General features: G+C 60.9%; 838 protein-coding genes, 9 tRNA genes, 2 rRNA genes, 1 other RNA gene, 15 pseudogenes and 1 riboswitch (2 of these 866 cut by a window edge). Of the genes and pseudogenes, 410 read left to right on the top strand and 455 right to left on the bottom strand.

Annotated features, from left to right (window positions below; genetic code table 11):
• Positions 1 to 1,585, top strand: the 3' portion of a protein-coding gene (acnA, locus tag K5K89_RS08620; RefSeq protein ID WP_071488998.1) for an aconitate hydratase AcnA. 1,157 nt of this gene lie to the left of the window's left edge; the window shows 1,585 of its 2,742 coding nt (coding positions 1,158-2,742); its start codon lies off the left edge, out of view; its stop codon occupies positions 1,583 to 1,585.
• An 84-nt stretch (positions 1,586 to 1,669) separates the two neighbouring features.
• Here acnA and K5K89_RS08615 read toward each other — a convergent pair whose 3' ends face one another.
• On the bottom strand, positions 1,670 to 2,608 hold the full coding sequence (locus K5K89_RS08615; RefSeq protein ID WP_071488997.1) for an aspartyl/asparaginyl beta-hydroxylase domain-containing protein: 939 nt from the start codon (positions 2,606 to 2,608) through the stop codon (positions 1,670 to 1,672).
• A 109-nt stretch (positions 2,609 to 2,717) separates the two neighbouring features.
• A complete protein-coding gene (gene cysK / locus K5K89_RS08610) occupies positions 2,718 to 3,692 on the bottom strand; it encodes a cysteine synthase A (protein ID WP_222541208.1) in 975 nt (324 codons plus the stop codon).
• A gap of 126 nt (positions 3,693 to 3,818) precedes the next feature.
• Between cysK and K5K89_RS08605 the strand changes: the two genes are divergently transcribed.
• The 3 genes from K5K89_RS08605 (at position 3,819) to K5K89_RS08595 (ending at position 7,018) form a co-directional block, all read left to right on the top strand.
• Positions 3,819 to 4,895 carry a DUF748 domain-containing protein gene (locus tag K5K89_RS08605; RefSeq protein WP_071488995.1) on the top strand — a complete coding sequence of 359 codons (1,077 nt, stop codon included), beginning with the start codon at positions 3,819 to 3,821 and terminating at the stop codon, positions 4,893 to 4,895.
• Between the two features lie 99 nt (positions 4,896 to 4,994).
• Positions 4,995 to 5,840: an AAA family ATPase gene (locus K5K89_RS08600; RefSeq protein ID WP_003189627.1), complete on the top strand. Its 846-nt coding sequence runs from the start codon at positions 4,995 to 4,997 to the stop codon at positions 5,838 to 5,840.
• A complete protein-coding gene (locus tag K5K89_RS08595; RefSeq protein WP_071488994.1) occupies positions 5,840 to 7,018 on the top strand; it encodes a vWA domain-containing protein in 1,179 nt (392 codons plus the stop codon). Before K5K89_RS08600 ends, K5K89_RS08595 begins: the two co-directional genes overlap by 1 nt.
• Positions 7,019 to 7,094: 76 nt before the next feature.
• Here K5K89_RS08595 and K5K89_RS08590 read toward each other — a convergent pair whose 3' ends face one another.
• From K5K89_RS08590 to K5K89_RS08580, 3 genes are read right to left on the bottom strand one after another with little or no spacing between them, the layout of a single operon-like run.
• Positions 7,095 to 8,009, bottom strand: a complete 915-nt coding sequence (locus tag K5K89_RS08590) for a biotin-dependent carboxyltransferase family protein (protein WP_222541207.1) — start codon at positions 8,007 to 8,009, stop codon at positions 7,095 to 7,097.
• A complete protein-coding gene (locus tag K5K89_RS08585) occupies positions 8,006 to 8,710 on the bottom strand; it encodes a 5-oxoprolinase subunit B family protein (protein ID WP_222541206.1) in 705 nt (234 codons plus the stop codon). Before K5K89_RS08585 ends, K5K89_RS08590 begins: the two co-directional genes overlap by 4 nt.
• Positions 8,707 to 9,447 (bottom strand): 5-oxoprolinase subunit PxpA, encoded by a 741-nt coding sequence (locus K5K89_RS08580; RefSeq protein WP_222541205.1) that lies wholly within the window; start codon positions 9,445 to 9,447, stop codon positions 8,707 to 8,709. Before K5K89_RS08580 ends, K5K89_RS08585 begins: the two co-directional genes overlap by 4 nt.
• A 176-nt stretch (positions 9,448 to 9,623) precedes the next feature.
• Between K5K89_RS08580 and K5K89_RS08575 the strand changes: the two genes are divergently transcribed.
• The gene (locus K5K89_RS08575; protein WP_071488990.1) at positions 9,624 to 10,547 is read left to right on the top strand and encodes a LysR family transcriptional regulator; all 924 of its coding nucleotides are present in this window, start codon (positions 9,624 to 9,626) and stop codon (positions 10,545 to 10,547) included.
• Positions 10,548 to 10,599: 52 nt separating this feature from the next.
• Here K5K89_RS08575 and K5K89_RS08570 read toward each other — a convergent pair whose 3' ends face one another.
• The 3 genes from K5K89_RS08570 to K5K89_RS08560 are packed head-to-tail and all read right to left on the bottom strand — an operon-like array spanning position 10,600 to position 12,497.
• Positions 10,600 to 11,142: a DUF2937 family protein gene (locus K5K89_RS08570; protein ID WP_071488989.1), complete on the bottom strand. Its 543-nt coding sequence runs from the start codon at positions 11,140 to 11,142 to the stop codon at positions 10,600 to 10,602.
• Positions 11,143 to 11,153: 11 nt separating this feature from the next.
• Entirely contained in the window at positions 11,154 to 11,930 is a 777-nt protein-coding gene (locus K5K89_RS08565) for a class II glutamine amidotransferase (protein WP_071488988.1), read from the bottom strand.
• Positions 11,931 to 11,960: 30 nt separating this feature from the next.
• A complete protein-coding gene (locus tag K5K89_RS08560; protein ID WP_058425328.1) occupies positions 11,961 to 12,497 on the bottom strand; it encodes a hypothetical protein in 537 nt (178 codons plus the stop codon).
• A 25-nt stretch (positions 12,498 to 12,522) separates the two neighbouring features.
• Between K5K89_RS08560 and K5K89_RS08555 the strand changes: the two genes are divergently transcribed.
• Entirely contained in the window at positions 12,523 to 14,565 is a 2,043-nt protein-coding gene (locus K5K89_RS08555) for a S9 family peptidase (protein WP_071488987.1), read from the top strand.
• Positions 14,566 to 14,633: 68 nt separating this feature from the next.
• The gene (locus K5K89_RS08550; protein ID WP_071488986.1) at positions 14,634 to 15,107 is read left to right on the top strand and encodes a cyclic nucleotide-binding domain-containing protein; all 474 of its coding nucleotides are present in this window, start codon (positions 14,634 to 14,636) and stop codon (positions 15,105 to 15,107) included.
• Here the strand turns inward: K5K89_RS08550 and K5K89_RS08545 are convergent.
• Complete coding sequence (locus tag K5K89_RS08545; protein ID WP_071488985.1) at positions 15,104 to 15,382, bottom strand: hypothetical protein; 279 nt, start codon at positions 15,380 to 15,382, stop codon at positions 15,104 to 15,106. The genes K5K89_RS08550 and K5K89_RS08545 overlap by 4 nt on opposite strands.
• 78 nt (positions 15,383 to 15,460) lie before the next feature.
• Between K5K89_RS08545 and K5K89_RS08540 the strand changes: the two genes are divergently transcribed.
• Positions 15,461 to 16,141 (top strand): spermidine synthase, encoded by a 681-nt coding sequence (locus K5K89_RS08540; RefSeq protein ID WP_071488984.1) that lies wholly within the window; start codon positions 15,461 to 15,463, stop codon positions 16,139 to 16,141.
• 4 nt (positions 16,142 to 16,145) lie between these two features.
• Here the strand turns inward: K5K89_RS08540 and K5K89_RS08535 are convergent, their stop codons facing one another.
• Positions 16,146 to 17,066: a ParB/Srx family N-terminal domain-containing protein gene (locus tag K5K89_RS08535; protein ID WP_222541204.1), complete on the bottom strand. Its 921-nt coding sequence runs from the start codon at positions 17,064 to 17,066 to the stop codon at positions 16,146 to 16,148.
• Positions 17,067 to 17,164: 98 nt separating this feature from the next.
• On the opposite strand from K5K89_RS08535, the gene K5K89_RS08530 reads away from it, so the two are divergent.
• From K5K89_RS08530 to K5K89_RS08510, 5 genes and pseudogenes are all read left to right on the top strand, one after another.
• Entirely contained in the window at positions 17,165 to 17,539 is a 375-nt protein-coding gene (locus K5K89_RS08530) for a YajD family HNH nuclease (RefSeq protein ID WP_025858458.1), read from the top strand.
• A gap of 170 nt (positions 17,540 to 17,709) precedes the next feature.
• Positions 17,710 to 18,177, top strand: a complete 468-nt coding sequence (locus tag K5K89_RS08525) for an RNA methyltransferase (protein ID WP_003189607.1) — start codon at positions 17,710 to 17,712, stop codon at positions 18,175 to 18,177.
• Between the two features lie 68 nt (positions 18,178 to 18,245).
• Positions 18,246 to 18,386: pseudogene (locus K5K89_RS08520) on the top strand (DUF2892 domain-containing protein); the annotation flags it as partial.
• A gap of 83 nt (positions 18,387 to 18,469) precedes the next feature.
• Positions 18,470 to 19,801, top strand: coding sequence for an IS4 family transposase (locus K5K89_RS08515; protein ID WP_371914400.1), 1,332 nt, complete (start codon positions 18,470 to 18,472; stop codon positions 19,799 to 19,801).
• Positions 19,802 to 19,809: 8 nt separating this feature from the next.
• Positions 19,810 to 20,031 (top strand): annotated as a pseudogene (locus K5K89_RS08510) (DUF2892 domain-containing protein); the annotation flags it as partial.
• On the opposite strand, the gene K5K89_RS08505 reads toward K5K89_RS08510, so the two are convergent.
• Together K5K89_RS08505 and K5K89_RS08500 are read right to left on the bottom strand one after the other, a co-directional pair.
• On the bottom strand, positions 20,028 to 21,248 hold the full coding sequence (locus K5K89_RS08505; protein WP_222541203.1) for a hypothetical protein: 1,221 nt from the start codon (positions 21,246 to 21,248) through the stop codon (positions 20,028 to 20,030). The pseudogene K5K89_RS08510 and the gene K5K89_RS08505 sit on opposite strands and share 4 nt — an antisense overlap.
• A 13-nt stretch (positions 21,249 to 21,261) precedes the next feature.
• Positions 21,262 to 21,711 (bottom strand): YcgN family cysteine cluster protein, encoded by a 450-nt coding sequence (locus tag K5K89_RS08500; RefSeq protein WP_003172524.1) that lies wholly within the window; start codon positions 21,709 to 21,711, stop codon positions 21,262 to 21,264.
• Between the two features lie 154 nt (positions 21,712 to 21,865).
• On the opposite strand from K5K89_RS08500, the gene K5K89_RS08495 reads away from it, so the two are divergent.
• Positions 21,866 to 22,450, top strand: a complete 585-nt coding sequence (locus K5K89_RS08495; RefSeq protein ID WP_071488980.1) for a nitroreductase family protein — start codon at positions 21,866 to 21,868, stop codon at positions 22,448 to 22,450.
• A 40-nt stretch (positions 22,451 to 22,490) separates the two neighbouring features.
• Here K5K89_RS08495 and K5K89_RS08490 read toward each other — a convergent pair whose 3' ends face one another.
• The 6 genes from K5K89_RS08490 to K5K89_RS08465 all read right to left on the bottom strand — a co-directional run bounded on the left by K5K89_RS08490 (position 22,491) and on the right by K5K89_RS08465 (position 30,309).
• A complete protein-coding gene (locus K5K89_RS08490; RefSeq protein ID WP_222541202.1) occupies positions 22,491 to 25,568 on the bottom strand; it encodes a hypothetical protein in 3,078 nt (1,025 codons plus the stop codon).
• Positions 25,569 to 25,650: 82 nt separating this feature from the next.
• Positions 25,651 to 26,583, bottom strand: a complete 933-nt coding sequence (locus tag K5K89_RS08485) for a D-2-hydroxyacid dehydrogenase (RefSeq protein WP_222541201.1) — start codon at positions 26,581 to 26,583, stop codon at positions 25,651 to 25,653.
• Between the two features lie 108 nt (positions 26,584 to 26,691).
• On the bottom strand, positions 26,692 to 26,985 hold the full coding sequence (locus K5K89_RS08480) for a YcgL domain-containing protein (protein WP_071488977.1): 294 nt from the start codon (positions 26,983 to 26,985) through the stop codon (positions 26,692 to 26,694).
• Positions 26,982 to 28,115: a ribonuclease D gene (gene rnd / locus K5K89_RS08475; protein ID WP_071488976.1), complete on the bottom strand. Its 1,134-nt coding sequence runs from the start codon at positions 28,113 to 28,115 to the stop codon at positions 26,982 to 26,984. The genes K5K89_RS08480 and rnd overlap by 4 nt, the downstream gene beginning before the upstream one ends.
• A gap of 122 nt (positions 28,116 to 28,237) precedes the next feature.
• The gene (locus tag K5K89_RS08470; RefSeq protein WP_071488975.1) at positions 28,238 to 28,837 is read right to left on the bottom strand and encodes a class I SAM-dependent methyltransferase; all 600 of its coding nucleotides are present in this window, start codon (positions 28,835 to 28,837) and stop codon (positions 28,238 to 28,240) included.
• Between the two features lie 101 nt (positions 28,838 to 28,938).
• Positions 28,939 to 30,309 (bottom strand): glutamine synthetase family protein, encoded by a 1,371-nt coding sequence (locus K5K89_RS08465; RefSeq protein WP_071488974.1) that lies wholly within the window; start codon positions 30,307 to 30,309, stop codon positions 28,939 to 28,941.
• Between the two features lie 345 nt (positions 30,310 to 30,654).
• Here K5K89_RS08465 and K5K89_RS08460 point away from each other — a divergent pair, with 345 nt between their 5' ends.
• Complete coding sequence (locus tag K5K89_RS08460; protein ID WP_071488973.1) at positions 30,655 to 31,425, top strand: transporter substrate-binding domain-containing protein; 771 nt, start codon at positions 30,655 to 30,657, stop codon at positions 31,423 to 31,425.
• On the opposite strand, the gene cynR is transcribed toward K5K89_RS08460, so the two are convergent.
• Entirely contained in the window at positions 31,400 to 32,266 is an 867-nt protein-coding gene (gene cynR, locus K5K89_RS08455) for a transcriptional regulator CynR (RefSeq protein WP_222541200.1), read from the bottom strand. The two genes, K5K89_RS08460 and cynR, sit on opposite strands and share 26 nt — an antisense overlap.
• Before the next feature lie 111 nt (positions 32,267 to 32,377).
• Between cynR and K5K89_RS08450 the strand changes: the two genes are divergently transcribed.
• The 3 genes from K5K89_RS08450 to K5K89_RS08440 are packed head-to-tail and all read left to right on the top strand — an operon-like array spanning position 32,378 to position 34,399.
• Complete coding sequence (locus K5K89_RS08450) at positions 32,378 to 33,007, top strand: carbonic anhydrase (RefSeq protein ID WP_071488971.1); 630 nt, start codon at positions 32,378 to 32,380, stop codon at positions 33,005 to 33,007.
• 27 nt (positions 33,008 to 33,034) lie between these two features.
• A complete protein-coding gene (cynS, locus tag K5K89_RS08445) occupies positions 33,035 to 33,505 on the top strand; it encodes a cyanase (RefSeq protein ID WP_071488970.1) in 471 nt (156 codons plus the stop codon).
• A gap of 54 nt (positions 33,506 to 33,559) precedes the next feature.
• Complete coding sequence (locus tag K5K89_RS08440; RefSeq protein WP_071488969.1) at positions 33,560 to 34,399, top strand: cache domain-containing protein; 840 nt, start codon at positions 33,560 to 33,562, stop codon at positions 34,397 to 34,399.
• Positions 34,400 to 34,414: 15 nt separating this feature from the next.
• On the opposite strand, the gene K5K89_RS08435 is transcribed toward K5K89_RS08440, so the two are convergent.
• Positions 34,415 to 35,932, bottom strand: coding sequence for an MDR family MFS transporter (locus tag K5K89_RS08435; protein WP_222541199.1), 1,518 nt, complete (start codon positions 35,930 to 35,932; stop codon positions 34,415 to 34,417).
• A 66-nt stretch (positions 35,933 to 35,998) separates the two neighbouring features.
• Positions 35,999 to 37,183, bottom strand: coding sequence for a 4-hydroxybenzoate 3-monooxygenase (gene pobA, locus K5K89_RS08430; RefSeq protein WP_222541686.1), 1,185 nt, complete (start codon positions 37,181 to 37,183; stop codon positions 35,999 to 36,001).
• Between the two features lie 189 nt (positions 37,184 to 37,372).
• On the opposite strand from pobA, the gene K5K89_RS08425 reads away from it, so the two are divergent.
• Positions 37,373 to 38,251: a helix-turn-helix domain-containing protein gene (locus K5K89_RS08425; RefSeq protein ID WP_071488966.1), complete on the top strand. Its 879-nt coding sequence runs from the start codon at positions 37,373 to 37,375 to the stop codon at positions 38,249 to 38,251.
• On the opposite strand, the gene K5K89_RS08420 is transcribed toward K5K89_RS08425, so the two are convergent.
• Both K5K89_RS08420 and K5K89_RS08415 read right to left on the bottom strand, forming a co-directional pair.
• Positions 38,244 to 38,420 (bottom strand): hypothetical protein, encoded by a 177-nt coding sequence (locus K5K89_RS08420; RefSeq protein WP_222541198.1) that lies wholly within the window; start codon positions 38,418 to 38,420, stop codon positions 38,244 to 38,246. The genes K5K89_RS08425 and K5K89_RS08420 overlap by 8 nt on opposite strands.
• A 98-nt stretch (positions 38,421 to 38,518) precedes the next feature.
• Positions 38,519 to 39,424 (bottom strand): LysR family transcriptional regulator, encoded by a 906-nt coding sequence (locus K5K89_RS08415; protein WP_093126098.1) that lies wholly within the window; start codon positions 39,422 to 39,424, stop codon positions 38,519 to 38,521.
• Between the two features lie 104 nt (positions 39,425 to 39,528).
• Between K5K89_RS08415 and K5K89_RS08410 the strand changes: the two genes are divergently transcribed.
• Together K5K89_RS08410 and K5K89_RS08405 are read left to right on the top strand one after the other, a co-directional pair.
• A complete protein-coding gene (locus tag K5K89_RS08410; RefSeq protein WP_071488964.1) occupies positions 39,529 to 40,395 on the top strand; it encodes an MBL fold metallo-hydrolase in 867 nt (288 codons plus the stop codon).
• Positions 40,396 to 40,429: 34 nt separating this feature from the next.
• Positions 40,430 to 41,044 carry an NAD(P)-dependent oxidoreductase gene (locus K5K89_RS08405; protein WP_071488963.1) on the top strand — a complete coding sequence of 205 codons (615 nt, stop codon included), beginning with the start codon at positions 40,430 to 40,432 and terminating at the stop codon, positions 41,042 to 41,044.
• Positions 41,045 to 41,054: 10 nt separating this feature from the next.
• On the opposite strand, the gene K5K89_RS08400 is transcribed toward K5K89_RS08405, so the two are convergent.
• Positions 41,055 to 41,927 (bottom strand): LysR substrate-binding domain-containing protein, encoded by an 873-nt coding sequence (locus tag K5K89_RS08400; protein ID WP_222541197.1) that lies wholly within the window; start codon positions 41,925 to 41,927, stop codon positions 41,055 to 41,057.
• A gap of 111 nt (positions 41,928 to 42,038) precedes the next feature.
• On the opposite strand from K5K89_RS08400, the gene K5K89_RS08395 reads away from it, so the two are divergent.
• The 4 genes from K5K89_RS08395 (at position 42,039) to K5K89_RS08380 (ending at position 47,492) form a co-directional block, all read left to right on the top strand.
• Positions 42,039 to 43,664, top strand: coding sequence for a 5-guanidino-2-oxopentanoate decarboxylase (locus K5K89_RS08395; RefSeq protein ID WP_222541196.1), 1,626 nt, complete (start codon positions 42,039 to 42,041; stop codon positions 43,662 to 43,664).
• Positions 43,661 to 45,103 (top strand): aldehyde dehydrogenase family protein, encoded by a 1,443-nt coding sequence (locus K5K89_RS08390; protein ID WP_222541195.1) that lies wholly within the window; start codon positions 43,661 to 43,663, stop codon positions 45,101 to 45,103. Before K5K89_RS08395 ends, K5K89_RS08390 begins: the two co-directional genes overlap by 4 nt.
• A 128-nt stretch (positions 45,104 to 45,231) precedes the next feature.
• Positions 45,232 to 46,419, top strand: a complete 1,188-nt coding sequence (locus tag K5K89_RS08385) for a cyanate transporter (protein ID WP_222541194.1) — start codon at positions 45,232 to 45,234, stop codon at positions 46,417 to 46,419.
• 137 nt (positions 46,420 to 46,556) lie between these two features.
• The gene (locus K5K89_RS08380; protein ID WP_071488958.1) at positions 46,557 to 47,492 is read left to right on the top strand and encodes a LysR family transcriptional regulator; all 936 of its coding nucleotides are present in this window, start codon (positions 46,557 to 46,559) and stop codon (positions 47,490 to 47,492) included.
• 3 nt (positions 47,493 to 47,495) lie between these two features.
• Here the strand turns inward: K5K89_RS08380 and K5K89_RS08375 are convergent, their stop codons facing one another.
• The 9 genes from K5K89_RS08375 to K5K89_RS08335 all read right to left on the bottom strand — a co-directional run bounded on the left by K5K89_RS08375 (position 47,496) and on the right by K5K89_RS08335 (position 55,406).
• Complete coding sequence (locus tag K5K89_RS08375) at positions 47,496 to 47,858, bottom strand: 5-carboxymethyl-2-hydroxymuconate Delta-isomerase (protein ID WP_222541193.1); 363 nt, start codon at positions 47,856 to 47,858, stop codon at positions 47,496 to 47,498.
• Between the two features lie 55 nt (positions 47,859 to 47,913).
• On the bottom strand, positions 47,914 to 48,837 hold the full coding sequence (locus K5K89_RS08370; RefSeq protein WP_071488956.1) for a LysR substrate-binding domain-containing protein: 924 nt from the start codon (positions 48,835 to 48,837) through the stop codon (positions 47,914 to 47,916).
• Positions 48,838 to 48,894: 57 nt separating this feature from the next.
• On the bottom strand, positions 48,895 to 50,211 hold the full coding sequence (locus tag K5K89_RS08365; protein ID WP_222541192.1) for an MFS transporter: 1,317 nt from the start codon (positions 50,209 to 50,211) through the stop codon (positions 48,895 to 48,897).
• Between the two features lie 55 nt (positions 50,212 to 50,266).
• Complete coding sequence (locus K5K89_RS08360) at positions 50,267 to 51,589, bottom strand: MFS transporter (protein ID WP_222541191.1); 1,323 nt, start codon at positions 51,587 to 51,589, stop codon at positions 50,267 to 50,269.
• A 73-nt stretch (positions 51,590 to 51,662) separates the two neighbouring features.
• Positions 51,663 to 52,541, bottom strand: coding sequence for an SMP-30/gluconolactonase/LRE family protein (locus K5K89_RS08355; protein WP_222541190.1), 879 nt, complete (start codon positions 52,539 to 52,541; stop codon positions 51,663 to 51,665).
• A 65-nt stretch (positions 52,542 to 52,606) separates the two neighbouring features.
• Positions 52,607 to 53,539, bottom strand: coding sequence for a 3-keto-5-aminohexanoate cleavage protein (locus K5K89_RS08350; protein WP_071488953.1), 933 nt, complete (start codon positions 53,537 to 53,539; stop codon positions 52,607 to 52,609).
• Between the two features lie 67 nt (positions 53,540 to 53,606).
• Positions 53,607 to 54,395 carry an SDR family oxidoreductase gene (locus K5K89_RS08345; protein WP_222541189.1) on the bottom strand — a complete coding sequence of 263 codons (789 nt, stop codon included), beginning with the start codon at positions 54,393 to 54,395 and terminating at the stop codon, positions 53,607 to 53,609.
• Positions 54,392 to 55,114, bottom strand: a complete 723-nt coding sequence (locus K5K89_RS08340) for a GntR family transcriptional regulator (RefSeq protein WP_222541188.1) — start codon at positions 55,112 to 55,114, stop codon at positions 54,392 to 54,394. The genes K5K89_RS08345 and K5K89_RS08340 overlap by 4 nt, the downstream gene beginning before the upstream one ends.
• Before the next feature lie 148 nt (positions 55,115 to 55,262).
• Positions 55,263 to 55,406 carry a hypothetical protein gene (locus K5K89_RS08335; protein ID WP_165447906.1) on the bottom strand — a complete coding sequence of 48 codons (144 nt, stop codon included), beginning with the start codon at positions 55,404 to 55,406 and terminating at the stop codon, positions 55,263 to 55,265.
• Between the two features lie 197 nt (positions 55,407 to 55,603).
• Between K5K89_RS08335 and K5K89_RS08330 the strand changes: the two genes are divergently transcribed.
• The gene (locus K5K89_RS08330; protein WP_071488951.1) at positions 55,604 to 56,911 is read left to right on the top strand and encodes an MFS transporter; all 1,308 of its coding nucleotides are present in this window, start codon (positions 55,604 to 55,606) and stop codon (positions 56,909 to 56,911) included.
• Positions 56,908 to 57,666, top strand: a complete 759-nt coding sequence (locus K5K89_RS08325; RefSeq protein ID WP_092247250.1) for a substrate-binding domain-containing protein — start codon at positions 56,908 to 56,910, stop codon at positions 57,664 to 57,666. The genes K5K89_RS08330 and K5K89_RS08325 overlap by 4 nt, the downstream gene beginning before the upstream one ends.
• On the opposite strand, the gene K5K89_RS08320 is transcribed toward K5K89_RS08325, so the two are convergent.
• A complete protein-coding gene (locus K5K89_RS08320) occupies positions 57,658 to 58,560 on the bottom strand; it encodes a LysR family transcriptional regulator (RefSeq protein WP_071489105.1) in 903 nt (300 codons plus the stop codon). The two genes, K5K89_RS08325 and K5K89_RS08320, sit on opposite strands and share 9 nt — an antisense overlap.
• A gap of 246 nt (positions 58,561 to 58,806) precedes the next feature.
• Between K5K89_RS08320 and K5K89_RS08315 the strand changes: the two genes are divergently transcribed.
• From K5K89_RS08315 to K5K89_RS08275, 9 genes are all read left to right on the top strand, one after another.
• Positions 58,807 to 59,658, top strand: coding sequence for an STAS domain-containing protein (locus tag K5K89_RS08315; protein ID WP_071488949.1), 852 nt, complete (start codon positions 58,807 to 58,809; stop codon positions 59,656 to 59,658).
• 2 nt (positions 59,659 to 59,660) lie between these two features.
• Positions 59,661 to 60,023 carry an STAS domain-containing protein gene (locus K5K89_RS08310; RefSeq protein WP_017254285.1) on the top strand — a complete coding sequence of 121 codons (363 nt, stop codon included), beginning with the start codon at positions 59,661 to 59,663 and terminating at the stop codon, positions 60,021 to 60,023.
• Positions 60,020 to 60,424, top strand: a complete 405-nt coding sequence (locus tag K5K89_RS08305; protein WP_071488948.1) for an ATP-binding protein — start codon at positions 60,020 to 60,022, stop codon at positions 60,422 to 60,424. Before K5K89_RS08310 ends, K5K89_RS08305 begins: the two co-directional genes overlap by 4 nt.
• On the top strand, positions 60,415 to 61,422 hold the full coding sequence (locus tag K5K89_RS08300) for an ATP-binding protein (RefSeq protein WP_083351550.1): 1,008 nt from the start codon (positions 60,415 to 60,417) through the stop codon (positions 61,420 to 61,422). Before K5K89_RS08305 ends, K5K89_RS08300 begins: the two co-directional genes overlap by 10 nt.
• A complete protein-coding gene (locus tag K5K89_RS08295) occupies positions 61,415 to 62,278 on the top strand; it encodes a sensor histidine kinase (RefSeq protein ID WP_071488947.1) in 864 nt (287 codons plus the stop codon). Before K5K89_RS08300 ends, K5K89_RS08295 begins: the two co-directional genes overlap by 8 nt.
• Positions 62,268 to 64,187, top strand: coding sequence for a response regulator (locus tag K5K89_RS08290; protein ID WP_222541187.1), 1,920 nt, complete (start codon positions 62,268 to 62,270; stop codon positions 64,185 to 64,187). Before K5K89_RS08295 ends, K5K89_RS08290 begins: the two co-directional genes overlap by 11 nt.
• Positions 64,188 to 64,477: 290 nt before the next feature.
• On the top strand, positions 64,478 to 64,690 hold the full coding sequence (locus tag K5K89_RS08285; RefSeq protein ID WP_222541186.1) for a cold-shock protein: 213 nt from the start codon (positions 64,478 to 64,480) through the stop codon (positions 64,688 to 64,690).
• Positions 64,691 to 64,758: 68 nt separating this feature from the next.
• The gene (locus tag K5K89_RS08280; protein WP_222541185.1) at positions 64,759 to 64,971 is read left to right on the top strand and encodes a cold-shock protein; all 213 of its coding nucleotides are present in this window, start codon (positions 64,759 to 64,761) and stop codon (positions 64,969 to 64,971) included.
• 255 nt (positions 64,972 to 65,226) lie between these two features.
• Positions 65,227 to 66,453 (top strand): MFS transporter, encoded by a 1,227-nt coding sequence (locus tag K5K89_RS08275; RefSeq protein ID WP_071488945.1) that lies wholly within the window; start codon positions 65,227 to 65,229, stop codon positions 66,451 to 66,453.
• Between the two features lie 424 nt (positions 66,454 to 66,877).
• On the opposite strand, the gene K5K89_RS08270 is transcribed toward K5K89_RS08275, so the two are convergent.
• The 5 genes from K5K89_RS08270 to dapA all read right to left on the bottom strand — a co-directional run bounded on the left by K5K89_RS08270 (position 66,878) and on the right by dapA (position 70,566).
• Positions 66,878 to 66,967: transfer RNA gene (locus K5K89_RS08270), tRNA-Ser, on the bottom strand.
• 83 nt (positions 66,968 to 67,050) lie between these two features.
• Positions 67,051 to 67,764 carry a phosphoribosylaminoimidazolesuccinocarboxamide synthase gene (gene purC / locus K5K89_RS08265; protein ID WP_010212191.1) on the bottom strand — a complete coding sequence of 238 codons (714 nt, stop codon included), beginning with the start codon at positions 67,762 to 67,764 and terminating at the stop codon, positions 67,051 to 67,053.
• 27 nt (positions 67,765 to 67,791) lie between these two features.
• The gene (locus K5K89_RS08260; protein ID WP_012722776.1) at positions 67,792 to 68,550 is read right to left on the bottom strand and encodes an MBL fold metallo-hydrolase; all 759 of its coding nucleotides are present in this window, start codon (positions 68,548 to 68,550) and stop codon (positions 67,792 to 67,794) included.
• 4 nt (positions 68,551 to 68,554) lie between these two features.
• Complete coding sequence (bamC, locus tag K5K89_RS08255; RefSeq protein ID WP_058425138.1) at positions 68,555 to 69,670, bottom strand: outer membrane protein assembly factor BamC; 1,116 nt, start codon at positions 69,668 to 69,670, stop codon at positions 68,555 to 68,557.
• A 17-nt stretch (positions 69,671 to 69,687) separates the two neighbouring features.
• Entirely contained in the window at positions 69,688 to 70,566 is an 879-nt protein-coding gene (dapA, locus tag K5K89_RS08250) for a 4-hydroxy-tetrahydrodipicolinate synthase (protein WP_016975174.1), read from the bottom strand.
• Between the two features lie 273 nt (positions 70,567 to 70,839).
• Here dapA and K5K89_RS08245 point away from each other — a divergent pair, with 273 nt between their 5' ends.
• Positions 70,840 to 71,400 (top strand): glycine cleavage system protein R, encoded by a 561-nt coding sequence (locus K5K89_RS08245; RefSeq protein ID WP_003172487.1) that lies wholly within the window; start codon positions 70,840 to 70,842, stop codon positions 71,398 to 71,400.
• Between the two features lie 10 nt (positions 71,401 to 71,410).
• Entirely contained in the window at positions 71,411 to 71,884 is a 474-nt protein-coding gene (locus K5K89_RS08240) for a peroxiredoxin (RefSeq protein ID WP_071488941.1), read from the top strand.
• Positions 71,885 to 71,924: 40 nt separating this feature from the next.
• Here K5K89_RS08240 and K5K89_RS08235 read toward each other — a convergent pair whose 3' ends face one another.
• Entirely contained in the window at positions 71,925 to 72,995 is a 1,071-nt protein-coding gene (locus K5K89_RS08235) for an AI-2E family transporter (protein ID WP_071488940.1), read from the bottom strand.
• Positions 72,996 to 73,025: 30 nt separating this feature from the next.
• Positions 73,026 to 73,265 (bottom strand): sulfurtransferase TusA family protein, encoded by a 240-nt coding sequence (locus tag K5K89_RS08230; protein WP_092247220.1) that lies wholly within the window; start codon positions 73,263 to 73,265, stop codon positions 73,026 to 73,028.
• Between the two features lie 94 nt (positions 73,266 to 73,359).
• On the opposite strand from K5K89_RS08230, the gene K5K89_RS08225 reads away from it, so the two are divergent.
• Positions 73,360 to 74,793: a M48 family metalloprotease gene (locus K5K89_RS08225; RefSeq protein WP_071488938.1), complete on the top strand. Its 1,434-nt coding sequence runs from the start codon at positions 73,360 to 73,362 to the stop codon at positions 74,791 to 74,793.
• 65 nt (positions 74,794 to 74,858) lie between these two features.
• Here K5K89_RS08225 and K5K89_RS08220 read toward each other — a convergent pair whose 3' ends face one another.
• Positions 74,859 to 76,295, bottom strand: a complete 1,437-nt coding sequence (locus K5K89_RS08220; protein WP_071488937.1) for a DegQ family serine endoprotease — start codon at positions 76,293 to 76,295, stop codon at positions 74,859 to 74,861.
• A 25-nt stretch (positions 76,296 to 76,320) separates the two neighbouring features.
• Between K5K89_RS08220 and K5K89_RS08215 the strand changes: the two genes are divergently transcribed.
• Positions 76,321 to 76,500, top strand: a complete 180-nt coding sequence (locus K5K89_RS08215; protein WP_130898099.1) for a hypothetical protein — start codon at positions 76,321 to 76,323, stop codon at positions 76,498 to 76,500.
• A 29-nt stretch (positions 76,501 to 76,529) separates the two neighbouring features.
• Here K5K89_RS08215 and K5K89_RS08210 read toward each other — a convergent pair whose 3' ends face one another.
• From K5K89_RS08210 to rpoE, 3 genes are read right to left on the bottom strand one after another with little or no spacing between them, the layout of a single operon-like run.
• Entirely contained in the window at positions 76,530 to 77,492 is a 963-nt protein-coding gene (locus K5K89_RS08210) for a MucB/RseB C-terminal domain-containing protein (protein WP_071488936.1), read from the bottom strand.
• A 15-nt stretch (positions 77,493 to 77,507) separates the two neighbouring features.
• A complete protein-coding gene (locus K5K89_RS08205) occupies positions 77,508 to 78,095 on the bottom strand; it encodes a sigma-E factor negative regulatory protein (protein WP_222541184.1) in 588 nt (195 codons plus the stop codon).
• A gap of 32 nt (positions 78,096 to 78,127) precedes the next feature.
• The gene (rpoE, locus tag K5K89_RS08200) at positions 78,128 to 78,709 is read right to left on the bottom strand and encodes an RNA polymerase sigma factor RpoE (protein WP_003172477.1); all 582 of its coding nucleotides are present in this window, start codon (positions 78,707 to 78,709) and stop codon (positions 78,128 to 78,130) included.
• 463 nt (positions 78,710 to 79,172) lie between these two features.
• Here rpoE and nadB point away from each other — a divergent pair, with 463 nt between their 5' ends.
• Positions 79,173 to 80,789 (top strand): L-aspartate oxidase, encoded by a 1,617-nt coding sequence (gene nadB / locus K5K89_RS08195; protein WP_222541183.1) that lies wholly within the window; start codon positions 79,173 to 79,175, stop codon positions 80,787 to 80,789.
• On the opposite strand, the gene K5K89_RS08190 is transcribed toward nadB, so the two are convergent.
• Positions 80,758 to 81,204: a protein YgfX gene (locus tag K5K89_RS08190; protein WP_071488933.1), complete on the bottom strand. Its 447-nt coding sequence runs from the start codon at positions 81,202 to 81,204 to the stop codon at positions 80,758 to 80,760. The genes nadB and K5K89_RS08190 overlap by 32 nt on opposite strands.
• A complete protein-coding gene (locus tag K5K89_RS08185) occupies positions 81,188 to 81,442 on the bottom strand; it encodes a succinate dehydrogenase assembly factor 2 (RefSeq protein ID WP_071488932.1) in 255 nt (84 codons plus the stop codon). The genes K5K89_RS08190 and K5K89_RS08185 overlap by 17 nt, the downstream gene beginning before the upstream one ends.
• Before the next feature lie 141 nt (positions 81,443 to 81,583).
• Between K5K89_RS08185 and K5K89_RS08180 the strand changes: the two genes are divergently transcribed.
• Positions 81,584 to 82,525 carry a YgfZ/GcvT domain-containing protein gene (locus tag K5K89_RS08180; protein WP_092247204.1) on the top strand — a complete coding sequence of 314 codons (942 nt, stop codon included), beginning with the start codon at positions 81,584 to 81,586 and terminating at the stop codon, positions 82,523 to 82,525.
• 37 nt (positions 82,526 to 82,562) lie between these two features.
• Positions 82,563 to 83,384, top strand: a complete 822-nt coding sequence (locus tag K5K89_RS08175; RefSeq protein ID WP_071488930.1) for an HDOD domain-containing protein — start codon at positions 82,563 to 82,565, stop codon at positions 83,382 to 83,384.
• Here K5K89_RS08175 and K5K89_RS08170 read toward each other — a convergent pair whose 3' ends face one another.
• Both K5K89_RS08170 and K5K89_RS08165 read right to left on the bottom strand, forming a co-directional pair.
• On the bottom strand, positions 83,385 to 84,770 hold the full coding sequence (locus K5K89_RS08170; protein ID WP_071488929.1) for a sensor histidine kinase: 1,386 nt from the start codon (positions 84,768 to 84,770) through the stop codon (positions 83,385 to 83,387).
• A complete protein-coding gene (locus K5K89_RS08165) occupies positions 84,763 to 85,434 on the bottom strand; it encodes a response regulator (protein WP_010212220.1) in 672 nt (223 codons plus the stop codon). Before K5K89_RS08165 ends, K5K89_RS08170 begins: the two co-directional genes overlap by 8 nt.
• A gap of 235 nt (positions 85,435 to 85,669) precedes the next feature.
• Here K5K89_RS08165 and K5K89_RS08160 point away from each other — a divergent pair, with 235 nt between their 5' ends.
• The 6 genes from K5K89_RS08160 to K5K89_RS08135 all read left to right on the top strand — a co-directional run bounded on the left by K5K89_RS08160 (position 85,670) and on the right by K5K89_RS08135 (position 94,344).
• Positions 85,670 to 86,962, top strand: coding sequence for an OprD family porin (locus K5K89_RS08160; protein WP_071488928.1), 1,293 nt, complete (start codon positions 85,670 to 85,672; stop codon positions 86,960 to 86,962).
• A gap of 39 nt (positions 86,963 to 87,001) precedes the next feature.
• Positions 87,002 to 87,991, top strand: coding sequence for a Bug family tripartite tricarboxylate transporter substrate binding protein (locus K5K89_RS08155; protein WP_162276416.1), 990 nt, complete (start codon positions 87,002 to 87,004; stop codon positions 87,989 to 87,991).
• A gap of 59 nt (positions 87,992 to 88,050) precedes the next feature.
• Positions 88,051 to 88,509: a tripartite tricarboxylate transporter TctB family protein gene (locus tag K5K89_RS08150; RefSeq protein WP_071488927.1), complete on the top strand. Its 459-nt coding sequence runs from the start codon at positions 88,051 to 88,053 to the stop codon at positions 88,507 to 88,509.
• Between the two features lies 1 nt (position 88,510).
• Complete coding sequence (locus K5K89_RS08145) at positions 88,511 to 90,025, top strand: tripartite tricarboxylate transporter permease (protein ID WP_058425153.1); 1,515 nt, start codon at positions 88,511 to 88,513, stop codon at positions 90,023 to 90,025.
• Positions 90,018 to 91,046, top strand: a complete 1,029-nt coding sequence (locus tag K5K89_RS08140) for an AbrB family transcriptional regulator (RefSeq protein WP_222541182.1) — start codon at positions 90,018 to 90,020, stop codon at positions 91,044 to 91,046. Before K5K89_RS08145 ends, K5K89_RS08140 begins: the two co-directional genes overlap by 8 nt.
• A gap of 169 nt (positions 91,047 to 91,215) precedes the next feature.
• On the top strand, positions 91,216 to 94,344 hold the full coding sequence (locus K5K89_RS08135) for a hypothetical protein (RefSeq protein WP_222541181.1): 3,129 nt from the start codon (positions 91,216 to 91,218) through the stop codon (positions 94,342 to 94,344).
• A gap of 147 nt (positions 94,345 to 94,491) precedes the next feature.
• Here K5K89_RS08135 and K5K89_RS08130 read toward each other — a convergent pair.
• Positions 94,492 to 94,902, bottom strand: a pseudogene (locus K5K89_RS08130) (autotransporter outer membrane beta-barrel domain-containing protein); the annotation flags it as partial.
• 1 nt (position 94,903) lies between these two features.
• Here K5K89_RS08130 and K5K89_RS08125 point away from each other — a divergent pair.
• Positions 94,904 to 95,044, top strand: a pseudogene (locus K5K89_RS08125) (AbrB family transcriptional regulator); the annotation flags it as partial.
• Between the two features lie 156 nt (positions 95,045 to 95,200).
• A complete protein-coding gene (locus tag K5K89_RS08120) occupies positions 95,201 to 98,707 on the top strand; it encodes a YncE family protein (protein ID WP_222541179.1) in 3,507 nt (1,168 codons plus the stop codon).
• A 67-nt stretch (positions 98,708 to 98,774) separates the two neighbouring features.
• Here the strand turns inward: K5K89_RS08120 and K5K89_RS08115 are convergent.
• A pseudogene (locus tag K5K89_RS08115) lies at positions 98,775 to 99,185 on the bottom strand (autotransporter outer membrane beta-barrel domain-containing protein); the annotation flags it as partial.
• 1 nt (position 99,186) lies between these two features.
• Here K5K89_RS08115 and K5K89_RS08110 point away from each other — a divergent pair.
• Positions 99,187 to 99,327, top strand: a pseudogene (locus tag K5K89_RS08110) (AbrB family transcriptional regulator); the annotation flags it as partial.
• A 163-nt stretch (positions 99,328 to 99,490) separates the two neighbouring features.
• The gene (locus K5K89_RS08105) at positions 99,491 to 102,808 is read left to right on the top strand and encodes a hypothetical protein (protein WP_222541177.1); all 3,318 of its coding nucleotides are present in this window, start codon (positions 99,491 to 99,493) and stop codon (positions 102,806 to 102,808) included.
• Between the two features lie 143 nt (positions 102,809 to 102,951).
• Here K5K89_RS08105 and K5K89_RS08100 read toward each other — a convergent pair whose 3' ends face one another.
• From K5K89_RS08100 to ung, 4 genes are all read right to left on the bottom strand, one after another.
• Positions 102,952 to 105,240 carry an autotransporter outer membrane beta-barrel domain-containing protein gene (locus K5K89_RS08100; RefSeq protein ID WP_222541176.1) on the bottom strand — a complete coding sequence of 763 codons (2,289 nt, stop codon included), beginning with the start codon at positions 105,238 to 105,240 and terminating at the stop codon, positions 102,952 to 102,954.
• Between the two features lie 203 nt (positions 105,241 to 105,443).
• On the bottom strand, positions 105,444 to 107,405 hold the full coding sequence (locus K5K89_RS08095; RefSeq protein WP_222541175.1) for a hypothetical protein: 1,962 nt from the start codon (positions 107,403 to 107,405) through the stop codon (positions 105,444 to 105,446).
• A gap of 210 nt (positions 107,406 to 107,615) precedes the next feature.
• Positions 107,616 to 109,568 (bottom strand): hypothetical protein, encoded by a 1,953-nt coding sequence (locus K5K89_RS08090; protein WP_261401093.1) that lies wholly within the window; start codon positions 109,566 to 109,568, stop codon positions 107,616 to 107,618.
• Between the two features lie 318 nt (positions 109,569 to 109,886).
• Positions 109,887 to 110,579 carry a uracil-DNA glycosylase gene (gene ung / locus K5K89_RS08085; protein WP_222541174.1) on the bottom strand — a complete coding sequence of 231 codons (693 nt, stop codon included), beginning with the start codon at positions 110,577 to 110,579 and terminating at the stop codon, positions 109,887 to 109,889.
• Between the two features lie 136 nt (positions 110,580 to 110,715).
• Between ung and K5K89_RS08080 the strand changes: the two genes are divergently transcribed.
• Entirely contained in the window at positions 110,716 to 111,828 is a 1,113-nt protein-coding gene (locus tag K5K89_RS08080) for an enoyl-CoA hydratase/isomerase family protein (RefSeq protein WP_222541173.1), read from the top strand.
• A gap of 53 nt (positions 111,829 to 111,881) precedes the next feature.
• Here the strand turns inward: K5K89_RS08080 and K5K89_RS08075 are convergent, their stop codons facing one another.
• A complete protein-coding gene (locus K5K89_RS08075) occupies positions 111,882 to 112,247 on the bottom strand; it encodes a hypothetical protein (protein WP_222541172.1) in 366 nt (121 codons plus the stop codon).
• A gap of 262 nt (positions 112,248 to 112,509) precedes the next feature.
• Here K5K89_RS08075 and K5K89_RS08070 point away from each other — a divergent pair, with 262 nt between their 5' ends.
• From K5K89_RS08070 to K5K89_RS28610, 6 genes and pseudogenes are all read left to right on the top strand, one after another.
• On the top strand, positions 112,510 to 114,132 hold the full coding sequence (locus K5K89_RS08070; RefSeq protein WP_071488922.1) for a methyl-accepting chemotaxis protein: 1,623 nt from the start codon (positions 112,510 to 112,512) through the stop codon (positions 114,130 to 114,132).
• A 74-nt stretch (positions 114,133 to 114,206) separates the two neighbouring features.
• Complete coding sequence (locus K5K89_RS08065) at positions 114,207 to 114,419, top strand: cysteine-rich CWC family protein (RefSeq protein ID WP_071488921.1); 213 nt, start codon at positions 114,207 to 114,209, stop codon at positions 114,417 to 114,419.
• Positions 114,419 to 115,111 (top strand): pseudouridine synthase, encoded by a 693-nt coding sequence (locus K5K89_RS08060; RefSeq protein WP_222541171.1) that lies wholly within the window; start codon positions 114,419 to 114,421, stop codon positions 115,109 to 115,111. The genes K5K89_RS08065 and K5K89_RS08060 overlap by 1 nt, the downstream gene beginning before the upstream one ends.
• 305 nt (positions 115,112 to 115,416) lie before the next feature.
• A complete protein-coding gene (locus K5K89_RS08055; RefSeq protein WP_071488919.1) occupies positions 115,417 to 116,301 on the top strand; it encodes an alpha/beta fold hydrolase in 885 nt (294 codons plus the stop codon).
• Positions 116,302 to 116,516: 215 nt separating this feature from the next.
• Positions 116,517 to 116,590: transfer RNA gene (locus K5K89_RS08050), tRNA-Gly, on the top strand.
• Positions 116,591 to 116,939: 349 nt separating this feature from the next.
• Positions 116,940 to 117,062, top strand: a pseudogene (locus tag K5K89_RS28610) (transcriptional regulator); the annotation flags it as partial.
• On the opposite strand, the gene K5K89_RS08045 reads toward K5K89_RS28610, so the two are convergent.
• Both K5K89_RS08045 and K5K89_RS08040 read right to left on the bottom strand, forming a co-directional pair.
• Positions 117,051 to 118,220 carry an MFS transporter gene (locus K5K89_RS08045; protein WP_222541170.1) on the bottom strand — a complete coding sequence of 390 codons (1,170 nt, stop codon included), beginning with the start codon at positions 118,218 to 118,220 and terminating at the stop codon, positions 117,051 to 117,053. The pseudogene K5K89_RS28610 and the gene K5K89_RS08045 overlap by 12 nt on opposite strands.
• On the bottom strand, positions 118,217 to 119,380 hold the full coding sequence (locus K5K89_RS08040; protein ID WP_222541169.1) for an MFS transporter: 1,164 nt from the start codon (positions 119,378 to 119,380) through the stop codon (positions 118,217 to 118,219). The genes K5K89_RS08045 and K5K89_RS08040 overlap by 4 nt, the downstream gene beginning before the upstream one ends.
• A gap of 95 nt (positions 119,381 to 119,475) precedes the next feature.
• Here K5K89_RS08040 and K5K89_RS08035 point away from each other — a divergent pair, with 95 nt between their 5' ends.
• From K5K89_RS08035 to K5K89_RS08015, 5 genes are all read left to right on the top strand, one after another.
• Complete coding sequence (locus K5K89_RS08035; protein WP_222541168.1) at positions 119,476 to 120,369, top strand: LysR family transcriptional regulator; 894 nt, start codon at positions 119,476 to 119,478, stop codon at positions 120,367 to 120,369.
• A 168-nt stretch (positions 120,370 to 120,537) separates the two neighbouring features.
• Positions 120,538 to 120,720, top strand: coding sequence for a type II toxin-antitoxin system HicA family toxin (locus tag K5K89_RS08030; protein WP_222541167.1), 183 nt, complete (start codon positions 120,538 to 120,540; stop codon positions 120,718 to 120,720).
• A 22-nt stretch (positions 120,721 to 120,742) separates the two neighbouring features.
• The gene (locus tag K5K89_RS08025) at positions 120,743 to 121,153 is read left to right on the top strand and encodes a type II toxin-antitoxin system HicB family antitoxin (RefSeq protein WP_071488915.1); all 411 of its coding nucleotides are present in this window, start codon (positions 120,743 to 120,745) and stop codon (positions 121,151 to 121,153) included.
• A 90-nt stretch (positions 121,154 to 121,243) separates the two neighbouring features.
• Positions 121,244 to 121,744: a methylated-DNA--[protein]-cysteine S-methyltransferase gene (locus K5K89_RS08020; RefSeq protein ID WP_092241352.1), complete on the top strand. Its 501-nt coding sequence runs from the start codon at positions 121,244 to 121,246 to the stop codon at positions 121,742 to 121,744.
• A gap of 81 nt (positions 121,745 to 121,825) precedes the next feature.
• Positions 121,826 to 122,251, top strand: a complete 426-nt coding sequence (locus tag K5K89_RS08015; protein WP_092241350.1) for a low affinity iron permease family protein — start codon at positions 121,826 to 121,828, stop codon at positions 122,249 to 122,251.
• 55 nt (positions 122,252 to 122,306) lie between these two features.
• Here K5K89_RS08015 and K5K89_RS08010 read toward each other — a convergent pair whose 3' ends face one another.
• The 6 genes from K5K89_RS08010 to K5K89_RS07985 form a co-directional block, all read right to left on the bottom strand.
• Positions 122,307 to 122,834, bottom strand: a complete 528-nt coding sequence (locus K5K89_RS08010) for a DUF4142 domain-containing protein (RefSeq protein WP_071488912.1) — start codon at positions 122,832 to 122,834, stop codon at positions 122,307 to 122,309.
• Positions 122,835 to 122,998: 164 nt separating this feature from the next.
• Positions 122,999 to 124,330 carry an MFS transporter gene (locus K5K89_RS08005; protein ID WP_222541166.1) on the bottom strand — a complete coding sequence of 444 codons (1,332 nt, stop codon included), beginning with the start codon at positions 124,328 to 124,330 and terminating at the stop codon, positions 122,999 to 123,001.
• 59 nt (positions 124,331 to 124,389) lie between these two features.
• Complete coding sequence (locus K5K89_RS08000; RefSeq protein ID WP_222541165.1) at positions 124,390 to 125,331, bottom strand: hydroxymethylglutaryl-CoA lyase; 942 nt, start codon at positions 125,329 to 125,331, stop codon at positions 124,390 to 124,392.
• Positions 125,328 to 126,521 carry a CaiB/BaiF CoA transferase family protein gene (locus K5K89_RS07995; RefSeq protein ID WP_222541164.1) on the bottom strand — a complete coding sequence of 398 codons (1,194 nt, stop codon included), beginning with the start codon at positions 126,519 to 126,521 and terminating at the stop codon, positions 125,328 to 125,330. Before K5K89_RS07995 ends, K5K89_RS08000 begins: the two co-directional genes overlap by 4 nt.
• A gap of 89 nt (positions 126,522 to 126,610) precedes the next feature.
• The gene (locus tag K5K89_RS07990) at positions 126,611 to 127,519 is read right to left on the bottom strand and encodes a LysR family transcriptional regulator (RefSeq protein ID WP_222541163.1); all 909 of its coding nucleotides are present in this window, start codon (positions 127,517 to 127,519) and stop codon (positions 126,611 to 126,613) included.
• A complete protein-coding gene (locus K5K89_RS07985; RefSeq protein ID WP_222541162.1) occupies positions 127,519 to 128,193 on the bottom strand; it encodes an NAD(P)H-binding protein in 675 nt (224 codons plus the stop codon). The genes K5K89_RS07990 and K5K89_RS07985 overlap by 1 nt, the downstream gene beginning before the upstream one ends.
• 337 nt (positions 128,194 to 128,530) lie before the next feature.
• Here K5K89_RS07985 and K5K89_RS07980 point away from each other — a divergent pair.
• Positions 128,531 to 129,758: pseudogene (locus tag K5K89_RS07980) on the top strand (aminotransferase class I/II-fold pyridoxal phosphate-dependent enzyme).
• A 99-nt stretch (positions 129,759 to 129,857) separates the two neighbouring features.
• Entirely contained in the window at positions 129,858 to 131,015 is a 1,158-nt protein-coding gene (locus K5K89_RS07975; RefSeq protein WP_222541160.1) for an MFS transporter, read from the top strand.
• On the opposite strand, the gene yiaY is transcribed toward K5K89_RS07975, so the two are convergent.
• Positions 131,012 to 132,160 carry an L-threonine dehydrogenase gene (yiaY, locus tag K5K89_RS07970; RefSeq protein WP_222541159.1) on the bottom strand — a complete coding sequence of 383 codons (1,149 nt, stop codon included), beginning with the start codon at positions 132,158 to 132,160 and terminating at the stop codon, positions 131,012 to 131,014. The two genes, K5K89_RS07975 and yiaY, sit on opposite strands and share 4 nt — an antisense overlap.
• A 123-nt stretch (positions 132,161 to 132,283) precedes the next feature.
• Between yiaY and K5K89_RS07965 the strand changes: the two genes are divergently transcribed.
• The gene (locus K5K89_RS07965; protein ID WP_222541158.1) at positions 132,284 to 133,300 is read left to right on the top strand and encodes a DUF4917 family protein; all 1,017 of its coding nucleotides are present in this window, start codon (positions 132,284 to 132,286) and stop codon (positions 133,298 to 133,300) included.
• On the opposite strand, the gene K5K89_RS07960 is transcribed toward K5K89_RS07965, so the two are convergent.
• Positions 133,301 to 133,828, bottom strand: coding sequence for a helix-turn-helix domain-containing protein (locus K5K89_RS07960; RefSeq protein ID WP_222541157.1), 528 nt, complete (start codon positions 133,826 to 133,828; stop codon positions 133,301 to 133,303).
• A gap of 159 nt (positions 133,829 to 133,987) precedes the next feature.
• Between K5K89_RS07960 and K5K89_RS07955 the strand changes: the two genes are divergently transcribed.
• Positions 133,988 to 134,770 carry an aldolase gene (locus K5K89_RS07955; RefSeq protein WP_222541156.1) on the top strand — a complete coding sequence of 261 codons (783 nt, stop codon included), beginning with the start codon at positions 133,988 to 133,990 and terminating at the stop codon, positions 134,768 to 134,770.
• A gap of 28 nt (positions 134,771 to 134,798) precedes the next feature.
• Positions 134,799 to 135,677 carry a dihydrodipicolinate synthase family protein gene (locus tag K5K89_RS07950; protein WP_071488900.1) on the top strand — a complete coding sequence of 293 codons (879 nt, stop codon included), beginning with the start codon at positions 134,799 to 134,801 and terminating at the stop codon, positions 135,675 to 135,677.
• A 51-nt stretch (positions 135,678 to 135,728) separates the two neighbouring features.
• On the opposite strand, the gene K5K89_RS07945 is transcribed toward K5K89_RS07950, so the two are convergent.
• Positions 135,729 to 136,061: a YegP family protein gene (locus K5K89_RS07945; RefSeq protein WP_071488899.1), complete on the bottom strand. Its 333-nt coding sequence runs from the start codon at positions 136,059 to 136,061 to the stop codon at positions 135,729 to 135,731.
• Positions 136,062 to 136,235: 174 nt separating this feature from the next.
• Between K5K89_RS07945 and K5K89_RS07940 the strand changes: the two genes are divergently transcribed.
• From K5K89_RS07940 to K5K89_RS07925, 4 genes are all read left to right on the top strand, one after another.
• Positions 136,236 to 136,775 carry an RNA polymerase sigma factor gene (locus tag K5K89_RS07940; protein WP_071488898.1) on the top strand — a complete coding sequence of 180 codons (540 nt, stop codon included), beginning with the start codon at positions 136,236 to 136,238 and terminating at the stop codon, positions 136,773 to 136,775.
• A complete protein-coding gene (locus tag K5K89_RS07935; protein ID WP_102593064.1) occupies positions 136,772 to 137,740 on the top strand; it encodes a FecR family protein in 969 nt (322 codons plus the stop codon). The genes K5K89_RS07940 and K5K89_RS07935 overlap by 4 nt, the downstream gene beginning before the upstream one ends.
• Before the next feature lie 128 nt (positions 137,741 to 137,868).
• The gene (locus K5K89_RS07930) at positions 137,869 to 140,421 is read left to right on the top strand and encodes a TonB-dependent receptor (RefSeq protein ID WP_071488896.1); all 2,553 of its coding nucleotides are present in this window, start codon (positions 137,869 to 137,871) and stop codon (positions 140,419 to 140,421) included.
• A 100-nt stretch (positions 140,422 to 140,521) separates the two neighbouring features.
• Positions 140,522 to 141,424 (top strand): DMT family transporter, encoded by a 903-nt coding sequence (locus K5K89_RS07925; protein ID WP_222541155.1) that lies wholly within the window; start codon positions 140,522 to 140,524, stop codon positions 141,422 to 141,424.
• On the opposite strand, the gene K5K89_RS07920 is transcribed toward K5K89_RS07925, so the two are convergent.
• The 4 genes from K5K89_RS07920 to K5K89_RS07905 form a co-directional block, all read right to left on the bottom strand.
• Positions 141,412 to 142,614 carry a class I SAM-dependent methyltransferase gene (locus K5K89_RS07920; RefSeq protein ID WP_222541154.1) on the bottom strand — a complete coding sequence of 401 codons (1,203 nt, stop codon included), beginning with the start codon at positions 142,612 to 142,614 and terminating at the stop codon, positions 141,412 to 141,414. The genes K5K89_RS07925 and K5K89_RS07920 overlap by 13 nt on opposite strands.
• 132 nt (positions 142,615 to 142,746) lie before the next feature.
• Positions 142,747 to 143,364, bottom strand: a complete 618-nt coding sequence (locus K5K89_RS07915) for a TPM domain-containing protein (protein ID WP_222541153.1) — start codon at positions 143,362 to 143,364, stop codon at positions 142,747 to 142,749.
• Positions 143,365 to 143,392: 28 nt separating this feature from the next.
• The gene (locus K5K89_RS07910; RefSeq protein ID WP_092241318.1) at positions 143,393 to 144,121 is read right to left on the bottom strand and encodes a TPM domain-containing protein; all 729 of its coding nucleotides are present in this window, start codon (positions 144,119 to 144,121) and stop codon (positions 143,393 to 143,395) included.
• 18 nt (positions 144,122 to 144,139) lie between these two features.
• The gene (locus K5K89_RS07905; RefSeq protein WP_058425190.1) at positions 144,140 to 144,751 is read right to left on the bottom strand and encodes a LemA family protein; all 612 of its coding nucleotides are present in this window, start codon (positions 144,749 to 144,751) and stop codon (positions 144,140 to 144,142) included.
• Positions 144,752 to 144,977: 226 nt separating this feature from the next.
• On the opposite strand from K5K89_RS07905, the gene bglX (K5K89_RS07900) reads away from it, so the two are divergent.
• A complete protein-coding gene (gene bglX / locus K5K89_RS07900; protein ID WP_071488891.1) occupies positions 144,978 to 147,269 on the top strand; it encodes a beta-glucosidase BglX in 2,292 nt (763 codons plus the stop codon).
• Between the two features lie 113 nt (positions 147,270 to 147,382).
• Here bglX (K5K89_RS07900) and K5K89_RS07895 read toward each other — a convergent pair whose 3' ends face one another.
• From K5K89_RS07895 to K5K89_RS07855, 9 genes are all read right to left on the bottom strand, one after another.
• Positions 147,383 to 148,540 carry a phospholipase D-like domain-containing protein gene (locus K5K89_RS07895; RefSeq protein ID WP_071488890.1) on the bottom strand — a complete coding sequence of 386 codons (1,158 nt, stop codon included), beginning with the start codon at positions 148,538 to 148,540 and terminating at the stop codon, positions 147,383 to 147,385.
• A 1-nt stretch (position 148,541) separates the two neighbouring features.
• Positions 148,542 to 149,132 (bottom strand): YceI family protein, encoded by a 591-nt coding sequence (locus K5K89_RS07890; protein WP_071488889.1) that lies wholly within the window; start codon positions 149,130 to 149,132, stop codon positions 148,542 to 148,544.
• 52 nt (positions 149,133 to 149,184) lie between these two features.
• The gene (locus K5K89_RS07885) at positions 149,185 to 149,943 is read right to left on the bottom strand and encodes an IclR family transcriptional regulator (RefSeq protein WP_033902706.1); all 759 of its coding nucleotides are present in this window, start codon (positions 149,941 to 149,943) and stop codon (positions 149,185 to 149,187) included.
• A gap of 64 nt (positions 149,944 to 150,007) precedes the next feature.
• Positions 150,008 to 151,450, bottom strand: a complete 1,443-nt coding sequence (locus K5K89_RS07880) for an amidase (RefSeq protein WP_222541152.1) — start codon at positions 151,448 to 151,450, stop codon at positions 150,008 to 150,010.
• Positions 151,447 to 152,757: a citrate-proton symporter gene (locus tag K5K89_RS07875; RefSeq protein ID WP_222541151.1), complete on the bottom strand. Its 1,311-nt coding sequence runs from the start codon at positions 152,755 to 152,757 to the stop codon at positions 151,447 to 151,449. The genes K5K89_RS07880 and K5K89_RS07875 overlap by 4 nt, the downstream gene beginning before the upstream one ends.
• 59 nt (positions 152,758 to 152,816) lie before the next feature.
• Positions 152,817 to 153,992, bottom strand: coding sequence for a M20 aminoacylase family protein (locus K5K89_RS07870; protein ID WP_071488886.1), 1,176 nt, complete (start codon positions 153,990 to 153,992; stop codon positions 152,817 to 152,819).
• A 108-nt stretch (positions 153,993 to 154,100) separates the two neighbouring features.
• Positions 154,101 to 154,421 (bottom strand): amidase, encoded by a 321-nt coding sequence (locus tag K5K89_RS07865; RefSeq protein WP_222541150.1) that lies wholly within the window; start codon positions 154,419 to 154,421, stop codon positions 154,101 to 154,103.
• Positions 154,418 to 155,491: a serine hydrolase domain-containing protein gene (locus K5K89_RS07860; protein ID WP_222541149.1), complete on the bottom strand. Its 1,074-nt coding sequence runs from the start codon at positions 155,489 to 155,491 to the stop codon at positions 154,418 to 154,420. Before K5K89_RS07860 ends, K5K89_RS07865 begins: the two co-directional genes overlap by 4 nt.
• Before the next feature lie 21 nt (positions 155,492 to 155,512).
• Entirely contained in the window at positions 155,513 to 156,328 is an 816-nt protein-coding gene (locus K5K89_RS07855) for a hypothetical protein (protein ID WP_130898098.1), read from the bottom strand.
• Between the two features lie 251 nt (positions 156,329 to 156,579).
• On the opposite strand from K5K89_RS07855, the gene olsB reads away from it, so the two are divergent.
• Both olsB and K5K89_RS07845 read left to right on the top strand, forming a co-directional pair.
• Positions 156,580 to 157,335, top strand: a complete 756-nt coding sequence (gene olsB, locus K5K89_RS07850) for an L-ornithine N(alpha)-acyltransferase (RefSeq protein WP_003172415.1) — start codon at positions 156,580 to 156,582, stop codon at positions 157,333 to 157,335.
• Positions 157,335 to 158,126 carry a lysophospholipid acyltransferase family protein gene (locus K5K89_RS07845; RefSeq protein ID WP_071488882.1) on the top strand — a complete coding sequence of 264 codons (792 nt, stop codon included), beginning with the start codon at positions 157,335 to 157,337 and terminating at the stop codon, positions 158,124 to 158,126. Before olsB ends, K5K89_RS07845 begins: the two co-directional genes overlap by 1 nt.
• 118 nt (positions 158,127 to 158,244) lie before the next feature.
• On the opposite strand, the gene K5K89_RS07840 is transcribed toward K5K89_RS07845, so the two are convergent.
• A complete protein-coding gene (locus tag K5K89_RS07840) occupies positions 158,245 to 158,823 on the bottom strand; it encodes an ACP phosphodiesterase (RefSeq protein WP_071488881.1) in 579 nt (192 codons plus the stop codon).
• Between the two features lie 154 nt (positions 158,824 to 158,977).
• On the opposite strand from K5K89_RS07840, the gene K5K89_RS07835 reads away from it, so the two are divergent.
• The 3 genes from K5K89_RS07835 to K5K89_RS07825 are packed head-to-tail and all read left to right on the top strand — an operon-like array spanning position 158,978 to position 161,571.
• On the top strand, positions 158,978 to 159,304 hold the full coding sequence (locus K5K89_RS07835; protein ID WP_016975101.1) for an ArsR/SmtB family transcription factor: 327 nt from the start codon (positions 158,978 to 158,980) through the stop codon (positions 159,302 to 159,304).
• 13 nt (positions 159,305 to 159,317) lie between these two features.
• On the top strand, positions 159,318 to 160,484 hold the full coding sequence (locus K5K89_RS07830) for an MFS transporter (protein WP_222541148.1): 1,167 nt from the start codon (positions 159,318 to 159,320) through the stop codon (positions 160,482 to 160,484).
• Positions 160,485 to 160,515: 31 nt separating this feature from the next.
• The gene (locus K5K89_RS07825; RefSeq protein ID WP_071488879.1) at positions 160,516 to 161,571 is read left to right on the top strand and encodes an alkene reductase; all 1,056 of its coding nucleotides are present in this window, start codon (positions 160,516 to 160,518) and stop codon (positions 161,569 to 161,571) included.
• Between the two features lie 315 nt (positions 161,572 to 161,886).
• Here K5K89_RS07825 and K5K89_RS07820 read toward each other — a convergent pair whose 3' ends face one another.
• Positions 161,887 to 162,519, bottom strand: coding sequence for a TetR family transcriptional regulator (locus tag K5K89_RS07820; RefSeq protein WP_071488878.1), 633 nt, complete (start codon positions 162,517 to 162,519; stop codon positions 161,887 to 161,889).
• A gap of 265 nt (positions 162,520 to 162,784) precedes the next feature.
• Between K5K89_RS07820 and K5K89_RS07815 the strand changes: the two genes are divergently transcribed.
• The 6 genes from K5K89_RS07815 (at position 162,785) to K5K89_RS07790 (ending at position 172,541) form a co-directional block, all read left to right on the top strand.
• Positions 162,785 to 163,933 carry an efflux RND transporter periplasmic adaptor subunit gene (locus K5K89_RS07815; RefSeq protein WP_058425202.1) on the top strand — a complete coding sequence of 383 codons (1,149 nt, stop codon included), beginning with the start codon at positions 162,785 to 162,787 and terminating at the stop codon, positions 163,931 to 163,933.
• A 3-nt stretch (positions 163,934 to 163,936) separates the two neighbouring features.
• Positions 163,937 to 167,098: an efflux RND transporter permease subunit gene (locus K5K89_RS07810; RefSeq protein WP_071488877.1), complete on the top strand. Its 3,162-nt coding sequence runs from the start codon at positions 163,937 to 163,939 to the stop codon at positions 167,096 to 167,098.
• Positions 167,095 to 168,552 carry an AdeC/AdeK/OprM family multidrug efflux complex outer membrane factor gene (adeC, locus tag K5K89_RS07805; protein WP_071488876.1) on the top strand — a complete coding sequence of 486 codons (1,458 nt, stop codon included), beginning with the start codon at positions 167,095 to 167,097 and terminating at the stop codon, positions 168,550 to 168,552. Before K5K89_RS07810 ends, adeC begins: the two co-directional genes overlap by 4 nt.
• Positions 168,553 to 168,725: 173 nt before the next feature.
• Positions 168,726 to 169,976 (top strand): OprD family porin, encoded by a 1,251-nt coding sequence (locus K5K89_RS07800; RefSeq protein ID WP_222541147.1) that lies wholly within the window; start codon positions 168,726 to 168,728, stop codon positions 169,974 to 169,976.
• 92 nt (positions 169,977 to 170,068) lie between these two features.
• Entirely contained in the window at positions 170,069 to 171,523 is a 1,455-nt protein-coding gene (locus K5K89_RS07795; RefSeq protein WP_222541146.1) for a M91 family zinc metallopeptidase, read from the top strand.
• Positions 171,524 to 171,641: 118 nt separating this feature from the next.
• On the top strand, positions 171,642 to 172,541 hold the full coding sequence (locus K5K89_RS07790) for a polysaccharide deacetylase family protein (RefSeq protein ID WP_222541145.1): 900 nt from the start codon (positions 171,642 to 171,644) through the stop codon (positions 172,539 to 172,541).
• A 3-nt stretch (positions 172,542 to 172,544) separates the two neighbouring features.
• Here K5K89_RS07790 and pcaC read toward each other — a convergent pair whose 3' ends face one another.
• From pcaC to pcaR, 11 genes are all read right to left on the bottom strand, one after another.
• Positions 172,545 to 172,937 carry a 4-carboxymuconolactone decarboxylase gene (pcaC, locus tag K5K89_RS07785; protein WP_028619276.1) on the bottom strand — a complete coding sequence of 131 codons (393 nt, stop codon included), beginning with the start codon at positions 172,935 to 172,937 and terminating at the stop codon, positions 172,545 to 172,547.
• Between the two features lie 10 nt (positions 172,938 to 172,947).
• Positions 172,948 to 173,739, bottom strand: a complete 792-nt coding sequence (gene pcaD / locus K5K89_RS07780) for a 3-oxoadipate enol-lactonase (RefSeq protein ID WP_222541144.1) — start codon at positions 173,737 to 173,739, stop codon at positions 172,948 to 172,950.
• Positions 173,740 to 173,749: 10 nt separating this feature from the next.
• The gene (locus K5K89_RS07775; protein ID WP_222541143.1) at positions 173,750 to 175,105 is read right to left on the bottom strand and encodes a 3-carboxy-cis,cis-muconate cycloisomerase; all 1,356 of its coding nucleotides are present in this window, start codon (positions 175,103 to 175,105) and stop codon (positions 173,750 to 173,752) included.
• A 10-nt stretch (positions 175,106 to 175,115) separates the two neighbouring features.
• Positions 175,116 to 176,411, bottom strand: a complete 1,296-nt coding sequence (locus K5K89_RS07770) for an MFS family transporter (protein WP_071488871.1) — start codon at positions 176,409 to 176,411, stop codon at positions 175,116 to 175,118.
• A gap of 188 nt (positions 176,412 to 176,599) precedes the next feature.
• The gene (pcaG, locus tag K5K89_RS07765) at positions 176,600 to 177,166 is read right to left on the bottom strand and encodes a protocatechuate 3,4-dioxygenase subunit alpha (RefSeq protein ID WP_222541142.1); all 567 of its coding nucleotides are present in this window, start codon (positions 177,164 to 177,166) and stop codon (positions 176,600 to 176,602) included.
• A 1-nt stretch (position 177,167) separates the two neighbouring features.
• Positions 177,168 to 177,872: a protocatechuate 3,4-dioxygenase subunit beta gene (gene pcaH, locus K5K89_RS07760; protein ID WP_092241276.1), complete on the bottom strand. Its 705-nt coding sequence runs from the start codon at positions 177,870 to 177,872 to the stop codon at positions 177,168 to 177,170.
• A 17-nt stretch (positions 177,873 to 177,889) separates the two neighbouring features.
• Positions 177,890 to 179,092, bottom strand: coding sequence for a 3-oxoadipyl-CoA thiolase (pcaF, locus tag K5K89_RS07755; protein WP_170856036.1), 1,203 nt, complete (start codon positions 179,090 to 179,092; stop codon positions 177,890 to 177,892).
• Positions 179,089 to 179,868, bottom strand: coding sequence for a CoA-transferase subunit beta (locus tag K5K89_RS07750; RefSeq protein WP_092241272.1), 780 nt, complete (start codon positions 179,866 to 179,868; stop codon positions 179,089 to 179,091). Before K5K89_RS07750 ends, pcaF begins: the two co-directional genes overlap by 4 nt.
• Entirely contained in the window at positions 179,868 to 180,725 is an 858-nt protein-coding gene (locus K5K89_RS07745; RefSeq protein ID WP_092241270.1) for a CoA transferase subunit A, read from the bottom strand. Before K5K89_RS07745 ends, K5K89_RS07750 begins: the two co-directional genes overlap by 1 nt.
• Before the next feature lie 193 nt (positions 180,726 to 180,918).
• Positions 180,919 to 182,259: an MFS transporter gene (locus K5K89_RS07740; protein ID WP_102591661.1), complete on the bottom strand. Its 1,341-nt coding sequence runs from the start codon at positions 182,257 to 182,259 to the stop codon at positions 180,919 to 180,921.
• Positions 182,260 to 182,403: 144 nt separating this feature from the next.
• The gene (gene pcaR, locus K5K89_RS07735; protein WP_222541141.1) at positions 182,404 to 183,246 is read right to left on the bottom strand and encodes a pca regulon transcriptional regulator PcaR; all 843 of its coding nucleotides are present in this window, start codon (positions 183,244 to 183,246) and stop codon (positions 182,404 to 182,406) included.
• Between the two features lie 559 nt (positions 183,247 to 183,805).
• On the opposite strand from pcaR, the gene K5K89_RS07730 reads away from it, so the two are divergent.
• Together K5K89_RS07730 and K5K89_RS07725 are read left to right on the top strand one after the other, a co-directional pair.
• A complete protein-coding gene (locus tag K5K89_RS07730) occupies positions 183,806 to 184,006 on the top strand; it encodes a hypothetical protein (RefSeq protein ID WP_003189295.1) in 201 nt (66 codons plus the stop codon).
• Between the two features lie 314 nt (positions 184,007 to 184,320).
• On the top strand, positions 184,321 to 185,796 hold the full coding sequence (locus K5K89_RS07725) for an inorganic phosphate transporter (protein ID WP_092241266.1): 1,476 nt from the start codon (positions 184,321 to 184,323) through the stop codon (positions 185,794 to 185,796).
• Positions 185,797 to 185,936: 140 nt separating this feature from the next.
• Here the strand turns inward: K5K89_RS07725 and ccoM are convergent, their stop codons facing one another.
• Both ccoM and K5K89_RS07720 read right to left on the bottom strand, forming a co-directional pair.
• Positions 185,937 to 186,053, bottom strand: coding sequence for a cytochrome c oxidase subunit CcoM (gene ccoM, locus K5K89_RS28785; RefSeq protein WP_010212341.1), 117 nt, complete (start codon positions 186,051 to 186,053; stop codon positions 185,937 to 185,939).
• Positions 186,054 to 186,196: 143 nt separating this feature from the next.
• Complete coding sequence (locus K5K89_RS07720; RefSeq protein WP_222541140.1) at positions 186,197 to 186,358, bottom strand: hypothetical protein; 162 nt, start codon at positions 186,356 to 186,358, stop codon at positions 186,197 to 186,199.
• Positions 186,359 to 186,488: 130 nt separating this feature from the next.
• Here K5K89_RS07720 and K5K89_RS07715 point away from each other — a divergent pair, with 130 nt between their 5' ends.
• The 3 genes from K5K89_RS07715 to K5K89_RS07705 all read left to right on the top strand — a co-directional run bounded on the left by K5K89_RS07715 (position 186,489) and on the right by K5K89_RS07705 (position 189,094).
• A complete protein-coding gene (locus K5K89_RS07715; RefSeq protein WP_222541139.1) occupies positions 186,489 to 187,355 on the top strand; it encodes a LysR substrate-binding domain-containing protein in 867 nt (288 codons plus the stop codon).
• Between the two features lie 90 nt (positions 187,356 to 187,445).
• Positions 187,446 to 187,916: a RidA family protein gene (locus tag K5K89_RS07710; RefSeq protein WP_222541138.1), complete on the top strand. Its 471-nt coding sequence runs from the start codon at positions 187,446 to 187,448 to the stop codon at positions 187,914 to 187,916.
• Positions 187,913 to 189,094, top strand: coding sequence for an aminotransferase class V-fold PLP-dependent enzyme (locus K5K89_RS07705; protein WP_071488860.1), 1,182 nt, complete (start codon positions 187,913 to 187,915; stop codon positions 189,092 to 189,094). Before K5K89_RS07710 ends, K5K89_RS07705 begins: the two co-directional genes overlap by 4 nt.
• On the opposite strand, the gene K5K89_RS07700 is transcribed toward K5K89_RS07705, so the two are convergent.
• Positions 189,091 to 189,432 (bottom strand): aspartate-semialdehyde dehydrogenase, encoded by a 342-nt coding sequence (locus tag K5K89_RS07700; protein ID WP_092241258.1) that lies wholly within the window; start codon positions 189,430 to 189,432, stop codon positions 189,091 to 189,093. The two genes, K5K89_RS07705 and K5K89_RS07700, sit on opposite strands and share 4 nt — an antisense overlap.
• Before the next feature lie 219 nt (positions 189,433 to 189,651).
• Between K5K89_RS07700 and rapA the strand changes: the two genes are divergently transcribed.
• Positions 189,652 to 192,498, top strand: coding sequence for an RNA polymerase-associated protein RapA (rapA, locus tag K5K89_RS07695; RefSeq protein ID WP_071488858.1), 2,847 nt, complete (start codon positions 189,652 to 189,654; stop codon positions 192,496 to 192,498).
• 168 nt (positions 192,499 to 192,666) lie between these two features.
• Here the strand turns inward: rapA and K5K89_RS07690 are convergent, their stop codons facing one another.
• Complete coding sequence (locus K5K89_RS07690; RefSeq protein WP_222541137.1) at positions 192,667 to 194,013, bottom strand: spinster family MFS transporter; 1,347 nt, start codon at positions 194,011 to 194,013, stop codon at positions 192,667 to 192,669.
• A 251-nt stretch (positions 194,014 to 194,264) separates the two neighbouring features.
• Here K5K89_RS07690 and K5K89_RS07685 point away from each other — a divergent pair, with 251 nt between their 5' ends.
• The 3 genes from K5K89_RS07685 to K5K89_RS07675 all read left to right on the top strand — a co-directional run bounded on the left by K5K89_RS07685 (position 194,265) and on the right by K5K89_RS07675 (position 199,416).
• On the top strand, positions 194,265 to 194,630 hold the full coding sequence (locus K5K89_RS07685; protein WP_071488855.1) for a YkgJ family cysteine cluster protein: 366 nt from the start codon (positions 194,265 to 194,267) through the stop codon (positions 194,628 to 194,630).
• Positions 194,631 to 194,769: 139 nt separating this feature from the next.
• A complete protein-coding gene (locus tag K5K89_RS07680) occupies positions 194,770 to 197,034 on the top strand; it encodes a putative bifunctional diguanylate cyclase/phosphodiesterase (RefSeq protein ID WP_222541136.1) in 2,265 nt (754 codons plus the stop codon).
• Between the two features lie 204 nt (positions 197,035 to 197,238).
• Positions 197,239 to 199,416, top strand: a complete 2,178-nt coding sequence (locus tag K5K89_RS07675) for a hypothetical protein (protein ID WP_071488853.1) — start codon at positions 197,239 to 197,241, stop codon at positions 199,414 to 199,416.
• A gap of 288 nt (positions 199,417 to 199,704) precedes the next feature.
• Here K5K89_RS07675 and K5K89_RS07670 read toward each other — a convergent pair whose 3' ends face one another.
• On the bottom strand, positions 199,705 to 200,010 hold the full coding sequence (locus tag K5K89_RS07670; RefSeq protein WP_092241248.1) for a DUF2288 domain-containing protein: 306 nt from the start codon (positions 200,008 to 200,010) through the stop codon (positions 199,705 to 199,707).
• A 341-nt stretch (positions 200,011 to 200,351) separates the two neighbouring features.
• Here K5K89_RS07670 and K5K89_RS07665 point away from each other — a divergent pair, with 341 nt between their 5' ends.
• The 9 genes from K5K89_RS07665 (at position 200,352) to K5K89_RS07625 (ending at position 207,965) form a co-directional block, all read left to right on the top strand.
• Complete coding sequence (locus tag K5K89_RS07665; protein ID WP_222541135.1) at positions 200,352 to 201,479, top strand: branched-chain amino acid ABC transporter substrate-binding protein; 1,128 nt, start codon at positions 200,352 to 200,354, stop codon at positions 201,477 to 201,479.
• A gap of 229 nt (positions 201,480 to 201,708) precedes the next feature.
• The gene (gene livH, locus K5K89_RS07660) at positions 201,709 to 202,632 is read left to right on the top strand and encodes a high-affinity branched-chain amino acid ABC transporter permease LivH (RefSeq protein WP_071488852.1); all 924 of its coding nucleotides are present in this window, start codon (positions 201,709 to 201,711) and stop codon (positions 202,630 to 202,632) included.
• Positions 202,629 to 203,882, top strand: a complete 1,254-nt coding sequence (locus K5K89_RS07655; protein WP_058425230.1) for a high-affinity branched-chain amino acid ABC transporter permease LivM — start codon at positions 202,629 to 202,631, stop codon at positions 203,880 to 203,882. The genes livH and K5K89_RS07655 overlap by 4 nt, the downstream gene beginning before the upstream one ends.
• Positions 203,879 to 204,646 carry a high-affinity branched-chain amino acid ABC transporter ATP-binding protein LivG gene (gene livG / locus K5K89_RS07650; protein WP_016975067.1) on the top strand — a complete coding sequence of 256 codons (768 nt, stop codon included), beginning with the start codon at positions 203,879 to 203,881 and terminating at the stop codon, positions 204,644 to 204,646. The genes K5K89_RS07655 and livG overlap by 4 nt, the downstream gene beginning before the upstream one ends.
• Position 204,647: 1 nt before the next feature.
• Positions 204,648 to 205,349: an ABC transporter ATP-binding protein gene (locus K5K89_RS07645; protein WP_017844798.1), complete on the top strand. Its 702-nt coding sequence runs from the start codon at positions 204,648 to 204,650 to the stop codon at positions 205,347 to 205,349.
• A gap of 162 nt (positions 205,350 to 205,511) precedes the next feature.
• Positions 205,512 to 205,808, top strand: coding sequence for a DUF2282 domain-containing protein (locus K5K89_RS07640; RefSeq protein WP_222541134.1), 297 nt, complete (start codon positions 205,512 to 205,514; stop codon positions 205,806 to 205,808).
• Between the two features lie 23 nt (positions 205,809 to 205,831).
• The gene (locus K5K89_RS07635) at positions 205,832 to 206,710 is read left to right on the top strand and encodes a DUF692 domain-containing protein (protein ID WP_222541133.1); all 879 of its coding nucleotides are present in this window, start codon (positions 205,832 to 205,834) and stop codon (positions 206,708 to 206,710) included.
• Positions 206,707 to 207,483 carry a DUF2063 domain-containing protein gene (locus tag K5K89_RS07630; protein WP_222541132.1) on the top strand — a complete coding sequence of 259 codons (777 nt, stop codon included), beginning with the start codon at positions 206,707 to 206,709 and terminating at the stop codon, positions 207,481 to 207,483. Before K5K89_RS07635 ends, K5K89_RS07630 begins: the two co-directional genes overlap by 4 nt.
• Positions 207,480 to 207,965, top strand: a complete 486-nt coding sequence (locus K5K89_RS07625; protein WP_071488848.1) for a DoxX family protein — start codon at positions 207,480 to 207,482, stop codon at positions 207,963 to 207,965. The genes K5K89_RS07630 and K5K89_RS07625 overlap by 4 nt, the downstream gene beginning before the upstream one ends.
• Here the strand turns inward: K5K89_RS07625 and K5K89_RS07620 are convergent.
• Positions 207,962 to 208,870, bottom strand: a complete 909-nt coding sequence (locus K5K89_RS07620; protein WP_222541131.1) for a LysR family transcriptional regulator — start codon at positions 208,868 to 208,870, stop codon at positions 207,962 to 207,964. The two genes, K5K89_RS07625 and K5K89_RS07620, sit on opposite strands and share 4 nt — an antisense overlap.
• A gap of 103 nt (positions 208,871 to 208,973) precedes the next feature.
• Between K5K89_RS07620 and K5K89_RS07615 the strand changes: the two genes are divergently transcribed.
• Complete coding sequence (locus tag K5K89_RS07615) at positions 208,974 to 209,573, top strand: short chain dehydrogenase (protein ID WP_071488846.1); 600 nt, start codon at positions 208,974 to 208,976, stop codon at positions 209,571 to 209,573.
• On the opposite strand, the gene K5K89_RS07610 is transcribed toward K5K89_RS07615, so the two are convergent.
• A complete protein-coding gene (locus tag K5K89_RS07610; protein ID WP_222541130.1) occupies positions 209,558 to 209,938 on the bottom strand; it encodes a hypothetical protein in 381 nt (126 codons plus the stop codon). The two genes, K5K89_RS07615 and K5K89_RS07610, sit on opposite strands and share 16 nt — an antisense overlap.
• 181 nt (positions 209,939 to 210,119) lie before the next feature.
• Here K5K89_RS07610 and K5K89_RS07605 point away from each other — a divergent pair, with 181 nt between their 5' ends.
• Positions 210,120 to 210,791 (top strand): COG3650 family protein, encoded by a 672-nt coding sequence (locus tag K5K89_RS07605; RefSeq protein WP_071488845.1) that lies wholly within the window; start codon positions 210,120 to 210,122, stop codon positions 210,789 to 210,791.
• Between the two features lie 106 nt (positions 210,792 to 210,897).
• The gene (locus tag K5K89_RS07600) at positions 210,898 to 212,511 is read left to right on the top strand and encodes an NAD(P)/FAD-dependent oxidoreductase (protein WP_222541129.1); all 1,614 of its coding nucleotides are present in this window, start codon (positions 210,898 to 210,900) and stop codon (positions 212,509 to 212,511) included.
• A 66-nt stretch (positions 212,512 to 212,577) separates the two neighbouring features.
• Here K5K89_RS07600 and K5K89_RS07595 read toward each other — a convergent pair whose 3' ends face one another.
• Positions 212,578 to 213,672 (bottom strand): PLP-dependent cysteine synthase family protein, encoded by a 1,095-nt coding sequence (locus tag K5K89_RS07595; protein ID WP_071488843.1) that lies wholly within the window; start codon positions 213,670 to 213,672, stop codon positions 212,578 to 212,580.
• 216 nt (positions 213,673 to 213,888) lie between these two features.
• On the opposite strand from K5K89_RS07595, the gene nhaA reads away from it, so the two are divergent.
• The gene (nhaA, locus tag K5K89_RS07590; protein ID WP_222541128.1) at positions 213,889 to 215,076 is read left to right on the top strand and encodes a Na+/H+ antiporter NhaA; all 1,188 of its coding nucleotides are present in this window, start codon (positions 213,889 to 213,891) and stop codon (positions 215,074 to 215,076) included.
• 72 nt (positions 215,077 to 215,148) lie between these two features.
• On the opposite strand, the gene K5K89_RS07585 is transcribed toward nhaA, so the two are convergent.
• A complete protein-coding gene (locus tag K5K89_RS07585) occupies positions 215,149 to 215,613 on the bottom strand; it encodes a glycine zipper 2TM domain-containing protein (RefSeq protein WP_003189251.1) in 465 nt (154 codons plus the stop codon).
• Positions 215,614 to 215,770: 157 nt separating this feature from the next.
• Here K5K89_RS07585 and K5K89_RS07580 point away from each other — a divergent pair, with 157 nt between their 5' ends.
• Positions 215,771 to 216,031, top strand: coding sequence for a hypothetical protein (locus K5K89_RS07580; protein WP_071488841.1), 261 nt, complete (start codon positions 215,771 to 215,773; stop codon positions 216,029 to 216,031).
• Positions 216,032 to 216,067: 36 nt separating this feature from the next.
• On the opposite strand, the gene pdxH is transcribed toward K5K89_RS07580, so the two are convergent.
• From pdxH to dinG, 5 genes are all read right to left on the bottom strand, one after another.
• Positions 216,068 to 216,715, bottom strand: a complete 648-nt coding sequence (gene pdxH, locus K5K89_RS07575) for a pyridoxamine 5'-phosphate oxidase (RefSeq protein WP_222541127.1) — start codon at positions 216,713 to 216,715, stop codon at positions 216,068 to 216,070.
• A gap of 27 nt (positions 216,716 to 216,742) precedes the next feature.
• Positions 216,743 to 217,915 carry an OmpA family protein gene (locus K5K89_RS07570; protein ID WP_222541126.1) on the bottom strand — a complete coding sequence of 391 codons (1,173 nt, stop codon included), beginning with the start codon at positions 217,913 to 217,915 and terminating at the stop codon, positions 216,743 to 216,745.
• Positions 217,916 to 218,057: 142 nt separating this feature from the next.
• Entirely contained in the window at positions 218,058 to 219,203 is a 1,146-nt protein-coding gene (locus K5K89_RS07565) for a serine hydrolase domain-containing protein (RefSeq protein ID WP_093527740.1), read from the bottom strand.
• A gap of 82 nt (positions 219,204 to 219,285) precedes the next feature.
• Positions 219,286 to 221,583 (bottom strand): beta-galactosidase, encoded by a 2,298-nt coding sequence (locus K5K89_RS07560; RefSeq protein ID WP_222541125.1) that lies wholly within the window; start codon positions 221,581 to 221,583, stop codon positions 219,286 to 219,288.
• An 89-nt stretch (positions 221,584 to 221,672) separates the two neighbouring features.
• Positions 221,673 to 223,817 carry an ATP-dependent DNA helicase DinG gene (gene dinG, locus K5K89_RS07555; protein WP_071488837.1) on the bottom strand — a complete coding sequence of 715 codons (2,145 nt, stop codon included), beginning with the start codon at positions 223,815 to 223,817 and terminating at the stop codon, positions 221,673 to 221,675.
• Positions 223,818 to 223,916: 99 nt separating this feature from the next.
• Here dinG and K5K89_RS07550 point away from each other — a divergent pair, with 99 nt between their 5' ends.
• Positions 223,917 to 224,381, top strand: coding sequence for a CopD family protein (locus K5K89_RS07550; RefSeq protein ID WP_071488836.1), 465 nt, complete (start codon positions 223,917 to 223,919; stop codon positions 224,379 to 224,381).
• Between the two features lie 101 nt (positions 224,382 to 224,482).
• Here K5K89_RS07550 and K5K89_RS07545 read toward each other — a convergent pair whose 3' ends face one another.
• Positions 224,483 to 225,241 (bottom strand): collagen-like triple helix repeat-containing protein, encoded by a 759-nt coding sequence (locus K5K89_RS07545; protein WP_071489101.1) that lies wholly within the window; start codon positions 225,239 to 225,241, stop codon positions 224,483 to 224,485.
• A 160-nt stretch (positions 225,242 to 225,401) separates the two neighbouring features.
• Positions 225,402 to 226,097 (bottom strand): OmpA family protein, encoded by a 696-nt coding sequence (locus K5K89_RS07540; RefSeq protein WP_071488835.1) that lies wholly within the window; start codon positions 226,095 to 226,097, stop codon positions 225,402 to 225,404.
• A 190-nt stretch (positions 226,098 to 226,287) separates the two neighbouring features.
• On the opposite strand from K5K89_RS07540, the gene K5K89_RS07535 reads away from it, so the two are divergent.
• From K5K89_RS07535 to K5K89_RS07520, 4 genes are read left to right on the top strand one after another with little or no spacing between them, the layout of a single operon-like run.
• Positions 226,288 to 226,785: a DUF6231 family protein gene (locus K5K89_RS07535; RefSeq protein ID WP_071488834.1), complete on the top strand. Its 498-nt coding sequence runs from the start codon at positions 226,288 to 226,290 to the stop codon at positions 226,783 to 226,785.
• Between the two features lie 4 nt (positions 226,786 to 226,789).
• Positions 226,790 to 227,260 carry a YchJ family protein gene (locus tag K5K89_RS07530; protein WP_222541124.1) on the top strand — a complete coding sequence of 157 codons (471 nt, stop codon included), beginning with the start codon at positions 226,790 to 226,792 and terminating at the stop codon, positions 227,258 to 227,260.
• Between the two features lie 19 nt (positions 227,261 to 227,279).
• Positions 227,280 to 227,762, top strand: coding sequence for an LEA type 2 family protein (locus K5K89_RS07525; RefSeq protein WP_222541123.1), 483 nt, complete (start codon positions 227,280 to 227,282; stop codon positions 227,760 to 227,762).
• The gene (locus K5K89_RS07520) at positions 227,759 to 227,959 is read left to right on the top strand and encodes an SEC-C metal-binding domain-containing protein (protein ID WP_003189235.1); all 201 of its coding nucleotides are present in this window, start codon (positions 227,759 to 227,761) and stop codon (positions 227,957 to 227,959) included. The genes K5K89_RS07525 and K5K89_RS07520 overlap by 4 nt, the downstream gene beginning before the upstream one ends.
• 127 nt (positions 227,960 to 228,086) lie before the next feature.
• Here K5K89_RS07520 and K5K89_RS07515 read toward each other — a convergent pair whose 3' ends face one another.
• On the bottom strand, positions 228,087 to 229,472 hold the full coding sequence (locus K5K89_RS07515) for an ATP-binding protein (RefSeq protein ID WP_222541122.1): 1,386 nt from the start codon (positions 229,470 to 229,472) through the stop codon (positions 228,087 to 228,089).
• Positions 229,469 to 230,179, bottom strand: coding sequence for a response regulator (locus K5K89_RS07510; protein WP_222541121.1), 711 nt, complete (start codon positions 230,177 to 230,179; stop codon positions 229,469 to 229,471). Before K5K89_RS07510 ends, K5K89_RS07515 begins: the two co-directional genes overlap by 4 nt.
• Before the next feature lie 197 nt (positions 230,180 to 230,376).
• Here K5K89_RS07510 and K5K89_RS07505 point away from each other — a divergent pair, with 197 nt between their 5' ends.
• The 15 genes and pseudogenes from K5K89_RS07505 to pdeM all read left to right on the top strand — a co-directional run bounded on the left by K5K89_RS07505 (position 230,377) and on the right by pdeM (position 249,595).
• A complete protein-coding gene (locus tag K5K89_RS07505; protein WP_222541120.1) occupies positions 230,377 to 232,770 on the top strand; it encodes a TonB-dependent receptor in 2,394 nt (797 codons plus the stop codon).
• A gap of 130 nt (positions 232,771 to 232,900) precedes the next feature.
• Positions 232,901 to 234,013: an ABC transporter substrate-binding protein gene (locus K5K89_RS07500; RefSeq protein ID WP_071488830.1), complete on the top strand. Its 1,113-nt coding sequence runs from the start codon at positions 232,901 to 232,903 to the stop codon at positions 234,011 to 234,013.
• The gene (locus tag K5K89_RS07495) at positions 234,010 to 235,068 is read left to right on the top strand and encodes a FecCD family ABC transporter permease (RefSeq protein WP_222541119.1); all 1,059 of its coding nucleotides are present in this window, start codon (positions 234,010 to 234,012) and stop codon (positions 235,066 to 235,068) included. Before K5K89_RS07500 ends, K5K89_RS07495 begins: the two co-directional genes overlap by 4 nt.
• Positions 235,065 to 235,850: an ABC transporter ATP-binding protein gene (locus K5K89_RS07490; RefSeq protein WP_222541118.1), complete on the top strand. Its 786-nt coding sequence runs from the start codon at positions 235,065 to 235,067 to the stop codon at positions 235,848 to 235,850. Before K5K89_RS07495 ends, K5K89_RS07490 begins: the two co-directional genes overlap by 4 nt.
• A gap of 105 nt (positions 235,851 to 235,955) precedes the next feature.
• A pseudogene (locus tag K5K89_RS07485) lies at positions 235,956 to 236,600 on the top strand (glutathione binding-like protein).
• 102 nt (positions 236,601 to 236,702) lie between these two features.
• The gene (locus tag K5K89_RS07480) at positions 236,703 to 239,144 is read left to right on the top strand and encodes a penicillin acylase family protein (protein ID WP_222541117.1); all 2,442 of its coding nucleotides are present in this window, start codon (positions 236,703 to 236,705) and stop codon (positions 239,142 to 239,144) included.
• 199 nt (positions 239,145 to 239,343) lie between these two features.
• Entirely contained in the window at positions 239,344 to 240,348 is a 1,005-nt protein-coding gene (locus K5K89_RS07475; protein WP_093512199.1) for a ligase-associated DNA damage response exonuclease, read from the top strand.
• Positions 240,345 to 241,979, top strand: coding sequence for an ATP-dependent DNA ligase (locus K5K89_RS07470; RefSeq protein WP_222541116.1), 1,635 nt, complete (start codon positions 240,345 to 240,347; stop codon positions 241,977 to 241,979). Before K5K89_RS07475 ends, K5K89_RS07470 begins: the two co-directional genes overlap by 4 nt.
• 250 nt (positions 241,980 to 242,229) lie before the next feature.
• Entirely contained in the window at positions 242,230 to 243,009 is a 780-nt protein-coding gene (locus K5K89_RS07465) for a transporter substrate-binding domain-containing protein (RefSeq protein ID WP_222541115.1), read from the top strand.
• Positions 243,010 to 243,066: 57 nt separating this feature from the next.
• Positions 243,067 to 243,795 (top strand): ABC transporter permease, encoded by a 729-nt coding sequence (locus tag K5K89_RS07460; RefSeq protein ID WP_071488823.1) that lies wholly within the window; start codon positions 243,067 to 243,069, stop codon positions 243,793 to 243,795.
• Positions 243,792 to 244,502, top strand: a complete 711-nt coding sequence (locus K5K89_RS07455; RefSeq protein WP_071488822.1) for an ABC transporter permease — start codon at positions 243,792 to 243,794, stop codon at positions 244,500 to 244,502. The genes K5K89_RS07460 and K5K89_RS07455 overlap by 4 nt, the downstream gene beginning before the upstream one ends.
• A gap of 9 nt (positions 244,503 to 244,511) precedes the next feature.
• Positions 244,512 to 245,630 (top strand): succinylglutamate desuccinylase/aspartoacylase family protein, encoded by a 1,119-nt coding sequence (locus K5K89_RS07450; protein ID WP_222541114.1) that lies wholly within the window; start codon positions 244,512 to 244,514, stop codon positions 245,628 to 245,630.
• A gap of 13 nt (positions 245,631 to 245,643) precedes the next feature.
• Positions 245,644 to 246,408, top strand: a complete 765-nt coding sequence (locus tag K5K89_RS07445; RefSeq protein WP_016973168.1) for an ABC transporter ATP-binding protein — start codon at positions 245,644 to 245,646, stop codon at positions 246,406 to 246,408.
• A 56-nt stretch (positions 246,409 to 246,464) separates the two neighbouring features.
• Entirely contained in the window at positions 246,465 to 248,945 is a 2,481-nt protein-coding gene (locus K5K89_RS07440; RefSeq protein WP_222541113.1) for a ligase-associated DNA damage response DEXH box helicase, read from the top strand.
• The gene (gene pdeM, locus K5K89_RS07435; RefSeq protein WP_222541112.1) at positions 248,945 to 249,595 is read left to right on the top strand and encodes a ligase-associated DNA damage response endonuclease PdeM; all 651 of its coding nucleotides are present in this window, start codon (positions 248,945 to 248,947) and stop codon (positions 249,593 to 249,595) included. Before K5K89_RS07440 ends, pdeM begins: the two co-directional genes overlap by 1 nt.
• Positions 249,596 to 249,598: 3 nt before the next feature.
• Here the strand turns inward: pdeM and K5K89_RS07430 are convergent, their stop codons facing one another.
• Complete coding sequence (locus tag K5K89_RS07430; RefSeq protein ID WP_222541111.1) at positions 249,599 to 249,796, bottom strand: hypothetical protein; 198 nt, start codon at positions 249,794 to 249,796, stop codon at positions 249,599 to 249,601.
• A gap of 108 nt (positions 249,797 to 249,904) precedes the next feature.
• Positions 249,905 to 250,471 (bottom strand): dCTP deaminase, encoded by a 567-nt coding sequence (gene dcd, locus K5K89_RS07425; protein ID WP_071488817.1) that lies wholly within the window; start codon positions 250,469 to 250,471, stop codon positions 249,905 to 249,907.
• Positions 250,472 to 250,860: 389 nt separating this feature from the next.
• On the opposite strand from dcd, the gene K5K89_RS07420 reads away from it, so the two are divergent.
• Entirely contained in the window at positions 250,861 to 251,070 is a 210-nt protein-coding gene (locus K5K89_RS07420) for a cold-shock protein (protein WP_002554837.1), read from the top strand.
• A gap of 152 nt (positions 251,071 to 251,222) precedes the next feature.
• On the opposite strand, the gene K5K89_RS07415 is transcribed toward K5K89_RS07420, so the two are convergent.
• From K5K89_RS07415 to K5K89_RS07375, 10 genes are all read right to left on the bottom strand, one after another.
• Positions 251,223 to 252,047 (bottom strand): IS3 family transposase, encoded by an 825-nt coding sequence (locus K5K89_RS07415; protein ID WP_409996326.1) that lies wholly within the window; start codon positions 252,045 to 252,047, stop codon positions 251,223 to 251,225.
• An 8-nt stretch (positions 252,048 to 252,055) separates the two neighbouring features.
• Complete coding sequence (locus K5K89_RS28895; protein WP_014717988.1) at positions 252,056 to 252,358, bottom strand: transposase; 303 nt, start codon at positions 252,356 to 252,358, stop codon at positions 252,056 to 252,058.
• A 171-nt stretch (positions 252,359 to 252,529) separates the two neighbouring features.
• Complete coding sequence (gene rpoS, locus K5K89_RS07410; RefSeq protein WP_025855149.1) at positions 252,530 to 253,534, bottom strand: RNA polymerase sigma factor RpoS; 1,005 nt, start codon at positions 253,532 to 253,534, stop codon at positions 252,530 to 252,532.
• A gap of 106 nt (positions 253,535 to 253,640) precedes the next feature.
• Complete coding sequence (locus K5K89_RS07405; RefSeq protein WP_071488816.1) at positions 253,641 to 254,477, bottom strand: peptidoglycan DD-metalloendopeptidase family protein; 837 nt, start codon at positions 254,475 to 254,477, stop codon at positions 253,641 to 253,643.
• 209 nt (positions 254,478 to 254,686) lie between these two features.
• Positions 254,687 to 255,322 carry a protein-L-isoaspartate(D-aspartate) O-methyltransferase gene (locus K5K89_RS07400; protein WP_170856035.1) on the bottom strand — a complete coding sequence of 212 codons (636 nt, stop codon included), beginning with the start codon at positions 255,320 to 255,322 and terminating at the stop codon, positions 254,687 to 254,689.
• 41 nt (positions 255,323 to 255,363) lie between these two features.
• A complete protein-coding gene (surE, locus tag K5K89_RS07395; RefSeq protein WP_071488814.1) occupies positions 255,364 to 256,113 on the bottom strand; it encodes a 5'/3'-nucleotidase SurE in 750 nt (249 codons plus the stop codon).
• Positions 256,101 to 257,159 carry a tRNA pseudouridine(13) synthase TruD gene (truD, locus tag K5K89_RS07390; protein ID WP_222541110.1) on the bottom strand — a complete coding sequence of 353 codons (1,059 nt, stop codon included), beginning with the start codon at positions 257,157 to 257,159 and terminating at the stop codon, positions 256,101 to 256,103. Before truD ends, surE begins: the two co-directional genes overlap by 13 nt.
• Complete coding sequence (gene ispF, locus K5K89_RS07385; RefSeq protein ID WP_012722614.1) at positions 257,156 to 257,629, bottom strand: 2-C-methyl-D-erythritol 2,4-cyclodiphosphate synthase; 474 nt, start codon at positions 257,627 to 257,629, stop codon at positions 257,156 to 257,158. The genes truD and ispF overlap by 4 nt, the downstream gene beginning before the upstream one ends.
• A gap of 53 nt (positions 257,630 to 257,682) precedes the next feature.
• Positions 257,683 to 258,528, bottom strand: coding sequence for an S-formylglutathione hydrolase (gene fghA, locus K5K89_RS07380; protein ID WP_071488812.1), 846 nt, complete (start codon positions 258,526 to 258,528; stop codon positions 257,683 to 257,685).
• A gap of 8 nt (positions 258,529 to 258,536) precedes the next feature.
• Complete coding sequence (locus tag K5K89_RS07375; RefSeq protein ID WP_071488811.1) at positions 258,537 to 259,649, bottom strand: S-(hydroxymethyl)glutathione dehydrogenase/class III alcohol dehydrogenase; 1,113 nt, start codon at positions 259,647 to 259,649, stop codon at positions 258,537 to 258,539.
• A gap of 110 nt (positions 259,650 to 259,759) precedes the next feature.
• Between K5K89_RS07375 and K5K89_RS07370 the strand changes: the two genes are divergently transcribed.
• Positions 259,760 to 260,656 carry a LysR substrate-binding domain-containing protein gene (locus tag K5K89_RS07370; protein ID WP_071488810.1) on the top strand — a complete coding sequence of 299 codons (897 nt, stop codon included), beginning with the start codon at positions 259,760 to 259,762 and terminating at the stop codon, positions 260,654 to 260,656.
• Positions 260,657 to 260,767: 111 nt separating this feature from the next.
• Here the strand turns inward: K5K89_RS07370 and ispD are convergent, their stop codons facing one another.
• The 23 genes from ispD to rpsB form a co-directional block, all read right to left on the bottom strand.
• A complete protein-coding gene (gene ispD, locus K5K89_RS07365; RefSeq protein ID WP_222541109.1) occupies positions 260,768 to 261,475 on the bottom strand; it encodes a 2-C-methyl-D-erythritol 4-phosphate cytidylyltransferase in 708 nt (235 codons plus the stop codon).
• Positions 261,472 to 261,750: a cell division protein FtsB gene (ftsB, locus tag K5K89_RS07360; RefSeq protein ID WP_003172294.1), complete on the bottom strand. Its 279-nt coding sequence runs from the start codon at positions 261,748 to 261,750 to the stop codon at positions 261,472 to 261,474. Before ftsB ends, ispD begins: the two co-directional genes overlap by 4 nt.
• 184 nt (positions 261,751 to 261,934) lie before the next feature.
• Positions 261,935 to 263,224: a phosphopyruvate hydratase gene (gene eno / locus K5K89_RS07355; protein ID WP_071488808.1), complete on the bottom strand. Its 1,290-nt coding sequence runs from the start codon at positions 263,222 to 263,224 to the stop codon at positions 261,935 to 261,937.
• Between the two features lie 157 nt (positions 263,225 to 263,381).
• On the bottom strand, positions 263,382 to 264,227 hold the full coding sequence (kdsA, locus tag K5K89_RS07350) for a 3-deoxy-8-phosphooctulonate synthase (protein WP_027604465.1): 846 nt from the start codon (positions 264,225 to 264,227) through the stop codon (positions 263,382 to 263,384).
• Positions 264,228 to 264,232: 5 nt separating this feature from the next.
• Positions 264,233 to 265,864 (bottom strand): CTP synthase, encoded by a 1,632-nt coding sequence (locus K5K89_RS07345; RefSeq protein ID WP_071488807.1) that lies wholly within the window; start codon positions 265,862 to 265,864, stop codon positions 264,233 to 264,235.
• A gap of 273 nt (positions 265,865 to 266,137) precedes the next feature.
• The gene (gene tilS / locus K5K89_RS07340; protein ID WP_222541108.1) at positions 266,138 to 267,457 is read right to left on the bottom strand and encodes a tRNA lysidine(34) synthetase TilS; all 1,320 of its coding nucleotides are present in this window, start codon (positions 267,455 to 267,457) and stop codon (positions 266,138 to 266,140) included.
• 161 nt (positions 267,458 to 267,618) lie between these two features.
• Positions 267,619 to 268,566, bottom strand: a complete 948-nt coding sequence (locus K5K89_RS07335; protein WP_058425278.1) for an acetyl-CoA carboxylase carboxyltransferase subunit alpha — start codon at positions 268,564 to 268,566, stop codon at positions 267,619 to 267,621.
• Positions 268,567 to 268,695: 129 nt separating this feature from the next.
• On the bottom strand, positions 268,696 to 272,217 hold the full coding sequence (dnaE, locus tag K5K89_RS07330) for a DNA polymerase III subunit alpha (protein WP_071488805.1): 3,522 nt from the start codon (positions 272,215 to 272,217) through the stop codon (positions 268,696 to 268,698).
• Positions 272,218 to 272,289: 72 nt separating this feature from the next.
• Positions 272,290 to 272,922: a ribonuclease HII gene (gene rnhB, locus K5K89_RS07325; RefSeq protein WP_071488804.1), complete on the bottom strand. Its 633-nt coding sequence runs from the start codon at positions 272,920 to 272,922 to the stop codon at positions 272,290 to 272,292.
• The gene (gene lpxB / locus K5K89_RS07320; RefSeq protein ID WP_071488803.1) at positions 272,919 to 274,058 is read right to left on the bottom strand and encodes a lipid-A-disaccharide synthase; all 1,140 of its coding nucleotides are present in this window, start codon (positions 274,056 to 274,058) and stop codon (positions 272,919 to 272,921) included. The genes rnhB and lpxB overlap by 4 nt, the downstream gene beginning before the upstream one ends.
• A 2-nt stretch (positions 274,059 to 274,060) precedes the next feature.
• The gene (gene lpxA / locus K5K89_RS07315; RefSeq protein ID WP_071488802.1) at positions 274,061 to 274,837 is read right to left on the bottom strand and encodes an acyl-ACP--UDP-N-acetylglucosamine O-acyltransferase; all 777 of its coding nucleotides are present in this window, start codon (positions 274,835 to 274,837) and stop codon (positions 274,061 to 274,063) included.
• Complete coding sequence (gene fabZ, locus K5K89_RS07310; protein ID WP_003172281.1) at positions 274,834 to 275,274, bottom strand: 3-hydroxyacyl-ACP dehydratase FabZ; 441 nt, start codon at positions 275,272 to 275,274, stop codon at positions 274,834 to 274,836. The genes lpxA and fabZ overlap by 4 nt, the downstream gene beginning before the upstream one ends.
• A 111-nt stretch (positions 275,275 to 275,385) precedes the next feature.
• On the bottom strand, positions 275,386 to 276,441 hold the full coding sequence (lpxD, locus tag K5K89_RS07305) for a UDP-3-O-(3-hydroxymyristoyl)glucosamine N-acyltransferase (RefSeq protein WP_071488801.1): 1,056 nt from the start codon (positions 276,439 to 276,441) through the stop codon (positions 275,386 to 275,388).
• A gap of 3 nt (positions 276,442 to 276,444) precedes the next feature.
• Complete coding sequence (locus K5K89_RS07300; RefSeq protein ID WP_003172279.1) at positions 276,445 to 276,948, bottom strand: OmpH family outer membrane protein; 504 nt, start codon at positions 276,946 to 276,948, stop codon at positions 276,445 to 276,447.
• Between the two features lie 45 nt (positions 276,949 to 276,993).
• Positions 276,994 to 279,381 (bottom strand): outer membrane protein assembly factor BamA, encoded by a 2,388-nt coding sequence (gene bamA, locus K5K89_RS07295; RefSeq protein WP_058425283.1) that lies wholly within the window; start codon positions 279,379 to 279,381, stop codon positions 276,994 to 276,996.
• Between the two features lie 74 nt (positions 279,382 to 279,455).
• Positions 279,456 to 280,808, bottom strand: coding sequence for a sigma E protease regulator RseP (gene rseP / locus K5K89_RS07290; RefSeq protein ID WP_092241168.1), 1,353 nt, complete (start codon positions 280,806 to 280,808; stop codon positions 279,456 to 279,458).
• A gap of 53 nt (positions 280,809 to 280,861) precedes the next feature.
• Positions 280,862 to 282,052, bottom strand: a complete 1,191-nt coding sequence (ispC, locus tag K5K89_RS07285; protein ID WP_222541107.1) for a 1-deoxy-D-xylulose-5-phosphate reductoisomerase — start codon at positions 282,050 to 282,052, stop codon at positions 280,862 to 280,864.
• Positions 282,049 to 282,855: a phosphatidate cytidylyltransferase gene (locus K5K89_RS07280; RefSeq protein ID WP_222541106.1), complete on the bottom strand. Its 807-nt coding sequence runs from the start codon at positions 282,853 to 282,855 to the stop codon at positions 282,049 to 282,051. The genes ispC and K5K89_RS07280 overlap by 4 nt, the downstream gene beginning before the upstream one ends.
• Positions 282,856 to 283,611 (bottom strand): polyprenyl diphosphate synthase, encoded by a 756-nt coding sequence (uppS, locus tag K5K89_RS07275; protein ID WP_016974405.1) that lies wholly within the window; start codon positions 283,609 to 283,611, stop codon positions 282,856 to 282,858.
• Positions 283,612 to 283,628: 17 nt separating this feature from the next.
• Positions 283,629 to 284,186: a ribosome recycling factor gene (gene frr / locus K5K89_RS07270; protein WP_012722596.1), complete on the bottom strand. Its 558-nt coding sequence runs from the start codon at positions 284,184 to 284,186 to the stop codon at positions 283,629 to 283,631.
• Positions 284,183 to 284,926: a UMP kinase gene (gene pyrH / locus K5K89_RS07265; protein WP_003189161.1), complete on the bottom strand. Its 744-nt coding sequence runs from the start codon at positions 284,924 to 284,926 to the stop codon at positions 284,183 to 284,185. The genes frr and pyrH overlap by 4 nt, the downstream gene beginning before the upstream one ends.
• Before the next feature lie 212 nt (positions 284,927 to 285,138).
• Entirely contained in the window at positions 285,139 to 286,002 is an 864-nt protein-coding gene (tsf, locus tag K5K89_RS07260; protein WP_058425287.1) for a translation elongation factor Ts, read from the bottom strand.
• Positions 286,003 to 286,193: 191 nt separating this feature from the next.
• Positions 286,194 to 286,931 (bottom strand): 30S ribosomal protein S2, encoded by a 738-nt coding sequence (rpsB, locus tag K5K89_RS07255; protein ID WP_003189158.1) that lies wholly within the window; start codon positions 286,929 to 286,931, stop codon positions 286,194 to 286,196.
• Between the two features lie 387 nt (positions 286,932 to 287,318).
• Here rpsB and map point away from each other — a divergent pair, with 387 nt between their 5' ends.
• The 3 genes from map (at position 287,319) to dapC (ending at position 292,244) form a co-directional block, all read left to right on the top strand.
• On the top strand, positions 287,319 to 288,113 hold the full coding sequence (gene map, locus K5K89_RS07250; RefSeq protein ID WP_058425288.1) for a type I methionyl aminopeptidase: 795 nt from the start codon (positions 287,319 to 287,321) through the stop codon (positions 288,111 to 288,113).
• Between the two features lie 65 nt (positions 288,114 to 288,178).
• Positions 288,179 to 290,881, top strand: coding sequence for a [protein-PII] uridylyltransferase (locus K5K89_RS07245; RefSeq protein WP_071488797.1), 2,703 nt, complete (start codon positions 288,179 to 288,181; stop codon positions 290,879 to 290,881).
• 163 nt (positions 290,882 to 291,044) lie between these two features.
• A complete protein-coding gene (gene dapC, locus K5K89_RS07240) occupies positions 291,045 to 292,244 on the top strand; it encodes a succinyldiaminopimelate transaminase (protein WP_222541105.1) in 1,200 nt (399 codons plus the stop codon).
• 12 nt (positions 292,245 to 292,256) lie between these two features.
• Here dapC and K5K89_RS07235 read toward each other — a convergent pair whose 3' ends face one another.
• Positions 292,257 to 293,900 carry a Na+/H+ antiporter gene (locus K5K89_RS07235; RefSeq protein WP_071488795.1) on the bottom strand — a complete coding sequence of 548 codons (1,644 nt, stop codon included), beginning with the start codon at positions 293,898 to 293,900 and terminating at the stop codon, positions 292,257 to 292,259.
• Positions 293,901 to 294,166: 266 nt separating this feature from the next.
• Between K5K89_RS07235 and K5K89_RS07230 the strand changes: the two genes are divergently transcribed.
• The 4 genes from K5K89_RS07230 (at position 294,167) to K5K89_RS07215 (ending at position 297,223) form a co-directional block, all read left to right on the top strand.
• Complete coding sequence (locus K5K89_RS07230) at positions 294,167 to 294,475, top strand: arsenate reductase (protein ID WP_231999482.1); 309 nt, start codon at positions 294,167 to 294,169, stop codon at positions 294,473 to 294,475.
• A gap of 33 nt (positions 294,476 to 294,508) precedes the next feature.
• Positions 294,509 to 295,543: a 2,3,4,5-tetrahydropyridine-2,6-dicarboxylate N-succinyltransferase gene (gene dapD / locus K5K89_RS07225; RefSeq protein WP_058425293.1), complete on the top strand. Its 1,035-nt coding sequence runs from the start codon at positions 294,509 to 294,511 to the stop codon at positions 295,541 to 295,543.
• Between the two features lie 64 nt (positions 295,544 to 295,607).
• The gene (locus tag K5K89_RS07220; protein ID WP_222541104.1) at positions 295,608 to 296,813 is read left to right on the top strand and encodes an aminotransferase class V-fold PLP-dependent enzyme; all 1,206 of its coding nucleotides are present in this window, start codon (positions 295,608 to 295,610) and stop codon (positions 296,811 to 296,813) included.
• Entirely contained in the window at positions 296,810 to 297,223 is a 414-nt protein-coding gene (locus tag K5K89_RS07215) for a SufE family protein (protein WP_222541103.1), read from the top strand. Before K5K89_RS07220 ends, K5K89_RS07215 begins: the two co-directional genes overlap by 4 nt.
• 116 nt (positions 297,224 to 297,339) lie before the next feature.
• Here K5K89_RS07215 and tcdA read toward each other — a convergent pair whose 3' ends face one another.
• Positions 297,340 to 298,155, bottom strand: a complete 816-nt coding sequence (gene tcdA, locus K5K89_RS07210; RefSeq protein WP_083351546.1) for a tRNA cyclic N6-threonylcarbamoyladenosine(37) synthase TcdA — start codon at positions 298,153 to 298,155, stop codon at positions 297,340 to 297,342.
• Positions 298,156 to 298,367: 212 nt separating this feature from the next.
• Here tcdA and K5K89_RS07205 point away from each other — a divergent pair, with 212 nt between their 5' ends.
• From K5K89_RS07205 to K5K89_RS07190, 4 genes are all read left to right on the top strand, one after another.
• A complete protein-coding gene (locus K5K89_RS07205; RefSeq protein ID WP_071488792.1) occupies positions 298,368 to 300,959 on the top strand; it encodes a glycosyltransferase in 2,592 nt (863 codons plus the stop codon).
• A 252-nt stretch (positions 300,960 to 301,211) separates the two neighbouring features.
• A complete protein-coding gene (gene dapE / locus K5K89_RS07200) occupies positions 301,212 to 302,363 on the top strand; it encodes a succinyl-diaminopimelate desuccinylase (RefSeq protein WP_071488791.1) in 1,152 nt (383 codons plus the stop codon).
• On the top strand, positions 302,363 to 303,172 hold the full coding sequence (locus K5K89_RS07195; RefSeq protein WP_071488790.1) for a putative RNA methyltransferase: 810 nt from the start codon (positions 302,363 to 302,365) through the stop codon (positions 303,170 to 303,172). The genes dapE and K5K89_RS07195 overlap by 1 nt, the downstream gene beginning before the upstream one ends.
• A gap of 54 nt (positions 303,173 to 303,226) precedes the next feature.
• Positions 303,227 to 303,604 carry a hypothetical protein gene (locus K5K89_RS07190; protein ID WP_058425300.1) on the top strand — a complete coding sequence of 126 codons (378 nt, stop codon included), beginning with the start codon at positions 303,227 to 303,229 and terminating at the stop codon, positions 303,602 to 303,604.
• Between the two features lie 178 nt (positions 303,605 to 303,782).
• Here K5K89_RS07190 and K5K89_RS07185 read toward each other — a convergent pair whose 3' ends face one another.
• Positions 303,783 to 303,992, bottom strand: a complete 210-nt coding sequence (locus K5K89_RS07185; RefSeq protein WP_003219353.1) for a cold-shock protein — start codon at positions 303,990 to 303,992, stop codon at positions 303,783 to 303,785.
• A 182-nt stretch (positions 303,993 to 304,174) separates the two neighbouring features.
• On the opposite strand from K5K89_RS07185, the gene plsB reads away from it, so the two are divergent.
• Genes plsB through K5K89_RS07170 form a run of 3 tightly spaced genes read left to right on the top strand, consistent with a single transcriptional unit; the run spans position 304,175 to position 307,844 of the window.
• Positions 304,175 to 306,679, top strand: a complete 2,505-nt coding sequence (gene plsB, locus K5K89_RS07180) for a glycerol-3-phosphate 1-O-acyltransferase PlsB (RefSeq protein ID WP_222541102.1) — start codon at positions 304,175 to 304,177, stop codon at positions 306,677 to 306,679.
• Positions 306,680 to 306,730: 51 nt separating this feature from the next.
• Positions 306,731 to 307,132, top strand: a complete 402-nt coding sequence (locus K5K89_RS07175; RefSeq protein WP_222541101.1) for a YbaY family lipoprotein — start codon at positions 306,731 to 306,733, stop codon at positions 307,130 to 307,132.
• Positions 307,133 to 307,154: 22 nt separating this feature from the next.
• A complete protein-coding gene (locus tag K5K89_RS07170; RefSeq protein WP_071488787.1) occupies positions 307,155 to 307,844 on the top strand; it encodes a DUF4197 domain-containing protein in 690 nt (229 codons plus the stop codon).
• 38 nt (positions 307,845 to 307,882) lie between these two features.
• Here the strand turns inward: K5K89_RS07170 and K5K89_RS07165 are convergent, their stop codons facing one another.
• From K5K89_RS07165 to K5K89_RS07155, 3 genes are read right to left on the bottom strand one after another with little or no spacing between them, the layout of a single operon-like run.
• A complete protein-coding gene (locus K5K89_RS07165; protein ID WP_222541100.1) occupies positions 307,883 to 308,476 on the bottom strand; it encodes a LysE family translocator in 594 nt (197 codons plus the stop codon).
• 2 nt (positions 308,477 to 308,478) lie between these two features.
• Positions 308,479 to 311,544: an efflux RND transporter permease subunit gene (locus tag K5K89_RS07160; RefSeq protein ID WP_092241147.1), complete on the bottom strand. Its 3,066-nt coding sequence runs from the start codon at positions 311,542 to 311,544 to the stop codon at positions 308,479 to 308,481.
• Positions 311,545 to 311,550: 6 nt separating this feature from the next.
• The gene (locus tag K5K89_RS07155) at positions 311,551 to 312,651 is read right to left on the bottom strand and encodes an efflux RND transporter periplasmic adaptor subunit (RefSeq protein ID WP_071488784.1); all 1,101 of its coding nucleotides are present in this window, start codon (positions 312,649 to 312,651) and stop codon (positions 311,551 to 311,553) included.
• Positions 312,652 to 312,744: 93 nt separating this feature from the next.
• Between K5K89_RS07155 and K5K89_RS07150 the strand changes: the two genes are divergently transcribed.
• Positions 312,745 to 313,398 (top strand): TetR/AcrR family transcriptional regulator, encoded by a 654-nt coding sequence (locus K5K89_RS07150; protein ID WP_222541099.1) that lies wholly within the window; start codon positions 312,745 to 312,747, stop codon positions 313,396 to 313,398.
• Positions 313,399 to 313,442: 44 nt separating this feature from the next.
• Here K5K89_RS07150 and K5K89_RS07145 read toward each other — a convergent pair whose 3' ends face one another.
• On the bottom strand, positions 313,443 to 314,225 hold the full coding sequence (locus K5K89_RS07145; RefSeq protein WP_093512231.1) for a class I SAM-dependent methyltransferase: 783 nt from the start codon (positions 314,223 to 314,225) through the stop codon (positions 313,443 to 313,445).
• 96 nt (positions 314,226 to 314,321) lie between these two features.
• Between K5K89_RS07145 and K5K89_RS07140 the strand changes: the two genes are divergently transcribed.
• Positions 314,322 to 314,942 carry an energy transducer TonB gene (locus K5K89_RS07140; protein ID WP_092241138.1) on the top strand — a complete coding sequence of 207 codons (621 nt, stop codon included), beginning with the start codon at positions 314,322 to 314,324 and terminating at the stop codon, positions 314,940 to 314,942.
• 3 nt (positions 314,943 to 314,945) lie between these two features.
• On the opposite strand, the gene K5K89_RS07135 is transcribed toward K5K89_RS07140, so the two are convergent.
• The 7 genes from K5K89_RS07135 to ppc all read right to left on the bottom strand — a co-directional run bounded on the left by K5K89_RS07135 (position 314,946) and on the right by ppc (position 322,188).
• The gene (locus K5K89_RS07135; RefSeq protein ID WP_222541098.1) at positions 314,946 to 315,644 is read right to left on the bottom strand and encodes an extensin family protein; all 699 of its coding nucleotides are present in this window, start codon (positions 315,642 to 315,644) and stop codon (positions 314,946 to 314,948) included.
• A 3-nt stretch (positions 315,645 to 315,647) separates the two neighbouring features.
• Entirely contained in the window at positions 315,648 to 316,475 is an 828-nt protein-coding gene (locus K5K89_RS07130; protein ID WP_222541097.1) for an oxaloacetate decarboxylase, read from the bottom strand.
• Between the two features lie 27 nt (positions 316,476 to 316,502).
• The gene (locus tag K5K89_RS07125) at positions 316,503 to 317,363 is read right to left on the bottom strand and encodes a DUF72 domain-containing protein (protein ID WP_071488778.1); all 861 of its coding nucleotides are present in this window, start codon (positions 317,361 to 317,363) and stop codon (positions 316,503 to 316,505) included.
• Positions 317,363 to 317,653, bottom strand: coding sequence for a hypothetical protein (locus tag K5K89_RS07120; RefSeq protein ID WP_071488777.1), 291 nt, complete (start codon positions 317,651 to 317,653; stop codon positions 317,363 to 317,365). Before K5K89_RS07120 ends, K5K89_RS07125 begins: the two co-directional genes overlap by 1 nt.
• Positions 317,654 to 317,861: 208 nt before the next feature.
• Positions 317,862 to 318,545, bottom strand: coding sequence for a tRNA (adenosine(37)-N6)-threonylcarbamoyltransferase complex dimerization subunit type 1 TsaB (gene tsaB, locus K5K89_RS07115; protein WP_071488776.1), 684 nt, complete (start codon positions 318,543 to 318,545; stop codon positions 317,862 to 317,864).
• An 89-nt stretch (positions 318,546 to 318,634) separates the two neighbouring features.
• Positions 318,635 to 319,282 carry an adenylate kinase gene (adk, locus tag K5K89_RS07110; RefSeq protein ID WP_222541096.1) on the bottom strand — a complete coding sequence of 216 codons (648 nt, stop codon included), beginning with the start codon at positions 319,280 to 319,282 and terminating at the stop codon, positions 318,635 to 318,637.
• 278 nt (positions 319,283 to 319,560) lie between these two features.
• The gene (ppc, locus tag K5K89_RS07105) at positions 319,561 to 322,188 is read right to left on the bottom strand and encodes a phosphoenolpyruvate carboxylase (protein ID WP_222541095.1); all 2,628 of its coding nucleotides are present in this window, start codon (positions 322,186 to 322,188) and stop codon (positions 319,561 to 319,563) included.
• A 184-nt stretch (positions 322,189 to 322,372) separates the two neighbouring features.
• On the opposite strand from ppc, the gene K5K89_RS07100 reads away from it, so the two are divergent.
• The 3 genes from K5K89_RS07100 (at position 322,373) to K5K89_RS07090 (ending at position 324,253) form a co-directional block, all read left to right on the top strand.
• The gene (locus K5K89_RS07100; RefSeq protein ID WP_058425320.1) at positions 322,373 to 322,717 is read left to right on the top strand and encodes a hypothetical protein; all 345 of its coding nucleotides are present in this window, start codon (positions 322,373 to 322,375) and stop codon (positions 322,715 to 322,717) included.
• 271 nt (positions 322,718 to 322,988) lie between these two features.
• A complete protein-coding gene (locus K5K89_RS07095; RefSeq protein WP_071488773.1) occupies positions 322,989 to 323,414 on the top strand; it encodes a DUF4398 domain-containing protein in 426 nt (141 codons plus the stop codon).
• Positions 323,415 to 323,467: 53 nt separating this feature from the next.
• Complete coding sequence (locus tag K5K89_RS07090) at positions 323,468 to 324,253, top strand: OmpA family protein (protein WP_071488772.1); 786 nt, start codon at positions 323,468 to 323,470, stop codon at positions 324,251 to 324,253.
• An 80-nt stretch (positions 324,254 to 324,333) separates the two neighbouring features.
• Here the strand turns inward: K5K89_RS07090 and K5K89_RS07085 are convergent, their stop codons facing one another.
• From K5K89_RS07085 to K5K89_RS07005, 17 genes and pseudogenes are all read right to left on the bottom strand, one after another.
• The gene (locus tag K5K89_RS07085; RefSeq protein WP_222541094.1) at positions 324,334 to 324,690 is read right to left on the bottom strand and encodes a hypothetical protein; all 357 of its coding nucleotides are present in this window, start codon (positions 324,688 to 324,690) and stop codon (positions 324,334 to 324,336) included.
• Positions 324,691 to 324,874: 184 nt separating this feature from the next.
• On the bottom strand, positions 324,875 to 325,141 hold the full coding sequence (locus K5K89_RS07080; protein WP_130898094.1) for a hypothetical protein: 267 nt from the start codon (positions 325,139 to 325,141) through the stop codon (positions 324,875 to 324,877).
• A 724-nt stretch (positions 325,142 to 325,865) separates the two neighbouring features.
• Positions 325,866 to 326,192 carry a hypothetical protein gene (locus K5K89_RS07075; RefSeq protein ID WP_064054946.1) on the bottom strand — a complete coding sequence of 109 codons (327 nt, stop codon included), beginning with the start codon at positions 326,190 to 326,192 and terminating at the stop codon, positions 325,866 to 325,868.
• The gene (locus K5K89_RS07070) at positions 326,189 to 327,094 is read right to left on the bottom strand and encodes an alpha/beta hydrolase (RefSeq protein ID WP_071488769.1); all 906 of its coding nucleotides are present in this window, start codon (positions 327,092 to 327,094) and stop codon (positions 326,189 to 326,191) included. The genes K5K89_RS07075 and K5K89_RS07070 overlap by 4 nt, the downstream gene beginning before the upstream one ends.
• Positions 327,095 to 327,121: 27 nt before the next feature.
• Positions 327,122 to 328,399: a flavohemoglobin expression-modulating QEGLA motif protein gene (locus K5K89_RS07065; protein WP_222541093.1), complete on the bottom strand. Its 1,278-nt coding sequence runs from the start codon at positions 328,397 to 328,399 to the stop codon at positions 327,122 to 327,124.
• Positions 328,400 to 328,420: 21 nt separating this feature from the next.
• Positions 328,421 to 328,969: a hypothetical protein gene (locus tag K5K89_RS07060; protein ID WP_071488767.1), complete on the bottom strand. Its 549-nt coding sequence runs from the start codon at positions 328,967 to 328,969 to the stop codon at positions 328,421 to 328,423.
• Between the two features lie 16 nt (positions 328,970 to 328,985).
• Positions 328,986 to 329,702, bottom strand: a complete 717-nt coding sequence (locus K5K89_RS07055) for a TetR/AcrR family transcriptional regulator (RefSeq protein ID WP_058425326.1) — start codon at positions 329,700 to 329,702, stop codon at positions 328,986 to 328,988.
• Between the two features lie 106 nt (positions 329,703 to 329,808).
• Entirely contained in the window at positions 329,809 to 331,311 is a 1,503-nt protein-coding gene (lysS, locus tag K5K89_RS07050) for a lysine--tRNA ligase (protein ID WP_058425327.1), read from the bottom strand.
• A gap of 81 nt (positions 331,312 to 331,392) precedes the next feature.
• A protein-coding gene (gene prfB, locus K5K89_RS07045) for a peptide chain release factor 2 (protein ID WP_102591687.1) occupies positions 331,393 to 332,488 on the bottom strand; the annotation gives its coding sequence in 2 pieces (ribosomal slippage) (positions 331,393 to 332,415 and positions 332,417 to 332,488; 1,095 coding nt in all).
• Positions 332,489 to 332,663: 175 nt separating this feature from the next.
• Complete coding sequence (locus K5K89_RS07040; RefSeq protein ID WP_012722554.1) at positions 332,664 to 333,665, bottom strand: diguanylate cyclase; 1,002 nt, start codon at positions 333,663 to 333,665, stop codon at positions 332,664 to 332,666.
• 51 nt (positions 333,666 to 333,716) lie between these two features.
• Complete coding sequence (locus K5K89_RS07035; RefSeq protein WP_071488766.1) at positions 333,717 to 334,727, bottom strand: chemotaxis response regulator protein-glutamate methylesterase; 1,011 nt, start codon at positions 334,725 to 334,727, stop codon at positions 333,717 to 333,719.
• Positions 334,724 to 336,988, bottom strand: a complete 2,265-nt coding sequence (locus K5K89_RS07030; protein WP_071488765.1) for a hybrid sensor histidine kinase/response regulator — start codon at positions 336,986 to 336,988, stop codon at positions 334,724 to 334,726. The genes K5K89_RS07035 and K5K89_RS07030 overlap by 4 nt, the downstream gene beginning before the upstream one ends.
• The gene (locus K5K89_RS07025; RefSeq protein ID WP_071488764.1) at positions 336,985 to 337,686 is read right to left on the bottom strand and encodes a chemotaxis protein CheW; all 702 of its coding nucleotides are present in this window, start codon (positions 337,684 to 337,686) and stop codon (positions 336,985 to 336,987) included. Before K5K89_RS07025 ends, K5K89_RS07030 begins: the two co-directional genes overlap by 4 nt.
• The gene (locus tag K5K89_RS07020; RefSeq protein ID WP_071488763.1) at positions 337,683 to 338,942 is read right to left on the bottom strand and encodes a CheR family methyltransferase; all 1,260 of its coding nucleotides are present in this window, start codon (positions 338,940 to 338,942) and stop codon (positions 337,683 to 337,685) included. Before K5K89_RS07020 ends, K5K89_RS07025 begins: the two co-directional genes overlap by 4 nt.
• Positions 338,939 to 339,451: a chemotaxis protein CheW gene (locus tag K5K89_RS07015; RefSeq protein WP_092241100.1), complete on the bottom strand. Its 513-nt coding sequence runs from the start codon at positions 339,449 to 339,451 to the stop codon at positions 338,939 to 338,941. Before K5K89_RS07015 ends, K5K89_RS07020 begins: the two co-directional genes overlap by 4 nt.
• A complete protein-coding gene (locus K5K89_RS07010; RefSeq protein ID WP_071488761.1) occupies positions 339,451 to 341,073 on the bottom strand; it encodes a methyl-accepting chemotaxis protein in 1,623 nt (540 codons plus the stop codon). Before K5K89_RS07010 ends, K5K89_RS07015 begins: the two co-directional genes overlap by 1 nt.
• Before the next feature lie 211 nt (positions 341,074 to 341,284).
• Positions 341,285 to 341,991: pseudogene (locus K5K89_RS07005) on the bottom strand (tellurite resistance TerB family protein).
• A gap of 168 nt (positions 341,992 to 342,159) precedes the next feature.
• On the opposite strand from K5K89_RS07005, the gene K5K89_RS07000 reads away from it, so the two are divergent.
• From K5K89_RS07000 to K5K89_RS06960, 9 genes are all read left to right on the top strand, one after another.
• Positions 342,160 to 343,071: a LysR family transcriptional regulator gene (locus tag K5K89_RS07000; RefSeq protein ID WP_071488759.1), complete on the top strand. Its 912-nt coding sequence runs from the start codon at positions 342,160 to 342,162 to the stop codon at positions 343,069 to 343,071.
• 133 nt (positions 343,072 to 343,204) lie between these two features.
• The gene (locus tag K5K89_RS06995; protein WP_222541092.1) at positions 343,205 to 344,662 is read left to right on the top strand and encodes a gamma-aminobutyraldehyde dehydrogenase; all 1,458 of its coding nucleotides are present in this window, start codon (positions 343,205 to 343,207) and stop codon (positions 344,660 to 344,662) included.
• A 72-nt stretch (positions 344,663 to 344,734) separates the two neighbouring features.
• Positions 344,735 to 345,886: a putative ABC transporter substrate-binding protein YdcS gene (gene ydcS / locus K5K89_RS06990; protein ID WP_071488757.1), complete on the top strand. Its 1,152-nt coding sequence runs from the start codon at positions 344,735 to 344,737 to the stop codon at positions 345,884 to 345,886.
• 189 nt (positions 345,887 to 346,075) lie between these two features.
• Positions 346,076 to 347,110, top strand: coding sequence for an ABC transporter ATP-binding protein (locus tag K5K89_RS06985; RefSeq protein ID WP_071488756.1), 1,035 nt, complete (start codon positions 346,076 to 346,078; stop codon positions 347,108 to 347,110).
• Position 347,111: 1 nt separating this feature from the next.
• Positions 347,112 to 348,041: an ABC transporter permease gene (locus tag K5K89_RS06980; protein WP_092241091.1), complete on the top strand. Its 930-nt coding sequence runs from the start codon at positions 347,112 to 347,114 to the stop codon at positions 348,039 to 348,041.
• Complete coding sequence (locus K5K89_RS06975) at positions 348,031 to 348,840, top strand: ABC transporter permease (protein ID WP_025856826.1); 810 nt, start codon at positions 348,031 to 348,033, stop codon at positions 348,838 to 348,840. The genes K5K89_RS06980 and K5K89_RS06975 overlap by 11 nt, the downstream gene beginning before the upstream one ends.
• 21 nt (positions 348,841 to 348,861) lie before the next feature.
• Positions 348,862 to 350,286, top strand: coding sequence for a gamma-aminobutyraldehyde dehydrogenase (locus tag K5K89_RS06970; protein ID WP_222541091.1), 1,425 nt, complete (start codon positions 348,862 to 348,864; stop codon positions 350,284 to 350,286).
• A gap of 63 nt (positions 350,287 to 350,349) precedes the next feature.
• Positions 350,350 to 352,212, top strand: a complete 1,863-nt coding sequence (locus K5K89_RS06965; RefSeq protein ID WP_092241087.1) for an NAD(P)-binding protein — start codon at positions 350,350 to 350,352, stop codon at positions 352,210 to 352,212.
• Between the two features lie 338 nt (positions 352,213 to 352,550).
• On the top strand, positions 352,551 to 354,176 hold the full coding sequence (locus tag K5K89_RS06960; RefSeq protein WP_222541090.1) for a glucan biosynthesis protein D: 1,626 nt from the start codon (positions 352,551 to 352,553) through the stop codon (positions 354,174 to 354,176).
• 44 nt (positions 354,177 to 354,220) lie between these two features.
• On the opposite strand, the gene K5K89_RS06955 is transcribed toward K5K89_RS06960, so the two are convergent.
• The 3 genes from K5K89_RS06955 to K5K89_RS06945 all read right to left on the bottom strand — a co-directional run bounded on the left by K5K89_RS06955 (position 354,221) and on the right by K5K89_RS06945 (position 357,812).
• Positions 354,221 to 354,406 (bottom strand): hypothetical protein, encoded by a 186-nt coding sequence (locus K5K89_RS06955; RefSeq protein WP_058423750.1) that lies wholly within the window; start codon positions 354,404 to 354,406, stop codon positions 354,221 to 354,223.
• 270 nt (positions 354,407 to 354,676) lie between these two features.
• Positions 354,677 to 355,783 (bottom strand): NADH:flavin oxidoreductase/NADH oxidase, encoded by a 1,107-nt coding sequence (locus tag K5K89_RS06950; protein WP_222541089.1) that lies wholly within the window; start codon positions 355,781 to 355,783, stop codon positions 354,677 to 354,679.
• A gap of 127 nt (positions 355,784 to 355,910) precedes the next feature.
• Positions 355,911 to 357,812 (bottom strand): potassium transporter Kup, encoded by a 1,902-nt coding sequence (locus K5K89_RS06945; protein WP_071488750.1) that lies wholly within the window; start codon positions 357,810 to 357,812, stop codon positions 355,911 to 355,913.
• Positions 357,813 to 358,101: 289 nt separating this feature from the next.
• Between K5K89_RS06945 and rimO the strand changes: the two genes are divergently transcribed.
• From rimO to tsaA, 5 genes and pseudogenes are all read left to right on the top strand, one after another.
• Positions 358,102 to 359,442 (top strand): 30S ribosomal protein S12 methylthiotransferase RimO, encoded by a 1,341-nt coding sequence (rimO, locus tag K5K89_RS06940; protein ID WP_003231334.1) that lies wholly within the window; start codon positions 358,102 to 358,104, stop codon positions 359,440 to 359,442.
• Between the two features lie 105 nt (positions 359,443 to 359,547).
• Positions 359,548 to 359,988: pseudogene (locus tag K5K89_RS06935) on the top strand (GNAT family N-acetyltransferase); the annotation flags it as partial.
• A 222-nt stretch (positions 359,989 to 360,210) separates the two neighbouring features.
• A complete protein-coding gene (locus K5K89_RS06930) occupies positions 360,211 to 360,921 on the top strand; it encodes an rRNA pseudouridine synthase (RefSeq protein WP_222541088.1) in 711 nt (236 codons plus the stop codon).
• A gap of 67 nt (positions 360,922 to 360,988) precedes the next feature.
• Complete coding sequence (locus K5K89_RS06925; RefSeq protein ID WP_016977930.1) at positions 360,989 to 361,450, top strand: DUF1456 family protein; 462 nt, start codon at positions 360,989 to 360,991, stop codon at positions 361,448 to 361,450.
• 3 nt (positions 361,451 to 361,453) lie between these two features.
• Entirely contained in the window at positions 361,454 to 362,149 is a 696-nt protein-coding gene (gene tsaA / locus K5K89_RS06920; protein WP_222541087.1) for a tRNA (N6-threonylcarbamoyladenosine(37)-N6)-methyltransferase TrmO, read from the top strand.
• Between the two features lie 146 nt (positions 362,150 to 362,295).
• Here tsaA and fpr read toward each other — a convergent pair whose 3' ends face one another.
• Complete coding sequence (gene fpr / locus K5K89_RS06915) at positions 362,296 to 363,075, bottom strand: ferredoxin-NADP reductase (RefSeq protein ID WP_003189055.1); 780 nt, start codon at positions 363,073 to 363,075, stop codon at positions 362,296 to 362,298.
• Between the two features lie 123 nt (positions 363,076 to 363,198).
• On the opposite strand from fpr, the gene K5K89_RS06910 reads away from it, so the two are divergent.
• Positions 363,199 to 364,125, top strand: coding sequence for a LysR family transcriptional regulator (locus tag K5K89_RS06910; RefSeq protein ID WP_222541086.1), 927 nt, complete (start codon positions 363,199 to 363,201; stop codon positions 364,123 to 364,125).
• A 3-nt stretch (positions 364,126 to 364,128) separates the two neighbouring features.
• Here the strand turns inward: K5K89_RS06910 and K5K89_RS06905 are convergent, their stop codons facing one another.
• The 3 genes from K5K89_RS06905 to K5K89_RS06895 all read right to left on the bottom strand — a co-directional run bounded on the left by K5K89_RS06905 (position 364,129) and on the right by K5K89_RS06895 (position 366,075).
• Complete coding sequence (locus K5K89_RS06905) at positions 364,129 to 364,491, bottom strand: diacylglycerol kinase (protein WP_058423756.1); 363 nt, start codon at positions 364,489 to 364,491, stop codon at positions 364,129 to 364,131.
• A 75-nt stretch (positions 364,492 to 364,566) separates the two neighbouring features.
• Complete coding sequence (gene erdR, locus K5K89_RS06900) at positions 364,567 to 365,217, bottom strand: response regulator transcription factor ErdR (RefSeq protein ID WP_071488746.1); 651 nt, start codon at positions 365,215 to 365,217, stop codon at positions 364,567 to 364,569.
• 138 nt (positions 365,218 to 365,355) lie between these two features.
• The gene (locus tag K5K89_RS06895) at positions 365,356 to 366,075 is read right to left on the bottom strand and encodes a tRNA-uridine aminocarboxypropyltransferase (RefSeq protein ID WP_222541085.1); all 720 of its coding nucleotides are present in this window, start codon (positions 366,073 to 366,075) and stop codon (positions 365,356 to 365,358) included.
• A 179-nt stretch (positions 366,076 to 366,254) separates the two neighbouring features.
• Between K5K89_RS06895 and K5K89_RS06890 the strand changes: the two genes are divergently transcribed.
• Complete coding sequence (locus K5K89_RS06890) at positions 366,255 to 366,695, top strand: PA3611 family quorum-sensing-regulated virulence factor (protein WP_071488744.1); 441 nt, start codon at positions 366,255 to 366,257, stop codon at positions 366,693 to 366,695.
• A 290-nt stretch (positions 366,696 to 366,985) separates the two neighbouring features.
• Complete coding sequence (locus K5K89_RS06885) at positions 366,986 to 368,098, top strand: TIGR00730 family Rossman fold protein (RefSeq protein ID WP_222541084.1); 1,113 nt, start codon at positions 366,986 to 366,988, stop codon at positions 368,096 to 368,098.
• A 202-nt stretch (positions 368,099 to 368,300) separates the two neighbouring features.
• On the opposite strand, the gene recX is transcribed toward K5K89_RS06885, so the two are convergent.
• From recX to K5K89_RS06830, 11 genes are all read right to left on the bottom strand, one after another.
• Positions 368,301 to 368,768: a recombination regulator RecX gene (recX, locus tag K5K89_RS06880; protein ID WP_093119393.1), complete on the bottom strand. Its 468-nt coding sequence runs from the start codon at positions 368,766 to 368,768 to the stop codon at positions 368,301 to 368,303.
• Between the two features lie 8 nt (positions 368,769 to 368,776).
• A complete protein-coding gene (gene recA / locus K5K89_RS06875; RefSeq protein ID WP_003189042.1) occupies positions 368,777 to 369,835 on the bottom strand; it encodes a recombinase RecA in 1,059 nt (352 codons plus the stop codon).
• A gap of 84 nt (positions 369,836 to 369,919) precedes the next feature.
• Positions 369,920 to 370,420, bottom strand: a complete 501-nt coding sequence (locus K5K89_RS06870) for a CinA family protein (protein ID WP_071488741.1) — start codon at positions 370,418 to 370,420, stop codon at positions 369,920 to 369,922.
• Positions 370,421 to 370,501: 81 nt separating this feature from the next.
• Complete coding sequence (locus K5K89_RS06865; protein ID WP_179030376.1) at positions 370,502 to 370,963, bottom strand: lysis system i-spanin subunit Rz; 462 nt, start codon at positions 370,961 to 370,963, stop codon at positions 370,502 to 370,504.
• Positions 370,951 to 371,508, bottom strand: coding sequence for a glycoside hydrolase family 19 protein (locus K5K89_RS06860; protein WP_222541684.1), 558 nt, complete (start codon positions 371,506 to 371,508; stop codon positions 370,951 to 370,953). The genes K5K89_RS06865 and K5K89_RS06860 overlap by 13 nt, the downstream gene beginning before the upstream one ends.
• 629 nt (positions 371,509 to 372,137) lie before the next feature.
• On the bottom strand, positions 372,138 to 373,100 hold the full coding sequence (locus K5K89_RS06855; protein WP_222541083.1) for a hypothetical protein: 963 nt from the start codon (positions 373,098 to 373,100) through the stop codon (positions 372,138 to 372,140).
• Positions 373,101 to 373,138: 38 nt separating this feature from the next.
• Positions 373,139 to 373,297, bottom strand: a complete 159-nt coding sequence (locus K5K89_RS06850) for a zinc finger domain-containing protein (protein ID WP_099494182.1) — start codon at positions 373,295 to 373,297, stop codon at positions 373,139 to 373,141.
• Positions 373,291 to 373,848 (bottom strand): hypothetical protein, encoded by a 558-nt coding sequence (locus K5K89_RS06845; RefSeq protein ID WP_222541082.1) that lies wholly within the window; start codon positions 373,846 to 373,848, stop codon positions 373,291 to 373,293. Before K5K89_RS06845 ends, K5K89_RS06850 begins: the two co-directional genes overlap by 7 nt.
• A 21-nt stretch (positions 373,849 to 373,869) precedes the next feature.
• Positions 373,870 to 374,214, bottom strand: a complete 345-nt coding sequence (locus K5K89_RS06840) for a phage holin family protein (protein ID WP_071488725.1) — start codon at positions 374,212 to 374,214, stop codon at positions 373,870 to 373,872.
• A 590-nt stretch (positions 374,215 to 374,804) separates the two neighbouring features.
• On the bottom strand, positions 374,805 to 376,136 hold the full coding sequence (locus tag K5K89_RS06835) for an IS4 family transposase (protein WP_371914400.1): 1,332 nt from the start codon (positions 376,134 to 376,136) through the stop codon (positions 374,805 to 374,807).
• Between the two features lie 116 nt (positions 376,137 to 376,252).
• Positions 376,253 to 376,987, bottom strand: a complete 735-nt coding sequence (locus K5K89_RS06830) for a helix-turn-helix transcriptional regulator (RefSeq protein WP_071488724.1) — start codon at positions 376,985 to 376,987, stop codon at positions 376,253 to 376,255.
• Positions 376,988 to 377,112: 125 nt separating this feature from the next.
• On the opposite strand from K5K89_RS06830, the gene K5K89_RS06825 reads away from it, so the two are divergent.
• The 3 genes from K5K89_RS06825 (at position 377,113) to fdxA (ending at position 381,295) form a co-directional block, all read left to right on the top strand.
• Complete coding sequence (locus K5K89_RS06825; RefSeq protein ID WP_222541081.1) at positions 377,113 to 378,042, top strand: GyrI-like domain-containing protein; 930 nt, start codon at positions 377,113 to 377,115, stop codon at positions 378,040 to 378,042.
• Positions 378,043 to 378,237: 195 nt separating this feature from the next.
• Positions 378,238 to 380,829, top strand: a complete 2,592-nt coding sequence (mutS, locus tag K5K89_RS06820) for a DNA mismatch repair protein MutS (protein WP_093512275.1) — start codon at positions 378,238 to 378,240, stop codon at positions 380,827 to 380,829.
• 142 nt (positions 380,830 to 380,971) lie between these two features.
• On the top strand, positions 380,972 to 381,295 hold the full coding sequence (gene fdxA, locus K5K89_RS06815; RefSeq protein WP_071488721.1) for a ferredoxin FdxA: 324 nt from the start codon (positions 380,972 to 380,974) through the stop codon (positions 381,293 to 381,295).
• 494 nt (positions 381,296 to 381,789) lie between these two features.
• On the opposite strand, the gene apbC is transcribed toward fdxA, so the two are convergent.
• Positions 381,790 to 382,884, bottom strand: coding sequence for an iron-sulfur cluster carrier protein ApbC (apbC, locus tag K5K89_RS06810; RefSeq protein WP_222541080.1), 1,095 nt, complete (start codon positions 382,882 to 382,884; stop codon positions 381,790 to 381,792).
• Between the two features lie 171 nt (positions 382,885 to 383,055).
• Between apbC and metG the strand changes: the two genes are divergently transcribed.
• From metG to K5K89_RS06790, 4 genes are all read left to right on the top strand, one after another.
• Positions 383,056 to 385,107: a methionine--tRNA ligase gene (gene metG / locus K5K89_RS06805; protein WP_222541079.1), complete on the top strand. Its 2,052-nt coding sequence runs from the start codon at positions 383,056 to 383,058 to the stop codon at positions 385,105 to 385,107.
• A gap of 121 nt (positions 385,108 to 385,228) precedes the next feature.
• Positions 385,229 to 386,185, top strand: a complete 957-nt coding sequence (gene rsxB, locus K5K89_RS06800) for an electron transport complex subunit RsxB (RefSeq protein ID WP_093527698.1) — start codon at positions 385,229 to 385,231, stop codon at positions 386,183 to 386,185.
• Positions 386,186 to 386,247: 62 nt separating this feature from the next.
• The gene (gene nth / locus K5K89_RS06795) at positions 386,248 to 386,886 is read left to right on the top strand and encodes an endonuclease III (protein ID WP_071488717.1); all 639 of its coding nucleotides are present in this window, start codon (positions 386,248 to 386,250) and stop codon (positions 386,884 to 386,886) included.
• Positions 386,887 to 386,993: 107 nt separating this feature from the next.
• A complete protein-coding gene (locus K5K89_RS06790) occupies positions 386,994 to 387,173 on the top strand; it encodes a PA3496 family putative envelope integrity protein (protein ID WP_071488716.1) in 180 nt (59 codons plus the stop codon).
• A gap of 84 nt (positions 387,174 to 387,257) precedes the next feature.
• Here the strand turns inward: K5K89_RS06790 and K5K89_RS06785 are convergent, their stop codons facing one another.
• The 3 genes from K5K89_RS06785 to K5K89_RS06775 form a co-directional block, all read right to left on the bottom strand.
• On the bottom strand, positions 387,258 to 387,890 hold the full coding sequence (locus tag K5K89_RS06785) for a response regulator transcription factor (RefSeq protein WP_058423776.1): 633 nt from the start codon (positions 387,888 to 387,890) through the stop codon (positions 387,258 to 387,260).
• 623 nt (positions 387,891 to 388,513) lie between these two features.
• Positions 388,514 to 389,731, bottom strand: a complete 1,218-nt coding sequence (locus K5K89_RS06780; protein ID WP_010212738.1) for an argininosuccinate synthase — start codon at positions 389,729 to 389,731, stop codon at positions 388,514 to 388,516.
• Positions 389,732 to 389,860: 129 nt separating this feature from the next.
• Complete coding sequence (locus K5K89_RS06775) at positions 389,861 to 390,769, bottom strand: flagellar protein MotY (RefSeq protein WP_071488715.1); 909 nt, start codon at positions 390,767 to 390,769, stop codon at positions 389,861 to 389,863.
• Between the two features lie 156 nt (positions 390,770 to 390,925).
• On the opposite strand from K5K89_RS06775, the gene pyrC reads away from it, so the two are divergent.
• Positions 390,926 to 391,972 (top strand): dihydroorotase, encoded by a 1,047-nt coding sequence (pyrC, locus tag K5K89_RS06770; RefSeq protein ID WP_222541078.1) that lies wholly within the window; start codon positions 390,926 to 390,928, stop codon positions 391,970 to 391,972.
• The gene (gene rnt, locus K5K89_RS06765; protein ID WP_010564138.1) at positions 391,969 to 392,640 is read left to right on the top strand and encodes a ribonuclease T; all 672 of its coding nucleotides are present in this window, start codon (positions 391,969 to 391,971) and stop codon (positions 392,638 to 392,640) included. The genes pyrC and rnt overlap by 4 nt, the downstream gene beginning before the upstream one ends.
• Before the next feature lie 64 nt (positions 392,641 to 392,704).
• Here the strand turns inward: rnt and K5K89_RS06760 are convergent, their stop codons facing one another.
• Positions 392,705 to 393,307 (bottom strand): peroxiredoxin, encoded by a 603-nt coding sequence (locus K5K89_RS06760; protein WP_003172097.1) that lies wholly within the window; start codon positions 393,305 to 393,307, stop codon positions 392,705 to 392,707.
• A 244-nt stretch (positions 393,308 to 393,551) separates the two neighbouring features.
• Here K5K89_RS06760 and K5K89_RS06755 point away from each other — a divergent pair, with 244 nt between their 5' ends.
• Both K5K89_RS06755 and bfr read left to right on the top strand, forming a co-directional pair.
• Positions 393,552 to 393,770: a bacterioferritin-associated ferredoxin gene (locus K5K89_RS06755; protein WP_083351544.1), complete on the top strand. Its 219-nt coding sequence runs from the start codon at positions 393,552 to 393,554 to the stop codon at positions 393,768 to 393,770.
• Between the two features lie 201 nt (positions 393,771 to 393,971).
• Complete coding sequence (gene bfr, locus K5K89_RS06750) at positions 393,972 to 394,442, top strand: bacterioferritin (protein WP_071488713.1); 471 nt, start codon at positions 393,972 to 393,974, stop codon at positions 394,440 to 394,442.
• Between the two features lie 69 nt (positions 394,443 to 394,511).
• Here the strand turns inward: bfr and grxD are convergent, their stop codons facing one another.
• Positions 394,512 to 394,850 carry a Grx4 family monothiol glutaredoxin gene (gene grxD, locus K5K89_RS06745; RefSeq protein ID WP_016970749.1) on the bottom strand — a complete coding sequence of 113 codons (339 nt, stop codon included), beginning with the start codon at positions 394,848 to 394,850 and terminating at the stop codon, positions 394,512 to 394,514.
• Positions 394,851 to 394,927: 77 nt separating this feature from the next.
• Complete coding sequence (locus K5K89_RS06740; protein WP_222541077.1) at positions 394,928 to 397,036, bottom strand: molybdopterin oxidoreductase family protein; 2,109 nt, start codon at positions 397,034 to 397,036, stop codon at positions 394,928 to 394,930.
• 435 nt (positions 397,037 to 397,471) lie between these two features.
• Between K5K89_RS06740 and argF the strand changes: the two genes are divergently transcribed.
• Entirely contained in the window at positions 397,472 to 398,392 is a 921-nt protein-coding gene (argF, locus tag K5K89_RS06735; protein ID WP_010212747.1) for an ornithine carbamoyltransferase, read from the top strand.
• Positions 398,389 to 399,495: an ABC transporter ATP-binding protein gene (locus K5K89_RS06730; protein ID WP_222541076.1), complete on the top strand. Its 1,107-nt coding sequence runs from the start codon at positions 398,389 to 398,391 to the stop codon at positions 399,493 to 399,495. The genes argF and K5K89_RS06730 overlap by 4 nt, the downstream gene beginning before the upstream one ends.
• A 7-nt stretch (positions 399,496 to 399,502) precedes the next feature.
• On the opposite strand, the gene ybaK is transcribed toward K5K89_RS06730, so the two are convergent.
• Complete coding sequence (gene ybaK / locus K5K89_RS06725; protein WP_071488710.1) at positions 399,503 to 399,973, bottom strand: Cys-tRNA(Pro) deacylase; 471 nt, start codon at positions 399,971 to 399,973, stop codon at positions 399,503 to 399,505.
• A 329-nt stretch (positions 399,974 to 400,302) separates the two neighbouring features.
• On the opposite strand from ybaK, the gene K5K89_RS06720 reads away from it, so the two are divergent.
• From K5K89_RS06720 to K5K89_RS06670, 11 genes are all read left to right on the top strand, one after another.
• Positions 400,303 to 401,160: an MIP/aquaporin family protein gene (locus K5K89_RS06720; protein ID WP_071488709.1), complete on the top strand. Its 858-nt coding sequence runs from the start codon at positions 400,303 to 400,305 to the stop codon at positions 401,158 to 401,160.
• A 78-nt stretch (positions 401,161 to 401,238) separates the two neighbouring features.
• Positions 401,239 to 402,744: a glycerol kinase GlpK gene (glpK, locus tag K5K89_RS06715; RefSeq protein ID WP_071488708.1), complete on the top strand. Its 1,506-nt coding sequence runs from the start codon at positions 401,239 to 401,241 to the stop codon at positions 402,742 to 402,744.
• An 83-nt stretch (positions 402,745 to 402,827) separates the two neighbouring features.
• The gene (locus K5K89_RS06710; RefSeq protein WP_034118315.1) at positions 402,828 to 403,583 is read left to right on the top strand and encodes a DeoR/GlpR family transcriptional regulator; all 756 of its coding nucleotides are present in this window, start codon (positions 402,828 to 402,830) and stop codon (positions 403,581 to 403,583) included.
• A gap of 269 nt (positions 403,584 to 403,852) precedes the next feature.
• Positions 403,853 to 405,391, top strand: coding sequence for a glycerol-3-phosphate dehydrogenase (gene glpD / locus K5K89_RS06705; protein ID WP_071488707.1), 1,539 nt, complete (start codon positions 403,853 to 403,855; stop codon positions 405,389 to 405,391).
• 324 nt (positions 405,392 to 405,715) lie between these two features.
• Positions 405,716 to 406,642, top strand: coding sequence for a glutamate/aspartate ABC transporter substrate-binding protein (locus K5K89_RS06700; RefSeq protein WP_058423787.1), 927 nt, complete (start codon positions 405,716 to 405,718; stop codon positions 406,640 to 406,642).
• A gap of 193 nt (positions 406,643 to 406,835) precedes the next feature.
• On the top strand, positions 406,836 to 407,582 hold the full coding sequence (locus tag K5K89_RS06695; RefSeq protein WP_071488705.1) for an amino acid ABC transporter permease: 747 nt from the start codon (positions 406,836 to 406,838) through the stop codon (positions 407,580 to 407,582).
• Complete coding sequence (locus tag K5K89_RS06690) at positions 407,582 to 408,253, top strand: amino acid ABC transporter permease (protein ID WP_071488704.1); 672 nt, start codon at positions 407,582 to 407,584, stop codon at positions 408,251 to 408,253. Before K5K89_RS06695 ends, K5K89_RS06690 begins: the two co-directional genes overlap by 1 nt.
• On the top strand, positions 408,250 to 408,984 hold the full coding sequence (locus K5K89_RS06685; RefSeq protein ID WP_071488703.1) for an amino acid ABC transporter ATP-binding protein: 735 nt from the start codon (positions 408,250 to 408,252) through the stop codon (positions 408,982 to 408,984). Before K5K89_RS06690 ends, K5K89_RS06685 begins: the two co-directional genes overlap by 4 nt.
• Before the next feature lie 151 nt (positions 408,985 to 409,135).
• On the top strand, positions 409,136 to 411,037 hold the full coding sequence (locus K5K89_RS06680; RefSeq protein ID WP_222541075.1) for a sensor histidine kinase: 1,902 nt from the start codon (positions 409,136 to 409,138) through the stop codon (positions 411,035 to 411,037).
• Positions 411,034 to 412,383: a sigma-54-dependent transcriptional regulator gene (locus K5K89_RS06675; RefSeq protein ID WP_071488701.1), complete on the top strand. Its 1,350-nt coding sequence runs from the start codon at positions 411,034 to 411,036 to the stop codon at positions 412,381 to 412,383. Before K5K89_RS06680 ends, K5K89_RS06675 begins: the two co-directional genes overlap by 4 nt.
• Positions 412,383 to 412,721 carry a GlpM family protein gene (locus tag K5K89_RS06670; protein WP_071488700.1) on the top strand — a complete coding sequence of 113 codons (339 nt, stop codon included), beginning with the start codon at positions 412,383 to 412,385 and terminating at the stop codon, positions 412,719 to 412,721. The genes K5K89_RS06675 and K5K89_RS06670 overlap by 1 nt, the downstream gene beginning before the upstream one ends.
• 122 nt (positions 412,722 to 412,843) lie before the next feature.
• On the opposite strand, the gene K5K89_RS06665 is transcribed toward K5K89_RS06670, so the two are convergent.
• The 6 genes from K5K89_RS06665 to K5K89_RS06640 are packed head-to-tail and all read right to left on the bottom strand — an operon-like array spanning position 412,844 to position 420,119.
• Entirely contained in the window at positions 412,844 to 414,241 is a 1,398-nt protein-coding gene (locus K5K89_RS06665) for a sigma-54-dependent transcriptional regulator (protein ID WP_071488699.1), read from the bottom strand.
• Entirely contained in the window at positions 414,231 to 416,000 is a 1,770-nt protein-coding gene (locus K5K89_RS06660; protein ID WP_071488698.1) for a sensor histidine kinase, read from the bottom strand. The genes K5K89_RS06665 and K5K89_RS06660 overlap by 11 nt, the downstream gene beginning before the upstream one ends.
• The gene (locus K5K89_RS06655; protein WP_071488697.1) at positions 416,000 to 417,124 is read right to left on the bottom strand and encodes a GNAT family N-acetyltransferase; all 1,125 of its coding nucleotides are present in this window, start codon (positions 417,122 to 417,124) and stop codon (positions 416,000 to 416,002) included. Before K5K89_RS06655 ends, K5K89_RS06660 begins: the two co-directional genes overlap by 1 nt.
• Before the next feature lie 13 nt (positions 417,125 to 417,137).
• Positions 417,138 to 418,037, bottom strand: coding sequence for an alpha/beta hydrolase (locus K5K89_RS06650; protein WP_071488696.1), 900 nt, complete (start codon positions 418,035 to 418,037; stop codon positions 417,138 to 417,140).
• Positions 418,034 to 419,428: an aspartate aminotransferase family protein gene (locus K5K89_RS06645; protein WP_071488695.1), complete on the bottom strand. Its 1,395-nt coding sequence runs from the start codon at positions 419,426 to 419,428 to the stop codon at positions 418,034 to 418,036. The genes K5K89_RS06650 and K5K89_RS06645 overlap by 4 nt, the downstream gene beginning before the upstream one ends.
• Positions 419,421 to 420,119 carry an MtnX-like HAD-IB family phosphatase gene (locus K5K89_RS06640; protein ID WP_071488694.1) on the bottom strand — a complete coding sequence of 233 codons (699 nt, stop codon included), beginning with the start codon at positions 420,117 to 420,119 and terminating at the stop codon, positions 419,421 to 419,423. Before K5K89_RS06640 ends, K5K89_RS06645 begins: the two co-directional genes overlap by 8 nt.
• Positions 420,120 to 420,345: 226 nt before the next feature.
• Here K5K89_RS06640 and K5K89_RS06635 point away from each other — a divergent pair, with 226 nt between their 5' ends.
• Together K5K89_RS06635 and K5K89_RS06630 are read left to right on the top strand one after the other, a co-directional pair.
• Positions 420,346 to 421,116, top strand: coding sequence for a MipA/OmpV family protein (locus K5K89_RS06635; RefSeq protein WP_071488693.1), 771 nt, complete (start codon positions 420,346 to 420,348; stop codon positions 421,114 to 421,116).
• A 55-nt stretch (positions 421,117 to 421,171) separates the two neighbouring features.
• Entirely contained in the window at positions 421,172 to 422,038 is an 867-nt protein-coding gene (locus K5K89_RS06630) for a fatty acid desaturase family protein (RefSeq protein ID WP_071488692.1), read from the top strand.
• Between the two features lie 4 nt (positions 422,039 to 422,042).
• Here K5K89_RS06630 and K5K89_RS06625 read toward each other — a convergent pair whose 3' ends face one another.
• The 5 genes from K5K89_RS06625 to K5K89_RS06605 form a co-directional block, all read right to left on the bottom strand.
• Positions 422,043 to 422,447 carry an EamA family transporter gene (locus tag K5K89_RS06625; RefSeq protein ID WP_071488691.1) on the bottom strand — a complete coding sequence of 135 codons (405 nt, stop codon included), beginning with the start codon at positions 422,445 to 422,447 and terminating at the stop codon, positions 422,043 to 422,045.
• Positions 422,444 to 422,824 carry a transporter gene (locus K5K89_RS06620; protein WP_016977488.1) on the bottom strand — a complete coding sequence of 127 codons (381 nt, stop codon included), beginning with the start codon at positions 422,822 to 422,824 and terminating at the stop codon, positions 422,444 to 422,446. The genes K5K89_RS06625 and K5K89_RS06620 overlap by 4 nt, the downstream gene beginning before the upstream one ends.
• Entirely contained in the window at positions 422,821 to 423,741 is a 921-nt protein-coding gene (locus K5K89_RS06615; protein ID WP_222541074.1) for an arginase family protein, read from the bottom strand. The genes K5K89_RS06620 and K5K89_RS06615 overlap by 4 nt, the downstream gene beginning before the upstream one ends.
• 185 nt (positions 423,742 to 423,926) lie before the next feature.
• On the bottom strand, positions 423,927 to 424,580 hold the full coding sequence (locus K5K89_RS06610) for a DsbA family oxidoreductase (protein WP_222541073.1): 654 nt from the start codon (positions 424,578 to 424,580) through the stop codon (positions 423,927 to 423,929).
• Positions 424,581 to 424,635: 55 nt separating this feature from the next.
• On the bottom strand, positions 424,636 to 425,655 hold the full coding sequence (locus tag K5K89_RS06605) for an alpha/beta fold hydrolase (protein WP_071488688.1): 1,020 nt from the start codon (positions 425,653 to 425,655) through the stop codon (positions 424,636 to 424,638).
• A 182-nt stretch (positions 425,656 to 425,837) separates the two neighbouring features.
• On the opposite strand from K5K89_RS06605, the gene metR reads away from it, so the two are divergent.
• Complete coding sequence (gene metR, locus K5K89_RS06600) at positions 425,838 to 426,755, top strand: transcriptional regulator MetR (RefSeq protein WP_071488687.1); 918 nt, start codon at positions 425,838 to 425,840, stop codon at positions 426,753 to 426,755.
• A gap of 10 nt (positions 426,756 to 426,765) precedes the next feature.
• On the opposite strand, the gene K5K89_RS06595 is transcribed toward metR, so the two are convergent.
• Positions 426,766 to 427,188 carry an NUDIX hydrolase gene (locus K5K89_RS06595; protein WP_071488686.1) on the bottom strand — a complete coding sequence of 141 codons (423 nt, stop codon included), beginning with the start codon at positions 427,186 to 427,188 and terminating at the stop codon, positions 426,766 to 426,768.
• A 174-nt stretch (positions 427,189 to 427,362) separates the two neighbouring features.
• On the opposite strand from K5K89_RS06595, the gene K5K89_RS06590 reads away from it, so the two are divergent.
• Complete coding sequence (locus K5K89_RS06590; RefSeq protein ID WP_222541072.1) at positions 427,363 to 431,526, top strand: DUF6543 domain-containing protein; 4,164 nt, start codon at positions 427,363 to 427,365, stop codon at positions 431,524 to 431,526.
• 26 nt (positions 431,527 to 431,552) lie between these two features.
• Here the strand turns inward: K5K89_RS06590 and K5K89_RS06585 are convergent, their stop codons facing one another.
• On the bottom strand, positions 431,553 to 432,854 hold the full coding sequence (locus K5K89_RS06585; protein WP_093512296.1) for an HD domain-containing phosphohydrolase: 1,302 nt from the start codon (positions 432,852 to 432,854) through the stop codon (positions 431,553 to 431,555).
• Between the two features lie 219 nt (positions 432,855 to 433,073).
• On the opposite strand from K5K89_RS06585, the gene K5K89_RS06580 reads away from it, so the two are divergent.
• Genes K5K89_RS06580 through K5K89_RS06565 form a run of 4 tightly spaced genes read left to right on the top strand, consistent with a single transcriptional unit; the run spans position 433,074 to position 439,123 of the window.
• Entirely contained in the window at positions 433,074 to 434,948 is a 1,875-nt protein-coding gene (locus K5K89_RS06580) for a putative bifunctional diguanylate cyclase/phosphodiesterase (protein ID WP_222541071.1), read from the top strand.
• A gap of 4 nt (positions 434,949 to 434,952) precedes the next feature.
• Positions 434,953 to 435,936: a cytochrome-c peroxidase gene (locus K5K89_RS06575; protein ID WP_409996309.1), complete on the top strand. Its 984-nt coding sequence runs from the start codon at positions 434,953 to 434,955 to the stop codon at positions 435,934 to 435,936.
• Complete coding sequence (locus tag K5K89_RS06570) at positions 435,933 to 437,747, top strand: DAHL domain-containing protein (RefSeq protein WP_071488681.1); 1,815 nt, start codon at positions 435,933 to 435,935, stop codon at positions 437,745 to 437,747. The genes K5K89_RS06575 and K5K89_RS06570 overlap by 4 nt, the downstream gene beginning before the upstream one ends.
• Positions 437,744 to 439,123, top strand: a complete 1,380-nt coding sequence (locus K5K89_RS06565) for an ATP-binding protein (protein WP_222541069.1) — start codon at positions 437,744 to 437,746, stop codon at positions 439,121 to 439,123. The genes K5K89_RS06570 and K5K89_RS06565 overlap by 4 nt, the downstream gene beginning before the upstream one ends.
• A 21-nt stretch (positions 439,124 to 439,144) precedes the next feature.
• Here the strand turns inward: K5K89_RS06565 and K5K89_RS06560 are convergent, their stop codons facing one another.
• The gene (locus K5K89_RS06560; protein WP_222541068.1) at positions 439,145 to 439,417 is read right to left on the bottom strand and encodes a type B 50S ribosomal protein L31; all 273 of its coding nucleotides are present in this window, start codon (positions 439,415 to 439,417) and stop codon (positions 439,145 to 439,147) included.
• A 167-nt stretch (positions 439,418 to 439,584) separates the two neighbouring features.
• Here K5K89_RS06560 and bglX (K5K89_RS06555) point away from each other — a divergent pair, with 167 nt between their 5' ends.
• The 5 genes from bglX (K5K89_RS06555) (at position 439,585) to K5K89_RS06535 (ending at position 451,743) form a co-directional block, all read left to right on the top strand.
• Positions 439,585 to 441,837 carry a beta-glucosidase BglX gene (bglX, locus tag K5K89_RS06555; protein ID WP_222541067.1) on the top strand — a complete coding sequence of 751 codons (2,253 nt, stop codon included), beginning with the start codon at positions 439,585 to 439,587 and terminating at the stop codon, positions 441,835 to 441,837.
• 82 nt (positions 441,838 to 441,919) lie between these two features.
• Positions 441,920 to 443,539: an FMN-binding glutamate synthase family protein gene (locus tag K5K89_RS06550; RefSeq protein ID WP_071488677.1), complete on the top strand. Its 1,620-nt coding sequence runs from the start codon at positions 441,920 to 441,922 to the stop codon at positions 443,537 to 443,539.
• A 67-nt stretch (positions 443,540 to 443,606) separates the two neighbouring features.
• Positions 443,607 to 443,903 carry a cupin domain-containing protein gene (locus K5K89_RS06545; protein ID WP_071488676.1) on the top strand — a complete coding sequence of 99 codons (297 nt, stop codon included), beginning with the start codon at positions 443,607 to 443,609 and terminating at the stop codon, positions 443,901 to 443,903.
• A gap of 132 nt (positions 443,904 to 444,035) precedes the next feature.
• Positions 444,036 to 445,163, top strand: a complete 1,128-nt coding sequence (locus tag K5K89_RS06540; RefSeq protein ID WP_071488675.1) for an OpgC family protein — start codon at positions 444,036 to 444,038, stop codon at positions 445,161 to 445,163.
• Between the two features lie 64 nt (positions 445,164 to 445,227).
• Positions 445,228 to 451,743 carry an NEL-type E3 ubiquitin ligase domain-containing protein gene (locus K5K89_RS06535; protein WP_222541066.1) on the top strand — a complete coding sequence of 2,172 codons (6,516 nt, stop codon included), beginning with the start codon at positions 445,228 to 445,230 and terminating at the stop codon, positions 451,741 to 451,743.
• Between the two features lie 3 nt (positions 451,744 to 451,746).
• Here the strand turns inward: K5K89_RS06535 and K5K89_RS06530 are convergent, their stop codons facing one another.
• The gene (locus tag K5K89_RS06530) at positions 451,747 to 453,165 is read right to left on the bottom strand and encodes an amino acid permease (protein ID WP_071488673.1); all 1,419 of its coding nucleotides are present in this window, start codon (positions 453,163 to 453,165) and stop codon (positions 451,747 to 451,749) included.
• A gap of 377 nt (positions 453,166 to 453,542) precedes the next feature.
• On the opposite strand from K5K89_RS06530, the gene K5K89_RS06525 reads away from it, so the two are divergent.
• Positions 453,543 to 456,629 carry a transglycosylase domain-containing protein gene (locus K5K89_RS06525; RefSeq protein ID WP_222541065.1) on the top strand — a complete coding sequence of 1,029 codons (3,087 nt, stop codon included), beginning with the start codon at positions 453,543 to 453,545 and terminating at the stop codon, positions 456,627 to 456,629.
• A gap of 149 nt (positions 456,630 to 456,778) precedes the next feature.
• On the top strand, positions 456,779 to 461,632 hold the full coding sequence (locus K5K89_RS06520) for a dermonecrotic toxin domain-containing protein (RefSeq protein ID WP_222541064.1): 4,854 nt from the start codon (positions 456,779 to 456,781) through the stop codon (positions 461,630 to 461,632).
• Between the two features lie 215 nt (positions 461,633 to 461,847).
• On the opposite strand, the gene K5K89_RS06515 is transcribed toward K5K89_RS06520, so the two are convergent.
• From K5K89_RS06515 to K5K89_RS06490, 6 genes are all read right to left on the bottom strand, one after another.
• Complete coding sequence (locus K5K89_RS06515) at positions 461,848 to 466,482, bottom strand: hypothetical protein (RefSeq protein WP_222541063.1); 4,635 nt, start codon at positions 466,480 to 466,482, stop codon at positions 461,848 to 461,850.
• 206 nt (positions 466,483 to 466,688) lie between these two features.
• Positions 466,689 to 467,516: a hypothetical protein gene (locus tag K5K89_RS06510; protein WP_257103284.1), complete on the bottom strand. Its 828-nt coding sequence runs from the start codon at positions 467,514 to 467,516 to the stop codon at positions 466,689 to 466,691.
• 398 nt (positions 467,517 to 467,914) lie between these two features.
• Positions 467,915 to 468,406 (bottom strand): CS1 type fimbrial major subunit, encoded by a 492-nt coding sequence (locus K5K89_RS06505; RefSeq protein ID WP_071489096.1) that lies wholly within the window; start codon positions 468,404 to 468,406, stop codon positions 467,915 to 467,917.
• The gene (locus K5K89_RS06500; protein WP_222541062.1) at positions 468,406 to 469,143 is read right to left on the bottom strand and encodes a molecular chaperone; all 738 of its coding nucleotides are present in this window, start codon (positions 469,141 to 469,143) and stop codon (positions 468,406 to 468,408) included. Before K5K89_RS06500 ends, K5K89_RS06505 begins: the two co-directional genes overlap by 1 nt.
• Positions 469,144 to 469,198: 55 nt before the next feature.
• The gene (locus tag K5K89_RS06495) at positions 469,199 to 471,721 is read right to left on the bottom strand and encodes a CS1-pili formation C-terminal domain-containing protein (RefSeq protein ID WP_222541061.1); all 2,523 of its coding nucleotides are present in this window, start codon (positions 471,719 to 471,721) and stop codon (positions 469,199 to 469,201) included.
• A 129-nt stretch (positions 471,722 to 471,850) separates the two neighbouring features.
• Positions 471,851 to 472,351 (bottom strand): CS1 type fimbrial major subunit, encoded by a 501-nt coding sequence (locus K5K89_RS06490; protein ID WP_071488666.1) that lies wholly within the window; start codon positions 472,349 to 472,351, stop codon positions 471,851 to 471,853.
• Between the two features lie 516 nt (positions 472,352 to 472,867).
• On the opposite strand from K5K89_RS06490, the gene K5K89_RS06485 reads away from it, so the two are divergent.
• Together K5K89_RS06485 and K5K89_RS06480 are read left to right on the top strand one after the other, a co-directional pair.
• A complete protein-coding gene (locus K5K89_RS06485; RefSeq protein ID WP_071488665.1) occupies positions 472,868 to 473,404 on the top strand; it encodes a PadR family transcriptional regulator in 537 nt (178 codons plus the stop codon).
• On the top strand, positions 473,401 to 474,168 hold the full coding sequence (locus tag K5K89_RS06480) for a siderophore-interacting protein (protein WP_071488664.1): 768 nt from the start codon (positions 473,401 to 473,403) through the stop codon (positions 474,166 to 474,168). Before K5K89_RS06485 ends, K5K89_RS06480 begins: the two co-directional genes overlap by 4 nt.
• A gap of 1 nt (position 474,169) precedes the next feature.
• Here K5K89_RS06480 and K5K89_RS06475 read toward each other — a convergent pair whose 3' ends face one another.
• Positions 474,170 to 474,793, bottom strand: a complete 624-nt coding sequence (locus tag K5K89_RS06475; protein WP_222541060.1) for a Pr6Pr family membrane protein — start codon at positions 474,791 to 474,793, stop codon at positions 474,170 to 474,172.
• Between the two features lie 4 nt (positions 474,794 to 474,797).
• Positions 474,798 to 475,031 (bottom strand): VF530 family DNA-binding protein, encoded by a 234-nt coding sequence (locus tag K5K89_RS06470; RefSeq protein ID WP_048720273.1) that lies wholly within the window; start codon positions 475,029 to 475,031, stop codon positions 474,798 to 474,800.
• A 137-nt stretch (positions 475,032 to 475,168) separates the two neighbouring features.
• Between K5K89_RS06470 and K5K89_RS06465 the strand changes: the two genes are divergently transcribed.
• Together K5K89_RS06465 and K5K89_RS06460 are read left to right on the top strand one after the other, a co-directional pair.
• Entirely contained in the window at positions 475,169 to 477,187 is a 2,019-nt protein-coding gene (locus K5K89_RS06465; RefSeq protein WP_071488662.1) for a TonB-dependent receptor, read from the top strand.
• A gap of 536 nt (positions 477,188 to 477,723) precedes the next feature.
• The gene (locus K5K89_RS06460; RefSeq protein ID WP_071488661.1) at positions 477,724 to 480,141 is read left to right on the top strand and encodes a glucose/quinate/shikimate family membrane-bound PQQ-dependent dehydrogenase; all 2,418 of its coding nucleotides are present in this window, start codon (positions 477,724 to 477,726) and stop codon (positions 480,139 to 480,141) included.
• Positions 480,142 to 480,202: 61 nt separating this feature from the next.
• On the opposite strand, the gene K5K89_RS06455 is transcribed toward K5K89_RS06460, so the two are convergent.
• From K5K89_RS06455 to K5K89_RS06395, 13 genes are all read right to left on the bottom strand, one after another.
• Positions 480,203 to 480,622, bottom strand: a complete 420-nt coding sequence (locus tag K5K89_RS06455) for a group I truncated hemoglobin (RefSeq protein ID WP_222541059.1) — start codon at positions 480,620 to 480,622, stop codon at positions 480,203 to 480,205.
• A complete protein-coding gene (locus tag K5K89_RS06450; protein ID WP_222541058.1) occupies positions 480,622 to 481,485 on the bottom strand; it encodes a DUF3034 family protein in 864 nt (287 codons plus the stop codon). Before K5K89_RS06450 ends, K5K89_RS06455 begins: the two co-directional genes overlap by 1 nt.
• 5 nt (positions 481,486 to 481,490) lie before the next feature.
• Entirely contained in the window at positions 481,491 to 483,839 is a 2,349-nt protein-coding gene (locus K5K89_RS06445; RefSeq protein WP_222541057.1) for a putative bifunctional diguanylate cyclase/phosphodiesterase, read from the bottom strand.
• Complete coding sequence (locus K5K89_RS06440) at positions 483,823 to 484,500, bottom strand: methylamine utilization protein (RefSeq protein ID WP_071488657.1); 678 nt, start codon at positions 484,498 to 484,500, stop codon at positions 483,823 to 483,825. The genes K5K89_RS06445 and K5K89_RS06440 overlap by 17 nt, the downstream gene beginning before the upstream one ends.
• A gap of 211 nt (positions 484,501 to 484,711) precedes the next feature.
• Positions 484,712 to 487,048: a putative bifunctional diguanylate cyclase/phosphodiesterase gene (locus K5K89_RS06435; protein WP_222541056.1), complete on the bottom strand. Its 2,337-nt coding sequence runs from the start codon at positions 487,046 to 487,048 to the stop codon at positions 484,712 to 484,714.
• Between the two features lie 353 nt (positions 487,049 to 487,401).
• Positions 487,402 to 488,577, bottom strand: a complete 1,176-nt coding sequence (locus K5K89_RS06430; RefSeq protein WP_092240976.1) for a PotD/PotF family extracellular solute-binding protein — start codon at positions 488,575 to 488,577, stop codon at positions 487,402 to 487,404.
• Positions 488,574 to 489,548: a CobW family GTP-binding protein gene (locus K5K89_RS06425; RefSeq protein WP_222541055.1), complete on the bottom strand. Its 975-nt coding sequence runs from the start codon at positions 489,546 to 489,548 to the stop codon at positions 488,574 to 488,576. The genes K5K89_RS06430 and K5K89_RS06425 overlap by 4 nt, the downstream gene beginning before the upstream one ends.
• Positions 489,545 to 489,844 (bottom strand): hypothetical protein, encoded by a 300-nt coding sequence (locus K5K89_RS06420; RefSeq protein WP_222541054.1) that lies wholly within the window; start codon positions 489,842 to 489,844, stop codon positions 489,545 to 489,547. The genes K5K89_RS06425 and K5K89_RS06420 overlap by 4 nt, the downstream gene beginning before the upstream one ends.
• A 13-nt stretch (positions 489,845 to 489,857) precedes the next feature.
• A complete protein-coding gene (locus tag K5K89_RS06415; RefSeq protein ID WP_222541053.1) occupies positions 489,858 to 490,607 on the bottom strand; it encodes an SDR family NAD(P)-dependent oxidoreductase in 750 nt (249 codons plus the stop codon).
• Between the two features lie 142 nt (positions 490,608 to 490,749).
• Positions 490,750 to 491,511 carry an SDR family NAD(P)-dependent oxidoreductase gene (locus tag K5K89_RS06410; RefSeq protein ID WP_222541052.1) on the bottom strand — a complete coding sequence of 254 codons (762 nt, stop codon included), beginning with the start codon at positions 491,509 to 491,511 and terminating at the stop codon, positions 490,750 to 490,752.
• A gap of 10 nt (positions 491,512 to 491,521) precedes the next feature.
• Positions 491,522 to 492,862 (bottom strand): MFS transporter, encoded by a 1,341-nt coding sequence (locus K5K89_RS06405; RefSeq protein WP_092240968.1) that lies wholly within the window; start codon positions 492,860 to 492,862, stop codon positions 491,522 to 491,524.
• Between the two features lie 30 nt (positions 492,863 to 492,892).
• The gene (locus K5K89_RS06400) at positions 492,893 to 493,771 is read right to left on the bottom strand and encodes a polysaccharide deacetylase family protein (protein WP_010212857.1); all 879 of its coding nucleotides are present in this window, start codon (positions 493,769 to 493,771) and stop codon (positions 492,893 to 492,895) included.
• An 11-nt stretch (positions 493,772 to 493,782) separates the two neighbouring features.
• Entirely contained in the window at positions 493,783 to 495,105 is a 1,323-nt protein-coding gene (locus K5K89_RS06395) for an amidase (protein ID WP_222541051.1), read from the bottom strand.
• A 334-nt stretch (positions 495,106 to 495,439) separates the two neighbouring features.
• Between K5K89_RS06395 and K5K89_RS06390 the strand changes: the two genes are divergently transcribed.
• From K5K89_RS06390 to cmoB, 6 genes are all read left to right on the top strand, one after another.
• Positions 495,440 to 496,429 carry a GntR family transcriptional regulator gene (locus K5K89_RS06390; RefSeq protein WP_222541050.1) on the top strand — a complete coding sequence of 330 codons (990 nt, stop codon included), beginning with the start codon at positions 495,440 to 495,442 and terminating at the stop codon, positions 496,427 to 496,429.
• 92 nt (positions 496,430 to 496,521) lie between these two features.
• The gene (gene lon, locus K5K89_RS06385; RefSeq protein ID WP_071488647.1) at positions 496,522 to 498,942 is read left to right on the top strand and encodes an endopeptidase La; all 2,421 of its coding nucleotides are present in this window, start codon (positions 496,522 to 496,524) and stop codon (positions 498,940 to 498,942) included.
• Between the two features lie 240 nt (positions 498,943 to 499,182).
• Positions 499,183 to 499,572: a protease inhibitor I42 family protein gene (locus K5K89_RS06380; RefSeq protein ID WP_071488646.1), complete on the top strand. Its 390-nt coding sequence runs from the start codon at positions 499,183 to 499,185 to the stop codon at positions 499,570 to 499,572.
• Position 499,573: 1 nt separating this feature from the next.
• Positions 499,574 to 500,230, top strand: coding sequence for a lysoplasmalogenase (locus K5K89_RS06375; RefSeq protein WP_071488645.1), 657 nt, complete (start codon positions 499,574 to 499,576; stop codon positions 500,228 to 500,230).
• Positions 500,231 to 500,267: 37 nt separating this feature from the next.
• The gene (gene cmoA / locus K5K89_RS06370) at positions 500,268 to 501,011 is read left to right on the top strand and encodes a carboxy-S-adenosyl-L-methionine synthase CmoA (protein ID WP_071494009.1); all 744 of its coding nucleotides are present in this window, start codon (positions 500,268 to 500,270) and stop codon (positions 501,009 to 501,011) included.
• Positions 501,008 to 501,964, top strand: coding sequence for a tRNA 5-methoxyuridine(34)/uridine 5-oxyacetic acid(34) synthase CmoB (gene cmoB, locus K5K89_RS06365; protein WP_092240953.1), 957 nt, complete (start codon positions 501,008 to 501,010; stop codon positions 501,962 to 501,964). Before cmoA ends, cmoB begins: the two co-directional genes overlap by 4 nt.
• 142 nt (positions 501,965 to 502,106) lie before the next feature.
• On the opposite strand, the gene tadA is transcribed toward cmoB, so the two are convergent.
• The 10 genes from tadA to lptF all read right to left on the bottom strand — a co-directional run bounded on the left by tadA (position 502,107) and on the right by lptF (position 512,502).
• Entirely contained in the window at positions 502,107 to 502,604 is a 498-nt protein-coding gene (gene tadA / locus K5K89_RS06360) for a tRNA adenosine(34) deaminase TadA (RefSeq protein WP_071488642.1), read from the bottom strand.
• Positions 502,604 to 503,986, bottom strand: coding sequence for a multicopper oxidase family protein (locus K5K89_RS06355; RefSeq protein ID WP_222541048.1), 1,383 nt, complete (start codon positions 503,984 to 503,986; stop codon positions 502,604 to 502,606). Before K5K89_RS06355 ends, tadA begins: the two co-directional genes overlap by 1 nt.
• A 131-nt stretch (positions 503,987 to 504,117) precedes the next feature.
• Positions 504,118 to 504,861: a pyridoxine 5'-phosphate synthase gene (gene pdxJ, locus K5K89_RS06350; RefSeq protein WP_071488640.1), complete on the bottom strand. Its 744-nt coding sequence runs from the start codon at positions 504,859 to 504,861 to the stop codon at positions 504,118 to 504,120.
• Between the two features lie 51 nt (positions 504,862 to 504,912).
• The gene (gene recO / locus K5K89_RS06345) at positions 504,913 to 505,602 is read right to left on the bottom strand and encodes a DNA repair protein RecO (RefSeq protein WP_058425777.1); all 690 of its coding nucleotides are present in this window, start codon (positions 505,600 to 505,602) and stop codon (positions 504,913 to 504,915) included.
• Positions 505,603 to 505,765: 163 nt separating this feature from the next.
• Positions 505,766 to 506,668 (bottom strand): GTPase Era, encoded by a 903-nt coding sequence (era, locus tag K5K89_RS06340; RefSeq protein ID WP_033902448.1) that lies wholly within the window; start codon positions 506,666 to 506,668, stop codon positions 505,766 to 505,768.
• The gene (gene rnc, locus K5K89_RS06335) at positions 506,661 to 507,350 is read right to left on the bottom strand and encodes a ribonuclease III (RefSeq protein ID WP_012722401.1); all 690 of its coding nucleotides are present in this window, start codon (positions 507,348 to 507,350) and stop codon (positions 506,661 to 506,663) included. Before rnc ends, era begins: the two co-directional genes overlap by 8 nt.
• A 150-nt stretch (positions 507,351 to 507,500) precedes the next feature.
• A complete protein-coding gene (gene lepB, locus K5K89_RS06330; protein WP_071488638.1) occupies positions 507,501 to 508,355 on the bottom strand; it encodes a signal peptidase I in 855 nt (284 codons plus the stop codon).
• Between the two features lie 5 nt (positions 508,356 to 508,360).
• Complete coding sequence (gene lepA / locus K5K89_RS06325; protein ID WP_003188853.1) at positions 508,361 to 510,160, bottom strand: translation elongation factor 4; 1,800 nt, start codon at positions 510,158 to 510,160, stop codon at positions 508,361 to 508,363.
• Positions 510,161 to 510,311: 151 nt separating this feature from the next.
• Entirely contained in the window at positions 510,312 to 511,391 is a 1,080-nt protein-coding gene (gene lptG, locus K5K89_RS06320; protein ID WP_071488637.1) for an LPS export ABC transporter permease LptG, read from the bottom strand.
• On the bottom strand, positions 511,384 to 512,502 hold the full coding sequence (gene lptF / locus K5K89_RS06315) for an LPS export ABC transporter permease LptF (RefSeq protein WP_071488636.1): 1,119 nt from the start codon (positions 512,500 to 512,502) through the stop codon (positions 511,384 to 511,386). Before lptF ends, lptG begins: the two co-directional genes overlap by 8 nt.
• Positions 512,503 to 512,786: 284 nt before the next feature.
• On the opposite strand from lptF, the gene K5K89_RS06310 reads away from it, so the two are divergent.
• From K5K89_RS06310 to rlmF, 5 genes are all read left to right on the top strand, one after another.
• A complete protein-coding gene (locus tag K5K89_RS06310; protein WP_071488635.1) occupies positions 512,787 to 514,277 on the top strand; it encodes a leucyl aminopeptidase in 1,491 nt (496 codons plus the stop codon).
• A 51-nt stretch (positions 514,278 to 514,328) separates the two neighbouring features.
• Positions 514,329 to 514,757, top strand: a complete 429-nt coding sequence (locus K5K89_RS06305) for a DNA polymerase III subunit chi (RefSeq protein WP_222541047.1) — start codon at positions 514,329 to 514,331, stop codon at positions 514,755 to 514,757.
• 4 nt (positions 514,758 to 514,761) lie between these two features.
• A complete protein-coding gene (locus tag K5K89_RS06300; protein WP_083351543.1) occupies positions 514,762 to 515,148 on the top strand; it encodes a DNA polymerase III subunit chi in 387 nt (128 codons plus the stop codon).
• Positions 515,149 to 515,287: 139 nt separating this feature from the next.
• A complete protein-coding gene (locus tag K5K89_RS06295) occupies positions 515,288 to 518,134 on the top strand; it encodes a valine--tRNA ligase (RefSeq protein ID WP_071488633.1) in 2,847 nt (948 codons plus the stop codon).
• 190 nt (positions 518,135 to 518,324) lie between these two features.
• On the top strand, positions 518,325 to 519,341 hold the full coding sequence (gene rlmF / locus K5K89_RS06290; RefSeq protein WP_222541046.1) for a 23S rRNA (adenine(1618)-N(6))-methyltransferase RlmF: 1,017 nt from the start codon (positions 518,325 to 518,327) through the stop codon (positions 519,339 to 519,341).
• Positions 519,342 to 519,407: 66 nt separating this feature from the next.
• Here rlmF and K5K89_RS06285 read toward each other — a convergent pair whose 3' ends face one another.
• A complete protein-coding gene (locus tag K5K89_RS06285; RefSeq protein WP_003188840.1) occupies positions 519,408 to 519,689 on the bottom strand; it encodes an HU family DNA-binding protein in 282 nt (93 codons plus the stop codon).
• A gap of 396 nt (positions 519,690 to 520,085) precedes the next feature.
• Between K5K89_RS06285 and yejK the strand changes: the two genes are divergently transcribed.
• Together yejK and K5K89_RS06275 are read left to right on the top strand one after the other, a co-directional pair.
• Positions 520,086 to 521,090: a nucleoid-associated protein YejK gene (gene yejK / locus K5K89_RS06280; protein ID WP_010212893.1), complete on the top strand. Its 1,005-nt coding sequence runs from the start codon at positions 520,086 to 520,088 to the stop codon at positions 521,088 to 521,090.
• Complete coding sequence (locus tag K5K89_RS06275; RefSeq protein WP_093119592.1) at positions 521,090 to 521,440, top strand: glutaredoxin family protein; 351 nt, start codon at positions 521,090 to 521,092, stop codon at positions 521,438 to 521,440. The genes yejK and K5K89_RS06275 overlap by 1 nt, the downstream gene beginning before the upstream one ends.
• Here K5K89_RS06275 and K5K89_RS06270 read toward each other — a convergent pair whose 3' ends face one another.
• The 5 genes from K5K89_RS06270 to K5K89_RS06250 are packed head-to-tail and all read right to left on the bottom strand — an operon-like array spanning position 521,441 to position 525,202.
• Positions 521,441 to 522,418, bottom strand: coding sequence for a FecR family protein (locus K5K89_RS06270; protein WP_222541045.1), 978 nt, complete (start codon positions 522,416 to 522,418; stop codon positions 521,441 to 521,443). It lies immediately after the preceding gene.
• Positions 522,415 to 522,993 carry an RNA polymerase sigma factor gene (locus tag K5K89_RS06265; RefSeq protein ID WP_071488629.1) on the bottom strand — a complete coding sequence of 193 codons (579 nt, stop codon included), beginning with the start codon at positions 522,991 to 522,993 and terminating at the stop codon, positions 522,415 to 522,417. The genes K5K89_RS06270 and K5K89_RS06265 overlap by 4 nt, the downstream gene beginning before the upstream one ends.
• 8 nt (positions 522,994 to 523,001) lie before the next feature.
• A complete protein-coding gene (locus tag K5K89_RS06260; protein WP_071488628.1) occupies positions 523,002 to 523,328 on the bottom strand; it encodes a DUF3325 domain-containing protein in 327 nt (108 codons plus the stop codon).
• On the bottom strand, positions 523,329 to 524,903 hold the full coding sequence (locus K5K89_RS06255) for a PepSY-associated TM helix domain-containing protein (protein ID WP_222541044.1): 1,575 nt from the start codon (positions 524,901 to 524,903) through the stop codon (positions 523,329 to 523,331). It lies immediately after the preceding gene.
• A complete protein-coding gene (locus K5K89_RS06250; RefSeq protein WP_071488626.1) occupies positions 524,900 to 525,202 on the bottom strand; it encodes a DUF3649 domain-containing protein in 303 nt (100 codons plus the stop codon). Before K5K89_RS06250 ends, K5K89_RS06255 begins: the two co-directional genes overlap by 4 nt.
• Positions 525,203 to 525,372: 170 nt before the next feature.
• Between K5K89_RS06250 and K5K89_RS06245 the strand changes: the two genes are divergently transcribed.
• From K5K89_RS06245 to fecA, 3 genes are all read left to right on the top strand, one after another.
• Positions 525,373 to 525,861: a sigma-70 family RNA polymerase sigma factor gene (locus tag K5K89_RS06245; protein WP_071488625.1), complete on the top strand. Its 489-nt coding sequence runs from the start codon at positions 525,373 to 525,375 to the stop codon at positions 525,859 to 525,861.
• Positions 525,858 to 526,799, top strand: a complete 942-nt coding sequence (locus K5K89_RS06240; protein WP_102591578.1) for a FecR domain-containing protein — start codon at positions 525,858 to 525,860, stop codon at positions 526,797 to 526,799. Before K5K89_RS06245 ends, K5K89_RS06240 begins: the two co-directional genes overlap by 4 nt.
• Positions 526,800 to 526,890: 91 nt before the next feature.
• Positions 526,891 to 529,227 (top strand): TonB-dependent Fe(3+) dicitrate receptor FecA, encoded by a 2,337-nt coding sequence (gene fecA / locus K5K89_RS06235; protein ID WP_222541043.1) that lies wholly within the window; start codon positions 526,891 to 526,893, stop codon positions 529,225 to 529,227.
• Here the strand turns inward: fecA and K5K89_RS06230 are convergent.
• Entirely contained in the window at positions 529,224 to 530,096 is an 873-nt protein-coding gene (locus K5K89_RS06230; RefSeq protein ID WP_071488622.1) for a LysR family transcriptional regulator, read from the bottom strand. The two genes, fecA and K5K89_RS06230, sit on opposite strands and share 4 nt — an antisense overlap.
• A gap of 105 nt (positions 530,097 to 530,201) precedes the next feature.
• On the opposite strand from K5K89_RS06230, the gene K5K89_RS06225 reads away from it, so the two are divergent.
• Positions 530,202 to 531,713, top strand: a complete 1,512-nt coding sequence (locus K5K89_RS06225; protein WP_222541042.1) for an MFS transporter — start codon at positions 530,202 to 530,204, stop codon at positions 531,711 to 531,713.
• A 54-nt stretch (positions 531,714 to 531,767) separates the two neighbouring features.
• Here the strand turns inward: K5K89_RS06225 and K5K89_RS06220 are convergent, their stop codons facing one another.
• Positions 531,768 to 532,178: an HPF/RaiA family ribosome-associated protein gene (locus tag K5K89_RS06220; RefSeq protein ID WP_071488620.1), complete on the bottom strand. Its 411-nt coding sequence runs from the start codon at positions 532,176 to 532,178 to the stop codon at positions 531,768 to 531,770.
• 212 nt (positions 532,179 to 532,390) lie between these two features.
• A complete protein-coding gene (locus K5K89_RS06215) occupies positions 532,391 to 533,338 on the bottom strand; it encodes a LysR substrate-binding domain-containing protein (RefSeq protein WP_222541041.1) in 948 nt (315 codons plus the stop codon).
• 137 nt (positions 533,339 to 533,475) lie between these two features.
• On the opposite strand from K5K89_RS06215, the gene K5K89_RS06210 reads away from it, so the two are divergent.
• On the top strand, positions 533,476 to 534,852 hold the full coding sequence (locus tag K5K89_RS06210; protein ID WP_071488618.1) for an L-serine ammonia-lyase: 1,377 nt from the start codon (positions 533,476 to 533,478) through the stop codon (positions 534,850 to 534,852).
• 334 nt (positions 534,853 to 535,186) lie between these two features.
• Entirely contained in the window at positions 535,187 to 535,501 is a 315-nt protein-coding gene (locus K5K89_RS06205; RefSeq protein ID WP_071488617.1) for a DUF3509 domain-containing protein, read from the top strand.
• Here K5K89_RS06205 and K5K89_RS06200 read toward each other — a convergent pair.
• Positions 535,498 to 535,986 (bottom strand): phosphate-starvation-inducible protein PsiE, encoded by a 489-nt coding sequence (locus K5K89_RS06200; RefSeq protein ID WP_058427808.1) that lies wholly within the window; start codon positions 535,984 to 535,986, stop codon positions 535,498 to 535,500. The two genes, K5K89_RS06205 and K5K89_RS06200, sit on opposite strands and share 4 nt — an antisense overlap.
• Before the next feature lie 248 nt (positions 535,987 to 536,234).
• On the opposite strand from K5K89_RS06200, the gene K5K89_RS06195 reads away from it, so the two are divergent.
• Positions 536,235 to 536,495 carry a YebG family protein gene (locus K5K89_RS06195; protein WP_003171979.1) on the top strand — a complete coding sequence of 87 codons (261 nt, stop codon included), beginning with the start codon at positions 536,235 to 536,237 and terminating at the stop codon, positions 536,493 to 536,495.
• A 54-nt stretch (positions 536,496 to 536,549) separates the two neighbouring features.
• On the opposite strand, the gene K5K89_RS06190 is transcribed toward K5K89_RS06195, so the two are convergent.
• Entirely contained in the window at positions 536,550 to 537,569 is a 1,020-nt protein-coding gene (locus tag K5K89_RS06190; RefSeq protein WP_222541040.1) for a Glu/Leu/Phe/Val dehydrogenase family protein, read from the bottom strand.
• 187 nt (positions 537,570 to 537,756) lie between these two features.
• On the opposite strand from K5K89_RS06190, the gene K5K89_RS06185 reads away from it, so the two are divergent.
• The gene (locus K5K89_RS06185; RefSeq protein WP_071488615.1) at positions 537,757 to 538,560 is read left to right on the top strand and encodes a SirB1 family protein; all 804 of its coding nucleotides are present in this window, start codon (positions 537,757 to 537,759) and stop codon (positions 538,558 to 538,560) included.
• A gap of 143 nt (positions 538,561 to 538,703) precedes the next feature.
• On the opposite strand, the gene K5K89_RS06180 is transcribed toward K5K89_RS06185, so the two are convergent.
• From K5K89_RS06180 to hmgA, 4 genes are all read right to left on the bottom strand, one after another.
• A complete protein-coding gene (locus tag K5K89_RS06180; protein ID WP_222541039.1) occupies positions 538,704 to 540,074 on the bottom strand; it encodes an MFS transporter in 1,371 nt (456 codons plus the stop codon).
• Positions 540,075 to 540,151: 77 nt separating this feature from the next.
• The gene (gene maiA / locus K5K89_RS06175) at positions 540,152 to 540,787 is read right to left on the bottom strand and encodes a maleylacetoacetate isomerase (protein WP_071488613.1); all 636 of its coding nucleotides are present in this window, start codon (positions 540,785 to 540,787) and stop codon (positions 540,152 to 540,154) included.
• Between the two features lie 12 nt (positions 540,788 to 540,799).
• Positions 540,800 to 542,086: a fumarylacetoacetase gene (gene fahA, locus K5K89_RS06170; protein WP_071488612.1), complete on the bottom strand. Its 1,287-nt coding sequence runs from the start codon at positions 542,084 to 542,086 to the stop codon at positions 540,800 to 540,802.
• A gap of 3 nt (positions 542,087 to 542,089) precedes the next feature.
• Entirely contained in the window at positions 542,090 to 543,373 is a 1,284-nt protein-coding gene (gene hmgA / locus K5K89_RS06165) for a homogentisate 1,2-dioxygenase (protein WP_222541038.1), read from the bottom strand.
• 120 nt (positions 543,374 to 543,493) lie between these two features.
• Between hmgA and K5K89_RS06160 the strand changes: the two genes are divergently transcribed.
• A complete protein-coding gene (locus K5K89_RS06160) occupies positions 543,494 to 544,273 on the top strand; it encodes an IclR family transcriptional regulator (protein WP_222541037.1) in 780 nt (259 codons plus the stop codon).
• A 1-nt stretch (position 544,274) separates the two neighbouring features.
• Here K5K89_RS06160 and dacB read toward each other — a convergent pair whose 3' ends face one another.
• The 6 genes from dacB to K5K89_RS06130 all read right to left on the bottom strand — a co-directional run bounded on the left by dacB (position 544,275) and on the right by K5K89_RS06130 (position 550,867).
• A complete protein-coding gene (gene dacB / locus K5K89_RS06155) occupies positions 544,275 to 545,732 on the bottom strand; it encodes a D-alanyl-D-alanine carboxypeptidase/D-alanyl-D-alanine-endopeptidase (protein WP_222541036.1) in 1,458 nt (485 codons plus the stop codon).
• A 234-nt stretch (positions 545,733 to 545,966) separates the two neighbouring features.
• Complete coding sequence (locus tag K5K89_RS06150) at positions 545,967 to 548,384, bottom strand: TonB-dependent siderophore receptor (protein ID WP_222541035.1); 2,418 nt, start codon at positions 548,382 to 548,384, stop codon at positions 545,967 to 545,969.
• A 109-nt stretch (positions 548,385 to 548,493) separates the two neighbouring features.
• Positions 548,494 to 549,429, bottom strand: a complete 936-nt coding sequence (locus K5K89_RS06145) for a glutathione S-transferase family protein (protein WP_222541034.1) — start codon at positions 549,427 to 549,429, stop codon at positions 548,494 to 548,496.
• A 75-nt stretch (positions 549,430 to 549,504) separates the two neighbouring features.
• On the bottom strand, positions 549,505 to 549,777 hold the full coding sequence (locus K5K89_RS06140) for a GIY-YIG nuclease family protein (protein WP_071488606.1): 273 nt from the start codon (positions 549,775 to 549,777) through the stop codon (positions 549,505 to 549,507).
• A 37-nt stretch (positions 549,778 to 549,814) separates the two neighbouring features.
• Positions 549,815 to 550,285 carry a nuclear transport factor 2 family protein gene (locus K5K89_RS06135; protein WP_222541033.1) on the bottom strand — a complete coding sequence of 157 codons (471 nt, stop codon included), beginning with the start codon at positions 550,283 to 550,285 and terminating at the stop codon, positions 549,815 to 549,817.
• Between the two features lie 96 nt (positions 550,286 to 550,381).
• The gene (locus K5K89_RS06130) at positions 550,382 to 550,867 is read right to left on the bottom strand and encodes a hypothetical protein (protein ID WP_261401110.1); all 486 of its coding nucleotides are present in this window, start codon (positions 550,865 to 550,867) and stop codon (positions 550,382 to 550,384) included.
• On the opposite strand from K5K89_RS06130, the gene K5K89_RS28605 reads away from it, so the two are divergent.
• The gene (locus K5K89_RS28605; protein ID WP_231999551.1) at positions 550,842 to 551,084 is read left to right on the top strand and encodes a hypothetical protein; all 243 of its coding nucleotides are present in this window, start codon (positions 550,842 to 550,844) and stop codon (positions 551,082 to 551,084) included. The genes K5K89_RS06130 and K5K89_RS28605 overlap by 26 nt on opposite strands.
• A gap of 156 nt (positions 551,085 to 551,240) precedes the next feature.
• Here the strand turns inward: K5K89_RS28605 and K5K89_RS06125 are convergent, their stop codons facing one another.
• Positions 551,241 to 551,873: a response regulator transcription factor gene (locus K5K89_RS06125; protein ID WP_071488604.1), complete on the bottom strand. Its 633-nt coding sequence runs from the start codon at positions 551,871 to 551,873 to the stop codon at positions 551,241 to 551,243.
• A gap of 196 nt (positions 551,874 to 552,069) precedes the next feature.
• Entirely contained in the window at positions 552,070 to 552,891 is an 822-nt protein-coding gene (locus tag K5K89_RS06120; protein WP_071488603.1) for a response regulator, read from the bottom strand.
• 448 nt (positions 552,892 to 553,339) lie between these two features.
• On the opposite strand from K5K89_RS06120, the gene K5K89_RS06115 reads away from it, so the two are divergent.
• The 9 genes from K5K89_RS06115 to K5K89_RS06075 all read left to right on the top strand — a co-directional run bounded on the left by K5K89_RS06115 (position 553,340) and on the right by K5K89_RS06075 (position 561,715).
• Positions 553,340 to 553,966, top strand: coding sequence for a DUF1120 domain-containing protein (locus K5K89_RS06115; protein ID WP_071488602.1), 627 nt, complete (start codon positions 553,340 to 553,342; stop codon positions 553,964 to 553,966).
• Positions 553,967 to 553,999: 33 nt separating this feature from the next.
• Positions 554,000 to 554,623, top strand: a complete 624-nt coding sequence (locus tag K5K89_RS06110) for a DUF1120 domain-containing protein (RefSeq protein ID WP_222541031.1) — start codon at positions 554,000 to 554,002, stop codon at positions 554,621 to 554,623.
• Positions 554,624 to 554,659: 36 nt separating this feature from the next.
• Complete coding sequence (locus K5K89_RS06105; RefSeq protein ID WP_071488600.1) at positions 554,660 to 555,283, top strand: DUF1120 domain-containing protein; 624 nt, start codon at positions 554,660 to 554,662, stop codon at positions 555,281 to 555,283.
• Positions 555,284 to 555,370: 87 nt separating this feature from the next.
• Positions 555,371 to 556,000: a DUF1120 domain-containing protein gene (locus K5K89_RS06100; protein ID WP_222541030.1), complete on the top strand. Its 630-nt coding sequence runs from the start codon at positions 555,371 to 555,373 to the stop codon at positions 555,998 to 556,000.
• 2 nt (positions 556,001 to 556,002) lie between these two features.
• On the top strand, positions 556,003 to 556,740 hold the full coding sequence (locus K5K89_RS06095; RefSeq protein WP_222541029.1) for a fimbria/pilus chaperone family protein: 738 nt from the start codon (positions 556,003 to 556,005) through the stop codon (positions 556,738 to 556,740).
• 81 nt (positions 556,741 to 556,821) lie between these two features.
• A complete protein-coding gene (locus K5K89_RS06090; RefSeq protein WP_071488597.1) occupies positions 556,822 to 559,284 on the top strand; it encodes a fimbria/pilus outer membrane usher protein in 2,463 nt (820 codons plus the stop codon).
• 11 nt (positions 559,285 to 559,295) lie between these two features.
• The gene (locus tag K5K89_RS06085; protein ID WP_222541028.1) at positions 559,296 to 560,423 is read left to right on the top strand and encodes a DUF1120 domain-containing protein; all 1,128 of its coding nucleotides are present in this window, start codon (positions 559,296 to 559,298) and stop codon (positions 560,421 to 560,423) included.
• Between the two features lie 10 nt (positions 560,424 to 560,433).
• Positions 560,434 to 561,054, top strand: a complete 621-nt coding sequence (locus tag K5K89_RS06080) for a DUF1120 domain-containing protein (RefSeq protein ID WP_071488595.1) — start codon at positions 560,434 to 560,436, stop codon at positions 561,052 to 561,054.
• 10 nt (positions 561,055 to 561,064) lie between these two features.
• A complete protein-coding gene (locus tag K5K89_RS06075) occupies positions 561,065 to 561,715 on the top strand; it encodes a DUF1120 domain-containing protein (protein ID WP_222541027.1) in 651 nt (216 codons plus the stop codon).
• Positions 561,716 to 561,769: 54 nt separating this feature from the next.
• Here K5K89_RS06075 and K5K89_RS06070 read toward each other — a convergent pair whose 3' ends face one another.
• Together K5K89_RS06070 and K5K89_RS06065 are read right to left on the bottom strand one after the other, a co-directional pair.
• Positions 561,770 to 563,035, bottom strand: coding sequence for a CynX/NimT family MFS transporter (locus tag K5K89_RS06070; RefSeq protein WP_071488593.1), 1,266 nt, complete (start codon positions 563,033 to 563,035; stop codon positions 561,770 to 561,772).
• Positions 563,025 to 563,684 (bottom strand): FadR/GntR family transcriptional regulator, encoded by a 660-nt coding sequence (locus tag K5K89_RS06065; protein ID WP_071488592.1) that lies wholly within the window; start codon positions 563,682 to 563,684, stop codon positions 563,025 to 563,027. The genes K5K89_RS06070 and K5K89_RS06065 overlap by 11 nt, the downstream gene beginning before the upstream one ends.
• 158 nt (positions 563,685 to 563,842) lie before the next feature.
• Between K5K89_RS06065 and K5K89_RS06060 the strand changes: the two genes are divergently transcribed.
• Both K5K89_RS06060 and K5K89_RS06055 read left to right on the top strand, forming a co-directional pair.
• Complete coding sequence (locus K5K89_RS06060) at positions 563,843 to 564,154, top strand: type II toxin-antitoxin system MqsR family toxin (protein WP_092240871.1); 312 nt, start codon at positions 563,843 to 563,845, stop codon at positions 564,152 to 564,154.
• The gene (locus tag K5K89_RS06055; protein ID WP_071488590.1) at positions 564,151 to 564,633 is read left to right on the top strand and encodes a type II toxin-antitoxin system MqsA family antitoxin; all 483 of its coding nucleotides are present in this window, start codon (positions 564,151 to 564,153) and stop codon (positions 564,631 to 564,633) included. The genes K5K89_RS06060 and K5K89_RS06055 overlap by 4 nt, the downstream gene beginning before the upstream one ends.
• 52 nt (positions 564,634 to 564,685) lie before the next feature.
• Here the strand turns inward: K5K89_RS06055 and K5K89_RS06050 are convergent, their stop codons facing one another.
• The 4 genes from K5K89_RS06050 to K5K89_RS06035 form a co-directional block, all read right to left on the bottom strand.
• Complete coding sequence (locus K5K89_RS06050) at positions 564,686 to 565,450, bottom strand: amino acid ABC transporter ATP-binding protein (RefSeq protein ID WP_003171943.1); 765 nt, start codon at positions 565,448 to 565,450, stop codon at positions 564,686 to 564,688.
• A gap of 11 nt (positions 565,451 to 565,461) precedes the next feature.
• Positions 565,462 to 566,559, bottom strand: coding sequence for an amino acid ABC transporter permease (locus tag K5K89_RS06045; protein WP_058422897.1), 1,098 nt, complete (start codon positions 566,557 to 566,559; stop codon positions 565,462 to 565,464).
• A gap of 10 nt (positions 566,560 to 566,569) precedes the next feature.
• Complete coding sequence (locus tag K5K89_RS06040; RefSeq protein ID WP_058422898.1) at positions 566,570 to 567,751, bottom strand: amino acid ABC transporter permease; 1,182 nt, start codon at positions 567,749 to 567,751, stop codon at positions 566,570 to 566,572.
• A 72-nt stretch (positions 567,752 to 567,823) separates the two neighbouring features.
• On the bottom strand, positions 567,824 to 568,855 hold the full coding sequence (locus tag K5K89_RS06035; protein WP_071488588.1) for an amino acid ABC transporter substrate-binding protein: 1,032 nt from the start codon (positions 568,853 to 568,855) through the stop codon (positions 567,824 to 567,826).
• A gap of 346 nt (positions 568,856 to 569,201) precedes the next feature.
• Here K5K89_RS06035 and K5K89_RS06030 point away from each other — a divergent pair, with 346 nt between their 5' ends.
• Positions 569,202 to 569,858 (top strand): alpha/beta hydrolase, encoded by a 657-nt coding sequence (locus K5K89_RS06030; protein WP_222541026.1) that lies wholly within the window; start codon positions 569,202 to 569,204, stop codon positions 569,856 to 569,858.
• A gap of 96 nt (positions 569,859 to 569,954) precedes the next feature.
• Positions 569,955 to 571,424, top strand: coding sequence for an ATP-dependent RNA helicase RhlB (gene rhlB / locus K5K89_RS06025; protein WP_165447910.1), 1,470 nt, complete (start codon positions 569,955 to 569,957; stop codon positions 571,422 to 571,424).
• 127 nt (positions 571,425 to 571,551) lie between these two features.
• Here the strand turns inward: rhlB and moaE are convergent, their stop codons facing one another.
• From moaE to moaC, 3 genes are read right to left on the bottom strand one after another with little or no spacing between them, the layout of a single operon-like run.
• Positions 571,552 to 572,004, bottom strand: coding sequence for a molybdopterin synthase catalytic subunit MoaE (gene moaE, locus K5K89_RS06020; RefSeq protein WP_071488585.1), 453 nt, complete (start codon positions 572,002 to 572,004; stop codon positions 571,552 to 571,554).
• Positions 572,005 to 572,006: 2 nt separating this feature from the next.
• Positions 572,007 to 572,249, bottom strand: a complete 243-nt coding sequence (gene moaD, locus K5K89_RS06015) for a molybdopterin converting factor subunit 1 (RefSeq protein WP_071488584.1) — start codon at positions 572,247 to 572,249, stop codon at positions 572,007 to 572,009.
• Entirely contained in the window at positions 572,246 to 572,719 is a 474-nt protein-coding gene (moaC, locus tag K5K89_RS06010) for a cyclic pyranopterin monophosphate synthase MoaC (RefSeq protein ID WP_071488583.1), read from the bottom strand. Before moaC ends, moaD begins: the two co-directional genes overlap by 4 nt.
• Before the next feature lie 190 nt (positions 572,720 to 572,909).
• Between moaC and K5K89_RS06005 the strand changes: the two genes are divergently transcribed.
• The 6 genes from K5K89_RS06005 (at position 572,910) to ribD (ending at position 578,786) form a co-directional block, all read left to right on the top strand.
• Positions 572,910 to 573,356, top strand: a complete 447-nt coding sequence (locus K5K89_RS06005; RefSeq protein ID WP_222541683.1) for a DMT family transporter — start codon at positions 572,910 to 572,912, stop codon at positions 573,354 to 573,356.
• Between the two features lie 92 nt (positions 573,357 to 573,448).
• Positions 573,449 to 574,195 carry a class I SAM-dependent methyltransferase gene (locus K5K89_RS06000; RefSeq protein WP_071488581.1) on the top strand — a complete coding sequence of 249 codons (747 nt, stop codon included), beginning with the start codon at positions 573,449 to 573,451 and terminating at the stop codon, positions 574,193 to 574,195.
• A 63-nt stretch (positions 574,196 to 574,258) separates the two neighbouring features.
• On the top strand, positions 574,259 to 575,266 hold the full coding sequence (locus K5K89_RS05995; protein ID WP_222541025.1) for a formylglycine-generating enzyme family protein: 1,008 nt from the start codon (positions 574,259 to 574,261) through the stop codon (positions 575,264 to 575,266).
• Positions 575,267 to 575,324: 58 nt separating this feature from the next.
• On the top strand, positions 575,325 to 575,939 hold the full coding sequence (gene ribA, locus K5K89_RS05990; RefSeq protein WP_071488579.1) for a GTP cyclohydrolase II: 615 nt from the start codon (positions 575,325 to 575,327) through the stop codon (positions 575,937 to 575,939).
• Between the two features lie 40 nt (positions 575,940 to 575,979).
• Positions 575,980 to 577,683, top strand: a complete 1,704-nt coding sequence (locus tag K5K89_RS05985; protein WP_222541024.1) for a WD40 repeat domain-containing protein — start codon at positions 575,980 to 575,982, stop codon at positions 577,681 to 577,683.
• Positions 577,680 to 578,786: a bifunctional diaminohydroxyphosphoribosylaminopyrimidine deaminase/5-amino-6-(5-phosphoribosylamino)uracil reductase RibD gene (ribD, locus tag K5K89_RS05980; protein WP_222541023.1), complete on the top strand. Its 1,107-nt coding sequence runs from the start codon at positions 577,680 to 577,682 to the stop codon at positions 578,784 to 578,786. Before K5K89_RS05985 ends, ribD begins: the two co-directional genes overlap by 4 nt.
• Here ribD and K5K89_RS05975 read toward each other — a convergent pair.
• Entirely contained in the window at positions 578,765 to 579,691 is a 927-nt protein-coding gene (locus K5K89_RS05975; RefSeq protein WP_071488576.1) for a LysR family transcriptional regulator, read from the bottom strand. The two genes, ribD and K5K89_RS05975, sit on opposite strands and share 22 nt — an antisense overlap.
• A gap of 47 nt (positions 579,692 to 579,738) precedes the next feature.
• Here K5K89_RS05975 and K5K89_RS05970 point away from each other — a divergent pair, with 47 nt between their 5' ends.
• The 3 genes from K5K89_RS05970 to K5K89_RS05960 are packed head-to-tail and all read left to right on the top strand — an operon-like array spanning position 579,739 to position 584,386.
• Entirely contained in the window at positions 579,739 to 580,152 is a 414-nt protein-coding gene (locus tag K5K89_RS05970; RefSeq protein ID WP_058422912.1) for a VOC family protein, read from the top strand.
• A gap of 23 nt (positions 580,153 to 580,175) precedes the next feature.
• Positions 580,176 to 581,327 carry an efflux RND transporter periplasmic adaptor subunit gene (locus K5K89_RS05965; RefSeq protein WP_071488575.1) on the top strand — a complete coding sequence of 384 codons (1,152 nt, stop codon included), beginning with the start codon at positions 580,176 to 580,178 and terminating at the stop codon, positions 581,325 to 581,327.
• Positions 581,324 to 584,386: a MexW/MexI family multidrug efflux RND transporter permease subunit gene (locus K5K89_RS05960; protein WP_222541022.1), complete on the top strand. Its 3,063-nt coding sequence runs from the start codon at positions 581,324 to 581,326 to the stop codon at positions 584,384 to 584,386. The genes K5K89_RS05965 and K5K89_RS05960 overlap by 4 nt, the downstream gene beginning before the upstream one ends.
• Before the next feature lie 51 nt (positions 584,387 to 584,437).
• Here the strand turns inward: K5K89_RS05960 and K5K89_RS05955 are convergent, their stop codons facing one another.
• Positions 584,438 to 585,832 carry a PhoH family protein gene (locus K5K89_RS05955; protein WP_071488573.1) on the bottom strand — a complete coding sequence of 465 codons (1,395 nt, stop codon included), beginning with the start codon at positions 585,830 to 585,832 and terminating at the stop codon, positions 584,438 to 584,440.
• 339 nt (positions 585,833 to 586,171) lie between these two features.
• A complete protein-coding gene (locus tag K5K89_RS05950) occupies positions 586,172 to 587,296 on the bottom strand; it encodes a polysaccharide deacetylase family protein (RefSeq protein ID WP_071488572.1) in 1,125 nt (374 codons plus the stop codon).
• Between the two features lie 119 nt (positions 587,297 to 587,415).
• On the opposite strand from K5K89_RS05950, the gene yaaA reads away from it, so the two are divergent.
• From yaaA to K5K89_RS05885, 13 genes are all read left to right on the top strand, one after another.
• A complete protein-coding gene (yaaA, locus tag K5K89_RS05945; protein ID WP_071488571.1) occupies positions 587,416 to 588,195 on the top strand; it encodes a peroxide stress protein YaaA in 780 nt (259 codons plus the stop codon).
• 888 nt (positions 588,196 to 589,083) lie between these two features.
• Positions 589,084 to 590,400, top strand: a complete 1,317-nt coding sequence (locus K5K89_RS05940; protein WP_222541021.1) for a nucleotide sugar dehydrogenase — start codon at positions 589,084 to 589,086, stop codon at positions 590,398 to 590,400.
• 83 nt (positions 590,401 to 590,483) lie between these two features.
• Positions 590,484 to 591,965, top strand: coding sequence for a mannuronan synthase (alg8, locus tag K5K89_RS05935; RefSeq protein WP_162276396.1), 1,482 nt, complete (start codon positions 590,484 to 590,486; stop codon positions 591,963 to 591,965).
• A gap of 38 nt (positions 591,966 to 592,003) precedes the next feature.
• Positions 592,004 to 593,170: an alginate biosynthesis protein Alg44 gene (locus K5K89_RS05930; RefSeq protein WP_222541020.1), complete on the top strand. Its 1,167-nt coding sequence runs from the start codon at positions 592,004 to 592,006 to the stop codon at positions 593,168 to 593,170.
• A gap of 2 nt (positions 593,171 to 593,172) precedes the next feature.
• Complete coding sequence (algK, locus tag K5K89_RS05925) at positions 593,173 to 594,567, top strand: alginate biosynthesis TPR repeat lipoprotein AlgK (protein ID WP_071488568.1); 1,395 nt, start codon at positions 593,173 to 593,175, stop codon at positions 594,565 to 594,567.
• On the top strand, positions 594,564 to 596,051 hold the full coding sequence (locus K5K89_RS05920; RefSeq protein ID WP_222541019.1) for an alginate export family protein: 1,488 nt from the start codon (positions 594,564 to 594,566) through the stop codon (positions 596,049 to 596,051). Before algK ends, K5K89_RS05920 begins: the two co-directional genes overlap by 4 nt.
• Positions 596,051 to 597,619 (top strand): mannuronan 5-epimerase AlgG, encoded by a 1,569-nt coding sequence (gene algG, locus K5K89_RS05915; protein ID WP_222541018.1) that lies wholly within the window; start codon positions 596,051 to 596,053, stop codon positions 597,617 to 597,619. Before K5K89_RS05920 ends, algG begins: the two co-directional genes overlap by 1 nt.
• A gap of 11 nt (positions 597,620 to 597,630) precedes the next feature.
• A complete protein-coding gene (locus K5K89_RS05910) occupies positions 597,631 to 599,079 on the top strand; it encodes an alginate O-acetyltransferase (RefSeq protein WP_071489094.1) in 1,449 nt (482 codons plus the stop codon).
• Between the two features lie 8 nt (positions 599,080 to 599,087).
• A complete protein-coding gene (locus tag K5K89_RS05905; RefSeq protein ID WP_092240845.1) occupies positions 599,088 to 600,197 on the top strand; it encodes a mannuronate-specific alginate lyase in 1,110 nt (369 codons plus the stop codon).
• A gap of 219 nt (positions 600,198 to 600,416) precedes the next feature.
• On the top strand, positions 600,417 to 601,949 hold the full coding sequence (locus K5K89_RS05900) for an MBOAT family O-acyltransferase (RefSeq protein ID WP_222541017.1): 1,533 nt from the start codon (positions 600,417 to 600,419) through the stop codon (positions 601,947 to 601,949).
• Between the two features lie 11 nt (positions 601,950 to 601,960).
• A complete protein-coding gene (locus K5K89_RS05895) occupies positions 601,961 to 603,130 on the top strand; it encodes an alginate O-acetyltransferase (RefSeq protein WP_222541016.1) in 1,170 nt (389 codons plus the stop codon).
• A 16-nt stretch (positions 603,131 to 603,146) separates the two neighbouring features.
• Positions 603,147 to 603,803: an alginate O-acetyltransferase AlgF gene (locus K5K89_RS05890; protein ID WP_058422926.1), complete on the top strand. Its 657-nt coding sequence runs from the start codon at positions 603,147 to 603,149 to the stop codon at positions 603,801 to 603,803.
• Between the two features lie 106 nt (positions 603,804 to 603,909).
• A complete protein-coding gene (locus tag K5K89_RS05885) occupies positions 603,910 to 605,361 on the top strand; it encodes a mannose-1-phosphate guanylyltransferase/mannose-6-phosphate isomerase (protein WP_071488563.1) in 1,452 nt (483 codons plus the stop codon).
• A 96-nt stretch (positions 605,362 to 605,457) separates the two neighbouring features.
• On the opposite strand, the gene K5K89_RS05880 is transcribed toward K5K89_RS05885, so the two are convergent.
• Together K5K89_RS05880 and K5K89_RS05875 are read right to left on the bottom strand one after the other, a co-directional pair.
• On the bottom strand, positions 605,458 to 605,946 hold the full coding sequence (locus K5K89_RS05880; protein WP_222541015.1) for a hypothetical protein: 489 nt from the start codon (positions 605,944 to 605,946) through the stop codon (positions 605,458 to 605,460).
• Between the two features lie 133 nt (positions 605,947 to 606,079).
• Positions 606,080 to 606,514, bottom strand: a complete 435-nt coding sequence (locus tag K5K89_RS05875; RefSeq protein ID WP_071488561.1) for a hypothetical protein — start codon at positions 606,512 to 606,514, stop codon at positions 606,080 to 606,082.
• 177 nt (positions 606,515 to 606,691) lie between these two features.
• On the opposite strand from K5K89_RS05875, the gene K5K89_RS05870 reads away from it, so the two are divergent.
• Positions 606,692 to 607,156 (top strand): multidrug transporter, encoded by a 465-nt coding sequence (locus K5K89_RS05870; protein WP_093512417.1) that lies wholly within the window; start codon positions 606,692 to 606,694, stop codon positions 607,154 to 607,156.
• A 14-nt stretch (positions 607,157 to 607,170) separates the two neighbouring features.
• Entirely contained in the window at positions 607,171 to 607,983 is an 813-nt protein-coding gene (locus K5K89_RS05865) for an SDR family oxidoreductase (protein ID WP_222541014.1), read from the top strand.
• Here the strand turns inward: K5K89_RS05865 and K5K89_RS05860 are convergent.
• A complete protein-coding gene (locus K5K89_RS05860) occupies positions 607,980 to 608,837 on the bottom strand; it encodes a LysR family transcriptional regulator (protein ID WP_222541013.1) in 858 nt (285 codons plus the stop codon). The two genes, K5K89_RS05865 and K5K89_RS05860, sit on opposite strands and share 4 nt — an antisense overlap.
• A 111-nt stretch (positions 608,838 to 608,948) precedes the next feature.
• On the opposite strand from K5K89_RS05860, the gene K5K89_RS05855 reads away from it, so the two are divergent.
• From K5K89_RS05855 to K5K89_RS05840, 4 genes are all read left to right on the top strand, one after another.
• Complete coding sequence (locus tag K5K89_RS05855) at positions 608,949 to 610,133, top strand: MFS transporter (protein WP_222541012.1); 1,185 nt, start codon at positions 608,949 to 608,951, stop codon at positions 610,131 to 610,133.
• Positions 610,130 to 610,531: a DUF4440 domain-containing protein gene (locus K5K89_RS05850; protein WP_071488553.1), complete on the top strand. Its 402-nt coding sequence runs from the start codon at positions 610,130 to 610,132 to the stop codon at positions 610,529 to 610,531. Before K5K89_RS05855 ends, K5K89_RS05850 begins: the two co-directional genes overlap by 4 nt.
• 106 nt (positions 610,532 to 610,637) lie before the next feature.
• Positions 610,638 to 611,564 (top strand): NAD synthetase, encoded by a 927-nt coding sequence (locus tag K5K89_RS05845; protein WP_222541011.1) that lies wholly within the window; start codon positions 610,638 to 610,640, stop codon positions 611,562 to 611,564.
• Positions 611,554 to 612,012 carry a hypothetical protein gene (locus K5K89_RS05840; RefSeq protein WP_222541010.1) on the top strand — a complete coding sequence of 153 codons (459 nt, stop codon included), beginning with the start codon at positions 611,554 to 611,556 and terminating at the stop codon, positions 612,010 to 612,012. Before K5K89_RS05845 ends, K5K89_RS05840 begins: the two co-directional genes overlap by 11 nt.
• Positions 612,013 to 612,018: 6 nt before the next feature.
• On the opposite strand, the gene K5K89_RS05835 is transcribed toward K5K89_RS05840, so the two are convergent.
• Genes K5K89_RS05835 through K5K89_RS05820 form a run of 4 tightly spaced genes read right to left on the bottom strand, consistent with a single transcriptional unit; the run spans position 612,019 to position 616,782 of the window.
• Positions 612,019 to 612,882 carry an HlyD family secretion protein gene (locus K5K89_RS05835; RefSeq protein ID WP_071488551.1) on the bottom strand — a complete coding sequence of 288 codons (864 nt, stop codon included), beginning with the start codon at positions 612,880 to 612,882 and terminating at the stop codon, positions 612,019 to 612,021.
• 10 nt (positions 612,883 to 612,892) lie between these two features.
• Positions 612,893 to 613,093 carry a DUF1656 domain-containing protein gene (locus K5K89_RS05830; protein ID WP_071488550.1) on the bottom strand — a complete coding sequence of 67 codons (201 nt, stop codon included), beginning with the start codon at positions 613,091 to 613,093 and terminating at the stop codon, positions 612,893 to 612,895.
• Positions 613,083 to 615,260, bottom strand: coding sequence for an FUSC family protein (locus K5K89_RS05825; RefSeq protein WP_222541009.1), 2,178 nt, complete (start codon positions 615,258 to 615,260; stop codon positions 613,083 to 613,085). Before K5K89_RS05825 ends, K5K89_RS05830 begins: the two co-directional genes overlap by 11 nt.
• A gap of 10 nt (positions 615,261 to 615,270) precedes the next feature.
• Positions 615,271 to 616,782 carry an efflux transporter outer membrane subunit gene (locus K5K89_RS05820; RefSeq protein WP_222541008.1) on the bottom strand — a complete coding sequence of 504 codons (1,512 nt, stop codon included), beginning with the start codon at positions 616,780 to 616,782 and terminating at the stop codon, positions 615,271 to 615,273.
• Positions 616,783 to 617,270: 488 nt separating this feature from the next.
• On the opposite strand from K5K89_RS05820, the gene K5K89_RS05815 reads away from it, so the two are divergent.
• From K5K89_RS05815 to K5K89_RS05790, 6 genes are all read left to right on the top strand, one after another.
• Positions 617,271 to 619,214: a hypothetical protein gene (locus K5K89_RS05815; RefSeq protein WP_222541007.1), complete on the top strand. Its 1,944-nt coding sequence runs from the start codon at positions 617,271 to 617,273 to the stop codon at positions 619,212 to 619,214.
• A gap of 97 nt (positions 619,215 to 619,311) precedes the next feature.
• The gene (locus K5K89_RS05810) at positions 619,312 to 620,280 is read left to right on the top strand and encodes a LysR family transcriptional regulator (RefSeq protein WP_058422937.1); all 969 of its coding nucleotides are present in this window, start codon (positions 619,312 to 619,314) and stop codon (positions 620,278 to 620,280) included.
• A gap of 215 nt (positions 620,281 to 620,495) precedes the next feature.
• Positions 620,496 to 621,470 (top strand): 2-hydroxyacid dehydrogenase, encoded by a 975-nt coding sequence (locus tag K5K89_RS05805; protein WP_071491201.1) that lies wholly within the window; start codon positions 620,496 to 620,498, stop codon positions 621,468 to 621,470.
• Between the two features lie 86 nt (positions 621,471 to 621,556).
• Positions 621,557 to 622,459 (top strand): chemotaxis protein CheV, encoded by a 903-nt coding sequence (locus K5K89_RS05800; protein ID WP_071491200.1) that lies wholly within the window; start codon positions 621,557 to 621,559, stop codon positions 622,457 to 622,459.
• Positions 622,456 to 622,938, top strand: coding sequence for a GNAT family N-acetyltransferase (locus K5K89_RS05795; protein WP_222541006.1), 483 nt, complete (start codon positions 622,456 to 622,458; stop codon positions 622,936 to 622,938). Before K5K89_RS05800 ends, K5K89_RS05795 begins: the two co-directional genes overlap by 4 nt.
• Before the next feature lie 108 nt (positions 622,939 to 623,046).
• Complete coding sequence (locus K5K89_RS05790; RefSeq protein WP_071491198.1) at positions 623,047 to 623,790, top strand: YkgJ family cysteine cluster protein; 744 nt, start codon at positions 623,047 to 623,049, stop codon at positions 623,788 to 623,790.
• On the opposite strand, the gene K5K89_RS05785 is transcribed toward K5K89_RS05790, so the two are convergent.
• The 3 genes from K5K89_RS05785 to K5K89_RS05775 all read right to left on the bottom strand — a co-directional run bounded on the left by K5K89_RS05785 (position 623,768) and on the right by K5K89_RS05775 (position 626,627).
• Positions 623,768 to 625,351 (bottom strand): PAS domain-containing methyl-accepting chemotaxis protein, encoded by a 1,584-nt coding sequence (locus tag K5K89_RS05785; RefSeq protein WP_071491197.1) that lies wholly within the window; start codon positions 625,349 to 625,351, stop codon positions 623,768 to 623,770. The genes K5K89_RS05790 and K5K89_RS05785 overlap by 23 nt on opposite strands.
• 106 nt (positions 625,352 to 625,457) lie before the next feature.
• Complete coding sequence (locus K5K89_RS05780) at positions 625,458 to 626,228, bottom strand: transporter substrate-binding domain-containing protein (RefSeq protein ID WP_222541005.1); 771 nt, start codon at positions 626,226 to 626,228, stop codon at positions 625,458 to 625,460.
• 165 nt (positions 626,229 to 626,393) lie between these two features.
• The gene (locus tag K5K89_RS05775; RefSeq protein WP_071491195.1) at positions 626,394 to 626,627 is read right to left on the bottom strand and encodes a hypothetical protein; all 234 of its coding nucleotides are present in this window, start codon (positions 626,625 to 626,627) and stop codon (positions 626,394 to 626,396) included.
• Between the two features lie 214 nt (positions 626,628 to 626,841).
• Between K5K89_RS05775 and K5K89_RS05770 the strand changes: the two genes are divergently transcribed.
• The 6 genes from K5K89_RS05770 (at position 626,842) to K5K89_RS05745 (ending at position 636,323) form a co-directional block, all read left to right on the top strand.
• Positions 626,842 to 628,008 (top strand): efflux RND transporter periplasmic adaptor subunit, encoded by a 1,167-nt coding sequence (locus K5K89_RS05770; protein WP_071491194.1) that lies wholly within the window; start codon positions 626,842 to 626,844, stop codon positions 628,006 to 628,008.
• Complete coding sequence (locus K5K89_RS05765) at positions 628,005 to 631,094, top strand: multidrug efflux RND transporter permease subunit (protein ID WP_071491193.1); 3,090 nt, start codon at positions 628,005 to 628,007, stop codon at positions 631,092 to 631,094. Before K5K89_RS05770 ends, K5K89_RS05765 begins: the two co-directional genes overlap by 4 nt.
• Before the next feature lie 25 nt (positions 631,095 to 631,119).
• Positions 631,120 to 631,797: a heavy metal response regulator transcription factor gene (locus K5K89_RS05760; RefSeq protein ID WP_222541004.1), complete on the top strand. Its 678-nt coding sequence runs from the start codon at positions 631,120 to 631,122 to the stop codon at positions 631,795 to 631,797.
• Positions 631,787 to 633,151: a heavy metal sensor histidine kinase gene (locus K5K89_RS05755; protein ID WP_222541003.1), complete on the top strand. Its 1,365-nt coding sequence runs from the start codon at positions 631,787 to 631,789 to the stop codon at positions 633,149 to 633,151. The genes K5K89_RS05760 and K5K89_RS05755 overlap by 11 nt, the downstream gene beginning before the upstream one ends.
• Before the next feature lie 269 nt (positions 633,152 to 633,420).
• On the top strand, positions 633,421 to 634,743 hold the full coding sequence (locus K5K89_RS05750; RefSeq protein WP_222541002.1) for an OprD family porin: 1,323 nt from the start codon (positions 633,421 to 633,423) through the stop codon (positions 634,741 to 634,743).
• An 86-nt stretch (positions 634,744 to 634,829) separates the two neighbouring features.
• Complete coding sequence (locus tag K5K89_RS05745) at positions 634,830 to 636,323, top strand: GGDEF domain-containing protein (RefSeq protein ID WP_071491189.1); 1,494 nt, start codon at positions 634,830 to 634,832, stop codon at positions 636,321 to 636,323.
• Positions 636,324 to 636,457: 134 nt separating this feature from the next.
• Here the strand turns inward: K5K89_RS05745 and lpxC are convergent, their stop codons facing one another.
• From lpxC to rsmI, 18 genes are all read right to left on the bottom strand, one after another.
• The gene (gene lpxC, locus K5K89_RS05740; RefSeq protein ID WP_003171886.1) at positions 636,458 to 637,369 is read right to left on the bottom strand and encodes a UDP-3-O-acyl-N-acetylglucosamine deacetylase; all 912 of its coding nucleotides are present in this window, start codon (positions 637,367 to 637,369) and stop codon (positions 636,458 to 636,460) included.
• 112 nt (positions 637,370 to 637,481) lie between these two features.
• Positions 637,482 to 638,687, bottom strand: a complete 1,206-nt coding sequence (gene ftsZ / locus K5K89_RS05735) for a cell division protein FtsZ (RefSeq protein ID WP_017526184.1) — start codon at positions 638,685 to 638,687, stop codon at positions 637,482 to 637,484.
• A 73-nt stretch (positions 638,688 to 638,760) separates the two neighbouring features.
• The gene (ftsA, locus tag K5K89_RS05730; protein ID WP_010213031.1) at positions 638,761 to 640,023 is read right to left on the bottom strand and encodes a cell division protein FtsA; all 1,263 of its coding nucleotides are present in this window, start codon (positions 640,021 to 640,023) and stop codon (positions 638,761 to 638,763) included.
• A 15-nt stretch (positions 640,024 to 640,038) separates the two neighbouring features.
• Positions 640,039 to 640,908 (bottom strand): cell division protein FtsQ/DivIB, encoded by an 870-nt coding sequence (locus tag K5K89_RS05725; protein WP_222541001.1) that lies wholly within the window; start codon positions 640,906 to 640,908, stop codon positions 640,039 to 640,041.
• 4 nt (positions 640,909 to 640,912) lie between these two features.
• Positions 640,913 to 641,869: a D-alanine--D-alanine ligase gene (locus K5K89_RS05720; RefSeq protein WP_071491187.1), complete on the bottom strand. Its 957-nt coding sequence runs from the start codon at positions 641,867 to 641,869 to the stop codon at positions 640,913 to 640,915.
• Complete coding sequence (murC, locus tag K5K89_RS05715) at positions 641,866 to 643,311, bottom strand: UDP-N-acetylmuramate--L-alanine ligase (protein WP_071491186.1); 1,446 nt, start codon at positions 643,309 to 643,311, stop codon at positions 641,866 to 641,868. The genes K5K89_RS05720 and murC overlap by 4 nt, the downstream gene beginning before the upstream one ends.
• Positions 643,304 to 644,374 carry an undecaprenyldiphospho-muramoylpentapeptide beta-N-acetylglucosaminyltransferase gene (murG, locus tag K5K89_RS05710; RefSeq protein ID WP_222541000.1) on the bottom strand — a complete coding sequence of 357 codons (1,071 nt, stop codon included), beginning with the start codon at positions 644,372 to 644,374 and terminating at the stop codon, positions 643,304 to 643,306. Before murG ends, murC begins: the two co-directional genes overlap by 8 nt.
• Entirely contained in the window at positions 644,364 to 645,581 is a 1,218-nt protein-coding gene (gene ftsW / locus K5K89_RS05705; protein ID WP_053254470.1) for a putative lipid II flippase FtsW, read from the bottom strand. Before ftsW ends, murG begins: the two co-directional genes overlap by 11 nt.
• On the bottom strand, positions 645,578 to 646,924 hold the full coding sequence (gene murD, locus K5K89_RS05700; RefSeq protein WP_071491184.1) for a UDP-N-acetylmuramoyl-L-alanine--D-glutamate ligase: 1,347 nt from the start codon (positions 646,922 to 646,924) through the stop codon (positions 645,578 to 645,580). Before murD ends, ftsW begins: the two co-directional genes overlap by 4 nt.
• A gap of 6 nt (positions 646,925 to 646,930) precedes the next feature.
• Positions 646,931 to 648,013, bottom strand: a complete 1,083-nt coding sequence (mraY, locus tag K5K89_RS05695) for a phospho-N-acetylmuramoyl-pentapeptide-transferase (protein WP_071491183.1) — start codon at positions 648,011 to 648,013, stop codon at positions 646,931 to 646,933.
• Positions 648,013 to 649,383, bottom strand: a complete 1,371-nt coding sequence (gene murF / locus K5K89_RS05690; RefSeq protein WP_222540999.1) for a UDP-N-acetylmuramoyl-tripeptide--D-alanyl-D-alanine ligase — start codon at positions 649,381 to 649,383, stop codon at positions 648,013 to 648,015. The genes mraY and murF overlap by 1 nt, the downstream gene beginning before the upstream one ends.
• Positions 649,376 to 650,839, bottom strand: a complete 1,464-nt coding sequence (locus K5K89_RS05685) for a UDP-N-acetylmuramoyl-L-alanyl-D-glutamate--2,6-diaminopimelate ligase (RefSeq protein WP_071491181.1) — start codon at positions 650,837 to 650,839, stop codon at positions 649,376 to 649,378. The genes murF and K5K89_RS05685 overlap by 8 nt, the downstream gene beginning before the upstream one ends.
• Entirely contained in the window at positions 650,839 to 652,581 is a 1,743-nt protein-coding gene (locus K5K89_RS05680) for a peptidoglycan D,D-transpeptidase FtsI family protein (protein WP_165447909.1), read from the bottom strand. Before K5K89_RS05680 ends, K5K89_RS05685 begins: the two co-directional genes overlap by 1 nt.
• Entirely contained in the window at positions 652,581 to 652,874 is a 294-nt protein-coding gene (ftsL, locus tag K5K89_RS05675; RefSeq protein ID WP_010213047.1) for a cell division protein FtsL, read from the bottom strand. The genes K5K89_RS05680 and ftsL overlap by 1 nt, the downstream gene beginning before the upstream one ends.
• A complete protein-coding gene (gene rsmH / locus K5K89_RS05670; protein ID WP_010213048.1) occupies positions 652,871 to 653,818 on the bottom strand; it encodes a 16S rRNA (cytosine(1402)-N(4))-methyltransferase RsmH in 948 nt (315 codons plus the stop codon). The genes ftsL and rsmH overlap by 4 nt, the downstream gene beginning before the upstream one ends.
• Entirely contained in the window at positions 653,815 to 654,270 is a 456-nt protein-coding gene (gene mraZ, locus K5K89_RS05665; RefSeq protein WP_004371993.1) for a division/cell wall cluster transcriptional repressor MraZ, read from the bottom strand. Before mraZ ends, rsmH begins: the two co-directional genes overlap by 4 nt.
• A 354-nt stretch (positions 654,271 to 654,624) precedes the next feature.
• An RNA gene (gene rnpB, locus K5K89_RS05660) (RNase P RNA component class A) lies at positions 654,625 to 654,978 on the bottom strand.
• 96 nt (positions 654,979 to 655,074) lie between these two features.
• Positions 655,075 to 655,980, bottom strand: a complete 906-nt coding sequence (rsmI, locus tag K5K89_RS05655; RefSeq protein ID WP_222540998.1) for a 16S rRNA (cytidine(1402)-2'-O)-methyltransferase — start codon at positions 655,978 to 655,980, stop codon at positions 655,075 to 655,077.
• A 175-nt stretch (positions 655,981 to 656,155) separates the two neighbouring features.
• Here rsmI and K5K89_RS05650 point away from each other — a divergent pair, with 175 nt between their 5' ends.
• The 4 genes from K5K89_RS05650 to K5K89_RS05635 all read left to right on the top strand — a co-directional run bounded on the left by K5K89_RS05650 (position 656,156) and on the right by K5K89_RS05635 (position 659,602).
• Positions 656,156 to 657,967 (top strand): penicillin-binding protein activator, encoded by a 1,812-nt coding sequence (locus K5K89_RS05650; RefSeq protein ID WP_071491180.1) that lies wholly within the window; start codon positions 656,156 to 656,158, stop codon positions 657,965 to 657,967.
• Positions 657,967 to 658,338, top strand: coding sequence for a YraN family protein (locus tag K5K89_RS05645; RefSeq protein ID WP_071491179.1), 372 nt, complete (start codon positions 657,967 to 657,969; stop codon positions 658,336 to 658,338). Before K5K89_RS05650 ends, K5K89_RS05645 begins: the two co-directional genes overlap by 1 nt.
• Before the next feature lie 92 nt (positions 658,339 to 658,430).
• Positions 658,431 to 659,024, top strand: coding sequence for a phosphoheptose isomerase (locus tag K5K89_RS05640; protein WP_007904374.1), 594 nt, complete (start codon positions 658,431 to 658,433; stop codon positions 659,022 to 659,024).
• On the top strand, positions 659,021 to 659,602 hold the full coding sequence (locus K5K89_RS05635; protein ID WP_012722284.1) for a BON domain-containing protein: 582 nt from the start codon (positions 659,021 to 659,023) through the stop codon (positions 659,600 to 659,602). The genes K5K89_RS05640 and K5K89_RS05635 overlap by 4 nt, the downstream gene beginning before the upstream one ends.
• A 61-nt stretch (positions 659,603 to 659,663) precedes the next feature.
• Here the strand turns inward: K5K89_RS05635 and K5K89_RS05630 are convergent, their stop codons facing one another.
• Both K5K89_RS05630 and K5K89_RS05625 read right to left on the bottom strand, forming a co-directional pair.
• Entirely contained in the window at positions 659,664 to 660,437 is a 774-nt protein-coding gene (locus K5K89_RS05630; protein WP_058422961.1) for an OmpA family protein, read from the bottom strand.
• Positions 660,438 to 660,628: 191 nt separating this feature from the next.
• Entirely contained in the window at positions 660,629 to 661,273 is a 645-nt protein-coding gene (locus tag K5K89_RS05625) for an MBL fold metallo-hydrolase (protein ID WP_093119787.1), read from the bottom strand.
• Positions 661,274 to 661,411: 138 nt separating this feature from the next.
• On the opposite strand from K5K89_RS05625, the gene K5K89_RS05620 reads away from it, so the two are divergent.
• Positions 661,412 to 661,879: a helix-turn-helix domain-containing protein gene (locus K5K89_RS05620; protein ID WP_071491177.1), complete on the top strand. Its 468-nt coding sequence runs from the start codon at positions 661,412 to 661,414 to the stop codon at positions 661,877 to 661,879.
• On the top strand, positions 661,879 to 663,150 hold the full coding sequence (locus K5K89_RS05615) for a type II toxin-antitoxin system HipA family toxin (RefSeq protein ID WP_222540997.1): 1,272 nt from the start codon (positions 661,879 to 661,881) through the stop codon (positions 663,148 to 663,150). Before K5K89_RS05620 ends, K5K89_RS05615 begins: the two co-directional genes overlap by 1 nt.
• Here the strand turns inward: K5K89_RS05615 and K5K89_RS05610 are convergent.
• The 5 genes from K5K89_RS05610 to K5K89_RS05590 form a co-directional block, all read right to left on the bottom strand.
• On the bottom strand, positions 663,147 to 665,876 hold the full coding sequence (locus tag K5K89_RS05610) for a LuxR C-terminal-related transcriptional regulator (RefSeq protein ID WP_071491175.1): 2,730 nt from the start codon (positions 665,874 to 665,876) through the stop codon (positions 663,147 to 663,149). The genes K5K89_RS05615 and K5K89_RS05610 overlap by 4 nt on opposite strands.
• A 241-nt stretch (positions 665,877 to 666,117) precedes the next feature.
• Positions 666,118 to 667,482: a DUF1329 domain-containing protein gene (locus K5K89_RS05605; protein WP_025855569.1), complete on the bottom strand. Its 1,365-nt coding sequence runs from the start codon at positions 667,480 to 667,482 to the stop codon at positions 666,118 to 666,120.
• 28 nt (positions 667,483 to 667,510) lie between these two features.
• Positions 667,511 to 669,370 (bottom strand): DUF1302 domain-containing protein, encoded by a 1,860-nt coding sequence (locus tag K5K89_RS05600; RefSeq protein WP_071491174.1) that lies wholly within the window; start codon positions 669,368 to 669,370, stop codon positions 667,511 to 667,513.
• A gap of 332 nt (positions 669,371 to 669,702) precedes the next feature.
• Entirely contained in the window at positions 669,703 to 671,385 is a 1,683-nt protein-coding gene (locus K5K89_RS05595) for a fatty acid--CoA ligase (RefSeq protein ID WP_071491173.1), read from the bottom strand.
• A gap of 131 nt (positions 671,386 to 671,516) precedes the next feature.
• Positions 671,517 to 672,149 carry a LysE family translocator gene (locus K5K89_RS05590; RefSeq protein ID WP_058422966.1) on the bottom strand — a complete coding sequence of 211 codons (633 nt, stop codon included), beginning with the start codon at positions 672,147 to 672,149 and terminating at the stop codon, positions 671,517 to 671,519.
• An 84-nt stretch (positions 672,150 to 672,233) separates the two neighbouring features.
• Here K5K89_RS05590 and K5K89_RS05585 point away from each other — a divergent pair, with 84 nt between their 5' ends.
• From K5K89_RS05585 to K5K89_RS05575, 3 genes are all read left to right on the top strand, one after another.
• Positions 672,234 to 673,199 carry a 2-hydroxyacid dehydrogenase gene (locus K5K89_RS05585; RefSeq protein ID WP_071491172.1) on the top strand — a complete coding sequence of 322 codons (966 nt, stop codon included), beginning with the start codon at positions 672,234 to 672,236 and terminating at the stop codon, positions 673,197 to 673,199.
• Positions 673,200 to 673,229: 30 nt separating this feature from the next.
• Complete coding sequence (locus K5K89_RS05580; protein ID WP_222540996.1) at positions 673,230 to 674,228, top strand: class I SAM-dependent methyltransferase; 999 nt, start codon at positions 673,230 to 673,232, stop codon at positions 674,226 to 674,228.
• A 51-nt stretch (positions 674,229 to 674,279) separates the two neighbouring features.
• Positions 674,280 to 674,399: riboswitch (yybP-ykoY riboswitch) on the top strand.
• Between the two features lie 89 nt (positions 674,400 to 674,488).
• Complete coding sequence (locus K5K89_RS05575) at positions 674,489 to 675,073, top strand: TMEM165/GDT1 family protein (protein ID WP_004372026.1); 585 nt, start codon at positions 674,489 to 674,491, stop codon at positions 675,071 to 675,073.
• 53 nt (positions 675,074 to 675,126) lie between these two features.
• On the opposite strand, the gene K5K89_RS05570 is transcribed toward K5K89_RS05575, so the two are convergent.
• A complete protein-coding gene (locus tag K5K89_RS05570) occupies positions 675,127 to 675,945 on the bottom strand; it encodes a M48 family metallopeptidase (RefSeq protein WP_071491170.1) in 819 nt (272 codons plus the stop codon).
• A 240-nt stretch (positions 675,946 to 676,185) separates the two neighbouring features.
• Between K5K89_RS05570 and K5K89_RS28890 the strand changes: the two are divergent.
• Positions 676,186 to 677,466, top strand: a pseudogene (locus K5K89_RS28890) (HAMP domain-containing protein); the annotation flags it as partial.
• Between the two features lie 15 nt (positions 677,467 to 677,481).
• Positions 677,482 to 678,324 (top strand): methyl-accepting chemotaxis protein, encoded by an 843-nt coding sequence (locus K5K89_RS28885; RefSeq protein ID WP_371262124.1) that lies wholly within the window; start codon positions 677,482 to 677,484, stop codon positions 678,322 to 678,324.
• Here K5K89_RS28885 and K5K89_RS05560 read toward each other — a convergent pair.
• Genes K5K89_RS05560 through K5K89_RS05550 form a run of 3 tightly spaced genes read right to left on the bottom strand, consistent with a single transcriptional unit; the run spans position 678,321 to position 679,432 of the window.
• Positions 678,321 to 678,941, bottom strand: coding sequence for an SOS response-associated peptidase (locus K5K89_RS05560; protein ID WP_071491168.1), 621 nt, complete (start codon positions 678,939 to 678,941; stop codon positions 678,321 to 678,323). The genes K5K89_RS28885 and K5K89_RS05560 overlap by 4 nt on opposite strands.
• Before the next feature lie 36 nt (positions 678,942 to 678,977).
• Positions 678,978 to 679,238: a putative signal transducing protein gene (locus tag K5K89_RS05555; protein WP_071491167.1), complete on the bottom strand. Its 261-nt coding sequence runs from the start codon at positions 679,236 to 679,238 to the stop codon at positions 678,978 to 678,980.
• A gap of 11 nt (positions 679,239 to 679,249) precedes the next feature.
• Positions 679,250 to 679,432 (bottom strand): CPXCG motif-containing cysteine-rich protein, encoded by a 183-nt coding sequence (locus K5K89_RS05550; protein ID WP_071491166.1) that lies wholly within the window; start codon positions 679,430 to 679,432, stop codon positions 679,250 to 679,252.
• 132 nt (positions 679,433 to 679,564) lie between these two features.
• Between K5K89_RS05550 and K5K89_RS05545 the strand changes: the two genes are divergently transcribed.
• Positions 679,565 to 680,728, top strand: coding sequence for a 1-acyl-sn-glycerol-3-phosphate acyltransferase (locus K5K89_RS05545; protein ID WP_170856024.1), 1,164 nt, complete (start codon positions 679,565 to 679,567; stop codon positions 680,726 to 680,728).
• A 121-nt stretch (positions 680,729 to 680,849) separates the two neighbouring features.
• Here K5K89_RS05545 and K5K89_RS05540 read toward each other — a convergent pair whose 3' ends face one another.
• The gene (locus tag K5K89_RS05540) at positions 680,850 to 681,107 is read right to left on the bottom strand and encodes a hypothetical protein (protein ID WP_222540994.1); all 258 of its coding nucleotides are present in this window, start codon (positions 681,105 to 681,107) and stop codon (positions 680,850 to 680,852) included.
• A gap of 183 nt (positions 681,108 to 681,290) precedes the next feature.
• On the opposite strand from K5K89_RS05540, the gene K5K89_RS05535 reads away from it, so the two are divergent.
• A complete protein-coding gene (locus tag K5K89_RS05535; RefSeq protein WP_071491163.1) occupies positions 681,291 to 681,500 on the top strand; it encodes a hypothetical protein in 210 nt (69 codons plus the stop codon).
• A gap of 57 nt (positions 681,501 to 681,557) precedes the next feature.
• Here the strand turns inward: K5K89_RS05535 and K5K89_RS05530 are convergent, their stop codons facing one another.
• Positions 681,558 to 682,145, bottom strand: a complete 588-nt coding sequence (locus K5K89_RS05530; RefSeq protein ID WP_071491162.1) for a YajG family lipoprotein — start codon at positions 682,143 to 682,145, stop codon at positions 681,558 to 681,560.
• A 194-nt stretch (positions 682,146 to 682,339) separates the two neighbouring features.
• Between K5K89_RS05530 and K5K89_RS05525 the strand changes: the two genes are divergently transcribed.
• Positions 682,340 to 682,573, top strand: a complete 234-nt coding sequence (locus K5K89_RS05525) for a hypothetical protein (protein WP_071491161.1) — start codon at positions 682,340 to 682,342, stop codon at positions 682,571 to 682,573.
• A gap of 719 nt (positions 682,574 to 683,292) precedes the next feature.
• Positions 683,293 to 684,801, top strand: coding sequence for a malate dehydrogenase (quinone) (mqo, locus tag K5K89_RS05520; protein WP_092240758.1), 1,509 nt, complete (start codon positions 683,293 to 683,295; stop codon positions 684,799 to 684,801).
• A gap of 69 nt (positions 684,802 to 684,870) precedes the next feature.
• On the opposite strand, the gene K5K89_RS05515 is transcribed toward mqo, so the two are convergent.
• From K5K89_RS05515 to K5K89_RS05500, 4 genes are all read right to left on the bottom strand, one after another.
• Positions 684,871 to 685,158 carry a PA4642 family protein gene (locus K5K89_RS05515; RefSeq protein WP_058422979.1) on the bottom strand — a complete coding sequence of 96 codons (288 nt, stop codon included), beginning with the start codon at positions 685,156 to 685,158 and terminating at the stop codon, positions 684,871 to 684,873.
• 75 nt (positions 685,159 to 685,233) lie between these two features.
• Entirely contained in the window at positions 685,234 to 685,719 is a 486-nt protein-coding gene (locus K5K89_RS05510) for a hypothetical protein (protein ID WP_071491159.1), read from the bottom strand.
• 35 nt (positions 685,720 to 685,754) lie between these two features.
• Positions 685,755 to 686,222, bottom strand: coding sequence for a WbuC family cupin fold metalloprotein (locus K5K89_RS05505; RefSeq protein WP_071491158.1), 468 nt, complete (start codon positions 686,220 to 686,222; stop codon positions 685,755 to 685,757).
• Positions 686,223 to 686,225: 3 nt separating this feature from the next.
• Positions 686,226 to 686,783, bottom strand: a complete 558-nt coding sequence (locus K5K89_RS05500; protein ID WP_058422982.1) for a hypoxanthine-guanine phosphoribosyltransferase — start codon at positions 686,781 to 686,783, stop codon at positions 686,226 to 686,228.
• Positions 686,784 to 686,947: 164 nt separating this feature from the next.
• Here K5K89_RS05500 and upp point away from each other — a divergent pair, with 164 nt between their 5' ends.
• Positions 686,948 to 687,586, top strand: a complete 639-nt coding sequence (upp, locus tag K5K89_RS05495) for a uracil phosphoribosyltransferase (RefSeq protein WP_024073483.1) — start codon at positions 686,948 to 686,950, stop codon at positions 687,584 to 687,586.
• A 2-nt stretch (positions 687,587 to 687,588) separates the two neighbouring features.
• Positions 687,589 to 688,863, top strand: coding sequence for a uracil-xanthine permease family protein (locus tag K5K89_RS05490; RefSeq protein ID WP_071491157.1), 1,275 nt, complete (start codon positions 687,589 to 687,591; stop codon positions 688,861 to 688,863).
• Positions 688,864 to 688,991: 128 nt separating this feature from the next.
• Here the strand turns inward: K5K89_RS05490 and hisC are convergent, their stop codons facing one another.
• The 10 genes from hisC to K5K89_RS05440 all read right to left on the bottom strand — a co-directional run bounded on the left by hisC (position 688,992) and on the right by K5K89_RS05440 (position 696,951).
• Positions 688,992 to 690,044 (bottom strand): histidinol-phosphate transaminase, encoded by a 1,053-nt coding sequence (gene hisC, locus K5K89_RS05485; protein WP_222540993.1) that lies wholly within the window; start codon positions 690,042 to 690,044, stop codon positions 688,992 to 688,994.
• A 3-nt stretch (positions 690,045 to 690,047) separates the two neighbouring features.
• Positions 690,048 to 691,370, bottom strand: coding sequence for a histidinol dehydrogenase (gene hisD, locus K5K89_RS05480; RefSeq protein ID WP_071491155.1), 1,323 nt, complete (start codon positions 691,368 to 691,370; stop codon positions 690,048 to 690,050).
• A 127-nt stretch (positions 691,371 to 691,497) separates the two neighbouring features.
• Positions 691,498 to 692,133, bottom strand: coding sequence for an ATP phosphoribosyltransferase (gene hisG / locus K5K89_RS05475; protein ID WP_003188599.1), 636 nt, complete (start codon positions 692,131 to 692,133; stop codon positions 691,498 to 691,500).
• Positions 692,134 to 692,273: 140 nt separating this feature from the next.
• Complete coding sequence (gene murA, locus K5K89_RS05470; RefSeq protein ID WP_010213103.1) at positions 692,274 to 693,539, bottom strand: UDP-N-acetylglucosamine 1-carboxyvinyltransferase; 1,266 nt, start codon at positions 693,537 to 693,539, stop codon at positions 692,274 to 692,276.
• Positions 693,540 to 693,562: 23 nt separating this feature from the next.
• Positions 693,563 to 693,802 (bottom strand): BolA family protein, encoded by a 240-nt coding sequence (locus K5K89_RS05465; protein WP_003188597.1) that lies wholly within the window; start codon positions 693,800 to 693,802, stop codon positions 693,563 to 693,565.
• A gap of 114 nt (positions 693,803 to 693,916) precedes the next feature.
• Complete coding sequence (locus K5K89_RS05460) at positions 693,917 to 694,222, bottom strand: lipid asymmetry maintenance protein MlaB (protein WP_071491154.1); 306 nt, start codon at positions 694,220 to 694,222, stop codon at positions 693,917 to 693,919.
• Positions 694,219 to 694,866: a phospholipid-binding protein MlaC gene (locus K5K89_RS05455; protein WP_071491153.1), complete on the bottom strand. Its 648-nt coding sequence runs from the start codon at positions 694,864 to 694,866 to the stop codon at positions 694,219 to 694,221. The genes K5K89_RS05460 and K5K89_RS05455 overlap by 4 nt, the downstream gene beginning before the upstream one ends.
• An 11-nt stretch (positions 694,867 to 694,877) precedes the next feature.
• Complete coding sequence (gene mlaD, locus K5K89_RS05450; RefSeq protein WP_017845975.1) at positions 694,878 to 695,345, bottom strand: outer membrane lipid asymmetry maintenance protein MlaD; 468 nt, start codon at positions 695,343 to 695,345, stop codon at positions 694,878 to 694,880.
• Positions 695,345 to 696,142, bottom strand: coding sequence for a lipid asymmetry maintenance ABC transporter permease subunit MlaE (gene mlaE / locus K5K89_RS05445; RefSeq protein WP_003188592.1), 798 nt, complete (start codon positions 696,140 to 696,142; stop codon positions 695,345 to 695,347). The genes mlaD and mlaE overlap by 1 nt, the downstream gene beginning before the upstream one ends.
• Positions 696,142 to 696,951, bottom strand: a complete 810-nt coding sequence (locus K5K89_RS05440) for an ATP-binding cassette domain-containing protein (RefSeq protein WP_003171811.1) — start codon at positions 696,949 to 696,951, stop codon at positions 696,142 to 696,144. The genes mlaE and K5K89_RS05440 overlap by 1 nt, the downstream gene beginning before the upstream one ends.
• A gap of 298 nt (positions 696,952 to 697,249) precedes the next feature.
• Here K5K89_RS05440 and K5K89_RS05435 point away from each other — a divergent pair, with 298 nt between their 5' ends.
• The 10 genes from K5K89_RS05435 to K5K89_RS05390 all read left to right on the top strand — a co-directional run bounded on the left by K5K89_RS05435 (position 697,250) and on the right by K5K89_RS05390 (position 704,258).
• Positions 697,250 to 698,224, top strand: coding sequence for a KpsF/GutQ family sugar-phosphate isomerase (locus K5K89_RS05435; protein ID WP_071491152.1), 975 nt, complete (start codon positions 697,250 to 697,252; stop codon positions 698,222 to 698,224).
• Positions 698,225 to 698,749, top strand: a complete 525-nt coding sequence (locus K5K89_RS05430) for a KdsC family phosphatase (protein WP_058414321.1) — start codon at positions 698,225 to 698,227, stop codon at positions 698,747 to 698,749. It begins immediately after the preceding gene.
• An 8-nt stretch (positions 698,750 to 698,757) separates the two neighbouring features.
• Entirely contained in the window at positions 698,758 to 699,330 is a 573-nt protein-coding gene (gene lptC / locus K5K89_RS05425; RefSeq protein ID WP_222540992.1) for an LPS export ABC transporter periplasmic protein LptC, read from the top strand.
• On the top strand, positions 699,317 to 699,850 hold the full coding sequence (gene lptA / locus K5K89_RS05420; RefSeq protein WP_032893554.1) for a lipopolysaccharide transport periplasmic protein LptA: 534 nt from the start codon (positions 699,317 to 699,319) through the stop codon (positions 699,848 to 699,850). Before lptC ends, lptA begins: the two co-directional genes overlap by 14 nt.
• The gene (lptB, locus tag K5K89_RS05415) at positions 699,850 to 700,575 is read left to right on the top strand and encodes an LPS export ABC transporter ATP-binding protein (RefSeq protein ID WP_016974288.1); all 726 of its coding nucleotides are present in this window, start codon (positions 699,850 to 699,852) and stop codon (positions 700,573 to 700,575) included. Before lptA ends, lptB begins: the two co-directional genes overlap by 1 nt.
• 184 nt (positions 700,576 to 700,759) lie before the next feature.
• Positions 700,760 to 702,253 (top strand): RNA polymerase factor sigma-54, encoded by a 1,494-nt coding sequence (locus K5K89_RS05410; protein ID WP_016974289.1) that lies wholly within the window; start codon positions 700,760 to 700,762, stop codon positions 702,251 to 702,253.
• A 75-nt stretch (positions 702,254 to 702,328) separates the two neighbouring features.
• Positions 702,329 to 702,634, top strand: coding sequence for a ribosome hibernation-promoting factor, HPF/YfiA family (gene hpf / locus K5K89_RS05405; RefSeq protein WP_003171804.1), 306 nt, complete (start codon positions 702,329 to 702,331; stop codon positions 702,632 to 702,634).
• Between the two features lie 10 nt (positions 702,635 to 702,644).
• Positions 702,645 to 703,109, top strand: coding sequence for a PTS IIA-like nitrogen regulatory protein PtsN (gene ptsN, locus K5K89_RS05400; RefSeq protein ID WP_061435337.1), 465 nt, complete (start codon positions 702,645 to 702,647; stop codon positions 703,107 to 703,109).
• 2 nt (positions 703,110 to 703,111) lie between these two features.
• Positions 703,112 to 703,969 (top strand): RNase adapter RapZ, encoded by an 858-nt coding sequence (gene rapZ, locus K5K89_RS05395; protein WP_058422992.1) that lies wholly within the window; start codon positions 703,112 to 703,114, stop codon positions 703,967 to 703,969.
• A gap of 16 nt (positions 703,970 to 703,985) precedes the next feature.
• Entirely contained in the window at positions 703,986 to 704,258 is a 273-nt protein-coding gene (locus K5K89_RS05390; protein ID WP_058422993.1) for an HPr family phosphocarrier protein, read from the top strand.
• Between the two features lie 44 nt (positions 704,259 to 704,302).
• Here K5K89_RS05390 and K5K89_RS05385 read toward each other — a convergent pair whose 3' ends face one another.
• From K5K89_RS05385 to pmbA, 6 genes are all read right to left on the bottom strand, one after another.
• Positions 704,303 to 705,196: a ZIP family metal transporter gene (locus K5K89_RS05385; protein WP_071491150.1), complete on the bottom strand. Its 894-nt coding sequence runs from the start codon at positions 705,194 to 705,196 to the stop codon at positions 704,303 to 704,305.
• A gap of 31 nt (positions 705,197 to 705,227) precedes the next feature.
• On the bottom strand, positions 705,228 to 705,839 hold the full coding sequence (locus K5K89_RS05380; protein WP_071491149.1) for a superoxide dismutase: 612 nt from the start codon (positions 705,837 to 705,839) through the stop codon (positions 705,228 to 705,230).
• Position 705,840: 1 nt separating this feature from the next.
• Positions 705,841 to 706,269, bottom strand: coding sequence for a hypothetical protein (locus tag K5K89_RS05375; protein ID WP_071491148.1), 429 nt, complete (start codon positions 706,267 to 706,269; stop codon positions 705,841 to 705,843).
• Between the two features lie 27 nt (positions 706,270 to 706,296).
• On the bottom strand, positions 706,297 to 707,673 hold the full coding sequence (locus K5K89_RS05370) for a class II fumarate hydratase (protein WP_071491147.1): 1,377 nt from the start codon (positions 707,671 to 707,673) through the stop codon (positions 706,297 to 706,299).
• On the bottom strand, positions 707,666 to 708,061 hold the full coding sequence (locus K5K89_RS05365) for a FagA protein (RefSeq protein ID WP_071491146.1): 396 nt from the start codon (positions 708,059 to 708,061) through the stop codon (positions 707,666 to 707,668). The genes K5K89_RS05370 and K5K89_RS05365 overlap by 8 nt, the downstream gene beginning before the upstream one ends.
• Positions 708,062 to 708,213: 152 nt before the next feature.
• Positions 708,214 to 709,560 carry a metalloprotease PmbA gene (gene pmbA / locus K5K89_RS05360; RefSeq protein ID WP_071491145.1) on the bottom strand — a complete coding sequence of 449 codons (1,347 nt, stop codon included), beginning with the start codon at positions 709,558 to 709,560 and terminating at the stop codon, positions 708,214 to 708,216.
• A 108-nt stretch (positions 709,561 to 709,668) separates the two neighbouring features.
• On the opposite strand from pmbA, the gene yjgA reads away from it, so the two are divergent.
• Positions 709,669 to 710,190: a ribosome biogenesis factor YjgA gene (yjgA, locus tag K5K89_RS05355; protein WP_058423000.1), complete on the top strand. Its 522-nt coding sequence runs from the start codon at positions 709,669 to 709,671 to the stop codon at positions 710,188 to 710,190.
• Between the two features lie 45 nt (positions 710,191 to 710,235).
• Here the strand turns inward: yjgA and tldD are convergent, their stop codons facing one another.
• The 8 genes from tldD to mreB form a co-directional block, all read right to left on the bottom strand.
• The gene (tldD, locus tag K5K89_RS05350) at positions 710,236 to 711,678 is read right to left on the bottom strand and encodes a metalloprotease TldD (protein ID WP_071491144.1); all 1,443 of its coding nucleotides are present in this window, start codon (positions 711,676 to 711,678) and stop codon (positions 710,236 to 710,238) included.
• Between the two features lie 16 nt (positions 711,679 to 711,694).
• Positions 711,695 to 712,543, bottom strand: a complete 849-nt coding sequence (locus K5K89_RS05345) for a carbon-nitrogen hydrolase family protein (protein WP_071491143.1) — start codon at positions 712,541 to 712,543, stop codon at positions 711,695 to 711,697.
• A 48-nt stretch (positions 712,544 to 712,591) separates the two neighbouring features.
• Positions 712,592 to 716,407 (bottom strand): YhdP family protein, encoded by a 3,816-nt coding sequence (locus K5K89_RS05340; protein WP_222540991.1) that lies wholly within the window; start codon positions 716,405 to 716,407, stop codon positions 712,592 to 712,594.
• A gap of 76 nt (positions 716,408 to 716,483) precedes the next feature.
• Positions 716,484 to 717,941, bottom strand: coding sequence for a ribonuclease G (gene rng / locus K5K89_RS05335; protein ID WP_071491141.1), 1,458 nt, complete (start codon positions 717,939 to 717,941; stop codon positions 716,484 to 716,486).
• Between the two features lie 70 nt (positions 717,942 to 718,011).
• Positions 718,012 to 718,608, bottom strand: a complete 597-nt coding sequence (locus K5K89_RS05330) for a Maf family protein (RefSeq protein ID WP_222540990.1) — start codon at positions 718,606 to 718,608, stop codon at positions 718,012 to 718,014.
• 51 nt (positions 718,609 to 718,659) lie between these two features.
• On the bottom strand, positions 718,660 to 719,148 hold the full coding sequence (mreD, locus tag K5K89_RS05325) for a rod shape-determining protein MreD (protein WP_071491139.1): 489 nt from the start codon (positions 719,146 to 719,148) through the stop codon (positions 718,660 to 718,662).
• A complete protein-coding gene (mreC, locus tag K5K89_RS05320) occupies positions 719,148 to 720,248 on the bottom strand; it encodes a rod shape-determining protein MreC (protein WP_083351538.1) in 1,101 nt (366 codons plus the stop codon). The genes mreD and mreC overlap by 1 nt, the downstream gene beginning before the upstream one ends.
• Before the next feature lie 140 nt (positions 720,249 to 720,388).
• The gene (mreB, locus tag K5K89_RS05315) at positions 720,389 to 721,426 is read right to left on the bottom strand and encodes a rod shape-determining protein MreB (RefSeq protein WP_002555108.1); all 1,038 of its coding nucleotides are present in this window, start codon (positions 721,424 to 721,426) and stop codon (positions 720,389 to 720,391) included.
• 210 nt (positions 721,427 to 721,636) lie between these two features.
• Here mreB and gatC point away from each other — a divergent pair, with 210 nt between their 5' ends.
• From gatC to K5K89_RS05285, 6 genes are all read left to right on the top strand, one after another.
• Positions 721,637 to 721,924 carry an Asp-tRNA(Asn)/Glu-tRNA(Gln) amidotransferase subunit GatC gene (gene gatC, locus K5K89_RS05310; protein WP_071491137.1) on the top strand — a complete coding sequence of 96 codons (288 nt, stop codon included), beginning with the start codon at positions 721,637 to 721,639 and terminating at the stop codon, positions 721,922 to 721,924.
• 16 nt (positions 721,925 to 721,940) lie between these two features.
• Complete coding sequence (gene gatA / locus K5K89_RS05305) at positions 721,941 to 723,392, top strand: Asp-tRNA(Asn)/Glu-tRNA(Gln) amidotransferase subunit GatA (RefSeq protein WP_222540989.1); 1,452 nt, start codon at positions 721,941 to 721,943, stop codon at positions 723,390 to 723,392.
• Between the two features lie 10 nt (positions 723,393 to 723,402).
• Complete coding sequence (gene gatB, locus K5K89_RS05300) at positions 723,403 to 724,848, top strand: Asp-tRNA(Asn)/Glu-tRNA(Gln) amidotransferase subunit GatB (RefSeq protein ID WP_071491135.1); 1,446 nt, start codon at positions 723,403 to 723,405, stop codon at positions 724,846 to 724,848.
• A gap of 158 nt (positions 724,849 to 725,006) precedes the next feature.
• Positions 725,007 to 725,378: a septal ring lytic transglycosylase RlpA family protein gene (locus K5K89_RS05295; RefSeq protein ID WP_071491134.1), complete on the top strand. Its 372-nt coding sequence runs from the start codon at positions 725,007 to 725,009 to the stop codon at positions 725,376 to 725,378.
• Between the two features lie 58 nt (positions 725,379 to 725,436).
• Positions 725,437 to 726,483, top strand: a complete 1,047-nt coding sequence (locus K5K89_RS05290) for a calcium/sodium antiporter (protein WP_222540988.1) — start codon at positions 725,437 to 725,439, stop codon at positions 726,481 to 726,483.
• Complete coding sequence (locus tag K5K89_RS05285) at positions 726,480 to 726,863, top strand: carboxymuconolactone decarboxylase family protein (RefSeq protein WP_071491132.1); 384 nt, start codon at positions 726,480 to 726,482, stop codon at positions 726,861 to 726,863. The genes K5K89_RS05290 and K5K89_RS05285 overlap by 4 nt, the downstream gene beginning before the upstream one ends.
• A gap of 107 nt (positions 726,864 to 726,970) precedes the next feature.
• On the opposite strand, the gene K5K89_RS05280 is transcribed toward K5K89_RS05285, so the two are convergent.
• From K5K89_RS05280 to kdgD, 5 genes are all read right to left on the bottom strand, one after another.
• Complete coding sequence (locus tag K5K89_RS05280) at positions 726,971 to 727,912, bottom strand: AEC family transporter (RefSeq protein ID WP_222540987.1); 942 nt, start codon at positions 727,910 to 727,912, stop codon at positions 726,971 to 726,973.
• A gap of 163 nt (positions 727,913 to 728,075) precedes the next feature.
• Positions 728,076 to 729,629, bottom strand: a complete 1,554-nt coding sequence (gene garD, locus K5K89_RS05275) for a galactarate dehydratase (protein ID WP_071491130.1) — start codon at positions 729,627 to 729,629, stop codon at positions 728,076 to 728,078.
• Between the two features lie 11 nt (positions 729,630 to 729,640).
• A complete protein-coding gene (locus K5K89_RS05270) occupies positions 729,641 to 731,005 on the bottom strand; it encodes an MFS transporter (RefSeq protein ID WP_071491129.1) in 1,365 nt (454 codons plus the stop codon).
• Between the two features lie 98 nt (positions 731,006 to 731,103).
• The gene (locus K5K89_RS05265) at positions 731,104 to 732,549 is read right to left on the bottom strand and encodes an aldehyde dehydrogenase family protein (RefSeq protein WP_012722211.1); all 1,446 of its coding nucleotides are present in this window, start codon (positions 732,547 to 732,549) and stop codon (positions 731,104 to 731,106) included.
• A gap of 54 nt (positions 732,550 to 732,603) precedes the next feature.
• Entirely contained in the window at positions 732,604 to 733,515 is a 912-nt protein-coding gene (gene kdgD / locus K5K89_RS05260) for a 5-dehydro-4-deoxyglucarate dehydratase (RefSeq protein WP_092240718.1), read from the bottom strand.
• Between the two features lie 234 nt (positions 733,516 to 733,749).
• Here kdgD and K5K89_RS05255 point away from each other — a divergent pair, with 234 nt between their 5' ends.
• Positions 733,750 to 734,907 carry a phospholipase gene (locus K5K89_RS05255; protein WP_222540986.1) on the top strand — a complete coding sequence of 386 codons (1,158 nt, stop codon included), beginning with the start codon at positions 733,750 to 733,752 and terminating at the stop codon, positions 734,905 to 734,907.
• A gap of 24 nt (positions 734,908 to 734,931) precedes the next feature.
• Here the strand turns inward: K5K89_RS05255 and K5K89_RS05250 are convergent, their stop codons facing one another.
• The 8 genes from K5K89_RS05250 to rplM form a co-directional block, all read right to left on the bottom strand.
• A complete protein-coding gene (locus K5K89_RS05250) occupies positions 734,932 to 735,681 on the bottom strand; it encodes a FadR/GntR family transcriptional regulator (protein ID WP_071491125.1) in 750 nt (249 codons plus the stop codon).
• Between the two features lie 158 nt (positions 735,682 to 735,839).
• On the bottom strand, positions 735,840 to 736,259 hold the full coding sequence (locus K5K89_RS05245) for a ClpXP protease specificity-enhancing factor (RefSeq protein WP_071491124.1): 420 nt from the start codon (positions 736,257 to 736,259) through the stop codon (positions 735,840 to 735,842).
• A gap of 17 nt (positions 736,260 to 736,276) precedes the next feature.
• Positions 736,277 to 736,894, bottom strand: a complete 618-nt coding sequence (locus tag K5K89_RS05240; protein ID WP_049710008.1) for a glutathione S-transferase N-terminal domain-containing protein — start codon at positions 736,892 to 736,894, stop codon at positions 736,277 to 736,279.
• A gap of 149 nt (positions 736,895 to 737,043) precedes the next feature.
• Positions 737,044 to 737,823 carry a cytochrome c1 gene (locus K5K89_RS05235; protein ID WP_071491123.1) on the bottom strand — a complete coding sequence of 260 codons (780 nt, stop codon included), beginning with the start codon at positions 737,821 to 737,823 and terminating at the stop codon, positions 737,044 to 737,046.
• Complete coding sequence (locus K5K89_RS05230; protein WP_003171746.1) at positions 737,823 to 739,034, bottom strand: cytochrome b; 1,212 nt, start codon at positions 739,032 to 739,034, stop codon at positions 737,823 to 737,825. Before K5K89_RS05230 ends, K5K89_RS05235 begins: the two co-directional genes overlap by 1 nt.
• Positions 739,034 to 739,627, bottom strand: a complete 594-nt coding sequence (gene petA / locus K5K89_RS05225; RefSeq protein ID WP_016976232.1) for a ubiquinol-cytochrome c reductase iron-sulfur subunit — start codon at positions 739,625 to 739,627, stop codon at positions 739,034 to 739,036. The genes K5K89_RS05230 and petA overlap by 1 nt, the downstream gene beginning before the upstream one ends.
• Positions 739,628 to 739,893: 266 nt before the next feature.
• Positions 739,894 to 740,286 carry a 30S ribosomal protein S9 gene (gene rpsI, locus K5K89_RS05220; RefSeq protein ID WP_002555064.1) on the bottom strand — a complete coding sequence of 131 codons (393 nt, stop codon included), beginning with the start codon at positions 740,284 to 740,286 and terminating at the stop codon, positions 739,894 to 739,896.
• A gap of 14 nt (positions 740,287 to 740,300) precedes the next feature.
• Positions 740,301 to 740,729, bottom strand: a complete 429-nt coding sequence (gene rplM / locus K5K89_RS05215) for a 50S ribosomal protein L13 (protein ID WP_003188508.1) — start codon at positions 740,727 to 740,729, stop codon at positions 740,301 to 740,303.
• Between the two features lie 248 nt (positions 740,730 to 740,977).
• On the opposite strand from rplM, the gene K5K89_RS05210 reads away from it, so the two are divergent.
• The gene (locus tag K5K89_RS05210; RefSeq protein WP_058423021.1) at positions 740,978 to 742,018 is read left to right on the top strand and encodes an NADP(H)-dependent aldo-keto reductase; all 1,041 of its coding nucleotides are present in this window, start codon (positions 740,978 to 740,980) and stop codon (positions 742,016 to 742,018) included.
• A gap of 113 nt (positions 742,019 to 742,131) precedes the next feature.
• Here the strand turns inward: K5K89_RS05210 and K5K89_RS05205 are convergent, their stop codons facing one another.
• Complete coding sequence (locus K5K89_RS05205; protein ID WP_222540985.1) at positions 742,132 to 743,268, bottom strand: acyl-CoA dehydrogenase family protein; 1,137 nt, start codon at positions 743,266 to 743,268, stop codon at positions 742,132 to 742,134.
• 220 nt (positions 743,269 to 743,488) lie between these two features.
• On the opposite strand from K5K89_RS05205, the gene K5K89_RS05200 reads away from it, so the two are divergent.
• Entirely contained in the window at positions 743,489 to 744,409 is a 921-nt protein-coding gene (locus K5K89_RS05200) for a GlxA family transcriptional regulator (protein WP_170856032.1), read from the top strand.
• Positions 744,410 to 744,477: 68 nt separating this feature from the next.
• On the opposite strand, the gene zapE is transcribed toward K5K89_RS05200, so the two are convergent.
• From zapE to K5K89_RS05185, 3 genes are all read right to left on the bottom strand, one after another.
• Positions 744,478 to 745,572, bottom strand: a complete 1,095-nt coding sequence (zapE, locus tag K5K89_RS05195; protein ID WP_071491119.1) for a cell division protein ZapE — start codon at positions 745,570 to 745,572, stop codon at positions 744,478 to 744,480.
• A 79-nt stretch (positions 745,573 to 745,651) separates the two neighbouring features.
• Positions 745,652 to 747,007, bottom strand: a complete 1,356-nt coding sequence (locus K5K89_RS05190) for a tryptophan--tRNA ligase (protein WP_222540984.1) — start codon at positions 747,005 to 747,007, stop codon at positions 745,652 to 745,654.
• A 24-nt stretch (positions 747,008 to 747,031) separates the two neighbouring features.
• Positions 747,032 to 747,661 (bottom strand): alpha/beta hydrolase, encoded by a 630-nt coding sequence (locus tag K5K89_RS05185; RefSeq protein WP_071491117.1) that lies wholly within the window; start codon positions 747,659 to 747,661, stop codon positions 747,032 to 747,034.
• A gap of 147 nt (positions 747,662 to 747,808) precedes the next feature.
• On the opposite strand from K5K89_RS05185, the gene K5K89_RS05180 reads away from it, so the two are divergent.
• Positions 747,809 to 748,246, top strand: coding sequence for a YhcB family protein (locus K5K89_RS05180; protein WP_003171734.1), 438 nt, complete (start codon positions 747,809 to 747,811; stop codon positions 748,244 to 748,246).
• Between the two features lie 478 nt (positions 748,247 to 748,724).
• Here K5K89_RS05180 and K5K89_RS05175 read toward each other — a convergent pair whose 3' ends face one another.
• Complete coding sequence (locus tag K5K89_RS05175; RefSeq protein ID WP_222540983.1) at positions 748,725 to 750,449, bottom strand: ABC transporter ATP-binding protein/permease; 1,725 nt, start codon at positions 750,447 to 750,449, stop codon at positions 748,725 to 748,727.
• A 184-nt stretch (positions 750,450 to 750,633) separates the two neighbouring features.
• On the opposite strand from K5K89_RS05175, the gene K5K89_RS05170 reads away from it, so the two are divergent.
• Positions 750,634 to 753,309 carry a dermonecrotic toxin domain-containing protein gene (locus tag K5K89_RS05170; RefSeq protein ID WP_222540982.1) on the top strand — a complete coding sequence of 892 codons (2,676 nt, stop codon included), beginning with the start codon at positions 750,634 to 750,636 and terminating at the stop codon, positions 753,307 to 753,309.
• 59 nt (positions 753,310 to 753,368) lie between these two features.
• On the opposite strand, the gene K5K89_RS05165 is transcribed toward K5K89_RS05170, so the two are convergent.
• Positions 753,369 to 753,929, bottom strand: coding sequence for a response regulator transcription factor (locus K5K89_RS05165; RefSeq protein WP_003171731.1), 561 nt, complete (start codon positions 753,927 to 753,929; stop codon positions 753,369 to 753,371).
• Entirely contained in the window at positions 753,922 to 755,184 is a 1,263-nt protein-coding gene (locus K5K89_RS05160) for an ATP-binding protein (protein ID WP_071491114.1), read from the bottom strand. Before K5K89_RS05160 ends, K5K89_RS05165 begins: the two co-directional genes overlap by 8 nt.
• 205 nt (positions 755,185 to 755,389) lie before the next feature.
• Here K5K89_RS05160 and K5K89_RS05155 point away from each other — a divergent pair, with 205 nt between their 5' ends.
• From K5K89_RS05155 to K5K89_RS05110, 10 genes are all read left to right on the top strand, one after another.
• A complete protein-coding gene (locus K5K89_RS05155) occupies positions 755,390 to 756,103 on the top strand; it encodes an SIMPL domain-containing protein (RefSeq protein WP_071491113.1) in 714 nt (237 codons plus the stop codon).
• Between the two features lie 90 nt (positions 756,104 to 756,193).
• The gene (locus K5K89_RS05150; protein ID WP_102591616.1) at positions 756,194 to 757,795 is read left to right on the top strand and encodes an ABC transporter substrate-binding protein; all 1,602 of its coding nucleotides are present in this window, start codon (positions 756,194 to 756,196) and stop codon (positions 757,793 to 757,795) included.
• A gap of 258 nt (positions 757,796 to 758,053) precedes the next feature.
• Entirely contained in the window at positions 758,054 to 759,682 is a 1,629-nt protein-coding gene (locus tag K5K89_RS05145) for an ABC transporter substrate-binding protein (protein ID WP_222540981.1), read from the top strand.
• 304 nt (positions 759,683 to 759,986) lie between these two features.
• Entirely contained in the window at positions 759,987 to 761,591 is a 1,605-nt protein-coding gene (locus K5K89_RS05140) for an ABC transporter substrate-binding protein (protein ID WP_222540980.1), read from the top strand.
• 171 nt (positions 761,592 to 761,762) lie between these two features.
• A complete protein-coding gene (locus K5K89_RS05135; protein ID WP_222540979.1) occupies positions 761,763 to 763,160 on the top strand; it encodes an OprD family outer membrane porin in 1,398 nt (465 codons plus the stop codon).
• An 80-nt stretch (positions 763,161 to 763,240) separates the two neighbouring features.
• Positions 763,241 to 764,836: an ABC transporter substrate-binding protein gene (locus K5K89_RS05130; protein WP_093119891.1), complete on the top strand. Its 1,596-nt coding sequence runs from the start codon at positions 763,241 to 763,243 to the stop codon at positions 764,834 to 764,836.
• 76 nt (positions 764,837 to 764,912) lie between these two features.
• A complete protein-coding gene (locus tag K5K89_RS05125; protein ID WP_025856266.1) occupies positions 764,913 to 765,923 on the top strand; it encodes an ABC transporter permease subunit in 1,011 nt (336 codons plus the stop codon).
• A 10-nt stretch (positions 765,924 to 765,933) separates the two neighbouring features.
• On the top strand, positions 765,934 to 766,845 hold the full coding sequence (locus K5K89_RS05120; RefSeq protein ID WP_010213191.1) for an ABC transporter permease subunit: 912 nt from the start codon (positions 765,934 to 765,936) through the stop codon (positions 766,843 to 766,845).
• A 10-nt stretch (positions 766,846 to 766,855) separates the two neighbouring features.
• On the top strand, positions 766,856 to 767,824 hold the full coding sequence (locus K5K89_RS05115) for an ABC transporter ATP-binding protein (protein ID WP_071491107.1): 969 nt from the start codon (positions 766,856 to 766,858) through the stop codon (positions 767,822 to 767,824).
• Positions 767,824 to 768,795, top strand: a complete 972-nt coding sequence (locus tag K5K89_RS05110) for a peptide ABC transporter ATP-binding protein (RefSeq protein WP_222540978.1) — start codon at positions 767,824 to 767,826, stop codon at positions 768,793 to 768,795. Before K5K89_RS05115 ends, K5K89_RS05110 begins: the two co-directional genes overlap by 1 nt.
• 114 nt (positions 768,796 to 768,909) lie before the next feature.
• Here K5K89_RS05110 and K5K89_RS05105 read toward each other — a convergent pair whose 3' ends face one another.
• The 3 genes from K5K89_RS05105 to K5K89_RS05095 all read right to left on the bottom strand — a co-directional run bounded on the left by K5K89_RS05105 (position 768,910) and on the right by K5K89_RS05095 (position 771,364).
• Positions 768,910 to 769,164, bottom strand: coding sequence for a hypothetical protein (locus K5K89_RS05105; protein ID WP_071491106.1), 255 nt, complete (start codon positions 769,162 to 769,164; stop codon positions 768,910 to 768,912).
• Between the two features lie 96 nt (positions 769,165 to 769,260).
• The gene (locus K5K89_RS05100; protein WP_071491105.1) at positions 769,261 to 769,506 is read right to left on the bottom strand and encodes a hypothetical protein; all 246 of its coding nucleotides are present in this window, start codon (positions 769,504 to 769,506) and stop codon (positions 769,261 to 769,263) included.
• A 274-nt stretch (positions 769,507 to 769,780) separates the two neighbouring features.
• Entirely contained in the window at positions 769,781 to 771,364 is a 1,584-nt protein-coding gene (locus tag K5K89_RS05095; RefSeq protein WP_071491104.1) for a peptide chain release factor 3, read from the bottom strand.
• Positions 771,365 to 771,659: 295 nt separating this feature from the next.
• On the opposite strand from K5K89_RS05095, the gene K5K89_RS05090 reads away from it, so the two are divergent.
• The 5 genes from K5K89_RS05090 to K5K89_RS05070 all read left to right on the top strand — a co-directional run bounded on the left by K5K89_RS05090 (position 771,660) and on the right by K5K89_RS05070 (position 776,713).
• On the top strand, positions 771,660 to 772,412 hold the full coding sequence (locus K5K89_RS05090) for an ABC transporter permease (RefSeq protein WP_371322033.1): 753 nt from the start codon (positions 771,660 to 771,662) through the stop codon (positions 772,410 to 772,412).
• Between the two features lie 9 nt (positions 772,413 to 772,421).
• Positions 772,422 to 773,318: a glycine betaine ABC transporter substrate-binding protein gene (locus K5K89_RS05085; protein WP_071491103.1), complete on the top strand. Its 897-nt coding sequence runs from the start codon at positions 772,422 to 772,424 to the stop codon at positions 773,316 to 773,318.
• Positions 773,319 to 773,329: 11 nt separating this feature from the next.
• On the top strand, positions 773,330 to 773,983 hold the full coding sequence (locus K5K89_RS05080) for an ABC transporter permease (protein WP_058423040.1): 654 nt from the start codon (positions 773,330 to 773,332) through the stop codon (positions 773,981 to 773,983).
• The gene (locus K5K89_RS05075; RefSeq protein ID WP_159932973.1) at positions 773,980 to 775,137 is read left to right on the top strand and encodes a betaine/proline/choline family ABC transporter ATP-binding protein; all 1,158 of its coding nucleotides are present in this window, start codon (positions 773,980 to 773,982) and stop codon (positions 775,135 to 775,137) included. Before K5K89_RS05080 ends, K5K89_RS05075 begins: the two co-directional genes overlap by 4 nt.
• Positions 775,138 to 775,549: 412 nt before the next feature.
• On the top strand, positions 775,550 to 776,713 hold the full coding sequence (locus K5K89_RS05070; RefSeq protein WP_071491101.1) for a type III PLP-dependent enzyme: 1,164 nt from the start codon (positions 775,550 to 775,552) through the stop codon (positions 776,711 to 776,713).
• 49 nt (positions 776,714 to 776,762) lie between these two features.
• On the opposite strand, the gene K5K89_RS05065 is transcribed toward K5K89_RS05070, so the two are convergent.
• Positions 776,763 to 777,512, bottom strand: a complete 750-nt coding sequence (locus tag K5K89_RS05065) for a tetratricopeptide repeat protein (protein WP_222540977.1) — start codon at positions 777,510 to 777,512, stop codon at positions 776,763 to 776,765.
• Position 777,513: 1 nt separating this feature from the next.
• Positions 777,514 to 778,194: a Fe2+-dependent dioxygenase gene (locus K5K89_RS05060; RefSeq protein ID WP_071491099.1), complete on the bottom strand. Its 681-nt coding sequence runs from the start codon at positions 778,192 to 778,194 to the stop codon at positions 777,514 to 777,516.
• A gap of 205 nt (positions 778,195 to 778,399) precedes the next feature.
• Between K5K89_RS05060 and K5K89_RS05055 the strand changes: the two genes are divergently transcribed.
• The gene (locus K5K89_RS05055) at positions 778,400 to 780,685 is read left to right on the top strand and encodes a TonB-dependent receptor (protein ID WP_071491098.1); all 2,286 of its coding nucleotides are present in this window, start codon (positions 778,400 to 778,402) and stop codon (positions 780,683 to 780,685) included.
• 136 nt (positions 780,686 to 780,821) lie between these two features.
• Positions 780,822 to 783,347: a sulfite reductase flavoprotein subunit alpha gene (locus tag K5K89_RS05050; protein WP_222540976.1), complete on the top strand. Its 2,526-nt coding sequence runs from the start codon at positions 780,822 to 780,824 to the stop codon at positions 783,345 to 783,347.
• 123 nt (positions 783,348 to 783,470) lie between these two features.
• Here K5K89_RS05050 and K5K89_RS05045 read toward each other — a convergent pair whose 3' ends face one another.
• The 4 genes from K5K89_RS05045 to ptsP all read right to left on the bottom strand — a co-directional run bounded on the left by K5K89_RS05045 (position 783,471) and on the right by ptsP (position 790,690).
• Positions 783,471 to 785,012, bottom strand: coding sequence for an alkaline phosphatase D family protein (locus K5K89_RS05045; protein ID WP_222540975.1), 1,542 nt, complete (start codon positions 785,010 to 785,012; stop codon positions 783,471 to 783,473).
• A 183-nt stretch (positions 785,013 to 785,195) separates the two neighbouring features.
• Positions 785,196 to 786,899 carry a PTS fructose-like transporter subunit IIB gene (locus K5K89_RS05040; protein WP_071491095.1) on the bottom strand — a complete coding sequence of 568 codons (1,704 nt, stop codon included), beginning with the start codon at positions 786,897 to 786,899 and terminating at the stop codon, positions 785,196 to 785,198.
• An 11-nt stretch (positions 786,900 to 786,910) separates the two neighbouring features.
• Entirely contained in the window at positions 786,911 to 787,831 is a 921-nt protein-coding gene (gene pfkB, locus K5K89_RS05035; protein WP_222540974.1) for a 1-phosphofructokinase, read from the bottom strand.
• Positions 787,832 to 790,690: a phosphoenolpyruvate--protein phosphotransferase gene (ptsP, locus tag K5K89_RS05030; RefSeq protein WP_222540973.1), complete on the bottom strand. Its 2,859-nt coding sequence runs from the start codon at positions 790,688 to 790,690 to the stop codon at positions 787,832 to 787,834.
• A gap of 294 nt (positions 790,691 to 790,984) precedes the next feature.
• On the opposite strand from ptsP, the gene cra reads away from it, so the two are divergent.
• On the top strand, positions 790,985 to 791,980 hold the full coding sequence (gene cra / locus K5K89_RS05025) for a catabolite repressor/activator (protein ID WP_071491092.1): 996 nt from the start codon (positions 790,985 to 790,987) through the stop codon (positions 791,978 to 791,980).
• A 2-nt stretch (positions 791,981 to 791,982) separates the two neighbouring features.
• Entirely contained in the window at positions 791,983 to 792,759 is a 777-nt protein-coding gene (locus K5K89_RS05020; protein ID WP_222540972.1) for a TatD family hydrolase, read from the top strand.
• Here K5K89_RS05020 and K5K89_RS05015 read toward each other — a convergent pair.
• The 5 genes from K5K89_RS05015 to K5K89_RS04995 all read right to left on the bottom strand — a co-directional run bounded on the left by K5K89_RS05015 (position 792,706) and on the right by K5K89_RS04995 (position 799,113).
• Positions 792,706 to 793,137 (bottom strand): hypothetical protein, encoded by a 432-nt coding sequence (locus K5K89_RS05015; RefSeq protein ID WP_071491090.1) that lies wholly within the window; start codon positions 793,135 to 793,137, stop codon positions 792,706 to 792,708. The two genes, K5K89_RS05020 and K5K89_RS05015, sit on opposite strands and share 54 nt — an antisense overlap.
• Positions 793,138 to 793,262: 125 nt before the next feature.
• Positions 793,263 to 793,967, bottom strand: coding sequence for a methyl-accepting chemotaxis protein (locus K5K89_RS28880; RefSeq protein WP_371322044.1), 705 nt, complete (start codon positions 793,965 to 793,967; stop codon positions 793,263 to 793,265).
• 1,537 nt (positions 793,968 to 795,504) lie between these two features.
• Entirely contained in the window at positions 795,505 to 796,341 is an 837-nt protein-coding gene (gene ampE / locus K5K89_RS05005; protein WP_222540970.1) for a regulatory signaling modulator protein AmpE, read from the bottom strand.
• Positions 796,338 to 796,901 (bottom strand): 1,6-anhydro-N-acetylmuramyl-L-alanine amidase AmpD, encoded by a 564-nt coding sequence (gene ampD / locus K5K89_RS05000; RefSeq protein ID WP_071491087.1) that lies wholly within the window; start codon positions 796,899 to 796,901, stop codon positions 796,338 to 796,340. The genes ampE and ampD overlap by 4 nt, the downstream gene beginning before the upstream one ends.
• Before the next feature lie 61 nt (positions 796,902 to 796,962).
• Positions 796,963 to 799,113 (bottom strand): DUF1631 domain-containing protein, encoded by a 2,151-nt coding sequence (locus tag K5K89_RS04995; RefSeq protein ID WP_222540969.1) that lies wholly within the window; start codon positions 799,111 to 799,113, stop codon positions 796,963 to 796,965.
• A gap of 190 nt (positions 799,114 to 799,303) precedes the next feature.
• On the opposite strand from K5K89_RS04995, the gene nadC reads away from it, so the two are divergent.
• Positions 799,304 to 800,152 (top strand): carboxylating nicotinate-nucleotide diphosphorylase, encoded by an 849-nt coding sequence (gene nadC, locus K5K89_RS04990; protein ID WP_071491085.1) that lies wholly within the window; start codon positions 799,304 to 799,306, stop codon positions 800,150 to 800,152.
• A 47-nt stretch (positions 800,153 to 800,199) separates the two neighbouring features.
• Here nadC and K5K89_RS04985 read toward each other — a convergent pair whose 3' ends face one another.
• The 4 genes from K5K89_RS04985 to K5K89_RS04970 form a co-directional block, all read right to left on the bottom strand.
• Complete coding sequence (locus K5K89_RS04985; RefSeq protein ID WP_033903347.1) at positions 800,200 to 800,505, bottom strand: DUF6388 family protein; 306 nt, start codon at positions 800,503 to 800,505, stop codon at positions 800,200 to 800,202.
• Positions 800,506 to 800,649: 144 nt separating this feature from the next.
• A tRNA-Thr gene (locus K5K89_RS04980) sits at positions 800,650 to 800,722 on the bottom strand.
• A 48-nt stretch (positions 800,723 to 800,770) separates the two neighbouring features.
• Positions 800,771 to 802,171, bottom strand: a complete 1,401-nt coding sequence (locus K5K89_RS04975; protein WP_222540968.1) for an O-antigen ligase family protein — start codon at positions 802,169 to 802,171, stop codon at positions 800,771 to 800,773.
• A 35-nt stretch (positions 802,172 to 802,206) separates the two neighbouring features.
• A complete protein-coding gene (locus K5K89_RS04970) occupies positions 802,207 to 802,629 on the bottom strand; it encodes a pilin (protein ID WP_092240655.1) in 423 nt (140 codons plus the stop codon).
• Positions 802,630 to 802,822: 193 nt separating this feature from the next.
• On the opposite strand from K5K89_RS04970, the gene K5K89_RS04965 reads away from it, so the two are divergent.
• The 4 genes from K5K89_RS04965 to yacG are packed head-to-tail and all read left to right on the top strand — an operon-like array spanning position 802,823 to position 805,711.
• Positions 802,823 to 804,031, top strand: coding sequence for a type II secretion system F family protein (locus tag K5K89_RS04965; RefSeq protein ID WP_222540967.1), 1,209 nt, complete (start codon positions 802,823 to 802,825; stop codon positions 804,029 to 804,031).
• A complete protein-coding gene (locus K5K89_RS04960) occupies positions 804,028 to 804,894 on the top strand; it encodes a prepilin peptidase (RefSeq protein ID WP_222540966.1) in 867 nt (288 codons plus the stop codon). The genes K5K89_RS04965 and K5K89_RS04960 overlap by 4 nt, the downstream gene beginning before the upstream one ends.
• A complete protein-coding gene (gene coaE, locus K5K89_RS04955) occupies positions 804,891 to 805,514 on the top strand; it encodes a dephospho-CoA kinase (RefSeq protein ID WP_222540965.1) in 624 nt (207 codons plus the stop codon). Before K5K89_RS04960 ends, coaE begins: the two co-directional genes overlap by 4 nt.
• Positions 805,511 to 805,711, top strand: a complete 201-nt coding sequence (gene yacG, locus K5K89_RS04950) for a DNA gyrase inhibitor YacG (protein ID WP_003188437.1) — start codon at positions 805,511 to 805,513, stop codon at positions 805,709 to 805,711. The genes coaE and yacG overlap by 4 nt, the downstream gene beginning before the upstream one ends.
• On the opposite strand, the gene K5K89_RS04945 is transcribed toward yacG, so the two are convergent.
• Positions 805,708 to 805,923 carry a hypothetical protein gene (locus tag K5K89_RS04945; protein WP_003171680.1) on the bottom strand — a complete coding sequence of 72 codons (216 nt, stop codon included), beginning with the start codon at positions 805,921 to 805,923 and terminating at the stop codon, positions 805,708 to 805,710. The genes yacG and K5K89_RS04945 overlap by 4 nt on opposite strands.
• A 66-nt stretch (positions 805,924 to 805,989) precedes the next feature.
• Positions 805,990 to 806,679: an energy-coupling factor ABC transporter permease gene (locus tag K5K89_RS04940; protein WP_222540964.1), complete on the bottom strand. Its 690-nt coding sequence runs from the start codon at positions 806,677 to 806,679 to the stop codon at positions 805,990 to 805,992.
• 101 nt (positions 806,680 to 806,780) lie between these two features.
• Between K5K89_RS04940 and K5K89_RS04935 the strand changes: the two genes are divergently transcribed.
• From K5K89_RS04935 to K5K89_RS04925, 3 genes are read left to right on the top strand one after another with little or no spacing between them, the layout of a single operon-like run.
• Positions 806,781 to 807,410 carry a DUF1780 domain-containing protein gene (locus tag K5K89_RS04935; RefSeq protein ID WP_010213242.1) on the top strand — a complete coding sequence of 210 codons (630 nt, stop codon included), beginning with the start codon at positions 806,781 to 806,783 and terminating at the stop codon, positions 807,408 to 807,410.
• Between the two features lie 56 nt (positions 807,411 to 807,466).
• Positions 807,467 to 807,640, top strand: coding sequence for a DUF3094 family protein (locus K5K89_RS04930; RefSeq protein WP_046034083.1), 174 nt, complete (start codon positions 807,467 to 807,469; stop codon positions 807,638 to 807,640).
• A gap of 60 nt (positions 807,641 to 807,700) precedes the next feature.
• Positions 807,701 to 808,999: an NAD(P)/FAD-dependent oxidoreductase gene (locus K5K89_RS04925; protein WP_071491077.1), complete on the top strand. Its 1,299-nt coding sequence runs from the start codon at positions 807,701 to 807,703 to the stop codon at positions 808,997 to 808,999.
• Positions 809,000 to 809,192: 193 nt separating this feature from the next.
• On the opposite strand, the gene K5K89_RS04920 is transcribed toward K5K89_RS04925, so the two are convergent.
• The 7 genes from K5K89_RS04920 to rluD all read right to left on the bottom strand — a co-directional run bounded on the left by K5K89_RS04920 (position 809,193) and on the right by rluD (position 814,303).
• Positions 809,193 to 809,269: transfer RNA gene (locus K5K89_RS04920), tRNA-Pro, on the bottom strand.
• A 94-nt stretch (positions 809,270 to 809,363) separates the two neighbouring features.
• A tRNA-Lys gene (locus K5K89_RS04915) sits at positions 809,364 to 809,439 on the bottom strand.
• 5 nt (positions 809,440 to 809,444) lie between these two features.
• Positions 809,445 to 809,521: transfer RNA gene (locus tag K5K89_RS04910), tRNA-Pro, on the bottom strand.
• A 10-nt stretch (positions 809,522 to 809,531) separates the two neighbouring features.
• A tRNA-Asn gene (locus K5K89_RS04905) sits at positions 809,532 to 809,607 on the bottom strand.
• A gap of 300 nt (positions 809,608 to 809,907) precedes the next feature.
• The gene (gene clpB, locus K5K89_RS04900; protein ID WP_058423066.1) at positions 809,908 to 812,472 is read right to left on the bottom strand and encodes an ATP-dependent chaperone ClpB; all 2,565 of its coding nucleotides are present in this window, start codon (positions 812,470 to 812,472) and stop codon (positions 809,908 to 809,910) included.
• Positions 812,473 to 812,618: 146 nt separating this feature from the next.
• Positions 812,619 to 813,344, bottom strand: coding sequence for a peptidoglycan editing factor PgeF (pgeF, locus tag K5K89_RS04895; RefSeq protein WP_222540963.1), 726 nt, complete (start codon positions 813,342 to 813,344; stop codon positions 812,619 to 812,621).
• Positions 813,341 to 814,303, bottom strand: a complete 963-nt coding sequence (rluD, locus tag K5K89_RS04890; RefSeq protein WP_058423068.1) for a 23S rRNA pseudouridine(1911/1915/1917) synthase RluD — start codon at positions 814,301 to 814,303, stop codon at positions 813,341 to 813,343. Before rluD ends, pgeF (K5K89_RS04895) begins: the two co-directional genes overlap by 4 nt.
• A 149-nt stretch (positions 814,304 to 814,452) precedes the next feature.
• On the opposite strand from rluD, the gene K5K89_RS04885 reads away from it, so the two are divergent.
• The gene (locus K5K89_RS04885; protein WP_058423069.1) at positions 814,453 to 815,478 is read left to right on the top strand and encodes an outer membrane protein assembly factor BamD; all 1,026 of its coding nucleotides are present in this window, start codon (positions 814,453 to 814,455) and stop codon (positions 815,476 to 815,478) included.
• 124 nt (positions 815,479 to 815,602) lie between these two features.
• A complete protein-coding gene (locus tag K5K89_RS04880; RefSeq protein ID WP_058423070.1) occupies positions 815,603 to 815,836 on the top strand; it encodes a PP0621 family protein in 234 nt (77 codons plus the stop codon).
• On the opposite strand, the gene thiO is transcribed toward K5K89_RS04880, so the two are convergent.
• The 5 genes from thiO to pilV form a co-directional block, all read right to left on the bottom strand.
• The gene (thiO, locus tag K5K89_RS04875; protein WP_222540962.1) at positions 815,823 to 816,932 is read right to left on the bottom strand and encodes a glycine oxidase ThiO; all 1,110 of its coding nucleotides are present in this window, start codon (positions 816,930 to 816,932) and stop codon (positions 815,823 to 815,825) included. The two genes, K5K89_RS04880 and thiO, sit on opposite strands and share 14 nt — an antisense overlap.
• A 62-nt stretch (positions 816,933 to 816,994) precedes the next feature.
• Positions 816,995 to 817,396, bottom strand: a complete 402-nt coding sequence (locus K5K89_RS04870; RefSeq protein WP_071491074.1) for a type IV pilin protein — start codon at positions 817,394 to 817,396, stop codon at positions 816,995 to 816,997.
• A gap of 11 nt (positions 817,397 to 817,407) precedes the next feature.
• Positions 817,408 to 817,938, bottom strand: a complete 531-nt coding sequence (locus tag K5K89_RS04865; RefSeq protein WP_071491073.1) for a PilX N-terminal domain-containing pilus assembly protein — start codon at positions 817,936 to 817,938, stop codon at positions 817,408 to 817,410.
• A gap of 7 nt (positions 817,939 to 817,945) precedes the next feature.
• On the bottom strand, positions 817,946 to 818,653 hold the full coding sequence (locus K5K89_RS04860; protein ID WP_222540961.1) for a PilW family protein: 708 nt from the start codon (positions 818,651 to 818,653) through the stop codon (positions 817,946 to 817,948).
• Entirely contained in the window at positions 818,650 to 819,135 is a 486-nt protein-coding gene (pilV, locus tag K5K89_RS04855; protein WP_222540960.1) for a type IV pilus modification protein PilV, read from the bottom strand. Before pilV ends, K5K89_RS04860 begins: the two co-directional genes overlap by 4 nt.
• A gap of 193 nt (positions 819,136 to 819,328) precedes the next feature.
• On the opposite strand from pilV, the pseudogene K5K89_RS04850 reads away from it, so the two are divergent.
• Positions 819,329 to 819,911, top strand: a pseudogene (locus K5K89_RS04850) (GspH/FimT family pseudopilin).
• Here K5K89_RS04850 and ispH read toward each other — a convergent pair.
• From ispH to murJ, 6 genes are all read right to left on the bottom strand, one after another.
• Complete coding sequence (gene ispH, locus K5K89_RS04845; protein ID WP_071491070.1) at positions 819,865 to 820,812, bottom strand: 4-hydroxy-3-methylbut-2-enyl diphosphate reductase; 948 nt, start codon at positions 820,810 to 820,812, stop codon at positions 819,865 to 819,867. The pseudogene K5K89_RS04850 and the gene ispH sit on opposite strands and share 47 nt — an antisense overlap.
• 139 nt (positions 820,813 to 820,951) lie before the next feature.
• Positions 820,952 to 821,389, bottom strand: a complete 438-nt coding sequence (fkpB, locus tag K5K89_RS04840) for an FKBP-type peptidyl-prolyl cis-trans isomerase (RefSeq protein ID WP_222541682.1) — start codon at positions 821,387 to 821,389, stop codon at positions 820,952 to 820,954.
• Positions 821,390 to 821,396: 7 nt separating this feature from the next.
• Complete coding sequence (gene lspA / locus K5K89_RS04835) at positions 821,397 to 821,906, bottom strand: signal peptidase II (RefSeq protein WP_222540959.1); 510 nt, start codon at positions 821,904 to 821,906, stop codon at positions 821,397 to 821,399.
• Positions 821,899 to 824,730, bottom strand: a complete 2,832-nt coding sequence (gene ileS / locus K5K89_RS04830; protein WP_222540958.1) for an isoleucine--tRNA ligase — start codon at positions 824,728 to 824,730, stop codon at positions 821,899 to 821,901. Before ileS ends, lspA begins: the two co-directional genes overlap by 8 nt.
• A gap of 14 nt (positions 824,731 to 824,744) precedes the next feature.
• On the bottom strand, positions 824,745 to 825,683 hold the full coding sequence (gene ribF / locus K5K89_RS04825) for a bifunctional riboflavin kinase/FAD synthetase (protein ID WP_222540957.1): 939 nt from the start codon (positions 825,681 to 825,683) through the stop codon (positions 824,745 to 824,747).
• A gap of 119 nt (positions 825,684 to 825,802) precedes the next feature.
• Positions 825,803 to 827,341: a murein biosynthesis integral membrane protein MurJ gene (gene murJ, locus K5K89_RS04820; protein ID WP_222540956.1), complete on the bottom strand. Its 1,539-nt coding sequence runs from the start codon at positions 827,339 to 827,341 to the stop codon at positions 825,803 to 825,805.
• A gap of 253 nt (positions 827,342 to 827,594) precedes the next feature.
• On the opposite strand from murJ, the gene rpsT reads away from it, so the two are divergent.
• Entirely contained in the window at positions 827,595 to 827,873 is a 279-nt protein-coding gene (gene rpsT / locus K5K89_RS04815) for a 30S ribosomal protein S20 (protein ID WP_016976313.1), read from the top strand.
• 176 nt (positions 827,874 to 828,049) lie between these two features.
• Here rpsT and K5K89_RS04810 read toward each other — a convergent pair whose 3' ends face one another.
• Positions 828,050 to 828,535 (bottom strand): peptidylprolyl isomerase, encoded by a 486-nt coding sequence (locus K5K89_RS04810; RefSeq protein ID WP_027606858.1) that lies wholly within the window; start codon positions 828,533 to 828,535, stop codon positions 828,050 to 828,052.
• On the opposite strand from K5K89_RS04810, the gene K5K89_RS04805 reads away from it, so the two are divergent.
• From K5K89_RS04805 to K5K89_RS04795, 3 genes are all read left to right on the top strand, one after another.
• On the top strand, positions 828,534 to 828,824 hold the full coding sequence (locus K5K89_RS04805; protein WP_071491065.1) for a DUF3565 domain-containing protein: 291 nt from the start codon (positions 828,534 to 828,536) through the stop codon (positions 828,822 to 828,824). The genes K5K89_RS04810 and K5K89_RS04805 overlap by 2 nt on opposite strands.
• Before the next feature lie 79 nt (positions 828,825 to 828,903).
• Entirely contained in the window at positions 828,904 to 831,003 is a 2,100-nt protein-coding gene (pta, locus tag K5K89_RS04800; protein ID WP_058423082.1) for a phosphate acetyltransferase, read from the top strand.
• Positions 831,004 to 831,903 carry an acyltransferase gene (locus K5K89_RS04795; protein WP_222540955.1) on the top strand — a complete coding sequence of 300 codons (900 nt, stop codon included), beginning with the start codon at positions 831,004 to 831,006 and terminating at the stop codon, positions 831,901 to 831,903. It begins immediately after the preceding gene.
• 175 nt (positions 831,904 to 832,078) lie between these two features.
• Here K5K89_RS04795 and cysN read toward each other — a convergent pair whose 3' ends face one another.
• From cysN to K5K89_RS04780, 3 genes are all read right to left on the bottom strand, one after another.
• Entirely contained in the window at positions 832,079 to 833,977 is a 1,899-nt protein-coding gene (gene cysN, locus K5K89_RS04790; RefSeq protein ID WP_222540954.1) for a sulfate adenylyltransferase subunit CysN, read from the bottom strand.
• 9 nt (positions 833,978 to 833,986) lie between these two features.
• Complete coding sequence (gene cysD / locus K5K89_RS04785) at positions 833,987 to 834,904, bottom strand: sulfate adenylyltransferase subunit CysD (protein WP_005784641.1); 918 nt, start codon at positions 834,902 to 834,904, stop codon at positions 833,987 to 833,989.
• A gap of 257 nt (positions 834,905 to 835,161) precedes the next feature.
• A complete protein-coding gene (locus K5K89_RS04780; protein ID WP_071491061.1) occupies positions 835,162 to 835,920 on the bottom strand; it encodes a Nif3-like dinuclear metal center hexameric protein in 759 nt (252 codons plus the stop codon).
• Positions 835,921 to 836,021: 101 nt separating this feature from the next.
• Here K5K89_RS04780 and algW point away from each other — a divergent pair, with 101 nt between their 5' ends.
• Positions 836,022 to 837,176 (top strand): Do family serine endopeptidase AlgW, encoded by a 1,155-nt coding sequence (gene algW / locus K5K89_RS04775; protein ID WP_071491060.1) that lies wholly within the window; start codon positions 836,022 to 836,024, stop codon positions 837,174 to 837,176.
• Positions 837,177 to 837,288: 112 nt separating this feature from the next.
• The gene (locus tag K5K89_RS04770) at positions 837,289 to 839,385 is read left to right on the top strand and encodes a TonB-dependent siderophore receptor (RefSeq protein ID WP_222540953.1); all 2,097 of its coding nucleotides are present in this window, start codon (positions 837,289 to 837,291) and stop codon (positions 839,383 to 839,385) included.
• A gap of 60 nt (positions 839,386 to 839,445) precedes the next feature.
• Here K5K89_RS04770 and hemH read toward each other — a convergent pair whose 3' ends face one another.
• A complete protein-coding gene (hemH, locus tag K5K89_RS04765) occupies positions 839,446 to 840,471 on the bottom strand; it encodes a ferrochelatase (protein ID WP_222540952.1) in 1,026 nt (341 codons plus the stop codon).
• 14 nt (positions 840,472 to 840,485) lie between these two features.
• Positions 840,486 to 841,385: a TIGR01777 family oxidoreductase gene (locus tag K5K89_RS04760; protein ID WP_222540951.1), complete on the bottom strand. Its 900-nt coding sequence runs from the start codon at positions 841,383 to 841,385 to the stop codon at positions 840,486 to 840,488.
• Between the two features lie 210 nt (positions 841,386 to 841,595).
• On the opposite strand from K5K89_RS04760, the gene K5K89_RS04755 reads away from it, so the two are divergent.
• The 12 genes from K5K89_RS04755 (at position 841,596) to K5K89_RS04700 (ending at position 851,579) form a co-directional block, all read left to right on the top strand.
• Positions 841,596 to 842,582, top strand: a complete 987-nt coding sequence (locus K5K89_RS04755) for an NAD(P)/FAD-dependent oxidoreductase (RefSeq protein ID WP_071491056.1) — start codon at positions 841,596 to 841,598, stop codon at positions 842,580 to 842,582.
• On the top strand, positions 842,579 to 842,794 hold the full coding sequence (locus K5K89_RS04750; RefSeq protein WP_071491055.1) for a TIGR02450 family Trp-rich protein: 216 nt from the start codon (positions 842,579 to 842,581) through the stop codon (positions 842,792 to 842,794). The genes K5K89_RS04755 and K5K89_RS04750 overlap by 4 nt, the downstream gene beginning before the upstream one ends.
• 112 nt (positions 842,795 to 842,906) lie before the next feature.
• Entirely contained in the window at positions 842,907 to 843,866 is a 960-nt protein-coding gene (locus K5K89_RS04745) for a YbgA family protein (protein ID WP_071491054.1), read from the top strand.
• 3 nt (positions 843,867 to 843,869) lie between these two features.
• A complete protein-coding gene (locus K5K89_RS04740; RefSeq protein ID WP_071491053.1) occupies positions 843,870 to 844,799 on the top strand; it encodes a MerR family transcriptional regulator in 930 nt (309 codons plus the stop codon).
• The gene (gene phrB, locus K5K89_RS04735) at positions 844,800 to 846,245 is read left to right on the top strand and encodes a deoxyribodipyrimidine photo-lyase (RefSeq protein ID WP_222540950.1); all 1,446 of its coding nucleotides are present in this window, start codon (positions 844,800 to 844,802) and stop codon (positions 846,243 to 846,245) included. It abuts the gene before it with no gap.
• Entirely contained in the window at positions 846,238 to 846,660 is a 423-nt protein-coding gene (locus K5K89_RS04730) for a nuclear transport factor 2 family protein (RefSeq protein WP_071491051.1), read from the top strand. Before phrB ends, K5K89_RS04730 begins: the two co-directional genes overlap by 8 nt.
• Positions 846,657 to 847,439 (top strand): SDR family NAD(P)-dependent oxidoreductase, encoded by a 783-nt coding sequence (locus K5K89_RS04725; protein ID WP_071491050.1) that lies wholly within the window; start codon positions 846,657 to 846,659, stop codon positions 847,437 to 847,439. Before K5K89_RS04730 ends, K5K89_RS04725 begins: the two co-directional genes overlap by 4 nt.
• Entirely contained in the window at positions 847,436 to 848,683 is a 1,248-nt protein-coding gene (locus K5K89_RS04720; RefSeq protein WP_222540949.1) for an NAD(P)/FAD-dependent oxidoreductase, read from the top strand. The genes K5K89_RS04725 and K5K89_RS04720 overlap by 4 nt, the downstream gene beginning before the upstream one ends.
• A complete protein-coding gene (locus tag K5K89_RS04715) occupies positions 848,680 to 849,489 on the top strand; it encodes a DUF1365 domain-containing protein (protein WP_071491048.1) in 810 nt (269 codons plus the stop codon). The genes K5K89_RS04720 and K5K89_RS04715 overlap by 4 nt, the downstream gene beginning before the upstream one ends.
• Positions 849,476 to 850,747, top strand: a complete 1,272-nt coding sequence (locus K5K89_RS04710) for an SAM-dependent methyltransferase (protein WP_222540948.1) — start codon at positions 849,476 to 849,478, stop codon at positions 850,745 to 850,747. Before K5K89_RS04715 ends, K5K89_RS04710 begins: the two co-directional genes overlap by 14 nt.
• Positions 850,740 to 851,219 carry a DUF2878 domain-containing protein gene (locus K5K89_RS04705; protein WP_222540947.1) on the top strand — a complete coding sequence of 160 codons (480 nt, stop codon included), beginning with the start codon at positions 850,740 to 850,742 and terminating at the stop codon, positions 851,217 to 851,219. The genes K5K89_RS04710 and K5K89_RS04705 overlap by 8 nt, the downstream gene beginning before the upstream one ends.
• Positions 851,220 to 851,273: 54 nt before the next feature.
• Complete coding sequence (locus K5K89_RS04700; RefSeq protein WP_071491045.1) at positions 851,274 to 851,579, top strand: YkgJ family cysteine cluster protein; 306 nt, start codon at positions 851,274 to 851,276, stop codon at positions 851,577 to 851,579.
• A gap of 58 nt (positions 851,580 to 851,637) precedes the next feature.
• Here K5K89_RS04700 and K5K89_RS04695 read toward each other — a convergent pair whose 3' ends face one another.
• The 6 genes from K5K89_RS04695 to hemA all read right to left on the bottom strand — a co-directional run bounded on the left by K5K89_RS04695 (position 851,638) and on the right by hemA (position 857,003).
• Complete coding sequence (locus K5K89_RS04695; RefSeq protein ID WP_071491044.1) at positions 851,638 to 852,156, bottom strand: acyloxyacyl hydrolase; 519 nt, start codon at positions 852,154 to 852,156, stop codon at positions 851,638 to 851,640.
• Positions 852,157 to 852,267: 111 nt separating this feature from the next.
• The gene (murI, locus tag K5K89_RS04690; protein WP_071491043.1) at positions 852,268 to 853,062 is read right to left on the bottom strand and encodes a glutamate racemase; all 795 of its coding nucleotides are present in this window, start codon (positions 853,060 to 853,062) and stop codon (positions 852,268 to 852,270) included.
• On the bottom strand, positions 853,055 to 853,810 hold the full coding sequence (gene moeB, locus K5K89_RS04685; protein WP_222540946.1) for a molybdopterin-synthase adenylyltransferase MoeB: 756 nt from the start codon (positions 853,808 to 853,810) through the stop codon (positions 853,055 to 853,057). Before moeB ends, murI begins: the two co-directional genes overlap by 8 nt.
• Positions 853,804 to 854,634 carry a peptide chain release factor N(5)-glutamine methyltransferase gene (gene prmC, locus K5K89_RS04680; protein ID WP_071491041.1) on the bottom strand — a complete coding sequence of 277 codons (831 nt, stop codon included), beginning with the start codon at positions 854,632 to 854,634 and terminating at the stop codon, positions 853,804 to 853,806. The genes moeB and prmC overlap by 7 nt, the downstream gene beginning before the upstream one ends.
• Entirely contained in the window at positions 854,635 to 855,717 is a 1,083-nt protein-coding gene (gene prfA / locus K5K89_RS04675) for a peptide chain release factor 1 (protein WP_071491040.1), read from the bottom strand.
• Positions 855,714 to 857,003 (bottom strand): glutamyl-tRNA reductase, encoded by a 1,290-nt coding sequence (hemA, locus tag K5K89_RS04670; protein WP_058423108.1) that lies wholly within the window; start codon positions 857,001 to 857,003, stop codon positions 855,714 to 855,716. The genes prfA and hemA overlap by 4 nt, the downstream gene beginning before the upstream one ends.
• A gap of 182 nt (positions 857,004 to 857,185) precedes the next feature.
• On the opposite strand from hemA, the gene K5K89_RS04665 reads away from it, so the two are divergent.
• From K5K89_RS04665 to hrpT, 17 genes are all read left to right on the top strand, one after another.
• Positions 857,186 to 858,910: a tetratricopeptide repeat protein gene (locus K5K89_RS04665; RefSeq protein ID WP_071491039.1), complete on the top strand. Its 1,725-nt coding sequence runs from the start codon at positions 857,186 to 857,188 to the stop codon at positions 858,908 to 858,910.
• A 4-nt stretch (positions 858,911 to 858,914) separates the two neighbouring features.
• Positions 858,915 to 859,532 carry a lipoprotein insertase outer membrane protein LolB gene (gene lolB, locus K5K89_RS04660; protein WP_222540945.1) on the top strand — a complete coding sequence of 206 codons (618 nt, stop codon included), beginning with the start codon at positions 858,915 to 858,917 and terminating at the stop codon, positions 859,530 to 859,532.
• A gap of 1 nt (position 859,533) precedes the next feature.
• On the top strand, positions 859,534 to 860,385 hold the full coding sequence (gene ispE / locus K5K89_RS04655) for a 4-(cytidine 5'-diphospho)-2-C-methyl-D-erythritol kinase (protein WP_222540944.1): 852 nt from the start codon (positions 859,534 to 859,536) through the stop codon (positions 860,383 to 860,385).
• A 36-nt stretch (positions 860,386 to 860,421) separates the two neighbouring features.
• Positions 860,422 to 860,496 (top strand) — tRNA-Gln (locus K5K89_RS04650).
• A 46-nt stretch (positions 860,497 to 860,542) separates the two neighbouring features.
• On the top strand, positions 860,543 to 861,484 hold the full coding sequence (locus K5K89_RS04645; protein WP_003208392.1) for a ribose-phosphate pyrophosphokinase: 942 nt from the start codon (positions 860,543 to 860,545) through the stop codon (positions 861,482 to 861,484).
• Between the two features lie 137 nt (positions 861,485 to 861,621).
• Entirely contained in the window at positions 861,622 to 862,218 is a 597-nt protein-coding gene (locus tag K5K89_RS04640; protein WP_071491036.1) for a 50S ribosomal protein L25/general stress protein Ctc, read from the top strand.
• Positions 862,219 to 862,385: 167 nt separating this feature from the next.
• Complete coding sequence (gene pth / locus K5K89_RS04635; RefSeq protein WP_071491035.1) at positions 862,386 to 862,970, top strand: aminoacyl-tRNA hydrolase; 585 nt, start codon at positions 862,386 to 862,388, stop codon at positions 862,968 to 862,970.
• A 21-nt stretch (positions 862,971 to 862,991) separates the two neighbouring features.
• Positions 862,992 to 864,092 (top strand): redox-regulated ATPase YchF, encoded by a 1,101-nt coding sequence (ychF, locus tag K5K89_RS04630; RefSeq protein WP_003171595.1) that lies wholly within the window; start codon positions 862,992 to 862,994, stop codon positions 864,090 to 864,092.
• A 278-nt stretch (positions 864,093 to 864,370) separates the two neighbouring features.
• Entirely contained in the window at positions 864,371 to 865,285 is a 915-nt protein-coding gene (locus tag K5K89_RS04625; RefSeq protein ID WP_071491034.1) for a sigma 54-interacting transcriptional regulator, read from the top strand.
• Between the two features lie 161 nt (positions 865,286 to 865,446).
• A complete protein-coding gene (locus K5K89_RS04620) occupies positions 865,447 to 865,635 on the top strand; it encodes a hypothetical protein (protein WP_222540943.1) in 189 nt (62 codons plus the stop codon).
• A 72-nt stretch (positions 865,636 to 865,707) separates the two neighbouring features.
• A complete protein-coding gene (locus K5K89_RS04615; RefSeq protein ID WP_071491032.1) occupies positions 865,708 to 866,070 on the top strand; it encodes a hypothetical protein in 363 nt (120 codons plus the stop codon).
• Between the two features lie 7 nt (positions 866,071 to 866,077).
• Positions 866,078 to 866,860 (top strand): type III secretion system inner membrane ring lipoprotein SctJ, encoded by a 783-nt coding sequence (gene sctJ / locus K5K89_RS04610; RefSeq protein WP_071491031.1) that lies wholly within the window; start codon positions 866,078 to 866,080, stop codon positions 866,858 to 866,860.
• Positions 866,853 to 867,425, top strand: a complete 573-nt coding sequence (locus tag K5K89_RS04605) for a hypothetical protein (RefSeq protein ID WP_071491030.1) — start codon at positions 866,853 to 866,855, stop codon at positions 867,423 to 867,425. Before sctJ ends, K5K89_RS04605 begins: the two co-directional genes overlap by 8 nt.
• Complete coding sequence (gene sctL, locus K5K89_RS04600) at positions 867,403 to 867,993, top strand: type III secretion system stator protein SctL (RefSeq protein ID WP_222540942.1); 591 nt, start codon at positions 867,403 to 867,405, stop codon at positions 867,991 to 867,993. Before K5K89_RS04605 ends, sctL begins: the two co-directional genes overlap by 23 nt.
• Before the next feature lie 102 nt (positions 867,994 to 868,095).
• On the top strand, positions 868,096 to 868,332 hold the full coding sequence (locus K5K89_RS04595; RefSeq protein WP_071491028.1) for a hypothetical protein: 237 nt from the start codon (positions 868,096 to 868,098) through the stop codon (positions 868,330 to 868,332).
• A gap of 147 nt (positions 868,333 to 868,479) precedes the next feature.
• Positions 868,480 to 870,615: a type III secretion system outer membrane ring subunit SctC gene (sctC, locus tag K5K89_RS04590; RefSeq protein ID WP_071491027.1), complete on the top strand. Its 2,136-nt coding sequence runs from the start codon at positions 868,480 to 868,482 to the stop codon at positions 870,613 to 870,615.
• Positions 870,612 to 870,815: an HrpT family type III secretion system protein gene (gene hrpT / locus K5K89_RS28600; RefSeq protein WP_083351535.1), complete on the top strand. Its 204-nt coding sequence runs from the start codon at positions 870,612 to 870,614 to the stop codon at positions 870,813 to 870,815. Before sctC ends, hrpT begins: the two co-directional genes overlap by 4 nt.
• 53 nt (positions 870,816 to 870,868) lie before the next feature.
• On the opposite strand, the gene sctU is transcribed toward hrpT, so the two are convergent.
• From sctU to sctW, 11 genes are read right to left on the bottom strand one after another with little or no spacing between them, the layout of a single operon-like run.
• A complete protein-coding gene (sctU, locus tag K5K89_RS04585) occupies positions 870,869 to 871,966 on the bottom strand; it encodes a type III secretion system export apparatus subunit SctU (protein ID WP_222540941.1) in 1,098 nt (365 codons plus the stop codon).
• Positions 871,963 to 872,751 carry a type III secretion system export apparatus subunit SctT gene (gene sctT / locus K5K89_RS04580; protein ID WP_071491025.1) on the bottom strand — a complete coding sequence of 263 codons (789 nt, stop codon included), beginning with the start codon at positions 872,749 to 872,751 and terminating at the stop codon, positions 871,963 to 871,965. Before sctT ends, sctU begins: the two co-directional genes overlap by 4 nt.
• A gap of 10 nt (positions 872,752 to 872,761) precedes the next feature.
• Positions 872,762 to 873,025, bottom strand: a complete 264-nt coding sequence (sctS, locus tag K5K89_RS04575; RefSeq protein ID WP_071491024.1) for a type III secretion system export apparatus subunit SctS — start codon at positions 873,023 to 873,025, stop codon at positions 872,762 to 872,764.
• A gap of 7 nt (positions 873,026 to 873,032) precedes the next feature.
• Entirely contained in the window at positions 873,033 to 873,686 is a 654-nt protein-coding gene (sctR, locus tag K5K89_RS04570) for a type III secretion system export apparatus subunit SctR (protein WP_222540940.1), read from the bottom strand.
• Positions 873,683 to 874,696 carry a FliM/FliN family flagellar motor switch protein gene (locus K5K89_RS04565; protein ID WP_071491022.1) on the bottom strand — a complete coding sequence of 338 codons (1,014 nt, stop codon included), beginning with the start codon at positions 874,694 to 874,696 and terminating at the stop codon, positions 873,683 to 873,685. Before K5K89_RS04565 ends, sctR begins: the two co-directional genes overlap by 4 nt.
• On the bottom strand, positions 874,693 to 875,130 hold the full coding sequence (locus K5K89_RS04560) for a type III secretion system HrpP C-terminal domain-containing protein (RefSeq protein ID WP_222540939.1): 438 nt from the start codon (positions 875,128 to 875,130) through the stop codon (positions 874,693 to 874,695). The genes K5K89_RS04565 and K5K89_RS04560 overlap by 4 nt, the downstream gene beginning before the upstream one ends.
• Complete coding sequence (locus K5K89_RS04555; protein WP_071491020.1) at positions 875,127 to 875,555, bottom strand: type III secretion protein; 429 nt, start codon at positions 875,553 to 875,555, stop codon at positions 875,127 to 875,129. The genes K5K89_RS04560 and K5K89_RS04555 overlap by 4 nt, the downstream gene beginning before the upstream one ends.
• The gene (locus K5K89_RS04550; RefSeq protein WP_305430977.1) at positions 875,542 to 876,900 is read right to left on the bottom strand and encodes a FliI/YscN family ATPase; all 1,359 of its coding nucleotides are present in this window, start codon (positions 876,898 to 876,900) and stop codon (positions 875,542 to 875,544) included. The genes K5K89_RS04555 and K5K89_RS04550 overlap by 14 nt, the downstream gene beginning before the upstream one ends.
• Positions 876,897 to 877,796 carry an FHA domain-containing protein gene (locus K5K89_RS04545; protein WP_222540938.1) on the bottom strand — a complete coding sequence of 300 codons (900 nt, stop codon included), beginning with the start codon at positions 877,794 to 877,796 and terminating at the stop codon, positions 876,897 to 876,899. The genes K5K89_RS04550 and K5K89_RS04545 overlap by 4 nt, the downstream gene beginning before the upstream one ends.
• Before the next feature lie 37 nt (positions 877,797 to 877,833).
• Positions 877,834 to 879,927, bottom strand: coding sequence for a type III secretion system export apparatus subunit SctV (gene sctV / locus K5K89_RS04540; protein ID WP_071491017.1), 2,094 nt, complete (start codon positions 879,925 to 879,927; stop codon positions 877,834 to 877,836).
• A complete protein-coding gene (sctW, locus tag K5K89_RS04535) occupies positions 879,924 to 880,973 on the bottom strand; it encodes a type III secretion system gatekeeper subunit SctW (RefSeq protein WP_222540937.1) in 1,050 nt (349 codons plus the stop codon). Before sctW ends, sctV begins: the two co-directional genes overlap by 4 nt.
• On the opposite strand from sctW, the gene K5K89_RS04530 reads away from it, so the two are divergent.
• The 6 genes from K5K89_RS04530 (at position 880,972) to pgeF (K5K89_RS04505) (ending at position 885,632) form a co-directional block, all read left to right on the top strand.
• Positions 880,972 to 881,139: a hypothetical protein gene (locus tag K5K89_RS04530; protein ID WP_222540936.1), complete on the top strand. Its 168-nt coding sequence runs from the start codon at positions 880,972 to 880,974 to the stop codon at positions 881,137 to 881,139. The genes sctW and K5K89_RS04530 overlap by 2 nt on opposite strands.
• Before the next feature lie 95 nt (positions 881,140 to 881,234).
• Positions 881,235 to 881,786, top strand: a complete 552-nt coding sequence (locus K5K89_RS04525; protein ID WP_071491015.1) for an RNA polymerase sigma factor — start codon at positions 881,235 to 881,237, stop codon at positions 881,784 to 881,786.
• Positions 881,787 to 881,979: 193 nt separating this feature from the next.
• A tRNA-Met gene (locus tag K5K89_RS04520) sits at positions 881,980 to 882,056 on the top strand.
• Positions 882,057 to 882,245: 189 nt separating this feature from the next.
• Positions 882,246 to 883,025, top strand: a complete 780-nt coding sequence (locus tag K5K89_RS04515; RefSeq protein WP_222540935.1) for a PhzF family phenazine biosynthesis protein — start codon at positions 882,246 to 882,248, stop codon at positions 883,023 to 883,025.
• A gap of 36 nt (positions 883,026 to 883,061) precedes the next feature.
• The gene (ggt, locus tag K5K89_RS04510) at positions 883,062 to 884,879 is read left to right on the top strand and encodes a gamma-glutamyltransferase (protein WP_071491006.1); all 1,818 of its coding nucleotides are present in this window, start codon (positions 883,062 to 883,064) and stop codon (positions 884,877 to 884,879) included.
• A 27-nt stretch (positions 884,880 to 884,906) separates the two neighbouring features.
• On the top strand, positions 884,907 to 885,632 hold the full coding sequence (gene pgeF / locus K5K89_RS04505) for a peptidoglycan editing factor PgeF (protein WP_222540934.1): 726 nt from the start codon (positions 884,907 to 884,909) through the stop codon (positions 885,630 to 885,632).
• Here pgeF (K5K89_RS04505) and ddlA read toward each other — a convergent pair.
• Both ddlA and K5K89_RS04495 read right to left on the bottom strand, forming a co-directional pair.
• Positions 885,622 to 886,716 carry a D-alanine--D-alanine ligase gene (gene ddlA, locus K5K89_RS04500; protein ID WP_222540933.1) on the bottom strand — a complete coding sequence of 365 codons (1,095 nt, stop codon included), beginning with the start codon at positions 886,714 to 886,716 and terminating at the stop codon, positions 885,622 to 885,624. The genes pgeF (K5K89_RS04505) and ddlA overlap by 11 nt on opposite strands.
• 44 nt (positions 886,717 to 886,760) lie before the next feature.
• Positions 886,761 to 887,399, bottom strand: coding sequence for a LysE family translocator (locus tag K5K89_RS04495; RefSeq protein ID WP_092240541.1), 639 nt, complete (start codon positions 887,397 to 887,399; stop codon positions 886,761 to 886,763).
• A gap of 140 nt (positions 887,400 to 887,539) precedes the next feature.
• Here K5K89_RS04495 and K5K89_RS04490 point away from each other — a divergent pair, with 140 nt between their 5' ends.
• Positions 887,540 to 888,349, top strand: a complete 810-nt coding sequence (locus K5K89_RS04490) for an AraC family transcriptional regulator (protein ID WP_071491002.1) — start codon at positions 887,540 to 887,542, stop codon at positions 888,347 to 888,349.
• A 6-nt stretch (positions 888,350 to 888,355) separates the two neighbouring features.
• Here the strand turns inward: K5K89_RS04490 and K5K89_RS04485 are convergent, their stop codons facing one another.
• From K5K89_RS04485 to K5K89_RS04475, 4 genes are all read right to left on the bottom strand, one after another.
• Complete coding sequence (locus tag K5K89_RS04485; RefSeq protein ID WP_222540932.1) at positions 888,356 to 888,931, bottom strand: flavin reductase family protein; 576 nt, start codon at positions 888,929 to 888,931, stop codon at positions 888,356 to 888,358.
• A gap of 53 nt (positions 888,932 to 888,984) precedes the next feature.
• Positions 888,985 to 889,416, bottom strand: a complete 432-nt coding sequence (locus tag K5K89_RS28875; RefSeq protein ID WP_371914363.1) for a methyl-accepting chemotaxis protein — start codon at positions 889,414 to 889,416, stop codon at positions 888,985 to 888,987.
• A gap of 17 nt (positions 889,417 to 889,433) precedes the next feature.
• A complete protein-coding gene (locus K5K89_RS04480; protein WP_261400937.1) occupies positions 889,434 to 890,300 on the bottom strand; it encodes a PAS domain-containing protein in 867 nt (288 codons plus the stop codon).
• Positions 890,301 to 890,406: 106 nt separating this feature from the next.
• The gene (locus K5K89_RS04475; RefSeq protein ID WP_222540931.1) at positions 890,407 to 890,739 is read right to left on the bottom strand and encodes a DUF2790 domain-containing protein; all 333 of its coding nucleotides are present in this window, start codon (positions 890,737 to 890,739) and stop codon (positions 890,407 to 890,409) included.
• A 225-nt stretch (positions 890,740 to 890,964) separates the two neighbouring features.
• Here K5K89_RS04475 and K5K89_RS04470 point away from each other — a divergent pair, with 225 nt between their 5' ends.
• The 3 genes from K5K89_RS04470 to K5K89_RS04460 all read left to right on the top strand — a co-directional run bounded on the left by K5K89_RS04470 (position 890,965) and on the right by K5K89_RS04460 (position 894,744).
• Complete coding sequence (locus K5K89_RS04470; protein ID WP_222540930.1) at positions 890,965 to 892,284, top strand: OprD family porin; 1,320 nt, start codon at positions 890,965 to 890,967, stop codon at positions 892,282 to 892,284.
• A gap of 343 nt (positions 892,285 to 892,627) precedes the next feature.
• Positions 892,628 to 893,302, top strand: a complete 675-nt coding sequence (locus tag K5K89_RS04465) for a heavy metal response regulator transcription factor (RefSeq protein WP_071490997.1) — start codon at positions 892,628 to 892,630, stop codon at positions 893,300 to 893,302.
• Positions 893,299 to 894,744 (top strand): heavy metal sensor histidine kinase, encoded by a 1,446-nt coding sequence (locus K5K89_RS04460; protein ID WP_222540929.1) that lies wholly within the window; start codon positions 893,299 to 893,301, stop codon positions 894,742 to 894,744. Before K5K89_RS04465 ends, K5K89_RS04460 begins: the two co-directional genes overlap by 4 nt.
• Here K5K89_RS04460 and K5K89_RS04455 read toward each other — a convergent pair.
• The 3 genes from K5K89_RS04455 to K5K89_RS04445 are packed head-to-tail and all read right to left on the bottom strand — an operon-like array spanning position 894,659 to position 900,160.
• Positions 894,659 to 897,796: a CusA/CzcA family heavy metal efflux RND transporter gene (locus K5K89_RS04455; RefSeq protein ID WP_222540928.1), complete on the bottom strand. Its 3,138-nt coding sequence runs from the start codon at positions 897,794 to 897,796 to the stop codon at positions 894,659 to 894,661. The genes K5K89_RS04460 and K5K89_RS04455 overlap by 86 nt on opposite strands.
• A gap of 18 nt (positions 897,797 to 897,814) precedes the next feature.
• Positions 897,815 to 898,921, bottom strand: coding sequence for an efflux RND transporter periplasmic adaptor subunit (locus tag K5K89_RS04450; RefSeq protein ID WP_222540927.1), 1,107 nt, complete (start codon positions 898,919 to 898,921; stop codon positions 897,815 to 897,817).
• An 18-nt stretch (positions 898,922 to 898,939) separates the two neighbouring features.
• Positions 898,940 to 900,160, bottom strand: coding sequence for a TolC family protein (locus K5K89_RS04445; protein ID WP_222540926.1), 1,221 nt, complete (start codon positions 900,158 to 900,160; stop codon positions 898,940 to 898,942).
• A 242-nt stretch (positions 900,161 to 900,402) separates the two neighbouring features.
• On the opposite strand from K5K89_RS04445, the gene K5K89_RS04440 reads away from it, so the two are divergent.
• Complete coding sequence (locus tag K5K89_RS04440) at positions 900,403 to 901,773, top strand: gluconate:H+ symporter (protein WP_102591649.1); 1,371 nt, start codon at positions 900,403 to 900,405, stop codon at positions 901,771 to 901,773.
• 84 nt (positions 901,774 to 901,857) lie between these two features.
• Here the strand turns inward: K5K89_RS04440 and K5K89_RS04435 are convergent, their stop codons facing one another.
• The 3 genes and pseudogenes from K5K89_RS04435 to K5K89_RS04425 form a co-directional block, all read right to left on the bottom strand.
• A complete protein-coding gene (locus K5K89_RS04435) occupies positions 901,858 to 902,073 on the bottom strand; it encodes a DUF4411 family protein (RefSeq protein ID WP_409996305.1) in 216 nt (71 codons plus the stop codon).
• Positions 902,070 to 903,207 (bottom strand): annotated as a pseudogene (locus K5K89_RS04430) (ImmA/IrrE family metallo-endopeptidase). Before K5K89_RS04430 ends, K5K89_RS04435 begins: the two are co-directional and overlap by 4 nt.
• 70 nt (positions 903,208 to 903,277) lie before the next feature.
• Positions 903,278 to 904,582, bottom strand: coding sequence for an MFS transporter (locus K5K89_RS04425; RefSeq protein ID WP_222540925.1), 1,305 nt, complete (start codon positions 904,580 to 904,582; stop codon positions 903,278 to 903,280).
• Positions 904,583 to 904,767: 185 nt separating this feature from the next.
• On the opposite strand from K5K89_RS04425, the gene K5K89_RS04420 reads away from it, so the two are divergent.
• A complete protein-coding gene (locus tag K5K89_RS04420) occupies positions 904,768 to 906,186 on the top strand; it encodes a short-chain fatty acid transporter (protein WP_092240514.1) in 1,419 nt (472 codons plus the stop codon).
• Between the two features lie 36 nt (positions 906,187 to 906,222).
• On the opposite strand, the pseudogene K5K89_RS04415 reads toward K5K89_RS04420, so the two are convergent.
• Positions 906,223 to 906,507, bottom strand: a pseudogene (locus K5K89_RS04415) (DUF86 domain-containing protein).
• A 151-nt stretch (positions 906,508 to 906,658) separates the two neighbouring features.
• Here K5K89_RS04415 and K5K89_RS04410 point away from each other — a divergent pair.
• The 4 genes from K5K89_RS04410 to K5K89_RS04395 all read left to right on the top strand — a co-directional run bounded on the left by K5K89_RS04410 (position 906,659) and on the right by K5K89_RS04395 (position 910,734).
• A complete protein-coding gene (locus K5K89_RS04410) occupies positions 906,659 to 906,979 on the top strand; it encodes a hypothetical protein (protein WP_071490989.1) in 321 nt (106 codons plus the stop codon).
• A gap of 93 nt (positions 906,980 to 907,072) precedes the next feature.
• Positions 907,073 to 908,773: an acid phosphatase gene (acpA, locus tag K5K89_RS04405; RefSeq protein ID WP_102591650.1), complete on the top strand. Its 1,701-nt coding sequence runs from the start codon at positions 907,073 to 907,075 to the stop codon at positions 908,771 to 908,773.
• A 122-nt stretch (positions 908,774 to 908,895) separates the two neighbouring features.
• Entirely contained in the window at positions 908,896 to 910,065 is a 1,170-nt protein-coding gene (locus K5K89_RS04400) for a hypothetical protein (protein ID WP_222540924.1), read from the top strand.
• 147 nt (positions 910,066 to 910,212) lie between these two features.
• A complete protein-coding gene (locus K5K89_RS04395) occupies positions 910,213 to 910,734 on the top strand; it encodes an SET domain-containing protein-lysine N-methyltransferase (RefSeq protein ID WP_071490986.1) in 522 nt (173 codons plus the stop codon).
• Here the strand turns inward: K5K89_RS04395 and can are convergent.
• Complete coding sequence (gene can, locus K5K89_RS04390) at positions 910,731 to 911,375, bottom strand: carbonate dehydratase (protein ID WP_010213394.1); 645 nt, start codon at positions 911,373 to 911,375, stop codon at positions 910,731 to 910,733. The genes K5K89_RS04395 and can overlap by 4 nt on opposite strands.
• Before the next feature lie 154 nt (positions 911,376 to 911,529).
• On the opposite strand from can, the gene K5K89_RS04385 reads away from it, so the two are divergent.
• On the top strand, positions 911,530 to 911,895 hold the full coding sequence (locus tag K5K89_RS04385; protein WP_071490985.1) for a serine kinase/phosphatase: 366 nt from the start codon (positions 911,530 to 911,532) through the stop codon (positions 911,893 to 911,895).
• Positions 911,896 to 912,011: 116 nt separating this feature from the next.
• Here K5K89_RS04385 and rimI read toward each other — a convergent pair whose 3' ends face one another.
• Together rimI and K5K89_RS04375 are read right to left on the bottom strand one after the other, a co-directional pair.
• The gene (gene rimI / locus K5K89_RS04380; RefSeq protein ID WP_003188286.1) at positions 912,012 to 912,464 is read right to left on the bottom strand and encodes a ribosomal protein S18-alanine N-acetyltransferase; all 453 of its coding nucleotides are present in this window, start codon (positions 912,462 to 912,464) and stop codon (positions 912,012 to 912,014) included.
• A complete protein-coding gene (locus K5K89_RS04375; RefSeq protein ID WP_222541680.1) occupies positions 912,457 to 913,203 on the bottom strand; it encodes an energy transducer TonB in 747 nt (248 codons plus the stop codon). The genes rimI and K5K89_RS04375 overlap by 8 nt, the downstream gene beginning before the upstream one ends.
• Before the next feature lie 187 nt (positions 913,204 to 913,390).
• Here K5K89_RS04375 and mksB point away from each other — a divergent pair, with 187 nt between their 5' ends.
• From mksB to mksF, 3 genes are read left to right on the top strand one after another with little or no spacing between them, the layout of a single operon-like run.
• The gene (gene mksB / locus K5K89_RS04370) at positions 913,391 to 914,668 is read left to right on the top strand and encodes an Mks condensin complex protein MksB (protein WP_071490983.1); all 1,278 of its coding nucleotides are present in this window, start codon (positions 913,391 to 913,393) and stop codon (positions 914,666 to 914,668) included.
• Positions 914,658 to 915,365, top strand: coding sequence for an Mks condensin complex protein MksE (gene mksE, locus K5K89_RS04365; protein ID WP_222540923.1), 708 nt, complete (start codon positions 914,658 to 914,660; stop codon positions 915,363 to 915,365). Before mksB ends, mksE begins: the two co-directional genes overlap by 11 nt.
• Positions 915,362 to 918,202, top strand: coding sequence for an Mks condensin complex protein MksF (mksF, locus tag K5K89_RS04360; RefSeq protein ID WP_222540922.1), 2,841 nt, complete (start codon positions 915,362 to 915,364; stop codon positions 918,200 to 918,202). Before mksE ends, mksF begins: the two co-directional genes overlap by 4 nt.
• 61 nt (positions 918,203 to 918,263) lie before the next feature.
• Here mksF and K5K89_RS04355 read toward each other — a convergent pair whose 3' ends face one another.
• The 5 genes from K5K89_RS04355 to K5K89_RS04335 form a co-directional block, all read right to left on the bottom strand.
• Positions 918,264 to 920,567: a PqiB family protein gene (locus K5K89_RS04355; protein ID WP_222540921.1), complete on the bottom strand. Its 2,304-nt coding sequence runs from the start codon at positions 920,565 to 920,567 to the stop codon at positions 918,264 to 918,266.
• Positions 920,560 to 921,183 carry a paraquat-inducible protein A gene (locus K5K89_RS04350; protein WP_071490979.1) on the bottom strand — a complete coding sequence of 208 codons (624 nt, stop codon included), beginning with the start codon at positions 921,181 to 921,183 and terminating at the stop codon, positions 920,560 to 920,562. Before K5K89_RS04350 ends, K5K89_RS04355 begins: the two co-directional genes overlap by 8 nt.
• A complete protein-coding gene (locus tag K5K89_RS04345) occupies positions 921,170 to 921,829 on the bottom strand; it encodes a paraquat-inducible protein A (RefSeq protein WP_071490978.1) in 660 nt (219 codons plus the stop codon). The genes K5K89_RS04350 and K5K89_RS04345 overlap by 14 nt, the downstream gene beginning before the upstream one ends.
• Positions 921,830 to 921,988: 159 nt before the next feature.
• Positions 921,989 to 922,104 (bottom strand): 5S ribosomal RNA (gene rrf / locus K5K89_RS04340).
• Between the two features lie 155 nt (positions 922,105 to 922,259).
• Positions 922,260 to 922,746: ribosomal RNA gene (locus K5K89_RS04335) — 23S ribosomal RNA — on the bottom strand; it runs 2,405 nt beyond the window's last position.

Genomic DNA, 922,746 nt, shown 5'->3' with positions numbered 1-922,746 from the left:
GCCGAATGTGGGCCAGGCCTTCAGCGATTTCCTCGACCTGCAATTCAAACCCACTACCAAGGAAGAAGGTCGCCTGGAAAGCGAAGGCGGCGGCGGCGTGGCCGTGGGCAATGCCGACCTGGTGGGCGAAGCCGACTACGAATACGACGGCCAGACCTATCGCCTGAAAAACGGCGCGGTGGTGATCGCCGCGATCACCTCCTGCACCAACACCTCCAACCCTAGCGTGATGATGGCCGCCGGGCTGGTGGCGAAAAAGGCCGTGGAAAAGGGCCTGACCCGCAAGCCCTGGGTGAAAACCTCGCTGGCCCCCGGCTCCAAGGTGGTCACCGACTACTACAAGGCCGCCGGCCTGACCCAGTACCTGGACACGCTCGGCTTCGACCTGGTCGGCTATGGCTGCACCACCTGCATCGGCAACTCCGGACCATTACCGGAGCCGATTGAAAAAGCCATCCAGAAGGCGGACCTCGCGGTGGCATCGGTGCTGTCCGGCAACCGCAACTTCGAGGGCCGTGTGCACCCACTGGTGAAAACCAACTGGTTGGCGTCACCACCACTGGTCGTCGCTTATGCCCTGGCCGGCACCGTGCGCATCGATATCAGCAGCGAACCGCTGGGTAACGACCAGCAAGGCAACCCGGTGTACCTCAAGGACATCTGGCCGAGCAGCAAAGAAATCGCCGACGCCGTGGCGCAGGTCAGCACCGGCATGTTCCACAAGGAATACGCCGAGGTGTTTGCCGGTGACGCGCAATGGCAAGCGATTGAAGTGCCACAGGCCGCCACTTACGTGTGGCAGAAGGACTCCACCTACATCCAGCACCCGCCGTTCTTCGATGATATTGCCGGCCCCCTGCCGGTGATCAAAGACGTCAAGGGCGCCAATGTGCTGGCCCTGTTGGGCGATTCGGTGACCACCGACCACATCTCCCCCGCCGGCAATATCAAGACCGACAGCCCCGCCGGCCGTTACCTGCGCGAACAAGGCGTGGAGCCTCGCGACTTCAACTCCTACGGCTCACGCCGTGGCAACCATGAAGTGATGATGCGCGGCACCTTTGCCAACATCCGTATCCGCAATGAAATGCTCGGCGGTGAGGAAGGCGGCAATACGCTGTACATCCCAACCGGCGAGAAAATGCCGATCTACGACGCCTCGATGAAATACCAGGCGTCGGGCACGCCGCTGGTGGTGATCGCCGGCCAGGAATACGGCACCGGCTCCAGCCGCGACTGGGCGGCCAAGGGCACCAACCTGCTGGGGGTCAAGGCGGTGATCGCCGAAAGTTTCGAGCGTATCCACCGCTCCAACCTGGTGGGCATGGGCGTGTTGCCATTGCAGTTCAAGCTGGACCAGAACCGCAAGTCGCTCAAGCTGACCGGCAAGGAGAAAATCGACATTCTCGGGCTGAGCGATGTGGAGATCGTGCCGCGCATGAACCTGACGCTGGTGATTACGCGGGAGGATGGCAGTACGGAGAAGGTTGAAGTGTTGTGCCGGATCGATACGTTGAATGAAGTGGAGTACTTCAAGTCGGGTGGCATCCTGCACTATGTGCTGCGCCAGTTGATCGCCAGCTAAAGATCAAATGTGATCAAATGTGGGAGGGGCAAGTCGAACCGTCGCACCGCCCCTCCCACATTTTGACCGCGTTAACGTTTCAAATCAGCCGAACAACCACTTCCACAGCAGCACCAGCACGACTACAGCCAACACCGGCCGCGCAATGCGGTAAGCCTTCGGATGCTTGCGCTTCCACTGCTTGACCACGCCGCTGAACTTGTCGCTGAAGGTCTTGCTCCAGGCATACGCCTGGTTGATCCCACCCACGCGCTCGTCATCCAGGTTCTGCGGCGCAGTCGCGCGGCCCAACTGCTTGCTGACCCAGCGATTGACCCGGGTCATCAGGCGGTTACTCAGCGGTCGCTCGATGTCGCAGAACAGGATCACGCGGGTCTGTTCGGTTTCGTTCTTGACCCAGTGCACGTAGGTTTCGTCGAACATCACGTCTTCACCGTCGCGCCAGGCATAGACCTGGCCGTCGACGAAGATGCGGCAGTCGTCGGAGTTCGGCGTGGAAAGGCCCAGGTGGTAACGCAGGGAACCGGCAAACGGGTCGCGGTGCGGGTTGAGGTGGCTGCCGCCCGGCAACAGCGCGAACATCGCGCCTTTCACATTGGGAATGCTGCTCACCAAGGCCACGGTTCTGGGGCACAGCGCCTCGGCCGATGGCAGCGGTTTGTCGTACCACTTGAGGTAGAAACGCTTCCAGCCCTTCTTGAAAAACGAGCCAAAACCGGCGTCGTTGTTCTTTTCGGCGGCGCGGATGTAGCCCTCGTCGAACAGGTGCATGGCCTCTTCGCGAATCACTTCCCAGTTGTCCTTGAGCACGTCCAGTTCCGGGAACTTGCTGCGATCCAGGTACGGCTTGGACGGCACGGCCGAGAACAGGTACATCAAGGCGTTATACGGGGCGAACAGCGCCGAATGGTTGACGAACTGGCGCAACATCGGCAAACGCGCCTTGCCGCGCAGGTGCACATACAGCGTGCTGCCGATAAACAACGCCAGCACCGACAGCTTGGCGGCCAAAGAAAAGGTCATGCAGCAACTCCTGGAAATAAGCGCCTGGCCAACAGCAGACGTAGCAGCCGGCCATGATAAACAGTTGGGCCAGTATGCAGAAGGCCTAAGGTATTGGCGCTGACATACATCAAGCCTGGTTTTCCTGATCGGTAAACAAATCGCTGAACAGCATGCTCGACAGGTAACGCTCACCGGAGTCCGGCAGGATCACCACGATGGTCTTGCCCTGCATTTCCGGCTTCTCGGCCAGGCGCACGGCCACGGCCATCGCCGCGCCGCAGGAGATACCGCACAGAATCCCCTCCTCCTGCATCAGGCGCAGGGCCATGGCCTTGGATTCGTCGTCGGTCACCAGCTCCACACGGTCAACCATCGACAGGTCAAGGTTCTTCGGCACAAACCCGGCGCCGATGCCCTGTATCTTGTGCGGGCTGGGCTTGATCTCTTCACCGGCCAGGGCCTGGGTGATCACCGGGGAGACCATCGGCTCGACCGCCACCGACAGGATCGGCTTGCCCGCGATGTTCTTGATATAGCGCGACACCCCGGTGATGGTGCCACCGGTGCCCACGCCCGCCACCAGCACGTCCACGGCGCCATCGGTGTCATTCCAGATTTCCGGACCGGTGGTTTTCTCGTGGATCGCCGGATTCGCCGGGTTTTCGAACTGAGCCGGCATAAAGTAGGTGCCCGGATCGCTGGCGACGATTTCGCCGGCCTTTTCGATTGCGCCCTTCATGCCCTTGGCCGGCTCGGTCAGCACCAATTCAGCGCCGAGGGCCTTGAGCACCTTGCGACGCTCGATGCTCATGGATGCCGGCATGGTCAGCAGCAACTTGTAGCCACGGGCAGCGGCGACAAATGCCAGGCCGATGCCGGTGTTGCCGGAGGTGGGTTCGACGATGGTCATGCCCGGCTTGAGTTTGCCGCTGCTTTCGGCGTCCCAGATCATGTTGGCGCCAATGCGGCACTTCACCGAGTAGCCCGGGTTACGTCCTTCGATCTTGGCCAGGATGGTCACGCCACGCGGTGCGATCCGGTTGATCTGCACCAGGGGCGTATTACCGATGGAGTGCGCGTTGTCTGCAAAGATGCGGCTCATGACGGGTCCTATTGGCGGTATTCAGGAAGGCAACAAGGGTATGCCTCGTGCTGCAAAGCGTCCAGTCGGAGGAACGTTGCGCCCATCGCAAGAGTCCATCCCCTATACGGACAGAGGATCCCTCCCATGAAACGTCGCTACAGCTGGCCACTATGGACCGTTGCCGGAGTACTGGTGGTACTGGTCGCCTTGAGCATTGCCCTGCCCTATCTGGTGCGCAATTACCTGAATGACAAGCTCGCTGACATGGGCGACTATCGCGGCCACGTCACCGACGTCGACCTGGCCCTGTGGCGTGGCGCCTACAAGATCAACGGTTTGGAGATCATCAAGGTCGACGGCAAGGTGCCAGTACCGTTCGTCAAGGCGCCGCTGATCGACCTGGCAGTGAGCTGGCACTCGTTGTGGTACGACCATGCGGTAGTGGCCAAGGTGCTGTTCATCAACCCTGAGGTGAACTTCGTCGACGGCGGCGCCAACAAGCAGGCCTCCCAGACCGGTAAAGGCACTGACTGGCGCGAGCAGTTGAGCAAGCTGGCGCCCATCACCCTCGATGAAGTGCGCATCGAAGAGGGCAAGATTGCCTTCCACAACTTCAGCTCCAAACCACCGGTCAATCTCAATGCAACGTCGGTCAACGCCAGCTTCTATAACCTGACCAACGTGGTCGACGTCAAGGGCAAGCGCGATGCCCGCTTCGACGGCAAGGCCCTGCTCCAGGGCCAGGCGCCGCTGGAAGCCAGCGCCACTTTCGACCCGCTGAGCAACTTTGAAAACTTCGAATTCCGCTTCCGCGCCAAGGACCTGCAGCTCAAGCGCATGAATGACTTCGCCTCGGCCTATGGCAAGTTCGACTTCAAGGCCGGCACCGGTGATGTGGTGATCGAAGCCCAGGCGGATAACGGCCAGTTGACCGGCTATATCAAGCCGCTGCTGCGCGATGTCGAAGTGTTCGACTGGCAGCAGGACGTGGAAAACAAAGACAAGAACATCTTCCGCTCGATCTGGGAAGCCGTGGTCGGCGCCAGCGAAACCGTGCTGAAAAACCAGCACAAAAACCAGTTTGCCACCCGTGTCGAACTCAGTGGCAGCGTGCACCAGCAGAATGTCAGCGCGTTCTCGGCGTTTTTGGCGATTTTGCGCAATGGGTTTATCCAGGCGTTCAATGCGCGGTATGAACAGCCCAAACCTTCGGCGGATTGAATGTGACCGGTCATTCAGAGACTGAATATTCCACCTGCGTTCACAGTCGCCGGGGCTGCGCGGTATAGTCCCGGCATTGATGAATGCGAGGAAGCACCGATGAAGTTCGAAGGCACCCAGGCCTATGTGGCTACCGATGACCTGAAACTGGCCGTCAACGCCGCCATCACCCTGGAACGGCCGCTGCTGGTCAAGGGCGAACCGGGCACCGGCAAGACCATGCTCGCCGAGCAACTGGCCGAGTCCTTCGGTGCCAGGCTGATTACCTGGCACATCAAGTCCACCACCAAGGCCCATCAGGGCCTGTACGAGTACGACGCGGTAAGCCGTCTGCGCGACTCGCAACTGGGCGTGGACAAGGTGCACGACGTGCGCAACTACCTGAAGAAGGGCAAGCTCTGGGAGGCCTTCGAATCCGAAGAGCGGGTGATCCTGCTGATCGACGAAATCGACAAGGCCGACATCGAGTTCCCCAACGACTTGCTGCAAGAACTCGACAAGATGGAGTTCTACGTCTACGAAATCGACGAGACCATCAAGGCCAAGAAACGCCCGATCATCATCATTACCTCCAACAACGAAAAAGAACTGCCGGACGCGTTCCTGCGCCGCTGCTTCTTCCACTACATCGCTTTCCCCGACCGCACCACCCTGCAGAAGATCGTGGATGTGCACTACCCGGACATCAAGAAAGACCTGGTCAGCGAAGCGCTCGACGTGTTCTTCGACGTGCGCAAAGTACCCGGCCTGAAGAAAAAGCCCTCCACCTCCGAACTGGTCGACTGGCTCAAGCTGCTGATGGCCGACAACATCGGCGAAGCGGTGCTGCGCGAGCGCGACCCGACCAAGGCCATCCCGCCGCTGGCCGGTGCGTTGGTGAAGAACGAGCAAGACGTGCAGTTGCTGGAACGTCTGGCGTTCATGAGCCGTCGCGGTAATCGCTGATGTTGCTCAACCTGTTCAACGAGATGCGCGCGGCCAAGGTGCCGGTGTCGGTGCGCGAGCTGCTTGACCTTATCAATGCGCTGAAGCAGCGCGTGACCTTTGCCGACATGGACGAGTTCTACTACCTGGCCCGGGCGATCCTGGTCAAGGATGAACGGCATTTCGACAAGTTCGACCGGGCCTTCGGTGCCTATTTCAACGGCCTGGAAAAGCTCGACGACCACCTGCAGGCGTTGATCCCCGAAGAGTGGCTGCGCAAGGAGTTCGAACGCTCGCTGACCGATGAGGAACGTGCGCAGATCCAGTCCCTCGGCGGCCTCGACAAGCTCATCGAGGAATTCAAGAAGCGCCTGGAAGAACAGAAAGAGCGCCATGCCGGCGGCAACAAGTGGATCGGCACCGGTGGCACCAGCCCGTTTGGTTCCGGCGGCTATAACCCCGAAGGCATTCGCGTCGGCGATGCCGGCAAGCGCCAGGGCAAGGCCGTCAAGGTGTGGGACCAGCGCGAGTACAAGAACCTCGATGACCAAGTGGAACTGGGCACGCGCAACATCAAGGTCGCCCTGCGCCGCCTGCGCAAATTTGCGCGCCAGGGCGCGGCGGAAGAGCTGGATATCGACGGCACCATCGACCACACCGCCCGCGACGCCGGCTTGCTGAATATCCAGATGCGCCCGGAGCGGCGCAACACCATCAAGCTGCTGTTGCTGTTCGATATCGGCGGTTCGATGGACGCCCATGTGAAGATCTGCGAAGAACTGTTCTCTGCGTGCAAGACCGAGTTCAAGCACCTGGAGTACTTCTACTTCCACAACTTCGTGTACGAATCAGTGTGGAAGAACAACCAGCGCCGCACCTCGGAACGCACCTCGACCCAGGACCTGCTGCACAAATACGGCGCGGATTACAAAGTGATCTTTATCGGCGATGCCTCGATGGCACCGTATGAGATCACCCAGGCCGGCGGCAGCGTCGAGCATTGGAACGAGGAGCCTGGGTATGTGTGGATGCAGCGCTTCATGGCCAAGTACAAGAAGCTGATCTGGATCAACCCGTATCCCAAGGACACTTGGGGGTATACGGCGTCAACGGGGATTGTGCGGGAGTTGGTGGAAGATCAGATGTATCCGCTGACCTTGCGCGGGCTTGAAGAAGGGATGCGCTTCCTCTCCAAATAAACGCCTCCCCTAATACTGTAGGAGATCCAATGTGGGAGGGGGCTTGCCCCCTCCCACATTTTGACCTCAGTGTTTTTCAGGTCGTGGTGAACCGCTTCAGAAAGTCGATGTGCTGCTGGTGGGCTGTCTGTTGTACCACCGGCGCCAACCGCACCGTCTCCCCCGGCAAGCATTGCGCCAGCCGCGCCAGCGACAACGGCGTCAATGCACCCAGGCGCGGATAGCCACCGATGGTCTGTCGATCATTGAGCAACACGATCGGCTGCCCATCCGGCGGAACCTGGATCGCGCCCAGCGGAATGCCTTCGGAAATCAGCGACGGTCCCTGGTATTGCAACGGCGCGCCCAGCAGGCGCATACCCATGCGGTCGGCGCGGCTGTCGAGGGCCCATGCGGTGTTGAAGGCGTCGAATAGGCTCTGGCCGCTGAATTGGCCAATCTGTGCGCCAACGATCACATCCAACGGTTTACCGGGTTGCAAATCCGGTGCACTCAGCACCTTCATTGCACCACCTGTACCGGAGTAGACCAAGCGCCCTCCTTCGGCCAACGCCTTGCCGAAACCGTCCACCCCGCCCAACTCTTCACGCACAACCGTGGCGCAACTGCCAAGCACAGCCGGCGCATCAAAGCCGCCCGGTGCCGCAAGATAGGCTCGCGCACCGCTGAACGGCTGGGTGAAGCGCAAACGCTGGCCCTTTTGCAGGATAAAACTGCGGCCCGGGCTGATGGCGCGTTCATCGATGTACGCGCCCAGGTCTGCACCGGCCAGGGCCAGCAGGCAATAATCCTCGGCCTGCACGGTGAAACCGCCCAGGGTGATTTCCACCACCGGCGCGTCCAGTGCATTGCCCAGCAGCCAGTTCGCCCAGGACATCGACACCCAGTCCAGCGCCCCGCCCTGGGTCACGCCCAGGTGGCGTACGCCAAAGCGACCAGCGTCCTGCAACAGGCACAACGGCGTGCTGGCCTCGATCAGTAAGCGACTCATGCCAGCGCCTCCAACGGCGTGTCATCGCCACCCAACTTGATGAATTCAGCACGCTCGACCGCTTCGAAGCGCACCGTGTCGCCGGGCTGCATCAGGCTGTAGCCGTCGCGCCCGCGGTCGAAGAGCCTGGCCGGCGTGCGGCCGATCAGGTTCCAGCCGCCCGGCGACACCACCGGGTAGGCGGCGGTTTGTCGTTCGGCGATGCCGACGCTACCGGCCGCCACGCGTTTGCGTGGGGTATTCAGACGCGGCGTGGCAAGAACTTCATCCACCAGCCCCATAAAGGCGAAGCCGGGCGCGAAACCGAGGGCAAACACCTGGTACTCGTGGGCACTGTGGCGGCGGATCACTTCGTCGATAGCCAAACCGCTGCGCTGGCTGAGCAAGGTCAATTCCGGGCCGACGCTCAAGTCGTACCACACCGGCAGCACATGGCACTGGCCGCCGCCCTGGGCTTGCGGTTGCAGGCCGGCAAGGGCCTGCTCGATCAGTGCCCGCGCCTGGGCCGGGTTCACGGCGCCGAGGTCGTAGTGCACCATCAAAGTGGTATAGGACGGCACCAGGTCCACCAACGCCGCGCCGAAGCCACTGCGCAGGCGCTGGGTAGCGGCGAGCATCCACGGCATGTTGGTTTCGGCGATAGCATCAAACAGGCGCACCATCAGGCAGTCGATGGCGACCACTTCAATCCGTGGCTTCATGCTGGCTTCAATGCCTCGCGGATACGCTGTACCGCCGCGACCGAGCTTGCATTGTCGCCGTGCACGCACAAGGTATTGGCTTGCAGGAGCAGCGGGCTGCCGTCGCTGGCAATCAGCGCCTCACCACGGGCAAGGGTCAGGGCTTGCTGCACGATGGTGTCGGAATCATGGTGCACGGCGCCCGGCAACTGCCGCGACACCAGGTGCCCTTTGTTGTCATAGGCGCGGTCGGCGAAGGCTTCGAACCACAGGGTGACACCGTATTCGGCGCCCAAGGCCTGGGCCGCGCTGTTGTCACGGGTGGCGAGCAGCATCAGCGGCAGTTCGCCGTACGCCGCCACGGCCTGGATCACTGCGCGCAATTGCACGGGGTTGGCCATCATGTCGTTGTACATCGCGCCATGGGGCTTGACGTAGCTGACCCGCCCGCCCTGGGCACGGCAGAGACCATCGAGCGCACCGATCTGGTAGTGCAACAGGTCCTGGATTTCCTGCGGGGTATAAGCCATGGAGCGACGGCCAAAGCCTTGCAGGTCCTGGTACGCCGGGTGTGCACCGATTTGCACGCCATGCTTGAGCGCCAGGCTGACGGTCTTGCGCATGATGCTCGGGTCACCGGCATGGAAACCGCAGGCCACGTTGGCGCAATCGATGAACGGCATGACCTCGGCGTCCAGACCCATGGTCCAGTTGCCAAAGCTTTCGCCGATGTCGCAATTGAGTAAAAGACGGCTCACGGACTGTCGCTCCTGTAGGCGTTGTTTTCTTGTAGTGTGGGATTTTTTACGCAGAACTCGCAACTTGTCCTGATACCCCAACGGCGCTTATGGTGGAATGGCTCGATTTTTGGCGCTGGCCCGGTGCGGCGTCCAACTAATAAAAACCGATCCATGCATAAGAAAAAGTTGATCCCATGAATTTGAAGTTCCTCGAAACCTTCGTCTGGGTGGCCAAGCTCAAGAGTTTTCGCCTGACCGCCGAGAAGCTGTTCACTACCCAGGCCTCGATCTCCAGCCGCATCGCGGTGCTGGAAAGCGAGTTGGGGGTGAAGTTGTTTCTGCGTGACTCACGGGGCGTGAGCCTGACCCCGGAAGGCTTGAAGGTGCTGGATTACGCCGAGCAGATGATGTTGACCATGCAGGGCCTGAAGCAGTCCCTGGAGACCACCAGCAGCAAGGTCGGGCGCATCCGCATCGGTGCGATGGACACGGTGATCCATACTTGGCTCAGCCCCTTGGTGGCGGAATTGATGGACCACTTCCCCCTCGTGGAAATCGAATTGGTCGCCGATACTGCACTGAACCTCAGCGATCAGTTGCAAAAAGGCTTCCTCGACCTGATTCTGCAAACCGACCTGCTGCGCCTGGAAACCGTGCGCAGCCTGGAACTGGCCAGCCACCCCATGGCCTGGATCGTCGCCAGCCAGTCGATCTACAACCGCGACTACGCTTCCCTCGCCGAACTGGCCCAGGAGCGCATCATCACCTACTCGAAAAACTCCCACCCGCACCAGGACGTGATCAGCCTGATGCAAGCCAACGGCGTGGCCGCGCCACGCATGAACTGTGTGAACTCGGTGTCGGCCATCACCCGCCTGCTGCGCGATGGCTTCGGCATCGGCGCACTGCCGCCGGTGCTGGTCAGCGAGGAACTGGCGCGTGGGGAGTTGGTGATGTTGCCGATGGCGCAGAAGCTGCCGAACTTGCAGGTGGTGGTGTCGTGGCGCGTGGGGGTGGAGTTGGTGGAAGAGATTGTGGGGCTGTGCCAGAAGGTGGTGGCACGGTATGCCGAAGAGGTTGGCGTAGAGCGGATGCTACTGAGCACACAACCTCACTGAAGACACAGGATTAAAACTGTGGGAGGGGGCAAGCCCCCCCCCACATTTTGTCTCAGAGGCCCTTGAGGTCGCGCTCTTCGATCGGCCGGCTCTGGCGCAGGCGCTTGCCGCCCAGCACCACCCAGTCGATCAGACGGAACAGGCATTCCAGGCCAAACGACAGCAGCATCGCCCCGCCCAGCCCCCAGCCCATGGCCTCGGGCGTCAGCAGGATCTGGTAGCTGTAGCCGTTCCAGGTTTCCAGGCGGATATCCGGGTCGGCCGCCACCGCCACCTGCAGGGCGCGGATGTACCACGGGCCTTGCATGGCCTGGAATTGCTTGTCCAACGCCACCTGGCGGTCAAGCATGGCGCCCAGGCTGTTGGCATCGCTCTGGAACACCGGGTCATCACTGGCGCGGTAATGCGCCACCAACGCTTTCAAATCGCCGTTGAAGAACTGGCGTGCGGTGTTTTCAAACCCGCTGAGGCCGGTCTGGGCCTCGATCAGGTGCGCTTCGACGCGCTTGGCATAGTCGTTGATAAACCCCGGGACTTGCACGCCGATCAGCAGACCAATCGCAAACAGCACCAACCGCAGATAACTGAGCAACATGGGCGATATCCTTACTCGGTAATGCCCTGGCTGACGCATTCACCGCGTCGCCACAGGCTCCATTGGCCCGGTTCATAGCGGGTCCAGTTTTCGTTGTCGGTCAAAGGTTCGGTGGCAATCACCGTCACCACATCGTTAGGTGTGGTTTCGGCCTGAAAGTCGACGATCACGTCGACATCTTTCAGGCGCGCCGGGCCGAACGGTGCACGCCGGGTGATCTGTGCCAATTTGGTCGAACAGTAGCAGAACAGCCAGTCGCCATCGCTGAGCAGGCAGTTGAACACGCCCTTGCTGCGGTATTCGGCACAGGCGGCGATGAGGTCCGGCAGCACTTTTTCGATGTCCACCGGCTCGGGGAAGGCTTCACGCACGCGGTTGAGCAGGTCGCAGAAGGCCGCTTCACTGTCGGTGTCGCCCACCGGGCGGTAGAACGTGGCGCGGGGATTGAAGTCCGCCAACTGGCCGTTATGGGCGAAGCACCAGTTGCGGCCCCACAGTTCGCGCACGAACGGGTGGGTATTGGCCAGGCTGACCTTGCCGACATTGGCCTGGCGGATATGGCCGATGACCACTTCGCTTTTGATGGGATAACGCTGCACCAGCAGCGCGACTTCCGACTCACTGCTGGCGGCCGGGTCCTGGAACAGACGCAGGCCACGGCCTTCGTAGAACGCGATGCCCCAACCGTCACGGTGGGGGCCGGTGCGCCCACCGCGCTGCATCAGCCCGGTAAAGCTGAACACGATGTCGGTGGGGACGTTGGCACTCATGCCCAATAATTCACACATGCCAGGGCTCTCGCTGCAGGGCGGACGACGTTAAAGGCGCGGTTCGACGCGCATACCGCTCACGGGTGCAGGACGGCGGAAGGGCACGTCGTCTTCATCTTGATCCGGCTCGGCGGCCAGGGCCGCATCGGCGGCGGCCTTGCGCTCGCGACGGGCCTTGGCGGCACGCTCGATGGGCCAGCGGATCAACACGAACACCAGGTACACGCCAAAGGCGATCATGGTGTACATGAACAGATCGGAGATGGCCCGCCAGGCGTTATTGCCGACCTTGAGCACCAGATCGAGGGCGGTGATGGCCACCGCCGGCGCGAACTGGGTCTTGACCGGGTCGACGATGGTCGGGCTCAACAGCAGCACCGCCATCAGCAATTGCAGCGGCTCGCGCAACCAGCGCCAGATCCAGCGGGTCATGCGCCACCACACCAACAGGCAGCCCAAAGCGGCGAAGGCGTAGAGGCCCCAAGCGGTCAGATAGTCGTTCTCGGTCATGGTGTCCATGGCAAGGTTGGCAAACAGGCGGCTATGATAACGGCTTTTGCGTGTCGCGGCTGCAATGCCTGCCACCGTCTGCCAGATAGAGATCAATCCTATGCCTGTATCGACTGCTCCGATTGCCCGCAAGGCCCAAGGCCCCGATCCGTACGCCTGGCTGCAAGAGCGTGACAGCGCCGAGGTGCTCGATTACCTCAAGGCCGAGAATGCCTGGCAGGAAGCGCAACTCGCCGACCAGAAGGCGCTGCGCGACAGCCTGTTCGAAGAGATCAAGGGCCGCATCCTCGAAACCGACCTGTCCCTGCCCTCGCCGTGGGGGCCGTACTTGTATTACACCCGCACCACCGCCGGTGACGAGTACGCCCGCCACTACCGCTGCCGCCGCCCGGCGGATGACAGCAACCAGGTGGATGACAGCAGCGAAGAGCTGTTGCTGGACCCGAACGTACTGGCCAATGGCGGTTTCTTCTCCCTCGGCGCGTTCAGCATCAGCCCCGACCACCAGCGCCTGGCCTACAGCCTCGATACCAGTGGCGAAGAGATCTACACCCTGTACGTGAAGGAACTGGCCACCGGCAAGGTCAGCGAGCTGGAGTTTGAAGACTGCGACGGCAGCATGACCTGGGCCAATGACAGCCTGACGCTGTTCTTCGGCGAACTGGACGACACGCACCGCCCGCACAAACTCTATCGCTATCGCCTGGATGGCACGGCGGCGCAGGAAGTGTTCCACGAGCCCGACGGGCGTTTCTTCCTGCATTGCTACCGCTCCAGCTCCGAACGCCAGTTGCTGCTGTCGCTGGGCAGCAAGACCACCAGCGAAGTCTGGGCGCTGGACGCCGACCAACCGCACCTGGCGTTCACCTGCCTGGCACCACGGGTCGAGGACCATGAGTACGATGTCGATCACGGTCAGCTGAATGGCGCGTGGACCTGGTTTATCCGCAGCAACCGGGATGGCATCAACTACGCGCTGTTCGTGGCCACCGACATTGGCGACGTGCCGACCGAAGGCGAATGGCAGAACCTGATCCCTCATCGTGATGACGTGATGCTCGACGGCGTCAGTCTCAACACCAGCGCCATGACCCTGAGCCTGCGCATCGGCGGCCTGCCGGTGATCGAGGTGCACCCGGAAGGTTTGCCGGTGTATCGCGTGGAATTGCCCGACGCAGCCTATAGCCTCTACGTACAGAACAGCCTGGAGTTTGTCAGCGACAAAATCCGCCTGCGCTACGAAGCCCTGAACCGCCCGGCCCAGGTCCGCCAGTTGGAACTGGCCAACGGTGCACAACAGGTGCTCAAGGAAACCCCGGTACTGGGCGTGTTCAACGCCGACGACTACGTGAGCCAGCGCCTGTGGGCCACCTCCGCGGACGGCACCCGGGTGCCGATCAGCCTGGTGGTCAAGCGCGACCAGCTCGGCAAGCCCACACCGCTGTACCTGTACGGCTACGGCGCCTACGGTTCGAGCCTCGACCCTTGGTTCTCCCACGCCCGCCTGAGCCTGCTGGACCGGGGCGTAGCGTTTGCCATCGCCCACGTGCGCGGTGGTGGCGAGCTGGGCGAGGCCTGGTATCGCAACGGCAAGCAGGAACACAAGCAAAACACCTTCAGCGACTTTATCGCCTGTGCCGAACACTTGATCGCCGAGGGCCTGACAACGTCCAGGCAACTGGTGATCAGCGGCGGCAGCGCCGGCGGCCTGTTGATCGGCGCCGTGCTCAACCAGCGCCCGGCGCTGTTCCAGGCGGCGATTGCCGAAGTGCCGTTCGTCGACGTGCTCAACACCATGCTCGACCCCGAGCTGCCGCTGACCATCACCGAGTACGACGAGTGGGGCAATCCGCAAGAGCCCGAAGTATATGAGCGCATCAAGGCCTACGCGCCTTACGAAAACGTCAGCGCCCAGGCCTACCCGCACCTGCTGGTGATCGCCGGCTACAACGACAGCCGCGTGCAATACTGGGAGGCCGCCAAATGGGTCGCCAAGTTGCGCGACACCAAGACCGACGACAACCTGCTGCTGCTCAAGACCGAACTGGGCGCCGGCCACGGTGGCATGAGCGGTCGTTACCAGGGATTACGTGACGTAGCGCTCGAATATGGATTTGTGTTCAAGGCGCTGGGGCTGGTTTAAGGAACTTAGCCGGGCGGTCCTGTCTGACCACAGGACCGCCTACTGATTGATGGATCAAGATTGCAGCCATGGCACTACCGACATTAATGAATACCGAAATCCGCGACATGCTCATGGATTGCGGCCTGTTCGACCCGCTGTTGCCGGAAGACTTTTACGTCGCTGCCGGCTACTTCAACATCAGCAGCATTGCCCGTGACGAAGCGATCTTCCTCGAAGGGGACGCCGGCACCTTCATGTGCATCATCCACAGTGGCCAGGTGGCGGTGCAGAAAACCAATCATGACGGCCAGCGCCTGACCATCGCTACCCTGCGCAGCGGCCGGGCCTTTGGTGAAATGGCGGTACTTGACGGCGAGCGGCGTTCCGCCAGTTGCGTGGCGGCCAGTGACTGCGTACTGCTGAACCTGGGCCGGGATTCCCTGGAAAAGATGCTCAACGAAGCGCCCAGGATCGCCGCCAAGATCATCCGCGCGATAGCCATCGCCTTGTCCAAGCGCCTGCGCATGGCCGACGGGCAGTTACTGTCCCAGCAGTTCTAACCGCCCGGCGACTTCGGCTTGCTGTCGTTCTGCAACAGGCCGGGCACCGTCTGGTCCTTCGGCGGCGTGGGCAGCACGATAGGCACCAGTGGTGGCGAACCGTTGGTCTTGGGCACGGCAGGCGGGGTGACTTGCGGGTACAACGTCGGCGTCGGGGTGCCCGGCGCGCCTGGCGTCGGGGCGGGCGCGACCGGTACGGTTTGCAACTCCTGAGCCTGCGTCGCACCACAGGCGAGCGCGCTCAACACAATGACCGTTAGAATGCTGCACTTCATCGATGGCTCCATGGCCTGACCGGAATGTCACAAGGCTACTCCCAACCGCGCAAGAATGCCCTTCCCAATGAGATTTCCATGAAACGTTTCGTTCTGCTCGACACCACCCCGATCCCCGACAACGGCGGTGCCTTGTGCCTCTTCGAATACGGTGAAGATTTTGTCATCAAGATCCAGGGCGGTGACGGCGGCCAATTGATGAACACGCGCATGCACGGTTCCGAAGATGCGCTGGCGGAAATTCCCTGCCGCAAAGTTGCCGGGCGTCCGGATTCGCGGGTGCTGATCGGTGGCCTGGGCATGGGGTTCACCCTGGCTTCGGCGCTCAAACACCTGGGCAAGACCGCCGAGGTGGTCGTGGCAGAACTGGTGCCGGGAGTCGTGGAATGGAACCGTGGGCCGCTGGGAGAAAAATCCGGCCGGCCGCTGCTGGACCCGCGCACGGTGATCCGCCTGGAGGATGTCGCCAAGGTGCTGCAGGCCGAACCCCAGGGTTTTGACGCGATCATGCTGGACGTGGACAACGGCCCCGAAGGCCTTACGCAAAAGGCCAACAGCTGGCTTTACTCCGCCGGTGGCCTGGCCGCCTGCGCCAAGGCCCTGCGCCCCAAGGGCGTGCTGGCCGTGTGGTCGGCCAGTGCCGACAAGCTGTTCAGCGACAAACTGCGCAAGGCCGGTTTCAAGGCCGAGGAAGTCCAGGTGTTTGCCCATGGCAACAAGGGCACGCGGCACACCATCTGGATTGCACAGAAGGTGTGATCGGCTAGCGCAGGGAATTGCGGTAATCGATCACGTAGGGCACTTTTTTGTCGAAGGTCTTTTCCAGTTCGTTACGGTCGAGCCTGGTCATGCCGCCCAGTTGATGGGCGGTAAAACCGCTGTCACCGACCTGTGAGCCGGGCGCCAGGTTGACCATGCGCTTGGCGACGGCTTCGATGGCGTCCTTGTAGCCGCCCTTCTTGTTCAGGTTGTACTTGCCCAAGTCAATTTGAGTGCGCAACCAATTGCCCCAGTAGAACTCCAGGAACTCCGGTGCGATCTCGCCAGCCTCAGGCTTGCCATACGCGGCCTTGCGGGTGAAATACACCAGGCTGCGGAACGTGTCGTCCTGCAGGTTCTTGAAACCCAGATGTGCCGGCAACTGCTCGGGCGGCAGGGTCTGGCCCTGGTTGTCCTTGAGCCAGACCTTGCGCGCCGCTTGCATGCACAGCCAGAAGCTCTTCATGTCCGGGCTGTTGCTGAAGTCATCCGTGACCTTGACCCACATGTTCAAGCGAGGGCCGCCACCAGGGACTTCCCACAAGGTGGTGAAGCTATGGTGACCATCGGTCAGGTACAACTGGCCGCCGGGGCCGACTACCACGGTTTTCATGTCGTCGGGATGGGTGCCGACCGGGTCCTGGCAGGTAAAACTCGACGGCTGCTGCAAGTCCGCGCCCTTGGGCACCTTGTCGGCTTCGCCCTGGCCGTTGGTCTCGCAGTATTCATCGAAGACCTTGGCGGGTTTGTCCGCAAACAGCCCCAGGCTGTAGTAAATCTGGTCGAAGCCCACCACGGCCTGGGTCGGGTGCAGTTGTTCGAGGGCCACCTCGATCACTTGTCCGGGTTTTGGCGTGGAGAACGCTTGGGCGTGGGCAACTGCCCCACACAACAACAGTGCAACAGTCCATGAATGCAGACGCATGAGTTTCAGATCCTTATGAGCAAAGTGAAGCGGTTATTTACGTCGCGAGCGGCTAGAATCAACCCTATCCGTGAGCCACCAAATAGCCAGGAGCCATGATGAGCTCGACCAACCCGCCCTCCCACACCGCCAAGCTGGACCGCATCCTTGCCGATGCCCAGCGCGATCGGGAAATGGGCTACCGCGACAAAGCGTTGAAGATGTACCCCCACGTGTGCGGCCGCTGCGCCCGTGAGTTCTCGGGCAAGCGCCTGAGCGAACTGACGGTACACCACCGCAACCACAATCATGATGACAATCCCCAGGACGGTTCCAACTGGGAATTGCTGTGCCTGTACTGCCACGACAACGAACACTCGCGCTACACCGACCAGCAGTACTTCGGCGAAGGCTCCACCAGCAGCCCGACGATTGCCAAGGCCACGCATAACCCGTTTGCGGCGTTGGCGGGGTTGATGAAGAAAGACGACTGATAGTCCATTGTTGTTAGCACCGGCCTCATCGGGGGCAAGCCCCCTCTCACATTCTGACCGGCGTACGCAGGCCTAGTGTGGGAGGGGGCGTGCCCCCGATGGCGATCGTCCAAGCAACACATCCCCCCAAGGCCGTATAATCGCCGTTTTTCTCCAAGGCACCCTTCCCCGTGGGCAATAAACGCTACAGCTGCATCGGTCTGTACAACCCCAAATCCCCCGAAAACGTCGGCTCGGTCATGCGCGCCGCCGGTTGCTACGGCGTGGCCTCGGTGTTCTACACCGGCGTGCGCTACGAGCGCGCCCGGGACTTCATCACCGACACCAAGAAGGTCCATCACGACATTCCGCTGATCGGCATCGATGACCTGAAAAAGATCCTGCCCCTGGGTTGCATCCCCGTCGCCGTGGAGCTGGTGGAAGGCGCCCGCCCGCTGCCTGAGTACACCCACCCCGACCGTGCGCTGTACATTTTCGGCCCCGAAGACGGCTCGCTGGATAAAGAGATCCGCGACTGGTGCGAAGACGTGGTCTACATCCCGACCACCGGTTGCATGAACCTCGCCGCCACGGTCAACGTGGTCCTTTACGACCGCCTGGCCAAGGGCAACAACACCCGTTCAGGCCCCAAGTACTGATATTTCGGGAACATCCGGCGTCTGCGGGCAGTCAGCTAATTATCAATAGCCCTTGTTGGAGACAGATCATGAGCGACAGCAAAACCTTGCGACCTATCATCGAACACACCCCCTTCGAGACTCAGCCAAGGCAGAACGTGCACGGTTGGGAGCGCATCGGCTCGGTGGCCGGTGGTGTGATGATGGTGGGCAAAGGCCTGCGCCGGGGCGTAATGCTGTTCACTTAAGCATTTGAGTCCCGGCCGGGCTTTATAGAGAATCCGATGTCAGACTCCTGGCATCGGATTTTTTTATGCCCATTCAGCAGCAGTTGCTCGACCTCGGCGATCTCTTCAACTTTTCTGACCTGAGCACCTTCACTCAGAACATCCCAATCGAGTGGGTAGCGAGTGCGCTGAACCTCTCGGTGCAAGCCACCATACGGCGGCGCCGCTTGCCGAGTGACCAAGTTCTTTGGCTGGTTCTGGGCATGGCTTTGTTTCGTGATGAGCCCGTCCACGAGGTCGCCAGGCGTTTGAATATCTGCGCGCAAGGCTTGGCTTCTGATCAGTTGCTGGCTCGAAGCGGAGTAACTGAAGCTCGCAAACGGCTAGGCGCTGACCCCGTCGAATCGCTGTTCCGTCAGACCGGTAAGCATTGGGGCAACGAGCGCTATGAGGCAGATGACTGGAACGGTCTACAAGTCTTCGCGGTGGACGGTGCATTGCTGCGAACCCCTGATTCACCCGAGCTCAGAGAGCATTTTGGCTCCGGCAATACCGGCACCGACCGTCAGACTCCGTTTCCGATGCTGCGGCTCGTTGCGCTGATGAATGTCCGCTCGCATGTCATCCTCGATGCGCAGCTCAGCCCTTTTCGGGGCAGTGAAATGCGGTTGGCCGAAACGTTTCTGGGGCAAATTCCAGACAATTCAATCACCTTGTTCGACAAAGGCTTCTGGGGCGCGGATCTACTGCTAAGCGTGGTTGGCGGCGGTGCGAACCGACACTGGCTGACACCTGCTCGCAAGAATTTGGTCATGGAGGAAGTGGAGCGCTACGGCGAGCATGATCGTCTTGTGCGGATGAAAGTTTCTCCTCAGGCACGCAAACGAAATCCTGAGCTGCCCTTGAGTTGGGAAGTGCGTGAAGTTAGCTATGAAAGCCATGGGAAAGTGAGGTCGCTGCTTACCTCTCTGCCTGTCGAGGGCTATGACACAGCAGCTGTAGCTGAGCTGTACCTGGAGCGGTGGGAAATTGAGCTGGGCTTCAGGGATATCAAAAGCTCGATGCAACAGAACGCGGTAACGCTGCGCAGTAAGAAGGTCGAGCTGATTTATCAGGAGGTCTGGGGGCTTTTGCTGGCTTACAACATTATTCGTCGGGAGGCCAGCCAGGCCGCTGTAGCATTCGGCCGCGCACCTTCAGATATACGGTTCAAGCCAGCCTGCCAGTACATAGCGGTACAGTTGATCGTGATGGCAGCAGCGAACCCGGTATCAGCAACAGGAAGGAGGCTAAGCGAGCTGAGGGGAGGAGTAGGAGGAATGTTTCTGGATCACCGCCCAAGGCCAGGAAGGCCAAGGACGGTGAAGATTTCCAAAACCCGGTACCCAGTGGACCGTAAGGCTGCTCCGCTTAAGTGAACAGCATTATGCGCCGGGGCGGGATTTTCGGCCTGATCCAGGTGGCGATTGGCGGCGTGGCGCTGGCCCGTGGTTTCACCGGGCACAGTTCGCTCAAAGACAAGCTGGAGCAGGGCCGCCAGGAAATGAACAGCGTGCGTACGAAGATCGAGCGCGCCGGCGCAGAGTTGAAGAACTTGAAGACCAAGGCCGAAGTGGCGGCCGAGAAGGCCACCAAAACCAGCGTCTAACGTAGCAGCTTACTGTCCAGCACCACCGACGACTCGCCGATGATGCTTTCAGCCAACTGCACAAACTCCGCCGTGGTGATGCGGCTGGCCCGCATCACCGCTTGCGTCAGGTCATCCAGCGACCGCTTGTTATGAGTCTTCACGCGGATCTCGCGATCCAGCTCCTGCAGCAGCACCACCGCCCGTGACACTGTCGCGCCGCTGACGTGCTCGCCACGCAGGCTGGTCACATCCTTGCCTTCCTTCGCCAAGCGCGCCTGTATCGCCTGGTAACGCTCATCGGTGATGCCGCCGGCGCGGCGCAGCAGCTCGATGGCGTAATACTCGCCCAAGCCCTCGCTGATCCAATCACTGGTGTCGTGATCGTTGAAACGCCCTACCGCCTGCACCACTTCACGAATCAGCGGGCTGCCGCCGTTTTCGCTGACCAGCGGCGTGCGGCTGTTGAGGTAGATCGAGTCATGCGCCGAAAACGCACCACGGCGCATCGGGTCGCTGGCGCCGACCACCAGCAGCTTGGCCGGGTGACGCGGGAACGCCGTTTCCACCTGCGGCCAGACGAAGGTCAGCAACGTCAGCACATCCATACGGCGCATGGCCTGGCCCTTGGGCGAAGCCACGGTGACGTCGGTTTCGCCCAGGCGTACGCGACGACTGCCAAGGTTGCCGGCAAGCATCCAGCCGGTGGGCCGGTCGAACAGGCGCGACACATTGTCGATGCGGAACTTGTTCTTGCCGATTCGGGGCCAGGCGGTTTCGACGCTTTTCCAGCCGGGCGGCAGTTCAAACACCAGGCGCGAGACCAACTCGACGCCGTCCTGCTGGTCGAGCCGCGCCGTCGGCACCAGGTCATCGCCGCGAAACAGCGCCCAGCTTGGTGTCATCCGCGCTTCATAGATACCCGGCTTGCGCGCGTGGGTGAGGCGCACGCGGTAGGTCAAGCTGGCCTTGTCGGCGCTGGGTTGCCACAGGCCACGGTGTTCCTTGACGCTCCACTGGCCGTCGGCCTTGAAGTCGCTGTAGTCGCCGTCGCGACCCAGGTCGAAGTTCAGGCTGCGCACCGCCGAGCCCTGGGACAGGCTCAGGCGTACCTCGGCCTGATCGCTCTGGGGCAGCAGTTTGACGTGATAATCCAGGTCGACTTTCTTCGCGCACCATCCAGGCTGACTCAGTACCAACAACACCAGGCTCGCCGCCAGCTTGGTTCGCACCCTCATACACACTCCCCTTTCAGCCCGCGCGGAAAATCAGGTAATCCTCCCAGTCGTCCTCGGGCACGCTGCCTTCGCTGAGCATGCGCCCGGACTGGGAAATGCGTTCATGGTGCACGGCATCACGGTCGCCGCACACCAAGTGGTGCCACAACGGCAAGTCCTTGCGCTCGCTGACCAGGCGGTAACCGCAGGTGGGTGGCAGCCATTTGAACTGGTCGGCCTGGCCCGGGGTGAGCTGGATGCAATCGGGCACCGATGCACGACGGTTGGGGTAGTCGGTGCACTGGCAGGTCTTGAGATCGAGCAGTTTGCAGGCGATACGCGTGTAATAGACGCTGTTGTCATCTTCATCTTCAAGCTTTTGCAGGCAGCACAGGCCACAGCCGTCGCACAACGACTCCCACTCCTCCTGGTCGAGGTGTTCGAGGGTTTTGCGTATCCAGAAAGGTTCGACTTTGGCGGCCATGGCTCTACATCAGTATCGGTAGGTGAAAAGGCCGCCAGTCTAGTGCCCACGGCTGCGGGATCCAAGCGCTTACGACTGGCGGTGTTACAACACTTGTCAGTCTAGTGGCTGCGCAGTAGCTTTGAGGGCCGAATTGACGATCAGGAACTGCTCCATGACACGTGTTGCCGACTATCCGATCCACACCCAGTTCACCGACCGCTGGTCGCCTCGCGCCTTCACCGGCGAGAGCATCTCCAAGGAAACCCTGCTGAGCTTCTTCGAAGCCGCACGCTGGGCCCCTTCCGCCTACAACTCGCAACCCTGGCGTTTTCTCTATGCGCGCCGCGACACGCCGGACTGGGAGCGCTTCCTGGGTTTGCTGAATGAATTCAACCGTGGCTGGGCGCAACATGCGTCGGCCCTGGTGATCATCGCCTCGAAAACCGACTTCACCGCCCCCGGCGCCACGGAGGAAACCCCGGCGCTGTGGCACACCTTCGACACCGGTTCCGCCTGGGGCCACCTGGCGCTGCAGGCCAGCCTCAGCGGTTGGCACACCCACGGCATGGCCGGCTTCGATCAGGAACTGACCCGCAAAGAGCTGAAGATCCCGGAGGGCTATGCGCTGCATGCCGCCGTGGCGGTTGGCAAGCTGGGGGACAAATCGACTTTGCCCGAGTACCTGCAAAGCCGTGAAGCGCCAAGCCCACGCAAGCCACTGAGCGAGTTGGTGTCCGAAGGTGACTTCAGCCTGTAGCGCCCGGTGAACACTGCCCCCGAGGGGGCAGTTGTGCGATCTACGCGATCAGCTGACGGAACTGCGCCCTGAGCTTGTCGGCGTCACGCAGGAAGTCATCCCGGTGTATCGCAAACGTCGACTCATCAAAGTGCAGGACATCCTTGGGCGGAAAGTCGAAATCCACCGGGTAGACTTTGTTTTCCTTCGCCGAATACATGAAGTTGGACAACTGCACATCGTTGGGAAACATCTCTTTCTTCTGCAGGTCCGCCAACATCTGATCGAGTGCCTGCTGTGCTTTTTTCGGCAAACTGCGCGGCGCAATGGCATCCAGCGCGACTCCGTCGATCTTTTTCATTTTTATATAGCCGCGGCCGTTTTCGAACAGCGTCATGGCAAACCCTTCGCCGTGATACTCATTCAGGCAAGCCGCTTGCCGCTCGAAGTAATCAGGCACTTTTACATGACCCGGCTTCCGGGTTTCCTTATAGACATGAATGCCGTCGAGACTTTCATAAAGACGGCTCTCGGAGCCCCCGCCCATCATCCGCCCCAGGTCTGATGCAACGCTGGGCGGGTTCCCACCCCTTGCCCCCAAGCGCATCCACTGGTCGCCCTGCACATGCTGCACCAGCAGCGGGGTCTGCCGATTGGCACTGTAGATGCGCGCCTGGACCACGCCTTCAGGCGTGCGGGTGACTTCACGCACTTCATAGACCGCCGCCTGGCCACTGCTGTCGATATGCCGGATATGCGCGGTGTGCCCATCCGCCGCCCTATACACGCCCTGGCTGTTGCGCGTGCGCCCGGCAAGGTTGGATTCAGACACCCTGTACTCGCGAAACAGCGTGTTGCTCAGCTCACGGCCAGGCGCAACTTCAACGGTGGCAATAGCACCGTCCACAGCGCGCGCTTTGGCGGCGAAGTCTTCCAGCGGGCTGCCATAGGCCTGCATCCGGTCCGCATCAAAGCTATACCACTTGCCGTCCTTGAGCACCGCGCCGCCTTCCACTGTCTGGCCGGCCACCTTGAATGTCCCGGTGGCGGCCACGCCATGCTGTTGGCTCGCGGCCTTCAGCACGTCATAGCTTGCGCTGCGCCCCGTAAGCTTATTGAGGCCCCGTAATCCCAGGCGGCCGCCCTTGTACAACAGCCAGCCGCTTCCCACCACCAGATCCCCAAGCCCCGCCGCCGGGTTAAAGGTTTCAATGGCTGTCAGGCCAACAAAACGCAGCGCTTTCGACAGTCCGCGAATGCTGGTCACCCCCTTGGAAAAGGCTTTGCCGGCCTGCGCGGCCTTGCCGGCCCCCAAGGTCAACAGACCGACCACATCCAGCGCCAGATCAAAGGCTCCCTCACCATAGTTACCCTTGATGAAGTTGACGATGGCCGACCTGAACGGGATCAGGTTCAAGAAGAACTCCCCGACAGCCTGGTTGGTGGCGCGGTTTTCATCGTAGGAGGTGACACCTCTGGCATACGCCAACACGTCTTCGTTTTTCAAGTCCAGGGACCTGGCGAACACTTCGCCGATGGCATCGAATCGGCTGCCACTGGTCCCTTGTGCCGGACTCAAGGTGTCAAAGAGCACGGTTTTACTGACGACGTTCGCGGTCCTGGACTCCATGTTCCTGGCGGTGTAAGGCTCCGTATAGCGCCCCCTCAAGTAATTCTGTTTTTGTATCGTGCCGCTGCGCGTATCAATCTCATAGACGTTGACCTCCCCACCCCGCGTTGTCTTGACATGCAGGGTATGCCCGCGCGTCTTGAGGGCCAGCGGGGTAAGGAAATCCATGGCCATGGTGTATTCGTTGGTATGGAAGAACTCGAGCTTGCCGTGCTTGAAGTTGTTCCTGTCTTCCTGCGGCAAGGTGGAAACGAGGTAACTGGCCAGGCCCTTGTGCCCGTCTTCATGGGCTTGGATAGCCAGGTCATACTGGCGCTTGAAATCCTCGGCCACCTTGAAGGTACCGCCTTCATACAGGTGGCAGAACCGTTTGACCGGGATGCGGGGATTCTTGGAGATCCAATGCTCTTCGTGGCCCAGCGGCGCACCCTCCATCACGATATCGAGCATGGAATGCATGCCCGGAAAGAGCCCAGGACGTCCCGGCCTCAGCCAGGCTTTCTGGATATCACGGATCTCGAACACACTCGGGTCCACACCGGGGAAGCATTCCTGGAGTCGGGCCAGGGCCATCGCCCGGCGACTGGGAATCTCGGTCTGCACGGCGGCGCTGGCTTTCATCAGCGTGCTCAATTGGCTGTTGTAGGCGATGCGCGCGCGTTCCAGGTCACTGTCGGTCAACGTCGATGAGCCATCGAGCACGCCACTGGCCACTGCCCAGTCGGTCAACGCCTTACGCTGCACATGCTGGCTATCCAAACGGTCAGAACCGGTCTGTCCGGCCTTCGCCAGGACTTCGGTATAACTCATAGTGGGCGTGGCCCCAGGCGAATCGGCTTCGACCCTGGCGACCGCCATCGCCAGTTGCACCCAGATGAGGCTGCCGTAAGTCACATTGGCGGGGATGCCCTTGACCAGAAACTCGGGAGCCCTCAAGGCAAGGAGCAAGCGCGCCGCAAATGTCGCGGTTTGAGGCGTTGCCCGTCCTTGTTCGACCAGATGGGCACCCACGCCTTCGATCACCACTGAAGCTGGCTGCCCCCGGTAGCCGCTTTGCCCCTGGATAAATCCGTGGATCGAGTTCAGCGGATCCAGCCCTAGCTGGAGAGCGGCGATCACGTAATCCTGGTTGCTCGCGTCTGTCGGCAAACCGCCGAGTTCACTCTGGATGACCTGCTTCAGTGCCTGAGCTTTGGGCGAAGCCAGCAGTTTTTGCAGGGCAAGTGCCAGGGTTTTCAAGTCGGTGTTGGTCACCGCGCTACCGCTGAGCAAATCCCCCAGCACGCCTATGCGACTGTCCGGCATCAGGTCGAGGATGGCTTGCCGCTGCGATTCAGTCAGCGGAACCGGCCAGGAGAGCGCTCCGCCGAAATTACCCAGTACGGGAGCAGGTGCCGGTGCGGCCGCAGCTGTTTCACTTGGACCGGTGACGGCCGGGAGGGGAGTATTCACATTGCCCGCTTGAACAAGCGGGGCAGAAACGCGGTGAGCAGCGTCGATAGCGGTCATGATGTTCAGCTGTCCGTGGCCAAGAAGTCACTCTTGGTGCTGGAACCTGGCAAAACGGTTCCAGCGGGACGGTGAAGCGTGATCAGTAACCGCGGTCGAAATCCACTTCCCCACGCAATGCGTTCTTGGCCTGGTACGCCCGCAGGTTTTGCACAAACAGTTCCACCATCAATTCCGGCGAGGTCGGCGCGGAACTGTGCCCGGTCAGCAACAGCCCCCAGGCGGTCCAGAACGGATGACGCTGCGGCAACGGCTCCTGGCGGCACACATCGATCACCGCACCGGCCAGGTGCCCTTCCTTCAAGGCTTCGACCAGGTCGGCATCCACCACCGCCACCCCGCGTCCGACGTTGATAAACAGCCCGGTCGGCTTGAATTGCTTGAACAGCGACGCGTCGTACAGGTCGTGGGTGCTCGGCGTGTTGGGCAGCAGGTTGATCACGTAGTCCACCTCGCCCACCAGACGACCCAACTGGTCGAGCCCGGCCACCTCGATAAACGGCGCCTGCTCACGTGCAGTACTGGCGATACCGTACAGTTTCACGCCAAACGGCACGAGAAACTCGGCAACACTCTGGCCGATATCGCCGGTGCCGACAATCAACGCCTTGCGCCCGGCCAGACTCTGGCCCATGCGGTTGTCCCATTTGCGCTCGACCTGGCTCACCAGGCGCGCCAGTACTTCGCGCTCGTGGCCGAGCATGTAGGTGAGCACGAATTCAGCCATGACCTGGCCAAAGATACCCACGGCACGGGTCAGTCGATAATCCCGCGGCAGGCCCTCGGCCAGCAGCGGGGTGATACCGGCCCAGGTCGATTGCAGCCATTGCGGGTGATGGCCCTGGCGCAGCAGCGTCGCCAGCAGGTCCGGCTGGCCCAGCCATACCGGGCAATCGGCGGCCAGGCGCGACAACTCGGCCGAGTCGCCGCTGGTCAGCACTTCAAGCTCCGGTGCCGCTTCGCCGAGCAATTGGGCGTAGAGCGGGTGATCCTGTTCAGCAATCAGAACACGCATGCATAAAACCTTTCAAAAACAGTACGGACGGCCGCCCGCATCCTTACGGCCACCGCCCACTTATACGATTCCATTGAAGCGAGTGTCCCGGATGGGGGCACCGGTCGATCACATCGGGTCGTTGCGGCGCAGCAGCTCTTCGGGCAAGTGTTCGATGTACTCGTCCTCGGCCGGTGGCATTTGCAGGTGGTAGCCCTGTTTGTCGAGGTTTTCCAGGACTTGCACGATGTCTTCCTGTTGCAGCTTGCGCTCGGGCGTCAGCACCAGGTCAAACGCGTGGGCCGGCTTGCCGAAAATCGTGATCAGCGCTTCAGGCACACGTTCAAGGGCATCGCTCTTGAGCACATAGAGGTACATACCGGTGCGTTTGGAGCTGCGGTAGATGGAGCAAATACGTTTCAAGGCTGTTCTCCGGCGGTGGCCAGGCTGTCGAGCAGCGCCTGGCCCATCAACTCGCGGCGCCAGCCACGCAGCGAGTCTGGCAATTGGTAAGGCCCATCGGGGTAGCCACTCTTGACCAGGGCTTCGAGGGTTTTCTTGCGCAGCATCAGTTCCGGCGCCATGTCCAGGCGTTCGGCCTCAGCCTGGCCAAGGGCGCGCAGTTGCTTGATCAGTGCGGCGGCATCCACCGGCAAAGGCTCGGCAACGGCGGGCGGCCATTGGTCCATGGGCACGCTGCCGGCACGCTTGATCAGGTCCAGCAGGAACTGGCCGTCCTGACGCACGGTACGCGGGTGCATGTCTTCGATCTTGCCCAGGGCGGCGAGGTTATCCGGCTGGGATTTGGCCAGGGGCCACAGCGAGTGTTCGCGAATGATGCGGTTGCGCGGCAAGTCACGCGCGCGGGCTTGCTGCTCGCGCCAGGCGCACAGTTCACGCAGCACGGCGAGCTGGGCGCGGGACAGTTTCCACGCCAGCTTGGCGTCGCGGTACACCTCGTACGGGTCGACTTCGCGGCGCAGGTTGGCGACCAGCTCGGCACCGTCTTCCAGGACCCAGGCGTACTTGTCGTCGGACAGTTGCGGACGCAGCCGCGTATAGACCTCGGCCAAGTGCACCGCGTCTTCGGCGGCGTAGCTGATCTGGGTCTCGGACAATGGCCGCTGCAGCCAGTCCGAACGGGTCTCGCCCTTGGGCAGCTCGATGTCCAGCACGGCTTGCACCAGGCGCGAGTAGCCCATGGAGAAACCGAGGTTCAGGTAAGCCGCCGCCAATTGGGTGTCGAACAACGGCGCGGGCAGGCTGCCGGTCAGGCGCAGCAACACTTCGAGGTCTTCGCTGCAGGCATGCAGCACCTTGATCACCGCCGGGTTCTCCAGCAGCGCAGCCAGGGGTTGCCAGTTGTCGATGGTCAGGGGATCGATCAGGTAAGCGCGCACGCCATCACCGATCTGGATCAGCCCGGCAATGGGGTAAAAGGTGTCGACCCGCATGAATTCGGTGTCGAGGGCGACGAATGGCAACTGCTGCCATTCGGCGCAATGCTGGCCGAGGCTATCGTTGTCGCAGATCCAGTGAATATCGATGGCCACACGGCTCTCCCTTGAAGAATGGCGCGCAGTATATATCGCGAAAGGGGCTAGCGAGCATCCGCAGTGCACAGCCGACCATGAAAACTCAGACAGGAGATGAAGAATAGTCCTACATGCGGGAGTTATCCTCTCTTACGAAGAACGTAGACCCGCCACAGGTTGGAGCCCGGCATGAACTCGTGATGGCTCAGGACCTTGAAACCGGCCTGGCGGAACTCGTCCTCAACGCTGGTACGAGAAGGCACAGAGACAATCACCGAGTCGCGGCTGACCCGATGAAACTCGCGCAGCAACGCCTGGCGCCCTTCACTGCCGGGCACATGGCGAAACAATTCCAGGCAGAAAATGCAGTCCACCGCATTCGCCGACAAACCGATGGAAAACGCCGACCCCTGGAATGTCTTGACCCGCTTGAGCAATGCCGCCGGATGGTGGGTAAGCGCGTGGTCGAGCATGTCCTGGGAGTTGTCCGACGCCAGGATAACCCGGTTGACGTGTTCGGCCAGCACCGGCCAGAAGCGCCCCGACCCGCAGGCCAGGTCGAGGATCAGGCCCGGCTCACCCGCAACTTTCAAGGCCTGACGCACCAACCACTCACTGCGCCAGGCCGCCAGGCGCTGCGTCAGCCCGGGCGGGCGCGTGTCGCCGCAGACCCTGGCGTGCTCACGGCCGCAGCGCTCGGCGTATTCAATCTCGATGGAGGAAGGCGTGTGTGGCGACATCGCGGGCTCATATGGGTGAAACGGCTGTGAACGACCTTGATTCGCAGCTTAACCAGCGCAACGTGAAAAAAAGGTCGAAACCGTGATTGCCACCCAATCGATCATGCCTGATGCAAATACCACCGCCAGTCTTGCTCCCCGACCTCGCCCATGAACTGGCGGTATTCGGCGCGTTTTACCGCCAGGTACACGCCAAGGAACTCACTGCCAAACGCTTCCCGTGCCCAACTGGAAGCCTCCAGTGCGCGCAGGGTGGTGAGCCAGTCGGTGGGCAGCAGCGCCTTGGCCTGGGCATAGCCGTTGCCTTCCACCGGGGCGCCGGGGTCACGTTGCTCACGGATGCCGCGATGGATCCCGGCCAGGATCGCGGCGGCAGCCAGGTAGGGATTGGCGTCGGCACCGCAGATACGGTGTTCGATATGCCGCGAATTGGCCGGCCCGCCCGGCACCCGCAGGCTGACGGTGCGGTTGTCCACCCCCCAGGTGGCGGCCAGCGGCGCGTAGCTGTTGGTCTGGAAACGCCGGTAGGAGTTGGCGTTGGGACAGAACATCAGCAATGAGTCGAGCAAGGTACTGAGCATGCCGCCCACTGCCTGGCGCAACAGCGGTGTGCCATCAGCGGCCTCGCTGGCGAACAGGTTATGGCCCTCGGCGTCCGCCAGGCTCACGTGCATGTGCATACCGGTGCCAGCCAGGTCGTCGAACGGCTTGGCCATGAAGCACGCGGTCATCCCGTGTCTATGCGCCACGCCCTTGACCAGGCGTTTGTAGCGCACCGCTTCGTCCATGGCTTGCAGGGCATCGGTGCGATGTTCCAGGGTGATCTCCACCTGGCCCGGCGCGTATTCGGAAATGGCGGTGCGCGCCGGAATACCTTGCAGCTTGCAGGCGCTGTAGAGGTCGGCCAGGAATGGCTCGATCTGCTCCAGTTCGCGCAGGCCATAGACCTGGGTCGAGCGCGGTCGCCCGCCGTCCACATCGCGTGCCGGTTGCGGATGGCCATTGGCGTCAGGCTTCTGGTCAAGCAGGTAGAACTCCAACTCGGCCGCCATCACCGGGTAGTAACCGTCGGCCTTGAGCCCGTCGATCACCTTGGCCAGCAGGTGCCGTGGGTCGGCCACGGTGGCAGGCAGGCCTTCGGTGGGGTGCATGCTGACTTGCACCGCCGCAGTGGGGATCAGCCGCCACGGCATGCGCTGCAGACTGCCGCTGATCGGGTAGGCGCGGCAGTCGATATCGCCCACCTCCCAGACCAGCCCGGAGTTTTCCACGTCGTCGCCGTTGATGGTCAGGCCGAGGATGGTGCTGGGCAAAGGCCGCCCGCTCTCGTACACCGCCAGCAGTTCGTCGCGGTGCAGCCACTTGCCGCGTGGCACGCCATTATTGTCGAGGATAAACAGCTCGAACATCTCGATGTCCGGGTGTTGTTCAAGGAAAGACTGGGCTTCCTGCAGGCAGGCAAAAACACTCATGGGCATTCTCATACGTAGGGGTCGGGCAGGCGCGCAGGTGCACGCCATCGAACGGGATGGATCAACGTAGGAATGCGGTATCTGGTGGGCGGGCGTGCCGGCAGTGGAACAGGGCCCAGAACGCGAGGGCGGACGGCAGTTTCGCGGAGTGAGTGTCGGAGGAGCCGTCCATGCGGGGATCACAGTGCAAGAGATAACTACCAGCGTCACACGCCGGCACAGGGCAATTAAATTCAGGGTTGACGGAGTTTGGTTGCAACTTGGCTAAACATTCAGCGTGCCTTGCCACCCTGCCCCACGCTGGAAATAATGGCCGCCCCGACCATGCCCCAAGGACTCGACCGCATGAAAGCTCTTTTCGCCCTGTGTGTACTCGGCCTGGCCACCAGCGCCGTGGCCGACACCGCGCCCTCGCGCCTTGACCAGGTGCTCGAGCGCGGCACACTCACCGTCTGCACCACCGGTGACTACAAGCCCTACACCTCGCTGCGCGCCGACGGCACCTATGAAGGCATCGACATTGCCATGGCCGAATCCCTGGCCAAGAGCCTCAACGCCAAGATCCACTGGGTGCCCACCACCTGGAAAAGCCTGATGCCGGACTTCCTCGCCCAGCGCTGCGACATCGCCGTGGGCGGCATTTCGGTGTCCCTGGAGCGCCAGAAAAAAGCCTTCTTCAGCCAGGCCCTCGGCGTCGACGGCAAGATCCCCCTGGTGCGCTGTGCCGACGTGCAGCGTTACCAGAGTGTCGAGCAGATCAACCAGCCGAATGTGCGCGTGATCGAACCGGCGGGCGGCACCAACGAAGTGTTTGCCCGTGCCCATCTGGGCCAGGCGCAAATCCGTTTGCACGACAACGTGACCATCTTTGACGAACTGCTGGCCGGCAAGGCCGACGTGATGATCACCGACGCCAGCGAAGCGCGCTACCAGCAAAAGCTCAAGCCCGGGCTGTGCGCGGTCAACCCGGAACGGCAGATGCAATACAGCGAGAAAGCCTTCCTGCTGCCCCGCGATGACGTGGCGTGGAAGAGCTACGTCGACCAGTGGCTGCACCTGAGCGTCGCCACCGGCGTGTACGACGGCATCGTCAACCAGTGGCTGGCGGCGCCTTGATCAACGCGACAAAGGCCCGGCACGCGGCGCTGCGATAGGCGCCCCGGCGACTGAGCAGTGCCACATTGCGTTGCGGTAACGCAGGTTCAACGGCGACCGCGCGCAACTCCGGCTGGGCCTGGGCAATCGCGCTGGGCAGGATGGTTGCCAGGTGGGTGTTGCGCACGATTTCGATGATCGCACTGATGGAGTTGGCCTCCATCGCAATCAACGGCTTTACCCCTTGCTCGCGGCAATAGCCATCGATGTAGCGCCGCGTCGCAAAGCCTGAGTTGAGCAATACCATCGGCTGCTCCAGCCACTGCCGGTCTTCCCCCCCTGGATGGCCGGCCCCCACCACCACGCTCAACGCTTCGGCAAACAGCCCTTCGCACTCGATGTCCGGCAGATGCTCGCCGGTAAAACCGATGCCGATATCCAGCAGGTCCTCGGTGAGCGCGGTTTCCATGCGATCCTGGGTCAATTCTTCGATGCTCAGGGTGATTCCCGGATACAGGGCGTTGAACCGCGTCAACAAAGGGCCGATCAGGTACGCGGTGAAGGTAGGCGTCATCGCCAGGCGCAGGCTGCCCCGGCTCAAGTCCTGCACGTCATGCATGGCCCGCGTGCCAGCCTGCAGGTCCTGCAAGGCCAGGCGCGCAAAGCGCACATAGGCGGCGCCGGCATCGGTGAGGCTGACACTGCGCCCGGAGCGGTCCAGCAACGGCGCGCCGAGGGTGTCTTCCAGCTGTTTGATCTGTTGCGACAAGGTCGGCTGCGACACGTGCAGCGCCTCGGCAGCGCGGGTGAAATTACGGTGCTCGGCAACGGCCAGCAGGTAACGGATATGGCGCAACAGCATCGGCGGCCCTCCAGCTATAGGCATGACTTATAGAAACCATAATAAGCCGGTCTTGGACGCTATAGCTGAAAACTTCCATCCTTGCCCCATCAGCGACGCAAGGAGAACCCCATGCAAGACCTCATCAACGGCTTTCGCAAGTTCCAGTCAGAAGCCTTTGGCCAACGCAGCGACCTGTTCAAACACCTGGCCACCACCCAGAACCCCGGCACGTTGTTCGTGTCCTGTTCCGACAGCCGGGTGGTCCCGGAACTGCTGACCCAGCAGGAACCCGGCGATCTGTTCGTGATCCGCAACGCCGGCAACATCGTGCCGTCCTACGGCCCGGAGCCGGGCGGTGTGTCGGCCACGGTCGAATACGCAGTGGCGGTGCTGGGGGTGCGCGACATCGTGATCTGCGGCCATTCCGACTGCGGCGCCATGACCGCGATCTCCACCTGCAAATGCCTGGACCACCTGCCGGCCGTGGCCAACTGGCTGCGCCACGCCGAGTCGGCCAGGCTGATCAACGCCGCCCGCGAGCATGCCTCGGACGCCGCCCGCCTGAGTTCATTGGTGCGCGAAAACGTGATCGCGCAACTGGCCAACCTCAAGACCCACCCTTCGGTCGCCCTGGCGCTCGGGCAAGGCCGGCTGAACCTGCATGGCTGGGTGTACGACATCGAGACCGGTGCCATCGACGCCCTGGACGAACGCAGCGGTGGCTTTGTGTCGCTGCTGGATCAGATTCACGCTGCCTGACCTATTCCAACCAAAGAGGACACCACCATGTTGCAATCCCACTTCGCCCAAACCCCACGCCTGGCCCTGGCCGATACCGTGATCGAGCTCAAGGCGCGCAAGAACCTGTCCTGGCAGGACCTCACCGACGGCACCGGGCTGAGCCTGGCATTTGTCACCGCCGCCCTGCTCGGCCAGCACCCGTTGCCCAAGGAGGCCGCTGATGTAGTGTGCGACAAACTCGGCCTGGACCAGGACGCCAGCCGCCTGCTGCAAAGCGTGCCCCTGCGCGGCAGCTTCCCCGGCGGTGTGCCGACGGACCCGACAATGTATCGCTTCTACGAAATGCTCCAGGTCTACGGCTCGACCCTCAAGGCGCTGGTCCACGAGCAATTCGGTGACGGCATCATCAGTGCGATCAATTTCAAGCTGGACATCAAGAAGGTCGAGGACCCGGACGGCGGCTCGCGCGCTGTGATCACCCTGGATGGCAAGTACCTGCCGACCAAACCCTTCTGAGTGGCCCGCGACCGTCTACGCTCTTGTCACACCAACAAGATCGAGGGACGGGTAATGAAGGCACTGCTTCGAACCACCTGGCTGCTGCTGTTGTGTTTCAGCCAGGTGCACGCCGCAACGGCTCAGGATGAGGACGCCCAGGCCGCCAAGGCGCTGCTGGAAAAAGCCTTGGCTTACTACCAGGGCAATGGCGACAAGGCGTTTGCCGCCTTCAGTCGCCAGGGCGAGTTTGTCGACCATGACCGCTATGTGTTCGTGGTCGACACCCGGGGCGTGCTGCTGGCCAGTGGCGGGCCCTCTTCCGCCTTGATCGGCCGCGACGTGTCCGAGGTGCTCGGGCCGGAGTTGCGCCAGTCATTCAAGGACGCGCTCAAGGTGCCGGAAGGCCAGGGCATCCAACAGGCCGATTACCGCTGGCAGAACTGGAACGACGGCAAGGTCGAGCACAAGCACGTGTTTTATCAACGCGTGGGCGAACGCATCCTGGCGGTGGGTTACTACCTGCCCCGGGCCACTCCGGAACAGGCCCGGGCCCTGCGCAACAAGGCGGTGAACGCACTGCTCAAGGATGAAGCCGGCACGCTCAAGGCCATCAATTCCTTGCAGGGCGGTTTCCTGCAGGATGACCTCTACGTGTTCGTGGTCGACCTCGATACCCAGCGCTATGTGGCCCATGGCACCAACCTGCGCCTGATCAACACCGACTTCAGCAAGATCAAGGACCCCGACGGCAAGCCGGTGGGCGAGCCGATCCTGAAGCTGATGACCGAGCAGGACCAGGGCGAATACAAGTACCGCTGGAAAAACCCGGTGACCGACAAGGTCGAGAACAAGCATGCGTATGTGCGCAAGGCCGGGCATTTCATGGTGGCGGTGGGTTACTACAGCCCGTGAATGGTGTCCTGCCGGTTATTTAGCGTTGTCTTCACGGCCGCGCAGTACCCGGTTGGGCATTGCGATTGCGGCCGCGAGCCCCAGCAGCGACACCGCTGCGCTCACCATCAACAAATGCCGGAAGGTCACCGCCAGTTCCCCGCGCAGGGCGTCCTGCGCCGGGCCGGGGGCGGCGTTGAGGCCGTCGAGCAGCACGTTGCCGGAACTGCCCTCGGCCACCAGCGCACCGCTGGCCAGGTGGGCGAAGCTGGAGTCCTGCAACAGCGCCAGCAACAGCGCCGACATGCACGCCACCCCTACCGCCCCGCCCAGGGAACGGAACAGGTTGGTGGTGCTGGTGGCGACGCCGATGTCGCGTTGTTCCACCGAGTTCTGCGTGCCCACCAACGAAGTGGGGAATTGCATGCCGGCCGCGATCCCGCACAGCAACATGAACATCGCCGTCAGCCCCACCGCCTGGGGCGCGCTCAAGGCCATGCCAAGAATCGCAAAGGGGCTCAGCAAGGCGCCACTGAGGATCATCGGTTTATAACGACCGGTCACCGAGGTCATGCGCCCGGCAAAATAGGCGCCCATCGGCAAGCCCATCGCCAGGGGCAGCAGGTGCAGGGCCGCGCTGTCAGCGCCTGAGCCGGTCACCGTCTGATAGCGCAGCGGCATCAGCACCGTCAGGGAAATCGCCTGGAAGCTGGTGAAGAAAATCGTGCACCAGCACAACACCGCGCTGCGGTTGGCGAACAGATGCATCGGCAACAACGGCTCACGGGCGCGCCGTTCATGCCAGACAAACACGGTTAACGCCACTAGCGCACACGCCAGCAAGCCGAGCACCTGATCGTCGCGCCAATGATGGCCCTGGCCGATTTCGGTAATGCCCAGCAACAACGCGGTCAGGCCGATGATCATCAGCAACGTGCCGAGGTAATCGATGATCGGCTTGCGCTGCGGCACCGGCAGCCCCACCAGCGTGCGATGGGCCACGTACCAGGCGCCGGCGCCCAATGGCAGGTTGATCAGGAATACCCAGCGCCACGACAGGTACTCGGTCATGTAGCCGCCGAGCACCGGCCCGGCGACGCTGGCCACCGCGTACATGCTGCTGAAATAGCCCTGGTAGCGCCCGCGTTCGCGGGGCGGGATGATGTCACCGATGATCGCCTGGCTCACCGAGATCATGCCGCCCGCGCCGATGCCCTGGAGGATCCGCGCCAGCACCAGTTGCTCCATGCTTTGCGCCATGCCGCAGAACAGCGAGGCCAGGGTAAACAGGCCCATGCCGATCAGCATCATTGGCCGCCGCCCGTACAGGTCGCCCAGCTTGCCGTAGATCGGCACCGCCACGGTCATCGCCACCATGTAGCCGGAGATGACCCAGGCCAGCAGGTTGACGTCATGGAATCGAGCGGAGATCGCGGGCATGGAGACGGCGACAATCGTCTGGTCCAAGGCCCCCAGGAAGATCGCCATCATCAGTGAGGCGAGGATGCTGCGCACGGCGGGCAGCGGCGGAACGGGCTGATTGAGGTGCGTCACGGCAAGACCTTCGAGCAGGGCCCGCGGGGAAAGGCGGCCCGCGGGAATGCTCGATACGATAGCAGGCTATTCGATAGCTTCGTAAGGAAGCCCGACGTAATTTTCGGCGATGGTCTTGCGCCCGGCCTCGGAGTGGATGAAGTAATCGAGTTCACTCTCGGCGATGCGCTGGCTGAAGCCATCCGCCTCGGGAAACTGATGCAGCATCGAGGTCATCCACCAGGAAAACCGCTCGGCCTTCCACACCCGCCGCAGGCAGATGGCCGAATAGCGCTCCAGCAAATCCACCCGTCCTTCACCGTAGACCTTGAGCAGAATCCGATAGAGGGTGCTCACGTCACTGGCCGCCAGGTTCAAGCCCTTGGCCCCGGTGGGCGGCACGATATGCGCGGCATCGCCGAGCAGGAACAGACGCCCGTACTGCATCGGCTCCACCACAAAGCTGCGCAGCGGCGCGATGCTCTTCTCGATCGACGGACCGCTCACCAGGTCGGCTGCGAGGTGGCTGGGCAGACGGGTTTTCAGTTCGTCCCAGAAGCGCGCATCGGACCATTCATCAAGCGGCTCTTCCACCGGCACTTGCAGGTAATAACGGCTGCGCGTCGGCGATCGCATGCTGCACAAGGCGAAGCCACGCGGATGTTTGGCGTACACCAGTTCAGGGTGAACCGGCGGCGTATCGGCGAGGATACCGAGCCAGCCGAAAGGGTAGACCCGTTCGAAGACGTTCAGTGATTCAGCCGGGATCGATTGGCGCGCAACACCGTGGTAACCATCGCAACCGGCGATATAGTCGCACTCCAGGCGAAAGGCTTCGCCCTGATGTTCGAAAGTCAGCCAGGGTCGATCACTTTTGAGGTCGTGCGGTTGCACGTCATGGGCTTCATACAGGGTGATGGCGCCCGCGGCAGCACGGGCGGCCATCAGGTCGCGGGTGACTTCGGTCTGGCCGTAGATCATGACCGTCTGGCCGCCGGTCAGCGCCTTGAGGTCGATGTGGGTCAGCTGGCCATTGAGCGCCAGCTCGAAGCCCTCATGCACCAGGCCTTCGTTGTCCATGCGCTGGCTGACGCCCGCCTGCCGCAGCAGGTCGACCATGCCTTGTTCCAGCACCCCGGCACGGATGCGGCCTTGTACGTAATCGGCGCTCTGGCGCTCCAGGATCAGAGTCTGGATACCGGCGTTGTGCAGCAGTTGGCCGAGCAACAGTCCGGAGGGACCGGCGCCAATAATGGCGACTTGGGTTTTCAGCGTTTTCATTATTTTTATGGCCCGCAAGTTCCACTCGAACGGATTGAGTGAAAGAGTTGTCATTGGTCTTGTTGCTGACATTTTTCACTTGAGTGGCCGGCATAAGAAGGTGAAAACTGAGCCAAAGCCTGCGCTTTTTGCCAATCGGGGCGATTACCGCACCACTCTCCTGAGTATCGGATTGAAACCATGACCAAAACCGCGATTCCGGTCTTCAAGCTTTACGGGGAACACCAGCAATGGCCGACGCCCGATTTGTTGCACTGCGAAACCATTTCCCGGCGCAGTCGGGAATACCAGTGGGAAATCCAGCCCCACCGGCACGCGGATCTGTGCCAGTTGCTGTATGTGCACAAAGGTCAGGCACAATTGGAAATCGAAGGGCAGCGCACCACGCTGAACGAAGCGACGCTGCAAGTCCTGCCGCCGCTGTGCGTGCACGGTTTTCGGTTTCCCGAGGATGTCGAAGGCTACGTGGTAACCCTCGCGGCGCCGCTGGTCAGCCACCTGCAGACACAACTGGGGGCGACGGTGGACGGTCTGCAGTCCCTGGGCAGTTACCCGGCGGGCAAGGACAGTGATTACCTGAACAGCCAGTTCGCCCGCTTGCAGGATGAATACGCCGACGCACAACCGGCCAGGGACATGATGATGCACGCGCTGGTCAGCGTGCTGCTGGTGTGGATCAGCCGCCAGGCCATCCAGAAGCGCCACCCACGGGCGCCGAGGGGGCGTGAATACTTCCGCCGCTTCACCCAACTGGTCGAGCAGCATTACCGCGAACACCCGAAGATCGAGGATCTGGCCCACAAGCTTGGCATCTCGGTGTCACACCTCAACGGCACATGCCGGGAACTGGGGGGTCAGCCTGCGCTGCAGATCATGCACGACCGCCAATTGCTGGAGGCCAAGCGCCTGCTGACCTACACCAGCATGACCATCAATGAAATGTCGGAAGTGCTGGGTTTTTCCGACCCGACCAACTTCTCGCGGCTGTTCCGCCGACGGGTCGGGTTCTCACCCAAGGCGTTTCGCGAGCAACTCAAGGCTCAACAGCCGATTACCTGAGCGCACTGAAACTGCCGGTATGCGGCACGCATTGGTCCTGATGGCAGCTGATCGCAAAAGTCGGCTGCATGCGGGTCAGTTCAACACGGTAGGCAGCGGTCCCGTAAAGCGCGCTGGCGATGGCGCACAGGGTGATAATCGTCAGGTACTTTCTGGTTTTGATGCTCATGGCACAGACCTCTGCGGATCTAAACGGTGCTGTTTAAAGCATAGGTCAACCAGGGCGAGTTGCCATTATCGGGCGACATTCAACAGGTTTATGTCGCCCTACAGACCGACGTCCCACGCAGGCTCCTCCGGGAACCTCAGCACCAGAAAATCCAACAGGCTGCGCAGCGCCGATGGCATGTGCTTGCGCGAGGCGTACACCGCGTAGATGTTCATCTGCCGGGGCTCGGCGTCGGGCAGCAGGCGCACCAGTTCGCCACGGCGGATGTAATCGCCGGCCTGGTAAGTAGGCAGCATCGACACGCCGGCCCCGGCCAGCGTCACGCGCAACAAGGTGCTGGCCTCGTTGGACGTGATGTTGCCGGTGATGGGCACCGAGACGTGCTCGCCCCGCTCTTCGAAATGCCACAGGCTCTTGCCGAAATAGGAATGGGTGAGGCAGTTGTGCCCGGCCAGGTCTTCGACTTTCTGCGGGGCTGGATGCTCCAGCAGGTACGCCGGCGAGGCGCACACCACCGAGCGACACAGGGTCAGGCGGCGCGCAATGAGATTGGGGTCCAGGTCGTTACTGGTGCGGATGGCCAGGTCGATGCGCTCATCCACCAGGTTCACCGTGCGGTCGAGCATTTGCAGATCGACGGTTACCAACGGGTAACGCTTGACGTACTCGGCGATGGCTGCGGCCAATTGCGCCTGGCCGAACGAGGTGCTGACGCTCAGGCGCAGCAGGCCACGGGGCGCGTCATCCGGCTCGCTGACGGCGGCTTGCATATCGCAGCACAGGTCCAGCAATTGTCGGCAGCGCGGCAGGGTTTCGCCGCCGGCCGCCGTAAGGCTGAGCTTGCGCGTGGTGCGGTGCAGCAGGCGTGCGCCGACCCAGTCTTCCAGCTCGGCCAGGTAGCGCGACACCACCGGGCGCGACAGGTCCAGATGATCGGCGGCGGCGGACTGACTGCCCAGGTCCACCACGGTGACAAACACGCGCATTGCTTGGAGACGGTCCATGATTTGCCCGATTTCAGAAACAAACTATGTCCCAGCATCGCATTTTTAGTCTGGTTTTGTGCAACTAAGCTCTGTGCATCCTTTACCGATGCTGGAGCTGCCCGATGTTCCCAACCCTCAAGCGCCTGACCCTGGCCACCGCCGCCCTGGCCTTCGCCGCCCACGCGGCCGCCGCCGAGCTGAAGCTGGACGTGTACAACCCTGGCGACGCCGCGATCTTCCCGGTCACCTCGGTGCTGGTCAGCGGCGCCAGGGATGCGATCCTGGTCGACGCCCAGTTCGGCAAAGGCCAGGCCGAACAACTGGTGCAGAAGATCCGCGCCAGCGGCAAACACCTGACCACCATCTACATCAGCCACGGCGACCCGGACTACTACTTCGGCCTCGACACCCTCACCACCGCCTTCCCCGACGCCAAGGTGCTGGCGCCGCAACCGGTGGTCGATCACATCAAGGCCACCGTCGCCGGCAAGCTTGAGTTCTGGGGCCCGAAAATGGCTGCGGACAAGCCAGCCAAAACTATCGTGCCGCAGGTCCTCGAAGGCCACAGCTTGAGCCTGGAAGGCCAGCAACTGGAGGTAATCGGCCTGGACGGCCCACAGCCGGATCGCAGTTTTGTGTGGATCCCTTCGATCAAGGCCGTGGTCGGTGGCGTGGTCGTCGCCGAAAACATTCATGTGTGGATGGCCGACACCCAGAGCGCGCAGTCCCACAAAGACTGGCTGGCCACCCTGCAACGCATTGAAGACCTGCAACCGCGCACCGTGATCCCGGGCCATTACCTGGGTACGCCGTCTGTTCAATCCGTGAAATTTACCGCCGACTACATCAAGGCCTTCGACGCCGAAACCGCCAAGGCCAAGGATTCCGCGGCCCTGATCGCGGCCATGAAACAGCGTTACCCGACCCTCGCCGACGAAAGCTCGCTGGAACTCAGCGCCAAAGTCGCCAAGGGCGAAATGAAGTGGTGAACCGTTTCAAACCTTAACCGTACTGGAGAACGTCATGAGCAAGATCGCAATCATTGGGGCCACCGGCCGTGCCGGTAGCCAACTGCTGGAAGAAGCCCTGCGTCGCGGGCATAGCGTTGTGGCCATTGCACGTAACACCGACACACTAGCGGCGCGCCCTGGCGTCACCGTCAAGCAGGTTGATGCCCTGGACGCAGAGGCCCTGCAACAGGCCATCAGCGGCAGTGACGTGGTGATCAGCGCCGCGCACTTCGCCACCCTACCGGCCAGCGCCGTGATCGGGCCGGTAAAGAAAGCCGGGGTGAAACGCCTGCTGGTGGTGGGCGGTGCCGGTTCGCTGTTGTTGCCGGGTGGCGGTCGGGTGATCGACAGCGCAGGTTTCCCGGCTGAGTACAAAGCCGAAGCCAGTGCAGGTGCCGCGTTTCTCGACACGCTGCGTCAGGAAAAGGAACTGGACTGGACGTTCCTGTCGCCTTCGGCGGAGTTCGTCGAGACCGAGCGCACCGGTCAATTCCGCGTGGGCCAGGACGATCTGCTGGTGAGCAGTGAAGGTCGCAGCTGGATCAGCTTTGCCGACTACGCCATCGCCTTGATCGACGAAGTCGAATCGCCGAAGCACTCGCGTCAGCGTTTCACCGTCGGCTACTGAAATGTGAGCGTCAGGAGATTCTGGCGTTGATGACCAGCCAGTTCATCAACGCCTCAAGCCCCGCCGAAGGCTCGCTGCCCGGTGGATACACCAGGTAATAGCCCATCCCCGTCGGCACCCGCAGCTCAAACGGCGTCGCCAACCGCCCGGCCTTCAAATCGTCGCCAATCAACGCGCGGTCGCCAATCGCTACACCGGAGCCTTGCGACGCCACCGTCATCGCCAAATCCAGCGTCTCAAAATGATGCCCCTGGCTCAGGTTACTCAGTCGCGTCTTCGCCGCTTTCAGCCACAACGCCCAGTCCCGTTCATCCCGCGTGGGGTGCAGCAGCACCTGTTGCTGCAAGTCTGCCGGGCTGTGCAGCACACCGAGCAGCGCGGGCGTGCAGACCGGGGTGAGTTGTTCATCGAACAGATGCCGCGCCTCGGCCGACTGCTCGGCGATGGGCGCATAGATCACCGCCGCATCGAATTGCTCGCGGCGAAAGTCCACGGTGTAGGCCACGGTGGTAGTGAGCGCTACCGGCACATCCGGACGCTCCTTCTGCCACTGCATCAAGCGCGGCAACAGCCAACGCATCACACAGGTGGAGGCCTTGAGCTGCAGGACCTGGCGGCGACTGCCGATCTGCTCCACCGCCTCGCCGATCAGACCAAACACCTGCTGCGCGCGCAACGACCATTCGCGGCCTTCCTCAGTCAGGCTCAAGCCCCGCGCCTGGCGTTGGAACAGCGCGTAGCCCAGGTGGCTTTCCAGCCCGGCAACCTGCCGACTCACGGCACCCTGGGTGATGTGCAGTTGCTCGGCGGCGCGGGTGAAGTTGCAGCATTGGGCCGTGATCCAGAAGGTGTGCAACGCGGGCAGCGGCGGGAGGCGTTTCATCGGGGCGCAGCCATGACGTGAGGACATGGCTAGTATGACTTTTTATCGATTGTTGCCGCTACCGGCCAGCCGGTCCAATAACGCCTTATCTCAACAACAAGAGCGACGTTTATGGCGACCTGCGGCGAAGTATTGGTCAACCTCCTGGAAGGCTATGGCGTGGACCAGGTGTTTGGCATCCCCGGCGTGCATACCGTGGAGTTGTATCGCGGCCTGGCCCGTTCCAGCATCCGTCACGTCACCCCGCGCCACGAACAGGGCGCCGGCTTCATGGCCGACGGTTATGCGCGCACCAGCGGCAAGCCCGGCGTGTGCTTCATCATCACCGGCCCCGGCATGACCAATATCACCACCGCCATGGGCCAGGCCTACGCTGACTCGATCCCGATGCTGGTGATCTCCAGCGTACAGTCGCGCAGCCAATTGGGCGGCGGGCGCGGCAAGCTGCATGAGCTGCCGAACCAGGGCGCGATGATCGCCGGCGTGGCGGCATTCTCCCATACGCTGATGTCGGCGGCCGAGTTGCCCGGCGTGTTGGCGCGTGCCTTTGCGTTGTTCCAGGCCGGACGACCACGCCCGGTGCATATCGAAATCCCGTTGGATGTACTGGTAGAAAACGCCGACGCACTGCTGGGCAGTCAACCAGTCAGCGTGGCGCGCGCCGGTGCCGCGCCATCGGCGATCAAGCAGATGAGCCAGTTGCTCGCAGCGGCCAGGCAGCCTTTGATCCTGGCCGGTGGCGGCGCCATCGATGCAGCCGCAGAACTCACGCAACTGGCCGAGGCTCTCGGCGCGCCGGTGGCCCTGACGATCAATGCCAAGGGCATGCTGCCTGCCAACCATCCGCTGTTGATCGGCTCGACCCAGACCCTGGTCGCCACCCGCGCCTTGGTCGCCGAAGCGGACGTGGTGTTGGCCATCGGCACCGAGCTGGCGGAAACCGACTACGACGTCACCTTCGCCGGCGGCTTCGGGATTCCCGGTGCGTTGCTGCGCATCGACATCGACCCGGACCAGACCGTGCGCAACTATCCGCCGCAGGTTGCCTTGGTGGCCGATGCACAAATTGCCGCCGAAGCGCTGCTGCTCGAGTTGAACAGCAAACCCTTGCCGCCCCGCAATCACGCGTGGGGCGCTGCGCGTGTTGCACGCTTGTGGGCCGAACTGAACCCCGGCTGGGACGCCGCCACCCGCGCACAAACCCGGTTCCTCGACACCGTCCTGGAGGAGTTGCCCAACGCCGTGCTGGTGGGCGACTCGACCCAACCGGTGTACAGCGGCAACCTGACCCTGAACCTCGACCACCCGCGCCGCTGGTTCAACTCGTCCACCGGCTACGGCACCCTGGGCTACGCCCTGCCCGCCGCTATCGGGGCGTGGCTGGGGCGTGGCGACGGGCAACCGGTGGTGTGCCTGATCGGTGACGGCGGCCTGCAATTCAGCCTGCCGGAACTGGCCAGCGCCGTGGAGGCGCGCACGCCGATCATCGTGCTGCTGTGGAATAACCAGGGCTATGAAGAGATCAAGAAATACATGGTCAACCGCGCCATCGAGCCGGTGGGTGTGGACATCTATACGCCGGACTTTATCGGCGTAGCCAAGGCGTTGGGCTGTGCCGCTGAAAGCATCCAGGGCATCGCGCATCTGCGGACGGCACTGCGCAGCGCCGCTGATCGCCAAGGGCCGACGCTGATCGAAATCCACCAGGGCCTGTGGATGAAAGAGGTGGCGATATGAGCGCGGTGTCGAACGGGATCTACATCGGCGGCGCGTGGCGAGCCGGCCGAGCCGTACTCGAGGTGATCAACCCGGCCACCGAGGCGGTATTGGCCCGGGTCAGCGTCGGCGATGCGACGGCGGTGACCCAGGCGGTCGACGCCGCCAGCGCGGCCTTCAGCGAGTGGTCGAACAGCACCGGCCGTGATCGCGCCGCCCTGCTGCGCAAGATCGCCCAGGGCGTGAGCGAGCAGCGCGAACAGCTGATGCACCTGCAATCGAGCAACAACGGCAAGCCACTGTTTGAAGCCGCAATTGATGTGGACGATGTGATCGCCACGTTCGAGTACTACGCCAGCGTGGCCGACGCCATGGACGCCGCTCAGGATCAGCCGGTGGCGTTGCCCGGCGATGACTTCAGCGCACGTCTGCGTCGTGAGCCCTGCGGCGTGGTGGGGCTGATCGTGCCGTGGAATTTCCCGATGGTGACCACCGCCTGGAAACTCGCCCCGGCCCTGGCGGCCGGTTGCTGCGTGGTGCTCAAGCCCTCGGAAGTCACGCCGTTGGCCGAGTTGCAGTTGGCGCGGATTATCGCCGAGGCAGGCTTGCCCGCTGGCGTGTTCAACCTGGTGTGCGGCACAGGCCTGGATGTCGGCGCGCCGTTGGCGGCGGACCGTCGAGTAGCGAAGATTTCCTTTACCGGCAGTAACGCCGTTGGCGTGCAGGTGATGCAGCGCGCGGCCGAAACCATCAAGGGCGTGAGCCTGGAACTGGGCGGCAAGTCTTCGCTGCTGGTAATGGCGGATGCCGACCTGGACCTGGCGGTGGAACTGGCCTGTGGTGGCGGTTTTTTCAACGCCGGGCAGATGTGTTCAGCCACCAGTCGCGTGTTGGTGGCTGACACGCTCGCCGATGAATTCCTGGTGCGTGTGCAGGCGCGGGCCGAAGCGATTCGCGTGGCGAACCCGTTTGCCGATGACGTGGAAATGGGTGCGCTGATCAACCGTACCCAGTATCAGCGAGTGCTGGGGCATATCCAGCGCGCAATCGCGGACGGCGCCCGTTTGCTGTGCGGCGGTGAACGCCCGGCGGACTTGCCCAAGGGCTTTTTCATTCGCCCCACGGTGTTCACCGACGTGCCGCTGGACAGTGCGTTGTGGAACGCAGAGATCTTCGGCCCGGTGCTCTGTGTCCGGCGTTTTACCTCTGAGGCAGAAGCCATCGCCCTGGCCAACGACAGCGACTTCGGCCTGGTGGCGAGTGTGGTCAGTGGCCATGCCGAAACCGCCGAGCGTGTGGCGAATGCCTTGCAGGCCGGGCTGGTGTGGATCAACGCGCCGCAAGTGATCTTCCCGCAGACCGCGTGGGGCGGTTACAAGCAGAGCAGCATCGGCCGCGAGCTGGGACCGTGGGGGTTGGCGGCTTTCCAGGAGATCAAGCATGTGATCCGGTCTATCTAATGTGGGAGGGGGCTTGCCACCTCTCACATTTTGACCAGCGCAATTTTTAGATAGACCTAGCGACTTTCTCATTTGCCCCCTGCTCCCACCCATGGCCTGATTCGCCCTTGATCACTCAAGGGCCTCCCATGGAAACCGTTCACGCAAAACCCACCACCGCCCTCTGGCTGATGACCAGCGTCGTGCTGGTCGCCCTCAACCTGCGTCCGTCGATGGCGGCGGTCGGCCCGTTGTTGTCATCGATTCGCGGCGATGTGTCGCTGAGTTTCAGCAGCGCCGCGTTGCTGACCATGTTGCCGGTGATGGCCATGGGCTTGGCGATGTTCTTCGGCATGGGCCTGGCCAAACGCTTTGGCGAGCACCGCAGCATCGTGGTGTCCCTGCTGGTGATCGGCGTGGCCACGCTGTCGCGGTTGTTCCTCGATTCGGCGCTGGAGTTGATCGTCAGCGCCATCGCGGCCGGCGTGGGGATCGCGATGATCCAGGCGTTGATGCCGGCGCTGATCAAGTCGCGGTTCAGTGACAATGTTGCGCTGTTCATGGGTGTGTACGTCACCGCGATAATGGGCGGCGCAGCACTGGCGGCGTCGTTCTCGCCGTTCGTGCAAGTGCAGACCGGCAGTTGGCGCATCGGCCTGGCGATCTGGGCGGTGTTGGCAGTGCTGGCGTTGGTGTTCTGGTACGCGCAACGCTCGGTACTGCCACCGTTGCCGCAAGCCGGCACAGCTCAACAGGCGTCGTTTTTCGGCAATGGCCGGGCCTGGTTGCTGGCGGTGTTTTTCGGCCTGGGTACCGCGTCCTACACCTGCGTACTGGCGTGGCTCGCGCCGTACTACGTGGAGCAAGGCTGGAGCGAGCAGAATGCCGGCCTGCTGCTGGGCTTCTTGACGGCCATGGAAGTGGTGTCCGGCCTGGTCACTCCCGCCATCGCTAACCGCCGCCAGGATAAACGCGGTGTGGTGGCGGTGCTGCTGGTGCTGATCATCCTCGGTTTCTGCGGCCTGATTCTCAGCCCGCACCACCTGAGCCTGTTGTGGCCGTGCCTGCTTGGCCTGGGCATTGGCGGCCTGTTCCCGATGAGCCTGATCCTGTCCCTCGACCATTTGGACAACCCGCGCCGCGCCGGTGGTCTCACCGCCTTTGTGCAGGGTATCGGCTACCTGATCGCCGGGCTGTCGCCGCTGATCGCCGGGATGATCCGCGATCAACTGGGCAGCTTCGAATGGGCCTGGTGGTCGCTGACAGCGGTGATCGGGGTGATGCTGCTGATCGTCACGCGCTTCAACCCCAGGCATTACGCACGACATATCCGCTGACGTCGTATTGCAAACAGTATTTGTCTCACGCCAAACATAGAAACGCCCTACAGAGCTTTCTAATGGCACGTTCGTTCCGTTAAGCTTTTGTGCTGTCTTGTACTGAGTTCGGTACAAAGGGTTTACGGACGAAACCGATGCTAAACAGTAACTTGCTCAGAAAGCTCGATATGCAGGACTTGATGGTGTTTATCGCCGTCTACGACCAGAGCAGTGTTACCGAGGTGTCCGAAACGCTGTTTGTCAGCCAGTCCACCGTGAGCTACAGCCTGAAGAAGCTGCGCACCAGCTTTGAAGACGAGTTGTTCATCAACACCCGGGCGGGCATGCGCCCAACGTACAAGGCCACCACCATGTACGGGCATGTGCAGAAGATCCTCGAAAGCATCAACCTGTGCCACGCCGGTGGCCAGGCCTTCGACCCGACCCAGAAGGCCGTGACCTTCAACGTGTGCGCGCCTGAATACTTCGAACAGTTGATCCTGCCACGCCTGTTGAAGCACTTCGACCGTGCCGACCTGCCGGTGATCGTCAACGTGCAAAAGCTGGAAACCGACATCCCCGCCGACGACCTGCGCGAAGGTCGCCTCGACCTGGTGATCTGTTTCGGCCCCAACTTCCACCGCGCCCACAAGGACTTGCGTACCCAGATGCTACTCGAAGACGACCTGGTGTGCGTGTTCGATAAGCGCTCGGCGCCACGGGAACCGGCGTTCAGCCTGCAGTCCTTCGTCGAACGGCGCCACGTGTTCCCTACGCCGTGGACCTCCGACACCAACATGATCGACGGCTGGCTGGCGCGCCAGGCCCACAAGCGCCAGGTGATCGCCCGCGCCAACAGCTACAGCGCAGCGTTGAAGATGATCACCGGCACCGACTTCATCGTCACCCTGCCGCGTCGCGTACAAAAGTTGCTGGCCCCCGCCACGACGTTCGGCCACTGCGAAGTGCCCAACGGGTTGCCGGGATTCACCCTGGAGATGCAGTGGAACGAAACCAGCGAACAGGACAGCGCCAATACCTGGTTTCGTGAGCAGGTGGTGAAGGTGTGCGCGGATCAGGGTTTGTTGTAAACCTCAGCCGATGGCGACTTTGCTGTAACAGTCGCGATCCATGTCGACCAGTTGGACGCTGAGTTGAACCTGGATACCCTCCGGCCAATCGCCCATGTCCTGCAGGGCTGCCAGCAGGCTGTCCGACAGCTGCTTCTTGACCTGGGGTGGGCGCCCGCTGAGCAGCGACAGCTTCACCGCGATAAACCCGCGTGCGTCGAGGGAGGTGCCCACCTGGAACGTCTCGACCTTGACCACACGACTTTTGATGTCGAACTCGGAACCGAACTGCCCGGACGCCATCAGCACGTTGTTGAGCCGCAACAGGGTCTTCTCGACAGCAAGGCCCGTCAGGTTGGCGGTGTATTCCAGGTGCAGGTGTGGCATGGATGGCTCCGAGTCTTTGGTAGGAAGATTCCTAGATATACCACGGATAAAAGCATCAGGCTTTGCTGGCCAGCCCTCTGTCGCTCATAAACGCTTCGAGCCGCGAACGTACCCAGCGTTCAGCCGGGTCGGTGTCCACGTGGCTGAGCCAGACCATCGACAAATCCAGGGTTGGCGTTTCGAACGGGAACGGCTCACAGAACAGGTGGCCCGACACTGCCATGGCCTCGGCGGTGTAGTCCGGCAGGCTGGCGATCAGGTCAGTGCCGGCGAGCAAGGCCGGCAGCGCGCTGTATTGCGGCACCGACAGCACCACATGGCGTTTGCGGCCGATCTCCGCCAGCCACTCATCGGCAAACCCCGACACGTTGGCGGTGTGGGACACCAGCACGTGGGGCCGTGAGCAATATTCATCGAGGGTCAGCGGCGTTTCAGACGCATCGGCGCGCAGGATACGCGGACGGATATGGCGCAGCAGCTTGCGCTTGGCATTCGCCGGCAGGCCACGGGTCTGGGTGATGCCGACGGTGATATCGCCGGAGGCCAGCAGGTCGGGAATGCGCCAGTAGTCCACATGCTGCACCACGAATACCACTTGCGGCGCTTCCTGGCGCAAGGCGCGCAGCAAGGGCGGCAACAGGCCGAACTCCACGTCATCGGAGAGGCCGATGCGAAAGGTCATGGTGCTGATCGACGGGTCGAAATCGTGGGTCAGGCTCAAGGCCGATGACAACGAATCCAGGGCCGGCGACAGGTGCTGGATGATCTCCTCGGCCCGCGCGGTGGGCTCCATGCGGTGGCCGACGCGGATGAACAGCGGGTCGTTGAACAAGGTACGCAAGCGGTTGAGGGCCGAGCTGATGGTCGGCTGGCCGAGAAACAGCTTCTCCGCCACCCGCGTCACGTTGCGCTCCAGCATCAACGCTTCGAACACCACCATCAGGTTGATGTCGGCTTTGCGTAGTTCATTGCGATTCATCGGCGCCTGCCCTTTTCCCAAGACAAGCCGCAGTTTAGAAAGCCCCGTAGCCGGCGTCTACGTGTAGGACGCTTCGCTGGCCTGCGCACCACGCTCAGGTTCGTGCCCCATGCGCAAGCGCAGGGCCGCCACGGCCGCCACCACCAGCACCAGCGCAATGACTTTCAAGCCGTTCATTGCATTGCCGGTGCTCATCTCGATCGCACCCATCGCCGACGGCCCGACAAAACCGCCCAACAGCCCGCAGGCGTTGACAAATCCCAGCCCGCCGGCCAGCGCAACGCCCTTGAGACGGGAAGCCGGGTACAGAAAAATGATCGACTGCACCACGAAGAACATCACCGCCGACAGGCAAAAACCGAGCAGGCTGAACACCGGCCCCGATATCGACGCGATGCCCAGGCCCAGCGCCATGGTCAGCAGCCCTGTGACCAGCAACCGCCGGCAGCGTCCGGGCGTCGTGGCGAAACGCGGAATCAGCAAGGCACCGAGTGCCGCCGCGATCCACGGTAATGAAGTCAGCAGGCCGACGTTCATGGTGCTCAGTTCGCCATACTTGCTGATGATGCTCGGCAGGAAAAAGATCACGGTGTAGAGGGTGATCTGGTGACAGAAGTACACGAAAATCGCCAGCAGGATTTGCGGGGTTAGCCAGTTTTTCAACGAGTGACCGCCCTCGCCCGCGCCCTCCTCGACTTCCCGGGCAATGCGCTGTTCGATACCGCGCGCTTCCTCGGCCGACAGCCACGGCGCCTTGCTCGGACGATCCGGCAGTTTGCGCCATACCACCCAGGCAAACGCCACGGCTGGCAAGCCTTCGAGCAGGAACATCCACTGCCAGCCGTGCCAGCCGAGCAGGCCGTCCATGCGCATCAGGGCCGCACCCACCGGGCCACCGATGATGTTGGCAAAGCACACGCCGAGCAGGAAATACCCGGTGGCCCGCGCCCGTTGCTCACGGTTGAACCAATAGGTGAGGTAGAGCATGACCCCAGGAAACAGCCCCGCTTCGGCAATGCCCAGCAACAGGCGCAGCACGTAGAACGAGGTCTCGCCCTGCACAAAGGCCATGGCCGCCGAGATCAGGCCCCAGGTCACCATGATCCGCGCGATCCAGAACCGCGCGCCGACCTTGTGCATGATCAGGTTGCTGGGGATTTCCGACAGCGCATACGTCAGGAAAAACAGCCCCGCGCCCAAGCCATAGGCGGCGGCGGAAATGCCCAGGTCGACGTCCAGGTGATGCTTGGCCAGGGCGATGTTAGTGCGGTCCAGGAAGCTCAGGATGTAGGCGATGATCAGCAAGGGCATCAGTTTGACGAACATCAGTTTGTTCAACGCCTGCGGGGTGCGGGCGGCGGTGGCGGTAGTCATCGGCAGTTCCTCTTGGCGCCCCGCCAGGCGGGCTGGGGGGCGCATCGGTGTTGTTCTAGGAGTCGAGTTGCAGGGCCAACGCCTGGGGGCGATGGGAAAACAGTTGCAGCAGCGCGCCGCCGAGGGCACAGCCGGCCATCACGAAGAAACACACGGTGTAGCCGTGCAGCGTGGTCCAGCCGCCGCCCATGGCGATCAGGCTGCCCATCAGCACCGGCGCCACGCCGCCGCCGATAAACATCGCGGTGGTGATGATGCCGTTGGCGGTGGACGTCGCCGACGGCTCGGCCGAGTCGCAGGCCACCGCGTAGTAGATCGGCCACACCGCGTTGGCCACCAGGCCGAACAACAGTTGCACGACGATGATCAGGGTCAGGGTGTTGGCGAAGTAGAACGCGCCGACACTCGCCGCCATCCACACCCCGCAGATGATCAGGGTGGTGCGTCGGCCGATGATATCCGACAGCGACGGCCACACCAGTTGCCCGAGAATGCCGGTGAGGGTGAACACCACGCTCATCCCCGCCGACTCGGCCAGTGACAGTCCGGCGATGTTGTAGAGGTAGGCCGGCAACACGATGTTGACGCCCATGTACACCACCTGGGTGAGCATCGTATTGCCCGCCGTGAGGGCGATATTGCGGTTGCGCAAGGTGGCGACGAAAGTGCGCCAGGCCTCGCCCTTCACCGAACTGGCCGGCGCGTTGTCCGGTGGCGTCATGCCCTTGGCGGCGATGTCGACGTACAACGCGGTGATGCGTTCGGCGGTGGAATAACGCGCCCAGAAAATCATCAGTGGCAACGCCACCACGAAGGCGAAGAAGAACACGTATCGCCAGTTGTCCTCGCCAAACATGGTGATGACGAAACTGGCGACGATACCGCTGAGCATCGCACCAATCGGATAGCCCGTATGGTGCGCACCCAGGGCGAAGCCGCGTCGCTCCACCGGCCACCATTCGGCGGTGTTGCTCACCCCCACCGGCTCACCCCAGCCGGCGCCGAGGTTGACCCCGACGCGCAGGGCAATGAAGGTGGCGAGGTTGCCGCTCAGGGCCTTGAAGCCGGACAGAAACGAGATCGCCGTGTAGCCCAGCACCAGCGGCACCTGGAAACGTGCACGTTTCCAGCCGCCGCCGTAGCGGTCGCTCCACATGGAGCCGGGTATATCCAGCAACGCCAGGGCCAGCATGACCACCGTGGCCACGGTGCCCCATTGGTCGGCGGATAAATCGAAGTGCTTGGAGATGGTCGGCCCCAGGCGCAACACGATCTCACGGTCGTAGGCGTTGAGAATCCAGATCATCCAACAGACCAGCAGCGACACCCAGGAATGCCGGTGAATGCTGCGCAGCGACGCTTTTTTGATAGTTGCCATGGGCCTCTCCAGGCGCGCGAGGGCGCGCACTGACACAAGGTTGCGAAGGAATATGCCTTGTCACACACACGCGCTAGCTGGCGAACCGTCGCTCGGCTATTCCTTGCACGCCCAACCCGGTAATGGCGAACAGCGCTCCGCGCTGCTGGCCGTCCGCCGGAAAACGCGGCAGCGGCGGCTTGGCCATGGAAGTCACAAACAGGGTGTCCAGGTTCGGCCCGCCAAAGGTCAGGCTGGTGACCTTTTTCACCGGCATCGGGATGATGCGGTCGACGTGGCCGTCGGGGGTGTAACGCACCAGTTTTCCGGCATAGACCAAGGCTTGCCACAGGCAGCCTTCGGCATCCACCGTGCAGCCGTCGGCAGCGCCGCCGCCCGAGGTGTCGACGCTGGCGAAGGTGCGGCGGTTGCTCACATTGCCGGTGGCCAGGTCATAGTCGTAGGCCCAGATCTCGCCGGACCAGGTGTCGCAGAAATAGAAAGTGTCACCGGACGGGCTCCAGCACGGGCCGTTGGACACGATGATGCCTTCGTCCAGGCTGTGCAGGCTCAGGTCGGCGTCCAGGCGGTAAAGCCTGGCGCTGGCGTTGTCCTCCAAGGTGTCCATGGAGCCGAAGATGAAGCGGCCCTGGCGGTCGACCTTGCCGTCGTTGAGGCGGTTATCCGGTAGGTGTGGTTCCGGGTCGATGACCAGGTTGAGCTCACCGCTGTTGAGGTCGAGGGTGTGTACGCCGTTTTGCAGGGCGACAATCGCCGACTCACCGTTATGGCGCAGGGCCATGGAGCCGATTTTCTGGCCGACCTCCCAGGCACGCAGTTCGCGGCCGTCGTCGGTGCAGCGCAGGATGCGGCCGTCGGCGCTATCGATCCAATACAAGCGTTGTTGTTCGACGTCCCACACCGGGCCTTCGCCCAGGGTGGTCTTGACGTCGACGAGCACTTCGATACGCATGGTGTGATCCCCTTATTGTTGTTGTGCGGGATGCAGGCCGCGCCGTGACGCGGCAGTTGGTCGGGTTAGAAATTGACCTGATCGCGCCCCTTGAGCCCGAGGATTTCTCGCGCTTCATCCGGCGTGGCGACGCGATGGCCGAGCGCCTCGATCACCGTACGGATACGTCGCACCTGGTCGGCGTTGGACGCGGCCAATTTGCCCGGGCCGTCCCACAGCGAATCCTCCAGACCGACACGCGCATTGCTGCCCATGGACAGGCCCATAGTCGCCAGCGGAATCTGCCCACGCCCGGCGCCGAGGATCGACCACACATAGTCGTCGCCAAACAAGCGGTCGGCAGTACGCCGCATGTGCGCCAGGTCTTCGGGGTGCCCGCCGATGCCACCACGCAAGCCGAACACTGACTGGATAAACAACGGCGGCTTGAGCAGGCCGCGTTCCAGGAAATGCGCGGCGGTGTACAGGTGGCCGATGTCGTAGCACTCGATCTCGAACCGCGTGCGGTTCTCGGCACAGGAATTGAGGATATGGGTGATGTCACGGAAGGTGTTGCGGAAGATCCGGTCGTCACTTTCTTCCAGGTACGGCCGCTCCCAGTCGTGCTTGAAGTCGGTGAAGCGGTTGAGCATTTCATACAGGCCGAAGTTCATCGAGCCCATGTTCAGCGAGGCCAGTTCCGGCTTGAACTGCATCACCGGTTGCAGGCGTTCTTCCACGCCCATGGTCGGCGCGCCGCCGGTGGTGATGTTGATTACCACGTCGCTGGCGGCCTTGATCTGCGGCAGGAATTCAGCGAACAACGCCGGGTCCTGGCTTGGGCGGCCATCGTTGGGATCGCGGGCATGCAGGTGGACAATCGCGGCGCCGGCTTCGGCGGCACCGATGGCGGCATCGGCGATTTCCTGCGCAGTGATCGGCAAATGCGGCGACATCGACGGCGTATGAATCGCACCGGTAACGGCGCAGGTGATGATGACAGGACGATTTTTGGGCATGACGACTCTCCGACTTTTATTCTTATGAAAAAAATCCTGGGTGCAGCGCGCTGTGTTCTTGCGTGGCTTACAGGTACTCGACGTTACCGTCGACGCTGATCGCCTGGCCGGTCACGTTGCGTGCGGCGGGCGAACAGAGGAACAACGCCATGGCGGCCACGTCTTCGGCGGTGACCATGCGTTTGAGGGAAATTTTGTTGAGGTATTCCTGGCGCATCTCGGCTTCGGGCACGCCGACCTGCTCGGCACGGGCACGGATCACGCCGTCCATGCGCGGGCCTTCGACAATGCCGGGCAGCAAGGCGTTGACGCGGATATCGCTCTCGCCCAGCTCCGAGGCCAGGGATTTCATCAGGCCGACAATCGCCCATTTGGTCGCCGCGTACGGCGTGCGCCACGCGTAGCCCAGGCGCCCCGCCACCGAGGCGATATGCAGCAGGTGGCCGTGGGACGACGCCTTGAGCATCGGCACCGCATGGTGGGCAAAGCGGTATTGCGCGGTGAGATTGATGTTGATGGTGGCCTGCCAATCGGCGTCGCTGATCGCATCGATGCCGCCGGTAGGCCCGGCGATCCCGGCGTTGTTGACCAGCACATCGAGACCGCCGAAGTGCTCGCGCTGCACCTTGAATACCGCCTCGATCTGCACGGCATCGCTGACGTCGGCGCGGGTGGCGACGGTGCCCGGGTACTTGTCGCGAAACGCGGCCAGGGCCGGCTCGCTGACGTCACACACATGCACCTGGGCACCGGCTTCCAGATACGCCGCCGCCAGCACTTCACCAATGCCGGCAGCCCCGCCGGAAATCAACACACGTAACCCAGGATAGGGCTGCAGCCGCTGTAAGACACTCATGCACGTTTACCTCCTGAAACAGACGACCGCGAACGGTCGTTCTTGACGAGCAGGCGCGCCAGGGAATCGGCGGCCTGCATGATGTCATCGGTCACCGCTGCGCGTGCACCGGCGCCATCGCGGGCCGCCAGGGCTTCGACAATGCGCGTGTGCGCCTCCATCGAACGTTGCAGGTGAGCTTTATCCGGGGCGACCAGCGCAAAGCACGGGCCCATGTGCAGCCAGAAGTTTTCCACGGCGGCCATGGTCAACTCGGCCTGGGCCACGGCGTAGATGCGCCGGTGAAACGCAAAGTTGGTCCACAGGTAGCGCGACACGTCGACTTCGTCGGCGGCGTGCTGCATTTGCTGGCAGAGGTCGGTGATTTCGTCGAGGTCGGCCTTTTGCAGGCGCAGCACGGCTTTTTCCGCCAGCAGCCCTTCGAGGGCGACCCGTGCATCACGAATTTCACGCAGGCGTTCGACCGTCATCAAGCGCACCCGCAGACGAGAGGTCTCGGTGACTTCAAAGGCGTTTTCGGCACTGAGGCGTTGCAGGGCTTCGCGCACCGGCATCGGGCTGGAACCGAGGGCTTCGGCAAGGCCGCGGATGGTGAGTTTCTGGCCAGGCTGGAAACGGCCACTCATCAGCGCTTCGCGGATCTGGCGGTAGACCTGGTCTTGCAAGGTATCGCGGGACACCTGGCGCAGGGTGGGCAGGAGGAGCGGACCATCTGTCATGAGGCAAAACCTGTGTTGTCGTTCTTATGGCCTCAATATGTGATCACAAATCAAATATGTCAAATAGTTTCCTAGTTTTGAGAGTTGCACATACAACTGGGGGAGTGGGCTTGCCCACTCCCACAGTTGCAGCGCATTTAACCTGATATCAGGGTTTTAGCGGACGCTCCTGATCCCGCTCTGAAAGCTCGGTGCCATCATCGGGATGTTTCCAGGTCTGCGGTTTTTCTTCCTCCCGCCGCTGGGGCTGCTCACGTTCCGGCTCGTCCCGCCGTTTCTGTTGATCCGTCATTGCCACCTCCCATCCGTAAGAATTGGTCACATCTTCAGGATAGACAGCGAACGCATTTCCGACTGCATTACCGATTGATAGCCAACGAACATCAATCTATCCAAAATTGTCACTTAACATTTCTAAATGTGTCAGCCACTATTCCAGGTCTTAAGCGAAACAAGCACATTCAAAAAGAACGCTGGAGACATAAAACCATGACTAGCCCTACCCGGCCCGACTCTACCCGTTCGAAAGTGGGGGCGGTATTTCGCGTTACTTCGGGCAACTTCCTCGAACAGTTCGACTTTTTTCTGTTCGGTTTCTACGCCACCTACATCGCTGCCGCCTTCTTCCCTGCCGCTAATGAGTTTGCGTCATTAATGATGACCTTCGCCGTATTCGGCGCAGGGTTTCTGATGCGTCCTTTGGGCGCGGTCATCCTGGGTGCCTATATCGATGACGTCGGTCGCCGCAAAGGGCTGATCGTGACCTTGTCGATCATGGCCAGCGGCACCCTGCTGATCGTGCTGGTGCCCGGTTATCACACCATTGGCTTGTGGGCACCGCTGCTGGTGCTGCTCGGTCGTTTACTGCAAGGCTTCTCGGCCGGTGCGGAACTGGGCGGTGTGTCGGTGTACCTGTCCGAAATGGCCACGCCAGGCCGCAAAGGCTTCTACACCAGCTGGCAATCCGGCAGCCAGCAGATCTCCATCGTGGTCGCCGCCGCACTGGGTTATGGCCTGAACGTGTGGATGGAGCCGGCCGTGGTGGCCGATTGGGGCTGGCGCATTCCGTTCGCCCTCGGCTGTGTGATCATCCCGTTCATTTTCATCCTGCGCCGCAACCTGCAGGAAACCGAAGAGTTCGCCAACCGCAAACATCGCCCGACCATGCGTGAAGTGATGGCGACCCTGGTGAAAAACTGGACCGTGGTCATCGGCGGCATGCTGATGGTGGCCATGACCACTACCGCGTTCTACCTGATCACCGTGTATGCGCCGACTTTCGGCAAGACCGTGCTGCAATTGAGCACGTCCGATGCGCTGCTGGTGACCTTGCTGGTAGCCGTTTCGAACTTTGTCTGGCTGCCGATCGGCGGCACCTTGAGCGATCGTTTCGGTCGCAAGCCTGTGCTGATCGCGATGACCGTACTGACCGTTCTTACGGCTTACCCAGCGCTGTCCTACGTGGTGAACGCGCCAAGCTTCGCCCATATGCTGGAAACCCTGCTGTGGTTCTCCTTCCTCTATGGCATGTACAACGGCGCGATGATCCCGGCCCTCACCGAAATCATGCCGGTGGAAGTGCGCGTGGCGGGCTTCTCCCTAGCCTATAGCCTGGCCACCGCGATCTTCGGCGGTTTCACCCCGGCGATCTCCACCTGGTTCATCCACATCACCGAAGACAAGGCCTCGCCGGCCTACTGGATGATGTTCGCCGCAGCATGCGCGCTGTGCTCGACCCTCGCGCTGTATCGTCGTGCCAACGCCCGTGGGCAAGTGATGCAGGGGGCCGCACAATGAAGGCTCTGCTCAAGACCCTGACGGCCCTGGCCCTGGGCGCACTGGCATTGTCGGCCCAGGCCGAGCAGTTGAAGGTAATGACATCGGGTGGCTTCACTGCCGCCTATAAACTGCTTGGCCCGCAATATGCCAAGCAAAGCGGCGATACCCTCGACACTATCCTCGGCCCGTCGATGGGCAAGGCGCCGGAAGCGATTCCCAACCGCCTGGCCCGAGGCGAACCCGCTGACGTGGTGATCATGGTCGGCTACGCCCTGGATGATTTGATCAAGCAGGGCAAGGTCGACCCGGCCTCCCGCGTGGAACTGGCAGACTCGCGCATCGGCCTGGTGGTAAAAGCCGGCGCCGTCAAACCGGCCATCGGCACCGATGCCGAATTGAAAGCCACCCTGAGCAAAGCCAAGTCGGTCGCCTATTCGGACAGCGCCAGCGGTGTATACGTCGAGAAAGAGTTGTTCAAGAAGCTCGGCATGCCCGCCAAAGGCACCATGATCGAACGCCAGCCGGTGGCCGAACAGGTGGCCAAGGGTGACTACGAAGTCGGCCTGCAACAGGTGGCGGAATTGTTGCCGGTGCCAGGTGTGACCTTCGTCGGCAAGATCCCGGAAGATGTGCAATCGGTGACGCGCTTTGCCGCCGGCATTCCGGTCAACGCGCAACACCCGGAGCAGGCCAAGGCGTTGTTGCAATTCCTGGCCTCACCCCAGGCGCAACCGGTGGTGCAATCCACCGGCCTGGACTCGGTGTCACGCTGAGCGAAACGGCATCTCCCGCAATAACCGCTCCAACTCCAGCGCCGCTGGCGGCAATGTCCGCCCGCGGCGTTTTATCAAGCCCACGTTGCGCATCACCTGCGGCTCCACCAGGGGCACGCTGACCAGGACCGTGTGCTCCAGGGCCGGCATCGCAATCGATGGCACCATCGCCACGCCCAATCCCGCCTCCACCAAGCCGATCATGGTAGTCACGTGGTGCGTCTCGCAGACACTCGGCTTTTTCACCCGTATGCCGCGCAAGGCCTGGTCAAGCAGGAGGCGGTTGCCGGAGGTCTTGTCCAGGGTGATGTAATCATGTTCGCAGGCCTCGGCCCAGCTCACGCTGTCGCGCTGGGCCAGCGGGTGATCGCGGCGACAGGCCAGCACGTAGCGCTCCTGCAACAACAGTTCGAATTCCACTTCCTCGGCCAGGCTGCCGCTGAAACTCAAGCCGAAATCCGCTTCGCCACTCTCCACCGCACTGCACACCTCGCCGGCACTGGTATCCAGCACCCGCAAGCGGATCTTCGGATACAGCTTGCGGAATTCGGAGATCACGTGGGGCATGAAGTAGTACGCGGTGGACGGCACGCAGGCGACAGTGACATTGCCCATGCGCGTGGACGCGACGTTGCTGATGCCCATCAGCGCCACGTCGAGGTCGTCAAGCATGCGTTCGACTTGTGGCAAAAACGTACGGCCAACCATGGTCAGGCTGACCCGCCGGGTGGTGCGTTCGAACAGCTTCACATCAAGGGCGGTTTCGAGCTTTTCGATGCGCCGGCTGAGGGCCGGTTGCGAGATGCGGATGGCCTCGGCGGCGCCACGGAAACTGCCCTTGTCTACCACGGCGCGGAAGGCCTGGAGGTCATTGAGGTCGAAGTTGATGATCACGGGAGGGCCAATGTGGTCGAAGTGGCGGGCATTATCGTACGCGAGTCGCAGCGTCGCCATATGTGGGTGACCGGCAGGCCGTTAAATGACCCGCGTCACTGGCCAAACAAAAGGCCCAAACTATAGTCCCCCAGGGCACTTTTTAAAGTGACGGTCCCCCTGAACGAATCCGCTTGAAACAATTCCAAACAGCTCAATTTAGTATAGATTGCGCGCACCGCATCAATGGCATTCAAGGAGGTTACCGTGGCAACTCTGCAAACGAACACAATCCAGGCCCTGCAAGCTAATCGCAGCACTCTCCTTGATCAATGGAAAGCCAGTCTCGAAGCCTCGGGGGCCACGCGCAATATCAAGCCTGACGACGTGCAAACACAGACCGCCGAGTTCCTGGCTCTGCTGACTGAAGCCCTGCAAAATGGCGGTTCGCAGCGCACCGATCATGAAAACTGGGCACAAACCCGCCAATTCCTGGAAAAGCTCTCCCACAGCCGCGCCCTCGCCGGCCAGGACTCCCAGCAGACTGCCAGCTTCATTTTTGCCCTCAAGGGCCCGCTGTTCACGCTGTTGCAGCGTGAATATGCCGACCAGCCGGCACAATTGGCCGAACAACTGCTGACAGTCTCCGAGCTGCTCGACGCCCTGGGCATGCACACCATCCGCACCTTCCAGAAATCCCGCGAGTCGGTGATCAAGCGCCAACAGGAAGAGTTGCTGGAGCTGTCCACGCCGGTGGTGAAGTTGTGGGAAGGCGTCCTGGCCCTGCCGATGATCGGCACCCTGGATTCGCAACGCACCCAGGTGGTGATGGAATCGCTGCTGCAACGCATCGTCGACACCGGCGCGGAAATCGCGATCATCGACATTACCGGCGTACCGACCGTCGACACCCTGGTCGCCCAGCACCTGCTCAAAACCGTCACGGCCATCCGCTTGATGGGTGCCGACTGCATCATCAGTGGCGTACGCCCGCAAATCGCGCAGACCATCGTGCACCTGGGTCTCGACCTGCAAGGCGTGGTCACCAAGGCCAACCTGGCCGATGCGCTGGCACTCTCCCTCAAACGCTTAGGCGTCACCGTCACCAAGGCCGTTTAAGCATGGAACGCATCCCTATTTTGCAGATGGGCGAGTTCCTGCTCGTGACCATCCAGGTGGACATGCACGACCAACTCGCGCTGACCCTGCAGGACGACCTGTCCGAACGCATCAGCCGTACCTCCGCCCGCGGTGTGCTGATCGATATCTCGGCGCTGGACATGGTCGACTCGTTCATCGGACGCATGATCGGCACGATCTCCGGCCTCTCGCGCATCATGGACGCGCAGACCGTCTTGGTAGGCATGCAGCCCGCCGTAGCCATTACGCTGGTGGAACTGGGCATGACCCTGCCTGGCGTGGCGACGGCGTTGAATGTCGAGCGCGGCATGAAACTGCTGCGCGACCGGGTAGAACACTCATGACCCAAGCCAGCAATGGCACCCACCCGGTGCTGATCGAACAGGACGTCGTGCTGGCTCGACAACTCGTACGCAAACTGGCCCAGGACTGCGGCATGCGCCTGATCGACCTGACCAAGCTGGTCACGGCGGTCAGCGAGTTGGCGCGCAACACAGTGGTCTATGGCAAGGGTGGCTACATGGACTGGGCGGTGGTCGAAAAAGACCACCGCCCCGGCCTGCGCCTGACCTTTCGCGATGAAGGCCCGGGCATTCCCGACCTGAAACTGGCAATGACCGACGGCTGGACCTCCGGCAGCGGCCTGGGCCTGGGGCTCACCGGGGCCAAGCGCCTGGTGGATGAATTTGAACTGGAGACCGCGCCAGGCCAGGGCACCCGCGTGACGATCACCCGATGGGCCTGAACATTCCCAGTGCCTTGACCCATGTGCTGCTGATTGAAGACACCAGCCAGGTCGGCCACGCCCGCCGCACGGCGCAGCAGCTCGCCGAGCAGTTGGGCTTCGACGACACCGATGCCGGGCGCGTAGCCCTGGTGGCCACCGAACTGGCCAGCAATGTCCTCAAGCATGCCGAACATGGCCAACTGCACCTGCGCACCACCGGTAATGGTGGCCTCGAACTGGTCGCCATCGACCGTGGCCAAGGCTTCGACCTGAACAGCTGCCTGGTGGACGGTTACTCTACCGGGGGCACCCAAGGCATTGGTCTGGGTGCGATTTCGCGCCTGGCCCAGGTATTCGATGCCTACGCCAATCCACGCGGAACGGCGATCCTGGCCAGGCTGTATCCACGCGGCTCAGTGGCAAAGGACATTCGCTACGGGGTCAGCCAGCACTCACTGCATGATGATCCGCATTGCGGCGATGCCTGGCACCTGGCAATCGAAGCCGGTGGTTTCAGTGTGATGGTGGCCGATGGACTGGGCCATGGCGAATATGCCGAGCAAGCCGCCCGGGCAGGTGAAGGGGTATTCGCCCAGAATGCCTTCCTGGATTCGACGGTGCTGATGAACGACCTGCACATTGCCATGAACGGCACCCGCGGTGGCGCCCTCGCCGTGGCCCAATACGATGCCGAGGCCGATAACCTGAGGTTTACCGGCGTGGGCAATATTGGCGCCAGCCTGATCGGGCCGGAAAAATCCCGTGGCCTGGCCTCCCATCCAGGGATCGTCGGCGTGCAGTTTCGCAAGGCACATGCCTTCGACTACGCTCAAGTGGGCGGCCAGTTGCTGATCCTCTACAGCGACGGCCTGCAGTCACGCTGGAACCTGTCGGACTACCCCGGGCTCGTCCACCGCCACCCTGCCCTGATCGCCGCCGTCCTGCACCGTGACTTCTGTCGCGGCCGGGATGACGTCACGGTCTTCGTGATTGCCCTGGAGGCCATTGATGGCTGACACCCCTGCCGCGCTCGCCGCTGAAATCCAACGCCTTCGCCTGGAGGCGGACGCCCTGCGTTCCGAGCTGGACGAAACCAACCAGGGCGTGCTGGCGCTGTATGCCGAACTGGACACCCAGGCCGACCAACTGCGCCAGGCGTCGGACCTCAAGAGCCGCTTCCTGTCCTACATGAGCCATGAGTTCCGCACGCCGCTGGGCTCGATCCTGAGCATCACCAGCCTGCTGGCCGATGAGCTGGATGGCCCGTTGAGCGAGGAACAGCACACCCAGGTCGGCTTCATTCGCAACTCGGCCCGCGAACTGCGCGAGATGGTCGATGACCTGTTGGACCTGGCGAAGATCGAGGCCGGACGTATCAGCATTTCCCCGGCCTGGTTCGATATGTTCGACCTGTTTTCGGCGTTGCGCGGCATGTTCCGGCCGATTGTCGATGCGTCCTCGGTGGACCTGATCTTCGAAGAGCCCTCCGGCTTGCCCAAGCTCTACACCGATGACAAGAAACTGGCGCAGATCCTGCGCAACTTTATCTCCAACGCGCTGAAGTTCACCGCGCAGGGCGAAGTGCGGGTGTCGGCGCGCATGGAGAATGAACACGAGATACGCTTTGCGGTGCAGGACACCGGCCTGGGTATACCGGGTGAATTGCACAGCAATCTGTTCGAAGACTTTTCCCAGATCGATTCGCCGTTGCAAAAGCGCCTGCGCGGCACCGGCCTGGGCCTGTCCTTGTGCAAGCGTTTCGCCGAACTGCTCGGTGGCCGGGTGGGCGTGGAAAGCACACCCGGTGTGGGCTCGCTGTTTTTTGTGGTCATTCCCTTTTCCATCGCCAGCGAGACCGTCGATGAAACGTGACATACAACTGCTGATCGTCGACGACAACGCTGCCACGCGCTATGCCCTGCGCCGACGCCTGGAGCGCCATCATTACCTGGTACTGGAAGCCGGCACGGGCCAGGAAGGGCTCGACCTGATCGCGAGGGGCAAGATCGACGCACTGATCCTGGACGTCAACCTGCCGGACATGAGCGGCTTCGACATCGTGCGTGGTTTGCGTGCCAACCCGGCCACGGCCTTGCTGCCGGTGGTGCACGTTTCGGCGGCGTCCATCGAGACCGGCGACATCATCACCGGCCTGGACGCAGGCGCCGATGCCTACCTGATCCACCCGGTAGACCCCGAGGTGCTCCTGGCGACCCTGCGCACCTTGCTGCGGGTACGCGACACCGAATACGCACTGCGCGAAAGCGAGGCGCGCTTCCGGGAAATCTTCTTCAATATCAGCGCACCGATTGCGGTGATGGACGCGCAGTTGAAGGTTCACGAGTGCAACCACGCCTTCGCCCAACTGATCCACGACAACCTCAACCCGGACGCCCTGCTCGAATGCTTCGCCAGCGATCAATACAGCGTCATCCAGGAGCTGTGCCTGCGCCTCGCGGCGGGTGAACGCTGGAAGGGCACGCTGCAGATGAAGGTCGATGGGCAACTGCGCGAAACCGAATGGCAGATTTCGCCCTATGACCGCGCCGAGCTGAGCCTGGTGTTTGTCGAGGACGTAACCGAACACCGCCATCGTGAACGCCACCAACAGGCCGAGCTGGCCAACGCCACCACCCAGTTGGCACGTACGGAAGCGCAACTGCTCCAGGCCCAGAAAATGGATGCCTTGGGCAAGCTCACCGGCGGTATCGCCCACGACTTCAACAACCTGCTGACGGGCATCATCACCAGCCTGGAACTGATCAAGAAGCGTATCGAAAGCCAGCGCACCGACAAGGTACTCGGTTATGCCGACGCGGCGCTCAGTTCAGCCCTGAGCGCCGCCGGCCTGACCAACCGTCTGCTCGCCTTCGCCCGCCAGCAGCCGCTGGACACCCGGCCGACCGATATCAACGCACATATCCGCTCGCTGGAAGAGTTGCTGGTGCGCACCATCGGCGAACACATTGCCCTGAAACTGGAGCTGACCACCAACCCCGCCGTGGCGATGGTGGACCCGATCCAACTGGAAAGTGCGGTACTGAACCTGGTGATCAACGCGCGGGATGCACTGCCCCAGGGCGGGATTATCTGGGTGACGACTTACCCGTCGTACTCCAACGGCAACCTCAAGCTGGAAGATGGCCCGTACGTTGCACTGTCGGTACGGGACAACGGTGTGGGCATCGAGCACAGCGTGATCGACAAGGTGTTCGACCCCTTCTTCACCACCAAACCCGTCGGCCAGGGCACCGGCCTGGGTCTGTCGACCATCTATGGCTTTGCCCGCCAGTCCGGCGGTGATGCGCAGATCCGCAGCGTGACCCGCCAGGGCACCGAGGTGACCCTCATGCTCCCCGCCGCCGACGGCCCCGCCACCTTTGCCACCAAAACCGTGGCGGTGCCGGGCAACAGCATGGGCGAACACATACTGATTGTTGAAGACATGCCCTCGGTCCGCAGTTTTGTCGCCGAGGTACTGACGGATGCCGGCTACCGCTGCAGCCTGGCGGCCGATGGTGAAGAAGCCATCGTCATCCTGAAAGCCAATGCGGGCATCGACCTGCTGCTGACGGATGTCGGCTTGCCGTACATGACTGGCCGGGAGCTGGCCGACCACGCGCGAGCCCTGAACCCCAACCTGCCGATCCTGTTCATGACCGGCTACGCCGAGAATGCGGCCAACCGCCAGAACTTCCTGGGCGAACGCATGCACCTGATCACCAAGCCCTTTCACATCGATGAGTTGCTGGAAAAGATCAGACAGGGCGTAGGGGAGTAGGGCTAGGCGCCGATAGACCGGGACACCTAACAGGACAGGAAGCCTATCTGCTGGCGGAAGGCGGCAGCGATCCGGTGCTGGAACGCACGCGTGCCCGGGCCTCAGAAATTTTCACCGTAAAACTGCGCAGTATCACTCAATTGATCGAGCCGCGAACCTGTCAGGAATGACAGTACCGCTGGTCTTGCAACGCGTTGACGGGTGGCCGCTTCGGGACTTTGCTTAGGCATACCGCTACCGGCAATGTGTCGGCGTACAGCGGGAGACGTGGGTTTGCGAGGATACGAAGAATGAGCGGAAGACAAAACGGTACGGTGAAGTGGTTCAACAGCGAAAAAGGGTATGGGTTCATTACTCCGGAGAGCGGGCCTGACCTTTTCGTTCATTTCAAAGCGATTCAGGGGGATGGATACAAAGAATTGAAAGAGGGGCAGAAAGTCACTTTCGTAGCCGTGCAAGGTCAGAAGGGCATGCAGGCGGATGAAGTGGCCGTGCAGGGCTGATGCCGTTCGGATCAACGTTTGAGGCCCTCACTGAAGTCGCTATGTTGCACTGAAAAAGGAGAACGGCCATGCCCTGTAAAGCTCCGCGGACTGCAATCACCACCAGCAGCGAGACAGCGACCTACGATGACCAGGATATCTTCTTCCACAGCACGTCCTTCGCCAGGGGAGGCCAGTTGCTACGCGAAGGGCAAACCGTGACCTACGAGTTGAGAAGAAGAAGCGACGGTGTGCTGGAGGCATTCAACATTCGCGTTGAGGAAGAACCCAGTACGCATTAGTGCAGCCTACGGCGTGCCATGAACCGCGTTCGCGGCACGCCTTTCACTCTTTCCTCCCCCGTACGGCCAACGCCCCACCTGCGCACGGACTGCTGCCTCGTCATGCAGTGCGCGCCAGAGCGTCGCATCGATAGCACTGATGATTACTATCGAAACGAGCGCCTGCCCGATTTTCAACACTGATTCCTATAATCGCCTCCAGATCCCCTCCCCCTCGCCTGACTGCAGGCGTCGTTCACCCTGGAACCCAACACCATGCCAAGTGCCAGCCAGGCCCCCAGCGGCCTCCCCGAACATAATCAACAGAGCGTCAAACAGCAGTGGCTGGCGATTCTCTCGGTCGCCGTCGGTGCCTTCGCCCTGGTCACCAGTGAGTTTCTCCCGGTGGGCGTGCTCAACGACGTCGCTGCCGACCTCGGCATCAGTGCCGGCCACGCCGGCCTGATGGTGACCCTGCCCGGCATCATGGCCGCCCTCGCCGCCCCATTGCTGTCGGTGATCATTGGCGCCATGGACCGCCGCTACCTGCTGATCGGCCTGACGCTGATCATGATCATCGCCAACATGGTCGTGGCGTTCGCCAGTGACTTCAGCCTGCTGCTGTTCGGCCGCGTCTTGCTGGGCATCAGTATCGGCGGTTTCTGGGCGACGGCCATCGCCCTCAGCGGCCGCCTGGCACCCAAGGGTGTGGACGTCGCCAAGGCGACCTCGATCATCATGATGGGCGTGACCCTGGCCACCGTACTGGGCGTGCCCGTCGGCACTTGGCTCAGTGGCCTGATGGGCTGGCGCATGACGTTCCTGGTCACCGCGCTGGTGGGTATCCCGGTGTTGTTGGCGCAGGTCCTCCTGCTGCCCCGGCTGGACCCGGAGAAAGCCATTCTCGTGCGCGACCTGCCCGCCTTGTTCATTAACCCACGGGCTCGGGTCGGGTTGATCGCGGTATTGCTGATCGGCCTGGCGCACTTTGCTGCGTACACCTACGTCGCGCCATTCTTCAAATACAGCTCCGGCTTCGACGGGCCGACCATCGGCTCACTGCTGCTGCTCTTTGGCGTGGCCGGGGTCTTCGGTAATATTTTTGCCGGTTTTGCTGCCAACCGCAGCGTGCGTCACACCTTGATGCTGGTTGCATTGATGATCGGCACCAGCACCGCGCTGTTCCCCTACTTCGCCACCGGCATGACCGGCGCCGCAATGCTGATCGGCCTGTGGGGCTTTGCCTTCGGCGCCTTCCCGGCCTGCGCCAGTATCTGGATGTTCGTGGTCGCGCCCAAGGATGTCGAACGCGGCATGCCGCTGTTCGTCGCCTTGTTTCAAGTGATCATTGCCCTGGGTTCGTTCTTTGGCGGGCGGATCGTCGACCAGATGGGCAGCTCGGTGTTGTTGAGCCTGGCCACGGCCTTGGTCGGCGTCGGTTTTATGACTGTGCTGGTGCTGGGGCGGAATGTAAGCAATAGCCTGGCGGCCCAACCCGCCTGAGCGAAGAGTGCCCACCCAAAAAGCCTGCTGAGCCTTAAGCCCAGCAGGCTTTTTTATTTTCAAAGTGTCGCAACGCCCGTCACAGCGATGGAAAAGCCTGGTAATGAGAATTCGCACAATGAATCTTGTGCCCCCAGGCCCCTGGGCTAGCCTGAAAAAGTCGCTGCCGTGGCGACAGACTGCCAAGGAGGTTATATGCCAGCTAGATATCGTGACGCGGTCACAGGGGAGTACGTGACAGAGGCTGAGGCAAAGAAGAGGCCTAGGGAGACGGTGAAGGAGACGGATAAAAAGCCGCCGTCAAAGCCCAAGGGTAAGAAGTAGGGTCAAGCTTGAAGGCTTGCTGGCCACAGAGAAGGAACGATTACATTCCAAAACGAAAAAACCCCGTAGCTTATTCGGCTACGGGGCTTTTTCTATGTAATGGCGGAGAGATAGGGATTCGAACCCTAGGTACCGGTGAAGGTACAACGGATTTCGAATCCGTCCCATTCGGCCACTCTGGCATCTCTCCAACGGCGCGCATCATAACAGCATGATTCGTGGATGCAAAGCGCCGAAGCGATTTTTTTCCGTGCTATCAGATGCTTGCGTCGATTAAAGCGGTACGCCGAGACGATTGGCGACTTCTTCGTAGGCTTCGATCACGTCACCGAGGCCCTGGCGGAAGCGGTCTTTGTCCATCTTCTTCTTGGTGTCCTTGTCCCACAGGCGGCAGCCGTCCGGGCTGAATTCGTCGCCCAGGACGATGGAGCCGTCGTGGAACACGCCGAACTCGAGCTTGAAGTCCACCAGCAGCAGGCCGGCGTCGTCGAACAGCTTGCTCAGCACGTCGTTGACCTTGAGGGACAGCTCCTTCATGCGCGCCAGTTGCTCAGCGGTACCCCAGCCGAATGCCACGACGTGGGATTCGTTGATGAACGGGTCGCCCTTGGCGTCGTCCTTCAGGAACAGTTCGAAGGTGTACGGGTTGAGCTTGAGGCCCTCTTCCACGCCGAGGCGCTTGACCAGGCTGCCGGCGGCGTAGTTACGCACGACGCATTCAACCGGGATCATGTCGAGCTTCTTGACCAGGCACTCGTTGTCGCCCAGCAGTTTGTCGAATTGGGTCGGGATGCCGGCCGCTTCGAGCTTCTGCATGATGAAGGCGTTGAACTTGTTGTTCACCATGCCTTTGCGATCAAGTTGTTCGATGCGTTTGCCGTCGAACGCCGAGGTGTCGTTGCGAAACAGCAGGATCAGGCGGTTGGCGTCGTCGGTCTTGTACACCGACTTGGCTTTGCCGCGGTAGAGTTCTTCACGTTTTTCCATGATGGGCTCCGCTTGCTAAATGGTGGGCTAGGCGATGTGTCGCCAGTCGAGCCCTGAATCTTGATCGGCCAGTTGCAGCCAGTCCGGGTCGCACCCGAGGGTGTCGACAAAACATTGCCGGGCCAGCTGCGGCAGGTTGTTCTTGCTGCTCAGGTGGGCCAGGACCAGGTGTTGCAAGTCTTGCCAGCCCAACTCATACACCAGGTACGCCGCCTGGTGGTTGTTCAAATGTCCCAGTTCGCCGCCCACCCGCTGCTTGAGGAAGTAGGGGTAATGACCACGGGCCAGCAGGTCTCGGCAATGGTTGGACTCGATCATCAAGGCATCGAGGTTCCGGTAGCCGTCCAGCACCTTGGCGCAGTAGGAGCCCAGGTCGGTCAGTACGCCGAAGCGCCGTTCACCGTCACTGAAGACATACTGCGTCGGCTCCTGGGCATCATGCGCCACGGCAATCACGTCGATGCTCAAGGCGCCGATTTGCAACTGCTCGCCACCGGCCAGGAAACCTGCGGGTTCGATGGGTTTGCGCATCCCGCGCAAGGTGCCGCGACTGAGGTACACCGGGAGATTGTAGCGCCGAGACAGCAAACCCACGCCATGCACGTGGTCGGCATGTTCGTGGGTTACCAGAATCGCGCTCAGCTGCGCGGGGTGAACCCCCAGGCGCAGCAGGCGCCGCTCGGTTTCTTTTAACGAGAAACCACAATCCACCAGCACATACGTGTCGTCATGTGCGACCAGCGTGCCGTTCCCTTGGCTACCGCTGCCGAGAACGGCAAAACGCATCGGATCAGCCCAGGTTGTCCTGAATCACGCCCAACACTTTGCGCGCTGTTTCAGCTGGCGCAACGGTATTGATGTTCTTCTCGACGGTGACCTGCACGCTGTCGCCCACCTTGCTCAAACGAACCTGGTAACGTTCGGCGCGGGTCTCGATCTCTTCCTTGGTCGGCTTGCTGCCGAACAGTTTGCCGAAGAAACCAGGCTCGTCGTCTTTACGCTCGGCCTTTTCCGCCACGTTGATGTAGTACAGGCCCAGGCTGCGGTTGATGTCTTCAACGCGCCAAGGGCCCTGCTCCAACGCGCGGCCAACACTGGCCCAGGCACGGTCGAGGTCTTCACCCAGGTTCAGCACCACGTTGCCGCTGCCGTCTTCGGTGAGGCTGACGCGGCTCGGGGTGTCGTAATCACGGGCGGCGAGCAGGGAAACCGAACCACCCTTCTCGGAGATACGGCTCATGCTGGCCAGCATCTCGTCGACCAGCGCCGAGTCGACGCCGGTGTTAACCGAGCGGTTGGTGAAGTCAACGTTGGCGGTGCTGCCGGCCGGGCGCTCGGCGCTGACCACGTAGACTTCACTGGTATTGCGCTGTACGCCTGGTTCGATGCGCACACGCACGCGGGCTTCGCTGTCAGCGGCTACGCCACCGGCCTGCAAGCGCTTGGCCATGGTGGCGGACAGCTCGCTGCCCTGCTGCCACGCGGTGGTGAACTCACCGGTCTGCGGGCGCTGCTCGTCCAGGCGGAAACCGTTGTCCTGGAAGAACTGCACGGCCACCGGCCAGACTTCGGCAGGTGGGCGTTGTGCCACGATCCAGCGCGAGTCGCCGCTCTTCTGCAGACTGTAGTCGCTGGCATCCGCCACCGCCGAGATCGGCTGTGGACGCGGCACCACGTACTCACCCTTGGTGGTGTCGTCGGCGACGTTGCGCGGGATCGGCAGCAACGGGTCAAGGCGCTTGGCGACGTTGACGCCCGGCGGCAATTCCATCGGTTTGGTGGGTTGTGCTTCCAGGTAATCGCTGCCGCGGTCACGGAAGTAGCCTTCCGGGCCCCAGATCCAACCGCAGCCACTGGTGCTGGAGATAATCAAGGCAAGTGCGGAAAGTCCGGCCAATCGCTTCATGCGTAGTGCTTCCTCAATTAAACCAGGACGCCGGACTGGCGCAGGGCCTGTCGCAGCGGTTCGTGACAGGCTTCGCTGAGACGGGTGAGCGGCAGACGGATACCGTCCGGCATCATGCCCATTTCAGTCAGTGCCCATTTCACGGGAATAGGGTTGGATTCGATAAACAGTGTCTTGTTGAGCGGCATCAGCTTCTCGTGGATCGCGCGGGCGGTCACGGCGTCGCCTGCAATGGCGGCGGCACACATTTCGCTCATGGCACGGGGGGCCACGTTGGCGGTCACGGAGATGTTGCCCTTGCCGCCCAGCAGGATCAGCTCGACAGCGGTGGCGTCGTCACCGGAATACACCAGAAAATCGCTGCTCACGCCGGCCAGGATGTCCTTGGCGCGCTGCAGGTCACCGGTGGCTTCCTTGATACCGATGATGTTCGGCACGGTGGACAGGCGGATCACGGTCTCGGCCTTCATGTCGCACGCGGTACGACCCGGTACGTTATAGAGGATCTGCGGGATGTCGACCGCTTCGGCAATGGCGCGGAAATGCTGGTACAGGCCTTCCTGGGTCGGCTTGTTGTAGTACGGGGTCACCAGCAGGCAGGCGTCGGCGCCGGCCTTCTTGGCGTTTTTGGTCAGCTCGATGGCTTCACGCGTCGAGTTGGCGCCCGTACCGGCGATCACGGCAATACGGCCGGCAACACGCTTGACCACGAATTCGATGACCTGGATATGTTCTTCCACGTCGAGGGTGGCCGATTCACCGGTGGTGCCGACCGCCACGATGGCATTGGTGCCTTCTTGCAGGTGGAAGTCCACCAGTTTGCCCAGGCTGTCCCAGTCGAGATGACCTTGTGCATCCATGGGTGTGACCAGTGCCACCATACTGCCCGCAATCATGCAACCGCTCCTGCCGGAAAAAGAGAGCCGTAATGGTACTGGCGCCAAGATGCTTGCACAAGCGAAGTACCGCCTGAGGATGCGTTCTGGCGCAACTAAACGACGGGCAATGCCATCATTGGGCGAAAGCATGCCCTGAAGCACGCTGAAATCGGACCGATCACGCAATGAAAACGCCACCTCCTATCCCTTGGCGACGGTTTTCGCTACCCTTCATCCTTTGATCGATACAGCCCACACGGTATCGACCGCTCATCGTTTTAGGAAGGCTGCATGTCCACCCCCACAGTTCGCGAACAATTCCTTGTTATCAGTGCCCTCGGCGCCAACCCCATGGAGCTGACCAACGTCCTGTGCCGCGCCAGCCATGAAAACCGCTGCGCCGTCGTGACCTCCCGCCTGACCCGCCACGGCGAGTGCAGCGCGCTGGTCCTGCAGATCTCCGGCACCTGGGATGCCCTGGCGCGCCTGGAGACCGGCCTGCCAGGCCTGGCCAAGAAGCATGACTTCACCGTCAATGTGGTGCGCAGCGCAGCCCTGGAGAATCGTCCCCAGGCCCTGCCGTATGTGGCTTACGTCAGCTCCGCCTACCGCTCGGACATCGTCAATGAGCTGTGCCAGTTCTTCATCGACCACAACGTTGAGCTGGAAAACCTGACCTGCGACACCTACCAGGCCCCGCAAACCGGCGGCACCATGCTGAACGCCACGTTTACCGTGACCCTGCCGGCCGGCGTGCAGATCAGTTGGTTGCGCGACCAGTTCCTGGATTTCGCCGATGCCTTGAACCTCGATGCCTTGATCGAGCCATGGCGCCCACAGAACCCAATGTAAGGAAGTTTTCATGGCGGTAGTCATCGACAAACCCGTAGCCGATTTCGAAGCCCAGGCCACCAGTGGCCAGACCTTCAGCCTCGCCGCCCTCAAGGGCAGGCAAGTGGTGATCTACTTCTACCCGAAGGACAGCACGCCGGGCTGCACCACCGAAGGCCAGGGCTTTCGTGATCAGTACGCAGCGTTCAAGGCGGCCAACACCGAGGTGTTTGGTGTGTCGCGTGACAGCGTGAAGTCCCACGAGAACTTCAAGGGCAAGCAGGAGTTTCCCTTCGAGCTGATCAGTGACAAGGATGAAGCGGTTTGCCAGCTGTTTGATGTGATCAAGTTGAAGAAGCTGTACGGCAAGGAATACCTCGGCGTGGATCGCAGCACCTTCCTGATCGACAAGGATGGCGTGCTGCGCCAGGAATGGCGTGGTGTGAAGGTGCCGGGGCATGTGGATGCCGTGCTGGCGGCGGCGCAGGCCTTGAACAAAGCCTGAGACGCAGCAGACTGTTGTATGAGCGGGCTTGTCCCGCTCACTACAGAAGCGGCGCCACGACAGGCTCCTGCCGCGGCCACGCGTCCAGCACCGCCTTGAACAGCGTTGCCAGCGGGATCGCAAAAAACACGCCCCAGAATCCCCATAACCCACCGAACAACAGCACCGCGCAGATGATCGCCACCGGGTGCAGGTTGACTGCCTCTGAGAACAACAGCGGCACCAGCACATTGCCATCCAGGGTCTGGATGATCCCGTAAACCGCCATCAGGTAGATGAACTGGTCGCTCCAGCCCCACTGGAACAAGGCGATCAAGGTCACTGGCACCGTCACCACCACGGCGCCAACGTAGGGCACCACCACCGAAACCCCCACCAGCAAGGCCAACAAGGCTGCGTAGTTCAGGTCCAGGGCGATGAAGGCGATGTAAGTCACGCCCCCGCAGATAATGATCTCGATGACCTTGCCGCGAATGTAGTTGGCGATCTGCCGGTTCATTTCCTCCGCCACCCGGGTGATCAGCGCGCGCTCGCGCGGCAGGTAGCCTCGCACCCAGCGACCGATCATGGCGCGGTCCTTGAGGAAGAAGAACACCAGGATCGGCACCAGCACCAGGTAGATCATGATGTTGACCAGCAGCGGCAGGCTGGACAGGGAAAAGGTCAGCGCCCATTGCCCGAACTTTCCGATCTCGCCGCGCGCCACTTCGATGGCTTGCAGCACCTGTTCGTCCGACACCAAATGCGGGTAGCGCTCCGGCAACAACAGCAACAGCGACTGCCACTTGGCGAGCATGCCGGGCAGTTCATTGAACAGGGTGATCAACTGATGCCATAGCAACGGCAATACCACCACGATAAACAGCACCAACAAGCTCATGAACAAGGCGAACACCAGCCCTACCGCCGCCCCACCTGGCAGGTGCAGGCGCTCCAGCGTAGTGACCAGGCCCTGCATCAGGTAAGCCAGCACCATCCCCGCCAATACCGGCGCCAGCATGCCGCCCAAGGTGAGTACGGCCGTAAAGGCCAGAAACAGCAGGACCGCCAGCACCACCGCCTCCTCATCGGAGAAGTAGCGCTGGATCCAGTCTCGTAACACTTTGAACATCAATCAACCTCGGGTGATAGGGCAAACGATTCAGGCCTTGCGCAACCAGTAACGGTACACACCGGCGGCGTCTTCTTCATGCAACAGCGTGTGGCCGGCCAGCTTGGCAAACGTACGGAAATCACGCTGGGAGCCGGCGTCCGTAGCGATCACCTTGAGCACTGCGCCACTGCTCAGACGGTTGAGTTCCAGCTTGGCCTTGAGCAAAGGCAGCGGGCAATTGAGGCCGCTGGCATCGAGTTCGGCATCAAAGGCTACAGCGTTGGTCATGGTTTACTCCGGGCAAGCGTTGAGAGTGCTTAGAATATCTGGTCCGAAGCTCAGTGTCCGGCTACAGTAAGCTCTTTGTCGAAAGGCTCTGTGCATGACTTTTTTGCGCCCCACCCTGCTGACGCTGGCTTGCCTGCTGGCCTCCCCAGGCTTCGCCGACGACCTGCCGTCACTTGGCGACGCCAGTTCTGCCATTGTCTCGCCGCAACAGGAATACCAACTGGGCCGCGCGTGGCTGGCCTACCTGCGGGGCCAGGTCTCGCAACTCAACGACCCGCAGCTCAAGGACTACGTCGAAACCAGCGTGTACAAGCTGGTGGAGACCAGCCAGGTCAATGACCGGCGGCTGGAATTCATCCTGATCAACAGCCCGCAACTGAACGCTTTTGCCGCACCGGGTGGCATCGTCGGGGTCAACGGCGGCCTGTTCCTCAACGCCCAGACCGAAGGGGAATATGCCTCGGTACTGGCTCACGAACTGGCGCATTTGTCCCAACGCCACTTCGCCCGTGGCGTTGAAGCGCAACAGCGCATGCAGATTCCGATGATGGCCGCCCTGCTCGGCGGCATCATTGCTGCTGCGGCGGGTGCAGGCGATGCAGGTATTGCCGCGATTGCCGGCACCCAGGCCGCGGCGATCCAGGAACAACGTCGGTTCTCTCGCCAGAACGAACAAGAGGCAGACCGTATCGGCATCCTCAACCTGGAAAAAGCCGGATATGACCCGCGCTCCATGCCGACCATGTTCGAACGCCTGATGCGCCAGTACCGCTTCGACGCCAAACCGCCGGAGTTCCTGTTGACGCACCCGGTCACCGAATCGCGAATCGCCGACACCCGCAACCGCGCCGAGCAATCCAAGCCTGGCGGCAAGGAAGACAGCCTGCGTTATCAGCTCATCCGCGCGCGGGTGCAATTGCAATACGAAGACACCCCTGGCCTCGCCGCCAAGCGCTTCCAGGCGCAGCTGGACGAAAACCCGAAGAACGATGTGGCGCGCTACGGCTTGGCTATCGCCCAGATCAAAGGCTCCCAATTCAAGCAGGCTCGGGAAAACCTCGCGCCGCTGCTGGCCAAGGCGCCCAACGACATCACCTACAACCTGGCGCAGATCCAGCTGGACATCGACAACAGCCGCCTGCCGGATGCCCAGCAACGCACGGATCGGATGCTCACCCAGTACCCAGGTAACTATCCGTTGAATCAGGTGCGCGTGGACCTGCTGCTCAAGCAGAACCGCACGGCGGATGCAGAAAAGGCACTGGACGGTTTGCTCAAGTCTCGCCCGGATGACCCGGACGTGTGGTACCAGGTCGCTGAGACACGCGGTTTGTCGGGCAACATCATCGGTTTGCATCAGGCCCGCGCCGAGTACTTTGCGCTGGTGGGTGATTTCCAGCAGGCCATCCAGCAATTGGATTTTGCCAAGCGTCGCGCCGGCAGCAACTTCCCGCTGTCGTCGCGCATCGATGCACGCCAGCGTGAGTTGATCGAACAGGAACGCCTGGTCAAAGGGATGATGAGCTAAACCGATCAGGCACAAAAAAGCCCCGCCCTCGTTAAACGAAGGCGGGGCTTTTTGTTATTACCAACTTACTCAGCCAGTTTGAAGGTAATGAAGCTGGCGCGGCCCTGACGCAACACACGCATCGACACCGAGCGGTTCTTCGGCAACGCCTTGGCGATGTCGGTGAACTGCTTGGTGGTCTCGATCGCCTGGTTGTTCAGGTGGGTGATGACGTCACCCGGCTGTAGGCCGATCAGAGACGCCGGGCCATCCTGCACTTCCTTGATCACAACACCGCTCTTGAGGTCAAAGCTCTTTTTCTGCTCAGCGGTCAGCTCGGCCACGGCGATGCCCAGGCGGTTGCTGCTGCGCTCGGCGCCCGGCTTGGTATTGCCCAGGGCATCCAGGGTGGCGCCTTCTTCAGGGATTGCGCCCACGGTCAGCTCAACAGTCTGGCGCTTGCCTTCGCGGATCACTTCCAGCTTGGCTTTGCTGCCCGCCTTGAGCGCACCTACGAGGTGCGGCAGGTCGGCCGACATGACGATTGGCTGGCCGTTCATGCTCAGGATCACATCGCCAACTTGCAGGCCGCCTTTGGCAGCCGGGCCGTCGTCCTGGATCTGTGCAACCAGTGCGCCGGCCGGCTTATCGAGGCCGAAGGACTCAGCCAGGTCTTTATTCACTTCCTGGATCACTACGCCCAACCAACCGCGGCTGACCTTGCCACCGCTTTTCAGTTGGTTGGAAACGTCCATGGCCACGTCGATCGGGATCGCGAACGACACCCCCATGAAGCCACCGGAACGGGTGTAGATCTGCGAGTTGATGCCGACCACTTCGCCCGCCAGGTTGAACAGCGGACCACCAGAGTTACCCGGGTTGATCGGCACGTCGGTCTGGATGAACGGTACGTAGTTTTCGTTCGGCAGGCTGCGGCCGATGGCGCTGACGATGCCTTGGGTCACGGTATGGTCAAAACCAAACGGCGAACCGATGGCGACCACCCACTGGCCGGCTTTCAGGTCTTGGGATTTGCCCAGCTTGAGCACAGGCAGGTCCTTGCCGTCGATCTTCAGCAAGGCCACGTCGGAACGTGGGTCGGTACCGACGAGCTTGGCTTTCAGCTCACTGCGATCGGCCAGGCGCACGAGAATCTCGTCAGCGTCGGCAATCACGTGGTTGTTGGTAAGGATGTAGCCGTCCGGCGAAATGATGAAACCCGAGCCCAGGGACTGGGCCTCGCGCTGACCACCGCCACCACGGGGTGCGCGCTGTTGCGGCATGCCGCGCTCGAAGAACTCGCGCAGCATCGGCGGCAGGCCTTCCAGGTCCGGCATCTGCTGGTTGGAGACTTTGCGATCCGGCAGTTTCTGCGTGGTACTGATGTTCACCACGGCAGGTGAGGCTTGCTCGACCAATTGGGTGAAGTCAGGCAGCTCGACTGCTTGCGCAGGCAGGGCCTGACCCAGCACCAACACCGTGGCGACTATGGATAGGTAAGACTTCAAACGTGGTATCGACATACAGCTCCCGTTACGACGAGCAGGGTTGAGCGACAGGGTTCAAGAAACGCCGGAAACCGCGACCGACATCTTTGTTCCGCGAACAAAACAAGGCCAGAGCCGACAAGCCCTGACCTATAAAAAACATGGGGGATTTTTGCAAGTGAAAATGCTGATCCAGACATTTCATGCTCTCGGCAGCCAACCTGGCATGGGAATACAGTGAAACGTCAGGATGAACATAGGATTAACGACTCACGGTTGGGCGGCTGGCTTTTTTTCACCGCGCACCGACAGGGCGATCCGCTCTGCGGTGCCGATGGGTATTTCACCCACCACCGTCACCATCATCTCACCGTCCACCGTATTCAGCCGACGCGATACCGCGACCGTAGGGCCCAGCTGAGTGCGGGTCTCCGTCACGCTTGCATCGCTGATCGGCTCCAGGAATACCGAGAACCGCGCCAGCCCGTCTTCATACATCAGGCTGTCGACGGTCGCCTTGGTCTGGGTATCTTTGCGTGCACTGGTGTTGGTCAATTGAAAACCCGGTGGCAACCATTCCATATGCCAAGTCTCGGTAGATTGCACCTCGGGCGCTTTGCTATTAGCGACGGCGATAGGTGTGCAGTCGTTGCTGGGTTGCAGTTCCCGGTCATCAGGCACGACGGAAGTATTCAATCGCGTGAACTGGAAGCGCTCCAGCAGTTGCCCTTGATCATTCAGCAACAGGGACTTGAGCGGCAGCGCGGTTTCCCGATCCAGGTGCAGTTCAAAGCCATAACGGTACTGGTCACGCGGCGTGATCGAGACGATGACCGCATTTCGACCGGCCACGCGGGACTTGCCAATGACGGCCAGTTCGTAGAATTGATTGAGTTTTTGCGGATCAAGCGCACGTGATGGTGCATCACGCGAATTGCCAAGGCCTGCGACAAGAGTGCCGCTGACGCATTGCGTCCGGCCATCCAACCGCACGACCTCCTGAGCAGAACCATCGAGCTGCAAGAGCCGCTCACGGACCTGACCGTCCTGGACACGATGCCAGATGTCATGGGTAGAAAAACTGCCGTTGCGTTCGTAGACGAACGTACCTTGAAAGCTTTGCTGTTGCTCTGCACGCCCAAGTCGAGTCAGCCAGTCTTGGGCTTCATCGGCGTGGGCGGGGAGTGCAAACCAACCACTGAGCAAAAGCGTAAGGAGCGGTATGGCTCGCATAGAGCTCCTTACGGATTAGCGGTTTTCCAGGCTTGCTGCACGAGCATAAGGCAGAGCGCTTTCAGTGCCCTTCAGAGCCGATTCCTGTGCGTGTTGGCGCAGGTAGCCTGGAAGACGCTGGTCTTGCCAACCGGATTGCCCTTGCAGTACACCGTTGGCCATCGGGCCGGTGGTGTCAGCGCTTTCCTTGTAGCCGGCCAATACGGCTGGGCCTTTGACCTGCGGACCCGCCATTACAGGCTGCTGGGCCTGCTGAGCCAGTTCGGCACCGGCGATCTCGTCCTGGTTGTACAGGCGAACACCCGCCAGCACGGCGACAGTCACCGAGGCAGCAACCGCCAGGCGACCCAGGCTACGCCATGGACCACGAGCAGCCTTTGCCGGAACGGCTTCATCAGCCAGTGCAGCAGAAACGGCCGCAGCAATATCCAGACGAGGGATTAGAAGATCCTTGTGCATCACCGCCCGAGCGACTTGGTAACGAGACCAGGTATCACGGGTTTCGGCGTCATCAAATGCGTTGAGCACTCGACGAAGTTCCAGTTCATCCGCTTCGTTATCCATCACTGCGGACAGCGATTCCTGCAGGGCATCACGACTCATGGCGGTTCCTCTCTTGGCTGTCGCCGCTGTCTCTAGTTCTCTTGCAACAACGGTTGCAAGGCTTTATCGATGGCTTCCCGGGCCCGGAAAATCCGTGACCTCACAGTCCCCACCGGACACTGCATGACGCTCGCAATGTCTTCGTAACTCAGACCATCGAATTCACGTAAAGTTAACGCCGTACGCAAATCTTCTGGCAGTTGCTGAATTGTGCGATGAACGGTGCCTTCGATCTCGTCGCGCAGCAATGCACGCTCCGGCGACTCGAGATCCTTGAGGCCGTGATCACCATCGTAAAATTCCGCATCTTCTGAACTTACATCGCTATCCGGTGGGCGGCGTCCGCGAGACACCAGATAGTTCTTCGCCGTGTTGATGGCGATTCGGTATAGCCACGTGTAAAACGCACTATCACCGCGAAAGTTACCAAGTGCACGGTACGCCTTGATAAAAGCTTCCTGTGCAACGTCCTGCGCTTCATGGGTGTCGTGCACAAACCGCACGATCAACCCGAGAATTTTGTGCTGGTATTTCAGCACTAGCAGATCAAAAGCTCGCTTGTCGCCGCGTTGAACGCGCTCGACCAGCTGCTGATCCTCTTCCTGGGTTAGCATGAACACTCCTCGTAGTACTTTAAGGAGGCTTGCATAACTAAACGATCAGGCTTGCAAACATAGACTCGGTCTTTTCGCAAAAGTTCTCCCCCTTCAAGCAAGTTTCCGGCACGCACTGATTTGGCACACACGAAAAACGCAGCACGGGCAACGCCGACTGCGCGAATAATCTTGTCGTCGGTTTTCTGACGCGTCCAATGCTCCCGACGGGCCAATAAACTCAACGTTTTCCCAGCTTTCGGGCAACCTGCTATTGAGTCGGGGGCCATGCAAAAAGTTCCCGCCTCAATAACCAGCTGATTTTACCCGAGCCGTGCACCGTAATCTCACATTGCCACGAATGCCCGGCTATTGTGCCGCTCCACCCCTCTATATACTAGTAGCCCGTGTGACCCTTTGATTCGCCGATCCAGGCGTCCTGTTTGCGCCACCTCTTCGGATCGCTTTTTGCGGAATCCTTCAAATGAGCCAACAGTTTCAACACGATGTCCTGGTGATCGGCAGCGGCGCGGCCGGCTTGAGCCTTGCGCTGACCCTTCCCAGCCACCTGCGCATTGCGGTTCTGAGCAAAGGCGACCTGGCCAACGGCTCTACGTTCTGGGCCCAGGGCGGTGTCGCCGCGGTGCTGGACGACACCGACACCGTGCAATCCCACGTCGAAGACACCCTCAACGCCGGCGGCGGCCTGTGCAATGAAGAAGCGGTGCGTTTCACCGTGGAGCACAGCCGTGAGGCCATCCAATGGCTGATAGACCAGGGCGTCCCCTTTACCCGCGATGAACACGCAGGCAGCGACGACGGTGGTTTCGAGTTCCACCTGACCCGCGAGGGCGGCCACAGTCACCGCCGCATCATCCATGCCGCCGATGCCACCGGCGCGGCTATTTTCAGGACGCTCCTAGACCAGGCCCGCCAACGCCCCAACATCGAATTGCTGGAGCAACGCGTCGCCGTCGACCTGATCACCGAAAAACGCCTGGGCCTGGAAGGCGAGCGCTGCCTCGGCGCCTACGTGCTCAATCGCGGCAGCGGCGAGGTCGACACCTACGGCGCACGCTTCACCATCCTCGCCTCCGGTGGCGCGGCCAAAGTCTACCTCTATACCAGCAACCCCGATGGCGCCTGCGGTGATGGCATCGCCATGGCCTGGCGCTCCGGCTGCAGGGTGGCCAACCTGGAATTCAACCAGTTCCACCCCACCTGCCTGTATCACCCACAGGCCAAGAGTTTCCTGATCACCGAAGCGCTGCGTGGCGAAGGTGCGCACCTGAAACTGCCCAATGGCGAGCGTTTCATGCAGCGTTTCGACCCCCGTGCCGAACTGGCCCCGCGCGATATCGTCGCCCGCGCCATCGACCATGAAATGAAGCGTCTGGGCATCGACTGCGTGTATCTCGACATCAGCCACAAGCCCGAAGCCTTCATCAAGACCCACTTCCCCACCGTCTACGAGCGCTGCCTGGCCTTCAATATCGACATCACCAAAGGCCCAATCCCCGTAGTACCGGCCGCGCACTACACTTGCGGCGGCGTGATGGTCGACCAGCACGGACGTACCGACGTACCCGGCCTTTATGCGATTGGCGAAACCAGCTTCACCGGCCTGCACGGTGCCAACCGCATGGCCAGCAACTCGCTGCTCGAGTGCTTCGTCTATGCGCGCTCTGCAGCGGCGGACATCCTTGAACAACTGCCGCGCATTCCGGTGCCCGCCGCCCTGCCCCGCTGGGACGCCAGCCAGGTGACCGACTCGGACGAAGATGTGATCATCGCGCACAACTGGGACGAGCTGCGCCGTTTCATGTGGGACTACGTGGGGATCGTGCGCACCAACAAGCGCCTGCAACGGGCGCAGCACCGGGTGCGGCTGCTGCTGGACGAGATCGATGAGTTCTACAGCAACTACAAAGTCAGCCGCGACCTGATCGAGCTGCGCAACCTGGCCCAGGTCGCCGAACTGATGATCCGCTCGGCCATGGAACGCAAGGAGAGCCGGGGCCTGCATTACACCCTCGACTACCCGCAGATGCTGCCCGAGGCCCGCGACACTATCCTGGTGCCAACCACCTACGGCGGCTGAACTTCAGGCGCACACGCAGGCGCCGATGCACATCGGCGGCCTGCGCGTCCCTGGGCACACAGGCTGAACGTACCCGCCATTCGCCCTGCACCCGATAACGCAGCACCACGATCAACGGCAACGCCAGGCTGTCAGGACGCAATTGCACGGCGTGCCAGCCCCGTGCGGCGCTCCACAGCTGCCAACCGTCTTCATCGCGTCGCAGGCCACGAATCGACGAACGGTGAGTCAGCAAGATAGAACGCGGCAAAACCCAGGCGGCGTGCGCCAGGCACACCAGCATGCCCAGGCTCGAAAAAGGAAGTTGCATAAACATCAAGGCGCCCAGCGCAAACAGCTGGGCAAGCAGATACGCCGCCAGCAACAGCCGTGAGGCCTGCCAGCGGCATTCAAAGCTATTACTTGGGCTGGACACGATCCAGGATCATCCGGACCATGCGCTGCAGCTCCGGGTCTTGCGACTCGGCGCGTTCCATGAACCAGCCGAACATGTCCTGGTCTTCGCACGTCAGCAGCCGCACATAGAGGTCGCGATCCACTTGATTGAGCGTCGCGTAGACCTCTTTGGTGAAAGGTACCAGCAACACATCCAACTCCAGCATGCCGCGACGGCTGTGCCAGTAGAGGCGATTGATTTCTACATCTTCGACCATGGAGCGCTCCTCAAATAGGCGGCAAGTATACAGACCCGACGGCACCGGAACAGTCGGCTTTGGTCGCCCCATACGGAAACTATCCATTTGCCGGGCGCCCCTCTATGATGCACCCATGACTTTTTTGACCTGCGATGACCCATGGCTGACTCTGCTTTCTTCTGCCCCCTGTCCCACGAAGGCGTTCTCGCCGTCCGCGGTTCCGACGCTGCCAAATTCCTTCAGGGCCAACTGACCTGCAACCTCAATTACCTGAGCGACACCCAGGCCAGCCTCGGCGCGCGCTGCACGCAAAAAGGGCGCATGCAGTCGAGCTTCCGCATCCTGCTGCAAGGTGACGGCGTGTTGCTGGCCATGGCCAGCGAGCTGCTGGAGCCGCAACTGGCTGACCTGAAAAAATACGCCGTGTTTTCCAAGTCCAAACTCACCGATGAAAGCGCCGCCTGGGTGCGCTTCGGTCTGATGAATGCCGACCCGGCCCTGACGGGGCTTGGCCTTGAGCTGCCTGCCGAGACCGACAGCGTCGTGCGCAACGATACATTGATCGCCATCCGCGTCTCCCCTGGCCGCGCTGAACTTTGGGTACCTGCCGAGCAAGGCGACGCCGTACGCAGTCAATTGGCTGCAACCCTTGAACAAACCGATCTGAATGAATGGCTGCTGGGCCAGATCCGCGCCGGCATCGGCCAGGTCATGCCCCAGACCCGCGAACTGTTCATTCCACAGATGCTCAACCTGCAGGCCGTGGGCGGCGTCAGCTTCAAGAAAGGCTGCTACACCGGCCAGGAAATCGTCGCGCGCATGCAGTACCTGGGCAAACTCAAACGTCGCCTGTACCGCCTGAGTCTCGATACGTCTGAAATGCCCGCGCCAGGCACTCCGCTGTTTTCTCCCAGCCATAACAGCTCGATCGGCGAAGTGGTGATCGCCGCAAAAGCTGACCAGACCGTTGAACTTCTGGCCGTATTGCAAGCCGAAGCTGCCGATAGTGAAGATGTGCACCTGGGCGCGCTGGAGGGTCCCCGCTTGCAACTGCTCGACCTGCCTTACACGCTCGACCGCGATCGAGAGATCCAGCGCTGATCGCCGTACCTTTGTTGCAACACCCTAGAGAGCATGAATGAACAAGCTGGCGGAAAAAGTCCAACAGGCTTTGGTGAGGGCCATCGATAACGATGACCTGGTTCTGCCGACATTGCCGGAAGTGGCCCTGAATATTCGTCAGGCCGCCGAAGACCCGGAGATCAGCATCAGCCACTTGAGCAAAGTAATCGGTCGCGACACCGCACTGTCGGCACGCCTGATCAAAGTGGTCAACAGCCCGTTGTTGCGCGCGACCCAGGAAGTCACCGACCTGCACACCGCCATCACCCGGCTGGGTACCAACTACAGCAGCAACCTGGCGATCGGCCTGGTCATGGAGCAGATCTTCCACGCGCGCTCCGACGTGGTCGAACAAAAGATGCGTGATGTGTGGCGCCGCAGCCTTGAGGTCGCGGGTGTGAGTTATGCCCTGTGTCGCAGCCATTCCCAACTCAAGCCGGACCAGGCGGCCCTTGGCGGCCTGGTGCACCAGATCGGTGTGCTGCCGATCCTGACGTACGCCGAAGACCACTATGAGCTGCTCGCCGACCCGGTCAGCCTCAACCACGTCATCGAGAGCATCCACCCGCTGCTGGGCGACAAACTGCTGGGCGTCTGGGACTTTCCGGAAATGCTGGCGAAACTGCCGGGCCAATACCTGGACCTGGAGCGCGATTCAGCCCGCCTCGACTACATCGACCTGGTACAGGTCGCCGTGCTGTATTGCCATCGCGGCACCGATCATCCATTGGCAAACGTTGCGGTCTCCACCTTGCCGGCGATCAAGAAACTACGGGTCGACCCTTATAGCGACGCCTTGCGCGCCGAGCTGGATGAAGCGCGCTCGATGTTCTATTGATCAACCCGCGATAAAACTCACGCGCACCTTCAAGCCGGCGTGCTCGCCATCGTGCAGGCTGATCTGCGCCAGGTGTGCCCGGCAGATTTCGCCGACGATCGCCAGCCCCAGGCCTGAGCCCATGCCCTGCTGGCTGCGCCGGTAAAAACGCTCGAACACCCGGTCCCGTTCATCCAGCGGGATGCCCGGCCCATCATCTTCCACTTCCAGCACCGCCGGCGCCGTCACCCGCAGGATCACATTGCCGCCCGGTGGCGTGTGGGCCAGGGCGTTGTCCACCAGGTTGCTCAACAACTCGTTCAACAGGGTAGGCTCGCCGCGCAGCCACACCGGCTCGTCGGCTTCCAGCGCCAATGCCACACCGCGTGCATGGGCCAGCGGTGCCATGGCCATGCCCAACTCACGGGCCAGTTGGCTGAGGTCGAGCAACTGCGCGCCGCCTTCGGCAATGGCACGCGCCCCATTTTCGATGCGCGCCAGGGACAACAGTTGATTGGCCAGGTGGGTCAGGCGGTCAGTGCCCTGGGCGGCGGCTTCGAGGGTGCTGCGCCAGGTGGCGGGGTCCTCGGCGCGCAAGCCCAGTTCCAGCCGGGCCTTGAGGGCTGCCAGTGGCGTGCGCAGTTCATGGGCCGCATCGGCAATGAACTGCGCCTGGCGTTCGAACTGGCCGCGCAGGCGTTCGGTGAAATGGTTGAGGGAACGCACCAATGGGCCGAACTCATGCTGCACTTCCACCAGGGGCAACGGCCGCAGGTCGTCAGGCTGACGCTCCTCCACTGCCGTACGCAGGCGCTCGAGCGGCCGCAACGCCGCACTCACGGCAAACCACACCAGCAACAGTGCGCCGACGGCGAGCATGCCCAGGCGCAGCAGGGTATCGGCCATGAGGCTGCGGGCCATGCTCACGCGCGCTTCATCGGTCTCGGCAACGCGGATTTCGGCCATGCCGTTCATGTTCGGTTCGGAAACGGCCTTGAGCAGGCTCACGACGCGTACCTGCTGGCCCTGGTAGATGGCGTCGTAGAAGCGCGCCAATGCCGGATAGTCATCGGTGCGTGGCGTACCCGGCGGCGGGCCGGGAAGGTTTTCGTAGCCGGAGATCAGCTTCTGGTCGATGTCGTTGACCTGGTAGTAAATGCGCCCGGCACTGTCATAGGCGAAGGTGTCCAGGGCCACGTAGGGCACGTTGGCGCTCAGGGTGCCATCCACCTGGGTCAGGCCGGCGGCGATGGTGCGCGCCGAGGCCAGCAGCGTGCGGTCGTAGGCGGTATCGGCGGCCTCGCGACCGTTCCAGTAGGCGCTCATGCCACTGGCCAGCATCAACAGCACCAGCAACAGCGCCAGGTTCCACAGCAAGCGCCAGCGCAGGCTGCTGGGCTTATGCATCGCGGGCTTCCAACAGGTAACCGAGGCCACGGAACGTCACGATGGCGATGGGCTGGCCATCGAGTTTCTTGCGCAGGCGATGCACATAGATTTCGATGGCATCGGGGCTGGCCTCCTCGTCCAGGCCGAACACCTGGGAAGCCAGTTGCTCCTTGCTCATCACCCGGCCCGGGCGGGCAATCAGCGCTTCGAGTACGGCTTGCTCGCGGGAAGTGAGTGTCATCAGTTCACCCCCTACGGTAAAGCGCCGGGTGTCGAGGTCGTACACCAGCACGCCGCAGGCCTGCTGACGCTCCCCGCCCAGCACGCTACGCCGCAGCAGCGCCTTGACCCGCGCTTCCAACTCCGTAAGTTCGAACGGTTTGGCGAGGTAGTCGTCCGCCCCAAGATTGAGGCCGTGCACGCGGTCTTTCACATCACTGCGTGCCGTCAGCATCAGTACCGGCAGATTTTTCCCACGGGCACGCAGACGTGCGAGCACCTCGAAACCATCCATGCGCGGCAGCCCCACATCGAGGATCGCCGCCGCGTACTCCTCGCTGCTCAGGGCCAGGTCCGCCGCCACGCCATCGTGCAGCACGTCAACGGTCAGACCCGTGCTCTTGAGCGCTTGCGCGACACTTTCGGCGAGTTGCAGGTGGTCTTCAACCAGCAGGACACGCATGGATTGCTACCTCATTCAGGGGTGGTCGGCGCCACGCTTTGGCGGGCAGTTTACAGGCGCCGACCGGCCTGTGAAGCCCGAAAACATTGAAAGCCGACTGAAAGGTTAGTGAAAGCTTCGCCCTTTAGCATCCAGTCACGGTGGTCTATGCCCGCCGAGCTGCCTTAACCGCAGCGCCCGAAAAACGCCTCGAAGCGTTTTCGCCAAAATAAGAACAATAACGGAGTACACAACGATGCTGTCGACACAGCCCCAGGCCCCCTCGCCTGTTCGTTTTTCTCGCCTGACCCAGACCGCCCTCGCCAGTGCTGCTACCCTTGCCGGCTTTTCGCCGCTTAGCCAGGCTGCCTTCTTCGAAGACAGTAGCGCGACCCTGGAAACCCGCAACATGTACTTCAACCGCGACTTCCGCGACGGCACCAGCGCCCAGCAATCCAAGCGCGACGAATGGGCCCAGGGCTTCATGCTCAACCTGCAATCGGGCTACACCGACGGCACCGTCGGCTTCGGCGTGGATGCGCTGGGCATGCTCGGGGTCAAGCTCGACTCCAGCCCCGACCGCACCGGCACCGGCCTGCTGCCTACCCATGATGATGGCCGCGCCGCCAATGAATACTCCAAGCTGGGCCTGACCGGCAAAGTGAAGATCTCGGCCACCGAGCTGAAGATCGGCTCACTGATACCCGAGCTGCCGATCCTCAAGCCCAATGACGGGCGCATCCTGCCGCAGACCTTCAACGGTGGCCTGATCACCTCCAAGGAATTCAAGAACCTGGTGTTCACCGGCGGGCGCCTGGACAAAGCCAAGGACCGCGACGACACCAACTACGAAGACATCGCCCTCAACAACAAGAACAGCCGCTTCGTCAGCGGCGCCACCGGCAAGCATTTCAATTTTGGCGGGGCCGACTACAAGTTCGCCGACAAGATCACCGGCAGCTACCACTTCGCCCAACTCGACGATGTGTACCGCCAGCACTTCCTCGGCCTGGTGGCTTCGCGCCCGATGGGTCCCGGTACGTTCGGCACCGACCTGCGTTTGGCCATCAGCGATGACACTGGCGCCGCTCGTGGCGGCAAGATCGACAATACCTCCCTCAACGGCCTGTTCAGCTATGCCCTCAACGGCCACAAGCTCAGCGCCGGTTACCAGCACATGTCCGGTGACAGCGCCTTCCCCTATGTGGATGGCAGCGACCCGTACCTGGTCAACTTCGTGCAGATCAACGACTTTGCCGGCGCCCAAGAGCGTTCCTGGCAGGCGCGCTACGACTACGACTTCGCCAAGCTGGGCATTCCCGGCCTGAGCTTCATGAGCCGTTACCTCTCAGGTGACAACATCAAGCTCAAGAACGGCGAGACCGGCAAGGAGTGGGAGCGCAACACCGAGATCAAGTATGTGGTGCAAGCCGGCACGTTCAAGGACGTGGCCGTGCGCCTGCGCAACGCCACATACCGCTCCAACTACTCGGCCCGTGATGCGGACGAAGTGCGTCTGCTGGTCAGCTACAGCGTTGCACTTTGGTAAGTAGTGCCTGGTAAGCCATTCATAACAACAACGACGGAGATAACCATGACCCTATCACTGCGTAAACTGGCCCTCGCCGCCGGCTGCATGCTGTTCGCCGGCCAACTGCTGGCCGCTGACGAACCCAAGCGCCCAGAGTGCATCGCCCCGGCCTCGCCGGGCGGCGGTTTTGACCTGACCTGCAAACTGGCGCAAAGCGCGCTGGTCAACGAGAAGCTGCTGAGCAAGCCGATGCGCGTGACCTACATGCCAGGCGGCGTCGGCGCGGTGGCCTACAACGCCGTGGTCGCCCAGCGTCCTGCGGACGGCGGCACGCTAGTGGCCTGGTCCAGCGGTTCGCTGTTGAACCTGGCCCAGGGCAAGTTCGGTCGCTTCGATGAAAGCGCCGTGCGTTGGCTGGCGGCGGTCGGCACCAGCTACGGGGCTATCGCGGTGAAAGCCGATTCGCCCTACAAGACCCTCGACGATCTGGTCAAAGCCTTGAAGAAAGATCCGGGCAGCGTGGTAATCGGTTCCGGTGGCACCGTCGGCAGCCAGGACTGGATGCAAACCGCGCTGATCGCCAAGGCCGCCGGGATCAACCCGCGCGAACTGCGTTATGTCGCCCTTGAAGGCGGCGGTGAAATTGCCACCGCCCTGCTCGGCGGCCATATCCAGGTGGGCAGTACCGACATTTCCGACTCCATGCCGCACATCCTGAGCGGCGATATGCGCCTGCTGGCGGTGTTCTCCGAACAGCGTCTGGACGAGCCGGAAATGAAGAACATTCCGACCGCCAAAGAGCAAGGCTACGACATCGTCTGGCCAGTGGTGCGTGGCTTCTACCTCGGGCCAAAAGTCAGCGATGCCGACTACGCATGGTGGAAAGACGCCTTCGACAAACTGCTGGCCTCCGAGGAGTTCGCCAAGCTGCGTGACCAGCGTGAGCTGTTCCCGTTCGCCATGACCGGCCCGGAACTGGACACTTACGTGAAGAAACAGGTGGCTGACTACAAAGTGCTGGCCAAAGAGTTCGGCCTGATCCAGTAATCGCCCCTCTTTTGTGTGGCCACGCCCTTTAGCCAAGCGGCGTGGCCCAGGAGTTCCACATGCTCTTACAACGCATTTTCGCCGCCGCGCTGCTGCTGGCCTGCGCCGGCCTCGCGCTGATGGCCTGGCCGTACCAGGCGTCGTTTTCCTACGAGCCGGTGGGGCCGCGCGCCTACCCGCTGCTGATGCTCGGGCTGATGAGCCTGGCACTGATCTACATGCTGTTTCGTCCACAGCCGACCAAACACACCGAAGAAGAACCCGCGCTGGACCGCGAAACCCTGATCAAGATCGGCGTGTGCGTCGCGCTGTTGATCGTGTTCGCCGGCACCTTCGAACCCCTGGGCTTCATCCTCAGCAGCATGCTGATTGGCATTCCCATGGCGCGCTTGTACGGTGGTCGTTGGTTGCCCAGCGTGGTGATCGTCACGTTGATGGCCATCGGCTTGTACCTGCTGTTCGACAAAGCCATGGATGTACCGCTGCCCCTCGGCCTGCTCGACGTTCTGGAGAACTGACATGGATACTTTCGGCTACCTGGGCCAGGGCTTCGGCGTTGCACTGTCCCCTTACAACCTGGTGACCGCGTTGTGCGGCACCTTGATCGGCACCGTAGTCGGCCTGCTGCCGGGCCTGGGCCCGATCAACGGCGTGGCGTTGTTGATCCCCATTGCCTTCGCCCTGGGCCTGCCGCCGGAATCGGCGCTGATCCTGCTGGCAGCCGTGTACCTGGGCTGCGAATACGGTGGGCGCATCAGCTCGATCCTGCTGAACATACCGGGCGAAGCGTCCACCGTAATGACCACTCTCGACGGCTACCCCATGGCCCGCAAAGGCCTCGCCGGTGTGGCGCTGTCGCTGTCGGCCTGGAGTTCGTTCATCGGCGCGTTTATCGCCACCTGCGGCATGGTGCTGTTTGCGCCGTTGCTGGCCAAATGGGCGATTGCCTTCGGCCCGGCGGAATATTTCGTACTGATGGTGTTCGCAATTGTCTGTCTCGGCGGCATGGCTGGCGACAAACCGCTGAAGACGTTTGTAGCAGCACTGATCGGCCTGTTCCTGTCGGCGGTCGGCATCGACGCCAACAGCGGTGTGTATCGCTTCACCGGCGACAACATCCACCTTACCGACGGCATCCAGTTCGTCGTGCTGGTGCTGGGTCTGTTCTCCATCAGCGAGATTCTGTTGCTGCTGGAAAAAACCCACCGTGGCCAGGAAGCAGTCAAAGCCACTGGCCGCATGATGTTCAACCTGAAGGAAGCGGGCGCGGTGTTCGTGGTGAATATCCGTTGCGGCCTGCTCGGTTTCATCATGGGCGTACTGCCCGGTGCCGGTGCCACGTTGGCGTCGGCCGTTGCCTACATGACCGAAAAACGCCTGGCCGGTGCCAGCGGTAAATTCGGCCAGGGCGACATGCGCGGCCTCGCCGCTCCGGAAACCGCCATCGGCGCGTCCGCCTGCGGCGCCCTGGTGCCGATGCTGACCCTCGGCGTCCCCGGTTCGGGCACCACCGCGGTGATGATCGGCGCACTGTCGCTGTACAACATCACCCCGGGCCCGCTGCTGTTCCAACAGCAACCGGACATCGTCTGGGGCCTGATCGCCTCGTTGTTCATCGCCAACATCATGCTGGTGATCCTCAATATCCCGATGATCCGCATCTTCACGCGCATCCTCGCCGTGCCGAACTGGGCGCTGGTACCGGTGATCGCAATCATCACCGCCATCGGGGTATACGCGGTGCACGCCACCACCTTCGACCTGTTCCTGATGGTGGGTATCGGCATCTTCGGCTACATCCTGCGCAAGCTCGACTTCCCGCTGTCACCGGTGCTGCTGGGCTTTATCCTTGGCGGCCTGATGGAGCAGAACCTGCGCCGTGCGCTGTCGATCTCCAACGGTGCGCTGGAGATCCTGTGGTCGAGCCCGATCACCTTTGGTGTGTGGGTACTGACCGCGCTGATGCTGGCTTTCCCGTTGCTGCGCATCTACCGCAAACGTGCCCTGCAGCGTCGTGCCGTGGCCGATGTCTGAGGTCACCTTCAGACATTGGTGGGGCACACCGCTGGTCGGCCTGGCCGGCGGTTTCCTGGCCAGCCTGGTCGGCTGGCCTTTGCCGTACATGGTCGGTTCGCTGCTGGCGATCATCCTGGTGCGCTGCCTCACGCCGTGGCAGCTGGCGGAGATTCCCGGCGGGCGCAAATGCGGCCAATGGGTGGTGGGCATCGGCATCGGCCTGCACTTCACCCCGGTGGTGATCGAACAGGTGACGAGCCACTTCGGCCTGATCTTCTTCGGTGCGCTGGTCACCAGTCTGTCGAGCGTGGTGGGCGTCTGGTTGATGCGCCGTAGCGGTGAAGACCGCGCCACGGCGTTCTTCTCGAGCATGCCCGGCGGTTCCGGTGAGATGGTCAACCTCGGCGCGCGTAATGGTGCGGTGCTCAGCCGTGTTGCGGCGGGGCAGAGTCTGCGGGTGCTGATGGTGGTGTTGTGTGTGCCGGCGATTTTCAAGTACTTGCTGGAAGGCGGTACACCGCAGTTTCATCCGGCGCCGGTGAGCTGGCCTTGGCTGCTGGCGCTGTTTCCGCTTGGTGCGTTGGTTGCCTGGGGCTGGCAGCGCTTGCGCCAGCCCAACCCTTGGTTGTTCGGGCCATTGCTGGTGAGTGCGACGGCCAGCGTGGTCTGGGACCTGCATATCGGCCTGCCCGATGGCGGCAGCCAGATTGGCCAGTGGTTGATCGGCAGTGGCCTGGGTTGCCACTTCAACCGACAGTTCTTTCGTCGGGCGCCGTCGTTCATGGGGCGTACCTTGATCGGCACGGCGTTGACCATGGCATTGGCGACGTTGGCGGCGGTGGGTCTGAGTGCACTGACCCAGCTGGACCTGCGTTCATTGACCCTGGGCATGATGCCCGGTGGCATTGCCGAGATGAGCCTTACCGCTGAGACCCTGCAACTGTCGGTGCCGTTGGTGACGGCGATGCAGGTGATGCGGTTGTTGTTTGTGTTGTTTTTGGCGGAACCGTTGTTCAGGCACTGGAACCGGCAACCGTAATCCACCTGTTTCAAGTGGCCCGTCCTGGGCCGCTTCCGCTGGTCGGCACTGTCATTTCTCACAGCTAGCCTCCAATCCCATCCGGCGTTACACCTCTTTGCAGCTACCGCCTTATCTGTACCAAGGCCGTAGAGATCGTATTTCTTACTATCGGCAAAGGTCTTCGATCATGAAAAACAGCAACGAGCACCCAGCTCCCAAGTCACTGCAGGCCAACGCACTCGCCCCCGACACCGCAGTACCCGTCACCTTGAATCCCCGCTTTATGGTCCCACGACAAGAAGGAAACCGACCCAGAACGCCCGATGACTTCAACTCGGTCCCTTTCGCCAATTTGCCGCTCTACATCCCAAACATCAACACGCCCCACGTCGGCTTCGATGGCGCAATCAATAAGGCAGCAGTAGAGGTCCACAAGGAGAAAGGCCTGCTGCTGCTGTTGCTGCCTTATCTGGACATGGATGAATTCGACTTGCTGAGATTGTTTTTCAAGGACCCTGACAACCCCGTCGCCACTTACACCGTTTCTCAAGACGACATCGACAACGACCGCCTACTCCCTATGTATGTACCACCCGGCCGACTCGTTGATGGACCTGCCAACCCGGTGTTCATAGAAGTCACCCGGGCTGGAGGCGGTACTGCAGAGACTCAGCGGCTGAACCTGATAATTGACACGGCACTTCCCGCCGGCATTAATCCAGTCGCCAGTACCTTGCAGAATGAAAACCTGCACAAGCCAATATTCCCCCAAGATCTCATTGATTTTGGCGTAGGCCAGGACGATATCGGTACGCCCATACCCGTCACGATCAAATACTACCCCGTCAACACTTCGCAGCCTGCCACCACCTACCGTAAGGTTCGTGACCGTATTCGCCTGAGCATCGGTGGCAAGATTGTTGAGCACAGGGTCACGGAAGGAGAAGCGGCCGGCACTGCTGATATCGTCATCATGGTCAATACGAGCGTATGGACAGCCATCGGCACCGGCTCCCATGTGTGTGAGTACGAGGTGGTCGATGAAGCGGGCAACCATTCCGATGGTTGGTCACCCGCGCAAATCCTTGACGTGCAACTGGACGACGGTTCCGAGCCGCTGCTGCCTATCGCTTTTATCCAGGAAGCGCCGGACAACATCCTGAACCATGACACTTTGATTGGCGATGCACATGCGTTCATTTTCATCAACGGTAACGGCTATCAGCCAGGCGACATCATCAGGGTCATTGTCAATGGCCGTACAGTCGATGGCGAACCTCTTATCACGACCTGCGACTCCCCTCCCCTGACCTCCACCACTGCGTTTTACATCACCGTTGCGGTGCCCAATGCAGATGTCAAAGCGTTGATCGGCGGACGCTTCCAACTGCGCTACAAACGAATCCGCAGCGGTGTGCCGGATCGCAACTCGCGCAGCAATATAATCGACGTGATCGGCACAGAGCTGCCTGTAGGCTTACAGCCGCCTTACTTTATCGAGGCTATCGACAAGGTTCTCAACCCTCAGGAGCTGTTTTTCAACGGCATATTCCCGGGTTACGCCGGCCAGAATTACTTCGACCTGGTGACGCTTATCCTCCTCGGCAACTATGCCAATGGAAACTCCTTTTACCGTGAATATGACAATATTGCCGGAGATGGAGACGTGCTTTTTTTCATCCCCAACGGCCCCAACGGCGATATCGCCAAACTCGAAGGTGGCACGCTGGAGATCTATTGCCTGGTCGAAAACGAACATGGGCTGCGTCCGTCCCAGAGTACGTTGTACAACGTCGGCCAACCTATGGCGTCCTTGCGTGAACCCCATGTACTGGAGGCTCCTGAGCCGGGCTATCAGTTTGATCCAGCGGTATCACTGGGCAATGCCAACGTACGCGTTCTGCCAGATACAGACATCAAGGACGGGGATACTGTCAAGCTCTATGCTCTGGGCAATGCATCGGGCGGCACGCCAATAGTACCGCCTTTCCCGATCACCAGCTTTTGGGAAGGACGCACACTGCCGTTCACGCTGCCCCGCGCAAACGTCATACGCAATACGGCGATGCGTATCTACTACACCCGTGAGCGGTTGAATGCGCAGACACGGTATTCGCATCAGGTTGATATGAAGATTGGCAGTGCGCCGGATTTGAGGGTTCCAAACATCTTGGAAAGCACCCTACTTACGCCCTCCACTGCCACGATGAATCCACTGAACGTATTGAACCCACCGGTGATGACGTTGCGGGTTACTTATACACCGATGCTCAATAATGATTGGATCAAACCGCGGTTTCTAGGCAAGGCTGGATTGGGTAGTCCAGAAATCGCCGGAAAACAGGGAAATGCCAGCCTAGGCTATGTTGACTTCCAGCTTCCCAATACCGCCGCCGCTGCCAACTTGGGCCTCCAGGTAAAGGTGGACTATCAGATAACGCAGAATACTAATATTTACTCGTCCGAAATACTTTACCTAACGGTTGAACCACTTCCCGAGTCGTCCACGAAGTTGGTAATAGTACCAGAGGCCGTCGAAAAAATGATCGACACGCTTCTCAATAACAGCGTAAATATTATCAACTATCCGTTCATGAAAAGTGGGCAAGCGGTGTGGGTCAAGTCGGATGGTAGTTCGGACCGCACACTACGTAACGGAACAGCCGTAAGTCCTGAAGAGTTCAATGCCAAGCAAATCAACACGCCTATCCCCAGTGAATACTTACTGTCACTTACGGACGGATCAGCACTCAAAATTGACGTTTGGGTTTCATTGGATGGCACAAACAATTTCGCGACCGCCTACAAGCTAGCATCCTCGCCAGAATACATCGTAATAAATAAAACATTAACAACATTTACGGAAAATTTTACCGGAAGGCCAATCACCGTTATTACCCCGGGAAGCAAATACACCATCCCAGGCGTTATGGAAATATTCCATAAAGGCGGAACTATAAACAGTCGAATTTCAGACACTGAGGGCAACATAGTCCCTGGGATGTCCGAAGGGATGGTTTACTGGACGTCTTCTTCCTATGACGGCGTGCCGGCCTTGAGTCTTCAGCAAATTACGCCCGCCGTAGCTGTCAGACGTGTAAAATTTGCATGTTGCTATCAATACGAACTGTGCCAGATTAGTTTTTTCACCATCACCGGAAAACTACTGCACACAATAGAATACCCGAAAGTAACCACGGGTGGGGAGCGTCATCATACTGTTGAATTTCAAACTCACTTTGCAGAAAAAATCCATCACATTGACATCAAAGCTTACGACAACGTTCTGCTAGATTTCTTCGTATTTGGAATCTAACGTTTTCAGGCATTAAAAACTGTAAAATCAAGCAAGACGTGCCCGACAACATCAACCTAAATAACGAAAATGCCCTGTCTCTCACGAGACTGGGCGTTTTCAGTTTGAAGCGACGGACACTAGCAGTTTTTACCACTGGCCAGACAATTAGAAATCATACCGCACCCCCACATTCCCCCCCCACGGCTGATCAACACTCTTGCCCATGCTGCGCTCTACATCGGCGTGAACCTTCCAGTTCTTCGACACGGCCATGGCCAGACCAGCTGCCATTTCAACCCGGGTACCCGACAGATCGTTGTTGAAGCTGTTGCCGTTCACCGACACCTTGTTGCTCTGGTTGAACTCATGGGCAACTGCAGTGCGCAAGTACGGCTGCAACACACTGCCACCGTCCAACTGAATATCACGCCCAACCGTTAGACCGGCCTTACCCACCACTGAAGCGGTACGCGCGCCCTTGGCTTGCAAACCGTTATCCAGCTCGTAGCTCTGGCGCTGGATGATCGCCGTGGCCAACTGGCCGTAAGGTTCCACGAAGAAGCCGTCGTCCAGCTTGGGTGGCATTGCCGAGATGAGTCTCACGACCGAGCCCCTGCAACTGTCGGTGCCGTTGGTGACGGCGATGCAGGTGATGCGGTTATTGTTTGTGCTGTTTCTGGCGGAGCCGTTGTTCAGGCACTGGAACCGGCAACCGTAATCCACCTGTTTCAAGTGGCCCGTCCTGGGCCGCTACCGCTGGTCGGCACTGTCATTTCTCACAGCTTGTCGCCGCACTGCCCTTGGCTTTGAATGAAATCCGAACTCCCCGCATGCGCGATGAGCCAGCGTTCTATTTCAATCAGGGATCACGATCATGACAACCGTTACCGGTACACCAATCACAACCAACTTCGGCACTCCCAAAACGCAGGATGAAGAGGTCTACGAATTCGACCTCAGCAAACCCGAGCATGTACCCCGTGTCGCGTTCGAAGATTTATCATTAAATATACCCGGCATCAGGCAGCCCTATATTGGGTACGATGGCGGGATCAATAAAGCAGCGAAAAATCTCAACCCTGAAAAAGGTCTCTTGTGTATTCTGAATCCATACTTGGATATGAAAGAAAATGATTTCGTCGAGCTGTTCTTCGGAAGCGCTATTGAGCCAGCTGCCTTTACAACTGTTTCTGATACCCAAGCTTCGGGGTTATCGATTTCCCTGTATGTGTCACTCGCATGGCTTGAATACGGTCCCGTTTTTCCCTGTTTTTTCAGGGTCACGCGCGCTGGCGGAGGCGACGCGGAGACGAAAAAATTCAGGTTCTTTGTTGACGATTTTGCACCTGCCGGGCCCAACCCAGACGATGCAACTCATCACGACTATATAACTGCACCGCAATTGGAGAAACACATCATCGAAAATGGCGTGCAGCCAGAAGATGCTCAGATGGGTGTCAAGATACAAATCCCCAAGTACCCAAACAGACCAGGTTTGAATCCGCTTTATAATTGGGCTGCACGAGATACAATCTGGCTGACACTCAACGGCCATGTGATTAAGCACGTAGTAACAGAAGGCGAAGCGGCAGGTACGGACCCAATCACCATCACCGTCTACAACGCCATATGGAACACAGTCGGCTACGGTGATGTAATCATTCAATTTTATGCGATAGACGAAGCTGGGAATAAAACAGTTGCCCCCTCTCCGCTGACAATTGTCGAGTCTTTTGTCGGCAACCCTCATCCTCTTTTAGCTGCACCTTTCATTGCTGAAGTTGACGATGAGGGGAAGTTAGATGTTCGCCTACTGGAGGGTAAAGATGCGACCATCGTTATTAATGTCCCTGGCAACGGCTACCTAAGATTTGATGAAATACAAGTATTTGCAGTAGGGTATACCGCCGCAGGAACCCTTGTCGAAAAGCAATATACCGGCACCGTCAACTCAGTCTTCGTTAACGTGCATATCCCCGTGCCTTTCGAAGATGTAGAAACGCTGGTCGGCGGCAGCCTGCGTATTCGCTTTGAACGGATACGCGCAGGCGTCACACCTAATCGTCGTTCGAGAGTCAATGTATATGAAGTGATTGGCAACTCGATCCCGGTCGAGCTTCCTCCCGCGATAATTCTTCAGGCACCAGACGGCGTTATACCGGTAGACGCTGCATCGATTACCGTCTGGATCAATCACTATCCAGGACAAGACCCGTTCGACGCGGTGATGTTGATTTTAATTGGAACCTACGCTAATGGAGCCGGTTACTATCGAGAAGTAGGGCCGCGACCCGCCGGAACAGGCAACATTATCTTCAACATCACAAACGGTCCCAACGGAGACATTGCCGGTCTTGAAGGAGGCACACTGGACGTTCATTACTCAGTCACGAATGAAGCCGGAACTCGTCCGTCTCAAGTTGCCAACTTTGATGTAGGCGAACTTGTCCCTTCATTGCCTATTGTTGATATTGACGAGGCCCCGCCACCAGATTTTGTATTTAATCCATCCGTGAGCCTTTTTGGTGCAACCGTCCTTGTCAATCGCAACACGGCTTTCACTCAAGGCAGTACCGTTACATTGCATTTTGAAGGTTCCGCACCGGGTGGTAGTACCACTAAACCTTTCCCCATTACCTCCACCTGGGTGGGGAGAAACCTATACTTCGATGTCGAACGTGCTTTCGTGGTAGCCAACCTCGACAAGTCAGTCAGGATTTATTACACATTGACCAAGGCAAATGAACGTACGCGTATTTCCCACGCCGTGGATATGCGAGTTGGGGCGCCGCTGAATCTTCCTGTGCCGGAAATATTGGAGGCCACTGTCGTAGTGCCTGGAAAAAGTGCCACGATGAATCCTGCTCATGTTTTAAATCCACCCATATTTACGTATCGCGTGCGTTATCCCATGCTCAACGGCGACCGGATTCAACCCTATTTTACAGGCAAGCCAGGTTTGGGAACGCCGACTATTACGCCGAAGCATGGAAACGCGGCAGCTGGTTTTGTTGACTTTCAAATAGGCAATGCAGCGGCCGCCGCTAACTTGGAAACACACGTCACCGTACAATACATGGTAACTCGGGGAGGTGCGACGAGAGCGTCAGACCCATTGGACCTGGAAATACAAGCACTCCCTAACTCCGCCGCGAATGTGGTGAGCATTCCCCAAGCTTCAGGAGGTCAAGTCGACGCCAATACTGCCAACACGGTACAAGTGCTCGAATACCCCTTTATGCAGCGAGGTCAGCCCGTTTGGATATCTTTTGAGCATGATGATGGAACACCGGATTATGTGGTGCGTGACGGCGACCCGGTAACGCTCACAGAGTACAACTCCAGAAAAATCGTCACCTCTATCCCCAACGACTACCTGAAATCACGCCCAAATGGGAGCCTCCTTCGCATTAAAACACAGGTCTCAATGGATGGACTCAATAGCCAAAACTCTACCGTGCGCTTGTATGCACCACCCTACAGTATTAAAAGACAGGCGGGGATTGTTGCTCACATTGATGTAGGTGCAACCCCTAGGAGATTGGTACTCAGCCCAGATGGAAGCAGGGTCTACGTGACCAACCATAATTCTCACACCATCTCGGTAATCTCAACAGCCTCCCACAAGGTAATTCACACCATCACTGGATTAAACAGGCCCTATGCAATCACTGTAAGTCCAGATGGCGGAAGATTGTACGTGAGCAACTTAGGTTCACAACGTGTAACAGTCATCAACACGACCAACTATGCCTTCATCAATCAGATACCGGGGTTTGCCGCACCCTATTCTATTCTATTGAACAAAGATGGCTCACGCCTATATGTTTCCTGTAATGCTTCACACGCTGTGTATACCCATGACGCGCTCGATGGCAGGCGCCTACATACGTTATCAGGGTATACCAACGCTGCCGGGCTGGCTTTCAACCCAAGCCAAACCCGACTTTATGCCGGCACCAGAAACACACTTTTTGTTATTGACCCACGGTCCAATGTCGCTGTAGCATCAATTTCAGGATTCAATTACCCTCGAGACATGGCTTATAGTCCGCACAACACCAGCACAAACCCTACGCTGTACGTGGCTAATAGCAGCGGCGCGAGTGTTCATATAATTAATGCGGGCTCCAATACCAGGCGCAGTATCCTTCCCGCTTTTTCCAATCCATTCGGCATCGTCATGCACCCTACCCAGCCACTCGCCTATGTTACCGACTACAATAATAATACGGTAAAAATAATAGATACCATTCAGGAAAGGGTGATCGATGCCATCTCGGGGTTCAATGGTCCCTACGGAGTGGCTATCAGCAATGACGGTTCCACCCTTTATGTGATCAATGGCGCGGGTGGCACAGTAACGGTTGTAAACCCCTGAGTTTTAATCACCCAGAAACAAAATGCCCCTTGCGTTTCAGCCCGGGGCATTTTTCATTTATGCGCTCTCAAAAGTCATACCGCACCCCCACATTCACCCCCCACGGCTGATCAACACTCTTGCCCATGCTGCGCTCTACATCGGCGTGAACCTTCCAGTTCTTCGACACGGCCATGGCCAGACCAGTTGCCATTTCAACCCGGGTACCCGACAAATCGTTGTTGAAGCTGTTGCCGTTCACCGACACCTTGTTGCTCTGGTTGAACTCATGGGCAACTGCAGTGCGCAAGTACGGCTGCAACACACTGCCACCGTCCAACTGAATATCACGCCCAACCGTTAGACCGGCCTTACCCACCACTGAAGCGGTACGCGCGCCCTTGGCTTGCAAACCGTTATCCAGCTCGTAGCTCTGGCGCTGGATGATCGCCGTGGCCAACTGGCCGTAAGGTTCCACGAAGAAGCCGTCGTCCAGCTTGGGTGGCATTGCCGAGATGAGTCTCACGGCCGAGACCCTGCAACTGTCGGTGCCGTTGGTGACGGCGATGCAGGTGATGCGGCTGTTGTTTGTGTTGTTTCTGGCGGAGCCGTTGTTTAAGCACTGGAATCGTAAGCCGTAACCCTTCTGTTTCACGTGGCCCGTCCTGGGCCACTACCGTTAGTCGGCACTGTCATTTCTCACAGCTGGTCGGCCAACACATATCAGATGTTGAATCGAGCCTGCGACTGTCGACACTCCATGTGTTTCTGGTCGCGTCGATTCTATCTAACAGGATGCCGATCATGACCCACGACCAAAACCCTGAAACCAGTAATGATGACGAATCCAGTGTTCCAGCCTTGACTGCAAGCTCTCGCAACGCAGCGAGAAACCAACTCGCCACAGCCCGTAGTCAAGTGGCGGGCGGGCTGCCACCTAACCTTTATCGACGCGAAGGCTTCACGTCTCCACCGCCCGCCGGGGCGATCTTGAATGACAAGGCTTTCATCAATACGCCCTTCAGCGTGCTGCCTTTATACCTCCCCACACTCTGGAACCCTGTCCCGGGCCACGACGGTGGGCTCAATGCTGCAGCCTTGATAGTCAACCAATTTGGTGTGATCTGCATCGTAAACGCATACCTGGACCAAAAAGAGCTCGATTTCATCAGCCTCACGGTCAACGGGACACAAGTCGCGTTCCACACCGTTACTGACGATGAAGCCACCAATGGCAAGCCGATTGTCCTGTTCATCAACAGCAGTCGCTTTATCGACCAGGCAAACAATACGATACAGGCCTTTGTAACGCCGGACGGTGGCAACACCGTGCCGTCCAAGCTCTTTAATATTTTCGTTGATCGCCAACTACCGGTCAGCCCATTTCCTACCTTCGGCAAGCCCTACAACGAAAACATGGCAGTGTTGAAGTTTACCGACCCGTTGATCGAAAATTTTGGTCTCGTTACTCAGGCTCAGATGCAGCTCGGTACCGAGGTAGAAATCGACAACTACCCGCTGGACAGGTCATTGCCGCAAGTTCACTGGCGCAAGGAACATGATGTCATCACGGTGAGTATCGGCGGAGTAACGGTCAGCCATACGGTCACTGCTTTTGAAGCAGCAGGCACTGCCCCCATCAGATTCACCATCTATTTCGGAACCTGGAAACTGGTGCCCGACGGCGTTCGTTTGGTTGAGTGGAATGTGCTGGACAAGGTCGGCAACCCCTCCCCCGGGGCTTCACCGCCTCGGCTGATACAAGTGGACTCCGGTGCTTCGACCGAGCCGCTGCTGAAAGCGTTATTTGCATCCGAATCCGATTACGACCCAGTACGCGATCTGGACTTTATCGACACGCGACATCTTGTAGTCGATACGCCGCTGGAACTGCTGATCCGCAACCAAGGCTACCTCCTCGGCGATACGGTGATCATTACGGTTAGAGGGCTTGCCGCAGATGGCACCACCTCCGAAAAGATCATCGAGTATCCAGTCACCGCGATCACACCGATCCGTGTGTACATTCCCTTGGCGCTGGATTTTCTCTTACTGCTATCGGGCGGCCTGATTCTGATCACCTACAAACGGGTTCGACCAGGCGTCGCTGATCGCCCGTCAGAAGGTGTGTTGTACGCTATCGATGGGGAACCCGTTGAGGACGGTCTCAAAGCTCCGATAGTGTTGGACCTCAACGAGGGTGCCTTACCAGCTGATACCAACCCGGTGAGAATTGTGGTTCAGCGTTACTTCGGCCAGTTACCGAATGACCGCGTTGACCTCATCGTGACGGGCCTGACGGCTGATGGAAGACAGGTGTACGCGACGTTTACAGACATGGCCGGCACTGGCGATCTGACGTTCCTCTTGGACAACCCCTTCTTCGCCGCACTGAACGGTGGCTACTTCGTTGCGTACTACGAGATCAATGGCGCTGCCCAGCGACCCGCATCGAAGTCGGTCACTGTACCGGTCGGTAATGCACAAGCGATACTGCCGCCGCCGTGGACATTGCAGGCAACACCTCCCGACCTCACGTTTGACCCCGCCATCAGCCTGGCAAACCTGAATGTTCGCATCAACCCCCACCCGGTGATTGTCGAAGGAGCCCAGGTACGGTTACTCGGTATAGGCAGTCAGCCAGGCGGCAGCTTTAAAAGCATCTGGTTCAACGTAGACATTAACTGGGAGGATTCAGTCCTGCCGTTTACCATCCCAAGACCGAACGTACTCGCCAACCTGAACAGTACAATGAGGTTGTTTTACGAAGTCATTCCCGCACCAGGCGCCGCTACTCTGTTTTCACAAGACCTGGTCATCAATGTCGGCATGGCGTTGAAGCTCCCTACGCCACCCAAGGTGCTGGAGGCGACGGTCATTTCGCCTACCGAAGCCGAACTGAACCCACTGCATGTACGGCCGCCGTCGCCCATCATCGTCACCATCCAGGTGCCTGCTACCGACTTGTTACCCACCGATGATGTAACTGTTCATATTGTGGGTATGCCTGGCCTGGGCGAACCCGTCATCCCGTCCAAACCTGGTGTGCCTGACGCAGGTGTGGATTACATTTCTTTCCCCATCCTGAGTGATTTCGTGGCCGCTTACCTGGGGAGTTTCTGCCAGGTGTTTTTCACGGTTATGCGCAATGGCAACCCTGTTTCGTCAGCCATCCTGACGCTCAGGGTCACGGCATTACCATCTAGTACGCTGGACATCGTTTCAGTACCTGAGGCGAATGGCACTTCAATTAACGTGAACACCGCCAACAACGTGAAAATCGACCCATGGCCATTCTTCAAGGCGGGACAACCGGTGTTCATTGAACTGGAACACACAGCCGGTGACCGGACGTTGCGTGACGGCCTGGTTGTCACCCCATCCGAGTTCACAGCGGGCCGTACTCTGGACCTGATCCCAGGCGATTACCTCAAGACAAAACCCAATGGCAGCTCCCTGATTGTTAGGGCCAAGGTTGTCTTGAATGGGACTGGCCTTGAGAGCGAAGCGATAGCATTGAATCCTAGGACCTACACGCTGAGTTCGGTCCCTGCATTGACCATTCCCGCTGATACGAGGGTAGTAGATCTCGCTGGGTGGCTATTGGTTCGTTTCAACCAGTATGGCAGCACAGAACGTGCCTATCTTCCATCAACTCGTACAGCCAGCGGTGGAAAACCGCCCTACAAGTACCGGAGCAGCGCTCCTTTAATCATTGGAGTGAATGAATCAACGGGAGTTGTCGACATACTCAACCCTGGGACGGTCACAATCACGGTGACGGACAGTTCAACGCCTGCGCAAACTGCCAGCTATCAGATTCGGGTAGCGGGCTCATATTCGAGGCTTACTTATATAGGAGGGGGAAGTTGGTACAATGCCAAAGTAGGTGAAGCTCAATATGGCAGGCTCCCCACACTCGCGGAGTTTGCATCCATCAGAAACAGATTTGGCAATAATTTTCCCTCTCCCCCATTCTATGGAGGCGAGGTGTGGAGCGGACAAGAAACAGAGTTTTCAGGCAACTTTTACATCGCAAATCCGCAGACGGGTCTTGGCATACCTCCGTACTATGCAAGTACGTGGGGTGACGGTTTGAGACTCTCGTACTACATCTCTTAGTAACGGTTGATATAAAACGCTCAAACAACGTCAATCGGCCGCTCAAGAACTACTGGTTCACATCAACACTGCGCAAAAAAGATGCCCCGTATCTCACGACACGGGGCATCTTTTTTTCAATGATAAGCTATTCGTCTGTCACCTTAGAAATCATACCGCACCCCCACATTCACCCCCCACGGCTGATCAACACTCTTGCCCATGCTGCGCTCTACATCGGCATGGACCTTCCAGTTCTTCGACACAGCCATTGCCAGTCCAGCGGCTATTTCAACCCGGGTACCCGACAGGTCGTTGTTGAAGCTGTTGCCGTTCACCGAGACCTTGTTGCTCTGGTTGAACTCATGGGCAACGGCAGTTCGCAAGTACGGCTGCAATACACTGCCTCCGTCCAGTTGGATGTCACGTCCGGCGGTCACACCGGCCTTGCCCACCACCGAAGCGGTACGCGCGCCCTTGGCTTGCAGGCCGTTATCCAGCTCGTAGCTCTGGCGCTGGATGATCGCCGTGGCCAATTGGCCGTAAGGTTCCACGAAGAAGCCGTCGTCCAGCTTGATGTGGCGGCCCACTTCGGCCGAGGCGGTTACCGCATTCTGCGTGTAGTTGCCCTTGGCTTTCTTACCGTCACTCATTGCCACGTTGGACTCGTTGTGCAAGCGGTTGAACTTGAGCACGCCATCGAAGTAGAAGCCGCTCTCAGCGTCCAGCCACGTGGCGTAACCACCGGCGTAGTAGCTGTTGACGGTGGCTTTGCTGCCACGGTTCAGGTCCAGGTCGGAGGTGCTGTGACCGGCCAGGAAGCCTGCCAGCCATTGGCCGTCGCCGCCGGACAACGGTACGTCGGCACCCAGGGTGAAGCCACGCTGGACCTGGTTGTACTGCACACCTTTATCGCGGTTGTTCACTTCAAACTTGTTGCCGTACGTTCGGCTCCACATGCCGCTCGACTTACCATCGCTGTGACGCAACTCACCCATGCGGGTACGCAGGTTGGTCATTTCACCGTAGAGCACACTCGGCGCTGCGTTGGCCAGGGCCAGTACGGAGTGGGTGCTCGGGCTGATGACCTTGCTGTCCGGGTCCAGCAGCCAGTCTTTGCCTTCGTTGTCGTTGACCAGGCTGTAGGAGTAGGTCCCCACGTCCACGCGGTCACCCAGCAGGCTGAACTTGGCACCGCCATCTGCGGTGTGTACCACGTGCAGGCGATCATCGCTCAAGGGGTCGGCACCGCTGCTGGCGATCAGCAGTTTGTGGTCACCCGACGACGTCCCGGTGACGTTAAGGAAGTCACCGGTCAAGGTGGAGAAATCCGCCGTCATGATGAAGGTGCCGTTGCCCGACAGGTTTTCCACGTCCAGTTGATAGAACACGCCCGGGTCGCCGAACTTGACGTTGCCGCCGCTCAGGGACAGGTCGCCCACTTGCTGGTTGTCGACCATCACCCAGGTCGCGTCGCTGTTGATCGCCAGCTTGTCGACGTTCTCCAGGCGACCAGTGAGGATCGAGCCGTTGCTCAGGCCAACGCTGGCGCTGCCGCCTTTGTTGATAACGTCGCCGTTCATGATGGCGTGGTCGAGGCTCAGGTCCAGGGCGCTGCCGGTGCCCACTTGGATGTTGCCGGTCAGGGCGCTGTTGTTGACGCGCATGTTGGCGTTGCCGCCCCCCGTCAGCTCGAGCATGTTGCCGTTGCCGCCGACCAGGGTGGAGCCATTGCGCACGTCGATTTCAGCAGTGAACGGTCGCTCTACGCTGATTGCCGGACCATTGAGCCCAACCACCCGCGAACCGTCCAGGGTCAATTGAGGCGTCGCAGGCACGGTCAGGCTTTCACCCGTCATTACCACGCCACTGGTAGCCCCTGTAATTTCACTGCCGGTTGCAATCGCCGCGCCCCCCTGCAACATCAGGCCCTGCCGGCTTCGCCCTGTCAACGTAGAGTTATTCAGTTCCAGCAGGCTATGGGAGGTGACGTTGGCTCCCCAGGTCGCACCGATGACTTCGCTGCCATTGACCTGTGCGTAGGAACCAGTCGTCGTGCCCGTCTGGCGAGCCACGTTCAAGCCGCCGCTGAAATGGCTGGTAATCTTTGTGCCGGTGATGACTGCGTTCGAGTTGGCCAGGGTAATCGCCGCCTGGGAGGCGTGTGCCGAGGTCACGGTGGCACCGGTCATGGTCAGATTGGAGCCGGTCGTAGCACGGATTTCCTTGACCGTCGCGCCGTCGTGGACAGTGAGCGTCGCACCGTTCTGGGCAATGTAATCGGTAGCGCCTGTACCGGGATAGACGTCATGTTTGCCGCTACCGACGTTACCGTCTACGACGACCGCGGAGAGTGCTTGCTCGCTCAGTAAGTAGAGCGGGGCAACCGCCATGAGTTTGATGATTGACGATAAACGCGACAAGCGAAAACGATGGGAAGCAATAGAAGTCATGCCATGTAGCCTCAGAAGTAAATACCAGTTCGAATCCGGATCCCGTATCGAATAGGTTTCCGTTTTCTTCGGCGCAGAGACTAAAGACCTGACTTCCCGAGTCCTGTAGGACTTTCCTTAAGGTCACACAGGTAGCGACTAAAGGTCATTACACAAAAAAGCCTCACCCTTTCAATCAGAAAGGATGAGGCTTCATCGTTGCTTCAAAGCGTACCGCTGCGACGTGACGCCCCCGGAACGCAACTACCCGGCACACCACCGCCAGTACCGACGAGGTCCCAGGCCGCCCTGACCTCATCGGAGATGCCCCTATCGCCTGTCGAGGAGCGATAAAGTTTCCAGCGCACGCCGACATAGCCTCGACCTGTAGTACCCGTGTGGTCTTCGAACCAGGCACTCAAATCCATTGGCACAACCAGGCCGAGATTGACATCCGAACTGTTGAGTGTGAACCACGCACTCTCTATGGGCGTACCGACAGGCACACCGATCGGTGCAGTAGGTGGGACATACGCATACCTGACCGCCTCAATCATCACTTCATCGTCGATCTGGAGCAATCCAGAATCCAGGACCTGGATGGGCACACCCAGCCAAGGACTTCTTGTGCAATTGATGTAGTAGCTGAAGTTCGTCTGGCCGGTAACAGGCTGGGCGTTACTAAAGATCGCATCGGCCAGGCCGCTTAGATTGAAGACTTCTACGATGACGTCTTGATGTGGCGAATGTTTGTAATTGACCGCATCACGGATGAGGCAGAAAAGGGGAATAGTACCGTTCCCCGTCACATCGATGTCATTCCAGTCCACGGTAACCGTCACGATAAACCCTGGGGCTTCGGCCCCTGTCACAGGATAGGTGGCGACAACATTGCCCGCATAGACAAAGTCAATGAAATCACCTGCCTCCAGGCCGGGTGGCAACAAGAAGGTTGCGGTGGCATCAAATCCACGGTCCTTTTCCGAAAGACGGTTGAGTGGCCTTGGCAGCGGCCCTCCGCCAATCAGATCAGGCTTGGCCAGGTTGGAATCTACCGGGCCTTCGCCCGGGTTGGTGACGCCCGGCTCACGCAGGTCGACGTCTACCTGCGTGTCTGGCCCTGGGTAAGTGCTACCGTCTTGGCGTTCAACAGTGAGTTGAATGTCCGCAGTGTAAAATTCCCCGCCCGCCGCAATGGCCGCAAACGGCGCGGGAATGTCCAGCGGGAAGATGCCCATGCCGAGGGCTTGCCGGTAGATCTCAACCGTTCCCCAGCGAACCACCAAGATATCGGAGGGCAGATGGCCGGTGAGGTTTTCCAGGCGCACCGTCGCACTGTTGCGGGCTTCCTCTTTATCGACCAGGGGCGCTTCCAACACCGACACAGTACCGAATACCGGTGGATCGTTGAGACTGACCCGCACATAAGCCGGAAGGGAGAGGACGGTGCTGTTACCAGCACGATCCTCCAGGCTGTACTGCACGGGGATTTCGCCTGACTTTGCCAGGATCATCGCGGTGGGAATGGTCCCCACAATGTCTCCTGTCAACGGAACGTTATTCTCCAGCGCGTGTTCGCTCGTCCCGACAAAAACTCTATAAATATCTCCCCCACGACGATCGGCAGGATCAAGAATAGTGAATTCAAGACCGTTTTTTCCCTCCAAGTCAGCAGGAGTCAGTTCCGAACCGTAATCTTCCAGTTTGATCAAACCAGGTTGGTTGTTGTAGTTAGGGTCCTGCGCATCCACATAGACCCGGAGGGTGTTGTAGTTAACGTCATTGGCGCCGAAATTGACTACATGCACCTGGATGTCCTTGATGCCATGAGTCTGCAACGCGGATTTAGGCCCTAGATCCACCATCACAGGGTCTGTCAGAGCGTCGGTGTGGTCATAGGTCCTGATCTCTATAGGCCTGCCGTTAACGAATACGGTGAGTGTTTCAAAGGCATTGAGAAAGCCACTCCGATCCCACAGCTGGATGGACAGCACCACGCCCTGCAGTTGCATGTCCCTGTTCACAATATTCCTATGTGAGTCCCCAGGAATAGCGGGTAACAACCCGTCGATCGAAGGGGCAGGCTCAAGTGTGGGATCAATGGCGGGGTCTTCCCAATCTTCCATGGGAAACTGCGGTTGCGCGGACGTTTTTTTATTGATGATGTTTTGGGGCTTGTTGGACATGGTGCACACTCCTGGTAGGAACAAGTTTTCACCCCGGTCACCCCGGGCCGTCTATCGGGAAGAACGAACTACGACCGACAACTACCTGGTCTTGCGAACCTGCTGATCTCGTGTCCATTAAATGTGAGTTTTCGATCACCCGTAACTGTAAAACTTGACAGGTGCCGAGCGTTTGAAGCGCGCACGGGTGTAACGCCAGTGCGCGCGGCTTCAATCATCCGAAAGGCAAGGCGGCCGGCCACCAGGACGGATCAACGTAATGGCCACCAACCTGTAAGGAGACCACCCCATCCCGCCTCCTGCGGGTTTCATCACCCGGTACCGCGCTTTGGCTGAACCATATCGAGGATTTGTTTGCCCGGTAGGTGGTTTCACCAACCCTGGGTGCAGGATGTAGGGGTCGAAGGGAACTCTGAACTCATAACCATACCGGGCCTCTGTGGAACTCAAGGTATGGGAAAATGTGTCAATCGTTTCGGGCATGACGCCACTCGGATGACCGTTGGGGTTAGCGTAACTGGCCCATTCGAGAACCACCTGGTCACCGCCTTCCAGCAAGCTAGTGTCCCCCGGAATGAAGACACCTACACCGTTCACCCAAGGCCTCAATGGGCAACTGATAAACCCTGCATCAGGCCCCGGTCCATAGTTGACGCCAACGTACTCCAGGTCCTGCAACCCGACGATGGGCACAGTGTTGACAATCACCGGGGTGTCCTCTGCACGTTGGCGGTTCACACCATTAAAGGTCCAATAGAAGAAAGCGAAGATGCCGCCGCTACCAACAATGGGTGCCAAATCAGCCCAGTCGACGAAAAACTCGATCTCCTGCCCGGCGACGTCGGTGAGCTGCACAGTGTAGGTGGCCAACGGTACCGGATGGGTACCTATCATCAGCTCCAAGGTTTCGTTGGCATTAGGCTCGTCGAACAGCAAGGTCACGACCCGAACAGGGAGGCCCACGTCATTGAGGGTCAGCAGGTTGTCGCCGTCTCGCCCCTTGACCGTGACTGTCTCCAGCAAGCGGTTGATCGGGTCCGGATTGTCTGGGCTGACTTGGCCGGCAACCGTCAAGTTGACAGGGACAAATCGAGGTTGCGAGTCCCTGGGCGTCGCAGATCCTCGCTCCCATGTGTAACCCGCCCGAATCGTCCCCGGTGTCACCTCAAAACCACCTGTGGCGAGGACCGAATACGGGATTGGCACGCGGATGGGCCAAGCCTGAATAGCCGCAATCTCAATTTCAGGCAGAGGAATAAAGTTCCAGAGAGGACGCAGAATGTCCCCCGGCGCAGAGCCGAATATTTCAAGAATATTCATGAACACACCACCGGGCTCGCGGGCATCGCTTAGTGTGATACGTCCGTCGTTCAACTGAGGCAGATCGACCGGGCGCAGCTCAATAGGTGTTACTGCCAAATTGATATACAACACACTGGTAAATGACGGACCCGATTCGCGACCTGCCCGGTCTCGCAGCCAGTAGTGTGCGTTGTACTCTCGATTGGACGCCAGACCACGCAGGACGTCCCCGGGGAAAATCACCTCAACGGGCGCTCCATCTTTGTGTGCTTGGGTGATGGTGGTTTTGGCAACAATATCCTGTTGCCGTGGATGCCTGCGCAAGGGCCGACGCAAAGGCAAAAGAGCCAGGTAGGCTTCAACAACATCGCCTAATCGCATGTCCAGCCAGGCAGGCGTAGTAGTGGAAACAACGGTGCCCACCACCTGGTCGTTATTGGCGGGGTCATTCAGGTAATCATCAGTGACGCCGTCTTGTTCAATTTCAGGTGGAAATCGCAGCCGTGGGCCACGCTGCCCCTGATTGGGCCCGACCTTGTCGCTGTCCAGCACGGTTACAAAAGACGGCTCGCCGGGGTTCCCACTGCTTTCCCTGAGCAACACTTCATAGTGCAAGTTATGCAAGCCAGCGGCATCCATCAGATGGGGCGGTACCACCGCGTCAACGAGAGGTAAGTCGGTGGCATCGTAAGGTGCCTCCACCCGCTTGGTGTCAAACGGTACGCCATCCCAGGACCAGACAACGGCAGTCATGTCGCCAGGGAACAGAGCGCCAGCCCCCCCCCACAGGGTGGGTACCTGGACTGGCAACCCCGTACTTTGAAAGGTCACCGGGATCTTGAAACCAACATCGTCAGCCAACAGGGGCAACGCATCCGGCGCCACCGGGGCATCTGCTTCAAGAACCCCAGGAGCCCTGGCTCGAGCGACCATTGGAGTCGTTACAGTGGGTCTAGTCATATCTAATCTCCTTGGTAATCAGCAGTAAGCCGCCGTCGACCAAGGGGTGGTATGCACTAGCCCCCACGGCCGAGAAGAGTAGTTAATACGTTTGAACTGACTACGAATACTGTCAGAACTAACAGGTATCCCTGCATTCTGAATGCGAGCAAGAAAAGTGAAGCCCGTGTAGAAACAACGAGTAGTGCCGTATAGGCGGCATTGCACCGCCCTTTTCAATCAGACCGGCGGTAACCGCCACTCGATCGGCGTCTCGCCATTCTGCTCAAGAAACTTGTTGGTCCGGCTGAAATGCCCGCAACCCAAAAACCCGCGATACGCCGACAACGGCGACGGGTGCACCGACGTCAGCACCAGGTGCTTGGTCGCGTCGATCAGCTTCTGCTTGCTCTGGGCATGGGCGCCCCACAGCAGAAACACCAGGTGCGGCTGATGTTCGCTGACCACTTCGATAATCCGATCGGTAAAGAACTGCCAGCCCTTGCCCGCATGGGCGTTGGCATTGGCGCGCTCGACGGTCATGGTGGTGTTGAGCATCAGCACGCCCTGGTCGGCCCAGCTTTGCAGGTAGCCGTGATTAGGGATGTCGATGTTAAGGTCGCGCTTGAGCTCTTTGTAGATATTGAGCAGCGACGGCGGCGTCGGGATGCCCGGTTGCACCGAGAAGCACAGGCCGTGGGCCTGGCCGGGGCCGTGGTACGGGTCCTGGCCGAGGATCACCACCTTGACCTTGTCCAGCGGCGTGGAGTTGAGCGCATTGAAAATCAGCGGGCCAGGCGGGTAGATCTCTTTGCCGGCGGCATGTTCCTGGCGCAGGAACTCGCGCAACTGGGCCATGTACGGCAGCTCGAACTGATCCCGCAGGGCGTGTTTCCAGCTGGGTTCGAGTTTGATACGGTCGTCGTCGGTCATGGTTGAATGGTCTTGTCAAAAAGAATGAGGCGAACCCTAGGAAAGCCGACCCCGCTTGTCAATTGATCTGACACACCAACGGCGCTTTCCTGCGAAGCGATCATACTCATCCTTCACCTTCTCGATTGAGGTCACGATGAACCTGCACTTCGAAGAGCTGACCGGCAGCGACGGTGCCCGCATCGGCATCGCCAGCCTCGACGCTGAAAAGTCCCTCAATGCCCTTTCCCTGCCGATGATCCTCGCCTTGAGCAGTCGCCTGGATACCTGGGCCAAAGACCCGAATATCGTCTGCGTGCTGTTGCGCGGCAACGGCCCCAAGGCCTTTTGCGCCGGTGGCGAAGTGCGCAGCCTGGCGCAGGCTTGTCGCGAAGAGCCCGGTGTGGTGCCGGCGCTGGCGGCGCAATTTTTTGCGGCGGAGTATCGCCTTGATTACCGCCTGCACACCTACCCGAAACCGGTGATTTGCTGGGGCCACGGCTATGTGCTGGGCGGCGGCATGGGTCTGCTGCAAAGTGCCGCGATCCGCATCGTCACCCCCAGCAGCCGGCTGGCCATGCCGGAGATCAGCATCGGCCTGTACCCGGACGTCGGCGCCAGTGGGTTCCTGTCGCGCCTGCCGGGCAAGCTCGGATTGTTCCTCGGACTCACCGGTGCGCATATCAACGGGCGTGACGCGTTGGACCTGGGCCTGGCCGACCGTTTCCTGCGTGACGACCAGCAGGACGAATTGCTTGATGGCCTGCTGCAACTGAACTGGCAGGAACAGACCCCGATGCAGCTCAACAGCCTGCTCAAGGCGCTGGCCCAGGAAGCCGCCAGCCAGCAACCCGAAGCGCAATGGCTGCCGCGCCGGGCACAGATCGACGAATGGCTGGATGTGGGCGACGTGCGGTGTGCCTGGCGCGCCTTGAGCCTGTTGAGTGAGCATGCTGATCCACTGTTCAGCCGTGCCGGCAAGACGTTGAGCGAAGGCTGCCCACTGACCGCCCATCTGGTGTGGGAACAGATCCAGCGCGCACGGCACCTGTCGCTGGCCCAGGTATTCCAGATGGAATACACCCTGAGCCTCAATTGCTGCCGTCATCCGGAATTCAGCGAAGGGGTGCGTGCGCGTTTGATCGATAAGGACCAGGCGCCCCATTGGCATTGGCCGGATATCAACGCCGTTCCTGCGGCGGTGGTGCAGGCCCACTTCGACAAGGCGTGGGAAGGTCGCCATCCGCTGGCCGACCTGTCCGATTACTGACGGCTGCGCCCAAAAAAAGCGGCGCTTCATGCGCCGCTTGCCGTACAGGCCCGTCAACGGTGACCGCCGCGACCACCTCCATGGTCGGAACCGCGACCGTGTCCACCACCATTCCCCCAATGACCTCCGCCCCAGCCCTGGTTTGGATACGGCCGGTAACCGGCACGCGGCCCGTAGTAACGCGGGGCCGGCTGGTAATAACGCGGGGCCGAGTAGTAGCGCGGTTGTGGCGCGTAGTAGCGCGGCGCGGGGTAGTAATCACGGCGGTACTGATACGCCGAACCACCCCCGTAGTAATACACCGGTGCCGGTGAGGTATAGACCTCGGATCGATAGTAGCTCTGGCCTCCATCGTAATAGGGCACGCAAGCGGAAAGGGTTAGACCGAGTAAAGCGCTGAGCAGCAGTCGTCGATACATGGCGGCCTCCTGGACCGCGGAAGAGCGCCTCCAGCGACGCTGGAGGGCGGCACTCAACTTTCATTGAATGACGAAATATCTGACATCAAAAACTGAATCTGGTGCGTTTTCGTAATAGGTTGAAACATCTACGTGCGCTTTATCGATTCAGTAAATTTATCTGGCTCGCAACTTTCTCAATTGCGATGATGTCACTATGACATCGCCAAGGGCCAGGGAGGCTCTAGCGTGCACCCTTCGCTACCCTGCCCGGACCTGACTCATGAAAATCTCAACCAAACTGCTGCTCTCATTCCTACTGTGCGCGCTGGTCACCCTGGGGGTGGGCCTGCTGGGCATCAAAGGCGTGGTTCGCCTCTCGTCAGCGCTGGAGCTGACGTTCTCCAACAACCTGGTCTCGGTCAGCAACACGGCCGCCACCCTCAATGGCATAGTGGCCCATAACCGTGGCTTGTATCGCTTGCTGGATGCCAGCAAGGGCGACGTCTCCCCACAGGATCGCGACCGTGTGCGCCAGGATATCGCCCAGGAACTCAAGCGCAGCCAGGCTGCGTACGCCACCTACCGCGCTACGCCGCTGGAAGACGACGAACGGGCAGCGGGAGACAAGCTTGACCTGCTCTGGCCCAGCTACATCAGCAACTCCGAACGCATCATGGCGATGCTCGACGGCGGCCAGGTCGATCAGGCCCGCACCCAACTCAACACCAGCAATAATGAACTCTTCCGCCAGGCACGCGAACTGATCCGCGTGATGATCGAGTCCAACAACCGCCAGATCAAGGAAGGCGCCATTGCTGCCGAGGAACTGCGCAACAGTGCATTGACCTGGATGATCAGCGGCATTGTGCTGGCCTTCATCATTGCGGTCATCATCGGTGTGTTGATCACCCGCCTGATCACCCGCCCCATCGCTCAAGCCGTGCAGAACGCGCAACGCATTGCCCAGGGCGACCTGACCCAGGCCATCGTCACCGAGCGTACCGACGAAGCCGGGCAACTGCTGATGGCCCTCTCGGATATGCAGGGCGGCCTGAAAAGCACCCTGGTGGAAATCGCCAACGCGTCCGACCAGCTTGCATCGGCGGCTGAAGAACTGAGTGCGGTCACCGATGAAAGCAGCCGTGGCCTGACCCGCCAGAACGATGAGATCCAACAGGCGGCCACCGCCGTCAACCAGATGACCGCCGCCGTGGACGAAGTGGCCAGCAACGCCGTCTCGACCTCTGAAGCCTCGCGCCAGGCCACCACCGAAGCCGAAGAGGGTCGCCAGCAAGTGGAACAGGCGGTGTCCGGCATGAGCTCGATGGTGGTTGAGATCAATGACTCCACGCAGTCGGTGGCAGACCTCGCCGGGCAGGTACGGGAGATCGGCAAGGTGATCGATGTGATCCGTGGCATCGCCGACCAGACCAACCTGCTGGCGCTCAATGCGGCCATTGAAGCGGCCCGTGCGGGTGAGCAAGGTCGCGGTTTTGCCGTGGTCGCCGATGAAGTGCGCGCCCTGGCCCATCGCACCCAGACGTCCACGGTCGATATCGAAAAGATGATTGGTGAAGTGCAGACCGGTGCCGACGACGCCGTCGCGGCGATGAACAAGAGCCTGACCTGGGCCAACAACACCCAGACCCTGGCGCAGAACGCCGGCGAAGCGCTGCAACGGATCACCACCAGCGTGGCGAAGATCAATGAACGCAACCTGGTGATCGCCTCGGCCTCGGAGGAACAGGCCCAGGTGGCCCGCGAAGTGGACCGCAACCTGCTGAACATCCAGGACCTGTCCACCCAGACGGCGGCCGGCGCCCATCAGACCAACGCCTCCAGCCAGGACCTGTCGCGCCTGGCCACCTCGTTCAACGTGCTGGTCAGCAAGTTCCAGCTCTGAGTGGCCTGGGCGGGGACGGCCCTGTATCGTACAGGGCCTGGCGGAATCATCCGCAACCTTGCCCGAACTAGCCCATGACCACACCCACCCTTTGCCCCGCCTGCGGTGCACGCAACGACTGCAGCCTGGCTGATCCCCGTACGGTCGACCAGGCCTGCTGGTGCTACAGCGTCACCATCGACCCGGCGGTGCTCCAGGCCCTGCCCGATGAACTGCGCAACCAGGCCTGCCTGTGCCCGCGTTGTGCCCAGGTCGATGAGCAACTGCGTAGGGTTGAGCCGACGTAATGCGGGTGGATCGTTTCCTCAGTAACCTGCCGCGCTTCAATCGCAAGCAAGTGCGCCTGCTGTTGGTTGAGCGGCGTGTGGCGGTGGATGGCGTGGCCGTCAGCGACCCCCATCACGAGGTGCGGGAATTCAGCCGAGTGAGCGTTGACGATGAGGTGCTGCAGGCAGGCAAACCGGCGCGTTACTTCATGCTGCACAAGCCTCGGGGGTGCGTGAGCGCCACCTCTGATCCGCAACATCCAACCGTTCTGGATTTACTCGATGAGCCGGACAAAGGCGACTTGCACATTGCCGGCCGTCTGGACTTCAACACCACCGGCCTGATGCTGATCACCAACGACGGCCAATGGTCGCGGCGCCTGACGCAACCGCAGACCAAGTTGCCCAAGGTGTACCTCGTCGAGACCGAACAGGCTATCGGCCCTGAATACGCAACGACATTTGCCGAAGGTATTTACTTCGCCTTCGAAGACTTGACCACCCACCCCGCCGAGTTGGAATTGCTCGGGCCGAGAACCGCACGCTTGAGCATCATCGAAGGGCGTTATCACCAGGTGAAGCGCATGTTCGGGCACTTTGATAACAAGGTCATCGGCCTGCACCGCGAGCGCATGGGGCCCCTGGTGCTGGATGCGACCCTTGCGCCTGGCCAGTATCGGGCGCTGACTGACGACGAAATCCGACAGGTCTGACGACCGTTCAGCCGGTGATAGCAAAAAACCGCCAGGTCACCTTGCGAGGTACCGACTCGACTGCTTGAATCAGGATCACCAGTTCAAATATGACTGGCGAGTCGCCTATAACCTCCAAGAAACACCTTGCCCCGCCCGCGCTTGATCTACGGGCCTTCCAGGCAAACAGCCCGTCACAACAACACCCGTCGGCCAGCCGTCATCGGATCGACATGGGCCCTCCTTTTCCAGGCGTATGCCTACCTGTCACAAAGCTCGTGCAGAGTGATCTGCGCGCCCTACCCGCTTGCCAGGAGTCTTACGACATGAGGCCAGAAATCGCTGTGTTGGATATACAGGGTCAGTATCGGGTTTACACGGAGTTCTATCGCGCGGACGTTGCTGCAAAGACCATCATCCTGGTCAACGGCTCCATGGCCACCACGGCATCCTTCGCCCAAACCGTGAAAAGCCTGTACCCGCAGTTCAATGTGGTTTTGTACGACCAGCCCTACGCCGGTCGCTCCAAAATCCATAACCGCCATGAGCAGATGCTGACGAAGGAAGTCGAAGGCCAGATCCTGCTGGAGCTCATCGACCACTTCGCCGCTGAACATGTGCTGTCGTTTTCCTGGGGCGGTGCCGCCACCTTGGTCGCCCTCGCCCACCGGCCACGTCGCGTGGAAAAAGCCGTGATCAGCTCGTTCTCCCCAGTGATCAACGCGCCCATGCGCGACTACCTGGAACGCGGCGTCGACTACCTCGGCAATCTCGACCGCGACCGCGTCGGCCACCTGGTCAACAGCACCATCGGCAAACACCTGCCGTCACTGTTCAAGCGCTTCAACTACAAGCACGTGAGCAGCCTGGCCGAACACGAGTATGGGCAGATGCACTTCCACATCAGCCATGTGCTCAACAGTGACCGCCTGTGCTACCTCAAGGCAGCCAGGCAGATCGACATCCCGGTGTTGTTTTTGAACGGTGAATGGGACGAATACACCAGCGCCCAGGATGCCAAGCTGTTTGGCCAGCATGTGGCAAAAAGCAGCTTCAGCACGATCCAGGCCACGGGGCATTTCCTGGACATGGAGCACAAGGCCGCCTGTCGGGACAGCCGGGATGCGGTGGTGGGCTTCTTGAAACCGGAGCGCCAGGTCAGCCGATTGCGTTATCAGACCGGCCCGGCACAACATGCCTTTGCACTCTGAAACACGCCCCCCTGCAAGAGCGGGCTTGCCCGCGAAGAACGTCAACGATAACGCTCGTCTCCTGAGAGAACGTGGCGCTCTTGAGTCTTTCGCGAGCAAGCTCGCTCCTACAATGGGTTCGCTTGTCGATATGTGTGACATCTGTAACCCACACATTTTTTTGAAGAAAAACTTCAAATCCCGACGAACTTCTGGTAAAAAGTCAGCCGCTCTGAGCGGGTATAGTTTAATGGTAGAACAGTAGCTTCCCAAGCTTCCGACGAGGGTTCGATTCCCTCTACCCGCTCCACTCGGATTCTCGTTCCGCGTCAGGTTGTCTCTGACGAGGGATGCAAAAAAACCGGTCCTTTGGTGGCCGGTTTTTTTATGCGTTGAATTTGATGGGAGGGTGGCAACTGCACGCAGGCGAGTGAACCGGGTAGCTTTCGGGATACCGGCACACTTTAGGATGTGTTGCGTGCAGTTGCCATCGAGCATCTAGCGGCTGACAAACCATAAATAGCCTCCCCATGGTGTACAACCCAACGCGTTCCGATGAGCGTGTAGGCAACTTCGCAAGATCAGACTTCAGCGGTCAACGCATAGATGCACATTGTGTTTTTCGGCTTTCCTCCCCCTTGGCATGGGCGGCCTGGTGTCTGTACAAGGCGTTTGCTCCCGGTGCAACACCTCGCTTTGAAACCGTGTTCAAGGCTCCCTGCTCCTTGGGCATCGACCTTTTCGCTCGAGCTGGACATACCACCAGACACTCAATCGCTTGAGTGAATCCCCCGCTGCACCACCCACGCCAACGGCAACGTCACCCCCAATATCCCGGCCAGCAGCATTACCGCCACCGTCACGCCCAGCGCATCCCCCACCCCGCCGAACACCACCGGCGCCAGTGCCCCGCCACCAATCGTGCCGGTGTAGAACACGGCGAACGCCTGTTCGCGTTTCTCTGCTGGTGCCAGATCGGGCACCGCACCGTACAACACCGAAGACGTGCCGTTGAGCACCAGCCCCAGCACCGGCAACATCACCATCAACCCGCTCAACGGCAGGTACACCGCCGCCACGATCAGCAGTGCCGTGCTGCCCTCCGTCAACCACACCGTCTTCATCATGCCGATGCGTGCGCCCAGGTAGCCGCAGAATAATTTGCCGAACGCGCCGCCGATAAACAGCAGGGTCAGGGCCAGGCCAATACCGGCGGTGCCGGCCCCCTTGGCCTGAAGCAGAAACGGCAGGAAGGTGAGAAAGCCCATGCGTACGGCGCTGTCGAGGGTGCCGGTGAGGATCAGTGCGCGCAGGCCGGTGACGGAGCCTGTTCCGGTGGAGGGTCTGGCTTTTTTGGTCGAGGACGCTTCGGATGTTTGCGCAGGAATAAGCCACCACAGCAACCCCGCCGCCGCCAACCCCAGCACCCCCAGCAACGTGGCACTGGCGCGCCAACTGATCAGCGTGAGCAACAGGCCGACCAGACCGGGGATCAGGGTTTTGCCGATGTCGCCGGAGAAGTTGTACTGGGACAACGCCAGCTTGATTCCGCCACCGTCTTCGTAGGCATCGCTGATCATCGAAGACGCCAGCGGATGTTGGCTACTGGCCCCCAGCCCACCCAACAGCAGCGCCAGCAAGAGCATCAGCAGCCCGGTGGCCTGGCCCACCAACAGGTAAGCCGTGCCGGCGAGCGCGGTTCCGCCGACCAGCATCGGCACTCGGCCCCAGCGTTTTGCGGCGCGGCTGGCCATGAGCTGGAACACCGCCATCATCCCGGAATAGGCACCGCGCAACAGCCCGACCTGGACGTAGGACAAGGCGAACTGTGTTTGCCAGATCGGCAGCAGCACGTAGATGACATCGGTCAGGCCATCATGCACGGCGTGGGCGCTGCAGCCGGCGATCAGCGTGCGACGGCGGGGTGGGATGGCATTCATGGCGTCGGGATCAGTTGAGGTTTGGCGGGCCTCCAGCCGGTCAGGGCGATCAGCAAGGTCAACACCTGGAAGGTGATAATCAGCGCCACACACCCGGCCCAGCCCCAGCGTTCCCAGATCAATGCCGGGACAATGGCGCCGCAACTGCCGCCCAGGTAGTAACACGTCAGGTACACCCCCACAGCGCCTGCTTTATTGTCACGGGCCGTCGCCGTGGTGAACGCGTTGGCCGCCGACTGCGCGAGGAATACGCCGGTAGAACTGAGAGCCAGGCCCACCACGATGCACCACAAGGAAGGCACCAGCGTCAGCGCCGAGCCGCTGATGCCCAGCAGCGCAGCCACACTCAGCAGTTCAGCGTGGGGCCGGGATTTGCTGAGGCGCCCGGCGATGGGGATCACGATCAGCGCCAGCAAAAACACCATATACAGCGTGCCCAATGCCGCAGGCCCCAGGCTGAAGGGCGGTAATCCAAGGTACAAACCTGCGTAGGTAAACGCTGCGACCTGTGAGAACAACACACAAAATCCTACGGCGTAGGCAGCCAGCAAAGGCTTGCTAAAAACCGCCGAGAACGAGGGTTGAACCTTCTCAGAGCGCACACGACTCATCGGCAACAGAAACTGGACAAACCCACCCACCATCAGGCTCAGCACCGCCAGCCATTCAAAGGCTTCGCGCCAGCCGACATATTCAGTCACGACGCCGGTGATGAAACGCCCGGCGAACCCACCCAGCACGGTCCCTGCCACATACAGGCTGGTGACTTCCGTCAGCGTACCGCCACGCCAGCGGTCGCCGATATACGCCACGCTGGTGGCGAATACCACCGGGATCAACATCCCCGCCACACACCGCCACACCAATACTTCGGCAAAGCTGTCGGCCCAGGCGGTCATCAGCGACGGCAGCGCCAACAGCAAAGCCGCTGCGCTGATCACCGTGCGTGGTTCGAAGCGCCCGGTCAGGCGGCTGACAAACGGCGCAGTGATCGCCACCGCCAGCGTCGTCACGGTGATGCTCCACCCCGCCGCCTTGGCGCTGATGTGAAACTGCGTAGCAAATGTCTGGAGAATGCTCTGTGTGGCATACAGGTTGAGGAACGCCGCGCAGCCACACAGGAACAGGGCAAGACGGGCACAATGCAGGCGCGGTTTCATGAAACCTCTCGTTTTATTTTGTGAGGTCTTTATAGAATGGCCGGCAGGTCTTGAACCAATACCGATTTCGGACCGATCGATACCCAAGGACCAGGATGCTCGACCTACGCAAGCTGCGTTACTTTCTGACCGTCGCCGAAGAATTGCACTTCGGCCGCGCAGCCATTCGCCTGCACCTGGCGCAACCGCCGCTGACGCGACAGATCTCGGCGCTGGAAACCGAGCTGGGCTTCAAGCTGTTCGACCGCACCAGCCGCACGGTCACCCTCACTGCGCAAGGCCGCTCATTCCTGCCCTATGCACGCGGCGTGCTGGAGCAGGTGGAGTTGGCACAGGTGATCGCTGGCAAACTCGCGGCAGGTACGGCCGGGCAACTGGCGTTAGGCTATGTCAGCTCGATCGCACTGTCGGACCTGTTCAGCCAGGCGATCCAGGCGTTTGCCCAACGCTTTCCCGATGTGCAATTGACCCTGGTGGAATGCGCCTCGGGCAGCCTGGGTGCGCAGGTGGCAGATGGGCGGCTGGATATCGGCCTGAGTCGCCTGTTGCCCCAAGGCGAAGCGGTGCAAGCGCTGTCCCTGGGTGAAGAACGCCTGGTGGCCGCTGTGTCCAGCGACAGCCCGCTGGCCAATCAACCCAACGTCAGCCTGGCGCAGCTCACTGCCTACCCGTTGATTCTGTTTCCAGCGGATTATGGCTCGGGGCTCAACCAGTCCATCGAACAGCTTTACCGGCACCACGGCCAGCCGTTACGCCCAGGCCCGACCGGGCGGCAGATCACCTCGATCATTGCGCTGGTGGCCGCCGGACAAGGCGTGGCGTTGGTGCCGGCGTGTACGCAGAGCCTGATGAATAAAGGCGTGACGTACAGGCCGTTGGTGGAAGCGGATGCGTGTGCACAGCTGTTGGTACTGACCCGGAAAGAATCAAAAAGTGTACTGGTTGATGCGTTTCTCGCAGTCATTGCACAGACACTAAAGGCCCGGTAACGCCGCTGCAAAATCTCGCAATACCTCCTTGCAGCGCCATTTCGCCGCGCTCATACACTCTCTTGACCACCTGCCAAAATGCCGGTCATCAACCACTGGTAGGTAGAGTGTTGATGATTTCCTTTCAGTGGTTATAGTCACCACCATCACACACCACAAGGAGGTGGTGTGGATAGCCGATATTTGATAGGTCGCATCGTTGCGGACGGTTGGTATCTGGTACGCATCAGAGGCAGCCATCACCACTTCAAGCACCCGACAAAACCGGGGCTGGTGACGATTCCCCATCCAAAGAAGGACCTGTTCGACAAGACCGCCAAGAGCATTTTGAAACAGGCTCTGCTGAGTTGACCGTCCGTGGAGGACAACAGACATGCTTTACCCGATTGCAATTTCAACCGGCGACGACGACCACGCCTGGGGCGTGGAAGTCCCGGATATTCCCGGCTGCTACTCCGCCGGCGATGACCTGGACGACGCCATGGCCATGGCCCGCGAAGCCATTGAAGGACACTTCGAGATCCTGGCGGAAGACGGTGCACCGATTCCCAGCGCGCAAAAGGTCACCTTGCACGCCGCCAACCCTCAATATGCAGGTTGCACCTGGGCGGTGGTGGACATTGATGTCACCAAGTACCTGGGCAAGGCGCAGAAGCTGAACATCACGCTGCCCGGTTATCTGCTGAACCGCATCGATGAATATGTGCTGCACCACCCGGAAGAAAAAAGCCGTTCCGGCTTTCTGGCTTCAGCGGCACTTAAAGTGTTACAGCAGGACCACTGAATAAACCGAATTCAATCGCAAGAAACGTAGTTTTCAGTTGGGCGGCGTGGTCTAGATTCAACGCTACCCCGCCTACCCAGGAGCCCGCTCATGTCCTACGAATACAAGCTCATGCCTTCGCCTGTCGGCGTACTCACCCTCGTGGCGCGTGCTGGCAAGCTCAGTGCCATCCTCTGGGCAGAAGAACGCGCCAACCGCGTGCGCCTGGGTGAACTGCACGAGGCCAATGACAGCCCGGTGTTGCTGGAGACCGAACGCCAGTTGCACGAGTACTTTGCCGGCAACCGCAACCAGTTCGAACTTGAGCTGGACTTTACCGGCACCGATTTTCAAAAGCAGGTCTGGCAGGCGCTGCTCACCATTCCTTTTGGCGAAACCCGCAGCTACAGCCAAATTGCCCAGCAGATCGGTAATCCTAAAGCCGTTCGCGCAGTGGGCGCGGCCAATGGACGTAACCCGATTTCGATCATTGCGCCGTGCCATCGGGTCATTGGTGCGTCGGGCGGCTTGACCGGGTTTGCCGGAGGGTTGAAAGCCAAGCAATATTTGCTCGCGCTTGAAGGTACTGGCCAGGTCGAATTGGCGTTTTAAGAAGCGTCGGTCAAATGTAAAAAGAAATTTCAAAGATTCCCTGCGGTCCATAACTTCATCACCCTTCCAAGGAAAACGGTCATGAAATTCTCCGCAGTCTCCCAATCCCTGTCCCGCTGGGCCGGCAGCCCGCGCACGTTCTACGCGGCAGTGGCGCTGATCCTGGCGTGGAGCTTGAGCGGGCCGTATTTCCACTACAACGACACCTGGCAACTGATCATCAATACCTCGACCACCATCATCACCTTCTTGATGGTGTTCCTGATCCAGAACACGCAGAACCGCGATAACGACATCTTGCATATCAAGATCGACGAGCTACTGCGTGTGTCCAAGGATGCACAGAATGCGGTACTTAGCCTGGATGGGCTGGATCGCAAGGAACTGGAAAAACTGCGCCAGGAATATCGCAGCATCGGCAACGCCGGCACGGTAAGCCTGAACAGCAGTTGTGGTCATGCCGCCGACGATGCGGCAGCGACCAAGACCGATTTGAACCAGGCATGAAAAAACGGCGGTTGGAGAAGATCCAGCCGCCGTTTTTTCAGTTCAGGAGACAGGCTCAACCGTCGCCTTGATGACCTTTGCCATAGGTCGACGCCAATTCACGGGCTTTTTGCAGACGCTCTTCCAGCTTGGGCAGCGTCTCATCGACCAGGGCTTTGATTTCCGGCACATCCGACGCCGCACCTTCCTGCTTGAACAGGGCGATGGCGTCTTCGTTTTCCTTCACTTGCTGCGCAGTGTAGGCCGCATCGAAGGAGTCGCCGTCCTTGAGTTCGGGCATCAGGGTTTCGGCTTTATCGACAATCTTTTCGCGCGGTGCCACGGGCAGGTCGAGCTTCTTGGCGATGGCCGCCAGGTGCTGGTTGGCCAGGGTGCGCTCGTTGATCACCTCGATGGTGTAGTCCTTGATTTCCTGGGACGAGGTCTTGGCGTGGGCCATGCGGCTGGTTTCGATATCGGCCATGCCTTTGGCCGAAGCCTGCTCGATGAATTCAGCAGGCGACTGGGCGAAAGCATTGCTGGCGCCGAGGCCCAGCAGCATCGCGAAACTGGCGGTGCGTAACCGGATAGCCATGCGGCTCATGATGGGTTCCTCCAGGGCAAAAATAGGGGCGGGGAATACACCCCGCCCTCATTTCGAATTTTGAGGGCGGTAAAGGTTTAGAAAAAACTTGTCAGTGCGACGAACGGTCATCACCGAATCAGGCGGGCTTGCCAGCGTTGCAGTGTTCGCCCTCAATGGGCCGATCAGCCTTTATCGAGGGTGCGCAACTTCTGCGGCAGCCCCCACAGCAACAGCGCCGCCGCCAACAGCGCGCACACACCGATCACGTAAAGCGCCGGGGTGGTGCTGCCGGTGAGGTCCTTGATCCGCCCCACCATCACCGGGCTGACAATGCCGCCGAACTGCCCGAGGGTATTGATCACCGCAATGCCTCCCGCCGCGCCTGCACCGGCGCCGGCCAGCAACTTGGGTGGCAGGGTCCAGAAGGTCGGGATCGAGGCGATGATACCCGCGCCCAACATGCCCAAGGCGATGATCAGGAAGGTGGTGTGGTCGGCAAAAATCCCGGCACTGAAAAAGCCTATCGCCCCCAGCACCACCAGGCCGCAGACAAACTTGCGCCGCTCGCCAGTGGCATCCGACAGCCGTCCGATTACCACCATGCTGATGGCGCCGCACACATAAGGAATCGCCGTGAGCAGGCCGATCATCACCGGGCTCTGGGTGCCGGCGCTGCGGATCAATTGCGGCGCCCAGAAGTTGAGGCCGTAGGACGCCACCTGGATCAGGAAGTAGATAAAACCGAGCATCAGGAACCCGGGGATGCGGATCGCCGACAGCAGCGAACCGCCGTGCTGGTTCGGCTCATGCTTGGCGATACGGCTTGCCAGCAACGTCTTCTCCGCCGCCGTCAGCCAGTGGGCGTCTTCGATGCGATCCTTGAGCAAGGTCAGCACCAGCAAACCCAGGCCAATGCAAGGCAAGCCGCCGAGCAGGAACAGCCAGTGCCAGCCGCGCATTTGCAACACGCCGTCGAGGTGTTCCAACACCAGGCCGGAGAACGGTGCGCCCACCAGGCCCGCAAACGCCGAGGCCAGGAACAACATCGAGGTGATGCGCCCACGGAAATGCTGCGGGAACCATAAGGTCAGGTAATACAGCACGCCTGGCGCAAAACCCGCCTCCATCGCGCCGATGATGAAGCGCAGGCCGTAGAACTGCCACTCGGCCGTGACAAACACCATGGCCGCCGTCGCCAGCCCCCACGACATCATGATCCGCGCAATCCAGCGCCGAGCGCCGACCTTGTACAGCATCATGTTGCTCGGCACCTCGAAGATCACATACCCCACCACGAACAACCCGGCGCCCAGGCCATAGGCGGTGTCGCTCAGGCTCAGGTCAGCCTGCAACTGGAACTTGGCGAAGCTGATGTTGATCCGGTCAAAAAACGCGAACAGGTAGCACACCATGATCAGCGGCATCAGGCGCCAGGCGACCTTGCTGACCAGGGCTTTTTCTGCATCGATTTCAGCGGCCGGGCGCGCGCCGGCCTCCAACGTATGAGTGCTCATGGTTTCTCTCCAGCGGGCTGCTCACAGGCGCCCGATTGTTTTTGTTGTCTGGTGCGGCGTTACAGCGTTGCGATATACGCCGGGGGGAGATGCAGGTCGCAATTGCATCCGGCCTTGGCTACCTGGCCGGGCAACTCGTGTCCAAGCAAAGCGGGAAGACGGCGGGACATATTCAGCAGATGCGGCAGGTCGATGCCAGTGTGAATCCCGACTTCATCACACAGGTTGACCAAATCTTCAGTGCAGATATTGCCCGACGCCCCCGGTGCAAACGGGCAGCCCCCCAAGCCACCCAGCGCCGCGTCAAAACGACGGGCGCCGGCCTCATAGGCGGCCAGCACGTTGCACAAGCCCAGGCCGCGCGTGTTGTGGAAATGCAGGGTCAGATTGCTGGCGGACACACGCTCCAGCACGCGTTTGACCAGGCGCGTCACTTGACGCGGATTGGCCATGCCGGTGGTGTCCGCCAAGCTGATGCCCTGGATGCCCAGTGCCTGATAAGCCTCGACAATCTGCAGAACACGGTCTTCATCGATCTTGCCCTCGAACGGGCAACCGAAGGTGGTGGCAATGCTGCCGTTAAGCCTCACCGGGTAGTCGCGGGCAAAACTGACGATGTCATCAAACGCCGCCAACGACGCCTCGCAGCGCATGCGCATATTGGCCAGGTTGTGGGTCTGGCTGGCGGACATCACCAGGTTCAGTTCATCGGCACGGGACTCGATGGCGCGCTGGGCGCCCTTGAGGTTGGGGATCAGCGCCACGTAGATCACACCCGGCTTACGGTCGATGCCCTGGAACACCTGTTCGCCATCACGCAACGCCGGGATGGCCTTGGGCGACACGAATGAACCGGCTTCGATCCGTGAGAAACCGGCGAGGGAAAGCTGATCGATCAAGGCGATCTTGTCCGCTGTTTCGACCCAGGTCGGCTCGATTTGCAGGCCATCGCGCGGGGAGACTTCCTGCACGATCAGCGGGTCGCAATAGTCTGAAATCATTGCACCACTCCCGAGGTTTTCAGGCGTTGGATATCGGCACCGGCCAGGCCCAGGCTGCCAAGAATTTCGTCGGTGTGCTGGCCCAGGGTCGGGCCCTGCCAGTTCACGCCGCCGGGGGTTTCCGACAGTTTGGGTACGATGCCCGGCATCTTCACCGATACACCGCCGGGCAGCTCGGCATTGAGCAACATCTCACGCGCCTGGTAATGCGGGTCGCTGACGATATCCGCCACGGAGTAGATGCGTCCGGCCGGCACTTCGGCGGCTTCCAGGGCGCTGAGCACCTGCTCGATGGGCAGGCTGCTGGTCCAGTGGGTAATCGCGGCGTCGAGCAAACCGCTCTTGGCGGCGCGGCCATCGTTGTGGGCGAACGCGGGCGCTTCGGCCAGGTCGGCGCGGCCGATAGTGTGCATCAGGCGCTTGTAGATCGGGTCGCTGTTGCCGGCGATCACCACGTAGGCCCCGTCGGCGGTCAGGTAGGTGTTGGACGGCGCAATGCCCGGCAAGGCGCCGCCGCTGCGTTCACGCACATGGCCGAGCATGTCGTATTCCGGCACCAGGCTTTCCATCAGGTTGAACACGCTTTCGGCCAGAGACACATCGACAATCTGCCCATCGCCCTGGCCGGTCTTGACCCGCAGCAGCGACATCAGTGCGCCGATCACGCCGTGCAGTGAAGCCAACGAATCCCCCAGGCTCACGCCGACCCGCGCCGGTGGCGAGTCCGGGTTGCCGGTGGTGTAGCGGATGCCGCCCATGGCCTCGCCGATGGCGCCGAAACCCGGACGGTCGCGGTAAGGGCCGGTCTGGCCATAGCCGGAGATACGCACCAGGGTCAGCTTGGGGTTGAGGGCGTGCAGCACGTCCCAGCCGAGGCCGAGCTTTTCCAGGCCGCCGGGGCGCAGGTTTTCGATGAGCACGTCGGCGTCGCCGAGCAATTGCTTGATCAGGTCCAGGCCTTCCGGTGACTTGAGGTCCAGCGCCAGGGACTTCTTGTTGCGCGATTGCAGGTACCACCACAGCGACGTGCCTTCGTGCAGCTTTCGCCATTTGCGAAGTGGGTCGCCCTGGCCCATGGCTTCGATCTTGATCACCTCGGCGCCAAACTCGGCCATCAGCCGGGCGGCGAACGGCGCGGCAATCAGGGTGCCGATCTCGATCACCTTGATACCGCTCAGGGGAGCCGTCATGGGGTGTACCTCTTATTCTTGGAATGTGCGGCCAAGACTAGAGGGCCGATGCAGGAGAAATCCAACCGTCAGTTGGCAAACAGCGTTCGCTAAACGCGAACGCTCAAATAATCGAACAACAATCGACTGACCGGTGACAGCTGGGTTTCATCGCGCACCACCAGGATCAGGCTGCGATCCGACCAATCGTCCGTCAGCGGTACGGCATGCAAACCCAGTGCGCGACCAAATAATTCAAAGGCTTTCTGCGGCAGGATGCCGATGCCCATATTGGCCTGCACCATCCGGCACATCGCATCAAACCCCGGCACGTGAATGCGCAGGCGCAGCAGCTTGCCCGCCTCGCGTGCAGCCGCGTGGGTGCGCATATTGATGGAGCTGGCGGCGTGCAGGCCGACATAGTCGCTGTCGAGGGTTTCGGCGAAGGCCAGGCTTTCGCGGCTCGCCAGTGGGTGATCCTTCGGCATCAGCACCACCAGTTTGTCGTGGCGATAGGTCACGCTGGGCAGGCCTTTGGTGTCGGTGTCACTGGAGCAGATCCCCAGGTCCGCGACGCCATCCAGTACGCCCTGCACCACACCTTTGCTGGGGCGTTCTTCCAGATCGGTTTTGACTTCGGGGTGCAGTTTGGAAAAGTCCCGCAGGTCTTCCGGCAGGAACTCAATGATCGCCGACAGATTGGCCAGCATCCGCACATAGCCGCGCACGCCATGGCTGTGTTCGCCCAGTTCCAGGCCCATCTTCTCGACGTTGAACAGCATCTGCCGCGCATGGTGCAGCAGGGTTTCACCGGCGGCCGTCAGGTCCATGCCCTTGGCCCGCCGCACGAACAAGCTCACGCCCAGCACCTGCTCCAGTTCCATCAAGCGCTTGCTGGCGGCGGACACGGCGATGGCTTCGCGGTTGGCGGCACGGGTCAGCGTGCCTTCCTCGAACACCGCGACGAACAACTGCAGCGTGATCAGGTCCAGCCGACGCACCAGACTCTTGTGCAGCATCAGCGACGCTCGCTGGCCAGCCGGTTGATCCCGGCCTGTTCCACCACCGGCTGCGGCGCGCCGTGGCTGGCCGCCTGCAACATGGCCCGGCCCACCGTCTCGGTACTCACCACCCAATCCGGTTTCAGCCGACGTACAAACGACAGCAACGGCCCAAGCACGGAATAAAACCGCTGATACAACGGCGTCTTCGAGCGCACGCCATGCAGCGGCTGGATCACCCCCGGCCGAAACACATACACCGCCTTGAACGGCAGGCGCAGCAAGGCGTTCTCGGTCTTGCCCTTGACCCGTGCCCACATCGACTTGCCCGCCTCGGAACTGTCGGTACCGGCGCCGGACACATAGATAAAGGTCATCTGCGGGTTGAGCCGCGCCAGGGTGCTGGCGGCGACCAGGGTGAGGTCGTAGGTGAGGTGGGTGTACCTGGCTTCATTCATGCCCGCCGATGAAACGCCGAGGCAGAAGAAACACGCATCAAAGCCTTGCAGCAGGTTTTCCAGGGGTTGGAAATCCAGCATGTCGCTGTGCAACACCTGGTGCAGCTTGCCGTGTTCCTGGGTCAGGGGCGTGCGACCGACGGCGACCACTTCCTGCACGTCGGCGGCCAGCAGGCACTCCCGCAGCACGCCCTGGCCGACCATGCCGGTGGCACCGAATAACAGAACTCTCATCCACTACTCCCTTCATCCCGCTGGTTTTGACTACCTGAGAGACAGGTCTTCAGAGGCTATCGTCACATTAGGCCCTTGCACTACCACCTTACTCAATATGGTGACAGGTGACTTCATCAAATCGTACGACGCCTCTGGGTATAGCTCGAAACACCACGATAAAAAACGCCTTGATCTCGTTACCCATTCAGTGCAGATGAATACACGCCATTGAAAATGGTAGGAAGTTACACACATCAAAATATCCGCCGACTGTCACCTCAAAAAGAAAGTCCTGACTTAACCTTCAAAAAAATTCCCATTAGTGTTATTTCTCTCCATCGCCAAGGACAGAAAAATGGAAAGTTCCAGGTCAACCAACAAATTCTCAAACTATAAAAAAATCATTCAAACCTCCAACCAAGACTGGGAATCGGCCAAAGAAGGACTAACCTGTGAACTTAATGCAATCATCAAAAGCAACAACTGCTTTGTCGACCAATACGGCCGTGAACTTCAACATTTCTGCACCACCTCCTACCTCGGACTTGATTACAACCAGCAAATACTGGATGGCGCTATCGAAGGGATACTCAAAGCCAAGACCCTGCGAGTAGCGAACTCAAAAAATAGATGCAAGCTGGACATGCTCGAACAATATGAAACAGCGCTTTCAACGCTTTTCGACTCAATCTGTCTGAGCACCTTATCTTGCAGCGCGGCCAGCGCTGGATTACTGCCCTTACTTGCCAGCGGAGCGTTTACCAAAAACGTCCCCCCTACGATGATATTCGACAGACATTCTCACTATTCAATGAACTATATGAAGGCCTCCTGCGCGGATGAAACAGAAGTAATAACAGCGCCGCATAATGACATAGACTTCATTGAAGAATCATGTAAGAAACACAAGAAAGTCGCCTACGTAGCCGATGGCATCTACAGCATGGGTGGAAAGGCGGATATTGACGGTTTGATCTACCTTAAATCCCGCTATGGTCTATTTTTATATCTGGACGACTCGCATGCTCTGTCGGCTTTTGGGGAGAAAGGAAAAGGCTTCATCCGCCCTAATTTTGAAACGCTAGACGATCAAACCTTAATCGTTGCATCGCTCGGCAAATCATTCGGCGCTAGTGGAGGACTGGTTATGTTTGGTACCGAAAAACAAAAAAGTCTCATGCATCGATACGGTGGACCCAGCAACTGGTTCCAGAGTCTAAATTCTGCCGCTATTGGCGCTGGCCTTGCCTCTGTAAAAATTCACCAAACGAAGGAACTGACTCTTCTTCAAGATAAACTCCTCGCCAACATCCAATTATTTGACAGACTTATTGAAACTGCGCAGTACGGCACGAGTACTGCAATCCGTCTCGTGGCCTGCGGCGAGGCGCAACAAGCGAACACAATCGCAGCACAACTCGCCGACAGTGGCTTCTTCACGTCAGCTGTATTTTTCCCTGTTGTTCCCAGAGGAAGGGCCGCAATTCGTATAACGCTTCGAGCAGATATGCCCCCATGAAACAATACGTTTATTTTGCTCAAGGCTCCTGAGTCTGATAGAAGAAAATAAACGTGCTCGCTGAATTACACACGTTTCAAAAATGAAGAGTTTCAAACGGCACGATTCATATAACCCGACTTCCGACGATTTGTTCAGAACTCACGCTGGCGGTTTCCTCGTCTTGAAAAATACCACCACCCTTGTCATAGCCTGCAGTGCCGCCTTCCTCGCCCAAGTCGGCATCAGCAGCTACCTGCCCGCCGTCCCCACGATTGCACATGCACTCCCCGCCGCCGAAGACCACGTCGCGCTGGCGCTGGCGATCTACTTGGTCGGCATGGCATTGCCGATGTTGCTGTGGGGCAGCCTGGGCGAACGCTTTGGGCGTAAGCCGGTGCTGTTGGCGGCGCTTTGCGTGTATGCGCTAGCGAGTGCGGCGATTCCCTCGGCGTTCAGCGTTGAAGTCTTCTTGGCGTTGCGGCTGGTTCAAGGGTTGGGGGCAGGCGGTGTTTCGGTGATGGCGCGGTTGTTGGTGCGTGACAGCTTCAGCGGTGCATTGCTGGCAAAAGCGTTGTCATGGCTGGGCATGACTTTCGTGATTGCTTTGGGCATCGGTCAATTCGTTGGGTCGTTGTTGCAGGTGGTCTTCGGCTGGGAGGCGATCTTCTACGGATTGGCGATTGGCGCAGTCGGTTTGATGCTGGTGTTGAACCGGGTGATATTCCCTGCACGGGTAAAGGTCGATACATCGGCATCTGCCTGGCGTATCTACGCCATGATCATGCAGCATCCGCCGTTTCTGCACGCGGCGTTGGTCGGTGGCCTGGGTTATGGGGTGATCATCGCCTTCAACACCTGTGCACCGTTGATTCTGCAAGGGCGTTTCGAGTGGAGCGCGGCGCAATATGGCTGGCTGGGTTGGCCAATCAGCGTGGCGTATCTGGCGGGGGCATTAACGGTCAATCGCTTCGTCGCTCGCACGGGGCGGCTGAAAATGATGGGTTGGGGCATGACCCTGGTTCTAACGGGAACGGCTGTGATGTTGCTGAGCAGTGTGTTTGCTGGCGGAATCGCTGTCTTGCTGTGGCTGCCTTACTGCGTGGCGGTGCTGGGGCAAGCGATGAGTTACCCGATCAGTTTGTCCCTGGCCAACGATGCCTCACCGGTGAGCGGCTCCTACGCCATGGCGTTGAGCGGCTTCATGCATCAGTTGATGGCCGCGTTGATCGGCGGCGTGGCGAGCCTGCTGGTGAGTCAACAGGCCTGGCCGTTGGCGGTTTTATGTGTGGTGTTGGCGGGCGCCGCATCGATATGCGTCGCCCGTTCTCGGATGGATTAAAACGCGCTGCGAAAGATCTCCTCGATCTGCCGCTGGTCCGCGCGGCGTGGGTTGGTGAAGCCGCATGCATCCTTCAACGCGTTGCTCGCCAGCAGTGGAATGTCCTGCAGTTTGGCGCCGAGTTCGCGCAACCCCGCCGGGATTTCGACGTCGTGGGCCAGGCTGCGAATCGCGGCGATGGCGGCCTGGGCGCCCTCTTCATCGGTGATGCCCTTGATGTCCGCACCCAACGCTCGGCCGACGTCGCTCAGGCGTTTGGCGCTGACGCTGGCGTTGAAGCTTTGTACGTGGGGCAACAACACCGCGTTGCACACGCCGTGGGGCAGGTCGTAGAAACCGCCCAGTTGGTGGGCCATGGCGTGTACGAAACCCAGGGATGCATTGTTGAACGCCATGCCGGCGAGGAACTGCGCGTAGGCCATGTTTTCCCGTGCGGCCTTGTCGGTGCCGTCGCGAACGGCCAGGCGCAGGTTGGCGCTGATCAGTTCGATGGCCTTGATCGCACAGGCGTCGGTGATCGGTGTGGCGGCGGTGGACACGTAGGCTTCGATGGCGTGGGTCAACGCGTCCATGCCGGTGGCGGCGGTGAGGCCCTTGGGCATGCCGACCATCAGCGCCGGGTCGTTGACCGACAGCAGCGGCGTGACGTTGCGGTCGACAATGGCCATTTTCACGTGGCGGCTTTCGTCGGTGATGATGCAGAAGCGGGTCATCTCGCTGGCGGTGCCGGCGGTGGTGTTGATGGCCACCAGCGGCAGTTGTGGTTTGCTCGATTGGTCGACGCCTTCGTAGTCGCTGATATGCCCGCCGTTGGTGGCGCACAGCGCAATACCCTTGGCGCAGTCGTGGGGCGAGCCGCCGCCCAGGGACACCACGAAATCGCAGGCGCTCTGCTGCAACAGCGCCAGGCCTTTCTCGACGTTGTCCACATTGGGGTTGGGCTTGGCGCCGTCGTAGATCACCGAATCGATGTCCTGCATCGCCAGTTTCTCGGCGATCATGCTGGCTACGCCGGCCTTGGCCAGACCGGCATCGGTGACGATCAACGCCTTGCGAAAACCATAGTTGCGGATGGCTATCATGGCTTCGTCGAGGCAGTCGGTGCCCATGATGTTGACGGCGGGGATGAAGAAGGTGCTGCTCATGGTCAATCCTCAGAGGCTTTATGCCTACAGAATCAACCGATCACGCGTTCTGCATCTTGATCAGGATCAACGCTCGCTCGTGATAAAGTCACCGTCCAGCCGATTTCGAGTAGACCCGCCCCGATGAAGGATTTCCAGGATATAGACGCCCACCTTGAAGACTGGAGCGCACTGCGCGCGAGCCTCGACTTCAGCGGGATTCTGATCGGCAACGGCGCCAGCCGCACGATTTGGGAAGACTTTGCCTACGACTCGCTGTTCGAAAACGCTCGCACCGTCGAAGAAAAACCCCTCGGTCAATCCGAACTCAGCGTGTTCGATGCCCTGCAAACCCGCAGCTTCGAGCAGGCCCTGGGCGCGTTGAAGACCACCAGCCGGGTCAACAAGGCCCTGGCCGTCAGTTCGGCGGCACCGCGCAACCGCTATTACGCGATCAAGGAAGCGTTGATCAATACCATCCACGCCGTGCATATCCCCTGGCGCCTGGTGCAACCGTCGACGCTGGCGACCCTCAACACGGAGTTGCAGCACTACGCGACGGTGTTCACCAGCAACTACGACTTGCTCAACTACTGGGCGACGCTGCACACGCCGGGCATCGACGATCTGTTCCGCAGCGCCGACGCCAGCTTCGACCTGCGCAACACCCGTACCGACGCCACGCGTATTTTGTACCTGCACGGCGGCCTGCACCTGGTGCGCAACCTCGACGGCACCGCGCGCAAACTGCCGACCACCGACAGCACCTTGCTCAGTAGTTTTGCGATCAACAACACCATCAAGACCCTGGACGATGTGCCGCTGTTCGTCAGCGAGGGCAAGGTGCAAGAGAAGCTCAAGACCATCCGCAGTTCGGATTACCTGTCGTTCTGTTATGAGCAACTGCTGAACCACCGGGGCGCGCTGTGCATCTTTGGCCACGAGCTGGGGGCGCAGGATCAGCACTTGGTGGATGCGATTCGCCAGGCCGATGTGACAACCCTGGCGATCTCGGTGTCGGGGCGCAGCGATGGGTTTATTCGTCAGCAGAAGCGGCGGTATTCGCAATTGTTCGATGGGGCTGGAGTGGCGCTGAAGTTCTTTGCGGCGCGTACCCATCCATTGGGTAATCCGGCGCTGTCAGTTCCTGTCGAACGCTGATCACTCTTCGCCGCTGTGCACCACCACCAATAGCTGCGCCTGCACCGGCCCCACCGAACGCAACCGATGGGGCTTCTGCGCATTGAAGTGCAATGCATCGCCCCGCTTCAGGATCACCCGTTCATTCATGAAGTCCACCTCTACCTGGCCTTCATGCACGAACAGAAACTCTTCGCCCAGATGCTCCTTGAAGGTCTTGTCGGTGAACTCCGCCGGCGGGTAGATGATGAACGGCAGCAGGCTGCGTTCACTGACCTGATGGGCCAGCACCGCATAACCGGGCGAGGTGTCGGGCCGCTCATGGCTGCGCACCAGGCTGTAGCTGTCCAGGCTGACGCTGTCTTCGCTGAACAGTTCCTCGACCTTCACGTTCAATGCCTTGGCCAGTTTCAGCGCGGCGGCAATCGATGGCGTGTTGAGCCCGCGCTCGACCTTGGACAGGTAACTCTTGGTCATCCCGGACTTTTCGGCCAGGGCCTCCAGGGTGACGCCAAGTTTTTTTCTCAATAATTTCAAACGGATAGACATGCGCTGCGGTTAATCCATGCAGTAAGCGATGAGCTGTGCTTGCCAATGACACAAAGTGTCATATAGCATATTTAGTGTCATTTGCCTTCACCCAACGACCTTGCGAGCAGCGGGAGACAGCAAATCCGACGTCCATTGAACCCTCCAAAGGACACCGACATGGCCAAGACATTAGCACTCCCGAAAGACCAACTGGTCAAGCAAGCGCTGACCCAGATGCAAAACACCCTGGCGGATAATACGTGGACCGACCGGCAAAAGCTGGCGCTCACGTGTCGCATCCTGTTCGAGAACGGCCACGACTCCGGCCTGGCCGGGCAGATCACCGCGCGCGGGCCGGAACAGGGCACCTATTACACCCAGCAACTGGGCCTGGGGTTTGACGAGATCACCGCCAGCAACCTGTTGCTGGTAAACGAGGATCTTGAGGTGCTGGAAGGCCACGGCATTCCCAACCCGGCCAACCGTTTTCACAGCTGGGTGTACCGTGGGCGGCCGGATGTGAATTGCATCATCCACACGCACCCCACGCACATCGCCGCGCTGTCGATGCTGGAAGTCCCGTTGCAGGTGTCCCATATGGACCTCTGCCCGCTGTACGAAGACTGCGCGTTCCTGGAGACCTGGCCGGGTGTGCCGGTGGGCAACGAAGAAGGCGAAATCATCACCACGGCTTTGGGTGACAAACGCGCGATCCTGCTCTCGCACCACGGCCAGTTGTCCACCGGGGCGAGCATCGAGGAAGCCTGTGTGATCGCGCAGTTGATCGAGCGCGCGGCCAAGTTGCAGTTGCTGGCGATGGCGGCCGGCACCATCAAGCCGATCCTGCCGACGCTGGGGCGCGAGGCCCATGCCTGGATTTCCCGGCCCAAGCGCCATGGCGCCGCGTTCAACTACTACGCCCGGCAGAACCTGCGCCAACACGCCGATTGCCTGAACTGACCAGCCCTTTTTCGACCGGAGACTTCCCATGTCCAGCCCAACCATCCACGGCATCATCGGCTACACCATCACCCCGTTCAGCGCCGACGGCCAACGCATCGACCTCGACGCCCTGGGCCGTTCCATCGACCGCCTGATCGCCAGCGGCGTACACGCCATCGCGCCGTTGGGCAGCACCGGCGAAGGCGCCTACTTGAGCGATGCCGAGTGGGATGAAGTCAGCGCCTACAGCCTGGCCAAGATTGCCCGGCGCGTACCGACCATCGTCAGCGTGTCCGACCTGACCACCGCCAAGGCCGTGCGCCGCGCGCGCTACGCCGAGGCCAATGGCGCCGATGCGGTGATGGTGCTGCCGGCGTCTTACTGGAAGCTCAGCGAAGCGGAAATCCTCGCCCACTACGCCGCGATCGGCGACAGCATCGGCGTGCCGATCATGCTCTACAACAACCCGGCCACCAGTGGCACGGACATGTCGGTGGACTTGATCCTGCGCATCATCAAGCAAGTGGCCAACGTGACCATGGTCAAGGAGAGCACCGGGGATATCCAGCGCATGCACCAGTTGCATCGCCACAGCGACGTGCCGTTCTACAACGGCTGCAACCCGCTGGCGCTGGAGGCCTTCGTGGCGGGCGCCAAGGGTTGGTGTACGGCGGCGCCGAACCTGATCCCACAGCTCAACCTGGACTTGTACGACGCGGTATTGAGCAATGATCTGAACCAGGCCCAGGCGCTGTTTTACCGCCAGTTGCCATTGCTGGAGTTCATCCTCAAGGGCGGGTTACCGGCGACAATCAAGGCCGGGCTGCGGTTGACCGGACTGGAAGCGGGTGATCCACGGTTGCCGGTGTTCCCATTGGGTGAAACAGCACGCAATCAATTGAAGGCGCTGCTGGACGTCGCCTGAAAAAACGCCCCGGTTCTTGCGAGCCGGGGCATTTTGGTTTTTGCGACACTTTCAAGTCTTGTCTTTGATCGTGGTCGTCGGGCCATTGGCCTTTACGCTTGCAATGCCATTGTCCCGTGCCGCTGTCGAGGAATACTGCTCGCTGGTACCAATCACTTGGTGATTGGCAGCCTTGAGGTTAAAAAACGGCTGGCCATTGCTGGCCACTTTTTTCTCATAGCGCTCGTCATGCGGGCTGTTGGTCTGCACGGAAGCAATACCGTTTTCGGCTGCGTTGCGGGTGACGTAAAGCTCGCTGGTCAAAATGGTTTCTGCGTTCGCCGCCTTCAACTCGAAACGGAACTGCCCGTTGCTGCTTTTGCTCAACTCATACCATCCAGCCATGACTCTCTCCTTATCAAGTGGGATTTTGTTCACCTGCTTGTAGGATTAAAGGTCATACCCGGCTGATTACCAGCCATGGACTCAGCGACTGTCATTTATCTGAATGACAAATGACAATAGTTCTCGATATCATTCACGACTTTTCCACGTCGTGCTTCGTCAAGAAGGATATCCATGTCTCGTCCCAAGCCCGACCCGTTGTCGGCCGATGCCTTTCGCGGGTTTTATACAGACATCCTGTATTTCCTGCGCAAACGCACCGACAACGCCAGCGACGCGGCGGACATGACCCAGGATGTCTTCACACAGTGGCTGGACTACCGCGACCGGGCCAAGGTCGAGCAGCCACGGGCGTTTCTGTTCCAGATGGCGCGCAACCTGCTGCGTGATCACTGGCGCAAACAGAAGGTACGGCACACCGTCCACTCTGATCAGGCCGAAATGGATGCGGAGCCTGTCACCGACGAGCAAAACGACCCCATGGCCGCCGCGCAACGCTTGCAACGCCTGGAACAGTTGAAAGAAGTCCTCGCCGAACTCTCGCCCCGCAGGCGAGAAGCCCTTATGCTGCACCGCTTCGAAGGCCTGAGCCAGGCGCAGATCGCCGAGCGCATGGGCATTTCGACCAGCATGGTGGAAAAGCACATCGCTTTTGCCCTGCTGCATTGCAAGCGACGCCTTCAACACGAACCCGGCACGGAGCAGCCAGAATGAACCGCCTGAGCGACACTGACGTGCAGGACATCGAAGACAGCGACGCCATCGATGCCCAAGCCGCCAGCTGGTTTGCGCGCAACCGCAATGGCGTGGGGCGTGCCGAGCGAAAAGCCTTTGCCGCCTGGCAGGCCGAGCCCGCCCATGCCCGCGCCTATGCCGAATTCGAGCAACTATGGGCAGACCTGGCCCAATTGCAGCAACTGAACAAACCCATGGCGCTGCCCAAGCGCAAACCGTCGGTGTGGCGCCCTGCCCTGGCCGTGGCCGCCGCGTTGCTGTGCGCGGTGTTGGCTACCCCTATCGGCGCCCCCCGCGAGCTGTATCACACCCAGGTCGCGGCCCATGCCAAAGGCATGCGCACCCTCAACCTGCCCGATGGCAGCACCTTGTATGTGAATGCCAACACCCGCGTACGCGTGGATTTCACCGCGCACCAGCGCATCCTGCACCTGGACAAGGGCCAGCTGTACATCGAAGTGGCCGCCGACAAGGAACGGCCGCTGTTCGTGCAAGCCGGCGAGGCCAATGTGCGCGTGGTCGGTACCGGCTTCGATGTGCGCCGCAGCCAGCAGCAACTGGTGGTCAGCGTCGCCCATGGCCAGGTCGCCTTCGAGCCGGACGCGAAAAGCCCCATCACTCTGCTGGGCGCCAGGCAACGTGCGATCTTCAGCTACGCCAAGGGCACATTGCAGCAGCAGACCCTCGCCCCCGAAGAGGTCGCCGACTGGCGCAGTGGTCATCTGGCGTTTCGCAACCGCGAGCTGGCCAGCCTGGTCGATGAGTTGAGCCTGTATCGCCCCCAGGCGCCACTGCAGGTCAGTAACACCGTGGCGCATCTGAAAGTCTCGGGCAATCTGGATGTGAATGATCCCGACGCCCTGCTCAACGCCCTGCCCGCCTTGCTGCCGGTGAAAACGGTGATGTCGACCGACGGCATCGTGAGGATCGAACCGAGCAAATAACCCCACTGAATTCTTATTTGAGAATATTTTGCATTCGCAGGTGTGGATTTTTTCAGCTGCACCGTCTTCCTCCGGTCTGAGTTCGATACGCACACCTTTTCGGCCAGTTGGCCATACCGGGGGATTTCATGTTTCGCGCGCCTTGCCACGCTTCGCACCTGTTTCTTCGACCGACCCTCATCGCCAGCTGCCTGGTATTGAGCCTCAGTGCCCAGGCCGAGGCATTCACGCTGCCAGCCCAGGCGCTGGCCACATCCCTGAGCCAGGTGGCGCAGCAGGCTCAGATCCAGTTGCTGTTCGACGAAGAGCTGCTCAAGAACGTGCAGGCGCCCGCGCTCAACGGCGACTTTACGCCGGAAGTGGCGATTCGCACCCTGCTGAAAAACGGCGAGTTCACCCTGATCAAGGTTGGCAGCACTTATGTCGTGCGACCCGATGAGGGCAAGACCACCAACAGCGGCGCAATCCAACTGGACGCCTTGAGCGTGATAGGCACTGGTACCGAGGTCGACTCCAGCACCGTCGGCCGCTCGACCCTGAGCCAGGAAGACATCGACCGCTACCAGTCCAACAACATCCCCAGCCTGCTGCAGACCCTGCCCGGCGTGAGCCAGGGCGGTTCGCTGAAGCCTGGCGGCCAGACCATCAACATCCGTGGTTTTGGCGATGCCGAAGACGTGCCGCTGACCGTCGATGGCGCCACCAAGAGCGGCTTTGAGCGCTATCAACAAGGCACCGTATTCATCGAGCCCGAGCTGATCAAAAGCATTGAGGTGGAGAAAGGTCCCAACTCGCCATTCACTGGCAACGGCGGTTTCGGCGGCACGGTCAACATGACCACCAAGGACGCCCCCGACCTGCTCAAGGACGGCCGCAACAGCGGTGCGATGCTCAAATACGGTTACTCCAGCAACGACCACGAGCAGGTCTACAGCAGCGCCGTGTATGGTCGCACCGACGACGGACGCTTTGATGCCCTGGCTTACCTGACCCAACGCGACGGCGACGACATGAAGGTGGCCGCCAAATTACCCAACGAGAACAACCAATACCCGATCAACCCCCAGCGCCTGCCGAACTCCGCCCAGAACGTCGACGGCAAGCTGTTCAAGGTCAACGCCCACTTCACCGAAGAGCACGCCGTTGGCTTGTCCTACTCGCGTTCACACAGCGACCGTTGGACACCGTTTTCTGCCGCCAGCTATCCCACGCCGCCCACCCAGGCCAATATTGACCGCTATGGCTACGAAGCGGCACTCAAGCGTTTTCTGGCCCACCGCGACACCGTCGACACCACCTGGTCCGGCAAATATGAATACACCCCGCTGGACAACCCGCTGGTGGACCTGACCGTCAAGTACTCCCAGTCCAACACCGACCAGACCGACGAACGCGACGCCACGGCGTTTTTCCAACTGGCCACCGGCGGGCGCAAGATGGACACCGCCTACACCGACAAGAACCTCGACATACGCAACGTCAGCCTGTTTGATACAGGTCCCTTGCAGCATGCCGTCACGGTCGGCGGCCAAATCCGCAAGCACATCCGCGAAACCGAGATGTGGATGCCGGGTACCACGTACAACACCCCACGCTATAACTATGGGCATTTCCAGCCAGGCTTCATGCCCCATGGCAAAGTCGATACCAACAGTTTCTTCGTACAGGATGCCGTCACGCTGGGCGACGTCACCATCACGCCATCGATGCGCTACGACCATGTCCGCAACCGTGGCGAAGCCAACGATGCGCCGTACTACAGCAATCCCGACCCGTCCGTCGGCCACGATTACAGCGACCGCACCTACACCGGCTGGTCGCCGCGCCTGGCGGTGTTCTGGACCGTCAACCCGAACCTGGGGCTATTCGCCAACTGGAGCAAGACCTGGCGTGCGCCGGTGATCGACGAGCAGTACGAAGTTCAAGGCCTGGGCAACCGCACCGCCACCAGCGTCGACCTCGACCCGGAACGCATCACCTCGATCAGCGTGGGCAGCGTCAGCAGCTTCGACAACCTGATCGCCCATGACGACAACCTGCAGCTGCGCACCACCTTCTTCCACAACAAAGTCGAAGACGAGATTTTCAAGGCCACGGGTGTCGGCTGCCAGAACCAGGCCATCAATGGCGGGACCATCTCCACCGCCTGCCCGCCGGGGGCCATGTCCAACTACCGCAACATCGGCGGGCTGACCATCAAGGGCTTCGAGCTCGAATCGTTCTACAACTCCACCTACCTGTTCGGCTCGGTATCGTTCGCTTATGCCAAGGGTGACCACCAAGGTGCGTACACCAACCCGTGGGGCCCGAACGTGGCCGCGCGCGATATTCCGCCGACCAAATGGGTGCTGGTGGTGGGCACCAATATTCCGGCGTGGGATGCCCAGGTCGGCTGGACGGGCCAGTTCGTCGGGGCAACCACACGTTTGCCCAGTGATAAATACTCCGGCGGCCCTGGCAGTAGCGTAGGTGATCTGTTCTACGACCAGTACGGCAACAAGCGCTACAACACCCAGGGCCTGTTCGCCAAATGGAAACCCCAACAGGCTTATCTGAAAGGCACCGAGGTGAACTTCACCGTGGACAACCTGTTCAACAACAACTTCCGCCCGGCACTGAGCGGCGACCGCGCCTACACCAAGGGCCGTGATGCCAAGGTCAGCATCACCCGCTTCTTCTGAAAAACTGTACGGATAAATCCGCACTCAGCTGTAGGCCCGCAACCGGCGGGGGATGTGGCTAGATGGGCTTCCCTTGAAGCCCTCTCGTTTTGGTTGCCCCATGAGTTCGCGCGAAAATACCGGCATGGCCCTCGGCCTGCTGGGCGTCATCATCTTCAGCCTGACCCTGCCCTTCACCCGCATCGTGGTGCAGGAAATCCACCCGTTGCTCAACGGCCTGGGCCGAGCGTTGTTTGCGGCGATCCCGGCGGCGGCGCTGTTGCTGTGGCGCCGCGAACGCTGGCCGACCTGGCGCCAGGTGCGCGGGTTGTGCCTGGTGATCGCGGGGGTGATCCTCGGTTTCCCGGTGCTGTCAGCCTGGGCCATGCAGACCTTGCCGGCGTCCCACGGCGCATTGGTCAACGGCCTGCAACCGCTGTGCGTGGCGCTGTATGCGGCGTGGCTGTCCCATGAGCGGCCATCGAAAGCTTTCTGGGCCTGCGCAGCGCTGGGCAGTGGATTGGTGTTGAGTTACGCGCTGATTACCGGCGCCGGTAGCATCCAGGCCGGTGATTTGCTGATGCTCGGTGCGATTGCGGTGGGCGGCCTGGGGTATGCCGAAGGCGGTCGATTGGCCAAGGAAATGGGCGGCTGGCAGGTGATCTGCTGGGCGCTGGTGCTGTCGACGCCGGTGCTGATCGGCCCGGTGTGGTACCTGGCGGCGCAGCATCAAGGCGCGATTTCGATGCGCACGTGGTGGGCGTTTGGCTATGTGTCGCTGTTCTCGCAGTTCCTGGGGTTCTTTGCCTGGTACGCCGGGTTGGCCATGGGCGGGATTGCGCGGGTCAGCCAGATCCAGCTGTTGCAGATCTTCTTCACCATCGCGTTTTCGGCGCTGTTTTTTGGTGAACACATCGAGCCGATAACCTGGCTGTTTGCGTGTGGGGTGATCGTGACGGTGATGCTGGGGCGCAAGACGGCGGTGCGACCTGCGCCCGTAGCATTGGCCGATCAGGCCAGGTAACCCTCCGCGCGCAGCAGGGTTTCCAGGCAGTGTTCGGTGATGTGGTAGAACGCCTTGAGTTGCTGGATCTTCTCCAGTAACTGCGCGTTGTCCAGTGGCTCTGAGCGTTTTACGGCCAGGATCATCTTGTTCTTGTTGGTGTGCTCCAACGAGATGAACTCGAACACCTTGGTCTCATAACCGCAGGCTTCGAGGAACAACGCCCGCAAACTGTCGGTGACCATTTCGGCCTGCTGGCCCAGGTGCAGGCCGTATTGCAGCATCGGCTTGAGCAGCACCGGGCTCTGGATCTGCAGGCGGATCTGTTTGTGGCAGCACGGCGAGCACATGATGATCGACGCGCCGGAACGGATGCCGGTGTGGATCGCGTAGTCGGTGGCAATGTCGCAGGCATGCAGGGCGATCATCACCTCCAGTTCGCTGGGGGCCACGCTGCGCACGTCGCCACACTTGAACACCAGCCCAGGGTGCTCCAGGCGGGCGGCGGCGATGTTGCACAAGGTCACCATGTCTTCGCGCAATTCAACGCCGGTCACTTCGCCCTCGGCCTTGAGGGTGTTGCGCAGGTAGTCGTGGATGGCGAACGTCAGGTAGCCCTTGCCCGAGCCGAAGTCGGCAACGCGCACCGGCTGGTCCAGCTTCAGCGGTGACGAGGTCAGCGCATGGCTGAACACTTCGATGAACTTGTTGATCTGCTTCCATTTGCGCGACATCGACGGGATCAGCGCCTGCCTGGCGTCAGTCACCCCCAGGTCGGCGAGGAACGGCCGGCTCAGGTCAAGGAAGCGGTTTTTCTCGCGGTTATGCTCAGCCGATGGCGCTTCGCGCAGTTGCTGCGGCTTGCTTCTGAACAGCGAGCTTTTGTTCTTCTTGCTGTATTCCAGCTGGGCTTCGTCGGTCAGCGACAGCAGGTGCGCGTTCTTGAACGGGGCCGGCAGCAACTCGGCAATCGCTGCCACACCCTCGGCCACCGGGAAGTTCTTGGTGATATCGCGGGTCTTGTAGCGGTAGACGAAGGACAGGCACGGCTGCTCCTTGACCGTTACCGGCTTGATGATCAGCCGTTGCAACTCGGCTTCATCGCCGACGTACTTGGCCAGCACCAGCTTGATAAAGGCATTCTGCGCGAGGCTTGCGCTCAGCAGTTCGATGAACTGGGCATGATGATCCGGTTGAGCAGTGACAGACATGAACAAAAACGCCTCGGGCAGGGAATGCCGGGCATTTTAGGGGGGATAGCGATTCAGGGCACGGGGTTATTTGATCAGTGGTCATTGGATGGAACACCACCCCTCCCACATTTTTTTGCCCAACACTGAGTTTTATTCGAGTACGACCAGACGATTGGGCAGTTCATTGCGGGTTTGCGTCACCGGCACATGCACCTTCAACAACTCGCCACAGGCCTCGATGCACGCCACAAACCCCGCCAGCGTCTGCCCTTGCTTCACCTGCTGGGTAAATGCCTTGACGATCCCATCCCAGTTGCTGTCATCCAGGCGACTGGAAATGCCGTCATCCACCAGGATCTCCACGTACCGCTCGGCCTCACTGACAAAAATCAGCACACCGGTGCTGCCCAGGGTGCGATGCAGGTTCTGCTCGAGGAACTGGCGTCGCGCCAGGTTGGAGGCGCGCCAGTGGCGCACCGAACGCGGGATCAACCGTGTCGTCACCTTGGGCAGGCGGAACACCAGGCACAGCACGATGAAGGTCGCCCATTGCGCCAGCAGCAAGGTGTACATGCTCAGGTAGCCCGACAGGTAATGCACCACTCCCGGCACCACCAACGCGATCAGGCTGGCCCACAGCAGCGGGATGTAGGCGTAGTCATCGGCGCGGGCGGCCAGCACGGTCACCAGCTCCGCGTCGGTGGTCTTTTCCACGCGGGCGATCGCCTCAGCGACTTGGCGCTGCTCGTGTTCAGTCAGTAATGCCATGGTTGTGCTTGCTCTCTCATTATTATCATCACCAGCCGCCTGAAGCCCCGCCACCGCCAAAGCCGCCACCGCCGCCGCGGAAACCACCGCCGCCGCCCCCGCCACCACCGCCGCGTCCGCTGCTGCTGAGAATCGCCAGCAGGATCGCGCCCACCGGCAGGCCCAGGCGATTGCACAGCCACAACACGCCGATCAGCAGGATAAACAGACCGATGGAAAACCCGGGATTATCCTTGGCAAAGTTGGCGTCCGCCACATGGGCCGGCACGGCCAGCGGTTCGCCGCTCACCACCTGCACCATCGCCGCCACACCGTCGCTGATGCCCTGGCTGAAGTTACCGGCCTTGAACTTGGGTGCAATCACCTGGTTGATGATCACCCACGACTGCGCATCGGTGAGCACACCTTCCAGGCCGTAGCCGACTTCGATGCGCAATTTGCGCTCATCGCGGGCGACGATCAACAGCGCGCCGTTGTCCTTGCCTTTTTGGCCGATGCCCCACTGGCGGCCCAGTTGATAACCGAAGTCCTCAATCGGCACGCCCTGCAGGTCGGGCACGGTGACCACCACGATCTGGTCGCCGGACGTCTGCTCCAGCGCCTGCAATTGCTGGGTCAGTTGCGCACGCGTGGCCGGGTCGATCATCTGGGCGTTGTCCACCACCCGCCCGGTCAGCGCCGGGAAAGTCAGCGCCGCCTGGGCCACGCCCACGCAGGCCAGAAGCCACAGCGCCAGGCCTATCCGTAATAAACGCATCGACACCTCAGCGCAGCCTTATTTGAACTTCACTTGCGGCGCTTTATCGGCATCGGCACTGGTGGCTTCAAACGTGGCGCGGACCGGCAAGTCGCTGTACATCACGCTGTGCCACAGGCGGCCAGGGAAGGTGCGGATCTCGGTGTTGTAGGCCTGCACCGCCTGGATGAAATCGCGACGGGCCACGGCGATACGGTTTTCGGTGCCTTCAAGCTGGGATTGCAAGGCCAGGAAGTTCTGGTTGGCCTTAAGGTCCGGGTAGCGCTCGGACACCACCATCAAACGACTGAGCGCGCCGCTCAAGCCGTCCTGGGCTTGCTGGAACTGCTTGAGTTTTTCCGGGTTGTCGAGGGTGCTGGCATCCACCTGGATCGAGGTGGCCTTGGCCCGCGCTTCGATCACGGCGGTGAGGGTGTCCTGCTCATGGGCGGCATAGCCCTTGACCACTTCCACCAGGTTGGGGATCAGGTCGGCGCGGCGTTGGTACTGGTTCTGCACCTGGCCCCAGGCGGCCTTGGCCTGTTCGTCCAGGGTCGGGATGTTGTTGATGCCGCAACCGCTGAGCACCGTACCGATCAATAGCAAAACCGCGGCTTTCAAGCCCCAGCGGTAACCTTGTGCTGCTTGCATGGTGTTTCTCCTGGCGAACCTTGATGGAATTGGGCACCGGTAAGGCATAATCCGCTGCCACGACTGGATTGCATCGAATCAATCAGCTAAAAAGATGCCCACCGCTAATAAGAGTTCCGAAGTGTGCGGCATTTGTCGGTATAACACTCGAACAACAACATTACGTTCACCACATTTTGGCAGAACAGCGCATTTTCGCTGTGCAGTGAGCCGAAAAAGGATATTCATGAAGAAGCTGTGTTTGCTCGGCCTTGTTGCCACGCTGGCCACCCACCCCGCCTGGGCAGAAACAAAGCCTGCTGCGCTCAAGGACAAGGACGCCTTCGTCAGCGACCTGCTCAAGCAGATGACCCTCGATGAAAAGATCGGCCAATTGCGCCTGATCAGCATCGGCCCCGAAATGCCCCGCGAGCTGATCCGCAAGGAAATCGCCGCCGGCCGCATCGGTGGCACGTTCAACTCCATCACTCGCCCGGAAAACCGTCCGATGCAGGACGCGGCCATGCGCAGCCGCTTGAAGATCCCGATGTTTTTCGCCTACGACGTGATCCACGGCCACCGCACCATCTTCCCGATCAGCCTGGCCCTGGCCTCCAGCTGGGACATGGACGCCATCGGCCGCTCCGGGCGCATCGCCGCCCAGGAAGCCGCCGCCGACAGCCTCGACATCACCTTCGCGCCGATGGTCGACATCTCCCGCGACCCGCGCTGGGGGCGTACCTCCGAAGGTTTCGGTGAAGACACCTACCTGGTCTCGCGCATTGCCGAAGTGATGGTCAAGGCCTTTCAGGGCGTCAGCCCCGCGAATGCCGACAGCATCATGGCCAGCGTCAAACACTTCGCCCTGTATGGCGCAGTGGAAGGCGGCCGCGACTACAACGTGGTCGACATGAGCCCGGTCAAGATGTACCAGGATTACCTGCCGCCGTACCACGCGGCGATCAAGGCCGGTTCCGGCGGCGTGATGGTGGCGCTGAACTCGATCAACGGCGTGCCCGCCACCGCCAATACCTGGCTGATGAACGACCTGCTGCGCAAGGACTGGGGCTTCAAGGGCCTGGCCGTGAGCGACCATGGCGCGATCTTCGAACTGATCAAGCACGGCGTGGCCAAGGATGGGCGTGAAGCCGCGAAACTGGCGATCAAGGCCGGCATCGACATGAGCATGAACGACACGCTGTACGGCAAGGAACTGCCCGGCCTGCTCAAGTCCGGCGAGATCGAACAAAGTGACATCGACAACGCCGTGCGCGAAGTGCTCGGCGCCAAGTACGACATGGGCCTGTTCAAGGACCCGTACCTGCGCATCGGCAAGGCCGAGGATGACCCGGCCGACACCTACGCCGAAAGCCGCCTGCACCGCAGCGAGGCCCGCGACATCGCGCGCCGTAGCCTGGTGTTGCTGAAAAACCGGGACAACACCCTGCCGCTGAAAAAATCCGCGACCATCGCCCTGGTCGGTCCGTTGGCCAAGGCGCCGATCGACATGATGGGCAGCTGGGCCGCCGCCGGCAAACCCGAGCAATCGGTGACCCTGCTCGACGGCATGAACGCGGTGATCGGCGAAAAAGGCAAGATCATCTATGCCCGTGGCGCCAACATCACCAACGACAAGGCGGTGGTCGACTACCTGAACTTCCTCAACTTCGATGCGCCGGAAGTGGTCGATGACACCCGACCAGCCCAAGTGATGATTGACGAAGCGGTCAAGGCTGCCAAGGATGCCGATGTGGTGGTGGCCGCCGTGGGCGAGTCCCGTGGCATGTCCCACGAATCCTCCAGCCGCACCGACCTGAACATCCCGCAAAGCCAGCGCGACCTGATCAAAGCCCTCAAAGCCACCGGCAAGCCGCTGGTCCTGGTGCTGATGAACGGTCGCCCGCTGTCGATTCTGGAAGAGAACCAACAGGCCGACGCCATCCTGGAAACCTGGTTCGCCGGCACCGAAGGCGGCAACGCCATCGCCGACGTGCTGTTCGGCGACTACAACCCGTCGGGCAAGCTGCCGATCACCTTCCCGCGTTCGGTGGGGCAGATTCCGACCTACTACAACCACCTGACCATCGGCCGACCATTCACCCCAGGCAAACCGGGCAACTACACTTCGCAGTACTTCGATGACACCACCGGGCCGCTGTTCCCGTTTGGGTATGGCTTGAGCTACACCACGTTCGGCCTGTCGGACATGGCGCTGTCGTCCACCACCCTGAACAAGACCGGCAAGCTCGACGCCAGCGTGACGGTGAAGAACACCGGCAAGGTCGATGGCGAAACCGTGGTGCAGCTGTATATCCAGGACGTGGCCGGTTCGATGATCCGCCCGATCAAGGAGCTGAAGAACTTCCAGAAGGTCATGCTCAAGGCGGGCGAAGAGCGCACTTTGCACTTCACCATCACCGAGGAAGACTTGAAGTTCTACAACACCCAGCTCAAGTACGCGGCCGAGCCAGGCGAGTTCAATGTGCAGATCGGGTTGGATTCCCAGGACGTACAACAGCAAACCTTCGAACTGCTGTAAACATGTGGGAGGGGGCTTGCCCACGATAGCGGTGGTTCAGTCAATATTTTCAGTGACTGACACCCTGCAATCGGGGGCGAGCCCCCTCCCACATTTGCCTCCCAGTGAACTGGCTAGCCGCGTCTATCCAGAAGGTTCACCACCAACCGATCAATCCACCCCCACACCCGCTGCTTCACCCGCCGCCACAACGGCCGCGACTTCCACGCCTCCAGGCTCACCGCCTGGCTCTGGGCAAAATCCCGCTCGAAACTGCCCGCCACCGCCCGCGTCAATTCAGGGTCCAACGCCTCCAGGTTGGCATCCAGGTTGAAGCGCAGGTTCCAGTGGTCGAAGTTGCACGAGCCCACACTGACCCAGTCATCCACCAGCACCATCTTCAGGTGCAGGAAACACGGCTGATACTCAAAAATCTGCACGCCCGAACGCAGTAAACGTGGGTAGTAACGATGCCCGGCATAGCGCACGGACGGGTGATCGGTACGCGGGCCGGTGAGCAGCAAACGCACTTCCACACCCCGCCCCGCCGCCCGGCGCAGAGCACGACGCACGCCCCAGGTCGGCAGGAAGTACGGAGTCGCCAACCAGATACGCGTCTTGCTGCTGTTCAAGGCACGGATCAACGATTGCAAAATGTCCCGGTGTTGGCGGGCATCGGCATAGGCCACACGCCCCAGACCCGGTCCGGTGGCGGGCATCCTGGGCAAGCGTGGCAAGCCGAAATGGGTGGCGGGTTTCCAGGCGCGGCGCGCGTTGTTGGCGTGCCATTGGCGGTCGAACAGGGCTTGCCAGTCGAGCACCAGGGGGCCGCTGATTTGCACCATCACTTCGTGCCAGTCGGCACTGTCGTTGCCCGGCGTCCAGAATTCATCGGTCACGCCGGTGCCGCCGACAAAGGCGATGTCCTGGTCGATCAACAGCAGTTTGCGATGGTCGCGGTACAGGTTGCGCATCCAGCGGCGCCAGCGCAGGCGATTGTAGAAGCGCAGTTCCACACCGGCATCGGTCAAGCGCCTGCGCAGCCCGAGGGTAAACGCCAGGCTGCCGTAATCATCGAACAGGCAGCGCACCTGCACACCGCGTTCGGCGGCCAGCACCAGCGCCTGCACCATGGCTTCGGCGCAGGCGCCGGCTTCCACCAGGTACAACTCCAGCTCGACTTGCCGCTCGGCGCGGGCGATACCCACCAGCATCTGCGGGAAAAAACTCGGCCCGTCGATCAACAACTCGAAACGGTTGGCGCTGCGCCACGGGAACACCGCGCCACTCACGTCAGCGCGCCGTAAAGATCAGCACCGCACCCACCGGCACCGACAGACTGATCGACTTGAGCCCCGCCGCCTTGCGCAGTGCGGCCACACCCGGCGCCAGGTCGAAGTCCTCGGCATGCACCACCAGCGGCTCCAGGGTGACCACCTGGAAACGCCGGTCATCCAGGCGCGTGGCCAGCAGCTCGGCGCTGTAGGTCTGGGTCTTGCCGTGCAGCGTCACGGATAACGGCAGGCGCAATTCAAGCTGCGCGCCGGGGGCCAGGTCGTTGATGGGTTGCAGGTTGATTTGCGCGTTGATCAGCGCCTCGGGGAACGTCTTGATCTCGAACAGCTGATTGCGCATGCGCTCGTCGCGCAGCGGGATGCCGCTGTTGACGGACTCCAGCTCCACCTCAAGCTGCGCCGCGCCCTTGCTGTCGACCTTGCCATGCAACACCAGGAAGCGATGCACTTCGGCGATTTCGGTGTTCTTGGTGGTGACGAACGACAGCCGCGAGGACTCGTTATCCAGGTACCAGTCGGCATGGGCAGGCACGGCAGCGGCGGCCAACAGGGCGAAAGCCAGGGGTTTGATCACAGAAGCGTTGAACATTGCAGACTCGTGGGGCGAAAAACCTGGACGAACCTTAACCGGATCGCGAGGGTTACGCCAATGCGCGCTGCACTTCGCGCACTGTCTCTTCCAGGCTGGCCAGGTGCAGGTTCAACACCCGCTCAACCGGCGCCTGATGCATCGGCCAATGCAGCGCCATGCTCCCAACCAAGCGACCATTGGCGCGCACTGGCAAGGCCACGGCACGAATCAAAAACGGCAGGCGCACCGGATACTCCCAATACCCCTCGGTGCGCTGGCCGAAGCCCTGATGCTGGGTTTGTTCGCAGGCCTGGTACTGCTCGTCCGCCGCCACCTGGTCGCGGCCCGCCAAACGTTGAACCTCTTCGGCCGGCAATTGGGTCAGGCAGGCCTTGCCCATCGCTGAATGAAACAGGCTGGCGTGCTGGCCGACGATCTGGCAATTGTTCGGGTAGAGCTTGCGCAACACACTGGGAATCGCGCTTTCCATGACCTCCAGGCGCTCGCCATCAAAACAGGACAAATCCACCACCAACCCGGTGCGCTCACTGAGCTCCAGCAGCCAAGGCGCTGCGCTTTCCACCACCTGGCGCTTGAAGCGTTGCTGGGTGTCGCCGAACAAACGTTGGGCACGCAGGCGGTAACGACGATCGCTCAAGCCGCGATAGACCCAACCCTGCTCCTGCAACGTCAGCAACATGCGCGACACTGTGGCCTTGGGCAGACGTGTGAGGTAATGCAACTCCTCCAGCCCCAGGGCCTGGTGCTCGCCCAGCAACTCGACGATTGCCAGTGCGCGCTCGACCGAGCGTACGGTGCCTGTCTCCATGTTCGATCTCCCTGTTGCCGATGGATGATCATTGTTCACAGCAAGATACAGGCCCGGTCGTGGCTCAACCCGTCGGTTCAAGGCACGTCGGCGGTCGACGCTGCCCCCATTGCGTCAGCTGTTCATGAGCATAGGCCAATTGCAACACCGCCCGATCCGCCTGGGCCGGGCCGATGATCTGCAGGCCCATGGGCAGGCCCTGGGGGTTGAAGCCCACCGGGATGCTCATGCTCGGCAGCCCCGCGAGGGTCGGGCCGATTACCACTTCCATCCAGCGGTGATAGGTGTCCATCTCACGCCCGCCAACGTGGCGCGGCCAGGGTTGTTGTGCCTCGAAAGGGAACACTTGGGCAGTCGGTAACAGCAGGAAATCGTAGTGCTCGAACAGTTTGGCGAGGGCGCGATACCACACGCTGCGGTCGACCGACGCCTGGTACACCTGCTGGGCCGTCAGATTCAGGCCGCCCTCGACTTCCCATTGCGCTTCGGGCTTGAGCAGCGCACGTTTCTGAGGGTTGGCGTAGGCCGCGCCGAGGTTGCCGTGCACCAGCCAGTGGCGATGCACCAACCAACTGCGCCACAGCCGCGCCATGGAAAAGTCCGGCTGACAGCTTTCCACTGTGCACCCCAACGCGATGAAATCATCGAGGGCTGATTCGCACAGGCTCAGCACACCGTCGTCCATCGGCAGGTAGCCGTTGTAATCCCCCAGCCAACCCAGGCGTGCGCCCTTGAAATCACGCTGCAAGGGCTGGCTGAACACCGTCGGATCGTCCTTGGACGACAATGGCACCCGAGGGTCATAACCCGCCTGGATACCCAGCAACCGCGCTACATCCGTCACGCTGCGGCCCATCGGGCCTTCGGTGCCCAACTGCTGCACGAACACTTCAGGCATAGGCCCGTGAGGTACGCGGCCTTGTGACGGACGCAAGCCAAACACATTGTTGAACGCCGCCGGGTTGCGCAGCGAGCCCATCATGTCGCTGCCATCGGCCACCGGCAGCATGCGCAGCGCCAGGGCCACGGCCGCCCCGCCGCTGCTACCGCCGGCTACCAGGCTGGGGTCGTAGGCATTGAGAGTGGTGCCGAACAGCGTGTTGTAGGTCTGCGAACCCAGGCCGAACTCCGGCACGTTGCTCTTGCCGACGAGGATCGCGCCACTGGCCCGCACCCGAGCCACGCTGATGGCGTCTTCAGTGGGCACGTGCTCGGCGAACAAGGGCGAACCCAGCGTCGTACGCAAGCCTTTGGTAGCCGCCAGATCCTTGATCGCCTGGGGCATGCCGTGCATCCAGCCACGTGACTGGCCCTGGTCCAACTCGCGATCACGTTCCCGCGCCTCGGCCAACACGTCATCGGCATCGCGCAGCGACACCAGCGCATTCACCCTCGGATTGAAGCGCTGAATCTGCGCCAGATAGGCCTGCATCACCTCTACGCACGACACTTGTCGCGCGTGGATTGCCCGCGACAGTTCGGTGGCATCCCAATCAACAATACTCAAGGCTTCACCTCTTTGGAAAACGGCAGCGGTCGCTTGGCCCGCGGTGCCTCATGCATGCAGTAAGTGCCCAGCAGTGTCAGCACGCAAGCGAACAAGACATAGAAGGAGGGCGCGACGGGCGTGCCCAGCACTTTGGTCAGCCACGTGACGATCAACGGTGCGAAACCGCCGAACACCATGACCGCCACGTTATAGGCGACCGATACACCGGTCGAGCGAACTTCGATGGGAAACTGCTCGGCCAATGCCGTCGGTGCCGGCCCGAAAAAACCACCGATGGCGGTGCACAGCAGCACCTGCATCGCCAGCAGCCGCTCGATGGACGGTGCGGCGGCGACCCACACGTACAGCGGATAAACCATGACGAAGAATGCGAGGGTGAATGCCATCAACACCGGCCGCCGCCCCAGGCGATCCGAGAGCAGCCCGGACAGTGGAATCACCACGGTCATCAGCGCCACCGCAAACATCTGCACCATCAATACCTGGTCCAGTGGCAGACCAAGGCTTTTGTGGGCGAAGGTCGGCATGTTCACCAGCACCACATAGAACGACACCGTCGCACCACAGGCCAGGCCCATGGAGACGAGGATGCTGCGTCTGTGCTCGCGCACCACCTGCACCAGGCTCGGCGCCGGGCCGCTCGCCTGTTTGCGTGCCTCGATGAACGCCTCTGGATCTTCCATGTGCCGACGAATCCACAGGCCCACCGGGCCAATCAGCAAACCGAACACGAAGGGCAAGCGCCACCCCCACAGGTCGAGGGTTTGCGGCGAAAAGAAATGCGTGACCGCCGCCACCATCGCTGCGCCGCCGAACACGGCCAGGCATTGCCCCACCAATTGCCAGGAGCCATATAAGCCCTTGCGATGGGCCGGAGCGCTTTCCACCAGAAACGCTGTTGCGCTCGCGTATTCACCGCCGGTGGCAAACCCTTGAAGCATGCGCGCCACCACGATCAACAATGGCGCGCCCATGCCGATGGCGGCGTAGTTGGGCGCGAACGCGATCAATGCGATGGACACGGTCATCAGCCGGATAATCAACTGCATCGCGGCCTTGCGGCCTTTGCGGTCGGAATAGATCCCCAGCAGGATGCCCCCCACCGGGCGCATGAAAAAGCCCACGCCAAAAGTAGCCAAGGCCATCAACAGCGACGCGTACTCGTCATCCGAAGGAAAAAACTGCCGGGCAATGATGCTCGCCAGAAAGCCGTAGACAATGAAGTCATACCATTCCAGCGCATTACCGATTACGGCCGCCACCACTTGGCGGGTGCGGGACACACCTGGTTTTGCAGTCTGCATGAGGAACACTCCATTCAACCGATCGAGGGAAAGGGTCCAGCGGCAGAAAAAGAAGGTCGTCAGGCAGGCTTGAGCCAGCTCTCGGCCAGCGCGCCCCAATAGGCGGCCCCTGTCAGCAGGATGTCGTCGTTGAAGTCATAGGCGGGGTTATGCACCATCGGCCGCGACACGCCATTGCCGATGAACAGATAGCTGCCGGGGCAGCGTTGCAGCATCCAGGCGAAGTCTTCGCTGCCCATCAGCGTGCGGGTGTTGCCGTCCACCGCATCGGCGCCGAGCAAGGCGACGCCGACCTGGCGAGCGAACTCGGTTTCTTCGGCGTGATTGACCAGCACCGGATAGGCCGGGCGGTGTTCGATCTGCGCCGTGCAGCCAAAGCTGGCGGCCTGGGTGTGGATGATGGCGAGCACGCGCTCCAGCATCTGTTCGCGCACCTTGGGGTTGAGCGCGCGCAGGCTCAGACGCAACAGCGCCTCTTGGGGAATCACATTGGCTGCCTGGCCCGCTTGCAGCGCGCCCACCGTGACCACGGCCGCTTCCTGAGTGTCGATATTGCGCGCCACCACCGTCTGCAACGCCATGACCATGCTCGCCGCCGCTACCAACGGGTCCACCGTCAGATGTGGCATGGAGCCATGGCCGCCAACGCCTTCGAGGGTCACCGTGAGCAAGTCCTGCGACGCCATCATCGGCCCGACGCGCAACCCCAGATGCCCCGCCGGCAGCCCCGGCATGTTGTGCATGCCAAACAATCCATCGCAGGGGAAGCGCTCCAGCAAACCATCGGCCAACATGGCTTCGGCACCACCCTGGCCCTCTTCGGCAGGCTGGAAAATCAGGTTCAACGTGCCGTCGAATTGCCGCGTCGCCGCCAGGTAACGCGCGGCGCCAAGCAGCATCGTGGTGTGGCCGTCATGCCCGCAGGCGTGCATGCAACCGGCGTGCTGGCTGGTGTAGGCCGCGCCGGTAGTTTCGATGATGGGCAACGCATCCATGTCAGCGCGAATGCCCAGGGTGCGCGAGCTGCTGCCATTGCGCAGCACGCCCACCACGCCGGTCTTGCCGATGCCGGTGTGCACCTCATAGCCCCATTCCCTCAGGGACTGCGCCACGAGGGCCGAGGTGCGGTTCTCTTCGAAACCGAGTTCAGGATGGGCGTGAATGTCGTGGCGCACGGCGCGCAAGTCGCCGGCAACGTCGCTGAGCCAATCCAGGATGTGCTGGTGTGGGCGCATGGTGATTCTCCTCACAGGCGGGTGTTCCCGTTCTTGTTTGCTGCACATCGCCAGATAACCGCGAAGTGCGCAGGAGGACAATCAAAGGTGGTTCCACCCTGTGGAACCTCAGGGCTCCAGGCGACACCCCTGGCGCTCCCCCAACCACCGCGCCATATGCTTGCGCCCCAACCCGCTCGCCGTCACCTCACTGCGCTCCGGGTTATCGCTGAACGCACTGGTCGGCACGTACTGCTTCACATACCCGCGGCAATACGCCGCCGGATTGTTCTGCACATACCGGCACGAACAGTATTCCTTGGCCGTATACGCCGCGATGATGTCGGGGAAGGCTTGCAGGTTGACGCGTTCGTGCCAGCCCCACCCCAGCAAGGCGAGCAACAGCAACAGCAACAGCAACAGGCTGGTAAACGGCCGACGACGAATCATGGTTGCACCGCCGCCAGCACGCGCTTGAGCAGTTCGTTATGGCGATAGCTGCCGTCGCGGTCATCGCCGTAGCGCACGATCACTAAATGTTCATCGGGCATCACGTATAACGCCTGGCCCCAGTGGCCGAGGGCGGCGAAGGTGTCGGCGGGGGCGTCGGGCCAGGGTCTTGATGCGCCTTTATTGAGCCACCAATGACCACCGGGGACGGCTTCGTCCTGACCGGACTTGTATTTGTCGAAGGGCTGGCGATTGAAGGCGACCCAGTCTTTGGGCAGCAGTTGTTGATCGCCCCAACGCCCGTCTCGCGCCATCAGCAGGCCGACCCGTGCCAGGTCGCGGGCGGTGAGGTAGGCGTAGGACGAGGCGACGAAGGTTTCGTCGGCGTCGGTTTCCCAGGTGGCGTTGTGAATACCCAGCGGCTTGAACAGCGCATCCCACGGGTAACTCATATAGGCCTTGTGACCGAGCATGCCTTTGAGGGCGGCGGACAGGATATTGGTGTCGCCGCTCGAATAACGGAACACCTGGCCCGGCTCAGCCGTCGCGTCGGTGTCAGCGGCAAAGTCGGCCATGTCACCGCGACCACGGGTGTAGAGCATCGCCACCACTGAGGATTTGAGCGGGGCGTATTCGTAGTCTTCCTGCCAGTCCAGGCCCGAGGCCCAGTGCAGCAGGTCGGCCATGGTCACCTTGGGGTGTTGTTTCATCGGCGGGTAAAAGCGCGCCGCGGGATCGGAGAGTTTGAAGCGGTTCTCGCCGTAGGCCACGCCGAGCACCGTGGCCATCAGGCTTTTGCTGACCGACCAGGTCAGGTGCGGGGTACTGGCGGTGGTGGGCGCGGCGTAGCGCTCATAGAGGATCACACCATCGCGGATCACCAGCAGCGCATCGGTGCGGATGCCTTTGCGGGTGGCATCGTCACGCGGCGGGAACGCGTAGGCATCGAGGGCATCGACAGCGGGGCCTTCGAGCGGCGTGGCCTTGGTCCAGTCCTTGTCAGGCCAGGTTTCGGCATGGGCGGCAACAGTGACAAACAGCAGGGCAACACACAACAGGCCTCTGACCATGGACGCAGACTCAAGGAACGATCAAACCCGGGAGGCTAGCCAACGCCAATGACCGTTTGAAGACACCGCTCTGTTCTTGAAGGCATACGCCACTTCAATAGCCTTTGTTGGTGAAGGCCCTCCCCGCTTGCCCCAACGTTCCTCTCGCCCCTTAAACACCAAAGCGGCGTGGCCGTTTGATTCATAGACGCCCATCCGGCCCTGGGCCAACTGCTCAGGCGGCACACCCTCCACCTCGTCCCAAACACCTAGCCGCCTGAATGCATATTCAAGGCGGCCGCCGCTATTCAGCACGTGCATCGCCTCGGTGAAGCTCGCCGGGCCAGATTCCTGATACCGTTTGGCGCTGACCGCGAACATGAAATTGGCATACAGCACCGTCATCGGATCTTCGCCTTTAAGCTGCGCAACAGCTGCGGCCTGTTTCAATTCGTCCTTCGTCAAGAACGTCGATTCCCCGTTTCTGAGCGTGACATGGTAGCCGTCAGCCGTTTCACGCACCGATTTGAATACGTCCGTAGGACGCTTGCCAAATTGCATCATCACCGCCTTGATCGCCGCAACAGTCGAGCAATTTGCTTTGTTCCACTGACTGAAATCGCCCCAGATATTTCCGACTTTCCCTCCACCGGTGGACGCCGCAGGTTTGTAGTCAAATAGTTTCTCTCCCGAAACATTGGGCTTTTGACTCATCTTTTCCCCATAGGTACGACCATCTTCACCCCGTATACCGGTACCCCCTTCCAGAGGCGCAGGGACTGAAAAGAAAGTCGGCGGGAAGGCCGATGGTGTCGTCTCAGGACGCGGGAAAAACTGCATAGCAACGGGATTTGGCATAGGTCAGCGCTCTGAAAAGCGGAGCCTTTCTGAAGCTCCTGACAGCTTGAAGGCCCAACTGCCTTCAAACCCGGCAACTGGGTGGCCAATACCCTTCCTTGGGTTCCCGCAGTCTTCTGCCCTGCGGCTTGCAAGGCGCTGTCATCCAAGCGTCACCATAACTTCATGGAGATGACACCGAGCCTACATAGCCTGAGTTTGGACAACAAAGTCGACCGGCCGAAATCGTGGCCGGCACTCGGAGACTCGCCATGACTCAGATCGCCCGCATCAGCGACACCGGCAATGAACGCCGTCTGCAAGCCGAACGCCTGGTTGGCGCGCAGGCGTTGCAGGAAGCCCAGGCCCTGCGGTTCAACGTGTTCAGCGGCGAGTTCAACGCCAAGCTGAAAGGCGCGGAACTGGGCCTGGACATGGATGACTATGATGTTCACTGCAGCCACATCGGTGTGCGGGACTTGAACAGCGGTCGACTGGTGGCCACCACCCGTTTGCTGGACCATCAGGCGGCCAGCACCCTGGGCCGGTTCTACAGCGAAGAAGAATTCAGCCTGCATGGCCTGCTGCACCTGCAAGGCCCGATCCTGGAGATCGGCCGCACCTGCGTCGACCCGGCTTACCGCAACGGCGGCACCATCGCGGTGTTGTGGGGCGAGTTGGCTGAGGTGCTTAACCAGGGCGGCTACAGCTACCTGATGGGCTGCGCGAGCATTCCGATGCACGACGGCGGCATCCAGGCCCACGCGATCATGCAGCGCCTGCGCGAGCGCTACCTGTGCAACGAACACCTGCGCGCCGAACCGAAAAAGCCGCTGCCGGCGCTGGACTTGCCCTCCAACGTGATCGCGGAGATGCCGCCGTTGCTCAAGGCCTACATGCGCCTGGGTGCGAAGATCTGCGGCGAGCCGTGCTGGGATGAGGATTTCCAGGTGGCCGATGTGTTCATCCTGCTCAAGCGCGATGAACTGTGCCCGCGTTACGCGCGCCACTTCAAGGCTGCAATGTGATGAGCCGCCTGCGGGTTTACGGGCGCATTGCCCGCGTGCTGGTGGTGGTGGCGCTGGGCCTGAGCATGGCCAGTGTGTTTGGGGTGTTCGAGCGTTTGGGGATCGCCAATTCGATGGTGCGGCGCCAGCGTTGGTCGCGTTTTTTCATGGCGCGCCTGACCAACGCCCTGCCCTTTCGCGTGACGGTGCACGGCGAATTGCCAACGCAGCCGATGCTGTGGGTGAGCAATCACGTGTCCTGGACCGATATTCCGCTGCTCGGTGCCGTGGCGCCGATGTCATTCCTGTCCAAGGCCGAAGTGCGCACCTGGCCGGTGGCGGGCTGGTTGGCGGCCAAGGCTGGCAGCTTGTTTATCCGCCGGGGTTCGGGCGACAGCCAGTTGATCCGCAAGCAGATGACCCGCCACCTGGAACAACAGCACCCGCTGTTGATGTTCCCGGAAGGCACCACCACCGACGGGCGCAGCCTGCGTACGTTCCACGGACGCCTGCTGGCCAGTGCGATCGATGCGGATGTGTCGCTGCAACCCGTGGCGATCCGTTACCTGCGTGATGGGCAAGTGGACCCGCTGGCACCCTTTATTGGCGACGATGATTTGCTCTCGCACTTGATGCGCTTGTTTGCCAATGACCAGGGCGATGTGGAAATCCATGTGCTCACGCCGATTGCCTGTGCCGGGCAGGAGCGTGCGGCGCTGGCGTATCAGGCGCAGCAGGCGGTGCAGAAGGCGTTGTTCGGGCCGGTGCCGGAAGCGGAACATGTGGATGCTCGACCAGCATTCGCTGCCTGAACTCAAGTGAACACCGTTCAAATGTGGGAGGGGGCTTGCCCCCGATTGGGGTGTGTCAGTCACTGCATGCTTTGACTGAACCATTGCTATCGGGGTAAGCCCCCTCCCACATTCAGCTTTACCTTGTCAGTTGGATCTGTGCGAATGCTTGCAGCTCGGGGTAGAACCGTCGGAAATCTTCACTCAGCGGCTCGTACAACTCTCGCAACTCGTGCATGGCATGCCCCAGTTCCTCGGGTTGTGTCAGCCGCCGCGAAATCCCCCGCAACACCTGCTCCATCACTGCAAACTCTCGGTACGAACCCAGCCAATCATCCGCCGCCATATACGGCGCAATCTGCGCCAGTCGCCCCGGCAATTGCGGTTCGGCGGCAAGCACGCGGTACACCTGCGAGGTGAAGTGCTCCAGCGGCTGGTCGGCATACAGCGCCCAGTCCCGCGCCAGGCAGTGGTCGAAAAACACATCGAGGACGATCCCGGCATAACGCCTGCGGGTCAGGCTGAAGCGTGACAACGCCTCCCCCACCAGAGGGTGGCTGTCGGTGAAGCGGTCGATGGAACGATGCAGCTGGATCGCCGATTCGATTTGCGGGCTGAACTGGCCCTGCAGGCGACCTTTGACGAAATCGCCATAGAGGCTGCCCAGCAGTTGCGCAGGAAGTTGGCCGCCCAGGTGCAGATGTGCGAGATAATTCATGGTGCGCAGTCTACCACTGCCCTCAACGTATCGTTATAACCCGATATACCGAATGAGCCTAGGCTCAGACCAAAATCATATTGGTATATCGGGATAGACCGATTTAAAGTTCGCCTCATCGCGATATAACGCTGCAAGACACCGAGCACCTGCCATGTCCATCGACCTCGACGAAATAATAAAAGCCCTGGCACACCCAGTACGACGAGACATCCTCACCTGGCTGAAAGACCCGAAAGTGCAATTCCCCGAGCAACTGCACAACCACGAATACGGCATCTGCGCCGGGCAGATCGACCAGCGCTGCGGCTTGTCCCAGTCGACGGTATCGGCCCACCTGGCCACCCTGCAACGCGCCGGGTTGATCAGCAGCCAGAAGGCCGGCCAGTGGCACTTTTTCAAACGCAACGAGGACACCATCCAGGCCTTCCTCGCGGCGCTCACCACCGAACTCAGCGCGCACGACAGCGCCGCGTTGTAACAAGGAAACGCCAATGCCCCTCTCGCTCCTCATACTGGCCCTCAGCGCCTTCGCCATCGGCACCACCGAGTTCGTCATCATGGGCTTGTTGCCCGATGTGGCGACGGACCTGGGTGTGTCGATCCCCGGCGCCGGCTGGCTGGTGACCGGTTACGCCCTGGGCGTGGCCATCGGCGCGCCCTTCATGGCACTGGCCACCGCCAAACTGCCACGCAAGGCGGCGCTGGTAGCGTTGATGGGCATCTTCATTATCGGCAACCTGCTCTGCGCCCTGGCCAGTGACTACAACGTGCTGATGTTCGCCCGTGTGGTCACCGCGCTGTGCCACGGTGCATTCTTCGGGATTGGTTCAGTGGTGGCGGCCAACCTGGTGCCGGCCAACAAGCGTGCTTCGGCCGTGGCCTTGATGTTCACCGGCCTGACCCTGGCCAATGTGCTCGGCGTGCCGCTGGGCACCGCGCTGGGCCAGGCAGCCGGCTGGCGCTCGACCTTCTGGGCGGTGACGGTGATTGGGGTGGTGGCGTTGATCGGCCTGATCCGCTTCCTGCCGGCCAGGCGTGATGAAGAAAAACTCGACATGCGCGCCGAACTCGCCGCCCTCAAGGGCGCCGGCATCTGGCTGTCGCTGAGCATGACCGCGCTGTTTGCCGCGTCCATGTTCACCCTATTCACCTACGTCGCGCCGCTGCTCGGCGATGTCACCGGCGTGTCGCCCAAGGGCGTGACCTGGACCCTGCTGCTGATCGGCCTGGGCCTCACCGTGGGTAACATCATCGGCGGCAAGCTGGCGGACAAGCGCCTGGCGGCCACTCTGATCGGCGTGTTCATCAGCATGGCGGTGGTCTCCACGGCACTGACCTGGACCAGCGTCGCCGTGATCCCCACCGAAATCACCCTGTTCCTGTGGGCCACCGCCTCGTTTGCCGCCGTGCCTGCGTTGCAGATCAACGTGGTGACCTTCGGCAAGGCCGCACCGAACCTGGTGTCCACCCTGAACATCGGCGCGTTCAACATCGGCAACGCCCTGGGTGCCTGGGTGGGCGGCAGTGTGATTGCCCACGGTTTCGGCCTGACCAGCGTGCCCTTGGCCGCAGCGGCCCTGGCGATTCTCGCGCTGCTGGTGACGCTGATTACTTTCCGTCAGGGCGGCGATGCCGACCTGGCCCTCACTACCCACTGATCAACCACTTAATAGAGAAAGGTGTTATCCCATGACGACTATTTTCGATCCGATCAAACTGGGCGACCTGGAACTGTCGAACCGCATCATCATGGCGCCGCTGACCCGCTGCCGTGCCGATGAAGGTCGCGTGCCCAACGCGCTGATGGCCGAGTACTACGTGCAACGTGCTTCCGCCGGGCTGATCCTCAGCGAAGCCACTTCCGTGACGCCGATGGGCGTGGGCTACCCGGACACCCCAGGCATCTGGTCCAACGACCAGGTGCGCGGCTGGGCCAACGTGACCAAGGCCGTGCACGGCGCGGGCGGCAAGATCTTCTTGCAACTGTGGCACGTGGGCCGTATTTCCCATGAGTCGTACCTGAACGGCGAAAGCCCGGTAGCCCCGAGCGCGATCCAGCCTAAGGGCCACGTCAGCCTCGTGCGTCCACTGGCGGACTACCCGACCCCACGCGCCCTGGAAACCGCGGAAATCGCCGACATCGTCGATGCCTACCGCACCGGTGCCGAGAACGCCAAGGCCGCGGGCTTCGACGGCGTGGAAATCCACGGCGCCAACGGTTACCTGCTCGACCAGTTCCTGCAAAGCAGCACCAACAAGCGCACCGATCAGTACGGCGGCTCCCTGGAAAACCGTGCACGCCTGCTGCTGGAAGTGACCGACGCCGCCATCGACGTCTGGGGCGCGGGCCGCGTGGGTGTGCACCTGGCACCGCGCGCCGACTCCCATGACATGGGCGATGACAACCTGGCGGAAACCTTTACCTACGTTGCCAGCGAACTGGGCAAGCGTGGCATCGCGTTTATCTGCTCCCGTGAGAAAGAAGGTGCGGACAGCCTTGGCCCACAACTGAAGAAAGCCTTTGGCGGCACCTACATCGCCAACGAGCGCTTCACCAAGGACAGCGCCAACGCCTGGCTGGCCTCGGGCAAGGCGGATGCGGTGGCCTTCGGTGTGCCATTCATTGCCAACCCGGACCTGCCGGCGCGCTTGAAAGCCGATGCACCGCTGAACGAAGCGCATCCGGAAACCTTCTATGCCAAAGGCCCGGTCGGCTACATCGACTACCCGACGCTGGCGCTGTAATCGTTATTCCGAAGTAGTACGACCACCCAATGTGGGAGGGGGCTTGCCCCCGATAGCGGCGTGTCAGCCAATGAATCGGGTGACTGACACTGTGCTATCGGGGGCAAGCCCCCTCCCACATTTTTGATTTGTAGCGTCCACGAGGAAACATTCCTTCACAGCCCTGCAACAAAATCGCTACAAAATACTTAGGCGGCTACCTATCAACCGCCCGCCAGCCCGTATATAAAGTCACCCCACCAATGAGTCAGAAGGACGATTGACGGTCCTTGGGCTTTACTGTTGACACAACCTGATGCAATTACGCATTTTGTCTTAATTGCGCAGGCTTGGGCTCCAGCGCAGCATGTCCAGCCCGGCGTCCACCCAGCGTTCGGCTTCCTGATGCAGTTGGAAGCTGTCGGGTACCAGCAGCCACTGGCCGATCAGCCCGTTGATGTAGGCGTGGATGCACACCGCGCCACGGGTGGTATCGAGGTTTTCCGGAAGTTGACCGCGATGGACCGCATTACGCAATGTCAGGCCGATGCGCAGGTTGCATTCCTGGCTGTGGGTCTGGCGCTGGCGACGCATGTCGCACATTTCATCGGTGAATTCGCACTTATGGAACAAGATCTCGTTGATGCGCCGGGTTTTCGGGTCCAGGGCCACTTGATGGAACAAATGAATCAACAACTTGCGCATACAGCCCAGCGGGTCGAGTTCATCCTCGCTTTCACTGGCCCTGGCCAACTCGTCCAGCGGCTCATGCAGCGTGTCGAGCAGCGCCTGGAGCAAATCGGATTTATTGCTGAAATGCCAGTAGATAGCGCCCCGCGTCACACCGGCCAGTGCGGCGATATCCGCCAGCGTGGTCCGCGCAACGCCACGTTCATAGAAGGCTTGCTCGGCGGCCTGGAGAATCTGGCTGCGCGTTTCCTGAGCTTCCTCTTTGGTGCGACGAACCATGGCAGTAAAACCTCAATCGGGACACGGTGGGTGGTGGTTGTCCACCGTCTGAATCATTGTGGGACGACACCGTCATGGGCGCCGAACGTACTAAAATCGAGGCTTTGGGTGTTGCTTTGTCAACATTCCGCGAAGCCTGTCAAGAGTTTACAAACAACCATGAACGTAAGTATATTGCGTAGCAAGCTACTTATCTACTCACAGCTTGTTTTTTACCCTTCCACACTTCTTGTGCGCACCCTGCGCGCCTGACCCGAGGATCTTCATGCAACTTAAGCCAGCTGTTACCGCTCTGGTCACTGCCGTCGCCCTGGCATCGCTGCTCAGCGGATGTAAAAAGGAAGAAGCGGCTCCGCCCGCCCAAACCCCTCAGGTCGGCGTGGTCACCATTCAACCGCAAGCCTATACCCTGACGACCGAGCTGCCAGGCCGCACCACCGCCTACCGCATCGCGGAAGTTCGCCCACAGGTCAACGGCATCATTCTCAAGCGCCTGTTCAAGGAAGGTGGCGACGTGAAGGAAGGGCAACAGCTCTACCAGATCGACCCGTCGGTGTATGACGCCACCCTGAAAAGCGCACAGGCCAGCCTGACCCAGACCAAGTCCATCTCCGACCGCTACAAGCAGTTGGTCGATGAGCAGGCCGTCAGCCGTCAGGAATACGACACCGCCGTCGCCAACCGCATGACCGCGGAAGCAAACGTTCAAACCGCTCAGATCAACGTGCGCTACACCAAAGTGTTCGCGCCGATCTCCGGGCGTATCGGCCGTTCTTCGGTAACCGAAGGCGCGCTGGTCAGCAACGGCCAGGCCGATGCCATGGCCGTCATCCAGCAACTGGACCCGATCTACGTCGACGTCACGCAGTCTTCGGCCGAAATGCTGAAACTGCGCCGCGACCTGGAAAGCGGCCAGCTGGAAAAAGCCGGCGCCAACGCGGCCAAGGTCAAGCTGACCCTGGAAGACGGCACTGCCTATGGCCAGGACGGCAAGCTGGAGTTCTCCGAAGTATCGGTCGACCAGACTACCGGCTCCGTGACCCTGCGCGCCGTGTTCCCCAACCCTGACCACACCCTGCTGCCGGGCATGTTCGTGCACGCCCAGTTGCAAGCCGGCGTGAACAGCAAGGCCATCCTGGCACCGCAACAAGGCGTGACCCGTGATATCAAAGGTATCCCGACCGCCATGGTGGTGAACAAGGACAACAAGGTCGAGCAGCGTCAACTGGTGGCCAACCGCACTGCCGGCGCCTACTGGCTGGTGGAAAAAGGCCTGGACGCCGGTGACCGCGTGATCACCGAAGGCCTGCAATTCATCAAGCCGGGCATCGAAGTCAAGGTCAAGGACGCCGACAACGCCAAGCCTGCCGGTTCTGCTCCCGCTCCTGCCGCCGCTGCTGGCCAGGGGGAGTAACCCATGTCAAAATTTTTTATCGACCGTCCCATTTTCGCCTGGGTAATTGCCCTGGTGATCATGCTGGTCGGGGCATTGTCGATCCTGAAGTTGCCCATCAACCAATACCCGGCCATCGCGCCAACCGCCATCGACATCCAGGTGACCTACCCAGGCGCGTCCGCACAAACCGTGCAGGACACCGTTGTGCAGGTGATCGAGCAACAGCTCAACGGTATCGACAACCTGCGTTATGTCGCCTCGGACAGTAACTCCGACGGCAGCATGACCATCACCGCGACGTTCAACCAGGGTACCAACCCGGACATCGCCCAGGTCCAGGTGCAAAACAAGCTGAACCTGGCGACCCCGCTACTGCCGCAAGAAGTGCAGCAGCAGGGTATCCGTGTGACCAAGTCGGTGAAGAACTTCCTGATGGTGATCGGTCTGGTGTCGGAAGACGGCAGCATGACCAAGGACGACCTGTCCAACTACATCGTGTCCAACATCCAGGACCCGATCTCGCGGACGGCAGGTGTAGGTGACTTCCAGGTGTTCGGTTCGCAGTACGCCATGCGTATCTGGCTCGACCCGGCCAAGTTGAACAACTACCAGTTGACCCCGGTCGACGTCAGCACCGCCATCGCGGCGCAGAACGTCCAGGTGGCCACCGGCCAATTGGGCGGCCTGCCTGCTCTGCCCGGTACCCAGCTGAACGCAACCATCATCGGCAAGACCCGCCTGCAGACCGCTGAAGAGTTCGGCAAGATCCTGATGAAGGTCAATACCGACGGTTCCCAGGTTCGCCTGCGTGACATCGCGCGGATCGAACTGGGTGGCCAGAACTACAGCATCAGCGCACAGTTCAACGGCAAGCCGGCTTCGGGTATGGCGATCAAGCTCGCCTCGGGCGCCAACGCCCTGGACACCGCCAAGGCCATCCGTGCCACCGTGGCGTCCCTGGAACCGTTCTTCCCGCCAGGCATGAAGGCAGTGGTGCCGTATGACACCACGCCGGTGGTGACCGAATCGATCTCCGGTGTAGTCCACACCCTGGTCGAAGCGATCGTGCTGGTGTTCCTGGTGATGTTCCTGTTCCTGCAGAACTTCCGCGCCACCATCATCACCACCATGACCGTACCGGTGGTATTGCTGGGTACCTTCGGGATCCTGGCCGCGTTCGGTTTCACCATCAACACCCTGACCATGTTCGGCATGATCCTGGCCATCGGCCTGCTGGTGGACGATGCCATCGTCGTGGTGGAAAACGTCGAGCGGGTAATGGCCGAGGAACACCTGTCGCCCAAGGAGGCGACGGTCAAGTCCATGGGCCAGATCCAGGGTGCCCTGGTCGGTATTGCCCTGGTGCTGTCGGCGGTACTGTTGCCGATGGCATTCTTCGGTGGCTCCACCGGTGTGATCTACAAACAGTTCTCCATCACCATCGTTTCGGCCATGGCGTTGTCGGTACTGGTTGCCCTGATCTTCACCCCGGCCTTGTGCGCCACCATGCTCAAGCCGATCGACCCTGAGAAGCACGGCCAACCCAAGCGGGGTTTCTTCGGCTGGTTCAACCGCACCTTCGACCGTGGCGTACTGAGCTACGAGCGCGGCGTGGGCAACATGATCAAGCACAAGTTTCCAGCATTCTTCGTGTACCTGATCATCTTCGCCGGCATGATCTGGCTGTTCACCCGCATCCCGAGCGCGTTCCTGCCGGAAGAAGACCAGGGCGTGATCTTTGCCCAGGTGCAGACCCCGGTCGGTTCTTCGGCCGAACGTACGCAGAAAGTCATCGACGACATGCGTGCCTTCCTGCTCAACGACAAGGAAGGCGAGCCGGGCGAAGGCAAGGCGGTGAAGTCGGTATTCACCGTAAACGGCTTCAACTTCGCCGGTCGTGGCCAGAGTTCGGGCCTGGCGTTCGTGATGCTCAAGCCGTGGGATGAACGGGATGCGTCCACCTCGGTATTCGAAGTGGCCAAGCGTGCCCAGGGATACTTCTTCGGAGCGTTCAAGGACGCCATGGTGTTCGCCATCGTGCCGCCTTCGGTACTGGAATTGGGTAACGCCACCGGTTTCGACGTGTTCCTGCAAGACCAGGGCGGCGTTGGCCACCAGAAGCTGATGGATGCACGCAACCAGTTCCTCGGGGCCGCCGCGCAAAGCAAGATCCTGGCGGGTGTGCGCCCCAACGGCGTGAACGATGAGCCGCAGTACGAGCTCACCGTCGACGACGAGAAGGCCAGTGCCCAGGGTATTTCGCTGTCGAGCATCAACCAGACCCTGGCGATCGCCCTGGGTGGCAGCTACGTCAACGACTTCATCGACCGTGGTCGGGTGAAAAAGGTGTACGTGCAAGGTGAAGCCGCTGGCCGCATGTCCCCAGAAGACCTGGACAAATGGTACGTGCGCAGCGACTCCGGGAAGATGGTGCCGATGTCGGCCATTTCCTCGGGCAAATGGATCTACGGTTCGCCCAAGCTCTCGCGCTACAACGGTGTAGCGGCAATGGAAATCCTCGGTACCCCGGCCCCGGGCTACAGTACCGGTGACGCCATGGCCGAAGTCGAACGTATCGCCAAGGAACTGCCGGCCGGTATCGGCTACGCATGGACCGGCCTGTCGTACGAAGAACGTCTGTCCGGCTCCCAGGCGCCTGCGCTGTACGCGTTGTCGCTGCTGGTGGTGTTCCTGTGCCTCGCGGCCCTGTACGAAAGCTGGTCGATCCCGATTGCGGTGGTGCTGGTCGTGCCGCTGGGTGTGGTAGGTGCGTTGATCGCCACCAGCATGCGCGGGTTGTCCAACGACGTGTTCTTCCAGGTGGGCCTGTTGGTGACGGTGGGCCTGGCGGCGAAAAACGCCATCCTGATCGTGGAGTTCGCCAAAGAACTTCACGAACAAGGCAAGGGCATCGTCGAGTCGGCCATCGAAGCCTCGCGGATGCGTCTGCGCCCGATCATCATGACCTCCATGGCGTTCATCCTCGGCGTATTGCCGCTGGCGATCTCCTCGGGTGCAGGTTCGGGCAGCCAACACGCGATCGGTACCGGTGTAATCGGCGGTATGATCACGGCCACCGTGCTGGCGATCTTCTGGGTGCCCCTGTTCTTCGCAACCGTATCCGCCGCTGGCGAACGTAAAAAGACTGACACAACTGAAACCCCTAAAGAGGCTGGCCAATGAGCAAGTCGCTACTTTCCCTAGCCGTCACCGCATTCGTGCTCAGTGGCTGCTCGCTGATACCTGACTATCAGCGCCCCGAAGCGCCGGTGGCCGCACAGTTCCCGCAGGGGCCGGCGTATTCGTCGGCCCAGGCGCCGAGCCAGGCCGCTGTCGAGCAGGGCTGGAAGCAGTTTTTCCATGATCCGGCCCTGCAACAGCTGATCCAGACCGCGCTGGTGAACAACCGTGACCTGCGTGTCGCGGCCCTGAACATCGACGCCTATGCCGCGCAGTACCAGATCCAGCGCGCCGATCTGTTCCCGGCCGTGTCGGCCACGGGCAGCGGCAGCCGTTCGCGTACCCCGGCCCGCTTGTCGCAGACCGGCGAATCGACCATCAGCAGCCAATACTCGGCCGGTCTCGGGATCAGCTCGTATGAGCTGGACCTGTTCGGTCGCGTACGCAGCCTGAGTGAAGAAGCCCTGCAAAAGTACTTCGCCACCGAAGAAGCACGGCGCAGTACCCAGATCAGCCTGGTGGCCAGCGTGGCCAACGCCTACCTGACCTGGCAGGCCGACAAGGAACTGCTCAAGCTGACCCAGGACACCCTGGACGCGTACGAGCAAAGCTTCAAGCTCACCTCGCGCAGCAACGAAGTCGGCGTGGCCTCGGCCCTCGACCTGAGCCAATCGCGTACCTCGGTGGAAAACGCCCGGGTTGCCCTGGCGCGTTATACCCGCCAGGTGGCCCAGGACGAAAACAGCCTGACCCTGCTGCTGGGCACCGGCCTGCCGGCGAATATCGTCAGCAAGCCCCTGTCGGATAACCTGCTCAGCGAAGTGCCGGCCGGCTTGCCATCGGACCTGCTGCAACGTCGTCCCGACATCATGCAAGCCGAGTACAACCTCAAGGCCGCCAACGCCAACATCGGTGCGGCCCGTGCCGCGTTCTTCCCGAGCATCAGCCTGACCGCCAGCGCCGGTACCGCGAGCCCTAACCTGGGCGGCCTGTTCAAAGGCGGTTCGGGCACCTGGTCGTTCGCCCCGCAGATCAACATCCCGATCTTCAACGCCGGTAGCCTGCGCGCCAGCCTGGACTACTCGAAGATCCAGAAAGAGATCAACGTGGCCAACTACGAGAAGGCGATCCAGACCGGCTTCCAGGAAGTCTCCGACGGCCTTGCCGCACGTGAGACCTACAAGCAGCAACTGGACGCCCAGCGCGGCTTCGTCGCGGCCAACCAGGATTACTACCGCCTGGCCGAGCGTCGCTACCGCATCGGTGTCGACAGCAACCTGACGTTCCTCGATGCCCAGCGCCAACTGTTCAGTGCCCAGCAATCGCTGATCACCGACCGCCTGGCGCAGCTCACCAGCGAGGTCAACCTGTACAAGGCCCTCGGCGGTGGCTGGAGCGAGCAGACCGCGAAGAACGAGCCGTTGAAAGAAGAAGCACCGCCACTGAAGTTGTTCTGATAACACCCGCGTCAACGAAGCCCACCTTTTGGTGGGCTTTTTGCTTTTCTGCAGCGGACAACTTGCGTTCGATCATCGCCCACAACCCGCTCTCCCCCACTTTCATCGCCCCCGCGCCGCCGCGCACCATGGCCGCCACCTGCATAAACCCAATAACAACAGGTCCTTACGCCATGAGCACTTTCCACCCGCGCCAGCTGTTGCTGGCAACCGCTGTCGCCAGTCTTTCCCTGCCCGTCCTCGCCGAGGAACACGGCTTTCTCGAAGACGCCAGCGCCAACCTCAACCTGCGCAATTTCTTCTTCAACCGCAATTACACCAACCCGACCAAGACCCAGGGCGGCGCGCAGGAGTGGACGCAGAGTTTCATCCTCGACGCCAAGTCCGGCTTTACCCAGGGCACGGTGGGCTTCGGCGTGGATGTGCTGGGGCTGTACTCGTTGAAGCTCGATGGCGGGCGTGGCACCGGGGGGACCCAACTGCTGCCGCTGGACCACGACGGCCGCCCGGCGGATGAATTCGGGCGTCTGGGCGTGGCGTTCAAGGCACGTATTTCCAAGACGGAAGTGAAAGTTGGCGAATGGATGCCGGTGCTGCCGATCCTGCGCTCGGACGATGGCCGTTCCCTGCCGCAAACCCTGCGCGGCGGGCAGATCACCTCCAAGGAGATCGACGGCCTGACCCTCTACGGTGGCCAGTTCCGCGCCAACAGCCCGCGTGACGACAGCAGCATGAGCGACCTGTCGATGTTCGGCAAAGCCGCGTTCACCTCGGACCGCTTCAACTTCCAGGGCGGCGAATACCTGTTCAACGACAAACGCACCCAGATCGGCCTGTGGAATGCCCAGCTCAAGGACATCTACAGCCAGCAGTTCGTCAACCTGACCCACAGCCAGCCGTTGGGCGACTGGACCCTGGGCGCCAACCTCGGCTTCTTCTATGGCAAGGACGATGGCAGCGCCCGTGCCGGCGAGCTGGACAACAAGACCTGGTCCGGCCTGTTCTCCGCCAGATACGGCGGCAACACCTTCTACGTCGGCCTGCAAAAGCTCACCGGCAACAGCGCCTGGATGCGGGTCAACGGTACCAGCGGCGGCACCCTGGCCAACGACAGCTACAACAGCAGCTACGACAACGCCCAGGAGAAATCCTGGCAAGTGCGTCACGACTACAACTTCGCCGCCCTCGGCGTGCCCGGCCTGACCCTGATGAACCGCTATATCAGCGGCAGCAACGTACACACCGGCACCATCACTGACGGCAAGGAATGGGGTCGCGAAACCGAAGTGGGCTATACAGTGCAAAGCGGCGTGGCCAAAAACCTCAATGTGCGCCTGCGCAATTCCAGCATGCGTCGCGACTACAGCAACAATGAGTTCGACGAGAACCGGTTGATCGTCAGTTACCCGATCAGCCTGCTGTAAAGCCGCATTACATTTATCCAGGGAACGATTTGAAGTGTCCGGTCGACTTCATGAGACAGGGCCAGTGCCTGGCTCTCCCACAGGGATCTCACATGGACGCTTCAAATCGTATTGCATGCTCCAAGGTCTTCAGCAACAGCCACTACACACCCGACCCACCTCCCCGACTGGCGTTCACGCCCGACAATCCGGTTCAAGCTCATCGGCATCCGTTTCTGGATGACGGCAATTTGAAGGCCTGCGGACAATCAGTCTGGGAGCATGACCTGACCTACAGCATCAGCAACAGCCTGATCCTTGAAACCGGTGACAAAGCGGACCAGATCCATATCAGCCAGCACCTTCCAGGCAAGCTGGATGTAAAGGTCAATGACCGGTCGTATCGCTTTGACAGCCACGATAAAAACGGCGAGCCACTGAGCTTTCACCTCAAGACCCACGGCGGTAACGACAACATCCGCATTGACGCCAACGTGACCCAGCCGATCACGGTGGATGCCGGGGACGGCGACGATCGGGTGCGCGCCGGCGGTGGCTACACCCGCCTGTTCGGCGGTCCTGGCAACGATGTCCTTCACCTCGGCAGCGGCCTTGGCTACGCCGAAGGTGGCGACGGCGGCGACACGATCGTTGGCGGCAGCGGCGACAACGTGATCTATGGCAACAATGGCAACGACCGCCTTTACGCCGGTGCAGGGCCAAAAAGCAAAACGAGCTACCTGGACGGCGGCAATGGCAATGATCGCCTGTCTGCTGGCAACGGCCATACGGTGTTGCATGGCGGCGCCGATGATGATCGTTTGATCGCCCACGACCGCAGCACTGTCTATACCGGCAGTGGCCGCGACACAGTCATTGCCAATCGTCCCGGCGACCTGATCTACGCTCAATCCGGCGATACGATCCAGCGTCTCAACGGCTCGGTATTGACCACCGTCACGCCTGACCAAGCACCGCTTGAGGGGTTTGTCATAAAAGGCTCGGTCGACTTTATCCAACGGGTCGAAGACGATCTGGCCTTGCTGCGCAGCTCCCCCCAGGGCAAACAGATGCTTGCCGAAATGAACGCGATAGCCCGGCGCAACGGCGCACCAGTAACGTTGGTGGAGGATCTGCTCGACACTGGAAGCAGCTACACCTATGGCAGCGAGGAACTCAAAACCTTGATGCAATACGAACGCCCGCCAGCGGCCGGCGACGATCCCAAGTGGGGGTTCATGGTGGACGGTGTGCCGGGGTCGCGGGCTGACCGGGCTGAAATCACCTATAACCGCTCCGCTCTGGACGTATTGGCCGGCGTGACGTATTCGCCCATCACAATCCTTTATCACGAAATGGTCCACGCCTATAACGCCGGTAACGGCACCGCGTTGACGGGCTCGACCGTGGAGACATTCAAGGGCGAAGCACTGGATGTGCCCAACAGCGAACGTCAAGCGGTGGGGTTGCCTACCACGCTCGAGTCTTCTCCCAACCCCAAACCCTTTACTGAAAACGCCTTGAACGAAGAAATGGGCAAGCCGCTGCGTACCCAATACGTCGGCTGAGCCTGAACAGTGCTCGTTGGTCAGGCGGTAACCTCACACCATCCATCTTCCTGTATGGTGCGCGCCTGCCGCTGCTGATCCACCCAGCAGCGGCCCTCCATTCGAGCCCGTGCCCACCATGAAATCCTTCGCCATCGCATCCGCCGTGCTTGCCCTGGCCCTGAGCCTCAGCGGCTGTATTGGCGCACCTGTCGCCCTGACACCCCAGACCGAGCAACGCCTGCAAGGCCAGGCGCCGATCCGTTTTCTGCTGACCTTCGATGACGGCCCCAGTGCGTCAGGCTATAACAACCCGAGCCGCTCAGTGGTGGCTGACCTGGCGCAAAACCCGATACTGCCGGGGATCAAGGCGGTGTTCTTTCTGCAAACCGAAGCCTCACGCTCCGGTGGCAGTTCGCGGGGTCGCAAGACCATGCAGCGCGAGTATGCGGCCGGTCACATCCTCGCCTTCCACACCGCCACGGCGTTTCATACCAACCATCGCTGGCTGAATGACGCCGAACTGGAACGTACCCTCACCCAGGGTGCCGCTGACATTGCGTCGATCACCGGCAACCCGCCGGTGCTGGTCCGCCCGCCGTTCTGGAATTACGACCGCCGCACCTTCGCCGCCTACCAGCGTCACGGCATGCAGGTGCTGCTCACGGATTTGAGTGCCAATGACGGCAAGATCTGGGGCTTCAACGGCAGCCCACGGCGCCGGGCCAATTTGTATCGGCAACTGTCGGTGGTGCGCGAACACATTGCGTTGGGCGAGTTGCCGACGGTGGATGGCGTGATCCCTGTGGTAGTGACCTTCCACGACATCAACCGCTACACCGCGCGGCATATGCAGGAGTACTTGCAGATCCTGTTGGACAGCGCACGGATCACCGGTATGAAGACCGCCGCTGAACCGTTCTACACCGACACGGCCGCCCTGCAACGTGCGGCGCTGGCACGCACGGTGAAGGACGTGAATGAACCGGTGCGTCTGCCGGGCGTGTGGAATTGGGTGTGGGATGCCGATTCCCACTGACCCCTATTCCCGCGACTCAACCCCCAACTCATCCCACACCGACTCAGCCAGATGAAAAGTGGCATTCGCCGCCGGAATCCCGCAGTAGATCGCGCTCTGCATCAGCACTTCCTTGATCTCGGCGCGGGTCACGCCATTGCTGGCGGCGGCGCGCAGGTGCAGCTTGAGTTCTTCACTGCGGTTCATGCCGATCAGCATCGCGATGGTGATCAGGCTGCGGGTGTGCCGTGGCAGGCCGGGGCGGGTCCAGATATCACCCCAGGCGTGGCGGGTGATCATTTCCTGGAACTCGCTGTTGAACTCGGTCAGGGCATTGAGGCTGCGGTCGACATGGGCATCGCCCAGCACTTCGCGGCGCACTTGCAGGCCTTCGGCGTAACGTTGTTTCTCGTCCACAAACAGCTCCTCAGCGGGCCAGCAGGAATTCGATTACGCAGTTGCTGAACGCAGCGCCAGCCTGCACATTGGACAGGTGCGCCGCATAGAACTCGGCGTACTCGGCGCCCCGCACATGGTTCTGGATAAAGTGACCGCCGGCCGGTGGGGTGACCGCATCGTCGGTGCCGGCAATCACTAACGTCGGCACCTTGATCAAGGCCAGTTGCTCACGAAAATCCGCATCGCGCACCGCCGCGCAATTGGCAGCGTAACCTTCAGGCGAGGTCGCCGCGAGCATGTCGGTAATCTGCTTGGCCTGGTGCGGGTTGGCGGCTGCGAAATCAGCCGTGAACCAGCGTGCGATGGACGCATCGCGCAGCGCCACCATCGCCGCTGCGCCGTCACGCAACACCATCTCGATGCGAGGGTTCCACACCTCGGGCGTGCCGATCCTGGCGGCGGTGTTGCATACCACCAGGCGGTTCAGGCGCTCGCCCGCGTTGATCCCCAGCCATTGGCCGATCAGGCCGCCCATGGACAAACCGCAGAAATGCGCGCGTTGGATATCCAGCGCATCCAGCAGCGCGATCACGTCGCGGCCGAGCTGTTCGATGCTGTACGGCCCCGGGGTGACCAGGGATTTGCCATGGCCACGGGTGTCGAAACGCAGCACGCGAAAATGCTGGGTGAAGGCCGCGATCTGGATGTCCCACATATGCAGGTCGGTGCCCAGTGAGTTGGACAGCACCAGCACAGGCGCATCCACTGGCCCGTCCAGTTGGTAATGCAGGTCGCCTTCGGCGAGTTGTACAAATGCCACGGTGGTCTCCTCAAGCAAAGTGTTCGGCTACGGCGCGGGTGACCCAGGTGCGGGCCTGGCCCAGGTAGTGGGCCGGGTCGAGCAGGCGGTCCAGTTCGGCCGCCGACAGCTCGGCGGTGACTTGCGGCTCATCCGCCAGTACCGCACGCAAATGCCGTTGCTCGGTAACGGCACGCTTGCAGCAGTGTTCCAGCAGGTGGTGCGCCGTTTCCCGGCCCAGGCGTTGGGCGAGCACGCTGCTGACGGCTTCGGCCAGCACCAGGCCTTGGGTCAGGTCGAGGTTTTTGCCCATGCGCTCGGGGTCGACTTCCAACCCTTCGCTCACCAGCAGCGCCTGTTGCAGCGCGCCGGAAACCAGGCGGCAAATCTCGGGCAGGGTTTCCCATTCGGCATGCCACAGGCCCAGGCTGCGTTCGTGCTCCTGGGGCATGGCGCTGAACATCGTCGATACCAGGCCCGGCACGCGGGTGGCGGCGCCGATCAGCACGGCCGCGCCCACCGGGTTGCGCTTGTGCGGCATGGTGGACGAGCCACCCTTGCCCGGTGCCGACGGCTCGAACACCTCCGCCGCTTCGGTCTGCATCAACAAGCTGATATCGCGGCCCAGTTTGCCCAGGCTGCCGGCGATCAGGCCAAGCACGGCGGCGAACTCTACCAGCCGATCCCGCTGAGTGTGCCAGGGTTGTTCGGGCAGGGTCAGTTGCAGCTCGTCTGCCAAAGCTTCAGCCACCGGCATGGCCTGTTCGCCCAGTGCGGCCAGGGTTCCGGAGGCACCGCCGAACTGAAGCACCAGCAAGCGCGGCTTCAACTGCGCCAACCGTTGCCGACTGCGCGTCACCGCCCCCAGCCAACCGGCGATCTTCATCCCCAGGGTGACCGGCGTCGCATGTTGCAACCAGGTGCGGCCGGCCAAGGGCACGGCTGCGTAACGCTGGGCCTGGGCGGCCAGGATGTCGCCCAGGCGCGCCAGGTCGCTTTCGATCAACGCCAGCGCCCGGCGCAGTTGCAACACCAGGCCAGTGTCCATCACGTCCTGGCTGGTCGCGCCCAAATGCACATAACGTTCGGCCCCGGCGTCTTCACTGGCAATCAACCTGCCCAGCGCCTTCACCAGCGGGATCGCCGAATTCCCCGCCGTGGCAATCGCCACGCCGAGGGCATCCACGTCGTACAGCGACGCCAGGCAAGCCTGGGCAATCGGTGCGACAGCGGCCTGGGGAATCAACCCGACCCGGGCCTGGGCACGGGCCAATCCGGCTTCGAAATCCAGCATGCCCTGCAGGCGTCCGCTGTCGCAGAATACCTCGGCCATGCTGTCCGCCGTGAAGTAAGCGTCGAACAATTGATTGCTCGTGCGCAGTGTCATAACGCATCCCTTATAGATCGTGGTGCAGGTACGCCGCCTGTTTCGGCAGACGCAGGCTGAACAGGAAAGCGATGGCCATCATCGCCGTCACATACCAATAGAAACTGTTCTCCATGCCGACGGATTTCAGGCTCAGGGCGACGAATTCCGCCGAGCCGCCGAAAATCGCATTGGCCACCGCATAGGCCAGGCCCACGCCCAAGGCACGCACCTGAGGCGGGAACATCTCCGCTTTGACCAGGCCACTGATGGAGGTGTAGAAGCTGACAATCGCCAGGGCCAGGGTAATCAGCACAAAGGCCAGGAACGGGCTGCTGACGGTTTTCAGGGTCAGCAGGATGGGCACGGTGAACAGCGTGCCGAGGCCCGCAAACCACAACATCGAGTTACGCCGGCCGATCTTGTCCGCCAACATGCCGAACACCGGCTGCATGCACATGTAGAGGAACAACGCACCGGTCATGATGTAGCTGGACGTCTTGGCGTGCATGCCCACCGTGTTTACCAGGTACTTCTGCATGTAGGTGGTGAAGGTATAGAAAATCAGCGAGCCGCCGGCGGTGTAACCCAGCACCGTGATGAACGCGGCCTTGTGATCGCGAAACAGTGCGGCAATGCTGCCGGCGTCCTTGTCTTCGCGGGTTTCCTTGCTGGTGGTTTCTTTCAACGTGCGCCGCAGCAACAGGGAGATCACCGCCGCAATGGCGCCGATCACGAACGGAATCCGCCAGCCCCAGGCGCGCAACTCTTCTTCGGTAAGGAACTGTTGCAGGATCACCACCACCAGCACCGCCAGCAACTGGCCGCCGATGAGGGTCACGTACTGGAAGGACGCGAAGAACCCGCGCTGGCCCTTGAGAGCCACCTCACTCATGTAAGTCGCGGTAGTGCCGTACTCGCCACCCACGGACAAGCCTTGGAACAGTCGCGCAATCAGCAGCAGGATCGGCGCCCAGACGCCGATATCGTTGTAGGTCGGCAAAAAGGCGATGACCAGGGAGCCGGCGCACATCATCAGCACCGAAATCATCATTGAGTTCTTACGGCCATGCTTGTCAGCCACTCGGCCAAACAGCCAGCCGCCGATGGGGCGCATCAGGAAACCGGCGGCGAATACCCCCGCCGTATTGACCAACTGGACGGTCGGGTTATCCGACGGGAAAAACGCCGGGGCAAAGTAAATGGCACAGAAGGCGTAGACGTAGAAGTCGAACCATTCGACGAGGTTGCCGGAGGATGCCCCGACAATCGCAAAAATCCGTTTGCTGCGTTCTTCTCCGGTGTAGTGACTCGTTGTTGTTGTCATGTGGTTTCACTCAGTGGGAACGGTTATAGCCTAGACATACTTTGCAACAACCATGTTCCGCAAGAAGACTTTTGGGTAGGTGGTGCCTGAACCGGCCCCATCGGGGGCAAGCCCCCTCCCACATGTTGACCGCACCGCCTATCAAATGTGGGAGGGGGCTTGCCCCCGATGAGGCCCTGAAAAACCACTCAATAATCGAAGAACACCGTTTCCTTTTCTGTCCCCTGCAAAATCACATTCCACTGATACACCCCCGCCGCATCCTGCCGGGCGATCAAGGTGCCACGACGCTCCGAGGGCACACACGCCAGCAACGGGTCATCCCCATTCAGCGCCTCGCCCTCGAAATAAATCCGCGTGAGCAAGTGCTTCACCAACCCACGGGCAAACACCAGCACCACCAGGTGCGGCGCCTGGGTGGTGCCCTTCAGTCCCGGTACGGCGCCCGGCTTGATGGTGGTAAAGCGGAACCGCCCTTCGGCATCCACCGGCACCCGGCCGAACCCTTCGAAGTTCGGGTCCAGTGCCTTGTCCTGCTCATCTTCCGGGTGATCGTACTTGCCGGCGGCATTGGCCTGCCAGACTTCGAGCATGGCGTCGTTGACGACATCACCATTGCCATCCACCACCTGCCCGCTGATCGCCACACGCTCGCCAAGGGTGGCAGCCACGGTGAGGTCTTCGCGGTTCAGCCAGGTCAGGCCGATGTGGTAATACGGCCCGACGGTGTGGGACGTGGTCGCATTGAGTGTCATCTCATTTCTCCATCGGCGTGGCGTCGCGGCCGCGCAGGACGATGTCCCAGCGGTAGCCGAGGGCATAGGAAGGAATGGTTTTTTCCAGGTCGAAACGGGCGATCAAGCGTTCCTTGGCCGAGGTGTCCGGCACGCAGTTGTAGATCGGGTCGTATTCCAGCAGCGGGTCGCCGGGGAAATACATCTGCGTGACCAGGCGCGTCAGCACGCTCGGGCCGAACAGCGAAAAGTGGACATGCGCCGGGCGCCACGCGTTGTGGTGGTTGCCCCAGGGATACGCGCCGGGCTTGATGGTCTGGAACTGGTACCAGCCGTCGGCGTCGGTGACCGTGCGGCCGGTGCCGGTGAAGTTCGGGTCCAGGGGCGCATCGTGCAGGTCGCGCTTGTGGTTGTAGCGGCCGGCGGCGTTGGCCTGCCAGATCTCCACGAGGATGCCCGGCACCGGCAGGCCGTTTTCGTCGAGCACGCGGCCGTGAATGATGATGCGTTCGCCTTGGGGCTCGCCTTCATGCTGGGCGGTGAGGTCGTTGTCCTTCGGGTTGACCCGCTCGGCGCCGATGGTCGGGCCGGTGATTTCCGACAAGGAATGGGGCAGGAACACCAAAGGCTGCGACGGCGAACGCAGGTTCGTCGACTGGTAGGCCGGGTGCAGGTAATCCGGTTGAGTGCCCGCTTGCGGGCGCCGGTATCCGGGCTTGTCACTCATGGAGCAATCCTCTCTTGTTAGATGCGTTCAATCGCCAGGGCCAGGCCTTGACCGACGCCCACGCACATGGTCGCCAGGCCTTTGCGGCCGCCGGTTTTTTCAAGCTGATGCAACGCCGTCAGCACCAGCCGCGCGCCGCTCATGCCCAGCGGATGGCCAAGGGCAATGGCGCCGCCGTTCGGATTGACCTGGGGTGCGTCGTCGGCAATGCCCAGCTCACGCAAGACGGCCAGGCCTTGGCTGGCGAAGGCCTCGTTGAGTTCGATCACGTCAAAGTCGGTGACGGCCAAGCCAAGGCGCTCGACCAGTTTGCGCACGGCCGGCACCGGGCCGATGCCCATCACCCGTGGCGCGACACCAGCGCTGGCCATGCCCAATACGCGAGCGCGAGCGGTCAGGCCATGTTTCTTGACCGCTTCGGCGGAAGCCAGGATCAGCGCCGCCGCACCGTCATTCACACCCGATGCATTGCCGGCGGTAACCGTTTTGTCAGGACCATTGACTGGCTTGAGTTTGGCCAGGGCTTCCAGGGTGGTGTCCCGTGGATGCTCGTCCTGCTCTACCACGGTTTCGCCTTTTTTATGGGCGACCCGCACCGGCACGATTTCTTCGGCGAAGAAACCGGCGGCTTGCGCGGCGGCAGTGCGTTGCTGGCTGCGCAGGGCAAAGGCGTCCTGGTCGGCACGGGAGACCTTGTAATCGTCGGCGACGTTATCGGCGGTCTGTGGCATCGCATCCACGCCGTACTGCTCTTTCATCAACGGGTTGATAAAACGCCAGCCGATGGTGGTGTCTTCCAGCTTCATGTTGCGCGAGAACGCCGCGTCGGCCTTACCCATCACGAACGGCGCGCGGGACATCGACTCGACGCCGCCGGCAATCGCCAGCTCCATTTCGCCGCTGGCAATTGCACGGAAAGCGGTGCCAATCGCGTCCATCCCCGAGGCGCACAAACGGTTGAGGGTCACGCCCGGAATGCTTTCCGGCAAGCCCGCCAGCAACAGCGCCATGCGCGCCACGTTGCGGTTGTCTTCACCGGCCTGGTTGGCGCAGCCGAGGAAGACCTCATCGACTGCCGTCCAATCCACCGACGGGTTGCGCTCGATCAAGGCCTTGATCGGCAGCGCCGCCAGGTCATCAGCCCGCACGGTGGACAGGCCACCGCCAAAACGGCCGATGGGGGTACGAATGGCGTCACAGATAAATACATCGCGCATCAGGCTTCTCCCGGTGCTTGGCCATGGGCGGCCGCAGTGCGTGCTTCAAGGTCACGCAGGGCGGTCAGCTCTACATCAGTGGGTTCGGCGGTGGTGTCGACCTGCTCGGCAAACCGAATCGCCCAACCGGTGGCGGCCACCACTTGCTCGCGGGTCACGCCCGGATGCAGCGCGGTGACTACGAACTCATTTGTACCGGCTTCCGGCTCCATGATGCACAGGTCGGTAATGATCCCTACAGGCCCTGCGCCCGGCAGGCCCAGGCGCTTGCGCGAGTCGCCGCCTTCGCCGTGGCCGACCGAGGTGATGAAGTCCAGTTGGTCGACAAACGAACGCGCCGACTGCTTGAGGATGATCAGCACGCTCTTGGCCGAACCGGCGATCTCCGGCGCGCCACCGGCACCCGGCAGGCGCACTTTGGGCTGGTGGTAGTCACCCACCACGGTGGTGTTGATGTTGCCGAAGCGGTCGACCTGGGCGGCACCGAGGAAGCCCACGTCGATGCGCCCGCCCTGCAGCCAGTAGCGGAAGATCTCGCCGGTCGGTACCACGGTGTCGGCGGTTTCCGCCAGTTCGCCATCACCGATGGACAGTGGCAGTACCGATGGCTTGGCGCCAATCGGGCCGGACTCGTAGATCAGCACCACATCTGGCGACGACGTCAGTCGCGCCAGGTTGGCCGCCTTGGACGGCAAGCCGATGCCAACGAAGCACACGGAGCCGTTCTTGAGGCGGCGCGCGGCGGCAACGGTCATCATTTCATTGGTCGAGTAAGCCATTACTTGGCCTCCTGCGCGGTGGCCAGCCTGGCCTGGAATTCGGTGAAATCGGCGGTGCCGTGGATGTATTCGTTGATCCAAGCGGTAAAGGTCCCGCGGTCGCGGGCGATCGGGTCCCACGCCTGGTAGAAGCGGTTATCGCGCTCGTTGTAACCATGAGCGTAGGACGGGTGCGCGCCACCAGGTACATGGCACACCGCCGTCAGGGCCCAGGTCGGCAAGACGCAGCTGTTCATCGGTGCATTCAGGTCATCGACGATTTCTTCGACGGTGACGATGCAGCGCTTGGCCGCCAGGGCCGCTTCCTTCTGCACACCGAGGATGCCCCACAGCAGCACATTGCCCTTGCGGTCGGCTTTTTGCGCGTGGATCACGGTGACGTCCGGTCGCACCGACGGCACCGCCGCCAGCACTTCGCCGGTGAATGGGCAGGTCACGGTCTTGATCAGCGGGTTGACCTTGGGCAGGTCGGAACCGGCGTAGGCACGCAACACCGCAAATGGCAGGCCCGACGCACCGGCGACGTAGGCATTGGCCAGGTCGGCGTGGCTGTGTTCTTCGATTTCCAGCGGTTGCGGCCATTGCTTCTCGACCGCGTCGCGCAAGCGATGCAGGGAACCCACGCCGGGGTTGCCGCCCCAGGAGAAAATCAACTTGCGGGCACAGCCGGCGCCGATCAACTGGTCGTAGATCAGGTCAGGCGTCATACGCACCAGCGTCAGGTCTTTCTTGCCCTGACGAATGATTTCATGACCCGCTGCCGTAGGGATCAGATGGGTAAAGCCTTCGAGGGCGACGGTGTCGCCGTCGTTCACAAATTGCTTCACCGCGTCACGCAGCGCGAGGATTTCAGCCATGGGGTTCGGGCTCCCGGTGTGGATCGAAAAAGGCGCTGAGGTGGCGCCGAAGTGCTTGAAGATTAAGCCGGGGAAATGGGCCAAACAATCCGATAATCGACTCAGCGTTCGATTATCGAACGGATTGTTGCTTGGCTAAGTATTAGGCAAAACTCGATAACTGTGGGAGTGGGCTTGCCCCCTCCCACAGGCCTCAGGTGGCGTCGGCATGGCTGACCATGCCTTTGATCACCACGGCCGTGGTGGCCAATGCGGCGGGGATCACCAGGGCGGTGAGCACTTGCTCGAAGTTCCAGCCCAGGCCCAGCAAGGTCGCACCCATCCACGCGCCGAGGATCGCGCCGAAACGGCCGATGCCGAGCATCCACGACACACCCGTGGCACGGCCTTGAGTGGGGTAGAAACGTGCGGCCAGGGAAGGCATCGCCGATTGCGCACCGTTGACACACATCCCGGCAATCAGCACCAGGGTCGCCAGTAAGGTGATATTGCCCAGGCTCTGCCCTACCGCGTAGGCAAACACCCCGGCCAGCAGGTAGAACGTGCCGATGACCTTGTGTGGATTGAACCGGTCCATCGCCCAGCCCACGCCCACCGCGCTCAACACACCACCGAACTGGAACAACGCGCCGATAAACGCGGCCTGCTCCATGCTCGCGCCGCTGTCGCGCATCAGGGTCGGCAGCCAACTGGTGAGCAGGTACACGATCACCAGGCCCATGAAGTAGGTAAGCCACAGCAACAACGTACCGGCGCTGTAGGTGCCGGAGAAGATCACCGCAAACACGTTGCGTGCCTTGACGGTTTTTTGCTCGGGCACACTGAAACTGCTGGCTTGGGCGACGATGTTCGGCTCAATGGGCGACAAGGTTTTGCGCACCTTGTCCGTACCCCGATTGCGCACCACCAGGTAGCGCGCCGATTCCGGCAGCCATACCAGCAACACCAGCGCCAGGATCAACGGCAGGATGCCGCCGATCAGCAGCAGGCTGTGCCAACCGAACGCCGGGATCAGCTTGGCCGAGATAAACCCGCCACCGGCCATGCCCAGGTTGAAGCCACAGAACATGCTGGTCACCAGCAACGACTTGTGGCGCTCAGGGGTGTATTCGGACAGCAGCGTGGTGGCATTCGGCATGCCGGCGCCCAGGCCGAGCCCGGTCAGGAAGCGCAGCACCAGCAGTTGATCGACGTTGCTGCTGTAGGCCGACGCCAGGCTGAACGCACCAAACACCAGCACCGCGCCTACCAGCACCACTTTGCGCCCGAAGCGATCCGCCAGCGGGCCGGAGCCGAGTGCGCCGAAGACCATGCCGATCAACGCGGCGCTCATCACCGGACCGAGGCTGGCGCGGTCGATGCCCCAATCCTGGGACAGCGCCGGCGCGATAAAGCCCATGGCGGCAGTGTCGAGGCCATCGAGGAAAACAATCAGGAAACACAGGATCACCACGCGCCACTGGTAACGGGACAGTGGCTGGGTGTTGATGAAGGACTGCACGTCCAAGGAAGTACCGACAGAGGGCTGATTCATTGTTTTTATTTCCACACCGATGGCGGGCTGACGACCTTGGGTCGTCGTTATTATTGAGCGCTCCCTGGAGCGCTGTCGCACAGTAATAAGCCAGGGAAAACAGCGCAATCGACCCAACCGGGATCTGTGCGGTCACCGAACAGCTTAGGCAAACAGCTGCGCACTCAACTCGCGGCTGGCACTGAGCATGCTCGGCAGGAAGCGCTGTTCCAGCTCGCTGCGGCTGACACGGCCGGCGTGGGTGCTGACGTTCAGCGCAGCCAGCACCTGGCCCGAGGCGTCATACACCGGCACCGCGATCGAGCGCAGGCCCTGCTCCAGTTCCTGGTCGACAATGCACCAGCCTTGCTGACGCACCTTTTGCAGGCAGTCGAACAGCGCGGCGGGCGTGGTCAGGGTGCGGCTGGTCTTGGTCTGCAGGTCGGCGTGGTCGAGGTAATCCTGCAGCGAGGCGTCATCCAGCGCCGCGAGCAAGATGCGGCCCATGGAGGTGCAGTAGGCCGGCAGCCGTCCGCCCACCGACAGGTCCACCGAAATCAGGCGCTGGGTGGTGGCCGAACGGGCGATGTAGAGAATGTCGTCGCCTTCGAGGGTCGCCATGTTGCAGGCTTCGTGGAGTTGCTCGCTCATGCGGTCCAGATAAGGCTGGGCCGACACCGCCAGTGGTGTGGAGGACAGGTAGGCATGGCCCAGGGTCAGGACTTTGGGCAACAGCGAATAGGTACGCCCATCGGTAGTGGCGTAGCCGAGCTTGATCAAGGTGTGCAGGCAACGGCGCACGGCGGCGCGGGGGATTTCGGTGCGGTGGCTGATCTGGGCGATGGTGAGGTGGCGCTTGCGCTCCTGGAACGCCTGCACCACGGCCAGGCCACGGGCCAGGGAGGTCATGAAGTCCGGATCACCGGTAAACGCCTGGATACGCTTGGCCGGGGACGCAACGATCGGCGGCGCCACTGACGCGAAAGAGTTGCGCAATTGATCGTTCATGTCGGGATCCTTTGTCTTATTGTCAACCGCAGGGGAGGATTGGCCACTATTACAAGCTGCGTCAGCCGAGATGTACAAGGCAGGGCCGACAACATTGTGCGATTATCGGACGACCATTCGATTATCGCAATTTGCTCGCAACCTCCCCCTTCACCCACGGCGGATTGAAAAAAAACCAGAGGCCTCTTATTAACGTTTGAAGTTTGGATGGATTCATGACACCCGAATGTGTGCAATAACCAATAGGCGCGTGTAACAAAACACTCATACAAAGTTGACGGTTTTTAACTTTATACCGATAGTGTTATTCAAATGCGCCGCTATAATGCACCCTGTGTACTGGTCCACCCGGTTTCATTATCGGCAAAGGAGCTGGGCACATGATGCACAGGCCGTGCATCGTCGATAGCAACTATCTGCCTTGAATGACGGCACTAGCAGTGTTCACCCATGTCTGTTTCAAACTTGAACGCTATGGCGGTTCGACTTGAAACACCCTGAGGGCGCATTCCGGCATAACGCTGCAACGTATTGACACTCAACTTAATTAGGTAACGATGTGACGAAAGATGAACTGCGCGCGGAACTTGAGCGCCAGGAGCAACGTTACAAGGACGTTTACGGCGGGGAAGTCACCACCTACGCCGCCCAGCCTGAACCTGAACGCAAACCATGGCGCAAGCGCGCCAGCCTGCTTGACCAGGCATTTGCACAGGAAATCCAAAAGATTGAACAGGAACTCAAAACCGAAGAGCCCTAGGCGATTCGGTTCGAGCCTCAAGGTTTTGGCCCAGGTTGATGGCGTTTAGCCATCACCCAGAAATCTTGCACCCTAACAAGAACGGTAAAATTTCATACAAATGTTTCAGTCGTGACGTTTTTGTGACAATCCCCCGCTTCTGGCGCCCTCTGCCATATAAATCAAAGACTTGCCCAAGCCCCGAAAACCCTGGGATGCGCGCCTTTTTCGGGATTTTTTTCAGGGAAGATTGATACCGATGAGCAGCTAGTGCATCGATTACTGAGGTTTTCTGGCATAATCGCGCCCCCTTACGACCGGGTCAGAAAACCTTCATGATCGATTTATTCAGCGGACTGGATGCTTGGGTTCTCGTGAGCCTGTTGCTCGCCCTGGCCTTTGTCCTCGCCTTCGAGTTCATCAATGGCTTTCATGACACCGCTAACGCGGTGGCCACAGTCATCTATACCAAAGCCATGCCGCCGCACCTGGCCGTGTTCTTCTCCGGGGTGTTCAACTTCCTCGGCGTATTGCTCGGTGGTGTCGGTGTCGCCTACGCCATCGTGCACTTGCTGCCGGTGGAGTTGCTGATCAATGTGAACACCGGCCATGGCCTGGCGATGGTCTTCTCTTTATTGGCGGCAGCGATCACCTGGAACCTGGGCACCTGGTACTTCGGTATCCCGGCCTCCAGCTCCCACACCCTGATCGGCTCGATCCTCGGGGTCGGCCTGGCCAATGCCCTGATCAACGACATTCCCCTGGCTGACGGTGTGAACTGGCAGAAAGCCGTGGATATCGGCGCTTCGCTGGTGTTCTCGCCGATGGCCGGCTTCCTGGTTGCAGCCCTGGTGCTGATCGGCCTGAAGTGGTGGCGTCCGCTGTCCAAGATGCACAAGACCCCGGACCAGCGCCGCAAGCTCGATGACAAGAAACACCCGCCGTTCTGGAACCGCCTGGTGCTGGTGATTTCCGCCATGGCCGTGAGTTTCGTGCACGGCTCCAACGACGGCCAGAAGGGTATCGGCCTGATCATGCTGGTGCTGATCGGTATCGTGCCGGCGCAGTTCGTGCTCGACCTGGGCAGCACCACCTACCAGATCGAACGGACCCGCGACGCCACCGTGCATTTGAGCCAGTTCTACCAGCGTAACAACGCCACGCTCGGCGAGTTCCTGGCCCTGGGCAAAAGCGTGCAGAACGACCTGCCAGGCAAGTTCCAGTGCAATCCACAGCAGACCGAGCCGACCATCAACGCGCTGGTCGACACACTCAAAGGCGTGTCCGACTATCACGCGCTGACGGCGGACCAGCGTATTGAAGTGCGCCGCTACCTGCTCTGCCTGGACGACACCGCGAAGAAAGTCGGCAAGCTGCCAGGCCTGGATGCCCGTGAGAAATCCGACCTCGACAAACTGCGCAAAGACCTGACCGCCACTACCGAATACGCCCCGTTCTGGGTGATCCTTGCCGTCGCACTGGCCTTGGGACTGGGCACCATGGTGGGCTGGAAGCGTGTGGTACTGACCATCGGCGAGAAGATCGGCAAGCAAGGCATGACCTATGCCCAGGGCATGTCGGCACAGATCACCACCGCGACCATGATTGGCTTTGCCAACATCTTCGCGTTGCCGGTGTCGACTACCCACGTGCTGTCGTCGGGCGTGGCCGGCACCATGGTCGCCAACAAAAGCGGCCTGCAGGGCGGCACCGTGAAGACCATCCTGATGGCCTGGGTACTGACCCTGCCGGCAACCGTGGCCCTGTCGGCCGGGTTGTTCTGGTTGGCTTCCAAGGCGCTGGGCAGCTGATAAGCCGCCTGCGATAAAAAAGGTGCGATCCGCGAGGGACGCACCTTTTTTTATGATCACTATTGCGTTAATTCAGGCGCAAAAAAAAGGGCGACCGAAGTCGCCCAAAATGCCTTGCGTGCTCATGTAACCTGGAAAAACTATGGTTTTTTCCGCTTGTTCGCGTCTTTCCAGATAAAAATTCCAAACCCTACAAAAAACATCACCATCAGGCTTACCGTCAGCACTCCGGCGAACACCACATTATCGATAAACATGACCGGCCTCCTGCGCTTGCCCTGTTGCGATAGGGCTAAGTTAATGGAGAAGGCGGATTGGAAAATTGACGGGGATCAATGTCGCCCGCGACGGGGCGTAAAGAAGGGCAATAACTGACCTGCATCAATGGATGCAGGTACTTTCAACGCTTTTTTGGCTTGTTCTTCGATTTCTTTTTAACTTTGCCGAGTGGCATTGCCTGTTCAAATGCCTGGCGGACTTCATTCAGGCGTTTGTCATTGAGGTCGTGAGCGCGCTTGGCGCGCTCGGCATTCAGGTCGATCAGCTTGTCGTCTTCACTCATGGCTTGGCTTACGTCGTGGAGGGAATGGCCCAATAATGCGGCCTCCCCCGCTCAACGGCAAATCAGCGGGCGACAAAAGGCAGGTCATCGCACAAAATCGCTGTTTTCCCGAACCAGGAGATTCACCCAGGTGGCACTGCACAAGGACCTTCCGCCGCTGCTGGCGCTGCGCGCCTTCGAAGCCGTGGCGCGGCACTTGAGTTTTATCAAGGCCGCCAGCGAGTTGTCAGTGACCCAGAGCGCGCTGAGCCATCAGGTGCAAAAGCTTGAGCAGCACCTGGGCAAACCCTTGTTTATCCGACGCACCCGTGCGATCGATCTGACCACCGACGGCCAACAGTACTACGACGAAATCCGCCCAGCCCTCGATGCCATCGCCGCCGCCACACGCGCCCAGCGGGTCACCCCCAGCGCCACCGTGCTGCGCATCGGCTTGCTGGCCTCCTTTGCGACCCTGTGGCTGGCGCCCCGCCTGGCAGGCTTTCTCAATCGCTACCCACATATCCAGGTGGAATTGTTGCCGGCCATTCAATTGGCAGACGTGGCAGGTGCCGAGGTCGACCTGGCCATCCGTTATGGCAAAGGCGACTGGCCCGACGTGCAGGCCACGCGACTGATGCCGGAAATCATCTCGCCGGTGTGCAGCCCGACGTTCAAGGCAACGCAAGACAGCCCATTGCTGATGGCCACTTCGCACCGCCCCTTTGAATGGACCGACTGGTCCGAGCACTATCAGGTCGACCTCGGTCACCACCCCCGCGTAATGCTGCACGACTACAACATCGTGGTCGAAGCCGCCGTGGCCGGCCAGGGCATCGCCATGGGCCGTCATCGCCTGATCGAGCGCAGGCTGCAGGACGGCAGCCTGGTGGAAGCCTTCGATTGGCCGCCCTATCACAGCGACATCGGCTACTGGTTGATCGCACCTCAAGGCATCACCAACGAAGCCGCCGCGTGTTTCAGCCAATGGCTGAGGGAAGCCTGCACCGATACGTGAGTTTTTTCGATACATCGCGTGAGATCTATCCGTTTGTCGCGCCTCGATACAGCCAACATGCTGAAGCCTCCCGACCCAAGAGGATTCATCATGAGCGACTCCCTCCGCCAACGCGTGCAAGCCCTTGGCCTCACGCTGCCAACCCCCAGCCAGCCGATCGCCAACTACATCAACCACGTGGTCAGCCAGAATCACCTGTTCGTCTCCGGGCAAATCCCACTGGTGGATGGTAAACCCGCCTATGTGGGCCGGTTGGGCGAGTCCCTCAGCGATGCAGAAGGTGCACAAGCAGCGGAACTCGCTGCGCTGGGCCTGCTGGGGCAGTTGAGCAATGCCCTTGGCGATGACCTGTCGCGCCTGGTGCGCACCGTGCGCCTGGGAGTATTCATCGCCAGCAGCGGCGACTTCATGCAACAGAGCGTGGTGGCCAACGGTGCCTCCAACCTGCTGGTCAATGCGCTTGGCGAAAAAGGCCGACATGTGCGCACCGCCGTCGGCGTGTCCAGCCTGCCGGCCGGTGTGGCCGTGGAGGTTGATGCGATTTTCGAGCTGCACCCATGAGCCCGCTTGAAGTCCAGCACCTGCGGGATGACACGCCCGGCTGCCAGTCCGGCATCGTGCACTTCAACCATGCCGGCGCCTCGCTGCCCAGCCAGGCAACCCTCGACGCGATCTTCGAACAACTGCAACGGGAGGCTCGCGACGGCCCGATGGAAGCCGGCGAACATGGCGCCGTGCTGGTGGAAAGAGCCCGCCGCGCCGCCGCACAACTGCTCAACGCTCCCGCCTCATCCATCGCGTTTGCCAGCAGTGGTTCGACCGCCTGGAGCCTGGCGTTCCAGGCCCTGGGACCCTGGCAACCCGGCGACCGCATTCTGGTAGGCCGTCACGAATGGGGCGGCAACCTGGCCAGCATGGAACTGGCGGTGCAAGCGGGTGCCCGCGTGGAAGTCATCCCCTGCGATGCAAGCGGCGCGGTCTGCCCGGTGGCGTTGGAGTCGATGCTCGATGCCAGGGTGAAGCTGATCGACCTTACGTGGCTCCCGGCCAACGGCGGCCTGATCAACCCCGCCCAGGCCATCGGTGACCTGGCCAGGCGTCACGCCATCCCCTACTTCATCGACGCCGGCCAGGCCGTCGGCCAGGTGCCGGTGGACGTACAAGCATTGCAGTGCGATGTGCTCAAGTCCGCCGGAAGAAAGCATCTGCGCGGTCCACGCGGGACGGCGCTGTTGTATGTGCGGCCGGATTTCCTCGGGCGCCTGAACCCGGCCCAACGCGATGTGTTTTCGGCGCCCTGGACCGCCCAGGGTTTCGACCTGCGCAATGACGCACGGCGCTTTGAAACCAGCGAGGCATCCTTCGCCTTGCTGGCCGGGCTGGGCAATGCGCTGCAGGAGATGAATCGGCTGGGCATCGAGCGCGCCTGGGAGAGGGTTTCGCAGACCAGCGCGCAAATCCGTGAAGCGTTGCGTGGGATTGCGGGCGTTACCCTGCATGACCTGGGCACTTGCCAATCCGGCTTGATCGCCTTCAACCTCGCCGGCTGGGATGCCTTTGAACTCAAGCGGCGCCTGGGCTTGAAACGCATCAATATCGGCGCCAACGGCGTGGCCTACACCCCGCTGGATATGCAGGCGCGTGGCCTGGAGAGCGTGGCGCGGATCTCGGTGAGCCCGCTCAACAACGAGCATGATATCGAGCTGCTGATAGCGGCTCTGCGCGAGTTGCGCGACTAAACCTCGACGTCCACCCAAAGGCCCTGGCGCGGTGCATCTTCGATCAGCGGCGCCACTGGCACGGTGTTGTCGGCATTCAACAAATCGCCCGGAATGGCCAGGTGCTGCTCCGGGTCTTCATCGGCTTCACGCCGGCGTCTCTGCTGTTCCTGCTGGCGGCGCTGTTCTTCGCGCAGCAAAAAGGTCGACGTCTCGGCATCGCCTTTTTTCAGGTCGATGGTGCTCTCGTTGGAGCCCGGCTGGACGGGCACCACGGGCGGGATGTCCGGCTTCTGGCGCACCGGATCGAGTTGTGACGTGACCGGCACAACGCTGACGGGCAGCATGGGTGGAAGCATAGTGATTATTCTCCTGATCAACAGGCTGTCGGCGGGTTGCAGGGTGACTTGAGCACAGGCTCGCCAACCTGTGACCCAGTCGACACTCCCAAGTGCCCGCCACCCGTCGATTCGGTTTCCGGCCCCCCACGCAAACGGAGTAGTTTTTGTCAGAGTCCTTGGGCGTGGGGGCTTGTTCCGTTAAGATAGTCGGCTTTTTCACGGCGGGAGTCAGGCAGCATGGCGCAGCAGTATCAACCGGGGCAACGCTGGATTAGTGACAGCGAAGCAGAGCTGGGGTTAGGCACCGTTCTGGCACAGGACGGGCGCTTGTTGACCGTGCTCTATCCGGCCACTGGCGACACTCGTCAGTATGCGCTACGGAATGCGCCCCTCACCCGCGTGAGGTTCTCGCCGGGCGACAGCATCACCCATTTCGAAGGCTGGAAAATGACCGTGCAGGAAGTCGACGACGTCGACGGCCTGCTGGTGTACCACGGCCTCAATGGGCAGAACGAGCAGGTCACCCTGCCGGAAACCCAACTCTCCAACTTCATCCAGTTCCGCCTGGCCAGCGACCGTCTGTTCGCCGGGCAGATCGACCCGCTGGCCTGGTTCTCGCTGCGCTATCACACCCTGGAACACACCAGCCGCCAGTTGCAGTCCTCGTTGTGGGGCCTGGGTGGCGTGCGTGCGCAGCCTATCGCGCACCAACTGCACATCGCCCGTGAAGTCGCCGACCGTATCGCGCCACGGGTCTTGCTGGCGGACGAAGTGGGCCTGGGCAAGACCATCGAAGCCGGCCTGGTGATCCATCGCCAACTGTTGTCGGGCCGCGCCAACCGCGTGTTGATCCTGGTTCCGGAAAACCTGCAGCACCAATGGCTGGTGGAAATGCGCCGCCGTTTCAACCTGCAGGTGGCGCTGTTCGACGAAGAACGTTTTATCGAAAGCGATGCCACCAACCCGTTCGAAGACACCCAGCTTGCGTTGGTCGCTCTGGAGTGGCTGGTCGACGACGAGAAGGCCCAGGACGCGCTATTTGCCGCCGGTTGGGACCTGCTGGTGGTCGACGAAGCCCACCACCTGGTGTGGCATGAAGACAAGGCCAGCCCCGAGTACGCGCTGGTCGAGCAACTGGCCGAAGTGATTCCCGGCGTGCTGCTGCTCACCGCCACCCCGGAGCAATTGGGCCAGGACAGCCACTTCGCGCGCCTGCGCCTGCTCGACCCGAACCGCTTCCATGACCTCGCCGCCTTCCGCGCCGAGAGCGAGAACTATCGCCCGGTGGCCGAAGCCGTGCAGGAGCTGCTGGACAAGGGTCGCCTGTCCCCTGCCGCACACAAGACCATCCAGGGTTTCCTCGGCGACGAAGGTGAAGCCCTGCTCACCGCCGTCAACGATGGCGACACCGAAGCCAGCGCCCGCCTGGTGCGTGAGCTGCTCGACCGCCACGGCACCGGCCGTGTGCTGTTCCGCAACACCCGCGCCGCCGTGCAGGGTTTCCCGGAGCGCAAGCTGCACGCCTACCCGCTGCCAAACCCGGACGAATACCTGGAGCTGCCGCTGGGCGAACACGCCGAGCTGTACCCCGAAGTCAGCTTCCAGGCGCAGCCGGACGTCGAAGAAGAAAACCGCTGGTGGCGCTTCGACCCTCGGGTCGAATGGCTGATCGACCAGCTGAAAATGCTCAAGCGCACCAAGGTCCTGGTGATCTGCGCCCACGCCGAAACTGCCATGGACCTGGAAGACGCCCTGCGCGTACGCTCCGGCATTCCGGCCACGGTGTTCCACGAGGGCATGAACATCCTTGAGCGTGACCGCGCCGCCGCCTACTTCGCCGATGAAGAGTTTGGCGCCCAGGTGTTGATCTGCTCGGAAATCGGCAGTGAAGGCCGCAACTTCCAGTTCTCCCACCACCTGGTGCTGTTCGACCTGCCGTCCCACCCCGACCTGCTGGAACAGCGCATCGGCCGTCTGGACCGGATCGGCCAGAAGCACGTGATCGAACTGCACGTGCCGTACCTGGAAACCAGCCCGCAAGAGCGCCTGTTCCAGTGGTACCACGAAGCGCTGAACGCGTTCCTCAACACCTGCCCGACCGGCAACGCCTTGCAGCATCAGTTCGGCCCGCGCCTGCTGCCGCTGCTGGAAAACGCCGACGACGGCGAGTGGCAAGCCCTGATCGACGAGGCCCGTGCCGAGCGCGAGCGCCTGGAAGAAGAGCTGCACACCGGTCGCGACCGCCTGCTGGAACTCAATTCCGGCGGCGCAGGTGAAGGTGATGCCCTGGTCGAAGACATCCTCGAGCAAGACGACCAGTTCGCCCTGCCGATCTACATGGAAACCCTGTTCGACGCGTTCGGTATCGACAGCGAAGACCATTCGGAAAACGCACTGATCCTCAAGCCCAGCGAAAAAATGCTCGACGCCAGCTTCCCCCTGGGCGACGACGAAGGGGTGACCATCACCTACGACCGTAACCAGGCGCTGTCCCGTGAAGATATGCAGTTCATCACCTGGGAACACCCGATGGTGCAGGGCGGCATGGACCTGGTGCTGTCCGGCTCCATGGGCAACACCGCCGTGGCACTGATCAAGAACAAGGCGCTCAAGCCGGGCACCGTGTTGCTGGAACTGCTCTACGTCAGCGAAGTGGTTGCCCCGCGCTCCCTGCAACTGGGCCGTTACCTGCCGCCGGCCGCCCTGCGCTGCCTGTTGGATGCGAACGGCAACGACCTGTCCAGCCGCGTGTCGTTCGAAACCCTCAACGACCAGTTGGAAAGCGTGCCACGCGCCAGCGCCAACAAGTTCGTGCAGGCCCAGCGCGATCAACTCACGCCACGGATCAACGCCGGTGAAGAGAAGATCACCCCGCGCCACGCCGAGCGTGTGGCCGAGGCCAAGCGCCGCCTGGCGGCGGACACCGACGAAGAACTGGCGCGCCTGACGGCGTTGCAAGCGGTCAACCCGACCGTGCGTGACAGTGAGCTGGTGGCCCTGCGCAATCAGCGCGAGCAAGGTTTGGCCATGCTGGACAAGGCGGCGCTGCGGTTGGAAGCGATTCGGGTGTTGGTGGCGGGTTGATCACCGCCCTGCCCTGTTAAATGAAAAAGACCCGCGCAATGCGGGTCTTTTTCATTGGCCCTGGAGGCCCCATCGGGGGCAAGCCCCCTCCCACAACTGATCGGTGATCGACATGACAGCACCGTCAAATGTGGGAGGGGGCTTGCCCCCCATGGCGTCACCTCACTATCAGGCCGTTGCAGCAGCAGCCGGCACCTCAACCGTCCCCAACCCATCCTTCATCCGCTTGGAATCGCGCACAAAACTGCGCGACGCCTGGAACAGGAACAGCATGGTCAGGAACAACGCCACCGGAATCAGGTACATGGCATCGTGCAATCCCACCGCCTTGTAAGCCTCGGTCATCTGCTGCGCCCCCGCTGCATACATCGCCGAATGGGCAAAGTAGTCAGATAAGCCACCCACCACGATCGGCCCCATCCCGCCGCCCAGCAAATACAAGCCTGCGAAGAACAGCGCCATCGCCGTGGCCCGCAGGCGCGGCTCGACCACGTCCTGGATCGCTGTGTACACGCAGGTGTAGAAGTTGTAGGCAAACAACCAGCCCACGCTGAACAGCGCCACGAACACACCAATCTCGATGCGCCCGGCGTGCAAAGCCCACGCGGTGGTCACGGTAGAGATGATCAGACTGAACGCCGCAAACAAGAGACGGCCATTGGCGACCCACTGATGGATCTTGTCGGCAACCCAGCCGCCCAGGGTCAGGCCCACCAGGCCGGTCAGGCCGACGATCACGCCGGTGGCGACCGCAGCGTCCTGCAAGGGCATCAGGAAGTAACGCTGCAACATCGGCACCAGGAACGAATTGCAGGCGTAGGTGGCGAAGTTGAAGCACAACCCCGCCAACACCAGCCACAGGAAGGTCGGCACCGCCAGCACGCGACGGATCGGGCGGTCGACACGCTCCTGGGAAACCTGCACGGTTTCTGCCGCGCCGCGCTTGGGCTCCTTGATATAGAACATGAACACCGCCAGGATCAGCCCCGGCACAGCGGCGATAAAGAACGGAGCGCGCCAGCTGTCGAACGCCTTGACCATCCAGCCGATGGTGAAGAATGCCAGCAGCAACCCCAACGGCAGGCCCAGCATGAAGATCCCCATGGCCCGCGCACGGCGGTGTGCCGGGAACAGATCGCCAATCAGCGAGTTGGCGGCCGGCGCATAGCTGGCCTCACCAATACCGATGCCCATGCGCACCAGCAGAAACGTCCAGAAACTGCCGACCAGGCCATTGACCGCCGTCAGCCCGCTCCAGGCGAACAGGCCCCAGCCCATCAGTTTGCTGCGTGAGCCGGTGTCGGCCAGCCGCCCGAGCGGTAACCCGGCAATCGCGTAGACGATGGTGAAGGCGGTGCCGATAATGCCGAGCTGAAAGTCGCTCAGGTGCCATTCCATGCGGATTGGCTCGATGATGATCGCCGGGATGGTGCGGTCGAAGAAGTTGAACAGGTTGGCGAGGAACAGCAGGAACAGAATGCGCCAGGCATTCGCCGCTTGGGTCGAGTTCTGCATGGGTCCGTCTCTTTTATTGTTATGAGAGCTGCGATGCCCGATGCATCCTGCCCGGTACCTGCAACATAGTCAGGCAGGGCCCGGTTGTCTGTAATGATTCGTAAAGCTGATAGGGCATGATTTCGCCCGGCAACACGGGACTTTCCCCACAAAAATATAAGTGCGCGCCCCCCTTCCCAACGGCCATGGCACGGATAGAATGGCGAGCCTTCCGTAGCATCCCCAACCTACTTTTCTTATTGATGACGCCCATGTCCGAAGCCAGTCCGTGTCTGAATTGCGGTGCCTGCTGTTCACACTTTCGTGTGTCTTTCTTCTGGGGTGAGTGCGCCTCGTCGGGGGGCACGGTGCCCGATGACCTGGTGGTGCAGATCAACCCGACCCGCGTTGCAATGATCGGCACCGACCAGAAACCCGCGCGCTGCTGCAGCCTTGAGGGCGAAGTGGGCCAAGGCACCCGTTGCACGATCTACGAACAACGCTCAAGCGTGTGCCGTGAGTTCGAGTCCTCGTGGTACGAGGGCGTGCACAACGCCGATTGTGATGCAGCCCGTGCCGCCTTTGGCCTGGCACCGCTGGAACAGCCTTTGGAACTGGCGTTGCCGATCAGCGCTTAGCATCAAACGCTATGGACGGCATGCCAAAATCGTAGAAAAGCAAAATGCCATTACGCCTTGCGAATTCTCCTATGCTTCTATACTCGACCTCATAGGTCATCGCCTCAGGCAGTGACGTGACTCTATGACGGGACATGCTATGGAATGGCTAGGTCTGCATTTTTTTACCGAGCTTCCAAAGAGCGGGCACTTATTACTCAATTGCAGTCATAACCCCTTTCTGGTGCTGCTCGCCTATCTGGTCGCTTGCGCGGCCGGCTTCGGTACGCTGGACATGGCCGAACGTGTCGGCCATGTCGAGGACGCTACCGCCAGACGTCATTGGCGCTGGCTCGGCGCCGGTTGCCTGGCAGGCGGGATCTGGTCCACCCATTTCATCAGCATGCTGGCCTTCCAGGCCCCCATCGCAATCCACTACGAATTATTGATAACGTTTGCTTCGCTGTTGATTGCGTTGGTCGCCTCGTTATTCGCCATGCAAACCCTCAGTCATTCCAACCTGCGTTTCCACCAGTACCTGCTGGCGTCGGTGTGGATGGGCATCGGCATCGCATTGATGCACTACGTCGGCATGTCTGCCATGCGCTCACAGGCCCAGGTCTATTTCGAGTCCGGACTGTTCATGGCCTCGGTGGGCATCGCCATCGGTGCCAGCCTGGCTGCGCTGCTGCTGTCGAGCTACCTGCGTACCGGCGCCGGCGTGTTCCATCAACTGCTCAAGTACGCTGCCAGCCTGGTACTCGGCGCCGGGATCCTGAGCATGCACTTTACCGGCATGGCGGCCATGCAACTCATCGTTCCCACCGGGGCCGACCTTTCGTTACCCCTGGATAACAACCCCATTCAACTGGGCCTGTCGGTGGCCGTCATCACCCTGCTGGTGATCGGCAGCAGCATCAGCGCCGCCCTGGCGGACAAGAAACTGCAGCACAAGGAACGCGACCTGCGGCGGGTCAACGCCCTGCTCAGCGAACTGGACCAGGCCCGAGCATCGCTGCAACAGGTGGCGCATTACGACGCCCTCACCAGCCTGCTCAATCGCCGCGGCTTCAACCAGATCTTTGCGGAGAAGCTCGCCGAAAAAACCGCGTCCAACGGCATGATGGCGGTGATCTTCCTCGATATCGACCACTTCAAGCGCATCAATGACAGCCTCGGGCATGACGCCGGCGACCAGTTGCTCACCGTGCTGGCCGGGCATATCAAGGGTTCGGTACGCAGCCACGCGGATGTGGTGGCGCGCTTTGGCGGCGATGAATTCTGCATCCTGATCAGCATCCACCACCGCGACGAAGCGCGGCACCTGGCCCAACGCATCATGCAGCAGATGAAAGAACCCATCGAACTGGCCGGCCGGCGCATGGTGATGACCACCAGTATTGGCATCAGCCTGTTCCCCGACGATGGCCTGACCTGCGAAGAGCTGCTGAAAACCGCCGACCTGGCGCTGTACCAGTCCAAGGACGCCGGGCGTAACAACCTGAATTTCTTCAGTTCCAACCTGAAGACCCGCGCGTTCCTCGAACTGCAACTGGAGGAAGAACTGCGCAGCGCCCTGCGCACCCGCAACCAACTGGTGTTGTTCTATCAACCGATCTTTGACATGAAACTCGGCAAGGTCACACGCCTGGAAGCCTTGGTGCGCTGGCAGCATCCCCAGCATGGGTTGCTGGCGCCGGACCGGTTTATCGGTATCGCAGAAAGCAACGGGCTGATTGCCGAACTGGACCACTGGGTATTGCGCCAGGCCTGTCATGACCTGAGCCTGCTGTCTGACCGGGGCTACACCGATCTGACCATGGCGGTGAACTGCTCGGCCCTGAACCTGGCCCGTGACGAGCTGGCGGACGAAATCGAAGACGCCTTGCGCTTCAGTGGCATCGGCGCGAACCGCCTGGAACTGGAAGTCACCGAAAATGCACTGATGGGCAACATCAGCAGTACCCTGGCGTTACTGCGGCAAATCCGCGCGCTGGGCGTATCGCTGGCCATCGACGATTTTGGTACCGGCTACTCTTCCCTTGCCTACCTCAAGCGCCTGCCACTCAACACGTTGAAGATCGACCGCTCGTTTATCCAGGATATTCCCAGGTCCACCGCCGATATCGAGATTGTCCAGGCGGTTATAGGCATGGCCCATACCCTGCACCTGGAGGTCGTGACCGAAGGCGTGGAAACCCAGGCCCAGTTCGAGGTGCTGCTCAAGCATGGCTGCGATTTCGTCCAGGGTTACCTGCTGAGCCCGGCGGTGCCGGCCAGTGACATCGTTGGTGTGATGCAAGGCATCAACATGCGTAACCCGCTACACACAACCGGTACGCTGGCTGTCAAAGACATCAGTGCACCGAAAGAACCTGCCCCGGGTCGCGGTGGGTCCACGTCCATCGTCAGGCCAATTCGCTGACGCCGAATTTTTGGCATTTCGCCATCATCTGCCTAAAGAACCCCGACGAACGGCCGATTCATCAGAGTCCGGCCGTGTTCCCCCTGAAATCACAGGGGTAAAACCCAATCGTCCAGGACAAGGACGCACTGTAAAGTCGCGAACACCCATTCCGTGATGGCCCCTTGATCTGTTTCAGCCATCCGCCCAGGCACATGGCGCACAATGACTTCTAAAAATAACTCTGCCACCGTGGTATCCGACGTATTGCTCCCAGCGCCTGCGGACACACCCCCAGGTTCAAAGTCATTGAGCACCGCCCGCCCGCTGGCCACCCAGCAATACCTGTACTTCACCGAAACCAATACCGACCGCATCCTCGACAACCTCGACGGCCTGCGCGACATGGTGTTCCCGCGCCCGCCCCACCTGGAAGGCGACAGCGACCCGCGCAACGAACAGGAATTCCCCTCGGTGTGCCTGATCGGCCTGGGCCGCTGCGGTTCGAACATCGCGCTGGACGTCGCGGAACTGGTGTACAACGCGCGCAAGTTCTACCTGAACGAATTCAGCAACGAAGATAAGTCACAGGACAAGGGTTACAGCCCGGCCCAGTGGATCCGCAACAACCTGCGCCTGGGCAGCGGCAAGGCCAGCAAACCGGTATTCCTCGTCGAGCCGCTGGTGATGCTGGGCGACCTGGACAAGGACATCGCCGGACGTATCCGCTTCTCGCGCAAGGGCGAGAAAAGCGGTTTCCTGCGCGACTACAGCAAGATGAAAATCATGGACCTGTCGGAAGTCCATGCTGGCGGCGCCGGTAACGCGCCAATCCTCGGCCAGTACCTGGCCAAGATCATCCTGAACAAAGACACCCAGCGTTTTTCCAGCCCCGACTGGAAGATGATCCACTCGTACCTGATCGACTCCTGCGGTATCAAGGCCAACCAGTCGCGCCTGTACTTCTCGATCTTCAGCGCCGGCGGCGGCACGGGTTCAGGCATGGCCTCGGAATTCGGCCTGGCCCAGCAACACTCGTACATGAACAAGACCTTCGACACCAAACCCGCCGATGAGCACGACAGCAAGAGCGGTCACGCCTTTGTGTTCGAGCCGATCTTCACCAGCGGCATCTGCGTGCTGCCGAACATTTCCGACCACCGCAGCGAAATGTCCGAGGCGCTGCACATCAACGCCGGGCGACTGCTGTGCAAATACCTGTCGGAAGAATGGGATTTCTCGTACAACTTCGCCAATGAAGACAGCAGCGAAGCCAGCGTGAAGGGACGGATCCGGCCGTGGAACGCGATGATGCTGATCTCCAATGACATCATGCGTTATGCCGAAGAAAGCGATGACGGCAATATCCAGAACATTGACGTCAATGCCATGGAAAAACACGCCAACCAGTATATTTCCCAGCAGATCTTCAACATCCTCACTGCCCAGGCCGTGACCACCGACTACGACCAGAACTACTTCCGGCGCGCCGGCATCGACATCGGCGAAACCATTCGCCTGGATGCCAACGACCTGTTCATGAGCCTGGCCGGCCCGGTGGCGATTGCCTACGCCGAGTCCGTGGTCCCGGAAACCCCGGCGCCGTCGAACGACAAGTTCAAGGTGTTCGAGAAAGAGCCGCAGCGCCTGAACATCGACGATCTGTTCTTCCGTTCCATCGACCTGCCGCATTTCAACAAGGTCACCCAGGCCATCGAAGGCATCAGCCTGTTGCCGATCGAATCCAAGCGCTACAAGGCGTCCCTGGAACAGTACAAGAACTCTGGCTACGACGCCGCCGCGCTGCATGACCTGCACTTCTTCAAGAACTGCTCGTCGGTGGTCTCGATTGTGTCGCTGCCCAAGGACTACAAGCTGTCCTACATGGACCTGAATCGGCTCAAGACCCACCTCAACAGCCTGTTCCCCAACACCACGCTCAAGCGCTACGCCCTGGTGATCGGCGCCTCGGCCAACCTGTCGTTGACCACCCTGATCGCCAAGAGCCCGTGCCTGTCGGATGATTTCCTCACGTTGATCGTGGCCTTCATCAAACGCTGTTTTGCGCGCAACCCTTATCGCTTCGATGACACGCTGGATAACTCGATCCTGGACTTCATCATCCACGAGGACTTCGACGAAGATCGTATCGACGAGTTGCTCAACGAGTTCGAGAACCCGGCGAAGATCCTCGATACCAACTGGTACGCGATCAAGCCGATGTATGAGAAGAAGTACCGCGAGCTGATCAACGACAAAGAGAAGTTCGTGTCGATCAATGACATTCGCCTGTCACGGGATTGCGTGAAGAAGGCGATCAAGTACCTGCGTGAGATCTACCGCCACCGGATTGGCAAGACCAAGGTTATCTCCTTGAACAACCATACCGGCAAGACGGCTTAGACCGAGGCGCGCCCATCGCAGGCAAGCCAGCTCCCACACTTGGAATGCATTTCAAATGTGGGAGCTGGCTTGCCTGCGATGACGGCCTGTATTGCAAAAAAATGTATAGCCTTGCCACACCACGAAACAATTCTGCAGCCATTTAGCCACCCGCCCAACTGTTCCCGTGACGCGCACGTCACCCTCGGCTGTGACCTTTCTCTACGGCAAGATGCCATCACCGCCTCAGCGGTTACTCCGCTACACACTTACCGCGGCAAAAAAGACGCACCTTTTTCGTGCGGGCTTTTATTGCGCCGCCCTTTCCTGGATCAGAATCCACGGCGAAACCACCACCGCCCACAAGCTTGGATCACGCTCAACCAGGTCCAATGCCCGCGTCGCAGACACTTCGCCAAGGCTCCCCGCAGCCAGCCACCCGGCGACTTTGTCGCGGTTATCCTCGGCCATGCCTTCGGCCGCTTCGATCAAATCCAGGCCAGCGTCGACCCACAATAGGGCACCCTTGGCAAAGAACGGCTCAAGCTCCTTCCAGGAAATTTCGGCAGTTTCACCGAGCAGCTTGGCATAGAGGGTGCTAGGTTCTTGCGTCATGGGAGTTCACCTGAATAAAAAATCGGCGCAATCATAACGTCGAGCGTCAGGCAGAAAAACCCAGTTGCAAATGCGTCATCGATTGAAAGGGTCAGGAAAGCCAAGGATTGCCCGAAACTCTGGCATCACCCCGCCGCAATTCTGTCTTTTTCTTTCATTTAAGCGACATACCCGGGTTTTGCCCCCAGCAGCCAGCTTTTCAAGCGATCAACCGGCGCTCTACACTGTACCGGTACAGTTGCCAGGGCACTGCCGGGGGGATATCCGAGATATCTGATCCGGTTCTGCAGCTCACAAGGCCGCTAGAACTATAAAAAATACAACAGTAAGAGTGGAGCACTATGAATAAGGCTACTAAGCAGATTTCCAAACTGTTTGCCGCTATGGTCCTGGCTGGGGTTGCCGGCCATTCGTTCGCAGCCGACACCATCAAGATCGGTATCGCAGGTCCGAAAACCGGTCCTGTGACGCAATACGGCGACATGCAATTCATGGGTGCCAAGCAAGCCATCGCCGACATCAACGCCAAGGGCGGCGTCGACGGCAAAATGCTTGAAGCCAAGGAATACGACGACGCTTGCGATCCTAAACAAGCCGTTGCCGTGGCCAACAAAGTGGTCAACGACGGCGTCAAGTTCGTGGTCGGCCACCTCTGCTCCAGCTCCACTCAGCCAGCCTCCGACATCTATGAAGACGAAGGCGTGATCATGATCACCCCGGCTGCCACCAGCCCGGAAATCACTTCCCGTGGTTACAAACTGGTCTTCCGCACCATCGGCCTGGACAGCGCCCAAGGCCCTGCGGCCGGTAACTACATCGCCGACCACGTGAAGCCAAAAGTCGTTGCGGTCATTCACGACAAACAGCAGTACGGTGAAGGCATCGCCACCGCCGTTAAACAGACCCTCGAGAAGAAAGGCGTGAAAGTTGCCCTCTTCGAAGGCATCAACGCCGGCGACAAAGACTTCGGTTCGCTCATTCAGAAGCTCAAGCAAGCCAACGTCGACTTCGTCTACTACGGCGGCTACCACCCTGAGCTGGGCCTGATCCTGCGCCAAGCCAAGGAAAAAGGCGTGAACGCCAAGTTCATGGGCCCGGAAGGTGTCGGCAACGACTCCATCTCGCAAATCGCCCAGAACGCTTCCGAAGGCCTGCTGGTTACCCTGCCAAAGTCGTTCGACACCGATCCGGCCAACAAGGCCATCGTTGAAGAGTTGACCAAGAACAAGCAGGACCCAACCGGTCCGTTCGTGTTCCCGGCCTACTCGGCTGTTGAAGTCATCGCCGGCGGTATCGCTGCCGCGAAGTCCGAAGACACCGCCAAAGTGGCTGCGGCCATCCACGCAGGCACCTTCAAGACCCCAACCGGCGACCTGAGCTTCGACGCCAAGGGCGACCTGAAGGACTTCAAGTTCGTGGTCTACGAATGGCACTTCGGTAAACCAAAAACCGAAGTTTCCCCTCAGTAAGCCAGGCGTTACTGGTCCAACAAGCCCACTGTGAGAGCAGTGGGCTTTGTTTTACGAGGTTTATGGGCCTGACACCCGCGATCCGGGCGCTGGCTCACCTGAAAATCTTAAAACCGTCACCAGCGGTTCGCTGGCAAACGCTTTGTGCAAATGTGCTCACAGAACACAGCACGGGGCCGGAACATGACTCCACCAGTGAAATGCGTATCGGGTTTTTAGGAGCGCTGTAATGCCTGAGATCTATCATTTTTTCCAAACGCTGGTTAACGGCATGACCGTTGGCAGCACCTATGCCTTGATAGCCATTGGCTACACAATGGTTTACGGCATCATTGGAATGATTAACTTCGCCCATGGCGAGGTGTACATGATTGGCTCCTACGTGGCCTTCATCGCCCTTGCCGGGCTGGCCATGCTGGGTATCCACTCCCTGCCGCTGTTGATGACCGCTGCGTTCCTTGCATCGATCGTCGTGACCAGTGCCTATGGCTACAGTATCGAGCGCGTTGCCTACCGTCCCTTGCGTGGCAGCAACCGTTTGATCCCGCTGATTTCCGCCATCGGCATGTCGATTTTCCTGCAGAACACTGTACTGCTGTCCCAGGACTCCAAGGACAAGTCCATTCCCAACCTGATTCCAGGGAGCTTCTCCTTCGGCCCGGGTGGCGCACAAGAAGTGCTGGTTTCGTACATGCAGGTCCTGGTCTTCGTCGTCACCCTGGTGGCGATGCTGGGCCTGACCCTGTTCATCTCCCGCTCCCGTCTGGGGCGTGCCTGCCGGGCCTGCGCCGAAGACATCAAGATGGCCAACCTGTTGGGCATCAACACCAACAACATCATTGCCCTGACCTTCGTGATCGGTGCTGCCCTCGCCGCCGTCGCGGCGGTGCTGCTGAGCATGCAGTACGGCGTGATCAACCCCAACGCCGGTTTCCTGGTAGGCCTCAAGGCTTTCACCGCGGCGGTATTGGGCGGCATCGGCAGTATCCCGGGCGCGATGCTCGGTGGCCTGGTGCTGGGTGTGGCTGAAGCCTTTGGTGCCGATATCTTCGGTGACCAATACAAGGACGTCGTGGCGTTCGGCCTGTTGGTTCTGGTGCTGTTGTTCCGTCCGACCGGCATCCTGGGCCGTCCGGAGGTTGAGAAAGTATGAGCAGATATCTTAAATCGGCGTTTTTCAGCGCCTTGCTGGTATGGGCCGTGGCCTTCCCGGTACTCGGCCTCAAGCTGAGCATTGTCGGCATCAACCTTGAAGTGCATGGCACAGGGCCCGTCACCCTGACCGTCATCGCCCTGTGTTCGGTGCTGATGTTCCTGCGCGTGTTGTTCAGCGATCAGTTCAATGCCTTGCTCAAGAGCAACCGTGGTCCGTTGGTATCGCCCAAGGTCAGCCAATTCCTGACCCTGCCGCGCACCCAACGCTACATCATCATTGCCCTGATCATCGCCGCGTTGATCTGGCCGTTCTTCGGCTCGCGCGGTGCGGTCGATATCGCCACCCTGATCCTTATCTACGTGTTGCTGGGCCTGGGCCTGAACATCGTGGTGGGCCTGGCCGGCCTGCTCGACCTGGGTTACGTGGGCTTCTATGCCGTGGGTGCCTACACCTATGCGCTGCTCTCGCATTACCTGGGCTGGAGCTTCTGGATCTGCCTGCCACTGGCTGGCATGGCGGCGGCGACGTTCGGCTTCCTGCTGGGCTTTCCGGTGCTGCGCCTGCGCGGTGACTACCTGGCGATCGTGACCCTGGGCTTCGGTGAAATCATCCGCCTGTTCCTGCGTAACCTCACCGATATCACCGGTGGCCCCAACGGCATCAGCAGCATCCCCAAGCCAACGTTCTTCGGGCTGTCGTTCGACCGTTCCGCCGCTGAAGGCATGCAGACGTTCCACGAGTACTTCGGGATCGACTACAACCCGGTGAGCAAAGTGGTGTTCCTGTACCTGGTGGCGCTGCTGCTGGCACTGGCCGCCCTGTTCGTGATCAACCGCCTGCTACGCATGCCCATCGGCCGTGCATGGGAAGCGCTGCGCGAAGATGAGATCGCCTGCCGCGCCTTGGGCCTGAACCCGACCATCATCAAGCTCTCCGCCTTTACCCTGGGCGCTGCGTTCGCCGGTTTCGCTGGCAGCTTCTTCGCCGCGCGCCAAGGCCTGGTGACCCCGGAGTCGTTCACCTTTATCGAGTCGGCGATCATCCTCGCCATCGTGGTACTGGGGGGCATGGGCTCGCAACTGGGCGTGATCCTCGCGGCGATCGTGATGATCCTGCTACCGGAAATGATGCGTGAGTTCAGCGAATACCGCATGTTGATGTTCGGTGCCATGATGGTGCTGATGATGATCTGGCGTCCTCAAGGTTTGCTCCCGATGCAACGCCCACACATGGAGCTGCGCAAATGAGTCGCGAGATCCTGAAAGTTGAAAACTTGAGCATGCGCTTCGGCGGCTTGCTGGCGGTCAACGGCGTGGCCCTGACCGTGAAAGAGAAACAAGTAGTCGCGCTCATTGGCCCCAACGGGGCCGGCAAGACCACGGTGTTCAACTGCCTCACCGGCTTCTACAAGCCAAGCGGTGGCAGCATCCTGCTGGACGGTCAGCCGATCCAGGGCCTGGCCGGTCACGAGATCGCCCGCAAGGGCGTGGTGCGGACCTTCCAGAACGTGCGCTTGTTCAAGGACATGACGGCGGTCGAGAACCTGTTGATCGCCCAGCACCGTCACCTGAACACCAACTTCTTTGCGGGACTGTTCAAGACCCCGGCGTTCCGCAAGAGCGAGCGCGAGGCCATGGAATACGCCGAGTACTGGCTGGACAAGGTCAACCTCACCGAGTTTGCCAACCGCCCTGCTGGCACCCTGGCCTACGGTCAGCAACGTCGCCTGGAAATCGCCCGCTGCATGATGACCCGTCCGCGGATCCTGATGCTCGACGAACCGGCCGCCGGCCTGAACCCCAAGGAAACCGAAGACCTCAAGGCGCTGATCAGCGTGTTGCGTGAAGAGAACAACGCCACGGTGTTGTTGATCGAACACGACATGAAGCTGGTCATGAGCATTTCCGACCACATCGTGGTGATCAACCAGGGCACGCCTTTGGCCGACGGGACACCGGAGCAGATCCGCGACAATCCTGAAGTGATCAAAGCCTATTTGGGGGAAGCGTAAAATGCTGCAATTCGAAAACGTTTCCACTTTCTACGGCAAGATCCAGGCCCTGCACAGCGTCAACGTGGAAGTACGCCAAGGTGAGATCGTCACGCTGATCGGTGCCAACGGCGCCGGCAAGTCGACCTTGCTGATGACCTTGTGCGGATCGCCCCAGGCCCATAGCGGCAGCATCCGCTACATGGGTGAAGAGCTGGTGGGGCAGCAGTCGTCCCACATCATGCGCAAAAGCATTGCGGTAGTGCCGGAAGGCCGCCGCGTGTTCTCGCGCCTGACGGTCGAAGAAAACCTCGCCATGGGCGGCTTCTTCACCGACAAGGGCGACTACCAGGAGCAGATGGACAAGGTGCTGCACCTGTTCCCTCGGCTCAAGGAACGCTTCAGCCAGCGCGGCGGCACCATGTCCGGCGGCGAGCAGCAAATGCTCGCCATCGGCCGGGCGCTGATGAGCAAGCCCAAGCTGTTGCTGCTGGACGAACCTTCCCTGGGCCTGGCGCCGATCATCATCCAGCAGATCTTCGACATCATCGAACAACTGCGCAAGGACGGTGTGACGGTGTTCCTGGTGGAGCAGAACGCCAACCAGGCCTTGAAGATTGCTGACCGCGCCTATGTGCTGGAAAACGGCCGGGTGGTGATGCAGGGGACGGGCGAGCAGTTGCTGACGGATCCTAAAGTACGTGAGGCGTACCTCGGCGGCTAAGCGAACCGACGCTGAAATGTGGGAGGGGCTTGTTCCCTCCTACTTTTTTTGCGTCGCCTGAAATTATTTTTGGTCGACTTGTAACGGATTCCACCCTGCCGTCTCTAGTGGTACAAGCAGGCACTCTAGCCCGCCAACTCAACCCACTGCTGGAGATACATCATGACGACCAAACTGTCCGCCGCTACCCTTGTCCTGGCCCTCGGTTCCACCCTGAGCCTGTCCGCCCTGACCAACACCGCCCACGCTGCCGACGACATGCAGAAATGCTACGGCGTCGCTGAAGCTGGCAAGAACGATTGCGCCGCGGGCGCCGGCACTTCCTGCGCCGGTACCTCGAAAGTCAAAGACCAGGCCAACGCCTGGAAACTGGTTCCTGCCGGCACCTGCCTCAAAACCCCAAGCTCCACCTCGCCGACCGGTTTCGGCCAGGAAGCTGCCTTCACCGCTAAATCCTGATCCCTCGCGAAACCTGAGTACTGATGATGACTCTTTCATCCCTGCCAGCCGTCTCCCAGGCTCAGGCGCCCGGCCTTCCCGGCCGGGCAGGACTGGGGCTCAAGCATGAGCACTTCATTGAAGTGCTCGAGACCTCACCCGATATCGGTTTTTTTGAAGTGCACGCCGAAAACTACATGGTGGCCGGCGGCCCGTTTCATCATTACCTGGGGTTGATCCGCGAACAGTACCCGCTGTCATTGCACGGCGTGGGCCTGTCCATCGGCGGCGAAGGCCGGCTGGATCGGGCGCACCTGGCGCGATTGAGCACGCTGATCGAACGCTATCAACCCCACTCTTTTTCCGAACACCTGGCCTGGTCGAGCCACGGCCCGGTGTTCCTCAATGACCTGCTGCCCCTGGCCTACGACAGCGCCACCCTGCAACGGGTGTGCGAACACATCGACCAGGTACAGAGCACCCTCAAGCGGCCGATGCTGCTGGAGAACCCATCGACCTACCTGCAATTCCAACGCTCCACCCTCGACGAGACGGACTTCATCAGCGAAATCATCCGTCGTACCGGCTGTGGCTTGTTATTGGACGTGAACAACGTCTACGTGTCCTGCATCAACCATCAACGCGACCCCCAGTCCTACCTCGACGCCCTGCCGTTGCACGCTGTCAGTGAGATTCACCTGGCTGGATTTGCTGAGGACACTGACAGCCTCGGTGATCGCTTGCTGATCGACGACCACGGGGCGCCGATCGATAACGCCGTGTGGCAGCTGTACGAAAAAGTACTGGCTCAAGTCGGCCCGGTGCCAACCCTGATCGAACGTGACAACCAACTGCCGGCATTCAGCGTACTGCTGGCCGAGGCTCAACAGGCCGAAAGGTATCTGGCGCAGGTGAGCCTATGAGCCTTCAGGACGACTTCGCTGCAGCCTTGCTGGCACCGGAACAAGCCTGCCCCGATGGCCTGTTCAGCAGCAATGGTGCCGACCCGGCCAGCCGTTTCGCGGTGTATCGCAACAATGTGCACAGCTCGTTGATCAACGCATTGGCGGCAGCTTACCCGGTCACACTGCAATTGGTGGGCGAGGCGTTTTTCCGCGCCATGGCCAGCCTGTATGTGCAGGCGCACCCGCCTACCAGCCCGGTGATGAGCGAGTACGGTGGCGCGCTCGCCGAGTTCATCCAAGGCTTTGAACCCGCGCAAAGCGTGCCCTACCTGGCGGACATCGCCCGGCTGGAGCGCTTGCGCGTCCGTGCCTATCACGCCGCCGATTGCCAGGCGCTGGATCAGCAGGCCGTGCTCCTGGCGCTGCAGGGTCAAGCAGATCTGGGCACCCTGCGCCTGCAACTGCAGCCGTCGCTGGCCACGCTCAATTCGCCCTACGCGGTGGTGGCAGTGTGGGCCGTACACCAGACCGAGGGCGGCCTGGCCACCCTGAACCCCTGGCATCCCCAGGGGGCGCTGGTGCTGCGCCAGGGGCTGGAGGTCAAGGTATTTGCCATAGACCCTGGCTCAGTGGCGTTCATCAATAGCCTGGCGCATGGCAACGCATTGGGAACAGCCGTGGAGCATGCGCTTGAAGCATCCACCGAATTCGACCTGCACCAATGCCTGACGCTGCTGATCAGCCATAACACCCTCACTCATTTGCACTTGGAACAAAAGGTATCGCCATGAACACTCGCCCCTCAGGCCTGATCAAAAGGCTCATCGCGCTTTTCGAACAAATCCCCTACAGCCTGATCGCCTTTGTCGCGCGCTTTTCCATTGCCGCCGTGTTCTGGAAATCCGGGCAAACCAAAGTTGAAGGTTTTGCCGTTGATTTGATCAGCGGCACCTTCCAATTCGGCGAACCGAAACTGGCAGCCTCGACATTGCCGCTGTTTCGCAGCGAGTACCACGTGCCGTTGTTGTCGCCGGAAATGGCGGCGCATATGGCTGCATTTGCCGAGCATTTTTTCCCGTTGCTGATCCTCGTAGGCTTCGCCACGCGCTTTTCGGCCTTGGCCCTGATCGGCATGACCCTGGTGATTCAGCTGTTCGTCTACCCGGACGCCTACCCAACCCATGGCACCTGGATCGCGCTGCTGTTGCTGCTGGTGGCCAAAGGGCCAGGACGCCTGTCCATCGATCACCTGATCGCCCGACGCTACGCCTAAAGCCGGTCCAGCGCCTCGCCGCTGCGCTTGAACCAATCCACCAGGTAGTCGGCCAATACCTGGGTACGACGCGGCAAGCCACCCTGATAGGGATGCGCCAGGTACATCGGCATGCTGCGCGTCTGATAATCGCGCAGGAGCCAACGCAATCGGCCATCCGCCAATTCCGTCGGCAACACGTAGGACGGCAGCCGTGCAATGCCCGCTCCCACCAGCGCAGCCTTTTTCAGCAGGTTGTAGTGGTTGGAGGCAAAGGTGCCGCTGACGCGTACTCGCAGTAATTCGTGCTGCTGGTGGTACAACCACTCTTCACGGCCGCTGTAGTGGCTGTTGAGCAGGCAAGCATGGTTGGCCAGGTCGGCCGGCGTCTCAGGTTCGCCGTGTTGCTCAAGGTAAGCCGGGCTAGCGCAGGTCATCTCACGCCAGGCCAGCAACGGCTTGACCACCAGGCGCTCGCTCTCAATGGAACCTGAGCGTACCCCCAGGTCGAACCCATCTCGCGCCAGGTCTCGATAGTTGTTATTGAGCTCCAGCTCAATTTGCACCTGCGGGTATTGCTTGGAAAACTCCAGCAGCAGCCCATCAAAAAAGGTTTCCCCCAAGGACACTGGCACCGTCATGCGCACTGGTCCGGCAAGATCGTCCTTGAGCCGGGCCAATGCCTGACGGGCACGATCCACCTGCACCACCAGGGCCTGGGCCTGGGGCAACAAGGCCGCACCGGCTGCGGTCAGGCTGAGCTTGCGCGTGGTGCGGTGCAGCAACACCACAGAGAACCGCGCTTCCAGCTGGCTGATACGCTTGGACAATTGCCCTTTGCTACAGCCCAGTTGCTCGGCGGCGACGGTAAAACTGCCGGCTTCGATCAGCACGGCAAAGGCTGCCAAGTCATCCATCTCGCTCATGGATTGTTTCCAAAAGAAAACCAAAGGTTGCCTATTAGCGCGTTTATCCAGCAAAAAAGCCACTCTAGACTGAACCTTCACTTACTCCCGGAGGAACAGCACCATGAAAATCCTATTGATTGGCGCCAGCGGCACCGTCGGCTCGGCGGTCAAGGCGGAACTGGCTCAGCGTCACGAAGTGATCAGCATCGGCCGCAGCAGCGGTGACTTCCAGGTGGATATCAGCGACAGCGCGTCGATCCGCAAGCTGTTCGAACAGACTGGCAAATTCGACGCCCTGGTCTGCGCAGCAGGCAGCGTGAACTTCGTGGCATTGGGCGAAATGAGCGAGAGCGATTTCGAGCTGGGCTTGCGTGACAAGCTGATGGGCCAGGTCAATCTGCTGCTGATCGGCCGTGAGTTCGCCAACGATGGTGCCTCGTTCACCTTCACCAGCGGCATCCTCAACCGCGACCCGATCCGCACCGGCGCCTCGGCTGCGTTGGTCAATGGCGCCATCGATGCCTTCGTCAGAGCGGCCGCCATCGAGCTGCCACGAGGCCTGCGCGTAAATGCTGTCAGCCCGACAGTGCTGGTGGAAGCCATGGGCAGCTATGCACCGTATTTTCGTGGTTTCAAACCCGCGGCAGGTGCTGACGTGGCGTTGGCCTACGCGAAGAGTGTCGAGGGTTTGCAGACCGGGCAGACTTACATCGTCGGTTGAGCGGCAACTGTCTCAGGTGATAACTGAGACATCCACTCAACCACCAGCGCACGCGGGGCTATAAATCTGAACGCCCCGCCCAATTGGCTGTGAACCCTGACGGTACTTAACTGATACCCGTCTACATAAAATGTTACGTACTTTAGGTAGGCCAGCAACGTGATGGATTTTGTCCTTGCTGTCGCCTCTGGGCTCAGTGAAACATTCACTTCAACATAACCCGGCGCAGGGTTCCCGGCGCCCTTGAGTATCACCGAAATATGCGTGAAATCAGTGGCTGACGAGTAGGAAAGCTGGGCGGGCTCGTCTGAAAAAGCTGCATTTGCCCAGAGCATGAGCACGCAGATACACCATTTGATATTCATTGCGGCTCCCACTCAAAAGAGCTCGACGCTCTCACACCTCTCCAAATCCAAGTGTAGGAAACGTCCAATCGACAGTGCTATTTTTCCCATCCGTTCCGGGCCGATGGTTCAAACCCTGTCACGGGCTTGTGATGCGGCGCCGGCCTGAGTAACGTGGCGGCACTTGCCTGGAGACCCGATAATGCGTGCCGCCCCTACCCTGTTCCTGTTTGCCCTGCTTCCCTTGTTCGCTGCCTGCCAGATGTTCGAGAGTGATCCTGCCAAGCCGTCGCTCGCCGGGCTGACGCGCATGCAAGGTGAACTCACCGCAGTCGGCGGCAAACTGCTGTTCCAGCCGTGCAACGACAAACGCAATTACGTGGTCAATGACACCGGCGGCACCAGCATCCTGCAGGAAGCGGCCTCACTGGCCGGCCAGCAAGGCGCGTTGTTTGCCGACCTGCGCGGCAAGTTCTCCGGGGTTGCCAGCGGCACCGAGGGCAGCGTCGACCTGCAACAACTCTACCGCGTCGAGCGCTCGACCTCGGCCTGCGGCGACCCGGACTTCAAGCGCATGATCCTGCGCGCCAACGGCCACAAGCCGACCTGGGTGATGAACGTGACCGCCAAGGGCCTGGTGCTGGAACGCGAAGGCCAGCCACCACTGGCGGTGCCCTATGTGGAAGAGCAAATCGGTGACGGTCGCTTTAACCTGATGACCGAGGCCAACAATCAGCACGTGGAATTGTGGGTGGCGCCGCAGCGTTGTGTCGACCCGGTCAGCGGCAGTTTGCAACACATGACCGCCGAGTTGCGCGTCAATGGCCAGGTCCAGCGCGGTTGCGCATCGTTCGGCGGCTCGCGCGACGACTGACGCGACGCCATGCTGTTTTAACATGACGGGAAACGGTCATTGGGGCTTATAATCGCCGGTTTGCAAAACAGCCGGCCTCTCTGCCCGCCGCCTACCGGATCCCGTCATGTTACGAATCACCGAACTCAAGCTGCCCATCGACCATCCCGAAGAAGACCTGCGGCCTGCCATCGTGCAGCGCCTGGGCATCGCCAGTGATGACCTGCTCGATTTCACCCTGTTCAAACGCAGCTACGATGCGCGCAAGAAGTCGTCGGAACTGTGCTTCATCTACACCATCGATCTGAACGTAAAGGGTGAAGCCGCCCTGCTGCTCAAATTCGCCGATGACCGCAACGTCAACCCGGCGCCGGATGTCAGCTATAAGGTCGTAGGCCAGGCACCGCAAGGCCTGACCGAACGCCCGATCGTCGTCGGCTTTGGCCCGTGCGGGATCTTCGCCGGGCTGCTGCTGGCGCAGATGGGCTTCAAGCCGATCATCCTCGAGCGTGGCAAGGAAGTGCGCCAGCGCACCAAGGACACTTGGGGCCTGTGGCGCAAAAGCGTGCTCAACCCCGAGTCCAACGTGCAGTTCGGTGAAGGCGGTGCCGGGACCTTTTCCGACGGCAAGCTGTACAGCCAGATCAAGGACCCGAAATTCCACGGCCGCAAAGTGCTGCACGAGTTCGTCAAGGCCGGTGCGCCGGAAGAAATCCTCTACGTCAGTAAACCGCACATCGGCACGTTCCGCCTGACCGGCGTGGTGGAAAACATGCGCGAGCAGATCATCGCCCTGGGCGGTGAAGTGCGCTTCGAGCAGCGGGTGACCGATGTGCTGATCGAAGACGGTCAGTTGAATGGGGTAGTCATCGATGGCGGCGAACAGATCCTGTCCAAACATGTGATCCTGGCCTTGGGCCATAGCGCCCGTGACACCTTCCGCATGCTCCACTCCCGTGGCGTGTACATGGAAGCCAAGCCGTTCTCGGTGGGTTTCCGTATCGAACATCCGCAGTCGCTGATCGACGCCGCGCGCCTGGGCAAATACGCCGGGCACCCGAAACTCGGCGCCGCCGACTACAAGCTGGTGCACCACGCCAAGAACGGCCGCTCGGTGTACAGCTTCTGCATGTGCCCGGGCGGCACCGTGGTGGCGGCGACTTCCGAGCCGAACCGCGTGGTCACCAACGGCATGAGCCAGTACTCGCGCAACGAGCGCAACGCCAACTCCGGCATCGTGGTCGGCATCACCCCAGAGCTGGACTACCCAGGCGGCCCGCTGGCCGGTATCGAGTTGCAGGAACGCCTGGAGTCCCACGCCTATGTCCTCGGTGGCAGCAACTACGAGGCTCCCGCACAACTGGTAGGTGATTTCATCGCTGGCAAGCCGTCCACCGCGATTGGTAGCGTGGAGCCTTCCTACAAACCTGGCGTGTCTCTTGGCGATTTGGCCCTGGCCTTGCCCGACTTCGCCATCGAAGCGATCCGTGAAGCGTTGCCGGCGTTCGAGAAGCAGATCAAGGGCTACTCGCTGCACGACGCGGTGTTGACGGGTATCGAGACGCGCACCTCATCACCGTTGCGGATCACCCGTAACGAATCGATGCAGAGCTTGAACGTGAAAGGGCTGTTCCCTGCCGGTGAAGGCGCTGGTTACGCCGGTGGGATTCTATCGGCGGGCGTGGATGGGATTCGGATTGCCGAAGCGTTGGCGCGGGATATGTTGGGCCTGGAAGCCTGACGCATTGCCCTGCCGGCGATAGCGTCTTCAAGATCGCCATCGCCGGCAAGCCGGGCTCCTACAAGGTTAAATGTTTGCCCGCAGGATGCTGTCCGGCAATGGCTCGCCCCGCTCGACACTGTCCGCAACAGCAGTAATCAAACCGTCCAACGCATAGCCCTGCCCCGCCAGCCAGGCCTGGTCGTAATAGGTTGTGGCATACCGCTCCCCCCCGTCGCACAAGATCGCCACGATCGAGCCGGACTCCCCTGCCGCTTTCATCTGTTGCGCCGCGACCAGTGCGCCAATCAGATTCGTCCCGCTGGAACCTCCGACCCGCCGCCCCAGCCGGTCGGCCAGGTAATGCATGGCCGCCAGCGACAGGGCATCCGGCACCTTGACCATCGCATCGATGACCTTGGGCAAAAACGATGCCTCGACCCGTGGTCGGCCAATGCCTTCAATCCGCGAACCGCAGTCCAGGCGCAAGCTGGCATCACCACTCTGGTAGAAATCAAAGAACACCGAACGCTGCGCATCGGCACACAAAACGCGGGTGCAATGCTGGCGATAACGCACATAACGACCGAGCGTAGCGGTGGTGCCGCCGGTGCCGGGGCTGGAGATCAACCAGCTCGGCTCCGGATGCTGCTCGAAACGCATCTGCTGGAAGATCGACTCGGCAATGTTGTTGTTCGCCCGCCAGTCGGTGGCACGTTCGGCGTAGGTGAACTGGTCCATGAAATGACCACCGCTTTCCCGCGCCAGGCGTTCGGATTCGGCGTATATCTGCGTGGGATCCTGTACCAGGTGGCTCTTGCCGCCGTAGAAGGCAATCTGTGCGATTTTTTCCTGGGACGTGGTGGCTGGCATTACCGCAATAAACGGCAAACCCAGCAGACGCGCAAAGTAGGCTTCGGAAATCGCCGTCGAGCCACTGGATGCTTCGATCACCGGCGCACCAGGCTTGAGCCAGCCATTACACAATGCGTACAGGAACAACGAGCGGGCCAGCCGATGCTTCAGGCTGCCGGTGGGATGGCTGGACTCGTCCTTGAAGTACAACTCGATACCCGGCAATCCTGGTAACGGCAAGGGAATCAGGTGCGTATCGGCACTACGCTGGAAGTCTGCTTCAATGATACGAATGGCTTCGCGGGCCCAGGGACGGTGGTCGCTCATGGAGAGTTTCTCTCAAGGTGTCAGCCCTGATTTTAGGGGGTTTCCTACACGCCACACAGATACAGTACCGACTCAATCAGACACACAATTGCTAGGCTTGGCGGCAACATCACCCCAGCCAGCCTCTTATAACAAATAAGAATATAACTTTTGTTTTAACAACTAACGGTACGGGTTAGGGTACCCACCTATTGAACCTGGATTGGAGAGCATCCCTTGCCTCTGCGTAGCACTTTCACCCGTTTCTTCCAGCTGGAAGCCGCCAGCGGTCTGTTGTTGATCGCGGCTGCGGCCTTGGCGCTGATCATCAACAATTCACCGTTGTCGCACCTGTACAGCGCGTTTCTCGATGTGCCGGTGGTGGCGCAGATCGGCGCGCTGAAAATCGCCAAGCCCGCCCTGCTGTGGATCAATGATGGCCTGATGGCTCTGTTCTTCCTGCTGATCGGCCTGGAGGTCAAGCGCGAGTTGCTCGACGGCCACCTGTCCAAGCCCTCGCAAGTGGTGCTGCCTGGCGCCGCGGCCATCGGCGGCATGGTAGTGCCGGCGCTGATCTACTGGGCGATCAACAAGGACTACCCCGCCGCGCTTTCCGGTTGGGCGATTCCCATGGCCACCGACATTGCCTTCGCCCTCGGCGTACTGGCCTTGCTGGGCAAACGCGTGCCGGTGTCGCTGAAACTGTTCCTGATGACCCTGGCGATCATTGACGACCTCGGCGCGATCATCGTGATCGCCGTGTTCTATTCTGCCGATCTCTCCGGTGCCGCCCTGGCGGGTGCGGGCGCCTGCCTGATTGCGTTGATCGCGATGAACCGCCTGGGCGTGATCAAGCTCGGGCCGTACCTGATCGTCGGGCTGATCCTGTGGGTGTGCGTCCTAAAGAGTGGTGTGCACGCAACGCTGGCCGGTGTGACATTGGCGTTCTGCATCCCCATGCGCACCAAAAACGCCGAGCCCTCGCCGCTGCTCACGCTGGAACATGCCCTGCACCCCTGGGTGGCCTACGGCATCCTGCCGCTGTTCGCCTTTGCCAACGCCGGCGTGTCCTTGACCGGCGTGAGCCTGGAAAGCTTCACCCACCATGTGCCCATGGGCATCGCAGCGGGCCTGCTGATCGGCAAGACCATCGGTGTGTTCGGCCTTACCTGGCTGGCCATCAAGACCGGCCTGGCCGCCCTGCCCACCGGCGCGAACTGGGGCCAGGTATTTGGCGTGGCGATCCTGTGCGGTATCGGCTTTACCATGAGCCTGTTTGTTGGCTCCCTGGCATTCGTACCGGGGGCCAGTGAGTTTGCCGGGGAAGACCGGATGGGGATTTTGACCGGGTCGATACTGGCGGCGTGTATCGGGTATGCGGTGACGGCAATGGCAAGTCGTAAAAAGGCCGTACCTCAGGTTTGAATTTGACAGCCTCGAAAACCAAAAACCCCAACCAGTCACCCGGTTGGGGTTTTGTGTTTCTACAACCGACGGTTAGCGAGTAACGCGGCTGGTACCGTCAACGGTCATGATGCGTACGCGGTCGCCGATGCGGAAGATTTCATTCTCCTGCACGGCCTGCACGTAGGCACGCATGCTGCCGTCGTCTTCGCGCACGGTGATTTCCACACCTTGGGTACGGGTCAGGCCTTCTTCGGTGGCCGAACCCAGCAGGCCGCCAGCAACAGCGCCGATCACCGCAGTCACGATACTGCCACGGCCACCGCCGATGGCACTGCCGCCAACACCGCCGATAACGGCGCCGGCAGCGCCGCCGATTGGGGTCTTGGTGCCTTCGATTTTCACCGGACGCAGGGATTCGATGGTCCCCATGCGCACGGTCTGGACACGACGCGCCTCGTCACGGGAGTACGAGTCGCCGGTCAGACTCGAGGCGCAGCCACCCAGCAGCAACGATAGGGTGGTAAAGCAGGCAACCAGTAAAACAGACTTACGCATAGCATCAACTCCAAAGGACAGGTGGTCATTAAACGCTGCAGCTTGACGCCTGTCACGGCAAGCACCGCAGAAAATTGCTTTCATTCAGCCTTAGTACAGACTGCCCACACCAGAAAAACAGACGAACGGTAGCGCTGTTCTCTCAACCGGGATCTTCATGGATTACTTCATCATTGTAGTCACAACCCTTGCGGGACTGTATTTCCATGCCTGGTTGTACCTGCGCATCCGGCGTTGGATAGACCGTGACCTGGCCCTGTCGCTGGCGGGTAATGACCTGCACAAGCGCACCTTCATGCTGCAACAGCTGGAGAAGGCTCGCCGCTTGAAGATCAAACGGTCCCACTTGCCTCACTGGCTGAAGAACGCGGCGCAGCAGTACACGCCCGAAGCCTCTTCAATAGAGACGTCGGGGTGACAGGCATCATTCAAGCGGAGTGACGAAAGGCGCAGCTCAGGGTGCCAGGCGTTCGCGGGTCCAGTCGGCCCCTTGCAGGCGATAATTCAGACGGTCATGCAAGCGGCTGGCGCGGCCTTGCCAGAACTCGATGCGCTCGGGTAACAGGCGATAACCACCCCAGTGCTCCGGGCAGTCAGGCTGGGTATCGCTGAAACGCTGCTCGGTAGCCCTGAGCAGGTCCTGCAGCTCTTCCCGGTCACGGATGACCTGGCTTTGTGGAGACGCCCAGGCCCCCAGGCGACTGCCCAAGGGACGAACCTGATAATAAGCATCCGACTCTTCAGGCGTGACCTTCACCACCCGACCCTCAATGCGCACTTGGCGCTCCAGGGTCGGCCAGAAAAACGTCATGGCTGCAAACGGCCGCGCCGCAAGCTGTTGGCCCTTGGCGCTCTGATAATTGGTGAAGAAGGTAAAGCCCTGCGCATCCAGGCCCTTGAGCAACAGGATGCGGCAGTGCGGGCGACCGTCCTGGTCGACCGTGGCCAAGGTCATGGCATTGGCCTCCACCGGTGGCTGCTCGGTTTTCACCGCGTCGGCAAACCACTGGTGGAACAAGGCAAACGGCTCGCTCGGGGCCTGGGCCTCGCTCAAGCCATCCCGTGTGTAGTCACGGCGCATATCGGCCAGTGCCTGGGTCATGCGGCTTTATCCTTCTGGTTCAGCGGATCAGTTTTTCGCCTGGTCGTTTGCCGGTGCAGCAGCCTTGGCTTTGGCGGGTGCCGCTTTTTTCGCCGCTGGCTTGGCCGGGGCTTTCTTGGCCGCTGGCTTGGCAGCCGCTTTCTTGGCGGTCGAAGCCTTCTTGGCCGGTGCCTTGGCGGCTGGAGCCGGGGCGGGAACGTCCTGCACCGCCACCATTTCGGCGACAGGCGGGGTTTTGCCCGACTGATACTTGCTCAGCAGCGCCAGCATGGTAGTGCGCTGGGTGAACATGATTTCCATGCGACGGTTCAAGGCGCGGCCCTGGCTGCTGTCGTTGGCGGCACGTGGCATCAGGTCGCCCATGCCGCGCAGCATCAGGCGGTCCTGCTTCAAACCGCTGAGGCTGAAGATCGAGGCGATGGACTGTGCACGCTCCTTGGTCAGCGCCTGGCTGGCCGGGGCGGTGCCGGTGGCATCGACGTGACCCAGTACCAGCACGGCAGTCTTCGGATCGGCTTCAACGGCCTTGGCAACCCGGGTGAACGGACCGAGGGTAACCGGCAGCAGCATGGCCGGGCGTTTCGGGTTGTAGGAACCATCAACCGGGGCAATCACCACGAGCACGTTGTCGCGACGCTCGAGTTGCAGGTTGCTGTCCTTGATAGCCGCGCGCAGACGCGGCTCATAGTCGTCCAGCCAGGCTTGGGTGATTTTCGGGTCGGGCATCGGCACGTTGGTCACGTCGACCTTGGCCAATGGCTTGGGTTTGCTTTCGAACGGCCACCACCAGTGGGTTTCGGTGTCGGTCTTGGCGACTGCTGGGGCTGGATCAGCGGCCTTCAGGTCGGCTTTCAGGTCGGCCTTCGCATCGGCCGCCTTCTCATCGGCGCTCTTGGAGGAAAACGGCCACCAGCTGGAACCGGTGTCCGCCTTGGCGGCGGGAGCTGGAGCCGAAGCTGGCGCTGCGGCGGCGGCAGCTACCGGTGCGGCAGGCTTGGCGCCTGCAGCCGGCTTGGCGTCTGGCTTGGCGTCGGGCTTAGCTTCCGGCTTGGTGTCGGCCTGGGTCACTGCGTCCTTGGTCGAGGCCTTATCGGATCCAAATGACCACCAATGCCCGCCCTCGGCATCATTTTGTGGAGTTTGTGCGCAACCGGTAATAGTGAGACATAGCGCAAGAGCCAAGGACTTGTTCGATAACATGAGATATCCACAAAATGAGAAAAAACCAGGGACCTAGATGATCCGTTAAACAGACGCTTGCAGAAGAATAAAGTTACAACTTTTCCTACAGCGTCTTCTTATAGTTGCCTTTGTAACAAAAAAATGTGAAACAGCAAGGGGTTTACAGACAACCGGCCAATATTCTGACCAACTTCTGTGCCCGCGGGTCCATAAGTACATAAGGTCCGAGTGTATTAGTCACGAAACCGAACGCAACATCATGTTCAGGATCGGCAAACCCCACCGAACCACCAGCACCCGGATGCCCGAATGCACGTGGGCCAAGGCCGAAGGTGGCATTGGCCAACTGCGGCTGATCCAACATGCAGCCCAGGCCGAAACGGGTTTGTGTCAATAATGTTTTATCCGGGCCGATGCTGTGCTCGCGAGTCAATTGTTCGAGCATGTCGGCCTCCAGCAAACTACCGTCCAACAGTCCACTATAAAAACCCGCCAGGCTGCGCGCATTGCCGTGACCATTTGCCGCCGGCTGCTGCATACGGCGCCATTCGGGTTTATTAGTGCTGGTCAGAATAGACGGTGGATTGGCAAATGCACGCGTGGTCATCGCCGTCGGTTCGCGCATCATTACTTGCAGTAAACGTTGCGCGGCTTCATCGCCCATATTGCCTTTGCTGCGCGCTATATGGGCCACGCGATAAAACTCTTCGTCCGCCAGGCCCACATGGAAGTCCAAGCCCAATGGCCGTGCGACCCGCGCCACGATGGACTCTCCCGGCCCGCGCCCATCGGCACGCCGCAGCAACTCACCGACCAGCCAGCCGTAGGTGATCGCCTCGTAGCCATGGCCCTGGCCCGGCGTCCACCACGGGGCTTCGGCCGCCAGGGTGTCGACCATCAGTTGCCAGTCGTACAGGGCTTCGGTGGGGAGCATCTCGCGGATCGCCGGCAACCCGGCCTGATGGCACAACAACTGGCGCAGGGTGATGGTTTCTTTCCCGGCCGCGGCAAACTCCGGCCAGACGTTTGCGACCGGCGCATCCAGTTGCAACTTGCCTTCGGCCACCAATTGCAGGGCCGTGACGGCGGTAAAGGTCTTGGTACAGGAGAACAGGTTGACGATGGTGTCGCTGTGCCAGGCCTCGGCGCCGTCCTTGTCGGCGGTGCCGGCCCACAGATCGACGACCGTTTCGCCGCCGACCTGGATGCAGAGCCCGGCACCACGCTCCTGCGGGTCATCGAACAACGCGGCGAACGCTTCACGTACCGCTTCGAACTGGAGTTCGTAATGACCCTGGATCTGCACCTGAGCGCCCTCGGAAAACATCGAAAAAAGTGGCCGACATTGTTCCAGCCCTGGTGGGTTTTGTGAACCCGTCAGCGTTCAATCAATGACCATTCCCGGAGTGACCGCCTGCATGCCCGGCGCCCTGCCCCGGGCCTTTGCCTTCATGCCCGGCCCTGCCACCTTCGCTTTCACGCGTGGCGCCTGCCGCCTTGGCCTTTTGCGCTTCCTTGCCCAGTTGGTCGACCGCCGCCAGGTTGCTTTTGCGCACACTCTCCACAAAACCCTGGAACGGTACGTCGGTGATACCGACCAGGCCAAAGTGACCGTTTTCACCGTCCAGCAGACGCCCGGTCACCGGCTGGTCCAGGTACTGGAACCAATGCACGCCGACAATCGACGGCTCGGCCATGGCCTGCTTGAGGAAGTTGCCATACGCCGCGCCACGATCTTCTTCCCTGGCCAACTGTGTCACGCCGCCCCAGAACGGCCCGCGGTCGGCCGAGCCGAAATTGAATTCGGTGATCAGCACCGGCTTGTCCAACGCCCGCAACGCGGCGAAGTCGTAGCCGTCCTGAGGCTTGAGGGTGTACATGTTGAAACTCAATACATCGCAGTACTGCGCGCAGGAGGCCACGGCTTCCGGCGTGCTGACCGCATAACGGCCACCCAGCAGCAGTTGATGGGGCGCGTGCCATTTCAGCGAGTCGGAAATGGTCTTGAAGTAGGCATCGGCGAAGGTCTTCTGGAAGTATTTGAAGTCCGCCTCGATTTCCGGGTGCTCGGGATTCGGCATCGGCGGTTCGAAACCCGGGTCCTCCATCAGCTCCCAGCCCTTCAATTCGATACCCCAGGCTTTCGACAAACCTTCTTCGTTGCGGTACTTGTCGCGCAGTTGCTTGAGGAACGCGCGCTTGGCCGGTACGTCGGTGGTCATGCGCAACGTGCCGTACGCCAAGGCGTAGCGGGATTTCGGATCATCGCCAGGGCCGGCCCAGGCCAACTCGTTGTCGGCAAAAAAGCCGATCAACCACGGGTCATCGCGGTGGTCACGGGCGGCAATCGCCACGGCGCGCTCGGTGGCCATGGCGAAGCGCGGGTCGAACGGGTCGGGCATGCCGCCCCACCAGTCGGTGCCGGTGCTGATGCTGGCGTAATCGCCGACGATCGACAGCGGCAAGGTGTAGGGAACCCGGCCGGCAGTGGCCAGGCTCTCGTCGCTCCAGTTGCCGACAGTGTTGAAACCCCAGGCCTGCAAGCGATCGAGGGTGTGAGTGACCCAACGTTTCTGGTCGAAGCCGTCACCGCCATAGGTACGCTGCAAGTTGGCGCCGTAAAAGTCATACCAACGCCCGGCACCGAAGCCACGGCCTTCCCCCGCGCCATTGCCGGTGCGGTTGTCGCCGCTGCCGTAATACTTGTCGAAGGGTTCGCCGCCCTTGGGCAGCGCGGCGAACATCCATTCACGGCCGGCCACATAGGTCTGGCTGTTGTCCGGGGCCACGGTGTTGACGCCCAGGGAGTAGAACGGATGCCCTTGCGGTGTCACCAGGTACCAGCGCCCGTCGCGCTTCTCGGTACGGAAAAACCCGCTGGCGTCGAATGCCGGGCCTTTGTTCCAGCCACCGTATTGGTCCAGCGCGGATTTATCCCGCGTGGCCAGCCAAGCCTGGAGCTGCTGTTGCTCCTTGGCGGCAGCGGCTTTGAGTTGTTCGTCGCTGCTGACTTTTTCCGGCCACCGCGCACGGGTGGATTGACCATAGGCATCCACCAGCTCGCTGTAGGCCGCCTTCAGCACCGGCTCGCTGTCCTGCACGCCAAAGCGCTCCAGCAGGATGCTCTGGGCGGCGTTGGGTTTGAGCATCGACAGCGTCACCGAAACCACCTGGCTGCGGTCGATCTCGCCGGCGCTACTGGCCAGCAACACACGCTGGCCGTCCACGGTGATCGGCATCGGTGGGCCGGCCTTCATGCCCTGGCTCAGCGGCGAATTGGCCTGCAGCGGAACCAGCAAGGTCTGAGCCGGGCCGGCGGGCAGGTCGATGCGGCTGACCAGGGTCTTGCCATCCGCGCTCTGCACCTTGACGTAGAGGGTCAACGCCCAGTCCATCGCACTCTGGATGCGCAGGCTCATGGCACCCGACCGGGACCAGTCCCAGGTGCCGGCCTGCGGGCTCAGCACCAGGCTCGGTTCGGCGGCCGGGTTGAACGTGATGCGGCGCAGCACTTCGCCTTCGGGGGTTTGTTCGGCGTTGTATTGCGGCAGGCTGGCGTCCTGGGTCGCCACCTTGACCACATCGGCAGGCCGGACGAAGTTGAACAAAGTCTGTTGCCCCGCAGGGGCAGCCATCAAGGGCGCGGCGAGCAGCAAGGCAAAAAGAGCGGGCAGCGTGCGAATCATACGAACAAGGTTCTCCCAGACGGCCGATGAATGGCCTGATGAAATACAGTGAGATAGACCACGAAGTGGGCGAAACCGCCCACCGTGGCTTAAGAAATTTCGCGCCTGAAAGGCGGCAAGGCATTCAGGATAGCCTTGCCATAGCGCTGGGTGACCAGACGCCGATCAAGCAAGGTGATGGTGCCCCGGTCCTCTTCGGTACGCAGCAGGCGACCGCAGGCCTGGACCAGCTTCAAGGAAGCATCCGGCACCGAGATCTCCATGAACGGATTACCGCCCCGCGCCTCGATCCACTCGGCCAAAGCCGCCTCGACCGGATCGTCCGGCACCGAGAACGGGATCTTGGCAATCACCACGTGTTCGCAATAGGCACCCGGCAAGTCTACCCCTTCGGCGAAGCTGGCCAGGCCGAACAGCACGCTGGAGTCGCCGCCGTCTACACGCGCCTTGTGTTTGTTCAGGGTCTCCTGCTTGGACAGATTGCCCTGGATAAACACTTGCTTGCGCCAATCACGGTCGAGACCGTCGAACACGTCCTGCATCTGTTTGCGTGACGAGAACAGCACCAGCGTTCCGCGCGAGCCTTCGACCAGCTCCGGCAGGTCGCGGATGATCGCGGCGGTGTGGGCCGCTGCGTCCCGTGGGTCGGCCTTGAGGTCCGGCACCCGCAGCACGCCCGCATCGGCGTGATGGAACGGGCTCGGCACCACGGCGGTGACGGCTTTTTTCGGCAGGCCGGCGCGCATGCGGAAGCGGTCGAAGGTGCCTAGCGCGGTCAGCGTGGCGGAGGTCACCAGGCAGCCATAGGCCACGTTCCACAGGTTGCGGCGCAGCATTTCGGCGGCCAGGATCGGGCTGGCGTTGACCTCGATATCGAACAGCGCACCGCTTTCCGACAGGGTCAGCCAGCGCGCCATGGGCGGGTTGTCTTCCGGGTCTTCGACGGTGAAGGCGGTCCACAGCTCCCAGTTGCCCTGGGAACGGGACAGCAGGCTGCCGAACAGCGGGTACCATTCCTCGGCCTGGTTGCTGGCGATGCCGATATTGACCTCGCCGTCCATGCCTTCCTTGAGCAAATCCGTAAGACGGGTGAACAGATCGGTCAGGCGTGAAAAGCCTTTCTTCAGCTCGATGCCCATTTCGCGCATGTGCTCGGGGATCAGCCCACCGACAAAACGATGGCGGGGACGCTCACGCCCCTCCACATCTTCACCGGGCTTGAAGTCGGCCACCTGCTCGCAGGCACTGAACATGAATTGCTGCTGGGTCTTGATCTCGCGCGCCAGCTCCGGCACCTGTTCGATCAGCTTGCCCAGGTCGCCCGGAAGCGGGTGCTGGGCCAGCAGTTTGGTGAGGTTCTTCGCGGTGGTTTCGAGCCAGTCGGCGGTGGAGCGCAGGCGCGTGTAATGGGCGAAATGGCCGATGGCCTTGTCGGGCAGGTGGTGGCCTTCGTCAAACACATAGAGGGTGTCGCGCGGGTCCGGCAACACCGCACCGCCGCCCAGGGCCAGGTCGGCCAGCACCATGTCGTGGTTGGTGACGATCACATCGACCTTGCCCATGCCTTCGCGAGCCTTGTAGAAGGCGCACTGGCCGAAGTTGGGGCAATGGCGGTTGGTGCACTGGCTGTGGTCGGTGGTCAGGCGCGCCCAGTCGGAATCCTCCAGGGCGGTGGGCCAGCTGTCGCGGTCACCGTCCCATTTATTGCCGGCCAGTTTCTCGATCATGCTGGTAAACAGCTTCTGGCTGGCCTCATCGACTTCGATCTTGAAGCCTTCTTCTTCGAACAGCTGGGCGGTGGCGGTTTGCGCGTGACCTTCCTGCAACAGCACGTCGAGCTTGGACAGGCACATGTAGCGGCCACGGCCCTTGGCCAGGGCGAAGGTGAAGCTCAGGCCACTGTTGCGCATCAGGTCGGGCAGGTCCTTGTAGACGATCTGCTCCTGCAGGGCGACGGTGGCGGTGGCGATCACCAGGCGCTTGCCGGCGGCCTTGGCGGTCGGGATCGCGGCCAGGCTGTAGGCCACGGTCTTGCCGGTACCGGTGCCGGCCTCGACGGCCACGACCGCGGGCTCACCCTCGCGGCGGCCTTCGTCGTCGGTGTCGATATCCCCGAGGACCTTGGCCACTTCGGCGATCATCAGGCGTTGGCCATAGCGCGGTTTCAAGCTCTTGGCTTCGAGAAAACGCGAATAGGCACCCTGGATCGTGGTTTTGAGTTCAGTGCTGATCATGGATAGTCGGGCGCAAAAAACGCTGGATAAATTTTCAGTGGTTCGGATCGGCGGCTATCATACCCCGCTAATGAATCCCGCGCAGAACGGAGTACCACAATGACCGCGTTTAGCCTCGCTTACACCCTGCATGTATTGGCCGCCCTGGTATGGGTCGGCGGTATGTTTTTCGCCTGGATGATCCTGCGCCCCGCCGCTGTGGCGGCACTTGAAGGCCCTGCCCGGCTCAAATTATGGGCAAATGTGTTTCAACGTTTTTTCGTATGGGTGTGGATCGCCGTGGCGGTTTTGCCGATCAGCGGCATTGGCCTGCTGCACTTGCGCTTCAACGGGTTTGAGACGGCACCGCGTTATGTGCAGGTGATGATGGGCTTGTATCTGGTGATGACGGCGCTGTTTATCCGCATCCAGGCGCTGAAGTTCCCGGAGTTGCGCAAGGCAGTGGCGGCTGAGGATTGGCCGGCGGGTGCGGCGGTGCTGGGGCAGATTCGCCGATTGGTGGGCATTAACCTGATTGTGGGGTTGGTGGTGGTGGCGATTGCTTCGGCTCGGCCGATGTTCTGAGGCAGGCTTTAGTCCGCTATCGGGGGCAAGCCCCCTCCCACAGTTGGAATGCAGTCCAATTGTGGGAGGGGGCTTGCCCCGATGGCGTCAGAGCAGGCAATTCAAAGCCGCTGGATGGTCACAGTCCCCGCAGGCCCAGCCGGCCCCGGCTGCCCTTCCAAGCCTGGACGGCCTTTCTCACCGCCATCGGCGCGGTACACCAGGCAGCCTTTGGACTGGCCGCCCTTGCCCGGCTTGCCCGCCGTGCCAGCCAATCCACCGGGACCGCCATCGACCCAGACCTTTATATGCTCGGCCGGAAAGTCCTGGGGCAACTCGACGCGCACCTGCGCGCCCGACGCGCCAGGCAAGCCATCACCGCCGTTATCCCCGTTGGCACCGCGACCGGCCGAGCCCCAGGTGCACCCTGGGTCTTCGCCGTTGGCGCCATCCAGCCCGGCATAACCCTGGGCGCCGGCACCGCCACGGGCGTCCACCGAGAGTTCTTCTGCCGCCAGGGAGTTGATACGCAAGGTCAGGTCACGCCCGGCCTTGGCCGGTTTTTCGTGGGTGCCGGGAGCGCCGCGGGAGGTGATCTGGCTACCGTGGTCCAATTGCGCATGGCGCACCTGCAATTGCAAAGCGGTGTTGCCGGGCACAATGGTGATACGGGCGTCGCGGCCCAGGTGCAGCTCATCCACGGAGACCTGGCTGATGTTGGCGGGAATCAGCAAGGTGCCATAGTCCGCCACCTCCAGGCGCTCCAATTGCAACACGCTGGTGCTGTTGGGCAGGCGCATCAACGAGTTGGGTTCAACACTGACGCTCTGGGCCAGGGCAACGGGGCTGACCAACAGGGCCAACAGAAAAACCTTACGCATCATGGAGCTCCCCTGAATTTTTTCAAAAAATATTTCTAGTTTTTCTTTGGACGCACAGTAACGACTTCCGCAGGCGCTTTGCCAGTGAAGGATCAAAAAAGTTAATAAAGGGGGAGGATTGGCAGCAATGCCCCTGTGTATCCCACAGGGGCAAGGGCCGTCAGCGGTTGATCTGGATTTCCGTACGACGGTTCAAGGCACGGCCTTCAGCGGTTTTGTTATCGGCTACCGGATGGCTCTCGCCTGCACCGGTCACCGATACAAAACTGCTGCGCGGCACGCCGGACTTGATCAGGTACTCGACCACCGAATGCGCGCGTTTTTCCGAGAGTTTCTGATTGTAGGCCTCTTTGCCGACGCTGTCGGTGTGGCCACTGACCCGCAACTGGGCGCCTGGGGCTTCCTGTTTCAGGCGGGTGGCGACGGTGTCGAGCTTGGCGGTATCCGCCGCCGTCAACTTCGCCGAGTCGAACTGGAAGTGCACGTCACGGATCACGATGGTTTCCTCCTTGACCACGACCACTTCCTCAACCACGGCCGGTGGCGGTGCGGGCGGGCAACCATTGGCATCCACCTGCACACCTTTTGGCGTGCCCGGGCACTTGTCGCGGCTGTCCGGCACGCCATCGCCATCTTCGTCACCGTCGCCATGCACCCAGCAATAGGCGCCGGCCATACCGCCGATCAACAACGCGCCATAGCCTGCATAGGCCGAGCTTTCAGTGGCACCGATCGCCGCACCGGTCACACCGCCAACGGCGGCGCAGGTGGGCCAGTCGGTTTTTTGCAAACCTGCGCAACCTGTCAATACTCCGGTTAGCAGAACCAAGGGTAGAGCTGTCCGCATGATGCTCATCTGATTTCTCCTGAGGGGATCGGCGGGGGCCGATGAGTGGAGTAAAGACGGCTCTTTTCATCTGCGCCACTACGCCGCGCGCCCGTATTCATTGAGGATCGTGGCCCTCGTAGGACTTTTCGCCACCGCCCGCTCTAGGCCCGCACGCTCAGCCGCGCTAGTCTCTACGGTCCTGATGTGAGGATCTCTGATGACCGCCGGTATTTCTGACCGTACACCCCAGCAGGCCCTGGCCGCCTTGCTCGACCTGCACCAGCCCAAACGCCTGTTGCTGTTGGGCGCCAGCCAGTTCCCGGCGCTGGAGGCTTTTCAAGCAGCACACCCCGGCACCCAGGTTGCTGTTGCCCCACCCGGCCCACTGCCGGCGGAGCTGGCCGCGCAGCGTTTTGACCTGGCGCTGGTGGTGGATTGCCTGGAGCACCTGTCAAAACCGCAAGGCCTGACCCTGCTGGGCGGTATCCGCAACCTCAACGCCAGCCGCATTGCGGTGCTGGTTGACCTGGGGGCCTGCGACTGGAAGGACACCGACTTCTTCTCCCTGGCCCTGCAGGCTGGCGAGCGTTTCCAGCGTGACGAACAGGTTCTGACGCTGTTTACCTATGATCTGCTTGACTATAAACAGGTACCGGACTGGCTCAACGCCCGCTTCTGGGCCAACCCGGAAAACTTCGGAAAGTATTGGTGGTAACCCGATGAGTACATCCATTTGCCCCTGCGGCAGTGGCAACCTGCTGGATGCTTGCTGCGGCCATTATCACGCCGGGCACCCCGCGCCCTGCGCGACCGCGTTGATGCGCTCGCGCTACAGCGCCTACGTACTGGGCCTGGTGGACTATCTGGTTGCCACCACGCTGCCCGCGCAACAGCCCGGCCTGGACTGTGCCGCCATCGCCGCGTGGAGCGCCCAGAGCACCTGGCTCGGCCTTGAAGTGGAAAGCTCCGAGGTATTCGGCGGCCAGCCGGAACACGCGTTCGTGACCTTCACCGCGCGCTGGCATGACAGCACCGGCGAACATAGTCACCGCGAGCAGTCTTCTTTCGTACAGAATGACGGGCGCTGGTACTTCATCGACCCGACCGTGGAAGTGAAGACCGGACGTAACGATGCCTGCCTGTGCGGCAGCGGGCAAAAATTCAAGAAGTGTTGTTCCAGCTATCTCTAGCCATCACAGGACTCACGCCATGCTCCGAATCTACAGCTTGATGCTGGCGTTAACCCTTGGCCTGACCGGCTGCGCGTCGTGGTTCGAGGACGACGCGCCGCCCCCCCACATCTCCCTGGTGAAGGTCGAAGTGGTGCGAGCCAAGCTGCTGGAGCAGAAATTCAAGCTGTACTTTCGCGTGGACAATCGCGACGACGCCGACCTGACCGTGCGCGGCCTGATCTACAAAGTGACGCTGGATGACTTTGTGCTGACCGAAGGCGAGTCCAACGAATGGCTTACCGTGCCGCCGCGCGGCCATGCCTTTTTCAAGGTGTCGGTGCGCACCAACCTCTGGCCGCAGATCCGCGATGTGGTGCAGATGCTGAAAAAACCCGACCGCCCCGTGCCCTATCGCCTCGAAGGCGAGCTGAAAACCGGATTATTCATCGGTTATGACGTGCAGGTGAATCACAATGGCGAGATAATCCCCGGCGATTTTATTCCGGAGCGACATCGATGACTCAGCAACCCCATGTCCATGGTCCTGACTGCAACCATGATCACGATCACCATGATCACGACCACGGCCATGTCCACGGCCCGAACTGCGGCCACGCTCACCAGGAGCCGGTGCGCAATGCCCTGAAGGACGTGGGTCGCAACGATCCTTGCCCGTGCGGCAGCGAGAAGAAATTCAAGAAGTGCCACGGGGCGTAAAGCCACGCTGAAGATTTAAATGTGGGAGGGGGCTTGCCCCCGATAGCGGTATACCAGTCTCCTATTCAGTGCCTGACAGCCAGCAATCGGGGGCAAGCCCCCTCCCACATTCAGTTGCGTTCCACATTCAGGATTTGCGTTGAAACACCAGTTCCACCTCAAGCCCTCCGCCGTCCCGGTTGCGCAACTCCAAACGCCCGCCATGCGCCTTGGCGATGCTGTGGGCAATGCTCAATCCCAGGCCATACCCGCCGGTCTCGGCATTGCGTGAACCTTCCACGCGATAGAACGGCTCCATTACCCGCTCCAACTGTTCCTGGGGAATCCCGGGGCCACGGTCACTGATGACGATCTTCAAGCTGTCTGCCTGGTCCTCGACCCGCACCACCACATCACGGCCATAACGCACAGCGTTCTCCAGCAGGTTCTGCACACAACGTTTAAGGCTGCGGGCATACCCCGGCAATGGCTGCTTCGCCCGGCCTTCGATCACCACCTGCTCGCCAACGTCTTGCAAGTCCGCCTGCAGGCTTTGCAGCAAGGCGTTGATATCGATGTTCTGCCGCGTCTCGTTGATTTCGCCGCTGCTGACAAAATCCAGCGTGCTGGACACCATGTGCTCCATTTCTTCCAGATCGCTGCGAAAACGCTCCTTGGTGCGATTGTCCTCAAGCATCTCGGTGCGCAGGCGCAGTCGTGTGATCGGTGAACGCAAATCGTGGGAAATCGCCGCAAGGAAACGCGTGCGTTCGGCGATGTTGGCGATCAGCCGCTGTTGCATCGCATTAAATGCCTGGGCGGCGCGGCGGACCTCAGTGGGACCGTCCACCGACAGCGGCGGGCGCTGGATATCCCGGCCCAATGCCTCGGCGGCCTTGGCCAGGGTGTTGAGCGGGCGAATCGCCAGGCGTACCGCGACCAGCGCGATCACCACCAACACCAGCACCCGCAACAGGTAGATGCGCATCACGTAATCGAACAGCAGGTCCAGCGGCGAGGTACTGGTCCAGCCCTGCTCTTCACTGGCATCCACCTGCAACCAGCGCCCGTCGGGCAGGCGCAGGTCGATCAAAAATTGTCCCACCACCGGTTGGGAACCGAGCAAGGTCGACAGGCCGGCGGTCTGCCCGTCGCCATCGACCAGCGACAGGCGCAACAGGATCAGGGTCTGGGCGTAACCGGTTTTTTCCGAGAGCACCTTCTTGATCAATCGCTCGGTGGGCCGGTCACTGTCATGCAGGGTGCTCGGGGTGTTGCTGGCCTGGTCGCTGAGGCTCAGGCGGAAGTTTGGCGTGTCGAGCAGCTTGATCAGCACATCCGCTTGCTGCGGATCGCTGTGCACCAGGCGCACCACGTCCGCCAGGCGCGTGGCGATCAACCGCGCCGGGATTTCCAGCACCTGCCCATGGCGTCGGTCGTACCAGATGCTGCTGGTCAGGGCCTGCGCGGCGAGCATGCCGCTGACGAGGATCAGCACCAGCCGGCCGAACAGCGAACGCGGCAGCAGTCTCACGACTCCAACACCACGTCATCGGCGGTGAGCATGTAGCCCTCGTTGCGCACGGTCTTGATCAACCCTGCCGGCAATTGCGAGCGCAGGCGGCTGACGCACACATCGATGGAGCGGTCGAACGGCGTGCTGTCCTTGTCGAACACATGGTTGAGCAGAAAGTCGCGGTTCAACGGGCGGTTGGGGTGCTGCAACAGCAGGCGCAACACGCGGTAATCCGAGTTGCCCAGGCTGACCACCACGCCCTGCGGCGACAGCAATTGCCGCGCCCGCGTGTCGAGTTGCCAGCCGGCGAAACGAATGCTCGGCGCTTCATCCAGGCGGGCGCGGTCGGGAAAGCTCTGTACCCGGCGCAGCACCACTTTTATCCGCACCAGCAACTCACGTGGGTCGAAGGGTTTGGGCAAGTAATCGTCGGCGCCGATTTCCAGGCCGACGATACGATCGATCAACGAGCCCTTGGCGGTGAGCATCACCACCGGCGTGTTGGAGTTCACCCGCAGTTCGCGGCAAAGGCTCAGGCCGTCTTCGCCGGGCAGCATCAGGTCGAGCACGATCAGGTCGATCACATTCAGCGCCAGGCGGCGGCGCATTTCCTTGCCGTCGGCGGCGGTGAACACCTGGAAGCCGGCGTCGCTCAGGTAGTCGCAGAGCAGTTGGCGGATTTGCGGGTCGTCGTCAACGATCAGCAGGTGGTCTTGCTTGGCCATGGGCAGTCAATCCGAAAAACGATGAAACGCAGCAAATAGCCGAAAATTCAGCCGGCAGCGCAGGCAAATGTAATGGAATGTTGTAGGAAACCCTAATCACGCATCAGCGATACAAACCTGGGGTATGGCAGGAGGAATCGCTCTTTAGACTACCGAACCTAAATGAGAGTAATTGTAATTTAGACTCGGACGCTACCATGTCATTGCCCCTATCATTGCCCACGCCTCACCACCACACGCGGCACACCACCCTGGCACCGATGTTCGGTTTGCTGGCTGCCGGAAGCGTCGCACCGGTCGCCCTGGCTGGCGCCCCAACCGCCACGTCCAGCGATTCGGTGTTGAGCCTGCCGGAAATCAAGGTCGACGGCGAAGCCACTTCCACCTTCAAGGTGGACCGCGTCACCTCGGCCAAAATCAGCCAGCCGCTGCTGGACACACCGCAAAGCGTGACCATCGTGCCGCAACAGGTGCTCAAGGAGCAGAACGCGCAGACCTTGCAGGAAGTGTTGCGCAATGTCCCGGGCATTACCTTTATGTCCGGCGAGGGCAACCTGGGCTGGGGCGATCTGTTTTCGATCCGCGGTTTTTCTTCCGAGCAGAGCCTGACCGTCGACGGCGTGCGCGATGCCGGCATGTCCACGCGCACCGACACCTTCAACCTGCAGCAGGCCGAAGTGTTCAAGGGCACCGGTTCCATCGAGTCCGGGGTCTCGGCCGTGGGCGGCAGCGTCAACCTGGTCAGCAAGGAAGCGCATCTGGGCGATGCCAACAAAGTCTCGGCCGGGATCGGCACCGACAGCTACCGCCGCCTCACTGCCGACCTGAATAAACAGCTGAACGACACCACCGCCGTGCGCATCAACCTGATGAAGCACTACAACCAGGTGGCCGAACGCGACGATGTGGACTACGACCGCTGGGGCATTGCCACCTCGTTCGGCTTCGGCCTGGGCACCGACACGCGGTTGTTCATCGACACCTTCTACCAGAAAGACACCAACACCCCGGACGGCGGTGTGCCGATCCAGCGCGGCACCAACGGCGACCGCATGCCGGGCGTGAAACGCTCCAACTGGTACGGCGACTCCCGCCTCTACACCCAAGAGAACAAAACCACCTCGCTCACGGCGCGCTTTGAGCATGACTTCGCCTGGAACGACGCCAACCTGCGCAACCAGACGCGCTGGGAACGCAGCGACAACTTCGCCGTGCTCTCGCCGGCGCGCTTCTTCGCCGCCAACGCCAGCGGCCAGAAGACCTGCACCGGCACCCGCTGTGCGACTTTGGGCTACACCGGCGTAGGCCCGATCAGCCAAGTGCCGGGCAGCACGGTGAATGCCTACACCGACTACGTAAACAACAGCAACACCGCCTACGGCATCCTGCGCGGCAGCGACTTTGGTTTGTCCAAGCGCTACACCATCCTGGACAACCAGACCGACTTCAATTTCAACCTCACCACCGGCAGCCTGCAGCACGCGGTGGTCAGCGGCCTGGAGTTCTATCACGAGACCTACGGCGGCCTGAAACGCAACGCCGAAGTGCCGGCAGGCAACATGCTGTTTGATATGCACGACCCCAGCCACAGCTTCGCCAGCACCTACGTGACCAAAGGCGAAGGCGACCCGCGCTCGGTGATCGACAACGCCGGTCTCTACCTGGGCGACACCCTCACCCTCAACGAGCAGTGGCAAGTACTCGGTTCGTTGCGCTACGACAACTGGCGCGCCGAAACCCGCCAGCGCGGCCAGGCGACGATCAGCAGTACCGACGGTGCCGTCAGCGGTCGGGTTGGCGCCGTGTTCAAGCCGTTGCCCAACGGCAGCATCTATGTGTCCTACAGCGAGGCGGCGCAGCCCTCGGCGCTGGGCGCGTCCACCAACAACCAGATCTACGGCGCGGCCAGCACCAGCAATTACAGCCCGGCCAAATCCAAGACCTATGAACTGGGCACCAAGTGGGACATCGCCCATGACATGCTCAACGTCACGGCGGCGATCTTCCGCACCGAACTGGACAACGCCTGGGAATACCAGGACGGCGAATCCGCCCCGGTACGCGCCCTGCCCGCCAAGCGCGTCGACGGCATCGAGTTGGGCTTGCAAGGCAATATCACCCCGCGCTGGACCGCCTACAGCGGTTTCTCGGCCCTCAAGAGCACCCAGACCAAAGGCATCAACAAAGGCGCCGAAGCCAAGAACGTCCCGGACCTGACCGCCAACCTGTGGACCACCTACGCCGTCACCGACGCCCTGAGCCTCAGCTACGGCGAGCAATACGTGGGCCGGCGCCGCTACACCGACAACAAATACGTCGGCGGGTTGAACAACAACAGCAGCTACGCCAACGGCCCGTCCGGGGTCTACGCGATCTACACCCGAGACCACGAAAAAGCCCCCGGCTACTGGCTGAGCAACCTGGCCGCGCAATACAAGGTGAACAAGGACACCACGGTCAACCTCAACCTCAACAACGTGTTCAACACGTTCTATTACAGCCAGGTCGGCGCGTCCCTCGATGGCTTCCAGCTCTACGGCATTCCGGGCGCCGGGCGCACCCTCACTGCCAGCGTCGACTATGAGTTCTGAACCGTGCTGGTCGAGATCCCGGCACTGCTCAACGCCTGCGAAGTCGACACCTGCCTGGCCGCCTTGCCTCACAACCCCTTGCGGCGCTGTAGCAATGCCTGATGCGCCGCCTTCACCTGGAGTTCCTGCCATGTTGAAACCCCGTAATGTCCTCAAGCTGTGCGTGCTGTTCGCCGCGCTGGTCCTCGGCCATGCCGAAACCGCTGCCGCCCATGAAGTCACCGATGTGCTGGGGCGCAAGGTCGACGTGGCGGACAACGTCAAGCGCGTGGTCCTCGGTGAAGGCCGCTTGATTTCGGCGTTTGCCCTGTTGGACCGCGATGCGCCGTTCCAGCGCATCGTCGGTTGGCAGAACGATTTGAAGCTGCTGGACCAGCACACCTATAACGCCTACGTGGCGAAATTTCCCAGCGTGAAAGACATCCCGCTGATCGGCCAGGCGTCGGAACAAAGCGTCAGCGCCGAGGAAATCCTCTCGCTCAAACCCGACCTGGCGGTGTTCAGCATTTCCGGCCACGGCCCGACCGAACACAGCCCGGTCGCCGATGTGCTGGCCAAGGCGGGCATCCCGGTGCTGTTCGTCGACTTTCGCATCAACCCGGTGCAAGGCACCCACACCAGCATGAACGCGCTGGGCCAGGCGCTGGGGCGCGAAGCCCAGGCCAAGGCCTTCCTGGACTTCTATGACCAGCACCTCAAGGTCATCACCGACGCGGTCGCCACCTTGCCGGCCGGCCCGCGTCCGAGCGTGTTCCTCGAACTGCTGGCCGGCGCCTGGCAAGCGCCGGGGCACACCACGGGCAAGAGTGGCATGGGGGAAGTGATCAAGCTGGTGGGCGGGCGCAACATCGCCGCCGATGTGGTGCCGGGGGCACTGGGGGATATCAGCGTGGAATACGCCTTGAAAGCGGACCCGGATATTTATGTCGCCACCGGTAACCACAAGCCGGGGCTGATCCTGGGTGCCGGCGTGAGCCATGACGAGGCGCGTGAAGCCTTTGACCGCGTATTGGCGCGCCCCGAGTTCGCCAACCTGCGTGCCATCCGCGCAGGCAATGCCCACGGTCTGTGGCATGACTTCTACAACTCGCCGTACAACCTGCTGGCGATTGAGTCGCTGGCCAAGTGGGTGCATCCGCACTTGTTCGCCAAGCTGGACCCGCAGGCGACCATGGAACAGATCAACCAGCAATTCCTGGGGATGCCGTTGCAGGGTGCCTATTGGATCGACACCTCTAAATGACCACGCAAACCCTCGACCTCGCCTCAGCCACCCACGGCTATCGCCGCCTGCTGGCGCGGCGTGCCTGGCTATTGGCGCTACTGGGCATGGCGCTGGTGTGCGCCCTGCTGGTGGACCTGGCCAGCGGCCCGTCCGGCATGGGCCTGCTGGCCTTGCTTGACGGGATTGCGCACCCGTCCCACCTCAGCGCCACCGACCAGGTGATCATCTGGAACGTGCGCCTGCCCTACGCGTTGATGGCGGTGCTGGTGGGCTGTGCGTTGTCGCTGGCCGGGGCGGAGATGCAGGCGATCTTGAACAACCCGCTGGCCAGCCCGTTTACCTTGGGCGTGTCGTCGGCGGCGGCGCTGGGGGCATCCCTGGTGATTGTGTTCCCGGTGACGACCTTGTGGGTGTCGGCCAATACGGCGATTTCCATTTCGGCGTTCATCTTCGCCGCCGCCTCGGTGTTTTTGCTGCAAGCCATGTCGCGCCTGCGGGGCGCCGGCGTAGAGAGCCTGGTGCTGTTCGGCATCGCCCTGGTATTCAGTTGCAACGCGGTGGTGGCTTTGTTGCAACTGGTGGCCACCGAGGATGTGCTGCAACAACTGGTGTTCTGGACCCTGGGCAGCGTGACCCGGGCCAACTGGGACAAGCTCGGTATCCTGGCCCTGGTGGTCGCGGTGGTGTTGCCGTTTTCCTTCGCCGCCGCACCGCACCTGACCTTGCTGCGCATGGGCGAAGACCGCGCGCAAAGCTTCGGCGTGGACGTCAAGCGTCTGCGGTTTTTCTCGTTGATGCGCATCAGCCTGTTGTCGGCTACCGCCGTGGCGTTCGTCGGCACCATCGGCTTTATCGGCCTGGTGGGTCCGCATATCGCGCGGATCCTGGTCGGTGAAGACCAGCGCTTCCTGCTGCCGGCCAGCGCCCTGACCGGCGCGCTGTTGCTGGCGCTGTCGTCGATTGCCAGCAAGCTGATCATGCCCGGTATGAGCGTGCCGGTGGGCATCGTCACGGCGTTGGTGGGCGTGCCGATTTTCGTGATGCTGGTGTTCAAGCGCGGGAGGCAGTTATGAGCGAAGGGTTAAGCGTGCACAACGCCAATGTAAGTTATGGCCGCTGGCAGATCGTGCATGACCTGAGCCTGCCGACCTTGCCCCACGGCAGCCTGACCGCCCTGATCGGCCCCAACGGCGCCGGCAAGTCCACCTTGCTGCGCGCCGTGGCCGGGCTGGAAAAGATGCACGGCGTCGTACGACTGGATGACCTCGACCTGTCAGCCATGTCCGTGGCCGAGCGCGCCAGGCGTGTGACCTACATGCCGCAGAACCTGCCACCGGGCCTGAGCCTCAGCGTAATGGAGAGCGTGATTGCCGCGTTGCGCGTCACCCCTGTGGACGGCCTTCCATTGTCCAACGACGCTTGCCTGCGCGAAGCCTTCGAGGCATTGCAGCGCATTGGCATCACGCACTTGGCCGATCAGTGGTTAAACACGCTGTCGGGCGGTCAACGCCAACTGGTCAGCCTCGCACAACTGATTGCACGGCGCCCCCAAGTGATGCTGCTGGACGAACCCACCAGCGCCCTCGACCTCAATTACCAATTGAAAGTCATGGAGTGCGTGCGTGGGCTGGTGCGCGAACACAACCTGATCGCCGTGGTGGTGTTGCACGACATCAACCTTGCCGCACGTTTTGCCGACCATATTGCCGTGCTGCGCCAGGGTCGCTTGTACGCCAGTGGCGCAGCAAACGAGGTGCTCAATCCGCTGTTGTTTGCCGAGGTGTATCGCGTGCGGGCGCGCATCGAGCGCTGTTCAGAGCAGTCGCTGCAGGTGTTGGTGGATGGCGCTTTTTGATTTGCTTCTAAGGGTATGCGCAAATGTTTCATTGAATTTTCGCACGCCCAACATTACCTATACCTACAGGCATCCGTTCAAGCATCACCACTTTTGGAGAGCTTCATGATCGACCTGTATTACTGGACCACCCCCAACGGCCACAAAATATCGTTGTTCCTGGAAGAAGCCGGCCTGCCCTACAAGGTGCACCCGATCAACATCGGCCAGGGTGAACAGTTCAAGCCTGACTTCCTGAAGATCGCTCCCAACAACCGCATCCCGGCCATCGTCGACCAGACCCCGACCGACGGCGGTGCACCGATTTCCCTGTTTGAGTCCGGCGCGATCCTGTTGTACCTCGCGGAAAAAACCGGCCAGTTCATTCCAAAAGACCTGCGCGGTCGCCAGGAAGTACTGCAATGGCTGTTCTGGCAAATGGGCGGCTTGGGCCCGATGGCGGGGCAGAATCATCACTTCAGCCAGTTCGCCCCGTAGAAAATCCCCTACGCGATCAAACGCTACGTGGATGAAACCGCACGCCTCTACGGGGTGCTCGACCGGCGCCTGGCGGACCGTGCGTTCGTGGCCGGCGAGGACTACAGCATTGCCGACATGGCGATCTACCCCTGGATTGTTTCCCACAAATGGCAAAGCCAGCGCCTGGAAGATTTCCCACACCTGCATCGCTGGTTCAACAGCATCAAGGAACGGCCGGCGACGGTCCGGGCGTATGAGCTGGTGCAGAAAGTCAACCCGCCCAAGTCTTGATACGCAATTCCTGAAAATAAGGCATGGCTCCCGCTTGCGTCGTTTCGCCGCGCTCACTAACGTAGCGCCTTTACTGACGCTACCCCCCGCAGGAGCTTTGCCATGGCCTCGCCAGCCCTCTCACATTTTCTTCCCCGGTTCGGCGTTGCCGCGGCAGTGGCCAGTGCGTTAAGCCTGGCCGGTTGCCAGCTCCAGAGCACCCAGGACACCCTGCCGCCGGTTGCCGGCGTACAGCCGATCAAAGGCCTCGCGCAGAATGTATCGGTACGCCGCAATGCCCAGGGCATGCCGCTGATCGAAAGCAACACCTTCCATGACGCGCTGTTCAGCCTCGGTTACGTGCATGCCAGTGATCGCATCACCCAGATGGTCACCCTGCGCCTGCTGGCCCAGGGCCGCCTGGCGGAAATGTCCGGGCCTGAAGTGCTGGATGTCGACCGCTTCATGCGCGCGGTCAACCTGAAAAAAAGCGCCGGCGAGCTGTACAACGCCTCCAGCCCGCGTCTCAAGCGCTTCTTTGAAGTGTATGCGCGTGGCGTCAACGCCTACCTGTTCCGCTACCGCGACAAGCTGCCGCCGGACCTGGCCCGGACCGGCTACAAGCCCGAGTACTGGAAGCCGGAAGATTCGGCGCTGCTGTTCTGCCTGCTGAATTTCAGCGAGTCGGCCAACCTGCAGGAAGAGATTTCGTCGCTGGTGCTGGCGCAGAAAGTCGGCGTCGACAAACTCGCCTGGCTCACCCCAAGCGCGCCGGATGAAGCGATCCCGCTGGCCGAGGCCGAAAAACTCAAGGGCGTGAACCTGGGCCAGATCACCGGCCTGGCCGGGCTGGACGCGGTCAGCCAGCAACTGGGCAGCCTCAACGCCCTGGCGGTCACCACCTCAAGCAACTGGGCGATCGGCCCACAGCGCAGCCGCAGCGGTAAAAGCCTGCTGGCGGGCGACCTCGCCGCCCAGCCGCAGGCACCGTCGCCGTGGAGCTACGTGCAGATCCGCGCACCGAAATACCAGGCCGCCGGCGCTTCGATTGCCGGCCTGCCGACGCTGCTGTCCGGCTTCAACGGCAAAGTCGCGTGGAGCATGAGCACGGTCAAGGGCGACACCCAAGACCTGTTCCTTGAAAAAGTCAGACGCCAGGGCAGCGCGCTGTATTACGAGAACAACGGCAAATGGCTGCCGGCGGGCGTGCGTAACGAAACCTTCTTCGTCAAAGGCCAGCGCTCGATCCGCGAAGTGGTGTACGAAACCCGTCACGGCGCCCTGCTCAACAGCAGCCAGGCGCTGACAAGCGGTCTGGGCCTGGCCCTGCAAACCGCCGACTTCAAGGACGACAAGAGCCTGGATGCGTTCTTCGACCTGTCCCGCGCGCAAACCATCGGCAAAGCCTCGGACGCGACCCGGGAAATCCGTGCCATCGCGTTGAACATGATCTTCGCCGACGCCGGCAGCATTGGCTGGCAAGTCACCGGCCGTTTCCCCAACCGCCGCGAAGGCGAAGGTTTGCTGCCGTCGCCGGGCTGGGACACGCGGTTTGACTGGGATGGCTACGCCGACGCCATGCTGCATCCCTATGACCAGGACCCGGCCCAAGGCTGGATCGGCACCGCCAACCAGCGCACCGCGCCGCGTGGCTATGGCATGCAACTGTCCAATTCCTGGGATGCCCCGGAGCGCAGCGAGCGCCTGGCGCAACTGGCCAATGCCGGCAAGCATGACAGCCGCAGCCTGATCGCCATGCAGTACGATCAGACCACCACCTTCGCCGCCAAACTCAAGAGCATGTTCCAGGCGCCGGGCATGGCCCAGCCGCTGAAACAGGCGATTGACGCACTGCCGGCGGCGGAACAGGCCAAGGCGCGTGAAGCGCTGGGTCGCCTGATGGCCTTCGACGGTCGCCTGGTGTCGACCTCCGCAGACGCTGCGCTCTATGAACTGTTCCTGCAGGAAAGCACCAAACAGATCTTCCTCGACGAGCTGGGTCCGGAAAACAGCGCCAGCTGGAAAGCCTTTGTCAGCAACGCCAGCCTGTCCTATGCCGCCCAGGCCGATCATTTGCTGGGCCGCGAAGACAGCCCGTTCTGGGATGACGTGCGTACGCCGCAGAAAGAAGACAAACCGGCGATTCTCGCCCGCAGCCTGGCCGCCGCGATCAGCGCCGGCGACAGTCAGCTGGGCGCCGACCACAAGGCCTGGCAGTGGGGCAAACTGCACACCACCACCTGGAAAAACGCCAATGGCCAGGTGATTCGTGGCCCACTGGCCTCCGGTGGCGACCACAACACCTTGAACCCGGCGCCCTACAACTGGGGACAGGACTTCGCCACCACCCAGGTGACCGCGCTGCGCCTGATCGTCGATTTCGGCCAGGTGGAACCGATGATGGGCCAGGGTGGCATCGGCCAGTCCGGCAACCCGGCCAGCCCGAACTATGCCAATGGCATCGACCCGTCGCTCAAGGCGCAATACCTGAGCTTCCCGATGCAGCCGCAGAACTTCGAGAAGGTGTACGGGAAGGCCAGGTTGACCCTGACACCCGGCAAGTAACCCGGCTTTCCTGAAAAACCTGGATCTAATGTGAGAGGGGGCTTGCCCCCGATTGCGGTGGGTCAGTTGCACCTTGGCTAGCTGATACACCGCTATCGGGGGCAAGCCCCCTCTCACATTTGGACTGCATGCATTCAGATAGAACTTCCCAGCCCACACCCGCCTCATAAGTAACAAGCCCACCTCCCCCGGTCACCCCATGGACCTTGTCATCGCCCGCCCCGAAGGCCTCTACTGCCCCGCCGGAGATTTCTATATCGACCCCTGGCGCCCGGTGGAACGCTCGGTCATCACCCACGCCCATGGCGACCACGCCCGCACCGGCAACCAGCACTATCTGGCGGCGGCCCCCGGCGAAGGCATCCTGCGCTCCAGGCTGGGCCAGGACATCAACCTGCAAACCCTGGCCTACGGTGAGCCACTGGTGCACCACGGCGTCACCTTGAGTTTCCACCCGGCCGGGCATGTGCTCGGCTCGGCTCAGGTGCGCCTGGAATACCAGGGCGAAGTCTGGGTCGCGTCCGGCGACTACAAGGTCGAGCCCGACGGCACTTGCGCGCCGTTCGAGCCGGTGCGCTGCCACACCTTTATCACTGAATCCACCTTCGGCCTGCCGATCTACCGCTGGCAGCCCCAGGCGCAGATCTTCGCCGGGATCAACGACTGGTGGCAGGCCAACATCGCCGCCGGCAAAGCCAGCGTGTTGTTCTGTTATTCATTCGGCAAGGCCCAGCGTATCCTGCATGGCATTGACGCCAGCATCGGGCCCATCCTCAGCCACGGCGCGGTCGAACCGTTGAACCGGGTGTACCGCGAGGCCGGCATCCATATCCCTGAAACCCTCTACGCCGGCGACTTCAACAAGACCGACCCATTGCTGCGCCAAGCCTTGATCATCGCCCCGCCCTCCGCCGGCGGCAGCAGTTGGATCAAGCGCTTCGGCGACTACAGCGACGCCTTCGCCAGTGGCTGGATGCGCCTGCGCGGCACCCGACGGCGGCGTGGAGTCGACCGGGGCTTTGTGCTCTCGGACCACGCCGATTGGCCCGGCCTGTTGTGGGCCATCGAGCAGACCGGCGCCGAGCGGGTGATGGTCACCCACGGTTCTGTCGGCGTGTTGGTGCGCCATCTGCGGGAAAAAGGCCTGGATGCCCAGGGCTTCACCACCGAATACGGCGATGACGAAGAAGAGGCCGGTGCATGAAGGCCTTTGCCGAGCTATACGCGAATCTCGACGCCACCACTTCCAGCAACGCCAAGCTGGCTGCGTTGCAAGCCTACTTCCGGGATGCCGCGCCAGAAGATGCCGCCTGGGCCGTGTATTTCCTGTCCGGCGGACGGCCACGGCAACTGGTGCCGACGCGCCTGCTGCGGGACATGGCCACAGAAGCGTCCGGCATCGAGCCGTGGCTGTTCGAGGAAAGCTACCAGTCAGTGGGTGACCTGGCGGAGACCATTTCCCTGCTGCTGCCGGAATCTACCTACACCTCGGAGGACGGCCTGGCCGTATGGCTGGAGGAAAAACTCCTGCCATTGCGCGGCTTGCCTCCCCTGGAATTGGCTGAGCGCCTGCCGGCGTTGTGGGCGCAACTGGATCAACCCAGCTTGATGGTGTGCATCAAATTGATCACCGGCAGCTTTCGCGTCGGCGTGTCCAAGTTGCTGGTTACCCGTGCCCTCGCCGCCATGGCCGATCTCGACAGCAAGCGTGTGGCGCAGCGGTTGGTGGGCTACACCGACCTGTCCAATCGTCCGACCGCTGAGGGCTACCTCAAGCTGATCGCTGCCGAATCGTCCGACGAGCATGCACAACGGGGCGGCCAGCCTTATCCGTTTTTCCTGGCTCATGGCTTGGCGCAACCGGTGGAGCAGTTCGACGCGCTGCTCGGTGCCCCCACCGACTGGCAGGTGGAATGGAAATGGGATGGCATCCGCGCACAATTGGTCAAGCGCGACGGGCGCCTGTGGGTCTGGTCCCGTGGCGAAGAGCTGGTCACCGAACGTTTTCCCGAACTTCACAGCCTGGTGAGTGGGTTACCGGACGGCACTGTGATCGACGGCGAGATCGTGGTGTGGAAGGACGCAGTGCAACCCTTCGCCCTGCTGCAACAACGGATCGGCCGCAAGACTTTGAGCAAGAAAGTGCTGGAGGATGCGCCGGTGGCGGTCCTGGCCTATGACCTGCTGGAACATCAGGGCGACGACTGGCGCAACCATACCCAGGCCGAACGCCGCGCTCAGCTTGAGCAGGTGGTCACCCAGTGCAACCAACCGGTATTGCTCGCCTCACCGTTGCTGACCGCAACCACCTGGCAAGCGCTGGCCGAACAACGCGAAGCTTCGCGCAGCCTGGGCGTGGAAGGCATGATGCTCAAGGCCCGCGATGGCCTGTACGGCGTCGGCCGCACCAAGGACATGGGCGTGTGGTGGAAGTGGAAGGTCGACCCGTTCAGCGTCGACGCGGTGTTGATCTACGCCCAGCGCGGCCACGGCCGGCGCGCCAGCCTCTACAGCGACTACACCTTCGCGGTGTGGGACGGCCCGCCCGGCAGCGAACGCACGCTGGTGCCCTTTGCCAAGGCCTACTCCGGGCTGACCGATGAAGAAATGCGCAAGGTCGACGCGATTGTGCGCAAAACCACCGTAGAGAAATTCGGCCCGGTGAGCAGTGTCACGCCCAGTATGGTGTTTGAGCTGGGGTTCGAGGGCATTGCCTTGTCCAAGCGGCACAAGAGCGGGATTGCGGTGCGGTTTCCGCGGATGTTGCGCTGGCGGCAGGATAAGGCGGTGGATGAGGCCGACAACCTTGCCACCCTGCAAGACCTGCTGACCTGACACCGATCAACAGGTGGGAGGGGGCAAGCCCCCTCCAACATCTGAATTTCTTTATGACTCGAAATGGTGCGCTCATTTTTCTGCGCCCATTTTCGGGCATCTCCTACACTCAGATCTCCCTTGTCCCACCTTTTAAAACGCTCATTCGGAACTATGGTGCAGAAATTGCTACTTGTGATCCGTCTGACACCGTTCAGTAACAGTCCTAAACGCGCCACAAGCGCTTATCTTGGTTTCCAGGGATTACATAATGAAAAAAGCATTGCTGACCCTTTCTGCACTGGCTATGTGCATGGCCGCAGGTTCCGCCTTGGCCAAGGAATACAAGGAACTGCGTTTTGGTGTCGATCCGTCCTACGCGCCATTCGAATCCAAGGCAGCGGACGGCAGCCTGGTGGGCTTCGATATCGACCTGGGCAATGCGATCTGCGCCGAGCTGAAAGTGAAGTGCAAGTGGGTCGAAAGCGATTTCGACGGCATGATTCCAGGCCTGAAAGCCAACAAGTTCGACGGCGTGATTTCGTCCATGACCGTGACCCCGGTGCGTGAAAAGGCCATCGACTTCTCCAGCGAACTGTTCTCTGGCCCGACCTCGCTGGTGTTCAAGAAAGGCGCGGGCTACTCGACACCTGAGTCTCTCAAGGGCAAGTCCGTAGGCTACGAGCAGGGCACCATCCAGGAAGCCTACGCCAAGGCCGTGCTGGATAAAGCCGGTGTGACCACCAAGGCCTACGCCAACCAGGACCAGGTGTACGCCGACCTGACCTCCGGCCGTCTCGACGCCTCCGTGCAGGACATGCTGCAAGCCGAACTGGGCTTCCTGAAGTCGCCGGCCGGTGCCGGTTACGAAGTCAGCGCGGCCATCGACGACCCTTTGCTGCCGTCGAAAACCGCCATCGGTATCAAAAAAGGTAACACTGAACTGAAGGCGCTTTTGGATAAAGGTATCAAAGCGTTACACGATGATGGCACCTACGCCACCATCCAGAAGAAACACTTTGGCGATCTGAACCTGTACAGCGGCAAATAATGCCTGGAGCGCCCTTCCCTGGGAGGGGCGCTTTTTTATCGCCATAGGTCCTGATTTATGTTCGAAGAACTGTTGCAAACCCTCGGGTTGAGCGCGCTCAGCCTGAAGGGTTTCGGCCCGCTGTTGCTGCAAGGCACCTGGATGACCATCAAGTTGTCGGTGCTGTCCCTGGCCGTCAGCGTGGTGCTGGGCCTGCTCGGCGCCAGCGCCAAACTTTCCAGCCTGCCCTTCCTGCGCATCCCCGCCCAGCTCTACACCACCCTGATTCGCGGCGTGCCCGACCTGGTGCTGATGCTGCTGATTTTCTACAGCCTGCAAACCTGGCTTACCGGCCTGACCGACTTCATGGAATGGGAATACATCGAGATCGACCCGTTCAGCGCCGGGGTGATCACCCTGGGCTTTATCTACGGGGCGTATTTCACCGAGACTTTTCGCGGCGCGATCCTCGCGGTGCCCCGTGGCCAGCTGGAAGCCGCTACCGCCTATGGGCTCAAGCGCGGGCAGCGGTTTCGCTACGTGACCTTCCCGCAAATGATGCGCTTTGCCCTGCCGGGTATCGGCAATAACTGGATGGTGATGCTCAAGGCCACGGCCCTGGTGTCGATCATCGGCCTGGCCGACCTGGTCAAGGCCGCCCAGGATGCCGGCAAGAGCACCTACCAACTGTTCTACTTCCTGGTCCTCGCCGCGTTGATCTACCTGTTGATCACCAGCGCGTCCAACTTCGTCTTGCGCCGCCTTGAACGTCGCTACTCCGCTGGCGCCCGGGAGGCCGTGCGATGATCGAACTCTTGCAGGAATACTGGCGCCCTTTCCTTTATAGCGACGGCCAGCACATCACCGGCCTGGCCATGACGATGTGGTTGCTCAGCGCCGCCCTGGTCATCGGCTTCCTGGTGTCAATCCCGCTGTCCATTGCCCGCGTGTCGCGCAAGCGCCTGATTCGCTGGCCGGTGCAGTTCTATACCTACCTGTTCCGGGGCACGCCGCTCTATATCCAGTTGCTGATCTGCTACACCGGCATCTACAGCCTCGCCGCCGTGCGCGAACAACCGTTGCTGGATGCGTTCTTTCGCGACGCGATGAACTGCACCATCCTGGCCTTCGCCCTCAACACCTGCGCCTACACCACGGAGATTTTCGCCGGGGCGATCCGCAGCATGGCCCATGGCGAAGTCGAGGCGGCCAAAGCCTACGGCCTCAGCGGCTGGAAGCTCTATGCCTACGTGATCATGCCGTCGGCGTTGCGTCGCTCGCTGCCCTACTACAGTAATGAAGTGATTTTGATGCTGCACTCGACCACGGTGGCCTTCACCGCAACGATTCCAGACATCCTCAAAGTGGCGCGGGATGCCAACTCGGCCACCTTCATGACCTTTCAATCATTCGGTATCGCTGCGCTGATCTACCTGACCGTGACCTTTGCCCTGGTCGGTCTGTTTCGTTTGGCGGAGCGCCGTTGGCTGGCCTTTCTCGGGCCGAGCCATTAAGGAGCGTTCATGCGGCATCAGATTCATGAGTTGATCGCGCCGGTGCCCGGCACGGCGCGGCAGATTCACAGTTTTCACTTCGGCCCGGAGCAGGCCGAGGGCAAGATTTACATCCAGTCATCGCTGCATGCCGATGAACTGCCGGGCATGCTGGTGGCCTGGCACCTCAAGGTGAAGTTGGCGAAATTGGCCGCCGCCGGTCGCCTGCGCAGTGAAATCGTGCTGGTGCCCATCGCCAACCCGGTCGGCCTGGAACAGGTGTTGATGGACATCCCGCTGGGCCGCTACGAACTGGAAAGCGGGCAGAACTTCAATCGCCGGTTTGTCGACCTCGGTGAAGCGGTGGGTGACCAGGTCGAGGAGTTACTCGGGGATGATCCCCGGCACAACGTCGAACGGATCCGCAGCGCGCTGTCCACCGCCCTCGCAGAGCAAAGCGCCGACACCCAACTGCAGTCCCAGCGCCTGGTACTGCAACGCCTGGCCTGCGACGCCGATATGGTGCTGGACCTGCATTGCGACTTCGAAGCCGTGGCGCACCTGTACACCACGCCCGAGGCCTGGCCGCAGGTGGAACCCTTGGCGCGCTATATCGGCTCGGAGGCGAATCTGCTCGCCACCGACTCCGGCGGGCAATCCTTCGACGAGTGCTTCACCCTGGTGTGGTGGCAGTTACAGCAACGCTTTGGCGAGCGCTTCCCGATCCCCATGGGCAGCTTTTCGGTGACCGTCGAGCTGCGCGGCCAAGGCGACGTCAACCATGGCCTGGCGGCGCTCGACTGCCAGGCGATCATCGATTACCTGATTCACTTCGGTGCCATTGCCGGCGATGTCGCACCGCTGCCGGACCTGCCCTACCCCGCCACGCCACTGGCCGGCGTTGAACCGGTGGCGACGCCGGTGGGCGGCCTGCTGGTGTTCAGCGCCCTGCCCGGTGAATACCTGGAAGCCGGGCAACTGATCGCCGAAATCATCGACCCCATTACCGACCGCGTAACGCCCGTGCACTGCCAGAAGGCCGGCCTGCTTTACGCCCGTTCGCTGCGCCGCATGGCCACCGCCGGGATGGTCATCGGCCATGTCGCAGGCTTAGAGGCCTACCGCAGCGGCTACCTACTTTCGCCTTGAGGATGCACGCCCCATGTACAAATTGACCGTTGAAGGCCTGCATAAAAGCTATGGCGACAATGAGGTGCTCAAAGGTGTGTCGCTCAAGGCCAGGACCGGTGACGTGATCAGCCTGATCGGCGCCAGTGGCTCGGGCAAGAGCACTTTTTTGCGCTGCATCAACTTCCTGGAAACCCCCAACGACGGCGCGATGACCCTCGACGGCCAGCCGATCCGCATGGTCAGCGACCGCCACGGCATGCGCGTGGCCGATGACGCCGAATTGCAGCGCCTGCGTACGCGCCTGGCCATGGTGTTCCAGCACTTCAACCTGTGGAGCCACATGAGCGTGCTGGAAAACATCACCATGGCTCCGCGCCGGGTGCTGGGTTGCAGCAAGAAGGACGCCGAAGACCGTGCCCGTCGCTACCTCGACAAGGTCGGCCTGCCGGCACGCGTGGCCGATCAATACCCGGCGTTCCTGTCCGGCGGCCAGCAGCAACGCGTCGCCATCGCCCGCGCCCTGGCGATGGAGCCGGAGGTGATGCTGTTCGACGAGCCCACCTCGGCCCTCGACCCGGAGCTGGTGGGCGAAGTGTTGAAGGTGATCCAGGGCCTGGCCGAGGAAGGTCGCACCATGATCATGGTGACCCACGAGATGAGCTTTGCGCGCAAGGTGTCGAGCCAGGTGCTGTTCCTGCACAAGGGCCTGGTGGAAGAGCAAGGCGCGCCGGAGGACGTGCTGGGCAATCCGAAGAGCGAGCGTTTGCAGCAGTTCCTGAGTGGCAATTTGAAGTAAACCTTTGCGCGCTCTGGAAGGTCTGTGGAATAGACCTTCCAGAGTTCCGCCGCCCCATGGCAAAACCCATCGACTTCGCCAAACAGTGGTTTGCCGCCAAAGGCTGGAAGCCGTTCGCTTTTCAGAAAGAGGTGTGGGCGGCGGTCAAGGGCGGCCAGTCGGGGTTGCTGCATGCCAGCACCGGCGCCGGCAAGACCTACGCGCTGTGGTTTGCGGCGCTCAATCGCTTTGCCATCACTCGCCCGCCTGTTGTGGGTAAACGTAAACCACCCGCTGAACCGCTGACGGTGCTGTGGATCACGCCCATGCGTGCCCTGGCGGCCGACACCGCCCGCGCCCTCGAAGCACCGCTTGCAGCCTTGCAGATTCCCTGGAGCATCGGCCTGCGCACCGGCGACACCAGCAGCAGCGAGCGCGCTCGCCAGACCCGTCGCCAGCCGACCGCGCTGGTGACCACCCCGGAAAGCCTGACCCTGATGCTGGCCCGCGCCGACAGCCAGGTGAGCCTGGCGCACCTGCGCATGGTGATCGTGGATGAATGGCATGAATTGATCGGCAACAAGCGCGGCGTGCAGTTGCAATTGGCACTGGCGCGGCTGCGGCGCTGGCATCCGGAACTGATGGTGTGGGGCATTTCGGCGACCTTGGGTAACCAATCCCATGCCTTGGAGGTGTTAGTCCCGCAAGGCGACGGGATCAATGTACAGGGGCAAACGGCCAAAGAGTTAAAGGTCGACACCTTGCTGCCGCCGGTCGCCGAGCGCTTTCCCTGGGCCGGGCATATCGGCTTGAAGATGTTGCCCCAGGTAGTGGCCGAGGTCGAAAGCAGCAGCAGTTGCCTGGTGTTTACCAATACCCGGGCCCAGTCGGAAATCTGGTACCAGGCGTTACTGGACGCCCGGCCCGACTGGGCTGGGGTGATTGCCTTGCACCATGGCTCGCTGTCTCGGGAAACCCGCGACTGGGTGGAACGGGCGTTGAAGGACGGCCAGCTCAAGGCCGTGGTGTGCACCTCCAGCCTGGACCTGGGGGTGGACTTCCTGCCGGTGGAACGGGTGCTGCAGATCGGCTCGGCCAAAGGCGTCGCACGCCTGATGCAACGCGCCGGGCGCTCGGGGCACGCGCCGGGGCGGCCCTCGCGGGTGACGCTGGTGCCGACCCACAGCCTGGAACTGGTGGAAGCGGCGGCGGCCCAGGATGCGATTGCCCAGCGGCGCATCGAAGCGCGGGAATCGCCGCACAAACCGTTGGATGTACTCGTACAACATTTGGTGAGCATGGCGCTGGGCGGTGGCTTCACGCCAGATGCGCTGCTGGCGGAAGTGCGCGGGGCCTGGGCGTACCGTGACCTCACGGACGCAGACTGGGCATGGGCCTTGGGGTTTGTGCGCCATGGCGGCCTGTCGCTGACGGCCTATCCGGATTACCGTCGCGTGGAGCCGGACGAACAGGGCGTCTGGCGTGTCCCCGATGCCCGTCTGGCGCGCCGTCACCGCATGAGCGTGGGCACCATCGTCAGTGACGCGAGCATCCATTTGAAATACTGGAGCAAGGGCGGGGGCGGCAAGAACCTGGGCAGTGTCGAAGAAGGTTTTATTGCGCGGCTCAAGCCCGGGGATGGTTTCCTGTTCGCCGGGCGTCTGCTGGAGCTGGTGCGCGTGGAAAACATGACCGCCTACGTGCGCCGCAGCACCGCCAAAAAAGCCGCCGTGCCGCGCTGGAATGGCGGGCGCATGCCACTTTCCAACGAGCTGGCCCAGGCGGTGGTGGAGCGCTTTGATGCGGCGGCGCACGGGCATTTCAAGGGGCCGGAAATGCAAGCGGTGCAACCGTTGTTACAGACGCAGTTGCGTTGGTCGGGCCTGCCCACACGCGAGCATCTGCTGGCCGAAGCGCTGAAATCGCGGGAAGGCTGGCACCTGTTTCTTTATCCGTTCGCCGGGCGCCAGGTGCACCTGGGGCTGGCGAGTCTGTTGGCGTGGCGGGTGAGCCAGGGGCAGGCGGTGACGTTTTCGATTGCCGTGAATGACTACGGGCTGGAGTTGCTGAGCGCCACGCCTGTGGATTGGCCGGTGTTGTTGAATGACGCGCTGCTGAGTCCTGAGAACCTGCTGGAAGACGTGGCCGCCAGCCTGAATGCCGGGGAGCTGGCGCTGCGCCGCTTTCGCGAGATCGCACGCATCGCCGGGCTGGTGTTCGCCGGCTACCCCGGTGCGCCGAAAAGTACGCGGCAGGTGCAGGCGTCCAGCGGTCTGTTCTTCGAGGTGTTCAAACAGTACGACCCGCAGAACCTGTTGCTGGCTCAGGCTGGGGAAGAAGTCCTGCGCGATGAGTTGGATATTCGTCGGCTGGAAGTGACGTTGCGTCATCTGTCGGCGTTGAAGCTGGACCTGCACCGGATCGAACGGCCGACTCCCCTGGCCTTTCCGCTGCTGGTCGAGCGGATGCGCGAAAGCATGAGTTCGGAAAAACTCTCGGAGCGTATTGCAAGGATGGTCAAGGACCTGGAAAAAGTCGCGGATAACGGGAAGCGCTGATGGTCTGTTCGATAACGCTCGAGGGTGAGCAATTATGGTTGCTGGCAGACAAAGCGATCTACTGGCCTGCGCGCGGGTGCCTGTTGATTGCCGATGCGCACTTTGGCAAGGCCTCGGCGTACCGCAGCCTGGGGCAGCCGGTGCCGCAAGGAACCACCACTGCCAATCTGGAGCGGCTGGACCGGCTGCTCGCGTCGCATGGGTGCGCGCAGGTGATCTTTCTTGGCGACTTCCTGCATGGTCCCGGCTCTCACGCCAGCGGCACCCTGGGCGCCTTGCGGGCCTGGCGCGAGCGCCATCCCGCGCTGGCCCTGACGCTGGTGCGCGGCAATCACGATAAACGCGCCGGTGACCCACCGCTGGACCTGAGGATTGAAGTGGTTGCGGAACCACTGCTGATGGGCCCCTTTGCCCTGCAGCACGAACCTGACGCCCACCCCAGCCACCACGTGCTGGCGGGGCATGTGCATCCGGTGTACCGCTTGCGCGGCAAGGGCCGGCAAAGCCTACGGTTGCCCTGCTTTCAGATCGGGACGCGGGTCAGCTTGTTGCCGGCGTTCGGTGCGTTTACCGGTGGCTTTGCGGTGGAACAGGCCGATGACCACCGACTCTATGTGGTCGGTGATCAGGAGGTGTGGCCAGTGCGCTAGGTATCAGGCGACAGGTGCGGGTGGTGGCTCGTCCGGCAGGGTCGGCTCACCGGGTTCGGCGGGTTGTGGGTAGTCCGGCTCGGGTTGGCCGGGGATGCCGCCCCCGTATGCGGGGTCGGCCATCAGGGACCAGGCCAGAACGCCAATCTGGTTGGGTTCAAGCCGGGCAAGTTCTGCGCTGATTCGCGGGTCGAGCTTCATAAGGTACTCCTCAAGCGTGGCCCGGCACGTTTTACACGCGCCGAGGCAGTACACCTAGATAGAGTCACTTTCTGCAGACTAATTCCCTTAGCGTGTAAGACCTTTCGATCAAGCGCGTGGGAGAGTGACTCCGCGCTGGCCCTGGTACTTGCCGGCACGGTCTTTGTAGGACACTTCACAGGCCTCGTCGGACTGCAGGAACAGCATCTGCGCCACACCTTCGTTGGCGTAGATCTTCGCCGGCAAGGTGGTGGTGTTGGAGAACTCGAGGGTTACGTGGCCTTCCCACTCCGGCTCAAGCGGCGTCACGTTGACGATGATGCCACAACGCGCGTAGGTGCTTTTACCCAGGCAAATAGTCAGCACGTCACGCGGGATACGGAAGAACTCCACGGTGCGCGCCAGGGCGAAGGAGTTGGGCGGGATGATGCACACGTCGCTCTTGATGTCGACGAAGCTCTTTTCGTCGAAGTTCTTCGGATCGACGATCGCCGAGTTGATATTGGTGAACACCTTGAACTCATCGGCGCAGCGCACATCGTAGCCGTAGCTGGAAACACCGTAGGAAATCACCGGGGCATCGCCTTGGCCACGGATCTGGCGCTCGACGAACGGTTCGATCATGCCGTGCTCTTGCGCCATGCGGCGAATCCACTTGTCCGATTTGATGCTCATGGCGGGTGTCCTGAATAGCGAGGTGGAAAAATTCTGTGGGGCATCTTACCGGGGCCGGCGTTGGGGTTCAAAGGCCACGCGGCTTTTCTTGATGAACGCGCCTGCTGCTATCAGCCGCAGCCAGCGGGGCCGGGACCCGCATTGACGTGCAGGGTGACCGGAAATACCACCGCCAGTCACGAAAATGGAGAAACCTTCGGAAATACCATTGGCACGTTCCGGAAAAAGGGTTAAGGTGGCGCCACTGTGCTGCTTGTGTCACTGAGAATCTCTACACGATATGTTGAATTTCGATCCAACCATCTCCAAGAATTTTTCCTGCTCTTTGCACTCAGTCTCGGCCAGGGCTTTTCCTGAGTCGCAGTTAACTTTGTCCAAGGAGATACACCATGTCTAATCGCCAAACTGGTACCGTTAAGTGGTTCAACGATGAAAAAGGCTTCGGCTTCATCACTCCACAATCCGGTGACGACCTGTTCGTTCACTTCAAAGCTATCCAATCCGACGGCTTCAAAAGCCTGAAAGAAGGCCAACAGGTTTCTTTCATCGCTACCCGCGGTCAGAAAGGCATGCAAGCTGAAGAAGTTCAAGTTATCTAACTTGTACTGACTCAGTCAAAAAGACCCCGCCCTTAAAAGCGGGGTTTTTTTATGCCTGGGATTTGACCCTATGCCCCCCTATAAGACTCTGCATAAAACCAATGTGGGAGGGGGCTTGAACTGGTCAAGTAATCTTGGACACCGATTAAGGTTCATGCCGCCAACCTTTCCTTCGCGACCGGCGACCGGTAGTCGTTGTAGCTGTGAGGCCTGCTGATGTTGTAGCGCGAGACATAGCGCTGCACATCTGCCCGGGCCTCATGCTCCAGTTTGTAGCCCGTTTCAGGAACCCACTCGGATTTCAAACTACCAAAGAAACGCTCCATCGGGGCGTTGTCCCAGCACTCGCCTTTACGGCTCATACTTTGCCTAAACCCATGCTTCACAAGCGCGTTTCGGAATTTATGGCTGGTGTACTGGCAACCTTGGTCAGAGTGAAACAACACATCCTCGGGATGGCCGCGTAGCTCAACTGCCATGCGTAGTGCCTCGCAGGTCAGGTTGGCATCCGAAATCATCGAGAACGACCAGCCTACGATCCTGCGAGCGTACAGATCCAGAACGGCGGCGAAGTACATCCAACGCTTGCCGACCTTGATGTACGTTACGTCGCCACACCACACCTGATTAACCGCCGTCACATCAAATTTCCGCTTGAGCACATGCGGCGCCACCAAGGCCTCCACGCCCGGCGACTTGTACTTATGGCGCCTGCGCTGACGACTAGCGATGCCAGCCTCGCGCATCAAATTGCGAGCCATGTAACGTCCGACACGATGTCCTTTGGCTTGCAGCTCCTTGGACAAGGTACGTGCGCCCGCCGACTCTCTCGACGCCTTGTGGTGCCTGACCAGCGCGGCTTTGAGCTTTTCCCGCTCAGGATTTGCTCTGCCCTGGCGCTGGCGCCAGGCATAGAAGCTGCTGCGGTTAACCCCGAACGCCCGGCAACACCTTTTAACGCCGTACTGCTCGTCCAGCTCATCGATCAGCGTGAATGATCTTTGGCGTCCAAAAGCAGGAGAGCACTGGCCTTTTTTAAGATTTCAATGTCCAGGTCTTTCTCCCTGAGCAGGGCTTTGAGTCTCTGGATCTCTCGTTGATCAGCGGTAATTGCCTTGGCTCCCACCGGAGTCGAGCCCAAGCGTTCTTTTTGCACTTGATCGACCCAACGGCGCAGAGCAGTAGGACCAATATCCAGGCTGGCACAGACCTCGGTAACCGGCTGACCTTCATCCAGCACCATGCTGGCAGCCTTGAGCTTGAACTCACTCGAATAAGATTTACGCATATCCAAACACCTCAGATTTGGGCGCTATCATAGCGCCCGATTGAAGTGTCCAAAATCATTAGGCCAGTTCAGCTTGCCCCCGATTGCGGTGTGTCAGTCAATAAAGATTTGACTGAGTCACCGCTATCGGGGGCAAGCCCCCTCCCACATTCAAGCATTAAAGCTGGGTCGTTACTGAAACAACGACTCACTCGACAAGCCATTCTTCTCCAGGATCTCGCGCAAGCGCTTGAGCCCTTCTACCTGGATCTGCCGTACCCGCTCACGGGTCAGGCCGATCTCCAGGCCTACGTCTTCCAGGGTGCTGCTCTCATGGCCACGCAGGCCGAAGCGGCGAATCACCACCTCGCGCTGTTTGTCCGTGAGCTCCGACAACCACTGGTCAATGCTTTGGGACAGATCATCGTCCTGCAACAGCTCGCAAGGATCCGTAGGACGATCATCGGTCAGGGTGTCCAGCAGGGTTTTATCCGAATCCGGACCCAGCGAGACGTCGACCGAAGACACACGCTCGTTGAGGCCCAGCATGCGCTTGACCTCCCCTACCGGTTTTTCCAGCAGGTTGGCGATTTCTTCGGGCGAAGGTTCATGATCGAGTTTTTGAGTAAGCTCACGCGCTGCCCGCAGGTAGACGTTGAGCTCCTTGACCACATGGATCGGCAACCGGATCGTGCGGGTCTGATTCATGATCGCCCGTTCGATGGTCTGGCGAATCCACCAGGTGGCATAGGTCGAAAAGCGGAAACCCCGCTCAGGGTCGAACTTCTCCACCGCCCGGATCAGACCCAGGTTGCCTTCCTCGATCAGGTCCAACAGGGACAGCCCGCGATTGACATAGCGTCGGGCGATTTTCACCACCAGGCGCAGGTTGCTTTCAATCATGCGCTTGCGCCCAGCCGGATCGCCCTTTTGCGACAAACGCGCAAAATGGACTTCTTCTTCGGGGGTCAGCAGAGGGGAAAAGCCGATTTCATTGAGATACAGCTGGGTCGCATCGAGCGCCCGTGTGTAGTCGATGTACTTGTGTTGCTTTAACGCGGTGGAGTTCTTGGATTTGGTGCGAACTGAAGGTACAGCAGGTCCCTCATTCGACATCGATTCCGTAGCGATACCGGTCTCCATCAGGAGAACCTCATCGTCGATGTCAAACTCCGGCGCTTCTTTACTGAGAGCCATTGTTATAGTCCTTTGGTGAGTTCGACCTCAAGCTCAAGCGGCGCCTTTATCCTTGGCAACGCTGGAGCCTGTTCCTTCTACGTGAGGGAACAGGCTGTGCAACATATCAACGACGGGGTAGGAATTGCAGTGGATCTACAGGCTTCCCTTGACGGCGAATCTCAAAGTGCAGTTTCACCCGGTCTGTACCAGTTGACCCCATTTCGGCAATTGTCTGTCCGACTTTGACCTGCTGCCCCTCCCGAACCAACAGCCTGCGGTTGTGACCGTAAGCACTGACGTAGGTATCGCTGTGTTTGATGATGACCAGCTCGCCGTAGCCCCGTAAACCACTCCCGGCGTACACCACTGTCCCATCAGACGCAGCTAAAACAGGCTGTCCCAAATCTCCGGCGATATCAATGCCTTTATTCAAACTACCGTTTGAAGAGAATTTTCCAATCAGCACTCCGTTTGAGGGCCATCCCCAACCGGTCGGTGCAGGCCCGGCAGGTGGCAGCGGCGCGGGTGCCGGCTTGCTTGCAGGAGCGGGCGCGGCGGTGCCTGCAGGCCGGGTAATGATGGTGGTTTTGCTGGAGGACGACGGCGAAGATCCGGTGTTTGTCACAACTGTCGTAGGCGCAGAACCGGTGCGGCCGTCGAAACGAATCGTCTGACCGGGATGTATCGTGTAGGGCACGGGAATATTGTTACGAGCTGCGAGCGCCTTGTAGTCCCAGCCATACCGGAAAGCAATCGAGAACAATGTATCGCCTTTGCGCACCACGTATTGCCCGGTGGTCACCGTCGGCTTTTGCGGGACGGCATTGTTACGGTCAACCACCCGTGCACCGCTGCTTGGCGAGCTGGAGCAGCCGACCAGCACGGAACTGAAGACGAGGCCAAGCACCAGTCGATGAAAGCTTGTTTTACTCATACGCTGCGCAAGACCTGTGAGACTCACCCGCCGCTCCCTTTGTGGTGGCTGAACATGAATGCCTGTATCAGGCTTGAAATATGACGCAAGTATAACTGGGCATTGGAGTTTTACCGGCACACGACGGAAACGAAACATTCATCGCGTTTAATTCCGACTCCCGATCATGTTGACTCGATGGACCCCGCCGTAAGACACATCCCCGCCAACAGAATTCACTGCCCGCGAACAAATGATCAGGCCAGCGGCCCATTGAGCAACGGCACAAAACGCACGGCCCCCAGCACATGCCGGGAAAAGCCTTCGTCCTCACGGATAATGAGCATCAATTGTTGCACTTCGCCGGATCCCACCGGGATCACCAGGCGTCCGCCTGGGGCAAGTTGATCGAGCAACGCTTGCGGGATATCGGTGGCCACAGCGGTGACGATGATGCCGTTGTACGGCGCCAGCGCCGGCCAGCCTTCCCAGCCGTCACCCCAGCGGAATACCACGTTGCGCAGGTTCAACTCCACCAGACGCTCCTTGGCCCGGTCTTGCAGCACCTTGATGCGCTCGACCGAGAACACCCGCTCCACCAGTTGCGCCAGCACGGCGGTCTGGTAGCCGGAGCCGGTGCCGATTTCCAGCACCTTGTCCAACGGCCCCGCCGCCAGCAGCAGCTCGCTCATGCGCGCCACCATGTACGGTTGGGAGATGGTCTGGTTATGGCCGATGGGCAACGCTGTGTCTTCGTAGGCTCGGTGAGCCAGGGCTTCATCGACAAACAGATGGCGAGGCGTACGCCGGATCACTTCCAGCACTTGGGCGTTGGACAACCCTTCTTCGTACAGGCGCTGGATCAGGCGTTCGCGGGTACGCTGGGACGTCATCCCGATGCCCCGACGCAGCAAGTCGTCTTGTTCACGGCCCATCAGCGCAGCCCCTCCAGCCAGCCATCGAGACCACTGAAGGCATCACTGAAGGTGCGATCAAATTGCAATGGGGTAATCGACACATAGCCTTGCATCACCGCATGAAAGTCCGTGCCTTCACCGCCATCTTCGGCATCACCCGCTGCGGCAATCCAATAGCCTTCCTTGCCACGCGGGTCGACCACCTTCAACGGCGCCGCCGCACGGGCACGATGGCCCAGGCGCGTCAGCTTGATACCGCGAATATGATCAAGGGGCAGGTTGGGAATATTGACGTTGAGCACCGTACGCGGTGGCAGATCCAGAGAGCCATGGGCCTCCACCAGCTTGCGCGCAAAATGCGCAGCGGTTGCCAGGTTATCCAGTTGCCGCGAGGCAAACGAAAAGGCGAACCCAGTACGACCCAGGAAGCGCCCCTCAAGGGCCGCCGCCACGGTCCCGGAATACAGCACATCATCCCCCAGGTTTGCACCCAGGTTGATGCCCGACACCACCAGGTCCGGCGCCTGCTCCAGCAGACTGTTGATTGCCAGGTGGACGCAGTCGGTAGGCGTGCCGTTCACACTGATAAAGCCATTGGCCAGGACTTGCGGGTGCAGCGGACGGTCGAGCGTCAACGAACTGCTGGCGCCACTCTTGTCCTGGTCGGGGGCAACCACCACGCACTCGGCATAATCCTGCAGCGCAGCATAAAGCGCGGCAAGACCGGGTGCGGTGGCACCGTCATCGTTTGATATCAGAATACGCATGGGTTGTCCGTCTGCCCCACCGGCACCAGATCAACAAGCTCGCGCACCAACACAGTGGCGAAGCATCCGGCCGGCAGGACGAATTCCAATTGCAGAATGTCCAGCGAGGGATAATGCCACGTCAAACCGCCAATGGGCAGTCGAAGAATGCGACGTTCCTGGCTCATGCCGGCATTCACCAGCCAATCTCGCAGGTCGGCTTCACCAGCGGCAACCGCCTGTTCCAGCTCGAAGGTTGCACCACTGGCCGGCGAGTCGCCCTCGCCCCACTGCGGCCCGGTCGGGTGCAGGTCCAGGATTGCCAGGCGCGGGTCACTGCATTCCGCTTCGCCAGCCGGAAAAAAACTGCGGCTATCGGTAAACGCCAGCAGGTCGCCGACCTGGGCCCGTTGCCACGAGCCATCGGCCACACGTGCCGCCAGCACTTTGTTGAACAAAAAGCTGCGGGCGGTGGACAACAACCGCGAACGCACATTGCGCTGTTCCGGCAAGGCTTTGCGGGCGGCCCACTCGCGAGCGTCCACGACATTGCCGCCGTTGTGGCCAAAACGCTGGGCACCGAAATAGTTGGGAATGCCGTGTTGGGCAATCTGTTGCAACCGCGCATCGATGGCTGCGGTATCACCGGCCAACTGCGTCAGACGCAAAGTGAACCCATTGGCCGAATGCGCACCGCGCTGCAGCTTGCGCTTGTGGCGAGCGGTCTTGAGAACCTTGAGCGTGTCGTTCTCTGCCGCGCTCATGTCCGGGTCGGCCTTGCCCGGCAGTTGCACGCTGAACCATTGGCGAGTCAACGCCTGGCGATCCTTGAGCCCGGCATAGCTGACGGTGCGTAACGGCACGCCGGCCGCCCTGGCGATACGCCGCGCGGCTTCCTCGGTGTTGAGGCCGCGCTTTTCCACCCACAACCACAGGTGTTCGCCTTCGCCGGTCAGCGGAATGTCCAGCACTTCGTCAACCTGGAAGTCTTCGGCCGTCGCCTTCAGTACCGCGCTGCCCAAGGCCTCGCCATAGGCCCGAGGGCCCAGCAGGTGCAGGTCATTCATGCGCGCAGCAACAAGGCAACGGAGTGCACGGCAATGCCCTCTTCACGGCCGGTGAACCCGAGCTTTTCGGTGGTGGTGGCTTTCACGTTGACTTGATCCAGTTCAATTTGCAGGTCGGCGGCAATCAGCGCGCGCATCGACTCGATATGCGGGGCCATCTTCGGCGCCTGGGCCACGATGGTGTTGTCGACGTTGCCGACTTTCCAGCCCTTGGCATGGATCAGGCCAACCACATGGCGCAGCAAGACGCGGCTGTCCGCGCCCTTGAACGTCGGGTCGGTGTCCGGAAAATGCTTGCCGATATCACCCAACGCCGCCGCGCCGAGCAAGGCATCGCTCAAGGCATGCAACACGACGTCGCCGTCGGAATGAGCCAGCAAACCATGGTGGTGCGCGATGCGCACGCCGCCCAGGGTGATGAAATCGCCTTCGGCGAAACGGTGCACATCGTAGCCGTGGCCAATACGCATAAAAAACGCCCCGATTTAATTCAGGGCGTGATTCTACCTACTTTTGCCTCACATTAACCGAGCAAAGCACGGCCATGGTGTCGCAAATGGTCTTCGATGAAGCTGGCGATAAAGAAGTAGCTGTGGTCATAGCCCGGTTGCAGGCGCAGTTCCAGCGGGTGGTTGGCCGCCTTGGCTGCCTGCTGCAGGGCTTCGGGCTTGAGTTGCACGGCGAGGAAGTCGTCGCGGTCGCCCTGGTCAACCAGCAGTGGCAGCTTTTCCGTAGCTTCGCTGATCAGCACACAGGTGTCCCACTCGCGCCATTTTGAACGCTCTTCGCCCAAGTAGCGGGAGAACGCTTTCTGGCCCCACGGGCAATCCATCGGGTTGTTGATCGGCGAAAACGCCGACACCGACAGGTAGCGCCCGGGGTTGCGCAAGGCACAGACCAGCGCACCGTGGCCACCCATGGAGTGGCCGCTGATGCCACGTTTATCCGAGGCAGGGAAATGCCCTTCGATCAACGCCGGCAATTCTTGCACGACGTAGTCATACATCCGGTAGTGCTTGGCCCAGGGTTCCTGGGTGGCATTCAGATAAAAGCCGGCACCGAGACCGAAATCCCAGGCGTTATCCGGGTCGTCCGGCACACCCGGACCTCGCGGGCTGGTGTCCGGCGCCACGATGATCAACCCCAGCTCGGCAGCCATGCGCTGCGCGCCCGCCTTCTGCATGAAGTTCTCATCGGTGCAAGTGAGACCGGACAGCCAGTACAGCACCGGCAATTTGCCGCCCTGCTCCGCTTGCGGCGGCAGGTAGACAGCGAAGGTCATGTCACAACCAAGCACATCGGAATGATGCTTGTAGCGTTTATGCCAGCCGCCGAAACTCTTCTGGCACGACAGGTTTTCCAGACTCATGGCGAACCTCAGAAGTGGATGACGGTACGAATGCTCTTGCCTTCATGCATCAGGTCAAACGCTTTGTTGATGTCTTCCAGGCCCATGGTGTGGGTGATGAAGGTGTCCAGCGGGATCTCGCCGGTCTGGGCCATTTCTACGTAGCTTGGCAGTTCGGAGCGACCACGCACGCCACCGAAGGCCGAACCGCGCCAGACGCGACCGGTCACCAACTGGAATGGACGGGTGGCGATTTCCTGGCCGGCACCGGCCACGCCGATGATCACCGACTCGCCCCAGCCTTTGTGGCAGCACTCGAGGGCGGCGCGCATCAGTTGCACGTTGCCGATACATTCGAAGGAGAAGTCCACGCCGCCGTCGGTGAGGTCGACGATCACGTCCTGGATCGGACGATCGTAGTCTTTCGGGTTGATGCAGTCGGTCGCCCCCAGTTGCTTGGCGATTTCAAACTTGGCCGGGTTGATATCGATGGCGATGATGCGACCCGCCTTGGCCTTGACCGCACCGATCACTGCCGACAGGCCGATACCGCCGAGGCCGAAGATGGCCACGGTATCGCCTGGCTTGACCTTGGCGGTGTTGATTACCGCGCCGATCCCCGTGGTGACGCCGCAACCGAGCAGGCAGACTTTTTCCAGCGGCGCCTCTTTAGGAATCCTGGCCACGGAGATTTCCGGCAGCACGGTGTACTCGGAGAACGTCGAAGTGCCCATGTAGTGGAAAATCGGTTGGCCTTTGTAGGAGAAACGCGTGGTGCCGTCCGGCATCAGGCCTTTGCCCTGGGTGGAACGGATGGCCTGGCACAGGTTGGTCTTGCCCGACAGGCAGAACTTGCACTTGCCGCATTCCGGGGTGTACAGCGGGATCACATGATCGCCCACGGCCACCGACGTCACGCCTTCGCCGATCGCTTCAACCACGGCACCGCCTTCGTGACCGAGGATCGACGGGAAGATGCCTTCCGGGTCGGCGCCCGACAGGGTATAGGCGTCGGTATGGCACACGCCGGACGCGACCACGCGCAACAGCACTTCACCCGCCTTGGGCATGGCGACATCCACTTCGACGATCTCAAGGGGCTTCTTGGCTTCGAAGGCTACGGCGGCGCGGGACTTGATCATCCAGGTTTCTCCAGGAGGTTAAAAAACTGAGTGCGTGAGTGTAAAACATGCCTGACTGATGAATAATCCAGGCAAAAGCAAAACTTTATTGCTGTACAGGGATAATCCACGTGCTTGAAAACCGCTGGGAAGGTATCGACGAATTTGTCGCGGTGGCCGAATGCGGCCAATTCACAGCGGCTGCGGAACGGCTGGGGGTGTCGTCTTCCCATATCAGCCGGCAGGTGGCGCGTCTGGAAGAACGCCTGCAAACCCGCTTGTTATATCGCAGTACGCGCAAAGTGACGTTGACCGAAGCAGGCCAGACGTTCCTGCAACACTGCCAACGCCTGCAGGACGGGCGTGAAGAAGCCCTGCGCGCCGTAGGTGACCTCACCAGCGAGCCCAAGGGCATGTTGCGCATGACCTGCGCGGTGGCGTATGGCGAGCGCTTTATCGTGCCGCTGGTCACCCGATTCATGGGGCTGTATCCGCAGTTGCGGGTGGATATCGAGCTGAGCAACCGCCAGTTGGACCTGGTGCACGAAGGCCTCGACCTGGCGATCCGCCTGGGGCGTCTGCAGGATTCGCGCATGGTCGCCAGCCGACTGGCGCCGAGGCGCATGTACCTGTGTGCGTCGCCGTCCTACCTCGCTCGGTATGGTCGGCCACATAGCTTGTCGGAATTGAGCCGGCATAACTGTCTCATCGGCAGCTCGGATATCTGGCAACTGGCCCAGGACGGGCGGGAGTTTTCCCAGCGCGTGCAGGGAAATTGGCGCTGCAACAGCGGGCAAGCGGTGCTGGATGCGGCGCTACAGGGCGTCGGGTTGTGCCAGTTGCCGGACTATTACGTGCTGGAGCATTTGCACAGTGGCGCGCTGGTGTCGCTGCTGGAGGCGCATCAACCGCCGAATACGGCAGTGTGGGCGCTGTATCCACAGCAGAGGCATTTGTCGCCGAAGGTCAGGAAGTTGGTGGATTTCTTGAAGGAGGGGCTGGCTGAAAGGCCGGAGTACAGCAGTTGACTGTTGGTGGTTTGGACGGGCCTCATCGGGGGCAAGCCCCCTCCCACACTTGGAATATATTTCAATGTGGGAGGGGGCTTGCCCCCGATGAGGTCGACACGGTATCGCAGATTACCTGCGGTTGACCCACCGCAGCCGTAGCCATTCCAGATCTTCCGGCCGGGTCACCTTGATGTTGTCCGAGCGCCCTTCGATCAGGCGTGGCGACTGGCCGGACCACTCCATGGCCGAAGCTTCATCGGTAATCACCGCATCCGCCACCAGACTGTCGGCCAAGGCACGATGCAAAGCCCCCAGGCGGAACATCTGCGGCGTATAAGCCTGCCAGATCAGGCTGCGATCGACGGTCTCGACCACACGGCCACGCTTGTCGACGCGCTTGAGGGTATCGCGGGCCGGTACGGCCAGCAGACCACCCACAGGGTCGTTCGCCAGCTCACTTAATAACTTGTCGAGATCATCACGGCTCAGGTTCGGCCGTGCCGCATCATGCACCAACACCCAATCGTCATCACTGGCGCCCAGGGCATTGAGCTGAAGCAGCGCATTGAGCACAGACCCCGAGCGCTCGTCGCCGCCGTCCGCACGCACGATGCGCGGGTCGTTGGCACAAGGCAGGTTGGGCCAGTAAGGATCATCGACAGCAAGACTGACCACCAACCCTTTAAGGTCTGGATGGCCAAGAAAACAGCCAAGGCTGTGTTCGAGAATACTGCGCCCGCCCAGTTGCAGATATTGCTTGGGACGGTCCGCGGCCATACGGGCACCGACGCCCGCGGCAGGAATCACGGCCCAGAAGGCCGGCAAACGGCTACTCATTGGGCCAACTGGTAGAGGGTTTCACCCTCCTTGACCATGCCCAATTCATGACGAGCCCGCTCTTCAACGGTCTCCGTACCTTTTTTCAACTCAAGCACTTCGGCATCGAGGACGCGGTTGCGCTCCAGCAGGCGTTCGTTTTCGGCGTGCTGGTCGGCAATTTGCTGGGTCAGGTCTTTTACCTGCGCAAAGCTGCCATTACCCACCCATAGGCGGTACTGCAGGCCAGCCAGCAACAAGAGCAAGACGAGGAACAACCAATTGGGACTGCGCATCGAATATCGGGTATCCAGTGAAAAAAGACCGCCATGCAAAACTTTTGCAGCAACTGATAGCACGAAGCCTGGAAAAACCAGGCTTGTGCTTGATAGCCATCAGATTAGCGTCGAAATCCACACTGTCGTGAGTTTTCCGACGCAATCCGCCGACTTTTTACCATGTTTCACCATCAACTAGCGATCAGCCGCGAAACTCGCCGCGACCGTTGTACTTGGCCTTGCCAGCCAGTTGCTCTTCGATACGCAGCAATTGGTTGTACTTGGAAACACGGTCGGAACGGCACAGGGAACCGGTCTTGATCTGGCCAGCCGAGGTGCCCACGGCCAGGTCGGCAATGGTCGAATCTTCGGTTTCGCCGGAGCGGTGCGAGATCACGGCGGTGTAGCCCGCAGCCTTGGCCATCTGGATGGCCTCCAGGGTTTCGGTCAGGGTGCCGATCTGGTTGAACTTGATCAGGATCGAGTTGGCGATCTTTTTATCGATGCCTTCTTTCAGGATCTTGGTGTTGGTCACGAACAGGTCGTCGCCCACCAGTTGGATTTTCTCGCCGATCTTGTCGGTGAGGATTTTCCAGCCGTCCCAGTCGGACTCGTCCAGGCCGTCTTCGATCGAGATGATCGGGTAGCGCTGGGTCAGGCCCTTCAGGTATTCGGCGAAACCTTCGGAGTTGAACACCTGGCCTTCGCCGGACAGGTTGTACTTACCGTCCTCGTAGAACTCGCTGGCCGCGCAGTCCAGGGCCAGGGTCACGTCGGTGCCCAGCTTGTAGCCAGCGTTGGCCACGGCTTCGGAGATCACTTTCAGTGCATCTTCGTTGGACGCCAGGTTCGGTGCAAAACCGCCTTCGTCACCCACCGCAGTGCTCAGGCCACGGGCCTTCAGCACAGCCTTGAGGTGATGGAAAATCTCGGTGCCCATGCGCAGGCCTTCGGAGAAGGACTTGGCGCCGACCGGCTGTACCATGAATTCCTGGATGTCGACGTTGTTATCGGCGTGCTCGCCACCGTTGATGATGTTCATCATCGGTACCGGCATCGAGTAGACGCCCGGGGTGCCGTTCAGGTTGGCAATGTGCGCGTACAGCGGCAGGTCCTGGTCCTGTGCGGCGGCCTTGGCGGCGGCCAGGGACACGGCGAGGATGGCGTTGGCGCCCAGGCTGCCTTTGTTTTCGGTGCCGTCGAGCTTGATCATCGCGTGGTCCAGGGCTTTCTGGTCCAGCGGGTCCTTGCCCAGCAACAGGTCACGGATCGGGCCGTTGATGTTGGCCACGGCTTTCAGTACACCTTTGCCCAGGTAACGGCCCTTGTCGCCATCACGCAGTTCCAGCGCTTCGCGCGAACCGGTAGAAGCACCGGACGGCGCGCAGGCGCTGCCGATGATGCCGTTATCGAGAAGCACGTCGGCTTCGACGGTGGGGTTGCCACGGGAGTCGAGAACTTCACGACCTTTGATGTCGACGATTTTTGCCATTGTTGTAAACACTCCAAAGTTGACGAAAACGACGCAGCTGAAGGGAATCTTTTGACCGACCGCAAGGGTGGAACAACGGGGCAGGCTTGCAGGCGACAAGGCTCAGGCCCATAGGCCTGAGCGTAAAGCGTGGGAAAGTCTACCGGAGAAACGACGCTTACGCGGTCTCTACCGTCGGAAAACTCTTGACCAGTTCGTCCAACTGCTTGAGCTGGGCCAGGAACGGCTCCAGCTTGTCCAGGCGCAGGGCACATGGGCCGTCGCATTTGGCGTTGTCCGGGTCCGGGTGGGCTTCCAGGAACAGGCCGGCCAGGGACTGGCTGATGCCTGCCTTGGCCAGGTCCAGCACCTGGGCACGACGCCCGCCCGCGGAATCGGCGCGACCACCGGGCATTTGCAGCGCGTGGGTCACGTCGAAGAACACCGGGTATTCGAACTGTTTCATGATGCCGAAACCAAGCATGTCCACCACGAGGTTGTTGTAGCCGAAGCTCGAACCCCGCTCGCAGAGGATCAGTTGGTCGTTACCCGCTTCCACGCACTTGTTCAGGATGTGTTTCATCTCTTGGGGTGCGAGGAACTGGGCTTTCTTGATATTGATCACAGCGCCGGTCCTGGCCATCGCGACGACCAGGTCGGTCTGGCGCGACAGGAAGGCCGGCAACTGGATGATGTCGCACACCTCGGCGACCACGGCAGCCTGCTCAGGCTCGTGGACGTCGGTGATGATCGGCACGCCGAAGGCTTGCTTGATGTCCTGGAAGATCCGCATGCCTTCTTCAAGGCCCGGGCCGCGATAGGAGGTCACGGACGAACGGTTGGCCTTGTCGAAGCTGGCCTTGAATACGTAAGGGATACCGAGCTTCTCGGTGACCTTGACGTACTCTTCACAGACCTGCATCGCCATGTCACGGCTTTCCAGCACGTTCATGCCACCGAACAGCACCATGGGCTTGTCGTTGGCAATCTCGATGTCGCCTACGCGAATGATCTTCTGGGCCATCAGGGTTACGCCTTCTTCTGGTGTTGCGTCAGGGCTGCCTTGACGAAACCGCTGAACAACGGGTGACCGTCGCGCGGCGTCGAGGTGAACTCAGGGTGGAACTGGCACGCCACGAACCACGGATGATCCGGCGCCTCGACCACTTCAACCAGCGCGCCGTCACCGGAGCGACCGGAGATCTTCAGGCCGGCCTCTTTGATCTGCGGCAGCAGGTTGTTGTTCACTTCGTAGCGGTGACGGTGACGCTCGACAATCACGTCCTTGCCGTAGCAGTCGTGAACCAGCGAGCCCGGCTCCAGCAGGCAGTCCTGCGCGCCAAGGCGCATGGTGCCGCCCAGGTCGGAGGCTTCGGTGCGGACTTCGACGGCGCCGGTGGCATCTTCCCACTCGGTGATCAGGCCCACGACCGGGTGACCGCTCTTGCTGTCGAACTCGGTGGAGTTGGCGTCCTTCCAGCCCAGCACGTTACGGGCGAACTCGATGACAGCCACTTGCATGCCCAGGCAGATCCCCAGGTACGGCACCTTGTTTTCACGAGCGTACTGAACCGCGGTGATCTTGCCTTCCACGCCACGCAGGCCGAAACCGCCTGGCACGAGGATCGCGTCGACACCTTCGAGCAGCGCGGTGCCCTGGTTCTCGATGTCTTCGGAGTCGATGTAGCGCAGGTTGACCTTGGTACGGTTGCTGATACCCGCGTGGCTCATCGCTTCGATCAGCGACTTGTACGCGTCCAGCAGCTCCATGTACTTGCCGACCATGGCGATGGTGACTTCGTGCTCAGGGTTGAGCTTGGCGTCGACTACGGCTTCCCACTCGGACAGGTCCGCGCCGTTGCATTGCAGGCCGAAGCGCTCGACCACAAAATCGTCCAGGCCTTGGGAGTGCAGGATGCCCGGGATCTTGTAGATGGTGTCGGCGTCTTCCAGCGCGATCACCGCACGTTCTTCAACGTTGGTGAATTGCGCGATCTTGCGACGCGAGGAAATGTCGATCGGGTGATCGGAGCGGCACACCAGCACGTCCGGCTGCAGGCCGATGGAACGCAGTTCCTTGACCGAGTGCTGGGTAGGCTTGGTTTTGGTCTCGCCGGCGGTGGCGATGTACGGCACCAGGGTCAGGTGCATCAGCATCGCGCGCTTGGCGCCGACTTCGAAACGCAACTGGCGGATGGCTTCGAGGAACGGTTGGGACTCGATGTCACCCACGGTGCCACCGATCTCGACCATCGCCACGTCGGCATCGCCGGCACCCTTGATGATGCGGCGCTTGATTTCGTCGGTGATGTGCGGGATCACCTGGATGGTTGCACCCAGGTAGTCACCACGGCGCTCCTTGCGCAGCACGTGCTCGTAGACACGGCCGGTGGTGAAGTTGTTGTTCTGGGTCATGGTCGTGCGGATGAACCGCTCGTAGTGGCCCAGGTCCAGGTCGGTTTCGGCGCCGTCGTGGGTGACGAACACTTCACCGTGCTGGAACGGGCTCATGGTGCCCGGGTCAACGTTGATGTAGGGGTCCAGCTTGAGCATGGTGACCTTAAGTCCCCGCGCCTCCAGGATGGCCGCCAATGAAGCGGAGGCAATGCCTTTCCCCAATGAAGAAACAACACCGCCCGTGACGAATATGTAGCGCGTCATGAAAAACCCTAGAAGTCTGCGTTAAAGCGGTCCGAGCCGCCGGGGAAAGCGAAGGAAGGCCGAAGCCCCCGATCACCTGCATTAATCACAGTGCACCTTTCAAAAAAACCGCCGCGTGGTGACAGACCAGCAATGAAACACCGGTACGTTGATCGCTACACATTTTTTGGAATCGCCCAGCAAAGACTGCTTGGTAATCGGCAACTGCTGCGATTCAGTCGAATCCACAGAAGTTGTATCAAGAAGGGAGCGTAGTCTACCGGAAAGGCGCTATCAGCTCAAACCTTGATCGCAGGTCTGTGGCATCCAATGTAATTGCCAGTCATCACTTGCCGCCGGCCACAGTCCCGCAAGGCTGGGTGCACCCAGCAATTGCTGGCCGCGATAGAGCAGCGGCAATCTGCCACGGACGAAACCCGGCAGGCCACTTTCGTTAAGCAGGCGCTTCAAGTCACGCCTGCCTCGACCGGGTACGTCGAGGATTTCGCCGCCCTGGCGGTAGCGGACCTCCAGCGGGCCTGCGGGCACGCTGCCCGTGAACGTCAACTGACCATTGCCGGGTAACTCTAGTGGGTTTTGTGGATCGGACCAGCTCAGCGATGCGTCGGAAAATTCTGATCCTGCACGGGGCAGCCACCAGATGCGCTCGCCACCGCGATGCAACTCGCCGTCGGCCAGGCGCCATAAAGGTTGTGCGTCACCCCTGGCATCGCGCAGGGAATACCAGCCTGCCCAGTGGTCACTGTCGGGCAGGCGCGTCAGCGGCGTCAGCCAATGACGCAGGGCGTTGCGCTGACGGGCGTCGGAAAGCTCACGCAGCGGCGTAAGAGGCAAGGACGGCAAATTCAGCCAGGGAAAAGGGGAAGGTTGATCGGCGGCCTGCAGGTCCATCTGCGCCAGCTCATCGAGCAGGCCCTGGGCTTCACTCAGGTGTTCGGCGGTGCGCGCCAGGCTTGAGAAGGCCTGAGGCCAGCGTTCCGTCAGTGCAGGAAGCACGCGGTGACGCAGGTAATTACGGGAGAAACGCAAATCTGCGTTGGAAGGGTCTTCGATCCATTTGAGCTGATACTGGCGTGCGTAGGCTTCCAACTCGTCCCTGGAGACACGCAACAATGGCCTTACCAGGTAGCCACTTGCCACTCGGCGCTGCACGGGCATCGCTGCCAACCCGCGCACCCCAGCCCCACGCAGCAGGCGGAACAACAGTGTTTCTGCCTGGTCTTCACGATGCTGGCCGGTGAGCATCACCTGCCCCGCCCCGATCACCTCGGTAAATGCCTGGTAGCGCGCATCACGGGCGGCACGCTCGAGGCTGGCGCCCGGTTGTACCTGCACGCCCATCACGCGCAAAGGCACGCCCAGGCTGTCACAGATCGACTGGCAATGAGCCGGCCACGCGTCGGCGGCAGCCTGCAGGCCATGGTGGACATGGACAGCGCTGAGGGGTGGCAGGGTTTCGGTTTTCGCCAGGTTGGCCAGGAGGTGCAGCAGGACGGTGGAATCAAGGCCACCGGAGAGTGCGACGTGCCAGGCCGGGGCGTTGCGCCAAGGCGCTAGGATTTGCACGAGTTTGGCGGGCAGAGCCGGTTTCATGACAAGTTACCGCCTCTGGTCTGGAATACGCTCACCAAGCATACACAACGCAAATGTGGGAGGGGGCTTGCCCCCGATAGCGGTGGGCCAGTCCTGGATACATTGACTGACACTCAGCAATCGGGGCAAGCCCCCTCCCACATTCGGGTATTGCGTGGGTCTTAGAGACCGTAGCTCATCAGGCGCTCGTAACGACGAGCCAGCAGCGCTTCGTTATCCAGCTTCTTGAGCATCGCCAGTTGCGAACCCAGTTCGGCACGGATGGTCGCAGCAGCAGCAGCCGGGTCACGGTGAGCGCCGCCCAATGGCTCGGCGATCACTTTGTCCACGATCCCAAGGCCTTTGAGGCGATCGGCGGTGATGCCCATGGCTTCGGCAGCGTCCGGTGCCTTTTCGGCGGTTTTCCATAGGATCGAGGCGCAACCTTCCGGCGAGATCACCGCGTAGGTCGAGTATTGCAGCATGTTCAACTGGTCGCAGACGCCGATGGCCAGTGCACCGCCGGAACCGCCTTCACCAATCACGGTGGCAATGATCGGGGTTTTCAGGCGGGCCATGACGCGCAGGTTCCAGGCGATAGCCTCGCTCTGGTTACGCTCTTCGGCGTCGATCCCCGGATAAGCGCCCGGGGTGTCGATGAAGGTCAGGATCGGCATCTTGAAGCGCTCGGCCATTTCCATCAGGCGGCACGCCTTGCGGTAGCCCTCTGGACGCGGCATGCCGAAGTTGCGACGGACCTTCTCGCGCACTTCACGGCCTTTCTGGTGACCGATCACCATCACCGGCTGGTCGTCCAGGCGAGCGATACCGCCGACGATGGCCGCGTCGTCGGAGAAGTGGCGGTCGCCATGCAGCTCGTCGAACTCGGTGAAGATGTGCTGAATGTAGTCCAGGGTGTACGGGCGGCGCGGGTGGCGAGCCAGGCGCGCAATCTGCCAGCTGGTCAGCTTGCCGAAGATGTCTTCGGTGAGCGTTTTGCTCTTGTCTTGCAGGCGGGAGATCTCATCGCCGATATTCAGCGAATTGTCATTGCCGACCAGGCGCAGCTCTTCGATCTTAGCTTGCAGGTCAGCGATCGGCTGTTCGAAATCAAGAAAATTCGGGTTCATAAGCGTCCGTCTTGGGTCGACGGCCAGGGCATGCCTGGCCAGCCGGTTGTCTATTCGCGCCCTACCTTAAGGGAGAGGCGCGTTTAGGTCGAGATTAAATGTTTAGCCGAGGTCAGACATATCTGACCATCAACGGTATTGGAGGAAGACGTTGTCTCGCCCGAACTGGTCACGCAAAGCTTGAATCAAGCCATCAGCGGGATCGATTCGCCAGGTCTCGCCAAACTGCAACATGGCCTTGGCGTCATTGCCGGTGTACTCCATGGTCACCGGGCACGCGCCACGGTGGCGTTTGAGCAGGTCGCCCAACCAGCGTAGCTGATCGCCCTTGAGCGCTTCGGTTTTCACCTTCAAGCGCAGGCTCTCGGCCAGATTGGTGCGCGCATCTTCCATGCTCATCACCCGCTTGATCCGCAGGCGCAGGCCGCCGGAGAAGTCATCGTTGCTGACCTCCCCTTCGACGACCACCATGGCGTCGGTCTGCAACAACGACTGGGCGGAGTGGAACGCGTCGGCAAACAGCGACGCTTCGATGCGGCCCGAGCGGTCATCGAGGGTGATAAACCCCATCTTGTCGCCCTTCTTGTTCTTCATCACCCGCAGGGCAATGATCATGCCGGCGACGGTCTGGGTGTCCCGCGCCGGTTTCAGGTCGATGATGCGCTGACGGGCGAAGCGACGGATTTCACCTTCATATTCGTCAATCGGATGGCCGGTCAGGTACAAGCCCAGGGTATCTTTCTCACCCTTGAGGCGTTCCTTGAGGGTCAGTTCCTTGGCCTTGCGGTGGTTACCGTAGACATCCGCATCGTCTTCGACGAACAACCCGCCAAACAGGTCGGCATGGCCGCTGTCATGGGTACGTGCAGTCTGTTCGGCCGCCTTGATCGCTTCTTCCATGGCGGCGAGCAGCACGGCACGGTTACGGTCGATATTGGCCTGGTAGGCCTTCGGCTCGTCATGGAAATACGGGCCGAGACGGTCGAGCGCGCCGCTGCGGATCAGGCCATCGAGGGTTCGTTTGTTGATGCGCTTGAGGTCCACCCGTGCGCAGAAGTCGAACAGGTCCTTGAACGGACCGTCCTGGCGCGCTTCGGTAATGGCTTCCACCGGGCCTTCACCGACGCCTTTGATCGCGCCCAGGCCATAGATGATGCGGCCTTCGTCGTTTACCGTGAACTTGAACTCCGAGGCGTTCACATCCGGCGCATCAAGGCGCAGCTTCATGGTGCGCACTTCCTCGATCAAGGTCACGACCTTGTCGGTGTTGTGCATATCCGCCGAAAGTACCGCAGCCATGAACGGCGCCGGGTAGTGGGCTTTCAGCCAGGCAGTCTGGTACGACACCAGGCCGTAGGCGGCGGAGTGGGATTTGTTGAAGCCGTAACCGGCGAATTTCTCCACCAGGTCGAAGATGTTACCCGCGAGGTCGGCGTCGATATTGTTGGTCGCGCAACCTTCAATGAAACCACCGCGCTGCTTGGCCATTTCCTCGGGTTTTTTCTTACCCATGGCTCGACGCAGCATGTCCGCGCCACCCAGGGTGTAACCGGCCATCACCTGGGCAATCTGCATCACCTGTTCCTGATACAGGATGATGCCGTACGTCGGTGCCAATACCGGCTTGAGGCCTTCGTACTGGTAGTCCGAGTGCGGGTAGGCCAGCTCGGCGCGCCCGTGTTTACGGTTGATAAAGTCGTCCACCATGCCCGATTGCAGCGGGCCCGGACGGAACAGGGCCACCAGTGCGATCAAGTCTTCCAGGCAGTCGGGCTTGAGCTTTTTGATCAGCTCTTTCATGCCACGCGATTCAAGCTGGAACACCGCCGTGGTTTCGGCTTTTTGCAGCAGGGTGTAGGTCGGCTTGTCGTCCAGCGGGATGAAAGCGATGTCCAGCGGTTCTTCGCCCACCTTGGCGCGGTCGCGGTTGATGGTCTTGAGCGCCCAGTCGATGATGGTCAGGGTCCGCAGGCCGAGGAAGTCGAACTTCACCAGGCCGGCCGCCTCCACGTCATCCTTGTCGAACTGGGTGACCAGGCCGTCGCCTTCTTCATCGCAATAGATCGGCGAAAAGTCAGTCAACTTTGTCGGCGCGATGACCACGCCACCCGCGTGCTTACCGACGTTACGCACCACGCCTTCAAGCTTGCGGGCCATCTCCCAGATCTCGGCCGCTTCTTCATCGACCTTGATGAAGTCGCGCAGGATTTCTTCCTGCTCGTAGGCCTTTTCCAGGGTCATGCCGACTTCGAACGGGATCATCTTCGACAGGCGATCCGCCAGGCCGTACGACTTGCCCTGCACCCGGGCCACGTCACGGATTACCGCTTTGGCCGCCATGGAACCGAAGGTGATGATCTGGCTTACCGCGTTGCGGCCGTATTTCTCGGCCACATACTCGATCACGCGGTCACGGCCATCCATGCAGAAGTCGACGTCGAAGTCGGGCATGGAAACCCGTTCCGGGTTCAGGAAACGTTCGAACAGCAGGTCATATTCCAACGGATCGAGGTCGGTGATCTTTTGCACATAGGCCACCAGCGAACCGGCACCTGACCCCCGGCCCGGACCAACCGGCACGCCGTTGTTCTTGGCCCACTGGATAAAGTCCATCACGATCAGGAAGTAACCGGGGAACCCCATCTGGATGATGATATCCAGCTCGAAATTCAGCCGGTCCACATAAACCTGGCGCTTGGCCTCATAATCTTCGGTGGTGTCCCTGGGCAGCAGAACGGCCAGCCGCTCTTCCAGCCCGTCGAACGAGACTTTGCGGAAGTACTCGTCGATGGTCATGCCATCCGGAATCGGGAAGTTGGGCAGGAAGTGCTTGCCCAGCTTGACCTCGATATTGCAGCGCTTGGCGATCTCGACGGAGTTTTCCAGGGCCTCGGGCAGGTCGCTGAACAGCTCGGCCATTTCCTCAGCGCTTTTGAGGTACTGCTCTTCGCTGTAGTTCTTCGAACGACGCGGGTCATCCAGGGCCCGGCCTTCACCGATGCACACGCGGGTTTCGTGGGCTTCGAAGTCTTCCTTCTTGATGAAGCGCACGTCGTTGGTCGCCACCAGTGGCGCGCCCAGCTTGTCGGCCAGGGCCACGGCAGCGTGCAGGTGCTCTTCATCGTTGGGGCGGTTGGTCCGCTGGACTTCCAGGTAAAAACGGTCGGGGAAGACCTGCATCCATTCCCTGGCCAGCACTTCGGCTTCTTGGGGGTTGCCGCCCAGCAGCGCGATACCGATTTCGCCCTCTTTGGCTGCCGACAGCATGATCAGGCCTTCGCTGGCCTCGGCGACCCATTCGCGCTCGATGATGATCGAGCCATTGCGCTGGCCGTCAATGAAACCACGGGAAATCAGTTCAGTGAGGTTGCGGTAACCCACGCCGTTCATCGCCAGCAGGCTGATGCGGCTCAGGGGGTTATCCGGGTCTTTGTTGGACAGCCACAGGTCGGCGCCGCAGATCGGCTTGATGCCGGCGCCCATGGCGTTCTTGTAGAACTTGACCAGGGAACACATGTTGTTCTGATCGGTGACCGCCACCGCAGGCATGTTCATGCCCACCAGGGTTTTGACCAGCGGTTTGATCCGTACCAGGCCGTCGACCAGGGAGTATTCAGTGTGCAGGCGTAGGTGAACGAATGAAGCCGGCATAGTGATCTCTTATACGTGGAAACAACAAGGCCCGGATTGTACCGGGCCTTGGCAAAAACATCAGCCTCGCGACTACACCTCGCTGAGACTCTCCCGCGCCTCGCAAGCCTGGCGCACCGGGGCGAACGAGCGGCGATGGATCGGTGTCGGGCCAAGACGTGCGAGGGCTTCCAGATGAACGGGCGTCGGGTAGCCTTTATGACCGCCGATGCCATAGCCGGGATAGATCAGTTCGAAAGCCGCCATTTCACGATCACGACTGACCTTTGCCAGGATGGAGGCTGCCGCGATCGCCGGCACCTTGCTATCGCCCTTCACCACCGCTTCCGATGGCATGGCCAGTCTGGGGCAGCGGTTGCCATCGATCATCGCCAGTTTGGGCGTAATGTGCAGGCCCTCCACTGCACGCTGCATGGCGAGCATGGTGGCGTGGAGGATGTTCAGTTCGTCGATTTCCTCAACTTCGGCCCGGGCGATGTGCCAGCTCAGGGCTTTCTCGCAAATCTCGTCGTAGAGCTTTTCACGGCGCGCTTCGGTGAGTTTTTTCGAGTCGTTGAGGCCGAGGATCGGACGGTTCGGATCAAGAATCACCGCAGCCGTGACGACCGCACCGCACAAAGGTCCGCGCCCGACCTCGTCAACACCGGCTACCAGTTCGTGGGCTTGGGCAACCAGGCTGAAATCCAGGCCCATTTGCGTACTCATAACGCCTCCTGCTTCTGGCCGATCAGAGTCAACACGGCGTCTGCCGCCTGGTTCGAGGCGTCACGGCGCAGTATGCGATGGATGTCGTCGAAACCACGGGTCTGTTCTTCGCCACCCTCGATCAAGGGGAGCAAGGTTTGCGCGAGCGCCTCAGGCGTTGCATCGTCCTGCAACAACTCCGGCACCAACAAGCGCTGGGCCAGCAGGTTGGGCAGGGAGATGTAAGGACTTTTGACCATGCGCTTGAGAATCCAGAACGTCAGCGGCGCCAGGCGGTAGGCCACGACCATCGGACGCTTGTACAGCAAGGCCTCCAGCGTGGCCGTCCCCGAAGCGATCAACACCGCATCGCAGGCCGCCAGGGCCAGGTGCGATTGACCATCGAGCAGGGTCAACGGCAGGTTGCGCCCTTCCAGCAATGTCTCGATCTGCGCACGCCGTTGCGGGCTGGCGCAGGGCAACACGAAACGTACGCCCGGCTTCAAGACCTGCAGACGCTCTGCGGCGTCGAAAAATACCGAGGCCAGGCGGCCGACTTCGCCGCCCCGGCTGCCCGGCATCAGCGCAACCAATGGGCCGTCGGGCAAGCCCAACTCGGCACGCGCGGCCGCGCGATCCGCCTGCAAGGGAATAGTGTCGGCCAGGGTGTGCCCGACAAACCGTACCGGCACGCCCTTTTCTTCATAGAACCGCGCTTCGAACGGCAGCAAGGTCAGCATCAGGTCGCAGCCTTCGCGGATCTTGAGCACGCGCTTCTGCCGCCATGCCCAAACGGACGGGCTGACATAGTGCACCGTCTTGATGCCGGCCTGGCGCAACTTGAGTTCGATATTGAGGGTGAAGTCCGGCGCGTCGATTCCGATAAAGACGTCCGGCTTTTCTTCGATCAGGGTCTGGATCAGCAGCTTGCGGCGGGCCAGCAGCTCGCGCAGGCGGCCCAGCACCTCGACCAGCCCCATGACAGACAAACGCTCCATGGGGAAGTAGGACGTAAGCCCCTCAGCCTGCATCAGCGGGCCGCCGACGCCGATGAACTCTACCGCTGGATGCTGGGCCTTGAGGGCCCGCATAAGACCTGCGCCCAGAATGTCGCCGGAAGCTTCCCCGGCCACCAGCGCGATACGCAGATTAGCCATGATCAGCGGGTGATGCCGCGAGTCGACGCCTGGATCGAGTCACGGAACACCGCGACTTCCGGGAACAACGCTGCCGGCTCGGTCAGTTGGGTCAACGCCTGGTCCACCGTGAGCCCCTGGCGGTAAACCACCTTGTAGGCGCGGCGCAGGGCGTGGATGGCTTCTTCGCTGAAACCCCGACGACGCATGCCTTCGAAGTTCATGCTACGGGCTTCGGCGGGGTTACCGAATACCGTGACGAATGCCGGAACATCCTTGCCAATGGCGGTACCCATGCCGGAAAAGCTGTGGGCACCGATATGGCAGTACTGATGCACCAGGGTGAAACCGGACAGGATTGCCCAATCGTCAACATGCACATGGCCGGCCAAAGCGGTGTTGTTGACCAGGATGCAATGGTTGCCGATCACGCTGTCGTGGCCGATATGGGCGTAGGCCATGACCAGGTTGTGGTCACCCAGCGTGGTCTCGGCCCGATCCTGCACGGTGCCACGGTGAATGGTCACGCCTTCACGGATGATGTTGTGATCACCGATTACCAGGCGGGTCTCTTCACCCTTGTACTTCATGTCCGGGGTGTCTTCGCCTACCGAGGAGAACTGGTAGATGCGATTGTACTTGCCAATGCGGGTCGGACCTTTGAGGATCACGTGCGGCCCGATGACAGTCCCCTCGCCGATTTCCACACCTGCGCCGATGATCGACCAGGGGCCGACCTCAACGTCGGCGGCCAGAACGGCCGACGGATCGATGATTGCGCGAGGGTCAATCAAACTCATAGTTTGCGTTCCGCACAGATGATCTCGGCAGAGCACACCGGCTTGCCATCCACCGAGGCCTGGCATTCGAACTTCCAGATCTGGCGCTTGCAGCTGATGAACTTGGCTTCCAGGATCAACTGGTCACCCGGGGTAACCGGATTGCGGAAACGCAACTTGTCGGAGCCCACGAAATAGTAAAGCGTGCCATCGGCAGGCTTGAGGTCGAGCATTTTGAAACCAAGGATACCGGCAGCCTGGGCCATCGCCTCGATGATCAACACACCCGGCATGATCGGATGCGCAGGAAAGTGACCATTGAAGAACGGTTCGTTGATGCTGACATTCTTGTAGGCACGAATGCGCTTTTCCTCGACATTGAGGTCCACTACGCGATCCACCAACAGGAACGGGTAACGGTGAGGCAGGTATTCGCGAATCTCGTTGATGTCCATCATTTCGGGGGGAAGCCTGTAATAAAGATTGGGGGCGGGCGAACTAAAAGCACGCCCCGCTAGCAAATCAAGGAGGCAGTCTAGCGGCTGTGCACACTTGATATGGAAATGGTATCAGCCTTCTGATGAAGCATTACCGCCAGGGGTCACGTCCCCAACACGCTTTTCCAGCTGTTTGAGACGTCGAGCCATGTCGTCGAGCTGCCTCAACCGTGCTGCACTCTTGCGCCATTCAGCCGCAGGCTGCATGGCGGTACCGGAAGAATAAGCACCCGGTTCGGTAATCGAGTGGGTGACCATGGTCATGCCGGTGATGAAGACGTTGTCGCAAATATCGATGTGCCCCACCAGCCCGACGCCACCGGCCAGCATGCAATGCTTGCCGATCCGGGTGCTGCCGGAGATACCCACGCATGCTGCCATGGCGGTGTGATCGCCAATCTGCACGTTGTGGGCGATCTGGATCTGATTGTCGAGCTTTACGCCGTTGCCGATCACGGTATCGGCCAGGGCCCCGCGATCGACAGCTGTGTTCACGCCAATTTCCACGTCATCGCCGATGAGTACGCCGCCGACCTGGGCAATCTTGTTCCAGATGCCCTTGGAATTGGCAAAGCCAAAGCCTTCACCACCGATCACGGCACCTGACTGGATGACCACACGCTCACCGATACGCACGTCGTGGTACAGGGTTACGCGGGGTGCCAGCCAACCGCCTGCGCCGATTTCGCAGCGCGCACCGATAAAACAATGGGCGCCAATGGTCACGCCCGCCGCAATGCGTGCACCGCTCTCGATCACCGCAAAGGCACCGACGCTGGCAGCAGGGTCAACCTGGGCATCATCGGCGATCACCGCAGACGGGTGAATACCGCTGGCGGCCTTGGGTTTCGGATCAAACAGGTGCGACACCCGCGCATACGCCAGGTAAGGGTCGCCTACCACCAGCGCATCCCCGGCAAACCCTTCGGCATCAGCCGCCTTCAGCAACACGGCTGCGGCTTGGCTGTCGACCAGGTATTTACGGTATTGGGGGTTTGCGAGGAAGCTCAACTGAGCTGGGCCAGCCTCCTGCAAGGTGGCTAGCCCAGTGATTTCCTTCTCCGGGGAGCCACGCAAGGTGGCCCCCAGGAACTCGGCCAACTCGCCGAGCTTGATAGTCGCGGTCATGGCTTACTTCAGCTGGTTCATGCGCTCGATCACCTGACGGGTGATGTCGTATTGAGGCTTGACGTCGATCACAGCGCCACGCTCGAACACCAGATCAAAGGCACCTTTCTTGATGACTTCTTCCACAGCGCTGTCGAGTTTTGGCTTCAGCTGTTTCAGCATTTCACGGTCAGCAACAGCCTTGGCTTCGTTCAGCTCCTTGGACTGGAACTGGTAGTCACGGGCCTTTTGCTTGAATTCAAGCTCCAGACGCTCGCGCTCGCCTTGCTGCATCTTGTCACCACCGGCTACCAGACGATCCTGGATGCCCTTGGCGCTGCTTTCCAGGGTCTTGAGCTTGGTCAGTTGCGGACCGAATTTTTTCTCGGCATCCACGGCGTATTTCTTGGCCGCATCGGATTCCAGCAGGGCCATCTGATAGTTCAGGACGGCGATTTTCATTTCGGCGAAGGCCGGGGTGGTTACCAGCACGGTTGCCAGCAGGACCAATTGAGTCAACTTGCGCACGATGTACTCCTACAGAATCCGTTGTCGTTATCTTGGGTCAGACGCTTAGAACGTCTGGCCGAGGGAGAATTGGAAAATCTGGGTTTCAGCGTTATCCGGTTTCTTGATCGGCATGGCCAGAGCAAAGCTCAATGGGCCAAGCGCAGTCACCCAGGTCACACCCACGCCCACGGAGCTTGCCAGATTACTCAGGCTCACGTCGTTACACTGGGTGTTGGACTTCACGCCGCTCGGGTTACGGATCTGCTCGCACTTGGAGTCGAACACGTTACCCACATCCCAGAATACCGAAGTACGCAGGGAGCGCTGATCTTTCACGAACGGCAGCGGGAACAGGATTTCCGCACCACCCTGGATCAGGACGTTACCACCGAACGGCAGTGGGTCGTTGTCGGAGTCCGCTACGGTGCCTTGGTTACCGGTTACACCAACACCACGGCTCGGCGTACCACGCGGGCCCAGGGTGCTGTCTTTGAAACCACGTACGGAGTTGAAGCCACCCGCATAGTAGTTCTCGTAGAACGGTAGACCATTGGTGGAGCCATAACCATCGCCATAACCCAGCTCAGTGTGCAGGCGCATGGTGTAGTTGTCGCTCAACGGCTGGAACAGCTGGCCGCGGTAGTCGAGCTTGAAGAACGACAGGTCGCTGCCCGGCGTGGTGGTTTCCAGGGTCAGGCTCTGGGAATGACCACGGGTCGCCAGTACACCTTTGTTCAGGGTCGACTCGGACCAGCCGGCGGACGCCTTGAAGTTCAGGAACTTGTCACCTTCACGACGGGTGAAGTCGAAGATTTCGTCCACGGTGTACACACCGGTCTTGATTTCATCCTGCTGCGCAGTCAAGCCGAACGTCAGGCGCGAGGTCTCGCTGATCGGGTAACCAACGTTCACGCCAGCACCAAGACTATCGATTGCATAGCTGGCTACATCAACGTCGAGATCTTTGTAGTCAGTGGTGCGATAGAAGGCGTTGTAGCCCAGGCTCACACCGTCAGCAGTCCAGTAGGGGTCGGTATAACCGAAGTTATATCGGCTCTGGTATTCGCTTCGGGTCAGGCCGATGGAAACTCGGTTACCGGTACCCAGGAAGTTGTTCTGAGTGATCGAACCACCGAGGATCAGGCCGGCGCTCTGTGCGAAGCCAACACTGGCGGTGATGGAGCCCGATGCCTGTTCTTCTACGGCGTAGTTCACGTCAACCTGGTCATCCACACCCGGTACGGCCGGGGTTTCGACGTTGACTTCCTTGAAGAAGCCCAGACGCTCAAGACGGGTCTTGGACTGGTCGATCAGGTAAGTCGACGCCCAGCCACCTTCCATCTGACGCATTTCACGACGCAGCACTTCGTCCGCAGACTTGGTGTTGCCACGGAAATTGATACGGTTTACGTAGGCGCGCTTGCCTGGATCGACCACGAAGGTGATGTCCACGGTGTGGTCATCATCATGGGGCGTCGGCACGCCGTTGACGTTGGCGAAGGTGTAGCCTTCGTTGCCCAGGCGACGGGTGATCAGTTCGGACGTGGTGGTCATCAGCTTGCGCGAGAACACCTGGTCTTTCTGCACCAGCAACAGCGCCTTGACCTGGTCTTCAGGCACCTTCAGGTCGCCGCTCAGCTTGACGTCGCGAACCTTGTACTTCTCGCCTTCGTTGACGTTGACGGTGATGTAGACGTGCTTCTTGTCCGGGGTGATGGACACCTGGGTCGAAGCGATGTCCATATTGATGTAGCCACGGTCCAGGTAGTAGGAGCGCAGGCGCTCCAGGTCACCAGACAGTTTTTCGCGGGCATACTTGTCATCGTTCTTGAAGAACGACAGCCAGTTGGTGGTCTTGAGTTCGAACAGGTCGATCAGGTCGTCATCAGAGAACTTGGTATTGCCTACCACGTTGATGTGCTGGATCGCCGCCACAGTGCCTTCGTTGATGTTGACCTTGAGGCCGACACGGTTACGCGGCTGCGGCACCACTTCCGTTTCCACGGTCGCGGAGTAGCGGCCCTGCGCAACGTACTGGCGTTGCAGCTCGTTACGCACACCTTCGAGGGTGGCGCGCTGGAAGATCTCGCCTTCGGCCAGGCCGGATTGCTTCAGACCCTTCATCAGGTCTTCAGTCGAGATCGCCTTGTTGCCTTCGATCTCGATACTGGCGACGGAAGGTCGCTCGACCACGGTGATGACCAGGACGTTGCCTTCGCGACCCAGTTGGATGTCTTGAAAGAAACCGGTTTTGAACAGCGCACGAGTGGATTCCACCAGGCGACGGTCATCAGCCTGTTCCCCAACGTTCAACGGCAAGGCACCAAAGACGCTACCCGCGGAAACCCGCTGGAGGCCGTTGACGCGAATATCGGAGATGGTGAAGGACTCGGCGTGAACTTCGGCGATCATCAATACGGTGAGAACCGCAGTTAGCAGCAGACGTTTCATGAAGTCCTTTCTTATTCCAACTGGCAATAAACAAACTGCCGCAAAATGCGGCAGATTCGCAATTCAGCGAAGCGTTACAGTCGACCCAGATCGTTGACCAGGGCTAACAACATCACCCCGACCACCAAACTGATACCGATCTGTATCCCCCAACCCTGCACCCGATCCGACAAGGGGCGACCACGCACCCACTCGACCAGATAAAACAACAGATGCCCCCCATCCAATACTGGAATGGGCAGCAAATTCAGAACCCCCAGGCTAATACTCAGATAAGCCAGGAAATTCAGGAAATCCGCGACACCCGACTGGGCAGAAGCGCCCGCCACTTTAGCAATGGTTATCGGTCCACTCAAGTTTTTTACCGAGAGCTCGCCGAACAACATTTTCTTGAGGGATTCCAGGGTCAGCACACTCATGGTCCAGGTGCGTTTCGCACCCTCGCCAATTGCCGCCAACGGCCCGAAACTCACCTCACGCACCATCGATGGCGGCCAATCGACACCTTTGACTCCAGCACCCAGGTAACCCCCGGCCGCCTTGGCTTCCCCGCGAACCGACAAGGTCACAGGGACGTCGATTTGAGCACCGTCGCGCTCAACTTTCAGCACAATTTTGGTATCAGGACGTACACGAACCAGATCGACCACCTGCTGCCAGTCACCCAGTGGCTGACCATCGAGGGCCAACAGGCGATCGCCAGTTTTCAGGCCAGCAGCCTGGGCCGGACCTTTCGGATCCAGCTCGGCAAGCACCGGCGGCAAGGCCGGACGCCATGGACGTATACCCAGGGATTTGATCGGATCAGGCTCATCTGCGCCCTTGAGCCAGTGGTCGAGAGCCAGTTCACGCGGGCTTTCGGTGGTGGAGCCCTGCTCGCGCACCACTACATTCACAGTCCCGCTTTCGCCCAGGCGACGCACCAACTGCAAATTGACTGCGCCCCAACCCGTGGTGGGTTCGCCATCAATAGAAACAATTTCCTGCCCAGCGACCAGCCCGGCCTTGGCGGCGATGCTGTCCGATTCAACCGCACCGATCACCGGACGCACCTGTTGGCTGCCCAGCATGGCCAACACCCAGAAGAACACCATCGCCAACAGGAAGTTGGCGATCGGACCCGCAGCAACAATGGCGATACGCTGACGAACGGTCTTGCGATTGAAGGATTGATCCAACTGGTCTGCAGGCACTTCGCCTTCGCGCTCATCGAGCATCTTGACGTAGCCACCCAACGGGATGGCCGCAATCACAAACTCGGTGCCACGACGGTCATGCCAGCGCAGCAGCGGCATGCCGAAGCCGACGGAAAAGCGCAATACCTTGACGCCGCAACGACGCGCCACCCAGAAGTGGCCGAATTCGTGGAAGGTGACCAGCACGCCCAGAGCAACCAGGGTGCCGACAATCATGTAAAGCGCACTCATCTAATTTCTCCGCATTCCAATCCAGTGCCTGAAGGCTCGAACCCGCCCACAGGCTAACGCGCGTTGCGGCTCAACCATTGCCCTGCCAGGGCTCGAGCCTTGGTATCGGCTTCGAATACCGCCGCCAGGTCATTCACCGCCACGATAGGCTCGAGCGCCAGGACGTCCTCGATGATACTCGCGATCTGCGGAAAGCGGATGCGCCGTTCGAGAAACGCCGCCACGGCCACTTCGTTGGCCGCATTCAGCATTGCTGGCGCGCTGTTCCCCACCTCGGCCGCTTGCCGGGCCAGGCGCAGGCAAGGAAAGCGCTGCTCGTCCGGCGCTTCAAAGTCCAGGCGGGCCACTGCAAACAGATCCAGCGGGGCGACACCTGAATCAATCCGCTCCGGCCAGGCCAAGGCATTGGCAATCGGCGTGCGCATATCGGGGTTACCCAACTGCGCAAGTACCGAACCGTCGACGTAATCGACCAGGGAATGAATAACACTTTGCGGGTGAATCACCACTTCGACCTGATCCGGCCGCGCATCGAACAGCCAGCACGCCTCGATCAGTTCCAGCCCCTTGTTCATCATGCTCGCCGAATCCACCGAGATCTTACGCCCCATGGACCAGTTCGGATGAGCACACGCCTGGTCGGGCGAAACATGCTCAAGCTCGGTCAGCGGAGTTTGCCGGAACGGACCACCGGAGGCGGTCAGCAGAATCCGACGCACGCCAACCTGACCCAAACCACGCGCATAGTCGCCAGGCATGCATTGGAAGATCGCGTTGTGCTCGCTGTCGAGCGGCAGCAGCACGGCGCCGCTTTTACGCACTGCTTGCATGAAGAGCGCGCCAGACATGACCAGCGCTTCTTTGTTGGCCAGCAGGATCTTCTTGCCCGCATCTACAGCGGCGAGGGTTGGACGCAGGCCGGCGGCACCGACGATAGCGGCGACTACCGTATCTACCTCAGCGTCAGCCGAGACCTGGCACAACCCCTCCTCGCCCAGCAGCACTCGAGTCGCCAACCCGGCCGCCCGCAGATCATCCTGCAAGCCACGCGCCGCTCCTGCCTCAGGGACTACCACGAAGCGCGGTGCGTGGCGCACACACAAAGCCAACAGCTCGCTCAGACGACTGAACCCAGTCAGGGCAAAGACCTGATAGCGATCAGGATGACGCGCAATCACATCCAGGGTGCTCAGCCCCACCGAGCCGGTTGCACCCAGCACGGTCACTTGTTGAAGGCGGCTCACGAAGCAGTCATCCATAGCAGCACAGCGAAGATCGGAATAGCCGCCGTCAGGCTGTCGATACGGTCCAATACACCACCGTGCCCGGGCAGCAGGTTACTGCTGTCCTTGATGCCGGCCTGACGCTTGAACATGCTTTCGGTGAGGTCACCCACCACAGAAACAAACACGACAATGGCTGTGGCCAGCAGCGCCAGGAAGATTTCCTTCACCGTCCAGCCACGCACGACACCGACCACCAGCGCAATCACCAGTGTCAACGCCAAACCACCATAGACGCCCTCCCAGCTCTTGCCCGGGCTGACCGCCGGCGCCAACTTGCGCTTGCCGAAGGCCCGACCGGAGAAGTAGGCACCGATATCAGCCCCCCATACCAGCACCATGACTGCCAGGATTAACCAGTTACCCATTGGATAACGCTTGATCTCCACCAGCCCTTGCCAAGCCGGCAAGAGGATCAGCAAACCAATCACCAGCTTGCAGGCAACGCTGGACCATTGGCCGCTGGTGCGCGGATAGGTCAGCACCAGGAACGTCGCCAGCGCCCACCACAGCACCGCCGCCCCCAACACCCAGGGCGCGAGATCCGGCAGGATGTACAAGAGGAACGCCAACGCGGCCACGACGGCGGCATACACCACGCGCGGCAACTGCGCGCTGAACCCGGCCAGGCGCGCCCATTCCCAGGCGCCCAGGGTGACGACCAGGCCAATGAACAGCGCAAAGCCGGAACCCTCGAGCAGGAAAAACCCGCACAAGGCGATCGGCAACAGGATCAGTGCAGTGATGATTCGTTGTTTAAGCATTTAAACCCGGGCTCCAGCTTCGATCTGCTCGCTCGTTTTACCGAAGCGACGCTGACGGGAAGCGAAATCGGCCAGTGCATTACGCATGGCATCGTGTTTGAAGTCCGGCCAGAACAGGTCGGAGAAGTACAGCTCGGTATAGGCCAGCTGCCACAGCAGGAAATTACTGATGCGGTGCTCACCACCGGTCCGGATGCACAGGTCCGGCAACGGCAGGTCACCGGTCACCAGGCAGGTTTGCAACAGTTCGGGCGTGATGTCGTCGGGCCGCAGGTGCCCGGCCTGCACTTCGCGAGCCAGCCGCTGCGCTGCCTGGGCGATATCCCACTGGCCGCCGTAGTTGGCTGCGATCTGTAGCACAAAACGGTTGGCACCAGCGGTGATTGCCTCAGCCTCGCGCATGGCAGCCTGAAGTTCCGGGTGGAAGCGCGAGCGGTCGCCAATGATGCGCAGGCTGATGTTGTTGTCGTTAAGGCGCTTGGCCTCACGACGCAAGGCCTTGAAGAACAGATCCATCAAGGCACTGACTTCTTCGGCGGGCCGCTGCCAGTTCTCACTGGAGAACGCAAACAGGGTCAACACTTCGACCTTGGCCTCGGCACACACCTCGATCACAGCCCTTACCGCATCGACACCGGCTTTATGCCCGGCGACACCCGGCATAAAGCGCTTCTTCGCCCAGCGATTATTCCCATCCATGATGATCGCGACATGGCGCGGCACCACGGAGGGTACAGTCTGCTTGGTCTTTTCCATGAAGGCGTCCTGACCCCTTATACGGCCATCAGGTCCTTTTCTTTTTCTTCCGTGGCCTTGGTGATCTGGGCCTCGGCATCTTTGGTCAACTTGTCGATATCGGCGGTGGCACGACGCTCTTCGTCTTCGCTGATTTCCTTGTCCTTGACCAACTTCTTCAGGTCACCCAAGGCATCACGACGGATATTACGTACGGCAACACGCGCGTCTTCTGCAGCGCTGCGAGCCTGCTTGGTGAAGCCCTTACGGGTCTCTTCAGTCAGGGCCGGCATGGAGATCAGCAGCAACTCACCCAGGTTGGTCGGGTTGAGGTTCAAACCGGCGCTCTGGATGGCCTTGTCGACAGCACCCAGCATGTTGCGCTCAAACGCTACGACTTGCAGGGTGCGCGAGTCTTTAACGGTAATGTTGGCGACGCTGCTGATAGGGGTATCGGAGCCGTAGTAAGGCACCATCACGCTGCCCAGGATGCTTGGGTGTGCCTTGCCGGTACGAATCTGGCCGAATGCATGGCTCAGAGACTCCAGGGATTTCTGCATACGCGCTTGGGCGTCTTTCTTGATTTCGTTGATCATTGTTGGCCTTCCTCGATCAGAGTCCCTTCTGCGCCGCCGTGTACGATATTCAGCAGGGCGCCGGGCTTGTTCATATTAAATACGCGCAGTGGCATCTTGTGGTCGCGGCACAGACAGATAGCCGTCAGATCCATTACGCCCAGCTTGCGATCCAGCACTTCATCGTAGGTCAGATGATCGAACTTCTCGGCATGCGGGTCTTTGAATGGATCTGCGGTGTACACGCCGTCTACCTTGGTCGCCTTGAGCACCACGTCCGCATCGATCTCGATGGCGCGCAGGCAGGCTGCCGAATCGGTGGTAAAGAACGGGTTACCCGTGCCGGCGGCGAAGATCACCACTTCCTTGGAATTCAGGTGGCGCATGGCTTTGCGGCGGTCATAGTGATCGGTTACGCCGACCATGGAAATAGCCGACATCACGATAGCCGAGATATTGGCGCGCTCCAAGGCGTCACGCATGGCCAGGGCATTCATCACAGTGGCCAGCATGCCCATATGGTCGCCGGTAACCCGGTCCATGCCAGCAGCACTCAGGGCCGCGCCACGGAACAGGTTGCCACCACCGATCACCAGGCCGACCTGTACGCCGATACCGACCAGTTGGCCGACTTCCAGCGCCATGCGGTCGAGCACCTTGGGATCGATCCCGAACTCTTCCGAGCCCATCAGGGCCTCGCCGCTAAGCTTGAGTAGAATGCGTTTATAGCGAGCCTGATAACCACTGCCCTGCTGAGCCATTGCGAATCTCTCCTGCGGCGTATTTTTTAAAAATTCTTGGCGAGCCGTTTTACGGCTTGCGTTCACTCTAGCTGGACGCTGTAACAGCGCCATCGGAACACGGCTTTGTAAGCCAGTTCCGGAGGGATGCCAATTAAAATCGGCCCTCCCATTTGAAAAGAGGCTGCGCGCGTGAGCGGGCAGCCTCTTTCGGGCGACAGTTGAAAGCTGTCTTATTGCTTGGCGGCAGCCAGCTGGGCAGCAACTTCTTCAGCGAAGTTGTCGACCGGCTTCTCGATGCCTTCGCCTACTTTGTAGTAAGTGAAGGAAACGATTTCAGCACCGGCTTTCTTGGCCAGTTCGCCAACCTTGATTTCAGGGTTCTTGACGAACGCCTGCTCAACCAGGCTCGCTTCAGCCAGGAACTTGCTGATACGGCCTTTGATCATGTTTTCCACGATGTTTTCTGGCTTGCCAGCGATCTTGTCGGCGTTCAGGCTCAGGAACACCGCTTTTTCACGCTCGATCGCTTCGGCAGACACTTCCGAAGGCAGCAGGAACTCAGGGTTGCTGGCAGCAACGTGCATAGCGATGTCTTTGGCCAGCTCAACGTCGCCGCCTTTCAGAACAACAGCTACACCGATTTTGTTGCCGTGCAGGTAACCACCGACGACATCACCTTCAACGCGAGTCAGGCGACGGATGTTGACGTTTTCGCCAACTTTGCCGACCAGTACCAGGCGATCCGCTTCTTGAGCTTCGATCAGAGGCTCAACGGTGGTCAGCTTCTCATCGAATGCCTTCTTGACGCTGGCAGCAACGAATGCCTTGAAGTCGTCTTGCAGGGCCAAGAAGTCGGTCTGCGAGTTCACTTCCAGCAGAACGGCGGCTTTACCGTCTTCAACCAGGGCGATAGCGCCTTCAGCAGCGACGTTGCCGGCTTTCTTGGCGGCCTTGATGGCGCCGGAAGCGCGCATGTCGTCGATGGCTTTTTCGATGTCGCCGCCAGCCTTGGTCAAGGCCTTTTTGCAATCCATCATGCCTTCGCCGGTACGCTCACGCAGTTCTTTAACCAACGCTGCAGTAATCTCTGCCATTTCAAAATCCTCTTGGATAGGTTTTCAACCATTCCACCCGATCAGACGGGCGATCAATTCTTCCCGAATCTCCCTTGTAGGCCGCCGCACGTTACAGATGATGTAGCCGCGCTGCCGACAAATGGTTTTCGAGGTGGCAAAAAGGGGGCCAAGCCCCCTTTTTGCTTACTGAGTCAACGCCAGGGCGCTAATTACTCAGCGGCAGCTACCGGAGCTTCTTCAACGAACTGCTCGGTACCGCCAGCAACGTGGTTGCGACCACGGATGACAGCGTCAGCCATCGAACCCATGTACAACTGGATGGCGCGGATTGCGTCATCGTTGCCCGGGATGATGTAGTCAACGCCTTCCGGGCTGCTGTTGGTATCGACTACGCCGATAACAGGGATGCCCAGCTTGTTGGCTTCGGTGATCGCGATGCGCTCGTGATCAACGTCGATAACGAACAGTGCGTCAGGCAGACCGCCCATGTCCTTGATACCACCCAGGGAACGATCGAGCTTTTCCAGGTCACGGGAGCGCATCAGCGCTTCTTTCTTGGTCAGCTTGGCGAAAGTACCGTCTTCGGCTTGCACTTCAAGGTCACGCAGACGCTTGATGGAAGCACGGATGGTTTTGAAGTTGGTCAGCATGCCGCCCAACCAGCGGTGATCGACGTACGGCGAACCGCAACGTGCTGCTTCTTCAGCAACGATCTTGCCAGCGGAACGCTTGGTGCCGACGAACAGAATCTTGTTTTTGCCCTGGGCCAGGCGCTCTACGAAAGTCAGCGCTTCGTTGAACATTGGCAGGGTTTTTTCAAGGTTGATGATGTGGATCTTGTTACGCGCGCCGAAAATGTACTTACCCATTTTCGGGTTCCAGTAACGGGTCTGGTGACCGAAGTGCACACCGGCCTTCAGCATATCGCGCATGTTGACTTGGGACATGATAGTTCCTTAATAAGTCGGGTTTGGCCTCCACGTATCCCAATGACCAACCAGCGGCATCAAGGCCTCCGGCACCCAGGTCATCGTGTCGACACGTGTGTGGATTTAAGCTTTGCGGGGTATCCCCGGAAAGCGGCGCATTTTATACCACAGCATCGGCAAAAACGGAACACGCAATCACATTTGCCGTTGGGCGCGTTCGTGTAACCCCTTGAATAGAGGTGACATAGCCCTACCTTATAGACAGAAGCGATCATCAGAGGCTCATGATTTGACGCCATGGTCTGTTAGAATCGCGTTTTCTGTGGCTTGTGCGAATTTTGCAACCTTTTGTCGCACGCCCGTAAACCGTATTGATTTCAGCGCGTCGCGCTAGAGAGAGCCTGTATGACCGTTAGTTTGAAAACCGCCGAAGACATCGCTGGCATGCGCATCGCCGGCAAACTGGCTGCCGACGTGCTGGAAATGATTGCCGAACACGTCAAGCCCGGCGTCACCACCGAGACCCTCAACCAGATCTGCCACGACTATATCGTCAACGTGCAGGGCGCCATCCCTGCGCCGCTGAACTACAAGGGCTTCCCCAAGTCGATCTGCACCTCGGTCAACCACGTGGTCTGCCACGGAATTCCGGGTGACAAGCCGCTGAAGGACGGCGACACCCTGAACATCGACGTCACCGTGATCAAGGACCGCTACTTCGGCGACACCAGCCGCATGTTCCACGTCGGCAACGTGCCGGTCTGGGCCGAGCGCCTGTCCCAGGTCACCCAGGAATGCATGTACAAGGCCATCGAGATCGTCAAGCCTGGCTGCCGCCTGGGCGACATCGGCGAAGTGATCCAGAAGCATGCGGAAAAGAACGGTTTCTCGGTGGTACGCGAGTTCTGCGGCCACGGTATCGGCACGGTCTTCCACGAAGAGCCACAGATCCTGCACTACGGCCGCGCCGGCACCGGCATGGAGCTGAAGGCAGGCATGACCTTCACCATCGAGCCGATGATCAACCAGGGCAAGGCCGACACCAAGGTGCTGGGCGACGGCTGGACTGCCATCACCAAGGACCGCAAGCTTTCGGCCCAGTGGGAACACACTTTGCTGGTCACCGAGACCGGCTACGAGATTTTCACGCTGCGCGCCGATGACACGATCCCGCGTACGTCGGGTACAACGTCGGCATAAACGCTGCTCAGGTTTTCCCCCACTGTGTTGTGACTGACTGAATAGATAGAAAGGAAAGCCGATCAATGCCCCAGGTGGATCCCGAACTCTTCGACCGTGGCCAGTTCCAGGCCGAACTGGCCCTGAAGGCGAGCCCCATCGCCGCGTTCAAGAAGGCGATCCGCCAGGCCCGCGAGGTGCTCGACGAGCGCTTTCGCAGGGGCCGGGACATCCGCCGGCTGATTGAGGACCGAGCCTGGTTCGTCGATAACATCCTGCAAAAAGCCTGGGAACAGTTCAGTTGGAGCGAAGACGCCGACATCGCCCTGGTGGCGGTCGGCGGCTACGGTCGCGGTGAGCTGCACCCTTACTCCGACATCGACCTGCTGATCCTGCTGGACAGCGCCGACCATGAGATCTTTCGCGATTCCATCGAGCGCTTTCTCACATTGTTGTGGGACATCGGCCTGGAAGTCGGCCAAAGCGTACGCTCGGTGGACGAATGCGCCGAAGAAGCCCGCGCCGACCTCACCGTCATCACCAACCTCATGGAAAGCCGTACCATCGCCGGCCCCGAGCGCCTGCGCCAGCGCATGCTTGAAGTCACCAGCACCGCGCACATGTGGCCGAGCAAGGACTTCTTCCTGGCCAAGCGCGCCGAGCAAAAGGCCCGGCACCACAAGTACAACGACACCGAATACAACCTGGAACCCAACGTCAAAGGCTCGCCGGGCGGACTGAGGGATATCCAGACGATCCTGTGGGTTGCGCGTCGCCAGTACGGCACCCTGAACCTGCGCGCCCTGGCCGGCGAAGGCTTCCTGGTGGAAAGCGAAAACGCCCTGCTGGCCTCCTCCCAGGAATTCCTCTGGAAAGTGCGCTACGCCTTGCACATGCTGGCCGGGCGTTCCGAAGACCGCCTGCTCTTCGACCACCAGCGCTCCATCGCCACCCTGCTGGGCTTTGAAGGCGAAGACGCGAAGACCAGCATCGAAAGCTTCATGCAGCAGTACTACCGGGTGGTCATGAGCATTGCACAGCTCAGCGACCTGATCATCCAGCATTTCGAAGAAGTGATCCTGGCCCCCGAAGACGAGGCGCCGCCGCAACCGATCAATGCGCGTTTCCAACTGCACGATGGCTATATCGAGGCGCGCAACGACAACGTGTTCCGCCGCACACCGTTTGCCATGCTGGAAATCTTCGTGCTGATGGCCCAGCAGCCGGAAATCAAAGGCGTGCGCGCCGATACCATTCGCCTGCTGCGGGAAAACCGGCACCTGATCGACGAGGATTTCCGCAACGATATCCGCAACACCAGCCTGTTCATCGAGCTGTTCAAGTGCAAGATCGGCATCCACCGCAACCTGCGGCGCATGAACCGTTACGGCATCCTCGGGCGCTACCTGCCGGAGTTCGGTTTTATCGTCGGGCAGATGCAACACGATCTGTTCCACATCTATACCGTGGACGCCCACACCCTGAACCTGATCAAGCACCTGCGTAAGCTGCAGTACACCCAGGTGTCGGAGAAATTCCCGCTGGCCAGCAAATTGATGGCCAAGCTACCCAAGCCCGAGCTGATCTACCTGGCCGGCCTGTACCACGACATCGGCAAGGGCCGGCATGGCGATCACTCCGAGGTCGGTGCGGTTGATGCCGAAGCCTTCTGCCAGCGCCACCAGTTGCCGCTATGGGACAGCCGCCTGATCGTCTGGCTGGTGCAGAACCACCTGGTGATGTCGACCACCGCCCAGCGCAAGGACTTGTCCGACCCGCAGGTGATCCACGACTTCGCGCAGATCGTCGGCGATGAAACCCGCCTCGACTACCTGTACGTGCTGACCGTCTCGGATATCAACGCGACCAACCCGACGCTGTGGAACTCGTGGCGCGCCAGTCTGCTGCGCCAACTGTACACCGAGACCAAGCGCGCCCTGCGCCGTGGCCTGGAAAACCCGGTGGACCGCGAAGAGCAGATCCGCCGCACCCAAAGCGCCGCCCTGGATATCCTGGTGCGCGGCGGCAACGACCCGGACGATGTCGAACAACTGTGGTCGCAACTGGGCGACGATTACTTCCTGCGCCACACCGCCGGTGATGTCGCCTGGCACACCGACGCGATCCTGCAGCAACCGGCCGACGGCGGCCCACTGGTGCTGATCAAGGAAACCACCCAGCGCGAATTCGAAGGCGGCACGCAGATTTTCATCTACGCGCCGGACCAGCACGACTTCTTCGCTGTGACCGTAGCGGCCATGGACCAGTTGAACCTGAACATCCATGACGCACGGGTAATCACCTCCAGCAGCCAGTTCACCCTCGACACCTATATCGTGCTCGACACCGATGGCGACTCGATCGGCGACAATCCAGCGCGCGTGAAGAAGATCCGCGAAGGCCTGACCGAGGCCCTGCGCAACCCTGACGACTACCCGACCATCATCCAGCGTCGAGTGCCGCGCCAACTCAAACACTTTGCGTTTGCGCCCCAGGTGACCATTTCCAACGACGCCCAGCGCCCGGTGACGGTGCTCGAACTGAGCGCCCCGGACCGCCCAGGCCTGCTAGCCCGTATCGGTGGGATTTTCCTGGAGTTCGACCTGTCGTTGCAGAACGCCAAGATTGCGACCCTCGGCGAACGCGTGGAAGACGTGTTCTTTATCACCGATGCCGACAACCAGCCGTTGTCCGACCCGGAGCTGTGCCTGCGGTTGCAGGAAGCGATCGTCCAGCAATTGAGCGTGACCCAGGAACCCGGCGTCGAGCTGACACGCCTGACTCTCTAAAAAACAAACAGGGCCCGTGTGCGAGGGGGCTTGCCCCCGATAGCGGTGGATCAGATAAAAATGCTTTGGCTGGCACACTGCAATCGGGGGCAAGCCCCCTCCCACATTTAGATGGCTTCGCCCAGCAGACCGCATGCTTTAAACCGAATTGAACGAGATGCCCATGAACAACGCCCTGAACCAACTGCAACCCTACCCGTTCGAGAAACTGCGCGCCCTGCTCGGCAGCGTCACGCCAAACCCGGACAAGCGCCCGATTGCGCTGTCCATCGGCGAGCCGAAGCACAAGTCTCCAACGTTCGTGGCCGAAGCGTTGAGCAACAACCTCGACCAGATGGCCGTGTACCCGACCACCCTGGGTATCCCGGCGCTGCGCGAAGCCATCGGTGCCTGGTGCGAACGTCGCTTCAACGTGCCCAAGGGCTGGCTCGACCCGGCGCGCAATATCTTGCCGGTCAACGGCACACGTGAAGCGCTGTTCGCCTTCACCCAGACCGTGGTCAACCGTGGCGACGATGCACTGGTGGTGAGCCCGAACCCGTTCTACCAGATCTACGAAGGCGCCGCGTTCCTGGCCGGGGCCAAGCCACACTACCTGCCGTGCCTGGACGCCAATGGCTTCAACCCGGACTTCGGCGCCGTGACGCCGGACATCTGGAAACGCTGCCAGATCCTGTTCCTGTGCTCGCCCGGCAACCCGACCGGCGCGCTGATCCCGGTCGACACCCTGAAAAAACTCATCGCCCTGGCCGACGAATACGACTTCGTCATCGCCGCCGACGAGTGCTACAGCGAACTGTACTTCGACGAACAAACCCCGCCGCCCGGCCTGCTGAGCGCCTGCGTCGAACTGGGTCGCCAGGATTTCAAGCGCTGCGTGGTGTTCCACAGCCTGTCCAAGCGCTCCAACCTGCCGGGCCTGCGTTCCGGGTTCGTTGCCGGCGATGCCGACATCCTCAAGGCGTTCCTGCTGTACCGCACCTATCACGGCTGCGCGATGCCGGTGCAAACCCAGCTGGCGAGCATTGCCGCCTGGCAGGATGAAGCCCACGTGCACGCCAACCGTGACCTGTATCGCGAGAAATTCGACGCGGTGCTGGCGATTCTCAAGCCGGTGCTGGATGTGCAGAGCCCGGATGGCGGCTTCTATCTGTGGCCGAATGTGAATGGCGACGATGCCGCATTCTGCCGCGATCTGTTCGTGGAAGAACATGTGACCGTGGTGCCGGGTTCGTACCTGTCCCGTGAAGTGGACGGCGCCAACCCCGGCGCTGGGCGAGTGCGTATGGCGTTGGTCGCGCCGTTGGCCGAGTGTGTGGAAGCGGCTGAGCGCATTCGCGATTTTATTCAGCGTCGCCGCTAACGGGCTTGAGGGTCATTTCACCTGACCCAGATTCGCCTCACTCATATCCAGATCCGCCAACACCTCCCTCAGCACGTCATCACCAATCTGGTGATGACGGCTCAGGCTATACAGCTCCAACCGCTGTGCCCGCAGGGCCTTGAGGCGCAATTTGCGCTCGAGCAGGTCCATCTGCCGTGCCAACGCCTGGGCTTCGGCCGAGTCGTTGAACACCTCCAATTGATGGCGATATTCCGACATCAGCCGTGCCTTGAGTTCGGTGGCGAGCGCAGCCTGAGCGGCGTCCTGGGTTTCGGGCTCAACGGGCTCTTCCGTTTCCAGCGCATGGATCGCAGCGACGGCCGTTTTTTTCCAAGCCTCGCGGACCTCTTTATGGCGTTTCTCGTCCGGGCTCTTTTCAATGCCGCGTAACAACAACGGCAAGGCGATACAGGCGGCGATCAGCGACAGGAGGATCACGCCTGCCGCGATGAAGATCAGCAGGTCGCGCTCGGGAAAGTCCTGGCCCGGCGCCAGCAGCAACGGCACCGACATCACACCGGCCAACGTCACCGCACCGCGCACACCACCCACGGTCAACAACCAGCAAGAACGGGCGGTTGGCACCAGCGTCAGCTCGCTTTTCCCACGAATCCGGCGTAACAGGCCGGACAGCCGCCAGATGCTCTGCACCCAGATAAAACGCAGCACGACCAACACCAGGAAGATCGCAATCACATCCAGGCAGCGATAAAACAGGGTCGGCCACAGTGTCGGCTCATGGCTGACCACGGCCTTGATGATGTCCGGCAGTTGCAGGCCCAGCAGCAGGAAGATCAGGCCATTGAAGGCAAACTCCAGCAGCGACCAGACGCTGCGGTTGAGCAAGCGCGTGCTGGTCTGGCGCGGTAGCAGATCAAGCCAGCTTTGCATCATGCCTGCCGCGACCGCCGACAAGATGCCCGAGGCCCCCAGGCGCTCGGCCAGCACATAGGCGGCAAAGGGCAGCAACAACATGAACACCACGTGGGTTGCCGGGTCATCCCAGCCACGGGCGATCATCCAGGCGCGCAGTCGGCCGACCAGCCAGCTCAGGGCCACGCCAACGGCCAGGCCACCGACGGCGACCAACACGAAGGTCAGGCTGGCATCCGCCAGGGAAAACACCCCGGTCAACGCCGCCGCCAGGGCAAACTTGAACGTTACCAGGCCCGATGCGTCGTTCATCAAGGCCTCGCCCTGCAACATGTGCATCAGTGGCGTAGGTAAACGATTCTGGGAAATGGCCGACACCGCCACGGCATCCGTCGGCGACAAAACCGCCGCCAGGGCGAAGGCCACCGGCAACGGGATCGTAGGCAATATCCAGTGAATGAAATAACCAGCACCAACCACCGTGAACAACACCAGCCCCACCGCAAGCGTCAGGATCGGCCCACGCAACCGCCACAACTCACGCTTGGGCATACGCCAGCCATCCGAAAACAGCAACGGCGGCAGGAACAGAAACAGAAACAGCTCCGGGTCCAGCGCCACATGCAGGCCCAGCGTCGGCCAGGCCAGCAGGGCTCCGGCAGCAATCTGTACCAGGGGCAACGGCAGAGGAATGACACGCCCAACCAGACGCGAAACGCTGACCAGCATCAGCAGGATAAGAACGGTGTAGGCGGTTTGCATAACGCGGTTTCCCGGACAATCGACTTGCAACGACACACATGAGGCAACAACTGGCCGCCTGAGTGCCATATTACCCAGCTATGTTAACCGCCTATGCTGCCTGCCGGCCTTTGCACATAAGTCGCACGCCGCATGACGAGGGGCACCCGCCCGCTGGTCGTGGCATAATCCGTGACCTTTAATTTTCACTTGGTCCAAAAGGGGGCAATTCCTTGACCGCTTCAAGCAAAACGTTGCACCTTTTCGGCATCAAAGCCTGCGACACCATGAAAAAAGCGCGCACCTGGCTCGATGAGCACGGCGTGGGCTATGAGTTCCACGACTACAAAACGGCCGGTATCGACCGCGAACACTTGACCCAATGGTGCAACGAGCACGGTTGGCAGGTGGTGTTGAACCGTGCGGGCACCACCTTTCGCAAACTCGAAGACGAACGCAAAGCCGATCTCGATCAGTCGAAAGCCATTGAATTGATGCTCGCACAACCCTCGATGATCAAGCGCCCGGTGCTCGATCTCGGTGACAGAACCCTGATTGGCTTCAAGCCAGATAGTTATTCGGCGGCCCTCAAGTAGGCCAGCCCTTTCCATTTTTGTAGAGGTAACAGCATGTCCAATTCCCTGTTCAGCCTGGGCTTCGGCGTCGGCACTCAGAACCGCCAAGGTGCTTGGCTGGAAGTGTTTTACGCACAGCCGCTGCTCAATCCATCGGCTGAAATCGTCGCGGCTATCGCGCCGATCCTCGGTTACACCGAAGGCAACCAGGCCATCACCTTCACCATCAGCCAAGCGCTGCAACTGGCCGATGCCCTCAAGAATGTCGACGCCACCCAAGCCGCGCTGCTCAACCGCCTGGCCGAAAGCCACACCCCGCTGGTCGCCACCCTGCTGGCCGAAGACGCCGCACTGACCTCCACGCCTGAGGCCTACCTCAAGCTGCACCTGCTGTCCCATCGCCTGGTCAAGCCCCACGGCCTGAGCCTGGCCGGTGTGTTCCCGCAGCTGCCGAACGTGGCCTGGACCAGCCAGGGCGCGATCGACATCAACGAACTGGCCGAACGCCAGCTGGAAGCCCGCCTGCGTGGCGAGCTGCTGGAAGTATTCTCGGTGGACAAGTTCCCGAAAATGACCGACTACGTGGTGCCGAGCGGCGTGCGTATCGCTGATGCCGCACGTCTGCGCCTGGGCGCCTACGTGGGCGAAGGCACCACCGTGATGCACGAAGGGTTCATCAACTTCAACGCCGGCACCGAAGGCCCGGGCATGATCGAAGGCCGTGTATCGGCAGGCGTGTTCGTCGGCAAGGGTTCGGACCTGGGTGGCGGTTGCTCCACCATGGGCACCTTGTCCGGCGGCGGCAACATCGTGATCAAGGTCGGCGAAGGCTGCCTGATCGGCGCCAACGCCGGTATCGGTATCCCGTTGGGCGACCGCAACACCGTGGAGTCGGGCCTGTACGTCACCGCCGGCACCAAGGTCGCGCTGCTGGATGAGAAAAACCAACTGGTGAAAGTGGTCAAGGCCCGTGAGCTGGCCGGCCAGCCGGACCTGTTGTTCCGCCGCAACTCCGAGACCGGTGCCGTGGAGTGCAAAACCCACAAATCGGCCATCGAACTGAACGAAGCGCTGCACGCTCACAACTAAGCAGCCACTCGATGCCACTAGCGGGCCCCGACCCTGGGGCTCGCTTATACGAGTCTTGAACACCATGCTAGTGCCCTCCCCCTGGCGCGCCGATTTCCCGGCCATCGCCACCCTGCAACGGCAAGACCAGACGTACCTGGACAACGCCGCCACTACACAAAAGCCCCAGGCCCTGCTGGATGCCATCAGCCATTACTACGCCAATGGCGCAGCCAATGTGCACCGTGCCCAGCACTTGCCCGGCGCCCATGCGACCCAGGCGTTCGAAGACAGCCGCAGCAAGGTCGCGCAGTGGTTGAATGCAGGCGACAGTGGGCAGATCGTGTTCACCCACGGCGCGACTTCTGCGCTGAACCTCTTGGCCTACGGCCTTGAGCACTTATTCAATGCGGGCGATGAGATTGTGGTCAGCGCCCTGGAACACCACGCCAACCTGCTGCCCTGGCAGCAACTGGCCAAACGCCGCGCTGCCACGCTGGTGGTGTTGCCGTTGAACGATGACGGCATGATCGACCTGACAGCCGCCGCCGAATTGATCGGCCCGCGTACACGCCTGCTGGCGGTAAGCCAGCTATCCAACGTGCTGGGCGCCTGGCAACCCTTACAGACGCTGATCACAACGGCCAAGGCCCACGGCGCACTGACCGTGGTCGATGGCGCCCAAGGCATCGTCCACGGCCGCCACGACGTGCAGGCCCTGGGCTGCGACTTCTATGTGTTTTCCAGCCACAAGTTGTACGGGCCGGACGGCGTCGGCGTGCTGTTTGGCCGCAACGAAGCCCTGCACCACCTGCGCCACTGGCAGTTTGGCGGCGAAATGGTGCAACAGGCCGACTACCACAGCGCCAGTTTCCGCCCGGCGCCGCTGGGTTTCGAAGCGGGCACACCGCCGATTGCCGGCGTGATCGGCCTGGGCGCCAGCCTGGATTACCTGAGTTCGCTGGATCAACCGGCAGTGATCGCCCATGAAGCGGCGTTGCACGAGTATCTGCTGCGCGGTTTGAAAGCGCGCAAAGGCGTGCGCGTGCTGGGCTCGCCGCAAGTGGCGTTGGTCAGCTTTGTGGTCGAAGGCGTGCATAACGCCGACCTCGCGCATCTGTTGACCGAACAAGGCATCGCTGTGCGCGCCGGGCACCATTGCGCCATGCCGTTGCTCAAGGCAATGCACTTGTCGGGGGCGATCCGTGTATCGCTGGCGCTGTATAACGATTCCGACGATCTGGAACGCTTTTTTGAAGCACTGGATCAGGCGCTGGATATGCTGCGATGAGCCTGCCGGTGGAGGCAGTCGCTGCACTGGAGGCCTTCCAGGCGGTAGGCAGCTGGGAACAGCGCGCGCGCATGCTGATGCAATGGAGCGAGCGTTTGCCCGCCCTGCCTGCCGAAGATAAAGTCGACGCCAATCTCGTGCAGGGCTGCGAAAGCCTGGTGTGGCTGGTCGGGCAATTGCACGATGGCCATTGGCAGTTCGCCGCCAGCAGCGAGGCGCGGATGATTCGCGGGTTGGTGGCGTTGTTGCTGGCGCGGGTCAATGGACTCTCTGCCGCCGAGCTGCAAGCCGTCGACTTGCCCGACTGGTTCAACCAACTGGGGCTTTCCCGCCAATTGTCGCCGTCGCGCAGCAATGGCCTGAATGCGGTCTTGCAGCGCATGCGAGCATTGAGCCTTATACAAAACTAAATGTGGGAGCTGGCTTGCCTGCGATTACAGGGTGTCAGTCGTCGAAGAGGTTGACTGATCCACCGCTATCGCAGGCAAGCCAGCTCCTACATTTTGAATGGTGCAAGTATCCAGTATTAAGTGGGCTTGACCCGCTCGGAAGGCCTGCGCACCCCGGCCACAATCTTGTCCACCGCCTTGGTCGCCGCCACCATGCCGAACGTGGCAGTCACCATCATCACCGCACCAAACCCACCCGCGCAGTCCAGCTTCACGCCATCCCCGACAAAACTCTTCTGCAAACAAATGCTGCCATCCGGCTTGGGATAACGCAGTTGCTCGGTGGAAAACACGCACGGCACGCTGTAATGACGGGTCACGGTGCGTGAAAAACCATAGTCGCGACGCAAGGTAGAACGCACTTTCGAAGCCAGTGGATCATTGAAGGTACGGTTCAAGTCGCAGACCTGGATCAACGTCGGGTCGATCTGCCCGCCGGCGCCGCCGGTGGTGATGATCTGGATCTTGCGGCGCTTGCACCAGGCGATCAGCGCAGCTTTGGCGTTGACCGCGTCAATGCAGTCGATCACGCAATCGATGTTGGGGGTGATGTATTCGGCCATGGTGTCGCGGGTCACGAAGTCGGCCACCGCATGCACCGTGCAGTGCGGGTTGATGCCGCGCAGGCGCTCGGCCATCACCTCGACCTTGGGTTTGCCCACGGTGCTGTCCAGGGCGTGCAACTGGCGGTTGCTGTTGCTGACACAGACGTCATCCAGGTCAAACAGCGAAATCTCGCCCACCCCGCAACGGGCCATGGCTTCCGCCGCCCAGGAGCCTACGCCGCCGACGCCGACGATCGCCACATGGGCCGCTTTCAAGCGCTCCAGGCCTTCAATGCCATACAAGCGGGCGACGCCTGCAAACCGCGGATCTTCTGTACTCATGACCATTACCCCAAAAACCGGCGCGCATTATAGGGCTACGCAGCGACAAGTTCGAAGCTTCAAGCTACAAGTTAAGAACTAAGATGGCCTTTCGCTGACTAATGTCCGGTTTTTCTCTGCTTGCTGTACGGTCAGGGAAGGGCCGGTGTAGGATGCGCGCCGTTCGGCGCAGGCCGACACCTCTTTTCGTTCCACACCTTTTGGAACCCGAAATAGCCATGGCATCGCGTAAATTTGGACTCAACCTGGTGATCGTGCTGGCAATCGCCGCGCTGTTCACCGGCTTCTGGGCGCTGATCAACCGCCCCGTCACCACCCCCAACTGGCCTGAACAGATCTCCGGTTTTTCCTACTCGCCGTTCCAGCAAGGCCAGTTCCCACAGAAAGACCAGTACCCGACCGACGACCAGATGCGTCAAGACCTTGCGATCATGAGCAAGCTGACGGACAACATCCGCACCTACTCGGTCGACGGCACCCTGGGGGACATCCCCAAGCTGGCGGAAGAGTTCGGCCTGCGCGTGACGCTGGGGATCTGGATCAGCCCGGACCTGGAGCGCAACGAACGAGAAATCCAGCGTGCCATCGAAATCGCCAACACCTCGCGCAGTGTGGTGCGGGTAGTGGTGGGTAACGAAGCCCTGTTCCGGGAAGAAATCACCCCTGAGGCACTGATTGTGCTGCTGGACCGGGTGCGCGCCGCCGTGAAAGTACCGGTGACGACCTCCGAGCAGTGGCACATCTGGGAAAAGAACCCGCAACTGGCCAAGCACGTCGACCTGATCGCCGCGCACATCCTGCCGTTCTGGGAATACATCCCGATGGACAAGGCCGGCCAGTATGTACTCGACCGTGCCCGTGACCTGAAGAAACTGTTCCCGAAAAAACCGCTGCTGCTGTCGGAAGTCGGCTGGCCGAGCAACGGCCGCATGCGCGGGGGTAATGAAACCTCCCCGGCCGACCAGGCGATTTACCTGCGTACGCTGGTAAACAAGCTGAACCGCCAGGGCTACAACTACTTTGTGATCGAGGCCTTCGATCAGCCGTGGAAAGTCAGCGACGAAGGCTCGGCGGGCGCCTACTGGGGCGTGTACAACGCCGCACGCCAGCAGAAATTCAACTTTGAAGGCCCCGTGGTCGCGATCCCGCAATGGCGCGTGCTGGCCATCGGTTCGGTGGTGCTCGCGCTGTTGTCGCTGACCCTGCTGATGATCGACGGCTCGGCCCTGCGCCAGCGTGGCCGCACCTTCCTGACCTTTATCGCGTTCCTGTGCGGTTCGGTGCTGGTGTGGATCGGCTACGACTACAGCCAGCAATACAGCACCTGGTTCAGCGTGACCGTGGGCATTCTCCTGGCCCTCGGTGCCCTGGGCGTGTTTATCGTGTTGCTGACCGAAGCCCATGAGTTGGCGGAAGCGGTCTGGACCCACAAGCGCCGGCGTGAATTCCTGCCAGTAGTGGGGGATTCGGACTACCGTCCAAAAGTGTCGATCCACGTGCCCTGCTACAACGAGCCGCCGGAGATGGTCAAACAGACCCTCGACGCGTTGGCCGCGCTCGATTACCCGGACTACGAAGTCCTGATCATCGACAACAACACTAAGGACCCGGCCGTGTGGGAGCCGGTGCGCGACTACTGCGAAACCCTGGGCCCGCGCTTCAAGTTCTTCCATGTCGCGCCCCTGGCCGGTTTCAAAGGTGGCGCACTGAACTACCTGATCCCGCACACCGCCAAGGATGCCGAGGTGATCGCGGTGATCGACTCCGATTACTGCGTATCGCCGAACTGGCTCAAGCACATGGTGCCGCACTTCGCCGACCCGAAAATCGCCGTGGTGCAGTCGCCGCAGGATTACCGCGACCAGAACGAAAGCACCTTCAAGAAGCTCTGCTACGCGGAATACAAAGGCTTCTTCCATATCGGCATGGTCACCCGCAACGACCGCGATGCGATCATCCAGCACGGCACCATGACCATGACCCGTCGCTCGGTGCTCGAAGAACTGGGCTGGGCCGACTGGTGCATCTGCGAAGACGCCGAACTGGGCCTGCGTGTGTTCGAGAAAGGCCTGTCGGCGGCGTATTACCACGACAGCTACGGCAAGGGCCTGATGCCGGATACCTTTATCGACTTCAAGAAACAGCGTTTCCGCTGGGCCTACGGGGCAATCCAGATCATCAAGCGCCACACCGCGAGCCTGTTGCGCGGCAAGGACACCGAACTGACCCGTGGCCAGCGTTACCACTTCCTGGCGGGCTGGCTGCCGTGGGTGGCGGACGGCATGAACATCTTCTTCACCGTGGGTGCGCTGCTGTGGTCGGCGGCGATGATCATCGTGCCGACGCGGGTCGATCCGCCGCTGCTGATTTTTGCGATCCCGCCGTTGGCGCTGTTCGTGTTCAAGGTGGGCAAGATCATCTTCCTGTACCGTCGTGCGGTAGGCGTGAACTTGAAGGACGCATTCTGCGCGGCGCTGGCCGGTCTGGCGTTGTCCCACACCATCGCCAAGGCGGTGCTGTATGGCTTCTTCACCACCAGTATCCCGTTCTTCCGTACACCGAAAAACGCCGATAACCACGGCTTCTGGGTGGCGATTTCCGAAGCCCGCGAAGAGATGTTCATCATGCTGCTGTTGTGGGGCGCGGCGCTGGGGATCTACCTGGTGCAGGGCCTGCCGAGCAATGACATCCGCTTCTGGGTGGTGATGTTGCTGGTGCAGTCGCTGCCGTATGTGGCGGCGCTGGTCATGGCGTTCCTGTCTTCGCTGCCGAAACCGGCGGCGGCAGCGCAACCCGCACCGGCTGCGTAAAAACTTGCGCAATGCACTAAACGGCGGCCTCTGGCCGCCGTTTTGCTATAAGATAACGGCCGTTTTATGAGTCTTGGCCCAGGCCAATGCTTTGTGTGGGAGGGGCGGTGCGACGATTCGACTTGCCCCCGATGGCGGTGAGCCAGTCAACAGATGCAGTGACTGACACTCAGCCATCGGGGGCAAGCCCCCTCCCACACTGAATCTGCGTCCCTTACGTCCTGCGCCCATAACATGCTTCCGGAGTTTCCCATGACGGCCCATGCCGACCTTTCGCCGACCCTTCAACTTGCCATCGACCTGATCCGTCGCCCCTCGGTGACGCCGATCGACGCCGATTGCCAGAAGCTGATGATGCAGCGCCTGGGCGACGCCGGTTTTGCGCTTGAGCCGATGCGCATCGAAGACGTGGACAACTTCTGGGCCACCCACGGCAAGCACGATGGCCCGGTGCTGTGCTTTGCCGGCCACACCGACGTGGTACCGACCGGCCCGGTGCAGGCGTGGCAGAACGACCCGTTCGACGCGCTGATCGATGAAAACGGCATGCTCTGCGGGCGTGGCGCAGCGGACATGAAAGGCAGCCTGGCGGCCATGCTGGTGGCGGCGGAGCGTTTTGTCGCCGACTACCCCGACCACAAGGGTTCGGTGGCTTTCCTGATCACCAGCGATGAAGAAGGCCCGGCGCACCACGGCACCAAGGCCGTGATCGAACGCCTGGCTGCACGCAAGGAACGCCTGGACTGGTGCATCGTCGGCGAACCGTCGAGCACCACGCTGGTGGGCGACGTGGTCAAGAACGGCCGCCGCGGCTCCCTCGGCGCCACCCTGACCGTGCGCGGCGTGCAAGGTCACGTAGCCTACCCGCACCTGGCAAAGAACCCGATCCACCTGGCCGCGCCGGCCCTGGCCGAACTGGCCGCCGAGCACTGGGATGACGGCAACACCTTCTTCCCGCCGACCAGCTTCCAGATTTCCAACCTCAACTCCGGCACCGGCGCGACCAACGTGATCCCCGGTGACCTGACGGCGGTGTTCAACTTCCGTTTTTCCACCGAGTCCACCGTCGAAGGCCTGCAGCAACGGGTTGCGGAGATTCTCGACAAGCACGGCCTGGACTGGCACGTGGAGTGGGCGCTGTCGGGCCTGCCGTTCCTCACCGAACCGGGCGCCTTGCTGGATGCGGTGTCGGCAAGCATCAAGGCGATCACCGGGCGTGAGACCCAGGCGTCCACCAGCGGTGGCACCTCCGATGGGCGTTTCATCGCCACCCTCGGCACCCAAGTGGTCGAGTTGGGTCCGGTCAACGCGACGATCCACCAGGTCAACGAGCGCATCCTGGCCAGCGACCTCGATGTGCTGACCGAAATCTACTACCAGACCCTGATCAAGTTGCTCGCCTGATGCTCGCCTGCCCCATTTGCAGCGCGCCGCTCAACACGGTGGACAATGGCGTGGCGTGCCCGGCCGGGCATCGTTTTGACCGTGCGCGCCAGGGTTACCTGAACCTGTTGCCGGTGCAGCACAAGAACAGCCGCGACCCGGGCGACAACCTGGCCATGGTCGAAGCGCGCCGCGATTTCCTCAACGCCGGGCACTACGCCCCGGTGGCCAGGCGCCTGGCCGAACTGGCCGCCGAACGCGCGCCGCAGCGCTGGGTCGATATCGGCTGTGGCGAGGGTTACTACACCGCGCAAATCGCCGACGCCCTGCCTCACGCCGATGGCTACGCACTGGATATTTCCAAGGAAGCGGTCAAGCGTGCATGCAAGCGCAACCCTGCGCTGACCTGGTTGATCGCCAGCATGGCCCGCGTGCCGTTGGCGTCAGGCAGCTGCCAGTTTCTCGCCAGCGTGTTCAGCCCATTGGACTGGGAAGAGGCCAAGCGCCTGCTCAGCCCCGGCGGCGGTCTGATGAAGGTCGGTCCGACCAGCGGCCACCTGATGGAATTGCGCGAGCGCTTGTACGACGAAGTGCGTGAATACACCGACGACAAGCACCTGGCCCTGGTGCCGGACGGCATGAGCCTGGCACACAGCGAAACATTGGAATTCACGCTGAACCTGGCCGAGCCCCGGGACCGCGCCAACCTGCTGGCCATGACGCCTCACGGCTGGCGTGCCAGTGCCGAGCGCCGTGCGCAAGTGATCGAGGCGGCCGAGCCGCTGGTGGTCACCGTGTCGATGCGCTACGACTATTTCGTGCTTCAATAAACACCTTTCCAATACCCGCGAATGGATTTTCGAATCCCGCAACGAGGAACATCCATGCGCCAACCCGATATCGAGATTTACCTGAAGGACGCCGACGTCGACCACAAGGCCATTGCCGCCTGGCTGGGCGCCGCCCTGGGCCCTTGCACCGACTGGGTCCAGAAAGGCCAGACCTACAAATGCAAGGCCGGCAACGTGCCGGTCACCTGGCTGCCCAAAGCCGTCGGCAAATGGAACAGCCTGTACCTGGAAAGTGACCAGACGCCGTGGGACGACGACATTGCCTGCGCCCGTGCTGCGTTTGCTGCACTGAACGTGGAAGTGCGTTGTGCACCGGGGACCTGGGTCGAGGAAGAAGGCGAAGAAAGCGCCGATACCTGGATTCGGATCAGCGTGGACGGTGAAGAGCAGATCACCTGGAAAACCGCCTGATCCTGAAAGCATGAGGGAAGGGCTTGTGTGGTGAGCGGGCTTGCCCCGCGCTGGGCTGCGAAGCGGCCCTAAAACCCTACGCCGCGGAGTGCCTGACACAACGCGGCGTTCTTATTGGGGCCGCTTCGCAGCCCAACGCGGGGCAAGCCCGCTCACCACAACAGGGGTTCAGCGCGCGTTAAAGCCCCACCACATCCTCCGCCTGCAACCCCTTCTCGCCAGTCACCACGGCGTATTCCACCTGCTGGCCCTCGGCCAGGGAACGGTGGCCTTCGCCGCGAATGGCACGGTAATGCACAAACACATCCTTGCCGTCTTCGCGTTGAATGAAGCCATAGCCCTTTGCATCGTTGAACCATTTCACATTGCCGGTTTCACGCGTTGCCATTCTGTTTTTGCTCCCACAGTTTTTTATTGTTGGGTCAGTCGCATTGAACTGCCGAGTATAAGACAGGCTCAAAAACGATCAACTCAAGTTTACATCGCTGCTTTTTTGCCGATTTTCGGCGAATACGGCACACTACCCGCCCGAGCGCCTGCTCGGTTTTTTCCACTTGAAGCAGCACGCCTATGACCCGCTCCCCGTTCCGCCGTCTAGTGTTTGGCACCTTGCGCCGACTGTTGTACCTCTGGGTTCGCTCGGAGACGATCAACCAGTCGTCCCTAACCCTCAACCTGGACCGCAGCCGGCCGGTGTTCTACGTCCTGCAATCACCCTCCCTCACCGAATTGGCCGTAGTCGATGCCGAGTGCACCAAGGCCGGCCTGCCGCGCCCGGTGCTGCCGGTTTCGGTCGGCCCGCTGATGGAACCGGCGGCGTTCTTCTACCTCACGCCGGAACCGGACTGGCTCGGCCGCCAGGACAAGCGTGGTGCACCGCCCACGCTGACCCGCCTGGTCGATACCCTCAGCGAGCACGCCGAAGAGAATGCACAAATCATTCCGGTCAGCGTGTTCTGGGGCCAGTCCCCCGAGAGCGAGTCCAGCCCGTGGAAGCTGTTGTTTGCCGACAGCTGGGCGGTCACCGGGCGTCTACGTCGCCTGTTGAGCATCCTGATCCTGGGTCGCAAGACCCGCGTGCAATTCTCTGCGCCAATCAACCTGCGTGAATTGATCGAGCACAATAAAGGGCACGAACGCACGGTGCGCATGGCCCAACGCATCCTGCGTGTGCACTTTCGTAACCTGAAGACGGCGGTGATCGGTCCCGATCTGTCACACCGGCGCAATCTGGTGAAGGGCCTGGTCAACATGCCGCTGGTGCGCCAGGCCATCATCGACGAGGCCGAACGGGAAAAGATCAGCCCGGAAAAAGCCAAGGCCCAGGCCTTGCGCTACGGCAACGAAATCGCCTCGGACTACACCTACACCGCGATCCGCTTTCTCGAAGTGGTGCTGAGCTGGTTCTGGAACAAGATCTACGACGGCATCAAGGTCAACAACATCGAAGGCGTGCAAAAGGTTGCCCAGGGCTACGAGGTGATCTACGTCCCTTGCCACCGCAGCCATATCGATTATCTGCTGCTGTCCTACCTGCTGTTCAAGAATGGCCTGACCCCACCGCACATCGCCGCCGGGATCAACCTGAACATGCCGGTGATCGGCAGCCTGCTGCGCCGTGGCGGTGCGTTTTTCATGCGCCGCACCTTCAAGGGCAACCCGCTGTACACCTCGGTGTTCAACGAATACCTGCATACCTTGTTCACCAAGGGTTTCCCGGTGGAGTACTTCGTCGAAGGCGGACGCTCGCGTACCGGGCGCATGCTGCAGCCGAAGACCGGGATGCTGGCGATCACCCTGCGCAGCTTCCTGCGCTCATCGCGCATGCCGATCGTGTTCGTGCCGGTGTACATCGGTTATGAACGCGTACTCGAAGGCCGTACCTACCTCGGTGAATTGCGCGGCGCGAGCAAGAAGAAAGAGTCGATCTTCGATATTTTCAAAGTGGTCGGCGCCCTCAAGCAGCGCTTCGGCCAGGTCGCGGTCAACTTCGGCGAACCGATCAAGCTGGCCGAATTCCTCGACAGCGAACAACCGGACTGGCGTGCCCAGGAGTTGGGGCCGAACTACAAGCCGGCCTGGCTCAACGAAACCACCAACCGCCTCGGCGAACAGGTGGCACGCCACTTGAACGAAGCCGCCGCCGTGAACCCGGTGAACCTGGTCGCCCTGGCGCTGCTGTCCACCACCCGCCTGGCCCTGGACGAACAAGCCATGGCGCGCCAGTTGGACCTGTACCTGGCGCTGTTGCGCCGTGTGCCCTACTCGCCCCATACCACCTTGCCCGAAGGTGATGGCCTGGCGCTGATCAAGCATGTGAAGGACATGGATTTGCTGTCGGAACAGAGCGATGCCTTGGGCAAGATTCTGTACCTGGGCGAGCAGAACGCCGTCCTGATGACCTACTACCGCAACAACGTGCTGCACATCTTTGCCCTGCCGGCACTGCTGGCGAGTTTCTTCCAGAGCAGCTCGCGGATGAGCCGCGAGCAGATCCAGCGCTACACCCACGCGCTGTACCCGTACCTGCAATCGGAGCTGTTTATCCGCTGGTCGCTGGAAGAGCTCGACACCGTGATCGACCAGTGGCTGGAAGCCTTTGTCGAACAAGGTTTGCTGCGTTTCGAAAACAACGTATACCTGCGCCCGGCGCCGAGTTCACGGCACTTCGTGTTGCTGACGCTGCTGTCCAAGAGCATCGCCCAGACCCTGCAACGCTTCTACATGGCGATTTCGCTGCTGCTCAACAGCGGCCAGAACAGCATCAGCGCCGAAGAGCTGGAAGACCTGTGCACGATCATGGCCCAGCGCCTGTCGATCCTGCATGGCCTCAATGCCCCGGAATTCTTCGACAAGAGCCTTTTCCGACATTTCATCCAGACCTTGCTGGAACAAGATGTGCTGCGCCGCGATGACGCCGGCAAGCTGAGCTATCACGACCTGCTCGGCGAACTGGCCGAAGGCGCGGCCAAGCGCGTGTTGCCAGCAGAGATTCGCCTGTCGATCCGCCAGGTGGCATTGCATCGTGTGGATGGCGCGGCCGAAATACCCATCGAACCTGAAGAAAACCGCTAGATTTGAAAAGGCGCCGGTTGGATGCCGGCGCCGTTGAAAAGGAGCGACACCATGAAAAAGATCATCCTCCTGGGCCTTACCGCCCTGCTCGGAGCCTGCCAGTCCATGAGCCCCACCCCCAAGGCCAGCCTCGATGGCGAAGTGTTCTACCTGCAACGCATCGCCCTGCCGCCAACCGCGACCTTGAGTGTCAGCCTGCAAGACGTTTCGCTGGCAGATGCACCGGCTGTGACCCTCGCCGAGCAGAAAGGCCCGGTCAAAGGCCAGGTGCCGCTGCCGTTTCACCTGAGCTACGACCCGGCCCAGGTCAAACCCGGCCACAGCTACTCGGTCAGCGCTCGCATCGAAGTGGATGGCAAGCTACTGTTTAATACCACCGAGCGACACGCTGTACAGCTCAACGGCCAGGATCCTCAACCACTGCGTCTGCGCGTTGACGCGGCGGCCCACTGAATTCGATAAAAAGGAAGCGCCCATGCTCCGTAACTCCCTTCGCCTGACTGCCCTGTGTGCCGGCCTGTTACTCGGTGCCAACGCCATGGCCCTGGACCTCAGCAGCCTGTCCCAGGGCGACGCCAGCGGCGGCCTCAAGGACGCCCTGACCCAAGGCGCGCAAATCGCCGTGAAACAACTGGGTGTACCCGGTGGTTTCAGCAACAACCCGGAAGTGAAGATCGGCCTGCCTGGCAAGCTGGGCAAAGTCGCCGACAAGCTGAAGATGTTCGGCATGGGTGACCAGGTCACGCAGCTGGAAACCAGCATGAACAAGGCCGCTGAAACCGCCGTGACCCAGGCCCAGCCGATCCTGGTGAATGCCGTGAAAAACATGAGCGTGACGGACGCCAAGGGCATCCTCAGCGGTGGCCAGGATTCCGCTACCCAGTACCTGAACAAAAGCAGTCGTGAACAGATCCGCGCCAAGTTCCTGCCCATCGTCAAGGCGGCTACCGACAAGGTCGGCGTAGCCCAGCAGTACAATGCCCTCGCCGGCAAGGCTGCGGCTTTCGGTGCGGTGGACGCCAAGAGCGCCAATGTGGAGAGCTACGTGACCGAGCAGGCACTGGACGGGTTGTTCAAGATGATTGCCAAGCAGGAAGAAACCATTCGCGAGAACCCGGCGGCGGCGGCTACCAGTTTGGCGAAGAAGGTGTTTGGGGCATTGTAATGCCCTGAAAGGATCGCGCCCTGCAATGGGGAGCGATCCTAATGCAGTATCGACGCCGCCAACCGCCCCACCATTAACGTAGCAAAGCAGCCAATGGCAACCGATGTCGCACGGTTGACCTTCAACGGTGTTAGCCACGCTTTTTGCATCCCTTCGAAGCGACTGCCCAGCACAATCCACGCGGTACCCACCGGTATTACCACCAACGCCAGGGTGATCATGAACCCTGCATAACCCTGCAGCGTGGCGAAGGCACCGACCGGTGCGATGAACGACACAATCAGCAGCCCCTTGGGATTCATGACAGTCAGCCAAAAAAAGTAAAGGCCGCGAAATCGGTCACCGCTCGGGTCGATGGTGCTGCTTTTTCGCTGCCAAAGCTTGTAGGAGACATACAGCAAGTAGCAGGCCGCCGCCAATTGCGTTGCCTTCAGCGCCCATGGCGAGTACGCCGACAGGTACAGCAATGCCACGCCCCATACCGAAACTTGCAGCAGGTACGCCAGGCACTCGACAAATGCCAGCCTCCACGAAGCCCGCAAGCCACACAACACACCTGCACGAAATAACAGGGTGTTGGTAGGGCCTGGGGCAAGCAACAACAACATCAGGGCTGAAACGGTGGCCAGCATGATTACGCGACGTCCTTCCTCACTCGGAACCACGCAGCATACAGGGCCGGCAAGAACAATAGTGTCAACGCCGTCGCCACTATCAACCCGCCCATGATCGCCACGGCCATCGGCCCGAAGAACACACTGCGCGACAGCGGGATCATCGCCAATACCGCCGCGAGGGCGGTCAGCACAATCGGGCGGAAGCGGCGGACGGTGGCTTCGATGATCGCTTGCCACGGCGCCAGCCCCGCCTTGATGTCCTGCTCGATCTGGTCCACCAGGATCACCGAGTTGCGCATGATCATCCCCGACAGCGCAATGGTCCCGAGCATGGCGACGAAACCGAAGGGTTGGCGGAATACCAGCAGGAACAAGGTCACCCCGATCAAGCCCAGCGGTGCCGTCAGAAACACCATCGCGGTCCGCGAGAAACTGCGCAACTGCAGCATCAACAAGGTCAGCACGACCACGATAAACAGCGGCACCCCGGCTTTCACCGAATTCTGTCCACGGGCGGAATCCTCCACGGTCCCGCCCACGTCGAGCAGGTAGCCATCCGGCAGTTCGGCACGTACGCCTTCCAAGGTCGGCAGGATCTGCTGGACCAACGTCGCGGGCTGTTCCTTGCCGTAGATATCGGCGCGTACGGTCACCGTCGGCAAGCGGTTGCGGTGCCAGATGATGCCTTCTTCGAAACCGTATTCGAGGGTGGCGATCTGCGACAGCGCCACGCTTTTGCCGTTGTCCGTCGGCACTGCCAGGCTTGGCAGCAACGAGAGTTCGGTGCGTTCGTGCACGGTGCCGCGCAGCAGGATTTCGATCAACTCGTTGTCCTCCCGGTACTGGCTGACGCTGGAACCGGTCAATGAACTCTGCAGGAATTTCGACAGGTTGGCCGTGCTCACGCCCAGGGCACGTGCGCGGTCCTGGTCGATATTGAGGTAGACGATCTTGCTCGGTTCTTCCCAGTCCAGGTGCACGTTGACCACGTGAGGGTTTTCGCGAACCTTGGCCGCCACTTTGCGGGCGAGCGCGCGGACCTCTTCGATATGTTCGCCGGTCACACGGAACTGCACCGGGTAACCCACGGGCGGGCCGTTTTCCAGGCGGGTGACCCGTGAGCGCAGGTCGGGGAATTGTTCGTTGAGGGTTTCGATCAACCAGGTACGCAGGCTTTCGCGCTCTTCGATGGTTTTGGCCAGTACCACGAACTGGGCAAAACTGGCGGCCGGCAGTTGTTGATCCAGCGGCAGGTAGAAACGCGGCGATCCAGTACCGACATACGCCACGTAGTTGTCGATGCCGGCGTGATCCTTGAGCAGGGTTTCCAGGCGCTTGACCTGCTCGGCGGTGTTGCTCAGGGAGGCGCCTTCGGCCAGCTTCAGGTCGACCATCAGTTCCAGGCGACCGGAAGCCGGGAAGAACTGCTGCGGCACAAAACGGAATAGCGCCACCGAGCCGATAAATAGCAACAGGGTCAGGACGATCACGGTTTTGCGGCGACGCACGCACCACTCCACCAAACCTCTTACGCGCTGGTAGAACGGTGTGCCGTAGGGGTCAGGACCATCGGTGCCATGTTTGGCTGCGTGAATTTTCGCCAGGTCCGGCAGGAGTTTTTCCCCCAGGTAGGGCACAAAGACTACGGCAGCCACCCACGAGGCGAGCAACGCAATGGTCACCACCTGGAAAATCGAGCGGGTGTATTCGCCGGTGCTCGACTGCGCAGTGGCAATCGGCAGGAAGCCGGCGGCGGTGATCAACGTACCGGTGAGCATCGGGAACGCGGTACTGGTCCAGGCAAAGCTGGCAGCCTTGAGCCGGTCGTAGCCCTGCTCCATTTTGATCGCCATCATCTCCACGGCGATGATCGCGTCATCCACCAGCAAGCCCAACGCCAGCACCAGTGCGCCCAGGGAAATCTTGTGCAGGCCGATGCCGAGGTAATACATGGTGGCAAACGTCATCGCCAGCACCAGCGGAATCGCCAGGGCCACCACCATGCCGGTGCGCACGCCGAGAGAGAAGAAACTCACCAGCAACACGATGGCCAGCGCTTCGGCCAGTACCTGCACGAATTCGCCGACGCTGGTCTTCACCGCTGCCGGTTGGTCCGACACCTTGCGCAGCTCCATACCCGCCGGAAGGTTCTTCTGCAGGCGTGCGAATTCACCTTCCAGGGCCTTACCCAATACCAGGATGTCGCCGCCATCGCGCATCGCCACGGCCAGGCCGATGGCGTCTGCGCCCATGTAGCGCATGCGGGGTGCCGGTGGATCGTTGAACCCGCGGTGGATGTCGGCCACATCACCGATGCGGAAGGTGCGGTCACCCACGCGGATCGGGAAATTGCGGATCTCTTCCACGCTCTTGAAGTTGCCCGATACACGCAGTTGCACACGTTCACTCGGGGTTTCAAAGAAACCCGCAGTGGACACCGCATTCTGTTCCTGCAACGCCTGTTGCACCGCCGCCAAAGGCAAGCCGAGGGTGGCGAGCTTGAGGTTGGACAGCTCGATCCAGATTTTTTCATCCTGCAGGCCGAGCAACTCGACCTTGCCCACATCCGCCACGCGCTGCAGTTGGATCTGGATGCGGTCGGCGTAGTCCTTGAGCACCGCGTAGTCGAAACCGTCGCCGGTCAGGGCGTAGATATTGCCGAAGGTGGTGCCGAATTCATCGTTGAAAAACGGCCCCTGGATATCCGGCGGCAAGGTCTGGCGGATGTCGCTGATCTTCTTGCGCACCTGGTACCACAGCTCGGGGATCTGCGCCGAATGCATGGAGTCGCGGGCCATGAAGGTGACCTGGGATTCGCCGGGGCGCGAGAAGGAGACGATACGTTCGTACTCCCCGGTCTCCATGAGTTTTTTCTCGATGCGTTCGGTGACCTGCCGCGAGACTTCCTGCGCCGTTGCGCCAGGCCAGTTGGTCTTGATCACCATGGCCTTGAAGGTGAACGGCGGGTCTTCACTTTGCCCCAGCTTGGAGTAGGACAGGGTGCCGACCACTGCCAGCAGGATCATCAGGAACAGTACGATCTGGCGATTGCGCAACGCCCATTCGGAAAGATTGAAACCCATCGGGGACTACTCCTTGGCCGCCAGATTCACCACACGGTTGGAGCGGTCCACCGGGCGCACTTGCTGGCCCTCGTGAAGCACGTGCACACCGGCGGCGATCACCCAATCCGTCGGGGCCAGGCCTTCCAGGACCGGGACGGTTTTCTCACCGAAGGCACCGATGCGCACCGGCGTGCGCTTGAGCGTGTTGTCGGGCTGGACGCGCCATACGTAGGACGCACCGTTCTCCGCACTGAGGGCAGACAGCGGCACCGACAACGGAACATCGCCGTCGACCTGTATGAATACCCGTGCGCTCTGGCCCAGTTCGGCCGGGACCTTGCCGCCGGTGAACGCCACACGCGCCGCAAACGTGCGCGACTTGGGATCGGCCGCCGGTGACAGCTCGCGAATACGCCCGGTAAAACGCTGATCCGGCTGGCTCCACAACTCCACAGAGACCGGCTGGCCGATCTTGAAGCGGCCGAAACCTTGTTCCGGCAGGCTGATCAGCACTTCGCGCTCACCATCGGTCGCCAGGGTAAACACAGTTTGCCCGGCGGACACCACTTGGCCGACTTCCACCGCACGCTTGGCCACCACCCCGTCCTGAGGTGCACGCAGAACGGCATAGCCGGCCTGGTTGCTGGCCACGTCGAACTCGGCCTTGATCTGCTTGAGGCGTGCTTCACCGGATCGGTAGAGGTTTTCGGAATTATCGTACTGGGAACGGCTGACCATCTGACGGTCCATCAGGGTCTTGTAGCGGTCGCGCTCGGCCCGCACCAGGCTCAGGTTGGCCTCGGCGGCGGCAACCTGGGCGCGGGTCGCTTCCAGCTGCAGGCGCACGTCCTGAGGGTCCAGCTCCGCCAGCGGCTGGTTGGCCTTGACCCGTTCGCCCTCCTCCACCAAACGCTTGCTGACTTTGCCACCGATGCGAAAAGCCAGGTCCGGTTCATAGCGGGCGCGCACTTCGCCGGGGTAGCTGTCCATCGCCTGCGAAGAAGGCTGAGGCTGCACCACCATGGCTGGGCGGATGGTAATCTGGGCCGCTTCTTCATGGCCGCAGGCGGCTAACAGCACGACCAAACTGACAGGCAAAGCAAAGGGCAGGAAGGTGCTGCGCATGCTGTAGGACCTTTCGCAAGTAGAGCTAGGAATAATTATACTGGCGGGTATGGTATTAATACCAAACTCGCCAGTCCAGTATTAAAGGTGAAAATGTCCGACAATCCTCTGAACACCAATAGCCCCGGGCGCCCCAAGGACATGGCAAAACGCCAGGCAATCCTCGAAGCAGCGAAAATCCTGTTTTTGAGCAATGGCTACGCCAGTACCAGCATGGACGCGGTGGCACTGGAAGCCGGCGTGTCGAAACTGACCGTCTATAGCCACTTCAACGATAAAGAGACCTTGTTCACCGCCGCAGTGGTGGCCAAGTGCGAAGAACAACTGCCGGTGATGTACTTCGAGTTGCCCGAGGGCATACCCGTACAAACTGTGCTGTTGAATATCGCGCGGGGGTTCCATCGGCTGATCAACAGTGAAGAGTCGGTCAACCTGCATCGCCTGATGATGACCACCGGCAACCAGGACGTGAAACTCTCGCAAATCTTCTTCGAGGCCGGCCCCATGCGCATGCTGCAGGGCATGGAACGCCTGCTCGGCAAGATCGACCAGAGCGGCGCGCTGAGCATCGACAAGCCATTTACGGCGGCCGAGCATTTCTTCTGTCTGCTCAAGGGCACGGCGAATTTCTGCTTGCTGTATGGCTGCGGCGGGCAACTGAGCGAAGAAGCCGCCGAAGCCCATGTACAGGAGGTGGTGGGGCTGTTTATGCGGGCTTATAGGAGAGAGGCAGCGGTAAGTTGTTAGCTGCAAGCTGCAAGTTGAAAGCACTTTAGCTTGCAGCTTGTGGCTTAAGGCTTGAGTGCTTTTTTAGGGTAGATGTCATAGCGACTGGATTTGCCATCCAGCGCATGGCTCGGCTTTGGCCCGTCAATGCACGGCGCCTTGCGCGGGCGCTTGACCACCACCCGGTGGCTGGCCAGGGCCAGGGCGGCGGCCAGTAGCGCGGGGGCGTCAGGATCATCGCCAACCAGCGGCCGGAACAGGCGCATTTCCTTCTTCACCAGGGCAGTTTTCTCACGGTGCGGGAACATCGGGTCGAGGTAGATCACCTGGGGCGGCTCGCCTTCCCAGTTGCGCATCACGTCGATGGAATTGCCCTTGAGCAGCTTCATGCGCGCCACAATCGGCGCCACTTCAAAATCCTCCGCGCCGCGCGCCAGACCGTCTTCGAGTAAGGCGCCGATCAGCGGCTGGCGCTCGATCAGGCTCATCTCGCAACCCAGGCTGGCCAGTACGAAGGCGTCCTTGCCAAGGCCAGCCGTAGCGTCGAGTACCCGTGGGCGCACGCCTTGGGCGATGCCCACGGCCTTGGCGATCATCTGCCCGCTACCGCCCCCATAGAGGCGCCGATGCGCCGCGCCACCCTCGACAAAATCCACGCGCACCGGCCCCGGCGCATCAGGCCCGAGCTGTTGCAATTGCAGGCCATGCTCCCCCACTTGCAGGGAAAAGTCCGCATCCGCCTGCTGCAACGGCAAGCCAAGCCGCTGCGCCCATTGCTCAGCGCGGGCCTGGAAAAACTCGCCCAAGGCCTCGACCCGGATGCGGCTGGCCGCTGGTTGTTCGCTCATCAATCGCTACGCTCAAAAATATTAAGGATCGGCAAACAGCGGCCGATAAAAACAACAGTCAGGTATTTTGCCAGAGCTGAGCGTCGACCGAGAAAAATGTCAGACATTCTTCCCCTAACCATCGGTGTACTGCCGACCCACAACCACTACGGCCTGCGCAATACTCAAGCGCTGGCCGGGGTGAGTCATGTGTGGCAGGACTTCTTCGCCCGGGCACTGGCCGAGCAGCTCGGCGATACGCCGGACACGCTCGCCGTGCAGGCGCCAGCACCGGCGGATCCGGCGGTAGAACCCAGCGAAGGCGCCGACCTGCTGTCGCAGATCCTCACCCAGCGTGAGTGCGACGTGAAAGACACCGAGATTGCCCCGCCAGAGCCGCTGTTCCTGCCGATTGCCGAGTTCGAAACTGACTTGCTGCCACCGGCCGCCACACCGTATCCGGAAGAAGAAATCGTCGCGCAGCAACGCCAGCAGAATTTCGAAAGCGGCTGGGTCCGCCCTATCGTGCTGACGGCCGGCCAGCCGCTGCCGGAACCGGGCCCAGCCCCGGAGCCGCGCCCTCTGCACCTGCCCATCGCAGAATTCGAACTGGACCTGCTGCCTCCACCTGCCACGCCATTCCCGGAAGAAGAGCTGGTCGCGCAACAAAAGGCCCTGGATTTCGATTACTACTGGGCTCGCCCACTGGTCACCCAGAACCTGCGCCTGGCTGCCTGAGTCTCAGCGACACACCCACCAACGGCCCATATCCAGGTGGAAGTGGTTGCGGTGCGCGGCGTTGTAGTCCGGGCCCAGCACGACATTGAAATCATCACAGGCACTGTCGCGGACCTGACGCAGGAACCGCGCCTTATCGCCCTCCCCCGACCAGTCCTTGAGCACGCTGATGCTGCGCCCATCCGCCAGGCGAAAACCGGCAATATCCAGCGCATTGGCCGACGCATGCTGGCTGAGTCGCCCTTCGGCACGGTTATACATATTGCGACAGGCAAAGCTGCCCAGGTGATCGACCCGCGTCACTGCCTGGCCGAATACCGCCTGGGCCGCCGGTTGCAAGCTGTGACGCTCAAACAGGGCGAACGCCACCGCCAGTGGGCAACTGGCGAGAAAACTGCTGCTCAGCCCCACCGCCGAACCCTGTACGCGCAAGGTATTGCGCAGGGGGCAAGCGGCATCTGCCGGCGAGTCCGCCTGATGACTGACGCGCAGGCCCGAGGTTTCCAGCACCTGGTCGCACAATGCCGGGTCATCCTGCAGACGACCCAATTTGTAGCGGGTCAACACGTTGGGGGTGGCCCGCACGTCCAGCGGCGCCCACGGGTTCCAATCGGCCGGTAATGAGACCCATCCACGCCAGACAGCCACGGCAACGGCACCCGCCAGGATCAGCAGCATGCCCATGACTTTGAAAAAACGCACCGCCTAGCCCTTGAAGAACTGGTTGGCCTGGCTGAACGGCATCTTGCGCTCGGTAAAGGTGAACGTGCCCCGTTCATACATTTCCTGGGCTGCGCGATAGAACTCACCATAGGCGGCCAACGCCAGCGCCGAGCCGACGCTGATCCGCCGCACGCCCATCTCGCTCAACTGCGCAACGCTCAGGTTCAAGCCGCCGGACATCAACACATTCACCGGCTTGGGCGCCACGGCCTTGACCACCGCCAGCACTTCCTCGGCACTGCGCAGGGCCGGCGCATACAGCACGTCGGCACCGGCTTCGGCGTAGGCTTGCAGACGGCGGATGGTGTCGGGCAAACCCAGGCGGCCATGCAGGAGGTTTTCCGCACGGGCCGTCAGGGTGAAGGCAAAAGGCAGGCTGCGGGCGGCGGCGACGGCGGCTTCCACACGCTCGACCGAAAGATCGAAGGGATAGATCGGGTCGGCGGCAATGCCGGTGGCGTCCTCGATGGAGCCGCCGACAATGCCGACTCCCGCTGCGCGCAGGATGGTCTGGGCGCAGCCTTCAGGGGTGTCGCTGAAGCCGTTTTCCAGGTCGGCGGCCACCGGCAACTTGGTGGCGTTGGCGATCATACCGGCATTGACCAACGTCTCCTCCAGGGACAACGCGCCTTCCGCATCCGGTCGCCCCAGGCTGAACGCGTAGCCTGCACTGGTGGTGGCCAGCGCTTCGAAACCCAGGCTGGCCAACATTACAGCGGAGCCCGCATCCCACGGGTTGGGCATCACGAATGCGCGGTCACGCTCATGCAAGGCCTTGAAGGTTTCGGCGCGAAGGGTTTGGGCATCCATGTCGGGCTCCTGGCGGAAAAAGGAGCCCTAGAGTAACCCCAGTTGCTCCACGGCGGGGGCACGATCCAGCACGGGCAGGGGCTGCAGGCCTGGTAGGCGCGCCATCAGTTGATCGTGGAAACGCAGGGCCAGTTGCGCGGCCAGGCGGTTATCCGAGGTGTGCAGGAACACGTAGGGGGTGCGCCCTTCTTCGATCCAGCCCGCGACTTTTTCCACCCATGGCATCAGGAACGAATCGTTGGCCTCCAATTCGGGATGGCCAATAAAGCGTACCTGGGGAAACTGCGTCAGCGCCGCCGGGCGGGGTGGCACCTTGGGCTTTTTGGATTGGGCGTGCAGCACGGCGGCCGAGGTGGACGTGCAACTGAACAACGCACGCGGATCCAGGCAGATGCGCTCCACGCCGCGGTCACGCAACAAACGGTTAAGCATGCGCTCGGCCTCCCCCTTGGCGAAGAATTCCAGGTGGCGCACTTCCACCGCCATCGGCCGCTCCAGGCCATCGATGAAGCCTGCCAACTCCCCCAGGCGCTGCGGGGTGAAAGACGCGGGCAGTTGCAACCACAGCGGCGATACCCGCTCCCCCAACGGACTCATCAGGCCCACGAAGCTTTCCGCTGCCGGTAGCTGCTCGATCAGGTTGCCACTGTGGCTGATATCACCGGGAAATTTGGCGGTGAAGCGAAAGTCCTCAGGCATGATTTCGGCCCAGCGCTGCACGGTGGCGGCGGAGGGGCGGGCGTAAAACGTGGTATTGCCTTCAACGGCGTTGAAGACCTGGGAGTACAGCGCGAGGTAATCGCTGGAACGGGCATCGGCGGGGTACAGGTACTCGCGCCAGGCATTTTCACTCCAGGACGGGCAACCGAGGTAGTAAGGCAGACGCATCAGATATGGACGTCGAGGCCCAGCACTTCCATATCCCATTCGACAAAGCCGGCGGTGGTCAGGTAGCTGGCCAGGGCGGTAGCGACGCTTTTGCTCATGGAGCGCGGGAAGACCATGTCTTGCTGACGGGCGGGAAGACCGCTGATACGGGCTTGGGCGTTGGCTTGCGCATCGGCTTGGACTTCGATGAAGTCCGGCGAGTCCTCGACCGACTCATCCACCGTGACGTTCGCCTTACGCGGCTTGCGCTTGATTGGGTAAGACTGTGAGGAAAAGCCATCAATACGCATGGGCGCGAACTCGCTATCAGTAATGGCATTTTGGCAGCACCATCCGTAGTGCGCAAATGCTCTGGTGATAACTAGAACACATAATTTGAAAAAGGTTTAAAACCCAGGGGGAATTCTGACGATTGGTGCAAGTTTGGGGGATTTTAGCGCTGCTTCGCAGCCCAATGCGGGGCAAGCCCGCTCGCCACAACCAGCCCGCTCGCCACAATTAAAGGCCGCGCTCTGCCTTGGTCTGCGCCACTTTATCGCGCAGATAGACCGGCGCCGCCTGGTCGGCCGGAATCGCCTCGCCACGCTCAAAGGCAAAACGTGCCAATGTCAGCAAGTCCTCGGCGTGAGGCAACATCGCCGCGTCCTGGCCCACCAACGGCACAGCGAGGCGCTCGCCATACCCCCAACCAGTACCAGCCCCGAACCAATCGCCGCTGGCGTCGGCTGGCAATTGCGATGACTCCGGCGGTTGCACGGCTTCCACGCCGACCAGACGCATCTCGCCCGCCGTTTCGCGGTAGCAGCCCCAATAGACTTCATCCATGCGCGCATCGATAGCCGCCGCCACCTGACGCGCGCCATGTTCACGCAAGGCGCGCTGAGCCAGCACGGCCAGGTTGGACACCGGCAACACCGGACGCTCCAGCGCAAACGCCAGGCCCTGCACCACGCCAATGGCGATACGGACACCCGTGAATGCACCCGGTCCGCGACCGAAGGCGATGGCATCGACCGCAGCCAGAGTGGTGCCGGCGTCTTCCAGCAGTTGCTTGATCATCGGCAACAGCTTCTGCGCGTGCAGGCGCGGGATCACCTCGTAGTGGCTCGTTACCTTGCCATCGTGCAGCAAGGCAACGGAGCAAGCTTCAGTCGCGGTGTCCAGGGCCAGCAGGGTGCTCATCGGTGTAGGTGTCCAAGTCGAAAAAAGTGCGCCAGTATAAACAACAACGGCCCGCAAGCGGGCCGTTATCCATGAAGCCGGTCGAGGGATCAGCTCAGTGCTTGCAGCACTTTGGCGGTGATCGCCTCAACCGAGCCGACGCCAGGAATGTGGCTGTACTTCGGCTTGCCTTGGGCGGCGGACAGCTTCTGGTAGAAGTCCACCAGCGGCTTGGTCTGGGAATGGTAGACCGACAGGCGATGACGCACGGTTTCTTCGGTGTCGTCTTTGCGCTGCACCAGGTCTTCGCCGGTGACGTCGTCCTTGCCTTCCACCTTTGGCGGATTGTAGACGGTGTGATACACGCGGCCCGAGGCTTCGTGGACGCGACGACCGGCGATACGCTGGACGATTTCTTCGTCTTCAACCGCGATTTCGACCACGGCATCCAGCTCGACGCCGGCCTTCACCAGGGCTTCAGCCTGGGGAATGGTGCGCGGGAAGCCGTCGAACAGGAAACCGTTCTTGCAGTCCTCCTGGCTGATGCGTTCCTTGACCAGGTTGATGATCAAGTCATCGGAAACCAGGCCACCGCTGTCCATCACGCTCTTGGCGATCAGGCCCAGCGCGGTGCCGGCCTTGACGGCCGCGCGCAGCATGTCGCCGGTAGAGATTTGTGGAATGCCGAATTTTTCAGTGATGAACTTTGCCTGAGTACCTTTACCGGCCCCGGGAGCTCCCAGCAGAATGACGCGCATTGATGTGCTCCTCAATTTTTTATAGAGATGACGCTCGGATTCGCCGCGGCGGGCCAATCGCGTAAAAATAGAATTCGGGCCGCCCAAACGGCCAAAGGCTGATCAAGATACACAGCAGGCCTTAAGCACACAAGCCGCCAAAAGTCGCAGGAACCCGTGCAGCGCTTACGTCATAGGTAGGGTGTGCCTGGGTGCAACCGGCGCCATAAACGCCGACCGCCCTTTTCAGGGCGGCCGCCGTGGTTTACCTGCAAGCCGTTGAGAACACGCAAAAAACCTTAGCCGGTATTACGCAAACCGGCGGCAATACCGGCCACGGAGACCAGCAGCGCCTGTTCCAGAGGGCTGTCCTGTGCCGCCTCCTGCTGGCGCGAACGCGCCAGCAACTCGGCCTGCAACAGGTGCAGCGGGTCGAGGTAGGTGTTGCGCAGGCGGATGAACTCCAGGGTGTCCGGGCTATGGGCCAGCAGCTGCGACTGGCCAGTCAGGCCAAGCACCACCTTGCAGGCCTGCGACAATAGGTCGCGCAAATGCGCACCCAGTGGCAACAGGTCCGGCTGCACCAGACGCTCGTCATACAGGCGGGCGATGTCGGCATCGGCCTTGGCCAGCACCATTTCCAGCATGTCGATGCGGGTGCGGAAGAACGGCCACTGCTCACGCATCTGCCCCAGCAAGTCGCCTTCACCACGTTCCAGGGCCTTGCTCAGCGCCGCTTCCCAGCCCAGCCAGGCGGGCAGCATAAGACGGGTCTGGGTCCAGCCGAAGATCCACGGAATCGCACGCAGGCTTTCAATCCCGCCCGCACGGCGCTTGGCCGGGCGGCTGCCCAACGGCAAACGGCCCAGCTCTTGTTCCGGCGTGGACTGGCGGAAATACTCGACGAACTGCGGATTCTCGCGCACCACGGCGCGGTAAGCGCTGACACCGTCTGCCGCCAATTCGTCCATCAAATGGCGCCAGGCCGGTTCGGGCGGCGGCGGTGGCAACAGGGTCGCCTCCAACACGGCGGCCAGGTAAAGATTGAGATTCTGCTCGGCAATATCCGGCAAGCCGAACTTGAAGCGGATCATCTCGCCCTGTTCGGTGGTACGGAAGCGCCCCGCCACCGACCCAGGCGGCTGCGACAGGATCGCCGCGTGGGCCGGGCCGCCGCCACGCCCCACGGTGCCACCACGACCGTGGAACAACAGCAGTTCCACTTGCTGTTCACGGCAGATATCCACCAGGCGTTCCTGCGCCCGGTACTGCGCCCAGGCAGCGGCAGTGGTGCCGGCGTCCTTGGCCGAATCCGAGTAGCCGATCATCACTTCCTGCGGGCCTTGCAGCCGCGCGCGGTAGCCCGGCAGCAGCAACAGTTGCTCGATCACCGGGCCGGCGTTATCCAGGTCGGCCAAGGTTTCGAACAGCGGCACCACGCGCATCGGCCGTTGCACGCCTGACTCTTTAAGCAGCAACTGCACCGCCAGCACGTCCGACGCAGCGCCGGCCATGGAGATGACATACGAGCCCAGGGACGCCGCCGGGGCCGCGGCGATTTCCTTGCAGGTGTTGAGCACCTCGGCGGTATCCGCCGACGGTTTGAAATAACCCGGCAGCAACGGTCGACGGTTGGCCAGCTCCTTCATCAGGAAGCTGATGCGCATCTCTTCGTTCCATTCCTCGTAGCGACCGAGACCAAGATAATCGGTGATTTCGGTCATGGCCGCGCAATGGCGACTGGAATCCTGGCGCACATCCAACCGCACCAGGAACAGGCCGAAAGTCACCGCCCGCCGCAGGCAATCGAGCAACGGCCCATCAGCGATCACGCCCATGCCGCATTCGTGCAGCGACTGGTAGCACAGCTCCAGCGGCTCCAGCAGGTCGCGGTTGTTCTGCAATACCTCGGCAGGCGCTGGCGTGCTGCTGCTCAACGCCGTATGCGCCCATTGGCGCGTGGCACGCAGGCGTTCACGCAGTTGCTTGAGCAAGGCACGATAGGGTTCGACGCTGTCGCCGACCCTGGCCTGCAACGCCGGGCTGGCGCGCTGCATCGACAGCTCGGAGGCCAGGTGATCGATATCGCGCAAGTACAAGTCGGCCGCCATCCAGCGCGCCAGCAGCAACACTTCGCGGGTGACCGGTGCAGTGACATTCGGGTTGCCGTCACGATCGCCGCCCATCCACGACGCAAAGCGGATCGGCGCCGCTTCCAGCGGCAAGCGCAGGCCTGTGGCGGCGTGCAGGGCCTGGTCGGCCTTGCGCAGGTAATTGGGAATAGCGTGCCACAGCGAATGCTCGATCACCGCGAACCCCCACTTGGCTTCGTCTACCGGCGTGGGCCGGGTGCGGCGGATTTCTTCGGTGTGCCAGGCCTCGGCGATCAAGCGTTGCAGGCGTTGGCGGATCTGCTCACGCTCGGCCGTGGTGAGGTCGCGGTGATCCTGCAGTGCCAATTGGGCGGCGATGGCATCGTATTTCTGGATCAGGGTGCGGCGCGCCACTTCAGTGGGGTGGGCGGTGAGGACCAGCTCGATCTCCAGGCGCCCCAATTGGCGGGCCAGGGATTCGTTGCTGTGGCCTTCGGCTTGCAGGCGCGCCAGCAACTCAGGCAATACGCGGGATTCGAAGGGTGCCGGCTGCGACTCATCGCGTCGATGAATCAGCTGATACTGCTCGGCAATGTTGGCCAGGTTGAGGAACTGGTTGAAGGCACGGGCGACCGGTAGCAGCTCATCTTCCTGCAACTGGTTGAGGCTGGTGCTCAGTTCATCGCCTGCGCCACGGCGGTCGGCCTTGGCGCCCTTGCGGATCTGCTCGATCTTGTCGAGGAAATCATCGCCGTATTGCTCTCGAATGGTGTTGCCCAACAGCTCACCCAGCAGGTGAACATCCTCACGCAAGCGTGCATCGATATCACTCATCAGCCAATCTCCAGCCAGAAATCCGGGACGCGCAGGTTTGCCAGAGTGCCGCCAGCGCTCATTTATGACAAGACTTTAAACCTTGCGAGTTGCAGCTAGTCTCAACACTAAGTCGCCGCGTTTATCCGCGCGAGCGGCGGGTCACTCATCACCGCCTGCTATCGCGGGCTTTACTGAGGTTGCCATGAAAATCCGAGAACTGGCCCAGCATTGGGAAGAGAACGCCAAGGGTCGCCTGACTAAGACCGAGTACGCCATCCATCTGGATGTGGAAGCTGCGGCACGCCTGGCAGCGATCGCCGAGATGTACCCCAAGCGCAGCACCGAAGAACTGCTCGGCGAACTGATCGGCGCCGCACTGGAAGAGCTGGAAGCCAGCTTTCCGTACATCAAGGGGCAGCAGGTGATCGCGACTGATGAAGAGGGCGACCCGCTGTACGAAGATGTCGGCCCTACTCCGCGCTTTCTGACGCTGTCGCGTCGCTATCTGCATGACTTATCAGCGAGCGGCGACAAACCGAAACACTGAAATCCTAGCGCATCCCCCTTGTATTCCGGGCTCTTTACGAGCCCGACGTACCGCTGCGCAACGCAGAAGTTCCAAGTTTTTTCGCTGACCAGACAGTCAGATATTTTTTTAGGCAAATCGCCATCTTCTCTGAACTTTTGAAAAAAGCCTCCGGTCACAGCCAGTAAGCCATCACTTGGAACGGCCGTTTTAAAGGGCTTTTTGTACATCACCCTGAAGCCCCAGCCGAGTACCAGTGACATGGATTTTGATGTTTTTCAGGAGTTATCCAATGGAGTTGAAGACGATGAAGACCAGCACTGCCAAATCCTCGTTTAACCACCTGCGCGGGCTCAAATTGGCCGCGCTGGCAATCGGCACCAGCTTCGTTCTGGCGGGCTGCGCCGGCAACCCTCCGACCGAGCAGTACGCGGTGACCCAGTCCGCAGTCAACAGCGCAGTCAGCGCTGGCGGCACTGAGTTTGCGGCTGTGGAAATGAAGTCGGCTCAGGACAAGCTCAAAGAAGCTGAAATCGCCATGCACGACAAGAACTACGACAAAGCTCGCCAGTTGGCTGAACAAGCCGAGTGGGACGCTCGCGTCGCAGAGCGCAAGGCCCAGGCTGCCAAGGCTCAACAGGCTGTGAAGGATTCCCAGAAGGCTGTTGACGAACTGCGTAGGGAAGGCATGCGTCCGGCTGCTATCCAGCAGAAGTAAGACGCCCCTTGACTGCTTCGCACTTGATATCGAATTGAAAGGACGACACGACTATGCGTAAACAATTGATGATCCCTGCCCTGCTGGCGATGAGCGTTGCCCTGGCGGCCTGCTCCACCCCGCCTAACGCGAACCTGGAAAACGCACGGACCAACTTCTCTTCCCTGCAGACCAACCCGCAGGCCACCAAGCTCGCGGCGCTGGAGACCAAAGACGCCAGCGAATGGCTGGACAAGGCAGACAAGGCCTACCGCGACAAGGAAGACGAGAAGAAAGTTGACCAACTCGCCTACCTGACCAACCAGCGCGTTGAAGTGGCCAAAGACACCATCGTGCTGCGCGAATCCGAAGCCAAGCTGAAAAATGCCGGTGACGAACGCGCCCGCGCCCTGCTGGAAGCCCGTGACGCACAGATCAAGCAACTGCAAGACAGCTTGAACGCCAAGCAGACTGATCGTGGCACCTTGGTGACCTTCGGTGACGTGCTGTTCGCCACCAACAAGTCCGACCTGAAATCCAGCGGCCTGGTGAACATCACCAAGCTGGCGCAGTTCCTGCGCGATAACCCGGACCGTAAAGTGATCGTCGAAGGCTACACCGACAGCACCGGTTCCGATGCGTACAACCAGAGCCTGTCGGAGCGTCGTGCGGCCTCCGTACAACGCGCACTGGCGCAACAGGGCGTGGATATCTCGCGCATCGTGACCCAGGGTTATGGCAAAGAATACCCGGTTGCCGATAACGGCAGCGTTTCCGGTCGTGCCATGAACCGCCGCGTTGAAGTAACCATCTCCAACGACAACCAGCCGGTCAAGCCACGGTCTTCCGTCGCTAACTGATCGCTCGATGCACTAAAAAGCCCCATCTATATATAGACGGGGCTTTTTCATTTCTTGTGTATTTGAAAGGCCTTGAGATTTCAGTAATTAACACCGATGTGGCGATTGCCGTTCTGACCAGAGTTAATATAGCTGCTGAAGCCCCCGGAGTTACCGTTGTTCCCGTAGTTTCCGTAGTTGCTGGAACCCCCGTAATACCCCGGCGATTCCATCCATCGCCCAATCATCTCGTTGCCGTTCTGCCCATGATTTTCATAGCGACTGTGCGCGCCGCCATTTCCGTTATTGCCGTAGTTGCCATAATTTCCGCTATCGCGACTCACCTGGGAGCCCCTCCATACCCGTTGCCCTCCGAAGGGCTTCCAAGTGTATTCATCGGGAGAGAAGGTGTTGAAGTGATTGTAATGTTGATATCGCGACATTAATAGTTGAGTCATCTTGACACCCTATACAAACTAAATAATTTATAAAATCACGACATAATAAGCTGCACTGTACAGTCCGAACTACGCCGTCACCTGTAGTGGTGCATCGCAGGGGACAGTTCGTTTCGGGCGTCCTTAAAAACAAAACACCCTATGTACGTGAGTGCGTTACTAATACGGTCAAGGCCTTGACGCGTCAGGCTTGAATACCGTGGGCCAGGCGATGCTGGTTGAATCTGGCGCTTGCAGAGTTTCGAAGATTGCCATTACTGCCATGATTGGCATAACGACTGTCACTTCCGCTGTTACCGTTATTTCCATAATTTCCGAAATTGCCGTTATTCATACTGCCGTTGCCGCTATTGACATGCACACCCACCTGCGCCGATTTAACATCCCCGACACGCACATAATTGGTGTTGAATACATACTTGATATAGTTGACCGTATGCGGCTGCTTCAAAACCGACGGCTGAGCCCCAGGCGTCCGCCCCCTATGCTGGACTATCCAGTGATTCGCAGGTTGAACGCCAGCGTAACGGGGTCGCTGGCTTGGTTGATACCGGGGATAATGATATGTATTACTTCCACACCGCCCACCTGTACCCTGCCCCATGACAACATTCCATGCGGTGTTAATAGTCGCGAGGGTATTCGTGAATACCGTACTCATCAACGAGTCCAATCTCATCGTGCTACTCCAAATGTATTTTCCATGAGTCCGGGTATGATTTCCTGACCGATATAGCAGTGGTCGTCGATAACTATCGGTTCCCAACCGTATCTCCTGGTAATAAATTATGGAGCAGCGCGTTCAGTCACTTCCTCCCTACCGCTGATGAGTCGATTGGAGAGAAACAAAAAACCCATCAAAAATGATGGGTTTTCTCACACTTAGAATTTGATCTGACTTTTGTCGCTTTCGAAGCCTGCATACCCAGGTTTCTCTTGGCATTGCTCCCCCCGATCCTTTTGCGCGATGTCATCGGCCCCCCCTCCAAGCGCTTCAACGAGCTCCTGCATCCTGGACATCTCCAACCACCTGTCTATCGCACTTATCTCGCCTAACTTGACCATGATTCTCCCCCGGCTGGCCGTTCGCAAATTTCCATCACGAACGCTGACAAGCCATTGAGTGGCCGCTTACGCGAAACGGTTCCAGATATTTCAGGCGCGATGCGTCCGGCTTACTGCTGGAGTTGTGGTGTTTCCTGTCCCAGGCAGCGCACAGCCTGTTTCTTGTTATTCACCAGCACACCGCTCAAGCCTTTCTGCTCAGTGTCGAACATCACCAGTACACCATCCACGCACTGCGCCACCTGGGCAGCTGGCGTCAGGGAGATCTTGTAGTCCTCGCCAGGCACGGTCTTGAGCAGGGTGAAGTCGCTGAGCAACAACGCATCTTCCGGCTTGGCAAAGTGCAGGTAGCCGTAGTACCACAGGCAACCTACCGTACCGATGATGGTGCCGATACCGGTGAGGATCAGCGGGATCATGTTGCGTTCTTCACTCATTGCGGGCTCTCTGATGAGTCAACTTTAGGAATCGGATAATTCGGGATTTCGCCCAGGCGACGCAGACCGTTGAAATGCTGAGGGTCATCCAGGTAACGCAGCATCACGGTTTGCCAGGTCTTGTCGGCAAAGGTCTGCACATGGCCGCCTCGGGTCAGTTGCAACACCCTGGGTGGCGGTGCGGCCTGGTACAGGCGGATCCCGTTGGCTACCGGCACGATCGGGTCATCCAGGCTGTGGAACAGCAGTTTGGGTACACCTGTCAGCTGGGGCATGGCATGGATGGCGCTGTCGGCGTCCGGGACCAGCCAGGACAACGGCACCTGAAACGGCCATGTTAACCAGGAGGTACTCAGGGCGAATTGTCCCACGTCACGATAACTGGCGGGCACGCCGTCCAACACCAGCGCCTTGAGCCGCGATTGGCGCTCAGGGTGAGCGGCCAGGTAGTGCACCGCCAATGCGCCGCCCAGGCTCTGGCCCAGTACTATCAACGGCTGGCCCTGGGTTTCGGGAGCCTTGTCGATCCATTGGAATGCCGCGTCCACATCCTGGTAGATCGCCGGCAACGACGGCTTCCCCTCCGACAAGCCATAACCGCGATAGTCCACCAACAGCACTTGGTAGCCCTGCTCGGGCAACCACCAACTGCCGCCCAGATGCCAGGCCAGATTGCCGCCGTTGCCATGCAGGTGCAGCACCGTTCCCTTGAGCGGCACTCCGGGTTTGGCCGGTAGCCACCAGGCGTGGAGCTTTACGCCGTCGGCAGTGGTGAGGGTGACGTCACGGTAGTGAAGGTGAGCTTTTTCCGGCGTGAACGGCAGGCCGGGCTCGGGGTAGAACAGCAGGGAACTGCAGCCGTTCAATGTGAGTAGCAGGCACAGAATGCCGAGGATTCTCATCCGTTGAAGCCTCGCGAATAGCACGGTTTAAAGGATATTGGAGTAATCCGCCTCGATCCGATCCAGGCTCAGGTGGTTGAGGAAGTTGGAGAAGCACATCCACGCCGCCAGCGCGTTCATGTCGCGGAACTGCTCGGGCAGGTACTTGGGTGGCACCACCAGGCCTTCGTCGACCAGTTGGCGCAGAGTACGCATGTCTTCCAGGGTGGTCTTGCCGCAGAACAGCAGCGGCACTTGTTCCAGCTTGCCTTTGCGCACGGCCAGCTGGATGTAGTTGTAGACCATGATAAAACCCTTGAGGTAGGACAGGTCCTTGGTGAACGGCAGACCGGTCGGCACCGAACCACGGAAAACACGACTGGCGTTGCCGTAGCTTTCAGCCATCTCAAAGCCTTGCTCGCGGAAGAACTCGAACACCTGCAGAAAGTCGGCGCCCTCTTCCACCATATGGATGGCGCGGGTGCGGTTGGTCAACTTGCGCAGGCGGCTCGGGTAGGAGGCGAAGGTGATGATCTCCATCAAAATCGCCAAACCTTCCTGGGTCACGGTGGACGAGGGCGGGCCCTTGGAAAGGAAGGTGCAGATCGGCTGGTTCTGGCCATTGAGGGTAGTGCCGACATGCACCAGGCCTTCATGCACTTCCAGGGCGCGCACGTCGCGGTCGTTGAACATCGCGTCGGCGCGGATCTTGATGTAGTCGGCGCCCGCTGCGGCGTCAGCGACAATACCGTCGGACTCGAACACGCGGATGGTCTCTTCGGCCTCACCGAACACCTTGTTCAGGCGGGTTTGCAACAAGGCGACGGCGTCCTTGGCGGTGAGGTTCTTGGCCTCATCCTTCAGGTCACCACGGCCGTCGATATTGTTAAGGTAATCGGACAGCATCAGGCCCAAGTCAGCCAGAGTCGGGTCGCCGGCGTGAAACGCATCGGAGGCAGCGCCATACAGTTCCTGGGAAATCAGGCCGAAATCCTCGGTACCACGCGCTTCGAGCATGCGCACCACCATGCGGTATTCCTTGCACATGCGGCGCATGATCTGCCCCACCGGGCTGAACTGGCCGAGGCGGCGGGTGATGTCGCGCTCGATGTTCTGGAACTCCAGCTTCACCGCGCTGGAGTCGAACGACAGTGGCCGATTGAGGTAGTAGTCGCGGCTCACCGCCGGCATTTCCTTGCCCTTGGCCTTTAGGAATCCCTGGCGAATGTTTTCGTCCCACTTCACGGCGTCGAGGACGCGAATCGGTGTTTGCGCCAGCACAATGCGATCAGACAAGGTGCGTATCGTCTGCTGGTAATCGTCCACCCGGTGCTTCCTCTTTAAACGTTATTTGCCCGCGCGCTGGTAGCGCACGGCTTCCACGAATACATCGGCATTGGCCGGGTCATCCAGGTAGGCAAACACCTGGTCCAAGGGGCTGTCGACCAGCACCCCGGCGCCCTCGACCGTGTCCACGGTGCTGCCGTGCAACGCCTGCTGGCCTATCGCTTGGTGGATCTGCTCAAGGTCGAGGTTGTAGACCACCAATTCGTGCTTTTCGTTGATCTCAAACCCCGCCAGGATGAAATGCCCACCCAGCTTGGCCGGCAGCGGCGCCGACAAATACCAGCGGCTGCCATGGCGCGAAACGCTAAACAGGTATTCGTCACGCTGGCCGGGCTTGGCTGTAGGGTAGCTCACGGCTTTATAGCGGTGTTCACCAACGGCACTGATATGCAGATTGAGCGGCTCGCCCCAGGCATTTTTGCTCGACCACTGGCCGAGCAGGGCCGGCGGCGCGGCCTCATGGGCTGGCAGCGGGTCCTTGAAGGTCACCAGGCAACCGCTGAGCAACAGGAACGACAAGGCGATTGCAACCACACGCCAGGCTTTCATTGGACATCCCCCGGTGTCAGACCGAAGCCAACACCAAATGCATATAGCGCTTGAGGATCTCAAGCATCTCTTCACCGGTCAGAGGCTCTGCGCTGCCCAGCAGGCCCTGATATTCCATCCGACTGATTATCGCCGTCAACACTTTGGCATCCTGTTGCGGCTCGCGCGAGCCCAACACCTGGAAGAACTGCCCGGTCCCCTGCAACAGAATCTGCTGGTGGGAACGCACCAACTCCGCCAGGCGCGGGTTGAGCAGGGCTTCCTGGCGAAACGCCTGCTCGGCCATCAGGTGTTCACGGCGGTTGGTCAATTGGCGCAGGACGTAATCAGCGGTCAGCCGTGCAATGTCATCGGCCAGTTGTGAACGCGATTCGGGGCTGCCATCGCCATAGGCGACCATTTCGCGCAGCAGGCCTTCGTTACGCACCCACAGCTTGCCCATGAATGCGGCGCTGCGCTCGACGTATTGGGCGAAGGTATCGGTGAGCAGGTCATCGATATCCTTGAAGTAATAGGTGGTGGCGGACAGGGGCACGCCCGCCTCCGCCGCCACCGCTCGATGGCGCACGGCCCGTACGCCGTCACGTACCACGATGCGCATGGCCGCATCGAGAATGTCTTGCCTGCGTTGCTCGCTGCCCCGACGACTGGCCTTGCGGCCCTGGTACTGGACGCTTTCAGCCACGGCAGCGGCAATGCCGGCGGCGCCTTCTTGAGCGGTTACGCGGTTCACGACACACATCCTTGAATAGATCAAAACCTGGCGCTGTTTGCTTGACGCTTATTAACGCCACATAAAAAAGCCGCCTTATAAAAGGCGGCTTCGGATTTCGCTACGGTTACGCTTGTGGCCGCATGTGTGGGAACAAGATCACGTCGCGGATCGATGGCGAGTTGGTCAGCAGCATCACCAGGCGGTCGATGCCGATCCCTTCACCGGCGGTCGGCGGCATGCCGTATTCCAGGGCGCGGACGAAGTCGGCATCGTAATGCATGGCTTCGTCGTCGCCGGCGTCCTTGTCGGCCACCTGGGCCATGAAGCGCTCGGCCTGGTCTTCCGCGTCGTTCAACTCGGAGTAGGCGTTGGCGATCTCACGGCCGCCGATGAACAGCTCGAAACGGTCAGTGACGTTCGGGTTGTCGTCGTTGCGACGGGCCAGCGGCGACACTTCGAACGGGTACTGGGTAATGAAGTGCGGCTGTTCCAGCTTGTGCTCCACCAACTCTTCGAAAATCATCACCTGCAATTTGCCCAGGCCTTCGAAGCCCAGCACCTTGGCGCCGGCTTTCTTGGCGATGGCGCGGGCCTTGTCGATGTCGTTCAGGTCGTCGGCGGTCAGTTCAGGGTTGTACTTGAGGATCGAGTCGAACACCGACAGGCGCACGAACGGCTCGCCGAAGTGGAACACCTTGTCGCCGTACGGCACGTCGGTGCTGCCCAGGACCAGCTGCGCCAGTTCGCGGAACAGTTCTTCGGTCAGGTCCATGTTGTCTTCGTAGTCGGCGTAGGCCTGGTAGAACTCCAACATGGTGAATTCTGGGTTGTGACGGGTCGAAACGCCTTCGTTACGGAAGTTGCGGTTGATCTCGAAGACTTTTTCGAAGCCGCCAACCACCAGGCGCTTGAGGTACAGCTCCGGCGCGATACGCAGGAACATTTCCATGTCCAGGGCATTGTGGTGGGTTTCGAACGGCTTGGCTGCGGCGCCGCCAGGAATGGTCTGCAGCATCGGCGTTTCGACTTCCAGGAAGTCGCGCTTCATCAGGAAGCTGCGGATGTGCGCGATCACTTGCGAACGCACGCGGAAGGTCTGGCGTACTTCTTCGTTGACGATCAGGTCCACGTAGCGCTGGCGGTAGCGCTGTTCGGTGTCGGTCAGGCCGTGGTGCTTGTCCGGCAGTGGGCGCAGCGACTTGGTCAGCAGGCGCACGTTGGTCATTTCCACGTACAGGTCGCCCTTGCCGGAACGGGCCAGGGTGCCTTCGGCGGCGATGATGTCGCCCATGTCCCAGGTTTTCACCGAGGCCAGGGTTTCTTCCGACAAGGTCTTGCGGTTGACGTAGACCTGGATACGCCCGGTCATGTCCTGGATCACCATGAACGAGCCACGGTTGAGCATGATGCGACCTGCCACCTTGACCGGGATCGCAGCCTCTGCCAGTTCTTCCTTGGTCTTGTCCGCGTACTGTTTCTGCAAGGCATCGCAGTAGTTTTCGCGGCGGAAGTCGTTGGGGAAGGCATTGCCCTTGGCGCGCTCGGCAGCAAGCTTTTCCTTGCGCAGGGCGATCAGGGAGTTTTCTTCCTGTTGCAGGGCTTGCGGGTCGAGTTGTTGGTCGCTCATGTCTTTTGAAATTCCATCACAGATACGTTTTCCCCAGCCTTCGGCTGGGGATCGCGGGCAAGCCCGCTCCTACAAGGTTCTTTAGAGGCCGGATTTCAGGCTGGCTTCCAGGTATTCGTCGATATCGCCGTCGAGCACCTTGTCACAGTCGCTGCGTTCGATGTTAGTGCGCAGATCCTTGATCCGCGACGCATCCAGCACATAAGAGCGGATCTGGTGACCCCAGCCGATGTCCGACTTGGTGTCTTCCAGCGCCTGGGATGCGGCGTTGCGTTTCTGCATTTCCTGCTCGTACAACTTGGCCCGCAGCATTTTCATGGCGGTGTCCTTGTTGGCGTGCTGGGAACGTTCGTTCTGGCAGCTGACCACGGTGTTGGTCGGTACGTGGGTGATACGTACGGCCGAGTCGGTGGTGTTTACGTGCTGGCCACCGGCACCGGAGGAGCGGTAGGTGTCGATGCGCAGGTCGGCCGGGTTGATCTCGATCTCGACCTTGTCGTCGATCTCCGGCGAGACGAACACCGCGCAGAACGAGGTGTGGCGACGGTTGCCGGAGTCGAACGGGCTCTTGCGCACCAGGCGGTGCACGCCGATTTCGGTACGCAGCCAGCCAAAGGCGTACTCACCCTTGATGTGCACGGTCGCGCCCTTGATTCCGGCAACTTCACCGGCGGACAGCTCCATGATGGTCGCTTCGAAACCGCGCTTGTCCGCCCAGCGCAGGTACATGCGCAACAGGATGTTGGCCCAGTCCTGGGCCTCGGTGCCGCCGGAACCGGCCTGGATGTCCAGGTAGGCGTTGTTCGGGTCCATTTCATGGCTGAACATGCGGCGGAATTCGAGTTTGGCGAGGTTTTCCTCGAGACGGGCCAGCTCGGCGACGACATCGCCCACTGCGCCTTCGTCGTTTTCTTCGACGGCCATGTCCAGCAGGTCACGGCAATCGGCCAGACCGGTGTTCAGCTCGTCGAGGGTATCGACGATCTGCGCCAGCGCAGCGCGCTCGCGCCCCAGTTCCTGGGCGTATTCAGGTTTGTTCCAGACAGCAGGATCTTCAAGCTCGCGATTGACTTCGGTCAGACGCTCATGCTTTTGATCGTAGTCAAAGATACCCCCGAATAGTTTCGGAGCGCTCGGACAGGTCCTTGATGGTGTTAAGGATCGGGTTGATTTCCATGGCGGGCAGCACTCGTTGGCGAACTTTTGAAAGCCGGCGAGTATAACGGCAAATGGGGGGGAACGGCAGTCCGCTGGGCGAAAAGGCAGGATTTGTACACAACCCAAGACCCATCAAGATCCCAATGTGGGAGGGGGCTTGCCCCCTCCCACATTGAATGGGGTAAGACTTCAGGTCACTCGATACCGACCTGATTGCGCCCATTATGCTTGGCCGTATACAACCCCTTGTCCGCCGCCACAATCACCTGCCGACAATCCGTGCCCTGCTGCGGCGTCATCGTGGACAAACCAATACTGATAGTCAGGCTGGAACCCTCGGTCGGCGCAATGTGCGGAATTTTCAGCGCGGCAACGGCCATGCGCAGTTTTTCCGCCACCAACCGCGCTCCGCCCGGCGAGGTGTTAGGCAGCACCAGGGCAAACTCCTCACCGCCATAGCGCGCCGGCAAATCCGAAGGCCGACTGCTGGCCTCTCGGATGGTCGCCGCAACCTTGCGCAAAGCCTCGTCACCTTCGACATGCCCGAAGCTGTCGTTGTAAGTCTTGAAGAAATCCACATCAATCATCAACAACGACAACTGAGTCTGGTCACGCATGGCACGCCGCCATTCCAGTTCCAGGTACTCGTCGAAATGGCGACGGTTGGACAGCCCGGTGAGGCCATCGGAGTTCATCAGCCGTTGCAGCACCAGGTTGGTGTCCAGCAGTTGTTGCTGGCTGACCCGCAACGCACGGTACGCCGCATCACGCTGCAACAGGGTCATATAGGAGCGCGAGTGATAGCGAATGCGCGCCACCAATTCGATGTTATCCGGCAACTTCACCAGGTAATCATTGGCCCCGGCCGAAAACGCCGCGCTCTTGATCAGCGGGTCTTCCTTGGTGGAAAGCACGATGATCGGGATGTTCTGCGTGGCCGGGTGGTTGCGGTATTCGCGCACCAGGGTCAGGCCATCGAGGCCGGGCATTACCAGGTCTTGCAGGATAACGGTCGGCTTGATGCGGATCGCCTGGGCAATCGCCTGGTGCGGATCGGCGCAGAAGTGGAAGTCGATATTTTCTTCATGGGCCAGGCCACGCCGCACGGCTTCGCCGATCATGGCCTGGTCGTCGACCAATAACACCATGGCGGCATTTTCGTCGGTCTTGATGTCGTCGATCTGTAAATCATTCATGTGCAGTCACCTGAATTACTGCCTGCAAGCCAGCACCGCGAGAGGCCTTGTTCATTTGGCAAAGACCTCCAGCAATCGGGGCGCAATTCTATCCAGTGGGCGAATTTCAACAGCAGCATCTATCGCCGCCGCCGCTTTGGGCATGCCGTACACCGCCGAGCTCTGCTGATCCTGGGCGATGGTCAAATAACCTTGTTCACGCAGCAATTTTAGGCCCTGGGCCCCGTCGCGCCCCATGCCGGTCAGCAGTACGCCGACGGCATCGCCATTCCAGTGGCTGGCCACGCTTTCGAAAAACACGTCGATCGACGGCCGGTAAATCTCGTTCACCGGCTCTGCCGTATAGGCTAGCGTGCCATTCTTCAATAAACGAATGTGGTGGTTGGTACCGGCCAGCAGCACCACCCCGCTTTGCGGTGGCTCACCCTCGCGGGCCAGGCGTACCGGCAGGCCGGAGGCGCTGCTCAGCCACTCGGCCATGCCGGCGGCGAACACCTGGTCCACATGCTGCACCAGCACGATGGCGGCGGGAAAGTCCTGGGGCAAGCCCTTGAGCAGGATTTCCAGGGCAGCCGGGCCACCTGCCGAAGACCCGATGGCCACCAGGCTCTGGCGTTTTCCGGTAGTCCGCGGCGTGACGGTTTCGGCGCGTACACGGCTGCCGCGCTGGCCGATCAGCCAGCCGATATTGAGGATCTTGCGCAGCAGCGGCGCCGCCGCATCCTTGGGATTGCCCACGCCCAGGGTCGGCGTGTCCACCACGTCCAGGGCGCCATGGCCCATGGCTTCGAACACCCGGCTGACGTTGGCCTGGCGGTCGACGGTCACGATGACGATGGCGCACGGGGTCTCGGCCATGATCTGGCGGGTAGCCTCCACGCCGTCCATCACCGGCATGATCAGGTCCATCAGGATCAGGTCCGGGGTCAGCTCGGCGCAGCGCTGCACCGCTTCCAGGCCGTTGCTGGCCACCCACACTACTTCGTGCGCGGGCTCGAAACTCAAGGCGCGGCGCAGGGCCTCTACCGCCAGGGGCATGTCATTGACGATCGCAATCCTCATGCCCGTGCGCCTCCGATCAGTTCCACCACGGCGTCCAGCAGGGCGTCATCGTGGAAACTGGCTTTGGCTAAATAATAGTCGGCGCCGGCGTCCAGTCCACGACGTCGGTCTTCTTCACGGTCTTTGTAGGACACCACCATCACCGGCAACGATTGCAGGCGACTGTCACGGCGCAAGAGTGTGACCAATTCAATACCGTCCATACGAGGCATATCAATATCAGTGATCAACAGGTCAAAGTCTTCGGAACGCAAGGCGTTCCAGCCGTCCATCCCATCGACCGCCACGGCCACTTCATAACCACGATTAAGCAGCAATTTGCGTTGCAGTTCGCGCACTGTCAGCGAGTCGTCCACCACCAGCACCCGCTTGCGCGGTGCCTCGGTGGTTTGCTGACTGCGCCGGGCAATGCGCTCCAAGCGGCCGGTGTTGAGCAGTTTGTCCACCGAGCGCAGCATGTCTTCGACGTCGACGATCAACACCACCGAGCCGTCGTCCAGCAAGGCACCGGCGGAAATATCCTGGACCTTGCCCAGGCGATCATCCAGCGGCAACACCACCAGCGTACGCTCGCCGACAAAGCGCTCCACGGCAATCCCATACACCGCATCACGCTCGCGGATCACCACCACTTTCAGGGTGTCCGACTGACTCTGCCCCGCCGGGCGTTGCAGCAATTGGCTGGCGGCGACCAGCCCGACATGCCGGCCCTCGTGCCAGAAATGCTGGCGACCCTCCAGTTGCACGATGTCGTCGGGCGCCAGGTCGCACATGCGTTCGATATGGGCCAGCGGGAACGCGTAGGCTTCTTCGCCGACTTCCACCACCAGGCTGCGCACCACCGACAGGGTCAGCGGCACCTCCAGGTGGAAACGACTGCCCTGCCCTGCCGTTTGCTCCAGCACCACCGCACCACGCAGTTGGCGAACCATATGCTGCACCGCATCCAGGCCGACCCCGCGCCCGGACACTTCGGTGACCTTGTCGCGCAGGCTGAACCCCGGCAGGAACAGGAACGTCAGCAGTTCTTCTTCGCTCAGGCGCAGGGCGGTTTCCACCGGTGACAGGTGCCGGTCGACGATGGTGCCGCGCAGGCGCTCCAGGTCGACGCCATTGCCGTCATCGCTCAATTCCAGCACCAGCAACCCGGCCTGATGGGAGGCGCGCAGGCGGATCAAACCTTCCGCCGGCTTGCCCGCCAGCAGACGTTGTTCAGGCATTTCGATGCCGTGGTCGACGGCATTGCGCAATAAATGAGTGAGTGGCGCTTCGAGCTTTTCCAGCACGTCGCGGTCGACCTGGGTCTTTTCGCCTTCGATCTCCAAGCGTACCTGTTTGCCCAGGCTGCGACCGAGGTCGCGCACCATGCGCACTTGCCCGGCCAGCACATCGGCAAACGGGCGCATGCGACAGGCCAGCGCGGTGTCATACAGCACTTGGGCGCGCTGGCCGGCTTGCCAGCCAAACTCGTCCAGTTCAGCGGTTTTTTCCGCCAGCAGGGCCTGGGCTTCGCTGAGCAGGCGGCGGGTGTCGGCCAGGGCTTCCTGGGCTTCGAGCGGCAATTGTTGAGTCTTGAGTTGCCCGTCCAGCGTATCCAGCGCTCGCACGCTCTGGCTCTGAAGGCGCTTGAGACGCTGCAGGCTGGCCAGATACGGCTTGAGCCGCTGGGTCTCCACCAGGGATTTACTCGACAGGTCGAGCAGGCTGTTCAAACGCTCGGCGGTCACCCGCAGCACGCGCTCACCGCCTTCGGTCATGCGTTTGTTCTGGCGTGGCGGCTCGGCGACCACCGGCGGCGCGGGCTCCGGTTCGGGTTCGGGCTCCGGCAGCAGTGTTTCGACGATGGGCGCCGGCTCTGGCACAGGCGCCTGGGACGGGTCCAGCAAGCGCTCCATCAACGCCACATAGGCGTCGATGTCAGCCGGCCCCACATCATTGCCCGGCGTGGCGATGCGCATCAGCAGGTCGGTGCCTTGCAGCAGCGCATCGATATGTTCGGGTTGCAGGTACAGGCGACCTTCCTGGGCACTGACCAGGCAATCCTCCATGACGTGGGACACGCTGACCCCGGCGTCCACCCCAACGATCCGCGCGGCGCCTTTGAGCGAGTGCGCCGCGCGCATGCATGCTTCAAGCTGATCGGCCTGGGTCGGGTTGCGTTCCAGGGCCAGCAGGCCCGCGCTCAATACCTGAGTCTGCGCATCGGCTTCCAGGCTGAACAGTTCCAGCAGCGAGGCATCGCGCATCTGGTCGGGGGTCATGTGAGGCTCCGGGTCACGGCAGACAACAATTGCGCCTCGTCCAGCCAACGCAGGCTGCGGCCTTTCCACTGCAACACGCCTTGGGTGTAGCGCGCACTGGCCTGGGTGCCCGAGACCGAGGCGGCCTTCAAGGTGCGCTCATCGATGGCATGGATGCCGTCGACTTCATCCACCGGCACCACCACCGGACCATCCTGCGCGGCGATGATCAACATGCGCGGCATGATGCGCCCTCCGCTGGCGCCGTTGCCGGTGGCATCCAGGCCCAGCAGTTCCACCAGCGACAGGCACGCCACCAGCGCACCACGGACATTGGCCACGCCGAGCAAGGCGCGGGAACGCTGGTGGGGCAGCGAATGAATCGGTTGCAGCGGCGCGACCTCCACCAGGCAGCGGGTGGCAATGCCCAGCCATTCCTCACCGAGGCGGAACATCAGCAGGGAGCGGGTGACCACGTCTTCGCCGACGTCAGCAGCGGCAACCGGACGATGATCATCCTGCTGCAAGGCATAGCGGTCCAGCAAACGTGTGGCCGCTGCCGAGTACACCGAGCAGTTGCGGCAGTGAATATGGTCCGCCAGCAGCGGGCAGGACTTGTCGCCATGGATGCCGATGCGGTTCCAGCAGTCGTCGATGGCTTGGGTATCGGCCAGGGTCAGGTCCAGCCCTGCGGTATCGAGTGCGTCGGTGTTACTCATCGTTTGGACTCACTGTCAGCTCGCTCACTCCGCGCGGCACGCGCCTGCAAGCGGCGCGCCCCCGCACTGTCGCCCTGGGACTCGAGCAACGCCGCCAGGTGCATCAAGGCCTGCGGGTGCTGGGGTTCCAGGTACAAGGCTTTTCGATAATAACCCTGGGCTTCCAGGGCACTGCCGGCCACATCGCTGAGCAGCCCCAGCCAGTAGAACACCTGGGCGGCCGGCGGATGGTTACTCAAATACTGTTCGCATGCAGCGCGGGCTTCGGCGCTTTTGCCTTCGTTGGCCAGGGTAGCGATGCGGCTGAGCAAGTCGCCCGCATCGGTTTGCACCGTCTTGATCGGCACCACCTGGGCGCTGGCCTTGCTGAAAGGCCGTGGCTTGCTCGGGATCGGTGCCGCACTGCGTTGCGGGACGGGCGCGGCGCTCGGCACAAATACCGGCTCGGGCTTGACCGGCTCGGCATGCCGACTGAACGCAAAGGACTGCGGCACACCAATCGAACGCATGCCGTGGCGCCCCAGCAGGCTGCCCTCGGCCGGACCGATAAACAGCACGCCGTCCACGTGGGTCAGGCCCTTGAGCACCTCGAACACTTGTTTCTGGGTCGGCTGGTCGAAGTAGATCAGCAGGTTGCGGCAGAACACGAAGTCGTAGCTCGCCTCATTGGCCAGCAGTGTCGGGTCGAGCAGGTTGCCGACTTGCAGGCGCACCTGTTCGCGCACGCGGTCGGCAATGTGATAACCGTCACCGTACTCGGTGAAATGGCGGTCGCGGAAGGCGATATCGCCGCCGCGAAAGGAGTTTTTGCCATACACCCCACGCCGTGCGCGCTCCACCGACAACGGGCTGACATCCACGCCCTGCACCTTGAACTGATGCGGCGCCAGCCCGGCGTCCAGCAACGCCATGGCGATCGAGTAAGGTTCTTCACCGGTGGAGCACGGCAGGCTGAGGATGCGCAGTGCGCGCATCTGCTTGATTTCGGCCAGGCGCGCCTTGGCCAGGCGGGCCAGGGTCGCAAAGGATTCGGGGTAACGGAAAAACCAGGTTTCCGGGACGATCACCGCTTCGATCAGCGCTTGCTGTTCATCCTGGGAGCTTTGCAGGTGCTGCCAGTATTCACCGGGGGTCTGCGCGTTGACCGCCTGAGTGCGTTGGCGCACCGCCCGCTCGATGATGGCTTCGCCGACCGAGGCAACGTCCAGGCCGATGCGTTCTTTCAGGAAGGCAACGAACCGCGGATCGTGGCTCATAGGCTCAACCCGGGGCAAAACAGCACGGCGCGCACGTCGTCGGTCAGCAGGTCATTCACGCCGATCCATTGCATCAGGCCCTGCGCATCTTCGCGCACCGGTCCCAGGTACGGCGCCTGGCGGTTGTCCAGGCCATAGGGCTGGAACTGGGCCGGGTCGCAGCGCAGGGTGTCGGTGGCCTGCTCCAGGATCAACCCCAGCCAACGCGGCTCGCGCCAGGGCTCTGGCTGGTAATTGACCAGCACCAGCCGCGTGCTGGTACGCGCCTGGGCAGCGGTGCCGAAAGTCAGGGCGCTGAGGTCGATCACCGGCACCAGCGCGCCGCGATGGGCAAAGATGCCCGCCACCCACAGCGGCGCATGGGCAATCGGTTTCAATGGCAGGCGCGGCAGCACCTCGGCTACTTCCGTGGCCTTGAGGGCATAACGTTCGTTGCCGATGTGGAACACCAGGAACAACGCCTTTTTCGCTGCCGGGACGGCGCCGCGTTTAGCCGCGAGGTCGCTCATCAGACTTTGAAACGCGACACGCCGCTGCGCAGACCGACCGCCACCTGGCTCAGCTCATCGATGGCAAAGCTGGCCTGGCGCAGGGACTCGACGGTCTGGCTGCTGGCATCGCCCAGTTGCACCAGGGCGTGGTTGATCTGCTCGGCACCGGTGGCCTGGGCCTGCATGCCTTCATTGACCATCAACACCCGCGGCGCCAGCGCCTGTACCTGGTGGATGATCTGCGACAGTTGCTCGCCCACTTGCTGCACTTCGAACATGCCGCGGCGTACTTCTTCGGAGAACTTGTCCATGCCCATCACGCCCGCCGACACCGCCGACTGGATCTCGCGCACCATCTGCTCGATGTCGTAGGTGGCCACGGCAGTCTGGTCGGCCAGACGCCGCACTTCGGTGGCAACCACGGCAAAACCACGCCCGTATTCACCGGCTTTCTCGGCTTCGATGGCGGCATTCAACGACAGCAGGTTGGTCTGGTCGGCGACCTTGACGATGGTCACCACCACCTGGTTGATGTTGCCGGCCTTCTCATTGAGGATCGCCAGCTTGGCGTTGACCAGGTCGGCGGCGCCCATCACCGAGTGCATGGTTTCTTCCATGCGCGCCAGGCCTTGCTGGCCGGAACCGGCGGCAACCGAGGCCTGGTCGGCGGCGGTGGACACTTCGGTCATGGTGCGCACCAGGTCCTTGGAGGTGGCCGCGATCTCGCGGGATGTAGCGCCGATCTCGGTGGTGGTGGCGGCAGTTTCGGTGGCGGTGGCCTGTTGCTGCTTGGAGGTGGCGGCAATCTCGGTCACCGAGGTGGTCACCTGCACCGACGAGCGCTGGGCCTGGGACACCAGGGCCGTGAGCTCGGTCATCATGTCGTTGAAGCCGGTTTCGACCGCGCCGAACTCGTCCTTGCGCTCCAGGTTCAAGCGTTTGCTCAGGTCACCGTCGCGCATGGTTTCGAGGATATCGACGATGCGCTGCATCGGCGCCATGATCGCGCGCATCAGCAGCAGGCCGCACAGGCCGGCAGCGAGGATTGCCAGGGCCAGCGATACAAACATGCTGATTTTCGCGGCGGATACTGCATCATCAATCGCGTTGGTCGCACGGTCGGCGACGTTCTTGTTCTCGGTGATGATGTCGTTGAGCTTCATGCGGCCTGCGACCCAGCTTGGCGTCATCTGCGTGTCGAACAGCTTGCGTGCGCCAGCTATGTCCTTGTTCTGCAGGCGCTCTACGACGGCAGCCAGCGCCTTGTTGTAGGCCTGGTGCTGGATTTCGAATTTATCGAACTCGGCCTGGTCCTCGCCTCCACTGATGGTCGCCTGGTAGTTGGCCATCTGCTGCAGGATGCGTGCTTCATAGGACTTGAAGTCGGCTTTGTCGGTGTCGGTGAGACCCTTGTCTTCACGCAGGCCGATCAACTCCAGGGTCTGCAGGTAACTGTCGACCCACGCGCTACGGATCATGGAGCTGAGGTAGACCCCGGGCACCGCGTCGTCGCGCACCGCGACTTCACTGGTTTCGATCTTCAGCAACCGTGAATAGGAGACCACGACCATTAACAGCATGATGGCGATAATGACCGCAAAACTTGCCAGGATGCGTTGGCGCAAGGTCCAGTTCTTCACAGTAATTCCTCGGAGGGCCATTCAAATGGAGGGGAGTATAGCTGAGCAGAAGCCCTCATTTATCAACGGGTTTTGCTGTAGCGTCCACAGAATGCAAATGTGCGAGGAGGCTTGCCCCCGATGGCGATGTGCCAACCAACTGTAAATAGGCTGAAACACCGCTACCGGGGGCAAGCCCCCTCGCACATTTTGATCGCTGCACGCCCCGTCTTTACGCGTTCAGCCGCACCTGTTTTTCCAGTTCCAGCTTCAAGCCGGGCTCGAGCTTCAGTTGGCGGGCCAGCTCGTCAAGGTAGGCTTTCTCCATGAAGTTCTCCTCGTCCACCAGCATCACGCTGGCGATGTACATCTCGGCCGCCATTTCCGGAGTGCCGGCAGCCCGCGCCACATCGGCCGGGTCCAGGGGTTTGTTGAGTTCGGCGTGCAGCCAGCTTTGCAGCTCGCGGTCGTTGTCCAGTTTGGTGAATTCGCCTTCGATGAGCGCACGCTCGCGCTCGTCCACATGGCCATCGGCTTTGGCCGCCGCAACCAGCGCCTTGAGGATGCCCTGACTGTGTTGCTCGACCTGGGCCGGTGGCAGGCGATCGATAGTCTGTGGTTCGCCCTGGGGCGCGCTGGCCTGATTGGCCTGCCAGTTGCCGTAGGCCTTGTAGGCGATAACGCCAACGCCGCCAAACCGCCGTAGGTCAGCGCCTTGCCGCCGAATTTACGCGCCTTCTTGTTGCCCAGCAGCAGGCCCATGGCCCCCGCCGCCAGCGCGCCGCCGCCAGCACCACCGAGCAGGCTGCCCAGGCCGCCACCGCCGAGCAGACCGCCCAGAGCACCTTTGTCGTCCTGTCTACGCTGGCCGCCAGCCTTGTTTTGCAGCATGTCCTGGCCAGACTTGAGCAACTGATCGAGCAATCCACGGGTATTCATTCGCAGCCTCCAGACACTTGGGTTCATAGGACCAATAGGCCCCCAGCGTAAAACTAAGTGCCAAAAAGCCCTGATCTAGAGTGCTTCCAGATGTAACGCGACCGCCCTTCACTTAAATCGATATACACTCGAACAAATCTATAAAAACACCCCACTGGTAATTCCAGCATGATGACCTTGCGTCAAATCCGGCACTTTATTGCCGTGGCCGAGACCGGTTCGATCTCCGCCGCCGCGCAGACGGCGTTTATTTCCCAGTCGACCCTGACCCTGGCGATCCAGCAACTGGAACAGGAAATCGGCGTCAACCTGTTCAACCGTCACGCCAAGGGCATGACCCTCACCCACCAGGGCCATCAGTTCCTGCGCCAGGCGCACCTGATCCTCGCCACCGTCGACAACGCCAAGCGCAGCCTGCAACAGAGCACCGACCAGGTCGCCGGACAGTTGATCATCGGCGTGACCAGCCTGGTGGCCGGTTATTACCTGGCCGATTTGCTGACTCGCTTCCAACGCGCCTACCCCAATGTGGAAATCCGCGTGATGGAGGACGAACGCCCGTATATCGAGCATTTGCTGGTCAGCGGCGAAATCGACGTGGGCGTGTTGATCCTCTCCAACCTCGAAGACCGCCACGCCCTGCAGACCGAAGTGCTCACCCACTCCCCGCACCGGCTTTGGCTGCCCGCACAGCATCCGCTGCTGGAGCACGACAGCATCAACCTGGCCGACGTGGCGCGCGAGCCCTTGATCCAGCTGAACGTCGATGAAATGGGCCACAACGCCCAACGCCTGTGGACCAGCGCCGGCCTGCAACCGCGCGTGACCCTGCGCACCGCCTCCACCGAAGCGGTGCGAAGCCTGGTGGCGGCAGGCCTGGGCGTGTCGATCCAACCCGACATGACCTACCGCCCCTGGTCGCTGGAGGGCGACATTATTGAAGCGCGGCCGATTGCCGACCTCAGCCAGACCCTCGACGTGGGCCTGGCCTGGCGCCGTGGCACGGCGCGCCCGGCGCTGGTGGACCCGTTCCTGACCGTTGCCCGCGAACAGCCGCACCCGCGCAAGCCATCTATTTAATCGAATGCTGTATTCAGTATTTAGTATTTGTTGACCTCGCGCCTGACCTCTAGTCTCTGCTTATCCCCTAAGAGAAAGGTCAGGCCTTCGTAAGAGAACGCCCATGGCCGCACAAGAAAAGAGATCACGAAAAATGTCCGGCGCGCCCACCCCGCTGCTCACTGCGTTGCTGATCGACGGCGAACTGGTCCCGGGCCAGGGTTTTGCCGAGCCGATCCTCAACCCGGCCACCGGTGAAGTCCTCACCCAAATCGCCGAAGCCAGCGCCGAGCAGGTCGAGACCGCGATCCTTGCCGCCCACCGTGCCTTTGCCGGTTGGTCGCGGACCACGCCGCAGCAACGTTCGAACATCCTGCTGGGCATTGCCGACGCCATCGAAAAACACGCCGATTACCTGGCCCGCCTGGAGTTCCTGAACTGCGGCAAGCCGTTGCACCTGGCGCGCCAGGATGACTTGAGCGCCACCGTGGATGTGTTCCGCTTCTTCGCCGGGGCCGTGCGTTGCCAGACCGGGCAACTCAGCGGTGAATACCTGCCGGGCTACACCAGCATGGTGCGTCGCGATCCGATTGGCGTAGTGGCCTCGATTGCGCCATGGAACTACCCGCTGATGATGGCCGCGTGGAAAATCGCTCCGGCCCTGGCGGCCGGTAATACGCTGGTGTTCAAGCCATCGGAACACACGCCGCTATCGATCCTCGCCCTCGCCCCGGTGCTCAAAGACCTGTTGCCGCGTGGCGTGATCAACATTCTGTGTGGCGGCGGCGAAGGCGTTGGCAGCCATCTGGTCAGCCACCCCAAGGTGCGCATGGTTTCGCTGACCGGCGACATCGTCACCGGGCAGAAGATTCTGCAGGCTGCCTCCAAGACCCTGAAACGCACGCACCTGGAACTGGGCGGCAAGGCGCCGGTGATCGTATGCAACGACGCCGACCTGCAAGCCGTGGTCGAGGGTGTGCGCGCCTACGGTTACTACAACGCCGGCCAGGACTGCACCGCCGCATGCCGCATCTACGCCCAGGCGGGTATCCACGACAAACTGGTCGCCGAGCTCGGCGCCGCTGTCAGTAGCCTGCGCTTTGCCGGCAAGCGCGACACCGACAATGAGCTGGGGCCGCTGATCAGCACACGCCAGCGCGACCGCGTGGCCAGTTTTGTCGAACGCGCCCTCGGCCAGCCACATATCGAACGCGTCACCGGCGCCGCCGTGCATTCCGGTGCCGGCTTCTATTACCAGCCGACGCTGCTGGCCGGCTGTAAACAGAACGATGAAATCGTGCAGCGCGAAGTGTTCGGCCCGGTGGTCACCGTGACGCGCTTCGACGAACTGGAACAGGCGGTGGACTGGGCCAACGACTCCGAGTACGGCCTGGCCTCATCCGTGTGGACCCAGAACCTGGACAAGGCCATGCAAGTGGCGGCGCGTCTGCAATACGGCTGCACCTGGATCAACAGCCATTTCATGCTGGTCAGCGAAATGCCCCATGGCGGCTTGAAGCGCTCGGGGTATGGGAAGGATCTGTCCAGCGACTCGCTGCAGGACTACAGCGTGGTGCGACACATCATGGCGCGCCACGGCCAGCATCTTTAAAACAACAACTAAGCTCTTGCGCTACCGGTTCAAACAACTGCCCCGACCATAATTAAAGAAGAGGGAACCCCCATGTCTGCGCACAAGACCGCACTGCTCAGTGCTTTGACTACCGCGCTGCTGGCCAGCGCCAGCCTGCAGGCCGCCGAACCGCTCAAAGCGGTGGGTGCCGGTGAAGGCCAACTGGATATCGTCGCCTGGCCCGGCTATATCGAACGCGGCGAAAGCGACAAGGCCTACGACTGGGTCAGCGGTTTCGAGAAGGAAACCGGCTGCAAGGTCAACGTGAAAACCGCCGCTACCTCTGACGAAATGGTCAGCCTGATGGCCAAGGGTGGCTATGACCTGGTGACCGCGTCGGGCGATGCGTCGCTGCGGCTGATCGTCGGCAAACGGGTGCAGCCAATCAATACCGCACTGATCCCCAACTGGAAGAACATCGACCCCCGCCTGAAAGACGCGCCGTGGTACGTGGTTGGCCAGCAAACCTACGGCACCCCGTACCAGTGGGGGCCAAACGTGTTGATGTACAACACCAACGTATTCAAGACCGCGCCCACCAGCTGGAATGTGCTGTTCGACGCGCAGAACCTGCCGGACGGCAAGCCGAACAAAGGCCGCGTGCAGGCGTATGACGGCCCGATCTACATCGCCGACGCGGCCCTGTACCTCAAGTCGGCCAAGCCGGAACTGGGCATCCAGAACCCGTACGAACTCACCGAAACACAGTACAAGGCCGTGCTTGAATTGCTGCGCGCCCAGCAACCGCTGATCCACCGCTACTGGCACGACACCACCGTGCAAATGAGTGACTTCAAGAACGAAGGCGTGGTGGCCTCCAGCGCCTGGCCGTATCAGGTCAACGGCCTGCAGAACGAGAAGCAGCCGATTGCCTCGACCATTCCGAAGGAAGGCGCCACCGGCTGGGCCGACACCACCATGCTGCATGCCGAAGCCAAGCACCCGAACTGTGCCTACAAATGGATGGACTGGTCGCTGCAACCGAAGGTCCAGGGCGATGTGGCCGCCTGGTTCGGTTCGCTGCCGGCGGTGCCGGCGGCGTGCCAGGCAAGCGAATTGCTCGGCGCCGAAGGATGCAAGACCAACGGCTTCGACCAGTTCGACAAGATTGCCTTCTGGAAAACCCCGCAGGCGGAAGGCGGCAAGTTCGTGCCCTACAGCCGCTGGACCCAGGATTACATCGCGATCATGGGTGGCCGCTAGACACCATCGGTCTCCTGTGGGAGGGGGCTTGCCCCCGAGTGCAGTGTGTCAGCCAGCACATCTGTAACTGATCCACTGCTTTCGGGGGCAAGCCCCCTCCCACATTGACCGCATTCACAGATGTTTTGTTTTTTCAGAAGTCCAGGCCGGGCCGCTGCGACGACCCGTGCCTTTTCGGAGCACCGCACCATGACACTTGCAGTCCAATTCACTCACGTTTCCCGTCAGTTCGGCGAAGTGAAGGCCGTTGACCGGGTTTCCATCGATATCCAGGACGGCGAGTTCTTTTCCATGCTCGGGCCTTCCGGCTCGGGCAAGACCACCTGCCTGCGCCTGATCGCCGGGTTCGAGCAGCCGAGCGCAGGCTCGATCCGTATCCACGGCGAGGAAGCCGCCGGCTTACCGCCCTACCAGCGCGACGTGAACACCGTGTTCCAGGATTACGCGCTGTTCCCCCATATGAATGTGCGCGACAACGTCGCCTACGGCCTCAAGGTCAAGGGCGTGGGCAAGACCGAGCGCCTCAACCGCGCCGAAGAAGCCCTGGCCATGGTCGCCCTCGGCGGCTACGGCGAGCGCAAGCCGGTGCAGCTCTCCGGCGGTCAACGCCAACGGGTGGCCCTGGCCCGCGCCCTGGTCAATCGCCCGCGTGTGTTGTTGCTGGATGAACCCCTGGGCGCCCTCGACCTCAAGCTGCGCGAGCAGATGCAGAGCGAACTGAAAAAGCTGCAACGCCAGCTGGGCATCACCTTTATCTTCGTGACCCACGACCAGACCGAAGCGCTGTCGATGTCCGACCGCGTCGCAGTCTTCAACAAAGGTCGCATCGAGCAGGTCGACACCCCGCGCAACCTGTACATGAAACCGGCCACCGCCTTCGTCGCCGAGTTCGTCGGCACCTCCAACGTGATTCGCGGCGAGCTGGCGCAGCGCCTCAGCGGCAGCACGCAACCCTTCTCGATCCGCCCGGAACACGTGCGCTTCGCCGAGGGCCCGCTGGGCGCCGGCGAAGTGGAAATCAGCGGCCTGCTCCACGACATCCAGTACCAGGGCAGCGCCACCCGCTATGAACTGAAACTGGAAAACGGCCAGGCGCTGAACATCAGCCAGGCCAACAACCAGTGGCTGGACATCAGCAGCGGCCACCAGGTCGGCCAGTCCATCACCGCCCGTTGGGCGCGGGAAGCCATGACCCCGCTGACCGACAGCGCAGGCGAGGTGTAACATGAGCCTGGCTATTTCCCACCCGCCGATGCGCAGGTTTTCCAACCTGCTCTACCGCAAGCCCAACCTCTACCTGGCGATGCTGCTGGTGCCGCCGCTGATCTGGTTCGGCGCGATCTACCTCGGTTCGTTGCTGACCCTGCTGTGGCAAGGTTTCTATACCTTCGACGACTTCACCATGGCGGTCACGCCAGACCTGACCCTGGCCAACTTCGCCGCGCTGTTCCAGCCGTCGAACTTCGACATCATTGTGCGCACCTTGAGCATGGCGATCGTGGTATCGATCGCCAGTGCCATCGTGGCCTTCCCCATCGCCTACTACATGGCGCGCTACACCACGGGCAAGACCAAGGCGTTCTTCTACATCGCGGTGATGATGCCGATGTGGGCCAGCTATATCGTCAAGGCTTATGCCTGGACCTTGCTGCTGGCCAAGGGCGGCGTGGCGCAGTGGTTCGTGCAGCACTTGGGCCTGGAGCCTGTGTTGCAGTTCGTGCTGGGCGTTCCCGGCGTGGGCGGCAGTACCTTGAGCACCTCGCATCTGGGACGGTTCATGGTGTTTGTCTATATCTGGCTGCCGTTCATGATCCTGCCGATCCAGGCGTCCCTGGAGCGTTTGCCGCCGTCCTTGCTGCAAGCCTCCGCCGATCTGGGCGCCAAACCGCGCCAGACCTTCATGCAGGTGATATTGCCGCTGTCGGTGCCAGGGATTGCCGCAGGTTCCATCTTCACCTTCTCGCTGACCCTGGGCGATTTCATCGTGCCGCAACTGGTCGGCCCGCCCGGCTACTTCGTCGGCGGCATGGTCTACGCGCAGCAAGGCGCCATCGGCAACATGCCCATGGCAGCGGCGTTCACCCTGGTGCCGATCGTGCTGATCGCGGTTTACCTGTCCATCGTCAAACGCCTGGGGGCCTTCGATGCACTCTGAAAAATCCTCATTGGGCCTGAAGATCGCCGCCTGGGGCGGGTTGGTGTTTCTGCACTTCCCGATCCTGATCATCTTTCTTTATGCCTTCAACACCGAAGAAGCTGCGTTCAGCTTTCCGCCCCAGGGCTTCACCCTGAAGTGGTTCAGCGTGGCGTTCGCGCGGCCGGACGTACTGGAGGCGATCAAGCTGTCGCTGCAGATCGCAGCCATCGCCACGCTGATCGCCATGGTGCTCGGCACGCTGGCCTCGGCGGCGCTGTATCGCCGCGAGTTCTTCGGCAAGCAAGGCGTGTCGCTGATGTTGATCCTGCCGATTGCCCTGCCGGGGATCATCACCGGTATCGCACTGCTGGCGACGTTCAAGACGCTGGGTATCGAGCCTGGGATGTTCACCATCATCGTCGGCCACGCGACCTTTTGCGTGGTGATCGTCTACAACAACGTCATCGCCCGCTTGCGCCGCACCTCCCACAGCCTGATCGAGGCCTCGATGGACCTGGGCGCCGACGGCTGGCAGACCTTCCGCTACATCATCATGCCCAACCTGGGCTCGGCGCTGCTGGCCGGCGGCATGCTCGCCTTTGCATTGTCGTTCGACGAAATCATCGTCACCACCTTCACCGCCGGCCACGAGCGCACCTTGCCGCTGTGGCTGCTCAACCAGTTGAGCCGCCCGCGGGATGTGCCGGTGACCAACGTGGTGGCGATGCTAGTGATGCTGGTAACGATGTTCCCGATTCTCGGTGCCTATTACCTGACCCGCGGCGGTGAAAGCGTGGCCGGGAGTGGCGGTAAATAATTGTTTGAAGAGGACATGGCTATGCAAACCAAACTGCTGATCAACGGCCAACTGGTCGAAGGCGAAGGCCCGGCGCAGGCTGTATTCAACCCGGCTCTGGGCCGCGTACTGGTAGAAATCAAGGAAGCCAGCGAAGCCCAGGTCGACGCCGCCGTGCGCGCCGCCGATGCAGCCTTCGAAGGCTGGTCGCAAACCGCGCCCAAGGATCGTTCGCTGCTGCTGCTGAAACTGGCGGACGTGATCGAGGCCCACGGCGAAGAGCTGGCCAAGCTGGAATCGGACAACTGCGGCAAGCCCTACAGCGCCGCGCTCAACGATGAAATCCCGGCGATTGCCGATGTATTCCGTTTCTTTGCCGGCGCCAGCCGTTGCATGAGCGGTTCGGCCGGCGGTGAATACCTGCCCGGCCACACGTCGATGATCCGCCGCGACCCGGTGGGGGTGATCGCCTCCATCGCGCCGTGGAACTACCCGCTGATGATGGTCGCCTGGAAAATCGCCCCGGCCCTCGCCGCCGGTAATACCGTGGTGCTCAAGCCGTCGGAGCAAACCCCGCTGACCGCATTGCGCATGGTCGAACTGGCCGCTGAAATCTTCCCGGCCGGCGTGCTCAACCTGGTGTTCGGCCGTGGGCCTACCGTGGGCAGCCCACTGGTGACGCACCCTAAAGTGCGCATGGTGTCGCTGACCGGCTCCATCGCCACCGGCGCAAACATCATCTCCAGCACCGCCGACAGCGTGAAACGCATGCACATGGAGTTGGGTGGCAAGGCGCCAGTGATCATCTTCAACGATGCGGACATCGACGCCGCCGTGGAAGGCATTCGTACCTTCGGTTTCTACAACGCCGGCCAGGATTGCACGGCGGCCTGCCGGATTTACGCGCAGGCGCAGATCTACGACAAGTTCGTCGAAAAACTCGGCGCGGCGGTCGCCAGCATCAAGTATGGATTGCAGGATGACCCGGCCACGGAGTTGGGCCCATTGATTACTGCGCAACATCGCGACCGTGTTGCCGGGTTTGTCGAACGCGCCGTGGCGCAACCGCACATTCGCCTGGTCACGGGTGGCAAGGCGGTGGAAGGCAATGGTTTCTTCTTTGAACCCACCGTGCTGGCCGACGCACAGCAGGACGACGAGATCGTGCGCCGCGAAGTATTCGGGCCGGTGGTCTCAGTGACCAAGTTCAACGACGAAGCGCAGGTGCTGGGCTGGGCCAACGATTCGGACTACGGCCTGGCGTCGTCCGTATGGACCTCCGATGTAGGACGTGCCCACCGCCTGGCGGCACGCCTGCAGTACGGCTGCACCTGGGTGAACACCCACTTCATGCTGGTCAGCGAAATGCCTCACGGCGGTCAGAAACTGTCTGGCTATGGCAAGGACATGTCCATGTACGGGCTGGAGGACTACACCACCGTGCGTCATGTGATGTTCAAGCACTGACGATTCAACCCGGCATTCCCTCTGGATGCCGGGAACCTATAACAATAATTTTCAGGATCCCCCATGGATATCACCCGCCGCGACTTCCTCAACGGCGTCGCTGTCACCCTCGCCGCCGGCATGACCCCACTGCAAATCCTGCAAGCCGCCCCTGATGGCCGTTACTACCCACCCGCCCTTACCGGCCTGCGCGGCAGCCATGCGGGCTCGTTCGAAGTGGCGCACCAGATGGGCTGGGAAAAGAAGGTGTTCGACACCGACAAGCTGCCGGTCACCGAAGACTATGACTTGGTCGTCGTGGGCGGTGGCTTGAGTGGGCTGTCGGCGGCGTGGTTCTATCGCGAGAAGCACCCCAAGGCGAAGATCCTGATCCTGGAAAACCACGACGACTTCGGCGGCCACGCCAAGCGCAATGAATTCCAGGCCGGTGGCCGCATGATCATCGGCTACGGTGGCAGCGAGGCGTTCCAGTCGCCCAATCACCTGTACAGCAAGGAAGTGAACGGGCTGCTGAAAAAGCTCGGCGTGAACATCAAGCGCTTCGAAACCGCCTTCGACCGCCGGTTCTACCCCGGTCTCGGGCTGTCGCGCGGGGTGTTTTTCGACAAGGAGAACTTCGGCGAAGACAAACTGGTGACCGGCGACCCGACGCCGATGGTCGCCGACGACATCGCCCCCGACCAACTCAACGCACGGGCCATCCGCGATTTCATCAATGACTTCCCGTTGCCGGCGGCAGACCGTCAGGCCCTGATCGAGCTGCACACCGCGCCCAAGGACTACCTGCCGGGCAAGACCGCCAAAGAAAAGGCCGACTACCTGGCAGCCACCAGCTACCGCGATTTCCTGCTCAAGAACGTCGGTTTGTCGGAAGGCGCGGTGAAGTACTTCCAGAGCCGCACCAACGACTTCATGGCGCTGAGCATTGATGCCGTGGCGTCGGCCGATGCCTACAGCGTGGGTTTCCCAGGTTTTGCAGGGATGAACCTGGCGCCAATCAGCGAAGAAGCGGCAGCCGAAATGGAAGAGCCCTACATCTATCACTTCCCGGACGGCAATGCGTCGGTGGCACGGTTGCTGGTACGCAGCCTGATCCCGGGCGTGGCGCCGGGACATACCATGGACGATATCGTGCTGGCGGCATTCGACTACGCCAGGCTCGACCAACCCAAGGCGGCGGTGCGGCTGCGCTTGAACAGTACGGCGGTCAGCGTGCGTAACGTCGGCGACGGTGTGCATATCGGCTACAGCCGTGGCGGCCAACTCGCACAGGTGCGTGGAAAACGCTGCATCCTGGCCTGCTACAACATGATGATTCCGTATTTGTTGAAGGATTTGCCGGCACCGCAGGCTCACGCCTTGAGCCAGAACGTGAAGTACCCGCTGGTGTACACCAAGGTGGTTATCCGCAATTGGCAGTCATTCCAGAAGCTCGGCGTTCACGAGATTTACGCGGCAACCCAGCCCTACAGCCGGATCAAACTGGACTACCCGGTGAGCATGGGCGGCTATGACCACCCGCGCGACCCGACGCAGCCGATCGGCTTGCACATGGTCTACGTGCCCACCAGCCCCAACAGCGGCATGAACGCCCGCGACCAGGCCCGCGCCGGGCGTGGCAAGTTGTATGGGCAGACGTTCGAACAACTGGAAGCGCAGTTGCGTGACCAGTTGCAACGCATGCTCGGGCCCGGCGGTTTCAATCATGAGACCGATATTCTGGCGATCACTGTCAACCGCTGGTCACACGGTTATGCGAGCTTCTCCAACAGCTTGTTCGATCAAGCCGATGAAACCGAAGCGTGGATGCAGCTGGCGAAAAAGCCGGTGGGGCATGTGAGCATCGCCAACTCGGATGCGGCGTGGAGTGCGTATGCCCACGCGGCGATTGATGAGGCTTACCGGGCGGTGGGTGAAGTCGCCTGAAATGCAGTCTGAATGTGGGAGGGGGCTTGCCCCCGATTGAGTTGGACCTGCGCAGTATTCAGTGACTGGCACACCGCTATCGGGGGCAAGCCCCCTCCCACATTTGGATCTTCATATTTCTTAAGTAATGTGTTCGACCACAGAATCGGAAATGTCTTGTCGCATTTGCAACGCCATCACCACGCTATCAATCAATTTTCCTACGTCATCGAACCGCTTAAGCTATCCGGCGTCTGTTTAATGTCCGTTGCGTTTGGTCGAAGGCATGTCCGAACCGTAATTTCTGATCCGCTACGTGCCAGGAACGGCGCGGGATTTGCTCACGACAGGTTGTCTCTATGCACCGCAGGAATTTGCTCAAAGCGTCCATGGCCATTGCGGCTTACACCGGCTTGTCGGCCAGCGGCCTGCTCGCCGCCCAGGCCTGGGCCGGGAACCGTGCTGCCGATGGCAAGGCCGTGGCGTTCGACTTCGACACGCTCAAGGCCCAGGCCAAACAACTCGCCGGGACCGCTTACAAGGACACCAAACAGGTGCTGCCGCCCACGCTGGCGACCATGACCCCGCAGAATTTCAATGCCATCGGCTACGACGGCAACCATTCGCTGTGGAAGGAATTGAACGGCCAACTGGACGTGCAATTCTTCCACGTCGGCATGGGTTTCAAGACACCGGTGCGCATGCACAGCGTCGACCCCAAGACCCGTGAAGCCCGTGAGGTGCATTTCCGCCCCTCCCTGTTCAACTATGAAAAAACCACGGTCGACACCAAGCAACTGACCGGCGACCTGGGCTTCTCCGGCTTCAAGCTGTTCAAGGCGCCGGAACTGGATCGCCATGACGTGCTGTCGTTTCTCGGTGCCAGCTACTTCCGCGCGGTGGATTCCACCGGCCAGTACGGCCTTTCTGCCCGTGGCCTGGCCATCGACACCTACGCGAAAAAACGCGAGGAGTTCCCCGACTTCACGCAGTTCTGGTTCGAAACCCCGGACAAGAACGCCACCCGCTTCGTAGTCTACGCACTGCTCGACTCGCCGAGCGCCACCGGCGCGTACCGCTTCGACATCGACTGCCAGGCCAACCAGGTGGTGATGGCCATCGACGCCCATATCAATGCGCGTACCACCATCGAACAATTGGGCATCGCGCCGATGACCAGCATGTTCAGTTGCGGCACCCACGAACGCCGCATGTGCGACACCATCCACCCGCAGATCCACGATTCGGACCGCCTGGCGATGTGGCGCGGCAACGGCGAGTGGATCTGCCGACCGCTGAACAACCCGGCCAAGCTGCAATTCAACGCATTTGCCGACAAAGACCCGAAGGGGTTCGGCCTGGTGCAGACCGACCATGAGTTCGCCAGTTACCAGGACACCGTGGACTGGTACAGCAAGCGCCCGAGCCTATGGGTCGAACCGACGACCGCCTGGGGCGAAGGCTCGATCGACCTGCTGGAAATCCCGACCACCGGCGAGACCCTCGATAACATCGTGGCTTTCTGGACGCCGAAAACACCCGTGGCCGCCGGCGACTCGCTCAACTACGGCTACAAGCTGTACTGGAGCGCGCTGCCGCCGGTGAGCACACCGTTGGCGCAAGTCGATGCAACCCGTTCGGGCATGGGTGGCTTCACCGAAGGCTGGGCACCGGGTGAGCACTATCCGCAAGTCTGGGCGCGTCGCTTTGCCGTGGACTTCAAGGGCGGCGGCCTGGATCGCCTGCCGCCAGGCACCGGGATCGAGCCGGTGGTGACCTGTTCCCATGGCCAGGTGAAGGACTTCAGCGTGCTGGTGCTGGATAACATCAAGGGCTACCGCATCCTGTTCGACTGGTACCCGACCAGCGACAGCGTGGAGCCAGTTGAGCTGCGCCTGTTCATTCGCACCCATGACCGCACTTTGAGCGAAACCTGGCTGTACCAATACTTCCCGCCGGCGCCGGACCAGCGCAAGTACACCTGATGCACCGCGTTCCCACGCTTGCGTGGGAACGCCCCCTCTTCGGTTCAGAACCGCGACACACTCTTCATTGCCCCAATCAAATAGCGCATCGCCACCTGATCGTTCTCGGTCAGCGCTCGATACTGCGCCAGCAACTCCATTTCATCCGAGCTCAACCTTCGCCCCCGCAATGACACCCTGCGGGTCAGAAAAGACGCTACCGCACCCGCCACACCATAGGACTTGGCCATGGACTGCTTCTCCTGTTATCCAACAAATACTCCTGGTGCCCATAACCCCTTCCCGTGAAGCGCAATGCCTGCGTGGGAAAACCGACTGACTCCCTGGGCCAGAAATCAGGCTTACCCTAAGCGTAGAAACGATCTCGCCAAGCGTGCGATTTTTTTAGAGTAATCACTTAAATAATTACATCGGTAACGAATACCTACAGCGCTATCCCACGCTATGACTGTAAAAAAACCCACCGGGTCAGGGTGGGTTTCGGCGGAGCGTGTCAGGGCTCAATCTCTCAAATCCGACTCGTGGATGGGTTGGTCACGATGGGTAGCACGCTGGTACTGCGCCGGCCAGATCGCCTTGCGCCCGCCCAGGTCATCATCGGCGTGCAACGGCCAGTACGGGTCGCGCAACAGCTCACGGGCAAGGAAGATAATATCGGCCTGACAGGTGCGCAGGATGTGCTCGGCCTGGGCCGGCTCGGTGATCATGCCCACGGTGCCGGTGGCGATGCCCGACTCCTTGCGCACGCGTTCGGCGAAGCGGGTCTGGTAGCCGGGGCCAGTGGGGATCTCGGCGTTGGCGGCGGTACCGCCTGACGAAACGTCGATCAGGTCCACGCCCAGGTCTTTCAGGCGACGCGCCAGTTCCACGGTTTCATCCGGGTTCCAGCCGTCTTCCACCCAGTCGGTGGCCGACACCCGCACAAACAGCGGCAGCTCCTGGGGCCAGCTCTCACGCACGGCCCTGGTCACTTGCAGCACCAGGCGGATGCGGTTTTCGAACGAGCCACCGTACTGGTCCTGACGTTGGTTGCTGATCGGTGACAGGAATTGATGCAGCAGGTAACCATGGGCGGCGTGGATTTCCACCACTTCAAAACCGGCGGTCAGCGCGCGTTTGGCAGCGGCGACGAAATCGGCGATCACTTGCTGGATCTGCCCTTCGTCCAACTGCCTGGGTTGGGTGTGCTGAGGGTCGAAGGCAATCGGTGACGGCCCCACCGGCACCCAGCCGCCGTCCTCCGGCTTGACGCTGCCATGCTTGCCGATCCACGGCCGATGGGTGCTGGCCTTGCGCCCGGCGTGAGCCAGTTGAATGCCGGCCACCGCGCCCTGGGCGGCAATGAAGCGCGTAATGCGTTGCAGCGGTTCGATCTGGGCATCGTTCCAGAGACCCAGGTCCTGGGCGGTGATGCGGCCATCGGCGGTCACGGCGGTGGCTTCGGTGAAAATCAGCCCGGCGCCACCGACGGCGCGGCTGCCAAGGTGCACCAGGTGCCAGTCATTGGCCAGGCCGTCATCGCTTGAGTATTGGCACATCGGTGAGACCGCGATGCGGTTGAGCAGGGTCAATTGACGCAGGGTATAGGGTTCGAGCAGCTGACTCATGGCGCACCTCTTCTGGGTTCTGTGGGCACTATTCAAACGGTGCTTAGAGCCTAGTCGACAACGCTGGATTGCACAGGGTTCAGAAGGAAAAGCGGGAGCCGATTGCCGGCCCCCGGTTGGCTGCCGCTTACATTTCGACCTGGGTGCCCAGCTCGATCACGCGGTTTACCGGCAGTTTGAAGAAGCGCAGGTTGCCGTTGGCGTTCTTCAACATAAAAGCGAACAACGCTTCGCGCCAGCGGGCCATGCCCTTGATTCGCGAAGCGATCACCGTTTCGCGGCTGAGGAAGTAGGTGGTGCGCATCGGGCTGAAGTCCAGGCCATCCAGGTGACACAACTTCAGCGCTTCGGGCACGTCCGGCTCATCGGTGAAACCAAAGTGCAGGATCACGCGGAAGAAGCCTTCGCCATAGGAATCCACCTCGAAACGCCGTGTGGCCGGTACGCGGGGAATATCCTCGTAGACCACCGTCAGCAGCACCACTTGCTCATGCAACACCTGGTTATGCAGCAGGTTGTGCAACAGCGCGTGGGGCACGGCGTCCGGACGCGCCGTGAGGAACACGGCGGTACCCTGCACGCGATGGGGTGGTTGCACGCGGATACTGCCGATAAAGATCGGCAGCGGCAGGCCGCCTTCGTCTAGGCGCTCCACCAGCAATTGCTTGCCGCGCTTCCAGGTGGTCATCAGCACGAACAGCACAATCCCCGCCAGCACCGGGAAGGCACCGCCCTGGATGATCTTCGGCACGTTGGCGGCAAAGTACAGCCCGTCGACCAGCAGGCAGCACACCAACACCGGCACGGCCAGGATCGGTGGCCATTTCCACAGCAGCAGCATCACCGCCGACACCAGGATGGTGGTCATCAGCATGGTGCCGGTCACCGCCACGCCGTAGGCCGATGCCAGTGCGTTGGAAGATTCGAAGCCGAGCACCAGCAGGATCACGCCGACCATCAACGACCAGTTCACCGCGCCGATGTAGATCTGGCCCTGTTCGGCGCTGGAGGTGTGCTGGATATGCATACGCGGGATGTAACCCAACTGGATCGCCTGGCGCGTCAACGAGAACGCACCGGAAATCACCGCCTGGGACGCGATCACCGTGGCCAGGGTGGACAACACCACCAGCGGGATCAGTGCCCAGCTCGGGGCCAGCAGGTAGAACGGGTTGCGCGCGGCTTCCGGATCGCCCAGCAGCATCGCACCCTGGCCGAAGTAATTGAGCACCAGCGCCGGCAGCACCAGCATGAACCAGGCCCGGGCGATGGGTTTGCGCCCGAAGTGGCCCATGTCGGCATACAGCGCCTCGGCGCCGGTCAGTGCCAGCACCACCGCGCCAAGGATGGCCACGCCAATGCCGGGGTGAGCCTCGAAGAAGCGCACGGCCCATATCGGGTTCAGCGCACTGAGCACTTCAGGGTGCAGGGTGATGCCATACACACCGAGGCCACCCAGCACCAGGAACCAGGTCACCATCACCGGCCCGAACAACTTGCCGATGTGATCGGTGCCGTGCTTCTGGATCAGGAACAGCGCCACCAGCACCACCAGGGCGATGGGCACGACCCATTTCTCCAGGCCGTCGAACGCCAGTTCCAGGCCTTCAACGGCGGACAATACGGAAATGGCTGGGGTAATCATGCTGTCGCCATAGAACAGCGCCGCGCCACACAAGCCGCACACCACCAGGAAGCTGCGCAGCTTCTTGCGCTCCCCCGCCGCCCGCCGTGCCAGAGCCGTAAGGGCCATGATGCCGCCCTCGCCCTGGTTGTCGGCGCGCAGCACGAACAGCATGTACTTGATCGAGACCACCCAGATCAGCGACCAGAAGATCAGCGCCAGGATCCCCAGCACGCCATCATGGTTGACCTGAACCCCATAACCGCCGTTGAACACCTCTTTGAGGGTGTACAGCGGGCTGGTCCCGATATCGCCGTAAACCACCCCGACCGCTGCCACCAGCATGCCAATCGGCTTGGCGTTTGACTGCTCGGCACCTGCTGCCTGACTACTCGCGTGACCCATCAACCACTCCTGCCCTTTGACCTGCGGTCTTTTATTAACAACGCGTCTAAGCTGACCCTAGCATGCGCCGTTTTACTTCTCGTAACAGACGTTTTGTTGACCTTAGGGTTTTACCTACGCACAACGGCGCGAAGCATAGCGCAGCACTCGTCGCATTTCCCTGCATAAAGCTGGTCAAGTGCGCTGCCCGTCGCTAGAATTGCGCACTTTTTGATCAGAGGCGCGCCAAGCGCCCGTCCGCAGCTCTGTCGTGCCCGACGGGCGGCGTCATTCAATACCGAGGTTAGACATGTCCACCACCATCGCAAAAGCCAACCCCAAGGTTGGCTTTGTTTCCCTGGGTTGCCCGAAGGCCCTGGTCGACTCCGAGCGCATCCTCACGCAACTGCGTATGGAAGGCTACGACGTTGTGTCCACCTACCAGGACGCTGACGTGGTGGTGGTCAACACCTGCGGCTTCATCGACTCGGCCAAGGCAGAGTCGCTGGAAGTGATTGGCGAGGCCATCAAGGAAAACGGCAAGGTCATCGTGACCGGCTGCATGGGCGTGGAAGAAGGCAATATCCGCAACGTGCACCCGAGCGTGCTGGCCGTGACCGGCCCGCAGCAGTACGAGCAGGTAGTCAACGCCGTGCACGAGGTGGTGCCACCGCGCCAGGACCACAACCCGCTGATCGACCTGGTACCGCCGCAAGGCATCAAGCTGACGCCGCGTCACTACGCTTACCTGAAGATTTCCGAAGGCTGCAACCATAGCTGCAGCTTCTGCATCATCCCGTCGATGCGCGGCAAGCTGGTCAGCCGTCCGGTCGGTGACGTACTCGACGAGGCCCAGCGCCTGGTCAAATCCGGTGTCAAAGAGCTGCTGGTGATCTCCCAGGACACCAGCGCCTACGGCGTCGACGTGAAATACCGCACCGGTTTCTGGAACGGCGCGCCGGTGAAAACCCGCATGACCGAACTGTGCGAAGCCTTGAGCAGCCTGGGTGTGTGGGTGCGCCTGCACTACGTCTACCCGTACCCGCACGTGGACGAGCTGATCCCGCTGATGGCCGCCGGCAAGATCCTGCCGTACCTGGACATCCCGTTCCAGCACGCCAGCCCGAAAGTGCTCAAAGCCATGAAACGCCCGGCCTTCGAAGACAAGACCCTGGCGCGCATCAAGAACTGGCGCGAGATCTGCCCGGAATTGATCATCCGTTCGACCTTCATCGTCGGTTTCCCCGGCGAAACCGAAGAAGACTTCCAGTACCTGCTGGACTGGCTGACCGAAGCCCAACTGGACCGCGTCGGCTGCTTCCAGTATTCGCCGGTGGAAGGCGCCCCGGCCAACCTGCTGGACCTGGCCGTGGTGCCGGACGACGTCAAGCAGGACCGTTGGGAGCGTTTCATGGCGCACCAGCAGGCCATCAGCTCGGCGCGCCTGCAACTGCGCATCGGCAAGGAAATCGAAGTGCTGATCGACGAAGTCGACGAGCAAGGCGCCGTTGGCCGCTGCTTCTTCGACGCGCCGGAGATCGACGGTAACGTGTTTATCGACGATGCCAGCGGCCTGAAGCCGGGCGACAAGGTCTGGTGCACCGTGACCGATGCCGATGAATACGACCTGTGGGCTGAAAAGCGCGACTGATCGGTGTAAAAAGTTGAAAAAGCCCTGCTTCTGGACAAGATGCGGGGCTTTTTTAGGTCTATCGTTTTGCCCATCAACGCCGATCATCGGCAAGGGGCAGCGGGCATGCGTCAGCATTCGGTTATCCACACACCTAAAACCAGCGACTACACCGAGTTGGCGCGGATCTGGGAGGCCTCGGTACGCGCCACCCATGACTTCCTGCCGGACAGTTACATCGAGTTGCTGAAAAACCTGGTGCTGACCCGCTATCTGGATGCCGTGATGCTGATCTGCACCAAGGACGCCCGTCAGCGCATCACCGGGTTTGCCGGGGTCGCGAGCGGCAAGGTGGAGATGCTCTTCATCGACCCGCAGCACCGGGGCCAGGGCCTCGGGCGGCAGTTACTGCGCTATGCCATCGAACACCTGAATGCCGACGAACTGGATGTCAACGAGCAGAATCCCCAGGCGCTGGGGTTCTACTTCAAACAAGGCTTCGAGGTGATCGGACGCACGGAGCATGACGGCCTGGGCCAGCCTTATCCGTTACTGCATATGCGTCTGGCAACGCCTGAAACGACACTGAACAACTGTGGGAGGGGGCTTGCCCCCGATAGCCGATTACCAGCCACTGGATTCTTTGCTGATACACCGCCATCGGGGGCAAGCCCCCTCCTACATTCAGACCGGGTTGAGCCAAATAAGACCGCGCGCCCTGAAATGGAGCCGGGATTAACCGGCGCCAGGCAGGTACAATAGCCACCCCCTTTTGTTACGGCCCTTGTCATGACTGACCCCATACGCCTCTCCAAACGCCTTATCGAACTGGTCGGTTGCTCCCGTCGGGAGGCTGAGCTGTTCATCGAAGGCGGCTGGGTCTCGGTGGACGGTGAAGTGATCGACGAACCGCAGTTCAAGGTCACCACCCAGAAGGTCGAACTCGACCCCGAGGCCAAGGCCACCGCGCCCGAGCCGGTGACCATCCTGCTGCACGCCCCGGTCGGCGTGGATGCCGAAACGGCCATGGCGTCGATCAGCGCCGAAACGCTCTCGGAAGAACACCGCTTCGGCAAGCGCCCGCTCAAGGGCCACTTCCTGCGCCTGACCGCCAGTGCCGACCTGCAGACCAAGGCCAGCGGCCTGCTGGTGTTCACCCAGGACTGGAAGATCCTGCGCAAGTTGACCGCCGATGCCGCCAAGATCGAGCAGGAATACGTGGTGGAGGTTGAAGGCGACATGGTTGCCCACGGCCTCAACCGCCTGAACCACGGCCTGACCTATAAAGGCAAGGAACTGCCGGCCGTCAAAGCCAGCTGGCAGAACGAAAACCGCCTGCGCTTTGCGATGAAAAACCCGCAACCGGGAGTGATCGCACTGTTCTGCGAAGCGGTTGGCCTGAAAGTCATCGCCATTCGCCGTATCCGCATCGGTGGCGTGTCCATCGGCAAGGTGCCAGTCGGCCAATGGCGTTACTTGTCCGGCAAAGAGAAGTTCTAAGCCGCCGCACTTTTTCCGACACCGCCTGACTGGCGGCGTCCTCAGTTGAATACCAGGATTGCCCACCATGATTCACAACGACGTACTGCGCAGCGTGCGCTACATGCTCGACATCAGCGACAACAAGATGGTCGAGATCATCAAGCTCGGCGGCATGGACGTGACCAAGGACGACCTGCTCACCTACCTCAAGAAGGACGAGGAAGAAGGCTTCGTGTTCTGCCCGGACGACGTCATGGCGCATTTCCTCGATGGGCTGGTGATCTTCAAGCGCGGCAAGGACGAAAGCCGTCCGCCGCAGCCGATCGAAACCCCAGTGACCAACAACATCATCCTCAAGAAACTGCGTGTGGCCTTCGAACTGAAGGAAGACGACATGCACGCCATCCTCAAGGCCGCCGAGTTCCCGGTGTCCAAGCCGGAACTGAGCGCGCTGTTCCGCAAGTTCGGCCACACCAACTACCGTCCATGCGGCGACCAGTTGCTGCGTAACTTCCTCAAGGGCCTGACCCTGCGGGTTCGTGCGTAAGCCATGAGTTACCAGGTCTCGCCCGTCGGGTTCGTGCGCTCCTGTTTCAAGGAGAAGTTCGCCATTCCGCGCCAACCGCAGTTGGCGCCAGCCGCCCGTGGCGTATTGGAGCTAGTGGCGCCGTTCGACAGCGGCGAGGCGGTGCAGGGCCTGGAGCAGGTCAGTCATGTGTGGTTGCTGTTTCTGTTCCACCAGACCCTGGAAGACAAGCCTCGCCTGAAAGTGCGCCCTCCGCGCCTGGGCGGTAACACGTCCATGGGCGTGTTTGCCACCCGAGCCACGCACCGCCCGAATGGCATTGGCCAATCAGTGGTGAAGCTGGACAAGGTGGAACCGGGACGCCTGTGGATTTCCGGGATCGATTTGCTGGATGGCACGCCGATCCTGGATATCAAGCCGTATGTGCCGTATGCCGACATTGTCGACACGGCCACCAACAGCATCGCCAGCGCAGCGCCGCAGCTTATCCCCGTGCAGTGGCTAAAGACTGCGCTGCAGCAGGCACAAGGGCATGCTCAGCGCCTTGGCGAGCCCCTGGTGGAACTGATTGATCAGTGCCTGGCGCAGGATCCACGACCGGCGTATCAGGTGCCGGGACCGGAGCGCGAATACGGGGCGCAGTTCTGGGATGTGGATGTGCGTTGGCACTATCCCGAGGCGGGGGTGATTTGTGTGTTGGAAGTGCTACCGGCTGGATAAACCGAAAACCCAATGTTGGAGGGGGCTTGCCCCCGATAACAGTGTGTCAGCTACAGATGTATCAACTGACACGCACTCATCGGGGGCAAGCCCCCTCCCACATTTGGATCTTCTGTGTGGCCCAGTCAGCATATGGCCCGGCTATCTTACTTCTCGACGAACGCGCGCTCGATCAGGTAATCACCCGGCTCACGCATGCGTGGCGAAACCTTCAGGCCGAAGCTGTTCAGCACTTCGCTGGTTTCATCCAACATGCTTGGGCTGCCGCACAGCATGGCGCGGTCGTCCTCGGGGTTGATCGGGGGCAGGCCAATGTCGCTGAACAGCTTGCCGCTGCGCATCAGGTCGGTCAGGCGGCCTTCGTTCTCGAACGGCTCGCGGGTCACGGTCGGGTAATAGATCAGCTTGTCACGCAAGGCCTCGCCGAAGAATTCGTTCTGCGGCAGGTGCTCGGTGATGAATTCGCGGTAGGCGACTTCGTTGACGTAACGCACGCCGTGGCACAGGATCACCTTTTCGAAACGCTCGTAGGTTTCCGGGTCCTGGATCACGCTCATGAAGGGAGCAAGGCCGGTACCGGTGCTGAGCAGGTACAGGTGTTTGCCTGGCTTCAAATCGTCAAGCACCAGGGTGCCTGTCGGTTTTTTGCTGATGATGATCTCGTCGCCTTCCTTCAGGTGTTGCAATTGGGAAGTCAGCGGGCCATCAGGCACCTTGATGCTGAAGAACTCCAGGTGCTCTTCCCAGTTCGGGCTGGCAATGGAGTAGGCGCGCATGAGCGGGCGGCCGTTGGGCTGTTGCAGGCCGATCATCACGAACTGACCGTTCTCGAAGCGCAGGCCCGGATCGCGGGTGCACTTGAAGCTGAACAGAGTGTCGTTCCAGTGATGAACACTGAGGACACGCTCGTGGTTCATGTTGCTCATGTACGGGGGACTCCTGGAAATGGGTCTGCGCCAAATGTAGTTGCGCAATTGCACAGCATTCTAATGGCGGCGAAAATATCTGTTAACTGGATTATTAAGATAAGGGTTATCGGTTATATCGATATGCGATTTACTCTCCGTCAACTGCAAGTCTTCGTCGCCGTCGCCCAGCAGGAAAGCGTCTCCCGCGCTGCTGGCCTTCTGGCCTTATCTCAATCCGCCGCCAGCACTTCCATTACCGAGCTGGAGCGTCAATCCAGCTGCCAATTGTTCGACCGTGCAGGCAAACGCCTGAGCCTCAACGCGCTCGGTCATCAACTGTTGCCCCAGGCGGTAGCGCTGCTGGACCAGGCAAAGGAGATCGAAGATCTGCTCAACGGCAAGTCCGGCTTCGGCTCCCTGGCGGTCGGCGCCACCCTGACCATCGGCAACTACCTGGCCACCCTGCTGATCGGCAGCTTCATGCAGCAGCACCCCGAGAGCCAGGTGAAACTGCATGTACAGAACACTGCACATATCGTGCACCAGGTTGCGCATTACGAAATTGACCTGGGTCTAATCGAAGGCGACTGCAGCCACCCGGATATCGAGGTGCAAACCTGGGTGGAAGATGAACTGGTGGTGTTTTGCGCGCCGCAGCATCACCTGGCCAAGCGTGGTATGGCGAGCATGGATGAGTTGACCCGCGAGGCGTGGATCCTGCGGGAGCAAGGCTCGGGCACACGCTTGACCTTCGACCAAGCCATGCGCCATCACCGCAGCGCGCTGAATATCCGCCTGGAGCTGGAACACACCGAGGCGATCAAGCGTGCGGTGGAATCGGGATTGGGGATTGGCTGTATTTCGCGGCTGGCGCTGCGCGACGCGTTTCGCCGCGGCAGCCTGGTGCCGGTGGAAACCCCGGACCTGGACTTGGCCCGGCAGTTCTACTTCATCTGGCATAAACAGAAGTACCAGACCTCGGCCATGCGCGAGTTCCTGGAGTTGTGCCGCGCCTTCACCGCCGGGGTTCAGCGCAGCGACGAGATCGTGCTGCCGAGCATTGCCTGAAGCTCAGATCAGGATGACGGCCCACACCAGGGTGATCATGGTCAGGGCCACGAATTGCGCTGCGCTGCCCATGTCCTTGGCGTTTTTCGACAGTGGGTGGCGGTCCAGGGAGATGCGGTCGATCGCCGCCTCTACCGCTGAGTTGAGCAACTCGACGATCAACGCCAGCAGGCACACAGCGATCAACAACGCTCGCTCGACCCGGCTGACATTCAGGAAGAAGCTCACCGGGATCAGGATCACGTTGAGCAACACCAACTGACGGAACGCCGCCTCGCCGGTGAACGCTGCGCGCAGGCCATCCAGGGAATATCCCCCAGCATTGAAGATACGTTTGATACCGGTTTGACCCTTGAAAGGCGACATAGATGTAGGCAACTGAACCAAAGAAGTGGGGAAACTAGATCACGCAAAGTCAAAAAAGCGTGAATCGGTAACAAGCTAGTGCTGCGAAATTGACTCAAGTTGTTGCAAGAGCAGCGCCGCCTGGGTGCGTGTACGTACGCCCAACTTGCGGAAAATCGCCGTCACATGCGCCTTGATCGTCGCTTCCGAGACGCTCAGCTCATAGGCAATCTGCTTGTTCAACAGGCCTTCGCAGACCATGGTGAGCACCCGGAACTGCTGGGGCGTCAGGCTGGCAAGGCCATCACGGGCGGCCTTGGCTTCGTCGGACACGTTGATTTGTTCAAAAGCCTGCGGCGGCCAGGACACATCGCCATCCAACACTGTGCGCACGGCTTTCTGGATATCTTCCATCGCACTGGACTTGGGAATGAAACCGCTCGCGCCGAACTCCTTGGAGCGCACGACCACGTCGGCTTCTTCCTGGGCCGAGACCATCACTACGGGGATCTGCGGGTATTGGCCGCGCAACAGCACCAGCCCGGAGAAACCGTAGGCGCCCGGCATGTTCAGGTCGAGCAGCACCAAGTCCCAGTCGGACTTTTCGGTGAGGCGGGCTTCCAACTCGGCAATGCTGGCCACTTCAACCAGGCGCACGTCCGGGCCGAGGCCCAGGGTCACGGCCTGGTGCAACGCACTGCGAAACAGCGGGTGGTCATCGGCTATCAGGATTTCGTATGTGGCCATTGATTAAATGATCCTGTTTTCAGGGGGGCCCTGATCGGCGCCCAGCATGCCCAGCGTAGCCTGGAGGGTCAAGCACTACGCCCGTGGGCATTTTAGCGGGTTGCGGGTGCGTGGTGCCATCATGCAAACGTCGTCTGGTTATGCCGTCGGAATATAGGGCGCAAGGCGCGTATGCACAGTGTCCGCAGGATCCAGCGGCATCTGGAACTTGGCGGCCAGGTAATGGGTGCTGAAGACATCCAGATAGGCGTCCAGGACTTCACTGGCTGCCAGATCATCGGCCAGCTCAAGGCACAGGGCAGCGACTTCAGCGGTACAGAAATGGTCGTCGCGCTTGGAGCGGCGCAATTTGTAGCGCGACAGTTGTTCCGGCGCCAGGCTGAGTACCGGCAAATGCTCCAGGTAGGGGCTTTTGCGGAACATCTTGCGCGCTTCACTCCAGGTGCCGTCCAACAGGATGAACAGCGGGCGCTTGCCCTCCTCCACCTTCACTTCACTCACAACGCGCTCGGGCACGACGAATTCGCCGGGGAACACGATATAGGGCTGCCAATGCGGATCGGCCAGCAAGGTGAGCAGTTCAGGGTCGACCTCAGTGCGCGACCAGGCGAATGCCGTGGTGTCCTGGATGACATCGGCGATCAACCAACCGGTGTTGCTGGGTTTCATCGGCTCAACGTCATGCATCAGCAGGCACATGGCGGAGCGCGCTTCGACCTCGGGTCGCCAGGCGCATAGGCAGTATTCGGGGATGACTCGGCAGCCAGGGCAGCGTTCGGCACGCGAGCCACGATTGAGGAACGGCCGCACAGCACGGGCCAGGCGCTGGGTGCGCAGGCGGGAAACGGCGTGGCTCATCGGCTGTGCCGTAGGGACGGGTAAATCGACACGGTGAAAACTCGTGGAAGGCGGAAGTGGCCGCAGTTTACCAGCGATACGCCTGGCTGTAGTGGCAACGGCTCACCTATAATTGCGCGCCACTGAACGCACAGCGCAGTGGCTGGTCTATGCACCAGTAACCGAATCAGGAGAGCTTCATGCTGCGTTCCATGCTGCGTCTTGTCGCCCCATCCGTCGCCCTCGCGCTGGTATTGCCCGTGTGCGCCCAGGCGGCCTCGCTGCTGGAGGCCCAAATGAACCGGAAGCTGCAAAGCGTCGCGGCCGAAAGCAACAAGGACCTGCCCCGGGAAATCGACGAAAAAACCCTGGAAGTGGCCTACACCGTGGAAGGCATGCAACTGATCGATCACCTGAGCGTCCTGCCTGACCGCGCCGAACAGATGCGCGCCAACCCCAAGGCGGTGTATTTCCAGCTGGGCCAGAGCGTGTGCCTGAACAAGGGCTACCGCGAGCTGATGGCCAAGGGCGCAGTGATGCGTTACGAAATCACCGAGAACAAGACCAACCGTCCTGTGGCCTCGGTGAAATTCATCGAAGCGGATTGCCCGGCACCGGCGGCAGCAAAGAAGAAAAAGTAACAGCATGGCCTTCGCGCGCTGCCGTCCGGTGGCGCGTACTCCCCCGCTTCAACGTCCTGCCAACGGCTAAACTCCCTGATGAGTGACCAATAAGCGGTTGCCAGCCAAGGGTTTTGCGGCCCATGATCAAGTCATCCCGACCATTCATTCACAGCACTTTTCATGCTGTTCTGTAATATTTTCAGGGCAAAAGAAGGTTGCCCCCTGCGGCAAGCAACGACACATGCAGTGTCGTCGCCTCCGGCGAACGGCTCGTCGGCCACCCGGGCCCTGCAATAAGGAGAAGTTGAATGCCTTACGAACCGAATGAGCGCCTGCTTCGGCACTTTGAAGAAAACGGTGCTGACCTCACGCAGCAGGTCGACGCTCAACTCCAGCTGATCGCTCCCAACAGCCCGAATATTCCCCTGTATCGCGACATGATCCTCACCGTGCTGCGCATGGCCCAGGACGACCGCAATCGCTGGAACGCCAAGATCACCCTGCAAGCCATCCGTGAACTGGACAATGCCTTCCGCGTGCTCGAACAGTTCAAGGGCCGCCGCAAAGTGACGGTATTCGGCTCGGCCCGTACTCCGGTGGAAAGCCCGCTGTACGCCCTGGCCCGCGAAGTCGGCGCTGCGCTGGCACGCTCTGACTTGATGGTGATCACCGGCGGTGGCGGCGGCATCATGGCGGCGGCCCACGAAGGCGCGGGCCTGGAACACAGCCTGGGGTTCAACATCACCCTGCCGTTTGAACAGCATGCCAACCCGACCATTGATGGCACCGAGAACCTGCTGTCCTTCCACTTCTTCTTTACCCGCAAGCTGTTCTTCGTCAAGGAGGCCGATGCGCTGGTACTGTGCCCAGGCGGTTTCGGCACCCTGGATGAAGCGCTGGAAGTACTGACCCTGATCCAGACTGGCAAGAGCCCATTGGTGCCGGTGGTGTTGCTGGACGCGCCCGGTGGCGGGTTCTGGCAAGGCGCCCTGGACTTTATCCGCAGTCAGTTGGAAGCCAACCGCTACATCCTGCCTACCGATCTCAAGCTGATACGCCTGGTGTACAGCGCCGAAGAGGCCGTGGAAGAGATCAACCAGTTTTATGCCAACTTCCACTCCACCCGCTGGTTGAAGCGTGAGTTTGTGGTGCGCATGCATCACCCTCTCAGCGATGGGGCATTGGCCCATTTGCAGACTGAATTTGCCAGCCTGCGGTTGAGCGGAGAGTTTCAACAGCTCGCATACACCGGCGAGGAACATGATGAGCCACGGTTCAGCCATTTGACGCGGCTGGTGTTCAACTTCAATGGCCGCGATCAGGGCCGGCTGCGGGAGTTGGTGGATTACATCAACCTGCCGGAGAACTGGGCGCAGGCTCGGGGGACATCACAGCAACGGGTGGCGCCGGAGCCGGCGTGATTTTTGAGGGCAAAAAAAAAGACCCACTATTTTCATAGTGGGTCTTTTTGGTGGTGTTTCAGGTGGAGTGGAGGCGAGGCATTTGGGGCTGCTGCGCAGCCCAACGCGGGGCAAGCCCGCTCGCCACAACAAACCCGCTCACTACAACAAGCCAGCTCGCCATAGAAGTCTGCTCATCAATGCGGCCAGCACAGCAAGGTGTTCAGTCGTCCATATCCCGACCACTCAACAAGCGGCTGATCATTTCCATCGAAAACCCGCGATAACTCAGGAAGCGACCTTGCTTCGCACGCTCCCTGGCATCAATCGGAAGATGGCCAGCAAACTTGCGTCGCCAGGTGTCTTCCAACTGCGCCTGCCAACTGATGCCGCACTCACGTAGGGCAAGGTCGATATCAGCTCGCTGCAGGCCACGCTGGCTCAGCTCTTCGCGAATACGCGCCGGGCCGTAGCCTGATCGGGCTCGATAGGAGACAAAACTTTCAAGGTAACGGGATTCGGAAAGCAGCCCCTCTTCCGTCAAGCGGTCGAGGGCGGTTTCGATCATCTCGGGCTCCGCGCCGCGCTGACGCAGTTTACGCGTCAGCTCGACTCGACCATGTTCGCGGCGAGCGAGCAGGTCCATTGCGGTGCGCCGAACGGCGACGAGTGTATCCAGTACAACGGTCATCGTTTGCTTCAGATATCAGTGTCAGCTTCTTCCACTTCTTCAACCGGCTCACGGTTAGCGGCAGCTTTCACGTCTGGTGCTGCGGTCAGCAGCTTGTCGCGAATCTGCTTCTCAAGCGTGGCGGCGATGTCCGGGTTATCCGCCAGGAACTTGGCCGAGTTGGCCTTGCCTTGGCCGATCTTGCTGCCGTTGTAGGCATACCAGGCACCCGATTTCTCGACGAAACCGTGCAGTACGCCCAAGTCGATCATCTCGCCGTTCAGGTAGATACCCTTGCCGTAGAGAATCTGGAACTCGGCCTGACGGAAAGGCGGAGCCACTTTGTTCTTCACGACTTTGACGCGGGTTTCGCTACCCACAACCTCGTCACCTTCTTTCACCGCGCCGGTACGGCGGATGTCCAGACGGACCGAAGCGTAGAACTTCAGCGCGTTACCACCGGTGGTGGTTTCCGGGCTGCCGAACATCACGCCGATCTTCATGCGGATCTGGTTGATGAAGATCACCAGGCAGTTGGCGTTCTTGATGTTACCGGTGATTTTACGCAGCGCCTGGGACATCAGACGGGCTTGCAGGCCCACGTGCATGTCACCCATCTCGCCTTCGATTTCAGCCTTGGGGACCAGGGCTGCCACGGAGTCGACCACGATCACGTCGATGGCGTTGGAGCGCACCAGCATGTCGGTGATTTCCAGGGCCTGCTCACCGGTGTCCGGCTGGGAGACCAGCAGGTCGTCGACGTTGACGCCCAGCTTGCCGGCGTATTCAGGATCCAGGGCGTGCTCGGCATCGACGAAGGCGCAGGTGGCGCCCATTTTCTGTGCCTGGGCAATCACCGACAGGGTCAGGGTGGTTTTACCAGAAGATTCAGGACCGTAGATTTCAACGATACGGCCTTTTGGCAGGCCGCCAATGCCGAGTGCGATGTCCAGACCCAGAGAGCCAGTGGAAATAGCCGGGATCGCCTGACGGTCATGATCGCCCATACGCATTACGGCACCCTTGCCGAATTGACGTTCGATCTGACCCAGGGCCGCAGCCAAGGCTTTCTTCTTGTTGTCGTCCATTAAAGTCCTCACGTAATCAATAAGGCCTGGTCGGCCAACACCTGTATAAGTAGACAGTATTGTTCCACAAAGATCAGAGATCGCCTACCCCTGATTTTCTATTTCTGCTGCAGCTCGTCGCAACAAGCCCTCTAGCGCGGCCTTTACCGTTTGTCGGCGAACCTCATCGCGGTTACCGGTGAAGTGCTCAAGCTCGGCCGTGATCTCTTCGCCCACGCCAAACGCCAGCCATACGGTGCCGACCGGTTTGTCTGGCGAACCACCGTCCGGCCCTGCCACGCCACTGACGGCGACAGCAAACCGCGCCAGGCTTTTTTCCTGGGCGCCACGGACCATTGCTTCCACCACTTCCTGGCTGACCGCCCCGACTTTTGCAAACAATGTCTCCGGCACATTCAATTGCCGGGTCTTCTGCCGATTGGAATAGGTGACATAGCCCGCCTCGAACCAGGCTGAGCTGCCCGGAATCCGCGTGATGGCCTCCGCGATACCGCCGCCGGTGCAGGACTCGGCCGTGGTGACATGGGCGTTGAGCACCTGCAGGCGGCGGCCCAGTTCGGCAGCCAGTTGAGTGATTTCCTTCACGGTCGTCTCCAGTCGTGGGCGGGGGTTCGCCTACCCTACAGGAGACAATCTCACACGCAAGTGACGGACTGTCTCAAGACACTAACGGGCGACGGCTCGCACATACGCCTGGCAGGCACGCAAGGCAATCAGGGCGCTGTCGCCGTCGTCGGTGATGCGGATAATTCGCTGAGCATGCGCTGGGTCAAGTCGGGCTCGCGGGGCTGCATGAACCACGCTGCCGGCGGCGGTGGCGGCCGGCATTGGGCAGCCACTGGAAGCGTCGAGAAGGACTGACAGCCGCACATCAGCAGTAGCCAGGCGGTCACGCAAAGCTGCTTGAGTACGTTGGGCATCGCTCAACTCCCGGGCATGTTGTTGGTCGATGGCACTGAGCTGTTGCTCAAGGGCCAGCCGTCTGTCTTGTTCGGCCTGCTGTAGATGCAGGGCTTTCTGGGTCTGTGCGGCCGACAAGCGTTCAATCTGTGCCCCGTACCGCCACGCCTGCACCTGCCAGACAACGGCCACCAGCACGCATACGCCAATCGCAACTAAGAAACGCATAACACCGCCTTCGCCCGCGCCCACAGCTGCAAACGATCCTCCAGGCCATTGAGCCCGCCGTTGATGCGCCGGGTGATGGTGGTGAACTGGTCCTTGTCAGCGAGTTCATTCAAGCCATTGCTTTGCCAGAACCAGGCGGCGGATTCACAAGCCCATTGCGGTTGCTCCAGTAATTCGGGTTGTCGCAGCAAGCGATCATCGCCGAACAGCGCTTGGCTGCAGGCCAGGTAGTTGCAGCGACCGGTGATCTGGATCAGCCCCCGGCCCCGGTACTTCTGGCCGTCGCCGTCCGCTTCAGGGGTATTGCCCAGGCGTGCGGCCAGGGTGCCGGTGTCGTACTTGCTCAAATAAGTATCGCTGCCGAGTTCGCGCACGTAGCGCAGTTCGCCGGACTCGTGGCCGATCTGCGCGAGAAAAGCAGCAGCGCGCAATACGCTGTTGATTTCGTACCGAACAAAAGTCGCATTCAGCGCGGTTGAAAAAAGGCCCGCCATACAGCGAGCGCCTGGCATGATTTGAATCAATTGAGGCTGCGTTATCAACACCACAGTCACCTTGAAAGCCCCCCTAGACAAACCAACGTCCGTGTTGGAACTGCGATAGGCACTGACCATCCCAGTCAGGTACAACGAACTCGCGCCCCCTGTGATTAAGAAGATCACCCAGGCACGCCAATCCGCCAGGTCGTCCTTGTGCCACCAACTGGCGATCACCGCCCCAACGAGGCCCGCAATCAACAATTCGAACCTGTCGATCTTGTCGAGCAGGCGCTGTAGATACTCCATGCGCTCGACTCCGTGAGGCATGACTTGAATTGGAACGGCCCCAACAGCACTCCCAGCTCGGAGCAATGGGTGTGGTGGAGCCGAAAACGAAAAGGCCCCGATCATGTCGAGGCCCTGAATAGGTGCGCGGTCTTTCCCGCAGTCAGCCAAAGACCAGCCCGGCGTCGACGCCCCAATGCATCGATCTCGCCAATCCAGTCTCGCGCCATTCTGGAAGTCTGGTGTGAACAGAGCGCACGGGCTGCCGTTTTTTTTTCCGTAGCGCTGCACTACCGGCTTATCAGCGTCCAGGCATCCCCCGAAGGGCCACCCCGGCTCTGGCGAGCCCGAATCAGAAATGAAAAAGCCCAGCGCGACGGCTGGGCTCTATTACGCAGGGAGGTAGAAGATCATGGAGTCCAGTAAGCAATCTTGCCGCCTGCACCAACAGCTACAAAATTGCCGTTGCCGTAGGCGACGCTCCGGATATCGGTTCCTGCGAAAGTGTTGGCTTGCTGAACCCAGCCGATCCCATCTTCGGAAACGGCTGTCTTGCCGCCGTCGCCGACAGCTACATACTTGCCATTACCGTAAGCAATGTCGCGGATGATGGTTCCACCGAAACTGGTATCTGCAACAGCAGTCCAGGTAAGCCCATCGGATGAATATGCCATCTTGCCATCCGCACCAACGATAAACATTTTCCCGTTGCAAAGCTTCATGGAAAGGATGGTGCTAGTGCCGAAGGTGCTGGTTACGGTCGAGAATGATTGCGAATTCTCCGTCGCCATCTTCACAGCGCTAAGCAGCTTCCCATTCGATCCCGCAATCAACACAAAAACGCCAATGACGTTGACGCAGTACACAGTCTCGCTAGAAGTGAAGGTCGTAGTGCGCTCCACCTTGCCTGACCAATCGCTATAATAGGAAAAGACTTTACCATTAGACCCAACCAGCATCCAGGTCGTGTCAATGCCGGAAATTGGCTCATAATACACGATGCCTTGCAAGTCTCCGGACGCGCGAACAGTTGCCGTAAGGTCTTCCCAAACTCTTTCAGGGCGTGCTGTGCTGCCGTAGATGAGATTGCCGGATTGAGAAAGGGCTTGAAGCGTTGTTCCACGACCGTTCCAGTACAACTCGTTGAGGACCTTTCCGCTATCAGAGGTGACGGCGCCCTGAAGCTTGGTCCATGCTGTACCAGTTGCGCCTCCGCTGACAACCTGAGTGGTTGTGGGAAGACCGTTGCCACCAGCCGCATAAAACTTGCCTTGCGCAAAAACCACGCGCCTAAGCATGCCGGTGTTATCCACCGGTTGTACTTGAGTCCAAAGATCTTGCAAGGTTTGAGACGCTGAGTTTGCGTTTTCCATTTTAAACTCCGTTACTGAGCTGATTTAAGTTCAGGCCTCTATATTGGGCGTATGGCGCTCATGGGCGATTGCTCGAGGCTCGCGGCCTTCACATGATTCAGCGTCCCGCAGCGGGAGCATTTGATCTGAAGCTCTGTAAACCCACCCGTACGGGCGAGAAGTCTTTTGCAGTTACCGCATCTGAATTCTTTCAACATCTGCAAATTCCTTTTACTGAACCACCTTTTCCGTGTGATTGAGTGGGAAGCGGCGTTACATTCGCCGCCCTCTCACACCCACCTACATACAGGTCCGTAGACGGCGGCCTGCCTGCGGGATCTTTGAGCAGAGACAGTCCGAGGTAGAAGTTCTGGGTGAAGGATACAATCCAAGTGTCGTAGTCCGTTTCCGCGCTGGTAAGCACGGAAGGTGCCGCGACAATCGCGGTGGGCAGGTCACATTGATCGGGCGGCAGGCCCCAGCGGTTATCCAGGGCCAAGTCCATCAGTTGGCTGGCCAGGTCGCAGGCGTCAAAGGGCGTCGAGCCACTGACGACCGTGACCTTGAGTGAAACCGACAAGGCATGCGCCTTGCGCCCGGCAAGGGAGCGAACACCCGGGCCATTGCGCTCCACGCTGATCAAAATGCCGGTTTTGTCGCCCGTCTCGGAGAAGTCATGGTGATTACCGACCCGTAGTTGTGGGAACGCGCGCTTCAGCGCGTCCCCAATCGCCACAGGCAGTTGGGAAGGTTTTTCGAGAAGTGTCATCTGCTTGCATCCTTGCAGCGCTTACTGCTGATCCGGGCGAGAGTTCGGGGCCTGGTTGACCCCGATGCGCTTGGCCGCCCAGCGTTCATAAAGGCCGATGGCCACGTCCGCACCGGCCATGGCGGTGAGGCAACCAATGGCCCCGGCGGTCCAGATCGACATGCCGGCGGCGTAGCACAGCATCAAGGCCGAGACCCCGCAGACCATGCACGCCCCGGACCGCAGGGCCAGGCGCCGGATCAACGACCAACCGCGGGCGCCCTCCTTGTCGGCGCGCCACATTTCGCCGGACACCCCGCCGATCAGGGCCAGTACGATCACCAGCCAGATAGGCATTTCCGCTAACGCTTGCTGCTCGTTTGTCATGTCACGCCTCCTGGCTGAGCACTACCGGCGCCGGGCCGGCTCTTGGGTAAATCCATTTCGTAGGTAGGCATTCCAAAAAGCCCGGTTGCCCGGGCTTTTCAGTAATGCGGTCCATATTCGATCTTTCGGCGCTACTGGCGCGGTACGGATCTTTCCTCGATGTTTTTCCGACCACGATCCCTGTCTGCCGGATAACTGCTTCTGGTGCTTTACGCTGCACACCCGGGTCAGTTGCCAACCCTCTGAACCGTTATGAGGCCGGTTCATCGCTGCCTGTGTTGGTCATGCTTTGAAACTAAAGAGCGTCGGCATCCTTGCCGGTATTGCCTGGCATCCCTGCCATCGCTCAGATGGCGTCCTTGCCGGTGTTGCGTGCCTTCCTTGTCTTTCCTGGCAGCATCCTTGCCGCCTCCACCAAGCCTTGTTTGGCTGGCTTGAGATGAAGAATAGATATGTATGCATATACAGTCAATGCACAAATGCATTTGTTTTTACCGAATAAATGCATTAGCGCATTTACAGCCTTATAGGACGGGGGTTTGGCGATTTTCTGCAGACGGAAAAAAACCCGCTCGTTGGCGTAATGCTGTTCACTTAAGCGGAGCAGCCTTACGGTCCACTGGGTACCGGGTTTTGGAAATCTTCACCGTCCTTGGCCTTCCTGGCCTTGGGCGGTGATCCAGAAACATTCCTCCTACTCCTCCCCTCAGCTCGCTTAGCCTCCTTCCTGTTGCTGATACCGGGTTCGCTGCTGCCATCACGATCAACTGTACCGCTATGTACTGGCAGGCTGGCTTGAACCGTATATCTGAAGGTGCGCGGCCGAATGCTACAGCGGCCTGGCTGGCCTCCCGACGAATAATGTTGTAAGCCAGCAAAAGCCCCCAGACCTCCTGATAAATCAGCTCGACCTTCTTACTGCGCAGCGTTACCGCGTTCTGTTGCATCGAGCTTTTGATATCCCTGAAGCCCAGCTCAATTTCCCACCGCTCCAGGTACAGCTCAGCTACAGCTGCTGTGTCATAGCCCTCGACAGGCAGAGAGGTAAGCAGCGACCTCACTTTCCCATGGCTTTCATAGCTAACTTCACGCACTTCCCAACTCAAGGGCAGCTCAGGATTTCGTTTGCGTGCCTGAGGAGAAACTTTCATCCGCACAAGACGATCATGCTCGCCGTAGCGCTCCACTTCCTCCATGACCAAATTCTTGCGAGCAGGTGTCAGCCAGTGTCGGTTCGCACCGCCGCCAACCACGCTTAGCAGTAGATCCGCGCCCCAGAAGCCTTTGTCGAACAAGGTGATTGAATTGTCTGGAATTTGCCCCAGAAACGTTTCGGCCAACCGCATTTCACTGCCCCGAAAAGGGCTGAGCTGCGCATCGAGGATGACATGCGAGCGGACATTCATCAGCGCAACGAGCCGCAGCATCGGAAACGGAGTCTGACGGTCGGTGCCGGTATTGCCGGAGCCAAAATGCTCTCTGAGCTCGGGTGAATCAGGGGTTCGCAGCAATGCACCGTCCACCGCGAAGACTTGTAGACCGTTCCAGTCATCTGCCTCATAGCGCTCGTTGCCCCAATGCTTACCGGTCTGACGGAACAGCGATTCGACGGGGTCAGCGCCTAGCCGTTTGCGAGCTTCAGTTACTCCGCTTCGAGCCAGCAACTGATCAGAAGCCAAGCCTTGCGCGCAGATATTCAAACGCCTGGCGACCTCGTGGACGGGCTCATCACGAAACAAAGCCATGCCCAGAACCAGCCAAAGAACTTGGTCACTCGGCAAGCGGCGCCGCCGTATGGTGGCTTGCACCGAGAGGTTCAGCGCACTCGCTACCCACTCGATTGGGATGTTCTGAGTGAAGGTGCTCAGGTCAGAAAAGTTGAAGAGATCGCCGAGGTCGAGCAACTGCTGCTGAATGGGCATAAAAAAATCCGATGCCAGGAGTCTGACATCGGATTCTCTATAAAGCCCGGCCGGGACTCAAATGCTTAAGTGAACAGCATTACGCTCGTTGGCGGGCTTTGTCTTACGCGGGAAGGTTAACGGGCGTACATACCCCACCAAAACACATGACCCAGGATGCTGATCTGCTCATCCTGGATATCCTGGAAGCTGTAGTCTTCATCCGGGTGCTCATCGCGGTTGAAACTGCGCAGGCGGATCCCGGAAGGCAGGCGATAGAGCTGTTTCACGCGCAATTGGCCGTTGTGATTGATGGCATACAAGTCACCATCGACGATATCGCCGATGCCACTCTTGCCCGCGTTCACCCCGACCGTCGCACCGTCGCGCAGCACCGGCAACATGCTGTTGCCGCGCACCGTCACGCACTTGGCCTGGTCGAACTGCACACCGTTATGCCGCAGGCTGCGCTTGCCGAACCGCAGGCTGGCCTTCTCGCTTTCCTCGATGACGAATCTTCCTGATCCAGCAGCCAATTCAACCTCGCGCAGAAAGGGGATCGACACCTCGTCATCATTGACGGGCGTGTCGTCGTCCCACAGGCTTATGTCCTTGAGTTCCGAATGCATCGGGTCGCGCGCGTCATCGCGCAAAGCGCCCATCGCCGCGCGCCCGCGCAGGTAATCGGTGCTGACACGGAAGTACTCGGCAATACGGGAGATGTGCTTGTCCGACGGATCAACGATCTTGCCGCTGAGGATCCGGGACAGCGTGGATTGTGGCACGCCGGTGCGCCGGTAAAGCTCCGTGGGGGAGATCCGGTCGCGGTCCAGCAATTCTCTTAAGACGATAGAAACGTTGCGTTTTTGCATAACGAGGATAGTGACGGGAGTTTTTTGGCTTGGCAAATGCTAATTTGCATTTTTTATGCATACTATCACGCACTATGACAACCAAATCCTCCGTCCACGCATCCCGCGCCGAGTACGCCCGACGCATGAACCGCGTACTCAACTACATCGATACCCACCTGGATACCCCCTTGGAGGGTGCCCGGTTGGCCGATATCGCCAACTTTTCGCGCTTCCATTTTCATCGGATTTTCGCGGCGTGGATGGGCGAGACATTGGGCAGCTATGTCCGCCGGCGGCGACTGGAGAAGGCAGCGTTCCGCCTGTCCTGCGGCAACCACGAAACCGTACTCGAAACAGCATTGGCCAGCGGTTTCAACTCGGGCGAAGCATTCGCACGGGCCTTCAAACTACAGTTTGGCTGCACGCCATCCGAGTGGCGCACCAACACACCGCAGCGACTGGCAGCACAGGCGGCAGCCATCGGCCCGCGGCCGGGTGCGCAGCAGAGCAATCCTGATCAGGTCTTCGGCAATGCCCATCAGGCACATGAGCGTACGTTCGACGACGCTGGGCTCTCTTCTCCTTCAACGAAAGAGCCCACCATGGACGTACGCATCATTGATTTACCCAAGGTACGCGTTGCCTACCAACGCCTGATCGGCCCCTATGGCCCCGCAATCGGCCATTTCTGGCGCGGGACCATGGCGCCGTGGATGCACTCCAATGGCCTCGGCGATGAACGGTGTTACGGCATAGGGTATGACGATCCATCCATCACGCCCCCGAACAAGTGCCGCTACGATGCTTGCGTTGAAGTGCCAGCCTCTTTTGTAACCAGCGCCCAGGCAGACATTCAGACCCTGCCGGGCGGCCGCTATGCCGTAGCGAGCTTCAAAGGGAAAACAGAAAAAATAGCCGATGCCTGGATGTGGCTGACGCGAGAATGGATGCCTTCCAGCGGTCTGCAATGCGATGACCGACCATGTTTCGAGATGTTCTTTGCGGCAACCGCAACCGATTCGGACACCGGTGAGTTCATCTGCGACATCTGCATCCCTGTGCGGTCGCTGTAATACAAAGGCATCAAAGATACCGGCGGCGCGTTTACTTGCAGTTAAGTAAATGCACCGCCGGCTTTTGCGTTTTACCTATCCGTTTGCGACCTGCGAAGCTCCGACCTCGCATGTTAACCTTGCGCCCATCGCAAAATCGCAGGGCGGAATGCCCCACATTTGCCCCACTCCTTTCAACGAATTTGCCTACGACCAATGAGTAAAACCACTTCAGACCTGTCCTCCCACACCCCGATGATGCAGCAGTACTGGCGCCTCAAGAACCAGCACCCTGATCAGTTGATGTTCTACCGCATGGGCGACTTCTACGAGATCTTCTACGAAGACGCGAAGAAGGCCGCCAAGCTGCTGGACATCACCCTGACCGCGCGCGGGCAATCGGCGGGGCAGTCGATTCCGATGTGTGGGATTCCTTACCATTCGTTGGAGGGTTACCTGGTCAAGCTGGTGAAGCTGGGCGAGTCGGTGGTGATCTGTGAGCAGATCGGCGACCCGGCGACCAGCAAGGGGCCGGTTGAACGCCAGGTGGTGCGAATTATTACGCCGGGAACGGTGAGTGATGAGGCGCTGCTGGATGAGCGTCGCGATAACCTGATTGCCGCCGTGTTGGGCGATGAGCGTCTGTTTGGCCTGTCGGTACTGGATATCACCAGCGGCAACTTCAGCGTGTTGGAGATCAAGGGCTGGGAGAACCTGCTGGCGGAGCTGGAACGCATCAACCCAGTGGAGCTGTTGATCCCGGATGATTGGCCAAAGGATCTGCCGGCAGAAAAACGTCGTGGGGCCAAGCGCCGTGCGCCGTGGGATTTCGAGCGTGATTCGGCGCTGAAAAGTCTGTGCCAGCAGTTCTCCGTACAGGACCTCAAAGGCTTCGGGTGCGAGACCCTGACCCTGGCCATCGGCGCCGCCGGTTGCCTGCTTGGCTACGCCAAGGAAACCCAGCGCACCGCCCTGCCGCACTTGCGCAGCCTGCGTCATGAGCGTCTGGACGATACCGTGGTGCTCGATGGCGCCAGCCGTCGCAACCTGGAGTTGGACACCAACCTGGCCGGTGGTCGCGATAACACCTTGCAATCGGTGGTCGATCGCTGCCAGACGGCCATGGGCAGCCGCCTGCTGACCCGCTGGCTGAACCGTCCGCTGCGGGACCTGACTGTGCTGCAAGCACGCCAGACGTCCATTACCTGCCTGCTGGACGGCTATCGCTTTGAAAAGCTGCAGCCACAGTTGAAGGAAATCGGCGATATCGAGCGCATCCTGGCGCGGATCGGCCTGCGTAACGCACGACCCCGTGACCTGGCGCGCCTGCGCGATGCCCTCGGTGCCCTGCCGCAACTGCAGGTGGCGATGACCGAGCTGGATACGCCGCACCTGCAACAGCTTGCAACTACAGCCGGGACTTACCCGGAGCTGGCGGCCTTGCTGGAAAAAGCCATCATCGACAACCCGCCGGCGATCATCCGTGACGGCGGCGTACTCAAGACCGGTTACGACAGCGAGCTGGACGAACTGCAGTCCCTGAGCGAAAACGCCGGGCAGTTCCTGATCGACCTGGAAGCCCGCGAAAAAGCCCGCACCGGTCTGGCCAACCTGAAAGTCGGCTACAACCGTGTGCATGGCTACTTTATTGAGTTGCCCAGCAAGCAGGCCGAATCGGCGCCGATCGATTATCAACGTCGCCAGACCCTCAAAGGCGCCGAACGGTTTATCACCCCGGAGCTGAAAGAATTCGAAGACAAGGCACTGTCGGCCAAGAGCCGCGCCCTGGCTCGAGAGAAGATGCTCTATGAGAATCTGCTGGAGGACTTGATCAGCCAATTGGCACCGCTGCAGGACACTGCCGCAGCGCTGGCCGAACTGGACGTGCTGAGCAACCTCGCCGAGCGTGCGCTGAACCTTGATCTGAACTGCCCGCGTTTTGTCAGCGAGCCGTGCATGCGCATCGTGCAAGGTCGTCACCCGGTTGTAGAACAGGTGCTGACCACGCCGTTCGTTGCCAACGACCTGTCCCTGGACGACGATACCCGTATGTTGGTGATCACCGGTCCGAACATGGGCGGTAAATCCACCTACATGCGTCAGACCGCTTTGATCGTGCTGTTGGCGCATATCGGCAGCTTTGTGCCGGCGGCCAGTTGCGAGCTGTCCCTGGTGGACCGCATTTTCACCCGCATCGGTTCCAGCGATGACCTGGCCGGTGGGCGCTCGACCTTTATGGTGGAAATGAGCGAAACCGCCAACATCCTGCATAACGCTACCGAACGCAGCCTGGTGCTGATGGACGAAGTGGGTCGCGGCACCAGCACCTTCGACGGTTTGTCCCTGGCCTGGGCGGCAGCCGAACGCCTGGCGCACCTGCGTGCCTACACGCTGTTTGCCACGCACTATTTCGAGCTGACGGTGTTGCCGGAAAGCGAGCCGCTGGTAGCCAACGTGCACCTGAACGCCACCGAGCACAACGAGCGCATCGTGTTCCTGCACCACGTGCTGCCAGGGCCCGCCAGCCAGAGCTACGGCCTGGCCGTGGCGCAACTGGCGGGGGTGCCGAACGATGTGATCATTCGCGCTCGCGAGCACCTCAGCCGCCTGGAAACCACGGCCCTGCCCCATGAGACGGTGGTCGCCAGCCCAGCCAAAGCCGCCAGCAAACCGGCTGCGCCGCACCAGAGCGACATGTTTGCCAGCCTGCCCCATCCGGTGCTGGATGAATTGGCTAAGCTTGACTTGGATGGCTTGACGCCGCGAAAAGCGCTCGAAATGTTATATGCACTGCAAGTTCGGATATAACGCAGACGCTTGCAAGCTGGTAGACTCTCGCGCGGTTTGGGATGCTGCAGGCTATTAGCCTGGCCTGCAGACTATCGCTCCCAAACCTCGCGAGCCCTGCCACAAAGGGTTTCGCCGCCGCCGCCTGAGGAGAAAATTAGAAATGACCTTCGTCGTTACCGACAACTGCATCAAGTGCAAGTACACCGACTGCGTCGAAGTGTGTCCGGTGGACTGCTTCTACGAAGGCCCGAACTTCCTGGTTATCCACCCGGATGAGTGCATCGATTGCGCCCTGTGTGAACCTGAATGCCCGGCCGTCGCTATTTTCTCCGAGGATGAAGTCCCGGCGGAGATGCAGGAATTCATTCAGTTGAACGTCGAGCTGGCGGAAGTCTGGCCGAACATCACTGAGCGCAAGGATCCGATGCCGGATGCAGCGGAGTGGGATGGCAAAAAAGGTAAGATCGCACACCTCGAACGCTGATAGCGTCGCCCCATCCAAAAGGCCCCTTGCGGGCCTTTTTGCGTTTCTAGATGGCCGGTTTCCCTTTCCTACAGGCAAAAAAAAGGGGCGGTATGACCCGCCCACATTTTTTCCCTAGTCCCTGTATTCCTTTTCATCATCCTGATGAATCGCATCCTGCGACGTTCCTTCAACCATCGTTCCTTGATGGCCGTGCCAATCCGTGGACACAGGGCTGATCTTAAAGAGTTCCAAAGGAAGTTCAACGGGATCCTACCCATGAACTGACATGCAATCGCCCTGAATACGGAATAATTAATTGTTAAATTTCAATTGGTTAGAAAAAAGCCTCGAAGAAAACCGACGTCCGTGGAAGGTAAAAAAACCAAACACTTACGAAAAAGTAAGCAAATGCTTACACGACCAACTGCGTGATTGAGAAACAAACACACCTTGACCATCTTCCAGACATGAAAAAGCCCCGACACGTCGGGGCTTTTTTCCCTTCAACCGCCTCAGTCGTCGCTGACGGTGATGGTCGGCATGGCTGGCGTGGCTGCTTCATGCAGGACGATCCGCGCACCTACATGACGCGCCAGTTCCTGATAGATCATGGCGATCTGGCTGTCCGGTTCAGCCACGACGGTAGGCTTGCCACCATCCGCCTGCTCGCGGATGAGCATCGACAGCGGCAACGAGGCCAACAGTTCCACGCCGTACTGAGTGGCCAGCTTCTCGCCGCCGCCTTCGCCGAACAGATGCTCGGCATGACCACAGTTGGAGCAGATGTGCACCGCCATGTTCTCCACGACGCCCAGCACCGGGATGTTGACCTTGCGGAACATCTCTACACCTTTCTTCGCGTCGAGCAGCGCCAGGTCCTGGGGCGTGGTAACAATCACCGAGCCGGCCACCGGGACTTTTTGCGCCAGGGTCAACTGGATATCGCCGGTGCCTGGCGGCATATCGATCACCAAGTAGTCCAGGTCGCCCCAGGCGGTCTGGGTAACCAGCTGCAGCAAAGCGCCGGAGACCATCGGGCCGCGCCAGACCATCGGCGTGTTGTCATCAGTAAGGAAGGCCATGGACATCACTTCCACGCCCAGGGACTCGATCGGCACGAACCACTTCTGGTCCTTGACCTTCGGCCGTGTGCCTTCGGCGATGCCGAACATCACGCCCTGGCTCGGGCCGTAGATATCCGCATCGAGAATGCCCACGCGCGCACCTTCGCGGGCCAGGGCCAGGGCCAGGTTGGCCGCCGTGGTGGATTTACCCACGCCGCCCTTGCCGGACGCCACGGCCACTACGTTCTTGACGTTGGCCAGGCCAGGGATCTGTGCCTGGGCCTTGTGCGCGGCAATCACACATTGGATGTCGACCTTGGCCGAGCGCACGCCGTCGAGACCTTCAATGGCCATTTGCAGCATCTGCGCCCAACCGCTCTTGAACAGACCGGCTGCATAGCCCAGTTCCAATTGGACCGACACCTGATCACCCTGGACGTCGATGGCGCGTACACAGCCGGCACTGACCGGGTCCTGGTTCAAATAAGGGTCGGTGTACTGGCGAAGCACGGCTTCCACCGCTGCGCGATTGACGGCGCTCATGGGCTACTCCCGAAAAAGACTGACTGAAACAGGCGGCTATCCTAACCGTTCCAGCGGCGTTACGGCATGCTTTCGCAGGTTGGGAAGATTCTGAAACAGCGCCACGGGGTGAAATATATTTCCCGGCGCTTTATAGTGGCCGACCTCCGTTTCATCAAGTAGCCGAGCCCCATGTCCGAGCCACGCAAGATCCTCGTCACCAGCGCCCTGCCCTATGCCAATGGTTCCATCCATCTTGGCCATATGCTTGAGTACATCCAGACCGATATGTGGGTGCGCTTCCAGAAGCATCGCGGCAACCAATGCATTTATGTCTGCGCGGACGACGCCCACGGTTCGGCCATCATGTTGCGCGCCGAAAAGGAAGGCATCACCCCGGAACAACTGATCGCCAACGTGCAGGCTGAACACAGCGCCGACTTTGCCGAGTTCCTGGTGGATTTCGACAACTTCCACTCGACCCACTCCGAAGAAAACCGTGAACTGTCGAGCCAGATCTACCTGCGGCTCAAGGAAGCCGGGCATATCGACCAGCGTTCGGTGACCCAGTATTTCGACCCGGAAAAGAAAATGTTCCTGGCCGACCGTTTCATCAAGGGGACCTGCCCGAAATGCGGCACTGAAGACCAGTACGGCGACAACTGTGAAAAGTGCGGCGCAACCTATGCACCCACTGATCTGAAGGATCCCAAATCGGCGATCTCCGGTGCTACCCCGGTGCTCAAGGATTCCCAGCACTTCTTCTTCAAGCTTCCGGATTTCCAGCAGATGCTGCAAACCTGGACCCGCAGCGGCACCCTGCAGGATGCCGTGGCCAACAAACTCTCCGAATGGCTCGACAGCGGCCTGCAGCAGTGGGACATCTCCCGGGATGCGCCGTACTTCGGCTTCGAGATCCCGGGCGAGCCGGGCAAATACTTCTATGTGTGGCTGGATGCGCCGATCGGTTACATGGCCAGCTTCAAGAACCTTTGCGACCGCACGCCGGAGTTGGACTTCGACACGTTCTGGAGCAAGGATTCCAGCGCCGAGCTGTACCACTTCATCGGCAAGGACATCGTCAACTTCCACGCCCTGTTCTGGCCGGCGATGCTCGAAGGTTCGGGCTACCGCAAGCCAACCGGCATTGCCGTACACGGCTACCTGACGGTCAACGGCCAGAAAATGTCCAAGTCCCGTGGCACTTTTATCAAGGCACGCACCTACCTGGACCATCTGTCCCCGGAATACCTGCGCTACTACTACGCGTCCAAACTGGGCCGTGGCGTCGACGACCTGGACCTGAACCTGGAAGACTTCGTACAAAAGGTCAACTCGGACCTGGTCGGTAAAGTCGTCAACATCGCCAGCCGTTGCGCCGGGTTTATCCACAAGGGCAACGCGGGTGTACTGGTAGCCGAGAACGCTGCGCCGGAACTCACCGATGCCTTCCTGGCCGCCGCGCCGAGTATTGCCGACGCCTATGAAGCCCGCGACTTCGCCCGTGCCATGCGCGAGATCATGGGCCTGGCCGACCGCGCCAACGCCTGGATCGCCGACAAGGCACCATGGTCGCTGAACAAGCAGGAAGGCAAGCAGGCGGAAGTCCAGGCGATATGCGCCACAGGCATCAACCTGTTCCGCCAGTTGGTGATCTTCCTCAAACCCGTGCTGCCACTGCTGGCCGCCGACGCCGAGGCGTTCCTCAACGTGGCGCCGCTGACCTGGAACGATCACGCCACCCTGCTCGGCAATCATCAGTTGAACGAGTTCAAGCCACTGATGACCCGTATCGACCCGGTGAAAGTCCAGGCCATGACCGACGCTTCGAAAGAAGACCTGGTCGCCAGCCAGACCGACACTGGCGAATCGACGCCGGCGGGTAATGGCGAGCTGGCCAAGGATCCGATTTCCGCGGAAATCGACTTCGACGCTTTTGCTGCAGTGGACCTGCGTGTCGCGCTGATCGTCAAGGCCGAAGCCGTGGAGGGCGCCGACAAGTTGCTGCGCCTGACACTGGACCTCGGCGGCGAGCAACGTAACGTGTTCTCCGGGATCAAGAGCGCTTACCCGGACCCGTCCAAACTCGATGGCCGCCTGACCATGATGATCGCCAACCTCAAGCCTCGGAAAATGAAGTTCGGCGTGTCTGAAGGCATGGTAATGGCGGCCGGCCCTGGTGGCAAAGAGATCTACCTGCTCAGCCCTGACAGTGGTGCCAAGCCGGGTCAGCGCATCAAGTAAGCTACCTTGTATGGGCATGTTGTGGTGAAGGAGCTTGTTGTGGCGAGCGGGCATGCCCCGCTCACCACAACAAATCCCTGCCCTCCCATTAAACCCAGTTTGCTATGCCTGTGATCACAGCATGAACCTCATTCAACGCATCGACGCACTGCTGCCGCAGACCCAATGCGGCAAGTGCGGGCACCCGGGTTGCAAGCCTTACGCGGAGGGCATCACCCGTGGCGAGGCGATCAACAAGTGCCCGCCCGGTGGCCAGGAAACCATCGCCGACGTTGCACGGTTGCTGCAGGTGCCGGTGCTGGATCTGGACGCCAGTCGCGGGGAAGCACCCGCCCAGGTTGCCTACATCCGCGAAGCTGAGTGCATCGGTTGCACCAAGTGCATCCAGGCCTGCCCCGTAGACGCAATCGTCGGCGCCGCCAAGCTGATGCACACCGTCATCATGGATGAATGCACCGGTTGCGACCTCTGCGTCGCGCCCTGCCCCGTCGACTGCATTGAAATGCACCCGACAACCACTGTATTGCCGATTGTCGGTGGCCTGGCGACAAATGATCAGCAACGCCATGAACGCCACCTCAAGCGCGACCGGGCAAGGCGGCGGTATGAGCAACGCAATGCGCGCCTGCAACGGGAGGAAGCGCAAAAACTCGCTGAACGCCAGGCCCGGACCAAGCGCTCCGTGCCGGTTTTACCTGTGCAAGCCGATACGGCACAGGATGTCGCGATCAAGAAAGCTAAAATCGCTGTCGCAATGAGCCGGGCCCAATTGCACAAATCCTTGAAGGCGTTTGGTCACCCTCCGACCTTTGAACAGCAGTCGCAGTTGATCATCCTGCAACGGCAATTCGAAGCGGCGGAACAAGCGCTGGCTGCCTTGGAGGTGGGTGTCGTACCGAAAGCAGCGACGTCATCCAGCAACACTGCTGATCTGAAACGCGCCAAAATCCAGCTGGCGATGCGTCGAGCGGAACTGAAGAAAGCCCAGGACCTGAACATCGAACCTCGGCAACTCGCCGAGGCGCAACGCAAGCTGGAGGACGCGCAGCGCCAAATGGATGCGCTCAACAACGCCTGATCTGCAAACCGGGTGTGTGTTGATACAATCCCGCCGACCTTCTGCAAGGAACCCACCGCCCCATGAACGCCGCAAAACGCCTGGAAATATTCCGCAGGCTTCACGAAGACAATCCAGAACCCAAGACCGAACTGGCCTACACCTCGCCGTTCGAGTTGCTGATTGCGGTGATCCTGTCGGCCCAATCCACCGACGTCGGCGTCAATAAGGCCACGGCCAAGCTGTATCCCGTGGCGAACACACCAGAGGCGATCTATGCCCTGGGTGTGGAAGGATTGTCTGAGTACATCAAGACCATCGGTCTGTATAACAGCAAAGCCAAAAACGTTATCGAGACCTGCCGCCTGCTGGTGGAACTGCATGGCGGTGAAGTGCCACAAACCCGTGAAGCCTTGGAAGCCCTGCCAGGAGTCGGTCGTAAAACTGCCAATGTGGTGCTCAACACCGCGTTCAGGCAACTGACGATGGCGGTGGACACCCATATCTTCCGGGTCAGCAACAGAACCGGCATTGCCCGTGGCAAGAACGTGGTTGAGGTCGAAAAGCAGTTGATGAAGTTTGTACCCAAGCCCTATCTACTGGACTCTCACCATTGGCTGATCCTTCATGGACGCTACGTTTGCCAGGCCCGCAGGCCGCGTTGCGGCAGCTGTCGTATCGAAGACCTGTGCGAATACAAGGACAAGACGTCCGACGATTGAGGGATCATTGGTTTTCTCGATCAGCCGATTGAAAAAATCTTTTTTACCCGATCATGGATTATCGTTATAAGGAGCGCCAACGGCAGTCCTAGCCCGGAGTGAACCTTATGAGCACTGGCAAAGAACAACTGGAAGTGGAAGACGACCTTGTTGAGTCGGATGATGATGGGGCAGAAGCACCCGTTGAGGTAGCCAAGACCAATTTGAGCAAACGCCGCACCATCGACAATCTTCTGGAAGAACGACGCTTGCAAAAACAGCTGGCAGATTACGACTTCGATCTGTGATCGAACTGTCGACGGCCGGAAGCCTCCCTTACGGAGGCTTTTTTCTGCCGGTTACCCAGACAATGTGCGCTGCAGTGCCCTCCTCTATACCAAGCCGTTGCGCTGGGCCAGTTCGATCAGGTCCACAAGGGAGCGGGCGTTGAGTTTGAGCAGCAAACGTGTCTTGTAGGTGCTGACGGTCTTGTTGCTGAGGAACATGCCGTCGGCAATCTCCTTGTTGGTTCGGCCCCGGGCCAACTGCTGCAATACCATCATTTCCCGACCCGACAGACGCTCGACCATATCGGCCTCGCTGGCATTGCCCATGGTGGAGCGTACCGAGTTGAGTGCCTGGTTGGGGAAGTAGCTGTAGCCCGACAGCACCGCCTTGATCGCACTCAGCAACTCGGTCAGGTCCTGTTGCTTGCACACGTAGCCGGCAGCCCCCGCCTGCATGCAACGCATGGAAAAATGGCCAGGGGCCTGTGACGTCAGCACCAGCACCTTGAAGGGCACGGATTGCTTGGTAGAAGACAGCCGGCAAATAACTTCCAGCCCGTCAAGTTTGGGAATCCCGATATCCAGTATGACAATGTCCGGCATATGCTCCCGTGCAAGTTGCAATGCATCGACACCGTTATCGGTCTCGGCAACGACCTCATAACCATGACGTTCCATTAGCATACGCACAGCAAGACGAATGACGGGATGATCATCCACGATCAGCACTTTATTCATGAGAAAGTCCAATTTCGCTGTTCGAATTATTTAGAGCAAGCACAATAGCCTAGTCGTTTCCTGGTTGGCATAGCGTTCCCCCCCGAGCAACAGCAAGCAGAGACCCACCCCACAGCGATAAAGGAATCGCCCTACAAAAAAACGCTAACTCAGATGTATCCAGTTTTATAGATCCTTTCAGACCTTTCCGGGGACTTACATATTTTGAGTGAAATATCCATGGAGTATCTGGGGGTGGGTAAACGTGCCGCACACAACTCTCAGGAAATGCCCCTTCCCTCTGCACTCCACTCAGGAATCCCGACAAGAAATGTCCGACTGTTTTAGTTCCATTCAACATATTCTCTTACATCCTTAATTCCTACAGCGTATTCCGCGCTTTATACGTTTACCTCACTTTCATGAGTGAATCTTCTGTAAGACCAGTTCCTAGGCAGGTGTAAAAAAATCATTCGCCCTACAAACTTTCAACAACAGCACCCTCGAAGGCGCATTTGAAAATGCGTCGACTGAAAAATATCAACAAATGTTTAACCATCTATAAACATCGCAATTCCACACAAAATCCATAGGCAAAAAAAATGGCCCCTGAATAAGGGGCCATTCTTTAAACCGGCTGAGACTTAGAACAACGAGCGACCTTTGTTGGCCGCAATGCGCATGCGCAGTGCGTTCAACTTGATAAAGCCTGCTGCGTCCGCCTGGTTGTAGGCGCCGCCATCTTCTTCGAAGGTAGCGATGTTGGCGTCGAACAGCGACTCATCAGACTTGCGACCGGTGACGATCACGTTGCCCTTGTACAGCTTCAGGCGCACAACGCCGTTCACATGCACCTGGGAAGCATCGATCATCTGTTGCAGCATCAGACGCTCAGGGCTCCACCAGTAGCCGGTGTAGATCAGGCTGGCGTACTTGGGCATCAGCTCGTCTTTGAGGTGAGCCACTTCGCGGTCCAGGGTGATGGATTCGATGGCCCGGTGGGCGCGCAGCATGATGGTGCCGCCTGGGGTTTCGTAGCAACCACGGGACTTCATGCCCACGTAGCGGTTCTCGACGATGTCGAGACGGCCGATACCGTGTTCGCCACCGATACGGTTCAAGGTCGCCAGCACAGTGGCCGGGGTCATTTCGACGCCGTCCAGCGCGACGATGTCGCCATTGCGGTAGGTCAGTTCCAGGTATTGCGGCTTGTCTGGAGCGTTCTCCGGGGAGACGGTCCATTTCCACATGTCTTCTTCGTGCTCGGTCCAGGTGTCTTCCAGCACGCCGCCTTCATAGGAGATGTGCAGCAGGTTGGCATCCATCGAGTACGGGGACTTCTTCTTGCCGTGACGCTCGATCGGGATCGCGTGCTTTTCAGCGTAATCCATCAGTTTTTCACGGGACAGCAGGTCCCATTCACGCCAAGGGGCGATCACTTTCACGCCTGGCTTGAGTGCATAGGCGCCCAGTTCGAAACGCACCTGGTCGTTACCCTTGCCGGTAGCACCATGGGAAATGGCGTCGGCGCCGGTTTCGTTGGCGATTTCGATCAGGCGCTTGGCGATCAGCGGACGTGCGATGGAAGTACCCAGCAGGTACTCGCCTTCGTAGACGGTGTTGGCGCGAAACATCGGGAAGACGAAATCGCGGACGAACTCTTCGCGCAGGTCGTCAATGTAGATCTCTTTCACGCCCATGGCTTGCGCCTTGGCACGTGCAGGTTCGACCTCTTCGCCCTGACCCAGGTCAGCGGTGAAGGTCACCACTTCACAGTTATAAGTATCCTGCAGCCACTTGAGGATCACCGAAGTGTCCAGGCCGCCGGAATACGCGAGAACGACCTTGTTTACGTCGGCCATGCCATCACTCCACGGGGTTGTACGGAAAGGTGTCGATTCTACCGACCAAAACCGTGGATTTACAGGGGCGCGACAGCAAATGAAGATAAAGCGACAGATTATGTCGAACGGGCGACCGATGGTCGCACCTTAAGACGTGTGTGCAGGGTTACTTGCGCCAGTGGCTTGGGGCGCCGGCTTCTCGGGGGCTGCCACGCGTTCAAGCTGGATATTCACACGACGATTGCGTGCCCGGTTGGCCGCATTGGTGTTGGGCGCAAGGGGGTAGCTTTCGCCATGGAAGCGCAGGGTGATCTGCGACTCCTGGATACCGTTGGCCTTGAAGTAGTCCATCACCGCCAAGCCACGGCGGCGAGAGACGTCGCGATTGGTCAGGCGGTTGCCGCTGTTGTCCGAATGGCCATTCAACTCGATATGGTTGACCGTCGGGTCGGCTTTCATGAATGCAAGAATCACGTCGAGTTTCTTCTTGGCGGCTGCGTCCAACTCGATACCGCCCCCAGGGAATCCGACTTCGGTCTGTTTGACCTGATCGTAATTCATCGGCAACAGCTTGGCGGTGCACAGCTGGTAGTCGTTATAAGCCTTATTGAATTTCACCGGCAACAAGCGGATTTCGGAGTAGCCGCCTTCACGGCCGTAGTGGCGGACCGTCGGGCTGCGCCCTTCCAGCAGTCCGGTGAACAGGCGACCGGCCTGGGCCTGCGAGCTATTGAACAACACATCGCCACTACCGGCACGCACGGCGCCGAGGTTGATATCGCCTCGGCCTGGCTGCCAAGGGGCGGCGGCAGCCAACAAGGTGGCCGAGCCTGTGCCCAGCGAACCGTTATAGGCTTTCAGACGAAATATTGCCTGCTCACCCGCCCGGCGCACGAACTCACCCGAACCGAAGTCTGTGATCGGCTGGGTCAGACGGCACTCGAACTGGTCGCCCTCTACCTTCCACTCAATGTTCTCCAGACGTGTCTGGAACGTGAGGGCCATCGCGGGCAGGCTGGCGAACACACTGAGCAGGGCTAGGTAATGCTGGCGCACGGGAGGCTCCACTGGTTTCTACAACACTTCAAAGCGTCATACATCGATAAGGCATACAAAAGGCTATCGGTTGCATCCTGCAAAACTTGATAGCGAGTGCCTGATAGAGTCTTTTCCGGTAGCATTCCCCCCAGATTGACCCGCCTGGAATCCCCAATGTCCGACCGCCTGACCCTGCTGCGTCCCGACGACTGGCATATTCATCTTCGCGATGGTGCTGCGTTAACCCACACCGTGGCCGATGTAGCGCGTACCTTTGGCCGCGCCATCATCATGCCTAACCTGGTTCCTCCGGTGCGTAACGCCGAGCAAGCCGATGCCTACCGCCAGCGTATCCTCGCTGCACGGCCGGCCGGCAGCCGGTTCGAACCGCTGATGGTGCTGTACCTTACCGACCGCACCCAGCCCGAAGAAATTCGCGAGGCCAAGGCCAGTGGGTTTGTGCACGCCGCCAAACTGTACCCGGCCGGCGCCACCACCAACTCCGATTCCGGCGTGACCAGTATCGACAAGATCCTGCCGGCCATCGAAGCCATGGCCGACGTCGGCATGCCGCTGTTGATCCACGGTGAGGTCACCCGTGGCGATGTGGACGTGTTCGATCGCGAGAAGATCTTCATCGACGAACACATGCGTCGTGTGGTGGAGCTGTTCCCGACCCTCAAGGTCGTGTTCGAGCACATCACCACTGCCGATGCAGTGCAGTTCGTCACCGAGGCCTCGGCCAACGTTGGTGCGACCATCACCGCGCATCACCTGCTGTATAACCGCAACCACATGCTGGTAGGCGGGATTCGGCCGCACTTCTATTGCCTGCCGATCCTCAAGCGCAACACGCACCAGGTGGCCTTGCTGGATGCGGCGACCAGCGGCAATCCGAAGTTTTTCCTCGGCACCGACTCCGCGCCTCACGCCCAGCACGCCAAAGAAGCCGCGTGCGGTTGTGCCGGCTGCTACACCGCCTATGCCGCCATCGAGCTATACGCTGAAGCGTTCGAACAGCGCAACGCCCTGGACAAGCTCGAAGGGTTCGCCAGCCTCAATGGCCCGCGTTTCTACGGCCTGCCGGCGAATACCGATCGCATTACCCTGGTTCGTGAAGACTGGACCGCCCCTGCCAGCCTGCCGTTTGGCGAGCTGACTGTCATCCCGCTGCGCGCCGGTGAAACACTGCGCTGGCGCCTGCTGGAGGAAAGCAAGTGAGTGAAGACCATTACGATGACGAACACGAGCACAGCGGTGGCGGATCCCGTCATCCGATGGCCGAGCGGTTCCGCGGCTATCTGCCGGTTGTCATCGACGTAGAAACCGGTGGTTTCAACTGCGCCACCGATGCGCTGCTGGAAATCGCCGCGACGACTATCGGCATGGACGAACAGGGTTTTGTGTTCCCGGAACACACCCACTTCTTCCGCGTCGAGCCGTTCGAAGGCGCCAATATCGAAGCGGCTGCCTTGGAGTTCACCGGGATCAAGCTCGATCACCCATTGCGCATGGCAGTAAGTGAAGAAGCGGCATTGACCGATATCTTCCGTGGCGTGCGCAAGGCATTGAAGGCCAATGGCTGCAAGCGCGCGATCCTGGTCGGCCACAACAGCAGCTTTGACCTGGGCTTTCTGAATGCCGCCGTGGCGCGGTTGGACATGAAGCGCAACCCGTTTCACCCGTTCTCCAGCTTTGACACCGCTACTCTCGCCGGGCTGGCGTATGGCCAGACCGTGCTGGCCAAAGCCTGCCAGGCAGCCGGCATCGACTTTGACGGTCGTGAGGCTCATTCGGCCCGCTACGACACAGAGAAGACGGCCGAGCTGTTCTGCGGCATCGTCAACCGCTGGAAACAGATGGGCGGCTGGGAAGACTTCAACGACTGAAGTGGAATCACGCGCATAAAAAAACCGGCCTTCTCAGGCCGGTTTTTTTTGCCGCAAACGTGGCTTACAGCTTGCCAGCGTTCTCGGTCAGGTAAGCCGCAACACCTTCCGGCGAAGCGTTCATGCCTTTGTCACCTTTTTTCCAGTTGGCAGGGCAGACTTCGCCGTGCTCTTCGTGGAATTGCAGGGCGTCGACCAGACGGATCAGCTCTTCCATGTTACGACCCAGTGGCAGGTCGTTGATGATCTGGGAGCGAACCACGCCTTTGTCGTCGATCAGGAACGCGCCACGGAAGGCCACGCCGCCTTCGGACTCAACGTCGTAGGCCTTGGCGATGTCGTGCTTCATATCGGCAGCCATGGTGTATTTCACTTTGCCGATGCCGCCATCATTGATGGCGGTGTTGCGCCAGGCGTTGTGGGTGAAATGGGAATCGATGGAAACGGCTACCACTTCAACGTTGCGCGCCTTGAAATCGTCCATGCGGTGGTCCAGAGCGATCAGCTCCGACGGGCAGACGAAGGTGAAGTCCAGCGGGTAGAAGAACACCAGGCCGTATTTGCCTTTGATGGCTTCAGACAGTTTGAAGCTGTCTACGATTTCGCCATTGCCGAGGACGGCAGGTACGTCGAAATCCGGGGCTTGTTTGCCGACGAGTACGCTCATTGGTTATCTCCTGATGTAAGGGTGACGATTGAAGTAAAAGGACCGGCCTCGAGTCTGCCGTTTATAAGCGACAGCCCTGTGACGCAGTCACGCTTCGTGAAGACCGACCATCATACACTGAAAAAACCGTTCGTCAGTGCGGGCACGGTGCCAGTGAATACCTTACGATTCTACTTTGACAATCATTCTCGTTAACATTAAGATCCACCGCACTTAAGCCTTAAACCCGCGATGGTTCTCCCTTATGTATGTGTGCCTCTGTACTGGCGTCACCGACGGAAAAATCCGCGAAGCAATCTATGAAGGTTGCTGCAGCTACAAGGAAGTGCGTGAAGCCACCGGCGTTGCCAGCCAGTGTGGCAAATGTGCTTGCCTCGCCAAGCAAGTGGTACGGGAAACCCTGACACAGCTGCAGACCGCTCAGACCGCGCTCCCCTATTCAGCAGAATTTACACACGCCTGATTAGGCATGTTTTAAAGAACCGGACTTAGTGTCCGGTTTTTTTATGCCCGCAATTCAATAAGTTAGCGCTAAGACGCGGAACACAAACATTCTTATTCCGATTAATTTTCATTTATTATTCAATAACTTAGGTTTGACACTAGGGATTTCGCCGCTCAAACTCCGCTTTATACACAGCGATTACAGGGCAGGACCCCAGTCATGAAAGGCGACATCTCAGTCATCCAGCAACTCAACAAATCCCTTGCCAATGAACTGGTCGCGATCAATCAGTACTTTCTGCATGCACGCATGTATGACGATTGGGGCCTGGAAAAGCTGGGCAAGCGCGAATACAAAGAATCGATCAAGGCCATGAAGGACGCGGACGCGCTGATCAAGCGCATCCTGTTCCTGGAAGGCCTGCCGAACGTGCAGGACCTGGGCAAGCTGAGCATCGGCGAACACACCCAGGAAATGATAAGCAGCGACCTGGGTTTCGAACGCAAGAGCCACAGCGACCTCAAGGCCGCCATTGCTCACTGTGAAACCAAAGGTGACTTCGGCAGCCGCGAACTGCTGGAAGACATCCTGGAAGACCAGGAAGAGCACATCGACTGGCTGGAAACCCAACTGGGCCTGATCGATAAAGTCAGCCTGGAAAACTACCTGCAGTCGCAGATGGGCGAGTAACCCCGCTTCCTGTAGAAGCAAAAAAGCCCCGCTCTCTCTCGAGAAGCGGGGCTTTTTATTGCAGGCCAATCACGCGTCGGTCTTGGCCGCCGCATTTGCCGCTGCTTCTTTGATCAGCGTTTGCAACGAACCATCAGCCGCCATCTCAACGATGATGTCGCTGCCGCCGACCAGTTCACCGGCAACCCACAGTTGTGGGAAGGTCGGCCAGTTGGCGTACTTCGGCAGGTTGGCGCGGATTTCAGGGTTTTGCAGGATATCCACGTAAGCGAATTTCTCGCCGCACGCCATGATGGCCTGGGAAGCTTTCGCGGAGAAACCGCACTGAGGAGCATTAGGCGCGCCCTTCATGTAAAGCAGAATGGTGTTGTTGGCAATCTGCTCTTTGATCGTTTCGATGATATCCATGGAACACCTCGGCTGGAACTTTGCGACTCACAGGTCGGCACGGTGGCGCATTGTAACGCAAAATTCCAGCGTGGTGCTCAGGCGGCTGCTACCTGCACCGGAACGCCATTGAGTGCGGCATTGCCCGACAACTCATCCAACTGCCGCTCGTCGGTCAAATCGTTGGCGCTCGCCCCCGGCTGTCCGCTGGCGATTGTCATCTGCACGCCTGGACGGCCATGGCCCCAACCATGCGGAAGGCTGACTACGCCGGGCATCATGTCCAGGCTGGCCAGGACTTCCACTTCAATCATGCCGATGCGCGAACTCACGCGCACGCGCTGCCCATCGCTCAACTGTCGACTGGCCAGGTCATCCGGGTGCATGAGCAATTGATGACGTGGCTTGCCCTTCACCAGCCGATGGTAGTTGTGCATCCAGGAATTATTGCTGCGCACGTGACGGCGGCCGATCAACAGCAGTTCATCGGCCACTGGCAACGGCTGCGCGGCAAAACGCGCCAGGTCGGCAAGGATCACCCCCGGCGCCGCCTGCACCTTGCCATCAACGGTTTTCAAGCGTGCCGCAAGATTGGGCTGCAGCGGCCCCAAGTCCACACCATGAGGATGGTCCGCCAGCACGGCCACCGACAACTTGTGGCTGGACGCATCACCGTACACCCCGGCACGCAGCCCGAAGTCGATCATCTGCGCAGGCGGCATGGTCGGCTTGAGCACCGCGCCCGTCTGTGCGGCAAAGGCCTTGGCCAGGCCGACAAAGATCTCCCAGTCATGCAGCGCGCCCGCAGGCTTGGGCAGGATTGCGCGATTGAAGCGGGTGACATTGCGCACCGCGAACATATTGAAGGTGGTGTCGTAGTGATCATTCTCCAGCGCCGACGTGGACGGCAGGATCAGGTCGGCATAGCGCGTGGTTTCGTTGATATAAAGGTCGATGCTGACCATGAACTCCAATCCGTCGAGGGCTTGTTCCAACTGCCGGCCGTTGGGCGTCGACAACACCGGGTTGCCCGCCACCGTCACCAACGCACGGATTTGTCCTTCCCCTTCGGTGAGCATTTCTTCGGCCAATGCTGACACCGGAAGCTCGCCGCCATACTCCGGGCGCCCGGAAACCCGGCTTTGCCAACGATTGAAATGCCCACCACCAGTCGATGCAACCAGATCCACCGCCGGCGTAGTGCACAGCGCCCCTCCCACGCGGTCCAGGTTGCCGGTCACCAGGTTGATCAGTTGCACCAGCCAATGGCACAGCGTGCCGAACGCCTGGGTCGATACCCCCATGCGTCCGTAACACACCGCCTTGTCGGCGGCAGCAAAGTCCCGCGCCAACTGGCGGATCTGTTCGGCAGGCACCGCAGACTGACGGCTCATGGCCTCGGCGGTAAAGCCGGTGATGGCGCGACGAACCTCCTCAAGGCCTTCAACCGGCAAATGGCTGGTGCGGGTCAGGTTCTCGCTAAACAACGTGTTGAGCACTCCGAACAGCAATGCCGCATCACCACCCGGGCGCACGAACAGGTGCTGGTCGGCCATCGCCGCCGTCTCGCTGCGCCGTGGGTCGACCACCACCACTCTGCCGCCCCGGGCCTGGATCGCCTTGAGGCGCTTCTCCACATCAGGCACGGTCATGATGCTGCCGTTGGACGCCAGTGGGTTGCCGCCCAGAATCAACATGAAGTCGGTGTGATCTATATCCGGGATTGGCAATAGCAGGCCATGGCCGTACATGAGGTAGCTGGTGAGGTGATGGGGTAACTGGTCTACCGAGGTGGCGGAAAACCGATTGCGCGTCTTCAACTGGCCCAGGAAGTAATTGCTGTGGGTCATCAGTCCGTAGTTGTGCACGCTGGGATTGCCCTGATACACCGCCACTGCATTCTGCCCGTGCCGCGCCTGAATCCCTGAAAGCCGCTCGGCTACAAGCGCAAAGGCGTCTTCCCACGCAATCGGCTGCCATTCACGGCCCACCCGCAGCATCGGCTGGTGCAGGCGGTCGGGGTCATTCTGGATATCCTGCAGCGCCACAGCCTTGGGGCAGATATGCCCGCGACTGAATGTATCCAGCGGATCCCCTTTGATCGAGGTGATCGCCAGGCTGCCGTCGTCGGCCTGGGTGGTTTCCAGGGTCAGGCCACAAATGGCTTCACACAGATGGCAGGCACGGTGGTGGAGAGTCTTGGTCATGGCCAGTCTCTTTTATAGGGGCTTTGATCCCACTATGGGCCGGGAGCGGCAGGCGCGCCAGCAACGTTCGCCACGTGAATCGACCAGCATCAGGCCCGGCCATGAGCAAGCGTGAGCAAATGTTTCAAAACCCGCCCCATAGCCTCTGAAACCGACGCAGCCTGGTCTGCGCCCGCTTCCGCGCATTGCAAAAGGTCTCGGCGCCAGTGTACAAATGGCCCGCTGCTGTCTGGAATTCATCTTCAAAAGCGCTTCGGCGCCCTGCTTGAACACCCTTAAAAACCGTAGCCCTATTGGTAAGACGCGACATTTAATTATAAGATCGCGCCTTCCCCTATTTCGTCGCCCCGTGCGGCTTTCGCCGCAGGTCTCGCCCGTTGTCACAACAAACAAGGCTTTGAGTATCTGCGGTCTGTTGCAAAAAGGTAGTTAATGATGAGCGCAAGGCACTTTCTCTCCCTGATGGATTGCACGCCCGAAGAGCTGGTCAGCGTGATCCGTCGAGGCATTGAGCTTAAAGACCTGCGTAACCGCGGCGTACTGTTCGAGCCTTTGAAAAACCGCGTGCTCGGCATGATCTTCGAGAAGTCGTCGACCCGCACCCGTGTGTCGTTCGAAGCCGGCATGATCCAACTCGGTGGCCAGGCTATCTTCCTGTCCTCGCGCGACACCCAGCTGGGCCGTGGCGAGCCGATCGCCGACAGCGCGAAAGTGATGTCGAGCATGCTCGATGCCGTGATGATCCGTACCTTTGCCCACAGCACCGTGACCGAATTTTCCGCCAACTCCCGTGTACCGGTGATCAACGGCCTGTCCGATGACCTGCACCCGTGCCAACTGCTGGCCGACATGCAAACCTTCCTTGAACACCGTGGCTCGATCCAGGGCAAGACCGTGGCCTGGATCGGCGACGGCAACAACATGTGCAACAGCTATATAGAAGCGGCCATCCAATTCGACTTCCAACTGCGCGTGGCCTGCCCGGAAGGCTACGAGCCTGACGCGCGCTTCCTGGCACAAGCCGGCGACCGCGTGACCCTGGTCCGCGATCCGCGTGACGCGGTGATCGGCGCCCACCTGGTGAGCACCGACGTGTGGACCTCCATGGGCCAGGAAGACGAAACCGCCAAGCGCCTGGCCCTTTTCGCCCCGTATCAGGTGACCCGCGCCCTGCTCGACCTGGCCGCGCCCGATGTCCTGTTCATGCATTGCCTGCCGGCCCACCGTGGTGAAGAGATCAGCACCGACCTGCTCGACGACCCTCGCTCGGTCGCCTGGGACCAGGCTGAAAACCGCCTGCATGCACAAAAGGCCCTGCTCGAATTCCTCGTGCCACCGTCGTACCACCACGCATGAGCCATCCATTACTGCTGAACCTGCGCAACCTGGCATGCGGCTATCAAGATCAACGGGTGGTACAGAACCTCAACCTGCACCTCAATGCGGGCGACATCGGTTGCCTGCTGGGCTCCTCGGGTTGCGGCAAGACCACCACCCTACGAGCGATTGCCGGGTTTGAGCCGGTGCACGAAGGTGAAGTCAGCCTGGCCGGCGAAGTGATCTCCAGTGCCGGGTTCACCTTGGCTCCCGAGAAACGTCGCATCGGCATGGTGTTCCAGGACTACGCGCTGTTTCCTCACCTGAGCGTGGCCGACAACATTGCTTTCGGTATTCGCAAGCACCCGCAAAAAGACCGGGTGGTTGCCGAGTTGCTGGAGCTGGTAAACCTGAAGAACCTGGGCAAGCGCTTCCCTCATGAGCTGTCCGGCGGCCAGCAACAACGCGTCGCCCTCGCCCGAGCCTTGGCGCCAGAACCGGCCTTGCTGTTGCTGGATGAGCCTTTCTCCAACCTAGATGGCGAGTTGCGACGCAAGCTCAGCCACGAAGTGCGCGACATCCTCAATGCACGCGGCACCAGCGCGATCCTGGTGACCCATGACCAGGAAGAAGCCTTCGCCGTCAGCGACCAGGTCGGGGTGTTCAAAGAGGGCCGTCTCGAGCAGTGGGACACGCCCTACAACCTTTATCACGAACCGCAGACACCTTACGTCGCCAGCTTTATCGGCCAGGGTTACTTCATCCGTGGTCAATTGAGCTCGCCGGAATCGGTCAGCACCGAACTGGGTGAGCTGCGCGGCAACCGCGCCTACACCTGGCCTACCGGCGGTGCGGTGGATGTGTTGCTGCGCCCGGATGACATCGTCTACGCGCCGGACAGCGGGTTGAAAGCGCGGATCGTCGGCAAGACGTTCCTCGGCGCATCGACGCTGTACCGCCTGCAACTGCCGACCGGCGCGCAGCTGGAATCGATTTTTCCGAGCCATGCCGATCATCAGGTCGGTGCGGATGTGGGCATTCGAGTGGCCGCCGAACACCTGGTGTTGTTCCAGGCGTCCGGCAGCACGGCCGCACACCTCCCTCCAGTCGAATCCGGCGTACGGCGTTACAGCCCGGTATAAAGCCTCGTCATACCCGGCCAATTTCCGCGAACTTGGCCTGGGTATGCTCAGCCAGCACCGCCGCCGGCAGCTCAACCTCCAAACCCCTCCTCCCCGCGCTCACAAAAATCGTCGCGAACGGCTGCGCCGTCACATCGATAAACGTGCGCAGACGCTTTTTCTGACCCAGCGGGCTGATGCCGCCCAACAGATAGCCAGTGGAGCGTTGCGCGGCCGCCGGGTCGGCCATTTCGACTTTCTTGACCCCTGCCGCGTGCGCCAGGGCCTTCAGATCCAGACTTCCGACGACCGGCACCACTGCCACCAGTAATTCGCCCTTCTCGCTGCTGGCCAGCAAGGTCTTGAACACCTGCGCCGGGTCCAGGCCCAATTTTTCCGCGGCCTCCAGCCCATAGGACGCCGCCTTTGGGTCATGTTCGTAACTGTGGACTCGATGTTCGGCGCGAACTTTTTTCAACAGGTCCAATGCAGGCGTCATGGTATCTCCGAGGCATGGCAAACAGATGGCCAATTCTAGGCCAAGCCCACGTAAAACGCTCTAGTCCGCCCACTCTTGCGGTACACACGCAATGTGACAAGCGTGATCATTCACCAGACCAATAGTTTGAAAGTGACTGACAGTTCACTTTCGACCTTTGACAGCCGTCATTCTTGTCTATATTTTTTCGTTTCCGAATGCTGTAGGAATACACCCGCAGCGTTCAAAGCAGTAAGCCATGGTCGGGATGGGGATCCCTGCCAAGGTGAAAATCGCGCAACAGCCCGTTGAGGTTGTGCGCCAGACAAGAACAACAACTGAGGTTTTCCATGACAACTGCTCTTCAACAGCCTTCACTTTCGAGCCAATGCATGGCCGAATTCCTGGGGACTGCGCTTCTGATCTTCTTCGGTACAGGATGTGTCGCTGCGCTCAAGGTCGCGGGTGCCAGCTTTGGCTTGTGGGAGATCAGTATCATCTGGGGGGTCGGCGTCAGCATGGCGATCTACCTGAGCGCCGGTATTTCCGGAGCCCACCTCAACCCGGCTGTCAGCATCGCGCTGTGCATTTTCGCCGACTTCGAAAAGCGCAAACTGCCCTTCTACATTCTCGCCCAGATCGCCGGCGCCTTCTGCTCGGCGGCCTTGGTGTACACGCTCTACAGCAACCTGTTTTTCGATTACGAACAAACCCACCATATGGTGCGCGGCTCCCAGGCCAGCCTGGAATTGGCGTCGGTGTTCTCCACTTACCCCCATGCGCTGCTGAGCACCGCCCAGGCGTTCCTGGTGGAAATGGTCATCACCGCCATTCTGATGGGCGTGATCATGGCCCTCACCGATGACAACAACGGCCTGCCACGCGGCCCGTTGGCGCCCCTGCTGATCGGCCTGCTGATCGCAGTGATCGGCAGCGCCATGGGCCCGTTGACCGGCTTTGCGATGAACCCGGCGCGGGATTTCGGGCCCAAGCTGATGACCTTTTTTGCGGGTTGGGGTGAAATGGCCTTCACTGGCGGCCGCGATATTCCTTACTTCCTCGTACCGATTTTCGCGCCGATTGTCGGCGCATGCCTCGGCGCCGCGGCCTATCGCGGGCTGATTGCCCGTCACCTGCCGAGCGCCGCACCTGCTATAGCTGAAGCAACACCTGACACGGCTGTCAACGGCAAGACCCGTATTTCCTGATAGCGCCAGCCTGAACGTACCTGCCCTTTTTACGGCCCAGGCTGATTACCGACTTTCTTATTTTCCAAGGCATTCGACATGACCGATATTCAGAATAAGAACTACATCATCGCCCTTGACCAAGGCACCACCAGTTCCCGGGCGATCATCTTCGATCGTGACGCCAACGTGGTCTGCACCGCCCAGCGCGAATTCGCCCAGCATTACCCGCAGGCGGGCTGGGTCGAACATGACCCGATGGAAATCTTCGCCACCCAGAGCGCCGTGATGGTCGAGGCCCTGGCTCAAGCGGGCCTGCACCATGACCAGGTCGCCGCCATCGGTATCACCAACCAGCGTGAAACCACCGTGGTGTGGGACAAAGTCACCGGTCGCCCGATCTACAACGCGATCGTCTGGCAGTGCCGCCGCAGCACCGAGATCTGCCAGCAACTCAAGCGCGACGGCCACGAGCAATACATCGGCGACACCACCGGCCTGGTCACCGACCCGTACTTCTCCGGCACCAAGCTCAAGTGGATCCTCGACAACGTCGAAGGCAGCCGCGAGCGTGCGCGCAACGGCGAGCTGCTGTTCGGCACCGTCGACAGCTGGCTGATCTGGAAATTTACCGGCGGCAAGACCCACGTCACCGACTACACCAACGCTTCGCGCACCATGCTCTTCAACATCCACACCCTGGAGTGGGATGCGAAGATGCTGGAGATCCTCGACGTGCCGCGCGAAATGCTGCCGGAAGTGAAGTCCTCCTCGGAAATCTACGGCCGTACCAAAAGCGGCATCGCCATCGGCGGTATCGCCGGCGACCAACAGGCCGCCCTGTTCGGCCAGATGTGCGTCGAAGCCGGCCAGGCCAAGAACACCTACGGCACCGGCTGCTTCCTGCTGATGAACACCGGCGACAAAGCGGTGAAGTCCAAGCACGGCATGCTCACCACCATCGCCTGCGGTCCGCGTGGCGAAGTGGCCTACGCCCTGGAAGGTGCTGTATTCAACGGCGGTTCCACCGTGCAGTGGCTGCGTGATGAGCTGAAAATCATCAACGATGCCCACGACACCGAATACTTTGCCGGCAAGGTCAAGGACAGCAACGGCGTGTACCTGGTACCCGCGTTTACCGGCCTGGGCGCGCCCTACTGGGACCCGTATGCCCGTGGCGCACTGTTCGGCCTGACCCGTGGCGTACGCGTGGATCACATCATTCGTGCAGCGCTGGAGTCGATTGCCTACCAGACCCGCGACGTGCTCGACGCCATGCAACAGGACTCCGGCGAACGCCTCAAGGCCCTGCGTGTGGACGGCGGCGCGGTGGCCAACAACTTCCTGATGCAATTCCAGGCCGACATCCTCGGCACCCAGGTCGAGCGCCCACAAATGCGTGAAACCACTGCACTCGGCGCCGCCTACCTGGCCGGCCTGGCGTGCGGCTTCTGGGGCAGCCTGGACGAGTTGCGCGGCAAGGCGGTGATCGAGCGCGAATTCGAACCGCAACTGGACGAAGCCGCCAAGGAAAAACTCTACGCCGGTTGGCAAAAAGCTGTCAGCCGCACCCGTGATTGGGAGCCGCACGAAGGCGCTGAATAAGCCAACGTCGGGTTGTAACTGGCAGGGAGCGGATTCCTGCGTCATCATGGGCCACTTTTGTATGGCAGCCCAAAGGACGCCCCATGAATCTGCCTCCCCGCCAACAACAAATCCTCGAACTGGTCCGCGAACGCGGCTATGTCAGTATCGAGGAAATGGCGCAGCTCTTCGTTGTTACCCCGCAAACCATCCGCCGCGATATCAACCAACTGGCGGACGCCAATCTGCTGCGCCGCTACCACGGCGGCGCAGCCTATGACTCCAGCGTCGAAAACACCGCCTACGCCATGCGGGCCGACCAGATGCGCGACGAGAAACAGCGCATCGGCGAAGCCATCGCCGCGCAGATCCCCGATCACGCCTCGTTGTTCATCAATATCGGCACCACCACCGAATCCATCGCCCGTGCGTTACTCAACCACAACCATCTGAAAATCATCACCAACAACCTCAACGTCGCCACCATGCTCAGTGCCAAGGACGACTTCGACGTGCTGCTGACCGGCGGCAATGTGCGGCGTGACGGGGGCGTGGTCGGTCAGGCGAGTGTCGATTTCATCAACCAATTCAAGGTCGACTTTGCCTTAGTGGGCATCAGTGGTATCGATGAAGATGGCAGCTTGCTCGACTTTGACTACCAGGAAGTCCGGGTTTCCCAGGCGATCATCGCTAATGCGCGCCAGGTGATCCTGGCGGCGGACTCCAGCAAGTTCGGGCGCAATGCCATGATTCGCCTGGGGCCGATCAGCCTGGTGGATTGCCTGGTGACGGATCAGCAGCCGGTGCCAGCGTTGGTGCAGTTGCTCAATGACCACAAGGTTCGTCTGGAAGTGGTGTAGCGTCTGCACTGACGCCATCCGGGGCAAGCCCCCTCCCACAGGTTGATCACATTCCAATGTGGGAGGGGGCTTGCCCCCGATAGCTATTGACCAGACCACCCATTTCTCCAGCCAGCACTGGCTCATGTTCACAAATTTTCCTTTGCCCGCCCTTCGATGAGTTTTTTCAATCGAACTCAGGTGGCTGCGCGCGCGTTTATCAGCTACCATTTTCGCAAATGAACATTAATGTTCGAATTCCAATACGAAAAAGATCGCGAGGCCAGCCGATGAACCCTTCTACCTTGCCTGCTCCACCGCTTGCCGAAGTCTATGATGTTGCCGTTATCGGCGGCGGGATCAATGGCGTCGGTATTGCAGCAGACGCAGCCGGTCGCGGTTTGTCGGTATTCCTTTGCGAAAAGGACGACCTGGCCAGCCACACCTCCTCCGCCAGCAGCAAGCTGATCCACGGCGGCCTGCGCTACCTCGAACATTACGAATTCCGCCTGGTGCGCGAAGCCCTGGCCGAACGTGAAGTGCTGCTGGCCAAGGCCCCGCACATCGTCAAGCAGATGCGCTTCGTGCTGCCGCACCGCCCGCACCTGCGTCCGGCGTGGATGATCCGCGCCGGCCTGTTTCTGTACGACCACTTGGGCAAGCGTGAAAAACTGGCCGGTTCGAAAAGCCTCAAGTTCGGCGCCGACAGCCCGCTGAAAAGCGAAATCACCCAAGGTTTCGAATACTCCGACTGCTGGGTCGATGACGCCCGCCTCGTGGTGCTCAACGCTATGGCCGCCCGCGAAAAAGGCGCGCACATCCACACCCAGACCCGTTGCATCAGCGCCCACCGCAGCAATGGCATGTGGGAAATGAACATGGAGCGCGCCGACGGCAGCCTGTTTTCGATCCGCGCCCGGGCCCTGGTGAACGCTGCCGGCCCGTGGGTCGCCAAGTTCATCAAGGACGACCTTAAGCTGGATTCGCCCTACGGCATCCGCCTGATCCAGGGCAGCCACCTGATCGTGCCGAAACTGTATGAAGGCGCCCACGCGCATATCCTGCAGAACGAAGACCAGCGCATCGTCTTCACCATTCCGTACCTGAACCACCTGACCATCATCGGCACCACCGACCGCGAATACACCGGCGATCCGGCAAAAGTGGCGATCACCGAAGGTGAAACCGACTACATGCTGAAAGTGGTCAACGCGCACTTCAAGAAGCAACTGAGCCGCGATGACATCGTGCACACCTACTCCGGCGTACGCCCGCTGTGCAACGACGAATCGGACAACCCGTCGGCCATCACCCGTGACTACACCCTGGCACTGTCCGGTGGCACGGGCGAAGCGCCGATCCTGTCGGTGTTCGGCGGCAAGCTGACCACCTATCGCAAACTCGCTGAATCGGCCATGGCGCAACTGGCACCGTACTTCACCCAGATGCGCCCGAGCTGGACCGCCACCGCCAGCCTGCCGGGCGGTGAAAACATGACGACGCCAGAAGCCCTGGCCGAAGCCATTCGTAGCAAGTTCGACTGGATACCGAGCGAGATCGCCCGCCGTTGGTCCACCACCTACGGCAGCCGCACCTGGCGCCTACTGGAAGGTGTGCAGTCGCTGGCCGACCTGGGTGACCACCTGGGCGGTGGCCTGTACACCCGCGAAGTCGATTACCTGTGCGCCGAAGAGTGGGCCACCCAGCCCCAGGACGTGCTGTGGCGCCGTACCAAGCTCGGCCTGTTCACCACCCCGGAAGAACAGGACAACGTGCAACGTTACCTGTCCAAGGTCGAGCAGACCCGTGCAAAGATTGAAGCGGCCTGATCAGGTCGCCCCGCAAAGCCCCTGCGCCGGACGGCCCAGGGGCTTTTTTATGCAAGATAAATCCCACACGCCCTATTCGGTTTTCCGAACGCCATACCACAGCCTATTCGGATTGCCGGATCACGGCATGATAAATTCCTCGAAACAAAAATTTAATACCCTTATAAATCAAATAGATAACCTTTTATTCGAGGTATGGCACGACTCATGCTCTACACTCCCTGACGATTGCCTGAGACGCCTCAGGAGCCGTCACGGGCATTCGCTGTACAAGAGAGCCGTCTAGCCGGCTTCATAAAAAAAACAAATGTCGAGGAAGTATTGATGCGCATCGTTCCCCATATCCTGGGCGCAGCTATCGCTGCTGCTCTGATCAGCACTCCAGTTTTCGCCGCCGAACTCACCGGCACACTGAAGAAAATCAACGACTCCGGCACCATCACCCTCGCTCACCGCGACAGCTCCATTCCGTTTTCCTACATCGCGGATGGCTCGGGCAAACCTGTGGGCTACTCCCACGACATTCAGCTGGCTATCGTTGAAGCCCTGAAAAAAGACCTGAACAAGCCCGACCTGAAGGCCAAGTACAACCTGGTCACTTCGCAAACCCGTATTCCGCTGATCCAGAACGGCACCGCGGACCTCGAGTGCGGTTCCACCACCAACAACGCCGAACGCGCCCAACAAGTTGATTTCACCGTCAACATCTTCGAAATCGGCACCCGTCTGCTGGTCAAGAAAGACAAGGATGGCAAGCCGAGCTACGCCGACTTCGCCGACCTGAAAGGCAAGAACGTCGTGACCACCGCTGGCACCACGTCCGAGCGCATCATCAAGGCGATGAACGCCGACAAGCAGATGGGCATGAACGTCATCTCCGCCAAAGACCACGGCGAATCCTTCCAGATGCTGGAAAGCGGCCGCGCCGTAGCGTTCATGATGGACGACGCCCTGCTGGCCGGTGAAGAAGCCAAGGCCAAGAAGCCGGACGACTGGGTCATCACCGGTACTCCACAGTCCTTTGAGGCCTACGCCTGTATGGTTCGCAAAGGCGACCCGGACTTCAAGAAGGCTGTAGATGACGCCATCGTTGCCCTGTACAAATCCGGCGAAATCAACAAGATCTACAGCAAATGGTTCGAGAGCCCGATCCCACCAAAAGGCCTGAACCTGAACTTCCCGATGAGCGACAAGGTGAAGGAGCTGATCGCCAACCCAAGCGACAAACCAGCCCCTGACGTAAAAATCTGATACCTGACTAAGCTTATCTCCTGAGGGAGCCAACCTCCCTCAGGCGTCTGTTACTACCTGCTGGCTTTATTGTGGAACACTCGACCTGGCGGTTTTCGAGCCGATCGCGTGTGCCTGGCGTTCATCGCCAGGCGGGAAAGGATCTTCCCCAAGCGGGTGCTTGTACATCGATCGATCTCGAGGGGAGACCCTAATGAATTACAACTGGGACTGGGGCGTGTTCTTCAAGTCCACTGGCGTGGGCAGCGAGACTTATCTCGACTGGTACATCGCTGGCTTGGGCTGGACCATCGCCATCGCTGTCGTGGCATGGATTATCGCCTTGCTGCTGGGGTCCATTCTGGGCGTCATGCGCACCGTGCCAAACCGCATCGTAGCGGGCATCGCGACCTGCTACGTGGAACTGTTTCGTAACGTGCCGCTGCTGGTTCAGCTGTTCATCTGGTACTTCCTGGTACCCGACATGCTGCCGCAGAACCTGCAGGACTGGTACAAACAGGACCTCAACCCGACCACCTCCGCCTACCTGAGCGTTGTCGTGTGCCTGGGCCTGTTCACCGCCGCCCGAGTGTGCGAGCAAGTGCGTACCGGCATCCAGGCGCTGCCACGCGGCCAGGAATCCGCTGCACGCGCCATGGGCTTCAAGCTGCCGCAGATCTACTGGAACGTGCTGCTGCCCCAGGCCTACCGGATCATCATTCCGCCGCTTACCTCGGAATTCCTCAACGTCTTCAAGAACTCCTCCGTGGCGTCCCTGATCGGCCTGATGGAACTGCTGGCGCAAACCAAGCAGACCGCCGAGTTCTCGGCCAACCTGTTTGAAGCCTTCACCCTGGCCACGCTGATCTACTTCACCCTGAACATGAGCCTGATGTTGCTGATGCGCGTGGTCGAGAAGAAAGTCGCAGTGCCCGGCCTGATCTCCGTGGGGGGTAAATAATGGACTTCGATTTCAGCGGCATCATCCCCGCCATCCCGGGCCTGTGGAACGGCATGGTCATGACCCTGCAGTTGATGGTCATGGGCGTGGTCGGCGGTATCGCGCTGGGTACGGTCCTGGCGCTGATGCGCCTGTCGTCCAGCAAACTGCTGTCGCGCGTTGCCGGCGCTTATGTGAACTACTTCCGCTCGATCCCTCTGCTGCTGGTGATCACCTGGTTCTACCTGGCGGTGCCGTTCGTATTGCGCTGGATCACCGGCGAAGACACCCCGATCGGCGCATTCACCTCCTGCGTCGTGGCGTTCATGATGTTCGAAGCCGCGTACTTCTGTGAAATCGTGCGGGCCGGCGTGCAGTCGATCCCCAAGGGCCAGATGGCGGCTGCACAGGCCATGGGCATGACCTACGGCCAGACGATGCGCCTGATCATCCTGCCCCAGGCGTTCCGCAAGATGACCCCGTTGCTGCTGCAACAGTCGATCATCCTGTTCCAGGACACCTCGCTGGTCTACACCGTGGGCCTGGTGGATTTCCTCAACTCCGCCCGTTCCAACGGCGACATCATCGGCCGCTCCAATGAGTTCCTGGTTTTCGCCGGTGTCGTCTACTTCATCATCAGCTTTTCCGCCTCGCTGCTGGTCAAGCGTCTGCAAAAAAGGTTTGCCGTATGATCTCTATCAAGAACATCAACAAGTGGTATGGCGACTTCCAGGTGCTGACCGATTGCAGCACCGAGGTTAAAAAAGGCGAAGTGATCGTGGTGTGCGGGCCGTCCGGCTCGGGTAAATCCACCCTGATCAAGTGCGTCAACGCGCTGGAACCGTTCCAGAAGGGCGACATCGTGGTCGACGGCACTTCCATCGCCGACCCGAAGACCAACCTGCCGCAGCTGCGCTCGCGCGTCGGCATGGTGTTCCAGCACTTCGAACTGTTCCCGCACCTGACCATCACCGAAAACCTGACCATCGCGCAGATCAAGGTGCTGGGCCGCAGCAAGGAAGAAGCCACCAAGAAAGGCCTGCAACTGCTCGAGCGCGTCGGCCTGTCGGCACATGCGCACAAGCACCCGGGCCAGCTCTCCGGCGGCCAGCAACAACGTGTGGCGATTGCCCGCGCCCTGGCCATGGACCCGATCGTCATGCTGTTCGACGAACCGACCTCGGCGCTGGACCCGGAAATGGTCAACGAAGTGCTCGACGTGATGGTGCAACTGGCCCAGGAAGGCATGACCATGATGTGCGTGACCCACGAAATGGGCTTCGCCCGCAAAGTGGCCGACCGCGTGATCTTCATGGACGCCGGCAAGATCATCGAAGACTGCCCGAAAGAAGAGTTCTTCGGCGACATCAGCGCCCGCTCCGAACGCGCGCAGCACTTCCTCGAGAAAATCCTGCAGCACTAAGAAGCAACTCGCTGCTCTGTCTGTGAAGACGGGCTTGTTGTGGCGAGCGGGCTTGCCCCGCGTCGGGCTGCTGCGCAGCCCGACGCGGGGCAAGCCCGCTCGCCACAGAATAAGCACCATCAGCACAACTGGTTGACCCAAGGCATCTGTGATGAAATGCGACCCCAACCAATTTCGCGCCGCACCGCCATCACTTGCCGTGAAACCACGTCTGATCCGCCAACTGTTCCTGCCGCCCCTGATCATCGCCCTGATGATCGGCCTGGGTTTCATCGGCTTCTGGGTCAGTGAGTACTACGGCATCCGCACCCTCAGCGACACCGGCGAACGCCAGTTGGAGTTGCATGCCCGCACCGTCGAAAGCGAGCTGAGCAAATACACCTACCTGCCCAGCCTGCTGGAACTGGAGTCCAGCGTCTCCACGCTGCTGGCCGACCCGAACCAGGAAACCCGCAAGACCGTTAACGATTACCTCGAAGGCCTGAACCGACGCAGTCGCAGTCGGGCCATCTACGTGATGGACACCACCGGCCGCGTGCTGGCCACCAGTAACTGGCGCGATGCCGACAGTTACCAGGGTGAAGACCTGTCCTTCCGCGCCTATTTCCAGAACGCCGTGCGGGGCCAGCCAGGTCGCTTCTACGGCATCGGCAGCACCAACGGCGAACCCGGCTACTACCTGGCCCACGGCCTGGAAGAGCATGGCAAGATCATCGGCGTCGCGGTGGTCAAGGTACGCCTCGAAGCCCTCGAGGAGCGCTGGCAACGCGCACGCCTCGAAGCGTTCGTGAGCGACGAAAACGGCATCATCATCCTCTCCAGTGACCCGGCCCGGCGCCTCAAGGCCGTGCGCCCGCTGAGCGATGACACCAAGGACCGCCTGGCCCACAGCCTGCAATATTACTGGGCGACGCTGAACGAGCTGGAGCCCCTGGCCCGCGAGCGCCTCAACGAAGGCACCGAGAAGCTGACCTTCCCGGCCAACAGCGAAGTGGTCAACGACGCCCACGAAGTCAGCTACCTGGCGCAGACCCGTCCGCTCAACGACACGCCGTGGAATTTCACCCTGCTCACCCCGCTCAACGACCTGCGCCGCGCCGCAATCAACCAGGGCATCCTGGTGGCCGTTGCGTTTGGCCTGGTGGCGTTTTTGCTGATTGCCTGGAACGAGCGACGCAAAGTCATCGCCACCCGCCTCGCCGCACGGGAAGCCTTGCAGGAAGCCAACAGCCAGTTGGAACGACGGATTGCCGAGCGCACCGCCGACCTGCGCGCCAGCAACGAACGGCTCAAGGGCCAGATCCGCGAACGGCGCCAGGCCGAAGAAACCCTGCGCCGTGCCCAGGATGAACTGGTGCAGGCCGGCAAACTGGCGGCCATCGGCCAGATGTCCACCAGCATCGCCCACGAATTGAATCAGCCACTGGCCGCGCTGCGTACCCTGTCCGGCAACACCGTGCGTTTCCTGGAGCGCGGCGCCCTGGATACCGCCAGCGCCAACCTCAAGACCATCAATGAACTGATCGACCGCATGGGCCGTATCACCGCCAGCCTGCGCTCCTTCGCCCGGCGCGGAGACGACCAGGGCGAAGCCAGCCTGGCCAAAGCGATAGACGCCGCGTTCCAGGTGCTCGGCGCACGCCTGGACAGCCTGCCACTGACCCTGCACCGCGACTTTTCCCACGCCCAATTGCAAATCGACCAGACGCGCCTGGAACAGATCCTGGTCAACCTGATCGGCAATGCCCTCGACGCCATGCAAGCCCAACCGGCCCCGCAATTGTGGCTGGAGGGCAGCAGCAGCGAGGGCAAATACCGCCTGCAAGTGCGCGACAATGGCCACGGCATCGATCCCGAGGCGCGCAAGCATTTGTTCGAACCGTTCTTCACCACCAAGCCCGGCGAGCAAGGCCTGGGCCTGGGCCTGACGCTGTCCGCCAGCCTCGCGGCGGCCACCGGCGGCAACCTCGCCGTGGAACACCCGGCCAGTGGTGGAACGGCCTTTGTCTTGTGCCTGCCGCTGGCGGGCACTCAACAAGCTGAGTCGACATGAATACAAACGCTACCGCCGTTAAAGAAGACCTCACCGTGCTGATCGTCGAAGACGACCCCCACGTGTTGCTCGGCTGCCAGCAAGCCCTGGCCCTGGAAGATATTCCCAGCGTCGGCGTGGGCAGTGCCGAAGAAGCCTTGAAGCGCATCGGCGAAAACTTCGCCGGCATCGTGATCAGCGATATCCGTTTGCCGGGCATCGACGGCCTGGAGCTGCTCACCCGCCTCAAGGCCCTGGATAAAAGCCTGCCGGTGGTGCTGATTACCGGGCACGGCGATATTTCCATGGCGGTCGGCGCGATGCGCAACGGCGCCTATGACTTCATGGAGAAACCCTTCTCCCCCGAACGCCTGGTCGACGTCGCCCGGCGCGCCCTGGAGCAGCGCGGGCTGGCGCGGGAAGTCTGGTCGCTGCGCCGCCAATTGGCCGAGCGCGATTCGTTGGAAGGCCGCATCATCGGCCGTTCGCCGGCCATGCAGAACCTGCGCGAACTGATCGCCAACGTCGCCGACACCTCGGCCAACGTGCTGATCGAAGGCGAGACCGGCACCGGCAAGGAACTGGTCGCGCGCTGCCTGCATGATTTCAGCCGGCGTCACGCCCACCAGTTTGTCGCCCTGAATTGCGGCGGCCTGCCGGAGAACCTCTTCGAAAGCGAGATTTTCGGCCACGAAGCCAACGCCTTCACCGGTGCCGGCAAGCGCCGCATCGGCAAGATCGAACACGCCCACGAAGGCACGCTGTTCCTCGATGAAGTGGAAAGCATGCCGATCAACCTGCAGATCAAGTTGCTGCGGGTATTGCAGGAACGCACTCTGGAACGCCTGGGGTCGAACCAGAGTGTCGCAGTGGATTGCCGGGTGATCGCCGCCACCAAGTCCGACCTCGACGAACTGAGCCGCGCCAACCAGTTCCGCAGCGACCTGTACTACCGCCTCAACGTGGTAACCCTGGAACTGCCGCCCCTGCGCGAGCGTCGCGAAGACATCCTGCAACTGTTCGAACACTTCCTGCAGCAGTCATCCCTGCGTTTCGACCGCACTGCGCCGGAGCTGGACAACCAGACCCTGTCGAGCCTGATGAGCCACGACTGGCCGGGCAACGTGCGCGAATTGCGCAACGTCGCCGAACGCTTCGCCCTCGGCCTGCCCGCCTTCAAGAAAAGCGGCGCCAGCAGCGGCGGCCAGGGGCTGGCCTTTACCGAGGCAGTGGAGGCCTTCGAACGCAACCTGCTCAACGATGCGCTGCAACGCAGCGGCGGCAACCTGACCCAGGCCAGCCAGGAACTGGGGATGGCCAAGACCACGCTGTTCGACAAGGTCAAGAAGTACGGGTTGAGTCACTGATGGACTTGCTATTGAAGGCCGCCCTCGGCGCGGCAGTGGTGCTGATTCTGGCGGCGCTGGCCAAGACCAAAAACTATTACATCGCAGGGCTGGTGCCGCTGTTTCCGACCTTTGCATTGATCGCCCACTACATCGTCGGCAAAGGGCGCTCGGTAGACGACTTGAAGACCACGATCCTGTTCGGGATGTGGTCGATCATTCCGTATTTTGTGTACCTGGCAACCTTGTATGTGATGGTCGATCGGATGCGGTTGGAAGCGTCACTGGCCGTGGCCGCCGTGGCGTGGTTGATGGCCGCGACGGTGCTGGTGAGCATCTGGGTACGCGTCCACACCTGACCCAACACGGTCAAAACTGTGGGAGGGGGCTTGCCCCCGATGGCGGTGTATCAGAGACAGAAAAGCTGTCTGACCCACTGCAATCGGGGGCAAGCCCCCTCCCACATTTGAACCTCGGTGTGTCAGCGGACGATCTTGTCGACCTGAATGCCCAGCTTCTTCAGGCGATACCAGAAACTGCGCTCGGAAATCCCGATCTTCGCCGCCGCTGCGGCCTGCACGCCATTGCTCTCCTGCAACGCTGCCAGAATATAGGCCTTCTCCACCTCTGCCAGCGCCGCATCCAGGTCCTGGGGAATGCCCGGCCCATCGCTGAGGATCGCCGTCACACCGCCCTCGCTCGGTTTGGATGCAAACAGATAACCCGGCAGGTCGATATCCTCGATTACCGGTGACGCCGCCACGATGGTCGCGCGCTCCACGCAGTTCTGCAGTTCACGGATATTGCCCGGCCAGTGATACGCCGCCATGGCCTGCAAGGCTTCCGGGCTGAAGCCAGTGATGCGTTTGCCGGCGGTGGCACTCAGGGTGTGGGCGAAGTGGCGGGCCAACGGCGCGATGTCTTCCACCCGCTCGCGCAAGGCCGGCAACGGGATCGGGAACACGTTGAGGCGGTAATACAGGTCTTCGCGAAACTCTTTGTTGGCCACCGCGTCCAGCAAATTCTTGTTGGTGGCGGCAATCACCCGCACGTCCACCTTGCGCTCGCGCGGGTCGCCCACCGGTTCGATCACCCGCTCCTGCAATGCACGCAGGATCTTCGCCTGCAACGCCAACGGCATGTCGCCCACTTCGTCGAGAAACAACGTGCCCTTGTCGGCCTGCTGGAAACGCCCTACCCGGTCGGCCACGGCACCGGTAAACGCGCCTTTGCGATGGCCGAACATTTCGCTTTCCAGCAGCCCTTCCGGGATCGCCGCACAGTTGACCGCCACGAACGGCTGGTCGGCACGGCTGCCGTGTTTGTGGATGGCGCGGGCGACCATTTCCTTGCCGGTGCCGCTTTCGCCGGTGAGCAGGATGGTGGCGCTGCTGTCGCGCACCGAGTCCACCGCCTGCAGCACTTTGCGAAACGCCGGGCTGTCGCCGACCAGGCTGTCGAACTGTGCGTGCTCGTCCAGTTCGGCGCGCAGGCGCGCGTTGTCGCGCATGATGTCGCGAAACTGCAGGGCCTTGGCCACGGTGATGTCCAGCTCGTCGATATCGAACGGCTTGGCGATGTAGTCGTAGGCGCCATTGCGCATCGACTGCACGGCGTTTTTCACGGTGCTGTAGGCAGTCATCACGATCACCGGCACGTGGGGGTAACGCACCTTGATCTCGGCCAGCAGCGCCGGCCCGTCCATGCCTGGCATGCGCCAGTCGCTGATCACCAGGTCGATGTCTTCCTGCTCCAGCACCTTGAGCGCGTGCAGGCCGTTGCCGGCGATGAACACCTGCACGTTGTTCTGGCCCAGGGCCGACGCCAGCAGGTCGCAGAGCTTGGGTTCGTCGTCGACTACCAGAATGTTATGCGTCATGACTGTCCTCGTCGTCTTCGCCCATCGCCGGAATGTACAGGCTGAACGTGGCGCCGGCATCTTTTTCACTGGCGCATTCGATGCTGCCGTCGTGACTTTCCATGATCGAATAGACTTTGGCCAGGCCCAGCCCGGTGCCCGAGGCCTTGGTGGTGACGAACGGGGTAAAGATACGTTCGATCATGTCCGCCGGAATGCCCTGGCCGGTGTCGGCGATGCTGATCACTGTGTTGTCGTCCACCGAGCGAATGCCCAACGTCAGCCGCCCGCCTTCGGGCATCGCGTCGACGGCGTTGAGAATCAGGTTGAGACACGCCTGCTTGAGCTGCTTGGCGTCGGCATAGATGGTCGCTCCCGGCGCCTGGTCATCGACATGCGCATCGATCGCATGGGTGGCCAGTTCCGGCGCGCAAAAGCCGAGGATCTCGTCCACCAGCGCGCGCGCCGGCTGCAACACGCGCAGCGGCGGGTTGGGCTTGGCGAAGTCGAGGAACTCGGTGATCAGGTCGTTGATGCGGCTGACCTCACTGACCACGTATTCCAGGTGACGCTTGTCGGTTTCCGGCAGATCGGCACGCCGATGCAACAGTTGCGTGGCTGTCTTGATGATGCCCAGCGGGTTGCGGATCTCGTGGGCCAGGCCCATGGCGACTTCGCCCAGGGCGTGCAGGCGATCGCGTCGGCGCAACTGGGCCTCAAGGTAATGCAACTCGCCCAGGCGCTCGGTCATATGGTTGAAGGTGCTGCTCAACTGCGCCAGCTCATCGCCGCCGCTGACCGGCACACGGTGTTCGTAGTGACCCGAAATCACCGCGTCCACACCTTGGGACAGGTCGCGCAGCGGTTTGGTCAGGCGCCGCGACACCAGCACCCCGGCCGCCAGCGACAAGGCCGAGCTAAGCAGGAAGATCAGCACGAACAGGTTGCTCTGGTTGACCAGCCCGACCAGGCTGGTGTGGCGCAGCAGACCGCTGAAAATCACGCCCTGCAAATCCCCCGCATCATTGAAGATCGGCCAGTACAGCCCGCTGTAGTTGTTGGTGAACTGCTCGCTGGGCTGGCGGGTGCTGCGCATCGCCGCTTCGACGCTCTTGGGGATGCGCGAGGGGTGATCCACGAAGCGCTGGGTCGAGAAGATCTCGGAAAAACCGTCGGGGTTGGCCAGGTACAGGCGCAGGTCGAGGGAATGCACATCGGCCACGCTGGTGAGGAAACTGCTGTCCAGGTAGGTGGCGACCAGCAACAGGTAGTCGACACCGTCACGGCTGGTTTCAAAGGTCGACACCACCAGGCCGGTATTCACCCCGGCCACCTGCACGGTCTGCAACACCGCGTTGCTGGTCAGGTTGATCTGTTTGACGATGTCATCGGAGGCGGTGCTGAATTCGACCTTGTGGTCGCTGGCGCGAATCAGCGCCACCACGTCGATGTCGGTAGCGTCGGCAATGTCGGCGGTCAGGCGGTCGTGCTTGGCGGCTTGCCGGCTTGACGGCGGGCTGGTGTAGCGCAGGAACAACTTGGCCATGCGCGCGTTGTCGTGAAGGATGTCACCGATTTCGTCCTTGACGATCTTGGTCGACTCCTGCAGCCAGATGCGCACGTTGCTGTCGAAGATCTGCGACAGCGTGGTCGCGGCCAGCTCGGCCGCGATCATGGTAGGAATCACGCTGACCAACCAGAACGCCAGCACCAGCTTGCGCTGGACGCTCCAGCGCGAAATGGCAAAGGGGCGGGCTTTCTGGCGGGTCTTGGTGATCATCAGGTTTCGCTTATCGCAGCAGCCATGGCAGGGTCGGAACGGTCCGGTCGAATAAACAGTTTTACAAGCTTGAGCAGGCCGTTGACCAGCCGATTGCGGTGACGAAAAAACACACTGTTGCCCTGGAACTCGCAACCCAGGCGCAGCTTACTGGCATACCCGGCCTGGCCGCACTCATACACGGCAATATTGTGTTGAATACAGTAGTCGACATTGGTCAGCCAGCTGCGGAAGTACAGGTTGTAGTCGCGGGTGAACGCCACGTCATGCCCGAAAAACTTGTCCACCAGCCGGTGTTGGTCGACCAGCACCAGGTTGAACGCCACCAGTTGCTCGTCCACCCAGTAAAGAACACAGACCGCGCGCTCATCCAGGCGTTCGAGCACACCGGTGAAGTAACCGGCGGGCAGCCGTTCGAACTGCAACTCGGCACGCGTGAGCGTGGCCTCGTACAAGCGCATCACCTCGGGCAGCACGTCGTCGATATTGCGCCGCCACTCCACCCGCGGCCCCGGCGCACGCAGCTTGCGGCGCAGGTCCTTGCGCGTGGATTTGCCCAGCGAACCCAGGTAGGCATCCACCGAGCCGTACGGCAGCGGCAACACGCCGGTGGGCAAGCTCGGCATGCTCTGGAAGCCTGCCGCGCGGCAGCTCTGGAGCCAATGCGGATCCTTGCTCGGCGCATCCTTGACCGCCACCAGGCCGATGCCGAAGTCATCGGCATCCTGGCGGGCGGCGCCCAGCAGGTGCTTGAGCAACAGCGGACGCTGCGCATCCGCCACGCTGCTGGCGAAACCCACGTCGCAGCGTTCGGCCACCGGCGATCCGAGGGCATACAGCCCCAGTTGCAAAAGCCCCGGCCACAATCGTTCGACACGTTCGGTCAAGCGCTTGCCGGCGCCCGACACCGTGGTGTCGAGGCGATAATGCGTGATGAACGCGGCAGCCACGGCCACCAGCGTTCCATCCTGATAAACCGCGAGATAACGCCACTGGAAATCATCAATGGCCGCGTTTTCCACGGCTACGTAATAGTCCCAGTCCTCCAGGGCACCCGGGAAACAGTCGTTCCAGGCACTGCGCTGGATAGCCCGGATGGTCGGGAAGGCTTGGGCGGTGATCACATCGTGTCCTTTGTCAGAGTCTATGGCGGAGAGCGGGCTTGTTGTGGCGAGCGGGCTCGCCACAAAGTGAACTGGCGCCCATGGCGGAGGTGTGTTGTTCGACGAAATCGGCGCTCAATTCGATCACCCGGCGGTATTGCAGGTCGACGGTGATCATGTGGTAGCAGTTGTCCAGCAGGATCTTGGTCACCGGCCCGCCGAGGTGGCGTTCCACGTAATCGGCGTTCCAGCGGCTGGTGATGTCGTCCTCGATGGAGTGCAATACCAGCGCCGGTACGTTGATCGACGGCATGCGTTTCTTGACCACGGCGTTCATCCAGTGCAATTCACGCACCGTCACGCCCTCCATCGTCAACAGGCCCGCCTCGCTGCTTTCGCCTTCCTTCATCTGCCGTTCAACGATGGCGCGCAGGCGTTCGTTCTTGATGCCGTAGGGCGGCTTCTCGGTAAAGCGGAACAGGCGCACGCCGAACGGGATACGGATGAGCAACGGCGTGATAAACGCCATTTTGTTGATGCTCCACCCGTCGTACTTGAGCGTGGTGGAATACATCAGCAAACCGGCCACCTGGCCCGGATGCTCCGACGCCAGGTACATCGACATCACCGCGCCCATCGACAAGCCGCCGACAAACACCTGCGCGTGGCGTTGCTTCACGCCCACGAAGGTCTTGCGCACGCCTTCGTACCAGTCCCGCCAGCCCGTGGCCTGCAGGTCGCTGTTGTCACCGCAGTGCCCGGCCAGGGTGGGCACGTACACCGTGCAATTGCCCACCTTGGCCAGGCCCTTGGCGACCTGGCGCAACTCCGTCGGGGTGCCGGTCAGGCCGTGGATCAACAGGATCCCGACCGGACCGTCACCGAGAACGAAACCGGCATCACCTTCACCGAGGTCGATCCCGACGCTGTTCACCGGTTGGTCGCCCGCACCAGCAGTTGCTCGAGCAGCTTCAGGCCCAGCTCGATTTCCGGGTAGCTGATTTCCAGGGACGGTGCCAGGGTGATCACGTTCTTGTAGTAGCCGCCCACGTCGAGGATCAGCCCGAGTTTCTGGCCGTCCACCACCATGTCGCCTTTCATGCCTTCTTCGACCATGTAGTCCAGGGTCGCCTTGTCCGGGGTGAAACCATCCGGGGCGCAGATTTCGCAGCGCAGCGCCAGGCCCAGGCCGTCGACATCGCCAATGATCGGGAAACGTTTCTGCAGGTCCTGCAGGCCTTCGAGGAAGAACTTGCCCTTGGCCATGACCATCGCGCCGTAGTCGATCTCGTTGGTCATCTTGAACATTTCCAGGCCTACCGCCGTGCCCAACGGGTTGGAGGCGAAGGTGGAGTGGGTCGAACCTGGCGGGAAGATCTTCGGGTTGATCAACTCTTCACGGGCCCAGATGCCGCCCAGTGGGTTGAGGCCGTTGGTCAGCGCCTTGCCGAACACGATCACATCCGGCTGCACGTCAAAGTGTTCGATCGACCACAGTTTGCCGGTGCGGTAGAAGCCCATCTGGATCTCGTCGGAGACCATCAGGATGCCGTGTTGATCCAGCACGTGCTTCAACTCGCGGTAGAAGTTCATCGGCGGGATCACGTAGCCGCCGGTGCCCTGGATCGGCTCGACGTAGAACGCGGCGTATTCGCTGGAGCCGACTTTCGGGTCCCACACCCCGTTGTATTCAGTCTCGAACAGGCGGGCGAATTGCTGCACGCAGTGGCTGCCGTATTCTTCCTTGGTCATGCCTTTGGGGCCACGGAAGTGGTACGGGAACGGGATGAACTGCGCGCGCTCGCCGAAGTGGCCGTAGCGACGACGGTAGCGGTAGCTGGAGGTGATCGACGAAGCACCCAGGGTGCGCCCGTGGTAGCCGCCCTCGAAGGCGAACATCAGGCTCTTGCCGTTGGTGGCGTTACGCACCACTTTCAGGGAGTCTTCGATGGACTGCGAACCGCCGACGTTGAAGTGCACGCGACCGTCGAGGCCGAATTTCTTCTTGGCGTCGACCGCGATCATTTCCGACAGCTCGATCTTGCCCTTGTGCAGGTACTGGCTGGCAATTTGCGGCAGCGTGTCGATCTGCTGTTTCAACGCGTTGTTCAGGCGTGGGTTGGCGTAGCCGAAGTTGACCGCCGAGTACCACATTTGCAGGTCGAGATAGGCCTGGTCTTCGGTGTCCCACACGTAGGAGCCTTCGCAACGGCTGAAAATACGCGGCGGCTCGATGTAGTGAACGGTATCGCCGTAGGAGCAATACTTGGCTTCTTTGTCCAGAAGGATCTGGTCTTCGGCGGTAGCGATACGGATATCAGACATGATGGAAGAGTTCCTGGTTGTCAGCAGTAAAGGTGGTGGCGTTTGCGGCGATGCCCTGAGGCAGCAGGGCCAGCAATGCAGGCAGTTCGGCAAAGGTGTCGAAGCGTGCGTGAGGAATGTCGTTGGCTTCGCAGTACTTGGCGAGGCTGCCCTTGGCGAACACGAAGTCGGCGGTGGAGGCCACGCACATATCGGACTTGCCGTCGCCGATCACCAGCACGCGCTTGTTGCGTGGGGTGGACTTGCACTTGCAGTTGCCGGAAGCGGCACGGCAGGCGTCGCTGGCATACGGGAAGTCGATGCGCCAGCTGTTCTGGTCGACCTGGCGCAGGCGGTTGGCAAGGATCGGCAGCAAGGTCACGTAGTTGCGCGACAGGATGCGGGCGATGCCCTGCTCGATGCCGTCGCTGACCACTTCGATGGTCGCACCCAGTCCCATGACGTGGTCGACGAAGTCGGGGAAGTCCGGGTCGATCTCGACGCTGTCGAAGTACGCCAGCAGCTCGGAAGGTGTGGCCTTGATCAGCGCCAGTTGGCGGCTCAGGCATTCGCGTGAACCGATATGCCCATCCAGCCATTCCTGTTCGATGGTTTCCCACTCGGGGCCGGCGAAGCGTTGGAGGACGTTGTCGATGACATCGGTGGGGGTAATGGTCCCGTCGAAGTCACACACGATATGCCACTGGATCATCGTTGTTTACCTTGGAGGAGCGCGCTGTGTGCGCTTGCACCAGAGGTAGAGCAGGGACTGTGCCAACTGGCCACCACCCAGCAGGGCTGGGGCTCTGGCGCGTATCGAGGGCGGAATGTGTCGTCGAAGCTACAATTTTTGTAGCTTGCTACAAACAAGATGAGTGCTTGCGTGAAGCGGGCCCTTCGCGCGTTCATGCGCACGTAATCAATCAAGGAACCTGACCATGTACAGGATCACATGCGCTGCATTCGCCGGTTTGCTTGGCCTTTGGAGCTTTTCAAACGCTGCCCTGGCCGAAGGCATCACCGGTGAAGTGGGCGCAGGCATCAGTTATCAACCCCATGACCCCACCGCCAGCCGCTACGAAGTTCGCCCCGTGCCCTACCTGGACCTGGATTGGGGCAGCGTCAGCCTGGGCACCGATGACGGCTTGACCTGGAGCGCGCTCAACACCCACGGCTTTACCGCCGGCCCCTATATCAACTACCTGTCGGGGCGCACGTCCAATGGCGACCTGCAAGGCCTGCGCAATGTGTCGGACATGGCCGAGGTGGGTGGCTTCGTCCAGTACGCCCCGGCTGATTTCTGGAGGGTCTACGCGCAATTGGGGCAAGCCGTGGGCGGTGGGCATTCGCAGAGTGGCGCCCTCGGCAAACTGGGCGGCGAACTGGGCTACCCGCTGGGCGGCGGGATCATCGGCAGCAGCGGGCTGGTCGCGCATTTTGCCGATGCACGCCAGACCAACACGTTTTTTGGCGTGGATGACAACGAAGCCGCTTCCACCGGCTTTCGTCCCTACAACGCCAGCGGTGGTTTCCAGAACCTGACGCTGACCCAGAGTTTCGAATTTCCCCTGGCTGCCAACTGGTCCTTGCTGACCAGCGCCAGCTGGATTCACTTGGTGGGATCGGCCGCCAACAGCAGCATCGTCAAAGAGACCGGCGATGTGAACCAGGGCCAGGTGCAGACGGCCATCAGCTACAAGTTCGATTAGGTTGGTCTGGGGTTTGCAACAAGGTGCTGGAATCCACTTTTCCAGGACACTCTTCATGGCTCGCCCCGCTTACCGCCTGCTCCATCACTCGCTCTGGGACCTGGTGCCCATCGCCCTGGGCCTGGCGCATTTCGCATTTGTCGTCTGGCTGGTTGCCGCCTTCCATCACCTGAGCTGGTGGGCCCTGGTGCCGCTGGCGCTGCTTTACGCAGTCAGCCTGTCGTGGAGCATCAACAGCATCTCCCACAACCAGATCCACAACGCCTACTTCACCCATCGCGCCATGAACCGGGCCTTCGACCTGCTGCTGTCGGTGACCATCGGTTTCTCCCAGACGCTCTACCGCGACATCCACAATCGCCACCACCGTGGCAACGCCGACCTGCCGGGGCCGGACGGTAAAACCATCGACCCGCTGTCGATCTACCAGCGTGGCCATAATGGCCAGCCGGAAAACCCGTGGGCCTATACCTTCCTGAGTTTTTTCCGCGACGATCCCAAGCCGTTCTACGCCGAAATGACGCGCAAACGCCCGGCCGATGCGCGCTGGGTGAAAGTCGAGATCGGCGTGACCGTGGCGTTCTACATTGCGCTGGCGTTCTACAACTGGCAGGCGGTGCTGTGGCTGTTGCCGTTCTGGTACCTGGGCCAGTGCCTGTCATCGCTCAATGGCTACTACGAGCATTTCGGCGGCAACCCAAACCTGCCGATCGCCTGGGGCGTGAGTTCCTACAGCGTGCTGTACAACCTGATCTGGATGAATAACGGCTACCACGCCGAGCACCACTACCGGCCGAAGATGCACTGGACCCAGGTGAAGGCGTTTCATCGGGAGATTGCCGAGCAGCAGCGGGAGGCGGGGGTCAAAACACTTCCGGTGTCCCATGGCCTAGGTTTTTTGGTGAAACACCGCAAACCCTAGCCACTCAGTTTTCTTCGCCCTCTGCCAGGAGGGCGATACCCCCGATGATCACCGCCACCCCCACCCAGTGCAGCGGGCTGATATGTTCCCCCAGCCCCAGCCACGACCCGAGCAACACCACCACAAACACCAGTGAACTCAGCGGAAACGCCAGGGACAGGCTGCTGCGCCGCAGGATCAGCATCCATACGAAAAACGCGCCGATGTAGCTGGCAATCGCCGCCAGGATCCCAGGGTTGCGCGCCACTTGCGCCAACCACTGCCAACTGAAATCCATCTGCCCCAGTTGATCCCCGGCCACTTTGGTAAACAACTGGCCAGCGCTTTCGGTGCAGATCAACAAGGCCCACAGCACCACCGTGCCCAAACGCCCATGCAGCCATCCGGTATTCATCGTTTGCGTACTCATGCCTGACTCCCTGCAATCGCCACCAACATCACGCCCAAGGTAATCACCAGCGTGCCAAGCCAACGGCGCCGGCTGACGGTTTCGCCCAGCACCACCTTGCCCGCCAGCACCACGCCGCAATACGCCAGCGCGGCCGCCGGAAACAGCAGGCTCAACGGTGCTCGGGACAACGCTTCGAGCCACACGAAAAATTCGACGGCATAGGCGCCGATCCCCGCCCACAGCAACGGCGCATTGAACACCTGGCCCCAGAACGCATTCAGGCGAAAACCGCCGTCCAACTCCGGCAAACGGTCCAGGCCGATCTTGAAACACAGCTGGCCGATCACATCGAGCACGATGGAAAACGCCACCAGCAACACCACGGTCAACGTCACGGGAACAGCTCCTCAAACAGATCAATCAGGGCTTCATTGGTCGCGGCATTGCGCTGCAAGTCCTCGGCACTCCAGCGTTCGGGCGGCGGCTGGTCGGACTTGGCCTCCCAACGCTTGAAGGCATTGCTGAACGCCGGCGTGGCGAACTCGCCGCACACGTCGATGCCGATGATGCGCTTGCGCGCCGCCAACGCCCGCAAGGCTTGCAGCAGGTGGCTAAGGCGCATGCCGCCCTGATCCCAGTTGGTGGCGGCGTCTTCGCTGGCGAGTACGTCTTTGTCGAGGGTGATCCAGATTGCCTCGGTGGGCAGGCTGTCGATCATCTGCTCAAGGAACGCCGCCCAGTCCAGCTCGGCCAGGTTGCGCCAATGCAGGTGGTTTTCCCGCTGCTGGTGACCAGCGCCGTCCCCTACCCGCCCCCAGACTTTGGAGGGCGCATGCTGCCAGGGAAACAGCTGCAATTGCCCGCGTTTGAGGGCACCGAGGTTGCCGCCGCGCAGTTGCGGGTTGTGCAGGTCGTCGCTGCACGGGCCGAGGGTGACGATGCGTTTGATCGCCGGCATTTTCAACGCGCGATTGACCCACGAACCACAGTGACGCTTGGGCGCAAAGCGCACCCAGTCGGGGTGGTTGTCGAAGTGGATCAGGCTGATGGGCTCTTTCAAATCAGCCAGGAATGCCGGCGTGAGGTGGTGATAATCGCCGGAGCCGACAAACAGGATTTCCGGCCGTGCGTCGGAAGGCCGGGGCCGTTGGGCCAGGCGTTCGGCGAAGCGCTTCCAGGTTTTTTCGGTGGACCACAGGCGCAGCTTGGGGCCAAGGTCCAGCAGGTCGATACGATGGGCGCGCCCACTGGCCAGGCGCCGGGCAATCGGTGCCTGGCCGGTGAGGCTGTGGTCGAGGTCAAGAATGTTCAAGGCAGTGTCCCCTAAGGCTTTATGGGGTCAATGCAAGGGACGGGCCAGCACCTGTCTCAAGACCAATGGAGAACAATGTGGGAGGGAGCTTGCCCCCGATAGCAGAGTGTCAGTCAACACATGTCTTAACTGAACCACCGCTATCGGGGGCAAGCCCCCTCCCACATTTTGACCTGCGTTCGGCGTTAGTTTTTGGATTCGCTGATGATCTGCCGGATCGCGCCTACAAAAGCTTCCGCCGGCTGCCCACCGCTGACGGCATATTGATCGTTGAACACGATGGTCGGCACCGAGGTCACGCCACGGGAGATCCACAGTTGTTCCTGTTCGCGGACTTCGGCGGCGTACTCGTCGCTGGCCAGAATCTCGGCCGCACGCTGGATATCCAGCCCGACGCTCTCGGCAATGATCGCCAGCGTCGCGTGGTCGGACGGGTCCTGCTGGTCGGTGAAATACGCCTTGAACAACGCTTCCTTGAGGTTGTATTGCAAGCCCTCCAGCCCGGCCCAATGCAACAGGCGGTGCGCGTCGAAGGTGTTGTAGATGCGGCTCTGGCCGTCAGTGCGGAAGGCGAAGCCCAACCCGGCGCCCATGTCGCGGATGCGCTCGCGGTTAGCCTGGGATTGCTCGGCGGTGGAGCCATATTTCTCGGTGATGTGCTCGACGATGTTCTGCCCTTCGGCGGGCATGTTCGGGTTCAGTTCGAACGGCTGGAAGTGGATCTCGGCTTGCACGTCGGCGCCAAGCTGGTCGAGGGCTTCGGTCAGGCCGCGCAGGCCGATGATGCACCAGGGGCAGGACACATCGCTGACGAAATCGATTTTCAGGGGAGTACTCATGGCAGGCAACCTCGCTGGCAGTAATGCGCCGTAAAGGTTGCACGATACACCAATGTCACAACACCTTCGAAGGCTCGCCCAGGTCAATCTGCGCCCAGTGCGCCGCATCTTCCCGATGGGCTTGCAGGTACGGCAACACGGCCGTCAACAGGGGCGCCTTGAACGCTTCCTGGAACCGATGGGCCATGCCGGGAATCAGCTTCAACTGGCTGCCCTGGATATGCGCCGCCAGGTGCACGCCGTGCATCACCGGCAACAACGGGTCGGCCGTGCCGTGCACCACCAGGGTCGGCACGCGCAATTGGTTGAGCAACGGCACGCGGCTCGGTTCGGCGAGGATCGCCATGATCTGGCGCTTCACGCCGTCCGGGTTGAAGGCGCGGTCGTAGGACAGCGCCGCCTGGTGCAACAGCGCCTGGCGATCATCCTTGACGTTCGGGCTGCCCAGTGCGGCGAGCAAGTCGGCCTGCTGCTCCAGGGCCACTTCACGATTCGGCGCGCTGCGTCGCGACAACAGCTGTACCAGCGCGGCATTCGGCGCCGGCAGGCCTTCGGCGCCGGAACTGGTCATGATCAGCGTGAGGCTTTCGACCCGCTGCGGCGCCATGGCGGCCAGGTGCTGGGCGATCATCCCGCCCATGCTCGCGCCGAGTACGTGGAATTGCTGGATCTGCAACGCGTCCATCAGGCCTATGGCGTCATCGGCCATGTCGGTCAAGGTATACGGAGCCGCCACCGGCAGGCCGAGTTTGTAGCGCAGCACTTCGAAGGTCAGGTTGGCATTGGCCGGAGCCTGGCGCCAGGTAGACAGGCCGACGTCTCGATTGTCATAGCGGATCACCCGGAACCCTTGCTGGCACAAGGCGACGACCACCTCGTCAGGCCAGTGGATCAACTGCCCGCCCAGGCCCATCACCAGCAGCAAGGCAGGGTCGGACGCACGGCCGATGCTCTGGTAGGCGATGCTCACCTGAGCCAGGTCGACCGTTTGGGTCGGGACATTCACATCACATCGAGAAGCCGCAAAAGACGGCAGGCCGAACACTAAGGCGGCCAATAAAAACAACACACGCATGGAAAACACCGAAACGCAGAACCCCAGTAGAGCGCGAGTCTGATGAAGTTTGTTCAAGCGCGCTGCCACAGTTGCGTGACAGTTTGATGAAGAGTGCTCAACGGTCACTGTCGACAGGGCTTACAACATGAGACAAACTCACGTCATTCCGATTCTTCACAAATTGTATTCATGGAGAGCCCGTGCTCGAAATCCGTCACCTCAAGACCCTGCACGCCCTGCGCGAAGCCGACAGCCTGGTGGAAGCGGCCGAGCGCCTGCACCTCACGCAATCAGCGCTGTCTCACCAGTTCAAGGAACTGGAAGAACGCCTGGGCATGCCGCTGTTCGTGCGCAAGACCAAGCCGCTGCGTTTCACCAGCGCAGGGCTGCGCCTGCTGCAACTGGCCGACGCCACCCTGCCGCTGCTGCGCGGCGCCGAGCGGGATATTGCGCGATTGGCCGGCGGCACCGCCGGGCGCCTGCACATGGCGATCGAGTGCCACAGTTGCTTCCAGTGGCTGATGCCGACCATCGACCAGTTCCGCGATGCCTGGCCGGAAGTCGAGCTGGACCTGGCCTCGGGTTTCGCCTTCGCCCCGCTGCCGGCCCTGGCCCGTGGCGACCTCGACCTGGTGGTCACCTCCGACCCGCTCGAGTTGCCCGGCATCACCTACGTGCCGCTGTTCACCTACGAAGCCATGCTGGCCGTGGCCAATCAGCACCCGTTGGCGAACAAGGCGTACATCGTGCCGGAGGACCTGCTGACCGAAACCCTGATCACCTACCCGGTGGAGCGTGACCGCCTGGACATCTTCACCCGCTTCCTGGAACCGGCCGACGTGGAACCGGCCCAGGTGCGCACCTCGGAACTGACGGTGATGATGATGCAACTGGTGGCCAGCGGCCGTGGCGTATGCGGCATGCCCCACTGGGCGCTGCATGAATACAGCTCGCGTGGTTATGTGAAAGCCAAGCGCCTCGGCGAGAAAGGCTTGTTCGCGACGTTGTATGCGGGGATTCGCGCCGACATGCTGGATGCACCGTACATGCGCGACTTCCTGCTGACGGCCAAGGACACCTCGTTCTCCACCCTGGATGGCGTCAGCGCGGTTCGCTGACCGCCCCCCATCAAGCGGACGTCGCGCAGCCGGCCAGCGATTCGCGGTAGAACGGCAGGATCAGGTCGCGGGTCAGCGGCGCCAGGTGCAAGCCGCCGTCGCCCATGGGATCGATCCAGCGTATTTCCTCGATTTCAGCGGCGGGCGTCACCGGTACGTCGATCCGCACCTGGAACAGCTCGGCTTCCACGGTGAAACCCGGCTCGTTGGCGGCCGGCGCCGAGAAGTGCCCCAGGTACAAGGCCTGGCCTGGATCGATATGCAGGTTCAGCTCTTCGTGCAGCTCGCGGGCCAGGGCCTGGGCGGGTTGCTCACCGGCGTCGATCTTGCCGCCCGGTTGCATGAAGGCCTGGGTGCCGCGCTTGCGGACCAGCAACGTATGGCCGTCACTGCCGATCAGGAGGGCGGCAGCAATGCGGATAATGGTGGACATGCAATAAACCTCAGGCGCAAAAGCGGCAAGGATCACATGGGCATCCGTTGCAGGCAATCGCCCCCGGGCACGCGTTCACCCACACACATGCACCGCAACACGTGCAACCACCAACCCTAGACTCCGAACTCTGATCCAGCCGTGCGCAGCAAGCGCCTTCCATACGAGTTCACCATGTACCAGTCATCGCTTCCCCCCTCAGATGCCCCGGAACCACTCCTGCCGGTCAACGGGCCTGCCGACCTCTCGCAACCCGTGACCCTGCCGGTGGTACCCGCCGCCAACCAGACCGGCGACACCCAGCAAGTGCTGCTTATCCAGGCACTCGGCAGGTTCAATACCCAGACCGACGAACTGCTTCAGCAACAGCCGAATCTTGAAACGGTGTATCAGCAACAGTTGGCTGCCTTGTTTCCTGAATTGCAGCGGCCCATCAATCCCAACCACATTTTCTACAGCCGCTATCGCGAGGACGTACCGGGCCAGAAACAATGGCTGGGCAGCGAACCCCTGGGATCACTGCTGGCCAGGTTACGCGGCCCCGACGCGCAGGCTTATCTGACGCAAGAGAGCGGTGCCTTCTACCGGGAAAGCGGTACCGTGGATGAGGCCAAACGCCTGTCTGCGGCCAGCCCGACCGCCACACTGGCGGGCGTGCTGGAGATCGCCTTCACGGTCAAGCTCAATGAATTCTGGAGAGATCGGGAAGGCGACCAACCGACCCTCGAGGAGCGACTGGTCGACCTGCGCCGGCAGGTCCTGGCCCACCAATTGGCCCTGCGCACGCTGGACGGCACATTGTCGGCCGCGTCACGGACACTGGCGGACACGGTATTGAAATACCCCACCGCCGCGGCGCGCAAAAAGGTGTTTCCCACAGGCCCCAGACCTGCCGTGTACCGGCTGGCGCTGGACAATGGCAGCGAGTTCGCCGCCGCGTTCATCCTGAACGCCACCGGTGGCACACCGCCCGTTGGCAGCGTGCTGCTCTTCAGCCCTGGCGAAGGCTTCGAGGAATTTGAAAACCTGGCGCGGTTGAATGAAACCGTGGCGGCACGTCTGCGCGCCAGCGACCCCGCGGGCCAACGCCTGATTGCCAGCCTGCCGCTGGCCGCTCAAGCACACGCGAGTGACACGCCAATATTGGCGAGCGACCCGGCACGGATCGAGGCCGATGTGATCGCCGACCACGTCCGCTCCCTGCGGGTACGGCAGTACTTCAACACCCGGACGGCTCTGCGCCAACAGACGTTGCCACTGGCCGGTGAACTCGCTCTGGTTGCCGACCTGGCGCCACACCTGGATGTATCCGCGGCCCTCGCGGCACGCAACCTGCGCCTGGTCGCGCCGCACGACCCCGTCTGGCTGAGCACGGCCAGCCCGGCGGACCAGCAGTTGTACCGACAGCTGGAAACAACCCTGGTCGACAACAATGAGGCGCTGCGCCCACTGCTTGAACAGATTTCGACCCTGCCGGCATTCGCGGAGGATGAAACCCGCAAGGTGCTCAGCCGCCAGAAACCGGAATATGCCAATGTGGACCTGGACGTCCACAAGAGCCTGGTACGACTGCGTGTGAGCACGTCAATGCCAGTCAAGGTCACGGGTTATCGAGACGACGAATCCGAAACGGTCTACATCTGCGAAGACCCACAGCTCGATATTCCCCTGGTGTTGACGGAGCAGACATTGACCTTCGGCACCTGGAACGTCAAAGAAGTCGTGGACCTGCGCACCCTGGGAAGCTATGCCCGGCGCAACATCGATGCGTGGTCGCCCCATGAATTGCACAGAACGATCACCGCCACTGCCGACCTTTTCGACACGCGAGGAGAAAAAGTCGGCAGGCTCGACAACGCAGACCTGCGCGCCCTTGCCCTACAGGCCGACATTGGCCAGCAGTACGCGGCGTACCTCAGGGCGGCGTTCGCGCCAGACGGTGAAGGCCGCGCTTTCGCCAGCGCCTGGCAGCGCGCGAATGCGGCAAGGATGCGCAAGGACGCCTTGGAGAGTCGGCTCAATCCTGCTGTCAACGACCTGTTTATTTTCAAGACACCCGGCGGTGGACTGGACTGGGTACAGGCAGTTGCGCAGCATCCCGACCCCACCACCCGGCCCAAGGTCGGCCAGTTCGATATCGAGGTCAATCTCCTGGTCATGGGAGGCGGGCTTGAAGGGGGCCAGGGAGGCCAGGTGATCAACGGCGTGCTGGTCATTCAGCGCAAGGGCACCAGGCCCGGCGGCGTGTGCGTGCTTTATACACCGGAGGCCCCCGATGATGCGCCCTTCAGGGAATTGGTGCTGGGCCTGGCGGAACTCGATACGCTCAAGGCCAAACCCGAATGGCGTGCCTATTTCAGCCAACGGATGGCCACGCACGATGTGCGCGAACTCTCCCGGGTATTCAATGACACTCGCAGCGTGCACCGTTATGCCCTGACCCCGGTCACCGGCGAACTGCATGCCTATTTGTATTCGGCACACCTGGGCTTTCAGCTTTCCCATGCCGATTACCGTTCGCGGACCAACGCAGAAATTGCCCTCGAATCGGCAGTCAACGGCTTTTTATTTTCCGTCGAAGTGGCTGACTTCCTCCTCGGACTGTCCCTGTTCAAGGCCCTGCGGCGCCTGGCCCACCGCTACATTGTCCGGGGGGTGCGCAACGCGCAGAAGTTGGGGCGCAGTATCCCGGGCCTGATCCGCAAAATCGGCGAAGACAAAAAAGCCTCCATCGTTCTCGCCAAACCCTCGATCCGCCCGCTGGACCCGGCCTGGGTCGATGTCGCAGAGTACCGACTGCCCCACTCGATCGACGCTCTTTTTGACGTCGAAGCGTTTGCCCAAACCCACCATTTTCGACTGTCGCGCGCGATGGGCGCGCTCAGTTTCATGGACAGTCGCAATCAGCATTTTGTCGCGATGATGGGCAACGACGGTCGCTATTACCTGTATGCGTCCCATGTGGAAGAAGGTGCGCGCTTTATCAAGCACCCGACGGGGAATAAGCCGGATTTCATGGTTGTGCCGGGCGATGCAAAAAGCTGGAAGCCACGCTTTGAGCGTACGACACGCGGGGGCGGGTCGGTGTTGGGCGTTCTCGGGGGGCGTACCGCCGAACAGCAAGTGCACGATGACCTGATCGCAGCGATGCGCATCTACTTCTCTGCTACCCATGGCGAAGCGATGCTCAAGGAGGTGACCGTGTCACAGAAACGTCGACTGCTGGACAACGCGCTGGAGCGCCTGAGTGTCGATGAGGCCACGTTTCGCCGTATTGTCTGGGGGCAGCGGGGGGTTCCCGCGCCGCGACTGCGCGAGACGTTATTGAACATTGAATTCGAAGCGAACCTTTATACACACCTGAACAAGACCACCTACTTCCTGTCCGGACAATTCACCCTTTCCAGCGAGGAGATGGAAAATCTGTTTATTAAAATCAAACGAATCGTTGGCCGGAACGACGACTTCTCAAAACACGTCGTGGCATCGATCAGTATTATCGACCACGATACCGGCGCCACTTTCGTCGGTTATGCGTTCACCCAGAAACAGCTGAACAGCCTGACCAAGTTCGATAATAAGTTTCACTTGTCCACCTGGCGGCAGGAAACCCTCGAGGCGTTTGTGAGAGAAAAAGGACGCACGAAGATCGTCCAGGACATCGCTACACAACACAACATCAGCTTTAACGAGGCCTTGAAGAAACTGCTCGAGGCCCAGAGTATCCAGGAAGCCTTGGAAACGTTCAGGATCGAACGGCGCCGTGAGTTTTTACTGAAGCTCGGCGTCGATTCATTTTCAGACGATTTCAAAAAAGCCGGCATTCCCTACATTGTCTTGTCCCACGGCGAAAGGACCGGAGCAGTCTCCAGTTTCAAGGCGGTGGACAGCGTGACGGTCGCGGAATTTGAAAGAACCATTCCCAAATTCTCAACGCCTTTGGAATTTCAACCCGCACACCCGCCACTTCCTCGCGGTGAAAGGCTGCCTCAAAGGCCACAAACCCCTGTGCCACCGAGCCCCGTCCCCCCCTCGGGCGACGGGGCGGCCCACATCGTCAGGTTCGACGAGCTGATGGAAACCCAACTGTCTCTGCTGCCAGCCAACGCCAAAAGCAAAATCGACGAAATCGTTCAGGACATTCAAGGAGGACGGGTCAGCGGCAAGAAAATCGGCAGCTACAGCTACGTGGATCTGCCGCAACTGGACCCAGGCGCCGGGCGCGGTCGATGGCGAGTGGCGCTCGAGAAAACCGGGAAAGACGGTGAGAAAGACGTGTACGTGCTCAGGGGCATCATCGACTATCACGGCAGCCGGCGTAAAACCTGGGGCCTGTAGGCAAACCGGGCCCCGTACGGAGCACACTAGGGGAGTTGCGCCTGCTCCTCGGGCGTCTTGATGAACACGCTGTACTTGGCGCCCTCCATCGCTTCGAACGCAATCAACTTGTCGACCAGCGGCAGGTTCAACACCTTGCCGGCGTTCAACAACAACATGCCGTTGTCGGCATTGAGGTTGCGGGCCAGGACCATGCCGGCCTCCAGTTCCCGAGTGGTGAGGACTTTTACCGTGGGGTCGCCCAGGGTCACGTCGCTCAGGAAGGTTGCGCAGGCCTGCACGAAATCTTCCACCAGGTCCGGATCGTAGAGGCGCCCGGCATATTTGCGGATAAACAGCAGGGCTTCATCGCTGTTCAAGTTGCGCTCGAGGATCAAGCCTTTCTGCAACTCGATGAAGTCCACCGCCAATTTCAACAGCCGTGAACCGGGAGGAATCGACTCGCCCTTGAGGTGGTCGGGAAAGCCCGTACCGTCCCAGCGCTCCTGATGATGGCGAATGATCCGCGCCGCGTCTTTCATCGGTTCAAGGGTCATCAACAGCGATTCACTCTGGGCCGGGTACTCGCGGTAGAGCGTGCGGTCGGTGCTGTGCAATTTGTCCGACGGCGACACCATCATGCTATCGGTCCAGCTCAGCTTGCCGATGTTGTACAGCGCGGCGGCCATGGTCAGGTCGCGGGTGCTGGCTTCATCCATGGCCTGGGCGGCGCAGTACACGCGGATCAGTTCGATCAGCGCACGGTTGGTCTGCTTGTCCCTGGGCAGGCGCAGGTTGGCCAACAGCGAAAACACCTCGGTGCCGGTCACGTAGCTGCGCTTGAGTTCTTCGTAGGCCAGGTCGAGCATGTCGGCGGTTTGCTGCAACTCGGCGGTGCGCGACGCGACGCGTTTTTCCAGGGTGGCATTGAGCGCCTTGAGCTGGTCGTTCTGCACCTGGGTCAGCCGTTCAAGCCGCTGATGCTCAAGCGCCTGCTGCAGGATCAGCTTGAGTTCATCGTCATTCCACGGCTTGGCGATATAACGGTGGATCTGCCCTTCGTTGATCGCCTTGATGATGGTCGGCACGTCAGCGTAGCCGGTCAGCAGGATACGACTGGTGGCCGGGTACAGCCGGTGGACTTCGGCCAGTAGCTGCGCGCCATCCATGCCGGGCATGCGCGCATCGCTCATGATCAGGTCGATGGGCTGTGCCGCCATGATCTCCAGGGCCTGGGCGCCGCTGCCGGCCAGCACCACATCGAAGGCTTGACTGCGCAACAGCCGGCGCAGGCTATTGAGAATCGACTCTTCATCATCGACCAGTAAAACAGTGGGTTTCTCATCCATGGTGACCGCGCCTTCAAATCAAACAAAATGGAGCTAAATTGAACCCTTGTGCCCGGCCAGCTTCCTTCGCCTGAGGCGCGGGGTTGATTTGACGCCAACTGGCCGTCGATATCAAGGGACCTCGACTATGCTGACAGAACAGGTTGGCGCCCCGCTCCGAGGCGAAATCAGGGAAGGAGTCGTTATGCAGTCAAACCCTTTGTCGTCACGGAACAGGCCATGACTGCTGATTCCGCCAGGGCCAACCGGCGCATTCTGATCGTCGATGATACGGCCTCGATCCATCAGGACTTCCGCAAGATTCTCTGCGCCGATGCCAATGGCGAGCCTTCGTTGGAGAACCTTGAGGAAGCGCTGTTCGGCACCGCCCCTAAAGTACGCCAGGCCTTCAAGCTGGACTCCGCCTACCAGGGTGAGGAAGCCCTGGAACTGGTCAACCGGGCCCTGGCCGCCAACGCGCCCTATGCCCTGGCGTTCATCGACATGCGCATGCCGCCGGGTTGGGATGGCCTGCAGACCATCGAACAGCTGTGGAACGTCGACCCCAACCTGCAGATCGCCCTGTGCACGGCTTATTCCGACTATTCCTTCGAAGCCATCGAGGCGCGACTGAAGTATAACGACCAGCTGCTGATCCTGAAAAAACCCTTCGACCACCTGGAAATCCGCCAGATGGCCAGCGCCCTGACCTGGAAATGGCAGCTTGCCCAGGATATCGCGCAGAAAGTGCTCGGCCTGGAGCGCACCATCGAAGAACGGGTGCAGGAATTGCTCAAGGTCTCGCACCTGCTGCAATACGACACCCTCACCGAATTGCCCAACAGTACCCTGCTGGGCGACCGGCTGACCCAGGCGATTGCCTTGGGCCGCCGGCATGACACGCAACTGGCGGTGATGTTTATCGGGCTGGACCGCTTCAAGCGCATCAATAATGCCTTGGGCTATCCGGTGGGCGACGAGGTGCTGCAACAAGTCAGCCAGAGCCTGGTGGCAGCCGTACGTGAGTCGGATTCGGTATTTCGCTACGGCTCGGACGAGTTTGTGGTCGTGCTCAACGATATCCAGCATCCCCAGCAAACCCAACATATTGCGCAAAAAATACTCACCGCCGTTAAAACCACCCGGCATGTGGCAGGGCACGACCTGAGCATTACCGCCAGCCTGGGCATCAGCATCTACCCCAATGACAGCGGGAATGCCGTGGAGCTGATCAAGCACGCTGAAACCGCCATGCACACCCGCAAGGAACAGGGCCCGGATGGTTTCAGCTTTTACACCGAAGACATGAACCTGCGCGCCCAATTCCAGCAAAACCTGGAAAGCGCGATTCGCCAGGCGCTGGAGCGCAACGAGTTTGTGCTGCACTACCAGCCGAAGCTGGACCTGAAATCCGGCAAAATCGTCGGCGCCGAAGCGTTGATCCGTTGGTATCAGCCACGCTCGGGCTGGATCAAGCCAAGCGACTTCATCCCCGTGGCCGAAGACAGTGGGCTGATTGTGCCCCTGACCCAATGGGTGCTGCGCCAGGCCTGCGAGCAGGTGCAGTCCTGGCGTGCAATGGGCCTGCCGCCATTATGTGTCTCGGTGAATATCTCACCCCTGGACTTCCGCCAACGCGACTTCGTCGACAAACTCGCCGCCGTGCTGAAGCAAACCGGCGTGCCGCCGTACTTGCTTGAACTGGAAATCACCGAAAGCGTGCTGATGCAAAATGTCGAAGAAACCGTCAAGACCCTGCACACCATCAAGGCCATGGGCGTGCGCCTGGCCCTGGACGACTTCGGCACCGGTTACTCCAGCCTCAGCTACCTGAGACGCTTCCCCATCGACGTGTTGAAGATCGACCAGTCCTTCGTGCGCGGCCTGAACGTAAATAACCAGGACGAGCAACTGATCAGCGCTATCATCGGCATGGGCAGGAGCCTGGAACTGACTATCATCGCCGAAGGGGTCGAAACCCTCGATCAGCTGAGTTTCCTGCAAGCCCAGCTGTGTGAAGAAGGCCAGGGCTTTTTATTCAGCAAGGCCGTGCCTGCCAAAGACTTTGCCCAGTTGCTGCAAGTGAGCTGCGCGACATTGATGCCCACCCCATAGCCCTATGCTTGCAAGGAGTGCTCGCTTGAGCGATGTCCCAACTTACCGTCTTGGCCTGATGTTCATGCTGGGCCTGGCGGCACCGCTGCTGGCCGCACCACTGGATGAAGCGCTCAAACCGCTGCCTGCGGTTCCCACGCTGGACCCGGCCAGGGTCGAGCTGGGTCGCCAGCTGTTCAACGAACCGCGCCTGTCGGTCAACGGCACCCTCTCGTGCGCCAGTTGCCATCGACTGGCGTCCGGCGGTGCCGACGACAAGCCGTTTTCCCTTGGCTTCGACGGCAAGCCGGTCGAGATCAACACGCCGTCGGTATTCAACGCCAGCCTGAACTTCAAGCAGTTCTGGAATGGCCGGGTGGATACCCTGGAAGCCCAGGTCGAACAGGTGGTGATCAGCCCGGTGGAAATGGGCAGTGACTGGAAAACCGTGGTGCAGAACCTGTCCGCCATGCCTGCCTACCAGACCGCGTTCAGCCAGGCCTACCCCGACGGCGTCACCGCCGCCAATGTGCAAAACGCACTGGCCACCTATGAACGCACCCTGCTGACACCCAACTCGCGATTCGACCAGTACCTGCTGGGCAACACCGAGATCCTCACGACCCAGGAAAAGTACGGCTACCAACGCTTCAAGGACTACGGCTGCATTGCTTGCCACCAGGGGGTCAATATCGGCGGCAACATGTTCCAGAAGTTCGGCGTGATGGGCGACTATTTCAAGGCACGGGGCAATCCGGTGGAGTCGGACCTTGGGCGCTACCTGCTGACCCAGGACGAAGAGGACCGCCATGTGTTCAAGGTGCCCAGCCTGCGCAATGTGGCCGTCACCGCCCCGTACTTTCACGACGCCTCGGCCAGGACCCTGGAAGAAGCGGTCGATGTGATGTTCAAGTATCAACTGGGGCGCAACCCTTCCCAGGAAGACAAGGACCTGATCATTCAATTCCTCAAGACCCTGACGGGCGAATGGGCGGGCAAACCACTATGATCCTGGCCAGACGCCGTACCAGCCAACTGCTGCTCGCCCTGATCACCGTGCTGCTGGCCTCGACGCTGGTCTTTCTGTACTTCAAGTCAGGCCGTGACCAGACAGCCAGTTACACTCACTCGCGGGACCTGATCCGGCAACTCCAGCAACTCAATGCCCAATGGGACAGTGAGGTGCTCAAGGCCCGGATCTCTATTACCCATAACTACGACCCCCTGGTCGCGCCACTGCTGGAAATGACCCGGCTGTGGACCGAGCTGAAAAGCCGCGGTTCCTACCACGAGGCCACAGACCAGCCCCGCTGGCAGGCCGATCAACAAGCCTATGAGGCGGCCATCCAGGAAAAGGCCCGGTTGGTGGACCAGTTCAAATCCCACAACGCGGTGCTGCGCAACTCGCTGGCCTTCCTCCCGACTGCCGAGGACGATATCCAGGCCCAATTCAACCGGGTGGACGATGAGGGCAAGGCGCAACTGCAAAGCGTGGCCACCGACACCTACGACCTGTTGCTCAGCAGCCTGGAGTTCGCCCAGGTCACCAGCGATGATCGAGCCGCCGACATTCTCGTCGGCCTGGGCAAGCTGGCCGTCAACAAAGAGTTGCTGCCTGTCGAGTTCCAGGCGCCGGTCGATATTCTCAGCAATCATATTTCGCTGATCCTGCGCGAACAGCCGTTGGTCAACAGCCTGCTTGAACGGATCGCGGCGGTGCCCGTGGCCGAACGCCTGGATGACCTGACCACCCATCTCAACCAGGACCAGCAGACGGCCGACCTGATCGACCACCAATACCACCGTTACCTGCTGATTTTCTCGACCTTGCTGGTGGTGCTGTTGCTCTACCTGGCCGTGCGCCTGTTGCGCAGTTTCGCCGAGATCAACCGGGTCAACCGCGCCTTGCAGGCGGCCAATGAAACCCTGGAGCAACGCGTGGAGCGGCGCACACAGCAACTCAAGGATGCCCAGAGTGAACTGATGGACAGCGCCCGCCAGGCCGGCATGGCCGAGATCGCCACCAACGTGCTGCACAACGTCGGCAATGTGCTCAACAGCGTGAACATTTCCGCCGACCTCGTCAGCCGCAAATTGCGTAGCAGCAAGGCCCTGGGCCTGGGTAAAGCCATGCAGTTGATCAACGAACGCCAGGCTGACCTGGGCACGTTCCTCACCGAAGATGAAAAGGGCAAACTGTTGCCCGGCTACTTGAACCAGTTGGTGGAAGCCATCGCCGCCGAACAGCAGGGCATGACCGAGGAACTGGCGCAGTTGAGCAAAAGCGTCGACCACATCAAGGACATCGTCGCCACTCAACAATCCTACGCCGGTGCGTCCACGCTGCTGGAGCCGGTCAACATCAGTGCCTTGATGGAAGATGCCTTGCGCATGAATGCCGGCGCCCTGAGCCGTCACCACGTCACGGTGGTCAAGGAGTACGCACGGGTGCCGGAAATCCTCGGGGATAAACACCGGCTGTTACTGATCATGGTCAACCTGATCAGCAACGCCAAGTACGCCATGTCCAACCTCACCGACCGGCCACGACAAATGACCCTGGTTGTCCAGCCGGGAGCCGATGACACCTTGCAGATCAGCGTGAAAGACGAGGGCGAAGGCATCCCCCCCGAGAATATGACCCGGATCTTCACCCACGGCTTCACCACCCGCAAGGAAGGCCACGGCTTCGGCCTGCACAGCTGCGCCCTGGCCGCCGTGGAAATGAACGGCCAGCTCAGCGCACACAGCGATGGGCCTGGCCTCGGTGCGGTGTTTACCTTGACGATTCCTCTCACTCTTGCCGGAAGCCCCCCATGAACCAGCCTCCCAACCGGCGCATCTTATTGATCGATGACACACCGTCGATTCATGACGACTTTCGCAAAATCCTGATGCCTGCCGTCGAATCCAACCAGGCGCTGGATGACATGGAGTCGGCCCTGTTCGGCGACACGGCCAAAGCCCAGGCCCAGGTGTTCGAGTTGCATTCGGCATACGGTGGAGAGGAAGGCCTGCAACTACTCATCACGGCCATGGCAAACAAACAACCCTACGCCCTGGCCTTTGTCGACATGCGTATGCCCCAGGGCTGGGATGGCGCAAAAACCATCGAGGAACTCTGGAAAGTCGCGCCCGACCTGCAGGTGGTGGTGTGCACCGCTTACTCGGACTATTCCTGGGAAGACCTGCTGGAGCGCCTGCACGCCCATGATCGCCTGCTGATCCTGAAAAAGCCCTTCGACAATATCGAAGTCCAGCAAATGGCCAACACCCTGGCCAATAAATGGGACATGGCCCGGCGTGCCTCCCTGCAAACCGCGCACCTGGAACAGTTGGTGGAACAGCGCACCCAAGCGTTGCAACTGGAGATCGACGAGCGCAAGCACCTGGAAAGCCAACTGGTGCAGTCGGAAAAACTCGCGTCGCTGGGGCAACTGGCGGCGGGCGTGGCCCATGAGATCAACAACCCGGTGGGGTTTATCTCCTCCAACCTCAGTACCCTGGATGGCTATTTCAACCAGCTGCAACAGATGCTGGATGCCTACCGGACGGTCGAGGATAGCCTCGCATCGGGAACACAGCGCGATCAACTCAAGGCGATGCGCGACGAGGTGGAACTGGACTTTCTCAAGGAAGACATTCCGATCCTGATCAGGGAATCCAAGGAAGGCATCAGCCGCGTGATACAGATCGTCAAGGACCTGAAGAACTTCTCCCGGGTGGACAACGACCAGACCTGGCAATTTGCCAACCTGCAACAGGGCATCGACTCCACGCTCAACATCGTCGCCAGCGAACTCAAGTACAAGGCCGATGTGGTCAAGCACTATGCCCCGCTACCGGAAATCGAGTGCCTGGCATCCCAGCTCAACCAGGTGGTGATGAACCTGGTGATCAATGCTGCGCAAGCCATGGGACCCGAGCGCGGCACCATCACCATCAGCAATGGTGTGGAAGGCGAGCATGTATGGCTGGAAGTGGCCGACAACGGCTGTGGGATTGCGCCTGAGAGCGTGCAGAAAATCTTCGACCCGTTCTTCACCACCAAACCGGTGGGTGAAGGCACAGGGCTGGGTCTGTCGCTGTCCTACGGCATCGTCAAGAAACACCGGGGCGATATTTCCGTCAGCAGCGAACCCGGCAAAGGTACGACGTTTCGGGTGGTGCTACCGATCCGGCAGACGGCGGCGTAGGACACGCCGCCGTCATGTTGCTCACGCCTCGACTTTTTTCGGGGTAGAGCCAAACGACGCGAACCGCTTGTTGAACCCGGCAATGCGGCCTTCGGCCTGGGTTTTGCGCTGTTGACCGGTGTAGATCGGGTGCGAGGCGCTGGACACGTCCAACGGAATATACGGGTAAGTGTTGCCGTCACTGTGTTTATGGGTGCGGTCGCTGTCGGCGGTGGAGCCGATCAGGAAAAACACGTCAGCGGCGGTGTCGTGGAACAGCACGGTGCGGTAATCAGGATGGATACCAGCTTTCATAAGACCTCCGGGGCGTTTGAGTGCATTCGATGCGTTATACAGTAACACACGTCACACACCCAAACGAGAACAGATTGCAATAAGCATATACCTGTCAGAACTCACAGTAGACGTTGTTGGTGACTAACCAGACACTCCAGGTAAGCGCGTTGCCTCGGAGCACACGTATGAAGCGTCGACTGCTGATCCTGCTGCTCACTTACCTACCCTTGGTCGCGATGGCTCAGGATGACGTGGTCGAGCACTTGCTGGCGCAGATGACCCTTGAAGAAAAAGTGGGCCAACTGACGCTGTTACACATAGTGGACACCCCTAACGGGGCCATCAACCATCTGCAAGGCCAGAAACACCTGGCGATGACTGATGTTGGCGCAGTGATAGGCGCCAGCGGTGCAGAAAAAACCCGTCAATTACAGCGTTTCGTGGTGGAAGGCTCGCGACTGCATATTCCTTTGCTGTTTTCTCTAGATGTCATTCATGGTTTTTGCACGATGTTCCCGGTCCCGCTTGCCGAAACCAGTGCCTGGGACCCTGATCTCACCCAGCGCACCGCGCATGCCGCCGCAGTGGAGGCGACGGCCAGTGGCGTGCATTGGACGTTCGCACCGATGATCGATATCACTCGCGACCCACGCTGGGGGCGAGTGGTGGAAGGTTCCGGCGAAGACCCCTTCTTGGGCTCGGCTATGGCCACGGCGCGAATCAAGGGTTTTCATGGAGACGGGCCGGCCAGTACGGCGTTCATGTTGGCCTCCGCGAAACATTTCGTGGCATACGGCGCCGCCGAAGCAGGACGCGACTATAACACCGTAGACTTGTCGCAACGAACGCTATGGGACGTCTACCTGCCACCCTTTCGGGCCGCCGTTCAGGCAAGCGTCGATGCCATCATGCCGGCTTTCAACGAACTTGAGGGGCTGCCAATGGCCAGCAACCAAGCACTGCTTGACGGTGTGCTGCGTCGGCGATGGGGGTTTTCGGGAATGATCGTCTCGGACTATGAGGCACTGGCGGAACTGATCACCCATGGCACTGCAGCGACACCCCTGGACGCGTCACGTCAAGCAATTGAGGCAGGCGTGGATGTAGAACTAGCCAACCAGTTTTTCAGGCTGACCCTGCCCTATCTGGTCAGTAACGGCCAAGTGCCGATGGCGACCGTGGACAACGCCGTACGCCGAGTACTCAAGGCCAAGCAACGGCTGGGCCTGTTCGATGATCCCTATCGCTACAGTGATACAACCCGGCAACGCTTGCTGTCCCAGACTCCGCAAGCCCGCGCACTTGCCCGAGAAGCCGCACAAAAGTCCATCGTGCTGCTGAAAAATGCCGATTCATTGCTGCCCTTGTCGAAAGATCTTCAAAATATTCTGGTCGTCGGCAGCCTCGCAACGGATGTCGCTGCCAGTCTGAAAACCTGTATGGCTGCGGAGCAACCCATTGGGGCGATCTCAATTCTGCAAGGCATACAGAACGCCACCTCCCCCGCCACTCGAGTGATCTACGTGCCCGGCGCTTCACCGTCAAGCCAGGACACCCGGGGTATTGCAGCGGCACAAAACGCTGCCCAAGACGCCGATGCAATCGTCGCAGTATTGGGTGAAACGTCAAACATGTCCGGCGAAGCCAACAGCCGCGCCAGCCTGGACCTGCCCGGCGCCCAGAATGCCCTCCTGCGGGCTCTCCTGGAAACCGGGAAGCCTGTGGTCGTTATCCTGGTGAATGGCCGCCCACTGGCACTGACCGACACTGTCGAGCAGGCGCCCGCAATCATCGAATCCTGGTTTCTGGGAACCGAAGCGGGCAACGCCGTGGCCGATGTACTGTTCGGCGACATAAACCCAAGCGGCAAACTGCCCATGACCTTCCCCCGCAGCGTGGGGCAGGTTCCCATCTACTATGCGCACAAAAACACCGGACGCCCGATTTTAGGCGAGGACGACAGTTGGAGCTCGCGTTACATCGATCAACCCTCGACCCCGTTATACCCTTTCGGTTTCGGTCTGAGCTATACCAGGTTCAGCTACGGCACGCCTCAATTGAGCAGCACGCGCCTCGGCTCCAGCCAGCCCTTGACTGTAACGACCAGCGTCACCAATAACGGTCCACGCGCAGGCGATGAAATTGTTCAGCTGTACCTGCGGGACGATGTCGCCAGCGTCACCCGCCCGGTACGCCAGTTACGCGGCTTTCGCAAAGTGCATTTGGCAGCCGGCCAAACCCGGGAAGTGGTTTTCACACTCGATGAAAATGACTTTGCAGTGCTGGATGCGGATTTTGAGCCAAGGGTGGAAGCCGGCACCTTCACCCTGTTCGTTGGGGGTGATTCAACCACCGACAACCAGGCCCACTTCGAAGTCACTGATAGCCGCAAGCTCTCTATATCGGGCCAGTCCGTCTCACCCAGCATGCCAAATTGAATATTCCCACAGGTTGTCTAGGGTTTCCTTACAGGCGCAGAATGCCGTACCGACCAAAAGAGTCTGAACCCAAGGAAACCGTATGAGCCTGTCGTTGTTAAGCCGTTACGCCTTCTTTGCCGTGTGCGTCCTGTTCACCCTTGCCAGCCTCCCTTTTATCGAACACGAATGGCTCTGGCCCATCACGGTGGTCACCGGCGTGTTGAGCCTGATCGGTCTGTTCGACCTGCTGCAAAGCCCCCACGCCGTGCGCCGCAACTACCCGATCCTGGGCAATATCCGTTACCTGGTGGAAGCCATCCGCCCGGAGATCCGCCAGTACCTGCTCGAATCCGACAGCGATGCCCTGCCCTTCTCCCGCGCCCAGCGCTCACTGGTCTACTCGCGGGCGAAGAACGAAACCGCCGACAAACCTTTCGGCACCCTGATCGACGTGTACCAGTCGGGTTTCGAATTCATCGGCCACTCCATGCGCCCGGCGCCGCTCAGCGACCCCAGCGCATTCCGCGTGATGGTCGGCGGCCCGCAGTGCACGCAGCCGTACTCGGCATCGGTGTTCAATATCTCAGCGATGAGCTTTGGCTCGCTGAGCGCCAACGCGATTCGCGCGTTGAACCAGGGCGCCAAGCTCGGCAACTTCGCCCACGACACCGGCGAAGGCAGCATCAGCCCTTACCACCGCGAAAACGGCGGCGACCTGACCTGGGAACTCGGCAGCGGTTACTTCGGTTGCCGCACCAGCGATGGCCGTTTCGACCCGGAACGCTTCGCCGTGCAGGCGCAGAACCCGCAAGTGCGCATGATCGAAATCAAGATGAGCCAGGGCGCCAAACCCGGCCACGGCGGGATCCTGCCCAAGCACAAGGTCACCCAGGAAATCGCCGACACGCGTGGCATCCTGATGGGCGAAGACTGCATCTCGCCGTCGCGTCACAGCGCGTTCTCCACACCGATCGAATTGATGCAGTTCATCGCGCAACTGCGTGAACTGTCCGGCGGCAAACCGGTAGGCTTCAAGTTCTGCCTGGGCCACCCGTGGGAATTCATGGGCATCGCCAAGGCCATGCTCGAAACCGGCATCCTCCCGGACTTTATCGTGGTCGACGGCAAGGAAGGCGGCACCGGCGCCGCGCCAGTGGAGTTCACCGACCATATCGGCGTGCCGCTGCGTGAAGGCCTGCTGTTCGTGCACAACACCCTGGTGGGCCTGAACCTGCGCGACAAGATCAAGCTCGGCGCCAGCGGCAAGATCGTCAGCGCGTTCGATATCGCCAGCGTACTGGCCATCGGCGCCGACTGGGCCAACTCGGCGCGCGGCTTCATGTTTGCCATTGGCTGCATTCAGTCCCAGTCGTGCCACACCAACAAATGCCCGACCGGCGTGGCGACTCAAGACCCGCTGCGCCAGCGCGCCCTGGTGGTGCCGGACAAGGCCCAGCGCGTGTTCAACTTCCACCGCAACACCCTCAAGGCCCTGGCGGAAATGCTCGCGGCGGCGGGCCTGGAGCATCCGTCGCAACTGTCGGCCAAGCACCTGGTGCGGCGCATGTCGGCGACCGAGATCAAGTTGTTCTCGCAGTTGCATGTATTCCTCAAGCCGGGCGAATTGTTGACCGGTGAGGTGAATGGCGAGTTCTATTCGCGGATGTGGCAGATGGCGCGGGCGGACAGCTTTGAACCCCACGAAGCCAGCGCCGCGTGATATCAAGATAACGACCCTCACCGCTGAACCGGACCACCGACGGCATCGTTGAAACAAGGAGATTCACATGCCGTTACTGGACTTTTCCGCCATCGCTGCGCAACTACCCGAGAGTTGGAAATCCAAGCGTCTGGGCCAGGTTGGCCGCGCGTGGATCAAGGTGTTGCGTATGGATGAGCAGGCGTACGAGGTAGAAACCCATGACTACAACGAAGGCTTACTGGTGATCGATGGCCTGTTGCGCCTGAGCATCGGCGACGACGAAATCAGGGTAGGCGCCGGCCAGATGTACCTCGTGGAAGCCGGTATCGCCCACGCAGTGCTCGCCGGCAGCCATGGCACACTGGTCATCATTGATGTCTAGAGACATTCAGTAATATCCAACCTTTGCAATTGCTTACAAATACCGCCAACCTGCGCCCGCCCGACGTGCGGCGTACGACAACGCCCACGCTCACCTGTCCTTGTTAAACCTGATATTCAAGAGCCCGTAGCCATGCCTGACGGACGCGACCCACGCATCGATTTTTTTCGGGGCCTGGCGTTGATCTTCATTTTCTGGGATCACGTCCCCCACAACCCTCTCGGCCAGATCACCTTGCGCAACGTCGGTTTCAGCGACGCGGCGGAGGTGTTCGTGTTCCTCGCCGGTTTTGCCGCCGTGCTCGCCTACGGCAAGATCCTGCAGCGCGACGGTTACTGGCTGGCCAGTTTGAAAATCCTGCGACGCACCTGGGTGCTGTACGTGGTGCATATCTTTTTGCTGGCGCTGCTGATGGGCATCGTGTTCTTCGCCAACAGCCATGTGGAAACCCGCGACCTGGTCGAGGAGATGGGCCTGACGCACTTCGTCACCCACCCCCAGCAGGCGCTGACCGACGAACTGCTGCTGCGCTTCAAGCCCAACCTGATGGACCCGCTGCCGCTGTATATTGTGCTGTTGGGCGGCCTGCCGCTGGTGCTGCCGATGATGATGCGCCGGGTCGAGGCCGTGGTGGCTGTGTCGCTGGCGATCTACTTGATGGCGCCCTGGATGGGCTGGAACCTGCGCGCGATTGCCGACGGCGTGTGGTACTTCAACCCGGTCACCTGGCAGTTGCTGTTCGTGCTTGGCGGCGCGGCGGCGGTGTACAGCCAGCGGCCGAAACCTGTGCAGGTACGCCCGTTGTCGCGCCAGCCGCTGTTTGTCGCATGTGCCCTGTATGTAGTGCTGGCTGCGGTGATCACCCTGTCGTGGCGCTGGCCGCACGTGCATGACGCCTGGATGCCGGCCTGGCTCAGTGATGGGCTGTACCCGATCAGCAAGACCGATTTGTCACCGGTGCGCCTCGTGCACTTCCTCGCCCTGGCCTACGTTACGGCGAAGCTGTTGCCCCACGTCGGCTGGACGCAGAACCGCGTTGCCACTGAGGTGTGCCGCATGGGCCGCTACTCCCTGGAAGTGTTTTGCCTTGGGGTCGTGCTGGCGCCCCTGGCAGACATGATCAACGCCTTGGCCCACGATGCCGTCGCCATGCAACTGGCGACCGCCGTGGCCGGTGCGCTGTTGATGGTCGGCCTGGCTATGTGGCTGGACATGCTCAAGCGCCTGGACTCGGCCCCCAAGCCCGCGCTACATAGGTAGCGCCCGGCAAAACCGGCAGGGTGATTCCATTTCCTTCCACTTAACCCGTGAAAGGAAATGGCCCATGCCAACCCATCAACTGCTCAACGGCCTGTCGGGCAACCTGCAATCGAGTGATGCCTGGGGCCGACAGCAAGCCCTGGAGCAGATCCGTGAGACCCTCACGCGCACACTGAACACCCTGAGCCCTGACCAGCAGCGCGATTATGTGCGGCTGCAACGCAATGCCCTCCAGGCCCTGAAAGCGGTAGAGACAGAAAACAACGCCCTGATCGGCACGTTCAAGACATGGGGGCAGGCCCAATTGCGCGCGCGCATCGGCAACCAGGACCCCAAGCGCGTCTTCCTGCACACGCGCTACCTGGAACAGGTGCAGCCGCCGATGCCCTGGGAACCGCGCACCAGTTCCACCAGCCTCTCCCGGGAACGGCGGCGTTTTCGCCGGGCATACGATGAATGGAAATACCGCTCCCATGTGTCCACCCTTTCGTTGTGGGACGCCGCGTGCCTGAACTTCGACTTCACCACGGGCACACCGCAACGCCAGGGCAGCACCTTCGTCGATGCCTCCTACTTCACGGGCAATGAAAACCCGGTGTTGACCGTTCAGGGTTTTGTCGAGATCGCCCGCGAGCTGGACCTGGGCGGGCAACTGCAACGCACGCTCGATGCAGCCCTGGGCCGGGACGGAAGACTGCAACAGTTGCTGCAGGACAGCGCCCGTGCCTGCCTGCTCTTCGAAGCGTTGGAAGCCTATCGCAACCGCGCCGTGACAGGCGTCACCCTTGAACTCTACCACCGCCTGACCCAGGCCATTGAGGGCAGTGGCGCGGCGCTGGAATTCGAAACACTTGGGATGAGCACCGGTATCACGCTGCTGCCGGCGGTGCCGTTCGTGCCTTCCGACGAGACCATCCCGGTGCCGCTGCTGCTGATCCGGGTGGGCAGCCTCGGGGTAGTGTCCTACTTCCCGTTCCGTCCCGGCGGTGCGCTGCACTATCACGTCGACAGCAACGCGGCCCACGCGCACTTCATGCAGCAACTCAAGGACAGCCACCGCCGACATGACCTGGGCTGGTTTGCACGACAACTGCCCGTGACCGAAATGACGGCGTTCAAGCGCCTCGACCAGCAGGAGCGACGCCCGGAGCACCTCAGCGCCCTCGCCGGCTTCCTGTACGACACGTTCCATCGCCTGTTCCCGGCCAAGACCCTGGACAGCCTGCGCTTCAGCCCAGACCCCAGGCACGGGCGTCCCGAAACCCTGGTGCAAGCCCTCACTTACCGTCACGTCCAACACTACCAGGCCAATCTTTCCACCCTGGCCACCAGCCGCTCGACCCGCGACTTGCAGGCCGTCATGGACGGCGCTGCCGCCATCGCCGACGAAATCCTGCAATTGCTGCTGACGCCCATGCCCGGCGGCGTCACCGGCCTGAACCGGGTGATGCAGGTGGTGGTATTCGGCAGCCTCACCTACAGCACGATCGTGGGTATCAATGAAGCCGCGAAGGGCCAGGCCATGGACTTTGCCGCCGCATTGGCGGACGTGATGGACCTGGCGATCAACGGTCTGTTGATCACCACCGCCGGGCGGGTGCATCGGCTACGCATCCAAGGTTTGCTGCAACGCCTGGGCAACCCGCAAAAGCTGATGCGCAACGACGACACCGGGGTGCTCTGGAAACCGGACATAGGCCCCTACGCCATTCTCGATCAGAACCTGCTCAATGGTCAGACGCCCAATGCCCAGGGCGTGTACCAGATCAACGGGCAGCAGTACGCCTGGTTGAAGTACGGTGAAGAGCGACGCGTCGTGGAAATCAGCCATGACGCCAAGACTCTCAGGTTCGTGCTCAAGCAGGACAACGGCAGCGATGCGGCGCCGCCGATCGTGTTCGACCCCGCCTTGCAAGCCTGGACCCTGGACTTGAGAAACGCCCATGACCTGTCCGACGTGCAACTGCTCGAGCGCATGCTGCCCAATGGCTCAAGCCCGGTGCCCAGGCTCGACATGGAACGCATGCTGCGCAGCATCTCCCCCAGCCGCGCCACCCTGGACAACGTCTGGGCCGGCGCGCCTGCCCCCGTCAACCTGACCGAAGGCGTCAGGCGCCTGCAGGTTGACCGGCTCATAGACCAGTTGATCAGCGACTTTCACCGCCGCGGCCACCTGCCGCCCCATGCCGATGGGGCGGTGCTGTGCCTGTTGCCTCACGTGCCCGGCTGGCCAGCAGATGCGTCCCTCCAGGTGCATGACGCCCAAGGCACGCTCATCGAAACCTATGCCGCCGCCGATACCCCACCGGCCACGGGCACCGTTATCAAGCTCAAGCGCCGCGACGATGGCACCTATATCGCCCTGGACGGTCCGGACACCACCGTCGTCTCCCAGGAGCCGTTGTTCGAGCTGATCCTTGAGCAACAGCCTTCCGGTTCGGTACTGGGCAAAGAAGGCAGCCCGCACTTGACCACGGCGCAACGCATCGCCCGCGTGCGCCTGCAAATCAGCGAGCTGGCCCAGGCCCGGCGGTTGGCGCTGTTCAGTGCGCTGTACCGCTACGCCGGCCAGGCCCGGCATGAAGTACCGGCCAGTGATCCCGCACGCCTCTTTACGCCACTGAAGGTCGCGCCTCCTTTGGTGGAGGTCACGCCTGTGCTGAAGACACTGCGCGAGCGATTCGCACCGTTGACCCCGGCAAACCTGGCGCAACTGCTCAACGACATGCCCTTGAGTGAGCCTGAGCAGGCGCGCTTGCTTCAGACCGGCAAATTGCCGCAGGCGCTGCACGAGCACCTGGAGCATCACCGGACCGCGCTGCGCATCGATGTGGCCATCGACGGCCTTTACCACCGCCGCGCATTCAATCCGGACACCGATCGATGGGCGCGGGAGTTCGCTGTCAGCCTGCTACGCGACGCCCTGGGACGACATTTCGTGGTCACCGATATGAGCAGCGGCGATCCCAGGCAACGTTACGAATCCAGCGGACCCGACGACACCACGGTGGAATTGCTGTTCTACGGCGAAGGTCGCTACGAAGCCTACGACATGCGTAACGGCGGGCCGATCCCGGTATCACCGGCTGTCGACAGTTTCTACCTGGCCATCGGCTCGGTGCTGCAACCCCACGAACGCTTGAAACTGGGTATGCAATCCGCTTCCGATGCCCAGGGGTTGCGCACCACCCTGGGTGACCTGATGAGCGCCCAGCGCGGCCCTAGCGGCTATGTCAGTCTGCTGGACCTTTCGTTGCACCAGTACGAGCAGAACGTGGTGCTGCCGGCACACTTGCAAGCGGGCGCCAATGGCTTGTATGACCTGGACGGGCAAACCCTGCTGCCGCTCTATGGCTCGTTGTATCCGGTTGTCTATGACAACAGCCTGCGCAAGTGGCGGCTCAAGCACCCGGAAAAAATCGGCGTCGACACGCCCACTCTGGAACACAACCGTCGAGGCGCATGGCGCTTGTCCACCGAGAACCCGATGATCTGGAGCGATCATCGCCTGCTCTACCGCCTGGGTGCCCAGGACTACAACGTGGACGAAACCACCGCCGCGCGCATCCTGAAAATCACCGATACGCCGGCACGGGCCCTGCGCGAGGTGCACAGCGCTCAACTGCCACCACCACCTTTGCTGGAAGACACCTGCAAACGCTTTCGCATCGAGCGCGACATTCTTCACTTTATCCAGGCGATGACCACCTATTCTGCCCAACAGAATGCGCGACCGTCCTTGCAACTGCAGCTCGCCAGCCACTTGCCTACCTGGCCGGACAGCCACAGCCTGGAGGTTGTCGACGACAACGGCCGCGTGATCAGCCAATACCGCTATCACCCCACCACCGAGAAAATACGCCTCACGGAGGCCGAAAGCCGCAGTCGCGAACCGTTGAAAAAGCTGGTGCAGAACGACGCCTTGACTCGCGCCTTGCTCGGCGAACTCCCGGCCACCCAGGAAGAACGCCTGTTCAAACTGGCCAAGACCATCGCCGAATATGCCTACCGCGAACGTGCGCAACTGTTCGACAACCTGTACGCCCAGAGCGAGCAGGGCGGCAACCGGCTGGAACAGCGCTTGAAATCCAGTTTCCCGCAACTGCCCCGTAGCGCGGTCAGGGCCATTCTCGACCAGGCCACGCCGCAGGAACTCAAGCAACTGCAGGACCATAGTCAGGTCGGCCTGCGCCTGGTCGAACAGGCCCGGCTCACCGCCGACGATATGCGCCTGAACCGCGCCTACGAAGGCCTTTACCTCAGGACCCTGGGCAACCCCGACAGCGAAAGGATCACTTTGCATCTGCTCAAGGAACTGCCCGGCTGGCCCCGGCAATTACGCCTGGACATCCACGACGGCAACGCCAGGGGCCGTCTGCTGGAGAGCGCCGGTCACCTCACCGGTATCGACCGACGCACCCTGGCGCGATTCAACGGCGGATTCCATGCCTATGACAAACAAGGCCGCTTGCTCAGCGACCCCGCCGAGGTCGGCAGCGACCTGTTGAGCGCCATCGCCCTGTTGCTGTCGGAAACCGAGTGCCGGACCCTGGGCATCGCCGACAGCGTTGACCTGTCCCCCCTGCGACACGCAATTGCCGAGCTGGCGTTGAACCAGCGCATTGCAATCAAGGGCCTGCTCGGCCTACGGCATATACCGCCGTGGCTGCAACCGCCGATGCAGGTGGACAGCTCGTTCATCGCCTATCCGTTCTCATTGAGAGGGCTATGGCCATTCGGCGGGGACCAGCCGGTGGACCTGGTCAGTAAAGTCCGCGAGCTTTACCCCAGTTTCAGCCACGCCAGGGCGCAAGAGTTGATCAACGGCCTGGGCATGAGCGAACCCGCCGCCCTGATCGAACTGCAACGCCGCAAAGCCGAGTATCAAGCCCTGCAGTTCGAATTGCAGCGCTGGATCGATACCCCCCAGGCCGTCGATGATCCGAACACCGATCCGGTCGGTTGGAACTACGGCGTGCGCAGGCAATTGGCCGACCGCATCCTACGGGCCTGGCGCCAGGAAACACGCGCAGCCTATGACGGCGATACGGGACTGTTCGACACTCACCAACTGGTGCTGCGCCTGGACGGCAACAGCTTGCCCGACGCTGATTTCATCTTGAGCAACCGTAGCTTCGAGCACATTGAATACCTGCGCATCGACGGCGACGCCTTCCCGCAGACCGGCAACGCCTTCCTCGGCAAATTCACCGGCCTGACCCATCTGAAAATCGACTGCATGCTCAATGAGCTGCCCGCCAGCCTGACGCAGATGACCCAGCTTGAGAACCTTGACCTGAGCGACAACACTATCGTGCTGACGGCCGAATCCCGCCAGCGACTGGCCGGTATGACGCGACTGGCCGAGCTCCACCTGGATGGCAACCCCCTGGGCCTGACCCCGGATGTCTCCCGAATGGCCCGCCTGCGCGTGCTCTCGTTGCGTCAGACCAACATTGATCAGTGGCCCATCGGCGCCGACACCCGCAGCAGCCTGCGCACCCTGTTGTTGCAGGAAAACCGCTTGACCACGGTACCTGACGCAGTGCTTTCCGACGTGCGCATGGGGCCGACCAACCGCAACACCATCCTGCATGACAACCCGTTGAGCGAAGCTACCCTGGCCAGGATTCGCGAATACCGTCATCGCACCGGCATCGTCATCGGTGGCGCATTGCCGGGGATCTTGCACCAACAGGCCATGTCCAGGGAATTCAGCCGCTGGCTGGCCGGTGTTCCTGTCGCACAGCACAGTGCACGGCAACAGTTATGGGAGCAATTGCAACACCACGAGGGGGCGAGGTCGGATGACGCGTTCCGGGTACTGCGCGACCTGGTCCAATCCTATGCCTACACCCACAGTCCGGCCAGCCAGCAAGTCCTGACCACCAGGGTCTGGCACCTGCTCGAGGCCATGGGCCAATCAACTGAGCTGCGCGAGCGAATTTTCCTGAATACCTATGTCGCCGGTACGTGCGGCGATGGCGCCATCCTCGCCTTCATCGATATGGAGATTCAGCACAAGGTCCACCAGGCCCGGTCCCAGGCTGGCAGCAACCAGGCCGACCGGGATCTGCTGGCGCTTGCCAAAAGCCTGTTCTACCTGCGCCAGGTGGACCAATTGGCCGATAGCCACATCCAGGGACTGCGTGACGCCGGGGTGGAGCCGGACGATGCGGAAATCAAGCTGTATTACCGGCTGCGTTTTCTGCCGCAATTCGAACTGCCGATCCAACGCGAAGAAATGCTGTATGCCGTCGAGGACTGGGTAGATGAAAGCGACATCGCCGCCGCCCGCCGCCACCTGGAAGGCTTGAGCAAGACCCAGGCGGCGCAGAACGCACTACTGATGGAGGAGTTCTGGATCGAGTACCTGGCCCGCAGTTACCCGGAGCCCTTCTCGACCATTGAGAACGTAGTGAGTCACCAATTGAACAGCCTGAACCTGGAGATCCCGGACAGACGCTCGGAAGCCTACCTGGAACGTCGGCAATCGCTGGTGGAGTTGCAGATCGCCGAACGTAATCGCCTGATACGCCAGTTGACCGAAGCGGCTCAACTGGCGCAGCGGGCCCATTGAGCGTCACGCCGAACGCGTGGCACCCTGTGCGGTGTCCAGCGGTTGCAGCTTGAACACGTAGAACAACACGGTCAGCAGCACCAGGAACGCCGGCCCCACATACAGCGCCACGCGGGTGTCCGGGAAGTACGCCATCAGGCCCACCACCAGCACCAGGAACGCCAGGGCCAGGTAGGAACTGACCGGGTACAGCCACATGCGGTATTTGAGCCCTGCCCGTTCGGCGGGGCTCAGGCCTTTGCGGAACTTGAGCTGGGCCAGCAGGATCATCAGCCAGGTCCAGATCGCACCGAAGGTGGCGATGGAGGTGACCCACACAAAGACTTTTTCCGGCACCAGGTAGTTGAGCAACACGCCTAGCAGCAAGGCAAAGATCGACAGCAGCAACGCCTTGCGCGGCACGCCGTTGCTGGAGGTCTGGCCGAACGTGGCCGGCGCCTGGCCGTTCTGCGCCAGGCTGTAGAGCATGCGCCCTGTGCTGAAGATGCCGCCGTTGCACGACGACAGCGCGGCGGTGATCACCACGAAGTTGATGATGCCCGCGGCGGTCTTGATACCGAGCCGTTCGAAGGTCATCACGAACGGGCTGCCCTGGGTGCCGATCTCGTTCCACGGATAGATCGACAGGATCACAAACAATGCGCCCACGTAGAACAACAGGATGCGCCAGAACACTGAGCCGATGGCGCTGGGAATGGTCTTTTGCGGGTTCTTCGCTTCACCGGCGGTGAGGCCGATCATCTCGACGCCCAGGTAGGCAAACATCACCATCTGCAATGACATCAACACGCCCTGCACGCCATTGGGCATGAAGCCGCCGTGGGCCCACAGGTTGGAAATCCCCAGGGCCACGCCGTCATTGCCGAAGCCGAAGGCGATGATGCCGACGCCGCCGATGACCATGGCAATGATGGTGACGATCTTGATCAGGGCGAACCAGAATTCGAACTCACCGAACGCCTTGACCGCGATCAGGTTGATGGTGCCCATGCTGATCAACGCCGCCAGGGCCCAGATCCAGCGCGGCGTATCCGGGAACCAGACGCCCATGTACACCGCCACGGCGGTGATCTCCGCCACGCAGGTCACCAGCCACAGGAACCAGTAGTTCCAACCGGTGAGAAAGCCCGCCAGCGGGCCGAGGTAGTCTTGGGCATAGCGGCTGAAGGAGCCGGCTACCGGGTTGTGCACGGCCATTTCGCCGAGGGCGCGCATGATCACCAGGATCGCCAGGCCACCGATGATGTACGACAGCATGATCGCCGGGCCGGCCATTTCGATGGCCTTGGCCGAGCCGAGGAACAGGCCGACGCCGATGCAGGCGCCCAGCGCCATCAGGCGGATATGCCGTTCACCGAGTTCGCGTTTGAGCGGGCCGCCTTGAGCGGTCTCGCCATGGGGCAGTGGGTTGCCGACTGGCATAGGGTACAACCTCATTTTGTTATTGGATTGTCCGTCGAGTCTCCAGGGCGCGGGCCGGTAAGCCGGCACCCTTGCCGAGACCGGGGCCGCCTCATGGACGGGCCCTTCTTGCCAGGCAAGATCAGCGGGGCGTGCAGTATAAAAAGCCGGGAGCAGGGTCTTTCACTATAAAAGCGAGGCAATTTAGTGGAAGTGCCCGCTATCTTGCAATTTAACAGGAGCATCTGACCTGCATTGAGCGGCAAAACGTCGCGGCAGGCCCGCCCCCACAACCATCGGAAGGTTCTGACTCGAAAAACACATTTCCCTCACAAGCAGCGCCCAGCGACTACGCTTCAAGCAAGTCCGATCAATCTGCGTGAATGGATCAATCGACTATGGGCGCACTGTGGCAAACCGAATCGACCAAGGCTGCGAAACCACAAGGCAGTTCGGACCCAGCGCCTTTACCCGAAAGTAAACCCCGGCCGAGCCATGGGCGTCGCCTGTTCTGGTTGATCGTGCTGATGGCGCTGATCGCCCTGGGCTTTGCCGCCGCCAGGGAGATGCGCACCTCGCACCTGCAGGCCGAGGCACTCAGCCGGCTGGCCCGCGACCTGACTTATGACGTCAGGCCCGGCCCCAGCGATGCGATCGTTTACCCCGGCGCTGGCCCATTCGATCGTCGCCTGGGCTACAGCGACCTCGATACATTCCTGCCGCGCTTGCTCAAGCGCGGCTACGTGATCGAAGCCCAGGCGCGGTTTTCCCCCGCGTTGATGGACTACAGCGCCAAAGGGCTGTTCGTGCCCTACACGGAAAAAATCCAGGCGGGACTTTCCATCACCGATTGTCGCGCCGTGCCGCTGTATCGGTACGACTACCCGCAACAGTTGTACTCAAGCTTCACGGCTATCCCCTCACTGGTCGTGAACAGCCTGCTGTTCATCGAAAACCGCGACCTGCTCGACCCCGCGCAACCCCAGGCCAACCCCGCCGTGGACTGGCCACGCTTCGCCAAGGCAGCCTGGTCGCAAGTCGCCCGGCTGCTGCACCTGCCGGGCCAGAGTGCCGGCGGCAGTACCCTCGCCACCCAATTGGAGAAATATCGCCATTCGCCAGACGGGCTGACCGTATCGGGTGGGGAAAAGCTGCGACAGATGTTTTCCGCCGCCGTGCGCGCTTACCATGATGGGCCAGAGACCTTGCCGGCGCGGCAGGATATTGTGCGCGACTACCTCAACAGCGTGCCGCTGTCGGCGGTGCCGGGGCACGGTGAAGTGCACGGCATGGCCGAGGGATTGCGGGTGTGGTACGGCGCCGACTTCAACCAGGTCAACCAGGCATTGCGCGGCCCAGTGAATGCGCAGCAAGGCCTGGCGTTGCGTCAGGTGCTGTCGTTGATCATCGCGCAGCGTCGTCCTTCCCATTACCTCGCCAAAGGGCGGGACGAACTTGCCGACCTGACCGACAGCCATTTACGCCTACTGGCCCAGAATGGCGTGATCGGACCTGACTTGCTGAAGGTCGCCCTGGCGAGCAAGGTCACTTACCGCGACTGGGCACAACAACCCACGCTTCAACCGATAGAAACCAATAAAGGCATCAGTGTGGCCCGCAGCCGTTTGGCCGCATTACTGGACCGGCCGCTGTACGACCTCGACCGCCTGGACCTGTCCGCCACCACGACCCTGCAAGCGCAGTTGCAGGGCCAAGTCAGTGACTACCTCAAGCAACTCGCCGACCCCGAGTATGCACGCCAGATCGGCCTGATCGGCGAGCGCCTGCTCACTCCCGCCAGTACCGCCCAGGTGCGCTACAGTTTCACCCTGTTCGAACTGACCCCGGACGGTTCGCGGGTGCGGGTACAGACCGACAACACCGACCAGCCCTTCGACATCAACGACGGCAGCAAGCTGGAGCTGGGCTCCACCGCCAAGCTGCGGGTGCTCACCACTTACCTGCAAATCATCGCCGAGCTACACGCCAAGTACGCCGCGCAAGCGCCCGCCGCGCTGAAAAAAGTCGCCGTCGACGACCAGGACCGCCTGAGCCGCTGGGCCCTCGACTACCTGATCCAGGCCCCGGACAAATCCCTGGCCGTCATGCTCGACGCGGCGCTGGACCGCACCTACTCGGCCAGCCCCGGCGAGCGCTTCTTCACCGGCGGCGGCTTGCACAGCTTCCATAACTTTCGCAGCCAGGACAACGGCCGCAGCCCGACCCTGCGCGACGCCTTGCGCGAATCGATCAACCTGCCATTTATTCGGCTGATGCGCGACGTGGTGCGCTATGTCACCTATTCGGGCGAGAACAACAGCGCCGAGTTGCTCAAGGACGACAGCGACCCGCGCCGCCAGGAATACCTCGCCGGTTTCGCTGACCGAGAAGGCACCACCTTCCTGCGCAAGTTCTGGAAGAAGTACCAGAAGAAAGATACCCAGGCACGCCTCGACACTTTCCTCGACAGCCTGCGCCCCACGCCGATCCGCCTGGCCGCCGTGCACCGCTACCTGTTGCCCGACGCCAGCCAGGCGAGCTTCAACCTGTTCGTGCGCTCACACCTGGCCGGCATCAAGACCCACGAAAAACTCACCGACGAACGCCTGCAAAAACTCTACAAGGACTACGGCCCCGGCACCTACGACCTGCCCGACCAAGGCTATATCGCCAAGGTGCACCCGCTGGACCTGTGGTTGCTCGGCTACTTGCTCAACCATCCCGAGGCGACGTTCAGCGAGGTGGTCAAGGCCAGTCAGTTCGAACGCCAGGAGGTGTACAGCTGGTTGTTCAAGAGCCGCCACCAGAGTGCGCGGGACAGTCGCATCCGCACCATGTTGGAGATCGAGGCCTTCCTCGACATTCATCAGCGCTGGCAGGCCGTGGGCTACCCCTTCGATCACCTGGTGCCATCCCTGGCGACGGCGATCGGCAGCTCTGGCGATCGCCCGGCAGCCTTGGCGGAGCTGATGGGGATTATCCTCAACGATGGTGTGCGCCCCAGGGTGCTGCGTATCGACAGCCTGTTGTTTGCCGCCGGCACGCCTTACGAAACACGCGTCGTCAACGACCCGGCGCCGGGCAAGCAGGTGATCCCGGTCGAGGTCGCCAGAGCCCTGCGCGGCGCCTTGTCCCAGGTGGTGGATGCCGGCACCGCCAAACGCGTGGCCGGCAGTTTCAAGCTGGCCGACGGCACGCCACTGGCCATGGGCGGCAAGACCGGCACCGGCGACAATCGCATCGAAGCCATCGGTGCTGGCGGGCGGATCCTCAGTTCCAAGTCGATCAACCGCACGGCCACCTTTGTGTTCTACATCGGCGAACATCATTTCGGCACCCTGACCGCCTTTGTGCCGGGCGCCTCCGCTCAACAGTTCACGTTCACGTCGGCGCTGCCGGTGCAGGTGCTCAAAGGCATGGCACCGCTGCTCAATCCGTTATTACAACCGGGGAGTCCCACCATGTGCCTGGCCGCTACTCACTGATTCAAAGGCCACCGCGCGACATGCCTGGGCGAAACAGACATGTAGTGGTTATGTAGGCCCGTCATTCCCTCGGCGGCCAATAGTGTGGGCATTCGCATGCAGAGACCTGCTCTGTATGGATAACCTTATCGCTACAGGACACCCAGGCTATGCCTACACAACCCCAGACCTCTACCGAGGACCTGCTACGCCGCTTGCCTATCCGTATCACCGCCATCGAGCACCTGCTGGACGCCCAGCCGGACTTGGCGACCGTCATGGCCACCGAACTGCGCCAGGGATTAGCGAAACTGGCACCCGCCAACCCGCCGAATCCCGATACGGTTTATCTCAACGAGTACGAGATTCCCTCGCAGACAGAGCAAGGCAGCGCACCTCGCATTACCCGGACACGTAACCTGACACAGCTGCTGCAAGAAACGATTGCCACCCAAAACCTGCCGACCGAGCTGGCCAAAGAGCCGCAAACCGGTAGCGTCAGTCAAGCCGCCGGGTTCTATCCAACTGCCCATGGCACCGGACGTGACACCGAACTGGCCGCGTTGGAAATCTCGGCAGTCAGTCAGTTGATCAGCGACCTGCAACTCAACAGCCAGACGCTCTACGTGAACACACTCAAGACGTTCTGGTCGTCGCCCCACGCAAGCACCGGTGCCCTGAGCGTCCTGGCGGCCGTGAGTCAAAAGCAGCGTGAGGTATTTACGCTGGAGGCGGACCTGAAGCTGCATGATGCATGGCAACAGGTCGAAAAGGCCGAGCAGAATCTGAAGAAAGCGCCTGAAGATACTCAGGTTCAAGCGGCTGTGGCCACAGCCAAGTCACACCTGCAGGTGCTGATCGAAGGCCGGCAATTGATCGAAAACCGCGTACTCCATGAAACCAAGAACAACGCCACACCGCCGCTCACACTCAGTATTGCGCTGAACGCTACGAGCCCGCCTGACTGGACCACGACGCTCAACGGCTGCTTCGTGCTCACCGAGCAACTGCATGGGGCCAGACCGACCGTCCTGTATACCCCACAATGGGGGGGTGAATTTTTCGAGAATTTCTCGTCCATGGAAAATGCCTTGCGTCTACGCCTGGTGAGAAGCGCCGAAAGAGACCTGCTGTTCGCCAACATTGCCGCCAAGGAACACGCCCGCGCCAGGAACGTGTTACGCAATGAGCAGAAATTGACCTATGCGCCGATCACCGGGCAGGTATTCAGTGCGTGTCTGCACGCTCGGCGCATCCAGCAAGAGGCCGATATCGACCGGGCCTTCGATATGCCCCACACCACGTTCGAGACCCTGGCAGCCAGCGTACGCGCCACGCTGGCACTGCCGCTCAAGGGCAACCCGGGCTTGATCGCCCGCCTGCCTGTGCAGCCTGACTTGACACAGGCATCTCCCGTCCCGCTCACCCTGCCCGACACTGCGCAACAAACGCGTCTGATACAGCAGTGGAACTCGCTCAACCAACAGCTGGACCAGGTCCTGGAAAAGCACAAACATCCCTCGCTGGGCACTGTGCTGACGTCACTGCTCAAGGAGACCTTTGCACAATTGCCTGACGATACAGGGCTGGACAGCCTGTATGTCAACCGCTACCGCATCGACAGCAAGGGCGCACGCCATTTTGAATCTTCCCGCCCATTACTCGAGGCGGTGTGTGCCTTATTGCTTTGGGACAACACTGCAGTGGAAACGGATGAGGATCACGCCACTCAAGAAGATGACGCCAACCTGGTCGAGACCTTCGCCGAAAGTGTCTTTCGCAGCGCGACCGCGTTCAGCGAAACCGACCAACTGAACCAGACCGGCACACTGTCGGACCTGGCTCACAAGCTGAAAACACGATTGGCCGAACGGGTCACCACTTACTGGCGTACGCCAATGGCACCCGAGCTGGTCTGCCCACAGGTCCGGCTGATTGATATCCAGCGCCAAACCCTGGAGGTACAGGCACGCCTGCGCGTGGCCGACAATACCCTGAGCCCGCAGGCCAAATTGCTGATTGACCGTGTGCTGCGCTACCCGACTCAGGCGCGGCGCGAAGCGAGCTTCAGTCATGGCAACCGTCCCGGCGTCTATCAATTGACCGTAGCCACCGTCCGCAACGAAGTGGCGCGCATGGCCGGCAGCTTCGTCCTGACCTTCAATGACGGTTCCAGCCCGGTCACTCCTCATTGGCCCCAAGGGCACAAAAACCTGAGTACCCAAACAGCGGGCGTTGGCGCGGTAGTGTTATATACCCCGAACATGGGCTTTGAAGAGTGTGCATCCCTGCAAGCTCTGCATGACACACTCAAAGCCCGCATCAATGCCGGCGAAGACGCCGGCAGATTGTTTACCAGCGGCCTACCGCTGTTGGGTCAGCATGGAAAAACCGGATTGTGGGGCGATGACTTGAGTCGCATATTCGCGCCGATCGCAGACGATTTTGTGGCAGACAGCATCCAGGCCTTGCTCGACAAACAGCTCTCTGACATCGAAACCATTCTGGGCCTGACTGAGAATGGCTCGGACAGCGAAAAAAATGGCCGCGTGGAGCTGGCGGAACTGGTGGATATGGCCGGACCGTTCCTGGCGCGCAACCGGCTGCTGATAGAACACTGGCGGCCGGACTGGGAAAAGCGCTTGAGCGCGGCGGACCAGAAGGCTCTGCAAGATCAAGCCGACACCACCCTGGCCAAACAGGATGAACTGGCCAAACAATGGCAAGCGCTGATCCCCACATTGGCCGAGTATGCCAAGCAACAGGTACTGCCAAAAATTCGCGCCTTGCTGGTCGAAAAAGGCCAGGGCTATCCCGCGCAGGGCATCGACCCGGACAAAATAACAGTCGTCCGTACTACCCGAATAAGGATTTCATCCGGTGCCGGCTTTGGGTCTGTGCATGAAGAGGTCAAGAGCAGCAAGATGAGCCTGACCAACCTGCTGTTGAAAAACACCAAACCGTGGCAAATGGGCTTCAACTGGAAAGAAGGCGAGCTGTTGAATGCCGAACTGACCACCGCCCAGGGAGAATGGGTGCGCGATGCCAAGGGGACCATCATCACCTTGGAGAAAGAACGTCTTGAGCAGTGGCTCAAGGACCTGGATGTTGGCCAGCAGTACGAACAAAACGTGCTCGAAAAATACCTCGCCCCTCAGGCTACGACAGCCGAGGCCCAGGCCTTGAAACAAGCCTGGATCGCATGCCAGGCAGCTGTCCTGGACTACGCGGCCCTTGCGGCCCGGTTGAATCCTGATATCTACCGCAGCCAAATGCCCGGTGACTCCGGGCAAAAGAAAGCGGCCGCTTGGGTGGAGGCGGTGCTCGCCTCGCCATCCCCCGCGACACGGCCACGGGTCGACGGGCAGGCAGTGATCGCCAACGCGCTGATGTTCAACCCGGCCAGTAACGCGCCCGAAGGATTAGGCGGGCAGACCGTGAATGGCGTGCTGATTCTCTCCACTGACGCCGATGACATGCGGGTGCTGTATACCCCGAATGCACCCGACGGTGTGGAACTCAGGGAACTCGCCGACGAGGCCGAGCTGGTACAACTGATGCGAGGGCCGGCCTGGCTGGATTATCTTCGCGCACGCCTGCCCGCCGATACACGCTTGCTCAATCATCGTCTGGCCGCGCATCGAGGCGATGTATTGGTCGGGCTGTACCGGCAGAACTACCTGTACCTGCTGGACAAAGCCGACACTGAAAGCTTGACCAACGAAGAATTGGAGGCCCAGTCGACCCTCAACAAGGTACTGTTCGGCGTGGACGTAGCGCTGAGCGTGCTGGGCGGTTTCCCCTGGAGCGGCCAGTTGGCCTCTTCGGCCGCCAGGTTTGTCGGTCGGGTGGGGCGCACGACGGTCCATACCCTTCGCAGCCTTGGACAAACCGTGGCAGGGCTCGTCGTGCGTCGCGGGTCACGTGCGCAAACGCTGTTTGAAGTCGCAAGAGTCACCACTACGGTTGCCGGGGTAACGCGAACAACAGGCCTGGGTATCAAGCCGCTGTCCATGCTACTGCGGCCAGGGAGAAACACACTGCGTCCGGACCTGCTGAAATACCAGAACGACTTTCTGCAAGAAAGCGCCCGCCTGGTGGTGAAAGGCGGCATCCCGGCCGGTGCAGAACTGGCAGAAGGCACAGGCATCTATCGCGTCCCCGGTTCGCCCAGTACCTACCTGGTACGCAGCGTCGGCGCAAAGGGCAAAGAGCAGGTGTTCCGTATTCAGAATGCGTTCAACCTCTATGACAGCAATGGCTTGGTCGCGCCGGTACTCACACCCGCTGGAGGCGTGACCCCGTTTCGGTTGCGGCGCCTGCCGAACAAATTCTGGGAGCTGGACACCTGGCAACGCCTGCCCGGCGCCGGGCCAAAAACCGACAGTCAGCTCGCCCAAGCACTCAGGGAATGGGACGCATACGTCAAAGCCGATGCGGCGTCCTCCACCCCACAGGCCGCTCTGAACCCGGCTGTTTTTTTCACAAGTCGCAATATCCCGTTGAAAACATGGAACAAATTCGTCAGGTCAGGCGGCGAAATAACTAAACGAGGCTTGGCACGACTCAACCCTGAGGGCACTACACACCTGTCAGACGATCTGTTCATGAAATGGGTAAACATGGAGCAGACGACCAAAGAAGCGGCGGATGCATTTATAAAAACACATGGCATTCACCCAGATCGTTGGAGCGAGTTCGTCGCCTGGGGCAAGCTGAACAAAGTTGGCGAGGCCCGCAAGGCAAGACTGACGAGCCTATCCGGCGGTTATTTCACCCGGATCACCGACCAGCATTTTCAAGACTGGTATCAGTTGGCCCTTAAACCGGTAAACCAGAACGCAGACGCAGTCTGGAAATTCGCCATCGATCGTGGCATTCACCCGCCATCCTGGACGCAATACGTGAACGCCGACGGCACCTTCAACACGAATATTGGAACAGTCGCGGAGCGTGTCAACCGACTAGGCCTTGAGTTCCCCCTTGACTTGACGAAACCCGGTCCGTCCTTACCCCCCACCTGAATCGCACTCGGCTGCCACTGCAGGAGCCGGGCTCGCTCCTGCAGATTGTGGCTAAACCTCTGAATCCCAGATCACCGTGACGCTGCCTTCATGAGTACTGGCCTGTCCAGGCCGTAAAAGAAGGGATTTCCAATTGCCTGACCGATGTATGGGCACGGTGCTGGTGCCGCCCTGGCAACCCGGCAGCCAGACCCTGTGCCGGGCAACCACTGAACTCAGTCGAGGCTGAAAAACAGCCGGCGTGCCATGCCCAGCGAGAGCTTCCCGCGCTCAATCTCAGGGATGGGCTCGAACTTGCCGGTCTGCCCACGGCGAATACGCGCAAACATCGCGGCTTCGACCTCAGCCTGGTCCTCGCGGCCCAGGTATTCCTGCCCGGGTTGCTTGAGGTGAGCGGCCTCGTAAGCCTCATTCTGCCGCGTCTGCGTCTTGTAGTGGAAATGGGCAAAGCACAGCGCCCGGCCGGTGGCGACATCGGCAACCTTGTACACCTGCAGGTAATCGTTTTTGTGCTTCTTGAGCTTCACCCGCTCACCGCGACGGGTAATCTGCACTTCGCGGTGGCTATACAGGAACTCCAGCGTGTCCGGGGTGATCGGCCGCAGCTTGCTTGCGCGTATCCGTGCGTCCAGGCCGGCCGCCTCCAGGCTCGCCACTGCGGCACTTAAACGGCTGACCATGGCCTCGGCTTTAGCCTGTTGCACCACCGCTAACCGTGCGGTGTCAAGCATGCTCAATTTCTTGCGGATGTCCTCGGCCACCCATCGCCGACTGATAGCCTGTGACTCGAGCAGGTGCTGCAGGCTCGCCGGTTCATTGACGGATTCGATCATCTTCTCCACGTTCCGGATGGCTTTTTCGTCATTGGCCAGCAAGTCTTCGCCCTTCTCCATCAGGCTGCTCAGTTCACGATTGGGGCGCCGCCGCGAGGGGGGTGGCTGGGCATCCCACACCCCATCCTCGGCTTCGGTGAACGCTGCGATGACCGCACCCGAGGGGTCCTGCAGCTCGGCGGTTTCGCCGCCCGGCAGCCCTGGCGCTTCACTCAGTTGCGCCACATACAGGTCGCGATTTCGCGTGCGGATGATTTTCTTGCGCCGCGCCCCAGGTACCGGCGGGGCAGGCTTGGTCTTGGGTGCGGCCGGCACCTCCCCTTGTTGCAGCTCGTTCAACTGACGTTCGATGTGCAGATGCAGGTCTGTCAGTAACGCCTGGAGTTGTTGCAGGTACTCCACATTAAACTTGTCCGGCTCCATTGCCCGCCAGAATTCGATTTGATCGTCGGTTTGCGCGTACACCCGGTCAATGCTCTGCAACAAATCAATGCGTTCCTGGTCAGTGACCTGAAGGTGACGCAAGTCCGCCATGGAACGGTTAGCCCGGCGGGCTCGATTGATGGTTTCGCTCACGCTGTCAAAAAACCCGTCCTCCAGCGGTGGCCCCGCCACATCAATGGCAATGCCCCACAAGGTGGTAAATTGCAGGGCCTGCAGATCCTGGACCGACGGCCGTGCGGGCAAGGCTGCCGTGAGCGCCTCGGCCTTGGTGCGACCCTGCTTGGGAACTTGCCGTAGTTCGTCGAGGTAGCGATCCTCCAGGGTCCGCCAGCGAATGGCGTTTTCCTGAATCCTTGCCAGTTCACGCAGGCCCTGCCCAAGGGTTGAATGGGCCTGGCGATTGATGTCCGATTGGGCCTCATCCTCGGTTTCGTCCTCCAGTACCTTGAGCACCGGATCGAGCTGTGCGTTGGTCACGACCATGTGCTCGCGTGACAGGGAACCGAGCAGTTGCGTGCTCAGTATCACCGACTCCAGAGCCTCGCACAGTTCTTGCTCATAATGCGGACGCGGCGCCAGGTCACGCAATGCGCGCAGGCACTGCAATTCCCGCTGGGCATGACCCAGCGCTTTTTCAGCCTCCTGTTGATAGTGCCGGCTGGCTTCGATGCGACGTTGCTCGGCAATCGCGCCCACGGGCTGTTCGATGACGACGCGGGCGACCGCCATCGCACGGCGCGCGCGCGCCTGGGCCAGGCGTGCCTGTTGGTAATCTTCAGTCAGGGCATCCTTGAGTGTGCTCGCTGCCTGGCGTGCCTCCTGCAGCATCGAGTCGGCTGCGCCGCCACGCAGGTGCAGACCAAGATCGACGTCCCAACGCCCCTCACCGAGGTGCTTGAGCCATGGCCCCTGGACCTCACCGGTGGCGCTGACCACCCGCACCCGCCCCTGCTGGATCTGCACCCGGTAGACATGCCCACGCACCCGCGCCCGCCACTGCGGCGGCGTGGCGGAAGAGACCTTTACCAGGCCTTGCATGGGGCCGCTGGACTCGACAAGGTCCAGCGACTCGGCGGCGGGCGGCAGCATGAGGCTCAAGGCTGTCAACCGCGCCTGCATGGCCGGGGTCAAGGTATCCCGGGCATTGGCCCACCCCAGCGGCGCGCTGAACGCCACCGGCGCATCAACCCGCACTGGCGCGACAGCCACAGGTTCGGCACGTGCCAATGGCGCGAACGCCGGGTGTTCGAGGTCCAGGTGACGCTGCAAGTCATGGGGTGCGGCCTGATGCGCCAGCACCGCTACCAGGTTTACGAGCATGTCAGTGACTGCAGCTGCTCGCGCCTGCGGGTCGGTACTGCGCACGCTCTCAAGGTCATGTTGCACGCTATCTGCCAGTTGCAACATCCAGCCCGCCAGTGCCATCGGCCCGCGCAGGAATGGCAGCAGGTTGGTAAACAGCAACCAACCGATCGTCTTCAGACTGGCCCAACGCTGCTCGGCATTGGACTGGGACTGGCGGTCGGCCAACGCCACCAGCGCGTCGGCAGTGGCCATGAACACCTGCTGCGTCGGGTCACCGGGGGCCACGTGCTTGTGCAATTGCGCGGGCCCCGGCTTGGTGTAGACCGCAAACTCATCCGACGGTAGAAAATGGCGGATATGCGGCTCGCTGAAACCACCGTTGGCGTACACCGCCTGGCGCCGGGGCTCCATCCAGATGAGTGCCTGCTCTTGCAGCTCGCCCGGTGCCTTGATCGCCTCGAACAACGCTGCCAGGTTTTCATACTCTTGCAACATCGGGCTCAGCAGCGGCCGGTACAACAGGTGCGGCCCATCATCCCCGGCCTGTGGCCCGATGATGAACTGGTTGGCAACCACATCCGCAGCCTGATCGGGCGCAGCCTGGAACGCCAGCGGCCACAGGGCCATGGCTTTTCCGTCGAGCAGACGTTCCGCCGGGGTGGCTTGCAACGCGGCCTGCAGGCACAGGAACCCGCTGCGGGTCAGCCCCTGCAGCCCCCTGGCCTTGTATTCCAGGGCAAGCAGCGGCAATTGATTACGCAGTTGCCGGCTGAACAGACGCTGGCGGCGAGCGGCTTCAGTGGCATCGTCCACCAGCTTGCGTCTAAGCAACTGGGGATAGAACTGCCCGATATCAACCTGTTCGATGCAGGTGCCGAGCAGGCGGTAAGTCAGCCACGCCGGGGCGTTTTCGCCCTTGAGGGTGATTGCCCTGGGGGTATGGGGAAACCCGGCGAGATTTTCCAGGGCCAGTTGCACCAGGGTCACCGTGACCGGTTCGACTTCACCGGCGATGAAACCGCCCGGCACCGGTACGGCGGCGGCGATCACGCGATCAAACCTGATACTGATTTCGTGTGGTTTCAGTTCGGCCGTCGCTGGATGCTGCTTCAAACACGCCCGCAATTGCTCATCGGCGAATTGCTCAATGGACGGGATGCCGTCCAGATAGTCTTGCGCCCCGTCATCGTGCCCGATCAGCGCCCAGCCGCGCAGCAACTGTGCAAAGGCCGCGCTGTCGGTGGCATCGGCCTGGCTCAACCACAGCGGCAAGGCGGCGCGCAATCGCTGCTGATACGGACTCAGTTGCGCGACAAACCAGCCGAGGGGGTCAATGATAGCGTCCAGCAATTGCTGCAAGGTCAAGGGCGTACGCGGCACCAAGCGGTTGATACGGTCGATGTCGCGCAATTGACACTCCAGGAAGCTGGCCGCCAAGGCATCGAAAGGGTCACCCTCCACAGGCCGGACGAACCAGTGCGCAACCTGCCCGGTCGGCAACGGGTCCACCTGCCCCACTAGCAGCACCCCGATATCGTCCATGCGCTCGATGGGCGTTATCCCCGACGCCGGGCTGTAGAGCAGCAAGCATGAACCACCTTGCGGCAGCGTTCGGTCAAGCACCAGCCAGGGCAGTGTGCGCACCTGGTTTTGCTGCGACAGGTGCACGGTCTGCACCCGTAGCGTCGGGCTGTCCAGGCTCCATTGGCGGTCTGGCCGGTTCGGGCGCAACAGCGCCTTGGGAAACAGCTGCGCAACGCGCGCCTGGCTCATGCCGGGCGGCGTTTGTGCGTCGTAGAGCAACGCCAGCAACTCATCGGACAAATACCCCCAGCGCACCATGTCTACGGGCATTGCCTCGTGCCACCACGCCTGCAGCCGCTGGGCAAAAGCCTCCAGCAGCAAGGCGCCGCATTCATTGATCAACACCTCCAGCTCGGCGAGGCTCAGCCCGCCCGGCTCAAACACTTCGCGTACGCGTCGAACCACTTGGTGGCACGCTTCTACCAGCAACATCGGCCGCGCAGACGCCAGGCGCTCCACCAGCAACTGCGCCAATGAGACATAACGCCAAGCCCCCGCGCAGGGTGAGGCTTCTGGCGTCACGAGGTGCAGCGCTCCGGCGCGCTCATTACGCGCCGCAAAATGCTGGTCCAGATAGGCCTGGGCACTGTCCTGGGCCACCGCCAGCAATGACGGTGGGTCACTGAACAAGGTTTCGATCTGTTCGATATGGGCCTGGCGTCGGGCGCTGGCAGTCATGGTCATCCGGGTATCTCCGTCGAGTAAAGCCGCACACGCTAGCTCCTTGCTTGCGCCTTACCGACGTAGACAGTTACTACGCTTGCCTCACCTCACGCCCCCAGGCTTTGTGACCTAACCCGCGTTTTGTCTGATAACCCCGATCAGTTGTCATGCCCCGGACCAGTAGCTGTCCACCGCCAGTCGCCCCCGCCGGCGCTTGAGCCCACGCTTCAGATCTCGGAGTCCCAGACCACCGTGGCCGTGCCGGAATAAGTGGTGCCGCTGCCCTGCTCGAGCATCTGCGCGACTGCGTCGGCCTGGACTGCAAAGTGCAGGGTACTGGGTTTGCGGTCGATGTAACGATTGGGTTGGAAACGTTCGCTGCCGCTGCCGTCCAGGCGCAGAGGCAGGTGATTGACCGGGCGCCCGGCAGCGTCGCTCAAGCCTGCCGGTAACGTGACCGCAAGGTCCAGCGGCACCTGGTGCGTACCATTGCTTACGCTGCAGGTATTGCCCATCGGCACGCCGCATTCCAGGGTCATCTTGAAGTGGGTACTGGTCCACAGGTTGACGGTTTGGTCGCGGTACAGACGGGTCGGTTTGCGCCCGTTCTGCAGCCAGGCCTGCCAACCTCCCTGGGGCTCCAACTGCACGCGGTTGCCGCCGGGAGGCACTTCGACTTTGAAGATGTGGTCGACATCCAGCTCGAAATTAACCAGGAAGGTATTGTCGTTGGCCAGGGTGATGTCGCCAAAGTCGAAGTCCATGCCAGGGCCCACAGTGTAAAGCATCTGCCCATGGTAGGTTCCCGCTGGCATGCTCAGTGGGTTGGGGGTACGCAGTTCATAGGTAAAGTACAGGCTGGCGTAATAAAAAACAGGCAGATTAAACAAGGCCTGAGTGACGCAGGCTCCGGCGTATTCCGGCACTAGCCAGAGCCATTGAACCTGGTAACTGGTGCCATTGAGCACCCCCGTGGGCAGGCACGGTGCCGGCGCTTTATGCCAGCGACCACTGCTCCATAACGCTTCATAGCCGCCACCATTGGTGATCTGCATGACGTCCCCGCCATGACGGGCCCAACCGCCAATTCCCGAGATACGTACCTCAAGTTCGCCGGTATCACCTTTATCGTTGTTAACCGAGACGGTTCGCCATTCAGACGGTATCTTCAGGTAAACCCCCTGGCGCGGATCGTCATGGTTAGCGGCAACCGGCGCCCCCGTTATCACCCCCACGGGCAAGTTCAAACTGAACCAGCCCCTGGGATCACAATAATAAGCAAAATGCTGGCAGAACCCGGTGCTGGGGGTGACGTTGGTAAAACGGTTGACCATAGGGTTGCTGGGGTCGGGACGAAACTTGGCCCGAACCTCAGCGGTGCCGGCCTGGGCCGCACCCGATACCCACATTAGAATAAGGACGCAGGCCCAGTGCCTGGCGCGTAAAAAGGCCATCAGTTCACTCCTGGCGCAATGGCATCGAACACCATGTGCACCGTGCCGTAGTAGTTGCCCGGCGCGTACTCATCCGCCGGTTTGATCGCTGCGATTTCCAGGGCCACCCGCTTGCCCGGCGCGGCGTCGGCGCTGGACACTACCTCAGTGGACGCCAGCCCCAGCACCTGCTGGTTGAAAGTCACACGCAGGTCGATACGGTCTTTGCCGTTGTACAGAAATGGTTCGGCATCCAACCGCGCGCCAATCGAGCCGCTGATGTTTTTGACATCGAACTGCGCACGCAGCGGGCTCAGTTGCGCCGATATCGGGTTGTAGTCCAGTGTCTGCTCGCGATGCACCAGCATCGGGTCCACCGGCAGCACATAAAACTGGGCTGTGGGAATCTCCACGAACACCTCGAAGGTTTCCCGCTCTACCGCAGCCCGGGCCGAGGGCAACACGCAAATAGCACTGAGCGAGGCGAATGCCAGCGTCTTGAAGAGTGTGATCACCCCTTGACCTCCATCGGTTTTTTCTCGCTGCCTTCGATCAGGCTGAAGCGGTAGGAGCGGCCAGGCTCTTTATCGAATCCATAGGAACGACCGGCCATGATGTGGTGCTTGACCGTCGGCCGGCATTCCAGGGTATTGGCCGCCGAGCAGTCCTTGAATTCATCGACCACCACGACACTGTTGCCCTTGTTGACCAAGGTGTAGCGCTTGCCTTCGTCACGCACCTGGGTGTCAAACCGCACGTTGCTGGGGCGTACGAAAAATACCGTGCCGTAACCGGCCAGCACGCGTACGCCAGCGGCCAGGCTGTCTTTGTATTGCTTGCGCTCTTCTTCGGTGACGGCGAACTCGTCTTCGGTCTCGGGCACCACCGGTACGAAGCGCACGCGGAAGTAGCGTTCCTTGTCACGGTTGCCCATGAACAGCAGGCGCGTGCCCTGGGTGCCGTTGGCCGGTACGATCAGCCGCGCCGGGCTGGCCATCAGGCCATCGCGCGCAGCGGCCCCGGGCTGGTTCTGCAACGGTACTTCACGGTAGGAGCCATCGGCGTCGTAGATCATTTCCAGGATGTTGACCCTGACGAATGCCGTGGAGGTGCCGCCATTGAACACCCGTTTCATATAGGTGCTCTTACCCGCCTCCAGGTAGTCGTAGACCACGCCTACGTTGATCTGCGGGCCCGCCTGGGCCCCCAGGGAGAAAAGACATACGCATAACAACCAAAAACGTTTCATGCCACAACCTCATGTTTTGCAAGCGGCCAAACGCGGCCGTTTATCCAGGAACTATTCAACCCGCTGTTGCCGTCCCCAGGGTGGCCTCAGCCAGGGTGTCGGGGGTACAGCGCAGATCACCGATCATCAGCACATCGCTCTCCTGGCGCGCCTGGCTGGGGTCAAGGCGGAACTGGCAGAGCAACTGGTTGGCGTAGCGCACTTCCAGGGTGGGCGAGCTGGCGTTCATCTCCATGGAGAAGAACCCGTCGACCTCGCTGACACCGCGACTGGCGTGATTGATCACGTGGTGCCCCTTGAGCGGCCGGCCCTGGGCATCCAGCAGGCGACCGAGCACCGTGACGGTTTTCATCACGCTGATCTTGCGGTAGCCCACCCCGCCCTTGTTCAAGTGGTAGCTGGACCGCGCCGGCTGAATGTTGGCCGCTGGTGGATGGTTGCCCTCGAAGTCGAAACTCAGGGTGCTGTTCTTGTAGGCGGTGATGGGCACGAAGTTGCGCCCCGGCCGCAGGGTGCTGCTGCCGCCGGTAAGGTCATCGGCGCGCAGGGTGATGTCGTCCAGGTCGGTCTCCACATCCACGATCATCCCGGCGCCGTGGCCTTGGGGCTGGCTGCTCAGGGCAACTTTCTGCCCGCCCACCGCGACGGTACTGCTCAGGTTCAAGCCACCGGTGATCTTGTTGTTGAAGGAGGAACGCTGGGCAAAGGCATCGCCGTACAGCGCATCGGTCTGGAAGCTGGTGCGACCGGACAACCCGACGCCGTAAGTATCGGCAATCGCCGTGGCCGACACGCTTTGCAGCATGTGATCGTCCAGGGTGCGCTGGTAGGTCAGCGAGCCATTGTTGTCGCGGCTGCCATCACGGGCGGTGCGCGTGCCGAGGCTGGCGGACCATTGCTCGTTGGGCCCGCCCAGGGCCAGGCTGACGCTCACGTCGACGCCCACGTTGCGTTTGTCGCCGGTGCTGGAGGTGGCCGGGCGATCAAACACCGAAAAGCGCCAGTTGGCATCGCTGCCAAGAAGCTTGCCGCGCTGGTTCCAACCCAGGTCCAGGCCGACCCCTTCGACGTTGCCCTGGCTGTAGGACAGGCGCGAGTTGATCGAACTCTTGTTGCTCAATCGATGGTTGATCGACAGCGACGAGTTGCTGGTCTGGCCGATAAAGGCGGTCCGCGGCCGCAGCCGTGTGCCGTCGGGGAGGATCTCGTAGGTGCGGCGGGTGTCCAGCCAACTGCGGTTGTGGCTGAGTACCACGCTGCCGTGCCCGTAGCTGTAGAGGCCTTGCATATCCAGGCCGGTGCCATGGTCCTGGGTCTGGTAGACGTTGGCGTAGAGGCTGGTGCTGTTGGCCAGGGTCCAGTCGATGGACGTGCCGTATTGCATCTTCTCGCGCACTTTGCGCGTGGACAGGCCCAGGATTACCCGTGGATGGGCCAGGTAGTTGGCGCTGGCGCCGTAGGTCATGAACCCGGTGGCTTGTTCGTCCCAGTTACTGAGCAGCTTGGTTTCCCGACCGACGAAGGTGTTATAGCGCCAGCGTTCGTCGGCATTGCGCCAGTTGTTGGGTTTGTACACCAGTTCCTGGGTGGTGGCCGTGGTCAGCCCGTCTTCGATCAGGCGCACCTCTACTTCATAGATGCCCCCCGGCAGCGAGCGTGTGTCGAGGGTCTGCAACCCCGCCGCCACCGGCTGGCTATTGATCAACAGGCCATTACGGTAGATCTCTACCGACGCCTGGCGGCTGGCGGTGACGTAAATCGGGTACACGCTGGGCTTGGGGTTGTTGATCAGCAGGCTGTCGGAGCTGCCGTACATCAGGCCCACGGCGGTGTCGGGGTTGGCGCCGAATGAGCGGACCTGCCGCGTGAGGCCATCGGAGCCAGGGGTGAAGTAACCCAGGCGCAGGAAGTTGCCTTCCATTTCACGCTGGCTGTAAAGCTCATGCACGGCGTGGTACAGCGTGGTATCGGTGCCGCCGAAACGCGACAGTTGCAGGTTCAGTGCCTGGGTCCAATTGCCGACGCTGGCGCTGGCTTCCAGGCCATAACGGCCGCCCAACGCTTCATCCTGCCCACCATTGAGGTTCAATTGGTTATTGACGATCAGACCCAGGCTTCCGGCTTCCGGCTGGTCGTAATAACGCTTGGTCTGCGTGGTGCGCTCGACGTTCTCGGTGAGGATCGAGACCAATGAGTTTTCCAGGCTGTAGTGCATCGCCAGGAGTTGCTCTGGGCAACTTCTTTCGCAACTTCCAAGGGTCATTCCCTGTTGCAGGAGTTGCTGCCACTTGGCCCGTTCTGAAGCCGCGAAGGGACTATCGTTGGCGTCTGTGAATTCCAGCAAGGTAATACGGTCATTGCGATCCAGCACAATCATGGCCTCGCCGAGAAACTGTTGGTCCAGTTCCACGCGCACGGCCAAGGGCACGTCAAAAAAGTGCTCTTCGAAATCGTTTGGCAATCCCTTGGACTGTGACAGCAAACTGCCCGGCGTCGTGCCAGGCGCTGTCGGCGCGGCCAGGGCGCCGGCGCACATCAATAGCGCCAGCGCGCCCGCAATAGGCGTCTTCGAAAACATGAACGGAATACTCGTAAATACGCACAGTCAGGGCTGCTTGACAAGGTCGGCAGCCATTGCCGGCGACCGACCTTGGGTCAATGCCCGCGTGATCGTCGCGATCACGGGGCCAGGGGTGCTCCGCGTCGGTTACGGATTCGGCGTACGCGGCACGGCGTCGAAGATCACCGTGTAACTGGCGGTGTACAGGCCATTCTGGGTGTCTGTCGGCTTGGCCGGAGTGATCACCAGGTCGGCCTGGGTGCCCGGGGTGGATTGAGGGTCGTCCACCACTTCCTGCGGGGTGCCAGTCAGGGTGACGCCGTTGAAGGTGTTGGTCAGCGCAATGCTGTTGGAACCGTTGTACAGCGCTGCCGAAGACGGGCCGCCTTCGATGTAGGCATGCACCGAACCGTCGGTGTTTTTCACATCGAACGTGGCGCGCAGGGAACTCAGTTCACCGCTCACCGGGTTGTAGTTCATGGTTTCGTCTTTACCGAAGTTCGGGTCCCGTGGCTGCGCATGGAACTGCTTGGTCGGGATGTCGGCCTTGATGTTAATGGCGGTGCGCGCGTCATCGGCGGCAACGACCAGGGTTGAATTCAAGGCGACCGCGACCAGAGCGGCCGCGACGGAAAGTTGTTTCAACATAGCGATATACCTGTTGGCTAAAAACAATTTAGTGGAGTCATTAAAAACCTGCATTACGCAAACTTTTCAACAACTTGCATTGACGAACGTACCGTCTCGCCCTATGCCCAACCAGTATTCTCAAAATAAAAGCCCAAGTAAGCAGTCCGCTTCTCTACTTCATGTAGCCAAGACACACCTAGTAATATGGGAAAAAAGTGGCATTTTGCCAAAACTTTAAAATCAACTGTAAGAAACAGACTACTTGATAATAAACGAGAACAATTACGCACCGAACACGTTTGTAAGAACAGTATGACATGCGCATAAAAACTCCAACTCTCGCGTGCCGACAACGCGTGTAAGAGCACACCACTCACGACTTGAGTAATAGCTCTATTTATACAGAGTTGAATAACTCGAAACTTTCAGCCTGCTTGCCAAGCTCGTAATGCCTTGCGTGCCGTTGGTCGGGTGCGTTTGCCCTATCTATAAGATATATCTTACGTTGTATCTAAACACGACAGGAGAAGCGAAATGAGAGGACACCCTCACCACGACAGCCACGACGGCTTCGAAAAACGCGGCGGTCGCGAACGCGGTGGCCGCGGCCCGCGGGTCTTTGCCCCAGGCGATCTGAAATTGCTGCTGCCGGCGCTGATCGCCGAGCAGCCCTGCCACGGCTATGACCTGATCCGCCAGATCGAAAGCCTGTTCGACGGCGCCTACAGCCCCAGCCCCGGGGTGATCTACCCCACGCTGACCTTTCTTGAAGAAAGCGAGTTGATCAGCGGCGACACCGAAGGCGGGAAAAAACGCTACACAATCACCGACGCCGGTCGTCTCTTCTTAAGCGAGCAGACGGTTGCCCTCGACGGTATCCGTCTGCGCATGGACGTGAGCAAGCGCGCGCTGCGCGGCCAGGACCGACCGCCGGAAATCCACGAGGCGGTGCACAACCTGCGCCATGCCTTGCATTCGCACCACGGGCGCTGGAGCCCGGAAGAAATCGTGCGTGTCGCGGCGCTGCTCAACAGCACCGCCCAGGCCATTGTCGACGGGGAAAACCAATGAATACGCAAACCATCCATCGCGTTACCCACGAAATCAAACGTCGCCGCCTGCAGGTGCTGCGGGTGGTGGACATCACCCCGCGCATGCGTCGCATCACCCTGGGCGGGCCAGAATTGGCCGGGTTTGTCAGCCTGGGCAGTGACGATCACATCAAGCTGCTGTTCCCCCAGAACGCCGCCGAACAGGCCGCGCTGGAAAGCCCGACGTTCGCCATCAAGGGCGACGGGCCGCAACCGGCCATGCGCGACTACACGCCGCGGCGTTTCGACCTGAGCATCGGTGAGCTGGATATCGACTTCGTGCTGCATGGCGACGGCCCTGCGTCTACCTGGGCCGAGCAGGCGCAGGTTGGCCAACACCTGTACATCGGCGGGCCACGGGGCTCGATGATCGTGCCGGATATCTTCGACAGTTATCTGTTGATCGGCGATGAAACCGCCATCCCGGCCATCGCTCGCCGCCTGGAAGAGTTGCCGGCCGGGCGCACCGTGCTGGCCGTGATCGAGATCGCCAATACAGCCGAAAAGCAGGCGCTGCAAAGCGCGGCCGACGTCCAGGTGGTCTGGGTGATTCGCGGCCAGGACGACCTGCTCGACACCGTGCGCAAACTGACGCTGCCGAGTGGCTCGCTGTACAGCTTTGTCGCCACCGAAACCAAGCTGTCGCGCCAGGTGCGCCGCGTGCTGCTGGACACGCACCAGGTCAAGGAGGAGTTCCTCAAGGCCGTCGGTTACTGGCGCGCCGAAGGCAGCGACGAAGAATGAATCAGGGCTGGGGCTTGATGAGCTTGTCCAGCCCCACCACTGCCCCTGCTATCGCGACAAACCCCGCAAGAATGCCCCCCGCATTCACGAACACCTGTGGATAACCGAGGGTGCCCACATCAATGAACGGGTACTGATACTGCCCGAGCAAATCCCCCCGCAGCAGCACATAGGCGAAGTACACCAGCGGGTAAATCACCCAGCCGGCGATGTGCCTGAGGTGCAGGTTGCCCTTGGGCACGCACTGCCACCAGTAGATAAAAAACAGCACCGGCATTACGTCGTGCAGCAACTCGTCGGCAATGAACTGGAAGCCTTCGGGTTGCCACAGATGCCGCAGCAACAGGTTGTAAGCCAGGCCCACCACCAGGATGCTCACGGCGATCCCACTGCTGATGCCGGGCGCGAGGAAAAACCGCTTCGCGGGTGAATCGCGCCTCACCAGCGCATAGCTCAACACCACCACCGCGAGGGTGTTGGTGAGCACGGTGAAGAAACTGAAAAAATTGACCAGCCCGCCCATCAAGCTGGCGCCGGATTCCCAGCGCGAATAGAAAATCAGGTATTGCTGAATCACCAACCCCACCCAACCAGCAAGCGCCGCCGCAGCCACAAACCGCTTCATGGGATCAGTCCAGCGGGCGTTTGGTACGCATCAGTTTCACGTACAACCCTTCGACTTTTTCCCGCGCCCACGGGGTCTTGCGCAAGAACGTGAGGCTCGACTTGATGCTCGGGTCGCTCTTGAAGCAGCGCACGTCAATCCGTTCGGCCAGGCCGGCCCATTCGTAATGCTCCACCAGGGTGGTGAGGACGTGTTGCAGGGTCACGCCGTGGAGAGGGTCGTTGCTTGTCGCGGTCATGCCAGGCCTTTAGAAAAGAGAACACACAGCTGCGCACTTTAGCACGATCAAAAAAGTTCCCGTTTTCAGCAAAAAAGAGATGTTATATTGTAACTACAAATCTCAAATCTTTTCGTTGCTTTACAAAGGAATGCCCAATGCTCTTCTCTTCCCTATGGCGCCTGTCCCCGCTCGCCGCCGCCCTGCTGATCGGCTCCGAAGCCCATGCCCTGGAGCTGCAACCCCAAGTCATCACCGGCAACCCGCTGGGCAGCGAGCAGCTCGCCTCGCCGACCACCGTGCTGGAAGGCGATGACCTGACCCTGCAACAAAAGGGCAGCCTCGGCGAAACCCTGAACAAGCAGCCAGGCGTGTCGTCGTCGTACTTTGGCCCGGGCGCCAGCCGGCCGATCATCCGCGGGCAGGATGGCGACCGCATTCGCATCCTGCGCAATGGCGTGGGCGCGCTGGATGCGTCGTCGCTGTCCTACGACCACGCGGTGCCGCTGGACCCGGTCAACGTGGATCGCGTTGAAATCGTGCGCGGCCCGGCGGCGCTGTTGTACGGCGGCAGCGCCATCGGTGGCGTGGTCAACACCTTCGACAACCGCATCCCCACCGAAGCCATCGAAGGCATCCACGGTGCCGGTGAATTGCGCTACGGCGGCGCCGACACCACGCGCAGCAGCGCCGGCAAACTGGAGGCAGGTAACGGCACGTTCGCCTTGCACCTGGACGCCAACGCGCGGGAATTCAACGACCTGAAAATCCCCGGCCAGGCGCGCAGCCGCCACGCCCCGGCAACCGACGACGTCCCCGGCAAGAATGGCCGCCTGGGCAACAGCGACGGGCGCCAGGACGGCGGTGCCGTGGGCGGTTCCTACACCTGGGACGACGGCTATGCCGGGTTGTCCTACAGCAACTACGACGCCAACTACGGCTCCCCTGCCGAACAGGATGTGCGCATCCGCATGAAGCAGGATCACTACGCCTTCGCTTCGGAAATCCGCAACCTGCAGGGGCCGTTCACCTCGGTGAAACTCGACGCGGGCTACACCGACTACGAGCACCGCGAAATCGAAGGGGGCGAAACCGGTACGATCTTCAAGAACAAGGGGTATGAAGCCCGGGTAGAAGCCCGCCACCAGCCGCTTGGCCCGTTCGACGGCGTGGTGGGCGCGCAAGTGACCCGCAACGAGTTCTCCGCCCTCGGCGAAGAGGCCTTCGTGCCGCAGACCGACACCAACGCCGGCGCGCTGTTTATCCTCGAAGAAATGCAGGCCACCGAGCGCCTCAAACTCAGCCTCGGCGGGCGCCTGGAACACACCAGCGTCGACCCGGATGCCAAGGGCAACGCGCGTTTTGCCAATGCCGACAAATCCAATGACTTCACCGCCGGCAGCTTGTCTTCGGGTGCGGTCTACACCCTCACACCCGTGTGGTCCCTGGCCGCCACCCTGGGCTACACCGAGCGTGCACCGACCTTCTACGAGCTGTATGCCAACGGCGCCCACGTCGCCACCGGCACCTACGAGCTGGGCGATGCCAACCTGAAAAAAGAAAAAGCAGTGTCTAGCGACCTGGCGCTGCGCTTTGACAATGGCACCCACAAGGGCAGCTTCGGGGTGTTCTACAGTCGCTTCTCCAACTACATCGGGTTGTTGGGCAGCGGTCGCACGCTGAACGATGAAGGCGAAGAAGACGCGGGCGGCATCCCTGAGTACAAGTACTCTGGCGTGCGGGCACGCTTCGCCGGCTTTGAAGCCCAGGATCACTGGAAACTTGGCGAAAGCGCCTACGGTAAGTTCGCGCTGGAACTGTCGGGCGACTACACCCGTGCGACCAACCTCGACACCGGCGAAGCCCTGCCGCGTATCGCACCGTTGCGTTTGAACAGCGGCTTGCTGTGGGAACTGGACCGCTGGCAGGCACGTATCGATGTGGAACACGCGGCGGGCCAGGGTCGCGTGCCGGATAACGAAAGCAGCACCGATGGCTACACCACCCTCGGCGCCAGCATGGGTTATCACTTCAATATGGGTGGCAGCCAGTGGCTGGCGTTCGTGAACGGCGAGAACCTGACCAACCAGACCGTGCGCTATGCCAGCTCGATCCTGCGCGATATTGCCCCGGCGCCGGGTAGAAGTGTGCAGTTCGGCGTTCGAACTACCTTCTAAAAATTTTCCCCCCAGCCTGTAGCAACCCGCTTACTGTGGCGAGCGGGCTTGCCCCGCGTTGGGCTGCGCAGCAGCCCCAAAACCAGTCACTGAGTCTTTCTCAAAGAATGCGGTGAATTGACAGGGGGCTGCTTCGCAGCCCTACGCGGGGCAAGCCCGCTCGCCACAACAAGCCCGCTCGCCACAGGGCAGGGTTTCATGAAGCCAACGTTGCAGCGACTATCTGTCACTGTTACCAAATCTGAAATGATGCATCTTGCGATTTACGCTTTCTCTTGAAGCCCTCTCCCTTTATCCTTGCCGCAACAAACTGAAACGTTTCACGCCCCCCGGTCGACCTCATCTTGCTGATTATTCCCACCTGCAAAGACAGCGCTGTCTTACCCCGAGCTGCGCCTGGGGATAAATCGCCCGTCTGTGGATAACCCCACTTATCCCCAGAAAAACCGAATTAACGCTGAACCAAGCCCGTGCCGAATCGTCATCTACAGTGAAGCACGGGGTCACATAATTCCAACGTCACGGAGAAACACACTATGAGCACTGATGGTGCTTCGAGCCCAAGCCGCCTGCTGCCCAGGTTGCTAGGCGTCTTGCTGCTGATCATGGGCCTGGCCTTGCTGGCCGGGGGTATCAAGCTGACGATGCTCGGCGGGTCGCTGTACTACCTGCTGGCCGGTATCGGCATCACCCTGACCGGCATCCTGTTGCTGGCCACCCGCCGCGCCGCGCTGGGCCTGTACGCACTGGTGTTGTTCGCCAGTACCGTGTGGGCGCTGTGGGAAGTCGGCCTGGACTGGTGGCAGTTGGTGCCGCGCCTGGCGCTGCTGTTCGCCCTGGGTATCGTCATGCTGCTGCCGTGGTTCCGCCGTCCGTTGCTGCGCGGCCAACCTGCCCCACTGGGCACTGGCGCGCTGAGCGTCGCCGTGGTGTTGGCAGGTGCTACCGCCCTGGCCAGCCAGTTCACCAACCCGGGTGAGATGGTCAAGACCGGCCAACTGGACCGCGACGCGGTGCCAGGCATGGCCAGCGCTGCGCCGTCCCAGGCCGATGGCGACTGGAACTCCTACGGCCGTTCGGCCTACGGTGACCGTTACTCGCCGCTGGCGCAGATCACCCCGGAAAACGCCCACAAGTTGGTGCCAGCGTGGACCTACCGCACCGGTGACATCCCTGGCCCGAATGATCCAGGCGAGACAACCGCGGAAAACACCCCGCTGAAAGTCAACGGCATGCTCTACGTGTGCACCCCGCACAGCCAGGTAATTGCCCTCGACCCGGACACCGGCAAGGAAATCTGGCGCTTCGATCCGAAGATCAGCAGCCAGGGGGCCGAGAACTTCAAGGGCTGGGCGCACATGACCTGCCGTGGCGTGTCGTATCACGATGACGCCGTGTACGCTTCCGAGCAAAGCCCGACCGGCAGCGCCAGCCCGGCCGCCGCACCGAACGCCTGCCCGAAACGCATCTTCGTGCCAACCGCCGACACTCGCCTGATCGCCCTCAACGCCGACACCGGCAAGATGTGCGAAGACTTCGGCGACAAAGGCCAGGTCGACCTGCGTGCCAACATCGGCAGCTTCGCCCCAGGCGGTTACTACTCCACCTCGCCACCGGCCGTCACCAAGAACCTGGTGGTGATCGGCGGCCACGTCACCGACAACGTCTCCACCGACGAGCCCAGCGGCGTGATCCGCGCGTTCGACGTGCACACCGGCAAGCTAGTGTGGAACTGGGACAGTGGCAACCCGGACGACACCACCCCGTTGGCCGAAGGCAAGACGTACACCCGCAACTCGCCGAACATGTGGTCCATGTTCGCCGTGGATGAAAAACTCGGCATGCTGTACCTGCCGATGGGCAACCAGATGCCCGACCAATACGGCGGCGACCGTACCGAAGACTCGGAAAAATACAGCGCCGGCCTGACCGCCCTGGACATCGACAGCGGCCATGTGAAGTGGACCTTCCAGTTCACTCACCATGACCTGTGGGACATGGACGTAGGCGGCCAGCCGTCGCTGATCGACATCAAGACCGAAGCCGGCGTGAAGCAGGCGGTGATGGCGTCGACCAAGCAAGGCAGCATCTACGTGCTGGACCGCGCCACCGGCCAACCCGTGGTGCCGATCCACGAAGTGGCCGTGCCGCAAGGCGCCGTCGCGGGCGACCACACCTCGCCAACCCAGCCGAAGTCGGACCTGAACTTCATGCCGCCGCCGCTCAAAGAGCGTGACATGTGGGGCGTGACACCGTTCGACCAACTGCTGTGCCGCATCGATTTCAAATCCATGCGCTACGACGGTGCGTTCACCCCGCCTTCACTGCAAGGTTCGATCGTGTACCCGGGCAACTTCGGCGTGTTTGACTGGGGTGGCATTTCCGTCGACCCGGTGCGCCAGATTGCCTTCGTCAACCCGAGCTACATGGCGTTCAAGTCCAAGCTGATCCCGGCGGCCGACATCGCCAAGCAAGGCCCGCGCGTCAGCGAAACCGAAGGCGTGCAGCCGAACAAAGGCGCGCCGTACGGCGTGATCCTCGAAGCCCTGCTGTCGCCAATGGGCCTGCCGTGCCAGGCACCGGCATGGGGTTATGTGGCCGCGGTCGACCTGACCACCCACAAAACCATCTGGATGCACAAGAACGGCACCGTGCGTGACAGCTCGCCGGTTCCGGTCCCGCTGACCATGGGCGTGCCTAGCCTGGGTGGCACCTTCACCACCGCCGGTGGCGTCGCATTCCTCAGCGGCACCCTCGACCAGTACCTGCGTGCCTACGACGTGAAAAACGGCAAGCAACTGTGGGAAGGTCGCCTGCCAGCCGGCGCGCAGACCACCCCGATGACCTACACCGGCAAGGATGGCAAGCAGTACGTGCTGGTCATGGCCGGCGGTCACGGTTCACTGGGCACCAAGCAGGGTGACTATGTGATGGCGTTCAAACTGCCGGAATAAGCGACACCGGCAACAGAACTGTCACTGTGGGAGGGGGGCAAGCCCCCTCCCACATTTTTTATCAGTGTTCTATGACTTCACCGCGCATCACCACCAACCGCGCAATCAAGCGGTTCTGCACCGGCACCGCAATTCCCTCGCTGTCCATCGCCTTGATCAAGTCCTCCACCAACGCATTGAAATCACTGCGGCTCACATTCTGGCCCTTGTGACTCTCGGCCATGCTGTCACCGGTGTAGGTGCACGGCCCACCCGCCTCCACACAGAACTGCTCGATCAGCTTGTTGCGCAGGCGCTGGATATCAATGCGCCGGAAGCGCTCGACGATACGATCATCCCGGGCGATGTTGAGCAACATGCCCTCCACGATCCGCGTGATGCCGGGCATGGCGCCGAGGTCGCGATAGAGGCTGTCGTCCTTGGGCGGTTGCTGCGCGCAGGCGCTGAGCAGCAGGACGAAAACCAGCGGTAAACAGCGCATCAGAAACTCCCCTGCACGGACAAATACGTGCCGTTCTGGTGGTCCAGCGTGGCAATTTCGCCAAGCCGTGCATAAGCCAATACAAACGACACATGCTTGTTGGGGAAGTACCCCACGAACAGATCCGCCCAATCACTTTCGCCGGCAAACGACAGGTTGTCGGGCTTCTCACGGTACTCCACGCCCACCGCCCAACGCGGGTTGAGCAGCAACGCCAGCGAGCCTTCCTTGAGCAGGCTGCGGCTGTCGCGGCGGTCGCCGCCAAAGCCGAGCAAGCCGGTTTCATTGGCCCGACTGTAGCGCAGGCTGCCGTTGACCAGCACGTTGTAGCCAAACGCGGCGCCCATGAACAGGCGGCTGGCGGCCAGGTAGCCTTCGACATCGCTGTCGCGCCTGGCGCCCACCAGGCTGGGGATATCAAAGTTCGTCTGGTGCTTGTATTCCAGGCCCAGGGAAACCTGGGGCAGCGCGTCGTAGATCACATCACCGAACAGGCGCACCTTGAGGCCAAGCACGTCCTGGCCCAGGTTGTCCTCGGGCAGTTTGAGCTTATGCACCAGGCTGCCGAGGTCAAAGCGCTGGCGGGCGAAAGACACCTCGATGCGGTTGTCGTAGGCCAGCGCCAGCCCGGCCACGTCCAGCCGATAATCCGGCAGGTTGACCGTGGTCGCGAACGCCGTGGCCCCCCATTCGTGCTGTTCGCCGTATCCGGCCAGCACTGCCCAGGGTGTGATCCCACCGCCCGCCGCACCTTCGATACTGCTGGCGCCGCCGGTAGCGATCAGGCGGCCGTTGTCGGCCAGTGCCGTTTGCAGGGCCAGTGCGCCAAGGCAACCGATCAGGAAAGAAAAACGCACGGTCATGTCACTCAATGAACCAGGGACGTTTGCGCACTGAGCGGCAAGGCCATCCAGGCTTCGAAGGCGTCGGCACTCAACGGCCGGCTGATCAGGTAACCCTGGGCCGTGTCGCAGTGCCAGCGCTCCAGCAGGCGCAGGCTGTGGGCGTATTCGACGCCCTCGGCAACGACCTTGAGGCCCAGGTTGTGGCTCATCTCGATGGTGGAGCGCACGATCACTGCGTCTTCACTGGTTTCATCGAGGTTGCGCACAAAGGATTGGTCGATCTTCAACTCCTGCACCGGCAGGCGCTTGAGGTGCGCCAGTGACGAATAGCCGGTGCCGAAATCGTCCACCGACAGGCCGATACCGCAATCGCGCAGCAAGTTGAGCACCTTGAGGGCTTTTTCCGGCTCACGCATCACCGCGCTTTCGGTGATTTCAAACAGCAGTTGTTCGGCCGGCAAACCATAGCGACACAGCAATGCCGAGACCCGGTGGGCCAGCTCATCGCCGAGCAGATCGTCCGCCGAGATGTTCAGCGACAGTTGCAAGGACAGGCCGCGCCGGTTCCATTCGCACAACTGGCGAATGCCCTGCTCGATCACCCATTGGGTCAGCAACTGGATACTGCCCGAGCGTTCGGCCAGCGGGATGAATTCCCCCGGCGAGACCATGCCGAACTGCGGATGCTGCCAGCGCAACAGCGCTTCGGCCTGACGCACATGGCCCTGGCGGATATCCAGCTTGGGCTGGTAGTGCAGCAACAGTTGACCCTGGTTGGCCGCGTGGCGCAGGTCACGGATCAGGGTAATCTGGCGGCGGTGCGCCAGGTCGCGGCCCTGCTCATAGATTTGCAGGCGGCCGGGCATTTGCGCGGCGTCCTTCATGGCGATGGCCGCGCGTTCCAGCAAGGTGTGCGGGCTTTCACCATCAACCGGGTACACCGCGATGCCCAGGCGACAATCCAGCGCCAGGTCATGGCCGTTGATGCGCTGGGGACGCAGCAGCAGCTGTTGCAGTTTGTCGGCCATGCCCACCGCTTCGTCGCTGCCCGCACCTTCGAGCAGCAGCAGGAATTCGTCGGCGATCAGGTGCGCCACGGTATCGCCGGGGCGCAACGCCGCTTGCAGACGCTGGCTGACCGTGATCAGCAGTTGGTCCACCGCTTCGGGGCCTGCGGTTTCGCTGGCGGCGCGCAGGTTGTCGATGCCCAGGTAGATCAGGGCCACCGGGCGTTGCAGGGCAATCGAACTGCCCAGGCGTTCCATGGCCAGCGCACGGTTCGGCAGGCCGGTGACGCGATCATGCAAGGCATTGTGCGCCAGCTGTTGTTCGCGCTCGGCAATGCCGTTTTGCATCGCGTTGACCGCCAGGGCCAGGCGCCCCAGTTCATCACTGCGCGCCAGCACCACCGGGGTCTGATAGTCGCCGCTGCCGATGCGTTCGGCCGCCTGCGCCAAGGCCTGCACCGGACGCGACACCGTGCGCGCCAGCAGCAAGGCACCGATCAATGAAGCGATCAGCGCGACCAGGGCAATCCCGAGAATCTTTTCATCCAATGGCACAAAGGCCTGCATCGCCGCATCCAGCGGGCTTTGCAGCAGGGCCAGGACTTTGCCGTTTTCATCACTGGCCAATACCAGCGATTGACTGAGGAAGCGGTGCTCAAGGTGAGCGGTGGTGGACACGCCACGCCGCGTCGAGTCGCCCAGCATCAGCGCGCTGATGCTCTGGCGCAGTGCTTGCGGCTGGGTACTGACCAGCTCGCCGGGGCGGTCATGATCAATCGCCAGGAACGAGACTTCCAGGTTGCTCAGCGAACGCAGCTCATCGGCAAATGCCGCGTCCATGCTGAACCCCATTACCACCCGCGCGATAGGCAACGGCGCCAGCACCGAAGCTTCTACCAACAGATGCGGCTCGCCCTGCAACGGCACCACCAGCATCGCCTGACGATTGCGCCGGGCTTCGCGCAGGGCCTGGTCGTAGCGAAAGGTCGAGCCCTCCGGAACGTCCTCCAGGGTGCTGGCCAGGACTTTTCCGTCCATGCCCAGCAGGATCATGTCGCTGGCGTTGATGCGCTTGCCGTGGTTGAGCAGCACCGAGCGCAGGGTTGCCGAATCGCCACTGGCGACCGCATCGCGAAAACCGAAGTCGGCCGCCAACAACTGCACACCATCGGCCAGGCGCCGACCGCGTGTGTCGAGCAAGCGCTCGAACACCCGCGTGCCCACGTCCAGCTGGGCCAGGGCCTGGCCGTGGACCGCCGAGCGGGTGGCGGCCTTGACGCTGAAATACAGCGCGCCGATCACCACCAGTGACAGCACGATCAACACGCAGGCGACCCGCGCCTGGAAGCTACTGCGCAGTTTCATGGGCGGCTCGATTGAAGGCATCGCCAAAGGCGCTGGGCGGCGGCGGCAAATCCGCCGGTGCGGGCTCCAGGCTCAACGTCACACGGTGGCTGAGCCCGGCAGCAGGAATGTGCAAGGTGCCGCCATCCAACGGCTGCATATCTGCCAGTTGCGGATGCCACACGGTGAGGTGGTAGTCACCGGCCGGCAACTGTTCCAGGCGCACGCGGCCCTGGGCATCGCTGACGCCGAAACGCGGGTCATCGGTGACGTAGATATAGCCGAGCATCCAGTCATGGATATTGCAGCCCAGCACCACCACGCCGGGCCTGTCGAACAGCAGCGGGTCAGTGGGCGTGCCTTCGTAAAGGCGCAGTTCGAAGCGCTTGGCAGCGGAGAACGAATACACCTGATGGCGAATATTGTCGCTGTTGGGGAAGCGCACCTGGGTACCGGTGTGCACTGCCAGTACATGGGGCGCGAAGCGTTGACCGCGCTGGTCCATATCCGCCTTGAGCACGCCTTGCGGCGCCTGCGCCGGGCCGTGCAAGGTGACCACTGCATCGGCAACAGGTTGACCGTCGACCTGCTGGGCCAACACCTCAAGCGTCGCCGCCGATGCGGGGCCGCCCACAGCCAGCAACAGTGCTGTACGAAGTAACGAGTGAAAAATCCAAGCCATGGTCGATCCGCAGGAAATGAGCTGAAAGAGCAGCCTGCCTTGGCACAGAAACATTGAAGTGCATGCATGATGACGCAAGCAAGGCCAATTGCCATCATCGGTTTTACAGCAATACATAACCGCCTGTCGGCAAAAAACTATGCATTCGGTCAAGCCTTGTAGAGGTTATCGACGCTGTTTTGAAAATCTGCAGTCGAAGGGAAAGGCTTTTCTAGATCGGCACCCGCTCACGCCGCATCCACATCTCGAACGCCATCGCGTTCAGCGGGCGGCTGATCAGGTAGCCCTGGGCGGTGTCGCAATTCCACTGCTTGAGCAGCTTGAGGCTGGGGGCGAACTCCACGCCCTCGGCCACTACCTTGAGTCCGAGGTTGTGGCTCATCTCGATGGTGGAGCGCACGATCACGGCGTCGCCGCTGGTGCTGTCGAGGTTGCGCACGAAGGACTGGTCGATCTTCAACTCCTGCACCGGCAAGCGCTGCAATTGCGCGAGGGACGAGTAGCCGGTACCAAAGTCATCCACCGATAGGCTGATACCGCAACCGCGCAGTTGCTCCAGCACACTGAGGGCCTGTTGCGGGTTGTGCATGATCGCACTTTCGGTGATCTCGAAGATCAGTTGCCCGGCGTCCACCTGGTACTGCATCAACAGCGCGGTGACGCGAATCGCCAGGTCGTCATCAGCCAGGTCGTCCACCGAAATATTCACCGACAGCTGGATCAGCAGGCCGCGCTGCGCCCACTCGGCGATCTGACGCACCGCTTCTTCGATCACCCACAGCGTCAGGCTGCTCATGCTGCCGGTGCGTTCGGCCAGGGGGATGAACTCGGCGGGAGACACCTGGCCCAGGGTCGGGTGCTGCCAGCGCAACAAGGCTTCGGCCTGACGCACATGGCCGTGCTTGAGGTCGAGTTTGGGCTGGTAGCACAGGAACAACTCGCCCTCGATGGCCGCACGCCGCAGGTCGCGGATCAGGGTGATCTGGCGCTGATGGGCCAAGTCGCGGTCCTGCTGGTAGATCTGCAGATGCGCCGGCAGGCTCGCGGCGTCATGCCGGGCGATGGCGGCGCGGCTGATCAACTCTTCCACTTGCTGGCCGTCGGCGGGGTAAGCCGCGATGCCGATGCTGACTTCGTGGCGCAGTTCGTCATTGCCGATGCGCTGGGGCTCGGTGAGCAGCGCGTAGAGGCGGTCGGCGCGGGCCACGGCGCGGTCGACCTCGGTGTTTTCCAGCAACAGCAAAAACTCACTGCCGGCAATACGTGCCGCGGTGTCGCTGGCCAACAGGCTCATGGCCAGGCAGCGACTGGCTTCGCGCAGCATTTCCTCGACACCTTCGGGGCCAAAGCCTTCGTTGATCACCCGGTAATTTTCGATCCCCACATACAGCAACACCACCGGCCTGCCGGCGCTGATCGCACTGCCCAGGCGCTCCATCGCCAGGGCGCGATTGGGCAGGCCGGTGAGCGGATCATGCAACGCGTTGTGCGCCAGTTGCCGCTCACGCACAGCGATGCCGCTTTGCATGGCGTTGAACGCACGGGCCAACAGGCCGAACTCATCATGGCTGCGCACCCGCACCGGCGTGCGGTAGTCACCGGCGCCGATGCGTTCGGCCGCCTGCACCAGCGCATTGAGCGGGCGCGACACCCGCCGCGCCAAAAACAACGCGCCGGCCAACGACACCACCAGCACCGCCAGGGCAATCCCGAGGAACTGCCGGTCCAGCGGCGCAAAGGATTCCAGGGCGTGGTCCAGCGGGCTTTGCAACAGCACCCGCACATCATCGCCGTCGCCGGTGTTGGCCAGCGGTAATACCTGGCTGAGCACACGCTGGCCGTAGAACAAATGGATCCGCGGTTCGGGGTCGATATGCCCGTCGCGCAACAGGCTGAGGGTACCGGCCTGGTAGGCGTCCGGCTGCGTGCTGAACAACGCGCCGGGCTTGCCGTCCTGCACGCTGAGGAACGACACCTCCAGGTTGCTCATGGAACGCAGTTCACTGGCGAACAGCTTGTCCATGGGGAACCCCATGACGATGCGAGCGATAGGCAGCGGGTCGAGTACTTCATCCTGCACCAACAAATACGGACGCCCATCCATGGCCACGATCAACATCTGCAGCCCCGTGCGCCGCGCGTGACGCAGGGCATCGTCGTAGGGGAAAACCTGGCCACGGGTGAGGATCGGCAACGTGCTGACCATGACCTTGCCATCCAGGCCCAGCACAAACACCTCACTGGAGCGGATACCCGTGCCGTGACGGCGCAACGCAGCAAGGATCGGCACGGTCTTGCCGTCGGCCACGGCTTGCTTGAACGGCAGGTCGGCGGTCAGCCAGTCCAGGCCGTATTGCAGGCGATGCCCGCGCAGATCGAGCAAGCGTTCGAACACCTGGCTGCCGGTTTTCAGTTGGACTTGCGCCTGGTTTTCCACAGCGCGGGCGGTGGCGGTCTTTACCGAGAAATAGGTGGCGGCCACGACTACCAGCAGCAGCAGCGCGAGCACCCCGGCGATGCGGGTCTGGAACGTGTGGCGCCACTTCATCGCAGTGCCCTCTGGCAGCGTTCGCCTCTCTCTGCCACTACGTCCCTTTGTCATGTGCATTCCCTGCGACTGCTGACCTGGCGTCAAAAAAATATCCATTTTTATTGAATATTCGATTTGAGGAGATTAGCTGGGAGTGGGCGTATGTGCACCCAATAAAGCCGGGGAACTGGGTGGCGGTTTTTTGGCGACAAAGGGTTGGCTGAGGTTTTGAGTTGAATACATATCCGTTATTTGGATAACGGCGACTTATGGCTCCACTCTTACAGTTGCGAACACTGCAATTGTGGCGAGCGGGCTTGCCACAGGGTAGTTATCGCCGGTTCTACTTAACGACCTTGATATGAACACAATCACCCACCTCGAGCCCGCATGAAATCCCCCCACCGCCGCACCAGATAATTGTGCTCATCCATCACCGAATTCCACACCGCAATATGCCCCATGCGCTGCTCATACGACCCCCCATCCCGCACTTCCCCCACATCGATCAACGGCAAACCATCGCTGCCCAACAACTCCTCCCGCGCCGGCAACCCCGCATACCAGTAATCCCATTCGGCACTGCTCAAGTGATCACGACTGCGCGCGGGGTTACCAATGTAGTAACCCTGGCGCGCCATCACCGCCCCGGGCCAGCCGGACAGCCACCAATTCAAGTACGCATACGCCGCATCCAGCACCGGCCCCTTGGCATGCCGCGACAACGACAACCCGCCAAACCACGCGCGATACCCTTCACGCGGCACGGCAAGGCGGTATTTCACCCCTGCGCGATGCAGACGCATCAGGGTCGGCGACCACAGGCTCTGGATATCGATACTCGGGCTGAGCATCAACTGCGCAGCTTCTTCATCGTCGGACCAGAACGCCGCAAAGTGCCCTTCTTTCTGTTTACGCACCAGTATGTCAGCGAGCACGTCGATCTCTTCGATGCTCATATTGCCGATGTCCCTGAAGCTGGCCAGCCCCGCGCCCTGCACCGCCAGTGCGGCATCCAGGGCGCCGATGGCGGCGTCGCTTTGCAGCGCGGTGCGCGCACGCCAAGCCGGGTCCAGCAGCCAGCCCCAGCTCTCGTTACCGTGGCAAAAACCGTCGGGCAAGCGCTCGGGGCGGTAGGCGAAACTGTCGGCGTTGTGGGTCAGCGGCAGCATGCTGATGCGCTCGGTGACCGTGCTGCCGAGGCTGCCGTCGTGCTGCACGAACAGCCGCTCACTGGGCACGCTGCCACTGCCCAGGCGGTCGTCGGCCGACAGGCGCCCGCGCTTGGGCAGGTCGTTGATTTCATGCCACAAGGCGATGCGCCGGGTGTCGATAGGCTGGATCGCCTGGGCCGGCCACACAAAGTCGACGTTGTGGAACCACTGGTCGTACAGGTCGTAGCTGTCGGGCTGCATCACCGCAATACGCTGGGCCTGTTCGACATCGTGCACCTGGTACACCAGACGAATGCCCAGCTCTTGTTCGGCACGTACGCGCAGGCATTCAAGCAGGGTCACGGAGGTGCCGAGGACGCGCAGTGTGATCATGTCGCCCACCGCCGCGAAAAGACTTCAAACGAGCGCCTTAACAGCGCAGGGTCGAGGCCGCGCAGGATGAACACCAGGCGCGATTGGCGATCACTGCCCGGCCACGCCGGCAGATGCACCGGCGCGTGCAGGCAGTGCTGAACGCCATGGATGACGATGGGAGCGTTACTGGCGTTCACGTTGAGCAGCCCTTTGACCCGGAGGATTCGTTCGCCGTGGCATCTTAACAGCATCGACAACCACACCCCGAACCCCACCCAGTCCAGTGGCTGGTCGAACGTCAGGCTGCACACTTGCGCGGCGCCGTGAGTGGCAGTGGGGGTGCGATGCAACTGCCAGCGGCTGACTTCAACGGCGGGCTCGGCGCTGCGCAGGCCTTCGCCGAGCAGCAACTGGTCGCCGCCGTGAATATCCTGGGTATTGAAGATCGGCGTGCCGGCATTGAGTGCCTGCAAATGGGTACGTAGCGCTGCGCAATCCCCCGCCAGATCGGTCTTGCTCAGCAGCAAGCGATCCGCCGCAGCCACCTGCGCCAGCCATTCCGGGTGCAGGCGTTCTTGCAGGGCTGCGTGGCTGGCGTCGACCAGGGTGATCACCAGGCCGATATGGAAACGCCCGCGCAGTTGCACATCGTTGTTCAGGGTGGCGAGGATCGGTGCCGGATCGGCCAGGCCTGTGGTCTCCAGGATCACCCGTTTGAAGACCGGGATTTCACCGCGCTCGCGGCGCTGCAGCAGGTCAAGCAGCGCGTCTTTCAACTCGCCCCGGATCGAGCAACACACACAACCGCTGGGCAGCAGCACGGTGTCCGGCGCTACCTCCTCAACCAGCAGATGGTCGATGCCGACGTCGCCGAATTCATTGATCAGCAACGCGGTGTCGCCCAGGCTTTCGCCTTGCAGCAGGCGCTTGAGCAAGGTGGTCTTGCCGCTGCCGAGGAAGCCGGTGATGACGTTGAGGGCGATGCTCATACGCAGGCCTCCAGATGATCCAGCAGGCGCGGATCGAGCGGGTCCAACGGACGGCCAAGCAGGGTCTCGGCAGCTTGCCAGAGTTGATCCAGGCCGGTGGCCAATGCCTGTTTACCGGTGGCGCCCAATAGCAGATAGGACGCGCCCTGGAAGTCTTCGACCTTGAGCCGGAACACCGCCAATACCTGGTTGATCGCCGCAATCCGGCGCAGGCGTTCGCGACGCCGGGGCAACTCATCGCCCAGGGGGTCGCTCCAGTGCAGGTCTTCGCCAAGCAATCCACAGAGTCCGCACATGGCTACACCTCACTCATGGCATGACATCGCCGGAGTTCGGGCCCAGGGTCTGGCCAACGAACAGGTTGCCGCCCGGCTCGCTGGCCAGCAGCACCGCGACCGGCGCCACTTCATCCGCCAGGCCGAAACGGCCCAGGGGCAGTTCCCTGGCCTTGGCGCGTTTCCAGTCGTCGCTGATGCCGCCGACCAGGGGCGTCTCGATCGGGCCGGGGGCGATGGCGTTGACCAGCACATTGTCCTTGGCCACTTCCAGGGCCAGGGATTTGGTAAAGCCGATCACCCCCGCCTTGGCCGCTGCGTAATGGGTCAACTCGGCGCCACCCTTGATGCCCAGTTGCGAAGCCACATTGATGATCCGCCCCCAGCGCTGCGCGAGCATGTGCGGCAACGCACGCTGGCTGGCGACGAACACACTGGTAAGGTCGACGCGCAGCATGTCGTTCCACATTTCAAGGGTCAGGTCCACGCAACGGGCCTGGGTGAGCATGCCGGCGTTGTTGACCAGAATGTCGATGCCGCCAAAGTGCTCGACGCAGCGGTCGACACTGGCCTGGGCACCTTCGACGGTACCGACATCGGCCAGGCATTCGAACACCTCGGCGCCGAGGTTGCGGCAGGTAATCGCGGTTTCCGCGAGGCTGGCCGCATTGCGGTCGGCTAGCACCAGGCGTGCACCTTCAGCGGCGTAGGCACGGGCGATGGCGGCACCGATGCCGCTGCCGGCGCCGGTGATCACGGCCCGGCGGTTTGAAAATTGGGACATGTAAATTCTCCTGAACAAAACACAGGTCCAATGTGGGAGGGGGCTTGCCCCCGATGGCAGTGGTTCAGATAAAACAACGGTGACTGATGCACCGCTATCGGGGGCAAGCCCCCTCCCACACTGGACCCAGTAAACCAGTTAGTCAGTCGGGCCAGCGGACGGTCAGGCCACCGTCGATGACGATGCTTTGCCCGGTCAAATAACTCGACGCCTCACTGGTCAAGAACTGCACCAGCGACGCCACTTCATCCGCCCGCCCTACCCGGCCCAAGGGGATCGCCTGCGCCGCTTTCGCCAAGCCTGCCGGCCCCAGCGAATTCTTCGCATCCAGCGACTGCGGCGTCTCGATCAACCCCGGGATCACCGCATTGCAACGAATCCCCAGCGGCGCCAACTCCACCGCCAGCGACCGGCACAACCCCGGCACACCGGCCTTGGCCGCCGCGTAATGGCTGTGTTCCTGCCAGCCGTATACGCCACCGGCAATCGACGAAATCGCCACCAGCGCACCACCTTCAGCCATATGGCGGGTGGCCGCACGGAAGGTGCGCATCACCCCCGTGAGATCGACATTGAGCATTTCGTCCCACAGCGCGTCGGTCATCTCCAGCAACGGTGCGCGGCGCAGCAGGCCGGCGTTGGCCACGGCGTAGTCCAACCGGCCGAAATGCGCCACCGCCTGTTCGGCCAGGGCGTCCACCGAGGCGGTATTGCCCACGTCCAAGGGCAGCATCAGGCATTTGCCGCCGGCCTCTTCCACCAGGCCTACGGTGGTCTGCGGGTCATGGGGATCGGCCGGGTAATACCCGCCCACCACCGCCACACCCACGCGGGCATAGGCCACCGCGAGGGCTTGGCCGATGCCGCTGGCGGCACCGGTAATCAAGGCAACTTCAGGGATCATCGATCACTCCTTACTGAACGGTTTCCGGACGCACATGCCGTGCGGCGAACATCAGCGCTCCGGAGAGGAAGCACGGCAGTGCGCCAAACCACAGCGCGGCGGTCTGCCAGTCGCTGCCGGCAGACAACACTTGGGTCGCGCCAAAGCCTGCGACTACAGCGCCGATCGGCCCCATGGCATGGATGATCGCGCCACCGGTGGCGCGGATGCTGGTGGGGAAACTCTCGCTGATAAAGAACAGCGCCGCCGAGTACGGCCCGATCAGGAAAAACAGGCCCAGGCTGTACAGCCCGACCACCATCGGCATATTGCTCGGGCCAAACAGCATCCCGGCAAACGACAGCCCGCCGAGCATCCAGCCCAGGCCGATCACATTGCGACGGCCGATCTTGTCGCCCATCCAGCCGTGGCTCAGATAGCCGCAATAGCCCACCAGGTTCGACAGCACGAGGATGATCAGCGAGTTCTCGAACGAGATGTGGTGCACGCTGACGATCACCGAAGTGCCCAGCACGCTGAACACCTGGATCGCGGCCCAGTTGAGCAACAGCGCGGCGCCGATCACCAGGGTGGCGCGGCGCGCCGGGCCACGGAAGGCGGCCTTGAGGCCGGCCTTGCTGTGTTCGTCGTAGTCCACGCCGTAGGTCACGGCGACGTTCTGCGCTTCTTTCACCGCACCGCTTTTACGCAGCTCGCTGATGCGCTGGTGGATCTGGAACTGCGGGCTCTCCTTGAGCTTGCGCGCCATGATCGCGATGACGATGGCCGGGATCGCGGCAAAGATAAAGCAGCCCTGCCAGCCGATGATCGGCAGCAACAGCGCGGTCAACCCGGCGGCGATCAACGCACCGACCGGCCAGCCGCCTTGCACCAGGCTGTAGATAAAGCCACGGCGCTTGGTCAGGCGCGGGTCTTCCGAAGCGCCGTACAGCTCGCTCAGGTAGGTGGCGTTGACGGTCTCCTCGGCATAACCCAGGCCGCCCAACGAGCGGATCAAAATCAGCGGCGACTTGCCCCACGCACCACCGATTGCGGTCAGCGCCGAACACAGCGCGGAACCCGCCACGGTGAAGATAATGCCTTTGCGCCGGCCCAACTTGTCGACCACCGGCCCAATGGCAAACGCCACCACCGCCGTGCCCACCGCGACCCAGGTCGCGATTTCCGCTTGCTCCACTTCACCCCAGCCGAAGTGCCGGCCAATCTCCGGCAGCAAGGTGCCGAACAGGATGAAGTCATACACCGCAAACACCCAGGCGAAAAACGCGATCCAGGTGGCGAAGCGCACTTCCTGGGACGTCAGTTGCCGGGGTTTCCAGCCAGTCAGGTCAAGCTTGTTGTAGATGGACATGGGTCGCGCCTCAGGGGTGGTTGCAAAGGTTCAGGTACGCGGTTGGCGGCGGATGAAGTCGTCGGCGATTTCGTCGAAGGTGACGAAGCGCACGCCGGCATGGCTCTGGATGTGTTCGATCAGGCGCTCCAGCATCAGCAGCACTTGCGGGCGACCGGACACGTCCGGGTGGATGGTCATGGTGAACACCGCGTGTTCGTGTTCGCGGTAGACCCAATCGAACTGGTCGCGCCACATTTCTTCGAGGTGACGCGGGTTGACGAAACCGTGGCTGTTGGGGGCTTTCTTGATGAACATCATCGGCGGCAGATCGTCGAGGTACCAGTTGGCGGGGATCTCCACCAGGTCGGTTTCTTCGCCGCGCACCAGGGGTTTCATCCAGGTGTCGGGGTGCTGGCTGTAGTCGATCTTGGTCCAGCTGTCGCCCTTGCGCACGTAGTAGGGGTGGAAGTCGTTGTGCATCAGGCTGTGGTCGTACTTGATGCCTTTTTTCAGCAGCAGTTCGTTGGTCACCTTGCTGAATTCCCACCACGGCGCGACATAGCCGGTGGGGCGCTTGCCGGTGACCTGGGTGATCAGTTCGATGGATTTATCCAGGACGATTTCTTCCTGCTCGGCCGTCATCGCGATAGGGTTTTCGTGGCTGTAGCCGTGCACGCCGATTTCGTGACCGGCGTCGGCCACGGCCTTCATCTGTTCCGGGAAGGTTTCCATCGAATGGCCGGGGATGAACCAGGTGGTGCGCAGGCCGTAGCGTTCGAACAGCTTGAGCAACCGTGGCGCGCCGACCTCACCGGCGAACAGGCCACGGGAGATGTCGTCCGGCGAGTCTTCGCCGCCGTAGGAACCGAGCCAGCCGGCGACGGCGTCAACGTCGACGCCAAATGCACAGAGGATGTCTTTAGCCATGGTGTGTCTCCTTAAACGTTAAGTACGGTTTCGACGGACAACGCCGCGCGCAACAGGCGAGCGTCTTCTCCGGTGGGGGCGCTGAGCAGCAGCCCGGTGGGCAGGCCCTGGGCATCGCGGCCGCTGGGCAGGTTCACGCAGGCCATGTCGAGCAAACTGCCGGGCATGGTCAGGCGCAGGGTGGCGAGATTGGTTTTGACAAACAGGTCGTCGTCGGCCTCCAGCGGTGCCAGGGCTGGCGCGACATGGGCGACGGTGGGAGTGATCAGGATGGCGCCGTCGAGGTCGTCGATCAGTTGCTGTTGCAGGCGGCGGCGTGCGTCGGTCAGGTGGATAAGCTGACTGGCGGGCAGTGCGCGCGCGGCTTCGAGGCGGCGACGTACGCGAGGGTCGAGTTGCTCGGCATCAGGGCCGTCGAGCAGCACTTCATGCAGGGCAAAGGCTTCGAAGGAACCGAGCCAGCCGTGGTGCTTGATCAGGTCCAGGGTGGCCTGGAAGGTCGCGCATTCACGTTCTTCAACCAGTGCGCCCCGGGCCTTGAGTTGCTCCACGGCGCGCAGCAGATTGTTGCGCACAGCGGGCTCGACGTCCTGTTGCGCCAACACAAAGCGCTGGCCCTTGAGGCTGCGGGCAGCGTGGATCTGGGTACGGCCATGCAGCAGGTCGTCGATGGCCAGTGCATCGCGCACGCTGCGGGTCAGCGGCCCCAGGCTGTCGAGGGTATGGGCCAGGGGGAACACGCCGTCACGGCTGTAGCGTCGGCGGCTGCTGCGGTAGCCCACCAGGCCGTTGAACGCCGATGGGATGCGGATCGAGCCTGCAGTGTCGGTGCCCATGGCGATGGGCACGATCCCGGCCGCCACCGCCACCGCCGAGCCGGACGACGAGCCGCCAGGAATGCGCGGCTCGTCGTCGCCATAGGGATTGTGCGGCGTGCCGAAATGCGGGTTCAGACCCAGGCCGGAATAGGCCAGTTCGCTGAGGTTGGTCTTGCCGACACTGACCATTCCGACGCGGCACAACAGGCCGACCACAGGTGCATCGAGCAACGCGGCAGGCGCGTTGCGGCGATAGGCAGCGCCTGCGGTGGTGACGCTGCCGGCCACATCGAACAGGTCCTTCCAGGCCAGCGGCACACCATCGAACACGCTCAATGGCTGCCCGGCGCGCCAACGGGCAGCCGAGGCTTCGGCTTCACGGCGCGCACGCTCGGCAGTCAGGCTGATAAACACGGCCGGGGCCTGACTGGCCTTATCGAGTGCCTGTTCGAGGGCTTGCACCGGGTCACTGCGACCGCTGGCAAAATCCTCGGCCATGGAAGTGGCGTCTGACATCGGCTTGATCCTCAAAACGTACATATTAATAAAATGTACATTTTACAAAGGCAGATTCCGTGCCAGTCTGTATCGGCACGTGTGCGCGCGATGAGGAAAGTTTGCCCAGAGCAGCGGGATAGATGCTTTTAGACGGCAGGAAAAATCTTGCCAGGACGAGGGAAAACACCTTCAATGAAATAATGTATCTTCTATTAAAAAGTACATTTTGGTGCAAAAAAGTAACATCCTCGCTTTCAAGGCCCCAAAAAAGTGCCACCGACGTGGCGCAGAGTGACAGGCACGACTTATGAGAGAATCCTCGGCCACCTTCCTACAGTCTCCAGAGAAAACGATGAAAGCAGTGTCCGCCTCGGCGTCCCGTTACGCGATGATTCACAAGGTGATGCGTGACGCGATCGTCAACGGCACTGCGCGCCATGGCCTGGTGTTGCTGGAAGCGCCGCTGGCCGAATTGTTCGGCACCAGCCGTGTCCCAGTGCGCAAGGCCCTGGACCTGCTGCATGACGAAGGCCTGATCTGCCGCTTCAACGGCCGGGGTTACCTGATCAATCCCGAAGGCCTGGCCATGGAACCGCTGCGCCTGCCCCTGAGCCATGCACACCTGGGGCTCAACGGTGACGATGAACTGGTGGATACGCGGCCGTTGGGCGAACGTATCGTCGAAGAAATCGGCGCGGCGCTGTCCACCTGCATCGCCTTCGGCCATTACCGCCTCGACGAGCAAGCCGCCGCCGACCACTACGGCGTCAGTCGTGCGGTAGTGCGCGAAGCGCTGATGCGCCTGCGCGACCGTGGCCTGGTGGAAAAGGAGCCCTACTCCCAATGGCTGGCGGGGCCTTTGACGGCGCGGGAAGTCACCGAAGACTACGAACTGCGCGCCTGCCTGGAACCCGAAGCGCTGCGCCAGAGCGCGCCCCACCTCGACCGCGAGTTGCTCGAAGCCATGCTGCAGCGCGTGCTGGCCGCCCAGGACAACCCCCACTGCAGCCTGGAGGCCATCGAACAGATCGAGGACGACTTGCACCAACGCTGCCTCGCCGGCCTGCAGAACCGCAAGATCGCGGCGTTGATCCGCCAGGGCCAGAGCCCCATGATCATCAGCCGGATTTTCTACCGCTTGCTGGGGATCGGCGCGGATCCAGCCATGCTGGCCGAACATCGGTTGATATTGGAGCTGCTGCTGCATGGTGCGTTTGATGCGGCGGCGTTGAACCTGCGCGAGCATTTGCAGCGGGCCAGGCAACGTATGTTGCAGCGGTTGAAGGTGCTGTCGGTGTTACCGGAGCAGCCGTTGCCGAGTTATCTGCACAAGATCAGCTGAATTCATGCAATTTGTTGCTAACTCCACCCCGCCATTGAAACCACCACTGCCCCGCCCCATCTAAGCACCATACTTCCTTATGCAGGTGCCCCATGAGCGACCAGCAAGATTTCCCCGATTACGACCTCAACGACTACGCCGACCCCGAAAACGCTGAATCCGCCTCGTCCAATACCGGCCTGGCCCTGCCTGGGCAAAACCTGCCGGACAAGGTCTACATCATCCCGATCCACAATCGGCCGTTCTTCCCGGCGCAAGTGCTGCCGGTGATCGTCAATGAAGAACCGTGGGCCGAAACCCTGGAGCTGGTAAGCAAGTCCGACCACCACTCCCTGGCCCTGTTCTTCATGGACACGCCGCCGGAAGACCCGCGCCACTTCGACACCTCCAGCCTGCCGTTGTACGGCACCCTGGTGAAGGTGCACCACGCCAGCCGCGAGAACGGCAAGCTGCAATTCGTCGCCCAGGGCCTGACCCGCGTACGCATCAAGACCTGGCTCAAGCACCACCGCCCACCGTACCTGGTGGAAGTTGAGTACCCGCACCAGCCCAGCGAGCCGACCGACGAGGTCAAGGCCTATGGCATGGCGCTGATCAATGCGATCAAGGAACTGTTGCCGCTCAACCCGCTGTACAGCGAAGAACTGAAGAACTACCTCAACCGTTTCAGCCCCAACGACCCGTCGCCGCTCACCGACTTCGCGGCCGCGCTGACCTCGGCCACCGGTAACGAGTTGCAGGAGGTGCTGGACTGCGTGCCCATGCTCAAGCGCATGGAAAAAGTGCTGCCGATGCTGCGCAAGGAAGTCGAGGTCGCACGCCTGCAAAAAGAACTCTCCGCCGAGGTGAACCGCAAGATCGGCGAGCACCAGCGCGAGTTTTTCCTCAAGGAACAGCTCAAGGTCATCCAGCAGGAGCTGGGCCTGACCAAGGACGACCGCAGCGCGGACGTCGAACAATTCGAGCAACGCCTGGAAGGCAAGGTGCTGCCGGCCCAGGCGAAGAAACGCATTGACGAAGAGTTGAACAAGCTGTCGATCCTCGAGACCGGTTCGCCGGAATACGCGGTGACGCGCAACTACCTGGACTGGGCCACCTCGGTGCCGTGGGGCGTGTACGGCGAGGACAAGCTCGACCTGAAACATGCGCGCAAGGTGCTGGACAAGCACCATGCGGGCCTGGACGACATCAAGAGCCGCATCCTCGAGTTCCTCGCGGTGGGCGCCTATAAAGGCGAAGTCGCCGGCTCCATCGTGCTGCTGGTCGGCCCGCCGGGTGTGGGCAAGACCAGTGTGGGCAAATCCATCGCGGAGTCCCTGGGGCGGCCGTTCTACCGCTTCAGCGTCGGCGGCATGCGCGACGAGGCCGAGATCAAGGGCCATCGCCGTACCTACATCGGCGCGCTGCCCGGCAAGCTGGTGCAGGCGCTCAAGGACGTGGAGGTGATGAACCCGGTGATCATGCTCGACGAGATCGACAAGATGGGCCAGAGCTTCCAGGGCGACCCGGCGTCGGCGCTGCTGGAAACCCTCGACCCGGAGCAGAACGTCGAATTCCTCGATCACTACCTGGACCTGCGCCTGGACCTGTCCAAGGTGCTGTTCGTGTGCACCGCCAACACCCTGGACTCCATCCCCGGCCCGCTGCTGGACCGTATGGAAGTGATTCGCCTGTCGGGCTATATCACCGAAGAAAAAGTCGCCATCGCCAAGCGTCACCTGTGGCCCAAGCAGCTGGAAAAAGCCGGTGTGGCGAAAACCAGCCTGACCATCAGCGACGGCGCCCTGCGCGCACTCATCGACGGCTACGCCCGCGAAGCCGGGGTGCGCCAGTTGGAGAAACAGCTGGGCAAACTGGTGCGCAAGGCGGTGGTCAAGCTGCTGGATGAGCCGGACTCGGTGATCAAGATCGGCAACAAGGACCTGGAAAGCTCCCTGGGCATGCCGGTGTTTCGCAATGAGCAAGTGCTGTCCGGCACCGGCGTGATCACAGGCCTGGCCTGGACCAGCATGGGCGGCGCAACCTTGCCGATCGAGGCCACGCGCATCCATACGCTCAACCGCGGCTTCAAGCTCACCGGGCAATTGGGTGAAGTGATGAAGGAATCTGCCGAAATCGCCTACAGCTACATCAGTTCGAACCTGAAGTCGTTTGGCGGCGATCCGAAATTCTTCGATGAAGCCTTCGTGCACTTGCATGTGCCGGAAGGCGCCACGCCCAAAGACGGTCCCAGCGCCGGGGTGACCATGGCCAGCGCGTTGTTGTCGCTGGCGCGTAACCAGCCGCCGAAAAAAGGCGTGGCCATGACCGGCGAACTGACGTTGACCGGGCATGTGCTGCCGATTGGCGGGGTGCGCGAGAAGGTCATTGCGGCGCGGCGCCAGAAGATTCATGAACTGATCTTGCCGGAGCCGAACCGCGGGAGTTTTGAAGAGTTGCCGGAGTACCTGAAGGAAGGCATGACGGTGCACTTTGCCAAGCGCTTTGCGGATGTGGCGAAGGTGCTCTTCTGACAGCTATCCAGCGCCTGGTAGGCCCCCTGTGGCGAGCAGGCTTGCCCTGCGTTGGGCTGCGAAGCAGCCCCTCTTTAAAGCAGCCCATTTTTCCTGAAAGTGTGGGTCGTTAGTTTTGGGGCTGCTTCGCAGCCCAACGCAGGGCACACCTGCTCGCCACAACAAGCCTGCGGCCCTGTTGTCACACCTTGTCTCATCTTCGGTTATGCTCGCCCTTCGTCGTGAATGAACGGAGCCCCCATGACCGCTGCCCGCCTGCTTCTCCCCTTGAGCCTTGCCCTGCTGGCCGCGTGCGCCAGTGCACCGAAGCAAAACGTCACCGTGGACAACCAGAGCGCCTGCCCGCTTCAGCTTAAAAGCGGACAAAACCTGACCCTCACCCTCCCGAGCAACCCCACTACCGGTTACCGCTGGGCCATCCAGGATTCCGCCGGCGGCGTACTGCGCGCGTTGAGCCCTGAGGTCTACAGTAGCAGCGAGTCGGGCGTGATCGGCGGCGGCGGCCAATCGACCTGGCGCTTCCAGGCCTTCGCCGCCGGCCAGGGCCGTTTGCGCCTGACCTCCCAGCAACCCTGGGAGCCGGAGGCCGAACCTGTCGAAACCTTTGACTGCACCATTACGGTGAACTGATATGCCTTGGCTGATTCTTGCGTTGATGGGCGCCGGCACGTTCATCTACGGCCTGAGCACCCATGCCACCTTGCTGTGTCTATTGGTCAAGCCGCTGCCGGTACTTGCGCTGCTGGGCTGGCTGCATGATGCGCCGCCCACCGACTATCGACGCTGGATCAGCCTTGGGCTGATTTTTTCCCTGGTGGGGGATGTGCTGCTTGCCTGGCCCGGCGACCTGTTTATCTTTGGCCTGGGGGCGTTCCTGTTTGCGCACCTGGCGTATCTCAAGGCCTATTTCAGTGATTGCCGCCGCCTGGCGCTGCTGCCGCTGCTACTGGCGCTGGGGGTGGGCGCGATCCTGCTGAGCATCCTGATTTCCCACGGCCTGGGCGATCTGCTGATTCCGGTGGTGGTGTATGCGCTGGTGATCAGCGCCATGCTCTGGCGCGCATTGGCACGTTTGGGCAGTGAAGTGCCGCAGCGCTCGGCACTGTTGGCGGCGTCGGGCGCGGCGTCGTTTGTGTTTTCCGACACGCTGATCGGGATCAATCGGTTTGTGGTGGCGTTCGAGGCGGCGCCGTATTTGCTGATCGTCACTTATTGGCTCGGCCAGTGGGGCATCACCGCCTCGGCTTTCCATCAGACAACCCGCGCATCCGAGGGCCAAGTTGGCTAAAATGCCGGCCTTTCCCCCCTCGTCCCCCGGAACAGCCGTGAGCAAAGAACCCGATCGCCTATTCGCCCAGCCCCTGCCCCAGGTGCCGGACTTCGCCTTCAACGAAGACGTGGTGCGGGTGTTCCCGGACATGATCAAGCGCTCGGTGCCCGGTTACCCGACCATCGTCGAGAACCTCGGCGTACTCGCGGCACAATTTGCCCAGCCCAACAGCGTGCTGTATGACCTGGGCTCGTCCCTCGGCGCCGTCACCCAGGCCCTGCGCCGCCATGTGCGCACCGACGGTTGCCGGGTGATCGCGGTGGATAACTCGGCAGCCATGGTCGAGCGCTGCCGTGAATACCTCAATGGCCAGGACTCGATGTTCCAGGAGTTGCTGCCGGTCGAGGTGATCGAGGGCGATATCCTCGCGCTGCAATTTGCCCCGGCCTCGGTGGTGGCGCTGAACTTCACCCTGCAATTCATTGCCCCCGATGAGCGCCTGGCGTTGCTCTCGCGCATCCGCCAGTCGCTGTTGCCGGGTGGTGCGTTGATCCTCTCGGAGAAGCTGCGCTTCAACGATGCCGAAGAACACGCGCTGCTCACCGACCTGCACATCGCGTTCAAACGCGCCAACGGCTACAGCGAACTGGAAATCGCCCAGAAGCGCAGCGCCATCGAAAACGTCATGAAGCCCGACAGCCTCGAAGAACACCGCGAACGCCTGCTGGCAGCCGGGTTCTCGAAAGTCGTGCCGTGGTTCCAGTGTCTTAACTTTGCCTCGTTAATTGCCTTGCCATGATTGATCTTTCCCCCCTCGCCCGCCATCTGGTCGGCACTCCCCTGGCCGTGTGGGCCCAGGGCCTGCAAGCGCAGCTCGACAGCAAGATGGAAAAGGGCCATGGCGACCTGGAGCGTTGGCAGAGTGCGTTGGATGCGCTGCCAAAGATCCAGCCCAGCGACGTGGATTTGCTCAACGGCCTGACACTCGATACCGACTGCGACGATGACACCCGCGCGCAGATGCACACTGCATTGATGGGCCTGAGCCCGTGGCGCAAAGGGCCGTTCAACCTGTTCGGCGTGCATGTGGACACCGAATGGCGCTCGGACTGGAAGTGGTCGCGGGTTGCGCCGCACCTGAACTTGAAGGGCAAACGTATCCTCGACGTAGGCTGCGGCAACGGTTACTACATGTGGCGCATGCTTGGCGCCGGCGCTGACAGCGTGATTGGCGTAGACCCGAACTGGTTGTTCTTCTGCCAGTTCCAGGCGGTACAGCGCTACCTGTCCGAGCCCAGGGCCTGGCACCTGCCGTTCCCGTTCGAAGACCTGCCGGCAAACCTGGAAGGCTTCGACACAGTGTTTTCCATGGGCGTGTTCTACCACCGTCGTTCGCCGATCGAACACCTGCTGGCGCTGAAAGACACCCTGGTCAAAGGTGGCGAACTGGTGCTGGAAACATTGGTGGTCGAAGGCGATCAGCAACAAGTGCTGGTGCCGGAAGATCGCTACGCGCAGATGCGTAACGTGTGGTTCCTGCCCTCAGTGCCGGCGCTGATGCTATGGCTGCGCCGTGCAGGCTTCACTGATGTGCGCTGCGTGGATGTGAGCGTGACCACCGTCGAGGAACAGCGCGGGACGGAGTGGATGAAGTACCAGTCGTTGAGTGACTTCCTCGATCCCGAAGATCACAGCAAGACCATCGAAGGGCTGCCGGCGCCGATGCGGGCGGTGATCATTGCCAGGAAATGACGCTGATACCTCACTGATAAAATAGAGTTCCAAATGTGAGAGGGGGCTTGCCCCCGATGGCGGTGCATCAGTCATAAATATGCTTACTGACACACTGCTATCGGGGGCAAGCCCCCTCCCACCTTTTGATTTCCAGCGTCGTTTAGAGAGCAGATTTGGCCCGGCGCGCCCTGAAGAACTCGCTCAAGACCGTCCCGCACTCCTCAGCCAGCACCCCGCCTTCAAACAACACTCGATGATTCAGAAAGCCCTGGGTAAAAAACTGCCCCTGGCTTTGCACGACTCCCGCCTTGGGCTCCAATGCGCCATACACCACCCGCGCAACCCGTGAATGCACGATCAAACCGGCGCACATGCTGCACGGCTCCAGGGTCACATACAGCGTGCTGCCCACCAGGCGGTAATTGCTGATGGCTTGCGCGGCGGCGCGGATGGCGACCATCTCGGCGTGAGCGCTGGGGTCGTTGCCGCTGATCGGGCAGTTGAAGCCTCGACCGATGATCTCGCCGTCCTGCACCAGCACCGCGCCGACGGGCACTTCTCCCAGCGCGGCGCCTTGGGCGGCGAGGGCCAGGGCTTCGCGCATGAAGTCCTGGTCGCGGCTGCGATCAATGATTGCGGTTGGGCGGATCTGGCGCATCACGCCACCTCGATGGCGGCCATCAGGCCGGTTTCCATATGGTCGATCACGTGGCAATGGAACATCCAGACGCCTGGGTTATCCGCCACCAGTGCCACGCGGGCACGCTCGTTCTTGCCCAGCAGGTAGGTGTCGGTGAAATACGGGATCACCTTATGCCGGTTCGAGGCGATCACCTTGAAGCTCATGCCGTGCAGGTGGATCGGGTGCTGGTACTGGGTCATGTTCTTCAATTCGAAAATGTAGCTCTTGCCCTTCTCCAGCTTGGCAATCGGGCGGTCGGCGCACGTCTTGTCGGTGATGTCCCAGGCCTTGCCGTTGATCTGCCACAGGCTGGGTGGCTTGCCGTTTTCGGTGTTGACCGAGACCGAACCCACCCACTCGAAATTGAAGTTGAGTTTCTCGGCATTGGCCAGGTCCGGTTCGCTGATCGGGTTGGCGGGCAACGCAGGCGGCCATTCGCCGGGCGCATCGGTGTTGGCGACCGAACGGAAGGTGCCGAGGCGCACCGGACCGTTGCGGATCGACAGTTCCTCGCCCACCGGCGGCGCCTTGATCGCCAGGCAGATACGCATGCCCGGGCCCAACCAATATTCCTTGCCCAGGGGGCGTGGCTCGATGGGGTTGCCGTCCAGCGCGTAGATCTGCGCTTCAACATCCGGGATGTTGATGCGATAGGTCAGGGTGTTGTCGAGGTTGAGCAACCGCACGCGGGTGATCTGCCCGGCCGGCAAATCGATCACCGCCTGGGACACGCCGTTGATCGTCGACAAACGCCCTGCCGTACCGCCCCGAGCGGCCTCACGCGGGATACTGAATGCGACGAAAGCACCCTCTTCGTCCACATGCCAGCTTTTCAGGCTGAGGGTGCGCTCGTGCTTGAAACCGGTGGGTTCGCGCTCTTCGATGATCAGCGGGCCAACCAGGCCACGGCCAAGTTCTTCGCTGCTGTTCACGTGGGGGTGGTACCAGTAGCTGCCGGCGTCGGGTACGCGGAATTTGTAGTCGAAGTATTCGCCGGGCAGGACCGGCAATTGAGAGACGTAGGGCACGCCGTCCATTTCCAGCGGCAGGCGAATGCCGTGCCAGTGAATGGTGGTGGCGACCGGCAGGTGGTTGATAAAGCGTACCCGCAGCCATTCGCCCTGGCGCACCCGCAACTCGGTGCCCGGCGCCGAAGGGCCGAACGCCCAGGCTTCGGTCTTGTGCCCTGGCACCAATTCCACGTCCAGTGGCGCGGCGATCAGCTCGTAGTCGTGCCCCGCCTCGGCTTCGGCAACTTTCCCCAGCCAGTAGCGGTAGCCGCCACCGGCACCGACGCCCACTACGGCCAGGCCTGCAAGACCACCCAGGATTTGTCGACGGGAAAAGGATCGGGACACAACAACCTCACGTATCGGCCGCAGGCCCAAGGCCTGCAAAGGGCAGATACGATACACCTGCAACGGCTAAACAGTAAGGGTTCGCATGTGGGAGGGGGCAATCCCCTCCCACATTGCAACAGCATCGTTGTTTAGTGCTTGGCGGCAGCCAGGATCAGGGCTTTCATTTCGGCGACAGCGCCTTTGAAACCGACAAACAGCGCATGGGCCACCAGCGCATGGCCGATGTTCAGCTCGTTGATACCCTTGATCGCGGCCACGGCTTCGACGTTATGGTAATGCAGGCCATGGCCGGCGTTGACGATCAGGCCTTGCTTGAGGCCGCAGCTCACACCGTCGATGATGCGTTGCAGTTCCTCGGCCACTTCGGTGGGCGTGGTGGCGTCGGCGTAGCGGCCGGTGTGCAGCTCGATCGCCGGTGCACCGACACGACGCGAGGCTTCGATCTGGCGCTCGTCGGCGTCGATGAACAGCGAGACTTCACTGCCGATCTTCGACAGGCGCTCCACGGCGGCTTTGATCCGCGCTTCCTGGCCGGCCACGTCGAGGCCGCCTTCGGTGGTCAGCTCCTGGCGGGTTTCCGGCACCAGGCAGATGTGTGCCGGGCGGATGCGCTCGGCGAACTGCATCATTTCTTCGGTAACGCCCATTTCGAAATTCATGCGGGTTTGCAGCACATCCTTGAGCAGCAGCACGTCGCGTTCCTGGATGTGGCGGCGGTCTTCGCGCAGGTGCACGGTGATGCCGTCGGCGCCCGCTTCTTCGGCGTCCAGCGCGGCCTTGACCGGGTCAGGGTAACGGGTGCCCCGGGCCTGGCGCAGGGTGGCGACGTGGTCGATGTTGACGCCAAGAAGAATGCGATTGCTGGTGCTCACGGAAGCGCTCCTGAAAAGGGAAAGAAACGCCGCACAGCATACACGGGGTTGTCAGGGCTTTCGAAACAACTCGCGGCTGACCAGCGGCCGGCCGCCCAGGTGCACGGCCAGGGCCTGGCGCATCAGGCGCTTGGCGGCGGACAAGGCGCCGGGCGCCGTCCAGTCCGCTTCGCTCATGGCCAGCAGCTCGGTGCCCTGGAACAGGCCAGGTTGCAGCAGGTACACGCGCTCCAGGCCGGCGTCCACTTGCAGGCGATACATGCCATCGGCGGCGATGGGCTCGCCGTGCAGGTCGTTGGCCAGTTCGAAGCCGTAGCCCAGGTCGTCGAGCAGGCGCCATTCGAACGCACGCAGCAAGGGTTCCAGGGGACGGCCTTCGGCCAGGGCGAGCAAGGTGGCGGCGTAGTGATCGAATACTGCCGGGTGCGGGTCTTCGGCGGGGAGCAGGCGGATCAGCAGTTCATTGAGGTAAAGGCCGCTGAACAGCGCATCGCCGTTGAGCCAGGCCGAGGTGCCCACGCTTTCCATGCGGCCGACGTTTTTCAGCTCACCCTTGCCGCGAAACTCCACGTCCAGGGCCACGAACGGCCGCGCCAACGTGCCCGCCTTGCCCCGCGCACTGCGCAAGACGGCGCGCAGGCGGCCTTGGGGCGTGAGGAAGTCCACCAGGGCGCTGGTCTCGCGGTAGGCGCGGCTGTGCAGGACGTAGGCAAGTTGGCTGGGGGGCGGGGATTGGGACATGGCTGCTCACTGCTGGAATGCACTTTTGAAAACGACACAAACCTAATGTGGGAGGGGGCTTGCCCCCGATGGCAGTGTGTCAGTCACTTATTTGTCAACTGACCCACCGCTATCGGGGGCAAGCCCCCTCCCACATTTTCAGCCCCGCGGTGCATTCAGGACCTTACAGGTCGCCATAGCCCAGGGAACGCAGTGCACGCTCGTCATCGGACCAGCCGCCCTTCACCTTCACCCACAGGTTCAGCATGATCTTGGAATCGAACAGCAATTCCATGTCCTTGCGCGCCTCGGTGCCGATGCGCTTGATACGCTCGCCCTTGTCGCCAATGATGATTTTCTTCTGACCGTCACGCTCGACGAGGATCAGCGCATGGATGTGCAAGGTCTTGCCCTGCTGCTTGAACTCTTCGATTTCCACGGTGATCTGGTACGGCAGCTCCGCCCCCATCTGGCGCATGATTTTCTCGCGCACCAGTTCAGCGGCGAGGAAACGGCTGCTGCGGTCGGTGATCTGGTCTTCCGGGAAGAAGTGCTCGTTCTCCGGCAGGTGCTCGGCGATCACGCGCTCCAAGGCATCGAGGTTGTGGCCGTGCTGGGCCGAAATCGGGATGATCTGGGCGTTCGGCAGTTGTTCCTGCAGCCAGCTCAAGTGCGGCATCAGCTCGGCTTTGTCTTCGATACGGTCGGTCTTGTTCAGCGCGACGATCAACGGGCCGGTGACGTACTGCACGCGTTCGAGGACCATCTGGTCTTCGTCGGTCCACTTGGTGCGGTCGACCACGAAGATCACCACGTCGACGTCTTTCAACGCCGCCGAAGCGGTCTTGTTCATGTAGCGGTTCAGGGCTTTCTCGCCACCTTTGTGCATGCCTGGGGTGTCGACGTAGACCGCTTGCACGGTGCCTTCGGTCTTGATGCCCAGCATGTTGTGGCGGGTGGTCTGCGGCTTGCGCGAGGTGATCGCCAGCTTCTGGCCAAGGATGTGGTTGAGCAACGTGGACTTGCCCACGTTCGGGCGGCCGACGATGGCAACATAGCCACAGCGTGTTGCGGTTGAATCAGTCATGGCCATTCTCCACGCCCAGGGCAATCAGTGCTGCGGCGGCCGCTACCTGTTCGGCAATACGACGGCTCACACCCTGACCTCGGCTTTTTTCGTTCAGTAAGGTGATTTCACATTCCACGAAGAACACGCGGCAATGGGGCTCACCCTGGATATCCACCACTTCGTAGCGTGGCAGTTCGCACCCGCGGGACTGCAAAAATTCCTGCAGGCGGGTCTTGGGATCTTTGTTGGTGTCCACCAGCGTGAGGCTTTCGATCTCGGAGGTCAGCCAGGCAGTGACACGTTCCTTGGCGGCTTCCATGCCGGCATCGAGGTAGATGGCACCGATCAGCGCTTCAAGGGCATCGGCCAGGATCGACTCGCGACGAAAACCACCACTCTTCAACTCGCCGGACCCCAGGCGCAGGTACTCGCCCAGGCCGAAGCCACGGGCCAGCACGGCCAGGGTCTCGCCCTTCACCAGGCGCGCACGCAGGCGCGACAACTGGCCTTCACGGGCTTGGGGAAAGCGCTCGAACAGCGCCTCACCGGCGACGAAGTTGAGGATGGCATCACCGAGGAATTCCAGGCGCTCGTTGTTACGCCCGGCAAAGCTGCGGTGTGTGAGGGCAAGGACCATCAGTTCCTGATCCTTGAAGGTGTAGCCGAGCTGGCGCTCGAGACGTGCTAGAGAAACGGTCACGGTTTATCCATATCTAGTTGGTGGCACCGGCGGCCATCGACGATTGACGCAGTGTTCAAATTCAAATCCTGGTTGGTGCCGCATGAGGCAGGACCGATTTGTCCCCACCCCAGAAAAGCATTCGGCGCTGTGATCACAGCGCCGCCTGTATTACTTGATCAGCCCGATCCGCGAGAAGTTCGGCAGGTGGCTGAGTTTGGGTTCCGGCCAGCTCATCCAGACCGCAAAGGCCTTGCCGACGATATTCTGGTCGGGAACCATGCCCAGCAGGTCCTTGGGAATGTTGGGGTCATCCCAGTACCGGCTGTCATTGGAGTTGTCGCGGTTGTCGCCCATCATGAAGTAGTGCCCGGCCGGAACCTTCCACTGCCCATCAGGCTGGGCACGGTAGCGGCTCATTTCCTTGCGGATTTCGTGCTCCACCGCACCGAGTTTTTCCTGGTACAGCTCGGCGCTGCCCAGGCTGTTCGGCTCGGAACCCAGCAGCTTTTCAGCCACCGACTCACCATTGATGAACAGGCGCTTGTCACTGGTGTAGCGAATCACGTCGCCCGGCAGACCAACCACACGCTTGATGTAGTTGACATTCGGGTCGCTCGGGTAGCGGAACACCATCACATCGCCGCGCTGCGGGTCACCGACTTCGATGACCTTCTTGTCGATCACCGGCAGGCGAATGCCGTAGGAAAACTTGTTCACCAGGATGAAGTCGCCCACGTCCAGGGTAGGCTTCATCGACCCCGACGGGATCTGAAACGGCTCCACCAGGAAAGAACGCAGCACCAGCACGATGAACAACACCGGGAAGAACGACTTGCCGTATTCAACCAGCAAAGGCTCTTTGTTCAGCTTCTCGATCACCACGCCATCGGGCTGGCTGACGCTGCCCTGATAGGCCGCGATAGCCGCCCGCCGACGCGGGGCGAAGAACACCAGATCGAGCAACGCCAGGAGACCGCAAACGGCAACGGCGATGACCAGCAACAGCGGGAAATTTAGCGACATAGGACCTAACTATCCAACCTGAGCACCGCAAGGAAGGCTTCTTGTGGAACTTCCACGTTACCTACTTGCTTCATGCGTTTTTTACCGGCCTTTTGCTTCTCAAGCAGCTTGCGCTTACGGCTTACGTCACCGCCGTAGCATTTGGCCAGTACGTTCTTTCTGAGTGCCTTGACGGAGGTCCGCGCAATGATCTGCCCGCCAATGGCGGCCTGGATCGCGACGTCGAACATCTGGCGCGGAATCAGTTCTTTCATCTTCTCGGTCAACTGGCGACCTTTATAGTGCGCGTTGTCCTTGTGCACGATCAGTGCCAGGGCATCGACCTTGTCGCCGTTGATCAGCACATCCAGTTTCACCAGATTAGCCGATTGGTAACGGTCGAAATGGTAATCCAGCGAAGCATAGCCGCGACTGGTGGATTTGAGACGGTCGAAGAAGTCCAGCACCACCTCGTTCATCGGCATGTCGTAGGTCACCTGGACCTGGGTGCCGAGGAACAGCATGTCGCGCTGTACGCCACGTTTCTCGATGCACAGGGTGATGACGTTGCCCAAGTGTTCCTGCGGCACCAGGATATTGGCGCGCACGATAGGCTCGCGCATGTCTTCGATCGCCGAGAGATCCGGGAGCTTGGACGGGTTGTCGACGTAAATCGTTTCACCGGTTTTCAGCAACAACTCAAAAATAACGGTCGGCGCAGTGGTGATCAGGTCCAGGTCGTATTCGCGCTCGAGGCGCTCCTGGATGATTTCCATGTGCAGCATGCCCAGGAACCCGCAACGGAAGCCGAAGCCCAGGGCGTCGGAGCTCTCCGGGGTGTACTGCAACGACGAGTCGTTGAGGGTCAGCTTCTGCAGGGCTTCGCGGAAGTCTTCGAAATCGTCGGAGCTGACCGGGAACAGGCCGGCGTAGACCTGCGGCTGGATGCGCTTGAAGCCTGGCAGCACGTCGACGTCCGGCGTGGAACTCAGGGTCAGGGTGTCACCTACCGGTGCGCCGTGAATATCCTTGATGCCGGCGATGATGAAGCCCACTTCACCGGCTTTCAGATCAACGGTCGCGGTGTGCTTGGGGTTGAATACACCGACGCTGTCCACCAGATGGATCTTGCCGGTGGACTTGACCAGGATCTTGTCGCCCTTCTTCACGCGGCCATGGCGCACGCGCACCAGGGAGACTACGCCCAGATAGTTGTCGAACCAGGAGTCGATGATCAACGCTTGCAGCGGATCTTCGTAGTTGCCGGTCGGCGCAGGGATGGTGTGCACCAGGCGCTCGAGCACTTCGTCGACACCCAGGCCGGTCTTGGCGCTGCAGGTGACGGCGTCGGTGGCGTCGATGCCGATGATCTTCTCGATCTCTTCCTTGACGCGCTCAGGCTCGGCCTGGGGCAGGTCGATCTTGTTCAGCACGGGCATGACTTCCAGGCCCTGCTCGATCGCGGTGTAGCAGTTGGCAACCGACTGCGCCTCCACGCCCTGGCCGGCGTCCACCACCAGCAGGGCACCTTCACAGGCCGCCAGGGAACGGCTGACTTCGTAGGTGAAGTCGACGTGGCCCGGGGTGTCAATGAAGTTCAGCTGGTAGGTGATACCGTCTTTGGCCTTGTAATACAGAGTAACGCTGTGGGCCTTGATGGTGATGCCGCGCTCGCGTTCGAGGTCCATGGAGTCCAGGACCTGGGCTTCCATTTCGCGCTCGGCAAGGCCACCGCACATTTGGATAAACCGGTCGGCCAGCGTCGACTTGCCATGGTCAATGTGGGCGATGATGGAGAAATTGCGGATATGACTCAAATCACTCACGGATCAACACTCAAAAAGGCTGCAGGCAGATTGCCCGCTGAAAAATAGCCGGGAATTGTACCTGATGCTCAGGCCAGACGTCATCTTTGGTGACCAGAACAAAAATGCCCCGATCTCTCGACCGGGGCATTTTTTGATCATAAGCGCGACATCAGCCGGCTCGACGCAACAGCCAGAACCCGGCCAGGGCGCAGATGCCAGTGGGCACCAGCACCGCAAACAGCGGCGAGAAGCCAAACACCAGGCTCGAAGGGCCAAGCAGGTCCTGGGCGATGCGGAAGGTGAAGCCCACCAGCACACCCGTGAATACACGCTGGCCCAGGGTCACCGAACGCAGCGGGCCGAAAATGAAGGAAATCGCCATCAACACCAGCGCGGCGGTCACCACTGGTTGCAACACCTTGACCCAGAATGCCAGCCAGTAGCGGCCGTTGTTCAGGCCCTGGTCCTTCAGATAGTGGATATAGCCCCACAACCCGGAGATGGGCAGGCTTTCCGGGATCATCACCACGGTATTCAGCAACTCCGGCTTGAGGGCGATATCCCATTCCTGGCTCGGTACGTTGATCACTTCGGTGCTGGCCTTGGTGCCTTGGCCAATATTGCGGAAGTAGGTGGTGGTTACATCGCTGAGTTGCCACTTTTCGCCACCGTACTGCGCACGTTTGGCGAAGCTGGACTCCAGCAGGTGACGCTCCTTGTCGAACGTGTAACGGGTCACACCAATCAACAGTCCGCCGGGCTGCACGGCGTTGATGTGGATGAACTCATCGCCCTGGCGGTGCCACAGGCCATGCTTGGAGCTTTGCGCATCGCCTGACCCCTGGGCCAGGGCGCGATTGGCCTGGGCAGTGGTTTCGGCTGGTGGCGCGACGTATTCGCCGATCAGCACACTGCAGGCCATCAGCAGCAGCATGGGCTTCATCACCGCCCAGACGATACGACCAATGGACACGCCAGCAGCGCGCATAATGGTCAGTTCGCTATTGCTGGCCAGGCTGCCCAGGCCGATCAGGCAGCCGATCAGCGCGGCCATCGGCATCATGTCGTAGAGGCGACGCGGCGCGGTGAGGGCCACATAGCTCAGCACGTCCCACACGGTGTAGGTGTCGCTGACATTGCTCACTTCATCGATGAAGGCGAACAACGACGCCAGACCGAGGATGATGCCCAGTACCGCCAGGATGGCGATCAGTACGCTGCTACCAATGTAGCGATCGAGCTTAGCCACGAGCCAACTCCTTCTGGCCACGACGGCTCATCATTTTCAAACGGATCGGCTCCCAGTAGAGCAGCCCCAGGCCGATCAATAGAAACATCCCATGCACCCACCACAGGCCCAGGGTCGGCGACAACTTGCCCTTCTCCAGGGAGCCACGGGCGGAAATCAGGATGGTCAGGTAGGCCATGTACAACAGGATTGCCGGCAACAGCTTGAGGAAGCGGCCCTGGCGCGGGTTGACGCGAGACAGCGGCACGGCCATCAAGGTCACGATGAACACCAGCAGCGGCAGGGAGAGTCGCCATTGCAACTCGGCGATGGAACGCAGTTCCTTGCTGCCCCACAGATCAGGCGTCGGGATGGCATCACGGTCGGTGACTTCGTCGCTGATGTCCGGACGAGCCAGCATCACGCCATAGGTGTCGTACTTGATCGCGCGGTAATCGGCCATGCCCGGGCTGCCGTCATAGCGGTAGCCATTTTCCAGGATCAGGTAGCGGCTGCCATCAGGACGGACTTCCTGGCGCCCCGAATCGGCCACCAGCACGGAAATGCCACGGTCTTTCTTGTCCTGGCCCAGGCGTTTCTCGGAGATGAACACGCCGCCCAGGTTGGCGCGGTCGTCGGTCAGGGTTTCGGTGTAGGTCACCCGGGAACCGTCATTGAGCGCCTGGAAGCGACCGGGTTCGAGGGTGTCGAACTCGGTCATCGCGTCCTGCTTGTTCAGTACCAGCTGGAACTGCAGGGCACCCTGGGGCGCCAGGCTCAGGCTCAGCCAGGCCACGATCAGCGCGATGCCGGCGGCCGGGATCATGGTCATGCCCAACAGGCGCTGCTGGCTCATGCCGGTGGCCGAGAGTACGGTCATTTCGCTTTCGAGGTACAGGCGGCCATAGGCCAGCAGTATCCCGAGGAACAGGCCCAACGGCAGGATCAACTGCAGGAAGCCCGGCAGGCGAAAGCCCATGATCAGGAACAGCGAACCCGGGTCCAGGGCGCCGGAGGCAGCCTGGGCCAGGTATTTGACGAAACGACCACTCATGATGATGACCAGCAGCACCGCACTCACGGCACTCAGGGTCAACAGGACTTCGCGGGACAGATAACGGAAGACGATCAAACCAGACACTCCAGGGTTGTCAGGCTAAGGCGGCCAAACAAGCAAGCATACCGAGACAGCCCATTTACACAGGGCCGGCTAAAAAGATGGCGCATTATCCTGTGATTGACCGCGCCTGTCACGGAGCTTGCTCGTGCACACGCACAAAGCGTGCACCAAGGGTTGTCAGGCTCCGTCGGCGAGGTTCAAACTGCGGCCTTTGTCGCCGGCGGCTTACACGGCTGCCTGGTATTAAAGCCGGAGTACAGACTCTTGGCCAACCGACCTTTATAAGGGACCCGAAAATGGAACTGGTTGTAAAAAGCGTTAGCCCCGAAACGTTGAAAACCGCCACCCTCGTGGTCGCCATCGGCGAAGGCCGCAAGCTCGGCGTGGCCGCCAGGCAACTCGACGAACTCAGTGGCGGCGCCATCAGCGCGGTGCTCAAGCGCGGCGACCTGGCCGGCAAAGTCGGCCAGAGCCTGCTGCTGCAAAGCCTGCCCAACCTTAAAGCCGACCGCGTATTGCTGGTGGGCGTGGGCAAGGACGCCGAACTGGGTGACCGTCCGTTCCGCAAAATCATCAGCGGCATCTTCAGCACCCTCAAGGGCCTGGGCGGCAGCGACGCGACGCTGGCCCTCGACGAAGTCGTGGTCAAAGACCGTGACAGTTATGGCAAGACCCGCCTGCTGGCCGAGAGCCTGGTGGACGGCGGCTATATCTTCGACCAGTTCAAGAGCACCAAGACCGAACCCCGCGCCCTGAAGAAAATCACCCTGCTGACCATCAAGGCCGCCCAGGCTGAAGTCCAGCGCGCCGTGACCCACGCCACGGCCATCGCCAACGGCATGTCGTTCACCCGTGACCTGGGCAACCTGCCGCCGAACATCTGCCACCCGACTTTCCTCGGCGAACAGGCCAAGGCGCTGGGCAAAGAGTTCAAGGGCCTGAAAGTCGAAGTGTTCGACGAGAAGAAGATCAAGGAACTGGGCATGGGCTCGTTCTATGCCGTGGGCCAGGGCAGCGACCAGCCGCCACGCCTGATCGTGATGCAATACAACGGCGGCAAGAAGTCCGAGAAGCCTTACGCCCTGGTGGGTAAAGGCATCACCTTCGACACCGGCGGCATCAGCCTCAAGCCGGGCCTGGGCATGGACGAGATGAAGTACGACATGGGCGGCGCCGCCAGCGTGTTCGGCACCCTGCGTGCCGTGCTGGAACTCAAGCTGCCGATCAACCTGGTGTGCATCCTGGCCTGTGCCGAGAACATGCCGAGCGGTGGCGCGACCCGTCCGGGCGACATCGTCACCACCCTGAGCGGCCAGACCGTCGAAATCCTCAACACCGACGCCGAAGGCCGCCTGGTGCTGTGCGATGCCCTGACCTACGCCGAGCGCTTCAAGCCGCAGGCTGTGATCGACATCGCCACCCTGACCGGCGCGTGCATCGTCGCCCTCGGCTCCCACACCTCCGGCCTGCTGGGTAACAGCGACGAGCTGATCGAGCAATTGCTCAGCGCCGGTAAAGCCGCCGACGATCGCGCCTGGCAGCTGCCGCTGTTCGATGAGTACCAGGAACAGCTGGACAGCCCGTTCGCCGACATCGCCAACATCGGTGGCCCGAAAGCCGGCACCATCACCGCGGCCTGCTTCCTGTCGCGTTTTGCCAAGAACTTCAACTGGGCGCACCTGGACATCGCCGGCACGGCCTGGACCAGCGGCGGCAAGGACAAGGGCGCCACTGGCCGTCCGGTGCCGCTGCTGACCCAGTACCTGCTGGATCGCGCCAAGGCCTGAAACTGAAGATTCCGGGGCGACGCGTATGTCGCCTCGGTCTCGGGAACCGCAATGACCCAAGTCGACTTCTACATACTGCCCAGCGCCGATCCGCTCGCGCGCCTGGACTTTGCCTGCAAACTCACCGAAAAAGCCTGGCGCATGGGCCACCGCATCTACCTGCATTGCAGCGATGCTGCCCAACGCGATGAACTGGATGCCCGCCTGTGGCGCTTCAAGGGCGAAAGCTTCGTACCCCATGGCCCCGCCGAGTCTGAACCTGAAGGGCTGGTGGTGCTCGGTTTGGGCGACAGTTGTGGCGATCACCATGACCTGTTGGTCAACCTGGACCTGAAAGTGCCGCCGTTCGCCAAGACGTTTGCCCGTGTGGCCGAGGTGGTGGTGGAAGATCCGGCTATTCGTCAGGCCGCGCGGGAGAGTTTCCGTTTCTACCGCGAACAGGGCTATCCTCTCCAGGATCACCGGCTACAACGACTTTGAGTAAATGATGGACACGCCAAACCCGCTGAAAAAAGATGACCACCTGCTGGACGACCTGGAGTCGATCCGTCAGTTACTGGGTGATGATGACTTGCAACCGCCGCTGTTGACCGAAACGGTCGAGGGCGAGGTACAGATTCCGCTGCTGTTCGACATGGTCGGCGGCAAACCTGTCGCGCCGGAGCCGGTTGTCGAAGCACCCGCCGTCGCACCTGCCCCCGCTGAAAAAGGGCCCGACGCCCTGCTACTGCACCTGGACAACGAACTGCGCGCCGCCGCACAACTGATCATGCAGGACGTGATCGACGACTTTGCCCCGCATATCGAAACCGAGATCAAGCGGCGACTGGATGCGCGGATGGAGCGGCTGCTCAGCCAGTACCAGTCCTGAGCCTTGCATAATCTCCCTTTGGAAGGGGCAAGCCCCCTCCCACATTTGATTCGCACAAGTCTTCAACTCGCCCTCAGCTCCCAGCCCCGTTATACTTGCCGGCTTTCCTGAATTAATGCCAACTAGGGTCCCGCCGCGCATGGATAAGACCTACCAGCCGCACGCCATCGAAACTTCCTGGTACAACACCTGGGAATCCGAGAATTATTTCGCCCCGCAAGGCGCGGGCGATTCCTACACCATCATGATTCCGCCACCGAACGTCACTGGCAGCCTGCACATGGGCCATGGCTTCAACAATGCGATCATGGATGCCTTGATCCGTTTCCGCCGCATGCAGGGCCGCAATACCCTGTGGCAACCGGGCACCGACCACGCCGGTATCGCCACCCAGATGCTGGTGGAACGCCAACTCGAAGCCACCGGCCAGAACCGTCATGACCTGGGCCGCGAGAAATTCCTGGAAAAAATCTGGGAATGGAAGGACCAGTCCGGCGGCAATATCAGCCGTCAGATCCGTCGCCTCGGTTCGTCCGTAGACTGGAGCCGCGAACGCTTCACCATGGACGATGGCCTGTCGGAAGCCGTGAAAGAAGCCTTCGTGCGCCTGCATGAAGACGGCTTGATCTACCGCGGCAAGCGCCTGGTCAACTGGGACACTAAGTTGCACACGGCGATTTCCGACCTCGAAGTGGAAAACCACGACGAGAAAGGTTTCCTGTGGAACCTCAAGTACCCGCTGGCCGATGGCGCCAAGACCGCCGAAGGCAACGACTACCTGATCGTCGCCACCACGCGTCCGGAAACCATGCTCGGCGACGCCGCCGTGGCGGTTAACCCGAATGATGAACGCTACCAGGCGCTGATCGGCAAGTTCGTCGAGCTGCCGCTGGTGGGCCGCCGTATCCCGATCATCGCGGACGACTATTGCGACCCTGAATTCGGCACCGGCTGTGTGAAAATCACCCCGGCCCACGATTTCAACGACTACGAAGTCGGCAAGCGCCACAACCTGCCGCTGCTGAACATCTTCGACAAGAACGCTGCCGTGTTGCCAGCCTGCCAGGTGTTCAACCTGGACGGCACGCTGAACGAAACTGTCGATGGCAAGATCCCGGCTGAATACGCCGGCCTCGACCGGTTCGAAGCACGCAAGCAGATCGTTGCCGCCTTCGACGCCGCGGGTTTGCTGGTGAGCGTTGACGACCACGGCCTGAAAGTGCCGAAGGGCGACCGCTCCGGCACCGTGATCGAGCCGTGGCTGACCGACCAATGGTACGTCTCCACCAAGCCGCTGGCCGAACCGGCCATTGCCGCCGTGGAAGATGGCCGCATCCAGTTCGTACCCAAGCAGTACGAAAACATGTATTTCTCGTGGATGCGCGACATCCAGGATTGGTGCATCAGCCGTCAACTGTGGTGGGGCCACCGCATTCCGGCCTGGTACGACGAGTCGGGCAAGGTCTATGTGGGCCGCGACGAAGCCGAAGTGCGTGCCAAGCACAACCTGGGTGCCGACGTTGCGCTGCAGCAGGACAACGACGTACTGGACACCTGGTTCAGCTCGGGCCTGTGGACCTTCTCCACCCTCGGCTGGCCGCAGCAGACCGAATTCCTGAAGAAATTCCACTCCACCGACGTACTGGTCACTGGCTTCGACATCATTTTCTTCTGGGTTGCCCGGATGATCATGCTGACCATGCACCTGGTGAAAAACGAGGACGGCACGCCGCAGGTACCCTTCAAGACCGTGTACGTGCACGGCCTGGTACGTGATGGCCAAGGCCAGAAGATGTCCAAGTCCAAGGGTAACGTGCTGGACCCGCTGGACATCATCGACGGCATCGACCTGGAAACCCTGGTGCAGAAACGCACCTCGGGCCTGATGCAGCCGAAACTGGCGAAGAAGATCGAGAAGCAGACCCGCGACGAATTCGCCGACGGCATCGCCAGCTACGGCACCGACGCCCTGCGCTTCACCTTCTGCTCGCTGGCATCCACCGGTCGCGACATCAAGTTCGACATGGGCCGCGTCGAAGGCTATCGCAACTTCTGCAACAAGATCTGGAACGCGGCGCGCTACGTGCTGGATAAAGGCGAAGACTGCGGCCAGAACGGCGAAGCCGTCGAACTGAGCCTGGCCGATCGCTGGATCATCTCGCAGCTGCAACGCACCGAAGCCGAAGTGACCCGCCAGCTCGACCAGTTCCGTTTCGACCTGGCCGCACAGGCCCTGTATGAGTTCATCTGGAACCAGTATTGCGACTGGTACCTGGAACTGTCCAAGCCTGTGCTGTGGGACGAGAACGCCCCGATCGAACGCCAGCGCGGCACCCGTCGCACCCTGGTGCGCGTACTCGAAGTCGCGCTGCGCCTGGCGCACCCGTTCATGCCGTTCATCACCGAAGAAATCTGGCAGCGCCTGGCGCCACTGGCCGGTATCGAAGGCAAGACCATCATGCTGCAACCCTGGCCGGTCGCCAACGAAGCGCGCATTGATGAGGCGGCCGAAAGCGATATCGAATGGCTCAAGACCCTGATGATGGGCACGCGTAACATCCGTGCCGAAATGAACATCGGGCCGGGCAAACCATTGGCAGTGTTCGTAAAGAACGCCAGTGCCGAGGACCTGCGTCGTCTCGCCGAGAACGATGCGCTGCTCAAGAAGCTGGCGAAGCTGGAGTCGATCACCGTATTGGCGGCCGGCGAAGAAGCACCGCTGTCCGCGACCGCACTGGTTGGCGAGATGGAAGTGCTGGTGCCAATGGCCGGCCTGATCGACAAGGGTGCCGAACTGGCCCGCCTCGACAAGGAAATCGCACGCCTGCAAGGCGAAGTGCAGCGGGTGGGTGGCAAGCTGTCCAACGCGGCGTTCGTCGACAAGGCGCCGGCTGAAGTGATCGAGAAGGAACGCGCCAAGCTGGCCGAGGCTGAACAGGCCCTGGGCAAACTGGCGGAGCAACATGCGCGGATTTCCAGCCTGTAAAATGGAACCTGTGTAAAAAAGAGGCCTTCGGGCCTCTTTTTTGTGTGGAACTAGCCAATACCTGACTGGCAATACGGTCAATGTGGGAGGGGGCTTGCCCCATCGGGGGCAAGCCCCCTCCCACATTTGACCGGGACAGGCTCAGGATGTGTGACAATGCCCACCACTTTGAGCCAACACCAGAATCATCATGACCGCCCCCAACACGCCAAAACCTCCGCGCAAGAAGCCTAAAACCGCAGCCACGGCCAAACCCGTCGTGCCGCGCAAAGAGGCCACCCTGCATCCGCGCAACCGCCACACAGGGCGTTACGACTTCCCGGCGCTGATCAAGACTACGCCGGAACTGGCGCAATTCGTGATCATCAACCCTTATGGGAAAGAGAGCATCGACTTTGCCAGCCCCGATGCGGTGCGGGTGTTCAACCGTGCACTGTTGAAGGCGTTCTACGGCATCCAGCATTGGGACATCCCGGCCGACTACCTTTGTCCACCAGTGCCGGGGCGTGCGGACTACGTACACTTCCTCGCCGACCTGCTGGCCAGCACCAATGACGGCAAGATCCCGCGCGGTTCGATCGTCAAGGTGCTGGACATCGGCATGGGCGCCAACTGCGTCTACCCGCTGATTGGCTACATGGAGTACCGCTGGAACTTCCTCGGCTCCGAGGTCGACCCTATCGCCGTGGCTGCGGCCAAGGCCATCGTGCAGTCCAACGACCTGAGCAAGGTCATCCAGCTGCGCCAGCAAACCAACCCCAAGCAGATCCTGCTGGGCTTGCTGGAGCCAGGTGAGCGCTTCGACCTGACGATGTGCAACCCGCCGTTCCATGCCTCCATGGACGAAGCGACCAAGGGCAGCGAACGCAAATGGCGCGCCCTGGGCAAGGCCGATCCCAAGCGCAAGTTGCCGGTGCTGAACTTCGGTGGCCAATCGGCTGAACTGTGGTGCGAAGGCGGTGAAGCGCGCTTTGTGACGCAGCTCATCGCTGAAAGTGCGCATTTTGCCCACAAGGTGTTGTGGTTCAGTTGCCTGGTGTCAAAAGCGTCGAACTTGCCCGCGATCGAGACGGCGTTGAAAAAAGCCGGCGTGCTGGAAAGCCAGGTGGTGGAGATGTCCCAGGGACAGAAGCAGAGTCGCTTCGTGGCCTGGACCTTCCAGACCAAGAACGAGCAGCAGATCTGGCGCCAGCGCTGGGTGCGCTAGGCACAAATTGCAGGCAACAAAAAACCGTGCCCGGATCGCTCCGGAGCACGGTTTTTTTGCTGCGTCTTACTTGTTAACAGCGTCGGTCAGGCCTTTGGCCACAACCAGCTTGATAACTTTCTTGGCAGCGATTTCGATGGCGGCGCCGGTCGAAGGGTTACGGCCAGTACGGGCAGGACGCTCGGTCACTTTCAGTTTGCCAACGCCTGGCAGAGTGATTTCGCCGCCGTTTTCCAGCTGGTCAGCAACAACTTGGCTCAGTTGGTCCAGCAGAGCGCGCACGGTAGTTTTCGGTGCGTCTACTGCTTCAGCCAGGTCAGCGATCAGTTGGTCTTTAGTAATAGCCATTGTGGTGTTCCTTCCCTATCAAATTCATATGGATTGCAGAGTGCAGTGTCAGCCGTCGAGCCCGACCGTCACGGCCTGGCACCCCCGGCTATAACCACGGAGATCGGGGTTATAGATGCTTGAAACGGGGATTGGTTCGACCTGACAGATGCTGAATGCACGCTTATCGCCGAGACTTGGCGTAAGACGGGGCAAAACTAGCACAGAGACGGGGAAATATCCGCCTCTACCTACCCATTTGGTCAGCTTTATCGCTCTAAACCGTGAAAAAAAGGCATATGCCCCGTCGGAAGGTGCCCAAAACACCCTTCGAAGCACGTCTTGGCCAATGGTGCGGTACACTTGGCGACTTTTCGGGGAGGCCCACCGCTCCCCTCTCAACCAGCCGAGAAGCCTATGCCGATCCGTCATTGCATCGTCCACCTGATCGACAAAAAACCCGACGGCACACCTGCAGTTCTCCATGCCCGCGACTCCGAGCTTGCCGAGTCGGCCGCCATCGAGAACATGCTTGCCGACCTCAACGAGAGCTACAACGCCAAACAAGGCAAGGCCTGGGGTTTCTTCCATGCCGAGTCCGGCGCGCACCCGTTCAGCGGCTGGTTGAAGGAGTATTTCGACGGCGGGCAGGATTTCACCACGTTCAGCCGCACCGCCGTCGAGCACCTGCAGAAGCTGATGGAAGAGTCCAACCTCTCCACCGGTGGCCACGTGCTGTTCGCCCACTACCAGCAAGGCATGACCGACTACCTGGCCATCGCCCTGCTGCACCACAGCGAAGGCGTGGCGGTGACCGACGAGCTGGACGTGACCCCATCCCGTCACCTGGACCTGGGCCAACTGCACCTGGCGGCGCGGATCAACGTGTCCGAGTGGCAGAACAACAAGCAGTCCAAGCAGTACATCTCGTTTATCAAGGGCAAGAACGGCAAGAAGGTGTCGGAATACTTTCGCGACTTCATCGGCTGCCAGGAAGGCGTCGACGGCCCAGGAGAGACCCGCACCCTGCTCAAGGCCTTCAGCGACTTCGTTGAAAGCGAAGACCTGCCCGACGAATCCGCCCGCGAAAAGACCAAGACCCTGGTGGACTACGCCAGCAGCCAGGCCAAGCTTGGCGAACCCATGGGCCTGGAAGAACTCTCGGGGTTGATCGATGAAGATCGGCCAAAGGCGTTCTACGACCATATACGCAACAAGGATTACGGCCTCTCGCCGGAGATTCCGGCGGATAAACGCACCCTCAACCAGTTCCGTCGCTTCACCGGCCGCGCCGAGGGCCTGTCCATCAGCTTTGAAGCACACCTGCTGGGGGACAAGATCGAGTACGACGAAGCCGCCGGCACCTTGATCATCAAGGGCCTGCCGACCCAGCTGACCGACCAGCTCAAGCGCCGTAACTGATGCTGGGCGGGGTTTTCAAGAAAGTCCTGCTGGTATTGCTGGTGGTGGTGGTGATCCAGAACTGGGGCAAGATCGAGCGGGTGTTCAACCCATCGCAGGTAGCCCCTGAACAAGTGCGCGCTTCGGCGCGCGTGGTGCTGTATGCCACCGCGTGGTGCGGATACTGCAAGCAGATCCGCCGTTTCCTGGACCAGAAAGGCATCCCCTACCAGGCGTTCGATATCGAGAAAGACGCCCAGGCGCGCAAGACGTATGAGGCGTTGGGCGGCGGCGGGATTCCGTTTGTGGACGTGAACGGCACGCTGATTCGCGAGTACAGCCCCGAGAAGATCATGGCGGCGCTGAAGTAATCAGCGCACCACGATCATGCGCCCCAGCACCTGGTGCTGTTCAAAACCGAGAACCGCCTGCAAGGCATTCAGCACAGCCTGTGGGTCTTTGCTCGGGAAGCTGCCGCTGACGCGCCTGGCGCCCATCTCTTCGTTAAGCAACAGGATACGACCGGGGTAGTAACGGCCCAGGTCCTTCACCACGTCCGCCAAGGGCGCCTTGTAGTAGTTGAGCCAGCCGTCGCGCCAGGCCAGGCGTGATTCGCTGTCGACCCCATGCATTGGTTCGGCAATGCCATCGGCGTAGGCCACTTGCTGGCCGGCGGTAAGAACCTGCTGTTGGCCCTGCTTTGACGGCGTCACGCCAACCCGTCCGGACAACACCGTCACCTGGGCGCCTGCCGGTTGCAGGCGCACTTCGAACTGGGTGCCCAGCACCCGCGCTTCACCGCTGCCCGCCGCGACCACGAAGGATTGCCCGGTGTGGGTCACGCTGAAAAAGCCGGCCCCGCGACGCAATTGGATACGCCGCTCGCCATGGTTGAAATCCACGGCGATGGCGCTGTCAGCGTCCAGGGTGACTTGGGAGTTGTCGGCCAGCGTGACGGTTTTGATTTCCCCGGGTGCCGTCACGTAGTCAGCGCCAAGGTCATCGACCCAGCGCGACGGCTGCCAACCAGCCCCCATGGACACCATCACCACCAGGCAGGCAGCCATGGCCAACGCCCCGGACCAACGCAGCACCCGCGAACGCTTCGGGGTGTTCATCGCATTGAGGTAGCCCTGCAAGGCCATGGCTTCTTCGTCCGCCAGCTTGCGCGCCGGGACTTCGCTCAACTCCCACAGCACCTGGGCCTGGGAATAGGCCTCGACATGTGCAGGGTCGGCCCGCAGCCACTGGCTGAACGTGGCCTGGTCGCCACTGCTGGGCTGGTCGTGCAGCAGGCTCAACCAGGCCAGGGCCGCTTGTTCCTGGGCGGGCGTGGGGGTGACGTTCACGGTGCTTTCCCTGGCGTGCGTGGGGATGAGGGGTCGCGAAGGCTGGCTTTGCAGGCTTCGAGCGCACGCATCATATGTTTTTCCACGGCACTTTGGGACAGGCCCATGGCCTTGGCGATTTGCGCGTACTTGCGCCCGTGGATGCGGTTGAGCAGGAAAATCTGCCGCGTGCGCTCGGGCAAACTGCGCAGCGCCGCTTCGACATGGCGCAGATCATTGCCGGCTTCCAGCGCCGCCTGGGGCTCGGAGCCTTGGTTGTCGTGCTGTTCGGGCAGCCAGCCTTCGCTGCTGCGCACCCGCGCGCCTTCGCTGCGCAGGTGATCAATGGCGATATTGCCGGCGCAGCGCAGCAGGTAGGTGCTGAGTTCTTCGACCTGCACCAGCGGCCGGCGCCAGAAGCGCAGGAACAGGTCCTGCACTAGGTCCGCCGCCGTGGCGCGGCACCCCACGCGGCGACTCACCAGGGCTTCCATCTGCGAACGCTGGGACAGGAACACCTGCAGGAAATGCGCACGCCCACCGGCCGCGTCAGCGTGCTGGCTGTCCTGGGGTTCCGGTGGGGTGCTGATCATCATGGACGGGCTCAGAGGGTGGCGAAGGCTGCGACAGGGCTGGCGAGCAGGCCGACACCCGCCAGGATCAGGGCCAGCCTTGGCCGGTACGGCAACAGCAGCACCAACAGCAGTGCGCTGAGCATCAACACGGCGCACCACTCCACCAGGCCCTGGCCCCAACCGGCGATGGCCACGGCGGGCCAGATCGACACGGTCAGCAGCAACCACCCGGCCACACGCAAACCCAGGCGCCGGCGAGGCGTGGGTCTACTGTGCAACAGTTCGCCGTGATGACGGTCGGTGGACAAGCACAGCGCAGTAAACCCGGCGTAGCACATCAGCAGTGCAAGCAGCATTCAGTTCGCCTCCTGCTTGAGCGTCAACCCGCGTGTGCGTTCAACCTTGGGCGCAGGCACGGTGCGATGCTGCATCTTCCAGGCGGCCCAGCCGAGGAATATTCCGCTGGCCAGGCTCGTCAGGTCGAAGCCGGCCATGGCCCAGTCTCCGGTGGCCAATGAAACGCCCAGGTGATGCGAGGTGGTCAACGCGTTGAGCAATGGAATGGCGATAAACAGCAATGCGCCGACGCTCAACTGCTCGACCCAACCCTGGCGGCCACGCCGCAGGATGGCGTGCAGCAGGCTCAGGCCCCAGGCAATAAAGAAGGTTTGCACTTCCCAGCCGGAACGTTCGGCGAAGGTCACCGGCAGCAGGCGGTTGGCCCAGAAAAACGCCGCGATGGCGATCATCAGGCCGGACATGCTGGCGATGTTGAGTACTTCCACAAGACGCAGTTCAAACGGCATCACATTGCTCTTGAGGTGCTTGAGCTGACGCTTGCCAAGCCAGATGACCAGCCCGGTGCCGATCATCGCCGTGCCCGCCAGCCCGCAGATAAAGTACAACCAGCGCAGCACCGGGCCGGCGAAATGCCCCATGTGCAGGCCGTAGAAACTGCCGCCGATGGCCGCCGGCAGCGACTGCCCGCCGCTTACTCGCAACAGTTCGCCGGTGCTGCCATTGAAGGACACGGTACTGCCGAAATCGTGCACTACGCTGTCGGAACCGGCGCGCAATACATTGACCGAGGCGTTCACATCGCCGGGGTTGTTCACCGCCACGCGCCCCACATGCCCGCCCGCCCACTGTGCCCGCGCCTGCTCGTACATCGGCACCAGCGGCAGCAATGTGCCTGGCTGGCCCGATGCAGGCGCGTTGTTGGTGTTCGGGAACACCTCGCTGAAAAAGGCGCGGGTGTCGTTGCCATAGGAAGCCAGGATCGGCGCCGGCATCACCATGCTCATGAAGATCACCAGGCTGCTGTAGGTGATCATCAGATGGAAAGGCAGCACCAGCACACCCACCGCGTTGTGCCCGTCGAGCCAGGAACGCTGGCCTTTGCGGGGACGGAAGGTGAAGAAGTCCTTGAAGATTTTCTTGTGGGTGATGATGCCGGTGATCAGCGCGATGAACATCACCATCGCGGCGATGGTCGACAGCCAGCGACCCCACGGGTGAGGCATTTGCAGTTGGAAGTGGAACCGGTAGAAGAACTCGCCGCCCATGCTTTCACGGGCCTGCACGGCCTGGCCGGTGACGGGGTCGAGGGTTTTCTGGATGAAGTTGCCACGCTTGCCGGGGTCGACCTTGTCCTGCCACATCACCGACAGGCCGGGGTCGCGGCTGTCCGGCAAGGTGATGAACCAGCGTGCGGCGGTGGGTGCGACCTGCTGCAGATAGGTTTGCGCCACGGTGAGGCTGCGCGCATCGTCCAGGGGACGGGCCTGCACTTCGGGCTGCATCCAGTGGCTGATCTCGTCCTTGAAATACGACAGGGTGCCTGTCAGGAAAATTGCAAACAGCAGCCAGCCGAAGATCAACCCGGCCCAGGTGTGCAACCAGGCCATGGCCTGACGGAAACCCTCTTTCATACTCGTGTCATCCACAAACCCACGCCCGCCAGGGTGGCGAACGCCGCACTTGGCAGCAGCACACCGAACCAGGCGCGTGCGGCGCTGCGGCAGGCGAAACACCAGAGCACAGCGAGCAGGTAAAACACGAAGGAACTCATCATCCCGGTGATCACCGCATCGGCGCGAGAGGTAGGCAGCCACAGCGCCAGACAGATGCTGGCCAGGGACGCCATCAGGTAACCGCCCACCACGGCAGCCAGCACACGCGAGGTCACGGCGAGACGATAGGAGACAGGCAGCGAGGTTTTGCTTTTCATGCGGGAGGCGCCAGGTTCATCAGCGCGCAATATTAATGATAAATATTCTCATAAGCAAAACAGAACGGATGAATCACCTGTGCGGATGGATTGCCGAAGCCACTCACGCGCCCTACAATGCGAACAATTCTTGTTCTCTAAAGCATGGCGATGCTTGTGGAGTGTCCCCGTTGAGCCCGTCCAACACCGTCGAAGTTTTGTACACCGACCATCACCACTGGCTCACCGGCTGGTTGCGACGCAAGCTCGGCTGCCCGGAAAGCGCCGCCGACCTGGCCCAGGACACCTTCATGCGCGTGCTCACCGCGCGGGAAACGCCCACCCTGGTCGAGCCCCGCGCGTTTCTCACCACGGTTGCCAAGCGCGTGCTGTTCAACTTCTACCGCCGCCAAGACCTGGAACGCGCCTACCTCGATGCCCTGGCACACATGCCCGAACACGTGGCGCCATCGGAAGAAGAACGCGCAATCATCCTGCAAACCCTGGTCGAGCTGGACCAACTGCTCGACGGCCTGCCGGTGCAGGTCAAGCGCGCCTTCCTGCTGGCGCAACTGGATGGGCTGACCTACGCGCAAATCGGCGCGGAGCTTGGGATTTCCATCGCCACCGTCAAACGTCACCTGACCAAAGCGGCCATGCGCTGCTATTTCGCCCTATGAACTTCTCCACTCAAGTCGCCGAACAGGCCGTGCATTGGCTGATGGAAATGCAGCAAGGCGGACTCAACCCTCGCCAGCAGGCTGCCTGGCAACACTGGCTGAACGCCCACAGCGAACACCAGCGCGCCTGGGACCACATGCAACGCGTCAACCAGCGCCTGCGCGGCATGCCCTCGCCCCTTGCCCATGCGGCGTTGAACGCGCCAACCTCTACCAGCCGCCGCCAGGCGCTCAAGTTGCTGTTGATCCTCGGCGCCGGTTCGGCCGCCGCCTGGGGCCTGCGCCAGCAACATATCCTGCCGCCGCTGAGCGCCGACTACCGCAGCCCCATCGGCCAACGCCGCAAGGTGCAATTGGCCGATGGCAGCCAGTTGCAACTCAATACCGGCAGCGCGGTGGATGTGCACTTCGATGGCAGGCAACGACTGATCCGCCTGCTTGAAGGCGAAATCCTGCTGACCGGTATCGCCGGCAATACACCGCTTAACGTGTTGACCGGCCAGGGTCTACTTACCAGCCAGGCCGCACGCATGAACGTGCGTCAGTTCAACGACCACACCCAGCTGGCGGTATTCGATGGCCGCGTCGAGGTAATGCCCAACACCTACAGCGGCCTGCCGCTGACGGTCGAGGCCGCGCGCCAGGTCAACTTCACCCGCAAAGGCTGGGACACCCCGCGCCCTAGCGACGCCAACAGCGGCGCCTGGGCCGACGGCATGCTGGTCGCAGCCCACATGCGCCTGGAAGATTTCCTCGGCGAACTCGGCCGTTATCGTCGTGGCCAGGTCAATTGCGACCCACAGGTGGCCAACCTGCTGATCTCCGGCAGCTACCCGCTGGACGACAGCGAACGGATTCTGGACCTGCTGGAAGTGAGCCTGCCGGTGAAAGTGCGGCGCTTCACGCGGTATTGGGTGACGGTGCAGGCACGCGCCTGAAATTAATTCAAAACACTGTGAGCCGTTTTCCACACCTCGCGTGACAGAGAAGGAAAGCCCCCTTGATCCTTTCTTCTCAGGACCGCTCTTCATGCCCCAGCAACCCACGCTTCTCGCCCGCACCCTGCGCCAGTTCCTACTTGGCGCCAGCCTGAGTCTTACGGTACTGCCACACGCCATGGCGGCCGATGCCAAGCCGTATCACATCGCGCCGACTTCGCTGGAAGCGGCGTTGAATCAATTCGGACGTGAAGCGGGTGTGCTGATTTCCTTCGGTTCGCAAGTCACCGCGGGCATGCAGAGTCGTGGCTTGTCCGGTAACTACGGCACCGCAGACGGCCTGCAGAAACTGCTGGAAGGCACCGGCCTGCAAGCCCGCGCCGAAGGCGACAATGCGTACAGCCTGCAACCGACCAATGCACCGACCACTATTGAGTTGGGCACCTCCAGCGTGGTCGGCGACTGGCTCGGCGACGCAGCGCAAACCAATGTGTTCGAACACCCCGGCGCCCGAGATGTGATCCGCCGCGAAGAGTTCGAACGCCAGGGCGCCACCCAGGCCAGGGACGTGCTCAATCGCATCCCCGGCGTCAACGCCCCGGACAACAACGGCACCGGCAGCCACGACATGGCGCTGAACTTCGGTATTCGCGGCCTCAACCCGCGCCTGGCCTCGCGCTCCACGGTACTGATGGACGGTATTCCGGTGCCGTTTGCGCCGTACGGCCAACCACAACTGTCGTTTGCGCCGATCAGCATGGGCAACATGGATGCCGTCGACGTGGTGCGTGGCGGCGGCGCCGTGCGCTACGGCCCGCAGAACGTCGGTGGCGTGGTCAACTTCGTGACCCGGGCGATCCCGGATGCGCCCACGGTCAAAGGCGGCCTGCAGACCGAAACCAGCCCGTCCTCCAGCCATGACGGCTTCAAGACCACCGGCAATCTGCTGGCCGGCGGCACAGCCGACAATGGTCTGGGCGGTGCGCTGCTGTACTCCGGCACCCGTGGCGGCGACTGGCGCGAGAACAGCAACACGCGCATCGACGACCTGATCCTCAAGGGTAAGTACCAGCTCGACGACGCCAACAGCTTCAACGCCATGGCGCAGTACTACGAAGGCCAGGCCGATATGCCTGGGGGTTTGAACGTTGCGGACTACAAGGCAGATCCGTACCAGTCCACCCGCCCCTACGACAAATTCTGGGGCCGCCGCACGATGTTCAACGTCGGCTACCGCTATGAGCAGGATCGTCGCGAGTTCACCGTGAATAGCTTCTTCACCAAGACCCTGCGCAGTGGTTACCTGGACCAGGGCACCTTCCTCTCGCTGTCCCCGCGCGAGTACTGGGTGCGTGGCATCGAGACCCGCTTCGCCCAAGGCTTTGATGTGGGCCCGACCAGCCAAGAAGTCGGCGTCGGCTACCGCTACATCAACGAGGCCGGCCACGAACTGCGCTATCGCACGCCAATTGCCGCCAACCAGCAGATTCCCACTACCAACAGCCGCAACGACCGCGACACCCGTGGCGGCACCGAAGCCAATGCATTCTTCATCGACGACCGGATCGATATCGGCAAGTGGACCATCACCCCGGGCGTGCGCTACGAGATGATCGAGTCCCAGCAGACCAACAACCTGAGCAACGTCAAATACAAGGGTGACTACAACACCGCGCTGCCGGCGCTGAACGTGCTCTACCACCTCACCGACAGCTGGAACCTCTATGCCAACACCGAAGGTTCGTTCGGCAGCGTGCAGTACAGCCAGATGCCCAACCGCGTGACCAGCGGCGAAGTAAAACCGGAAAAAGCCCGCACCTGGGAACTGGGTACCCGTTACGACGACGGCACCTTGCGTGCCGAGATCGGCGCGTTCCTGATCAACTTCGACAACCAGTACGAAAGCAACCAGACCAACGACTCGGTGATTGCCCGTGGCGAAACTCGCCACCAGGGTATCGAGACCAGCGTCAACTACGCGCTCGATGGTTTGAGCCCGGCGCTGGCCGGGTTTGATGTGTACGCCACTTACGCGTACGTCGACGCCACCATCCGCGAGGACGGCCCGAACAAAGGCAACCGCGTGCCCTTCTCGTCCAAGCACAAAGGCACCCTCGGCGTCGGTTATACCGAAGGCCGCTGGAAACTCAACCTGGACAGCAGCTACCAGAGCAGCCAATTCGCCGACAACGCCAACACCCAGGCCGAAAGTGCCGACGGTGCCAATGGACGTATCCCGGGCTATATGTTGTTCAGCAGCCGTGCCGCCTACGACTTCGGCCCGCAGTTGTCGGATTTGAACGTAGCGGTGGGGGTGAAAAACATCTTCAACAAGCAGTACTACACGCGCTCGTTCGACGATAACAACAAGGGCAAATACGTCGGCGAGCCGCGCACGGTGTACGTACAGACCTCGATCGCGTTCTAACTGCCCGCCAGGCAACTGGGAGTGGCCGCGACCAGGGCGTCGATGGCGCAGCGGGTTTTGGCCGGCATATGCGCGGCGGTCGGCCAGATCACGTGGATCGGCGAGGGTTGCTCACGGTAGGCGGGCAACACCGCTTCCAACTGCCCGCGCAGCACATAGTGTGCAATCAACCAACTGGGCAACCAGGCCAGGCCGACGCCCGCGATAGCAGCGTCCGCCACGGCCTGGAGGTCATCCAGCACCAACGGCGATACGACCCGCGAACGATGCGGCGTGTTGCTGCGGTAGGCAATGCCGCGGTGGCCGGCAAGGTCATCCGTCGATTCAATCCGTCCCACCCGCTGCAAGTACGCCGGTGAAGCGGCCAGCCCCACCGACTGTTCACCCAGGCGCCGTGCACTCAAGCGTTCGGTGTCAGGCAAAGCACCGATTCGCACGGCGATATCGAAGCCTTCCTGCGCCAGGTCGGTCATACGGTCAGCAAAACACACCTCGATCTCCAGTTGCGGGTAACGGTCCATCAACCCCCATAACGCGGGCGCCGCATAGTGATGCCCGAAGGCCAGCGGCACGCTGGCGCGCAGCCGGCCGCGTGGCAACTGCCGGCCACTCTCCAGCACCGATTCGGCGGCTTCGAGTTCGGCCAGTGCGCGCAGGCAATGCTCGTAGTACGCCTGCCCGTCTTCCGTCAGACGCTGGCGGCGAGTGGAGCGCTGCAACAGGCAAGTCCCCAGCCGCGCCTCCAGCCGCGCCAGGCCCTTGCCCACCGCCGAGCGCGTGAGATTCAGACGTTCGGCGGCTTCCGTCAGGTTGCCGCTTTCGACGATCTGCAGAAAGAGTTCAACGCCATCGAAACGCGCAGTGGCCATGATTATATTGTCGCCCTTGATTCCCCTGTTGATGGAAAACTTATCACGAATAAAGAAACAGATTCCCCTGAAAATCTAACGCCCCCTCAACCTCAGGAGAATTCCATGCCACCCGCCGCCACCTTATCGGCCGTCAACCCACCCCGCACCGCCAGAAACGGCCTCGCCCTCACCGCCGTATGCCTCGTCGCCCTGATGTTCGGCCTGGAGATCTCCAGCGTGCCGGTGATCCTGCCCACGCTGGAGCAGCAATTGGGCACAGGCTTCCAGGATGCCCAATGGATCATGAATGCCTACACACTGGCCTGCACCAGCGTATTGATGGCAGCCGGCACCCTGGCGGACCGTTTTGGCCGCAAGCGCATACTGGTGCTGTGCCTATGGTTGTTCGGACTGGCTTCGCTGGCGTGTGGGTTGGCGAACGATGCACCGACGCTGATTGCCGCGCGCTTCATCCAGGGCGTGGGCGCCGGGGCGATGATGATCTGCCAGTTCGCGATTCTGTCGCACCTGTTTCGCGAACCGGCGGCGCGGGCACGGGCGTTCGCAATCTGGGGCGTAATCGCCGGCGTGGGCCTGGGCTTCGGGCCGATGGTGGGGGCGTTGATCCTGGCAGTGGCGGACTGGCGCTGGGTGTTCCTGGTGCATGTACCGCTCACCCTGTTCACCCTGGTGCTGTTGCATGTCAGCGTGCAGGAGTCCCGTGACCCGGCCGGCCATCGCCTGGACATCGCCGGTATGCTCACCTTGACGCTGTCGGTATTCGCGCTGGTCTATTTCATCACCCAGGGCACCGAGGACGGTTTTGGCACACCAGTCATGCTCGGCTGGGCGGGACTGGCGGTGGCCGGGTTGCTGTTGTTCATCGTCGTTGAACGACGCAGCGCCCACCCGATGTTCGACTTCTCGGTATTGCGCATCCAGCGCTTCAATGGCGCCTTGATGGGCTCGATCGGCATGAATTTCAGCTTCTGGCCGTTCATGATCTACCTGCCGTTGTATTTCCAGGCCGGCCTGGGCTACGACACCCTGACCAGCGGCGGCGCCCTGCTCGCCTACACCCTGCCCACACTGCTGGTACCGCCGCTGGCTGAGCGCCTGGCCCTGCGCTATGGCGCCGAGCGCATCATTCCGTTGGGCCTGGGGTTGATGGGTGTCGGCTTCCTGGCCATGGCCGCTGCCAATGGGGTGGCGCAACCCAGTATCCTGCTGATCCTGGGCAGTTGCATCATTGCCGGCACAGGCCTGGCGCTGACCAACTCCCCCACCACCAACACCACGACCGGCTCGGTGTCGGCGGACCGCGCCGGCATGGCCTCGGGCATCGACCTCAGCGCACGGCTGATTACCCTGGCGCTCAACATCGCGTTGATGGGGCTGGTGCTGTTGCTGGGGATCAGCGATCAACTGGCGAATGTACTGCCCGACGCCACGGCGCTGGATTGGCCGGGCATCAGCCAGAACATCGCGGCCGGCAAGCTCGATGTACCGGGGTTGAACGCCGCGCAGGCACAGGCCGCACTGCGCCACGGTGCCGGCTGGGCGATGCTGTTTGCAGGGTTGGGTGCGTGTGGGCTGGCGCTATCGAGCCGGTACTTTTTCCGACGCGGACAGTAAATGAAAACGGGCCTGCAGTTGCAGGCCCGTTCTTAGTGGAGCGCGAGAACGTTATCAGCCGTTGAACACGGCACGTTCTTTTTCCAGGAACTCCTGCTCAAGCTCATCTTCATTGACTTTGGTGGTTGGCTGGCTTTTCCCGGCAGCGCGTGGCTTGCCTTGCAGTTTGCCAAACAGATGTTCCAACGCATGGTCCAGCTTGGTCGCCGCACCGTCGATGGCCTGTTCCAGCGTATCGGCCTTGTGCAGCACCGACAGTGGCTGATGGCCTTTTGGCCGCGCTTCCAGGCGGCAACTCAAATCGTGGGGACCGGGCTTGTCGCCGTTCTCATCCCGCAGGTAGACCTCCACTCGGGTCAGGTCTTCTTCGTAACGTTCGAGCGTGCTCTCAATGGTAGTACGTACCCACTCCTCCAGTCGGATGCTGCTTTCAATATGGTTATCGCTATTGACTTGGATTTGCATAGTTCTTCCCTTATTTCAGCTAGCTCGCGAGAGGTCACAACTGCGACACCGGGGCGGTGAAACCATGACCTCTTGATTACACAATTGAGCAGTCCGCAGAACAATTCAACCCCTTTGCAAAGATAAATCCTACATTACAAATTAAGCCTGACGACGAGCAAAAACGCTGTTAGGGTGGGGAGTTAGTTACATCTTCTTACGTGCAATCAACCTTACAGTTGCCCCTCTCCCAACGGGTGCAATCCGCGAAAGATCTCCGCCTCCTCCACCAGCCAATCATGTACCGCACGCACGCCCGGATGGCTCAGCGCACCCGGCGCATACAGCAGCACGTAGCGTTTATGGTTAGGCACGGCCAGGCCGAAGGGCACGATCAAGGTGCCGCGCTCCAATTCATCGTTGAGCAAGGTGCGGCGTGCGATGGCCACGCCCATGCCGGCGATGGCGGCTTCGATGGTCAGGTGGTTACGGTTGAAGGTGTGGCCACGGCGCACATCGGCGTCGTGGTAGCCGATGGCATTCAAGTAAAACTCCCACTCCGCATACTCATAACTGCCACGCCAGGCGGTGATGTCATGCAGCAGCGGGAAATGCACCAGGTCGGCCGGCCCATGCAACGGTGGGCGACCGCGTAGCAGGCTCGGCGCGCACACCGGGAAGATCTGCTCGTCGAGCAAGGCGGTGGATAACAGGCCGGGGTAGCTGCCGTCGTTCAAGTCGACGGCCAGGTCGAACTCGCCCTCATGCAAGGCGATGCTGCTGTCCTCGGCGACCATACGCAATTGGATATCCGGAAAGCGCTGCTGCAAACGCGGTAACCGAGGGGTCAGCCACTTGCCGAGAAACGACGGGATCGAGCGCAGGCGCAAGGTGCCGCTGATCATTCCCGCGTCCAGGCGCTGCAACTCCGCGTCGATGCTGCCATAGGCCTCGCCCACCGTCGCGGCCAAACGTTGCCCCTCGGCACTCAGCTCCACCCCACGGGCACGTCGATGAAACAGACGAAACCCCAATCGCTCTTCCAACTGGCGGATTTGCTGGCTCACCGCGCCCGGCGTGATGTGCAGTTCTTCGGCACAACGGGTGAACGACAGGTGCCGCGCAGCACAGGAAAAAACGTGCAGCCAGACATACGTCTGGCCATGGAGGGGCCGGGTCATAGCGTTTAGTCTTGCTAAAGGGTGTCTTAGGATAATTCGTTGGTCAGTGTCGTGCCAGAGGCTCAGTATGGCGGCAATTGCGCTCGGCCTACAAAACATGGCAGCGATTCCTACTCCATTGCTTGTAAGGGTTTAGCATGGCTATCAGTGTTTTTGATCTATTCAAAGTGGGCATCGGCCCTTCCAGCTCCCATACCGTCGGCCCCATGCGCGCGGCGGCGACCTTTGCCCAAGCCCTGATCGACCAACGATTGTTGAGCGCCACCCGCCGCGTGGAAGTACGCTTGTATGGCTCGCTGTCCGCCACCGGTGTAGGGCATGCCACCGACCGCGCCTGTGTGATGGGCCTGATGGGTGAGTGGCCGGACACCGTCGACCCCACCTCGATCAATGCGCGTATCCAGCAACTGCGTGAATCCGGCCGACTGTTACTCGCCGGCCAGCAGGACATTGCCTTCAACTGGCACACCGACCTCCTGCTACTGGACGAAAGCCTGCCCTACCACCCCAACGCCATGTCCCTGCACGCCTACGGTGAAAACGGCCTGCTGAGCGAGCAAACCTATTACTCGGTAGGCGGTGGTTTCATTATCGAAGCCGCCGAAGCAGCCTCCGGCATCGCACCAGCCAGCGATGTGCAATTGCCCTACGACTTTTCCAGTGCCGTCGAACTGCTGGCTTTGTGCAACAAGCACGGCCTGCGGGTTTCCGAACTGATGATGGCCAACGAACGTGCGTGGCGCAGCGACGCCGATATCCGCAGCGGCCTGCTGCATATCTGGTCGGTGATGCGCGAATGCGTGGAGCAAGGCCTGCGCGACGAAGGCATCCTGCCGGGCGGCCTGGATGTGCCACGCCGCGCGGCGAAACTGCACCGCAGCCTGTTGGAAATCGGCAAGCCGAATGTCATCACCTCCACCTTGTCCGCCATGGAATGGGTCAATCTGTTCGCCCTCGCCGTCAACGAAGAAAACGCTGCCGGCGGGCGCATGGTCACCGCGCCGACCAACGGTGCCGCCGGGATCATCCCGGCCGTACTGCATTACTACATGAAGTTCAACGCCGACGCGTCTGACGACGACGTGGTCAATTTCTTCCTGGCCGCTGCCGCCGTCGGCATCCTCTGCAAGAAAAACGCATCCATTTCCGGTGCCGAGGTTGGCTGCCAGGGCGAAGTCGGTTCGGCCTGCGCCATGGCCGCCGCCGGTTTGGCCGACGTGCTCGGTGCAACCCCCGAGCAACTGGAAAACGCCGCAGAAATCGGCCTGGAACACAACCTGGGCCTCACCTGCGACCCGGTCGGTGGCCTGGTGCAAGTGCCGTGCATCGAGCGCAACGCCATCGCCGCCGTCAAGGCGATCAACGCCACGCAAATGGCCCTGCGCGGTGACGGCAAGCACTTCATTTCCCTCGACCGGGTGATCCGCACCATGCGCGATACCGGCGCCGATATGCATGACAAATACAAAGAAACTTCACGGGGCGGCCTGGCGGTCAGCTGGGTGGAGTGCTGATCGGCTTGATTGCGCTGTCAGCGATCGTTTTCTCGGGACTGCCCTGAAACAGGTCACCCCACTCAAGCACGACCCAAAACAACGGTGGGAGGGGGCTTGCCGCCGATAGCGGTCTTCCAGCCAAGTATTCATTGGCTGAAAGTCTGCTATCGAGGGCAAGCCCCCTCCCACATTGGGATACGCGCCCCACACGGCACGGCCTTTGCTGTACAGCTCATGAGGCAAACGGACTTTGTGAAACCTCAGCGACGAAGTGGCCGGTGGTCAGGAGACGCGAACTAATCCCGACACCGGTCGTCAATGACTGCATGTTCTTATCAGGCGGTAACACACCATGGACAATCCTTTTCAGATCATCACCGACACCTTCACCCCGCAATACCGCGTCAATCTGAGCATTCAACGCCTGGACGGCAGCATCATGCTGACCCTCTCCAACGAGCAGGGCGTGGTAGCCAAACGCATGATCAGCGCCGAGCAACGCAATGATCCCAAGCGGCTCAAACGTCTGGTGCAGAGTATCCAGTTCGGCATCGCCATCGAGCAGGGCCATAGCGCCATGGACATCCTCACGGTAATGACGGATGGCGACCACAAAGTGCTACAGCGGCCGCCTGCCCGTACCCTGCCCTTCAGCATCGGGCTTTAAAGCTCGCCCTTCTCGGTTTCCAGGCTCGCCTCGCCCTTGCGACGCGGGCCTTCGACCTTCACGGAAGGGAATGCCGATGAGGCATAGCGCACCACCAGGATCGAGAACGCCAACAGCAGAATCCCACCGCACAGGTAGATGATGCCTACATCCGGCGGGTTGTGATGGGACACGTTGGAGATCAGCAGACGCGTCAGCGCGGTGATTGCCACGTAGATCAGGAAGCGTACCGGCATGTGATTGGTCTTGAAGTAAATCCCCACCATCGCGCCCAATTCCAGGTAGATGAACAGCAGCAAGATGTCATCGATCTTGATGTGTCCGTTCTCCAGCATCCCCAGAAACTCCATCACCGCCGCCCAGGCCGTCACCGCACCAATGGCGAACAGCGCCAGGTAGTGGAACGACTCGACGAACAGATTGCCCAGGGACTCGGCCAGACCATGTACTTGCTGGCGCAGCCTTTCGGCCCAGTTGATTTTCACGATGATGCTTCCTTAGGTCGACTCGACCGGATAATGCGGGTTGGACGTGACGGTTGTTCTGCATGCAGAAAAAAGGCCAGGGGCAGGTATAAGATGATGGCGGGGTGATATGAGGCACTCCAATCCCGTATTTCCCGACTACATTAAAAAACTGCTACCCAAACCCCACGGTTTGGCTTACCCTTTTAGCTGTATATAAATACAGTAGTCGCAAAAGACAACTATCGTGAAGGCATGTGAGGTGGTGAATGGCCGTCGAAGTGGTATACCGCAGCAGCCGAGATCTGGAGCGTTTGTTCATGGATAAAGCCGAAGCTGACCGTCATGACAAGATGCTTGAACTCGCCGAGTTGCTCGCAGAAGTGTTGCAAAAGGCCGTGCCGTCCCTGAGCGAGCAGCAGGTGGAAGAAGCCGGGATCTACATGGCGAAGAACCGCGATGTGTTCGCCAAGGCGTTCAAGAGCCAGCCGGACGCGTTGTCCGAGTTGCTGAACGCGGCGGCGGAATAAAGCCCGAATTGAACAGGCCCTGAATCATTGGTTCAGGGCCTTTTTACTACCTGGCTATTGGTAAAGCAGGCGCTCGGCGAGTTCGTCGGCCACGCGGGCGGGTGAGCGTTTTTCGGCCTGGGCGTGGGCGAAGATTTCGGTGAGGCGCGTGCCGATGTTGGACAGGTGCGCGGTGATGGAAGGGAGCTCTGCGCCGCTGTGCCTGAGGGCGACGTAGATCAGCCCTCCCGAGTTGATCACGTAGTCCGGTGCATAGAGGATGCCACGCGCCTCCAGTTGATCCGCGTTGTCGAGGTGGGTCAGTTGTGCACTGGCGGAACCGGCCACGGCGGCGCAGCGCAGTTGGCCGACGCTCTGGCGGTTGAACACGGCGCCGAGGCCGCAGGGGGCGAGGATGTCGCACGGCGTGCTGAGCAAGGCTTCATTGGCGATGGGGTGTGCGCCCAGTTGCTCCATGGCCAGTTGCACCTTGCCGTGGTCGATGTCGCTCACCAGCAGTTCGGCCCCGGCCGCGTGCAGTTGTTCAGCCAGGGCGAAGCCGACGTTGCCCAGGCCCTGGATGGCGACACGCAAGCCTTCGAGGTTGTCGCTGCCCAGGCGTGCCATGGCGGTGGTGCGGATGCCGGCGAACACGCCCATGGCAGCGTGGGGCGAAGGGTCGCCCGCAGCGGTGGTGCTGGTGACGTAGCGGGTGTGCTGGGCGATGCAGTCCATGTCGGCCACCGAAGTACCGCTGTCGATGGCCGTGATATAGCGACCGTCGAGTTGTTCGATGCAACGTCCGAAGGCTTCAAACAAGGCGGCACGGTTTTCCACATGGGCGGGACGCAGGATCACGGCGGTGCCACCGCCCACCGGCAAACCGGCCAGGGCCGCCTTGTAGCTCATGCCCTGGGCCAGGCGCGCGGCATCCGCCACGGCACTTTCGTCGTCGGGATAGGAGAGGTAGCGACAGCCGCCAAGGGCAGGCCCCAGACGGCTGTTATGGATGGCAATGACCGCCTTCAGCCCGGTGACCGGGTCGACGCTCAAGTGCAGCGATTCAAGGCGGGTGCTGTGCATGAGAGCAAACATCGTCAAGCTCCCGAGTCACTTCTGGTAGTGGGCCAAGTATAGGCTTGCGGTAGAAAACTGCCGGAATACGCTGGAATAAGCCGGCCGATTTGGTAGGGCTTGCGACATAAGCGCGCAGGATATTTCCCAAGCCACTGGACGAAAATTCCCAGCAAGGCTAAAACGGGGGCATCCGCCGGAGAACGCAATGAACCCCCGCAAAGCCTTTTTCGCCTGCCTGGAACGCTCCCCGCCCGCGCTGTTTGAAGCAGCGTTGTGGATTGCGGCCGAGCATGACCCGGCGGTGCAGCCATCCGTGATCCTGCAGGAACTGACGCTGCTGCAACAACAGGTGAGCATCGGCATGCCCGTGCTGCCGGCGGATGAGCTGGGCCAGCCGTTGCTGCGGCGCCTGAATGACCTGGGGTTTGCCCAGGATGAATTCACCCCGCTGCGCCCCGCCGCCGCTTTGCTGGACAAGGTGTTGCAACGCAAGCGCGGACAACCCCTGGCGATGGGGCTGATCGCCATGGAGCTGGCGCGACGGATGGATATCCCCATGGTCGGCGTGAACTTCCCGGGGCATTTCCTGCTGCGCGTACCCGGCGCCGATCACCTGTTGGACCCGTGCGGCGGCCGGCGCCTGTATCCCAATGATTGCCGCGACCTGCTGCAACGCCAGTACGGCCCCAACCTCAAGCTGCAGGCCGACCACCTGCACACCGCCGACCCGCGTTCGATCCTGCAGCGACTGTCCCGCAACCTGCGGCAATTGCACCTGTCCAACGACGCCCCGCTCGAGGCCCTGGTCGACGCCGAACGTGTGCTGGAACTGGGCAATGCCAGCGCCGCCGATTACCTGGCACGGGCCAGCCTGTACCAGCGCCTGGACTGCCCCAACGCCGAGCGCTTCGATCTGGAACACGCGCTGATGCTCAGCGAAGACCCGATCCAGCGCCTGCGCCTGACCGAACGCCTGGGGCATTTGCCGCCCAACTCAGTGGTGCACTGAACCCACGACTTTCAGGAGATTATCTCTTTCTGTGGCGAGCGGGCTTGCCCCGCGTTGGACTGCGTAGCAGGCCCAATTTTGGGGGCCGCTTCGCGACCCAGCGCGGGGCAAGCCCGCTCGCCACAGCTAGTTCGTTCGCAGTGTCAGTGATTGGCTGGTGCCTTGAGAATATCGCCGGGCATCGCGCTCTTCGGCCCCCCAGCCCCAGGCGAACGCACCTGGATAATCAACAACGCCGCCACTACCGCCGGTATCGCGCAGAAGAAGAAAATCTGCTCCACCGGGATATGCATCGCCAGCAACATGCTGCCAAACAACGGGCCCAGGATTGAACCAAACCGCCCCACCCCCAACGCCCAGCCCGTCCCCGTGGCGCGCACCTGTGCCGGATAAAAATTGCTGGCAAAGGCATTGAGCGTCAGTTGCCCACCGATGATGCAAAACCCGGCTGCAAACACACAGGCCACCAGGTAACGGGGGTTGTCATGGTTCAGGCCGAGCAGGATGGTGCACACCGCCGCTATCGCCAGCACGCCGGACAACAGTCGCACCTTGCTTTTCAAACGGTCGGCGAACCAGGCCATGCCGATGGCGCCCAAGGTCCCGGCGAACAGGAACATCGAGGTCACCAGGTTGGCTTCTTTCAACGCCAGCCCACTTTCCAGCAGCAGCGACGGCAACCAGCTGATCATGAAGTACAACAGGATCAGGCTGACAAAAAAGGTCGCCCAGATCAGCAGCGTCGGTCGTGCATAACCATTGCGGAACAACTCCACCACCGTCAGTTTGCTGCCCTGCTCCTGTTGGTTTTGCGCCTCGATGGCCAACGGCGGCTGCCAGCCCGGCAACATGCGCGACGTCACGCTTTGCAGCCGCGCATAAGGCGGAGCGTCGCGCAACAGACGCGGCAGGGATTCCGGCAACAGCCACACCAGAAACGGAGACAGCAGCAACGGCGTCACGCCACCGGCGAGAAACACGGCCTGCCAGCCAAACCCTTCGATGAACCCCGCCGCCACAAACCCGCCCGCCGCGCCGCCGAACGAGAAACCACAAGCCGCCAAAGTCACCATCAATGTGCGCAGGCGTGGAGGGGAATAGTCCGACATCAACGCCATCGCACTCGGCATTGCGCCGCCCATGCCGATGCCACAGATGAATCGGGCGGCCATCAACGTGGTCAGCGAGTTGGCGAACACCATCAGCACAGTCAGGGTGGCGTAGATCAGCACACAGCCGAGCAGGATACGGCGTACCCCGAAACGATCCGCCAGCGGGGTGACCAGCAACGAGCCCAAGGTCAGCCCGAGCAGGTTGGCGCTGAACACCGGGCCAAAGGCAGCCTTCTCCAGCCCCCAGTCCTGGGCCAGCGCCGGCACCACATAACCCAGGACCTGGGCGTCGTAGCCATCGGTCACCAGCAGCAGCGCCAGCAACAGGAGAATCAACCACTGGTAGCGCGACACCGGACGGGCGTCGAGTGCCGCGCGAAAGCTGGCAATCTGATTATGCATCGCAAGGTACCTATTATTTTTATAAGGGTGTTGCAGGTCAAAATGTGGAAGGGGCTTGCCCCCTTCCACAGTGTGTCCTAAGGCGTGTCAGGTTGATTGGCGGGGTGTGCCTTCACAAACGCCGGATTCTGCGCCGCCAATGCCGCCACCCGCCCGATGCGCGGGTACGCCGCCAATGGCACCTTGAAGCGTTCCGCCGCATACAACTGGGGAATCAGGAACGTATCGGCCAGCCCCGGCTGCTCGCCAAAACAAAACCCCGTGTCGCCGATCAACTGCTCCACCGCACCCAGGCCCTGGCTGATCCAATGGCCGATCCATTCCAGCACTTGCGCCTCGTCATGCCCCCACTGGCGCAGCAGGTTCTGGGGACTGGAATTGTGCAGCGGATGAATATCGCAGCCGATGATCGACGCCACCGCACGCTCATGGGCGCGGGTCGCCAGGTCGTTGGAGAGCAGCGGTGCCTGTGGATAACGTTCTTCCAGGTATTCGATGATCGCCGGCGACTGAATCAACAGCTCGCCCTCATCGGTGCGCAACGCCGGCACACGGCCCTGCGGGTTGATTGCCAGGTACTCCGGCTGGCGATTGGCACCGCCCGCCGGCACCAGCAGGTTGACCGGTACGGCAGTGAAATCCAGGCCCTTGAGCGCCAGGGCAATGCGCACCCGGTACGACGCAGTGGAACGGTAGTAAGTGTAGAGTTCCATCGCCCGGCCCTCCTAGCGCGCCGCGACCACGGTGCCACGGCACTCGCCGAAGCCGATGGAGGCAAAGCCTTCGCGGCGGCAGCGGGCGCGCAGGATGATTTCGTCGCCATCCTCGAGGAACTTGCGCACCTCGCCGGACGGCAACTCGACCGCCTTTTTGCCACCTTCGGTCATTTCCAACAGGCTGCCGAACTGGCCCGCCTGCGGCCCGGACAAGGTGCCCGAACCAAACAGGTCACCGGCCTGCAACTGGCAGCCATTGACGCTGTGGTGCGCCACCAATTGCGCGACAGTCCAGTACATGTGCAGGCTGTTGCTCAGGGCCAGGCGGAATGCCGGCAGGTTCTGTTCGCGCATCGCGGCGGTGGTCAGCAGCACTTCCAATTCGATATCCAGGGCGCCCGCAGCCTGGTCGCGTTTATCCAGCAAGTACGACAGCGGTTGCGGGTCGCCTTCGGGGCGCGCCGGTTGCGCTGTGCGGAACGGCTCAAGTGCCTCGACCGTGACCACCCACGGTGAGATGGTAGTGATGAAGCTTTTCGACAGGAACGGCCCCAATGGCTGGTATTCCCAGGCCTGGATATCCCGCGCCGACCAGTCATTGAGCAGGCAGAAACCGGCGATGTGGTCCGCCGCGTCACCAATGGCAATCGAATCGCCCATCTCGTTGCCCTGGCCGATCCAGATACCCAGTTCCAACTCATAGTCCAGGCGTGCACACGGGCCGAAGGTCGGCTCGGTCTGGCCGGCCGGCAGTGTCTGGCCCTTGGGACGACGCACGTCGGCGCCCGAGGCGCGGATGGTCGAGGCGCGGCCGTGGTAACCAATCGGCACGTACTTGTAGTTGGGCAGCAGCGGGTTATCGGGACGGAACAGTTTGCCGACGTTCTGCGCGTGCTCGATGCCCACATAGAAGTCGGTGTAGTCGTTGATCTGCGCCGGTACGTGCATCCGGCAATCGGCGGCGCGGTGCAGTACCTGTGCCTCGCGGGTTTGCAATGGGCTGCCTTCGGCCAGCAGTTCCAGCAGACGCTCGCGCAGGGCCACGCGGGGGCCTCGGCCCAGTTCAAAAAATGCGTTCAGTTGACCACCGGCGGTAGCCTCGACGGCGCGGCGGGCATCACCACTGAACTCGTCGATGGCGGCATGCAGATCCAGGATCGAGTCACCAATCGCCACGCCACTGCGTGGCGCACCGCCGTTGATGCTGAACACACCCAGTGGCAGGTTCTGCAAGGGGAAATCGGTGTGACCGTTGGCGGAGGCCACCCAGCTGCGGGTGAGTGTGGGCTGCGTCATGGGTTATCTCCGGTTCGGGTTGAAGGTAGCGGGCAGCGAGGCCCAGCACGCGTCATAAGCAGGTTGCAGTTGCGGGCAGTCCAGGGCGAACTGGGTCGGGCGCAGCACCTGGCTGGTCTCGAACATGAACGCCATGGTGTTATCGATCTTGTGGGGCGCCAGCTCCACGTTGATGGCCTTGGTGCAGGTCTCGCCGTCCGGGCCGTGGGCGCTCATGCAGCTGTGCAGGGATGCGCCCCCCGGCAGGAAGCCTTCGGCCTTGGCGTCGTAGGCGCCCTGGATCAGGCCCATGTATTCGTTCATCAGGTTGCGGTGGAACCACGGCGGGCGGAAGGTGTTCTCGGCCACCATCCAGCGCGGCGGGAAGATCACGAAGTCGAGGTTGGCCAGGCCGTGGGTGCTGGTGGGCGAGGTCAATACGGTGAAGATCGACGGGTCCGGGTGATCGAAGCTGACGGTGCCAATCGTGTTGAAACGGCGCAGGTCGTATTTGTACGGCACGTTGTTGCCGTGCCAGGCGACCACGTTGAGTGGGGAATGGTCGAGCTCGCAGGCCCAGAGTTCGCCGAGGAATTTCTGTACCAGCGTCGTCGGTTTCGTCACATCTTCATAGTGCGCAACCGGCGTCAGGAAATCACGCGGATTGGCCAGGCCATTGCTGCCGATAGGGCCCAGGTCCGGCAGGCGCAGGGGTGCGCCATGGTTCTCGGCGACGTAACCGCGCGCTTGCGCGTCCAGCAGCTCGACGCGGAACTTCAGGCCACGAGGCAGCACGACGATTTCCAGTGGCTCCACTTCCAATACGCCAAGCTCGGTGGCGATGCGCAGGCGGCCTTGCTCGGGAACGACCAACAACTCGCCATCGGCGTTGAAGAACACACGCTCCATGGAGCGGTTGGCGCGGTAGTGATGGATGCTGATGCCTGAGGGTTTTTCTGACCCGGAATTAGCCACCATCCCGACCAGCCCGTCGATAAAGTCCGCCGCCTCGCTCGGCATATCCAACGGGTTCCAGCGCAGGCGATTGGGCGTCACCGCGCCCAGCGGACCACCGGCCAACTGTCGTTCAAGCTTGATAAACGCCGGGTGATTGGCCGACGGCTGAATGCGGTACAGCCAGGTACGCCGGGCTTCGCTGCGGGCCATGGTGAACGCGGTGCCGGAGAAGAGTTCGGTGTACAAACCGTAGGGCGCTTTTTGCGGGGAGTTCTGGCCGACGGGCAGTGCGCCGGGCAAGGCTTCGCTGGCGAATTCATTGCCGAAGCCCGACAGGTATTCGAGGTTCATGGATCATCCTCTGTACGGAAGTTGTTTTTATCGTAATCCAGTTACGCATAACGTAATTTGATCACTATCGACCGTCAAGCTATAAAGACGCCCATTCATCTCTCGGATTCTCGTCCCTCCATGGAAAAGCCCCGCGACACCGGTAAACAGAAAGTCCGCTCGGCCGAAGTGGGCACCGATATCCTCAAGGCCCTGGCCGAGTTGTCCCCGGCCACGTCGCTGTCACGCCTGGCCGAACACGTACAGATGCCGGCCAGCAAGGTGCACCGCTACCTGCAGGCGCTGATCGCCTCGGGTTTCGCCGAACAGAACACCGCCACCAACCACTATGGCCTGGGCCGCGAAGCGTTGCGTGTGGGCCTGGCGGCGCTGGGCAGCATGGATGTGCTGAAAGTCGGCGCACTGCCACTAGCGGAGTTGCGCGATGAATTGAATGAAACCTGCTTTTTGGCGGTGTGGGGCAACCAGGGCGCGACCGTGGTGCAGATCGAACCGGCGGTGCGCGCGGTGACGGTGGTGACGCAGCTGGGTTCGGTGCTGCCGTTGCTCAGTTCGTCCACCGGGCTGGTGTTCAGCGCCTTCCTGCCGTCGCGGGAAACCATGGAGCTGCGCGAACGTGAGATCCAGGCCGGCATCGCCCATGCGTTGGCGGACGACCAGGCCTACGCCATCACCTGCGAACAGATCCGCAGCCGTGGCCTGCACTTTGTGCATGGTTTGTTGATGCCCGGCGTCGATGCGCTGTCCGCACCGGTGTTCAACGCCATCGGCCAAGTCGCGGCAGTGATGACCGTGGTCGGCCCCACCTCGTTGTTCCATGCCGATGAAGACGGCCCGGCGGCGCAGCGCTTGCTGGCGGCGACTCGGGCCGTGAGTTGGCGCATGGGTTATCAGCCCTGAGCTAATCGTGCCATTGGGTCAGGGCCAACGCCACGCGGTTCTCCAGGGCGCGGATCGGCGCGGCGCTGCTCAGGTAGTTGTTACTGATCATTGAAAACACCAGGCGCCGGCCCTGGGCGTCGCTGATGTAGCCGCTCAACGACGACACGCCGGCCATGGAGCCGGTCTTGGCGTGCAGGTTGTTTTGCGCAGGCGTGCCACTCAGGCGATAGCGCAGGCTGCCACCGGTCATGCGGTCCGGGTTGCCGGCAATCGGCAAGGCGTTGTACCAGGCGTCGAACCACGGCTGTCTGGCCGTGGCCTGCAGCAGATCGGTGAGGCCTTGGGAAGACACCAAGTTACGCCGCGACAGGCCCGAACCGTCGACCTGGCTGAGAGTCGTCGGGTCCAGGCCCTGGCGCTGCATGAAGTCTGCCACCGCGGCCACCCCCGCCTGCGCCGTGCCCGCATTGGACGTCTTGCGCCCCATGGCCTTGAGCAAGGCTTCGGACATGTTGTTGTTCGAAAGCTTGAGCAGCGGCGTGATCAGCTCCTGCAATGGCGCCGACTGATGTTCCGCAACGACCTTGGCCGCCGCAGGACTGGCACCGCCGATCACACGGCGCCCGAGCACCTGGATGCCTTGCTGCGCCAGTGCTTGCTCAAACAGATTCGCCACCAGTTGCGTCGGCTCCCACACGCTCACCCACTGCCGGCTTTGCTTGCCCGGCGCCAACGCGCCGGTGAGTTGCAGCAGGTTGGTGCCGTGCTGGCGGGTGATGCCGAAATTGTTGCCGGGGCCGCTGACAGCACGGTTGTCCAGTTGCACGTAGTCGGTGGACGGACTCACCAACACGCCGACCGGCTGCCCCACCACGGCGGGGGCTTTGGCCGTGACCAGCAACGTGCCCGCATCAAAATCAGAATTGGGTGACACGGTCAGCGCCGAAATTTGCGCGCCGTAGTAGGTGCTTTCGTCGTCCTGGGCCCAATCCACGCCCAGGCGTTCGGCGTCGAAAAAGCTATCGTCGAACACCAGGTCGCCCTGGATCTGACGCACGCCCTGGCCGGCAAGCTGTGCCGCCAATGCCTGGTAGTCGGCGAACTGCGTGGTCGGGTCGCCCAGGCCCTTGAGGTACAGGTTGCCGCTGAGACGCTCGCCTTGCTGCGTGCCGTTGCTCAACAGTTGCGTGGAAAAACGATATTGCGGCCCCAGCACATCCATCGCCGCTGCGGTGGTGAGCAACTTGAGATTGGATGCGGGAATCAGGCGGGTTCGCGGGTTGTGTTGATAGAGGGTGCTGCCGCTGCGGGCATCACGCACCATCAGGGACACAGTGGCGCCGTTGAGGGCCGGGTCGGCCATCAACTGGTCGATGATGGTTGGGGTGGACGTCTGGGAAACACTCGCGCAGCCACCCAGCAATAAGCTCAAGCCCACCAGCATCCCGCTGGTGGATATCCATTTTCCAAAGTACATCAGTAGCGTTTTCCTAAAGCGGTCAGTGGCAGCAACGCTAACAGCTCCCTCCCCCTGTGGCGAGCAGGCTTGCCCTGCGTTGGGCTGCGCAGCAGCCCCCATCAGAACACCGCGCTATACCAGTTATTTCTCACCGACCAGGTTTGGGGCCGCTGCGCGGCCCAACGCGGGGCAAGCCCGCTCGCCACAGAAGCCTGCTCACCACGGAAGCCAGTTCGCCACACAATAGGCGCATCAGAACTCCAGGGTGCTCGACACCGACACCTGACGCGCATCACCCATGGACACAAACAACCGGCTGGCCGCCGAGGTGTAGTAGACGCGGTCGAACAGGTTCTTCACGTTGAGCTGGAACTTGACCTTCTGCCCGTCAATCCTGGTGTCATACGTGGCAAACGCATCCGCCACGGTGTACCCCGGCAAGGTGAAATCGTTGGCGGCATCGCCTGCACGCTCGCCGACATACCGTGCGCCGGTCCCCACCCGTAACTGATCGCCCCCGAACACGTTGCCGAAGTCATAGGCCACCGACAGCGAGCCGGTGTGCTTGGCCACGTTCTGCAGGCGGTTGCCTTCCAGGGTCGGGTCCTTGTCCTTGATATCTTCGGCGTCGGTGTAGGCGTAGCTGCCGATCAGGCTCCACTTGTCCGTCAGTTGCCCGGTGGCGTCCAGTTCCAGGCCGCGGGAACGCACCTGGCCGGCAATGCTGTAGATAGTGTTCGCGCCGGAACCGACCGATACCAGCACGTTGCGCTTGTCGATGTTGAACAACGCGGCGCTGGCCGTGATGCGCCCAGGGATGTCGAGCTTGGCCCCCAGCTCCCAGGACTTGGATTTCTCGGGCGTCAGGTCGCCAGTCAGCGTGCTGCCGTCGGCCAAGGCAGCAATGGTGGAGTTGGGCTTGAACGATTCGGTGTAGCTGCCATAGAACGACAACTCATCGGTGTAGCGGTACACCAGCCCCGCACGCGGCACCCAGGCCTGGCCATTGCCGTTGGTGTTGGCCTTGAACGGTACGCCTTTGCCAGCGTATTGGTCGTACATCTGGTAGCGCGCACCGGCGACAAAAATCCATTGGTCGTTGAGGTGAATCGCATCCTGGAAGAACAGCGAGTCGCTGCGCAATAGGTCGGTCTGGGCGCTGTCGGCGGGGCTGACGGTGGTGCCCGCCACTTCGTTGCCATACACCGGGTTGTTGTAGTTGAAGGTGCCGCGCGAATTCTGGCGGATCAGGTCAGCGCGGTAGATCTTGCGATACTCATCATCCAGGCCGAACACCACATCGTTCTGCAGGCCGAACACATTGACCTTGCCTTCCAGGCTTGCAGTGGCGAAACGGTCGGTGGTGATCGCTCCCTTGGTGCCATCCATCTTGCGGGTCAGGGTGCCGTTGGTGTTTACCGCGCTGACGCGCACCTGGCTGGCGTCATAGGTCTCGCGGTTCCAGCTGTAGCCGAAGTGGGCTTTCCAGTCGTCGTTCAGGTCATGGTCGGCTTCGAAGCGGTACAGGTCGGAACGGCCCTCCATGTTGTTGAAAGGCTCATCCAAACGACGTGTGGCCGGGATGTCCAGCGGGTGGTTGGACTTGTCGATGGCGGTGCCACGGTCAAACGGCGTGAGGAATTCGCGGTGCTCATAGGCGAACAGCAGTTGGGTGCTGTCGCCATACCAGGCCAGCGACGGCGCGATCAGGCTCTCGCGGTGGGTGCCGAAGTTGCGCCAGTAATCTTCATCTTCATGGTCGACGATCAGCCGATAGGCCAGGCCGCTGTCGCCAATCGGGCCGGTGGTGTCGAGGCTGCCGCCGCTGCCGTTCTTGCCGTCACCGAAGGTGGAGCCGCGTACGGTGAGGGCGGTGGACTGGACCAGTTCAGGCTTTTTACTGACGATGTTAACCACGCCGCCCGGGTCCTGGATGCCGTACAGCAACGACGCCGGCCCCTTGAGCACTTCGACCCGCTCCGCCGTGGCGTTCAGCGCACGGCCCTGCACGATGGGCATGCCGTCACGCATGATCGAGCCGTTACGGTTGTCGCCAAAGCCGCGCAGCATCACCGCGTCCTGGGTGCTGGCCAGAGTGTTGGCCTGGGTGATGCCGCTGATATTGCCCAGGGCGTCATCCAGGTTGCGCGGGGTCTGGTCGCGCAGCACTTGGGCGGGAACCACGTTGACGGTCTGCGGGGTCTCCAGCAGCAGGCCATGGGAGCGCATTACCGAACTGGTGGGTGGTGGCTGGTAGCTGGTGCTGTCCTGGACCTGGCTGGCACCGCTGATGGTGGTGGCGCCGAGGTTGACCGCGCCTTCGGTGGGCACCGGCTCCAGGGCCAGGGTGCGAGCGTCGATCTGGCGGAAGGTCAGGCCGGAACTGCCCAGCAGGCGCTGCAGGGCCTGGGTCGCGCTCATCTGGCCGCTGACCGCCGGGGCCTTGATGCCGTAGGGCGCTTCGTCGGTGTAGATCACGCTGATCCCGGTGACCCGGCTGAAATCGCTCAGGGCCTGGGGCAGCGGCTTGGCTGCCAGGGCAAAGGTGAACTGGGCGCTTTGCTGCTCTTGTGCCTGCGCCATGCTCAAGGGCAGCACCGCCAGCCCCGATACCGCCAATACCGAGGCTCCCAGCCACTGTTTAACCCAACCGCCCGCCGCTGACTTCATGCTGTGAGAACCCGTGTAGAAAACGCTGTTAATGCGAATAGATCGCAGTTTCAAGCACTACACGGTTGCGCGGTGGTTTTACCTCACTTTTATTTGCAAATATTTTTCCCTACTGCGCCTGGATGCGAAAACCGATGCGCGGGAAATGCACATGCACGGTGCCCGCGCGCTCGTCGGTGCGGCGCAGGATCAGTTCTTCACGCCCGGCAAACAGCAGTTCGCCGGCGACCGGGTCGGTGCCGTAGTCGGTCGCCGAAATGGTCACCTGCTGGCCTGCCTTGAAGCCGTTCAAGTCTTCAAACAGTTCTTCGGGCAGAGCAGCCGGCGTCGCATTGCGCGACACGTCCAGGGCTTGCTCGGCGCTCATCTGAGTGGAGGTACCGTGGCCGAAACCCAGCACACGATCCAACCAGGCGGCAACGGCGGGATAGGTGTCTACCAAAGGCGACGTCACTGAAGAGCCTTTGAGGAACCATAGGGGATGGGCCAGGGCAAAGTCGGCAATCGACGGCTCGCCGAACAGGAAATCCCCGGCCTGATGCTGCAGTTGCTGATCGATGCGGCCAACAATCGCCGGCCATTGATGCTTGGCTACATCCAATTGCACCCGAGTCGCCGTGCCGCCGCTGAACAGTTTGCTGCGATCCGCCACCAGCACCTGGAGCATTTCCGGCGGCACCTTGGCGAACTTGACCGCCAGTGATTCCGGCTGGAACACCAGCGCCACCGCATGGGAGAACACCACCGAATCGGCCCAGGCGGCGAAGCCTTGGGTGACCAGTTCCAGGCCTTGGGGAAACAGGGCCGGAGCGGCTTTTTCCTGTTCCAGGCGCCGGGCGATCAGCGCGGTGTCGCAGTAGATATCGGCACCGATTTGCAGCACGGGGGTCTTGCGATAACCGCCCGTGAGAGCGGTGAGGTCTGGCTTGGGCATCACCGGCGAAATATGTACAGAACGCCAGGACAACCCCTTGAAGCCCAGCAACAGCCGGGCTTTTTCAGCGAAGGGGGACTGCGGGTAGTGGTGGAGGATCAACTCAGACATGCCAGGCTCCGCGAGAGAAGTGAATCGCTAGCTTAGCCTGCAAACCCTGGCGCGGGCATGATGGGAACTCATCAGTCAAATCAATGAGCCACTTGCCGCCAGGCACTCCTTGGCGCTCTTCTTCAACTTCTTGATCAGCCGTTCCTGACGCAGGGCCTCGCCCTTGCTCGCGCATTGCTCGGTGTACACCAGCGCCACCGCCGGGCTGGACAGGAAAAACCGCGCACCCTTGCCGCTCTGGTGCGAGGCGAACCGGCGCACCGGGTCATTGCTGATGCCGCAGTACAGCGAGCCATTGGCGGCGCGCACCAGGTAGACGAACCAGGGTTTGGGGTCAGGCGTATTCACGGATCGATTCGGCAAGGCATAGGAGTTGCCAAGCTTATCAATGACTGGCCTGGAATGCCTTCAAGCCTTTGCGCGCCTGGGCACGCACGGCGTTTTTCACCAGCGGCGTCCACCCCAGCAACAACCCCTTGGTGCCCAAGGCCTGGCGCGACCAGCGCCACAGGTCAAAGTGATCGTGGTGTTCGCAGATTTTGCCGTCGCGAAACACAAAGCGCGCCTGGATATCGTTGACCACTGTGTTGCCAGTGGCGCTGAACAGGTAAGTCGCCACCCAGTGAGCGCCACCGCTACGGTCGTCGCTGCGCACATTGTCGAAGGTCAGGGAGAAATCCTTGGCGCGGGTGGTGAGCATGCGCCACATGTCACCGGTATCGCGGCCGCGCAGTTCGCCGAAGGCCGGGTCGCTGAAGACCACATCGTCGGTGTAGCAGGCCGACATGGCCTCGGCGTCCAGGCGCTGGAAGGCGCTGTAGAACTCGGTGATCAGGGCATTGTGGGCTTCACTCATGGACAGGCTCCGCGGTTATCGGCATAAGGCCAGCACGATAATCCGCGGCGCCTGGAAACACCATGTTCTTTCACTCGGTGGATAAGCGAGGGTGCGTCAGAGGTAAACGATATCCAGGGTGGCGCTGCCGTCCAAAGGGACTTCCTCGGTAGCGCCCGTAGGCTTCCTGACACGGGTCTGGATCAATACTTCCATCGCCAGGCTCTGGACAGGTACCGGCAGCGCGTCAGCTTCGCCGACCGCCCCCACCGAACGCATCCAGCCCACCTGCCAGGTTTGGTCTTCGGGCGCGGGAAACCAGGTTTTTCCATCCACGGATTCAATCGCCGGTGCCGCTGCACCGTCCGCCTGGACGTTTTTCACAAGGAACTGATACCCACCCAACCGTCGGCTATTGTAAAGCCCCAAGCCAAATGCCCTATCAGTGTCGTAGCCATACCACGCAGTGCCGGGGCGATTGTCAGTGGCCATGACCGCCATCAACGTTGACGCTTCGCAATTGACACTCAACGCCAACGTGACCTCAGGCAGGTAGGCGTCACCGGGAAAATCGCTCATGGAAATCTTGCCGTGGTCCACCATACCGCCGCCGGACAAAGCAGGCGTGCAGGCGGAAGGCGTCAAGGCACCCACGACCCTCAGGTCTATGCTGGAGGCCGCAAACAAGTTCGACGCGCCCATCAATAAAAACGCGCTGGTAACAAGGGAAAGTGATTGTTTCATCAATTCGAGTGCTCGCATTCAAGGCAAAACAGAAACGCTTGTCCTGTCGCATAACAAGACACCCGCCCCTGCCTGACTCAGTGTTGGACATAAGTAGTTATGCCGCCGACTTATCGCTGCCGGGTACATAAGCACACACTAACCCGCCCCACACTAATGCCCCATACAAGTAATACGAATCGCCCTCTTGAACCGCGCAATAAAACTGAAACTTTCTCGCAATGCATTACAACTAAGGCACCATGCCGCTTTGCCGCGCATAGGTGAATAGATCCACATCGGTGGAAATGCATAACCGCTGCATGGCTGTACTCTTTTGCTTGCTGATGGTCGAGATGCTGCGGTTGACCCGCGCGGCGATCTGGCTGACGGTCATGCCGCTGGCAAGCATTCTCACCACCTCTCTCTCCTTGCCCGACAGCTGTGGCTGGGACGGATGCGCCAGTTCGGTCTGCTCCATCTGCAGGCGCAGGCACTCACTGACGAACGTACGCCCCTCGACCACTGCCCGCAGCGCCAAGGGCAACTCTCTGGCAGACGCGCTCTTGGCCACGATCGCCCGTGCACCATGGGCGAACGCCTCCCTCAAAGTGACCACATTGGCGAACATGGTCACCAGGATCACCGGCAACCTGGGGTATTGCCGGTGCAACAAACCCAGCAGTCCGTAACCATCCGCCTGTTGATCGCCCGGCATGGCAAAGTCGGTCACGATGGCGTCGCAAGCGGTACTGTTCACCAGCGCCAGCAATTCATCCGGACCATTGGCCTCCCCTACGACTTTGCACTTACCACTGGCTTCGATTACCACTTTCTGCCCGATACGCACGATGGGGTGATCGTCAGCAATAATTATGCGAATCATCGTCGCTACCCATGATGGCAATTTGAATATATGCAAAATAGCGCGCCCAGTCCTATGTAACAACCTGAAATAACTGGACGGGTTTACCCACTCCCCATGGTTACTGGAGAGCGACACTTAGCCCACATGATAAAAGGAAATTACATACAGACAACTCCTACGATTCAAACATGAAAAATCCTACAATTACCTGAACTCATAGTTTATGTAAGCGCAACAGATAACGTTCGACTTCGCGATGAAACAGCTCCAGTGCCTGCCGATTCACCTCCACTCCGCTGGCCTGCACGCGGTCAATCAACACAGCGGCGTGTTGTTCCAGTCGCGTTGCCCCCAGAAACGCCACGCTGCCCGCCAGGCGATGCAAGCGTTGCGAGGTCAGCACGGCGTCCCCGCTGATACGCGCCTGCACCAGCATAGCCAGATCTTCCCGGGCCTCTCGCGCCAGGCTTGCGAGCATCGTCTCTACCACCGCCCATGAACCAAAGGTGGCAGTGAGGCTGGCCCGGGAAGGCAACTGTTCGCGCCGGCGCCTCGCCGGCTGCACGCGCACTTGCGCAGCGTGCATCGGCGCCGGCGCCAGCCACTCGGTGAGTAGCTCGCGCAACTGCCACAGGCCGATGGGTTTGACCAGCCACCCATCCATGCCACATCCCAGGCAACGCTGAACCTCTTCGAGCCCCAGGCGCCCGGTCATGGCGATGATGGGAATCCCCGGCTTTCCCGTAATGCGCTCGCGTCGGCGCCATTCACGCGTCATGGCATAGCCATCCATGACCGGCATGCGGCAGTCGCTGATGACCAAGTCAAAGTGACGCGAAGCCAGGGCCTGCAAGGCCATGCGCCCGTCGCCACAGGTTTCGTGGCTGACGCCAAGCACTTGGAGCAGCGAGCCCACCAGCAGCCGATAGGTGGCATGGTCATCGACCACCAGCACCCTGGCTTGTTGCCAATAGGCCGGTGAGTCAACCGAATGCAAAACCTTGGGTGGATGACGACGTGGCTCGTTGCCCGGCATAACAACCTCATGCAGAGCGATCAGCTCACCAGGCTGGCACCCGGCGCAGGGAGACGTTCGAAAGGTCAATGACCTGTCGGACGATTTCACTCGAACTTTTCGCGCAAATACATTCAGACCTGTACAAAAAACAGGCTGTGCGGATTCAAAGAGCGCGAAAAATATCCGAATGAATGTGTTTGATCGATACAACAACTACGACTAAGCAATTTTTCTTACAAGCACATCAGTTGTTTCCAGCATCAAGGCAGGTTTGTCAGGCAGACCCATTATCGTAATTGTTGCATTCCTCCCCCCTGGGCCACGGGCGTTAAATGTGTCCCGGCTCAAGGCAATAGAAGGCGCGGCGTCGCTTGTGAAAAACATCCTGACCCTGCGACGCCAGCGCCCCGCCCGTGCCACTTGTCTGCCCTCCGTGCCAACACTTTGCCAGGAATACGTTGTTCAAATGAAAGCCCCACATTCCCTGCTTCTCACCACTTTACTGATGGCAGCCGCTACACCTGCGCTGGCTGCCAGCAGTATCGACTTGAACGTCACAGGTGTGATCACCCCAAACGCCTGCACACCAACCCTCAGCGCAGGCGGGGTTGTCGACTACGGCAAGATAGCGTTTGCCGACCTCTACGTGGAAAGCGCCACGCTCTTGCCGACCGCCAACCTGCAACTGAGCGTGGAATGCGACGCCGCGACGTTGTATGTATTCCATGCCGTCGAGAATAGTGTAGGCGGCGGCGATACCTCCTTCGGCCTGGGGGTGATCAACCAGAACCGCTCCATCGGTGCTTACCACCTGGGGCTGAACAGCTCCACCGCCGAAGGTCTGCCGATCTCCACCCTGTCCTCACGAGACAACGGTGTCACCTGGATCCAGAGCTCGCCGAACGCGTTGTGGATCCGTGGTCGACTCGCCGGTTTCGGCGATGACTCAGGCGGGGCCTGGGCACCGGTTCCGATCCGCAACTTGACCAGCAACCTGCTCATCTACGGATACATTGCCGCCACCCGCGGCCTGACTTTGACCGAGGAGCAGCCTCTCACCGGTTCCGCCACCTTGGAAATGCGTTACCTGTAATCCCCTCTTTTCTCTTCACAAGGACCCGTGCCGATGGACAGAAGAACCTGCGCCACACTTGCCCTATTGCTGAGTGTCTGTGCCCCCGCAGCTTTCGCAGCCAGCACTACCGACCTGAGTGTCTCGGGCACCATTACGCCTAGCTCATGCACCCCCAGCCTGTCCAATGAGGGCGTCGTCGATCATGGCAAGTTGACCGGTCGGGATCTGGACATCGATCTGCCGACCCGTTTGCTCCCCGGTGAAATGCAACTGGATGTGCATTGCGAGGGCGCCACGCATTTCACCCTGACCACCGTCGATAACCGTGGCGGAACGTCAGCCATCAACCCGGTGTTCCACGGGCTGGGAGTGGTCAACGATGACCAGATGCTGGGCAGCGTCGCGCTCGGGCTGTTCGAGCCCGTGGCGGACGCGATGCCGGTACAGGCCATCATGTCGCGGGACGGCGGTGCCAGCTGGGGGCCGTCGTCCTACCTGGGGCACGCCGCACTCACCGCCTTCGCCGCCGCGGGCGCCCCCTATACCCCGATTGCCATCACCGACCTCAGCGCTCGCCTGCGGGCCTTCACCATCATCGCCCCGGCCCGCGACCTGACCCTGCTGGACGAGCTGCCGATCGATGGCAGTGCCACGTTGCAACTCAAGTACTGGTAACCCTTTTTTCCCTTGTCCTTTATATGGAGCCTGACCATGAAACTTTCCTTGAATACCCTGTTCGCCACCGTACTGCTGGCCGGTGGCACCAGCGCCTTCGCGGCCTCCAGCGTCGATCTCACCGTCAAGGGCCTGATCACCCCCAGTGCCTGCACTCCAGCCCTGTCCAATAGCGGGTCTGTGGACTACGGCAAGATTTCCGCCAAGGATTTGAATGTCGACCAAGTAACGCCCCTCACCGAGCAAACCGTACAACTGACCGTCACCTGTGACGCGGCTACCCTCATGGCCCTGGACGCCGATGACAACCGTGCCGGCTCGAACTATGGCGGCGACATCAGCGAATTCGGCCTGGGCCTGGTCAACGGTACACAGAAGCTCGGGGCCATGGGCCTGAGCCTGAACACGCCGATTGCCGATGGCGTGGAGGGGCGGACGATCGCCTCCGTCGACGGCGGCGTGACCTGGGTCAATGAGCGCAGCTTGACGCCCGACAACCTGATCTCGGTAGCCGACACCGCCGTCGCCACGCCCATCCCTGTTCAAGTGTTGACCTCGGACCTGATTGTCAGCCCCAAGATCGCCCCTTCCAGCCAATTGACGCTGACCAACGAGGTGGCCATCGACGGTTCGGTGACCGTGACGGTGCGCTACCTCTAAGCCCACTCGAAACGCACACAGGCAGGTCATGAGACCTGCCTGTGTCCTGCACTGAAACGAAGAACCAGGCAACCGGTGAACCTCCCCATGAAGCACACCTCTTCACGCCTTCTTGCCATGCTTTGCCTGCTGTGTAGCGGGCCCGCAGCGTTGGCGGCCTCCAGTACCGAATTGAATGTGACCGGGATAATCACCCCCAGCGCGTGTACACCGACACTGTCGGACAATGGCATCGTCGACCACGGATTAGTGCCGGCACGCAGTCTCAACCAATACGAGTTCAGTGTCTTGCCCACCCAGGCCCTGGACTTGAATGTGAGCTGCAACGAGTCGGTGCTGTTTGTGTTGGTGGGCTTGGACAACCGCGCCGATTCATCCCTGGGCCCGGGTTTTTACTATGGCCTGGGCCATAACGTCCACGCCCCCACTGAACGACTCGGCACCGTGTCCATTGCCTTTCGCGACGTGATGGGCGACGGCGAGCGCGTATTGGTGCTGGCGTCCAGCAATCAGGGACTGACCTGGTTCCCGGAAAGCAATGCCTACCCGAACAATTACATGGGGTTCGCTCACCCCGGTACGTTGGTGCCGGAACCCCACCGCCAGATCGCGGCCACCTTGCAAGTCAATACGTCGATCAACGCGGCCGCCTATTTGACCCTCAAGCAGGAAGTCCCCCTGGACGGTTCCATCGTGCTTGACCTGAGGTATCTGTAGCCATGCCCCCCCTTCCCTTTTCAACCCGCGCCTTCACCGCCATTCGCTACGCCGGCCTCTACCTCGGCGCACTGGCCCTGACGTTCGGCGGTCCCTCGTGGGTGCTGGCCGACGGCATGGTGCCCGACACCTCGGTGGTCATCGTCAACGAGGCGGACGGCGAAGCCTCGGTGTCCGTGACCAATACCGACGACAAGTTGGCGCTGCTGCACGTGACCCTTGAAGACATCCCCGAGGACAAAGCCTCACTGTTGTTCGTGACCCCGCCCCTGGCCCGAGTGGAACCGAACAAGAGCCAACTGATCCGCTTCATTCTGCAATCGCCGGAACCGCTGAAAACCCAGCGCCTGAAACGGGTGATATTCGAAGGCATGCCCCAAGGCCGTTCGGCGGCCCAGGCCGGGCACGCACGGGTGGGCGTGACGGTGCGCCAGAACCTGCCGGTGATTCTGCACCCCAAGGGCCTGCCCCCCAACCGCACGCCCTGGACCGGACTGGAGTGGCGCCTGCAGAACAACCAATTGAGCGTCAGCAACCCCACGGCCTATGTGGTACGCCTGGCTCAGGAGCTGCGTTTGTTGCCCGGCGACGGTTCGGCCTTGCTGCCGCGCACCTACGTGCTGCCCGGTGAGACCCTGCGCGTGACGGTCACCGGCGGCGGCGCGAGTCGCGTGCAACTGCAACCGGCCACGGTGTATGGCTTTGCCGTGGCGCCTTATGAAGCACCGATCACCCTATAAAAAAGAGTGGCCTGCCAACGCCACCGAAGGGCCTGACTGAACCGCAGAGTCAGCAGGCCACCCACAGCTGAGAGTGACCTTGTGAGCACAGTAATGACTGACCGTCGCGGCCAAGCCGTGCCCGCCGTTTCACCACGCCGCGCGCACACCTTATTGGCAGGGCTGGCGCTGACCCTGGGTGGTTCACTGCCATACGAGGCAGCTTGGGCGAGCGACAACCTGATTGCCGGCGCCTTCGACCCCCAAACTTTGTCCCATCGCGGCATCGATCCGGAGTTGGCCAACCTGCTCCTGCAAACGCCCCGTTTTACCGCGGGCCGGCATGCCGTCAACCTGAGCGTCAACGGCCAACGCCGTGGTCGGGTGGATGTGGAATTCGACCACCAGGGCAGTCTCTGCTTCAGCCGGGCCCTGCTGGATGCGGCCAACCTGATAGTGCCCGATGAAGTCGAGACCCCAGGCTGCCATCGTTTCCTCGAGCGCTACCGACAAACTGTCATCGAGCAAGACCCGGCCAGCCTGAGCCTGGCCCTGGTGGTACCGACCGACGCACTGCGCCCCGCCCGGCAGGATATCTCCGGCTACCAGACCGGTGGTTTTGCCGGCCTGCTCAACTATGACCTCACGGGCCTGCACAACGAGTTCGGCGACAACACCAGCCGCTTCGGCTCAGCCAACACCGAAGTCGGCTTCAACGCCGGCGACTGGATCGTACGCAGCCGCCAGGTCAAGACCTGGCAAGACAGCCGTTCACGCACCGCTCATCTGGATGCCTATGCCCAGCGCACCTTTGCCGAGCAACAGGCAGTGTTCCAGGCCGGCCAGATCAGCCTCTACAACCCGGTGCTGGCGGGCACGCAGATCACCGGCGCCCAAGTGCTGACCGAAACAGCACTGCAAGACCAGAATCAGGGCGCGACGATCAACGGCATCGCCAACAGCCCGGCCCAGGTGGAAGTCCGCCAGAACGGTGCACTGATTCACTCCACCGTGGTGCCGGCCGGGCCGTTCGCGCTGACGGATGTACGCCGTTTGAACAGCCGCTCAGACGTGGAGGTTACGGTCAAGGAAACCACTGGCGAAGAACGCCGCTTTACGGTGCCCGCAGCCATGCTCGGCCTGGGCCTGCCGGCGCCGGGTTATTCCGTGGCGGCGGGACGCGTGAGAAAAATTGGCGACAGTGACGGCACTGAGCCCTGGGTGGTCAGCGCGGGCTGGAGCGGTGCGGTACACCCGCAAGTCAGCCTGGGTGGCGGCGCATTGGTCGCCGATGACTACCATTCGGCGGGCGTCAGCCTGGGGTGGCTGCCCTGGCAGGACAGTCAATTGCAGGTCTCGGCGCAAGCGGCCCAGGCCAGCCACGATGGGCGTGAGCGTGGCGTCCAGACGGACGTGTCCTGGTCCCAGCGTTTCAGTGAAAACTGGTCGGTGACTACCGCCGGCTCATGGCGCTCCCAGGGCTATCGCGACCTCGAGGACTCGACCTTCGTCGGCAACAGTCGCGACCAACAGCGCTCGCGCTATCGCGACCAGCAAAGCCTCACCGCGTCCTGGGCGCATCCCGCACTGGGAGCGTTCAGTGCCGGGGTGTCACGCACTGCGGCTTACAACGGTGAAAGCAGCAGCCGCGCGTTGGCGTCCTGGGGCACCAGTTTTGGCCGGGTGTCGGTGTCCGCCAGTGCCGAATGGCAGGTGGGCGGCCGCCAGCAAAACGATGACAGCGTTTACCTGAACATCAGCCTGCCGCTGGGTGAAAACCGCCGCGCCCGCACTTGGGCGCGCAGGGCCGGCGGTGAGCATCGCCTGGGCGTGGGGTTGAACGAGCAACTCAACGACCAGTTGAGTTACCGCGTGGGCGTGGAGCATGACAGCCGCGACCGCGAGGTGGAGTCTTCGATCGGCGTGTCGGCGCTGCCGTGGTACAGCCAACTGGACTTCAACTACACCCGCAGCAACGACGAGCACTCCAGTTACCAGGGCGGCGCCCGTGGCGGCGTGGTGGTGCATGGCGACGGCGTGACCTTCTCGCCCTATCCGGTGCGCGACACCTTTGCCGTGATGTCGGTGGGCGAGATGGCGGGGATCAAGGTGACGACGCCCAGCGGCCCGGTGTGGACCGACTGGCAAGGCCAGGCCGTGGTGTCGCAACTCAACGCCTACGGCCGCAGCCCGGTGGAAGTGCAGACGCGCTCACTGCCGCGCAACGCTGATATCCACAATGGCCTGGCGGTGATTTCCGCCGGGCGCGGCGCGGTGGACAAGGTTGAATTCGGCGTCGCCCTCACCCGGCGCGCGCTATTGAACGTGACCACCGACAACGGTCAGCCGTTGCCGCGCGGCGCGACCGTGAGCACCGCCGACGGTGAATTCATCACTCTGGTGCAGGAAGACAGCAAAGTGTTCCTGCCCGACGTGCTCAACCCGCGTCCGCTGTGGATCAAGGCCCCCGGCCAGGCGCGTTGCCGCCTGAGCTACGAATTGGCGGACGACGTCGACCCCGAGGTGTATTACGAAACCGCACCCGCCCGGTGCCACCAGCCATGAGGACTGTGACCATGGGCCTGAAACCTGTCTTGTACGTCATGGGCGCCCTGTTCGGCGCCCATGCCCTGGCCGCCGACGAATGCCAACTCAACCTCAGCCAGACGCACGTGGACTTTGGTTTGATGAACCGCGCCGTGGCATTGGTGCCCGCCCCCGAGCGCCTGCTGGGAGAGCGACAACTGAGCCTGACGTTGAACTGCCCGCGGCCCACCGACATGAGTGTGTTTTATCGTGGGCTGGCGGCGGGGCCGGGGCGGTTCCGCTTTACCGAACTCGGCAGTTACGGCTTGCAAGTGCGTGAGGCAGTGCTGGACGGCCAGGCGGTCGAACTCGGTTTGATCGCGGGTCCGGGGCAAGCGCCGTCCGCAGTCAGCGCTCGGCTGAGCTGGCAGCCCGACCACGGCGTGGTGCCGATGCGCGGTGGCGTGGCGGTGACCGGGCGTAACCTGTCGCTGCAACTGGACGCCAGTGCCTGGGCCAGCGAGGACGCCGTCCGGGTACGCGACGCGGTCAGCTGGGACACTGCGGGGTTGTTCGACGCCCTCGCCGTCGACCATTCGCGGGAATTGCGTTGGCAGGCACGTTTTGCACCGGCGGCGTGCACCCCCACCCTGTCCAACGGCGGCCATGTGGAGCTGGGCAAGTTGTCGGTCAGCGACCTGTCCAACGACAAGGACACGCCCCTGGCGCCACGCGCGTTGTCCCTCAGCGTAACGTGCGATGCGCCGACAGCCTTCGCCGTGCGCATGCAGGACAACCGCCAGGGTTCGGCAACCGGTGCCGGTGATGAAACCACTTACGGACTGGGCCTGGACGCCAGCCGTCAGAAAATCGGGCGCTACCGCCTGCTGTTCGACCCGGCCCTCATCAGCGCCGACAACTTCGCCCAAGTCTTCAGCACCGATTCCAGCACCGGCGGCCTGCCCTGGAGCAGCGCCAGTGCGCGTATCACGGCGGTGGGGGCCATTCGTTACCTGGGTTTCAGCAGCACATCGGGCAGTACCGGCGGGCCCAGCGCCATTCAACACCTCAACGCCACGCTGAGCCTGGAGGCGACGGTCGCCCCACTGGAATCGCTGGATCTGGGCAATGAGGTTCGCCTCGACGGCTCGGCCACGCTCGAAATTCATTACTTATAGGAACTCAACCATGAAAACGATACTGATCCGACTGGTCGCCTGCGTGTGCCTGAGCCACGTGCTGCAGGCCCAGGCCGCTTCAACCGTCGAGCTGAACGTCAGCGGCCGGATCACGCCCAGCGCCTGCGCGCCCAGCCTGTCCGATGGCGGCGTGTATGACTTGGGCAAGATAGCCGCCAAAGACTTGAACAGCGATCGGCCCACCCTATTGCCCGCCACCAGCCTGCAACTGGCAATCACCTGTGAAGCCATGACGCTGCTGGCCCTTGAGCCCCGGGACAATCGCCTCGGCTCGAGTTACAACGATTCACCCAACTCATTCGGCCTGGGGCTGACCGGCAATAACGCCAAGCTCGGCTTCCTGCTGCTGACCCTCGATACCGTGTTGGCCGACGGCGTTGAGATGATACCGATTGGCTCGACGGCGTCCTCGTCCTGGTCACCCACGAGCATTCTATCGCACCACTTCCTCACCGCATTTGCCCCAAAAGACGTATTCGCTCCAGCACCTGTGCAGCAACTGACCGCCCAACTGCACGTCGCACCAGCCCTCGCCCCCGCCAACACCCTGCCACTGAGCGAAGAAGTGCCCTTCGAAGGCTCGGTGACCCTGACCATCAAGTACTTATAGGAGCTGAACCATGAAAACCTCACTGATTCGCGTGGCCGCCCTTGCCTGGCTGGCCAGTATTTCAACCGCCCAGGCCGCGTCCACGGTGGAACTGACCGTGGGTGGCCTGATCACCCCCATGGCCTGCACCCCGGCGTTTTCCGGCGGTGGGTTGATCGACTTCGGCAAGATCTCCCAACAGGACCTCAACCAGGCCACGGGCACCCGGCTGCCGCTCAAGTCACTGACCCTGACCGTCAGTTGCAACGCCCCCGGTCGCTATGCCCTGCGCATGCACGACAACCGCGACGGCTCGGCTCACGTCAACAGCGAGATTTACTACGGCCTGGGCCTGGACAGCGCGGGTAACAAGATTGGCGTGTACTCGGTGAAATTCGATCCCAAGCAAACGGTGGCCGATGCTTTGCCGGTGACTTATGGCACCGAGTCGACCACGGGTGGGGTGGCGTGGCGTACATCCAACAGCAACCCCATCGATATCGGCTCCAGGAGCCTGCTGGGCTTTACCGATGTGGCTGGCAGCACCGCCGGCCCATCAGCGATCCAGAACCTGACCAGCACCCTGACCCTGGAAGCCGTGATCAACGCCAAGCAGAACCTCGACCTGAGTGTGGAAACGCCGATGGATGGCTCCGCGACGCTGGAAGTGGTGTACCTGTAGGCCGTGCCTGAGTGACTGTGCGACGTAGCCCCTGCGCTACGTCGAGGCCGCAGATCAAACCCGCTCGCTGAGCACGCCAACATAGCGTGCTCGGCCGGCGCCGAGCCCTGTGATGATTGCCCCCAGGCCGATCACAGCGAACACCCAGCCGGTGGCGCCCCAGCCGCCGGTCCAGTCATGCAGCACACCCACCGCCAATGGCCCCATGGACGCCAGTGTGTAGCCAAAGCCTTGCGCCATGCTCGACAGGTTGGCGGCCACGTGGGAATCCCGCGAGCGCAACACGATCAAGGTCAGCGCCAGGCTGAAGGTGCCGCCCTGGCCCAGGCCCAGCAGGATCGCCCAGCCCCACAAGCCGTCGAGCGGCGCGTACAGGCAACCGAACAGGCCGCCGAGGGTGAGCAGCATCACCACCACAATCGCCAGCCGTTGATCCTTGCCCCGCGTCGCCAACCACGGTGCCGCCAGCGAGCTGAACAGCTGCACGATGATCGAACCCGAGAGCGCCAACCCGGCCTCAGTGGCGCTCAGGCCACGACCAATCAGAATCGACGGCAACCAGCCGAACACGATATAGGCCAAGGACGATTGCAGGCCCATGTACAACGTCACCTGCCAGGCCAGCCGGTCGCGCAACAAGCCCTTCACGCGATAGGCCACGTGGTGCGCGCCGTGCTTGTGCCCGACCTGCGGCAACCAGGCCAGTGCCGCTACCAATGCCGGCAAGACCCAGAACCCCAGGCCGATGCTCCAGCTGTCGCCGAAGTAATGGCTCAGGGGCACCGAAGCGCCAGCTGCCAATGCCGCCCCCAGGCACAGGGCCATGGTGTAGACGCCGGTCATGGTGCCCGCCTGCCGGGGGAAATCACGCTTGACGATCCCCGGCAACAGTACGCCGATGATGCCGATACTCGCTCCGGCGATCAGGCTGCCGACGAACAGCCCGGCTTCGCCAAATGAACTGCGCAGGATGATGCCGGCGGCCAGGGCCAGGAGGATGCCCAGCACCACCCGTTCGGCGCCGAAGCGGCGCGCCAGCAGCGGAGCGGTCGGCGCGAACAGGCCCAGGCACAACACCGGCAACGTGGTCAGCAAACCGGCCCGGGCTGCCGACAGCCCCAGGCTGGCGGAAACGTCGGCCAGCAACGGCGCCATGCTCGACAGTGCCGGACGCAGGTTCAGTGCCACCAGCACCAGGCCCAGCAGCAACAACCATGGGCGGCTCACCAGCGGTGGCGTGTGCTGCACCACCTCGTCATCGGCTTCGGCGTCGATCAGCAGTTCTTCGAATTCGGTTTTGCGCTGGGTTTCAAGGCTCATTGATCAACTGCCGACAGAGGGATTTGGCGCGTTCAGGGTTTTGCTGTTCCACGGCGTCGAGCAAGGCGGTGTGCAGGTCGAACACCGCTTGGCGACGCGGTGAAATGTTCAGGGTCTGGCGCAACTGGGCGGCAACGATGCGCGAGAAATACTGGTACAGCTCGCTGAGTGCCGGATTGTGCGCGGCGTCCACCAGGTGCTTGTGGAACACCAGGTCAGCGCTGATATAGGCCTCAAGGTCGCCGTGATACAGCTTGCCACTGGTGTCAAGGGCTTCGCGCAAGGCGATGAGGTCTTGTTCGGTACGGCGCATGGCCGCCAACCCGATGGCTTCCACTTCAAGAATCTGCCGCGTCTCCTGCGCCTGCTCCAGGGTGCAGTGGGATAGCGCCCGCATCGTGCCCAGCGGATCGGTCATCGAGCGCAGGTAACTGCCATCGCCCTGGCGGATTTCAATCAAGCCGGAGAACGCCAATACGCGCATGGCCTCGCGCACGGTATTGCGGCTGATACCCAATTCGGCGGACAGCTCGGGCTCGGTGGGCAGGCGCTCACCGATGGCCCACCGGCCTTCAGTGATGCGCAGGCGCAACTGCTCCAGGGCCTGGTCGACCAGGGAGCGTTTGATCAAAGGGGCGATGTCTGTCATGGGCTCCGCGCTTTCGTCCAATCATAGGATGAATTTTCCTACAGCCTATTCGGACTTACCTACAAAGGCAACGCACTACGGTTCTTAGGCAGGTAAAGGAGCAGTATTTTCGATTGGTAAAATTACCCTTTGAGGGTAATTATGGACTTAGGTGTCTTATGGAAAAGTACACACCTCATTACGATTTGGCGGTGATAAAGGCGGATGTGAGACGGCTGGGAGACCAGGCATTTACCTCAACGGCCAAGGCCACAGGAAGGAAACTCGGCTTCGCAATCCATGAGATGAAGGAGGTCGTTTATCAATTGCAAACCAGGATGTTGTACAAATCAATGACTACCTATGCAGACCATCGGGTATGGCAGGACGTGTACCACATCAGTTCACACGGCATGGAGATCTACATAAAGGTGACTTACTGCCCAGGCGGTAACCCCCCGGTCATCTCCTTCAAGGAGTGCAACTCATGAAAACCCGACAATGCTATATATGCGGTACACCCGGCGGAATGACCCGGTTCGAGGGCCGAAGCGAAACCCTTAGTGTCAAAGGCATGGAAAGTCGTGTCGATGACCTTTCTGGCTGGGAATGCCATGCATGCAGCGACAGCGTGTATGACCCTGATAGTTCAGAGCGCCATGCGAAAGCCGGTGATGAACTCATCCACGCCGCGCGAAAAATGATCGGCACCGAGATGAAACGCATCCGACGCAAACTGCACATTACACAGAAGGAAGCGGTGGAACTGCTATCGGGAGGCGGTCACAACGCTTTTTCACGCTACGAGCGCGGCGAGCTTCTGCCCCCCAAACCCCTGGTGCTGCTGATGCGACTATTGGATCGCTACCCACACCTGCTGGCCGATGCGAGGGCGTTGGCCGAGGGTACTGATATGCGCGGATTCAACCACACCATCAATACCGATCAGGAAGCGCTCAAGGCCTCCTAGACAGGCAAAAACAAACCCGGCACCAGGCCGGGTTTATCGTTTCAAGCATCGATCAATGCAAGATCTGGCTCAGGAACAACTTGGTCCGATCATTCTGCGGGTTGTCGAAGAAGTCATTCGGCGCCGCCTGTTCCACGATCTCCCCCTTGTCCATGAAGATCACGCGGTTGGCCACGGTGCGCGCAAAGCCCATTTCGTGGGTCACGCACAGCATGGTCATGCCGTCTTCGGCCAGGCCGATCATGGTGTCGAGTACTTCCTTGACCATTTCCGGGTCGAGTGCCGAAGTCGGCTCGTCGAACAGCATGATCTTGGGCTTCATGCACAACGCACGGGCGATGGCCACGCGCTGCTGCTGGCCGCCGGACAGTTGCCCCGGAAACTTGTGCGCCTGCTCCGGGATGCGCACGCGCTCCAGGTAGTGCATGGCGATTTCCTCGGCCTTGCGCTTGGGCATCTTGCGCACCCACATTGGCGCCAGCGTGCAGTTTTGCAGGATGGTCAGGTGCGGGAACAGGTTGAAATGCTGGAACACCATGCCGACTTCGCGGCGGATCGCTTCGATCTGCTTGAGGTCGTTGGTCAGCTCCACGCCATCGACCACGATGCGGCCCTGCTGGTGCTCTTCCAGGCGATTGAGGCAGCGGATGGTGGTGGACTTGCCCGAACCCGACGGGCCGCACAGCACGATACGCTCGCCCTGCTTGACGTTGAGGTTGATGTCTTTCAACACGTGGAACTGGCCGTACCACTTGTTGACGCCCTGCATCTGGATAATGCCTTCAGGGCTCACAGGCTGTTTGATCGCTTCGCTCATAACAACAACTCCTAACGCTTGTGGCCTGTGTCGAGCTTGTGTTCCAAATGAATGGAATAGCGCGACATACCAAAACAGAAAATCCAGAACACCAGGGCTGCGAACACGTAGCCTTCGGTGGCCATGCCCAGCCATTTAGGATCGGCGGCGGCTTGCTTGACGCTGTTGAGCAGGTCGAACAGGCCGATGATGATCACAAGGCTGGTGTCCTTGAACAGCGCGATGAACGTGTTGACGATGCCGGGAATCACCAGCTTGAGGGCTTGCGGCAGAATCACCAGGCCCATGCTGCGCCAGTAACCCAGGCCCATCGCTGCAGCCGCTTCGTACTGACCTTTGGGAATCGCCTGCAAGCCACCGCGCACCACCTCGGCCACGTAGGCCGACTGGAACAGGATCACGCCGATCAACGCCCGCAGCAGCTTGTCGATGCCCATGCCTTCGGGCAGGAACAACGGCAGCATCACCGAGGACATGAACAGCACGGTGATCAACGGCACGCCGCGCCAGAATTCGATGAAGGTCACGCAGACCACCCGAATCGCCGGCATGTTCGAGCGCCGCCCCAACGCCAACATGATGCCCAGCGGCAAGGCACCGGCGATGCCGACGGTGGCGATCACCAGGGTCAGCATCAGCCCGCCCCATTGGCTGGTCGCCACGTTGGTCAGGCCGAAGATGCCGCCATGCAACAGGAAGTAGGCGATGATCGGGTACAGCACCAAAAAGCTCAGGCCGTAGATCGCCTTGCGTTGGAAACGCGAGATGAACAGCGGCGCTACGCCAACGATGGCCAGCCACACGGTCAGGTCCACGCGCCAGCGCAGGTCGCCGGGGTAGTAGCCGTACATGAACTGCCCGAAGCGCTGTTGGATAAACACCCAGCAGGCGCCCTCCTTGGTGCAATCGGCCCGCGTGGTGCCGACCCAGTTGGCATCCAGGATCGCCCAATGCAGGATCGGCGGCACCACCAGGTAGATCAGGTAAAACGCCAACAGGGTCAGCAGGGTGTTGAGCCAGCTGGAAAACAGGTTGGCGCGCATCCATGCCATCGGCCCGAACACTTTGTTCGGCGGCGGCATATCCGGTTTGAATGTATGCGTAGTCATGCTGGTTTCCTCACCGCTCGATCAGCGCAATGCGCTTGTTGTACCAGTTCATCAGCAGGGAAATGCTGATGCTGATCGCCAGGTACACGCTCATGGTGATGGCAATGACTTCGATGGCCTGGCCGGTCTGGTTGAGCACCGTGCCGGCAAACAGCGAGACCATTTCCGGGTAACCGATACCGGCGGCCAGGGACGAGTTCTTCGCCAGATTCAGGTATTGGCTGGTCAGCGGCGGAATGATCACCCGCAGCGCCTGCGGGATGATGACCTTGCGCAGCGTCGGCCCGGGGCGCAGGCCCAGGGAGCGCGCGGCTTCGGTCTGGCCATGGCTGACGGACTTGATGCCCGAACGCACGATCTCGGCGATGAACGCTGCCGTGTAGACGGTCAGCGCCAGGGTCAGTGCCAGCAGTTCAGGGATGAGTACCCAGCCGCCGACAAAGTTGAAGCCTTGCAACTTGGGCATTTCCCAATGCAGCGGCGCGCCGAAGATCAAGGCGCACAACGCCGGGATCACGATGAACAGCGCCAGGCCCGCCCAGAACTTGTGGAACGGTACGCCGGTGGCTTCGAAACGTTTGTTGGCCCAACGCGCCATCAGCACGATTGCCACGATGGCGACAACGATGCTGACCACAAACGGCCAGAACCCGTCAGCGGCAATCGCTGCCGGCATGTTCAGGCCACGGCTGCTGACAAAGAAGGTGTCACCGAAGTTATGACTGTTACGCGGCCCCGGCATGGTCAGGAACACCGCGAAGTACCAGAACAGGATTTGCAGCAGCGGCGGAATGTTGCGGAACACTTCCACATACACGGTCGCCAGCTTGTTGATCATCCAGTTCGGTGACAGCCGCGCCACGCCGATGATGAACCCCAGCAAGGTCGCCAGGATCACGCCGATAAAGGTCACCAGCAAGGTGTTGAGCAAGCCGATCACGAAGACCCGGGCATAGCTGTCCGATTCGGTGTAATCGATCAAATGTTGCGCGATGCCGAAGCCGGCACTGCGTTCAAGAAAGTCGAAACCCGAGGTAATGCCCCGGTGCTGAAGGTTGGTCTGGGTGTTGTTGAAGAGGTACCAGCCCAGCGAGACCACCGCCACTATCGTGATGATCTGGAAGAGCCACGCACGCACTTTAGGGTCGCTGAAGCTGAGCTTCTGCTTGGGTGCGCCGATTTGATTTTGCATGAAGTGCCCCGGAAATAATGGAACAGAACATCACCCGGCGGTTGGCCCACCGGGTGACAGAACCATCAGCGATCAGCGCACAGGTGGTGCGTATTGAATGCCGCCAGCGTTCCACAGCGCGTTCAGGCCACGGTCGATTTCCAGCGGGGTGCTCTTGCCCAGGTTGCGCTCGAACACTTCACCGTAGTTACCGACTTGCTTGACGATCTGTACAACCCAGTCTTTCTTCACTTTCAGGTCTTTGCCGTATTCGCCGTCAGCACCGAGCAGACGCGCAACGTCCGGGTTCTTCGTGGACTTGGCTTCAGCTTCGACGTTTTTGGAGGTGATGCCGGCTTCTTCAGCGTTGAGCATGGCGTAGCCAACCCAGCGCACGATGGCCAGCCACTCGTCGTCGCCATTACGCACGACCGGGCCCAGTGGTTCCTTGGAAATGGTTTCCGGCAGAACAACGTAGTCCTTCGGTGAGGCCAGCTTGCTGCGCTGGGCGAACAGCTGGGACTTGTCGGAGGTCAGTACGTCGCAACGCCCGGATTCCAGCGACTTGGCGCTTTCATCGGAAGTGTCGAAGGTGATCGGCGTGTATTTCAGGCCGTTGCCACGGAAGTAGTCGGAAACGTTCAGCTCGGTGGTGGTACCGGCCTGGATGCAGATGGTTGCACCGTCCAGTTCCTTGGCACTTTTCACGCCCAGCTTGTTGTTTACCAGGAAGCCGATGCCGTCGTAGTAAGTGATGAAGCCTGGGAATTTCAGGCCCATGCCGGCGTCGCGGGAGCTGGTCATGGTGGTGTTACGGGACAGAATGTCGACTTCGCCGGATTGAAGCGCGGTGAAACGCTCCTTGGCATTCAACTGGCTGAATTTGACCTTGGTCGCGTCGCCGAAAACGGCAGCAGCCACAGCGCGGCAAAAGTCGGCGTCAATCCCGAGGATCTTGCCGCTGGCATCCGGTACCGAGAAACCCGGCAGGCCGTCACTCACGCCACACTGCACAAAGCCTTTTTTCTGCACGGCGTCCAGCGTGGCGCCCGCCTGGGCGAAACCACTGACACCCAGTACAGCCGCCGCAGTCACGATGGCCAGGGTGGATTTCAATACCTTCATTCAAACCTCCAGTTTGCTCTTGTTGTGTCGGAGCTCGAACCTCAGCGCACCCTTATGAGGCGATATCGACCCGTGTTGGCTTTTTTTAGGGTCAAGCGGCATGAAGTTGTCGCAGTAATTCCAGTTGCTATCCCACAAGCGGCAGTCACTGATAGTGTTACCGTCCCGGGATAGCGCTGACATCGTTCAACACATAGCAAGCGCCGTACCAGAGTGCCGGCTGAGTCGTTCCAGCCCCCGGTCAAGAGAAAAAGATTCAACCGTGCGACATCTTCTTAACAGATCAACCCATCGCGCACCGTTCCGTCGCACTTAATCGGAGCGCACGCACATTAATGGAGCAGACATGACCGACCCCTTGATTCTTCAGCCCGCCAAGCCCGCAGACGCCTGCGTTATCTGGTTGCATGGCCTGGGTGCCGATCGCTATGACTTCCTGCCAGTGGCCGAGGCGCTGCAGGAAAGCCTGCTGACCACGCGTTTCGTTTTGCCCCAGGCACCGACCCGGCCGGTGACGATCAATGGTGGCTACGAGATGCCAAGCTGGTACGACATCAAAGCCATGAGCCCGGCCCGTTCCATCAGCCTGGAAGAGCTGGAAGTCTCGGCAACAATGGTCACGGATTTGATCGAGGCACAGAAGAGAACCGGAATAGAGGCTTCGCGGATTTTCCTCGCCGGCTTTTCACAGGGTGGCGCCGTGGTCTTTCACACCGCATTCCTGAATTGGGAAGGCCCCTTGGGTGGCGTGATTGCCCTCTCCACCTATGCCCCCACGTTCAGCGACGAGCTGGAATTGTCCGCCAGCCAGCAGCGCATTCCCGCCCTGTGCCTGCACGGCCAGTACGACGACGTGGTGCAGAACGCCATGGGCCGCAGCGCCTACGAGCATTTGAAGAGCCGTGGTGTCACCGTGACATGGCAGGAATACCCAATGGGCCACGAAGTGTTACCCGAGGAGATACGCGATATCGGTGCCTGGTTGACCGCTCGCCTGGGCTGAACACCAGCGTTTATGTAGCCGTATGACAGACGCACTACGCCGCGCCCGATTCTTGCATTACACTGGCCGGCGTACATTCCTTAACCAATTAATGAGATCACCGTGCTCAAAGCACTCAAGAAGATGTTCGGCAAAAGCGAGGCTGAGCCGCTCGCGCCTGATTCCAGTGCTCCTGCCCCGACAGCCGGCAGCCGCAATGACGGCAGACAGCCCGACCGGACCGCACCCGCCGCCCAGCCGAAGAAGCCGACGGTGACCCCACCCGAACAGGCCAGACCGGTCGAACCCGTTGCCGCACCGGTGGCACCAAAACCGCGCCGTGAACGTGCGCCAAAACCGCCGGTAATTCCGTGGAAACTCGAAGACTTTGTCGTCGAACCCCAGGAAGGCAAGACCCGCTTCCATGATTTCAAGCTGGCCCCGGAACTGATGCACGCCATCCAGGACCTTGGTTTTCCATACTGCACGCCGATCCAGGCGCAGGTGCTGGGCTTTACCCTGGCCGGCAAAGACGCCATCGGCCGCGCCCAGACCGGCACCGGCAAGACCGCCGCGTTCCTGATCTCGATCATCACCCAGTTGCTGCAGACGCCGCCGCCCAAAGAGCGCTACATGGGCGAACCGCGCGCGCTGATCATCGCCCCGACCCGGGAGCTGGTGGTACAGATCGCCAAGGACGCCGCCGACCTGACCAAGTACACCGGCCTCAACGTCATGACGTTCGTGGGCGGCATGGACTTCGACAAGCAGCTCAAACACCTCGAAGCCCGCCACTGCGACATCCTGGTGGCCACCCCTGGCCGTCTGCTGGACTTCAACCAGCGCGGCGACGTGCACCTGGACATGGTCGAAGTGATGGTGCTGGACGAAGCCGACCGCATGCTCGACATGGGCTTCATCCCGCAAGTGCGCCAGATCATTCGCCAGACCCCGCCGAAATCCGAGCGTCAGACCCTGCTGTTCTCCGCGACCTTCACCGAAGACGTGATGAACCTCGCCAAGCAATGGACCACCGACCCGTCCATCGTCGAGATCGAAGCGGAAAACGTCGCCAGCGAAAACGTCGAGCAACACATCTACGCGGTAGCCGGCGCCGATAAGTACAAGCTGCTCTACAACCTGGTCAACGACAACGGCTGGGAACGCGTGATGGTGTTTGCCAACCGCAAGGACGAGGTGCGCCGGATCGAAGAACGCCTGGTGCGTGACGGTGTGAACGCCGCGCAACTGTCCGGCGATGTGCCGCAACACAAGCGCATCAAGACCCTGGAAGGCTTCCGCGAAGGCAAGATCCGTGTGCTGGTGGCCACCGACGTGGCCGGGCGTGGGATTCACATCGACGGCATCAGCCATGTGATCAACTTCACCCTGCCGGAAGTGCCGGATGACTACGTGCACCGCATTGGCCGTACCGGCCGTGCCGGGGCGGCGGGTGTGTCGATCAGCTTTGCCGGGGAAGATGATTCGTATCAGCTGCCGTCGATCGAGGCGCTGCTGGGGCGCAAGATCAGTTGCGAGACGCCGCCGACGCACTTGCTGCGGGCTGTGGAGCGCAAGCGCCCGTAAGCTGGAATGCAGTGAAAACTGTGGGAGGGGGCTTGCCCCCGATAGCGATGGCACATCTAACATCTCTGTTGGCTGACCCACTGCAATCGGGGGCAAGCCCCCTCCCACATTTGGTGCTGTGTTTGGCCTAAGACTTCCAGCGCTCCGCGGCGGCGTGGTCGCTGTGGCGCCCTTCCACCCAACGCGGCCCCTCACTGGTATTTTCCTTCTTCCAGAACGGCGCCCGCGTCTTCAGGTAATCCATCACAAACGCGCAGGCATCAAACGCCGCCTGGCGATGGGCACTGGCCGCCCCAACAAACACAATCGGCTCGCCAGGTTCCAGCGCGCCAATGCGGTGCAGCACTTCCAGCTTGAGCAACGGCCAGCGCTGCTCGGCTTCCACAGCGATCTTGGCCAGGGCCTTTTCGGTCATGCCGGGGTAGTGCTCCAGGAACATTCCCGCGACATCCAGACCGTCATTGAAATCGCGTACATAGCCAACAAAACTCACCACCGCGCCCACGCCGACATTGGCCGCATGCATCGCGTTGACTTCAGCACCGGGATCAAACGCCTGGGCCTGCACACGAATGGCCATGCTCAGCCTCCGGTCACGGGTGGGAAGAATGCTACTTCGTCACCTGCCTGCACCGGCTCATCAAGGCCGCACATCTCTTCGTTGCGCGCACACATCAGGCTGGTTTCGTTGAGCACTGCAAACTCCGGGTCACTGGCCAGCGCCAGACGCACCGCATCGACAGTGGCGAAGTCGCCCTCCATCTCCAACGAATCAAAACCCACCGCTTCGGCGTAACGCGCAAAAAACAATACGTTGATGCTCATGCCTGGTCCGCCTTGAAATGCCCGCTTTTGCCGCCGAGTTTTTCCAGCAGGCGAATGCTTTCGATGGTCATGCCACGGTCCACCGCCTTGCACATGTCGTAGATCGTCAGCGCCGCGACGCTGGCAGCAGTAAGGGCTTCCATCTCCACGCCGGTCTGGCCGGAGAGTTTGCAGCGCGCCACGATACGCACCAAGTCTGCACCCTCGGCGCTCAGTTCGACCTTGACGCCCGTCAACATCAACGGATGGCAGAGGGGAATCAGGTCACTGGTTTTTTTCGCGGCCTGGATCCCGGCAATACGGGCCACGGCAAATACGTCGCCCTTGGGGTGGGCGCCGTCGACAATCATTTGCAGGGTCTCGGGCAGCATGCGCACACGCGCTTCGGCCACCGCCTCACGGAACGTCACGGACTTGTCGGTGACGTCGACCATATGGGCGCGACCTTGGGAATCGAGATGAGTCAGCACAGGGATACTCCTGATCAGGAGCAGCGATTGTAAACCCGTCGGTCAAGATTGCGCACACCTGATTCCCCGTCCCTGAATCACCAGTAGCCAAATGCTCGATCAGTGCGACGAATACACCCCATCAGAACAAAGAATTGGCGCCAACAATCCAAGCACCGTAAAACTTGAAAAAAAACGGAATGCCCACTTCATGACCTTACTGTATTTCATCCTGCTCAGTTTATTCGCCGGTTTTGCAGTGCCCTTGCAGGCAGGCACCAACGCAAAACTGGGTAACCTGCTAGGCCATCCTTTATGGGCCACTGCAGTATCCCTCATGGTCAGCCTGGTTGTACTCATTGTTGTCATTATTGCAGTCAAGGCGCCTCGTCCCAATCTTGCCGCCGTGCAAGACGGCCCCTGGTGGATTTGGATGGGCGGTGTTGCCGGCGTTTTTTATATTACCGTAGCGTTATTGATGGCGCCTCGACTCGGCGCCCTCAACTTCATCATGGCGGTATTGATCGGACAACTTATCGTTTCAATTGCGATTGACTATTTTGGCTTATTGGGCTTCCCCAAACAGTCTCTCAACATTAATAAACTGGTCGGCGTACTTGTCGTCATAGGAGGATTCCTTATTACCACTCGCACTTGATTCACGCCTAACAGGGTCACCAAAAACAGAAGACTTCTTCATGTTCCCAGTCAGGGATTGACGACAGCTATTAACTTTAAAAAGGTGAGGCAATGACCACTCAAACTGCAACGGCAACTTACGACGCCATCGGCGAACGCTTCGAAGCTTTCACGGACAGCGCCTCGCAGCGCTCGGTGGAAACCGCAACCTTCTTCAGTATGGTTGGTAATCCCCAGGGCAAATCCGTACTGGACCTGGCCTGCGGTTTCGGTTTCTTCGGACGCGAGCTGTATCGCCAAGGTGCCAGCAAAGTGGTTGGCGTGGACATCTCCGCCTCCATGATTGAACTGGCCCGGCAAGAGTCGGCGCGCAACCAGGAGCCGATCGAGTACCACGTCAGCGATATCTGCGATCTGGGCATTCTCGGCAAGTTCGACCTGATCACCGCCGCTTGGCTGTTCAACTATGCCGATTCGCCAGAAAAACTGGACAAGATGTTCCAGGTCGTCGCCAAGAACCTCGCCCCAGGTGGACGGGTCGTGGCTTACACGGTAGAGCCAACCTTTCAATTGAAACGTGGCAACTTCACCAAATACGGCGTGCACGTACTCACCGAAGAACCCCATGAAGGCGGCTTTCGCCACCACGCCGAATTTGTCACCACACCGCCCAGCGCCTTCACCTTCCATCGCTGGAGCCGCGAACGCTATGAGCTGGCGATCATGAAAGCCGGCTTCTCCCGCCTGCAGTGGCAAAAACCGATTATTTCCGAGGCCGAGCGGGCCAAGCACCCCAAGGGCTACTGGGATGATTTCGAACGCAACTGCCTGCAAACCGGGCTGATCTGCACCCTCTGAAGGCCGGGCACGTACGCCTGGGTGTACGTGCCTTTTCTCCCACGCAGTAGGAAAACGAGCGTTATGACTCCCAAGGGTTTCAACCATTGGCCCGTGTTCGACGGCCCCCTGACCGCCGAAATGACAGACCGTTTCTTGATGGGCCTACCTGAGCATTTCCACGAAGCCGTCAACCTCAAGTTGCCGCTGGCAGCCTGGCGCCTGGTGTCGGAAGAGACCAGCGAACAGTTGGCCGACCGCGTCGAAAACCCTGTCTCGCCGCTGGCCTGGCGCTATGCCGCCGCCCAACTGCTGGCACTGACCCATGACCCCAGGCTCGATGTACTCAACCCCACGATGATTCAAATCAGCGCAGGCACCGTCGAGATCGGTCTGGCCGAATCGGCGGTCGACCAGGTGATGCATGACATGCGCGGCCTGGGCCTGGATCGGGACTGGATCGCCAAGGAAGTCCCTCGTCATCGCGTACACCTGCGGCCATACGCCATCGGTAAATATCCGGTGACCAACCTCGAATACCGAGCCTTTCTCGAAGCCAACACGCAGGCACGGATTCCCGAAAGCTGGGCCTTCGGACAGTACCCTCACGCACGCGCCAACCATCCGGTCTACGGGATCACTGCCGATGACGCCGACGCCTACGCTGCCTGGCTCAGCGAAGCCAGTGGGCGCAGCTTCCGCCTGCCCACCGAGGCTGAATGGGAATACGCCGCCGCCGGCCCGGAAAACCTCGAATATCCCTGGGGGAATACCTTCCTGCCCGAGCGTGCCAACACCGCCGAACTGGGCCTGTTCGACACCACTCCGGTCGGCTTCCTGGTCGAGGGTGCTTCGCCATTTGGCTGTCTGGACATGGCCGGTAATGTCGAAGAATTCGTCGCTGACGACTACGCCCCCTACCCCGGCGGCACCGCCATCACCGACGACCTCGTCACTGTGGTTGGCACCCACCGCATCGCCCGTGGTGGCAGCTTCACGCGGTTTCGCGACCTGACCCGCAATTGCCGGCGTCACGGCAAGTATCCGCGACAGATTTACGTAATGGGCTTTCGCCTCGCACAAACCCTGTAATCCCTCTTCTGTACCAAAACAATAACGCGTTGATCATTCAAGCACGGAAGGAACCGCCATGAACCGCCTAAGCGTACGCAACCATGTTGATATCCCCCTGGACGACCATTCCAACCCTGGAACTTTCTACACGTTCAGTGGGTTGGACACGGCACACGAACATATCGTGATAAAGCTTGGCCCCGCCAATCCCATCAGCCCGTTGGTGCGTATTCATTCCGAATGCCTGACCGGCGATGTATTCAGTTCACAGCGCTGTGACTGCGGCCCGCAATTAAACGAGTCGATCCTGCGCATGCAGGAAGTGGGTGGCTATCTTATCTACCTGCGCCAAGAAGGCCGCGGCATCGGCTTATATGCAAAGTTGGACGCCTACCGCCTGCAAGATTCTGGCATGGACACGTTCGAAGCCAATACTCATCTGAACTTTCCGGAAGATGACCGCGATTTCTCCATGGCCGCAGGCATGTTGAAAGCGCTGAACATCAAACATTGCCAATTGATCACCAATAACCCGGACAAAGTTCAAGCCCTGGTGGATAACGGCATTGTAGTGGACAACGTTATTCCGACCGGCGTGTTTGTCACCCGACATAACACTCATTACTTGCAAGCGAAAGTCGATAAGAAAAATCACGTGATCAACCTGATGAAACAACCGAAGCGCGCCTGAACACTTTCTTTCGCCCACACTACATTAAGGATGATGACGCATGAGACACTTTGGCCCTATTAGCGGTATCGCAACATTCAACGATACGTACGTTGCAACCGCCGGTTATGACAACCAGGTTATTTTGTGGGATGCAAAAACCAAGACGCCGATCCAGCGCGTGCTCCACGACCACCTGGCCAACCAATGCGCGTTCAACGCCAGCGGCACCCTGCTGGTCAGCGCCAGCAGCGACTACACTGCCCGCGTCTGGGAAATCCCTTCGCTGCGCTTGAAAAGCGTGCTGGTGGGTCACGATGACGACATCGAAATGGCTGCCTTCTCACCGGATGGCCAGACCATCGCCACCTGCTCGCGGGACCACAGCATCCGCCTGTTCGACCTCAGCGGGCGAACCCTGCGGATCCTCAGCGGTCACGATGCCGACGTGATTTCGGTGTGCTGGGCCGCCGATGGCAAGACCCTGGTTTCCAGCAGCGATGACGGTTCGATCCGCCGTTGGGACGCTGCCAGCGGCGAACAACTGGACCTGATCGACCTGGGCGGCGTCGAAACCGACACCGTGGCCCTTTCCCGCGAGGGCATCATTTTCGCCGGTGACGACGAAGGCAAAATCTCCGTGATCAGCAGCAGCGGCACCTACCTGCAAGCCGCCCATGCCGCCGGCATCAAGCGCATCGTATGGAACGACGCGCAGCGCCTGCTGGTCAGCCTCAGCTACGACCGTTGCGTCATGCTGTGGGAGTTGACGCCCGACAACCAACTGGTAAAAACCGCCCAGACTTCACTGCCAAGCATCATCTGGCCACGCAGCTGTGCATTGCTGGGCAACCATCGCATCGCCTTCGTGACCTTCGGCTCCACCTACGCCACCTGGGATTTCACCACTCAGGAATGGGACGTGGGCGGCATCGAGCCGGCCATCAGCTTGAACGCCGTCACGGTGGTCGGCGACGACATCTACAGCATCGGTGATGCCGGCATCCTGCAGATCAATGGCCAGCCCAGCACCAAGGCCGGCAGTCTGTGCAACTTCCTGCTGCCCTTCGGCGACAGCGTGTTGACCGGCGGCCAGATGGGCACGGTGTTCGACGCCAAGACCGGCGACGTCATCTACCAGCACCGTTCACCGCTCAACTGCGGCACCACCTTCGAAAAAGATGGCCAGTTGCACGCCGCAATCGGTACGTACACTGGCGAAGCCTTGATCTTCAATCTGGAAAACCAGAAGCCGCGTTTCCTGCGCGAAGTGCGCATGCACGAGAACGCCATCAAGGGCATCGCCGCCGATGAACAGTACCTGTTCAGCGTATGCGCGACAGCGGCCGCAGCGTTCTTCCGGATCAGCGACTTCGAACTGGAAACCTACCTGGACAAAGCCCACGACCGTATTTCCAACGGCTGCACGCAGATCCAGGGCGGCTTTGCCAGTATCGGGCGCGACCTCAAGCTGCGCCTGTGGCAAGCCGGCAACAGCGAGGTGTATGACACCCCTCATAGCCACTCGATCAAGTGCATTGCGATCTCCAAGGACCGCCAGATGATCGCCACCGGCAGCTACGGCGGCACCGTGGCCGTGTTCGACCTGGCCAAGCGCAAATGGGCAAAGGTGGAAAAAATCACCGCCAGCGGTATTTCCTGCCTGACCCATGACGCCGAAGGCAGTGGCTTCCTGGCCAGCGCCTACGACGGGCGTATCTACCCGATCACCGCCCACGCCGTGGCAGGGCAACGCCGCCCATGACCCACTTCAGCGAAATCGACTTTCAACATATGCACCATGCATTGTCGTTGGCCGAGCGCGGCAGTCACTCCACCTGGCCCAATCCACGGGTCGGGTGCGTCATCGCCCACGGTGCACACATCGTGGGCGAGGGCTGGCATCGGCGTGCGGGCGGTCCGCACGCCGAGGTCTTCGCCCTTCGCCAGGCCGGTGCCCTGGCCAAGGGCGCCACGGCCTATGTGACGCTGGAACCCTGCAGCCATGTCGGGCGCACCGGGGCCTGTCACCAGGCGCTGATCGAGGCTGGCGTGGCGTGTGTGGTCGTTGCCCATGAAGACCCGTTCGAGCAGGTCGACGGTCGTGGCATCGCCGAACTGCGCGACGCCGGGATCGAGGTTCGCGTGGGCTTACTCAATGCGGTCGCCCGCGAGTTGAACCGTGGCTTCCTGTCCTCGGTCAAGCGCCAGCGGCCGTGGGTGCAACTGAAGATGGGCATGAGCCTGGATGGCCGCACCGCGCTGAACAACGGGCGCTCGCAATGGATCACCGGCGCCAGGGCGCGCGCCGATGTGCAGTATTGGCGAGCGCGCAGTGCAGCGATCCTCACCGGCAGCGGCACGGTGCTGGCCGACAACCCCTCATTGACCGTACGCGAGATGGCGTCCGCCGAAGCCATCGCGCCGCTGCGGGTGATCCTCGACAGCCAGGCGCGGGTGCCGCGTACCGCTAGAGTGTTCGACGACCAGGCGCCAAGCCTGCATGTGGTGCACGAGCAACATCTGCCGCCAGGCGCCAACGCTGAGCGCTTGCTCGGCCTGCCGGGCAACCAGAATGGCCTCGATCTGCATGCCTTGATGGTCCATCTGAGCCAGCGCGGTTTGCATGATGTAATGGTCGAGGCCGGGCCGACCCTGGCCGGCAACCTGCTGCGCGCCGGACTGGTGGATGAGCTGTTGCTGTACGTCGCGCCGCGCCTGCTCGGCGACCTCGCACGGCCGCTGGTGCATTTGCCGGAGCTGGAAAACCTCACCCACTCCCTGGACTTCACCCTGTATGAAGTGACCCAGTTGGGCCAGGACTTGCGATTACGCCTGCGCCCCGATCAGTCGACCTGCACGGTATGAGCTACCACTTGCTTGACCTGTTCGCGCAACCACGCATGTGCCGGATCGTCACAGAATCGCTGGTGCCAGATCTGCACAAAGGGAAAGCGCGGAATGCTGAACGGTGGCGGCAATTGCACCAGGTCCGGGTTGAGCAACGTGTCTTCCAGCGTGCGGGTGGCCACGGTAAGGATCAGGTCGGTGTTGTGCAACAGGCTCGGCGCCGTACGCCAGTGCGGCACGCTGACGGCGATGCGACGGCGCAATCCTTCGGCACGCAACAGGCTATCGACTTCACCATTGGCACCTCCGTCCATGGACACCTGGATATGCGGGCGCTCCAGGTAGCTCTCCAGATCCAGCATGCCGTCCTTGGACAGGGTCCGCCGGTCGAGCAGGCAGGAAAACGTTTCCTCGAACAACACTTCCATCGACACATCGGGCGTCAGGCTGGGGAACACCCCCAGGGCCAGGTCGATCTTGCCCTGCGCCACTTGCTCGAACATCGCATGCCGGCTGCCCTGGGTCACCACCAGCGTGGTGTTCGGCGCCTCGCTGCGCAGTCGCACCAGCAACTTGGGCAGGATAATCGCGGCGCCGTAGTCCGACATCGCCAATTGAAAGGTGCGTTGGGAACTGGCCGCGTCGAAGTCGATGGACTTGCCGAACAGTGTTTCGATCTGGCTGAGGATGTCGCGCAACGGCACCTGGATATTCTGCGCCAGCGCGCTGAGCACCACTTCGTTACCCTCGCGGATCAGGATCGGATCGTCGAGCAGCACCCGCAACTTACTCAAGGAGTGACTGATGGCCGGCTGGCTCAAATGCAGTCGCGCACCGGTGCGAGTGACGTGTTTTTCAGTCAGCAGTGCATCGAGCACCACCAACAGATTCAAATCGATATTGCGCAGTAGGACCGTGACCATGCTGTGAATTCCATCTCAGGGAGCAACCTTCAACAAGGAGCAAAACCATGCCTCAACTCAAACGAATCATTGAGACCGCGCTGTACGTAGACGACCTCGACCGCGCCAAAGCGTTTTACGCCCGGCACCTGGAGCTTGAGACGATGGTCGAGAGCAACGTACTCGTCGCGTTAAATGTCGGTCAGCAGAATACTCTCTTGCTATTCAAACGGGGCGCCTCTCTTCAAACCAAATACTTGAGCGGCGGCGAGATCCCTCCCCATGACGCCAACGGGCGCATTCATATCTGCTTTGCCATCGACGCCGACGACCTGCCGACCTGGGAGGCGCGCCTGGACAACGCGAACATTGCCATCGAGGGGCGCACCCACTGGCCCAAAGGTGGATCGAGCATCTATTTCCGCGATCCGGATGAGAACCTCGTCGAACTACTGACGCCGGGCTGCTGGCCCATTTACTGATTGCCGCTCAAGGAATGAAGCTTATGTCACACGTCAGTCGATCCGGACGTGCCGTCTCACGAACCAGCGTGGCGCTGTTGATCGCCGTGGTTGTCCTCATTGCGTTGGCGTGGGCATTGTGGCGTTGGAGCCATCCGGCTGCCGCGGCCTACGCGCCTGCGCCGATCAAAGTCGCGGTGGCGCCGGTCAGCGACGCCCCCTTCACCCGCTACCTGGAAGCCATCGGTGAGCTGGAAGCCGTGCAGCAGGTAAGCGTACCCGCCGAAGTCGGCGGACGTGTGGTGCAGTTGCCAGTGGAATCCGGCCAGCGCGTCGAGCGCGACCAAGTGCTGGTCAGGCTCAACGATGCGCCCCAACGCGGCAACCTGATGCGCCTGCAGGGCGAATTGGAAAATGCCAAGGTCAAACTGGAACGCTCGCGCACCCTGGTCAAGGTGAACGCCACGTCCCGCGAAGCCTTCGACAATGCCCAGACCGAATACACCACCGCTCAAGGCGCCCTGCAGGAACTGAAGGCGCAGATCGACCAATTGACCATACGTGCACCGTTCGCCGGCACCCTCGGGATCCGCAAGGTTCACCTGGGCCAATTTGTGAACCCCGGCGACAGCCTGATCAACCTGGTCGGCGACAAGGGCCTGTACGTGAACTTCAGCGTGCCGGAGCAAGCCCTGGCCCAACTGAAGGTCGGCAATACCCTGGATGTGCAACTCGACGCCCTGCCGGGGCAACGCTTCAGCGCACGTATCAGCAGTATCGACCCGTTCCTCGACCGCTCGCGCACCCTGAGCGTCCAGGCGCTACTGCAGGCCCCCACCGACGGCGCCCTGCCGCGCATGTTCGCCAAAGTGCGCCTGCCGCAGTCACTGCCCGGCAACACCTTGAGCGTGCCGGAAACCGCCATCACCTATAACGCCTACGGCGAAGATGTCTTCGTGGTGCAGCCATCGACCGATGCCAATACCCCACCCGTCGTCCGCCGCGTATTGGTCAAGACCAGCGAGCGGCGCAATGGCCGCGTGGTGATCGATGCGGGCCTGAATCCGGGTGACCGCGTGGTGATTTCCGGGCAGATCAAGCTCAGTGACGGTGCCGCTATCGAGCCCCTCGAACGTACGGTGTTGAACGATGCCGACCCGTCCTCGGGGATGACCATGGCCGGAGAAAACCCGTGAAATTCACCGACCTGTTCGTACGTCGCCCGGTACTGGCCCTGGTGGTCAGCCTGCTGATCGTACTGGCCGGGCTCAAGGCCTACCTCGACCTGCCTGTGCGCCAATACCCGCTGTTGGAAAGCTCGGTGATCAGCGTGACCACCGACTACCCCGGCGCCCCCGCCGAGCTGATGCAAGGCTTCGTAACCCAACCGATCAACCAGTCTCTGGCCTCGGTGGAAGGCGTGGACTATGTCAGTTCCTCATCGGTGCAGGGCCGCAGCCAGATCACCCTGCGCATGGCACTCAACCAGGACTCGGCCAAGGCGTTGAGCGATGTGATTGCCAAGGTCAACCAGGTCAAATACCGCCTGCCTGAACAGGCCTATGATCCGGTGATCGAACGTTCCGCCGGCGACGCGACAGCGGTGGCGTACGTGGGGTTTTCCAGTGACTCGCTGTCGGCCTCGGCCTTGAGCGATTACCTGAGTCGCGTGGTGCAGCCGTTGTTTTCCACGATCGACGGTGTGGCCAAGGTCGAGACCTTCGGCGGCCAGCGCCTGGCCATGCGCCTGTGGCTCGACCCGCAACGCATGGCAGGCCACGGCATCAGCGCCGCCCAGGTGGAACAGGCGATCCGCGACAACAACTTCCAGGCAGCACCGGGGCAGATCAAAGGCCACTATGTGATCTCCTCGATCCAGGTCAACACCGACCTGAGCAGCCTCGATGAGTTTCGCAACATGGTCATCCGCAACAACGGCGACCACCTGCTGCGCCTGCGCGATATCGCGACCGTCGAGCTGGGTTCGGCTGCGTACGAGACCAGTGCGTTGATGGACGCCAGGCCCGCAGTGCACCTGGGCCTCTATGCGACACCCAAGGGCAACCCGCTGTTGATCGTCGCCGACATCAAGCGCCTGCTGCCGAACATCGAGAAAACCCTGCCGCCTGGGGTCAAGGTGGCGCTGGCGTTCGAGACCGCGCACTTTATCGAAGCCTCGATTATCGAAGTGATCGAAACGCTGATCGAGGCCATCCTGATCGTGGTGGTGATCATCTACCTGTGCCTGGGCTCGGTGCGCAGCGTGATCATCCCCATCGTCAGTATTCCATTGTCGATGCTCGGCGCCCTGGGCTTGATGACGTTGTTCGGCTTCAGCATCAACCTGCTGACGCTGCTCGCAATGGTGTTGGCGATCGGCCTGGTGGTGGATGACGCGATTGTGGTGATGGAGAACATCCACCGGCATGTCAAGGAAGGCCGCAGCGCGCTGCAGGCTGCCTTGTTCGGCGCGCGCGAGATCGCTTCGCCGGTGATCGCCATGACCATTACCCTGGCGGCGGTGTACATGCCCATCGGCCTGATGAACGGCCTGACAGGCGCGCTGTTCAAGGAATTCGCCCTGACCCTGGCCGGCGCCGTGCTGGTCTCCGGGGTGATCGCCCTGACCCTGACCCCGGTCATGTGCGCCAAGCTGCTACCGGGCCAGGAGCATGAAGGCACCATGAGCCGCCTGGCCGAGCGCTTCTTCCACCGCCTGGCACGCCTGTATCAGCGTGCGTTGCTGGGCTCGCTGCGCAAGCGCGGGCTGATCCTGTTGTTCGGCGCCGTGGTGCTGCTCAGCCTGCCCTGGCTGTATGGCCATGCCAGCAAGGAATTGGCGCCCAACGAAGACCAGGGCAACCTGCTGCTGGCGATCAAGTCACCGCAGCACGCCAACCTGGATTATGTAGAGCGCTACGCCTACCAGTTGAGCGGGATTCTCGGCCACTTGCCGGAGACCGTGAGCACCTGGATCATCAACGGCAATGACGGCGTCGCCGCGAGTTTTGCCGGGGTGAACTTCTCCGAATGGTCGCAGCGTCAGCGCAGCGCAGCGACAATCCAGGCCGAGCTGCAACAAAGCGTCGATGCCGTGGAAGGCAACTCGATCTTCGTGTTCCAGTTGCCGCCACTGCCCGCCTCCACCGGTGGCTTGCCGGTGCAAATGGTGATGCGCAGCACAGAAGACTACCGCTCGCTGTACCAGGCCATGGAAACGCTGAAAACCCAGGCGCGGGCCAGCGGGCTGTTTGCGGTGGTCGACAGTGACCTGGCGTTCAATAACCCGGTGACCCAAGTGCGCATCGACCGCAGCAAGGCCAACAGCCTGGGGATTCGCATGCAAGACATCGGCAGCACGCTGGCGGTGTTGATCGGTGAGAACTACACCAACCGGTTCGCCCTGCAAGGCCGCTCCTACGATGTGATCCCCCAGAGCCAGGCCTCGCGACGCCTCACGCCCCAGGACCTGAATGGCTTCTACGTCGACACCGACACCGGCCAGCAGGTGCCGCTGTCCACCGTGGTGAGCCTGCACAACGTGATCGAGCCGAACAAGCTCAAGCAGTTCAACCAGCAGAACAGCGCGACCTTCCAGGGTATTCCGGCACCCGGCGTCAGCCTTGGCCAGGCAGTGGCCTTCTTGCAGGAACACAGCCGCCAGTTGCCCGCCAGTTTCAGCCATGACTGGCAGGCCGATTCGCGGCAGTTCATTCACGAGGGCAATGCGCTGATGCTGACCTTCCTGTTTGCGCTGATCGTGATCTACATGGTGCTGGCCGCGCAGTATGAAAGCCTGACCGACCCGCTGATCATCCTGATCACAGTGCCGCTGTCGATCTGCGGCGCGTTGATTCCCCTGGCGCTGGGGCTGGCGACCATCAATATCTACACGCAGATCGGCCTCGTCACCCTGATCGGTCTGATCAGCAAGCACGGGATCCTGATGGTCGAGTTCGCCAACGAGTTGCAGGTGCTGTACCGCTGCACGCCGGCCCAGGCGATCATGCGCGCGGCACGCATTCGGCTGCGGCCGATCCTGATGACCACGGCGGCCATGGTGGTGGGCCTGGTGCCGATGCTGTTCTCGTCAGGTGCCGGCGCCGCCAGCCGCTTCGGGTTGGGGCTGGTGATCGTGATCGGCATGCTGGTGGGCACGCTGTTTACCTTGTTTGTACTGCCGTCGGTATACACCCTGCTGTCCAGGGCACATAAACCGGCGATCGATTGGGCACAGGTCGAGCAATCGGCCTGAACACAAAAAACGGGCGTCCCATGGGACGCCCGTTTTGGTAGGTGCTGACGGTCAGAGATGGGATTCGGCGTATTCGGCCAGGATCGAACGTGGAACACCCTGCAGCGCAATGTGCACGCCGTTCGGGAAGTCTTTGAAGCGTTCAGTCAGGTACGTCAGCCCGGAGCTGGTCGCGGACAGGTAAGGAGTGTCGATCTGTGCCAGGTTGCCCAGGCACACCACTTTGGAACCAGCGCCGGCACGGGTGATGATGGTTTTCATCTGGTGCGGCGTGAGGTTCTGGCATTCATCGATCAGGATCAGGCTCTGCTGGAAGCTGCGACCTCGGATGTAGTTGAGGGATTTGAACTGCAACGGCACTTTGCTGAGGATGTAGTCGACACTGCCATGGGTGTTTTCATCATCCATGTGCAAGGCCTCGAGGTTGTCGGTGATCGCCCCCAGCCACGGCTCCATTTTTTCCGCTTCGGTACCGGGCAGGAAACCGATTTCCTGGTCCAGGCCCTGCACGCTGCGGGTGGCGATGATGCGGCGATAGCGTTTGGTCACCATGGTCTGTTCGATGGCGGCAGCCAGGGCAAGGATGGTTTTCCCCGAGCCTGCGGCGCCGGTCAGGTTGACCAGGTGGATGTCAGGATCGAGCAGCGCGTACAGCGCCAGGCTCTGGTAGATATCACGCGGTTTCAGGCCCCAGGCCTCCTGGTGCAACAGGGGTTCCTGATGCAGGTCGAGGATCAGCAACTTGTCGACCTGGATCTCTTTGATCCAGCCCACGAAGCCCTGTTCGTCGACGATGAACTCATTGATATGTACGGCCGGCAGGTTTTCGATCAGCTGCACCTGGTGCCAGGTACGGCCATGGTCCTGACGGGTTTCGACCTTGCTGACGCGGTCCCAGAACGAGCCGGTAATCATGTGATAACCACGGGACAGCATCGACACGTCGTCGACCAGTTGGTCGGTACTGTAGTCCTCGGCCGCGATCCCACACGCTCGGGCCTTGAGGCGCATATTGATGTCTTTGGTCACCAGCACTACGCGCAGGTCCTTGTCACGGGCGTGCAGGTCGATCAATTGGTTGATGATCTTGTTGTCGTTCAGGTTTTCCGGCAGCAGGCTGTTGGGCTCGCTGCGCTTGCTCATCAGAATCGACAGCAAGCCCTTGGGTCCGCTTTTACCACGCTGGATCGGCACGCCGACTTCGACATCTTCTGGCGAAGCTTCGCCCAATGTCTTGTCGATCAGGCGGATGGCCTGGCGGCATTCGGCGGCCACGCTGTGGTGCCCGCTTTTGAGTTTATCGAGCTCCTCAAGCACGATCATCGGGATGGCGACGTGGTGTTCTTCGAAGTTGAGCAGTGCGTTTGGATCGTGGATCAATACGTTGGTATCAAGCACATAAAGGATTGGCTGGTCGGAAGAAGGGTTACGTCCATGATCATCCATACTCGGTCACCTTTGTGGGAGCCAGTCGACGCAATACCTGGGCGGTGCTGCGCCTCGATTCGACCACCGACTGCACCTGAGTGACGTCAAGCGCAGTGCCCACATGAGGAGTCTTGGAAGACGCCACCTGTGTTGCAGGTTTCGGCGATCTGACTTCGTAATACCGCAAAACGTGTGACAGGAAAAAGCACTTTGACGCTTTTTTGAAGTTTATTTTTCAGGATGACGAATAGCACTAGCCGAGTGCCACTTACCCCGCTAAAGTCGGAAGTCCGCCTGCATCGAAATGTCGCACAAAATTACCCCGAAATCGCCCAAAACCCAACAGTTCCGGGCACTTCAGCGAAACGCCTCCCGGCAGTCCTGCCAACCCAGACCACTCTGCGCCGTCGCCTGCAACAGCATGGGCAAAGCGACCCGTGCCTTGTCCTGGGTGTCGTGGAACACAATCACGCCTTTGCGCCACAACAGCATCAAGGTCAGCACCCGTTGCGCCGACTCATCGGCCTTGAGCTTGCCCGGTTCATCCTGGGAATCGATGTCCCACAACGCCACCTGCAAGCCCTGGGCTTGAAAGAACCCCTGGCTGTCCGCGCGGCGCTGGCCATAGGGCGGACGGAACAGCGGCACGTAGTTTTCCGGCATCAGGTTTTGTGCCAGCGAAGCGCTGCGGGTAATCGAGCTCTGCCAGTCCACCCAATGGCTGTGGGAACGGTACTGCCAGCCCTGGGTGCCGACGCACTGGCCCTGGTACAGCGCCTGCACATCGGCAACCGAACTGCGCTCGACACGGGCCTGCAGGCTGCTGCCAAGGGTGAAGAAGGTCGCGCTCATCTTCTGCTTGCGCAAATAGTCGGCGAGCCAGTCGGTATTGCCGCTGACCGGCGCAGGGCCGCCGTCGAACGTCAGCAGGAACAGGCGGTCGTTGAACTCGTCGCCATTGCGCTCATGGTCGCCGAAACGTGCGACTTCGCTGCTGATCTGCGGAAACAGCGCGGCCTTGCGCAGCAATTCATCCAGGTAGCGCTCATGGAAGGTATGGCTCGGAGCGGCCCAGCCTATATAGAAGGAGTCTTCGCTCACCTCGAACTTGCCGGCCTGCTCGCGCAGGTCGTCCATGTTCTCCACCAGATAGCAGAACGAGGCGTCTTCCTCGCAGCTCTGCTGGGCGAAGGTGTAGTTCTCCAGCAGGCGCTGCCAGAGCTGGCGGCGCAGGTCGTCGATGGCGGCCAGGTTGATGATCTTCAGGCCCAGGCGCTGCTTGAGCGCGGTTTCGTCCTGGTTCTCGCTGGCCAGGAGGCTGTGGGCGAACATCAGGATTTCGGCGCGTGAAGCCACGTCGAACAGCGCCGGGCTGCCGAGTTTTTCGGGCCAGGAGCCACGGTCCAGGCTGGCCACATCCACGGGCGCCGCCTGGGCATTCAGGCATAGCAGGCATGCCGACAATAAAAGCGCTATTCGCACACAGGGTCTCCCTCTCCAGAGTCACCGGCCATCATAGCGGATCACGCCTATCGCCATCATAGGTGGAGTCAAAACGCGCCAGCCCCTAGAATCGCCTCACGTTTAAAGGAGACGACTTCATGCTGATGGTGATTTCCCCCGCCAAGACCCTCGATTTCGAGACCGCGCCGGCGACCCAGCGCTTTACCCAGCCGCAGTACCTGGACCACTCCCAGGAGCTGATCGAGCAACTGCGCACCCTCAGCCCGGCGCAAATCAGCGAATTGATGCACGTATCCGACAAGATCGGCGGCCTCAATGCCGCCCGCTTCGGCAGCTGGACCCCGGCATTCACTCAGGACAATGCCAAGCAGGCGCTACTGGCCTTCAAGGGCGATGTGTACACCGGCCTGAACGCCGAGACCTTCAGCGATGCCGACTTCAGCTACGCCCAGGACCACCTGCGCATGCTCTCGGGCCTGTATGGCCTGCTGCGCCCCCTGGACCTGATGATGCCGTACCGCCTGGAAATGGGCACCAAGCTGCCCAATGCCCGTGGCAAGGACCTGTACGCCTTCTGGGGCACGCGTATCAGTGAGTGGCTCAACCAAGCGCTGGCCGAACAAGGCGACGACGTGCTGCTAAACCTGGCCTCCAACGAATACTTCTCGGCGGTCAAGCGTACGGCCTTGAAGGCGCGGATCATCAACACCGAGTTCAAGGACCTGAAGAACGGCCAGTACAAGATCATCAGCTTCTACGCCAAAAAAGCCCGGGGGATGATGAGCCGCTTTGTGATCGAGGAACGCATCAACGACCCGGCGAAGCTCAAGCAGTTTGATGTGCAGGGCTATCGCTTCAACGCCGAGCAGTCCAAGCCGGATAACCTGGTGTTTTTGCGCGATCACGCACCAGAATAAAGCTCCCGAGAACACTGATGAACAAATGTGGGAGGGGGCTTGCCCCCGATGACGATGGATCAGCCAGCTTATCTTTAGCTGACCCACCGTCTTCGGGGGCAAGTCCCCTCCCACATTTTTAACCGCATTTCAATTCGCGAATCGTCATTTTTTTGACGTCAAAAAATATCCCGACGCATCTCTAACAATTCTTTCACTCGACATTCGTCGATTTTTTTCGTAGTGGCACCACTTTTTTCAAACACTAGTGGCACAAAACTATCCCAGCGCGCCAACTCCCTATAACTACTGGCTCAAATAGCAAGTGCTATCAATATACTACCAGTGCCATCTTTCCTAATATTTCAAGAAATTTCAGGAAACAGGATGAGCGGCCCGGAACTTCGTCTAAACGCACGGCTCATACCACCGGTAACGAAATTCTCTGCTTCTGTAAGAGATGACTTACATGACGACCCAAGGAAGTAGCAAAGTTGCCCCATCAACTTTGACTCACGGGTCATATCATCAACTGATATGAGTTGAGGGCGGCGATAAGGATTAATTGCTATCCCCTATAGGCCAAGGCAGCGCTTACCCAAATGTGTCAGTGATGACACCCAAGATGTTGATAAATAAGGGCTTAAAGCCCCCATCAGGATCTTGTGGCACTGGCGTCGGCACCTTTCCCCAGAAAGGCCGGCTGCATTTCAGGGCAAGCCCCAATAACAAGGCCAAGTTGCGCACAACTTGAGTGCAATTGTTAGTCACTCGCTAATTAACATGCCTGTACGCGGTAAGTTGGCGTCTATTCGCCTAACTTTCGCGGCATCAGTGACGCTTGCAAACATGAACTCCGCCATTAATTGGCATGATTAACACAGTCTTGAAGACAAAGAGGTAAATGCGATGCGCATCAGCATATTTGGTCTCGGTTACGTTGGCGCAGTCTGTGCCGGTTGCCTGTCTGCCCGTGGCCACGAAGTGGTCGGCGTAGACATCTCCAAGGATAAGATTGACCTGATCAATGCAGGCAAATCGCCCATCGTTGAGCCCGGTCTGGGCGAGCTGTTGAGCCAGGGTATCGAAACCGGCCGACTGCGCGGCACGACCAACTTCGCCGACGCCATCCGCGATACCGACCTGTCGATGATTTGCGTCGGCACGCCGAGCAAGAAAAACGGCGACCTGGAGCTCGATTACATCGAAGCCGTGTGCCGCGAGATCGGTTTTGTCCTGCGTGACAAAACCACCCGCCACACCGTGGTCGTGCGCAGCACCGTACTGCCGGGCACCGTGGCCAACGTGGTGATCCCGATCCTCGAAGACTGCTCCGGCAAAAAAGCCGGCGTCGACTTCGGTGTCGCGGTCAACCCGGAATTCCTGCGTGAATCCACCGCCATCGCCGACTACGACCAGCCACCGATGACGGTCATCGGCGAGTTCGACAAAGCCTCCGGCGATATCCTGCAGTCGCTGTACGAAGAACTCGACGCACCGATCATCCGCAAGGACATCGCCGTTGCCGAAATGATCAAGTACACCTGCAACGTATGGCACGCCACCAAAGTGACGTTCGCCAACGAAATCGGCAACATCGCCAAGGCCGTCGGCGTCGACGGTCGCGAAGTGATGGAAGTGGTATGCCAGGACAAGACCCTCAACCTGTCCCAGTACTACATGCGCCCAGGCTTCGCCTTCGGTGGTTCGTGCCTGCCCAAAGACGTGCGTGCCCTGACCTACCGCGCCAGCTCCCTGGACGTGGAAGCGCCGCTGCTCAACTCGCTGATGCGCAGCAACGAGTCCCAGGTACAGAACGCCTTCGACATCGTCTCCAGCCACGACAAACGCAAAGTCGCCCTGCTGGGCCTGAGCTTCAAGGCCGGCACCGACGACCTGCGCGAAAGCCCACTGGTTGAACTGGCCGAAATGCTGATCGGCAAGGGCTTCGACCTGAGCATCTACGACAGCAACGTCGAGTACGCCCGTGTCCACGGTGCAAACAAGGACTACATCGAAGGCAAGATCCCGCACGTGTCGTCCCTGCTCAACTCGGACTTCGACGATGTGATCAACAACTCCGACGTGATCATCCTGGGCAACCGTGATGAGAAGTTCCGTGCCCTGGCGCAGAACGCACCACACGGCAAGCAAGTGATCGACCTGGTGGGCTTCATGTCCAAGGCCACCTGTGCCACAGGCCGTACCGAAGGCATTTGCTGGTAACAGCAACGGCAAGTTCCGGGCTGCAAGCGTACCTATCCCCAGCGCTTGCAGCCGGGAGCCTTCTTCACCTTCGGATGACGCTTATGTCCAAGTTAAAACACGTACTGCTCCAATCCGCCGGCTGGCTGTTCTTTTTGAGCCTGCTGATGGGACTCGCCCTGCTCTTGCCGGCGAGTACGTTCGACTCCGAGTCGAAGAATTTTATTTTCCTGATTGGCGCCGTCGGCATCTGGCGCTACTCGATGGGTGCTACGCATTTCTTTCGCGGCATGCTGTTCCTGTACGTGGTCTACCCGCACCTGCGCCGCAAAGTGCGCAAGCTGGGCAAGGCCGCCGACCCGTCCCATGTGTTCCTGATGGTCACCAGTTTCCGTATCGACGCGCTGACCACCGCGCAGGTCTACAGCTCGGTGATCCGTGAAGCCATCGAATGTGGCTTCCCCACCACCGTGGTCTGCTCGCTGGTGGAAATGTCCGATGAGCTGCTGGTGAAGAGCCTGTGGGAACGCATGAATCCACCGGAACACGTGAAGCTCGACTTCGTGCGCATCGCCGGCACCGGCAAACGCGACGGCCTGGCTTTCGGTTTCCGCGCCATCTCCCGCCACCTGCCGGACGACCGTGCCGTGGTTGCCGTGATCGATGGCGACACCGTGCTCGCCGAAGGCGTGGTTCGCAAGACCGTGCCGTGGTTCCAACTGTTCGGCAACGTCGGCGGCCTGACCACCAACGAGTTCTGCGAAGTGCGCGGCGGCTACATCATGAGCGAGTGGCACAAGCTGCGTTTCGCCCAGCGTCACATCAACATGTGCTCCATGGCCCTGTCCAAGCGCGTGCTGACCATGACCGGCCGCATGTCAGTGTTCCGTGCCAGCGTGGTCACCGACCCGGGCTTTATCGCCGACGTGGAAAGCGACTCGCTGCAACACTGGCGCCTGGGCCGCTTCAAGTTCCTCACCGGCGACGACAAGTCCAGCTGGTTCAGCCTGATGCGCCTGGGCTACGACACCTTCTACGTGCCGGACGCCGCGATCAACACCGTGGAACACCCGCCGGAAAAGAGCTTCATCAAGGCCAGCCGCAAGCTGATGTTCCGCTGGTACGGCAATAACCTGCGCCAGAATTCCCGTGCCCTGGGCCTGGGTGTGCGTCGGCTGGGCCTGTTCACCAGCATCGTGCTGTTCGACCAGCGCGTGTCGATGTGGACGTCCCTGCTCGGCCTGACCGTGGCGATCATCGCCACCTTCAAATACGGCGGCGCCTTCATCCTCGCGTACCTGCTGTGGATCGGCATCACTCGCCTGATTCTCACCCTGCTGCTGTCGTGCTCCGGCCACAAGATCGGCCCCGCGTACCCGGTGATTCTCTATTACAACCAGATCATGGGCGCGCTGGTGAAGATCTACGTGTTCTTCCGCCTCGATCAACAGTCCTGGACCCGCCAGGACACCAAACTGACCCGCGATTTGGCCAGCTTTCAACGTTGGTTCAACACCTGGTCGTCTCGGACCATGACCTTCTCCGCCGGCAGCATCTTCGTTGCCGTGTTGCTGATGATGGTCTGACCCTGCCAAGCCTGAATTAACTCTAGGAAATTGCCCTGATGAACAGCCAAGTAAATGCCAATGTTGTCCACGAATCCGAAGCCCAGCGCCAACATGCCCGCGTAAAAATCCCGGCCAAGCTGCGCTTCTTCAACACCGACCGCACCCAGACCGAAGCACGGGTGATCGACCTGTCCGCCGGCGGCCTGGCGTTCACCGCCACCCAGCCGTTGAACGTCGGCGAAGTGCACAAGGGCCGCCTGCAATTCGTCATCGATAACCTCGGCCTGGCCATGGACGTGGAACTGCAGATCCGCTCCTACGACCGCCAGACCGGCCGCACCGGTTGCCAGTTCCAGAACCTCGACGCCCAGGATATTTCCACCCTGCGCCACCTGATCACCTCGCACCTGTCCGGTGACATCGTGACCATGGGCGACGTGCTGGCGACCCTGCAACGTGACAACTTCACCAAGGCACGCAAGGTCAAGGACAGCGGCAGCAACATGAGCGCCGCCGGCCGCCTGCGCGCCGTGGTGTTCAGCGCGGGTATCTTCATCGTCGGCCTGGCGGCTTTCGGTTTCGTCTTCAAGTCGGTGTACGGCATGTACTTCGTCAGCCACGCCCAGGCCGGCCTGGTGAGCGTGCCCGGCATGAACGTGACCATGCCACGCGACGGCACCGTGCAGAGCCTGCTCAAGGGTGATGCGGTCGCCGCCAAAGGCGCGCCACTGGCAACCTTCAGCACCAGCATGCTCGACGTGCTCAAGGGCCACCTGGACGAAGACCAACTGCAACCGGCCAAGGTTGAAGAGCTGTTCGGCAAGCAAATGACCGGCACCCTGACTTCGCCGTGCGATTGCGTGGTGGCGCAGCAACTGGTGGCTGACGGTCAGTACGCCAGCAAGGGCGACGTGATCTTCCAACTGGTCCCACGCGGCAGCCAGGCCAACGTGGAAGCACGCTTCACCTATCGCCAGTTCGCCGATGTGCGCCCAGGTACCCCGGTGAGCTTCCAGGTGGCCGACGAGGAGCAGATCCGCACCGGCACCATCGTCAGCAGCACCAGCCTGAACAGCGCCGACCTGTCCTCCGACATCCGCGTGCAGATCAAGCCGGACGCACCGCTGGACAGCACCTACGCCGGTCGCCCGGTGGAAGTCACCAGCGACCGTGGCCCATCGCTGAACTGGCTGATCGATAAAGCCATGGCTGCGGGTCTTTAATCATGAGCGCCCTTCGAAACCTGCCGGTACCCCTGGCGCTGGCCATCGCCCTCGCCGGTTGCGCCGGCCTGCCCGACCAACGCCTGGCCAATGAAGCGCTCAAGCGTGGCGACACCGTCACCGCGCAGCAGAATTACCAGCAACTGGCGGACCTGGGCTACAGCGAGGCCCAGGTGGGCCTGGCTGACATCCAGGTAGGCACTCGCGATCCGGCGCAAATCAAACAGGCCGAAGCCACCTACCGTGCGGCAGCGGACACCTCGCCCCGCGCCCAGGCGCGCCTGGGTCGCCTGCTGGTGGCCAAGCCCGGCAGCACCGAGGCCGAACACCATGAAGCCGAAGGCCTGCTGAAAAAAGCCTTTGCCAATGGCGAAGGCAACACCCTGATTCCGCTGGCGATGCTGTACCTGCAATACCCGCACAGCTTCCCGAACGTGAATGCCCAGCGGCAGATCAGCCAATGGCAGGCCGCCGGTTACCCGGAAGCCGGCCTGGCCCAGGTGCTGCTGTATCGCACCCAGGACACCTACGACCAGCACTTGGATGACGTGGAGCGCATCTGCAAAGCCGCGCTGAACACCACCGACATTTGCTACGTCGAACTGGCCACGGTCTACCAGAAAAAAGCCGAGCCGGAAAAACAGGCCGAACTGCTCAAGCAAATGGAAGCCGGTTACAGCCGTGGCACCGTTACCGCACAGCGTGTCGACAGCGTGGCGCGTGTGCTGGGTGACGCCACCCTCGGCCAGCCGGACGAAAAAACCGCCCAGGCCCTGCTGGAAAAAATCGCCCCTGGCTACCCGGCTTCCTGGGTCAGCCTGGCGCAACTGCTCTATGACTTCCCGGAACTCGGTGACGTCGACCAGATGATGAAGTACCTGGACAACGGCCGCGCCGCCGACCAGCCGCGCGCCGAACTGTTGCTGGGCAAGCTCTACTACGAAGGCAAGTGGGTGCCGGCGGATGCCAAGGCAGCCGAAGCGCACTTCGAAAAAGCCGTGGGCAAGGAAGTGGCCGCCGATTACTACCTCGGCCAGATCTATCGCCGTGGCTACCTGGGCAAGGTCTACCCGCAAAAAGCCCTCGACCACTTGCTGACCGCTGCGCGCAACGGCCAGAACAGCGCCGACTTCGCCATCGCCCAGCTGTTTTCCCAAGGCAAGGGCACCAAGCCCGACCCATTGAACGCCTATGTCTTCAGCCAGTTGGCCAAAGCCCAGGACACCCCGGAAGCCAATGACCTGGCGGCCCAGCTTGAAGCGCCCTTGACGCCTGAACAACGCGCCCAGGGCCAACGCCTGGTGCAACAGGAACTGGCCGCCCGCGGCACCCTGGCCCAGAGCACGTTGCAACTGCACGCCCTGGATGAAGAAGACGACGGCGAGGAATCCCTATGAAGCTCAACCCATTCGTCAAGGCCGGCATCGGCCTGACCTTCGCCCTGCTGTGGTCGTGCCCGACCCTGGCCGCGCTGACCGAAGCCAAGAACTTCGGCCTGGAAGTCAAAGCCACCGCGCAGTCCGAAGATGACCGCGACCTCGGCACGCAAAAAGGCGGCGACGTCAACGGTATCGGCCTTGACCTGCGCCCGTGGATCTACGGCGAAAGCGGCGCGTGGAGCGCCTATGCCATGGGCCAGGCGGTGGCGTCCAGCGACATCATCGAGACCGACACGCTGCAACAGTCGGCCGATGACGCGAACCAGCAAACCACCAACAACGACCGCAAGGCCAAGAAAAACTACCTGGCCATGCGCGAGTTCTGGGTCGGCTACAGCGGCTTCACGCCCTACCCTGGCGAGATCCTCAAGCTGGGTCGCCAACGCCTGCGCAATGACGACGGCCAATGGCGCGACACCAACATCGAAGCGCTGAACTGGACTTTCGACACGACCCTGCTCAAGGCCAATGTCGGCGTCGCCGAACGTTTCAGCGAATACCGCACCGACCTCAAGGAACTGTCGCCAAAGGACAAGGACCGTCAGCACCTCTACGCCGACGCCGCCTACCAGTGGACGCCCGGTCAGTGGATCGGCCTGCGCGGTCACCACACCCATGACAACGGCAAGCTGGACTACCCGGAACCGGGCGTACCCACCGACTCGTTGGACAAGCGCGAAAACGGCGACCTGACCTGGCTCGGCATCGAAGCCAACAGCGACGCCTACAACTGGCGCAATACCAACACCGTCAACTACTGGGCCAGCATCACCGGCATGCAGGGCGACCGCGACACCGTCAACGCGTTGAAAGCCGACGGCAGCCGCCCCGACCAGGCCAAGCGCAGCGATGACGTGAATGGCTGGGCCACCGACCTGGGTATCCGCCTGCGCCTTGACCCGCAGTGGCAAGTGGGCGCGGCCTACTCCCGCGCCAGCGCCGAGTACGAGCAGAACGGCCTGCAAAGCAACCGTTCGAACTGGACCGGCACCCAGTCACGCGTGCACCGCTTCGGTGAAGCCTTCCGTGGCGAAATGAACAACATGCAGGCCATGAGTCTGTTCGGTTCCTGGCAGCTGCGCGAGGACTACGACGCCAGCCTGGTGTACCACAAGTTCTGGCGTGTCGACGGCAACAAGCCGGTGGGCAGCAACGGTATCGATGCGGTGCAGAACAACACCGACGACGTCACCGGCGCGATCCTGTCCAGTACTTCCCTGCCCCTTGAAGATGGTAAGAAAGACCTGGGCCAGGAGATGGACCTGATGGTCACCAAGTACTTCAAGACCGGCCTGTTGCCGGCTGCGCTCAGCCAGTCGATCGATGAGCCGTCAGCGCTGGTGCGTTTGCGTGCCGGCGTATTCAAACCGGGCGATGCCTATGGCAGCAACGTCGACTCGTACATGCATCGCGCGTTTGTCGACGTGATCTGGAAATTCTGATGGGAGCCCGCCCAATGAATGCTCAAAGCCTACTCGTCGCGGCAATGCTGTTGGCCAGTGCCACAGCGTTTGCCGACACGGCGGCCAAGGCGCCGACCATCGCCAAGGAACTGCAGCAGGCCAAGACCTACACCATTTCCAGCCCGCCTACCGCGCCGCTGGAAATGGCCAAGCCGACCCTGCCGGACCTGTCGGGCTACACCGCCGCGGCGATGGAAAAAAAGATCGTAAGGACCAAGCCGGGCAAGATCAGCATCCGCCGCATGATGCAGGAAGACGCGCTCAAGGACTTCATCGGCGGTGACAACAAGATGGCCGAATGGGTGGTGCGCCAGCACGGTATTCCCCAGGCGATCTTTGTCGACGACGGCTACATGAACCTCAAGGACCTGCTGGGCAAGGTGCCCAAGCAGTACCTGAGCGAGACCTCGCCGGGTGTGTTCCTGGCCAAGTTGCCGATCGTGGTCGGGCGCAAGGGCATCCTGGAAATCGACAAGAAGACCCAGGAGCTGCGCCTGTCCCAGGAAGGCGGTTCGTTCCTGATCAACGACGGCCAGCTGTTTGTGCAGGACACCAAGGTCACCGGCTGGAGCGAAAAGGCCAACGGCCCGGCGCTGTTCAAGTCGCCCAAGGAATTCCGCCCGTTCCTGCTGGCCTGGGGCGGTACCGAAACCTACATTTCCAACACCAAGATGGCCAGTTTCGGCTACGCCAACAGTAAGTCGTACGGGGTGAGTATTTCCCAGTACACGCCGAACATGGCCAAGGTGCTCAAGCGTCCCGAGCCGACCGGCTGGATCATCGATTCCGAGTTCTCGGACATGTGGTACGGCTTCTACTGCTACGAGACCACGGGCTTTGTGATCAAGGGTAATACCTACAAAGACAACATCGTCTACGGCATTGACCCCCACGACCGTTCCCACGGCCTGATCATCGCGGACAACACCGTCTACGGCACCAAGAAGAAGCACGGCATCATCATTTCCCGTGAAGTGAACGACAGCTTCATCTTCAACAACCGCAGCTACGACAACAAGCTCTCGGGCCTGGTAATCGACCGTAACAGCGTGAACAACCTGATCGCCGACAACGAGATCTACCGCAACCACACCGACGGCATCACCCTCTATGAGAGCGGCGACAACCTGCTGTGGGGCAACAAGGTGATCAGCAACCGCCGCCACGGCATCCGCGTGCGCAACAGCGTGAACATCAAGCTCTACGAAAACACCGCGATGGCCAACGGCCTGACCGGTGTGTACGGCCACATCAAGGATTTGACCGACACCGACCGCGACATCGCCCTCGACCCGTTCGACGCCAAAGTCTCGCTGATCGTGGTGGGCGGTGAACTGGCGGGTAACGGCAGCGGGCCGCTGTCCATCGACTCGCCGTTGAGTATCGAGCTGTACCGCGTATCGATGCTGGCACCGACCAAATCCAGCGGCATCAGCTTCTCCGGCGTGCTTGGCGATCGCCAGGAAGAGATTCTCGACCTGCTGGTGCGCCAGCAGAAAGCCGTGCTGATCGACCCTGTCGAACGCCAGACCGAAATGCAGGACTGAGGATGACCCTTATGCACCCACACATGATCAAACTGCTGAGCCTCTCGGGTCTGACCCTCGGCCTGCTCGCGGCCAGTCAGGGCGTACGCGCCGACGACGTCAAGGCGCCGACCTTCACCGCCGAGCCATGCTGCAGCCTGTGCCCGGCCGCCCATGATGCGCGCAACTACACCACGCGCTATCAGCAGAACTTCACCACCCTGGTGCAAGCCCAGGGCGACTGGTTGTTCCGCACCCAGGAAGACCTGCGTACCGAATTCGACACCACACCGTCCGGCTACAAGCGCATGCAACAGCTGCACGACGCGTTCAAGGCCAAGGGCGTGGAACTGGTGGTGGTCTACCAGCCGACCCGTGGGCTGGTGAACCGCAACAAGCTCAACCCGGAAGAAAAAGCCAAGTTCGACTTCGACAAGGCCCTGGGCAACTACAAGACCATGCTCGGCCGTTTCGCCAAGATGGGCTACGTGGTGCCGGATCTGTCGCCGCTGACCAACGAGCAACTGCCGGATGAGCTGCCGGCCCACGATTTCTACTTCCGTGGCGACCAGCACTGGACCCCGTACGGCGCCCAGCGCACTGCGAAAATCGTCGGAGCCAAAGTACGTGCGATGCCCGAGTTCGCGGATATTCCCAAGCGTGAGTTCGAAACCAAGCGCTCCGGGCGCATGGGCAAGACCGGCACCCTGCACAACATGGCCGGGCAACTGTGCGGCACCAGCTACGCGATCCAGTACATGGACCAGTTCACCACCGAGCCCAAGGGCGAAGCGGGCGACGGCGACCTGTTCGGCGATTCGGGCAACCCGCAGATCACCCTGGTGGGCACCAGCCACAGCGGCAAGAACTACAACTTCGCCGGCTTCCTGGAACAGGAAATCGGTGCCGACATCCTCAACGTCGCCTTCCCCGGCGGCGGTCTGGAAGGTTCGATGATCCAGTACCTGGGCAGCGATGAATTCCAGAAGAGCCCGCCGAAAATCCTCATCTGGGAGTTCTCGCCGCTGTATCGCCTGGACCAGGAGACCATCTACCGCCAGATGATGGCCCTGCTCGACAACGGCTGCGAAGGCAAGACCGCGCAGATGACCGCGAGCACCACCTTGAAACCCGGCAAGAACGAATTGCTGGTGAACAGTTCGAACAAAGACCTGCGTAATGCCAATCACCAGGTCGATATCCGCTTCGCCGATCCGTCGGTGAAAACCCTGCAAGCCACCCTCTGGTACATGAACGGGCGCCACGAGGACATCAAGATCGAGAAACCCGAGACATCCGATACAGACGGGCGTTTCGCCTTTGAACTGCGTACCGATGAAGACTGGGCCTCGCAGAACCTGCTGGCCGTGGAAGTGCAGGGTCCCGAAGCGGGCGCTGCTGCGCAGAAGGTCGAAGCGAAAATTTGCACACGCAACGTATTCCCGGCCGGTGGTCAACAGACCGCTTCAACTGGGAAATGAGGTTACCTATGCAGAAGTTACTGATCCCTACGCTGCTGGGCCTGGCGATGTTCGCAGGCTCCGTCAACGCCGCCGCACCGCTGCGTCCGCCACAAGGCTATTTCGCACCGATTGAAGCGTTCAAGACCGGCGACTTCAAGGAAAACTGCGACACCATGCCGGCGCCCTACACCGGGCCGCTGCAGTTTCGCAGCAAGTACGAAGGCTCGGACAAGGCGCGTTCAACCCTGAACGTGCAGTCGGAAAAAGCCTTTCGCGACAGCACCGCCGACATCACCAAGCTGGAAAAAGACACCAGCAAACGCGTGATGCAGTTCATGCGTGACGGCCGCCCCGAGCAGCTCGAATGCACCTTGAACTGGCTGGTGTCGTGGGCCAAGGCCGATGCATTGATGTCCAAGGACTTCAACCATACCGGCAAGTCCATGCGCAAGTGGGCGCTGGGCAGCATGGCCTCGGCCTATGTGCGCCTGAAGTTCTCCGACTCGCACCCGTTGGCCAATCACCAGCAGGAATCGCAACTGATCGAAGCCTGGTTCAACAAGCTCGCCGATCAAGTGGTCAGCGACTGGGACAACCTGCCCCTGGAAAAAACCAACAACCACTCCTACTGGGCCGCCTGGTCGGTGATGGCCACGTCCGTCGCCACCAACCGTCGCGACCTGTTTGATTGGGCGGTGAAGGAATACAAGGTCGGCGTGAACCAGGTCGACGACCAGGGCTTCCTGCCGAACGAATTGAAGCGTCAGCAACGCGCCCTGTCGTACCACAACTACGCTCTGCCGCCGCTGTCGATGATCGCCAGCTTTGCCCTGGTCAATGGCGTGGACCTGCGCCAGGAAAACAACGGCGCGCTCAAGCGCCTGGGCGACAAAGTGCTCGCCGGGGTCAAGGATCCCGAGATCTTCGAACAGAAGAACGGCAAGGAACAGGACATGAAGGATTTGAAGCAGGACATGAAATTCGCCTGGCTCGAACCCTTCTGCACCCTCTACACCTGCGCGCCGGATGTGCTCGAGCGCAAGCATGGGATGCAGCCGTTCAAGACCTTCCGCCTCGGGGGCGACCTGACCAAGGTCTATGACCCGACGCATGAGAAAGGCAACAAAGGTTCCTGACGAAACGCGGTAAAAAATGTGGGAGGGGGCTTGCCCCCGATAGCAGGGTGTCATTCAACACAGATGGCGACTGTTACACCGCCATCGGGGGCAAGCCCCCTCCCACAGTTCGAGTCGGTTTCGTCAGTTGGAATGTTGTACGGCCCGCCCCCGATTTTTCGTGGGGGGGTTTGGGGGGGCTCTGGCCCTTGACTGTTGGTTAAACATGGAGAGATCGGGATGGTTTTCTCGTCCAATGTGTTCCTGTTTCTGTTCTTGCCGATCTTTCTCGGCTTGTACTACTTGAGCGGGCAACGCTATCGCAACCTGCTGCTGCTGATTGCCAGCTACGTGTTCTACGCCTGGTGGCGAGTGGACTTCCTGGCGCTGTTCGCCGCCGTGACGCTGTGGAACTACTGGATCGGCCTGAAAGTCGGTGCCGCCGGTGTGCGCACCAAGCCGGCCCAGCGCTGGCTGCTGCTCGGCGTGGCGGTCGACCTGTGCATCCTCGGCTACTTCAAGTACGCCAACTTCGGCGTCGACAGCATCAACGTGATGATGAAGTCGGCGGGCCTTGAGCCGTTCATCCTGACCCACGTGCTGCTGCCGATCGGTATCTCGTTCTACATCTTCGAGTCGATCAGCTACATCATCGACGTGTACCGTGGCGATACCCCGGCGACCCGCAACCTGATCGACTTTGCGGCGTTCGTGGCGATCTTCCCGCACCTGATTGCCGGCCCGGTACTGCGCTTTCGCGACCTGGCCGACCAGTTCAACAACCGCACCCACACCCTCGACAAATTCTCCGAGGGCTGCACACGGTTCATGCAGGGTTTCATCAAGAAGGTGTTCATTGCCGACACCCTGGCAGTCGTCGCCGACCACTGCTTCGCCCTGCAGAACCCCACCACCGGCGATGCCTGGCTCGGCGCGCTGGCCTACACCGCACAGCTGTACTTCGACTTCTCCGGCTACAGCGACATGGCCATCGGCCTGGGCTTGATGATGGGCTTCCGCTTCATGGAAAACTTCAAGCAGCCCTACATCAGCCAGTCGATCACCGAGTTCTGGCGGCGCTGGCACATCAGCCTGTCCACCTGGCTGCGTGACTACCTGTACATCACCCTGGGCGGCAACCGTAAAGGCACGCTGACCACCTACCGCAACCTGTTCCTGACCATGCTGCTCGGTGGCCTGTGGCACGGTGCGAACATCACCTACATCGTATGGGGCGCGTGGCACGGCATGTGGCTGGCGATTGAAAAAGCCATCGGCCTCAACACCGCGCCACGCAGCTTCAACGTCGTGCGCTGGGCCTTCACCTTCCTGCTGGTGGTGATGGGCTGGGTGATCTTCCGCGCCGAAAACCTGCACGTCGCCGGCCGTATGTACGGTGCGATGTTCAGCTTTGGCGAGTGGTCGCTGTCGGAACTTAACCGCGCCAACCTCACCGGCCTGCAAGTGGCAACCCTGGTGGTGGCCTACGCAACCCTGGCGTTCTTCGGCCTGCGCGATTTCTACACCAATCGCCCTGCCGAGAAGACCAAGCCGGCCGACCCGAGCCTGATCAAGGCCGTGCCGGGCGACAACCCCAGCAGCATCCACGAGCCCGGCTTCACCGTGGGCCAGGATGCCGCTGTGCAACCGGCCTACTGGACCGCTGACTGGCCACGCTACGCCATGCGCGCTGCGGTGCTGCTGCTGTTCGTGGCGTCGATTCTCAAACTGTCGGCGCAGAGTTTCTCGCCGTTCCTTTACTTCCAATTCTGAGGGAGCCGACCATGACCCGTTCATTACGCGTCCTCTATATCGGCCTGTTCCTGGTGGTGTTGCTCGCCCTGGGCGCCTGGTCGCTGCGCAGCTTCTTCGGCTTCAGCACCAATGCCGACGCCACCGTGCTCAACGGTCGCTGGACCAAGGCGGTCGAGACCCACTACGACGACCAGTTCCCGATCAAGCGCCTGGGCACCAACCTGTGGGCGGCGCTGGACTACAAGCTGTTCAATGAAGGCCGTCCCGGCGTGGTGCTGGGCCGCGATCACTGGTTGTACAGCGACGAGGAGTTCAACCCCGCCGTCAACGAAGACCAGAACCTGGAAGGTAACTACGCGCTGGTCGAAGGCGTACGCCAGAAGCTCAAGGCCCAGGGCATCCAACTGGTGATGGCGATCGTGCCGGCCAAGGTGCGCCTGTACCCGGAACACCTGGGTGAAGTGAAGCCGGCGAGCATCCACGCCAACCTGTACCAGGACTTCCACGCCCGTGTCGCCGCCGACAAGATCATCGCCCCGGACCTGCTCGGCCCGCTGCAACAGGCCAAGCTCGGCGGCAAGCAGGTGTTCCTGCGCACCGACACCCACTGGACCCCGGACGGCGCTGAAATCGCGGCCAAGCAATTGGCCAAGACCATTGCCGCCAAGACCCCACTGAGCGGCGAGCCCCAGCGTTTTGTCACCGAGGCCGAGAGCACCACACCGCACAAAGGCGACCTGCGTCTGTTCCTGCCGCTGGACCCGCTGTTCGAAAACCTGATGCCGCCGCAAGAGCCGCTGCAAAAACGCGTCACGCACCTGGCCGAAACCAAAGGCGACGACGCGCTGTTCAGCGACAGCGAAACCCCGGTGGCGCTGGTGGGCACCAGCTACAGCGCCAACCCCAACTGGAATTTCGTCGGCGCCCTCAAGCAAGCCCTGGGCAGCGACGTGGTCAGCTACGCCGAAGACGGCCACGGCCCGATCCTGCCGATGCTCAGCTACCTGAAAAGCGATGACTTCAAGAACAGCCCGCCCCAGGTGCTGATCTGGGAGTTTCCTGAACGTTATCTGCCCGTGAACAACGAAATCGGTGATGCCGACCCCGCGTGGGTTGCGCAGCTTAAACAAACCGGTTCGCGCCAACAGAACATGGCCATCAACACTAAATCCGAGACGCCCGACCGGGCGCAAAACTGAAAGAGAGGTAACTCACATGACTTTCACTACAACTCCTCGTCGTCTCGCTAAAACCCTGGCCATCGCAGCCGGTTTGAGCTTCGTATCGATGTCCGCCTTCGCCGGTGGCGACGCCGCCCTGTACGGCCCTACCGCGCCAAAAGGCTCGAGCTTCGTGCGCATCTACAACGCCAGCAACCAGGAAGTCAGCGCTACCGTCGGCGCCACCAACCTGAGCGACGTGGCCCCACTGGCCAGCAGCGACTTCAGCTTCATGCCCGGCGGTGACTACAGCGCCAAGGTCGGCAGCCAGACCGTACCGGTCAAGCTCGCTCCGGACCACTACTACACCCTGGTCAACAGCGGTAGCGGCCAGCCACAACTGATCGAAGAACCGCCGTTCAAGAACAAGCAGAAATCCCTGGTGCGCGTGCAGAACCTCAGCGACAAGGCCCTGACCCTGAAAACCGCCGATGGCAAGACCGATGTGGTCAAGTCAGTGGCAGCCAAGGGCCGTGGCGAGCGTGAGATCAACCCGGTGAAAGTAAGCCTGGCGTTGTATGACGGTGACAAGAAAGTCGGCGATGTGAAGCCGGTTGCGTTGGAACGCGGTGAAGCGGCGGTGCTGTATGTGACGGGCTCCGGTTCGAGCCTCTCGCCAGTCTGGGTCAAACGCCCAGTGTCGACCCGCTAAAGCATTTTTCCGGGTTGGTTGAGACCAACCCGGACCGAGACAAAAACAAGAGTGAAACGACAAACCTTCGTAGCTCTGACCCATATCGATTCAAGGAGAAACCCCCATGATTCCAGTCATCCTTTCCGGTGGTAGCGGCTCACGTCTTTGGCCGCTTTCCCGTAAACAGTTCCCTAAACAGTTCCTGGCCCTGACCGGTGAACACACGCTGTTCCAGCAGACCCTGGAGCGCCTGGTGTTCGAAGGCATGGACACCCCGATCGTGGTCTGCAACAAGGACCACCGCTTTATCGTCAACGAACAACTGGCCGCCCGTAAGTTGGAAAGCCAACGCATCCTGATGGAGCCGTTCGGCCGCAACACCGCCCCGGCCGTGGCCCTCACCGCGATGATGCTGGTCAACGAAGGCCGTGACGAGCTGATGCTGGTGCTGCCCGCCGACCACGTGATCGACGACCAGAAAGCCCTGCAACGCGCCCTGGCCCTGGCCACCGTGGCCGCAGAGCGTGGCGAGATGGTGCTGTTTGGCGTGCCGGCCACCCGCCCGGAAACCGGTTATGGCTACATCAAGTCCACCAACGATTCGCTGCTGCCCGAAGGCGTGAGCCGCGTCGAGCAGTTCGTGGAAAAACCCAATGAAAAACGCGCGGTCGAGTTCGTCAAAAGCGGCGGTTACTTCTGGAACAGCGGCATGTTCCTGTTCCGCGCCAGCCGCTTCCTCGAAGAGCTGAAAAAGCACGACCCGGACATCTACGACACCTGCCTGCTGACCCTGGAACGCAGCGAACAGACCGCCGATACCGTGTCGTTCGACGAAGCCACCTTCGCCTGCTGCCCGGACAATTCCATCGACTACGCCGTGATGGAAAAAACCCAGCGCGCCTGTGTGGTGCCACTGAGTGCCGGTTGGAGCGACGTGGGCTGCTGGGCCTCGCTGTGGGCGGTCAACGACAAAGACGTCCACGGTAACGTCAGCAAAGGCGACGTGGTGATCCAGGACAGCCGCAACTGCATGATCCACGGCAACGGCAAGCTGGTGTCGGTGATCGGCCTGGACAACATCGTAGTGGTGGAAACCAAGGACGCGATGATGATTGCCCACAAGGACAAGGTCCAGGGCGTGAAGCAGATGGTCAACACCCTCAACGACCAGGGCCGCAGCGAAACCCAGAACCACTGTGAAGTGTACCGTCCGTGGGGCTCCTACGATTCGGTGGACATGGGCGGCCGCTTCCAGGTCAAGCACATCTCGGTCAAGCCGGGCGCGTGCCTGTCGCTGCAGATGCACCACCATCGCGCCGAACACTGGATCGTGGTCAGTGGCACGGCCGAAGTCACCTGTGACGAGAACGTGTTCCTGCTCACCGAGAACCAGTCCACCTACATCCCGATCGCCTCGGTGCACCGCCTGCGCAACCCGGGCAAGATCCCGTTGGAGATCATCGAAGTGCAATCGGGCAGCTACTTGGGTGAAGACGATATCGAGCGCTTTGAAGATATCTACGGTCGCTCCACACCGGTAGAACGTGGCGTGTCGGTGAAAACTATCGCGCAGTAAAACAGTCGTACAAGAAGCCCTCGCCCAGCCCATTGCGTCCCCTATCCGCAGTGGATTGGGTGGGGGCTTTTCTCGTTCAAGGGTTCTCTACACCTATCAGCGGACGCCCCCATTGTGTCCCATCGAATTGACGCCCCAATTTCTTGGGGAAAAGGCGTTGTAATTGCCGCTGGAGTGATCTTTCCCCGCGTTTTTGAATTGATCCTTGCCAAGTTTTTCAGCGGCCTTCCCTCCCCACATAAGCGCCCCACCTGCGGCTTTGGAGGCAAATCCCCCGGAGTTGGACACCGTCTTTCCGAGCACCTTGGCCATTCCCCCGACAACGGTCAGAGCGGCCCCCTGGGCTTTGTCCTTGTTATTGTTGTAGAGCGGTGGGAAGAAGTACGCATTCAGTTTTTCGTTGACGCCTTGCAGAACCGTTTGTCGCAGGTTTGTAAGCCCCATGTTTTGCATACGAGTGAATTGACGCGAGCTGACCTCCTCCCTGGGGGCTTGATCGATTGTTCCCAGCACGACAGGCGCTGATACAGATGCAGGTACTACAGGAGAAATCTGCGCAGGAGCGAGGATGTTTGGAATGGTCATGGTGGATCTCACTTCGTAAGATGACAGTTGGGTTACTGAAGGGCTGACAGAGCGTTTGCGTGCCCGGCTTTTTGTAAAAAGACTCCACACTGGTACGTGTCTCGAAGCCAATAAACACCTGGAGTGGTAGGGTTCAGCGGCGTCGGCAGTCCCACTCGGGCGAGCTCCCGAGGGCGATCGTCGGACGTCCTGCAAGATCGAATTTTTCGGCGCCATGTGCTTGGGCAACCTTGCCTCCCACAATCATCACTAGACCCAAGGCTTTGGAGAGAGGGCAACCGCTGGAAGCTAACTTTTGCCCAGCCTCCTGCACGGCCATGCCGCCCACGGCAATACCCACACCCTTGGCGCTCATGCCGCAGTTACGCGATTGCAGCAGGACTTGCCCCAGGTTTGTCAGCTTCTGAGGCTGCCTACGCGAAAACGGGCGTGCTCCTGCCGCGTCAATCGTTTGCGTGAGCGATGCAGGGAAGGGCTGCTCGGCCGCTTTTGAAGATGTCATAAGCGCGGTCGCCACCGACGCTAGGGAAGAGGTAACCTCAGGAGTAAGAAGGGCTGCAATAGTCATCGTTTATCTCACTTGATCAGACTGCGATGGGTACATCCTGGACAATCCGTACCTCCCTGTTATAGCTCTGTGGACAAAATGCGTGGGCCGGTTCCTTGCACAGGAAAACTGATCCTGCGTTAGGCATCCACACCCGCCCGCGAGTAGGATGTTTTATCCGCATATGAGACTGTCATCATGTTCTTTGGCGTTCTACTGATCATCACTTGGCTGGTCCTGCTACTGCGCTACCCGGCCAGAGCCTTGCCGGTGTCGCTGGCCGCCGCCGTGGGCCTGGGATTCGTGGCGATCTGGGTGGTATGGCTGGACAACCGCGAAGCCTCGCAACTGGCGCGCCTGGAACTGCGCATCAGCTACGCCCCGCAAGAGTGCCCGGCCGACCGCCCGCTCAAGTTGACCCTCAACAACGGCAACGATGTACCGCTGACCGAACTGCGCTGGCGCGTCGCCGCCTATGCACCGGGCGACTCGGTCAACCTGGCCGACAACGTCTACGCCGCCCCCCGCTATCGCGGCCCCGGCGAGTTGCAGGCCGGGGCGACATGGGATGACTGCCTGCCCACCCCGCCCTTGCGCCCTGGCTATCGCCCGCAAACCCTGGAATTTCGTGCCGAGCACCTGCAAGGCAGTTTTTCGGACTGACAAAGGATTGATCCATGCCCAACGTAATGATCACCGGCTGTTCCAGCGGCATCGGCCGTGCCCTGGCGGACGCATTCAAAGCCGCCGGCTACACGGTATGGGCCAGCGCCCGCCGCCCGGAAGACGTCGCCGCCCTCGCCACTGCCGGCTTTAATGCCGTCGAACTGGACGTCAACGACAGCGCCGCGTTGCAACAGCTGGCCGAACAACTGGGCGAATTGGATGTACTGGTCAACAACGCCGGTTATGGCGCTATGGGGCCGTTGCTCGACGGTGGCACCGAGGCGATGCAACGCCAATTCGAGACCAATGTGTTTTCCATCGTCGGCGTGACCCAGGCGCTGTTCCCGGCCCTGCGCCGCAGCAAGGGAGTGGTGGTAAATATCGGTAGTGTTTCCGGTGTGCTGGTAACGCCGTTTGCGGGGGCCTATTGCGCGTCAAAAGCCGCCGTGCATGCCTTGAGCGACGCGCTGCGCATGGAACTGGCGCCGTTCGGCGTGCAGGTCATGGAAGTGCAACCCGGCGCCATCAACACCCGTTTTGCGAAAAACGCCGGCGCGCAGGTCGAACTGTTGATCAATGAACAATCGCCATGGTGGCCGTTGCGCGACGGCATCCGTGCGCGCAGCCAGGCTTCCCAGGACAAGCCGACGCCAGCCAATGTGTTTGCGGCGGATGTATTGAAAGCTGTGCAACAACCACAACCGCCCCGTCTGCTGCGCTCGGGCAATGGGAGCCGCGCGTTACCGTTGATGGCGGCGTTGTTGCCCAAAGGGTTGCTGGAGAAGGTGTTGAAGAAACGCTTCGGGCTGGCCGGTTCGCTCTAACCCTTCATAAAGTCAATGAACGCCCGCACCTTCAGGGGCAAATGTCGGGTGTCCGGATACATCGCGTAGATCCCTTGCGGGGCAAAGCGATGGTCCGGCAACAGGCGCACTAATCGTCCGGCGTCCAGGTCATCCTGCACCAGCCATTGCGGCAACACCGCCACACCGTGCCCACGCACGGCGAAGGCTTGGAGAACGGCTGCGCTGTCGGCGACTAGCGACGCATCGCCGGGGCGATAAGAATGTTCGCCGGCTTGTGGATCGGTCACGCTCAACTCCGTCAATCGGCTATGTCCCAGCTTGGGCAACTGTTCCAAGTCATCCAGCGTATCAACCCCTCCAAACTGTGGTGCCGCCACGGCGAACACCTCGAAAGTCGACAACTGCACCGCGCGGTGAGTGGAGTCCAGTAAGCGTCCCAACCGAATCGCCACGTCGAAACGCTCGGAGATCAGGTCCGCGTGAGTGGAGGATGTGGATAAGTGTATGTTCAGGTCCGGGTGCAGGCGGCGGAAGGCTTCGACCGCCGGGGCAACCACGGCCAATGCGTATTCCACGGTGGTGGTGATGCGCAACGTGCCTTTGAGTTGGGCATGCTCCGAGCGCGCCTCCTCCACCGCCAATCGCGCCTCTTCGAGCATGCGTGTGCAGCGCACGTAGAAGCGTTCGCCGGCATCGGTCAGCGCCAGTTGGCGGGTGTTGCGGGTCAGCAGAGTGACGCCCAGTTCTGCTTCCAGACGCTTGAGGTTGAAACTGACCACGGCGCGAGTCTGGCCCAACAGGTCAGCGGCAGCGGTGAGAGAACCGGCCTCGACCACGGCCTGGAAGGTGTCGAATCGGTCCAGGCTGACCATCGGCGGCGCCCTCCTTTGTCAAAATATTTTTGACAAAGTAACAGGCAAATCGACGTATCCCAAACAGCATGACCCGCCTACCCTGCCCGCTTCACTCGCTGGATCACACCCATGACCTACCGCTCGAAAGTCGCCTGGATCTTTTTATTGGGTTTTGCCCTGGACCTGGTGAACATGTTTGTCGCCACGGTCGCCTACCCGGATATCGCCCACGAACTGCATGCCTCGGTCACACAACTGGCATGGATCAGCAACGCCTATCTGATCGGCCTGACCGTGATCATTCCGCTCAGTGTCTGGTTGGCTGCGGTGATGGGGGAGCGAACGCTGATCGCGGCAAGCCTGTTGCTGTTCGCCGGGGCGTCGGTGATGGTGGGCCAGGCGAGTTCGATTGAAACACTGATCGGCTGGCGTGCCCTGCAAGGGCTGGGCGGTGGCTTGCTGATTCCCGTCGGGCAGGCCATGGCTTACCGGCATTTCCCGGCGGCTGAACGCAGCCAACTGACAGCGCGAGTGATGTCGGTGGCATTGCTGGTGCCGGCGCTGTCTCCGGCTCTGGGTGGTTTGATTGTCGACAACGTGTCGTGGCGCTGGATCTTCTACGCCAATCTGCCACTGGCGTTGATGACCCTGCTGCTGACCGTTCTATGGATAAAACCTGACAGGCCGTCGAGCCGTCGTGTGCCACTGGACGTGGGCAGTATTTTCCAACAGCTGCGCAGCCCAATGCTGCGCACCGCGATGCTGATCTACCTGTGCATCCCCGGTGTGTTTATCGGTACCAGCCTCATCGCCATACTCTATCTTCGCGGCCTCGGGTACGACGCCACACAGACCGGCGCCTTGATGCTGCCGTGGGCACTGGCGTCGGCACTGGCGATTTTGCTCAGCAAAAAACTGTTCAACCGTTGTGGTCCGAAGCCGTTGTTGTTGGCGGGCATGCTGCTGCAATGCCTGGGCATCCTGTTGCTGAATGGCCCTGCACTGATCATTCCAGCCTATTTGTTGATGGGGTTGGGAGGCAGCCTGTGCAGCAGCACCGCGCAGACCCTGGCCTTTCTCGATATTCCCGCTGAACGCATGGGCCACGCCAGCGCCTTGTGGAACATCAATCGGCAAGTGAGCTTCTGCCTGGGCGCAGCCATACTCAGCGCACTGTTGTCGGCCTTGGATTCCTTCGCCATAACCTTCACGATGGCGGCAGCCCTGACCCTGCTGCCTCTTTTTGCGGTGCTGCGTCTGGATACGTCCCGAATACGCGCATTGCTTCACCCTGCCAGCGAGCCTCACCGATGATCGATTACAGCGATTTTTTTGACGAAGTGATCCAGACCCATGTCGAGATCGAACAATGGTTTGCCGGCGTTGCGCCCGAAGGCACCTTGCAGAACCTGCTCGCGCGCTTCTCCCCGGAATTCAGCATGGTTGCCCCGGCGACCGGCGCACGGGTGAATGCGGCCGGGGTCAATGCCCTGTTCACTCGCTTGGGCGGCATGCGCCCGGGATTGAAAATCACCTTGAGCGAGATGGCCGGTATCGATCGCCATGCACGTGGCGCGACGGTGACTTACCGCGAGCATCAGGTGGACGCCAGCGGCACGCAGACGGATCGCCGCGCAACCGTGGTGTTCGAGAAGCAGGCCAGTGGTGCACTGTTGTGGCGCCATTTGCATGAAACGTTTATCGCGCAATGACATAGCTACTCAGGCCGCGTCCTACAAAAAACAGCGAACGGCCTGACATCATTACAAGTCAACATTCCCCAGCCTCCTTCACCTCTGTCGACTCACAGGTGAAAGGATGCCCAGGGATTTTCTGCAAAGCGGTGTGCCGCAAGCGCATACCACTACTCGCCAGCGGCTGACCAGTCTGCTGGACCTGCCCAAGCTCTATCGAACCATAGACGCCGACCCGGCCATCGTCGGGGCCGCAGTGGTGTATATCGGCAGTGATTATCAGGTGACGGTACTGCGTGAGTTTGTGCCGCTGTGCAGTATCAGGCCCAAGCGCGTGATGTTGCGGGAAATGGCGGGGCCGATCAGGGCGGCAGAAGAATATGCGCAGCTGGCGGCAAGTTCGCCGCGTGAGTCGCAGGTGTGGAAAGAAGCATCGGGAGTCGTGAGTTCCTGCGGCGGGGCTGTAATAGGCATCATAATTGCGAAGGCAGGAATCGCGGCGGCACCGTTCAGCGCAGGTACCAGTCTTGCTTTGTCCTACGTTGCTTTGGCCGGCACGGCTGCAAGCGGCGTGCAATGCCTCAACAGTCTATGGCGGACCTACAATGAGTTCGTCAACCCCGCCGAGAACGACTACTACGACTCGTTAGGTTGGTACCAGACAATGACCGTCGCTCTAGACGGAATCTCACTCGTCGGTGCGGGAAGCACTACGTTTGCCACGGTAAAAACGATTATGGCGATCAAACATTCGACGGGGCGCGAAGTCACTGATGTCTTGAGGCATATGAGTCGTCAGGAACGCGCAAAGCTAACCACCGAAGTATTACGCCTGAAAAACCCTCGTCACCCCAGTGCAATGGTTCGCCTGAAACAGTTGTCTGGGCAGTTGCCCAGACGCTTCAGCAATTCCCAGATACGCCTAAGCATCATGACTCAGATCCAAGACCAAATCGGCGCCACTTTGGCTGTCGCGGGCAGCACTCTATCCGGAAACGTCAATCACGTGATCGTTGCACTCTACGAGGAGTTCGACAGCCATGAAATATAGCGTCGACCCCTTCCGGGAGTATTTAATTTGGCGACGTTATGCGTACCGTTTTTTACCGGTATGGGGTGGCGCCTTACTGCTTTGCTTGAATACGATTGCCGGCAACATGGCGCATAGCCTCTCGTACTACGCAGCGCTCTATCACCTATCGACCGAGTATTCTTTCGGAACCGGCGTAGCACTCTGCTTGATCTTCTACGTGGGCCAAGCGATGTTGTGGGAAGGATCCCGTCATGCATTTCGAGTACTTGTAACTGTGATCATCGCGAATATCTTGCTCTCGATCGCCTATCTGGGCAGCCACGCTGTGACATTGCTCAACCTATTGCCGCTATTCTCGGCTCTGCTTTACATCTTGGTTCTCAACTCAAAAAAACATCGCCGTTTTACCAGCATCTTGAGAGTGAAACGCCGTCGCGAAGTGCGGGCCAACGCACGCCGCCAATAGCCGACCTCAACCTCCCGACAACTCCCGCACAATCACCGTGCACGTAATCCCCGCCGCCAACAACACCCCCTGCGGCACTTCATCGATATGAATCCGCACCGGCACCCGCTGGGCCAGGCGCACCCAGTTGAAGGTCGGGTTCACATCGGCAATCAGCTCGCGGCTCTCGGGGTTGTCGCGGTCGTAGATGCCGCGGGAGATACTTTCTACGTGGCCCTTGAGGGTCTCACCGCTCATCAACTGCATATCGGCTTTGTCACCGACCTTCACATGGGGCAGTTTGGTTTCTTCGAAGAAGCCGTAGACCCAGAACGAATTCATATCCACCACCGCCATCTTGGCTTCGCCGATGCGTGCGTAGTCGCCTCGGTGCACGTTGAGGTTGGTGACATAGCCGTCCACCGCCGCCAGCACCCGGGTGCGTTTCAGGTTGAGTTCGGCGGCTTCCAGTTGCGCCAACGCATGCTGGTAATCGGCCAAGGCGGAGTCGGCGATGTTGCTGGCGTCGTCACGGTTTTCTTTCGAAATCACCAGCGCATCCAGGTCCGCCCGGCGATGAGCGTTGACCTTGCGCATTTCCCAAGTGGCTTTGCGCGACGCGACCAGCGATTGCGCCTGCTTGACCGCAATGCGGTAGTGCTCGGGATCGATCTGCATCAACAGATCGCCCTTTTTCACCAGTTGGTTGTCACGCACCGGCACGTCGACCACTTCGCCGGTGACGTCGGCCGCCACGTTGATGATGTCGGCGCGCACACGGCCGTCGCGGGTCCACGGGGTTTCCATGTAATGCACCCACAACGTGCGGCCAATCCAGATGGCCAAGGCCAGTACCAGCAAGGTCGCGAGCAGGCTGAAAAACTTTTTCATCGGGGCATTCTCAACGGTAGACGCTCAGCGCCAGGGCGCCGAACAGGCAGACGAACAGGCTCAGGCGCAGCAACGCCGGGTGCCAGAAAAAACGGTACAGGTCGAACCCGGCCAGGAAGCGATCCACACCCCAGGCCAGCCCCGCCGCGATCAGGAACATCAGGGTCATGGTCGGCATATAGATGCCGTGGAAGGCGATTTCACGGGGCATGCGCAGTTCCTTTAAAGGCAGCGAGTGGCGATTGCGGGTCGAGCAATGAAGTGCGGATAAAGTGCAGGTAGCTTTTCACCCGGCGCAGGGCCGACGTGTCGAAGTGCGGGGCGAAGGGTTCGTCGGTAGCCTGTACGCGGCTGATTGCATGGTCGACGGCGATGAGGCCGCGCTCCAGGTTGCTCGCGCTGGGTTGCAGGAACAGCCGCACCAGCGAGCGGCCCATCACGCGGATCGCCTGGCGCCACGGCTGGGACTCGGCGTATGCCGGGTGCACCGGCAGAATCGCCTGTTCCTTGCGCAGCTCAATGATCGCGTGACCGACTTCCAGCACCACGAACATCCAGCGCAGCAGGTCGCGCTGCACTTGCGGCTGGCCGACGGCGAGGCCGTAGGCCTGGTGCAGCAGGTCGCGGGTGCGGCTTTCAAAACTCGAGGCCAGGCCCTTGAGCTTGCCGCTGATCGCATACACCACCTGTTCGCGCAGGTCCTGCTCCAGGCGGCGCCACAACCAGCGGCTGTTGGGCGGCAGGATGATCGCCCCCGCCGCCGCGCACACCAGCATGCCGATGACCATGGCGATGTAGTCGTTGATAAAGGTGTAGGGGTTGTAGACCGTGAGGTTATCCGGCACCGAACCGGTGCTGAAGAAGATCAACAGGCCTACCCCGACACCCGCGTATTGCGGACGTGAAGCGAGAAACGCGCCGAAGATGATCACCGGCGCAAGCATCACGCACAGCAGCGGGAAACCGTCGATCCAGGGGAACACGAAGAACATTTCGACAAAGCCCACCACCGCACCGAGCAACGTGCCGCAGGCCATCTGGAACGCCATGCGCTTCGGGTTCGGCGTGGCGGCGGACAGGCCCACGGTGGCGGCGGCGATCAGGGTCATGGTCGCACCGCTGGGCCAGGCGGTGGCGACCCAGTAACTGCCGAGCACAACCAAGATAAACGACGCGCGAATCCCCGAGGCGGCGCAAGCCAACCAGTTGGTTTTCGGGATAAAGGTTTCGTCCCACTGCTCGCGCGCATGGCTGTGATCGGCCAGGGACGCGTGGGTTTGCGCGTAGTTGTGCAGGTCGTCGACGAAGCGGTAGAGCAGCTCGTAGGCGGTGTGGAAATCCAATTGTTCGGCTTCGGCGGGGTCGCCTTTCTGGAAGGCGGTGCGCAGGCTACGGACCTTGGCGGGCAAGCCGTCCTTGTAGGCGCTCAGTTGATTGACCAGGCGCGACGCGTCGGGGCTGGTGAGCGCACGGCCAGAAAAACCATCGAGCACTTCGGCCAGGTCTTGCAGGCCGGGTTTGATGGCCGCGACAACATGGTCGGCGGCATCGCTGCGCAGGCGCTCGAGCAACTGGTGCAAGGCATTGAAGCGCGTGGTAAGGCTCATGAACTCGCTGTTGAGGCGACTGAGCCGACCATTGCGCCGGCGCATGTGCGGGTCTTCAAACACCGTGACACTGCGCAGCCCTTCCAGGCCCACGGCTTCGGCGATGAAGCGCACGTTGCTGGCCTCGAACCCTTCACGCTGGCTGCGCCCGCGCAGGCCATCGGTGACGAACAGCGCGAACACCCCAAAGCGCTGGTACAAGGCATTGCGCATGGCGGCACTGGAGGTTTGCGGCAGGATCGCGGCGCTGACCAGCGTGGCGCACAGAATCCCCAGGGAGATTTCCAGCACCCGCCACACCGCTGCCATGAAAGCACCGTCCGGATGCGCCAGCGCAGGCAGGCCGACCATCGCCGCCGTGTAGCCGGCCAGCACGAAACCATAGGCGCGAAAGTTACGATTGCGCGTGGCACCAGCGGTGCACATGCCCACCCAGATCGCCAAGGCACCAAGGAACAACTCGGTGTTCTGCGCAAACAAGGCGATCAGCAGCACCATCACCGCCGACCCCGCCAGAGTGCCGAGGAAGCGATAGAAGCTCTTGGCGAAGACCTGGCCGCTTTGCGGTTGCATCACGATAAACACGGTGATCATCGCCGTGCGCGGTTGCGGCAACTCCAGGCGCATGGCCAACCACAGTGTGAGGAACGCGGCGGCCAGCACCTTGAAGATATACACCCAGGTCACGCCGTCGCTGCGTACCCAGTCGAAAAAACCACGGCGCCACTCAAGGGCGTGCAGCCAGCGCAGCGGTGCAGGCAAGGGAGTCATCAAATCCTACTCAGTGATCGAACACGGCCAGTGCCGTCGGGGTCTTGCTCGGGAGGGTCTTGGCGTCTTGCGGTACGTCGCTGCCAGCACCGAGGCCGCCGCCCAGGGCGGTGACCAGTTCGGCGTGGGCACTCAGGCGGGCGGCCTGCACCTGTTGCTGCACCTGTTGCTGGCGGAACAGCAACGTCTGCGCATTCAGCACATTGAGGTAGTCGGTGAGGCCGCGCTGGTAGGCGATCATCGCGATGTCGTAGGTTTTCTGCGCCGAGGCCACCGACTGCGCGGCGAAGGACGCTTGTTTGTCCATGGACTCGCGACGGATCAACTGGTCGCTGATGCCTTTGAGCGCGTTGACCAGCGTCTGGTTGTACTTGGCGACCGCGATGTCATAACCGGCGCTGGCTTCACCCAATTGCGCACGCAGGCGCCCGCCGTCGAAGATTGGCAAGGTGATCGCCGGACCGACGTTGTAGTTGAATTTCTTGCCCGCCAGGAACTCCAGCATGCCGCCACCGGTGGCCATGTAGCCGAGGCTGCCGACCAGGTCCACGTTGGGATAAAAACCGGCGTGGGCCACGTCCATGCCACGGGCCTGGGCCGCGACCTGCCAACGACTGGCGACCACATCCGGACGCTGGCCGAGCAACTGCGCCGGCAGGCTCGATGGCAACTTCAAGGGTGCGGCGAGGGACAGGCTCGGGCGCTGCAGTTGCGCACCCGCCCCTGGACCTTTGCCTGCCAGAGCCGCCAGCTGGTTGCGGCTCAGGGCGATGTCTTCGTCCAGGGCATCCAGTTGACGATGGGTTTCAGGAAGCGGGGTTTCGGCCTGGCTGACGTCGAAGTGGGTGCCGATCCCCGCGTCCAGGCGTTTGTTGGCCAGGTCGAGAATCTGCTGCTGTTGTGCCAGCGTGGCCGCGACGATATCGCGGTTGGCGTACTGCAACGACAGCTGGATATAGGCGCGCACCACGTTGTTCTGCAATTCGAGCTGAGCCTGGCGCGCCTCGGCGGCGCTCATGTGGGCCAAGTCGACGGCACGTTCGCTGGCATTGCTTTCACGGCCCCACAGGTCGAGGGCGTAGCTCAGGCCCAGGGACGCATTGTTGTCCCAGGTGTTGGCACCGCTCAGCTCACCGGGACCATAGAACTGATCCTTCGGCCAATTGTGACGCTTGAGGGTCGTGTCGCTATTGATCTGCAACGACTCGGCCGACTCGGCAACCCCGGCCATCGCCCGTGCTTCACGCACCCGTGCAGCGGCCATGGCCATGCTTGGGCTGTTTTCGGTAGCGAGGGCGACCCAGCGGTTCAGTTGGGGATCGCCGTAGGCTTGCCACCAGTGTGCGGTGGGCCAGTGGGCGTCTTGCGCGGCGCTCTGGATGGCGTCGTCGGTAGCCAGGTTATTGGCGTTGAGGGACTGGCCTTGAGGGGCTACTCCTCCGGTTCCGATGCAGCCGCTGATTGCGAACGATAAAGCCCAAACACTGAGAGTCTTGAGCTCTCTGCTGATGCGACGCGGCACTGCTGTGAATTCCTGAGAGGGTGTTGCGGGGAGAGGTGGCGCAATTCTAGGCGGCGGCTTGGCGGACGATAAGCTGGCATTCCTGTGAATCTTTGTTACCGTTCAGGCGATAATCCGAGCTAGCGCCAAGGATGTAGGGCTATTTATCCCGGCACAGGGACATTCTCCCTACAGCGCGGTGCGCTGCCAGCAAGCACACTAACGAGCATTCCACCCTCTGGAGTGCCCGAATGTTTTCAGTCCTCAACGCACGCCCTTTCGAAGCAGCCATATCCGCCCCTGCACAACAGACCGCTGACGTTCTGCGCAGGCAGCTACACCTCTCGCCAGCACCACTGCAACCCGGTATGCGCCCCCTGGAGCGTGATGTGTGCTGGATTGCGGACAGAGTCCTGGAAAAGCTGGTCCCGCTCGCAGACTATCATCGCGATCGAGCGTCAATAGAGGCGCTTCACCACAAGCTGTCCAGCCGAGAGCCGAGCCTTGAGGTGTCGGTAGAGGCATTACCGGACTTTTACGCGTTTTTCAAAAAGGCCGAACACCTGCTTCGCCGGCACCGCACCTCCAGGGACCCGGACATCGAGGCCGACTATGCACTGTGTCGTGCCCTCAAATGGCAGTTCCGGGCAGCCGTCAGTGCTGGCAAACATCTGCGCCTGACGCAAAAGTTATTACCGGCACTCGCCTATGTCCGCAATGGCGGCGAACGCAGCAACCACCGTCATATCGGCTACAACGTTGCATTGGAACCAACGCAACAGACGCGTGCCGGGCCGCAGCTGGCAGCCGACTCCCGCCTGAAGGTCTGCGCCGACCAGCGCATCAGAAGCACGCGCACCATCAGCCTGCAGGCACAGTTGAAGTCATCGATCGAGAAGCAGTTCCAGACCCACAGCCAACTCGGTATCGGCTATGTTTCGGCTCGCGAATACGAAAACCTGGAACAGTACGCCGATGCGCGCAGCCATTCCGTTCGCACCTCGCTAAGCGAGAGTATCCGTCGCACTGTGAAGAACCTGCCCAGCTTGTTGCGTGATAGCTACAACCTGCAGAAACACTTGGCCTACTCAGCGCTGAGCCAACCCTATGTCAGGGCGGCATTGGCCGACGCAGGCCTGACCGATGTTGAGCTGCCCAGCGTGAGAAACACGTCCCAACCGGTGATCACCGAACGCGGCTTCGCGTTGACGGCCCATAACAAGTCGACGGTGAATGTCTTCAGTGCTCTGCAGGTGAAAACCACGATAAAGCCAACCCTGCAACGCACTCACCGACACATCACCCTGGATATCCTGAGCCTGTATGAAACAGCGCCGGAGTTGGCGCATCGTCGCCTGGCCTCGCACAAGCACTACAACGACGACCCCCTGGCACTGTTGGCCGACATGAAAAACCACATAGACGCCACCAGCAAACAATTCACCCGGCAGGTCTGCACACCCGTGCCAGCGTCCGAGCTGAACGCCACCCGCCACGCCAGCAACAAACAGGCCCAATCATTGCTGGAGCGCTATGTGCTGCTCAAGGCACAGTCGCGCATCGATAGGCCGCTGGAGAATGAAATGTACACGCTGATCCAGCGTCACCCTGCTCAGCTGCGCCCCGATGCGCTGAAAGTCTACAAGCTGACCGCCATCGCCCAGATACAGAGTTTCTCTGCCGGGGTAGCGGCCTCGTCACAGGGCGGGGCGGGCAAAGGCGTGACTATTGAAGTCAGCCAACGCAAGCTCGATGACCCGCACCTGAGCGGTGATTATCTGACAATCGATATTGCCCCTTCAGAATCCCGGCAAGTCGTCAAGGAAATGCTGGACCAAGCACTTGATACCATTGGCGAGCAGACATTCGGCTGGGGACACCTGGTCCGCTCGATCAGCGAATCGCTGCCTGATCCCGCCAGACCGTGGTCCACCCAAGTGCTGGTAAAGATAAAGCACGGCCAACCGGTGGTGCTCTATACCCGTCATACGGAGGACAAAGACCGCAATCTGGTACTGCCGCAACAGGTTGAACAGTTCAGCGGCATCGAGGCGCAGTCGTTGCGCACCCGGCAAACCTTGCACAAAGACCGGTTAGGCAGCGACTCACTGGATCATCTGCTGCCAATCGCCCTCCGCTACCTGGAAAACCCCGATGAGCAGCCGGGCTGGGACGATTACGTAGAGCGGCACGCCGATGACTTTCATGCATTGCTCGACACCCTGGGCCGGCAGGCCCACGGTACGTCGCTGACCGCGGAGATTGACGCACTCAAACGCATCAGCCCGGTACTCGCCCGGGCCGCCGAAACCCTGATACAGCGCGCCCACGCCGCCCTCGACGTGCCTACCGGTGAAAACCGCGCCCGCGCACAGGCGGCATTCAATCACTTGCTACAGGAATACATGCCGCACTATAGGGCGAAAGTCAGTGAGGCCTGGACGTTGTCCTGACTCTTCGCCACCCATGTCGGGAGGGGACAGCGCCCAGCGGATACACACCTGCGCGCAACTTCATGTCACAATTTGGCATCTCCCTTGAGAACACTCCATGGACACTTTGCAAAACATGCGCGCCTTCAGTTGCGTGGCCGAAGCCGGCAGCTTCACCGCCGCCGCCGTGCAACTGGATACCACCACTGCCAATGTGTCGCGCGCGGTCTCCAACCTTGAGGCCCATCTGCAAACCCGCTTGTTGAACCGCACCACTCGGCGCATTGCACTGACCGAGGCGGGTAAACGTTACCTGTTGCGCTGCGAACAGATCCTGGCCTATGTCGAAGAAGCCGAAGCCGAGGCCAGTGACGCCCATGCGCGCCCCGCCGGGCAATTGAAAGTGCACACCATGACCGGCATCGGCCAGCATTTCGTCATCGACGCCATCGCTCGCTATCGCCGCACCCATCCGGACGTGACCTTCGACCTGACCCTGGCCAACCGTGTGCCGGACCTGCTCGACGAAGGCTATGACGTGTCCATCGTGCTGGCCAGCGAACTGCCGGACTCGGGCTTCGTGTCCCAGCGCCTGGGTATCACCTACAGCATCGCCTGTGCCTCGCCGGATTACGTCAAGGCCAAGGGCTGCGCCCATCGCCCCAATGACCTGCTCAACCATGCCTGCCTGCGCCTGGTCAGCCCGGTGATCCAGCTCGACAAGTGGACCTTCAACGGCCCCGAAGGCCAGGAAAGCGTGGCAATCAATACCTCGCCGTTCCTGGTGAACTCGGCCGACGCGATGAAAACCGCGATCACCAGCGGCATGGGCATTGGTCTGTTGCCGGTGTACGCGGCCATCGAGGGCCTGCGCAACGGCACCCTGGTGCGGGTCATGCCCAACTACCGTTCCCAGGAATTGAACCTGTACGCCATCTATCCCTCGCGCCAATACCTGGATGCGAAAATCAAGACCTGGGTGGAATACCTGCGCGGCTCGCTGCCGGAGATTCTGGCGGCGCACCAGGCGGAACTGGTGGCGTATGAATTGAGTGGCAGCCTCAGCGGTGCGCGCCTGGCGAACTGATCTCTCCCAGGTGATACAGATCAGATGTGGGAGGGAGCTTGCTCCCGATAGCGGTGCGTCAGTCACCAGATGTGTTGACCGGTCCACTGCCATCGGGGGCAAGCCCCCTCCCACACTTGGTCCGGTGCTCACATGGATACAGTGACGTCCTGACAACTGTCGGCAGGAATGTTAGCGTGCTTGGCATTCTCCCGTAGTCGATGAGCCCGCCTGCAATGAAAAAGACTGTCCTCGCCTTCAGCCGCGTCACCCCGGCAATGATCGAACGCCTGCAACAGGATTTCGAGGTGATCGCGCCCAACCCCAAGCTGGGTGACATCAACGCTCAATTCAATGAAGCCCTGCCCCACGCCCACGGCCTGATCGGTGTGGGCCGCAAGCTGGGGCGCGAGCAGTTGCAAGGCGCAAGCAAGCTGGAAGTGGTGTCCAGCGTGTCGGTGGGTTACGACAACTACGACGTGGCGTACTTCAACGAGCGCGGAATCATGCTCACCAACACCCCGGATGTACTCACCGAAAGCACCGCCGACCTGGCCTTCGCCCTGCTGATGAGCAGCGCTCGCCGGGTGGCCGAGCTGGACGCCTGGACCAAGGCCGGCCAGTGGAAAGCCAGTGTCGGTGCGCCGTTGTTCGGTTGCGATGTGCACGGCAAGACCCTGGGCATCGTCGGCATGGGCAATATCGGCGCGGCCGTGGCCCGGCGTGGACGCCTGGGCTTCAACATGCCGATCCTGTACAGCGGCAACAGCCGCAAGCCGGTGCTGGAGCAGGAGTTGGGCGCACAGTTGCGCAGCCTGGACGCGCTGCTGGCCGAGGCGGATTTCGTGTGCCTGGTGGTGCCGTTGAGCGACAAGACCCGGCACCTGATCAGCACCCGCGAGTTGGGGCTGATGAAGTCCAGCGCGATCCTGATCAATATTTCCCGCGGCCCGGTGGTAGACGAACCGGCGCTGATCGAAGCCCTGCAAAGCCAGCGTATCCGTGGCGCCGGCCTGGATGTGTATGAGCAAGAGCCACTGGCCGAATCGCCGCTGTTCCAACTGAGCAATGCCGTGACGCTGCCGCACATCGGCTCGGCCACCCATGAAACCCGCGAAGCCATGGCCAACCGTGCTCTGGACAACCTGCGCAGCGCCCTGCTGGGCCAGCGTCCGCAGGACCTGGTGAACCCGCAGGTGTGGAAGGAATGATTTTAGCGGCCCATGCCCCTAAAGCATGGGCCGCTCAAGTCGATAACCTTCCATAGATCGTCATCCCTGATCCACAGAAGGTTTTTATGCCCACCACCAAAGCCCGCGCAGACTCACTCTCGCTTCTGCTCTTTACCTTGCGCAGCGGCAAGCTGATGGCGATCAACCTGCTGAAAGTCAGCGAAATCATCCCGTGCCCGCCGCTGACCAAGCTGCCGGAGTCCCACCCGCATGTGAAAGGCATCGCCACTCTGCGCGGCAACTCGCTGGCGGTGATCGACCTGAGCCGCGCCCTCGGCGAAATGCCCCTGGCAGACCCGGACGGTGGCTGCCTGATCGTCACCGACGTGAGCCGCTCCAAACAGGGGTTGCATGTGCAGGCGGTGAGCAAGATCGTGCATTGCCTGACCACCGACATCCGTCCGCCGCCCTACGGCTCCGGCGGTAACCGTGCGTTTATCACCGGGGTGACCCAGGTGGAAGGCGGCCTGGTGCAGGTGCTGGATATCGAAAAAGTCATCCATGGCATCGCACCGGCGCCAATCGAAGCGGCGCCCACCGACTTGACCATGGAAGAGGCCGAAGTGCTGGGCAATGCGCGCATCCTGGTGGTGGACGACAGCCAGGTCGCGCTGCAGCAATCGGTACACACCCTGCGCAACCTCGGCCTCACTTGCCATACCGCACGCAGCGCCAAGGAAGCCATCGATGTGCTGCTGGAGCTGCAAGGCACAGCCGAGCAGATCAATGTGGTGGTGTCGGACATCGAGATGTCGGAAATGGACGGCTACGCCCTCACCCGCACCCTGCGCGAAACCCCGGACTTCCAGCACCTCTATATCTTGCTGCACACCTCCCTGGACAGCGCGATGAACAGCGAAAAAGCCCGGCTGGCCGGCGCCGATGCGGTGCTCACCAAGTTCTCTTCGCCCGAGTTGACCAAGTGCCTGGTAGTGGCCGCTCAAACCGTGGCGCAAAAAGGCCTGTGAGCGAATACTTCCAACTGCTGCGCCGCGACCTCACCGGCAGCCTGCCTGCCCCGCTGTGGCCCGCGGATACACAGTTGGATCATTATCGTGACGAGCTTGCACCAGCGATTCATGCGGTGTTGCGCATGACCCAGGACCAGGGCGGCGGCCGCGTCCCCCACCTGGAAACCTGGCAACACCAATTCACCACCGACGCCGAGTTCGACCCCACGCTGTGCCTGGTGGCGAGCAACCACGACGGTATTCTCGCCGTCGCGCAATGCTGGACCAGCGCGTTCATCAAGAACCTCTCCGTTCACCCTTGCGCCCAGGGCCAGGGGCTGGGCCGCGCCTTGTTGCTGCACAGCTTCCAGGTGTTCAAGCAGCGCGGCGAGCCCTATGTGGACCTCAAGGTATTGGAAAGCAACCTGCGCGCTCGGCAGTTGTATGAGAGCGCAGGCATGAGATTTGTCCTACGCGATGTAGTGACAGAGGACTGACAGGCACTGGCGTGCAACTTGCTTCCACAGAGACAAAACGGTGAACAGAGGTAAAAACCCGTCACCGTTCTTGCGTGCCCTCTGACCTAGCCTGGTGACAGATCTGCCATGAACACTCAATTTTCCTGCGTAGGTTGCGGCAAATGCTGCTCCGATCATCACGTCCCCCTGACCCTCGAAGAAGCCCGCCAGTGGGCGGCCGACGGCGGCAGCGTCATCGTCCTGGTGGAAGGTTTCCTCGGTAATGGCCTGGGCCTGCCCCTGCAACAACGCGAACATGCCGAACGCCGTTCGGTGGTCGTGCCCAGCGGCAACACCGAGGCGTTTGTAGCAATCACCTTTGCCGCCTACAACGCCGGCCCCTGCCGGAATCTTGACGAGGACAACCGCTGCCGTATCTATGAGCGTCGCCCGCTGGTGTGCCGCATCTACCCGATGGAGATCAATCCGCATATCCCGTTGAACCCCGCCGCCAAGGATTGCCCACCGGAGTCCTGGGAACAGGGGCCGGAACTGATCGTGGGCGGCCAGCTGATGGACCCTGAACTGGCACAGTTGATCCAGCGCTCACGTCAGGCCGACCGTGATGATGTGCAGACCAAAGAAGCGGTGTGCGCCTTGCTCGGCATTCGCACTACAGCGCTCAAGGGGGATGGGTTTACCGCTTACCTGCCGGACATGGGCGCGTTTGCCCAAGCGATCGAGTTGGCGGTGGGTCAGCCGTCCGTGGCCAATGAATGGGTGTTCCATGTGTCGGGGATGGACATCGCCGAGCAAGTGCTGGATGCCGGGGCGCAGATTGCCACCGAAGTGCCGGCCAACTATGCGTTTATCTCGTTACGCGCGGCCTAGACCAGAACTCCCGCGCCAACTGCCGTAGATCCTCCGCCAGTGCGGCCACATCGCTTGAACTGAGCTGGCTCTGCTGCCCAGCACTGACGGTGGCCTCCCCGGCATCACGGATGCCGACAATGTTGCGATTGATGTCCTCGCTCACCGTGCTCTGCTCCTCCACGGCGGTCGCAATCTGCTGGCTCATGGCGGTGATTTGCGTGACGCGCTGGCTGATGCCATCCAGTGCGGCGGCGGCCCGCTGCGCCTGTTTGACGCTGGCGTCGACATGCTCGCCACTGTGCGCCATGGCCTGCACCGCGTCCCGTGCGCCGCCTTGCAGGGTGCTGATCATGCGCTGGATTTCATCGGTCGATTGCTGAGTGCGCTGGGCCAGGCCGCGCACTTCATCGGCCACCACCGCGAACCCGCGCCCCTGCTCACCGGCCCGCGCCGCTTCGATAGCCGCGTTCAGGGCCAGCAGGTTGGTCTGCTCGGCAATCGTGCGGATCACTTCCAGCACGCTGCTGATTTCACCGCTGTGGTTTTCCAACTGGTGGATAACCTCCGTGGCCCGCGCCAGCTCCTGGGACAAGCGCAACACCGCATCACGACTTTCATCCACACGCAGGTGACCTTCACGGGTTTCGTTGCCGGCCTGGTCGGCCGCCTTGGACGCCTGCTGGGCATGGTTGGCCATTTCGGCCACGCTGGCGGCCATCTGGTGAATGGCTGCCGCCACCTGGTCGGTCCGGGTCTGCTGGCCCAGGCTGCTGGCGTGACTGTTGTCGAGGTGCTGCACCAACCGTGCAGCGTGGCCGGAGAGGCGCTGGGAGGCATCGTCTATGCGCCCTACCACTGCGCCGACCTGGGCTTCGAGCATGTGCAGGGCGAACTCGATCTGCCCGCACTCGTCGCGGCGCCCGGTGTAGATCGCCTGGCTCAGCGGGTTGTCGGCCACCCGGCGCGCGCGCTTTTGCAGTTCAGCCAAGGGCCGCAACATCAGCCGCACGCCAGCCGCCCCCACCGCACAGCCCGACACCAACGCCAGTAACTGCCAGACCGGCGCGGAGTCCGTCAGGCCCAAGCCCAAGGCCCAGGTCACCGCGCAAGTGGCGATGCCCCATGCCGACAGTTTCACGCCCATGCCAACGACCGGCCAGGACAGCCGCTTGCCCGCTCGCAAGCGCGCATACATCCGCTCCGCCACCGCGATCATGCGCGCATCCGGCTTGATACGCACCGATTGATACTCCACGGTCGCGCCCTCTCGGGTCACCGGCGTGGCATACGCGCTGACCCAATAGTGGTCACCGTTTTTGCAGCGGTTTTTCACCATGCCCATCCACGACCGGCCACTCTTGAGGGTTTGCCACATATGGGCGAATGCCTCGGCCGGCATGTCCGGATGCCGCAGGACGTTGTGCGGCGCACCCAACAGTTCGTCACGGCTGTAGCCGCTGATATCAATGAAGTCCTGGTTGGCGTAGGTAATCGCGCTGGTCAGGTCGGTGGTCGAAAGGATGTTGGCGTCGGGGGCAAAGTCCACATTCCGACCGGTGACCGGCAGATTGATCTTCATGGAGAAGCGCGCTCGTGATTGTTGGGGAGTCGGCAGGGCGTCGACTCTAAGCGCACCGAGGGGGCAAATACTGATCCAGCTCATGTTCCGCGCAATTAATTAGCCATCACGGCCGGTCCAGATGATAAGGCGCGACGATCCGCTGGTATTCGCCATTGTGCTTGAGCTGTTCAAGCGCACGATTCAGCTCGACACGCAGTGCCGTGTCGGTATTGCGCAGCGCAATCGCAACACCATTGCCTAACAGCTCAGCACAAACGGCGGGCCCCAGAAAGTCGAAATCCTGGCCGGCAGCCGTGTCGAGCAGGGCCTCGCGAATTTCCACAGTGCCCTGCAGGGTCGCATCGATATCGCCTGCCACCAGGCTGCGGACCAGCTCGTCGTTGAGCCAGAAACTCTTGATAATCACGCCTTCGCGCGCCCATTGCGAACGAACAAAGGCTTCGCGATTACTGCCCAGCAATACGCCCACTCGCTTGCCCTTGAGCGACCTTGGTGTCGGCATCAGGCCCGAGCTTCGACGGGCGACAAGGCGCGTGGTAAAGGGGTAGAGGTTGTCGGTGAAACTGACCCAACGCCGGCGCAGGGGTGTAGGGGCAATGCCCATGATTGCATCGAATTGCCGCGCTTCAAGACGTCCGAAGTTTTCGACCAGCACCTGGTCGACCCAGGTACAGCGAACATTCAACTGCTGGCAAAGGGCGTTGCCCAACTCGATATTCAAGCCGACCAACTGCCCTTGCGGGTTGCGGCTCTGGAAGGGGGGAAATTGTGCGGCAACGGCGAAGCGGATTTCGCGTCGAGGTTGATCAAGGCCTGCAACGGCATCCACCGCAAGCAACAGGACAAACGCTACACAGAGGTGTATCAGGGCCACAGGAAACGTCCTTTTCCGGAAAGAGCGCCCTCCGCTGCTCCCTGTGGAAAAACCAGGGGTGCAGCGGAAGCTGTGCAAGCTTTCAAGAAATGGTCGCGGGCCTACAAGAAGAAATAGCGACTGGAGCTGTAGGCAACATCCCGCAAATATTACAGTGGATTAATCTTAACGTTTACCCATGGAACGGCGGGTGCCCGGTGGCGCCATGCCCGGGGTCTTGGTGTGGCCATTCTTGGCACCGTTCTTGTACCAGGGCTGGGCGGCATTCTTGGCCCCGACCAGCTCACCCGGCTTGAAGGGGAATTTGAACGCCGGGATCTCGGCTTTTTCAACGCCTTCGGCGCTGGCCGGATCGACGAGGTCGGCCGCTTCAACAGGGGGTTGTGTCGGGGAAGTCATGGAAGCTCCGGAGCGTGCAAGAAATGACGCGGGGCCGGCTTGCGGGCCACGCTAGCGCGCAGTATACCTGCCCGCCTCGGATCTTTAACCACCACCTGTACGAATGGTCTGCCTTTACTGACAGCGCCGTCAGTTAGCAGTCACCTTGCTGACCGGGTTGGCAGGCTATAAAGGCCTCACACACTTCCAATCCTTTGCCCTGGCGCCTCACCCCATGCACATTCAACGCAAAACCGCCCTGATCGTGGCTGTCCTCGTAGTGTTGGCTGTTGCAGCCTGGACCTTGACCCGTCCAGCCAAAGCCAGACTGGCGGCGCCCACGGCGATTCCGGTACGGGTGGTGAGCGTGGCGCAACAGGATGTTCCGCGTTTTGTCAGCGGGATCGGTTCGGTGCTGTCACTGCACAGCGTGGTGATTCGCCCGCAGGTGGACGGCATCCTCACTAAATTGCTGGTCAAGGAAGGCCAACGGGTCAAGGCCGGCGACCTGCTGGCGACCATCGATGACCGCTCGATCCGCGCCAACCTCGACCAGGCCAAGGCGCAACTGGGCGAAAGCCAGGCGCAGTTGCAGGTGGCGCTGGTCAACCTCAAGCGCTACAAGGCATTGAGCGTCGATGACGGCGTGTCCAAGCAGACCTATGACCAGCAACAAGCGTTGGTCAACCAGCTCAAGGCCACCGCCCAGGGCAACCAGGCCGCCATCGATTCGGCCCAGGTGCAACTTTCCTACACCCAGATTCGCTCACCGGTCAGCGGCCGCGTGGGTATTCGCACCGTGGATGAAGGCAATTTCCTGCGCACAGCCGATACCCAGGGCCTGTTTTCCGTGACCCAGATCGACCCGATTGCCGTCGAGTTCTCCCTGCCGCAACAGATGCTGCCCACCCTGCAAGGCCTGATCGCGGCGCCCACCCCGGCCAGCGTCGACGCCTACCTGGGCGCCGATACCGACGGCCAGACCGGCGATTTGCTCGGCGAAGGCCATTTGAGCCTGATCGACAACCAGATCAGCTCCACCACCGGCACCCTGCGCGCCAAGGCCGAGTTCAACAACGCTTCACAGCGCCTGTGGCCGGGGCAACTGGTGACCATCAAGATCCAGACCGCCCTCGACAAAAACGCCTTGGTCGTTCCACCGACCGTGGTGCAGCGCGGCCTGGATTCGCACTTCGTGTACCGGGTCAACGGCGACAAGGTCGAGGTGGTGCCGGTGCAGGTGACGTACCAGGACAGCGACCTCAATATCATCAAGGGCGTGCAGGCCGGGGATGTGCTGGTCAGTGACGGCCAGTCGCGGCTCAAGGCCGGCGCGCAGGTTGAGGTACTCAAGGACCCGCCGCAGGTCATCCAGACCGTCGATGCCAAGGTGCAGCCATGAGCCGTTCGCCGTCAGCCTGGTGTGTCGACCACCCGGTCGCCACCCTGCTGCTGACCTTCGCCCTGGTGCTGCTCGGGCTGATTGCCTTCCCGCGCCTGGCCATCGCCCCACTGCCTGAAGCGGAGTTTCCGACCATCCAGGTGACCGCCACCCTGCCCGGCGCCAGCCCGGACACCATGGCCTCGTCCGTGGCCACGCCATTGGAGGTGCAATTCAGCGCCATCCCCGGCATGACCCAGATGACCTCCAGCAGTGCCTTGGGCTCCAGCCTGCTGACCCTGCAATTCACCCTGGACAAGAGCATCGACACCGCCGCCCAGGAAGTGCAGGCGGCGATCAACACCGCGTCCGGCAAGCTGCCCAGCGATATGCCGAGCCTGCCGACCTGGAAAAAGGTCAACCCGGCGGACAGCCCGGTACTGATCCTCAGCGTCAGTTCCAACAGCATGCCCAGCACCGAGCTGAGCGACTACGTGGAAACCCTGTTGGCCCGACAGATCAGCCAGATCGACGGCGTTGGCCAGATCAACATCACCGGCCAGCAACGCCCGGCGATCCGCGTGCAGGCGTCGCCGGACAAACTCGCCGCCATCGGCCTGACCCTCGCCGATATCCGCCTGGCTATCCAGCAATCGAGCCTCAACCTGGCCAAGGGCGCGATCTACGGCGAGAACAGCGTGTCGACCCTGTCGACCAACGACCAGTTGTTCCACCCGGAGGACTACGCGCAGTTGATCGTGTCCTACAAGGACGGCGCACCGGTTCAACTGCGCGATATCGCCAAAGTCATCAATGGCTCGGAAAACGCCTACGTGCAGGCCTGGTCCGGCGACACGCCTGGGGTCAACCTGGTGATTTCGCGCCAGCCGGGCGCAAACATCGTCGAGACCGTCGACCGTATCCAGGCCGAGCTGCCGCGCCTGCAAGCCATGCTGCCGGCGTCGGTGCAGGTCAGCGTGTTGACCGACCGCACCAAGACCATCCGCGCCTCCTTGCACGAAGTGGAAGTCACCTTGCTGATCGCCATCCTGCTGGTGGTGGCGGTGATGGCGCTGTTCCTGCGCCAGTTGTCGGCGACGCTGATTGTGTCCAGTGTGCTGGGCGTGTCGCTGGTCGCCAGTTTTGCGCTGATGTACCTGATGGGCTTCAGCCTGAACAACCTCACACTGGTGGCAATCGTGATTGCCGTGGGCTTTGTGGTGGACGATGCGATCGTGGTGGTGGAGAACATCCACCGTCATCTGGAGGCGGGCCTCGACAAGCGCGAAGCGGCGATCAAGGGCGCCGGTGAAATCGGCTTTACTGTGGTGTCCATCAGCTTCTCGCTGGTGGCGGCATTCATTCCGCTGCTGTTCATGGGCGGTGTGGTCGGACGGCTGTTCAAGGAATTCGCGCTGACAGCCACCTCGACCATCCTGATTTCGGTGGTGGTATCACTGACCCTGGCGCCGACCCTCGCCGCGCTGTTCATGCGCGCGCCCACCCATCACGCCCACGACAAACCAGGTTTCAGCGAGCGCCTGTTGGCCGGCTATGCGCGCAACCTGCGCCGCGCCCTGGCCCATCAACGCACCATGGCAGCGATCTTTGTGATAACCCTGGCCCTGGCCGTGGTCGGCTATGTGTTTATCCCCAAGGGTTTCTTCCCGGTGCAGGACACCGGCTTTGTACTCGGCACCAGTGAAGCGGCGGCCGACGTGTCGTACCCGGACATGGTCGCCAAGCACAAGGCCCTGGCCGAGATCGTCAAGGCCGACCCGGCGGTGCAAGCGTTCTCGCATTCAGTGGGGGTGACCGGCAGCAACCAGACCATTGCCAACGGGCGTTTCTGGATCGCCTTGAAGGATCGCGGTGATCGCGATGTGTCCGCCAGCCAGTTCATTGATCGCATCCGCCCGAAACTGGCCAAGGTGCCCGGCATCGTGCTGTACCTGCGTGCCGGTCAGGACATCAACTTGAGTTCCGGCCCCAGCCGCGCCCAGTACCAATACGTGCTCAAGAGTAATGACGGCGCGACGCTGAATACCTGGACCCAGCGCCTCACCGAAAAACTGCGCGCCAACCCGGCCTTTCGCGACCTGTCCAACGACCTGCAACTGGGCGGCAGCATCACCCACATCAGCATCGACCGTCAGGCCGCCGCACGCTTTGGCCTGACCGCCACCGATGTGGACCAGGCGCTGTACGACGCCTTCGGCCAACGCCAGATCAACGAGTTCCAGACCGAAATCAACCAGTACCAGGTGGTGCTGGAACTGGACACGCAACAACGCGGCAAGGCCGAAAGCCTGAACTATTTCTACCTGCGCTCGCCGCTGACCAACGAGATGGTGCCGCTGTCGGCGCTGGCCAAAGTCGATCCACCGACGGTGGGGCCGCTTTCCATCAGCCATGACGGCATGTTCCCGGCCGCCAACCTGTCGTTCAACCTGGCGCCGGGCGTGGCGCTGGGCGATGCGGTGATCATGCTCAACCAGGCCAAGAATGAAATCGGCATGCCAACTACCATCATCGGCAACTTCCAGGGCGCGGCCCAGGCGTTCCAGAGCTCCCTGGCCAGCCAACCGTGGCTGATCCTGGCGGCGCTGGTGGCGGTCTACATCATCCTCGGCGTGTTGTACGAGAGTTTCGTGCACCCGCTGACGATCATCTCGACCTTGCCATCCGCCGGGTTGGGCGCACTGATCATGCTGTCACTGATGGGCCAGGACTTTTCGATCATGGCCTTGATCGGCCTGGTGCTATTGATCGGTATCGTGAAGAAGAACGGCATCCTGATGATCGACTTCGCCCTTGACGCCCAGCGCGTGCGCGGGCTGGCGCCTGAAGAAGCGATCTACGAAGCCTGCGTCACGCGGTTCCGGCCGATCATCATGACCACCCTCGCCGCCCTGCTCGGCGCGGTGCCGCTGATGCTCGGCGCCGGCCCCGGTGCGGAAATGCGCCAGCCGCTGGGGATCGCGGTGGTCGGCGGCTTGCTGGTGAGCCAGGCGCTGACGCTGTTCACCACGCCGGTCATATACTTGTACCTCGAGAAGTTTTTCCACCGGCCCATACCAACCCCTGCGTTGGCGACCACAGATTGAGGCCCGGCCCTGGAGCAAAAGACTCATGCGCGTCCTGATTATTGAAGATGAAGAGAAAACTGCGGACTACCTGCATCGCGGTCTGACCGAGCAAGGCTATACGGTCGATGTCGCCCGCGAAGGTGTCGAGGGTCTGCACCTGGCGCTGGAGAACGACTATGCGGTGATCGTGCTCGACGTGATGCTGCCCGGCCTCGATGGCTTCGGCGTGTTGCGCGCCTTGCGTGCACGCAAACAGACGCCGGTGATCATGCTGACCGCTCGCGAGCGCGTGGAAGACCGCATTCGCGGCCTGCGCGAAGGCGCCGACGATTACCTGGGCAAGCCGTTTTCCTTCCTGGAACTGGTGGCACGCCTGCAAGCCCTGACCCGCCGCAGCGGCGGGCACGAGCCGGTGCAGGTGACGGTCGCTGACCTGTGGATCGACCTGATCAGCCGCAAGGCCAGCCGCAACGGCCAGCGCCTGGACCTGACCGCCAAGGAGTTCTCGCTGCTCAGCGTATTGGCGCGACGCCAGGGCGAAATCCTTTCCAAGACGGCGATTGCGGAAATGGTCTGGGACATCAATTTCGACAGCGACGCCAATGTAGTGGAAGTCGCGATCAAGCGCCTGCGCGCCAAGCTCGACGGGCCGTTCGACACCAAGCTGCTGCACACCATCCGGGGCATGGGGTATGTGCTGGAGAGTCGCAATGTCGGCTAACTCCATTGCCTTGCGCCTGAGCGGCATGTTCAGCCTGGTGGCGTTGCTGATCTTCCTGTTGATTGGCGGCGCGCTCTATCAACAGGTGGACCGCAGCCTTGGGCTGCTGCCAGGCGCCGAGCTGGATGCGCGCTACAGCGTGCTCGAATCGTCGGTGAACCGCTTCGGTACGCCGGACCATTGGGTGAAGATCAAGGCCAAGCTCAAGCTGCTGGGTGAGGAAGACAAACGCATCCGCTTCTGGGTGGTGAGCAGCGACCCGAACTACGAGTATGGCAACCCCGATGCGCAGATCCGCGCTTTCGCCGAAGGGCGCACAGGCAAGCGCGACTTGCACCTGGCGGGCTACAAGCACCCGTTCAAGGTGTTGGTGAGTCAGTTCCCGGCCAAGGACCAGCGCCCGCCGCTGCGCTTTATGATCGCCATCGACACCGAGAACTTCCGCGCCACCCAGCATCATTTGCTGGTGGCATTGATCAGCCTGGCCCTGGTAGGCGTGGTGCTGGCGTCGTTGCTGGGGTTCTGGGTGGCGCGCATCGGCCTCAAACCGCTGGGCAAACTCTCGGACGAGGCGCAGAAACTCGCGCCACCGAAGCTCTCCGGGCGCCTGCAACTGTCGCCGTTGCCGCCGGAGTTGAGTCAGTTCGTCAACTCGTTCAACTCCACCCTGGACCGCGTCGAGCAAGCCTATTCGCGCCTGGAGTCGTTCAACGCCGATGTGGCCCATGAACTGCGTTCGCCGCTGACCAACCTGATCGGCCAGACCCAGGTGGCGCTGACCCGTGGGCGCTCGGCCGAGCATTATTTCGAAGTGCTGCAATCGAACCTCGAAGAGCTGGAGCGCCTGCGCTCGATCATCAACGACATGCTGTTCCTCGCCAGCGCCGACCAGGGCAGCAAGGCTACCAAGCTGATCGAAAGCTCCCTGGCTGACGAGGTGGCCACCACTCTCGACTACCTGGACTTCATCCTCGAAGACGCCCAGGTCCAGGTGCAGGTCCACGGGGATGCCGTGGTGCAGATCGAGAAAGCCCACCTGCGCCGCGCACTGATCAACCTGCTGAGCAATGCGGTGCAACACACCGCGCCCGGGCAGGTCATCGCAGTGAACATAGAGGTGCAGGAACATCAGGTCTCGATTGGTGTGACCAACCCCGGCGAAGTGATTGCCAGCGAGCACCTGCCGCGTCTGTTCGAACGCTTTTATCGGGTGGACGCGTCGCGCAGCAACAGCGGGGCCAATCACGGGTTGGGCCTGGCTATCGTCAAGGCGATTGCGTTGATGCATGGCGGCGATGTGTTCGTGCGCAGTGACGGCAGTGGGAATACCTTTGGTATTAGCCTGCCGGTCTAGCACCATGACTGTTGCGATTTGGGCAACAGTCATTATCTTGTTACACTCTGTATCGCACCGCTCACCTGCGTTAATTTGACGCATCGATGAGCGCGACGGCAAAGACAGCTTTCCCGCTTACCCGCATTTCCCTCGACTTATTTCCAGGGCTCTACACTGGGAATCTGTCTTAAAGCCGCTGACGTTCAGCGGCTTTTTTTTGCCGTCAAAAAAGGCCAGGCACCCCCAACGACACTGGCCGTTTCCGATTGACCAAAGGAGCTCCACCGGTGAAGAACTCGCTGACGTTCACCCCGTTATTCCTCGCAATAGCCGCAACGATTCCCCCCCTTGCCCACGCGGCAGATACTACCCCCGCCGACGGTTTCGTCGAAGGCGCCCACCTCACTATCAACACCCGCAACTACTACATGAACCGCGACCGGCGCGATATTCACACCGATGACAGCAAGGAGTGGGGCCAGGGTTTCATCGGTATCTTCGAATCCGGCTACACCCAGGGCACCGTCGGCTTCGGCCTGGACGCCCATGCCATGCTCGGCCTCAAGCTCGACGGCGGTGGCGGCACCGATGGTTCCAGCATCCTTCCGTATGGTGGTGGCAACGGCAAGGCACCCGGCTCGTTCTCCACCGCGGGTGGCACCTTGAAAATGCGCGCATTCGATACCGAGCTGAAGGCCGGCGACCTGTTCCTCAATAACCCGGTGATCGCCGGCGGCGCGACACGCATGCTGCCGCAGACCTTCCGTGGCGTGAGCCTGACCAACCACAGTCTCGACGGCTGGATGTTCGAAGGCGGCCAGGCCAGTTTCACCAAGCTCTACAACCAGAGCGGCCATCGCCGCATCGGCACCAGCTACGGCGCGCTGCCCAACACGGCGGACAGCCAGCACATGAACTGGGCCGGCGTATCGTTCAGCGGCATCGCCGGGCTGACCAGCAACCTCTACGCGTCGGAACTCAAGGACGTGTGGAACCAGTACTACTACGACCTGGACTACACCTACGCACTGAATGACCTGGTCAGCCTCAACCCTGGCCTGCACTACTACCACACCCAGGACACCGGCCAGTCGCTGCTCGGAGCCATCGACAACAACACCTACAGCCTGCATTTCACCGTGGGCGTGGGCAACCACAGCGTCACCGCCACCTACCAGCGGGTCAACGGCAACACGCCATTCGACTACATCGCCCAGGGCGACAGCATCTACCTGGACAACTCCCAGCAGTACTCCGACTTCAACGGCCCCAACGAACGCTCATGGAAGCTCAAGTACGCCTATGACTTCGTCGGCCTCGGCATGCCGGGCCTGACCTCGGCGGTGTCCTACATCAGCGGCAAGACCGACCTGACCAAGGTTGATCCGCAAAGCCGTGGCTACAGCGCCTGGTACAGCGCCGATGGCAAAGATGCCAAGCACTGGGAACGCGACATCGACGTGAAATACGTGGTGCAGGGCGGCAAGGCCAAGGACTTGGCGGTGCGCCTGCAATGGGCGACCAACCGCGGTGGCAATGGCTACGCGGCGGTGGATCGGGATGTGGACGAGTACCGCGTGATCGTCGACTATCCGATCAACGTGTTCTGAGGGGTGATTTTTTCTTTTTAACCAAGTATTTAATTTTCATCGGGTAGAACTAAACTGCCAGCATCCTCACCGCTGAAGTCTGCCCGATGAGTCCACGCCCTGTTCGTACCTCACCCGCACACCCTGAGTTGTTACTGATCCTGGGCAGCGGGCTCAGCGTCGCCCTGATTGTGATCATTGTCGCGGTGCTGTTGATGCGCGAACACGCCAGCACGCTCGAAGCGGCCAAGCGGTCTACCACCAACATCGCCCAATTGATCAATGCCGACGTGCTGCGTAACGTCGAACTGTATGACATGGCGCTCAACGGTCTGATTGCGGCCACGCAACGCGAAGACCTGTCCCAGGTTGCCGCCAATATCCAGCACCTGGTGCAGTTTGATTTGTCCACGGCGGCGCCTTTCAAAGGCGAGGTCCTGCTGCTGGACACCACCGGTACGGTTATCGCCGACTCCTCCACGCTGCGGCCCACGCCGCGTAATTTTGCCAGCCGCGATTATTTCCAGGTGCATGCCAAGGACGCCAACGCCGGCTTGTTTATCAGTCGGCCGTTCAAGGTCCGTTGCGACTGCGACCAGGTCTGGCGCATGGCATTCAGTCGACGTGTGTCGGGCCCCAAGGGAGAGTTTGCCGGGGTGGCGGTTGCGACCATGCGCCTGGCGTATTTCGATCAGCTCTTCAACACCCTGACCATCGGCAACGGCAGCAGCGTCAACCTGCTGAGCAGGAATGGCATTCTCCTGGCCCAGCAGCCGCTGCTCGAACGCGACATGATCGACAAGGACCTCAGTGACCGGCCCAACTTCAAGCGAATACTGCGTGACGGAAGCGGCAGCTTTCAGGCGATCTCTGCCATCAGTGGCAAAGAGCGCCTGTATACCTTTACCAATGTCGGTGAACTGCCGCTGATCGTGGTCGTGGCGCTGTCCAGCGAGGACGTATTCGCGCCCTGGAGTCGCGTGGCACTGCTGACCAGTAGTGCAACCGGAGTGCTCTGTGCCGGTTTGTTGTGGCTGACCTGGATGCTACGCCGGGAACTGCGACGGCGGCGGCGCGCTGAACGGGTACTGTCAGAACTGGCAGCCACCGATGCGTTGACGGGCCTGGCCAACCGCCGCGTGCTGGACGAACGCCTGCGCCTGGAGTGGGACCGCGCCCAACGCTCGACCGAGCCGCTCACGGTGCTGATGATCGATGTGGACCACTTCAAGGCGTTCAACGACCGTCATGGTCATCATGGCGGCGATGAGGCACTACGTAACGTGGCCCAAGTGATCGGTACCAACATCCGCCGCCCGGCCGACTTGGCGGCACGCTATGGCGGTGAAGAGTTTGCGGTGGTGTTGCCGTTGACCGATGCCAAGGGTGCCTGGGTGATCGCCGAGCATATCCGCAGCGGCGTCGAGCACTTGCCGCGGGTGGCCGGGGACGAGCAGCCGATTACGGTGAGTATTGGCATGAGTACGTGGGACAAGCGCAGTCGCCAGTCGCTGGAGGCATTGCTGTTGAGTGCGGACCAGGCGCTGTATGAGGCCAAGCACAGCGGAAGAAACCGCATTGCCGATTCAGCAACCCTCTGAATAGTGAAGCGGATCTAATGTGGGAGGTGGCTTGCCCCCTCCCACACTTGAACAGTGGCAGAGTCAGAAAAAGTGGGTATAAAAAAAGGCCACCCGAAGGCAGCCTTTCAAAACTAAAGAAAGAGAGTTGTTACTTACACCGCCGCAACGGGACGCATGTAAGAGATCGGTGCGGTGCTGGCATCTTCGAAGGTCACGACTTCCCAAGCGTCTGTCTGCTCAATCAACTTGCGCAGCAGCTGGTTGTTAAGGGCGTGGCCCGACTTGAAGCCTTTGAACTCGCCTATCAGGCTATTGCCCAGCAGGTAGAGGTCACCGATTGCATCGAGGATCTTGTGCTTCACGAATTCGTCTTCGTAGCGAAGGCCGTCTTCGTTCAGTACACCATCCGCGTCGACCACAATGGCGTTTTCAACGCTGCCGCCGAGTGCGAGGTTGTGCTTGCGCAGGTACTCGATGTCACTCATGAAACCAAAGGTACGGGCGCGGCTGACTTCTTTTACGAACGAAGTGCTGGAAAAATCCACGCTTGCACTTTGGGTGCGGTCACGGAATACCGGGTGATCGAAATCGATCTCAAAGCTCACTTTAAAGCCTTCGAACGGGACGAAGGTGGCGCGCTTGTCGCCGTCTTCTACTGTCACTTCCCGCAGAATGCGAATGAACTTCTTGGCTGCGTCCTGTTCTTCCAGGCCGGCAGATTGAATCAAGAATACGAAGGGTCCAGCGCTGCCATCCATGATCGGGACTTCGGACGCGGAGAGCTCGACGTAGGCGTTATCGATGCCCAAACCGGCCATGGCCGAGAGCAAGTGCTCCACCGTGTCCACCTTGACGTCACCGTTGACCAATGTGGTCGACATCGTGGTTTCGCCAACGTTTTCCGCGCGAGCAGGAATCTGCACCACAGGGTCCAGGTCGGCACGCACAAACACGATGCCGGTGTCGACAGGTGCAGGCTTGAGGGTCAGGTATACCTTCTCCCCGGAGTGCAGACCTACACCTGTGGCACGAATAATATTCTTCAGGGTGCGTTGTTTAATCATGGCTTGGACCGCTTCAGCGCAAATTGCGAACTGGTATCAACAAAGGCTGGCGATAATAGCAGACCAGACCTTTGCTGAACACCAATCACCTTCATAGCCCTGATACATTCCATCAATCGGCCTGACGACGCAGGAATGCCGGGATGTCCAGGTAGTCCAGATCATCTTGCGGATTCGGGCTACGGGACGCCGCAGCACCGGCCTGAGCCTGGTTGCGCATCACGGTCGGACGATCCAGGTCACGGTAGTTCACCGACGGCAGTTCCTGGCGCGAAGGCGCTGGAGCAGCAGCCGCCTGGCTGGCGTGGCTGGCCTGGCTGTTGTGCAGGGTGTTGTCGATGACCTTCACAGGCTTCTCGATTTTCGCGCCCAGGCCGGTCGCAACCACGGTCACGTGCAGCTCGTCGCGCATGTCCGGATCGATAACGGTACCGACCTTGACCATGGCGTGCTCGGAAGCGAAGGCTTCGATGATGCTACCCACGTCGGAGTACTCACCCAGGGACAGGTCAGGACCGGCGGTGATGTTCACCAGGATGCCGCGTGCACCTTGCAGGTTCACGTCTTCCAGCAGCGGGTTGCGGATGGCCGCTTCAGTGGCTTCACGTGCACGGTTCGGACCGCTGGCGCAGCCAGTGCCCATCATCGCCATGCCCATTTCGCTCATCACGGTACGGACGTCGGCAAAGTCGACGTTGATCATGCCTGGGCGCTTGATGATGTCGGAGATACCGCGAACGGCACCGGCCAGTACATCGTCAGCCTTGGCGAATGCGGACAGCAGGCTCGCGTCCTTGCCCAGGATGGTCAGCAGCTTCTCGTTGGGGATGGTGATCAACGAGTCGACGCTTTCAGACAGCAGACGGATGCCTTCGTCGGCGATCTGCATGCGCTTGCGACCTTCGAACGGGAACGGACGGGTCACCACAGCGACCGTCAGAATGCCCATTTCCTTGGCCACTTCGGCAATGATCGGCGCAGCACCGGTACCGGTACCGCCGCCCATGCCGGTGGTGATGAACACCATGTTGGTGCCTTGCAGCACTTCAGCGATACGCTCGCGGTCTTCCAGCGCGGCTTGACGGCCGACTTCCGGGTTGGCGCCAGCGCCGAGGCCCTTGGTCACCGCAGTGCCCAATTGCAGGATGGTCCGCGCGCCGATGCTTTTCAGCGCCTGGGCATCAGTGTTGGCGCAAATGAATTCAACGCCTTCAATGTTGCTCTTGACCATATGGTTGACAGCGTTGCCGCCGCCACCGCCGACACCGATCACTTTGATGACCGGGCTTGCGGGGATGTTGTCTACGAGTTCGAACATGTTCCCTCTCCTTTCATTTCTCTAGTTTTTTCGCCTACTGCTTACAACGGTGTTGCGGTGTCGCGGTAAATCGTTAGAAGTTGCCCTTGACCCATGCCTGCAACCGCTCGAACAACGGCGCCTTGGCCTCGTCGTCGCTGCGGTAACTGTCACGGTTGCTCGGGCCCGACAGGGAAATGCCGTCGGTCTGCTTTTGCAGCCCGTACAACAGCAAGCCCACGCCGGTGGAATAAATCGGGTTGCGTACCACGTCGCCCAGCCCCTTCACGCCATGGGGCACGCCCAGGCGGACCGGCATGTGGAAAATTTCCTCGGCCAGCTCGACCGCGCCTTCCATCTTCGAGGTACCACCGGTCAGCACGATGCCGGCCGGGATCAAATCTTCGTAGCCGCTGCGGCGCAGTTCAGCCTGGATCAGGGTGAACAGCTCGTCGTAGCGTGGCTCGACCACTTCGGCCAGGGCCTGGCGCGACAGTTCGCGCGGTGGACGATCACCCACGCTCGGCACCTTGATGGTCTCGCCGGCACCGGCCAGCTTGGCCAGGGCGCAGGCGTAGCGGATCTTGATTTCTTCGGCGTACTGGGTCGGTGTACGCAGCGCCATGGCGATGTCGTTGGTCACCTGGTCACCGGCAATCGGGATCACGGCGGTGTGACGGATCGCACCCTCGGTGAAGATCGCGATGTCGGTGGTGCCGCCGCCGATGTCGACCAGGCACACACCCAGTTCTTTTTCGTCGTCGGTCAGAACCGAGTAGGCCGAAGCCAACTGCTCGAGAATGATGTCGTCGATTTCCAGGCCGCAGCGACGCACGCATTTTTCAATATTCTGTGCGGCGTTGACGGCACAGGTCACCACGTGGACCTTGGCTTCCAGGCGTACGCCCGACATGCCCAGGGGCTCACGTACGCCTTCCTGGTTGTCGATCACGTAGTCCTGCGGCAGGGTGTGCAACACCCGCTGGTCAGCCGGGATCGCCACGGCCTGGGCAGCGTCGAGCACGCGCTCGAGGTCGGCCGAGCTGACTTCGCGGTCACGGATCGCCACGATGCCGTGGGAGTTCAGGCTGCGGATATGGTTGCCCGCCACGCCGACGAACGCCGAGTGGATCCGGCAACCGGCCATCAGCTGCGCTTCTTCGATGGCGCGCTGGATCGATTGCACGGTGGACTCGATGTTCACCACCACGCCCTTCTTCAGGCCCCGGGACGGATGCGTGCCAATACCGACGATTTCGATGACACCGTCTTCCCCGACCTCGCCCACCAGCGCCACCACCTTGGAGGTGCCGATATCGAGACCGACGATCATTTTGCCGCTTTGCACGTTTGCCATGGGTCCTGCCTCTTCTTAATTCTTCGCGACAGCGGGTTGCGCTGCCGTGGGCGCTGCCGGTTCACGCCAGCCGACGGCAAGGCCGTTGGCGTAACGCAGGTCGACGCTCGCAATGTTCGTAATCTGTTCTTTCAAGGTCTTGTCGTAGATGGCAATGAAGCGGCGCATCTTTTCCACCAAGCGGTCGCGTCCCAGCAACAACTGGATGCCCGGGCCGGAACTGCCTGCCCCGGTCGTCAAAAACCAGCTGCCCCGTTCACGCAGTTCCAGGCGTGCAATGGAGAAGCCCAGTGGCCGCAGCATCTGGCTCAAGGCCTGGTACTGCTGCATCACTTGCTGCTGAGCCCGCTGCGGCCCGAACAGCTGCGGCAGGTGCTCGTAGTTGGCCAGCTCACGCGGGGTGAACGCCTGGCCCTGGTTGTTCAACAGCGCTTCGTCACCCCAACGGGCCACGGGCAGTTGTTCTTCCAGGCGGATCGTCACCTGGTCCGGCCATACGCGGCGGACTTCGGCGTGGGCGATCCACGGCATCTGTTCCAGCTCCGAGCGCATGCCGGCCAGGTCGATGGTAAAGAAGCTCGCCGCCAGGTACGGGCTGATGCGCTGCTGTACTGCTTGCTGGCTGATGTAGCTCAAGTCGCCCTGCACGCTGATCTTGGTGATCGGCCGGTCGGCATACGGCAACAGACGCTGCGCGCCTTCGTAGGTTCCGAAGCCCAGCACCACCAGCAATACCGGCCAGTACAACGCCTTGAGGAAACCAAAGTTGGCTTTCGGCAGGCGCGCCGACATCGGCTCTTTAGCCACCATTCGGCTGGCACCCCGTGGCACCGGCTTGCGGCTCGGTGCTTGAGGGGGCTGATGACGAAGCGATGCGCCTTTCATGTCCTTAGCCTCGTGGCTCAATGCTTGCGGCCAGGATCGCCAGCACCAGTTGCTGGAAATCCAGGCCCGCAGCGCGAGCGGCCATAGGTACCAGGCTGTGGTCGGTCATGCCCGGTGCGGTGTTGACTTCCAGGAACCAGAAATTCCCTTGGTCATCCTGCATCACGTCCGCCCGCGCCCAACCGGCGATACCCAGCGCCTCACAGGCTTTCGCCGTGAGGTCCATCAATTCCTGTTCCTTGGCTGCGTCAAGGCCGCACGGGATCCGGTACTGGGTATCGGAAGCCAGGTACTTGGCGTCGTAGTCGTAAAAGGTGTGGGGCGTGCCCAATGCGATGGGCGGCAATACCTGGCCACGCAGGGTGGCGATGGTGTACTCGGGACCCTGGATCCACTGTTCCACCAACACTTGCGAATCGTAGGTACTTGCCGCTTTCCATGCGTCGATCAATTCGGCGGCCGAGTTCACTTTGGCCATGCCGATACTGGAGCCTTCATGGGCAGGTTTGACGATCAAAGGCAGGCCCAGTTCCTTGGCTGCAGAAATACAATCGTCTTCGCTGCACAGCACACTGTGACGCGGGGTCGGAATGCCCAGGCTGTGCCACACCTGCTTGGTGCGCAACTTGTCCATCGCCAGCGCGGAAGCGAGGATGCCGCTGCCCGTGTAAGGGATGCCGGCACACTCCAGCAGGCCTTGCATGCTGCCGTCTTCACCGCCACGGCCATGCAGGATGATGAAGGCGCGGTCGATCTTCTCGGCCTGCAGGCGGGCGAGGAAGTCATCGCCCACGTCGATACCGAAGGCGTTCACGCCGGCACTTTGCAAGGCTTCGAGCACGGCGTTGCCGGACTTGAGCGACACTTCGCGCTCGGCGCTCTTGCCGCCGAACAATACGGCTACGCGACCGAAGTCGGCAGGCGTGATCGTGGAAAACAGGGAGGCGTAGTCAGTGATCATTTCGCCGCTCCCTTTTTTGCCGCAAACAGCGGGCTCGCCAGCAATTTCGGCGCAAGGCCACCAATGTCACCGGCGCCCTGGCACAGCAGGATGTCGCCGGCACGCAGCAGCGGCTTGACGATTGGCGCCAGGTCTACGCCACGTTCGATGTAGATGGGGTCCAACTGGCCGCGCTGACGGATGCTGTTGCACAGCTTGCGGCTGTCGGCGCCCGGGATCGGCTCTTCGCCGGCCGGGTAGACTTCCATCAACAGCAGCACGTTGGCATCAGCCAGTACATTGACGAAATCGTCGTACAGGTCGCGGGTACGGCTGTAGCGGTGCGGCTGGTACACCATCACCAGGCGACGCTCCGGCCAGCCACCACGCACGGCCTTGATCACTGCGGCGACTTCGGTCGGGTGGTGACCGTAGTCGTCCACCAGCATCACGTCACCGCCCTCTACCGGCAACTGGCCGTAGACCTGGAAGCGACGGCCCACGCCGGCAAAGCGCGACAGGCCTTCGACGATGGCTTCATCGCTGACGCCCTCGTCGGTGGCGATGCAAATGGTCGCCAGGGAATTGAGTACGTTGTGGTTGCCCGGCATGTTCACCGAGACATCCAATGGCTCACGGTCCGGACGCAGCACGGTGAAGAAGGTTTGCATGCCTTCCTGGCGCACATTGATGGCGCGCACGTCGGCGTCTTCGCTGAAGCCGTAGGTCACGGTCGGACGCTTGACCAGCGGCAGGATTTCGCGCACCACCGGATCGTCCAGGCACACCACCGCCAGACCGTAGAACGGCAGGTTGTGCAGGAACTCGACGAAGGTTTTCTTAAGTTTGTTGAAGTCACCGTCGTAGGTCGCCATATGGTCGGCGTCGATGTTGGTGACCACAGCCACCAGCGGTTGCAAATGCAGGAAGCTCGCATCGCTTTCATCGGCTTCGGCGATCAGGTAACGACTGGTGCCGAGCTGGGCATTGGTGCCAGCGGCATTCAGGCGGCCACCAATGACAAACGTCGGGTCCAGGCCTCCGGCGGCGAACACCGAGGCAATCAGGCTGGTAGTAGTGGTTTTGCCATGGGTGCCGGCGACGGCGATGCCGTGGCGATAGCGCATCAGCTCGGCCAGCATCTCGGCGCGAGGCACCACGGGAATGCGGCGCTCAAGGGCGGTGGCCACTTCCGGGTTGGAGGTGTTCACGGCGCTGGACACCACCAGCACATCGGCCTCGGCGGCGTTCTCGGCACGGTGGCCGATAAAGATCTGCGCGCCGAACGACTTCAGGCGGTCGGTGACCGGCGACTCTTTCAAGTCGGAGCCGGACACCTGGTAGCCCAGGTTCAGCAGTACTTCGGCAATGCCGCACATGCCCACGCCGCCGATACCGACGAAGTGGATGCGACGGATGCGGCGCATTTCCGGTTGCGGCATGGCTTTCTGATTCTCAACCATGGGCCACCTCCAGGCAGATATCGACCACGGTGCGGGTTGCGTCAGGTTTGGCCAGGCGGCTTGCGGTGCTCGCCATGCTGTTGAGTCGTTCCGGTTGCATCAATACCTCGGTCAGGCGTGCGGCCAAGTCGGCGGCGCCAGTCGTTCTTTGCGGCAGCAGGAAGGCAGCGCCCTCCCCGGCCAAATATTCAGCGTTGCGGGTCTGGTGATCGTCGATCGCGTGGGGCAAAGGCACCAGCAACGACGGCAGACCGGCGGCGGCCAGTTCACTGACGGTCAGCGCACCGGAGCGGCAGACCACCAGGTCGGCCCAGCCATAGGCATGGGCCATGTCTTTGATGAAGGGCTGTACATTCGCCTCCACACCGGCCTCGCGATAGCGCGTGGCGGTGACTTCACCATGATCTTTGCCCGCCTGGTGGAAAATCTCAGGGCGCAACTCCACAGGAAGTTGCGCCAGGGCTTGCGGCAGCAATTTGTTCAAAGGCTCGGAGCCCAGGCTGCCGCCCATGACCAGCAGGTGCGCCTTGCGCCCGGCCAAGGCTTCACGGGCGATGCCCATGAACAGTTCGGTGCGCACCGGGTTGCCAGTGGTGCGCAGCTTGTCCGATGCACCAAAGGTCTTCGGAAAGGCCTCGCACACCCGCGCCGCCAAGGGCACCAGCAGGCGGTTGGCGGTGCCGGCGACGGCGTTCTGTTCGTGCACAATCACCGGCACACCGGCGAGCCTGGCCGCGACGCCACCAGGGCCGGTCACATAGCCACCAAAACCGAGCACACACACCGGCTTCAGTTCACGAATGATCTTGCGCGCCTGCCACACCGCCTTGAGCAACACGAACGGCGCCTTGAGCAGGGACAACTTGCCCTTGCCGCGCAGGCCGGTGACGTTGATCAGGTGCAGCGGCAAGCCGGCATTCGGCACCAATTCGTTTTCGATACCGCGCGGCGTGCCCAACCAGTGCACGGTGTAGCCACGGTTCTGGAATTCCCGCGCGCAGGCCAGGGCCGGGAACACGTGGCCCCCGGTGCCGCCCGCCATGATCAGCACGTTAGCGCCCATGGGTGGGCTCCTCGGCGAAATCGCTTTCGCTGAATTCCATCTCTTCGCTGCCCAGGTGGGTTCGACTCTCCCACTCGATGCGCAGCAACAAGCCCAGGCACGCGCAGCAGATCACCAACGAACTGCCGCCATAACTGAGGAACGGCAAGGTCAGGCCCTTGGTCGGCAACAGGCCGACGTTCACACCGATATTGATCAGGAACTGGCCGATCCACAGGAACGACAAGCCGTACGCCACATAGGCGGCGAAATACTGTTTGGCCTTCTCGGCCCACAGGCCGATGTACATGCCGCGTACACACACGAACACGAACAGCGCGACGGTGCATAGCGAACCCACCACACCGAGCTCTTCGGCCAGTACCGAGAACACGAAGTCGGTGTGCGCTTCCGGCAGGTAGAATTGCTTCTGCACACTGTTGCCCAGGCCCACGCCCAACCACTCGCCGCGACCGAAGGCGATCAGCGCCTGGGTCAACTGGTAGCCGGAGCCGAACTGGTCGGACCAGGGGTCGGTAAAGGTGATCAGACGCGCCATCCGGTAGGGTTGTGCCTGCACCAGGACCGTCACGGCAGCCACGGCCAGCACCACCATCAGGGTGAAGCGGAACAGCCCCACGCCGCCGAGGAACAGCATCGCCGCAGCAGCGCCCATCATCACGACGGTGGCGCCGAAGTCGGGCTCCATCAGCAGCAGGCCAGCCATGGGCAGCAGCACGATGAACGGCTTGAAGAAACCCATCCAGCTTTCGCGCACTTCTTTCTGGCGACGTACCAGGTAGCCGGCCAGGTAGATCACCACGAACACCTTGGCGATTTCCGACGGCTGCACGTTGAACGCGCCGAAACCGATCCAGCGCATCGAACCATTCACCTCGCGGCCGATGCCGGGCAGGATCACCATGACCAGCAAGCCGAACGCCCCGATCAGCATCAACCAGCCCAGGCGTTGCCAGGTGGCGATGGGGATCATCATGGTGACGATGCAGGCGCCGAGGCCGATCACCAGGTACACCAGGTGACGGATCATCATGTACAGGGTGTTGCCCGACTGCACGGCAGCCACTTCGGACGACGCCGAGGTGATCATCACCAGGCCCAGGCCCAACAAGGCGAGGCAACCGGCGAGCATCGGGAAATCGAGGTCGATACCACGCCCGGTAATGATCGGCGATGGGTACGGCTTGATGATATTCCGGAAATTCATGCCAAGGCCTCCACGGCGCGGGCGAACAGCTGGCCGCGCTCTTCGTAGTTCTTGAACATGTCGAAACTGGCGCAGGCTGGCGACAGCAGCACCGCATCGCCAGACTGGGCCAGGGCCTTGCAACGGGCGATGGCGTCGTCCAGGGACGTGGCGCGCACTTGCGGCACCGCGTCACCGAGGGCGGCGGCGATCAGATCGGAATCGCGGCCCATCAGCACCACGGCGCGGCAATGCTCAGCCACCGGGCCTTTAAGGTCCTTGAAGTCGGCACCCTTGCCGTCGCCACCGGCGATCAACACCAGCTTGCCGTCGATATCGGCGCCAAGGCCTTCGATGGCTGCCAGGGCTGCACCCACGTTGGTGGCCTTGGAATCGTTGTAATAGCTGACGCCATCAAGGTCGCGCACCCACTGGCAGCGATGCTCAAGGCCGCCAAAGCTGCGCAGCGCCGAGAGCATGGCGTCAAACGGCAGGCCGACGGCATGCCCCAGCGCCAACGCCGCCAGGGCATTGGACTGGTTATGGGCGCCACGGATTTTCAGCTCGCGCACCGGCATCAGGTTCTGGAATTCGAAGGCCAGGTATTTCTCGCCGTTCTCTTCGCGGATGCCGAAGGCTTTGAAATCGGGTTTGCCGAGGCCGAAGGTCCAGCAGGGCAGGCCCTCGCCCATCAGCGGACGGCTCAGGGCATCCTGGCGGTTGACCACGACTTGCCGCGCACCCCGGAAGATCCGGTGCTTGGCCAGGTGGTACGCCGGCAGGCCGCTGTAGCGGTCCATGTGGTCCTCGCTCACGTTCAACACGGTCGCCACTTCGGCGCCGAGGTCGTGGGTGGTTTCCAGCTGGAAGCTCGACAGCTCCATCACGTACAACTCGATGTCGTCACTGAGCAGGTCCAGCGCGGGTGTACCGAGGTTGCCGCCCACGGCCACGCGCTTGCCGGCCGCAGCCGCCATCTCGCCGACCAGGGTGGTCACGGTGCTTTTCGCGTTGGAGCCGCTGATGGCCACGATCGGCGCCTTCGCATTACGGGCGAACAGGTCGATATCGCCGGACAGCTTCACGCCACGGGCAGCGGCGGCTTGCAGGGCCGGGGTCGCCAGGGCCAGGCCGGGGCTCACGTAGAGCTCATCGGCACGGCACAGAAACTCGACATCCAGCTCGCCACAACGCACTTCCACGTGCGGGTAGTCACGGCGCAGCGTGACCAGCTCCGGTGGATTTTCCCGCGTATCGGCCACGGCAAACGACGTGCCCCGGTTCGCCAGGAAGCGAACCAGGGACATGCCGCTCTTGCCGAGGCCGACAACGATGCGGAAGTGGTCTGAAGCGATCAGGGACACTCGTTTCTACCTCAGTTTCAGGGTGGCAAGGCCGATCAGCACCAGGATCACCGTGATGATCCAGAAGCGGACGATCACGCGTGGCTCGGGCCAGCCCTTGAGTTCAAAGTGGTGGTGAATCGGCGCCATGCGGAACACACGACGCCCGGTCAATTTGAAGGACGCCACCTGGATGACCACCGACAGGGTTTCCATCACGAACACACCGCCCATGATGAACAGCACGATTTCCTGGCGCACGATCACCGCGATGGTGCCGAGGGCCGCGCCCAGCGCCAGGGCGCCGACGTCGCCCATGAACACTTGCGCCGGGTAGGTGTTGAACCACAGGAAGCCCAGGCCGGCACCGATCAGCGCGCCGCAGAACACAATCAGTTCACCCGCGCCCGGTACATAAGGAATCAGCAGGTATTCAGCGAATTTCACGTTACCCGACAGGTAGCAGAAGATGCCGAGCGCGCCGCCCACCATCACCGTCGGCATGATCGCCAGGCCGTCGAGGCCGTCGGTGAGGTTCACTGCGTTGCTGGAGCCGACAATCACGAAGTAGGTCAGCACCACGAAGCCGATGCCCAACGGAATGCTGGCGTCCTTGAGCATCGGGATGATCAGGGTCGTCTCCACCGCGCTTGGCGCAGTGGTGTAGAGGAAGATCGCCGCAGCGAGGCCAAACACCGACTGCCAGAAATACTTCCAGCGGCTTGGCAGCCCCTTGGAGTTTTTCTCGATCACCTTGCGGTAGTCGTCCACCCAACCGATGGCGCCGAACAACAGGGTCACCAAGAGCACCACCCACACATAGCGGTTGTGCAGGTCAGCCCACAGCAAGGTGCTGATGCCGATGGACGACAGGATCAGCGCACCGCCCATGGTCGGGGTGCCGGACTTGGACAGGTGCGACTGCGGGCCGTCATTACGAACCGATTGACCAATTTGCAGGTTCTGCAGGGTGCGGATCATCCACGGCCCCAGGAACAGCGACAAACACAACGCGGTCAGCACACCCAGGATCCCGCGCAGGGTCAGGTACTGGAAGACCGCGAAGCCTTTGTGGAACTGTTGCAGATACTCAGCCAGCAGCAGCAGCATTAATGTTTCTCCGTACTTGAGCCACACAAGGCCGCGACGACGTTTTCCATCACCGCGCTGCGCGATCCCTTGATCAAAATGGTTGTGTGTTTGTCGTGTTCAGCCGCCGCCAGCGCCTGGATCAGCTCGGCCTGGGTCGCGAAATGCAGCGCGCCGGGGCCGAACGCTTTGACAGCGTGAGCCATGTTCGGGCCGACGGCGTACAGCGCGTCGACTTTGCCGGCCGCGTAGGCACCGACTTCACGGTGGGACTGTTCGGCCCAGTCGCCCAGCTCGGCGATGTCGCCCAGCACCAGTACCTTGCGGCCGTCGAAGCCTTTGAGCAGGTCGATGGCGGCGCAGACCGAGGACTGGTTGGCGTTGTAAGTGTCATCGATCACGCGCATGCCATTGGTTGCCAGCTGCGCCACGGTACGGCCCTTGACCGGCTGCACCGCGCCAAGCCCGGTGGCGATACCGAACAGCGACACCCCCAGGGCGTAGGCGGCAGCGGCCGCGGCCAGGGCATTGGCGACGTTATGATTGCCCAGCAGGTTCAACTGCACGTGCTCATTGCCTTGCGGGGTGTGCAAGGTAAAAGACGGGCAGCCACGGGCATCAACGGTGATGTTGGATGCGTGGAAATCAGCCGCAGCATTGAGCACGGCAAACGTCAGGACCTTGCGACCGGCGGCGCGTACACGCCAGGTCTCGAAGGCCTTGTCATCGAGATTCAAGACAGCGGTGCCGGATGCATCGAGGCCTTCGAGGATTTCACCCTTGGCTTCGACGATCTTTTCCGGGCCGCCGAACTCGCCGACGTGGGCGGTTCCGGCATTGTTGATGATCGCCACGTGGGGCTTGGTCAGCGCCACGGTGTAGGCGATTTCGCCGATGCGCGATGCGCCCAGCTCGATCACCGCCGCCGTATGTTCCGGAGCCAGTTCGAGCAGGGTCAACGGTGCGCCGAAATCATTGTTCAGGTTGCCACGGGTGGCAAGCACCGGGCCGCGCGTGCGCAGTACCCCGGCAAGCAACTCCTTGACCGTGGTCTTGCCGCTGGATCCCGTGATGGCCGCAACGGGGTTGGTGAACCCGGCACGGTTCAACGCACCCAATTGGCCAAGGGCCAGACGGGTGTCGGCGACCAGCAGTTGCGGCAGTGTGGAATCCGCGACTTCGCGCTGCACCAAGGCACCCACGGCGCCTTTGGCGGCAACTTCATTCAGGTAGTCGTGACCATCGAAACGCGGGCCCGCCAGGGCGACAAACAGTTGCCCCGGCTTGATGTTGCGGCTGTCGATACTCACGCCGTCGAAGCGGCAATCGCTCGACAGCATACGGGCCGACAAGGCCTGGACCAGTTCGCTGAATGTCATCGGTTTAAGCATGGGCAACCTCCCAGGCGGTCAAGGCGTGATCGGCCTCGACCAGATCGGAGAAGGCATGGCGCTCGCCGTTGATTTCCTGATAGTCCTCGTGACCTTTACCGGCCAGCACCACCACGTCGTCAGCACTGGCGCCGGCGATCAATTGGGCAATGGCTGCGCCGCGACCGGCGACGAACGTCGCCTTGGACACGTCTTTGAAGCCGACGCGGATGTCGTCGAAAATCTGGCTCGGGTCTTCACTGCGTGGGTTGTCGTCGGTGACGAGCACGCCATCGGCCAAGCGCTCGACAATCTCGGCCATCAACGGGCGCTTGCCGCGATCACGATCACCGCCGCAACCAAACAGGCACAACAACTTGCCCTTGGCGTGGGGACGCAGGGCCACCAGGACTTTTTCCAGGGCATCCGGCGTGTGGGCGTAATCGACCACCACCAACGGCTGTTTGCCGCCACCCAGGCGCTGCATGCGACCGACCGGGCCTTCCAGCTTCGGCAGCACACGCAGGATTTCGTCGAGGGCGTAATCCAGGCCGAGCAATGCGCCGACGGCCGCCAGGGTGTTGCTCAGGTTGAAACGACCGAGCAAGGTGCTGCGCAAATGATGTTCGCCCTGGGGCGTCACCAGCGTCGCGCGCACGCCTTCGTCATTGAATTGCGCGTCGCGGCAGTACAGGTACGCGCTGGAATCTTCCAGGCTGTAGCTGATCAGGCGCGACTCACGCTCTTCGGCGGCCAGTTGGCGACCGAACTCGTCGTCCAGGTTCACCACGCGGCACTTCAAGTCGTTCCAGGCGAACAGCTTGGCCTTCTCGGCCGCGTAGGCTTCCATGGTGCCGTGGTAGTCGAGGTGATCGCGGGACAGGTTGGTCATCACCGCCACATCAAACGCCAGGGCAGCAACCCGGCCCTGGTGCAAACCGTGGGACGACACTTCCATGGCAACCGCCTTGGCGCCGGCCTTTTTCAGGTCGGCCAGGGTCGCTTGCACGGCAATCGGGTTCGGCGTGGTGTGCAGGCCGCTTTGCAGCGCGCCGTAGAAACCAGTGCCCAGGGTGCCGACGATGCCGCAGTGTTGCCCCAGCAGGTCAAGGGCCTGGGCAATCAATTGGGTCACGCTGGTCTTGCCGTTGGTGCCGGTAACGCCAACCAGGTTGAGATGTCGACTTGGCTCGCCATAGAAACGCCCGGCAATGTCCGAGAGCTGTTTGGCCAGCCCCTTGACCGGAATCAGCGGGACATCGGTGATCGGCAACACGGTGGCGCCTTCCACTTCGTAGGCCACGGCAGCCGCGCCACGTTGCAGGGCGTCCGCAATATGTGCACGGCCATCGAACTTGCCCCCCGGCACCGCCAGGAACAGGTCACCGGCGCGCACATTGCGACTGTCCAGGCTCAATTCACGGATCAGCAGATCGCGGCCGGCGTGGGCAAAAATCTTGTTCAGGCTAAGAGACATCAGCCGCGCCCTCCATTGGCTTTTACAGCAGCGGCCGGTGGACCGGCGTTCGCTTGTTGGGTCGGCGGCAGGTTGTCCGGTGTGATGTTCATCAGGCGCAGGGTGCCGGACATCACTTTGCTGAACACCGGCGCCGAGACCAGGCCACCGAAGTAACCGGCTTTGCTCGGCTCATCGATCACCACCACGATGGCGTAGCGTGGATCGCTCATCGGGCCGAAACCGGCGAACAACGAACGGTACGAATTTTCCGCGTAGCCCTTGGTACCCACCGACGTTTTACGCGCAGTACCCGACTTGCCGGCTACGTGATACGCCGGCACCTGGGCACGGAATACGCCGCGTGGCGCTTCGATCACTTGTTGCAGCATGCCTTGCATGGTCTTGGCGACGTTTTCCGGAATCACCTGGGTGGCTTTCGGCGCTTCGTCGACATGGATCAGGCTCAGCGGAACCATGCGCCCATTATTTGCCAATACAGAGAAAGCATGGGCCAGTTGGATCGCCGTCACCGACAAGCCGTAGCCGTAGGAAAGCGTGGCGGTCTCGGCCTTTTTCCAGTCGCGGTAGTTCGGCAGGTTGCCGACGCGCTCACCGGGGAAATCCAGGCCGGTGGGTTGGCCCAGACCGATCTTCTGCGCCAGGTGATAAATGGTCTCGCCGCCGATATCGAAGGCGACCTTGCTCATGCCTACGTTACTGGAGTTGATCAGGATACCTGTCAGGTCCAGCACCGGGCCTTCGGTACGGGATACGTCACGAATGGTGTACTTGCCCAGCTGCAACGTACCCGGATACACCTCGACCTTGTCGCTGGGTTTCCAGCGTCCGGTTTCGAGGGCGGCACTCATGGAGATGGCTTTCATGGTCGAACCCGGCTCGAACACGTCGATCATGGCGCGGTTGCGCATCATCGCCGGTTGCAGGTTGCGACGGTTGTTGGGGTTGTAGGTCGGCTGGTTGACCATGGCGAGGATCTCGCCGGTCTTGACGTCCATGATCACCAGGCTGCCGGCCTTGGCGCCGTTCTCGATGATCGCGTTACGCAACTCGCGGTTGGCCAGGTATTGCAGGCGCAGGTCAATCGACAACGCCAAGGGCTTACCGGCCTTGGCGTTTTTGGTGACTTGGACATCCTTGATCAGTCTGCCGCGCCGATCCTTGATGACTTGTCGTTTGCCGGGAACCCCGGCGAGCCATTCATCGTAGGCGAGTTCCACACCCTCACGGCCGTGGTCGTCGATGTCGGTAAAGCCGACCATATGCGCGGTGGTTTCACCGGCCGGGTAGAAACGACGGAACTCCTCGATGCCGTAGACACCGGGGACTTTAAGGTCGAGCACCTGCTGGCCTTGTTCGGGGGTAAGGCCGCGAACCAGGTAGATGAATTCTTTATTGGCCTGGGCTTCCAGGCGTTCAGCCAAGGCTTTCGGGTCTTGCCCCAGCGCGGCGGCAAGCGCCGGCCAGCGATCCTTGGCGACCTGCAACTCCTTGGCGTTGGCCCACAGGGTGGTGACCGGCGTACTGACGGCCAGCGGTTCGCCGTTACGGTCGGTGATCAGGCCGCGGTGTGCAGGAATCGGGATGTGACGCAGGCTACGGGCATCGCCCTGGCCGATCAGGAAGTCACGGTCGACCACTTGCAGGTCGATGATCCGCCAGGCGATCGCACCCACCATCAATGCCAGCAAGCCGAGCATCAGGCGGAAGCGCCATGGATAGAGTGCGCCTTCGAGTTTCATCATGGCGCCACCATGCGGACTTCGGCCGCGCCCGGGATGTGCATTTTCAGTTGTTCAGTCGCCAGCACTTCAATACGGCTGTGGGCTGTCCAGGTGCTTTGCTCCAGGATCAACCGGCCCCATTCCGCCTGGGCTTTGTCGCGCACACTCAATTCCCCGTACAGGGTATTGAGCAACTGGCGGTTGTAGTGGGCGCTGTAGGACACCGCAATCGCGGAAATCAGCACGCCGACAAACAGCAGCAACATAAAGAAGCTGCCGCCCGGGAGGGGCTTGGCGAAAAGCTTGCTCACCGCAACTTCTCCGCGACACGCATGACAGCGCTACGGGAACGTGGATTAGCCTTGAGCTCGGCTTCGGACGCGAACTGCGCCTTGCCATGGATTTTGATTTTCGGCACAAAGGCTTCGAAACGTACCGGCAGGTTGCGCGGCAGGTTGTCGGACTCACCCTTGACCAGGCGACGCATGAACAACTTGACGATGCGGTCTTCCAGAGAGTGGAAGCTGATCACCACCAGGCGACCGCCCACTTCCAGCGCCTCGAGAGCAGCCTCGAGGCCGGCCTCCAGGTCGCCCAACTCGTTGTTGACGTGAATACGCAGGCCCTGGAACGCACGGGTCGCCGGGTTCTTGCCCTTTTCCCACGCGGGGTTGGCGACTTTCAGTACTTCGGCCAGGTCGGCAGTGCGCTCGAACGGCTGGATTTCACGACGCTCGACCACGGCGCGGGCCATACGACCAGCGAAGCGCTCCTCACCGTATTCCTTGAACACACGGGCGATTTCTTCCACTGGCGCGGTGGCGATGAACTGCGCAGCGCTGACGCCACGGGTCGGGTCCATGCGCATGTCGAGCGGACCGTCGTTCATGAAGCTGAAGCCGCGCTCCGGGTCGTCGAGCTGCGGCGAGGACACGCCCAGGTCGAGCAAAACCCCGGCTACCTTGCCCGCCATGCCGCGCTCGGCCACTTCGGCACCCAGCTCGGCAAAGCTGCGCTGCACAACGACAAAGCGGCCGTCTTCGGCCGCTAGCGCTTGCCCGGTGGCAATCGCTTGGGGGTCCTTGTCGAACCCGAGGAGTTTGCCGTCGGGCCCGAGCTGGCTGAGTATCAACCGGCTATGCCCGCCCCTGCCGAACGTGCCGTCCAGATAGCAGCCATCCGCGCGTACGGCGAGAGCCTCAACGGCTTCGTCAAGCAGTACGGTGATGTGGTTAAAGCCGCTATCAATAGTCACAGGATCAAATCACGCAGTTCATCAGGCATGGCGCCCGGTTGTTGAATAGCAGCCAGGTCAGCTGCAGAAACAGCATCCCAGGCATCTTCGTCCCACAATTGGAACTTGTTCAGTTGGCCGACCAGCATTGCGCGCTTGTCGAGCCTGGCGTACTCACGCAAGCGCGGCGGCACCAGGAAACGACCGCTGCCATCGAGCTCGAGGTCGACGGCGTTACCAATCAGCAAACGCTGCAGGCGACGGTTCTCTTCACGCAATGAAGGCAGGGCGCGCAATTTGGTTTCAATCAACTCCCACTCATCGAGCGGGTAAACACACAAACAAGGGTCAACGGCATCGATAGTGATGATCAACTGCCCGGAACTTCGCGAAATGAGCTCGTCACGATACCGGCTCGGCATGGCGAGACGGCCTTTTGCATCGAGACTGATAGCGTTAGCTCCGCGAAACACAGATGCGTTTCTCCAAATTTTAGCGTTTTACGTTCAAAAAACCCACTTTGTGCCACTTTCCGCCACTTGCGCACACTATAGGAATGCGCCCACCACACCGTCAAGGCGCGGATTCAAGGAAAAGCCTTACAGAACGGAGATTTAGGAGCGTAAAGGGAGGAGAAAACAGAGTTCGGGGATGTTTTTGGCCCAACAAGCGCAAATAGCTCAAAGAGCTATAGGCTAAAGTTAAAGTAATTTATTAAGAGTAAGATTTTTTTGGTATTACGAAGACGCATCTGCCAATGATTCGGCAGGGAGGGATTCTTGCGTTACTACCGGGTTTCTGCTCGAGATTCGGACAGAAGGAAAAAGGTGGAGAGTCGATCTATAAGCCGGGTTCTGTCTTGAACAGTCATTCGTCTACGATGGCCATCACTGGACATCTTTAGCAACCTACCCGGTCCCAGCGCGGGCCACGCCTTGGGACCCTATTTGGTCTTGCTCCAAGTGGGGTTTACCTAGCCACGAACTGTTGCCAGTCGTGCGGTGCGCTCTTACCGCACCTTTTCACCCTTACCGGCACCGAAGTGCTTAGGCGGTTATTTTCTGTGGCACTTTCCGTAGGCTCACGCCTCCCAGGCATTACCTGGCACTTCGCCCTATGGAGCCCGGACTTTCCTCCCCCCCCTAATTTTCATAGAGGGCAGCGACTGTCCAATCGACTCTCCGCCGCGCAGGTTAACGGCACGACGGACTTAGGACAAGTAATAAAAGTTCAGAATTGCCATCACGTTCAGACGGAATACCGCTTTAACCCTGGAACTATTCGCCTTTTTGTTTATCCAGCGCCGCTTGATACAAGAGGTTCTTGCGCACCCCTGTGATTTCCGCCGCCAGGGCGGCCGCACGCTTGAGGGGCATCTCCTTGAGCAGCAGGTCCAGGATGCGCATGGCCTCGCTGCCCACCGCATCTTCGTCCTCAGGCGCGGTCCAGCCTGCGACCAGCACCACACACTCGCCGCGCTGCTGATTGCTGTCGCCTTCGACAAACGCACGCAACTCTTGCAGCGGCAGACCCTTGAGGGTTTCGAAGGTCTTGGTCAGCTCACGGGCCAGCAGTGCCAGGCGCGCGCCGCCAAATACCAGCTCCATGTCCTGCAGGCATTCGAGGATGCGATGGGGGGCTTCATAGAAGATCAAGGTGCGCGGCTCTTCCTTTAACGCTTGTAGCCGCGCACGTCGCCCAACGGCCTTGGCCGGCAGGAAACCCTCGAAAATAAAACGGTCGGACGGCAGACCCGCCGCCGACAACGCCGCAATCAGCGCGCACGCTCCCGGAACAGGCACTACATTGATACCAGCGGCCCGCGCTTGGCGCACCAGATGGTAGCCAGGGTCGGAGATCAGGGGTGTACCCGCGTCGGAGATCAGCGCCACATCATCGCCGGCCAGCAGCCGCACGATAAAACGGCTGCCTTCTTCGCGCTCGTTGTGTTCGTGGCACGCGGCTAATGGCGTGCTGATACCAAAATGCTGCATCAAACGCTGGGAGTGCCGTGTGTCCTCCGCCGCGATCAATTTAACCTCGCGCAACACTTTCAGTGCCCGCGCACTGATGTCGTCCAGGTTGCCAATGGGCGTCGCCACGACAAAAAGCGAGCCTGCAGTGGAATTCAAAGGACCTGGAGCAGTCAAAACGCACACCTCGATGATTGGCAAAAGCGACATTGTAGCGCGTAGGCGCCTTGAAATATGCCATCACCGCCGATGCCTTTTCAGCCGTTTAACGCCAGTTGCAACATTTGCACGACCTAATTCGACGGTTTCACGCCAGTAACATCGCGCCTGGGCCAGTGCTTGGGTACAATTCCACGCTAATTTGATCGGTATCAGGAACACTTACATGATCGCTTGCCTGCGGCTGCTCTCCGCCCTCTGCCTCGCTGCCTTATTGGCCGCGTGCGCCAGCTCGCCCTCGTCCAGCCTTGGCGACCTTCCACGGACCCCGGACGCCAGTATCGAGCAACTGCTCGAACAGGCCACTACCGCCAAGACGCCAGAAAAGGCCGCGTTGCTGCGCCTGAGTGCGGCAGACATGGCCTACAAGCAGAACAACCCTGGGCGTTCGTCGCAGATTCTTGCGCAAGTGCCCCTGGATGTCCTCAAGCCCGCCGCGCAAGTATTTGCCAGCACCCTGGCTGCCGAACTGGCCATGACGCGCAACCAGCCCAAGGCGGCGCTGACTGCCTTGAGCCACCCGAGCCTGCAAAACCTGAAGGACCTGCCGCCTGAACAGCAGATCCGCACCGCCAGCGTGCACGCCCGCGCTTATGAAGCCGACGGCCAGACCCTGGCTGCAGCCCGGGAACGTGTCGCCATGGCCCCACTGCTCACGGGTGATGCCGCCAACAACAACCACGAAGCCATCTGGGCGTTGATTGCCGCCGTGCCGGCCGAACAGCTGCAAGCCAGCGGCAATCCGGTGCTGGATGGTTGGATCACCCTGGCGCAGTCGGTCAAGGGCGCCGGTACGCTGGAGCAGCAACAGGCGGCCATCGACACCTGGCGCGCACAGAATCCGGGCCACCCGGCTGCCGTGCAATTGCCAACGCCGCTGACCAAGCTCAAGGAACTGGCCAGCCAGCCTCTGAACAAGATCGCCCTGCTGCTGCCACAGGACGGCCCGCTGGCCTCCGTCGGCAAAGCGCTGCGTGAAGGTTTCATGGCGGCGCACTACCAGGCCGAACAAGCGGGGCAGAAGCCGCCGGTCATCGAGTTCTATGACAGCTCACGCCTGACCTCCCTCGACGACTTCTACGCCAAGGCCCAGGCCGCCGGTGTGCAATTGGTGGTCGGCCCGCTGGAGAAGCCTTTGGTCAAACAGCTCAGTGCCCGCCCGCAATTGCCGATCACCACCCTGGCGTTGAACTACAGCGAGACTGATCGCAGCCCGGCGCAACTGTTCCAGTTCGGCCTGGCCGCTGAAGACGAAGCCCGCGAAGTGTCACGCCGCGCCCGTGCCGACGGCCTGCATCGCGCCGCTGCCATGGTTCCGCGTGGCGAATGGGGTGAGCGTGTCTACAAAGCCTTCCGCCAGGACTGGGAAGCCAATGGTGGCCAGGTCATGGGGGTTGAGTATGTCGATCAGCCCGTCGCCCTCGCCCAGCAAATTGCCGATCTGTTCCAGCTGCGCAAAAGCGAAGGCCGCGCCAAGAGCCTGCAAAGCACCGTCGGCACCGATGTCGCCGCGCAGCCGTCGCGTCGCCAGGACATCGAGTTCATCTTCCTGGCCGTGACACCGCAACTGGCCCAGCAGATCAAGCCGACCCTGAACTTCCAATATGCCGGCGACGTGCCGGTATACGCCACGTCCCACGTGTTCAGCGCCAGCGGCGACAAGAACCAGTACCTGGACATGACCAACGTGATGTTTTGCGAAACACCGTGGTTGCTCAACACTACCGACCCACTGCGCAACCAGGTAGCCGCACAATGGCCACAAGCCAATGGCAGCCTCGGCCGCCTGTACGCGATGGGCGTCGACGCCTACCGCCTGGCGCCGCGCCTGGGACAACTCAAGGCGCTGCCAGACACCCGTGTCGACGGCCTGTCGGGCAACCTGGGTATCAGCGCCAACCAGCGCGTTGATCGCCAGATGCCTTGGGCCAAGTTTGTCGGTGGCGAGATCCAGCGCCTGCCGGACACTCCGCGCTGATGCCCGAGCGGTCCACTGCACAAAGCGGCAAGGACGCCGAACTGCAAGCCCTGAAGTATTTGCAACAACAAGGTCTGCGCCTGCTGGCGCAGAACTGGTTATGTAAACGCGGTGAGCTTGATCTGGTCATGCTTGACGGCGATACAGTAGTATTCGTCGAAGTCCGCTACAGAAAACACGCACAATGGGGTGGCGCGCTCGCCAGTATCGACGGGCGCAAGCGTCAGAAGCTGATACTCGCCGCGCAGTTTTTCCTGCAAAAAGAGCATCGCTGGGCCGACGCCCCCTGCCGTTTCGATGTGGTTGCCATAGAAAGCACACCGTCTGGTCAGGCTGATCTGAACTGGCTCAAGAATGCCTTCGACAGCTGATTCGCCGGACATCTTCACCACACACTTTTGCTCTTTGCTTTGCGGGCTGCACATTCCTGTGCCAAACAGCCGCGCTACTTAAGGTCACACAGATGGACATGCAATCCCGAATTCGCCAGCTTTTCCAGGCCAGTATCGACACCAAGCAACAGGCGATGGACGTACTTGCACCGCACATCGAGCAAGCCAGTCAGGTCATGGTCAACGCCTTGCTCAACGAGGGCAAAATGCTTTCGTGCGGCAACGGCGGTTCGGCCGGCGATGCCCAGCATTTTTCGTCCGAGCTGCTCAACCGCTTCGAGCGTGAGCGCCCAAGCCTGCCAGCCATTGCCTTGACCACCGACTCGTCGACGATCACCTCGATTGCCAACGACTACAGCTACAACGAAATCTTCTCCAAGCAGATTCGCGCCCTGGGTCAACCGGGTGACGTGCTGCTGGCGATTTCCACCAGCGGCAACTCGGCGAATATTATTCAAGCGATCCAGGCCGCACATGATCGCGAAATGATTGTCGTAGCATTGACCGGGCGCGATGGCGGCGGCATGGCCTCACTGCTGTTGCCTGAAGACGTGGAAATTCGTGTCCCGGCCAATGTCACCGCACGTATCCAGGAAGTCCACCTGCTGGCGATCCATTGCCTGTGCGATCTGATCGACAGCCAACTGTTTGGGAGTGAAGAATGACCGTTAACCGCCTCAGCCTTTTGGCCATCACCCTGTGCCTCGCTATCAGCGGCTGCAGCACGGCCATCACCGCGACACGTGACACCCCTATTCAGGATGACAAGGGCACCCGCACTTTCGGCAGCAAGATCGATGACTCGCTGATCGAAACCAAGGTCGAGGTCAACGTTGCCAAGGCCGCGCCAGACCTGGGCAATGGCGCTTCGCGCATCGTCGTGACCAGCTTCAACGGCGTCGTACTGCTCGCTGGCCAGACGCCACGCGCCGACCTCAAGGCCCAGGCCGAGCAAGCCGCCGCTGCCGTGCAGCGCGTGAAGAAAGTGCATAACGAATTGCAGGTGATGGACCCGATCACCCTGCTGGCCATCAGCAACGACGCCCTGCTGACCACCAAGATCAAGGCGCAGATGCTCACCGATAACGCGATCCCTGGTTCGCGCATCAAGGTCGTGACCGACAATGGTATCGTCTACCTGATGGGCCTGCTGACCCAGGCCGAAGCCACTCGCGCAGCCAACCTGGTGCAAGGTGTGTCCGGCGTGCAGAAAATCGTGAAGGTGTTCGAATACATCGATTGATGTAATCACGCAGCCACAAAAAAGGGCGCCTTTCACAGGCGCCCTTTTTATTAGCGAATGTTTACTGGTACTGCGAGTACGGGTTGCCCTGGAACTGGTTGTTCTGCTGCGGCGCCTGTTGCTGAGCACCTGGCTGGCCGTACTGCTGGCCCGGGATCGGACCGAGGTTGACTTCCACACGACGGTTCTGGGCGCGGCCGTTGACGTCGGCGTTGCTGGCAATCGGGTTATCCGGGCCGGCACCGCGTGCGCTCAGGTTGGCACCGTTGACGCCCTGGGACGTCAGGTAGTTGGCCACGCTCTGCGCACGACGCTGGGACAGGTCCATGTTCAACTGACGGCTGCCCGTACTGTCGGTGTAACCGACGATCTGGATCGTGTTCTGGTTGAACTGCTTGAGCGAGTTGGCCAGGTTGTTCAACGGCTGGTAGAAGCTGCTGGAGATCGCGTCCGAGTTGGTGGCGAAGGTGATGTTGCCCGGCATGATCAGCTTGATCTGGTCGCCCTGGCGCTGAACTTCAACCCCGGTATTGGCCATGCTCTCGCGCAGTTTCTTTTCCTGCTGATCGGCGTAGTAGCCGTAACCTGCTGCGCCGGCACCTGCAACCACGGCACCGATCAGCGCGCCCTTGCCACGGTTGTTATGGTCAATGGCCGCACCCGCCAGTGCACCGGCCAGGGCACCCAGGCCGCCGTACTTGGCGGTCTTGCTCATACCGCCGGATTCATTACTCGCCTGTCCCTGGCTGCTGCCGTCATAAGGATTAGGTGATGCGCAGCCGGACAACAGGGCTACGGCGGTAGCAACAACAAGCAGACGACGCGAAGTGAACATGAAGGAAGCTCCTACTTTTGCATTCTATGGTGCAAAGGACATTGGCAATGGACCTGTGCCGAGTTTGGAACACGACAAACGGCAAAAATTCCGTCGCTACAGCAACCGTAGCAGACGCACGCTGAACACGACCTGAGTTTTTGCTGCAACGTTTGCCTCTGACAGAACAGCCCTACCCGGCAATTAATCTGTCACGCCCGTACAAAAGGGTTCTCACGCATTTCATCACCCAGTCGAGTATCCGGGCCGTGCCCGGTCACCACGGTCGCCCCCTCATCCAGCGTGTATAGCCGCTGCTTGATCGAACGCACGATAGTCGCCTGGTCGCCGCCCCACAAATCCGTACGCCCGATACCACGTCGGAACAGGGTGTCGCCAGCAATCAGCAGCTTGGCATCGGCAAACCAGAAGCTCATCGAGCCCGGCGTATGCCCCGGGGTGTGCAGTGCCACGCCACACCCGCAGGCCAACTCTTCATCATGTTCCAGCCAGCGGTCTGGCGAAGGCACCGGGGTGTAGGGCACGCGAAACATCTGGCATTGCATTTCCAGATTATCCCAAAGGAATTGATCCTCTTTGTGCAAGTACAAGGTGGCACCGGTCTTCTCCTTCAACTGGCCGGACGCCAGGAAGTGATCCAGATGGGCATGGGTATGGATGATACTGACCACCTTGAGGCCCAGGGCATCGAGCCGCGCCAGGATCAGCTCATGGTTGCCGCCCGGGTCGACCACGATGGCCTTTTTGCTGATGGGGTCGCCGATGATGGTGCAGTTGCACTGCAAGGGGCCTACGGGGAAGGTTTCGCGAATCAGCGTGGGAGCCGTGAGCGTCATGGGTGAGCCTCTGAATCGTGATCAATGCAATTAAACTATAGTTCCGAGCCCTTTATCGCCAGAATAATTGCACTTTACAAAAAAATAGAAGTGCTATTATTTTTGCACTTCGCATCAAAAAAGTGCAGGAATAATAGCATGGCAAAAAAAATCGCCCCATTGCTACCCACTACCGAGCACCTGCTTTCGGATTTCGGCGAGCGGATCAAACTTGCGCGCCTGCGCCGAAAAATCACTGCCAAGCAAGCAGCTGAGCGCGCCGGCATGTCCCAGATGACACTTCGAGCCTTGGAGCGCGGCTCTTCAGGAAGCACGATGGGTGCTTACCTGGCGATATTGCAGGTGCTGGGCCTCGAAAAAGACCTGAACGCCGTCGCAGCGGACGATGAACTGGGTCGACATCTGCAGGATGCAACACTGCTAACGGGCAAGGCATCAGCGTCGCGCAGGAATAAGCCGATGGAGTCAGAGAAAGTTACAAGAAACAAAGCCATCGCCCGCAAGAAGCCACTACCGTCAAAGCCTACGCCCCCTCCCGACAAGGGCACGATCAGCAGCGACGCACTGGCCGCACTGATCCCACCACGGCAAAGGACAGACACGTAATGACCATGATTGGGGTTTATGCCGACTGGGAAGGTATCGACGGCCCCCGGCGCCTTGGTTGGCTGCACGCAAGAAAAACCCGGATGACCGAAAAGTTCGAGTACGAAAGCGACCCTCTGGCATTGCAAGACCGGGCGCTGAACGCCGTTCGGATCGACCCGGGCATCGGCCCCTATGCAGGCGCTCAGTTCCCTGTTGAGGGGCGAAACATGTTTGGTGTCTTCAGCGACTCCTGCCCGGATCGCTGGGGGCGATTGCTGATGAAACGACGCCTGGAACGCGACATCCGCGACGGACTATACGACGCGAATACTCGGCTCGGCGAGTCGGACTATCTGCTTGGCGTACACGATCTCTTTCGCGCCGGCGCCCTACGCTACCGGCTGAACGATACCGGCAGTTTTCTCGATGATCAGGACGCCATTGCCGCGCCGCCTTTTGTCGAGCTGCATACGCTGGAAAGAGCCAGTCGCGAGCTGGAAAACGACCCGGATAATCGGGCCCCAGAAGGCCGGCAATGGCTACGCATGTTGATTGCACCCGGCGGCTCCCTGGGCGGTGCACGCCCGAAGGCCAGCGTTGCCGACCACGACAACCATCTATGGATCGCCAAATTTCCCTCGACCCGCGACACCTACGATGTGGGCGGCTGGGAGCTGGTCGTCAACGCCCTGGCCAAGGCCTGCGGCCTGAAGGTCGCCTCTGCGATCGGCAAGCGCTATGCCAGCGAGTTTCATTGCTTCATGGTCAAACGTTTCGACCGGACGGCTGCAGGCGGCCGTCTGCACTTTGCATCCGCCATGACGCTCACTGGCCGAGTCGATGGTGACGACGCCAGCTCGGGCGCTAGCTACCTGGAGCTGGGTGAAGTGCTGATGCGCAGCGGCTCGAATACCAACCAGGATCTGCAAGAGCTGTGGACGCGCATCGTGTTCAATATCCTGGTTTCAAACACCGACGACCACTTGCGTAATCATGGCTTTATCCTGGAGCCAGGCAACGGATGGCGCCTTTCGGATGCGTATGACTTGAATCCCACGCCACTGGGAGATGGCCTGAAACTCAATATTACCGAATACGACAATGCGCTGGATCTGGAACTGGCGAGAGAAGTCGCCGGTTTCTTCCGTGTGAACCTCGGGAAGGCGGATGAAATCATCGCTGACTGCATCAACTCAGTCAGCCATTGGAGGACCGTGGCTCAGGCGGTTGGTCTTTCACTGCGAGAACAAGACTACATGGCTGCGGCTTTCGCAAAAGCCCAGGCCTAGCCGATCAACCTCAGCTCCTGCGCCCGTGCCACCGCCTGAGTGCGCCGCTCAACGCCCAGCTTGCTGTTGATGTGGCTGGCGTGGGTCTTGACCGTGTGCAGGGAGATAAACAGCCGATTACTGATCTCCTGATTGGAACAGCCCTGAGCGATCAGTTGCAGCACCGCCAGCTCCCGTGTGCTCAAGGCTTCATGGGTCGATACTGTCTCCACCACCGAGGCGACGGGCAACAGCGCCAGCAGGCTCTCGTTCAAGAGGCCGTGGGGATCTCTGGCGAGTTGCTCGCGCATCCAGTCCGGGTGGTTTTCCAGCAGACGCTGGAAGGGTTGCAACGCGCCACCGGCCCCCGCCTCCAGCGCCTGTGCCAACAGCGGACGCGCCTTGGCCTCCTGGCCGCTCTCCAACAGTAAATGCGCCTGCTGGGTCAGTGCCATGAGGGCGATCATCTGGCGCCCGCTGTTATGCGCCTGCTGCGCCAGTTCATCAAGGCGTTGCAGCGCCGCAGCGGGCTGGTGGCGCGTGGCGTCCAACGCAGCCTGTTGCAACCCGATATGCTGGGGCAGGTGCGGATGGAATTCTGGCGCGGCGGCGGCGTGTTCGCCGTTATAGGTCTGCCCCAGGCGGGTCAGCCAGGCGTCAGCCAGGTCGGTGCGGCCCTGGGCCAACCACAGCTCGCACTTGATCAGGGTAATCATCGCCAGGTAGTAGATCGGTGGCACGTCCCAGATATGCATCAGGCGCTCCGCCTCGGCAAGCTCGGCGAACGCCGTGGCGAATTGACCCCGACGCCCTTCGAAACTGGCGATCACGCAATGACCGATCAACACGCTGATATCGCGGCAAGCCCGGGCTTCGGCGAGACCGGCGCGCAAGCGAGCGAGACCGGCTTCAGGCTGGAGGCGCACCAACAGCAAAAAACCTTCGTAGAGCGACAACCGCGCACGCACCGCGTACAAGCGCTGCGGCGCCAGGCCATGCAGGCGCTGCAAGCCCTGGCGCACTTCATCCAGGGAACGCAGGATTTCACCGCGCGCCTGCAACACCCGCGCACGGTCATAATGGGCCAGGGCCTCGAACAACGGGTTGCCGACCCGCTGCGCCAGTTCCAGGGATTCGCGATTCAAACCACGGGCGCGCCATAGGTCGGCATCGACGATGGCCAAGTTGGAGAGCGTCGACAGGCACATCAGGCGCTGGCCGTAACGCCGTTGCGGCAGGCTTTCCAACGCTTCGCTGCAATAGCGTTGGGTCAACTCACGATCCCCCCTGCCTCGGGCGATGATCCCGCTGAGCGCCAGCCACTGGGCCAGCATCGACTTTTGCGCGGTGGCCGACGGTGCCGGCAGGAAGCGACTGAGGTAACTGGACAATTCTTCCGCCGCGTCCAACTGGCAAGCCAGGCCCAACGCCCAGCTGTACAGCACGATCAAACGCGGCGTGCTGATCAGCAGACTGTCGGGCAGGTCCATTTTCCAGCGCAGCAACATGCCCACGTTTTGCTCGGCCAGCAGTTGTTCTTCGGACAGGTTCTGTACCAGGTTGGCCGCCACATCCAGGTGGCCGGCGCGCAACGCCTGTTCCACCGCCTCATCGATCAAGCCCTGGGCGTTGAACCAGCGGCACGCACGCAGGTGCAGGCTGGCGGCCGGTAGTACATGGCTGCTGGCGCGCCGTGTGCGCAGCAGGTCGGAAAACAGATGGTGATAACGGTACCAGTGGCCCTGCTCGTCCAGGGGCACCAGAAAGACTTGGTGGGCTTGCAGGTAACGCAGGATTTCGGCGCTGTCGTGGGCTTCACGCACAGCATCACAGAGTTCGCTGCAAAAACGATCCTGCGGGGCTGTATCGTACAAAAACGCCTGTACTTCGGCCGGCAGACAGTCGATCACTTCTTCAAGCAGATAGTCGCGGATCAGCCCTTCCCCGCCATTCAGGCTTTGCGGCAAGGTGCCGTCGCTACCGGCCTCGGAGGCGGCCAGCAACCAGAAGCGCAGGCCGGCGACCCAGCCTTCGCTGCGGCGAATCAGGTTGTCGAGGGCTTCGCCGCGCAGGGAGTTGCTGTGGCGATCCAGCACCGCCAGGGATTCGTCGTGCGTCAGGCGCAGGTCCTGTTCATTCAGTTCCAGCAGGTGGCGCGATAGACGCAGCCGCGCCAGATGCCAGTCCGGACGTTGGCGACTGGTCACCATCACCACCAGGCCATCGGGCAGATGATTGAGGAAAAACTGCAGGCAGCGGTCAAGCACCGGCCCCTGGGCCAGGTGATAGTCATCCAGTACCAGCAACAGCGGCGCACGGGTGGACAGGTGCGCGGCCAGCTCGTCGAGCAGGCCGTCCAACCATTCTTCAAAGGCAAAGGGTTGGTGACGCTGGCGCATTTTCAGCAAGCCCAGGGACTGGGCGCCGAGTTGCGTGAAGAATTGCTGCAAACCATCGAGCAGACGCTCGAGGAAACGACCGGGGTCGTTGTCCCGCGGACTCAGGCCCAGCCACAGGCTTTGCCAATGGGCCGGCAGGCTCTGGCAGAACTCCACCGCCAACGAACTCTTGCCGAACCCGGCCGGCGCGCTGACCAGCAACAGGCGCCCGTCCAGCCCGGCGCTCAGGCGTTCGCACAAGCGCGGTCGCAGCACGTAGCCGTCAGGCAGCGGTGGCCTGTAGAAGCGACCTTCCAGAGTCGGGATTACCGCACTGGCAGGCCCTTGGATTCGGGACAGATCAGTCATCGCCGGGCTCTTGTAGAAGGCTGTGGTCGGCATTGCAGATGTCCGCAGACTAGCGGTAAAAGCGGCAGGTTTGTAGATCTTTGCTACAAATGACTGAAAAAGAACTGCGACAAAAAATGTGGGAGGAAGCTTGCCCCCCGATGGCGGCGGATCAGTCAATGCACTGTTTGACTGTCACACCGCTATCGGGGGCAAGTCAAATCGTCGCACCGCCCCTCCCACATTGAGTTACGCGTGCAGCTTAGCGAACACCATCCTGGCGCAGGGCCGCCGGGGTGAAGTCACTGGTGGTCGCAGTGAAGCCGAAGTCATACGCCTGCTTCTCTTCGTTCTTCATGCCCAGTGCCAGGTAGCGGCCGGACTGCAGATCGTAGAGAGTTTCCAGAGCGTACCACGGCACTTGCTTGTCGTAGTAGTTCTCGGCATGGGCTTCGGCGACACGCCACAGTTGGCCACGGCCGTCGTAGTGGTCAATGACCGCTGCTTGCCAGGTGTCTTCGTCGATGAAGAAGTCACGCTTGGCGTAAATGTGGCGCTGGCCTTCCTTCAAGGTCGCGACCACGTGCCAGACACGGCGCAGCTCGTAGCGAGCCAGGTCCTGGTTGATGTGGCCGGCCTTGATGATGTCGGCGTACTTGAGCTTGGGATCGTCGATCTTGTAGCTGTTGGAGGCGATGTAGATCTCTTTCTTGCCTTCCAGCTTCCAGTCGTAGCGATCCGGCGCACCGTTGTACATGTCGAGGTTGTCGGAGGTACGCAAGCCGTCGGCCGCAGTACCCGGGCCGTCATAGGACACTTGCGGCGCCCGGCGCACACGGCGCTGGCCGGCGTTGTAGACCCACGCCGAACGCGGTTCCTTTACCTGGTCCAGGGTTTCGTGCACCAGCAGCACACCACCGGCCAGACGCGCCGGCGCGGTCACTTGCTGCTTGAAGTAGAACAGCACGTTGCCCGGGTTTTTCGGGTCGAAGTCTTTCATCTTGTCGCGGAACACAAATTGGTCGCGGAAGTACACCAGGCTGTAGGAACCGTTGGTTTGCGGCGTGGCCTGGGTCACCAGGCGGGTCACGCTGCCACCGCGATAGCGGGTGATGTGGTTCCAGATCACCTCGACGCCGCTTTTGGGAATCGGAAACGGCACGGCGGTTTCAAAGTTTTCCAGGCCGTTGCCGCCGGACACCAGGTTGGTGGTGGTGGCGTTCTTCTTGATGGCCGCAAACACATCCGCCGGCACTGTGGCGCCGCGATGGGTCGGGTAGACCGGCATCTTGAAGGTTTCCGGGTAGCGCTTGAACATCGCGTACTGCCCCGGCGCCAGCTTGTCCTTGTACTGCTCGACGTTCGCTGCGGTGATGGTGAATTGCGGTTGCTCACTGGCGTACGGGTTAGCCAGGAACCCACGGGCGTCGACGGCGCCGGCGTTGGTGGGCAGTGGCGACCACTTTGGAATGGTGCCGGCAGCGTTGCCGGCCATTTCGGCGCCCATCGGGGTCAGGGTCGTGCCCAGCTTGGCGGCTTCATCCGCCGAGACTGCCGCCATGACGTTGCTCGCCAGGATCGACAGCCCAAGCACACCCACGTGCAACAGACTTTTGGTTATTTTCATGTTCTGGTCTTCCTGAAATGCAGTGTGCTTAGAAGTTGGCGCCGAAGCTCAAAGCGACAAAGTCGCGGTCATCCACCGTACTGAACTTGCCACCAAAGAAGTTGGTGTAGGCCAGGCTGGCGGTGTAGGTGTTCTGATACTCGGCATCCAGGCCCAGGCTGACCGCCTTGCGACCTTCTTCGAAGTTACCGCCAGGGCCTGGCGAGTAACCTTTGACGTCGTGGGACCACGCCACGTTTGGCTTGAGGTTGACGCCGGCGAACACGTCCGGGTATTCCCAGATGGCGCGGGCGCGGTAGCCCCAGGAGGTGGCGGTGGTGTAACCGTCGTTGTTGCAGTTGGTGTTCAAACCTGCCGCATTGGGAAGACCGGCGCCGGTGGCCGTCGAGTTGTTGAGGGCGTTGCAAAACCCACCTGGCAGAGTACCTGGGCCAAACACCGGATCACGACCGTAACGGGCCTCGGATTTGCTTTCCAGGCCGCCCACATGGGTCACACCAATCTCACCGACGGTTGTCAAGCGGCTGGCGCCCATCACCTGATCGAAGAAATGCGTGAAAGTCGTCTGGAACTGAGTCACTTCCTTGCGGTTATAGCCATGCAAATCCTGGCCAGGCGTCCCTTTCAGCACGGACGCATTGCCAAAGCCAGGAATGGGCGTGACACCGGCATACAGGATATCGGTCGTGCTCAGTTGCACAGGCGCATTCGGCCGGTAGCTCAACTCACCGCTCCAGGCCGTGCCCGTAGGTAGCGTGGTGGAGAAGCTCAGGCCGTAGAGGCGGATATCTTCCGGGTACTCGACGAAGTAGTTCGAGCTACCGGCTACGATCAGCGGACGCAGCGCAGCCAGCGGCCCCAGCGGGCGGGTATAAGCGGACGACGGTGCACCTTGAGCACTGAAGATCGGTGCACGGCTGTGATAGTTCATGAAGTACGCGCCGAACTCGGTATCCAGCGGCTCGAAGTTGTAATGCATGGCCACGCCAAATTGGCCACTGTCCCGCGCATCGCGGTCGGGACCACGACGTACCAGTACACCTTCGTTATTGACGTCTACACCCAGGGCATTCAAGGTCGGTAAAGCGGCACCCGGAATGGTCGAGCGCTTGTTGAGCACTCGCAGATTATCGCTGCAACCGTCGGATATCACATCAGGCTGCGAGAAGAACGTACCGCAGTTATCGGTAACGGTCTGGTCCCACTCCAACTGATAGAACGCTTCCGCCGACAGGTTATCGGTCAGGGTTTGCGACACGTAGAACATGTTGACCGGAATCAAGCCTTCCTTGATCTCAGCCCCCGGACGACGGAACGCAGACACATCGATCGGGTTGATGGAGTTGATGCCGCCGCCGATGAAGGTACTTTCCCCCCAGCTCACCACCTGCTTGCCGAAGCGCACGTTACCCGGCAAATCGGCAATGTTGTAGTTGTGGTAGATGAACGCATCGAGAATCTGCCCGCCAGAGGACTTGGCGCCTTCTTTACGGTTGTTGTCACTGATGTCCTTGAAGGGGCGACTTTCGTCCTTTAGCTCAAAGTCATACCAGTACTTGCCTCGTACAAAAACACCGGTGTCTCCGTACTTCAGTTCCAAATCATGGATGCCCTTGAAGATCTTCGAGAAGGTCTCACCGCGCTTGAAGTTAAGGTGACCGTCATCGGAAGTCTGGGACAGGCCACGACCACCGTTGTTCGCACCAATGAGATCTTTGTTGGGCTTGGCCGTCGACCAGCTCGCCCCCACGGAAAGCGACGAGTCAAAGCTCCCTTCGATTTCACCAATGTTGAAACTGACGCCGAATGCGGGCCCGGCGAGCGTAGAAGCGAGACTGACGGCCAGGGGCAGTCTTGCCCGGCGCCAGAACTGGTTTACTGAGGTCATCGACGCTACTCCATGTGCATTTTATTGTTATGGCAGTGAGTTCTTTCTGTGATGCGTGTAACGGCCGGAATACAACGATTCCAATGCCGCTCGGCAGCCGAGCCCCCATGGCCCGAAGCGGAACATCCGTGAAAAACTCTGGAAGGGACTATAGCCAGCAGGGGGTAGTGCTTGATCCCTCTAAAGTGTGATTTGCATCACCGACCCGTCTGCCACGACCCTTTCGCCACGTCGGCGAAGGCCGACGCGGCAAGGATGGCTGAAAATCGGCAAATCACAAGTCAAGGCGCGAGATAGAGCATTGCCGTGCCACAAGGGCGCGGCGAATCAGCTCACAGGGTGGACAGGAACGTGCTGTTGTTGGCCTGCCATTCGATGATGTCGATACGGATACGTTTTTTGTCGAGTTTTCCTACGCTCGTCTTGGGAATTTCAGTAACAACGGCAATCTGGCTCGGAATCGCCCACTTGCTCAAGTGGCCCAGTTCCACGAACGGCTTGAGGTGTTCCTTGAGCTCACGAGCGCCTATCACATGGCCATCACGCACCACCAGCAAGGCAAATGGGCGTTCGCCCCACTGCGGGTCGGCAATGCCCACCACCGCTACTTCGCGTACCGCCGGGTGACGGCTGACCAGGTCTTCGAGCGCCAGGGACGAGATCCATTCGCCGCCGGTCTTGATCACGTCCTTGATGCGGTCGCGGATATCAATCACCCCAAAGGCATCCAGGGTCGCCACGTCGCCGGTGTGCATCCAACCGCCGGCCCACAGCTCGGCGCCCTTTTGCGGCTCGTTGAAATAACCCTCGCTGAGCCACGGTGCACGCAATACCAGCTCGCCCTGGGACTCGCCATCGGCGGGCAGGAAGTTGCCGTCGCCGTCGATGATCGCCGCTTCTACCAACGGCCCGGGCACGCCGGCCTTGATGCGGTACGTGGTGCGCTCATCCTCGTTGCCGGCCATCAATTCTTCGTTGAGGTGGGCGCAGGACACCAGCGGCCCGGTCTCGGACATCCCATAGGCCGCAGTCAACTGAATGCCACGGGCCTTGGACGCTTCGTACAGCGAACGGTTGAGCGCACTGCCGCCGATGACGATTTTCCAGCCACCGAAATCCACGTCCTGGGCGGCCTTGGCGTTGAGCACCATCTGCAGGATGGTCGGCACGCAGTGGGAGAAGGTGACCTTTTCCTTGCGCCACAGCTCCACCAGGTATTCCGGGTCGTATCGACCGGGGTAGACCTGTTTCAGGCCGAGCATGGTCGCCACATACGGCAGGCCCCAGGCGTGCACGTGGAACATCGGCGTGATTGGCATGTACACATCGTTGGTGCCCAGCAGGCGCACACTGTCGACGCTGCCCATGATGGTCGCCACGCCCATGGTGTGCAGCACCAGTTGGCGATGGGTGAAATACACGCCCTTGGGGTTGCCGGTGGTGCCGGTGGTGTAGAAGGTGGTGGCGACAGAATTTTCGTCGAAGTCCTGGAAGTCGTACTTCGGGCTGGCGGCGGCCAGCAGGGTTTCGTACTCGCCCACCAGGTTGGGCAGCTCGGCAGTCTTGGCCTCGCCATCGGTGAGCAGCAGGGTCTTGTCGACGGTGGTGAGCTGCCCGGCAATCGCCTGGTAAAGCCCCACGAACTCGCTGTTGACCAGCACGAAGCGGTCCTCGGCGTGGTTCATGGTGTAGAGGATCTGTTCCGGCGACAGGCGCACGTTGATGGTGTGGATCACCGCGCCGATCATCGGGATGGCGAACATGCATTCCAGGTATCGGTGGCTGTCCCAGTCCATCACCGCCACGGTATCACCGGCCTTGACCCCGGCTTCGGTCAGCACGTTGGCCAGGCGCGCAACGCGCTCGATCAGGGTCGGGTAGGTGTAACGCAGTCTGTCGCGGTAGATGATCTCCCGGGTCTTTTCATAGCGGGTGCCGGACATCAGCAGGCGTTTGATCAACAGCGGGTATTGGTACGCACCTTCGGCGGGCGGGATAACACGGGTCTGCAACATACGAATCCCTTTTCTGACTGCACGGTCTTGGCTTGAAGACCTGCACTTTAGAGACCTTATGTTTCAGCCAAATCAGCCAAAGGAATGATTTGCAGACCCCAGCGAATGCTAGCTTTGCGCCAGCATCCGGCTTATTTCATGCTGGTGAAGGCCAGCTTGACTCCGATCGCAATCAACACCGCGCCCATGGTCCGATCGAACCAATGCCCCATCCGCGCAAACCCCGCACGCACGCGCTGCTGGCTGAACAACATCGCCACCAGGCAGAACCACAGCGCCGTCGCCACCGCCAGGTACACACCATAACCGGCCTGGATCGCCAGCGGGGTGTGCGGGTTGATCACCACGGTGAACAACGACAGGAAGAACAAGGTGGCCTTGGGATTCAAACCGTTGGTCACAAAACCAGCAGTGAACGCCCCACGCGGGGTGCGTTCGCCCGCCTCGCGGTGCAACTCGCCTTCAACAGGTGGCTTGGCCGGCTGCGCGCGCAGGGCCTTGAAGCCGATGTACAGCAGGTAGGCCGCCGCCGCCCACTTGAGTGCGTTGAACAGCACGATGGACTGGGACACGATCAAGCCGATGCCGAGCAACGAGTAGCCCACGTGCAGGAAAATCGCCGAGCCCACGCCCAGTGCGGTCCAGGTACCGGCGCGGCGGCCGTGGGTCACGCTTTCACGCACCACCACCGCGAAATCCGGGCCGGGGCTGGCCACCGCCAACAAGTGAATCAGAGCTACGGTCAAGAACTCGGCGGCGTACATACTCACTCCATTAAGTAACGGATTATTTCATCTGATAGGCTCGGCAGATTACGCCTTCGAACCCTGTCGCAAAAGGTACAGTTGATGACGAACAATCGCCGCGCCGTCTTCCTTGATCACCCGTCCCTGGACCTGGGGGACCTTGACCTCAGCGAATTGCGCAACAGCTTCAGCGAGTTGCAGTTGTTTACCGACACCACACCGCAGAACGTGGTTGAACGCGTGCAAGGCGCCCACGTGGTGATCAGTAACAAAATCGCCCTCAATACCGAGACCCTGGCGGCCTGCCCGGAGCTCAAGCTGATCCTGGTTTCAGCCACCGGCACCAACAACGTCGACCTCGACGCCGCCCGCGCCCACGGCATCACCGTGAGCAACTGCCAGGGCTACGGCACGCCGTCGGTGGCCCAGCACACGATCATGCTGTTGCTCAACCTGGCGACGCGCTTGAAGGATTATCAACGGGATGTGAGCGCCGGCAAATGGCAACAGGCCAGGCAGTTCTGCCTGCTGGACCACCCGATTGTCGAACTCGAAGGCAAGACCCTCGGCCTGCTCGGCCACGGTGAACTGGGCGGCGCCGTGGCGCGCCTCGCCGAAGCCTTCGGCATGCGTGTGGTGCTGGGTGCGATTCCGGGGCGCCCTGCCCGCGCCGACCGCGTGCCACTGGATGAACTGCTGGCGCAGGTCGACGCGCTCACCCTGCACTGCCCGCTCAACGAACACACCCGCGACTTTATCGGCGCCCGCGAACTGGCGCTGCTCAAGCCCGGCGCGTTTGTGGTCAACACCGCGCGCGGTGGTTTGATCAACGAACAGGCCCTGGCCGATGCGTTGCGCAGTGGTCATTTGGGCGGCGCAGCGACCGATGTACTGAGTGTGGAGCCGCCGGTGAATGGCAACCCACTGCTGGCCGGCGATATTCCACGCCTGATCGTCACCCCGCACAACGCCTGGGGCAGTCGCGAAGCGCGGCAGCGCATCGTCGGCCAACTGGCGGAAAACGCCCGGGGCTTTTTCAGTGGGGCCCCGCTGCGCGTCGTCAGTTGATAAACTGCGCCCCTTTTCAAGGAGCAGACCATGGATCCGCGCAGTGAAGTACTGCTTCGCCAGGCCGAACTTTTTCAAGGCAACCTGCTGTTGGTGGGCTTGCCCGCCGACGACCTGCTCGGTCGCCTGCCCAACGCCCACGGCTGGAGCTGGCACGCCGGGGACCAGGCGGCACTCGACGCACGTTTCCCTGAGCGCAGCCAGTTTGGCGTGAACGTGCCTGACAGGGCGTTTGATACGGCGGTGATCTTCCTGCCCAAGTCCAAGGACCTGACCGACTACCTGCTCAACGCCGTGGCCGCCCGTTTGCCCGGCGCCGAGCTGTTCCTGGTCGGCGAGAAAAAGGCCGGTATCGAAAGCGCCGCCAAACAGCTAATCCCCTTCGGCAAACCGCGCAAACTCGACAGCGCGCGGCATTGCCAACTGTGGCAGATCACCGTGGTCAACACCCCCCAAGCGGTCGAGCTGGAGAGCCTGGCGCAGGTCTTCGAAGTGCCATTGACCGAAGGCCCGCTGAAGGTAGTGAGCTTGCCGGGTGTGTTCAGCCACGGCCGTCTGGATCGCGGCACCGAGCTGCTGCTGGAGCACCTGGACAAACTGCCGAGCGGACATCTGCTGGACTTTGGTTGCGGCGCTGGGGTGCTGGGGGCTGCGGTCAAACGGCGCTATCCGCACAACACGGTGACGATGCTCGATGTGGACGCCTTCGCCGCCGCCAGCAGTCGCTTGACCCTGGCCGCCAATGGTCTGGAAGCCGAGGTATTGACCGGCGATGGCATCGACGCGGCACCGATGGGTTTGAACGCGATTCTGAGCAACCCGCCGTTCCATGTCGGCGTGCACACCGATTATTTCGCCACCGAGAATCTGCTGCGAAAAGCGGCGAAACACTTGGCAAAAGGTGGCGAACTGCGCCTGGTTGCCAACAGCTTCCTGAAGTACCAGCCGCTGATCGAGGAGCATCTGGGTGTGTGTGCAGTGAAGGCCGAAGGCAACGGTTTTCGCATCTACCGCGCCAAGCGCGGCTGACGGGCGTTTGAAAAAGAAGGCTTGCCGAATGGATTTTGCCTAGGCAGAATCCGCAGCGTCCTAGGGGAGTAGTCTCCCACGAGCGCCACGCTCGTCCGGCATACGTCAACATACTTGGTCAGCAGACCATGGCGTATGCGACCCAGGAGTCCGCACAGACGGACCGGGGTTTGACAAGACCTATGACACGCACACCTTACCCGGGGCGGGAAGGCTGTACGTGTCATAGCCGTGTCGACCCGCCCCTGGAAACCTACCTGATGCTGGATTCATTGCTCGTACCTACCGCAATCGTTGCCTTGGCCGAAATCGGCGACAAGACGCAACTGCTCGCGCTCATCCTTGCCGCACGCTTTCGCAAACCCTGGCCGATCATCGCCGGCATCGTTGCCGCGACCCTGGCCAACCATGCGGCCGCCGGTGCCGTGGGGGCGTGGTTCGGAAGTTTCTTCTCGGATGCGGTGTTGCACTGGATCCTGGCGGCAAGCTTCTGCGCCACGGCGCTGTGGACCCTGGTGCCGGACAAACTCGACGATGACGAAGCCAGCACCACACGCAAATTCGGGCCGTTCCTGACTACGCTGATCGCGTTCTTCCTGGCGGAAATCGGTGACAAGACGCAGATCGCCACGGTGATGCTGGCGGCTCAGTATCCGGAGCTGTGGCTGGTGATCATCGGCACCACCCTGGGCATGCTGATTGCCAACGTGCCGGTGGTTTTGGCGGGGAATTTCGCGGCGGAGAAACTGCCGTTGACGTTGATTCGTCGCTTGGCCGCTACAGCGTTTTTCATCCTGGCCATTGTGGCCGTGTACAAAGCCATGCAAAGCAGCGGGTGGATCTAAGGGTTCCCTGTGGGAGGGGGCTTGCCCCCTTCCACATTTAGATCTTCAAAAGGTCAGGATTTCTTGGCCTGCTGGTACAACGGCATCACCTTCGGAATCGCCGCCTGCAACGAGGCGATTCGGCTGTCGGAAGCCGGGTGGGTACTCATGAACTCCGGTGGTGCGCCTTCCGAAGCCTTGGCCATCTTGTTCCACAGCGTAATCGCCGCGTTCGGGTTGTAGCCCGCACGGGCTGCCAGCTCCAGGCCGATCAGGTCCGCTTCGTTTTCATTGCTGCGGCTGTTGGGCAAGGTCATGCCGTAGTTGGCCACGGTATCAGCCAGGGCCAGGCTGTCCTGGCCGAGGCCGAACAACGCACCGGCACCCTGCTTGGCCATCTCGATCCCGTAGGCCTTGGACATGGCTTCGCGGCCATGCTCACGCAAGGCGTGGGCGATTTCATGGCCCATCACGGCGGCCAGTTCGTCATCGGTGAGCTTGAGGTTGTCGATCAACGCGCTGTACACGAAGATTTTGCCGCCAGGCCCGCAGTTGGCGTTCATCTCATCGCTCTTGATCAGGTTTACTTCCCACTTCCACTGCGCCGCATCCGCACGGAACGTCGGCGCCTGGGCGATCAAGCGGTTGGCGATGGCCTGCACGCGCTTGGCGTTGGCGCTGGTCTTGTCCAGTTGGCCCTTGCTGCTGGCCTCCCCCAGGGTCTGCTGGTAGGACTGGGCATACATCTGGTCGACTTCCTGGCTCGACAGCATGCTGAACATGTACTGCTTGCGCTCTACCCCGACAGCGCCGCCGCTGGTGGTATTGACCGACTGACACCCGGCCAGCAGCATCGCCGCGACCAAACCACTTATCACCAATGACTTCTTCATCAACACTCTCCCTGATAGCACGCCCTTAAACATGGCGCGTATCGTAGGCGCACATTTGTATCGACGCCAGATACACCTGACATGTAACCGCTGATTTTCCGATACATCTCACACGCCAGCGGCGGCGCCGAGCATTCTGTTTGCGACACATCCCCCTATTTTGCCGGGCGCCCCCCTCATGCCCACCTCGCCCTCGGCCGATACACAGGACAGGCCCTCTCCCCTGCGCCCGGAGCTTTCATGAAATTCAAGTCGATTCAATTTTCTGTCGCGGCCCTGGCCGGGGCCATTGTCCTGAGCGTAGTGGCGGTGCTGGTGCTCTACGCCTTGTTTGCCGGCGCGCGCACCCAGGAGATGGTGCAGAAGCGCACCCAGGTGCAGTTCGAACAGATTATCGAACAGCGCCTCACCGCCCTGGCGCAAACCCAGGCCACGCTGATCCAGCGTGAATTGGAAGCGCCGTTGGTAACCGCCAAAAGCCTGGCCACTACCAACGCACTGCTCGGCATGAAAGACGCGAAGGGTGAACCCGCCCTGCAGCTTGGCCGCGAGCAACTGATCAACCTGCTGCACGAAACCGTGGTACGCAACCCCAAAATCCTCGGCGCCTACATCGGCTGGGAGCCCAACGCTATCGATCACAACGACGCGGCCTACGTGAACAGCCCGATTGTCGGCATGGGCGCCGACGGACGTTTCCTGCCGTGGTGGTACCGCAACGCAGATGGCAGCCTGGGCATGGATAAACTGGCCGACGTGGCCGACCAGAAAATCCTCTCCACAGGCGTGCGCGCCAGCGAGTACTACCTGTGCTCCAAGGAAAGCAAAAAGGCCTGTGTCATCGATCCCGCGCCCTACAAGGTGGGCAACGCGATGGTGATGCTGGCCTCATTTATCGAGCCAATCATGATCGATGGCACGTTCCAGGGCATCGTCGGCACCGACCTGTCGGTGAACTTCATCCAGGACATGCTGACCGGTGCCGACCAGAAACTCTACAACGGCGCCGGTGAACTGGCGCTGATCTCCAGCAACGGCCGCCTGGTGGCCTACACCCAGGACGCCAGCAAACTCGGCGAAAAGGCCAGCGACCTGCTCGACAGCAATGAACTGGCCAACCTCGGCCAACTGAAAATCGGCGAAGTGCGCTACGACATCGACAAGGAGCACGGGCATATCGAGTTGTTCCTGCCGTTCAACATCGGCCAGACCGATGCGCGCTGGACCCTGATGATGCAGCTGCCTTTGAGTGCCGTAATGGCCGACTCGCAGAAACTGCAAAGCGACCTGGAAACCCAGCGCAAGACCGACATTTTCGGCATGACCATCGCCGGCCTGCTGATCGCCGGTATCGGCCTGCTGGTGATCTGGCTGGTAGGCCACGGCATCGCCCGGCCACTCAAGCAAATGGTCGCGATGCTCAATGACATCGCCCAGGGCGAAGGTGACCTGACGCGGCGCCTGACCAGTGATCGCGCCGACGAACTGGGCGCGATTGCCAACGGTTTCAACACCTTCCTGATCAAGCTGCAAGGCATGATCACCCAGGTGGTGAGTTCGGTGCAGAAGGTCAGCGACTCGTCGGAGCACACCGCTGATATCGCGATCCGTACCAACCAGGGTGTGCATAAACAGATGGTGGAGATCGACCAGGTCGCCACCGCCGTGCATGAGATGACCGCCACTGCGCAAGACGTTGCACGCAACGCCACCCAAGCCGCACAGGCCGCCAGCCATGCCGACCAGGCCGCGAGCCAGGGCATGCGTATTGTGCGTGACACCTCCACCTCCATCGGCGCGCTCGCCGAGGAAATCGGCAAGGCCGTCGGTGTGGTGCAAACCCTGGCCAAGGACAGCGAAAACATCAACGCCATCCTCACGGCGATTCGCGGGATTGCCGAGCAGACCAACCTGCTGGCACTCAACGCCGCCATCGAGGCGGCGCGGGCCGGCGAGCAAGGTCGTGGTTTTGCCGTGGTCGCCGACGAAGTGCGCAACCTGGCGCAGAAGACGCAAAAGGCCACTGAAGAAATCCAGACTATGATCCAGCAGTTGCAACAAGGCACGCGGGATGTGGTGCGGGTGATGGAGGACAGCCAGAACCGCACCGATGAAAGCGTGCAACACGCGGCCAAGGCGGCCGAAGCACTGGAGACCATCACCCAGGCGGTGTCGGTGATCAACGACATGAACACCCAGATCGCCAGTGCCGCCGAGGAGCAGAGCGCGGTGGCCGAGGACATCAATCGCAACGTGATCAATATCGGCCAGGTGGCCAATGAAGTGGCGGGCGGCGCGGATGAATCCAGTGCGGCCAGTGCCGACTTGACCAAGTTGGCCGAGCAGCAGCGCCGGCTGATCAATCAATTCAAGGTTTAAGCCGGGGTCAGGCACTCCGGCCCGTTAAGCTTGGGATCATTGACCATGTTGGCCAGGACCCGCTCGCGCAACGCGCTCGGCTCACTGGCCAGCAGGCCTTGCAACACATGCAACGGCGTCTCAGGGTCGAGCCAGGCTGCCTGTCCGGCCTCATCCAGAATCAGTGGCCGACGCTGGGCCTGCGCGGCCTGGGTCACCACCGCGGTGCTCAGCCACACCTGTTCCTGCACCGGGTAGGCCTCCCAGATCGCGGCAAAAAACAACGTGGAGCCCTCCCCCGGTGTCAGCCAGTACGGGCGCTTGCGCTGGGTGCCACGCCATTCGTAGAACCCATTGGCCGGTAGCAGGCAGCGACGCTGGCGGAACGCTTCGCGAAACATCGGCTGTTCGGCCAGGGTTTCGGCGCGGGCGTGGGCGGGGGTACGGGAAAGATCGGTCAACCAGGGCGGGGTGAGCCCCCAGCGGGCGCGAGCCAGGGTGCGCTGGCCGTCGGCGGCGCGCTGGATCAGCACAGAATCATTCGGGGAAATGTTCCACTGGGCCTGCTGGTCGGCCGGAAAGCCCGGCAGGGCAGCAAAAGCGGGGGTCCAGCGAAACAGGGCATAACGTCCACACATGGGGTAACACGACTCTTGGGTAAACCGACCGACAGCCTAACAGACCAGCACGTCGGGGAAGCTGTCGGGTTCGTCGCCCGGCAACGGTTGTGCGCCGATATAGGCGGTAATCAACTCGCGGGCATACAGGGCGCGGTCATTGTCCACCTCCAGGCCCAGCAGGCCGAAGATGGGCAATTCGCCGGTGCCGCCGAGCAAATGACGACCCACCAGGTGCGCCTCGATACCTTCGCTGGCGAGCATCTGTTGCAGCAGCTCGCCCTCCATCAGGTTTTCCGGTTCGTAGATTCGTTGCATCAGCGTCCCCGCTATTCGTTTTCACTACGGGTTTCAAGCATCCATTCTTCGCCATGTACCTGCAGATCGAAAATGATCGGTCGGCAGCACACCTGGCAGTCCTCTATATAAACCTGATCCCCCCCGGACAAATCCACCGTTGTCTCGACCACTTCACCGCAATAAGGACAATCGTACGTCGCGTTTTCCAGCATCGCAGCCTCCAAGGTGACTTGTGCGTATAATCGCCGGTCTATTTACAGGGCTATTTTTGGCCGCGCCCATTACTCGGGCCGCACCCTGGTATTTCCTTTACTTACCCTAGCCGTTTCTAACAAGAGAGCATGATGGGCGAATTCGATACCATCCGACCTTACAACGACAGCGAAGTCCCGGCAGTGCTGGCACGTCTGTTCAGTGACAAGGCCTTTCTGGACATCCTGACCCACTTCCGCTTCCCGCGCTTCGCCGGCGCCCTGGGCTGGCTGCTCAAGCCGATGATCGCCCGCAAACTGCGCCGTGAATTCGCCGGCGTCACCACCGTGGCCACGCTGCAGGACAAAGTCGAGTACTACGTCGACCACACCATTGACCGGGCGACCGACGGCGTGACCTACACCGGGGTCGAGCAGCTCAAGTCCGGCACCGCCTACCTGTTCCTGGCCAACCACCGCGATATCGTGATGGACCCGGCCTTCGTCAACTATGCGGTATACCACGCCGGCCTGCCGACACCTCGCATCGCCATTGGCGACAACCTGCTGCAGAAGCCGTTTGTCAGCGACCTGATGCGCCTGAACAAGAGTTTCATCGTGCACCGCTCGATCACCGGGCGCAAAGAGAAGATGGCGGCGTATCAGCTGCTGTCGGCCTACATCAACCATTCGATCCGCAACGACGGTGCGTCGATCTGGATCGCCCAGGCCGAAGGGCGCGCCAAGGATGGAGATGACCGTACCGAATCGGCGATCCTCAAGATGTTCCACGTCAGCCGCAAGGACGAGCCGTTTGCCGAGGTGATCCAGTCGCTGAACCTGACGCCGGTGTCCATCAGCTACGAATACGACCCGTGTGATTCAGCCAAGGCCCGCGAACTGTACATCCGCGCGACCACTGGCACCTACGTCAAGGCGCAGGGCGAAGATGATGTGAGCATTGCCCTGGGCATCACCGGCTACAAGGGTCGCGTGCACATTAACTTCGCGCCGCCGATTACCGAGCGTTTCGAAGACACCAAGTTGCTGGCCGCAGAAATGGACCGGCAGATTCTGGGGGGCTACCGGTTGTTCCCGGTGCATTACCTGGCCTACGCCCAGTGGAGCGACGCCGACCCTCAATTGCAGGTGCCGACGGCGGCCGAAGTGTTCCCGGCTGATGAACTGGCCAAGGCGAAGGCGGAGTGGGAGCGGCGTCTGAACGACTGCCCGGCTGAGCACCGGCCGTTCCTGGTGGTGCAATATGCGACGCCGGTGCGCAATCAGTATCGGGTCAAGGCTGGAATACCCCTCTAAACACCGATTCAAAAATGTGGGAGGGGGCTTGCCCCGATAGCGGTGTATCAGTCAATCAGCTGTCGACTGAAGCTCCGTCATCGGGGGCAAGCCCCCCTCCCACATTTGTTTTGTGGTGTTCTTAAAGGCGGGTGCTGAGCCAGGAGATGGCCAGCGCCATGCCCAGGCAGGCAAACCCGACGCGGTAAGCCAGGCGATGCGCCCGTTCGGTGCGCACATCCAGAAACAACATCGGCTGATCAATTGCGCGATCTTCGCTCTGCGCGGTGAGGTCGGCCATGGCGCGCTGTTCGCGCAGGCGGGTAATGAACAGCAGTGCCGCGCCCGGACAGGCCACGGCCAAAGCAACAACATTGGTCAAAAGTGCGGGCAGCGCCATCGCAAACCTCGGCAAAACAGTGTTTTGGTATCGGTTCAGATACAAACCTGAACGATAGTGGCCTCCGGCGCCTGAAATGCTCCCTCCCCCATTGACGGCTAATGTATCCAGTAATTTACGGCGTCACCTGAACGTCACCTTAACAAGCCACTCTGTTGCCCTTTGACGTTTCAGGAGCTTGTCATGCTGCATGCGCACAACCAGGATCGGCTGTATCTGATCGCCCCGAGCGATGAGCAGGAAGCGCTGATCGGCGGCCTGGCCTTCAACGTCCAGGACCGCCACTGGCTGGTGTATTGCGCCCTTGGCGGACACCAGCATGCCGACCTGCCGGAGGCCGATCTGTTGACCGGGGTGAGCCTGCTGGATTTCTGTATCGACACGGCTGCATGAAACTGAAGACGAAAAAAAACCGGGCTCAGTGATGAGCCCGGCTTTTTTAAGGACCGGTTATTGCGCGCTGAGCAACGAACCGATGCTTGGGTCCTTGAACAGGCGGGTCAAGGCATCGCTCAGCACGTCGCTGACCAACTTGGTGTTGGTTTCCTGGTTCGGCGACATGCCGAAACGCTGGTTCAGGGACGCACCGTAGCGGCCGCTGTAGCGACGGGTGCCGGCGGTGACGTCGGACTTGAAGGTGGCGCCGATGGATGCTTCGGTCACGTACAGGCCGTCTTTAGGCGACTGGTACTTCAATTCGGCCAGGGTGATCGTCAACTGCGGAGCACCCGGCGCGTTGGGGCTCGGGGTGAAACCCAGCAGGCGCACGGCAGCTTCGGCCTGGGCCTGCAGCTTGGGCAGTACGTCTTGAGCGTTCACCGAGACCAGGGCGGTTTCCGGATACAGGCCGCCGCGCGAACCGAGCGTAGGCGACGGACGACCATCCACCACACGCACCGACACCGGCTGGCCGTGACCCACGGGGGCCAACTGCGTGGTGATTTTTGGTTCCGGGGTCAGTTGTTGCGGGCTGTTGGCGCAGCCAACCAGGGTCAAACTGGTCACAGTGATCAAACCGAACAACAGGCGTTGCAACATGCTCTTCTCTCCAGAAATCGGGTACCGACAGGCGGGCAGTATAGCGGTGCGCCAGTGCCGGGAACTAGCGCCAGTTACAACCTGAGACCTGCACAGACTGTAGCGGTTCGATGTCACTGATATGTCACGGCTGATACACAGAGCCGTCATGCCCGACAGGCAAGCTTGGCCCCAATCCCAAGAGGTCTGTCGCCATGCAATTTCTCTGGTCACTGTTCACGCGCAAACCCGCCCTTCGCCAGTTCGCCCTGCTCGATGTGCAAGGCCGTTGCCAGGCCTTCAAAGAGTGCTGCCAGCCTCCTGTAGGCGACGGCTGGGTGGAAATCGATGAAATCCGGCTGAGCTGGATGCACCACCCGCTGCCGGCCAGCGCCCGTGTCAGCCCACGTGCAGCGCAGCCGTCGCGTCACCAACCGTTGGCCGCCTGACCGAACGCCTAATAAAAGTCATAAAACACGCCCATTTCCCTGGCGTTCTTCGCTACAATCTCCCCCCGATTATAAGGACGTCTCCTGATCGGGCCTCGCAGCATCGTTAATGCCTCGGCATTAGCCCCAAGAATCGCCCACAGAGAGCCGCCCACACAGATCGAGTGAAGCTGGCGCGCTTGCTGTTTTCTTTGCAAACCACCCGCCTTTACCGAATCTGCCAGAGCTGCCATTGCGCTCGGCCACTTGAGTTGTTTGCCCGTTTTGCCGCGTGTCGGCTAGGGGCCAGGTGCCAGGCTGGGGCAGCCCTTTTTTGAGGTTCACGTCTTCAAAAGAGCGTGAAAAAACGGGTTTTCACAACTTCACAAGAGTGTGGCGAGCAAATGAATAGTTTGGCGTTTGTACAAGCACCATCAGCGTCTGGAACAGCCCAACCACACAGGATCGAGTACTCCTCAACAACGGGAGCTTGAGCCTGTCCGCTACGGATTGGTTGCACGAATCGCACGCTTTGACCATAAGTCGAATTGCCACAGGCGCCCATGAATGCGTTCATAGGCAGATTAGCCCGGCAGGAAGCGTGCGCTGAACATGCAAAGAATTGCGAATCGGACATGGCGATCCTGGCCATGGGTAACCTGGGGCAACACGTGAACCGCCCCATCACTCCTGGCAGCCATGCCGTCAATTTGGTGCTGCAGATTTTGGAGACGCGTTAAATGGCGCATAACGAAGCAGTCGACGTAGTACTGGTAGGGGCCGGCATCATGAGTGCCACCCTGGCCGTACTGCTCAAAGAGCTCGACCCCGGCCTGAAGCTGGAAGTCGTTGAGCTGATGGATTCGGGTGCCGCGGAAAGTTCCAACCCGTGGAACAACGCCGGTACCGGCCACGCCGGGCTGTGTGAGCTGAACTACACGCCGCAGGCCGCCGATGGCTCCATCGACATCAAGAAAGCCGTGCACATCAACACCCAATTCGAGGTGTCGAAGCAGTTCTGGGCGTACCTGACCAAAAAGGGCACCTTTGGCTCGTCCAGGTCCTTTATCAGCCCGGTGCCGCACCTGAGCTTCGTGCAGGGCGAAAAAGGCGTGTCCTTCCTCAAGAAGCGCTTTGAAACCCTCAGCCAGCACCACGCGTTTTCGGACATGCACTACACCGAAGACCGTAGCGAGATGGCCGAGTGGATGCCGCTGATGATGCCGGGCCGTCCGCTCGACGAAAAAATCGCAGCCACCCGTGTGATGAACGGCACGGACGTGAATTTCGGCGCGCTGACCAACCAGCTGCTCAGCCACCTGACCAGCTCGGCAGACGCCCAGGTCAAGTACAGCAAGCGCGTCACCGGCCTCAAGCGCAACGGCGCGGGCTGGACCGTAAGCATCAAGGACGTCAACAGCGGCAGCAGCCGCGAAGTTGACGCCAGGTTCGTGTTCCTCGGCGCCGGCGGCGCGGCCCTGCCGCTGCTGCAAGCCTCGGGCATCGAAGAAAGCAAAGGCTTTGGCGGCTTCCCGGTCAGCGGCCAGTGGCTGCGTTGCGACAACCCGGAAGTGGTCAAGCACCACCAGGCCAAGGTCTACAGCCAGGCTGCCGTGGGTTCGCCGCCGATGTCCGTGCCGCACCTGGACACCCGCGTGGTCGATGGCAAGAAGTCCCTGCTGTTCGGGCCTTACGCCGGTTTCACCACCAAGTTCCTCAAGCACGGCTCGTTCCTCGACCTGCCGCTGTCGGTTCGCGCCGGCAACATCGGCCCGATGCTGGCCGTGGCCCGCGACAACATGGACCTGACCAAGTACCTGGTCAGCGAAGTGATGCAGTCCATGGAACAGCGCCTGGAATCCCTGCGCCGCTTCTACCCCGAGGCGAAAGCCGAAGACTGGCGCCTGGAAGTGGCCGGCCAACGGGTGCAGATCATCAAGAAAGACCCGAAAAAAGGCGGCGTGCTGCAATTCGGCACCGAGCTGGTCGCGGCCAAAGACGGCTCGCTCGCGGCGCTGCTGGGCGCGTCCCCAGGTGCTTCGGTGACCGTTTCGATCATGCTGGAGTTGATCGAGAAGTGCTTCCCGGAAAAAGCCGCCGGTGAGTGGGCTGCCAAACTGCACGAGATCTTCCCGGCCCGTGAAAAGGTCCTGGAAACGGATGCCGAGTTGTATCGCAAGATCAACGCGCAGAACAACATCAGCCTGGAACTGGTTGAGCCTGCCGCCGAGACCGAGAGCTACGCTTGAGGCCTTGAGGCAATAAAAAACGCCCCGCTCTCGGCATGAGAACGGGGCGTTTTTTTGTGTATCGGATAATCAGCCGCGAGCGTTTTCGATCAGTTCGATGTACTCGTCCGCGTTGCGCTGGTCCTTGATCAGGTCGACGAAGGTCTGGCCATGCGCATCCTTGCCGTCGAGGTCCAGGCCGGCTTCCTTGAAGAAACCCAGAAACCGCTCGAAATCGTCGATACGCAGGCCACGGTAGGCCTTGATCAGCTTGTGCAGGGACGGAGAAGTTGCGTCGACCGGCTCGAAGTCCAGGAACAACTTGATCTGATCGTCGCCGATCTCGTCACCAATCACCTGTTTCTTATCTTTACGCATTACCGACTCCAGCCTGCAGACATTTACACGGGGTTTGAAGTCTACCTGCGGGGCGCGGGCTTGTGTAGGCGGGGCCTACCTGGCTTTAACCGCACCCGTATGCAAATCCGCCCAGATATGCCCGTTGGCATAACTGAGGAACTGTACATACACCGTGTCATTGCGCAGCAGGTCGACAATCACCCGGTATTGGGCCAAGGGGTAAGAAAGCGTCAGGGTTTTGCTGGAGTCGTCATACACCGGCTTTTTCAGGCTTTTGCTTTCGGCGTCGAAATTGAGCACCACCTGGGCGATGGTCGCACCTTTGTTCAGGGACTTGCCCTTGAGACGGATCATCAGCGGCGAGGTCACCGGGATCGGCTGCTGGCTGGACTGGCGCTGGTTGCCCACCACCACCGCGTAGTCGGTGACTTGCAACAGTTGCTGCTGCTCCGGCGCTTCAGCGCGCAGGGTCAGGTCGTCCGAAGGCAGGAATTGGCTGTGCATCGGCGCTGGCGCGGCAGCCAGCGGCAAACTGAGGGTCAGCGCCAGGGCGGCGCAGGTGCGTATCAACAGGCTCATGGGCCGCTCCGGCAAGGTGGGCCCAGCACTGTAGCTCAATCGAACTGGGCAAGCATCCAGCGTTGGTACTCGGCCACACCGGCCTCGCCTTCGCGGGGCGCCCAGTCGGGCTGTTCGCCCTCGCCCACCGGACGATAAGGCCCGGCCTTGCACTCGAACATCACCGTGTCGGGCTCCAGCACCACCAGGCCATGGAACACCCCCGGCGGCAGATCGACACCGGCGCATTCACCGCCAGCCTGCATGACACGCCTGGCAATGACCTCGCCGGTTTCGTTGAAGACCAGCAAGCCCAAGCGGCCCTGCAGCACCAGCAAGGTTTCTGCCTTGTCCGCGCTCAGGTGCCGATGCGGCGGTACATAAGTGTCAGGTTGCAGGCCTACCGCCAGGCGATGGCAGGGTTCTTCCATCTGGTGGAAGTTATGGTGGTGCCGGCCACGGGGGTGGGTGGCCGCTTTCTCGGCCAGTTCGGCAAACAGCGTCTGATCAAGAAAACGGGCCATGGCTTACATTCCTTTGACGGCGAAAATCCCGTTGGCGTTGCGCCAGTAGCCTTTGTAGTCCATGCCATAACCGAAGATGTAGCGGTCGATGCACGGCAGGCCGACGTAATCGGCTTTCAGGTCCGGACGCGCCTTGCGGTCGTGGTCTTTGTCGATCAGCACGGCGGTGTGCACTTTGCGCGCGCCGGCGTGTTTGCAGAAGTCGATGATCGCGCCCAGGGTGTGACCTTCGTCGAGGATGTCGTCGATGATCAGCACGTCGCGGTCGATGAAGGAAACTTCCGGCTTGGCCTTCCAGAACAAGTCGCCGCCGCTGGTTTCGTTGCGATAACGGGTGGCGTGCAGGTAGGACGCTTCCAGCGGGAATTGCAGGTGGGTCAGCAATTTGCCGGCGAAGATCAGGCCGCCATTCATCACGCAGAAGACCACCGGGTTGGTGTCGGCCATTTCGCGGCTGATGTGTGCGCCGACCTTGGCGATCGCTTCTTCGACTTGCGCTTCGGTGTACAGGCAGTCAGCCTCGCGCATGATTTGACGGATATGCTCGAGATCAGCGGACATGGCGCTCTCCAAGGGGGTGCTGTGGCAAGAAAAGCGGGCGAAGGTACGCTTCTCGTGCGCTCCGAGCAAGCCTTAATGGACTAACGTACTAGATGTCTATAGGACAACACCCTCGGATAGATTAATCTAGGCCGGTTTTTTTGCCCGCCGCCGGAGCCTTTCCCATGCCCACTCGCGAGATCCGCCACCCGCTGATCCGACACAAGCTCGGCCTTATGCGCCGCGCCGACATTAGCACGAAGAACTTCCGTGAGCTTGCTCAGGAAGTCGGAGCGTTGCTCACCTACGAAGCGACCAAGGATTTACCTTTGGAGAGCTACGAAATCCCTGGTTGGGCCGGTCCCGTCCAGGTCGAGAAAATCGCCGGTAAGAAAATCACCGTGGTGCCGATCCTGCGCGCCGGTATCGGCATGCTCGAAGGCGTCCTCAGCCTGATCCCGGGCGCCAAGGTCAGCGCCGTGGGCGTGGCCCGCAACGAAGAAACCTTGCAGGCCCACACCTACCTGGAAAAACTCGTCCCGGAAATCAACGAGCGCCTGGCGATGATCATCGACCCGATGCTCGCCACCGGCAGCTCCATGGTTGCCACTATCGACCTGCTGAAAAAAGCCGGCTGCAAGGACATCCGCGCCATGGTGCTGGTGGCCGCGCCCGAAGGCATTGCCGCCGTCGAGAAGGCCCACCCGGATGTGCAGATCTACACCGCCTCCATCGACGAGCGCCTGAATGAACACGGCTACATCATCCCAGGCCTGGGCGATGCCGGTGACAAGATCTTCGGCACCAAGCAGAAGGACGCGTGAGCATGCAGGATGAATTCAACGACCCGCTTTGGCGCCAGATCCTGTCTGGCGCACAAATGCTCTTCGTAGCATTTGGTGCGCTGGTGTTGATGCCACTGATCACAGGTCTTGATCCAAACGTCGCGCTGTTCACCGCAGGCCTGGGCACGTTGCTGTTCCAGGTGGTGACGGGGCGGCAGGTGCCGGTCTTCCTGGCGTCGAGCTTTGCCTTCATTACCCCGATCATTCTCGCCAAGGGCCAGTTCGGCCTCGCGGCGACCATGGGCGGGGTGATGGCGGCGGGTTTCGTGTACACCTTCCTGGGCCTGGCGGTGAAGATCAAAGGCACCGGGTTTATCGACCGGTTGCTGCCGCCCGTGGTGATCGGGCCGGTGATTATCTCCATCGGCCTGGCCATGGCGCCGATTGCCGCGAACATGGCGATGGGTAAAACCGGTGATGGCGCTGAGCTGATCCATTACCAGACCGCGATGATGATCTCGATGCCTGCGCTGCTGACCACCTTGATCGTGGCGGTGTTCGGCAAAGGCATTTTCCGCCTGGTGCCGATCATCTCCGGCGTGCTGGTGGGCTTCGCCATGTCGTTCTACTTTGGCGTGGTCGACACGGCGAAGATCGCGGCGGCCCCCTGGTTCGCCCTGCCCCACTTCACCGCGCCGGAATTCAACTGGCAGGCGATCCTGTTCATCGTCCCGGTGGCCCTGGCCCCGGCAATCGAACATATCGGCGGCGTGATTGCGGTGGGCAGCGTGACCGGTCGCGACTACTTGAAGAAGCCCGGCCTGCACCGCACCCTGCTGGGTGACGGCATTGCCACCACGGCTGCCGGTCTGTTCGGCGGCCCACCCAACACCACCTACGCCGAAGTGACCGGCGCGGTGATGCTGACCAAGAACTACAACCCGAAGATCATGACCTGGGCAGCGGTGTTTGCCATCAGCCTGGCGTTCATCGGCAAGTTCGGCGCGTTGCTGCAGAGCATTCCGGTGCCGGTGATGGGCGGGATTCTGTGCCTGCTGTTCGGCTCGATTGCCGCGGTGGGGATGAACACGCTGATCCGCCACAAGATCGACCTGGGCGAAGCGCGCAACCTGGTGATTGTGTCGGTGACCCTGGTGTTCGGAATTGGCGGTGTGCTGGTCGGCACCGGCACCGGCCCGGATGACTTCGGCCTCAAGGGCATCGCCCTGTGTGCGGTGGTGGCGATTGGGTTGAACCTGCTGCTGCCGGGCAATGATGGCTGGAAGAACAAGAAGTCGGATGAGCCGTTGCTCTAACCAGCACCGCGAAACCCAATGTGGGAGGGGGCTTGCCCCCGATAGCAGTGTGTCAGTCAATGCATTAGCTGACTGATACACCGCAATCGGGGGCAAGCCCCCTCCCACATTTTGCTCTTCAGTGTGGCTTAGAGCTCACCGAGCCCATCGATCAACGCCTGGTTCTGCTCCGGCGTACCGATGCTGATCCGCAGGAACTGGGCAATTCGCTCCTGCTTGAAGTGCCGCACGATCACCCCTTGCTCACGCAACTTGGCCGCCAGGCCCGCAGCGTCGTGCCGTGCGTGACGGGCAAAGATGAAGTTGGCAGCCGACGGCAGCACTTCAAAGCCTTTCTCTTCCAGTTGCGCGACCAGCTTGTCGCGACTGTCGATCACCAACCGGCACGTCTTCTCGAAATACTCACGGTCCTCGAACGCCGCCGCCGCGCCAACAATCGCCAGGCGGTCCAGTGGATAGGAGTTGAAGCTGTTCTTGACCCGCTCCAGCGCCTCGATCAAGTCCGGGTGGCCCACGGCCAGGCCCACACGCAAACCGGCCAGTGAGCGCGATTTGGACAGGGTCTGGGTGACCAGCAGGTTCGGGTAGCGATCCACCAGGCTGATCGCGGTTTCACCGCCGAAGTCGATATAGGCTTCATCGACCACCACCACCGAATCCGGGCTGGCCTTGAGGATCTGCTCCACCGCGTCCAGCGCCAGCACGCAGCCGGTCGGCGCGTTCGGGTTGGGAAAAATGATCCCGCCGTTGGGCTTGGCGTAATCCGCCACGCGAATCTGGAACTGGTCATCCAGCGGCACCGGTTCGGACTGGATGCCATAAAGGCCGCAGTAAACCGGATAGAAGCTGTAGCTGATATCCGGGAACAGCAGCGGCAGGTCGTGCTGGAACAAACCGTGGAAGATGTGCGCCAGCACTTCGTCGGAACCGTTGCCGAGGAAGACTTTAGCGGCGTCGATCCCGTAATGCGTGGCCACCGCCTGTTTGAGCAGGTCGCTGTTGGGGTCCGGGTACAGGCGCAGGTTGTCATTCAACTCGGCCTGCATTGCCGCCAACGCTTTGGGCGACGGACCGTAGGGGTTTTCATTGGTATTGAGCTTGACCAGTTTGGTCAGCTTCGGTTGTTCACCGGGCACGTAAGGCACGAGGTCCTTGACGAAAGGGCTCCAGAATTTGCTCATGTCTCAGTTCCCCTTCTCTTCAAGGATGCGGTATTCGGCGCTGCGGGCGTGCGCGCTGAGGGATTCGCCACGGGCCAGCACCGAGGCAGTCTTGCCCAGCTCGGAAGCGCCCTGCGGCGAGCAGAAAATGATCGACGAACGCTTCTGGAAGTCATACACCCCCAGCGGCGACGAGAAACGCGCGGTGCCGGAAGTCGGCAGCACGTGGTTCGGGCCTGCGCAGTAGTCGCCCAGGGCCTCGCTGGTGTGGCGGCCCATGAAGATCGCACCGGCGTGGCGAATCGACGGCAGCCAGGCTTGTGGGTCGGCGACGGACAACTCCAGGTGCTCCGGCGCGATGCGGTTGGCCACGTCGATGGCTTGCTCCATGTCGCGCACCAGGATCAGCGCACCACGGCCATTGATCGATTTCTCGATGATCTCGGCGCGCTCCATGGTCGGCAGCAGCTTATTGATGCTGGCCGCGACCTTGTCGAGGAACTCGGCGTCCGGACTGACCAGGATCGCCTGGGCGTCTTCGTCGTGCTCGGCCTGGGAGAACAGGTCCATGGCGATCCAGTCCGGATCGGTCTGACCGTCGCACACCACGAGGATTTCCGAAGGGCCGGCGATCATGTCGATACCGACCTGGCCGAACACATGGCGCTTGGCAGTGGCAACATAGATGTTGCCGGGGCCGACCACTTTGTCTACCTTCGGTACGCTTTCAGTGCCATAGGCCAGGGCGGCAACAGCTTGGGCACCACCGATGGTGAAAACCCGATCGACACCGGCGATGCAGGCCGCTGCCAGCACCAGCTCGTTGATTTCACCACGCGGCGTCGGCACCACCATGACCACCTCGGTCACGCCCGCCACTTTGGCCGGGATCGCGTTCATCAGCACCGATGAAGGGTACGAAGCCTTGCCACCCGGCACGTACAAACCGGCGCGGTCCAGCGGCGTGACCTTCTGGCCCAGCACAGTACCGTCGGCCTCGGTGTAGCTCCAGGAGTCCTGTTTCTGTTTTTCGTGGTAGCTGCGCACACGCGCCGCCGCCACTTCCAGGGCTTCGCGCTGCGGCGCGGTGATGCGCGTCAGGGCCAGCTCCAGGCGTTCGCGGGGCAGGATCAGGTCAGCCATGGACTTGACGTCCAGACCGTCAAACTGGCGGGTGAAGTCCACCAGCGCCGCATCACCGCGCTCGCGCACGGCCTTGATGATGTCGAGCACCCGCTGGTTGACCGAATCGTCGGACACGCTTTCCCAGCTCAGCAGATGATCCAGATGATGGGCGAAATCCGGGTCGGCAGCGTTGAGTCGGGCAATTGCAGTGGACGTGGTCATAGCGAGGGCCTCATAGGATTGGCAAAAATGCTCAGGCGCCGAACGTTAGCAGTCGATCCGCTTGGGCACCTGAGAATTCTGGCTATGAGGCGGATAGACGGGCGCGACCCAGGGCCGCGCGGGTAGGTCAACCGCGGTGTCGCGACTCCACTGCCTTGCGCAGCGTGTCGATCAACGCCTGGATACGGGCGTGCTGCATCTTCATCGATGCCTTGTTGACGATCAGACGGGAGCTGATGTCGGCAATGAAGTCCTGCGGCTCAAGACCGTTGGCGCGCAGGGTGTTACCGGTGTCGACCACGTCGATGATCTTGTCAGCCAGGCCGATCAACGGCGCCAGCTCCATCGAGCCGTAAAGCTTGATGATGTCGACCTGGCGGCCTTGCTCGGCGTAGTAGCGCTTGGCGACGTTGACGAACTTGGTCGCCACGCGCAGGCGGCCCTTCGGCTCCACATCACCGACACGGCCGGCGGTCATCAGCTTGCACAGGGCGATACGCAGGTCCAACGGCTCGTACAGGCCCTGGCCACCGTATTCCATCAGCACGTCTTTACCGGCGACGCCGAGGTCGGCCGCGCCATGTTCAACGTAGGTCGGCACGTCGGTAGCGCGCACGATCAACAGGCGCACGTCGTCCTGGGTCGTGGGGATGATCAGCTTGCGGCTCTTGTCCGGATTCTCGGTCGGCACGATGCCCGCTTCAGCCAGAAGCGGCAACGTGTCGTCAAGGATGCGGCCCTTGGACAGTGCGATGGTCAACATGGGAAACGTCAATCCTTTATCAGGCTATTGCGGTCCGGTCGCAAACGGCGCCGGACACAGATCGAGGCCATTACAGCCTCGACTTGAAACAAATCCTGTGGAGAGAGATTACCCTCCCCCCACCGTTACAGCTTCCGGGACTAGCCCGGTACGCGGCGGATTTTCGCGCCAAGCATCTGCAGTTTTTCTTCAATGCACTCGTAACCACGGTCTATGTGGTAGATGCGGTCGATCAGGGTGTCGCCTTCGGCGATCAGCGCCGAGATCACCAGGCTGGCCGATGCACGCAGGTCGGTGGCCATGACTGGCGCGCCCTTGAGTTTCTCGGTGCCGGTGACGATGGCGGTGTTGCCTTCGACTTGGATCTTCGCGCCCATGCGGTGCAATTCGTACACGTGCATGAAGCGGTTTTCGAAGATGGTCTCGATCACGGCACCGGTGCCTTCGGCAATCGCGTTCAGGGAGATGAACTGCGCTTGCATATCGGTCGGGAACGCCGGGTACGGAGCGGTACGCACGTTGACGGCCTTGGGACGCTTGCCGTGCATGTTCAGCTCGATCCAGTCTTCACCGGTCGTGATTTCCGCACCGGCTTCGCGCAGCTTTTCCAGGACCGCTTCCAGGATGGTCGGATCGGTGTCCTTGACCTTGACGCGGCCACCGGTGACGGCGGCGGCAACCAGGTAGGTACCGGTCTCGATGCGGTCAGGCATTACCTTGTAGGTGGCGGTGTGCAGACGCTCTACGCCATCGATAGTGATGGTGTCGGTGCCCGCACCGGAAACCTTCGCGCCCATGGCGTTCAGGAAGTTGGCCAGGTCGACCACTTCCGGCTCGCGCGCGGCGTTTTGCAGGACGCTGCGGCCTTTGGCCAGGGCAGCGGCCATCATGATGTTCTCGGTGCCGGTCACACTGACAGTATCAAAGAAGAAATTGGCGCCACGCAGGCCGCCTTCCGGCGCCTTGGCCTTGATGTAGCCGCCTTCGACGTCGATAACGGCGCCCATGGCTTCAAGGCCACGGATGTGCAGGTCAACCGGACGCGAGCCAATGGCGCAACCGCCAGGCAGGGCGACTTCGGCTTCGCCGAAACGGGCAACCATCGGGCCAAGCACCAGGATCGACGCACGCATGGTTTTCACCAGTTCGTACGGTGCTATCAGGGTCTTGATGGTGCGCGGGTCGATTTCGACAGCCAGTTTCTCGTCGATCACCGGCTCGATACCCATGCGACCGAACAACTCGATCATGGTGGTGATGTCGTGCAGGTGCGGCAGGTTGGCCACGGTCACCGGGCCATCGCACAGCAGGGTCGCTGCCAGGATCGGCAAGGCGGAGTTTTTTGCACCGGAGATGCGAATCTCGCCATCAAGGCGGGCACCGCCGGTAATAATCAATTTATCCATAAGAATCTCGACGCCTTGGGGGCTCAGGTGCGCTCGGCCCAGGCCGCGCGGCTGAAAAATTTCATAGTGACCGCATGGATGCTGCCATCGGTGATCCACGGGTTCAAATGGGCATAGATCTGCTGCTGACGCTTGACCGGGCTGAGTGCCGCCAGTTCATCGCTAATCACGTTCAGCTGGAAGTTGCAGCCTTCGCCTTCAACTTCAACGGTCGTTTCCGGCAGCTTTCCTTCAAGAAAGCTCTTAACTTCTAGGGCCTGCATGCTCAACCTCTATCGGCGCCCAGTGCGCGCGGGTCGCACATCATACAAAAAAGCCCCGCGCCTGCGAACCCCGCATAGCAGGACTCTGACGGGGGGCTTCTTTAATAATGTGTATTAAGGATGCGCCAGCAGCTCGGTCAGACCGGAAACTTCGGCGATTTCGCGCATGTCTTCGGGCAATGCCCGGATGCTGACCGGCTTCCTGGCCGCCTCAGCATCACGCATGAAGCACAGCAGCAGCGACAAGCCGACGCTGCTGGACTTGGTCACGGCAGAACAATCCAGCACCAACGCGGGCGCAGTGCTGGTCTTGATCAGCGCCTGACCCTGCTTGCGCAGCTCAGGCCCGGTGCGGTAATCCAGCACGCCGCTGAGGAACAACTCACCGGCGTCGCCAAGACGAACAGCCGACTCGGTCATTGCACAGGCTTCCCGGCTTCTTTATCGGATGTTTCCTTGGCTTTGGCGACTTCACCGGCCCAACCGTTGATGGTTTTGTCCAGGTCGTTGCCATTACGCTGCATCGCGTCAGCGAACTGATCACGGAACAGCTTGCCGATGTTGATACCGTTGATGATCACGTTGCGCAGCTTCCACTCGCCGTTGACCTTCTCGAGCGTGTATTGCACAGGGTAGACGGCACCGTTATTGCCCTTGACGCTCATGTTGACGCTGGTGCGATTACCCGACTCGTCCCCGGCAGGCGCAACGGTAATGCCCTGGTTGTTGTACTCGAGCAGCGCGTTGCCGTAGAACTGGAACAGGCCTTTCTTGAAGTTTTCCTGGAAGGTCTGCATCTGCGCAGGCGTCGCCTTGCGCGAATACTTGACCGTCATGATGCTGCGGGAAATGCCTTCGGCATCGACCACCGGGCCGACAATGGTGTTGAGCGCGTTGTAAAACTTACTCGGATCTTGCTTGTACTGCTCTTTATTGGCAGTGAGGTCAGCCAGCATTTTGTTGGTCGTGTCCTGCACCAGATCGTGCGCAGAACCTGCCGCGTTAGCCATCAGCGGCAGCGCTGCCAACAGCACCAGCAGGCCGCGTCGCAAGGTAGAGATCATGAACAGATTCCTCATTTGGCGTCTTTATTGACCGTATTAAGCAGGAATTTACCGATCAGGTCCTCAAGCACCAGCGACGACTGTGTGTCGTGGATTGTCGAGCCATCCTTGAGCAGGGCTGTTTCCCCACCCACGCTGATACCGATGTATTTCTCGCCCAGCAGACCCGCAGTGAGAATAGATGCAGTGGAGTCAGTCGGCAGATTATCTACCTTCTTGTCCAGTTGCATCGTCACTCGGCCGGTGAAGCTGTCGCGATCCAGATCGATTGCCGTGACCTTGCCGATGGTCACACCGGCCATGGTCACTTTAGCTCTGACAGTCAAACCGGCGATATTGTCGAAGTATGCGTAAAGTTTATAAGTGTCGGCAGTGGGGCTGGCCGACAGGCCGCTGACGCGCAGGGCCAACAAGAGTAAAGCCAGGATGCCAGCCAGCAAGAAAAGGCCGACACCGATTTCCACAGTGCGGTTTTGCATCAGAAATCTCCAAACATCAAGGCGGTCAAAATGAAGTCAAGGCCCAGTACCGCCAGCGAGGCGTACACAACGGTCTTGGTGGTGGCGCGACTGATCCCTTCTGAGGTGGGCTCACAGTCATAGCCTTGGAATACGGCGATCCAGGTGACAACAAAGGCGAACACGATGCTCTTTATGATGCCGTTGAGCACGTCGCCAGTGAACGTCACGCTGTTCTGCATGTTGGCCCAGTAGGAGCCGTCGTAGACGCCCAGCCAGTCCACCGCCACCCACGAACCACCCCAGATCCCGACCACGCTGAAGATCATCGCCAGCAGTGGCAGGGAAATGAAGCCGGCCCACAGGCGTGGGGCAACAATGTACTTGAGTGGGTCCACGCCAATCATTTCCAGGCTGGACAGCTGTTCGGTGGACTTCATGTTGCCGATTTCGGCGGTCAGCGCTGAGCCCGCGCGCCCGGCGAACAGCAGAGCGGTCACCACCGGCCCCAGTTCACGCAACAGCGTCAGGGCGACCATCTGCCCCACCGCCTGCTCCGAACCATAGCTGGACAGGATATTGAAGCCCTGCAACGCCAGCACCATGCCAATGAACACCCCGGAGACCACGATGATCACCAGGGACATCACGCCCACCGAATGCAACTGCTTGACCAGCAGGCCAAAGCCGCCGCCAATGCCGCCACGGCCGAGCAATGCGTGGAACAGGAAAATCGTCGAACGGCCCAGCACTTCGACGATGTCGATGCCCGAGCGACCGAAAAGGCGAACCTTCTCGATAAGAGATGTCTTGCGCATCAGCGCTTCCCCAGAAGATCTGAGCGGTAATCCGCCGCCGGAAAGTGAAAAGGCACCGGGCCATCAGGATCGCCGGTCATGAATTGGCGAATGCGCGGGTTGTCGGCGTTCATCAGCTCTTCGGGCGTGCCCTGCCCCAGCACCTGGCCATCGCCCACTACATAGAGGTAATCGGCAATGCTCGCGGTTTCTGCAAGATCGTGGGAGACCACGATGCTGGTGATGCCCAGTGCATCGTTGAGCAGACGGATCAGACGCACCAGCACGCCCATGGCGATGGGGTCCTGACCGACGAAGGGCTCGTCGTACATGAGAATCTGCGGGTCGAGGGCGATGGCACGCGCCAGCGCCACACGGCGCTTCATCCCACCAGACAATTCATCGGGCATCAGGTCGATGGCGCCGCGAAGGCCCACGGCCTGCAGTTTCAGCAACACAATGTCACGAATCATTTCATCGGACAGCTGGGTATGCACCCGCAGCGGAAAGGCCACGTTCTCGAAAACATCAAGGTCGGTGAACAGCGCACCGCTCTGGAACAGCACACCCATGTGCTTGCGTGCATCGAACAGATCGCTGCGCGACAGCGTCGGCAGGTTCTGGCCGTTGACCCACACCTCTCCCGCACTGGGGCGCAATTGCATGCCCATCAGGCGCAGCAGCGTGGTCTTGCCGCAACCGGAAGGCCCCATGATGCCCGTGACCTTGCCGCGCGGAATGCGGATATCGACGTTATTGAAGATGCTGCGCGTCCCGCGCTTGAAGGTCAGTCCCTTCAGCTCGACCGCGTAGGCGTTATCGGCACTCATCTAAACTCCTTGGGATGCAGCCTCTCACTCAGACACCACGCTTGCTACAAACGTTTGCAACCGTTGTGCAATAGTTGGCCACGTGGGCTGGGCGGACCGAACTGGCGGCGAACTATATCACTGCTGGTACTAGGCGCCCAAGGCCGGAACAGTGCTTGTTCAGATTGGGGACAGGGAAAAATCGTTGCTGGGGTTGAATCTCAAGCACATTGCGAACAAACCCTGACGAACTTGCGTGAGGGAATTGATCATTACCGCTATAATCGCCGACTTTTCGTCAGGCTATACGATTTCAGACATGAGCCAATCCAGCGACCTTATTCAATCCGCACAACGCACCATCCGCCTCGAGCTTGAAGCCGTAGAAGGCTTGCTGGCGCATATTGACGCGGATTTCGTACGCGCCTGCGAGATGATTCTGGCCAGCAAGGGCCGCGTTGTGGTGGTCGGCATGGGCAAATCCGGCCACGTCGGCAACAAGATCGCCGCCACCCTGGCCAGCACCGGAACCACCGCGTTTTTCGTGCACCCGGCCGAAGCCAGCCACGGCGACATGGGCATGATCACCAAGGATGACATCATCCTTGCCCTGTCCAACTCCGGCACGACCAACGAAATCGTGACCCTGTTGCCGCTGATCAAACGCCTGGGCATCAAGATGATCAGCATCACCGGCAACCCGGAGTCGACGCTGGCCAAGGCCGCCGAAGTGAACCTGAACGTCCACGTGGACCACGAGGCCTGCCCGCTGAACCTGGCACCGACCTCCTCCACCACCGCCGCACTGGTCATGGGCGATGCCTTGTCCGTAGCACTGCTGGAAGCCCGGGGGTTTACCGCCGAAGACTTCGCGTTTTCCCATCCAGGCGGCGCCCTGGGCCGCCGCCTGCTGCTGAAAGTGGAAAACGTCATGCACTCGGGCGATGAATTGCCTCACGTCCAGCGCGGCACCCTGCTGAAAGACGCGCTGATGGAAATGACCCGCAAGGGCCTGGGCATGACCGTGATCCTCGAGGCCGATGGCCGCCTGGCCGGGGTCTTCACCGACGGCGACCTGCGCCGTACCCTGGACCGCACGATTGATATCCACACCGCCACCATCGACGCGGTAATGACACCCCACGGCAAGACCGCGCGCCCCGAGATGCTGGCAGCCGAAGCCTTGAAGATCATGGAAGACCACAAGATCGGCGCGCTGGTGGTGGTTGATGGCGACGACCGCCCGATTGGCGCCCTGAACATGCACGACTTGCTGCGTGCAGGAGTGATGTAGATGACCAGCGACCTGTTGCAACGCGGCAAAAATATCAAACTCGCGATTTTCGACGTTGACGGTGTGCTGACCGACGGCCGCCTGTACTTTCTCGAAGACGGCAGCGAATTCAAGACATTCAACACGCTGGACGGCCAGGGCATCAAAATGTTGATGGCGGCGGGCGTGCAAACGGCAATTATCAGCGGCCGGAAAACGCCCGTTGTGGAACGGCGTGCACAAAACCTGGGGATTCCTCACCTGTATCAGGGCCGCGAGGATAAACTGGTGGTTCTGGACGAGCTTCTTGGCCAACTCAACCTAAGCTATGAGCAGGTCGCCTACTTGGGTGATGACCTGCCAGACCTGCCGGTGATTCGCCGAGTAGGCCTGGGCATGGCCGTCGCCAATGCGGCGGCGTTTGTTCGCGAACACGCCCATGGCATCACCAGCGCCCGCGGTGGCGAAGGTGCCGCCCGCGAGTTCTGCGAGCTGATCCTGCGTGCCCAGGGCAGCCTTGAAGCGGCCCACGCCGCCTACTTATAGAGCGTTTTATGCCGAGCAAAAAGATTCGCAACTTCCTGTTATTCGGAGTCATCGCCGCGCTGTTCCTGGCGGTGGGCTACTGGAATATCAGCCCGGAGCGCTTTCTCGACCAGCCTGCTACGCAGGTTGACGAGGGCGCTATCGACTATTACGCCATCAATGCCAAAAGCGTGCAGTTCCTGCCTGACGGCAAGGTGCAATACGAGATGACCTCGGACAAGGTCGAGCATGTGAAGGCCACCGAAGTCACCCTGCTGACCAACCCGGACATGAACATTTACCGCGGTACCGAGTTCCCATGGCACGTCACCAGCAAGCGTGGCGAGGTCAACCCGGACGGTACCGAGGTGGAACTGATCGACTCGGTGCGCATTGCGCGCACTGACGATAAAAGCCGTGAGACCGTGATTACCAGCAGTCGCATGACCGTATTCCCGCAGAAGCAATATGCGCAGACCGAGCAAGACGTTAGAATCGACGGCGCTGGCGGTGTATCGACTGGCAAGGGAATGAAAGCGTATTTGAAAGAAAGCAGGATACACCTGCTATCGAACGTAAGAGGACAGTATGAGGCTCGTTAAAACTCTCCCTATTTTGCTCGGCCTGGGCGCAGCACTGGGAAGCGTGAGCGCCTGGGCTCTGCCGAACGATAGCCAGCAGCCGATCCACATTTCAGCTGACGATGCGCAACTGGATGACAAGCAAGGCGTGGCCACCTACACCGGCGGCGTGATCATCACGCAGGGCTCGATGAAAATCACCGGCAATACCGTGACGCTTACGCGCACCAAGACCGGCGATATCGATGTCGTGACCTCGGTCGGCAACCTGGCTTACTTCGAACAGAAGCAGTCCGCGACCGATACCGGACCGATGAAGGGCTACGGCAAGACCATCCAGTACCATGCCCAGCAGAACCGCATCGTCCTGATCGACCAGGCCAAGGTGCTCAGCCCCGATGGCAACTCCACGGAAGGTGAGAAGATCACCTATGACACCGTTAAACAGATTGCAAACGCCGGTCGTGCCAATGGCAACAAGGTCACCGCGCCTCGTCCACGCATCGACATGGTTATCCAGCCGAAGAAGAAGGCCGAGTAATGGCAACCCTGAAAGCCCAGCATCTGGCCAAGGCCTATAAAAGCCGTCAGGTCGTGCGCGACGTCAGCCTGTCGATCGACAGCGGCCAGATCGTCGGCTTGCTCGGCCCCAACGGCGCCGGCAAGACCACTTGCTTCTACATGATCGTCGGCCTGGTCCAGGCGGACCAGGGTCGCGTGCTGATCGATGACCTGGACGTGAGCCACCAGCCAATGCACGGCCGCGCCCGTGCCGGTATCGGCTATCTCCCACAGGAAGCGTCGATCTTCCGCAAACTGTCGGTGTCGGACAACATCATGGCGATCCTCGAGACCCGCAAGGAACTCGACCGTGACGGCCGTCGCAAGGAGCTGGAAAGCCTGCTGCAGGAGTTCCACATCAACCATATCCGCGACAACCTCGGCATGAGCCTGTCCGGTGGTGAGCGTCGCCGCGTGGAAATCGCCCGCGCCCTGGCCACTGCACCCAAGTTCATCCTGCTGGACGAGCCGTTTGCCGGCGTCGACCCGATCTCGGTCGGCGACATCAAGCAGATCATCCATCACCTCAAGGCCAAGGGCATCGGCGTGCTGATCACCGATCACAACGTCCGTGAGACGCTCGACATCTGCGAAACCGCCTATATCGTCAATGACGGCCAGCTGATTGCCGAAGGTGATTCCGCCACAATCCTGGCCAATGAACTGGTCAAGGAAGTGTATCTGGGTCACGAGTTCCGCCTGTAAACACCGTGGTGTCACGGCGTTCGCCAAGGTGCGCGGGAGTCAATGAAAACCTCCGGATTTTTATTGTTACCGCGCTCTAGGCAAAGCACCCGACATCAGGCATATAATTTGCTTATGTTTGGCGCTCACGCGCCCTGTCGTGGATGGCGCATTGCGCCGGCGAATAAGGTGTTAAGCCCCTGCCATGAAACCATCGCTAGTCCTGAGAATGGGCCAGCAGCTGACGATGACACCGCAGCTGCAACAGGCCATCCGCCTGCTCCAATTGTCGACCCTGGACCTGCAACAGGAAATCCAGGAGGCCCTGGAGTCCAATCCGATGCTCGAACGCCAGGAAGAAGGCGACGACTTCGATAATGCAGACCCGCTGGCCGATAACATCGAGCAAAAACCCAATTCCGATGTGCAGGAACCCTCCTACCAGGAAACCGCCCCCACGGTGGACAACCTTGAGGAAGGCGAATGGAACGAACGCATTCCCAACGAGCTTCCGGTCGACACCGCCTGGGAAGATGTCTACCAGACCAGCGCCAGCAGCCTGCCCAGCAACGACGATGACGAGTGGGACTTCACCACCCGCACCTCTGCCGGCGAGAGCCTGCAGAGCCATCTGCTATGGCAACTGAACCTGGCACCGATGTCGGACACCGATCGCCTGATCGCCGTAACCCTGATCGACTGCATCAATAATCAGGGTTATCTAGACGAGACGCTTGAAGAAATTCTTGAAGCCTTCGACCCCGAACTGGATATCGAACTGGACGAGATCGAAGCCGTCCTGCACCGCATCCAGCAGTTCGAGCCTGCCGGTATCGGCGCCCGCACCCTCAGCGAATGCCTGCTGCTGCAATTGCGCCAGCTGCCGGCCAAGACCCCATGGCTCGCCGAGGCCCAGCGCCTGGTCACCGACTATATCGACCTGCTGGGCAGCCGCGACTACAGCCAGTTGATGCGTCGCATGAAGCTCAAGGAAGACGACCTGCGCCAGGTCATCGAGCTGGTACAGAGCCTCAACCCGCGCCCCGGCTCGCAAATCGAGTCCAGCGAAGCCGAATATGTCGTCCCCGACGTGATCGTGCGCAAGGACAACGAGCGTTGGCTGGTGGAACTGAACCAGGAGTCGGTGCCACGCCTGAGGGTCAACCCGCAATATGCCGGTTTCGTCCGCCGCGCCGACACCAGCGCCGATAACACCTTCATGCGCAACCAGTTGCAGGAAGCCCGCTGGTTCATCAAGAGCCTGCAAAGCCGCAACGAAACCCTGATGAAAGTCGCCACCCAGATCGTCGAGCACCAGCGCGGCTTCCTGGAATACGGCGACGAAGCGATGAAGCCGCTGGTACTGCATGACATCGCCGAAGCGGTGGGCATGCATGAATCGACCATTTCACGCGTGACCACGCAGAAATTCATGCATACCCCACGGGGTATTTATGAACTGAAATACTTTTTCTCCAGCCACGTCAGCACCTCCGAAGGCGGTGAATGCTCGTCCACGGCGATCCGCGCGATCATCAAAAAACTGGTTGCCGCGGAAAATCAGAAAAAGCCATTGAGTGACAGTAAGATCGCTGGTTTACTGGAGGCACAAGGCATTCAGGTCGCCCGTCGAACCGTCGCCAAGTACCGCGAGTCCCTCGGGATCGCGCCTTCCAGCGAGCGTAAGCGTTTGATGTGACGGGCGGGCCACAGCGTTCCAGTGGCAGGCGCCTTTGCCTGCCGCTTTATGCACTGGCAACGAAGGAGAAGCTGTATGCAAGTCAACATCAGTGGACACCAACTGGAAGTGACCAAGCCCCTGCGTGAGTACACCGAAAGCAAGTTGAACAAGCTTGCAGGGCATTTTGACAAGATCACCAACGTGCAGGTCATCATGGAGGTCGATAAGCTCAAGCAGAAAATCGAGGCCACCCTGCACGTACCGAATGCCAAGCTCGTCGCCAATGCGGAACATGAAGACATGTACGCGGCGATCGACTCGCTCTACGACAAGCTGGACCGCCAACTCATAAAGCATAAGGAAAAGAATCTGCACCTGATGCAAGGTACAGGTCGTTAACTCTCCCCCCATGATCCGACTTGAAACCATCCTGACCCCCGGCCGTTCCCTCGTGAACGTGCCGGGCGGCAGTAAAAAGAAAGCCCTCGAACAAATTGCCAACCTGATCGCGCGCGAAGTGCCGGATCTGGAGATGCAGGATGTCTTCGATGCGCTGATTGCCCGTGAAAAACTCGGTTCCACGGGTTTTGGCAACGGCATCGCCATTCCTCACTGTCGCCTCAAAGGCTGCGAAACACCTGTCAGTGCCCTGCTGCACCTGGAAGCCCCCATCGATTTCGACGCCATCGACGGTGCGCCGGTAGACCTGCTGTTCGTCCTGCTGGTCCCGCAAGCCGCTACCGATGCGCACCTGGAACTGCTCCGGCAGATCGCCAGCATGCTCGACCGCAAGGAAGTACGCGACAAACTGCGTAGCGCCAGCAGCAATGAGGCGCTGTACCAGGTTGTCCTGGATGAACAGAACGGGCAGTAACCATGCGCTTGATCATCGTCAGCGGCCGCTCCGGCTCGGGTAAAAGCACCGCCCTCAACGTTCTTGAGGACAACGGGTTCTATTGCATCGACAACCTGCCCGCCGGCCTGCTGCCAGAGTTGGCGGAACGCGCCTTGATCCATACCGAACTGGCCCAACCGCTGGTCGCCGTTTCAATTGATGCCCGTAACCTGCCCAGCCACCTCGAGCGATTCCCGCAATTGCTCGAGGAAGTGCGGGGCAAGCACATTCATTGCGACGTGCTGTACCTGGACGCCGACGAAGAGACCCTGCTCAAACGCTTCTCCGAGACCCGCCGGCGCCACCCCCTCAGCAGCCCCCATCGCTCTCTGGCCGAAGCCATCGAAGACGAAACCAAGCTGCTGGGACCGATCATTGACCTCGCCGACCTCAAGATAAACACCACCAGCCTCAACCTGTACCAGTTGCGCGATGCCATCAAGCTGCGCCTGCTGAACCAGCCGGAGCCGGGCACGGCGTTCCTCGTGGAGTCGTTCGGGTTCAAGCGCGGCATGCCGGTCGACGCCGACCTGGTGTTCGATGTGCGCTGCCTGCCTAACCCGTACTGGAAACCGGAGCTGCGTGACCAGTCCGGGCTGGATCAGCCCGTGGCCGATTACCTGGCGGCGCAACCGGATGTGGAGGAGATGTTCCAGGATATTTCCACCTACTTGCTCAAATGGCTGCCACGCTTTGCTGCAAGCAACCGCGCCTATGTCACCATTGCCATCGGCTGCACTGGCGGCCATCACCGCTCCGTCTACCTGACCGAGCGCCTGGGCCAGGTGCTGCAACAAACCCTCAAGAACGTCCAGGTCCGCCACCGCGACCTTAGCTGAAAGGAACACCCCCGCGATGCCCGCTCTGGAAATTGAAATCATCAACAAGCTGGGCTTGCACGCCCGCGCCTCGGCCAAGTTCGTGGGCGTAGCAGGGCAGTTCCCCTGCCAGATCCGCGCCGGGCGTACACCTGAATCCATGGTCGACGGCAAGAGCATCATGGCCATGATGATGCTGGCGGCCGGCAAGGGCACCCGGATTCACTTGAAGACGGAAGGCGAGCAGGAAGACGAAGCAATGGCCGCGCTGGTGGCGCTGATCAACAATTACTTCGACGAAGGTGAATAACCCTCTGTGGAAGCGAGCTTGCTCGCTCCTACAGTAGACTTTACCTACCCCAAAGCGGTGTCCATCACCATCATCAAGCAAAAACCGATGCACAGGCCCAGGCTGGCGAGTTTTTCGTGACCATTGCGTCGCGACTCGGGGATGACTTCGTGGGTCACCACCAACAGCATCGCGCCAGCAGCCAGGGCCAACCCCAAAGGCAACAACACTTCGGCGAGGCTGACCAGCCAGGCGCAGAGCACAGCGAATACGGGCTCCACCAGACCTGATGCAGCGCCGATCAGGAACGCCTTGACCCGCGACATTCCCGCCCCGGCCAACACCAACGCAATCACCAGTCCCTCGGGCACGTCCTGCAACGCGATGCCCATGGCCAGGCTGTCGGCATCCGGCATGCCACCACCGGCGGAAACGCCTACCGCCATGCCTTCGGGGATGTTGTGGGCGATGATGGCAAACACGAATAACCAGATACGCGGTGGAATTACCGGCTTGTCCGGCGTGCCCACCAGCATTTCCGGACTCGCCCCGGAGACCTTACGGTCAACCAAGTACAACCCGAATGCCCCCAGCATGATGCCAAAGCTGATCAAACCACTGGCACCCCACGGTGAGAGCCCCAGGCTTTCAGCTGCGGCAATGCCCGGGACGATCAGCGAAAACGCCGTCGCCGCCAGCATCACGCCTGCACCAAAACCCAGCAATGTGTCGCTCAGCGCCACCGGCATGCGTCGGATCACCAGTACCGGGACCGCGCCCAGCGCCGTCCCCAGGGCGCAAATGGAGCCGCCTTGCAGGGCGCGCAGGATGCGCGGTTCCAGGTTCAGCCAGGCCAGCCCGTGGGCCACCAGCAATGCAGTACCTGCCAATAGCAGCAGCGAGCCAAACGCATAACGAAACATTCGTCCGCTACTGATCGCCAGTGTGTCAGTCCCCATAGTCGGCCTTAGATCTTGTCGAGGGTGGTTTTCAGGCCAAAGCGGCCTGATAGCGGGCGGCAACTTCTGGCCAGTTGATAACACTGTAGAAGGCATTGATGTATTCGGGGCGGCGGTTCTGGTACAGCAGGTAGTAGGCATGCTCCCAGACGTCCAGACCGAGGATCGGTGTATTGCCGTTCATCAATGGACTGTCTTGATTACCACTGCTCTCCACCACCAGAGTCTTTTGCGGGGTGACGCTCAACCAGGCCCAACCGCTTCCGAAGCGCGTCAAAGCGGCTTTGGTGAAGGCTTCCTTGAAACTCTCAAAACCACCCAACTGTTCGTCGAGGGCTTTGCCCAACGCACCTTCGGGCTTGCCACCGCCTTTGGGCGACATCACCGCCCAGAACAACGAGTGGTTGGCATGGCCGCCGCCCTGATTGATCACCGCTGCGCGCAGTTTTTCCGGCAGTTGCTGCACGCTGGACACCAGTTTCTCGACCGGCCAGCCCGCGAACTCGGTGCCTTCGACCGCCGCGTTGAGGTTATTGATGTAAGTCTGGTGGTGCTTGGTGTAGTGAATCTCCATGGTTTGCGCATCGATATGCGGTTCCAGGGCGTCATACGCGTAAGGCAAGGCAGGCAAGGTGTAAGTCATTTCAATGTGCTCCGTAGTGGGGCGTGGCGAGCTGCGCCGCAGTACCGCCCAGCAAGCGATGGGTGCGAGGGTATTCGCCGTGATCGCTGATGAAATTCAACAGTTCGACATAGGTTTTGCTGCTCTGGCGCAGCGCCGCTTCCCGCAACTGCGGGCTCAGGCGCGGGTCCTGCATGGTCTGCAACAGACGCTGGTGGATAGCGCAAAGGTATTCCGCGCTTTCTTCCGGCTGGTTCAGCCGCAGGTGCAGGTCGGCCAGGTTGTGATGGGAAATGACGCAAGCCGCCACTGCTTCGTCGGCATCCGCCCAGCGCTCGAACAGCACTTGGGCGAGGGCCAGGGCTTGTAAGTAAGCCTCGCGAGCGTCAACCAATTCACCCGCCATAAAGCAGCGATTGGCCCGTTCGATCGTGCGTTTCCAGTGCTCCATGGTGAGCCTCCAAAGCAGAGTCGGTGATTACACGCCGCCGGCCGTGAGCTTTTCCGGATCCAGCAGGATTTCCAGTTGGCTGCGCGGCAAGTCGGTGTGCTCAAGGGCCACATCAATCACCGGACGGCCCTGCTGATAGGCCTTCTTGGCGATTTCAGCGGCCTTTTGGTAACCGATGATCGGGTTGAGTGCGGTGACCAGGATCGGGTTGCGCGACAGCGCTTCCTTGAGCTTGGCCTCATTGACCTTGAAGCTGGCAATGGCCTTGTCTGCCAGCAAACGACTGGAGTTGGCCAGCAACTCGAGGCTGCTGAGCAGGTTATTGGCGATGATCGGCAGCATCACGTTCAGTTCGAAGTTGCCCGACTGGCCGGCGACCGTGATGACCGTGTCGTTGCCGATGACTTGTGCGGCCACCATCGCGGTGGCTTCAGGGATCACCGGGTTGACCTTGCCGGGCATGATCGACGAACCAGGCTGCAGGCCTTCCAGCTCGATTTCCCCCAGGCCTGCGAGTGGGCCGGAGTTCATCCAGCGCAGGTCGTTGGCGATTTTCATCAGCGACACGGCGGTGGCTTTCAACTGCCCGGACACAGCGACGGCGGTGTCCTGGGAGCCAATCAGGGCGAAGAGGTTCTTGCCCGGAGTGAATTTCACACTGGTCAGGCTGCTCAATTGCTGACTGAAACGCACCGCGAATTCCGGGTGTGCGTTGATTCCGGTGCCGACCGCAGTACCGCCCTGAGCCAACGCTTGCAAACTCGGCAGAAGGTCCTGCAAATGCCCGATATTGGCCTTGAGCTGCTGCGCCCAACCGTTGAGCACCTGGCTCATGCGCACCGGCATGGCGTCCATCAAGTGAGTGCGGCCAGTCTTGATGAACGGGTGAACCTCTTGCGCCTTCTGCTCGATCACCTGCACCAGATGCAACAGTGCGGGCAGTGTTTGCTCATGCAGCACCAGCGCGGCGCTGACGTGGATCGTGGTCGGAATGATGTCGTTGCTGCTTTGGCCGCAATTCACGTGGTCATTTGGGTTGACCGGCTCACCCAGCAAGCGGCTGGCAAGGGTTGCAATCACTTCGTTGGCGTTCATGTTGGAGCTGGTGCCGGAGCCGGTCTGGAAGATGTCCACCGGGAAGTGCTGCATGAAGTCGCCTTCCAGCAAGCCTTGGGCGGCATCGACGATGGCCTTGCCCTGCCCTTCGCTGATCTGCTTGAGATCAACGTTAACCTTGGCAGCAGCTGCCTTTGCCAGGATCAGAGCGCGAATGAATTGCGCGGGCATACGTTGATGACTGATGGGGAAGTTGTTCACCGCGCGCTGGGTTTGTGCGCCATACAAGGCTTCGGCAGGCACCTGCAGTTCGCCCATGCTGTCGCGTTCGATACGGGTGTTACTCATCGTTAGATCCTTGCACCAGGTCAGAAACAGAAATGGAAGGCAGCAATTCGCAGGTCGCCAATTGCCAGGCAAAGGTCTGCCAGCGCTTGAGCCGGCAGGCACAGTGGGAGAGTTTTTCCAGGTCGCGCAGCGGGCGCCAGGCCTGGTCCAGGCACAGGGAACGCCAATGCCACGGCAGTGCAATATCGCTGGCAGTGTCGAGCAACAGGCGGAATGAGGTTTCAGCGATCGTCCACGGATGGGTCGCGGTGCAGCACGCCAGGTATCGACCCTCGTTGAGGTAGTGTTCGATCAGGCGCGGCTCGTTGGGGTCGAGGCCGCAACGAATCTGGCGACTCATCCAGCGCCAGCTCTCCAGGTAAGGATCCTCATGCAGGACAGAACTCATGATCCACGCTCACTCGGTAATGATATTTATTATTAAATGATATTGAGAATCAAAACAAGAGTAGCAGGATAATCCTCCTGACACGCAGCCACAAAAAAAGGCGCGCCATCTATAAAGATGGCGCGCCTTCTTGTTGAAGCGCGTCTGAAGGATCAGCTGCCGGCGACGGTCATCCGCTCGATCAACACCGAACCCGTGCGGATATTGCTACGCAACTCCAAGTCGTTTCCGACAGCGACGATCTGCTTGAACATATCGCGCATGTTGCCGGCAATCGTCACCTCTTGAACGGCAAACTGAATCTCGCCGTTTTCCACCCAGAAACCCGCTGCACCACGGGAGTAGTCGCCCGTAACCATATTCAGGCCATGGCCCATCAACTCGGTCACCAGCAGGCCACGCCCCATGCGCCGCAGCAGCGCCGCCTGGTCTTCATCACCATGGGTAACGAACAAGTTGTGCACGCCACCGGAGTTTGCGGTGCTTGGCAGGCCCAATTTACGACCGGCGTAAGTGCCCAATACGTAGGACACCAATTCCCCGTTCTCGACAAACGGCTTGGCATACGTGGCCAGACCATCACCGTCGAACGCCGAACTGCCCATGGCGCGCATCAGGTGCGGACGCTCATCGATGGTCAGCCATTCGGGGAACAGCTTCTGGCCGATCGCACCTTCAAGGAACGACGACTTGCGGTACAGGTTGCCGCCGGAAATCGCCCCCAGGAAACTGCCGAACAAGCCGCCGGCCAACTCCGCCGAAAACAACACCGGCACCTCGCAGGTTGGCACCGGGCGCGCGCCCAGGCGGCTCGCCGCACGCTGCGCAGCGCGCTGGCCAATGCTGACCGGGTCAGCCAGCAAATCGCCCTGGCGGTTCACGTCATACCAGTAATCGCGCTGCATCTGGCCGTTGGCCTCGGCGATCATCACGCAGCTCAGGCTATGGCGAGTGGACGCATAACCACCGATGAAACCATGGCTGTTGCCATATACGCGGCAGCCCTGATGAGTACTCAACGTGGTGCCATCAGCGTTCTTGATGCGGGCATCGGCGTCGAACGCAGCGGCTTCGCAGGTCAGCGCCTGCTCGATGGCCTGCTCCGGCGTGATATCCCAGGCGTGGAACAGATCGAAGTCCTTCAGCTCCTTGGCCATCAGCGCCTTGTCGGCCAGGCCCGAGCTTTCATCCTCGGACGTGTGCTTGGCAATCGCCAGCGCAGCGGCGACTGTCTCGCGAATCGCTTCCGGGCCACTGGCCGAGGTGCTGGCCGAACCTTTGCGCTGCCCCACATACAAGGTGATGCCGAAGCCCTGGTCACGATTGAACTCGACAGTTTCCACTTCCCGCTGGCGCACCGACGTCGACAGCCCCTGCTCCAGCGACACCGCCACCTCACAGGCACTGGCGCCTTGGCGCTTGGCCTCGGCAAGGATCTGCTCGACTTGTTCCTGCAGTGCCGGTAACGCTTGCGGACCGACGCTTTGGGCTGCACTCATGGTTTTCTCCACTCAAATTCTGCTTTCGGTTAAGGCCATCGAGCGACCGGGCCGGACAAGCGGCCCCCGACTGGTTATCATGGCGGCGTTTCTTTGCGGACTGCCACCATGGTTGATTCTTACGACGACTCCCTCGATGGGGAGAAAAGCAAAACCCAGGTCAAACGCGAGCTGCATGCGCTGGTTGACCTCGGCGAGCGCCTTACAACGCTCAAAAAAGATTTGATTGCAAAACTGCCACTGACCGACGAAATGCGCCGGGCCCTGGCCGATGCGCCCAAGCACACCGCGAATATCGCGCGCAAACGGCACATCATGTTTATCGGCAAGCTGATGCGCGACCAGGACATCGACGCCATTCTGACTTTGCTCGATCAAACCGATGCCTCCACTCGCCAGTACAACGAACGCTTCCATAACCTGGAACGTTGGCGTGACCGCCTGATCTCGGGCGATGACGCGGTGCTGGAGAAATTCGTGCTGGACTACCCGGACGCGGACCGCCAGCAACTGCGCTCCCTGATCCGTCAGGCCCAGCACGAGCTGGCGCATAACAAGGCGCCGGCCACCAGCCGTAAAATCTTCAAGTACATCCGTGAGCTGGACGAGACTCAACGCGGCCTGCGTTGATGCCCTTCCCCGGGTGGCGGCCTTCGCCACCCGAAGCTCCACCGCTTAAGACCCCGTGCCACCCACGGTGATCGCATCAATCTTCAGCGTTGGCTGGCCGACACCCACCGGTACCGACTGCCCATCTTTCCCGCATGTGCCCACGCCGCTGTCCAGCGACAGGTCGTTACCGACCATCGACACCTTGCTCATGGCTTCCGGACCGTTACCGATCAAGGTTGCGCCTTTGACCGGCGCGGTGATCTTGCCGTCTTCGATCAGGTAAGCCTCGCTGGTGGAGAACACGAACTTGCCGCTGGTGATATCCACCTGGCCGCCCCCGAGGTTGGCGCAGTAGATGCCGCGCTTCACCGAGGCGATGATTTCAGCCGGATCGCTTTCGCCACCCAGCATGTAGGTGTTGGTCATGCGCGGCATCGGCAGGTGCGCATAGGATTCACGACGACCATTACCGGTACGCGCCACGCCCATCAGGCGGGCGTTGAGCTTGTCTTGCATGTAGCCCTTGAGCACACCGTTTTCGATCAGGGTGGTGCACTCGGTCGGCGTGCCTTCGTCGTCGACGCTCAGCGAGCCACGGCGCCCGGCCAGGGTGCCGTCATCCACGATGGTACAGAGCCTGGACGCAACCATCTCGCCCATGCGCCCGCTGTAGGCCGAACTGCCCTTGCGGTTGAAGTCACCTTCCAGGCCGTGGCCGACTGCTTCGTGCAGCAATACGCCGGACCAACCCGAGCCCAGTACCACCGGCAATGTACCTGCCGGTGCCGGGATGGCTTCCAGGTTGACCAGCGCCTGGCGCAGCGCTTCACGGGCATAGCCCATGGCACGGTCATCGGTGAGGAAATAACGATAGTCGGTACGCCCGCCGCCGCCATGGCCGCCGCGCTCGCGGCGGCCGTTCTGCTCGACGATCACACTCACGTTGAAGCGCACCAGCGGCCGCACATCCGCCGCCAGGCCGCCATCGGTGGACGCCACCAGGATGCGCTCCCACACGCCGGCCATGCTCACGGTGACCTGCTGGATACGCGGGTCCAATGCACGGGTCGCGGCATCGACACGCTTGAGCAAGTCGACTTTCTCGGCACGGGTCATCACTTCCAACGGGTTGTCCGGCCCGTACAACTGGGTCACATCCTGGGTGCTGAACGCCTGCACCGTGCCGTTTTGCCCGGCACGGGAGATCGAGCGTGCGGCACGTGCGGCCAGGCCCAAAGCCTCCAGGGTGATCGCATTGCTGTAGGCAAAACCGGTTTTCTCACCGGACTGCGCCCGCACGCCCACACCCTGGTCAAGGTTGAAACTGCCTTCCTTGACGATGCCGTCTTCCAACGCCCAGGACTCGGAAATCTGCCCCTGGAAATACAGGTCGGCCGCGTCGATGCCCGGCCCGGCAAGATCGCCCAGCACGGTTTGCAAGCTTTCGATGGTCACGCCACCGGGTGCCAGGAGGTGTTCACTGACTGAGGACAACAACTCGCTCATAGGTATGGCCTTAAATTCATCGTTCCGAAGCAGGTCGCTGTGCGCCCTGCGAGAAAAAGCGCCGATGGCTGACCACCGGCATGCGCGCCCTTATCGACGCCTGTTCACTGCTATCGCGTTCGGCCAGCAACACCGCTTCGCCTTGATCCTGTTGTGTCAGCACGCGCCCCCAGGGGTCGACAATCGCCGCATGGCCATAGGTTTCCCGCGGTCCCGGATGCACACCCCCCTGGGCGGCCGCCAGCAGATAGCACTGGGTCTCGATGGCCCGTGCACGAATCAGCACATCCCAGTGCGCGGCGCCGGTCACTGCGGTAAACGCCGACGGCGCCGTGATCAATTCAGCCCCCGCCGCGCGCAATTCGCTGTACAGCTCGGGGAAGCGCAGGTCGTAGCACACGGTCAGGCCCAATCGGCCGACCGGCGTATCCGCCACCACCACATTGCTCCCGAAAGCATAGTCGTCCGATTCGCGATAACGCCCGCGAGCGTCGGCAACGTCCACATCGAACAGGTGCAGCTTGTCGTAACGGGCAACGATTTCGCCCTGATCATCGATCAGCAGCGAGCAGGCGTTGGACTTGGCGTGCGGTTGGTCCTTGGGCGGCAATGGCAAAGTACCGGCCACTATCCATAAGGTGAGGTCGCGAGCAGTCTGTTTCAACCATGGCAGGATCGGGCCTTCGCCCAGCGCCTCGGCGCGGCCGATATCGGCCACGTCACGACGGCCCATGGCGGCGAAGTTTTCCGGCAGTACCGCCAGCTTCGCACCACCAGCCGCTGCGTCTTCCAGCAAGCGACGGGCCTGGGCCAGGTTGGCCAGCACGTCGCTCTGGCTGACCATTTGAATTACCGCAAAGGACATGGGCCGACACTCCATAAAGGGCATGGGGCCATGCTACTCCACAGCCTCTCAGTTTGGCTTTTCAAATGGCTTGTCGAAGGTGATTTTCGGGTCCTTCCACGGGCCTTCGACCTTGTACTGGACACTGGCGAAGCGTGAAACACGGTCGCCGATCAGCTTGTCGATCAGGAACAACGCACCACCAATGGCCGGCGCACCCACGATCAACGCCGCGATCGGCAGGTTGTTGGTCACCGGAAGCGTTACCAGCAGCTTGGCATCGACGCGGTCAGCCACCAGGTCCAGGGTACCGTTGAGCTCGAGGTTGCTCGACGGCCCCGTCATGGTGATCGGTTCGCGGGTCACGAATACGCCATTGCTGGCGGCCAGCAGGCCTTTGACCCGGTCATAGCTCAAACCCTTGCCGAGCAGGTCCGAGAAATCCAGGCGCAACCGCCGCCCGATGGAGTTGAAGTTCAGCAGGCCGAATACCCGCAGGGCCTGGGCTCCGCCTTCCACTTCGACGAACTGGCCGTTGCGGAACGCCGCATCCAGGCTGCCGGAGAAACGCTTGGGCCCTACATAGGCCGGAGAACCAGGCCAACGGCCGTCCACATCCAGATGGAAATCCTGACTGGTGACGGTCGGCGCATACCCCCACCCCTTGAGTACATCGCCAATATTCTTGCCGTCCAGGCGCCCCTTGTACCAGCTGCTGCTGTCTCCCGCCGCGCCCTCCCAGCCACCCGCACCCTTGAGCTGCATACCCTTGAGGCCCAGATCCAGGTTGTTGAAGGCCAGGCCCTTGGCGGTCGGGCGGATTTTCAGCGACCAGGCGCCGATCAGGTCCGGGCCCTGGAACAATTGGTCAATGGCGATATCCAGCGCCGGAATATCCTTGGGGTCGATGTTCGCCAAGGGATCCGGCGCGTTTTCATCCGCCTGTACCGTTGGGTCCATCGCCGGCAGCCTCACGTACTGCAGGTTGATCGCAATCGGCGCGCCCTTGGCGTCCGGCAGGTTGACCGAGCCCTTGGCCTGCTGGCTGTCGAGCTGCACGCCCCACGCCGCAGGCTTGCGGTCCAGTTGCAAATTGACTTGATCGAACTGCGTGCCGAAACCGGTCAGCTTGCCGATCTTGAAGTCAGCGCCGCAGAGCAATTCCTTTGCACTCCCGCCCGGGTCATTGCCCGCATAACGATCCACCAGTTTCTTCCACGGGTCGATATCCAGCTCCGACAGCACCCCACGAATGCGCAAGCCCTTGGCGCCCGGCAGCACAGCATCGCCATCACCGAGGAACAGCTCGCCGCGCCCGTCATTGAATTTGTCCGGCGGTGCAGCAAAGGTAAAGTTGGCCAGCTCGCCATAATCGAACCAATAGCGGCGCTCGGCGCCCTGCAAGGTCATGCGGAACACACTGTCACGCCCCTGGCTGGCCGGCATGCCGAACGGCGCCGGCAGGTCCACAGCCACGCCCTTGAGGTTGGAACTGACCATCAGTTGGCTGTCGGCGCCATCCAGGGTCACCTGCAACTGGTACGGAATATCGCCGGATACCGGTAACGGCTGGCTGATTTTCAACCAGTCGGTCAGCCGCTTGACCGTAACCTGACCCTTGGCATTCACACGGGTGCTGATATTGCCGGGCTTGCCGTCGGCAACGATCTGCGCGGTGATCGGCCGATCAAACGCCTGGGCGGTGATGTTCTGGCCACTCAGGCCCTTGGCGCTGTCGAAACGGAACTCGCCCTTGAGCTGGGTCAGGTCCAGGGGCGGCTCGGCCAATTGCAGGCGCGCCTTGTCGGTCTTGAAGTCCACCACGATTTTCGGTTCGGCGCCCTTGGCCAACGGAATATCCAGGTCAAGGCCGCCTTGCAGGTCGCCCTCGCCCTTCCAGCCAGAAAAGGTCGACGCAGTGCCGATCGGCGCTTCCTGAAGGATTTTCAGGCCGTCGCCCAAGCCACCGGCAAAACCGCCCGTAAGCAGCAGATGACTGTCCTTGCCCGCAGGTGCATGGGGAATATTGACGTAGATGTCCTTGACCTTGGTATCGAGCAACTGGCCCTTGCTGGCCAGGATGCGCACACCGCTCTCCTCGACAAACACTTCGCCGTTGACCTTGCTCACATGAGGCCAGCCCGGCTGGAACGCCAGCTCGGCATCATGCACCTTGAAGAACAGGCTGATATTGCGTGAAGCCGGCAGCGCATCGTGGTTCAACGAACCCTGATACTGGAAGAAGCCTTGATCCACCGCGCCCTTGAGAATCGCGGTACGCAGCCATTCATCCAGGGCGGGGCTCAACACCGCCGGCAGGTATTTGGGGGTGAAGCGCCCGTCGCCATCGACCATACCGACCCGCAGGTCCATGTAGTCTTCCTGGTTGTGGTCGTAATGCAGACGGATCAGGAAGTCGGCGGCGATCTTGCCCTCCTCGCCCAGCACCTTGATGTAAGGGGCGATCAGGGTGAAGCCTTCTTTGTCCAGCTTCCACGTCAGGCGTGCATTGGCCTGGAGGTACTGCCAGGGCTTGGCGAAGATCGGGTCGAGGTGCAGGGAAAAGTCCTTGCTGTCCATGCGCAACTCGCCCTGGCCCAAGTCGCCGCTGATGCTGCCGGACACGTTACGCGCAGCCGGTGCGCCGAAGTAGGCATCGAAGCCGATGCGTTCGAGGTTGGCGGCGAAGCTGACCTTCTTATCGGTCGTGTCCTGGGGACGGAAGTCCACCAGCACATTACGCAGCAGGCCAGTGGCCTTGAGGTGCTCGACCGTCTTGGCAAAACCTTCCGGCAGCGGCGCCAGCGCATTGAGCAATGGTGTGATAGGCGTCAGGTCCAGGCGGTCGGCCTGGAGCTTCCAGACTTCCAGGTCCTTGTCGGTGGCCAGGGTCTGCCGCAATTGCAGGCGGGATTCCCAGCGAGTCTCGCCCAGGCTCATCGCCAGCGAGTCGAACAGCACGCTGAGACCGGTGTCACTGCGTTGCAGGTAGGCCGTAAGCGCGAGGTTTTCGATGTGCACAGGCTTGCGCTCGGCGTATTGGCCCTTCACCTGTGGCGAGTTGAGGCGCACTACCGCACTCTGCACGGTGCCTTTGGCCCAGGTCAGCCAGAATTCGCCGCCCGCCTTGAACTGCGTGAGCTTCCACTGTTGAGTCAGTTTCGCCGGGATCCACCTGGCCCAGTCACTCTGGGGCAGGCTCAGATAAGCCTGGACTTCGCCGTCCTTCCACTGGCTGGCGCGGATGCGGGTGCGCAGGCTCATGGCGAGGGGCTGGCCATCGGGCAGGGTCAGGCGTGCATCCAGGCGTTGGCGGGTGACGCCGGTGTGCAGGTTCAGACCGACATACGTCAGGGTCACCGGCGCCTGGTCGAACGGTTGCAGTGTCACCTGGCTGTCGAGCAGTGACACGCGCTTGACCTTCTGCATGTTCGTGAGCAACTGCTCAGGGTCCAGCGGCTGGTCGTCCTGAACCGGCAGGCCTTGCAAGGCCCACTTGCCGTCCTTGTCTTCCTTGACGCTGAGTTGCAGGCCACTGACTTGCAGGTGGGCAATCCGCACTTCGCGCGCCATCAGGCTGGCCCAGACATCGGGCACCACCTCGACCTGGTCCAGGCGCAAGGCACTGCTGCCCTCGCCCAGCATCACATCATGGGCCAGCAATACCGGCGCGAAGCCGCTCCAGCGGCCTTCGAGGCTGCCGATATGCAAAGGCATGTCCACGGCTGCCTGGGCCTTGGCTTCGACTTCGGCACGGTACTCGGCCACCAGTGGCGTCAATTCACGCCCCAGGCTCACGTACACCGCCGCCAATACCAGCGACAACGCGCAGAGGCCCAGCCCCCAACGGGTCAAAGCGGCAAAAAAGCGTATCAGACGCTCCATGTCAGGCGACCCTCAAGGCAGTAGTCGGACGGCAGATCAAGGCCTGCCTGTCTCATAAAAGGAAAGCGAATGGGGATCAGAGCAGCACCACGTCGTATTGTTCCTGGGAATACATGGTTTCAACCTGGAAGCGTATCGTGCGCCCGATAAATCCCTCCAGCTCGGCAACGTTGCCGGACTCTTCGTCCAGCAGTCGGTCGACCACTTTCTGGTTGGCAAGCACTCTATAACCTTCGGCCTGGTAGGCACGCGCTTCACGCAGGATCTCGCGAAAAATCTCGTAGCAAACCGTTTCCGGGGTTTTCAACTTACCGCGCCCCTGGCAACTGCTGCACGGCTCGCACAGCACTTGCTCGAGGCTTTCTCGGGTGCGTTTGCGGGTCATCTGCACCAGGCCCAACTCGGTAATGCCGATAATGTTGGTCTTGGCGTGATCACGCTCCAGCTGTTTCTCGAGGGTCCGCAGCACCTGGCGCTGGTGCTCTTCGTCTTCCATGTCGATGAAGTCGATGATGATGATGCCACCCAGGTTGCGCAGACGCAGTTGGCGAGCAATCGCGGTAGCCGCTTCGAGGTTGGTCTTGAAGATGGTTTCTTCGAGGTTGCGATGGCCCACGAACGCACCGGTGTTGACGTCGATGGTGGTCATGGCTTCCGCCGGGTCCACCACCAGGTAGCCGCCGGACTTGAGCGGCACCTTGCGTTCCAGGGCTTTCTGGATTTCGTCTTCGACGCCATACAGGTCGAAGATCGGTCGCTCGCCGGGGTAGTGCTCCAGGCGGTCGGCAATTTCCGGCATCAGTTCGGCGACGAATTGCGTAGTGCGCTGGAAGGTTTCCCGCGAGTCGATGCGAATTTTCTCAATCTTCGGGCTGACCAGGTCGCGCAGTGTGCGCAGGGCCAGGCCCAGGTCTTCATAAATGACGCTGGGCGCACCGATGGTCTTGATCTGGGCGTCGATCTGGTCCCACAGACGCCGCAGGTAGCGGATGTCCATGAGGATTTCATCGGCGCCGGCGCCCTCGGCAGCGGTGCGCAGAATAAAGCCGCCCGCCTCCTTGATGCCTTCGGCGGCTACGCAATCGCTGACCACTTTCTTCAGGCGCTCACGCTCGGCTTCGTCTTCGATCTTCAAGGAAATGCCGACATGCGCCGTACGCGGCATGTACACCAGGTAACGCGACGGGATCGACAACTGCGTGGTCAGGCGCGCGCCCTTGGAACCGATGGGGTCCTTGGTGACTTGCACCACCAGGCTCTGCCCTTCGTGCACCAGCGCACTGATGCTTTCCACGGCAGGGCCTTCGCGCAGGGAAATTTCCGAGGCATGGATAAATGCGGCACGGTCCAGGCCGATATCGACGAATGCCGCTTGCATCCCCGGCAGTACACGCACCACCTTGCCTTTGTAGATATTGCCGACGATCCCGCGCTTCTGGGTGCGCTCAACATGGACTTCTTGCAGAACACCGTTCTCTACCACCGCCACGCGCGATTCCATCGGCGTGATATTGATCAGAATCTCTTCACTCATGGCTGGGTCTCGTTCAGGCGTTTTCACAATAGTGACCGATCGCTAAAGGCTGGGCGCTGGGGAACGGCGATCAGCGCGCGGTAAGATTTTGCCAACAGGGTATGCCGAATTGATGGAGCAGTTGTGCGGTTTCGCACACCGGCAGGCCGACGACCGCCGAATAACTGCCATTGAGCCCGGCTGCAAACACCGAGCCCAGGCCTTGGATAGCATAGCCGCCCGCCTTGTCCTGGGGTTCGCCACTGTGCCAGTAGGTTGTAGCCTCCTCGACAGAAATGTCGCGAAAACGTACACGACTGCTTACACAAATACACTCGCAGCGCTGGCCGTCGGTGAGGGCAATGGCGGTGAGCACCTCGTGCTCACGCCCCGACAAGGCCATCAACATCGCCAAGGCGTCGGCCTGGTCAACGGGCTTACCGAGGATCTGACCATCAATGATCACAGCCGTATCAGCCCCCAGCACACAGGCGCCAGACGTATTTGAGAGCACAGCAAAACCCGCCGCAGCCTTACCGCGCGCCAAGCGCTCGACGTAGGAAACGGCGGATTCATTTGTAAGAGGGGTTTCATCAATAGCGGCGCTGACCACGGTGAAGGGCACACCGATCTGGGTCAACAGTTCACGCCGCCTCGGAGAGCCCGAGGCCAGGTAAAGCGAATTCATTGCAGACTCTCCCTGTAGGGCTCGATAACCAGGCAGAGCCTCGCAATCCATTCAATTGATTTTGTAGCGACGACGCAACCCACGCAGACCGAAGCTGACCCATGGCCACAGCAACGCACTGACCAGGGCCGGCAGCACCAACGCAAGGGTGGGCTGGCGGTTACCGGTCAAGGCACTGAGCCACAGCTGAACCAGTTGTGCCAGGCCGAAGATCACCAGGATCACCAGGCACTGTTGCCACATCGGGAACATGCGCAAACGCTGCTGCAACGACAGCACCAGGAAAGTGATCAACGTCAGGATCAACGCGTTCTGGCCCAGCAAGGTGCCATAGAGCACATCTTCCGCCAAGCCCAGGAACATTGCCGTGACCATGCCGACTTTGTGCGGCAGGTTCAGCGCCCAGAACGCCAGCAGCAACGCCAGCCAGAGCGGGCGCAGGATTTCCATGAACTGTGGCAGCGGCGAAACGCTGAGCAACAAACCGATGGCAAAGGTCAGCCAGACGATCCAACCGTTACGCGAATGAGTACCGGCCATTATTCTTCCCTCTGCCGCGTGGTGGTCGCAGCGGCCGCTGGAGGCTTGGCTGCAGGCGTGGCGGCCGGTGGCTTGGTCGCCGCCGGCTTGGCCGGGCGAGCGTTGTGGGCGGCCGGCTTGACCGGCGTGGCCACAGGCGCGGCCGGGGCAGCGGCGGGTGCGGGCGGCCCCACGAATGCAGGCTTGGGCACCGTCGCAGGAACGATCGGCGCGATGCCATTTCGCTTATCTTCTGCTTCCTGGGCCTGGGCGGCGTCGTTGGCGCGCTCTTCCGGGGTGCGGTTGTCGCTGAATACCAGCAGCAGGTAGCGGCTGCGGTTCAGGGCTGCAGTCGGCACGGCACGCACAATGGCAAATGGCTGGCCGGAATCGTGGATCACTTCCTTGACCGTCGCCACCGGGTAGCCGGCCGGGAAACGCTGACCGAGGCCGGAACTGACCAACAAGTCGCCTTCCTTGATGTCGGCAGTGTCGGCCACATGGCGCAACTCCAGGCGCTCGGGGTTGCCGGTACCGCTGGCAATCGCGCGCAGGCCGTTGCGGTTTACCTGCACCGGGATGCTGTGGGTAGTATCCGTCAGCAACAACACCCGCGAGGTGTAAGGCATCAGCTCGACCACCTGGCCCATCAGGCCACGGGCGTCGAGCACCGGCTGGCCGAGGACCACACCGTCGCGCTCACCCTTGTTGATGATGATGCGATGGGTGAAGGGGTTGGGGTCCATGCCGATCAACTCGGCCACTTCGACCTTTTCATTGACCAGTGCGGAAGAATTGAGCAACTCGCGCAGCCGAACGTTCTGCTCGGTGAGGGCCGCCAGCTTCTGCATACGCCCCTGCAACAGCAGGTTTTCGGTCTTGAGTTTTTCGTTCTCGGCGACGAGCTCGGTGCGGCTGCCGAACTGGCTGGCCACGCCCTGGAACAGACGTTGCGGCAGGTCGGTGATCCAGTAGGTCTGCATCAACACCAGCGACATCTGGCTGCGCACGGGCTTGAGCAGTGCAAAGCGGGCATCGACCACCATCAGCGCGACCGAAAGCACGACCAGCACCAACAGGCGCACGCCCAATGAGGGGCCTTTGGCGAAAAGCGGTTTAATAAGCCGCTCCTCCCAGGCAAATGTTCTCTTTATTCATACGGCATCTAACCGGCCTGGATGCAGATTGAAGAAGATAAACGCCAACAGGCAGCACTGCAAAGTGCTGCCTGCGGGCGAAACATGGGCTCATCAGCAAAGGCTTATTCGCTGGAAAGCAGGTCCATGGTGTGTTTATCCATCATTTCCAGTGCACGACCACCACCGCGAGCAACACAGGTCAGCGGGTCTTCGGCGACGATCACCGGCAGGCCGGTTTCCTGGGCCAGCAATTTGTCGAGGTCACGCAGCAAGGCGCCACCACCGGTCAGTACCAGGCCACGCTCGGCGATGTCGGAAGCCAGTTCCGGCGGCGATTGCTCCAGGGCACTCTTCACGGCCTGAACGATGGTCGCCAGGGACTCCTGCAGAGCCTCCAGCACTTCATTGGAGTTCAGGGTGAAGGCACGTGGCACGCCTTCGGCCAGGTTGCGACCGCGAACATCGACTTCGCGTACTTCGCCGCCTGGATAGGCGGTGCCGATTTCCTGCTTGATGCGCTCTGCGGTGGATTCGCCGATCAGGCTGCCGTAGTTACGGCGCACATAAGTGATGATCGCTTCGTCGAAGCGGTCGCCGCCTACACGGACGGACTCGGCATACACCACACCGTTCAGGGAAATCAGGGCGATTTCAGTGGTACCACCACCGATATCCACCACCATCGAACCGCGCGCTTCTTCAACCGGCAGGCCGGCACCGATCGCAGCAGCCATTGGCTCTTCGATCAGGAACACTTCACGGGCACCGGCACCGAGGGCCGATTCACGGATGGCACGACGCTCAACCTGGGTGGACTTGCATGGAACACAGATCAGCACACGAGGGCTGGGCTGCAGGAAACTGTTTTCGTGAACCTTGTTGATGAAGTACTGCAGCATCTTCTCGCAGACACTGAAGTCTGCGATCACGCCGTCTTTCATCGGACGAATGGCAGCAATATTGCCTGGTGTACGGCCGAGCATGCGCTTGGCCTCGGTGCCGACGGCAACGACACTTTTCTGATTACCATGGGTCCGAATGGCCACAACCGATGGCTCATTCAGGACGATACCGCGCTCGCGCACGTAAATAAGGGTGTTGGCAGTGCCCAGGTCAATGGAAAGATCGCTGGAAAACATGCCACGCAGTTTCTTGAACATGGGAAAGGGACCCTAGGCAACGCGTGGGTAAAAAAGTGCGGCAAACTCTAACAACGACAGGGATTTTGGGCAAGGCGCCAATGTGCTAAATTGGCCGACTTTCTGTGCACCTAACCCCACAATCGCGGCCGTAAGACCGTAGAAATGCGGTAGTGTTCCGACAATCTAACACACGGACAGCCTCCGTTCTGTTTTCCACTGGAGATTCCCATGACGCTTGAACGCTCCGACGTGGAAAAAATCGCTCATCTGGCCTGCCTGGGCCTCAATGAAGTCGATCTTCCACAGACCACCGCCGCCCTGAACAGCATTCTCGGGCTGGTCGACCAAATGCAGGCCGTGAATACCGACGGCATCGAGCCCCTGGCTCACCCACTGGAAGCCAGCCAGCGCCTGCGCGCTGACGTCGTGACCGAGAGTAATAATCGCGAGGCCTACCAGTCCATCGCGCCAGCGGTCGAAAACGGCCTGTACCTGGTTCCGAAAGTCATCGACTAAAGGGAAAGAGCCTGCAATGCATCACATGACTCTGGCCGAGATCGCCCGCGGTCTCGCCGACAAAAAGTTTTCTTCCGAAGAGCTGACCAAGACCCTGCTGGCGCGTATCGCCGAGCACGACCCCAAGGTCAACAGCTTCATCAGCCTCACCGAAGAGCTGGCCTTGAGCCAGGCCAAGGCCGCCGACGCACGTCGCGCCAACGGTGAAAATGGCCCACTGCTGGGCGCGCCGATTGCCCACAAAGACCTGTTCTGCACCCAGGGCATTCGCACCAGCTGCGGCTCGAAGATGCTCGACAACTTTAAAGCCCCCTACGACGCCACCGTGGTGTCCAAGCTGGCTGCCGCCGGGGCCGTGACCCTGGGCAAGACCAACATGGACGAATTCGCCATGGGTTCGGCCAACGAGTCGAGCTACTACGGCGCGGTGAAAAACCCGTGGAGCCTGGAGCACGTGCCCGGCGGTTCGTCCGGTGGTTCGGCTGCAGCCGTCGCCGCACGCTTCCTGCCGGCCGCCACGGCCACCGACACCGGTGGTTCGATCCGCCAGCCTGCCGCGTTCAGCAACCTCACCGGCCTGAAACCGACCTACGGTCGCGTTTCCCGCTGGGGCATGATCGCCTACGCGTCCAGCCTCGATCAGGGCGGCCCCCTGGCCCGCACCGCCGAAGACTGCGCGATATTGTTACAAGGCATGGCCGGTTTCGATAAACAGGACTCCACCAGCATCGATGAGCCCGTGCCGGACTACAGCGCCAGCCTGAACACCTCGCTCAAGGGCCTGCGCATCGGCGTGCCGAAGGAATACTTCAGTGCCGGCCTCGACCCGCGCATCGCCGAACTGGTGCACAACAGCGTCAAGACGCTGGAAGGCCTCGGCGCGGTGATCAAGGAGATCAGCCTGCCGAACAACCAGCACGCGATTCCTGCGTACTACGTGATCGCGCCGGCAGAGGCCTCCTCCAACCTGTCGCGTTTCGACGGCGTGCGCTTCGGCTACCGCTGCGAAAACCCGAAAGACCTCACCGACCTGTACAAACGTTCCCGTGGCGAAGGCTTCGGCGCCGAAGTGCAGCGCCGCATCATGGTCGGCGCCTACGCCCTGTCGGCCGGTTACTACGACGCGTACTACCTGAAGGCGCAGAAAATCCGTCGCCTGGTGAAGAACGACTTCATGGCCGCCTTTGAACACGTCGACGTGATCCTCGGCCCAACCACGCCGAACCCGGCCTGGAAACTCGGCGCCAAGAACGGCGACCCGGTGGCTGCGTACCTCGAAGACCTCTACACCATCACCGCCAACCTCGCGGGCCTGCCGGGCTTGTCCATGCCCGCCGGTTTCGTCGATGGCCTGCCGGTCGGTGTGCAATTGCTCGCCCCGTATTTCCAGGAAGGCCGCCTGCTCAATGTGGCGCACCAGTACCAGTTGAACACTGACTGGCACACTCGCACCCCTACCGGCTTCTGAGGAGAACACTATGCAATGGGAAGTCGTGATCGGGCTGGAGATTCATACCCAGCTCGCCACCCAATCGAAGATTTTCTCCGGTAGCGCCACCACGTTCGGCTCCGAGCCCAACACCCAGGCCAGCCTGGTCGACCTGGGCATGCCCGGCGTACTGCCGGTGTTGAACCAGGAAGCGGTGCGCATGGCGGTGATGTTCGGCCTGGCGATTGACGCCGAAATCGGCCAGCACAACGTGTTCGCGCGCAAGAACTACTTCTACCCGGACCTGCCCAAGGGCTACCAGATCAGCCAGATGGAATTGCCGATCGTCGGCAAGGGCCACCTGGACATCCCGCTGGAAGACGGCACCATCAAGCGCGTCGGCGTGACCCGTGCGCACCTGGAAGAAGACGCCGGCAAGAGCCTGCACGAAGAATTCCCCGGCGCGACCGGTATCGACCTGAACCGTGCCGGTACGCCGCTGCTGGAAATCGTGTCCGAGCCGGACATGCGCAGCGCCAAGGAAGCCGTGGCCTACGTCAAGACCATCCACGCGTTGGTGCGCTACCTGGGCATCTGCGACGGCAACATGGCCGAAGGCTCGCTGCGTTGCGACTGCAACGTGTCGATCCGTCCAAAGGGCCAGGTTGAGTTTGGCACTCGCTGCGAGATCAAGAACGTCAACTCGTTCCGCTTCATCGAGAAAGCGATCAACAGCGAAGTGCGTCGCCAGATCGAGCTGATCGAAGACGGCGGCAAGGTCATCCAGCAAACTCGCCTGTACGACCCGAACAAAGACGAAACCCGCGCTATGCGCAGCAAAGAGGAAGCCAACGACTACCGTTACTTCCCCGATCCGGACCTGTTGCCGGTGGTGCTGGAGGACTCGTTCCTCAACGAGATCCGCGCCACCCTGCCGGAACTGCCGCAGCAGAAACGCGAGCGCTTCCAGGAACAGTTCGGTCTGTCGGTCTACGATGCGAGCGTCCTGGCGTCCAGCCGCGAGCAAGCCAACTACTTCGAAAAAGTCGTGAACATTGCTGGTGACGCCAAGCTGGCGGCCAACTGGGTGATGGTTGAGCTGGGCAGCCTGTTGAACAAGCAAGGCCTGGAAATCGACGAGGCCCCGGTCAGCGCCGAGCAACTGGGCGGCATGCTGCTGCGCATCAAGGACAACACTATCTCCGGCAAAATCGCCAAGACCGTGTTCGAAGCCATGGCCGGCGGCGAAGGCAGCGCCGACGAGATCATCGAGAAGCGCGGCCTCAAGCAAGTCACCGACAGCGGCGCGATCTCGGCTGTGCTGGATGAAATGCTCGCGGCCAACGCCGAGCAGGTCGAACAATACCGTGCGGCAGACGAAGCCAAGCGCGGCAAGATGTTCGGCTTCTTTGTGGGCCAGGCGATGAAAGCCTCCAAAGGCAAGGCCAACCCGCAACAGGTGAACGAATTGCTGAAAAGCAAACTCGAAGGCTGACAGCGATGAAGAGACCGAGTGAGACCTCATGCTCAACTCGGCCTACTGTGGGAGGGGGCTTGCCCCCGATGAGGGTGTATCAGCCAGCAATTCTATTGACTGACGCGCCGCTATCGGGGCAAGCCCCCTCCCACATTCAATAGGGGGATAACCTGGAAATGAAGCGTCTACTCGGCCTCCTGGCCCTGTTCTCCCTGTTGGCCGGCTGCGCCAGCGGCCTCATCGACCCCAACGGCTACGACGAAACCGGCACTGCGTCCTACTACGGCGCCAAACACCACGGCAAGAAAACTGCCAGCGGTGAACCCTTCAACCAGAACGCCCTGACCGCCGCCCACCGGCGCCTGCCCTTCGGCACGCAGGTCAAGGTCACCAATCTCGACAACGACCGATCCGTGGTTGTCCGCATCAATGATCGCGGCCCGCATACACGTGGGCGCTTGATCGATCTTTCACGCAAGGCCGCCCAACAGCTGGGTATGATCGGCAGCGGTACGGCGCGAGTTCGCGTGCAAGCCCTGAGCAATTGAAAACGGAGCCCTGGCCATTTTCGGATTAACCGCCCTCTCGCCCTGGAGCCTGCTGGAATTGGTCAGCGGCCTGGTGCTGCTGATCCTCGGTGCCGAAATCCTGGTGCGTGCCGCCGTGCGCCTGGCCGCTAGCCTCAAGGTGCGGCCACTGATCATCGGCCTGACCATCGTCGCCTTCGGCAGCAGCGCACCGCAAATGACTGTCAGCCTGCAAGCCACCCTGGCCGGCAATACTGATATCGCCGTGGGCAGCGTGATCGGCAGCAGCATCTTCAACATCCTGGTGACCCTGGGCCTGTCGGCGCTGATTATTCCGCTGCGGGTCTCACGCCAGTTGGTGCGCCTGGACATCCCCGTGATGATCCTGGCCGGGCTGCTGGTGTTCACCCTGGCGGCCAACGAAGAACTCACGCCCATCGACGGCCTGATGCTGCTTGTTGCCCTGCTCGCTTACCTCGGCGTATTGCACTACCAGACGCGCCACTCCCGCCGCCCGCGCACCCTGGACACGGTGGCCAGGGCGCCGTGGCTGAGCAGCGTGGTGCTGATGATCGGTGGTTTTCTGATCCTGGTGCTGGCCGGGCATTTGCTGTTGGGCGCGGCGGTGGATGTGGCGAGCGACCTGGGCCTGTCGGAACGTGTGATCGGGCTGACCTTGATCGGTGTCGGCACCTCCCTGCCCTGCCTGGCGACGTCACTGATCGCCGCCTTGCGCGGCGAGCGGGACATTGCCGTGGGTAACGTGATCGGCAGCAACCTGTTCAACCTGCTCGGCGTGTTGGGCCTGACCGCCCTGCTCGCCCCGTCTCCGCTGTCGGTGTCGCCCAATGCCCTGGATTTCGACCTGCCGGTGATGCTCGGCGTGGTGGTGCTGTGCCTGCCGGTGTTCTACACCGGTTACCGCGTGACCCGCGCCGAAGGCCTGGTACTGCTGGGCCTGTATCTGGCGTACGGGCTGCACGTGATGGCGTTCACCACGGGCATGCCCCTGGCCAACAAGCTTGAACAACTGATGCTGTATTACGTCCTGCCAGTGCTGGTGGCTTTCCTGTTGTTCAGCACGCTGCAAGCCTGGCGCCGCCAACACAAGAGGGAAGCGCAATGACCGATCAGAAGAAGCCCGGGGTACAAATGCGTCGCCAGGTCATGGGCGATACGTTCGTCGACCGCGCCCTGGGCAATGCCACCGAGTTCAGCCAGCCGTTGCAGGATTTCGTCAACGAACATGCCTGGGGCAGCGTATGGAACCGCGAAGGGTTGCCGCTGAAGACCCGCAGCCTGATCACCCTCGCCGCCCTGACCGCGCTCAAGTGCCCGCAGGAATTGAAGGGCCACGTGCGCGGCGCACTGAACAACGGTTGTACCGTGGAGGAAATCCGCGAAGCACTGCTGCATTGCGCGGTGTATGCCGGCGTGCCGGCGGCGATTGATGCGTTCCGTGCCGCGCAGGAAGTGATCGACGCGTATCAGACCGATCAGCAGTGACGGTCAGATAGCTATCGGGGGCAAGCCCCCTCCCACTTTGAATGTGCTCGCCCGTCCAATGTGGGAGGGGGCTTGCCCCCGATTGGCCCTCACAGGCACCCGGGCGTTCAGATCCAACCACCCGCCTGCAACACAAAGATCCCGATATTCGTGGTCACCGCCGCCATCAAGGTGGTGATCACGATAATCGCTGCCGCCAGTTCATGGTTGCCCTCGGCCGCCCTGGCCATCACGAAGCTCGCCGCGGCGGTCGGTGCGCCGAAGTACAGGAACAGAATCCCCAACTCCGCCCCGCGAAAGCCCAGCAGCCAGGCGCCCAGGGTGGCGACCACCGGCAGCCAGACCATCTTCATCAGGCTTGCGCTCAATGCCATGTTGCCGCTCTTGCGCAAAGCCGCCAGTGACAAGGTGCCGCCGATGCAGATCAATGCCAGCGGCAAGGTAGTGTCCGCCAGGTACTGCATGGATTTTTCCAGCCAACCGGGCAGGCCGATCTGGAAATAGGCGAACGGCGCCGCCGCGATCACGCTGATGATCAACGGATTGGCCAGTACACTCTTGCAGATGCTCCACGGGTCGGACTTGATCACCGGGCTGTACACCGCCAGCACGATGGTCGACAGCGTGTTGTAGAACAGGATCACCAGCGCTGCGAGGATCGCGCCGAGGGAGATGCCGTAGTCACCGTACATGCTGGCGGCCAGCGCCAGGCCAATCACGCCGTTATTACCGCGAAACGCCCCCTGGGTGTAGATGCCCCGGTCTTCACGCGGGCAACGAAAGATCGCCCAGCCCCAGGCCAGGGCAAAGCTGAGCAAGGTGGCGACGGCAAAATAGATCAGCAAACCCGGCTTGAGCGCCGAATGCAGGTCGGCATGCAGGATGCCGAGGAACAGCAACGCCGGCATGGTGACGTTGAACACCAGGGACGAGGCCGTATGGATGAAGTTGTCGTTGATCCAGTTGATGCGCTTGAGCAGCACACCGAGGAACAGCATGGCAAACACCGGCGCGGTGATGGTGAGGGTGGAGAGGAAAATTGCCAGCATGCCGGGGAGAACCTTGGTGAGCGTCGTTAGGTGGCTAATGATAAGCCAGTGCAGGCCGCTTCGTCTGGTCTACCGCTATCGGGGGGCAAGCCCCTCCCACCTCTGACGGTGCTCACCGTTCAAAATGTGGGAGGGGGCTTGCCCCGACACAAGCGACTCGGTCTCAGGTAATGGGCGCCGGGTTGAACAAGGTGATGTCGTTATGCAGCTTGTGGTGTTCCGCCCATGTCTGCTTCTTGCCGCTGGCCACATCCAGGTAGAAGTGAAACAGCTCCCAGCCCAGCTCCTCGATAGTCGCACGCCCGGTGGCAATGCGCCCGGCGTCGATATCGATCAGGTCCGGCCAGCGCTGCGCCAGCTCAGTACGCGTCGACACCTTCACCACCGGCGCCATCGCCAGGCCGTACGGCGTGCCACGCCCGGTGGTGAACACGTGCAGATTCATCCCCGCCGCCAGTTGCAAGGTGCCGCACACAAAGTCACTGGCTGGCGTTGCGCAAAAGATCAGGCCCTTGCCCTTGAAACGCTCACCCGGACCAAGCACACCGTTGATCGCGCTGCTGCCGGACTTGACGATGGAACCCAGGGACTTCTCGACAATGTTCGACAACCCGCCCTTCTTGTTGCCCGGCGTGGTATTGGCACTGCGATCCGCTTCGCCCTTGGCCAGGTAACGGTCGTACCAATCCATTTCCCGGACCAGCTCCTGGGCAACGTCCTTCGTCTCTGCACGCGAAGTCAGCAAGTAGATGGCATCCCGTACTTCAGTGACCTCGGAAAACATCACCGTCGCCCCGGCCCGCAGCAGCAAGTCCGAGGCATAGCCCAGCGCCGGGTTGGCGGTGATGCCAGAGAACGCATCACTGCCGCCGCACTGCATGCCCAGGATCAGCTCGGACGCCGGCACTGTTTCGCGACGGCGCTGGTCGAGCTTCTTCAAGCGCACCTCCGCCAGCTCCATGATCTGCTCGATCATCTCGGTAAACCCGTGGCTGGAGTCCTGCAGGCGATACAGCCAGGGCTCACTCAGGTCCACCGAGCTGTCGTTGTCGTGCATCACCTGCCCGGCCTGCAATTTCTCGCAGCCCAGGCTGATCACCAGGGCCTCGCCCCCCAGGTTCGGGTTGCGCGCCAGATTGCGCACGGTGCGGATCGGGATGTAGGCGTCCGTCGCAGTGATCGCCACGCCACAGCCGTAGCTGTGGGTCAGCGCCACCACGTCATCGACATGCGGGTACCTGGGCAGCAATTCATCCTTGATTCGCTTGACCGCATGGTCCAGCACGCCCGTGACGCACTGCACCGTGGTGGTGATGCCGAGAATATTGCGCGTACCCACGGTGCCGTCGGCGTTGCGATACCCCTCGAAGGTAAAGCCCTCCAGTGGCGCCTGGGTTTCAGGCACCTCGGTGGACAGCGGCAAGCTGTCCAGCGGCGGCGCGGTGGGCATGCGCAGTTGATCTTCCTGCACCCAGCTGCCGCGTGGAATCGGTGCCAGCGCATAACCGATGATCTGGCCGTAGCGAATGATCTGGCCACCTTCGGGGATATCTTCCAGGGTCACTTTGTGGCTCTGGGGGATGAAATCCACGGTCACCAGGCCGTCCGGGAACTCGGTCCCGGCCGGGACGCCCTGGTCATTGACCACGATCACCACGTTGTCGCGCTCGTGCAAACGAATCGAGCGCGGCGAGTCGGCATGTTCAATCAACTGCATTACATCGCCCCTCAGGAATGCGCTTCGGTTAGGTGGGTCAACTCAGGCCCCTTGGTGGGCGGCTCTTTGAGTACTACACGCTTGATCGGCCCAACGATGACCAGATAGCTGAACACCGCTACCAGTGCGTTGGCGCCGACGAACACCAGGGCCCATTTGAACGAACCGGTGGTGCTGATGATGTAGCCGATGACAATCGGCGTGGTGATCGACGCGAGGTTACCGAAGGTGTTGAACAAGCCGCCACTGAGGCCGGCGATTTGTTTCGGCGAGGTGTCGGACACCACCGCCCAACCCAGTGCGCCAACGCCCTTGCCGAAGAAGGCCAAGGCCATGAAGCCGACCACCATCCATTCGATATCCACGTAGTTGCACGCCACGATGCTGCTGGAGATCAGCAGGCCACCAATGATTGGCGCCTTGCGCGCGAAGGTCAGGGAATGGCCCTTGCGCAGCAGGTAATCGGAAATTACCCCACCGAGCACGCCACCGATAAACCCGCAGATTGCCGGCAACGAAGCAATGAAACCGGCTTTGAGGATGGTCATGCCCCGGTCCTGCACCAGGTACACCGGGAACCAGGTGAGGAAGAAATAGGTGATGCCGTTGATGCAGTACTGGCCCAGGTAGACGCCGAGCATCATGCGGTTGGTCAGCAACTGGCGGATGTAATCCCACTTCGGCCCGTCGGTTTTCTTGCCCTTGCCTTTGTCCTGGTCCATATCGACCATGGCGCCGTTGGCCGCGATATGGTTGAACTCGGCTTCGTTGATCATCGGGTGCTGGCGCGGGCTGTGGATCACTTTCAGCCAGATCAGCGAGAAAATGATGCCGATCACGCCCATCACGATAAACACGTGCTGCCAGCCGAAGCGGTAGACAATCCAGCCCATCAGCGGCGCAAACAGCACGGTGGCAAAGTATTGCGCCGAATTGAAAATCGCCGATGCCGTACCGCGCTCGGCGGTAGGGAACCAGGCGGCCACAATCCGAGCGTTGCCGGGAAAGGATGGCGCTTCGGCCAGGCCCACCATGAAGCGCAGCATGAACAGCGCAACCACGGCGGTGGAGACCCCGAATTCACCGACATAGCCTTGCAGCACGGTGAACAGGGACCAGGTGAAGATGCTCAGGGCATAGACTTTTTTCGAGCCGAACCGGTCCAGCAGCCAGCCACCGGGGATTTGCCCGGCCACGTAGGCCCAACCGAATGCAGAGAAGATATAACCGAGGGTGACCGCGTCGATGCCGAGGTCTTTTTGCAGGCTGGAACCTGCGATGGCGATGGTGGCCCGGTCGGCGTAGTTGATCGTGGTCACCAGGAACAGCATGAGCAGGATCAAATAGCGGACGTGGGTCGGCTTGGTCGCTTGCATGTAGAAGTACTCCCACTAATTATTTTTTTTGCGGGTAATGGTTTTCTGTTTTTAGTGTGGGAGCCGGCAGGCATCCGGCTCCCACAAGGTGATGCGTCTTACGAACCGATGTAACTGGTCTTCACCACGGTGTAGAACTCTTGCGCATAGCGACCTTGCTCACGCGAACCATAGGATGAGCCCTTACGGCCACCGAAAGGAACGTGGTAATCCACACCGGCAGTCGGCAGGTTGACCATCACCATCCCGGCCTGGGAATGGCGCTTGAAGTGGTTGGCGTATTTGAGCGAGGTGGTGGCAATGCCCGCCGACAGCCCGAACTCGGTGTCGTTGGCCATGGCCAGCGCCGCTTCGTAGTCCGCCACGCGCACCACGTTGGCCACCGGGCCGAAGATCTCTTCACGGCTGATACGCATCGCGGCTTCGCTGTCGGCAAACAGCGTCGGTGCCAGGTAGTAGCCTTCGGTGTCGCAGGTCACCAGGCCGCCACCGCTCACCAGCCGCGCACCTTCGCTCTGGCCGATGTCGATGTACTTGAGGTCCTGGTCCAACTGGGCCTGGGACACCACCGGGCCGATGTCCGTGCCGCTCTTGAGTGCATGGCCGACCTTGATCGACTTCATGCGCTCCGCCATGGCCGCGACGAACTGGTCGTGGATACCCGCGGTCACGATCAGGCGGCTGGAAGCGGTGCAACGCTGGCCGGTGGAGTAGAAAGCGCTCTGTACCGACAGCTCGACGGCCTGCTTGAGGTCGGCGTCGTCGAGGATGATCTGCGGATTTTTGCCGCCCATCTCCAACTGCACTTTGGCCTGGCGCGAGACGCAGCTGACGGCGATCTGGCGCCCAACACCCACAGAACCGGTGAAACTGATGCCATCGACCTTCGGGCTGTTGACCAGCACATCGCCAACCACGCGACCGCTGCCCATCACCAGGTTGAATACACCGGCGGGGAAACCGGCACGGGAAATGATTTCGGCCAGGGCCCAGGCACAGCCCGGCACCAACTCGGCAGGCTTGATCACCACGCAGTTACCGTAGGCCAGGGCCGGGGCGATCTTCCACGCGGGGATGGCGATCGGGAAGTTCCACGGCGTGATCAGGCCGACCACACCCAGGGCTTCACGGGTGACTTCAACGTTGACGCCTGGGCGTACCGACGGCACGTAGTCACCGGACAGGCGCAGGCATTCACCGGCAAAGAACTTGAAGATATTACCGGCACGGGTCACTTCACCGATGGCTTCGGGCAGGGTCTTGCCCTCTTCACGGGCCAGCAGGGTGCCGAGCTCTTCGCGACGGGCGAGGATCTCGCTGCCGACTTTATCCAAGGCATCGTGACGCGCCTGGATCCCGGACGTAGACCAGGCTGGGAATGCGGCACGGGCGGCATCAATGGCAGTGTTGACCTGAGCGACATCCGCCTTGGCATACTCGCCAATGACATCGGACAACTCCGACGGGTTGAGGTTGACGCAATAGTCGGCACCGGCCACCCACTGGCCATTGATGTAGTTATCGAAACGTTGGGCTTGGGACACAAATCTTCTCCTGACGCAAAAGGCCGCTGATTGCTCAGCGGCCTTGTAGATAGGTTATTGCGCGCCTTGCTTGTCGATCAGCGCGGCCAGGGCTTCGTACTCTTCCGGCAGCAAGTCGGTCAGCGGCGTGCGCACCGGGCCTGCGTCGTAGCCGGCGATTTTTGCACCTGCCTTGACGATGCTTACCGCGTAACCGGCCTTGCGGTTACGAATATCCAGGTACGGCAGGAAGAAGTCGTCGATGATCCTGGCGACGGTGGCGTGATCGTCCTTGGCAATCGCGTGGTAGAAATCCATCGCGGTTTTCGGGATGAAGTTGAACACCGCCGAGGAGTAAACCGGCACGCCCAGGGCCTTGTAGGCAGCGGCGTAAACCTCTGCCGTCGGCAGGCCACCGAGGTAGCTGAAACGGTCACCCAGGCGACGGCGGATCGACACCATCAACTCGATATCGCCCAGGCCATCCTTGTAGCCGATCAGGTTCGGGCAGCGCTCGGCCAGGCGTTCCAGCAGCGGCGCAGTCAGGCGGCATACGTTGCGGTTGTAGACCACCACGCCGATCTTGACCGACTTGCACACCGCTTCAACGTGAGCAGCAACGCCGTCCTGGCTGGCTTCGGTGAGGTAGTGCGGCAGCAGCAGCAGGCCCTTGGCACCGAGGCGTTCGGCTTCCTGGGCGTACTCGATGGCCTGGCGGGTCGAACCGCCGACACCGGCCAGGATCGGCACGCTGGTGGCGCAGGTATCTACGGCGGTTTTCACCACCTGGGAATATTCGCTGGCGGCGAGGGAGAAAAACTCACCGGTGCCGCCGGCAGCGAACAAGGCAGTGGCGCCGTAAGGGGCGAGCCATTCCAGGCGCTTGATGTAGCCCGCCTGGTGGAAGTCACCCTGGGCGTTGAAATCGGTCACCGGGAAAGACAGCAGACCGTGGGAGAGGATGGACTTCAGTTCTTGTGGATTCATTATTCGAACACCCTGGGCGAAGACTTTCTATCGAAAGGTTGTTGTTGGTTTTGGTGATGTCGTACGTCATCGTACAACTATAAAAAGATTCGTCAACTGCAATTGATCAGACTTCATTCAACGAGGGGTTAAAGGGCGCCGTCTTGACGTAGGAAGTTTTTCCTCTATGCTCGCAACAACTGTATATACATACAGCCATTACGGAAGATTCCTACGACATAGCAAGGAGCTAACATGTCAGGTCTTGATCTCGCAGTATCCGAAAAGAAACCACCTGTCCTGCGTTTCGAAGGGGGTGAACACACCGCCATCGGCGACGACACCCTGCTGCGCTTCGCCAAGGAAGCCCCGGCAATTCCCGCCCGCCAAGTCGAGCTGCACCTGCCCAACGGCCTGGCGTTGACCTATGGCCAGGTCATTGCCTTGGGCGGCGACTTCTATGGCATCCCCGGCCAACCCATCAGCGATGGCACCTCCCCGGCCGAACGCGTGCAACGCTTTACCGCTGCTTTCAACACGCTCGCCGTGCTGCCCGCTTCACGGGAAGAAGCGCACAAGATCCTCGCGGTGATGCAAAAGGAGATCAACGCGGTCAAACAGGCGATCAAGGATGGCAAGCAAGCCCATGAAGCCTACGACGCCTTGGGTGATACGTTGTCTGAGGAATGGAACCGCATCACCGGCGGTGGCAGCGCGGTGTCGGCGCTGATTCCACTGGGGCGCTATTTGAAGTTGGCGGCGGACAATGCCGATCATTTCGGCGAATGGGCGCTGTCCGCGTACCTGGCAGGGCATACGGCGGCGTTGCAACAAGCCGTCGTGGCCCATCAGACCGGTACCGACCAGGCGCTGGAACTGGCCTATGCCATGAACAGTTTTGCCGATCATTTTTTGACCGATCTGTTCTCCGCAGGCCACTTGCGTGTACCGCGCAAACAACTGGCAGCGGTGGTGACACCCGGTGAACTGGGCTCGCTGATCAGTCGTTTCATGCATGACGAAGACAGCAAGTTCGGGCTCAACGTACGCAATGCCATGGGCGATCAATGGCATGCGTATGGGGACAAGCGCTACTTCGATGATATCGATGCGGACAACCGGATGCAGGTCAAACGTGCGGTGCAAGCCTCAGCCGATGAGATCTTCGATACGTTTATCAGTGGTGCCGCGCCCTCCCCGGCCAACTTCAAGGCACCGCTGTATGTGCCCGACCTGAATGCGGCACAGAACCCGGCGAACAACTTTTCGCCGCTGTTCAAGATGGAGGGAGACAAGGTGCTGCGCCGCAAGGATGTGAATGACCTGAACGACAAGCGCTGGACGAATGATTGGTGGGGGTGGAGTACTTACCTGCTGCTCAAGGACTACAAGCCAAACACCCCGACAAACTGACAACCGCGCCTACAGGCAGCACTTCTAGATGCGCTGCGCCTCCGCCTCTTCATGGGCATGGCGCAGCCGCTCACGGCTGTTGGTCAAATGCAATCGCATCGCCGCCCGCGCCGCATCCGAATCCTGGCGGGCAATCGCCTCATAGATCTCTTCGTGTTCGCGGCTCAAACGGCTCATGTAGTGCTGCTGGTCATCATGGGCCAGGCGCGCTGAATTCAGGCGGGTGCGCGGAATGATGCTGGTACCGAGGTGGGTCATGATGTCGGTGAAGTAGCGGTTGCCGGTGGACAGGGCAATTTCCAGGTGGAAGGCAAAGTCGGAGGCCACCGCGTCGCCTGCGTGGGCCGCGCTTTCATTCAGGGCATCGAGCGCAGCGCGCATGGCGGCCAGTTGTTCGTCGCTGCGACGTAGAGCTGCAAGACCGGCGGACTCCACTTCCAGGCTGATACGCAGCTCAAGAATCGCCAGCACATCACGCAATGTCACCACAGTGGCCGGGTCGATGCGAAAGCCGCTCGGGCTCGGCGTGTCCAGCACAAAGGTGCCGATACCATGACGGGTTTCCACCTGTCCCGCCGCCTGCAGACGTGAGATAGCCTCCCGCACCACCGTGCGGCTGACCCCATGGGCCTCCATGATCGCCGACTCGGTGGGCAACTTGTCGCCCCGCTTGAGCTGGCCATCGCGGATCTGCTCGGACAACACCGTGACCAATTCCTGGGCAAGGCTGCGGCGCTTGCGGGGAAGACGAGGGGCGGTGTGGGCGTTTTCCATGATGAATCATCTTTCTCGGTGAACGTGAGCACGCATCATAGCCCATGGTGGTTGTACGATCACCGTCCGGGCGCGACTTTCATCCACATCCTTCACGCAAAAAAATGCCCCGACACAAGTCGAGGCATTTTTTCGGCAAACCCCGAGGGGAACGCCGTTTATTTCACCACTTTCAGGCTCGGCCGGCCGCTGGGACGCGGTGGCTCGGAATCCGGTGGCGGTTGATCATCGCCCTGTTCGCTTTCGATCGATTCGTCGTCCTCGAAAGGCGACTCCAGATCGAACACCATGCCTTGGCCATTCTCCCGGGCATAGATGCCGAGGATGGCGCCAATCGGCACGTACAGCGTATGCGGCACGCCGCCGAAACGCCCTTCGAAGCTGACCGCTTCGTTGTCCATGTGCAGGTGGCGCACGGCACTGGGTGATACGTTCAGCACAATCTGCCCGTCGCTGGCAAAACCCTGCGGTACCTGAACCGCAGGAAATTCGGAATTGACCAGCATGTGCGGGGTGCAATCGTTGTCCACAATCCACTCATAGAGCGCACGGACCAGGTAGGGTCGACTGGAGTTCATCAGCGGCTCCTTAAGCCTTAGCGCATATCGCGTTCGACACCAGACAGACTCGCCTGGAAAGCCTCACGCGCAAACTGGCGCTCCATGTAATCAAGCAGCGGCTTGGCTGGCCGCGGCAGTTCAATACCAAGAATCGGCAAACGCCAGAGTATCGGTAATAGGCAGCAATCCACCAAACTTTGTTCCTCACTGAGGAAAAAAGGCTTATCGGCGAACAGCGGCGAAACGCCGGTCAGGCTTTCGCGCAATTCCTTACGCGCCTGTACACGTGCCGCCTCTTTACTGCGGGTATCCAGGATCAGATCCACCAGCCCGCACCAGTCACGCTGGATCCGGTGGATCAGCAGGCGGCTGTTGGCACGCGCCACCGGGTACACCGGCAGCAAGGGTGGATGCGGGTAACGCTCATCCAGGTATTCCATCACGACGGTCGACTCCCACAACGCCAGGTCACGATCGACCAGGGTGGGCAAGCTGCCGTAGGGGTTCACTTCGATCAGTTTGGGTGGATGACGACCTGCTTCCACACTGATGATCTCGGCGCTGACACCCTTCTCTGCGAGCACGATGCGTACTCGGTGGGAATAGTGGTCGGCGGGGTCGGAGTAACAGGCCAACCGGTTGGTCACGCCCATGGCGGTCCTCCTCGCTTGTTGAAATTATCGAAAGCTCAAAAACGAGCGCGCCCAGAGAGCATCTCTGTAACGCCTGGAACAACCAGACCGCTACGTATTCAGAGATGCCGCTGGGCGCGCAAGATTAACAGCAATTGCTTACGGTTGGATCAATGCACATCCTTCCAGTATTCGCGTTTGAGCAGATAGGCGAATACGAAGAAGAACGCCAGGTACAGCAACACATAGGTACCGATGCGCTGATGCTGCAGTTTGACCGGGTTGGCCGAGTAGGCCAGGAAGGTCACAAGGTTCTTGACCTTCTCGTCGAACTGCTCGTCTGTCAACGAACCTGGGGTTTCTATCTTCAGTTGATCGCACGCTTCATGGGTCAAAGGTGTGCCGGTCAACGGATCGTATTGCTTCTTGCCGTCTTCAACGACCTGAATCTGCTTGCATCCTACCACTTGCTTGCCTTGCAGGCCGACCAGAACGTTAGGCATGCCGACGTTCGGGAACACACGGTTGTTCACGCCATAAGGGCGCGCCGGGTCTTCGTAGAAGGATTTCAGGTAGCCGTAGAGCCAGTCGGTGCCGCGTACACGTGCCACCAGGGTCAGGTCGGGCGGTGCCGCGCCGAACCAGGTCTTGGCGTCGGCGGGCTTCATGCCGATGGTCATGTGGTCGCCGATCTTGGCACCAGTGAACACCAGTTTCTCCAGCATCATTTCATGGGGGATACCGAGGTCATCGGCCACCCGCTCGTAACGCTGGAACTTGGCGCTGTGGCAGCCCATGCAGTAGTTGGCGAACGTACGCGCGCCGTCTTGCATGGCGGCCTTGTCAGACACGTCGATATCGACTTTTTCCAGCGCCGGGCCACCGTGCTCGGCGGCGAAGGACAGGAGCGGCAGCGCCGCAAGCATCAAAGCAACGAATAACTTTTTCATCAGCCAGTCACCCTTTCCGGAACCGGTTTGGTCTTCTCGAGCCGGGTGTAGAACGGCATCAGAATGAAGTAGGCGAAGTACAGGAAGGTGCAGACCTGCGACAGCAACGTACGCTCTGGGGTTGGCGCCAATACACCGAGGACGCCCAGGATGACGAAGGCAATGCAGAACACCCACAGCCAGATCTTGCTCAGCCAGCCCTTGTAGCGCATGGACTTGACCGGGCTACGGTCGAGCCAAGGCAACACGAACAGCACCGCGATGGCCGCGCCCATGGCGATCACGCCCATGAGTTTGTCGGGGATCGCGCGCAAGATCGCGTAGAACGGCGTGAAGTACCAGACCGGAGCAATGTGCTCGGGCGTCTTGAAGGCGTTGGCCTGTTCGAAGTTAGGCTTCTCCAGGAAATAACCGCCCATCTCCGGGAAAAAGAACACGATCGAGCAGAACACGAACAGGAACACCACCACACCGACAATGTCTTTCACGGTGTAGTAAGGGTGGAACGGGATGCCATCCAGCGGGATGCCGTTTTCGTCTTTGTGCTTCTTGATGTCCACGCCATCCGGGTTGTTGGAGCCGACCTCGTGCAACGCCAGGATGTGCAGCACCACCAGGCCCAGGATCACGATCGGCAGGGCCACAACGTGCAGGGCGAAGAAGCGGTTCAGGGTGATGCCGGAGATCAGGTAGTCACCCCGGATCCACTGGGTCAGGTCGTTGCCGATCACCGGGATCGCACCGAACAGCGAGATGATCACCTGCGCGCCCCAGTACGACATCTGGCCCCACGGCAGCAGGTAACCCATGAAGGCTTCGGCCATCAACGCCAGGTAGATCAGCATGCCGAACACCCACACCAGCTCACGCGGCTTCTGGTACGAGCCGTAGAGCAGGCCACGGAACATGTGCAGGTAGACGACGATGAAGAATGCCGAGGCGCCGGTGGAGTGCAGCAGACGCAGGATCGAGCCGTACTCGACGTCACGCATGATGTACTCGACGGAGGCGAACGCCTCTTCCGCCGACGGGGTGTAGCTCATCGTCAGCCACACACCGGTGACGATCTGGTTGACCAGCACCAGCAGGGCCAGGGAGCCGAAGAAATAGAAGAAGTTGAAGTTTTTCGGCGCGTAATATTTGCTGAGATGGTCTTCCCACATTTTAGTGGCGGGGAAGCGCGCATCCACCCAATCCATGAACTTGCTCATCACGCGTTCTCCTTATCGAGGCCAATGACAATGAGGTCGTCAGTTTCGTAGGTGTGCGGAGGAACCGGCAGGTTCAGGGGAGCAGGCTGGGATTTGTAGACGCGGCCAGCGAGGTCGTAGTGTGAGCCGTGGCAGGGGCAGAAATAACCGCCGACCCAATCCTTGCCCAGGTCGACAGGGGCCACTTCCGGGCGGAAGGTTGGCGAACACCCCAGGTGGGTACACAGACCGACCAGCAGCAGGATCTCTGGCTTGATCGAACGCACTTCGTTTTTGGCGTAGGCGGGCTGGTCGGACTTCTCGGATTTGGGGTCAGACAACTGGCCTTCGATCTTCTTGAGATTCCCCAGGATTTCCTCGGTACGACGAACAATGAACACCGGCTGGCCGCGCCACTCAGCAATCATCTGCTGGCCTGGCTCGATCTTGCTGATATTCACCTTCACCGGTGCACCTGCGGCTTTCGCCTTGGCACTGGGAAACCATGACCCCACGAACGGGACCGCAGCCCCCACCGCTCCTGCAGCACCCACCACGGATGTGGCTGCTACCAAGAAGCGACGCCGGCCTGCATTCACGCCGTCATTGCTCATTCAGTCCTCTCCCATCAGCTTTTTGGCCTGTTAAATCAGGCGTCTACTAAGTGTTGAATCTTTACTTATAAAAATTTTGCCGAATGGTAATGAAAAGCCCCACGTCTGACAAGGGAATTGCCCGGGGCTCAGCCTCCAGGCCTTGTAGTATAGGGGGTCTACGGATGTGGCAAGTTGTCACGGCGATTTTTCTGCATAAATCGCAGGCAATAAAAAACGCCCAGCTCCGTGAGGAGGCTGGGCGTTTTTGTGGAACGTAAAGCGAATTAACGCTTCGAGTACTGCGGACGCTTACGCGCTTTACGCAGACCGACTTTCTTACGTTCAACTTCACGAGCATCGCGAGTCACGAAGCCAGCTTTGCGCAGAGCGCCACGCAGGGTTTCGTCGTACTGCATCAGAGCGCGAGTGATACCGTGGCGGATTGCGCCAGCTTGACCACTTACACCGCCACCGATAACGGTGACGTAGATGTCGAACTTTTCAACGGTCTCGGTCAGTTCCAGCGGCTGACGAACTACCATGCGGGCAGTTTCGCGGCCGAAGAAGTTGTCCAGGGAGCGGTTGTTGATCGAGATGTTACCAGTACCCGGACGCAGGAAAACGCGAGCGGTTGCGGTTTTGCGACGGCCAGTGCCGTAATTTTGAGTCGCCGACATAATGAACTATTCCGTTAAAACTTCAGTTCTTGGGGCTGCTGAGCAGCATGAGGGTGTACAGCGCCCGCATAGACTTTCAGCTTGCGAAACATATCGCGACCCAGTGGGCCCTTAGGCAGCATGCCTTTGACCGCGATTTCGATCGGGGCTTCAGGCTTCTTGGCAATCAGGCCTTCGAAGTTGGAAGACTTGATACCGCCTGGGAAACCGGAGTGACGGTAGTACATTTTGTCGCTTGCTTTGTTGCCGGTTACACGAACCTGCTCAGCGTTGATGATCACGATGTAGTCACCGGTGTCAACGTGAGGGGTGTACTCAGGCTTGTGCTTGCCACGCAGACGGCTGGCGACTTCAGTGGCCAGACGACCCAGGGTCTGACCAGCGGCGTCGACGACAAACCAGTCGCGCTGAACTGTTTCCGGTTTTGCAGTAAAAGTTGTCATTCTTTAATAGCCTCAGGGGCCGCCCTGTAAATTAGACGGCGGATCTTACTGAATAGTGCGTACTTTGACAAGTCAAAGGCAGCCGGATACAGACGCTATCGGGGGCTCGGGTCGGCGCGTCCGTTCAACGGCAAGATTCTTCGGCAGGCGGCGCATCACTTCCACTGCAGAAAGAGGTGGGCAATTATGCAGATTGCGAAAAAAAATTCAACCTGCTTTTATGATTGTTTTCCCTGAAGGAGTACCCGATGGATTATCGACAGCTGGGCCGTACGGATCTGAACGTGAGCGCGATAGCCCTGGGCACCATGACCTGGGGCGAGCAGAACAGCGAGGCAGAGGCCTTCGCGCAGATCGAGCGGGCCAAGGGCGCGGGGATCAACTTCCTCGACACCGCTGAAATGTACCCGGTGCCGCCCAAGGCCGACACCTATGCCACCACCGAACGCTACATCGGTAATTACTTCAAGAGCCGTGGCGACCGTGCCGACTGGATCCTCGCCAGCAAGATCGCCGGCCCCGGCAACACTATCGATTACATCCGCGACGGCCACCTGCGCCACAACCGCAAGCACATCGTCGAAGCCCTGGACGCCAGCCTCAAGCGCCTGCAGACCGACTGGATCGACCTCTACCAACTGCACTGGCCGGAACGCAGTACCAACTTCTTCGGCCAACTGAGCTACAAGCACAAGGACGAAGACAACCTCACCCCGCTGGAAGAAACCCTCGAAGCGCTGGATGAGCAGGTGAAGGCCGGCAAGATCCGCCACATCGGCCTGTCCAACGAAACGCCGTGGGGCACCATGAAGTTCCTCGCCCTGGCCGAAGCCCGTGGCTGGCCGCGTGCGGTGTCGATCCAGAACCCCTACAACCTGCTCAACCGCAGCTTTGAAGTGGGCCTGGCGGAAGTCGCGATTCGCGAGCAATGCGGCCTGCTGGCGTATTCGCCCCTGGCGTTCGGCATGCTCAGCGGCAAATATGAGAATGGCGCCCGCCCAGCGAAAGCGCGACTGACGGAATACAGCCGCTTCAGCCGTTACTTCAACCCGCAGTCGGAAGCGGCATGCAGCCGCTACGTTGCACTGGCGCGGGAGCATGGGCTGGACCCGGCGCAGATGGCGCTGGCGTTTGTGACGCAGCAACCGTTCGTGACCAGCAACATCATTGGCGCGACAAGCCTGGAGCAACTGGACAGCAACATTGCCAGTGCGGATCTGAAACTGTCGAAAGAGGTATTGGAAGGGATTGAGGCGATTCAGAAGGATCACCCGAACCCAGCGCCTTGATTGATCTTAAGACCGCTATCGGGGGCAAGCCCCCTCCCACATTTTGATCTGTGAATACATTCAAGTGTGGGAGGGGGCTTGCCCCCGATTTGGCCATCAGCAGAACCGCCCAATCAAAGCGCCCGCGCAATGATCTCCTTCATGATCTCATTGGTCCCCGCATAAATCCGCTGCACCCGCGCATCCGCCCAGGCCCGGGCAATCGGGTATTCCCACATGAAGCCGTAGCCTCCGTGCAACTGCACGCACTCATCGAGCACCTTGCATTGCAGGTCGGTAGCCCAGTACTTGGCCATCGCCGCCGTGGGCACATCCAGCTTGCCTTCCAGGTGCAACGCCATGCACTTGTCGACAAACACACGGCCAATCTGAATCTCGGTCGCCATCTCCGCCAGCTTGAAGCGGGTGTTCTGGAAATCGGCAATCGCCTTACCGAACGCCTGGCGTTCACGGGTGTACGCCAGGGTCCACTCCAACGCCGCCTCGGCTGACGACAAAGCGCCAATCGCCACGGTCAACCGTTCCTGAGGCAGCTCCTGCATCAGATAGGCGAAGCCCATGCCGGTCTGGCCGAGCAGGTTTTCCTTGGGCACCCGCACATCCTGGAAGAACAGCTCCGAGGTGTCCTGGGCCTTCATGCCCACCTTCTCCAGGCGCTTGCCCTTGTCGAAGCCCGGCGTGTCGGCCTCCACCAGGAACAGGCTGGTGCCCTTGGCGCCGGCCTTGGGATCGGTCTTGGCGACCACGATGACCAACTCGGCCAGGTAGCCGTTGGTAATGAAGGTCTTGGAGCCGTTGATCACGTACTCATCGCCGTCCAGCACCGCCGTGGTCTTCACGCCTTGCAAGTCGGAACCGGCGCCCGGCTCGGTCATGGCAATCGCCGTGACCAGCTCGCCGGAGATCAACTTGGGCAGGTATTTGTGTTTCCGCGCTTCACTGCCGTAATGCAGGATATAAGGCGCCACAATGTCCGAATGCAGGGAAAAGCCGATGCCGGTCAGGCCCAGCCGGCTGATCTCTTCGATCACCACCGCACTGTATAAAAAGTCCGCGCCCAGCCCGCCATATTCTTCCGGCAGGTGAGAGCAGAGCATGCCCGCCTCCCCCGCCTTGCTCCACAAATTGCGGTCGATGTAGCCCTGTTTCTCCCATTGCCCATGGAACGGCGCGGCGTCCTTTTCGAGGAAGGTGCGCACGCTCTCGCGGAAGAGTTCGTGTTCCGGGCTGAACAAGGTTCTGGGAATCATGGGTCACCTGCATGGATTGTCGGACAAGAGCGAGCCCACAGAGACTATGCCGCGAAGGCAGCACGGGACACTGGACACATGCGACAAAAAATAAGACGATCCAGCCGTCTGGTGACCACTTTCCCCTATAAGAATAAATGAAATTATGTCTAACCAAATCTCCACGCCCTTGCGGCGCGTCAGCATTTTGGCCATTGATCGGGTATTCGCTTCCACCCTCATGCAAGCCAAGGATTTCTTCCACCTCGCCAGCCTGCGTTACGGCAAGCAACAAGGCCTGGGCCTGACGCCAGGGTTTGAAACACGCCTGGTCAGCCCCGATGGGCAATCGGTGTGCAGTTTCAGTGATGTGATCATGCCGGTGGACGGCGGCCTCGAAGACGCCGACATCATCGTGCTGCCGGCCTTCTGGGATGACTTCGACACCTTGTGCGCCCGCTACCCGCAAGTGCTGCCGTGGCTGCGCGAACAGCATGCACGCGGTGCTGTGTTGTGCGGCGAAGCCACCGGGGTATTCTGGCTGGCCGAAGCCGGCCTGCTCGATGGCAAGGAAGCGACCACCTACTGGCGTTTCTTCAATGCGTTCGGCGAACGTTTCCCCAAGGTCCAGCTCAACCAGGACAAGCACCTCACTGACGCCGACAACCTGTATTGCGCCGGCGGCACCACCTCGGCATGCGACCTCTACATCTACCTGATCGAACGCTTCTGTGGCGCCAACATCGCCCAGGCCGTGGCCCGCGATATCCTCTACGAAGTGCAGCGCAGCTATTCGCCAGGACGTATCGGGTTTGGCGGTCAGAAGCTGCACCAGGACGTGATCATCCTGCAGATCCAACACTGGCTCGAAGAGCATTTCGCCGACAAGTTCCGCTTCGAAGACGTCGCCCGGGAACACGGCATGAGCATCCGCAACTTCATGCGCCGCTTCCAGACCGCCACCGGCGACAAGCCGCTGCATTACCTGCAACGCCTGCGGATCGAGACGGCCAAGGGCCTGCTCTCGGGCAGCCGCAAGAGCATCAAGACCATCAGTTATGAGGTGGGTTACGACGATGCGAGTTTCTTTGCGCGGTTGTTCAGGCAGCACACTGAATTATCACCGAACCAGTATCGCCAGCAATTCCAGCAGGCTGCCTGAGTCAGAGCGTACACAAGGCAAATGTGGGAAGGGGCTTGCCCCCTCCCACAGTTTGATCTACATCGATCTTAGGGTTTGTGTCCGCGCGAGAGGAACTCGTGGGACTGCATTTCCAGCAAGCGGCTCAACGTGCGCTGGAACTCGAAGTTCAGGCGCCCGCCGGTATACAGGTCCTTGAGCTCGACTTCCGCCGAGATGATCAGCTTGACGTTACGGTCGTAGAATTCGTCGACCATGTTGATGAAACGTCGCGCGATGTCGTCGGTGGTGACGCTCATCTGTTCCACGCCGCTCAGGATCACCGCGTGGAAGATCTTGCCCAGCTCGATGTAGTCGTTCTGGCTGCGCGGGCCGTCGCACAGTTGGCGGAACTCGAACCAGGCCACGTCGTCGCAGGTGCGCAGCGCGATGATTTCGCGGTTCTCGATCACCAGCTTGTCGTTTTCCACCGCCTGGGTGCATTCCGGCGTGAGGGCGCGGAAGCTCTTTTTCAGGCTTTCGTGGGCCGCCTCATTGAGCGGGAAGTGGAACAGCTCCGCTTGTTCCAGGTGACGCAGACGGTAGTCGACGCCGCTGTCGACGTTGACGATCTCGGTATGCTGCTTGATCAGCGCAATGGCCGGCAGGAAGCGTGCGCGTTGCAGGCCGTCCTTGTACAAACCGTCGGGCACGATGTTCGAGGTGGCGACCAGGGTCACGCCGTTCTTGAACAGCTCTTCCATCAGGGTGCCGAGGATCATGGCGTCCGTGATGTCGGAGACGAAGAACTCATCGAAGCAGATCACCCGCGCTTCTTCGGAGAAACGCTTGGCGATGATGGTCAGCGGGTTTTTCTCGCCCGGCAGGGTCTTCATCTCTTCGTGCACGCGCTTCATGAAGCGGTGAAAGTGCGTCCGGACCTTTTCCTTGAACGGCAGCGCTTCGAAAAAGGTGTCCACCAGGTAGGTCTTGCCCCGGCCCACGCCACCCCAGAAGTACAGGCCCTTGACCGGCGTGTGGTCTTTCTTGCCAAACAGCTTGCTGAACATCCCTGGCTTGCTTTGCGAGGCCGCGAGCAGGTCATCGTACAGGCGCTGCAGATGACGCACCGCCGTTTCCTGGGCCGCGTCATGGAAGAATTCAGGGCGTTTCAGATCAGCTTGATATCGTTCTAGGGGCGTCATAATTTCGTTAGCAAGGCAACAAAAACGGGCCGTCACTGTAACGACGGCCCTGGATAATGGCAATCAACCCTTGGTCGGGTTAATCCTCGAGGGGGGTCAACGCAACGCGCAGGGCGGCGATGGCGGCATCACGCGATGCCTCGTCGGCGAACTCGGCGCTATCGGCCACAGCGGCACCGTCCAGCCATACGCTGAAACCCAGTGCCTCGGTGCGCAGGTCCAGCGCGTCGCCGCTTTGCAGTTGCTTGGTCACGGCACCGGCCGCCTTGCCGTCGGCAAAGTTGCGCGACAGCAACAGTTGCTTGCCATCTGCGGCCAGCAGACGGAAGCGGAAGCTACCGTCGTCTTCGCGAAAACTCACGAAGCGCGCGGCTTTCGCCGCCTTCTTCTTGGCGGCGACCGGTGCCGCAGCCTGGTTGACAAACGAACGCAGGCCCACCGCTTCACGCAGTTCAGCCAGGAACGGCGCCGCCACGGCACGGGCCTTCTTGGCGCCGATCAGCAGCAGGTCTTCCATGTCAGAAGGGCGCGACATCAGTTGATGGTAACGCTCGCGGGCTTCACCCAACTGGCCGTCCAGCAGGTGGAACAGGCGGTTCTTCGCCTCGCCCCAACCCAGGCCTTGCAACAGTTCGGCACGGAATTCTTCTTCCTGCGCCTTGGTCGCAAACGCCTGGTACAGGGTGAACAGGTGCGAATTGTCCGGGTCCTTGGCTTCGCCCGGGGCGCGGGAGTCGGTGACGATCCGCGAAATGGCGTCCTTCATGTCCTTGGCGCTGGTGAACAATGGGATGGTGTTGTCGTAGCTTTTCGACATCTTGCGGCCATCCAGGCCCGGCAAGGTGGCGACGCTTTCTTCGATCAACGCCTCGGGCATGGTGAAGAATTCTTTACCGTTGCCGAACAGGTGGTTGAAGCGCTGGCCGATATCACGGGCCATTTCCACGTGCTGGATCTGGTCGCGCCCCACCGGCACTTTGTGTGCGTTGAACATCAGGATGTCCGCCGCCATCAGCACCGGGTAGCTGTACAGGCCCATGCTGATGCCCGCATCCGGGTCTTCGCCGGCTTCCACGTTCTTGTCCACCGAGGCCTTGTACGCGTGGGCGCGGTTGAGCAGGCCCTTGGCGGCCACGCAGGTCAGCAGCCAGGTCAGCTCGGGGATTTCCGGGATGTCCGACTGGCGATAGAACGTCACCCGGTTCACATCCAGGCCACCGGCCAGCCAGGTCGCGGCGATTTCCATGCGCGAGCGCTGGATGCGCTGCGGGTCATCGCATTTGATCAGGGCGTGGTAGTCGGCCAGGAAGTAGAAAGAGTCGGCATTGGCGTCCTGGCTGGCGAGGATCGCCGGGCGAATCGCACCGGCATAGTTGCCCAGGTGCGGCGTGCCGGTGGTGGTGATGCCGGTGAGGATACGGGTACGAGTCGTCATGGGTAATCGCTTATCAGACTGCTATCAATTCGAGAGGCGCGGCAGCACCAGATCCTTCAGATCGGTGAGCTTGCCGTGAAAAAAGTGTCCGCATTCTGCCACTTTCAGCAGCTCATGGGGGCGATTCAAGGCGGCGGACCAGTCGTAGACGATCTGCGGGTCGACCACTTCGTCGGTTTCCGGCTGGATAAGGGTCAGTGGGCAGGCCTGGGGCAGCTGGTCGCTGTCACGCAGGCGCATCACCGCGGCGGCAACCATGAACAGGTGCGAGAGTTTTTCGCCCTTGGCCTCCAGGCGGCCACCCAGGCTCGCGGCCACGTAGCCTCCGAAGGAAAACCCGAGCAAGGTGATCGGCAGGTCGGGGTGTTTTTCCCGCAACCAGGTAGCAGCCGCTTCAGCATCGTCCACTTCACCGGTGCTCATGTCGTGGGTGCCGGCACTCGCGCCGACGCCACGGTAATTGAAACGCAAGGTGATCAAACCGGCATCGCGGGCGGTGCGTTGCAAGGTCGATACAACTTTATTGAGCATGGTCCCGCCCTGCACCGGGTTAGGGTGACAGATCAGCGCCAGGCCACGTGGCTCGGGGTGATCCAGGTACAGGGCTTCCAATTGGCCTACCGGGCCATCGATCAAAACGGGGGTTTCACGCATGAGCAAGGAATGAACTCCGTGACCTCTCAAAGGGTCGACTCGTCTAGCTAAAAGTCTGTGCTTGGCATGATTGCGAGCTTAATCGCGGTATACAGCGCAGGTTTGAGCCGTTAACGTAAAGCAAAGCCGTTTATAGAGGAAGGACTCGTGGAACACTCGCTCTTAGTTTGGTTGTTGCCGACTCTTGCCCTGGTTGCCGGTGTCGCCATTGGTTTCCTGGTTGCTCGCTTGCTGCCGAATGCCGCGCCTAACCGCACGCAGCGTCAGCTGGATGATATCCAGGAACGTTTTGACAGTTATCAGAACGAGGTTGTTACCCACTTCAACAGCACCGCGACCCTGGTCAAGAAGCTCACCCAGAGCTACCAGGAAGTACAGGATCATCTCGCCGATGGCGCCAACCGCCTCGCCCTCGACGACATCACCCGCCAGCGCCTGCTGGCCGCGTTGCATTCCGATGCACCGCAAACCCCACGGGAGCGCCTGACCCCACCGCGGGAAAACCAGGAGCCGCCACGGGACTACGCGCCAAAAACGCCGAACGCCCCTGGCATGCTGGATGAGCATTACGGTTTGAAGAAGTAAGTCGTCTTCAAGTATAAAAAAGCCCGGCTGATCAATGATCAGCCGGGCTTTTTTTGGGGTCTACCTGCTCGACTGGAATCGCTGCCGGCCGCTAAAAACGGGGCTTAAATCATAGCCTGGTCAACGACTCGTGGCTGGACCTGTGATTGCAAGCGTCCTGCTTGTTCATCAGATGAATCACCGACGTTGCCAGTCGAGCCAGTGAATTCACGACACTGGCCGCAACCGGCCCGGTGCAACCGCTCATGCACCCGCTGCTTTTCTCTTCGGTGGCCATTGCACGGGTAGGCTCAGGCTGGGGAGCGGCTGAAGGTGTGGCACTCTGGGCGGTAGCCGCGTAATAGGAAGGCTGGGTGGTTGAAAAAGCATTCACCGAATTCATAAAAAACCTCTGGATCAGTAGGAAAAATAGGGGATCCCCCCACCCCTTGAGTGAGTGTCCTCCCCAAAACGGTTCCTTTTCTGACCCGGCCTCACATCATACTGGGACTTGTTCCTGCAACTGCCCCCCCTCGATCCGCACATGCCGTCCATGGAAGCGCTTGAGGCTGCTGCGATGGCCGACGCTGACGATGCTCAGCCCCGGCAACTCATCGATCAACGCCTGATACAAGGTCGCCTCATCCTCTTCGTCCATGGCCGACGTCGCTTCGTCCATGTACAGCCATTGCGGCGCGAACAGCAACGCGCGGGCAAAGGCCAGGCGTTGCTGTTCGCCCGGCGAAAGCATGCGCTGCCAGTGGTTGGCTTCCTCCAGTCGGTCGATCAGATGGGGCAGGCGACAGGTTTCCAGGACCTGTGCATAACGTTCTGCCGGGTAGACGCTGTCGTCCTGTGGATAACTCAACACCGCCTTCAACGTGCCAATCGGCAAGTAGGGTTTCTGCGGCAGGAACAGATAGCGCTCGGCCGGCAGGCGAATATTGCCGTGACCGTTGGGCCACAGGTTGCCCATGGCCCGCAGCAACGTCGACTTGCCGCTGCCGGAGCGACCGCTGAGCATCAGGCGCTCGCCCTCGGCAACGGTCAGGTCGGCGCCTTGCAGCAGGTGACGGCCGTCGGCCAGGTCCAGGTTCAGGTCCTTGACCTGCAAACCTGCGCCCTGATGCTGCAAGCCAATGCCCATGGTGCGGGTTTCGTTGTCTTGCATGGCCTGGCCGAAACTCAGCAGACGATCACAGGTGGCGCGCCAACTGGCCAGCAACGTATAGGCGTCGACAAACCAACTGAGGCTGCCCTGCACGCTGCCGAACGCCTGGGCCACCTGCATCAGCACGCCCAGTTCGATCTTGCCGGCGAAGTAACGCGGCGCCGCCACCACAAAAGGAAAGATGATCGCGATCTGCGAGTAACCGCTGGTAAAGAAACTCAGACGCTTCTTGAGCTGCATGATGCTCCAGAAGTTGCTCCATACCCGTCCGAAACGCGCGCTCAATTGATGGTGTTCGTTAGGCTCACCGTTGAACAGCGCGATGCTTTCCGCGTTCTCCCGCACCCGCACCAGGCTGAAACGCAGGTCCGCCTCAAAGCGTTGTTGACGATTGCTCAAGCCGATCAGTTTTCGACCAATCAAGTGCGTCAACCAGCTACCGATCACCGCATACACCAGGGCGGCCCAGAACATGTAGCCGGGAATGGTGAAGCCCCACACTTCGATGCTGCCGGACACGCCCCACAGGATCACCGAGAACGACACCAGGCTCACCAGGTTGCTGATAAAGCCCAGCCCCAGGGTCAGGGTGCTGGCGGTAAATGCATTGAGGTCTTCGGAAATACGCTGGTCGGGGTTATCGGTGTAACCGCCGTATTCCAGGTGGTAGTAATTCTTGTGGCCCAGCCATTGGGCAAAGTAGCGTTCCGTCAGCCAGCGGCGCCAGCGGATGGTGAGCATCTGTTGCAGATAGGACGTGAACACGCCGGTCACAATCGCCACCACCGCAATCACGCTGAAGTACATCAGCAGGTGGGTAAAAGCGTCGTAGTCCTTGTGCTCCAGCGCGTTGTAGAAATCGCGGTTCCAACTGTTGAACCACACCGATACGGCGACGCTGAACAGCGAAAGCCCCAGCACCACCAACAGCAGCAGCCAGGCGATGCCCTTCTCTTCACTGCGCCAGTAGGGCGTAATCAACCCCCACACCCGCCGTAGGAATTGCCCACGCACCGCGTCGTTGACCGCGGAATACTCAGCGTTCTGATTCATTGTTTCGCTCGGCGCAGTAGTGTGAATGGATCATAAGGTAGGCTTTAGCGCAGCGGGCAATTCGATGTCGCTCATTCAGTCAGCGTTCAGTATTTAATTGACTTACATCGGCTGGAAACCAGGACTCGAAACCGTCCCACTTACTCTCGGCACCTTGGAACACGCTCAGAGAGAAAAATCCTATATGACCCTTCCCACGTCGATACAATTTGTACGCCTGCCCCCACAGACCATGCCTACCGTCCAGGAGCACACCATAGATGACTCCAGACAACTGCCCGCCTCGCCCGGACGGATCACGGAAGTCTATGAAACAGTCGACGCGTCCCACAGTAGCCAAAGCGTTGAACGCCTTATAAAAAATGCCAGCCAAACCATCCTGACGCCGGCACAGGAAACCTCACAAATAATTGCGCAAGCGTTGCGCAAAAAATTCAACCTGCAGCTGAACCCCGACCATACCTATATCGTAACGACCAACTACGACACCACCAAACCGGCACCGCCGGATGGCAAGATACTCAACCAAATTAGCCTGACCGAGGCCGCACTGACCAACGTACGCAGGAAAAACAATGACGATGAATCGCCTACCGGACTGGCGCGGACGCACCCGACAGCCTCAAGACTGTTGAATATTCTTCATTCCTTCCCTCTCGTGTCAGCCATCCAGACGGCCCACGATCTCATGAACCCGACATACGAGTACGTCGTTCGAGGCACAGACACCTCAAAGGACTCAGTACCGAATCTGTCGTCAAAGGTCTCGCTTACGCCACAACAATTTCGGGATCTGGTATGGGAAACCGAGCTGATTACGCCTTACAAATCCTACTTGGACACGTTCTGGGCAACCCATGAAAAACCCTACGAGCTACTCACCAAGATAGCCCTCGTTCAAGCTGCCCTTGCACAGCAAAAGGACGGTAGCCTGAGCAGTGAAGAAACCCGCCTGGTCCTGCGTGCATCGGGCCTTCAACCTGGAAAGCCTTGGTCTGAAACCAGTGTCAAGAACCTGGAAGCCCCGTATGCCAAGGACCCCGACGTCGACGTTGGTCTACTGTCGATCAATGGCGACGTATCTACCGACCTGCTGTACATCATCGACAAAAAGACCCGCCTGGACAGCCACGGCAAACCGATTAAAACCACCCTGCTGCATATTCCGGGCAACTCATCACCGCTGCACAGGTTTGATAACCCCGAAGCCATGAAAACCTGGCTGGCCGACCAGGCGGCTGACCCGATCAAGCGGACGGCGTTGCTTAACCACTTCACCAAGAACGACCAGGACGACAAGTTTTTTTCTGACGGCGTGAAGCAGTCCCTCGTGGGACTGGGTGGCTGGACCGAAGCACAAAAACCCAATGCGCTGGGCTTTACCTCACTCAGTGATTGGGATCCTCAGCGCTATATCGCTCTGGAGCCCCTGAACGGCGACCCGTTCAAGGCCATGACCCAGCGTCAAAAAGAGCGCGCCTACGCCGACGCCGATCACGACATCACTACCGATGGCGATGTAATCAAGGACGCCGCACTGAAACTGGCAGAGGCCGCGACTGCCACAGCGTTGCTGCTGACCCCGTTGGCGTTTGTCATGCCGGAGGTAGGCCTGGCGCTGGATGCGATCTACACAGGGGCCGGCATTACAGAGGTGGGCGTCGGTATCGATGATCTGGCCCACGGCAAATCCCGCGGGACCGACCGGATCGTGTTTGGCGTGCTCAATGCAGTGCCCGGTATCGCCGGCAGCGCATCCAAGCTCGATAGCGGGACGGCGTCGATTGAATCGGCGGTGGCAGACGAGGCTATAAAAGCACCCAACAGCCCTCCAACCGAAGACGTGACAACGCCGGCACCCACCGAAGCCGCCAATCGCCTGCGCCCCTCTGAATCGAACAACATCAGCGCCCATGCCGTCGAAGACGGCGAAAGGCTTATAGAGCACGCAACGAAGAACGCCAACAACATCTATCACCTCCGTGACGCCGACGGCCTGGACCGGTGGTTCATTCGACACACCGATCATTCGGAGATAGAACGGGTATATGAACTCAAAAGCAATTTTAAACTCACCGATCACTACGCCGAAATTATTGACCCCACCTCCAGACAATCGATCATGACTGTGCATCTCGACAAGGAGGGCATTTGGGTACAACTGGACAAAGGCGCAGGTATAAATTTCCCATGGAATGCCAGTAACTCCTCTGCCAAAGCTCAACTTGCGCAAGACATCAGCCGGATAGACAAAGACGAAAATGCCCTGAGTAGCGCAGAGCGCGAGCGGGTGCTGGACGAGTTGACCCGCTTGACGCAGACGTCCAGGGCTGAAGATTACGAGAGCCTGAATGAGTACACCGAAGCCGGTTCGGGCGAAATCAATGAAATCCTTCGCACGGAGGCCGATCCAAGCAAGTACCCACCGACTGTGAGCGGATTCCTGTCCGACCTGGATGAACAAGCCGAATACAGCGGCAAGGCCTTTCGCTACGCCTTTGTTACATCGGAGGGCGCTGACAAACTCAAAAACGGTGTTGGCAGAGTATTCAGGGACAGCGGCATCCAATCGGCGTCAACCCAGGCCTTCAACGCCAAGGGCTGGGCAACCTGGGCAAAAGACACGCTGCCCGTAAAAAACCGCCAACCGGTAATTTATATCTTCGATGAGTCGATTGCCAAAAAGAACCTCTCCAGCAGCATCCTCCCTGACCACGTTGCGATCGAACCGCAAGCCTCACTCCAAGTGAGCGCTGCCAAGATAAAAGACGGTATTTTGTATGTATCCTTCAAAGCCCCGGCCAAGTTGCCGGATCAGCGCTATAACCTGTTCGACGGCCGTGTTGCCTTTCCCTACTGAGTAACCACTCTGGCGAAGAAAAAGCCCGGAAAGTCCGGGCTTTTTTGATCCAGCATTGCTCAACGCCGTACCGGACGCTTCTGCAACTTGCGCTGCAAGGTACGGCGGTGCATGCCCAGGGCGCGAGCGGTGGCGGAGATATTGCCTTCGTGCTCGGTCAGCACGCGCTGGATGTGCTCCCATTGCAGGCGGTCCACCGACATCGGGTTTTCCGGCACCAGGGTGTCGAGGTCGGCGTGTTCGGAGAGCAAGGCGGCCAGCACATCGTCGGCGTCCGCCGGCTTGCACAGGTAGTTGCAGGCACCGCGCTTGATCGCCTCGACGGCGGTGGCAATGCTGGAGTAACCGGTGAGGATCACCACGCGCATTTCCGGGTCGAGTTCCAGCAGCTTGGGCAGCAGCACCAGGCCGGAATCGCCGTCCATCTTCAGGTCGAGCGCGGCGTAGTCCGGCAGGTCGGCCTGGGCGATGGTCAGGCCCTCTTCGGCGGAGCCAGCGGTGCTGACGCGGAAACCGCGACGGCTCATGGCGCGCGCCATCACGCGGGTAAAGGTGGCATCGTCATCTACCAGCAACAGGTGCGGCAGTTCTTCGCCTTCGACTTGGATCTCGTCACTCATCGATATCTCCTCGTGCGACACGGGGCAGGCGCAGCTCGGTGAGCGTGCCACCTTCCTCATGACTATAGAGCTTCACTGAGCCGCCCGCGCGGGTCACGCTGGCCTTGCTCAAAAACAGGCCCAGGCCGAAGCCTTTGCCCTTGGTGGTAAAGAAGGGCTTGCCGATCTGCTCGGCAATGGCCAGCGGCACACCTGCGCCGTGGTCGCGAATGCTGATGGTCACGTCTTCGGCATCCCAGTCCAGCTGCACACCCAGGCCATCAGGGCAGGCGTCGGCGGCATTGTTCAACAGGTTGAGCAGCGCCTGGGTCAGATCCGGTGGTGGCGCCATGCGCGGCACCGTGCCCTGCCCTAATAGATGAAAACGGTAACTGGCTTCGGGGCGCATCAAGTGCCAGCGGTTCAGGGCTTCATCGAGCCATTGGGTCACGTCCTGCATCTCCACCGCCAGGCGGCGATTGGCCTCGGCGGCGCGTACCAGTTGCTGCAAGGTCTGCTTGCATTGCTTGACCTGTTCGCGCAGCACGCCGAGGTCTTCCTGCAACGCCGGATCGTGGTGGTCCTGGGTCATTTCGTTGAGCAGCACGCTCATGGTGGCCAACGGTGTACCCAATTCATGGGCAGCGCCGGCGGCCTGGGTAGCGACAGCCAGCAGTTGCTGATCGCGCAGGCCTTCTTCACGGCGAATGGCGCGCAGCTCTTCCTGGCGGCGCAGTTCTTCGGCCATCCGTGCGGCGAAGAAGGTGATGACGGCGGCGGACAGCGCAAAACTCAGCCACATTCCGTAGATCTGCAGGTTTTCCCGGGCGATGGGGAAGGTTTGCAGCGGGTAGAAGCGCGCCAGTAACAGGGTGTAGAGGGTCAGGGCGATGCCCGACAGCACTACCGAATACCGCCACGGCAAGGTCACGGCGGCAATGGTCAAGGGCACCAGGTAATAAGAAACGAACGGATTGGTGGAACCGCCGGAGAAATACAGCAACACACTGTGGATAAACAGGTCGCAAGCCAATTGCAGGGCGTACTCCAACTCGGTCACCGGCCAGGTGGTGCGCAACCGGATGGCGGTGAACACACACAGCACGATGGAGAAACCCAGGGTCACGCCCAGTTGCAGCCACGGCAGCGGCAGCAGGTCGAACCAATAGGCGAGCCCGACGGAGCCGGCCTGTGCGGCCAGCACCAGCGTGCGGATGAACGTCAGGCGCCAGAGGTTCTGGCGGGTGGCGGAAGTCAGTTTTACGGCGGCGAGCATGAGCTCTCCCGGTGAGCGCTGCAGGCGGATCGGCAGGAGTATAAACGAAGCAGGCCCACCGGCACGGCGCGTGTGGCTCTTTGCCGCAGGCCGGGCAACTGACCGTTCGTCGGCATCGCTACAACATGTAGGTAATGTGTAAACCCGAAGAACCCGGTGCCACCGTCTACAGTCATACCGAACACGATCACCTCAAGGAGCTTTCATGTCTCGTTTCACTCGCAGTGCAGCTGTTATCACCCTCGGCGTCGCCACCCTGGCCAGCCTTCCGGCCGTGGCCGCCGAAGGACTGAACTACAACCAGATTTCCCTGCGCGCCGAGGTCAGCCAGGAAGTGGCCCGCGACAAGATGATCGTTACCCTGTACACCGAGTCCCAGAACAGCGACCCGGCCAAGCTCGCCGCCGAAATCACCACCACCATGAACAAGGCCCTGGGCCAGGCCCGCGAAGTCAAAGGCGTAACCCTGCGCCAGGGCAGCCGCAACAGCTACCCGATCTACGACAACAAGAACCAGAAGATCACTGGCTGGCGCGAGCGCGCCGAGCTGCGTCTGGAAAGTGCGGACTTCCCGGCGCTGTCCAAGCTCACTGGTGAACTGCAGAGCACCCTGAAAATGGAAAACATGGAGTTCTCCATCGCCGACACCACGCGCAAGTCCAGCGAAGATGCTCTGCTCAAAGATGCAGTCGCCGCATTCAAGGCTCGCGCTCAACTGGCCACCGATGCGCTGGGCGGCAAGGGCTACAAGATCGTCAACCTGAACTTCAACACCAATGGCTACCCGATGCCTTACGCCCGTGGCGGGATGATGATGAAAGCCGCGATGGCTGATTCAGCCCCCACACCTGAAGTGGAAGCCGGCACCAGCCAAGTCAACATGAGCGCCGATGGCGTGATTGAAGTGCAGATGCCGTGACCCCTACCTGATAGACCTGAACGGCGTTACCCTCGGTGGCGCCGTTTTCGTTTGGGCAGCTTATATACACCTGCCACTTCAGGGGTCTCCATGGAAAGAATTGCCTTAAAACCGCTCCTCCTCGCCGCCGGACTGCTGGCCTTCATGCCAGTGGCCCACGCGGCCAGTACCCTGGTCTATTGCTCCGAAGCCAGCCCCGCCGGCTTCGACCCCAGCCAGTACACCAGCGGCACCGATTTCGATGCTTCGGCCGAGACCGTGTTCAACCGCCTCACGCAGTTCAAGCGTGGCGGCACCGAAGTCGAACCTGGCTTGGCGACAAGCTGGGACATTTCCAAAGACGGCCAGACCTACACCTTCCATCTGCGCGATGGCGTCAAGTTCCACACCACCGATTTCTTCACCCCTACCCGCGATTTCAACGCGGATGATGTGCTGTTCACCTTCAATCGCCTGCTGGATGCCGACAGTCCGTTCCGTAAGGCCTACCCCTCCGAGTCGCCGTACTTCACCGACATGGGCTTGAACACCACGATCAAGAGCGTCGAGAAACTTGACGACCATACCGTGCGCTTCAACCTGAACAACGTCGATGCGTCGTTTGTGCAAAACCTGGCCATGAGCTTCGCCTCGGTGCAATCCGCCGAGTACGCCGCGCAACTGCTCAAGCAGGGCAAGGCCGAAGAGATCAATCAGAAACCGGTGGGCACCGGACCGTTTGTGTTCAAGCGCTACCAGAAGGATTCGCAGATCCGCTACGTAGCCAATAAACAGTACTGGAAACCCGAGGATGTGAAGCTCGACAACCTGGTGTTCGCCATCACCCCGGATGCTGCGTCGCGCCTGCAGAAGCTCAAGGCCGGCGAATGCCAGGTCAGCGGCTACCCGCGCCCCGCCGATATCGACGTGATGAAGCAGGACCCGAACTTGCGCGTGCTGCAGCAGGCCGGTTTCAACCTGGGCTTCCTGGCCTACAACGTGACCCATCCGCCGCTGGATCAGCTCAAGGTGCGCCAGGCCCTGGACATGGCCATCGACAAGCCGGCGATTATCAAGGCGGTGTACCAGAGTGCCGGACAATTGGCGCAGAACGCCCTGCCTCCGGCGCAGTGGTCTTATGACCCCACCCTCAAGGACGCCCCCCATGACCCGGTCAAGGCCAAGGCGCTACTAAAAGAAGCAGGGGTTGCACCAGGAACTACCATCAACCTGTGGGCAATGACCGTGCAGCGCGCTTCAAACCCGAACGCGCGCATGTCGGCACAAATGATCCAGCAGGATTGGGAGAAGATCGGCATCAAGGCCAATATCGTCAGCTATGAATGGGGCGAATACATCAAGCGCGCCAAAAATGGCGAGCATGACGCCATGATTTATGGTTGGACGGGCGACAATGGCGACCCGGATAACTGGCTCGGCGTGCTCTACAGTTGTGCTGCGGTAAAGGGCAGCAACTACGCCAAATGGTGTAACCCGGCCTACGACAAATTGGTGCAGCAGGCCAAGGTCAGCAACGACCGCGAACAGCGCATCAAGTGGTATCAACAGGCACAAAAAATCCTTAAGGAACAAGTACCTATAACGCCTATTGCAAACTCGACGGTTTTCCAGCCCCTGCGCAAGGAAGTGCGGGACTTCAAGATCAGCCCCTTTGGCCTGACACCGTTCTACGGCGTGAGTCTAGATAAGTAACAGAAGCGCCCCAACCGAGTGCGCCAGACGCCTCGGCTGGGTCTTTTTGGTGCGACGGATGCACCGAAAAAACCCTCGAAATATACGCAAATATGTCGAAACTTTCATAATTGCGACATTCCTGTACGTTCGTACCACTGTTTCAGCCTCGCAACGGTTCAGCATCTTGCAATGGGTATGGCGCCTGCATAAGTATCCGCAGGCCGACTCACGAGGTCGCCCTCACCACCAAAAATGACAACAAATCATGAGGCCAACATGCTTAAACACGCAGTCATTCCGTTAATTGTTAGCGCTGGCCTTATGGCCGCAGCTCCTTTCGCCCAAGCGGCGACTAACCTGGTGTTCTGCTCCGAAGGGAGCCCGGCCGGTTTCGACCCAGGCCAGTACACCACCGGAACAGACTTCGATGCCTCGGCCGAAACCATGTTCAACCGCCTGACCCAGTTCGAACGCGGCGGCACCGCTGTGATTCCTGGGCTGGCTACCAGCTGGGACGTGTCCCCGGATGGCTTGACCTACACCTTCCACCTGCGTGATGGCGTCAAGTTCCATACCACCCCGTACTTCAAGCCGACCCGTACCTTCAATGCCGATGACGTGCTGTTCACGTTCAACCGCATGATCAACAAGGACGATCCATTCCGTAAGGCCTACCCCACCGAGTTCCCGTACTTCACGGACATGGGGATGGACACCAACATCAAGAACATCGAGAAAGTCGATGACCATACTGTCAAGTTCACCCTTGGCACCGTGGACGCCGCCTTCATCCAGAACCTGGCGATGAGCTTTGCCTCGATCCAGTCGGCTGAATACGCCGCCAAACTGTTGAAAGAAGGCAAGGCTGCGGACATCAACCAGAAGCCGGTCGGCACTGGCCCGTTCGTGTTCAAGAGCTACCAGAAAGACTCGAACATCCGCTACACCGGCAACAAGGACTACTGGAAACCTGAAGACGTGAAGATCGACAACCTGATCTTCGCCATCACCACCGACCCGTCGGTGCGCATCCAGAAGCTCAAGAAAAACGAATGCCAGATCACCCTGTTCCCACGTCCGGCCGACCTCAAGGCGCTGGAAGCGGACAAGGACCTGAAACTGCCGAACCAGGCCGGTTTCAACCTGGGCTATATCGCCTACAACGTCATGGACAAGGTCAAGGGCAGCGACCAGCCAAACCCATTGGCTGACCTGCGCGTACGCCAGGCGCTGGACATGTCGGTGAACAAGCAGCAGATCATCGATTCCGTGTACCAGGGCGCCGGCCAACTGGCCGTCAACGCCATGCCGCCGACCCAATGGTCGTATGACACCACCATCAAGGACGCCAAGTACGACCCTGAGAAAGCCAAGTCGCTGCTCAAGGAAGCCGGCGTCAAGGAAGGTACTGAAATCGTTCTGTGGGCCATGCCGGTTCAGCGTCCGTACAACCCGAACGCCAAGCTGATGGCAGAAATGCTGCAAAACGACTGGAAGAAGATCGGCCTCAACGTGAAGATCACCAGCTACGAGTGGGGCGAGTACATCAAGCGCTCCAAAGGTGGCGAGAACCAGGCCATGATCATTGGCTGGAGCGGTGACAATGGTGACCCGGACAACTGGCTGAACGTGCTGTTCGGCTGCGACTCGCTGTCCGGTAACAACTTCTCCAAATGGTGCGACAAGAAATTCGATGGCATCGTGAAAGAAGCCAAGGCTACGTCGGACGTCGCCAAACGCACCGAGCTGTACAAGCAGGCGCAACATATCCTCAAAGATGCAGTCCCGATGACACCTATCGCGCACTCGACGGTGTATCAACCCATGCGCAACACCGTACAGGACTTCAAGATCAGCCCGTTTGGCTTGAACTCCTTCTATGGCGTGAGCGTAAGCGGCAAGTAAGAAGCCATGACGGCGACGTTTCATAACGTCGCCGTTATTGCATCCGCCTGACCCGTAGGAAACAGACCACGCTCGCAATCGTTGCCTCCTACAGCAACGAACTGCGATGCACGGCGCCGTTGCCTACAGGGTCAATCCGATTTGGCGTATTTACTGCGAAGTCCGCGACCCATAACGTCGTAGGACAGCAGAGGCTCCAAACTCGGAAAGGCACTTGCTGCGTGTGGGATCAGTGATGTCCCCCTGGCTGAATGCCGGGGTGATTGCTCGCTGATGACAACTACAAACAAGGATCGGGATCGTCATGCGCCATACCACCGTTCTATCCGCAATTTTTGGTACCGGCCTGCTGGCTGCGGCCACAATGGGCCACGCCGCCGACAAGCGCAGCCTGGTGTTCTGCTCGGAAGGCAGCCCGGCCGGCTTTGACACTGCGCAGTACACCACCGCCACCGATAACGATGCCGCCGAGCCGCTGTATAACCGCCTGGTTGAGTTTGAAAAAGGCGAGACGGGTGTCGTACCTGCGTTGGCAACCAAGTGGGATATTTCGCCGGACGGCCTGACCTACACCTTTCACTTGCGTGAAGGGGTGAAATTCCACAGCAACAAGGAATTCAAGCCGACTCGGGACTTCAACGCCGACGACGTGCTGTTCACCTTCAACCGCATGCTTGACCCCGACCATCCGTTTCGCAAGGCCTACCCCACCGAGTTTCCGTACTTCAACGGGATGAGCCTGAACAAGAACATTGCCAAGGTCGCGAAAACCGACCCGCACACCGTGGTGATCACCCTGAACACGGTCGATGCCGCGTTTATCCAGAACATTGCCATGAGCTTCGCCGCGATCCTGTCGGCCGAATACGCCGAGCAACTGCTCAAGGCCGGCAAGCCCAGCGACATCAACCAGAAGCCGATCGGCACTGGCCCCTTCGTGTTCCAGCGTTACCAGAAAGATTCGCAGATCCGCTATGTGGCCAACAAACAGTACTGGGACCCGAGCAAGGTCAAGCTCGACCAGCTGATTTTCGCCATCAACACCGACGCCTCGGTGCGCGTGCAAAAACTCAAGGCCGGCGAATGCCAGGTGACCCTGCATCCGCGCCCGGCTGACGTCGACGCACTCAAGGCCGACCCGAACCTGAAACTGCTGACCAAGCCGGGGTTCAACCTCGGCTACATCGCCTACAACGTGCGCCACAAGCCGTTCGACCAGCTTGAAGTGCGCCAGGCGCTGGACATGGCGGTGAACAAGCAGAGCATCCTGAACGCCGTGTACCAGGGCGCCGGGCAATTGGCCGTAAACGCCATGCCGCCGACGCAGTGGTCCTACGACGAGACTATCAAGGACGCCGCCTACAACCCGGAAAAAGCCAAGGAACTGCTCAAGGCTGCCGGCGTGAAGGAAGGCACCGAAATCACCCTGTGGGCGATGCCGGTGCAACGGCCGTACAACCCCAACGCCAAGCTGATGGCCGAGATGCTGCAAAGCGACTGGGCCAGGATCGGCCTCAAGGTCAAGATCGTCAGCTACGAGTGGGGCGAATACATCAAGCGCACCAAGAACGGTGAGCACGATGTGAGCCTGATCGGCTGGACCGGCGATAACGGTGACCCGGACAACTGGCTGGGCACCCTCTACAGCTGTGACGCCATCGGCGGGAACAACTACTCCATGTGGTGTGACCCGGCGTACGACACGCTGATCAAGCAAGCCAAGGTCGTGACCGACCGCGAACAACGGACTGTTCTGTACAAACAGGCGCAGCAACTGCTTAAAGCGCAGGTGCCGATCACGCCCGTCGCCCACTCGACGGTCAACCAGCCGCTAAGCGCCAAAGTCGAAGGGTTCAAGGTCAGCCCCTTCGGCCGCAACGTGTTCTCGGGCGTCAGTATCACCCCATAAGAAAATAACCGGATTGCGCAGGGCGGCCCCCGCCTTGCTGCAAACGCGCGGCCTTTTGTTGGGATTTTTCCTACGCCAAACGTTTGCAATGGCTTGAACGAGTTACACACCCAATAGCCGGATCACCAAAAAAGACCGGCATTAAAAAGAGAACCAAAGGAGCTTCAACCCATGAAACTGAGCAGCAAAGCGCTTCTGGCCCTGGCCATCAGCAGCATCACGGCCACCGCCTACGCGGAACCCGCCAGCCAGGACTTCGTGCCGACCACGTTGGCCGGCAGCAGCGCGCAAAGCGAGGCGAAAGGCTTCATCGAAGATTTCAGCCTGGGCGGCACCACGCGTAACTGGTTCTCCCATGAGAGCAAATACCGTGGCGGCACCTTCAGCTACAAAGAGCACGGCGTGACCAAGACCGACCGTAACCGTACCAACTGGGTACAGGGCACCATCCTCAACGCCAGCTCGGGTTTCACCCAGGGCACCGTAGGTGTCAAGACCGAAGTGGCGGTATACAACGCCCTGGTACTGGATCGCAGCAAGCGTGACATCAAGGGTGGTTCCAACCGTACCCTGGCTGACTCCGACGGCAATGCCGTAGACCAGTGGAGCAAACTGGGTCTGGCCAACGTGCAGTTCCGCGTGTCGAACACCACCTTGACCGCCGGTCGCCAGAACTTCAGCAGTGGCATCGTCGACACCATCGGCAACCGTGCGCTGCCTTCGAGCTTCGAAGGTGTAAGTTTCAACAGCGAAGAGTTCAGCAACCTGTCGTTCCAGGGTGGCGTGTTTGACCGCGTGTCGCCACGTACCGAGCAGAGCCTGTCGAAATTCCGTTCGGAATACGGCAATGGCACGCAGGAAACCGACAAGGTCTCCACGCTGGGCCTGAACTACCAGCCGCTGAAAAGCCTGAAAGTCAGCGTCTTCGGCGCCAACGTGAAGGACTTCTGGAACCAGTACTACTTCGGCGCAACCCACGAGCTGGGTGATGCACAGCAACTGGCGCTGACCACCGGTTTCAACTACTACAAGACTGTCGATGAAGGCAAAAAAGAGATGGGGGAAATCGACAACGATACCTACTCCCTGTCCCTGGGCCTGGCCCACCAGGCACACAGCCTGACCTTCTCCTACCAGGCGGTGAACGGTAACGAATACTTCGACTACCTGCACGAAACCAACGGCATCTACCTGGCCAACTCCCTGACCTCCGACTTCAACGGTCCGAACGAGAAATCCTTCCAGATCGCCTACGGCATCAACATGGCCGAATACGGCGTACCAGGCCTGAAGTTCAATATCTACTCCGCGCGCGGCTGGGGCATCGACGGTACCCACTACACCGGTAACAACGGTCGGGCCAAGTTCGCCTACGACGGCATCCAGAGCCAAGACGGCGAAAAACACCAGGAATACGGTGTAGGCGCCTCTTACGCCATCCAGAGCGGCCCGCTCAAAGCCACCGCGATTCGTGCAACCTACGTTGAGCACCGTGGCAGCGAGAACCAGTCCGACGGCAGCATTAAAGAGTTCCGCCTGGTCACCACCATCCCGTTCAACATTCTTTAATCAGCGCCAAGTAAGCGGCGGGCTCAGGACGAGCCCGCCGTCTACGCTTGTCTGGTCCCATCGATTGCAGAGGGCTCCGAATGAAATTGCTCCCACTACAAGCCGCCATGGCTGCCGCGCTGTTGAGCGTGGCCATCGGCGTTTCGGCCAAACCACTGGTGGTCTGCACCGAAGCCAGCCCGGAAGGTTTCGACCCGGTCCTGTACACCACGGCCGTGACGGCTGACGCCGCTGCTGAAACCATGTTCAACCGTTTGGTGGACTTCAAGCCAGGCACCACTGAAATTGTTCCCGCGCTCGCCAAGAGCTGGGAAATCAGTGACGACGGCCTGACCTATACGTTCCACCTGCGCGATGACGTCAAGTTCCACACCACCGACTATTTCAAACCCACGCGTAACTTGAATGCCGATGACGTGCTCTGGAGCTTCCAGCGCCAGTTGGACCCGAAACACCCTTGGCATAACAAATCCACCACGGGTTTCCCCTATTTCGAAAGCATGGGCTTCAAGGAACTGCTCAAAAGTGTCGAGAAGACTGATGACCACACGGTGGTCTTCACCCTGACGCGCCCTGAAGCACCGTTCCTGGCCGATGTCGCGATGCCGTTTACCGCCATCCACTCCGCTGAATACGCCGACAAACTGCTCGCCGCCGGTAAGACCGATGAGCTCAATAGCAAGCCGATCGGTACCGGCCCGTTCATCTTCATCCGCTACCAGAAAGATGCCCAGGTGCGCTTCAAGGCCAACCCGGAGTACTTCCGTGGCAAGCCGCCGGCCGATCCGTTGATCCTGGCCATTGCGGTCGACAACAACGTGCGCCTGCAGAAGCTCAAGGCCAACGAATGCCAGGTCGCGCTATATCCCAAGCCTGATGACCTGCCAAGCATCAAGAAAGACCCGAACCTGAAGGTCGATGAACTGGCGGCGATGACCACCGCCTACACCGCACTGAACACCACACACAAGTACATGAGCGACGCGCGGGTGCGTCACGCGATCAACATCGCGTTCGACAAAAAAGGCTACAACGAATCGCTGTACGGCAAAGGCAACGCTGTCGATGCCACCGGCCCGTTTCCCCCCACGCTGCTGGGCTTCAACGACAAGCTGAAAAACCCACCGCGTGACCTCGACAAGGCCCGTGCCCTGCTCAAGGAAGCGGGTGTGCCGGAAGGCACCGAGTTCACCCTGTTCACCCGTAACGGCGGCGGCCCGACCAACCCTAACCCGATGCTCGGCGCCCAGCGCATGCAGGCGGATCTGGCGCAGATTGGCCTGAAGGTGAATATCAAAGTCATGGAATGGGGCGAAATGCTCAAGCGTGCTAAAAACGGTGAACACGACATGGTATCCGCCGGATGGGCGGGGGATAACGGCGACCCGGATAACTTCCTCACGCCGAACCTGAGTTGCGATGCAGCGAAAAACGGCGAAAACTACGCGCGCTGGTGTAACAAAGAGTTTCAAGACTTGATCGACAAGGCGCGCGCTGTGGCTGAACCCGCACAACGCGCTGCACTCTATGAACAAGCCATGGACGTTTTCGACAAGGACCAACCATGGATCCCCATGGCTTACCCGAAAATGTTCACCGCTATGCGCAAGAACGTCGAGGGTTATACCCAAAGCCCTCTGACGAACAATAACTTCGCCACCACCCAGGTGAAGTAAATAAGAAAAACGCTCGGCGCCGTCGACATTGACGGCGCCGGACCTGCCTAACCGGCTGATTGAGGTACACGACAAGATGTTTAGTTTTATTGCCCGCCGACTGGGGTTATTGATCCCCACGTTCTTCGGCATCACGTTGCTCACGTTTGCGTTGATTCGCATGATCCCTGGCGACCCCGTCGAAGTCATGATGGGCGAGCGGCGCGTCGACCCCGAGATGCACGCACAGGCAATGGAACGCCTCGGCCTTAACAAGCCGCTGTATGCGCAATACCTGGATTACGTCGGCAAACTGGCCCAGGGTGACCTTGGCGAATCGCTGCGGACCCGTACCAGCGTGTGGACTGAATTCACCGCCCTGTTCCCCGCGACCCTGGAACTGTCCATGGCCGCCCTGTTGTTCGCCGGTATCCTGGGCCTGTTGGCCGGGGTGATCGCGGCCCTGAAACGAGGATCCCTGTTCGACCATGGGGTGATGGGCATCTCCCTCGCGGGATATTCGATGCCGATCTTCTGGTGGGGCCTGATCCTGATCATGTTCTTCTCGGTGAGCCTGGGCTGGACCCCGGTTTCCGGGCGTATCGACCTGCTCTACGACATCGAGCCGCGCACCGGCTTCATGCTGATCGACACGCTGCTGGCTGACGAGCCGGACGCGTTCTTCGACGCCCTGCACCACCTGATCCTGCCAGCCATCGTGCTCGGCACCATCCCGCTGGCGGTGATCGCGCGGATGACCCGTTCGTCGATGCTCGAAGTGCTGCGCGAAGATTACATCCGCACCGCCAAGGCCAAAGGCCTGTCGCCGACGCGCGTGGTGTTCGTGCACGGCCTGCGTAACGCACTGATCCCGGTGTTGACCGTGGTCGGCCTGCAAGTCGGCACGCTGCTGGCCGGTGCGGTCCTGACCGAAACCATCTTCTCGTGGCCCGGCATCGGCAAATGGCTGATCGAAGCCATTGGCGCGCGGGACTACCCGGTGGTGCAGAACGGCATCCTGCTGATCGCCTGCCTGGTGATCCTGGTGAATTTCGTGGTGGATATCCTCTACGGCTTCGCCAACCCACGCATCCGTCACCAGCGCTGAGATCATGACCATGACCACACCTACTCCAGTGTCAGCAGTCGATCAAAGCCTGCTGTACCCGTCCCCGTACAAAGAATTCTGGCAAGCCTTTTCCAAGAACAAAGGCGCGGTTGCCGGCCTGCTGTTCATGTTGCTGATCGTGTTCTGCGCGATCTTTGCCCCATGGGTGGCACCGCATAACCCGAGCGAGCAATACCGCGACTTCCTGCTGACCCCGCCAGCCTGGCTGGAGGGTGGGCAGATGCAGTTCCTGCTCGGCACCGACGAGCTGGGCCGTGACCTGCTCTCGCGCCTGATCCAGGGCTCGCGCCTGTCGTTGCTGATCGGTTTGTCGTCGGTGGTGATGTCGCTGATCCCGGGCATTCTGCTGGGTCTGTTCGCCGGGTTCTTCCCGCGCTTGCTCGGCCCGACCATCATGCGTCTGATGGACATCATGCTGGCCCTGCCGTCGCTGCTGCTGGCCGTGGCCATTGTGGCAATCCTCGGCCCTGGCCTGATCAACACCGTGATCGCCATCGCTATCGTGTCGCTGCCGTCCTACGTCCGCCTGACCCGCGCGGCGGTGATGGGCGAACTGAACCGCGACTACGTGACCGCCGCGCGCCTCGCCGGTGCCGGCCTGCCGCGCCTGATGTTCATTACTGTGCTGCCCAACTGCATGGCACCGCTGATCGTCCAGGCCACCTTGAGCTTCTCTTCGGCGATCCTCGATGCCGCGGCCCTCGGCTTCCTCGGCCTTGGCGTACAACCGCCAACCCCAGAGTGGGGCACCATGCTGGCTTCGGCCCGTGACTACATCGAACGCGCCTGGTGGGTGGTAAGCCTGCCGGGTCTGACCATTTTGCTCAGCGTGCTGGCAATCAACTTGATGGGCGACGGCCTGCGCGATGCGCTGGACCCGAAACTCAAGAACGCCGCCTGAGGAGATTCCCATGTCACTGTTAGAAATCAAGAATCTCAACGTGCGCTTCGGCGACAAGACCGCCGTGCCGGTGGTCGATGGCCTCGACATTTCCGTCGACAAAGGCGAAGTACTGGCCATCGTTGGCGAGTCGGGCTCGGGTAAATCCGTGACCATGATGGCGCTGATGGGCCTGATCGAGCACCCCGGCATCGTTACCGCCGACGCCCTGAACTTCGACGGCAAGGACATGCTCAAGTTGAGCAATCGCCAGCGTCGCCAGATCGTCGGCAAAGACCTGGCGATGGTGTTCCAGGACCCGATGACCGCGCTGAACCCCAGCTACACCGTGGGCTTCCAGATCGAAGAAGTGCTGCGCCTGCACCTGAAAATGTCCGGCAAACAAGCGCGCAAACGCGCCATCGAACTGTTGGAAAAGGTTGAAATCCCGGGCGCTGCCAGCCGTATGGATGCCTACCCGCACCAACTGTCCGGCGGTATGAGCCAGCGTGTGGCAATCGCTATGGCGATTGCCGGCGAGCCGAAACTGCTGATCGCGGATGAGCCCACCACCGCACTGGACGTCACCATTCAAGCGCAGATCATGGACCTGCTGCTGGCCCTGCAGAAAGAACAGAACATGGGCCTGGTGCTGATCACCCACGACCTCGCGGTCGTGGCGGAAACCGCCCAGCGCGTGTGCGTGATGTATGCCGGCCAAGCGGTGGAAGTCGGCCAGGTGCCGCAACTGTTCGACATCCCGGCGCACCCGTACAGCGAAGCCCTGCTCAAGGCGATCCCGGAGCACAGCCTGGGCGCCACGCGCCTGGCCACGTTGCCCGGTATCGTACCCGGCCGCTATGACCGGCCGCAGGGCTGCCTGCTGTCGCCGCGCTGCCCGTACGTGCAGGAAAACTGCCGGAGCCAGCGCCCCGGCCTTGATCCGAAAACCAACAGCCTTGCGCGCTGCTTCTACCCCTTGAACCAGGAGGTGGCGTAATGGCCGTCGTTCTTACCGCCCGCGACCTGACCCGTCACTACGAAGTGTCCCGTGGCCTGTTCAAGGGCCACGCCACTGTGCGCGCCCTCAATGGCGTGTCCTTTGAGTTGGAAGCCGGCAAGACCCTCGCCGTTGTAGGCGAGTCGGGTTGCGGCAAATCTACCCTGGCCCGTGCGCTCACATTGATCGAAGAGCCGTCTTCCGGTTCCTTGAAAATCGCTGGCCAGGAAGTGGCCGGCGCCGACAAGGCCCAGCGCAAGCAATTGCGCAAAGACGTGCAGATGGTATTCCAGAGCCCGTACGCGTCGCTCAACCCACGGCAGAAAGTTGGCGATCAACTGGGCGAGCCGTTGTTGATCAACACCAACCTGTCCGCCGCCGAACGCCGCGAAAAAGTGCAGGCGATGATGAAGCAAGTGGGCCTGCGCCCCGAGCATTATCAGCGCTACCCGCACATGTTCTCCGGCGGCCAACGCCAACGCATCGCCCTGGCCCGCGCGATGATGCTGCAACCGAAAGTGCTGGTGGCGGATGAACCGACCTCGGCGCTCGACGTATCGATCCAGGCCCAGGTGCTCAACCTGTTCATGGACCTGCAGCAGGAATTCAACACGGCCTACGTGTTCATCTCCCACAACCTGGCGGTGGTGCAGCATGTCGCCGATGACGTGATGGTGATGTACCTCGGCCGCCCGGTGGAAGTGGGCCCCAAGGAAGACATCTACGCACGCCCGCTGCACCCGTACACCCAGGCGCTGCTGTCGGCCACCCCGACCATCCATCCGGACCCGAACAAGCCGAAGATCAAGATCGTCGGCGAGTTGCCTAACCCGCTGAACCCGCCGCCGGGCTGCGCGTTCCACAAGCGTTGCCCGTACGCGACGGCGCGGTGCAGCAGCGAGGAGCCGCAGTTGCGGCCGCTCGATAACCGCCAGGTGGCTTGCCATTATGCGGAGCAATTCGTGGCGTGACCCGCAACAAAAATGCCCTGGGTGAAGGTGCCCAGGGCATCGCAAAGCGTTCTACCGCCCTTCCCGTCAGGTTGCGCATCAGCCTGGTGGGAGGGGCTTTCTTTTGGGCGATGCCTATGTCTGGCTGTCGCCTTCGGCGTCCGGATCATCACTGTCCGGCTCGTCGGTGGTGGAGTCATCGTCGTCCTCACTGCCACCCTGGCCCTTGTCGCCAGGCTCCGCCTCGGACTTCGCCAGTTGCAGATCCTGGCTGTGCCCCGAAGCCACAACACCGCTCTGCACCGGGTTATGCGCCCAGGCCGACGACATCCCCAACGACAACAGCACCAGCACTTTTATCAACAGCACGACTCGTTGAAAAATACTCATGGTTGATTCCGTCCAGTCAATAGGTCAATCCCGCGCGACAGCCGTCTACCGCCGCCAGTATTGACGCTAGCCCCGATGCCGGGTTTACGCCAGGTCTCAGGTCTCACCGTCGTCGAAGGTAGCACTGTCCTCCCCCTCGTTATAGGGATTTTCCGCATCCTCCTTGGGCGCAGGCTGGGCCTGGGGCTGCCAACTGCCAGAGTTGACCTCCTGCTGTTTTTTCTTGGTGACAGGGCCTGTGTCCTTCCATTGGGGCGTGCCGGCGCCAGCCAGGGCCAATGAGGCGAACAAGCCCAAAGCCCCCAGCAGCACCAGTTGAATGACGCGTTGAGTTATACGCACGGTGGCCTCCTATTCCGTCGATGGGTGAGTGAAATACTTCAAACGCTAGACGGGATGTGGGTTTCTCGCCAATAGCCCTGATCGATGAAGATCAAGATGTGGGAGGGGCGGTGCGACGATTCGACTTGCCCCCGATGGCGGCGTACCAGCCAGCGGATTTATTGATTGACCCACTGATATCGGGGGCAAGCCCCCTCCCACATTTTAATTTCTGTTTGGCCAATAAAAAGGGCGAAGCCATCACAGCTTCGCCCTGTTCTTTACCGCTCAGACCTTAATGGTGCTCACGGGTCGCGCGGAATTTCACATCCGGCCAGCGTTCTTCCATCAGCGCCAGGTTCACCCGGGTCGGCGCCAGGTAGGTCAGGTGCCCACCGCCGTCCACTGCGAGGTTTTCCACGGCCTTGTTGGAGAACTCTTCCAGCTTCTTCTTATCGCTGCACTCGATCCAGCGCGCGGAGTACACGGTGATAGGCTCATACGAGCACTCCACCTTGTATTCCTCTTTCAAGCGGCTGGCCACCACATCGAACTGCAGCACACCGACGGCGCCGAGGATGATGTCGTTGCTGCGCTCGGGGAAGAACACCTGGGTGGCGCCCTCTTCCGCCAGTTGCTGCAAGCCCTGGCGCAGTTGCTTGGATTTGAGCGGGTCGCGCAGGCGTACACGGCGGAACAGTTCCGGGGCGAAGTGCGGGATACCGGTAAAGCCCAGCGCTTCGCCTTCGGTGAAGGTGTCGCCGATCTGGATGGTACCGTGGTTGTGCAGGCCGATGATGTCACCGGCGTAGGCTTCTTCGAGCTGTTCACGCTCGGAGGAGAAGAACGTCAGGGCGTCGCCGATGCGCACGTCCTTGCCGGTGCGCACGTGGCGCATCTTCATGCCTTTTTCGTATTTGCCGGAGCAGATGCGCATGAAGGCAATGCGGTCGCGGTGTTTTGGGTCCATGTTCGCCTGGATCTTGAACACGAAGCCCGAGAACTTCTCTTCTACTGGCTCTACGGTGCGCTCGTTGGCCACGCGTGCCAGTGGGCGCGGCGCCCAGTCGACGACCGCATCAAGTACGTGGTCGACACCGAAGTTGCCCAGGGCAGTCCCGAAGAACACCGGGGTCAGCTGGCCGTCGAGGAATTCCTGCTGGTTGAACTCGTGGCAGGCGCCCTGCACCAGTTCCAGCTGGTCGACAAAACGATCGTACTCGTCACCCAGGTGGGCGCGGGCTTCGTCCGAGTCGAGTTTTTCGATGATCTTGGTTTCGGTGCGCTCGTGACCGTGGCCGGCGGTGTAGACAATGATGTAGTCATCGGCCAAGTGGTACACGCCCTTGAAGTCGCGGTAGCAACCGATCGGCCAGGTGATCGGCGCAGCCTTGATCTTCAGGACGGCTTCGATTTCATCCAGCAGCTCGATGGGGTCGCGGATATCGCGGTCGAGTTTGTTGATGAAGCTGACGATCGGCGTGTCACGCAGACGGCACACGTCCATCAGTGCGATGGTGCGTGGCTCGACGCCTTTACCGCCGTCGAGGACCATCAGCGCCGAGTCCACCGCCGTGAGGGTGCGGTAGGTATCCTCGGAGAAGTCTTCGTGGCCCGGGGTGTCGAGCAGGTTGACCATATGGTCGCGATACGGGAACTGCATGACCGACGTGGTAATGGAGATACCCCGTTGTTTTTCCATTTCCATCCAGTCGGAGGTGGCATGGCGGTCGGATTTGCGGGATTTCACCGTGCCGGCCACTGCGATTGCCTTGCCCATCAGCAAGAGCTTCTCGGTGATGGTGGTTTTACCGGCATCGGGGTGGGAAATAATGGCGAAAGTGCGGCGTTTCGCGACTTCGGCGGCCTGGTGGGTCATGGGAAATCGCCTGGCAGGTGAGTCAAAAAAGGGCGGCGAGTATAGCGCAAACCCGGGAGGACGGACCACCGTTCAGCCCATTGGGGGTGGCTAAATGCTGCCAAGTGTGGAACCTTTTAAAAGGTAGAGACGTCCACTCCCCTGCTACCGCACTCGGAACAGGGGCTGATAAATCAGCAAGTTAGCCTGACGAGGCTGCGCTCATGGCTCGATCGCATACCGCGTTGCCGGTATCGGCGAGCTGCATTTCGCGACCACATTCAGAGGCAGCCAGGAATGGCATTGCCGCCGGAGAATGTGGGCGCCGACAGAAGAAAAAAGGAGTCCGCCTGTGGCTATTCGCTATGGCAAAGGGCTGATAGGAGGAGCGGTTGTCGTCGCCCTCTTGGCCCTGCTGGTCCACTGGATCGGCATCAACACGATCGAACTGTACCGCGACGATTTGTTGTTTTACCTGCAAGCTCATCTGATCCTCGTTCTTGTCTCCATGCTGGCCGCCCTGATTGTGGGCATCCCCGCCGGTATCCTGCTCAGCCGACCGCACATGGTCGGGCGCGCAGAACGCTTCATGCAGATCTTCAACATCGGCAACACCGTCCCGCCCCTGGCCGTACTGGCCATCGCCCTCGGCGTTCTTGGCATCGGCAGCGGCCCGGCCATCTTCGCGCTGTTCCTCGCCTCCCTCCTGCCTATCGTGCGCAATACCTACGAAGGCCTGAAAAACGTCCAGGGCTCCCTGAAAGAAGCCGCCACCGGCATCGGCATGACGCCGCGCCAAGTGCTGTTTCGCGTGGAATTGCCCAACGCCGTGCCAATCATCATTGGCGGTGTGCGTGTGGCCCTGGCGATCAATGTCGGCACCGCGCCGCTGGCGTTCCTGATCGGTGCCAACAGCCTGGGCAGCCTGATCTTCCCCGGCATCGCCCTGAACAATCAGCCGCAATTGCTGCTCGGCGCTGCGTGCACCGCGCTGCTGGCGTTGTTGCTCGACGGTCTGGTGACTCTGGCCAGCCGCCTCTGGCTGGAACGCGGGTTGCGTGCGTCTTAAGGAACCGACATGAAAAAACTGACATTGATAATGAGCTGCGTCCTGCTCTTGGCAGGCGTTGCACAAGCCGCCGAAAAACCGGTGATCCGCATCGGCGCCCGGGTGTTCACCGAACAGACCCTGCTCGCCGAAATCACCTCCCAGTACCTGCGCACCAAGGGCTATGACACCCGCGTGACCGGCGGGCTGGGCAGCAACCTGGCGCGCAGTGCCCAGGAAAGCGGGCAACTGGACCTGATCTGGGAATACACCGGCGTGTCGCTGGTGGCCTACAACCATGTCGACGAGAAACTCGACAGTGAACAATCCTACGCTCGGGTGAAAGAACTCGACGCGAAAAAGGGCCTGGTCTGGCTCTCTCCATCGCGCTTCAGTAACACCTACGCACTGGCATTGCCGGAGAACGTGGCGAAGGAATTCCCGCAGATCAACAGCATCAGCGACCTGACCCAGGCCCTGGCGGAAAAAACCAAAGGCACACGCCTGGTCGCCCTGGACACCGAGTTCGCCAACCGTTCCGACGGCCTGGCCGGCATGGTCAAGCTGTACGACATGAACCTGACCCGCAAGAACACCCGGCAGATGGACGCCGGCCTGGTCTATACCGCGCTGCGTAATGGCCAGGTGTTCGCCGGTTTGGTCTACACCACCGACGGCCGCCTGAATGCCTTCAAATTGAAGTTGCTGGAAGACGACAAGCATTACTTCCCCGACTACACCGCCGCGCCGGTGGTGCGCCAGGTTTATCTGGATGCGCACCCACAACTGGCCGCCGAGCTCAAGCCGCTGGCTGCGCTGTTCGACGACGAAACCATGCGCCAGCTGAACGCCCGGGTCGACGTCGACCATGAAAGCCCTTCCACTGTTGCCGCCGATTTCCTGCGCCAGCATCCGATCAATCAATAAGAGGAGAAGACATGGAATTCCTGAACGCCTTTTCCCATCTTGATTGGGCCCAAGTCCTGCACCTGACCGGGCAGCACATCACCCTGGTCGGCATTGCCGTGATCCTCGCGATCCTGATCGGCGTGCCCCTGGGCATCCTGATGACGCGCTTCCCGACGCTTGCAGGCCCGCTGCAAGCCAGCGCCACGGTATTGCTGACCGTACCGTCCATCGCCCTGTTCGGCCTGCTGCTGCCGTTCTACTCCAAATTCGGCCAGGGCCTGGGGCCAATGCCGGCGATCACCGCCGTGTTCCTCTACTCCCTGTTGCCGATCATGCGTAACACCTACCTCGCCCTCACTGGCGTGGAGCCTGGCATTCGCGAAGCCGCCAAAGGCATCGGCATGACCTTCGGCCAGCGCCTGCGCATGGTCGAGTTGCCCATCGCCGTGCCGGTGATTCTCGCCGGTGTGCGTACCGCCGTAGTGATGAACATCGGTGTGATGACCATCGCCGCCACCATCGGCGCCGGTGGCCTGGGTGTACTTATTCTGGCTTCCATCAGCCGCAGCGACATGTCGATGCTGATCGTCGGCGCCGTGCTGGTCAGTCTCCTGGCCATCTTCGCCGACCTGCTTCTGCAATGGCTGCAACGCTCGCTGACTCCAAAAGGACTGCTCAAATGATCGAACTTCAAAACCTGTCCAAGACCTTCCAAAGCAACGGCAAGACTGTAACGGCCGTGAACGATGTAAGCCTGACCGTCAACGAAGGCGAGATTTGTGTGTTCCTCGGCCCATCGGGTTGCGGCAAGAGCACCACGCTGAAAATGATCAACCGCCTGATCAAGCCCAGCTCGGGCAAGATCCTGATCAATGGCGAAGACACCACCGATCTCGACGAAGTGACCCTGCGCCGCAACATCGGTTATGTGATCCAGCAGATCGGCCTGTTCCCGAACATGACCATCGAGGAAAACATCGTGGTGGTGCCCAAGCTGCTCGGCTGGGACAAGCAGAAATGCCACGACCGCGCCCGCGAGTTGATGAGCATGATCAAGCTGGAGCCCAAACAGTACCTGCATCGCTACCCGCGTGAGCTGTCCGGTGGCCAGCAACAGCGCATCGGCGTGATCCGTGCACTGGCGGCCGATGCGCCGCTGCTGCTGATGGACGAGCCGTTCGGCGCAGTCGACCCGATCAACCGCGAGATGATCCAGAACGAATTCTTCGAGATGCAGCGCGCGCTGAACAAGACCGTGATCATGGTCAGCCACGACATCGACGAGGCCATCAAGCTGGGTGACAAGATCGCCATCTTCCGTGCCGGCAAATTGCTGCAGATCGACCATCCGGACACGCTGCTGGCGCACCCTGCCGACGAGTTCGTCAGCAACTTCGTGGGCCAGGACAGCACCCTCAAGCGTCTGCTGCTGGTGAAGGCCGAGGATGCTGCGGACAACGCGCCGTCGGTGAGCCCGGAGACCCCGGTGGCCGATGCCCTGGAGCTGATGGACGAAACCGACCGCCGCTATGTGGTCGTCACTTGTGCCGAGAACAAGGCGCTGGGTTATGTACGCCGTCGCGACCTGCACCGTCAGACCGGCACCTGCGGCCAGTATCTGCGCGAGTTCAACGCCACGGCGGCGTACGACGAGCATTTGCGCATCCTGCTGTCACGCATGTACGAGTTCAACCGCTCGTGGTTGCCGGTGATGGATGCGGAACGGGTGTTCCTCGGGGAAGTGACCCAGGAGTCGATTGCCGAGTACCTGAGCTCTGGTAAGTCGCGTGGGGGCAAGACCAGTATCGTGTCACCAGCTGAAACTGCGTTGGCCTGACACAACACAGGTCAACATGTGGGAGGGGGCAAGCCCCCTCCCACATTTGGCTCTATGGTGGGCCAAGGAAATCCCGCTGATTTGCCCCATTCGGGGAACATCATTCCGTCACACCGGTCGGTTACATAAGTAGCTGCACGGGTTCGCGCGACGAACGCGTGCAAAAACGCGACATTTTTAGTTGATCTCAAGCCCCTCACGTCCTAAAGTTCGCGCCGAACGTCCATGCTGGAAACGATCCATCCGGCTCAAGTACTGACGACGAGACAGCAAGGCCAAGGGAAGCGGTTGATCCCATGGCCTTTTTGCTTTCGGCGACATGCCTTGGGAAGTAGGCGAACCAAAGTGGGGATACGGAGGACGTTCATTTGCACCCATTGACTAAATCAGTTTGCCCTTAGGAGTTCCCAGCATGTCGATCAACGTCGAAGATTATTTCGCGCGCGCCACTTTTGACAAAATGAAGGCGTTCGCCGACAAGCAAGAAACCCCGTTCGTGGTGATCGACACCGCGATGATCAGCCAGGCCTACGATGACCTGCGCGCCGGTTTCGAATTCGCCAAGGTCTATTACGCGGTCAAGGCCAACCCGGCCGTCGAGATCATTGACCTGCTCAAGGACAAAGGCTCGAGCTTCGACATCGCTTCGATCTACGAGCTGGACAAGGTACTGGGCCGCGGCGTCAGCCCTGACCGTATCAGCTACGGCAACACCATCAAGAAGTCCAAGGACATCCGCTACTTCTTTGATAAGGGCGTACGCCTGTTCTCCACCGACTCCGAAGCCGACTTGCGCAACATCGCCAAGGCCGCGCCGGGTTCGAAAGTGTATGTGCGTATCCTCACCGAAGGCTCGACCACGGCTGACTGGCCGCTGTCGCGCAAATTCGGCTGCCAGACCGACATGGCCATGGACCTGCTGATCCTCGCCCGCGACCTGGGCCTGGTGCCGTACGGCATCTCGTTCCATGTCGGTTCGCAGCAGCGCGACATCAGCGTATGGGACGCGGCGATCGCCAAGGTCAAAGTGATCTTCGAGCGCCTGAAAGAAGAAGACGGCATCCACCTCAAGCTGATCAACATGGGCGGTGGCTTCCCGGCCAACTACATCACCCGCACCAACAGCCTGGAAACCTACGCCGAAGAAATCATCCGCTTCCTCAAGGAAGATTTCGGCGACGACCTGCCGGAAATCATTCTGGAGCCGGGCCGTTCGTTGATCGCCAACGCCGGTATCCTGGTCAGTGAAGTGGTATTGGTTGCACGTAAATCCCGTACTGCCGTCGAGCGTTGGGTGTACACGGACGTGGGCAAGTTCTCCGGCCTGATCGAAACCATGGACGAAGCCATCAAGTTCCCGATCTGGACCGAGAAGAAAGGCGAGATGGAAGAAGTGGTCATCGCAGGTCCCACCTGCGACAGCGCCGACATCATGTACGAAAACTACAAGTACGGCCTGCCGCTGAACCTGGCGATTGGTGACCGCTTGTACTGGCTGTCGACCGGTGCGTACACCACCAGCTACAGCGCGGTTGAGTTCAATGGCTTTCCGCCACTGAAATCGTTCTACGTGTAAAACGGCCGCACATAAAAAACCCATGACATGTCATGGGTTTTTTTACGCCTCAAGAAAGGCTTACCGCGCGTTGTTGATAGGCACCGGCCATCGCCCGGATCCGCGGATCATTCGCCGCTACCAGGGCCTTGTGCGCCACCCGCAAGAACTTCAGGTTCCCGCCCGCCAACGCCTTGCGCAACCATTCCAGCGCCGTGTCGATCTGACCTCTGTCGGCCAGCACCGCCGCATAGCTGAACTGCCCGCGAAAATCACCGGCCTCGGCTGAGCGTCGATACCAGTCCACAGCGGCGTCCAGGTCCTGTGGGCAGAACCGACCATCTTCCAGGTAACGCCCCAGCAGGTTCATCGACTTGGCATGCCCCTGCTCGGCCGCCCGGCGATAACAGGCCAATGCTTGTCGTTGGTCCTCGGCGACACCGCGCCCCGTGGCCAGCAGATTGGCGTAGTTGTACTGCCCCCAATCCAACCCTGCGTCGGCAGCCGCCCGATATTCCCGCGCCGCCGCCGCCTCATCGACATCACATCCCCAGCCATGCTCGCGGCAACGCCCAACCATGTTGCGGGCCATCAAATGCCCGCTGTGCGCGGCGATCTGGAACCAGCGCAAGGCCAGTGTCTCATCGCGTGCGATGCCACGCCCTTCGAGCAGGATTTGCCCGAGCAACGCCTGGGCATCGACCACTCCTTCCTTCGCCGCCATCAGGATTGCCTGGGCAGCGCGCACGGGGGAATCGTCGAGCATCGCTTGCAGTTGCTCAACGTTGAGTACCTCTTCCCGACGCAATAAAAAGCCCATGTCAGACCTCGACCCAACGGCGCAACAGGTTGTGATACGTACCGGTGAGTTGAATCAGCGCGGGGTGGTCAGGCACATCGGCGGTCAGTTGCTGGATCGCACCGTCCATTTCAAACAGCAGGGTGCGCTGGCTGTCTTCACGTACCAGGCTCTGGGTCCAGAAGAACGAGGCATAGCGTGCGCCACGGGTCACGGCGTTGACTTTGTGCAGGCTGGAGCCGGGGTACAGCACCATGTCGCCGGCCGGCAGCTTCACGCGCTGCAGGCCGAAAGTGTCCTGGATTTCCAGTTCGCCGCCGTCGTATTCGTCCGGGTCGCTGAAGAACAGCGTCGATGACAGGTCGGTGCGGACCCGCTCGTGGCTGCCCTTGGGTTGGCGCACGGCGTTGTCGATATGAAAGTCGAAACTGCCGCCCGCCGTGTAGCAATTGAGCAGCGGCGGAAACACCTTGTGCGGTAACGCCGCTGACATAAACAGCGGGTTCTGCCAAAGCCGTTCAAGCATCGCCGCGCCGATTTCCTTGGCCAGCGGGTGGCCCTCGGGCAATTGCAGGTTGTGCTTGGCCTTGGCGGACTGGTGCCCGGCGGTGATTTTACCGTCGGCCCACTCGGCGTTTTCCAGGGCCTGGCGGATGCGCTGCACCTCCTCACGAGAGAACAGGCCGGGGATGTGCAGCAGCATGGGGCAGTACCTGAATTCAGAGAGGCGCCAATGGTATTGATTCTTATCCGCCCTGTAAAACGCCAGGACGAACGAGATCGTAAAAACCGTAAGCAAAAAGTGTAAAGAATGTAAATTCAATGCAATTAGCAATGTATCGCAATTGATAGAAAGTCTTGTTCGCCCTATATTCCGCGACCTCACATCCTTGGGGAAAGGACACGTCATGTCGCGCACCACTACAAAAATACCTGCCGGTTCACCACGCATGCTGGCTTCAGCCATCGGCGTTGCCCTCAGCGCCAGCTCTGTCGCCCATCTGGCACAAGCTGCCGAAGACACTGAACAAAAAGGCCAGCGCAACAGCATTTCCCTGGGCGCCACCAGCATCACCGGGGAAGCGCAGGACAACACCTCCTACCAGGTCGAAAAAGCCTCGTCGCAGAAATACACCGCACCGCTGGTGGATACCCCGCGCTCGGTCACCGTAGTGCCGCAACAAGTCCTCAAGGACACCGCCGCCACCTCGTTGCAGGATGCCTTGCGCACCGTGCCGGGCATCACCTTTGGCGCGGGCGAAGGCGGCAACCCCCAGGGCGACCGCCCGTTCATCCGCGGTTTTGATGCCCAGGGCGACACCTACCTGGACGGCGTACGCGACACCGGTGGCCAGAGCCGTGAGATCTTCGACATCGAGTCGATTGAAGTCAGCAAAGGCCCGAACTCTTCGTTCGGCGGTCGCGGTTCAGCCGGCGGCAGCCTCAACCTGGTGAGCAAGACCCCACAAGCGCGGGACTTCACCAACGGCGGCTTCACCTACGGTTCCGACCAGACCCGCCGCTACGTACTCGACGTAAACCGCCAGTTCCTCGATGACAGCGCCGCGTTCCGCCTGAACCTGATGAGCCATGAACAGAACGTGGCTGGCCGCGACGCGGTCAATTACGACCGTTGGGGCGTGGCACCGTCGCTGACCTTTGGCCTGGGTACCCCGACCCGCGTCAACCTCAGCTACTACCACCTGGAAAGCAACGACCTGCCGGATTCGGGGATTCCCTACGGCTATGGTTCGTCGACCGCCACCGCCCATGTGCATGACAAGCCCAACGATGGCGGCGACAGCAATAATTTCTACGGTTTGAAGGACCGCGACTTCCGCAAGACCCGCGCCGATATCAGTACGTTCTCCATCGAGCACGACCTGAACGACACCATGACGCTGAAAAACACCCTGCGCCATGGCAGCACCGGCCAGGACTACATTCTTACCCAGCCGGACGACAGCAAGTTCAACGTCAACCGCTACGGCACCGTGTGGCGTCGCGCCAATAGCCGGGTTTCGACCACGACCACCACCACCAACCAGACCGACCTGTTCGGCACGTTCCAGGCCCTGGGTTTCAAGCACAGCTACTCCACCGGCCTGGAGTTCACCGGTGAAGAAACCCGCGTCAGCAGCTACACCATCAGCCCCAACGCCAACCCAGTGTGCACCGTGGCCAAAGGCAGCCTGGGCGGCCAGTGCACCTCCCTGAGCAATCCGAACCCGGATGACGCCTGGACCGGCAGCATCGCCCGCAACTACTACGGCACCGCCACCAAGGCCACCAGCCGTGGCGCCTATGTGTTCGACACCATCGAGCTGGACCCCAAATGGTTACTGAACGTCGGCCTGCGCTACGACACCTTTGACACCGTGGCCAACACCGACTCGGCCACCGGCCGCAGCAAAATCAAGGAAGACAGCCAGTTCTTCAACTGGCAGGCCGGCCTGGTCTGGAAGCCAGTGGAAAACGCCAGCATCTATGCGTCCTACGCCACATCGGCGACACCTGCCGGTGGCCTGGTCGGTGAAGGGTCGGACGGCAACCCACTCTCAGCCGGTGCCGCCACCAGCGACCTGCAGCCCGAAGAAACCGTCAACTACGAGTTGGGCACCAAGTGGGACCTGTTCCACGATCGCCTGTCCCTCACCGCTGCGGTGTTCCGCACCGAAAAGAAAAACACACGCATCCTCGTGGACGCGCTCACCTATCAGAACGCCGGCGAATCCCAGGTCGACGGCCTGGAACTGTCCGCCAGCGGCAAGATCACCGACCAGTGGCAAGTGTTCGCCGGCTACAGCTACCTGGACAGCGAGCTGGTCAAATCCGGCCTCAACGGGCGTAACGGTGTCGTCAGCGCGGGTTCGAACAAAGGCAACCAGATGCCGAATACGCCGAAGAACACCTTCAGCCTGTGGACCACTTACGACGTCACCTCCAAGCTCACCCTCGGTGGCGGTGCGTTCTACGTCGACCAGGTTTATGGCGACGCCGGCAACACCGTCTATGTACCGTCCTACACCCGCTACGATGCCATGGCCAGCTACAAACTGACCAAGAACGTCGACCTGCAACTGAACGTACAAAACCTGACCGACAAGGTTTACTACGACAAGGCCTTCTCGACACACTTCGCCAACCAGGCGGCCGGTCGTACGGCCCTGTTGACCACCAGCTTCCATTTTTAAGCAGCAGCGTCGCGCAGCAGAGGGCCCCACGCATCGGATGCGTGGGGCTTTTGCGTGTAAAACAGAATGTTTCTCGACAAGCCACGGCATAATGCGCGCCGTGCCCTACATATCCGGATAGACGAGGCGGTCAGACGTGTTGAAGAAAACCCTGTTCCAGTTGCACTGGTTCTTCGGCATCACTGCCGGGCTGGTGCTGGCCTTGATGGGGATCAGCGGGGCTGCGGTCTCGTTTCAGGATGAAATACTGCGGGCGCTCAACCCCAGCGTGCTGACCGTGGAAAAACGCGAAGCCGGTGTGCTGCCGCCCGCCGAACTGGTGCGCAAGCTGGAGGCCACCGAAGGCCAGACCGTGGCCATGCTGTTCGTCGAAAGCGAAAGCGGCAACGCCGCCCGCGTGTTCTTCACCGCGCCGCCCGGCGAGCGCCGTGGCCAACTGCGCTATTTCGATCCCTACACCGGCGACTACATGGGCGACGTGCTCGGCCAGGATGTCTTCGGCTTTCTGCTGCAGTTCCACCGTTTCCTGGTGATGGGCGATACCGGGCGCAACATCACCGGCGCGTGCACGCTGATCCTGGTGTTCTTCTGCCTCTCCGGCCTGTACCTGCGCTGGCCGCGCCAGGTGGCGAGCTGGCGGGCCTGGCTGACGCTGGACTGGCGCAAAAAGGGCCGTGCCTTCAACTGGGACCTGCACTCGGTGTTCGGCACCTGGTGCCTGCTGGCTTACCTGCTGTCGGCGTTGACCGGCTTGTATTGGTCCTACGACTGGTACAGCCAGGGCCTGACCAAGCTGTTGTCCGACGCCCCGCAAAACGAACGGGTGCGCAAGCGCGGCCCGGCGCCCGAGGGTGCGGCGCCGGTGGCCAACTACGATGCGATCTGGAGCAGCATCTACAGCAACGCCGGCCCGGGCTTGAGCGCCTATAACATCCGCATGCCAGCGGTCGCCGGGCAACCGGCCATCGTCTACTACCTGTTGAAAAACTCGCCCCATGACCGGGCGCTGAACCAGATCAACCTCGACCCGGCCACCGGCGAGGTCAAATCCCACGACCAGTACGCCAGCAAAAGCCTCGGTTCCAGACTGCTGACCAGCGTCTATGCGCTGCACACCGGCAGTTACTTCGGCTTGATCGGGCGGATTGTCCTCACGCTCAGCTCGGTGCTGATGCCGCTGTTCTTCATCACCGGCTGGCTGCTGTACCTGGACCGCCGGCGCAAAAAACGCCAGGTGCGAGATGCGCGCAAAGGCCTCACAACCAACCCCAGTAACGCCCCGGCCTGGCTGATCGGTTTTGCCAGCCAGAGCGGTTTCGCCGAACAGCTTGCCTGGCAAACGGCCGGGCAATTGCAGGCCGCCGGCCTGCCAGTGAAGGTGCAGCCCCTGGGCAGCGTCAGCCAGGACGACCTGCGCCAGTCGGAAAACGCGCTGTTTGTGGTCAGCACCTTCGGCGACGGCGAAGCGCCTGACAATGCCCGTGGTTTCGAGCGCAGCGTGCTCGGCCAGGACCTGTCCCTCAAGGGCCTGAACTACTCGGTGCTGGCCCTGGGTGATCGCCAGTACGAACATTTCTGCGGCTTTGCCCGCCGCTTGCATTTCTGGCTGACCCATCAGGGCGGCAACCCACTGTTTGCGCCCGTGGAAGTGGACAGCGGCGACACCGCCGCCCTGCTCCACTGGCAACAACAACTCGGCCACCTGACCGGCCACGCCCCGGCATCCGCCTGGCCGACGGCCCAATATGAAAACTGGACGCTCAGCCACCGCTCATTGCTCAACCGCGACAGCAGCGGCTCGGACGTCTACCTGCTGGGCCTCACCTCGCCGTCGCCACAAAGCTGGCAAGCCGGCGACCTGGTGGAAGTGCTGCCACGCAATTGCCCGTGGGCCATCGAACACTTCCTCGAAGGCCTGGGCCTGGCCGGCAGTGACAGCGTATTGATCGACGGCATGGCGCATACGCTCGACCAGGCCCTGGCCACCCGCCAGTTGCCAACCCATCGCGCGCACCTGGTCGGCCTGCACGCCCAGGCGCTGGTGGACGCGTTGGTACCGCTGGGCATGCGCGAATACTCCATCGCCTCGATTGCCAGCGATGGCGTGCTGGAACTCATCGTGCGCCAGGAACGTCACCTCGACGGCAGCCTGGGCCTGGGCTCGGGCTGGCTGACCGAGTACGCCGCCCTCGGTTCGAGCATCAGCCTGCGTCTGCGCCGCAACAGTGCGTTCCACCTGCCACAGGCGCCGGTGCCGCTGATCCTGCTGGGCAACGGCACCGGCCTGGCGGGCCTGCGCAGTCTGCTCAAGGCCCGCATCGCCGACGGCCAGCAGCGCAACTGGCTGCTGTTTGGCGAGCGCAATATCAAGCATGACTTCCTGTGCCAGGACGAACTGCAAGGCTGGTTGGCCAGCGGCGATCTGGCGTTGCTCGACCTGGCGTTTTCCCGCGATCAGCAAGAGAAGATCTACGTGCAGGACCGCCTGCGCGAGTCAGCGGATGTGCTGCGTAAATGGCTGGCCGACGGCGCGGCGATTTATGTGTGCGGAAGTCTGCAGGGAATGGCGACGGGGGTGGACCAGGCGCTGGTGGACATCCTCGGCAGTGAAGCCGTGGCGCGGTTGATCGAGCAAGGTCGCTACCGCCGCGACGTCTACTGAATACAACAATCAAACTGTGGGAGGGGGCTTGCCCCCGATGAGGGCGTGTCAGTCAAGTAATGAGCCACTGATACACCGCTATCGGGGGCAAGCCCCCTCCCACAATTTTTAATGCATTCCAAGTCAGGTGGGCTGGAGTTTTTGTTCGAACACCGAGACGCCATCCAGGTCCCGCAGCACCACAGTCAACTCCGCCGTCTGCCCATCAATGTTCACCTCGCCAAAAAACTGAAACCCCGCCAGCGGCGAGGTGTTCTGCGCCGGCGGTGCCTTCTCGAACACCACTTCGGGGCCAAAGGTCTTGTCCAGCGGATTAGGCCCGAAACTCCCGGCGTTCAACGGCCCGGCGACAAACTCCCAGAACGGTTCGAAATCCTGGAACGCCGCACGATCCGGGTGGTAGTGATGCGCGGCGCAGTAGTGCACATCGGCGGTCAGCCACAGGTGGTTGCGCACGTTTTGCGCCCGTAGAAAGCCCAGCAGCTCGGCGATTTCCCATTCGCGGCCTTGCGGCGCACCGGGATCGTTGTTGGCGATGGCTTCCCAGCGCGGCACGCCGGGGCTGACTTCACCGTCGGGCACGCCGAGGCCGATGGGCATGTCGGCGGCGATGACTTTCCACTGCGCCTGGGAGCCCTTGAGTTCACGCTTGAGCCAGTCCAATTGCGCACGCCCGAGGAAGGGTTTTTCGCCGCCGAGGTTGTCATCGTTGGGCCCGCGATAACTGCGCATATCCAGCACGAATACATCCAGCAGCGGACCGTAGCTGAGCTTGCGATAAATCCGCCCGCCGCCGTCCGCTGCCTGGCGGCGCATCGGTGAGTATTCCAGCCACGCCTGGCGCGCACGGCCGACCAGGCTGTTGATGTCCTTGACCCGGTAACGCTCATCCAACTGCTTGCTCGGGGACCAGTTGTTCACCACTTCATGGTCGTCCCACTGCCAGATCTGCGGCACCTCGGCGTTGAAGCGGCGCACGTTTTCATCCATCAGGTTGTAGCGGTAATTGCCGCGATACTCCTCCAGGGTTTCAGCGACTTTACTCTTGGCCTCCGTGGTGATGTTGCGCCAGATGCGCCCGTCTTCGACGGTGAGCTGCGCGGGCACCGGGCCGTCGGCGTAGATGGTGTCGCCACTGTGGATAAAAAAGTCCGGCAGACGCAGGCGCATGGCTTCGTAGATACGCATGCCGCCGATGTCCGGGTTGATACCGAAGCCTTGGCCGACGGTGTCGCCGCTCCACACAAACCGAATGTCACGGCGCTGTTGCGGCACGCTGCGCAGGTGGCCGAACCAGGGTTCGCTGGCGATGCCGGTCTGGGCGTCCTCGAAGTGCACGCGGTAGAAGATCGCCTGGTCGACAGGCAGCCCGGTGAGCTCGACGCGGGCGGTGAAGTCGCTGCGCTGGTCGGCCAGCGGCGAAACAAAACGACGAGGGTTGCTGAACACGCTGCGGGTGTCCCACTCCACCACCATCTTGGCCGGGCGGTCGCTGCGGCTCCAGATCATGGCGCGGTCGCCGAGCAGGTCGCCGGACTGCACGCCATCGGTGAGCTGCGGCCGGTCCTTGACCGAAGCGATCACCGCCGGCGCCAGGCCCGGCAACAACAGGCCGGCGCCGACGGCTTGCATCACGCGGCGGCGGCCGAGATCGAAGTGGCTCATGCAGGTGCCCTCTTGAGTATCAAAAGGGCCACTAAAGCACGCCCCGATGAAGCAGAGATGACACCTATACAGCGATCTACGGTGGGAGGGGGCTTGCCCCCGATGGCAGAGTGTCAGCCAGCACATTTATGGCTGACCCACCGCTATCGGGGGCAAGCCCCCTCCCACATTTTCTACGCCGCGTCAGACGGTCACGGTCAGTTCTTGCGCTTCGGGGCGTTTGATCAACGCATAGACCAGGCCGGTCAGCAGGCTGCCGGCGACAATCGCCAGCAGATACGGCAATGCATGGTTCATCGCATTCGGGATCACCAGCACAAACAGGCCACCATGGGGCGCCGCCAGTACGCAGCCGAAGTACATGGACAGGGCACCGGTCAATGCACCGCCGGCGATACTGGCCGGAATCACGCGCAACGGGTCCTTCGCGGCAAACGGGATCGCGCCTTCGGAGATGAAGCACAAGCCGAGGATCATCGCCGCCTTGCCCGCTTCGCGTTCGGTCTGGGCGAACTTGCGGCGCGCCAGGAACGTGGCGATGCCCATGCCGATCGGCGGCACCATGCCGGCCGCCATGGTCGCGGCCATCGGCGCGCCGCTGTGGGCCGCCAGCAGGCCGACGGAAAATGCGTAGGCCGCCTTGTTGATCGGCCCGCCCAGGTCGACACACATCATGCCGCCCAGCAGGATGCCCAGCAGTACCGCATTGGTCGTGCCCATGGTGCTGAGAAAATCAGTCAGCCCCACCAGCATGCGCGCGACCGGCGGCCCCACCAGGTAGATCATCGCCAGGCCGGTGAACAGACTCGCCAGCAACGGGATGATCAGGATCGGCTTGAGCGCCTCCAGGCTCTGCGGCAATTTCACTGCGCGGGTGATCAACTTGACGCAATAACCGGCGAGGAAACCGGCGAAGATGCCACCGATAAATCCAGCACCCAGGGTGCCGGCCAGCAGGCCGCCAATCATGCCCGGCGCGATGCCCGGACGGTCGGCAATCGAGTAGGCGATGTAGCCCGCCAGCAGCGGCACCATCAGCATGAAGGCGCGGTCGCCGACGGTTTTCAGCGCAGCCGCCAGGGTGCCTTCCTGTTCAAAGGCGTGAATGCCGAACACGAACGACAAGGCGATCAACAACCCGCCCGCCACCACCATCGGCAACATGAACGACACACCGGTGAGCAGGTGTTTGTACACGCCGGTTTTTTCCGGCTTGGCCACCGCGCCGCTGGCCGCGCTTTCCACCGCACCTTCGGCAAGGGCCTTGTTGAGGGTGGCTTCGGACTGCTTGAGCGCAATACCGGTGCCGCACCGGTAGATCTTCTTGCCGGCGAAGCGCTCGGTGGCGACTTCGATATCGGCGGCCAACAACACCACATCGGCATTGGCGATTGCTTCGGCGCTCAATGGCGTACGGGCACCAACCGAGCCCTGGGTTTCGACCTGCAAGTCATAACCCAGGCGCTTGGCCGTCTGCTGCAAGGCTTCGGCAGCCATGAAGGTGTGGGCGACGCCGGTCGGGCAGGCGGTGATCGCAACGATGCGCGGCGCGTTCCTGGCCGGGGCTTCAGCAGCGACATACACCTGCGCCTCTTCGGCGCCACGACGCAATACGGCGTCGACATCCGCCAACGCCTGGGCTGGTGTGCTCTGGAACACGCGCTTGCCGACAAAGCGCTGCATATCCACCGGGGTGCTGCTGACCAGCAACACCCATTCGGCGTCGTCGATGACCGACTGGGACAATTGGCGCTCCGGGCGCTGCACATCCACCACTTCAACGCTGGTACTCCAGCCCTGGCGCTGCGCGGCGGCGTCCAACAAGCGGGCGCACAGCACACTGGTGACCATGCCGTTCGGGCAGGCAGTAACAATGGCTAACTTCATCACAAACCCTCTTATTGTTCTGTCAGCGTGCGCACGTGGACGCCGCTTTCGAGGCGCGCCAACTGCGCGTCATCGCTGATGCCAAAACCGATCTGCGTCACGGCCATGGCGGCAATTGCCGTGGCGCGGCGCAGGGTCTGTTCCGGGGTATCGCCGCTGAGCAGGCCGTGCAGCATGCCGGCCAGCAGCGAGTCACCGGCCCCGACGGTACTGGCCACCGTCACCTTTGGCGGCGTGGCCTGCAGCGCCGCGCCTGGGCGGTACCAAGTGACGCCGGCAGCGCCATCGGAAACCACCACATGTTCCACGCCTTGCCGATGCAGTTGGCTGATTGCATCCGGGGCATGCCCCAGGGCATCGGCCAGTTCTTCAGTGTTGGGCTTGACCATCCACGGCCCCGCTTTCAAACCGGCGCGCAGCGCTTCGCCGCTGGTGTCCAAGGCGACTTTCAACCCGAGGTTTTTCAGTTGCGCCAACAGCCCCTGGAACCACTGCGGGCTGATGCCACGCGGCAGGCTGCCGGCCACCACCACCGCATCGAATTGCGCACCGATGTCGGCGATGCGCTTGAGCAGCGCAGCTTGCGCCGCGTCACTGACCACCGGCCCCGGCGCATTGATATCGGTGACACGGCCTTGCTGTTCGGCAATCTTGATATTGCTGCGGGTTTCGCCCGGCACGCGAATGAACGCGTCACCAAACCCACGGCGGGCGATGAGTGCCTCGAAGGCCTGGGGGTTCGCCTCGCCGAGGAAACCGCCCACGCTCACCTGATGGCCCAAATCCGCCAGCACCTGCGCCACATTCACACCCTTGCCGGCGGCATGGGTCAGCAGGGTTTCGCTGCGGTTCACTTCACCCGGTTCCAGGTGCGCCAGGCGCACCGTCAGGTCCAACGCCGGGTTCAGCGTCAGGGTCAGAATCCTTGCCATCTACACGGCCTCCACTAGGGCACGCACTTCGGCGGGCGAACCCACCGCCAGTGCTTGTTGCGCCAGGCCCTGGGCCTCGCTCAGACTGAATTCACGCACCCGCGCCTTCACTTCCGGAATGCTGCGGGCCGACACGCTCAACTCATCCACACCCAGGCCGATCAGCACCGGCACCGCCAGCGGGTCCGCCGCCAGCTCGCCGCACACCCCCACCCATTTGCCATGGGCATGGGCGGCGCGCACGGTGATGTCGATCAGTTGCAGCACCGCCGGGTGCAGGCCATCGGCCTGGGCGGACAAGGTGGGGTGACCACGGTCGATGGCCAGGGTGTACTGGGTCAGGTCGTTGGTGCCGACGCTGAAGAAATCCACTTCCTTGGCCAGCACCGGCGCGAGCAAGGCCGCCGACGGCACTTCGATCATGATCCCCAGTTGCAGGTCCGCCACCGGGATTTCCAGGCGCAGGCGCTCGGTCATATCACGGGCGGCACGCCATTCGTCGACGCTGCCGACCATGGGGAACATGATGCGCAGCGGGCGGCTATCGGCGGACCGTAACAGCGCGCGCAATTGTGCTTCCATGATCTGCGGGCGTTGCAGGGTGAGACGGATGCCGCGCACGCCAAGGAAGGGGTTTTCTTCCTCGGCAATCGGCCAATACGGCAACGGTTTGTCGCCGCCCACATCGAGAGTACGCACCACCAGCGGGCGACCGCCAAGACCGTCGAGCACGCGGCGGTATTCGGCCTCCTGGGTGGCTTCGTCCGGCGCCTGCGGGTGGGCCATGAAAATCAGTTCGGTGCGCAGTAGGCCGATGCCTTCGGCGCCCTGTTCCACCGCGCCGGCAACCCCAGCGCTTTCGCCGATATTGGCGAACACTTCCACGGCATGGCCGTCGCGGGTCAGCGCCGGTTCATGGCGTTGCGCCGAAGCGGCTTGCAGGCGTTGTTCGCGGGTGTCGCGCTCGACCGTGGCGCGTTGCAGGGTGGCGGCGTCGGGGTCGACATGCAGGCGACCGCGCTGGCCATCCAGCAGCAAGGGGGTGCCGGAGGCCAGCAGCAACACCGCCGGGCCGGCGCCGACCAGCGCCGGGATACCGAGGGCACGGGCGACGATGGCGCTGTGGGCCGTCGCGCCGCCTCGGGCGGTGAGGATGCCGGCGACGCGCGCGGGATCAAGACGCGCCACGTCCGACGGACCGACCTCGTCCATCACCAGAATGTAGGGCTCGCTCGGCTCCTGGGCGGTTTCGACGCCGCACAGTTGCGCCAATACACGCCGGCCGATATCACGCAGGTCGGCGGCGCGCTCGGCGAGCAAGGCGTCCTGCAACGATTCCTGCTGCCTGGCGGCCGCTTCGATCACACTCATCCACGCGGCTTCGGCGCTCTCGCCTTGCTTGAGGCGGGTGTCGACTTCGTCGGTGAGTTCCGGGTCGTCGAGCATTTCCTGGTGGGTGATGAAAATCTCGCGGATCGCCTTGGAAGGGTTGCGTTCGATCAGGCCCTGGATGTCGCGGCGCACTTCGCCCAGGGCACTGTGCAGGCGCTGGCGCTCAATAGCGGAGGACTCGCCGCGCAGGGGGTAATCGAACGTTTGCTGAACCTGGATATGCGCGGGGCCAATAGCGATGCCCGGTGCGGCGGCAATGGCCTGGACCTGGCTGCCGCTGGTCGGCGCATTGACAACCGGCTCGATATCCAGGGCTGCCGGTTGGACGCTGACCGTCGGTAGCGGCTCGACCTCTTCACCGAGGCCTTCCTCCACAGCGGCGAGCAACGCGGGCAGCGCATCGCCGGCAATCGTCGGCTCGGCGACAAACTCCAGCACCTGGCCACGCCGCGCGCCGAGGCTCAACAGCTTGCTCAGGCTTTTCACCGACACGACGCCGACCGGGCCGTCAACGATGCGCACGCGGATGTCGCCGTCAAAACTTTTCGCCAACTGCGCAAGGATCTTCGCCGGGCGTGCATGCAGGCCATGGGCGTTGGCCAGGGTGACGCGGGCGCTGGGCCAGTCCGGAGGCAGTTCGCCGCCAAGCACTTCGAGCACGGCCCGGCTGCTGGTGGCGCGGCCCAGTTCCTGGCCGCGACCTTCGATGAGCAAGGCGCACAGGCGCTCCAACAGCGCTTGGTGGGCTTCACCGAGGCTGGCCAGGCAGAACAGGCCATGGAGCGGCTGGCCGAGGTAACGCATGGGCTTGTCCGGGGTGACAAACGCCAAGCCCGGGCGCTTGACGGTCTGTTCACTGTGCAACCACCACAGGCCATCGCCCAGGGGCAGCGCGTCAACCTGCTGCAACACGGCGGCGAAACCATTGCTCACACAATCGGCCTGGCGCAACAGGCGTGCGCCGCGCCAGACCAACTCTTCGAAGTCGTCGGCGGACACACCCAGGCTGATCATCTGCGCATCCAGCGCCAGTTCCTGCGGTGCGCCTTGCAGCAGTTTCAGCAGGACTTCGGCGCTTCCGGCACGGCGCAATGCCTGGCCCAGGTCGGTTTCGCCAAGGGCACGGGTGAGCAGTTGCAACAGGCGCAGGTGTTCGTCAGATTTGGCGGCAATGCCAATGGCCAGGTACACGATCTGGCCGTCGCCCCAGTCCACCCCTTCGGGGAACTGCAGCAGGCGCACGCCGGTAGAGAACACCTGGTCGCGGGTTTCGGGGGTGCCGTGGGGGATGGCAATACCTTGGCCGAGAAAGGTCGAGCCCTGGGCTTCACGGGCCTGCAAGCCACTGAGATAACCCTCGGCGACCAGGCCATCAGCCACCAGTTTGTCAGCGAGCAGGTGCAAGGCAGCAGATTTATCCACAGCCACCTGGCCCATGGAAATCTGCTCTACAGTGAGCTCAAGCATGCCGTTCTCCTAGTTAGTGCGATGACCGCACTAGGTATTGTTTTAAACAAACAGTGTAATGGGTGTGCATCAATAGCTGACTGAGCAGTCAGTTGGCAGTAGCTACTCAGTCGCGAACGTCGTAAAAATACGCTGGCTGAAACGTTTAATCTAGAATTTATGGCAGATTACGCGTTAATTGCGCATCCTTGAACAACCACTCGGCACTTGAGCTGAGACATTAGTCGAGTGCTGGAATCGGTTACGATTGGACAAAATGTCGGGGCAAGCTCCAGAAAACAAGGAAATCCCGGTTTGAAACTCAGTGATATCGCCCGTCTGGCCGGTGTGTCCGTGACCACCGCCAGCTACGTCATCAACGGCAAGGCCGAACAGCAACGCATCAGCAACGCCACCGTCGAACGGGTGCGGGCTGTCGTCGAAGCCCATGGCTTTACTCCTAACCCACAGGCCGCCGGGCTGCGCAGTCGGCACACGCGCACCCTGGGTTTCATCCTGCCCGACCTGGAAAACCCCAGTTACGCACGCATCGCCAAGCTCCTGGAGCAAGGTGCACGGGCGCGGGGCTATCAGTTGCTGATCGCCAGCTCCGACGATGACGCCGACAGCGAACGCCAGTTGCTGCAACTGTTCCGCGCGCGGCGTTGTGATGCGCTGTTCGTCGCCAGTTGCCTGCCGGCCAGCGATGACAGTTATCGCGAGCTGCAAGCCAAGGGGTTGCCGGTGATTGCCATCGACCGGGTGATGGGTGCGGATCAGTTCTGTTCGGTGGTCAGCGACGACCGCCAGGCGTGCCAGCAATTGACCAGCAGCCTGCTGCAACCGTTGCCCAAGCAGATCGTGCTGATCGGCGCACGACCCGAGCTGAGCATCAGCCAGGAACGCGCCGCTGGTTTCCGTGAAGCCCTTGCCGGGTTCACCGGCGAGGTGATCGTCGAACACGCAGAAGCCTTCAGTCGCGATTGCGGCCGACAGCTGATGGAGCAACTTCTACAGCGACTGGGGCATTTGCCTGACGCGCTGGTGACCACGTCCTACGTGCTGCTGCAAGGCGTGTTCGACGCACTGCATGACTTCCCGCTCAAGTCGCGCCCGCTGCGCCTGGGAACCTTTGGTGATACCCAGTTGCTGGACTTCCTGCCGCTGCCGGTCAACGCCATGGCCCAGCAGCACCAACTGATCGCCGATACCGCCCTGCGCCTGGCCCTGGCGGCGATCGAAGAAGAACAGTATCAACCCGGCGTGCATGCCATCGGCCGGACGTTCAAGCAGCGTATTCACGAGGCTTGAGCGTGGAGCTGATCGACACCCATACGCACCTGGACTTCCCGGATTTCGACAGTGATCGCCGGGAAGTCCTCGCCCACAGCCGAGCATTGGGCGTGCGGCGCATGGTGGTGTTGGGGGTGTATCAGCAGAATTGGCAAAGAGTGTGGGACCTGGTGCAAGCGGACGAAGGTTTGTTCGCCGCCTTTGGCCTGCACCCGGTGTACCTCGACGATCATCGCCCAGCTGACCTGACGGCGTTGGGCGATTGGTTGATGCGCCTGCACGGCCATCGGCAACTGTGCGCCGTGGGGGAAATAGGCCTGGATTACTTCCTCGAACAACTGGACCGCGAACGCCAGCAAGGCCTGTTTGAAGCCCAACTCAAACTGGCCGTGGACGTCCAACTGCCGGCGCTGCTGCACGTGCGTCGCAGCCACGCCGCCGTGATCGCCACCCTCAAGCGCATCCGCCTGCCCCGCGGCGGCATCATCCACGCGTTTGCCGGCAGCCACGAAGAGGCTCGCGAGTACATCAAGCTCGGCTTCAAATTGGGGTTGGGCGGCGCCCCCACCTGGCCCCAGGCCTTGCGCATGCACAAGGTGCTGGCGCAACTGCCGCTGGACGCGGTGGTGCTGGAAACCGACTCACCCGATATGGCGCCGGCCATGTTCCCGGGCCAACGCAACAGCCCCGAACACCTGCCGGCCATCTGCACCGCCCTGGCCGAGCGCATGGGCATCAGCCCGCTATCGTTGGCTGAGGCGAGCACACGCAATGCGTGCCAGCTGTTCAATTGGTAAGACTGGCGCGACCACTTGCAGATCCAACGTGATCCGCTGCCGGTAACGGGCATAGCGCAGCGCCAGGAAATGCACCAGCAGCACCACCAGTGACACGTTGAACTGCCCGACTACTGTGATCAACCCCACCCATTCGGCGACCAGTGCCACGATCAGCACCATGCAGGTGAACACCGCCATGCTCGGCTGCACCAGCGCCCAATGCCCCAACAACTTGAACGCCCGCAATTGCCGAGGGCAACTCAACTGCAGGAATTGCTGGCAATACGGGCAATCGAACGGCTCTTCGATGGCGATGGCATTCAACTGCCAAGGCTTGAGTTCAAACCTGATATCACAATGGGCGCAATGCCCTTTGATGCCGACCGCAATGGTCATCGCCGTGCTCCCTGAACTTGAATTTGTCTGAAACAAATTCTCACCCATTCACCCAGCCAGAAAAGACACCCACGGAAATCAGGACAAGCGCTACACCGGCAAGCAATACGCCCTACCTACATTTCCTACACTCGAAACGCACCGATCAATTGCTTCAACTCAATCACCTGCATCGACAGCTGCCGGCTCGCCGCTTCGGTCTGGTGTGCGCCCTGGGCCGCATGCTCGCCGGCGCGGTTGATTTCGACGATGTTCTGGTCAATGTCGTGGGCGACGGCGGTCTGTTGCTCCACGGCGGCGGCAATCTGCTGGTTCTGGTCGACGATCATACCCACGGCGCCAAGAATATTTTCCAATGCCTGCTGGACCTTTTCCGACTGCCCGACCGTGCCACTGGCCATGGAATGGCTGGTGCCCATGGTTTTCACGGCGGCTGCCACACCGCTGTGCAGGCGGCTGATCATCTGTTCGATTTCTTCGGTGGAATGCTGAGTGCGCCGGGCCAGGGTGCGCACCTCGTCGGCCACCACTGCAAAACCACGTCCCTGTTCACCGGCCCGCGCGGCTTCGATGGCTGCATTGAGTGCCAGCAGGTTGGTTTGCTCGGCAATGCTTTTGATCACCTCCAGTACGCTGCTGATGGACTGGCTGTCAGTGGCCAACTGGTTGATCACCCGTACCGACTCATCGATCTCCGAGGCCAGCCGCGCGATGCTGCCCTGCTGGGATTGCACCAGGCCACGGCCGCTGACGGTTTCGTCGTTGACACTGTGGGCACTGCTGACTGCCGCCGCCGCGCTGCGCGCGACTTCCTGGGCAGTGGACGACATCTGGTTCATGGCCGTTGCCACCTGCTCGATCTGGCTACGCTGCCCGGACACCGCCTGGTTGCTTTGAGCCGAGATCGTTTCCACCTGGCCGGCCTGGAGCTCGACCTGGCTGACGGTGTGCCCGACGCGCTCGATCAGGTCGTGGATCTTCGCCACGGTGCCGTTGAACACCTGGCCCAGGTCGCCCAACTCATCGCGACTATGCGCAACAAAAGTGACGGTCATGTCGCCGGCCGCCACCTTGTCCATCATCGCCCCCAGACGCCGTAGCGTGGTGCGGGTGGACGCGTAGAAACCGGCGTACAAATAGAAGATCAGCAAGAAGACGGCGCTCAGGGCCGACACGAGCACCACCATGTGCGTGCGGTTTTGCGCCAGGCGTTGCTCCAACTGCTGTCCGAGGAACGCCAGGGTGGCGTCATCCAGCTGATAGGTCTGGGCCATCAACTGGCTGACGCCGTCGTAGAAGCCCTGCCAGGGTGCGTCGAGGGTTTCGGCCATCACCACCTGCTCTTCAAACAACTCGCTGCCATGCTTGAGGCTGGCGTTGCTGGCCGTGGCGAGGTTGTCGAGTGCCGCGTGGGCTGCGGTACTGGAGCCCAGGGCATCCTGCAACTTCAGGCCATATTCGGCCTGGAGTTTTTCCAGTTGCTGCAAAAGCTCGTCAAACCGTGTGCTTGACGAAGAATTGAGAAAACCCTGGCCCAGGGAATACGCGCCCATCGCCCGGCCTTCGCCCAGGGCCTGGGTGACTTGCGGGGTGACGCTGGTGATCAGCTCGCTGAGTTGGCGCAGGTCACTCTGGGCGTCTCGGCTGAGCCCGGATTGGCTGGCGACGATCTGGCTGAGCATCTGCGCCTTGTTGAGCAACTTGCCGATCAATGCACTTTTGCTCAGCAGCGACGTTTCCTGTTGCTGGGTCTTGAAGGCCGAAATCAACTCGTCGCGCTTGGCATTGAAAGCCGCAATCTGCTCGGGCTCGGTGGCCATAGCGTTGAGGCCTTGCAGGCGGTTGAGCACGCTTTGTTCCAGGGCGCTGATCTTGCCGTCAAGATCGCCGGCCTTGCCGGACTGGCCGAGGGTGGCGTTGATCTGTACCTGGTTGTTGAGGGTTTCCAGGTCGCGGCGCAGGGCCAGGCTGCTGCCAAGTAAATCGAGGCTTTGCAGTTCGACGCGAGTGCCCTGGAATTCACGCCATGAGTCACGCACCAAGTAATAGTTGGTTGCCAGCATCGGCAGCAGGAACAACACGCTGATCAGGCTGAACTTCATGCCGAAGCTCAGGCGATTCATCAAGGCGACGGCGGGATAGAGCAAGCTCTTCACAGGTGAACTCCCTTTCTTTTATTTTTATTGAGGTGCAGGGCGGCAGTTAGCCAGCATCTGTATAGCTCAATTTGAGAGGGAGTTTTGTAACTTAAGGTTAATGGTTGGTGGGGCTGCTTCGCAGCCCAGCGCGGGGCAAGCCCGCTCGCCACAAGCAAGCCCGCTCGCCACAGGCGAGACTGCTCACTACGGCGAGCCGGCTTCTACAGGGTCAGGGTAGGACGGTCCAGATGGCGAAGCCGGCGTACCACAGCACCGCTGCGCGTAGCAGCAGTTCCCAGAGTCGGTCCAGGCTGTTGATGCCATCGGGACCGACCGCAGGGGGTGGGATTTCGGCGGCGACCAGGCCGACTTTTTCCACCAGTTGGGCGGCGCTGATGTCCCAGCTCAGCAGTTCATGGAGCATCACACGGCTGACCGCAACGAAATTTCCGACCAGGGCAAAGCTGGCGGCCAGCAGGCGTACCGGCAGCCAATCGAACGCGTGGCGCAGTTGCCCGGCCCGCTCGGCTACCAAAGGGTTTTTGCTGTGTTCACTGGCCAGTGCGAGCAGCCGATAAGCCAGTGCGGCAACCGGGCCCAGCAGGAAGTACCAGAAAATCACCGCGAAAAAACTCTGGTAGGCCTGCCATAACAGATGACCCTGGACGCGTTCGAGCAATTGCTCGCCACTGTCGGCGCTCAGGCTCAGGTCACGTTCGGCCACATGCTCGGCGGCCTGCAGGTCACCCCGTCGCCAGGCATCGCGGAACGGACCAAGCCCGGCGAGCAAGTCACCACGACCCAGGCTGTAGATCACCACCAACAGGTGCACCGGTAGCGCCAGCAGCCCGTACGCCACCGGCTCCAGCACCAGCAGCAGCAGCGCCAGCAAGGCCACCGGCAACAACACCAGCAACGCCAGAATCAGCCAGGGCTGCTTGCCCATGCGCGGGCTCGATTCCAGATTGGCCAGTTCGCGCAACCAACCACCATCTCGCTGCAACCGCTGGCGCAGGGCCGAAAACTTCTCGATCCATACAGCCAGCACCAACACCAGGAAACTCATCGTGCGTGTCCTCCATCCTGCAGGGCGCTGCGAAAGCGCGTCCAATCAAAAGCGGGGCCGGGATCGGTCTTGCGTCCCGGAGCGATATCGCTGTGACCACAAATGCGCTCGGGGGTGATACCTGGGTAAGCCACCAGCAACTGGCGGGTCAGGTCGATCAGTGCGGCATATTGAGCGTCGGTGAACGGCAGATCATCCGTGCCCTCCAGCTCTATCCCCAGGGAAAAATCATTGCAGGTGTCCCGCCCCTCGAAATACGACACCCCGGCATGCCAGGCACGGTGGATGCAGGATACAAACTGCGTCACGGCGCCATCACGCTCAATCAGAAAATGCGCTGATACCCGTAGGTCGGCAATCCCTTCAAAGTAGGGATGTTCCGTGACATCCAGGCGGTTCTGGAAAAATTCCTGCACTTTGCCGGTGGCGAACTGCGCCGGTGGCAGGCTGATGTTATGCACCACCAACAATGAGATTTCGCCGGCGGGGCGCTCGTTGAAGTTGGGCGACGGGCAATGACGGATGCCCTGGCACCAACCGCTGGTGGGGTCCAACTGCATACAGGTTCCTTGAACGATACAAAGTGTGACCAGTATGCCGCGTTAGACCCTCCGGTTGCGATCACTTGCCGCGATTGAGTTGACGCAGCTTGTCCACCACAGCAGTCAGGGCGCGCTCGAACAGGGGCCCGTCTTCCAGCGTGTGCAGTGCACCACGCTTGAACGCCATTGCCAGTTGGCCCGCGCTCTTTTCCAACACCTTGAGCCCCGTGCGGCTGATGAACACATAAGTGTTGGCCGGCGCCATGATCGCTGTCAGCTTGCAGCGCAGCGTGCTGGCCTGGCCTTCCTGGAAGAGTACCCAGTCGCCCACCTTGAGTTGGAGAGCCTTGTACAGGTCAGGATCGTTACCCGGCAGCTCGGTGACCGGGTCGGGTGACGCCGTACTCAGCACAAATGGCTCACGCACCTCGATCAGCTCATCAACGCCTTCAGGTGCCTGGATATGCAACGCCTGCAAGCGCACAAAGAATTCTCGGGTGCTGAAGGGGTCAAACGCCGCGCTGGTCAAACCGTCGCGCAAGGCCTTGAGCAACCCCGGCAGTTGTTCCAGCAAACGTCGCCCGGCCTCGGTGTCCTGCTGCAGGCCGACGCTCCAGATCAACTCGTCCATGGTGCGCAGCCCAGCTTGCCATTGCACTGACTGCTCGCCGTGCTTGAGGCTCGCCAGCAGCAACACCTGGCTCCAGGCCTGTTGCAGGAACTGCACCACAGGACGCGGCAGGACCTTGCCCAACAGCCGTTTATTCAGCACATCAGCCACACGCTGGCGGGCGGCTTCAGTGCGCACACGCCCGGCTTCGGCATCGCGGGTGTGCTGTTCGAGCAAGTCGCTGCGCCGGCGTTCATCGGCGGCAAACGCGCTGAACTCGGCGAGCAATTGAGAAAAAATCGCCGGATCTTCGACAAATTCGTTGAGCAGGCGCTGCACCACTTGCTCGATGCGCAGGTAGAGAGGGTCGCATGCCTGGCTATCACACGGGCTGCAGCTCATGGCGACGGTCGCGACTTCATTGAGCAGGCGCCGCGCCGGATGGCTGGCGCGACTGAAAAAACTCTTGTCCAGCAACGCCACTTTCAGCAGCGGGATCTGCAAGCGGCCGATCAGGGCCTTGAAGGCATCGGGCACGGTACGGTCATTGAGGATGAACTCAAACAGCAGCGCAACCAGATTGATCACGTCTTCGTCCGCGTCCTCCACCACCCGCGACTTACCACTCTTGACGCTGATACGGGTGAGCAATTGTTCAAGCTGGCTGTGCAGGTCGAAATCGTCCTCCGACTCAGGCTCCGGCACGTACTGCTGCAAATGGGAGAGCAGGCGCAGCAGGTCCTGGGTGGAAATGGGCAACGGCTCGGCGCTGGCCTCAAGCGTCGGCGCCACACTGCCACGCACCGCTGTCAGCAATGGCTGAAGCGCGGCGAAGGCTTCCTGGCCATTTTCGTCACCGGACCGGTCGGCGACTGGCGGAGTTGCTTCGCGCGGATGCTCGGGTGCCGCACGCCCATCGATGCGCCGTGACGGTACGGCCTTGAGTTCAGGTAAGACGCCGGTTGCGACCAGCAGTTGATTGGCTTCACCGTATAGCTGGTCGGCGTTACTGAGCACGTATTTTTCAAAGAGCTTGAGCATGACCAGTTTGACGCGGATCTCCACGCCCAGGCTGCGCCCCGCCCGCAGGAAAAACTCACACAGCAGCGCCGGCCCCAGCGGGTTCTCACGATCATCCAGACGGTTGCCCAGTAAAGCGCTCAAGCGTGCCGTAAGTTGCGCAAGAGCCAGGCCGTCACGGTGGCGCACCCGACCCAACATGGCTTCAAGCGCCACGGCTTTTTCCAGGTCGTCCCTGGTCGAACCCGGCACGCCGTCGTAGGAAACCACCGGCACCAGTTGCAGCTCGCCCCGCCCTGCCTGGCCCAGACTGGCAAAAGCGTCGAAAAGACGCTCCATGAACACACGTTCGAAATTCTTGCGCTTGAGGCGCAGATCACGCATGGCTTCAAAGAAAATATGGTGATCGAGGTTGTTGCGCGCCTTGTCGGCCATTTCGAACAGTGTGTCGTCGGCGTTATCGAACAGCTCCTGCAACCCTTGCTGCAACTGTTGCGCCGCCTTGTCGCGAACCTGCAGCAACACCACCGGCAGTCGGGCGAGCGGCGATGGCGTGGCATGCGCCTTCTTGATTGGCACCACCTTTCCGTCATTGTGCATCCTGGCCTCCTGAAACGGCGGTATTGGGCGAGACGTCAAAGCTATGACGCCAATTGCAAGGCGCGAGATTATCTTGCAAACAAGGGGGGTTGCGCCAGCACACTCTGTCATTTGGCGGTAAATGAGCAGGTCGCTGGGTTCAGACGCGCACTGCCCCTATAATCGGGGCACTTTGTCTGTGGAGCCTGTTATGCCGAATCTCCGTCTTGCCGACCTCACCGCCGAAATCGAAGCCAACGTGCGCCGCGCACTGCTGGAAGACATCGGCAGCGGCGACATCACTGCGCAGTTGATCCCGGCCGAACGGCTGGCCACGGCCACCATCATCACCCGCGATGCAGCAGTGATCGCCGGCACCGCCTGGGTAGATGCGGTGTTCCGCCAGCTGGACCCACGGGTAGCCGTGCATTGGCAGGTGGCCGATGGCGAACGCGTCAGCCCCAACCAGGTGCTGTTCCACCTTGAAGGCCCGGCGCGCTCACTGCTCAGCGGCGAACGCTGCGCACTGAATTTCCTGCAACTGCTGTCCGGCGTCGCCACGCGTGCCCAATTTCTGGCGGATTTTGTTTCCAGCACCCAGGTCAAGCTGCTGGATACCCGCAAAACCCTGCCGGGCCTGCGACTGGCGCAGAAATACGCAGTGACCTGCGGCGGCTGCCACAACCACCGCATTGGTTTGTATGACGCTTTTTTGATCAAGGAAAACCATATCGCGGCCAGCGGCGGCATTGCCCAGGCGATTGCGGCCGCACACCGGATCGCACCCGGCAAGCCGGTGGAAATCGAAGTCGAAAGCCTGGATGAACTGCGCGAAGCCCTGGCCGCAGGTGCGGACATCATCATGCTGGATGAATTGAGCCTGGAAGACATGCGTGAAGCCGTGCGCCTGAACGGCGGCCAGGCCAAGCTGGAAGCCAGCGGCGGGATCAATGAAGACACCCTGTTGCCCATCGCGGAGACAGGGGTGGACTACATCTCGATTGGCGCGATGACCAAGGATGTGAAGGCGGTGGATTTGTCGATGCGCCTGAGTATCTAGACCGTTGCAAGCGGTAGTGAGCGGGGGCAGCCCGCTCACTACACACTTCAGACTACAAGGTCATTCATCTCGCAGTATTCTTCCCATTCGACACCCAGCACTTCGGCCGCCTCTTTGTGCAAGGCCAGTCGTGCCGCTTCGAATTCTTCCGGTGTCGAGGTGTACTTGAGGGTCAGCTCCCAAGGCTGATAGCCCTGGCTCTCGGCTTCATCCTCGAATGCCCACTGGATCTGGTCGCGCTGATCATCGGCGCTCAGGTCCTTGATCTCTTCTTTAAGCTGCGGCGATTCCTCGAGGTATTTTTCGAGGGCTGCTTGATGCCGAACTTCCTGGGTCATTTCAGTCGTGGTCATGTTGTTCTCTTAGATCGAGGAATGGGGATGCATCTGGGTCATCAAGGTTGCGCAGATACAAAAGAGCAGGCTCAAATGCCGGCTCGTCTGGCCTTCAGAACCATTCTGGGATCATCTGAAAACGGTGTTGCCATGGTGCCTTTTTGCCCGAGACAGGAATCGAACCTGCGACCTTCGCGTTACGAGTGCGCTGCTCTACCGACTGAGCTACACGGGCGGTGGGCTAAAGCTAGCACTGCATTGGGAGTCCGGCAACTTGCGGCCTTCAGCGCGCAATCACGCCCTGGGCCCAGAAACGGGGTTGCAGCAGGTAGACATGAGTGCCCAGGTACTGCTGCTGGGCTTGCTTGATGTGAGGCACATCGCGAGCTGCGATAAAAACCAGCAGACCGACGGCCAGCACACTCAGCACTTTCCAGGCTGCCCAGGCCAGTGGCAACGCGGCGGTTCCCGGGGTTTTCCACACATGCAACGCCATCAGCCAGCCCACCACCAGCGCCAGCCAGACCTGGGAATTGGGCATCACCATCACGCCGTCGACCATGGACTGCACCAACGCCCCTACCAAGGCCGCAAACAGGCATAGCCGCAACAGATCAGCACGAGTGTTGGAAAGCGCTCGTTCACGCAACACGCTGAACGTCGCCCAGCCGCCTCGCCACGCCAGAGCCACCACGCACAAGGCCGATGGCACACCCCATTCACTCGCCCATTGCAGGATGGCCTGGTGTGGATGAGCGGCGATTTCATTGGCGATATCGGCAAAATGCATCGGTCCGAAGCCCAACCATGGACATTCCACGATCATATGCCAAGCCTGCCACCAGATCGGACCGCGGCCCGACAGGGAGGTGGTGAGGCGGTCACTGGCGCTCTTGGAGACCTCGACCCCCAGGTAATCCGCCACTACCGCAAACACCAGCCAGTACAGCAGCAGCCCGCCAAACATCGCGGCCAGTTGCCAACCCAGCCATCGTCGCCCCGAGGCGCCAAGTACCGCCAGCACACCTGCGGCCACACACATGCCAAGCCAGGTACCGCGCGTACCACCGGCGATCGCAATCATCCACCACACGCACAGCAACGCGAACACCGCCCCCTTGAGCGGACGCGAGATCACAGGGATCAACAAAGGAAGCGCCAACAGCGGCAGCGTGAACGTCTGAAACTGGCCGTAGAAGCGCTTGTTGGAAAAGCCGGACAGCAGCAGGTCAGGGTCCAGCGCACGTTCAGCGCTGATAAACACAAGTGTGCCTGCATACAGGTATTGAATCGACTTGATCAAACACAGCAGCACCACCACCATGACCAAGGCGCGATCCAAAGGCTCACCGCCCTGGCGACGCAGCAAGGCAAACGCCACGGCAATCGACCCGCAACTGACAAACAGCGCCATTTCGGCAAGTGCCCAGAGCGGCTGATGGGCCAGCATGGATGACACCAGGCCAAGCACGATAATCAGTATCAGGCCCAGAGCGGTTGGCCTGTCCAACAACTGGCCGACAGGGACGATGGACAACCCATACAGCACCGCACACGCCCCTATGGCAATCTGCATAGCCCGCTGCAAATCATGCCCACTGAAGGGTGCACATATTCCGACCACCAGCAGGCAAACCACTGTCACCAGGAAAACACTGCCACGCTGCTGTATAGATAAAGCCATCGGCCGCCTCAACTTCCCTGTGGATGGTTCAGCAACTATGCCCCGTCGGCGCCGCAGCCCTTGGCAACATATTTCGCTTCAGCGGTGGTACTGCATTTCCAACCGGTGGTGGCGTTGCGCGTCAGGCTGATGGTCTTGCCCAACACCGGCGCAGGGGCGTCGAGTATTTCGCAACTGATGGTGCCCGCGCCGGTAGCCACATCCCCTGTGACGTTGATCGTGCAATTGGCGGTGGGGCTAGTGCCGCCGATCAATGCCAAGGTCGGCACTGTGCCCTGGTTGAGGGTGTCTTCATACCCGGGCTTCAACGCGGTGATTTCAGCCAGGCCTGCAGTGAACTTGGCCTTGGCCTGGTGCGTGGTGTACATGGGCAGGCCAATGGTGGCCAAAATGCCGATGATTGCAACGACAATCAGCAGCTCGATCAGGGTAAAACCTTTTTGACGTCTCACATTCACTCTCCAGGATAGAACTCATGACAAGGCGCTTCCTGCGCCCCGTGTTGTGCAGCGGCGCCAGTGTACTCATCCGCAGGCCGTCAATCGCGCACAGGACGCACATTCTGACATTTTATCCGCCACCGTCCGCCTGTCCGAATCCGTCACCTGACTAAGCTATACATCTTCAACGACCTCTATGCGGAACGGTGACATGGACAACGCTTCAACGATCTACGCTTGGGAAGGCATCAACCGCAAAGGGCGCAGGGTGTCCGGGCACAGCACCGGGCACAACCCTGCCCTGGTCAAGGCTCAGCTGCGCCGACAAGGCATCAGCCCAGGGCTTGTACGCAAGCATTCTCCAGTTCTAGCGGGCCTCAAGCCATCTATCAAATCAGCGGATATCACCCAGCTCACGCGCCAACTGGCAACCTTGCTGAAGGCCGGGATTCCTCTGCTGCAAGCCCTCGACATCATCAGCGAAGGCTTTGACAACGCTACGCTGCGCGAGCTGCTACAGGGGTTGCAACAGTCAATCGCCGCTGGCACCAGCCTTGCCGACGCGTTGCGCAAGCATCCGCGCTGTTTCGATGAGCTGTATTGCAACCTGGTGGCGGCCGGCGAACAGGCCGGTGCCCTTGAAACCTTGCTGGAGCGCGTAGCGATTCATAGGGAAAAGAGCGAGCAGTTAAAGGCCAGGATCAAAAAAGCCATGACCTATCCGATCACCGTGCTGATAGTCGCCAGCCTGGTCACCGGCGTGCTGCTGGTCCACGTAGTGCCGCAGTTCCAAAGCCTGTTCGCCGGAGTCGACGGCAAACTGCCCGGCTTCACCTTGCAGGTGATCGCTTTGTCCGAGTTCATGCAGCGAGCCTGGTGGGGCGTGGCACTGGGCCTGCTTGCCGCGGGTTTTGGGTTGCGCCACGCCTACCATGCCTTACCGGCTTTCCAGCTGTGGCTGGATGCCGGTTTGTTGAAAGTGCCCGTGGCAGGCAAACTGCTGAGAAAATCGGCCGTGGCCCGCTACGCCCGCACGCTGTCCACTACCTTCGCCGCCGGTGTTCCGTTGGTGCAGGCCCTGGACTCGGTGGCCGGGGCCGCCGGTTCTGAGCCGTTCAGACAGGCAATCGAGCATATGCGACACGACGTATCCACTGGCATGCAACTGAATCAATCCATGGCCGTCAGCGGCCTGTTTCCCGGCATGGCCATCCAGATGACGGCCATCGGCGAAGAGTCGGGCACGCTTGACCGCATGCTGGAGAAGGTCGCCAACCAGTACGAGGCCGATGTGGACACCCTGGTCGATCACCTCACTAGCCTGATGGAGCCTCTGATCATGGTGATACTGGGGGGCATCGTCGGCGCGCTGGTGATTGCCATGTACCTGCCGGTATTCCAACTGGGGAGCGCATTTTGAGCCTGCTGCTGGGCGAGCATCCCTGGGCGTTTGTTGCGATAGCGTCGGTGCTGGGGCTGATCGTCGGCAGTTTTCTCAACGTGCTGGTGTGGCGCCTGCCGAAAATGCTCGAGCGGGAATGGCGCGCCCAGGCCAATGAAGTGCTGGGCTTGCCAGCAGAACCAGCCGGGCCGACCTACAACCTGATGCAGCCCAACTCCTGCTGCCCACACTGCAACCATCCCATACGCCCATGGGAAAATATCCCGCTGCTCAGCTACCTGTTCCTGCGCGGCCGCTGCGCGCATTGCCAAGGGGCGATCAGCATCCGCTACCCCCTCACGGAACTGGTGTGCAGCTTGATCTCGGCCTGGGTGGCCTGGCATTTCGGAGTTGGCTGGCAGGCAGGAATGGTGATGGTGCTGAGTTGGGGGTTGTTGGCGATGAGCCTGATCGACGCCGACCATCAACTGCTGCCGGATGTGCTGGTAATGCCGCTGCTGTGGCTGGGACTGATCGTCAACAGTCTCGGCCTGCTGACAACATTGGCCGACGCCCTGTGGGGCGCCGTGATTGGCTACATGAGCCTGTGGAGCGTGTTCTGGTTGTTCAAGCTGGCCACCGGCAAGGACGGCATGGGCCACGGCGACTTCAAGTTGCTGGCGCTGCTCGGCGCCTGGGGTGGCTGGCAGATCCTGCCGATGACGCTGTTGATGGCGTCACTGGTCGGGGTATTTGTCGGCTTGATCCTGATGCGCCTGCGCAACACCCTGGCGTCGGCACCGATGCCATTTGGACCGTATCTGGCGATTGCCGGCTGGATTGCATTGCTCTGGGGTGGTCAAATAAGCGACTTCTATTTGCAGTCTGTCGGTTTCAGATGACCACTCGTGTTGCAACACCCTGGATTCTTGGCCTTACCGGCGGCATCGGCAGCGGCAAAAGCGCGGCGGCCCAACACTTTATCGACCTGGGTATCGACTTGGTGGACGCCGATCACGCCGCCCGCTGGGTAGTAGAGCCTGGTCGGCCGGCATTGGAGCGCATCGCCGAGCACTTTGGTGCTGGCGTACTGCAGCCGGACGGCCAGCTGGACCGCGCCGCATTACGCAAGCTGATCTTTGAAGTACCCGAAGAGCGGCGCTGGCTCGAAGCCTTGCTGCACCCGTTGATTGGCGAGGAAATCCGCAGCCACCTGGCACGCGCAAAATCGCCTTACGCAATACTGGTGTCGCCGCTGCTGATCGAATCCGGCCAGTACAGCATGACCCAGCGCATCCTGGTGATCGACGTGCCGCAATCGCTGCAGATTCAGCGTACCCTGCAGCGCGACGGCATCAACGAGCAACAGGTGCAGGCGATCCTCAAGGCCCAATCCAGTCGCGAAGACCGCCTGAAACATGCCGATGATGTACTGGTCAATGACCAGGACCTTGCCTGGCTGTACAGCGAGGTCGAGCGACTGCACCACTTTTACCTTACTTTGCGTGGAGGCCGATCATGAGCCAACCCTTGACCGTCGACTGCCCGACCTGCGGCGCACCCGTGGAATGGAAAGCGACCAACCTCAACCGGCCGTTCTGCTCGGACCGCTGCAAACTCATCGACCTGGGCGCCTGGGCCGCTGAAGAACACAAGATTCCCGTAGCCCCGGATGCCGAAGACGAGCTGTTTTCCGAAGACCTGCCGCCGCGCCACTAAGGGCGCATGAAGGCGTATTCCTGCTGGTCGTCGAGGTTCTCTGCAAGGTATTGCAGCTCGTCGGCCAGGTCTTCGAAACTGCGCACACCCTTGCTCTGCTGCACCACTGCACTGAGCATGGCGCGCAAGGTCAGGCCTGGGTCAAAACCGATTTCCTGTGCCGCATCCTGGCTTCTGCGCAACTCCTGCCGAGCCCATTCGTACACACTCATGATCCGCGCTCCTGGAAAAATTTCGCAGAGCATGGGCCTGCTCGGCGGCGCGGGATTTGATCCAGGTCAACGCTGCGAATCGTCGTCCTTCCAGGGCGCCGAGAGGTAGCGCGTGCGGTTGAAGGTCTCCAGCCATTCGGGGCAAAACACCACCAGGGCACTGATGACCATGCCGTTGATAAAGGCCTCGGGGAAGATGATCAACCACAGGTAGCCGACGAAATCCTCCAGCCATTCCGGCATGGCGAAACGCCCGTCGAACCACAACAGCCCCAGCCCACACAGCAGGCACAAGAGCGCCGACAGGGCTGCCGCGAAAAAACCGGAACAGAAGATATACACGAAGGGATTGCGTGGTTGGGCACGCTCGACCAGCAGCGCGCAGGTTTCAGTGACCAGCACCGGTAGCCCGATAAGCAACAGGCCATTGACGCCCAGGGCAGCGAGATCCTGGCGCCCCAACAGCATCAAGCCCAACTGGGCGGCAAAACCGCCGACGATTGCCAGGGGCCAGTCCAGCAACAAGGTCACGGCCGTCATACCGATGAAGTGGTAAGACACGCCGGTATTAAAATCCCGCCGCACCAGCCACAGCATGAACAACGCGAACACCGTGCCGAACAGCAAATGCTGGCGGCGCCGGTCGGCGAACAACTCGACCCACGGCGAACGCAGGATCGCCCACAGTACCACCGGCGCGTACAGGAGCCAGCCGATGCTCATGGTTGTCGGCGCCAACATGGCGGCACTGATCACGGCGATACTCCCCGGGTCGAATAGAGTCGGATGATCAGTCTACACCGACGTTTCACAGGGGTACTTCCTGCGGTCATCGTTTGGGCGCTAAGCTGCTAGCTATGGATGACTCAGATTACTTGCGCCTGCTCACCGTAGCGGCCGAACAAGCCAACGCGTTCTTGTCCAATGCCCGCAAATGGGAGCGTGAGCGTTGGGTCTGCCAGCGCCTGCTGCAAGGCTTGAACGTGCCCTACCGTGCCGAAGAATTCCACGCCGCCGGGCAAGAGCCGCCGGACGTGCTGTTTCGCGACGCCAGCTTCGAGGTGTTTTTCGTGCTGGACGAGGGTCGCCGCCTGAATGACGAATGGCGCGATGAACTGCTGCGTCGGCGCAGTGCGTTTTCCCTGAGCCAACTGGTACGGCGCGAAGCCAAGCCGAGGCGCATCCCGGCCCACGAGTTTCTGCTGCGCCTGGCGCCCACGCTGCGCAAGAAGGCGCATAACTATAAAGAGCGCGGAATGGACCTGGGCGAGCTGGATATCGTCGCCTTCACCAGCCTCAAGCGCGAAGTGCTCGACCTAAACAGCCATTTTCCGCCGCCCACGGAATACCTGCGCCAGGGCTGGCGCTCGCTGTCGCTGGTGGGGCCGACCTTTGCACGGGTGCTGTTCGCTCACCCCGACGCACCGGATTTCTTGCGCAACAACCTGGGCCGCAGCATAGTGTTCGACGTAGGTATCAGCCTCTGAGCCCACCCGGACTGTAACGTGGCGCCCTTTTGCAACGTCTACCTGACGAGGCCTTTATGACCAGCCGCCTGAACCCCGATGACCAACAGCATGTCGAAGAGTACCTGCAACTCTCCCAGAACCGAGTCGAGCGCAAGCCTTTCCGGCCGTGGCTGCTCCTCGGCGTGGTGCTTGCCGTGGTAATCGGCCTCGGCTTGCTGAGTCGCCTTTTGAGTTACCTGACGCTATGAGCTGCCTGGCGCTCGCGGGGGTAACTGCTCCGATTTCTTTTAGCCTTGCGAGATATCCCCATGACCCATCGTATTATTATCGTCGGCGGCGGCGCCGGCGGCCTGGAGTTGGCTACCCGCCTGGGTAAGACCCTGGGCAAGCGCGGCACCGCCAGCATCACGCTGGTGGACGCCAACCTGACCCATATCTGGAAGCCACTGCTGCACGAAGTGGCGGCCGGCTCGCTGAACTCTTCGGAAGACGAACTCAATTATGTCGCCCAGGCCAAATGGAACCACTTCGAGTTCCAACTGGGGCGCATGAGCGGGCTTGATCGTGAACAGAAGAAGATCCAGCTGGCCGCCACCCTCGACGAAGAAGGCCGTGAACTGGTGCCCGCGCGCGTGCTGGGCTATGACAGCCTGGTGATTGCGGTCGGCAGCACCACCAACGACTTCGGCACCGAAGGTGCGGCGCAGCACTGCCTGTTCCTCGACACCCGCAAGCAGGCCGAACGTTTCCACCAGCAGCTGCTCAACCACTACCTGCGCGCCCATGCCGGGCAGACTGACGTGGTGGAAAAAATCAGCGTCGCCATCGTCGGCGCCGGTGCCACCGGGGTCGAGCTGGCCGCCGAACTGCATAACGCCGCCCATGAGCTGGCGGCCTATGGCCTGGACCGTATCAAGCCGGAAAACATGCACATCACCCTGATCGAAGCCGGCCCACGAGTACTGCCGGCCCTGCCGGAGCGTATTGGCGGGCCTGTGCATAAAACCCTGGAAAAGCTTGGGGTGACGGTACTGACCAACTCGGCGGTCAGCGAAGTGACGGCCGATGCGCTGATCACCAGCAGTGGCCAAGTGATCCCGGCCAGCCTCAAGGTATGGGCTGCCGGCATTCGCGCGCCGGGTTTCCTCAAGGACATCGATGGCCTGGAAACCAACCGCATCAATCAATTGCAGGTTTTGCCAACGCTGCAAACCACCCGCGACGAGAACATCTTCGCCTTCGGCGACTGCGCCGCCTGCCCGCAACCGGGCACCGACCGCAACGTGCCGCCACGGGCCCAGGCGGCTCATCAGCAGGCCTCGTTGCTGGCCAGGTCGCTGAAGCTGCGTATCGAGGGCAAGGACCTGCCTTCCTACAAATATACCGACTACGGCTCGTTGATCTCGCTGTCGCGGTTCTCGGCGGTCGGTAACTTGATGGGCAACCTCACCGGCAGCGTGATGCTGGAAGGCTGGCTGGCGCGGATGTTCTATGTGTCGCTGTATCGCATGCACCAGATGGCGCTGTATGGGTTCTTCCGTACGGCAATGCTGATGCTGGGGAGCAAGATTGGGCGTGGCACCGAGCCGCGACTCAAACTTCACTGACAACTCGGCCCCTGAGGGCACTCAATAAATGTGAGAGGGGGCTTGCCCCCGATTGCGGTGAAGCAGTCATTGATTTGTCGACTGACACACTGCCATCGGGGGCAAGCCCCCTCTCACATTTGATTTTCACCGGACTTGAGTTTTGCACGCACAAAAAAAATCCCCGTATCTTTCGATACGAGGATTTTTAATATGGTCGGGGTAAGGGGATTCGAACTCCTGACATCCTGCTCCCAAAGCAGGCGCGCTACCGGACTGCGCTATACCCCGGTAAAAAAAAGGCGACCTCTCAGTCGCCTTCTTCGATCAGTGCTTTTGGCCTCTGATCTTAAGATTCGATTCCAGCGCTAACTGGTCTCAAAAATGGTGGGTCGTGTGGGATTCGAACCTACGACCAATTGGTTAAAAGCCAACTGCTCTACCAACTGAGCTAACGACCCAAATATGGTCGGGGTAGGGGGATTCGAACTCCCGACATCCTGCTCCCAAAGCAGGCGCGCTACCGGACTGCGCTATACCCCGATATTGAAATTGGCTCCGTGACCAGGACTCGAACCTGGGACCCAATGATTAACAGTCATTTGCTCTACCGACTGAGCTATCACGGAACTACATATTTCAAAGTACTACGTTGCTGCTTACTACCTTCTCTTCGACTTGCCCGTATCGCTACGTTCATGTCTCTGAGGCGCGCTATTCTACAATCTTAAAAACCCCTGTCAACCCCTTAAATTGCTTTTAAGACAATGATTTGCGCTTGTTTCTGATTTCTTCTTGGGGAGAAGAAACCCGTGGGCTGACGTTGCTGCGGGGCGCACTTTACAAGCCTTTGCCTTACAGTTCAACGCCCTATCGAAAAAAAAGGCCCCGCAATGCGGGGCCTTCCATTTTTGCTTTGCCCTTTGGGCTTAGTGGAAGACGATCTCGTCGTTTTCCACGGTCGCCTCGACGCTGGTGCCCGGCATGAAGCTGCCCGATAGGATCAACTGGGCCAGCGGGTTCTCGATCCAGCGCTGGATCGCACGCTTCAAAGGCCGTGCGCCATACACCGGGTCGTAACCCACCGCGATCAGCTTGTCCAACGCCTCCTGGCTCAGGTCCAGGGACAGCTCGCGCTCTGCCAGACGGCCGCGCAGACGACCCAGCTGGATCTCGGTAATGCCCGCGATCTGATCCCGCGCCAGAGGCTCGAAGATCACCACTTCGTCGACCCGGTTGATGAATTCCGGGCGGAAGTGCGAAGTCAGCGCATCCATCACCGCCGCACGTTGCGCTTCACGATCACCCACCAGCTCCTGGATCTGCGCCGAGCCCAGGTTGGAGGTCATCACGATCACCGTATTACGGAAATCCACGGTACGCCCGTGACTGTCGGTCAGGCGGCCGTCTTCCAGCACTTGCAGCAGGATGTTGAACACATCCGGATGCGCCTTCTCGACCTCATCCAGCAGGATCACCGAGTAAGGCTTACGCCGCACGGCTTCGGTCAGGTAACCGCCCTCCTCGTAGCCCACGTAGCCTGGTGGCGCACCGATCAAGCGAGCCACCGAGTGTTTCTCCATGAATTCGGACATATCGATCCGCACCATGGCCTCTTCGGTATCAAAGAGGAACTCGGCCAAGGCCTTGCACAGCTCGGTCTTACCCACGCCGGTCGGGCCGAGGAACATGAACGAGCCACTCGGACGGTTCGGGTCGGACAACCCGGCCCGCGAACGCCGTACCGCGTTGGACACCGCCACCACGGCCTCTTCCTGGCCGATCACGCGTTGGTGCAACAGGCTTTCCATCTTCAGCAGCTTGTCGCGCTCGCCTTCGAGCATTTTCGACACGGGAATCCCGGTCCACTTCGAGACGACTTCGGCAATTTCTTCCTCGGTCACCTTGCTGCGCAGCAGTTGGTTCTCAGGCTTGCCGTGCTGGTCGACCATCTGCAGGCTGCGCTCCAGATCCGGGATCACCCCGTACTGCAACTCGGCCATGCGGTTCAGGTCACCTTTACGGCGTGCCGCTTCCAGTTCCTGGCGCGACTGCTCGATCTTTTGCTGGATCTGCGCAGAGCCCTGCACTTCGGCTTTTTCCGAGGTCCAGATTTCTTCCAGGTCCGAATACTCGCGTTCCAGGCGGACGATTTCCTCCTGGAGTTTTTCCAGGCGTTTCTTCGCCGCGTCGTCTTCTTCTTTCTTCAGGGCCTGGGACTCAACTTTCAGTTGAATCAGGCGTCGATCCAGGCGATCGAGCACTTCCGGCTTGGAGTCGATCTCCATGCGGATGCGGCTGGCCGCTTCGTCGATCAGGTCAATGGCCTTGTCGGGCAACTGACGGTCGGTGATATAGCGATGGCTCAACTTGGCCGCCGCAATAATCGCACCGTCGGTGATCGCCACCTTGTGGTGGACCTCATAACGCTCTTTCAGGCCGCGCAGGATTGCGATGGTGTCTTCTTCGCTCGGCTCTTCCACCAGTACTTTCTGGAAACGACGCTCAAGGGCCGCGTCCTTTTCTATGTACTGGCGATATTCGTTGAGCGTGGTAGCACCGACGCAGTGCAACTCACCCCGCGCCAGGGCCGGCTTGAGCATGTTGCCGGCATCCATGGAGCCCTCGCCTTTACCGGCGCCGACCATGGTGTGCAGTTCGTCGATAAACAGAATGATCTGCCCTTCCTGCTTCGACAACTCATTAAGCAGGGATTTAAGGCGCTCCTCGAACTCGCCACGGAACTTGGCACCGGCGATCAAAGACCCCATGTCCAGGGACAGCAGGCGCTTGCCTTTAAGGCCATCCGGCACTTCACCATTGATGATGCGCTGGGCCAAACCTTCGGCAATCGCGGTTTTACCCACGCCGGGTTCACCGATGAGCACCGGGTTGTTCTTGGTGCGACGCTGCAGGACCTGGATGGTGCGACGGATTTCATCGTCACGGCCGATCACCGGATCAAGCTTGCCCTCTTCGGCGCGCTTGGTCAGGTCGACGGTGTATTTATCCAGGGCCTGGCGCGACTCCTCATGGTTGGGGTCGTTGACCGCATCACCGCCACGCAGGTTGTTGATAGCGTTTTCCAGGGCTTTCTTGCTCACACCCTGGCCCAGCAACAACTTGCCGAGCTTGCTGTTCTCGTCCATGGCGGCGAGCAGCACCAGTTCGCTGGAGATGAACTGGTCACCCTTCTGCTGGGCCAGACGGTCCGCCTGGTTGAGCAGGCGCGCCAGGTCCTGGGACATGTTCACGTCGCCAGTCGGGTTTTGGATTTTCGGCAGTTGGTCGAGCTCTTTGCTCAACTCCTTGCGCAGGCTGTTGACGTCAAAGCCCACCTGCATCAGCAAGGGCTTGATAGAACCACCTTGCTGTTCCAGGAGCGCCTGCATCAAGTGCGCAGGCTCGATGGCCGGGTGGTCGAGGCCCACCGCCAAGGATTGAGAGTCAGACAGTGCCAACTGCAATTTGCTGGTTAAACGATCAATACGCATTAGTCACCTTCCTTTTGAGCAGGCCGGAGCTATAAAACATCCTGAATGAAGAAACCTGCCAGATACCCTTATAGATGGGGTGGATTCTGGAAGATTCAAGCGAGCGACGGCGGATATGGACCGGGTTTGACCCAGATCAAAGGAGTCTAGCGTTCAAGCCAGACAAGGGAGGCAAAACGTCCGGTGCGAGGGCTACGCCGGTAGGAAAAGAAGCGTGGGTCGGTCACGGTGCAGTACCCGCCACCATAGACAGCAGTAACGCCGCGCGCAGCGAGGCGCAGGCGCGCGAGCTTATAGATGTCGGCCATGAACTTGCCTGGGTTGTGGCTGGGCACGAACGCTTCGGCAGTGATCGGCAACGGCTGCATGAAGGCTTCGCGTACTTCCGGGCCGACTTCGAAGGCTTGTGGGCCAATCGCCGGGCCAAGCCACACCAGTACGTCTTCAGGTTCGGCGCCGAGGCTTTCGAAAGCCGCTTCCAATACCCCTGCCGCCAGGCCACGCCAGCCAGCATGGGCCGCAGCCACGCGGGTGCCGGCGCGGTTGCAGAACAATGCGGGCAGACAGTCAGCGGTCATTGAGGTGCAGGCGATGCCAGGGGTGCTGGTCCAACTGCCATCGGCTTCGGCAATGCGTGACGGGTCAGCCTCGACCACGCTTATCCCGTGGACTTGGCGCAACCAGGCAGGCTGAATATTAAATGCGTCGGTAAGACGGCGGCGGTTTTCGAGGACCGCTTCGAGGTTATCCTCAACATGATCGCCCAAGTTGAGACTGTCGAACGGCGCCAGACTGACGCCGCCCGCTCGAGTGGTGACGCAGGCTTTCACCTGAGCCGGCGCGGGCCAGTCAGGTATCAGCCAGTCACTCATCCGACAAACGCCTCGCGATCCTGCTTGAGCAGCGTCAACAACCAGACCAAATCGTCAGGCAGAGGTGATTCCCAGCTCATCCGCTTACCGCTCGTCGGATGATCCAATTCCAGGAAACGTGCATGCAACGCCTGGCGCGGGAAGTTTTTCAGCGATTCAACCATGGTCTGGCTCGCCGCCGGTGGAATGCGGAAGCGCCCCCCGTAGGCCGGATCACCGACCAACGGGAAGTTGATGTGTGCCATGTGCACGCGAATCTGGTGGGTACGGCCGGTTTCCAGCTTGACCCGCACGTGGGTGTGGGAGCGGAAACGTTCGAGTACTCGGTAATGGCTGACGGCCTGCTTGCCACCTTCCATCACCGCCATACGCTGGCGTTGCTGGCCGTGACGACCGATCGGGGCGTTGATCTTGCCGCCGGCTACTACCACCCCAATCACGATGCATTCGTAGATCCGGCTGACGCTGCGGCTCTGCAACTGTGTAACCAGCTGCGTCTGCGCTTGAATGGTCTTGGCCACCACCATCAGACCGGTGGTGTCCTTGTCCAGGCGGTGCACGATGCCGCAGCGTGGCACATTGATGATGTCCGGCACATGGTGCAACAAGGCATTGAGCAGGGTGCCATCAGCGTGCCCGGCTGCCGGGTGAACCACCAGGCCTGCGGGTTTGTTGATGACCAGGATGTCGTCGTCTTCGTAGACGATATCCAGCTCGATGTCCTGGGCGACCCATTCTCCCTGGGCTTCCTGCTCGGCAGTCAGCTCAAGAATCGCACCGCCATGGACTATGTCTCGCGGGCGGATAACCGCTCCATCCACAGTCAGGCGGCCGTCTTTGATCCAGGCGGAAAGGCGCGAGCGCGAGTGCTCAGCGAATAATTGTGCGGCGACTTGATCGAGGCGTTGGCCGCCCAATTCGGACGGCACCTCTGCGCGAAGTTCAATTTTATCGGACATGCTCAGACTAGGCGTGGCACAGCCTTTGGTTTCGGCTGCGCGCTTGTGGTTAAATACGGCGTCTTTTGCCCCGAGGCTTTCAACGGGGCGCTCATCATAACAGGACGGCCCCGCCCAAGACAGCGGCCGTCATAGGGACGCAAGCCGCCATGCAAGTGAAACACCTGCTGCTGATCGCCATCCTCGCCATGACTGCTGCTTGCTCGTCAACAAAGGAAGTCGTCGACGAAAACCTGAGCGAAGTCGAGTTGTACCAACTGGCTCAGAAAGACTTGGACAATAATAGCTACACCAGCGCCACAGCGAAGCTGAAGGCCTTGGAGTCGCGCTATCCGTTCGGGCGCTATGCCGACCAGGCCCAGCTCGAGCTGATCTACGCCAACTACAAGAACGCCGAGCCGGAAGCCGCCAAGTCCGCCGCCGAGCGTTTTATCCGCCTGCACCCGCAGCACCCGAACGTCGACTACGCCTACTACATGAAGGGCCTGACCTCGTTCGACCAGGACGTTGGCCTGCTGGCGCGCTTTCTGCCGCTGGACATGACCAAGCGTGACCCGGGCGCGGCCCGCGATTCCTACAACGAGTTCGCCCAGCTGACCAGCCGCTACCCCAACAGCCGCTACGCGCCGGACGCCAAGCAGCGCATGATCTACCTGCGCAACCTGCTGGCTTCCTACGAGATCCATGTGGCCCACTACTACCTGACCCGTCAGGCATACGTGGCCGCCGCTAACCGTGGCCGCTACGTTGTGGAAAACTTCCAGGAAACCCCTTCCGTAGGTGACGGCCTTGCCGTGATGACCGAGGCTTACCAGCGCCTGCACCTGGACGAACTGGCCAGCACCAGCCTGGAAACCCTGAAGCTCAACTACCCGGACCACCCAAGCCTGAAAGACGGCCAGTTCGTGCCTCAGGTGGCCGAAGCGGACAACCGCTCGTGGCTGAGCAAGTACACCCTGGGCCTGATCGAATCCCGCCCACCGCTGCCGCCGGGCGAAACCCGTGCAAACCAGGACGTGATCAAGCAGTACCAGGACGCCAAGGACGCAATTCCTTCGGAGCTCAAGCCCCACGACGAGAACGGCGACGTGATCGAAGAGGAAGAACCGCAGGCCCTGGGCAATAACCAGGACCGCTCGTGGTTCAGCTACATGACCTTTGGTGTGTTCGACTGACTGCACCCGGCGTCATCAAGAAGGAGCCTTGCGAGGCTCCTTTTTTGTGGGTGGTATTATTGCGCTGTGCGCCTGGCACGTCCTTGGCTAAACTGGCGCATTCCTTGTCGAGAAACTGCCCATCATGCTTCGTCTACTGTTCTGGATTGCCGTCATTGCCGCCGCAGTATGGTTCTGGCGCAAGTTCAAAAGCCCGGCCGCCAGGCCGCAGCGTGCCAGCGAGCCCGACGCGGCCCTGATGGTGCGCTGCGCCCACTGCGGCGTGCATTTGCCGCAGGATCGCGCCTTGAGCTCACGCCAGGAGTGGTATTGCACCCAGGCGCACCTGGAGCAAGGGCCGAAATCTATCCAGCGTTGATCCGACCTTCCGGCGCATAAGGCGCAGGGTCGATGATCGGCGCACGTGCCAGTAGCAGGTCAGCAAACAATTGGCAGGACGCCGGCGCAAGCACCAGGCCGTTGCGGTAATGCCCGCAGTTGAGCCAGAGGCCATTGAAGCCCGGCACCCGGCCTATATAGGGAATGCCTTCCGGCGAACCGGGGCGCAGCCCGGCCCAATGTCCGGCCACCTCGGCGTCCGCCAGGGCGGGGATCAACTCCACCGCTGACGCTTTGAGGCTTTCCAGCGCGGTCAGGGTGGGGGTCTTGTCGAAGCCTTCATGTTCCAGGGTACTGCCGATCAGAATGTGCCCGTCCCGCCGAGGAATCGCATAGCGGCCCTTGGCCAAGACCATGCACGACAGGAAGTCCGAGGCGCATTTGTACAGAATCATCTGGCCTTTGACCGGTTCGACCGGCAGCGACAGGCCCAACGTGCCGAGCAACTCACCGCTCCAGGCGCCAGCGGCCAATACGACCTGATCGCCGAAGATCGACCCATCAGCTGTGTTCACGCCCACGACATTACCCGCATCCAGGACAAAACCAGTCACTTCGCACTGTTCATGAATGGTCACGCCAGGCAGCGCCAGCAACGCAGCCTTGAGGGATTTGACCAGGCGCGGGTTGCGTACATTGGCGACATCAGTCATGTAGATCGCCTGGGAGTAGCCGCCACCCAAGACCGGAACGGCGTCATGAGCGGCCGACACGTCCACTTTGCTCAAGGGTCGGCCTTCACGCGCGGCCCAAGCCAGCGCTTCGGCTTCGTCATCCAGGTCCAGCCAGTACAGCCCAGTGGTGTGAACCTCCGGGTCAACGCCCGTCGCAGCAAACAGACGCTGCGCCAGCTGTGGATAAAAATCCTGGGACCAATGGGCCAGGGCCGTGACCGCCGGGCTGTAGCGCCACGGATACAGGGGCGAGACGATGCCGCCGCCCGCCCAGGAAGACTCCTGGCCCAACCCTGCGCGCTCCAGCAGCACCACCGACTGCCCCTGCGTGGCGAGGTTGAACGCCGTCAACAAGCCGATGACTCCGCCACCGACAATCACTACCTGCTGTTGCTCTGCCATCATTTGATCCAGCCGATAAATAGGAACAAGCGCACCCGGCGCCCAATCATCGAGCACCCTCATCATTGCCCCCAGCACAGCTTGCGCGACATCTCCGGTGCAGCGCCCGGATTGGTTCGCGTGCCCGTGCCGGTCAGGCCGAAGTCACCGCAAGGATCGCCAGCCATCACCGAGTCGGTGACCGGCGTGGCCACCAGTTGGAAGTCCTGAGGGTTCAATGCAGCGGTGATTCTATAGTGATCATTGCCTGCACTGACGCCGCCTGCATCAATAAAACTGCCGTTCCTCGCATAAAAACGCTCCAGGTGCTGGGCTTGCTCGGTCAACAGCGCGACGATTTCAGCGCGATAGACTTTTTTCAGATAGCCGGTGTATCCGGGGTAAGCAATCCCGGCCAGAACCGCAATGATCATCACGGCAATCAGTAACTCGATCAGGGTAAAACCCTGGCTGTCCATGCCCATTCCACTACTCCTTATTGAAGTTGTCGCCATGCCACTCGCCGAAACCGCGAGCCCCCCTCCTCTTCTACCCGCGCATAGGTACTCTCCAGTACCGTGCGCAATTGCCCGTGCAGCCCGACTGCCGTCACTCGATACACCGCTGCAGGGATTTGCGCTGGCAAATGCGCGAGCCCTACCGCAGGCCCGAGGGATTGAACCCCGTATAAGCCGCCTTTCAGTGCCACCCAACTGATGCCTGAAACAGGGTCCACTCCAGGCCCGACCACCGAAAATGCCGCCTCCGGCGGTGCACAGTCGACGATCGATTGACATAACGGCAACGCTGCAAATGAACGCTGTATGGCAGATTCCCCGCGTCTCAGGCCACTCTCGGCACTTTGCAGCGACTGATTACGGTGCCAGAAACTACCGGCAATCTTTTGCTGAGTGAGCGCAGCCTGCATCGAGGACAAGCCGATCAGCGATAACAGCAGCAGCAACACCAGGCTGACCAGCAGCACCATGCCTGCCTGTCGTAGACGAAAACCTTCTGCAAGTGTCATGGCAGCCCTACCCCAGCCGGTTCCGCAGCGCCGCCACGACGGCGTAGGTCTGGTCTTTCACCCGGGCAGTCGGGTCTTGCAGCGTCATCACAATGCGCACGCTGCGTATCAAGGATTCGTCGGCGGGGCCGGCGTCGTAGCGCACCACCTCCGTTGACGCAGGCTTGGCGGACACACCAAAACTGATATCGAACGCCTTCACGTTATCCACCAATACCGCCTTGGCGGGTGATGCAGGCGTACTGAATTTCAACTGCCCTGCTTCGAAGGTGTAGGTAACTTGGCGTAACGCAAAACGGATTTGCCCGGGTGCCGATGCCGGGGCGCTTCCAGCGTAGGCCTGGGCGCTGCCAGTGCAATCGGACAACACAGTCCAGTCAGGCGTGCCGCTCGCAACGGCGACATCCGCGGTCACCAGCGTCAGCGAGGTTGATCCACCTCCGACACGCCAAGCGACAGGCCGGTCAAAAGCGGGCGGGGCGTTGTCGATAAACGCTGTCGCCAGACAGCCGAACATGCCCGCCTGACGGATATCCTGGAGCAGCTTGCCCAGCACAAACCGCGCATCATCCTGCATCAACAAAGCGGCCTGCTGGCTGGCGTTGGTGGCCCTGGTGTTGATTGCCACCTGGCTGGCCCAGAGCACCAATACCAACCCCATCGCCAAGGCCAGCAGCAACTCCATCAGGCTGAAACCTCGAACAAGACACCTCATTGCGTCACTCCCGCTTTATCGCGGATGCGACTAGTCAGGGTGAAGGTTTCCCGGGCGCCCGGCCTGCCAGTACCTCGACTGTCATCCCAACTGATGCTGACCGTCACCTCGTCGCTACCGATCGACACCGAGCCTTTGGCGCTCTCCCCGGCAAAACCGCGAATGTTGGCCTCGAAATCATGCAAGTCCAGGTCGCGCACACTGGCGGTAACGTTGCTGGTCAAGGCACGCTCGGTACGCCCCCACGTGTAGTCGGCACCGGAATTGGCACGGATCCGGTCGAGCATGTCGTAGGCAATGAAACTGGCCTGGCTGATCATCCTGGAACTGTCGGTGTACTTGAGCGCATTGAGCTGGATCACCGCCGCGCCAAGCAGGCCGATGGTGAGAATCGACACTGCGACCAGCACTTCGATCAGTGTCGTACCGGCTTGGTCGCGGGATAAGGCATTGGGCAAAAAGGGGTTCGTACAGGCAAGCATTACCGTCGTCATCCGTGTCGAGGTCCAAAAAAAGAGCAGTTAAAACCTGCTGTGCGGCCCAAGACTAGCGCCGGTTTTTCACCTGCGCTGCAACCGGAACAAAGGGAAATACTTTGGACATGAAGGCCATCATCCGCCCCCCAGACGGGACGCTATACCTAGGACTGCACCCAAATCCACGGAGGGATGGCCCATGCAACAACGAGGTTTCACCTTGATCGAACTGCTGCTCGGGCTGATCGTGAGCGGCATCCTGGCCAACATGGCGCTGCCCAGCTTCAAGAGCCTGCTGGAATCACAGCAGCGGCAGAGCGCGGCACATGCCTTGGCGCAAGGCCTGCGATATGCACGCACCGAAGCCATCGCACGCAACCGGGCGGTGGTTATTTACGCATTGAAGGACAATTGGGGCCTGGGGTGGCGGGTCATCGTGGACATCAGCGGGCGCGGCCCCCAGGACGATGACAACCCGGTGCTGCTGGAGCGCCAGGCCAGTGGGCAAGTGCTGATCGTGGGCAATGGGCCGCTCAAGACCCAGGTGCGCTTCAGCGGGCTGGGTGAACCCATCTTTTCAGGAGGAGGCTTCCGTGCCGGCACCGTGCATGTGTGTGCCACGGACCAGGCGCAGAGCCTGCACCAGGTAGTGCTGGCGCCCAGCGGGCGTATCAGCCTGCGCAGCGAGCGTGCCGAGCAGGCATTGTGCCGGAGTTGATCCGGCACACCGGGTCGTCACAGCAGCGAGCGAACCCGCAGCTCCTTGGGCATGGAGAACGTAATGTTTTCTTCGCGGCCAGCCAGTTCATCGGCACCGGTGGCGCCCCAGGCGTGCAACTGCTGGATAACGCCGCGCACCAGCACTTCCGGAGCGGAAGCACCCGCCGTGATGCCAATGCGCTCGACGCCATCGAACCAACTGCGCTGCATATCTTCGGCACCGTCGATCAGGTACGCCGGTGTTGCCATGCGCTCAGCCAACTCACGCAGGCGGTTGGAGTTGGAACTGTTGGGGCTGCCGACGACCAGGACCACATCACATTCGTCTGCCAGTTGCTTGACCGCGTCCTGGCGGTTCTGGGTGGCGTAGCAGATGTCGTCCTTGCGCGGGCCGCCAATGGCCGGGAAGCGACTGCGCAGCGCGTCGATCACGCGACTGGTGTCGTCCATGGACAGGGTGGTCTGGGTCACGAATGCCAGGCGCTCGGGGTTCTGTACCTGCAGGTTGGCGACATCCTTTTCGTCTTCCACCAGATAAATGGAGCCGCCATTGCTGGCATCGTACTGCCCCATGGTGCCTTCGACTTCCGGGTGGCCGGCATGGCCGATCAGGATGCACTCGCGCCCGTCACGGCTATAGCGCGCGACTTCGATGTGCACCTTGGTGACCAGTGGGCAGGTAGCATCGAAGACTTTCAGGCCGCGGCCTGCCGCTTCGGTACGCACCGCCTGGGAAACACCGTGGGCGCTGAAGATGACGATCACATCGTCTGGCACCTGGTCGAGCTCTTCGACAAAGATGGCGCCACGTGCACGCAGGTCTTCGACCACGAATTTGTTGTGGACGACTTCATGACGCACGTAAATCGGCGGCCCGAAGACTTCCAGGGCGCGGTTGACGATTTCGATCGCCCGGTCCACACCGGCGCAGAAGCCACGGGGGTTGGCGAGTTTGATTTGCATGCTGTGCCTCGTGTCTTGCCCTGTAGGAGCGAGCTTGCTCGCGAAGAGCGTTAACGGCGTCGCGTCCATTCTGGATAAACGCAGCGCCTTCGGGTCTTTCGCGAGCAAGCTCGCTCCTACAGTAGGCCAGAGTCGTCAGTTAGAGCGCTTTAACGTCGATGATTTCAACGTCAAAGGTCAAGGTTTTACCGGCCAACGGATGGTTGAAGTCGATGGTCACTTGCGCGTCATCAAAAGCTTTCACCACACCCGGCAGTTCGGTATTGGCCGCATCGTTGAAAATCACCAGCAGGCCTTCCGACAGGTCCATGTTCTGGAACTGCGAACGCGGGATGATCTGCACGTTTTGCGGATTGGGCTGGCCAAAGGCGTTTTCCGGCTGGATCTGCAGGGTGCGCTTGTCGCCGGCCTTGAAGCCGAACAGGGCCGCTTCGAAACCCGGCAGCAGGTTGCCGTCGCCGACCTTGAAGGTGGCCGGGGCTTTGTCGAACGTGCTGTCGACCGTGTCGCCATTCTCCAGGCGCAGTGCGAAATGCAAAGTGACTTCCGTGTTCTGGCCGATGCGTTGCTCAGCCAATACCTGATCAGTCATTGACGGTCTCTCCGGTTTTCTTGCTTTTGAACATATCCAGCGCCAGCATGATTGCACCGACGGTGATGGCGCTGTCGGCGAAGTTGAACGCCGGGAAGTAATGGCGGTTCTGCCAATGCACCAGGATGAAGTCGATCACATGGCCCAGGGCAATGCGGTCATACAGGTTGCCGAGCGCGCCGCCCAACACCAGGGCCAGGGCGACGGCCAGCCAGGTGTCATCGCGACCCAGGCGCTTGAGCCACACCACCAGCACCGCACTGACCACCACGGCGATCAGGGCAAACAGCCAGCGCTGCCAGCCACCGCTGTCAGCCAGGAAGCTGAAGGCGGCGCCGGTGTTGTAGGCCAGGGTCCAGCTGAAGTAATCCGGGATCACCACGATTTGCTGGAACATCTGCAGGGAGCCTTCGAAATGAGCCTTGCTGACCTGGTCGATGACCAGGACCAGCACACTCAGTACGAGCCAGCCCAGACGTCCGAAACGACTGGCGTTAGGCATAGTGGCGAACCTCGCCAGCGCCCGAGATATTGTCGACGCAACGACCGCAGATTTCCGGATGCTCAGGGTTCACGCCAACGTCCTCACGGCAGTGCCAGCAACGGGCGCATTTAGGGAAGGCCGACTTGACGACTTTGAGCTTGAGGCCCGGCACTTCGGTGGCAACCGCGTCCGCCGGGGCCTGGGCGAATGGCGCCAGGCTCGCGGTTGAAGTGATCAGCACGAAACGCAGTTCGTTGCTCAGCTTGGCCAGGTCGGCGGTGAGACCGTCTTCGGCAAACAGGGTGACTTCGGCTTGCAGGTTGCCACCGACGGCCTTGGCCGCACGCTGTACTTCCAGCTCCTTGTTCACCGCAACCTTCACGGCCATCACGCCTTCCCAGTACTCGCGGCCCAGTTCGAAGTCGGCTGGCAGTTCGGTCAGGCCTTCGTACCAGGTATTGAGCATCACCGACTCATTGCGCTCGCCCGGCAGGTATTCCCACAGTTCGTCGGCGGTGAATGCCAGGATCGGCGCGATCCAGCGCACCAGCGCTTCGCTGATGTGATACAGCGCGGTTTGCGCCGACCGGCGCGCCTTGCTGTTGGCGCCGGTGGTGTACTGGCGGTCCTTGATGATGTCGAGGTAGAAACCACCCAACTCCTGCACGCAGAAGTTGTGGATCTTCGAGTAGACGTTCCAGAAACGGTATTCGCCGTAGTTTTCCTGCAACTCGCGTTGCAGCAACAGGGTACGGTCCACCGCCCAACGGTCCAGAGCAAGCATATCCTCGGCCGCCAGGCGGTCGGTGGCCGGGTTGAAACCGGTCAGGTTCGACAACAGGAAGCGCGCGGTATTACGGATACGACGGTAGGCATCGGCGCTGCGAGCCAGGATCTGGTCCGACACGGCGATCTCGCCCGAATAGTCGGTCGACGCGACCCACAGACGCATGATGTCGGCGCCCAGGGTGTCGTTGATCTTTTTCGGCTCGATCACGTTCTTCAGCGACTTGGACATCTTGCGGCCCGTCTCGTCGACGGTGAAGCCGTGGGTCAGCAGTTCGCGGTACGGCGCATGGTTGTCGATGGCGCAACCGGTCAGCAGCGACGAGTGGAACCACCCGCGGTGTTGGTCCGAACCTTCCAGGTACAGGTCGGCACGCGGGCCGGTTTCGTGCCCCATCGGGTGCGAGCCGCGCAGCACATGCCAGTGAGTGGTGCCCGAGTCGAACCACACGTCGAGGGTGTCGCTGATCTTGTCGTACTGCGGCGCTTCATCGCCCAGCAGTTCGGCGGCGTCCAGCTTGAACCAGGCTTCGATACCTTCCTGTTCGACGCGCTGGGCCACTTGTTCCATCAACTCGACGGTGCGTGGGTGCAGCTCGCCGCTTTCCTTGTTCAGGAAGAACGGGATCGGCACGCCCCAGTTACGCTGGCGCGAGATACACCAGTCAGGGCGGTTGGCGATCATCGAGTGCAGGCGCGCCTGGCCCCAGGCCGGGACGAACTTGGTGTCTTCGATGGCCTTGAGCGAGCGGACACGCAGGGTGTCGCCACTGACCGGCTCTTTGTCCATGCCGATGAACCACTGCGCGGTGGCGCGGTAGATCAGCGGGGTCTTGTGCCGCCAGCAGTGCATATAGCTGTGCTTGATGGTTTCGGTGTGCAGCAGCGAGCCGACTTCCGACAGTTTTTCGATGATCGAATCGTTTGCCTTGAAAATGAACTGGCCGCCGAAGAACTCCAGCGACGGTGCGTACACGCCGTTGCTCTGCACCGGGTTCAGGATGTCATCGTTGACCATGCCGTAGGCTTTGCAGGTCACGAAGTCGTCCACGCCATAAGCAGGCGCGGAGTGAACGATGCCGGTGCCGGCGCCCAGTTCAACGTAGTCCGCCAGGTAAACTGGAGACAGACGGTCATAGAACGGGTGACGGAAATTGATCAGTTCCAACGCGGAGCCGGTGGTGGTGGCGATGACCGACCCTTGCAGCTCGTAGCGGGCCAGGCAGGCTTCGACCATTTCTTCGGCCAGCACCAGCAGGCGGTCACCGACGTCCACCAGGGCGTAGGTGAATTCCGGGTGCACGTTCAGCGCCTGGTTGGCCGGGATGGTCCACGGGGTGGTGGTCCAGATCACGATGGCGGCTGGCTTGGCCAGCGAAGACAGACCAAAGGCCTCGGCCAGCTTGGCGTCGTCGGCGATCGGGAAGGCCACGTCGATGGTCGAGGACTTCTTGTCTTCGTACTCGACTTCCGCTTCAGCCAGGGCCGAACCACAGTCGAAGCACCAGTTCACGGGCTTGAGGCCCTTGAACACGAAACCGCCCTTGACGATTTCGGCCAAGGCGCGGATTTCACCGGCCTCGTTCTTGAAGTTCATGGTCTTGTAGGGGTTATCCCACTCGCCGAGCACGCCCAGGCGGATGAACTCGGACTTCTGTCCTTCGATCTGCTCGGTGGCGTAGGCACGGCACAGTTCGCGGGTTTTATCCGCGCCCAGGTTCTTGCCGTAGGTCACTTCGACTTTGTGTTCGATCGGCAGGCCGTGGCAGTCCCAACCCGGGACATAAGGCGCGTCGAAGCCCGACAGGGTTTTCGAACGCAGGATCATGTCCTTGAGAATCTTGTTCAGCGCATGACCGATGTGAATCGTGCCGTTGGCATAAGGAGGGCCGTCGTGCAGGACGAATTTCGGACGATCCTTGCCAATCTCGCGCAACTTTCCGTACAGGCCAATACTGTCCCAGCGCTGCAGGATCTGCGGTTCGCGCTGTGGCAGGCCGGCCTTCATTGGGAAGGCGGTGTCCGGAAGGTTTAGCGTGGCTTTATAGTCGGTCATTTAAGGCTCTTCGGTTAGCGATGGGCGCTAGGTGCGGCTAGTGCACGGGCGGCGGCGACATCCGCATTGATCGCCGTTTTCAACGCCTCAAGGGAGGCAAAACGCTGCTCTTCACGCAGCTTTTGGTGGAAAACCACCATCAAACGCCGGTCATACAGATCACCGGCAAAATCCAGCAGGTGTACTTCCAGGTGGGCCTTGCCATCACCTGCAACCGTGGGCCTGACGCCTATGTTGGCGACTCCCGGCCACGATTGGCCGTCGATGTCGACGCTCACCAGGTAAACCCCGGTCAGCGGCACACGACGGCGCTTGAGTTGCACGTTGGCGGTTGGCGTGCCCAGTTGGCGCGCCAGCTTCTGGCCGTGCAGGACCCGTCCGGCAATGCGGAACGGACGACCGAGCAAACGCTCGGCCAAGGCGAAGTCGGCAGCGGCCAGTGCGTTACGCACCTGGGTACTGCTCACGCGCAGGCCGTCCAATTCGACGGTTTGCGCGGCTTCGACGGTAAAACCCTGGTTGACGCCGGCTTGTTGCAGGAAATCGAAATCCCCGACGCGGTCGCAACCGAAACGGAAGTCGTCGCCGACCTCCAGATGCTGTACGCCCAGGCCATCGACCAGGATGCGGTCGACGAACTCGGCCGCACTGAGGCTTTGCAAACGCTGGTTGAAAGCCAGGCAGAGGACGCGGTCCACGCCCTCTTCAGCCAGCAACTGCAGCTTGTCGCGCAGACGGGCCAGGCGTGCCGGCGCAGTCTCGGGCGTAAAGTATTCGCGCGGCTGCGGCTCGAAAATCACCACGCAGCTGGGCACGCCCAACTCGACCGCACGTTCGCGCAGCCGGGCCAGGATAGCCTGGTGGCCACGGTGAACACCGTCAAAGTTGCCAATAGTGGCGACGCAGCCCCGATGCTCGGGGCGCAGGTTGTGGAGACCTCGAACCAGCTGCATAACGCGCTTCTTGCTCATAAAGTGGTCGATTATAACCACACCCGGCCCCGGACGACAGGCAACTGAACAGGCCAAATGGGTCGAATCGATAAAACAACCGTTTTATCGCGGCAAACTCTCTAACCCAGGGACTTGCGATTGAAATCCCGCAGGCGGAAGCCTTGCAGCAGCAACATCCCGAAGTACACCACCACACCGGCAACGACCAGCGCACCCAGGCGCAGGAAGCGCTCCAGCATATGGCCCTCATCCCAAGCGGGCATGAAGTGCATCAACCCCAGCAACACGGCCGACATCGCCCCGACCGCCACCAGCAGCTTGAAGGTGAACAGACCCCAGCCGGCCTGTGGCTGGAACATCTGCTGCTTGCGCAACTGGTAAAACAAAAGCCCTGCGTTGATGCACGCGCCCGCACTGATGGCCAAGGCCAGGCCGGCATGGGCCAGCGGACCGATAAACACCAGGTTGAGCAGTTGCGTGACGATCAGCGTGAAAATCGCGATTTTCACTGGAGTACGGATGTTTTGCTGGGCGTAGAAGCCTGGGGCGAGCACTTTGATCACGATGATGCCGAGCAAGCCGACGGAATAGGCGACCAAGGCATGTTGCGTCATCAGTGCGTCGTGGGCATCGAATTGGCCGTATTGAAACAGTGACACAGTCAGCGGCTCAGCCAGGATCCCCAGGGCCAGTGCGCACGGCAACACCAGCACGAAGCACAGGCGCAGGCCCCAATCAAGGATGCGCGAGTATTCCTGGCGGTCCTTGCTGGCGTAGGTGCGCGACAGGGTCGGCAACAAAATCGTGCCCAAGGCCACGCCGAGCACGCCGGACGGCAGCTCCATCAGGCGGTCGGCGTAGTACATCCACGACACCGAGCCCGATACCAGCAGCGAGGCGAACGCCGTGTTGATGATCAGGGAAATCTGGCTCACGGAAACACCCAGGATCGCCGGCAGCATATTGCGCATCACGCGCCATACGCCAGTGTCCTTGAGGTTCAGGCGTGGCAATACGAGCATGCCGATCTTTTTCAGGTGTGGCAGTTGGTAGAGCAGTTGCGCCAGGCCACCGGCCAATACGGCCCAGCCGAGCGCCATCACTGGCGGGTCGAAGTACGGCGTGAGAAACAGCGCGAAGATGATCATGCTGACGTTCAGCAGGGTCGGCACGAAGGCTGGCACCGAGAAGCGGTTCCAGGTATTGAGGATCGCCCCGGCCAGGGATGACAGGGAGATCAGCAATATATAAGGAAAGGTTACTCGCAGCAGATCAGTGGTGAGCGCGAATTTTTCCGGGGTATTGGCAAAACCGGGGGCCGTGGCCCAGATCACCCAGGGGGCGGCGAGCATGCCAAGGATGGTCACCAGCATCAGCACCAGGGTCAACAGGCCGCAAACGTAGGCGATGAAGGTGCGGGTGGCTTCTTCGCCTTGCTGGGTCTTGTACTCGGCCAGGATCGGCACGAACGCCTGGGAGAACGCACCTTCAGCGAAGATCCGCCGCAGCAGGTTGGGCAATTTAAACGCAATAAAGAAGGCATCCGTGGCCATGCTGGCGCCAAAAATGCGCGCCAGCAGGGTGTCACGCACAAACCCCAAGACCCGGGAGATCATCGTGATAGAGCTGACGGCGGCCAACGATTTGAGCAGATTCATTGAAAGAGTTTGCGCCTTTAGATAAAGAGCAGGCGTACAAAGCGCCCACTTATGCGATACTGCGCGCCTGCAACAGCACAGAGCCAAAGCTCGCGAGTTTACAGGTCAAGCGCCGGAAATAAATCACCCGCCTCTTCAGATCGACCACTCAGCAGTTCGCATCAGCCGCCCTTGACAACCCATCAAGTCATCGGCATGATTCGCGGCCTATTTTGTTTGCTATTTCCTAAAAAGTCTTTCGAGGAGCTCGACGGTGGCCAACACACCTTCCGCCAAAAAACGTGCAAAACAGGCTGAGAAGCGTCGCAGCCACAACGCCAGCCTGCGTTCCATGGTTCGTACCTACATCAAGAATGTAGTTAAAGCCATCGACACCAAAGACGCTGAAAAAGCCCAAGCTGCTTACGTTCTGGCTGTGCCAGTTATCGACCGTATGGCCGATAAAGGCATCATCCACAAGAACAAGGCCGCTCGCCATAAGAGCCGCCTGAATGGCCACATCAAGGCTCTGAGCGTTGCTGCTGCAGCCTAAGTGGTAACAACTGCCACGCGGCCCCGGTTGCGAAACAGTTAAGAAATGCCCCGTACCGAAAGGTCCGGGGCATTTTTGTTGTGGGAGGTGGCAAGCCCCCTCCCACATTTTTTCAAGCGCAAAAAAACGCCCCGAACCAGTCGGGGCGTTTTTGCTACCGATTGATCAAACCACAATCAATGGTGGTGACCGCCTTCACCGTGAACGTGGCCGTGAGCCACTTCTTCCTGGGAAGCGTCGCGGATGGCAACGATCTTCACTTGGAAGTTCAGGCGCTGACCAGCCAGCGGGTGGTTGCCGTCGACGGTGACGTCGTCGCCGTCCAGATCACGGATGGTGACGATCTGCATTTGGCCGTCCGGCGCGGAAGCGTGGAACTGCATGCCCACTTCCAGCTCGTCGACACCTTCGAACATGCTGCGGCTCAGGGTGCTGACCAGTTCGGCCGAGTACTCGCCGTAGGCATCTTCAGGTTCTACGGCAACGGTCAGCTCATCACCGACGCTCTTGCCTTCCAGGGCCTTTTCCAGGCCTGGGATGATGTTACCTGCGCCTTGCAGGTAGACCAGCGGCGCGCCGCCGGCTGAGCTGTCGATGACCTCACCAGCGTCGTTGGTCAGGGTATAGTCGATGGAGACAGCCTTGTTAGCGGCGATCGTCATGGGGCGAGACCTTTTGCATAAGAATGAAGAACGGACAAGTCTAAACAAGGATTTGCCCGAAAGCGAACAGAACCCGGACAGACGGGGCCGATCAACGGCATCCTTCATCATCGGGTTCCACCAGGACGACGACCAGCACTGGGTTGCCGAGCTGTCCTGTGGCCACACCCAGCACCTGCGCCACCAGCCGCCGTGGCAGTCACGCGCCTGGGTGCTGGACCCCGTGCAACGTATTGAAAAAATAGGCCAGCCCTTTGCCTGCGGCTGGTGTGCGCGGGAGCGCGAATAACGATAACCTTGGCGCCTGATTCGCGGTAGACGCTCAGCCATAGAGCGCCACCCAAGCCATGCACCTCCAGAGAATCCGCATGCAGACTTTTTTTATCGCGCCCACCGATTTTGGTGTGGGTCTGACCTCCATCAGCCTTGGGCTGGTGCGTACCCTTGAACGGGCCGGGCTGAAAGTCGGTTTTTTCAAGCCGATTGCCCAGCCGCACCCCGGCGACACCGGCCCCGAGCGCTCCACCGAACTGATAGCGCGCACTCACGGCCTCAAGCCGCCGCAGCCGCTGGGCCTGGCCCACGTAGAGCGCATGCTCGGCGACGGCCAGCTCGACGAGTTGCTCGAAGAGATCATCACGCTGTACCAGCAAGCCGCCGTGGGCAAGGACGTATTGATCGTCGAAGGCATGGTGCCCACCCGCAGCGCCAGCTATGCGGCGCGGGTCAACCTGCACCTGGCCAAGAGCCTGGATGCGGAAGTGATCCTGGTGTCTGCCCCGGAAAACGAGGTGCTCACCGAACTCTCAGGTCGCGTGGAATTGCAGGCCCAACTGTTCGGCGGCCCGAAAGACCCGAAAGTGCTCGGCGTGATCCTCAACAAAGTGCGCACCGACGAAAGCATGGAAGCCTTCTCGGCTCGCCTGAAAGAACATTCGCCGCTGTTGCGCAGCGGTGATTTCCGCCTGCTGGGCTGCATTCCCTATCAACCGGAACTCAACGCACCGCGTACCCGCGACGTGGCCGACCTGATGGGCGCGCAGATCCTCAACGCTGGCGACTACGAAACCCGGCGCATGACCAAGATCATCATTTGCGCGCGCACCATGCGCAACACCGTGGAGCTGCTCAAGCCCGGCGTGCTGGTGGTGACCCCCGGCGACCGCGACGACATCATCCTCGCCGTCAGCCTGGCCGCGATCAACGGCGTCCCCCTGGCCGGCCTGCTGCTGACCAGCGACACCCTGCCCGACCCACGCATCATGGAGCTGTGCCGTGGCGCGTTCCAGGCCGGGCTACCGGTGCTGTCGGTGAGTACCGGCTCCTACGACACCGCCAACCAGCTCAACAGCCTCAACAAGGAAATCCCGATTGATGACCGCGAGCGCGCGGAAATCATCACGGATTTCGTCGCCAGCCACCTCGATGCGCGCTGGCTGCACCAACGTTGCGGCACACCACGGGAAATGCGCCTGTCGCCGGCGGTGTTCCGCTACCAGCTGATCCAGCGCGCCCAGGCTGCCAACAAACGCATCGTGTTGCCCGAAGGCAGCGAGCCGCTGACCGTGCAAGCCGCCGCGATCTGCCAGGCACGGGGCATTGCCCGGTGCGTGCTGCTGGCCAAGCCGGCTGATGTGGAAGCGGTTGCCCGCGCCCAGGGCATCGAATTGCCCGAAGGCCTGGAGATTCTCGACCCGGACCTGATCCGCCAACGCTATGTCGAGCCGATGGTGGCGCTGCGCAAGAGCAAAAGCCTCAACGCCCCCATGGCTGAGCAACAGCTGGAAGACACCGTGGTGATCGCCACCATGATGCTCGCACTGGATGAGGTGGACGGCCTGGTGTCTGGCGTCATTCACTCCACCGCCAACACCATCCGCCCTGCCCTGCAGCTGATCAAGACCGCACCGGGCTGCACCCTGGTGTCATCGGTGTTCTTCATGCTGTTCCCCGAGCAGGTGCTGGTGTACGGCGACTGCGTGATGAACCCGCACCCGAGCGCCGCCGAACTGGCGGAGATCGCCCTGCAAAGCGCTGACTCGGCGGCTGCGTTCGGCATCACCCCGCGCGTGGCGATGATCAGCTATTCCAGCGGCGATTCGGCCAGCGGCGAGGAAGTGGAAAAAGTCCGCGAAGCTACCCTGCTCGCCCACGAACAGCAAAGCTCGCTGCTGATCGACGGCCCGTTGCAATACGACGCCGCCGCCAACGAAAACGTGGCCCGGCAATTGGCCCCCAACAGCCAGGTCGCCGGCAAGGCCACAGTGTTTGTGTTCCCCGACCTGAACACCGGCAACACCACGCACAAGGCCGTGCAGCGCAGTGCCGATTGCGTGAGCCTGGGGCCGATGCTCCAGGGCCTGCGCAAACCGGTCAACGACCTGCCGCGCGGCGCCCAGGTGGACGACATCGTGTACACCATCGCACTGACTGCGATCCAAGCCGCCAACCGACCTATGGATATCTAAATGCTGGATTTTCTACCTGCCGCCGTGCGCGGGGTGATCGCGTCGCTGTTGTTGGCGCTGAATACGATCCTGTTGTGTTCGTTCCTGTTTATCGTGGCGTTGTTCAAGGCCTTGCCGTTTGCCAAGCGCTTCAGCGAATGGCTGATGAACCACACCCATGAGGCCTGGGTGACCAACAACAAGGGCTGGATGAACCTGGTACGGCGCACCCGCTGGCACATCACCGGGCTGGAAGGGCTGGACTACCAGCACTCGTACCTGGTGACCAGCAACCACCAGAGCTGGGTCGACATCATGGTGCTGCAATACGTGCTGAACCGGCGGATTCGCCCACTGAAGTTCTTCCTCAAGCAGGAGCTGATCTGGGTGCCGGTAATTGGCCTGGCGTGGTGGGCGCTGGGCTTCCCGTTCATGAAGCGCTACACCAAGGCCTACCTGGAAAAACACCCGGAAAAGAAAGGCAAGGACCTGGAAACCACCCGCAAGACCTGTGCGAAGTTTCGCGACAACCCGGTGGGTATTTTCAACTTTGCCGAGGGCACACGGTTTACTGCCGGTAAACATGCCCAGCAGAAATCGCCGTTCCGCTACCTGCTCAAGCCCAAGGCCGGAGGCATCGCGTTTGTGCTGGATGCCATGGGGGAGCAGTTGAAGTCACTGGTGAACGTGACCATTCACTACCCGGCTGGGCGCCCAGGTTATTGGGATTTGCTGTGCGGGAATGTGCGGGACGTGGTGGTGCAGTTTGAAGAGGTGCAGATCCCGGCCGAATTCATTGGCAAGAATTATGAGCAGGATGGGGATTATCGGTTGGCGTTCCAGGGGTGGATCAATCGGTTGTGGGAAGACAAGGACCAACTGCTGGAAAAGCTGCACAAAGACTTCCCAGGTAAACAGTGATCAAAATGTGGGAGCTGGCTTGCCTGCGAAAGCGGTGGACCTGTTGTAAATATATCAACTGGCAGACCGCTATCGCAGGCAAGCCGGCTCCCACATTGGCAGTGTGCACATTTGTTAATATGTAAAAAGCCCGCCACCGATCACTCGGTGGCGGGCTTTTTTGTGGCCGCGAGGGTTAGATCACGCCGCGCTGGCGCAACAGCTCCAGCACTTGCTTGACGCTCTCTTCCAGCGACAGGGCCTGGGTGTCGATGACCAAATCGGCATTCAACGGCACGTCGTACGGGAAGGACTCGCCAGGGATGTTATCCCCACCAGCAGCGTACAGCCCCTGCGGATCACGCTCGGCGCACACCAGTGGCGAGGCCTGCACATAGACAGTCAGCAGGCGATCGTCGCCGATCAACGCCTTGGCCTGTGCACGGCCTTCGGCATCCGGCGCAACGAACGCAGCCAGGGTCAGCAGGCCCGCTTCGTTGAACTGACGCGCCACATGCGCGGCACGACGCCAGTTCTCGGTGCGACCGGCACGGTCCTGCGGCAAGCCCTTGTTCAGGTCGTGGCGCAGGTTCTGGCCATCCAGCACGAACACCGCACGCCCCATGTCGAACAGCTTGCGCTCGACCGCATAGGCCAGGGTGCTCTTGCCGGCGCCAGACAGGCCGCTGAACAGCACGGTCGCCGGTTGCTGGCCGAAGCGCAGTGCGCGCTCCTCGGTGGCGACATGCGCGAGGCTGCCGTGTTGCGCAGAGCCGCCATGATTGACCGGCGGCGCGATGATCATGCCCGCAGCCACCGTGCCATTGGTCAGGCGGTCGATAACAATGAACGCGCCAGTGGTGCGGTTGCTGTCGTAGCCGTCCAGGGCGATGGCCGCGTCAAGGCTGACCTTGACCCGGCCGATCTCGTTCAACTGCAACGAACTCGCCGGGCCTTCAGCCAGGGTGTTCACGTCCACGCGATGCACGATGCTGGTGATGGAACCCGGCACGTAGCTGGTGGCGCGCTTGATGTCGTATTTCTTGCCCGGCAGCATCGGTTCTTCGGCCATCCACACCAGCATGGCGTCGAAGGCGTCGGTCACTTGCGGCACGTTGTCGGCATGCACCAGCAGGTCGCCACGGGAGATGTCGATCTCGTCTTCCATGGTCAGCGTCACCGCTTGACCAGGGCCGGCGTGCTCCAGCTCACCTTCGAAGGTGACGATGGATTTGACGCGGCTGCTCTTGCCCGACGGCAGCACCACGACTTCATCGCCCTTGTGCACGATGCCGCTGGCCAGGGTGCCGGCGAAACCACGGAAGTTCAGGTTCGGACGGTTGACGTACTGCACCGGGAAACGCAGGTCGGTGTAGTTGCGATCGTTGGCGATCTCGACGGTTTCGAGGATCTCCATCAGCGACTGGCCGGTATACCAGGGCGAACGCTCGCTCTTGTTCACCACGTTGTCACCCTTGAGCGCCGACATCGGCACAAAGGCCAGGGTGCTCGGCTTGAAGGCGATACCGTCGGCGAACTTCAGGTAATCGGCCTTGATCTGCTCGAATACGCTTTGGTCGAAGCCATTGATGTCCATCTTGTTGACGGCCACCACGATGTGCTTGATGCCCAGCAACGAGGCAATGAAGCTGTGACGACGGGTCTGGGTCTGCACGCCATAGCGCGCGTCGATCAGGATGATCGCCAGGTCACAGGTGGAGGCACCGGTGGCCATGTTGCGGGTGTACTGCTCATGGCCGGGGGTGTCGGCGATGATGAATTTGCGCTTGGCGGTGGAGAAGTAGCGGTAGGCGACATCGATGGTGATGCCCTGCTCCCGCTCGGCCTGCAGACCGTCGACCAGCAAGGCCAGGTCGATGTCGTCACCGGTGGTGCCGGATTTCTTCGAATCGCGGGTGATGGCTTCCAGGTGATCTTCGTAGATCATCTTGGAGTCGTGCAGCAGGCGTCCGATCAAGGTGCTCTTGCCGTCGTCGACGTTGCCACAGGTCAGGAAGCGCAACATTTCCTTGCGCTCGTGCTGGCCCAGGTAGGCGAGGATGTCCTCGCTGATCAAATCAGATACATGCGACATGACAGCCCCTTAGAAATAGCCTTGACGTTTTTTATCTTCCATCGAGCCTGCGCCATCGTGGTCGATGACACGGCCCTGGCGCTCGGAAGTTCGCGTCAGGAGCATTTCCTGAATGATGTCCGTCAGCGTTTCGGCTTCGGACTCCACCGCGCCCGTCAACGGGTAGCAGCCAAGGGTACGGAAACGTACTTTCTTTTTGACGATTCGGGCTTTGTCTTCGTCGGACAGGTGCTCGAGGATGCGGTCGTCGTCAATCATGATCAACGTGCCGTTCTTTTCGATCACTTCACGTTCGGCGGCGAAGTACAGCGGCACGATTGGAATGCCTTCCAGGTAGATGTATTGCCAGATGTCCAGCTCGGTCCAGTTGGACAGCGGAAACACGCGGATCGACTCGCCCTTGTTGACGTTGCCGTTGTAGACGTTCCACAGCTCGGGGCGCTGGTTCTTCGGGTCCCAGCGGTGTTTGCTGTCGCGGAACGAGTACACGCGCTCTTTGGCGCGGGATTTCTCTTCATCGCGACGGGCACCGCCAAAGGCTGCGTCGAAACCATGCTTGTCCAGGGCCTGCTTGAGGCCTTCGGTCTTCATGATGTCGGTGTGCTTGGCGCTGCCGTGGGTGAACGGATTGATGCCCTGCGCCACGCCGTCCGGGTTGACGTGGGTGATCAGGTCCAGGCCCAGTTCTTCGACCATCTTGTCGCGGAACTTGTACATCTCCTGGAATTTCCAGCGGGTGTCGACGTGCATCACCGGGAACGGCAGCTTGCCCGGGAAGAAGGCTTTGCGCGCCAGGTGCAGCATCACGGCGGAGTCTTTACCGATCGAGTAGAGCATCACCGGGTTGTCGAACTCGGCGGCGACCTCGCGGATGATGTGGATGCTTTCCGCCTCCAGCTGTTTCAGATGCGTCAGTTTGTCGACCATGGTTACTCACGGAAAAACGATCTTATGGACGGCCAGCGGGCCGTGTTCGAGCGGGGCATGCTAGCACAGCACCTGCTTCTATTCAGGGAGCCAGCTAGATCGAAACGGTATATGGATATACCACGGAGTTTGGGGTTAATCGCGGTCAAGTGTGGGAGGGGGCTTGCCCCCGATAGCGATGTGTCAGTCACTGCATGAGTAGCTGATCCACCGCCATCGGGGGCAAGCCCCCTCCCACATTTGTTCGGTGGTGTTTGTTAGATTGGGTTGGGGCAGTCGATAAACAAATGCTCCAACGCGAAGCGCCGCGCCAGGTAATCGCCCAGCGCCTGTACGCCGTAGCGCTCAGTGGCATGGTGACCGGCGGCGATGAAGCTGATGTCGTTTTCGCGGGCGCTGTGGAAGGTTTGCTCGGAAGCCTCGCCGCTGAGGAACAGGTCGACACCGGCCGCAATCGCGTCGTCGATGTAGCCCTGGCCACCACCGGTGCACCAGCCGACGCGGCGGATCATCTCGCTACCTTCGATCAGCAACGGCTCGCGGCCCATGACGTCCTGCACGCGGCGTGCAAAGTCGCGGGGCGACAGGGGCTCGGCGAGCGAGCCGACCAGCCCGACGATTTTGGGATTGTCCGGGTCCAGCGGACCCTCGACGGTAATGTCCAGTTGACGGGCCAACTGCACGTTGTTGCCGACCTCGGGGTGCAGGTCCAGCGGCAGGTGGTAGGCCAGCAGGCTGATGTCATGCTTGAGCAACGTCTTCAGGCGGCGCTGCTTCATGCCAGTGATGCAAGGGTTTTCGCCTTTCCAGAAGTAACCGTGGTGCACCAGGACCAGATCAGCCTGGGCTTCGACGGCCGCGTCCAACAGGGCCTGGCTGGCGGTCACGCCGCTGACGATGCGCATGACCTGGGGCCGGCCCTCGACCTGCAGGCCATTGGGGCAGTAGTCGGCAATTTTCGCGCTGCCGAGGTAGCGGTCTGCTTCCTCGACGAGGGTGGTAAGGGGGACGGCCATAAAAGACTCCTAAATATCCGGTTCGCAGGCGTCACAGCCTCGTATAATGCGCGACATTATGGGCGCTCTCCCGCCCCCTGCAACCTGTCAGGACTTACTTGATGCTCAAGGCGCTGCGTTTTTTTGGATGGCCATTGCTGGCTGGCGTGCTGATCGCGATGCTGATTATTCAGCGTTACCCCGGGCTGGTGGGTCTGCCCAGCCTGGATGTGAACCTGCAACAGGCGCCGCAAAGCAACTCGGTGGTGCAAGGCCCGGTGACCTACGCCGATGCCGTGGTGATCGCCGCTCCTGCCGTGGTCAACCTGTACACCACTAAAGTCATCAACAAACCGGCCCATCCACTGTTTGAAGACCCGCAGTTCCGCCGTTACTTCGGTGACAACGGGCCCAAGCAGCGTCGCATGGAATCCAGCCTGGGTTCCGGGGTGATCATGAGCCCCGAAGGTTACATCCTCACCAATAACCACGTGACCACTGGCGCCGACCAGATTGTGGTGGCCCTGCGTGACGGCCGCGAAACCCTGGCCCGCGTAGTGGGCAGCGACCCGGAAACCGACCTCGCGGTACTGAAGATCGACCTGAAGAGCCTGCCGTCCATCACCCTCGGCCGTTCCGACGGTTTGCGCGTGGGTGACGTGGCGCTGGCCATCGGCAACCCGTTCGGCGTAGGCCAGACCGTGACCATGGGCATTATCAGCGCTACCGGGCGCAACCAGTTGGGCCTCAACAGCTACGAAGACTTCATCCAGACCGACGCCGCGATCAACCCAGGTAACTCCGGCGGCGCATTGGTGGACGCCAATGGCAACCTGACGGGCATCAATACGGCAATCTTTTCCAAGTCCGGCGGCTCCCAGGGCATCGGGTTTGCGATCCCGGTGAAGTTGGCGATGGAGGTGATGAAGTCGATCATCGAGCATGGCCAGGTGATTCGCGGCTGGCTGGGGATTGAAGTACAACCATTGACCAAGGAACTGGCCGAGTCGTTTGGCTTGACCGGACGCCCAGGCATCGTGGTCGCCGGGATCTTCCGCGATGGCCCCGCACAGAAAGCCGGCCTGCAACTGGGGGATGTGATCCTCAGCATCAACGGCGAACCGGCCGGTGATGGCCGCAAGTCGATGAACCAAGTGGCGCGGATCAAGCCGACCGACAAGGTGGCGATCCAGGTCATGCGCAACGGCAAAGAGATCAAGCTGCTGGCGGAAATCGGGCTGCGTCCGCCGCCTGCGCCGGTCAAGGAAGAGCAATAAGCCACCTTGAACAGGTGCCCGCTCTCGGGCACCTGTAAACGGATATTTCAAAGCAATTCATTCTCATTAGACATGTTATATTGTTTCAATATCGCTATTGGAACGCTCTATCATGCCGTCTCGAAGAATCGCCCCCTTGGCTGGCCTGGCCTTGGGTTTGTTGCTCGACCCCGCCTTCGCCGAAGAAAACACCTTGGAGCTCGATACCATCAGCGTCACCACCGATGCCTATGAGTCCACCACCGGCCCGGTCAAAGGCTACCGTGCCACCCGCTCCGCCAGCGCGACAAAAACCGACGCCGCCATTCGCGACATCCCGCAATCCATCAGCGTGATTCCCGCCACTGTGCTCAAGGACCTGGGCAGTACCAGCGTGGAGCGGGCCCTGGAATTTGCCGGCGGCGTGTCCAAGCAGAACAACTTCGGCGGCCTGACCCTCTACGAGTACAGCGTGCGTGGCTTCACCACGTCGGAGTTCTATCAGGACGGCTTCAGCGCCAACCGTGGCTACCCGAGTACACCGGACGCGGCGAACGTCGAGCGCATCGAAGTGCTCAAGGGGCCCGCCGCCAGCCTGTATGGGCGCGGCGATCCCGGTGGCACGGTGAATATCGTTACCAAGAAACCCCAGCCTGAAGCCTTCACGACCTTGCAAACCAGCGCTGGCAGTTGGGACCGCTATCGCACCGCCGTGGACGTGAACACCCCGCTGGACAGCGAAGGCAACGTGCTGTCGCGGGTCAACCTGGCGGTGGAAGACAACCACAGTTTCCGCGATCACGTGCAGAGCAAGCGGGTATTCGTCGCGCCGTCGTTCAGTTGGCAACTGGACCCGGATACCAGTCTGCTCGTCGAGAGTGAATTCGTCCGCCACAGCTCTACCTTCGACCGTGGCATCGTCGACGCCCCCGGCGTATCTCGCTCCACCTTCCTCGGCGAACCCAACGACGGCGATATCGACAACCACAACAACCGTCTCCAGGCCACCCTTGAGCATCACCTCAACGATGCGTGGAAACTGCGCCTGGCCAGCCACTACAAACAAGGCAGCCTGTGGGGTGACGCCTCGGAAAACCGTGCGCTGAACATCGACGGTCATACCGTTAACCGCCGCTACCGCGAACGCTCAACCGGTTGGCACGACAGCATTACCCAACTCGAACTGCGCGGCCTGTTCGACATCGGCAGTTGGCAGCACGAACTGCTGGTCGGCACCGAATACGAGGACTACCGCAAGAAGGAGCGCGTGACCACTATCGCCGGCAGCCCCTACGCCATCGACATCTACAACCCGGTCTACGGCCAACCCAAGCCCAACGGCCAGCGCTCCGGCACCGACTTCTTCGAACAGACCAAGAGCCACGCGCTGAACCTGCAAGACCAGATCGTCTTCACCGATCGCCTGCGCGGCATGGTTGGCGCGCGCTTCGAGCATTTCGAGCAGAGCACCGATGACTTCACGCGCAACCACATCAAGAGCCGGCAAACCCACGACGCCTTGACCCAACGCGCCGGCCTGCTTTACCAGCTCACACCGCAAGTCGGGGTGTTCGCCAATGCCTCCACCTCGTTCAAACCCAACAGCGGCCTGGACGCCAACGGCAAAACCTTCAAACCGGAAGAAGGCGTGGGTTACGAAGTCGGGATCAAAAGCGAACTGTTCGATGATCGCCTCAGCACCACCCTCGCCGCGTTCCATATCGAAAAGGAAAACGTGCTCGCGCTGGACCCGTCCACCAATACCAACCGCGCCATGGGCAAGGCACGTAGCCAGGGCTTCGACCTGCAACTGACGGGGCAAGTGACGGAGGCCGTACGCGTAATAGGTGCCTTTGCGTACATCGACGCCGAAGTCACCAAGGGCGACACGACCATTCCCGCCGGCAGCCGGATTCTCGGCGTGGCCAAGCGCAGCGGCAGCCTGTTGGGGGTGTATGAGTTCCAGGATGGCGCGTTGCGGGGTTCAGACCTGGGGGCGGCGTTCACCTATGTAGGGGATCGCTCCGGCGAGGCTGGCACGGGCTTCGAACTGCCGGCCTACCACACGGTTGATCTGCTGGCCCATTACAAGGCCACCGACAACATTACCGTGGGCTTGAACCTCAATAACCTGTTTGATGAGAAGTATTACGAGCGGTCGTACAGCAACTACTGGATCAGCCCGGGCGAACCGCGCAATCTTACGGTCAGCCTGACCCTCAACCTGTAACAAAACCAAATGTGGGAGGTGGCAAGCCCCCTCCCACACCTTGATCTTCACTTTGTTCGGTTACAGCGCCGTCGGTGCGCGCTCGCAAAGGGTATTGAGCGCCTTCGCCCACTGCGGATCATCATTCAGGCACGGCACCAGCACCAGCTCCTCGCCCCCGGCCTCGCGGAACTGCTCCAGCCCGCGATCGCCGATTTCTTCCAGCGTCTCGATGCAATCGGCGACGAACGCCGGGCACATTACCAGCAGCTTTTTCACGCCCTGCCGGGCTAATGCTTCAAGGCGAGCCTCGGTGTAGGGTTCGATCCACTTGGCGCGGCCCAGGCGCGATTGGAAGGCCACCGACCACTTGTCTTCGGGCAAGCCCAGGCGTGTGGCAAAGTCGCGGGCGACGCTGAAGCACTGCGCGCGATAGCAGGTCTTGAGCACCTCGGCGGACGCATTCTTGCAGCAGTCGGCATCCTTGAAGCAGTGCTGGCCGGTAGGATCGAGCTTGGTCAGGTGGCGCTCAGGCAAGCCGTGGAAACTCAGCAGCAGATGGTCGTAATCCTGTTCCACGTAGGGCCGCACGCTGGCGACCAGGGCATCGAGATATTCGGGCTGGTCGTAGAACGGCTGCAGGATCGAGAACTGCACGTCGAGCTTTTTGTCGCGCACCACACGCTTGGCTTCCTCGATCACCGTGGTCACGGTGCTGTCGGCAAATTGCGGGTACAACGGCGCCAGGGTGACCTTGCGGATGCCTTGGGCTGCGAGGCGGGTCAGCACGCTTTCAATCGATGGCTCGCCATAACGCATAGCCAATTCCACCGGGCCCTGGGTCCACTGCGCGGTCATCTGCTGTTGCAGGCGACGACTAAGTACCACCAGCGGCGAACCCTCGTCCCACCAGATGGAGGCGTAGGCATGCGCCGACTGCTCGGGGCGCTTGATCAGGATCAGCGACACCAGCAAGCGCCGCACCGGCCACGGCAGGTCGATCACATAAGGGTCCATCAGGAACTGATTGAGGTAGCTGCGCACATCCGCCACCGAAGTGGACGCCGGCGAGCCCAGGTTGACCAGTAACAACGCGTGATCCGTCATGCAACATCCTATCTTTAGAGGCGGCCGGACAAGTCATCCAAAGCCGCACGCAACTCAGTGAACTGAAAAGTGAAACCGGCAGCCAGCAAGCGCTCGGGCAGCGCCTTCTGCCCGCCCAGCAACAGGCCGGACAACTCACCCAGGCCCACCCGCAATGCAAAGGCCGGCATCGGCATGAATACCGGGCGGTGCAGCACCTGGCCCAGGGTTTTCGCAAACTCGCGATTGCGCACCGGGTGTGGCGCGCAGGCATTATAGGGACCGCTGGCGTCAGGCTGGTGCAGAAGAAAATCAATCAGGGCGATTTGATCCCTGATATGCACCCACGGCATCCACTGCCGGCCACTGCCGATAGGCCCGCCCAGCGCCAGTTTGAACGGCAGCAACAGCCGCGACAAAAAGCCGCCCTGCGCCGCCAGCACCAGGCCGGTACGTACCAGGACCACACGAATCCCCAGGGCTTCGGCGCGCTGGGCGGTTTCCTCCCAGGCGATGCACAACTGACTGGGGAAATCGTCCTGCACCGGGCCGCTGGCTTCGGTCAATTCGCGCTCGCCGCCGTCGCCGTACCAGCCCACCGCCGAACCGGAAATCAACACCGCTGGTTTTTGTTCCAGGCCCTCAAGCCACGCCAGCAAGGTCTCGGTAAGGCTGATGCGGCTGCTCCACAACAACGCCTTGCGCTTGTGGGTCCAGGGGCGGTCGGCAATAGGCGCGCCCGCCAGGTTAATGACCGCGTCGACCGGGCCGATAACCTCTTCAAGGCGGCTGACTCCCGACACCTGGGCGCCGCATACCTTCGCGACCTGGTCCGCGTGGCGACTCCACACGGTCAGGCGATGGCCCTGGGTGAGCCAGTGTTGGCAGAGTTGGCGGCCAATCAAGCCAGTACCGCCGGTCAGCAAAATATGCATGGGACGCTCCTCATGTAACGTTCGCCGCCGATCACTGGTCTATTTTATAAACAGGGATCATTTGTTAGCAGGCGTAACGCTGGCTAAGCCTCAGCTTTAACCATAGGTTACGCCGTTAGAACTGGTACGCCAAAACTTATACCAAAAAACAATATTGTACAGCTATTGGTGTCCGCGTAGTCTGTGCACAACGGTAAAACGAGGCCTCCCATGACTGTTCCCATCGCGATCATCGGCACCGGCATCGCCGGTCTCTCCGCCGCCCGAGCGTTAAGAGACGCGGGGCACGCTGTACAACTCTTCGATAAAAGCCGCGGCAGTGGTGGCCGCATGTCCAGCAAGCGCAGCGATGCCGGCTCCCTGGACATGGGCGCGCAATACTTCACCGCCCGCGACCGGCGCTTCGTCAACGAAGTGCAACGCTGGCAAAGCAACGGCTGGGCCGAGCAATGGAAACCCCAGCTGTACAACTTCAAGTCCGGCCAACTCACCCCGTCTCCCGATGAACAGATCCGCTGGGTCGGCACGCCGCGCATGAGCGCGATCACTCGCGCCCTGCTCGACGACCTGCCAGTGGAGTTCGGTTGCCGCATTACCGAGGTGTTCCAGGGCAAACACCACTGGAACCTGCTGGACGCGGACAGCGAAAACCATGGCCCCTTCAGCCACGTGATCATCGCCACGCCTGCGCCCCAAGCCACCGCCCTGCTGGCCGCCGCGCCCAAGCTGGCGAGTGCCGCCGCCGGGGTGAAAATGGACCCGACCTGGGCCATCGCCCTGGCCTTCGATAAACCCCTGGATACCCCCATGGAGGGCTGCTTCGTGCAGGACAGTCCCCTCGATTGGCTTGCCCGCAACCGCAGCAAACCTGGGCGCGATACAACCCTCGACACCTGGGTGCTGCACGCCACCAGCGCATGGAGCAAGGCCCACTTGGACCTGCCCAAAGAGGCGGTGATCGAGCACCTGCACGGCGCCTTCGCCGAACTGCTGCACAGCGCGATGCCGGCGCCGTCGTTCAGCCTGGCCCACCGCTGGCTCTACGCACGGCCGTCCAGCAGCCACGAATTCGGCGTACTCGCCGATGCCGACCTGGGCCTGTACGTGTGTGGCGACTGGTGCCTGTCGGGCCGCGTGGAAGGGGCCTGGCTCAGCGGCCAGGAAGCCGCGCGACGCTTGATCGAGCACCTGCAATGAACCGCATCAACCCCGCCAAATTGCTGCTGTCGAAATGGACAGCAGCCCACCCTCGCAACAAAGAAAAACACTTTCTGGTCACCGAGCTGTTTCGTGATGAAGAAGGCACGGTGCTCGACATTGAACTGCAAGCCGTGATGACGCACCGCAGCGAACGCCTGCCCTGGCAAACCCTGCAGGATATGGAAGCCTGGAAAATCGGCTGGAAATAGATCACTCGCAAAACTTGTACAAATAATTTGACTTGTACAGCATCGAACCTATGATGAGATTTAGTTGTACAGGATTTATATCTTGTACAGGAATCTTGCAGAGGGTTCGTGTATGTCCAGCACCACCAAACCGAAGATCGCCATCAGCGCCTGCCTGCTGGGCGAGAACGTGCGCTTCAACGGCGGCCATAAACAATCCCTGTTGTGCAGCCAGACCCTCGCCGACTATTTCGACTTCGTGCCGCTGTGCCCCGAAGTCGCCATCGGCCTGGGCATTCCACGCGAACCGATCCGTCTGGTGGGCGATCCCGCCCACCCACAGGCCGTCGGCACCGTGCACCGCGAGCTGAATGTCACCCAACCGTTGGACGAGTACGGCCAGCAGATGGCCGCGGAACATACCGACCTGTGCGGCTATATCTTCATGCAGAAATCGCCGTCGTGCGGCCTGGAGCGGGTCAAGGTCTACCGCGACAACGGCACCCCTGTGGACGGCGGTGGGCGCGGCATCTACGCCCAGGCCTTCTGTGCGCGCCATCCCAACCTGCCGGTGGAAGAAGACGGTCGGCTGAACGACCCGGTGCTGCGGGAAAACTTCCTGACCCGGGTATTCGTCTACGCCAGCTGGCAGAAACTGTTGGCCGAAGGCCTGACCCGTCACCGCCTGCTGGCCTTTCATTCGCGCTACAAGTACCTGCTGATGGCCCACAGCCCGGCGCACTACAAGCGCCTTGGCCACCTGCTGGGCAGCATGACCAAGGATGCCAACCTCGACGAGTTGGCGGCGGGCTACTTCAGCGACCTGATGTCCGGCCTCACCAAGTGCGCCACCCGTGGCACCCACACCAATGTGCTGCAACACATCAGCGGTTACCTCAAACAGGTAATAAGCGCTGATGACAAGCAAGAAATGCAGACCGTCATCGGCCAGTACCGCCACGGCATCGTGCCGCTGGTGGTGCCGCTGACCCTGCTCAAACACCACTTTCGCCAACACCCGGACCGCTACATCGCGCAGCAGGCCTACCTGCAACCGCACCCGGAAAACCTCAGCCTGCGAAATGCGATCTAGACCATGAAAGCTGCCCTGCTAGACGAACCCGGCGACGACATCGCCCAAGCCCTCGAAGACGGCTGGCTGCCGATCCGCGAAGTGGCGCGCCAGACCGGCGTCAACGCCGTGACCCTGCGCGCCTGGGAACGCCGTTACGGCCTGATCGTGCCCCAGCGCACGCCCAAGGGCCATCGGCTGTTCAGCGCCGAGCATGTGCAGCGCATCCATACCATCCTCACCTGGCTCAATCGAGGCGTGCCGGTGAGCCAGGTCAAAGGCCTGATCGACTCGGCCCAGTCTCTTCCCGAGGCGGTGGAGAACGAGTGGCACAGCCTGCGCCAGAACCTGGTGCACGCTATCAGCGAATTGACCGAACGCCGGGTCGATGACGCCTTCAACCAGGCCATGGCGCTGTACCCGCCACGCACGTTATGCGAGCAACTGATGCTCCCGCTGCTGCGAGAGTTGGAACAGCGTTGGCAAGGCCAGTTCGGCGCGCAGATGGAGCGGGTGTTTTTCCTCTCATGGCTGCGCAGCAAATTCGGCGCACGCATTTACCACAACAATCGCCAGTTGCACGGCGCACCGTTGTTGCTGGTCAATCAGTCCGACCTGCCCCTGGAGCCACACCTGTGGCTCAGTGCCTGGCTCGCCAGCAGTGCCGATTGCCCGGTGGAAGTGTTCGACTGGCCGTTGCCCGCCGGCGAACTGGCCCTGGCGGTGGAGCACCTGCAACCGCGGGCCGTGCTGCTGTATTCGAGCAAGGCTCTGCATTTGTCGGGTCTGGAAAAACTTTTGGGCGGCGTCCGTTGCCCAAAGTTGGTCGTCGGACCAACGGTATGCATCCACCAGGCCGAGTTGGCCGTATTAGCCCAGGACATCCCTGAATTGTTCGTCGCCGAAGAGTTGTTGTCGGCCCACCAGCTACTGATCCAGCGTGGACTCGTTTAAATGCATTTGATCTGGCTGCGCACCGACCTGCGCCTACACGACAACACCGCCCTGACCGCCGCGAGCCAGCGGGGCCCGATCGCCGCCGTGTACCTGATCACGCCCGAACAATGGCTGGCCCATGACGATGCACCGTGCAAGGTGGATTTCTGGCTGCGCAACCTGGATGACCTGAGCAAGACACTCGGCGAACTGAACATTCCCCTGCTGATCCGTACGGCAGCCACCTGGGACCAGGCACCCGACGTGCTGGGCACGCTGTGCCGTGAACTGGCCGCGGAGTCGGTGCACGTCAACGAGGAATACGGCATCCATGAAAGCCGTCGTGATGCGGCCGTGTCCAAGGCATTGGAGTCGGCGGGCATCAGCTTCCACAGCTACCTGGACCAACTGTTCTTCCAGCCCGGCAGCGTGCTGACCAAGACCGGCACTTACTTCCAGGTGTTCAGCCAGTTCCGCAAGGTCTGCTACAGCCGTCTGCACAGCGCCCTGCCCCGGATAGTCCCGGCCCCCAAGGCCCAGGCTGCGCTCAAGCTGAAAAGCGACCCGATCCCAAAGACAGTCGACGATTTCGAGCCACCCAGCGAGACCCTGCGTGCCCTCTGGCCCGCCGGTGAAGACGAAGCCCGGCGCCGCCTCGACGCTTTCACCGACCAACAGATCAGCTACTACAAGGACGAACGCGACTTCCCCGCCAAGCCCGGCACCAGCCAGCTGTCGGCGTACCTCGCCGCCGGCGTGGTGTCGCCGCGCCAGTGCCTGCACGCTGCACTGCAGACCAACGGCGGCGAGTTTGAAAGCGGCGACATGGGCGCCATCACCTGGATCAACGAACTGCTGTGGCGTGAGTTCTACAAGCACATCCTGGTGGGTTACCCCCGGGTGTCGCGCCACCGGGCGTTCCGCCCCGAAACCGAAGCCGTCGCCTGGCGCAACGCGCCCAAGGACCTGGCCGCCTGGCAGCAAGCGCGCACCGGCCTGCCGATCATCGACGCCGCCATGCGCCAACTGCTTGAAACCGGCTGGATGCACAACCGCCTGCGCATGGTCGTGGCGATGTTCCTGACCAAGAACCTGCTGATCGACTGGCGCGAGGGCGAGCGTTTCTTCATGCGCCACCTGATCGACGGCGACCTGGCGGCCAACAACGGCGGCTGGCAATGGAGTTCGTCCACCGGCACCGACTCGGCGCCATACTTCCGGATTTTCAGCCCCTTGAGCCAATCGGAAAAATTCGACGGCGAAGGCGTATTCATCAAGCGCTGGCTGCCGGAACTGGCCGCGCTGAATAAAAAGGAAGTGCACAACCCCGAAGCCGCCGGTGGTTTGTTCGGCGTGGCCGATTACCCGCGTTCGATTGTCGACCTGAAAAAGTCCCGTGAACGCGCCCTGGCCGCCTTCCGCAGCCTGCCCTCGCGACAAGCCGCAGGGGGCGAGTATGAGTGACTTTCTGCGCCGCTTCGCCCAGGCCTTTTCCACGCTGGACAAGCACAACCTGCACCTGCTCGACAGCCTGTACAGCCAGGACATCCGCTTCGCTGATCCACTGCATGAAGTGCAGGGCCTGCCCGCCCTGCACCGCTACTTCGCCGAGTTGTACAGCAACGTCAGCCAGTTACGCTTCGACTTCCACGGTTTCGATCAGGTGGCCGAAGGTGAAGGTTACCTGCGCTGGAAAATGAGTTTCTGCCACCCACGCCTGGCCAGCGGCAAGGTGATCCGGGTGGAAGGTTGTTCGCACTTGATGTGGCGTGACAAGGTGTACCGCCACCGCGATTATTTCGATGCCGGCGCCATGCTGTACGAACACGTGCCCGTGCTGGGCAGCGTCGTTGGCTGGCTGAAAAGGAGAATGGGATGAGCGGTACATTGCCTCGACGTTATTGGCTGACCGGCGCCAGCAGTGGCATCGGTGCCGCGCTGGCCGTAGAGTTGCTCAACAGCGGCGCCCACGTCGCCTTGAGCTCACGCTCGAAAGGCCCGCTGGAAGCGCTCGCCCACCGTTACCCTGGCCAGGTGCTGGTGGTGGCCGGCGACCTGACCAACAGCCAGACCGTGCGCGAGATTGGTGAACGCATTGGCGAGGCCTGGGGCGCCCTGGACACGGTCATTCTCAATGCTGGCACCTGTGAATATGTGGATGCCCGACAGTTTGACTCATCGATCATCGAGCATGTGGTGCGTACCAACCTGCTGGCCAGCAGTTATTGCATCGAAGCCGCCTTGCCGCTGCTGCGCGCCGGGCGCACCCCGCACCTGGTAGGCGTCGCCAGCGCCGTGACCTACCTGCCGATGCCGCGCGCCGAAGCCTATGGCGCGTCCAAGGCGGGTCTGCGCTACCTGTTCGAATCCCTGCGTATCAGCCTGTCGCCGGAAAACATCGACGTCACCGTGATCAGCCCGGGCTTTGTCGACACACCGCTGACCGAGCGCAATGACTTCCCCATGCCGCTTAGTTGGTCAGCGGATAAAGCCGCACGGCACATTTTCGCCAAGCTGGAAAAGCGCCCGCTGGAAATCGCCTTTCCTGCACTGTTCATCGCTACGTTATGGCCCCTGTCGAAACTGCCGAACCGTGCGCAACTGATCATCGGCAAGCGCATGTTGCGCAGCCCGCCGCCGAAAAAGGACGACCTGTGAAGATCGCCATTATCGGCAGCGGCATCGCCGGCCTGACCAGCGCCTATATGCTGAGCCGCCGTCACGACATCACCCTGTTCGAAGCGGGCGACCGCATCGGCGGGCATACCCACACCGTCAATGTCACTGTCGAGGGTAAAAACTACGCGGTCGACACCGGCTTCATCGTGTTCAACGACTGGACCTACCCCAACTTCATCCGCTTGCTGGGGCAGATCGGGGTGGCGTTCAAACCGACCGAGATGAGCTTTTCGGTGTGCGACGAGCACACCCGGTTCGAGTACAACGGCAACAACCTCAACAGTTTGTTTGCCCAGCGTCGCAATATTTTGTCGCCGGGGTTCTGGGGCATGTTGCGCGATATCCTGCGCTTCAACCGCCAGGCGCCGCTGGACCTGCAGCAGCAGCGCATCAGCGCCGACATGACCCTGGGCAGCTACCTCACCGCCGGCGGCTACGGCGAGCGGTTTGTCCGGCACTACATCGTGCCGATGGGCGCGGCGATCTGGTCGATGTCCCTGGCCGATATGCTGAAGTTTCCGTTGCAGTTCTTTGTGCGCTTCTTCAAGAACCACGGGTTGCTCTCTGTGAACAACCGCCCGCAATGGTGCGTGATCGAAGGGGGATCAAGCCGCTACATCGAGCCGTTGACCCGCAGCTTTCGCGAACGGATCCGCCTCAATTGCCCTGTGCATAAAGTGGCACGTACCGACGACGGCGTGGTTATCCACAGTCCGGCCGGCAGTGAGGCATTTGATCGCGTGGTATTCGCCTGCCACAGCGACCAGGCCCTGGCGTTGCTGGCCGACCCGAGCCAGGCCGAACAGGAGATCCTCGGCGCCATGCCCTACGCCGATAACGACGTTGTATTGCACACCGACACGCGCCTGCTGCCCGACCGCAAACTCGCCTGGGCCAGTTGGAACTACCGGCTGACCGGCAATCGCCAGGCACAGGCGGCGGTGACCTATGACATGAACATCCTGCAAGGCATCGACAGCACCACCACGTTTTGCGTCAGCCTCAACCAGACAACCATGATCAACCCGTTGAAGGTCCTGGCCCGCTACACCTACGCCCACCCGCAATACAGCCTGGCGGCGGTGGCAGCGCAGGCGCGTCGCGAAGAAATATCCGGCGTGAACAATACCTTCTACTGCGGCGCCTACTGGGCCAACGGCTTTCACGAAGACGGTGTGGTCAGCGCACTGCGCGTGGCCGAAGCCTTTGGGGAAACCCTGTGAACAGCGCCCTGTACAGCGGGTGGATCGCCCATCGGCGGTTTGCGCCCAAGGCCCATGCCTTTCGCTACCGCATCGGCCTGCTGTACCTGGATTTGAGCGAAGAACACCAAGTGCTGGGGCTTTCGCCCCTGGCCGGGCGCAGCCGCCTGGCCCCCTTCGGTTTTCGTCAGCAGGACTACCTGCGTGAATGGACGCGCAGCGGCATGAACTTGAGCGATGCCGTGCGCCAGGAAGTCGGCAAGGCACTGGGGCGTACACCCCGGGGCGTTATCTGCCTACTGACCCAGGCCCGCAGTTGGGGCCTGGCTTTTAACCCCGTGAGTTTCTTCTACTGCTTCGAGGCCGACGGACGTCTGGCCGCGATCCTGTGTGAAGTGACCAACACCCCATGGCGCGAACGCTATCACTACGTGTTGCCGGCCCAGGCCCTGGACGCCGATGAACACCAGCATTTCGCCGTGGCCAAGGCCTTCCATGTGTCGCCGTTTCTACCCCGCGACCTGGAATACCGCATGAGCTTCAGCCCTCCCGCCGCCAGGCTGGGCGTGCACATGGCCGATTGGCAGGGCACGCAGAAAATCTTCGACGCCACGTTGAGCCTGGAGAAAGAAACGCTGGATCGCGCCAGCCTGCATCGCTACCTGTGGCGTTTCCCCTGGATGACCGCCAAGACCTGCCTCGCTATTTACTGGCAGGCCCTGCGCCTGTTGCTCAAACGCACGCCGATTTTTTCCCACCGGGCCGCCGATGGCGCCTCTCGCACCGCAGTCGGTTACACCAAGGATCGCCGCCATGAAATCCCCTAGCTTATCGGTCAAGACTCACCGCCTGAACGTCAACGGCATGACCGCCGCGCTGCTGCGCAAGGCGGTGTTGCGCCAACTCAGCCAACTGCGCCATGGCCAACTGGTGGTGATCGAGGACGACGAGCGCCAAGTGTTCGGCGCACGGGAAGCGCACTTGATGGGGGAAATCCAGATCCTGGACTCTGCCGTGTGGGGCCTGGTGGCGGCCAACGGCTCCATCGGCGCCGGCGAAGCGTTTATCCACGGTTACTGGACCAGCCCGGACCTGACCGCCGTGGTGCGCGTGATGGTCAGCAACCTGGACGTGCTCGATGCAATGGAAGGCGGCCTGGCACGCCTGGCGCGGCCGTTCACCCAGGGCCTGCACTGGCTCAACCGCAACACGCGCAAGGGTTCACAGAAAAACATCGCCGCCCACTACGACCTGGGCAACGACCTGTTCGAAGAATTCCTCGACCCGACCATGATGTACTCCGCGGCACAGTTTCTGACGCCCGACGACACCCTCGAACAGGCGCAGTTGAACAAGCTGGAGCGCATCTGCCAGAAGCTCGCCCTCAAACGCACCGACCACCTGCTGGAAATCGGCACCGGTTGGGGCAGCATGGCGCTCTATGCGGCGCAGCATTACGGCTGCCAGGTCACCACCACGACCTTGTCCAAGGAACAGTTCGCCTACACCCGACAGCGCATCGACGCCCTGGGGTTGCAAGGCCAGGTCACGCTGCTGCTGCAGGATTACCGCGACCTCACCGGTCAATACGACAAGCTGGTGTCCATCGAGATGATCGAGGCGGTGGGCCATCGCTTCCTGCCGGCCTACTTCAAACAGTGCGCGCACCTGCTCAAGAACGATGGGCTGATGTTGCTGCAGGCCATCACCATCCGTGAGCAACGCTTTGAACAGGCCAAGCGCAGCGTGGATTTTATCCAGCGCTATATCTTCCCCGGCGGCGCCCTGCCCTGTGTGCAGAACATGCTGCACATCGTCAGCCGCGACACCGACATGAACCTGCTGCACATGGAGGATTTCGGCCTGCACTACGCACGAACCCTGCGCCTATGGCATGAGAACTTTCGCCGCGCCCACGGTCGCCTCGCCGAGCTGGGCTACGACCAGTATTTCCTGCGCCTATGGGAGTTCTACCTGTGCTACTGCGAAGGCGGCTTCATGGAGCGCACCATTGGCACCGCGCAATTGCTGCTGGCCAAGCCATCGGCGATCAACCCGCCGCTGCTCGGGCGCTTCAATGCTTAAGACGCTGGCCAATGCCGTGCTGTTTCAGTGCGGTTGGTTTGCCTGTGTGCTTGGTGGGGACAGCGCGTGGTTAATGGTGGGGCTTGCCGTGCTGGCAGTTCACCTGCTGTGGATAAGTTCGTGGGCTGAAGACGGCAGGTTGATCCTGGCCGTGATGGTTCTGGGCACCCTATTGGACACCACGTTGCGCATGCTGGGGGTGTTTGAGTTCACGCAACCGGGCACGTTGATTCCCTTCTGGTTGATCCTGCTATGGGCATTGCTGGCCACGACGTTGCGCCATTGCCTGGCCTGGAGCGCCCGTCCCTGGTGGCGTGCCGCTGTGCTGGGCGCGCTGGGCGGCCCGCTGTCTTATTACGCCGGTAGCCAACTGGCCGGGGTGCAGTTTGGTTTCGGCTTCGCGCCAACAATGGTTGCGCTGGCGTTGCTGTGGGCGATGGTGTTTGTGGGTTTGCATCGGCTGGCGCGCTGACGTCCGTCAGCCGTATTACACGTGCGTCACCCGCTTGCCTTACACTGCACGCCTATGACCAACATCCCCCACACCCAAATCGCCGAACCCGCCGTCACCTGCTCGACGTGCGCGGCCTGCTGCTGCCAGCTGGAAGTGATGCTGATCACCGACACCGGCGTGCCGGAGCGCTATATCGATACCGATGACTGGGGCGGTGAAGTGATGCTGCGCCTGGATGACGGCTGGTGCGCGGCGCTGGACCGGGACACGATGATGTGCACGATCTACGAGCGACGACCGCTGATTTGCCGGGAATTCGAGATGGGCGCGCCGGAGTGCCTGGAAGAGCGACAGGGTATCGCTACCGCCTACCGCTGATGCTGAATGTGGGAGGGGCTTGCCCACTCCCACATGGGTTTTGCAGTGTTCTGAAGGCTTACAACGGCAAGGTGTAGTGCAACGAGTAGCTCTCTACCCCGTCGTTATTGCTGCTGATACCCGCGTTGGAGTAATGCGTGGCACGAATGCCCACCTCATGCCCACCCGCGAAGCGCAGGCCGAAACCCAGACGGTCTTCGAACTGAAAGGCCTGGCCGATGTTGTTGTCTTCCAGCTTGGTGCGGGAAAACACCGCCACCCCGATCCCTGCCTCGATGTAAGGCTTCACCGATTCCCCGGCAAATTCATACACAAACACCGGCGAGAACGACAGGCTGCTGGCGCTGGCTCGCTTGTCCCCATCCCAATAGGTGTAGGCGCCGCTCCAGTAGCCGGTCAATCGACCTGTATCGCTCTGCCACCAGCTTTTATCCCAGTCCGATGTCAGCCCCAAGCGATAGGTCATGGTCGAATCACTGGTGCTCCCCACCCCGAACTCCAGGCCAGCAGCTTGTGCCGAAACAGAGTGCCCCACTACAGCGGCCGCAATCGCAGCCAAACAGAACAAGCGCTTCATAAGAAACATCCTTCCAAACGAAGTTATATGGTTGTGTACAGGCTATCTCGCTATAGAAGCTGGCGTGTAACCAGAAGTTCCAGCTAATAACGCAGGTATTTCACGAAATTTTCACGAGTCGAAGCTTCTCACAACGCCCGGATATTTCCATAGTGTCGGTAGGATATTTCTTAGGTGATACACATCACCGCTGGTCCAGAACTGTGCCGGTGCTGGATTGCCGACGGCCAACAGGTCGCGCTCACCCAGCAAACGCTTGAGCTGACGGGCCACGGCGGCGCCGGTGTCGATGAGGATAATGCTGGGGGGCAGCATCTGCGCCAGGAGCGGCCTGAGGAAGGGATAGTGGGTGCAGCCGAGGATGATGGTGTCGCAACCGGCGCTGAGCAGCGGGTCGATATACCCCTGCAACAACTGGCGCAAGGCCGGGCTGGTCAGGTCACCGCTTTCAATCAGCTCCACCAGGCCCGGGCATGGCTGGGTGATGACCTTCACATCGGTAGCGAAGCGGTCGAGCAACGCGGCGAACTTGGCGCTTTGCAGCGTGCCGGTGGTGGCAAGCACCCCAACCACGCCGCTGCGGGTGGCTGCCGCCGCCGGTTTGACAGCAGGTTCCATGCCCACCAGCGGCCAATCGGGAAAATCCCGACGCAGATCAGCCACGGCGGCAACCGTAGCGGTATTGCAGGCAATCACGAAGGCTTTGGCGCCCTGCGCCTGGAAAAATGCCGCCACCTGCCGGGAGCGCTCAAGGATAAACGCCGGGCTTTTCTCGCCGTAGGGGATGTGCCCGCAATCGGCCACGTACAGCAGTGATTCCTGGGGCAATAGCTGCTGGATTTCATCCAGCACGGTCAAGCCGCCGATACCGGAATCGAACACACCGATCGGCGCGCCCTTAACCATGTGGCGCCCCGCACACAGTGCAACCGGGGTCACGCTTGACGCGCAGTTCGCGAAAACGTGTGGCCAAGGCGTCGATCAGCAACAAGCGTCCCACCAACGGCTCACCGAAACCGGCCAGCAGTTTCAAGGCTTCCAGGGCTTGCAGGCTGCCGACCACACCGACCAGTGGGCCGACCACGCCAGCCTCACTGCAGGTCAGTTCGGTATCGCTGCCGTGCCCATACAGGCAGTGATAGCACGGGCTCTCGGCGCGACGCGGGTCGAACACCGACAGTTGCCCTTCAAGACGGATCGCAGCGCCGCTGACCAAAGGCTTGCCGGCACCGACACAGGCCGCGTTGACGGCTTCGCGGGTGGAGAAGTTATCACTGCAATCGAGCACAACGTCTACCGCTTCGACCGCCGCAGCGAGAGAATCGGCATCCAGCGCACTGCGATGGGCCATCAGTTTGATTTCAGGGTTGAGGGCGGTCAGGCGACGCAGGGCCGAGTCGACCTTGGTCTGCCCGACGCTGTCGGTGTCATGGATGATCTGGCGCTGCAGGTTGGTCAGGTCGACCGCGTCGAAGTCCGCCAGATGCAACTCGCCGACGCCGGCGGCAGCGAGGTACAACGCGACGGGCGCGCCCAGGCCACCAAGACCTACGATCAGGGCCCGGCCGTTTTTCAGGCGCAATTGGCCGTCTATGTCGACATGCTGCAACAGAATCTGTCGGCTATAGCGCAACAGCTCCTGATCAGTCAGCACGGCCGGCGCCCCAGGGTGATGCGTTCGTGGCCACCGAGGTCGATGCGGCTGTGCACTTCTTCGAAACCTTCACTCAACAGCAGGTCGCGCACCGCCGGGGCCTGGTCGTAACCATGTTCCAGCAGCAACCGCCCACCGGCATTCAGGTGGGCCGGGGCCTCCTTGATGATCAGGCGCAGGTCGTCCAAGCCATCATGACCGGCCACCAGTGCGCTGGCTGGTTCGAAACGCACGTCGCCGGCCACCAGGTGCGGATCGTTGGCGGCAATGTACGGCGGGTTGCTGATGATCAGGTCATAGCGATGACCTTGCAGCGCGCTGAACCAATGGCTGTTCAGCACCGTAGCGTTAGCGAGGTGCAACCGCTGGCGATTGCGCTCGGCCAGGGCCACGGCTTCCAGCACACGGTCGACGGCGGTGACCTGCCAGGCCGGGCGTTCACTGGCCAGGGCCAGGGCGATGGCGCCGCTGCCGGTGCCCAGGTCGAGGACCTTGGCGAGGGTGGCGGGCAACAATTCCAGGGCGGTTTCCACCAGCAACTCGGTATCTGGCCGCGGGATCAGCGTGTGAGGCGCGACCTCCAGGTCCAGCTTCCAGAAGCCTTGCTGACCGAGGATATAGGCCACCGGCTCACCACCACGACGGCGCTGCAGGTAGCCGGCAAAGATCAGCGCATGCTCGCTGCTGACGATTTTCTCGGGCCAGGTGTGCAGGTAGCTGCGGGACTTGCCCAAGGCAGCCGCCAGCAACAATTCGGCATCCAGGCGTGCCGTGGGCGAATCGGGCAGGTCGGCGGCGCGCAGCAGGCTTGCGATGATGGTCATTTATTCACCTATCGCGGCCAGTTGATCGGCCTGGTATTCGGCGAGCAACGGTTCGATCACCGCGTCCACACCACCGGCAAGGATCTCGTCCAGGGAGTAAAGGGTGAGGTTGACCCGGTGGTCGGTGACCCGGCCCTGGGCAAAGTTGTAGGTACGAATGCGCTCGGAGCGGTCGCCCGAACCCACCAGCAACTTGCGCTCGCTGGCAATCGCGTTGGCGGCGGCGCTGGTCTGCTGGTCATTGAGCTTGGCCGACAGCCAGGACATGGCCCGCGCACGGTTCTTGTGCTGGGAGCGCTCTTCCTGGCACTCCACCACGATGCCCGACGGCAAGTGGGTGATGCGGATCGCCGAGTCGGTCTTGTTGACGTGCTGGCCACCGGCGCCCGAGGAGCGGTAGGTGTCGATGCGCAGGTCGGCCGGGTTGATCTCGATGGCCTCCTGTTCGTCCGGCTCGGGCAATACCGCCACCGTGCAGGCGGACGTGTGAATACGACCTTGGGATTCAGTCGCTGGAACCCGCTGCACGCGGTGCGCGCCGGACTCGAATTTGAGCTTGCCGTAGACGTTGTCGCCCTCGACCCGCGCGATCACTTCTTTATAGCCGCCGTGTTCGCCTTCGTTCTCGGACAGGATCTCTACCCGCCACCCGCGACGTTCGGCATACCGCGAGTACATACGGAACAGGTCGCCGGAGAAGATCGCCGCCTCGTCACCGCCGGTGCCGGCACGGATTTCGAGGAACACGTTGCGCCCGTCGTTCGGGTCCTTGGGCAGCAGCATGCGTTGCAGGTCGCCCTCCAGCTCGGCGAGTTTTTCCTTGGCTTCGCGGACTTCTTCCACGGCCATTTCGCGCATGTCCGGGTCGCTGTCCTTGAGCAGTGCCTGGGCACCTTCAAGGTCCGCCTGCACTTTCAGCAGGTTTTTATAGGTGGCGACCACGGGCTCAACTTCGGCGTATTCCTTGGAATAGGCACGGAACCTGGCCTGATCGGAGATGACCTCGCCATCGCCGAGCAGGGCGGTCAGTTCTTCGAAACGGTCCTGGAGCACGTCCAGTTTATTGAGCAGTGACGCTTTCATTGCGGTTTTTTATCCGAAGAGCTATCTGACGCGCCCTCACCGAGGGCAAAGAGTTCCTGGGCCATGGCCAGCGCATCGAGGCGGCCTTCGGCGGTAAGCTTTTTCAGTTGCACGCTGGGTGCATGCAGCAATTTGTTGGTGAGGCCACGGGCCAATTGCATCAGCACTTCTTCGGCGCTGCTGCCATTGGCCAGCAAGCGCTGGGCCTTGATCAATTCCTCGTCGCGCAGGCGTTCGCCTTGCTGACGATAGGCCTTGAGCACGTCCACCGCCGCCAGTTCACGCAGGCGCACCATGAAGTCTTCGGCGCCGGTGCTGACCATTTCCTCGGCGGCCTGGGCAGCACCCTGGCGGCTCTTGAGGTTTTCGGCGACCACTTCGTGCAGATCGTCGACGCTATAGAGGTAAACGTCGTCCAACTCGCCGACTTCGGGCTCGATATCCCGGGGAACAGCAATATCCACCATGAAGATCGGCTTGTGCTTGCGCAGCTTCAGCGCGCTCTCGACCGCGCCTTTGCCCAGGATCGGCAGTTGGCTGGCGGTGGAGCTGATGACGATATCGCTGCGTACCAGCTCCGCCGGAATGTCCGCCAGTAACACCGCATGGGCGCCGAACTGCTCGGCGAGGATGCTCGCGCGTTCCAACGTACGGTTGGCGACCACGATACGCTTCACGCCCAGGTCATGCAGGTGGCGGGCGACCAGGGTGATGGTCTCGCCGGCGCCGATCAGCAGGGCCTGGCTGCGTTGCAAGTCACTGAAAATCTGTTTGGCCAGGCTGACGGCGGCAAACGCCACGGACACCGGGTTTTCACCGATGGCAGTGTCGGTGCGCACCTGCTTGGCGGAATTGAAGGTGGCCTGGAACAGCCGCCCCAGCAGCGGGCCGACGGTGCCGGCCTCGCGCGCCACGGCGTAGGCGGATTTCATCTGCCCTAGAATCTGCGGCTCGCCCAACACCAGCGAATCGAGACCGGCCGCCACACGCATCATGTGACGAACTGCCGCATCCTCTTCGTGCACATAAGCGCTGGCGCGAAGGTCATCGAGGTCCAAATGATGGTAATCGGCCAGCCAGCGCAGTACGACATCCGCTGAAAGATGCTCCTGCTCTATATAAAGCTCGCTGCGATTGCAGGTCGAAAGGATCGCAGCTTCGCGACTGTCGGTGAGCCGGCAGAGCTGCTGCAGGGCCTCAACCAACTGCTCCGGCGTAAACGCCACGCGCTCGCGCACGTCTACGGAGGCAGTCTTGTGGTTAATACCGAGTGCGAGGAAGGCCATTCAATATCGCTGATGATGTCGGGAAGCCGACAATTGTCCTACTTCGAAAGATTCAGAACAACCACCGTCGTCTATTGTCCTAATGCCTTGTGTCTATAAAGGCATCAACTGAGACTCGGTTATGTTTGGCCGAAGGCTTGTGTCATGATGATCCGACCGCAGGTTAGTCGTCCTCTTCCTATATGAATAGATCTTCCGCGTTGCTCCTCGCCTTTGTCTTTCTCAGCGGCTGCCAGGCCATGGCCCCCGTGTCGCCGGACGGTACGCCACCGGTGGAAGACAGCGCCCCCGCCCCTGAAAAGCCCAAGGTTTATTCTTCGTTCACCGAAGAAACGGTGTACAGCCTGCTGACTGCGGAACTGGCCGGCCAACGCAATCGCTTCGACATTGCGCTGGACAACTACGTGACCCAGGCCATCAACACCCAGGATCCGGGGATTTCCGAGCGGGCCTTCCGCATCGCCGAGTACCTGGGGGCCGATCAGGCTGCGCTGGACTCCTCGCTGATCTGGGCGAAAAACGCCCCGGACGACCTGGAAGCACAACGGGCGGCGGCCATTCAACTGGCACGCGCCGGGCGCTATGACGACTCCATGGTCTATATGGAGAAAGTCCTGCAAGGCAAAGGCGACACCCATTTCGACTTCCTCGCGCTGTCGGCCGCCGACACCGACCAGGACACGCGCAATGGCCTGATGAAGAGTTTCGACCGCCTGCTGCAAAAGCACCCGAAGAACAGCCAGCTGATTTTCGGCAAGGCATTGCTGCTGCAACAGGATGATGAAGCCGACGCCGCACTGAAGCTGCTGGAGCAGAATCCGCCGGAAGAAGGCGAAATCGCCCCGATACTGCTGCGTGCACGCCTGCTTCAGAACCTCAACCGTGGCAAGGAAGCGATTCCGCTGCTGGAAAAAAGCCTCAAGAAGTATCCGGACGACAAGCGCCTGCGCCTGACTTACGCCCGCATGCTGGTCGAACAGGACCGCATGGAGGACGCCAAAGTGCAGTTCGCCAACCTGGTCCAGCAATACCCGGACGACGACGAATTGCGTTATTCCCTGGCACTGGTTTGCCTGGAAGCCAAGGCGTGGGACGAGGCCAAGGGTTACCTGGAAGAGCTGATCCAGCGTGAAAGCCATGTAGATTCGGCACACCTGAACCTCGGGCGCATCGCCGAAGAGCGCAACGATCCGCAAGCCGCCCTGCTCGAGTACGCCCAGGTCGGCCCCGGCAACGACTACCTGCCCGCCCAATTGCGCCAGGCCGATATCCTGATGAGCAACGGCCGCACCGACGAGGCGGAGAAACGCCTGGCCGCCGCACGGGATGCCGAACCGGATTACGCGATCCAGCTCTACCTGATCCAGGCCGAAACCTTGTCGGCCAACAATCAGGGCGAGCGCGCCTGGAAGCTGCTGCAACAAGCGTTGCTGCAATTCCCGGACGATTTGAACTTGCTATACACCCGCGCCATGCAGGCGGAAAAACGCAATGACCTGGCGCAGATGGAAAAAGACCTGCGCCTGATCATCAAGCGCGATCCGGACAACGCCATGGCCCTCAACGCCCTGGGCTACACCTTGTCCGACCGCACCACGCGCTACGACGAAGCCAAGGTGTTGATCGAGCAAGCCCACAAGCTGAACCCGGAAGACCCGGCCGTGCTCGACAGCCTGGGCTGGGTGAATTACCGCCTGGGCAACCTGGACGAGGCCGAACGCTTGTTGCGCCAGGCGCTGGAACGCTTCCCCGACCAGGAAGTCGCCGCGCACCTGGGCGAAGTGCTGTGGGCCAATGGCAAACAGCGTGAAGCACGGCAAATCTGGGAGAAATTCCTCAAGGAACAACCCGAAAGCCCCATCCTGCGCGGCACCATCAAGCGCCTGACCGGATCCGAGACCCTTTAAACCTATGTTTTTGCGCCATGTTGTTATTTTCAGCTTCATCGCCCTGCTCGCCGGTTGTGCGGGCATCGGCAGCCGCGAATCCGTTGAAGGCCAGGGCAACCCGGCGCAATGGAAGCAGCACAAGGACCAGCTCAGCAGCATCGATGGCTGGCAGATCGAAGGCAAAGTGGGGGTTCGCGCGCCGAAAGACTCCGGCAGCGGCACCTTGTTCTGGCTGCAGCGCCAGGACTACTACGATATTCGCCTGTCGGGTCCACTGGGCCGTGGCGCCGCACGTCTGACCGGCCGGCCGGGGCAAGTCAGCCTTGAAGTGGCCAACCAGGGCCGTTATGAGGCAACCTCGCCGGAAGCGTTGCTGGAAGAACAGATCGGCTGGAAACTGCCGGTGTCTCACCTGGTGTGGTGGGTCCGTGGCCTGCCAGCGCCTGATAGCAAGAGTCGCCTGAGCCTGAACGGCGACAGCCGCCTGGCCAGCCTGGAGCAGGATGGCTGGCAGGTCGAATATTTGAGCTACGTGGAGCAAAGCGGCTATTGGTTGCCCGAGCGCATCAAGCTGCATGGTCCCGACCTTGATGTCACGCTGGTGATCAAGGACTGGCAACCACGCAAACTGGGGCAATAACGTGTCCGTACAAAAATTGACCCTGCCCTCCCCGGCCAAGCTCAACCTGATGCTGCACATTCTCGGTCGCCGTGAAGATGGCTATCACGAGCTGCAGACGTTGTTTCAATTCCTCGACTATGGCGACGAGCTGACCTTCGCCGTGCGCGACGATGGCGTGATCAGGCTGCATACCGAATTCGAAGGCGTGCCTCACGACAGCAACCTGATCGTGAAGGCCGCAAAAAAACTTCAGGAGCAATCCGGCTGTCCGCTCGGCATCGATATCTGGATCGATAAAGTCCTGCCCATGGGTGGCGGCATCGGTGGTGGCAGCTCGAATGCCGCGACAACTCTGCTGGGTCTGAATTACTTGTGGCAACTGGGTTGGGACCATGATCGCCTGGCCGCGCTGGGCCTGACGCTGGGTGCCGACGTCCCGGTTTTCGTGCGCGGGCACGCGGCTTTCGCCGAGGGCGTGGGGGAGAAACTCAGCCCGGAATACCCCGAGGAGCCGTGGTATGTCGTGCTTGTTCCGCAAGTATCTGTAAGTACAGCAGAAATTTTTTCAGATCCGTTGTTGACACGTAACTCTTCTCCCATTAAAGTGCGCCCCGTTCCCAAGGGAAACAGTCGAAATGACTGCTTACCGGTTGTAGCAAGGCGTTATCCAGAGGTACGTAACGCTTTGAATTTGTTAGGTAAATTTACCGAAGCAAAATTAACCGGAACTGGAAGTTGTGTGTTTGGGGGCTTCCCAAGCAAAGCTGAAGCTGATAAAGTCTCGGCCCTTCTTACAGAGACCCTTACAGGGTTTGTAGCAAAGGGAAGCAACGTTTCGATGTTGCATCGCAAGCTGCAAAGTCTGCTCTAAAGGAATCGAGTGTCAGGCACTCGTTGCAACAGATACAGGGGCGTCGCCAAGCGGTAAGGCAGCAGGTTTTGATCCTGCCATGCGTTGGTTCGAATCCAGCCGCCCCTGCCATTTTCCTATACTCATCCAGGTTACCCTCAGCCTCTAGGTACTGCGCGTGTCCAAGATGATGGTCTTTACGGGGAACGCCAACCCCGATCTGGCTCGACGTGTCGTACGTCAGCTGCATATCCCTCTCGGTGACATCTCTGTCGGTAAATTCTCCGACGGCGAAATTACAGCCGAGATCAATGAAAACGTTCGCGGTAAAGACGTCTTCATTATTCAGCCGACTTGCGCTCCGACCAACGATAACCTGATGGAACTCGTCGTGATGGCTGATGCCTTCCGCCGCTCCTCAGCGACTCGAATCACAGCTGTAATCCCTTACTTTGGTTATGCCCGTCAGGATCGCCGTCCGCGTTCCGCACGTGTGGCCATCAGCGCGAAAGTCGTTGCTGACATGCTGACCGTGGTAGGCATCGACCGTGTTCTCACGGTTGACCTGCACGCTGACCAAATCCAGGGGTTCTTCGATATTCCGGTAGATAACATCTACGGCTCCCCCGTATTGGTGGATGACATCGAAGACCAGCGCTTTGAAAACCTGATGATCGTGTCCCCGGACATTGGTGGCGTCGTGCGTGCACGGGCCGTTGCCAAATCCCTGGGCGTGGACCTCGGGATCATCGACAAACGCCGCGAGAAAGCCAATCACTCTGAAGTGATGCATATCATCGGTGATGTCGAAGGGCGTACCTGTATTCTGGTTGATGACATGGTCGACACCGCCGGCACCCTGTGCCACGCGGCGAAAGCCTTGAAAGAGCACGGTGCGGCCAAAGTCTTCGCCTACTGCACACACCCTGTGCTGTCGGGCCGAGCGATCGAGAACATCGAGAATTCCATGCTGGACGAACTGGTGGTGACCAACACCATCCCGTTGTCCGCTGCTGCTCAAGCCTGTTCGCGTATCCGTCAACTGGATATCGCACCGGTTGTTGCCGAAGCGGTCCGCCGCATCAGCAATGAAGAATCGATCAGCGCGATGTTCCGCTAAGGGTCAAACCTTCGGCACATCCCACTGACGAAAAGCGCCCCGCCCCGACATTCTGTTGGGGCGGGGCTTTTTTGCCCATGTCGAGGCCGGCGCTGGTCGCAAACGCCGCTCGATGATGGCTATTTTGGAGATACAAAATGACTGACTTTACTCTGAACGCCCAAGCGCGTACTGACCTGGGGAAAGGTGCGAGCCGCCGCCTGCGTCACGCCGCCAACATCCCAGCCGTTGTATACGGTGGTAACAAGCCTGCTGAATCCGTGACCATCCTGGCCAAGGAAATCGCCAAGCTGTTCGAAAACGAAGCGGCCTACAGCCACGTTATCGAGCTGAACGTCGACGGCGCCAAGCAGAACGTCATCGTTAAAGCGATGCAGCGTCACCCTTCCAAGCAATTCATCATGCACGCTGACTTCGTTCGCGTTGTAGCTGGCCAGAAACTGACCGCCATCGTGCCTGTGCACTTTGTGGGTGAAGAAGCTCCGGTCAAGAAAGGCGGCGAGATCTCGCACGTCCTGAACGAAATCGAAGTGACCTGCCTGCCGAAAGACCTGCCTGAGTTCATCGAAGTCGACCTGTCGGCTCTGGAAATCGGCGCTATCGTTCACCTGTCCGACCTCAAGGCACCTAAAGGCGTTGAGTTTGTCGCACTGGCTCACGGTGATGACAAAGCAGTTGCCAACGTTCACGCTCCACGCGTTGCTCCAGAAGCTGAAGAAGGCGCTGCAGAGTAATCCACTCTGTATTGCCGGAGCTTGAGGAAACATCGCGGACCGAAACGTAGCGAGAAAGCGGGCGATAACGCGGCGTTTACTCTTGAGTAAATGATGTAGTGTCGTCCACTTTCGCCGCACTCAGGTCTGGCGATGTTATCCACAACTCCAAAGGAAGGGCCCCTGTCGTGACTGCCATTAAACTGATCGTTGGCCTGGGAAATCCAGGCGCCGAATACGAACAGACCCGGCATAACGCGGGGGCCCTTTTTGTTGAGCGCATCGCCCACGCACAAGGTGTAAGCCTTGCGGCCGATCGCAAATATTTCGGCCTGACCGGGCGCTTTTCGCACCAGGGTCAGGATGTTCGTCTACTGATTCCCACCACCTACATGAACCGCAGCGGCCAGGCTGTCGCGGCGCTTGCGGGCTTCTTCCGGATCAAACCCGAAGAAATCCTGGTGGCCCATGACGAACTGGACCTGCCACCCGGCGTTGCCAAGCTCAAGCTCGGCGGCGGGCATGGCGGGCACAACGGCCTGCGCGACATCATCGCGCAGCTGGGTAATCAGAATAATTTCTACCGCCTGCGGCTCGGCATTGGCCACCCAGGCGTCGCCAGTATGGTTTCAAATTTCGTCCTGGGTCGTGCGCCACGCGCCGAACAGGAAAAACTCGATGCCAGCATCGACTTTGCCCTCGGCGTGCTGCCGGATATCTTCGCCGGTGAATGGAACCGCGCGATGAAAAACCTGCACAGCCAGAAGGCCTGACTCTTACCGAGGGGAAACACCATGGGATTCAATTGCGGCATCGTCGGCCTGCCCAACGTCGGCAAATCCACCCTGTTCAACGCCCTGACCAAATCCGGTATCGCAGCGGAGAACTTCCCCTTCTGCACCATCGAGCCCAACAGCGGTATCGTGCCGATGCCGGATCCACGCCTGGACGCCCTGGCGGCCATCGTCAACCCCAAGCGCATCCTGCCGACCACCATGGAATTCGTCGACATCGCCGGCCTGGTCGCCGGTGCGTCGAAAGGTGAAGGTCTGGGCAACAAGTTCCTCGCCAACATCCGCGAGACCGATGCCATCGCCCACGTGGTCCGCTGCTTTGAAGACGAGAACGTGATCCATGTCTCCAACAGCGTCGACCCGAAACGCGACATCGAGATCATTGACCTGGAACTGATCTTCGCCGACCTCGACAGCTGCGAGAAGCAACTGCAGAAAGTCGCGCGCAACGCCAAGGGCGGCGACAAGGACGCAGTGGTCCAGAAAGGTCTGCTGGAGCAACTGATCGCGCACTTCACCGAAGGCAAGCCGGCACGCAGCCTGATGAAGAACATGGGCGCTGACGAGAAGGCCGTGATCAAGGGCTTCCACCTGCTGACCACCAAGCCGGTGATGTACATCGCCAACGTCGCTGAAGACGGTTTCGAGAACAACCCGTTGCTCGACGTGGTCAAGGCCATCGCTGACGAAGAAGGTGCCATCGTGGTGCCGGTGTGCAACAAGATCGAAGCAGAAATCGCCGAGCTGGATGACGGCGAAGAAAAAGACATGTTCCTCGAGGCCCTGGGCCTGGAAGAGCCTGGCCTGAACCGCGTGATCCGCGCCGGTTACGAAATGCTCAACCTGCAGACCTACTTCACCGCCGGTGTCGAAGAGGTCCGCGCGTGGACCGTCAAGGTCGGTGCTACCGCACCACAGGCTGCTGGGGTGATCCACACGGACTTCGAAAAAGGGTTCATCCGCGCCGAAGTGATTGCCTACAACGACTTCATCCAGTTCAAGGGTGAGGCCGGTGCCAAGGAAGCCGGTAAGTGGCGTTTGGAAGGCAAGGAATACATCGTGAAAGATGGCGATGTGATGCACTTCCGTTTCAACGTGTAAGTGCTGGCAGCGATTTACACGGCAACTAAAAAGCCGATGCATTGCATCGGCTTTTTTGTGCACGTTTTTCAAGGTTAAACACATGTGTTTACTCTGAGCGTTTACTCTGTGCACGAGAAAATCGGCAAATAAACGTCATGGCAGCCTTTAAGTTCGTTCAGCTTTAACTTCTCGCTCACCACTGACAGCTTTTTCCTGCATCTGGCCTCGGCAAATTACGCTCTACTGAGCAGTACTGCATTGCAGCACTGCTAAGCAATAGTGGAGTGACTAACAGCATGTCTGCCTCTGACCATCAGGAAAGTGAAGTACGTATACCGTTCATTGAGAACCCCGATGTTTACGCCGCGCTCAAGACTACGGCAGCCTTGAATATTGACGTTCTTCTACTGGGTGAAACCGGCACAGGCAAGGACACTCTGGCACAGCGAATTCATCGTTTATCCGGGCGGCGCGGTCACTTTATCGCGGTGAACTGCGCAGCCATCCCGGAGACCCTGGCGGAGAGTCAGCTGTTCGGCGTCAACAGTGGCGCTTATACCGGTGCTATTCAGTCAAGGGCCGGATTTATCGAGGCGGCACACCTAGGCACCCTGTATCTGGATGAAATCGACAGCATGCCACTCACCCTGCAAGCCAAACTTCTGCGTGCGCTGGAATCACGTGGCGTCGAGCGTCTAGGGTCGACCCGTTTCATCCCGGTCGACATGCGCGTGATAGCATCCGCCCAGCAATCACTGAATGACATGGTCGAGCAAGGCACCTTTCGACGTGACCTGTACTTCCGCCTGAATGTCGTGACCATCAACCTCGCCCCGCTGCGAAGCCGACTGGAATACATCATTCCACTGTTTAAGGACATGGTTGCCCAAGAAGCCAAGCTCTTCGACTGCCCAATCCCCGCGCCGTCTGAAACACTGCTCCAGCAATTGCTGTGTCACCACTGGCTTGGCAACGTAAGAGAATTGCGCTCTGCCGCCAAGCGGTTTGTACTGGGCATGCCACCTCTTGGTTCATCGGAGGCGAATGCACAGATAATACCCCTGAAGATTAGGTTGCAGCAGTTCGAAAAATCATTGATCGAAGAATCGCTCAAACGTCATGCCGACTGTGTGGAGCATGTCGCCGCTGAGTTAGGCGTTGCCAAACGCACGCTGTACTACCGTTTGAAGTACTTGAACATACTTACATGACGCGATTGCTCGGCACCTGCATTTGCGACACATCTCGAAATAACAAATCATTTTCGCGCTGGAACCACCCCCCTGTCGTCCACCACCCATGTTTCGAGCGAAGGCTCTCTAGAGAAGGCCAGACACTCGACACTTTATCAATATGAAAGGAAGGTACTTTTATGCCTATTGAACCTAACTATCCGGGCATTGGCGCAAATTATGGCGGCGTCGACAACGCAGAAGCAAAAGCCATTCAGGATCAGTTGCAGAGAGAAAAGAACGCGCAAAACATTAAGCAAACCATCGACAGCATGCTGCTCGACTACAGCACCAAAGTGATGGCGCAAATCGGCTCTGCCCGGGCCTAAGCATCAAAACACTTGCCTCCTCTGTTCATTTACAGAGGGGGCACTTTCTCGCTTTTGCCTGGGGAGCCTCAAATGCTTTCGAAAACCGAATGGGGCGCACAGCCTCAGATGCGTCTGCAAAAAAACGAAGCGACAACGCTTGTTGATAACTCCATCGATAGTCATTTTTTTGCGTCAGCGCTGATCGGGGAGAACCGCTCCCCCCCTTCGACGCCGGCCATCGGCACGTACTTTCTCGCCGAGCAATCGGTGTTCCTCAAATCCAAGAACGAGAAGTTTTCCAGAGGGTTGAAGGATCTGGCGCAAAGCAAGCACTCGATAAAATCGGTGGAAGTGCCCATGGCCCTGGTCGAGAGCAAAGAGCGCCTGACCGTGTCGGTGAAAATCATAAAACACTGCATTTCGATGGTAGAAAAAACCATCAACCTGCAGTAGGAAAGTTATGCGCAAACCTCTCGTCACCTGCCTGCTACTCACACTGGCACTGCTCCTGGCCGGCTGCGGTGAACGAATCGAACTGCACCGCCAATTGTCCGAACAGGAAGCCAACGATGTCATCGCCGAACTGGCAGACAAGCAGATCCGCGCCCAGAAAGCCTTGGAAAAGGATGGCGTAGTCGTTCGGGTAAAGAGCCGTGATATTGCCCGCGCGGTGCGAACACTGGAAGCTGCCGGCCTGCCGAAAATCGCGCGCTCGACCCTGGGGGATATATTCCGCAAGGAAGGCGTCATCTCTACACCGCTGGAGGAAAGGGCCCGTTACATCTACGCGTTGTCCCAGGAACTGGAAGCAACCCTATCCAACATCGACGGGGTCATCGTGGCCCGCGTCCACGTGGTACTGCCGGAACGGGTGGCGCCCGGCGAACCCGTACAGCCGGCATCAGCCTCGGTATTCATCAAACACGACCCCCGGCTGGACCCCGACAACATCAGGCCACGTGTGCGCAGAATGGTGGCCAGCAGCATTCCCGGTATGACCACCACGGCGGATAACCCGCAAAAACTCACCGTTACCTTTGTACCAGCGGCCGCTTATATTGAACGGGAGCGTCTAGTCTATCTCGGAGCTTTTCTGGTACCCGAAAACGACCTGATGTTCTGGCAAACAACCCTGACATCACTGTTTATAGTCTTGGTGCTTGCAGTCGCGGCGACCGTAGTCTGGCTTCGAAGGAAGCGCCACCCGACCCACGCTTCACCGAGCTTAGAATCCAATGGATGACCTGTTCAGGTGGGTCAATTGGTGGACCCGCCCATGGGAGCAGGCACAACATGGCTGGGCGCCGTTCGACCTCGCCTCACCCGCCGGCACTGCGATCTGCCGTGGCCAGCATGAGCGGGTCAGCCAGGCACTGGGCATCTCCCCTTGCCTGCCCGTTGAGCCATCACCTGCCCTGCTGCACCTGGTACTGGCGCCACCCGCAAAACGTGAACTGATGTTGGCCCTGGTCGATGGGATCTACCATCCTCAGCATGAACTATCGTTGAGCCCCGACCAACGCCAGTGGTGCGCCCGCCTGTCCCGGGCATTACCTGCCGTTCCCCATGAACCCGGCAACGACCCTCTGCACTATCTGCGCGCCTGGGTCGATCAGCCGATATGGCAGCGCCTGCGGCTCAGCTTCGCCCCGCAACGCGTTGATGCGCTGGAAGGCATCCCTGCGCCGCCACCCGGAAGCAAACTCGACACTGTCTGGCAGGCCGTCATATGGCGCGCTACCGCCCCGACCAACGATGCCCCCACTGCTGGCGAGACCCATTCCAATGTTGTACCGCTGCAAGATTAAACTGTCGACCCCCGCTGCAAGCTTGCCAAACGCTCTGATCCCCAGAGAGCTGCTTGCCGACAGCCTGCGTGCACAGCATTTGCTGAGCGACGCCCAGGCACAGGCTGAAGCGATCCTGCAACAAGCGCGTGAACAGAGTGAGCAGTTGCTGAAGCACGCACAGGACGAGTTTTGGCAGCGCGCCAACCGCCAACTTGAATGCTGGGAGACCGAGCGGCAGAACATGTGCGAGCAGCTTGAAAAAATCGCTACGTCAGTAACCCATCAGGTGGTGGGCAGTCTGCTGGAACTGACGCCTCCCGCGGAGCGAATCAGCGCCCTGCTCAAAAAGCTGCTAGCCGCAGAAATACCCACCATTAACGCCACGCTGGCCTGTCATCCACAGGATCAGCCGGAGGTGGTGCAATGGCTGCAAATGAACAGCAATGCCCCCTGGAGTCTGCGTGTGGATGATCTCATCAGCGTCCAGTCGCTGGTTCTGGAAACAGACGAGGGCAGCTTTCATATTGATTGGAAGTCGACCGTTGACAGCTTGTTCCTGTTGGAAATGCCACAGAGCCGCAAGTAGGGAATTTCCGACAATGTTCACACGCAGTCTTTCATGACGCCGTGTGTGGAACTGTTGCCAGGTATGAACCACATACATGGGCAATTCACTGGAGGATGCCCCATGACCTTTGATTATCGGCTGAGCCGACAGCATTACAGAGAGCTGGACACTGTCAAAAAACACATAGACCAAATGGGTAAGGCCGCCTACGAGGCGACCGATAATGAGACGTTCGCAGCACTGATGGATCAAGCGCTGGAGATGAAAATGACGTCGAACCAGCTTTTGACCTCTATACAGGCCATGACCAACTACAGGGCCGATCAGGGAAAGATCATCTTCGATGGCATCCCCTGATGGTTCGAGGCCGGGTGATGCAGGTACTCGTGAATCGACGACTCGGGGCTGTCACTGCCCGCCGACCATCACCCGTCTCACACGCTGCGCCCAAGACACGCGCCCGACTTCGCAGCATCCGCTCTCGTACCAAACAGAGAACCACTTATGAAGAACAAGACCTACAAGCCTGGCTGCTTGCGTTATGTCTCGTCCGGACTTTCGCAAAAACGCCCTGCCTGGCGCTACCTGCTCGCGCTGCCATGGCTGCTGACGCTTTCGCAAACCACATTGGCCGCCATCCCCAACGAATGGAAAAACACGGCCTACGCCTATGAAGCCGAGCACAAGCCCGTGCGGGAGGTACTTGAAGATTTCGCCCAGACGTTCGGTACGCAGCTTCAGATCGAAGGCCTGCTTGAGGGTTCGGTCAATGGAAAAATCCGCGCCAACACCCCTCAGTCCCTACTCGACAGACTGGGTGTGGAGCATCGCTTCCAGTGGTACCTGTACAACAACACGCTCTATATCAGCACGCTGGATCAGCAGCAATCCGCGCGCCTGGAAGTATCGTCGGAATCCATCTCGGACTTGAAGCAGGCACTGACCGATATCGGCCTGTTGGAAAGCCGCTTTGGCTGGGGCGAGTTGCCAGAGGACGGCGTCGTTCTGGTCTCTGGCCCCAGGGGTTACATAGAGAAGATCAAGCAGTTCAGCAGCCAGCGAAAGTCGGCAGATGAAAAGCAGAGCGTGTTGACCTACCCGCTGAAGTTCGCCAACGCAGCAGACCGCGTGATCGATTACCGGGGGGAAAAAATCACCATCCCAGGGGTTGCCACTATGCTGCGCGGGTTGTTGGAACCACGCCCGACGTCCGTCATGGCGACACGCTCCACAACCGCGGCGCAACCCTCGCCACTGGCTCCCACAACCGGCGCCCGGTTGAGCAACCCGCTGCTTGGGCAAATGCTGGGAACACCCGCGGGCGCGGGCTCATTGGACACCGGCGCGTCGCTCACTCCCCGCGCGCCGGTGAACGCCAGCAAAATCAGGGTCGAGGCGGATGTGCGCAATAACGCGGTACTGATTTATGACCTGCCCGAGCGCCAGGCCCTGTACAGAGAGCTGATCACGCAACTCGACGTGGCCCGCAAGCTGGTGGAAATCGACGCAATCATCCTGGATATCGAGCGCAGTCAATTGCGCGAATTCGGGGTCAACTGGGGGTTTCAAAACAGCCGTTTTCGAGGCGAATCGATCATGGCACCCGGCAGCTCTTCACAAATCAATATCGGCAATCGCGACCGTTTCTATGCTGAAATCCGCGCCCTGGAAAGCCGTGGCCTGGCCACTATCGTGTCGAACCCATCGGTGCTGACGCTGGAAAACCAACCGGCGGTGATTGATTTCAACCGGACCCAATACCTGGTAGCCGGCACAGAGAACGCGACTATTCTGCCCGTCACCGCAGGTACCAGCTTTCAAGTAGCCCCCAGGGTCATCACCAGCAAAGGCAGCCACCAAGTCCATTTGGTCGTGGATATTGAAGATGGCAATTTTAACGATTCCAACGTCTCAATCGGTGGACTGGATGTGCGCCGAGGCAAGGTGAGTACCCAGGCCGTAATGGCAGAAAAAAGCTCACTGGTGGTGGGTGGGTTTCACGTAACGGAAAACACCGACACCCAGAGAAAGGTGCCTGTGTTGGGAGACATTCCATTGCTAGGCAAGGCGTTGTTCTCCTCCACGAAACGCGAGAACAACCGACGGGAACGCCTGTTCATCCTGACACCCCGTGTGATCGGAGACCAAGCCGACCCTTCACGTTACCTGCCAAAAGCCGATCAGGCCGAATTACAGGCTGCACTAGCCCCCTTGGCCCGACGCAATGCACCCTACCCGCCAGTGATCCAGCGAAGCGAAATCACCAGCACGCTGGCGCATCTCGTGAGTGGCGAGGTGCCCAAGGCGTTCAAGGCGGCCGCGATGCCCCTGGGGTTGGATACATTGTGCTCGACACGTGAGCTGCTGGCTCTCAATACCCAGCGCAGCCAGTGGTATACAGGGCCACACTTCAACGTAGCAATCATCGTGTTGCGCAATCAGTTCAAACGCAATGTGCGCATTGATGAAAAGGAGTGCAGCAACGCTCAGACCCTGGCAGTAACCGTGTGGCCACGAGCCTGGCTCAAGCCGGGCGAAGAGGCTGAGGTTCTTATCGCCATGCGCCCCGTAGTGAAAGATGAACACATCGGCGTGCCCCGCCCGTCCCTTCTCACCCCAGCCCGGAAAGACATGCGATGAAACGCACCCTGTTCAGCGTCACTCTCATCATTACGGTATTGCTCAGCGTCGGCTGTACTGCAACGTGCAAAGGTGATTCATGCTCTCGTCCACAATCGAGCGAGTCTAAAATGGTGGTCTGGTGGCCGTCGCACATGCGTGCCGAGCCTGGCCCCGCAGGAGAACGTTCGGATTATCAGACGATCTCGCTGGAACGATGAGCCAATGCGGCTGGCCAAGCCTTCAGGTCCTGGCCAGTTGCACCTGACGTCGATTACCGCTGCACAAGCTCGGGCAGTTCCAGGGTTTCGCGCTTGGCTTCATCGTCCAATTCACGCAGAGTCCGGTAGATCAGCGCCACAGCTTGCAAGGTTTCACGCGGGATGCCGGCACCCAGTTTCTTTTCATAGAGCGTACGCGCCAGCCATACGCACTGGATCACCGGCACATCAGCCGCTTTCGCCCGATCGATCAATGCGCGCGCTTGGTCATCGGTGCCCTTGTCCACCAGCAGCGGCAAAGGCGTTTTACCGGGTCGGTAATACAAGGCGACGGCAAAGTGTGTTGGGTTGACCACCAACATGTCGGACTCTTCCAACTTGGGCAGCTTGACCTGCGGTTCTTCCTGGGCGAGTTGATAAGCCAGTGAACGCCGTTGCCCTTTGATGTGAGGATCGCCCTCCGAGTCCTTGTACTCCTTCATCACCTCGACTTGCGTCATCCGCATGCGCTTGGCAAAAAAGTGTTTCTGCAACGCCAAGTCGATCAGCGCCAGCACCAGCAACAAACCCAGACAGGCATGCAGCAGGTGGCGAAATAAAATGATCAGGGCTTTGACATAACTCTGCAAGTCGCTGTTGGCCAGGTTGATCAACACGCCAAGTGAAGGGCTGATCACCACATAGAGGACCAATGCCAAAAGCACGGCCTTGGTCAGACTCATCAGCAGGTTCATCACCTGCTGAGCGGAGAACATCTGTTTGATCTGGCTGAGTGGGTTGAGACGGCTGAAGTTCAGCTTCAAGCTTTCGGGCGCAAACAGAACACCGAACTGCATCCAAGCACTGATCAATTTCACCGTGATCGCCACGGCGGCCATCATCAGGGCAAACGCAAAGAACATCAGCAGCGCTTCCAGCAGCACTTCTTCCAGCGCCCGTGCAAAGGGTTGGCCAATGCGGGACATGGGCAAGACCAACAGTTGCTGGAAACGCTGCATGCTGGGCTCGGCCGTGAACAAGGCTATCTCGCTCAAGGCGGTCAGTACCAACAGCTTGCCGACATCCTGGCTCTGCGCGACCTGGCCCTTCTGGCGCTGATCACGCAGTTTCTTGGGGGTGGCCGCGTGTTTTTTCTCACCTGAATCACTCATGATGCCGAGACCTGGAACATTGCAAGCAGGGATTGCTTGAGATCACCCAACAGGCTCATGCGCCCGACGATCAAATCCTGCAACAACGGCAGGTACAGAATCAGAATCATCAGGCCGGCCAGGCATTTGACCGGTGGTGCCAGAGTCGAGACTTGCAACTGCGGGCTATAAAGCCCCAGCAACGCAACGCCAAACTCCAGCAGCAGCAACACCGCTATAAATGGCGCGGCGTAGAGCATCATATGGGTGAACGTGTCCGCCAGCAGAGTGGTAAACACACTGAAACCGTTCACTCCAACGAAAGGTAGCCAAGCGGTCGGGGACCAGATTACATAGCTGTCCCAGATCACTTGGGTCATCGCCCCGAGCCCGAGGGTGGCGATCAACAGGTAGATCGCCAACTGTTTGAACAGATGCCCCACCGGCGTTGCGTCCGGTCCCAGCGACGGGTTGAGTTGGCCACCGGCGAGCGCGCCGCGCTGGTTGTCGAGTAATGCCCCCACCGACTCGAACATCCAGAACGGCATGCTCAATAAGACCCCGAGCAAAAGGCCCAGAGCCACCTCCTTGAAAATCAGGGCACCGATCATCAGCAATGAGTAGTCGTGCGCTTTTAGCACCGTGTAAATGCCGGGAGCCGGAATCAGCCCCAGCACCATCACGATGATGTGCCGAGGCATACCACGCAGATGTTGAAAACAGAAGGCAGGCACCAGGAATACACAAGGATAGATTCGCGCCATAGCGACCAGAAGGCTGGGCAGGTAATCAATGAGTTGCAGCACGCGGGTTACCTCAGCTCAGCGCCGAACGGGCAATCATGTCGAACGTCAGGTTGATCAATTGCACCAGTTCCACACCAATCCAGCGCCCGGTCAGAATCAAGGTGACGCCCACAGCTACCAACTTCACACCAAAGGGCAGGGTCTGGTCTTGTATCTGCATCAATGCCTGCAGGAGGGAAGTCAGTACACCGATAACCACGGCCACGATAAGCGGGGGTGCCGACAGCACCACCACCAGCAACATGCCTTGCTTGAACAGCACGATCGGCTCCATAAGCTACTCAGAGATAAGAAAGGAACAGGCTGTCGAGCAAGCGTGACCAGCCCGAGACGAGTACGAACAACAACATTTTGAGCGGCAGCGAAATCGTCATCGGCGAGACCATTTGCATGCCCAGCGCCAACAGCAGGTTGGAGACGATCAAGTCAATGACGATGAACGGAATGTAGATCAGGAACCCTATCTCGAAACCGGCCTGCAACTGCGACAGGACGAAGGCTGGCATCAGCAGGATCAAGTCTTCGCGCTGAACCTCATGGGCCATTTCAGACGGCCACATTCGGACGGTGTTTTCCTTCAGGTGCGTCAGAATGTCCGGGTCGGTGTTGCGACTCATGAACGTGCGCAACGGTTGTATGGCTACCAGGCCGGTGGTTTGCATCGCGTGCACGCTGCTGAGGTCCAGAGGTGCCGCCTTCAGCGTCACGGAGATCTCGTAGCCTACGGGCGCCATAATGAATAGCGTTGCCGCCAGGGCAATGCCGTTGATTGCCATGCTCGGCGGTACTTGCTGCACACCGATGGCGTTGCGGGTGATCATCAGCACAATGACAATTTTCAGGAACGCCGTGCACACGACCAGCAACATCGGCATCAGCGACAGCCCACCGAGAAACAGGGCGAGTACGAGCGGGTCCACTCCCTGGAAAGTCATCGGGAAAACGTCATGCGGGACAGTTGCAAGCCGAGGCACCCGTCAACCTCGACCAACTGCCCCACGCCAATCGGGCGATCACCGTAGTAAAGCCCGGCCATGCCGGGTGCATAGCCGGAGATACCCAGCACGGCTCCGGGGGACAGGTTGCGCAACTCCCCCAGCGTCAGGTTCAAGGTTCCACACCGCACGTTGAGCGCCATGCTCAATTCATCGAACGGCTCATGGCCAAATACGTCCGCTACCGGTTGTTCATCCCCGGATTTCGGGAAGTCGTGTACTGCAAAGTCCTCGTCCACAGAGGTTTCCTCAAGAGATGCAAGTGTCAAACACAAATGCCCGGATGCATCGTCGATATGCCCATGCAGGCGGCGTTCACCCACCTGCAGATACCCGACACCCCGCGCGTTGAAAAAGGCCTGTTCGATTACCACGACATCGCCCGACCGAGCGGTGCGCAAATGAGCAATGGACAGTTGCAGCCGCCCCAGCGTTACGGCGATTGCCACCTGAAAACGCTCAGGCAGCGGAGCAGCGATCGAGCGCCATGGGCCGGCATCACACACCGCCAGAAAGCTCTCGTGAGTCAGCCACAGGTATGCCGAAACCTGGGACATCCCCAAGGTCACAGTAAGCCGGCAGCCAAATGGCAATGAGTGACTACCCCCCAGCAATCGCAGGTGCCCCAACAGCTTCCTGACCTGCGGGCTGAGGTGGTACAGGAACAGATCCCAGAACCACGAATCCGGATCGTTGTCGGCCAGGGCCAGCGTCACAGGGCACTCTCCCAGCAAGCTCAACAGCGGACCGGGCTCACTGAAACCCAGCACGCCGCAGGCCGTTTCGAAGCAGACAGGTGTAGCACTTCCTGGTGGTCGCCCAGGCTCCAGCAAGAGTTCACCCTGCTGGCTTGAGACCTGAAACGGCATACGTATGCCACAGCCCAACCGGCGCCGGGCCGCGACGGCCTCAGCCTTGACCTGACGTAACGCCAACAGCGGCATCATCATGCCGAGGCCATATGAACCAACGTGAGATCGACCGGCTGTCCCAACGTGTTGGCGATGCGCTCCTGACAACGCTGGCGCATGCCGCAGAGCCAGTTCGTCGTGCGATCGCACTCAGCGTCCAGTTCGACGCTCCAGACTCCCGGCTCGCGCCGGATACTGGCTTTGATGCGCCCTAGACGAGGCACGTACAGCACCACCTGCAGTGGCCACTGCGATGATCCTTGAAAATGGGCGGCCAGTTGTTCAGTCAACGATTCGAGCAGGGGGCTATCGTTCGCCATTTTCGTGCTCGCCGCAGAGCTGCCAACGTCGGTGGTGACCAGCAACGCAAACCGCAGCGCCTGCTCCAAGGGCACCACGGCGCTCATTCCCATCTCACGTGTATCACTGAGTTCACGCATGCGCTCAGTCTTGCCAATTGAAACCTGGGTCATGCTTGCTCCTGAGCCAATAAACCGGATAACTCTTGAAGTTTTTCCACCTCGAGCAAACAGCGGGTGACGTGCTTCTGGGCATCTCCTACCGCCAGCGTCTGCTGGTCTTTTTGCACGTGCAACGCTTGCAATTGGCTCTCCTCTCGTCGGGTGCTGGCAGACAGGTTGTGCTCTTGGGTGCTCCAGGCTTTCAGTGCCTGCAGTGTCATGACTTGGCCCTGATTCTCCTTGAGCAACTGCGCACACTGCCGCGCCTCTTCGCGTCGGCTCTGCTCAAGCGCCTCTTCAGCCTGTTCGATCTGTCGAAGCACAGTACGCTGGGCTTTCTTGGCGGCACTCAGTGCCCGCTCGGCACGGTCTGCCCGATGCCTGCGCAAGCGTCGCAATATCTCGACTTCAGCGATAAGCGATTCAGAAGGGCACATAAGCCGTCAGCTCCTTCAGTTGCTCCAGGGTCGTCGCGATGGGTGACGGCTCGCGCAGGTCCTGGCGCAAAAAGCTGTCGACCGCCTGGCGGCTGTCTACCGCCATATCAGTCAGCGCATCACTGCCGGCTTGATACTCACCCAGCTTGAGCATCAGCTCGATCTGTTGATACGCCGACAACAGGCGCCGTAATGCCGTACCGGCCTGGATATCTGCAGAATCGGCCACATTGCTCAAGATTCGCGACAGGCTGGCCAGCACATCGACCGCCGGATAGTGTCCCCGCTCGGCCAATTTACGTGACAGCACGATATGTCCATCCAACAGCGACCGGACTTCATCCGCCACCGGATCGTTCATGGAGTCCTGTTCGATAAGCACCGTGTAAATCGCGGTAATCACGCCGTTGCGTGTCAGCCCGGCGCGCTCCACCAAACGCGGCAACAGGCTGTACACCGACGGAGGCAAACCACCGCGCCCCAGTGGTTCCCCGGCCGCCAAGCCAATTTCGCGCTGGGCCCGGGCAAACCGGGTCAAGGAGTCGATCAGCAACAAAACCCGTTGGCCCTTGCTTCGGAAGCCTTCGGCCAGGGCGGTGGCGGTAAAAGCGGCACGGGCACGCTCCATGCTGGACCGATCCGAGGTAGCGCACACCAGCACCGCCTTGGCACGCAGTTGTTCATCCAACTCATGGTCGAGGAACTCACGCAGCTCACGACCTCGTTCCCCGATCAGGCCGAACACAATGACATCGCATTCCACATTGCGCGCGATCTCGGCCAACAACGTGGTTTTTCCGCAACCGGCACCGGCAAACAATCCCACACGCTGGCCCTCGCCCAGGGTCATCAAGCCATCAATCGAACGCACTCCGGTGGCCAGCGCCCGACTGATCCGAGGCCGCTCCGTGGGCAACGGCGCTTCGCACAATACGGTTGTTGCGTCGGGCGTATCGACGCCGGCGAAGGCACTCGGGCCGTCGCCGGCAATGGGTCGACCAAACCCATCCAGCACCTGACCCAGCAGCTCATCGCTGACCCGTACCCGATGGGGTACGCCGAGCCGCTCCACACTGGCCCCCACACGCACACCTTCAAGGTTGCCCAGCGCACTGAGCACTGCGTCCTGATGGTCAAAGCCGATGATCTCGGCAAGCATGTTCTCACCTGGATTTTTCTCGACCTGGCACAGATCTCCAATCCGCGCATGGGGCAAACGACACTGCAACAGCATGCCGTTGACGCGCTGGACCCGCCCCCGCATCGAAACAGGCGCGAAACGCGTCAGCGCCTCCGACTGCCTTGACTGCCAAGCCTCCAGGCGCTCCCGCAGCAGGTCGCTCACCAGCGCACCTCGTAGCGTTGCTCGCCGTCGAATACCACTTTGCTGTTATCGATCAATACCAGGCGCAAGCCGTCAATCTCATCGCCTACAAACAATCTATCCCCGGTTTCCAGCACAACGTGACCATTGGGTCCGCTGACAATCTGCAAAATCTTGAACGGAATCGTGCTGTCACGTACCCGTACACGGCTCATGACGGGCACTGCGGTTTCGAACTGCTCGCCAAAACGGATGAGCATGCGTGCGACCAGCTCCACGTCGTCTTGAGTGACTAAGCCGTCGAGTGCAATCTGGCCGTTGATCACTTGCAAACTGATGTGCTGGCCCAGCTCACGCTCGTTAAGCATCTTCAGCAGTATCTGGCGCACTTCGAACGGTGACGCGAGCTCGGTCTTGCTCGGCGCGCTCGGCATCAGCGACGCCTGGGCCGTGCGTTCCCCGGAAGAGACCATGCCGACAACCATGATGACGACCGCGCACACCAGCACCAGGCTAAGCAAACGTTTTTGCTGGACCGAAGAGATAGAAGACAGCATCAGTGGCCGCGGCGGTTCGATGCTGGATTCAGGCGGCACGGCGCGGGGAACCGATGGTTGAGGCCAGGGCTGTTCGGCCAGGCTTACACACAAGCACACCCCACCCACCGAGAATAAGGCATTGAGTGGCAAGTGACCGATTTGCGCCAGCACCTGCCCATTGCTATCAGACAATAGCCCTGCCTTGGCTTGCACCGACCAACAGGCGTCGATCAGATGCAGGTGCGCATGGTGCTCGGCGATTCCCGGATCGCTGAGTACAAGGTCCGCATCCGCGTGTGCACCGATGCTCCACTGTTCACCGAACAGTGGCAGTGCCGCGCCCTGGTGCAAGCCGTCCAGAACTCGTAGCTCGTACATTATCGCGCCTCTCCCCGTGCGCACTGCAACGACCGACTCATGCCACTGCCCCACGCATCAACTCTTCCTGGCCAAGATCAAAGCGCCCCAGTACCCTGACCTTGGAAGTACTTCCAAGCTCAGCAAAGGACAGCACCGGCACGTGGTTGAATTCGTCCAGCAACAAAGTGCGCAAAGGGCTGCGCAGGTCCTGCGCCACCAACATCACGCTCTTGGTCTTGGAGCGCTGGCTGAACGCCTGATTGAGCAGGTTGACCAGCGATGCGCTGCTGTCGTTGTCGAGGGCAAAGAACACTCCGGTCTGAGTCTGACGCAGTGCTTCACGCAGGATGTTTTCAGTCTGGGGCGACAGCAGCCAGGCATGCAGACCGTCAGGTTCGCTGTATTGGTGGAAAATCTGCGCCTTAAGGGCGATGCGCGCATAGTCGGCCAGCGCTTCCGGCTCACGTTCATGCTGGCCGTACTCGATCAGCGACTCAACAATCAAGCGCACCGCACGCAGCGGAACGCCTTCGCTGGCCAGACGCTGCAACACCGATGAAAACCTCGATAGCGGCATGATTCGCTGCAGCTCCTGCACCAGTTCGGGCTGGTTCTGTTCAAGCCAACTAAGGATTGCCTTGCTCTCCTGGATCCCAAGAAATCGGGGCCCACTGAGCATCATTGCGCTAGTCATGCGCTCAATGATCAGGCTTTGGGCGCTGAAGTGTTCAACCGCAGGGTCGTCCAGCAATGGATCATCCGGAGCGAACCACAGCCAGTCCTGTTCATCCCGCTCGACCATGCCCAGCTCAGCATGTTCCGGAGGCTCGGCCAGCGTCACCCTCTCGACGGCGACTCGTTCACTGAAGGTGGCCTTCATTACCGGAACTTCGTGGACGCAAAAACGCATTTCGTCGAGGGCCAGTGAATCGCTGAACTCCGCTTCGAAGGGGGGTAATGTCAAACCGATGTTGGCTACTAGCGCATTTCGCGCCTTGCGCACCCTCTGCACGATGTCAATGACCTGTGGCGTGCCATACAGCGCCGGGTTGAATTGAAGCAAGTAAGGCCGGGAAGGATCAAAGCCGCGCAGGTCTGCATCGCCGTTATCTTCCGGGCGAGCCGCGGTGCCCGGTTCGGCCGATGGGGCCTCCTGCTGCTGACGCTGGCGCACAAGGTAATAACCCAAGGAGCCGGTCATCATTGAGATAAGAATAAACACCCCGGTGGGCATGCCCGGCACCACCGCGAACGCGAGCATACCCACCGAAGCAATCACCCAGCTCTTGGGCTCGCTGGTCATTTGCCGGGCGATTTCGGCTCCCATATTACTGACGCCCTTGCGCCCGTCCGGCGCTACGCGGGTGATGATCATGCCGGCCGTCAAGGAGATCAGCAGGGCGGGAATCTGAGCAATCAGGCCGTCGCCGATGGTCAGTACCGAATACAGCGCCATGGAGTCGGCCGCACTCAAACCGTGCTGAAACATACCCGTCGAAAAACCACCGAGCAGATTGACCACAACAATGATCAGGCCCGCAACAGCATCGCCCTTGACGAACTTCATGGCCCCGTCCATAGCGCCGAATAACTGGCTCTCGCGAGACAATTGCTCGCGCTTGTCCCGTGCTTGCCCACCGTCGATCAAGCCGGCACGCAGGTCACTGTCAATGGACATCTGCTTGCCAGGCATCGCGTCCAGGCTGAAGCGCGCTGCCACCTCGGCCACACGCTCGGACCCCTTTGTGATCACCAGAAAGTTCACCAGCGTCAGAATCAGGAAGATCACCATCCCCACGGCGAGGTTGCCGCCGACCACAAAATTGCCAAACGCCTCAACGATGTCGCCAGCGTCCTGCTCCAGCAGGATCAGGCGTGTAGTCGCAATCGAAAGCGCCAGGCGGAACATGGTGGTCAACAGCAGAATCGACGGGAAAGAGGAAAAAGCCAGCGGGCCCGGCAGATAAAGCGCCAACACAATCAACAGGCACGAGATGCAGATGTTGAGCGCGATCAGAATGTCCACCAGCCAGGTGGGCAGCGGCACGATGAAAATGAACACGATGGCCATCACCACCACGGCGCCCAGCACTTCGGCGCGCTGCGCGACTTTCAGCAAAAAACGGTTGATGGCCGACAGCGCAGTCACGCAAGAGTCTCCGGCGTTGCCGTGGCTTGCAGGTACTCACGCTCCATTTTCGTGAGTTCCCCCGCTCTTACCAACAGGTTGTGCAGAAGCTCCTCACGTGTCCGGTTGTCAAACCACAACGCCAGAGGGAACTTGTTGAATACCGAGTAAATGGCATTGAGGGCTATCAAGGTGCGGCTGAGTTGGCTGCCCGCATCCAGTTCTTCCAGCAGTCGTTGAAATTCCTGGGAGTCGATGCCTGTAGTGGTGTAGCCCAACAAGCGCTGCATCAGCTTCGACGTAACGCGCTCTATCCTCAGACGCTCGATCAATGCCTGGCACAGGGCAAATACTCCACCCAACTGCCAACAGCTTTGCAGGCCCAGGAGCAAGGTACGCAAATGCGCCGAGGGCAATGATGACACCTTCGCCGCGATATCGTCCGCCAAGGCTTTTTGCATCACCTTGAGCCCTTTTGAAAACCGTTCGTCACCGTATACATCCAGCAGTGCCTGCAGGATCTTCACCAGGGATTGGCGCGATACCACGTTGGTGTAATAGAGCATTCGCAGCGCCTGACGCTCTTGCAGGTCGGCACATCCCGCCCGAAGTGCAGCCGCAGTATTCAGACCTGCCTGGATCTCCCCTCTGAAACGCGCCTCAAGCTTGATGATTGCATCGCGTGCCAAGGTTGCTTCGGTGCCCGACTGGGCTTCCACATTCTTGAGCACAATAAAGGTGAGAGCGGGGTCGCCCTCGCAAAGCCCCAGCAACTTTTCAACCCCGACAAGCATTCGCAGCTGCTGCTTGAATTGCAATGTGGCCATTGCCAACGTCTTCTTGGCGGGATGACCCCATTGATCATAAAGCTGGTGAAGCAACTGAACCGCAGCCACAGGCAGGATGAGCTGCCGCCGATTCAGTGCCCGGCTGCTGGCTCCCACTTCCTCGTTGAACAGAAGAGCCAGGTCATCGGCTACCTGGCTTGCAGTAGGTGTGGAGGTATGACTGACACTTGGCCGATCCTCGTTGCGAATTTTTTGCAGTTCGGAAGGGAAATCAACCATGACTGGACCTGAACAGGAAGAGTATTTCCCTGTGTGGCAAAAGCAGCCAAAGCGGTTCCATCAACAAATGGCCCACTGCACATTTGAAAAAACTTGCACAAGCCTTCAACGCTTTCTGCAAGCACTTGCACAAAAGCGCGCCAACAAAAAATATTTATCCATATAAATCAATACATTATGAAATTTTTTCGCCTGGCACAGCCAGTGCAAATGGGGTTCTCGTCGACACCTTTCGACTGCGTCTACTCCAAGGAAAAATCCATGAATATCCCTATTGATGCTTTAGCGCACCTGGTTGGCAGCTCGCCTCAATTCATGCTTCACCTGACAGACGACCAGCAAAAAAAACTTCGGCGCTTCATTCACAAGCGCGTACTCAACCCCGAAGATGCAGACGATCTGCTGCAATTGACGTATCTGGAAGCCTGGCGCAACCGTGAGCGTTTCAGCGGGAACGCCACGCTGAGTACCTGGATGTGCGGAATCGCGCAAAACCTCATACGCAACCACTTCAGGCGGCTGTACGCCAAGCCCGTGCATTGCGAATTCGACGAATCGCTATGGCATGGACAGGAAGAGAACCATAACTTGGACTGGGAATTTGAAATCAATCGGCGCCTGGAGAAAACCTTGAGCGCCATCGACCACCTGCCGATAGAGATGCGAAAGACGCTGTACGCCTCACTGGAAACCGACGGCAGCTATCAGGACACCGCCGACGCACTGGACATTCCGATCGGCACGGTTCGCTCGCGCCTCTCCCGGGCGCGTGAACAGCTTAAACGCGCCACTCACAACGCGAAGTTCCCTTAATATCAGCCCCCCGCGTTGGGCGGCAGGGATATCTGCCCAACGCGATCAGGCTTTTCTTGCTGTGCAGACGGGTGAATCGCGAACCACTCGTCGCCCGATCCGGCAATTTCGCTTAAACAGTTGAAAGCGTAGATAAAAATTCAAAATAAATACTTGACGCATTGCCGTTCTACGCGAATAATGCGCGCCACTTGGCTACATAGCTCAGTTGGTTAGAGCATAGCATTCATAATGCTGGGGTCCGGGGTTCAAGTCCCTGTGTAGCCACCAAGTACTAAAAACGGCTTACCGAAAGGTAGGCCGTTTTTTTATGCCTGGAGAAAAGTGCGGGGCATACTCGAAGCGCTCCTCCCCCTACGGCCCAGAGTTGCGTCCGAAAAAAGGCACCATCTGTATTTTGACGCTCCCTTGACCCGCTGTTAGTGTCCAGCCTCCCCTCTAAGCACGGAGTGCTCCACGGTGAAACTGGACATCTACCAAGTCGACGCTTTCAGCCAGTCCTGCTTCGGCGGTAACCCCGCGGCAGTCTGCCCGCTCACCGAATGGCTCAGCGATGAGCAACTGCAAGCCATCGCCGCCGAAAACAACCTCTCCGAAACGGCCTATTTTGTACCTCTCGGCGAATGCTACGAATTGCGCTGGTTTACTCCCGAAATAGAAGTGGACCTGTGTGGCCATGCCACGCTTGCGGCGGCGTGGGTGTTGATTCACCAACTGGCGGACGCGCCAGAGGTATTGCGCTTTGCCACGCGTAGCGGCGAACTTCGGGTGACGCGCAATGGTGATGAACTGGCGATGGACTTCCCCGCCAAGCAACCGCAACCCTGCGAACCGCCCGATGGCATGTTGAGCGCGCTCGGCATTGAACAGGCCGACGTGTTCAGCACTGATGACTACATCGTACTGCTGGAAGACGAAACGCAAGTCGCCGCACTGACACCAGACTTCGCCCGCCTCAAGGGCCTGCCCAAACGCGGCATCGCCGTGACGGCCAAAAGCGCGAGGTTTGATTTTATCTCCCGCTGGTTCGGGCCGAATGTGGGTGTGAATGAAGACCCAGTGACCGGTTCGGCCCACACTTCATTGGCGCCATTCTGGGCTGAGCGCCTGGGCAAGAACCGGTTGACCGCCGAACAGGGCGGCAAGCGCCGTGGCCAACTGCGCTGCGAGCTCAAGGGTGATCGCGTGATCATTTCCGGCCACGGGGTGCTCTACCTGCAAGGCACGATTTACCTGTAAAAAGCACTACCCCAAGGACAACAGATCATTCTCAAAATGAACGGAGTTCAGCGCGTGTTTTCGATTTCCCGCCGTCAACTGTCGGTGATTGCCGCAGCCCTCACCCTGGCTGCCTGCCATACCCCGGTCAACGAACAGCCTCCGGCACCGGAGCTGGGTTCCGGCTATCGCACCGACCTCACTACTCAACACGCCGAGCGCCATATGGCCGCGGCGGCCAACCCGCTGGCAGCCGAAGCCGGACGCGAGATGCTGCGCATGGGCGGTTCGGCAATAGATGCGGCGATTGCAATGCAGGCCGTGTTGACGCTGGTGGAGCCGCAGTCCTCCGGCATCGGCGGCGGCGCGTTCATCATGGTGTGGGACGGGAAAAACGTACACGCGTATGACGGCCGTGAAACCGCGCCGGCCGGGGCCACCGAGCGTTTGTTCCTGAGGGGCGACGGCACGCCGATGGCGTTTCCAGAAGCGCAAATTGGTGGACGCTCAGTCGGTACGCCTGGAGTACTGCGCGCGCTCGAAATGGCGCACAAGAAGACCGGCCGGTTGCACTGGGCCACGCTGTTCGAGCCGGCGATCCGCCTGGCGGAACAGGGCTTTGCGATTTCGCCACGCCTGCATAGCCTGATCGCGGCTGACCGTAACATCCCGCAGTCACCGGATATGGCGGCGTATTTCCTGAATGCCGATGGCACACCAAAAGCCACCGGTACCGTGTTGAAAAACCCGGCGCTGGCCAATGTGTTCAAACGCATCGCCAAGGAAGGCCCGGACGCGCTGTACCAAGGGCCGATTGCCGATGAGATCGCGCGCAAGGTGCAAGGCCATCGCAACGCGGGCAGCCTGTCCCAGGCAGACCTCAAAGGCTATACAGCCAAAGAGCGCCCCCCACTGTGCACCGATTACAAGCAGTGGAAAGTCTGCGGCATGCCACCGCCGTCGTCGGGCGGGATCGCCGTCGCGCAAATCCTGGGCACCTTGCAGGCCCTGAAAGCTCAGGACATCGCGGCGATGCCTCCGGTAAAAAGCGCATCGCCTGCCGGCCTTGAACCAACGCCCGAAGCCGTGCACCTGCTGGCCGAAGCCGGGCGCCTGGCCTTCGCTGATCGCGGGCTCTACGTCGCTGACGCAGACTTTGTACCCGTGCCTGTCGCGGGCCTCGTCGCACCGGAGTACCTGGCCAAGCGCGCCGCGTTGATCGGCGAGCGCAGCATGGGCATCGCCAAACCGGGCGTGCCGGCGGGTATCCAGGTGGCCTATGCGCCGGACCGCTCGCCGTTGCGCATCTCCACCTCACAAGTGGTGGCGGTGGATGACCAGGGTGGCGCCGTGTCGATGACCACCACGGTTGAGGCGGCATTTGGCTCCCATCTGATGGTCCAGGGTTTCTTGCTCAACAACCAGATGACCGACTTCTCGTTTATCCCCGAGGAAAATGGCCAGCCGGTGGCCAACCGCGTCGAGCCCGGCAAGCGTCCACGCTCGGCCATGGCGCCGACGCTGGTGTTCGACCGCAACAGCGGCGAGTTGCTGGCCACGGTCGGCTCGCCCGGCGGCTCGCAAATCATCGAGTACGTCAGCAAGTCCCTGGTGGCGATGCTTGACTGGAAACTTGACCCGCAAGCGGCCATCAGCCTGCCGAACTTCGGCAGTCGCAATGGTGCCACCGAGCTGGAGGCCGGCCTGTTCAGTCCTGCACTGAAACAGGCCCTCAAGGACAGAGGCCATGCCCTGAGCGAGATCGATATGACCAGCGGCATCCAGGCCATCGTTCGCATGCGGGATGCCCAGGGCAAAGTGTCGCTCAGTGGCGGCGCCGACCCTCGGCGTGAAGGCAAAGCGGTCGGCGACTGAACACTTCAAACATCGGAGAAAGCGCTCGTGCAACAGGCAGATAATCTCGGCGCCATCCCAGGCGTCGACCACGGTTTTTGTTCGATCAATGATCCGCTGCGCCCCGATGAGGTGTTCATCTGCAAGCAGGTGCATAGCGCCTCAGTGATCGAGTGGCAAGCCGACCAGGTGCCCAATACCGTTGAAGCGGACGGGGTGTGCACAGGTGAGCACAAGCCCATCGCGGTGATCACCGCTGACTGCCTGCCCCTTCTGATTGCCGCGCAGAACGGCGAAAAGGTCGCTGCGGTGCATGGAGGATGGAAGGGGTTGCAAAGCGGGATCATCGCCAATGCAATCAAGCGTTTTACCGACGAAGGGATTGCAGTCGACCAGTTGCGCGTGGCGATCGGACCGTCGATCAAACCGTGCTGCTATGAGGTGAGCGAGGGGTTTGTTGCGCAGTTCCAGGCTGACCAGGGGCACCTGTGGTCAACCGGGCGGGCGCCGTGGAGCGCAGCGCAACCCGCACCGTTATTGCCCGCGCAAATTGCACCGCCCCACGCCAGGCAAGCAGCAAGCGCGTGGTTTGACTTGAGCGGGTATGGCGTGCTGTTGCTGCAAGCGGCCGGCATCCGGCGTGAACAAATCGAGGTGAGTGAGGTGTGCACTTACTGCACCTCCCCCACCTTTGCCAGCTACCGCCGAAGGACGCATCACCCGGAGGAAGTGAAGACACTGATTTATTCGTGGATTGCTCGCATCACCGACTGATCTTCAACCCCTTGCGCCCCGCATGCCGCTCCAGCGCCAGCTCGATCAGGCGGCTCACCAGTTCGCTGTAGCTCATGCCCGCCGCCTGCCACAGCTTGGGGTACATGCTGATGCGGGTGAAGCCGGGCAATGAGTTGATTTCGTTGATCAACACTTCGCCATCGTCGGTAAGGAACACATCGACCCGTGCCAGGCCGGAACAGCCCAGCACCTCGAAAGCCTCAATGGCCAACCGGCGAATACGCTCGCTGGCTTCATGACTGATATCGGCCGGCACCACCACCTGGGCGGCCTGGTCGTCGATGTACTTGCTGTCGTAGGAATAGAAACCGCTGCTCACCACAATCTCGCCGCAACCACTGGCGATGGGGTGATCATTGCCCAGCACGGCGCATTCGATCTCGCGGCCTTTTACCGCCGATTCGACCAGCACTTTTTCATCGAAGCCCAGGGCCAGTTCAACGGCAGCATGGTACTCGGCTTCGTCGCCGACTTTGCTCACGCCCACCGATGAGCCTTGGTTGGCAGGTTTGACGAACATCGGCAGGCCGAGCGTGTTCACCGCGGCCTCAAACGAAGTACGCGCCGCATTGCTGCGGGTCAGGGTGATGAATGGGGTGACGGCAATCCCGGCATCGCGCAGCAAGCGCTTGCTGATGTCCTTGTCCATGCACACCGCCGAACCGAGCACATCGGAACCCACGAAAGGCAGGTCGGCCATACGTAACAGGCCTTGCAGGCAACCATCTTCGCCGAGAGTGCCGTGGACGATGGGGAAGATCACGTCGACATGTTCCAGCAGGCCGCTGCCGGAAGTCTCCACCAATTGCTGGCTGGCCTTGCCGGGCACCACCGCCAGTTCGCGGTTGGACTGGTTGAGGGCGATCAACGCCGGGTTTTCCTGGTTGAGCAGGAAGTTCGAGGTGTCGTTGAGGTGCCAATGGCCGGCCTTGTCGATACCGATCAACACCGGCTCGAAACGCGAGCGGTCGAGCGCATCGACGATATTGCGCGCCGATTGCAACGACACTTCGTGCTCAGCCGAACGACCACCAAAAATAATTCCTACCCGCACCTTGCCCATGACCCGACCTCACTGTTGAACGTAAGGCTTCTTACCACGGGCCGTCAGCGATTCGCTACCAGATGTGCACCGAACAACACATAGCAGCCACCGGCAAAGCGGTCGAGCCACTTGCGCGATCGGCTGTAGAGCGTGGCCATGCGTTCGCTGGAAAACACCAGTGCCACGCTGGAATACCAACTGAACGACAAGGTGGCCATGGTGATCACCGCCAGGGTCAGCAGCATCGGCGACGGCGAAGGCGGCATGGTTGACGCGAAGATGGTGGCAACAAACAAAGCGGCCTTGGGGTTGGACAGATTACCCAGCAACCCCAGGCGCCACGCGGAAAACAGCGAGCGCCGGGCGTCGTCCGGCAGCACGTTCTGGCTCATGTTCGGTGAAGACCGCTTGAACAGTTTCAACCCGAGGTAGATCAGGTAGCAGCCGCCGATGATCTTGAACGCCAGGTACAGCATCGGTGCCGCCGTAAACAGCGACTTGATGCCCAGGCCACCCGCCAGGCCCCACATGATCGTACCCGTGGCCACTCCGGCCGATGCCACCACACCATGACGGCGCGAACAGCTGGCGGCCAGTTGCGCCGTGTTGAAAAAATTGGGGCCAGGCGTGACCACCGCGACGGTCCACAGCAAGGCCAGGGAAACCAGGGGCGTCACATAGGCCGGGTTGAGAAAATCCATGGTGGGCAGCTCCATCAGCGCGAGGCACGAGCGACGATCATAGGCCTCTGCCCTACCCTGCACAATCGTACAAGACCCCGGCAGACAAGGGGTGCAGACTGGGTTAACGTATTTCCCTCTCTTTTTTGTGACCCCTTACCATGGGCAAACCCACCGCCACCCTCGACTGGTTGCACCGCGCGCCCCATGCCAGTGGCCTGGACCGTATCGAGGCATACTTTGCCGGCTTCGCGTTCGACCCGCATCGCCACGACACTTACGCCATCGGACGTACGTTGACGGGCGTGCAGAGCTTTCACTACCGCGGCGACATGATCCACAGCGTGCCGGGCACAACCATGGTGCTTCACCCCGATGAAACCCACGACGGCCACGCCGGCAGTGAAGAGGGCTTCAAATACCGGATGATTTACGTAGAGCCGTCGCTGATCCAGCAGATTCTCGGCGGCAAGCCGTTGCCGTTTATCCCGGGCGGCCTGTCCACCGACCCTAGGCTGTTGCGCGCCAGCGAAGTGCTGCTGCAGAACCTGGACAACCCCATCGACCCATTGCAGGAACAGGACGCCCTGTTCGACCTGGCCCATGCGCTGAACAACGTCTCGGGCGGGATCATCAGCCGCAAGACTTTCGACTACGTGGCCGCCGAGCGCGCCCGGGAGTTCATCCACAGTGCCCTGGGCCGCAGCATCACCCTGGATGACATGGCCGACCACGCCGGCCGTGACCGCTGGGCCTTGTCGCGGGATTTTCGCCTGCTGTTCGGCACCAGCCCCTATCGCTACCTGACCATGCGCCGCCTGGACCTGGTGCGCAGCCTGCTGGCCCAGGGCCAATCGCTGGTGGACGCGGCGATGACGGCCGGCTTCACCGACCAGAGCCACATGACCCGGCAGTTTCGCAGCACCTACGGCATGCCGCCGTCGCGCTGGGTGAAGATGCTCGGGCGCTGACTAGGCTTAGAGCGCGTGCCCATCAATCGGCTGGCCGATGGTGAGAAAATGCCCGCCCGCCACATGGTGCAAGGTGCGCAGTTCATCATGCCCTTCGAAGTGCCAGCGGCCGTCGCTGAATACGCGTTCGTCGGCATAGGCCGCGACCACTTCGCCGAGGAACAGGTCGTAGGTCTGCTGATTATGCGGCTCGGGCAGCAGGCGGCATTCCAGCCAGGCCACGCAACCTTCCAGCAGCGGCGCGTCGATGTGTCCACCGCTGAACGTGTGCAAGCCATAGGCGGCAAATTTATCCGTGTCGGCACCGGTGGTGTTGCCCACGGTTTGCACAAGGTCGGCCTGGCTCGCGCAAGGCACCTGCAACACAAAGGTGCCGGCGCTTTCCAGCAGTTGGCGGGTCCAGGTGGCCTTGTCCAGCACCACCGCTACCTTCGGCGGTTCGAAATCCAACGGCATGGCCCAGGCCGCGGCCATGATATTGCGCTGGCCGTTGTGCGCGGCGCTCACCAGCACCGTAGGGCCGTGGTTGAGCAAGCGGTAGGCCTTGGACAGCGGGACGGGGCGACGGTGGGTAGGGCTCATGGACAGTCGACTCTTGATACCAGAAAGCCCCTACGATACCTGAAGCCCTACGCTCAACTCGACAGTTGGTTGGCGAACTGGCCCACCGCGCTGACCACCTTCTGCGCCCCGTCCTGGATCTCCACGATCACCGTGCCCGCTTCGGCAGCCAGCGCCAGGCCCTGTTCGGCTTGCAGGCGACCGTCGGTCATCAGGGCGACCGCGTCGCGGGCCATGTCCTGGTTCTGACGGACCACGCCGACAATCTCCTCAGTGGCCTTGCTGGTGCGCGAGGCCAACTGCCGAACTTCATCGGCGACCACCGCAAAACCACGACCTTGTTCGCCGGCACGCGCCGCTTCGATGGCGGCGTTGAGCGCCAGCAGGTTGGTCTGCTCGGCAATGCCGCTGATGGTCTTGACGATGGTGCCGATCACTTGGGATTGGGCGTTGAGCGCCTCGATACCGTCACCGGCCTGTTGCATGTGCCTGGCCAGGTCGCGCATCACATCCACCGCCTGGGTCACCACGGTGGTGCCGCGCTGGCGCTGTTGTCGGTTTGCAGCGAGGTGCTGTAGGCAATGTTCGCCGCGTCGGCGACCGCCTGTTCCTGGTTGACCTGGTCGGTGATCACCGTGGCGAACTTGACCACTTTGTACAACCGGTCATTGGCGTCCAGCACCGGGTTGTAGGTCGCTTCCAGCCACACCACGCGGCCATGGCTGTCGACCCGTTTGAAGCGTGCCGCGACGAACTCACCGGCGTTCAAGCGCTTCCAGAAGTCCTGGTACTCGGTGCTGTTGTATTCCTCCGGCTCGCAGAATATCCGGTGATGTTTGCCCTGGATCTGCGCCAGGCTGTAACCCATGCCCCCGAGGAAACGGTCATTGGCGCTCAGCACGTGCCCGCCGAGGTCGAACTCGATCACGGCGGTAGAGCGCACCAGCGCGTTCATGAGGTTTTCATGCTCGCGGGAAGCCTCGATGGTGCGGGTGAGGTCGCTGGAATAAATCGAAAAATGCTTGATGCGCCCATCGGAGCTGCGCACCGGTTGCAGAATCGAGCGCAGCCAGGCTTCCTGGCCATTGCCCCGCATCAGGCGCACGGTGCCGGCGAAATGCTCGCCGCGCACCAGGGCGTTCTTGAAGCGTTGCTGGAACTCATCCCTGCGCACGTGGACCGGCTCCAGGTCTTCGATCGCACGCCCCAGTAGTTGGCCACTCTGGTAGGCCAGCTCCTGCAGGAAGTTGGCATTGGCCCATTCCACCCGGCCTTCGGCGTCCAGCGTCAGGCACAGCATTTCACTTTCCAGGCTCTCCTTGACCTGATTCAAGCTGGACAACTCTTCGCGAAGAGCCGACAGCTCCTGCTTCAAACGGGTGTTGAACATGGGGCACCGAGGATCAAATGAGGGAGATGAATCCGACCTGCATCGGCGCTGCCGGCATTTTCTTAAGCGAGCTTGAGGCCCTCGCCCAAGTATTTTTTCGGCCACATCAGCTGCCGTTGTTTCGGCACACGCCCATCACTTGATACTCAAGGGTCTTGAGCTTGCCGCTGGAGTCTTCATAGGTCATGCGCGACGGCACCGCGTTGCACGAGCGGATCGGCGGCGTGACGTTGACCACCTTGGCGATGTCCAGCTTCATGCCGTAGCGATAGGCCTGCACCTCGGGCGCCGGCTTGCCCTTTTTGGCGGCGTAGTCGGCCATGGCTTTTTCATTACGCTCCATCATCAGTGCGAACGTACGGTCCCCCCCACCTTCGGCCAACGCACCGAACGACAGGATGGCGGTTAAAACACCCAGCGCGACTTTATGAAACTTCATGATTAGTTCCTCGACTGAAAGATTCAGTGCGCAGACTAACCAACTGACCCTGACGCAAACTTCACCAGAACATTACTTATTTGTTAGATAAGTGTGAGTTTCCAGAATTGTAATCTTTGTACCACTTCTTCGTTATCTGCGGTTTGCAACTATCAGCCCGGGCCAGATCAATAAGAACGCCCACTCTCATAAGAAGCTGAAACTGCCAAGCACCAGGAGCGAACCATGCGTATCCGTCACTACAGCCTTCCCCTTTCACTGTGCGCCGCTTTCCCGCTGGCTGTCGTGGCCGTGGAGGACCCGCCCGAGGGCTTTATCGAAGGCAGCCGCTTCAATGTGCTGGCGCGTAATTTTTACTTCAACCGCGATGATCGCAAAGGCCAGTCCAGCCCCACCGGCAATGGCTATTCAGAGGCCTGGGCACAGGGTTTGATCGGCCGCTTCGAATCTGGTTTTACCCAAGGCACCGTGGGCTTTGGCGTGGATGCGTTCGCCATGGTCGGCATAAAGCTGGACTCGGGCACCGGCCGCAGCGGCGGCAAAGGCTCGTTCGGCGTGCTGCCGGTGGACAGCGAAAACCACCCCGAGGACACCTACAGTAAAGTCGGCGGCGCCGCAAAACTGCGCATGCTGGATACCGTCATCAAGGCCGGCGACGTCTTCCCGCTGACCCCCGTCGTGGCCTACGGCGATTCACGCGTGTTGCCGGAAAGTTTTCGTGGCGTGACCGCACAGAACACCAGCCTCGAGGGCCTGACCCTGCAAGGCGGGCGCTTGAGCGGCATGAGCCAACCGAGCGAAAGCGGCATGAACAAAGGCTTCGCGACCTTTTACGCAGGCCCGGTCGACTCGCCCTGGGTCGGTTATTTCGGCGGTGATTACACCGTCAACCAACACCTCAGCGTCAGCCTCTACGGCAGCCGCTTGAAAGATGCCTGGGACCAGTACTACGTCGGCAGCGTCGTCAGCTATCCGCTGGGTGAAGACGTCTCGCTGTTCGGCGACGTCAACTACTACAAGGCGGTGGACGAGGGCCGGAAAAAGCTCGGTGAATTCGATAACGCCATCTGGAGCGCCCGGCTCGGGGTGAAGGTCGGCGCCCACAGCCTGGCCCTCTCCCACCAGCGCAACAACGGTGATGACGACTTCGACTACCTGCGCCAGTCCGACTCGATCTTCCTCAACAACTCGATCCAGTACAGCGACTTCAACTCGCCCAAGGAACGCTCATGGATGGTGCGCTATGACCTGGACATGCAGGCATTCGGCATCCCCGGCCTGTCGTTCATGACCCGCTACGGCAAAGGCACTGGCGCCGATTACAGCAACGCCAACGCGGTGTACATGCGTCGCGATGCAGCCGGCGCCCCACTGACCGACCAACGCCGCTGGGAGCGGGATATCGAGGCCAAATATGTGGTGCAAAGTGGAAACTTGAAGGATTTATCACTGCGGCTGCGCCAGGCGACCGTGCGCTCAAGTGCATTCGAGTCGGACTTGGAAGAAGTTCGGCTGATTATCGAGTACCCCATTGCGGTGCTTTAAGGTAGGCCAATTACATTCACTTGCCGATGCGCTACATCTCTTCACAGGTTGAAGTCTGTCAGAACTGTAATATTGGTCTCACCTTCTCGTTAAGTTGCACTTTCTACACTGCACACCGAACACCTCTCATCTCTGCGGCTTTCGTGTAGCTCCTTTGGAACAGAGATGAATTTTTGCGCCCCGGTCGGGGCGTTTTTTTTGTGTGCAGGCTCAGTGACGAATCGTCGCACCTGTCTGACATGGCTTGACCCTAAAGCTACTTCACGGTCCAGAGTTTTCCTACAGCCTCCCCCGCCTCGCCATGAGGCCATGCCCTTTTCGTTTTCTTTGAAGGTAACTCCCCATGCGTATCCTTGTGGTTGAGGACGAGCAAAAAACCGCCGACTACCTGCAGCAAGGCCTGACCGAAAGCGGTTATGTCGTCGATTGCGCCGCCAGCGGCATCGATGGCCTGCACCTGGCCCGGCAGCACAGCTACGAATTGGTGATCCTTGATGTGAACCTGCCCAACACCGACGGTTGGGAAGTGCTGGAGCAACTGCGCCGCGACGGCAATCAGCGCGTGATGATGCTGACCGCACGCGGCAGGCTGGCCGACAAGATCAAGGGCCTGGACATGGGCGCCGATGATTACCTGGTCAAACCCTTTGAGTTTCCCGAACTGCTCGCTCGCGTGCGTACGTTGCTACGGCGCAGCGAGCACATCCCGGTGCCGGACGTGCTGCGCGTCTCGGACCTGGAACTGGACCCGCGCCGGCATCGCGCCTACCGCGGCAACCGCCGGATCGACCTGACCACCAAGGAGTTCGCCCTGCTGCATGTGCTGATGCGCCAGTCCGGCGAGGTGATGACCCGCACGCAGATCATCTCGCTGGTGTGGGACATGAACTTTGACTGCGACACCAATGTGGTGGAGGTCTCCATCAGCCGCCTGCGCGCCAAGGTCGATGACCAGAGCGAGGTGAAGTTGATCCACACCATTCGCGGCGTGGGGTATGTGCTGGAGGCGCGGCCATGAAGACCAGCAGCCTGTCGATGCGCCTGGGGTTGACCGTCAGCCTGATGGGCGCCGGGCTGGTTGTGCTGCTGGCAACCCTGGCGTACCTGGCCCTGACCCACGAGTTGGACAAGCTCGCGCGCAAGGGCCTGGAAAACAAAATGGAGCAACTGGCCCATACCCTCGGCCAAGGCCTCGATGAACACCGCATCACCAACCGCCCCCATTCACTGCTGGACCTGGTGATGGGCCACGACAATATCTACCTGACCATCATCGGCGCACGGCCCGATGCACCGGTACTCCTCAGCGTCGGCGCCAGGCCCCAGCAACCGCTGTTGCTCGACGTGCCCACCGGCAAGAACCTGGCCTATTTGAACTGGGTCGATGGCCAGGGCAATCGTATACTCAGTGCGACGCGCCTGATGCCCCTGCAAGGGGGCGAATACGTACGCGTGTTGTTGTCGCTGGACCGTTCCGATGATGAAGCGTTGCTCAGTGCCTACCTGCGCTCCACGGTAATCGCCCTGCCGATGCTGCTGATCCTGATCGGCATGGGCGCCTGGTGGCTGGTGCAACGCGGGCTTGCGCCCTTGCAGCAGTTCAGCCGGGTGGCGGCCAAGGTCAGCACCCAGGACCTGACCCATCGCCTGGCCCTGGACAACCTGCCCAAGGAACTCGGCGAATTGGCCCAGGGCATCAATTTCATGCTGCATCGACTGGACGCCGGGGTGCAGCAGCTGTCGCAGTTCTCCGACGACCTGGCCCACGAACTGCGCGCCCCGCTGACCAACCTGATGGGCAAGGCCCAGGTGACCCTGTCCCGCGAGCGGCCTTCGGCGGAGTACAAGGCCGGCCTGGAATCCTGCACCGAGGAAATGGAGCGTCTGTCGCGCATCGTCTCCGACATGTTGTTCCTCGCCCAGGTCAGCCACCCGGCAGCACGGGCCGGGTTTGCCCCGGTGTCGCTGGCCGAGGAAGCGCAACGGGTGATGGCACTGTTCGCGCTCAGCGCCGAAGACAAGCACGTGACCCTGAGCCTGCGCGGCGATGCCTGGGTAACGGGCGACCGCTTGATGATCCAGCGCGCCATTTCCAACCTGCTGTCCAATGCCATCCGCCACACCCCCTGCGACTCCAGCGTGTTGCTACTGGTGGAAAGCTACGACCGGAGCGTGGCGCTGTCGGTCGGCAACCCTGGGCGCGGTATCGAGGCCCATCACTTGCCCCACCTGTTCGAACGTTTCTACCGCGCCGACAGCAGCCGTACCCGCGCGGAAGGCGGCACCGGCCTCGGCCTGGCGATTGTGCAGTCGATCATGCACCTGCATCAGGGGCACGCCGAGGTCAGCAGCCAGCCGGGCCGATTCACACGGTTCAGCCTGGTGTTTCCTCTTCCTTGCGATGGGCCCACTGATACAGCGCGGGCAGTACCAGCAGGGTCAGCACCGTCGAGGAAATGATCCCGCCGATCACCACCGTCGCCAGCGGCCGCTGCACTTCGGCGCCGGTGCCGGTGGCGAGTGCCATGGGGATAAAGCCGAGAGACGCCACCAACGCCGTCATCAACACCGGGCGCAACCGGGTCAGCGCGCCTTCATTGATCGCCATCGACAACGAGCGCCCTTCCTCACGCAGGTTGCGGATAAAGGCGATCATCACCAGGCCGTTCAGCACCGCCACGCCGGACAAGGCGATAAAGCCCACCCCCGCCGAGATCGACAGCGGAATATCCCGCAGCCACAGCGCCATGATCCCACCGGTCAGGGCGAACGGAATCCCGGTGAACACCAGCAGGCCGTCCTTCAGGTTGTTGAACATCATGAACAACAGGCCGAACACCAGCAGCAATGCCACCGGCACCACGATGCGCAGGCGCTCGGAGGCTTCCTTCAACTGTTCGAACTGGCCGCCCCAGGTGGTCCAGTAGCCCGCCGGTACTTTCACCTGGGCGATCAAGGCAGCCTCGGCCTCCTCGACAAACGAGCCGATATCCCGCCCCCGCACGTTGGCGCTGACGATCACCAGGCGCTTGCCATTCTCGCGGCTGATCTGGTTCGGGCCGAGCACCAGGTCCAGGCTGGCGACCTGGGACAAGGCGATAAACCCCAACTGGCCAGCCGCGTTACCCGGCACCGGAATCAACAGCCGAGACAGCCCGTCGATATCGGTGCGCAACGCGTCGGACAAACGCACGACCATGTCGAAACGCCGGTCACCTTCATACAACGTACCGGCCTGGCGCCCACCGACAGCGACAGCAATAGTGTCCTGCACATCGCCCACATTCAGGCCAAAGCGCGCAGCCTTGTCGCGGTCGATATTGATGGTCAGCACCGGCAGGCCGGACGTCTGCTCAACCTTCACTTCCGAGGCGCCATCAAGCTTCTGCAACGTCTCGGCGATTTCCCCGGCGGTGGTGTTGAGCACGCCCATGTCATCGCCGAACACCTTCACCGCCACATCACTGCGCACCCCGGAAATCAGTTCGTTGAAGCGCAGTTGGATCGGCTGCGACAACTCGTATGCACTGCCTGGCACAATCGCACTGGCACGCTGGATATCAGCGATTAACGCTTCCCGGGACTTCTTCGGGTCGGGCCATTGGTCCTTCGGCTTGAGCATCACGTAGCTGTCGGAAATATTTGGCGGCATCGGGTCTGAGGCAATTTCCGCGGTGCCGGTACGTGCAAACACCCGCTGGATTTCCGGCACCTGGGCCATCAAGGTTTTTTCCAGTTGCTGCTGCATCTGCACCGATTGCGTCAGGCTGGTGCCGGGCACGCGCAAGGCCTGCTGGGCGAAGTCGCCTTCACTGAGGCTGGGGATAAACTCGCTGCCCATGCGGCTGGCAACAACGCCGGAGGCGACGATGGTCAACACGGCCAAGCCGAACACCAGCGGTCGGCGCGCCATCACCCAGTCCAGCACCGGTGCGTAGACCCGGCGCGCGGTGCGCATCACACCATTTTCTTCTTCCTTGACCTTGCCAGTGACGAACAGCGCAATCGCCGCCGGCACGAAAGTCACCGACAGGATCATCGCCCCCAGCAAGGCGATCACCACGGTGAACGCCATTGGGTGAAACATCTTCCCGGCCACCCCGGTGAGGGCGAAGATCGGCAGGTACACGACCATGATGATCAGTTGCCCGAAGATCAGCGCCCGCCGCGCTTCCTTCGCCGCCGCGAACACCTCATGCAGGCGTTCGCTGCGGGTCAGCAGGCGACCATGACGCTGTTGCGCGTGGGCCAGGCGGCGGATGGCGTTCTCGACGATCACCACCGCGCCGTCGACGATAATGCCGAAGTCCAGCGCGCCGAGGCTCATCAAGTTGGCACTGACCTTGTTGGTGAACATTCCGGTAAAGGTGAACAGCATCGCCAGGGGAATCACCATGGCCGTGATCAGCGCAGCGCGGATATTGCCGAGGAACAGGAACAGCACCGCGACCACCAGCAACGCACCTTCGAAGAGGTTTTTCTTCACGGTGGCGATGGCTTTTTCGACCAGGTGGGTGCGGTCGTAGACCGTGACCGCCACCACGCCTTCGGGCAGCGAGCGGTTGATCTCTTCGAGTTTTTCCGCCACAGCCTGGGACACGCTGCGGCTGTTTTCGCCGATCAACATGAACACCGTGCCGAGCACGACTTCACGGCCGTTTTCGGTGGCGGCGCCGGTGCGCAGTTCGCGGCCGATCTCGACCTGGGCCACATTGCGCACGCGAATCGGTGTGCCGTCCGAGCTGGTGATAACGATGTTGGCGATGTCATCGATGGACGCCAACTGGCCCGGTGCACGGATCAACAGTTGCTCGCCACGGCGCTCGATATAGCCGGCGCCGACGTTGGCATTGTTGCGCTCCAGCGCCGTGACCAGGTCATTCAGCGTAAGGTTGTAGGCCGCCAGGCGCTTGGGGTCGGGGGCAATCTGGTACTCCTTGGCGAAGCCACCAATGGTGTTGATCTCGGCCACGCCCGGCACGTTGCGCAGTTGTGGCTTGATGATCCAGTCCTGGATGACCCGCAGGTCGGTGGGCGTGTAAGGCGTGCCATCGTCTTTGCGTGCGCCGTCCTCGGCCTCGACGGTCCACAGGAAAATTTCCCCGAGGCCGGTGGAAATCGGCCCCATGGCCGTTTCGATGCCGCTGGGCAATTGTTCGCGGGCCACTTGCAGGCGCTCGTTGACCAGTTGGCGGGCGAAGAACAGGTCGGTGCCGTCCTTGAAGATCACCGTTACCTGGGACAACCCGGAGCGCGACAACGAACGGGTTTGCTGCAACCCGGGTAAACCGGCCATGGCGGTCTCAATGGGGAAGGTGATGCGCTGTTCGGTTTCCAGCGGTGAATACCCGGCCGCCGCCGAGTTGATCTGCACCTGTACGTTGGTGATGTCGGGCACCGCGTCGATGGGCAATTTCTGATAGCTGGCGATGCCGACACCGGCCATCAACAGCACCGCCAGCAGCACGATGATGCGCTGCTCGATGGCAAATTGGATAAGGCGCTCAAACATGGGGAATCACTCGCAGGATCAATGGGCGTGCTCGGCCGAGCCTTTGCCCAGTTCGGACTTGAGGATGAAGCTGCCGACCGTGGCCACCTGCGCCCCGGCATCGAGGCCCTGGCGCACTTCGACGTAGCCGTTTTCGCTCGCACCAAGCTCCAGGTGACGGGTGATGAAGCCCTCCGGGGTACGTACGAATACCGAGGGTTTGTCCTCGACGGTCTGGATCGCGGCCTGCGGGACGGTGACCTTCGCCGGGTAAGAATCCGTCGCCAGTTGCACGCTGACAAACAGCCCAGGGCGCCAGGCGTCATCGGGGTTGGGCACACTGATGCGCACGGTGGCCGTGCGCGTCTGCTCACCGAGCAGGTTGCCGACGTACGCCACAGTGCCCTGCACTTGGGTGCCCATTTCGGTTGAGCTGACGGTGACCGGTTTGCCGACCCGGACCTTGTTCAAGTCCTTGGGAAACACACCGAAGGTCACCCACACCTGGGACAGGTCCGAGAGGGTGAAAGCGTTGCTGGTTTCGCTGACGACTTCACCGACGCCCAGGTGTTTTTCCACCACCACACCGGCGAACGGCGCGCGCAACTCGTAGCGATTGCCGCCAACCAGCACAGCGCTGCCGCTTAATGCGGTCATCTTTTGACGAGCGTTGTTCAGGGCAATCTCAGCTTCCTGCAGGGCCTGGCGCGCCAGCAGGTAATCCTGTTCGGCGGAAATCTTGTCCTGCCACAACTGGCGTTCCCGCTGGAAGGTGGTGCGCGCCAATTCAACCCGGCGCTCGCTGGCGGCCAGCTCACTGCGCTGGTCGGAGATCTGCTGGCTGGCAATCACCGCCAACAGCTCACCCTTCTTCACCGATTGGCCGAGGTTGGCCTTGACCGACTCCACCACACCCGCCACACGCGGGATGATGTGGGAGGTGCGGTCTTCGTCGAAACGCACCTCGCCCGGCAATACCAGCATCGTGCTAAGGGTGCGGGGCTCGGCCTGGGCCAGTTGAATGCCAGCGGCCTGGATCTGCTGCTCGGTGAGTTCGAGTGTGCCTTCTTCTTCATCGGCCCAGGCAACGCCGGACAGCATCAGGCCCAGGGCAATGGCAAGTGCCACACCGTGTCGGTTGTTCATAAAGGACTCCAAAGACAATCAAAACCGGGCGAGGTCGCCGTAGATCCGTTCGATACGCACCCAGGCGTCAGTGGCCTGGGCGGTGGCGGTGAGGTACTGGGTGCGCGCAGCGATCAGTGTGCGCTGGGCGTCGAGCACGTCGAGGTAGCTGAACTTGCCCATCTCGAAACCACGGGTGGCGCTGTCCACTGCACTTTGCGCGGCGGGCAGGATCTGCTGGTTGAACGCGCGCACTTCGGTATTAGCGGTTTGCCACAGGTCCAGCGCCTGGCGGGTTTCAGTGCGCAGGCGCAGTTCGGTGGCGTTGCGCAGGTCACGGGCCTGGTCGGCGCGGCGGGTGGCGGCGAGCACGTTGCCCTGATTGCGGTTGAACAGCGGGATCGGCATCGACACGCCCACCAGGTTCACGCGCTCGCGCACACTGGCGTCGTACTGGCTGCCGATGGACACATCGAGGTCGGGAATGCGTTGGGCTTTTTCCAGGCCGACGCTGGCTTCGTTTTGCAGGATGTTCAGCTCGGCCAGGCGCAGTTCAGTGGTCTGCTCAAGGCGCGTCAACAACTGTGCAAGCGGCGGCAGGGGCGGTGTGGATTGGGACGGTGTAGCGACGGCCTGGAAATCCGCGCCGGCGCTGCCGGTGCTGGCGGCCAGGCGGCGATAGGCGTCGGTAAGGCCGACCTGTGCGCGGTTCAATTCCAGGCGCATTTCCGATAGTTGCACCTGCGCACGGGTTGCCTCTACCGGCGACGCTTTGCCCGCCGTGACGCGACCATTGGCAACGCCCAGGCCGCGCTCGGCCACGGCCATGGAACGCTGCGCCAGGTCGAGGCGTTCCTGCGCACGCAGCGCGCCGTAGTAGTTGTCGATGACGTCGGCGCGCAGTGTGTTGCGGCGCTGTTCCAAGGTCAGGGCGGCGGCGTCCTGGGCACGGCTGGCCACGTCAATGCGTGCACCACGCTTGCCGCCCAACTCCAGGGCCTGGCTGAGCTTGATGGAGGTGGTGCGAGAGTTGCGACGGGTGTCTTCGGCGTCCCAGGAGAGCACCGGGTTGGGGATCAACCCGGCCTGCTGGCGGCCGCCCTGGGCGATGTCGATTTCCCATTGTGCAGCCGCCAGGTCAGGGTTATTGGCGAAGGCGGTTTGCAGGGCTGAATCGAGTGTGAGGGTCTGTGCCTGGGCAGCGCCGGCAACCAGCCACAACACACCCGCCCCCATGAGTTTTCTAACGGAAATTGCCATAACGAGAGTTCCACGCCCATGAAGTACAAGCGCAGGCAATGTAGCGGCCGCGACTTATCAGGGCGGTGGAGCAAAGATTACAAATCCGACAGCAATGGCTCTGCGGCGGGCATTTCGACCGCCCGCCGCTGATCGCACCAAAACGGTACATAAGCACTTGGCCAGCGCGGTATCGGGTATGCTTTTCGGACAGGAAACAAAAAGAAACAATTTTCCCAACCTGTTCGATAAGGAGTCCCGCCTTGGAGTTATCGACTGCCGCGTGGATGGTTCACGACACTCGCCTTATGTTTTGTGTACTGCTGGCCATCGCCAGCATCATCGTGCTGATCAGCGCGACCAAGTTGCCGCCATTCCTGTCGATCCTGATCGGCACCTTTATCGCCGGTGTCGGCGCCGGCCTGCCGCCGGAAGAAGTGGCCAAGGCCTTCAGCAAAGGCGCCGGGGCGATCCTCGGTGAAGCCGGGATCATCATTGCGCTGGGCTCGATGCTCGGCGCGTTGATGGCCGAATCCGGCGCGGCCGACCGCATTGCCACCACTCTGCTCGGGCTGGGCAAGGGCAAGTCATTGCCGTGGGTGATGGCGCTGGTGGCGATGGTGATCGGCCTGCCGTTGTTCTTCGAAGTGGGCCTGGTGATGATGGTGCCGATCATCTTTGTGATGGCCAAGCGTTCAAACCAGCCGCTGCTGAAAATCGCCATCCCGGCACTGGCCGGCATGACCACCCTGCACGCTCTGATGCCGCCGCATCCGGGGCCGCTGATTGCGGTAGGCGCCTTGCACGCCGACCTCGGCCTGACCATGTTGCTGGGTTTCTGCCTGGCGGTGCCGGCGGTGATCCTGGCTGGTCCGATCTATGGCAACTGGCTGTCCAAGCGCCTGCAGGTGGATGAACCGGCGGACATCGGCGCACTGTTCAGCGCCCCGCCCAAGGCGCCGCGCCAGCCGAGCTTTACCGTGTCGTTGCTGATCATTCTGTTACCGGTGATCCTGATGCTGGGCAGCACGCTGGCCAAGGTCGCGCTACCGGCCGACAGCAGCGTCGGCCTGACCTTGAAGTTCCTCGGTGAACCGCTGATCGCCCTCGGCCTGGCCGTGATCGCCGCCGTGATCTGCCTGGGCTGGGCCGCAGGCATGCCAAGAGCCGACGTGGGCAACACCCTGCGCAAAGCCCTCGCCCCCATCGCCGTCTTGCTGCTCACCATCGGCGCCGGCGGCGGCCTCAAGCAAACCCTGCTGGATGCCGGTGTGAGCCAGACCATCAGCAAGGTCGCCGAAGGTGCGCACATGCCGTACCTGCTGCTGGCATGGCTGATCGCGGTTGCGTTGCGCCAGGCAACGGGTTCGGCGACAGTCGCCACCACCACGACGGCGGGCATTCTCGCGCCGATGATGGCCGGGCTGGCGGTGACGCAAAGCTCGCTGGTCGCGCTGGCAATCGGTGCCGGCTCGGTGTTCTTCTGCCACGTCAACGACGCCGGGTTCTGGATGGTGCGTGAGTACTTCGGCTTGCAACTGAAGCAAACGATCTGGGTGTGGTCGGTGTTGCAGACGATTGTTTCAGTCGTCGGTCTGGTGGGGACGCTGGTGCTTTGGCACTTCCTGACCTAAAAACGCCGTACTGAGGGGAAGAGCTCTTCCCCTCAATGGTTTTACTGATGCAAAACAAAACGAGCATCGAGCTTGCCAAGCAACTCAAATGTATTCATGTAAGGCACACCGAACAGTGAGCACACATTGGGTCAAATCGTCATTGCCCCTGGCGAGTTCGTCCCTGACCGGCACGATACTGGCAATCTCCAAAGCCTGGTGTTGTTGAAGAATCCATGCCCAGTAACCTGGGCAAACCGTCATTGCGTAATAACGGTTCTTGGCCTCGATCAGCGTGTTCGAATCCAATAGATGCTTCATGCCGATAGTTTCATCCCATAAGTCTTCAACTTGGCAGGCTGCACCCCCAGCAGTTTCCCCGCTTCTCGCAGCAGAATGCGTCCGCTCTGCGCTTCTGCCAGAACAGCCTTGCTCAAACGGGTGCTGTTTCTGATCGACGCGGTGCGGTAGTAGTCCCCTCCACTGCCGTCCTTATCTCGATACGCCTGCAAGATACGACGGTAGTAAGCGTCATATTCATCACTGCTGATGTAGCCAAGATCACGGGCACGACGGGCAATCACCAATGTGCTGACGTGAAAGCGTCCGGCCAAGGGAGCCAGGTTTCCTTCCCAGTGAATATTCGAATCCCAGTGCCCCCGAAAAACCAGCTCCGGCGCCAAGAACTCTCCCGCCACAGCATTGCAAAAAGCTTCTTCCTGGCGGGCACTGTGACTGTTGCCATCGGAGACACCCGGGCTGCCAATCCAGATATGCGCCAGCTCATGCATCAATGTAAAAAGCCGCGCCGTGGGTGCGTCCGCACTGTTGATGAACACCACGGGAGCCATCGCGTTGCTGATCGCAAATCCTCGAAACTCACTCACATCAAGTTTTCGGTGGGTGTCTCCCATGGCAACCCCGCTGCGCATGACGAGAATGCCAGCGTCCTCGGCGCCACTTACCAAGGCCCTGAAATAGTCCTCATAGCTCATACGGGCAAAGTCATCCGTCACACCGAGGACGCGACGAATATCTGCAACCACTTCCTTGATGGGCGAACGACTGCTGAAACTTCCCACGAAAGGCAGCGGAGAACGCTCGTGGTCCTGCAAGTACTCCAAATACCATTCTTGTTTACGGAGCACGTCTCTCACGGTGTCTATTAGATTCAAGCTGGGTTTGTCAGGAAAAACACCCTCCCCAGTACGCAGATCGGGGATAGAAAGATGATCCTGCGGCGGAACCTTGAGGAAAAGAAAACCAAAAGGGATATGTGCAATAACGGCCCATTTTTTGCGCTTGGTTAAACGTAGGAAGGCTCTGACCTACTTCCCACTCCCTGACACGCTCCAGATGCATCGTGAGACTTTTGGCAACTTTTGCCTCAGACAAACCCGCCCGCTGGCGAGACCAGGAAAGGATGGCGGGATTGATAAAAGCCGTCTGGTTCATAAGGTTCTGAATGCTGCTCAGGGGTGGCCAGGACTATAGAAACGGCGGCAAATCCGGTCAATTGATGGCCCTACGTGGCATTTGTAACAGCATCCACGGCGTGCTGTTTTCCAAACAACGCCACACTCCCCACCCCCACCGCCCCCATCACCACGCAATACCCCACGCAGATCCACGGGCTGGTCGGCATCAACGCAATCAGCAGCAGCGGCGTGGTACTCGCCCACAGCGCGTAGGCAATGTTGTAGGTAAAGGAAATCCCCGACACCCGCACCTGCGCCGGAAACAGGCCGACCATCACCGACGGCACCGCGCCGACCACGCCGCAACTGAGGCCCGCCACGGCATATGCCGCGCCCAGCCAGATCCCGCCGTTGATCAGGCTGGCGTACAGCACCGCAATCCCCACCGGCAGCATCAGGCTGTAGACCAGCACCGCGCGCCAGGCGCCGATGCGGTCCACCAACAGGCCGGCCAGGACGCAGCCGATGTTCAGGAACACGATGCCCAACGCGCTCAGGGCGAAGGTGTGGCTGGGGCTCATGCCGAAGGTTTTCTGCATCATGGTCGGGGTGATCACTACCAGTACGACCACGGCGGAGGTGAGTACGCAGGTGAGGATCATCGCGGGCAGCAACACCGCGCGATGGTCACGCAGCACGGTACGCAGCGGGAGTTCGGCGGCGGCCTGGCGGCGGGCCTGCATTTCGAGGAACACCGGGGTTTCGCTGAGCCAGCGGCGCAGCCACACGCCGATCACGCCGAACACACCGCCGAGCAGGAATGGGAAGCGCCAGGCGTAGTCGAGGATTTCTGCGGGGGTGAAGACCTGCGCCAGCAGCGTGGCGGTGAGGGCGCCGAGCAGGTAGCCGAAGGTCAGGCCGGCTTGCAGGAAGCCCAGGGCATAGCCGCGATGGTGGGGCGGCGCGTGTTCGGCGACGAAGGTCCAGGCGCTGGGCACTTCACCGCCGACCGCCGCACCTTGCAGTACGCGCAGCGCCAGCAGGATCAGCGGGGCGAAGTAACCGATTTGCGCGTAGGTCGGCATGATCCCGATCAGCAGGCAGGGCAAGGCCATCATCAGGATGCTCAGGCTGAACACGCGCTTGCGTCCCACGTGATCGGCGAAGTGCGCCATCAGGATGCCGCCCAGCGGGCGCGCCAGGTAACCGGTGACAAAGATGCCGAAGCTTTGCAGCAGGCGCAGCCACTCAGGCATTTCCGGCGGGAAGAACAGCTGGCTCAAGGTCAGCGCGAAAAACACGAAGATGATGAAATCGTAGATTTCCAGGGCACCGCCGAGGGCGGCCAGGCCCAGGGTTTTGTAGTCGGAGCGGGAAAAACGCTGCGCCTGCGTAGGAAAGGTGGCAGTCATGTGGAGGCTCGGCAGACAAACAAAATGGCGTGCAGGTTATGAGCTGAGCCCAATGATGGCAATCGCGGCAGATATATTTGTTTTCCTCATGGATCGATGAAGATAACTGCATTCCCATATCAATGGCCGTAGCGGAACATGCCGGAAAAATCGCCTGCACCTAATAACTATAAGAGGAAAGACTCATGGCCGATGCTATCGAAGAAAGCCGCTATGCCCGATTTGCCCTGCGTTGTTCCAATTTCGCCGAGCGCTGGTTTCCAGACTCCTGGGTATTCGCCGCCCTTGCGGTGATCATCGTTGCCGTGGCGACCCTGGGTATGGGCGCCGCACCGACCGAGGCCGCCAAGGCCTTTGGTGATGGGTTCTGGAGCCTGATCCCGTTCACCATGCAGATGGCCTTCGTGGTGATCGGCGGTTATGTCGTCGCCAGCTCGCCGCCCGCCGTGAAACTGATCGACCGCCTGGCGCGTATCCCAAAGAATGGCCGCTCGGCCGTGGCCTGGGTGGCGCTTATCTCGATGGTCGCCTCGTTGCTGAACTGGGGCTTGTCCCTGGTGTTTGGCGGTTTGCTGGTGCGGGCGCTGGCGCGTCGCACGGATCTGCGCATGGATTACCGTGCTGCCGGTGCGGCGGCGTATCTGGGGCTCGGCGCCGTGTGGGCGTTGGGGTTGTCGTCATCGGCGGCACAGTTGCAGGCCAACCCGGCCAGCCTGCCGCCGTCGATTCTGTCGATCACGGGAGTGATCCCGTTCACCGACACCATCTTCCTGTGGCAATCCGGCGTGCTGTTGCTGGCATTGATCGTGGTGTCGCTGATCATCGCCTACGCCACCGCACCCGGCCCGAACAGCGCCCGCGATGCCAAGGCCTGTGGGGTCGACCCGGCGTTCAACCTGCCCAAACTGCAAGCCCCCGCCCGCCCGGGTGAGTGGCTCGAGCACAGCCCCTTGCTGACCATCCTGCTGGCATTGCTGGCGGCCGGCTGGCTGTTCCATGAGTTCTCGACCAAACCGGCGATCAGTGCTATTTCAGGGCTGAACACCTATAACTTCCTGTTCATCATGACCGGCGCCCTGCTGCACTGGCGCCCGCGCAGCTTCCTCGATGCGGTGGCGCGTGCGGTGCCGACCACCACCGGCGTGCTGATCCAGTTTCCGCTGTACGGCTCGATCGCCGCGCTGATGACCGTGGTCAAGGGTGGCGACGGCCAGACCCTGGCGCACCATATCTCCACCTTCTTCACCTCCATCGCCTCCCATGACACCTACGCGCTGCTGATGGGCGTGTATTCGGCGGTGCTGGGCTTCTTTATCCCGTCGGGCGGCGGCAAGTGGATCATCGAAGCGCCATACGTGATGCAAGTGGCCAATGACCTGCAATACCACCTGGGTTGGGCGGTGCAGATCTACAACGCCGCCGAGGCGCTGCCGAACCTGATCAACCCGTTCTATATGCTGCCGCTGCTGGGGGTGTTGGGGCTCAAAGCGCGGGACCTGATTGGCTTTTCGTTCGTGCAGTTGCTGGTGCACACGCCGCTGGTCTTGTTCCTGCTGTGGGCGCTGGGGACGACGTTGAAGTATTTGCCGCCGGTAATGCCCTGACCAATGGATGAAGCATTTGTTGCTGCAACAGGTGCTTCATTCAGGCGCAACAGGAAAACATTCCAATAGATCAGGCAGGGCGCTCTGGATCGTGTCCCAAACCACATCAAGGTTGATATCGAAATAACCGTGGGCGATTCGGTTGCGCATTCCGCGCATGCTACGCCATGGGATTTGCGGGTGACTTCACGCAAAATCCGGATACTGGTCCATGATTTTCGTCGAAGCTTCACCAATGATGATCAGGCTCATGATCACCGCTTGCTGAGTACACTTGTCTTCCAGAAAACCCTCTTTACCCAAGCAATCAACAAAGGTGATCGCATCAGTGGCAGCTCAGCGGATGTGACTCATGTCTGATCGAGCGCGTGGGCTTATCTCACGCGGATGAATGGCAATCTCTGGCTTCACCCACCAATACCTTTGATTAACCTGACTCGGACTCCTACTCACCTAGCAACAAGGAACTCCGATGACGCCCCTATCCAAATCACTGGAAGAGTTGATCACTGATATCTACCAGGACGGCAACGTTTCAGTCACTGAATACAGGACCTTGCGCGACGACGCAGATCGCCGCATGGACGCGGTGATCAAGGAGTTCGGCCTGCACAACAACGTGACCGCGTTCCAGAAATCGATCGACGTGGCCATGCAGTTGTTGCAGACCACTGTCGTCGATGCAAAGAAGGCCAGGCTGACCGACACGGGCGAGGCCATCGTCAAGGACGCGGTGACGGCGCAGGTGGAGTACTTGCGCGCCGGCAGCGAGTTGGCGCTGCGCCTGCTGTGATCCGCTGATTCAAATCACTGTCTTCGTTCCGTCACATTGCATTGCTACCGTCCTGCGAAATATCTTGCAACACCTCGCCAAGGACTCCCCGCAATGAGCGACGAGCACGAAGACCGCCCTTCCCCCGATTCCGCAGCCCAACCGCCAGTCGACACCAGCCGTCGTCGTTTCCTGGGGGGCGCGGCGGTGCTGGGGGTTGGCGCAACCTTGAGTGCCTGCGGCAATACCAGCGAAGCACCGGGTAAACCGGTGGCGCGGCCGCTGACGCCGCAAGAGTTGGACAAGGCCTTGCGTGAGCAGGTGAAAACCGTGGTGGTGATCTACGCCGAAAACCGCAGTTTCAACAACTTGTTTGCGGACTTCCCGGGTGTTGAGAAACCGCTGTCGGCGCTATCCGCCGCCGACACGCAGCAGCGTGACCGCGATGGCAGCCTGCTGACGACCCTGCCTCCAACCTGGGGTGGTGTGCTGCAAGTCGGCCCGCAAACGGTGGACGGGGTGACCTACCCCAGCGAAGTGCAATTCCAGGAGAACCTGCCCAACGCGCCCTTCGCCCTCAAGGGCCCGAACGCCGAAGACCTGCCGCTGAGCCTGGTCACCCGTGACCTGTGGCACGTGTTCTACCAGAACCAGATGCAGATCAACGGCGGCAAGAACGACAACTTCGTCGCCTGGGCCGACTCGGGCGGCCTGGTGATGGGCCATTACGCCCAGAGCCGTTATTCCCTGCGCCTGTGGGACGTGGCCAAGGAGTTTGTGCTCTGCGACAACTTCTTCCAGGGGGCGTTTGGTGGTTCGTTCCTCAACCATCAATACCTGATCAGCGCCACCGCGCCGTTTTACCCGAATGCCGCGCAATCGGTGGCCAAGGCGCAGATCGCCACGCTGCAAAGCGATGACCCCACCGACCCGCGCCTCAAGCCCCTGGACAAGTCCCCCGCCAGCGCGATGACCGGCCCGCCGCAGTTCGGCCCCAGCGCGCTGACCCCGGATGGCTACGGCGTGAACACTCTGGCTCCACCGTACTGGCCGACCTGGATCCGCGACCCGGAAAATCCGGACTATTCCAAGCCAGACCTGCCCAACGTGCTGGTGCCGCAAACCCACGAACACATCGGCGACAAGCTGTCGAAGAAGAACGTCGACTGGGCGTGGTACGCCGGCGCCTGGCAAGCGACGCTGGACCAGTTCAAGGATTCGGGCGGTATTCCAAAAATCCCGAACTTCCAGTATCACCACCAGCCGTTCAACTACTTCAAGCAGCAGGGCCCCGAGAACCGCGTCGAGCGCGACAAACGCCTGCGCGATGGCGGTTTGGGGGACGAGTCGAGCACCAACAAGTTCTTCGCCGACGCCCAGGCCGGCCAGCTGCCCGCCGTGACCTTCTACAAACCCCAGGGCAACCTGAACATGCACGCGGGCTATGCCGACGTGGCGTCTGGCGACCGCCATATCGCCCGTGCCTTGAAGGTGCTGCAAGAGAGTCCGCAGTGGAAAAACATGGTGGTGGTGGTGACCGTCGACGAAAACGGCGGCTGGTGGGACCACGTGGCACCGCCAAAGGGCGACCGCTGGGGGCCTGGCACGCGGATTCCGGCGCTGGTGGTGTCGCCGTTCGCCCGCAAAGGCACGGTGGACCATACGGTATACGACACCGGGTCGATCCTGCGCTTGATCACCCGGGTGTTCCAGCTCGAGACTCTGGACGGCCTCAAGCAACGCGATGACGCGATGATCGCCCGCGGTCAGAAACCCATGGGCGACTTGAGCAACGCTTTGCAGTTCAGCGTGTAGGTTTTCTTATCCAATAGCGACATGCCCGCTGAATTAGCACGCGGTTTTCCTGGTCAGCCGCTACTGTGTGGAGGTGGGCTTTCACCCCGCGCAGACGGGCTTTCGCTGACAAGGAAATAACAATGTTCAAACCAACCAGGCTGTCCTTCACCCTGGCCGCACTGATGGCGAGTGCGGTCGTACAGGCCGATGTCGATGTACCGCTGGGGAGCACGCAGCGTGTGACCAAGCTGTTCGCTTTCCCCAACAACTGCAACGTAATCTGCTTCCGGCCCTGGACGCTGGAACAGACTGCCGAGCATTACCTGAACCAGAGCCTGCAACGGGATGGGTACACCCGGGCGAAAGTCAGCGTCAGGACCCATGACGGGCAGGTTTCGGCGACCTTCAGCGGCGTGCCGGACAATTATGGCCAACCGCTGACCTCCTTGCTCAATACCGCCGACCTGGCCTATCAAGGCGCGAGCAAGCTCAACAGCGAGGGCAAGTGGGCCTACAACTGGTACCTGTTCCTGCCGCTGGGCATGGCCCTGGACAATCGAAAGAGCATCGAGCTGCTGCACTTCCCGCCGGACTACTCGCTGACCCAGGCCCAGGACTACCTTGAATCGGCCACCACCGACCGCTGGGCCACCTTGCTCACGGAGAATGGCATCCCGGCCACCGAAACGCCGGCCTACCAGACCATCATCGATATCGCCCCCATCGCCGCGCCCTCCAATGCGGGCAAGGACCTGGAAACCGTCTACAGCTACTTCACCGATTACCAGACGCGCATGGTCCGGGAGTTGAGCCTGTCCACCAAAGGGGCATTGCCCATGGTGGCGTTCGGCGCACCGGTGCGCAGCTGGATCAAGCAACAATACGGGCAGACCGTGGCAGTACTGGGCCTGGCGCAGATCAGCCCCGCCGCTGGCCAAACTGTTTCGGTGTTGGGTGCCAACCACCCCAGTTACATCTGGTATGCGGCAAGCCCCGACACCTACGACGGCAACGAGCAGAAAGCCGACGAAGCCGGTTTGAAGGTGATGGGCCAGGATCTCAGCGCCGCCTGCTGGCAGGCCGGGATGGGCCAAAAACCCGCGAGCGATCCGAACGTACTGCTCAAGGCGTGCACGACTACCTGGCAAGTCACCCGCAAGGAGCAGACGTGCGAACTGTTCTACACCTCGGTGCGCAATCTATCCCCGGAAGATGCGAATGCCAAATGCGCCACGCCAACCATCAAGACCCAATTGAAACAGCTGCGCAATGCAGCACCACTCCCGACGATCAGCGCGCCGGTGCTGTAAATTGCACAAAAAACAGCCGATTTCTACTGTCAACATTGACAGTAGAAATCAGGTCCATGTTCGGCGAGTCTTGAGCCGCGCCCATCCGCTGCAAGACTGGTAGTCAGCCACCACCCGCAGGTCGATGCAGCCTAAACCAGGAGAGTTATGAAAACTCAGGCCATGGATAAGGCTAAAACCGCTGTGGGTGACAGCCTTTACCCTTTCAAGTCCACGCTCGGGCAAGGCTACCCAACGGACAGGCAATTCGAGGTGGTGCACAACATTCAAGGGGTGGGCGTGGGAGTCAAGGCGCGCGTGGCCTTTGACAGCCGTGTGTGCATCGCCAAGATCTCAGGCTACGCCCTGAGCGAAAGACGCCTGCACACGTTGCAGTTATCGTCGCGTATCCACCTCTACGACTGCTGGTTCAGTGGCCTGCTGTCGCATTCGTGCAAACCGAACGTGTTTCTCGACTTGCACTACCTGGAGGTCTGGACGTTGCACGAAATCCAGGCCGACACCCTGCTGACCGTGGATTACGCCATGACCGAAGACGTGCTGTTCCGGCAGTTCGCCTGCCAATGCGGCGAATTGAACTGCCGGGGCTGGATTACCGGTCGCGATGAACCATTGAACGCCGAGGGGCAGGCGTTCATGGCCCAGTGGTGCGACCGTAAACGCTCTTAGGCTTCGCCCAGCGGACGCAGGCGGTATTGCGGTGGCAACTGCTCGAAACCACTGATGGTGGTGTTCAAGCTCTTCCAGCGGCCGTCCTTGATGCCGTAGATGCAGCCGTGGATCGACAGGCTCTGCCCACGGTGCCAGGCGTTTTGCACAATGCTGGTGTGCCCGACATTGGCCACTTGCTGGATCACGTTCAACTCGCAGAGACGGTCGACGCGTTCTTCTTCAGTTGGCAACTGGGCCAGCAGGTCGCGGTTCTCGTAGTAGAGGTCGCGAATGGTGCGCAGCCAGCCGTCGATCAGGCCGAACTGACGGTCCTGCATCGAGGCGCGCACGCCGCCACAGCCATAGTGGCCGGTGACCAGGATGTGTTTGACCTTGAGCACGTCCACCGCGTACTGGATCACCGACAGGCAATTGAGGTCGGTGTGCAGCACCACATTGGCCACGTTACGGTGCACGAACAGATCACCCGGCAGCATGCCGACGATCTCGTTGGCCGGTACGCGGGCATCGGAACAGCCGATCCACAGGTATTCCGGGGTTTGCTGGCGGGCGAGCTTGGCGAAGAATTCGGGATCTTCCTGTTTGATCGCGTCCGCCCAGCGTTCATTGTTATCAAGCAGGTCTTGTAGTTCGTTCATCAGGGAAAGCCTCAGGAATGATGCGCAGTTTTGTGACTGACAACCCCACGTCCAGGTCACGCCCTGCCGGCGAATAACAAGCGTGAATTAGCTTGAATCTTTAGGCCGCGCAGCCTGTCCACACACTATAAGCCCCACAGTATGAGGATTGGCCATGACTGAATCACGACGCCCCTACGGCGCTACACAGCCCGAACCGATTGATGACAATGAAGATCGCATGGGCTCGATGCGCGAGCTGGATTTTGACGAAGACGCGCCCACCACGCATATCGGCGACGAACGGGTGCGGGAGGCCGGGCTGACTGGGGCTTCGACCGAAGACCATGAAGCGACGAACGATGACATGAGCCCTGAAACGCTGATCCATGAAGATGGAGCAAGGGATGCTCAGGAAGCGGGCGAAGGCGAACCGGCGGACTGGGACCTGAGTATCGTCGATGAGGATGAGATCGGTGGGGGCAATGGCCTGGATGAGGCCGAATTGGCAGATATTGATCCAGTAGACGGTAACCGCTGACAGAACGTGTCCTACAGGTGGGAGGGGGCTTGCCCACGATAGCGGCATGTCAGACTGATAAGGTGCCTGGTACACCGCCATCGGGGGCAAGCCCCCTCCCACAATGGGCTATGTATTTAGTCGACCAGGGTGCAGGCCATGACGACCGCATCTTCGCGGCCACCGACAGCCGGGTAATAGTCCCGGCGACGGCCGATCTCGTTGAAACCATAGCGCTCATACAGGCGAAACGCGCCGGTATTGCTGTCGCGCACCTCCAGGAAGCACTCCCGCGCATTGGCCGCGTAGGCACGTGACATCAAGTGCTCCAGCAGCGCCAGTCCCAGGCCGCGCCCCTGGTTTTCCGGTTTGACGGTAATGTTCAGCAGATGCGCCTCATCGAGGATGATCTGCACCACGCCGTGCCCCACCTGCTGCTCACCTTCGAACATCAGCCAGATCTGGTACTTGCCCAGCCCATCGAGAAAGATCCCACGGGTCCAGGGGTGGCTGAACGCCGCGTATTCGATTTTCAGCACGGCGTCGAGGTCGGCCTCGGTCATCGGGCGGAAGGATAAAGCCTCACTCATCGGTTGTTTTCCAGCGCGCCATCAGCCGGCGCATGGCTTGCCAGACATCAGCCTTACGCTGTGGCTCTTCCATTAATAATTCCAGGCCCGGCAGGGCCCACACCAAGCCCAGGCTTTCGACCTGCAGCTCGCGGTACCAGGCTTCGGCATTGGCCTCGCCGGCAAAACGCACAGCGGGCAAGCCGATCAGCCACAGGCACGCGCAGGGTTCGTCTTCCAGGCGCGCCGACACAAAACCTTGCACGAAATCCCGTGCGGCCTCGGGGCCTTGATCCATGTTGCCACGCACCAGCAGCGGCCAGCGCACCGGGTCGCCGACGATTTGCGGGCTGTCGGGCAGGCCGGCGGCGCGCAGCATGTCCTTGAGCAGCATGTAGGCGGGGTCGCGGGTCTGGAAACGTTCGCCGGTGGGCAACTCGACGAGCAGCAGGCAGCGCCCGGCGCGCAGCAATTGCAGGGCAAAGCGCGGTGGCGGCACCACCGGGGCCTTGACCACCGGGGCCGCCTCTTCGACCACCTTGGCGGCCTTGGTCACCGGCACGGGGCGCGGCACTTCGATCTTGGCGCGCTCGACCACCGGTCGCGTCTCCGGCGTGGGCTTGACCACCGCCACCGGCGCAGCCGCTTCCTCGCCCGAAGACTCGAACGCCTCATAGGGCTCAAGCGCCTGCAACAGCTCGGGCCGCGACGGCGCGGCAAACGGCAGTTCGGTGCGGGGCAGCCAGTTGACCACCTGCATGGCGGTCAAGTAAGCGCGACGTCGGGACTCGATAAGCACAGCTCGGCCACTTGTGGATAACTAAAGAGCGGGGATTCTACCGCTGTTCGGCAACAATCGCCCACTGCGTACTGACCGGCTGTGGATAAATCCCGCGTCCGATGCAGTACAATCGCGACTTTTAATCGCCAACCAGCCGGCCATTCCAATGATCGAACCCAAGCGCGTCTTGCGCGCCCTCGCCGAACACTGGGCCCTGCTTGAGCCACTGTGCGAACACTTCGACCAAGGCACCCTGAGCCTGGGCGAACTGCGCGCACAACTGGCCGCCCAACAACTGGACAGCACGCCACAGGACATCACCAGCCTGCTGGACGTGTGGATTCGCCTGGATATCCTGGTGCCTGTTGCCAAGAGCCCGAACCGTTTCGAGCTCAATGCGCAGATCCACGACTTCCTGGCCTATCTTCGCAAGGAGCACCGGCTTGGCCTGTGCCTGGAAATCGAAGCCTACCTGCGCCACCTCGAGCGCCTGGCCGGTTATATCCAGGACGCCTTCGATATCCGTGATGGCCACGACCTGGCCCGTCAGTTGCGCCTGCTCGACATGCGCGTGCGCGACGTGCTGAAAAAACTCGCCAACGACGAACAGGCCCTCGCCGCAGTGGCCGATCGCGCCAAGACCAGCGACCGCCAGATTCCGTTGCGCCAGCGTTATGCCGAGGTCCTCGCGACCTGGGACGAATACGTCGAACCGATGATCCAACTGGTGAACGCCGACGGCGCCTTCGAGCAAGGCGTGCGCAAGGTGGAAAATGTGCTATTGCGCATGCTCACCGAGCAGCAGCGTCTCGGCCATCTGGTGGACGACGACATGCTGCTGCGCACCCACGCGCGCATCCTGGAGATGCAGACCAGCGCCCAGCTGACTCTGCGCCACGCCCGCGAGCTGCTGCTACCGCTGCGCGAAGAAGCGCGTCGGCACAACGCCGTGACCCGTGGTGCGGCGCTGGCGTTGTCGGCCATTCGCCGTAAAGGCCTGGACGCAGTCCCGCAGGCGGCGATGCCGATGTTCACCCGGCCGCAGAGCACCTTCCTCGGCAGTGCCAGCCAGGTGGAAGCCTACGTGTATGCCCTGGCGAATTTCGAGCCGAAACCGGCGCGCTTTCCCAAGGCGCACAAGTCCCACAAGGGCGACGCCCAGCGCGCACCGCGCACCGTCAAGGAAATGCTCGAGCGCTGCGAAGACGCGCTGCCGATGCCAGACCTGATGACCTGGCTGCTGGAGCAGGAACCCGACGGCGCCACCGACGAATTGCTGTACTGGTTCTCGCGCCTCTCGCGGGAAAAACGCTTCAAGCGCGAACGCCTGGAACGCCGCGACTACCACACACACGAGCACCAGGTCAGCCTGCGCTCCTTCGCCCTGCTCCCGGCCAGCCCTGATGCAGCCGAGAATTCTGCGAGCACACCTTATGCATCTTGATCTATCCGAACTGTCCCAGCTGGCGCCGATCTTTCGCGAGCTGTTCAAGGGTTACCACATCAGCCGCCGCGACCCGGAGCTGTACGCACAACTGTCGAACTTCCAGGACCAGTACCGCACGCTGTTCAAGGCCCTGGGCTTTGAGCTGGTATGCGACACGCGGGGCTTCTACTACTTCGTGCCGGACACCGCCGTGGCGGCCGCGCAGGTCAACAAGACCGCCCAGCGCCTGGCGTTGTTCACCTTCATCATCGTCGAGCACCTGGCCGACCAGGGCCGCGACCCGATTGCCGTGCTCGACGGTGGCAGCCTGGGCCGTGATGAGTTGCCGTCGTTGCTGGAGAAGTACCGCGACCTGTTTATCCAGGCCGAAGTGCAGACCCAGGAAGAACTCGAAGAAAAAATCATGCGCCGTATGACCCAGCTGGGTTTTGCCAGCGAAGACAACGGCATCTATCGCTTCCTGCCGCCGATGCACCGCTTCCTCGATGTGTGCCTGTCGGTGCAGCAAGACCGCGACCTGGCAGCCAGCGTGCACAGCGTGTTGCCGCTGCCGGCACCGGTGATCATCGACGAAGACAGCGATGAGAAATTGCTGAAAACCGATGACCCACTCGACTTGAGCGACTTCGCCGATGAAAGCGATGAAGACGCCCTGGCCCGCGCCATTGCCGAAGAACAGGAGACCGATGCATGAGTAAGGAACGCTACGGCATCCGCCGCTTCGCCCTATTGAACACCGCCGGTTACAGCCTGGGTCTGTTCCCGCTGGAAGAGCCGCTGTCGGTATATGGCGCAAACAACCTGGGTAAATCCGCGTCGATCAACGCCTTGCAGTTCCCGATCCTGGCGCGCATGTCGGACATGAGTTTCGGCAAGTACACCCTGGAACAATCGCGGCGCTTCTACTTTGCCACCGACACCAGCTACATCCTCGTGGAAGTCTCGCTGCCCCACGGCCCACACGTGATCGGCGTGGTCGGGCGCGGCCCGGGCGGTGGTTTCGGTCACCAGTTCTTTGCCTATGCCGGCAAGCTGGACCTGGCGCACTACCAGAAGAACGACACCTGCCTGCGTCAGAAGGAGCTGTTCACCAACCTTGAGCGCGAAGGCCTGAAAGCCTACGAACTCAAGCCGGATGAGCTGCGTCGCTTGCTGGTGGGTGGGCATACGTCAATCCCGCTGGACCTGACGTTGATTCCGCTGCGCTCCACCAGCGAGCAGAGCCTGAAGACCTTCCGCGCGCTGTTTATCAACCTGCTGCACATGCGTGAAATCACTGCGGCCAAGCTCAAGCAATTGTTTCTCGATGCCTTCGAACACAGCTTGCGTTCCGGCAGTGTCGATTACATCGCCGCGTGCGAAGAAGCCTTCCGCGATGTAAGGCGCATGGAGCAGGACTACAACTCCCTGGTCGCCGCCGGCCCGCTGGTAGAAGCGCTGTCCAATGGTGTTCGCCAGCGCGACGTGCTGCGTGGCAAATTGCATCGCCTGTCGCCGCTGCTGGATTCGCTGCTGGGCACCTGGTCGGACTACGCCAGTGCACGCAAGGAAGAACTGACGATCCAGGCCGAGCACTACCGCAACGAGCAGGACGCGCTGCAGAACGACCAGCGTGGCGGCACCCAGGAGCTGATGCGCCTGGAGCGGGAAATCAGTGGTATCCAGCGTTGGTTGGGCGAGTTGTCGGTGCTCAAGCATCGATTTGCCCTGGTGGATGACGTCAAGATGCTGGAACAGCAACTGCTGGCGGCCAAGGATGCCCACGATGAGTTGGCCGGCGCCCTGGCGCAGTCGCGGCAGTTCAGCGCCGAGGATCTGGACGAGCGTTTGCGCGACCTTGAAAAGCGCTTGAAGTCGGTCAAGCAACAGCTCGACCATGCGGACAACAACAGCTACGCCAAACTGCGGGAAGAATTCTCACAGCAAGACGTCGAACGTCTGATGCGCCTGTTCAACAGTTCGCTGTTCAGCCTGCCGTTGGGCGAGCACGGCATCACGCTTGACGAAGACGGCCAGTGGGTCAAATCCCTGGAGCAGATCCTCGACGGCTTCAAGGGCGAGCGCTTTGAAGTGCCGGGGCTGTCCATCGACATCTCACATATCGAACCGCCGGCTTTGCAGGCCCTGGCAGATCGCGCGGCGTTGCGTGACCAGAAGGAACGCCTGGAAAAAGAACTCAAGCAGTTGAAAACCCAGCAGGCTGTAGCCTCCGACCGTGCCGCGAGCAAGACGCAGACCGAAGCGCTGTACCAGCAGGTGCTCGATGCGCAAAAGGCCCTTGAAGACTTCCGCCGTGCACAAACCCTGAGCGCCGAAGAAGGCGAGAAGCTGGAAAACCTGGCGCAGATGGAAGCGGCGCAGGATGAGTTGAAGCGCTCCAGCGATGCGTTCACCGAGCGCGTTCAGCAGCTGTCGGCCAAGCTGCAACTGGTGGGCCGCCAGATCGGCGATATGGAAGCCAAGCAACGTACGCTGGACGACGCGTTGCGTCGCCGTCAGTTGTTGCCGGCGGATCTGCCGTTCGGCACGCCGTTCATGGACCCGATCGACGATTCCATGGACAACCTGTTGCCGCTGCTCAATGACTATCAGGACAGTTGGCAAGGTTTGCTGCGCGCCGATGGCCAGATCGAGGCGCTGTACGCCCAGGTTCGCCTCAAGGGCGTGGCCAAGTTCGACAGCGAGGATGATGTTGAGCGTCGCCTGCAATTGCTGATCAACGCTTATGCGCACCGCACGGATGAAGCGTTGACACTCGGCAAGGCCCGCCGTGCGGCGGTCACCGATATCGCACGGACCCTGCGTAACATCCGCAGCGACTACGACAGCCTTGAGCATCAATTGGCGTTGTTCAACCGTGAGATCAACAAGCGCCAGGTCTCCAACCTGCAAAGCTTCCGCATCGTACTGGCGCCGAACAAGGAAGCGCTCAAGCATATCGACCAGATCATCCACAGTGCCGGTCAATATGAAGAAGGCGAAACCCTCTCGGTATTCGACCTGAGCCAGAGCGCCGAGCAGGACAACAAGAACGAAGAAGCCAAGGAGTACCTGGCGCGGCTGGTGGCGGCCAACCACAACCAGCTGGGCCTGAAGGATTTGTTCGAACTGGCGTTCGAGATTACCAAGGTGCATGGCCAGCCGGTGATTCATACTGACATCGATGGCGCCGCGTCCAACGGCACCACCATGACCATCAAGGCGCTGACCAACATGTACCTGTTGCTGCACTTGATGGACCGCGACCAGGCCGGGCGTGTACGTTTGCCGTATTACCTTGACGAGGCAGCGGATATCGACGAGAAGAACCAGGCCGCATTGCTGGAGACCAGCTTGCAGTTGGGCTTTGTGCCAATCCTGGCCAGTGTGAAGCCGCAGGTGTCCGCCCAGGTGGCGATCGACCTGGAAGGCGGCAGCGGGCCGAATGGGATCTACATTGATGAGGCGGACTGGAAGTACATCCGCCGTCATGATGTGGTGAAGGCAACGGTTAATGTACAGGCGGATGAGCCGGAGTTGGATGAAGTCTGACGTGCTGCGCTGAAATGCAAAAAGGCCGCGATCTTATGGATCGCGGCCTTTTTTGTGGCGCTTATTTGCCGAGCGGGATTTTAGGTGCCCAAGTCAGCCACTCATCTTCGAACTTGTCGAACAGCGGGAAGGTTTGCTGTGGCCGGGCGGCATTGCCCATGCGCTCGCCATCGGGTGTGGCGAAGGCGATACCGCCGGCGACCAGCGTCTCCAGGGACTCCGTGCGTACGGTGGCGCCTTTGAACAGGCCGAAGTCGAGGCCAAAGCCACTGGTGTTCCAGAACCGGCTCCCGCCACGGACCAGCGGGGCATATTTGGGCTCGATCAGAATGTGGATCAATACACGGTCGGCAGTTTGCCCCAGCTCGTAGCCGGTGACTTTGCCCACAGTGACTTCGCGGTAGGTGACCGGCACGCCCTCCTTCAGCGAACCACGGCGGGCGGCGCTGAGGGTCAGGCTCAGGCCGGCTTCCTGATGGGCGGCTTCAGGGGGCTGGGCGAGCGCGACAAAACTCTTTTGCGGGCCGGCGTTTTTCGCAGCCGGTTGCACTTCGATGTATTGACCGGTGACCAGGGTTTCCAGGTTGGCGGTTTTCATCAGGCCCAGCTCAGGCTTGACCACCCAGAACTGGCTGCCGGCGCGGGCGATGCGGTCAGCCACTTGGGTGATACGCGCACTGAGCAGTACCGATTGCATGTCGGCACTGAGGTCGACACTTTCAATCTTGCCCACGTCCAGGCCTTTGAAACGCACAGGAGTGCCGGGACGCATGCCGTCGGCGCGGTCGACCTTGATGGTCACCAGGGTACCGTGCTGGTTGGCAGCATCGCGGTCGGCAAACAGGCGGAAACGCGGGATGCGTTTTTTCAGCGGAACGTTCTGCTCGGGTGTTTCGAAGGCGATGCCACCCGCCATCAGGCTGGCCAGGGATTCACTCTTCACCTGGATTCCGCCAGTGAGACCACCGGTCAGGGTGACGCCACTGGCGTTCCAGAAGCGCGTCGAGCCATTGACCAGGTTTTCGTATTCTTTCTCGATGTGGACGCCGATCACCAACTGCTTGTTCTTGCGCGAGAACTGGTAGCTCTGCACCGAGCCCACCTTGACCTGCTTGTAGAGGATCGGACTGCCGACATCCAGGGAACCGAGGTTGTCGGTGAACAGCACCATGTGCAGGCCAGGGGAACGCAGGTCCAACGGTGGCGCCTTGGCCCGTGCGACGTACTCACGCTGTGGAGGCGTCCCTTTGTCCCCCGGGCGAATGGCGATGTAGTTCCCTTTGACCAAGGCTTCGAGCCCTGTGATACCCGCCAGGGAAATAGACGGTTTGACCACCCAGAACTGAGTGTCCTGTACCAGGTAATCTTCAGCCAGGGGATCGAGGGTCAGCTCGGCGTTAGCACTGGAAAGGTCCGGATTGATCTTCAGCGTTTTCAAGCTACCGACCTGGATACCTTTGTACATCACCGGAGTGCGGCCAGCCTGCAGGCCTTCGAAGTCGGAGAGTGTGACCTTGACCTTGATTCCGGCCGCAGCGGCGTCGAAATCTTCGTACAGGCGGAATGGCAGGCTTGGGTCCGTAGGCGGACTGTCCTTGCGGTTCTCCGGCGTGGCGAAGGCGATACCGCCGGCAACGATGCTTGAGAGGGATTCGCTGCGCACTTTCACGCCGGAGAGGTTCGCATCGATGCTGATGCCGCTGGCGTTCCAGAAACGTGTGTGTTTACGCACAAGGCTGGCGTAGGTCGGTTCGATATAGACCTTGATCTCGACGGTACTCTGGTCTTCGGAGAGCAAGTAGCTTTTGACCTGGCCCACCTGGATCTGCTTGTAGAACACCGGGCTGCCACGGTTCAGCGAACCCAGACGGTCAGCCTTGATGGTCAGGTGCAAGCCGGGCTTGGCGTCGGACAAGGGCGGCTCTTCGGAGAGCGCCTTGAACTTGCGAGTGGGCTCACCGTCACCAGGGCTGGCGGCGATGTAGTTGCCCGACACCAGGGTTTCCAGGCCAGTGATGCCGGCCAGGCTGACACTCGGCTTGACCAGCCAGAAACGGGTGTTGGTCTTCAGGTATTGTTCGACATCCTTGTTCATCTCGATGGTAGCAATCACCCCGCGATTGTTACCCTCGTCATCCAGGGCCAGGGCCTTGACCTTGCCCACCGGCATGCCTTTGTAGACCACTTCCGTTTTGTTGATCTGGATACCTTCGCCACTCTCAAAGCGCACCTGAATATCGATGCCCTGTTGAGAATAGGCACGCCACCCCAGCCAGCCACCGATGATCAGGGCAATCAGAGGTAACACCCAAATGGCCGACCAATTGGAGGCGGGGCGGGTTTTAGCTTTTGGCAAATCACTCATGGTCGTCGTCCGACTCCGTGTTATCCCAAATCAGTCGGGGATCAAAAGTTACTGCGGCAAGCATCGTCAAGATCACCACACTGGCGAACGCCGCAGCGCCTAGATTGGCCTCGACACTGGCAAGTCGCCCAAAATTTACAACCGCCACCAGGATGGCGATCACGAAGATATCCAGCATGGACCAGCGGCCAATGAATTCGATAAAGCGGTACATCACAATGCGTTGTTGCGCGGACAACGGTTGGTGACGCTGCACCGAGAACAGTAGCAGACCTATGCCGACCAGCTTGAACGTCGGCACCAGGATGCTGGCGATGAACACCACGGCAGCGATGGGGTACATACCATGCTGCACCAGCTGGATCACGCCCGCCATGATGGTGCTGGGATCACCCTGACCAAGGCTATTGATGGTCATGATGGGCAACACGTTGGCTGGAATATACAAGATGGCCGCCGTGATCAGCAGTGCCCAGGTGCGGGTGAGGCTGTTGGGGCGGCGGGCATGGACCAGCGCACCACAACGCGTGCACAGTTGCTCATCGCTATCAGTGTCCTGTTTGTTCAATTCGTGGCATTCGGTACAAATCAGAATGCCTGCATCAATCGCCCGCATGATCATCCTCTCCTGACAACGCTTGCCAGATCTGGTGGGGCGACATCACCACCTCAAGCAGTACTTGAACCATCAGCAGGCTGATAAAACAGACCAAGCCCAGGCCAATGGTGATGGACGCCATATCGGCGAGTTTTACGATCGCCACCAGCACCCCCATCAAGTAGACCTCCAACATCCCCCAATCCTTCAGGTGGTGGTAGATGCGGTACAACAGCAGTCCATAACTGCGGCCGATATTCCAGCGGATGCTGAGCAGTACTGCCAACTGGCAAATCAGCTTGAGCAATGGGATGCCCATGCTGCACAGGAACACAACGGCGGCGACGCCTTGCATGCCGGTATCGAACAGACCGACAACGCCGCTCCACACGGTATCCTCGGAGGACTGCCCAAGTAGATTGAGCTGCATGATGGGTAGAAAGTTCGCGGGTATATACAGCAACAGTGCAGCCAGCACCAAGGCGAGACTTCGCTCAACGACATTGTGGCGGTGAGCGTAAAGCTCGTAACCGCAACGCGGGCATTGGGCTTTTTCGCCGAGGGAGAGCACCGGTTTGCGCATCAGCAAGTCGCACTCATGGCATGCCACCAGGTCGTCCAGTGGTAAATCCGATAGCTCTAGGGCATCAGCCGGATCAGGCATAGATAGGGCTCTGGCTCTAAAAATGGTTAGGTGCCTATTCTAGTGCTCTGGTTCAGAAATAACTGTGCAAATTTGTCGGGGGGTAAGTAGTGCTTGAGTTTCCGACCGCCCAAAACAAAACCCCTGACTGCGTTAGCAATCAGGGGTTCTGGAATTTAATCTTGACGATGACCTACTCTCACATGGGGAAACCCCACACTACCATCGGCGATGCATCGTTTCACTACTGAGTTCGGGATGGGATCAGGTGGTTCCAATGCTCTATGGTCGTCAAGAAATTCGGGTACTGAGTCGCGGCCTGGGCCTCGCTTCAGCAAATTGGGTATGTGACAGCTTTCGGTGTTTTGTGAACGTCGAACTTTCGGTTCATTTCGTCTTCACACACCGCAATCTGATGCTCGTTAGAGTAGTCAAATTGCTTGGGTGTTATATGGTCAAGCCTCACGGGCAATTAGTATTGGTTAGCTCAACGCCTCACAGCGCTTACACACCCAACCTATCAACGTCGTAGTCTTCGACGGCCCTTCAGGGAACTCAAGGTTCCAGTGAGATCTCATCTTGAGGCTAGTTTCCCGCTTAGATGCTTTCAGCGGTTATCTATTCCGAACATAGCTACCCGGCAATGCCACTGGCGTGACAACCGGAACACCAGAGGTTCGTCCACTCCGGTCCTCTCGTACTAGGAGCAGCCCCTCTCAAATCTCAAACGTCCACGGCAGATAGGGACCGAACTGTCTCACGACGTTCTAAACCCAGCTCGCGTACCACTTTAAATGGCGAACAGCCATACCCTTGGGACCGGCTTCAGCCCCAGGATGTGATGAGCCGACATCGAGGTGCCAAACACCGCCGTCGATATGAACTCTTGGGCGGTATCAGCCTGTTATCCCCGGAGTACCTTTTATCCGTTGAGCGAT

This window comes from Pseudomonas sp. DR208, assembly GCF_019823005.1.
Taxonomy (GTDB): Bacteria; Pseudomonadota; Gammaproteobacteria; order Pseudomonadales; family Pseudomonadaceae; genus Aquipseudomonas; species Aquipseudomonas extremorientalis.
The sequence above is the reverse complement of the archived record's forward strand: the minus strand, read 5'-3'. Positions and strand labels throughout refer to the sequence as shown.

Coding starts and splice junctions, on each gene's coding strand:
- K5K89_RS08615 (WP_071488997.1), bottom strand. CDS start 2,608: ATGACCTTTTCTTTGGCCGCCAAGCTGTCGGTGCTGGCGTTGTTTATC.
- cysK (WP_222541208.1), bottom strand. CDS start 3,692: ATGAGCCGCATCTTTGCAGACAACGCGCACTCCATCGGTAATACGCCC.
- K5K89_RS08605 (WP_071488995.1), top strand. CDS start 3,819: ATGAAACGTCGCTACAGCTGGCCACTATGGACCGTTGCCGGAGTACTG.
- K5K89_RS08600 (WP_003189627.1), top strand. CDS start 4,995: ATGAAGTTCGAAGGCACCCAGGCCTATGTGGCTACCGATGACCTGAAA.
- K5K89_RS08595 (WP_071488994.1), top strand. CDS start 5,840: ATGTTGCTCAACCTGTTCAACGAGATGCGCGCGGCCAAGGTGCCGGTG.
- K5K89_RS08590 (WP_222541207.1), bottom strand. CDS start 8,009: ATGAGTCGCTTACTGATCGAGGCCAGCACGCCGTTGTGCCTGTTGCAG.
- K5K89_RS08585 (WP_222541206.1), bottom strand. CDS start 8,710: ATGAAGCCACGGATTGAAGTGGTCGCCATCGACTGCCTGATGGTGCGC.
- K5K89_RS08575 (WP_071488990.1), top strand. CDS start 9,624: ATGAATTTGAAGTTCCTCGAAACCTTCGTCTGGGTGGCCAAGCTCAAG.
- K5K89_RS08570 (WP_071488989.1), bottom strand. CDS start 11,142: ATGTTGCTCAGTTATCTGCGGTTGGTGCTGTTTGCGATTGGTCTGCTG.
- K5K89_RS08565 (WP_071488988.1), bottom strand. CDS start 11,930: ATGTGTGAATTATTGGGCATGAGTGCCAACGTCCCCACCGACATCGTG.
- K5K89_RS08555 (WP_071488987.1), top strand. CDS start 12,523: ATGCCTGTATCGACTGCTCCGATTGCCCGCAAGGCCCAAGGCCCCGAT.
- K5K89_RS08550 (WP_071488986.1), top strand. CDS start 14,634: ATGGCACTACCGACATTAATGAATACCGAAATCCGCGACATGCTCATG.
- K5K89_RS08545 (WP_071488985.1), bottom strand. CDS start 15,382: ATGAAGTGCAGCATTCTAACGGTCATTGTGTTGAGCGCGCTCGCCTGT.
- K5K89_RS08540 (WP_071488984.1), top strand. CDS start 15,461: ATGAAACGTTTCGTTCTGCTCGACACCACCCCGATCCCCGACAACGGC.
- K5K89_RS08535 (WP_222541204.1), bottom strand. CDS start 17,066: ATGCGTCTGCATTCATGGACTGTTGCACTGTTGTTGTGTGGGGCAGTT.
- K5K89_RS08530 (WP_025858458.1), top strand. CDS start 17,165: ATGAGCTCGACCAACCCGCCCTCCCACACCGCCAAGCTGGACCGCATC.
- K5K89_RS08515 (WP_371914400.1), top strand. CDS start 18,470: ATGCCCATTCAGCAGCAGTTGCTCGACCTCGGCGATCTCTTCAACTTT.
- K5K89_RS08505 (WP_222541203.1), bottom strand. CDS start 21,248: ATGAGGGTGCGAACCAAGCTGGCGGCGAGCCTGGTGTTGTTGGTACTG.
- K5K89_RS08500 (WP_003172524.1), bottom strand. CDS start 21,711: ATGGCCGCCAAAGTCGAACCTTTCTGGATACGCAAAACCCTCGAACAC.
- K5K89_RS08495 (WP_071488980.1), top strand. CDS start 21,866: ATGACACGTGTTGCCGACTATCCGATCCACACCCAGTTCACCGACCGC.
- K5K89_RS08490 (WP_222541202.1), bottom strand. CDS start 25,568: ATGACCGCTATCGACGCTGCTCACCGCGTTTCTGCCCCGCTTGTTCAA.
- K5K89_RS08485 (WP_222541201.1), bottom strand. CDS start 26,583: ATGCGTGTTCTGATTGCTGAACAGGATCACCCGCTCTACGCCCAATTG.
- K5K89_RS08470 (WP_071488975.1), bottom strand. CDS start 28,837: ATGTCGCCACACACGCCTTCCTCCATCGAGATTGAATACGCCGAGCGC.
- K5K89_RS08465 (WP_071488974.1), bottom strand. CDS start 30,309: ATGAGTGTTTTTGCCTGCCTGCAGGAAGCCCAGTCTTTCCTTGAACAA.
- K5K89_RS08460 (WP_071488973.1), top strand. CDS start 30,655: ATGAAAGCTCTTTTCGCCCTGTGTGTACTCGGCCTGGCCACCAGCGCC.
- cynR (WP_222541200.1), bottom strand. CDS start 32,266: ATGCTGTTGCGCCATATCCGTTACCTGCTGGCCGTTGCCGAGCACCGT.
- K5K89_RS08450 (WP_071488971.1), top strand. CDS start 32,378: ATGCAAGACCTCATCAACGGCTTTCGCAAGTTCCAGTCAGAAGCCTTT.
- cynS (WP_071488970.1), top strand. CDS start 33,035: ATGTTGCAATCCCACTTCGCCCAAACCCCACGCCTGGCCCTGGCCGAT.
- K5K89_RS08440 (WP_071488969.1), top strand. CDS start 33,560: ATGAAGGCACTGCTTCGAACCACCTGGCTGCTGCTGTTGTGTTTCAGC.
- K5K89_RS08425 (WP_071488966.1), top strand. CDS start 37,373: ATGACCAAAACCGCGATTCCGGTCTTCAAGCTTTACGGGGAACACCAG.
- K5K89_RS08420 (WP_222541198.1), bottom strand. CDS start 38,420: ATGAGCATCAAAACCAGAAAGTACCTGACGATTATCACCCTGTGCGCC.
- K5K89_RS08415 (WP_093126098.1), bottom strand. CDS start 39,424: ATGGACCGTCTCCAAGCAATGCGCGTGTTTGTCACCGTGGTGGACCTG.
- K5K89_RS08410 (WP_071488964.1), top strand. CDS start 39,529: ATGTTCCCAACCCTCAAGCGCCTGACCCTGGCCACCGCCGCCCTGGCC.
- K5K89_RS08405 (WP_071488963.1), top strand. CDS start 40,430: ATGAGCAAGATCGCAATCATTGGGGCCACCGGCCGTGCCGGTAGCCAA.
- K5K89_RS08400 (WP_222541197.1), bottom strand. CDS start 41,927: ATGAAACGCCTCCCGCCGCTGCCCGCGTTGCACACCTTCTGGATCACG.
- K5K89_RS08395 (WP_222541196.1), top strand. CDS start 42,039: ATGGCGACCTGCGGCGAAGTATTGGTCAACCTCCTGGAAGGCTATGGC.
- K5K89_RS08390 (WP_222541195.1), top strand. CDS start 43,661: ATGAGCGCGGTGTCGAACGGGATCTACATCGGCGGCGCGTGGCGAGCC.
- K5K89_RS08385 (WP_222541194.1), top strand. CDS start 45,232: ATGGAAACCGTTCACGCAAAACCCACCACCGCCCTCTGGCTGATGACC.
- K5K89_RS08380 (WP_071488958.1), top strand. CDS start 46,557: ATGCTAAACAGTAACTTGCTCAGAAAGCTCGATATGCAGGACTTGATG.
- K5K89_RS08375 (WP_222541193.1), bottom strand. CDS start 47,858: ATGCCACACCTGCACCTGGAATACACCGCCAACCTGACGGGCCTTGCT.
- K5K89_RS08370 (WP_071488956.1), bottom strand. CDS start 48,837: ATGAATCGCAATGAACTACGCAAAGCCGACATCAACCTGATGGTGGTG.
- K5K89_RS08365 (WP_222541192.1), bottom strand. CDS start 50,211: ATGACTACCGCCACCGCCGCCCGCACCCCGCAGGCGTTGAACAAACTG.
- K5K89_RS08360 (WP_222541191.1), bottom strand. CDS start 51,589: ATGGCAACTATCAAAAAAGCGTCGCTGCGCAGCATTCACCGGCATTCC.
- K5K89_RS08355 (WP_222541190.1), bottom strand. CDS start 52,541: ATGCGTATCGAAGTGCTCGTCGACGTCAAGACCACCCTGGGCGAAGGC.
- K5K89_RS08350 (WP_071488953.1), bottom strand. CDS start 53,539: ATGCCCAAAAATCGTCCTGTCATCATCACCTGCGCCGTTACCGGTGCG.
- K5K89_RS08345 (WP_222541189.1), bottom strand. CDS start 54,395: ATGAGTGTCTTACAGCGGCTGCAGCCCTATCCTGGGTTACGTGTGTTG.
- K5K89_RS08340 (WP_222541188.1), bottom strand. CDS start 55,114: ATGACAGATGGTCCGCTCCTCCTGCCCACCCTGCGCCAGGTGTCCCGC.
- K5K89_RS08335 (WP_165447906.1), bottom strand. CDS start 55,406: ATGACGGATCAACAGAAACGGCGGGACGAGCCGGAACGTGAGCAGCCC.
- K5K89_RS08330 (WP_071488951.1), top strand. CDS start 55,604: ATGACTAGCCCTACCCGGCCCGACTCTACCCGTTCGAAAGTGGGGGCG.
- K5K89_RS08325 (WP_092247250.1), top strand. CDS start 56,908: ATGAAGGCTCTGCTCAAGACCCTGACGGCCCTGGCCCTGGGCGCACTG.
- K5K89_RS08310 (WP_017254285.1), top strand. CDS start 59,661: ATGGAACGCATCCCTATTTTGCAGATGGGCGAGTTCCTGCTCGTGACC.
- K5K89_RS08305 (WP_071488948.1), top strand. CDS start 60,020: ATGACCCAAGCCAGCAATGGCACCCACCCGGTGCTGATCGAACAGGAC.
- K5K89_RS08300 (WP_083351550.1), top strand. CDS start 60,415: ATGGGCCTGAACATTCCCAGTGCCTTGACCCATGTGCTGCTGATTGAA.
- K5K89_RS08295 (WP_071488947.1), top strand. CDS start 61,415: ATGGCTGACACCCCTGCCGCGCTCGCCGCTGAAATCCAACGCCTTCGC.
- K5K89_RS08290 (WP_222541187.1), top strand. CDS start 62,268: ATGAAACGTGACATACAACTGCTGATCGTCGACGACAACGCTGCCACG.
- K5K89_RS08285 (WP_222541186.1), top strand. CDS start 64,478: ATGAGCGGAAGACAAAACGGTACGGTGAAGTGGTTCAACAGCGAAAAA.
- K5K89_RS08280 (WP_222541185.1), top strand. CDS start 64,759: ATGCCCTGTAAAGCTCCGCGGACTGCAATCACCACCAGCAGCGAGACA.
- K5K89_RS08275 (WP_071488945.1), top strand. CDS start 65,227: ATGCCAAGTGCCAGCCAGGCCCCCAGCGGCCTCCCCGAACATAATCAA.
- purC (WP_010212191.1), bottom strand. CDS start 67,764: ATGGAAAAACGTGAAGAACTCTACCGCGGCAAAGCCAAGTCGGTGTAC.
- K5K89_RS08260 (WP_012722776.1), bottom strand. CDS start 68,550: ATGCGTTTTGCCGTTCTCGGCAGCGGTAGCCAAGGGAACGGCACGCTG.
- bamC (WP_058425138.1), bottom strand. CDS start 69,670: ATGAAGCGATTGGCCGGACTTTCCGCACTTGCCTTGATTATCTCCAGC.
- dapA (WP_016975174.1), bottom strand. CDS start 70,566: ATGATTGCGGGCAGTATGGTGGCACTGGTCACACCCATGGATGCACAA.
- K5K89_RS08245 (WP_003172487.1), top strand. CDS start 70,840: ATGTCCACCCCCACAGTTCGCGAACAATTCCTTGTTATCAGTGCCCTC.
- K5K89_RS08240 (WP_071488941.1), top strand. CDS start 71,411: ATGGCGGTAGTCATCGACAAACCCGTAGCCGATTTCGAAGCCCAGGCC.
- K5K89_RS08235 (WP_071488940.1), bottom strand. CDS start 72,995: ATGTTCAAAGTGTTACGAGACTGGATCCAGCGCTACTTCTCCGATGAG.
- K5K89_RS08230 (WP_092247220.1), bottom strand. CDS start 73,265: ATGACCAACGCTGTAGCCTTTGATGCCGAACTCGATGCCAGCGGCCTC.
- K5K89_RS08225 (WP_071488938.1), top strand. CDS start 73,360: ATGACTTTTTTGCGCCCCACCCTGCTGACGCTGGCTTGCCTGCTGGCC.
- K5K89_RS08220 (WP_071488937.1), bottom strand. CDS start 76,295: ATGTCGATACCACGTTTGAAGTCTTACCTATCCATAGTCGCCACGGTG.
- K5K89_RS08210 (WP_071488936.1), bottom strand. CDS start 77,492: ATGCGAGCCATACCGCTCCTTACGCTTTTGCTCAGTGGTTGGTTTGCA.
- K5K89_RS08205 (WP_222541184.1), bottom strand. CDS start 78,095: ATGAGTCGTGATGCCCTGCAGGAATCGCTGTCCGCAGTGATGGATAAC.
- rpoE (WP_003172477.1), bottom strand. CDS start 78,709: ATGCTAACCCAGGAAGAGGATCAGCAGCTGGTCGAGCGCGTTCAACGC.
- nadB (WP_222541183.1), top strand. CDS start 79,173: ATGAGCCAACAGTTTCAACACGATGTCCTGGTGATCGGCAGCGGCGCG.
- K5K89_RS08185 (WP_071488932.1), bottom strand. CDS start 81,442: ATGGTCGAAGATGTAGAAATCAATCGCCTCTACTGGCACAGCCGTCGC.
- K5K89_RS08180 (WP_092247204.1), top strand. CDS start 81,584: ATGGCTGACTCTGCTTTCTTCTGCCCCCTGTCCCACGAAGGCGTTCTC.
- K5K89_RS08175 (WP_071488930.1), top strand. CDS start 82,563: ATGAACAAGCTGGCGGAAAAAGTCCAACAGGCTTTGGTGAGGGCCATC.
- K5K89_RS08170 (WP_071488929.1), bottom strand. CDS start 84,770: ATGCATAAGCCCAGCAGCCTGCGCTGGCGCTTGCTGTGGAACCTGGCG.
- K5K89_RS08165 (WP_010212220.1), bottom strand. CDS start 85,434: ATGCGTGTCCTGCTGGTTGAAGACCACCTGCAACTCGCCGAAAGTGTC.
- K5K89_RS08160 (WP_071488928.1), top strand. CDS start 85,670: ATGCTGTCGACACAGCCCCAGGCCCCCTCGCCTGTTCGTTTTTCTCGC.
- K5K89_RS08150 (WP_071488927.1), top strand. CDS start 88,051: ATGCTCTTACAACGCATTTTCGCCGCCGCGCTGCTGCTGGCCTGCGCC.
- K5K89_RS08145 (WP_058425153.1), top strand. CDS start 88,511: ATGGATACTTTCGGCTACCTGGGCCAGGGCTTCGGCGTTGCACTGTCC.
- K5K89_RS08140 (WP_222541182.1), top strand. CDS start 90,018: ATGTCTGAGGTCACCTTCAGACATTGGTGGGGCACACCGCTGGTCGGC.
- K5K89_RS08135 (WP_222541181.1), top strand. CDS start 91,216: ATGAAAAACAGCAACGAGCACCCAGCTCCCAAGTCACTGCAGGCCAAC.
- K5K89_RS08120 (WP_222541179.1), top strand. CDS start 95,201: ATGACAACCGTTACCGGTACACCAATCACAACCAACTTCGGCACTCCC.
- K5K89_RS08105 (WP_222541177.1), top strand. CDS start 99,491: ATGACCCACGACCAAAACCCTGAAACCAGTAATGATGACGAATCCAGT.
- K5K89_RS08100 (WP_222541176.1), bottom strand. CDS start 105,240: ATGACTTCTATTGCTTCCCATCGTTTTCGCTTGTCGCGTTTATCGTCA.
- K5K89_RS08095 (WP_222541175.1), bottom strand. CDS start 107,405: ATGTCCAACAAGCCCCAAAACATCATCAATAAAAAAACGTCCGCGCAA.
- ung (WP_222541174.1), bottom strand. CDS start 110,579: ATGACCGACGACGACCGTATCAAACTCGAACCCAGCTGGAAACACGCC.
- K5K89_RS08080 (WP_222541173.1), top strand. CDS start 110,716: ATGAACCTGCACTTCGAAGAGCTGACCGGCAGCGACGGTGCCCGCATC.
- K5K89_RS08075 (WP_222541172.1), bottom strand. CDS start 112,247: ATGTATCGACGACTGCTGCTCAGCGCTTTACTCGGTCTAACCCTTTCC.
- K5K89_RS08070 (WP_071488922.1), top strand. CDS start 112,510: ATGAAAATCTCAACCAAACTGCTGCTCTCATTCCTACTGTGCGCGCTG.
- K5K89_RS08065 (WP_071488921.1), top strand. CDS start 114,207: ATGACCACACCCACCCTTTGCCCCGCCTGCGGTGCACGCAACGACTGC.
- K5K89_RS08060 (WP_222541171.1), top strand. CDS start 114,419: ATGCGGGTGGATCGTTTCCTCAGTAACCTGCCGCGCTTCAATCGCAAG.
- K5K89_RS08055 (WP_071488919.1), top strand. CDS start 115,417: ATGAGGCCAGAAATCGCTGTGTTGGATATACAGGGTCAGTATCGGGTT.
- K5K89_RS08045 (WP_222541170.1), bottom strand. CDS start 118,220: ATGAATGCCATCCCACCCCGCCGTCGCACGCTGATCGCCGGCTGCAGC.
- K5K89_RS08040 (WP_222541169.1), bottom strand. CDS start 119,380: ATGAAACCGCGCCTGCATTGTGCCCGTCTTGCCCTGTTCCTGTGTGGC.
- K5K89_RS08035 (WP_222541168.1), top strand. CDS start 119,476: ATGCTCGACCTACGCAAGCTGCGTTACTTTCTGACCGTCGCCGAAGAA.
- K5K89_RS08025 (WP_071488915.1), top strand. CDS start 120,743: ATGCTTTACCCGATTGCAATTTCAACCGGCGACGACGACCACGCCTGG.
- K5K89_RS08020 (WP_092241352.1), top strand. CDS start 121,244: ATGTCCTACGAATACAAGCTCATGCCTTCGCCTGTCGGCGTACTCACC.
- K5K89_RS08015 (WP_092241350.1), top strand. CDS start 121,826: ATGAAATTCTCCGCAGTCTCCCAATCCCTGTCCCGCTGGGCCGGCAGC.
- K5K89_RS08010 (WP_071488912.1), bottom strand. CDS start 122,834: ATGAGCCGCATGGCTATCCGGTTACGCACCGCCAGTTTCGCGATGCTG.
- K5K89_RS08005 (WP_222541166.1), bottom strand. CDS start 124,330: ATGAGCACTCATACGTTGGAGGCCGGCGCGCGCCCGGCCGCTGAAATC.
- K5K89_RS08000 (WP_222541165.1), bottom strand. CDS start 125,331: ATGATTTCAGACTATTGCGACCCGCTGATCGTGCAGGAAGTCTCCCCG.
- K5K89_RS07995 (WP_222541164.1), bottom strand. CDS start 126,521: ATGACGGCTCCCCTGAGCGGTATCAAGGTGATCGAGATCGGCACCCTG.
- K5K89_RS07990 (WP_222541163.1), bottom strand. CDS start 127,519: ATGCTGCACAAGAGTCTGGTGCGTCGGCTGGACCTGATCACGCTGCAG.
- K5K89_RS07985 (WP_222541162.1), bottom strand. CDS start 128,193: ATGAGAGTTCTGTTATTCGGTGCCACCGGCATGGTCGGCCAGGGCGTG.
- yiaY (WP_222541159.1), bottom strand. CDS start 132,160: ATGAGCAGCACCTTCTTCATCCCCGCCGTCAACATCATGGGCACCGAC.
- K5K89_RS07965 (WP_222541158.1), top strand. CDS start 132,284: ATGAAGGATTTCCAGGATATAGACGCCCACCTTGAAGACTGGAGCGCA.
- K5K89_RS07960 (WP_222541157.1), bottom strand. CDS start 133,828: ATGTCTATCCGTTTGAAATTATTGAGAAAAAAACTTGGCGTCACCCTG.
- K5K89_RS07955 (WP_222541156.1), top strand. CDS start 133,988: ATGGCCAAGACATTAGCACTCCCGAAAGACCAACTGGTCAAGCAAGCG.
- K5K89_RS07950 (WP_071488900.1), top strand. CDS start 134,799: ATGTCCAGCCCAACCATCCACGGCATCATCGGCTACACCATCACCCCG.
- K5K89_RS07945 (WP_071488899.1), bottom strand. CDS start 136,061: ATGGCTGGATGGTATGAGTTGAGCAAAAGCAGCAACGGGCAGTTCCGT.
- K5K89_RS07940 (WP_071488898.1), top strand. CDS start 136,236: ATGTCTCGTCCCAAGCCCGACCCGTTGTCGGCCGATGCCTTTCGCGGG.
- K5K89_RS07935 (WP_102593064.1), top strand. CDS start 136,772: ATGAACCGCCTGAGCGACACTGACGTGCAGGACATCGAAGACAGCGAC.
- K5K89_RS07930 (WP_071488896.1), top strand. CDS start 137,869: ATGTTTCGCGCGCCTTGCCACGCTTCGCACCTGTTTCTTCGACCGACC.
- K5K89_RS07925 (WP_222541155.1), top strand. CDS start 140,522: ATGAGTTCGCGCGAAAATACCGGCATGGCCCTCGGCCTGCTGGGCGTC.
- K5K89_RS07920 (WP_222541154.1), bottom strand. CDS start 142,614: ATGTCTGTCACTGCTCAACCGGATCATCATGCCCAGTTCATCGAACTG.
- K5K89_RS07915 (WP_222541153.1), bottom strand. CDS start 143,364: ATGGCATTACTGACTGAACACGAGCAGCGCCAAGTCGCTGAGGCGATC.
- K5K89_RS07910 (WP_092241318.1), bottom strand. CDS start 144,121: ATGCGTTTATTACGGATAGGCCTGGCGCTGTGGCTTCTGGCCTGCGTG.
- K5K89_RS07905 (WP_058425190.1), bottom strand. CDS start 144,751: ATGCAAGCAGCACAAGGTTACCGCTGGGGCTTGAAAGCCGCGGTTTTG.
- bglX (WP_071488891.1), top strand. CDS start 144,978: ATGAAGAAGCTGTGTTTGCTCGGCCTTGTTGCCACGCTGGCCACCCAC.
- K5K89_RS07890 (WP_071488889.1), bottom strand. CDS start 149,132: ATGTTCAACGCTTCTGTGATCAAACCCCTGGCTTTCGCCCTGTTGGCC.
- K5K89_RS07885 (WP_033902706.1), bottom strand. CDS start 149,943: ATGGAGACAGGCACCGTACGCTCGGTCGAGCGCGCACTGGCAATCGTC.
- K5K89_RS07875 (WP_222541151.1), bottom strand. CDS start 152,757: ATGCAGACTGCAAAACCAGGTGTGTCCCGCACCCGCCAAGTGGTGGCG.
- K5K89_RS07870 (WP_071488886.1), bottom strand. CDS start 153,992: ATGCGCCCACACCAGCACATCCTGGATTGGCTCAGCGACGTTGCCGGC.
- K5K89_RS07865 (WP_222541150.1), bottom strand. CDS start 154,421: ATGATTCGTCGTCGGCCGTTTACCAGCCTGTTGCTGTTGCTGTTGCTG.
- K5K89_RS07860 (WP_222541149.1), bottom strand. CDS start 155,491: ATGGTCAGAGGCCTGTTGTGTGTTGCCCTGCTGTTTGTCACTGTTGCC.
- K5K89_RS07855 (WP_130898098.1), bottom strand. CDS start 156,328: ATGCCAAATCCCGTTGCTATGCAGTTTTTCCCGCGTCCTGAGACGACA.
- olsB (WP_003172415.1), top strand. CDS start 156,580: ATGACTCAGATCGCCCGCATCAGCGACACCGGCAATGAACGCCGTCTG.
- K5K89_RS07845 (WP_071488882.1), top strand. CDS start 157,335: ATGAGCCGCCTGCGGGTTTACGGGCGCATTGCCCGCGTGCTGGTGGTG.
- K5K89_RS07840 (WP_071488881.1), bottom strand. CDS start 158,823: ATGAATTATCTCGCACATCTGCACCTGGGCGGCCAACTTCCTGCGCAA.
- K5K89_RS07835 (WP_016975101.1), top strand. CDS start 158,978: ATGTCCATCGACCTCGACGAAATAATAAAAGCCCTGGCACACCCAGTA.
- K5K89_RS07830 (WP_222541148.1), top strand. CDS start 159,318: ATGCCCCTCTCGCTCCTCATACTGGCCCTCAGCGCCTTCGCCATCGGC.
- K5K89_RS07825 (WP_071488879.1), top strand. CDS start 160,516: ATGACGACTATTTTCGATCCGATCAAACTGGGCGACCTGGAACTGTCG.
- K5K89_RS07820 (WP_071488878.1), bottom strand. CDS start 162,519: ATGGTTCGTCGCACCAAAGAGGAAGCTCAGGAAACGCGCAGCCAGATT.
- K5K89_RS07815 (WP_058425202.1), top strand. CDS start 162,785: ATGCAACTTAAGCCAGCTGTTACCGCTCTGGTCACTGCCGTCGCCCTG.
- K5K89_RS07810 (WP_071488877.1), top strand. CDS start 163,937: ATGTCAAAATTTTTTATCGACCGTCCCATTTTCGCCTGGGTAATTGCC.
- adeC (WP_071488876.1), top strand. CDS start 167,095: ATGAGCAAGTCGCTACTTTCCCTAGCCGTCACCGCATTCGTGCTCAGT.
- K5K89_RS07800 (WP_222541147.1), top strand. CDS start 168,726: ATGAGCACTTTCCACCCGCGCCAGCTGTTGCTGGCAACCGCTGTCGCC.
- K5K89_RS07795 (WP_222541146.1), top strand. CDS start 170,069: ATGGACGCTTCAAATCGTATTGCATGCTCCAAGGTCTTCAGCAACAGC.
- K5K89_RS07790 (WP_222541145.1), top strand. CDS start 171,642: ATGAAATCCTTCGCCATCGCATCCGCCGTGCTTGCCCTGGCCCTGAGC.
- K5K89_RS07775 (WP_222541143.1), bottom strand. CDS start 175,105: ATGACACTGCGCACGAGCAATCAATTGTTCGACGCTTACTTCACGGCG.
- K5K89_RS07770 (WP_071488871.1), bottom strand. CDS start 176,411: ATGACAACAACAACGAGTCACTACACCGGAGAAGAACGCAGCAAACGG.
- pcaG (WP_222541142.1), bottom strand. CDS start 177,166: ATGACACTCAATGCGACCACGTCCCACACCGTCGGGCCGTATTACCAC.
- pcaH (WP_092241276.1), bottom strand. CDS start 177,872: ATGAGTGACAAGCCCGGATACCGGCGCCCGCAAGCGGGCACTCAACCG.
- K5K89_RS07750 (WP_092241272.1), bottom strand. CDS start 179,868: ATGGCTTACTCGACCAATGAAATGATGACCGTTGCCGCCGCGCGCCGC.
- K5K89_RS07745 (WP_092241270.1), bottom strand. CDS start 180,725: ATGGCTGAAATCCTCGCGCTGCGTGACGCGGTGAAGCAATTTGTGAAC.
- K5K89_RS07740 (WP_102591661.1), bottom strand. CDS start 182,259: ATGAATCAGCCCTCTGTCGGTACTTCCTTGGACGTGCAGTCCTTCATC.
- pcaR (WP_222541141.1), bottom strand. CDS start 183,246: ATGAACGATCAATTGCGCAACTCTTTCGCGTCAGTGGCGCCGCCGATC.
- K5K89_RS07725 (WP_092241266.1), top strand. CDS start 184,321: ATGATCGATTTATTCAGCGGACTGGATGCTTGGGTTCTCGTGAGCCTG.
- ccoM (WP_010212341.1), bottom strand. CDS start 186,053: ATGTTTATCGATAATGTGGTGTTCGCCGGAGTGCTGACGGTAAGCCTG.
- K5K89_RS07720 (WP_222541140.1), bottom strand. CDS start 186,358: ATGAGTGAAGACGACAAGCTGATCGACCTGAATGCCGAGCGCGCCAAG.
- K5K89_RS07710 (WP_222541138.1), top strand. CDS start 187,446: ATGAGCGACTCCCTCCGCCAACGCGTGCAAGCCCTTGGCCTCACGCTG.
- K5K89_RS07705 (WP_071488860.1), top strand. CDS start 187,913: ATGAGCCCGCTTGAAGTCCAGCACCTGCGGGATGACACGCCCGGCTGC.
- K5K89_RS07700 (WP_092241258.1), bottom strand. CDS start 189,432: ATGCTTCCACCCATGCTGCCCGTCAGCGTTGTGCCGGTCACGTCACAA.
- rapA (WP_071488858.1), top strand. CDS start 189,652: ATGGCGCAGCAGTATCAACCGGGGCAACGCTGGATTAGTGACAGCGAA.
- K5K89_RS07690 (WP_222541137.1), bottom strand. CDS start 194,013: ATGCAGAACTCGACCCAAGCGGCGAATGCCTGGCGCATTCTGTTCCTG.
- K5K89_RS07685 (WP_071488855.1), top strand. CDS start 194,265: ATGTCCGAAGCCAGTCCGTGTCTGAATTGCGGTGCCTGCTGTTCACAC.
- K5K89_RS07680 (WP_222541136.1), top strand. CDS start 194,770: ATGGAATGGCTAGGTCTGCATTTTTTTACCGAGCTTCCAAAGAGCGGG.
- K5K89_RS07675 (WP_071488853.1), top strand. CDS start 197,239: ATGACTTCTAAAAATAACTCTGCCACCGTGGTATCCGACGTATTGCTC.
- K5K89_RS07670 (WP_092241248.1), bottom strand. CDS start 200,010: ATGACGCAAGAACCTAGCACCCTCTATGCCAAGCTGCTCGGTGAAACT.
- K5K89_RS07665 (WP_222541135.1), top strand. CDS start 200,352: ATGAATAAGGCTACTAAGCAGATTTCCAAACTGTTTGCCGCTATGGTC.
- livH (WP_071488852.1), top strand. CDS start 201,709: ATGCCTGAGATCTATCATTTTTTCCAAACGCTGGTTAACGGCATGACC.
- K5K89_RS07655 (WP_058425230.1), top strand. CDS start 202,629: ATGAGCAGATATCTTAAATCGGCGTTTTTCAGCGCCTTGCTGGTATGG.
- livG (WP_016975067.1), top strand. CDS start 203,879: ATGAGTCGCGAGATCCTGAAAGTTGAAAACTTGAGCATGCGCTTCGGC.
- K5K89_RS07645 (WP_017844798.1), top strand. CDS start 204,648: ATGCTGCAATTCGAAAACGTTTCCACTTTCTACGGCAAGATCCAGGCC.
- K5K89_RS07640 (WP_222541134.1), top strand. CDS start 205,512: ATGACGACCAAACTGTCCGCCGCTACCCTTGTCCTGGCCCTCGGTTCC.
- K5K89_RS07635 (WP_222541133.1), top strand. CDS start 205,832: ATGATGACTCTTTCATCCCTGCCAGCCGTCTCCCAGGCTCAGGCGCCC.
- K5K89_RS07630 (WP_222541132.1), top strand. CDS start 206,707: ATGAGCCTTCAGGACGACTTCGCTGCAGCCTTGCTGGCACCGGAACAA.
- K5K89_RS07625 (WP_071488848.1), top strand. CDS start 207,480: ATGAACACTCGCCCCTCAGGCCTGATCAAAAGGCTCATCGCGCTTTTC.
- K5K89_RS07620 (WP_222541131.1), bottom strand. CDS start 208,870: ATGAGCGAGATGGATGACTTGGCAGCCTTTGCCGTGCTGATCGAAGCC.
- K5K89_RS07615 (WP_071488846.1), top strand. CDS start 208,974: ATGAAAATCCTATTGATTGGCGCCAGCGGCACCGTCGGCTCGGCGGTC.
- K5K89_RS07610 (WP_222541130.1), bottom strand. CDS start 209,938: ATGAATATCAAATGGTGTATCTGCGTGCTCATGCTCTGGGCAAATGCA.
- K5K89_RS07605 (WP_071488845.1), top strand. CDS start 210,120: ATGCGTGCCGCCCCTACCCTGTTCCTGTTTGCCCTGCTTCCCTTGTTC.
- K5K89_RS07600 (WP_222541129.1), top strand. CDS start 210,898: ATGTTACGAATCACCGAACTCAAGCTGCCCATCGACCATCCCGAAGAA.
- K5K89_RS07595 (WP_071488843.1), bottom strand. CDS start 213,672: ATGAGCGACCACCGTCCCTGGGCCCGCGAAGCCATTCGTATCATTGAA.
- K5K89_RS07585 (WP_003189251.1), bottom strand. CDS start 215,613: ATGCGTAAGTCTGTTTTACTGGTTGCCTGCTTTACCACCCTATCGTTG.
- K5K89_RS07580 (WP_071488841.1), top strand. CDS start 215,771: ATGGATTACTTCATCATTGTAGTCACAACCCTTGCGGGACTGTATTTC.
- pdxH (WP_222541127.1), bottom strand. CDS start 216,715: ATGACCCAGGCACTGGCCGATATGCGCCGTGACTACACACGGGATGGC.
- K5K89_RS07570 (WP_222541126.1), bottom strand. CDS start 217,915: ATGTTATCGAACAAGTCCTTGGCTCTTGCGCTATGTCTCACTATTACC.
- K5K89_RS07560 (WP_222541125.1), bottom strand. CDS start 221,583: ATGATTCGCACGCTGCCCGCTCTTTTTGCCTTGCTGCTCGCCGCGCCC.
- dinG (WP_071488837.1), bottom strand. CDS start 223,817: ATGATCAGCACTGAACTCAAAACCACGATCCAGGGTGCCTATTCGCGT.
- K5K89_RS07550 (WP_071488836.1), top strand. CDS start 223,917: ATGACCGCGTTTAGCCTCGCTTACACCCTGCATGTATTGGCCGCCCTG.
- K5K89_RS07545 (WP_071489101.1), bottom strand. CDS start 225,241: ATGCGTAAGGTTTTTCTGTTGGCCCTGTTGGTCAGCCCCGTTGCCCTG.
- K5K89_RS07540 (WP_071488835.1), bottom strand. CDS start 226,097: ATGAGCATCATGCGGACAGCTCTACCCTTGGTTCTGCTAACCGGAGTA.
- K5K89_RS07535 (WP_071488834.1), top strand. CDS start 226,288: ATGACCGCCGGTATTTCTGACCGTACACCCCAGCAGGCCCTGGCCGCC.
- K5K89_RS07530 (WP_222541124.1), top strand. CDS start 226,790: ATGAGTACATCCATTTGCCCCTGCGGCAGTGGCAACCTGCTGGATGCT.
- K5K89_RS07525 (WP_222541123.1), top strand. CDS start 227,280: ATGCTCCGAATCTACAGCTTGATGCTGGCGTTAACCCTTGGCCTGACC.
- K5K89_RS07520 (WP_003189235.1), top strand. CDS start 227,759: ATGACTCAGCAACCCCATGTCCATGGTCCTGACTGCAACCATGATCAC.
- K5K89_RS07510 (WP_222541121.1), bottom strand. CDS start 230,179: ATGGCCAAGCAAGACCACCTGCTGATCGTTGACGACGACCCGCAAATC.
- K5K89_RS07505 (WP_222541120.1), top strand. CDS start 230,377: ATGTCATTGCCCCTATCATTGCCCACGCCTCACCACCACACGCGGCAC.
- K5K89_RS07500 (WP_071488830.1), top strand. CDS start 232,901: ATGTTGAAACCCCGTAATGTCCTCAAGCTGTGCGTGCTGTTCGCCGCG.
- K5K89_RS07495 (WP_222541119.1), top strand. CDS start 234,010: ATGACCACGCAAACCCTCGACCTCGCCTCAGCCACCCACGGCTATCGC.
- K5K89_RS07490 (WP_222541118.1), top strand. CDS start 235,065: ATGAGCGAAGGGTTAAGCGTGCACAACGCCAATGTAAGTTATGGCCGC.
- K5K89_RS07480 (WP_222541117.1), top strand. CDS start 236,703: ATGGCCTCGCCAGCCCTCTCACATTTTCTTCCCCGGTTCGGCGTTGCC.
- K5K89_RS07475 (WP_093512199.1), top strand. CDS start 239,344: ATGGACCTTGTCATCGCCCGCCCCGAAGGCCTCTACTGCCCCGCCGGA.
- K5K89_RS07470 (WP_222541116.1), top strand. CDS start 240,345: ATGAAGGCCTTTGCCGAGCTATACGCGAATCTCGACGCCACCACTTCC.
- K5K89_RS07465 (WP_222541115.1), top strand. CDS start 242,230: ATGAAAAAAGCATTGCTGACCCTTTCTGCACTGGCTATGTGCATGGCC.
- K5K89_RS07460 (WP_071488823.1), top strand. CDS start 243,067: ATGTTCGAAGAACTGTTGCAAACCCTCGGGTTGAGCGCGCTCAGCCTG.
- K5K89_RS07455 (WP_071488822.1), top strand. CDS start 243,792: ATGATCGAACTCTTGCAGGAATACTGGCGCCCTTTCCTTTATAGCGAC.
- K5K89_RS07450 (WP_222541114.1), top strand. CDS start 244,512: ATGCGGCATCAGATTCATGAGTTGATCGCGCCGGTGCCCGGCACGGCG.
- K5K89_RS07445 (WP_016973168.1), top strand. CDS start 245,644: ATGTACAAATTGACCGTTGAAGGCCTGCATAAAAGCTATGGCGACAAT.
- K5K89_RS07440 (WP_222541113.1), top strand. CDS start 246,465: ATGGCAAAACCCATCGACTTCGCCAAACAGTGGTTTGCCGCCAAAGGC.
- pdeM (WP_222541112.1), top strand. CDS start 248,945: ATGGTCTGTTCGATAACGCTCGAGGGTGAGCAATTATGGTTGCTGGCA.
- K5K89_RS07430 (WP_222541111.1), bottom strand. CDS start 249,796: ATGAAGCTCGACCCGCGAATCAGCGCAGAACTTGCCCGGCTTGAACCC.
- dcd (WP_071488817.1), bottom strand. CDS start 250,471: ATGAGCATCAAATCGGACAAGTGGATTCGCCGCATGGCGCAAGAGCAC.
- K5K89_RS07420 (WP_002554837.1), top strand. CDS start 250,861: ATGTCTAATCGCCAAACTGGTACCGTTAAGTGGTTCAACGATGAAAAA.
- K5K89_RS28895 (WP_014717988.1), bottom strand. CDS start 252,358: ATGCGTAAATCTTATTCGAGTGAGTTCAAGCTCAAGGCTGCCAGCATG.
- rpoS (WP_025855149.1), bottom strand. CDS start 253,534: ATGGCTCTCAGTAAAGAAGCGCCGGAGTTTGACATCGACGATGAGGTT.
- K5K89_RS07400 (WP_170856035.1), bottom strand. CDS start 255,322: ATGACGTCCCAGCGTACCCGCGAACGCCTGATCCAGCGCCTGTACGAA.
- surE (WP_071488814.1), bottom strand. CDS start 256,113: ATGCGTATTCTGATATCAAACGATGACGGTGCCACCGCACCCGGTCTT.
- truD (WP_222541110.1), bottom strand. CDS start 257,159: ATGAATGACCTGCACCTGCTGGGCCCTCGGGCCTATGGCGAGGCCTTG.
- ispF (WP_012722614.1), bottom strand. CDS start 257,629: ATGCGTATTGGCCACGGCTACGATGTGCACCGTTTCGCCGAAGGCGAT.
- fghA (WP_071488812.1), bottom strand. CDS start 258,528: ATGAGTCTGGAAAACCTGTCGTGCCAGAAGAGTTTCGGCGGCTGGCAT.
- K5K89_RS07375 (WP_071488811.1), bottom strand. CDS start 259,649: ATGATCAAGTCCCGCGCCGCCGTAGCCTTCGAAGCCAAGAAGCCCCTT.
- ispD (WP_222541109.1), bottom strand. CDS start 261,475: ATGAGTAGCCGTTTGCCGGCCTTCTGGGCCGTGATTCCTGCCGCGGGC.
- ftsB (WP_003172294.1), bottom strand. CDS start 261,750: ATGCGCAGTCCCAATTGGTTGTTCCTCGTCTTGCTCTTGTTGCTGGCT.
- eno (WP_071488808.1), bottom strand. CDS start 263,224: ATGGCAAAAATCGTCGACATCAAAGGTCGTGAAGTTCTCGACTCCCGT.
- kdsA (WP_027604465.1), bottom strand. CDS start 264,227: ATGGCCCAGAAGATCATTCGCGTAGGCGACATCGAGATTGCCAACGAC.
- K5K89_RS07345 (WP_071488807.1), bottom strand. CDS start 265,864: ATGACGCGCTACATATTCGTCACGGGCGGTGTTGTTTCTTCATTGGGG.
- tilS (WP_222541108.1), bottom strand. CDS start 267,457: ATGAAACCGGCTCTGCCCGCCAAACTCGTGCAAATCCTAGCGCCTTGG.
- K5K89_RS07335 (WP_058425278.1), bottom strand. CDS start 268,566: ATGAACCCGAATTTTCTTGATTTCGAACAGCCGATCGCTGACCTGCAA.
- dnaE (WP_071488805.1), bottom strand. CDS start 272,217: ATGCCGGCTTCATTCGTTCACCTACGCCTGCACACTGAATACTCCCTG.
- rnhB (WP_071488804.1), bottom strand. CDS start 272,922: ATGAGTACGCAAATGGGCCTGGATTTCAGCCTGGTTGCCCAAGCCCAC.
- lpxB (WP_071488803.1), bottom strand. CDS start 274,058: ATGGCTAATCTGCGTATCGCGCTGGTGGCCGGGGAAGCTTCCGGCGAC.
- lpxA (WP_071488802.1), bottom strand. CDS start 274,837: ATGAGTTTGATTGACCCTCGCGCAATCATCGATCCGTCGGCCGTTCTG.
- fabZ (WP_003172281.1), bottom strand. CDS start 275,274: ATGATGGACATCAACGAGATTCGCGAATACCTGCCTCACCGTTACCCG.
- lpxD (WP_071488801.1), bottom strand. CDS start 276,441: ATGACCGCGACTATCAAGCTCGGCGAGTTGGCCGAGTTCCTGGGGGCC.
- bamA (WP_058425283.1), bottom strand. CDS start 279,381: ATGAAACGTCTGCTGCTAACTGCGGTTCTCACCGTATTGATGATCGCC.
- rseP (WP_092241168.1), bottom strand. CDS start 280,808: ATGAGTGCGCTTTACATGATTGTCGGCACCCTGGTTGCTCTGGGCGTG.
- K5K89_RS07280 (WP_222541106.1), bottom strand. CDS start 282,855: ATGCTTAAACAACGAATCATCACTGCACTGATCCTGTTGCCGATCGCC.
- uppS (WP_016974405.1), bottom strand. CDS start 283,611: ATGGAAAAGACCAAGCAGACTGTACCCTCCGTGGTGCCGCGCCATGTC.
- frr (WP_012722596.1), bottom strand. CDS start 284,186: ATGATCAACGAAATCAAGAAAGACGCCCAAGCGCGTATGCAGAAATCC.
- pyrH (WP_003189161.1), bottom strand. CDS start 284,926: ATGGCTCAGCAGGGCAGTGGTTATCAGGCTCGCTATAAACGCATTCTA.
- tsf (WP_058425287.1), bottom strand. CDS start 286,002: ATGGCAGAGATTACTGCAGCGTTGGTTAAAGAACTGCGTGAGCGTACC.
- rpsB (WP_003189158.1), bottom strand. CDS start 286,931: ATGTCCCAAGTCAACATGCGCGATATGCTGAAGGCCGGTGTGCACTTC.
- map (WP_058425288.1), top strand. CDS start 287,319: ATGACCGTTAGTTTGAAAACCGCCGAAGACATCGCTGGCATGCGCATC.
- K5K89_RS07245 (WP_071488797.1), top strand. CDS start 288,179: ATGCCCCAGGTGGATCCCGAACTCTTCGACCGTGGCCAGTTCCAGGCC.
- dapC (WP_222541105.1), top strand. CDS start 291,045: ATGAACAACGCCCTGAACCAACTGCAACCCTACCCGTTCGAGAAACTG.
- K5K89_RS07235 (WP_071488795.1), bottom strand. CDS start 293,900: ATGCAAACCGCCTACACCGTTCTTATCCTGCTGATGCTGGTCAGCGTT.
- K5K89_RS07230 (WP_231999482.1), top strand. CDS start 294,167: ATGAAAAAAGCGCGCACCTGGCTCGATGAGCACGGCGTGGGCTATGAG.
- dapD (WP_058425293.1), top strand. CDS start 294,509: ATGTCCAATTCCCTGTTCAGCCTGGGCTTCGGCGTCGGCACTCAGAAC.
- K5K89_RS07220 (WP_222541104.1), top strand. CDS start 295,608: ATGCTAGTGCCCTCCCCCTGGCGCGCCGATTTCCCGGCCATCGCCACC.
- K5K89_RS07215 (WP_222541103.1), top strand. CDS start 296,810: ATGAGCCTGCCGGTGGAGGCAGTCGCTGCACTGGAGGCCTTCCAGGCG.
- tcdA (WP_083351546.1), bottom strand. CDS start 298,155: ATGGTCATGAGTACAGAAGATCCGCGGTTTGCAGGCGTCGCCCGCTTG.
- K5K89_RS07205 (WP_071488792.1), top strand. CDS start 298,368: ATGGCATCGCGTAAATTTGGACTCAACCTGGTGATCGTGCTGGCAATC.
- dapE (WP_071488791.1), top strand. CDS start 301,212: ATGACGGCCCATGCCGACCTTTCGCCGACCCTTCAACTTGCCATCGAC.
- K5K89_RS07195 (WP_071488790.1), top strand. CDS start 302,363: ATGCTCGCCTGCCCCATTTGCAGCGCGCCGCTCAACACGGTGGACAAT.
- K5K89_RS07190 (WP_058425300.1), top strand. CDS start 303,227: ATGCGCCAACCCGATATCGAGATTTACCTGAAGGACGCCGACGTCGAC.
- K5K89_RS07185 (WP_003219353.1), bottom strand. CDS start 303,992: ATGGCAACGCGTGAAACCGGCAATGTGAAATGGTTCAACGATGCAAAG.
- plsB (WP_222541102.1), top strand. CDS start 304,175: ATGACCCGCTCCCCGTTCCGCCGTCTAGTGTTTGGCACCTTGCGCCGA.
- K5K89_RS07175 (WP_222541101.1), top strand. CDS start 306,731: ATGAAAAAGATCATCCTCCTGGGCCTTACCGCCCTGCTCGGAGCCTGC.
- K5K89_RS07170 (WP_071488787.1), top strand. CDS start 307,155: ATGCTCCGTAACTCCCTTCGCCTGACTGCCCTGTGTGCCGGCCTGTTA.
- K5K89_RS07165 (WP_222541100.1), bottom strand. CDS start 308,476: ATGCTGGCCACCGTTTCAGCCCTGATGTTGTTGTTGCTTGCCCCAGGC.
- K5K89_RS07160 (WP_092241147.1), bottom strand. CDS start 311,544: ATGGGTTTCAATCTTTCCGAATGGGCGTTGCGCAATCGCCAGATCGTA.
- K5K89_RS07155 (WP_071488784.1), bottom strand. CDS start 312,651: ATGCGCAGCACCTTCCTGCCCTTTGCTTTGCCTGTCAGTTTGGTCGTG.
- K5K89_RS07150 (WP_222541099.1), top strand. CDS start 312,745: ATGTCCGACAATCCTCTGAACACCAATAGCCCCGGGCGCCCCAAGGAC.
- K5K89_RS07145 (WP_093512231.1), bottom strand. CDS start 314,225: ATGAGCGAACAACCAGCGGCCAGCCGCATCCGGGTCGAGGCCTTGGGC.
- K5K89_RS07140 (WP_092241138.1), top strand. CDS start 314,322: ATGTCAGACATTCTTCCCCTAACCATCGGTGTACTGCCGACCCACAAC.
- K5K89_RS07130 (WP_222541097.1), bottom strand. CDS start 316,475: ATGGATGCCCAAACCCTTCGCGCCGAAACCTTCAAGGCCTTGCATGAG.
- K5K89_RS07125 (WP_071488778.1), bottom strand. CDS start 317,363: ATGCGTCTGCCTTACTACCTCGGTTGCCCGTCCTGGAGTGAAAATGCC.
- K5K89_RS07120 (WP_071488777.1), bottom strand. CDS start 317,653: ATGCGTATTGATGGCTTTTCCTCACAGTCTTACCCAATCAAGCGCAAG.
- tsaB (WP_071488776.1), bottom strand. CDS start 318,545: ATGAGCACCCTGCTGGCCCTGGACACCGCGACTGAAGCTTGCTCCGTT.
- adk (WP_222541096.1), bottom strand. CDS start 319,282: ATGCGCGTCATTCTGCTGGGAGCTCCCGGGGCCGGTAAAGGTACTCAG.
- ppc (WP_222541095.1), bottom strand. CDS start 322,188: ATGAGTGATATCGATGCACGCTTGCGTGAGGATGTTCACCTGCTGGGT.
- K5K89_RS07100 (WP_058425320.1), top strand. CDS start 322,373: ATGAAAATCCGAGAACTGGCCCAGCATTGGGAAGAGAACGCCAAGGGT.
- K5K89_RS07095 (WP_071488773.1), top strand. CDS start 322,989: ATGGAGTTGAAGACGATGAAGACCAGCACTGCCAAATCCTCGTTTAAC.
- K5K89_RS07090 (WP_071488772.1), top strand. CDS start 323,468: ATGCGTAAACAATTGATGATCCCTGCCCTGCTGGCGATGAGCGTTGCC.
- K5K89_RS07085 (WP_222541094.1), bottom strand. CDS start 324,690: ATGACTCAACTATTAATGTCGCGATATCAACATTACAATCACTTCAAC.
- K5K89_RS07075 (WP_064054946.1), bottom strand. CDS start 326,192: ATGAGTGAAGAACGCAACATGATCCCGCTGATCCTCACCGGTATCGGC.
- K5K89_RS07070 (WP_071488769.1), bottom strand. CDS start 327,094: ATGAGAATCCTCGGCATTCTGTGCCTGCTACTCACATTGAACGGCTGC.
- K5K89_RS07060 (WP_071488767.1), bottom strand. CDS start 328,969: ATGAAAGCCTGGCGTGTGGTTGCAATCGCCTTGTCGTTCCTGTTGCTC.
- lysS (WP_058425327.1), bottom strand. CDS start 331,311: ATGAGCGACCAACAACTCGACCCGCAAGCCCTGCAACAGGAAGAAAAC.
- K5K89_RS07040 (WP_012722554.1), bottom strand. CDS start 333,665: ATGAATGATTTACAGATCGACGACATCAAGACCGACGAAAATGCCGCC.
- K5K89_RS07035 (WP_071488766.1), bottom strand. CDS start 334,727: ATGAGGATTGCGATCGTCAATGACATGCCCCTGGCGGTAGAGGCCCTG.
- K5K89_RS07030 (WP_071488765.1), bottom strand. CDS start 336,988: ATGACCCCCGACCAGATGCGCGATGCCTCGCTGCTGGAACTGTTCAGC.
- K5K89_RS07025 (WP_071488764.1), bottom strand. CDS start 337,686: ATGAGTAACACCGACGCACTCGATACCGCAGGGCTGGACCTGACCCTG.
- K5K89_RS07020 (WP_071488763.1), bottom strand. CDS start 338,942: ATGAGCCACGATCCGCGGTTCGTTGCCTTCCTGAAAGAACGCATCGGC.
- K5K89_RS07015 (WP_092241100.1), bottom strand. CDS start 339,451: ATGAGCGACCTCGCGGCTAAACGCGGCGCCGTCCCGGCAGCGAAAAAG.
- K5K89_RS07000 (WP_071488759.1), top strand. CDS start 342,160: ATGATGACCTTGCGTCAAATCCGGCACTTTATTGCCGTGGCCGAGACC.
- K5K89_RS06995 (WP_222541092.1), top strand. CDS start 343,205: ATGTCCGGCGCGCCCACCCCGCTGCTCACTGCGTTGCTGATCGACGGC.
- ydcS (WP_071488757.1), top strand. CDS start 344,735: ATGTCTGCGCACAAGACCGCACTGCTCAGTGCTTTGACTACCGCGCTG.
- K5K89_RS06985 (WP_071488756.1), top strand. CDS start 346,076: ATGACACTTGCAGTCCAATTCACTCACGTTTCCCGTCAGTTCGGCGAA.
- K5K89_RS06980 (WP_092241091.1), top strand. CDS start 347,112: ATGAGCCTGGCTATTTCCCACCCGCCGATGCGCAGGTTTTCCAACCTG.
- K5K89_RS06975 (WP_025856826.1), top strand. CDS start 348,031: ATGCACTCTGAAAAATCCTCATTGGGCCTGAAGATCGCCGCCTGGGGC.
- K5K89_RS06970 (WP_222541091.1), top strand. CDS start 348,862: ATGCAAACCAAACTGCTGATCAACGGCCAACTGGTCGAAGGCGAAGGC.
- K5K89_RS06965 (WP_092241087.1), top strand. CDS start 350,350: ATGGATATCACCCGCCGCGACTTCCTCAACGGCGTCGCTGTCACCCTC.
- K5K89_RS06960 (WP_222541090.1), top strand. CDS start 352,551: ATGCACCGCAGGAATTTGCTCAAAGCGTCCATGGCCATTGCGGCTTAC.
- K5K89_RS06955 (WP_058423750.1), bottom strand. CDS start 354,406: ATGGCCAAGTCCTATGGTGTGGCGGGTGCGGTAGCGTCTTTTCTGACC.
- K5K89_RS06950 (WP_222541089.1), bottom strand. CDS start 355,783: ATGAGTCAGCTGCTCGAACCCTATACCCTGCGTCAATTGACCCTGCTC.
- K5K89_RS06945 (WP_071488750.1), bottom strand. CDS start 357,812: ATGGGTCACGCGAGTAGTCAGGCAGCAGGTGCCGAGCAGTCAAACGCC.
- rimO (WP_003231334.1), top strand. CDS start 358,102: ATGTCCACCACCATCGCAAAAGCCAACCCCAAGGTTGGCTTTGTTTCC.
- K5K89_RS06930 (WP_222541088.1), top strand. CDS start 360,211: ATGACTGACCCCATACGCCTCTCCAAACGCCTTATCGAACTGGTCGGT.
- K5K89_RS06925 (WP_016977930.1), top strand. CDS start 360,989: ATGATTCACAACGACGTACTGCGCAGCGTGCGCTACATGCTCGACATC.
- tsaA (WP_222541087.1), top strand. CDS start 361,454: ATGAGTTACCAGGTCTCGCCCGTCGGGTTCGTGCGCTCCTGTTTCAAG.
- fpr (WP_003189055.1), bottom strand. CDS start 363,075: ATGAGCAACATGAACCACGAGCGTGTCCTCAGTGTTCATCACTGGAAC.
- K5K89_RS06910 (WP_222541086.1), top strand. CDS start 363,199: ATGCGATTTACTCTCCGTCAACTGCAAGTCTTCGTCGCCGTCGCCCAG.
- K5K89_RS06905 (WP_058423756.1), bottom strand. CDS start 364,491: ATGTCGCCTTTCAAGGGTCAAACCGGTATCAAACGTATCTTCAATGCT.
- erdR (WP_071488746.1), bottom strand. CDS start 365,217: ATGGCCACATACGAAATCCTGATAGCCGATGACCACCCGCTGTTTCGC.
- K5K89_RS06895 (WP_222541085.1), bottom strand. CDS start 366,075: ATGAGCCACGCCGTTTCCCGCCTGCGCACCCAGCGCCTGGCCCGTGCT.
- K5K89_RS06890 (WP_071488744.1), top strand. CDS start 366,255: ATGCTGCGTTCCATGCTGCGTCTTGTCGCCCCATCCGTCGCCCTCGCG.
- K5K89_RS06885 (WP_222541084.1), top strand. CDS start 366,986: ATGCCTTACGAACCGAATGAGCGCCTGCTTCGGCACTTTGAAGAAAAC.
- recX (WP_093119393.1), bottom strand. CDS start 368,768: ATGACCGTTGTACTGGATACACTCGTCGCCGTTCGGCGCACCGCAATG.
- recA (WP_003189042.1), bottom strand. CDS start 369,835: ATGGACGACAACAAGAAGAAAGCCTTGGCTGCGGCCCTGGGTCAGATC.
- K5K89_RS06865 (WP_179030376.1), bottom strand. CDS start 370,963: ATGCGTTTCTTAGTTGCGATTGGCGTATGCGTGCTGGTGGCCGTTGTC.
- K5K89_RS06855 (WP_222541083.1), bottom strand. CDS start 373,100: ATGGAAAACGCAAACTCAGCGTCTCAAACCTTGCAAGATCTTTGGACT.
- K5K89_RS06850 (WP_099494182.1), bottom strand. CDS start 373,297: ATGTTGAAAGAATTCAGATGCGGTAACTGCAAAAGACTTCTCGCCCGT.
- K5K89_RS06845 (WP_222541082.1), bottom strand. CDS start 373,848: ATGACACTTCTCGAAAAACCTTCCCAACTGCCTGTGGCGATTGGGGAC.
- K5K89_RS06840 (WP_071488725.1), bottom strand. CDS start 374,214: ATGACAAACGAGCAGCAAGCGTTAGCGGAAATGCCTATCTGGCTGGTG.
- K5K89_RS06835 (WP_371914400.1), bottom strand. CDS start 376,136: ATGCCCATTCAGCAGCAGTTGCTCGACCTCGGCGATCTCTTCAACTTT.
- K5K89_RS06830 (WP_071488724.1), bottom strand. CDS start 376,987: ATGCAAAAACGCAACGTTTCTATCGTCTTAAGAGAATTGCTGGACCGC.
- K5K89_RS06825 (WP_222541081.1), top strand. CDS start 377,113: ATGAACCGCGTACTCAACTACATCGATACCCACCTGGATACCCCCTTG.
- mutS (WP_093512275.1), top strand. CDS start 378,238: ATGAGTAAAACCACTTCAGACCTGTCCTCCCACACCCCGATGATGCAG.
- fdxA (WP_071488721.1), top strand. CDS start 380,972: ATGACCTTCGTCGTTACCGACAACTGCATCAAGTGCAAGTACACCGAC.
- apbC (WP_222541080.1), bottom strand. CDS start 382,884: ATGAGCGCCGTCAATCGCGCAGCGGTGGAAGCCGTGCTTCGCCAGTAC.
- metG (WP_222541079.1), top strand. CDS start 383,056: ATGTCCGAGCCACGCAAGATCCTCGTCACCAGCGCCCTGCCCTATGCC.
- rsxB (WP_093527698.1), top strand. CDS start 385,229: ATGAACCTCATTCAACGCATCGACGCACTGCTGCCGCAGACCCAATGC.
- nth (WP_071488717.1), top strand. CDS start 386,248: ATGAACGCCGCAAAACGCCTGGAAATATTCCGCAGGCTTCACGAAGAC.
- K5K89_RS06790 (WP_071488716.1), top strand. CDS start 386,994: ATGAGCACTGGCAAAGAACAACTGGAAGTGGAAGACGACCTTGTTGAG.
- K5K89_RS06785 (WP_058423776.1), bottom strand. CDS start 387,890: ATGAATAAAGTGCTGATCGTGGATGATCATCCCGTCATTCGTCTTGCT.
- K5K89_RS06780 (WP_010212738.1), bottom strand. CDS start 389,731: ATGGCCGACGTAAACAAGGTCGTTCTCGCGTATTCCGGCGGCCTGGAC.
- pyrC (WP_222541078.1), top strand. CDS start 390,926: ATGTCCGACCGCCTGACCCTGCTGCGTCCCGACGACTGGCATATTCAT.
- K5K89_RS06760 (WP_003172097.1), bottom strand. CDS start 393,307: ATGAGCGTACTCGTCGGCAAACAAGCCCCGGATTTCGACGTACCTGCC.
- K5K89_RS06755 (WP_083351544.1), top strand. CDS start 393,552: ATGTATGTGTGCCTCTGTACTGGCGTCACCGACGGAAAAATCCGCGAA.
- bfr (WP_071488713.1), top strand. CDS start 393,972: ATGAAAGGCGACATCTCAGTCATCCAGCAACTCAACAAATCCCTTGCC.
- grxD (WP_016970749.1), bottom strand. CDS start 394,850: ATGGATATCATCGAAACGATCAAAGAGCAGATTGCCAACAACACCATT.
- K5K89_RS06740 (WP_222541077.1), bottom strand. CDS start 397,036: ATGACCAAGACTCTCCACCACCGTGCCTGCCATCTGTGTGAAGCCATT.
- argF (WP_010212747.1), top strand. CDS start 397,472: ATGAGCGCAAGGCACTTTCTCTCCCTGATGGATTGCACGCCCGAAGAG.
- K5K89_RS06730 (WP_222541076.1), top strand. CDS start 398,389: ATGAGCCATCCATTACTGCTGAACCTGCGCAACCTGGCATGCGGCTAT.
- ybaK (WP_071488710.1), bottom strand. CDS start 399,973: ATGACGCCTGCATTGGACCTGTTGAAAAAAGTTCGCGCCGAACATCGA.
- K5K89_RS06720 (WP_071488709.1), top strand. CDS start 400,303: ATGACAACTGCTCTTCAACAGCCTTCACTTTCGAGCCAATGCATGGCC.
- glpK (WP_071488708.1), top strand. CDS start 401,239: ATGACCGATATTCAGAATAAGAACTACATCATCGCCCTTGACCAAGGC.
- K5K89_RS06710 (WP_034118315.1), top strand. CDS start 402,828: ATGAATCTGCCTCCCCGCCAACAACAAATCCTCGAACTGGTCCGCGAA.
- glpD (WP_071488707.1), top strand. CDS start 403,853: ATGAACCCTTCTACCTTGCCTGCTCCACCGCTTGCCGAAGTCTATGAT.
- K5K89_RS06700 (WP_058423787.1), top strand. CDS start 405,716: ATGCGCATCGTTCCCCATATCCTGGGCGCAGCTATCGCTGCTGCTCTG.
- K5K89_RS06695 (WP_071488705.1), top strand. CDS start 406,836: ATGAATTACAACTGGGACTGGGGCGTGTTCTTCAAGTCCACTGGCGTG.
- K5K89_RS06690 (WP_071488704.1), top strand. CDS start 407,582: ATGGACTTCGATTTCAGCGGCATCATCCCCGCCATCCCGGGCCTGTGG.
- K5K89_RS06685 (WP_071488703.1), top strand. CDS start 408,250: ATGATCTCTATCAAGAACATCAACAAGTGGTATGGCGACTTCCAGGTG.
- K5K89_RS06680 (WP_222541075.1), top strand. CDS start 409,136: ATGAAATGCGACCCCAACCAATTTCGCGCCGCACCGCCATCACTTGCC.
- K5K89_RS06675 (WP_071488701.1), top strand. CDS start 411,034: ATGAATACAAACGCTACCGCCGTTAAAGAAGACCTCACCGTGCTGATC.
- K5K89_RS06670 (WP_071488700.1), top strand. CDS start 412,383: ATGGACTTGCTATTGAAGGCCGCCCTCGGCGCGGCAGTGGTGCTGATT.
- K5K89_RS06665 (WP_071488699.1), bottom strand. CDS start 414,241: ATGACGCATAACATTCTGGTAGTCGACGACGAACCCAAGCTCTGCGAC.
- K5K89_RS06660 (WP_071488698.1), bottom strand. CDS start 416,000: ATGATCACCAAGACCCGCCAGAAAGCCCGCCCCTTTGCCATTTCGCGC.
- K5K89_RS06645 (WP_071488695.1), bottom strand. CDS start 419,428: ATGTCTGATATCCGTATCGCTACCGCCGAAGACCAGATCCTTCTGGAC.
- K5K89_RS06640 (WP_071488694.1), bottom strand. CDS start 420,119: ATGATCCAGTGGCATATCGTGTGTGACTTCGACGGGACCATTACCCCC.
- K5K89_RS06635 (WP_071488693.1), top strand. CDS start 420,346: ATGTACAGGATCACATGCGCTGCATTCGCCGGTTTGCTTGGCCTTTGG.
- K5K89_RS06630 (WP_071488692.1), top strand. CDS start 421,172: ATGGCTCGCCCCGCTTACCGCCTGCTCCATCACTCGCTCTGGGACCTG.
- K5K89_RS06625 (WP_071488691.1), bottom strand. CDS start 422,447: ATGAGTACGCAAACGATGAATACCGGATGGCTGCATGGGCGTTTGGGC.
- K5K89_RS06610 (WP_222541073.1), bottom strand. CDS start 424,580: ATGAGTACTCCCCTGAAAATCGATTTCGTCAGCGATGTGTCCTGCCCC.
- K5K89_RS06605 (WP_071488688.1), bottom strand. CDS start 425,655: ATGCGTGTGTTGTTTTTATTGGCCGCCTTAGTGTTCGGCCTGCCGTCT.
- K5K89_RS06595 (WP_071488686.1), bottom strand. CDS start 427,188: ATGTCCACCATTATCCGCATTGCTGCCGCCCTCCTGATCGGCAGTGAC.
- K5K89_RS06590 (WP_222541072.1), top strand. CDS start 427,363: ATGTACCAGTCATCGCTTCCCCCCTCAGATGCCCCGGAACCACTCCTG.
- K5K89_RS06585 (WP_093512296.1), bottom strand. CDS start 432,854: ATGGATGAGAAACCCACTGTTTTACTGGTCGATGATGAAGAGTCGATT.
- K5K89_RS06580 (WP_222541071.1), top strand. CDS start 433,074: ATGACTGCTGATTCCGCCAGGGCCAACCGGCGCATTCTGATCGTCGAT.
- K5K89_RS06575 (WP_409996309.1), top strand. CDS start 434,953: ATGCTTGCAAGGAGTGCTCGCTTGAGCGATGTCCCAACTTACCGTCTT.
- K5K89_RS06570 (WP_071488681.1), top strand. CDS start 435,933: ATGATCCTGGCCAGACGCCGTACCAGCCAACTGCTGCTCGCCCTGATC.
- K5K89_RS06565 (WP_222541069.1), top strand. CDS start 437,744: ATGAACCAGCCTCCCAACCGGCGCATCTTATTGATCGATGACACACCG.
- K5K89_RS06560 (WP_222541068.1), bottom strand. CDS start 439,417: ATGAAAGCTGGTATCCATCCTGATTACCGCACCGTGCTGTTCCACGAC.
- bglX (WP_222541067.1), top strand. CDS start 439,585: ATGAAGCGTCGACTGCTGATCCTGCTGCTCACTTACCTACCCTTGGTC.
- K5K89_RS06550 (WP_071488677.1), top strand. CDS start 441,920: ATGAGCCTGTCGTTGTTAAGCCGTTACGCCTTCTTTGCCGTGTGCGTC.
- K5K89_RS06545 (WP_071488676.1), top strand. CDS start 443,607: ATGCCGTTACTGGACTTTTCCGCCATCGCTGCGCAACTACCCGAGAGT.
- K5K89_RS06540 (WP_071488675.1), top strand. CDS start 444,036: ATGCCTGACGGACGCGACCCACGCATCGATTTTTTTCGGGGCCTGGCG.
- K5K89_RS06535 (WP_222541066.1), top strand. CDS start 445,228: ATGCCAACCCATCAACTGCTCAACGGCCTGTCGGGCAACCTGCAATCG.
- K5K89_RS06530 (WP_071488673.1), bottom strand. CDS start 453,165: ATGCCAGTCGGCAACCCACTGCCCCATGGCGAGACCGCTCAAGGCGGC.
- K5K89_RS06525 (WP_222541065.1), top strand. CDS start 453,543: ATGGGCGCACTGTGGCAAACCGAATCGACCAAGGCTGCGAAACCACAA.
- K5K89_RS06520 (WP_222541064.1), top strand. CDS start 456,779: ATGCCTACACAACCCCAGACCTCTACCGAGGACCTGCTACGCCGCTTG.
- K5K89_RS06515 (WP_222541063.1), bottom strand. CDS start 466,482: ATGACCATGACTGCCAGCGCCCGACGCCAGGCCCATATCGAACAGATC.
- K5K89_RS06510 (WP_257103284.1), bottom strand. CDS start 467,516: ATGCAGATCACCAATGGTGGCGGCTATGAAGCGTTATGGAGCAGTGGT.
- K5K89_RS06500 (WP_222541062.1), bottom strand. CDS start 469,143: ATGAAACGTTTTTGGTTGTTATGCGTATGTCTTTTCTCCCTGGGGGCC.
- K5K89_RS06495 (WP_222541061.1), bottom strand. CDS start 471,721: ATGTTTTCGAAGACGCCTATTGCGGGCGCGCTGGCGCTATTGATGTGC.
- K5K89_RS06490 (WP_071488666.1), bottom strand. CDS start 472,351: ATGTTGAAACAACTTTCCGTCGCGGCCGCTCTGGTCGCGGTCGCCTTG.
- K5K89_RS06485 (WP_071488665.1), top strand. CDS start 472,868: ATGAGAGGACACCCTCACCACGACAGCCACGACGGCTTCGAAAAACGC.
- K5K89_RS06480 (WP_071488664.1), top strand. CDS start 473,401: ATGAATACGCAAACCATCCATCGCGTTACCCACGAAATCAAACGTCGC.
- K5K89_RS06475 (WP_222541060.1), bottom strand. CDS start 474,793: ATGAAGCGGTTTGTGGCTGCGGCGGCGCTTGCTGGTTGGGTGGGGTTG.
- K5K89_RS06470 (WP_048720273.1), bottom strand. CDS start 475,031: ATGACCGCGACAAGCAACGACCCTCTCCACGGCGTGACCCTGCAACAC.
- K5K89_RS06465 (WP_071488662.1), top strand. CDS start 475,169: ATGCTCTTCTCTTCCCTATGGCGCCTGTCCCCGCTCGCCGCCGCCCTG.
- K5K89_RS06460 (WP_071488661.1), top strand. CDS start 477,724: ATGAGCACTGATGGTGCTTCGAGCCCAAGCCGCCTGCTGCCCAGGTTG.
- K5K89_RS06455 (WP_222541059.1), bottom strand. CDS start 480,622: ATGCGCTGTTTACCGCTGGTTTTCGTCCTGCTGCTCAGCGCCTGCGCG.
- K5K89_RS06450 (WP_222541058.1), bottom strand. CDS start 481,485: ATGACCGTGCGTTTTTCTTTCCTGATCGGTTGCCTTGGCGCACTGGCC.
- K5K89_RS06445 (WP_222541057.1), bottom strand. CDS start 483,839: ATGAAACTGCGCAGTAGCTTCCAGGCGCGGGTCGCCTGCGTGTTGATC.
- K5K89_RS06440 (WP_071488657.1), bottom strand. CDS start 484,500: ATGGCTTGGATTTTTCACTCGTTACTTCGTACAGCACTGTTGCTGGCT.
- K5K89_RS06435 (WP_222541056.1), bottom strand. CDS start 487,048: ATGAAGTGGCGCCACACGTTCCAGACCCGCATCGCCGGGGTGCTCGCG.
- K5K89_RS06430 (WP_092240976.1), bottom strand. CDS start 488,577: ATGATCACACTGCGCGTCCTCGGCACCTCCGTGACCCTGCTTGAATGC.
- K5K89_RS06425 (WP_222541055.1), bottom strand. CDS start 489,548: ATGAGCATCGCCCTCAACGTCATCACCGGCTTCCTCGGCAGCGGCAAG.
- K5K89_RS06420 (WP_222541054.1), bottom strand. CDS start 489,844: ATGTGCGGACTCTGTGGATTGCTTGGCGAAGACCTGCACTGGAGCGAC.
- K5K89_RS06415 (WP_222541053.1), bottom strand. CDS start 490,607: ATGTCCCAATTTTCAAACCGCCGGGCCGTGATCACCGGCGCCGGCAGC.
- K5K89_RS06410 (WP_222541052.1), bottom strand. CDS start 491,511: ATGATCCCTGAAGTTGCCTTGATTACCGGTGCCGCCAGCGGCATCGGC.
- K5K89_RS06405 (WP_092240968.1), bottom strand. CDS start 492,862: ATGTCCATCTACAACAAGCTTGACCTGACTGGCTGGAAACCCCGGCAA.
- K5K89_RS06400 (WP_010212857.1), bottom strand. CDS start 493,771: ATGGCTAAAGACATCCTCTGTGCATTTGGCGTCGACGTTGACGCCGTC.
- K5K89_RS06395 (WP_222541051.1), bottom strand. CDS start 495,105: ATGTCAGACGCCACTTCCATGGCCGAGGATTTTGCCAGCGGTCGCAGT.
- K5K89_RS06390 (WP_222541050.1), top strand. CDS start 495,440: ATGAAAGCAGTGTCCGCCTCGGCGTCCCGTTACGCGATGATTCACAAG.
- lon (WP_071488647.1), top strand. CDS start 496,522: ATGAGCGACCAGCAAGATTTCCCCGATTACGACCTCAACGACTACGCC.
- K5K89_RS06380 (WP_071488646.1), top strand. CDS start 499,183: ATGACCGCTGCCCGCCTGCTTCTCCCCTTGAGCCTTGCCCTGCTGGCC.
- K5K89_RS06375 (WP_071488645.1), top strand. CDS start 499,574: ATGCCTTGGCTGATTCTTGCGTTGATGGGCGCCGGCACGTTCATCTAC.
- cmoB (WP_092240953.1), top strand. CDS start 501,008: ATGATTGATCTTTCCCCCCTCGCCCGCCATCTGGTCGGCACTCCCCTG.
- tadA (WP_071488642.1), bottom strand. CDS start 502,604: ATGCGCCAGATCCGCCCAACCGCAATCATTGATCGCAGCCGCGACCAG.
- recO (WP_058425777.1), bottom strand. CDS start 505,602: ATGTCCCAATCCCCGCCCCCCAGCCAACTTGCCTACGTCCTGCACAGC.
- era (WP_033902448.1), bottom strand. CDS start 506,668: ATGACTGATTCAACCGCAACACGCTGTGGCTATGTTGCCATCGTCGGC.
- lepB (WP_071488638.1), bottom strand. CDS start 508,355: ATGTCGCTAAATTTCCCGCTGTTGCTGGTCATCGCCGTTGCCGTTTGC.
- K5K89_RS06310 (WP_071488635.1), top strand. CDS start 512,787: ATGGAACTGGTTGTAAAAAGCGTTAGCCCCGAAACGTTGAAAACCGCC.
- K5K89_RS06305 (WP_222541047.1), top strand. CDS start 514,329: ATGACCCAAGTCGACTTCTACATACTGCCCAGCGCCGATCCGCTCGCG.
- K5K89_RS06300 (WP_083351543.1), top strand. CDS start 514,762: ATGATGGACACGCCAAACCCGCTGAAAAAAGATGACCACCTGCTGGAC.
- K5K89_RS06295 (WP_071488633.1), top strand. CDS start 515,288: ATGGATAAGACCTACCAGCCGCACGCCATCGAAACTTCCTGGTACAAC.
- rlmF (WP_222541046.1), top strand. CDS start 518,325: ATGACCGCCCCCAACACGCCAAAACCTCCGCGCAAGAAGCCTAAAACC.
- K5K89_RS06285 (WP_003188840.1), bottom strand. CDS start 519,689: ATGGCTATTACTAAAGACCAACTGATCGCTGACCTGGCTGAAGCAGTA.
- yejK (WP_010212893.1), top strand. CDS start 520,086: ATGCCGATCCGTCATTGCATCGTCCACCTGATCGACAAAAAACCCGAC.
- K5K89_RS06275 (WP_093119592.1), top strand. CDS start 521,090: ATGCTGGGCGGGGTTTTCAAGAAAGTCCTGCTGGTATTGCTGGTGGTG.
- K5K89_RS06265 (WP_071488629.1), bottom strand. CDS start 522,993: ATGATGATCAGCACCCCACCGGAACCCCAGGACAGCCAGCACGCTGAC.
- K5K89_RS06260 (WP_071488628.1), bottom strand. CDS start 523,328: ATGCTGCTTGCACTGCTGATGTGCTACGCCGGGTTTACTGCGCTGTGC.
- K5K89_RS06255 (WP_222541044.1), bottom strand. CDS start 524,903: ATGAAAGAGGGTTTCCGTCAGGCCATGGCCTGGTTGCACACCTGGGCC.
- K5K89_RS06250 (WP_071488626.1), bottom strand. CDS start 525,202: ATGAAAAGCAAAACCTCGCTGCCTGTCTCCTATCGTCTCGCCGTGACC.
- K5K89_RS06240 (WP_102591578.1), top strand. CDS start 525,858: ATGAACTTCTCCACTCAAGTCGCCGAACAGGCCGTGCATTGGCTGATG.
- fecA (WP_222541043.1), top strand. CDS start 526,891: ATGCCCCAGCAACCCACGCTTCTCGCCCGCACCCTGCGCCAGTTCCTA.
- K5K89_RS06230 (WP_071488622.1), bottom strand. CDS start 530,096: ATGGCCACTGCGCGTTTCGATGGCGTTGAACTCTTTCTGCAGATCGTC.
- K5K89_RS06225 (WP_222541042.1), top strand. CDS start 530,202: ATGCCACCCGCCGCCACCTTATCGGCCGTCAACCCACCCCGCACCGCC.
- K5K89_RS06220 (WP_071488620.1), bottom strand. CDS start 532,178: ATGCAAATCCAAGTCAATAGCGATAACCATATTGAAAGCAGCATCCGA.
- K5K89_RS06215 (WP_222541041.1), bottom strand. CDS start 533,338: ATGACCCGGCCCCTCCATGGCCAGACGTATGTCTGGCTGCACGTTTTT.
- K5K89_RS06210 (WP_071488618.1), top strand. CDS start 533,476: ATGGCTATCAGTGTTTTTGATCTATTCAAAGTGGGCATCGGCCCTTCC.
- K5K89_RS06205 (WP_071488617.1), top strand. CDS start 535,187: ATGGACAATCCTTTTCAGATCATCACCGACACCTTCACCCCGCAATAC.
- K5K89_RS06195 (WP_003171979.1), top strand. CDS start 536,235: ATGGCCGTCGAAGTGGTATACCGCAGCAGCCGAGATCTGGAGCGTTTG.
- K5K89_RS06190 (WP_222541040.1), bottom strand. CDS start 537,569: ATGTTTGCTCTCATGCACAGCACCCGCCTTGAATCGCTGCACTTGAGC.
- K5K89_RS06185 (WP_071488615.1), top strand. CDS start 537,757: ATGAACCCCCGCAAAGCCTTTTTCGCCTGCCTGGAACGCTCCCCGCCC.
- K5K89_RS06180 (WP_222541039.1), bottom strand. CDS start 540,074: ATGCATAATCAGATTGCCAGCTTTCGCGCGGCACTCGACGCCCGTCCG.
- maiA (WP_071488613.1), bottom strand. CDS start 540,787: ATGGAACTCTACACTTACTACCGTTCCACTGCGTCGTACCGGGTGCGC.
- fahA (WP_071488612.1), bottom strand. CDS start 542,086: ATGACGCAGCCCACACTCACCCGCAGCTGGGTGGCCTCCGCCAACGGT.
- hmgA (WP_222541038.1), bottom strand. CDS start 543,373: ATGAACCTCGAATACCTGTCGGGCTTCGGCAATGAATTCGCCAGCGAA.
- K5K89_RS06160 (WP_222541037.1), top strand. CDS start 543,494: ATGGAAAAGCCCCGCGACACCGGTAAACAGAAAGTCCGCTCGGCCGAA.
- dacB (WP_222541036.1), bottom strand. CDS start 545,732: ATGTACTTTGGAAAATGGATATCCACCAGCGGGATGCTGGTGGGCTTG.
- K5K89_RS06150 (WP_222541035.1), bottom strand. CDS start 548,384: ATGAAGTCAGCGGCGGGCGGTTGGGTTAAACAGTGGCTGGGAGCCTCG.
- K5K89_RS06145 (WP_222541034.1), bottom strand. CDS start 549,429: ATGTCTGAGTTGATCCTCCACCACTACCCGCAGTCCCCCTTCGCTGAA.
- K5K89_RS06135 (WP_222541033.1), bottom strand. CDS start 550,285: ATGAGTGAAGCCCACAATGCCCTGATCACCGAGTTCTACAGCGCCTTC.
- K5K89_RS28605 (WP_231999551.1), top strand. CDS start 550,842: ATGGAAATCTTGCCGTGGTCCACCATACCGCCGCCGGACAAAGCAGGC.
- K5K89_RS06130 (WP_261401110.1), bottom strand. CDS start 550,867: ATGGTGGACCACGGCAAGATTTCCATGAGCGATTTTCCCGGTGACGCC.
- K5K89_RS06125 (WP_071488604.1), bottom strand. CDS start 551,873: ATGATTCGCATAATTATTGCTGACGATCACCCCATCGTGCGTATCGGG.
- K5K89_RS06120 (WP_071488603.1), bottom strand. CDS start 552,891: ATGCCGGGCAACGAGCCACGTCGTCATCCACCCAAGGTTTTGCATTCG.
- K5K89_RS06115 (WP_071488602.1), top strand. CDS start 553,340: ATGAAAGCCCCACATTCCCTGCTTCTCACCACTTTACTGATGGCAGCC.
- K5K89_RS06110 (WP_222541031.1), top strand. CDS start 554,000: ATGGACAGAAGAACCTGCGCCACACTTGCCCTATTGCTGAGTGTCTGT.
- K5K89_RS06105 (WP_071488600.1), top strand. CDS start 554,660: ATGAAACTTTCCTTGAATACCCTGTTCGCCACCGTACTGCTGGCCGGT.
- K5K89_RS06100 (WP_222541030.1), top strand. CDS start 555,371: ATGAAGCACACCTCTTCACGCCTTCTTGCCATGCTTTGCCTGCTGTGT.
- K5K89_RS06095 (WP_222541029.1), top strand. CDS start 556,003: ATGCCCCCCCTTCCCTTTTCAACCCGCGCCTTCACCGCCATTCGCTAC.
- K5K89_RS06085 (WP_222541028.1), top strand. CDS start 559,296: ATGGGCCTGAAACCTGTCTTGTACGTCATGGGCGCCCTGTTCGGCGCC.
- K5K89_RS06080 (WP_071488595.1), top strand. CDS start 560,434: ATGAAAACGATACTGATCCGACTGGTCGCCTGCGTGTGCCTGAGCCAC.
- K5K89_RS06075 (WP_222541027.1), top strand. CDS start 561,065: ATGAAAACCTCACTGATTCGCGTGGCCGCCCTTGCCTGGCTGGCCAGT.
- K5K89_RS06070 (WP_071488593.1), bottom strand. CDS start 563,035: ATGAGCCTTGAAACCCAGCGCAAAACCGAATTCGAAGAACTGCTGATC.
- K5K89_RS06065 (WP_071488592.1), bottom strand. CDS start 563,684: ATGACAGACATCGCCCCTTTGATCAAACGCTCCCTGGTCGACCAGGCC.
- K5K89_RS06060 (WP_092240871.1), top strand. CDS start 563,843: ATGGAAAAGTACACACCTCATTACGATTTGGCGGTGATAAAGGCGGAT.
- K5K89_RS06055 (WP_071488590.1), top strand. CDS start 564,151: ATGAAAACCCGACAATGCTATATATGCGGTACACCCGGCGGAATGACC.
- K5K89_RS06050 (WP_003171943.1), bottom strand. CDS start 565,450: ATGAGCGAAGCGATCAAACAGCCTGTGAGCCCTGAAGGCATTATCCAG.
- K5K89_RS06045 (WP_058422897.1), bottom strand. CDS start 566,559: ATGACTACGCATACATTCAAACCGGATATGCCGCCGCCGAACAAAGTG.
- K5K89_RS06040 (WP_058422898.1), bottom strand. CDS start 567,751: ATGCAAAATCAAATCGGCGCACCCAAGCAGAAGCTCAGCTTCAGCGAC.
- K5K89_RS06035 (WP_071488588.1), bottom strand. CDS start 568,855: ATGAAGGTATTGAAATCCACCCTGGCCATCGTGACTGCGGCGGCTGTA.
- K5K89_RS06030 (WP_222541026.1), top strand. CDS start 569,202: ATGACCGACCCCTTGATTCTTCAGCCCGCCAAGCCCGCAGACGCCTGC.
- moaE (WP_071488585.1), bottom strand. CDS start 572,004: ATGGCCATTCGTGTGCAGGCCCAGGCGTTTGATCCCGGTGCTGAAGTC.
- moaD (WP_071488584.1), bottom strand. CDS start 572,249: ATGAGCATCAACGTATTGTTTTTTGCGCGTTACGCCGAAGCGGTGGGT.
- K5K89_RS06005 (WP_222541683.1), top strand. CDS start 572,910: ATGACCTTACTGTATTTCATCCTGCTCAGTTTATTCGCCGGTTTTGCA.
- K5K89_RS06000 (WP_071488581.1), top strand. CDS start 573,449: ATGACCACTCAAACTGCAACGGCAACTTACGACGCCATCGGCGAACGC.
- K5K89_RS05995 (WP_222541025.1), top strand. CDS start 574,259: ATGACTCCCAAGGGTTTCAACCATTGGCCCGTGTTCGACGGCCCCCTG.
- ribA (WP_071488579.1), top strand. CDS start 575,325: ATGAACCGCCTAAGCGTACGCAACCATGTTGATATCCCCCTGGACGAC.
- K5K89_RS05985 (WP_222541024.1), top strand. CDS start 575,980: ATGAGACACTTTGGCCCTATTAGCGGTATCGCAACATTCAACGATACG.
- ribD (WP_222541023.1), top strand. CDS start 577,680: ATGACCCACTTCAGCGAAATCGACTTTCAACATATGCACCATGCATTG.
- K5K89_RS05975 (WP_071488576.1), bottom strand. CDS start 579,691: ATGGTCACGGTCCTACTGCGCAATATCGATTTGAATCTGTTGGTGGTG.
- K5K89_RS05970 (WP_058422912.1), top strand. CDS start 579,739: ATGCCTCAACTCAAACGAATCATTGAGACCGCGCTGTACGTAGACGAC.
- K5K89_RS05965 (WP_071488575.1), top strand. CDS start 580,176: ATGTCACACGTCAGTCGATCCGGACGTGCCGTCTCACGAACCAGCGTG.
- K5K89_RS05955 (WP_071488573.1), bottom strand. CDS start 585,832: ATGGATGATCATGGACGTAACCCTTCTTCCGACCAGCCAATCCTTTAT.
- yaaA (WP_071488571.1), top strand. CDS start 587,416: ATGCTGATGGTGATTTCCCCCGCCAAGACCCTCGATTTCGAGACCGCG.
- K5K89_RS05940 (WP_222541021.1), top strand. CDS start 589,084: ATGCGCATCAGCATATTTGGTCTCGGTTACGTTGGCGCAGTCTGTGCC.
- alg8 (WP_162276396.1), top strand. CDS start 590,484: ATGTCCAAGTTAAAACACGTACTGCTCCAATCCGCCGGCTGGCTGTTC.
- K5K89_RS05930 (WP_222541020.1), top strand. CDS start 592,004: ATGAACAGCCAAGTAAATGCCAATGTTGTCCACGAATCCGAAGCCCAG.
- algK (WP_071488568.1), top strand. CDS start 593,173: ATGAGCGCCCTTCGAAACCTGCCGGTACCCCTGGCGCTGGCCATCGCC.
- K5K89_RS05920 (WP_222541019.1), top strand. CDS start 594,564: ATGAAGCTCAACCCATTCGTCAAGGCCGGCATCGGCCTGACCTTCGCC.
- algG (WP_222541018.1), top strand. CDS start 596,051: ATGGGAGCCCGCCCAATGAATGCTCAAAGCCTACTCGTCGCGGCAATG.
- K5K89_RS05910 (WP_071489094.1), top strand. CDS start 597,631: ATGCACCCACACATGATCAAACTGCTGAGCCTCTCGGGTCTGACCCTC.
- K5K89_RS05905 (WP_092240845.1), top strand. CDS start 599,088: ATGCAGAAGTTACTGATCCCTACGCTGCTGGGCCTGGCGATGTTCGCA.
- K5K89_RS05900 (WP_222541017.1), top strand. CDS start 600,417: ATGGTTTTCTCGTCCAATGTGTTCCTGTTTCTGTTCTTGCCGATCTTT.
- K5K89_RS05895 (WP_222541016.1), top strand. CDS start 601,961: ATGACCCGTTCATTACGCGTCCTCTATATCGGCCTGTTCCTGGTGGTG.
- K5K89_RS05890 (WP_058422926.1), top strand. CDS start 603,147: ATGACTTTCACTACAACTCCTCGTCGTCTCGCTAAAACCCTGGCCATC.
- K5K89_RS05885 (WP_071488563.1), top strand. CDS start 603,910: ATGATTCCAGTCATCCTTTCCGGTGGTAGCGGCTCACGTCTTTGGCCG.
- K5K89_RS05880 (WP_222541015.1), bottom strand. CDS start 605,946: ATGACCATTCCAAACATCCTCGCTCCTGCGCAGATTTCTCCTGTAGTA.
- K5K89_RS05875 (WP_071488561.1), bottom strand. CDS start 606,514: ATGACTATTGCAGCCCTTCTTACTCCTGAGGTTACCTCTTCCCTAGCG.
- K5K89_RS05870 (WP_093512417.1), top strand. CDS start 606,692: ATGTTCTTTGGCGTTCTACTGATCATCACTTGGCTGGTCCTGCTACTG.
- K5K89_RS05865 (WP_222541014.1), top strand. CDS start 607,171: ATGCCCAACGTAATGATCACCGGCTGTTCCAGCGGCATCGGCCGTGCC.
- K5K89_RS05860 (WP_222541013.1), bottom strand. CDS start 608,837: ATGGTCAGCCTGGACCGATTCGACACCTTCCAGGCCGTGGTCGAGGCC.
- K5K89_RS05855 (WP_222541012.1), top strand. CDS start 608,949: ATGACCTACCGCTCGAAAGTCGCCTGGATCTTTTTATTGGGTTTTGCC.
- K5K89_RS05850 (WP_071488553.1), top strand. CDS start 610,130: ATGATCGATTACAGCGATTTTTTTGACGAAGTGATCCAGACCCATGTC.
- K5K89_RS05845 (WP_222541011.1), top strand. CDS start 610,638: ATGCCCAGGGATTTTCTGCAAAGCGGTGTGCCGCAAGCGCATACCACT.
- K5K89_RS05840 (WP_222541010.1), top strand. CDS start 611,554: ATGAAATATAGCGTCGACCCCTTCCGGGAGTATTTAATTTGGCGACGT.
- K5K89_RS05835 (WP_071488551.1), bottom strand. CDS start 612,882: ATGAAAAAGTTTTTCAGCCTGCTCGCGACCTTGCTGGTACTGGCCTTG.
- K5K89_RS05830 (WP_071488550.1), bottom strand. CDS start 613,093: ATGCCCCGTGAAATCGCCTTCCACGGCATCTATATGCCGACCATGACC.
- K5K89_RS05825 (WP_222541009.1), bottom strand. CDS start 615,260: ATGACTCCCTTGCCTGCACCGCTGCGCTGGCTGCACGCCCTTGAGTGG.
- K5K89_RS05810 (WP_058422937.1), top strand. CDS start 619,312: ATGGACACTTTGCAAAACATGCGCGCCTTCAGTTGCGTGGCCGAAGCC.
- K5K89_RS05805 (WP_071491201.1), top strand. CDS start 620,496: ATGAAAAAGACTGTCCTCGCCTTCAGCCGCGTCACCCCGGCAATGATC.
- K5K89_RS05800 (WP_071491200.1), top strand. CDS start 621,557: ATGCCCACCACCAAAGCCCGCGCAGACTCACTCTCGCTTCTGCTCTTT.
- K5K89_RS05790 (WP_071491198.1), top strand. CDS start 623,047: ATGAACACTCAATTTTCCTGCGTAGGTTGCGGCAAATGCTGCTCCGAT.
- K5K89_RS05785 (WP_071491197.1), bottom strand. CDS start 625,351: ATGAAGATCAATCTGCCGGTCACCGGTCGGAATGTGGACTTTGCCCCC.
- K5K89_RS05775 (WP_071491195.1), bottom strand. CDS start 626,627: ATGACTTCCCCGACACAACCCCCTGTTGAAGCGGCCGACCTCGTCGAT.
- K5K89_RS05770 (WP_071491194.1), top strand. CDS start 626,842: ATGCACATTCAACGCAAAACCGCCCTGATCGTGGCTGTCCTCGTAGTG.
- K5K89_RS05765 (WP_071491193.1), top strand. CDS start 628,005: ATGAGCCGTTCGCCGTCAGCCTGGTGTGTCGACCACCCGGTCGCCACC.
- K5K89_RS05760 (WP_222541004.1), top strand. CDS start 631,120: ATGCGCGTCCTGATTATTGAAGATGAAGAGAAAACTGCGGACTACCTG.
- K5K89_RS05755 (WP_222541003.1), top strand. CDS start 631,787: ATGTCGGCTAACTCCATTGCCTTGCGCCTGAGCGGCATGTTCAGCCTG.
- K5K89_RS05745 (WP_071491189.1), top strand. CDS start 634,830: ATGAGTCCACGCCCTGTTCGTACCTCACCCGCACACCCTGAGTTGTTA.
- lpxC (WP_003171886.1), bottom strand. CDS start 637,369: ATGATTAAACAACGCACCCTGAAGAATATTATTCGTGCCACAGGTGTA.
- ftsZ (WP_017526184.1), bottom strand. CDS start 638,687: ATGTTCGAACTCGTAGACAACATCCCCGCAAGCCCGGTCATCAAAGTG.
- ftsA (WP_010213031.1), bottom strand. CDS start 640,023: ATGGCAAACGTGCAAAGCGGCAAAATGATCGTCGGTCTCGATATCGGC.
- K5K89_RS05725 (WP_222541001.1), bottom strand. CDS start 640,908: ATGAAAGGCGCATCGCTTCGTCATCAGCCCCCTCAAGCACCGAGCCGC.
- K5K89_RS05720 (WP_071491187.1), bottom strand. CDS start 641,869: ATGATCACTGACTACGCCTCCCTGTTTTCCACGATCACGCCTGCCGAC.
- murC (WP_071491186.1), bottom strand. CDS start 643,311: ATGGTTGAGAATCAGAAAGCCATGCCGCAACCGGAAATGCGCCGCATC.
- murG (WP_222541000.1), bottom strand. CDS start 644,374: ATGGGCGCTAACGTGCTGATCATGGCGGGCGGCACCGGGGGCCACGTG.
- ftsW (WP_053254470.1), bottom strand. CDS start 645,581: ATGAATTTCCGGAATATCATCAAGCCGTACCCATCGCCGATCATTACC.
- mraY (WP_071491183.1), bottom strand. CDS start 648,013: ATGCTGCTGCTGCTGGCTGAGTATCTGCAACAGTTCCACAAAGGCTTC.
- murF (WP_222540999.1), bottom strand. CDS start 649,383: ATGCTTAAACCGATGACATTCAGCGAACTGGTCCAGGCCTTGTCGGCC.
- K5K89_RS05685 (WP_071491181.1), bottom strand. CDS start 650,839: ATGTCTCTTAGCCTGAACAAGATTTTTGCCCACGCCGGCCGCGATCTG.
- K5K89_RS05680 (WP_165447909.1), bottom strand. CDS start 652,581: ATGAAACTCGAAGGCGCACTCTATCCATGGCGCTTCCGCCTGATGCTC.
- rsmI (WP_222540998.1), bottom strand. CDS start 655,980: ATGTCGCTTTTGCCAATCATCGAGGTGTGCGTTTTGACTGCTCCAGGT.
- K5K89_RS05650 (WP_071491180.1), top strand. CDS start 656,156: ATGATCGCTTGCCTGCGGCTGCTCTCCGCCCTCTGCCTCGCTGCCTTA.
- K5K89_RS05645 (WP_071491179.1), top strand. CDS start 657,967: ATGCCCGAGCGGTCCACTGCACAAAGCGGCAAGGACGCCGAACTGCAA.
- K5K89_RS05640 (WP_007904374.1), top strand. CDS start 658,431: ATGGACATGCAATCCCGAATTCGCCAGCTTTTCCAGGCCAGTATCGAC.
- K5K89_RS05635 (WP_012722284.1), top strand. CDS start 659,021: ATGACCGTTAACCGCCTCAGCCTTTTGGCCATCACCCTGTGCCTCGCT.
- K5K89_RS05630 (WP_058422961.1), bottom strand. CDS start 660,437: ATGTTCACTTCGCGTCGTCTGCTTGTTGTTGCTACCGCCGTAGCCCTG.
- K5K89_RS05625 (WP_093119787.1), bottom strand. CDS start 661,273: ATGACGCTCACGGCTCCCACGCTGATTCGCGAAACCTTCCCCGTAGGC.
- K5K89_RS05620 (WP_071491177.1), top strand. CDS start 661,412: ATGGCAAAAAAAATCGCCCCATTGCTACCCACTACCGAGCACCTGCTT.
- K5K89_RS05615 (WP_222540997.1), top strand. CDS start 661,879: ATGACCATGATTGGGGTTTATGCCGACTGGGAAGGTATCGACGGCCCC.
- K5K89_RS05610 (WP_071491175.1), bottom strand. CDS start 665,876: ATGACTGATCTGTCCCGAATCCAAGGGCCTGCCAGTGCGGTAATCCCG.
- K5K89_RS05605 (WP_025855569.1), bottom strand. CDS start 667,482: ATGAAAATAACCAAAAGTCTGTTGCACGTGGGTGTGCTTGGGCTGTCG.
- K5K89_RS05600 (WP_071491174.1), bottom strand. CDS start 669,370: ATGACCTCAGTAAACCAGTTCTGGCGCCGGGCAAGACTGCCCCTGGCC.
- K5K89_RS05595 (WP_071491173.1), bottom strand. CDS start 671,385: ATGTTGCAGACCCGTGTTATCCCGCCCGCCGAAGGTGCGTACCAATAC.
- K5K89_RS05590 (WP_058422966.1), bottom strand. CDS start 672,149: ATGTACGCCGCCGAGTTCTTGACCGTAGCTCTGATTCACTTGTTGGCG.
- K5K89_RS05585 (WP_071491172.1), top strand. CDS start 672,234: ATGACGAACAATCGCCGCGCCGTCTTCCTTGATCACCCGTCCCTGGAC.
- K5K89_RS05580 (WP_222540996.1), top strand. CDS start 673,230: ATGGATCCGCGCAGTGAAGTACTGCTTCGCCAGGCCGAACTTTTTCAA.
- K5K89_RS05575 (WP_004372026.1), top strand. CDS start 674,489: ATGCTGGATTCATTGCTCGTACCTACCGCAATCGTTGCCTTGGCCGAA.
- K5K89_RS05570 (WP_071491170.1), bottom strand. CDS start 675,945: ATGAAGAAGTCATTGGTGATAAGTGGTTTGGTCGCGGCGATGCTGCTG.
- K5K89_RS28885 (WP_371262124.1), top strand. CDS start 677,482: ATGATCACCCAGGTGGTGAGTTCGGTGCAGAAGGTCAGCGACTCGTCG.
- K5K89_RS05560 (WP_071491168.1), bottom strand. CDS start 678,941: ATGTGTGGACGTTATGCCCTGTTTCGCTGGACCCCCGCTTTTGCTGCC.
- K5K89_RS05555 (WP_071491167.1), bottom strand. CDS start 679,238: ATGCAACGAATCTACGAACCGGAAAACCTGATGGAGGGCGAGCTGCTG.
- K5K89_RS05550 (WP_071491166.1), bottom strand. CDS start 679,432: ATGCTGGAAAACGCGACGTACGATTGTCCTTATTGCGGTGAAGTGGTC.
- K5K89_RS05545 (WP_170856024.1), top strand. CDS start 679,565: ATGGGCGAATTCGATACCATCCGACCTTACAACGACAGCGAAGTCCCG.
- K5K89_RS05540 (WP_222540994.1), bottom strand. CDS start 681,107: ATGGCGCTGCCCGCACTTTTGACCAATGTTGTTGCTTTGGCCGTGGCC.
- K5K89_RS05535 (WP_071491163.1), top strand. CDS start 681,291: ATGCTGCATGCGCACAACCAGGATCGGCTGTATCTGATCGCCCCGAGC.
- K5K89_RS05530 (WP_071491162.1), bottom strand. CDS start 682,145: ATGTTGCAACGCCTGTTGTTCGGTTTGATCACTGTGACCAGTTTGACC.
- K5K89_RS05525 (WP_071491161.1), top strand. CDS start 682,340: ATGCAATTTCTCTGGTCACTGTTCACGCGCAAACCCGCCCTTCGCCAG.
- mqo (WP_092240758.1), top strand. CDS start 683,293: ATGGCGCATAACGAAGCAGTCGACGTAGTACTGGTAGGGGCCGGCATC.
- K5K89_RS05515 (WP_058422979.1), bottom strand. CDS start 685,158: ATGCGTAAAGATAAGAAACAGGTGATTGGTGACGAGATCGGCGACGAT.
- K5K89_RS05510 (WP_071491159.1), bottom strand. CDS start 685,719: ATGAGCCTGTTGATACGCACCTGCGCCGCCCTGGCGCTGACCCTCAGT.
- K5K89_RS05505 (WP_071491158.1), bottom strand. CDS start 686,222: ATGGCCCGTTTTCTTGATCAGACGCTGTTTGCCGAACTGGCCGAGAAA.
- K5K89_RS05500 (WP_058422982.1), bottom strand. CDS start 686,783: ATGTCCGCTGATCTCGAGCATATCCGTCAAATCATGCGCGAGGCTGAC.
- upp (WP_024073483.1), top strand. CDS start 686,948: ATGCCCACTCGCGAGATCCGCCACCCGCTGATCCGACACAAGCTCGGC.
- K5K89_RS05490 (WP_071491157.1), top strand. CDS start 687,589: ATGCAGGATGAATTCAACGACCCGCTTTGGCGCCAGATCCTGTCTGGC.
- hisC (WP_222540993.1), bottom strand. CDS start 690,044: ATGAGCAAATTCTGGAGCCCTTTCGTCAAGGACCTCGTGCCTTACGTG.
- hisD (WP_071491155.1), bottom strand. CDS start 691,370: ATGACCACGTCCACTGCAATTGCCCGACTCAACGCTGCCGACCCGGAT.
- hisG (WP_003188599.1), bottom strand. CDS start 692,133: ATGTTGACCATCGCACTGTCCAAGGGCCGCATCCTTGACGACACGTTG.
- murA (WP_010213103.1), bottom strand. CDS start 693,539: ATGGATAAATTGATTATTACCGGCGGTGCCCGCCTTGATGGCGAGATT.
- K5K89_RS05465 (WP_003188597.1), bottom strand. CDS start 693,802: ATGCAGGCCCTAGAAGTTAAGAGCTTTCTTGAAGGAAAGCTGCCGGAA.
- K5K89_RS05460 (WP_071491154.1), bottom strand. CDS start 694,222: ATGACCGAGTCGGCTGTTCGTCTTGGCGACGCCGGTGAGTTGTTCCTC.
- K5K89_RS05455 (WP_071491153.1), bottom strand. CDS start 694,866: ATGATCTCTACCTTGCGACGCGGCCTGCTGGTGCTGTTGGCAGCGCTG.
- mlaD (WP_017845975.1), bottom strand. CDS start 695,345: ATGCAAAACCGCACTGTGGAAATCGGTGTCGGCCTTTTCTTGCTGGCT.
- mlaE (WP_003188592.1), bottom strand. CDS start 696,142: ATGCGCAAGACATCTCTTATCGAGAAGGTTCGCCTTTTCGGTCGCTCG.
- K5K89_RS05440 (WP_003171811.1), bottom strand. CDS start 696,951: ATGAGTGCCGATAACGCCTACGCGGTCGAGCTGAAGGGACTGACCTTC.
- K5K89_RS05435 (WP_071491152.1), top strand. CDS start 697,250: ATGAGCCAATCCAGCGACCTTATTCAATCCGCACAACGCACCATCCGC.
- K5K89_RS05430 (WP_058414321.1), top strand. CDS start 698,225: ATGACCAGCGACCTGTTGCAACGCGGCAAAAATATCAAACTCGCGATT.
- lptC (WP_222540992.1), top strand. CDS start 698,758: ATGCCGAGCAAAAAGATTCGCAACTTCCTGTTATTCGGAGTCATCGCC.
- lptA (WP_032893554.1), top strand. CDS start 699,317: ATGAGGCTCGTTAAAACTCTCCCTATTTTGCTCGGCCTGGGCGCAGCA.
- lptB (WP_016974288.1), top strand. CDS start 699,850: ATGGCAACCCTGAAAGCCCAGCATCTGGCCAAGGCCTATAAAAGCCGT.
- K5K89_RS05410 (WP_016974289.1), top strand. CDS start 700,760: ATGAAACCATCGCTAGTCCTGAGAATGGGCCAGCAGCTGACGATGACA.
- hpf (WP_003171804.1), top strand. CDS start 702,329: ATGCAAGTCAACATCAGTGGACACCAACTGGAAGTGACCAAGCCCCTG.
- ptsN (WP_061435337.1), top strand. CDS start 702,645: ATGATCCGACTTGAAACCATCCTGACCCCCGGCCGTTCCCTCGTGAAC.
- rapZ (WP_058422992.1), top strand. CDS start 703,112: ATGCGCTTGATCATCGTCAGCGGCCGCTCCGGCTCGGGTAAAAGCACC.
- K5K89_RS05390 (WP_058422993.1), top strand. CDS start 703,986: ATGCCCGCTCTGGAAATTGAAATCATCAACAAGCTGGGCTTGCACGCC.
- K5K89_RS05385 (WP_071491150.1), bottom strand. CDS start 705,196: ATGGGGACTGACACACTGGCGATCAGTAGCGGACGAATGTTTCGTTAT.
- K5K89_RS05380 (WP_071491149.1), bottom strand. CDS start 705,839: ATGACTTACACCTTGCCTGCCTTGCCTTACGCGTATGACGCCCTGGAA.
- K5K89_RS05375 (WP_071491148.1), bottom strand. CDS start 706,269: ATGGAGCACTGGAAACGCACGATCGAACGGGCCAATCGCTGCTTTATG.
- K5K89_RS05370 (WP_071491147.1), bottom strand. CDS start 707,673: ATGAGTAACACCCGTATCGAACGCGACAGCATGGGCGAACTGCAGGTG.
- K5K89_RS05365 (WP_071491146.1), bottom strand. CDS start 708,061: ATGAGTTCTGTCCTGCATGAGGATCCTTACCTGGAGAGCTGGCGCTGG.
- pmbA (WP_071491145.1), bottom strand. CDS start 709,560: ATGAGTGCAGCCCAAAGCGTCGGTCCGCAAGCGTTACCGGCACTGCAG.
- yjgA (WP_058423000.1), top strand. CDS start 709,669: ATGGTTGATTCTTACGACGACTCCCTCGATGGGGAGAAAAGCAAAACC.
- tldD (WP_071491144.1), bottom strand. CDS start 711,678: ATGAGCGAGTTGTTGTCCTCAGTCAGTGAACACCTCCTGGCACCCGGT.
- K5K89_RS05345 (WP_071491143.1), bottom strand. CDS start 712,543: ATGTCCTTTGCGGTAATTCAAATGGTCAGCCAGAGCGACGTGCTGGCC.
- K5K89_RS05340 (WP_222540991.1), bottom strand. CDS start 716,407: ATGGAGCGTCTGATACGCTTTTTTGCCGCTTTGACCCGTTGGGGGCTG.
- rng (WP_071491141.1), bottom strand. CDS start 717,941: ATGAGTGAAGAGATTCTGATCAATATCACGCCGATGGAATCGCGCGTG.
- K5K89_RS05330 (WP_222540990.1), bottom strand. CDS start 718,608: ATGAATTCGCTTTACCTGGCCTCGGGCTCTCCGAGGCGGCGTGAACTG.
- mreD (WP_071491139.1), bottom strand. CDS start 719,148: ATGGCCGGTACTCATTCGCGTAACGGTTGGATCGTCTGGCTGACCTTT.
- mreB (WP_002555108.1), bottom strand. CDS start 721,426: ATGTTCAAGAAACTGCGTGGCATGTTTTCCAGCGATCTTTCCATTGAC.
- gatC (WP_071491137.1), top strand. CDS start 721,637: ATGACGCTTGAACGCTCCGACGTGGAAAAAATCGCTCATCTGGCCTGC.
- gatA (WP_222540989.1), top strand. CDS start 721,941: ATGCATCACATGACTCTGGCCGAGATCGCCCGCGGTCTCGCCGACAAA.
- gatB (WP_071491135.1), top strand. CDS start 723,403: ATGCAATGGGAAGTCGTGATCGGGCTGGAGATTCATACCCAGCTCGCC.
- K5K89_RS05295 (WP_071491134.1), top strand. CDS start 725,007: ATGAAGCGTCTACTCGGCCTCCTGGCCCTGTTCTCCCTGTTGGCCGGC.
- K5K89_RS05285 (WP_071491132.1), top strand. CDS start 726,480: ATGACCGATCAGAAGAAGCCCGGGGTACAAATGCGTCGCCAGGTCATG.
- K5K89_RS05280 (WP_222540987.1), bottom strand. CDS start 727,912: ATGCTGGCAATTTTCCTCTCCACCCTCACCATCACCGCGCCGGTGTTT.
- garD (WP_071491130.1), bottom strand. CDS start 729,629: ATGCAGTTGATTGAACATGCCGACTCGCCGCGCTCGATTCGTTTGCAC.
- K5K89_RS05270 (WP_071491129.1), bottom strand. CDS start 731,005: ATGCAAGCGACCAAGCCGACCCACGTCCGCTATTTGATCCTGCTCATG.
- kdgD (WP_092240718.1), bottom strand. CDS start 733,515: ATGAATCCACAAGAACTGAAGTCCATCCTCTCCCACGGTCTGCTGTCT.
- K5K89_RS05255 (WP_222540986.1), top strand. CDS start 733,750: ATGTCAGGTCTTGATCTCGCAGTATCCGAAAAGAAACCACCTGTCCTG.
- K5K89_RS05250 (WP_071491125.1), bottom strand. CDS start 735,681: ATGGAAAACGCCCACACCGCCCCTCGTCTTCCCCGCAAGCGCCGCAGC.
- K5K89_RS05245 (WP_071491124.1), bottom strand. CDS start 736,259: ATGAACTCCAGTCGACCCTACCTGGTCCGTGCGCTCTATGAGTGGATT.
- K5K89_RS05240 (WP_049710008.1), bottom strand. CDS start 736,894: ATGGGCGTGACCAACCGGTTGGCCTGTTACTCCGACCCCGCCGACCAC.
- K5K89_RS05235 (WP_071491123.1), bottom strand. CDS start 737,823: ATGAAAAAGTTATTCGTTGCTTTGATGCTTGCGGCGCTGCCGCTCCTG.
- K5K89_RS05230 (WP_003171746.1), bottom strand. CDS start 739,034: ATGAGCAAGTTCATGGATTGGGTGGATGCGCGCTTCCCCGCCACTAAA.
- petA (WP_016976232.1), bottom strand. CDS start 739,627: ATGAGCAATGACGGCGTGAATGCAGGCCGGCGTCGCTTCTTGGTAGCA.
- rpsI (WP_002555064.1), bottom strand. CDS start 740,286: ATGTCGGCGACTCAAAATTACGGCACTGGCCGTCGCAAAACCGCAACC.
- rplM (WP_003188508.1), bottom strand. CDS start 740,729: ATGACAACTTTTACTGCAAAACCGGAAACAGTTCAGCGCGACTGGTTT.
- K5K89_RS05210 (WP_058423021.1), top strand. CDS start 740,978: ATGGATTATCGACAGCTGGGCCGTACGGATCTGAACGTGAGCGCGATA.
- K5K89_RS05205 (WP_222540985.1), bottom strand. CDS start 743,268: ATGATTCCCAGAACCTTGTTCAGCCCGGAACACGAACTCTTCCGCGAG.
- K5K89_RS05200 (WP_170856032.1), top strand. CDS start 743,489: ATGCAAGCCAAGGATTTCTTCCACCTCGCCAGCCTGCGTTACGGCAAG.
- zapE (WP_071491119.1), bottom strand. CDS start 745,572: ATGACGCCCCTAGAACGATATCAAGCTGATCTGAAACGCCCTGAATTC.
- K5K89_RS05190 (WP_222540984.1), bottom strand. CDS start 747,007: ATGACGACTCGTACCCGTATCCTCACCGGCATCACCACCACCGGCACG.
- K5K89_RS05185 (WP_071491117.1), bottom strand. CDS start 747,661: ATGCGTGAAACCCCCGTTTTGATCGATGGCCCGGTAGGCCAATTGGAA.
- K5K89_RS05175 (WP_222540983.1), bottom strand. CDS start 750,449: ATGAATCAGAACGCTGAGTATTCCGCGGTCAACGACGCGGTGCGTGGG.
- K5K89_RS05170 (WP_222540982.1), top strand. CDS start 750,634: ATGACCCTTCCCACGTCGATACAATTTGTACGCCTGCCCCCACAGACC.
- K5K89_RS05165 (WP_003171731.1), bottom strand. CDS start 753,929: ATGAGTGACGAGATCCAAGTCGAAGGCGAAGAACTGCCGCACCTGTTG.
- K5K89_RS05160 (WP_071491114.1), bottom strand. CDS start 755,184: ATGCTCGCCGCCGTAAAACTGACTTCCGCCACCCGCCAGAACCTCTGG.
- K5K89_RS05155 (WP_071491113.1), top strand. CDS start 755,390: ATGTCTCGTTTCACTCGCAGTGCAGCTGTTATCACCCTCGGCGTCGCC.
- K5K89_RS05150 (WP_102591616.1), top strand. CDS start 756,194: ATGGAAAGAATTGCCTTAAAACCGCTCCTCCTCGCCGCCGGACTGCTG.
- K5K89_RS05145 (WP_222540981.1), top strand. CDS start 758,054: ATGCTTAAACACGCAGTCATTCCGTTAATTGTTAGCGCTGGCCTTATG.
- K5K89_RS05140 (WP_222540980.1), top strand. CDS start 759,987: ATGCGCCATACCACCGTTCTATCCGCAATTTTTGGTACCGGCCTGCTG.
- K5K89_RS05135 (WP_222540979.1), top strand. CDS start 761,763: ATGAAACTGAGCAGCAAAGCGCTTCTGGCCCTGGCCATCAGCAGCATC.
- K5K89_RS05130 (WP_093119891.1), top strand. CDS start 763,241: ATGAAATTGCTCCCACTACAAGCCGCCATGGCTGCCGCGCTGTTGAGC.
- K5K89_RS05125 (WP_025856266.1), top strand. CDS start 764,913: ATGTTTAGTTTTATTGCCCGCCGACTGGGGTTATTGATCCCCACGTTC.
- K5K89_RS05120 (WP_010213191.1), top strand. CDS start 765,934: ATGACCACACCTACTCCAGTGTCAGCAGTCGATCAAAGCCTGCTGTAC.
- K5K89_RS05115 (WP_071491107.1), top strand. CDS start 766,856: ATGTCACTGTTAGAAATCAAGAATCTCAACGTGCGCTTCGGCGACAAG.
- K5K89_RS05110 (WP_222540978.1), top strand. CDS start 767,824: ATGGCCGTCGTTCTTACCGCCCGCGACCTGACCCGTCACTACGAAGTG.
- K5K89_RS05105 (WP_071491106.1), bottom strand. CDS start 769,164: ATGAGTATTTTTCAACGAGTCGTGCTGTTGATAAAAGTGCTGGTGCTG.
- K5K89_RS05095 (WP_071491104.1), bottom strand. CDS start 771,364: ATGACCCACCAGGCCGCCGAAGTCGCGAAACGCCGCACTTTCGCCATT.
- K5K89_RS05090 (WP_371322033.1), top strand. CDS start 771,660: ATGTGGGCGCCGACAGAAGAAAAAAGGAGTCCGCCTGTGGCTATTCGC.
- K5K89_RS05085 (WP_071491103.1), top strand. CDS start 772,422: ATGAAAAAACTGACATTGATAATGAGCTGCGTCCTGCTCTTGGCAGGC.
- K5K89_RS05080 (WP_058423040.1), top strand. CDS start 773,330: ATGGAATTCCTGAACGCCTTTTCCCATCTTGATTGGGCCCAAGTCCTG.
- K5K89_RS05075 (WP_159932973.1), top strand. CDS start 773,980: ATGATCGAACTTCAAAACCTGTCCAAGACCTTCCAAAGCAACGGCAAG.
- K5K89_RS05070 (WP_071491101.1), top strand. CDS start 775,550: ATGTCGATCAACGTCGAAGATTATTTCGCGCGCGCCACTTTTGACAAA.
- K5K89_RS05065 (WP_222540977.1), bottom strand. CDS start 777,512: ATGGGCTTTTTATTGCGTCGGGAAGAGGTACTCAACGTTGAGCAACTG.
- K5K89_RS05060 (WP_071491099.1), bottom strand. CDS start 778,194: ATGCTGCTGCACATCCCCGGCCTGTTCTCTCGTGAGGAGGTGCAGCGC.
- K5K89_RS05055 (WP_071491098.1), top strand. CDS start 778,400: ATGTCGCGCACCACTACAAAAATACCTGCCGGTTCACCACGCATGCTG.
- K5K89_RS05045 (WP_222540975.1), bottom strand. CDS start 785,012: ATGAGCCACTTCGATCTCGGCCGCCGCCGCGTGATGCAAGCCGTCGGC.
- K5K89_RS05040 (WP_071491095.1), bottom strand. CDS start 786,899: ATGAAGTTAGCCATTGTTACTGCCTGCCCGAACGGCATGGTCACCAGT.
- pfkB (WP_222540974.1), bottom strand. CDS start 787,831: ATGGCAAGGATTCTGACCCTGACGCTGAACCCGGCGTTGGACCTGACG.
- ptsP (WP_222540973.1), bottom strand. CDS start 790,690: ATGCTTGAGCTCACTGTAGAGCAGATTTCCATGGGCCAGGTGGCTGTG.
- K5K89_RS05015 (WP_071491090.1), bottom strand. CDS start 793,137: ATGACCATTGCGGTCGGCATCAAAGGGCATTGCGCCCATTGTGATATC.
- K5K89_RS28880 (WP_371322044.1), bottom strand. CDS start 793,967: ATGTCGTCCACTGCCCAGGAAGTCGCGCGCAGCGCGGCGGCGGCAGTC.
- ampE (WP_222540970.1), bottom strand. CDS start 796,341: ATGAGTTTCCTGGTGTTGGTGCTGGCTGTATGGATCGAGAAGTTTTCG.
- ampD (WP_071491087.1), bottom strand. CDS start 796,901: ATGCAGTTGGACCCCACCAGCGGTTGGTGCCAGGGCATCCGTCATTGC.
- K5K89_RS04995 (WP_222540969.1), bottom strand. CDS start 799,113: ATGCACAATGACGGAAAGGTGGTGCCAATCAAGAAGGCGCATGCCACG.
- nadC (WP_071491085.1), top strand. CDS start 799,304: ATGCCGAATCTCCGTCTTGCCGACCTCACCGCCGAAATCGAAGCCAAC.
- K5K89_RS04985 (WP_033903347.1), bottom strand. CDS start 800,505: ATGACCACGACTGAAATGACCCAGGAAGTTCGGCATCAAGCAGCCCTC.
- K5K89_RS04975 (WP_222540968.1), bottom strand. CDS start 802,171: ATGGCTTTATCTATACAGCAGCGTGGCAGTGTTTTCCTGGTGACAGTG.
- K5K89_RS04965 (WP_222540967.1), top strand. CDS start 802,823: ATGGACAACGCTTCAACGATCTACGCTTGGGAAGGCATCAACCGCAAA.
- coaE (WP_222540965.1), top strand. CDS start 804,891: ATGACCACTCGTGTTGCAACACCCTGGATTCTTGGCCTTACCGGCGGC.
- yacG (WP_003188437.1), top strand. CDS start 805,511: ATGAGCCAACCCTTGACCGTCGACTGCCCGACCTGCGGCGCACCCGTG.
- K5K89_RS04945 (WP_003171680.1), bottom strand. CDS start 805,923: ATGAGTGTGTACGAATGGGCTCGGCAGGAGTTGCGCAGAAGCCAGGAT.
- K5K89_RS04935 (WP_010213242.1), top strand. CDS start 806,781: ATGGATGACTCAGATTACTTGCGCCTGCTCACCGTAGCGGCCGAACAA.
- K5K89_RS04930 (WP_046034083.1), top strand. CDS start 807,467: ATGACCAGCCGCCTGAACCCCGATGACCAACAGCATGTCGAAGAGTAC.
- K5K89_RS04925 (WP_071491077.1), top strand. CDS start 807,701: ATGACCCATCGTATTATTATCGTCGGCGGCGGCGCCGGCGGCCTGGAG.
- clpB (WP_058423066.1), bottom strand. CDS start 812,472: ATGCGTATTGATCGTTTAACCAGCAAATTGCAGTTGGCACTGTCTGAC.
- pgeF (WP_222540963.1), bottom strand. CDS start 813,344: ATGAGTGACTGGCTGATACCTGACTGGCCCGCGCCGGCTCAGGTGAAA.
- rluD (WP_058423068.1), bottom strand. CDS start 814,303: ATGTCCGATAAAATTGAACTTCGCGCAGAGGTGCCGTCCGAATTGGGC.
- K5K89_RS04885 (WP_058423069.1), top strand. CDS start 814,453: ATGCAAGTGAAACACCTGCTGCTGATCGCCATCCTCGCCATGACTGCT.
- K5K89_RS04880 (WP_058423070.1), top strand. CDS start 815,603: ATGCTTCGTCTACTGTTCTGGATTGCCGTCATTGCCGCCGCAGTATGG.
- thiO (WP_222540962.1), bottom strand. CDS start 816,932: ATGGCAGAGCAACAGCAGGTAGTGATTGTCGGTGGCGGAGTCATCGGC.
- K5K89_RS04870 (WP_071491074.1), bottom strand. CDS start 817,396: ATGGGCATGGACAGCCAGGGTTTTACCCTGATCGAGTTACTGATTGCC.
- K5K89_RS04865 (WP_071491073.1), bottom strand. CDS start 817,938: ATGACACTTGCAGAAGGTTTTCGTCTACGACAGGCAGGCATGGTGCTG.
- K5K89_RS04860 (WP_222540961.1), bottom strand. CDS start 818,653: ATGAGGTGTCTTGTTCGAGGTTTCAGCCTGATGGAGTTGCTGCTGGCC.
- pilV (WP_222540960.1), bottom strand. CDS start 819,135: ATGCTTGCCTGTACGAACCCCTTTTTGCCCAATGCCTTATCCCGCGAC.
- ispH (WP_071491070.1), bottom strand. CDS start 820,812: ATGCAAATCAAACTCGCCAACCCCCGTGGCTTCTGCGCCGGTGTGGAC.
- lspA (WP_222540959.1), bottom strand. CDS start 821,906: ATGCCTAACGCCAGTCGTTTCGGACGTCTGGGCTGGCTCGTACTGAGT.
- ileS (WP_222540958.1), bottom strand. CDS start 824,730: ATGACCGACTATAAAGCCACGCTAAACCTTCCGGACACCGCCTTCCCA.
- ribF (WP_222540957.1), bottom strand. CDS start 825,683: ATGCAGCTGGTTCGAGGTCTCCACAACCTGCGCCCCGAGCATCGGGGC.
- murJ (WP_222540956.1), bottom strand. CDS start 827,341: ATGAATCTGCTCAAATCGTTGGCCGCCGTCAGCTCTATCACGATGATC.
- K5K89_RS04805 (WP_071491065.1), top strand. CDS start 828,534: ATGGGGCGAGACCTTTTGCATAAGAATGAAGAACGGACAAGTCTAAAC.
- K5K89_RS04810 (WP_027606858.1), bottom strand. CDS start 828,535: ATGACGATCGCCGCTAACAAGGCTGTCTCCATCGACTATACCCTGACC.
- pta (WP_058423082.1), top strand. CDS start 828,904: ATGCAGACTTTTTTTATCGCGCCCACCGATTTTGGTGTGGGTCTGACC.
- K5K89_RS04795 (WP_222540955.1), top strand. CDS start 831,004: ATGCTGGATTTTCTACCTGCCGCCGTGCGCGGGGTGATCGCGTCGCTG.
- cysN (WP_222540954.1), bottom strand. CDS start 833,977: ATGTCGCATGTATCTGATTTGATCAGCGAGGACATCCTCGCCTACCTG.
- cysD (WP_005784641.1), bottom strand. CDS start 834,904: ATGGTCGACAAACTGACGCATCTGAAACAGCTGGAGGCGGAAAGCATC.
- K5K89_RS04780 (WP_071491061.1), bottom strand. CDS start 835,920: ATGGCCGTCCCCCTTACCACCCTCGTCGAGGAAGCAGACCGCTACCTC.
- algW (WP_071491060.1), top strand. CDS start 836,022: ATGCTCAAGGCGCTGCGTTTTTTTGGATGGCCATTGCTGGCTGGCGTG.
- K5K89_RS04770 (WP_222540953.1), top strand. CDS start 837,289: ATGCCGTCTCGAAGAATCGCCCCCTTGGCTGGCCTGGCCTTGGGTTTG.
- hemH (WP_222540952.1), bottom strand. CDS start 840,471: ATGACGGATCACGCGTTGTTACTGGTCAACCTGGGCTCGCCGGCGTCC.
- K5K89_RS04760 (WP_222540951.1), bottom strand. CDS start 841,385: ATGCATATTTTGCTGACCGGCGGTACTGGCTTGATTGGCCGCCAACTC.
- K5K89_RS04755 (WP_071491056.1), top strand. CDS start 841,596: ATGACTGTTCCCATCGCGATCATCGGCACCGGCATCGCCGGTCTCTCC.
- K5K89_RS04750 (WP_071491055.1), top strand. CDS start 842,579: ATGAACCGCATCAACCCCGCCAAATTGCTGCTGTCGAAATGGACAGCA.
- K5K89_RS04745 (WP_071491054.1), top strand. CDS start 842,907: ATGTCCAGCACCACCAAACCGAAGATCGCCATCAGCGCCTGCCTGCTG.
- K5K89_RS04740 (WP_071491053.1), top strand. CDS start 843,870: ATGAAAGCTGCCCTGCTAGACGAACCCGGCGACGACATCGCCCAAGCC.
- phrB (WP_222540950.1), top strand. CDS start 844,800: ATGCATTTGATCTGGCTGCGCACCGACCTGCGCCTACACGACAACACC.
- K5K89_RS04730 (WP_071491051.1), top strand. CDS start 846,238: ATGAGTGACTTTCTGCGCCGCTTCGCCCAGGCCTTTTCCACGCTGGAC.
- K5K89_RS04725 (WP_071491050.1), top strand. CDS start 846,657: ATGAGCGGTACATTGCCTCGACGTTATTGGCTGACCGGCGCCAGCAGT.
- K5K89_RS04710 (WP_222540948.1), top strand. CDS start 849,476: ATGAAATCCCCTAGCTTATCGGTCAAGACTCACCGCCTGAACGTCAAC.
- K5K89_RS04705 (WP_222540947.1), top strand. CDS start 850,740: ATGCTTAAGACGCTGGCCAATGCCGTGCTGTTTCAGTGCGGTTGGTTT.
- K5K89_RS04700 (WP_071491045.1), top strand. CDS start 851,274: ATGACCAACATCCCCCACACCCAAATCGCCGAACCCGCCGTCACCTGC.
- K5K89_RS04695 (WP_071491044.1), bottom strand. CDS start 852,156: ATGAAGCGCTTGTTCTGTTTGGCTGCGATTGCGGCCGCTGTAGTGGGG.
- murI (WP_071491043.1), bottom strand. CDS start 853,062: ATGGTTAAGGGCGCGCCGATCGGTGTGTTCGATTCCGGTATCGGCGGC.
- prmC (WP_071491041.1), bottom strand. CDS start 854,634: ATGACCATCATCGCAAGCCTGCTGCGCGCCGCCGACCTGCCCGATTCG.
- prfA (WP_071491040.1), bottom strand. CDS start 855,717: ATGAAAGCGTCACTGCTCAATAAACTGGACGTGCTCCAGGACCGTTTC.
- hemA (WP_058423108.1), bottom strand. CDS start 857,003: ATGGCCTTCCTCGCACTCGGTATTAACCACAAGACTGCCTCCGTAGAC.
- K5K89_RS04665 (WP_071491039.1), top strand. CDS start 857,186: ATGAATAGATCTTCCGCGTTGCTCCTCGCCTTTGTCTTTCTCAGCGGC.
- lolB (WP_222540945.1), top strand. CDS start 858,915: ATGTTTTTGCGCCATGTTGTTATTTTCAGCTTCATCGCCCTGCTCGCC.
- K5K89_RS04640 (WP_071491036.1), top strand. CDS start 861,622: ATGACTGACTTTACTCTGAACGCCCAAGCGCGTACTGACCTGGGGAAA.
- ychF (WP_003171595.1), top strand. CDS start 862,992: ATGGGATTCAATTGCGGCATCGTCGGCCTGCCCAACGTCGGCAAATCC.
- K5K89_RS04625 (WP_071491034.1), top strand. CDS start 864,371: ATGTCTGCCTCTGACCATCAGGAAAGTGAAGTACGTATACCGTTCATT.
- K5K89_RS04620 (WP_222540943.1), top strand. CDS start 865,447: ATGCCTATTGAACCTAACTATCCGGGCATTGGCGCAAATTATGGCGGC.
- K5K89_RS04615 (WP_071491032.1), top strand. CDS start 865,708: ATGCTTTCGAAAACCGAATGGGGCGCACAGCCTCAGATGCGTCTGCAA.
- sctJ (WP_071491031.1), top strand. CDS start 866,078: ATGCGCAAACCTCTCGTCACCTGCCTGCTACTCACACTGGCACTGCTC.
- K5K89_RS04605 (WP_071491030.1), top strand. CDS start 866,853: ATGGATGACCTGTTCAGGTGGGTCAATTGGTGGACCCGCCCATGGGAG.
- sctL (WP_222540942.1), top strand. CDS start 867,403: ATGTTGTACCGCTGCAAGATTAAACTGTCGACCCCCGCTGCAAGCTTG.
- K5K89_RS04595 (WP_071491028.1), top strand. CDS start 868,096: ATGACCTTTGATTATCGGCTGAGCCGACAGCATTACAGAGAGCTGGAC.
- sctC (WP_071491027.1), top strand. CDS start 868,480: ATGAAGAACAAGACCTACAAGCCTGGCTGCTTGCGTTATGTCTCGTCC.
- hrpT (WP_083351535.1), top strand. CDS start 870,612: ATGAAACGCACCCTGTTCAGCGTCACTCTCATCATTACGGTATTGCTC.
- sctU (WP_222540941.1), bottom strand. CDS start 871,966: ATGAGTGATTCAGGTGAGAAAAAACACGCGGCCACCCCCAAGAAACTG.
- sctS (WP_071491024.1), bottom strand. CDS start 873,025: ATGGAGCCGATCGTGCTGTTCAAGCAAGGCATGTTGCTGGTGGTGGTG.
- sctR (WP_222540940.1), bottom strand. CDS start 873,686: ATGACTTTCCAGGGAGTGGACCCGCTCGTACTCGCCCTGTTTCTCGGT.
- K5K89_RS04565 (WP_071491022.1), bottom strand. CDS start 874,696: ATGATGATGCCGCTGTTGGCGTTACGTCAGGTCAAGGCTGAGGCCGTC.
- K5K89_RS04560 (WP_222540939.1), bottom strand. CDS start 875,130: ATGACCCAGGTTTCAATTGGCAAGACTGAGCGCATGCGTGAACTCAGT.
- K5K89_RS04555 (WP_071491020.1), bottom strand. CDS start 875,555: ATGTGCCCTTCTGAATCGCTTATCGCTGAAGTCGAGATATTGCGACGC.
- K5K89_RS04545 (WP_222540938.1), bottom strand. CDS start 877,796: ATGTACGAGCTACGAGTTCTGGACGGCTTGCACCAGGGCGCGGCACTG.
- K5K89_RS04530 (WP_222540936.1), top strand. CDS start 880,972: ATGACTGGACCTGAACAGGAAGAGTATTTCCCTGTGTGGCAAAAGCAG.
- sctW (WP_222540937.1), bottom strand. CDS start 880,973: ATGGTTGATTTCCCTTCCGAACTGCAAAAAATTCGCAACGAGGATCGG.
- K5K89_RS04525 (WP_071491015.1), top strand. CDS start 881,235: ATGAATATCCCTATTGATGCTTTAGCGCACCTGGTTGGCAGCTCGCCT.
- ggt (WP_071491006.1), top strand. CDS start 883,062: ATGAACGGAGTTCAGCGCGTGTTTTCGATTTCCCGCCGTCAACTGTCG.
- ddlA (WP_222540933.1), bottom strand. CDS start 886,716: ATGGGCAAGGTGCGGGTAGGAATTATTTTTGGTGGTCGTTCGGCTGAG.
- K5K89_RS04495 (WP_092240541.1), bottom strand. CDS start 887,399: ATGGATTTTCTCAACCCGGCCTATGTGACGCCCCTGGTTTCCCTGGCC.
- K5K89_RS04490 (WP_071491002.1), top strand. CDS start 887,540: ATGGGCAAACCCACCGCCACCCTCGACTGGTTGCACCGCGCGCCCCAT.
- K5K89_RS04485 (WP_222540932.1), bottom strand. CDS start 888,931: ATGAGCCCTACCCACCGTCGCCCCGTCCCGCTGTCCAAGGCCTACCGC.
- K5K89_RS28875 (WP_371914363.1), bottom strand. CDS start 889,416: ATGCGCGACCTGGCCAGGCACATGCAACAGGCCGGTGACGGTATCGAG.
- K5K89_RS04480 (WP_261400937.1), bottom strand. CDS start 890,300: ATGTTCAACACCCGTTTGAAGCAGGAGCTGTCGGCTCTTCGCGAAGAG.
- K5K89_RS04475 (WP_222540931.1), bottom strand. CDS start 890,739: ATGAAGTTTCATAAAGTCGCGCTGGGTGTTTTAACCGCCATCCTGTCG.
- K5K89_RS04470 (WP_222540930.1), top strand. CDS start 890,965: ATGCGTATCCGTCACTACAGCCTTCCCCTTTCACTGTGCGCCGCTTTC.
- K5K89_RS04465 (WP_071490997.1), top strand. CDS start 892,628: ATGCGTATCCTTGTGGTTGAGGACGAGCAAAAAACCGCCGACTACCTG.
- K5K89_RS04460 (WP_222540929.1), top strand. CDS start 893,299: ATGAAGACCAGCAGCCTGTCGATGCGCCTGGGGTTGACCGTCAGCCTG.
- K5K89_RS04455 (WP_222540928.1), bottom strand. CDS start 897,796: ATGTTTGAGCGCCTTATCCAATTTGCCATCGAGCAGCGCATCATCGTG.
- K5K89_RS04450 (WP_222540927.1), bottom strand. CDS start 898,921: ATGAACAACCGACACGGTGTGGCACTTGCCATTGCCCTGGGCCTGATG.
- K5K89_RS04445 (WP_222540926.1), bottom strand. CDS start 900,160: ATGGCAATTTCCGTTAGAAAACTCATGGGGGCGGGTGTGTTGTGGCTG.
- K5K89_RS04435 (WP_409996305.1), bottom strand. CDS start 902,073: ATGAAGCATCTATTGGATTCGAACACGCTGATCGAGGCCAAGAACCGT.
- K5K89_RS04425 (WP_222540925.1), bottom strand. CDS start 904,582: ATGACTGCCACCTTTCCTACGCAGGCGCAGCGTTTTTCCCGCTCCGAC.
- K5K89_RS04420 (WP_092240514.1), top strand. CDS start 904,768: ATGGCCGATGCTATCGAAGAAAGCCGCTATGCCCGATTTGCCCTGCGT.
- K5K89_RS04410 (WP_071490989.1), top strand. CDS start 906,659: ATGACGCCCCTATCCAAATCACTGGAAGAGTTGATCACTGATATCTAC.
- acpA (WP_102591650.1), top strand. CDS start 907,073: ATGAGCGACGAGCACGAAGACCGCCCTTCCCCCGATTCCGCAGCCCAA.
- K5K89_RS04400 (WP_222540924.1), top strand. CDS start 908,896: ATGTTCAAACCAACCAGGCTGTCCTTCACCCTGGCCGCACTGATGGCG.
- K5K89_RS04395 (WP_071490986.1), top strand. CDS start 910,213: ATGAAAACTCAGGCCATGGATAAGGCTAAAACCGCTGTGGGTGACAGC.
- can (WP_010213394.1), bottom strand. CDS start 911,375: ATGAACGAACTACAAGACCTGCTTGATAACAATGAACGCTGGGCGGAC.
- K5K89_RS04385 (WP_071490985.1), top strand. CDS start 911,530: ATGACTGAATCACGACGCCCCTACGGCGCTACACAGCCCGAACCGATT.
- rimI (WP_003188286.1), bottom strand. CDS start 912,464: ATGAGTGAGGCTTTATCCTTCCGCCCGATGACCGAGGCCGACCTCGAC.
- K5K89_RS04375 (WP_222541680.1), bottom strand. CDS start 913,203: ATGCAGGTGGTCAACTGGCTGCCCCGCACCGAACTGCCGTTTGCCGCG.
- mksB (WP_071490983.1), top strand. CDS start 913,391: ATGATCGAACCCAAGCGCGTCTTGCGCGCCCTCGCCGAACACTGGGCC.
- mksE (WP_222540923.1), top strand. CDS start 914,658: ATGCATCTTGATCTATCCGAACTGTCCCAGCTGGCGCCGATCTTTCGC.
- mksF (WP_222540922.1), top strand. CDS start 915,362: ATGAGTAAGGAACGCTACGGCATCCGCCGCTTCGCCCTATTGAACACC.
- K5K89_RS04355 (WP_222540921.1), bottom strand. CDS start 920,567: ATGAGTGATTTGCCAAAAGCTAAAACCCGCCCCGCCTCCAATTGGTCG.
- K5K89_RS04350 (WP_071490979.1), bottom strand. CDS start 921,183: ATGCGGGCGATTGATGCAGGCATTCTGATTTGTACCGAATGCCACGAA.
- K5K89_RS04345 (WP_071490978.1), bottom strand. CDS start 921,829: ATGCCTGATCCGGCTGATGCCCTAGAGCTATCGGATTTACCACTGGAC.